Below are 917,960 nucleotides of genomic sequence, written 5' to 3' on the forward strand. Positions count from 1 at the left end.
GTCAGCTCCTCGGCCAGGGCACGCTGCGCGAGCCGGGCCGCCGGCCGTTCCGCCGTCTCCTTCTCGAGCTGCTCGATCTCGTCGCGCGAGCGGAAGCTGAAGTAGCGCAGGTACCGGACGACGTCCCGGTCGTCGGCGTTGAGCCAGAACTGGTAGAAGGCGTACGGGCTGGTCAGCTCGGGGTCGAGCCAGACCGCGCCGCCCTCGGTCTTGCCGAACTTGGTGCCGTCGGCCTTGGTCACCAACGGGGTGACGAAGGCCTGCACCGGGCCGGCGCCCCGGCGCCGCACGTAGTCCACCCCGGCGGTGATGTTGCCCCACTGGTCGCTGCCGCCGAACTGGAGCTGGCAGCCGTGCCGGCGGTGCAGCTCGTAGAAGTCGTTGGCCTGCAGGAGCTGGTAACTGAACTCGGTGAAGCTGATGCCGCTGTCCAGCCGGGCCCGGACCACCTCCCGGGCCAGCATCTTGTTGACCGGGAAGTGCTTGCCGACGTCCCGGAGGAAGTCGACCACGGACATCTCCGCGGTCCAGTCCAGGTTGTTGACCAGTTGGGCCGCGTTCGCCCCCTCGTACGACACGAAGGGCGCGAGCTGGTCGCGGATGCGGCCCACCCAGCCGGCGACCACCTCGGGCGGGTTCAGGGACCGCTCGGCGCTCTCCTTCGGGTCGCCGATCTGGCCGGTCGCCCCGCCGACCAGCAGCAGGGGGCGGTGGCCGGCGAGCTGGAGCCGGCGGGCCGTGGCGACCTGCATGAGGTGGCCGACGTGCAGGCTGGCCGCGGTCGGGTCGAAGCCGACGTAGTAGGTGGCGCTCCCGCCGTCGAGCAGGGCGCGCAGCTCGTCGGGGCCGGTGGAGTCCTGGATCAGGCCCCGCCACCGCAGGTCATCGGTCAGGGAGTCCCGCCCGGAGGGCGGGAGGTTGCTGTCGGTCACGGTCACCGATTCTCCCCCATCACCGGGGGTGGCCCGTAACGGGTTCTCCGCGACCGGGTGCCGCTAGGCTGCCAGGCCATGACCTCAGAGCACGCGGCGGGCACGCCGGAGCTGACCGGCGGCCTCGTCGGGCTGTTGGGACTCACCTTCGACGAGGCCAGCGCCGACCGGGTGGTGATCCGCTGGCAGGTCCGCCCGGAGCTGCACCAGCCGTACGGCATCCAGCACGGGGGCGTGTACTGCGCGGTCGTGGAGACGGTGGGCAGTGTCGGCGGCTCCCTCTGGCTCGGGGACCGGGGCCGGGTGGTGGGCGTGTCCAACCAGACCGACTTCCTGCGGGCGGTCCGCGACGGTGAGCTGGTGGCGGTCGGCACCCCGGTGCACCGGGGGCGCAGCCAGCAGTTGTGGCAGGTGGAGATCGTCGACGCCGAGCAGCGGCTGGTCGCCCGGGGGCAGGTCCGGTTGCAGAACCTCAGCCCGGCCTGACCCGCCCCGCCGGTGGCCCCGGCCGGCCCGGCCCGGCGGGTGCGCCGATCGGGCCGGATGCCCGCTTTCGAGGGTGAAGAGGGGATACGCCCCGATATCGTCGCGGAGGTGACCCGGCCCGAACCGCCCCCGAGGTGAGGAAGCTCCTCGCCGCCACCCTCGGCATCCTCTCGGCGGTCGGCGGCTTCGTCGACATCGGTGACCTGGTGGCGGCGAGCCAGGCGGGGGCCCGGTTCGGCCTGGGTCACGCCTGGGTGCTGCTGGTCGGCGTGGTCGCCATCTGCCTGTACGCCGAGATGGCCGGGCGGATCGCGGCGGTGAGCGGCCGGGCCGTCTTCGACCTGGTCCGGGAGCGGCTCGGCCCCCGGGTGGCGCTGCTCAACCTGGTGGCGTCGTACCTGGTCACGGTCCTCACCCTGGCCGCCGAACTCGGCGGGGTGGCGCTGGTGCTGCACCTGGCCTCCGGGCTGCCGTACCTGCTCTGGGTGCCCGTCGCGGCGGTCGCCGTGTGGCTGGTGCTGTGGCGGATGCGGTTCCAGCTGATGGAGCGGGTCTTCGGCCTGGCCGGGCTGACGCTGGTGGTCTTCGCCGTGGCGTTGACCCGGCTGCCCACCGACTGGGGCACGCTGGCCCGCGACGCGCTGATGCCCGGACCGTCCGCCAGCGGGTGGGGGGTGTACTGGTTCATCGCGGTGGCGCTGTTCGCCTCGACGGTGAGCCCGTACGAGGTGTTCTTCTTCTCCTCCGGCGGGGTCGAGGAGCGGTGGACCGCGAGGGACCTCGCCGACGCCCGGACCAGCGTGCTGGTCGGCTTCCCGATCGGCGCCTTCCTCGCCCTGTCGCTGATCGCCACCGCCGCGGTGGTCTACCACCCGACCGGCGCCTCGCTGACCACGCTCGACGAGGTCGCCCGGCCGGTGGTGCTCGCGTTCGGGGCGGCCGGGCTGGTGGTGGCGGTCCTGGCGTTCTTCGCGGTCACCTTCGGCGCCGCGCTGGAGACCGGGCTCTCCGCGGCGTACGCGGTGGCGCAGTACTTCGGCTGGCAGTGGGGCAAACGGGTCAGCCCCCGCGAGGCCGCCCGGTTCCACAGCGTGCTGCTGCTGAGCGTGCTGCTCGGGGTGCTGGTGCTGATGACCACCGTCGACCCGGTCACGCTCACCGAGTACATGCTGATCGTCAGCGCGGTGGTGCTGCCGTTGACGTACCTGCCGATCCTGATCGTGGCCAACGACCGGACGTACCTGGGTGGGCAGGTCAACAATCGGCTGACGAACCTGCTCGGCGCGCTCGTGCTGGTGGTCATCGTCGTCGCCTCGGTCGCCGCGATCCCGCTGGCGGTCGTGACCAGGATGGGACAGTGAGGCCCGGGCATGCGGATGCAGCTCGACCACCGGTTGCTGGACCGGCAGATCGTGGACGCCGACGGGCTGCTCGTCGGCCGGGTCGACGACGTCGAGTTCGCCCTCGACACCGACGGGGTGCCGTACCTGGCCGCCCTGCTCACCGGGCGGGTGGCCCTCGGGCAGCGGATCGGCGGCTGGACCGGCCGGCTCCTGGTCGCGGTGGCCGAACGGTTCTCCGGGCGGCGACCGGCGAGCCCGCTGCGGATCCCGTACCCGCTGGTCGCGCGGGTGGACAGCACGGTGCGCCTGCGGGTACGGCTCGACCGGTTGCCCACCTCACCGGCGGAGGAGTTCCTCCGTCGGCACCTGATCGACCGGATCCCGGGGGCCGACCGTGCGAGCGGGTGAGCTGCTCGGCCGGACCGTGTACGACCTCGACGGGCGGCGGCTCGGGCGGGTGGTGGACCTGGTGGTGCGCGGCCGGGCCGACGGCCGGCTGCGGCTGACCGACCTGATCGTGGCCCGACGCTGGTACGGCCGGGTCGCCGGGCGTCTCGTCGGGGTGGAGCACCACCCGTCCGGCCCGTGGGTGATCCGCGCGACCGCCCGGTGGATCAGCCGCAGCACCCACCAGTTCCCGGTGCACCGGGTGCGGCTGGTACCCCCGCTGCCGGGCCTGCCGCCGACCCCACCCGCCCCGCCGGTGGCCGACCGCCCCGGCTGACGCCCCGCCGGCCGCGACCGGCGCAGCCCGCACCGGTACCCGCCGGCGGCGGCCACCTCGTGCCGTCACCGGCGGGCGGCGTCCACCCTCGGCGGGTTCTCGACGGCCCGGTCCGCCGGGTCGGCGGAGTCCCGCCCGGCGCTGCCCGGGACGGGCTGCCCGCCGCCGGTGGTGGAGCCGCCGACGGCCCCGCTCTCCGGGCCGTCGCCGTCGGCCCCACGGTCCGTACCGTCGCGGGTGGCCCGGCTCTCCGGACCGTCGGCGGTGGTGGCACGCTCCGGGCTCTCGGCGGTGGTCGCGCCGTCGGGGGCGGCGGCCTCCCGGCGCAGTCGGACGGAGACGATGGCGTGGTGGTCGATGCCGGCGACCGCCACCGTCCAGCCGTCGATGGTGACGCTCTCGCCGGTCGCCGTGGGGATGTGCCCGAGGCAGGCCAGCACCAGCCCGGCGATCGTGGTGTAGTCCCCCTCCGGACGGCCGGGCAGCTCGACGCCGATGTCCGGCAGGTCGTGCACCGGGAAGGTGCCCGGCAGCACCAGCGTGCCGTCGTCCTCGGTGCGGACCGCGCTGACGTCCCGGTCGGTCTCGTCGTAGATCTCGCCGACGATCTCCTCCAGGATGTCCTCCAGGGTGACGATGCCGTCGACCGCGCCGCGTTCGTCCACCACCAGCGCGATGTGCTGCCGCTCGGCCTTGAACTGGCGCAGCGCGTCGACCACCGGCAGGGAGTCGGGCAGCAGCATCGGCGGGCGGGCCCGGTCGTCGATCGGCTGGGCGTCCGGCACCCCGACCAGGTCGCGCAGGTGGATCACCCCGATCGTGTCGTCCAGGCCGCCGTGCCGGACCACCGGCGCGCGGGAGTGTCCGGAGGTCGCCAGGACCAGCCGGGCGGCCTCCGCGGTGGTGCCGCTGTCCAGGCAGAACACCTGCAACCGGGGTACCAGCACGGCCCGCAGCCGCCGGTCGGCGATCTCCACCGCGCCGGCGATGATGGTCTGCTGCTCCTTGGTGAAGCCGTGGTTGCCGGCGACGATGTCGCGCAGTTCGTCCGGGCTGATCTCGTCGCGCTGCGGCTCGGGGTTCCCGCCGAGCAGGCGGACCACCAGGTCGGTGGTGACGCCGAGCAGCCAGACCGCCGGCCGGGTGAGGGTGGACAGCAGGTCCAGCGGGCGGGCGATCAGCAGCGCCCACCGCTCGGGCATCTGCATGGCGATCCGCTTCGGGGCCAGCTCGCCGAAGACCAGCGTGACGAAGGTCAGCGCCAGGGTGACCAGCACGATGGCGACCGGCTCGGCGGCGCCGCCGAGCACCTCCAGCAGCGGGACCAGCGGCCGGGCCAGGGAGACCGCCGCAGCCGCCGAGGCCAGGAAACCGGCCAGGGTGATGCCGATCTGGATGGTCGCCAGGAACCGGTTGGGGTCCTTGGCGAGGCGGGCCAGGACCCGCCCGGCCCGGCTGGTCCGCTCCAGCCGCTGGATCTGGCTCTCCCGTAACGAGACCAGGGCGATCTCGCTGCCCGCGAAGATCGCGTTGAGGACGACCAGGACCCCGACCAGGGCCAGTTGGGTCCAGATGCTCTGCACGCCGGCTCCCTCACCGTTGCCAGCGCCGGTCGACAGACCGACGCCGCCGGTCGGAGATCCCGGCCGGCGTACGCCTGTCTGTGCCCAGCCGGCGGCCCGGTGAATCCTGTTCCCGGCGACCGTCCCCGGGCCCTGGGTCAGGTACGGCCGGGGACCGGGGTGGCGGGCAGGTCCAGCACGTACCGGTCGTCGTCGGGGCGGAACCCGAGCCGGCTGTAGTAGGGGGCGACCATGCCGGGTGGGCTCACCACCCGGCGGAAGCCCCGGTCGGTGAAGAGGCTGCTGCGCCGGTAGACGAACTCGCCCGGGGTGAGGTCCCGGTACCGTCGGGTGACGTAGTCCAGGTCGACCTGGGCCACCCCGTCCGGCTCGGCGTGCACCAGCACCACCCCGACCACCTCGTCGGCCCGGACCACCAGGAACGCCGAGTGCCCGTCCCGCTGCGGGGTCCACTGGAAGCCGGGGTTGAACCGGGCGATGTCGGCGGCGTGCACCCGCAGGGTGTGGGCGAGGAAGGCGTCGTCCACGCCGACCTCCACCACCTCGTACGTCGCCTCGTCGTGCCGGGTGGCGAGCATCCCCCGCAGGTACCACAGGTTGATCACGGCGAGCACGACGTTGAGGCCGACCATCGGCCACACGCCGAGGGCGGTGTTGTAGCCGATCAGCACCACGCAGCCGACCAGGTTCAGCGCGCGCAGCCGCAGGATCCGCGCCTGCAACAGGGACCAGACCAGCAGCGCGGACCCGGCCCACCCGATGGCGTCCAACCAGCTCACGCCGCGAGGGTAGCCGCTGGGCCGGCCGACCGCGCCGGGAACCGGCTCAGCCGGTGAGCTCCAGCACGTACTCCTCGATCTCGGTGCCCCGGCCGGGGGCGTACGCCCGGTCCTCGCCGCAGATGACGAAGCCGCACTTGCGCAGCACGGCCAGGGAGCCGGCGTTGTCCTTGGCGGCGCGGGCCTGCACCGGTCGTTGCGGCAGGTCGCGCAGGAGCGCGGCGAGCGCGCGGGTGGCGTACCCCCGGCCCCAGTCCGCCCGGTCGATCCAGTAGCTGACCTCGGTCTGCTCGGCGACCGGGAAGGCCAGGACGTGACCGACCACCCGGCCGTCGACGGTCACCGTCCGGGAGACGATCGCCGGGTCGGTGCGGACCCGGTGCCAGTGGGCGGCGAAGGCGGCGCGGTCCTGCGGGTCGTCGGCGGCGAACGCCGCCATCCGGACGGCCTCGGGATCCGACTGGTGCCGGAAGAACTCCGGGAGGTCCTCGTCGCGGACGGGACGCAGACGCAGCTCAGCGGTCACGGCCAGACGATACGGCCGGGGTGTGACGGCGCAGCCCGCGGGCCCCGGGTCACCGGTCCGCCCGCTCCGCGACGGTGTCCCGGGTCGCCCGCCGGTCGGCGGCGTCAGGGCCGTTGGTCCCGGGTCGGCCGGGCGCGATGCCCCTGCCCGCCGGTGGCTTCCCGGCGCGATCGTGGAGCGGGACGGCGGGCCGGGGCGGTGGGGCCGGGCGGCCAGGCGTACCGGGCGGCGTGTCCGGGCAAATGCGGAATGTCGGCGGTGCCGCCGTCGACAATGACCACTGACGACCCAGGGAGAAGCTGATGAACCGACCTGTCGTGGTGGGCGTGGACGGGTCACCGTCCAGCCTGGTCGCCGCCGAGCAGGCGGCGCAGGCCGCCGTCCGCCGCTCCGCGCCCCTGCAGCTGGTGCACGGCTACCTGCACCCCCTCGGGTACGGCGTGCCGCTGAACCCGTACGACCTGGGGTTGCCGGCGCCGACCAGCGAGGCGCAGAAGATGCTCGACCAGACGGCCACGGAGCTGTCCGACCGGTGGCCCGGCCTGGACGTGCAGGCGCGTCAGGTGGCCGGTGGGCCGGGTGCCACCCTGGTCGAGGAGTCCCGCCGCGCGGACCTGGTGGTGGTGGGCAGCCGGGGCCTGGGCGGCTTCGCCGGCCTGCTGCTCGGCTCGGTCAGCCAGCAGGTGGCCGGGCACGCCCACTGCCCGGTGCTGGTGGTCCGCCCACCCGAGCAGCCGATCCCGGTGGACGGTCCGGTGGCCGTCGGGTTGGACGGCTCGGATCCCGCGCTGGCCGCCGTCCGGTTGGCCGCCGACGAGGCCGCCCGGCGGGACACCGGCCTGCTGCTGATCCACGTCCGCTCCGGCGACGAGGAGCGGTCGGTGCCGGACGAGGTGGAGGAGAGCGCGGCGGCGGGCCGGGCCGACTCCGACGACCTGCTCGCCACCGCCGCCGCCACGGTCCGGGCCGAGCACCCCCACCTCGCCGTCGAGCGGCGCAGCCTGCGGGCCGGAAAGCCGGCGCCGGCCCTGGTGCAGGCGAGCGGAGAGGCGACCCTGCTGGTGGTGGGCTCCCGGGGGCGGGGCGGTTTCGCCGGCCTGCTGCTCGGCTCGGTCAGCCAGGCCCTGGTCCAGCACGGGCACTGCCCGGTCCTCGTCGCCCGCCCGCACCACCCCGAGCCCTGAGCCTTTCCCGCCCAGCCCTGGTGGTCACGCGGTGGGCGGTGGGGTGGCGAGGAGGTCGTCGAAGGTGGTGGTGAGGGTGAACGGGTCGGTCGGCGTGCGGCCGGGGTACCGGACGATCTGCTCGGCCAGTTCGGCGGCGGCCCGCCGGATCCGGGTCCGCAGAGCGCCGTCGGCGCCACCGTCCGACCAGTCCTCGGGGGCGGCGAAGACCCCGGTGGGGACCACCACCGCCCGCACGTGACTGAACAACGGGCGCAGCGCGTGCTCCAGGGCCAGCGAGTGCCGGGCGGTGCCGCCGGTGGCGGCGATCAGCACCGGCTTGTCGGCCAACGCGTCACGGTCGAGCACGTCGAGGAAGGACTTGAAGATCCCGCTGTACGACGCGCCGAAGATCGGCGACACGGTGATCAGTCCGTCGGCGGCGGTGACCTCCTCGACGGCCTGCCCGAGGGCGGCCGACGGGAAGCCGGTGAGCAGGTTGTTCACCACGTCGTGCGCGTGCTCGCGGACCTCGACCGTGCGGTGGCGCAGGGCCAGCTCCCGCCGGGCCGCCTCGTCGACGACGGCGGCGGCGAGCTGGTCGGCGAGCAGCCGGGTGGACGAGGGCTGCCGCAGGCCGGCGGAGAGGACCACCAGGGTGCGCTCGCTCATCGTCCACCCTCCGCGCCGGCGCCGGCCCGCTCGGCCCCGGCGGCCCGCGCCGGGTCCTGCGCCGCCGCCCCGGCCGCGTCGCGGGCGGCCCGCAGGGAGGCGTGGGTGGGCGCCTCGGGTACGTGCGCCGGACGCCGGGCGGCGAACTCCCGCCGCAGCACCGGGACCACCTCCTCGCCGAGCAGGTCGAGCTGCTCCAGCACGGTCTTCAGCGGCAGGCCGGCGTGGTCGACGAGGAAGAGCTGCCGCTGGTAGTCGCCGACGTACTCGCGGAAGCCCAGGGTGCGGTCGATGACCTGCTGCGGGCTGCCCACGGTCAGCGGGGTCTGGCTGGTGAACTCCTCCAGCGACGGGCCGTGACCGTAGACCGGGGCGTTGTCGAAGTACGGCCGGAACTCGCGGACCGCGTCCTGCGAGTTGCGCCGCATGAACACCTGCCCGCCGAGACCGACGATCGCCTGCTCGGCGGTGCCGTGGCCGTAGTGGGCGAAGCGCTGCCGGTACAGCCCGACCATCCGGCGGGTGTGCTCGGCCGGCCAGAAGATGTGGTTGGCGAAGAAGCCGTCGCCGTAGTAGGCCGCCTGCTCGGCGATCTCCGGGCTGCGGATCGAGCCGTGCCAGACGAACGGCGGGACGCCGTCCAGCGGCCGGGGCGTCGAGGTGAACGACTGCAACGGGGTACGGAATCTGCCGGACCAGTCGACGACGTCCTCCCGCCACAGCCGGTGCAGCAGGGCGTAGTTCTCCACGGCGAGCGGGATGCCGTTGCGGATGTCCTGGCCGAACCAGGGGTAGACCGGGCCGGTGTTGCCCCGGCCGAGCATCAGGTCCACCCGGCCGTCGGCGAGGTGCTGGAGCATCGCGTAGTCCTCGGCGATCTTCACCGGGTCGTTGGTGGTGATCAGCGTGGTGGCGGTGGAGAGCAGCAGCCGCTCGGTGCGGGCCGCGATCCAGCCGAGCATGGTGGTCGGCGAGGAGGGCACGAAGGGGCGGTTGTGGTGCTCGCCGGTGGCGAACACGTCGAGCCCGACCTCCTCGACCTTCTGCGCGATGGTGACCATCGCCTTGATCCGCTCGTGCTCGGTCGGCTCCCGTCCGTTGGTCGGGTCGACCGTGACGTCGCCGACGGTGAAGACCCCGAACTGCATGATCCACTCCTCGCCTTGACCCTCCGGGCCGGTCTGCCCGGACGCCGCGCACAACATACTTGACGAGTCAAATAATTCCCCGGGGCGGGTGCCGCAGCGCGACGGCGGCGACGTGGGCCGCGAGCGGCGTCACGTGCGCAGCGGCACGCCTGTCCGGAACGAATATCCCTGACAGGCACGAGGCTCACACTCGATACGGCACCCGACACCCCAGGTCAGCGCGATCCCCGTGCCGCCGACCCCCGACCCGCGTCCGCCCGGCGTCGGGGCACGTGCCGGCGGTAGGCGCTGACCGTGGGGTCGCCGGTGATCCAGAAGCGCCACGGGACGTCGTGCGCGGCGGCCACGCCGACCCGGGGGCCGGCGGAGACGGCCGCCGCCGGCACCGGGCGCGACGGCGGCGTCAGCAGGAGCGGACCGGCGCCGTCGAGCACCGACGTGCCGTTCGCCTCGGCGGTGACACCCAACGCGACCACCAGCCGGGCCGGCCCGCGCGCCAGGTCACGGTCGGCCACCTCACCCCGCCGCTCGCGGGCGAGGTCCCGGCCGTCGACCACCTCGCCGGCCCGCAGCAGGACCGCCGCCGCCTCCCCGACACCACCGCAGACGACGTTCAGGCACCAGTGGACCCCGAAGACGAAGTACGTGTACGCGTGGCCGGCCGGCCCGAACATGACCGCGGTCCGGGGGGTGGGGCCCCGGTGGGCGTGCGAGGCCGGGTCCTGCCCGGTGCCGGCGTACGCCTCGACCTCGGTCAGCCGGATCCGGACGCCACCGGCCGCGACCTCCCAGCCGAGCAGGGCACGCGCCACCTCCGGCACCCGGGCGGCGGGGGTGTGCAGCCATGCGTGGTCCATCCGTCCAGCAAACGCCGAGCGGCGCGGATCGGCAAACCCGAACCGCGTTTCAACATTCTGTTGACAATACTCTGTTGAAGTGTTGTGATCGGCGCATGACCACTGATCCGTCCACCACGCCCGACCCCGCCACACCCGCTCCCGGTCCCGGCCCGACGGGGCGGGCCCACCACACCTGGGCGGCGCTGCACCGGCTCACCGAGCGGCACGCCGCCACCGAGCAGCAGCGCCGCCGGCACACCAACCCGTACCTCGCCGACCCGTACGAGGCGATCGCCGTGCTGCTGGCCCTGGCCGCCGGCGCCGCCGAGCCGACCCCCGGCGAGGAACCGGTGGACCAGGCCGACCTGCTCGCCGCGCTCGCCCTCGTCCCGCACCTGCGGGCCGAGGTCGACACCCTGGAGGCGGGACTGCTGACCCTGGCCCGGGGCCGGGGCCTGACCTGGCAGGCGATCGGGCACGCGCTCGGCCTGGGCAGCGCCCAGGCGGCCAGCCAGCGGTACGACCGGGTCACCGCCCGGGCCGACCCCGCCGCCGCGGCCGGCGCCGGAGAGCCCGCCGGCTGAGGCGGTGATCGCCGGCAACCGGGCGTGCGGCGCGTCGATGCCGTACGTTTCGGCGTAGGAGCGGCGGGAACCGACCGGAGGGACTGCCACCGTGGACCGCACCGAGATGCTGGCGTACTGCCTGGCCAAGCCGGGCGCCTGGCTCGACCGGCCCTGGGCGGGCGAGGAGGTGGTGAAAGTGGGCAGCCGGATCTTCGCCTTCCTCGGCTCGGGCGAGACCGGCGCCACGATCGGAATCAAGTGCGGGCCGAACCGGGACGTGGCCGACGAGTGGCTGCACCGCTACCCGGACGACGCCCGGATCATGCCGTACATCGGCCGGGCCGGCTGGAACACGCTCCGGCTGGACGGCACGATCCCCACCGACGAACTGGTGGAGGCGCTCGACGCGTCGTACGACACGGTCGTCGCCAAGCTCTCCCGCCGGGAACGGCCGGGCGGCGGGTGACCGGGACGGGCCGGCCACCGGCCCCGGGCGACCGGACGGGCCGGCCTAGTCCCGGGGCGACGCGCGGCGCAGCGTCCGCCGGACACCACCGACCGCCCGCGCCTTGAGCCGCGACAGGACCTCGTCGTACTGGCGGTCCGCCCGCTGGCTGAGCGAGTCGGCCTGACCGAGCAGGCCGACGATGGTCTCGATCGCGACCCGGAGCACCTGCCCGTCGTCGAGTTCGTCGGGGGTGGGGACGGCCGTCCGCACCGGGGTCGCGGGAGCCGGCCGCAGGTCGGCGAGGTCCCCCGCGACCCGGCACGGGTAGGCCCGCAGTTCCTCGATCTGGCGCTCCGCGAGGTCACGCACCCAGTCGGCGCGGTCCGGGCCGACGCCGAACCGCAACTCGTTGCCGCGCTGCTTGAGCACCGCGTTCACCAGGTGGCGCTGGACCACCCGCTGGTACGGCGTGCGGTGCGGGTACCGGTCCCCCAGCGCCTGGTTGACCCGGCGCAGCACCTCGACCTCGGCGGCACCGAGCGAGGGGTTCGAGGTGGGCGCCGGCAGCTCGCACAGGCCGTCGGGGATGCCCACGATGCCGGCGAAGCGCCGCCACAGGAGGTCGCGCGGGGCGCCCGGCGGCGGGACCGTCACCAGGTGCCGCCGCTCGGCCGGCACCAGGTCACCCCACCGACGCAGCATCCGGGTCGGTGTGTGGTGCTCCCAGAAGCTCTCGAACTTCCCGGTCTCGACCGCGCGCAGGAAGGACTCGAACCGCCAGGTGCTGCGGGCCCGGATGCTCTGCTGCCACATCGACGGGAAGGTACGCCACAGGTCCCGCCCGGCCACGACGACGTGCACCTCGGCGGGAGCGAGGCTGGCCACCGCGCGGGCCGCCTGGTCGCCGGTGGCCGCGCCCAGCCCCTCGTTGCTGATGATCACGTCGCCGGCCCACCGGCGCGCCTCCCCGGCCAGCCGGTCCCACGTCCAGCGCGCGTCGGGGTCCCGCCAGGACACCGCCCGCAGGTCGGTCATGGCCTGGTCGTGGGCGGCGGCGGTGCCCGGCAGCAGGATGCCGGCGCCCTTCAGCGCGTCCCGGTTGCCCCACCACACGGTCTGCACGTACGTGCTGCCCGTCTTCGGCGCACCAACGTGCAGGTAGACGCGTCTGGCCATGCTGCCTCCCCGGGCGCGGTCGCCCACCCCGCCGGCGGTGGGGGTCGGGTCCGTGGGCACCCAGGGTGGCACATCACCGTCCCCGGCCAGCGGCCGAGGTTCGATCGTGAACCACGTCCGTCCGCCTCCCGACGCGACGGTGGCGCGCGGGTGACGAGGAGGTGGCGCGCGGACCGGCCGGCCGCCACCTCCTCGCGCGGCTCAGCGGGGGACGACCGACTCGGTGGCCCACTCCCGCCAGCCGACCAGCTGGTCGGCGGCGGCGGCGAGCTGGTCGGCGACCGGGCCCGGACCGGTGGAACCGGGCGTGGTCCGGGCGGCGAGCGCCGAGCGGACCGAGAGCACGTCCCGCACCGACGGGTCCAGGTGCTCGCTGACCGCCGACAGGTCGTCGTCGGAGACCTCGTCCAGGGCGCACTCGCGGACCACGCAGAGCGCCACCAACTTGCCGGTGATCTCGTGCGCGTCGCGGAACGGCACCCCCTTGCGGACCAGCCAGTCGGCCACCTCGGTGGCCAGCGAGTAGCCCACCGGCGCGGCGGCGACCAGCCGGTCCACGCGCACCGTCATGGTGGAGATCATCCCGGCGAGCGCGGGCAGCAGCAGCTCCAGGGTGTCGACCGCGTCGAAGGCCGGCTCCTTGTCCTCCTGCATGTCCCGGTCGTACGTCATCGGCAGGCCCTTGAGCATGGTGAGCACACTCATCAGCCCGCCCACCAGGCGCCCCGACTTGCCCCGGGCCAGCTCGGCGATGTCCGCGTTCTTCTTCTGCGGCATGATCGACGAACCGGTGGCGAAGGCGTCGTCCAGCTCGACCCAGCCGAACTCCTGCGACGTCCAGAGCACCACCTCCTCACCGAGGCGGGACAGGTGCACCCCGACCAGCGCGGTGACGAAGAGGAACTCGGCGACGAAGTCCCGGTCGGCGACCGCGTCCATCGAGTTGGCGAAGGACGTCCGGAAGCCCAGCTCCCGGGACACGGCCACCGGGTCCAACGGCAGCCCGGAGCCGGCCAGGGCACCCGCCCCGAGCGGACTGATCGCGGTGCGGTGGTCCCAGTCGCGCAGCCGCTCCAGGTCCCGCAGCAGCGGCTGGACGTGGGCCAGCAGCCAGTGCCCGAAGGTCACCGGCTGGGCGTGCTGGAGGTGGGTCATGCCGGGCGCGGCGGTGTCCACGTGCCGCTCGGCCTGCTCCACCAGGGCGTCGGCCAGCTCGACCAGCCGCAGGGCCACCCCCCGGGCGTGGTCTCGCAGGTACAGCCGCAGGTCGGTGGCGACCTGGTCGTTGCGGGACCGCCCGGCGCGCAGCTTCCCGCCGAGGCTGCCGAGGCGTTCCAGCAGGCCCCGCTCCAGGGCGGTGTGCACGTCCTCGTCCTCGATGGTGGGGCGGAAGGCCCCGGAGGCGCAGGCCGCCTCCAGGTCGTCCAGGGCGGCCAGGATCTTCCCCAGCTCCTCCGGGTCGAGCAGGCCCGCCCCGGCCAGGACCCGGGCGTGCGCCCGCGACCCGGCGATGTCGTACGGGGCGAGGCGCCAGTCGAACTGGACACTGACCGACAGCCGGGCGAGGGCCTCGGCGGGTCCGCCGGCGAACCGGCCACCCCACAGGCTCGTACGGTTGGTGGCGGCGCTGTTCTCGGTGAGGCTCTTGTCGTCCACGTCGCTCATTCTGGTCGTCACGGTCAGGCGTCCCCCAACCGGGAGTCGCCGGTGTCGTCGCGGCGGGACCACGCGGAGAGCTTCTCGCCCAGCGCGGCGCCGCCGACGTTCTCGCGGGCCACGACGAGGATGGTGTCGTCGCCGGCGATGGTGCCCACCACCTCGGGCAGGCCGGCCCGGTCCAGGGCACTGGCCAGGAACTGCGCCGCGCCCGGCGGGGTACGCAGCACGGTGATGTTGCCGCTGGAGTCGACGTCGTTGAGCAGTTCGCGCAGCAGCCGGATCAGCCGGGCCGGCGCGGACTCGGCGTCGCGCAGCGGACGGTGACCGTCCTCGGGGATCACGTACACCCCGCGCCCGTCGCCGCCCCGGGCGGTCACCGCGCCGAGTTCCTTGAGGTCCCGCGACAGGGTCGCCTGGGTGACCTGGACACCGTCCCCGGCGAGCAGGTCGGCCAGCTCGGTCTGCGAACGGACCGCCCGGTCGCGGATCAGCTCGACGATCCGGGCGTGCCGGGCGGCCCGGGTCAGCGGAGCCGTCACGGTCGGCCGTCCGGGCCGTCGGTGGGCCCGTCCACGCCCGTCAGGAGGAAGGCGAGCAGGGCCTTCTGCGCGTGCAGCCGGTTCTCCGCCTGGTCGAACACGGCGCTCTGCGGCCCGTCGAGCACCTCGTCGGTGATCTCCTCGCCCCGGTGCGCCGGCAGGCAGTGCAGCACGATCGCGGTCGGCGCGGCGTGCCCGAGCAGTTCCTTGTTGACCTGGTACGGCAGGAACGGGGTGATCCGGTCCAGGCCGTCGCTCTCCTGCCCCATCGAGGTCCAGGTGTCGGTGGCGATGACGTCGGCGTCCCGGACCGCCGCCACCGCGTCGGTCAGGGCGTGCACCGACCCGCCGGTCTCGGCGGCGACCTGGGCGGCCCGGTCCAGCACCGCCGGGTCGGGGCCGAACCCTGCCGGGCCGGCCACCCGCACGTGCAAACCGGCCAGCGCCCCGGCCAGCAGGTACGAGTGGGCCATGTTGTTCGCCGCGTCCCCCACGTACGCCAGGGTCCGGCCCCGCGTGCCGCCCAGGTGCTCGCGGACGGTGAGCAGGTCGGCCAGGAGCTGGCAGGGGTGGAAGCCGTCGGTCAGCGCGTTCACCACCGGTACGCTCGCGCCCGCCGCCACCTCGGCGATCCGGTCGTCGCCGTGGGTGCGCAGCACGATCGCGGCCACGTACCGGGACAGCACCCGGCCCGCGTCGGCGAGGGTCTCGCCCCGACCGAAGTGGGTGACCTGGGTGTCCACCACCAGGGGGTGCCCGCCGAGTTCGGCGATGCCGACGTCGAAGGAGAACCGGGTGCGCAGGCTCTGCTTGTCGAAGAGCACCGCGACCGACCGGGGACCGGCCAGCGGCTTGTGCCCGAACCGGTCGGCCTTCATCCGGGCCGCCAGGTCGAGCACCGCCGACTGCTCGGCGGCGGTGAGATCGTCGTCGCGCAGGAAATGCCGGGTCATGTGTTCGTCTCCGTGGTGCGAGGGGTGGGAACCGCCGCGTCGGACGGGGCGGGCGAGGCCGCAGCGGACGCGGCGGCGGGCAGGTCGGCACGGGCCGCGTCCACGGCGGCGGGCAGGTCGGTACGGGCCGCGTCCAACGCGGCGGGCAGGTCGGTACGGGCCGCGTCCAACGCGGCGGGCAGGTCGGTACGGGCCGCGTCCAGCGCGGCGGGCAGGGCGGTGAGGAAGGCGTCGACCTGCGCGGTGCCGAGGATCAGCGGCGGGGCGAGCCGGACCACGTCCGGCTGCACCGGGTTGACCAGGAAGCCGGCCGTGCGCAGCGCCGCCGTCACCGCTCCGGAGGCGGGACCGGTGAGCACCACGCCGAGCAGCAGTCCGGCGCCCCGGACCTCGGCGACCAGCGGGTGACCCAGCGCCTCGATCCCGCGCCGGAGCCGCTCGCCGACCCGCTTGACGTGGTCGAGCAGCCCCTCGCTGGCGATGGTGGAGACCACCGCGAGGGCGGCGGCGCAGCTCACCGGGTTGCCGCCGAAGGTGGTGCCGTGCGAGCCGGGCCGCAGCAGGTCGGCGGCCGGACCGAAGGCCAGGCAGGCGCCGATGGGCAGCCCACCGCCGAGCCCCTTGGCCAGGGTGACCAGGTCGGGCTCGACCCCCTCGGCCTGGTGGGCGAACCAGTGGCCGGTGCGGCCGACACCGGTCTGCACCTCGTCGAGGACCAGCAGCGCGCCGTGCCGGGCGGTGATCCGCCGGGCCGCGGTGAGGTACCCGGCGGGGGGCACCACCACGCCGTTCTCGCCCTGGATCGGCTCCAGGATCACCATCGCGGTGGCGTCGGTGACCGCCGCCTCCAGCGCCGCCACGTCGCCGTACGGCACGTGGCTGACCTCGCCGGGCAGCGGGCGGAACGGGTCGGCCTTGGCCGGCTGGCCGGTCAGCGCCAGCGCGCCCATGGTCCGGCCGTGGAAGCCGCCCTCGGTGGCCACCACGTGGCTGCGGCCGGTGAGCCGGGACAGTTTGAACGCCGCCTCGTTGGCCTCCGCGCCGGAGTTGGCGAAGAACACCCGGCCGGGCCGGCCGGCAAGGGCCAGCAGCAGCTCCGCGAGGGCCACCGGTGGCTCGGCGACGTACAGGTTGGAGACGTGACCGAGGGTGGCGACCTGCTTGGACACGGCGGCCACCACCGCCGGGTGGGCGTGCCCGAGCGCGTTGACCGCGATGCCGCCGAGCAGGTCGACGTACTCCCGGCCGGCCTCGTCGACCACGACGGCGCCGGAGCCGGAGACCAGCGCCAGCGGCGGCGTACCGTAGTTGTCCATCATGGTCTGCCGCCAGCGCGCCACGAGCCCGCTCATGCGTGTCCTCCCTGGTCGGCGGCCCCGGGGGCCGCGGCGGTGGTGGGCTCGGGGACGACCATGGTGCCGAACCCCTCGGAGGTGAAGACCTCCAGCAACGTGGAGTGGGCGACCCGGCCGTCGACCACGTGCGCGGCGGGCACTCCCCCGCGCACCGCCCGCAGGCAGGCCTCCATCTTGGGGACCATGCCCGACTCCAGCGACGGCAGCAGCGTCGCCAGGTCGTCGGCGGTGATCTCGGAGACCAGGCTGTCGGTGTCCGGCCAGTTGGCGTACAGACCGGGTACGTCGGTCAGCACGACCAGCTTGCGGGCGCGCAGACCGATGGCCAGCGCGGCGGCGGCCGTGTCGGCGTTGAGGTTGTGCAGCACCCCGTCGACGTCCGGCGCCACCGTGGAGATCACCGGGATCCGGCCGGCCTCGATCAGGTCGGTGACCGCCGAGACGTCCACCGACTCGACGTCGCCGACCTGACCCACGTCCACCGGCTCCCCGCCCACGTACGCCGGGCGGCGCACGGCGGTGAACAGGCCGGCGTCCTCGCCGGAGAGGCCGACCGCGAACGGGCCGTGCGCGTTGATCAGGCCGACCAGTTCCCGGCCCACCTGCCCGACGAGCACCATCCGGACCACGTCCATCGCCTCCGGGGTGGTGACCCGCAGGCCACCCCGGAACTCGCTGGCGATGCCGAGGCGACCGAGCATGGCCGAGATCTGCGGCCCGCCGCCGTGCACCACGACCGGCCGGATGCCGGCGTAGCGCAGGAACACCATGTCGGCGGCGAAGGCCCGCTGCAACTCGGGGTCGACCATGGCGTTGCCGCCGTACTTGACCACGACGGTGGCCCCGGAGAACTGGGCCAGCCAGGGCAACGCCTCGATCAGGGTCGCCGCCTTGGCCTGCGCGCGGGTGAGGTCTGCGGAAAGAGTCATGTCGAGTAGGCCGAGTTCTCGTGGACGTACGCGTGGGACAGGTCGTTGGTCCAGACGGTCGCCTGGTCGGTGCCGGCGTGCAGGTCGATCCGGACGGTGACGTCCCGGCCGGTGAGGTCCACCTTGGAGCGGTCCTCCGCGGCGGCACCGGAGCGGCACACCCAGATCCCGTTCACCGCCACGTCGAGGTCGTCGGCCTCGAAGACGGCGGCGGTGGTACCGACGGCGGCGAGGATCCGCCCCCAGTTGGGGTCGTTGCCGAACAGCGCGGTCTTGACCAGGTTGTTGCGGGCCACCGCGCGGCCCACCTCCACCGCGTCGTCCTCGCTGGCCGCGCCGACCACCTCGATGGCGACCTGCTTGGTGGCGCCCTCGGCGTCGGCGAGCAACTGCTGGGCCAGGTCGTGGCAGGCGGCGGTGACCGCGGCGGTCAGCTCCGCCCGGGTCGGCTCGAGGCCGCTGGCCCCGCTGGCCAGCAGCAGCACCGTGTCGTTGGTGGACATGGCCCCGTCGGAGTCGAGCCGGTCGAAGGTGACCCGGCAGGCCGCGCGCAGGGCGGCGTCGAGCGCCTCCGGCCCGGCCACCGCGTCGGTGGTGAGCACGCAGAGCATCGTGGCCAGGGCCGGGGAGAGCATCCCGGCGCCCTTGGCCATGCCGCCGACCGTCCAGCCGCCGCCGTCGACCACTGTCGTCTTCGGGCGGGAGTCCGTGGTCATGATCGCCTCGGCGGCGGCGGGCCCACCACCGCGGGACAGGTCCCGTGCCGCGCCACGGACGCCGGGCAGCAGCTTGTCCATCGGCAGCCGCTCGCCGATCAGGCCGGTGGAGCAGACCGCCACGTCCCCGGCGCCGACCATCAGCCGGGCGTTGGTCGAGGTGAGCACGGCGGCGGTGTGCTCGGCGGTGGCGTGGGTGTCCTGGAAACCGGCCGGCCCGGTGCAGGCGTTCGCGCCGCCGGAGTTGAGGATCACCGCGCGGGCCACCCCGCCGTGGACGACCTGCTGGGTCCAGAGCACCGGGGCGGCCTTCACCCGGTTGGCGGTGAAGACCCCGGCGACCCCGGCGTCGGGACCGTCGTTGACCACCAGGGCGACGTCCAACGCCCCGGCGGACTTCAGGCCGGCGGCCACGCCGGAGGCCCGGAAACCCCGCGCTGCGGTGACGCTCATGCCGCCTCCCCCGTCCCGGTCAGGTGCCGGCCGGTGGCGTTTCCGCCGGACGCGCGTGTCGTCGTCGGGAGCCGGCCGGTCACGGCGCCACCCCGAAGACGGACAGCCCGGTCTGCTCGGGCAGGCCGACCATCAGGTTGGCGCACTGTACGGCCTGGCCGGCGGCGCCCTTGCCGAGGTTGTCGATGGCGCTGACCACGATCACCCGGCCCGAGTCGACGTCCACGGTCGCCTGCAGGTGGCAGGAGTTCGAGCCGAGGGTGGCGGCGGTGTGCGGCCACGATCCCTCGGGCAGCACGTGCACGAACGGCGCGTCCGCGTACGCCTCGGCGAGGACCGCGCGCGGGTCGGCGCCGGCGGCGGCCGGCACGGCGGTGACGGTGGCCAGGATGCCCCGCGGCATCGGCGCGAGCACCGGGGTGAACGAGAGGCTGGCCGCCCCGGTGGCCTGCTTGATCTCCGGCACGTGCTGGTGCGCCCCGACCTTGTACGGCGACAGGTCGCCCATCACCTCGCTGCCGAGCAGGTTCGTCTTGGCGGCCCGGCCGGCGCCGGAGGTGCCGGAGGCGGCGACCACCACCACGTCGGCGGGCTCGACCACCCCGGCGGCGACCAGCGGGGCGAGCGCCAGGGTGGTGGCGACCGCGTAGCACCCGGTGTTGGCGACCCGGTTCGCGGCGGCGATGGCCGGCCGCTGGCCGGGCAGTTCGGGCAGGCCGTAGGTCCAGGTGCCGGCGTGCGCGCCGCCGTAGTACCGCTGCCACGCGGCGGCGTCGCGCAGCCGGTGGTCGGCGCCGAGGTCGACCACCCGGACCGTCTCCGGCAGCCGGGCGGCCAGCGCCGCCGACTCGCCGTGCGGCAGGGCCAGGAAGACCAGGTCCGCGTCGGCCAGGGCGTCCGGTTCGGTCGGGCCGAGGACCAGGTCCAGCCCCGCGAGCTGCGGGTGTACGACGCTGGCCGGCTGGCCGGCCTGGCGGTGCGCGGTCGCGGCGACCAGGTCGAACTCCGGGTGCCCGGCGACCAGGCGCAGCAGTTCACCCCCGGCGTACCCACTCGCGCCAGCGACCCCGACACGTATTCCCATACCTACCTCCGCATGACTATGCAACAGAGGCTAGCAGGTGCGATCCGAGCGCTGCAATGCTATACGAACCCATGCATGACCATGTAGCCCGCGTCGCCGGATCGCCCAACCTCACGACAAGCCGAGGCCGCTGCCGTGACCGGGGCAGCACCGACGGTTGCGACGCAGCCCTACCTTCGTGCCGGACGGACGTGACGTGATCGAAGGGAACCCATGGAGCAGGAACTCGCCCGGCTCACGTTGCGGACGTCCTGGAGGGCATACGGTTCGTCCAGCTTCCGGTGATCGTGCTGACCAAGCAGATGCTCCGCCGGCCACGGGACCGTACGCACCTGGACATCCTGCGTCAGCACGGCCACGCCTGACGGCGGCTCACCGTCCGCGACCTGCCCGGCCTGCGGTCCTCGGCGGGCTCGACCCGGAGGACGGTTAGGAAGGGCCCCTTTTACTACCGGAAGCGTTAACAAGGGGCCCTTCCTTACACCCTAGGCGCCGCGCAGGGTGGCGCCGTGGCGGGCGGCGGCGCGGGCCACCGCCGTGTCGCGGGCGGCGACCGCCTCCTCGACGGTCAGCGTCCGGTCCGGGGCCCGGAAGGTGAGCTTGTACGCCAGCGACTTACGGCCGGCGCCCACCTGCTCGGAGACGTACACGTCGAAGAGGCGGACGTCCTCCAGCAGCTCCCCGGCACCCTCGACGAGGGCCCGCTGCACCTGCTCGGCCGGCACCGACTCGTCCACCACCAGGGCGACGTCGATCAGCGCGGGCGGGAACCCGGAGACCCCGGGCGCGGGTACCGTCGGCGCGGCCGGCAGCGCGTCCAGGTCCAGCTCCATGGCGCAGGTCCGGCGGGGCAGCTCCAGCCCGGCGAGGACGGCCGGGTGCAGCTCACCGGCGTGCCCGACGACGACGCCGTCGACCAGCAGCTCGGCGCAGCGGCCGGGGTGCCAGGGGGCGTGGTCGGCGGCCCGGACCTCGATCCGTCCGGCCGGCAGTTCGGCGGCGGCGAGCACCGCCCGACCGGCCTCGATCGCGTCCGCCCAGCCGGCCTGGCGGCCCGGTCCCCACCAGCCGGCGGGCTCGACGTCCCCGGTGAGCACGACGGCGACGTGCTGTGGCTGGGCCGGTACCACCGCGTCGGCGGCGGCGAACTCGGCGTCGGTGGGCCGCCGGTCGACGCCCATCGCGGGCGGGGTCCCGGCGTCGGGGCGCGGGTGGAACACCGTGCCGATCTCGTACAGGGCCAGGTCGCGCAGGCCCCGGCCGAGGTTGCGTCGGGCCGCCTCCAGCAGCGGGCCGAGCAGCGTGGTGCGCAGCAACGGCTCCTGCTCGGACAGCGGGTTGGCCAGCCGGACCGCCGGACGGCGCGGGTCGTCGGCGGGCAGGCCGAGCTGGTCGGCGAGCTGCGGGGCGACGAAGGGCTGGCTGAGCACCTCGACGTACCCCTGGTCGGCCAGGGACCGGGCGATCGCCCGGCGACGCCGCTGCCGCGCGGTCAGGCCCCGGCCGGGGGGCGCGGTGGGCAGCACCGAGGGCACCCGGTCGTACCCGTCGAGGCGGACCACCTCCTCGACCAGGTCGGCCGGGTCGGTCAGGTCGGGCCGCCAGCTCGGCGGGGTGACGGTGAGCACCTCGGCGTCGCCGGTGGTGGCGCCCACGCTGCCCGGGTCCTCGGCGAGCCGGTCGGCGTCCCGGGTGACGACGCAACCGACCTGCGTCAGGATGTCCACCACCCGCTCGGTCGGGTACCGCACCCCGACCCGCCGGCTGGGCAGGTCGGCCGGCAGCACCACCGGGGTACGCGGGGCGACGTGGTCGAGGTCGAGGATCTGCTCGCCGACGGTGCCGCCGCCGTGCTCGACGAGCAGCCGGACCGCCCGCTCGATGGCGACCAGCGGCAGGGCCGGGTCGACGCCCCGTTCCCAGCGCTTCGCCGCCTCGCTGAACAGCTTGTGCCGGCGGGCGGTGCGGCCGACCATCGCCGGGTCCCAGTGCGCGGCCTCGAAGAGCACGTCGGTGGTGCTGGCGACCACCTCGCTGGTCTCGCCGCCCATCACCGCGGCGAGCGAGACCGGGCCGGTGTCGTCGCAGATCACCATGTCCTCGGCGGCGAGGGTGCGGGCCACCCCGTCCAGGGTGGTCAGCTTCTCCCCCGCCTCGGCCCGGCGCACCACCAGGGGCCCGGCGATCCGCTCGGCGTCGAAGGCGTGCATCGGCTGGCCGAGTTCGAGCATCACGTAGTTGGTGATGTCGACCGGCAGGCTGATGCTGCGGATGCCGGCGACGGTGAGCCGCCGCTGCATCCACCCGGGGGTCCGCGCGGTCGGGTCGACGCCGCGCACCAGCCGGGCGGCGAACCGGTCGCAGCCGACGGTGTCGAGCACCCGCACCGGGTACGCCGGTTCGGTCGTGCCGGCGGGGGCGGGGGCCAGCCCCGGGTCGCGGAACGGCACGCCGAGCGCGAGGGACAGCTCCCGGGCCAGGCCGCGCACGCTGAGCGCGTACCCCCGGTCCGGGGTGACCTCCAGCTCCAGGACGACCTCGTCGAGGCCGACCACCGGGCGCGCGTCGTCGCCGGGCTTGGCCGCCACGTCGGCGGGGAGCACGATGATGCCGGAGTGGTCGTCGCCCAGCCCCAGTTCCTTGGCGGAGCAGATCATGCCGTGGGAGTTGCGGCCGTACGTCTTGCGGGCGCCGATGGCGAAGTCGCCGGGCAGCACCCCGCCGGGGAGGATCACCACGACCTTGTCGCCGGGGGCGAAGTTGCGCGCCCCGCAGACGATTTCCTGCGGCTCGCCGGTGCCGTTGGCGGCGCCGACGTCGACCCGGCAGAACCGGATCGGCTTCTTGAAGCCGGTCAGCTCCTCGATCTCCAGCACCTCGCCGACCACCAGCGGGCCGGTGACCGACTCCCGCAGGTCCTCGACGGCGTCCACCTCGATGCCGAGGTCGACCAGGGCCTGCTCCAGGTCACCGGTGGGCAGGTCGGCGGGGAGGTCGACGTACTCCCGCAGCCAGCTGACAGAAACTCGCATGACTCAGACCACCGTTCCCGTGTCTCGTACCCGCATCGCCTACGCCCCGACCCCGAACGCGCGGGTGAACCGCACGTCGCCCTCGACCATGTCGCGCATGTCGCCGACCCCGTGCCGGAACATGACGGTCCGGTCGATGCCCATGCCGAAGGCGAATCCGGAGTAGACCTCCGGGTCGATCCCGCAGGCCCGCAGCACCCGGGGGTTGACCATGCCGCAGCCGCCCCACTCGACCCACTGCGGGCCCTTGCGGTGCTCCGGGAACCAGACGTCGAACTCGGCGGACGGCTCGGTGAACGGGAAGTAGTGCGGCCGGAAGCGGGTCTTCGCGCCCTCGCCGAACATGGCGCGGGCGAAGTGGTCCAGGGTGCCGCGCAGGTGCGCCATGGTGATGCCCCTGTCCACCACCAGGCCCTCGACCTGGTGGAAGACCGGCGCGTGGGTGGCGTCCAACTCGTCGGTGCGGTACACCCGGCCCGGCACCACCACGTAGATCGGGGGCTTGCGGGTCAGCATGGTCCGCGCCTGCACCGGCGAGGTGTGGGTGCGCAGCACCAGACCGGACGAGTCCGCGCCCGCCGGGGGCGCGACGTGGAAGGTGTCCATCAGGCCCCGGGCGGGGTGGTCGGCGGGGATGTTCAGGGCGTCGAAGTTGGTCCACTCCAGCTCGACCTCGGGCCCCTCGGCCACCTCGTAGCCCATCCCGACGAAGAAGTCACTGATCCGCTCCATCAGCGTGGTGACCGGGTGCCGGGCGCCGGTCGGCCGCCGGCCGGACGGCAGGGTCACGTCGACCCGCTCCTCGACCAGCACCCGGGCGGCCTGCTCGCGCTCCAGGATCTCGGCGCGGGCGGCGTAGGCGGCCTCGACGGCGCGGCGGGCCTCGTTGACCCGTTTGCCGGCGTCGGACTTGGCGGCCGGCGGCAACGCGCCGATCTCCCGGCGGGCCAGCGACACCGGGGACCGGTCCCCCAGGTGCGCGGGGCGCAGCGCGGTCAGCGCGTCCGGGTCGGCCGCGTCGGCGAACGCCTTCTCGGCCTCGGCGACGGCGCCGGCCAGGGCGGCCGGGTCGAGCAGGGCGACCTGCTTCGGGTCGTACGGATCGTTGCGGTAGCTCATGGCGTACGGGCACTCCCTCACGGCGGTGCCGGCCCTCGCGGGCGGCGAAGCGAGTCTACGGACGCGCGGCTGTGCCGCAGCCCGCCGGTGGGAGTCGGGCAGGGGGAAGGGTCAGGCCCGCCGCCCGCCGACACCGGCGGGCTGGCTAAACGAACGCCGAAGCGCGTTCACCATCTCGGACGCTCTCCCCTGTGGTCTGACCACGCCGCACGGCTCACCGTGGGCGCAGTGCCCTGGCTGAAGCGTACAGGCAGACGGCAGCCGCCGCAGCCAGGTTGAGGCTCTCCGCGCGCCCGTGCAGCGGCACCCGGACCCGGGCGTCGGCGGCGGCGGTCAACTCCTCGGGCAGCCCGTGCGCCTCGGCGCCGAAGAGCCAGGCGGTCGGGGTGGCCAGCGCCCCTTCGTCGGCCAGGTCGTCCAGGTCGCGGTCGCCGTACCCGGTGGTGGCCAGGACGGTGAGGCCGGCGGCCCGCAGCGCGGCCACCACCTCGACCGGGTCGGCGGCGCGCACCACGTCGACGTGGAACAGGCTGCCGGCCGAGGAGCGCACGCACTTGCCGTTGTACGGGTCGACGGTCTCCCCGGCGAAGACCACCGCCTGCGCCCCGGCCGCGTCGGCGGTGCGCAGCACCGTGCCGGCGTTGCCGGGGTCGCGGATGCCGGCGAGCACCGCGACGAGGCGGGGCGCGCCGTCGAGCGCGGTCGCCAGCGGCACGTCCAGGTGCCGGCAGAGCGCGACGAGGCCCTGCGGGGCCACCGTCTCGGCGAGCGCGGCGAGGGCGTCGTCGGTGACCGGGGAGACGGGCACGCCGTCGTCCGCGGCCCGCCCGGCCAGGTCGGCGTACCGGTCCAGGGCGGCGGGGGTGCCGAAGAGCTCGGTGACCACGCCGTCGGCGGCGAGGGCCTCCCGGACGGCCTGCGGCCCCTCGGCGAGGAACCGGCCGGCGGTTTCGCGGTCCCGGCGACGGTGCAGCCGGCGGGCCGCGACGATCCGGGGCGTACGCGGGGTGAACAGCGGGGCCTCCGGTACGTCGTCGAGGCGCCTCCCGCGCGACGGTGACCGCATGGGAGACGCCTCGATGAGCTGGTACGGGTGGATCAGGCGGCCTGGGCCTTGGCCCCGCCGGTGCCCTCGGCTGCGACGGCCGCGCGGGCCACCTCGACCAGGGCCGCGAACGCGGTGGCGTCGTTGACGGCGAGGTCGGCCAGGATCTTGCGGTCCACCTCGACGCCGGCCAGCCGCAGCCCCTGGATCAGGCGGTTGTAGGTCATCCCGTTGGCACGGGCGCCCGCGTTGATCCGCTGGATCCAGAGCTGCCGGAAGTCGCCCTTGCGGTCACGACGGTCCCGGTAGGCGTACTGCAGCGAGTGCAGCATCTGCTCCTTGGCCTTGCGGTACATCCGGGACCGCTGGCCGCGGTAGCCACTCGCGGCCTCCAGCACGGAACGGCGCTTCTTCTGGGCGTTCACAGCCCGCTTGACGCGTGCCATCTCAACTCCTTCGTCGGTTCAGGTGGCGCGCGTCAGCGGCCGAGCAGCTTCTTGATTCGCTTGACGTCGGCCTTGGCCACCTCGACCGTGCCGGTCAGCCGGCGGGTCCGGGTGGAGGCCTTCTTCTCCAGGTTGTGGCGCATGCCGGCCTGCTGGGCGACGACCTTGCCCTTGCCGGTCACCTTGACCCGCTTGCCCATACCCGTGTGGCTCTTCATCTTCGGCATTGAACCGTCTTCTCCCCTGTCACTCGCCGGTGGTACCGGCGGGTCCGGCCGCCTCGGCCGGCGGTGCCTCGGCGGCACCGCTCTCCCGCTCACGCGGCCCCTGACCCCGGGCCGCCGTGGCGGCGGCCTTGGTGGCGCGGTGCGGCGCGAGCACCATGATCATGTTTCGACCGTCCTGCTTCGGAGCGGCCTCGACGTACCCCAGCTCCGAGATCTCGGACTCGAGCCGACGCAGGAGCCGGTACCCCAGCTCCGGGCGGCTCTGCTCCCGACCGCGGAACATGATCGTCACCTTGACCTTGTCGCCGGCCTTGAGGAACCGCACCACGTGACCCTTCTTGGTCTCGTAGTCGTGCGGGTCGATCTTGGGCCGGAGCTTCATCTCCTTGATGACGGTCTGCTGCTGGTTCCGCCGCGCTTCGCGCGCCTTCAGTGCGCTCTCGTACTTGAACTTGCCGAAGTCCATGAGCTTGCACACCGGCGGGCGCGCCATCGGCGCAACCTCGACCAGGTCCAGGTCGACGTCCGCGGCCAGCTGCAGGGCGCGCTCCAGCGGGACGATGCCCACCTGCTCACCCTCAGGGCCGACCAGTCGGACCTCACGTGCCCGGATCTGCTCGTTCACGCGTGGTTCGACGCTGATGGGGCCTCCTCGAGTCCGTAACTCCTGCGTGGCCGACCCCGCGGGCACCCGGGTGGGAGCCCGACCCGGAAAGCAGAAGGCCCCGGCGCATGCCAGGGCCCGCTCGACCGGTCGGCACGATCACATGATCGCGCATCCGGAACCGGGGCGTGCCCGGAACCGGTGACCGGACCCGACCGCCTCAGACGGCGACGCGGGTGGGAGCAGGCGCTCCACTTCGAGGCTGCCGGCCGCTCGCCAAGTGCCTGGTGAGCCGTGTGCACGGCAGAACCATGGTGATGGCGAACGCGGACAGCCTGGTCGACTCGACCACTCTACACCCTGGTCCCGAGCCACCCCACACCGGGGCGCGGCGGGTCAGGAGCGGCTGGGAGCGGAGGCGTGCGTCTGGTGCAGCCGGCGCAGCGCCCGGACCCCCTCGACCGCCGACTCCTTGTCGGCGGCCTGGAGGGCGACCATCGGCATCAGGTCGTCGTCGTGCAGTTCCAGGCTGGCCCAGGGGGCGCCCCGGTCGAACCGCACCCCCCGGATGACCTCCCAGGGCAGCTCGTACGAGCCGACGATGTTGCGGACCCGCACGCCCCAGGCGTCGGCCTGCACCCGGGGGCGGGTGAAGAGCAGGATGGCGAGCGCGCCGAGCACCCCGAGACCGACCATGGCGAACCCGTCGCCGCGCTGGAAGGTGCCGTACCCGTCGCCGGTCGGCCCCTGCAACGAGGCGCCGATCAGACTGAACGTCACGATCAACGCCACCGCGGAGGCCCAGCAGACCACCCGGATTCGACGGGGCCGCAGGGTCACCATCTCGGATCCACTCACCCCACCAGTCTGCCATCGTCCGCCGGTCGGGTCGCGGACGCCACCCGGACCGCCCGGCGGGCGCCCCGCCCGGAGACCAGCACGGCCACCAGCGTGAGCAGCGCGCCGAGCAGCACCGGCAGCCGCAGCCCGGTCCCGCCGGGCAGCAGCACGTCCAGCAGGAGCGCCCCGGTGAGCTGACCGGCGACCAGGGCCAGGCCGGTGCGCAGCACACCGAGCGCGCGCACCCCGACCAGCAGGCTGACCACGATCCCGAGGCCGAGCAGCCCGCCGGTGTAGAGGTACCAGGTGGGTGGCCAGGCCGGGGGCGGGCCGGCGAACGCGCCGACGGCGAGCGCGACGCCGAGCACCACCGGGGTACTGACCAGGAAGTTGACCAGGGTCCCGGCGGCGGCGGTGCTGGCGGCGGCGAGCCGCCCGTTGAGCGCGGTCTGCACCGCCACGGCCAGCCCGCCGCACGCGGCGAGCAGCACCACCCCGGGGGCCAGGTCACCGAGCGGGCGACCCACCTGGGCCAGGCCGACCGCGCCGACGCCGAGCAGGGCGCCGACGACGCGCGGCCCGGTCAGCGGGAACCGCCCGATCGGGGCCAGCCCCACCCGGTCCACCGCGAGGCCGCCGAGGCTGCCCCCGGCGACCTGGGCGATGGTGAACACGGCCACCCCGAGCACCGGCACCGCGTACGTGGCGATCACCACGATCGCCGCCCCGCCGAGCCCGCCGAGGTACGTCCACCAGGGCGGGCGGGTCCGGCGCAGCACCGCCAGGCCGGCCCGCATCGACGGCAGCACCGCCAGCGCGGCCAGCACCAGCAGGGTGCCGCCGAGGTTGTTCACCACCGCGCCGAGGACCGGGCTGCCGGCCCGCTCGCCCAACGCGGCGTTGACCGCGCCCTGGGCCGCCGAGGCGGTGCCGCCGAGCAGGACGACGCCCAGCGCCACCCCGGTCGGCAGCCGCCTCACAGCCGGCAGGCGTGCAGGTTGGTCACCAGGATCGCGCGGGCGCCCAGGTCGTACAGCTCGTCCATGATCCGGTGCACGTCGTCGCGCAGGACCATGGCCTGGACCGCCACCCAGCCCTCCCGGTGCAGCGGGGAGACCGTCGGGGACTCGATCCCCGGGGTCAGCGCGCTGGCCCGGTCCAGCAGGCCGGCCGGCACGTCGTAGGTGAGCATCACGTACCGGCGGGCGACCAGCACCCCGTGCAACCGGCGCAGGAGCTGGTCGGCCGGGGCGCACTCGGGGCCGTCGGCGCGGCGCACCATGATCGCCGAGGAGCGCAGCAGCGGCTCGCCGATGATCTCCAGGCCGGCCTGGCGCAGCGTGGCCCCGGTGGAGACGACGTCGGCGACCACGTCGGCGACACCGAGCCGGACCGCGTTCTCCACCGCGCCGTCGAGCCGGATCACGTCGGCGGCGAGGTCGTTGTCGGCGAGGTAGCGCCGGACCACCCCGGGGTAGGCGGTGGCGATCCGGTGCCCGCCCAGGTCCTTCTCGCTGGCGATGGCGCCCGGCCGGGCGGCGAAGCGGAAGGTGGCGGCGCCGAAGGCGAGGTCCAGGACCTCCTCGGCGGGGGCGCCGGAGTCGACCAGCAGGTCCCGGCCGGTGATGCCGAGGTCCAGGTCACCGGAGCCCACGTAGGTGGCGATGTCCTTGGGACGCAGGTAGAAGAACTCGACCTCGTTGGCCTCGTCCCAGCAGACCAGGTCCTTCGGGTCGCGGCGCTGGCGGTAACCCGCCTCGCGCAGCATCTGGGCGGCCGGCTCGGCCAGGGTGCCCTTGTTCGGTACGGCGACACGCAGCATGACGGAGTGCTCCTTCGATCGGGTCTGATCAACGGGTGAGGGCACTCACAGATGTCGGTAGACGTCCTTGAGCTCGAGACCGGTGGCGAGCATCAGCACCTGGGCCTGGTAGAGCAGTTGGGAGATCTCCTCGGCGGCCCGCTCCGGCCCCTCGTGCTCGGCCGCCATCCACGACTCGGCGGCCTCCTCGACGACCTTCTTGCCGATGAAGTGCACGCCCTTCTCGAGGGCGGCGACCGTGCCCGAGCCCGGGGTGCCGGCGGCGGCCTTGGCCTGCAGCTCGGCGAACAGCTCCTCGAACGTCTTCACGCCGCGATTCTTCCAGCCAGCCGGCGGACCCGCGCACCGGGTCGACCCCGTGCCACCTCGTGGTCACCGTCCCGCCCGACCAGCCCACCGGCCACGACCTGCATCGATGGGTCACAATTCCCACCAACATGGTGGGAAGATCATCGACGGCATCGAGGTGTGCCTCTACGCTGTCCGCCATGGCCAGCACCCCTCGTATCGCCGCGATCACCACCGCCGGCGCCGTCCTCTTCGCGGTCACCGCCTGCGCCCCGCAGGAGAACACCGCCTCACCCGACCCCGCCGGCCAGGCGGCCTGCACCAAGGAGAACCTGCAGACCCGTACCCCCGGCACGCTCACCATCGCCACCGACGAGCCGGCGTACCAGCCGTGGTTCGTCGACAACAAGCCCGACAACGGCGAGGGCTTCGAGTCCGCCGTCGCGTACGCGGTGGCCGAGAAGCTCGGGTACACCCGCGAGGAGGTGACCTGGACCCGGGTGAAGTTCGACGCCGCCATCGCCCCGGGCCCGAAGACCTTCGACTTCGACATCAACCAGTTCTCGATCACCGACGAACGCAAGCAGGCGGTCGACTTCTCCGCCCCGTACTACCTGGTCCGGCAGACCGTCATCGCGCTCAAGTCCTCGAAGATCGCCGGCAAGACGTCGCTGGCCGACCTCAAGGGCGCCAAGCTCGGCGCCCAGGTGGGAACGACCAGCTACCAGGCGATCACCGACCTGATCCAGCCCACGACGCAGCCGCAGGTCTACAACAGCAACGACGACGCTAAGAAGGCCCTCCAGAACGGCCAGCTCGACGGCCTCGTCGTCGACCTGCCCACCGCCTTCTACATCACCGGCGCGGAGATCGACGACGCGGTGATCGTCGGGCAGTTGCCGCAGGTCGGCGTCCCCGAGGCGTTCGGGCTGCTGCTCGACAAGGGCTCCCCGCTGACCGGCTGCGTCAGCAAGGTCGTCGGCGAGCTCGCCAGCACCGGCGGCCTCAAGCAGCTCGAGGAGAAGTGGCTCGCCCAGAGCGCCGGGGCTCCTGAGCTCACGTGACCGTCCCGCCCAGCAAGATCTCCCCGACCGCGTGGACCCCCTCGCCCGCCCAGCGGGAACGGGCCGCGTACCGGCGCCGGCAGACGGTGCTGAGCGTGCTGACCGCCGCCGTCTCCACGGCGGCGGTCGGCACGCTGCTGGTGTTCGCCGTCACCGGCGCGCCCGGCTGGCAGCGGGTCCGCGAGTCGTTCCTCGACCCGCGGATCGCCCGGGACGCCCTGCCCGAGGTGCTCACCGGCCTCTGGCTCAACGTCCGGCTGCTGCTCTGCTGCGCGGCCGGCGCGCTGCTGCTCGGGCTGCTGATCGCGGTGCTGCGGACCCTGCGCGGGCCGGTCTTCTTCCCGGTCCGGGCGCTCGCCGCCGGCTACACGTACACGTTCCGGGGCCTGCCGCTGATCATCGTGCTCTACCTGCTCACCCTCGGCGTGCCCGGCCTGCGGTTGCAGGGCATGCCGCCGGTGCTGGTGCTCGGCGGCCTGGCCCTGGTGCTCACCTACGGCGGGTACCTGGCCGAGGTGTTCCGCGCCGGCATCGAGTCGGTGCACCCCAGCCAGCTCGCCGCGGCCCGCTCGCTGGGGCTGACCTACCGGCAGACCATGCGGCACGTGGTGCTGCCGCAGGCCGTCCGCCGGGTGGCCCCGCCCCTGCTCAACGACGTGGTGGCGCTCCAGAAGGACGTCGGCCTGGTGTCCCTGGCCGGGCCGATCGACGCGGTCCGGGCCGCACAGATCGCCACCGCGCAGAGCTTCAACTACACCCCGTACATCGTGGCCGGGGTGCTCTTCGTCCTGCTCGCCATCCCCCTGATCGCCGTCACCGACCAGGTGACCCTGCGGGCGGCCCGCCGCCAGTCCGGAGGTTGACCGTGGCCGTGCTGCGCTGCCGGGGGCTCCGCAAGGTTCTCGCCGGGCACGTGGTGCTCGACCAGCTCGACCTGACCGTGGCCGAACACCAGGTGGTGGCGCTGATCGGCGCGTCCGGGTCGGGCAAGTCGACCCTGCTGCGCTGCGTCAACCTGCTGGAGGAACTGGACGACGGCATTATCGAACTCGACGGCGAGGAGATCTCCGACCCCCGGGTCGACCCCGACCGGGTCCGCCGCCGCATCGGCATGGTCTTCCAGTCGTACAACCTCTTCCCGCACCTGAGCGTGCTGGAGAACATCACCCTGGCCCCGCGCCGGGTGCACCGCCGGGCCCGCGCCGAGGCCGAGGCCCAGGCCCGCGACCTGCTCGACCGGGTCGGGCTGGGGGCGAAGGCCGACGCGTACCCGGACCGGCTCTCCGGCGGCCAGCAGCAGCGGGTGGCCATCGTCCGGGCCCTGGCCAACAATCCCCGGCTGCTCCTGCTCGACGAGGTCACCTCGGCCCTGGACCCGGAACTGGTCGGCGAGGTGCTGACCATGATCCGCGACCTGAAGTCCGAGGGGATGACCATGGTGCTCGCCACCCACGAGATGAGCTTCGCCCGCGACGTCGCCGACCAGGTCTGCTTCCTCGACGGCGGCCGGGTCGTCGAGACCGGGCCCCCGGAACAGGTCCTCGGCTCCCCCACCCAACCCCGCACCCGCCAGTTCCTGGCCCGCATCATCGAAGCCGGCCGGCTCTAGAAGGGTGTGCTCCGCGTGGGCCCGACGGGACCATGCCCCGCACACCCTGTCGAGCTGCCCCCACGAACGGGGCACGCCCGGAACCAGCGGGCGACCGGCGACAACGGAACCGTCGACCGCGACAGCACGGGCGGGCCCACGACCAGCCGAGCGAGGGTCCTACAGGCGGGGCAGCTCGACAGGCCGGGCGACGGTCCTGCGCCCGGGGCAGCTCGACAGGCCGGGGACAGCGGAACCGTCGGCCCGGACCGCCCACCCACAGGAGCACGGGGACCTGATGCGACGACGGCTGGGCTTGGCGACTCTCGGCATCCTGGTGGCCACCACGCTGACGAGCTGCGGCACACCGGAGAGCACCGCCGGGGCGCCGACCGAGAGCGCGAGCCCCACCGGCGCGGCCGAGCCGTTCGTCCCCGAGGCCGGGGTCTGCCACCCCGAGGTCGAGACGGTCGGCTACCGCGCCCTGTACACGGTGGTGGACTGTGCGAAGGTCCACCGCACCGAGACCGTGCACGTCGGCACCTTCACGGGCCAGCACGCCGACCGGCTCGCCCCGCCCCCGCCCGGCTCGGACCCGATGCGGGCCGCCTTCGACGACTGCGACACCCGGACGGCCGCCTTCGTCGGCGCCGACTGGCGGAACGGGCTGATGACCATCCAGGTGGTCGTCCCCGAGCCCAGGGACTGGACCGCCGGCAGCCGCTGGTACCGCTGCGACGTCTTCACCCTGCCCGCGCTCGACGGCGTCGCCGGTTACGCCCCGGCCGACCTGGCCGTGGAGCGCGCCGGCACCCTGCGCGGGGCGCTGACCAAGCCGTCGCCGCTGGCCCACGGCTGCTTCTACGAGGACAAGTACAAGACGCTGGAGCCGATCCCCTGCACCAAACGGCACCGTTTCGAGTACGTCGGGGTCTGGACCGCGCCGGACGGCCCGTACGAGCAGGTGAACGACGACCCGGACGCGATCCACGACGAGTGCGGCACGGTGGTCGCCGACTACGTCGCGAAAGCGCCGGAGGCGACGTTTCCGCGTGAGATCGGCACGGCGTACCGGTTCCCCTCACCGCAGGCGTGGGAACGCGGCGACCGGGGGATCCGCTGCTTCTACTGGTCCCCGGAACGGAACCGCACCCGGTCCCTGTTGAAGGGCTGAGACGCGGTCCCGGGAGGCCTCAGCCGGTGAAGCCGACGCGGTGGCCGTTGGTGGCGCCGAGGCCCCGGATGGCCAGGGCGGCGTCGAGGGCGGCGACCGTGGCCGCCCAGCCCTTGTCCTCGGCCGAGCCGGGCAGCCCGGCACGGTCGCGGGCCTGGTCGATGGTGTCCACGGTCAGCACGCCGTGGGCCACCGGCTTGCCCTCGTCGAGCGCGACCCGGGTCAGGCCGTCGGTGACCGAGCGGCAGACGTAGTCGAAGTGGGCGGTGGCGCCCCGGACGACGACGCCGAGGGCGACCACCACGTCGCAGCGGCGGGCCAGGGCCTGCGCGACGACCGGGAGTTCGACCGAGCCGGCGACCCGGGCGACGACGGCGCGGGCGCCGCACGCCTGCGCCGCCGCGACCGCCCGGTCGAGCATGTGGTCGGTCAGGTCGCCGTGCCAGCGCGCGGCCACCACGCCGACGGTCAGGCCGGCGGCGTCGACCGCCTCCACCCCGGGTTCCCCGAAGCCTGCCATGATCATGCTCCGATCTCGTCGCCGGCGGCCCGTCTGCCGGCCGGGGTCTCGGTGATGTCGTCCAACTCGTCGAGCAGGTGTCCCATCCGGTCCCGCTTGGTGCGCAGGTACCGGACGTTCTCCGGGTGCGGGCGGATCGGCAGGCCCTCCCGGCCGAGGATGGTCAGCCCGTAGCCTTCCAGGCCGGCCCGCTTGGCCGGGTTGTTGGTGAGCAGCCGCATCGAGCGGACCCCGAGGTCGTAGAGGATCTGCGCGCCGGTGCCGTAGTCCCGGGCGTCGGCGGGCAGGCCCAGGTCGAGGTTCGCGTCGACGGTGTCCCGGCCGAGGTCCTGGAGCTGGTACGCCTGGAGCTTGTGCAGCAGCCCGATGCCACGCCCCTCGTGCCCGCGGACGTAGAGGACCACGCCGCGGCCCTCCGTGGCGACCCGGGCCAGGGCGGCGTCCAACTGGGGGCCGCAGTCGCAGCGCAGCGAGCCGAAGACGTCGCCGGTGAGGCACTCGGAGTGCACCCGGACCAGGACGTCCTGCCCGTCGCCGAGGTCCCCCATGACCATGGCGACGTGCTCGGCGGGGTCGTGTTCGGCGCGGTAGCCCATCGCCCGGAACACCCCGTGCCGGGTCGGCATCCGGGCCTCGGCGACCAGCTCGACCTGCTTCTCGGTACGCCGCCGGTGGGCGATCAGGTCGGCGATGGTGACCAGGGTCAGGCCGTGCTCGGCGCAGAACTTCTCCAGGTCGGGCAGGCGCATCATGGTGCCGTCGTCGTTGACCAGCTCGCAGATCACCCCGGCCGGGCGCAGCCCGGCGAGCCGGGTCAGGTCCACCGCCGCCTCGGTGTGCCCGGGACGGCGCAGCACCCCGCCGGGGCGGGCGCGCAGCGGCACCAGGTGCCCGGGGCGGGCCAGGTCGGCCGGGCCGGTGGCCGGGTCGGCGAGCAGCCGGATGGTGTGCGCCCGGTCGGCGGCGGAGATGCCGGTGGTGATCCCCTCCCGGGCGTCCACGGTCACCGTGTACGCGGTGCCCCGCCGGTCCTGGTTGGTGTGGTGCATCGGCGGCAGGTCGAGCCGGTCGGCCTCCGCCTCGGTCAACGGTACGCAGATGTAGCCGGAGGTCCAGCGGACCATGAAGGCCAGCAGCTCCGGGGTGGCGAGTTCGGCGGCGAAGATCAGGTCGCCCTCGTTCTCCCGGTCGGCGTCGTCGACCACGACGACGGGGCGACCGGCGGCGATGTCCGCCAGCGCCTGCTCGATACTGCCGAATCCGCTGGTCGGGGCGGCGTCGGTGGGTGTCCGGTCCGGTTCGTCTCGCTCGTTCATGCCACGGCCTCCGAGTAGGTCGACGGGATCGGGCTGCGGGCCGGGCGCAGGGCCCGGGAGGTACGCCACCAGGTGGCCAGGCCGGCGGCGCAGAAGACGCCGTACAGCAGGTACATCGCCGCCGACGGGTAGAAGCCGCCGCGCAGCAGCAGCGGTACGCCGACCGCGTCCACGGCGATCCAGATCAGCCAGAAGTCCACCCAGCCCCGGGCCATGCCGTACGTGGCGAGCAGGCTGCCGACCAGGATCCAGGCGTCCGGCAGCGGCCCCCAGGAGCCGAGGGCGGCGAGCACCGGGTACGCCACGGCGGTGCCGAGCGCGGCGGCGGCCAGCAGGCCCAGCCGCTCCCGCCCGGTGGCCCAGCGGGGGGCCACCGCCGCCCCGTCGGGTGCGGTGCCGAGCCGCCGGGTCCGGCCCCAGCGCCACCAGCCGTAGAGGCTGACCGCGAAGAAGAAGACCTGCCGGCCGGCCTGGCCGTACAGGTCGTGGGCCTGCGGGGTGGCGAAGACCCCGCCGAGGAAGACGGTGAGCAGCAGCGCGTTGCCGACCATGCCGACCGGCCACGCCCAGACCACCCGGCGCAGCCCGAGCAGCGCCGAGGCGAGTCCGAAGCCGTTGCCGACGATCTCGCGGACCAGCACCGGCTCACCGGCGATCTGCGTCTGGGCGTGCAGCAGCCAGGTCAGCGGGTCCATCAGGCGTCCCCGCCGGGCAGTCGGGGGCCGAGCAGCCGCTCGACGTACTTGGCCAGCACGTCGACCTCCAGGTTGACCGGGTCGCCGACGCCCCTGCCGCCGAGGGTGGTCAGCGTGAGGGTGGTCGGGATCAGCCCGACGGTGAACCAGTCCGCGCCGACCCCGGCGACGGTGAGCGACACCCCGTCGACGGTGATCGAGCCCTTCTCCACGACGTACCGGGCCAGGGTGTCGGGGAGCCGGAAGCGGACCGTCTCCCACTGCTCGGCCGGCTCCCGGGCGGTCACCTCGCCGACCCCGTCGACGTGGCCCTGCACCAGGTGGCCGCCGAGCCGGGAGCCGAGCGCGGCGGCCCGTTCCAGGTTGACCGGGTCGCCGGGGCGCAGCGCGCCGAGGGCGGAGCGGCGCAGGGTCTCCCCCATCACGTCGGCGGTGAAGACGTCGCCGTCGACGTCGACCACGGTGAGACAGACCCCGTTGACCGCGATCGAGTCGCCGTGCCGGGCGTCGCTGGTGACCAGCGGCCCGCGCAGGGCGAACAGCGCCGAGTCGCCGCCCGTCGACGTCGTCCGGACGACCTCACCCAGTTCCTCGACGATGCCGGTGAACATGTCAGCTCTCCCTCTTCCGGGGTACCGCGGTGATGCGCAGGTCGGGGCCGATCTGCGTAACGTCGGTCACGTCGAGGTCGATGGCCTCCGTGATGGTGCCCACACCGGCGTCGACCAGCGCGGCCGGCCCGGCGCCGAGCAGCCGGGGCGCGACGTAGCCGACCACCCGGTCGACCAGGCCGGCGGCGAGGAACGCGCCGGCCAGCCGGGGCCCGCCCTCCAGCAGCGCCGCCCGGATCCCGCGCTCGTGCAGGGCGGCCAGCAGCGCGGTCAGGTCCACCCGGCCCGCCGGGTCGAACCCGACCTCCTTGCCGGTGGCGATCCAGGTCCGGGCCGCGCCGTCGCGGACCCGGGCGTCGAGCGGGGTACGGCCGGCCGAGTCGACCACCACCCGCAGCGGCTGGCGGATGGCGAGGCTGCCGTCGCGCAGGTTGCGGGCGGTGAGCCGGGGGTCGTCGGCGAGGACGGTGCCGACCCCGGCGATCACCGCGTCGACCGTGCCGCGCAGCGCGTGCACGTCGATCCGGGACGCCTCGGAGGTGATCCACATGCTGGTGCCGTCGGCGGCGGCGGCCCGGCCGTCCAGGGTCGCGGCGTACTTCCAGATCACGTACGGCCGGCCCCGGCGTACCGAGGTCAGCCAGGCGACGTTGCCGGCCTCGGCCTCGTCGGCGCGGACCCCGACGTCCACCCGGACCCCGGCGGCGCGCAGCGTCTCCGCCCCACCGGTGGCGACCGGGTCCGGGTCCGGCACGGCGATCACCACCCGGGCCACCCCGGCGTTGATCAGCGCGGTGCTGCAGGGGCCGGTGCGGCCGGTGTGGTCGCAGGGTTCCAGGGTGACCACGGCGGTGCCGCCCCGGGCCCGCTCACCGGCCTGGGCCAGCGCGACGATCTCCGCGTGCGGCCCGCCGGCGTAGGCGTGGAAGCCCTCCCCGACGACCTGGCCGGCGGCGTCGAGCAGCACGCAGCCGACCACCGGGTTGGGGCTGGTGGTGCCGAGACCACGGGCCGCGAGTTCGATCGCGCGACGCATCGCCTCGTCGACGGAGACCCCGGTCATCGCCTGTTCCTGCCCTCTCGCTCGCCGGTCGCGCGCAGGCGGTGAGAGCAGGCGGCGGCGGAGGCCGGGAACGGCACAGCCGCCCCGGGGGGACCCACGCGCGGCGGCTGAGGTCAGCGGCCGGCAGGGCCCATCCGTCCCGCGCGCTGTCTCCCATCCGGACTGTCTGAGCGCGGTGGTGCCGCACTCAACCGTCGGCCCCGGATTCTCACCAGGTCCACCGGGCGGCCGAGGCCGTCCGGGTCGCGGGCTTACCACGGTCGGACCGTGGATCACCGCCGGTTCGGAATTACACCGAGTCCCGCCAGCGCGTGGTGGGTACCTGAAGAAGTCTTACACGACAATGCCCCGATGTCGCTATTCCCGCGTGCTTACTCACAGGGAGCGGCGTCGGTCCACCGCGACGTACGAGCCGGGTTGGCTCTTGGCGACCGTCTTCATCTCCGAGGCGGTGGCGATCGCGGCGAGCGGATCGGTGATCCGTTTGCCGGCGTCGGAGAGCGAGACGCCGATGGAGAGGGTGACCAGGGCGGCCCGGCGGATGTTGCCCCGCCGGTCCTTCAACTCGACGAACCCGCGTTCCCGGTCGGTGGGGTCGTAGAGCGCGTCGGCGGCGCTCTCGAAGTCGACCACGGCGCGGGAGGTCAGCGGGCGGACCTGCTCGGGGCTGCACACGATCACGAAGTCGTCGCCGCCGACGTGACCGAGGAAGGCCGGCGGCAGGCCCACCGTGACCAGGGCCCGGTGCAGGCTGCGGGCCAGCGCGGAGATGAACTCGTCGCCCCGGACGAAGCCGTACCGGTCGTTGACGCTCTTGAACCGGTCGATGTCGATGTAGCCGACCGCGTAGTCGGCGCCGCTGCGGACCCGGTCGCCGATCTCCCGGCGGATCCGGCTGTTGCCGGGCAGCCCGGTCAGCGGCGAGACCTCCCGGAACTCCTTGTTGCGCCGCAACGTGGAGCTGACCCGGGCCACCAGTTCGGCGGTGTCGAAGGGCTTGACCAGGTAGTCGTCGGCGCCGGCGGCGAGCCCGTGCACCTTGTCCACGGTCATCCCCTTGGCGGTCAGCATGATCACCGGCAGGGCGGAGGTCATCGGGTCGGCGCGCAGCCGGCGGGTCAGTTCGAGCCCGTCGATGCGGGGCATCATCAGGTCGACCACGGCCAGGTCCGGCCGGCGACGCTCGATGACCTCCAGGGCCTCCTGGCCGTCGGCGGCGTGGATCACGTCGAAGCCGTGCAGCCGCAGGTTGAACTCGACGAAACGGGCGATGTCCGCGTCGTCGTCGACGACGAGGATGACATCGGGCCGGTCGCCGTCGGCGTCCATGCTCAGTGCCCGCCGCCGGCGCGCTCGGCGAGGGCCCGCAGCTTGCGGACCGCCTCGGCGGGATCGGCGGCGCCGTAGACGGCGGTGCCGGCGACGAAGGCGTCCGCGCCGGCCTCGGCGGCCTGCTCGATGGTGTCGGCGGCGATCCCGCCGTCGACCTCGATGCGCAGGTCCAGGTGGCCGGCGGCGACGTGCCGCCGGGCGGCCCGGACCTTGTCCAGCAGGTGCGGGATGAACCGCTGCCCGCCGAACCCGGCCTTGATCGTCATGATCAGCAGAGTGTCGAAGCTGGGCAGCAGGTCCAGGTACGGCTCGATCGGGGTGTCCCGGTCGATCGCCAGCCCCGCCTTGGCCCCGGCCGAGCGCAGGTCCTTGGCGAGCGCGACCGGGTCGTCACACGCCTCGGCGTGGAAGGTGACGTTGTACGCCCCGGCGTCGGCGTACCCGGGGGCCCAGCGGCGCGGGTCCTCAATCATGAGGTGCACGTCGAACGGGATCTCGGTCGCCGCCCGCAGGCTCTGCACCACGGGCAGGCCGATGGTCAGGTTGGGCACGAAGTGGTTGTCCATGACGTCGACGTGGGCCCAGTCCGCCGCGCCCTCGACGGCGCGGATCTCCTCGGCCAGGCGGGCGAAGTCGGCGGCCAGGATGCTCGGCGCGATGATCGGCGGAGGTACGGTCACCGGGCCAGTGTACGAACGCCGCCACCGGACGTCGCCATCGCGGCACCATCCGAGACCCGTTGTCACCCACCCGTGACCGGTGGTACACAATTGGCCGTTCCGCTCCGGCGATCCGGGCTGAAAAGCCAGCAATGACTGGCTGATCAACGGAAACACCGTAACACTCCAACAGGGACGGTGGCGTATGCTGCTCGCCCGGCGGCGCATCGCCGCACGGGTCGCGGCGACCGGCCGTCAGCTCCCGGAAAGGGCAGACGATGCGACGGTGGCATGGTGCGCTGGCGCTGGCCGGCACGGTGGTGCTGCTGCTCACCGGCTGCGTGCCGCCACACGGCTCCGACGGTGACCTCACCGACGACTGGCCCGCGCTGCGTCCGCCCCGGGCGTTCGTCCCCGCCGCCGGGGCCTGCCTGCCCCGGATCAGCGTGGTGGTCCAGGCCAGCACCTACGACACCGTCGACTGCGCCCGCAGCCACCTCGCCGAGGCGATCCACGTCGGCACCTTCACCGGCGCCAGCGCCGAGGCCGACACCCGGCCGGAGCCCGGCTCCCCGGCCCTGCGCACCGCCCGCGCCGAGTGCGACCAGCGGGCCCGCCAGGTGCTCGGCGGGGACTGGCGCTCGGCCCGGCTCACCCTGAACATCGCCGTGCCGTCCAGCGCGGCGTGGCGCGTCGGGGCGCGCTGGTTCCGGTGCGACCTCAGCGAGACCGACAGCATCGACAACACCCGCCCGGTCAACCGGGTCGGCAGCCTGCGCGGCGCCCTGCTCGGCGACTCGCCCCTGGCCCACCGCTGCTTCGACCCGAAGCTGATCGGCGGCAACCTCAACTACATGGCCCCGGTGCTCTGCACCGAGCCGCACCGCGCCGAGTTCGTCGGCGTGTACGAGGAACGGGACATGACCTGGGCGGAGTTCAGCAGGGCCAACGCCCAGGTGCACCGGCGCTGCATGACCCTGGTCGCCGCCTTCGCCGCCGTACCGGTCAACAGCGAGCTGCCGTACCGGGCCGGCTCGATCTTCTACCCGCCGTCGCAGCGGGAGTGGGAGGAGGGCGACCGGGGCGTGCGCTGTTTCCTGTGGAGCGACGACCGCAAGCTCACCCGCTCCATGCGCGACGCCGGGCCCCAGGGCCTCCCCACCACCTGACCCACCCCGCCCGGGTCGCGCCCAGGCGGGGTGGGGCGGTGGGTCAGGTGCGGCGGAGGGTGGCGAGGAACATCGCGTCGGTGCCGTGACGGTGCGGCCAGAGCTGCACCGTCGGCCCGTCACCGAGGCCGGGCATCCCCGCCGGCAGCAGCGGCCGGGCGTCGACGAAGTCCACCCCGACACCGCAGCGCCGGGCCGCCTCGGTCACCGACACGTGCGTCTCCACCGTGTGCGGGGAGCAGGTCACGTACGCCACCACCCCGCCCGGCCGGGCCGCCCGCAACCCGGCGGCGAGCAGCTCCCGCTGCAACCGGGTCAGCGCCGACAGGTCCGACGGCTGCCGCCGCCACCGCGACTCCGGCCGCCGCCGCAGCGAGCCCAGCCCGGTGCAGGGCGCGTCCACCAGTACCCGGTCGAAGTGCCCCTCGGGCAGCTTCGGGTCGCTGCCGACGGTCCGCCCGTCGGTGGCCAGCACGGTCACCGGCAGCCCCCGGGTCGCCTCGGCCACCAGCCGGGCCCGGTGCTCGGCCACCTCGACCGCGGTCAGTCGGGCCCCCCGCTGGGCGGCCAGCGCACCGAGCAGCCCCGACTTGCCGCCCGGACCGGCGCACAGGTCCAGCCACCGGCCGTCCGGGCCGTCGAGCGGGGCGGCGACCAGCGCGTCGGCGACCAGTTGCGACCCCTCGTCCTGCACGTGCGCCCGCCCCTGCGCCACCGCCGGCAGGTCGCCGGGCGCCCCACCGGACAGGTAGACCGCGTACGGGGAGAAGGCGCCCGGGGCGCCGCCGACCTCGTCGGCCAGCTCCACCGCGTCGACCAGCCCCGGTCGGGCGCACAGGTGCACCGGGGGACGCTCGTTGTCCTCGATCAGCAGCCGAGTGGTCTCCCCCAGGTCACCGCCGAGCGCCTCGCTGAACGCCCGCACGATCCACTGCGGGTGGCTGTACGCCAGCGCCAGGTGGCCGATCGGATCGGTCTCGGCGGACGGGGCGAGCTGGGCCACCCAGCCGTCGGCGTCGCGGGTGGTGACCTCCCGCAGCACCGCGTTGGCGAACCCGGTCGCCCCCGCGCCCACCAGCCGGACCAGGTCCACGGTGGAGGAGACCGCCGCGTGCGGCGGAACCCGGGTGTGCAGGAGCTGGTACGCCCCGAGCCGCAGCGCGTCGCGCACCGGCGGGTCGATCCGGGCCACGTCCCGCCCGGCGGCGGCGGTCAGCACCGCGTCCAGGGTGCCCAGGTGCCGCAGGGTGCCGTAGGTCAGCTCGGTGGCGAAGGCGGCGTCCCGGCCGTACAGGCCCGTCTCGCGCAGGATCGCCGGCAACACCAGGTTGGCGTACGCGTCGTCGCGGTGCACCGCCGCGACCGCCTCGTACGCCGCCTGCCGGGCCCGGTCCACCGGCGGGCGGGCCGGCCGGCCCGCCGCACCGCGCCGGTCGCCGCCGGGCCGCCGGTCCGCACCGCCCCGCCGGTCGCCACCGCCGAAGCGCTGGTCGCCACCGCCGGAACGCTGGTCACCGCCGAAACGCTGGTCAGAACCGGAACGCGGGCCGGCGGCACGGTCGGGGCGACCCGGCGCGTACCCCCGCTCGGGGCCGTTCGACGCCCCGGTCACGCCAGCTCCTCGCCGGCAGCGACCCGGGTCCCGCGGGCCCAGTCGGTGGCCGGCATCGCCTTCTTGCCCGCCGCCCGCACCTCGCCCAGCCGAACCGGGCCGGTGGCCGTGCCGGCCAGCACCCGGGACTTCTCCACCAGCAGCTCACCGGGTTTCAACTCGGGCCCGTCCGGCACCACGGTCACCGGGCCGAGCTTCACCCGGTCGCCCCGGAAGGTGGTCCACGGGCCGGGGGCCGGGGTGCACGCCCGGATCCGCCGGTCCACCGCGAACGCCGGATCGGACCAGCGCACCCGGGCGTCCTCCACGGTCAGCTTCGGTGCCAGCGACACCCCGTCGGCGGGCTGCGGCTCGGCCCGCGCGCTGCCCGCCCCGATCGCGTCGAGGACGGCCACCAGCAGGCCGGCGCCGGAGTGCGCCAGCCGCTCCAGCAGGTCACCGGAGGTGTCGGCGGGGCGGATCTCGTCGGTCACCGTGCCGAAGACCGGCCCGGTGTCCAGGCCCTCCTCCAACTGGAACACGCTGGCCCCGGTCAGCTCGTCGCCGTGCAGCACCGCGTGCTGCACCGGCGCGGCGCCCCGCCAGGCGGGCAGCAGCGAGAAGTGCAGGTTGATCCAGCCGTGCCGGGGGATCTCCAGCGCCACCGGGGGCACCAGCGCGCCGTAGGCGACCACCGGCACGCAGTCCGGGGCCAGCTCACGCAGCCGGTCCAGGAACTCCGGCTCCCGGGGACGGGCCGGGGTCAGCACCTCCACCCCGTGCGCGTCGGCCCACGCCCCCACCGGGGAGCGGACCAGGCCCCGCCCGCGACCGGCGGGCGCGTCGGGACGGGTGACCACGGCGAGCAGGTCGTGCCCGGAGGCCGCCAGGGCGTCCAGGGCGGGTACGGCGACGGCCGGCGTACCGGCGAAGATCAGACGCATCGGCCGGTCACCGCCCCAGGCCGAAGGGGCTGCTGTGCGGGTTCACCTTCACCGTCGGCGGGGCACCGGGGTCGTACCACTCGGCCGCCCGGATCGCCTTCATCGCCGCCTTGCGGCCGGCCTGGTCGAGCCGGTCGAGGAAGAGGACCCCGTCGAGGTGGTCGGTCTCGTGCTGGACGCAGCGGGCCATCAGGCCGGTGCCGACGATCTGCATCGGGTCGCCGTAGCCGTTGAAGCCCTTGGCGATCACGTTCTGCCGCCGCCGGGTGTCGAAGTAGAGCCCGGGGATGGACAGGCAGCCCTCCGGGCCGTCCTGCTCCTCCTCGTCGGGAAACTCCAGCACCGGGTTGACCAGGTGCCCGACCACGTCGTCGACGTCGAAGGCGAACACCCGCAGCCCCACGCCGAGCTGGGGCGCGGCCAGACCGGCGCCGTTCTGCTCGCGCATCGTGTCGGTCAGATCGGTGACGAGCTTGCGCAGCTCGACGTCGAAATCGACCACCGGATCGGCCGGCGTGCGCAGCACCGGATCGCCGAAGAGACGGATGGGCTGGACGGTCACGCGGGATGGCTCCTTCGACGGCGGGACGAACAGTGCCGTACCAGTCTACGGAGTGACCCGGGCGGTTCCCGGCGGCCTACCACGGTCGGTGACCGCCGCAGGCGGTGGCCCCGGTCACGGTCACGCCGTCCGCCGGTCGTCGGAGCCGCCGACGGTGACCGGCAGGGTGTCGTATCCGCGCAGGGTCAGCCGGGGCCGACGCCGGGGGCGGGCGGCCAGCTCCAGGCCGGGCAGCCGGCGCACCAGCAGCGGGAAGGCGACCTGCGCCTCCAGCCGGGCCAGGCCGGCGCCGAGACAGAAGTGCGCCCCCGCGCCGAAGGAGAGCGGCTGCGGGTGCGCCCGCCCGACGTCGAAGCGCTCCGGCTCGGGGTACCGGCGCGGGTCCCGGTTCGCGGCACCGAGCAGGACCAGCACCCAACTGCCGGCGGGCAGGTCCAGCCCACCGGAGCGGACGCCGGTGGTGGTGATGCGGGTGGTGAGCTGCACCGGCGAGTCGTACCGGAGCAGTTCCTCGACGTACTGCGGGGCGAGGTCGGGCCGCGTGCGCAGCGCCTCGGCCTCCCTGGGGTGGTCGAGGAGCACGACCAGGCCGTTGCCGAGCAGGTTGGTGGTCGTCTCGAAGCCGGCCACCAGCAGCACCACCAGGTTGGCCAGCAGTTCGTCCCCGGTGAGCCGGTCGCCGTCGGCGTCGTGCACCCGGACCAGCGCGCTGGTCAGGTCGTCGGCGGGCGCCCGGCGGCGGGCCTCGATCAGCTCGGTGAGGTAGGCGCGCAGCTCGGCGGCACCCCGGTCGGCGACGGCCAGCTCCGCTGCGGTGATCTCGGGCTCCAGCACCACGGTCAGGTCGGCCGACCAGCGCCGGAACAGCGGCCAGTCCGCCGCCGGGACGCCGAGCAGCGTGCAGATCACCCCGACCGGCAACGGGTACGCGAACTCGGCCATCACGTCCACCACGGCGCCGTCGCGGCCCTTCGCGGCCATCGCGTCGATCAGCTCGCCGGCCTGGGCGGTGATCACGTCGCGCAGCTCGGCGATCCGGCGGGGGGTGAACGCGCCGGCCGCGAGCCGGCGCATCCGGCTGTGGTCGGGCGGGTTGGTGCGCAGCATCGACCGGGAGATCGACTCCATCGCCGGGCTGCCCCGCCAGCCGGGCAGCACCTGGTCGCGCAGCGCGTCGTCGAGCACGCCGAACCGGTTGTCACGCAGGATCGCGTCCGCCTCGGCGTAGCCGTTGACCAGGGAGAACTCCGGCCCCTGGAGCACCGGCCCGTGGGCGCGCAGCCGCGCGTAGGTCGGGTACGGGTCCACCCGCCCCTGCGGGGAGAGCAGCGCCGTCATCGCCTCGGCCGCATCCACTGAGCCTCCCCGTCGACGCCTGGAAGGCTCCATCATGCCGAACCGGGCATCGGCCCGCAGCCCCGGCCGGGTGGCCCCGGCAGCGGGCACCGCCCGGCCCGCTCCGGCTGCGGGCACCGCCCCCGGCCGACGCGGTCCGGTCAGGCCGGCCGGCCGTGCCGAGCCGGTCAGGCCGAGCCGGTCAGGCGCCGGGCGCCGGCTCCCCGGCGAGCACCGCGCCCCCGCCGAGCAGGGCGTGCTCGGGCAGCGGCAGCCGGATGCCGTGGGCCGCCTCCCAGTCGTACACGATCGAGGGGCGGACCTGGGCGGCGAAGTACTCCACCGCGCTCACCCCGCCGACGACCGGCTCCTCCACCTCGGCCACCAGGCGGCCCGGAACGAGGCGGAAGCCGCTCTGCAGGGCGGCGCTGAGCCGGCGGTGCCCGTCCACGACGTAGAAGTACTCGCCGGTGTAGCCGATCTTCAGCGGCTCCAGGGCCTGGCCGCCGGCGGCGGTTACCTCGCCCACGAAGTCCGAGTCCCACAGGTCCCGCAGGGCGGACACGTCCTCGGTGGGGTACACCCGGGCCGGGTCGAGCAGCAGCAGCGGCGGGTCCTGGGTGACGATGTCGGCGCCGAGGGTACCGGTGAAGACGGCGATCACCTGCTCGATCACCTCGTCGGCCCGGGCCCGGGTGGTGTCGCAGATCAGGTCGTAGTTGCGCAGCCGGGCCTTGTCCACGCCGTACCGGACGATGAACCGGTTCCGCTCGCTCTCGCTGCGCTCGCGCAGCCGGAGCTTCGCCTCCTCCTGGGAGGTGTAGCTCTCGGCCGGGCCGGAGGGGCGGGCCAGCACCCGCCGGGCCGCCTCGCCCGGCTCGGTGATCATGTGCACCTTGAGCGCGTCGGTGAAGAAGTGCCAGGCCAGCCGGGAGTCCATGACCAGGCGCTCACCGGAGGCGGCGATGTCGCGCTGCAACTGGTCGACGTACCCGTCGACGGCCTGGTCCAGCTCGGCGTGCAGGTTGAGCTGGAGCGCGGTCATCTGGCGCTCCTGGGCCATCTGCCGGTACAGGTCACCGACGCTGACCCGGCGCAGCCCCAGCCGTTCGGCGATCTCGACGGAGACGGTGCTCTTGCCGCTGCCGAGGTCACCGTTGAAGACGATCGATTGACGTACGGTCACGACTGGTCCACCCCTGATCACCGTCTGGTTGACATCATCGACTCGGCGTCGCCGGGACGCCGGGACCGACCCGACCTCGTCGCGACGCCGCCACCGACCCGTCACTCACGGTGACGCCGGCCCCACCACCGTCGCCGCGTCCGCGCGCCCGGGCATGACGGGCGATGCTATCACTTCGGGACCAACAGCCCGGCACGACGCCACTCAGAACAGGCTCAGCGGATCCACCTGGAGACGGACCGGATCGACGGCCTTACGCGCCGTACGCGCGGCGGCGGCGGCGTGCAACGCCCCGGCGAGCGCGGCGGCCCGCGCCCGGGGCACCCGGACCAGCATCCGCTCCCGGTCGTCGTCGGCCGGGACCGGGCCGAGCACCTCGGCCCCCTCGGGCAGGCGGGCCTCGGCCAGCAGGTCGGCCACCGCGTCGGCGGTGCCGGTCACGCTGGCCATCCGGACCGCCGGGGGAAAGCCCAACTCCCGGCGTTCGGCCAGTTCCCGGGCGGCGAACCAGGCGGCGTCCCAGCGCAGCAGCGCCTGCACCGGGGCGAGCGCCCCGTCGGCGACCACCACCACCCGGCCGCCCCCGGCGGCCGGCCGGGCCAGCGCGGCGGCGGTCATCCAGCGGCGCAGCGCCTCCTCCCCGGCACGCAGGTCGGCCCGGGTGAGCAGGGCCCACGAGTCGAGCAGCAGCACCGCGCCGTACCCACCAGCGGCCACCGGCTCGGCGCCCGGGGTGGCGATCACCAGCCCGGCCCCGCCGGGCACGGCGGTCAGCACCTCGTCCCGGCCCGAGGTCCGCACCGGCACCCCCGGGAAGGCCCGACCCAACTCCTCGGCGGTGCGCCGGGCACCGACGACCGCGGCCCGCAGCCGCCGCCCGCCGCACTCCGGGCAGGCGTACGCGGCGGCGACCCGACCGCACCAGCGGCAGGCGGGCGTACCGGTGGCCGACGGCAGCGCCAGCGGCCCGGCGCAGTGCGGGCAGCGGGCCGGGCTCCGGCACTCGGCGCAGGCCACGGCGGGCAGGTACCCCCGGCGGGGCACCTGCACCAGCACCGGCAGGTCGGCGCGGACCGCCTCCCGGGCGGCGGTCCAGGCCAGGCTGGGCAGCCGGGCGGTCGCCGCGCCCGGGTCGCGGGCCAGTTGCGGGTCGTCGCCGGTCGGCGCCACCGCCGGGGTACGTTGGCGCAGGACGGCCCGGTCGGCGGCCACCTCGCGGGCCCACCCGGTCTCGATCAGCAGTTGCGCCTCGGCGGTCCGGGAGAAGCCGCCCACCAGCGCGGCGGCGTCGGTGAGCTGGGACCGGGTCAGCAGCACCTCCCGGGCGTGCGGGTACGGGTCCCGGGGCTCGGCGTGCACGTCGTCCCCGTCGTCCCAGATCGCCACCAGCCCGAGCCGGTCGACCGGGGCGAACATCGCCGCCCGGGTGCCGATCACCACCGGCACCTCGCCCCGGCGGGCGGCGAGGAAGGCCCGGTACCGCCGGGCCGGGCCGAGCGCGGCCGACAGCCGCACGTGCCGCCCCTCGCCCAGCGTCGCCGTCAGCGCCGCGTCCAGCCGGTCCAGGTCCCGACCGTCGGCGACCACCATCACCACGCCCCGGCCACCGGCGACGGTCGCGGCGGCGGCCTCGGCGTAGCGGGCCGCCCAGTCCTCCCCCGGCAGCGCGGACCAGACCGCCCGGGGGCCCCGCCCCTCGGTGAGGGCCCGCAGCAGCGCCGGCCCGGCCGGGTAGGCACGCCAGCCGCCGTCGGCCGCCAGCACGTCGCCGGGCGGCCCGGCGGGTGCCGCGCCGGCGCTGTCGACCGGGGGGTGGGCCGGCTCGGCGGGACGGCTGGGCTCAGCCGGGCGGGTGGGCTCAGCCGGGGACGGCGGGTCGTCGGCCGCCGGGGCGGGGAGGAGTTCCTTCTCGACCCGGGCGTGCCGGGGCGGGACGGCGAGGCGGAGCACGTCGGCGAGGCTGCCCGCGTACCGGTCGGCGACCGCGCGGGCCAGCCGGGCCACCTCGGGGGCCAGCACCGGCACCGGCGAGACGACCTTCTCCAGGTACTCCAACCGGCCCTGGAACGTCGAGGCGTCGACCCGCTCCAGCAGCCAGCCGCCGACCAGTTGGCCGGCGAAGCGCACCTTCACCCGGCAGCCGGGCACGGCGTCGTCGGCCAGGGCGGCCGGCACCAGGTAGTCGAAGAGCCGGTCGAGGTGGGGCAGAGGGACGTCCACGCAGACACGAGCGACCGGCGACCCGTCAGCGGGTCGCCGGTCGCTGCGCCTGGTGCCGGTCAGGCTCCCGCGGCCGACTTGAGGTCGGCGGCCCGGTCGGTGTTCTCCCAGGTCAGGTCGGGCAGCTCACGGCCGAAGTGGCCGTAGGCGGCGGTCTGCCGGTAGATCGGACGGAGCAGGTTGAGGTCCCGGATGATCGCGGCGGGCCGCAGGTCGAAGACCTCGTTGACGGCCTTCTCGATCGAGGCCACCGGCACCGTCTCGGTGCCGAAGGTCTCGATGAACAGGCTCACCGGGTGGGCCTTGCCGATCGCGTACGCGACCTGCGCCTCGCAGCGCTCGGCGAGACCGGCGGCCACCACGTTCTTGGCCACCCAGCGCATCGCGTACGCCGCCGAACGGTCCACCTTCGACGGGTCCTTGCCGGAGAACGCGCCGCCACCGTGCCGGGCGTACCCGCCGTAGGTGTCGACGATGATCTTCCGGCCGGTCAGGCCGGCGTCCCCCATCGGGCCGCCGATCTCGAACCGGCCGGTCGGGTTCACCAGCAGGCGGTAGCCCTCGGTGTCCAGCCCGAGGCTCTCCAGCTCCGGGGCGATGACGTGCTCGCGCACGTCCGGGGTGAGCAGCGACTCCAGCGAGATGTCGGCCGCGTGCTGGCTCGACACCACCACCGTGTTGAGCCGGACCGGGCGCAGCCCCTCGTACTCGATGGTCACCTGCGTCTTGCCGTCCGGCCGCAGGTACGGCACGGTGCCGTCCTTGCGGACGGCGGCGAGCCGCCGGGACAGCCGGTGTGCCAGCGCGATCGGCAGCGGCATCAGCTCGGGCGTCTCCGAGCAGGCGAAGCCGAACATCATGCCCTGGTCACCGGCACCCTGCGCGTCCAGGGCACTCTCCGACGAGCCGGTCCGCAGCTCGAAGGCGTTGTCCACACCCTGGGCGATGTCCGGGGACTGGGCGCCGATCGAGACGCTCACCCCGCAGGACAGCCCGTCGAAGCCCTTCTTCGACGAGTCGTACCCGATGTCCAGGATCGTCTCGCGCACGATGGTCGGGATGTCGGCGTACGCCTTGGTGGTCACCTCACCAGCGACGTGCACCTGACCTGTGGTGATCAGGGTCTCCACGGCGACCCGGCTGCGCGGGTCCTCAGCGAGCAGCGCGTCCAGGATGCCGTCGCTGATCTGGTCGGCGATCTTGTCCGGGTGGCCTTCCGTGACCGATTCGGACGTGAAGAGGCGGCGTGTCACGGCACTCCTAAGGTATGGAAAAGTCGTTCCGCGGAAGTGTAGTCACCGCAACGCGAGAGCGTTGGCACGGTCCGCATCCGGTCACCCTTCGGGACTTACCGCCCACCGGGCCACCACGAGGTCCCAGACGCCGTCGGCCAGGTCCTCTTTGGACCGTTCGGGCATGTCGTGCACCGAACCGTCCGCGCCGATGACGGTCGCCGTGTTGGTGTCGGCCCCGAAGACCTTGTCCGGCCCGACCTCGTTGACCACGACGAGGTCCGCCCGCTTGCGCGCGAGCTTGGCCCGGCCGTTGGCCACGGCGTCGCCCGTCTCCGCGGCGAACACCACCAGCACCTGCTCCGGTCGACGACGCCGGCCCCACTCGGCGGCGATGTCAGGGTTGGTGACGAGTTCGATCGTAGGGGCTGCCGCGTCCGACTTCTTGATTTTGCCGGTGGAGTACGCCGCCGGACGGAAGTCGGCCGGGGCCGCGGCCATCACCACCGCGTCGGCGTCCGCGGCGGCGGCCAGGGTGGCCGCGCGCAGTTCCTCGGTGGTGCCGACCCGGACCACATCGACGCCGGCCGGGTCGGCCAGCGTCACGTTCGCCGCGACCAGGGTGACCCGGGCGCCCCGGGCGACGGCCGACCGGGCGAAGGCGTACCCCTGCTTGCCCGACGACCGGTTGCCCAGGAACCGGACCGGGTCCAGCGGCTCGCGGGTCCCCCCGGCGGTGACCACCACGTGCCGCCCGGCGAGGTCGGCCGGGGCGGCGACGCCCCGGGCGAGGGCCCGGCGGGCGACCGCGAAGATCTCGGCCGGGTCGGGCAGCCGGCCCTTGCCGCTGTCGGCCCCGGTGAGCCGGCCGACCGCCGGCTCGATCACCACGACCCCCCGGGCCCGCAGGGTGGCCACGTTGGCGACGGTCGCCGGGTGCTCCCACATCTCGGTGTGCATGGCCGGGGCCAGCACCACCGGGCAGCGCGCCGTCAGCAGGGTGTTGGTGAGCAGGTCGTCGGCGAGGCCGTGGGCGGCCTTGGCGAGCAGGTCGGCGGTGGCCGGCGCGACGACCACGAGGTCGGCCTGCTGGCCGAGCCGCACGTGCGGCACCTCGTGCACGTCGGACCAGACGTCGTCGGCGACCGGCTGGCCGGAGAGCGCCGCCCAGGTCGGCGCGCCGACGAAGCGCAGGGCCGAGGCGGTCGGCACGACCCGGACCCGGTGCCCCGACTCGGTGAACAGTCGCAGCAGCTCACACGCCTTGTAGGCGGCGATGCCACCGCCGACCCCGAGGACGATCCCAGCGGACATCGGCGTGCCGACGGCGCGGACTACGGCTGGTCGGTCGGCTCGGCGGTGAGCAGACCGGCGTTGATCTCGCGCATGGCGATCGAGAGCGGCTTCTCCTGGGGGGTGGTCTCCACCAGCGGGCCGACGTACTCCAGCAGGCCCTCACCGAGCTGGCTGTAGTAGGCGTTGACCTGGCGGGCCCGCTTGGCGGCGAAGATCACCAGCGCGTACTTCGAGGTGGTCTTGTCGAGCAGCTCGTCGATCGGCGGGTTGGTGATGCCTTCGGGGTTGGCGATGGATCCCACGAATAACCTCTGCGTCTCAAGGGTGACCGCGCGGACGCGGTTGGCCGGTGCGCCACACGGAGGCGGCTGCCCTTCCGCCCGCGACCCGGGTGACCGGCCGGCACCCGCACGGGCGGGACCGGTCAGTCCGCCGGCCGGGGCTGGCCCGACGGCAGGGGCCGGACCGGAGCCGAAACGGAAGAACCGAGCAAGCCTACCAGCTCGTCGATGACCTGCTCGGTGCGGTCGTACCGGACGGTGTGGTCGAGCACGGCCGTGACGGCCGGGTCGGGGCGGTAGCCGGGCGGCCGGAGGAGGACCAGGCGGACCTCCTCCGGCATGGCCGCGCGGACCCGTACCGCCCCGGGCAGGTCCAGCGGAAGCAGGACCTGCTGTCCGGCACGCAGTCGGGCCCGCACCGGCCCGACGGGCGTACCCCGCCGGTACGGCCCGATCCGGGACCACTCCAGCAACTCGCCGGAGTCGGCCAGTTGGTCGAAGTCGGCCGGGTCGAGGAAGACCCGGTCGATCCCGGCCAGCTCGCCGTCACGGCGGGGCCGGGTGGTCGCCGGAACGGGCGTCCAGACGAACGGAGAACGCGCCCGGACCAGCTCGACCACACTCTCCCGGCCGGTACCGGACGGTCCGGCCAGGACAGTGAGCCGAGCCACCGGGCGCGTCTCGCCATCCGTGCTCACTGCTTGTTTCTACACGGCGTCGCGGCTCAGTTCGCGGCGAACTCTCCCAGCAGCGCCTTGCGCTGCTGCTCGCCGAGGCCACGCAGGCGACGGCTGTCGGCGATCTTCAGCTTCTCCATGATCTGGGTCGCCCGGATCTTGCCGATGCCCGGCATCGACTGCAGGACGGCCGAGACCTTGAGCTTGCCGACGACGTCGTCGGCCTCAGCCCGGTCGAGCACGGCGGCGAGGGTGGTCTTGCCCTGCTTGAGCTGCTCCTTCAGCTCAGCACGGGCCTTACGGATCTCCGCAGCCTTTTCCAGCGCGGCTGCACGCTGCTCAGGGGTCAGTGACGGGAGCGGCACCAGTTCTCCTCAGGTCCCTATCGCGACGGGCGGGACGCACCGCCGCATCTGTGAAACATGGTGTCGCTGGAAACCAAAGGGGTCCGTGGTTCCCAGCGCGGGGAAAACTAGCGGTCAACGGAGCTTTCGGCAACGTGGGCACGCGCCCATCGACGCAAAGTGACCGAGCCGTCAGTCAGTCGACAGGGCTCAACACGGCCCGGCAGTCGCTCCGTACGCGGTCCGCAGCAGCCCGTAGCGCGGCCACGTCCGGACCCGCGTTGAGCACCTCCCGGGAGTACGACGGCAGCACCGCGGGCAGGCTGGAACCGAAGACGACACGCAGGTCCGCCGCCGTGGCGCCCTGCGCGCCGAGCCCCGGCGCGAGCAGCGGACCGCCCACCGCGGAGAGGTCGTGCCCTGTCTCGCCGATGGTCGCCCCGACCACCAGCCCGAAACTTCCGAGCGGCTCCGCACCCCTGTTGAGCTGGGAAATCTCATCAATTACGGTCTGCGCCACGGTCCTTCCGTCGGGACCGACCGCCCGTTGGACCGAGGCCCCCTCGGGATTCGAGGTGAGCGCCAGCACGAAGACGCCGCCGCCGTGCGCGGCAGCCAGATCGAACATCGGGGCCAGCGAGCCGACGCCCAGGTAGGGGCTCGCCGTGACCGCGTCGACATACAGCGGGCTGGATGGATCGAGGTACGCGGAGGCGTACGCGCTGACGGTCGAACCGATGTCGCCGCGCTTGACGTCGAGCAGAACGAGCGAGCCGACATCTCGTAACTGTCGGATAGTTGACTCAAGAACCGACACGCCCGAGGCGCCGAACCGCTCGAAGAACGCCGACTGCGGCTTCACCACCGCGACCCCGTCCCCGATGGCCTCCACCACGGTCCGGGCGAACCGCTCCAGCCCCGTCACCGTGTCGGGCAGCCCCCACCGGGCCAGCAGCGCCGGATGCGGGTCGATGCCCACGCAGAGCGGGCCCCGCTCGGCCATCGCCCGGTGCAGGCGGCTGCCGAAACTCTCCATCGGTCCGTTCCCCTCTCTCAGTCACGACGGCCGCACGGGTCGTCGTCCCACGCCAGTTCCCCGCGCCACCGGCGGCACCGCTCACGGTCCCACCCGTGCCGGCGGCACGGTCGTCGAATCCACTCGCACCGGTCGCCGTCCCGCCCCCGGCGGGGACGCCGCGTCGCCGGCTCAGCCGGCCGCCACCGCCGCGGCGATCCCGGCCGTGATCCGGGCCAGGTCCGCGTCGTCGGTCAGGTACGGCGGCATGGTGTAGACCAGGTCGCGGAACGGGCGCAGCCACACGCCCGCCGCCACCGCCGCCGCCGTGGCCGCCGGCAGGTCCACCGGATGGTCGAGCTGGACCACGCCGATCGCGCCCAGCACCCGCACGTCGCGCACCCCGGCAGCGCCGCGTAGCGGCTCCAGGCCGGCCCGTAGCGCCGTACCCACCCTGGACACCTGCCCGGCCCAGTCCCCGGCCCGCAGCAGCCCGATGGAGGCGTTCGCGACCGCGCACGCCAACGGGTTGCCCATGAACGTCGGGCCGTGCGCCAGCACCCCGCCGTCGGCGGAGATCCCCCGGGCCACCTCCGGGGTGCAGAGCGCGGCGGCCAGGGTCAGGTACCCGCCGGTGAGCGCCTTGCCCAGGCAGAGCACGTCCGGGGTGACCCCGGCGTGCTCGGCGGCGAACATCGTCCCGGTCCGGCCGAAGCCGGTGGCGATCTCGTCGAAGACCAGCAGGATGCCGTGCGCCTGGGTCACCTCGCGCAGCACCCGCAGGTACTCCGGGTGGTGGAAGCGCATCCCGCCGGCGCCCTGCACCACCGGCTCGACGATCACCGCCGCCAGGTCGTCGGCGTGCCGCTCCACCGCCTCGACCAGCGCCGCGCAGTACGCCGGGTCGGGCGGGGTGTCGAAGCCGTCCGGCGGCTGCGGGGCGAACACCTGCCGGGGCAGCACGTCGGTCCAGAGGTGGTGCATCCCGCCGACCGGGTCGCAGACGCTCATCGGGTGGAAGGTGTCCCCGTGGTACCCGCCCCGCCAGGTGCCCAGCCGGTGCCGCTGCGGCCGGCCGGTGGCCCGCTGGTACTGCAGGCACATCTTGACCGCCACCTCGACGCTGACCGACCCGGAGTCGCAGAGGAAGACCCGCTCCAGCCCCTCGGGGGTCAGCTCGACCAGGGTCCGGGCCAGGCGCACCGCCGGCTCGTGGGTCAGCCCGCCGAACATCACGTGGCTCATCCGGCCGAGCTGGTCGGTGACCGCCGCGTCCAGCACCGGATGCCGGTACCCGTGGATCGCCGACCACCACGACGACATGCCGTCGACCAGGTCCCGGCCGTCGGCCAGGCGCAGCCGTACCCCCTCGGCCCCGGCCACCACGTACGGCGGGGTCTGCGGCGGCAGCGGCGCGTACGGGTGCCAGACGTGCGCCCGGTCGGCGGCCAGGATCTCCTCGGGTGTCACGCCCGCTCCTCCCGTACCCCGTCCGGCGGCGGCCCGACGGTCGGCGACCGGGTCACCGCGCGGCGACCGGCGCCGGTGGCCCGGCGGCGGCCCGCGCCCGCGCGACCGCGCGGGGCAGGGCCGGCCCCCGGTAGATGAAGCCGGTGTAGAGCTGCACGAGGCTCGCCCCGGCGTCGAACATCCGGGTGGCGTCGTCCGGGTCGAGGATGCCGCCCACCCCGATCACCGGCAGCCGTCCCCCGGTCTCGGTGTGCACGAAGGAGACCACCGCGCGGGCCCGGTCGGCCAGCGGCCGGCCGGAGAGCCCGCCCGCCTCCGCACCGCGCGGCACGTCGGCGGCGGCCAGCCCGTCCCGGGCCAGCGTGGTGTTGGTGGCGATCACCCCCGCCGCGCCCCGGGCCAGGCAGACCTCCAGCAGCTCGGCGATGGCCGGCTCGGTCAGGTCCGGGGCGATCTTGACCAGCACCGGCTTCTCCCCCACCAGCGCCGCCAGCAGGGCGTCAAGGTGCGCCTTGTCCTGCAGGGAGCGCAGCCCCGGGGTGTTCGGGGAGGAGACGTTGACCGCGAAGTAGTCACCGTGCCCGCGCAACGCCCGGTACGACGCGAGGTAGTCCTCCACCGCCTCGTCCAGCGGGGTCACCTTGGACTTGCCCAGCGAGATGCCCAGCGGCACCCCCAGCGGGCGGGGCAGCCCCGCCAGCCGGGCCGCGAGCGCCTCGGCACCGGCGTTGTTGAAGCCCATCCGGTTGACCACGGCCTCGCTGTCGCGCAGCCGGAACAGCCGGGGCCGGGGGTTGCCCGGCTGGGCGTGCGCGGTCACCGTGCCGACCTCGACGAAGCCGAAGCCCAGCGCCGGCCAGGCGGGCAGGGCGACGCCGTTCTTGTCCATCCCGGCGGCCAGCCCCACCGGGTTCGGGAACTCCACCCCGAACACGGTGCGGGGCGCCCGCACCAGGTACCGGGAGCGCAGCACGGCCAGGGCCGCCGGCCGCCCGGCGAGCCCGGTCAGCCGCCGCAACGTCCACTCGTGCGCCGCCTCCGCGTCCCCGCCGCCCACCCGGAACAACCAGGGCCGCACCACCCGCTCGAACATCACCGCGTACCTCCCGCTCCGCGCCCCACTCCGCCTCCCACTCCCCGAGCCCTCCGAGCCTCCCGGGCGTTGATCATGGAGTTGACGGCACGCCGGGCCGTGGCGACTGCCGCCAACTCCATGATCGACGGGAGCGACGTGAAGGGGCGGGAGGGACGGGGTGGGTGGGGTGGGTGGGGTGGGTGGGGTGGGTGGGGTGGGTGGGGTGGGTGGGGGGTCACTGTGGGGGCCGGAGGGTGGCGTGGAGTTCCTGGAGGGGGCGGACCTGCATGTCGCCCCGGATCCGGGCCTCGATGCCCATCACCGCCGCCGCCACGCCCGGCACCGTGGTGATGCACGGGATGTCCGCGGTCACCGCGGCGCTGCGGATCTCGTACCCGTCGGAGCGGGCGCTCGCGCCCGAACCCTGCGGGGTGTTCACCACCAGCCCCACCTGACCGCTGAGGATCAGCGACACCGCGTCGTCGTCCGACCCGGCCTGGTAGTGCTTGCGGATCTGTTCGCAGCCGATGCCGTGCCGCCGCAGCACCTCGGCGGTGCCCTCGGTGGCCAGGATCTCGAAGCCCAGGTCCGCCAGCCGCTTCACCGGGAAGACCATGGCCCGCTTGTCCCGGTTCGCCACCGAGACGAAGACCTTCCCGCCGGTGGGCAGCGAACCGTACGCGGCCGACTGGGACTTGGCGAACGCGTGCCCGAAGTGCGGGTCGATGCCCATCACCTCGCCGGTCGACTTCATCTCCGGGCCCAGCAGCGAGTCCACGCCCTTGCCGGTCGGGGTGCGGAACCGCTTGAACGGCAGCACCGCCTCCTTCACCGCGATCGGGGCGTGCGCCGGCAGCGAGCCGCCGTCCCCGGTCGCCGGGAGCAGCCCCTCGGCGCGCAGCTCGGCGATGGTGGCGCCGAGCGCGATCCGGGCCGCCGCCTTCGCCAGCGGCACCGCCGTCGCCTTCGACACGAACGGCACCGTCCGGGACGCGCGCGGGTTGGCCTCCAGCACGTACAGCACGTCGTCCTTGAGCGCGTACTGCACGTTGAGCAGCCCGCGCACCCCCACCCCGTGCGCGATCGCCTCGGTGTACCGGCGGACCTGCTCGATGTGCGGGCCGGCGAGGGTGATCGGCGGCAGCGCGCAGGAGGAGTCGCCGGAGTGGATGCCGGCCTCCTCGATGTGCTCCATCACGCCGCCCAGGTACACCTCACCGTCGGCGTCGCAGAGCGCGTCCACGTCGATCTCGATGGCGTCGTCGAGGAACCGGTCCACCAGCACCGGGTGGTCCGGGGAGATGTCGGTGGCCCGGCCGATGTAGTCGCGCAACGTCGGGTCGTCGTAGACGATCTCCATGCCCCGCCCGCCGAGCACGTACGACGGGCGGACCAGCACCGGGTACCCGATCTCCTCGGCGATCGCCCGCGCCTGCTCGTACGAGGTGGCGGTGCCGTGGGCCGGCGCGCGCAGCCCGGCGCGGGCCAGCACCTCGCCGAACGCGCCCCGCTCCTCGGCCAGGTGGATCGACTCCGGCGAGGTACCGACCACCGGCACCCCGGCGTCCTTGAGCCGCTGCGCCAGGCCCAGCGGGGTCTGCCCGCCGAGCTGCACGATCACCCCGACCACGCCGGGCCCGCCGGCGTCGCGGCCGGAGGTGTCCTCGGCGTGCCAGACCTCCAGCACGTCCTCGAAGGTCAGCGGCTCGAAGTACAGCCGGTCGGCGGTGTCGTAGTCGGTGGAGACGGTCTCCGGGTTGCAGTTGACCATGACCGTCTCGAAGCCGCCCACCGTGCCCTCGGCACCGGGTACGGCCCGCGCCGGGGCCGGCGCGCCGCGCAGCGCCTGGACCGCGTGCACGCAGGAGTAGTCGAACTCGATGCCCTGCCCGATCCGGTTCGGCCCCGAGCCGAGGATGATCACCTTGGGCCGGGCCGAGCCGGTCACCTCGGTCTCCGCGTCGTACGTCGAGTAGTGGTACGGGGTGGTCGCCTCGAACTCGGCGGCGCAGGTGTCCACCGTCTTGTAGACCGGCCGGACGTCGAGCCGGTGCCGCAGGGTCCGGACCCCGTCCTCGGCGGCCAGTTCCGGGCGCAGCGCGGCGAGCTGCCGGTCGGACAGCCCGGCCCGCTTGGCCCGGCGCAGCAGGTCCAGGTCGAGCACCGGGGCGGCGACGATCTCCCCGCGCAGCTCGACCAGCGCGGCGATCTGGTCCAGGAACCACGGGTCGATCCCGCCGGACGCGGCGGTGACCTCGGCGACCGAGGCGCCCAGCCGCAGCGCCCGCTCCACGGTGTAGAGCCGCCCGTCGTGCGGCACCCGCAGCGCGGCGAGGGTGTTCTCCCTCGTCGCGCCGTCGGGATCCGGCTGCGTCCAGAAACCCGCTGATTTGGTTTCCATCGAGCGCATCGCCTTGTTCAGCGCCTCGGTGAAGTTGCGCCCGAGGCTCATCGCCTCGCCGACCGACTTCATCGTGGTGGTCAGCTCCGGGTCCGCGCCGGGGAACTTCTCGAACGCGAACCGGGGGATCTTCACCACCACGTAGTCCAGGGTCGGCTCGAAGGCCGCCGGGGTCTTGCGGGTGATGTCGTTGGGGATCTCGTCCAGGGTGTAGCCGATGGCCAGCTTCGCGGCGATCTTCGCGATCGGGAAGCCGGTCGCCTTCGACGCCAGCGCCGACGAGCGGGACACCCGGGGGTTCATCTCGATCACGACGATCCGGCCGTCGGCCGGGTTCACCGCGAACTGGATGTTGCAGCCGCCGGTGTCCACCCCGACCTCGCGCAGCACCGCGATACCCAGGTCACGCAGGTGCTGGTACTCCCGGTCGGTGAGCGTCATGGCCGGGGCCACGGTCACGCTGTCCCCGGTGTGCACGCCCATCGGGTCGACGTTCTCGATCGAGCAGACCACCACCACGTTGTCGTGGCGGTCCCGCATGAGTTCGAGCTCGTACTCCTTCCAGCCGAGCACGCTCTCCTCGATCAGCACCTCGTGCACCGGGCTGGCGGCCAGCCCGGCCCCGGCGATGCGCTGGAGGTCCTCGTCGGTGTGCGCCATGCCGGAGCCGAGACCGCCCATGGTGAACGACGGCCGGATCACCACCGGCAGGCCCAGCTCGGCGACGGTCGCCTCGACCTCGGCCATCGAGTGGCAGACCCGCGAGCGGGGCACCAGCGCCGCCGGGTCCTCCACCCCGATGCGTACCCCGGCCTTGGCGACGATGTCCTTGAAGAGCTGCCGGTCCTCGCCGCGCCGGATCGCCTCGATGTTGGCCCCGATCAGCTCGACGCCGTACTTGTCCAGCACCCCCGCCTCGTGCAGGGCGACCGCGGTGTTCAGCGCGGTCTGCCCGCCCAGGGTGGGCAGCACCGCGTCCGGCCGCTCCCGGGCGATGACCAGCTCGACGAACTCCGGGGTGATCGGCTCGACGTACGTGGCGTCGGCGAACTCCGGGTCGGTCATGATCGTCGCCGGGTTGGAGTTGATCAGGCTGACCCGGATGCCCTCCTCGCGCAGCACCCGGCAGGCCTGGGTGCCGGAGTAGTCGAACTCGCAGGCCTGTCCGATCACGATCGGCCCGGAGCCGATGACCAGGATGTGCTTGAGATCCGTCCGCTTAGGCATTCGTGCCGCCTTCGATGTGGTTCCGGTCGAGGCCGCGGCCCGCACTCTGCTTCCGGTCGAGGCCGCGGCCCTCGATCAGTTCGGCGAAACGGTCGAAGAGGTAGTCCGCGTCGTGCGGGCCGGCCGCCGCCTCCGGGTGGTACTGGACGGTGAAGGCGGGCACGTCCCGGGCCCGCAGCCCCTCGACCACGTTGTCATTGAGGCAGACGTGGGACACCTCGACCCCACCGAACTCGGTCTCGATCACCTGGTCGGGGACGACCGCCCCGGGCGCGGCCCCCGGCACCTGCACGGCGAAGCCGTGGTTGTGGCTGGTCACCTCGACCTTGCCGGTGACCCGGTCCAGCACCGGCTGGTTGATCCCCCGGTGGCCGTAGCCGAGCTTGTAGGTGCCGAAGCCGAGCGCCCGGCCGAGGATCTGGCTGCCGAAGCAGATGCCGAACAGCGGCACCTGTCGGCGCAGCACCTCACGGGCCAGCGCGGCCGGGCCGTCGGCGGTGGCCGGGTCCCCCGGGCCGGGCGAGAAGAACACCGCGTCCGCGCCGGTGGCCAGCAGGTCCTCGATCGTCGAGTGCGCGGGCAGCACGTGGGTGGTCACCCCCCGGGCGGCGAGCCGACGCGGCACGTTGCGCTTGATCCCCAGGTCCAGGGCGGCGACGGTGAACCGGTGCGCGCCCTCGGCCTCGACCACGTACGGCTCGGCGGTGCTCACCTCGGCCGAGAGGTCCGCGCCGACCATCTGCGGAGCCTCCCGCACCCGGGCCAGCAGGGCGCGGGGGTCGTCCTCGACGCTGGAGACACCGACCCGCATCGCGCCCCGCTCCCGCAGGTGCCGGGTGAGCGCCCGGGTGTCGATCCCGCTGATGCCGACCACGCCCTCGGTGCCGAGCCGGTCCTCCAGGCTGCCCGTGGCGCGCCAGTTCGAGGCGACCCGGGCCGGGTCACGGACCACGTACCCGGCCACCCAGAGCCGGGTCGACTCGTCGTCCTCGGTGTTGACGCCGGTGTTGCCGATGTGCGGGGCGGTCTGCACCACCACCTGCCGGTGGTAGGACGGGTCGGTCAGGGTCTCCTGGTAACCGGTCATGCCGGTGTTGAAGACCGCCTCGCCGAAGGTCTCCCCGACGCTGCCGTACGCCTCGCCGTGGAAGGTCCGGCCGTCCTCCAGCACCAGGATCGCGCTCCTGCGCTTCGCCATCACGCGCCCCCTTCGATCCGGACTGCGGGACTCCGCTCCGCTACGTTCCTCGCTCGGATCACTTGACTGCCTTTCCGTCGAGCACCGTCGCCTCGCCACGCAGGAAGGTCGCCACGATGCGACCCGGCAGCGTCATCCGGGCGTACGGGGTGTTGCGGCTACGGCTGGCCAACTCGGCCGGCTCGATCCGGCGTCGGGCGGCCGGGTCGACCAGGGTCAGGTTGGCCGGTACGCCGGGGGCGGGGTCGACACCGTGCCCGGTCAGCCCGGCGATGCGGGCCGGCGCACGGGAGAGCCGCTCGGCGATCAGGTCCCACTGCGGCCCCAGCACCTCCAGCGCGATGGACAACGCCGTCTCCAGCCCGAGCATGCCGGGCCGGGCGTACGCCCACTCGCACTCCTTGTCCTCCACCGCGTGCGGCGCGTGGTCGGTGGCGACGATGTCGATCACGCCCTCGACCAGCGCGGCGCGCAGCGCGGCGACGTCGGCGGCGGTCCGCAGCGGCGGGTTGACCTTGAACACCGGGTCGTAGCTGGCCCCCGGGCTCCAGTCCGCGGCGACCGCCGCGCTGCCCAGTTCGCCGCGACCGCCCACGACACCCGGCTTGGTCGCGAGTGCGGGGCTCGCCAGCTCACTCCTCCCGCCGACCACCTCGTCGGTCAGCAGGAGGTGGTGCGGGGTGACCTCGGCGGTGACCCGTACCCCCCGGGCCTTGGCCTGGCGCAGCACCTCGACGCTGCCGGCGGTGGAGACGTGGCAGACGTGCAGCCGGCTGCCGACGTGCTCGGCCAGCAGCACGTCCCGGGCGATGATGGCCTCCTCGGCGACCGCCGGCCAGCCGGTCAGGCCGAGCCGGGTGGCGACCTCGCCCTCGTGCATCTGGGCGCCCTCGGTGAGCCGGGGCTCCTCGGCGTGCTGGGCGATGATCCCGTCGAACGCCTTGACGTACTCCAGGGCCCGGCGCATCAGCTTCGGGTCGGCGACGCAGTGCCCGTCGTCGGAGAAGATCCGCACCCGGGCCGCCGAGTCGGCCATCGCGCCCAGTTCGGCCAGGCGCTCACCGGCCAGCCCGACGGTGACCGCGCCGATCGGCTGGACGTCGACCAGGCCGGCCTCCCGGCCGAGCCGCCAGACCTGCTCGACCACCCCGGCGGTGTCGGCGACCGGGGAGGTGTTCGCCATCGCGCAGACGGCGGTGTACCCACCCAGCGCCGCCGCCCGGGAGCCGGACTCCACGGTCTCGGCGTCCTCCCGGCCCGGCTCGCGCAGGTGGGTGTGCAGGTCGACCAGGCCGGGCAGGGCGACCAGCCCGTCGGCGTCGATCTCGACCGCGTCCGGCGCGGACAGCCCCGGGCCGGCCTGCGCGACCACGCCGTCGCGGATCAGCAGGTCGGTCGGCGCGGCGCCGACGACGCTCACGTTCTTGATCAGGTACGCGGTCACCGGTTGTTTCCTCCGAGCAGCAGGTAGAGCACGGCCATCCGCACGGAGACTCCGTTGGCGACCTGTTCGACGATGGTGGAGCGGGGCGAGTCGGCGACCTCGGGGGTGATCTCCATCCCCCGGTTCATCGGCCCCGGGTGCATGACGATCGCGTGGTCGGGCAGCCGGCGCAGGCGCGGGCCGTCCAGGCCGTAGCGGCGGGCGTACTCGCGGGCGGAGGGGAAGTAGGAGTCGCCCATCCGTTCCCGCTGCACCCGCAGCATCATCACCACGTCCACGCCGGGCAGCACCGCGTCCAGGTCGTAGGAGACGGCGGTGCCCGGGGCGAGGGCGGCGGCGATGTCCACCGGGATCAGCGTCGGCGGGCCGACCAGGGTGACCTTGGCGCCGAGCGTGGACAGCAGCAGGACGTTGGAGCGGGCCACCCGGCTGTGCAGCACGTCCCCGACCACCGCGACCGAGAGGCCGGCCAGCCGGCCCAGCCGGGACCGCATCGTGTACGCGTCCAGCAGCGCCTGGGTCGGGTGCTCGTGGGTGCCGTCGCCGGCGTTGACCACCGAGCCGTCCACCCAGTCGGCCAGCCGGTGCGGGGCCCCGGAGGCGGGATGCCGCACGACCACCGCGTCGGCGCCCATCGCCTGGAGGGTCAGCGCGGTGTCCTTCAGGCTCTCGCCCTTGGTCACGCTGGAGCCCTTGGCGGAGAAGTTGATCACGTCGGCGCTGAGCCGCTTCGCCGCCGCCTCGAAGGAGATCCGGGTCCGGGTGGAGTCCTCGTAGAAGAGGTTCACCACGGTCCGGCCGCGCAGCGCGGGCAGCTTCTTGACCTCCCGGCCGGCGACGGTGGCCATCTCGGCGGCGGTGTCCAGGATCTGGGTCGCGGTGGCGGCGTCCAGGTCCGCGCCGGAGAGCAGGTGCCTGATCATGCGTACGCCTGCCTTTCGTCCGCGGGGTCCCGCTCCGCTGTCGTCCGCGCGCTCACCGGGGGTCCTCCCCGAAGAGGCGTACCTCGTCCTCGCCGTCGGTCTCAGCCAACGTCACCTTGACGTTCTCGGCCAGCGCGGTGGGGATGTTCTTCCCCACATAGTCGGCGCGAATGGGCAGCTGGCGGTGCCCCCGGTCGACCAGCACGGCGAGCTGCACCGAGGCGGGGCGGCCGATGTCGCTGAGCGCGTCGAGCGCGGCCCGCACGGTCCGGCCGGAGAAGAGCACGTCGTCGACGAGGACGACCCGGCGGCCGTCGATCCCGCCCGGCGGAAGCTGGGTGGGCCCGACCGCCCGGGTGGCGTGCCGGCGCAGGTCGTCGCGGTAGAGGGTGATGTCCAACACGCCGACCGGAACGTCGAGCCCCTCGAAGGTGCTGATCCGGGCGGCGAGCCGGCGGGCCAGCGGGACACCCCGGGTCGGCACGCCGAGCAGAACGGTGTCGGCGGCGCCCTGGGTCTTCTCCAGGATCTGGTGGGCGATGCGGTCGACCACGCGGGAGACGTCGGCGGCGGTCAGGATCACCTTCACCGAGGGTTGCCGCGCGGGGGACGAACGGGCAGCCGGTGGGTAGGCCACGGCGGACCTCCTTCCCCGCCTCACGGGACGGGTCGTTAAAGGACGTCGGATCCGGCACGGCGACCGCGAACGGCCGCCGACCGGGGCTCACGCCACGTTACCAGTGGTCACCGCGTCGGGATCCGCCGGCCGCTGATCCCCGGCTCAGGGTACAGAAATGGGGACAACTCCCCCGGCCGCCCCAACGGTACGGTCACGAGCACTTGACCAGGTGTCCCAATCCCCGTACCGTCACGCTCCGTAGCGATCGCTGGGAGAACCCCGAGCAGCACTGGGAGTGTCCGAATGCCCTCTGAATACGCCAAGTCGCTGGGCGCCCGCCTGCGCTCCATCCGCCAACAGCAGGGCCTGTCCCTGCAGGGGGTGGAGGAGAAGTCGAACGGGCGCTGGAAGGCTGTGGTGGTCGGCTCGTACGAACGCGGTGACCGCGCCGTCACGGTGTCCCGTCTGGCCGAGTTGGCCGACTTCTACCGCGTTCCCGTCTCCGAGCTGCTGCCCGACGGCAGCGGGGTGCGCCACGAGCCGACCAGCAAGATCGTCCTAGACCTGGAGCGGCTCTACGACGAGGCCTCCGAGGACCTCGCCTACGTGGCCCGTTACGCCCGCGCCATCCAGCAGCAGCGCGGCGACTACAACGGTCGGGTGCTCTCCATCCGCGCCGACGACCTGCGGGCCCTCGCGATCGTCTACGACGCCTCGCCGTCGGGCCTGATCGAGCGGCTCACCGAGCACGGGGTGCTGGTCGCCGACCCGCGGGCGTTCTTCGCCTCCTGAGCGCTGTCGCGGCCTCCTGAGCGCCGTCACGACGGGGCCCGTGCCATCCGGCACGGGCCCCGTCGACGTTCTCTGTGATTCTGCGCTCACCTCGGCGTCCCGCCTGCCGGAACCCGGACGGCGGACCGGGTCGGGCCACCGCCGCCGGGTCGGCCCCGGTCAGCGGGTGGCGTACTCGGCGATCCGGTCGAGCAGACCGTTGAGGAAGCGTGGGGAGTCGTCGGTCGACATCTGCCGCGCCAGCTCCACAGCCTCGCTGATCGCCACCGGGTCGTCGATCTCGTCGACGTAGAGCAGCTCGTACACGGCGATCCGGGCCAGGTTGCGGTCGACCACCGGCATCCGGTCCAGCGTCCAGCCCTCGGCGTAGCTGGCGATCAGCTCGTCGATCCGGTCCAGGTGCGCGGCCACCCCCTCGACGAGGCTGACCGCGTACCCCAGGTGCTCCGGGTGGGGTCGCTCGATCCGTTGCAGGTAGCCGGCGAGCACCTCGACCGGCGGCCGGTCCCGCAGGTCGGCCTCGAAGAGCACGTCCAGCGCCCGCTTGCGCGCCTTGCGGCGCGCCGGCATCTGCTGCTTGGGCCCCTCGGCCATCAGGCGCGGCCGAGGTAACGGCCGTCGCGGGTGTCGACCTTGATCTTCTCGCCGGTGGTGATGAAGAGCGGCACCGGCACGGTCGCCCCGGTCTCGACGGTGGCCGGCTTGGTGCCACCGGTGGACCGGTCGCCCTGCAGGCCCGGCTCGGTGTAGGTCACCTCCAGCACCACGCTGGTCGGCAGCTCGAGGTAGAGCGGCAGCCCCTCGTGCATGGCGACGGTCGCCTCGGCCTCGGGCAGCAGGTAGTTGGCCGCCTCGCCGACGGTCCCGCCCGGGACGGTGATCTGGTCGAAGGTGTCCAGGTCCATGAAGACGTAGTCGTCGCCGTCGGCGTACAGGTACTGCATGGTGCGCTTGTCCACGGTCGCGGTCTCGACCTTGGTGCCCGCGTTGAAGGTCTTGTCGACGACCTTGCCGGAGAGCACGTTCTTCAGCGTGGTACGCACGAACGCACCACCCTTACCGGGCTTGACGTGCTGGAATTCGACGACGGCCCACAGCTCCCCGTCGAGGTTGAGTACCAGGCCGTTCTTGAGGTCGTTGGTGGTGGCCATTTCCTGCCTTGATCGTCGAATGGCGGACAGACCTGGGAAGTCTACTAGCAGGCCGCCGACCGCCGCCGCTGCGCCGACCGCCCGCCCCGACCGGCCGTCCCCGAGGTGGTGGGCCACCCGGGGGCGGTCGGGGCGGGCCGGGGCGGGCAGTCGCCGGCCCTCACCCCGGGGTGGCCCGCGCCCCGGCGGCCGGGGCGCCGTCCACCCGAGGTGAGACTGCCCGGTCGACCCGGACCACGCTGAGGTCCCGGACCACCCGGTCGGCGTCGAGCCGGGACGGGGCGACGGTCGTGGCGACCCCGATCACCCACATCCCGGCCGCCCGGCCGGCCCGTACCCCCACCCGGCTGTCCTCCAGCACCACGCACCGCCCGGGTGGGTGGCCCAGCCGCGCGGCGGCGGCGAGGTAGCCGTCCGGGGCCGGTTTGCCCCGCCCGACGTCGTCGGCGGTGACCAGGCACGCCGGCACCGGCAGCCCGACGTGGCCCAGCCGGATCTCGGCCAGCCGCCGCCAGGCCGAGGTGACCACGGCCCACCGGTCGGCCGGCAGCGCGGCGAGCAGGTCCACCGCGCCGGGCACCGGGACGAGCCCGGTGGTGTCCCGCTCCTCCCACCGGACGAGGTCGGTCACCTCGCGGTCGAGGTCCAGGTGCGGCGCCGCCAGCCGGACGGTGTCGGCCAGTTGGCGGCCGTGGGAGCGCCGCAGCAGCGCCTCGGCGTCCAGCCCGTGCCGGGCGCACCAGGCCCGCCACTTGCGTTCGACGCACTCCCGGGAGTCCACCAGGGTGCCGTCCATGTCGAACAACAGCGCGTCGCAGTGGATCGGGGCCGGTTCCCCGGCCACCGTCACCACCAGCCCGGACCCGCCGGCCCCCGCCGGGCTCACCCGCGCTCGGCGCCGACGAACCGCTGCCCCTTGCCGCGCGTGGCGACCAGTTCCGGGTGTGCGCGGCCCGGGTCGGCGTACACGTTGCCGGCCCGGTCCCGACCCCGGGCCAGGAAGATCTGGTGCTTGTGCCCGACGACGTCGTGCCGGAACCGGACGCCGGTGCTGATGTAGCGCATGGTGAACCCGCACCGGCGCAGGCTGCTGCGGTTGACCTCGCTGCTGTGCACCAGTCCGGCATTGTGGATGCTGTACTGGTTCGGCCGCAGCTGCACCGGCAGCGCCCGGTCGACGGCCACCTGCGACTGGTCGAGTTCCTCGTCGAAGACGCTGTGCTCCGCCGCCGCCCGCTGGTACCGCCCGTCCTGGCCGGTGTGGCTGCCCGGGACGACCTTCATGCAGCCGTTCTCCAGGGTCGACGGGTCGATCGCCAGCCAGATCGTCATGGCCTGCCCGGCCGGCTCGATCATCTCCCGCCAGAAGTACCCGTCGGTGTGCCAGGGCACGCTCTTGCCGTCCCCCGCCGGCTTGCAGAAGAAGTGGGACGTGAAGAGGGCGATGTCCGGCCCGAGCACGCTCTCCACCACGTCCAGCACGTCCGGGTCGAACAGCCACCGGAACAGCTCCGGGTCGGTGAAGTGCGGCACGTCCATGTCCTCGGGCCGGTCGCCCGGCGGCAACGCGGCGATCTTGCGCTCGAAGTGGTCCTTCAGCGCCGCGAACCGTTCCGGCCGCAGCAGGCGGTCGCCCACCACGTAGCCGTCCGTCCGGTACGCCTGGAGCTGCTCGGGACTGAGCCCGTGGTGCGTCTGTCCGGTGCTCATCGGGTCAACACCCCTTCCTTCTCGATCATCGATGCCGTCGTCAGGACCTCCCGGTCCGGCAGGAAGTCCCGCAGCACCCGGTGCCGGGCGCGTACGCCGATGCCGGCACCGTCCACCTCGCCGTCCAGGACGGCGTCGACCAGCTTCCCCAGTCGGCGCAGGTCGGTCGGGTCGTCCAGCAGGAGGCCGTCGACCCCGTGGGTGATCTGCGCCCGGATGCCCCCCACCGCGCTGCCGACGACCACCCGCGACTTCCACATGGCCTCGGCGACGGTCAGCCCGAACCCCTCCGCGAGGCTCTTCTGCACGACCACCGTCGAAGCCCGCTGCACGGCGTTGACCAGGAACGCGTTCTCCGTCAGGTCCGCCATCGGCAGGCAGACCAGGCTCACCCGCCGGCGCTGCGCGCCGGGCAGCGACCGCCACCGGTTCAGGCACTGCGCGTACCAGAACCGTTGTTCGACGTCGTCGGCGATGGCGTCCGGGTCCGGGCCGACCAGCGCCAGGTGCCCACGGCGGGTGCCGGCGGCCACCCCGGTCAGCACCCCGGCCATGTCCTTCAGCCGGTCCCACCGGGAGACCTGGGTGACCAGTGGCTCCCCCTCCGGCGGCGGCCCGTCGGAGACCACCGTCGGCGGGTGGGCGAGCCGGACCGCACCGGACGGGGTCGACACGGTCCGGGGTGCCCCGGGGTCGTCGCGGAGCCCGCAGTGGGCCAGGCCGGCCCGGACCGCCGAGGCGGAGAGCGGGCCGTTCTTCGCTCCGAACGGCGTGATGAAGGGCGGCAGCACGCGCACCGGCCGGTCCCGCATCCGGGGCGGCACGTGCGCGTCGATCGAGAAGACCAACTGCCGGCTCGCGGACAGCATCGGGGCGACGAAGTCCCAGCCACGCTCGGACGCCTCGGTCGGCGCGTCCACCCCGACGTGGCACCGCCAGTACACGGCGGCCACGCGGGCGGCCAACCGGTCCACCAGGCCGGCCGTCTGGTGGTCGTGCAGGACCACCACGTCCCGGGGGCCGAGCAGCCCGACCAGCTCCTCACCGGCGGGGGCGAGGGCGGCGAGGTAGTCGTCGCGTTCCGCCGGGCCGAGCGGGCCGGCGTCGCCCACGCTGCCGTACAGGGCCAACCCGAGCCGTTTGGTGATGACGAAGAACCGGTCGTCGCCGCCGATCACGGCCCACCGGGAACGGACGCCGAGTTCGTGGTAGAGCGGCAGCAGCGTCTGGAGCATCTCCGCGACCCCGCCACCGGCGGCCGTGGAGTTGACGTGCCACAGGGTGCCCTCGTCGCCGAGGCGCGTGCGCAGCGACTCCGCCGCCCGGTGCAGCGCGTCGGTCCGGTCGGGGCCGACGAGCGCGCACAGGTCCGCGAGGACAGGGGTCGAGCTGACGTGCGGGATGGTCAACACGGTGCGGATTCCCTTCACCGGGGGGCCGGACGCGGGGCCGGTCGCCGCAGTCGGCACGGCGGTCCCGCCGGGGGGCCGGGGCGGCCCCGCGTCCGGGGCGGGTGCGTGGACCGGTGGCGCCGGCTCAGCCGGGCGGCACACCTCGTCCGACGCGCTTCTTCAGCAGGCCGACCAGCATGTGGTTGACCGAGAGCATGGCGTCCTCGAAGTGGAAGTTGTTGTCGTTGCGCCCCGTCTGCCCCGGGAACCGGGAGGTGCCCGGGACCACCAGGCACACGTCGGCGAGGTCCCGGCACCGGCCGCCGTCGCCCTTGGTCATCGCGAACGTCCGGGCGCCGGCCTTGACCGCCACCTCCAGCGCGCGCACCACGTTCGGTGAGTTGCCGCTGCCCGAGTACGCCATGACCAGGTCCCGTCCGCCGACGAAGGGCTCCAGGGCGGCGGTGTACATGTGGTCCGGGCCGAGGTCGTTGACCATCCCGGTGAGTTCCGCGGCCGAGCCGCACAGGTTCACGAAGGTCAGTCGCCGCACCGCCGCCGGCACCGGGGTGCTCTTGTCCTCGGAGACGAACGGGTGGTGCTTGAAGTCGCAGTACGCGTGGTCGAGGGTGCCGGAGTTGCCGCCGTTGCCCATCGCGTAGACGGTGCCGCCCTCGTCGTAGGTGCGGAACAGCATCTCGGCCACGGTCTCCACCACGTCGACCGGGAACGCGTCGAGGATGGCCCGCTGCTCGCTCAGGTACAGCCGGATGTCGGCCCCGACGCTCACGAGCGGGCTCCCGCGTGCTCGTCCTCGATCCGGCCGTTGCCCCGGTTGCTGTCGTCCGCCCACCGGATCACGTCGTCGAGTTCGGTGGTGGAGACCTCGATCGAGGTGTAGGTGGAGTGGGCGACGACCCGGTGCAGGATGGTCGCCGCCGACGTCCAGCCGGAGCGGCGGCCGTGCACCGTGCGGGGCAGGGTGCCGGGGTCGACGACGGTGCCCCGGTCCGCCGGGGCGGGCACCCCGTTGAGCACCGTGGCCTCCCCCTCGACCACGTAGTTGGTCTCCACCTTGTGTTGGTGCGACTGGAGCGACGACTGGTGCCCGGCCGTCATGTGGATCTGCTTGAGCGCGTACCGCGGGTCGGGCAGGTTGTCGGTGTACCAGATCTCGTGCCCCCACGGCTTCGCCACCCGGTAGCCGGAGACGTCGAGGCAGCGGCCGGTACCGGCGCCGACGAGGGCGGCGGGCTCCGGGGCCTCGTGGGTCGGCCCGGTCACCGAGCCGGCCTCCACCACCAGGGCGGGCTCGACGCCGACCTGCGCGAACCGGTAGGTGGCACCGGCCAGCGCGTGCCAGCCCTGGAGGTAGCCGAACTCCCGGTGGCTGACCCCGGTCGGGTGGCAGGACTCCACCCGTACCCGCCCGCCGATCACGACCAGGGTGCGGTGGTCGCCGGGGTGGTGCCGGTACAGGGTGGCCTGCCCCGGCTCCAGGTGGTGTTCGACGAACAGGTACGGCCGCTCGGTGAGGCCGTCCACCAGGTCCTGGGGCTCCTTCGGTGACGTCATGGTTGGCTGCCCTTCACGGTGTCGGGAGTGGACAGGTGCAGGAACGCGGCGATCCGGCTGGCGACGCCCTCGGCGTCGAGGTCGTAACGGCGGTACAGGTCGGCCGGCGAGCCGGCCTGGCCGTAGTCGCCGACACCCCACGAGCCGAAGCGGACCGGGCGGCCCCGGTGCAGGACGATCCGCCCGACCTCGTCGATGAGGCCACCCTTGACGAAGTGGTCCTCGACCACGAACACGTGCTCGTGCCGGGCGACCAGGTCCCCGGCCGCCGCCGTGTCCAGCGGCAGCGACGAGGCGTTGACCACGGTGGCCCGGACGCCGCGCCCGGCGAGGGCCTCGGCCGCGTCGAGGACGACGGCCACCATGCCGCCCATGGTGAAGACGACGACGTCCGCGCCGTCGCGCACCACGTCCGGCTGGCCGAACCGGAACCGGTAGTGCTCGTCGTGGACCTCGCGCTGCGGCTGCCGGCACAGCCGCAGGTAGCTGGGCCGGTCGTGGCCGACCAGGTAGGCCAGCATCTGGCGGGTCTCGACCCCGTCGGCCGGTTGCAGGATCTCCAGGTTGGGCAGGGTCCGCATCAGGGCCAGGTCGCGCAGGCCCATCTGGGTCGGCCCGTCCTTGCCGATGGCCAGGCCGGCGTGCGTGCCGACCAGGACCACCCCGGCGTCGTTCAGGCCGACCGACTGGAAGATCTCCAGGAACTTGCCGGTGAGGAAGTGACCGAAGCTGGCGACGAAGGGCCGGAAGCCCTCCTGGGCCAGCCCGGCGGCGACCCCGATGCCGTTCGCCTCGGCGATGCCCACCTCCAGGAAGCGGTCGGGGAAGCGCTCCTTGAACACGCTGGTCTTGGTGGCCGAGGCGAGGTCGCAGTTGACCACGACGACCTTGTCGTGGCTGGTGCCGACGGCCGCCAGGGCGTCGCCGAACCAGTCCCGGGTGGCCCTCACGACGACACCCGCCCCAGGTAGGCGAGGGCGTCGCGGTAGACCTCGGTGGTCAGCGTGCCGCTGTGCGCGCCGTTGAGCAGGACCTCCCCCGGGCCCAGGTACCCCTTGCGGGTGTGCGCGATGATCACCGACGGCTGGAGCCGGTGCGCCCGCGCGTTGATCACCGCGTCCCGCACCGCCAGGTGGGAGTGGCCGTTGACGTCCTGGACGTGCCAGTGGAAGGCGCGGAACCGCTCGGCGAGCGGATGCAGGGGCAGCACCTCGTCGAGCGTCCCGTCGTTCTGGCTGCGGTTGTGGTCGACGAGGAGCACCACGTTGGACAGTCCGCTCGCGCCGGCGTACATCACCGCCTCCCACATCTGCCCCTCCTGGAGTTCGCCGTCGCCGCTGAGGCAGTACGCGGTGCTCCGGTCGCCGCGCAGCCGCTTGGCCTGGGCCCGGCCGAGCGCCACCGACAGCCCCTGGCCGAGCGCCCCCGTGCTGACGTCGACCAGGTCCAGCCGGCTGCGGTCGGGGTGGCCCTGGAGCCGGCTGTCGATGCGCCGCAGCGTGCCGATCTCGCCCCGGTCCAGTTCACCGCTGACCATCAGGGCCGCGTACCAGGTCGGGGCGGCGTGCCCCTTGGAGAGCACGAAGACGTCTCCGCCGCCGGCCGGGCCCATCTGGTCGAACTTGAGCACACTGACCAGGTCGACGCAGGACAGCGACGAGCCGACGTGCCCGGAGCCGGCACGGTGGATCATCTCCAGCACCACCGCGCGGACGTCGGTCGCCAGCCGCCCGATCCGGGCCAGGCGGTACGGCAGGTCCGATTCGTCGTCCATCCGGGCGTGGTCGCGCTCACCGGGAATCGTGTCGGCAAAACCCGCCATGACGTTCATGGACCTGCCACCTCTCCTGGAGAGAGAATTCTGATCATTTCTTCCCGCCTTTCCCAGGCATGGCCGCACCCGTCCACAGGCAGGGCCGCATCGCGACCGAACCTTTCAGACGGCAGCATCGATTGCCGCCGGCCAATGCGAGCGGATCTCTGCGACGTGTGGAGCGGGTGGTGTCCCACCCGGCACGGGCAGCCAGAAGGACCGAAGCAGGCCCAGCCCGAGGTTGCCGCACCGTTGTGCGCGCGAACAAAATCCGTCGTCGCCACCGCGCTGCCACCTGTTCCCAGCCGGGCGACCAATACGAGAGTTACATCCACCACCGTCACCGTCAAGCACGGCCCGAGCGGAAGAAGCAATGGTGGAAAGGCTTTACTTCAGTCAAACGTGATATGCGTCACATTAAATCCGCGTTACGCCTCGAAGCAATTCCCACCGACCCCGGACCCCTCCTCACCGACGCCCCGGAATTCGATTTCGACCGACGGCACGACGAGGCACCCCGACCGGTTATCCGATCGAGGCGCACACATATCCCGGCCCCGGTCCCGATTCCGCCGTGCGGCTCACCGCCCGGGTGGCCGGGAACCCGGCGGACCGCCCGGGATCCCGCCGTCAGGCGCGGCTCACGCCAGAGCCACCACCTCGTGCGGCACGTACGGCTCCGCCAGCCGGGCCAGTTCCTCGTCGGTGAGCGTGAGGTCCAGCGCCCCGAGCGCCTCGTCGAACTGCTCCACCCGGGTCACCCCGAGCACGGGCGCGGTGACGACGGGATTGCTCAGCAGCCAGGCCAGCGCCACCTGGGCCCGGGGCCGGGCCCGCTCACGGGCCACCTCCGCCAACCGCGCCGCCACCGCCCGGTCCGCCCGCTCGGTCCGGGCGTACAGGCTGTGGCCGAAGGCGTCGTCGGCGGTGCGCTCCGTGGTGGCGTCCCAGTCCCGGGCGAGCTTTCCGCGCGCCAGCGGGCTCCAGGGCAGCACCCCCACGCCCAGGTCCCGGCAGAGCGGCAGCATCTCGCGTTCCTCCTCCCGGTAGATGAGGTTGTAGTAGTTCTGCATCGAGACGAACCGGGTCCACCCGTGGCGCTCGGCCAGGTGGACCGCCTTGCTGAACTGCCAGGCGTACATCGAGGACGCGCCGAGGTAGCGGACCTTGCCGGCTCTCACGACGTCGTGCAGCGCCTCCAGCGTCTCTTCGATCGGGGTCGCGTGGTCCCACCGGTGGATCTGGTACAGGTCCACGTAGTCGGTGCCGAGCCGGCGCAGGCTGTTGTCGATCTCGGCCAGGATCGCCTTGCGGGACAGGCCCCGCTGGTGGGGCCGGGGCCCCATCGGCAGGAAGACCTTGGTCGCGACGACCACCTCGTCGCGGCGGGCGTACTCGGCCAACGCCCGGCCGAGGATCTCCTCGCTGGAGCCGTCCGAGTACGCGTTGGCGGTGTCGAAGAAGGTGACGCCGGCGTCCAACGCCCGCCGGATCACCTTCCGGCTCTCCTCCTCCGGCAGCGTCCACGAGTCCGCGCCCCGATCGGGCTCGCCGAAACTCATGGCGCCCAGGCAGAGCCGGGACACGGTCAGACCGGTCGACCCGAGCCGGGTGTACTCCATCCGAACCTCCTCCTCGTACGGGTGGACGGGCGGACCCGTCCCGGCGGCCTCAGTGGGCCGCCCTCGGCAGGGTGAGCAGGACCAGGGCGCCACCGACGGCCATCACGGCGAAGACCATCGCCATCCCGAACGTCTCGGTGAGCGGCCCCACCACGACCGGCGCGGAGATCGCCCCGATCCGGGACAGCGCCGACACGATCGACGCGGTCCGGGCCGGGGCGATGCCGTGCCGCACGGAGAGGTGGTCGGCGGCCCCGAAGAGCATGGGAAAGATCGGACCGGCGCCGAGACCGGCACCGGCGATGGCGGCCAACGCCCACCAGGCCGACGCGTCCACCGCCGTCACCGCCAGGCCGGCGAGCATCGACCCGACCACCGTCGCCCCGGCGACGGCGGCCACCGGGACGGTGCCGAACCGGCGCACCGCGACGTCGAGGACCAGCCGGGACGCCACCAGCCCCGCCGCGAAGACCACCGGGGCGGCGGCGGCCACCTCGGGCGGCGCCAGGAGGCCCCGGCTGAGCAGCAGCCCGGTCCACTCCTGACCGGGACTCTCGACGTAACTGGCGGCCAGCGCGGCGAGGGCGAGGACCGGCAGCACGTAGCGCAGCCGCCGGGCTCGGGCCGACCCGGTGGCGACGCCCGGCGCGACCGGGTCGGTCGCGGCCGGGTCGATCGCGGCCGGCTCGGTGCGCACCGGCGGGTCGTCGTCGGCCGGGCCGGCCCGGCGCCGCAGGACCAGGACCGCGACCTGCGCCGCCACCGCGACCACGGTGACGACCGTGACGTGCGCGACGACCGGCACCCGCAGCCCGGCCGCGGCGGCGCCGAGCACGCCCGCGGCGGTCAGCGACAGCGACCAGGTGGCGTGCATCCGGCCCATCAGCGAGGTACGCCGCCGCTGCTGGCCCCGCACCGCGACGGCGTTCATGCCGACGTCGTGCGCGCCGTCGAGAACGCCCATCAGCAGCAGCGCCAGGCCCAGGAAGAGCAGTTCCGGCGCCCAGGCCACGGAGACCGCCAGCACCGCGTACCCGAAGCCGGCCAGCAGGGTCGCCCCGAAGTCGCCCCGCGCCCGCACCAGGGCCGGCGCGACGAGCGAGCCGACCAGGCCGCCCAGCGCCGAGGCGAACAGGACCACCCCGAACGCCGTCTCGCTGGCCTGGGTCCGGTCGGCGATCTCGGGGTAGCGGGTGAGCAGGGTGCCGTACATCGCCCCGTTGACGGCGAACGCGACGGCGGGCGCGAACCAGTCCAGCAACCCCGGACGGTTACCGATGGTGCGCACCCCGATGGCCATGCGTTAAACTTATACGCATCAGAAGACCGGCACAATTCAAGGACAGGTTCCGATGCCCACCGGTCCCCGACCACGGATGACCGACCTCGCCCGGGCTCTCGGGGTCAGTCAGGCGACGGTCAGCAACGCGTTCAACCGGCCCGACCAGCTCAGCCCCGAGCTGCGCGAACGGATCCTCGCCGCCGCCCGGCAGGCCGGCTACCCCGGCCCGGACCCGCTGGCGAACACCTTCCGGCGGGGCCGGACCGGCGCGATCGGGCTCATCGTGCACGAGCCGTTGCAGTACCTCTTCGAGGACGCGGCGGCACAGCTCATCATGGCCGGCGTGGCGCGGGCCTGCGGCGAGCACAGCTCCTCCCTGGTGCTGGTGCCCCGGGCCGAGCCGGGCCGACCCGACGTCGTCTCCTCGGCCCTGGTCGACGGGTTCGTCGCCTTCTGCGACCCCCTCGAACCGGACCGCCGCGAGCTGCTGCGCCGCCGCCGGCTGCCGGTCGTCGGGCTCGACGCCCCGATCGCCCCCGGCGAGCCCTACGTCGGCATCGACGACCGGCACGCCGCGCGCACCGCCGCCGCGCACCTGGTCGCCCTGGGCCACCGCCGCTTCGGGGTGATCAGCTTCCGGCTGGCCCCCGACTCGACGCCCGGCGTCGTGCCGACCGGGTTCGACGCGCCCACCGGGTACGTCGCCAACCGGGCCCGGCTCGACGGGTACCGTGCCGGGCTCCGCCCGGCCCTGGACGCCGGCGGCACCGCCACCGTCGCCGCCGCCGGGGGCGTCGAGGAGGGCCACGGCGCGGCGGTCGCCGCCGACCTGCTCGACCTGCCCGACCCACCCACGGCGATCCTGGCGATGAGCGACCGGCTCGCCCTCGGCGCCGTCGCGCTGGCCCGCGCGCGCGGCCTCGACGTCCCCGGTGACCTCTCCGTCATCGGCTTCGACGACGTGCCCGCCGCCGCCACGGCGACCCCGCCCCTGACCACCGTGGCCCAGCCGCACGCCCGCAAGGGCACCGAGGCCGTCCGGCTGCTCTTCGAGAAGGAGCGCGCAGCGACCGCCCTGCTACTGCCCACCCACGTCGTGGTCCGCGGCTCGACCGGGCCGCCGTCGCCCGCCACCGGGTGAGCACCGACCGTCAGGAGAGGACGATGGAGCATCCCGCCGCCGCCCAGGTCGCCCTGGACGCCGTCCGCCGGCACGTCGAGTCCGCGCGCCCGGACGCGCCGACCCGCCCCGGTCCGCCGACGTCGGGGGCCGCGCCCCGGATCCCCCGGGCCCGGCACCGGGCAGCCGGGGCCCTGCGCCGGCTGGCCGACTGGATGGAACCCCCGGCGTCCGCCCTGCGCGTCGGCGAGTGACCGGCACCGGCCGGGTGACCCGCCGCAGCGTTCAGCCGGCCAGGGTGGCCAGGTGCCGCAGGGCGAGCCGGTACCCGTCGACGCCCAGACCGCAGATCACCCCGGTGGCGACCGCCGACACCACCGAGTGGTGCCGGAACTCCTCCCGGGCGTGGATGTTGGAGATGTGCACCTCGACCAGGGGGCCCCGCAGCATCGCGCAGGCGTCCCGGACCGCGTACGAGTAGTGCGACCAGGCTGCCGGGTTGAGCACCACCGCCGCGCCCTCGTCGGCGGCGGCGTGCAGCCAGCCCAGCAGCTCGTGCTCGGCGTCGGTCTGCCGGACGGTGACGTCCAGCCCCAGCTCCCTGCCGGTGGACTCGCACAGCTCCACCAGGTCGGCGTAGCTGGTCACCCCGTACACGTCGACCTGGCGGGTGCCCAGCCGGCCCAGGTTGGGGCCGTTGAGCACGTACACCCTTCGCACGCTCACGGGTGGGCCACCTCGCGGTAGGCGGCGTGCAGCAGGTCGTCGTCCGGGCCCTCCAGGATCGCCGGGCGGGCCAGCCCGTCCAGCACCACGAACCGCAGCCGGTTGCCGCGCGCCTTCTTGTCCACCCGCATGGTGGCCAGCAACTGCGGCCAGGCGTCGGCGGGGTAGCTGGTGGGCAGACCGAGCGCCGCCACGGCGCTGCGGTGCCGCTCGGCGGTCGCCTCGTCCAGCCGGCCGGCGAGCCGGGCCAGGGTGCCCGCGTAGACCAGGCCGACGGCGACCGCGTGCCCGTGCCGCCACCGGTAGCCCTCGACCTTCTCGATGGCGTGCGCCAGGGTGTGGCCGTAGTTGAGGACCTCCCGCACCCCGGACTCGCGCAGGTCACCGGAGACCACGTCGGCCTTCACCCGGATCGCCCGCTCGATCAGCTCCCGGGTCACCGGGGCGGTCGGGTCGGTCGCCGCCGCCGGATCCCGTTCCACCAGGTCGAGGATGACCGGGTCGGCGATGAACCCGCACTTGATCACCTCGGCCTGCCCGGCGGCCAGGTCGGCGGCGGGCAGGCTGTCGAGGGTGGCCAGGTCGGCCAGCACCCCGACCGGGGGGTGGAACGCGCCGACGAGGTTCTTGCCGGCCGCCGTGTTGATGCCGGTCTTGCCGCCCACCGCCGCGTCGACCATGCCCAGCAGCGAGGTCGCCACCGGCACCCAGCGCACCCCGCGCAGCCAGCAGGCCGCGACGAAGCCGGCCAGGTCGGTGACCGCGCCGCCGCCCACCCCGACAACCGCGTCGGTGCGGGTGAAGCCGGCCGCGCCGAGCCGTTCCCAGCAGTCGGTGGCGACCTCGATCCGCTTGCCCGCCTCGGCGTCGGGCACCTCGATCGGCAGCGGTTCGACCCCGGTGGCGCGCAGCCGCTCGCCGAGGGCGTCGGCCAGGTCCTTCAGCGGGGGCGTGTGCAGCACCGCGACGCGGTCCGCCCCCGGCAGCAGGCCGGGCAGCGCGTCGAGCAGGTCACGTCCCACCAGTACGTCGTACGGCCGCTCGCCGCCGACCGGAATCCGGGTCTCCTCGTCCATCGGGGGCAGCCTAGTGGAGCCGGGTTCGGCGGGCCGGCCGACGCCCGGCGGTGCCCGGATGGCGGTACCGGCGACGGTCAGCGCTTGAGCAGCGTGACGATCTCGTCGGCGATCTCGTCGGGGGTACGCCCGTCGGTGACCACGGTCGCGGTGGCCACCTCGGTGTAGAGCGGCCGGCGCTGGTCCATCAGGTGTTTCAGCGTGGCCCGGGGGTTGATCGCCAGCAACGGCCGGCCCGCCCCCAACCCGACCCGCCGGACCGCGTCGGGCAGCTCCACCGACAGGTGCACCACGGTGTGCCCGATCAGGGCGGCGCGGTTCTCCTCGGCGAGCACCGCGCCGCCGCCGAGGGCGAGCACCCCGGCGTGCGAGGCCAGCGCCGCCGCCACGGCCGCCCGTTCGAGGGCCCGGAAGTGCTCCTCCCCCTCGTCGACGAAGATCTCCGGGATGGGCTTGCCGGCCATCCGCTCGATGTCGCCGTCGGTGTCGCGGAACGCCACGCCGAGCCCGGCGGCGAGCGTCTCGCCCACCGTCGTCTTGCCCGACCCCGGCGCTCCGACCAGCACGACCAGTGGCTTCGTCACGGCAGCGGTCACCGGATGACCAGGGCGTCGAGGTACCCGGCCAGGTTGCGGCGGATCTCGGCCACCGAGTCGCCGCCGAACTTCTCCACCGTCGCCTCGGCCAGCACCAGGGCCACCATCGCCTCGGCGACCACCGCCGCGGCGGGCACCGCGCAGACGTCGGAGCGCTGGTTGATGGCGGTGGCCGGCTCGCCGGTGGTGACGTCGACCGTGGCCAGGGCCCGGTTCAGCGACGAGATCGGCTTCATCGCCGCCTTCACCCGCAGCGGCTCGCCGGTGGTGATGCCGCCCTCCAGACCGCCGGCCCGGTCGGTGACCCGACGCACCCCGGTCGCGGTGGGCACGATCTCGTCGTGCGCCTCGGAACCCCGGGACCGGGCCTGCTGCCAGCCGTCGCCGATCTCCACGCCCTTGATCGCCTGGATCGACATCAGCGCGGTGGCCAGCCGGGCGTCCAGCTTGCGGTCCCACTGCACGTGGCTGCCCAGACCCGGCGGCACCCCGTACGCGAGGACCTCGACCACGCCGCCGAGGGTGTCGGCGGCCTTCTTCGCGGCGTCGACCTCGGCGACCATCCGGGCGCTGGCCTCGCTGTCGAGGCAGCGCAGCGGGTCGGCGTCGATCTGCTCGGCGTCGGCCGGGGTGGGCCGCAGGCCCGGCTTGGCGGCGACCGGGCCCAGCTCGACCACGTGCGAGACGATCTCGATGCCGAGGGCCTGCTTGACCAGCGCCTTGGCCACCGTCCCCACGGCGACCCGGGCGGCGGTCTCCCGCGCGCTGGCCCGCTCCAGGATCGGCCGGGCGTCGGTGTGCCCGTACTTCTGCATCCCGGCGAGGTCGGCGTGGCCGGGCCGGGGGCGGGTGAGCGGGGCGTTGCGGGCCTGGCTGGCCAGTTCGTCCGGGTCCACCGGGTCGGCGGCCATCACGGTGCGCCACTTGGGCCACTCGGAGTTGCCGACCCGGATCGCCACCGGGCTGCCCAGGGTCACGCCGTGCCGCAGCCCGCCGATGATCTCGATCTCGTCCTGCTCGAACGCCATCCGCGCGCCCCGGCCGTAGCCGAGCCGGCGGCGGGCCAGCTCACGGCCGATCTCACCGGTGGTCACCTCGACCCCGGCGGGAACGCCCTCCAGCAGCGCGACGAGGGCGGGACCATGCGATTCACCTGCAGTCAACCAGCGCAACACAGCGGTCAGTCTGTCACGCCCGGTGGCCGCGCCCGCGTACCGCCCGGCGCGTCCCGCCCTGCGGACGGCTTGGCCCGCCGCCGGGCCGCCCGGTCCCGCCACAGCGCCACCCCGGCGGCGACCCCGACCGCCAACAGCACGACGGCGAGCGACAGCCGCCACCAGCGACCCTCGGCCGGCCCGTCGACGGCCGTGATCCCGAACGCGGCGGCCAGGCTGAGCGGCAGGAGGGTGAGCGCCTGGAGGGTGGTCACGCGGCGGGTCGGCCTGCGGTGGCGCGGACCACCCGGCCGCCGCTGGTCGTGCCGGTACCCGAGGTACGTGCCGACGTAGCCCGCCACACCGAGAACGGGCACGAACCCCGGCGGCGAGGGCGACCGCCCGAACAGCGACGGGTACGCCATCTCCACCAGCAGGCCGATCGCGACGATGGCCAGCAGCCGCGGCGCATGCCCCAGCGCCGACCGCCAGAGCCGTCGTCCGTCCATCGCCGCCCCCGTCACCGGGCCCGCCGCCCGGCGGGTCCCCACAGCGAGGGGTACCACGTCCGGGCGGCGGCGAAACCAGCTCCGTCCACTGTGGTGTGCCGCACGGTCGGACGGTGGCGCACCACGGGTGACTCAGCGGTCGGCGAGGATCCGGGCGTCGCCCGCGATCACCCGGGCGACGCCCGCCGGGACGAGCTTGCCGGCCTGCCGGTCGGCGTACCGGGACAGCTCGTCGTAGCGCCCCTTGACCAGGTGGTTGAGCAGCACGGTGAGCGCCTGCTCCTCGGCCCGTGAGGTGAGGATCAGGTGCCCCAGGCCGGCCTGGGTGGCCGTCACGGTGACGGTGCTCGCGGTGGTGACCGTGCCGGCGGGGCCGGTGGCCTCGGCGCGCAGGGTGTGCGTGCCGAGGGCCAGGGTCCGCAGGTCCAGCGGCTCACCGACCGGCACGGGACGGCCGTCCAGGGTGACGCTGACCGTGTCGGCGCCGGTGGCCGGCACGGTGAGCACCGGCTGCTGGGCGCGGTTCAGCTTCGCCCCGTCGGCGGGCGCGGCGATGCTGACGGTGACGCCCGGCTCGTTGCCCTCGTCGGGCTGCTGCCCGGCGGCGTTCCAGCCGGCCAGCTCGGCCGGGCGGTCGGTGATGACGCCGTCGACGCCGAGGTCGTCGAGCTGCTTCCACTGGGCCGGGGAGTTGATCGTCCAGACCATCACCGCGATGCCGGCGGCGTGCAGGTCGGCGACGATCCCGGGCCGGGTGGCCAGCGCCGCCCCGGACGGGTTGTACGCGGTCAGCCCCAGCTCCCGGGCGGTCGCCACCGGGTCGGCATCCAGGGTGCCGCGCAGCAGGCCGGTGGGCAGCTCGGGGGCGAGGTCGCGGGTGTACCGCAGGGCGTCGACGTCGAAGCTCTGCACGAAGACCCGGCCGGTCATCCGCTCGGCGCGGATCACCTCGACGATCGTCGCCACCTGGTCACGGGTGTGTGCGCCCTTGATCTCCAGCAGCAGGTTGCCGCCCCGGGTCCGCAGGTCGGCGAGCTGCTCGGCCAGGGTCGGCAGCGCCGCCCCGGCGAAGTGCGGGGCGAACCAGGACCCGGCGTCGAGGGTCTTGAGCTGGGCGGCGGTGAGGCTCCGGATGGGGCCGGTGCCCGGGGTGGTCCGGTCGACCGTGGTGTCGTGCAGCACGAAGGGCACCCCGTCGCTGCTGGGCTGCACGTCGTTCTCCACGAAGTCCGCGCCGGCCCGGCGGGCGACCTCCTGGGCGACCAGGGTGTTCTCCGGGGCGGCCGAGGAGGCGCCCCGGTGCGCGATCACGGTCATCGGGGCGCCCTCGGGGCGCAGGTACCCGCTGTCCGGCAGTTCGGTGACCCGGACGTCGTCGAAGGAGACGGTGCCGCCGTTGACGACCAGCGCCTGTCCGCCGTCGGCGGAGCGGGCCAGGCTGCTGGTGGTCAGCAGTTGACGGCCGTCGAGGAACCAGCGGGCCCGGTTGCCGTGCACCTCGATGGCGACGCGTACGTCCCGGCCGGTGCCGGCGGCGTACCCGGCGGCGGCGGTGTTCGTGACGTTCCAGGCGTTGCCGGTGGTGAGCTGGGCGAACTCCAGCCCGTTGGCGGCCGTGGTGCCGCTGCGCATGGTGGCGATCCACCACGGGGTGGAGCCGTCGGCGGGCACGTCCAGGCCCAGCGCCGTCCAGCGGGTCGGCTCGGCGACCGACTCGAACCGTACGGCGGCCTCGAACCGGAAGTTGGTCAGGTGCCGGCCAAAGGTGATCTTCCTGGTGCCGCTGGTGGCGGTGCCCCGCAGCCGGCCGTCGCGCACCGTCCACTCACCGTCGACCGCCCGCCAGCCGGCCGGCAGGGTACCGGCGGAGAAGTCCTCGTCGACGACGACGTCCGGCGATTGGGCGGCGGCCGGCGCGGCGGGGTGGACGGCGGCGACCAGCCCACCGGTCACGGCGAGCGCCGCGCCGACGGCGACCAGACGGGACGGTCGGCCGGGCGGGGTCGATCCCGCCAGCCGGCGGGCGGTCACCGGCCGCAGGGCCCGCCGCAGCAGGGCGGAGCAGCGAAAAGTCAGCATGGGCGCCGACGCTAGGGGCGGGTTCGGAACGGCCGGTGGCGCGCAGGGCGACTGTCGACACCGACCAGGTTTCCGGCAGGTGGCCACCGACCTCCACGGTCGAGGGTCATCGTGGGGTGCCGGCGCCGCCCGGTGGGCATTGCGGGCCCGGCAGCCACCCGTCGGGACGGGCTTTCCGTCGAGGCTGGACCGCGCGCCTACCGGGTGGTCATCCGGTCCGGATCGCGATCAGGGACTTGGTCATGCCCAGCAGCCGTTCACTGCGGATGGCGGCGTCCGGAAAGAGGTGCCGCATCTCCGCCCGACCGATCAACTCGGTGGTGAGAACCTGCTTCATCGCCAACTCGTACGGTTTGCCCGGGTTGTAGGCCAGCGGCCACGTCCGCGCGACGAATACCCGTGCCGGCAGTGGCAGGAACTGCATTCCCGGCGCCACCCAGTGCGGCTCCACGGGAAAGTACCGGTACGGGGTCTGCACCCAGTACGCGGGTGCCAGATCACGGACCGCCTCGGCCATCCGCCGCCGGCGCTCGTACCCGCCCACGTGCTCCAACACGCTGTTGCTGAAGACCAGGTCGTAGCGGCGGGTGCGAATTGCGGTCGGCAACTCGCAGGCGTCCGCGTGATCCGCCTCCGCCCATTCCGGCAGCTCCGTCGGCAACGGCTCAAGATTGATGACGTGCACCCGCTTCGGCCGGACCGGAACCCGGGTCCAGTTCTCCACCCGGCCACCCAGGTCGAGAATGTCCATGTCCGCCAGATCAGGAAACATCCGCGACATCCACGCCGCCCGACGCTCCCGGCGTCTGGCCCCGAAAGAGGTGGGCGAGTCGACGAGTCGGAACCTGACCGAATGCAGCACCATGAAGATGAATACTGCTATGCCACATTGATGTCCGCCACCGTACTGAAATGATCCGTCAGTGACGCTCGGCACGCCGCCGGTCGGCCTCCGGGGCGGCGGTCCCTGCCGCCGGCCGACCGGCGGTCGGCGTGCCACGTGGACGATCCGTGCTCAGATGCCCCGGCCGCGCTTGTGGAGCGTCCGCAGCACCGCGTCGGCGCGGACCATCCGACCGGCGACGGCCAGCGCCAGATAGGCCCTGGGCTCCCGGGGGTTGTCCCGGATCGTGCGCCGGGCCCAGTGCACCGCGCCCCGCCGGTCCCCGGAGGCCGCCCGCGCGAAGGCGATCTGCCCGGTGACCCGGGCCTGTCCGGCCGGCTGGGTGGCGAACTCGGGATAGCGCTCCAGCAACCACTGCAACGCCGCCGAGATGGTGTCCCAGCGCTGCGCGAAGTAGGACCGTTTGTGCCAGCGGACGAGCACGTACGGCACCATGAGGTTGACCAGCGGGGCACTGCGGGCGGCGCGCAGCAGGAACTCGTAGTCCTCGGCGTAGCTGCCGGGGATCTCCTCGTCCACCAGGCCGAAGCCGTCGCGCAGCGCCGTCGCGCGGATCACGAACGTCGACGGGTGCAGCTCGGTCATCCGGTCCCGCAGCAGCTCGGCCAGGGTGATCGTCTCCCGGTCGAGCACCCGGTCCACGCTGCGGCCGTCGTAGCTGACCCGGATGCCGCAGCTCACGAACTCCGCCCCCGGCACGGCCGTCAGGGCGGTCACCTGGGCGCTCAGCTTGCCGGGCAGCCACTCGTCGTCGTCGTCGCAGAAGGCGATCAGCTCACCCTCGGCGGCCAGGGTGCCGCTGTTGCGGGCCCCGGCCAACCCGGGCGAGCGGTCGTTGGCGATCACCCGGACCCGGCGGCCCGGCCGGGACAGCTCCTCCAGGGAGCGGTCCGGGGTGGACTGGTCGTGGACCACCACCACCTCGATCCGGCCCGGGTAGTCCTGGTCGAGGATCGCGACGACGGCGGCGCGCAGCAACTCCGGGCGGTCCCGGGTGGGCACCACGGCGCTGACCGTCGGGTACTGCTGGGTCATCGGGTCGGCTCTCCGTCCGTCACGCGGCCTCCCGGCCGCCACCACGGCCGGCTGCGCCGGCGCGGGGCGGCGGCCACCAGCCCTTCCACGATCTGCCCGACCCGCTCGACGGCGGCCAGCCGGGCGGCGGCCGTAGCCTCGTCGGTGGTCACGGTGAACCGGCCGGGGTCGGCGAGACCGGCCTCCAGCGCCGCGAACAGGGCGTCGCGGGACTCGCAGAGCGCCACCAGGCCGGCCGCGCCGAGCCGGCGGGCGAAGAGAAGCTGGTGGTTGTCGACGTGTTCGCCGTACGCCGGATCGCGGGGCACCACGATCGGCAGGTGCCCGTGCCGGCGGGCCTCCAGGATGGTCGCCGGGCCGCCGTGGCAGACCACCAGGTCGGCGGCGGCCATCGTGGTCTGCAGGTCGGCGTGACCGAGGAACGGCGTCGCCCCCGGTGCGGCCGGGGCCCGGGTGTGCCCGTGCTGGACGGTCAGCTCGACCCGGAACGCGACACCGGTATGCCACTGTTCGAGCCAGCCGACCAACCGGTCGAAGGGGTGCTTGTCGGTGCCCACCGCGACGAGCAGCCGGGTCCGGGAGCCGGTGCCGGCCGGCGTGGTCGTGGTCGACTCGACCGCCTGCGGAGGCCGTTGCCGGGGGATCCGGGCCGGGGCGCCGACCTGCGGGGCGCCCGGGGCGGACGTCGTCGGGTCTCCGGTCACAGCAGCGTTCCCACCACGGTCGCCTCGGGGTACTGCCGGCGCTGTTCCTCCCACTGCACGAGCATGGCCGACAGGAACGGCCGGCAGAGCCGGGCGGTGAGCGTCGCCGTGTCGATCCGGTCGTACACCTCGATGTAGACGGTCGGGATGCCGCGCAGCCAGGCGAGCACCACGAACGGCACCGCCACCCCGGCGCCGGTGGTGACCACCGCGGCGATCCGGCGCTGACGCAGCACCCGCACCGCCAGCCAGGCGTTGCGCAGCAGGTTGGGAATGTTGCGGGTGGTCGGGTGGTACGCGGGCACCAGGTCCTCACCGGTCAGCAGCGACACCGCCTCGGGGGTGTCGAAGGTGACCCAGCACCGGGGCCACCTCTCGTACCACGGCCGCAACGCCAGCAGTTGGGCCAGGTGCCCACCGCTGGAACCGACCAGCAGCAGAGCGGGAGGACCGGCCGGGTCCTCGACGGTTGTGTCCACGCGACTCCCCACAAGCACGCCCGGAATCCTCGTCAGCAGCGACAATCGGAAGCTAGGAGACCACAGGTCGACCCCAGCCAGAAATCCGTTGGCGGACCGATTATCCGCACCGCACCGGCCCGGACCTGCGCAACCGATGATCGACAACGCTCTCACCTGCGGTTTCGTCGATCCACCCACCGGATCCACCTGGTGGCAACCCCGAGTTCAGTCGTAATGTCGTCTCTCGACGGTGTCCAGCAGAGCGGGATGCAGCGCCGCGTTCCAGCCGGCCCCGGCCGAGGCCAGCCGCCAGGTCCGCAGCCACATCTCGATCAGGTACGCGTCGGCCACCAGCGCCCGGCCCGCCGCCGACAGGCCCAGCCGCTCCCCGTGGCGCGCCAGGTGCGCGTCGACCGCCCGCGCCGCCTCGGCCGCCGACCGGCCGTCGAGGACCAGGGCCCGCTGGAAGGCGTCGTGGGCCAGGTCGAAGCCGACCGGCACGTCCGCTCCACTGTGCTCCCAGTCCCAGGCGACCAGCCGACCGTCGTGCACGCCGAGGTTCCACGGCACCCAGTCGCCGTGCCAGTGTCCGAACTCGACCCGGGTGCCGCCGTGCCGTCCGGCCAGCGCCGCCACCGCCGCGACGGCCCGTTCCCCGGCCGGTTCCGCCTCGGCCGCCCGCGCCGCCTCCGCGCCGAGCCGGGCGAGGAAGGTGGAGCCGGCCAGCGGGCGGGGCTCGGTCGGTGGCCCCCCACGCCGGGCCACCGCGAGCAGCGCGCCGAGCCGGGGCGGGTCGTCGGCCGGGACGCCCCGCACGGACAGCGGCAGCGGGTCGACCACCGCGATCACCTGACCGGCCCAGGTCAGCTCGGCGAGCAGCCCGGGCGCGGCCGGGTGCTCGCCGACGCCGGACACGGCCGGCAGCGCGCGCAGCGCGGCGCACTCGGCGGCCACCAACGCGCGGGTCGCGTCGTTCCAGCCGATCTTGGCGTACCCGAGGGGCCGGCCGTCCGCCGCGAAGACCTGCAACGTGGGCTTGTGGTTCGGGTCCGGTGGACGTACCCCGCAGGCCGCGTACGCCGGCCGCACGTCGAGCACGTCGGCCAGGTGCGCGGCGAGCAGCGCCCCGGCCGGGTCGACGCCCTCGGGCAGGGAGACGGTGAGGGTCGGGAACCGGGCCGCGTCGAGCACCCCCACCCGGGCCAGCGCGCCCAGCCCGGCCCGCACCGCGCGGACCTTCGGCGGGCGCAGGGCGTTGTACGCCAGCAGCGCGGCGGCGGTGGCCCGCACCGCGCCCCGGGGCAGCAGGAACCGGGCCCGCTCGACCGAGGGCACGACGGTGTACCGGGCCACCACCGTGTGCCCCGGCGGCGCGCCGTCGCCGACGGTGAGCCCGATCCGGGGGTCGCCGAAGACGGCCCGGCTGACCCAGCCCAACCCGTCGGTCCGCGCCCGGACGTCCTGCGCCGCCGTCACGCGGCCGGGTCCGGCCAGTCGAACGTCATGCCCAGCCGCCGCGCCAGGGCCGCGTTGTACGGCCGGTAGTACGCGGTCAGCTCGTCCCGGACCGCCGGGTCCAGCGGCGCGGACCGCCGGTCGTTGTACACCTTGAAGTTCGGCAGGTCGTGGCCGGGCAGGCCGAGGAAGTCCAGCGTGCGGGCGTACGTCGCGCGGGCGTCGCGGTACAGGTCCTCGCTGGGCAGGAAGAGGAACTGCGACCGGTCGAACCGCTCCAGCCACGGTTCGAGGTGTTCCAGGTAGCGGCCCCGCGCCCGGTACGTGTACCAGTCGTACGGCTCGCTGAAGTGCTCCGGCTCGGCGATCAGCCGTTCCCGCTCCCCCGCCGTCCGCTCCGGCTCGGCGGCGAGCGCGGCGGCGAAGTCCAGCGGCTCGATGTCGTGCGTCCGGCGCTCCTTCCAGTGCGAGTACGCCCGCTCCACCGGATCGCGCAGCAGCACGATCAGCTTCACCCGGGGCATCAGCGCCGCCACCCGCTGCGCCGCGAGGGGGTGGAACATGTACAGCGGCGCGGCCTCGCCGACCCGCACCGGGCCACCGTGCCGGCTCTCCAGGGCGGCCCGTTGCCGCACCGTCGGGAAGTGGCTGCGGTACCAGGCCTCGCCGCGTCGCCAGTGCTCCTCGAAGTAGTGCGACGCTTTGGTGTTCCAGGCCGGGAAGAGTCGCGGCACCAGCGGGTGCTGGATCAGGTAGTTCCACAGCGAGGTGGTGCCGCCGCGCTTCGTGCCGATGATCAGGAAGTCCGGCAGCGGGCGGCGGTCACTGGTCCGCACGCCGTAGTCGACCAGGCTCTCCCGGACCCGTTCGGTCACCTGGGTCGGTACGAGTTGCTTCACGCGGTCCCGGATCGAGGACACCGCGCCTCACCTGCCCTTCGAGGGTTGGGGCGGGGCGGGCCGACCGCCCCGGATCTGCGCCAGGATGGCCCGGATGCCGCGCCGCACCCGGGGGTTCGTCAGCAGGGCGAGGGTGCCGACGGCGAGCACGCCCAGCGCCACGGCCAGCCCGGGGATCCCCCGCCCGGCGGCCAGCACGCCGACCGCCGCGGCGGCACCGACCCCGGCGACGGTGGCCACCGCCGCCCGCAGCATGGCGCGGTCGGTCAGCGGGTGGCCGACCAGCCGGCGGGCGCAGGCGGCGGCGATGAGGTTCTCGGTGACGATGCCGGTGCCCCAGGCCACGGCCGCGCCGGTGGCCCCGTACCCGGGAATCAGGAGCAGGCCCAGGGTGATCGTGCCGGTCAGCCCGGCCAGCGCGGCGGCCAGGTGCAGCCCGCTGCGCCCGCCCATCAGCAGCAGGCTCTGCACGTTGCCGACGCCGGTGTTGACCAGCATGGCCAGGGCGAGCACGGTCATCGCCGCCGAGCCGGCCGCGAACTCCGGCCCGAAGAGTTGGAGGAAGGCCAGCCCGAAGACGGCCAGCAGCAGGTACACCGGCCAGGACAGCACCAGCCCCCAGGTGGTCAACTGCCGGTGCACGGTGGCCGCCGCCGCCCGCTCCCCCTGGCCGAGCAGGCGCGACAGTTGCGGCGAGACGGCGACCCGCAGCCCCTGCATGGCCAACTGCCCGGCCAGCACGTACCGGCCGACCGCGCCGAAGACGCCCGCCTGCGCCTGGTCGGCCAGGGCCGAGGTGAGCAGCACCCCCACCCACATGCTGCCGGCGTCGATCGCCGCCGACGCGGCCCTGGGCAGCGCGAAGCCCCAGAAGGCCCGCCAGTCCGCCGGCCGTGGGCGCACCTCGACGCCCCGGCCGAGCCCGACCGGCCCGGCCACCAGCGCCAGGCAGGCCAGCAGGGCGATGCCCGCCGGCACCAGCCACCCGGTCAGGCCGAGCACCAGCCCGCCGCCGACCAGCGCCGCCGCCCCGACCAGCACCGGCCGGGCGACGGGCAGCAGGAAGAACTGCACCGCCACGTACGCCCGGATCGGGCGTACGCAGCGCAGCGCCGCCAGCAGCAGGGTCATCGCGACCACCACCGGTACCGCGACGAACGCGGCCACCAGCAGCGGGGCGCCGGCGGTACCGGAGCCGTCGAGCAGCCGCCCGGCGAGCGGGCCGGCGGCGAGCACGCCGATCCCGGCGACCAGCAACGCGACCAGCAGCGGCGGCAGCAGCGCCACGGGCAGCAGCCGGGCGGCGTCCCCGGTCCGGCCGATCCGCCGCCGGGGCAGGGCCCACATCAGCCCGGTCTCCGCGCCCAGGGTGCAGATCGCGGTGGCGACGGTGACCACCCCGATCGCCGCGAAGAAGGCGCCCGAGCCGACCGTACCGTACCCCCGGGTGATCACCACCGCGAGCAGGAAGCCGAACAACCCACTGGTGGCGGCCCCGACAAGGCCGGCCGCCCCGCTGCGGGCGCTGCGCCGCGCCTCCGTGGAGCCGTCGACGGGACCGTCGCCCGGGGTGACGGCGGGGCCGTCGCCCGGGATGGCGGTGACAGCACCGCCCGGGATGACGGCGGGGCCGGTCGGGCGGTCCGGCCGGGGCTCGACGGCGGTCACGCGGGCACCGCCGGGGCGTTCGGCAGCCGGCCGGGGCCGGCGGCGCGTTCCCGCTCGGTCAGCGCCATCGCGAAGGAGACCACGAAGAACGCCAGCGCCAGGTTCTGGTTGGCCATGCCGTAGAAGGGCACCTGCACCAGGCAGACCACCGGCACCACGGCCAACCACTGGCCGGCGGCGGAGACCGCCCGGGAGCAGCCCAGGTACGCCACCACGAACCAGGCGAGGAAGCAGAGCAGCGCCGGCACCCCGTGGCTGAACAGCACCATCCACAACTGCCCCTGGGTGCCGATCGGCGCGTCTGCGGAGACGGTGTCCACGTTGACCGGCGCCCCGTACCCCAGCCACGGCGAGTCCGCGATGCGCCGCAGCACCTCCTGGTAGAGCGAGAACCGGTCGGTGTTGGTGTCGCTGCGCTCCACCCGGTCGCCGATCAGGTCGAACACCGGGATGAACAGGGTGGCCACCGCGCCGACGACGGCCACCCCGACGATCGACGCGGCGACCCGCAGGTTGCCGCGCAGGCTGGCCCGGATCCCGAGCACGAGCAGCCCGACGCCGAGGCTGAGGAGCATCGCCCGGTTCAGGGTGAGGAAGGCCGGGGCCAGCGACAGCGGCAGCGAGACCAGCAGCACCCAACGCAGCAGACCGCGCCGCAGCAGCGCGGTCAGCGCCACGATGCAGGGCAGGGTCATCGCGTACGCGCTGCCGAAGTTGTTGGTGTACGCGTACGGCGCGGCCGGCCGGTAGATCGGGGTGAGCGAGCGCGGATTGAACTCGGCGGTGTTGAGGTGGACCATGTCCCGGATGAACGGGGTCCGGGCCAGCCCGCCGGGCAGCAGCGCCTCCACCAGCGTGGTCATCTCGAACCGGGGCACCAGCACCCCCAGCCAGCCCAGCACGACCAGGCCGAGCCAGAACGCGGCCAGCGGCATGAGCACCACGACCTGGTCGGCGCGTTCCCGGGCGACGGCGTAGACGTAGCACCCGACCACGAGCGCGGTCAGGTAGAACGCCAGCCGCAGGGCGAAGGTCAGCACCGAGGCGGCGCTCTGCAACTGGGTGACGCTCAGCGCCACCAGGGCGAGGAAGAGCAGCCAGATCCCCGCGCCCGGCGGCAACGGCACCCGTCCCCGGGTGACCAGCAGGGTGAGCAGCACCGCCCCGAGCAACGGCCAGCCGAGGTAGAAGGCCCCGGTCAGCCACCAGACCGGCACCAGACCGAACATCAGCGCCAACGGCCACAGCGGCAGCCGCGGCGGCGCGGATCCCGCCCCGGTGGGTGCCGGCGATCCTGCCGCCACCACCGGCACGGGTGCCGACGCCGACACGGGTGCGGGGGCCGGCACGGGTGTGGAGGCTGACACGGGTGCGGGGGCCGGTGCCGGCGGGGCGGGGGCCGCCGGTACCGCCGCCACGGCCCGGGTGGGGGTCGACGCGGGTGCCGGCACGGATGCCGCCGCCCGCACGGATGCCGGTGCCGTGGCCGACACGACGGGCCCCGACACGACGGGTGCCGGCGCGGCGGGCCCCGAGACGGCGGGTACCGGCGCGGCGGGCCCCGAGACGGCGGGTGCCGGCGCGGCGGGCCCCGAGACGGCGGGTACCGGCGCGGCGGGCCCCGAGACGGCGGGTACCGGCGCGGACACCGGGGCCGACGGAGACACCGGGGCGGAGGCGGACACCGGGGGCGAGGCGGTCGGGTCGGGAGCGGGAACCCGGGCGGAGGCCACCGTGGACCCGGGCGGGCGGGCCGGAGCCGGCCCGGTCCCGGCGGCCTGCCGCTCAGGACCGGCGACGTTCGGCTCGGGACCGCCGGGGACCGGCTCAGCCATGACCGTTGCGGGTCAGCACGAAGCCCAGCGGGGTGACCCCCGCCGCCCGCAGCCGTTCCACCAGCCGACGCAGGTCGGCCTGCCGGGTCCGGTCCCGTTCGACCACGACCACCGCCGTGCCCTGCCGGGCCAGCGCCACGCCCCGCTCGTCGGACTCGGCCGGCGGCGCGTTGTAGAGCACCAGGGGCTGACCGACGCCCTGCCGGGCGGTGCCGATCCGGACCGTCCCCGAGCCGACCGCGATGTCCTCGGCGTCGACGGTGCGCCCGTACTCGCCGTCGCGTTTCGACGAGACCCGGGGCAGGGTCACCGTCGCCTCCGGGTCGCTGGACGGACGGGCGCCGACCGGGTACGGCGACGGCCGCCGGCCCGCCGTCGGCCCGGGGGTGGGGTTGGCCGTCGGCACCGGGACCGCGCCGGAGGCCCCGGCGACGGGTACCGAACCGGAGGTCGAGGCGCCACCCGGACGGGGCTTCGGCACGGTCCCCGGGCGACCCAGCGCCACCGGGGAGCGGCCCTGGACGGCCGAGCCGTCGATGGTCGCGCCGGGCCGGTCGAGGGGCAGCCGGGACCGGCCCGCGACCACCGCGTCGCGCAGCCGCCCGGCCCGCCCGCTGTCGTCGGCGACGAAGACGGGACGGCCGTCGGCGGCGAGCGCCACCGCCAGCCCGGCCGTGGTCGTGGTCGGGTCCTCGCGGGCGGTCAGCACCGCCACCCGGGCGGGCGGGCGCACCTGCGCGGCGATGGCCATCGCGACGTACCGCACGTCGGCGTCGACCGGCTGCCCCCGGCCGGGCGGCACCCGGCGGCGGCGTACCGTGCCCAGCAACGGCAGCCCGGTCACCTCCCGGCCGTCGGTCACCGAGCGCACCCGCCGGTCCATCGACTCCCAGGCGTACGCCACCACCACGCCGACCAGCGTGCCGCCGAGCAGCCCGGCGACCAGGAAGAGCATCCGGTTGCCGTCCCGGGAGGCCAGGGCCGGCTCGGCGGTCTGGGTCACCCAGCCGGGGTTGACGTCCACGGCGGCGATCTCGCTGCGCGCCGAGTTGAGCTGGCCCAACTGGTTGTTGATCCCGGAGAGCTCGCTCACGGTCGCGTCGGAGACCCGGCCGTCGGCGTTGTCGATCCGCCGCTGCAACGCCCGTTGCTGGCTGGTGACGTTGCTGATGTTCTCGTCGTACGCGCGCAGCATCTCGGTGCGCTGCTTCTCGTACATCTCCCGCCGGACGTCCAGGTACGACTGGGCGGCGAGGTTGACCATCTCGACCGCCTCCTCCACCGAGGGGGCCCGGTAGACGAAGCGCAGGATCTGGCCACCGGTGGGGATCTCCACCTCCAGGGCGTTGCGCACGTCCCGGGGGCTCTGGCCGTTCGCGGTGGCGATCCGCCCCACCACGTCGGTACCGGTGGCGATGCCGCTCTCCACGTTCATGTTCACCGCGCGGTCGGGGCTCGACCCGGTCGGGGTGAAGGCGTCGGTCACCACCGGGCGGACCGCGACCACCGCGTTGGCGGTCACCGCCGAGGGGGCCAGCAGCACGAAGGTGAGCGCGGCGAGCAGACCCGCCGCGGCAATCCCGCCGACCAGGCGGATCCGGTGCAGCGGGATGCGCAGCAGATCGGTGATCGTGACGGTGCGGGCGGGCGGACCCGGCCGCTCGGTCGCGGACCATCCGGCGGGGCTGGGATCAGTCATGGAACTTCTTCACCGTCTGTTGGGGGTTGCCGACCACGACGACCCGGGGCGGCACGTCGGTGCGGACCACCGTAGCCGCTCCCACCACGCTGTCGTCACCGATCCGCACGCCCTTGAGCACCAGCGCGTGCGCGCCGACCCAGACGTTCTCACCGATCACGATCGGCGCCCGGGTCCGGTCGGTGGCCGGCTCGTGCCGCAGGTCGGGGGGCAGGTTGTGGAAGTCGTTGTCGACCAGCTCGCAGTTGGACAGCAGACTCCGGTCACCGATGGTGACCGAGGTCCAGCAGCCGATCCAGGTGGCGTTGAGCAGGCAGTCCGCGCCCACCCGCACCTCGCCCGGCCCGGCGAAGCGGACCAGCTTGTTGACCCGGGTCCGGTCGCCGATGCTCACCCGTACCCCGCGCCGCAGCCGGATCCGGCCCCGGATCTCGACGTCCCGGCCGAGGGTCAACCGGCGGTAGCGCAACCGGTACCAGCCCCGCCGGAACGCGTACACCGCGCGCAGCACCGGGCCGCGGCGGGCACGAGCGACGCCATTGACGTCCTCCCGGTTCTGAGCAGCCGGGATTCCTTCCGCGCGGCTCACGCCGCGCTCCGGTGGGTTCCTGCTTCACCGGCAACCGCCACCGCACGCAGTGGTCTTACGTCGCCTCCACAGGCGTTTAACCTCTCAGCGCGTCCCGCCGTGAGGATGTTCTTTGCTGCGTTCACATCACGGTCGTGGGCCGCGCCGCACTGGCAGGTCCACGACCGGACAGCGAGGCTGACCTTGTCGCCGAGCAACCCGCACGTGCTACAGGTGCGGGTTGACGGATGCCAGCGGTCGATCTTCCCAAACGTACGCCCGTTCAGTACAGCCTTGTACTCCAGCATGCGAACGAACGTTGACCAGCCGGCGTCGTGCACCGACTTCGCCAACCTGGTGCGGGCCATCCCGGACACGGCGAGGTCTTCCACGTACACCGCTTGGTTGTCGCGGATCAACGTGGTCGACAACTTGTGTAGCCAGTCCCGCCGGGTGTCCGCCACCCGAGCGTGCAACTTCGCGGTCTTGCGGGCTGCCTTTCGGCGGTTCGCGGAGCCCTTCTTCTTGCGGCACAACGCCCGCTGTGCGCGGGCCAGGTGCCGGGCTTTGATCCGCAGCCAGCGCGGGTTGTCGACCTTCACCCCGTCGGAGGTGATCGCGAAGTGGGTGAGCCCAAGGTCGACACCCACCTCACGGCCGTTGTCGGGAAGCGGCGCCTCGGGGACCTCCACCACGAACGACACCCAGTACCGGCCCGCCGCGTCCAGCATCACCGTCGCCGAGCTGGGCTGCGACGGCAGATCCCGCGACCACACCACCGGAATGTCGCCGACCTTCGCCACATACAGCCGACCACTGCCGCGCAGGGTGAAACCGTTACGGGTCAGCCGGATCGACTGCGTGCCCCGCTTCGACCGGAACCGGGGCGCACCCACCCGGCGGCCCTTACGCCTCCCAGTGAGGGAGTCGAAGAAATTCCGGTAGGCGCGGTGTAGATCGTTGACGGCCTGCACCAACACCACCGACGACACCTCGCCCAGCCACTCCCGCTCGGGGGTCTTCTTGGCCTCGGTGACGACCGTCTTCTGCACGTCGCCGTTGCTGACGTAACCGCCCCCGGCGAGGCGTGCCCGCTCGCGCAGCCGCAGCCCGTCGTTGAACACCACCCGCGCGCACCCGAACGCCTTCGCCAGCGCGGCGCGCTGGCCAAGGGTGGGGTTCAGTCGGTAGCGGTAACGCACCTGCACACCCCCATCCTATCATTGGTCTATGTCACCACGATGGACCCATGACCCCGATATCCGAAGGGGCCGCAGCACTGTAATCAACCTGCAAGCGCATTTGGTCTTCGTCACGAAGTACCGTCGCGGCGTGTTCGACGACGCCATGCTCACCCGCTGCGAACAGGTGATGCGGAACGTGTGCGCCGACTTCGACACCGAACTGCGAGAGTTCAACGGCGAAGACGACCACGTGCACCTGCTGGTCCACTACCCACCTACCGTCGCCCTGTCCCGGCTGGTGAACTCCCTCAAGGGGGTGTCCAGCCGGCGGCTGCGACAGGAGTTCACCGACCGCACCGACCAGGCGTTCCTGCACGGCCGTCTGTGGTCGCCGTCGTACTTCGCAGCATCCTGCGAGGGAGCTCCGGTGAGTACCGTGCGGCAGTACATCGAACAGCAGAAACGTCCGGGATAGCCCGCTCACTCGGCCCTGAACGGCCGAGCTCGCGCATCACCTATACCTCCCCTCCTCGTCGTCGCGGGGCCGGCGACGAGACTCGTCACCGGCCCCCGGTAGTCCAATTTACCGAGTATTCATCACGATCGGTCGATCGCTACTGTACGGAGAAGAACATCGCCGGCTGTGACCAGGTCAGGCCGGCGCTGGCCGGGGCCAGTACGGTCGCCGAGGCACCGGCCACCGCCGGCGTGGCCGTGGGGTCGATCGGCACCGACCGCAGCGAGCCGTCCGTGTGGCCGTACACGATCTTGCCAGCGACCCAGGCCATGCCCCGCACCGCCGACCAGGTGGTCCCGGTGGTGGGGACGGCGAACTCGGTGGCGCCGAGGTAGTTGCCGTCGGTCTCGAAGTACCGGTAGTACAGCCCGGACGCCCCGGTCCGGGTGTAGTACAGCCGGCCGTCCAGGAAGAACGCGCCGGTCAGGTTCGCCGGGGTGAACCAGTCGTTGTAGCCGGAGGCCTCCCACGGCGCGCCGATGGTGGTGCCGTTGTAGAGCGAGATGTCGATCCGGCTGCCGGTGGGCGAGCCGGTGACCTGCCGGGACCAGTAGATCCGGTCACCGACCTGCCAGGTCGCCCCGGCGCCGGTCCAGTTCGGCTGGCTGACCGTGGTCGGCACGCCGAGCGTGGTGCCGTTGAACGGGACCTTGGCCAGTTCCCCGTTGACGGTGCGCAGGTGCAGGTTGCCGCTGGTGGCGGACTGGGCGTTGCGCGGCGTCGCGGTACGCCCGCCGGCCAGCGGGAACATGCCGAGCCGGCCGTGGTACTCGTCGCCCATGCCGTCGGAGTTGTGGCCGAAGTAGAGCCCGTCCGTGCCGCGCCAGAGCACCGGCACGGAGGAGCCCCAGTTGCTGGCCCCGGAGGGCAGCGACGAGCCGCCGCTGCGGCGCGGGTTCCAGTTCAGCGGCATCCCGGTGGCCGGGTTGACCGCGCCGATGCCGAGCCGGTCGACGGCCCCGTTGCCGGCGACGTCGCTGGCGTTCGGGTTGTTCAGCCAGCGGAAGTGCCCACCGAGGTAGATCGCCCCGTCGGCCACCTCGACGGAGGTGATGGTGTCGTTGCCGGTGAAGTTGACCCAGGTGGCGAGCTGCCCGGTCCCCCGGGCCGCGGTCTCGAACCGGACCAGCGCGTCGCAGTACGCCGACGGCCAGCCCGACCCGCCGTTGGTGCCGACCACGAACCAGCTACCGTCCGCGCCGAACCGCACGTCCTGCACGTAGTGCACGAAGGTCGCCGGGTTGCCGCAGGGCGCGACGAACTTCTCCGAGCTCCAGTCGATCACGCTGGGCGTGCCGGTCAGGTCGACCAGGCCGATCTGGTTGCGCGGCAGGTCGTTGAGGTACAGGAAGTTGCCGCCGACGACCAGGGTGCTGCCGTCGGCCGACACGTCGATCGTCCACACGTACGAGGTGGTCTCGTGCCGGCCGACCGAGGCGTTGACGACGAAGGCCGGGTCGATCGCGCCGGTGGTGGCGTTGAGCCGGGCCAGGCCGGCGCGCGCGACGCCGTTGAGCCAGTTGAAGGCCCCGGCGACGTAGAGGTGGTTGCCGTGCAGGACCAGGTCGCGCACGTTGCCCCCGTCGGAGCGGCCGACCCAGGAGTCGACGATGGCGCCGGTGACCGGGTCGAGCGCGACCAGGTTCCGCCGGGCCACCCCGTTGACGGTCTTGAACGCGCCGCCGACGATCACGGTGCCGCCCGGACCGGCGATCAGCGCGTTGACCGCGCCGTCGAGCACCGGCAGGAAGGTCGTCGACACGGCCCCGGTGGTGCGGTCGTAGGCGAACAGGTACCGCTGGGTGGTCCAGCCGGCGGTGACGGTGGGCCGGATCTGGGTGAAGCTGCCGCCCACGTACACCGTGTTGCCGACCTGCGCGAAGGCGCGGGTCTCACCGTCGCGGGCGTGCGGGGTGGTGTCGGCCGGGTTGGTCGAGACCAGAGTGGCCGGCGCGGGGACCGGGACCACGGCGGCGGACGCGGCACCGGGCACGGACAGCACCGTGAGACCGACCACCGTCGCGAGCAGCGCCGCGCGGACGCGGAGGGAACCGGCGGTACGCCGGTAGAGCGAGGGAACGGGCACGCTTTGCTCCAACGGAGGGAGAACAAGAACCTGCGTAGCGTCCCTCGTGGGGAGCGAAAAGGGAAATCCGCCGATTGGGCGGTCGGTGAATCGAGTTACCGACACCGGGGCGGTCGGTCCGGACCGGACCGACCGCCCCGGGTGGACACCAGGTCAGCGCGGCTTGCCCAGCCCCGTCGGCTGCCGCAGGTAGCTGTCGCGGCCGGCGGCGGCGAAGCCGGCGAGCGCGGAGGCGTCGTGATTCATGGTCATGTCGCACGTGCTCGTCTTGCGGGTCATCCCCGGGGAGTTGAAGTAGATCGCTGCCTTGATCTTCGGGTGCGCCTTCAACGCCGCCGGGAACTGCTCGAACCAGCGCCGCTTGGCGTCCGGATCGTCCGGGTGCAGGTTGGTGCCGAACTCGGCGAGCATCCGTGGCTTGCCCGCCCCGATGCCGTTCGCGTCCAGCCAGCGGTAGAAGCCGCCGACCGTGTCGTGCGGGCTCTTCCACACCGTACTGCCGTTGCAGACGTGGAAGTTGTACGGGTCGTAGCCCACCCAGTCCACGTACCGGTCACCCGGGTAGAGGCCGGCGTACCGGTGGTGGTGGCCGGACCAGCCCATCATCACCCAGACCCAGACCGCGTTGTCCGCCCCGGCGCGCTCGAACCGGTCGTGCACGTACCGCCAGGCCCGGACGAAGTCGGCGTCGCTGCCCTTGGCCGGCTCGTCCTCCGGCTCGTGGTCGAAGCCCATGAAGACCGGGGAGCCAATCGCCCTGATCCGGCCGGCGACCGCGTCGATGGTCGCGTCGTGCCGACCACTGTAGACGTCCGCCCAGGTCAGCACGGTGCCACTGGAGAAGACGCGGGACTCCCAGGCGAAGAAGGGGATCCGCCCCTGCCGCATCTGCTCCTGCTGGTACCGGTCGGGGAAGGCTCCGTTGCTGCCGGAGTTGGAGAAGTCGTGGTACCGGTGCACGACGTCGAACGTCCGCCCGACCTGCGCCTCCACGTCGGCGACCGACTGGCCGTGGTCCCACCCGTTACCGGCGGAGGCCGGCGAGTACATCCCCCACCAGGCGCCGCAGGAGGGCACCAGGATCGGCGACACCGTCCCGCACCGGCCGGAGCCGCTGGCCGGCGGCGTCGTCGGGGCGGGGGCGGGAGTGGTGGCGGTGGGGCGGGTCGGGCTCGGGGTGGCCGGGGGCTCCGTCCGGGGCGTCGCGCTCGGGGTGGGCGGGGTGGCCGGCGCGGAGGTGGGCGGCGGCGCGGAGACCGTCGGGCTCGCCCCGGTGCCGACGTCGTAGCTCAGCACCAGGCGCGGGTGCAGGCCCGGGTCGCGGTTCTCCCGCGACGCCCAGTAGATCCGGGTGTCCAGCCCGGACTGCGCCAACGCCACCGTGACGGTGCCGTTTCCGCGCACCAGGCCCGAGACGTCCCACTCGTTGAAGCCCCTGGTCACCGTGGACACCGAGTCGAGCACGTCGCCCAACTCCACCGGCGCGGGGCGCGACTCGCCGGCGTCCACCGTGGAGGCGTACGCGGTGACCGCGGCGGCGGCGTCGCGCCAGGTGTGCACCCGCAGCGTGGCCCGGATGTTGACGGCGGTGGCCGGCAGGTCGGTCACCGCGAACCGGATGACCGCGTCCCGGGTGCCACGCGGGTTCCCGTCGCAGGGCGCCGGGCAGGTGGCCAGCGTCGTCTTCGCGCCGTTGTCACCGTCCTGCGGCACCGTCGTGGCGGTGGTGTCGGCGACCGCCACCAGCGCGGCGTCGTCGTCGGCCAGCAACGGCATCATGGTGGCCACGAGGCCGGCCACCACGCCGACACTGAGGACACCGAGGATGGCGGCCCTGCGCCGCGACCCGGTGTACCGGGTGAGGCGGTGAACTCCACGCCTGGTCACGAGAACACTCCCTGTGTCGACTGTGGTACGGGATGCAGCGTAGCCACGACCGGCACCGGACTTCGACACCACAGCGCCGCGTCAGCGCGTCTTAACCCGCAGCTAAGAATTGTCGGCTAGTGGGACGCGCGGGCGGCGACGAGGGCGGCGCGCATCGCCGCCACCGGCGCGGTGACCCCGGTGAACTGCGCGAACTGGCCGACCGCCTGGGCGAGGAGCAGGTCCAGCCCGGAGACGATCCGGCACCCGGCCGCCTGGGCGGCGGCGGCGAGCGGGGTGGGCCAGGGGTCGTAGAGCGCGTCGAAAACCACCGCCCCCGGCCGCCAGCGCAGCCCCCCGACGATCGGGTCGGCGACCCCCTTCGGCACCGTGGAGACCAGCACGTCCACGTCGGCGTGCGTACCGGCCGCCGTCCACGGGGCACCGGTCAGGGCGAGGCCGAGCGTGGCGGCGACCGGGCGGAGGTCGTCGACGGCCGCCGCGCGGCGGGCCACCACGGTCACCGAGGCCGCGCCGAGGCGGGCCGCCGCGGCCAGCGCCGCCCGCGCGGTGCCACCGGCGCCGAGCACCGTCACCGTGGCGCCCGCGCCCACCCCGGCCGCGCCGAGCACCTCGACCATGCCGGTCACGTCGGTGTTGTCCGCGTACCAGGAGCCGTCCGGGCGGCGCACCAGCGTGTTGGCCGCGCCGACGGCGGCGGCGAGCGGGGAGACCTCGTCGGCCACCGCCAGCGCCGCCTCCTTGCCGGGCATGGTCACCGACAGCCCGGCCCACTCCGGGCCGAGGCCGGCGACCAGGCCGGCGACCTCGGACTCCGCGCACTCGATCCGGGTGTACGACCAGCCGGTCAGCCCGGCGGCGGCGTACCCGGCCTGGTGGATCACCGGGGAGAGGGAGTGCGCGATCGGCGTGCCGATCACCGCCGCCCGTCGTGCAGTTCGGGGCTCAGCCACCGACAGTTCTCCGCATGACCCAAGGCTACGCCGACGCCGACGCCGACAGCCGCGCCACCCGGCCGCAACCGGCCACCAGAATCTCACCACCGTGACAGCTTGTGCTCGCAGAAGCACCCATGGTTACATCGATGCATCATGTCGATCAACACAGGGCGTAGGCATGCGGTTCCGGAAACTGACCGCCTCGGCCGCCGTCGGCGCTCTCGCCGCGCTGTCACTGGCCGTCGCACCGGCAAGTGCTAGCACGCTCAACGCCGGAGCGACCCCTCGAGCGGGCAACTCGGCGGTGAAGATCCGGACCGGAGCGGGCACCAGCTACACCGCCGTCGCACAGATCAACGAGGGCCAGTGGTGAGCTGCTGGTACCCGGTCACGGCCGACTGCAACTCCGCCAGCACGGGCGTCACCACCGGCAGCTCGTACACCTGCAACGGCACGACCAGCAACAGGTGGCTGAAGGTCGGCCACAACCGCACCCTGCGGTACGTCGCCCTCGGCTGCGTACGGATCTCCCAGATCCCACCAGGCGCGCCGGTGGTCGGCTGAGCCACAGCGACCGGGCGGGGTGAAGGTCGTGACCTTCACCCCGCCCGGTCGCTGCCATCCCTGCACGGGGTGGACCTAGATGATCCCCGCCTCGCGGGCCTTGGCCTCGTTGCGCAGATGACCCTCGTAGGTGTCGGCGAAGGCCGAGTTGCCCTCCCGGTCGACGGCGACGAAGTAGAGCCAGTTGCCCGTCGGGGGGTCCATCGCCCCTTCCAGCGCTTCCTTGCCCGGGTTGTTGATCGGTGTCGGCACCAGTCCCTTGAGCTTGCGGCTGTACGGGTTCTTCGTGTCGAGGAGCTCGTCCCTCGTCATCTCCGCGGACGTCTTGGTCTTCTGACCGGTCAACTCCAGGTAGTAGTTGACCGTGACGTCCATCTCCAGGCAGTTGCAGGGGAACTCGCCGTAGACCCGGTTGTACGCCACCCGGGCGACCTTGCCGAGGTCGGCCTTCGTGCCCGCCTCCGCCTGGGCCAGCGACGCGACGATCAGCGCCTCGTACGGGGTGATGCCGCCGCGCTCCTTCTGCACCCGGTCGGCGAACTCCATCTCGCCGGTGACGGTGAGGAAGCGCTCGACCATGGTCTGGAGGATGGTCTCGGCGGTGGCGTTCGGCGGCAGCTCGTAGGTGTCGGGGAAGAGGAAGCCCTCGGCCGACTTGGTGACCTTCTTGCCGTCGCTGCGGGTGATCCACCAGTCCGGCACGCCCAGGGCCTCCGGGTCCTTCGCCGCCGCCTCGAAGTCCTTGACCGGGATCTTGGTGTACTCGGAGAGCAGCTTGAAGATGCCCTTGGCGGTCCGGCCCTCGGGAATGGTGACCCCGTTGACGATCTTGTTCTTCAGGTCGAGCAGGGCGGTCACCGCGCTCTCGCCGCTCATCTCCTTGCGGACCTTGTACACCCCGGGCTGGATGTTCTTGGCCAGGGCGTTCGCGTCCGCCGCGTTGATGAAGGCCTTCGGGCTCTTCACCACCCCGGCGCCGTGCAGGGCGGTGGCCATGTCGGCGATCAGCGCGCCCTGCTTGATCTCGACGGTCACCTCACCGGTGCCGGCGCCGTCGTAGTCGGGGGTGGTGAAGTAGCCCTGGACCCGCTCGAAACCGTAGAACGCGCCGCCGCCGATGCCGCCGAGCAGCACCAGGGCCATCAGCAGGGCGAAGGCCGTCTTGCCCCGACCGCCCGACCGCTTCTTGCCCTTGCGTCTCTCGACGAAGCCGCGCCGGTGCCGGCCCTTCTCCCCTCGCTCCTGCTCGTCGAACCCGAGGTCCAGATCGTCGATCATTACGTCCGCCTCCGCTGCGCGTCCAGCCAGCTCTGCAGAATCTCGACCGCGGCGGCCTGGTCGACCACCGCACGTTGGCGCTTCCCACGGACGCCCCGCTCGGACAGCCTACGAGACGCGACCACGGTCGACATCCTCTCGTCGCTCAGCGCCACCGGTACGGGGGCTATCACATCAGCCAACCGTTGAGCGTACGCCTTCGCGTGGACCGCCGCGGGCCCGTGCCGGCCGGCCAGGTTCACCGGCAGGCCGACCACCACCTCCACCGCCTCGAACTCGCTGACCAGGCGGGACAGCTCCGCCATGTCGGCCGGCACCGCCTCGGGCGCGGCGGCGAGATCCCGGGCGAGGGTGGCGACCGGGGTGGCCAGCACCCCGTGCGGGTCGGAGCGGGCCACCCCGACGCGCACCTGCCCGACGTCCACGCCCAGTCGTACCCCGGTCACTCTGCGACTCCCCGGTCATGCGTCGACCCGGGCTGCTCCGGTGGGACCCCACCGGGGCAACCCGGGTCGACGGCAGTGGCACACATCACGTGTCGGCGATGGTCTTCTCGACGGTGAGCAGCAGGTTCGGCGCCTCGGCGGCCGGCAGGCCACCGCCCTGGGCCAGGTCGGGGCTGCCCCCGCCCCGGCCGGAGAAGGCCGCCTTGACCAGGTCGTTCGCCGCCAGGCCCCGGGAGCGGGCCGCGCCGTTCACGGCCACCACCAGGGAGGCTTTGCCGTTGGCGCGGGCCGCCACGGCGACCACCGCCGGCCGGGCCGGGTCGATCTTGCCCCGGATCTCCTGGGCCAGGGTCCGCACGTCGTTGCCGGCCGCCCCCTCGGGCGCCTCGGTGCCGACGTACGCCACGCCCCGCACGTCCTTCGCCTGCCCGGCGAGGGCGCCCGCGCCGCCGAGCACGAGCTGGGCCCGCAGCTTCTCCAGCTCCTTCTCCGCGTCCCGGAGCTGGGTGACGGTCTGCTCGACCCGGTCGGCGACCTGGTCGCCCGGCACCCGGAACAGCTCGGCCAGCCGGGCCACCAGCAGGTGCTCGCGGGCCAGGAAGCCGAAGGCGTCCATGCCGACCAGCGCCTCGATCCGGCGGACGCCGGAGCCGACCGACGCCTCGGAGAGGATCTTCACCAGGCCGAGCTGGGCGGAGCGGGCCACGTGGGTGCCGCCGCACAGCTCCCGGGCGTAGTCGCCGACCTCGACGACCCGGACCCGCTCGCCGTACTTCTCCCCGAACAGCGCCATCGCGCCGATCCGCCGCGCCTCCTCCTGGCTGGTGACGAAGGCGTGCACCTCCAGGTCGGCCAGGAGCACCTCGTTGACCTGCTGCTCCACGTCGTGCAGCACGCTCGGCGCCACCCCGGTCGGGGTGTTGAAGTCGAACCGCAGCCGACCCGGGGCGTTCAGCGAGCCCGCCTGGGTGGCCGACTCGCCGAGGAAGTTGCGCATGGTCTGGTGCACCAGGTGGGTCGCGGTGTGCGAGCGGGAGATCGCCCGCCGCCGGGTCACGTCGATCTCGGCGTACCCGGACTCCCCGGCTCGCACCTCGCCCCGGACCACCCGGGCCCGGTGCACGATCAGCCCCGGCACCGGCTGCTGCACGTCGAAGACCTCGACCTGACCGCCGCCGACGGTGATCAGCCCCTGGTCGGGCTGCTGGCCGCCGCCCTCGGCGTAGAACGGGGTGGTGTCGAGCACCAGCTCGACCGTCTCCCCCTCGCCCGCCGCGGCGACCTCGCCGCCGCCGGCCAGCAGCGCCCGGACCCGGGACTCCCGGGTCAGCTCGGTGTACCCGGTGAACTCCACCGCGCCGCCCGCGTCCAGCACGCCCCGGTACGCCGACAGGTCGGTGTGCCCGGTCTTGCGGGCCGCCGCGTCGGCCTTCGCCCGCGCCCGCTGGTCGGCCATGAGCCGGCGGAACCCCTCGGCGTCGACCTGGAGCCCCTGCTCGGCGGCGATCTCCAGGGTCAGGTCGATCGGGAAGCCGTACGTGTCGTGCAACTGGAACGCCTTGTCCCCGGAGAGCGCCGGCTTCCCCGCCGACTTCGTCTCCGTGATCGCGGTGTCCAGGATCGTGGTGCCCGCCCGCAGGGTCGCCAGGAAGGCGTCCTCCTCCGCGTACGCGTACTGCGAGATCCGGTCGAACTCCGCCGCCACCTCCGGGTACGACGGCGACATGCAGTCGCGCGCCACCGGCAGCAGCTCCGGCAGCGCCCGCTCCTGCCAGCCGAGCAGCCGCATCGCCCGGACCGCCCGCCGCATGATCCGCCGCAGCACGTACCCGCGACCCTCGTTGCCCGGGGTCACCCCGTCGGCGATGAGCATCAGCGAGGTCCGCACGTGGTCGGCGATCACCCGCAGCCGCACGTCGTCGGGGTGCGACTCGGCGGCCACGGTGCCGGAGTGCGCGCCGTACCGCTTCCCGGTCAGCTCCGCCGCCCGCGCCAGGATCGGCCGGACCTCGTCGATCTCGTACAGGTTGTCGACGCCCTGGAGGATGGAGGCGATCCGCTCCAGGCCCATCCCGGTGTCGATGTTCTTCCTCGGCAGGTCACCGACGATCCGGAAGGTCTCCTTGTCGACCACGTCGGTGATCTCGTGCTGCATGAAGACCAGGTTCCAGTACTCCAGGAAACGGTCCTCGTCGACCTCCGGACCCCCGTCCCGGCCGTACGCCGGGCCCCGGTCGTAGTACAGCTCCGAGCAGGGGCCCCCCGGGCCGGGGATCCCCATCGACCAGTAGTTGTCCTTCTTGCCCCGGCGCACGATCCGCTCCGCCGGCACCCCGGTGTCCCGCCAGATCTGGTACGCCTCGTCGTCGTCGAGGTAGACCGTCGCCCAGATCCGCTCCGGGTCCAGCCCGAAGCCGCCCTCGGCGACCGACTTCGTGGACAACTCCCAGGCGAGGGGGATCGCCCCCTCCTTGAAGTAGTCGCCGAACGAGAAGTTCCCGTTCATCTGGAAGAACGTGCCGTGCCGACTGGTCTTGCCGACCTCGTCGATGTCCGGCGTCCGGATGCACTTCTGCACACTCGCCGCACGGGGCCACGGCGGGGTCTGCTGCCCGAGGAAGTAGGGCACGAACTGCACCATGCCGGCGTTGATGAACAACAGGTTCGGATCGCTGATGGCGGGCAGCGGAGCGGACGGGACCACAGCGTGCCCCTTCGCCTCGAAGTGCGCGAGGTACCGCCGCTTGATCTCCGCCGTCTTCATCGCTGGTGCTCCTCGGGAAAAATCTCTCGGTCCCCGATCCGCGGGTCCTCCCGCAGGTCGGCGAACTGGTCGTCGAACGCCTCGCCCCGGGCGAACGCCGCGTGGATCTCCTGCTCGCGTTCGGCCATCCCGATGCGGACGTCCTCCACGAAGCTACGCAGCGACTCGACCAGACTGCCAGCGGATTCGGACAGCCCGCCGGCGATGCCCGCCGGAGTGTACGCCTGCGCGGTGCGGGTCGCCTTGCGCACCACCACCACGCCCACGGCCAGGCCGATACCCAGCCAGAACAGTCGCCTCATGCTCCCAATCCTCCCGCGCCCGACCGGCCTGGGTCAGCCGTTGCCGCGCTTGGCGGCCCGGCGCTGCTGCTTGATGCTGTCGCGGACCTCACGCTCGGTCTCGGCGTGCCGGCGGGCGGCGGCGGCCCGGCGGACCCCGTACCCGAAGGCAGCCACCTTGACCAGCGGGTTCGCCGCGGCGGCGGAGACCACGGTGGCCAGGTTCGCCACGTTCGCGGTGACGTTCTGCGCGTGGCTGGTCATCGTGTCGACCTTGGCCAGTTGCAGGTTCACCCCGTCCAGCGAGGTCTGCACCTGCTCCAGCGCGGTGTTGACGTTGCGCACGGTCAGGTTGACGTCGCCCAGCAGCGGCGTGGTCCGCTCGTTGAGGTCAGTGATCATCCGGGTCGTGGCGTCCACGGTGTGCCGCAGCCGCAGGATCGGCACCGCCAGCACGAGCACCAGCATCAGGAACGCGCCGGCCGCGATCAGGGCAGCGATCTGTCCACCATCCACGCATGTCCTCCTCAAGCAGATTCGTCGAGCCGCGCCGTCCACGCCGGGTCCACGGCCGGCACGCCCACCGGCGCCGGCCACGACCGTGCGGGCCCCACGGGGCCGGCGGAACACCCGTCCCACCAGCCCCAGACCCTACCGTCAGTGATGAATGCCCGCTCACGACGGTGAGGGGGTCAACTCCCCGAGGGGATCGTCGGTCAACGTGGGGAACGGGTCCTCACCGGTCAGTGACGGGTCGGTGCTCGGCTGCGGGCGCGTCCGGTCGTCATCGATGGCGTTACGCACCTTCAACGACACCGAGGCACCGGCGCACTCGGCCGGCAGTTCCTCCCCCGGCGCCGGGGACGGCACGATCGCGGGCTCGCCGTCGGCTCCCGGTGGCGGGACACAGGTCGGCTCCCGTACCCACAGGTCGAGCGTGAGCTCGTCGCGCCGCCAGCAGGTGTACGAGCCCTTCTCCTCCTGCTCCGGGCACCGCTCCACCTGCCAGCGCCGCCAGCCGTCGCGGACCAGCGCCTGCTCGTACACCCGGGCGGTCTCCTCCGGTGCGCGCTCCGACTCCACGGTGCGCTCCCGCAGCCGGCAGTCGAGCAGGCACCAGCGGCTGCCGCTGACGTCGTCCTGCGTCTCCACGGCCGCCCAGGCGGGCACGTCGAGCGCGTCGAGGGTGTCGAAGACCGGGTCGTTGCTGAGCGTACGGATCCCGAAGTAGAGCGGCAGCGCACCGAGCAGCACCACGATCACCGTACTGAGCAGGACCAGCCGCAGCCGACGCCGTTCGCGGAGCCGACGCCGCAGGTCGGAGCGGGCGCCACCGCCGGCACCCGCCGGCTCGGCGTCGTCCGGGCCGCCGCCGTACGGCGGTTCGCCGTCCGCCGGCTCCGGCACTCCACCGGGCCCACCGGAACGCCCCTCCGGCCCACCGGGTCGGCCGTCGGGCCCGGAGTCCCGGCCGTCGGGCCCGGCGGCGCGACCCTCCGGCACGACCGCCCGGCCCTCCGGCACGGCGGCGCGACCCTCCGGCACGATCGCCCGGCCCTCGGGCGCGGCAACCCGGCCCTCCGGCACGGTCGCCCGGCCGCCGGGCGGTCCGGACCGTGGCCCGGCCGGTCCCGGCGCGGACACGGCGGCGCGGGCCGCCCCCGGCATCGGTGGGCGGGCCGCTGGCCCCCCGACATCCGGTCCCCCGACAGCCGGCTCGCCCGCAGGTGGCCCGCCGGGGTCCCGCTGCGGCGGGGTCGCACGACCACCGGGCCGGTCGTCGTCGTCCGGGCGGCCCGGCACCACGGCACGGGCCGCCGAGGGTGGTGGCACCGGGGCCGCCGCGCCGAAGCGCCGCTCGCCCTCCGGCCGGGGTACCCGCCCATCGGGCCCCGGTTCCGGCTCGGGGCGCCCCCGCTCGTCGGGGGACACCCGGGCCCGGCCGGGGGGCGGGCCGTCGGGCCGCGCTCCGGGAGCGCCGGAACCGGGGACACCCGGGCCGGCGACGCCGTGGTGGGGCGGCCCGGCGGGACCGGCTACGCCCGGGACCGGGGCGACGTCGGACGCCGGCCCGTCCTGGCGCGGGCCGCCCCGAGGCGGGCCGGGCTGCCGTGGACCAGCCTGAGGCGGCGGACCACCCTGCTGGGGCCCCGGCTGGTGCGGACCCGGCTGACGCCCGCCTGACTGGTGCGGACCGTCCGGGCGGGGCGCGTCGGCGGGGGGGCCGTCCGGACGGCTGTCCGGGGCCGGGCCGCCCGGTACCGGCACCCGGGACCGGGCGACGCCGGTCGCCGGGCCGGGGGTCCGCCCCGCGCCCGGTGGTGGGGCGGACGCCCGCCCGGCGCCGGGCGGGGGTCCGGCCGGATGCTCACCGGCCCGGCCGGCGGCCGGCGGAGGCCCCGCCGGATGTCCTCCGGTCGGCTCGTCCGTCGACGCTCGTGCGGAGGCTGCCCCGTCGACCGCCGGGCCGCCCGGTGGCCGACCACCCTCCGACGGACGCACCGTCGGATGCCCACCCGACGGTGCCCGCAGCGTCGGGTGGGCGCCCGAGGACGGGGGCGGCACCGGGTGCGCGCCCGACGGCGGACGCAGTGCCGAGGGCCCATCCGACGGCGGAGGCAGGGTCGGGTGTCCGCCCGACGGCGGACGCAGTGCCGAGGGCCCGCCCGACGGCGGACGCAGTGCCGGCTGCCCGCCCGACGGCGGACGCAGTGCCGAGGGCCCGCCCGACGGCGGACGCAGTGCCGAGGGCCCGCCCGACGGCGGACGCAGTGCCGAGGGCCCGCCCGACGGCGGACGCAGTGCCGAGGGCCCGCCCGACGGCGGACGCAGTGCCGAGGGCCCGCCCGACGGCGGGCGCTGGGTCGGCTGCCCGCCCGACGGCGGGCGCAGAGCGGCGGGCCCGCCCGACGGCGGCACCGTGGGGTACCCGCCGGACGGTGGGCGCGGCGACGGGGGTCCGCCGTCCGGGGGTGCCGCGTGGCCGCCACCCGGGCCGGCTCCCGGCCGTGTCCCCGCACCGGGCCGCGAGGTGGTGGGGTCGTCGTCGTCCTCGCGGGCCCGTCGGCGTCCGCCACCGGACCGGCGCGGCGCGTACTCGCCGTGCGGCGGCAGCGGCCCCGAGTCCTCCACACCGGGTACGGCGGCGCGACCGCCGACCGCCGGAGCGGCCGGGCCCTCGTGGAGCGGCACCGCACGCGGCGGCACCTCGGGGGCGTTGCCCGAGCGCGGAACCGCCGGCACCTCGGGGGCGTTGCCGGAGCGGGGCACCACCGGCACCTCGGGGGCGTTGCCCGACTGCGGGACCACCGGCTCGGCGGGCTCGGCGGCCCGTCGCCGGCCGACCGGACGAGCCGGTGGGCGCTCGTCGGTGCCCGCCGGCTCGCCGCCGGTGGGTCGTTCCCCGGTGGCCGGGGCACCCGGCCCGAAGCGTCCCTGCTCGGCGCCCCGCTGTCCGGTCGGCGGTCGGCCGACCGCCTCGCCGACCCCGTCACCTGCGGGCCGGGGTGGCGGGGCGGCATCCGCCGGACGGCCCGCCGCGCCGAGCGGCGCCCGGGGCGGCACGGGGGCGCCGGGCCACGGCCCGTCCACCGGCCGCGAGCGGGGGCCGCCGGACTCTGGCCGGCCTCGGCGGGCCGGTGCGGGCCCGGAGCCGGCCGGCGGCGCGCCGTCCGGTGCGCCGCCAGCGGGGCCGGTGCTGTGCGCTGGTGGGGGCGGCATGCCCGGACCGGTCGGCATGCCCGGACCGGGCGGCTGGTGCGGACCGGGCGGCTGGTGCGGCGCGGACCGGGCCGCGGCAGGTGCCCCGCCGGCACGGGCCAGCGGCGGGCCGGAAGGACCCTGACCCGGCGGCGGGCCGCCCTGGCCGGGGGGCGGGCCGGAAGGTGGCGGCGCGACCGGATGCGCCCCGGTCGGCTCGCCGGGTGGCTGCCCCGGAGCACCCGGCCGGCCGGGCGGTGGGGCCGCAACCGGGTGGCGACCGGGGGGCGGTGCCGGGTGCCGGCCCGGCGGCTGCGCCGGGGGCGACGGCCGGTGCGCGTCGGGTGGGCCCGGCGGAGCCGCAGGGGCGCCCAGCGGGCCCGGATGCTGTCGGTGGGTGTCGGGCGCTCCCGCCGGCTCCGGCCGGCCACCGGGCGGACCCGACGGGTACGCCTGGCCCGGTTGTGGTGGGCCCGCCGGTCGGGGGCCGGGGGGCACGGCCGCCCCAGTCCGGGCCCCGGGCGGTACCGCACCGGGCGGCACCGGACCAGGTCGCACCGGACCGGCCGGCCCGACGCCGGGCGGACCCGAGCCGGCCGGGCCTGGACCAGGCGCGACGCCGGGCGGCCCGGCGGGCGGGTGGGGGCCCGGCACCGGTGCGGCGCCGGGACGGGCGGTCGGCGGACGGCCCGCCTCCGGATGGCCACCGGGTGGCGGCCCGGAAGGCGGAGCAGGATGCGCGCCGGGGTGCGGCGGGGACGGCGGGCCGGGTGGGGCCATCGGCGGGCGACCGGGCGGGCCGGCGGCCGGTGGCAGGTCGCCGGGGCCGAGGTCACCACCCTGCTGCTTCGCCGACCGCAGGTCGTCGATCCAGCCGAACTCCTCGCCGCTCTCCGGCGGCTCCGGGGCGGCCTCGGCCTTGCCGCGACCCCAGCGGCGCCCCTTGGCCCGGGGATCACGCCGCTCGTCCGGGCCGTCCTCCGGTCGTTCGGAACCACGCGATCTCACTGCTGCCCCTCCTCGACGGCGTCCTTGCCGCCCTCATGCGTCGCCTCGGCGACCACCGCCCCCGACGGACGGCCGTTTCCCCCCGTGGCGCCGCCGTCCGTGCGGGACACCGGGGCCGGCAGGCCCCGGACGATCCGCCGCAGCACCGGCAGCCGGGCCGCGACCGATCGTTCCGCCCCGTGTCCGCTCGGACGGTAGTAGTCGGTACCGACAAGATCGTCGGGTGCGTACTGCTGGGTGACCACGCCCCGCTGGTCGTCGTGCGGATAGCGGTACCCGATGCCGTGGCCGAGCCCCCGGGCGCCCGCGTAGTGCGCGTCCCGCAGGCCACGCGGCACCGGACCGCCCCGGCCCGCCCGGACGTCGGCGAGCGCCGCGCCGATGGCGGTGGTGGCCGAGTTCGACTTCGGCGCGGTGGCCAGATGGATCACCGCCTGGGCGAGGGTCAACTGGACCTCCGGCAGGCCGACGTACTCCACGGCGTGCGCGGCGGCGGTGGCCACGCTCAGCGCGGCGGGGTCCGCCATCCCGACGTCCTCGCTGGCGAAGATCACCAGCCGGCGGGCGATGAACCGGGCGTCCTCCCCGGCGACCAGCATCCGGGCCAGCCAGTGCAGGGCGGCGTCCACGTCCGACCCGCGCATGCTCTTGATGAGGGCGCTGGTCACGTCGTAGTGGGCGTCCCCGGCCCGGTCGTAGCGCACGGCCGCGGTGTCCACCGCCTGCTCGGCGGTGGCCAGGTCGATCCGGCCGGTGCCGAGGGCCGTGGCGGAGGCCGCCGCCGCCTCCAGCGCGGTCAGCGCCTTGCGGACGTCCCCGCCGGCCAGCCGGACCAGGTGCTCCTCGGCCTCGGTCTCCAGGGTGAGGGCCCCGGCCAGGCCGCGCTCGTCGGCGACCGCGCGGCGCAGCAGGCCGCGCACGGCGGCGTCGTCCAGCGCCTGGAGGGTGAGCAGGACGCAGCGCGACAGCAGCGGCGAGATGACCGAGAAGTACGGGTTCTCCGTGGTCGCGGCGAGCAGGGTCACCGTCCGGTCCTCGACGGCGGCGAGCAGCGAGTCCTGCTGGGTCTTGCTGAACCGGTGCACCTCGTCGATGAAGAGCACGGTCGGCGGGCCACCGGAGCGGCGCTGCCGCCGGGCGGTGTCGATCACCGCGCGGACGTCCTTCACCCCGGCGGACAGCGCCGACATCGCCACGAACCGGCGGTCGGTGGCCCGCGCCACCAGGTGCGCGATGGTGGTCTTGCCGCTGCCCGGCGGCCCCCAGAGGATCACCGACAGCGGAGCGGCCCCCTCGACCAGTTGCCGCAGCGGCGCGCCGGGGGCGAGTAGGTGCTCCTGCCCGACCAGTTCGTCGATGGTCGCCGGTCGCATCCGGACCGGCAGCGGCGCGTCCGCGCCCACGGAGGTGAAACCGTCGCCGCCGGACCCGGCCGGGATGCGGTGCGTCGCGGCGGGCTCACCGAGTGGGAACAGGGCGTCGGACTCCATCGGATGAACAGTACCGGGCCGGGTCCGCACCACCCGAAGCGCGGCGCGGACCCGACCCGGCAGCGATCACTTCCAGTCAGCAGCGAGCCTAGCGACGGCCTCGACGCCACCCGCCGCCCCGGACGCCGCTGCCGACGCCGCCCAGGTGGAGCGCGATCAGGAGCAGCCCGATGAGCACGAGCGTGTTCCAGTTGAACAGGTCCGGCGCGCCGAAGTTGTTGTTCAGCAGGTCGATCAGGAGCGCGAACCCGAAAACGATGGCCGCGATGATGGCGAGCATGTCGGTCCTCCGGTGGGGGTTACCAGTGGGTCGCGCAGGATGTACCCGTTCGGTCTGATCGTCAATCTCCACGGTGGATCGGACCGGCCCCGGAGGGCGGGCTCGACGCCCCGACCCGCCCCTGTGCGGCTGGCGGGGGCGCGACGGCGCGACGACCGGCCCGCCACGCCGGGACGTAGAGCGGGGCGGCGACGGCCAGCACCACCGCGCCGACGATCAGCGCGGTGCTGACGGTGGTCGCGTCGGCGAGCGCGGTGAGGGTGATCCCCCCGAGCGCCGCCGCCGGCTGGGCGGCCATCGAGTTCAGCGAGAGGACGCTGGTCCGGTACGGCCCGTCGACCTGCCGGTGCAGCAGGCCGGTGTGCAGCGGGTTGGCCGCGCCGTGCACCGTGTAGCAGGCGAGGTAGGCGGCCAGCAGGCCGACCGGTCCGGCGAGCAGGCCCATCCCGACCACGGTCACCCCCTGGGCGATCCGCAGCAGCGCGGCCCCGGCGGCGGCGCCCGGCCAGCGCAATAGCAGTGGGGTCAGCGCCGCCCCGGCGGCCGAGGCGAGCCAGGCCGCCGAACTGGCCGGCCCGAGCAGCGCCGCCGCCCGGTCGGAATCGCCGACCACCTCGGCGAGCCGGACCGGCAGCAGGGACTCGTAGGTGACGATGCCGAAGCCCCAGCACAGCTCGACCGCGACCAGCGCCGCCAGCACCCGGGATCGGCGCAGCAGGCCGAACGCCCGCCCGACCATCCGGGGCGCCTGCCCGAGCGAGGCGCGCAGCGCGCCGGCCCCCCGGGGCGGCCGGGCCTCGACCAGCAGCCCGAGCAGCGCGGCCAGCGCCACCGTCTGGAGCAGCGCCGCCGCCAGCACCGGCACGGTGAGGGCGCTGACCGGACCGACCGGGCCGAGCGCCACCAGCGCGCCGCCGAGCAGTGCGCCGCCGCCGATCGCCACCCCCACGGTGGTACCGGCCAGGCCGAGGCCGCGTTCGTAGCCGGCCCGGGGGTCGGCGGCGAGGGTGGCCTCGACGTACCAGGACTCCAGGGGGCCGCTGTCCAGCGCCCGGAACAGCCCTTGCAGACAGAAGACCAGGGCGAACAGCAGGGGGGTGTCGGCCACCACGAGCAGCAGCAGCGCGGCCAGCCCGACCGCCCAGGCGGCGACGAGGACCGGACGGCTGCCGAGGGCGTCGGCGAGCCCGCCGGTGGGCAGCTCCAGGACCAGCACCACCAGCCCCTGGGCGCTGAACACCAGACCGATCTGGGTCAGGGTGAGGCCCCGCTCCTGCATCAGCAGGACCGTCACCGGGATGAGCAGTCCGGTGGGCAGCCACCGCAGGGCGTACAGGGCGAGGAACCGGTGCCGGACCTGGCCGACGCCCAGTCCGGCGGGGCTCACCGGCGCACCCCGACCTTCGGGAAGGCGGCGAGGAAGTACGCCACCGGCAGGGCGTCGGGCTCGTCGGACGGTGTCTCGGCACGGTAGCGCTCCAGGACCGCCCACAGCTCGGCGTGCAGGTCGTCGAGGCGCTGCGGGGAGATGCGCAGCAGCGCGTCGGAGATCCCGGCCGCGTCCCGCCACGCCTGGTCGTACTCCGCCTGCACGGCCCGCCAGCCTTCGGCCCGTTCGGCGAGGATCCGGAGCTGCTCGCCCTGCATCCACTCGGCGGCGGCACGGGCGTCCGGATCGTCGTCGTACGCGGTGGCCTGCCAACTGCTGTACTCGTGCGCCGCCCGCCACCACCGCTGCCGCCCGACGGCCCGGTCCGGGTCCTCGACCACCAGCCCGACCTCGGCGAGCTGGCGCAGGTGGTAACTGGTGGCCCCGGTGTTGGTGTCGAGCAGCTCGGCGAGCCGGGTGGCGGTCGCCGAGCCCGCCTCGCGCAGCGCGCCGAGCAGCCGGACCCGCAGCGGGTGGGCCAGGATCCGGATCTGCCGGCTGGTCAGTCGCACCGGGTCCGGCTCGGGAGTCGTCATGCGATGCACAATATCTGTGCACATTTTCTGTGCACAATTCTTTTGCATCCCGTGGTCGACACGGCCCCTGGCCTCCGGGTCACGGGGGTCAGCCGGCGAGCACGTCCTCGACGGCGCGCAGCCGGGTCCGCAGATCGGTGGCGGCCCGCGTGCTGTCCAGGCGTACCACGGTGGGGCGGGACGGGACCGCGGCGCTGGTGGTGGTCGTCAGCCCGGCCGTGTCGAGGCCGTACCGCCGGGCCACCAGCAGCCCCAACTCGGCCCGGCTGACCGCCTGCGGACCGGCCACGTTCAGCGGGCCGGCGTGGTCGGTGCCGGTGAGTTCCAGGACCGCCCCGGCCAGGTCCCCGACGTCGACCGGACAGCGGATCTCGTCGGTGAACAGGGGGAACGCCCCAGCGAGGGCATCTCGGCAGAGCCGGATCTGCGGGCTGTCCGCGTCGCCGAGGATCAGCGAGGTCCGCACCAGCACCGCAGCCGGGTCGGCGGCCCGCACGGCGGTCTCCGCCGCCGCCTTCGCCGCACCGTACGGGAAGACCGGGGTGGGCGGGTCGTCGTCGGCGTACGGCTCGGGGCGCCCGGCGTGCAGCGCGTCGCTGGACAGGTGCACCAACCGGGCACCGACCTCGGCCGAGGCGAGCGCCACGTGCGCCGCCCCGTCGGCGGTGACCGTCCAGTCCGCGTACCGGTAGGGGGTGCTGACCACCGCGTCGGGGCGCACCCGGGTGACCAGCCGGCGCACCGCGGCCCGGTCCGTCACGTCCAGCCGGTACGCCTCGACCCCCGGCACCCCGACGGCGCCGGAGTGGTACGTGGCCGTCACCGCGACGCCGGCCGCCACCGCCCGCCGGCACACCGCGTGCCCGAGCTGCCCGCTACCCCCGACGACCAGCAGCCGCATCCGCCCGGCGCTCCCCTCTCGATCCGGTGGTCACCGGGCACGCGGCGCGCACCCGGTGACCCTCCACGGGACGGCGCTCAGGTGGGGTCGGCCACCGGAGCTGCCGGCCCGGCGGTGCCGGTGTGCGCGGCGGCCGGGGGCTTGGGCTTGGCGTCGATGCCGGCCTCCAGGCGCTGCTGGGCGGTGATCGGCGTCGGCGCGCCGGTCAGCGGGTCGAAGCCGCCCCGGGTCTTCGGGAAGGCGATCACCTCACGGATCGAGTCCGCCCCGGCGAGCAGCATGCAGACCCGGTCCCAGCCGAAGGCGATGCCGCCGTGCGGCGGCGGGCCGTACTTGAACGCCTCCAGCAGGAAGCCGAACTTGTCCTGCGCCTCCTCGGGGGTGATGCCGAGCAGCGCGAAGACCCGCCGCTGCACGTCACCCCGGTGGATACGGATCGACCCGCCGCCGATCTCGTTGCCGTTGCAGACGATGTCGTACGCGTACGCCAGGGCGCGGTCCGGGGCCTCCTCGAAGCGGTCCACCCACTCGGCGTTCGGCGAGGTGAACGGGTGGTGCACCGCCGTCCAGCCACCGGCTCTGCCGTTCTCCTCGGAGGCCGGCTCGAACATCGGCGCGTCGACCACCCAGCAGAACGCCCAGGCGCTCTCGTCGATGAGGTTCGACCGCTTGGCGATCTCGATCCGGGCCGCGCCCAGCAGCTCCTGCGCCTCCCGGGTGTCGGCGTTGGCGGCGAAGAAGATCGCGTCGCCGGGCTTCGCGCCGACCGCGTCGGCCAGCCCGGCCAGGTGCTCCTCGGAGAGGTTCTTCGCCACCGGGCCGCGCGGGGCGCCGGTCTCCGCGTCGAGCACCACGTAGGCCAGGCCCTTCGCGCCGCGCGCCTTGGCCCAGTCCTGCCAGCCGTCCAGCTCCTTGCGGGTCTGCGCGGCGCCGCCGGGCATCACCACCGCCCCGACGTAGCCGCCCGCGTCGATCGCGGCGGCGAAGACCCGGAACGCGGTGCCGCGCAGGTACCCGGTCAGCTCCACCAGCTCGACGCCGTAGCGCAGGTCCGGCTTGTCCGAGCCGTACCGGGCCATCGCGTCGTGCCAGGTGATCCGCGGGATCGGGCGGGGGATCTCGTACCCGGCCAGGTCGGACCAGAGCGCGGCGACGATCGCCTCACCGAGGTCGATCACGTCGTCCTCGGTGACGAAGGACATCTCGATGTCGAGCTGGGTGAACTCCGGCTGCCGGTCGGCGCGGAAGTCCTCGTCCCGGTAGCAGCGGGCGATCTGGTAGTACCGCTCCATCCCGCCGACCATCAGCAACTGCTTGAACAGCTGCGGCGACTGCGGCAGGGCGTACCAGCTCCCGGGCTGGAGCCGGACCGGGACCAGGAAGTCGCGGGCACCCTCCGGGGTGGAGCGGGTCAGCGTCGGGGTCTCGATCTCCAGGAAGTCCCGCTCGTGCAGCACCCCCCGGGCGAGCTGGTTGGCCCGCGAGCGCAGCCGCATCGCCCGCGCCGGCCCGCCCCGGCGCAGGTCCAGGTAGCGGTACTTGAGCCGGACGTCGTCGCCGGCCTCGACCTGGTCGTCCACCGGCAGCGGCAACGGGGCCGCCTCGGAGAGCACCTCCAGCTCGCTGGCGGTCACCTCGATCTCGCCGGTGGGCAGCTCCGGGTTCTCGTTGCCCTCGGGGCGGCGGGTCACCTCACCGACGACCTTCACGCAGAACTCGTTGCGCAGCGCGTGCGCGTCCTCCTCGCGGAACACCACCTGGACGATGCCGGTGCCGTCGCGCAGATCGACGAAGATGACACCGCCGTGGTCGCGCCGGCGGGCCACCCACCCGGCGAGCGTCACCGTCGTGCCGGCGTCGGTCGCGCGCAGGCTGCCGGCGTCATGGGTACGGATCACGGCTTGCGTCTCCTCACGTGTAACGGCTGCCCCCGCATTCTGTCAGCACCCCCCGCCCCCCACCCGAACCGGGCTGTAAGGAGGGGCCCCCTCTTAACGCTTCCGGTAGAGGAAGGGCCCCCTGTTAACACCTGCGCCGGTGACACCGCGCCGGCAGCGGTGCTGGCAGCGCCGTCGGCGTGCCGGCAGCGCCGTCGGCGTGGCGGCAGCGCCGTCGGCGGCGGGTCAGCGCGTACGGTGCTCGGATGCGAGTCGTACCCGGATGGGCGCTGGCCTCCGCCGTGGCGGCGCCGATCCTCCTGGTCGGCGGCTGGACCCTCGGCGCGGCCCGCCAGCCCGGCGGGTTCGACCAGCTCACCGGGACGATCAGCGCGCTCGCCGCCGTCGGCGCGACGGACCGGTGGATCATGACGCTCGGCCTGGCCGGCCTCGGGCTGTGCCACTGCGTGACCGCCGCCGGTCTGCGTCCCCTCGCCCCCGCCGGCCGGGCGCTGCTCGCCCTCGGCGGGGCGGCCACCCTGGCGGTGGCGGCGTTTCCGCTGCCGGCCGGCGGTGGGGGTTCGGTGCCGCACACGCTCGCCGCGGCGGTGGCCTTCGGCGCGCTGGCGCTCTGGCCGGCCCTCGCGCCGCACGCGGGGCCGGCGACGGAGCAGGCAGGGCCAACCACGGGGTACGCGGAGCGCGCGGGGCCGACCACGGGGTACCTGGGGCGGCGGGCGACCTGGGTGGCGGTGGCGGTCGGGTTGCTCCTGCCGGTGGCCTGGTTCGTGGTCGAGATGGCCGCCGGGGGCGCACGGGTCGGCCTGGCCGAGCGGGTGGCGGCCGGGGCGGAGGCGCTCGCGCCCCTGCTGGTGGCCGCCGCGCTGCGCGGCCGGGGCGGTTAACAGGGGCCCCTTCCTCTACCGAAAGCGTTAAGAGGGGGCCCTTCCTTACACCAGAACGGCGGGCGGGCCGCCGGATCGCTCCGACGGCCCGCTCGACGGGGAGGGTCGATCAGAAGACGCTGACCCCGTAGGCGCTGAGCGCCTCGGTGACCGGCTGGAAGAAGGTGGTGCCGCCGGTGGTGCAGTTGCCGCTGCCGCCGGAGGTGAGGCCCAGGGCGGTGGTGCCGCTGAACAGCGAGCCGCCGCTGTCACCCGGCTGGGCGCAGACGTTGGTACGGATCATGCCGGTGACCCGGCCCTCGGCGTAGTTCACGGTGGCGTTCAGGCCGGTCACCGAGCCGCTGCGCAGGCCGGTGGTGCTGCCGGAGCGCTGCACCGACTGGCCGACGAAGGCGTTGCCGGCGGCGGTGATGTCCCGGAAGGTGCCGTTGTAGAGGGACACGTTGCCGGCGGCGTTGGCGGAGTTGTTGTGCCGCACGATGCCGTAGTCGTTGCCCGGGAAGCTGGTGCCGGCCCGGGTGCCGAGCAGGCTGGTCTGGCCGGAGTTGGAGTACCAGCTCGACGAGATGTTGGTGCAGTGCCCGGCGGTCAGGAAGTAGTAGGTGCTGCCGCTGCGGACGTTGAAGCCCAGCGAGCAGCGCCCACCGCCACCGGCGTAGATGGCCTGACCACCGGAGATCGTGGTGCTCAGCACGCCGGGCGTGGACTCGACGCGCACCGCGCCGTTGCTCTTCGCGGCGGCGGCCTTGACCCGCTCCAGCTTGGCGCCGGTCACGGTGCTGTCCACGGAGACGACGACCTGGTTGGTGGCCGGGTCGGTCCACCAGGCGGTGCCGGGGATCCGCACGGAGCGGTCGAGCTCGGCGGTGGCCCGGGCCAGCTCGGCGGCGCCGCGCTTGACCAGCTTGGGGGTGGCGCCGTTGGCGGTGACCTGGCGGGCCGCGGCGGCGTCGGTCACGGTGACGACCATCTTGCCGGCGCCGTCGGCGTACGTGCCGGCGGAGCGGTCGCCGAGCCGCTCGGCGAGACCCGCGGCGGCGTCGGGCGAGGCGACGGCGGGTGCGGCCTGGGCGGGCGCGCCGATCAGCGAGCCGGCGACCAGGGTTCCGGCCACGACGACGGTGGCGGCGCGGCGGAGCGAGGACCTTGTGGGTCGCATGAACGAACCTCCGGAAGGGAGTAACGGACACACCGGGGATGACGTGTCCGGACGGGACAGAACCGGCTGATCTGGGGAAATCAACCGCGTCCCGGTGAAGTATTCAGATATTGAAGATCGTCAGCAAGACCTAGATCCATATCATTCCTCCCCTCCCCCTACGACGCACTCGATCCGAAACATTGTGGACACAGAAGGTTGTCAATACGATCTGGTCACCCTCGCACATCCGGCAACCGCGATCCGGAGGCCACCATGACCCTCGCCCGCCGCGCACTGGCCGTCGCCACCGCCTGCGCCGCCCTGCTCACCGCAGCGACCCTGCCCGCCAGCCCCGCCGCCGCAGCCGCCGCCGACCCGCCGCCCACCTCGATGGTCAGCCTCGGCGACTCGATCACCCGGGGGTTCAACGCCTGCGGCTGGTACGTGGACTGCACCGCCCGCTCGTTCAGCACCGGCGACTACGCCAGCGTGAACAGCCACTACCTGCGCATCCGCGCGACCGAGCCGGCCATCGCCGGGCGCAACCACAACGCCGCCCGGACCGGGGCGAAGTCCGCCGACCTGCCCGGCCAGGCCGCCACGGCGGTCAGCCAGGGCGCCGGGTACGTCACGGTGCTGATCGGCGCGAACGACGCGTGCACCGGGTCGGAGTCGACGATGACCACGGTCGCCACCTTCCGTGGCAACATCGACACGGCGCTGAACCGGCTCAAGTCCGGCCTGCCCGACGCCCGGGTCCTGCTGGTCAGCATCCCGGACGTGCACCGGCTCTGGACGGTCGGCAAGGACAGCGGCAGCGCCCGGACCGCCTGGTCGCTCTTCGGCATCTGCCAGTCCCTGCTGGCCAACCCGACCTCCACCAGCCAGGCCGACACCGACCGCCGCAACCGGGTACGCCAGCGGGTGGTCGACTACAACACGCAGCTCGCCCAGGCCTGCACGGCGTACGGGGCGAACTGCCGGTTCGACGGCAACGCCGTGTTCCGGTACCCGTTCGCCCTCGGTCAGCTCTCCACCTGGGACTACTTCCACCCCAACACCAGCGGTCAGCAGGTGCTGGCCACCGTCTCGTACGGGGCCGGCTTCGGCTGGTGACCGACGCGGCCCGGACCCCGCCGCCGGGGTCCGGGCCGCCGCCGGGGTCCGGGCCGCCGCCGGGGTCCGGGCCGCCGCCGGCCGCGCGACGACGTCAGCCGGTCCGGCGGCGGGCGCCGGGACCGGGGCGGGGCAGCACCTCCCGGGCGGCCCCCACCTCGTGTCCCCGCTCGCACCGGAGCCCGACCAGGATCTCGCCGCCGCAGTCGCGGTGCTCGACGCGCAGCGGGAGCCGTCCGGGTCGGCGAGGTGGCGGTTGCCCCAGCCGAGCACCGCGACCAGGACCGGCCAGAGTTCGAGCCCCATCTCGGATGACGGCCGACGAGGGCCGGGTGATGGTCGAGCTGGTGCCGCAGGAGTTCCACTACAACCCGCTCGGCACCGTCCACGGCGGGATCCTGTCCACCCTGCTCGACACCGCCGCGGCCTGTGCGGTGCACACCACCCTGCCGGCCGGCGTCGGCTACACCTCGCTGGACCTGAACGTGAAGTTTCTCCGGCCGGTCACCGTCGCCTCGGGCACCCTGCGCTGCGAGGGGACGGTGCTGCAACGGGGCCGCCGCACCGCCCTCGCCGAGCCCGGCTCACCGACGCCGACGCTGATCGCCCACGCCACGTCGAGCTGCCTGCTCTTCCCGCTCGACCAGCCCACCTCGTGACCGACCGACCGGCCGACGCGGAGGTCAGCGGCCGGGCAGTGACGGGGTCGTCGTCAGCCGACGCGGGCCAGGCGGGCGCGGCGGGCGTCGCGCTTCTCCTCGAAGCGGGCCGCCGCCGTCTCCAGGTCCGCCAGGTGCTGGCCGATCCGCTCCTGGGCGGCCTGGCCCTCGGCGTCCAGCCCGGTGACGTTGAAGACGTCCCACTGGCGCAGCACCGGCGCCACCACCTCGTCGCGGTGCTGACGCAGGTCGTAGATACCGGCCAGGGCGATCTGCACCGACTTGCGGGCGAAGCCCTCGATGCCGACGCCCGGCATCTCGAAGTTGGTGATCACCTCGGCCACCGCCCGCATGGTCTGGCTCGGCGCCACCTCGAACGCGGCCGCGAGCAGGTTGCGGTAGAAGACCATGTGCAGGTTCTCGTCCGCGGCGATGCGGGCCAGCAGGGCGTCGCAGACGGCGTCGCCGGTGGCCTTGCCGGTGTTGCGGTGGGAGATCCGGGTGGCCAGTTCCTGGAACGACACGTACGCCAGCGAGTTGAGCATGTGGTGGTCGTGGGCGTTGGAGTACCCGTGCGACATGTGCACCATCCGGGCCCGCTCCAGCTCCACCGGGTCCACCGCCCGGGTGACGGTCAGGTAGTCCCGGATCGCCGTGCCGTGCCGCCCCTCCTCCGCCGTCCAGCGGTGCACCCAGGTGCCCCAGGCCCCGTCGCGGCCGAACAGGGTGGCGATCTGGTGGTGGTACGAGGGCAGGTTGTCCTCGGTGAGCAGGTTGACGATCAGCGCGGTCCGGGCCACGTCCGGCAGCGTCGAGTCGGCCTCGGTCCACGCCTCGCCACCGAGCGGGCCGTCGAAGGTGCGTCCCTCGCTCCACGGCACGTACTCGTGCGGGAACCACTCCTTGGCCATGCTCAGGTGACGGTTCAGGTTGCTCTCCACCACGGGCTCGAGTTCGTGGAGGAGTGCGGTCTGGCTCAGATCGGTCACGAGGATCTCCCTACGGTGGCGTAACTTACGCCACCGTAGGTCCATCCGGGCGTACGCGCCAGTAACCGGTTCAGGAGACCAGGGGCCGCAGGTCGGCCCGGGGTGGCGTCCACTCCCCGGCCGCCGCAACCACCTGCTCGCCGGAGCGGATGTCCTTCACCTCGTCCGCCGCGCCCTCCGCGCCGGGGAACCAGACGTACGGGATGCCCCGCCGCTCGGCGTAGCGGATCTGCTTGCCGAACTTCGCCGCGCTCGGCGACACCTCGGTCGGCACCCCCCGGCGGCGCAGCGCGTCGGCCACCCGGTTGCTCGCCGCCCGCTGCTCCTCGGTGGTCACCGCGACCAGCACGCAGGTCGGCACCGACCGGGACACCGACAGCCCACCGGCGCCGAAGAGCAGCCCGAGCAGCCGGGTCACCCCGATCGAGATGCCCACCCCCGGGTACGACACCGCGCCCGCGCTGGCCAGGTTGTCGTACCGGCCGCCGGAGCAGATCGAGCCGAACCGCTCGTACCCGGCGAGCTGGGTCTCGTACACCGTGCCGGTGTAGTAGTCCAGGCCCCGCGCGATGCGCAGGTCGGCGACGCAGAGGCCGGGCGCGTGCGCGGCGGCCGTCTCCACCACCGCGACCAGCTCGGCGATCCCCTCCTCCAGGAGCGGATCGGTCACCCCGAGGGCGCGCACCGCGTCGGCGAAGGAGGCGTCCGGCGCGGAGATCTCCGCCAGCGACAGGCACGCCTTGGCCTGCGCCTCGCTCGCCCCGGCGGTCTGGGCCAGCAGCTCGGCCACCTTCGCCGGGCCGATCTTGTCCAGCTTGTCGACCGCGCGCAGCGCCGCCTCCGGGTCGGTCAGCCCGATGCCCCGGTAGAAGCCCTCGCAGATCTTGCGGTTGTTCACCTGGATGGTCACCGGCGGGATCGGCAGCGACCGCAGCGCGTCCCCGATCACCAGCGGCATCTCCGCCTCGTGGTGCGCGGCGAGGGTGTCCCGGTCGACGATGTCGATGTCGGCCTGGACGAACTCCCGGTACCGCCCCTCCTGCGGGCGCTCGCCCCGCCACACCTTCTGGATCTGGTACCGGCGGAACGGGAACTGGAGCTTGCCGGCGTTCTCCAGCACGTACCGGGCGAACGGCACGGTCAGGTCGAAGTGCAGACCGAGGCTGTCGTCCCCGGCCGCCGCGCCGGGCTCGTCGTGCAGCCGCCGGATCACGTAGACCTCCTTGGAGGTCTCCCCCTTGCGCAGGAGCTGGTCGAGGGGCTCCACCGCGCGGGTCTCCAGCGGGGCGAAGCCGTACAGCTCGAAGGTGGTGCGGATCCGGTCGAGCACGAACTGCTCGATCATCCGCTGCGACGGCGTCCACTCCGGGAAGCCGGAGATGGGCGTGGGCTTGCTCATGACGCTCCGTTCACGCGCCCCACGCGCCGCGCGCGGGGCAGGGTCGGTGCGGCCGTCACCGGCCGGGGGAAGAGGGTGGGCCCGGCCGGTGACGGCCGGACCGGGTCGTCACAGGCCGCGGGCGGGCGCGGCCGGTCGGCCACCGCCGGAGCGCGCCACCTCGACGAGGTACGGGTTGCCGGCGCGCTCGCGGCCGATGGTGGTCGCGGGGCCGTGGCCGGGCAGCACGACGGTGTCGTCGGCCAGCGGGAGGATCTTCTCCCGGAGGCTGGTGAGCATCGCCGGCATGCTGCCGCCGGGCAGGTCGGTGCGGCCGATCGAGCCGGCGAAGAGCACGTCGCCGGAGAGGCAGAGCTGCTCGGCCTCCCACGTCGAGCCGGTGGCCGGCAGCCGGAACAGCACCGACCCGCCGGTATGGCCGGGGGCGTGGTCGACGGTGATCTCCAGCCCGGCCAGGCTGAGCGTGCCGCCGTCGGTCAGCTCGGCGACGTCCTCCGGCTCGGTGTACGGCAGCCGCCCGCCGAAGAGCGCGGAGAGGTCCGCGGAGAGGCCCTTGGCGGGGTCGGCGAGCATCTCCCGGTCGCCGGGGTGCACGTACGCGGTGATCCCCCGCGCGCCGCAGACCGGCGCGCCCGAGAAGGTGTGGTCGAGATGGCCGTGGGTGAGCAGCACCGCGGCCGGGTGCAGCCGGTGCTCGGCCAGCACGGCGTCGAGCCGGTCGAGGACGCCGATGCCCGGGTCGACCACCACGCACTGCTCCCCCGGGCCGGCGGCCACCACGTAGCAGTTGGTGCCGAAGGCTTCCGCGGGAACGCTGGCCACGAGCACGTCCGCTCCCCTTCCGTCAGGTTGTCCTCCGGTGAGCAGCCTAACCGCCGGCACACCGGATCACCCGGCCCGCCCACCGCCGCCCCGGCCGACCGGAACCGGGCCCACCGGCACCGGGACCGACCTCGTACACCACATTCCCAGCAGTTACCCGTACACTCTGGCGGGCGTGTGGCGTGGCGCACGGTGACACCCGACGGGGCGCGCCCGTCGTCCGTCGCGACCACCAGGGTAGAGGAAGGGGAGCGCGAGTGGCTTCCAGCAGGGACCGGCAGCGCAAACTCGCGCGGGCCAAGCTCGACCGCCAGCAGGCCCGGCGCGCCGCCGCCACGAAACGCCGGCGGCAGATCCAGGCCGCGGTGGGCGCCGCCGTGGTGGTGCTGCTGATCGTCGTCGGTTCGGCGTGGGCGCTGGGCGCCTTCGAGTCCGACCCGGAGGAGACGACCGCCGCCAACAACGAGGTCTGCGCCTGGACGCCGCAGGACGGCGGCGGCAACAACAGCCTCAAGGACGTCGGCACCCCGACCACCGTCGGCCTGCCGACCGAGGGCACCCGGCCGATGACGGTCACCACGAACCAGGGCGCGGTCACCGCCGAGCTCGACCTGGCCCTCGCGCCGTGCAGCGCGGCGAGCCTGGAGCACCTGGCCGGCCGGGCCTTCTACGACAACACCAACTGCCACGAGATCACCGCCGAGGGCGCGGTGCGCTGCGGCGACCCCAGCGGCACCGGCCTCGGCGGGCCGACCTACTCGTTCTCCGACGAGAACGTCCCGATCCCGGCGCCCGACCCGTCGGCCAGCCCCGCCCCGGAGCGGGAGCCGGCGTACCCGAAGGGCACGGTGGCGATGGTCGGCAGCGCCCCCGGCGTGAACGGCAGCCAGTTCCTGATCTTCTTCAAGGACTTCGACCCGGCCGAGCCGGCGTACCCGGTCGTCGGCCGGGTCACCGAGGGGCTGGACGTGGTGGAGAAGATCGGTGCCCTGCCGACCGTGGACAATGGCAACGGGGACAAGGTCAAGCCGGAGACCGACGTGGTGATCCGGACCCTCACCGTCGGCGCGTCGGCGAACGCGCCGGCACCGACCGAACCGGCGCCGAGCCCGAGCGCCGGCTGACCCGCTCCCCGCCCACCGACCAGCGGCACCGACCGCGCCCGAGCAGTCCAGGAGGATCCAGGCGTGACGTCCACCAGAGATCGGCAGCGCGTGGCGGCGCGGGCCCGACTCGAGCGGGAGATGGCCGAGCGCTCGGCCAAGGCCCGCAAGCGCCGCCAGATTCAGGCCATCGTCGGCGCCTCGGCGGCCCTGCTGCTCGTGGTCGCCGGGACCGTCTGGCTGGCCAGCAGCCTCGGCGACGACGAGCAGCAGCAGACCGCCGGGCCGGCGGCCGGCCACTCCCAGTGCTACTACACCGAGGTCCCCGCCGAGCAGCGGTCCCCGCAGACCAAGGATGTCGGGCTCCCGGCGACGGAGCAGCCCAACACCGGCAGCCAGACCCTGACCATCACCACCAACCTGGGTCCGATCACCGCCAAGGTCGACCGCTCCGCGGTCCCCTGCACCGCGGGCAGCTTCACGCACCTGGCGGGCAAGGACTTCTTCGACAACAGCAAGTGCCACCGGCTGGTCACCGAGGGCATCAAGGTGTTGCAGTGCGGTGACCCCAGCGCCACCGGCAAGGGCTGGCGGGACACCGACGGCACCGGCGGCCCGAGCTACCGGCTGGCCGAGGAGAACCTGCCCACCGACAAGCGTCCGCCGTACCCGGAGGGCGTCATCGCGATGGCCAACTCGGGGCAGCCGACGAGCACCGGCAGCCAGTTCTTCATCGTCTACGGCGACTCGCCGCTGGACCCGAACTACACCGTGCTGGGCACCATCACCGGCGGCATGGACCTGGTCAAGGAGATCGCCGAGGCCGGCGACGACGGGGCGTTCGCCCAGCAGGCCGGGGGTGGCCACCCGAAGAAGGAGGTCGTCATCACCGACCTCACGATGACCGACGCCTGACCGCCGGTCCCGTACCACCCGACAGCGCCCGTCGGCCGAGCCGGCGGGCGCTGTCGGTGTTCCCCGCGGTGCGGCGGGTCGGGGACGCGCACCCGCCCGGCGCCGTCGCGACGGCGCCGGGCGGTGGGCGGGTCAGGAGTTCGAGGTGACCCGGTACGCGTCGAAGACCCCGTCGACCTTGCGCACCGCGGCGAGCAGGTGCCCGAGGTGCTTCGGGTCGGCCATCTCGAAGCTGAACCGGCTCACCGCCACCCGGTCGCGGGTGGTGGTGACCGTGGCGGAGAGGATGTTGACCCGCTCCTCGGAGAGCACCCGCGTCACGTCGGCCAGCAGCTTGTGCCGGTCGAGGGCCTCCACCTGGATGGCGACCAGGAACGTGGAGGCGGAGGTGAGCTTCCAGGTCACCTCGACGACCCGTTCCACCTGCGCCCTGAGGTCCTCGGCGTTGGCGCAGTCGTCGCGGTGCACGCTCACCCCGCCGGAGCGGGTGACGAAGCCGAAGACGGTGTCCGGCGGCACCGGTGTGCAGCAGCGGGCCAGCTTGATCCAGACGTCGCTGACGCCCCGGACGACCACGCCCGGGTCGTGGCTGGAGGCCCGGCTGCGCGGCGGGCGGGTGGCGACGGCGGTCTCGGCGATGTCCTCGACCGCCCCCTCCTCCCCGCCGTAGGTGGCCATCAGCTTCTGCACCACGGACTGGGCGGAGACCTGGCTGTCGCCGACCGCCGCGTACAACGAGGCCACGTCGGCCAGGTGCAGGTCCCGGGCGATCGCCATCAGGTTGTCGGAGGTGAGCATCCGCTGCAACGGCATGCCCTGCTTGCGCATCGCCTTGACGATCGCGTCCTTGCCGGCCTCGATCGCCTCCTCGCGCCGCTCCTTGTTGAAGTACTGGCGGATCTTGGTGCGGGCCCGGGGGCTCTTGACGAAGCCGAGCCAGTCCTGCGTCGGGCCGGCGGTGTCGGACTTCGAGGTGAAGATCTCGATCACGTCGCCGTTGGACAGCGTCGACTCCAGCGGCACCAGCTTGCCGTTGACCCGCGCCCCGATGCACTTGTGCCCGACCTCGGTGTGCACCGCGTACGCGAAGTCCACCGGCGTCGACCCGGTCGGCAGCGGGATGACGTCCCCCTTGGGGGTGAAGACGTACACCTCCTGGCTGGACAGGTCGAAGCGTAGCGCGTCGAGGAACTCGCTCGGGTCGGCCGCCTCCCGCTGCCAGTCCAGGAGCTGCCGCAGCCAGGTCATCTCGTCGATGTGCGCCGGCGGGCCGACGATCTGGGTGCCCTTGTGCTCCTTGTACTTCCAGTGCGCGGCGATGCCGAACTCGGCGGTGCGGTGCATCGCGTACGTGCGGATCTGCATCTCCACCGGCTTGCCGGTGGGCCCGATGACCGTCGTGTGCAGCGACTGGTACATGTTGAACTTGGGCATCGCGATGTAGTCCTTGAACCGGCCCGGCACCGGCTGCCAGTTGGCGTGGATGACCCCCAGCGCCGCGTAGCAGTCCCGCACCGTGTCGACCAGGATCCGCACCCCGACCAGGTCGTAGATGTCGTTGAAGTCCCGCCCCCGCACGATCATCTTCTGGTAGATCGAGTACAGGTGCTTCGGCCGGCCGGTCACCTCAGCCTTGATCTTGGCGGACTTGAGGTCCGTCCCGACCTTCTGGGTCACCTGCTTGAGCAGCGCCTCCCGCTGCGGCTGGTGCTCCCCGATCAGCCGGAGGATCTCCTCGTACCGCTTCGGGAAGAGGGTGCCGAAGGCCAGGTCCTCCAGCTCCCACTTGATCGTGTTCATGCCGAGGCGGTGGGCGAGCGGGGCGAGGATCTCCAGCGTCTCCTTCGCCTTCTGCTCCCGCTTCGGCGCGGGCAGGAAGGAGAGGGTCCGCATGTTGTGCAGCCGGTCGGCCAGCTTGATCACCAGGACCCGGGGGTCCTTGGCCATCGCCACGACCATCTTGCGGATGGTCTCCGCCTTGGCCGCGTCGCCCAGCTTGACCTTGTCGAGCTTGGTCACCCCGTCGACCAGCAGCGCCACCTCGCCGCCGAAGTCCGCCCGCATCTGGTCGAGGACGTACTCGGTGTCCTCGATCGTGTCGTGCAGCAGCGCCGCGACCAGCGTGGTGGTGTCCATGCCCAGGGTGGCCAGGATGGTGGCGACCGCGAGCGGGTGGGTGATGTACGGGTCACCGGACTTGCGGTACTGCCCCGAGTGCCAGCGGGCCGCGGTGTCGAAGGCCCGCTGGAGCAGCCGCGCGTCCGCCTTGGGGTGGTTCTCCCGATGCAGCGCGATCAGCGGCTCCAGCACCTCGCTGACCTGCGACGTCTGCCAGGGGGCGTTGAACCGGGCGAGCCGGGCCCGCACCCGCCGGCCGGTCGGCGCGTTGGAGAGGCCGAACCCGGCGCTCGGGGAGGGGTCCTCGTCGAGCGGGAAGGGCACCACGGCCCCGTCGGAGCCGGCGCCGGTGGACGCACCGGCCGCCCCGGGCATCACGCCGGGACGTCCGAGGTCGGCCGGCGCGGGTGCGCCGGCCCCGGGGCCCGAGGCCCGCTCCGGTGGGATGCCGTTCCGGTCGCTCACCGAGCCGTCCGCGTCGCCTGTGGGGTGCACCGTGCCCTCCGCCGGAGGGACGACATCGTGGGACACCGGCCTCCTCACCGATCGCCGGGATGAGCCGACCGCACGCCGGCCGGCCTGGTCTTCCACCGCCGGGCGAACACCCGGCGGGCTGGTCTTCCAGCACCGGGGGAGCCACCCGACGGCTCCGTCTTGCACCGCCGGGCGGTCGGCCCGGCGGCCTGGTCTCGCACCGCCGGGCGGCACTCCGCCCGGTCAGCAAAGGGCAATGCTACCCGCACGCACGGTGCCCTGCCGCTCCGCCGGTCGTACCGGTTCCGGGTCGCCCCGGCGGCCGTGAATCAAACGGTCAGCAGGGCATGGACCGGGCGTGGGGCGAGCCGCTCCCGGGCACCGAGGAAGGCCAACTCCAGCAGCACGGTGAAGCCGGCGACGGTGCCACCGGCCCGCTCGACCAGGCCGAGGGTCGCCTCGGCGGTCCCGCCGGTGGCGAGCACGTCGTCGACCACCAGCACCCGGTGCCCGGCGGTGAAGGCGTCCTCGTGCACCTCCAGGGTGGCCTCGCCGTACTCCAGCGCGTACGAGGCGGAGTACGCCGGCCGGGGCAGCTTGCCGGCCTTGCGCACCGGCACCACGCCGACCCCCGTCGCGTACGCGATGGCGGCGGCGACCACGAAACCGCGCGCCTCGATGCCGACCACGACGTCGAAGGACTCCCGGCCGTGGTACGCCACGATGCCGTCGATGACCTCACGGAACACCGCCCCGTCGGCGAAGAGCGGCATCAGGTCCTTGAACAGGACCCCGGGGCTGGGAAAGTCCGGTACGTCGAGCACCCGGCTGGCCACCAGCCGAGCGACCTCCGGGCCACTGTCACCGCGTACCACGCTGTGGGTCTCCGTCACGGCGTTCGCTCCCCTTCGACGACGACGGCGTCCTGCTCGCTGTAGCGCACAGCATGCAGGACGCCGTCGTACCGGTCGTCACCGGGTAGGCGGTCGGTGACCGGTCAGCGCCGTTTGGCACCGCCCGGCCGGTTTCCGCCGGGGCGACCGCCGCGGGCACCGGACGGGCGCTTGCCCGCCGGGCGGGCACCGACCTTCGGCGCGGCACCGGCCAGCGCCGGGGTGCCGGCCTCGGTCTTCTCGCCGGCCGGCTCCTCGCCGCGCGCGGCGGACTTGGGGGCGACCTCGCCCCTGGCCACGGCGACCTGCCGGGACGCCACCCGCTTGTTGTGCGCCTGGATCCGCGGCTCCTGGTTCTTCAGGACCACCAGCAGCGAGGTGGCCAGCAGGATCGAGGTCAGGAAGGCCATCGCCATACCGACGAAGAGCACCAGGCCCAGGTCCTTCAGGGTGCCCGCGCCGAGCAGGCCGGCACCGATGAAGAGCAGACCGCCGACCGGCAGCAGGGCGACCACGGAGGTGTTCAGCGACCGCATCAGGCTCTGGTTGATCGCCAGGTTGGTCGCCTCGCCGTAGTTCATGGTGTTGCTCGCGGTGATGCCTCTGACGTTCTCCTGGACCTTGTCGAAGATGACCACGACGTCGTACAACGCGAAGCCGAGGATCGTCAGGAAGCCGACCACCGTCGACGGGGTGACCTCGAAACCGACCAGCGAGTAGACACCGGCGGTCAGGATCAGGTTCATCACCAGCGAGAAGACGGCCGCCGCCGCCATCCGCCACTCGAACCGCACGACCAGGTAGAGCGTCACCAGGGCGAGGAAGACCACCAGGCCGAGCAGCGCCCGCGAGGTGACCTGCTGGCCCCACGCCTGGCTGACCTGGTTGCCGCTGATCTGGTCGTTCGGCACGCCGAACTGTTCGGCCAGCTCCGCCCGGACCGCGTTGGACTGGTCGGTGGTGAGCTGCGAGGTCCGCATCTCGTAGTAGCTGCCGCTGGGCCCGCCGACCACCTGGGCGGTGACCAGCTCGGCCCCGTCGCCCTCGGTCGCCAGCGCCGCCTCGACGGTGTCTTCGGCCTGCTCCAGGGTGCCGACGCTGGCCGGGATCTGGAAGGAGTTGCCACCGGCGAACTCGATGCCCAGGCTGAACCCGCGCACCGCGATGCTGAGCACCGCGATCAGGACGAGTACGGCCGCCACCGAGAACCAGAGCTTGCGCCGGCCGATGACCTCGATCCCGGCCTCACCCCGGTAGAGCCGGGACGCGAGCGAATTCTTAGCCATTGCTCAGGCCTCCTTGACGCGCGGGTTGCGGGGCTTGGCCGGCTGCTCTTCCGCCCGGGGTGGCAGGGCCCGACCCAGACCGCTGACCCGCGGGGACAGGAACGCCTTCGTCCGGGCGAGCATCGCCATGATCGGATGACGGAACAGGAAGACCACCAGCAGGTCGATCACGGTGGCCATGCCGAGGGCGAAGGCGAAGCCCTTCACCGCGCCGACGGAGACGACGTAGAGCACCACGGCCGACATGATGGTGATCGCGTTGGCCGAGATGATCGTCCGACGGGCCCGGATCCAGGCCCGGGGCACGGCGCTGCGGGGGCTGCGGCCCTCGCGGATCTCGTCCTTGAGTCGTTCGAAGTAGATGACGAAGGAGTCCGCCGCCACACCGAGCGAGACGATGATGCCGGCGATGCCGGCGAGGGTGAGGGTGAAGCCGATCTGGCGGCCCAGGAACACCAGCGCGCCGTAGAGCATGAGCGCCGACAGCACCAGGCTCAGGAAGATCACCGAGCCGAGCAGGCGGTAGTAGAAGAACGAGTAGATGACGACCAGCAGCATGCCGATACCGGCGGCGAGCAGACCGGCCCGCAGGTGGCTCTCACCGAGGGTCGCGGTGACGTTCTGCTGCTCCTGCTCCTCGAAGGTGACCGGCAGCGCGCCGTAGCGCAGGTTACCGGCCAGCTCGCTGGCGGCGGCCTGGGTGAAGCTGCCGGTGATCTGCGAGTCGCCGGTCAGCACGCCCTGGATCTCGGGCGAGGAGACGATCGTGTTGTCGAGGACGACGGCCACCCGGCACTTGCCGTCCTGGCCCAGCGCGCTGGCCTCGCAGGCCCCGCCGGTGTTGTTGAACGCCTCGCGGGTCAGCTCGGTCCACTTGCGCTGGCCGTCGCTCTTGAAGTCGAGGCTGACCACCCACTGGCTGGTCTGGTCGAGCACCGCGGAGGCGTTCCCGACGTCGGTACCGAGCACCTTGGCCTGGTCGAGCAGGTACTTGATGCCGGCCTCGCAGGCCACCGCCTGCTGGTTCTCGTCCTTGATCGACGCCGGCGGGCGCTCGTCGAGCTGGGCGCACCCGACCGTCGGCACGTTGAACTGGACCGGCACCGGCAGCACCGCCACCTCGCGGGCGCTGAGCGTGCCGAACGGCGCGAGCTTCTCGGCCAGCGACGGGTCGGTGGTCAGGTCCGCCGGGGCCTGCAGGGCGTTCGCGGCCTGCCACGCCTCGGCGCCGACCTTCTCCTCCACCGCCTTGCGCTGCTCCTCGATGGTCTGCGGCCCGGGGGCGGCGCCGCCGCTCGGCGACGGCCCGGGGCTGGCCGAGGCGCTCGGCGTCGGGGTCGGGGCCATGCCGCCCTGACCACCCGCCGAGGGCGTGGCGCTGGCCTGCGCCCCGGGGCTGGCCTCCACCTCGGGGCTGGCCGCCGGGGAGGCCGCCGGGCTGCCGGACGGGGTCTCCGTCGGCGCCGGCGCGGGAGCGGCGAGGGTGCCGCTGCCGTCGGTGGCCTTGAGCACCTTGCGGAAGCGCAGCTCGGCGGCGCTCCCCACGTCGCTCAGGTCCCGGTTCTCACCGGGCAGGGAGATGACGATGTTGCGGTCGCCCTCGGTGACCACCTCGGCCTCGGCCACACCGAAGGCGTTGACCCGGTTCTCGATGATCTGACGGGCCTCTTCGAGGTTCTCCGCCGTCGGCGGTCGGCCGTCGACGGTGTTGGTCGCCTCCAGCGTCAGCCGGGTGCCGCCGACCAGGTCCAGGCCGAGCCGTGGCTCCAGCCGGTCCTTCCAGCCACCGCTGGCGCCGCCCGCGAAGAACACCAAAAGATAGAGGACGACGAAGATGATCCCGAGCACGGCGAGCTGCCGCCCGGGGCGCATCTGTCCCTGAGGTGGTGCCACGGCTGTCCTGTCTCCCTGTACGGTCGCGCGCCGGGTGCAACGGCGGCGGAACTCGGGCCGGTGGTCCCGGCGACGTCTGTGCCTGATCGGTGCCCCCACCGGCACGACGCCCCCCGCGCCGCCGAGACGAGCGGCGGAGAGCGGGGGTGCGACGTGTCGACCGGGACACCGATCTAACTATCCACTTGTGACGATATCTCCGCTGCCCCGTCGGGCGCGGCGATTACTCCTTGACGACCTCGGCGCCCTCGGCGGTGGAGGGAGCCGGCGTGGCCTCCTCCTCCTGCTCGGCCCGCTTGACGACCCGGGCGATGGCCGGACGCGCGTACCGGGTCTGCACGCCGGGGGCGACCTCCAGCAAAACGGTTTCGTCATCGACGCCGGTGACCGTGCCGTAGAGCCCGCCGATGGTGACCACCTCGTCGCCGGGGCCCAGGCCGGACTGCATCTGCTCCGCCTCACGGCGGCGCTTCTGCTGGGGGCGGATCATCATGAAGTACATGACGGCGAAGAGCAGAGCGATCATCAGGAGCGGCGTGAAACTGCCGGCCCCCCCGCCGCCCTCTGCTGCGATAAGCACGGTGCTGACCTTCCCATCAGCTTCCCCGTCGACGCGGTGTGCGCCGGAGTGGAAGCGAATTCTCACGTCCTGTAGACCGCGGCGAGTCTAGTCCCTGCACCTGGGAACGCCGAATGCGGCACAGATCACGAACGGATCACGGCTGTTCCGGCGCACGGGTGAACAGATCGGGCACGGGAGGGGCGTCGAGGCCAAATGTACCATTAGGCGGGATACGACCGAGATGGTGCCAGGCCGCCTCCGTGGCCACCCGACCACGCGGCGTCCGGGCCAGCAGCCCGGCCCGGACCAGGAACGGCTCGCAGACCTCCTCGACCGTGTCCGGCTGCTCCCCCACGGCCACCGCCAGGGTGGAGAGCCCGACCGGGCCGCCCCGGAACGAGTCGACCAGGGCGGTCAGCACCGCGCGGTCCAGCCGGTCCAGGCCGAGGGCGTCGACGTCGTACACGGTCAGGGCCGCCCGCGCGGTCTCCAGGGTGACCACGCCGTCGGCCCGGACCTCGGCGAAGTCCCGCACCCGGCGCAGCAGCCGGTTGGCGATCCGGGGCGTGCCCCGGGACCGGCCGGCGATCTCGGCGGCGCCGTCGTCGGTGATCGGCACGCCGAGGATCCGCGCCGAGCGGTGCAGCAGCGCCTCCAGATCCGCCGGGGAGTAGAAGTCCAGGTGCGCGACGAACCCGAACCGGTCCCGCATCGGGCCGGTGAGCAGGCCGGACCGGGTGGTCGCGCCGACCAGGGTGAACGGCTCGACGTCCAGCGGGATCGCGGTGGCCCCGGGGCCCTTGCCGACCACCACGTCGACCCGGAAGTCCTCCATCGCGCTGTAGAGCAGCTCCTCGGCCGGCCGGGCGATCCGGTGGATCTCGTCGATGAAGAGCACGTCACCCTCGGCCAGGCTGGTCAGGATGGCGGCCAGGTCGCCCGAGCGTTCGATGGCCGGGCCGCTGGTCACCCGGATCCCCGTGCCCAGTTCGGCGGCGACGATGTTGGCCAGCGAGGTCTTGCCCAGGCCGGGCGGGCCGGAGAGCAGGATGTGGTCCGGCGGGGAACCCCGCCGCATGGCCCCCTGCAGGAGCAGGTCGAGCTGGTCACGGACCCGGTGCTGGGCGATGAAGTCGGCCAGCCGGCGCGGCCGGACGCTGACCTCCGCGTCCCGTTCCGCCTCGCTGGCGTACGCCGAGACCAGGTTCGGCTCGGTCATCGCGGTCCCTCCCTGCGCGGGGTGTGCGGGCCCGGCCCGCGCCGCGCGGTCATCGGGTCCGGCCGAGCAGTCGGATGGCCTGCTTGAGCAGGACCGGCACCGGCGGGGTCTCCCCGTCGACGGTCTCCGCGACCGCCGCCACGGCCTGGTCGGCCTGCCCGGCCGTCCAGCCCAGGCCGACCAGGGCCTGCCGGACCTGCTCGGGCCAGTTGCCGCCGGTCACCCCGGCCGCGCCGTCGGCGCCCACCGGCACCGGGCCGATCCGGTCCCGCAGCTCCAGGACCAGGCGTTCGGCCCCCTTCTTGCCGATGCCGGGGACCCGGGTCAGGGTGGCGGTGTCGGCGTTGGCGACGGCCATGCGCACCTCGTCGGGGGTGAGCACGGCGAGCACCGCCTGGGCCAGCCGGGGCCCCACCCCGCTGGCCGTCTGGAGCAGCTCGAACAGCGCCTTGGCGTCGTCGTCGGCGAACCCGTAGAGGGTGAGCGAGTCCTCCCGGACCACCAGGCTGGTGGCGAGCCGGGCCGGCGTGCCGACCCGCAGGCCGGCCAGGGTGCCGGGGGCGCACTGGACGGCGAGACCGACCCCGCCGACCTCCACCACCGCGTGGTCCGGACCGGTCGCGACCACGGTGCCGCGTACGCTGGCGATCATCTTGCTCCTCCTCGTCGCACCCGCTCGGTCGCTTCGGCCAGCCTGGACCGGGTGCCCCCGCGCCAGACGTGGCAGATCGCCAGCGCCAGGGCGTCGGCCGCGTCGGCGGGCTTCGGCGGCTCGGCGAGCCGCAGCAGCCGGGTCACCATGACGGTCATCTGGCGCTTGTCCGCCTGACCGGAACCGGTCACGGCCGCCTTCACCTCGCTCGGCGTGTACGTCTGCACCGGCAGCCCGGCGCGGGCCCCGGCGAGCACGGCGATCCCGCTGGCCTGGGCGGTGCCCATCACCGTCCGGACGTTGTGCTGGCTGAACACCCGCTCGACGGCGACCGCCTCCGGCCGGTGCTCGGCGACCAGGTCGGTGAGGGCCCGGTCCAGGTGCAGCAGGCGGGTCGGCAGCTCGTCGGCCGGGTCGGTGCGCACCACGTGGTAGACGACCAGGGTGCAGGGCCGGCCGGGGACGCCCTCGACCACGCCGACCCCGCACCGGGTCAGCCCCGGGTCGACGCCGAGCACCCGCACGCCGCCTCCTCCCCGACCGCCAGCAGTACGTGTGTTCGACACCCTACTGGGCGACCGGCGACGACGCGCCCGGGGACACGCCGGGCGGGCGGCACACCCGGTCAGCCGGGTGGGCCGGCGACCATCGCCAGGCGCAGCGCCGCGTCGCGCAGCCGGGTCCCGCGCCGGACCTGCCCGAGGCGTCCCGCCCGGCGGGCCATCGCGGCCATCCGCTGCGTCGGGGGTCGCCGCAGCCGGTCGTACGCCCGCAGCCCGGCGGCCACGTCGGCGCCGGCGTCGTCGAGGCACCCGGCCAGCGCCACCGCGTCGATCAGCGCCTGGCAGGCGCCCTGGCCCAGGTCGGGGGTCATCGCGTGGGCGGCGTCGCCGAGCAGCGCGACCCGACCCCGCACGTAGCTCGGCAGCGGGGTGAGGTCGTGCACGTCGTGGCAGAGCACGTCGGCCGGGTCCATCGCGGCCAGCAGGCGGGGCACCGGATCGTGCCAGTCGCCGAAGAGCCGGCGCAGCTCGGCGAGGTGCCCGTCGGCCGGCCGCCAGCCCGCCGGGGCGGCCTTCACGGCGTACCAGTTGGTGCGGCCGGGGCCCTGCGGGGTGACGCCGACCTTCACGCCCCGCCCCCAGGTCTCGCCGCCGACGGGGACCTCCAGCGGGGCCACCCCCCGCCAGGCGACGACGCCCGCGTACCGCAGCGGGTACCGCTCGCCGTGCAGCTCGGCCCGGACCACGCTGCGCAGGCCGTCGGCGCCCACCACCAGGTCGTGGTCGGTGCCGAGGTCGGCGAGGCGGGCCACCGGCGCGGCGAACCGGAGCACGTCGGCGGGGAGCGCCTCGGCGAGCAGGCCGAGCAGCGTGGGGCGGTCGAGCAGGTGCACGGTCTCGCCGTGCCGGCGGGCCAGCCGCTGGAGGTCCATGGTGGCGATCCGGCTGCCGTCGGGGCGGCGGAACGCGCCGCCGAGCTGCGGGCGGCCCCGCCGCCGGGCCTGCTCCCCCACCCCGAGGGCGTCGAGGGCCCGCAGCGCGCTCGGCCAGATGCCCAGCCCGGTGCCGGTCTCCGGCAGCCCGCCGGCACGTTCCAGGACGGTGACCGCCCAGCCCGCCCGGCGCAGCCCGAGCGCCGTCGCCAACCCACCGATGCCGCCACCCACCACCACAGCCCGCCTGCCCATGCCGGCAGGTTACTACAGATGTAGTCACCTCGACTACGGCTGTAGTGTGAGCGGGTGACCGATCGGCGACAGCGCCTCCAGGACGCGGCCATCCGGGTGCTCGGCGCCCGGGGCCTGCGCCAGCTCACCCACCGCGCCGTGGACGAGGCGGCCGGGCTGCCGGAGGGCTCCGCCTCCAACCAGTACCGCACCCGCGACGCCCTGCTCACCGCCGCGCTGGACCGGGTGCTGGAACAGGAGACGGCGGCCTGGGACCGGCTCGCCGCCGACCGCCCGCCGACCGACGTCGCCGGGTTCGTCGCCGTGCTCGGCCGGCTGCTGCGCGACCTCGCCGGCCCGCAGCGCGGCCTCGTCCTGGCCCGGCAGGCCCTGTTCATGGAGGCGGCCGTCCGCCCCGACCTGCGGCCGGCCATCGCCGCCGGGCGGGACCGGCTGGCCGGCTGGGGGGTACCCCTGCTCGCCGCCCTGGGCGCACCCGACCCGCAGACCGACCTGCGGACCCTGCTCGCGCTCGTCGAGGGGCTGCTCTTCACCCAGGTCGCCCACCCCGAACCCGACTTCGCCCCGGAGGCCGCGCTCACCGCCCTGCTGCGCGGCCTGCTGGCGCCGCCGGCCTGACCGCCCGCCGAACCGACGCCCGCCGAGCCGACGCCCGCCGACGACCCGTTCCGCCGGCACCGGCCCCCGGTCGGGCCGGTCAGCAGGCGCGGGCGGCGGCGACCAGGCTGGTGAACCGGTCCAGCGGGGCGGGCAGCGGCTCGATCCAGCCCGGCCCGGCCGCCCGGACCCGGACCGACGGGAAGTCCCGGCTGAACCGGACCAGCCGGTACGCCCGACCGGTGACCGGGGTCTGGGACCAGACCACGACGGTGTGCGGGCGGGTCCGGTACACCGCGCCGGCCAACGCCACCCAGGGCAGCGCCGGGCCGAGCAGCAGGCACCCCCGCCCCTGCTCGCGCAGGGCCGCGGCGAGCGCGTGCAGCCCGAGGCAGTGGGTCTCCTGCTCGGCGCCGGCGAGCAGCACCCCGTCGGGCGGGTACGGCCGGCGGGGCAGCCGCCCGTGCACGTCCAGCCCCACCCGGACGCCCTCGGACAGGGCGTGCTCGACGGCGATCCCGGTGCCGTCCCGATCCGGCAGCGCGGCCAGCAGCGGTACGCACACCTGCGCCCAGAACGGCGCCACCCCGGACCGCTGCGCGTACTCCAGCACCAGGCCGGCGATACCGTCGGTGTCCAGATCCTCGGCCGCCGCCGTCAGCCGCTTGCGGGCCGCCTCGACGGCGTCGGTCGACATCGGATCGGTCCGCACCGGACGCACCTCCCGGGTAGACGGTCACTACCCGGGACTTCGTCCGGACCGGACGCTTTGGATGCGCCCCGCCGGGGCGGGTGGCGACCGCCTCAGTCGGTGAGCGCGGCGACGGCCAGGTCGACGTCGTGCGGCGTGGAGTACAGGTGGAAGGAGGCCCGGACGCGGCCGGCCCGCACCGCCGCCCGGATGCCGGCGCGCTCCAGTCGCTGCTGCGCGCCGGGCACGTCCACGGTGACGATCGCGCTGTCGCCGGGCGGGCGGCCGAGCCCGGCGAGGAACCGGTTGGCCAGCGCCACGTCGTGGTCGCGCACCGCCGGGATGCCGATCTCGACCAGCAGTTCCAGGGCCGGCGCCGCCCCGACCGCGCTGAACCAGGCCGGGGAGAGGTCGAACCGCCGGGCGTCGTCGGTGAGCCGCAGCGGCGGCCCGTAGTAGGCGGAGTGCGGGTCCTGCCCGGCGTACCAGCCGGCCGCGTCGGGACGCATCCGGTCCCGCAGGTGCGGGGCGAGGTAGCCGTAGGAGAGCCCGCGCGGGGCCATCAGCCACTTGTACCCGCCGACCGCCACCGCGTCGGCCAGGGTCGCGTCGAAGGGCAGCCAGCCGCACGCCTGCGTCGCGTCCACCACGACCAGCGCGTCGTGCGCGCGGGCCGCGGCCACGATCCGCTCGTACGGGGCCACGGTGCCGTCGGCGGACTGCACCAGGCTGAACGCCACCAGGTCGGTACCGGCGTCGATCGCCTCGACCAGCCCGTCCAGCCCGACCACGCGGACCCGGACGCCCCGGTCGACCTGCACCAGCCACGGGAAGAGGTTGGAGGTGAACTCGACCTCCGGGACGACGACCGTGGCGCCGGCGGGCAGCGCGGCGGCGATCGGGGCGACGATCTGCGAGACGGTGGCCCCGGTGACCACGTCCGCGACCGGGGCCGAGACCAGGTGGGCGAAGGCCGCGCGGGCCCGTTCGGTCATCGCCCCCCATTCCTCCCAGGAGGTCCGGCCGACCCTCCAGTCGGCCAGTGCCGCCTGGAGGGCGGCCCAGGCCGGTTCGGGCGGCAGGCCGTAGCTGGCGGTGTTGAGCCAGCCCGGTTCGGGCTGCCAGAGCTGCTGTGCTGCGCGAAGGTCCACGCGACCGACGCTAGTGACGCCCGCCCCCGGTTGGCAGCGCCAATCCGGCGGCGGTGGCCGGCAGCCACCGCCGTCCGGTCAGCCACGGCCGGTCAGGCGCCACCGGCCAGGCGCCACCGGGCGGTCAGCCGACGTTGGCCGGGCCGAGCACGCTCTTCAGGTCGCCCATCAGGGCGGTGGTGGGGGCGACCCGGAACAGGCCGAGCCGCCAGGTCTCGACCCGGTCGCGGCGGTGCAGCTTGACGTGCACCTCGGTGTCGCCGGGGTGCAGCAGCAGGGTCTCCTTGAGCCGGTCGGCCAGCGGCGGCGTGAGCCGGTGCACCGGGATGGTCAGGGTGACCGGCTTGTTCGCCGGGTTGCTGGTGACGTCCGGCATCTGCATGTCCATCGCCATGATCCGGGGCGTGTCGTCGCGGCGGTCCACCCGCCCCTTGACCACCACGATCGCGTCCTCGGCGATGTACTGCCCGACCACCTCGTACGTGTTCGGGAAGAACAGCGTCTCCACCCCGCCGGCCAGGTCCTCCAGGGTGGCCGAGGCCCATGCCCGGCCCTGCTTGGTGACCCGGCGCTGGACCCCGGAGAGGATCCCGGCGAGGGTCACCACCGCCCCGTCCGGGACGGAACCCTCCTCGGACAGGGCGGAGATGGTGGTGTCCGCCGCCGCGCCGAGGACGTGCTCCAGGCCGAAGAGCGGGTGGTCGGAGACGTAGAGGCCGAGCATCTCCCGCTCGAAGGCGAGCTTGTCGCGCTTGTCCCACTCGCTGTCCCCGATCACGGGCATCACGGTGGTGCTGCCGGTCGCCGTCTCGGCCTCGCCGAACCCGGCCCCGAAGAGGTCGTACTGGCCGACGGCCTCCTTGCGCTTGACGTCGGCGTACGCGTCGATCGCGTCGGCGTGCACGGCGAGCAGCCCCTTGCGGGGGTGCTTCAGCGCGTCGAACGCCCCGGCCTTGATCAGCGATTCGATGGTCTTCTTGTTGCAGACCACCGCGTCGACCTTGCTCAGGAAGTCGTAGAAGTCGACGTACTCGCCCTTCTCCTCGCGGCAGCGCATGATCGCGGCGACCACGTTCGCGCCGACGTTGCGCACCGCGCCGAGGCCGAACCGGATCTCCTTACCGACCGGGGTGAACGGCCCGGCGGAGGTGTTCACGTCCGGCGGCAGCACCTGGATGCGCATCCGGCGGCACTCCGAGAGGTAGAGCGCCATCTTGTCCTTGTCGTCGCCGACGGAGGTGAGCAGCGCCGCCATGTACTCGGCCGGGTAGTGCGCCTTCAGGTACGCCGTCCAGTACGACACCAGGCCGTACGCGGCGGAGTGCGCCTTGTTGAAGGCGTACCCGGCGAACGGGACCAGCACGTCCCACACCGCCTGGATGGCCTCGTCGGAGTAGCCCCGCTCGCGGCAGCCGTCCCGGAACGGGATGAACTCCTTGTCGAGGATCTCCTTCTTCTTCTTGCCCATCGCCCGGCGCAGCAGGTCGGCCTGGCCGAGGGAGTACCCGGCGAGGATCTGCGCGGCGCGCTGCACCTGCTCCTGGTACACGATCAGGCCGTGGGTGGGGGCGAGGATCTCCCGCAGCGGCTCCTCCAGCTCCGGGTGGATCGGGGTGATCTCCTGGAGGCCGTTCTTGCGCAGCGCGTAGTTGGTGTGCGAGTCCACGCCCATCGGGCCGGGCCGGTACAGGGCGAGGACGGCGGAGATGTCCTCGAAGTTGTCCGGCTTCATCATCCGCAGCAGGGAGCGCATCGGCCCGCCGTCGAGCTGGAACACGCCCAGGGTGTCGCCCCGGGCCAGCAGCTCGTAGGCCGCCTTGTCGTCCAGCTCCAGCGCCAGCAGGTCCAGCTCCTTGCCGTGGTTGAGCTGGATGTTCTTCACCGCGTCGTCGATGATCGTCAGGTTGCGCAGGCCGAGGAAGTCCATCTTCAACAGCCCGAGCGACTCGCACGTCGGGTAGTCGAACTGGGTGATGATCACCCCGTCGGAGTCCCGGCGCATCAGCGGGATGTGCTCGATGATCGGCTCGGCGGACATGATCACGCCGGCGGCGTGCACCCCGGTCTGCCGGATCAGCCCCTCGATGCCCCGCGCGGTGTCGATGACCTTCTTGACGTCCTGCTCGGCCTCGTACATGCCCCGGATCTCGCCGGCCTCGGCGTACCGGGGGTGCTTCGGGTCGAAGATCCCCTCCAGGGGGATGTCCTTGCCCATCACCGCCGGCGGCATGGCCTTGGTGATCCGGTCACCGACCGCGTACGGGTACCCCAGCACCCGCGCCGAGTCCTTGATCGCGGCCTTCGCCTTGATCGTCCCGAAGGTGGCGATCTGGGCGACCTTGTCCTCACCCCACTTGTCGGTGACGTACTTGATCACCTCACCGCGCCGACGCTCGTCGAAGTCGATGTCGACATCCGGCATGGAGACCCGCTCGGGGTTCAGGAACCGCTCGAAGATCAGCCCGTGCGGGATCGGGTCCAGGTCGGTGATGCCCAGCGCGTACGCGACCAGCGACCCGGCGGCCGACCCCCGGCCCGGACCCACCGCGATGCCCTGGCTCTTCGCCCACTGGATGAAGTCGGCGACCACGAGGAAGTACGAGGGGAAGCCCATCTGGATGATGACGCCCAACTCGTACTCGGCCTGCACCACGTGCCCCTCGGGGATCCCGTTCGGGTAGCGGCGGCCCAGCCCCTTGAAGGTCTCCTTGCGGAACCAGGACTCCTCGGTCTCCCCCTCCGGAATCGGGAACCGGGGCATCAGGTTGCGGAACTCGAACATGCCGGCCGGGTCGACCTTCTCGGCGACCAGCAGGGTGTTGCGGCAGCCCTCCTGCCACAGCTCCGAGGAGTCCACCGCCCGCATCTGGTCGGCGGACTTGACGAAGTAACCGCCGCCCTCGAAGCGGAACCGGTTCGGGTCGTCGATGTTGCTGCCGGTCTGCACGCAGAGCAGCACGTCGTGGGCGGTGGCCTGGGCCTCGTGGGTGTAGTGCGAGTCGTTGGTGACCACCGGCGGGATGCCGAGCTTGCGCCCGATCTCGGTCAGCCCCTCCCGGACCCGGCGCTCGATGTCCAGCCCGTGGTCCATGATCTCCAGGAAGTAGTTCTCCTTGCCGAAGATGTCCTGGTACGCCGAGGCCACCTTGAGCGCCTCGTCGAACTGCCCCAGCCGCAGCCGGGTCTGCACCGCGCCGGACGGGCAGCCGGTGGTGGCGATGATCCCCTCGGCGTACTCGGCGATCAGCTCCATGTCCATCCGGGGCCACTTCACGTAGTGGCCCTCCATGGAGGCGCGCGAGTTGAGGGTGAAGAGGTTGTGCAGGCCGTCCTTGTTCGCCGCCCACATGGTCATGTGGGTGATCGCGCCGTTACCGGAGACGTCGTCGCTCTTCTGCTCCGGCCGGCCCCACTTGACCCGCTGCTTGTGGAACCGGGACTCCGGCGCGACGTACGCCTCCACCCCGAGGATCGGTTTCACCCCGGCGGACATCGCCTGCTTGTAGAAGTCGTTCGCGCCGTGCATGTTGCCGTGGTCGGTGATCGCCACCGCCGGCATACCCAGCCGGTTGGCCTCGGCGAAGAGGTCCTTGAGCCGGGCCGCACCGTCGAGCATCGAGTACTCGGTGTGCACGTGCAGATGCGCGAAAGAGTCCCCCATGCGTGACGTCCCCCCAGGTCGATCATGGGCCAGCGAGATCAAGCCGGCCCAGCCTACGCCGGCCAGCGGGCCGCCTCCATTCGCCGCGCGGGCCGGCGACCAGCCGGCCGGACCCGACGAACCAGACCGTCAGACCGCCGTCACGCAGCGTTTCCGGTCCGATCTCGGACTGACCCGGGCCGACCGGCTTCCGCCCGTCCTAACCTGCATGGACACCCCAGCGTCGGCCACCCGTCCCCGCACGCGCCGACCCCTCCCTGATCACCGGAGGTGATCACCCGTGAACCGTCCCCCCATCCGTACCCTCGTCGGCGCACTGCTGCTGACCGGCCTCCTCGCGACCGGCGTCGCCGCCCCGGCCCACGCCGCCCCCACCCGGACCCCTCCCGCCCTCGCCTGGGCCGGGCCGGGCGCCCCACCGGCCGCCGCCGGGCGGACCGCGTCGGCGCAGACGGACGTGCTCAGCGTCCAGGGCGCCGGCCCGTACCTCGTCGGTGCCCGTCTCGACCAGTTGACGGCCGCCGGGCTCATCGACTGGACCGCGCCGGTCTGCGGCACCGTGGTCGACGCCGGTGCCACCGGCGAGTGGGCCGGCGTGATCCTGCTGACCTTCCAGAACGGACGGCTGGTCGCGATCGGCACGGCGACCGCCCCGCCGCGCTCCCCGGCCGGAGCCGCCGTGGGCATGTCGTTCGACCACCTCGAAACGATCTACGGCCCGCGCGGCGCCCTGATCGGCAACGACGCCGGCACCGCCACCGCCTACCTGGTCCGTCACGGCTCCCGGGTCGAGTTGTTCACCGGTCACCCGATCCGGCCGGGCGTCGGCTACTTCCAGGTCGGGCCGGCGTCGTTCGTCGAGCGCGCCTTCCGGCAGGGCCGGACCTGCTGACCCGCCGCCGGGCGGAGCCGGACCGCACCCCGACCGGTTCCGCCCGGTGGCACGCGGCCCCGGGGCGGTGCGCGCCGGGCCGTGGCACCGGGCGCAACCGCACCCGACGCCGCCGTCGACCCCGACGCCGCCGTCGACCCGTCACGCCGGTACCAGGCCGTCGACCAGGCGGGCCAGGCCGAACTCGAACCACTGCGTTAACTGCGGGTCCGGGTCGGCCGTCGGGTCCGGCCGGTTGGCGGCCAGCCAGCCCCGCCCCCGGGTCCGGCCGGTGCGGTCCAGCAGCGCGAAGGTGCCGCTCCACCAGGTACCCCAGGCCGCGCCGCCGGCCTCGCGCTCGGCCCGCTCGGTCACGGGCAGCAGCGCCATACCCTGCACGTAGCCGCTGAGCGCGAGGTAGCCGGCCAGGGCGTCCGGCAGGTCGTACCCGGCGTCGGTGAGCGCCGCCACGGTACCGTCGATCAGCGCCAGGACCCCCGGGCCGACCGGCGGCCGGGTGGTCGCGAGGACGGTCAACAGCCACGGGTGCCGCCGGTACAGCGACCACTCCGCACGGGCCGCCCGGTGGAGCCGTTCACGCGGCGTCCCCTGCTCCCCGCCGGGCGTCCGGCCGCTGTCGAGCACCTGCTCGGCCATCGCCCCGAGCAGGTCGTCCCGGTTGCGCACCCATCGGTAGACCGCGTCCGGGGTGAGCCCGGCGCGGTGCGCCACGGCGCGCACCGACACCGCGTCGAGCCCGTCGGCGTCGGCCAGCCGGACCGCGACGCGCACCAGGTCGTCCCGGGTGCCGACGCCGTCGCCGTCCCGGGCCCCGGCCGGTCGCCGCGACCGCACCGTCCGTCCCCGGTCCCGACGACGGCGGTACGCCCGCGCCTGGCAGCCACGCGAGCAGTACCGCCGGGGCCGCCCCTGGCCGGAGCCGGGCGGCAGCCCGTCACCACACTCCACGCACCGTGCCCCGGTCATCCGGCACCCCTTTTCGTCACCCCGCTCGCCGTGACGAAAGTACTCCCCCACCGCCGGCCGACCCTCCAGCATCGGAGGCGACAGTCACCGACCGAGGAGCGACCGTGCCCCCCTCCGCCGTCCGCGTCCGGCTCGCCGTACCCGCCGACATCGACACCCTCGTGCCCGCCTGCGTCGCCGCCTTCGCCGACGAGGTCGTCCTGTGCTGGGTGCTGCCCGACCCGGCGGAACGAGCCGCGCGCACCGCGCCGATGTTCCAGGGCCTCATGCACGCCGCCGTCCACGACGAGCAGATCACCGTCGCCGAACTCCCCGACGGCACCCTGGCCGGCGTGTCGATGTGGGTACGCCCGACCGCCACCCCCACCCCGCCGGCCCCGGCCACGCAGTCGGCGGCGGCCACGCCCCCGGACGACCCCGTCGCGCGGCGACTGGCGACGGTCACCGAGACGGTCACCGCCCACCGCCCCCGCGAACCCCACCTGTACCTCGCGTCGATGGGCGTCCGCCCTGACCAGCGCGGCCACGGCGTCGGCGGCGCGATGCTCGTCCACCGCCTCCGCGAAGCGGACGCCGACGGCCTGCCGACGTACCTCGAAGCCTCGACCGAGCGCAGCCGCCGGCTCTACCTGCGCCACGGCTTCCACGACCACGGCCAGCCGCTGGCCCTGCCCGACGGCGGTCCCGTCCTCCGGCCGATGTGGCGCCCCACCTCGGCCCCGCACCGCCCCGACACGACTCCGTAGCCGGCCGCCCCGTCCAGAGCGCGCAGGGCGGAAGACCTTGGAAGATTCCGGCCCCCACAGGGGCCGTTTCGCTCCAACGTCCCTTGAGGAGGAACCCAGGCGTATCGAATGTGAGCCGAATACCACTCGGGTAGATGACCCGGACTACTCGGCGTCACCCGCGACGGGCGTGACTACCGCAGTCCCGCGCCGCAGGACGCGGTGGCGCTGATCGCGTCGCGTACCTCTTCGACCAGCTCGCGCATGGCGGCCTCCGCGCCCCGGGCGTCGCCGGCCGCGACGCAGCTCGCCACCCGCTCGTGCAGGTCGAGGGCGACGGGCCGGGGTGGTCTCGGCATGAGGCCGTGCTCGGTGCGCCCGGCGAGCACCTCGGTGATCACGTCGGTCAGCGCGCTGAACATCTCGTTGTGGCACCCGTGCAGCAGCAGCGCGTGGAACTCGACGTCGACCTCCAGGAAGGCGTCGAGCTGGCCTGCCTCGCCGAGTTGGCGCATCCGGGCGGCCAGCGCGCCCAGCCGCTCCCGTTGGGCGGGGACGGCGTGCCGGGCGGCGCCGGCCGCCGCGAGCGGTTCGACCGCGACCCGCAGCTCGGTGAGGGTACGGAGCTGGTCGGCGCGTCCCGGCCCGTCCAGCCGCCAGCGGATCACCCGTGGATCGAGCACCCGCCACCGGCTGATCGGCTGCACCACCAGCCCGACCCGGCGGCGGGACTGGACCAGGCTCAGGGATTCGAGGATCCGCATGACCTCCCGCATCACGGTGCGGGAGACCCCGAAGCGCTGCTGCAACCGTTCCAGGGTGAGGGCCGTGCCGGGGGCGTGCTGCCCGCTGGTGATCTCCAGCCCGAGAGCGTCGATCACCTTGTCGTGCAACACCGGCGCCACGGAGCGTGCCGCGTCGCGTGTCGCCTCGCCCATCAAAGATCCCCGATCGCTCCGTCCTGCGGAGAGACTAGCGCGCACCTTCCGGGGACCGGCTCCCCCTGCTGACCAGCAAAAAGGTGTCACCAATGTGTTTACAAAGATATCACCTTTGTGTGAGCATCGTGATCACTGAAGCGGCGTCCCACCACCACGGGAGCGTGAAGTGAGCGTGTCGTACATCGTCCGGTCCACGAGGGCGTCGCGGGCACCGACCAGGTAGCCCCTCTCCGCGACGCCGGAGCCCCGACCGTCCTGACTGGTGGTACGCCCAGGCGGATGGTCTTCACCCGCAGCCGAAACCCCCACGACGGCCCGCCGTGGTCCGCACCCCCGGCGAGGTCCGACGGCCCTGACCAGTTCACGTCGCCGGCCTGTGCACAGGCCGGGCAGGGAGCACCGTCCTTTCCACACCACCACAGGTCGACGGACCGCGTCCCCGGGCGGCCCGACCCGACCACCCCGTCCTCTCGAAGGAAGAGCACATGTCCGTAGCGCAATCCCCCTCGTCGTCGACACGCCGGTCCCGCCGAGGAATGGCGGTCGGTGTCATCGCCGGCCTGACGGCCGCCTCCGGCATCCTCGCCGCCCCGGCGGCGCTCGCGGCCCCGGCCGCGACGCTCGGGCCGCAGGTCGTCACGACCAACCAGGCCCCGACCGGCCAGGCGGTCACCTTCCGGTACCAGGCCCCGGCCGGTGTGCAGTCGGTCCAGATCTACGGCGAGTGGTTCTTCTCGCAGGCCGAGAGCGTCACCTGCCAGGGGTGCGGCGACGCCCGGACCGGTGACCAGTGGCAGCCGAACGACATCGTGACCGACCCGTGGCAGACCCGGCCGATGACCAGGGGCGCGGACGGGGTGTGGACGTTCACCACCCCGCTGCCCTCCGGCACCTTCCGGTACGCCTTCGCACACGACTGCACCAGCCCGACCGCCTCCGGCTGCACCCTGCACCCGGACCCGGCCAACCCGCTGGAGGTGGTACCGCACGCCGGCGCCACCGGCGCCCAGCTCAGCCGGGTGTACGTGCCGAACAACAAGCGCTTCCCCACCTACGACAACAGCTACCAGGCCCCGTCGCCCGCCAACAGGACGGGCACCCTGGAGCAGCGCTGGTACGACTCGCCGCTGTCCACCAACCCGGTGGGCAAGCACGACGTCGTCGTCTACCTGCCGCACGGCTACGACCCGGAGCGCGCCACCCCGTACCCGACGCTGTACCTCAGCCACGGCGGCGGCGGCAACGCCACCGACTGGACCGTGGAGGGTGTGGCCCACCAGATCCTGGAGAACGCGATCCGGGACGGGGCGACCCAGCAGGCGGTCATCGTCTCCACGGACTTCAACGGCCTGCCCGACGGTAACCAGGGCTACGTGAACGAGCTGCGGGACAACGTCATCCCCTTCGTGGAGAAGAACTACAACGTCTCCACCCGGTCCGCCGACCGTGCCTTCGGTGGTCTCTCCGCCGGTGGGGCCCGCGCCCTGACCCTGCTCTACGACAACACCGACCTGGTCGGCTACCACGCCGCCTGGGGCGCGGCCGACACGACGGTGACCGCGACACCGGCGCAGATCGCACGGATGAAGGCGGTCAGCGGCGGCATCCACGTCGGCACCGGCCTCCAGGACTGGCTGATCAACATCGCCCCGAACTCCGTCCAGCGGACCGAGAACTGGCGGGCGGCCGGCGTCGACGTCACCGAGTACAACGTCGACGGCGTGCACGTCTGGGACATCTGGCGGCAGATGCTGAACGACTACCTGCGTACCGTCGCCTTCCGCACGACCACCACCAGCGTCGAGGCCGAGACCACCCGGGCCGGCAACTCGCACCGCTACCGCGTCACCGCGACCGCCGAGGTCACCTCGGTCACCACCAGCACCGTGGCGCCGACCGGCACGGTCGACTTCTACTCGGGCGACAGGCACCTCGGCTCCGCCAAGGTCGACAAGAAGGGCGTCGCCACCTTCAAGGGCAACGTCAGCGGGGACCTCACCGAGCCGGTGACCGCCCGCTACCAGGGCGACCGCCTCTACAACTCCTCGCAGAGCGCCGGCTGACCGCCGTCCTTCCGCGTCCGTGACCCGGGCTGCGGTGGCACCGTCGACAGGTGCCACCGCAGCCCGTCCGTCCGTCGCAGGCACCGGAGCAGCCGCCGGGTCGGACCACCGGCACCCGCGACGGGGTACGCCCGTATCGGCGGCGCTCGATTCCGGGTAGGTTGGGGCTGCCTCGGTGCGCGGCCACGGCGGCTTCGTCAGGTGGCCGCTCCCGCGTGGCGCGGAGCGGACAGGGGAGGCACCTCGGATGAAGATCGTTGCGTTGTCCTGCACGCAGAAGCGTCTCCCGTCGCTGACCGACGCGCTGCTCGACGCGGCGGTCAGCGGCGTACTCCGGGAGGTCGGTGACGCGCGGATCCAGCGGATCCGGCTGATCGACCACCGCATCGGGATGTGCGAGGGCGAGGACACCTGCCTCGATCCCGAGGTGGGCCGGTGCACGTTGGACGACGACTTCGAGCACGTCGTCGAGCTGGCCGACGGTGCGCAGGCGATGCTGCTCGCCATGCCGGTGTACGCGGGCAACGTACCCGCCGTGCTGAAGATCTTCCAGGAGCGCCTGAAGAGCTTCATGAACGCCCGGCACCGCCCGTTCGGCAACCTGCTGGTGGGGACGATCGTGCACTCGCGCACGATGCTGACCGAGCCCGCGCTGGGCGCGTTGTTCCCGTGGTACCTGCGCCTGAAGAACAGGAACGTGGCGTCGGCGTGCGTCACCCAGAACGGGCATCAGGACCTGACCCGTACCGCCGCGCCCGACCTGTGTGTGGCCGTGGGCCGGCAGCTCGGCATGTCGCTCGCCGCCGTACGGTCGCCGGCCGACGACCGTACGGCGCTGCCGGTGGTTCAGTCGCCGGTTCGTCCCCGGTGCGGTGACCCGGCCGCTTCCCCGTCCGGCGGGTGAGCGGATTCCGCGCGCCAGGTGCACCCGTCGCCCGCCTGCTCGCACGACACCGTGACGTCCGGTCCGACGTAGCGGGCGGCGATGGCGGTGTTGAGTTCCTGGCAGTACGGGCACGGTGACGAGAACGTCAGCACGACGCCGGCACGGGCGGCCCGTTTGCGGTACCGGAGGATGCCGCAGTCGGCGTTGCGCAGGACGGTGCCGGAGGGCTGGGAGGCACTGGTCACCGCCGAGTCGTACAGCAGGAGCTGACGCTGGAGCCGGGTCATGAAGTGCTCGGTGGCGGAGACCCCGGCGGGCCGTTGCGCTCGCAGCAGCGCCGCGGTGATGCGGGAGTTCGCCTGGATCCACTCGGTCAGACCCTCCTCGCCGTGCTCGCCCAGGATGAACTCCTCGGCGGCGGCCTGGGCCTCGAAGAACCGCTGACGCCACAGGTCGACCTTCTCGTCCGGGTCGAGGGGGGACGGGTCACCGGTCATGGTCCGCGTCCTTCCCGGCGGCGTCGTCCAGCTCGGCGAAGACCTCCTGGGCGACGCGCAGTCCGTTGTTGGCGACCGGCCAGCCCCCGTAGTAGGCGAGCTGGATGATGACCTCGACGATCTTCTCCCGCGACATCCCGAGGTGCAGGGCGGCGCCGATGTGGCCGCGCAGCTCCCAGTCGGTCCGGGCCAGCGCGACGGCGGTCAGCGCGACCAGTTCGCGCTCCTCGACGCTCAGGTGCGGGCGGGTCCAGATCTCACCGAACAGGTGGTCGACGGTGATCTGGAGGAACTCCGGGTAGGAACCCGGACGCGGTTCGCGGCCGAAGACCTGCTGGAACATGGCCTCGCCCCGCTCACGGCGGGCAGCCGGCTGGTCCATCGATCAACTCCTTCGGGTTGGCCGAACAGCCCGGTCACAGGATGATGCTGAGCTTCCCGTGCTCGTACAACGTCTCGTGGTCGAGCACCACGACCCGGCTGCGGACCCGGAACGACTCGCCCTCGACGACCAGCTCGACCCGGCACTTTCCGACGTAGGCGTCGGAGCGCCCGTGTCCGAACCGGTACACGACGAGGTTCGCCGCCACGTCGAGGTGGGTGCCCCGGTCGGTCAGGATCTCCACGTTGGTGATCATCCGGTTGGTCCGCGACCGGGGGTTCTCGCACCACACCTCGCCGTTGAGGAGTTGTTCGATCCGCTGACGGAGCCGGGCCGCGTCGTCGTCGATGAGCCCGAGCGCGTCGGCCGTCCCGCCCCGGACGTCGGTGGCCGGCACGGAGTAGCGGACGTCGTCGGTCAGCATCTCGTCGTACCACTCGCGCAGGCGCCACTCGTCGAGCAGCCGCGCCTCCCGGAAGAGGAACTGGCTCACCCGGTGCCACAACCGCACCTGGGCCGCCTCGTCGACCGTCAGCCCGGCGGTCATCGCGGCGCCCCGTGCGTCCCGGCCCCGTGCGTCCCGGCGCGGTGCGCGAGGTCGAGGTGACCGTCGTCGCCGTGCATCAGCCGGTCCCACTGCCGCCAGAACTCGCGGGCGGGAAGCTCGTCGGTGGTCTCCGGGACCTCCTTGTTCATGCCCCGGGACAGATCGGAGTAGCGGACCGTCCGGTTCAGGTACCCCCGCTGGCACGACTCGATGATCTCGATGTCGTCGGGGGTGGCGAAGCCGGCGGGGCCGAGGAACGTCAGGTAGTGGCTCTTGCGGAGTTCCCGGATGCCCGGATCCTCGTCCTTGGGGGCCAGGGCGACCGAGGTGATGGCCATCTGACCGGCACCGACCGGATCGATCTTGCGGATCGTGATCGCGATCGCGTCGATGATCATCAAGTTGGGAAAGATCAGCAGCGCCCGGTTGGTACCGGTGATCCGTTCGGCGCGCTCGGCGCCGAACCGGTCGACGAACCGGGCGGCGGTCGCCTCGATGCACGGCCGGAACTCGTCGCCGAACATGGGCGTCCAGTAGGCGAGCGGGCGGGCCGCCGCCGGTGGCAACTCGTTGGCCCCGTGCCCCAGTCCGAGGGCACGGCCGAAGCCGCCCCGTCTTCGTGGTGGCACCGACCCGAGCGACTCCATGTAGCTGACGTACCGCTTGTGCAGGGCCCGGAAGTGGTAGATGTCGACGCTGTTCTCCATCATGAGCTTCCAGTTGGCCCGGGCCCCGTGGAGTTGCGCGCCCTGGATCACCTCCATCCCGACCTCGGACTGGTCGTCGATCAGGTCGAGGTACTCCGTCGCGCCCGCCAGGTACTCGGTCAGGGTGCGCGGCTGCTCCGGATCGAAGGTGACGAAGACGAAACCCCGGTAGCTGTCGCTGCGGTGCCGCGCCAGGCCGAAGTCCGCCTTCCGGAAGCCGGGCCCGTACCCGTCCGGGATCGGGACCCCGACCAGGTCGCCCTGGTTGGAGAAGGTCCAGTCGTGGTACGGACAGCGGAACGACCTGGCCTGCCCGGCCGGCTGCGAGCAGATCAGCGCCCCCCGGTGCGGGCAGCTGTTCGCGAAGACCCGGATCACCCCGTCGGACCCGCGCGCCAGGACCACCGGGCGCCCGCCGACGTCGCGGGCCACGTAGGAGCCCGGCCCGGGTACCTCCGACTCGTGCCCGACGTACAGCCAGCAGCGGTCGAAGATCCTGGTCATCTCCTGTGCGGCCAGGTCCTCGTCGGTGTAGGCGCGGCGATCCACCCGGAACGAGAGGCGCTCCAGATCGTCGAGGACGATCGGATCGTCCACCGGCCGTTGCAGCTCGATCGTCACTGCTCCCCCTTTCGCTGTAGCGTCTCGACGGTGCTGACGACCAGCTCGGCCGTGCGCGCGGCGGAATCGCCGCACTCCGGCTGCGCGGCGCGCAGCCGGGCACGGTAGCCCCGGTCGGGATCGAGCAGGTCGGTGACCGCGTCGGCGACCGCCTGCATGGTGACGGCGGTCGGCTCCAGCGCCGTCCCGAAGCCCGCGCTCCCCACGAAGTACGCCTGGACGGGCTGGTCCACGGCCAGCGGGATCACCAGCATCGGTGTCGCCGCCCGGATCGACTCGGCCACGGAGTTGTACCCGCCGTGGGTGACGAAGACGTCGGCGCGTTCGAGCACCTCACGCTGCGGCAGGTACGGGGCGGTGAGCACGTCGGCGGGCAGCGCCAGCTCCTCGGCCAGCTCCCCCACCGCAGCGATCACCTGCGCACCGGTCGCCGCCGCCCCGGTGATCACCGTGCGGAGCAGGTCCGGCCGCCGGTAGAAGATCGTGCCGAAGGAGACGTAGACCAGCGGGCGGTCGGGGTCGATCCGGTCCAGGGCCGGGAAGGCGACCTCGTCGCCACGGGGCCCCGCCGCACCCGGCAACCCGACCAACCGCACCCCGTCGTCGGTGACCGCGTCGTCCCCGACGAGCGCGGGAATCGTCGGCATCAGATTGAGGATCGGCGACCGCGCCGAGTGCGTCCGGGTCGACCACAACACCCCGTGCCTGGTCAGATAGTCGCCGACCTGCTCGTCGTACGCCCAGCGGCCCCGCCGGTGCTCGCTCGGACAGACCCCGCCCAGGTTGGCCCAGATCATCCCGTACGGCACGCCGGACGCCTGCGCGCCGACCATGGCCGACGCCGTGACCGGCAGCGAGTCGACGAGCACGAAGTCGGGTGCCGTCGCCCGGATCACCTCGGCTGTCTGCTCCGCCACCGGCGACGACTCGAGCATCGGGCCGATCTTCGCCGGGTCGTCGCTCCACGGGGCCATCTCGACCTGCCCGATCGAGTGGACCTCCGCCTTGCCCAGGGCCTCCCGACGCTGCTCGTCGAGCACGCCACCATCCGCGGACAACAGCAGCAGCGCAACCTCACAGCCGGCATCCTGGAGCGCGTTGACCACCGGAACGTACGGGTTCAGGTGCCCGTGCTGAGTCGTGGTGAGGAGGGCGACGCGCATCAGATCTCCGATCCGTCAGAAGGAGGCGACCAAGCCGCCAGGCTTCCCCACCGACACTGGGGGCATATCGATCGACGCTACTCTGAACAACGTGTTCGACAGTCACACTCGGCAGTTTCGCCAAGCCTGCCGGGATGCTCGATGAATGTCAATGCCTCGCAACTTCGAAATTTGACCCACCGCCGGAAGTAAACGCCGAACATGCGCTCCGGCAAATCTGCCATTTAACCGTTTCGAACGAGTCTGGGCAGTTGGCGTGACCGGTCTGGTTTTCGACTGGTGGGCACCGGTCCGCAACGATGGCGGCGAGGCCGACCACGTCAATCGGGGACAACCGACTCACCACCACCACGATCCAGGGTTGCCCCACCCAACCACCCACAACGGTCATATCGCGCCACGGCGCCGGAGCGCGCCTCCCCTGCCAAGACCGAAGGGGCCGCATTCGTTGTTGTGGTGGCATCAGACGCGTTTGTAGGAACGATTTCCCGGTTCGCGCATGTCGCCTCGACGGCAGCCGGATTGACGAGAGGTTACATTTTCTCGGAGACTGGACGGATCAGGGGAATCTCATCGGCGGGCGAGCAGGACTAGCCCGAGTACAGCTCAGTGCCGGCAGGGATCAGCGCGGAGCAGCAGTCTGACTGCTCGCACAACCGCCTGACACCCCCACCCGGCATCCCCGGTGACGATCTCGCCGGGCCTCAACCCTCCGATGAGGCGAGCCATCCGCTGCACCGGGAAACCCGCATGCGGGGAAGAGGATCGACGCGCGCGGGCGACGTGGTGTGTCCGGTCGACACATTGCTTGCGAGCCGTATACCACTCAGGTATAAAAATACCTCGGCGGTATACCGCACACAGCGACACCGTCTCCGGCCCGTGACACGCCGTCCCGCCGGACGCACCACATAACCCTCCCAACGGATGACCATGGCGGTGTACGGATCACCCCCGCGTGCGCGGGGAAGCGGGACGGCGGCACCGCTGCGGCGACCGCGCGGGCCGCGCACCTGCCATTGGCGGACTCAGGGTAGCCGGTCATTCGTTGACCACCCGGTCGGTTGGATCAGTGCCGGCGGGCGACCGTGTTGACGAAGCCTCGCCAGGCCGTCTCGGTGAAGGTCAGCACCGGGCCACTGCGGTCCTTGCTGTCGCGTACCGAGACGGACTCGGGTGGTGTACCTCTGCGTGCTGTTGCACGAGGCGGCGGCCGACCTGCTGCGGCTGGCCGAGCCGGCTGCCGACCCGGCGGACCTGTTCCACCGGTTCGTCGGCTGGCACCGGACGCACCGGGCCGGGCGCTGACCCGGGCTCCGCCACGGCCCGGTACGGCCGTCAGGGGTGCCCGGGGCCGCGCCCGGCCCGGTCGTCGGTGTCGCTTCGTCGGTGTCGCTCAGTGCATGGCGGTCATCGCCGCCGCCTCCTTCTCGGCGCGCTCGTCACCACTGAGGGTGTGCAGCGGCTTCTCCTTGATGAAGAGCACCGCGACCAGGGCGAGGAACGCGATCGGCGCGCCGATGAGGAACAGTTCCGAGGTCGCCGTGGCGTACGCCTCCTGCACGATCGCCAGGATCGGCGCGGGCAGCGCGGAGAGGTCGGGCACCTCGGCGGTGCCGCCACCGGTCGCCCCGGCGGCCGGGCCGAGCTGCTCGGTCATCAGGCTGGTGACCCGGTTGGCCAGCACCGCGCCGAGGGCACTGACCCCGACCGCGCCACCCATGCTGCGGAAGAAGGTCAGCACGGAGGTGGCCGCGCCCAGCTCGTGGGCGGGGACGTCGTTCTGCGCGGCGAGGACCAGGTTCTGCATGAGCATGCCGACGCCGACGCCGAGCACCGCCATGTAGACCGAGAGCAGCGGTACGCCGGTGTCGGCGTCGATGGTGCTCAGCAGCAGCATCCCGGCGGTCATCACGGCAGCGCCGGCCACCAGGTACAGCTTCCACCGGCCGTACTTGGTGATGAGCTGTCCGGCGACGGTGGAGGAGACCAGCAGGCCGAGGATCATCGGCAGGCTCATCAGGCCGGCGACGGTCGGCGACTTGCCCAGCGAGGTCTGGAAGTACTGGGAGAGGAAGACCGTGCCGCCGAAGAGTGCGACGCCGACCAGGACGCTGGCCACCGTGGTCAGCGAGACGGTCCGGCTGCGGAAGATCTCCAGCGGAATGATCGGCTCGGCGACCCGGGACTCGACCCAGACCGCGAGGCCCAGCAGCACGAGGCCGCCGACGACCATCAGGGCGGTCCAGCCCGACGCCCAGGCGAACTTGTGCCCGGCCAGCGACGACCAGATCAGCAGGGTGGAGACACCGGAGCTGATGAGCAGCGCGCCGAGCCAGTCGATCCGGACCTTGCGGCGGACCACCGGCAGGTGCAGGGTGCGCTGCAACAGGATGATCGAGATGATGCTGAACGGCACCCCGATCAGGAAGCACCAGCGCCAGCCCAGCCAGGAGGTGTCCACCAGCACGCCACCGATCAGCGGGCCGGCGATGGTGCCGACGCCGAAGACGGCGCCGAAGACACCGGCGTAGCGGCCCAGTTCCCGGGGCGGGATCATGGCCGCCATCACGATCATCGCCAGGGCGGTCATGCCGCCCGCGCCGATGCCCTGGACGACCCGGCTGACCAGCAGGATCTCCACGTTCGGGGAGAGCCCGGCGATCAGCGAGCCGACCACGAACAGGCCGAGCGAGAGCTGGATGAGCAGCTTCTTGCTGTACAGGTCGGCCATCTTGCCCCAGAGCGGCACGGTGGCGGTCATGGCCAGCAACTCGCTGGTGACGATCCAGGTGTAGACGGTCTGGCTGCCGTTGAGGTCGGCGATGATGCGCGGCAGCGCATTCGCCACCACCGTCGAGGCGAGAATCGCCACGAACATGCCCACCATCAGGCCGGAGAGGGCCTGGAGGACCTCCCGGTGGGACATCCGGCCGGCGCCCACCTTGAGTGGGTCGGCGGGCTGGGCGGTTGCGGTCATGGACCTTCCTCACACGTGTGGTTCGGCTAGCCCCGGCGCGGTCGCGCCGGGGTGGTCGGGACGGGGATGGCGGGGGTGGAGAGGGTGGGGGCGGGCGGGGCGGCCCGGGGCGGTCAGCCGGGGACGGGCCGGTCCGGGGCGGTCGGGCAGGTGCGCGGGTCGGGCAGGCCGGCGGCGACGGCGGCGAAGGCCTCGTTGACCAGCTCGGCCAGGGACCGCTCCCCGCCGCTGGCCGCCCAACGGACCATCGCGGTCCGCAGCGCGGCACCGGTGACCGCCACGACCAGGACCGGGTAGACGTCGTCCGGCGGCAGGCCGGTGCGCGCCGCGAGCGCCGCCACCAGGGCCTGCTCGGTGGCCGCGTTGCCGGAGAGCAGGCGGGCCAGCAGCACCGGGTGCTGCATCACCACCCGCATCCGCAGCAGCCACAGCTCGGCCTCGCCCTGCACCTCGTCGACCACCTCCGCCAGGGCCAGCCGGAGCGCCTGCAACGCCGGCACCTGCGGGGGCACGGTGGCCAGCGCGCGCAGCACCCGTTCCCGGTCGCTCTCGCTGTCGCCGACCAGCGCCTCGTCCTTGGTGGAGAAGTAGTTGAAGAACGTCCGGGCGGAGACGTCGGCGGCGTCGCTGATCTCCTCGACGGTCACCTGGTCCAGCCCGCGCTCGGCGACCAGACGCAGGGCGGCGGCGGCCAGCGCGGCCCGGGTCTGCCGCTTCTTGCGGTCCCGCCGCCCCAACACCACCGCGTCTCCAGAGGTCACGCGAGCAATCTACGAGCAAACGTGCAGAGACTGCAAACTTGCCGAGTGTGATACGAGACTCCGCTGTCGACACGACGTCGTGCGACAGACAAACATGTGCGCTGGACAATAGTGTGTGGCACACACTATCGTGTGTCGCATGGTTAGCGACGACATCCTGCGGACCCACCTCCAGGAGCTGCGCCGGGGCACGGTGGTGGTGGCGAGCCTGATCGCCCTGCGCCGACCCGACTACGGGTACGCGTTGCTCCAGCGGCTCTCCACGCACGGGTTCCCGGTGGACGCGAACACCCTCTATCCCCTGCTGCGCCGGCTGGAGGAACAGGGCCTGCTGACCAGCGAGTGGAACACCGAGGAGAGCCGGCCGCGCAAGTTCTACCGGACCAGCGACCAGGGCGAGTCGGTGCTGCGCACCCTGCTCGACGACCTCGCCGCCGTCCAGACCGCCATGACCGGGTTGATTGAAGGAGTGGACCGATGAGTTCCCTGACCGACCGATACCTCGCCGCCACCCTGGGGTCGGTCCCGGCCCACCGCCGCGAGGAGATCGCCCCCGAGCTCCGTGCCTCGATCGAGGACGCGGTCGACGACCGGGTCGGCGCCGGACAGGACCAGTCCACCGCCGAGCGGGAGGTGCTCACCGACCTGGGCAACCCCCAACTGCTGGCCGCCCGCTACACCGGCCAGCGGCTCCAGCTCATCGGCCCCGCCTACTACCTGGCCTGGTGGAACCTGCTGCGGACCCTGCTGGCGTACGTGCCGGCCCTGGTCGGCACCGTCGTCGGCCTGGTGCACCTCGTCGACGGCGACGGCTTCGGCGCGATCGGGCCCGCCATCGGTACCGCCCTGAGCGTCGCCGTGCACGTCGCCTTCTGGGTCACCCTCGTCTTCGCGATCTGGGAGCGCACGGGCGACGCCCGGCACCTGCCCCGCTGGAGCCTCGACGACCTGCCCGAGGCCACCACCGAACGGCAGATCACCCTGAGCGACACCGTGGCCGCCGTCGTCGTCCTGCTCTTCACCGTCGGGGTGGCCTTCTTCCCCACGCAGCAACTGCGGTTCGGCGACGGTGAGCAGCTGGCCGTCGTCGACCCCGCCCTCTGGGGCTTCTGGCTCCCGGTCCTCCTCGCCGTCGTGGTCGCGATGATCGTGTTCGAGTTCGTGAAGTACCGGGTGGGCCACTGGACCTGGGGCATGGTCGTGGTCAACGCCGTCCTGGGGGTGGCCTTCGCGGTACCGGTGATCTGGCTGCTGCTCACCGAGCAGTTGCTCAACCCGGAGCTGGTGGCCCGGTTCGAGTGGCTGCGCGAGGGCGACAACCTGGGCACCGTCACCGTGATCGCCGTCGTCTCGATCGTCGTCATCACGATCTGGGACGTGGTCGACAGCGTGCTCAAGGCCCGCCGCTGGCCGAGGTGACCCGGGCGACTGATCCGCGCCGGCGGTCGGGGGAGCTTCCTCCCGACCGCCGGCGCGCACGGCTCGTACCGGCGCTGCGGACCTGGTCGCGGCAGGTGCGACGGGGGTGGCATCGTCTGGGTATGGACACCACGAGCCGGGAGCGGTGGCGTCGGCCCGGACCGACGCCCCAGCAGCGCCGCGCCGACCTCTGGATCGGGCTGGGGGTCACCGCCCTGGCCCTGGTCAGCCTCGCCCTGGCCCGCAGCGCGGGAATGTTCATCCTCGGCATGCCCCACTCGGTCGCGGAGCAGACCTTCTGGGCGGTCGCGGCCACCCTCCCGCTGGCCTGGCGGCGACGCTGGCCGGAGGCCGTCACCCTGGTGATCTCGGTGGCCTACATCCTCGGGCAGGCCCGGGCGGCCCCGGAGGGCCAGGTCACCTCCGGGGCCCTCTTCGCCGCGATCTACACCCTCGGCGCCTGGGGACGTAACCGGCGGCTGGCCCGCCGGCTGCGCCTCGGGGTCATCGGCAGCATGTTCGCCTGGCTGGCGTTCTACTACGCGGTGCACGGCTTCCAGGACGTGGGCCCGGACGCCTTCTCCCAGGCCGTCGGCCCGGTACCCCCGATCCTCGCGGTGGTCGTCAAGGGTGTCCTGATCAACGCCCTGTTCTTCGGCTTCGCGTACCTGTTCGGCGACACCGCCTGGGTGGCCGCCCGCCGCGACCAGGAGCTGCGGGAACAGGCCGAGGAGTTGCGCCGCTCCCAGGCGCAGGCGCGGGAACGCGCGGTCATCGGGGAACGGGTCCGCATCGCCCGGGAACTGCACGACGTGGTGGCCCACCACGTCTCCGTGATGGGCGTGCAGGCCGCCGCCTGCCGGCGGGTCTTCGACCGGAACCCGGACGCCGCCCGCACCGCCCTGTCCGCGATCGAGGAGACCGCCCGCACCGCCGTGGACGAACTGCGCCGGATGCTCGGCCTGCTGCGCGCCTCCGGCCCCGACCGGGACGACCGGCAACCCGGCGGAGCCGGCCTGGACCAGATCCCGGGCCTGGTCGACCGGGCCCGCGACGCCGGGCTCCAGGCCACCGCCGGGGTGTACGGCGACCCGGTGCCGCTGCCCGACTCGGTCTCCCAGGCGGCGTACCGGATCGTGCAGGAGGCCGTGACCAACACCCTCAAGCACGCGCGGGCTACCGTGCTCGACGTACGGATCCGCTACCTGGCACAGGAGGTGGAGGTCGACGTGACCGACAACGGGCAGGGCGGGGCGGTGCCGGACGACCGGGGACTGGGCCTGGTCGGGATGCGGGAGCGGGTCACCGCCCACGACGGGGCCCTGGAGGTCGGGCCACGCCTCGGTGGGGGCTGGCGGGTCCGGGCCCGCTTCCCGGTCCCCTCGACCGTGGCGGAGCAGCCGGCGTGACCGGAACCGACCCGGGTCCGGTACGGGTGCTCCTCGCCGACGACCACCACCTCGTCCGGACCGGCTTCCGGGTCATCCTGGAGGTGGAGCCGGACATCCAGGTGGTCGGCGAGGCCGCCGACGGGGAGCAGGCGGTCGCCCTGACCCGCGCCACCGCCCCGGACGTGGTGCTGATGGACGTGGAGATGCCCCGGATGGACGGGCTCACCGCCACCCGGGAGATCACCGGCGGCCTGACCGGGGCCGCCGCCCCGGCGGTGCTGATCCTCACCACCTTCGACCGCGACGACTACCTCTTCGCCGCGCTGCGCGCCGGGGCCAGCGGCTTCCTGCTCAAGAACGGCACCCCGGAGGCCCTCGTCGACGCCGTCCGGGTCCTCGCCCGGGGCGAAGGACTGCTCGCCCCGGAGCCGACCCGCCGGGTGATCGCCACCTTCGCCCGCTCCGGCGGCCCACCCGTCGGGGCCGGCACCGCAGCGAAGCTGGCGGACCTCACCCCCCGGGAACGGGAGGTGCTGGTCCTCGTCGCCCGGGGCGCCAGCAACGCGGAGATCGCCGCGACCCTCACCCTCGGTGAGGCCACGGTCAAGACCCACGTCAGCCGGATGCTCGCCAAGCTCGGCCTGCGGGACCGGGTCCAGGCGGTGATCTTCGCGTACGAGCAGGGTGTGATCCAACCGGGCGGATGACCGGGTCCGTCGCAAGGCGGACCCGGATGATCGTTCCCCGGTCCGAGGGAGTCCCACCATGATCGATCTAACCTGGGCTCCGTGACCTCAGTGCTCCGACTCGACGGCGTCGACCGCAGCTTCGGCGACCGTCAGGTACTCAGAGACGTGACCTTCGACGTGCACGGCGGCCGGATGACCGGTTTCGTCGGCGGCAACGGCGCCGGCAAGACCACCACCATGCGGATCATCCTCGGTGTCCTCGCCCCGGACCGGGGGGAGGTGAGCTGGCAGGGCGCCCCGCTGACCCGGGAGGGCCGGCACCGCTTCGGGTACCTGCCGGAGGAACGCGGCCTCTACCCGAAGATGACCGCCCGCGAGCAGGTGACGTACCTCGGCCGCCTGCACGGCCTCGACGCGGCCACCGCCCGGCGCAACACCGACGAGCTGCTGGCGCGGGTCGGGCTCGACGCCCGGGGCGACGACCTGCTGGAGACCCTGTCCCTGGGCAACCAGCAGCGCGCCCAGGTCGCCGCCGCGCTGGTGCACGACCCGGAGGTGCTGGTGCTCGACGAGCCCTTCTCCGGCCTCGACCCGACCGCCGTGGACACGCTGGTGTCGGTGCTGCGCGAACGGGCCGCCGCCGGGGTGCCGGTGCTCTTCTCCAGCCACCAGCTCGACGTGGTCGAACGGCTCTGCGACGACCTGGTGATCATCGCCGACGGGGCGATCCGGGCCGCCGGCACCCGCGAGGAACTGCGCGCGGCGTACGGCCAGCCCCGGTACACGCTGGTGGTCGACGGCGACGCGGGCTGGCTGCGGGACCAGCCCGGAGTGACCCTGGTCGACCTCGACGGGCCCCGGGCCGTCTTCGACCTCGACGCCGACGCCGACGACCAGCAGGTGCTGCGCGCCGCGCTGGCCCGGGGGCCGGTCCGTGCCTTCCACCCGGTCACGCCCACGATCGCCGAGATCTTCCGGGAGGTCACCCAGTGAACACCCGCCAGGCCACCATGCTCGTCGCCGCCCGGGAGATCCGGGTCAAGCTGCGCGACCGCACCTTCCTGATCAGTACGCTGATCTTCCTGCTCATCGCGGCCGGCGCCACCATCCTGCCCGGCCTGCTCTCCGGCGGCCCGGCCTCCGTGGCGGTCGGCGGCGACACCGGGCAGGCCGCCACGGTCCTCACCGAGGCGGGCCTGGACGTGCGGGTCGTGGCCGACGACGCCGCCGCCGAGCAGGCGGTCCGCGCCGGCGAGGTGGACGCCGCCGTGATCACCGGGCCGACCGTGCTCGCCCTCGACACCGCCCCCAACGAGGTGGTCGGCGCGCTCAGCGCGGCCCCGCCGGTGGTGCTGCTCGACCCCGACGCCGTCGACCCGTTCCTGGCGTTCGCGGTCCCGTTCATCTTCGCGTTCGTCTTCTTCATCACCAGCCAGACCTTCGGCCTGCAGATCGCGCAGAGCATCACCGAGGAGAAGCAGACCCGGATCGTCGAGATCCTGGCCGCCGCCGTGCCGATCCGCGCCCTGCTCGCCGGGAAGGTGGTCGCCGGCTGCCTGCTGGCGCTCGGGCAGATCGTCCTGATCGCCCTGGTCACCCTCGCCGGCCTCCAGTTCACCGGGAACGCCGAGGTGCTGTCGCTGGTCGGGCCGGCGATCGGCTGGTTCGTGCCGTTCTTCCTCCTCGGCTTCCTGCTGCTGGCCGCCATGTGGGCGGTGGCCGGCGCGGTGGTCAGCCGGCAGGAGGACATCGCCGCCTCGTCCACCCCGGTGCAGTTGGCGCTGATGCTGCCGTTCTTCGCGGTGATCTTCTTCAACGACAACGTCACCGTCCTGCGGGCGCTGTCGTACCTGCCGTTCTCGTCGCCGATGGCGATGCCGCTGCGCGCCTTCACCGGCGACATGGCCCTCTGGGAGGCGCTGCTGTCGCTGGTGCTGCTCGCGGTGACCGCGGTCGCCTTCGTCGCCGCCGGGGCCCGGATCTACCAGGGCTCGTTGCTGCGTACCGGCGGCCGGGTCGCGCTGGCCACCGCCTGGCGCTCCCGCGAGACCACCGGCTGACCGGGCCCGCCCCGGTCACCACACGGATGCGCCCACCGGGTCCTCCCGGTGGGCGCATCGTCGTTCGTCCCGCTCCCGGCGGGCCGGCGGGGTCAGCCGACGGCGGCCATCACCTCGTCGGAGACGTCGAAGTTGGCGTAGACGTTCTGCACGTCGTCGGAGTCCTCCAGCACGTCGATGAGCTTGAAGATCTTCCGCGCGCCCTCCTCGTCCAGCGGCACGTTGACGCTGGGGATCAGGGAGGACTCCGCCGACTCGTACTCGATCCCGGCGTCCTGCAGGGCGGTGCGGACGGCCACCAGGTCACCCGGCTCGGAGACCACCTCGAACGCCTCACCGAGGTCGTTGACCTCCTCGGCCCCGGCGTCGAGCACGGCCAGCATCACGTCGTCCTCGCTGGTCCCGGCCTTGGGCACGATCACCACGCCCTTGCGGGAGAACATGTACGACACCGAGCCGGCGTCGGCGAACGACCCACCGTTGCGGGTCAGCGCCGTGCGGACCTCGGTCGCCGCCCGGTTGCGGTTGTCGGTGAGGCACTCGATCAGCAGCGCGACGCCGTTCGGACCGTACCCCTCGTACATGATCGTCTGGTAGTCCGCGCCCCCGGCCTCCAGACCGGAACCCCGCTTGACGGCCCGGTCGATGTTGTCGTTGGGCACGGAGTTCTTCTTGGCCTTCTGGATGGCGTCGAAGAGGGTGGGGTTGCCGGCCGGGTCACCGCCGCCCGTCCGCGCGGCGACCTCGACGTTCTTGATGAGCTTGGCGAACATCTTGCCGCGCTTGGCGTCGATGACGGCCTTCTTGTGCTTGGTGGTCGCCCACTTGGAGTGGCCGGACATCTGCTACCTCCGTTGCTACCCGCCGTCTGCGTCGACCGCACCGCCCACGCCCGCTCCCGCCGGCGCACGTGGGGTGCCGGTCAGCCGTGTGGAACCGTCAGCCGTGGTGGAAGCCGTGGCGAGCAGAGCCCTGCCGAATCTCGGCAATCTTACCGGCGTCCGCCACACCGCCGTCAGGCACCGCGCACGACCGGCCAAAGCCGACCCACCGGGCGGCGGCCCGGACCCCCCGGACCAGGCCGCTCAGACAGCCCGCGCCGCGTCGCTCGGACGGCCCACGCCGCGTCGCCCAGACGGCCGGACCAGGCCGCTCAGGCGGTCCGCACCAGGCCAGCTCAGGCGGTCCGCACCAGGCCAGCTCAGGCGGTCCGGACCAGGTCCACGAAGTACCGGTGCAGCCGGAGGTCGCCGGTCAGCTCCGGGTGGAACGAGGTGGCCACCAGGTTGCCCTGCCGGACCGCGACGATCCGCCCGGCCGCCGGCCCGTCGGTGACCTCGCCGAGGACGTCGACCCCGGCACCGACCCGCTCGACCCAGGGCGCGCGGATGAAGACGGCGTGGAACGGCCCCCCGTCCACCCCCGCCAGCGCCACCGGCGCCTCGAACGAGTCGACCTGCCGACCGAAGGCATTGCGCCGTACCGTCATCTCGATGCCGGCGAAGCCGCGCTGGTCCGGGCGGCCGTCGAGGACCTCGGTGGCGAGCATGATCATGCCGGCGCAGGAGCCGTAGACCGGCAGGCCGGCGGCGATCCGCTTGTCGATCGGCTCACGCAGCTCGAAGATGTCGGTGAGCTTGCTGATCGTGGTGGACTCCCCGCCCGGGATGACCAGGCCGTCGACGGCGTCCAGTTCCTCGGGCCGGCGGACCGGGCGGGCCTGCGCGCCGACGCCGGTCAGGGCCGCGACGTGCTCACGCACGTCACCCTGCAGCGCGAGCACACCGATCACGGGTGCGGTCACGTTCCTCCCCTTCCGTCGTCCGTCGCGTCTCGTGGCCGCGCCGTTGCGCCTGCGCGTGGTCGCGCCGTTGCGCCTGCGCGTGGTCGCGCCGTTGCGCCTGCGCGTTGTTAAGAAGGGGCCCCTGCTCTACCGAATGCGTTAACAGGGGGCCCCTCCTTACACCTCACCAGCCGCGTTCGGCCAGGCGGTGCGGCTGCGGGAGGTCGTCGACGTTGATGCCCACCATCGCCTCGCCGAGCCCCCGGGAGACCTTGGCCAGCACGTCCGGGTCGTCGTGGAAGGTGGTCGCCTTGACGATCGCGGCGGCCCGCTGCGCCGGGTTGCCGGACTTGAAGATGCCGGAGCCGACGAAGACGCCCTCGGCGCCGAGCTGCATCATCATCGCCGCGTCGGCCGGGGTGGCGATGCCTCCGGCGGTGAACAGCACCACCGGCAGCTTGCCGGTCTCGGCGACCTCCTTGACCAGCTCGTACGGGGCCTGCATCTCCTTCGCCGCGACGTACAGCTCGTCGGCGGGCAGGGCCTGGAGCCGGCGGATCTCGGTACGGATCTTGCGCATGTGGGTGGTGGCGTTCGAGACGTCGCCGGTGCCCGCCTCACCCTTGGAGCGGATCATGGCCGCGCCCTCGTTGATCCGGCGCATCGCCTCGCCCAGGCAGGTCGCGCCGCAGACGAAGGGCACCGTGAAGGCCCACTTGTCGATGTGGTTGGCGAAGTCGGCCGGGGTCAGCACCTCGGACTCGTCGACGTAGTCGACGCCGAGGGACTGGAGGATCTGCGCCTCGACGAAGTGGCCGATCCGGGCCTTGGCCATCACCGGGATGGAGACCGCGTTGATGATGCCGTCGATCATGTCCGGGTCGCTCATCCGGGACACCCCGCCCTGGGCGCGGATGTCGGCCGGTACCCGCTCGAGCGCCATGACCGCGACGGCCCCGGCGTCCTCAGCGATCTTGGCCTGGTCGGGGGTGACCACGTCCATGATGACGCCGCCCTTGAGCATCTCGGCCATGCCCCGCTTCACACGGGCGGTGCCGACGACGGGCGTGGCGCTGACAGGCGGGGTGGTGGAATCGGACACGGGTCATCGCTCCTCGGACGGTGTCGGGGTGGCTTGGCGAAATGCTACGACGGGGTGAACGCGCGCCCGACAGCCAATCAGACCCACGGTGGCCTGCTCTGTGGCCGGCGTCACCCACGCCACCCGGCCCGCCACCGGGGCCACCCGGCCCGCGCCCGGGGCCACCCGGCCCGCGCCCGGGGCTCAGGCGGCCACGTCCGCCTGGGCGGGGAGGGTCGGATCGTCGATGTCGAAGTACCGGGGCCAGTCGTGCCCACGCCCCATCCGCAACAGCCGCACCAGTGGCCTCCCGCGCGCCGCGCGGGCGTCCCGGACCAGGTCGGTGTGCACCTGCCGGGCCAGCGCGAGCCGGCGGCTGGCCGCGATCACCGCCTCGCACTCCGGGTCGACCGGGTCCAGCCGGGCCGACCGGAGCTGCCGGGTGAGGTCGTTCTCGGCGGCCTCCCGCTCCCGGGGGCCCGCGTCCAGGGCGATCCGCGCCGCGGCGTACAACTCCACGCCGGACCGCCGCTCGGCCAGCACGGCGGCAGCCGCCGCCCGGCGCAGCAGGTGGGCGTCGAGGGCCCGGGCGGCCGACTCGGCACGCGTCTGGAGCCGCTCGACCCGACCGGCGGTCCAGACCAGGTACGCCGCGACCAGGCCGACGAGCACCGCTGCGCCCACCACCCACCACATGCCCGGCATCGTAGTGCTGCTCCGTTCCCCCCACCCGGCCCCGCCGGGTCACGATCGGTGACAGTCGCACCGCTGGCCCCACGGCTCAGCCCAGCCCCACCCATTCCTGGTCGATGACCCGTCCGTCCGTCGCCTCGATCGCGGCGGCGTAGACCTCCAGCACCCGGCGGGCCACCACCGGCCAGTCGAACGTCGCCACCACCTGGTCCCCGCAGGCGGTCAGCGCCGCCCGGCGGGCCGGGTCGTCCAGCAGCTCGGCGAGGACGCCCCGCAACGCCACCGCGTCCCCGGTCGGGAAGAGGCACCCGGCCCGCCCACCGTCCAGCACCCGCCGGAACGCGTCGAGGTCGCTGGCCACCACCGTGGTGCTGGCCGCGAGCGCCTCGGTGAGGATCATCCCGAACGACTCCCCGCCGGTGTTCGGCGCCGCGTAGAGGTGCACGCTGCGCAGCATCCGCGCCTTCTCCGGCTCGGAGACCCGCCCCAGGAAGGTCACCCGCTCGCGCAGGTCGGCCGGGACCGGCCCGTACAGGTCGTCGGCGTCACCGGGGCCGGCGACCAGCAGCCGCAGCCCGGGACGCTGCCGGGCCAGCGCCACGAAGGCGTCCCGCAGGATCGGGAACCCCTTGCGGGGCTCGGTGAACCGGCCCAGGAAGCCGATCGCGCCGCCGGTCCCGGTGTCGCACTCCCCCGGCCACCCGGGCAACGGCTCGGCCCCGGCGTACCGGGCCACGGTGACCCCGTTGGGGATCTCCACCGCGCCGCCGTCCATGTGCTCGACCTGCACCTTGCGGGCCAGGGCGCTGACCGCGATCCGGGCGGTGATCCGCTCCAGCACGATCCGCAGCGCCCCCTGGGCCGCGGCGAGCATCCGGGACCGGGTCATCGCCGTGTGGAAGGTCGCCACCACCGGCCCCCGGGCGGAGAGCACCGCCAGCATGGACAGGCTCAGGGTGAGCGGCTCGTGCACGTGCAGCACGTCGAAGTCGCCCCGGGTGAGCCACCGGCGGACCCGGGCGGTGGAGACCGGCCCGAAGGCGATCCGGGCCACCGAGCCGTTGTACGGCAGCGGCACGGCCCGGCCGGCCGACACCACGTACGGCGGCAACGGGGCGTCCTCGTCGGCCGGCGCGAGCACGCTCACCTCGTGCCCGAGCCCGATCAGTGCCTCGGCCAGGTCCATGACATGGTTCTGGACCCCACCGGGGACGTCGAACGAGTACGGGCACACGATGCCGATCCGCACGTCAGCGTCCTTCGTTCGCGCCTGCGGGGGCGCGCTGCGCTGCACTCCTCGCGCTCACCGGAGCCACCTTCCGCTCGCGACTGCGGGGCTCCGCTGCGCTGCACTCCTCGCGCTCACCGAGCCCGCCCTCCGCTCGCGACTGCGGGGCTCCGCTGCGCTGCACTCCTCGCGCTCACCGAGCCCGCCCTCCGCTCGCGACTGCGGGGCTCCGCTGCGCTGCACTCCTCACGCTCACCGCGACTCCCCTCAGGCCGATCCGGTGGCGGCCGGGGGGCGCGTGCCCCCGGGGCTCTTCTGGTCCAGCCACATCCGCTGCAACATGTGCCAGTCTTCCGGATGCCGGGCGATGCCCGCCGCCAGACCGTCGGCAATACGCTGGGTCAGCATCCGTACCCGCTGGTCCAGCGGCCCACTGTCCGGTTCCGGCAGGGGCAGCGGGCCGTCGATCGAGGCGCACGCGGCGTCCGGTTCGTACCACATCGAGGCGACGTAGAGCGGGGCGCCGGTGCGGATCGCCAGCAGCGCGGGACCGGCCGGCATCCGGGTGCGGCCGCCGAAGAAGTCCACCTCCACGCCCCGGGCCGACAGGTCCCGGTCAGCCAGCAGCGGCACCACGCTGCCCGCCCGCAGCCGGTCCACCAGCACGTCGAACGCCGGGCGGGGGCCACCGTGGGTGGGCAGGATCTCCATTCCCAGCCCCTCCCGGAAGGCCACGAACCGCTCGTAGACACCCTCCGGTTTGAGTCGTTCGGCGACCGTGGTGATCGGCCAGCCGGTCGCGGCCACCCAGGCTCCCGCCGCGTCCCAGTTGCCGGCGTGCGGCAGGGCCACCACCGCGCCCCGGCCGGCGGCCACGTCGGCGTGCAGCGGCTCCGGGTTGCGCAGTCGGAAACCGGACAGAATCTGTTCCCGGCTCAGCGCGGGCAGCCGGAACGCCTCCATCCAGTACCGGGCGTACGAGCGCAGGCCCCGGCGGACCAGGTCGTCCAGCTCGGCCTCGGGGACCTCCGGGCCGACCACCCGGCGCAGGTTGGCCCGCAGTCGGGTGGCGCCCCCGCCCCGGCGCCGGTGGGCGCGGTCGGCACCGGCCTGGAAGGCGGCGGCCACCATCGGCCGGGGCAGCGCGCGGATCATCCGCCACCCGGCGACGTACGCGAGTTCGGTGGCGTTCACCCGGGCCGGCCCCCCGCCCCCGCCGGACTCCCGCCGCGTGGCGCGACCGGCTGGTCGGCACGGGCGTCGGGCGTCACCGCTGCCCGTCCGGTTGGAGCTGGCGGGCCTGCCGGTACACGTGCGCCATCCGCTGCCCGACGGTGAACACCGAGACGGCGGCGAGCAGCCAGAGCGCCACCGGCAGGGCCGGGCCGACGCCGAGGCCGGTGAGCAGCCCGCCGACCCCGACGATGAGCAGCCGCTCGGTCCGCTCGGCGATGCCCACGTTGCAGGTCATGCCGAGGCCCTCGGCGCGGGCCTTGACGTACGAGACCAGCCCACCGGCGGCGAGGCAGAGCAGCGCCGCCGCCACCCCGGCGTGGTTGCCCTCGGTGGCCAGCCAGTACGCGACGGCGCCGAAGACCGCGCTGTCGGCCACCCGGTCCATGCTCGAGTCGAGGAACGCGCCGAAGCGGGTCGAGCCGCCGGACATCCGCGCCATCGTCCCGTCCAGCAGGTCGGTGAGCGCGAAGACGGTCACGATCAGGGCACCGGCGACCAGGTGGCCCCGGGCGCCGAAGCCGAGCGCACCGACGAGCACCCCGACGGTGCCCACCACGGTGACCGTGTTGGGGGTGACGCCCGCCCGGAGCAGGCCGCGTGCGACGGGCTCGACGACGCGGGTCATCGCCGCGCGGGCCGACACTTGGAAGATCTTCGCCATGGCGGTCCCACGATAACGGTCGGTCCGTCACCGGCGATACGGCCGGTGGTGATCGGCGCGGCGGGCGGGCTTGTGCCCCGCCCCGCGCGGGTGTCTGATCGGTGGGGGAAGGTGAGCCAGGTCACGGTTCGCCCGCCCCGTCCCCGCTGTACCGCAGTGCACCGGAGGATATCGCCGCGGATTCGCCCCGGGCCCCTTCCCGTCGCGCGCGGCGGTCGCCACCACCACGGCTGAGGGAGGTGCGCCCGATGGCGCAGAGGAGTCAGGACAAGGCGACCACCGGCGGTGGGCTGGCGGTGACCGATCCCGGCGGGATCCGCAACGTGGTGCTCGTCGGGCACTCCGGAGCGGGCAAGACGACGCTGGTCGAGGCGCTGCTCGCGGCGAGCGGCACGATCGGCCGGGCCGGCTCGGTCGCCGACGGCACCACGGTCTGCGACCACGACCCGGCGGCGGTCCGCCAGCAGCGCTCCGTGGCGCTGGCCTGCGCGCCACTGCGGCACGACGGGGTGAAGGTCAACCTCCTGGACACCCCCGGGTACGCCGACTTCGTGGGCGAGCTGCGTGCCGGCCTGCGGGCCGCCGACGCGGCGCTGTTCGTGGTCTCGGCCGTCGACGGGATGGACCTGGCCACCGCCGCCCTGTGGGAGGAGTGCGCGGCGGTCGGGCTGCCCCGGGCGGTGGCGGTGACCCGGCTGGACCACCCGCGCGGCGACTTCGACGAGGCGGTGGCGCTGTGCCAGCGGGTCTTCGGCGACAACGTCCTCCCGCTGTACCTGCCGATGCTCGGCGACGACGGCGAGTCGGTGGCCGGCCTGATGGGGCTGGTCACCCGCCGGGTCTTCGACTACTCCGGCGGGCTGCCCGCCACCGTCCGCGAGCCGGACCCGGAGCACCTGCCGGCGATCCTGGAGGCCCGCGACGAGCTGATCGAGGGGATCATCGCCGAGAGCGAGGACGAGACCCTGATGGACCGCTACCTCGCCGGTGAGGAGATCGACACCGCCGTCCTCGTCAGCGACCTGGAGACGGCCGTCGCCCGGGGCCACTTCTACCCGGTGCTGCCGGTCTGCGCGGCCACCGGGGTCGGGCTGGACGTGCTCCTCGACGCCCTGGTCGCCGCCTTCCCGTCCCCGCTGGAGCACGACCTGCCCGTGGTGACCGGGGTGGACGACACGCCCCGCCCGCCGTTGACCTGCGACCCGGACGGCCCCCTGGTCGCCGAGGTGGTCCGGACCACCGTCGACCGGCACGTCGGGCGGGTCTGCCTGGTCCGGGTCTTCTCCGGCACCCTGCGTCCGGACCAGGTCGTGCACGTCTGCGGGCACGGCATGGCCGAGCGGGGCCACCCGGACCACGACGCCGACGAGCGGATCGGGCACCTGTACTCGCCGCTGGGCGCGACGCTGCGCGAGGTGCCCCTCGCCGTGGCCGGTGACCTCTGCGCGATCACCAAGTCGGGCAGCGCGGAGACCGGGGACACCATCTCCGCCAAGGACGACCCGCTGCTGATCGCCCCGTGGGAGATGCCCGAGCCGCTGCTGCCGGTGGCCGTCGCGGCGCGCAGCCGGGCCGACGAGGACGCGCTGGCCCGCAACCTCGGCCGCCTGGTCGCCGGGGACCCGACCCTGCGGCTGGAGCGCAACCCGCAGACCCACCAGGTGGTGCTCTGGTGCATGGGTGAGGCGCACGCGGACGTGGTGCTGGAGCGGCTGCGCAGCGGCGGGGTCGAGCTGGACACCGAGCCGGTCCGGGTGGCGCTGCGGGAGACCCTGACCGTCCCGGCCACCGGGCACGGCAGGAACGTGAAGCAGTCCGGCGGCCACGGCCAGTACGCGGTCTGCGACATCGAGGTGGCGCCGCTGCCGCGCGGTGGCGGCTTCGAGTTCGCCGAGCGGGTGGTGGGCGGGGCCGTCCCGCACACCTACATCCCGTCGGTGGAGAAGGGGGTACGCGCCCAGATGGAGCGCGGCCTGCTCGCCGGGTACCCGGTGGTGGACCTGCGGGTGACCCTCATCGACGGCAGGGCGCACAGCGTCGACTCCTCCGACGCGGCGTTCCAGACCGCCGGCGCGCTGGCGCTGCGCGACGCCGCCGAGAAGGGGCAGCCGGCGCTGTTGGAGCCGGTCGACGAGGTGACGGTCCGGGTGCCCGACCACACCGTCGGCGCGGTGCTGGGCGACCTGTCCGGCCGGCGGGGCCGGGTGCTCGGCACCGAGCCGGACCCCGACGCCGAGGGGCGGTCCCTGGTCCGCGCCGAGGTCCCCGCCACCGAGCTGGTCCGGTACGCGCCGGAGCTGCGCTCGCTGACCGCCGGGGCGGGCACCTTCCGGCGTCGCTTCGCCCACTACGAGCCGGTCCCGGCGCACCTCGCCGACCAGCTCCGCAAGGAACACGCGCCGGGCTGACCCACCGCGGCCCGCCCGGTCCGTCGTCGCGGCGCGGCCGGCGACGGACCAGGCCGGACGGGCGGTCAGGGGCGGGCGGTGGGCAGCATCGGGCTGGGCCAGTAGGGGCGGTCCACCTCCCGCAGGGCCGCCGCGCGCAGGGCCGCGAGCTGCCGTTCCACCTCGGCGAAGTGGTCCGGTTCGAGCGGCCCCCGGGCCAGCGCGGCGGTGTTCTCCTCGACCTGGGCCACGGTGCGGCAGCCCGGGATGGGAACGGCCCGGTCACTGCGCGCCCAGAGCCAGCCCAGCGCCCCCTGGGCCAGGGTGCGTCCGTCGGCGGTCAGCGCCGCGCGGGCCGCCTCGACCCGGCGCAGCCACTCCGGCGCGGGCCGGCCGCCCCGGAACCACTCCAGCCAGCCCGACGTCACCCCCCGCACGTCGTCGCGGGGCAGCGTCGAGGCGGGCGTGTACTTGCCGGTGAGCAGCCCCATCCCGAGCGGTCCCCGGTTGATGCTGGCCAGGTCGTACTTGTCGCAGACGGCGAGCAGGTCGGGGGCGTCGCGCAGCACCGACAGGGTGTGCTGCACGGCGGCGGCGTGCGGGGCGTCGCGCCCGAGGGCGGTGGCCCGGTCCACCCGGTCGGTGCTCCAGCCGTACGCCCGGACCAGCCCGTCGGCGACGAGGTCCTCCAGCGCCCCGACCAGCGCCTGCGCCCGGGGTACCGGCAGGTCGGCCAGGTGTAGCTGGTAGAGGTCGATCCGGTCGGTGCCCAGCCGGCGCAGCGAGTCGCGGACCGCCCGCCGCAGGTACGCCGGGGTGGCGTCCGTCCCGGTGGCCTGGCGGGTGCGTTCGTCGAAGGTATACCCCCACTTGGTGGCGATCACCGCCTCGTCGCGCCGGCCGGCCAGGGCGCGGCCGAGGAGGCGCTCCCCGTGCCCCGCACCGTACGTGTCGGCGGTGTCGAAGAGGGTGACGCCGAGGTCCAGCGCCCGGCGGACCGCCCGGATCGACTCCCCGTCGTCCACCGGGCCCCAGCCCAGCGGGGTGCCACCCTCGGCCCAGGGGCCGGCGATCGCCCAGCATCCCATGCCGAGGGCACTGACCTCGATGCCGCTGCGGCCCAACGTGCGCGTCGACAAGCCCACCGCCGCATCCTGCCATCTTTCGGACACGACCTGACAGAAGTCCATCACGACCATCCGTACGGGCGGGCGACGGTAGCCGGATCACCCGCGCGGCGGGCGAGGTCAGGCGGGCCAGGCGCGCACGAGCAGGTCGCGGGTGTCGGTGAGCAGTTGCGGGAGGACCTTCGTCCGGCCGATCACCGGCATGAAGTTGGCGTCCCCGCCCCACCGGGGCACCACGTGCTGGTGCAGGTGGGCGGCGATGCCCGCGCCGGCCACGCCGCCCTGGTTCATCCCCAGGTTGAACCCGTGGGCGCTGCTGACGCCCCGGATCACCCGCATCGCCGTCTGGGTGCACGTGGCCAGTTCGACCGTCTCCGCCGCGTCGAGGTCGGTGTAGTCGGCGACGTGCCGGTACGGGCAGACCAGCAGGTGACCCGGGTTGTACGGGTACAGGTTGAGCACCACGAAGACGTGCTCGCCCCGGGCCACGACCAGGCTCTCCTCCGGCGGCAGCCCCGGCGCGCGGCAGAACGGACAGCCGGCCGGTTTGTCGTACCCGCCCTCCGGCCGGTCCCCACCGGAGATGTACGTCATCCGGTGCGGCGTCCAGAGCCGGTCCAGCCCGTCGGCCATGTCCCTGTCGGTGTGCCCCTCCGCCCCAGTCACACCGGCGATCCTACGTTCCCGCCCGGCGACGGCCCACCGGCGGCGGACCGCCGTTCCGCGCCGACCTGCGGCGCGACCGGAACCGGGCCGACAGGTGAGTAAAAAGCAAGTTAACGATCTTGACTTGGGCATTGATGTCGATAAAGACTCCCATCGCATTAGAGCCTGATGATCGTCGATGGGAGATCCCCGTGAGTCGCCGTGCCACCCTCCTGCACCGCCTCGGCCGGACCATCACCGCCGGCCTCCTGGCCGCCGTCGCCTCCCTGGTGGCGGTGACCGCCACCGGCACCGCCGCCCAGGCCGACGGCTGCTACACCTGGGGCCGCGCGCTGTCCCAGGGCATGTCCGGCGAGGACGTCCGCCAGCTCCAGATCCGCGTCTCCGGCTACCCCGGGTACGGCGCGGTGCTCGGCCTGGACGGGGTCTTCGGCCCGGCGACCCGGTCCGCGGTGATCCGCTTCCAGCAGGCGTACGGCCTGGCCGCCGACGGGATCGCCGGGGCGCAGACCTTCGCCACCCTGTACAACCTCCAGGACGACGACTGCACCCCGGTCAACTTCACCTACGCCGAGTGGAACCGGTGCAACAGCACCTGGTCCGGTGGCGCGGTGGCGGCGGGCACCGCCCGGTTCAACGCGCTGGTCTCGATGTGGAAGCTCCAGGCCATGCGGCGGGCCCTCGGCAGCGTCCCGCTCACCATCAGCAGCGGGTTCCGCAGCACCGCCTGCAACAACGCGGTCGGCGGGATCTCCACCAGCCGGCACCTCTACGGCGACGGCGTGGACCTCGTCGGGTCGCCCTCGTTCTGCCGCCTCGCCCAGCAGGCGCGCAACCACGGCTTCACCAACATCCTCGGCCCCGGCTACGCCGGCCACAACGACCACGTCCACCTGGGCAACACCCCGAGCCGGCACTGGTCGGCACCGAGCTGCGGGATCTGACCCCACCCACCCCGGCCGGGCCGGGCGTAAGGAAGGGCCCCTTCTTAACACCGTGTGGTGAGAAGGGAGCCCTTCTCTACCGTAGGCGTTAAGAGGGGGCCCTTCCTTACGGGTCAGGCGGCGGAGGGGCCGGCGTTGCTGCGGGAGCGGACCACGTCCAGGACGTGGGCCACCGCCTCGGCCACCGGCACGCCGTTGCGCTGCGAGCCGTCGCGGTACCGGAAGGAGACCGTGCCCGCCGCCACGTCGTCGTCCCCGGCGATCACCATGAACGGGATCTTCTGCTGCTGGGCGGTACGGATCTTCTTCTGCATCCGGTCGTCGCCGGTGTCGACCTGGGCCCGGATCCCCTCGGCGCGCAGCGCCGCGACGAAGCCGTGCAGGTACTCGGTGTGGTCCTCGCGGATCGGGATGCCGACCACCTGCACCGGCGCCAGCCAGGCCGGGAACGCCCCCGCGTAGTGCTCGGTGAGCACCCCGAAGAACCGCTCGATCGAGCCGAAGAGCGCCCGGTGGATCATCACCGGCCGCTGCCGGGTGCCGTCGGCGGCCTGGTACTCCAGGCCGAACCGCTCCGGCAGGTTGAAGTCGACCTGGATGGTGGACATCTGCCAGGTCCGGCCGATCGCGTCCTTGGCCTGCACGGAGATCTTCGGCCCGTAGAAGGCCGCGCCGCCCGGGTCGGGCACCAGGTCCAGCCCGGACTCCTGCGCGGCGGAGCGCAGCGCCTCGGTGGCCCGCTCCCAGTTCTCGTCGGTGCCGACCGACTTCTCCGGGTTGCGGGTGGACAGCTCCAGGTAGAAGTCGTCCAGGCCGTAGTCGCGCAGCAGTTCGAGCACGAAGGCGAGCAGCGACTTCAGCTCGCCCGCCATCTGCTCCTCGGTGCAGAAGATGTGCGCGTCGTCCTGGGTCATGCCGCGCACCCGGGTCAGGCCGTGCACCACACCGGACTTCTCGTACCGGTAGACCGTGCCGAACTCGAACATCCGCAGCGGCAGCTCACGGTAGGACCGCCCCCGGGACCGGAAGATCAGGTCGTGCATCGGGCAGTTCATCGGCTTGAGGTAGTAGTTCGCGCCCTCCACCTCCATGGGCGGGAACATGCCGTCGGCGTACCAGTCGAGGTGCCCGGAGACCTCGTACAGGTGGCCCTTGGTGATGTGCGGCGTGTTCACGAACGCGTAGCCGGCCTGCTCGTGCTTGAGGCGCGAGTAGTTCTCCATCTCCCGGCGGATGATGCCGCCCTTGGGGTGGAAGACCGCCAGGCCGGAGCCCAGCTCGTCGGGGAAGCTGAACAGGTCCAGGTCCACGCCGAGCTTGCGGTGGTCGCGGCGGGCCGCCTCCTCCAGCAGCTTCAGGTACGCCTTCAGCTCGTCGCGGGTCGACCAGGCGGTGCCGTAGACCCGCTGGAGCTGCGGGTTCTTCTCCGAGCCCCGCCAGTACGCGGCGGCCGACCGCATCAGCTTGAACGCCCCGATCAGGCGGGTGTTCGGCAGGTGCGGGCCCCGGCACAGGTCCGACCAGCAGACCTTCTCCTCGGTCGCGGCGAGGTTGTCGTAGATGGTCAGCTCACCGCCGCCGACCTCCATCACCTCGGAGGAGTCCAGCCCTTCGCCCTTGACGTCGATCAGCTCCAGCTTGAACGGCTCGGCGGCCAGCTCGGCCTTCGCCTCGTCCAGGCTGTCGAACCGCCGCCGGCGGAACCGCTGCCCGGACTTGACGATCTCCTGCATCCGCTTCTCGAGCTTAGCCAGGTCGTCCGGCTGGAACGGCTTGTCCACGGCGAAGTCGTAGTAGAAGCCGTTCTCGATCGGCGGGCCGATGCCGAGCTTGGCCTCCGGGAACACGTCCTGCACCGCCTGGGCGAGCACGTGCGCGGTCGAGTGACGCAGCACGTTCAGCCCGTCCGGGCTGTCCAGGGCGACCGGCTCGACGCTGGTCTCCTCGGCCGGCGCCCAGTCCAGGTCGCGGAGCTGGCCCTGCGGGTCGCGGACCACCACGATCGCCTTCGGGCCGGCCGTGGGCAGCCCGGCCGCCGCCACCGCGTCGGCCGCCGTGGTCCCGGCGGCGACGACGACGGGGTCGGCCACGACGGGGGTACGGGGTGCGGACACGGTGACTCCTCCAACGACAGGTAGCGGATGGGGCCGAGGACCGGCCCCGCCGATGCTATCGGTCCCACCCCCCACCCCCGCCACCGGGAAAGGAAGGGCCCCCTGTTAACGCCTCCGGTAGTGCAGGGGCCCCCTGTTAACACCCGCCGTCGCCCGCGCGATTGAACCTTTGCCGCCCGCCGCCCGAACTACCACGTGTGGTCGGCGTCGGTACGACCACCTGGACACCCGATGGGGAGGCAGATCGCCATGACCCGTAGCGACAGCCGGCGGAGCCGGACCGGACCGCTGACCGCCCTGGCGGTCGCCGTCGCGGGGGTGCTGGGCTGGCCCGCCCCGGCGCTGGCGGCGGACGTGACGAGCACGCCGGCGCAGGCCCGCCAGGGTGACCCGGTGAAGTTGGAGATCGTGGTGCCCGAGGAGCGCCCCGGCACCCGTACCCGTCAGGTCGAGCTGCGGCTGCCGGCGCAGGCGCCGGTCGCCGAGGCGTACCCGATGTCCGTCGACGGCTGGGCGCCGACGATCACCAGCCGGACGCTGGACGAGCCGGTGGTGAGCCTGCACGGTCCCCGGGTGGAAACGGTCACCGCCGCGGTGACCTGGATCCGGGTCGGCGGCGGGGGCGGCGGCCCGCACCGGTTCGCCGTCTCGATGGGCCCGCTGCCGCAGGCCGAGCGGATGACGTTCGAGGTGGTGCAGACCTACGCGGACGGCACGGTGGTGCGCTGGGCCGACCCGGCGGGCGGGACGCACCCGGCGCCGGTGCTGACCCTGCTGCCGCCGGCTCCCGGCGCGGCGGGCGGCGGGGGGCACGCCGGCCACGGCAGCGGCCTCGCCGGCCCCGACGAGTACGGCGGGTCCGCCCCGTACGAGCCAACGGCGGCGGACGGCGGCGGCCCGAGCGCGGACGTGCTGCTGGGGGCGGGACTGCTCGCCGGCCTCGGCGGCGGGGCGGCGGTCGGCTGGCTGGGCAGTCGCTGGCGGCGTCGCCACCGGCCGGCGGAGGACGCCGAGCGCGGGCCCAGCCTGTCGGACACCCTGTCCGTGCGAGCGGAGCCGACCGTGGGAGCGGAGCCGACGACGGGGACGGCGCCGGCCGTCGGAGCGGAGCCGACGGTGGGAGCCGGGCGCTGACCGGTCAGCCGGCCCAGGGCGGGAGGGCCTCGCGGGCCGCCAGCCAGGCGGTGGGGACGCCCCCGGGGGTACCCACGCCGGTGTGCGCGGCCACCACCGCGCCGACGATGGCGGCCGTGGTGTCCACGTCCCCGCCGGCCTCGACGCAGGCCCGGACCGCCGCCGGGTAGTCGTCGAGGTGGGTCGCGGCAGCCCAGAGCGTGAACGGCACGGTGTCCTGCGCGACGACCCGGGAGCCGTTGCCGAGGGCGTCGACCACCTCGGCCACCGGGCGGCCCAGCAGGCCGGCGGCGCGGCGTACCCCGTGGTGCACCTCGGTGGCCGGGTCGAGCGTCGCGGCGACCGCGGCGAGCAACCGGGCCGGCGCCGGGCGCTCGCCGGCCAGCCGGCCCCGGGCGGCGAGCGCGGCGGCCACCGCCACCGCGACCGCCCCGGTGATCCCCTCCGGGTGGCCGTGGGTCACCTCGGCGCTGGCCCGCGCCTGGGTGGCGGCCCGGGCCGGCGAGTCGGCGAAGTACGCCCCGAGCGGGCCCACCCGCATCGCCGCGCCGTTGCCGCAGGAGCCCTGCCCGTCGAAGGCGGAGGCGGCGGCCACCGGCCAGGGCGTACCGGTCCGGATCAGGCGCAGGATGGTCACCGCGCCTGGCCCGTACCCCCGGTACGGCTCGCAGCGCTCGGCGAAGGCGCGGGCCAGCCGGTCCCGGTCGATCTCCCCCGCCCCGGCCAGCTCGGCCACCACCGAGCAGGCCATCTCGGTGTCGTCGGTCCACGACCAGGGCGCCGGGGGCAGCCGGCCGGCGGCGAGGTCGGCGGGGTGGCGCCCCGGCACGAAGAACTGCGAACCGAGGGCGTCGCCGACCGAGAGGCCGGCCAGGGCGTCCCGGGCGAGGGCCAGGCGGGTGTCGGCGAAGAGGACGAATGTCATGTCCGTCCCAGCGTGCCCGGTGAGCTGGTGTGCCGCAACGCGGTCGACTTGCCACGGGCAGTACGGTCGTGACGTGGCCACCGTGCTCCTGGTCGAAGACGACCACGTCGTCCGCGGCGCGATGCTGCGGTCCCTGACCGACCGGGGGCACGCCGTGCACGCCGTCGGCACCGCGCTGGACGCGCTGCGCCGGGTCGCCGCGGAGACCCCCGACCTGGTCGTGCTCGACCTGGGCCTGCCCGACCTGGACGGCTCGGACGCGCTGCGCATGCTGCGCGGCATCACCGACGTGCCGATCATCATCGCCACCGCCCGCGACGACGAGCAGTCGGTCGTCCGGCTGCTGCGCGCCGGCGCGGACGACTACATGGTCAAGCCGTTCACCGGCGCCCACCTGGACGCCCGGATCACCACCGTGCTGCGCCGGGTCGGCCGGGCCAGCCGGGCCGTCGCGCCGGCCGTGCACACCGTCGGCGGCCTGCGGGTCGACGTGGGCGAACGCAGCGCCCACCTGGACGGCGAGCCCCTGGCGCTGACCCGCAAGGAATTCGACCTGTTGGCGTATCTCGCCGCGCGACCCGGCCGGGTAGTGTCCCGGCGGGAACTCTTGGAGGAGGTATGGCGGCAGCCATCGGTCGGCGAGGACCAGACGATCGACGTCCACCTGTACTGGCTCCGGCGCAAAATGGGCGAGTCCGCGGCGAAGCCCCGCTACCTGCGCACCGTGCGGGGGGTCGGATTCCGGTTGGTGGCACCCGACTGAGGGTCGCGCTGGCCTGGCTCACCGCCGGCATGTGCACCCTCATCACGCTGGCCGCCCTGGTCCCACTCGGCTTCGCCCTGGCGGACCAGGCCCGGGAGCAGGCCCTCGCCGACGCCGCCCGGCGCAGCGCGCTGGTCACCGGCGCGCTCACGGTCAGCACCGACCCGGCCGCCGTCGACCGCGCCGTCGCGGCCACCGGCGACGACCCGCAGACCCGGCCCGTCGTGCACGGTCTCGGGGACGGGCCGGCCACGTCCCGGGCCGACCCGGCCGACCTCGCCACCGCCGGCGCCGACCGGCGCCCGATGGTCGTCGACGTGCCCGGCGGGGTGGTCCGCCTCGACCCGGTGGTGCTCGGCGGGACGGTCGCGGTGGTCGAGGTCTTCGTGCCCGACGCCGACCTGGCCGGGGACGTCGGCGGACGCTGGTGGCTGCTGGCGGCGGTGGCCGCCGCGCTGGTGGCCGCCGCGGTGATCCTGGTGGACCGGATCGCGGCGCGGACCGTCGACTCGGCCCGGGAGCTGACCAGGGCGGCGCTCGCGGTGGGCGACGGCGACCCGGGGGTACGCCTCGACCCGGGCGGCCCCCGCGAGCTGGCCGAGGCCGGGTACGCGTTCAACCGGATGGCGGACCGGCTGGTGGTCTCCCGCGCCGACGAACGGGAGCTGGTCGCCGACCTGTCGCACCGGCTGCGTACCCCGTTGACGGTGCTGCGGCTGGACGCCGAGGCGCTGGAGTCCGACGACACCAGCGTCGGGGCGTTCAGCCAGGCGGAGTTGGACCGCCGCCGGGGCATCCGGCGGATCCGGCAGGCGATCGTCACCCTGGAGGGCGAGGTCGACGAGCTGATCAAGACCACCCGCAAGGTGGTCACCCAGGAGACCGCGCCGGCCACCTGTGACGTCAGCGAGGTTGTCCGGGACCGGATGGTGTTCTGGGCGGCCCTCGCCGGTGACCAGCACCGCCCGCACCGGGTCACCGGGGCCCAGCTCCGGATCCCGGTGCCCGTCGCGCGGGCCGAGCTGGCCGCCGCCCTGGACGCGGTGATCGGCAACGTCTTCCGGTACACCCCGCAGGGGACGGCGTTCGAGGTGGCCGTCTCCCGTCGGGACGGGTACGTGGCGGTCCGCATCGACGACGCCGGCCCCGGCATCCCCGACCCCGACCGGGCGCTGCGCCGGGGCGCCAGCGACCAGGGCTCCACCGGCCTGGGGCTGGACATCGCCAAGCGGGTGGCGTTGCAGGCCAACGGCTCGGTGAGCATCGACCGGGCCCGGTTGGGCGGGGCCAGCGTGGTGATGCTGCTGACCGACCCGGAGGCGACCCCCCGCCCGGTCAACCGCTTCGGCCTGGTCGGGCGGATGACCCGGGAGGTCCGGGAGCCGCAGAGCGGCCCCCGGCGCTGGCTGCGACGGCGCACCGGCGGCGACTGAGCGGAGGCGTCAACTGTGCCGGAACGCAAGTTTTTCTTAGCTTCGGCTTAACCGCGCCACCGGACGTCCGCCCCGGTGCCATGCTCACTGGCGAACCCATCAGTTCCACCGGCTGACTGCCTGCAACACCCACCGGCCGGTGCAGCCGTGCGTGCGGCGGGAGCCTGGTCCCCCACACCTGCTCCCGCCGCTCGCCGCATCCGGCGGACGGTCCGCCCGCCCGCCGCTCAGCGCGGGCTGGTCGCCAGGTAGGCGTCGATCTCGGCGTGCAGCCGCACCTGGTCGGCCGGGGCGAGGAAGGCCGCCGACACCGCGTCGCGGGCCAGCCGGGCCACCCCCTCCGGACCGAGGCCGAGCAGCCGGGCCGCCACCGCGTACTCGTCGTTGAGGGTGGTGCCGAACATCGGCGGGTCGTCGGAGTTGATGGTGACCGGCACGCCGGCCTCCACCAGCCGGGGCAGCGGGTGCACGTCCAGGCCGGTCACCGCCCGGGTCCGGACGTTCGAGGTGGGACAGACCTCCAGCGGGATCCCCCGCTCGGCCAGGTACGCCATCAGCTCCGGGTCGGCGGCGGCGGAGATGCCGTGTCCGATCCGTTCGGCGCCGAGGTCGCGCAGCGCGGACCAGATCGTCTCCGGCCCGGTGGTCTCCCCGGCGTGCGGCACCGACCGGAGCCCGGCCGCCCGCGCCTGGTCGAAGTACGGCTTGAACTGGGGTCGGGGCACGCCGATCTCCGGGCCGCCGAGGCCGAAGCTGACCAACCCGTCCGGCCGCTGCTCCAGCGCGATGCGCAGGGTCTCCTCGGCCGCCGGCAGCCCGGCCTCGCCGGGGATGTCGAAGCACCAGCGCATGGCGATGCCGAAGTCGGCCTCGGCCCGCTTGCGGGCGTCCTCGATCGCCTCGCAGAACGCCGGGGCGGGGATGCCCCGGCGGACGTGGGAGTAGGGCGTGATGGTCAGCTCCACGTACCGGACCTGCTGACGGGCCAGTTCCCGGGCCACCTCGTGGGTGAGGATCCAGACGTCCTCCGGATCGCGGACCAGGTCGACGACGCTCAGGTAGACCTCGATGAAGTGGGCGAAGTCCCGGAAGGCGAAGTAGTCGGCGAGCGCGTCCGGGTCCGCCGGCACCGGGCTGCGTCCCTCGTGCCGGGCGGCCAGTTCGGCCACGATCCGGGGCGAGGCGGAGCCGACGTGGTGCACGTGCAGCTCCACCTTGGGCAGCGCGGCGATGAAAGTGGACAGGTCGGTCACGGGTTCTCCTCTGCGCGGGCGCCGACACGGGCGACGAAGCAGACGCGACGGCACGGAACGGGCACATCTGCCCCGGGCGTACCGGTTCCCGCTCGGGGCGGGCGCCCGGCCCGGGCGGGTGGCAGGTGCGCCCCGCCAGTCTCCCAGGCCCCGACCCCCGGCCGGTACCGGCCGGCGCCGTGGCGGGGGCCGGGCTCGTGATGCGCGGACCGCCACCGCCTCACTAGGCTCGGACGAATGGAGAAGCGGAGCTTTGACCGACTCGGCCGGTCCGTCGGGGTCGTCGGACTCGGCGCCTGGCAACTCGGCGCCGACTGGGGTGAGGTGAGCGACCCGACGGCACTGGCGCTGCTGCACGCCGCCGTCGACGCCGGGGTGACCTTCCTCGACACCGCCGACGTCTACGGCGACGGGCGCAGTGAGCGCCTGATCGGCCGATTCCTGCGGGAGCGCGGCGACGCCGGCCTGACGGTGGCCACCAAGATGGGGCGGCGGGTGCCGCAGACCCCCGAGGCGTACACCCTGGAGAACTTCCGCGCCTGGACCGACCGGTCCCGGGCCAACCTGGGCGTGGAGACCCTCGACCTGGTCCAGTTGCACTGCCCGCCCACCCCGGTCTTCGCCGACGACGCGGTCTTCGACGCGCTGGACACCCTGGTCGCCGAGAAGCGCGTCGCCGGGTACGGGGTCAGCGTCGAGACCTGCGAGCAGGCGCTCACCGCCATCGCCCGCCCCGGCGTGGCCAGCGTGCAGATCATCCTCAACGCCGTCCGGCTCAAGCCCCTCGACCGCGTCCTGCCGGCCGCCGCGGCGGCCGGGGTGGGCATCATCGCCCGGGTACCGCTCGCCAGTGGCCTGCTCTCCGGCCGGTACGACGAGCACACCACCTTCCCCGCCGACGACCACCGCACCTACAACCGGCACGGCGAGGCGTTCGACGTCGGGGAGACGTTCTCCGGTGTCGACTACGACCTCGGGCTGGCCGCCGTGCGCCGGCTGGCCCCGCTGCGCGGTCCTGATCGGACACTGGCCCAGTTCGCGCTGCGCTGGATCGTCGACCAGCCGGGCGTCACCGTCGTCATCCCCGGCGCGCGCGACGCCGACCAGGCACGGCTCAACGCCGCCACCGCCGACCTGCCGCCGCTCACCGGCACGGAACTGGCGGCGGTCCGCGACACCTACGACGAGCTGATCCGACCGCAGGTGCATCACCGGTGGTGACCGGTAACGGCGTGGCGCCCGTCGCCGGTGCCGGGCCGGGGCAGGCTGGCGCAGGTGACGCGGACGGCGTCGGGGCGAAGGAGGAGACGGTGAAGGGTTGGCTCGCGCTCACGCTCGGCCTGCTGGCGGTGGTCGTCGGCGCGCTCTGGACGGTGCAGGGCCTCGGCTACGTCAGCGGCAGCCTGATGACCGACCAGCGGATCTGGGCGGTGATCGGCCCGGTCCTCGTCGTGGCCGGGCTCGCGACGCTCTGGTGGGGACTGCGCTCCCGGCGACACCGCGCCTGACGCCGGACGGCCCGAGGTCGACGCGCGGGTCGGGTCCGATCCCGACCCGCGCGGACCCACCGCGCCGGCGGGGCGGGGACGGCGGCCGGGGGCGAGGACGCGGAAAGCCCCGCATCCCTTCGGGACGCGGGGCTTCAACGTGAGCCAGCCGGCCGGCTCACGCCGACGGCCGGCGACTGCCGGCCCAGTGGTGCTCAGATGGGGCGAACCTGCTCAGCCTGCGGGCCCTTCTGGCCCTGGGCGATCTCGAACTCCACCCGCTGGTTCTCCTCCAGCGTGCGGTAGCCGCTGGTCTGGATCGCCGAGAAGTGGACGAACACGTCAGCACCCCCGCCGTCGACGGTGATGAAGCCGAAGCCCTTGTCTGCGTTGAACCACTTCACGGTTCCCTGCGCCATGTGTATCTCCTTCTAAAACTGGCGGCCGAGCACGCCGTGCGGCCGATTGGCCGTTTTCGAGCAGCGGCGCCTGAGGCGGCCCCCTGTGCAAGGAGACTTCTCTCAACCCACGCTGTCTCGCAACAGCGTGGAAAGCAAACCACGTACGCAAAAACTCTGCACAGCCTACCCGATGAAATTCTCCGACATGTGACCTGACCGATGCCTCAATTCTCCGCAGCGACCCCGCCACCACACCGAAAAGACCCCCTCCGCCGCAGGTCAGGGAGGGGGTCTTCGACGATGCCGGGTCAGTCCGGCCAGTGCCCGGTCAGTCGGCGTACACCCACCGCGCCGCCCCGGTCCACGGCCGCGCGGACCACCGAGAAGATCGCGCCCTGCAACGCCGCGGCGGCCAGCACCTCGCCCCAGCCACGGTCCTCGTCGGTGGCGCTCGGGGCCTCACCGTCACCGGCGGTCAGCTTCCACACCTGGCGGAAAACGACGCCGGCCACCGCGCCCGCGGCGAACCCCAGCAACACCCCGACGGGCCGGTAGACCGCCTTGTTGATGCCCTTGCTCACCGACGCCTCCCCCGGACGATCAACAGCACGACGACGGCCGCCACCGTACCGGCGGCCATCGCCGCCCACGGCAGCGGGTTGCGACGGACCTGTGCGCCCGTCTCGTACGCCCGGCCGCGCGCCACCCCGGCGGTGTGCGCCGCCTGCCCGCGTACCCGGGCCACGGTCTGCGCGGCCTGCTCGCGCATCCGCTCCTTCGCCTGGTCGGCGGACTCCTTCAGGCGGGCCTTGACGTCGGCCTTGGCCGCCAGCGCCTCCACCGTCTCGCCGAGTTCCATCCGGGTCCGTCGGATCTCCGCGCGCAGCGCCTCGGTGTTCCCGGTGCCGTTGCCCGTCATGGCCGACCCCTGTCCTTCACCGCCGCGGTGATCGTGTCCACGTCCGCCTGGACGCTGCGCACCGCCGCCGCCGGCACCGGCGGGACGGCCTGCTTCACCTGCTTCCTGCCGGCCAGCGCGAGGATGCCGGCCACCGCGAAGAGCACCACCGCCACGATCAGCGCGGCCAGCCACGCGGCGATCCAGGTCGCCAGCAGGAGTACCACGGCGGCGATCAGTGCGCCCAGCCCGTACAGGGCCAGCGCTCCGCCCCCGCCGAAGAGGCCCACCCCGATGCCGGCATGCTTGCCCTTCTCCGTCAGCTCCGCCCGTGCCAGCGCCAACTCGTCCCGGATCAGTCGGGACACCTGCTCGGTCCCCCGCTGCACCAGTTCCGCGGTGGACGGCTCACCCCCGGCCCGGGACGTGCGGGAAGTCGCCACGTCTGCCATGCTGCCCTCCTTTCGTCATCACCGCGCTGTATGCCCGGAGCAGCCACCGGTCAATCCTGCGTACCGGTCCGGGCCACCGGCAGCCACCGAGACCGGCCGGTGCGTCGGTCGGTAGGGCAGCAGGTCCCCACCCACGGCCCGGTCAAACCCGGTACGGGGCGCAGACCGCTCGGCAGGTGCAACGCCGGCACGCCCGGAAGGTCACGACCCGGCGGTACCAGGGGTCCCAGGGGCGGGTCCCAACCCGCCGCCACCCGGGGGATCAGGGGCGGTCCCGACCCGCCGCCACCCGGGGAGATCAGGGGCGGGTCTCGACGCGGCCGTTCGGGACGTCGCCGGTGCGCGGCGGCGGGCCGGCGGCGAGCGGCGCGGCGGCGGGCTCGGCGTCCTCGGCCGGGCCGACGAACGCCTCGCTGCGGGCCTCGCCGTCGTCGCTGCCGCCGAAGAGCCGGGCGTCGTCCGGCGGGTTGCCCCCGGTGGGGCGGGCGGCCGGGCGCCGGCGGGGCGCGACGCTCTGCCAGGGCAGCGCGCCGGACTCGTCGCCCACCTCGGTGCGCATCCGGGGCAGGGCGGTGGGACGGTGGTCGCGGACCCAGGCGACCAGGTGCTCGCGGACCAGGCAGCGCAGGTCCCAGAGGCTGCCGGAGTCCGCCGCGCTGACCAGGGCCCGGATCTGGATGGCGCCCCCGGTGGCGTCGACCACCTGCAGGACGCAGACCCGCCCGTCCCACAGGTCGCTGCTCTCCACCACCCGGCGCAGTTCCTCCCGCATCGCCTGCACCGGCACCGACCAGTCGACGTCGAACATGGCGGTGCCGAGCACCGCCGCCTCGGTCCGGGTCCAGTTCTGGAAGGGGGTGCTGGTGAAGTAGGAGGTGGGCAGGACCAGCCGGCGGTCGTCCCAGATCTGCACCACCACGTAGCTGAGGGTCAGCTCCTCGATCCGGCCCCACTCCCCCTCCACGACGACCACGTCGTCGAGGCGGACCGCGTCGCTGAAGGCGAGCTGGAGACCGGCGAAGACGTTGCCGAGCAGGCTCTGCGCGGCCAGGGCGGCGACCACACCGGCGACACCGGCGGAGGTCAGCACACCGGCGCCGACCCCCCGTACGGCGGGGAAGGTCATCAGCATCACGCCGACGGTGAGGATCACGATCACCGCGATGGTGAGCCGGCGCAGCATCACCACCTGGGTCCGTACCCGCCGGGCGTGCCGGTTGTTCGGCACGTCCACCCGGAACCGGGCCAGCGCGGTGTCCTCGACCACCACCAGCAGGGAGGCGACCAGCCAGGCGGTGCTGGCGATCACGCAGAGCACCAGCAGGTGCAGCACCACCTGCCGCCACCCGGTGCCCACCGCGTACCCGGTGCTGAACCGGACGGCGAACTGCACGGCGAGCACGACCGCGGCCACCTGGAACGACCGGTGCGCGTGCTCGGTCAGCTCGATCAGCAGCCGGGACCGGCGGCCGAACCGCCGCATCAGCCGGTGTACCACCTCGACCAGCACCAACGCGGCCGTCGCCGCGCCGAGCGCGACGACGACCGTCGTGAGGTAGTTCTGCACCTGTTCCTCTCCCTCCGATCCGGGCGGCCATGTCAGCACAAGGGCCCAATGGTGCCCGGTGCCCCCGGAATCGACCAGATCAGATCAGACCAGCGCGGATCAGACCTTGCGGTACCGGGACTGGAGGAAGCAGTAGACGCCGAAGGCGGCGATGCCCAGGGCGACGAGGCCGAGCAGGATGGTGCCGAAGGGCTGGTCCCGCAGGGTACGCAGGGCGGCGTCCAGGCCCCGGGCCTTCTCGGGGTCGTAGTTGACGGCGGCCACCACGACCAGCGCACCGGCGACGGCGAAGGCGGAGCCACGGGCGGCGTACCCGGCCATGCCGAGCTTCCGGGCGAGCTCGCGCGTCTTGGCGCTCATCTCACCGGTCTTGAGGTTCTTCTCGAACTTCTTCTTGATGCCGTAGATCGCCTGGCCGATGCCGATGCCGGCGACCACCAGGCCGACGAACCCGACCAGCCAGCGACCACCGGTGGACTCCATCAGCCGGGAGGTGATGTCCTCCTGCTGGTCGGCGCTGTTGGAGGAGGCGCTGGAGACGACCCGGTAGGCGGTGAAGGCGAACCAGCCGTAGACCAGGGTCCGGGCGCCCGAGAGCACCCGCTCGACGGTACGGCGGTTGCCCTGCTCGCTGACGTGGCCGACGGCGGCCTGGGTGGCCTGCCACAGGGCCATGGCGACCATGCCGACCCCGATGGCGATGACGATGAACTTGCCCATGGGCTGGGCGGCGAGGGTGCGCAGGGCACCCGACTGGTCACCGTCGTCCGGCGAGCTGCCGAAGGCGATCTGGAGGGCCAGCCAGGCGAACAGCAGGTGTACGACCCCGTAGCCGATGAATCCGGCCCGGGCGAGGAGTTCGAGCCACCGGCTGTTCGCGGTACGGGAGGCGGTGGCTTCGGCGTTCCGGGTGAAGGACATGGCGCCTCAATCTCCGGATGCGAAGATTCCCAAACGTCGGTCCCGCCCCGCCGGCACCGCTCGACGGGCGGCACCGGCGGGGCGGGCGGTGATGGAGCGGGCGGTGACAGCGGAGGGGCGTCAGCCCTCCGGGTTGCGCGACACGCGGATCTTGACCTGCTCCTCGGTGACGCTGTCCAGGGTGACGGCGAAGCCGGCGACCTCGGTCGCCTGCTGGCCGACGGTGAGCGACAGCCGCTCCCCGGCGATCTCCACGGTCACCTGGTCGCCCTCGGCGCCGACCAGCCGGGTCTCGATGCCGAGGATGGTGGCGTTCGCCTCGACGCCCCGGTCGAAGGTGACCGTGCACTGGTCCAGCCCACAGTCGGTGGAGGCGCCCTCCGAGCTGCATCCGGTGAGCAGGGCGACGCCGAGTGCCAGGCCGGCCAGCAGGCCGGCGGCCCGGCGGGTGGGGGTGCGGGGGAAGGTACCGGGTCGCTTCGTCACGCCGCCCAGGGTACGAGACGCCCGCGAGCGTGGACAGCCTTCGTGATCATCTTCCGGTCGGGGCGGTCGGGTGGTTCCCCGCCGAACCGGGCCCGTCAGCCCCACGACCGGGCCACAATGGCCAGGTGGGTTACCTGGTCACCGACGAACCGGCCCGCCGCCGCTTCGAGATCCTGGTCGACGACGCGCTGGCGGGGTTCACCACGTACGAGCCGCGCGGCGAGGTGCTGGTGTTCACCCACACCGAGGTCGACCCACGGTTCCAGGACCAGGGCGTCGGCTCCGCGTTGATCCGCGCCACCCTCGACCAGATCCGGGACCGGGGCGGCCGGATCGTCGTCCACTGCCCCTTCATGACCGCCTTCGTCGACCGTCACCCCGAGTACCGCCCGCTCACCACCACCCCGTGACCTGCGCCCCGTCATGATCACCGGATCAGGTGGGGCCGGGGACGGGGTGGCCGGGGTGAGCCCCGCCGGGCCCGCGCGGCGCGGGGCTCAGCCGGCGCCGGTGAGCAGTTCGACGGCCGCGCGGCTGGCGACCCGGGTGGCCCCGTGGGTGGCCAGGTGCAGCCGGCCGACGACCAGCGCCGGTACGCCCAGTTCGACCACGACCGCGTCGGGCCGCGCGGCCAGGGCACGCTCGACCGCCGCCCGCATCCACCCGTGCCGGTGCAGGTCACGGACGACGAGGACCAGCGGCCGGCCGGCCGACCCGGCGGCCGGGTCGGCGGGCACGTCGGCCTCGGCGAACCGCACGCCGGTGGTCCCGGGCACCAGGTCGGCCAGGGGCGCGGCGAGCCCCCACGGCGTCTCCGGCCCGATCGCGATGTTGCGCGGCGGCTCGAACTCCACCACGTGCGCCGGGCCGGACAGCGGCAGCGGCGGGGCGTCGGAGCGGTCGACGGTCAGCCGGATCGCCCGGCGGGCGGCGACCAGCCCCACCGGGTTCTCGCCGCCGGGCCGGTCGGTCGGCCCGGGGCGGGCCGACCGCGCGGCGGTGCTCCAGGCGGCGAGCTGACCGACCCGCTTGGCGGCCTCGGCGAGCCGTTCCTCGGGCAGCTCCCCGGCGGCGACGGCGGCGACGATGGCGTCGCGCAGGTGCCGGGCGGTCGCCTCGTCGGCGTGCTCCCCGCCGACGCAGATCGCGTCGGCCCCGGCGGCCAGCGCCCGGACCGCCGCCCCGGCCAGGCCGTACCGGCCGGCGACCGCCCGCATCTCGATCGCGTCGGTGACCACCACGCCCTGGAAGCCCAGTTCGTCGCGGAGCAGGGTGCCGAGGATCCGGGGGCTGAGCGTGGCCGGCAGGTCCCGGTCGAGGGCCGGCACCAGCAGGTGCCCGGTCATCACCGCCTGGACCCCGGCGGCCACCGCCGCCCGGAACGGGGCCAGTTCGACGGCGTCGAGCCGGTCCCGGTCGGCGAGGATGGCGGGCAGGTCGTGGTGCGAGTCGACCCGGGTGTCGCCGTGGCCGGGGAAGTGCTTCGCACAGGCGGCCACCCCGCCGGCCTGCAACCCGCGTACCCAGGCGGCGGTGTGCCGGGCGGCCAGGTCGGCGTCGGCGCCGAAGGCGCGTACCCCGATCACCGGGTTGTCGGGGTTGGAGTTGACGTCCGCGTCGGGGGCGAAGTTCAGGGTGATGCCGGCGGCGGCGAGCTCAATGCCGAGGTCGTGGGCCACCTCCTCGGTCAGCGCCGGGTCGTCCACCACGCCGAGCGCCAGGTTGCCCGGCCGGGAACTGCCCCGGGCGGACTCGAACCGGGTGACGTCGCCGGCCTCCTCGTCGATCGCGACGAGCACTTCCGGGCGCTCCGCGCGCAGGGTGGCGGTGAGCGCCGCGACCTGGTCCGGGTCGACCACGTTGCGGGCGAAGAGCACCACCGCGCCGAGTCCCTCGCCGAGCCACCGGCAGACCCAGGGCGGCGGGGTGGTGCCGACGAAGCCGGGTTGCAGGACGGCCGCCGCCAGGGCGCCGAGGCCGTTCGCCGGAGCACTCATGCCGACACCTCTCCGTGGCCGGCGCGGGCCGGTACCGCGCCGGACTGGACGATCCACTCGCTCATGCGGTGCGCGTACCCCCGTCTCCTGCCGTGCCCGCGGGTCGACCACCTGCGGGGCCCTGCCATGGTCACACCGCGTCCACAAATAGTCAAGAAACTTTACTGTTAGCCGGTGGCGGCCGACGCGGCGGCGTGACACAGTTCGACGATGGACGCCACGACCCTCGCCGACGCCACCAGCGCCGCCGACATCCCGGGCGTACGCCTGCTCGGCCTGGTGGTCGGCGGCCTGCTCCTGTTCGCCGCGATCCGGGCGATGTTCGGTCGCCGCTGACCCACCCCGACCGCCCCGCCCGCGCCGCCCCCTCGCCCCCGCTGCGTTGATCATGGGGTTGGCGCTGCGACACGTCGGCAGGAAGAGCCGCCAACTCCATGATCACGGGGCGGCGGTGGGGGCAGTGGGGGCGGCGGTGGGGGCAGTGGGGGCGGTGGGGGGCCGGGCGGGGGGAGCAGGGGAGCGGGTGTGGGTGTGCGATGTCGCCGCCGGGGTACCGGCGTCGGTGGGCCCCGGCGCACCGGGGCGACCCGGACCCGGCGAGGGGGAACGATGAGGATCGGCTACTTTCTGTCCAGCGAGGAGTTCACCCCGGCGGAACTGCTGGCGCAGGCCCGCGACGCCGAGCGGGCGGGGTTCCAGGCACTGTGGATCTCCGACCACTACCACCCGTGGGTGGACGCGCAGGGGCAGAGCCCGTTCGTCTGGTCGATGATCGGCGCGCTCAGCCAGGTCTGCGCCCTGCCGGTGACCACGGCGGTGACCTGCCCGACCATCCGCATCCACCCGGCGGTGATCGCGCAGGCGGCGGCGACCAGCGCGGTCCTGCACTCCGGGCGCTTCGTGCTCGGCGTCGGCTCCGGCGAGGCGCTCAACGAGCACATCCTCGGCGGCGCGTGGCCCGGTGCGGGGGTCCGGCTGGAGATGCTGGAGGAGTCGATCGAGGTGCTGCGCGCTCTCTGGCGGGGCGGGTTCGTCACCCACCGGGGCCGGCACTACACCGTCGAGCAGGCCCGGATCTACACGCTGCCGCAGACGCCCCCACCGGTCTACGTCTCCGGGTTCGGCCCGAAGGCCGTCGACCTGGCCGCCCGCATCGGCGACGGGTACGTCAGCACCATGCCCGACGGCGACCTGGTCCGCCGGTTCCGCGACGGCGGGGGCGGCGACAAGCCCTGCCAGGGCGGCTTCAAGGCCGCGTACGCCGACAGCGAGGACGAGGGCGTCCGGATCGCGTACGAGCGCTGGCCCAACGCCGGGGTCCCGGGGGAACTGTCCCAGGTGCTCCCCTCACCCCGGCACTTCGAGCAGGCCGCGCACCTGGTCCGGCCGGAGATGATGCGGGAGTCCTTCGTCTGCGGCAACAGCGCCGACGCGCACCTGGCGCGGATCGAGCAGTACGCCGAGGCCGGCTTCGACGAGGTGTACGTGGCCAACACCGGCCCGCACACCCAGGGACTGTTCGACCTGTACCAGCGAGAGATCTTCCCCCGCCTCCGGCGGTAAGGAAGGGCCCCCTGTTAACGCATACGGATTGGAGGGGGCCCTTCCTCACACGAATCCTCACCGAGAGCCCGGCGGAGCCGGTCGTAGCCGACCGGGGTGCCGATCCCCGCCCGCTCCTCGGGGTGGTCGACGTAGTGGCGCAGCGCGGCGGCGAGGAACTCCGGATGCACGTTCAGGTGACCGAGCCCGATGCCGGGCGAGCGCCGCGAACCCCACCGCAGTCCCCACCCGGTGACCAGGTCCGGGTACCGCACGTCGAGGTACAGCATCTGGCCGCCGGACCAGGCCCCGGGAGCGCCGGGGGCGAGGGCGGCCCAGGGGATCGTCCGGACGCCGAGGGGCTCACGTACCTCGACGCCGGCCGGGGTCAGGTCGACGCCGACCCGGCCCCGGACGACGGTGACGACCTGCGCCACGAACACGGCGGCGAGCAGCACCGTGAACGGGACCAGAGGAAGCTGCACCAGGTACCGGAGCGGCCTCTCCGCGCCGGCCTCGGTCCACTGGTCGACCGCCCCGGTGACCACGATGGCGAAGAACATCACCTGCATGGTGCCGAGCCAGCCGAAGGACCGGTGCGGGCCGGCCCGGAAGGCGGCCGTCCCCGTCGGGCCGGCGACGGCGAGGGCGGCCGGTCGACGCCGCAGGTCCCACCCGGTGGCCAGCACGCCGACCACGGCGGCCAGGACCAGCGCGTACGGCACCGAGTCGACCCACAGCCGCGCCGCCAGGTCGGGCGGTTCCCAGCCGGTCCGCAGCGCCGCCCACACCACCATGACGCCGACCGCCGTGGCGACCAGCCACCGTTTCGTCCACGTCGCGTCCGGCCGCCGTCCGTCGGCCCGGCCGCCCGGGTCGCTCCCCATCGTCATGCGCCCATGATCGGGTACGGCGTCCACAGTGCTCGGTGCGGTCGGATCGGCGCTGGTCGACGGTTTCGCCGCCGGAGGCGTCGGGTACCTCCGGTCCTCGATGAAGCTGTCGACCCACTCCACGACCCTGCGCCGCGCGGCGCGCAGCCTGTTCGGCTGGACGCGGCTGCGGCCCAACCAGCTCGCCGCCATGCGGGCGGTGATGAAGCGCCGGGACGCCCTCGTGGTGCTCCCCACCGGCGCCGGCAAGTCCGCGATCTACCAGATCCCGGCCAGCCTGATCCCGGGGCCGACGGTGGTCATCTCCCCGCTGTTGGCCCTGCAACAGGACCAGATCGCGGCGCTCAACGAGCGCCAGCGCCCCGAGTTGCGGGCGGTGCGGATCAGCTCCGACGAGTCCGCTACCCAGCAGGCCGAGGCGGTCGCCGAGATCCGCGAGGGCCGCGCCGAGTTCCTCTTCATCACCCCGGAGCAGCTCGCCAACCCGGACCGGCTGGCCGAGGTACGGGACCTGAAGCCGGCGCTGGTCGCGATCGACGAGGCGCACTGCATCTCGGCGTGGGGGCACGACTTCCGCCCCGACTACCTGGCCCTGGGGCACCTCATCGAGGGCATCGGCCGCCCGCCCGTGGTCGCGCTGACCGCCACCGCGTCTCCCCCGGTCCGCGACGACATCATCGCCCGGCTGCGGCTGCGCGACGCCGAGGTGGTGGTCTCCGGGCTGGACCGGCCGAACCTCTTCCTGGAGGTCGCGCACTGCCCCACCGAGGACTACCGGTGGCGGCGGCTGGTCGCGCTGCTGCGCGACGACGAACGCCCCGGCATCATCTACGTGCCGACCCGGCGCTCCGCCGAGGAGTTGGCCGCCCGGCTCACCGACGCCGGCTTCCCGGCGCAGTTCTACCACGGTGGGATGGCCACCGGGGCCCGCGCCGAGCTGCACGAGGCGTTCCTCGCCGACCAGGTGCCGATCATGGTGGCCACCTCGGCGTTCGGCATGGGCATCGACAAGCCGAACATCGCCTGGGTGGTGCACATGGCGCTGCCCGACTCGCCGGACAGCTACTTCCAGGAGATCGGCCGGGCCGGCCGCGACGGTCAGCCGGCCCGGGTCCTGCTGCTGTGGCAGGCCGAGGACGTCGGGCTGCAACGGTACTTCAGCGGTGGCCTGCCGGACCGCGACGAGCTGCACCAACTGGCCGCCCTGATCCGCAGCCGGCCGACCACCCGCAAGGACCTGCGCGCCGCCACCGGTCTCGGCCCCCGCAAGCTCGGTCACCTGCTCGGGCTGCTGGAGCAGGTCGGCGCGGTCGAGCCCCGCCGGGGCCAGCGGATCGGCGCGCCCCGGTACGGCCCGCAGCCGGCCGACGCGGCGGCGGCCGCCCTGGCCGAGGCGGAACGCCAGCAGAGCGTGACCCGGTCCCGGACCGACATGATGCGCGCCTTCGCGGAGACCTCCGGGTGCCGGGGGCAGTCGCTGCTGGCCTACTTCGGTGAGCAGATGGCCCAGGTGTGCGGGCACTGCGACAACTGCCACGCCGGGACCAGCGTCGCCGACGACGGCGCGAGCGGCCCGTTCCCGGTGCACAGCCAGGTCCGGCATCCCGAGTGGGGCTCCGGCATGGTGCTCAGTTACGAGGACGACCGGATGACGGTTCTCTTCGACGAGGTCGGGTACAAGACGTTGTCCGTGCGCGTGGTGTCCGAACAGAGCCTGCTGACGCTCGGCTAGCCTGAGCCGGGCCCGCGCCCGGGTGGCCGCCCGCCACGCGCAGCCGTCCGCAGGCTCCGGGTTCTTCCGCGTGTCGACACAGCTGAGAGGGGCGTTGTCGTGATCGAACAGCCGGCGTACACCGGGTTCGGTTTCTCCGACGAGGAGTGGGGCCTGCTGGTCGGCCTGCCGCAGTCGGTGCTGAGCGCGGCGAGCGCCGCCGAGTCCGACGGCAGCCGCCGGACCAGGGCCGAGAGCGCGGCCGGGCTGGAGGGCATCGCCGCCGGCCGGGAGTCGGCCAGCCCGCTGGTCGCGGCGGTCGCCGGTGAGATCGTGGCCCGGGTCGGGGACCCGGAGGCCGGTGCGGAGCTGCCCGTCGTCGCCCCCGCCGACCCGGCGGCCCTGATCGACGACGTGCTGGCCCGGTCGGCCCAGGCCGCCGCGCTGCTGGCGGCGAAGGTGGACGAGGGCGAGGCCGGGGCGTACAAGCACTGGCTGGTGGAGATCGCCGACCAGGTGGTCGGGGCCGCCGCCACCGGCGGGCTGCTCGGCCTCGGCGGCGACCAGGTCAGCGCGTCGGAGCGCCAGTTCCGCGACCGCCTCGCCCAGACCCTCAACGACTGAGGTGTAAGGAGGGGCCCCTTATTAACAGACGTCTGTTAATAAGGGGCCCCTCCTTACACCTCTCAGCGGACGCGGCGGGGGAAGAGGACGGCGGAGGCGGTCACCGCGAGCGCCAGCAGGGCCAGGCACCAGGCGACCGCCTGGAGGGGGGCGCTGCCCGGCGGGGTGCCGAGCAGCAGCGCCCGCAGCGACTCGATGACCGGGGTCACCGGCTGGTGTTCGGCGAACCCGTGCAGCCAGGCCGGCATGGTCTCCACCGGCACGAACGCGCTGCTCGGGTAGGGCAGGAACATCACCACGAAGGTGAACCCGCCGGCCGCCTCCGGGGTCCGGGCGAGCAGCCCGAAGGTCGCGGAGAGCCAGGAGATCGCCAGCAGGAACAGCAGCAGCAGCCCGGCGGCGGCCAGCCAGCGCAGCGGTTCCACGGCCGGCCGGAAGCCGATGCCGACCGCCACCGCCAGCACCAGCACGGTGGAGACGGTGTTGCGCACGACGCTGGCGACGACGTGCCCGCCGAGGATCGCCACCGGCCCGACGTCCAGCGTCCGGAACCGGTCGATGACGCCGTTGGCCAGGTCGGTGGTGACGCTCACCGCCGTACCGGCCGCCCCGAAGCCGGCGCAGAGGATCAGCACCCCGGGCACCACGTAGGTGACGTACCGGGTGCCGGTGTCGATCGCCCCGCCGAACAGGTACACGAAGACCAGCATCAGCATGACCGGCAGCAGCAGCGACATGAGCAGGGCGTCCACGTTGCGCCGGGACAGCCGGACGCAGCGGGCGACCAGGACCAGCGCCCGGACCGTCGCCGACCCGCCCCGGGCCGGGCCGGACGGTACGCCCCGTGCCGTACCGTCCGGCCCGGCCGGGCCACCGTTTCGCGCGGACCAGGCCGTCGGGCCCTTCGCGACCAGCTCAGACATGGGTCACCTCCGGTCGGGTGGCGGCCGGCGCGGCCGGGTGGCCGGTCAGGGCCAGGAAGACGTCGTCGAGGGTGGCGCCCCGGACGGTGAACCGGACGACGGTGCGTCGGGCGGGGTCCACCTCGTCGAGCAGGTCCCGGATGTGCGGGGCGCTGCCGTCGGTGGCCACCCCCACCTCCAGCCGGCCGGGATCGTGGTGCACCACCCGGGCGCCGAGCCGGGCGCGGGCCTCGACGAGGCTGGCGTGGTCGCGCAGCCGCAGGTCGAGCCGCTGCGCGCCGAACCGCTCCTTCAGCTCGGCGGGGCTGCCCTCGGCGACCAGCCGGCCGCCGTCCAGCACCGAGACGGTGTCGGCGAGCTGGTCGGCCTCCTCCAGGTACTGCGTGGTGAGCAGCACCGTCGTGCCGCTCCGGGCCAGGTCCGCGATGACCGTCCAGAGCGCCTGCCGGCTGCGCGGGTCCAGCCCGGTCGTCGGCTCGTCGAGGAAGATCACCGAGGGCTCGCCGACCAGGCTGGCGGCCAGGTCGAGCCGGCGGCGCATGCCACCGGAGTAGCCGGCGACCCGCCGCCCGCCGGCCGCGCCGAGGTCGAAGCGGTCGAGCAGGTCGGCGGCCCGCCGCCGGGCGTCGGCCCGACCCAGCCCGGCCAGCCGGCCCATCATCCGCAGGTTCTCCACCCCGGTCTGCTCCTCGTCCACCGCCGCGTACTGACCGGCCAGGCTGATCCGGGCGCGGACCTGCCGCCGCTCGCGGACCACGTCGTACCCGTCGACCCGGGCCGCGCCGGCGTCCGGGGTGGTGAGCGTGGTCAGGATGCGGACGGTGGTGGTCTTGCCGGCCCCGTTCGGGCCGAGCAGCGCCCGGACGCTCCCCCGGGCCAGCCGCAGCGTCAGGCCGTCCAGCACGACGGCCGCTCCGTAGGACTTGCGTAGCTCGACGGCCTCCACCGCCGGGGCTGATGTCATTCCTCACCCTCCGTGTTCTGCGTACCCCATACGCTGTACTGCTTACACCGTACGCAGAAGTTAGGATGACGGTCAAGCGAGGACGAGAGGTACGGGATGAGCGACGCGGACGTGGAGCTGCCCGAGGGCATCGAGCTGGCCTGGGGGCTGCGGGAGCGCCCCGGCAAGGGCCCCCGACGGAGCCTGTCCCTGGAGCAGGTGGTCGCCGCGGGCATCGCCGTCGCCGACAGCGAGGGCCTGGCCGCCGTGTCGATGAGCCGGGTCGCCGGGGAGGTGGGCGTGGCGACCATGTCCCTGTACCGGTACGTGCCGACCAAGAGCGACCTGCTCGACCTGATGGTCGACACCGCCTACGGCGGCCCGCCCGACCCCCTCGGTCCCGACGCCGGGTGGCGACCGGCGCTCGCCCACTGGGCCACCGAACTGCTCGCCCGGATCCGCCGCCGCCCCTGGGTCCGGCACGTCCCGATCGGCGGCCCCCCGATGGGCCCCAACCAGGTGCGCTGGCTGGAGCAGGGGCTGGCCGCGCTGCGCGACACCGACCTGCGCGGCACCGCCCGGCTCTCCACGGTCATGCTGCTCAGCGGGTACGCCCGGACCTGGGCCTCGCTCACCCTCGACATGGCCGAGGCGGCGGTCGGCAGCGGCGTCACCCCGGACGAGGCCGGGGAACGCTACTGGCGGCAACTCGAACGGCTGACCCGCGACGGGCCGTACCCGGAGCTGCGCCGCCTGATGGCCGAGGAGGCGCAGGACGAGGACGAGGAGCTGGACGCGGAGTGGCGGTTCGGGCTGGACCGCATCCTCGACGGCGTCGCCGCGCTGGTCCGCGCCCGCCCCGGCGGCTGAGCCGGGTCACGCCGTCGACACGACGGCCGGTGCGGTTGCGGCACCGGTGCCGACCGGGACCGGCCGTGAACGGGGGACCGTGGCGAGGCGTCCACCGACGAGCGTCGGTGGGCGGCCCGCCCGGTCGACCTTGCGGCCCCGCTCCCCCGCCGGCCCGCTCCCCCCGCCCCGCCCGTCACGTCACGCCACGTCACGCACCGGTCAGCAGGGCGAGCACCGAGCGCTCCGCCGCCGCCCGGGGTGTGCCCGCCACCACCTGCGCCACCACCCCGTCGTGGTACAGGTCGACGATCCGGGGGTCGACGTAGGACGTCCGCGCCACCGTCGGGGTGTTGCCGAGCAGGTCGGCGACCTCGCGCATCACCGCGGCCACCGCCCGGCGGCGGCCCGTCGCCGAGCGCGGCCGGTCGGCGGTGGCCAGTGCGGTCGCGGCCAGCACGGTGGCGTGCCAGGTCCGGAAGTCCTTGGCGGTCATCTCCCCGCCGCTGGCCAGCCGCAGGTACCCGTTGACCTCGTCGCTGCGCACGTCCCGCCAGGTCCGGCCGTCCCAGTAGCCGAAGAGCTGCTCCGCCGCCCGTCGCCGCCGACGCAGGTCGACCAGCACCCGGCACAGCTGGGGGTCGTCGATCCGGCGGACCTGCTCGACGCCGCCCTTGGCGGGGAACTCCAGGACCACGCACCCGCGCCGGGACCGGGCGTGCTCGGGGCGCAGCGTCGCCACCCCGAACGTGGGGTCGTCGCCGGCCGCGTACTGCGCGCTGCCGATCCGGAACGTCCCCATGTCCAGCAGCCGGGCCACCGTGGCCAGCACCCGCTCCCGGCCGAGCCCCCGGCCGTCCAGGTCCCGCGCCACCCGGTCACGCAGGTCCGGCAGGCGCCGGGCCACCTCCAGGACGTGGTCGAACTTCGCCTCGTCCTGCCGGCGCCGCCACTCGGGGTGGTACAGGTACTGCTTGCGGCCGGCGGCGTCGATGCCGGTGGCCTGGATGTGCCCGTTCGGGTACGGCGAGATCCAGACGTCCCGCCAGGCCGGCGGGACGACCAGGTCCCGCAGCCGGGCCAGCTCGTCGGGGGCGCGCACCGGGGCGCCGGCCGGGTCGAGGAAGGCCCAGCCCCGGCCGCGCCGCCGCCGCCCGTACCCCGGTCTGCCCGGATCGCTACGCCGCAACCGCACCGGACCCACGCACCGCCCGTTCCACCTCGTCCACGGCGGCCAGGACCTCCTCGACCCGCAGCGCCGCCAGCCGTGGATCGGTTCCTACCCCGGCGCCGGCCGCTCCACTCGCCGTCCCCACGTGCAACGCGCGGTGCCAGGGTCGCTCCGGCGGTGGCCCCCAGCGCTCCGGCGGCACCGGCCCGAAGAGGACCACCGAGGCGGTGCCGTAACCGGTGGCGAGGTGGGCGACCCCGGTGTCGCCGCTGACCACCAGCCGGGCGTCGGCGACGAGGGCGGCGAGCCCGGCCAGGTCGGTCCGCCCGGCCAGCACCGACCCGGCCGGCAGGCCCGCCCGCCGCGCCACCCGGTCGGCCAGGTCCCGCTCCCCCGCCGAGCCGGTCACCACCACCCGGTGCCCCCGGTCGGCCAGCGCGGCGGCGACGGCCGCGAAGCGGGCCGCCGGCCAGCGCTTCGCCGCGATCTTCGTACCGGGGTGCACGACGGTGACCCCGGCCGGCGGGTCGGTGCCCGGTGGCCGGCGCAACGCCAGGTCGGCCGGGTCGGCCGGGATGCCGTACCAGTGCAGCAGCCGGCACCAGCGGCGCACCTCGTGCTCGGTGTCGTCCCACGCCGGCCCGTCGGTGTGCCCGGCCTCGGGGCAGCGGAAGGCGAGCAGCCGATGCGGGCCGGTCGCGGCGAGCAGCCGGTGCGACCGGGGGCCCCGGCCGTGCAGGTTGACCGCGAGGGCCGGTGCCGGGCCGGGCCAGGCCGGGGCCGCGTCGAGGCCGTCCAGCGGGACCGTCCGGTCGACGCCACCGACCAGGTCGACCAGCGGGGCGAGCCAGCCGGGCACGGCCACCACCAGCTCCCGACCGGGGTACGCGGCCCGCAGCCCGCGCAGCGCCGGCACCGCCGTGGCCAGGTCGCCGACGCCGAGGGCCCGCAGCACCAGGATCACGGGTACGACGACTCCCGCTCGGCGCAGACCACCATCTCCCGGACCGCGCACCCGGGCGGCTGGGAGAGCGCGAACAGGACCGCCGCCGCCACGTCGGCCGGCTCGTTGAGCGCCGCGTCCGGGCCGGGGCGGTACTGCGCGTCCCGGTCGTCGAAGAACGCGGTCCGCATCCCGCCGGGGATCAGCAGGGTCACCCCGACCGAGCCGGCGAGTTCGGCGGCGAGGGCCCGGGTGAACCCGACCACCCCGAACTTCGCCGCGCAGTACGCGGTGGCGTCGGAGACGGCCTTCACACCGAGCGTGGAGGCGACGGTGACGATGCTGCCCCGGGCGTGCTCCAGGAACGGCAGCGCGGCCCGGATCACCGCGGCGGTGGCCAGCAGGTCGACGGCGACGATCCGCTCCCAGGTCTCCCGGGGCAGGTCGGCGAGCTTGCCGGGCACGTCCGTGCCGGCGGCGGTGACCACGGCGTCCAGGCCGCCGGAGCGCTCGGCCAGCCGCCGGGTGCCCTCCTCGGCGGCCCTCGTGTCGGCGAGGTCGCACTCCACCCACGGCACCCCGTCCCCGGGCGGGCGCCGGTCGAGCACCAGCGGCCGGCCACCGGACCGCGCCACGGCGGTGACCACCGCCGCGCCGAGCCCGCTGGACCCGCCGGTGACCAGCACCGTCGGCCCGGCCCCGGGAGGCGCGCTCACCGGGTCCGCCCCACGCTCGGGCGGGCCGGCGTCGACAGGCCCGGCTCCGGGCCGCCGGAGCGCGCCGCGGCGATCAGGTCGGTGGTGGAGCGCCCGTCGAGGTACGGCACCACCACCGTGTGCCCGCCCCACCGGCGCAGGATGTCGGCCTCGGGCAGCGCCGGTTCGTCGCCCGCCCCGGTGGCGTAGTCGCCACCCTTGACCCACACGTCCGGGCGCAGCCAGGACAGCGTCGCGTGCGGGGTCGACTCGTCGAAGACCAGCACGGCGTCGACGCAGCTCAACGCGGTGAGCAGCCGGGCCCGGTCGGCCTGGGACACCACCGGGCGGTCGGCGCCCTTCAGCCCCGCCACGCTGGCGTCGGAGTTGAGGCAGACGATCAGGCAGTCACCGAGTTGGCGGGCCGCCTGGAGGGTCGCCACGTGACCGGCGTGCAGCAGGTCGAAGCAGCCGCCGGTGGCCACGACGGTCCCGCCGGCCGCGCGTACCCGGGCCGCCACGGCGGCGGCCGGGCCGACGCCGACGCGGTCCCCGGCGGCCAGCGGCGTACCGGGCCGGTCCGGGGGCGGCGCCGGTCGGGCCGGGGCCGGCAACGCGCCGGCCACACCCCCGCCCGCCACGTACGCGCAGGCCTCCGCCACCGCCCGCTGCACCGCCTCGGAGACCAGGGCGCCCTGGGCCAGGGCGATGGTGGCGGTGGCCGCGAACCGGTCACCGGCTCCGCAGGTGTCCCCCTCGGCGCTGGCCGGGGTGGGCACCATCAGCGGGGTGGAACCGGCGTGGCTCAGCAGCGCGCCGTCGCCGCCGAGGGTCACCGCGACCGCGCCGGCCCGCCACCGTTCCCGCAGGCCCTGGGCCGCGCGGGAGGCGGTGGCGAGCCGGGAGCCGCCGGTCGCGACCTTCGCCAACTCGCGGGCCTCCGCCTCGTTCGGCGTGGCCAGGCGCACCCCGGGCACCGGGGCCGGGCCCCGGGGGTGCGGATCCCAGACCACCGGCGCGCGGGTCGCGGCGAGCGCGGCCCGCAGCGCCGGGTGCCCGGCGACCCCGCGCCCGTAGTCGCTCACCAGCACCGCACCGGCGACGGCGATCAGCCGGAGCACCGCCTCGCCGGGATGTCCCGGCTCCTGCGCCCCGCCGCCCCGGTCGTGCCGCAGCAGCACCCGCCCCCGGGCCCGCAGCCGGATCTTCTCCGCGGTCGCCCCGGCCAGCGACAGCGGGTACACCTGCACTCCGGCGGCGGTGAGCAGGCTGCTCAGCCGGGCCCCACCGGCGTCGTCGGCGAGCGCCGTGACCAGGGCCACCTCGGCGCCCTGGGCGGCGGCGAAGACCGCGGCCAGGCCGGCGCCGCCGGGCCGGTCGACGGACGCGGTCTCGTCGAGCACCGGTACCGGCGAGTCCGGACAGAGCCGGTTCACCACCCCTTCCACGTCCCGGTCCAGCAGGGTGTCCCCGACCACCACCACGGGTCCCGTCACGGTCGCCTCCTTCGCGCGCCCCGGTCCGCCGGCCGCGGATCGCGGTCCGCCGGCCGGCCCTCCACCACCACCTCGACCCCGGTCCGCACCGGACCGGCCCCGCCCGCCCCGGCCGGCTCGTCCTCCGCACCGAGCGGTACGCCGGTCCGACCCGGTGCCCCGCCGGCCGGCTCCGCCGCCGCGCCCGGCGTCAGGCCGACCGGTACCGCCGCCGCGCCGACCGGCCCCGGGCCGGCGGCCCCGGTGGCCGGGGCGGTGTCGGGCGGGGCGGTGTCGCCGACGGCCAGCAGCCCGGACCGGGCGGCCCGCACCGCCGGCAGCGCCCGGTCGACGTACTCGCAGAGCAGGTGCGTGGAGACCAGGTGCAGCTCCTGCACCACCTGGCTGTCCGGGGAGTCGATGGCGAGGGTCTCGTGGCAGGCGTCGGCCAGCGGGTTGGGGGTGGGGCCGGTGAACGCCCAGCAGCGCAGGCCGGTGTCCCGGCCGGCGCGGGCGGCGGTGATCAGGTTCGGGCTGCTGCCGCTGGTGGACATCAGCAGCAGGACGTCCCCGGGCCGCCCGTGCGCCCGGACCTGACGGGCGAACGCCTGCTCGTACCCGTAGTCGTTGGCGATCGCGGTCACCGCGGAGGTCTCCGCGTGCAGGGCGATCGCGGACAGCGGCTCCCGGTCGTCGCGCAGCTTGCCGACGAGTTCGGCGGTGAGGTGCTGGGCCTCGGCGGCGCTGCCCCCGTTCCCGGCGACCAGCAGCCGCCCGCCGAGACCGAGGTGCCGGGCCAGGTCGACCCCCCACCGGGCCAGCAGCCCGGCCGACTGACGGTACGGCAGCAGCGCGGCGGCCAGGTGCGCCAGGTGCTCGTCGAGCAGGTTCCGCCCGGCTCCCGGGGCGCCGTCCAGCGGGTCGGGCGGACCGGCCGGGCCGGGCCGGACGGGGGTACGCGGCATCAGGCCACCACCCGCGTCGGCCGGCGTACCGTGGCCACCTCGTGGTACACCTCGGCCAGCCGCTCGGCGGCCGTCGCCCAGGAGTAGCAGCGACGGGCCCGTTCCAGCGCCGCCGTGGCGTACGCGAACCGGCGGATCCGGTCGGTGAGCAGCCGGTCGATCGCCTCGCCGAGGGCCCTCGGGTCGCGGGCCGGCACCAGGTCCCCGGTGACCCCGTCGACGACGGTGTCCCGGATGCCGCCGACCGCGGTGCCGACCACCGGGATGCCGCAGGCCATCGCCTCCAGCGGGGTCAACCCGAACGGCTCGTACCAGGGGGCGGCGACCAGCACGTCGGCGGAGCGGTACCAGCGCCCCATCTCCTCCCGGGGCACCGCCCCGACCAGCCGGACCCGGTCGGCCACCCCGCACGAGCCGGCCAGCGCCCGCAGCCGGCGGGCGTACGGGTCGGACTCCAGCAGCCCGGCCGGGGGGCCGCCCACCACCACGCACTCGGCGTCGGGGACCAGTTCCATCGCCCGGATGACGGTCTGGAACCCCTTGCGCTCCACCAGCCGCCCGACGGTGAGCACCCGGGGCCGGTCGGGATCGATCTCGGCGGCCGGGCCGAGCGGGGCGAAGGTGCCCAGGTTCACCCCGGACGGGATCACCGTCATCCGGGACCGGGGCACCCCGAGGCGGACCAGTTCGCCGACCTCGTCGGAGCACTGGGCGATCACCCGGTCCACCGAGCGGCCGAGTTCCAGCTCGTAGGCCACCCGGCGGGCCGGGCTGGTGTCCTGCGCGCCCTGGTACCGGCGCTTGACCGTGCCCAGCGCGTGGTACGTCTGCACCACCGGCACCCCGACCTGCCGGCCGGCGGTCAGGGCGGCCAGCCCGCTCATCCAGAAGTGCGCGTGGACCACCTCGGGCACCCAGTCACCGCCCCGCCAGCGGTCGGCCAGCCAGCGGCTGAACGGGGCCATGTGCGGCAGCAGCGCGTCCTTGGCCAGCGGCTCGGCCGGCCCGGCCGGCACGTGCAGCACGTCGTAGCCGTCCGGGCTGCGGACCGTCACCGGCAGGTCGACGGCGTCCTGCCGGGTGTAGACGCGGACGTCGTGGCCGGCGGCGACGAGCGCGGCGGAGAGCTCCGCGACATGCGTGTTCTGGCCGCCGGCGTCCTCGCCGCCGAGGACGGCGAGAGGGCTGGCGTGCTCCGAGATCATCGCGATGCGCATACTTCCTCCTCCAGCAGCCGGTCCCAGTCCGCGAGGAAACGGTCCAGGCCGTAGCGGGCCCGCGCGGCCGCGCGGGCCTCGGCGCCCGCCCGCCGGGCCACCGCCGGGTCGGCGATGAGCCGCCGGGCGGCCTCCAGCAGGTCGTCGACGCGGGTGGACAGGGCCCCCGCCTGCGGGGGGACCGCCCGCACCGCCTCGGTGGCGGCCAGGGTGACCACCGGCATCCCCATGGACATCGCCTCGATCAGGCTCAGCCCCAGCGAGGTCCACCGGCACAGGTGCAGGTAGGCCCGCCGCCGGGCCAGCTCGGCGTGCATCCGCGCCTGGGGCACGTCGTCGTGGCTGGTCACCCGCTCCTCGGGGAGACCGAGGTGGGCGGCCAGGCCGGCCACGCCGAGGCCGTACACGTCGAGCGGGGCGACGGCGGCGAACCGGGGCAGCAGGTCGGTGCCGGTGACCCGCCACCGGCGGACCGGCTCGTTGATGACCACGGCGAGCCGGTCGAGGTCCCCGCTCCACTCGACGCGCGGCGGGACCACGCCGTGCTCGACGACCGTGGTCCGGGTCCGGCCGGTGTCCCAGAACAGGTCGTTGCAGTGGGTGACGTGGGTGACCAGCAGGTCGTCCCGGTCGGCCATCGGGTGCCGGGAGTTCGGGACGTTCCCCTCCTTCGGGGTGTTGTGCTCGACGTAGATCGCCGGCAGGTCCCGGCCGGGCCGGCGACCGGTCCACCGCTCGACCAGCTCCACCTCCTCCGGCCGTTGGAGCAGCACCACGTCCACCGGGGCGGCCCGCAGCTCCGCCGGGCCGACCTCGACGGCACTGGCCGGCCACGGGTACGTGCGGGCCCGGCCGAGACCGTACGGGCCCCGGTCGGGCGTGGTGGGGATCAGGTACCGGTGTCGGCCGTGCACGAAGGCCGTGGTCCAGGAGCCGTGCACGTGCCAGAGCAGGACGTTCATCGGCCGCCCCCGCCGCTGGTGGAGACCCGGCCGGCCCGCCGGTGGGTGGGCCCGCCCGACGCGGCACCGGCCGGCGGCGGGGTGGCGGGGGCGGTCGGGCGCGGTCCGGGCACCGGCACGCCGAGCAGGCGTACCGCGTCGACCACGTCGGCCGGGTCGATGCCGGTCAGGCAGGGATGGCCGGGGACGGGACAGGCCGCCGCCCGGGTGTCCCGGCAGGGCGCGGTCGGGTCGCCGAGCCGGACGGCGGGCACCCGCCACGGCCCCCACTGGCCGTACGGGACCGTCGGCGCGAAGAGGCTCACCACCGGTACGCCGAGCGCGGCGGCCAGGTGCGCCGGCCCGGTGTTCCCGACGACCAGCGCGTCGGCCCGGGAGATGAGGGCGGCGAGGTCCCCGATCCCGGTCCGGCCGCCGAGGTCCACCCCGGCGCTGCCGGCCACCCGGGCGGTCAGCTCCCGCTCGCCCGGCCCCCCGGTGACCAGGACCCGGTGCCCGGCCGAGGCGAGCGACCGGACGATCCGGGCCGCCAGCTCCGGCGGGCAGGCCCGCGCGCCGGCCGCCGACCCGGGATGCACGACCAGGTACGGCCGGGGCGGCCCGTCCCCGGCGGCGGGCGGCCGGATGCGCAGCGCGGGCTGGTCCCCCGGTGGCAGCGGGAACCCGGCCGCGGCGGCCAGGGAGAGCGCCCGTTCCGGCTCCGGCACGCCGGTCGGCACCCGGTGCCGCACGTCGATCAGGCTGCCCGGGTAGTCGTCGCTGATCGCGCTGACCCGGCCGACCCCGGCCAGCCGCAGCAGCAGGGCCAGGGGCAGCGCGGACTGGTGGTAGCTGGTGAACACGACCGCCTCGTCCGCGTCGATCCGGCGCAGCCGGTCGACCAGGGCGGTCATCCCGGCCGGGTCCACCGGGGCCGGCGCCGGGTCGATCCAGGGCAGCGCGTGCTCGACGACGGCGGACACCCCGGGCAGCAGCTCCGCCGCCGCCCGGCCGCGCGGCCCGCACAGCAGCACCACCCGGTCGGCGTACGCCGCCACCGCCCGGATCGCCGGCCCGGTGACCAGGACGTCCCCGGCGGAGTCGCTGCGCGCCACCAGGACCGTGCCGACGCGGCGCCGGGACGGCCCGGTGATCGACCGCTGCCGGTCGAGGATCTGCGCCACCGCCGACGGCAGGTCGGCGGCCACCCACCCGGCGGCGGCCACCTCGACCGGCCGGGTCACCGGCGTCGGCACCAGCAGGCCGGTGGCGCCCGCCGCACCGGCGGCCACCATGTCCCGGCCGATGTCGCCGACCAGCACGCAGCGCGCCGGGACGGTGCCCAGTTCCCGGGCCGCCGCCCAGACCAGCCCCGGTGCGGGCTTGCGGCAGCCGCACCCGTCGGTGTCGTCGTGCGGGCAGACCTGCCAGGTGTCGACGTGTCCCACCAGTTCCTCGACCCGGGCGTTGACCCGCGCCAGGTCCCCGGCCGAGAAGTGCCCCCGGGCCAGCCCCGACTGGTTGCTCACCACGCCGAGACGCAGCCCCGCCGCCCGCAGCCGGTCCAGCGCCGCGCGGGCCCCCGGCACCGGCCGCACCCGGTCCGGGTCACCGTTGTACGGCACGTCCTCGATCAGCGTGCCGTCCCGGTCGAAGAGCACCGCGTCGTACAGGCCCGGCCCGGAGGCGGCCCGGTCGGCGTCGGACCGGCCCGGGGCGGACGCGGCCCGGTCGGCGTCGGCGTCGGACCGGGTCGGGCCGGACGCGGCCCGGTCAGTACCGGAGGGAACCCCGGCTGACCTGCGCTGATCCGGCTCCTTGCGGTCCTGTCGCACGGGCCGCGGGTTCCCGGCGCCCCGGGGAGTAAACATCATCTCCCGCGGTCCGGATCACCGCGGCAGGCATCGGGCCCGGCGTCCCCGGCCGCTTGCCGCCTTACCCGCCGCCCCCGAGAAGCTAACCCGTCACCTGGGCATACCCGGCGGTCCCCCGGGGTACCGGGGGCACCGTGGCAATCGTGGAAAAGGTGATCGACGCACCCCCGGAGCAGGTCTTCGACGTGCTGGCCGACGGGTGGACGTACAGCGACTGGGTGGTGGGCACGGCGCACATCCGCGACGTGGACGACACCTGGCCCCGGGTCGGCAGCCAGTTGCACCACCGGGCGGGCCCGTGGCCGTTCTCCCTGGAGGACTCCTCGACGGTGCTGCTCTGCGAACCACCGCACCGGCTGACCCTGCGGGCCGAGCTGTGGCCGGCCGGCGAGGCGATCGTGGTCTTCACCCTGGAGCCGGTGGACGGCGGAGCCACCCGGGTCCGCCTCGGCGAGGACTTCGCCGCCGGCCCGCTGCGCTGGCTGCGCAACAAGCTCAACGACCTGGTGCTGCACCAGCGCAACAAGGAGACGTTGCGTCGGCTATCCGACATCGCCACCCGGCAGAAGGGTGACCAGTGACCCGGACGGTGGTGGTGACGGGGGCCAGCGCGGGGGTCGGCCGGGCCGTCGCCCGCCGGTACGCGGCGCGCGGCGCCCGGCTGGCGCTGCTCGCCCGGGGCGCGGCGGGGCTCGCCGCCGCCGAGCGGGACTGCCGGGAGCGGGGCGCCGCCGACGTGCGCTGCTACCAGGTGGACGTGGCCGACGCCGGGGCGGTCCAGCGGGCCGCCGACGACGTGGTGCACCACTTCGGCGGCATCGACGTGTGGATCAACAACGCCATGGCGTCGGTCTTCGCCCCGGCGTGGGAGATCCCGGCCGCCGAGTTCCGCCGGGTCACCGAGGTCACCTACCTCGGTACCGTGCACGGCACGCTGGCCGCGCTGCGGCACATGCGCGCCCACGGGCGGGGCGCGATCGTGCAGGTCGGCTCGGCGCTGGCGTACCGGGGCATCCCGTTGCAGTCGGCGTACTGCGCGAGCAAGCACGCGGTGCAGGGCTTCAACGACTCGCTGCGGGCGGAGCTGCTGCACGACTGCCCCGGGGTGACCCTGTCGATGGTGCAGCTCCCGGCGATCAACACGCCGCAGTTCTCCTGGGTGCGGACCCGGCTCCCCCGGCACCCGCAGCCGGTGCCGCCGATCTTCGCGCCAGAGGTGGCCGCGCGGGCGGTGGTCTGGGCGGCCGAGCACGGCCCCCGGGAGCTGAACGTCGGCGGTCCCACCTGGCGGACCCGGCTCGGCAACGTCCTCTTCCCCGGGCTGCTCGACCGTGTGCTCGCCCGCAGCGGCTACGACAGCCAGCAGACGTCGACCCCGATCGACCCGACCACCTGGCGGGACAATCTCGACCGGCCGGGTGACCAGGACCGGGACCACGGCGCCGAGGGCGTCTTCACCGACCGGGCGCACCGGCGGTCGGCGGCGCTCTGGGTCGGCACCCACAAGACCGCCGTCTCCGCCGCCGCGCTCACCGGGCTCGCCGTGCTCGTAACCGGCCTGGTCCGCCGGCTCCGCTGAGCCGGATGGGGAGCCTGACAAAACGGCCATGAACAACTGGCTACCCTCTCTGGGTACCCTGTCGGCAAACCGAGGATGTCCGTCATGATCGAACCCGTGCAGTTGCCCTCGCCGTGGCGGGATGCGCGCCTGACCGTCGTGGTCCCCACCTACAACGAGGCGGGCAACCTCCCGGTACTGGTCGACCGTCTCCTTGCCCTGCCCCTGCCCGGACTGCGGATCCTGGTCGCCGACGACAACTCCCCGGACGGCACCGGCGAGGTCGCCGACAAGCTCGCCGCCGAGCACCCCGGCCGGGTCCAGGTGGTGCACCGGGCCGGCAAGGAGGGCCTGGGCCGGGCGTACGTCGACGGCATCGGGCGGGCGCTCGACGGCGGCGCGGAGTACGTCGCCCAGATGGACGCCGACCTGTCCCACCCGCCGGAGGCACTGCCCGGGATGCTCGGCGCGCTGCTGTCGACCCAGTCCGGGGTGGTCATCGGCTCCCGGTACGTGCCCGGTGGCCAGCTCGACGAGGCGTGGCCGCTGTACCGGCGGGCGCTCAGCGGCTGGGCCAACCTGTACGTGCACACCCTGCTGCGGGTCCGCATCCGGGACCTCACCGCCGGTTTCAAGATCTGGCGGGCCGACGCGCTGCGCGACATCGGGCTGCACCGGGTCCAGTCCAACGGTTACAGCTTCCAGGTCGAGATGCACTACCTGGCCACCAAGCTGGGGCACACGATCCTGGAGGTGCCGATCCGGTTCGAGGAGCGGCGCGACGGCGCGTCGAAGATGACCACCGCCACCAAGATCGAAAGCGCGCTGATGCCGTTCAAGCTGCGCAGCCGCCACCGCAACCTGGACGACGCCCCCGCCACGGCGGGCACCGACCGGGCCCGCGGCGCCGCCCCGGCCACCACCGCCGTCCCGGCGCAGCCGGCGCCGGCCACCGAGCCCGCCGCCACGAGCGGCAAGCGCAAGCGCCGGGCCGCGACCCAGGGCGCGGGCGGTGGCACCACCGGGGCCACGGGCGGGGCCGCCGGGGGCGACGTCACGCCGGCCGGCGCCGAGCACGCGCCGGCCACCGCCGCCACCCCGAACCCGGCACCCCGCACCCGTACCCCGGCCAAGGGCAACCGGTCGACGAAGAAGTCCGCCAAGGGCAACCGCAGCGGTCGCCCGACCCCCCGCCACTGACAGCCACCCGCCGAGCCCACCCGTCCCCGGTCGCCGGGGCGGGTGGGCTCAGCGGTAGACGGTGCGGTGGGCGGCGGCGATCAGCCGGGCGTACCCGGCGCCGCTGAGGGCCCGGTCGCGGGCCAGCGCGGCACGGGCGGCGTTCGCCCCCGGGGCCCCGTGCACCCCGCCGCCGGGATGCGCCGAGGCGCTGGCCAGGAAGAGCCGGTCCACCGGCGTGTCGGCGCGGCCGAGGCCGGGGATCGGGCGCAGGAAGAGCTGCTGGTACGCGGCGGAGGTGCCGGCGCCCAGCGCCCCGCCGACCAGGCTCGGGTTCTCCCGCTCCAGCTCCGCCGGGCCGGCCACGTGCCGCCCCACCACCAGCCGGCGGAACCCGGGTGCGGCGTCCTCCAGCACCTGTTCCACCCGGTCCAGGTGTGCGGTGAGGTCGTCGGCCCGCCAGGCCCGGCGGAACGGCAGGTGGGTGTACGCCCACAGCGACTCGGTGCCCGGCGGCGAGTGGCTCGGGTCGGCCACGCTCATCTGGCCGACCAGCAGGAACGGGTCCCGGGGCAGCCGCCCCCGGGCCAGGTCGGCGGCGTACCCGGTCAGGCCGTCCAGGTCCGCCCCGAGGTGCACGGTGCCGGCGGTGGCCACCGCCCGGTTGGTCCACGGCACCGGCGCGGAGAGCGCCCAGTCAATCTTGAGGGTGGAGCCGTCCCAGCGGAAGTGGGCCAGGTCCTCGACCAGCCGGGGCGGGAGCAGCGCCGCGCCGACCAGGTCCAGGTAGAGCGCGGGGGCCGGCACGTCGGCGAGGACCGCGCGGCGGGCCCGCCACCGCCCGCCGTCCACCGTGCGGACGCCCATCGCCCGACCCCGGGCGGTCAGCACCCGGTCCACCCGGGCGTGGTGGACGATCCGCCCGCCCCGCCCGGTCAGCCGGGTCACCAGCGCGTCGGTGATCCGTTGCGCCCCGCCGACCGGCACCGGCCAGCCGATCTGCTGGCCGAGCATGGCCAGCAGCCAGCCGTACACCCCGGAGCCGGCGTCCTCCGGGGACAGGTCGGTGTGCAGGGCGCAGCCGGCCAGCAGCGCCGGGCCGCCCGCCCCGGCGAAGAGTTCGTCGCCGAGTTTGCGGACCGGCAGCACCAGCCGGCGGGCCAGCCGCAGCGCCCCGCCGACGTGCAGCCGGCGCAGCAGTTCCACGCCGCCCCGCACCGGCGGGAACGGGGTGGTGATGCTGGTCAGCATCGGCTCGGCCACCGACCGCCAGTCGGCGTACGCGTCGAGCCAGCGCCGGCCGTCGCCGGGCGCGAACCGCTCCAGGGAGTCGGCGGTGACGGCGGGGTCCCGGTTCAGCACGGCGGCGCGGTCGTCGGGGAAGAGGTGGGCGAGCACGTCCGGGGCGTGCCGCCAGGTTAGCCCGTACCGGTCGAGGTCCAGCCCGGCCAGCACCGGGGAGGCGTACCCGAGCGGGTAGAACGAGCTGTACAGGTCGCTGAGGTAGCCGGGGGCGGTGACCTCGGCGGAACGGACCGCGCCGCCGGACTTCCCGGTGGCCTCCAGGACGGCCACGTCCCAGCCGGCGTCGACCAGCAGGTTCGCGGCGACCAGTCCGTTGTGCCCGGCGCCGACGACGACCGCGTCCACGGTCTCGGTGGGGGTGGTCATCGGATCCGGCTACCCCCGGACCAACCGGGCGAAACGTGTTTGACCAGGCCGGGCCGGGGCATCCAGCGCCGCATGTACCGGGTTGAGCAGCTCATCGGTGGAGTATGGGGCGCGGGCGGCGACGGCGGTGAACTGGTGGTCGCCGACCCGGCGGACGGATCGCCGGTCAGCACCGCGCCGGTGGCGACGCCGGACGAGGTGGCGAAGGCGGTCACGGCGGCGCGCGGCGCGGCCCCCGGCTGGGCGGGTACCGCCCCGGCGGAGCGGGCGGCGGCGCTGCGCCGGGCGGCCGACGCGGTCGAGGCGGCGGCGGAGGAGCTGGCCCAGGCGACCACCGCCGAGATGGGCAAGCCCCTCGACGACGCCCGGGGCGGGGTGGCGGCCGGCGTCGGGACGCTGCGCCAGTACGCCGAACTCGGGCCGTTGCGCGGTGGGCGGACGCTGCACGGCGCGGCGGACGCCCTCGACTTCATGCTGCCCGAGCCCCGGGGCGTGGTCGCCGCGATCACCCCGTGGAACGACCCGGTGGCGGTCTCCTGCGGGCTGCTCGGCGCGGCCCTGGTCACCGGCAACGTGGTGCTCCACAAGCCGAGCGAGCGGACCCCGGCCACCGGGTGGCTGCTGGCCCGGACCCTCGACGGGGTGCTCCCACCGGGCGTGCTGTCGCTGCTGACCGGCGGCGCGGAGGTCGGCGCGGCGCTGGCCGGCCAGGAGGTGGACGTGGTGGCGCACGTCGGCTCGACCGCGACCGGTCGGGCCGTCGCGGCGGCCTGCGCCCGTACCGGGGCCAAGGCGCTGCTGGAGAACGGCGGCAGCGACCCGCTGATCGTGGACGCGGGCGTCGACCCGGTCTGGGCCGCCGAGCAGGCCGCGCTCGGGTCGTTCGCCAACGCGGGGCAGATCTGCGTGGCGGTGGAGCGCGTCTACGTGCACCGGGACCTCGCCGAGGACTTCGTCGACCTGCTGGTGGAGCGGGCCGGGGCGCTGCGCGTCGGGCCGGGACGCGACCCGGGCACGCAACTGGGACCGCTGGTGGACCGACGGCACCGTGACCACGTGCACGGGCAGGTGACCGCGGCGGTGGCCGAGGGGGCGCGGCTGCGCGCCGGGGGCACGCTGCCCGACGGGCCCGGAGCGTTCTACCCGGCCACCGTGGTCACCGACTGCACCGACGAGATGGCGCTGGTGCGGGAGGAGACGTTCGGGCCGGTCGCCCCGGTCGTGGTGGTCGACTCGTTCAGCGAGGCGCTCAAGCGCGCCGCCCGGTCCCCGTACGGGCTGGGGGCGACGGTGCTCACCGGGTCGATGAGTCACGCCCGGCGGGCCGCCCGGGAACTGCCGGTCGGCACCGTCAAGATCAATGCTGTCTTCGGTGGCGCCCCCGGCGGAGCCGCCCAGCCCCGCCGGGGCAGCGGCCAGGGCTTCGGGTACGGCCCGGAACTGCTCGACGAGATGACCGCCACGAAGGTCGTGCACCTCGCCGCCCCCGCCGACGGCCACTGGTGAGCGTGTAAGGAGGGGTCCCTTCTTAACCGATACGGTTAAGAAGGGACCCCTCCTTACACTTCGGGCCGTAGCTGCTCAGCGGCCGCCCCGGGCCTGACGGGTCTGCCGGTCGTTGGCCTTCTGGATGGCCTTGACCAGTTCCGGCTTGGTCATCGTGGAACGGCCCTTGACGTCCAGTTCGCGGGCCACCGTCATCAGGTGGTCCTTGGTGGCGTTCGCGTCCACCCCACCGGCGGTGGGCGCGCGCCGGGCCGGGCCGCCGCCGGCCGCCTGCTGGTCGCTGGGGCCCTTGCGTCCCTTGGGCTCCCAGTGGTCGCCCACCTTCTCGAACTCGTGCTTGAGGGAGGCGAAGGCGGTCCGGTGCGCCCGTTCCCCCTCGCCGTACGTCTCCACCGCCGAGTCGTGCGTCTTGGCCCACGTGCGCTGCGCCTTCTCCGGGGAGCGTCGCAGCGTGCTGGGCAGTACCTCGCGCCCGGGCATCTCGTCCTCCTCCGCGTCGTTGTCCGCTTCCCTGACCGTTCCCCGGGGCGCCGGTGCGAAACTCGCCGCCGGCCCCGGGGCGGCGAGGTCGGCCCTCGCCGCCCCGGGACCAGGCACGCGGGCCCGGCGGGTTTGTCGTTTACCCCGCCGGGGTACCGGCCGGCGCAGACGAGCCGCCCGGCGCCGGCGACCCCGCCCGGCAGTCCCCGCGACCGGGCACAGGGAGCGGGTCATGGCGGCGACGACGGAGCCGGTCGGGGCAGGCAGCGCGGCCGGTGGGGCCGCCCGGCCGCGGGTACCCCGGCGGATACGGCAGTTGAGCTGGCGCACCTGGCGCGGGGTGCTGGTGCGCAGCGGGCAGAACTTCCTCAAGGACAACTGCGTGGACTGGGCCGCCGCGCTGACCTACTACGGGGTGCTGGCGGTCTTCCCGTCCACCGTCGTGGTGGTGGCGCTGGTCGGGCTGGTCTCCGACGGCGAGCAGACCGTGGACACGGTGCTGGACCTGGCCCGGGAGATGGGGGCCGGGTCGATCGTGGGCAACGAGGGCTTCGTCGGGGTGGTCCGGGGCGTGGTCGACCAGCAGAGCGGGGCGCGGGCGCTGCTCAGTTTCGGCCTGCTCGGCGCGCTCTGGTCCGCCTCCGGCTTCATCAGCTCGTTCACCCGCGCCTCGAACACCATCTACGGGGTGACCGAGGGGCGTCCGGTGTGGAAGCTGCGGCCGTTGCAGATGGGGCTGGCCGCACTGGCCCTGGTCCTGCTGGCGCTGGTCGCCGTCGGGCTGATCGTCAGCGGGCCGGTCGCCGACGCGCTGGGCGACCTGGTCGGCGCGGGCGGCCTGGCCCTGACGATGTGGAACGTCGCCAAGTGGCCGGTCCTGGCCATGATCCTGATGGCGCTGCTCTCCCTGCTGTTCTGGATCGCGCCGAACGTCCGCCAGCCCCGGTTCCGCTGGCTCACCCCGGGCGGGGTGGTGGCCCTGCTCTCCTGGGGCCTGGTCACCTTCGGTTTCGGCCTGTACGTCGCCAACTTCGGCTCGTACGACGTCACGTACGGCAGCCTCGGCGCGGTGATCGCCTTCCTGGTCTGGCTGTTCCTGTCCAACTGCGCGCTGATGCTCGGCGTGCAGGTCAACGCGGAGCTGCAACGGGGCCGCCGGTTGCAGGCCGGTGAGCCGGAGCCGGCCGACCCACCGCTGCCGCCCCGCTCCCCGGCCGATTCGTGACGCCGGGGGACGCGCCGGGTCGGGGTCCGGTTTACCCGGGTCCTCCACGGGTAGCGCAGAAGGCATGGAACGTGGCAGCAGCAAGCACTCACCGAGGCTCGACGACCAGATGAGCCAGGAGGTGGACGGCCTGATCCAGGGGCCGGGCACGGCGGGCTCCCGCGTCGACGAGTTCCGTGAGCCCGAGCCGGCCGGCGAGGACCAGCCGGAGGCCCGTACGGCACCGGGTGGGCCCCTGCGCAGTGGGTCGCCCCAGGGCATGACCTCCGGCGACGTCGAGGAGCGCAGCCGGCTCGGCCGGTTCATCGGGTTGTCGGCGCTGCCCGGCGACCGGGACACCCTGGTCCGCAACGCGCGGGACAACGACGCCCCGGACGACATCGTCACGGCGCTGGAGGGGCTGCCACCCGGCATCCCGTACCGGACGGTCTCCGAGGTGTGGGCCGCGCTCGGTCACAAGAACGAGACGACGCGCTGGTGAGCGGGTCACCCCCGACCCGGGCAGTCGCCGGCGCCCAGAGGAGGATCCCTGATGAGTGGCGTTACTGAGCATGTCGACGTGTCCGTCCCGATCCGCACCGCCTACGACCAGTGGACCCAGTTCGAGGAGTTCCCCCACTTCATGGAGGGGGTCGAGGAGGTCCGGCAGCTCACCGACACGATGACCCACTGGCGGGTCGAGATCGCCGGGGTGCAGCGGGAGTTCGACGCCGAGATCACCGAGCAGCTACCCGACGAGCGGGTCGCCTGGCGGTCGACCGGCGGCACCCAGCAGGCCGGGGTGGTGACCTTCCACCGGCTCGACGAGAAGAACACCCGGGTCACCCTGCAACTGGAGTTCGAGCCGCACGGGGTGGTCGAGCAGGCCGGCGACAAGCTGGGCGTGGTGGACCGCCGGGCCAGGGGCGACCTGGAGCGGTTCAAGCGGTTCATCGAACGGCGCGGGCAGGAGACCGGTGCCTGGCGCGGCCAGGTGGACCGGCCGCAGCCCTGAGCACCCCGGGCCACCCGACGGGGGCTGTTTGCGGTCACCCCGCCCGGGTACGGCTGTGGGCATGACGGAGAACGACGGCAGGGTGTGGCGCGACGAGGAGCGTACGTCGCTCGAGGAGCTGGACCGGGCGATCGCGCGGTCCCCGGTCGACGGCCAGTCCGACGACGTCACCGGCAACGACGCGGGCGCGGAGGCCGAGTTCGGCCACGGGCCCGAGGCGGTGGACCGGGGCGCGTCGCCGAGCGGACGCGCCCGCGAGATGACCGACGAGGAGCGCGCCTACCGCCCCTCCACGACGGGACGGACCGGCCCGGACAGCATGTGAAGCCGGGTCGCCTGCCCCACGGCCGCACCGCCGGGAACCGGCCTATCCGGCCCCGGCGGGGCCGGCCCCGCCGGTGGGTCGGCGGACGGCCGCCGCGTGCAGGGCGATCAGGCCGAGCGCGAGCAGCAGCAGCGCCGGCCCCAGCGTCTCCACCGAGATCCGGCTGAGCAGCACCCCGATCCCGGCGGGGATCGCCGACACGCCCAGGCTGGACGCGCCGATCTGCAACCCGATGGTGCGGTCCGCGTGGGCCGCACCGACCCGGTCGGCGGTGGTGAGGGTGAGCAACGGGAAGACCGGCGCCGCCGCGAAGCCGAGCACGACCAGCCCGGCCACCGCCACCCAGACCGGCGCGGGCAACGCGATCAGCGCCGCGCCCGCCGCCATGCCGACCAGGCTGCCCCGCAGCACCCGGACGGCACCGAGCCGTTCGGCGCCCACGCCCTGCACCAGGCGACCCACGAAGAGACTGCCCCAGTACGCCGAGACGCAGAGACCGGCCGCCGTCGGCCCCAGCCCCCGTCCCTCGGTGAGCAGCAGGAACGCCCAGAGTCCGGCCGCCGCCTCGATCCCCACGTACGCGACGAAGGCCAGCGCGCCCAGCCACACGGCCGGCAGCCGCAGGGTCTGCGCGATCGGCACGGTGGCCGGCGGGCCGGCGGGGGCGACCCCGGCCGGCCCGCTGCCGGCGGGCGGCACGGCCACAGGTGCCGCGGTGGCGGGGGGTGCCGTGGCGCCCCGGTCCCGCCAGGCGCGCACGGTGAGCGCGAAGGCGACGGCGAGGGCGAGTTGGGCGGCGGCCACGACGGCGTACCCCCAGCGCCAACCCGGCCCGACGCTCACCGCGACGGTCATGATCAGTGGGCCGGCGGCCACGCCGAGCCCGAAGAAGGCGTGCATCCAGTTCATGTGGCGCGGACCGAAGGCGCCGGCGGCGTAGGCGTTGAGCCCCGAGTCGATCGCGCCGGAGCCGATCCCGAGCAGGAACGCGCAGCCGATCATCAGGGTCAGCCCGGGTGCCAGGGCGTACCCGGTCAGGGTCGACCCGGCCAGCAGGGTGCTGCCGGCCAGCAGCCGGCCCACGCCGAGCCGGGCCAGCGTGAAGCCGGCGAGCACGCTGGAGGTGAGGTACCCGGCCGCGCCGACGGTCAGCAGCACCCCCACGGCCTCGGTGGGCACCCCGAACGCGGTCCGGATCGACGGCCAGCCGACCCCGAGCAGGCCGTCGGGCAGGCCGAGGCTGACGAAGGCGAGGTAGGCCAGCAGGAGCAGGGCGGGGCGGGGCGCCGTGGGGGTGGTGGACACGAGCGCTCATCCTGCCGTAACCGACGGAACGGCCGACAGTGGCTATCGCCTCCTCCGAACCGGCAGAACATGACGACCGTACGGTCACAAGAACGGACAGCCCATCCAGAATCGACCGATCGGGGGACGGCGAACCGGCACCCGCGCGCAAGACTTTCGGGATGCAACAGGGCTCCGGATTCCTCACCCCTCGTCAGCGCCGGCTGGCCTGGCTCGGCTTCCTGCTCGCCGCGATCCAGGCTCCGGTCTCGGCGCGACTGGTCGCCGACGGCTCCTGGCTGTTCAGCCTCTGCGTCGCCCTGATGGTGGCCACCGTGATCATCGCGGACGACGCCGCCCGGCGCCGCCCCGCCGACGCCCGCCCCGGCGAGTAGCGCCGCTCCCCGCGCGGCCGTCAGGCCCCGGGCTCGACGTCCGGTCCGCGTTCGACCGGGCGCGCCTCGTGTCCGGGCCGCCCGTGGCTGCGTCGGCGTTCCTTCATCTCCGCCTCGTACAGGTGCCGCCGGCCGCCGACCAGCTCCGTGCGGGCCTGCCGGTCCAGCTCCCGGAACCGGGCGTAGTACCCGTCGTCGAAGTCCTCGACGATCTGGAAGGTCCACCGGCCGGCGATGACGTTACGGCCGATCAGGTCGGTCTCGATCCGGTCGGCGAGCTGGTGGTGGCCGGCGGCGCGGAACTGCGCCACCACGTCGTCGAGCATCAGGTCGGCGTGCCCGATCATCTGGTGCAGGCCGTACAGGTGGCCCCGGGCCCGCTCGACGGTCTCCAGGGCCTCGCTGAGCCGACCGAGCGCGCTCACCGTGCGGTCGTCCACCCCGGCCGGCCGGCGGTGCTCGTCGTCGGGCCTGTCGTCGTCACGCATGTGATCCCCCGGTGTGTCCTGCTGTGGGCGGTTTCTCTCCTGCCCCGTCGTGCCCGGTTCAATCCCCCGGCCGGGGGGCAGGTCGGCGACGCGGCCGACCCCGTACCCCCCGAGTGGTTGAGGTCGACCGGCCCCGCCGTTGGTTAGCCTCGGTGCTCATGCGTCTGCCGAACGACCGGGTCAGTGCCGGTACCGCCGCCGGGTCCGCCCGGTGCACCCTCGCCGAACTCGACACGTCCGTCGGCACCGCCGGCCTCGCCGAGGCGACCACCCGACCCGGCCTGCTCGCCCTGGTCGACCAGCACGCCGCAGCGGTGCGGGACAGCCTCGGCGGCGACCGCCGGCCCCTCACCCCGGCGGCCCTGGCCGGCTACGCCGAGGGGTTGCGGGCCGCCGCGCTGGAGCAGGGCTGGACGCCGCCGACCGGGCCGCCGGACTGGTCCGCGCCGGACTGGCTGCTCACCCGCCTGCTCGCGGTCTGCGTCCTCGCCCACGACCTGGGCACGGCGCCCGCCGGGCACCGCTCGCCGGACGGGCCCGACGCCCCGGCGGCCCGCTGACGGCAGCGCCCACACCGGGAGGGCGACCGCGCGCACGCGACCGCCCTCCGGTGGATGAGCCTGCCCGCCCAGCGGCGGACCCGCCGCTCAGCGGCGGAACTGCTGGGTCTCGTCGCCGGCCATGGAGCCCGACTGGTACGTGCCGGCGCCGCTCATCGACGACGGCTCCTGGGCCCGGTGCGCCTGCGGGGCCCCGCCCCGGTCGGCCATCTGCCGCTCGTAGTCGCTGCGGCCGGTCGCCTGGGCCTGCCGGTGCTCGCGCACCGCGCGGGCCTCGTCGGACGCCCGGTCCAGCCAGCCGTCCCAGCGCTGCTGCATCGGCCGCACCAGACCACCGCCGACGCCCACGATCAGGATGCCGGCGACCGTGGCGAGCACCGCGATCAGCACCGGCGTGGTCACCGTGGTGGCGATGCCCACCTGGTTCAGCGCCGCGATCACACCCAGGGCCAGGATGAAGACGGCGGTCAGGTCCGCCAGCACCCGGCCGTACGACAGCCCGCCCAGCGCACCGCTGACCAGGTCCCGTACCGCGTTGGCGATGGCGGCGGCGATGACCACGATGACGATCGCCACGAAGGCGCGGGGCAGCCAGGCGACCACGCCCCGGATCAGGTCCGAGATCGCGTTGGGCCCCCACACCCCGAAGGCGAACTGCAGGGTGAACAACAGGACCGCGTAGTACGCCAACCTGGCCAGGATGTCACTGGCGTCGTACCTGGTTCGTTCCAGTGCGCGGCGGATGCCGCCCCGTTCGACCGCCCGGTCGAACCCCACCCGTTCCAGCGCCGCGTCGACGATCTTCAGGACGGCTCGTGCGATGAGCCATCCCACCACGAGGATCGCGATGAACGCGATGGCCCTCGGGACGAAGAGCAGCACCGACCTCCACAAGTCGGTCAGGGCGGTACCGATTCCGTTCTGCGCCCCGACCGCGAGGGTTTCCCGCATGATGTCCCTCCTGTCGCATGGACTAGCGCCGGCCGCATACCCGGTCGGCCGGACAGCACGCCGGCCGGGACCGCTAGATTTTTCCGACAGGCTGCGGCAGACCCATGCTGAACAGGGCAAACATCCCTGCGGCGCATCCCGGCGCCGACCGGGGCATCGAGCGCCACGAGCACGATCACGGACGTCCCCACAGCGCTGGGACTAGGCTGCGGGCATGCCAGGAACGGTCGGGCGAGTGCCCACACCCGCAGGTCCCGTCCCGGGCGCCCGCTCCGCGCACGGCACGGCGTCGGCGATCCTCGGCCACCCGTGGGCCGGCACCGCGCTGGGTCCACCGGAGACCTGGGACCCCGCGGTCCGCGCCGTGGTCGACCTCGTGCTCTCCTCACCGGTGCCGATGGCCCTCGCGTACGGCGAGGAGTTCGTGCTCCTCTACAACGACGGGTACGCCGAACTGATCGGCAACCGCCACCCGGCGGCGATCGGCCGCCCCGCCGCCGAGGTCTTCGCCGACGTGTGGGGCCTGCCCGGCGTCGGTGACGTGATGGGGCGCACCTACCGGCGGGGCGAGTCGTTCCTGGAGAAGGAGGCGCTGCTGCCGATCGACCGGCGCTACGCCCGTGGTGTCGAGCAGCCCGTCTTCACCCGGGGCTACTCCCCGGTGCGGGACAGCCGCGGCCGGGTCGTCGGCGTGCTCACCGTCGCCGCGCAGACCACCCAGGTCACCAACCACCTGCAGAGCCTGAGCGACTTCGCCGCCGCCCTCGCCGGCACCCTCACCCTCGACGACGTGGCCCGGGTGACGCTGCGGTACGCCCTCGACTCGTTCGACGCCGACCGGGTCTCCTTCGCCGTCGACGAGGGCGGGGGCTGGCGGTCCGTCCGGCGGGTCCGGGGCGAACTGCTCGACGAGGCCGACGAGCGGCTGCCGCCGCTGTGGCGGCGGGTGGCCCCGGACTCCACCGCACCCCTGGTGGTCACCGCCGGCAGCGGCGTACCGATCTTCACGCCGGACGGCCAGCCGATGCGCGACCACGCGGTGGACCGGCACGACCAGAAGGTCCGGGCCCTGGCCACGGTCCCGCTGCGCAGCGCGGTGGTGCGGGGCGCGCTGGCCGTCGGGTACCAGGTCGCCCACCCCTGGTCCGCGGCGGAGCGGGCGCTGCTGGCCGCCTCGGCGGAGCTGGTCGGCCAGGCCGCCGAACGGGCCCGCCGGTTCGAGACGCAGCACGGCACCGCCCAGTTGCTCCAGCGCAGCATGCTGCCCGAACACCTGCCGGACCTGCCCCGGCTGCGGATCGCCGCCCGGTACGACCCGGGGGTCGACGGCAACGCGGCCGGGGGCGACTTCTACGACGCCTTCGTGCTGCCCGACGGCGGGCTGGGCATCGTGCTCGGCGACGTCGCCGGCCACGACGTGCAGGCCGCCGCGCGGATGGGGCAGGTCCGGGCCGCGCTGCGCGCCCTGGCCCTGGCCGACCCGCGCCCGGACGCGGTGCTCACCGGCCTGGACCGGCTGGTCGCCAGTCTGGGCGCGGAGGCCGGCACCCACGAGTTGTTCGTCACCGTGGTCTTCGGCGTGGTCGACCCCGACGGCCGGTCGGTCACGCTGGCCAGCGCCGGGCATCCCGGCCCGCTGATCCGCCGCTGCCCCCTGGGCGGCGAGCCCGTCGCCGAGTACCCGGCCCTGCCCACCGGGCCGCCCCTGGGCCTGGGGGGCCGGCCCCGCACCAGCACTGTCCGGTTCGCGCCCGGCGACACGTTGCTGCTGTTCAGCGACGGTGTGGTGGAGCGCCGCCGGCAGAGCCTCTCGGTCGGGCTGGCCCGGCTCGCGGAGGCGGTGGCCGAGGCGGACAGCGGCGACCCCCGGGCGCTCTGCGCCGTCGCGTCGGCCGCCGTCGAGGGGGTCACCGAGGACGACGTCGCGGTGCTGGCCGTGGAGCACGCCCTGCGCCCCAGCCGGTCGGTGAGCATGGAGGTGCCGGCGGAGCCGACCGCGCCCAGCCGGGTCCGGCACTGGATGACCGGTCAGCTCACCGACTGGCAGGTGCCGGAGGGGGTGATCGGCGCGGCCGTGCTCTGCACCAGCGAGTTGACCACCAACGCGCTGCTGCACGCCGGCACGGCCGCCCGGGTGGAGATCGACCTCAGCACGGAACGCCTGCTGGTCTCGGTCTCCGACTCGGGCACCCGGGGCACGGTGACCCGGGCCCAGACCGACACGCTGAGCAGCCGGGGGCGCGGCCTCGGCCTGATCGAGCAGCTCAGCGACGCCTGGGGCACCGACCCCACGGTCCGGGGCTCGACGGTCTGGTTCGAGATCCTCCTGCCCACCGACTGAGCCGGCCCGGCCCGGCCCGGCCGACGGTGGCCCCGGCGCGGGTCAGCCGGTGGGACGCAGCCGCGCGGCGAGCGCCCGCCCGAGGTCCCGCCCGGAGCGCCAGGCGCTCTGCACCCGGGGGCGGTCGGCGAAGGCGTCCCCGGCCAGGCCCACCCCGGAGTCGTCGAGATGGTACGTCCCGTCCGTTGCGGGGGCCGGCTTGGCGAAGCTCCACCGGTGCACGTACACCGTCTCGGGCGGCTCGGGCAGTCCGAGCAGCGCCACGGTGGCCGAGACGACGGCCGGGCCCGCTGCCTCCGGCGCGGCCAGGTGCCCGGCCGCGAACTCGGCGGTGGTGTGCGCGACCAGCACGGGCGCTCCGTCGCCGCGCCGGTCGCCGTCGTCGCAGACCAGGGCGAGCACCGGGTGCTCGTTGACGAACGCGCCGTGGAAGTCCGGCCAGCGGCGGGCGGGGAAGCGCAGCACCACCGCCAGCACCGGCGACCAGCGCTGGGCGGCGGCGACCCGCGCCGGCCCGGCCAGCGCGGGGTCGAGCAGCCCGGCGGCCTGCGGGCCCGGCATGGCCAGCGCCACCCCGGCGTACGGCGTGGCGTCGACCGTCGGCCCCGGGCGGACCGCCCGCACCGGCCGCTCGACGGTGAGCGGGAACCCGTCGGTGAGATCGGTGACGAGCGAGCGCAGTCCGCCGGGGGCCGCCCAGCGCACCGGCCCGGTCACCGTCCGCCGACCGTCGGGCCCGTACGCGTCGAAGGTGTCGGTCCACTCGCGGGCGAGCCCGGCCGCCCGCCACCGCTCGACCACGGCCGCGAAGTCGGGGTCGTCGACGGTGAAGTACGCCGCGCCGAGGTCCACCGGCCGCCCGTCGAGGCGGCGGCTGGCCAGCCGGCCACCGGGCACCCGGGCCCGGTCCCGGATCTCGACCGGCACCCCCGCCCGCAGCAGTTCCCCGGCGCAGGCCGCCCCGGCGATCCCGGCCCCGGCCACCAGTACCCCGCCCCGGTCCGCAGCTCGCACCCGCTGATCGTACGGGCCGCGGGGCCCGGCCGCCGGGTGCTCAGGCCCGGGTACGGGCGGTCCGGGGCGGGAGGCGGTGCAGCCGGACCTCCGCCAGCCGACCCCCCGCCACCCCGGCGGTGAGGTAGGTGGCGTACGGCTGGGCCCGACGGTCGGTCGGCGAGCCCGGGTTGAGCAGCCGCAGGCCGCCCGGGGCGACGCTGTCCCAGGGGATGTGGGAGTGCCCGAAGACCAGCAGGTCCACGTCGCCGAAGCGGGCGGCGCAGCGCCGTTCCCGTCCGGTACGCGGCCCGGTCTCGTGGACCACGGCGACCCGCAGTCCGGCCAGGTCGACCCGGGCCACCTCGGGCAGGCGGGCCCGCAGGTCGGGGCCGTCGTTGTTGCCGTACACCCCGACCAGGCGACGGGAGCGGGCCTGGACCGCGTCCAGCAGGGCGAGGTCGACCCAGTCCCCGGCGTGCAGGACCACGTCCGCCGCCTCGATCTCCGCCCAGAGGGGGGCCGGCAGGTCCCGGGCCCGGGTCGGGAGGTGGGTGTCGGCGGTGATCACCAGGCGCATGCCGGTCATTGTGCCCGTGGACCGGGACCGAAACCTTCCGGTCGCACCAGAGGTCTTCACACGGCCGCAACCTGCCCGTAGTTTTACAGGCAACGGCGTGGGAGCGCTTCCAAGGGCGAACTTCGATATATTTGAGCGAGGAGCAGTAATGAGAAGAAGTTCAGGACTGGCGGCGGCGGTGGCCGCCGGTGCCGTCGCCCTGGCCGGGGTGGTCGGCACCGGGCTGCTCAGCCAGCCGGCGTCGGCGGCCGTCGACTCGGCCTTCTACGTCGACCCGGACACCGGTGCCGCCCGCTGGGTGGCCCAGAACCCCAACGACCCCCGGGCGGCGGTGATCCGGGACCGGATCGCCAGCGTGCCGCAGGCCCGCTGGTACACCACCACCAACACCGGCACCGTCCGGGGCGAGGTGGACTCCTTCGTCGGGGCGGCCGCCGCCGCCGGCAAGATCCCGATCCTGGTGGTCTACAACATCCCCAACCGGGACTGCAGCGGGGCCAGCAGCGGTGGGGCCCCCAACCACACCGCCTACCGGGCGTGGGTGGACCAGGTCGCCGCCGGCCTCGGCGGCCGTCCGGCCACCATCATCCTGGAGCCCGACGTGCTCCCGCTGATGACGAGCTGCCAGAACGCTTCCCAGCAGGCCGAGACCCGGGCCTCCATGGCGTACGCCGGCAAGAAGCTCAAGGCCGGCTCCGCCCAGGCCAAGGTCTACTTCGACGCCGGGCACTCGGCCTGGCTCTCCCCCGCCGAGGCGGCCAACCGGCTCAACGGGGCCGAGATCGGCACCAGCGCCGACGGCATCTCGGTGAACGTCTCCAACTACCGCACGACCTCCGAGGCGGTCAACTGGTCCAAGCAGGTCATCGCGGCCACCGGCGTGCCCGGGTTGAAGGCCGTGATCGACACCAGCCGCAACGGCAACGGTCCCGCCGGATCGGAGTGGTGCGACCCGCCCGGCCGGGCGATCGGCACCCCCAGCACCACCAACACCGGGGACTCGGCGATCGCCGCCCTGCTCTGGATCAAGCTGCCCGGTGAGGCCGACGGCTGCATCGCCGCCGCCGGGCAGTTCGTCCCGCAGCGGGCCTACGACCTGGCCGTCGCGGCCGGGCCGGTGACCACGCCGCCGACGACCCCGCCGACCACGCCCCCGACCACCCCGCCGACCACGCCCCCCACCACGCCGCCGACGACCCCGCCGACCACGCCCCCGACCGGTGGTGGCTGCGCGGTGACCTGGACCCCGAACACCTGGACCGGGGGCTTCACCGCCGAACTGAAGGTCACCAACCGGGCGGCGGCCCTGAACGGGTGGACCCTCACCTTCCAGGTCGCCGCCGGGGTGCGCCTGAGCAACGGCTGGAACGGTGAGTGGAGCCAGTCCGGCGACCGGATCAGCGTGCGCAACACGGCCTGGAACGGCACGCTCGGCACCGGGGCCACGGCCTCCGTGGGCCTGCAGGGCACCTTCTCCGGCAGCAGCCTGCCCGCCCCGACCGCCTTCACCCTCAACGGCACGGCCTGTTCCTGACCCGCCCGGTCCCCCCGCCACCCGCCCGGCACGGCGGGGGGACACCGGCCCGGTACCCGTCGGTGGGACGCCCCCGACCGGCGGGTACCGGGCCCCGCGCCGCGCCGGCGGCGCCGGGTCAGGCGCCCTGGCCCTGGTTCTGCATCAGCCCGCCGTCCATGAAGTACGTCGACCCGGTGACGTAGTCGGCGTCGTCGCTGGCCAGGAAGACGGCCAGCTTGCCGATCTCCGCCGGCTCGGCGGCCCGCTTCCAGGGGATGCTCTGCACCTGCTCCTCCAGGTACGTCGGGTCGTCGATGGCCTTCTGGTTGAACGGCGTGAGCACCATCCCGGGCCCGATGTTGTTGACGTTCATCTTCATCGGGGCGACCTCCAACGCCAGGCTCTTGGCGAACTCCAGCAGCGCGCCCTTGCTGGTGTCGTAGTCGGAGCCGCCGGCACGGGCCACCTCCTGGTGGATCGAGGTGATGTTGATGATCTTCCCTCGGCCGCCCTCGTCACGGCGGTGCCGGACGAACCGGCGGGAGCAGAAGAACGCGCCGTACACGTTGGTCCGGATCGCCCGGTCCCAGGTCTCGGTGTCCAGGTCGGCCACGGGGATGCCGGAGGCATCCACCCCGGCGTCGTTCATCAGCACGTCGAGGGCGCCGAACTCGGCCAGCGCGGCGTCGAACATCGCCTCGACCTCGCTCTCGTCGCTGATGTCGGCCTGCACCACCACGGCCCGCCGCCCGGCCTCCTCGACCTGCTCCCGGGTGTGCTCCGCGCCGTCGCGGTCGTGCAGGTAGTGCACCACCACGTCGGCGCCCTCGCGGCCGAACTCGATCGCGGTCGCCTGCCCGATCCCGGAGTCCGAGCCAGTGATCAGGGCCGTCTTCCCGGTCAGCCGTCCGGTCATCCGCGTGCTCCTTCCCTGTGGCCCGCACCGGTCGGCGCGGGCTGTTCCTCGGCCTCGGTGAGGTGGCCCGCCGCGTTGATCAGCCCGATGTGGGAGAACGCCTGCGGGAAGTTGCCGAGTTGCTCCCCGGTGGCCGGGTCGATCTGCTCGGCGAACAGACCGAGGTCGTTGGTACGGGCGGCCACCCGCTCGAAGAGGTCGGTGGCCGCGGCGGTCTCCCCGGCCAGCGCCAGGCAGCCCGCCAACCAGAACGAGCAGATGACGAAGCCGGCGGGGTCGCCGTCCCAGCGCCGGACCAGCCCGTCGGCGCAGAGCCGCCGCTGGATCACCGCCATCGTGGAGCGCATCCGCTCGTCGCCGGCCGGCAGGAAACCCACCAGCGGCATGAGCAGCACCGAGGCGTCCAACTCGGCCGAGTCGAAGGCCCCGGTGTACGCGCCCAGCCGCTCGTTCCAGCCCCGGCTCAGCACCGTGCCCCGGACCTCGTCGCGGGCGGCGGCCCAGCGGGCCACGTCGGCGGGGTCCCCGATCCGGGCGCCGAAGCGCACCGCCCGGTCCAGCGCCGTCCAGCACTGCACCTTCGACGACAGGTAGTGCCGGTCCGCGTCGCGCGCCTCCCACATCCCGGCGTCCGGCAGCCGCCAGACCTCGGCCGCCTGGTCGGCCAGCGCCCGCAGCAGGTCCCGGACCTCGGGGACCATCGGGTCCAGGTAGTGCCGCATCAGCCAGGCCGCGTCCAGCACCTCGCCGAGCACGTCGGTCTGCCGCTGCCGCCAGGCGTCGTTGCCGACGAGGACCGGCCGGCTGCCGGCGTACCCGGCGAGGTGGTCGAGGCGGTGCTCGGTGAGGTCCCGCTCGCCCTGCACGCCGTACATGATCGGTGCGGGCCGGTCGCCGATCATCCCCATCGCCCGCGCCACCCAGGCGAACTGGCGGGTCGCCTCGTCGGGGCAGGCCGCCCGCCAGAGCGCCTGGAGGGTCAGGCTGAAGTCGCGGACCCAGACGAACCGGTAGTCGTAGTTGCGGTCCCCACCGAGCTGCTCCGGCAACGAGGTGGTGGCCGCCGCCACGACCGCCCCGCTGGGCTGGTACGTCATGCCCTGCACCACCATCGCGCTGCGCCGGACCTGCTCGCGGTAGCGGCCCTGGTAGTCGTGCAGCCCGGCCCAGGACCGCCAGCCGGCCAGCGCGTTCGCCACCACCTCGGCCGCGTCGGGGGTGGCCGGCGGCCCGCCGTCGTACGTCGGGGCGTACCCGAGGGTGAAGCCGAGGGTGTCCCCGGCGCGCACCGTGAACCGGCTGGTGGCCTCCCCGTCGCCGCAGCTCACCGGGGTGTCGCCGCGCAGCCGCAGCCGGGCCGCGCCCGCCGTGGCCTCCACGGCGTCCCCCCGGCCGACCAGGTACGCGGTCACCCGGCCGTACTCGAAGCGGGGCCGGTAGCACAGCCGCATCGGCACCTCGCCGGAGATTCCCTCGACCACCCGGGCGAGGATGCCGGGCGAGCGCCGGCCGATCTCGTGCCCACGCTCACCGGGTCCCAGCGCGAGCGCGTCGGTGACCGACACCGACCCGCCGGAGGTGGTGAAGACGGTCCGCAGGACGAGGCTGTCGTCCAGGTAGGACCGGTCCACCCGGAACTCCCCCACCGGCTGGATCGACCAGTGGCCCGCGTCGTCGTCGAGGAGCCGGCCGAAGACCGACGGCGCGTCGAACCGTTCCGGGCACCACCAGTTCACCGACCCGTTCCGGTCGACCAGCGCCGCGCTGCGCCCGTCGGCGAGGAAGCCGTGTTCGCTGATCCGTCCGCTCTGCACGCGGGCTGCCTACCCGGGCCGCGCCAGCAGCATTCCCGGCCCCGCCCGGCGACATCGGACCGGCCGGCGGCGTTAGCCGCTCCGGCGGGGCGGGAACGCGGCGGGGCGACGAAGGAGGATGCTCAATGACCAGTCCCTCGACACCATCAGCGGCCTGGCGACCCGGGATGCCCGGCGGCTCCACCCTTCCGTCCGGGCCGGCCGGTCGGGTCGACGCGCCCAGCGGCGACGGGCACGGCCCCGCCCTCGGCCCGGCGACCGTGACGATCGGTACGTACCCGGACTACCCGTCCGCCCAGCGGCTGGTGGACTTCATGGCCGACAACCGGTTCCCGGTGGAGCACACCGCCATCGTGGGGACGAACCTCACCCTGGTGGAGACGGTGCTCGGCCGGATGACCACCGGGCGGGCCGCGCTGCTCGGCGCCGGCACCGGCGCCTGGTTCGGCCTGTTCATCGGTCTGCTCTTCGGGATCTTCACGGTCGGCAACTGGCTGGCGGTGATCCTGGCCGGCCTGGTGATCGGCGCGATCTGGGGTGCGGTCTTCGGGGCCATCGCGCACGCGATGTCCGGCGGACGGCGTGACTTCACCTCGGCCAGTTCCCTTCGGGCGGCCCAGTACGCGGTCACCGTGGACGCACAGGTGGCCGACCAGGCCCGGCAGTTGCTGGGCCGGTTGCACGTGCCGACCGGCACCACCGGCTGACCGGCCGGGCCGGCCCGACCGCGCACAGCCGGCAGGGGGACCCCGGAGTTCCGGGGTCCCCCTGCCGGCGCGCGGCCGATCCCGTCCCGACCGCCCGCCAGGCGTTACTTCAAAGTGCAAATATATTCCCTCGACGCGCCCCGGTGGCCCAGCTCACCAGCGCCGAGGAGAGGTTGTCAAAATTTGAAAGAGTGCTACTGTTGGGCCCGTGACCGAGAGCCTGAGCCCCGAGCGGATGGCCGCCTGGCGGGCGTACATCGAAGCCAGCCAGCGGCTGTTCACCCAACTGGAGGACGACCTGCGCGCGGCGAGCGAGCTGAGCTTCGCCGACTACCACGTGCTGGTCCTGCTCTCCGAGGCGCCCGGTCAACGGCTGCGGATGGGCGAGCTGGCCAGCCGGTTGGTCTTCTCCCCCAGCCGGCTGACCTACCAGATCTCGACCATGCAGCGCCGTGGCCTGGTCGCCCGGGAGTCCTGTCCGGGCGACCGGCGGGGCAGCGAGGCGGTGCTCACCGCCACCGGCCTGCTTGCCCTGCGGGAGGCCGCACCGCACCACCTCGCCTCGGTACGGCACCACCTGATGGACGACCTCGACGACGCCGAGGTCGCCTGCCTCACCCGGGTCTTCACCCGACTCGGCACCCGCCTGCGCGCCGCCCGCGACGCGTCGACCACCGCACGTCAGGAGTGATCACGATGCCCGCTGTCACCGTCGACGACGTCCTCGTCCTGCCCCGCCTGCCGAAGCTGGACGAGTCCACCACCTACCGCCCGGTGCGCCGGCTGGTCACCGCCCCCAGTGGGTACGAGGGCGAGGGTTTCCCGGTCCGCCGGGCCTTCGCCGGGGTGCCGATGACCGAGCTGGACCCGTTCATCCACCTGGACCAGATGGGTGAGGTGGACTACGCCCCCGGCGAGCCGAAGGGCACCGCCTGGCACCCGCACCGGGGCTTCGAGACCGTCACGTACATGATCGACGGGATCATGGACCACCAGGACTCGACCGGCGGTGGCGGCACCATCACCAACGGCGACACCCAGTGGATGACGGCCGGCAGTGGCCTGCTGCACATCGAGGCGCCGCCGGAGCACCTGGTGACCAGTGGCGGCCTCTTCCACGGCCTCCAGCTCTGGGTGAACCTGCCCCGGGTGGCCAAGATGAGCCAGCCGAAGTACCAGGACATCCGGGGCTCGGAGTCGGCGCTGCTCACCACGCCCGACGGTGGCGCGCTGGTCCGGGTGATCGCCGGCGCGGTCGCCGGGCACCAGGGGCCGGGGTCGACCCACACCCCGATCACCATCGCCCACGTCACGCTCCAGCCCGGCGCGGAGCTGAGCCTGCCCTGGCGGCCGGACTTCAACGCGCTGGTCTACGTGCTGGGCGGTCGGGGCACGGTCGGCACCGACCGGCGGCCGGTGCACACCGGGCAGCTCGCCGTGCACGGCCCGGGTGACGCGATCCGGGTCACGGCGGACCGCCAGCAGGACGGCAACACCCCGGCGCTGGACCTCTACGTCATGGGCGGCCAGCCGATCCGGGAGCCGGTGGCGCACTACGGGCCGTTCGTGATGAACACCCGTGCGGAGCTGGTCCAGGCGGTCGAGGACTTCCAGGCCGGCCGGCTCGGGGTGATCCCCACCGAGCGGCTGCCGCACACCGGCGGCCAGGCCGAGCGCCCCTGACCCCGACCCCGCACGACGGGCGTCCCGGAGTTCCGGGACGCCCGTCGGCGGGTCAGGAGACCGCGAAGATCCCGGCCACCCCCAGGATCACCATGAGCAACACCGCGACCAGCGCGCCCCGTTCACCCTCCACCGCCGGCTCGCGGTGCTCGGTCCCGTGTGTCGTCTCGGCGGGCATCTCGATGGGCATCCTGTGGCCTCCTCCGTTGTCGCGTCAGGTCCGTCGTCCGCCGCGCGCGAGGCACCCACCGGCGTTCGGGACGCCGGCCGGCCGTACGGGCCCACGACGGGGGGTCCCACCTTGTGGACGGTGTCGACCTCGCCAAGGCTGGACGTACCGGCGCGGGCTGCCTCCTCCGCAGCCGGACGCACCAACCCGGCCTCAGAGTTACCCGTCTGGAGCAGCGGAAACCCCCCCGGGCGGCGGCTTCACGTTTGACCGAACGGTCAGCGGGCCACCTGCCCCCGCGACCGTCGCCGTCCCCTGGGCGGGCCGGTAGCCGGTGGGTAAATGGGCCGCTTTGTCTCCTTTTGGGGCTCTCATGCTTCAAAATCACCTAAGTACATCGTCCTTTCGGCTAGATTTTGGCTAGCTGATCAGGCTAAGGTGACATCCGAACGGACACCTGAAGTTGAACCGATGCGTCACGTCTTTCATCCGCGGACGAGGTGCAGGGAGGACCACCATGACCGCGTCAACGATCACTGAGCAGGCGACCCGGGCTGCCGCTGCGCCCGCCGAGAAGCTCGACCCTCGGGCGCTCACCGACAGCGCGACCGACCTCCTCAACGCGATGGCCGCGCTGCCGGCGAACCACCCGTCCCGGGCCACGCTGCGGGACCGGGCCATCGAGGCCTGGCTGCCGCTGGCCAACCACCTCGCCCACCGTTACAGCGGGCGCGGCGAGCCGACCGACGACCTGGCGCAGACCGCCGCCGTCGGGCTGATCAAGGCCATCGACAAGTTCGACCCCACCCGGGGCGTGGACTTCGCCGGGTACGCCATCCCCACCATCATCGGCGAGCTGAAGCGGCACTTCCGGGACCGCACCTGGGACATCCGGGTCCCGCGCCGGCTCCAGGAGCTGCGGCTGGCCATCTCCGACGCCAACAGCTCGCTGCTGCAGACGCTGGGCCGGTCCCCGACGGTCGCCGACATCGCCGCCCACCTCAAGCTCACCGAGGAGGAGGTGCTGGAGGGCCTGGAGGGCGCCCGCGCGTACAACGCGGTGTCGCTGTCCACCCCGACCGGCGACGGCGACCGGGCGACCGAGCTGGGCGACATGCTCGGCGGCGAGGACAACGAGTTCGAGCTGGCCGAGCTGCGGGTGGCGCTCGGCCCGGCGCTGGCCACGCTGGACGAGCGCGAGCAGAAGATCCTCACCCTGCGCTTCTACGGCAACCTGACCCAGTCGCAGATCGCCGAGCAGATCGGGGTCTCGCAGATGCACGTGTCCCGGCTGCTCGCCCGGGCCCTCACCAAGCTGCGCGGACAGCTCGACGGCACGTACTGACACACTCGTCCGGTCCGCCCCGAGGGGCGGGCGCCGGGCAGGCTCGACGGCGGGCCGGGTCAACGGCGACCCGGCCCGCCGTCGTACGTCCTGGCCCGGTCACCGGCCGGCCCCCGACGCCACCACCACGCCGGGAATACGGAAAACGGCCGAGCCGAATTCCGGAGCCACCCACCCGCGCCACGGGAAGCGCGCGTCGACGACCGCCTGCCACGATTCCGTCGCCCCGGTGGGAGTGACCACGTCGACGTCGGCCGGATAGATGCCCGCCACCACCCGACCGGTCCGGAGAAAGTCACCGCGCCATCGCGTGCACGGCGCAGGAAAGTGCCGCACCGACGTTTCCGTCGATCACGTACCCGACGCCACGAATCGGTCGGCGACAGCGCGCCCGACGACGTCGGGGAAAGAGTGCCGCCGATCCCCCGCCGCCGCGCCGGACACGGCTGCCCGCCCGGTTGTCCGGTGCGGACAAGCTGTTCAGCAGCGCCCGGCAATACACCGGCATTCTCCCTCAGGGTGACCAATAAAAAGGGCATCACGGGGCATTACCCCACGCCTTCGTCACGCTCGATCAACATGGTTGAACCATGAGTGATCTTCCCGTACGATCCGTTGTCGGCCACAGCACCCTATGCTTATCCCCTCGGAAAGGCTGAGGATGACAAATGCCAATGACGGCTCGCCGGTGGTGCGCCTCGCCGATGAACTCTTCCTTATCGGACACGACGACTTCACCGGCAAACCGCTGGCCGCCGCCGGCAATTTCGACACCGCACTCGCCGGTGCGATCCTGGCCGAGCTGGTCCTCGACGGCCGACTCTCGGTGGACAACGGCGCGGTGGTCCCCCTGGACCACCAGCCGCGCGACGAGCCGCTGACCGACCAGGTGCTCAGCGAGATCCTGCGGCGGGGCAGCGGGCACTCCGCCCGACTGTGGCTGGCCTTCCTCCGCGACGAGATGCAGATCCGGGAACGGGTCGGCGGCCGGCTCGCCGGCGCGGGCTGGGTCCGCCGGGTGGAGAGCCGGGGGCTGACCCTGCGCTCCTCGGTCCGCTGGCCCGGGGTCAACCCGAACCTGGTGGCCGCACCCCGGGTGCGGCTCGCCGCCAGCCTGCAACAGACCTACCGGCCGCTGGACACCCCCACCGCGACCCTGGCCGCGCTGATCCGGGCGGCCAACCTCATCAAGGTGCTCATGCTGGTCGACCGGGCCGTGCCCGAACGGATCACCCGCAGCCGGCAGGACCTCCCGGCCGCGCTCCAGTCGCTGCTCGCCGCGGTCGACGCGGGCGCCAGCACCACCGCCCTGCCGGCCCGCCGCTGACCCGGGCGCCCCCGGGCGGCCCGCCGCCCCGGGGCCTCACCCGTCGACGACGACGTCCGCGACGATGACGGTGATGTTGTCCGGCCCGCCGGCCCGCAAGGCGAGGTCGATCAGGCGCTGGGCGCACTCGCCCCGGTCGGGGTGGCCGGCGAGGACCTCGGCGAGGGTGTCCGGGCGGACCACGTTGGACAGCCCGTCGCTGCACAGCAGCCAGCGGTCGCCGGCCCAGGGCACCATGGTGGCGTAGGTCGGGGAGACCTCCTCGCCCTGCAACGCCTGGGTGACCACGGCCCGGCGGGGGTGGCTGCTGGCCTCGTCCGGGCTGATCACCCCCTGGTCGACGAGCATCTGCACGAAGGTGTCGTCCCGGGTGATCTGCTTGAGCACCCCCTCCCGCAGCAGGTACGCCCGGGAGTCACCGATGTGCGCCAGGGCCAGGCAGCTTCCGGTACGGGCGAAGAGCAACGCGGTGAGCGTGGTGCCCATCCCCCGACGGTCGGAGTCCTCGGCGACCGCCTGCCGGATCCGCGCGGTCGCCAGGTCGATCCCACCTTGCAGGGCGGCCACCAGACCGTCCTCCGGTGTCTCCACGTCCAGAGGGCCGACCGCGTCGATGGCGATCGTGCTGGCGAGGTCACCGGCGGCCATCCCGCCCATGCCGTCGGCCACGGCGACGAGCCAGGTGCCGGCGTGGAGGGCGTCCTGGTTGCCGCTGCGGATCAGCCCACGGTCGCTCGCCCCGACGGAACGCAGCTTCAGGGTCATGGGAGGCAGCCTGCCAGGCGAAGGGCGCAGTTGTCTCTAGGAGATCACGACGAGGCCGCGTGGCGCGGCGAATCTCACTACCCGTAACCGCAGGAGAAGGCCGGTAGCGCTGCTTATCCAGCGCCGTCAATTGACAGGGCGGTCACCTGCTGGAAATATCGAGCCGACACCTGGGAGCGCTCCCAGGTGTCGGTCCCGTCTCCCCCACCACACCCCCACCCCCGGAAGGACTCCCCGTGACGTCATCCCGACGCCGCCGACGCCGCCTCGCGCTGCTGGCCGTGGCGACCACCCTGGCCCTCACCGGCGCCTCCGCCACCGTGGCCCACGCCGAGCCGGGCGAGGAGGCTCCCGAACAGGTCCGCAACGGTGACTTCAGCGAAGGGGTCAGCCCCTGGTTCTCCTTCGGCACCGGCCCGCTGGCGGTGACCGACGGGCGGCTCTGCACCACCGTGGCCGGCGGCCTGGCCAACCCCTGGGACGCCGGCATCGGCCAGGAGGGCATCCCGCTGCTCGCCGGGGCCGAGTACACCCTCGGCTTCGACGTCTCGGCCACCCCGGGCTCCGACGTCCGGGCGGTCCTCCAGCTCGGCGGCCCCCCGTACACCGCGTACGCCACGGTGGACGGGACCGCCGGCAGCACCCCGGCCCGGGTGGAGCAGACCTTCACCCTCACCGAGGGCAACCCCTCCGCCCAGCTCATCTTCCAGATCGGCGGCAGCGCCCAGGAGCAGACCTTCTGCCTGGACAACGTCTCGCTGCGCGGCGGCGAGCCCCCGGAGCCGTACGTGCCGGACACCGGCCCCCGGGTCCGGGTGAACCAGGTGGGCTACCTGCCGGGCGGCCCGAAGAACGCCACCATCGTCACCGAGTCCACCACGGCACTGCCCTGGCAGCTCAGGTCCGCCGCCGGGGCGGTGGTGGCCAGCGGCCAGAGCACCCCGCGCGGCGTCGACGAGGCGTCCGGCCAGAACGTGCACACCGTCGACTTCTCCGCCTACCGCACGGCGGGCACCGGGCTGACCCTGGTCGCCGACGGGGAGACCAGCCACCCGTTCGACATCTCCGGCACGATCTACCAGCAGCTCCGCTCGGACGCGGCCCAGTTCTTCTACGCCCAGCGCAGCGGCATCGCCATCGACGGTGACCTGATCGGCGAGGAGTACGCCCGCCCCGCCGGCCACCTCGGGGTCGCCCCGAACCAGGGCGACATCGACGTACCCTGCCAGCCCGGGGTCTGCGACTACCGCCTGGACGTGCGCGGCGGCTGGTACGACGCCGGCGACCACGGCAAGTACGTCGTCAACGGGGGCCTGGCCACGTACCAGCTCCTGAGCACCTTCGAGCGGACCAAGACCGCCCCCACCGCCGACGGCGGGGCGGCCCTGGGCGACAGCACGCTGCGGGTGCCCGAGCGGGACAACGGGGTGCCGGACATCCTCGACGAGGCGCGCTGGGAGCTGGAGTTCCTGCTGCGGATGCAGGTCCCGGCCGGCAAGCCGCTCGCCGGCATGGCCCACCACAAGATCCACGATCGGAACTGGACCGGCCTGCCGCTGGACCCGGCCGCCGACCCGGAGCTGCGGGAGCTGCACCCGCCGTCGACCGCCGCCACCCTCAACCTGGCCGCCGTCGCCGCCCAGTGCGCCCGGCTGTTCGCCCCGTACGACGCGGCGTTCGCCACCCGGTGCGGCACCGCCGCGAAGACCGCCTACGCGGCGGCGAAGGCCAACCCGGCCCGGTACGCCAGCCCCACCGACTCCAACGGCGGCGGCGCGTACGACGACACCACCGTCACCGACGAGTTCTACTGGGCCGCCGCCGAGCTGTACCTGACCACCGGCGAGCAGCGGTACCTGACCGACCTGACCGCCTCCCCGCACCACACCGGGGACGTCTTCGACGTGCGCGGCTTCAGTTGGCAGGGCGTGGCCGCGCTGGGCCGGCTGAGCCTGGCCACCGTGCCCAGCGGCCTGCCGGCCGCCGAGCGCACCCGCCTGCGGGCCTCGGTGACCGCCGCCGCCGACCGGTACCTCGCCGAGATCGACGAGCAGGCGTACGGCCTGCCGATGCCGGGTGACCCGGACAGCTACTTCTGGGGCGGCAACGGCAACATCATCAACAACGCGGTCGTGCTGGCCACCGCCTTCGACCTGACCGGCACGGCGAAGTACCGCGACGGCGCGGTGCAGACGATGGACTACATCTTCGGCCGCAACGCGCTGAACATGTCCTACGTCACCGGGTACGGCGAGCAGCACGCCAAGAACCAGCACAGCCGGCTCTTCGGCAACCAGAAGGACCCCAACTCGCCGAACCCGCCCGCCGGCTCCCTCGCCGGTGGGGCCAACGCCGCCCTCCAGGACCCCTACGTGGCCCAGCTCATCCCGGACTGCAAGCCGCAGTTCTGCTTCGTCGACCACATCGACTCGTACTCGACGAACGAGGTGGCGATCAACTGGAACTCGGCGCTGACCTGGATCGCGTCCTTCCTCGCCGACCAGGACGACGCCCCGGCCCCGGCCGCCTCCCGGTGCACCGCCGAGTACGTCAACTACGGCACCTGGCAGGGCGGCAGCGGGTTCACCGGCCAGGTGACCATCCGCAACACCGGCAGCACGACGGTGGACGGGTGGACCGCCCGCTTCGCCTTCACCGGTGACCAGAAGCTGCGCGAGGCGTGGCTGGCCAAGACCAGCCAGAGCGGCGCGACGGTGACCGCGAAGAACGAGTCGTACAACGCCCGGATCGCCCCCGGCGGGACGGTGACCTTCGGGTTCAACGCCCTCACCGGCGGCGGCGCCAACCCGGCGCCGGGCCTGATCACCCTCAACGGGGCGGCCTGTTCCTGACCTCCGCCCGCACGAACCGGTGCCGCCTGCCCGTCCCCCGGGCAGGCGGCACCCTCGTTCGGACACCCCACCGTGCGCGCGTCACGCGACGACCACCGCCCGTGACGGTAACGTCGGCACGCGTTCCGGGTGTCCGACGTGGAGGTGACCGTGAACGAACCGCTGCGCGCGGCGATGGCCGAGGCGGGCCAGACCGCGGAGTCCCTCGCCGAGCAGGTCGGGGTGGACCCGAAGACGACGAGCCGCTGGGTCAACCCGGGGCAGACCCCGCACCCCCGGCACCGGCTGGCGGCGGCCCGGGCCCTCGGCCGGACGGTCGGCGAGCTGTGGCCGGAGGTGGTCCGCCGCCGGGAGCCGGACTGGTTCCTGCCCTGGGCGGAGATCGAGCGGAAGGCCAGCACGCTGCGGGCCTTCGAGCCGTCGGTGCTGCCCGGCCTGCTCCAGACCCCGGAGTACGCGCACGCGGTGCTCAGCAGCGGCCCGCTCGGCGACGACGAGGTCGAGGGGTACGTCACCGCCCGGCTGGCCCGGCAGGCGGCGGTCTTCGACCGGCCCCGCCCGGCGCTGACCATCTTCGTCGTCGACGAGGCCGCGTTGCGCCGGGGCGAGCCGGAGATCATGCACCCCCAGCTCGACCACCTGGTCACCATGGCCGAGCGTCCCCGCGTGATGCTGCACGTGCTGCCGCTGCGGGCCGGCTTCCACCCCGGGCAGGCCGGGGCGTTCGTCATCGCCAGCATCGACGACGCCGACGACCTCGGCTACCTCGACGACCAGGCCGCCGGGCGGGTCGTCCGGGACGTTGCTCCCCTGTGGCGGGTCTGGGACACTGTCAGGTCGGTGGCGCTGCCGCGCGACCAGTCGATCCGGCTCCTCAAGACGCGAGAATGGCTGACGCGAGCATGGCCGACCTGACCGGCACCACGAACCTGACCGGCACCGCCGGCCCGACCGGCACCGCCGACCTGACCGGCGCCGTCGGGTTGGGCGGAGCCCGGTGGCGCACCAGCAGCCGCAGCAGCTCCAACGGCGGCAACTGTGTGGAGGTCGCCGCCGACCTGCCCGGCGCGGTCGCCGTGCGCGACTCCAAGCACCGTGCCGGCGGCATCCTCGTCTTCACGCCGGCAGCCTGGCGGGCCTTCCTCGCCGAGGTCGGCGCCCCGACCGGCCGAGCCCGCTGACCGGCTCCCCGGCAACCCAGCGGATCGACCGGGCCACGGGCGCGCCACGGGCCGGATCGACGGCCCACGGCGCGCCCACCGCCGGCACGCGGCCCCGCCGCTGACGATCCGGCCCACCGACGACGAAGGGCCGGCCGGCGTCAGCGGCTGAGCCACTCCAGCAGTTCGCCGCCCTGCTGCCAGATGGTCAGCGCGGAGAAGACGCCGAAGAGCAGCACCGCCCAGATCAACGCGGCCACCCGGTAGTGACGGGGGCGGATCTGCTCCGGCAGCACCCGCCGGTTGAGCACCAGCAGCAGGATCGAGTAGATGAACATCATCAGGCCGCCGACGCAGGCGGAGATGACCAGCAGCGGCAGCGGCTGGCTCAGCCCGGCGAGCAGGATCGCGCAGCCGAGCCCGACCAGACCCCAGACCAGGGCGAAGTAGATCCGGCTCTCCGAGGCACGGCGCAGGTACGAGGTCTTCAGCACGTCGGCCGCGAGCCGGCTGGTGTAGTCGACGATGCCCATCGCGGCGGCGAACAGCGACAGCGCGCCGATCAGCCAGAACAGGGTGCCGAACCAGGGCCCGACGAGTTCCTTCAGGCGGTTCCCCTCGACCTCCAGGAAGGAGACGCTGTTGGCCAGGCCGGGCACCCCGTACACGGTGGAGTAGGCCAGCATCGACATCAGCGTGATGGTGACGAAGGAGATCAACACGAAGGTGACCAGTTGCTCCTGGTTGGCCAGTCGCCACCAGCGCCGCCACCGGCCGAGGTTCTCCTCGGTCGGCTCGAAGACGAAGCCCGCCCCGGCCGGCGCGGCCTCCTCCCGGCCGGTGACCGGGCTGACCAGGCGCGGGACGTACGCCCCCATGCCGTAGCCCTTGTCCCGGATCCAGTTCGACTGGACCAGGTTCTGGCCACCGCCGGCACCGGCGAAGACCAGCGCGGAGAGCATCAGCGCGAAGCCCAGTTCGGCGGGGAAGTCCGGCGCGGTCACCGCCCGGGGCAGCTCCCCCCAGGTGTCCACGGAGATCGCGAAGACCACCGCCACCAGGATGAAGAGCACCACCAGGCCGACCTTGACGAACTCGACGCGCTCCAGCGCCCGGTACACCACCGGGGCGAGGGTGAGGGTCGCGCCGATCACCAGCAGCAGGCCGATCGCGATCCAGGTGACGTCCCCGCCGACCAGGTAGGTCACCATGGTCGCCGAACTGGACGCCCAGCCGGGCCAGAGGTTGGCGAAGTACACCATCACCGCGAAGACCAGGCCCCAGTGCCGCCAGAACCGGGAGAACCCGGTCAGCGCGGTCTCCCCGGTGGCCAGCGTGTACCGCTCGATCTCCATGTTCAGGAACCACTGGGTGACGATGCCGACCGCTGCGGCCCAGAGGAAGACCAGCCCCACCTGGGAGGCGATGTACGGGTAGAGGATGAACTCACCCGACGCGAGCCCGACGCCGGCGGCGATCACGCCGGGACCGAGGATCCGCCAGGCCGACCGGGGTGGCGGTGGCAGGTCCCGGACGGTGACCCCGGGCAGGTGGCGGGTGGGGAACCGGTCGGCGGCGGTCGGCGTCATCGGGGACCTCCAACGGGGGTGGGGTGTGCCCCTGGCTACCCGAGACCCATCGATGACGAAACATCCTCCGACACCCGCCCGGCCACCCGATGGGGCAGCACGGGCCGGACCCCGGTGGCAGGATCAGCGGATGACGGCTGGCCAGACCATCACCATCTCCCCGGGCGGGGCGGGGGACGCCGGCACCGTGCTGCGGCTGCTCGACACCGCCACCGCCTGGCTGGTCGCGCAGGGGCGCAGCAGCCAGTGGGGCAGCACGCCAGCCTCGACCGACCCCCGCCGGCTCGCCCAGGTGCGACAGTGGACCGGCGGGAAGGGGCTGCACCTGGCCCGCTTCGGCGAGCACCCGGTCGGCGCCCTGGTCGTCGGCACGGCGACCGAGCACGTGCCGCCGGCCACCGAGCCGGAGTTGTACGTGAACCTGCTGGTCACCGACCGGGCGTACGCGGGGCTGGGGATCGGGGCCCGGTTGCTGGCGCACGCCGCGGGCCTGGCCCAGGCGGCGGGCGTGGGGCTGCTGCGGGTGGACTGTTACGCCGGGGACGACCGGGCCCTGGTCCGCTGGTACGAGCGGCAGGGTTTCACCGCGACCGACCGCTTCGTGGTGCCCCGCCCCGGCCGGCTCGGCTGGCCGGGGCAGGTGCTGGTCCGCCGGCTGCCCCGGCCAGCCGGGACCACCGCGCGCTGAGGCCGGCGGGCCGACGGCGGACGAAGGCCGTTCACCCCGCTTGGCGCAGTTTCGGCAGCACCTCCGCGCCGAACGTGTCGATGAACGCGCGCTGCTCCTGCCCCACGTGGTGCAGGGCGATCTGGTCGAAGCCGAGGTCCACGTACCGCTCCAGCCAGCCGACGTGCCGGCCCAGGTCGGCGGAGATGTTGACCACCTCGGCGAGCCGGTGCATCGGCACCTCCTGCGACACCACGTCGAAGTGCTCCGGCGTGGTCAGGTCCCAGCAGACCGGCGGCGCGAAGACGTTGCTGCGCCACTGGTCGTACGCCAGCGCCTCGGCCTCCCCCTGGTCGGGCGCCCAGCTCAGGTGCACCTGGAGGTGCAGCGGCCCCCGGCCGCCGGCGTCCCGGTACGCGTCGATCATCCGGCGCAGGTGCTCCTCCGGGGCGTTCACCGTGATCAGCCCGTCCGCCCACTCGGCGCACCAGCGGGCGGTCGCCACGCTCGTCGCCGCGCCGACCAGCGCGGGCGGCTCCGCCGGCCGGGTCCACAGCTTCGCCCGGTCCACCCGGACCAGCCCGTCGTGGCTGACCTCCTCCCCGGCCAGCAGCGCCCGGATGACGTCGACGCACTCGCGCAGCCGGGCGTTACGCAGCTCCTTGCGGGGCCACACCTCGCCGGTGACGTGCTCGTTGGCGTTCTCGCCGCTGCCCAGCGCCGCCCAGAACCGCCCCGGGTACATCGCGGCGAGGGTGCCGATCGCCTGGGCGACGATCGCCGGGTGGTACCGCTGCCCCGGCGCGTTGACCACGCCGAACGACAGCTCCGTCGCCTGGAGCGCGGCGCCCAGCCAGGACCAGGCGAACCCGGACTGACCCTGCCGCTCGCTCCAGGGTGCGAAGTGGTCCGAGCACATGGCGGCGGCGAAGCCGGCCCGCTCGGCGTGGACCACCGCGTCCAACAGGGCGCGGGGATGGATCTGCTCGTGCGAGGCGTGGAACCCGAACACCGTCATGGCGGCTCTCCGTACCCACCCCACCACCCCCACATTCCTGTAAGGAAGGGCCCCTGTTAACGCTTCCGGTAGTAAAAGGGCCCCTTCCTAACACCTCACGCCTACTCGGCGTGCGCGCCGGCACCGGCACCCGCCGTACCCTCGCCGACCCAGACGGTCTTGGTGTTGCAGAACTCCCGCATGCCCAGCGCGGACAGCTCCCGGCCGTACCCGGAGTTCTTCACCCCGCCGAACGGCAGCTCCGGAAAGGACGTGGTCATCCCGTTGACGAAGACGTTGCCGGCGTCCAGGTCGGTGGCGAAGCGCTCCTGCTCGTCCGGGTCGGTGGTCCAGGCGTTGGCGCCGAGGCCGAACGCGGTCCCGTTCGCCACCTCGACCGCCTCGTCGTACGACGCCACCCGGTACAGGCCGGCGACCGGGCCGAACACCTCCTCGGCCCACATCCGCATCTCCGGCGTCAGGTCGGTGACCACGGTCGGCGGGTAGTACCAGCCGGGGCCGGTCGGCTTCTCGCCGCCGCAGAGCACCGTCGCGCCCCGCTCCACCGCGTCGCGTACCTGCTCGTGGATCTCGTCCCGGCCGCGTTCGCTGGCCAGCGGGCCGACGTCGGTCGCCTCGTCCATCGGGTCGCCGACCCGCAGCGCCGACATCCGCCCGGCGAACTTCCGGGCGAAGTCGTCGAAGACGTCGGTGTGCACGATGAACCGCTTCGCGGCGATGCAGGACTGGCCGTTGTTCTGGCAGCGGGCGGTGGTGGCGACCTCGGCGGCGGTCGCCACGTCGGCCGAGGGCATCACCACGAACGGGTCGCTGCCGCCCAGTTCCAGCACGGTCTTCTTCAGCTCCCGGCCGGCGATCTGGGCGATCGAGCGGCCCGCGCCCTCGCTGCCGGTCAGGGTGGCGGCGCGGACCCGGGGGTCGCGCAGGATCCGGTCGACCGCGTCGGAGCCGACCAGCAGGGTGCCGAACGCACCCTCCGGGAAACCGGCCCGGCGGAACAGGTCCTCCAGCAGCAGGGCGGTCTGCGGCACCGTCGAGGCGTGCTTGAGCAGGCCGGTGTTGCCGGCCATCAGTGCCGGCGCGGCGAACCGCATGACCTGCCAGAGCGGGAAGTTCCACGGCATCACCGCGAGCACCGGCCCGATCGGCTGGTACCGGACGAAGGCCCGGGTGGCCCCGACGGCGCGGGCGTCGGCGGGCTCGTCGGCGAGCATCCGGGCGGCGTGGGCGGCGTAGAACCGGGCGGCGGCGGCGCACTTGGTGACCTCCGCCTTCGCCGCCGCGTACGTCTTGCCCATCTCGGTGGTCATCAGCCGGGCGATCTCGTCGCGGTCGGCGTCCAGCCGGTCGGCGGCGGCCCGCAGCCAGTCGCCCCGTTGCGTCAGCGAGGTGCCGCGCAACTGGCGGAACGCCAGGTCGGCCCGCTCGATGGCGGCGTCGACCTGCGCGTCCGACATCGGGTCGTACGTCTTGAGCATCTCGCCGGTGGCGGGGTTGACGGTGGCGATGGGCATCTCGTACTCCTGTCACTCGAAGAGTGAGTGGCGCGTGCCCGGCTGCTCCCGGCGTCGGGCGGCCCGGCGGCGCTGGATGACGACCAGGTCGATGACGGCGACCACGGCGAGCACCGCGCAGGCCACACCGAGCACCGCCAGGTCGGCGCGGAAGGCCAGCACGGCGAAGACGGTCATGGTCACCAGACCGAAGCTGGCGAGCGCGAGGCGGAGGTTCAGCGCGCTGTAGGCGTGCCCCACGGTGCCACGGGCGCGCCGGGGCTGGGATCGCGTCATTGGGTTCAGCTACCCGCGATCGGCGCGGTTAACCGGGCGTCGCCCCGCGGGCCGGCGGTGGGCCGGGTCATACCGGCCCGCCTCGACGGGCCGGAGGGGCCGCGACGGCGGAGGATGGGACCATGAGCACGCCCCCGGCGGTACCGGTGACCGTCGCCATCACCCGGCAGGCCGACCCCTCGCGGACCAGCGAGATGGTGGCGTGGATGCGGGCCGGCACGGCGCTGGCGGAGGCCTTCCCCGAGTTCCTCGGCGCGGGCTGGGTGCGCCACGCCCCGGGCTCCCCGCAGTGGCACATGCTCTACCGCTTCGCCGACGCCGAGACGCTGCACCACTGGGAGGAGTCGCCGCAGCGACGCTGGTGGCTCACCTCGGCGCAGGGCATGGTCGAGCACACCCGCACCGAGCGGCGGACCGGCATCGAGGGCTGGTTCGACCCGCCGAGGGAGCAGGTCGCCGACGTCACCGGCGCGGCGCTGCCGCCGCCCTCCCCGCCCCGCTGGAAGCAGGCGGTGACGATCTGGCTGGCGTTCTTCCCGTTGAGCCTCACCGCGAACCTGCTGGCCAGCCGGTTGCTCCCGGACGGGTCGCTGGTGGTCCGGACGCTGCTGATCACCCTCTGCCTGACCCCGCTGATGACCTACCTGGTGCTGCCCCGGATCACCCGGGTGCTGCACTGGTGGCTGCACGGGCAGCCCGCGCCCTGGCGGCTGCCCCGCCGCTGACCGGGGGCGTCGCACCCGGCCCACCCCGCGCCGGCCGGGACGCGACTTCTAACACGGTGCCGGCCGGATCGCGCGGGCGTGCCGGATATCCGACAGCAGAACACCGAAGACCCCAGACCACCGCGTACGGTGACCAGGCTGTCGCTCACCGCCGCCGGACCGGGGAAACCATGTCTCGACGCTGGGTCACCACGCTGTTCTGCCTGCTGGCCCTGGTGGCGCTCGCCTGTGAGGGAGACGGCTCGGCCGACCCCCGCCCCTCCGACGGCCCGCCGCCCCGGGGCGGCCCCGCCTCCATCGCCGCGATCGGCGACTCGATCACCACCGGGTTCGGATCCTGCGTCGTCCTGGCCGCCTGCGAGCGCAACTCCTGGTCCACCGGGGACGGGGTCCGGGTGGACAGCCTCTACCGCCGGCTGCTCGACCAGGATCCGTCGATCCGGGGCAGGGCCTCCAACCACGCCGAGTCCGGTGCCCGCGCGTCGGCGCTGGCCGGCCAGGCCGAGGCGGCGGTCCGCGCCAAGGCCGACTACGTCACCGTGCTGATCGGCGGCAACGACGCCTGCCGGCGCACCGTCGACGAGATGACCCCGGTGTCGACCTACCGCAAACAGGTCGACCGGGCCCTGCGCACCCTGCGCGAGGGCCGCCCCAAGGCCCGGGTGCTGGTGGTCAGCATCCCGAACCTCAACCGGCTCTGGGAGATCGGGCACACCGACAACCGGGCGGTACGGGCCTGGCGCACCGGCATCTGTCCCGCCCTGCTGGCCAACCCCACCTCCACCGAGCCGGCGGACGTGGCCCGCCGGGCGGCGTTCGGCAAGCGGATCGACGCGTACAACGACCAGCTCGCCGCCGCCTGCCGGGCGTACGGGTCCCGGTGCCGGTACGACGGCGGGGCCGTGCACCGGGTCCGCTTCACCCTGGACCAGGTCAACCGGCTGGACTGGTTCCACCCCAGCGTGGCCGGGCAGAACCGGCTGGCCGAGGTCGTCTGGCGGGCCGCCCGGCTCGCCGACTGACCCGACCCGCCGACCGGTCCGCCACCCGTACGTTCAGCCCTGGCGGGGGTACGGGACGCCGCCGGGGCCGTGCTGCCGGTAGAGCTGGCCGGCCCGGCCGGCGAGATCCTTCGTCGCCGACGAGTTGGCCCAGGTGCCGAGGATGATCGCCGCGCCGGGCACCACCTTGGCGAAGACCCGCTTCGCGGCGCGTACCCCGGCCATCTGGGCGAGCCGGACGCCCAGCCGCAGCATGACCCGCCCGAGCGGGCTCTGCCCCCCGGTGCCGAAGAGCGCGCCGGCCCGCTCCCGGCCGGCCGCCACCCCGAGCGCGAGTCGCGCGGTCGCGGCCACCTTGTGCACCTTCTGGAGCACCAGCAGGTCCGCGGCCCGGTCGGGGTGCGTCGGGTCGACCCCGTGGGCGGCGGCGACGTGCAGCACCATCCGGGCCTGGGTCCAGGCCAGCACGCCGACGTCGAGCACCGCGCCGGGCAGCCCGGCGGCACCGGAGACGGCTCCGGAGAGCCGGGCCCGGTTGACGAACCGGCGGACCGCCAGGTCGGCCAGGGCGTCCGGGGACAGGCCGGGCTGCTCGGCCCGGACCCGCTCGGCCCACCGCGCCGCCTCGGGGCCGAGTCGGCGTACCGCCTCCAGGGCGAGATGCTCCGGCGCGTACTGCGGGTCCTGGCGCATCCGGTCCCAGAGCGTGGCCGGCGGCCCCTCCGGGGGCGCCTCCCCGGCCGCGTCCGAGCCCGCCGCCGGCTCACCCGGCGCGGTGGGCTCGACGGACGTGACCGGCGCGACGGGCCCGGTGGGCACGGCCGTCTCCGGCCCCGTGGGCACGGCCGACTCCGCCCGGGTGGTCTCGGCCGACCCCGCCCGGGTGGTCTCGCCCGGCGCCGGCCGGGTGGTCTCGCCCGCCGCCGGCCCGCTGGGCGGGGCGGGGGTCACGGCGGGTGGTGGCGGCGCGGTCGGGCCGACTGCGGACGGCGGGGGCGCGGCCCGGCCGACCGCGGAGGGCTGCGGCGAGGGAACGGAGGTTTCTCCGTCGACAGGCCCGGAGTCGGTCACGGCTGGCTCCTGTAGTCGAAAGGGGGCGAATAGGACGCGGAACCGGGCGGGGGCGACGCCGGCCGCCGGGTGGCGGCCAGCAGCGTACGCCGTCCGGGAACGCCGGACGACGCGCGCCGCCGGTGGGGGCTGAGCGGCCCGCGCCGCCGGTGGGGGCTGAGCGGCCCGCGCCGCCGGTGGCGGCTGAGCGACGTGGAGCGGCCCGGGACGCCGGGCATTGCGGACCGGCGAGCGGCGCGGGGCGGCGCGGAACGCCGTGACGTGGTGGGCGGCGCGGGCCGCCGGGTGGTGGTCAGCGGCGCCGGCCGGACAGCCGGCTGGCCAACTGCCGCAGCTTCTGCTGGGTGGTGGGCTTGGCCAGCTCACGGCGGCCCCGCTCGACCAACTGCCGGCCCTGCGGCGACTGTAGGAAGCGGCTGATCCGACGCATCAGTGGTGACATTTTCGTCCTCCTGTCGACACTCCCGAGTCATGTGTACCCCGTCCCGGCAACCGCAAGCGTCCACTGTGGATGTCGGGTGGTCGCCGCCCCGTCACCGAACCGGTCACAGTAATTGCGACAACAAGTCACATACCATGCCACGACGGCCGGCGCCCCGGCCGACCCAGGAATGCACGAGGATGGCGGGTACGTTCCCCGAACGGGTGACCGCCCGCGCGGTCGCCGTACGCACATCCCAGGGAGGTCCCGACCGGTGCTCGATCCACACGAGCTCTACCAGCTCAGCGACGATCTGCCCGACCTCGGTCAGCCGGTGCTGATCCAGGCGCTGACCGGCTTCGTCGACGCCGGCAACGCCACCCGACTGGCCCGGGAGCAGCTGCTCACCACCCTCGAGGCCCGCCCGATCGCCAGCTTCGACATCGACCAGCTCTTCGACTACCGATCCCGCCGCCCGGTGATGACCTTCGTCGAGGACCACTGGGAGTCCTACGACGCCCCCACCCTCGACCTGCACCTGCTGCACGACGACGACGAGACCCCGTTCCTGCTGCTCACCGGCCCCGAGCCGGATCTCCAGTGGGAGCGGTTCGTCGCCGCCGTGGCCGGGCTCGCCACCCGGCTGGACGTCCGGCTCACCGTCGGGCTCAACTCGATCCCGATGGCGGTGCCGCACACCCGACCGACCGGGGTCACCGCGCACGCCACCCGGCGCGAGCTGATCGCCGGCCACGAGCCGTGGCTGCAACGGGTCCAGGTCCCCGGCAGCGTCGGCCACCTGCTGGAGTTCCGGCTCGGCGAGGCGCGCCGCGACGCGCTGGGCTTCGCCGCCCACGTGCCGCACTACGTCGCCCAGACCGAGTACCCTGCCGCCGCCGAGGTGCTGCTCACCTCGGTCTCCCGCAGCACCGGGCTGCTGCTGCCCACCGAGGAGCTGCGGACCTCCGCCGAGGCGGTCCGGGTCGAGATCGACCGCCAGGTGGCGCAGACCGACGACGCCGCCGCCCTGGTCCAGGCCCTGGAGGAGCAGTACGACGCGTTCGCCCGGGGCCGGGGCGAGAAGAACCTGCTCGCCGCCGAGAACGGTCCGCTGCCCACCGCCGACGAACTCGGCGCGGAACTGGAACGCTTCCTCGCCGAGCAGAGCCGGCCCGGCGACACCCCGAACGGCTGACCCGCCCCGGCCGACGGGCGGTGGACCGGGTCCGGGCTCCGTCGACGGGTCTGCCGGCACTGGGACGGTGGGCCGGATGGGGCGGGGCGACCGGTGCCGGGACAGGCGGCCGGCGCTGGGGCGGGGCGACCGGTGCCGGGACGGGTGGTCGGTGCCGGGACCGGGGTGCCGCGACGGCGGGCGGGCCGGGGATGGGGCAGGCTGGAGGCATGCGCCTGGCGACCTGGAACGTGAACTCGGTGAAGGCCCGCCTGCCCCGGCTGCTCGACTGGCTGGCCGGCACCGCCCCCGACGTGGTCTGCCTCCAGGAGACCAAGTGCCCCGACGGGGCGTTCCCGGTCGCCGAGGTCGGCGAACTGGGGTACACGGTGGCGAGCCACAGCGACGGCCGGTGGAACGGGGTGGCGATCCTGTCCCGGGTCGGCCTGGCCGACGTGACCGTCGGCTTCACCGGTGAACCGGGCTTCCCCGAGCCCGAGGCGCGGGCCATCTCGGCCACCTGCGCCGGGCTGCGGGTCTGGTCGGTGTACGTGCCCAACGGCCGCACCCCCGACGACCCGCACTACGTGTACAAGCTGGCCTGGCTGGCGGCGCTGCGCGACGCGCTGGAGCAGGAGCTGGCCGGTGGGCTGCCGCTGGCCGTCTGCGGTGACTTCAACGTCGCGCCGACCGACGCCGACGTCTGGGACCCGGCATTGTTCGTCACCTCCACCCACGTCACCCCGGCCGAACGCGCCGCCCTGGCCGCCCTGCGCGACCTGGGCCTCGACGACGTGGTGCCCACGCCGATGAAGGGGCCGCACCCCTACACGTACTGGGACTACCGGGCCGGGATGTTCCACCAGAACAAGGGCATGCGGATCGACCTGGTGTACGCCTCGGCACCGGTCGCCCGCGCGGTGACCGGCGCGTACGTCGACCGGGAGGCCCGCAAGGGCAAGGGCCCCTCCGACCACGCCCCGATCGTGGTCGACGCGGACCTGGTACCCGCCGTCGGACCCCTGTGAGCCGGGCGGTCCCGCCCCTGCGGCGGGCCTAGTCTGGAGCCATGGCCATCGTGAAGATCAACGCACTGGACGTCCCGCCCGGCGGCGGCGAGGAGCTGGAGCGGCGCTTCGCCGCCCGCGCCGCCGCCGTGGAGAACTCCCCCGGTTTCCTCGGCTTCGAGTTGCTGCGCCCGGTCGGCGGCGAGCAGCGCTACTTCGTGTACACGAAGTGGGAGAGCGAGGAGGCGTACCAGTCCTGGGCGGCCGGCCCGGCGCGGGCCGCGCACGCCGGCGGCGAGGGCGGGCAGCCGCGTCCCCCGGTCGCCACCGGTGCCACCCTGCTGGAGTTCGAGGTGGTCCAGCAGGTCCCCGGCTCCCACTGATCCGAGCACCGGGGCTCCGAAAGGCGGTACGCCACGCCGCCCCGGGCCGGCCACCGGTCGGCACGGGGCGGCCCGCCCCGGGATGGGCGGGCACCACGGGTCATCGGCGCGGGGCGCGCCGCTGCGGCTCAGCGTTCGCGGGACTCGACGAACGACGCGAAGGCGATGACGTTGTCCCGGTAGCCGGTCCGGCCACCGACCCACTGACCGCCGCAGGTGATCAGGCGCAGCTCCGGGCGGCCGGAGTCGCCGTACACCCGGTCGGCCGGCAGGTCGTCCTTGGCGAAGTGTTCCACCGAGTCGACCGCGAAGACGACCACGGACCCGTCGGCCCGGTTCACCTCGATCCGGTCACCGGGCTGGAGCCGGGCCAGTTGGTAGAAGACCGACGGCCCCTCCCGGCTGTCCACGTGCCCCACGATGATCGCCCGGCCCGGTTCGCCCGGCGTCGGCGCCCGGTCGTACCAGCCGGTCTCGTTGTGCCGCTCCACCGGCGGTACGTCGATCGAGCCGTCGGCGGCCTGGCCGACCGGCGCCACCGGCGCGGCGACCTGGATCGACGGTACCGAGAGGGCGACCGGCCGGCTCGCGACGAGCGCCCCGGCGACCGGCTCCGCCGCGGAGCCGCCGGTCACGTCCCGGGCCACCTGGTCGAACGGCCCGACGGTACGGCCGAGCCCCGCCCCGGTGGCGAAGACCCCCACCAGGACCAGCAGCACCGCCAGCGGCCCCGACCAGGGACTGCGCCCGTCCCGCCGCAACCGACCCGACCACGGGGTACGCCCGGCCCGGCCGGAGCCCGCGACCGGGCGACCGGCGGCCGGGCTGGTCGTACCCGACGGTTTCGCCACCCGACGCAGGTCCGCTTCCGGGATGCCGTAGATCCGTCCGACCGGCCGGGGCGTCCCACCGGACCGACCCGTCGCCGCAGTCCGGGCCGCCGTCCGCGGTGCGCGGCCGGAGCGGGCCGGAACGCTGGTCCGGACGGTGCGGGGGGCCGGGCCGGGGCGGGGTGCGCCGGCACCCCGGGGCGGCACCCGGTTGGCGGTCACGACGGACCCCACCAGCGACGCCCCCGGCGCGGTCGCCGAAGGGCGACCACCCCCGCCACCGCCCCCACCACGGTCAGCGCCAGCCCACCCGGCACGAGCAGGTCACCGAGGCCGGTACCGGCCGTCCCGCCGAAGCCGGTGGCGGGCCCACGACTCGGCTTGTGGGTCGGGTGACGGGTCGGGTGGGTCGGTGGCATCTGTTTGACCACCTGGAGCGTCGTCGAGGCGTGCTCCCCGTCGCGGCACTCCAGCTTGGCCCGGTAGTTGCCCGGTCGGGTCCGCAGCGGCACCATCGGCGTGGCGGTCAGGTAGCCGTGCTGCGGGTGCACGGTCACCCGGCCGAAGGCATCCGACCAGACGATCGCGGGCACGGTGTTGTCGCGGCACCCGGCCCGGATGCCGACCAGGTAGCCGACCTGCACGACGCTGGGGCTGACCTCGACGAAGACGACCCCGGGCTGGGGGATGCCGGGTTGTGGGGGGCCACCGGGCTGCCGCGCCAGCGACGCCGACCGCGCCAGCCGACCGGTGCCGACCGCCGCCGGCCCGGCCAGCACGGCGGGACCAGCCAGCACGGCGGGACCAGCCACCGCCGCGGGAGCGGTTTCCGCCGGTGGGCCGGCCACCGCCGGGCCGGTGCCGACGGGGAGCCCGGCGAACACGATCGCCAGTGCCGCGCCGAGGCGCGTGACCGACCCTCTTGCCCCTCCCGGCCCCATGGCCCCTCCCGGCGCCGTAACCCCTGCCGGGCAGCGACCGCCCGGCCTGCCGTACGGGATGATCCTCTCATCCCGGGTCGCACCTCACATCCGATCCGACCGGTTCGTCGCGTACGCTCGGGTCGCTGTGACCTCCACCGACCACGAACCCGCCGCCCCGCCCCGGATCCGGACGTTCCATCCCCGCCGGGGCCGGATGACCAGCCGCCAGCTCGACGCGTTGGAACGGCTCTGGCCGACGTACGGCCTGACCGTGCCGGAGCCTCCCGGCGTGCCGATCGACCCGGCCGAGCTGTTCGGACGCCGGGCACCGCTGGTGCTCGAGATCGGTTCCGGCATGGGGGACGCCACGGCCGCGATGGCGGCGGACGACCCGGACCGAGACTATCTGGCGGTCGAGGTACACACGCCGGGAATCGCCAACCTGCTGGACCTCGTCGGACGGCAGGGCCTGACCAACGTACGGATCGCCGAGGGGGACGCGCTGGAGCTGGTCCGGATGCTGCCGGCCGGCTCGCTGGACGCGGTGCACGTCTTCTTCCCCGACCCCTGGCCGAAGACCCGGCACCACAAGCGACGCCTGATCCAGCCCACCCACGTCGCCCTGCTGCGCTCCCGGCTCACCCCCGGCGGCACTCTGCACTGCGCGACCGACTGGGCCGAGTACGCCGAGTCGATGCGCCGGACGCTGACCGACGACCCGGAGCTGGTCAACGCCCACCCGGGCTGGGCGCCCCGGCCCGCGCACCGGCCCGTCACCAAGTTCGAACGCCGGGCCCGTACCGCCGGGCGGGAGATCTTCGACCTGGTCTACCACCGGCCCGCCACCTGACGACGCGCCGCCAGCCGTCGCCGGCGGCTCGCCGGTGGCTCGTGGTTAGGAAGGGGCCCTTGTACAACCGAATGCGTTAACAAGGGGCCCTTCCTTACACCCGGTTGGCGGGCGGGCACGGCGGGCGGGCACGATGGAGCGGCTATGACGCTCACCGCCGCGCTGCCGCCCAGCGCCGACCCCGATGCCCTGTACGACGCGTTCACCGGCTGGGCGCAGACGCGCGGCCTGGACCTCTACCCCCACCAGGAGGAGGCGGTCATCGAGATCGTCTCCGGCGCGAACCTGATCATGAACACACCCACCGGCTCGGGCAAGAGCCTGGTGGCGACCGCCGCGCACTTCGCCGCCCTCGCCGAGGACCGGACCACCTTCTACACCGCGCCGATCAAGGCGCTGGTGTCGGAGAAGTTCTTCGCGCTGTGCGAGATCTTCGGCGCGGAGAACGTCGGCATGCTGACCGGGGACGCCAGTGTCAACGCCGACGCCCCGGTGATCGCCTGCACCGCCGAGATCCTGGCCAACCTCGCCCTGCGCGAGGGACGGCGGGCCGACGTGGGCCAGGTGGTGATGGACGAGTTCCACTTCTACGCCGAGCCGGACCGGGGCTGGGCCTGGCAGGTGCCGCTGATCGAGCTGCCGCAGGCGCAGTTCGTCCTGATGTCGGCCACCCTCGGCGACACCACCCGGTTCGTCGACGACCTGACCCGGCGCACCGGGCGGCCGACCGCCGTCGTCCGTTCGGCCGAGCGGCCGGTCCCGCTCCTCTTCTCGTACGCGATGACGCCGCTGCACGAGACGCTGGAGGAGTTGCTGGAGACGAAGCAGGCTCCGGTGTACGTCGTGCACTTCACCCAGGCCGCCGCCCTGGAGCGGGCCCAGGCGCTGATGAGCGTCAACGTCGCCACCCGTGCCGAGAAGGACCTGATCGCCGCCGCGATCGGCCGGTTCCGGTTCACCTCCGGCTTCGGCAGGACCCTGTCCCGGCTGGTCCGGCACGGCATCGGCGTGCACCACGCGGGGATGCTGCCGAAGTACCGCCGGCTGGTGGAGACCCTCGCCCAGGCCGGGCTGCTCAAGGTCATCTGCGGGACGGACACCCTCGGCGTCGGGATCAACGTCCCGATCCGCACGGTGCTCTTCACCGGCCTGAGCAAGTACGACGGCACGCGTACCCGGCTGCTCAAGGCCCGCGAGTTCCACCAGATCGCCGGGCGGGCGGGCCGGGCCGGGTTCGACACCATCGGCCGGGTGGTGGTGCAGGCCCCCGAGCACGTGATCGACAACGAGAAGGCCCTCGCCAAGGCGGGCGACGACCCGAAGAAGCGGCGCAAGGTGGTCCGCAAGAAGCCGCCGGAGGGGTCGATCGGCTGGGGCGAGCCGACGTTCCAGCGCCTCGTCGAGGCCGAGCCGGAGCCGCTGACCTCCAGTTTCCAGGTCAGCCACTCGATGCTGCTGAACGTGATCAGCCGGCCCGGCGACGCGTTCGCCGCCATGCGGCACCTGCTCACCGACAACCACGAGGACCGGTCGGCGCAGCGTCGGCACATCCGCCGGGCCATCGCGATCTACCGGGCGCTGCGCGCCGCCGGCGTGGTGGAGGAGCTGCCCGAGCCGGACGAGACCGGCCGGCGGGTCCGGCTCACCGTCGACCTCCAGCTCGACTTCGCCCTCAACCAGCCGCTGTCCCCGCTGGCGTTGGAGGTCGTGCAGTTGCTGGACCCGGCGGACCCGGCGTACTCCCTCGACGTGCTCAGCGTGGTCGAGTCGATCCTCGACGACCCCCGCCAGGTGCTCTCCGCGCAGCAGTTCAAGGCCCGGGGCGAGGCGGTCGCCGCGATGAAGGCCGAGGGCATCGAGTACGAGGCCCGTCTCGAACTGCTCGACGACGTGACCTGGCCCCGGCCGCTGGCCGAGCTGCTGGAGGCCGCCTACGAGACGTACCGGCAGAGCCAGCCGTGGGTCGCCGACCACCACCTCTCCCCCAAGTCCGTGGTCCGCGACATGTACGAGCGGGCCATGACCTTCGGCGAGTACGTGCAGTTCTACAACCTGTCCCGGTCGGAGGGGCTGGTGCTGCGGTACCTCGCCGACGCGTACAAGACGCTGCGGCAGACGGTGCCGGAGGACACCAAGACCGAGGAGCTGGTGGACCTCAGCGAGTGGCTGGGCGAGCTGGTCCGCCAGGTCGACTCCAGCCTGATCGACGAGTGGGAGCGGCTGCGCAACCCGTCCGACGCGGAGGAGGTCGCCGCCGCCCTGGACGACCGGCCGCCGGCGGTCACCCGTAACGCGCGGGCGTTCAAGGTGCTGGTCCGCAACGCCCTGTTCCGCCGGGTCGAGCTGGCCGCGCTGCGCCGCTGGGACCTGCTCGGCGAGCTGGACGGCTCGGACGGCTGGAACGCCGACGCGTGGGCGGACGCGCTGGAGCCGTACTTCGAGGCGTACGACTCGATCGGCACCGGGCCGGACGCCCGGGGCTCGGCGCTGCTGATGATCGACCAGGGGCGGGACCGGTGGACGGTCCGGCAGGTCCTCGACGACCCCGACGGTGACCACGACTGGGGGATCAGCGCCGAGGTCGACCTGGGCGCCTCCGACGAGACGGGGGCGGCCGTCATCCGGGTCACGGACGTGGGCCAGCTCTGAGTCCGGGTGCCCGGTGTCCGGCCCGGCCGGTGGGCCCGGGACGCGCCACCGGCGGCCCGTTCCCCCCGCCGGACGCTACCGCCCGGCCCGCTCCCCGAGGGCGGGCCGGACGTCGTGGAGCCGGAGCAGCGCCACGGCCCGGGTACCGATCCTGAAGCGGGCCGCCGTGCGGGTGCCGGCCGGCAGCGGGACGCGGCGGCCCCGGGTGGCCAGGGCGACCATGGTCCCGGCGGGCAGCGCGCCGGCCAGCGAGTCCAGCAGGCCGGGCAGGCCCGCCGCCGGGTCCGTCCCCTGCCAGGTGGTCTGCTCGCCGTACGGCACGTCGGTCAGCACCAGGTCCGGCGGCCCCGACGCGGCCAGCAGCGCCGCCACCTGCTCCGGGTCGAGGGCGTCGGCCCGCCCCACCACGGTGGGCGGGTCGCCCGGCGTGAGCTGCGCCCGTAGCCGGCGGGCCGCCTCGGCGGCGGTCCGGTGCGCGGGCCGTTGGAAGCGGTCGGCCAGCTCGTCCAGCTCGGCGGCCCGGTCGGTGAGCCCGTCGGCCGAGAGCAGACCCAGGTTCGCCCGCGCGAGCCGGAGCGGACCGTCGGCGACGTCCGAGGCGACGATGCCGGCGATCCGCTCCCGGTGCAGCAGGCCCAGCACGGTGAGCAGGTAGCCGCTGCCGCAGCACGGGTCCCACACGGTCAACCGGGGCCGCCCCAGGGCGTGCCAGGCGCGCAGGAACATCTCCGAGGCGAGCCGGACGGGGAACGCGGGGTGGCCGGGCGCCGACCGCAGCACCGCCCCGCTGGCCAGGTCGGAGTAGTCGGGCCGCTCCGTCGCGAACCGGTACGTCATCACACCTCCAGGCCGGCACGCCACCACCTGCGCCGGGGCCACCCGACCCGGTGCCGGGGGTCGGTCGGGGGCGGCCGTCGGGTCGCGGACGCCGCTCCCGGCACGTTACCGACCTGCCGCCGCCACCCCGGACACCGGCCACCGCCCCGACGCGCGTGCCCGGCGCGAGGGCCCGAAATCCACGCGGGTGAGCACCTTTTCACCCTGGGCGATGTCAGACCCGTCGATTAGAATGTATGTACTAACGAAGGCCGCTGAGCTGGGAGGACGCCCATGACCGCGCCCACCTCCATCCCCCTCACCCCGTACGCCACCCTGCTGGGGTTCACCCGGTACGTCGACCGCACCGGCCCCACCAAGGCCACCTTCGTCGACGGGCTGCGCCGGCAGCGGGCGAGCCGTTCCGGCTTCAACCCGCACGGCCAGTTCGTCAAGGCGCTGAAGGCCGACATCGCCTTCCACACCGGCGGCACCCACCTGGCCGGCGTGGTCGATCTGGTCAAGCCCCGGTGGCGTCCGCTCTACCAGGCGCTCGTGCCGGGCGCGACGGCCTGGCTGCACTCGCTCGGCGAGCCGAGCGGCGTCGACCTCGCCCAGACCCGCGACGCGCTGGCCATGCTCGGCGACCTTCCCGTCAAGATCAACCCGCAGTTCGGCATCCGGCACGCCGACGGTCACGCCGAGGCGGTCCGGCTGCACTTCGACGAGGCTCCGCCCAGCGAGGAGGCGGTGCTGGCCACCCTGCACCTGATGGCCCGGCACATGGACGCGGTCCTGCCCCACGCCGCGCCGGTCCTGGTCGACGTCCGCCGGGGTGTCGCGCACCGGATGCCCGAGGGCGTCAAGCCCGCCCAGATCGAGCACTGGCTGGCCGGCGAGGCCGCCGCCTTCCGCGCGATCTGGTCCACCGCCGCCTGACCGAAGCCAACCGCCGGCTCGCCGCCGCTGCCGGTCCGGTCGTCACCGAGCCCCTCGACGACCGGACCGGGGTGGACGGGCGGCGTCAGGGGCCCGGCGGGGCGGGGGGTGAGGTGTGGCGGGCGGTTCCGCCGCCGCCGGTCTGCGGCGCGCCGGCCCGGGTCAGGGCGCCAGACGGTCGGGGCGCCCCTGGAGGCGCCACCGGATCGGCACGGCTGTCCGGGGACGTCCCCGCCCCGGCGGGGGCGTCCCGGCGGCGTACCGCCGGATCGGCCCATAACCTGGGACGATGCGCTTCGACCAGCACACCGTGGTGCTTCTCGTCCGGCCGACGGACGCCCCGGACCTGCCGCAGGACGCGGCCGACCGGCTCCAGGGTGCTTCTCGTCCGGCCGACGGACGCCCCGGACCTGCCGCAGGACGCGGCCGACCGGCTCCAGGACGCCCACCTGGCCCACCAGGCGGGCCTGGTGGAGCAGGGGCTCGTCCTCGCGGCCGGGCCCTTCCTCGATCCCGACGACGCCCGACTGCGCGGCTTCGCCATCCTGGCGGTCGACCCGGCCGCCGCCCGCGAGCTGTACCGCAACGATCCGGCGGTCCGCGCCGGACGGCTCGCCGTCGAGGTGGCGAGCTGGCTGGTGCCGGAGGGCAACGTCCGCTTCCAGGACGTGCGGCTGCCCCGGTCGATGCTGGAGGCCGCCGCCGGCGACTGAGGCACCGGCCCGGCCGGACGTCAGCCGGCCGCCGCCCGCGCCCAGCCGGCGGCGTCGGACACCCGCCGGCGACGTCGGGCGTCAGTCGGCGGCGTCGGGCGTCAGGAGCAACTCGGTCACCGGGACGACGCGGGGATCCTCGACCGGCCCCACGATCACCCGCAGGGACGGGGAGTGGTCGGCGAGCAGCCGCTGGCACCGCTCGCACGGGGAGATGACGGTACGACCCCGGTCGCCCACCGTGACGATGGTCTCCAGCGCGCCCACGCCCTGGGTGACGGCGGCACCGAGGGCCACCACCTCGGCGCAGGTGTCCCCGGCGCGGTGCACCACGTTCACGCCGGTGAGGACCCGCCCCTCGGCGGTCCGCGCCGCCGCGGCGAGGGTGTGGCTGGCACTGCGGCACCGCAGCTTCGCCACCGCGCTGGCGGCCTGCACCAACGCCCGGTCGGTGTCGCGCATCGTCGTCATCTCGCCCCCACGGTCCACCTCGGTCGGCGGTCAACTCTAAACGCCGCGCACCCGGTCGAGGGGGGCAGCACGCCGCCCCCGGGGCGGGAACCCGGAAGCGTTCCGCCGCACGGCTGCCTATCCTTGGCAACGTCATGCAGACTCCACCCGCACCGGCCGCGACCGACACCGTTCGTGAGCTGCACCGTCGGCTCACCCCTCTGATCTTCGACGACCAGCGTCGGCTGCGCCGCCGGCTGGACGGCGTCCGCCGGCTGCGTGACCCGCAGCGGCGCGACGACGCGCTGGCCGAGATCGCCGCCGAGGTGGGCCGGGCCGAGGCGCGGCTGGCGACCCGGCAGGCCGCCGTTCCCACGGTGACGTACCCGGCCGGGCTGCCGGTGAGCGAGCGGGCCGCCGACATCGGCGCCGCGATCCGCGACCACCAGGTGGTGATCGTGGCCGGTGAGACCGGCTCCGGCAAGACCACCCAGCTTCCCAAGATCTGCCTGGAGCTGGGGCGCGGGGTGCACGGGCTGATCGGGCACACCCAGCCCCGGCGGCTGGCCGCGCGGACCGTCGCCGACCGGATCGCCGCCGAGCTCGGCACCGAGCTGGGTGACGTGGTCGGGTACAAGGTCCGCTTCAGCGACCAGGTCAGCGAGCGCAGCCTGGTCAAGCTGATGACCGACGGCATCCTGCTGGCCGAGTTGCAGACCGACCGGATGCTGCGCCGGTACGACACGCTGATCATCGACGAGGCGCACGAGCGCAGCCTCAACATCGACTTCATCCTCGGGTACCTGAGACAGCTCCTGCCCCGCCGCCCCGACCTCAAGGTGATCATCACCTCGGCGACCATCGAGACCGACCGCTTCGCGAAGCACTTCGCCGATGCCGAAGGGCGCCCCGCCCCGGTCGTCGAGGTCTCCGGGCGGACGTACCCGGTCGAGGTGCGGTACCGGCCGCTGGTCGAGGTGACCGAGGCGGAGGAGCCCGACGCCGCCGACGAGGAGAACGTCCGGGACCAGATCCAGGCCATCGGGGACGCGGTCGAGGAGCTGGCCGCCGAGGGGCCCGGAGACGTGCTGGTCTTCCTCAGTGGCGAGCGCGAGATCCGGGACACCGCCGACGCGCTGGGCAAGCTGGTGCAGAAGAAGCGCTCGCTGCTCGGCACCGAGATCCTCCCGCTGTACGCCCGGCTCTCCACCGCCGAGCAGCACCGGGTCTTCGCCCCGCACACCAACCGCCGGGTGGTGCTCGCCACCAACGTCGCGGAGACCTCGCTGACCGTGCCGGGCATCAAGTACGTGGTGGACCCGGGCACCGCCCGGATCTCCCGCTACAGCAGCCGGCTCAAGGTGCAGCGGCTGCCGATCGAGCCGGTGTCGCAGGCCTCGGCGAACCAGCGCAAGGGGCGGTGCGGCCGGACCTCGGACGGCATCTGCATCCGCCTCTACGACGAACAGGACTTCGAGTCCCGGCCGGAGTTCACCGACCCGGAGATCCTGCGCACCAACCTCGCCTCGGTCATCCTCCAGATGACCTCGATCGGGCTGGGCGACATCGCCGCGTTCCCGTTCATCGACCCGCCGGACCGGCGCAACATCACCGACGGCGTCAACCTGCTGCACGAGTTGGGCGCGCTGGACGTCACCCAGACCGACCCGGCGAAGCGGCTCACCCCGCTCGGGCGGCGGCTGGCCCAGCTCCCGGTTGACCCCCGGCTGGCCCGGATGGTGCTGGAGGGCGAGCGCAACGGCTGCGCCACCGAGGTCGTGGTGATCGCCGCCGCGCTCTCCATCCAGGACCCGCGCGAACGGCCGGCGGAGAAGCAGGCCCAGGCCGACCAGGCGCACGCCCGGTTCGCCGACAAGGAGTCCGACTTCGTCGCGCTGCTCAACCTCTGGCGGTACCTGCGCGAGCAGCAGCGGGCGCTCTCCTCCAGCGCGTTCCGCCGGATGTGCAAGGCCGAGTACCTCAACTACCTGCGGGTCCGCGAGTGGCAGGACATCGTCAGCCAACTGCGCCAGGTGCTCCGTACCCCGGAGCAGGGCGGCGGGGGGCGCGGCGGGCGGCGCGGGGGCGGCGCGGACCTGCCGGAGGAGATCGACACCCCGAAGGTGCACCAGTCCCTGCTGGCCGGGCTGCTCTCCCACCTCGGGCTCAAGGACCCGCAGAAGCACGAGTACCTGGGGGCACGGGGGGCGAAGTTCGCCATCTTCCCCGGCTCGGCGCTGTTCAAGAAGCCGCCCCGCTGGGTGATGGCCGCCGAGCTGGTGGAGACCTCCCGGCTCTGGGGCCGGGTGGCCGGCCGGATCGAGCCGGAGTGGGTCGAACCCCTCGCCGGGCACCTGGTCAAGCGCAGCTACAGCGAGCCGCACTGGGAGAAGAAGCAGGCCGCGGTGCTGGCCTACGAGAAGGTCACCCTGTACGGCGTCCCGATCGTCACCTCCCGCAAGGTCAACTTCGGTCGGATCGACCCGGCGCTGAGCCGGGAACTGTTCATCCGGCACGCCCTGGTGGAGGGCGACTGGTCCACCCACCACCGGTTCTGGCAGGACAACCGGCGGCTGCTCACCGAGATCGAGGAGCTGGAGAACCGGGCCCGACGCCGGGACATCCTGGTCGACGACGAGACGGTGTTCCACTTCTACGACCAGCGGATCCCCGCCGACGTGGTCTCCGGCCGCCACTTCGACGCCTGGTGGAAGACGGCCCGCCGCGAGCAGCCGGACCTGCTCACCTTCACCCGCGACCTGCTGGTCAACGACGGCCGGGGCGGGGTGGCCGAGGCCGACTACCCGGACGAGTGGCGGGCCGAGGGGGTCGCCCTGCCGTTGACGTACCGGTTCGAGCCGGGCACCCCCACCGACGGGGTGACCGTGGACATCCCGCTGCCGATGCTCAACCAGGTGCCGGCGGAGAGCTTCGACTGGCAGGTGCCGGGGCTGCGCGAGGAACTGGTGGTGGCACTGATCCGGTCGCTGCCCAAGGCGGTCCGGCGCAACTTCGTGCCGGTGCCCGACCACGCCCGCGCCGCCCTCGCCGCGATCACCCCCGGCGAGGAGCCGCTGCTGGACGCGCTCACCCGGCAACTGCGCCGGATGACCGGGGTGACCGTGCCCGCCGACGCCTGGGACCTGGCCAAACTGCCGCCGCACCTGCGGGTCACCTTCCGGGTGATCGGCGACGAGGACAAGCCGGTCGCCGAGGGCAAGGACCTGCCGGCGCTGCAACGCCAACTCCGGCAGGAGGTCCGCCAGGTGGTGGCCGCCGCCGCGCCGGAGGTGACCCGCACCGGGCTCACGGGGTGGGAGTTCGGCACCCTGCCGCGCACCATCGAGCAGGTCCGCGCCGGGTACGCGGTGACCGCGTACCCGGCCCTGGTGGACGAGGGCGCCACGGTGGGCGTCCGGGTCTTCGACTCCGAGGCCGAGCAGGCGGCGGCGCACTGGGCCGGTACCCGGCGGCTGCTGCGGCTGACCGTGCCGTCCCCGGCGAAGATCCTCCAGGGCCGGTTGAGCAACGAGGCGAAGCTGGCGCTCAGCCGTAACCCGCACGGCAGCGTGCCGGCGCTGATCGAGGACGCGGCCGGCGCGGCGATCGACCAGCTCGTCGCCGACGCCGGGGGCCCGGCCTGGGACGCCGACGGCTTCGCCGCGCTACGCGACAGGGTCCGGGCCGACCTGGTCGACACCGTGGTCGAGGTGATGCAGCGGGTCCGCAAGGTGCTCGCCGCCGCGTACGCGGTGGAGCAGCGGCTCGGCGCCACGAAGAACCTCGCCGTGGTGGCCGCCCTGGCCGACATCCGCAACCAGCTCTCCGGGCTGGTGCACGCCGGGTTCGTCACCGAGGCCGGGTACGCCCGCCTGCCCGACCTGCTGCGCTACCTGACCGCGATCGAGCGGCGGCTGGACCGGCTCCCCGGCAACCCGCAGCGGGACAAGTCCCAGCAGGACCGGATCGCGGTGGTGCAGAAGGAGTACGCCGACCTGCTCGCCGCGCTGCCCCCGGCCCGCCGCGGCGCCGCCGCCGTGCGGCAGATCCGGTGGATGATCGAGGAGTTGCGGGTGAACGTCTTCGCCCAGGCGCTGGGCACCCCGTACCCGGTCTCCGAGCAGCGGATCTACCGGGCGATGGACGACGCCGAGGGGCGCTGAGCCCGGGGCGCGCCCAGCACCCGGGCCAGCCGGCCCGGGGTGAGCAGCCGGATCAGTAGGGGGCGACACCGGGCGGCAGTTCCTCGGTCGCCAGGCCGCCCCGGACGTAGTCGAGCATGATCCGGCGCAGCTCCCGACCGGCCTGGGTGGGCACGGTGTCCCGGCGGCGGGCGAGCGCCACGGTCCGGCGTACCCCGGGCGGGGCGAGCGGGGTGACCCGGATGCCGGGACGGCGGGCGACCACGATGCCCGGCACCAGGGCCACCCCGAGGCCGGCCTCGACGAAGCTGAGCACGGCGTCCATCTCCCCACCGTCGACGGCCAGGTACGGCTCGAACCCGGCGGCCCGGCACGCCTGGAGGGTGACATCGCGCAGGTCGTAGCCCTCGCGGAACATCACCAGGGGCTGGTCGCGCAGGTCGGTGATGCGCAGTTGACCGGTGGGCCGGGCGGCCGGCAGTTCGTCCACCGAGGCGACCACCAGGCTCTCCCGCAGGATCGGCTCGGCGCGCAGCCCCGGGTCGGCGCCCTGGGCGGGCATGACGATCAGCGCCAGGTCCAGGTCGCCCCGGAGCAGGTCACGGACCAGGTCCTGCGAGCCGCCCTCCTCGACCCGCAGGTCCACCCCGGGGTACGCGTCGCGGAACCGGCGCAGCACCGGCGGGGCGAGCGAGGTGGCGAGGCTGGGGGTGGCGCCGAGGCGGACCCGCCCCCGGCGCAGGCCGACCAGTTCCTGCACCTCCCGGGTGGCGGTGTCGACGTCGGCGAGGATCCGGGTGGCCAGCGGCAGCAGCACCTCACCGGCGGCGGTGAGGGTGATGTTGCCCCGTACCCGCTCGAACAGGGGTGCCCCGAGGGTGCTCTCCAGGGCGTGAATTTGCTTACTCAACGATGGCTGGGTGATGCCCACCAAGTCGGCGGCTTGAGTGAAATGTCGTACTTCCGCCACCGCCACGAAGTACCTGAGCTGATGGAGCTGCATCTACATAGCCTATGACTATCAACACTGCGAGTTCGATGCATTGGACGACTGGTTCAGCAAACTCCTAGCGTCGGTCCTGTGGTAGTCACGAGAACCCGGTCGCCCATCCGGTCCAACGTCGGCCTGAAGGCCGTCATGGCCGTCTCGGGCATCGTCCTGGTGCTGTTCCTCATCGCACACATGCTCGGCAACCTGAAGGTCTTCGCGGGTGCCGCCTCCTTCGACGAGTACGCGCACTGGCTGCGCGACCTCGGCAAGCCGGCGCTGCCCGGGGTCTGGGCCCTCTGGGGCCTGCGGGCCGGCCTCGTGGTCGCCGTGGTGGCGCACATCTGGGCCGCCACCGTGCTGGCGCTGCGCGCCCGCGCCGCCCGCCCCGTGAAGTACGCCCACCGCAAGAAGATCCAGGGCAGCTACGCGGCCCGGACGATGCGCTGGGGCGGGGTGATCATCGTGCTCTTCGTGATCTACCACATCCTGGACCTGACCACCGGCCACCTCAACCCGGTCGGCGACCCGACCCGGCCGTTCGCCAACGTGGTCGCCGACTTCGCCCCGGAGCGCTGGTACGTCACGCTCTTCTACACCGTGGCGGTCGTCGCCCTCGGCTTCCACCTGCGGCACGGGATGTTCAGCGCGCTGCGCAGCCTCGGCCAGCAGACCCCCGGCGGTGAGCGCCGGGCCCGCGCGGTGGCCCTCGGCTTCGCCGTCGTGCTCTGCGCCGGCTTCCTGGTGGTCCCGTTCGCCGTACTCACCGGATTGGTGTCCTGACCATGGAACTCTTCACCGAGGGCGACCCGATCGCCGACACCAAGGCCCCCGACGGCCCGATCGAGACCCGCTGGGAGCGTCGCCGCTTCGAGGCCAAGCTGGTCAACCCGGCCAACCGCCGGAAGATGACGGTGATCGTGGTCGGCACCGGCCTGGCCGGCGGCGCGGCGGCGGCGACCCTGGGCGAGCAGGGGTACCACGTCAAGTCGTACTGCTACCAGGACAGCCCGCGCCGGGCCCACTCGATCGCCGCGCAGGGCGGCATCAACGCCGCCAAGAACTACCGCAACGACGGCGACTCGATCCACCGGCTCTTCTACGACACGGTCAAGGGCGGCGACTTCCGCTCCCGCGAGTCGAACGTGCACCGGCTGGCCGAGGTCTCGGTCAACATCATCGACCAGTGCGTCGCCCAGGGCGTCCCGTTCGCCCGCGAGTACGGCGGCCTGCTCGACACCCGCTCCTTCGGCGGCGCGCAGGTGCAGCGCACCTTCTACGCCCGGGGGCAGACGGGCCAGCAGTTGCTGCTCGGCGCGTACCAGGCGCTGGAGCGGCAGATCGGCCTGGGCAACGTCGAGATGAACGCCCGGCACGAGATGCTGGAGCTGATCCTCGTGGACGGCCGGGCCCGGGGCATCGTGGTCCGGGACATGGTCACCGGTGAGATCACCACCGAGATGGCCGACGCCGTGGTCCTCGCCTCCGGCGGGTACGGCAACGTCTTCTACCTGTCCACCAACGCCAAGGGCTGCAACGTCACCGCCACCTGGCGGGCGCACCGCAAGGGCGCGTACTTCGCCAACCCCTGCTACACGCAGATCCACCCGACCTGCATCCCGGTCTCCGGCGACCACCAGTCGAAGCTGACCCTGATGAGCGAGTCGCTGCGCAACGACGGCCGGGTGTGGGTGCCCAAGACCAAGGGCGACGACCGCAGCCCGAAGGACATCCCCGAGGCCGAGCGGGACTACTACCTGGAGCGGATCTACCCCTCCTTCGGCAACCTGGTCCCCCGGGACATCGCCTCCCGCGCCGCGAAGAACGTCTGCGACGAGGGCCGGGGCGTCGGCCCGACCAAGCTCGGCGTGTACCTGGACTTCGCCGACGCGATCAGCCGGCTCGGCCGCAAGGCCGTCGAGGCCAAGTACGGCAACCTCTTCGAGATGTACGAGCGGATCACCGGCGAGGACCCGTACGAGGTGCCGATGCGGATCTACCCCGCCGTGCACTACACGATGGGTGGGCTCTGGGTCGACTACGACCTCCAGTCGACCGTTCCCGGCCTCTTCGTGATCGGTGAGGCGAACTTCTCCGACCACGGGGCGAACCGGCTCGGCGCCTCGGCGCTGATGCAGGGGCTCGCGGACGGCTACTTCGTGCTGCCCAGCACCATCGCCAACTACCTGGCCGCCGGCCCCATGGAGAAGGTCGACGGGAGCCACCCGGCGGCGGTCGAGGCCCGTGCCGACGTGGAGGACCGCATCCAGCGGTTGCTGGCGATCGACGGCGACCGGACGGTGGACTCGTTCCACCGGGAGCTGGGCCAGATCATGTGGGAACACTGCGGCATGGAGCGCACCGAGGCCGGGCTGCGCAAGGCGATCGACGAGATCCGCAGCCTGCGCGACCAGTTCTGGCAGCGGGTCAAGGTGCCGGGCACCGGCGAGGGGCTCAACCAGTCGCTGGAGAAGGCCGGCCGGGTCGCCGACTTCTTCGAGCTGGCCGAGCTGATGTGCATCGACGCCCTGCACCGCGAGGAGTCCTGCGGCGGCCACTTCCGGGGCGAGCACCAGACCCCGGACGGGGAGGCGCAGCGCGACGACGACCGGTTCGCGTACGTGGCGGCCTGGGAGTTCACCGCCACCGGGCAGCCGTCCGTGCTGCACAAGGAAGACCTGAAGTTCGAATACGTCCACCCGACGCAGCGGAGCTACAAGTGAACCTGACCCTGCGCATCTGGCGCCAGACCGGCCCCGAGGACAAGGGTCGGATGGTGACCTACCAGGTCGACGACGTCTCCCCCGACATGTCGTTCCTGGAGATGCTCGACGTGCTCAACGAGCGGCTGATCCTCTCCGGGGAGGAGCCGGTCGCCTTCGACCACGACTGCCGCGAGGGCATCTGCGGCATGTGCGGCCTGATGATCAACGGCAACGCGCACGGGCCGCAGCGCGGCACCACCGCCTGCCAGTTGCACATGCGGCAGTTCAAGGACGGCGACACCATCGACATCGAGCCGTGGCGGGCCCGTGCCTTCCCGGTCATCAAGGACCTGGTGGTCGACCGGAACTCCTTCGACCAGATCATCGCGGCCGGTGGTTACATCACCGTCCCGACCGGCAGCGCCCCCGAGGCGCACTCGGTGCCGGTGGCGAAGGCCAACGCGGACGCCGCCTTCGAGTCGGCCGCCTGCATCGGCTGCGGCGCCTGCGTCGCGGCCTGCCCGAACGGCTCCGGCATGCTCTTCACCGCCGCCAAGGTCACCCAGCTCTCGCTGCTGCCGCAGGGCCAGCCGGAGCGGTACACCCGGGTGATCGGCATGGTCGACGCGCACGACGAGGCCGGCTTCGGCGGCTGCACCAACGCCGGCGAGTGCACCGTGGTCTGCCCGAAGGGCATTCCGCTGAGCACCATCGGCCGGCTCAACCGCGACTACCTGGCCGCCAGCGCCAAGCGGGGCGACACCCCGGGCACCTGACCCGCCCCCCTCCGTCCGACCGCCGTACCCGCCCCCTCGGGTACGGCGGTCGGCTGTTTCCGCATCAGCTCGACAGCGCCGCGTGGGACACCTCCGGGACGGGGCAGGGCCGTCCCGAGGTCAGCAGGTGGCGTGACGCGGCCGGGTTCGGCTCGGCATCTCGCCTCGGGCTTCTCGGCGTGGTGCCCCCGGCTCCCTTTGGAGCTGCCCTCGAAGACGGGGCAGGGCCCGGCACGGTGAGAGGGCACGGTGAGATCGGCTCGGTGAGAGCGGCGCGGTGAGAGCGGCGCGGTGCGCCGGTGGGAGCGGAGAGCGTGCGGCCGCGGCGTGCGGCGTCGGCGTCGGCGTGGGCGTCGGCGTGGGCGCCGCCGGGCCGTGCGGGGTCGAGCGCCGCTGCCGGGTACGGGACAGCAGTGCGGTGTGCCATCGGGGTGGGGACGTGGTCTCACCGAGGGGGCAGCTCGAAAGGAACCGTGGACACCCATCCCGGCCGGCCCGGGGGTGGGGCGGTTCAACGGCGGGTCGAGGGGTAGCAACCTCGCTGACGGCATCGGCGAGGGGAATCGATCATGAAGGCACTGACCTGGCAGGGCAAACGGGACGTCCGGGTGGAGGAGGTGCCCGATCCGCGCATCGAGGCGCCGACCGACGCGATCGTCCGGATCACCTCCACCGCCCTCTGCGGCTCCGACCTGCACCTGTACGAGGTGCTCGGGCCGTACCTGAAGCCCGGTGACGTGCTGGGGCACGAGCCGATGGGCATCGTCGAGGAGGTCGGGCCGGAGGTGACCCACCTCATACCCGGCGACCGGGTGGTCGTCCCGTTCAACATCGCCTGCGGCTCCTGCTGGATGTGCCGGCGGCAGCTCTACGCCCAGTGTGAGACCACCCAGGTCCGCGCCGAGGGCAAGGGGGCGAGCCTGTTCGGGTACACCTCGCTCTACGGGTCGGTGCCCGGCGGGCAGGCCGAGTACCTGCGGGTGCCGCAGGCGCACTTCGGGCCGATCAAGGTCCCGGAGACCGGCCCCGACGAGCGGTACCTCTACCTCTCCGACATCCTGCCCACCGCCTGGCAGGCGGTGAAGTACGCCGACGTCCCGCCCGGTGGCACGCTGGCCGTGTTCGGCCTCGGGCCGGTGGGGCAGTTCTGCGCCCGGATCGGCCGGCACCTCGGCGCCGAGCGGGTGATCGGGCTGGACCTGGTGCCGGAGCGGCTGGAACTGGCCCGGCGGCACGGCATCGAGGTGCTCGACGTCACCACGGTCAAGAACGTGCCGGAGGCGTTGATCGAGCTGGTCGACGGACGCGGGCCGGACGCGGTGATCGACGCGGTCGGGATGGAGGCGCACGGCTCGACCACTGGCAAGTTCGCCCAGGCCGCCGCCGGGCTGCTGCCGGACGCGCTCGCCCAGCCGATGATCGACAAGGCCGGGGTGGACCGGCTGGTGGTGCTCAAGGCCGCGCTGAAGGCGGTCCGCCGGGGCGGCACGGTCTCCATCTCCGGCGTGTACGGCGGCGAGGTCGACCCGCTGCCGCTGATGGAGATGTTCGACCGGGGCGTCCAGGTGCGGATGGGCCAGTGCCACGTCCGCCGCTGGACCGACGAGATCCTGCCGCTGCTCGCCGGGGACGACGACCCGCTGGGCGTGGAGGACCTGCGCACCCACCGCCTGCCACTGGCCGAGGCGCCGCAGGCGTACGAGATGTTCCAGAAGAAGACCGACGGCTGCATCAAGGTCGTGCTCGAACCCTGAGCCGGGCGACCCGTCCGGCAACCGGCTCACCGGCCACCACCGGCGTCCCGCCGTCCCAGCGGGACGCCGTGGCGTGTCCAGGGTGACCAGGGGTGGGCAGTGGTGGGCACCGGATGGGCTGTCGGGTGAGCAGCCGGGCGGGCCACCATCCCCGGCATGTCGACCACACTCCGTTCACCGACCCGGGTCCGCCCCGGTCGGACCCGTACCGTCGGGTGCCGTCGCGGCGGCCGCCGCCGGTCGGCCCTGCTGGCCACCGCCCTGCTGGCCGTCACGGTCACCACCACGGCCGCGACCACCGCCACCGCCGGCACCACGGCCGCCGCCGGGGCCGCCGCGCCGCTGACGGCGGCCAGCCCCACCAGCCCGCCGGTCGTCCCCGCCGAGTTCCCCGGCGGTTGGTACGAGTTCCGTAACGGCCAGACCGGACAGTGCCTCGACGGCAACGGGAGCGGCGACATCTACGCGCACCCCTGCAACGGCGGCCAGTACCAGCAGTGGCACTGGGACCCGATCTACGGCCAACTGCGGCAGCGGGCGACCAACCGCTGTCTGCAACACCACACGGCACAGCGGCGGGTCACCTCGATCTGGTTGCCCTGCGTGAGCGTGGACACCGCCGGCACCGCCTGGGACGCCCTGCCGCTGCGGCCCGGCACCGAACTCCAGTTCTCCCCGGGCAACCACCCGGGCTGGTGCCTGGACAGCAACGCCGAGTTCAACCCCGGGAGCAACACCCGCAAGGTCTTCCTCTCCGGCTGCCACATCGACGACCGGGGCCAGGCCTGGCGGTACACCCGGCTGTGACCACCGACCCGCCCACCCGGACCGGAGACCCCCTCCACAGCCCGACAGGAGACCAGATGTCGACCGACCCCTCGCCGGGACGCCGCACCCGCCGGGTCACCGGCTGGCTCGGCGCCGTGACCGTCGTCGCCGCGCTCGCCGCCGTACCGGCCGGGCCGGCGTCCGCCACGGCCGTACCGGGTGACCCGGCCCCCAACACCACGCACCTGTTCCTGCTGCGCAACAAGCAGAACGGGTGGTGCCTCGACGGCAACGCCGGGGGCAGCGTCTACGCCCTGCCCTGCCGGCCCGACCACCCGTACCACCAGTGGCTCTACTCGGGCCTCGACATGACCTGGCGACAGGTCAACCTCGACCGCTGCCTGTACGGCAACGAGAACCGGGCGGTGGCGACCACCGGCTGGTTCTGCGCCGCCAGCGGCACGTACACCTCCTGGCTGAACCGCGCCACCGGCACCGCCGCCGAGTACATGATCTACAACTACGGCACCGACATGTGCCTGGACAGCAACGACGAGTACAACCCGGGCAGCAACACCAAGAAGGTCTTCCTGTCCGGCTGCAACGCCGACGACCGGGGCCAGCGGTGGATCTTCGACACCGTCGGTGCCGCGTGAGCCCCCGGCGTTCCCTCCCCCACCCCCGACCGACAGGAAGGTTCGGCATGCGAAGGACGATCACGGCCCTCGTCGTGGCCACGCTGGCAGCGGTGACCGTGCCGCAGGCCCCGGCCCAGGCGATCATCGGCGGCGCGACCGCCGGGCACCTGCGGGGCGCCGTGCAGGTGAACGCGCGCGGCGCGTACGTCTGCGCGGGCATCCTCATCGACACCCGGTGGGTGCTGACCGCCGACCACTGCGTCGAGGCCTATCCCAGGCAGGAGATCACGGTCCTGGCCGGCAGCCGGGAGCGGGGTGCGGGGCAGAGCCGGGCCGTGATCCGGATCGAGCCGTTCGGCCTGGGCGACGCCGCCCTGCTCCAGTTGGACAGCGCCGTCACGCAGATGCCGCCGGTGGCCATGATCCAGCCGGGTCTGCTGCCGGCCGTCAACACCAACCTCGCGGCCTCCGGATGGGGCAACACCGTCGCCAACAGCCCGTGGTCGGTGCTGGCCCCCGCACTGCGGGTCTGCACGGTCCGGGTGACCAACTACAGCCTCAACGAGGACGGGATCTACCACATCCAGGGCGTCTGGTCCGACGGCATCCAGGGCAGCGGGGACTCCGGTGGACCGTTGAGCAACGGCAACCACGTGGCGGTCGGCATGACCACCCACACCCGGGACCAGGATCGGGCGTTCCTGGGGATCGCCCTCGGCGACCCCACGCTGCGGCGCTGGATCGACCTCGAGAAGGCCCGCCAGCCCGCCGGCGGGTGAACGGCGACGCCGGGCCGCAACCGTACCCGGATGCGGCCCGGCGGCCGTGCGGGCTCAGTCGCCCCCGCCGGCCTCGAGCCGCCACAGCCGGTCGCAGATCCGCTGCACCCCCCGGCTGAGGTGCCGCCGGTAGGTGCTGAACGGCAGGCCGAGCCGCTCGGCGGCGGCGGCCTGGGTGGGCACCCGGTGGAAGTAGGTGGTGGCCACCACCCGGTGCAGGTGGATCTCGCGCGGGTCCGCGCGCAACGCGTCCACGGCGGTGGTCAGCGCGTCGCGCAGCGCGTCGACCGGGGCGTCCCCGCCGGCCCGGTCGACGAAGGGTCGGGTCCGCAGCAGCGGGCTGGTGGCCAGCGCCTCGTCGTGGTGCCAGTCGCGCAGGGCGGCGCGGACCGCCCCGTCGTGTTCCTCCCGCGTCGGCAGCACCACCGCCCCCGCCGCGTCCGCCGGGAGCGGCTCGGGGTCGAGGATCCGCCCCGGCTGGGTCCGGTCGAACCAGACCGAGAGCGGGGTGACCCGCCAGTCGCACCCGAAGAGGGTGTACGCCTGACCGTCCAGCACCGGCCGCTCGGGCACCGGCCGGTGCCCGATGTGCACCATCAGGTCGTGCCAGAAATCCGGGTTCGACGCGATGATGAACGACCAGGCCAGCCGCCCGGAACGGATCCAGTCCGCGCACATCCGCAACTGCATCAGGTACGACACCGGCGAGATCGAGTGGTACGCCTCCGGGTGCACGATGTACCGGGCCAGCAGCACCTCCTCGCCGGGACGCGGCAGCCCCGAGCGGCGCAGGTGGGCCCAGACGGTGGCGGCCACCGGGTCGACGGGCGCGCCCTCGTCCGGGACGGTCAGTCGCAGCCAGGCCAGGAACGCGACCAGTTCCCCGCTGGCCGACCGGCGGTAGACCCGGAAGCTGTCGGGCTGCGCGGCGAGCCAGTGCTCGACCACGGCGGCCGACTCCTCGCCCTCGCAGTCCACGGTCATCCGCCGGATCGGCCGGTGGTCGCCGGGGCGCAGCACGTCCTCGTAGACGCCTCCCTCGTGCGAGATGCCCCGGAAGTAGGGGCCCATCGCGCCGAACCGTTTCAGGTAGGTCAGCTCCCGCATCGCCGACAGCACCCGGGGCTCCGGCGCGGCCCGGACCTGGTCCAGCAGGTACCCGCCGATGCGGGCGTGCCCGTCGTCGTACCGGTGCGGGTCGCGCCACCGCAGGTCGGTGTCGACGACCTCCTTGACCAGGTCGTGCAGGAACAGCCCGGCCGGTCCGGGCTCGACGAACGGCAGCCCGCGCAGCCAGCGGAACAGCGGCCCGGCGTCGTCGACGGCCAGCACCACGCGCAGCAGGGCCTCGGTGGTGACCAGGGTGTGCGCGGCGACCTCGAGGGCGCGCAGGTGCGCCGCCGACGGCACCTCCCCGATCAGCCGGCCCATCAGCGACGACACGACGTCCGGCGTGGGCGCCCAGGGGTCGGGGGTGTCCCGGCCCGCCGGGGCGGACGGCCCGGTCGTCACGACGGCGGCGGCCAGCGTCAACGCCAACGGGTGCCCGCCGGCGAAGTCCAGGATCGCCGGCCGGGTGCCGGGTGGTACCCCCTGGGCGTCGAGCATCAGCCCCGCCTCGGCCGGCGTGAGGTCCCGGACCGGCACCACCCGCAACGCCTCCCGCCAGGCCAGATCCGCCGTCCACGCGGGGTCGGGAGGCTCCCGGCCGGCCAGCACCACCAGGGTCCCGTCCGGCAGTTGGGGCAGGTACCGCTCCCGCAGCCAGACCTCCAGCCCCTGGCAGCGCTCGAAGGCGTCGACCAGCAGCACCACCCGGTCGTTGAGCATGGCCGGCGCGGCCTCGATCTCGAACGCCTGGGGAGCCGGGTCCACCAGCCGGCCGTCCAGCTCCACCACCAGCCGCCCGGCGTCGCGGCTCTCGTCGGCGAACCGGCGGAGCAGTGTGGACTTCCCCACCCCGCCGGGGCCGTGCAGGAAGAACACCGAGGGCGTGCCGGGCACTCCGGCGAGCGCCGACCGGAACAGCGCCAGGTCGGCGGCGCGGCCGACGAAGGCCTGGTCCCGGGTGGTACGCAGCAGACCCGCCAGGCGGGGCCGGCTCGACGACATGACGTCAGCCTAGTACCCGCCCGGCGCGGACCGTAGCCTGTGGACGGTCCGCCGCCCCGGCCCCGGACACGGGGCCCTGGGCGAGACGCGGGCCCGGGGCGGCGCGGCGGGTGACGGGCCCGGGCCGGCCGGCCCAGCGGGGGCGCGTCCCCGCGCCGGGCCGGCCCCGCGCCCCGGCCGAGGCCCCTGGGGCCGGCGCACTGGCCGGCGAGCGGAAGGATTCGACGACGGCTGACCGGGTAGCAGGGGTCGACGGGGCAGCCGGGGCCCAGGCCCGACGGGTGGTGGGGAGGGGACGTATGCGCGCGGTGGGCCGGATGTGCCGGCGGTTCGACCCGGTTCCGGGCGGGAACACCCTCGGGGTCACGGTCGTGGGCGAGCCGTGACCCGGACGGTGGTGGTCACCGGCGCGACGAGCGGGATCGGCCGGGCCAGCGCCCTGGCGTTCGCCGCGCGGGGCGACCGGCTGGTCCTCGCCGCCCGGGGCACCGGGGAACTGGCCGGGGTCGCCGCCGAGTGCCGCGCGGCGGGCGCGGCGACGCTCGCCGTCCCGACCGACGTCACCGCTTCGGCCGACGTCGAGGCGCTGGCCGACGCGGCGGTCCGCGAGTTCGGCCGGATCGACGTGTGGGTGCACACCGCCGCCGTGATGGTGTACGGCCGGTTCGAGGAGATCCCCGAGCGGGTCTTCGACCAGGTGGTCCGGACCGACCTGCTCGGCGCGGCCGGGGTGGCCCGGGTGGCGCTGCGGCGCTTCCGCACCGCCGGCGCCGGCACCCTGGTCCTCGTCGGCTCGCTGCTCGGCCACATCAGCGCGCCGTACATGAGCGCGTACGTGGCCAGCAAGTGGGGACTGCACGGGCTGGTCCGCGCCCTGCAACAGGAGGGGCGGGACCTGCCAGGGGTGGCGGTCTGCCTGGTCAGCCCCGGCAGCGTGGACACCCCGGTCTACCAGCGGGCGGCCAACTACCTGGGGTCGTCCGGCCGGCCCCCGCCCCCGGTGACCGCCCCGGACCGGGTCGCCGCCGTCGTGCTGGACTGCGCCGACCGGCCCCGCCGGGAGGTGTCGGTGGGCCGGCTCACCGGGCTCCTGCGGTTCGGCTTCACCGTGCTGCCCGGCGTGTACGACGCGCTGGTCGGCCCGTTGATGCGCCGGCTCGGGCTGACCGGGCACCCGGTCGCGCCGCACGACGGCGTGGTCTTCGCCCCGGACCCCGCCGGGACGCAGGTACGCGGCGGCTGGGGCCACGGCGTGGCCGCACTGCTCCGGGCGGCCCGCGACCGCAGGCCGGAATGACCGGCCACGCGGGAACCGCCGACCAGGCCGCGACGACCGGCCGGGCCCGGAGCGCCGCCGCCCGCCGGACCGCCACCGCGCTGCGCCGGGTGGCCGCCGGGTACGCCCGGCACCGCGACCGCGCCGGCGGGACCTGGCGGGCGTACGTCAGCGTCACCGGGCCGGACGGGAGCCCGCACGAGGCGGTGGCCGAGGAGCCGGACACCCCGGTCGAGGCGTACAGCGTGAACAAGATCGCCGTGGCGGTGGCGGTGCTGGACCGGGTCGACCGGGGGCTGCTCGCCCTCGACCAGCGGATCGAGGTGACCGAGGACCTCGTGGTGCCGGGCGGGGACGGGATCTTCGCGCTCGACGGGGCCTGGCCGAGCAGCGTCACCCTCGGCCACGCGCTGGCCACCCTGCTCACCGTCTCCGACGACACGGCGGTGCGGCTCTGCGGCCGGCTCTGCCCGGCGACCGACCTGAACCGTGTCCTGCGCGCCAGGGGCCTCGGCCACACCCAGGTCCGGCCGGTGGCCGACCCGCACCGTTTCCACCTGGGCACCAGCACCGCCCGGGGCACCCACGACCTGCTCCGGGCGCTGGCCACCGGCGGCCTGCTCACGGCGGCCTCGACGGCGTACCTGCTGGGGTTGCTCCGCTCCCCCGTGGCCTTCACCGACGGCATCCGGCGGGAGATGTCGTCGGCCGAGCGGGCCCGGGTGGCCACCAAGGCGGGCTGGTACGCCGACGGCCGGCACGAGGCCGGGATCGTCTTCGACCGCGTCGGCGCGCCGGTGCTGACGTACGCGCTCTTCGCCACCGGGCCGACCGGCGCGGACGACGTCGCCGCGACCCACCCGGCGGTGCGGGCCCGGTCCCGGATGGGCCGGCCGTTCCTGGCCGCCGTGGACCGGCTCACCGGCCGCGCGGGCGGCCGGCCGGGGGCGGCGACGATGTCCTAACGTGTACTCGCGGGACCGGTGAGGGACGGGGACGGGACCGGTGGAGGGACGGGGAACGATGGGCGCACCAACCGAGCGGGCACGACGCGCCGGGCCGGGCCGGCGGATCGGCACGGCGGCCGGGCTGGCCGCCCTGGTCGGGCTGGCGTGGGTGGCCCGGGACGTGCCGGCCGCCCTCGGGGGCCGGCTGACCGGGTTCCGGGCCGAGCGGGCCGCCCGCTCCCCGCAGTTCCGCGACGGCACGTTCCACAACCAGGGGCGGAGCCGGTCGATGGCCGGCACCCCCGACGGCGACCTGGTCCGGGATCTGCTCTTCGGCAGGCAGAAGCGCCGGCCCGGGTCGCCCGTGCCGCTGCTGCGCCCGGCCGCCCCGCCCGTCGCGCCCGAGGGACACGAGCTCAACGTCGTCTGGTACGGGCACGCCTCGGCGCTGATCGAGATCGAGGGGCGACGGGTGCTGGTGGACCCGATGTGGAGCGAGCGGTGCTCGCCGTCGGCGGTGGTCGGGCCCCGGCGGCTGCACCAGCCCCCGGTCGGCCTCGACGAACTGCCCGCCGTGGACGCCATCCTGATCTCCCACGACCACTACGACCACCTGGACCTGGCCACCGTCCGGGCGCTCACCGCCGGGCAGTCCGCCCCCTTCCTGGTGCCGCTGGGCGTCGGCGCCCACCTGGACCGCTGGGGGGTGCCGGAGCACCGGATCGTCGAGCTGGACTGGGCGCAGAGCCACCGGGTCGGCGGCCTGACCGTCACCGCCACGCCCGCCCAGCACTTCTCCGGCCGGGGGCTGCGCCGCGACGGCACGCTCTGGAGTTCCTGGGTGGTCGCCGGCGCCCACCGGCGGGTCTTCTACACCGGCGACTCCGGCTACTTCGACGGGTACGCCGGGATCGGCGCGGAGCACGGGCCGTTCGACGTGACGCTGGTGCAGATCGGGGCGTACGACCGGGCCTGGCCGAGCATCCACATGTTCCCCGAGGAGGCCGTCGCCGCCCACCTCGACCTGCGCGGCGGGCTGCTGCTGCCGGTGCACTGGGCCACCTTCAGCCTGGCCCGGCACGACTGGGTCGAGCCGGTGAACCGGCTCTGGGCCGAGGCGAAGGCCCGGGACGTCCGCCTCGTGGTGCCCCGCCCCGGGGAGCGGGTGGTGGTCGACGACCCGCCCCCGGTCGACGGCTGGTGGCAGGCCGTCGCCTGAGCCACCGGCTGGGCCCCGCCGACACGAACGCGGCGCGGCTCAGAGCACGAAGGCGTCGGTCCAGAGCGCGCCGGAGCGGCCGGAGAGGACGTCCAGCATCGCCACCGCCTGACCGTCGGTGAGCTGGGCGACGAAGTCGATGATCGCCCGGCCCCGGGCCCGGCCGAGCCGGTCGGCGGTGCGCGGGTGCAGCTCCGCCTCGGCCAGCTCCACCAGGTCGTGCAGCCGGCGGGGCAACCGGGACTCCTCCTCCGGGTCGAGCAGCCACTCCCACAGCGCCTCGACCAGGGTGCCCAGCAGCCGGGCCTGGCCCCGCTGGTGCAGGGCCAGGTCGGGGCGGGCCAGCACGAACCGGTGGTGGACGAACTTGAGCACCTGCACCTCGTGCCACTGGGCCGGGGCGAGCAGCACGTGCCCGGAGCGCATCGAGGGCGTGGCGGTCACGGTGATCGCGTCCACGAACCGGGTGGTCCAGCGGGCGGAGAACCGGGCCACGTACTGCTCCGCCTCGATCGAGCCGTCGAAGGGCAGCGCCAGCAGCCCCTCGACCAGCTCCGCCCGGACGTGCTCGACGGCGGCGGCGAACGCCTCGTCGTCGGCGACCCAGCCGTCCTTGCGGTGCAGTTGGCGGCGTAGCCGCTCGATGGCCGCGCCGGGCCGGCGGGCGACCCCGGCCAGCGCCGGGTCGGTGATCGCCCGGAAGTGCCCGCTCTCCCGCTGCCAGGCCATCAGCTCGGCGGCCACGGTGCCCTGCTGGAGCACCCCCACCCGGTAGAAGTCCTCCACGTCGTGGATGGCGTACGCGATGTCGTCGGCGGTGTCCATCACCGAGGCCTCGACGGTCTGCTGCCAGTCGGCGATCCGCCCGGCGAACGGCTCCCGGGCCTGGCGCAGGTCGTCCAGCTCGGTGCGGTACGCGCCGAACTTCGACGAGCCGCTGTCCGGGTCGTCCGGCGGCACGGTGGCGCCCCGGGGCGGCGGGTCGAGCAGGCGCGGGTGCGGGTCGGGGTGGTCCAGCCGGGTCCACGGGTACTTCAGCATCGCGGCGCGGACGGCGGCGGTCAGGTCGAGCCCGGTGGTGGCCGCGCCCCGGATCTCGGTGCTGGTGACGATCCGGTACGACTGGGCGTTGCCCTCGAAGCCGTCGGTGAGCCCGAGCCGCTGCCGGGCCAGCCGGTCCAGCACCCGCTCCCCCAGGTGCCCGAAGGGCGGGTGACCGAGGTCGTGGGCGAGGGCGGCGGCCTCCACCACGTCCGGGTCGCAGCCGCCGAGCGCGTCCAGCAGGGCCCGGCGTTCCTCGTCGTCGACCAGGCGCTCGGCGATCGCGCGGGCCACCTGGGCGACCTTCAGGCTGTGGGTGAGCCGGTTGTGCACCAGCAGCCCGGACCCGCCGGGGCTGACCACCTGGGTGACCCCGGCCAGCCGGGCGAAGAACGGCGAGCTGACGATCCGGTCCCGGTCCGCCCGGAACGGGCTGCCGGCCAGGTCGCCCAGGGTACGGGCGCTGCCGCCGAAGAGCCGGCGGGCCCGGGCGTCCGCGGGTGCTTCCATGATCGCCACGCTAGCGCAGACCCCGGGCCGACCGCGACGCCTCGCCGACGGGCCGGGTAGGGCCGCCCCGCGCTGGTGGCCGCCCCGCCCGGCGGGTGCGGCGGCGGATCGCACCGGGGGCCGGCACAATGCAGGGCGGAACCCACCCGAGAAGGCGGATCATCATCGTGACCCAGTCTGTTCATCAGCGGATCGCCGAGGAGCTCGGCGTCGCCGAGCGCCAGGTGCGGGCGGCCGTGGAGCTGCTCGACGGCGGCGCCACCGTGCCCTTCATCGCGCGCTACCGCAAGGAGGCCACCGGCCTGCTCGACGACGCCCAGTTGCGCACCCTGGAGGAGCGGCTGCGCTACCTGCGCGAGCTGGACGAGCGGCGGGCGGCGGTGCTGGAGTCGATCCGGGGCCAGGGCAAGCTGGACGAGGCCCTGGAAGCGCAGATCATGGCGGCCGACTCGAAGTCCCGGCTGGAGGACATCTACCTGCCGTACAAGCCCAAGCGGCGGACCCGGGCGCAGATCGCGCGCGAGGCCGGGCTGGAGCCGCTGGCCGACGCGCTGCTGGCCGACCCGACGCAGGAGCCGAAGGCGCTCGCCGTCGGGTACGTCGACGGTGACAGGGGCGTGGCCGACCCGGCCGCCGCGCTGGAGGGGGCCCGCGCGATCCTGATCGAGCGCTTCGCCGAGGACGCCGACCTGATCGGCACGCTGCGCGAGCAGATGTGGTCGCGGGGCCGGCTGGTGGCCCGGGTACGCGACGGGCAGGAGAGCGCCGGGGCGAAGTTCGCCGACTACTTCGACTTCGCCGAGCCGTACCCGAAGCTGCCCTCGCACCGGATCCTGGCCATGTTCCGGGGCGAGAAGGAGGGCGTGCTCGACCTGACCATGGACCCGGAGCCGGAGGGCGACACCGACGCCGGGGCGACCGGCCCCAGCCGGTACGAGGCGGCGGTGGCCGGCCGGTTCGGCGTCAGCGACCAGGGGCGCCCCGCCGACCGGTGGCTCGCCGACACGGTGCGCTGGGCCTGGCGTACCCGGATCCTCATCCACCTCGGCGCGGACCTGCGGATGCGGCTGTGGCAGGCGGCCGAGGAGGAGGCGGTCCGGGTCTTCGCCACCAACCTGCGCGACCTGCTGCTCGCCGCGCCCGCCGGGACCCGGGCCACCATGGGCCTGGACCCGGGGCTGCGCACCGGCGTCAAGGTGGCCGTGGTGGACGCCACCGGCAAGGTGGTCGCCACCGACACGATCTACCCGCACGAGCCGCGCCGGCAGTGGGACGCCTCGGTCGACACCCTGGCCCGGCTGGCCGCGACCCACGGCGTGGAGCTGATCGCGATCGGCAACGGCACCGCCAGCCGGGAGACCGACAAGCTCGCCGGTGACCTGATCAAGCGGCACCCGGAGCTGCCGCTGACCAAGGTGGTGGTCTCCGAGGCCGGCGCGTCGGTCTACTCCGCCTCCGCGTACGCCTCGCAGGAGCTGCCCGGCCTGGACGTCTCGCTGCGCGGGGCGGTCTCCATCGCCCGGCGTCTCCAGGACCCGCTGGCCGAGCTGGTCAAGATCGACCCCCGGTCGATCGGGGTCGGGCAGTACCAGCACGACCTGTCCGAGGTGAAGCTCTCCCGCTCGTTGGACGCCGTCGTGGAGGACTGCGTCAACGCGGTCGGCGTCGACGTCAACACCGCCTCCGCGCCCCTGCTGACCCGGGTCTCCGGGATCGGCGCCGGGCTGGCCGAGAACATCGTCCTGCACCGGGACGCCAACGGCCCGTTCCGCACCCGCGCCGACCTGCGGAAGGTGCCCCGGCTCGGGCCGAAGGCGTTCGAGCAGTGCGCCGGCTTCCTGCGCATCCCCGGCGGCGACGACCCGCTGGACTCCTCCAGCGTGCACCCGGAGGCGTACCCGGTGGTGCGCCGCATCCTCGCCAGCACCGGGCAGGACCTGCGCGCCCTGATCGGCAGGTCGGCGATCCTGCGCGGGCTGCGGGCCACCGACTTCGTCGACGACACGTTCGGCCTGCCCACCGTCACCGACATCCTCGCCGAACTGGAGAAGCCGGGGCGCGACCCCCGGCCGGAGTTCCGCACCGCCACCTTCGTGGAGGGCGTCGAGAAGATCGGCGACCTGACCCCGGGCATGGTGCTGGAGGGGGTGGTCACCAACGTCGCCGCGTTCGGCGCCTTCGTCGACGTGGGGGTGCACCAGGACGGCCTCGTGCACGTCTCCGCCATGTCGCACACCTTCGTCAAGGACCCGCGCGACGTGGTGAAGTCCGGCGACGTGGTCCGGGTGAAGGTGCTCGACGTGGACGTGGCCCGCAAGCGGATCTCGCTCACCCTGCGGCTGGACGACGACGCCCCGGCCGGGTCGGGCCGGCCGGCCGGCGAGGGCGGCCGGCGCGACCGCGGCCCGCGCGGCGACCAGGGCGGCCGGGGTGGCCAGCGGGACGGCCAGCGCGGGGGCGCGCAGGGCGGCCAGGGCGGTGGCGGTCAGGGCGGTGGCGGCCGGCGCGGTGACCGGGCCGGCGGCTCGCGGGGCGGCCCGCAGCAGCGGCAGGGGCGGGGCGGCGGCCCGGCTCCGGTCAACGACGCGATGGCCGAGGCGCTGCGCCGGGCCGGCCTGGCCTGAGCCCGACCGGTGGCCGCACCCCGCCCGCCGGGTGGGGTGCGGCCCCCTGCGCGTCACGTCCGGCCCGACGGTGGGCGTACCGTCACGGCATGGGGACCGACGACGGCCGCCAGTGGCGGGAGCAGCGGCAGCGGGCGGTGCGGGCGCACGCCGAGGCCGCCGAGCGGCAGCGGGCCGACGAGCAGGCGGAGGCGGCCCGACTGGTCGCCGAGTTCGCCGCCGAGGCGGTCCGCCGGGGGCTGCCCACCACCCGGCTGGTCGCCCACGGCCAGAACGGGCACGGCCGGTACCGCACCCCGCTCACCGGCTGGTACGTCGACCGGGCCCGCACCCGGGCGGTGGACGCCGAGGGCCGCTTCTACCTGCTGCTGGTGCCGCCGAGTCTGCGCGCCCGCCTGTTCGGGGCGGTCCCCCGCCCGTCCCCGGCGCCGCTGGTGATCGGGGCCGGCGGCCGCGACGGCGAGTCCATCCCGCTGCGGGCGCTGCTCGACCGCCGCCTCGCCGAGGGCTGACCACCGCCCGTCACCTGTCACCTGTCATCCGGCGGACCCCAAGCACCGGCCCGACGTCAGGACGTCGCCCGGGACCCGCTGGCCCTGCGGGTCCCGGGCGGCCCAGAGGGCGGCGAGCGAGTCGGTCAGGGTGTGCTCCGGCCACCAGTCCAGGTCCCGCCCGGCCCGGGACACGTCGGCGCACATCCAGGGCACCGCAGAGGAGCGGTCGGTGCCGGTGACCCGACGGCCGTCGGTGAACCGGCCGGCGTACCCGGCCAGGTCGGCGAGGTGCCGTACCGCGTCGGCCACCGCCACGGCGGTCCCGCTGCCCACGTTGTACACCCGGTGTGGCAGCCGGTCGGCGTGCACCGCCGCCACCACGGCCCGCGCGACGTCCCGGACGTCCACGAAGTCCCGGTGGGCGGCGTCGAGCGGGAGTTCCACCGCCGTGTCACCCCGGGCCACCGCCGCGCCGACCAGGGTCGCCGCCCGGCCCAGCAGGTTGCCCTCGGACAGGCCGGGCCCCACCGGGTTGAACACCCGCAGCACCACGGCGTCCACGTCGGGGCCGGCGGACTCGACCAGGCCGGTGGCGGCGAACTGGCTGCGGCCGTAGTCGCTGACCGGGCGGGCGGGGTCGGTCTCGGCGACCCGGTGCCCGCCGGCCACCACGCCGTACTCGGCGGCGGAGCCGAGCCGGACCAGCCGGGCGCGCGGCGCGGCGGCGGCCAGCGCGCCGAGCAGCTTCCCGGTCACCACCGGGTACGCGCGCGTGAAGTCGTCCGCCGAGCCGACGATCGGGCCCGCGCAGACGACCAGCGCCTGGGGCCGTACCCGGGTCAGCAGCGCCGCCAGCTCCGCCGGGGTGGCGGCGACCAGGTCGCACTCCCGCCGGGCCGGCGCCACCACGTGGGTACGCGCGGCGAGGGCCCGGTGCACCGCGCCGCCGAGGAACCCGGAGGCGCCGAAGAGCAGGATCGTCGGGTGGGCCGGCACGGCGGTCGCCCCGGTCAGGCCGTGGACCGGGAGGCGACGGCCTCGGCGGGCTGCCGGTCGGCCCCGTCACCGGCGGCGGAGCCCATGAACTCGTGCCAGGTGACGGTGCCCTCCGCGGAGATCCCCTCCCGCTTCAGCACCACCCGCACGGTCGCGACCAGGATCCGCAGGTCCAGCCCGAGACAGCGGTTGTCGACGTACTCGATGTCGTAGCCGAACTTCTCCTCCCAGCCCAGCGAGTTGCGCCCGCGTACCTGGGCCAGGCCGGTGATCCCCGGGCGGACGTCGTGCCGGCGGGCCTGCTGCGGGGTGTAGCGGTCGAGGTAGCTCACCAGGTGCGGGCGGGGCCCGACCAGGCTCATCTCGCCCCGCAGCACGTTCCACAGCTCGGGCAGCTCGTCGAGGCTGCTGGCCCGCAGCCAGGCGCCGACCCGGGTGAGCCGGTCGGCGTCGGTGACCAGCCCCCGTTCCGGGTCGGCGTGCCGCATGCTGCGGAACTTGACCAGGTCGAACAGCTCGCCGTGCCGGCCGGGCCGGGTGTGCCGGAAGAGCACCGGCCGGCCGAGTGTCACCAGCACCACCAGGGCCACCACGGCCATCACCGGGGCGAGCAGGACGAGCAGGAGCGCGGCGAGGACGATGTCGAGTGTCCGCTTGATCCGGTCGTACGGGCGGGATACCGCTCTGTGGTCTGTCGTCGTACCCATGGACGTGTCCATGCCTCCGTCTGCGGGGAAAACCGGTCACCTGGCCTCATCCTGGCGGATCAACCGCCGCACGGGCGGCGAAACGCCTAGAGAGAGCAAACAGGATTAATACTCGCAATTGCCCCTAGCGGTCCGCCGGTCGTCACCGGTGGCGGCCGGGACCGTTCAGAGGAGGGGGCCGGCGCGCGGCCCGGAGGGAGCGCGGATGACGACCGATGTGGTGATCGTGGGCTGCGGCGGGATGGGCCGCGAGGTGTTCGGCATGATCCGGGCGGTCAACGCGCGGGCCGGCGACGAGGCCGTCTGGCGGGTCCTCGGCTTCGTCGACGACTACCCGACCGAGTCCGGGGTCAAGCTGGTGCACCGCCTCGGCGTCCCCTTCCTCGGCCCGACCCGTTGGCTGGCCGGTCAGCCACCCAGCACCCACCTCGTCCTCGGCGTGGGCGAGCCCCGGTTGCGCCGGGAGACCGACCACAGTGTCCGGCGGTACGGCCTGCCGGCCGCGACGGTGCTGCACCCGAACGCGGAGATCGGGCCGGACTGCGTCTTCCAGGAGGGACTGGTCGCCGCCGGTGGCGCCCGGGTGACCACCAACGTGGTCCTGGGCCGGCACGTGCACCTCAACCAGAACTGCACCGTGGGGCACGACACCGAGCTGGGTGACTTCGTCTCGGTCCACCCGCTGGCCGCCGTCTCCGGCTACTGCCGGCTGGAGGAGGGGGTCCTGGTCGGCACCACCGCCGCGGTGCTGCCGCACCGCGCCGTCGGACGGGACGCCGTCGTGGGCGCCGGCGCCTGCGTGACCCGGGACGTCCCGGCCGGGGCGGTGGTCAAGGGGGTGCCGGCCCGGTGAGCCGGCCGGTCAGCGGGTGAGCCGGCCGGTCAGCGGCGGATGCCCGCCCAGTCGTGGTGCCGCCGCACGGTCGACAGGATGAAGTCGACGACCCGGCGGGAGGTGTCCGGCACCTGGTAGTCGGCGGGGCAGGAGGCCGGCCCGGCGACGGCGTGCCCGACGGCGACCCGGACGGCCTCCACCACGCCGGCCGGGTCCAGCCCGGTCATGATGACGGCCCCGGTGTCCAGCGCCTCCGGCCGTTCGATGGACTCCCGCAGGGTCACCGCCGGGAACCCGAGGATGGCCGCCTCCTCGCTCACCGTGCCGCTGTCGGAGAGCGTGCAGTGGGCGTGGCGTTGCAGGGTGACGTAGTCGAAGAAGCCGAACGGCTCGTGGAACGCGATCCCGTCGAGGTGGCTGTCACCGACGGCGAGCGCCTCCAGCCGCTTGCGGGTCCGGGGGTGGGTGGAGACCAGCAGCGGCAGCCGCCACTCGTCCCGGACCGCCCGCAGGCAGTCCAGCAGGCGGCGCAGCCGGTCCGGGTGGTCGACGTTCTCCTCGCGGTGGGCGCTGACCACGACGTACCCGCCGGGGTCGAGTTCGAGCCGGGCCAGCACGGTGGACCGGTCGATCTGCGGCCGGTAGTGGTCGAGCACCTCGCGCATGGGCGAGCCGGTGTGCAGGATGCGGCGCGGGTGCAGCCCCTCGGCGAGCAGGTTGCGCCGGGCGTGCTCGGAGTAGACCAGGTTGAAGTCGGCGACGTGGTCGACCACCCGCCGGTTGGTCTCCTCGGGCACGTTCAGGTCGAAGCACCGGTTGCCCGCCTCCATGTGGTACACGGGGACCTTCATCCGGCGGGCCATCAGCGCCGAGATCGCGCTGTTCGTGTCCCCGAGGACCAGCAGCGCGTCCGGGCGGCACTCGGCGACGGCCTGCTCGGTGCCGACCAGGACGTCGGCGAGGACGCTGCCGAGCGACCGGGTGTCCACCCGCAGGAACCGGTCCGGCGGGCGCACGCCCAGCTCGGTGAAGAAGACGTCGGACAGCGCCGGGTCCCAGTTCTGCCCGGTGTGCACCAGGGTGTGGTCGACGGTCCGGTCGAGCAGGTCGATCACCCGGGCCAGGCGGATGATCTCCGGCCTGGTCCCGACGACGGTCATCACCCGGGTCATGCGACGTCCTCCTGACGGCTGGGGACCGTGTCGACGTGGGCGGGGTGCCGCACGAGGTCTCCGTGCGGAGCAACGACGGGGGCCACCGGACCGTGACGGCCCTCCAGCATATTTCGGTTTTAGTCCAAATAGGCGTCTCTCCCGGCATTTTGGTTGTTATATGTGACGACGGTCCGTTCACCGGGCTGCCCACCCCTCGCCCCCGTCCCCTACCTCCCGTCGTGCCGGCGGGACAGACAGGAGGAGATGTGTCGTCCTCACTCGCGGACCGACGCGTCCTGATCACCGGCGGGACCGGTTCCTTCGGCCAGACGATGGTGGCGCGCCTGCTCGACGCCGGCGCGGCGGAGGTACGGGTGCTCAGCCGGGACGAGGCCAAGCAGGAGGCCATGCGGATCCGGCTGCGCGACGACCGGGTCCGGTTCTACGTCGGCGACGTCCGGGACCTGGACACCGTCACCAAGGCGACCCGGGGCGTGGAGTACGTCTTCCACGCCGCCGCGCTCAAGCAGGTGCCGTCCTGCGAGTTCTTCCCCCTGGAGGCGGTCCGCACCAACGTGCTGGGCAGCGCCAACGTCGTGGACGCCTGCGAACGCAACGCGGTCTCCGCCCTGGTCTTCCTCAGCACCGACAAGGCGGTCTACCCGGTCAACGCGATGGGGATGACCAAGGCCCTGATGGAGAAGGTCGCCCAGGCCCACGTCCGCAACAACCCGGGCGCCCGGACCCGGGTCTGCTCGGTGCGGTACGGCAACGTGATGTACTCGCGCGGATCGGTCATCCCCCTGTTCGTCGACCAGATCCGCAGCGGCGTCCCGCTGACCGTCACCGAGCCGACGATGACCCGGTTCCTGATGTCCCTGGTCGACTCGGTGGAACTGGTCGAGCACGCCTTCGAGTACGGCCAGCCCGGGGACGTGTTCATCCGCAAGGCCGCCGCCTGCACCATCGGGGACCTGGCGACCGCCCTGTGCAACCTGTTCGAGGTGCCCGCCAAGTTCGACGTGCTGGGCCTGCGGCACGGCGAGAAGATGTACGAGACGCTGGCCAGCCACGAGGAGTTGGCCCGCGCCGAGGACTTCGGCGACTTCCTGCGGGTGCCCATCGACAGCCGGGACCTGAACTACTCGCTCTACGTCGAGGAGGGCGACCCCACCAGCGACCACCGGTCGGACTACACCTCCGACAACACCCTGCGGCTGACCGTGCCGGAGGTGATGTCCCTGCTGCTCGGCCTGCCCGAGATCCGGGCGCACCTGGACCCCGCGCCGACGCTGACCGTGGTGGGCCGCCGGTGATCGGGGTGGAGACCGGCGGGGAGCCCCGGGTCGTCTTCGTCTCCCAGTGGTTCGCGCCGGAGCCGACCACCACCCCGGTCTGGGTGGCCCGTTCGCTGAGCCGCCGGGGGCTGCCCGTCAAGGTGCTGACCGGGGTGCCCAACTACCCGACCGGCGAGGTCTACCCGGGCTACTCGCCGTGGCACCGCTCGGTGGAGACGCGGGAGGGACTGCGGGTGTACCGCCACCCGCTCTACCCGAGCCACGACCACTCGGCCCTGCGCCGGGTCGCCAACTACGCCAGCTACGCCGCCTCCTCGTCCACCTTCGGCTCCGGCCTGCTGCGCCGGGCCGACGTGGCGGTCGTCTACTCCTCACCGGCGACGGTGGGGGTGGCCGGGATGCTGGCCCGGCTGCGCTGGGGCCTGCCGTACGTGCTGATGGTGATGGACGTCTGGCCGGACTCGGTCTTCGCCACCGGGTTCCTCACCGACGGGCCGGCCCGGCGGGTCGCCGAACCCTCGCTGACCTGGTTCACCAACCAGACGTACCGGTGGGCGAGCCACGTCACCGCCACCTCGCCGGGTATGCGCGACGCCCTGCTCTCCCGGGGCGTGCCGGCGGAGAAGGTGTCGGTGGTCTACAACTGGACCGACGAGAAGGTGATGCGGCCGAGCGAGCCCGACCCGGTGCTGCGCTCCTGGCTCGGGCTCACCGCCGACGACTTCGTGCTGATGTACGCGGGCAACCACGGCGCCGCGCAGAACCTCGACGTCGCGGTGCGGGCGATGCGGGAACTGGCCGACCTGCCCCGGGCGCACCTGGTCCTCGTCGGCGACGGCATCGACAAGCCGGTGCTGCGCGACCTGGCAGCGGGCTCCGGGCTGCGGACCGTCCACTTCGTGGACGCGGTCGAGCCGGAACGGATCCCCGCCGTGATGGCCGCGGCGGACCTGCAACTGGTCTCCCTGGCCGACCAGGACCTGTTCCGGGTGACCCTGCCGAGCAAGGTGCAGTCCATCCTGGCCTGTGCCCAGCCCGTCCTCACCTGCGCGCCCGGCGACGCGGCCCAGGTGGTGCACGAGGCGGGGGCCGGGTTCAGCTCACCGCCCGGCGACCCGGTCGCGTTGGCCTCGCGGATCCGCGAGGCCGCCGCCCTGCCCCGGCAGCGGCTGCGGGAGATGGGCGCGGCCGGCCGCGCGTACTACCTCGACCACCTCAGCGAGGAGATCAACTCCCGGAAGCTGGCCGACCTGGTACGCCGCGCCGCCGACGGCCGGCAGCGGGGACGGTCCTGGCGGTTGGGGGGTGTCCGGTGAGGCAGCGGGTGCTGATCCTCGGGGTGACCGGGATGCTCGGGCACACCCTGCTGCGCGAGCTGAGCGGCGCCGAGGAACTGGACGTGCACGGCACCGCGCGGGACGCCGAAGCGGCGCGGGCGATGTTCCCGGCGCACCTGGCCGACCGGATCGTGCCGGGGGTGGACGTCACCGCGCCCGGCGCGGTACGCCCGATCCTCGCCCTGCTCCGCCCCGCCGTGGTGGTCAACTGCGTCGGGGTGATCAAGCAACGGCCCGAGGTGGCGGACCCGGGCACCACGATCGCCGTGAACGCGCTCTTCCCCCACCTGCTCGCCGGCGAGTGCGCCCGGCAGGACGCCCGGCTGATCCAGGTCGGCACGGACTGCGTCTTCTCCGGCCGGCGGGGCGGGTACGCCGAGACCGACGTCCCCGACCCGGAGGACCTGTACGGACGGGCGAAGCTGCTGGGCGAGACGACGACGGGGCCGGCGTTGACGCTGCGCACCTCGATCATCGGTCACGAGGTGGGCAGCGCCCGCTCCCTGGTGGACTGGTTCCTCAGCCAGCGGGGCACGGTGAACGGCTTCACCGGGGCGGTCTACAGCGGGGTGACCACGGTGGAGTTCGCGGCGCTGCTGCGGACGGTGGTGCTGCCCCGCCCCGACCTGAGCGGGCTCTGGCACGTCGCCGCCGACCCGATCACCAAGTACGACCTGCTCCGGCTGGTCGCCGAGGTGTACGGCTGGCCGGGCCGGATCGAGCCGTCGGACGCGCTGCGCTGTGACCGCTCGTTGTCGGCGGCGGCGCTGCGGGCGAGGACCGGGTACCGACCGCCGGCCTGGCCCACGATGATCGAGCGGCTGCACCGGGCGGCCCGGGACTGGGGCCTGCCGGTGACCCGCCCGGCGGCGGTGCCCGGCCGGAGCTGAGCGGCGGGGGCACGGGGCCGTCGCACGGCCGGGGCCGGCGCACGGCCCAGCCGGCGATGCCCCCGCCCGTACGGGCGGGGGCGTCAGGGGGCGGTGAGGGGCGGCGTCGGGTCGTGGATCACCCGGCGGGCCAGGTCCAGGACGCTCTCCTGCTCCTGCCGGTCCCGCCACCGCCGGTAGGCCGCGCCGGCGGCGAGCCGGTCCGCCCGCCGCCGGGCCGGCGACGCGGCGGCGACCCGGGCGATCTCCGTCGCCAACGCCGCCGGGGTCAGCTCGCCGACGACCCACCCCCCGCCGTCGCGCAGCACCTCCGTCCACGGCGTCCGGTCCGAACAGATCACCGGGCAGTGGGCGGAGAGGCTCTCGGCGATCACGTGGCCGAAGTTCTCGCCCCGGGTGGGCAGGACGAAGGCGTCGTAGCGGGCGAAGGTGGCACACACCTCGTCGGGCAGGAGCACGCCCCGGTGGGTGACCGAGGTCGACGCGGGCAGCGCGGCGACGAGCGCCCGGCACCGGCGCCAGTAGGCCTGGTCCTCCTCCGGGCCGTAGATGTCGAGGCGCACCGGGCCGGGGACGTGGGCGAGCGCGGAGAGCACGAGGTCGAGGTTCTTCATCGGGGAGATCCGCCCGATGAAGACCAGCCGCGCCGGCCCGGCCGGGGGCGGTCCCTCCGGCGCGGGGGTCGGCTCCGGGCCCCGGCCACCCACGGCCACCACGCCGATCCGGGCCCGGGGCAGCACCCGCCGGATGTCGGCGGCCTCGGCGGGGGTGGTGGCGTGCCAGAGCACCCGCGGCCCGGCCAGCAGCCGACGCCAGCCGGCCAGGAAGAGCCGCTTCTTGGTGCTTTTCAACCCGAGCGCGCCCGCGCCGAACTCACCCCGGGGCGCGACCAGGATCCGGTCCGCCCGGAGCAGGCCGAGCCGCACCGCCACGATCGGCAGGATCGAGTACGTCGACCAGACGCTGTTGACGTAGAGCAGGTCGTACCGGTCGGCCCGCAGCCGCCGCCAGAGCGGACGCCAGTGGCCGGGACGCCGGGCGTCGAGGTAGAAGACGTCCGCCCGGCCGTGGCGGACCCAGCGGCCGGAGAGCCCCGGGTAGGGGGTCGTCGCGCCGAGGTCGTGGTCGCGGGTGACCAGGGTGACGTCGATGTCGTCGGCCGTGCTGGCGAGCATCTCGGCGATCGACCGGATCGGGCCACCGGCCCGCCAGCCCGGGGTGAAGTACCCGGCGGTGACGAGGGCCCGGAAGGTCTGCGCGCCGGTGCCGGCCGGCCGGTCGGTCGTGGTCGCACCGGGGCCGGTGTCGTGGGCCATCGTCACTCCTCGGGTGGGTCGCAGCACCGCCCGGCCCAACGATCGGGCCCGGCACCGGTGACCCGTTTCCACCGACATAAAAGACCTAACTCTTAAATACATGAAAGTTCATGATCGACCGTTTATGTCCGGTATAACGATGCGGAGGACTGTTCCGGTTCGTCGCCGACGCCTCCGGTCCCGGCGTGGACCACCCGGCGACACCACGAGAGGGACCACATGTCACGAGTCGCACTCATCTCCGGCATCACCGGGCAGGACGGCAGCTACCTGTCGGAACTCCTGCTCGACAAGGGCTACACGGTGCACGGGATCAAGCGACGGTCGTCCACCTTCAACACCGAACGGATCGACCGCGTCGACGTCCACCCGAGGGCCGGCGACGCCCGGCTGTTCCTGCACTACAGCGACCTGTCCGACCCGGCCTCGCTGACCGCGTTGATCCGCGACGTCCGGCCCGACGAGATCTACAACCTCGGCGCGCAGAGCCACGTCCGGGTCTCCTTCGACATTCCCGGCTACACCGCCGACGTCACCGGGCTGGGCGCGCTGCGGATGCTGGAGGCCGCCCGCGCCGCCGACGTCGGCTGCCGCTTCTACCAGGCGTCCTCCTCGGAGATGTTCGGCTCGACGCCGCCCCCGCAGCGCGAGGACTCCCCGTTCCACCCCCGCAGCCCGTACGCCTGCGCGAAGGTCTACGCCTACTGGTCGGCGGTGAACTACCGCGAGTCCTGGGGCATGTACTGCGCCAACGGCATCCTGTTCAACCACGAGAGCCCCCGCCGGGGCGAGAACTTCGTCACCCGCAAGATCACCCGGGCGGTGGCCCGGATCGAGGCGGGCATCCAGGACACGCTCTACCTGGGCAACCTCGACGCGGTCCGGGACTGGGGCTACGCCCCGGAGTACGTCGAGGCGATGTGGCTGGCGCTCCAGCAGGACCGGCCCGACGACTACGTCGTCGCCACCGGCGAGGGGCACACCGTCCGCGAGTTCGTCGAGGCCGCCTTCGCCCACGTCGGCCTCGACTGGCGCGACCACGTGGTGATCGATCCCCGGTACTTCCGGCCGGCCGAGGTCGACTCGCTCATCGGTGACTACGGCAAGGCCCGGCGCACCCTGGGCTGGGCGCCGAAGACGCTCTTCACCGACCTGGTCCGGGTGATGGTGGACGCCGACCGCCAGCTCCTCGACGACGAGCGGATGGGCCGGCTGGTCCGGGTGGACCGATGAGGGTCACCGTCGAGGCCACCCCGATCCGCCCCGGTCACGCCGCCGGGCTGGAGGCGTTCACCTACGGCCTGCTCGACGGGCTGGCCGCCGGCACCCCGCTCGACCTGCGGGTGACCGTGCTGCGCGGCACCGCCGACGAGTGGCGCGAGCGGGTGCCCGGCGACCGGATCACCTGGGCCGAGGTCGGCATGCCGCTGCGCTCCGACAACCGGTACGGCCGGGTGCTGCGCCGCTTCACCCCGGACCGGGTCCGCGACTCGCTGGTCGTCCGGCGCACGGTCAACGCGGTCCGGCAACGGGCGCGGACCGGGCACGGCGAGGCGGACGCGGTGCTCTTCCCGTTCCACTGCGCGCCGATCCGGGGCGACGCGGGGGTCGTCGTCCTGCACGACCTGCGGCACCTGCACGCCGCGTTCCACGCCCCCGGCTACGAGGCGGTGATCCGGGCGAACGTGGCCCGCGCGGCGGCCGTGGTGGTCTCCTGGCCGCACCCGTACCAGGAGGCGCTGGCCATGTTCCCCGAGGCGGCGGAGCGGATCGCGCTGATCCCGCCGCCGACGTTCCAGTCCGCGCCGGACCGCTCGACCGCGCGCCCCGAGCCGGGCCTGCTGGTGTACCCGTCCTCCACGGCGGCGCACAAGAACCACGCGACCCTGCTGGAGGCCATGGCGCTGCTGCCCGACCACCGGCTGGTCTGCCCCGGCCCGCTGGTCGAGCCGGAGGCGAGCCGGCTGCTCGCCCGGGCCGCCCAGCCCGACCTGCGCGGCCGGGTGTCGTTCCCCGGTTTCGTCACCCTCGACGAACTGAACGCCATCTACGCCCGCGCCGACGCGGTGGTGGTGCCCTCGCTCTGGGAGGCCGCCAGCGGGGCGATGCTGGAGGCGTTCAGCTGGGGCCTGCCGGTCGCCTGCGCGGACGCCGAGCCGCTGCGCGCCCAACTGGAGTTCACCGGCGCGGAGGCGGCGGTGTTCCGGTCCACGGACCCGGCCTCGCTGGCCGACGCGGTCCGCCGCCTGCTGGCCGACCGGGCGCACTACGCCGCCGCGTCGCTGCGCGCCGACGACCGGCTGGCCCGCCGGACCTGGGTGGCGACCGGACGCGACTACGCCGACGTGCTGCGCTGGGTGGCCGACGGCCGTCCCGGGCCGATGCCCCGCTCCACCTTCGCCGCCACGCTGGCCGCCGGGGGCACCCGGTGAGCGACCCGGCGCAGCGGTTCCCGGTGGCCCGGCCCAGCCTCACCGACCTGGAGGAGCGGTACCTGCTCGACGCGCTGCGCAGCGGCTGGATCTCCTCCCAGGGCCCGTACCTGCGGGCCTTCGAGGAGCGCTTCGGCGCCCGCTGCGCGGCCGGGGCCACGCTGGCGACCGGCAACGGCACGGTCGCCCTGCACCTGGTCCTCGCCGCCGCCGGCATCGGGCCCGGCGACGAGGTCGTCGTCCCCGCGCTGACCTACGTGGCGACCGCGAACGCGGTGGCCTACTGCGGCGCCCGCGCGGTCTGCGTGGACGTGCTGCCGCAGACCTGGTGCGTCGACCCGGCCGCCGTCCGGGCCGCGATCGGCCCCCGCACCCGGGCGGTGATCGCCGTCGACCTGTACGGCCACCCCGCCGACTACCCGGCCCTGCGTGACCTCTGCGACCGGCACGGCCTGCTGCTGGTGGCCGACGCGGCGGAGTCGTTCGGGGCCACCCTGCACGGCCGGCCCACCGGGTCGCTCGCCGACGCCACGACGTTCTCCTTCTTCGGCAACAAGGTGATCACCTCCGGCGAGGGCGGCTGCGTGACCACCTCGGACCCCGCGCTGGCCGACCGGATGCGCCTGCTGCGCAACCAGGGCATGGACCCGCAGCGGCGGTACTGGTTCCCGGTGCTCGGCTACAACTACCGGATGACGAACCTGGCCGCCGCGCTGCTCTGCGCCCAGCTCGACCGGGCCGACGAGATCATCGCCGCCCGGGACCGGGTGCTCGCCGGCTACGAGGAGCAGCTCGCCGACGAGCCGGCGCTGCACCCCCAGCCGGTCGCCGCCGGGGTCCGCCGCGCGCCGTGGATGGCGTCCTTCCTGGTCGGCCCGACCGGCGACGGCACGTACCGGGACGAGCTGGCCCGCGCGCTGGACCGGCTCGGGGTGGAGACCCGCCCCTTCTTCGTGCCGATCCCGCAGCTACCCGCGCACCACGACCCGACCGCCGACTGCCCGGTGACCACCGACCTGAGCCGGCGCGGCATCAACCTGCCGACCTACGCCGACCTGGGCGAGCCGGAGGTCAAGGCGGTGGTGGAGCGGGTCCGCGCCGCGCTCAGGCAGGCTGCGCCACGAGGGGCCGCTCCGCCGCCCGGCGACGCAGCAGGAGCTGGTAACTGCGCCCCCACGCGAGCGCACTGAGCAGGGCCATCACCACCAGCGCCGCCGCCGCGCCGCCGGCGCCGAACAGGACGGCCCCGGCGACGACCACCGGCACCCGCAGCACCCCGAGCACGACGCCGACGACCACCGCCCGGCCGGACGCCCGCTCGATCCGCAGCCCGGCGAAACCCACCGCGGCGGGGACGGCCAGCAGGCTCTCCACCGCCAGCAGCGGCAACAGGCCCTGGGCCAGCGCCCAGTTGGCGCCCAGCAGCGCCGCGCCGACGCCGTCGGGCAGCAGGGCGACCGCGAGCGCCATCGGCAGCGCCCCGGCGGTGACGAGCAGGACCAGCCGGACGGCGGCCCGGGTACGGACGGCCGTGGTCGCGTCCCGGGTCCGGGCCAGGTGGGGCAGGATCAGCGTCGAGGCGGTGGACACCACCAGGTTCACCGGCCCGAGGATGGTCCGGCCGGCGCTCAGCGCCCCCACCACGGCGGTGCCGGCGACGCCCGCCATCGCGGTCAGCGCGAGCTGCGCCGAGCCGGTGGTGACCAGGAACTGCGCCCCGAACCCCAGCGCGGTACGGGTCTCCGCCCGGCCGGCGGACCAGCCGGGCAGCAGGCCGTACCCGCGCCGCCCGGCGGCCACCAGGCCGAGCAGCGCGCCGCCGACCGCCCAGCCCGCGAAGACCGTCTCCGGGCCGACCAGCCGCAGCAGACCGGGCAGTACGGCGAGGAGGGTGAGCGCCGCCCAGGCGCCCTCCTGGCGCAGCGCCCGGCGGGGCGCGCCGACGCCCAGCGCGACCGCCTTGGCGTGGTCGTAGAGGACCAGGCCGGGCAGGGCCGCGCCGGCGAGGAGGAGGTACCGCGAGCCGGTGGCCGCCCCGGCGGCCAGCACGAGCGCGCCGGCCGCGACCCCCACCAGGGTCGCCCGCCGGGCGGCCGGAGCCGCCCCCGCCGCCGCGGCCAGCACCGTGTCGGTCACCATCGCCCGGACCAGCCCGGAGACGAGGATGTAGAACGAGAAGGCGACCGCGAACCGGCCCACCCCGCCCACCGTCTCCAGCCGCGTGACGGTGACCGCGAGCAGGAAGTTGCCGGCGCTGGAGAGCCCACCGACGACCAGGGCGAGTGGGGCCCGGCGGTGCCGGAGCCGGCCGGCCGCCGTACCCAGCCGGGCGACGACCCGGCCGGCACCCGCCGTCACGGCAGCGCGCCCGCCGGTCTGCGGAGCCGACCGGCGGCACCGGGCCCGACCCGGCTCCACCCGGGGTCCGGCCGGCGGCGGGTCAACCACAGCACGAGGAAGACCGGCACCGCCGAGACGACGTGCTGGATGAAGCTGATCGACGCGTCGGGGTAGGTGGCCGACCACAGCAGCGGGTCGGCCAGGACGAAGCAGAGCAGGCTCAACCGGGCCGGGCCGGGCGCGCCCCGCCAGCGCAGCAGCAGCACCACCACGGCGGCCCAGACGGCGTAGAAGACCACCACCCCGACCGGCCCCTCGAAGAACCAGATGTTGCCCAGCGCCAGGAAGGTGAACGCCGAGGTGGTGGTGCCGCCGAGGTACCGGTTGATCTGCTGCCCGGTCGAGACGGGCGGCCGGTCGGGGTCGAGCGCGCGGGGCACCACCCCGTACCGGAGGTGGTCGGTGAAGCCGGGCTGGTCCAGGTCGACCGGGACGTCGTAGCCGGCGACGGCACCGATCTGACGGTCCAGGCGCAGCCGGTCGACCGCCGTCGACCCGCTGGTCACCTCGACGCCCCGGGCCTCCCGGATGGAGTTGCGGTAGTCGAACATGGTCGGCCAGAGCAGGAAGACCACCAGCACGCCGACGACCAGGTACCGCAGCCGGAAGACGCCGCAGACGGCCCCGGCGGCGGCCACGAAGAAGACGAACCCGAACAGCGGCGCGGAGATGGCCGTCATGACCGCCAGCAGCGCCTGGGCGGCGGTGAGCGCCGCCAGCCAGCCGTACAGCCGGGACAGGGCCAGGTGGCCGCCGACGTGACTGGCGACCAGCAGCGCGAAGCCGAGCGCGCCCCAGCCGGAGAAGAGGGAGGCCACCGCCCCGACGGTCGAGTCGGGAACCGTACCGGAGAGCTGGGAGACGATGGTGCCCCGCCCGGTGTACGCCCCGGCGAGGTTGGCCACGATGCTCGTCACCGCGACCAGTCGCGCCACCAGGTGGAGCCGGGGGTACTGGGCGTTGGCGTCGCGCAGGCCGCGCCGCCACTGCGGGTCGGGGCTGCCGAAGATCAGGCCGAGCGTCTCCACCGAGGCGCTGCCCAGCAGCGCAAGTCCCACCAGCCGCAGGATGAACCCGGTCTGCGGGTTCTGGTTGACCACCGCCATCGGCAGGACGAGCAGCGCGAACGGCGCGAGCAGGGCGATGCTGACCGGATAACGGCGCAGCAGCCGGCCGGTGACCTCCCGGCGTGCGCCGCCGCCGACCGGCGGGGCCGGAAGGGACAGTGTCCCCCGCCCCGGTGCCGTGTCCCGTCCCCTGCTGTCGTCCACCTAGTCAGAACGATCCGCGCCGAGGGGAGAAACGCTCCGACGAGGACGTTCCCGCCGACGGGATCGCGCTGTCGGGCAAATGATCGATCTCCACCATTGACAGCGGTGGTCACGCCCAGCAGGCTCGCCGCTACGAGTGTTTCCATCGAAGGAGATGCGATGAGACCAACGAGGCTGGCGACCGCCGGCGTGGTCACCCTGGTCGGCGCGCTCGTGCTGACCGCTCCGGCGAGCGCACGACCCCCGTCCGAGGCGGGCGGGCGCGACAGCCTGCAGGTGTACGTCGGCACGCTCGACGCGGGGCAGGTGGAGAAGCTGCGGGCCACCGGCGCCGACCTCGGGCACGCCCGCCGGGGCACCGACGCCGCCGGGCGGACCCGGGTCGAGACCGTGCTGACCGAACGGGAGGCGGCCCGCCTCGCCGGCCAGGGCGTCCGGCTCGACGTCAAGAAGGTCCGGGGCAAGGACGCCGCCCAGGCGTTGCGCGAGCAGTCGGCGGCCGGCTGGAAGGCGTTCCGGTCCTACAGCGAGCCGGGTGGCATCCGGGACGAGATCACCGCCACCGTCGCCCGCCACCCGAAGCTGACCAAGCTGGAGACCATCGGCCGGTCCGTGCAGGGCAAGCCGATCCTGGCGGTGAAGGTCACCAAGAACGCGCAGACGGTGCCGGACGGCAAGCGGCCGGCCGTGCTGTACGGCAGCACCCAGCACGCCCGTGAGTGGATCACCCCGGAGATGACCCGCCGGCTGATGCACCACGTGCTGGACAACTACGGCACCGACCCGGCCATCACCCGCCTGCTGGACACCACCGAGCTGTGGTTCCTGCCGGTGATCAACCCGGACGGCTACGACCACACCTTCACCCCGGGCAACCGGCTGTGGCGCAAGAACCTGCGGGACAACGACGGCGACGGGCAGATCACCAGCGTCGACGGCGTCGACCTCAACCGCAACTTCGCCACCAAGTGGGGGTACGACGACGAGGGCTCCTCGCCGGAGCCGTCGAGCGAGACGTACCGGGGCCCCGGCCCCAACTCGGAGCCGGAGACCAAGGCGCTCAACCGGCTGTTCCAGCGGGTGGGCTTCGAGTACTTCATCAACTACCACTCGGCGGCGGAGCTGCTGCTGTACGGCATCGGCTGGCAGGTCAGCACCCCCAGCCCGGACGACGTCATCTACCGGGCGCTGGCCGGTGACGACGCGAACCCGGCGGTGCCCGGGTACGACCCTGACCTCTCCGCCGAGCTGTACACCACCAACGGCGACACCGACAGCCACGCCACCGTGCGGCACGGCACCCTGGGCTTCACCCCGGAGATGTCGACCTGCGAGGCGGCGGCGGCCTCCGACCCGGACGACCAGTGGCGGCCGGAGGACTGCGTCAGCGGCTTCATCTTCCCCGACGACGAACGGCTGATCGCGGCCGAGGTGGGGAAGAACATCCCGTTCGCCCTCTCCGTGGCGAACTCGGCGGCCACCCCGGACGAGCCGGTGTCGGTGCTCGGGCACACCACCCCCGACTTCGTGGTCGACTCCTTCGACACCTCGTACGGGCGCACCCAGCAGGTGGCCTCGAACATCCGGCGGTCGCTGAAGAACGTCCAGATGCACTACGTGGTCAACGGCGGCCGGCCGAAGACCAGCCCGGTGCGCGAGTGGCGCGGCGGCGAGCGGTACGGCGACACCCACGACAAGTACTACGGCGAGTTCCGGGGCACGGTGCGCGGCACGAAGCCGGGCGACCGGGTCGAGGTGTGGTTCACCGGCACCAAGCCCCGCACCGGTCCGGTGGCCAGTGAGCGCTTCACCTACCGGGTGCACGGGGACATCGGCGGGGACGTCCTCGTCCTCGCGGTCGAGGACGTGACGGGGCTGAGCCCGGCGCAGACCGGCACCACCGCGAAGTACGCCGACGAGGTCGCCGCCTCGCTGACGAAGGCGGGCCGCACCAGCGACGTGTACGACTTCGACGTGATGGGCCGCAAGGCGCCGCACCCGCTGGGCGTGCTGTCGCACTACCAGGCGGTGGTCTGGGAGACCGGTGACGACGTCATCCTGCGCTCCCCCGGCCAGGTCGCCGGCACCGCCGCGCGGGCGGCGCTGGAGACCGAGCTGGCCGTGCGGGACTACCTCAACGAGGGCGGCAAGGTCCTGGTCAGTGGCAAGTACGCGCTGTTCGCCCAGTCGGCGAACGGCTCGTACATGTACCGGCCGGAGGGCACGACCGAGTGCACCGACCCGGACGACACCACCTGCCTGCCGCTGCTGAACGACTTCCAGCAGTACTACCTGGGGGCGTACAACTACGTCAGCGACGGCGGCACCGACCCGGACGGCAACCCGTACCCGGTCAGCGGGGCGGCCGGGGCGTTCACCGGGTTCACCGGGCAGTTGAACGCGCCCGGCTCGGCGGGCAACCAGGACCACACCGCCTCGTTCCTGTCCACGTCGAGCTTCCTGCCGCCGGACCGGTTCCCGCAGTTCGCCAGCTCGGCGACGGTGGACTGGAACCGGCCCGGGGCCGCGCCGTTCGACCCGCGCACCGGGGACTGGTACCTCTACAGCGGGCGGGCCGACGAGTCGTACAAGCGGCTCAGCCGGACCGTCGACCTGACCTCGGCCACCAGCGGTGAGCTGCGCTTCTACACCTCGTACGACATCGAGCCCGAGTGGGACTTCATGATCGTCGAGGCGCACGAGGTGGGCACCGACACCTGGACCACGCTGCCGGACCGCAACGGCCACACCAGCCAGGACACCGGGGAGAGCTGCGCCTCGGGCTGGGCCAACGAGCTGCACCCGTTCCTCGCCCACTACCAGGGCGCGGACTGCTCCCCCACCGGCACCACCGGCGCCTGGCACGCGGCCACCGGCGCCTCCGGCGGCTGGCAGGAGTTCTCCGTCGACCTGTCGGCGTACGCCGGCAAGCAGGTGGAGATCGCCATCACGTACGTCTCCGACTGGGCGACGCAGGGCCTCGGCGTCTTCCTGGACGACGCCCGGGTGATCGTCGACGGCACGGTGGTGTCGGAGACGTCCTTCGAGGACGCCGACCTGGGCGGCTGGACGGTGAGCGGGCCGCCGGCCGGCTCCGCGCCCGGCGCGAACGACTGGACGCGCAGCCAGCAGGCGTTCGAGGAAGGTGCCGTGGTGGTCACCGAGGACACCGTCTACCTGGGCTTCGGCCTGGAGGGGCTGGCCCCGGCGGCCCGGGACGACCTGGTCGCCCGGTCGCTGGCCCACCTCACCGGCGGTTCCCGGCAGTAGCACCGCAGGGTGCGTCGGCGGTCTCCGCACCGCCGACGCACCCGTCGGCATCCGGTACAGCGCGTCGCCCGCCCCGTCTGCCGGGGCGGGCGACGCGTCGTTTCAGGCCTTCGCCAGCACCTCGTCGACCAGGTCCTTCGCCTCCGCCTGGATGCGGGCCAGGTGCTCCGGCCCCTGGAACGACTCGGCGTAGATCTTGTACACGTCCTCGGTGCCGGAGGGGCGGGCGGCGAACCAGCCCGACTCGGTGGTCACCTTGAGCCCGCCGATCGACGCGCCGTTGCCCGGCGCGGTGGTGAGGGTCGCGGTGATCGGCTCACCGGCCAGCTCGGACGCGGTCACCTGCGCCGGGGAGAGCTTGGCCAGCGCGGCCTTCTGCGCCCGGTCGGCCGGGGCGTCGATCCGGGCGTACGCGGGGGCGCCGAAGCGCCCGGCCAGCTCGGCGTAGTGCTCGCTCGGGGTCCGCCCGGTGCTGGCGACGATCTCGGCGGCGAGCAGGCAGAGCAGGATGCCGTCCTTGTCGGTGGTCCAGGTGCCGCCGTCGCGGCGCAGGAAGGACGCGCCGGCGCTCTCCTCGCCACCGAAGCCGACCGCGCCGTCGAGCAGGCCGGGGACGAACCACTTGAACCCGACCGGCACCTCCAGCAACGGCCGCCCCAGGTCGGCGGCGACCCGGTCGATCATCGAGGAGGAGACCAGCGTCTTGCCGACCGCCGCGGCCGGACCCCACCGGTCCCGGGTGCGGAACAGGTGGCCGATCGCCACCGCCAGGTAGTGGTTGGGGTTGAGCAGGCCGCCGTCGGGGGTGACGACGCCGTGCCGGTCGGCGTCGGCGTCGTTGCCGGTGGAGACCTGGTACGCGTCCCGGGCGGCGATCAGCGAGGCCATCGCGTTCGGCGAGGAACAGTCCATCCGGATCTTCCCGTCGCCGTCCAGGGTCATGAACCGCCACGTCGGGTCGACGGCCGGGTTGATCACCGTCAGGTCGAGGCGGTGCCGCTGCGCGATCTCCCCCCAGTACGCCACGCTCGCCCCGCCGAGCGGGTCCGCGCCGATGCGGACCCCGGCGTCGCGGATCGCGTCGATGTCGAGCACGGCCGGCAGGTCGTCGACGTACCCGGCGAGGAAGTCGTACTCCCCGGTGGTGTCGGCGGCGCGGGCCCGCGCGTACGGGACGCGCTTGACCTCGGTGAGCCCGGCGGCCAGGATCGCGTTCGCCCGGTCCTGGATCCACCGGGTCGCGTCGGTGTCGGCGGGACCGCCGTGGGTGGGGTTGTACTTGAACCCGCCGTCGTCGGGCGGGTTGTGCGACGGGGTGATCACGATGCCGTCGGCGAGGCCGGCGGAGCGGCCCCGGTTGTGCGTCAGGATCGCGTGCGACAGCGCCGGGGTGGGGGTGTACCCGTCCCGGCTGTCCACCAGCACGGTGACGTCGTTGGCGGCGAGCACCTCCAGCGTGCTCACCGTGGCCGGCGCGGAGAGGGCGTGGGTGTCCCGGCCGAGGAAGAGCGGCCCGTCGACGCCGTGCGCGCGGCGGTAGTCGACGAGCGCCTGGGTGACCGCCAGGATGTGCCGCTCGTTGAAGGCCCGCTTCAGGCTGGAGCCCCGGTGCCCGGAGGTGCCGAAGGACACCTGCTGCGCCGGGTCGTCCGGGTCGGGGTGCTCGGCGTAGTAGGCGGTCACCAGCCTCGGCACGTCGACCAGGTCGGCGGGCTGGGCGGGCTGGCCGGCACGGGGATGGGCCACGTCGGGGTACCTCCTGATCGGCGCACGAACGCTGGGGCTTTTCCCGGCGGCGGCCGGGGTCATGCCTGGCGGCCCGGCCGGGCGGGGCGGCGGGCCGCCGGGCGGGCCGGGCGGTGGCTCACGGCTCGACGCGTTGGCCCTTGCCGATCACCACGATGCCATTGTCGGACACGGTGTAGCGCTGCCGGTCCCGCTCCAGGTCGACACCGATCTCCGCGCCCTCGGGCACGACCACGTTCTTGTCGAGGATGGCCCGGCGGACCACCGCGTGCCGGCCGATGTCCACCCCCTCCATCAGCACCGCACCGTCCACGTGCGCCCAGGAGTGCACCTTGACCTTCGGCGAGACGACCGAGTTCTCCACCAGCGAGCCGGAGATCACCGCGCCGGGCGAGACCATCGAGGCGACCGCCCGGCCGACCCGCTCCCCCCACTGGTGGACGAACTTCGCCGGCGGGTACGGGGGCAGCCCGGTGTAGATCGGCCACTCGAAGTTGTACAGGTTGAACATCGGGTGGACGTTGATCAGGTCCATGTGGGCGTCGTAGTACGAGTCGAGCGTCCCCACGTCACGCCAGTAACCCCGGTCCCGGTCGTCACTGCCGGGCACCTCGTTGTCACGGAAGTCGTAGACGTTGGCCTCGCCCCGCTCGACCAGCATCGGGATGATGCTGCCACCCATGTCGTGCTTGCTGGTCTTGTCCTCGGCGTCGGTCTCCACGGCGTCCAGCAGCGCCTTGGTGGTGAAGACGTAGTTGCCCATCGAGGCGTAGATCTGGTCGGGGGCGTCGGGCAGGCCGACCGCGTCGGTGGGCTTCTCCCGGAAGGCCCGGATCCGCCGGCCGTCCTCGGCCACCTCGATCACCCCGAACTGGTCGGCGCTGGCCAGCGGCTGGCGGATGCCGGCCACGGTCACCCCGGCGCCGGAGGCGATGTGCGCGTCCACCATCTGCCGGGGGTCCATCCGGTAGATGTGGTCCGCGCCGAAAACGATCACGTAGTCCGGCTGCTCGTCGTGGATCAGGTTGAAGCTCTGGTAGATCGCGTCGGCCGAGCCGGCGAACCACCACGGCCCCCGGCGCTGCTGCGCCGGCACCGGCGTGACGTAGTTGCCGAGCAGGGTCGACATCCGCCAGGTCATGCTGACGTGCCGGTCCAGCGAGTGGGACTTGTACTGGGTCAACACGACGATCTTGAGGTACCCGGCGTTCGCCAGGTTGGAGAGCACGAAGTCCACCATCCGGTACATCCCGCCGAACGGCACGGCGGGTTTGGCCCGGTCGGTGGTCAACGGCATGAGGCGCTTCCCCTCGCCTCCCGCCAGGACGATCGCAAGCACCTTCGCAGCCATGGTCAGACGCTAACCACCCGCGTCCGACTTCACCACTCGTACGACCAGTCTTCTGCACTAGGGTGCGGGGTCATGACCGACTCCTCACCGCTGCGCATCGATCTGCTGACCCGGGAGTACCCGCCGGAGGTCTACGGCGGCGCCGGGGTGCACGTCGAGTACCTGGCCCGCGAGCTGCGCCGGCTCACCGACGTCCGGGTGCACTGCTTCGGCGCGCCGCGCGACGAGCCGGGCGTCACCGCGTACCCCGAACCGGCCGGGCTGGCCGGGGCGAACGCCGCGCTGCGCACCATGGGCGTCGACCTGGAGATGGCGGCGGCCTGCGCCGGCACCGACGTGGTGCACAGCCACACCTGGTACGCCAACCTCGCCGGGCACACCGCGAAGCTGCTGCACGGCGTCCCGCACGTGGTCACCGCGCACAGCCTGGAGCCGCTGCGCCCGTGGAAGGCCGAACAGCTCGGCGGCGGGTACGCCCTCTCCTCCTGGATCGAGCGCACCGCGTACGAGGCGGCCGACGCGGTGATCGCGGTCAGCGCCGGGATGCGCCGGGACGTGCTGGCCGCGTACCCGGCGGTGGACCCGGACCGGGTGCACGTGGTGCACAACGGCATCGACACCGCCCAGTACGCCCCGGACCACGGCACCGACGTGCTGACCCGGCTCGGCGTCGACCCGGCCCGGCCCAGCGTGGTCTACGTCGGCCGGATCACCCGGCAGAAGGGCCTGCCGTACCTGCTGCGGGCGGCCCGCGAGCTGCCCGCCGACACCCAGCTCGTGCTGCTGGCCGGCGCCCCGGACACCCCGGAGATCGCCGCCGAGGTGGAGGGCCTGGTGGCCGAGCTGCGGGCCACCCGCACCGGGGTCGTCTGGGTGGCCGAGATGCTGCCCAAGCCCGAGGTGATCCAGGTGCTCACCCACGCCACGGTCTTCGTCTGCCCCTCGATCTACGAACCGATGGGGATCGTCAACCTGGAGGCGATGGCCTGCGAGACGGCGGTGGTGGCGACCGCCACCGGGGGCATCCCCGAGGTCGTCGCGCACGGCGAGACCGGCCTGCTGGTCCCGATCGAGCAGGCCGCCGACGGCAGCGGCACCCCGCTGGACCCGGAGCGGTTCGTCGCCGACCTGGCCGCCTCGATCACCACCCTCCTCGCCGACCCGTCGACGACCGCCACCCTCGGCAAGGCCGGCCGTCGCCGCGCCGTCGAGCACTTCTCCTGGGACGCCATCGCCACCCGCACCCTCGCCCTCTACCGCACGCTCCGCGGGTAAGGAAGGGCCCCCTGTTAACGCTTCTGGTAGAGCAGGGGCCCCTTCTTAACACCCCGGCTCACGAGGACAGCGGCGGCGAGCGGGGCGCGCAGTCGGCGCGGCGGGTCAGGTGACGCGGAGGGTGGCGGCGAGGCGGGTCAGGTCGGCGGGGGCGGTGCCGGAGCGCGCCACCACGGCGACCAGGTCCCGTACCGCCGGCCGGTGGTGGACCTCGCTGCGGGCGGTCCGCTCGGCGTCGAGCAGCAGCCGACCGGCCCGGCGCAGGTCACCGGCGAGGGCGTACGCGCGGGCGACGTCGAGCAGATACGCGGCCCGGTGCTCGGGCGGCAGCCACCGCCCGCCGTCCCCGGCCGCCCACCGCTCGTGGCGTACCGTCGCCGTGCCGGCGTCCCCCGACAACGCCGCGACCACCACCCGGGCCGCCTCGACGGACGCGGGGCCGAACCCGTCGCCGCCCGGCAGCCCCAGGGCGACCTCGGCGGCCTGGTCGACCAACTCCCCCGCGCTACGCCCGTCGCCCCGGCCGGCGGCGGCGAGGGCGGCCTGCACCAGCAGCGTCCCGCGCAGCGCGGCGTCGCCCGGGGCGGCGGCCCCGGTGGGCCGGACCCGGTGCGCGGCGACCAGGGCGGCGGCCATCGCCGACCGTCGCCGTCCGCAGCAGCGCAGCGCCTGGGCCAGCGGTACCGTCGCGGCGGCGACCACCCGGGCGTCGTCCGTGGCCAGGGCCACCGCGAAACCCCGATCGGCGGCCAGCCACGCCAACTCGCCCTGGTCGACCTTGACCAGCGCCAGCGCGACCAGCCCGTACACCGGCACCAGCAGGGCGTCGACCGCCGGGCCGGGGCGGGCCGCCTGCGCCGCGCGGGTCGCGTCGAGCAGACCCGGCAGCAGCGCCAACAACTCCGGGTACCGGGCATGCCGGTAGCTCTGCTCCGCGTGGCCCAGCCGGGCCCGCAGCGCCGCCACGTCCGGCACCCGGGGCGGGGCCGTCAGGTGGTACCGGGCGAGGGCCGCGCGGACCGCCGCGGCCCCGGCGGCGGCCCGGTCGGGCGGCTCCGGCCGGTCCGCCAGCAACACGTCCAGGTCGATCCGCAGCGCCGCCGCCACCTCCCGCAGGCTCGACACCCGCTCCAACCGGCGTACCCCGCGCTCGACCTTGTCCACCCAACTCTTCGACCTGCCGAGCCGGTCGGCGAACTGCTGCTGCGTCATGTTCCGCCGGACCCGCCACTGCGCCACCCGCCGCCCGACCGGCAGCTCGTTCACCACCGCCCCGCCCCCGCCCTCACCCGACGATCCCGAGCAGGACCAGCAGGAGGACGACCAGCGCGATCACCCCGCCGTAGACGTACCGCCGCCAGGGCAGCGGCCGCCGACCGGGTCCGGGCCGCCACGGCACCCGATCCCCGTCGACCAACGGCAACGAACCACCAGGAACCGGGTACGCCCCCGGCAACGGCCCGTCGTGCGGACGCTCATCCATCGGTACCTCCTGACGAGTGACGGGCCGAGCGGCCACGGTGGGGCGGGATGGCACGGGGAACCACCCCGCCCCCGATCGAGGCACTCCGCTGCTGACGAGAGAACCCGCAACCACAACTCAACCTAGAGTGCAGTGAATACAGAGTCAACACACGATGCACAGAATGTCATGTGCGGTGGCATGCTCACAGGGCTGACGAGAGGTGGCCCCGCCATGCCCAGACAACCCGTGTACGAGCAGGTCATCAACGATGTGATCAGCTCGATCCAGTCCGGGACACTCCAGCCTGGCGACAAGCTGCCGTCCATCGCCGAGCTGTGCGAGCAGTACCGAGCCAGCGCCACCCCGATCAGGCTGGCCCTGCGAATCCTCGACGAACGCGGTTGGATCGAGGTACATCAGGGCCGGGGCTCCTTCGTGGCCCCGAGCCAACCCGCCTGACGAGCCGCTATCAGCAGACCCGCACGCTCGCCACTCCTTCTCCTCACCCGCTCCGGCTTTGATCCACTCCACCCCTGAATGCGGCACCCGCCGAAACCTCACTCCCGCCTCACTCGGCCAGGTCCAACCCGGTCCGGCCCGTTCCGCGATCTTGCAGTTGCGGCCCAGACAAGAAGGGCATAACACTCCTTATCGAGGAACCGAAGTGCAAGATCGCGGCTGACATGGCAAGTAGCGAGAGGATCCGGATCAACATCACCCCCGCATGCGCGGGGAAGAGGCGAGCAGCATCGGCCGCGCCCTGGTCGACCTCGGATCACCCCCGCGTGCGCGGGGAAGAGGTGATGACCGGCGGACGCTCCCGCCGCCTGCGCGGGATCACCCCCGCGTGCGCGGGGAAGAGGCCGGCCTGGCCCAGCGCAACTACGTCGAGGGGGGGATCACCCCCGCGTGTGCGGGGAAGAGTCTCCCCCGGGTGGAACGACCCGATGCCGTTCTTCGGATCACCCCGCGTGTGCGGGGAAGAGCCCCACTGGTTGCCGTCGCGGGTGACCGCCTCGGGATCACCCCCGCGTGTAAGGGGAAGAGGTCAGCCGGATCGCCGTGGCGCTGGGCCTCACCGGATCGCCCCGCGTGTACGGGGAAGAGTTGTCCACGCGCAGCGTCGGGCCCGGGGTCGTGGGATCACCCCCGCGTGTACGGGGAAGAGCTGTTGTGGGCCAGCAGGACGTGGTCGCGGTACGGATCACCCCCGCGTGTACGGGGAAGAGGGTGTGGTCCGCTCCCTGTCGACCGGCGGACCCGGATCACCCCCGCGTGTACGGGGAAGAGTTCACCTGGGCGGCGGTCGGTCTGAACACGGCGGGATCACCCCCGCGTGTGCGGGGAAGAGCTCGTTCCTGGTCAGCGGCTGGCCGCGGTCCGGGGATCACCCCCGCGTGTGCGGGGAAGAGGGTCACCGGGTCACCGCCGGGGCGGCGTGCTGGGGATCACCCCCACGTGTGCGGGGAAGAGGCACCCGGCCGGGTGTGGGACCTGACCCCCGAGGGATCACCCCCGCGTGTGCGGGGAAGAGTCGGCGGTGATGGCGTCTCCGCCGATTTCGTTGGGATCACCCCCGCGTGTGCGGGGAAGAGGTACTGCGCAGGTCCGGCAGGCGCGCTGCCTTGGGATCACCCCCGCGTGTGCGGGGAAGAGACGCGGAGCCCGTTCTCGGTCAGCTCCTCGCGGGGATCACCCCCGCGTGTGCGGGGAAGAGGTGGACCTCCAGGTCGTCCTCGGCGAGCCACCGGGATCACCCCCGCGTGTGCGGGGAAGAGGAGACGTCGTCGGCGATGCGTCGGAGCAACTCGGGATCACCCCCGCGTGTGCGGGGAAGAGAATCGGGGGAGTGAATCGCTTCCCTAATAAGAGGGATCACCCCCGCGTGTGCGGGGAAGAGACGGCGGCGGGCATCGGTCAGGCCTCCTGGGTGGGATCACCCCCGCGTGTGCGGGGAAGAGCCGCCACCCGCAGCAGGTTGCTCATGTTCGACGGGATCACCCCCGCGTGTGCGGGGAAGAGGCTTCCTGACCTGGGGCGCTAAAGATCAGCTTCGCTGTTTTTCTTCACTTTGTCGCTCAAGATCGACTCCCAGTCCCGGCAGGCTCGATGGCGGATCAGGCATGAACAGTAGCTGTCAGGCGGTGTGCGCAGGTAGTCCGTTGCACCGTCTACGTGGATCACGAGGTGTGAGTAGACCTTGGAAGCGAATGGCCCTCATGGGGGCCGAAATCCTCCAAGATCTCTCAGCGACATCCCTCCCACGCAGGGCGCTTGGGTGTCGTCCGGCGCGGGACGCTTCACTCGCCGCGCAGCAGGTCCATCAGCTCGTCGGTGGAGAGGTGCGCAAGCTCCCCGGCCCAGCCTCGGCGGCGCACGTTGCGTAGGTGATGCACCAGGCTCTGCCTGCGGTTTTCGATGCCGTCATACGGCTCGATCTGCGGGGTTCTCGTCCTCTTCTCGCGTGGTCGCCCCGCCTCCCTCGATCAACTCCAGGCGCCCACACCCGGCCAGGCACCTCCAGAGCACCACCGTCAACCCTCGGAAACACAGGAACACCGTAGTTGTTGCTTCAACGACTGATATGACCACTACATCCAGGAAGTTGTGGCGAGCAGCAAGCAAGCCCGAGCGTCGGCAGAGCCCCGGAGGGCTTGGACGGGCGCGAGGGAGGCTCGCACAGTAGGTTGATCGGGTGACTGGACGGTTCCCGATCGAAGACGTCTCCCCCGCCGTCTCCTGCGGGCGCTACCCGGCCAAGGCGGTCGTCGGTGAGGTGGTGCCGGTGTCGGCGCGCGCCTACCGGGAGGGCCACGACGCGCTGGGCTGCAACGTGGTGTGGCTCGGGCCGGACGGGGCGGGCCGCCCGTTCACCCGGATGCGCCCCGGCGAGCCCGGCCAGGACCGGTGGCACGCCACCATCGTGCCGGACGCCGTCGGCGACTGGACGTTCACCGTCGAGGCGTTCCAGGATCCGTACCTGACCTGGCAGAACGCGGTGACCAAGAAGGTCTCCGCCGGACAGGGCGCGGCGGAGCTGGCCAACGACCTGGCCGAGGGCGTCCGGGTGCTGACCGCCGCCGAGGGCCTGGTGCCCAGCGGCGACGTCGAGCGGGTACGTGCTGCCGTCGCCGCGCTGGGCGACGAGGCGCGGGACCTGCCGTACCGGGTCGGGCCGGCGCTGGAGCTGGCCGAGTTGCTCTGGGCGTACCCGGTGCGGGAGCTGGTCACCACCGGCGAGCCGTACCGGATCTGGGTGGATCGGGCCCGGGCGCTCTTCTCCGCCTGGTACGAGTTCTTCCCCCGCTCGGAGGGGGCGGTCCTGGCGACCGCCGACTCCCCCGCCCGGTCGGGCACCTTCGCCACCGCCGCACGGCGCCTGCCGGGGGTCGCGGAGATGGGCTTCGACGTGCTGTACCTGCCGCCGGTGCACCCGATCGGCCGGGTCAACCGGAAGGGTCCCAACAACGCGCTCACCGCCGGGCCGGACGACGTGGGCTCGCCGTGGGCGATCGGCGCGGCCGAGGGCGGGCACGACGCGCTGCACCCCGACCTGGGTACGCCGCAGGACTTCCGCGACTTCGTCGCCGCCGCCGCCGAGGTGGGCCTGGAGGTGGCGATGGACCTGGCGTTGCAGTGCGCCCCGGATCATCCGTGGGTCGCCGCGCACCCGGAGTGGTTCACCACCCGGGCCGACGGGAGCATCGCGTACGCGGAGAACCCGCCGAAGAAGTACCAGGACATCTACCCGCTGAACTTCGACAACGACCCGGAGGGGATCCGGGCGGAGATCCTGCGGGTGGTGCTGCACTGGGTCGGCGAGGGCATCAAGATCTTCCGGGTGGACAACCCGCACACCAAGCCGTTCGACTTCTGGCACTGGCTGATCGGCGAGGTCAAGGCGGTCGACCCGGACGTGCTCTTCCTGGCCGAGGCGTTCACCCGGCCGGCGATCATGCACGGGCTCGGCAAGATCGGGTTCACCCAGTCGTACACCTACTTCACCTGGCGCACCAGCGCGGCGGAGATGCGGGCGTACTGCGAGGAGCTGGTCGCGGCGGCCGACTACATGCGGCCCAACTTCTGGCCCAACACCCCGGACATCCTGCACGAGTCGTTGCAGCACGGCGGCCCGCCGATGTTCAAGATCCGGGCGGTGCTGGCCGCGCTGCTCTCCCCCTCCTGGGGCCTGTACGCCGGGTACGAGCTCTTCGAGCACGTCGCCCGCCCCGGCGCCGAGGAGTACCTGGACAACGAGAAGTACGAGCTGCGGCCCCGGGACTGGGCCGGCGCGCAGGCCCACGGCCGCTCGCTCGCCCCGTTCATCGCCACCCTCAACCGGGTACGCCGGGAGAACCCGGCCCTGCACCAGCTCCGTAACCTGGTCTTCCACGAGATCGACAACCCGGCGCTGCTCTGCTGGTCCAAGCACGACCCGGCCACCGGCAACACCGTCCTGGTGGTCTGCTCGTTCGACTCCCGGGGTGTGCAGTGGGGCAACACCGTGCTGGACATGCCCGCGCTGGGCCTGGACTGGCACGACCGGTTCACCGTCCACGACGAACTGACCGGGGCACACTACGACTGGGGTCAGCACAACGCGGTCCGGCTCGACCCGTATCTTCAACCGGCGCACCTCTTCACGCTGCGCCGCCCGCACGTCCCGGCCCCCGTGGCAGCCGCTCCGACCACTGACGCCCCGAAGGACGAGGCCCGATGGACCAGTTGATCGCCGGCGAGACGCACGACCCGCACGGGGTCCTCGGCGCGCATCCCGCCGACGGGCGGACCACCATCCGGGCCCTGCGCCGCGCCGCCGGGACGGTGACGGTGCTGGTCGGCGACGAGCGGCACCCGGCGACCCGGGTGCACGACGTCGGGATCTTCGAGGCCACCGTGCCCGGCACCGTGCTGGACTACCGCCTCGACGTCGACGGCAGCGTCGTCGACGACCCGTACCGGCACCCGCCCACCCTCGGCGAGCTGGACCTGCACCTGATCGCCGAGGGCCGGCACGAACGGCTCTGGGAGGCGCTCGGGGCCCGGGTCGGTGACGACGGGGTCGCCTTCGCGGTCTGGGCGCCGAACGCCCGGGGGGTCCGCGTGGTCGGCGACTTCACCGGCTGGGGCGCGCACGACGGGTGGCCGATGCGCTCGCTGGGCTCCAGTGGGGTGTGGGAGGTCTTCGTGCCGGGCGCGGCCTCCGGCCACCGGTACAAGTACCGCATCCTCGGCGCGGACGGGCAGTGGCGGGACAAGATCGACCCGCTGGCCGGGTACGCGGAGGTGCCGCCGGCCACCGCGTCGGTGGTGCACCGCTCCACGTACCAGTGGACCGACGGGGCCTGGTTGGCCGGCCGGGTCCGCCGGCAGCCGCACCAGGAGCCGATGAGCGTGTACGAGGTGCACCTCGGCTCGTGGCGGCCCGGCCTCGGCTACCGCGACCTGGCCGAGCAGCTCACCGCGTACGTGGTGGAGCTGGGCTTCACGCACGTGGAGTTCCTGCCGGTGATGGAGCACCCGTTCGGCGGCTCCTGGGGGTACCAGGTCACCGGCTACTACGCCCCGACCTCCCGGTTCGGCGACCCGGACGACTTCCGGTACCTGGTCGACACCCTGCACCGGGCCGGCGTCGGGGTGCTGCTGGACTGGGTACCCGCGCACTTCCCCAAGGACGACTGGGCCCTCGCGCGCTACGACGGCACCCCGCTGTACGAGCACCCCGACCCGCGCCGGGGCGAACACCCCGACTGGGGCACGTACGTCTTCGACTTCGGCCGCCGGGAGGTCCGCAACTTCCTGGTCGCCAACGCGCTGTACTGGTGCGAGGAGTTCCACGTGGACGGCCTGCGGGTCGACGCGGTCGCCTCGATGCTCTACCTGGACTACTCCCGCCCCGAGGGGCAGTGGCTGCCCAACGAGCACGGCGGCCGGGAGAACCTGGAGGCGATCGCGTTCATGCAGGAGGTGAACGCGACCGTCTACAAGCACCACCCCGGCGTGGTGATGATCGCCGAGGAGTCCACCGCCTGGCCCGGGGTCACCCGGCCCACCTCCGACGGCGGGCTCGGCTTCGGGTTCAAGTGGAACATGGGCTGGATGCACGACACCCTGCTCTACACCTCGAAGGACCCGATCTACCGGCAGCACCACCACCACCAGCTCACCTTCTCCCTGGCGTACGCCTGGAGCGAGAACTACGCGCTGCCGATCAGCCACGACGAGGTGGTGCACGGCAAGGGCTCGCTGGTGGCGAAGATGCCCGGCGACACCTGGCAGAAGCTGGCCACCGTCCGGGCCCTGCTGGCGTACATGTGGGCGCACCCGGGCAAGCAGCTCCTCTTCATGGGCTGCGAGCTGGGCGACGAGCGGGAGTGGAGCGAGGAACGCGGCCTCGACTGGTACCTGCTGCACGACCCGGCCCGCGCCGGGGTGCAGCGCCTCGTCGGTGACCTGAACCGGATCTACCGTGACACCCCGGCGCTGTACGCGCAGGACACCTCACCGACGGGGTTCCGCTGGCTGGCCGGGGACGACCTGGCCAACAACACGATCTCCTTCGTCCGGATCGCCCCGGACGGCCGGACCCTGGTCTGCGTCGTCAACTTCTCCGCGCGGCCGCTGGAGGAGTACCGGGTGGGGCTGCCCGCCTCCGGCCGGTGGACCGAGGTGCTCAACACCGACGCCCACCACTACGGCGGCTCCGGCGTGGGCAACCTCGGCGAGGTCCAGGCGCAGGACGTGTCGTGGCACGGCCAGCCCGCCTCGGTGGCCCTGCGGGTCCCCCCGCTCGGCGCCCTCTGGCTGCGCCCGAGCTGAGCCGGGACCCCGGGCGGGCCGGTTCGGCCGGGGCCGCACGTCGGCCCTGCCGCGGTCGTCTCCGCCAGGGCTGCTCGCCGGCTCCGGCCCGGGGGGCCGAGGTCGTTGTCGACGTCCTTTCGAGCTGCCCCGTCGGTAGGACCGCCACCGCGCCGCCCGCGTCACCCAGCCGCCACCGCGCCAGCCGCGCCGGCCCGCTCACCGCCCGTGCCATCCACTCACCGCCCGCGCCGGGCAGCCTTCCCGCCGGCCACCCGCAGCCCGGGCTGCCCCTTCGCCGCCGGTCCGTGCGGCGTCATGCGGCGTGCCCCGTTCATGAGGGCAGCTCCAAAGGAACCGCGAGACATGACCGGCCCGCCCCGCCCGCGCCCCGGCCCGCCCAGGGCCCGGCCCGCCCAGGGCCCGGCCACCGCGCCCGAGCGGTCAGACCAGGCCGTTGTCGCGCATGAGCTTCCACAGGCCGGCACCGTCGGGCGCGGAGAGCCACCGCTGCCCCACCGGGCCCTGCACCGTGCTGTCCAGCGGGGTGGGCAGCGTACCGGCGAGGACCGCCTCGGTCGGTGAGAGCTGCCGGATCGCCACCCCGGCGACGTTGTCCGGATGGCCGGCGGCGAACTCGCGGTAGATCTCCTGGTCGTGCTGGCCGTCGTCGCCGACGAGCAGCCAGCGCATCCGGGGGAACTCCCGGGCCAGCCGTTCCAGGGTGGCCCGCTTGTGCTCCCGACCGCTGCGGAACCAGCGGTCGTGGGTCGGCCCCCAGTCGGTCAGCAGCAGCGGGCCGGCCGGGTACAGGTGCCGGGAGAGGAACCGGGTCAGCGTCGGGGCGACGTTCCACGCCCCGGTGGAGAGGTAGAAGACCGGGGCCCCGGTGTGCGCGGTGACCAGCCGTTCGTAGAGCACCGCCATGCCGGGCACCGCCATCCGGGCGTGCTCGTCGAGGACGAAGGTGTTCCACGCGGCGAGCAGCGGTCGGGGCAGCGCGGTGACCATGACCGTGTCGTCGATGTCGGAGAGGATCCCGAACCGGACCTCCGGGTCGAGGATGCGCACCGGCGCCTCGACCGGCTCGGCCTCGGGCACGCTGATCCGGACCACCCCCCAGCCGGGCGCCAGGTCCGCCTTGACCACCGTCTGCACGAAGCCGCTGCGGTCGGTGCGGACCTCGTGGCGCACCCCGGCGGCCTCGATGGTGACGGTGACGTGCTTCGCGGGCAGGGTGGCGAAGCTGCGCCACCCCCGGACCTTCTCCAGCCGCCCCCGCTGCCGGGTGTCCGGGCGGCCCAGCAGCACCCGGCACATCACCCGCACCCAGCCGGGCGCGCCGTAGCCGGTGTAGGCGATGACGTTGGTCCGCCAGCCGGTGCGGCGCAGCCGACGTTCCACGAGCTGGTGTACCGCGTCCTCGATCCGCGCGGCCCGGTGCAGGGTGGGTACGGCCAACTGGCCGGCGGGTGTGGGTGGCACGCCTGCCACCCTGCCACACCTGGCCGGCACCGGCCACGCGAGCCGATCAGCTCACCGGACCACCCCCGACGGCCCACCGCCCGCCGGGTCGGCCGAACGTCCTCGGTGGGGCGGTCGGGCGTGACAGACTCCGGTCGGGGCGACGACGGGGGCGTGGTCGTGTCGACACCTGGGCAGCACGGCCGACGGTGGCCACCGGCGCTCGACCGGCCGGCCGCCGTCGCGGTCCTGCTCGGCCTGGCCGGCGTCGGGTACCGGCTGGTGCTGCTGCTGGCCACCGTCCCGGCCGCGAACAGCGACGAGGCGACCTTCGGGCTGGCCGCGCTGCACATCGCCACCGGACGGGAACGACCGGTCTTCCTCTACGGCCAGCGGTACATGGGGATGCTGGAGTCGTACCTCGCCGCGCCGCTGGTGGCGGTCGCCGGGCCGGGCTGGCCGGTGCTGCGGCTGCCGCTGCTGGCGCTGTACGCCCTCTTCCTCGTCCTCACCTGGCGGCTGAGCCGGCGGCTGTTCTCGCCGTGGTTCGCCACGGTCGTCGTCGGCCTGCTCGCCCTCGGCTCGGAACGGGTGGTCCGCGACCAGCTCACCGCCGTGGGCGGCCGGCCGGAGGTGAAGGTGGCGGTGCTGCTGATGCTGCTGGTCGCGGTCGGCCTGGCCGACGGCCGGATCCGGCGACGCGGGTGGGCGGTGGCCGCGTTCGGCCTGCTGGCCGGGCTGGCCGTCTGGTCGGACTGGCTGATCCTGCCCTACCTGGCCGGGGCCGGCCTGCTGCTGGGCTACGTGCTGCGGCGGGAACTGCTCGGCCGGGCGGGCGTGCTGCTGCTGGTCGGGTTCCTGGTCGGAGCGGCGCCGATGATCGCCGACAACCTGGTCGCACCGCCGGGCGAGGACTCGCTGTCGGTTCTGCGCCGGCTCAGCGCCGGGACCGGGGTGGCTCCGCCGCTGGCCGACCGGGTGCGGGCCGGGCTGCTGACCGGGGTACCGCTGGCCACCGGCCTCTGTTCGGTGGACGGGTGCGCCCGGTGGCAGGCGTGGTTCGGGGTGCTGTACCCGGTGCTGCTGGTCGTCGCCGCCGGGCTCGCGCTGGTCGCGTGGCGGCGGGCCGCCGGCCGGCCGCTGGCCCGGCGGGTCCGGCCGGTCGCGTCGCTCGCCCTGCTCGCTGGGGCCGCGCTCACCCTCCTGGCGTACCTGCGCAGCCCGCTCGCCGCCACCGCGCCGCTGGACAACGCCCGGTACCTGTCGGTGCTGCAACTGTCCCTGCCGGCGGTGCTCTGGCCGCTCTGGGTGGCGGCGGTCGACTGCTGGCGGGGCACCGTCGGGGTGGCCGGCCGGCTCGCCGGGGCGCTCGGCACCGCCGTCCTGGCCGGGCTGACCGGCGCGCTGCTGGTCGGCACCCTGGTCTTCGCCACCGGCACCGGGGCGGCCCGCGCCGACCAGCGGCAGGCCGAGGCGGTGGCCGACGCGGTCCGCCGGGCCGGCCTGCGCGCGGTGTACGGCGACTACTGGACCTGCAACCGGCTCGTCTTCGACACCGCCGAGGAGGTGGCCTGCGCGGTGCTGGACGGGGCACTGCGCCCGGGGCAGAACCGCTACCCGGCGTACTGGCAGCGGGTGGCGGCGGCCGACCGGCCCGGGTACGTGCTGCCCGCCGGGTCCCCGGCGGACCGGCGGCTGCGGGCGGCGCTGGGCGACCGGGCCGACGCGGCCACCGTCGCCGAGGTGGGCGGGGTACGGGTGTACCACCCGGAGCCGGCCCTGCGCCCGGTGCGCTGACCGCCGGGTATCCCGCCCCCGCACCGTCCCGGCGTTGCGGGCCCGAGGCTCCGGGCCCGGCGCTGCGGGGTGCCCGCTGACCGGGTCGTACGCTGGCCCACGCCGCACCCGTGAGTCGAGGAGAGCCGTACCCGATGCTGATCCTGCTGCCGCCCTCGGAGGGCAAGGCCCCCGCCGGTTCCGGCCGGCGGTTGGACCTGGCCCGGCTCAGCCTGCCCGAGCTGAACCCGGCCCGGGAGCGGGCGCTGGCCGCGCTGACCGCGCTCTGTGCCGGGCCGGACGAGGACGCCGCCCGCGCGGCCCTGGGGCTCAGCGCGGGGCAGGGCGCGGAGCTGCGGCGCAACGCCCGGCTGGAGCGGGTGGCGACCGCCCCGGCCGGCCGGATCTACACCGGCGTGCTGTACGGGGCGCTCGACCTGGCCACGCTGCCCCCGGCGGCCCGGCGGTTGGCCGAGCGGTCGGTGCTGGTCTCCTCGGGCCTGTGGGGCGCGGTCCGGCTGACCGACCGGATCCCGCCGTACCGGTGCCCGATCTCGGCGCGGCTGCCCGGCCCGGGGGCGTTGCCGGCGTACTGGCGGCGGGAACTGGGACCGGTGGTGACCGCCGCGGCGGGCGGCGGCCCGGTGCTCGACCTGCGTTCCGGGGCGTACGCGACGACCTGGACGCCCCGGGGCGAGCTGGCCGAACAGACCGTCACGGTCCGGGTGCTGCACGAACGGATGATCGACGGTAGTCTGGTCCGGTCCGTGGTGAGCCACTTCAACAAGGCCACCAAGGGACGGCTGGTCCGGGATCTGCTCACCGCCGGCGTCCGCCCTGGCACCGCCGGTGAGCTGCTGACGGCGCTGCGGGATCTGAAGCACACCGTGCTGGAGCCGGCGGCGACGCCGGGCCGGCCCCGGCAGGTCGACCTGGTGGTCACCGAGCTGTAGGGCCGCCGAGCCGGCAGGGCCGCCCGCCGCTTCCGCCGCGCCAGCGCAAGATTTCCTCAAGCCTCGCCCCGATCGGTACCACCGGGCCCGCGATCTTGACACCGTAGGTGCACTCCCAGTCGACGAAGGAGTGCCTGCGTTGGCCAGCGAATCCACCCTGCTCGACCGTCCCCGGCACCTGGCGGTTTCCGCGTCGCCGCTGGACTGGCCGACCCTGGCGGACGCGTTCGAGGCCGCCTGCCTGCTGCGCTGCACCCCGCCGCCACCTCCGGCCGGGACGGGGCGACGCCGCCCGGCCGGGCCCCGCCTCCCGGGCACGGCGGAGTTCAACCGGGAGGACGCGGCGCTGCGGATGCGGCAACTGCTCGGCCGGCTCGACATCCCGGTCCGCCACGAGCAGACCGTCGGCGGGCTGCGCCGCCGCTACGAACTGCACCAGCTCCGGGTGCCGCCCGAGCACCAGGCGACGTACGTGGCGCTGCTGGAGGCCGGGTGGCGGCAGGGCCGCCGGGAACTGCTGGGCGGCCTGGTACCCGGAGCGTCGGCGCCCCGCCGGGCGTGGCGGGCCCGGCTGGCCGCGGCGGCCTGGCGCTCGGCGCTGCTGGCCGGCGGGCGGCACGTCCGCCGGCACATCCTCGGGGTCCGGCTGGCCGACCGGGAGTTGGCCGCCGTGCTGGTCCGGGGCGCCGCGCTGCTGGACGTGCCGGCGCTGCTCCGGCCGGGCGCGGGCTGTCTCGTGGTGAGCGTCGCCGACGGCCCGGACCGGGACCGCATCCTGGACAGCACCGCGCTGGCACCGGCCGTCCGACCGACCGGCTGACGGTATCCCGACCACAGGTCGGGTTGCGGTCCACACCGTTCACGGCGCATTGTGCTGGCCGTGGACGGTCACTGCAATGCCCGCAACCGGCGGTACGCCGCCGGTCTGGTGGCGCTGCTCATGGTGCCCGCCGGGCTCGGCGGCTGCCGGGAGACCCGGGCTGAGCCGGTGCCCATCCGGATCGCCACGGGCAGCCCGACGGCGGTGTACCACGCCTTCGGCCAGTCCCTGGCCGCCATCCTCAACCGTGAGCTGCCCCACGTGCAGGCCAGCGTGGTGGTGACCGCCGCCTCGGCGGCGAACGTGCGGCTGATCGGCAGCAGCCAGGCGGAGCTGGGCTTCACCCAGGCCGACGTGCTGGAGACCGGGCCGACCGGCGACCCGCCGGTGGTCGCCGTCGCGCGGGTCTACGACGACCTGCTGCACCTGGTCACCACCGCCGACGGCCCGATCCGGTCGATCGCCGACCTGCGCGGCCGGCGGGTGTCGGTGGGCGCGCCCGGCTCCGGTACGGAGATCACCGCGACCCGGCTGCTGACCGTGGCCCAGCTCGACGGCGTGGCGGTGGACCGCCGCCCCCTCAATCTGGACGAGTCGGTCGAGGCGCTGCGCGCCGGCCGGATCGACGCGTTCTTCTTCTCCGGTGGCCTCCCGGTGCGCGCCGTCGAGCAACTGGCCACCACCGTGGCCACCCGGATCGTCGACCTCGGCGAGTGGATCGAGCCGCTGCGCCGCAACTACCCGGAGGTCTACGTCTCCCGGGACATCCCCCGCTCCGTGTACGGGGTGGAGCCGGTGACGACGGTGGCGAACCCGAACTACCTGATCGTCCGGGCCGACCTGCCGTACGCCCTGGTCCGCGAGGTGACCCGGCTGCTGATGGAACGGCGGACCGAGCTGGCCGCCGCGCACCCGGCCGCCGGGCGGATGAGCACCCGCTCGGCGATCGCCACCACGCCGCTGCCGCTGCATCCCGGGGCGGCGGCGTGGTACCGGGAGAGCAAGCCCTGACCCGGGCACCGGCGGCGACCTGCGCCGATCCGGAGCCCCTCGGCCGGCGGTTGACAGCGGGGTGCCCGCTGCCCCAGTCTCGGGGTCCGGCAGGCATCGATCACGGGGGTACGTCATGCGGCTGACCGTCTTCGGCGCGACCGGCCGTACCGGTCGACACCTCGTCGACCAGGCCCTCGCCGACGGCCACGAGGTCACCGCCGTGGTCCGGGACCCGGCCCGACTGGCGTCCGCCGGCCACCCCCGGCTGGTCCCGGTGGTCGCCGACGCCCTGGACCCGGAGTCCATCGCCGTCAGCGTGACCGACCAGGACGCGGTGATCTCCACGCTCGGCCGCCGGGCCAGGACCGACGGGTCGGTCTGCGCCGACGGCGCCCGCGCGATCAGCACCGCGATGCGGGCCACCGGGACCAGCCGCCTGATCGTCGTCACCGCCAGCGGCCCGGTGGTGGACGAGGGGGACGACGCCTTCACCCGTCTGGTGTTCAAGCCGGTGCTGCGCCGGTTCCTGGCGGCGGAGTTCGCCGACTTCACCCGCGCCGAGCGGGTCGTCCGCGACAGCGGGCTGGACTGGACCATCGTGCGCCCGCCCCGGCTGACCAACGGCCGCCGCCGCCCGTACCGCACCGCCCTGGACCGCAACATCCGGGGCGGTACCTCCATCGCCCGCGCCGACGTCGCGCACGCCATCCTCGCCGCGCTCGGCGACCCGGCCACGATCGGCCACACCGTCGGCCTGGGCTACTGACCGGGCCCGCCGGAGCCGGTGCCCACCCCGGCGACGGGCGGCCCGACCGCAGGCGGGCCGACAGCGGACGGCCCGACGGCAGGCAGGCCGACGGTGGGCGGGGCGGCCTCGGGGACGGTCTCCGGCGCGGGGAACCACAGCTCGGCGACGAGGCCGCGCGGCTCGCCCGGCCGCATGGCGAGCCGCCCACCGGAGGCGTCGACGAGGACCGCGACGATGGTCAGCCCGAGCCCGGCGCCGTCGACGTTCTGCACCTCCGGCGCCCGCCAGAACCGCTCGGTGGCCTGACCAAGCTGGCTGGCCGTCAGGCCCGGCCCGGTGTCCCGGACCTCCAGGACGGTCCCGCCGTCGGCCCGGCGGACGGTCACCGTCACCTCCTCGCCGGCTCCGCTGAACTTCACCGCGTTGTCGATCAGCGCGTCCAACGCCTGGTCGATGGCGGTCGGCACGGTCCGGGCGTACGCCGGGTGGTCGAGGGTCACCAGGCCCAGGGCGACCGACCGGTGCCGGGCCAACGGCTCCCAGGCGGCCACCCGGGAGGCGGCGACGGCGACCGCGTCGACGGTGACCCGCTCGTTCTCGGTCCGCTCCGCCCGCGCGAGGGTGAGCAGGGCGTCGAGCACCTGCGCCAGCCGGTCGGTCTCCTCCAGCGCCAACTGGTGCTCGACCCGGCCCTCCGGGTCGGTGAGGCTCGGTCCCAGCTCCTCCACCCGCAGCCGCAGCGCGGTCAACGGGTTGCGGAGCTGGTGGCTGGCGTGCGCCACGAAGGCCCGCTGCCGGTCCATCACGTCGGAGACCGCGTCGGCCATGTGGTTGAAGCTGGTCGCCAGCCGGCGCAGCTCGGGCGGCCCCAGCCGGTGCTGCACCCGGGCGCCCCGGTCACCCTCGGCGATCTCGTGGGTCACCGCGTCGAGCTCGGTGACCGGCCGCAGCACCCAGCCGGCCAGCCCGAACGCCAGCAGCACGCCGGCCACCACGGCCAGCACCCCGACCGCGGCCAGCAGCAGCCACCAGGCGGTCACGGTCCGGCGGATCCGCTCCGACGGTGTGGTGATCACCACCGCGCCGAGCACCTCCCCGCCGTCGTTGATCGGTACCGCCACCACGACCGGGTCGCGCACCCAGGGCCAGACCGAGTCCGGGGTGCTCACCTGCAACCCGGACAGCGCGGTGTCCAGGGCCGCCGCCGTCCCCGCGCTGGGCTCCCAGGTCGCCGACTCGGTCACCGTCCGGCGGTCCCGGTCCACCACCGCCGCGCCGATGCCGTACAGCTCGTCGTAGCTGGCGAGTTCCCCGCCGAGCGGGCCGACCACGTCGTCGCGGAGCGCCGGGCCGGCCAGCGAGGCGAACCGGGTCGCGTCGGCCAGCCGGTCGGCACGGACCCGGTCGGTCTCCCGGGTGGCCAGGGTGAGCGCGAGCGGGGTCTCCAGGGCGAGCAGCACCAGCACCATCAGCAGCAGGTAGCTGATCACCAGCCGACGACGCACGCCCGGCCCCTCACTCGGCGCGGAGCCGGTAACCGACCCCGCGTACCGTCTCCACCAGCCGGGCGTCGCCGAGCTTGCCCCGCAGCGACGCCACGTGCACCTCCACCGTGTGCCGGTCCGCCCAGGTGGTGCCCCAGACGTCGAGCAGGATCCGCTCGCGGGGCACGGCGACCCCCGGCTGCCGGGCCAGGGAGAGCAGGATGTCGAACTCCTTACGGGTCAGCGCGACCGCCCGCCCGTCGACGGCCACCGTCCGGGCGGCGACGTCGACCCGCAGCACGCCGGCCTCGATCGAGTTGCGCTCGGGCAGGGTGTGCGCGGCCCGGCGCAGCACCGCCTCGATCCGGGCCTGCAACTCCACCATCGAGAACGGTTTGACCACGTAGTCGTCGGCGCCGAGCCGCAGCCCGAGCACCCGGTCGCGCTCCTCGCCCCGCGCGGTGACCGCGATGATGCCCAGTTGCGGGCTGCGGCGGCGCAGTTCCCGGCAGAGGTCCACCCCGTCGCCGTCGGGCAGGTTCAGGTCGAGCAGCACCAGGTCGCACGGGGCCGCCGACAGCGCGGCGGCGACCGTCGCGGCGTGCTCGACCTCGTAACCCCGCCGGGTCAGCGCGGACGACAGGGCCGCCGCCACCCGACGGTCGTCCTCGACCAGCAGGATGCGCACCCGAACCCCCCTCCTTGCTGGAACCGCTGCTAGGGCATCGTGGCAGATGGGTCGGCCCGACGCGATGAGCCACCGGGGCGGGCTCGCTATGCTACGCCGGCCCGCGCGTCCCGGCGGCGGGGCGACCGCCCGACGCGCTCGCCCGCGTCCGGGCGCGCGCCGTCGTGCCCGCGCGCCGACGGCGGCCGGCGCCACGCCCGGCCGGCACCCGCGCACCCACGGCGCGACGCCGCGCCCCGACCTGTTGCGAGCTGGCGGATGACTGACCCTGAATCCCACTCCCCCACCGTCTTCGTGCACCCCACGGCCGATGTCGAGGCCGGCGCCCGGGTCGGCGACGGTACCCGGATCTGGCACCTGGCCCACGTCCGGTCCACCGCCACCGTGGGGGCGAACTGCGTGATCGGGCGCAACGTGTACGTCGACGCCGGGGTGACCGTCGGTGACCTGGTGAAGATCCAGAACAACGTCTCGGTCTACCAGGGGGTGACCCTGGAGGACGAGGTCTTCGTCGGCCCGTGCGCGGTCTTCACCAACGACTTCCGGCCCCGGGCGCAGAACCCGGACTGGACGATCACCCCGACCGTGGTCCGTCGGGGCGCCTCGATCGGCGCGAACGCCACCCTGGTCTGCGGCATCGAGGTCGGCGAGTACGCCATGATCGCGGCCGGCGCGGTGGTGACCCGGGACGTCGCCCCGTACCAGTTGGTCGCCGGTAACCCGGCCCGGCCCAAGGGCTGGGTGGACGAGCGCGGCGAGGTGGTCTCCCGCGACGTCGACACGCCACCGCACCGGAGCTGAGCCGGTACGCGAAACGGGGGACGGCTCACGCCGTCCCCCGTCGGTCGTCAGCGCCTCAGCGGCAGAGCCGGGTGATCTCCTGCCGGAACCGCTCCATCGCGTTCGGCTCGTCCGGGCCGAGCAGGTACGTCTTCAGGTCCCGCCGGGCCTCGGTCATCGGGTCGTCGCCGGCCCGGGTGAGCGCCACGATCTTGGGCAGCTCGCCGCAGTCCGCCGAGAGCAGGTACGCCGCCCGCGCGGTCGGGAACTTGCGCCGGAACTCGTCCTCCGGCAGCCCGCTCGGGTTCGCCACCACGTACGGCCGCTGGCTCTGCACGAAGTCCGACACCACGCTGGAGATGTCACTGATCAGCAGGTCGGTCTGGTTGAAGCAGTCGAACAGGGCCGGCACCCGGCCGGTCACCACCCGGTGCGCGGGGCCGTCGAGGCTGCTCGCGTCGGTGTCGCCCCCGGCGGCGGCGATCCGGGCGACCACCCGCTCGTGCACCGCCTTGGCCGCCTTGGAGCGGGCGCCGGTCAACGGGTGCGGCTTGTAGATCACGCGGATCCCCGGCCCGGCCTTCAACAGGCCGTTCATGATCCGCTCGCCCATCAGCACCAGCGAGGTGTGGTACGGGTCGTCGTCCAGCCACCCCTCCCAGGTGGGCGCGTAGAGGACGGTGAACGGCCGGTCCACCGCCGGGGCGCCGAAGGTGTGCACCCCGGCGAGCTGCGGCCGGCCGATCTCGACGATGTCGGCGTCGAGCACGCCGACATCGGCCCGCGCGTACCGCTCCCGCCCGGCCAGCCCGGCGACCCACACCTCGTCGTACACCTTGCTGTACGGGTTGACGCTGGCCTGCTTGTCGCTGTCGCCGTGCCCGACGAAGACGTGCTTCATGCCGGGCTCGCGGAGCATGTGGATGTTCGCGCCCACGTTGGCCGCGTACAGGCTCGCCCGGATGCTGGCCAGCTCCAGGTTCATGAAGTCCACGCTGGCCGGTACGCAGATCACCGGGAGCCGGGTGTCGGCCATCTCCAGGAAGGCCTCCTTGCTGCGCATCAGCACCACGCCGCGCTGGTCCAGCGCCTCGGTCGGGGCGAGCCACATGTTGGCCTGGTAGACGTCCTTGGCGGGGCCGGCGAAGTAGAGCGCCACCCGCGGCCGGTAGCTGTCCAACCAGGTCTGCACCGCGGCCAGCACGGCGTCCTTGCCGGTGCCCTGACCGCGACCGCGCAGCCAGGTGAGCGCGACGATCCCGCCCACCACGGCGGCGGCCAGCACCGCCGCCGCGCCGGCCACGAAGACCGGCACCAGGTCACCGAGGACGGCGGCCACCACCACGGCCGGCACCAGCAGGATGTTGAGCTGCGCCATCCCGTTGCCCACCACGGCGCTGGTCCACTCGGGAGGCCGGGGAGCCGCCTTGATCGGACCGAGGTCGATGTTGCGCACCAGCGCGGAGACCGGGTTCCGCCGGTTGATCATCCGGGTGAAGGCCCCGGCGAAGACGCCGATCGTCCAGACCACGGCGGGCAGCAGCAGCAGGACGGTGATCTCGCCGATGCCGGGGCGCACCGTGGTGACCGCCAGCAGGACCACCGACAGGTCCCGGGCGAGCTGCCGGTAGACCCGGCTCAGGCCGACCTTGTCCAGCAGCACCCGGGAGGGGGCGGACCAGCGACCGATGGCGTACTCGCCGAACACGGCGGCCAGGCCGGCGACGGCGAACGCGCCGACCCAGCCGAGCGCGCCCGTGACGAGCATGACCAGATAGCACAGCAGCAGCAGCGCACCACGGGCCGGGACCCCGAGTCGCTGGAGTAACGTGCCGAACAAGGATGGCTCTCCCTACGAGATCGACGACGAGCCGGGCCGAACGGACGGAGGCGACCGCTGGGCTCGGCCGGCGGGGGCCGGCGGCGTCGGTCGGTGTCGGCCTGACTGCCCACGACCTTAACGCGAGGACAACGGGAGTCGCCGTTCGGGTATAGAGCGATTTGCGGGGGTGATGCGAACCCGGTACCACGCTGTCCGGGTTGTCCCGACCGCTGCCGGTCGGGGCCGCCGTGACCTGCTCCGCGAGCACCGCCGACGCCTCGACCGACGGGGTCAGTCGGTCGGCGGCGGCGCGCCCGCGTCGAGCTTGCGCAGACAGCGGACCGAACCGGCCGGGTCCTCCCGTTCGCCGAACACCTCGAAGTCGAGCCGCTCCAGCGCCCGGCGGGCCGCCCGGTTGCCGAAGTACAGGCAGACCGTGGTGACGTCGAGCCGGTCCAGGGTCGCCGCCAGCTCGTCGGCGGACGGGATCGCCTCCCCGTCGGCGAAGGCGGCGAGCCGCAGCCGGTCCTGGGCGAACTCCGAGTTCCAGTCGTACTCCAGCAGATAGCCGTCGCGGGGCAGGACGACCCGCAGCTCACTGCTGAGGATCGGGGCGAGGCGCATCAGGGTGCTGGGGGCCAGCAGCAGACCGGGCGGGCGGGCCGGGGTCAGGGACTGGATCCACTCGACGCGGCCCAGCCGGTCCTGGGGCACCTTCCACACCGGGTGGGGGTGCGTCTCGACGAAGCTGTCCCGGTGCCACATCGGGGTGCCGTACAGGCTGAAGGTGGCCAGCAGGACGGCCGCGACCAGGGCGCTGGTCAGGGCCTTGAGCGTCCGGCCGGTCCAGGGCAGCGGGCCGAGCAGGGGCAGCCGGGCCGGCCAGGGCAGACGCACGGTGCACAGGATGCCGATCAGGCCGGGCAGGGCGAGGATCCACGGCACCCGCCACAGCACCGCGGCGATGCCGGTCAGGTCGGCGAGGAACTCCAGCACCCCGGGGACGAACAGCACGCTCATCGTCACCGCCGCGCCGGCGGCGAGCAGGCGGGGCGTCCGGTGCCGCATCAGCAGCGGGGCCACCCAGAGGGCCAGCCCGCCGATCACACCGAGCGACCCGACCAGCAGGGTGCGCCGGTACGTCCCCTCCGCGTCGAAGAACTGGGTCTCGCCGCCGACCTCGGTGACCGGGCCGAGGGCGAGCCGGGACACCACCACCGAGCCGAGCGGGTACGCCACCGCCGCGGCGAAGGCGAGCACCGCCGGCAGCCAGCGCCCGACCAGGAGCATCGCGAAGGCCGCCGCGCCGACCAGGATGGGCAGGATGATCGCCGCGGTGGAGGTGAGCCCCGCCGAGGCCACCCCGAGCGCGAAGATCAGGAAGAGCTTCCACCGTGACCGGGACTCCAGCCAGTCGGTCAGGTACACCCACATCAGCGGTACGGCGGCGGAGACGAACATCCCCTTGCCCTCGTAGAGCCGGGGCAGGTGGAAGGTGCCCAGCGCGGCGTCCGAGCCGGCCACCAGGTAGAGGTAGCCGACGGCGACCGTGAAGGCCAGCATCGGCCGGCGCGGGGCCCACCGGTGCACCAGCCGCCACAGCGCCAGCACCGCCAGCACGGCCAGCACCGGCAGCAGCACGAACCAGGTGGCGTCGGCGGCGTGCAGGCCGAGGAACCGCCCGAGCGCCCCGGCGAAGACCTCGATGGAGGAGATCGGCGGCTGGGTGCTCAGCCCCGGCAGGACCTCCTCGGTGAACAGGAAGTCCCGCACCGGGACGCTGTCGCGCTCGGCCACCCAGACGGACTTGCCGAGGTAGAACACGTCGTCGGGGGTGTTGCGGGCCATGTAGAGCGAGGAGACGGCCACGCCCGCCGAGACCAGCAGGACGTACCCGGCCTGCCAGACGGTGGGGGCGGGCTCGCCGTCGGGGCCGGCGACCAGCCAGCTCCGCCGGGCCAGCAGCGCCACCGCGACCGAGGCGACCAGGCCCAGCGACGCCGGCCACCACCAGGGCATGGTGCCGCCGATCCCGGCGGTCACCGCCGCCGCCACCCCGACGCCGAACACGGGCAGCACCCACCACCAGCGGGGGCCGCGTCGGGCGGGCCGGGTGAGCTCCACCGTCGAGCCGTCCCGCGGCGCGGTGGCGACAGCCCGGCGGGCGGTCCGCTCGCGCAGCCCGGCGACGACCAGCCGGAGCAGCACGAGCAGGGCGCAGCCGGTCAGCCAGATCCGGAAGGTCAGCGACGGGGCCCACCCGAACGGGAACGCCAGGTGGTAGAGCACGGTGTAGAGCGCGAACGCCAGCACCGCCGCGTCGGTGATCCGGCGCGGGACCGCCGCGACGAACCGGCGGACCCGCTCCAGCACGCCGGGCCGGCGGGGCGCCACGGCGGTCGGGACCGTGTCGTCGTCGGCGCCCGGCTCGGCGAGGGTCGCGGCGTCGTCGGCGCCCGGCGCGGCCGGGGTCGGGGCGTCGGCGGAGCCCGGCGCGGCCGGGGTCGGCCGGGCGGCGGGGCCCGTCGGCGCCACCGGGGCGGCGGCCGGGGCCGGCTCGACGACTGTCGACTCCGTCGTGGTCGCGTCGGTCGGCCGCCCGGCCTGCTCCCGCCCGGGCCGCTCCGGCCCGGCCTGCTCCGGCACGGGCCGCTCCGACACGGTCGGTTCGACTGCGGTCACAACGGGAATTTCGCCCTTCACTGACACAGAACGTCCTTGTTGTGGCCTCGATGATGGGGAGACGGTCGCCGCCGCAGGGCCCACTGCCGCCGCTCGGCCCGACGTGCCGAGCCTACCGGAGCGGGTCCCACCCGGCCTGTCGACGGGCCGGGCGGGCGGGCACCGGCCGCCCGGCCGTCACGGCCGGTTGCCGTCGATGACGCTGGCCACCGCCCGGTGCGCCGGCAGGATCCGCTGCCGCTCCGCGTCCGCGTCCAACCGGCCGGCCAGGATGTCGAGGAAGTGGTCGAGCTGGGCGGCCAGCGGCTCCTGGTTCGACAGCAGCTCCGGCACCTCCATGATGCTCTGCTGCCGGTACCCCCGCCCGTCCGGCGTCGCCGCGTCCAGCGACACGTGCCGGTAGATCGTCACGTGCTTGCGGATCAGGTCCGCCTCGATCAGTCGGTCGACCTCGCCGATCGCCAGGGTACGGATCTTGCGCTGGCCGATCCGGCTGGCCGAGACGTGCGCCAGCGCGCGGTCACCGAAGGTGAGCACCGCCTCGGCGACGTCCTCCGCCCCGGGCTCCGAGTCGGGGTGGAAGTGGCCGAGGGTGCCCCGGACCGCGCTCGGCGTGGCCCCGCCGAACAACTGGATGGCCAGGTCCACGTCGTGCACGAGCAGGTCCCACGCCACGCCGGTGCGGATCCGGGGCGCGTACGGGGAGTGCCGGGTGACGGTGACGTGCACCGGGTCACAGGCCAGCGCCAGCGCGGTGAGCACCGCCGGGTTGAAGCGCTCCAGCAGGCCGCAGAGCAGCGGCAGGCCGCGCTTCTCGGCGAGCGCCACGACCTCCTCGGTCTCGGCCAGGTTGCCGCAGACCGGTTTCTCGATCAGCAACGGCCGGTCGGCGGCGAGCACCTGCTCGGCCACGTCCCGGTGGTACTCGGTCGGGGCGGCGACCACCACAGCGTCCACCCCCGACAGGTCGGCCAGGTCGGGCACCCACTCGGCGCCGTAGCGCTGCGCGATCTCCCGGCCGACGTCCGCCCGGGGCTCGACCACCCGGGCCAGCCGGGCACGCGGGGACTGGGCGATCACCCGGGCGTGCAGCGAGCCCATCGTCCCGGTGCCGACGAGCGCGAAGCTGACCGGGGCGGTCACGCCCCGACCGCCTTGCGCACGGCCTCGACGACCCGGTCCACGTCGCCGTCGGCGAGGTGGTGGTGCACCGGCAGCGACAGGCACTGCCGGGCCACCCGCTCGGCGACCGGCGCCGGGTCGGCCACCACCCGGGGGTGTTCCCGGTAGCAGTCGTAGTCGTACACCACCTTCGGGTAGTACACCCCCGAGCCGACGCCCTGCTCGGTCAGCCGGGCGGCCACCTCGTCGCGGGTGACCGGGGCCGCCTCGGTGACCAGCACGGTGTACTGGTGCCAGACGTGCGCGCGGCCGGGCAGCTCGGCCGGCAGCCGCAGGCCGGGCACGTCGGCCAGACCGGCGGTGAGCCGGGCGGCGTTGTCCCGGCGACGCTTGACGGTCTCGTCGTAACCGGCGAGCTGCGGGATGCCCAGGGCGGCCTGCAGGTCGGTCATCCGGTAGTTGTGGCCGGCGACCTCGTACTGGTACCGCTGGCGCATGCCCTGGTTGCGCAGGACGCGCAGCCGGTCGGCGAGGACCGCGTCGTCGGTGGTGACCATCCCGCCCTCGCCGGTGGTCACGTTCTTCGTCGCGTAGAGCGAGAACGTGCCGAGCCCGAAGCTGCCCGCCCCGCGCCCGTCGACGGTGGCGCCCAGCGACTGCGCGGTGTCCTCGACCAGCCCCAGTCCGTGCGAGCGGACCAGCGGGACGATCGCGCCCATGTCGGCCGCCTGGCCGTACAGGTGCACCGGCAGGACGACCCGGGTCCGTGGCCCGACCGCCTCGGCGAGCGCCGCCGGGTCCAGGCAGAAGTCGTCGTCACGGATGTCGGCGAAACGGGCGGTGGCGCCCGCCTCCAGGATGGCGTTGAGGGTGGCCACGAAGGTGAACGGGGTGGTCACGACCTCGTCACCCGGCCGCAGGTCGAGCACCTCCAGGGCGGCCACCAGGGCCGTGGTGCCGTTGTTCACGGCCACCGCGTGCTCGACGCCGACGATCTCGGCGAAGTCGCGTTCCAGCCGGGCCACCATCGGCCCCTGTGCCAGCACACCGGACCGGATCACCTCGACCGCCAACCGTTCGGCCGCCTCGTCGAGTTTGACGACGGAAATGGGGATCACGCTCGGACTCCTCGGGGGACGTGGTGGCAGCGCTCCGACGTTAACAGCGGTGGAATGCGGCGCGACACAGGGCCGACCGGTGGGCGACCCGCAGGGGTACGGCCCGCGGGCGGCAGACCGGGGACTGGGCTAGTGTGGTGCCTTGCTCCACCACCCCCATCCCCCCAGTTACCGGGCGGAATCCGACACGTAGGCAGGTAGTCAGTGGTACGAACCGCAGCCCGCAGCGAGGTCGGGGACACCACGGCGGCACCCCCGGCCACGACCACCGGCGGCACGCGGCAGCGGCTGGGCCTGGTCGTCCGGGTGGTGGTGATCGTCGCCATCGTGGCCGGGATGACCTGGAGCGTGGTCGACCAGTGGCCGCAGGTGCGGGCGACCTGGCTCGGCCTGGCCTGGCAGTCGGTCGGGCTCTCGGTGCTCGCCGCGCTGCTCGGCATGGTGGCCAACACCATGGCCTGGCGGGCCGCCGTCGCCGACCTGGCGCACCGGGTCACCGTCGGCGCGGCGCTGCGGATCTGCCTCGTCGGTCAGCTCGGCAAGTACATCCCCGGCAGCGTCTGGGCCTACGTGCTGCAGATCGAGTTGGGCCGGCGGGCCGGACTGCCCCGTCCCCGGGCCTTCCTCGCCTCGCTCATCGCCGTCGGGCTCGGCGTGACCACGGCGCTCGGTTTGGGCGTGGCGGGTCTGCCGTCGCTGCGGGAGGCCGTCGGCTCGGGCTCGGACTACGCCGAGTCGGTCCGGGTGGCGCTGTGGATCATGGCGATCCTCTTCCCGGTCGCGGTGCTCTGCGCCGTCCCCCGGGTGCTCACCGCGCTGGTCCAGCTCGTCCTGCGGGTGCTGCGCCGGCCGCCGCTGGAGCACCGGCTCACCTGGCCCGGCGTGCTGCGCGTGGTCGGCTGGAGCGCCCTCGGGTACGGCCTGTTCGGGGTGCACCTGTGGCTGCTGGCCAACGCCCAGGCCACCCCCGGTCTGGACGGGCTGGTCCGCTGCGTGGGGGCGTTCGCGATCGCGATGACGGTGGGCATGTTCGCCTTCGTCTCCCCCTCCGGGCTCGGGGTCCGCGAGGCGGTGCTGGTCGCGGCGCTCGCCCCGTTCCTGGTCGGCAGCGGCGGCGTCGGCGCCGCGATGGGCATCGCGCTGGCCTCCCGGCTGATCTTCACCATCGCGGACGTGCTCGCCGCCGGGCTCGCCGCGCTCTCCGGGGTACGCCACCTGCGGGGCGACGGCCCGGACGTCGTCCCCCGCGCCACCGGCCCCACGGGCTGACCGGCGCTCACCACGGTCAGCGGACGCCGACCGTGGTGATCCGGGTGAACTCCCGCATCAGGTCGTACCCGTCCCAGGTGGCGGCGAAGTCGAGCGCGGTACCGATCGGCACCAGCCGGTCGATCCCCCGCCCCGCCACGGTCCGGGCGAACGCGGTCAACTCGGCGGCGTCGAACCCGAAGTGGGTGACCGTCTGGTCCCGGCGGACCACCACCGGGGCGAGGTCGGCCAGGGCGTCGACCCGGGCCTGCGGGAAGGTGCCGACGCCGAGCCACCGCCGGGGGATGTCCCCCGGGTCGGTCAGCTCCACCGTGGCCAGGTCGTTGCCGTCGAACCGGATCCCGGTCGCCGTCCCCTCGACGGCCAGCCCGTACGTGGCGACCCGCTTCTGCACCGCCATCGCGGCGTCGACCTCCGGCCGCTTGCCGTCGAGCACCGCGCGCAGCCGGGCCCGCAGGTCGGCCTGGGCGGTGCCGGCCTCGGCCGCCGGGCCGATCCAGTAGACCGCCCGGGGCGAGGAGCAGGCGGCCTGGTCGAACCAGTACGCGTCGTTGTAGAGGCCGAGCGCGGCGGCGTCCCGCTCCGCCTCGCTCGCGGCCAGCCACCCGGCGACCCCGATCACCGTGAACGACGACCGGTCGGGAAAGGTGACGTCCCGGGCGTGCGGGGCCAGCGGGTGCCGGCGCAGGTCGGTGACCGAGCCGTCCCCGCCCCAGATCACCCGCAGGTCGGCGGCGGCGGAGAGGGCGGCGGTCACCGCGTCGTCCCGGCCGTAGGTGACCATGCGCTGGGTCTCGCGCAGCGCCGGGTGGGCGTCGGCCAGGGTCTCGTTCAGCGCGTCCAGCACGGCGTCCGCCGCCCCGGCCGACCGGGAGGAGATCCGCACCACGTTGCTGTTGCCGGCGAGCGCGGCGAGCGCCCACGAGTAGACGAAGATGGTGTCGACGTTGGCCGGCGGCACGTGGAACACCAGCCCCCGGGGGAAGCGCAGCTCGCCGGGGGTCTCCGCGACCCGGTCCCGGACCCGGGCGAGTTCGCCCCGGCGCAGGAAGAAGCCGAGCGAGGCCAGTTCCGGGTGCCGGCGGGCCACCGCCGGGCGCAGCAGCCGGCGGGCGAACGCCACCAGGAACTCGACCACCCGCTCGTCGCCCACGGTGAGCGGCCCGTCGGTCGGGGCCGACCGGAGCGCGGCGAGCAGGTCCTCGACGGTGACCGGGCCACCGGCCGGGAACCGTTCGACCACCTTGCTCATGCCGGTACCACCCTCCGCTGTCCGCACCGCCGGCTCACGCCGGCGCCGCCGCTGTGCCGGCCGCCGCGCCGGCTCACGCCGCCGCCGCGAAGGTGTCGCTGCACCCGCGCGCCTCGGCGCGGGGCAGCCGGCCCAGGATCGAGAACCGCTTGCCCGGCCAGGCCCCGTCGTCGACGCCGTGCACCACCCCCCGGTCCTCGGTGAGCAGCAGGTGGCCCGGGTACGACCGGGGCAGGGTGCTGATCACCTGGACCACGCCGGGCGTGCCGACCGGTACCTCCTGCCAGGTGGCCGGGTCCCGGACGATGACGTCGGAGAAGTCGGGGCAGTACAGCCCTCCGCCGTCCGGCCCCTCCAGGAAGGTCAGGCCGATCTGCTCCACCATGCCGTAGAAGTTGTGGATCCGGCGCAGCCCGGTCTCCTGCGCGAAGCGGCGGCGGAACTCGTCGTTGTCCACCGCCCGGTCGGCCAGCTTCTTCCAGCCGCCGCTGTGGATCAGGATGCCGTTGCTCAGGTCGAGCCGGTGCTCCCGGGCCAGCTCGTACAGGTAGAGCCAGGTCATGAAGGTGAACCCGAAGATCAGGAACGGCTGGTCGCCGTGTCGGGCGAGGAAGGAGCGGACCGCCTCCGGGTCGGGCCGGTCCTGCTCGTCGAGGACGAAGGTGTGGTCCCGGCCGAAGTTCATCATGCCGAGCACGCCCGCGCCCCGCGCCGAGAACGAACGCCGCTTGGTGAACAGCGCCCGGGTGTCGACCAGCAGCATCGGCAGCCGCCGCCCCCCGATCACGGTCTGCATCGTCGCGCTGAGCATCCGCTGCTGGACCGAGGCCGCCGCCTTGTCCAGGAAGATCCGGCTGACCTCCCCGGTGGTGCCGGAGGAGGTGAGCACGGTGAACACCTCGTCGTCGGGGATGCTCTTGAGTACGTGGTGCTTGAAGAGCCGGACCGGCAGCCAGGGCAGGTCGGCCACCCGCGCGTACCGGCGGCCGGGCGGGTGGCCCAGCGCGGCCAGCAGGCGGGCGTACTCCGGGCTGGCGGCCCGGTGGTGCTCGGTCAGCTCGACCAGTTCCGGCAGGAGCCGGGCCTCCCGGTCGGCCTGGCCGAGGGTGAACAGGGTCATACCTGAGCCTCCAGGGCACGGTAGTCGATCTTGCCGTTGGAGAGCTGCGGCAGCCGCTCCACGGGTCGGACGTCGAACCCGGTGCGGTGGGTCCGGAGCCGCTCGGCCAGCCGCCCGGCGATCTCCCCCGCCGTGGCGGCGTCGACGCCCTCGGCGAAGAGCACCACCCGGTCCGGCCCGGAGACCGCGACCACCGGCCCGTGGTCACGCACCATCTCCTCGATGTCGTGCAGGTTGACCCGGACCCCGAAGACCTTGCCGAAGCGGCTGAGCCGCCCGCGCAGCCAGACGTACCCGTCGGCGTCGAGCCGACCCAGGTCGCCGGTGCGCAGCACCCCGCCCTGGTCGTCGCCCCGGGCCAGGTCGGCGGCGCGCTCGGCGTACCCCATCATCACGTTCGGGCCCCGGTAGACCAGCTCACCGACCACCTCCGGGGCGCTCGTCTCCACCCCGTCGGGGCCGAGCACGGTGAACGCGCCGCCGGCCAGCGCGGGCCCGACCGAGCCGACCCGACCGGGGAGCGCCTCCGCCGGCAGGGTGCTCATCCGGGGCCCCGCCTCGGTGCACCCCCACATCACGTGGAACCGCCCGCCGACCGCGCTGATCTTCTCGTGGAAGGCGAGGATCAGCTCGTCGCGCAGCCGGCCACCGGCCTGGGTGAGGGTCCGCAGGGTCGGGTACCGGGCCGGGCTCCACCGGATCCGGTGCAGCATCTCGTAGTGGTGCGGCACCCCGGCCAGCGAGGTCGCGCCGTGCCGCTGCGCCGCCTGCCAGAACTCCCGGGCCAGCACCCCACCGTCGACCACCAGCACCGTCGCCCCGGCGGCGAGGTGGCTGTTCACCACCGACATGCCGAAGCTGTAGTACAGCGGCAGGTTGGTCGGGGCGACCTCGGTCGGGTCGAGGGCCAGCGCGGTACCGATGGCGGTGGCGTTGGCCAGCACCGCGTCCCGGGAGAGCCGGACGAACTTCGGGTCCCCGGTCGACCCGGAGGTGGCCAGCAGCACCGCCAGGTCGGGGTGCGGTCGCGCGGCGGGAGCGTGCTCCCGGACCCAGACCGGGCCGAGCACCGCGTCGGTGACCTCGCGGTACCCCTTCGGCAGCGCACCCGGGTCGGCACCCGCGCCGCCCTCGGCCAGCCCCAGCACGGCGGCGGGCTCGAAGCGGTGGACGAAGTCGGCCAGCACGGCCGGGTCGAGCGACGGGTCGAGCAGGGCGACGGGACGGCCGGCCTCGACCGCGCCCACGTACCGCAGCACCGCCTCGACGCCGAGTCCGCTGCGGGCGAAGAGCACACCGGGTGGCAGGGCCGCGTACGCCTCGCCCACCCGGGCCAGCCGGGCGGCCAGGTCCGGGCCGCCCAGGGTCGCGCCGCTGGCGGCGTCGAGCAGCCGGGCGGCCGGGTGGACCAGCCTCATGGCACCAGCCCGCCGTCGACCCCGAGCACCTGCCCGGTGACGTACCGGGCCCCGTCGCCGGCCAGGAACCGGATCACGTCGGCCACCTCCTCGGGCTCGCCGAGGCGGCGCAGCGGCGCGGCGACGGCCTGCGCGTCCAGCACCCCGGCGGGCAGGGCCGCGGTCAGGTCGGTACGGATGACCCCGGGAGCCACCGCGTTGACCCGGATGCCCCGGGGGCCCAACTCCCGGGCGGCCGAGCGGGCCAGCGCGGCGACGGCCGCCTTCGACGCGGCGTACACCGCCTGACCGGCCGCGCCGTGGGTGCCGACCACAGAGGCCAGCAGCACGATGGCGCCGCCCCGGCGGGGGACGCCGTCGGCGCCCGTGCGGCGGCGGGCCATCGCGCGGGCGGCGGCCTGGACCGCCGCGACGGTACCGGCGACGTTGACGTCCAGGGTGCGTCGGACGGCGTCGGCCCGGACCATGCCGAGCAGCGCGTTCTCCATGATCCCGGCGTTGGCGACGAGCACGTCGAGCCCGCCGTGGTCGGCGACGACCCGCCGGACCACCGCGCCCACGGCGTCGAAGTCCCCGACGTCCAGGCCGAGGCCGTGCCCCCCGATCTCCTTGGCCACCGCCTCGGCGCGGGCGGCGTCCCGGCCGGTGAGCACGACCGTGGCACCCGCCCCGGCCAGCACCCGGGCGGTGGCCAGGCCGATCCCCCGGGTGCCCCCGGTCACCAGGGCCACCCGGCCCACCAGCTCACTCATCGACGCCGAGGCCCCGCAGCATGTCCTGGGCGACCTTGAAGCTGCTCAGGTCGATGACCTGGTCGGTGTCGAGCTGCACGCCGAACTCGTCCTCGATCGCGGCGACCAGCGTCATGTGCCCGAGCGAGTCCCACTGCTCGATGTCGCGGTACTTGAGGTTCTCGACGTCGACGCCCTCCGGCAGTTCGAGGGCCTCGACGAAGACAGCACGCAGGCGGTCGGTGAGGGTCATGGTCGCGGTCACTCCGTTGCTCGTCGACGCCGGCGGTCACGATCCACGACAACCCGGGTACGGGTCGGCGCCGGGACGCCTCGGACCGCCGGGCCACGCTATGGTCCTGCGCTGTCCGGCGGGTGAACGCGAAACGACGAGCCCGTGCTCGGCAGATGAGCGGAGATCGGCCGGCCGGGTGGTCGGCTACCGGGGGCGGGCGACCCGGGCGGCGGCCAACTCGGTGAGGACGGCGAGGTGCCGGTCGAGCACCCGGTCGAGGGTGAAGTGGGCGTGCACCAGCGCCTGCCCGTTCACCCCGACCTGCTTGGCCAGGGCGGGGTCGGTCAGCGCGCGGACCAGCCGGTCGGCCAGCCCGGCGACGTCGCCGGGCGGGCAGAGCAGGACGTTCTCCCCGTCCCGCAGGGCGATGCCGGGGAAGTTGTCCGGTCGGGCCGGCGCGACCACCGGCACCCCGGCCGCCATCGCCTCCAGCGTCGCGGTCCCCAGGCCGATGCCCTGCTCGTGCGATTCCACCGTGGCGGCGGCCAGGTAGTCGGGGATCTCGCTCTTGGCCACCTTGCCCACCGCGACGACCGCGTGCTCGACGCCGAGGGCCCGCGCCCGCTCCAGGAACAGGTGGTAGTAGACGTGCCCGCAGACGAGCAGCTTCGCGTCCGGCACCACGGCCAGCACCGCCGGCAGCGCCTCCACCAGGGCGACCCGGTCACGCAGCGGGATCACGTGCCCGACCGAGAGGATCACCGGGGCGTCGCCCAGGTCGTGCCGGTCCCGGACCCGCTGGCCGTTGCCGCCGAGCACCCACTCCGGGTCCACCCCGACCGGGATCGGCGCCAGGCCCGCGTGGGCGCCCCGGTACCGGGACTCGATGTACTCCTGCATCAGCACGTCCATCACCACCACCCGGGGGCGGGACAGCCGCATGAAGGGCTTCACCAGGAGGGCGTCCAGCCAGCGGAACACCTTCGCGTACCGGGCTGCCGGGTTCTCCAGCCGGGTGTGTACGGAGAGCAGCACCGGCACCCCGCGTTTGCGGGCGTACCGGGAGGTCGCCCAGGTCAGGTCGAAGAACTGCCCGTGCTGGTGGATCACGTCCGGGCGGAAGTCGTCGAGCAGCCGGCGCAGCCGCCGGGGCAGGCTCGGCCGGGTGGCGAACGAGATGTCGAAACTCACCGCCAGCCGGGTCTGCGGCAGCATCACCGCCGGCAGCCGGACGATGCGCAGGCCGTCGCGCTCCTCGTACGCCGGGGCGTCCTGGTACGCGGCGGTGACCACCAGGACGTCGTGCCCGGCGGCGGCGTAGCCCCGGGCGAGCGACTCGGACAGGTGCGAGCTTCCCCCGGGGCGGGGCGGGAAGAAGTTGTTGACGACGACGATACGCACTGCAAGGGGCTCCTAGCTGTCCTGCGCGGCGACGAACCGGACGGCGCCGCCGTCCACCTCGACGGTGGAGACCACCCGGGCCGGGACGCCGGCCACGACCGTCCCGGCGGGGACGTCCCGGGTGACCACGGCGCCCGCGCCGACCACCGCGCCGTCCCCGATGGTGACGCCCATCAGCACCGTGGCGTTGGCCCCGATGAAGACCCGGTCACCGATCGTCACCGGCGCCCGGTCGACCTGCGGGTAGGCCCGACCGGAGACGCAGCGGCGCACCGAGGAGTGGGTGTAGATCTGTGCGCCGCTGCTGATGTCGCAGCCGGCGCCGATGGTCAGCCCGCCGGAGCCGTCGATGACGGTGAACGCGCCGATCCACGTGCCCGCGCCGATCACCGGCTCGCCGACAATCCACGCGTGCGCGTTGTACGGGTTGGCCGGCAGCCCACCGGGCGGTGGGCTGCCGGCGACGGCTGGTGGGGTGGTCACGCCACCTCGGTCTTGATGAGGTCGGTCATGCCGTCCTCGACGGCGATGGTCGGCTCCCAGCCGAGCACCTCGCGGGCCCGGGTGATGTCGGCCGCCCGCCGGCTGACCAGCACCTCGCGCGGGTTGAACTGCGGCTCGACGTCCACCCCGACCGCCTTGATCAGGATCTCGGCGAGGGTGGCGACGGAGGTGTCGAGGCCGGTGCCGATGTTGACCGGCACGTTGCCCTGCTCGGCCTCCAGCGCGGCGACCACGGAGCGGGCGATGTCGTGCACGTGGATGAAGTCCATCGACTGCTCGCCCTTGCCGTCGATGATCGGCGGCTGGCCGGTCTTGAGCCGCTTCACGAAGTGGTTGATCACCGAGGTGTAGTACGCGGTCGGCTTCTGGCCGGGGCCGTACACGTTGAAGAACCGCAGCGCGATCCAGTTCAGGCCCTTGCTGCGCTGGTAGAAGCCGAGCAGGTCCTCCCCGGCGCGCTTGGCGATGCAGTACGGGGTGAGCGGGTCCAGCCGGTCGTCCTCGTGCATCGGCAGCTTCTGCGGGTCGCCGTAGACCGAGGCGGAGGAGGCGTAGACCACCCGCTTGACGCCGTTGTCGGCGGCGGCGGCGAAGACGTTGTGGTTGCCCACCACGTTGATGTCGATCGACTCGTACGGGTCGGCCTGGCTCTTGTTGATCGAGACGGCGGCGAGGTGGATCACGTACTCGCAGCCCTTCATGGCCGCGTGCACCGCCCCGCCGTACCGGACGTCCTGGTCGATCAGCTCGACGTCGCCGGTGGCGACCAGCTCGGCGACCTTGTCCCGGTCACCCCGGAACATGTTGTCGAAGATGCGGACCCGGTAGCCCTTCTCCAGCAGCAGCGGCACCACGTGCAGCCCGATGAAGCCGGCCCCGCCGGTGATGAAGACGGTCTGCTTGGACATGTCGAACGGTGTCCTTCCTACGTTCATCACCTGGATGCCGTGGCGTCGACGACGTCGACCAGAGTGGTCGCAACGGTCTCCACCTGGGCGTCGGTGAGGTTGGCGTGCATCGGGACGGCAAGGTGCCGGGCGAAGAGGTCAGCCGAGACCGGGCAGGGCTCGCGCTGGTCGTACAGCGGCTGGACGTGCGAGGCGTACGTGCCGAAGGTGCACTGTACGCCGCGCTCGCGCAGGGCCAGTGCCACCGCGCCCCGGTCCACCGTCGGGTCGAGGGTGACCACGTACGACTGCCACGGGTGTTCGCGGTCCGGCGCCTGGTACGGCGTGGTGATCAGCGGGTGGTCCTTGAGCAGCTCACCGTAGCGGGCCGCGGTGCGCCGCTTGGCGGCCAGCAGCTCCGGCAGGCGGTCGAGCTGGGCCAGCATGATCGCGGCGGCGACGTCGGAGAGCCGGTAGTTGTAGCCCAGCTCGGTGAAGCTCGGGATCGGCAGGTGGGACAGCTCGGCCCGGGTCAGCGCCCCCTCCACCCCGTAGGTGTGCAGCTTGCGGGCGTGCGCGGCGAGGTCGTCCCGGTCGGTGACGAAGGCCCCGCCCTCACCGGCGGTGATGCCCTTGCGACCGTGGAAGCTGAAGGTGGCCACGTCGGCCAGGCTCCCGGCGGGGCGGCCCCGGTACGTGGCGCCGGCCGCGCAGGCCGCGTCCTCGACCAGGAAGAGCTGGTGCCGGTCGGCGACGGCCCGCAACTCGTCGTAGTCGGCCGGCTGCCCGAAGGCGTCGACCGCGATGATCCCCACGGTACGGGGGGTGATCGCCGCCTCGACCGCGGCCGGGTCGACCGTCCAGGTGTCCGGTCGGACGTCGGCGAAGACCGGCTTCGCGCCGGTCCAGAGCACCGAGTGGCCGGTGGCCGGGAAGGTGTAGTCGGCGACCACCACCTCGTCACCCGGCCCGGCGCCGAGGGTGAGCAGCGCCAGGTGCAGGGCGGACCCGCAGTTGGTGGTGGCGAGGGCGTGCCGGGTGCCGGCGGCGGCGGCGAAGCGCTCCTCGAACCGGCGGCAGGTCGGCCCGGCGCCGGCCAGCCAGCCGGAGGCGAAGACCTCGGCGATGGCGGCGAGCTCGGCCTCACCGACGGTGGGCTGGCCGAGCGCGATGACCTCAGACATGTGACTCCCGGTGTAGCTGGACCCGCAGCAGTCTAGGCCAACCCGACGCAACGGGCGCGGATCGGGCAAGCCGGCGGGCTTCGTTACCATCGCTGCGCGGTGCCGGGCGGGCACCGGCGTCCGGCGGTACCGGCCGGGCCGGCACCGGCGTGCCCGAGGGGAGAGGGAATGACGAGGTTCGTGGTCGTCGGCGGCGGCATCGTCGGTCTCGCCGTGGCGCACCGGCTGCTGGCCGACCGCCCCGGCGACCGGGTGACCGTGCTGGAAAAGGAGGCCGGCTGGGCGGCCCACCAGACCGGGCACAACTCCGGGGTGATCCACGCCGGCGTCTACTACAAGCCGGGCAGCCTGAAGGCCACCCTGTGCCGGGCCGGCAGCGCCTCGATGGTCGAGTTCTGCGCCCGGCACGACCTGCCGTACCAGGTCTGCGGGAAGTTGATCGTGGCCACCGACCGGGCCGAACTGCCCCGCCTGCACGACCTGCACCAGCGGGCGCTGGCCAACGGGCTGCCGGTGCGCCTGGTCGACGCGGCCGAGGCCGCCGAGTACGAGCCGCACGTGGCCGCCGTCGCCGCGCTGCACATCGCCTCGACCGGGATCGTCGACTTCGGCGCGGTCTGCCGGACCCTCGCCGGCCTGCTCGCCGACGGCGGCGCGGAGCTGCGCACCGGGGCCGAGGTGACCGGGGTGACCGACCGACCGGAGGGGGTGGTGGTCACCACCACCACCGGCGAGGTGGTCGCGGACGTGCTGGTCAACTGCGCCGGCCTGCACGCCGACCGGATCTCCCGGCTGGCCGGGGTGCCCACGCCGGTGCGGATCGTGCCGTTCCGGGGCGAGTACCACGAGCTGACCCCGCAGCGGCGGGACCTGGTCCGGGGGTTGATCTATCCGGTACCCGACCCGCAGTTCCCGTTCCTCGGGGTGCACCTGACCCGAATGGTCGACGGCAGCGTGCACGCCGGGCCGAACGCGGTGCTGGCCACCGCCCGCGAGGGGTACTCGTGGGGACGGTTCAGCCCGCGTGACGTCTGGGACGCGCTGTCCTACCGGGGGTTGTGGGCGTTGGGCCGCCAGCACTACCGGTACGGCCTGACCGAGGTGACCCGGTCGCTGTCGCGCCGACGGTTCGCGGCCAGCCTGGCCCGGCTGGTCCCGGAGCTGACCGCGGCGGACATCGTGCCGGCGGGTGCGGGGGTCCGCGCCCAGGCCATCCGGCCGGACGGCACGCTTGTCGACGACTTCCTGATCGTCGAGGCGCCCCGGCAGGTGCACGTGCTCAACGCGCCCTCACCGGCGGCGACCAGCTCGCTGGAGATCGCCCGGCACATCGTGTCCCGGCTGCCGCTGGCACCGGTCCGGTAGTCCGGTGACCGTGCGGCGGGAGGGTGCCGGGTCAGGCCGGCGCGGTCGGCGTGCCGGGCCCGTGCTGGCGGGGCACCGTGGCCGACGCGCCCAGGGCGGTCACCACCGAGTCCACCAGGCTGCCCAGGTACTCCTCGGTCAGCGGGGTGCGGGCGATGGCCAGCCGCCAGTAGAGCGGGCCGGCGACCAGGTCCACCGCCAGGTCCGGATCGGTCTCCGGGGGCAGTTCGCCGCGCCGGATCGCCCGGTCGACCAGCCGCCCGCCGATCTCCTGCTGCTGCGCCCGCAGCACCTGCTGGAGGGTCTCGTCGATCTGCGGGTTGCGGGCCGCCTCGGCGAGCAGGTCCGGGATGATCTGGGCGGCCAGCGGGTGGCCCAGCGCGTGCACCACGACCCCGAAGAGCAGTTCGAGGTCGCCCCGGAGGCTGCCGGTGTCCAGCGTCGGCAGCTTGCGCCCGGCCGTCGCGGAGACGACCTCCAGCACCAGTTCCAGCTTGGAACTCCACCGCCGGTAGATCGCCGTCTTGCTCACCCCGGCGCGGCGGGCCACCGCCTCGATCGACAACCGGCCGTACCCGGCGGCGGCCAGCTCCTGCATCAGCGCCCGCCGGATGGCGGAGGTGATGTCGTCGCGGAGCACCGCCGCGCCGGCCGGCGTCCGCCGCTTCCCGGTCGCCACCTGCACCTCTTCCGGCGCGGTCACGCTGTCCTCTTCTCGCACGTCACGTGCCCCAATGTAGCGCAACGACGGTACGGTTGCGTCCCGACGTAATTTGGACTACCGTCCACGCAGCGACGAGGCGGCGCTCCACGCACCTGCCACACGTGGTCCCCTGCCACGCGTGGTCCCGTCGCCACGCGCACCCCGTCGGCACAAGAGATCGGAGCGCCCCACCAATGGCCAACACCGCGCTGGCCGACCCCGATTCCGGCCTCACCCAGGCGCAACTGGCCGCCCGGCACGGGCTGCGGGTCGCCGGCGAGCGGCCTCCGCTGGCCGAGTACACCCGCCGGCTCTGGTCCTACCGGCACTTCATCGCCGCGTACGCCAACGCGAAGCTCGTCGCCTCGTTCAGCAACGCCAAGCTGGGCCAGCTCTGGCAGGTGCTCACCCCGCTCACCAACGCGGCGGTCTACTACCTGATCTTCGGCATCGTGCTCGAACAGAACCGGGTGCCGAACTTCATCGCGTACCTGACCACCGGGCTGTTCATCTTCAACTTCACCCAGGTGGCGGTGCAGAACGGCACCCAGTCGATCACCAACAACCTGGGCCTGATCCGGGCCCTGCACTTCCCCCGGGCCTGCCTGCCGCTGGCCGTCGTGCTCACCCAGCTCCAGCAGCTCATGGGCGCGATGGTGGTGCTGGTCGGCATCGTGCTGGTGACCGGCGAGCCGATCACCTGGGAGTGGCTGCTGCTGGTGCCGACCGTGGTGTTCCAGGCGCTGTTCAACGCCGGGCTGACCATGGCGGTGGCCCGGATGGGCGCCAAGGTCAACGACCTCAAGCAGATCATGCCGTTCGTCCTGCGCGCCTGGATGTACGGCTCCGGCGTGCTGTACAGCGTCACCCTCTTCGAGCAGAGCCTGCCCGGCTGGGCGGCCCGGCTGGTCGAGCTGAACCCGGCCCTGGTCTACATCGAGTTGGCCCGGGTCTCCCTGCTGGAGTCGGCGCCCCTGCTCAACTCCTCGCCGACCCAGCTCTGGCTGGTCGCGGCGGCCTGGGCGGTCGGCATGGGCATCGGGGGCTTCCTCTACTTCTGGCGCGGCGAACAGGAGTACGGCCGTGGTTGATCAGCTCGAGAACTCCAACGACGTCACCGTCACCCTCCCCCGGGTGCAGGACCGCATCCCGACGGTGGTGGCCGACGACGCGCACGTCATCTACCGGGTGCACAAGGGCGCCGGGGCCACCGCCAGCCCGGTGGCCGCGCTCAAGCGGATCGTGTCGCGCACCTCGGCGCCGCAGATCCGCGAGGTGCACGCGGTCAAGGGGGTCAGCTTCACCGCGTACCGGGGCGAGGCGATCGGCCTGATCGGCAGCAACGGCTCCGGCAAGTCGACCCTGCTGCGGGCGATCGCCGGGCTGCTGCCGGTGAACCGGGGCGCGGTCTACACCCAGGGGCAGCCCTCGCTGCTCGGGGTGAACGCCGCGCTGCTCAACGACCTCTCCGGCGAGCGCAACGTCGCGCTCGGCTGCCTGGCGATGGGGATGTCCCCGACCGAGGTCGAGCGGCTCACCCCGGAGATCATCGAGTTCTCCGGGATCAACCAGCGCGGCGACTTCGCCTCGCTGCCGATGCGGACCTACTCCTCGGGCATGTCCGCCCGGCTGCGCTTCTCGATCGCCGCCGCGAAGAAGCACGACGTGCTGCTGATCGACGAGGCGCTGGCCACCGGCGACAAGGGCTTCCGCAAGCGCAGCGAGCAGCGGGTCCGGGAGCTGCGGGAGAACGCCGGCACGGTGTTCCTGGTCAGCCACCAGCTCTCCTCGGTCCGGGACACCTGCGAACGGACGATCTGGCTGGAATCCGGCACCCTGCGGATGGACGGTCCGACCGCCGAGGTGATCCGGGCCTATGAGACATACGTGAACTCCAAGTAGAGTTCCGTCGTCCGTACGGCAACCACCCGGTGCCGTCCCACCGCGTCGCCCCACCGGGCGGCGCGGTGGCCGCGTTACTGTTCATCGGGACGTACCCCCGATGTCACCCAGAGTCAACCCCCCGGAAGTGAGGATCGGCAATGACGCAGGACCACACCACTGGCCCGGACGCCACCGGCGAGGCGGCAGCCCCGTGGCGACCCACGCGGACGGTGGCGGTGGTGCTGGCCGGCGGCACCGGAACCCGGCTCGGCCTGGGCATCCCGAAGCAGCTCCTGAAGATCGCCGGTAAGCCGATCATCGAGCACACCCTCGCGGTCTTCGAGGCCGCCCCGGAGATCGACGAGATCATCGTGCTGATGGCCGCCGGGCACGTGCCGCAGGCCCAGCAGATCGTCGACAAGGCCGGCTTCCGCAAGGTCAGCAAGGTGATCGAGGGCGGGGAGACCCGCAACGACACCACCCGCGTCGCGCTGGACGCGGTCGGCGAGGGCGACGTCAACATCCTCTTCCACGACGCGGTCCGCCCGCTGGTCAGCGGCCGGATCGTCCGCGAGTGCGTCAACGCGCTCTGGACGTACTCCGCCGTCGACGTGGCGATCCCCTCGGCGGACACGATCATCCAGGTCGACGACGACGAGTGCATCACCGACATCCCGGTCCGGGCCCGGCTGCGCCGGGGCCAGACGCCGCAGGCGTTCCGCTCGGGCACCATCCGGGAGGCGTACCGGCGGGCCGAGGGCGACCCGAACTTCGCCGCCACCGACGACTGCGGCGTGGTCCTGCGGTACCTGCCCGGCACCCCGATCAAGGTGATCGACGGCTCCGACGAGAACATCAAGGTCACCCACCCGGTCGACGTGCACCTGGCGGACAAGCTCTTCCAGCTCGCCGCCGCCCAGGTGCCCCGGCTGGCCGACCCGCGCGGCTACACCGAGGAGCTGGCCGGCCGGACGGTGGTGGTCTTCGGCGGCAGCTACGGCATCGGCCACGAGCTGACCGAGTTGGCCCGCCGCTACGGCGCCCAGGTCTTCCCGGTCAGCCGCTCCACCACCGGCACCCACGTCGAGCGGGCCGGGGACGTCGAGGCAGCGCTGCGGACGGCCTTCGAGGCCACCGGGCGGATCGACTACGTGGTGGTCACCGCCGGCATCCTGGAGAAGGGCGCCCTCGCCGAGATGGACGAGGAGACCATGGACCGGGTCCTCCAAGTCAACTTCGTCGGGCCGGTCACCATCGCCCGCCAGTCCCTGCCGTACCTGCAGCAGACCAAGGGCCAGCTCCTGCTCTACACCTCCAGCTCCTACACCCGGGGCCGGGCCCAGTACGCCCTCTACTCCTCCACCAAGGCGGCCCTGGTCAACCTGACCCAGGCCCTCGCCGACGAGTGGGCCGAGTTCGGCATCCGGGTGAACTGCGTCAACCCGGAGCGCACCGCCACCCCGATGCGCACCCGGGCCTTCGGCGAGGAGCCGGAGCACACCCTGCTGGCCGCCGAGACGGTCGCCCAGGCCTCGCTGGACGTGCTGATCTCCGAGCTGACCGGCCAGGTGATCGACGTCCGCCGGGCCCCCGGCGAGGGGCCGGCCAGCCCGGCGGTGCCGGCCCAGGCCGACAAGCCCGCCCCGGTGACCAGCGCCGGCTGACCCGCCTGCCCACCCGCACCACCGGCGGCCGGCGACCGGCCCGGAGCACCCAGCGAGACCGAAAAGCGGAGTGACATGCGTGGTGACCTGGTCAGGAAACTGATCGCCCGGTGCCTGACCACGGGTCTGGCCCTGCTCGCCTTCACCGTGGTGGCCCTCACCGGGGCGACCGGGTGGGGGCTGGCGCTGGCGGTGGCGGCGCTCGCCGCCGCCGCGTGGGAACGGCGGGTCCGGCCGGCGGCCGACGTGCTGACCGAGACCACCCTGGTCGCCGCCGCCGTCCTGGTCGGGTACGCCCGCCGGCTCGACGCCGGGTTCGACCCGGTGCTGGCGGTCACCGCGCTGGCGCTGCTCGGGCTGGTGCTGCTCGCCGGCCCGCTGCGGGAGGCCGGGATGCTGGAGATCCGGGCCGCCAACCTGCCGGTGCGGCAGTGGACCCCGCTGGTCGCCGCGCAGCTCGGCAACGCGGTGCTCGGCCTGCTCGCCGTGGTGGCGCTGGCCGCGCTGGCCACCCTGCCGGCCTGGGTGGCGCTGCTGGCCACCCTCGTGGTGGGCGCCGGGGCCGGGGCGGTCGGGCTGGACCTGGCCCGGCGGCGGTTCCGGCCCGGCGCCGGGGGCGGGCCGGTGGGCCGGGCGCTGCGCCGGGACCAGCCGGAGTTCCTGCTCTACTTCTCCGCCCCGCCCGGGTCGGAGTACCAGGTCACCATGTGGCTGCCGTACCTGGAACGGATCGGCCGGCCGTTCCTGGTGGTGCTGCGCGAGCCGGAGTTCCTCGGGCCGGTCTCGGCGGCCACCCGCGCCCCGGTGGTCTTCTGCCCCACCCTGAAGGCGCTGGACGAGGCGCTGGTGCCGAGCCTGAAGGTGGCGTTCTACGTCAACCACGGCGCGAAGAACAGCCACTGCGTCCGGTTCAACCAGCTCACCCACATCCAGCTCCACCACGGCGACAGCGACAAGGCGCCCAGCGCCAACCCGGTCTCCGGGATCTTCGACCGGATCTTCGTGGCCGGGCCGGCGGCGATCGAGCGGTACGCCCGCGCCGGGGTCGACATCCCGGCGGAGAAGTTCGAGGTGGTGGGCCGGCCGCAGGTGGAGGCGATCCAGGTCCGCCGGGAGCCGGCCGGCACGCCACCGAACCCGAACCCGACGGTGCTGTACACGCCCACCTGGACCGGCCACCACGCCGACGCGAACTACTGCTCCCTGCCGGTGGGCGAGACCCTGCTGCGCGCCCTGCTGGCCCGGGGGGCCACGGTGATCCTGCGCGCCCACCCGTACACCACGCAGAACCCGGCGTCGGCCCGGCACCTGGCCCGGCTGACCGAACTGCTCGCCGCCGACCGGGCCCGGACCGGCCGGCAGCACGTCTACGGCGCGGCGGCGAGCCGGGAGCTGACCCTGACCGAGTGCGTGAACCGCTCCGACGCGCTGGTCTCCGACGTCTCCGGGGTCATCTCCGACTACCTCTACTCCGGCAAGCCGTACGCGGTGACGGACATGGTGGGCGAGGGCGACCGGTTCGTCGAGCGGTTCCCGCTGGCCGGCTCGGGCTACGTGCTGCGGCGGGACATGGCCAACGTCGACGAGGTGCTGACCCGGCTGCTGGAGACCGATCCGGCCGCGTCGGCCCGGTGGGCCACCCGGGCCCGCTACCTCGGTGACTTCCCCGCCGAGACGTACGCCGAGGTCTTCCTGACCGCCGCCCGGCGGCACCTGGAGCCGGGCTGGGCCCCGCCGGGTCCGCGCAGCTCGGCCGCGCCGGCGCTGCCGGACGCCGCCGCGCCGCTGACCCCCACCATCTGACGGGCGCGCCGCACCCCCACCGACGCCGACGGGCGCCGGCCCCCGAGTCGGGAGCCGGCGCCCGTGGTGCGTCGCGGGTGGGTCAGGCGGAGTACCCGCGGGTGGCGATCCAGTCGGCCAGCGCGTCGACGGTGAGCCAGTACGAGGCGGTCGCCGGGTTCGCCGAGTCGGCGATCTTCACGGACTTGCCGCCGTCCCGGTAGCCGACCACGGCGACGTAGTGCCCACCCGGGAACGAGTGCCAGCCGCCGGAGAGGTCGGTGGTGCTGCCGGCGACGTTCACCACCGGGCTGCGGTCGTCGGCCACGGCGGCGACCACATCGGCCCGCAGCCGCTCGGTCTGGGCGGCGGTGGCGGCACCCCCGGAGATCATCCGGGTCCGGTACGGCTCACCCTTGACGAGCTGGTTGAGCACCCGGGTGGTGTCGGCGGCCGAGTTGGTGCCGAACTGGGTGGTGCCGAGCCGCCCGGCCAGGTCGTCCTGGCTGCGGGAGATGCCCATGGCGGTCAGCGCGTTACGGACCGCCGCCGGCCCGCAGTAGTAGTAGGTGATCTGCGCCTGGTACTCGTGGTCGAGGACCTTCGAGGCGGGCGCCTTCGGCGCCGCCGAGCGGGTCAGGTCCGGGTCCGGCGCGGCGCTGCTGGCGGCGGCGCTCGGCGAGGCCGCCCGCGACTTGGTCGCCGACGGGGAGGTGGCGGTCGGGGCCGGGGTGGTCAGCGACGGCGCCGAGGTCTGCGGGGCGCTCAGCTCGGCGCGGGCGGGCAGCTCACCGGCGTGCGGCGCCTGCTCGGCCACGGCGGCCGGGCGGACCCGGGCACGGTCAGGGGTGTCACCGACGGTGGCCAGGACGCCGACGCCCGAGGCCACCACGAGGGTCGCGGCCGAGGCGGCGACGACCTGGTACGGACGGTCCGCGGCGAGCCGTCGGAGCTGCCGCTTGAGATGCTGCTTCACGTGTTTCCTCCACGGTGCCGGTGGCGACCGCACCGGCGCGGCGGAGCCGAGGGGCACGCCGACGACGCGGGTCGGGGCCCGCGGACGGTGGGATCGCTGGGGGATGGCGCCCGATCTGCTCGGGCGGGGGCGGTTGCCGGAATCAGCTCGTCGCGAGCGCGACGGGCGACGGCACCGCGGCGCCGTGGGGGTTCAGCTCAGGGGATTGGTCGTGGCGCACAGGCTGTGGCTCTCCTTCCGATACCGCCTACCGGGTTAGCTGACGGATTCGGGCGGGAAGAAATCGCCCTACCGCGAGCCGTGGGCCCGCGGATTCACCCCACACGTGCACTGGGTCCCCGGTTCGTCGTCGACGATTGAGCGGGTCGGCACGGCGTCGCCTCTTGCGATCGTGAACCGCACCGGACGCAGCGACACTACTGGCCGTCCACCGCCCCGCCAAACCGCCCTCACCTGCTCAAACATCGAACACCGGGCGCCTCGGCGACTCAGTTGCGCACTGACGCGACTCAATGGGACGAGCAGTTGTCAGGGAATCACCGGTCGACAACCGGACACCCGGTGCGCATCCCACGGGAATTGACGGCCCTCCTCACCCCGCCTGCGCCGGCTGCCCGAATCCGCCAGCCTGTGACCGGCGTCACCGAAGTCGTCCCGACGGGGCCCGGCTCAGCCGACCCGGGCCGGCCGGAACCGGGCCGCCAGCACGGTACGCCGGGCCTGCGCCGAGGTCGCCGCCGCCGGTGCGACGGCCGGGCTGAGCCGCTGCGCCGCCGCGTACGCCTCGACGGCGAGCACCCGGGCCGCCTCGGCGGACAGGTCGGCGTCCCGCCACGCCGCCCGCTCCCGCACGACCGCCTGGCGGTACCGGGCCAGCTTGGCGTCGCGGACCGCGCGGGCCAGCAGCACCTCCTGCTCGACCGGGTGCCGCCGGGGGTCCCAGCCGCCCCGCCCGGCGAAGACGTCGCGGAGTTGTGGCACGGTGAGGTCGCCCCGCCAGTGCGCCATCACGGCCGCCCGGTGCAGGTACCGCTTCCGGGCGGCACGCTCGGCCGGCGTGTACGGCGGCCGCAGGGCGGGCAGGGCCCCCGCCCCGGCGAACCGCCGGGCGATCCGGTCGGCCTCGTCGCGCTCCCGCCACGCCCGGTCCAGGTGCTCCTGCGCGGCCAGCCAGGAGGCGCGTCGTCGCCGGGCGTTACGGGCCGCACCGGCCGCCGCCACCGCCACCTCCCCGGCGTACCGGCGCAGGTCGGCCGCCGCCTCGGCGGCGGCCGCCGCGATCTGCTCGGCGGTGGCGGCGGGCCCGGCGACGTCAGCGGACTCGGTGGTCCCGGCCGACCGGGCGGTCGGCGCGGCCCGGTCCGGGGCCGCCCCGTCCGCGTCGACGGCCCCGCCGAGCGCCGGTTCACGCCGCCGGTCACGGTCGGACCGGACGACCAGCGCGGTGAGCACGCCGAGGGTCAGCAGGAGCAGCCCGGTCCAGATGGCGGCGGCCCGGGGCACCCCGATCACGAACTGGTGGAGGAGCGTCGCCATGGTCGTACCTCGCGGGAAGCGGAAGCCTACGGTGGTCCGCACCGGCGGGCCCGGCGCGGCCGGCCAGCCGCGATCGGACGTGCGGTGGATGAGGTGCGGGGTGGACGCCGGGTGACCCCACGACGCCGGTACGGCTGCCGCGCGCCGTCAGACCGGCGGCCCCCGGGAGCCGGCGACCTCCGACGCGACCGGGCCGGCCGCAGGAGCGAGGAACCGGTCGTCCCCGGCGGTCAGCACGACCCACCACAGTGGACCGGTCGGGGCGACGGGAGGCACGACTGACAACCTACCGGCGCCGGCACCGGAAGCCCATGGCCGTCCGGGCGTGTCTACCGACCACCCGTCCACCCCGAGCCGGCCCCGGGCCCCCGACGCTGTCGAGCTGACGTACTCGACGACCCAGCGGGGGTCAACGGTGCCGGACGTAGCCCTGGGCGTGCTCGTCGGACGCCGGCTCGACAGAACCGGAGGCGGGGTCGGAAGCGGGGTCGGGGCGGGGGGACCTGGACCGGCGCGGGCCGAGCAGGCGCATCATCGGGGTCTCCAGCCAGCGGTGCATCAGCGCGGCCAGGCCCAGGTTGACCAGGAGGAAGGCGACCACGGCGACCGGTCCCCACCAGCCGGGCAGGCCGACGCCGTAGTGCCCGGTCAGCCGGAGCACGGTGACCATGACGAAGACGTGCACCAGGTAGAAGGCGAAGGAGACCTCGCCGAGCCAGACCAGCGGCCGGGAGCGCCACGGGGACCAGCGTCCCCGGATGTCGGCGTCCGCCGCCGCCGCGATGACCAGGATGTACGCCACCGACAGCACGCCGGCCCAGAGTTCGGCGCGGATGACCTCACCGGCGGCGATCCAGATGGCGACGAAGAGGATGCTGGCCAGGCCCAGGTTGGGGCCGCGCCACCTGCCCCGCCGCATCAGCTCCGCGGCGGCGACCCCCATCCAGAACTCCAGCGACCGGGTCAGCGGGAAGACCTGGGTGAACCACCAGCGGCTCTCCTCGGGCACCAAAAGCTGCGCCGGCCAGAGCGCCACGATGAGCAGCGGTACGGCGACGACGACGAGCCAGAGCATCCAGGGGCGGGCCCGCCGGATCAGGGGCAGCGCGAACGGCAGGCAGAAGTAGAAGAACAGCTCGCAGGAGAGCGACCAGCTCACCGTGTTGACGCTGTAGAAGTGGCCGGGGGTCGGGTCCCAGGCCTGGAGCAGGAACAGGTTGGTCACCGCGGCCCGGAGGTTGACCGGGTCGGTGAACCAGAGCCCGACCAGCAGCACCACCGCCCACATCAGGATGTGGTTGGGGTAGATCTTCGCGGCCCGCCGCCGCCAGAAGGCCCGCTTGGAGTCCTCGGGACGGGCCGACCAGACCAGGACGAAGCCACTGAGGATGAAGAAGAACTGCACGCCGGAGAGGCCGAGGGTGAAGACCTTCGAGAGGACGGCCTGCTGGTCGGGTTCCGCGACGACCCGCATGGTGGCCGCGTGGAAGCCGTAGACGAGCAGGGCGGCAATCCACCGCAATCCGGTCAGTGAGGGCAGTCGGGACAAGACCGGCGACGGTCCGGCGGTTACGCTGGTCATGCCCCGACACCGTCCGCGACCAGGATCACCAGCACTACGTCTCCTCCTCCGCGGGCGCGTCGTCGACCGGTTCCGGGGCCGCCCGCCGGGCACCCTACCCGCAACCGGTCGGCGGCTCCCACCGCGCGAGGTGGGGGGCGCGACGGCGACGGGCGTGCGAACCAGGGGTGACCAATGGCCTAATATCCCGGTTCTTGCGATGTTGCGGGACAAGGACGGGGGTCCGCCGCGTCGCCGACGGCGCCGGCCAGCGCCTCCGGGCGCGCAGGATCGACGAGAGGGAACAGCAGCGATGCACCAGCGGATTCTGCTCCGGGCCAAGAAGGGCCCCTTTGACATCTACACCCCGGAGGAGACGTTCGAGCGGAACTGGATCGGCGACAATTCAGGCAACCTGGTCTTCAGCCACTCGGCGCACAAGATCCTGCGGACCGCGAACGCGGAGATCACCTCCACCGGGTTCCGGTCGGACGCCCGGGACGCCGACATGATCAACGAGAAGTACGACGTCTTCGTCGTCCCGCTCGCCAACGCCTTCCGGCGCAGCTTCGCCCACCGGCTGGTCAGCATGACCCGGCTGATCCGCCGGCTGAAGATCCCGGTGGTGGTCTTCGGCGTCGGCACGCAGACCAACCTCAAGGGCGACCGGGAGTACCTGCGCCAGATCGACGAGCCGGTGAAGGACTTCGTCAGCGCCGTGCTCGACCGCTCGCACAGCATCGGGGTACGCGGTGAGATCACCGAGAGCTACCTCAAGACGCTGGGCTTCTCCGCCGTGGACGTGATCGGCTGCCCGTCGATGTTCCTGCACGGCGACACGTTGCGGGTGGAGAAGAAGAAGCCGTACCTGGGCACCGAGGACCGGATCGCGCTCACCGTCTCGCCGTACGTCAAGTCGATGGCGAAGGTGATCACCGCGCACCACCGGAAGTACCCGAACCTCTGCTACATCCCGCAGGACGTCAAGACCCTCGGCGTCCTGCTCTACGGCGACGCCCCCGAGGACCGGGGCAAGAAGAGCACCATCCCGATCCACACCTCGCACCCGCTGTTCACCGAGGACAAGATCCGGATGTTCGTCGACCCGTGGACGTGGATGGACCACCTGAAGGGGTTCGACTTCAACTTCGGCACCCGGATCCACGGCACCATCACCGCGCTGGTCTCGGGCACCCCGGGCTACCTGTTCGCCCACGACTCCCGCACCCTCGAACTCGCCCGCTACTTCGACATCCCCTACCGGGAGATGACCGACGTCTCGGGTGAGGTGGACGCCGCCCAGCTCTACGAGGAGGCGGACTACACCGCGCTGAACAACGGGCACAAGGCCCGGTACGAGACGATGCTGTCCTTCCTCAACCGCCACGACCTGGGCAACTCGTTCGCCGACGGGGACTGCGCGGCCCGCTTCGACCAGCAGGTCCGCGACACCGTGTACCCGCCGGGGGTGGGGCCGCAGGCCACCGCGCCGACCGAGCAGCTCGTCTCCCGGATCGACTGGCTGCGGGAGCAGAACCAGCAGCTCCGCGAGAAGCTGGACGCGCAGACGTCCCAGCAGCTGCGCACCCGGGTACGGCGGGCCGTGGGCAGCCGGGTGAAGCAGATCCTCAACCGGTAGTTCACCTACGGGCGGTGGGCTGTTCAGGAAGCGCCCGCCGCCCGTACACGCCAGGTTCTGTGCCCGGCCACCCGCGCCGTCGATGGTGTCGGGCGTGGTCACTGAGTCGACGCGAACCCCACTGCTGAGCTTCGTCGTCCCCGTGTACGGCGTCGAGGCGTACCTGTACCAGTGCCTGGAGTCGATCCTCGGCGGGCTCACCGTCGACGAGTCCGACGCGATCGAACTGGTGGCGGTCGACGACGCCTCGCCGGACCGCTGCGGCGAGATGCTCCAGTCGTACGCGGCCGGGCGCCCGAACGTCCGGGTGGTCCGGTTGACCCGCAACGTGGGGTTGGGGCTGGCCCGCAACGCCGGGCTGGAGCAGGCGCGCGGCCGGTACGTCTGGTTCGTCGACAGCGACGACTGGCTGCCCCCCGGCGCGGTGACCACGGTGCTGGCGCGGCTGCGCCGCGACGAGCCGGACGTGCTGCTCCTGGACCACCTGCGGGTGCACGAGAACGGCCGGCTGGAGGTCGACGCCAGCAGCCACCTGCTGCGCGGGGTGCCCGACCCGGTGACCCTGGACGAGCGGCCCGAACTGCTGCGGGTGCAGCACACCGCCTGGAACAAGGTGGTCCGCCGCGACTTCCTCGACGAGCTGGACCTGCGCTTCCACCCCGGCTGGTACGAGGACATCCCGTTCAGCCACCCGCTGCTGATCGGCGCGGAGCGGATCTCGGTGCTGGACCAGGTCTGCTACCGGTACCGGCAGGGCCGGCTCGGCGCGATCACCTCCACCCGCAGCGGCCGGCACTTCGACGCCTTCGCCCAGTACGAGCGGCTCTTCGAGTGGGTGGACAAGCGCCATCCCGACCCGGAGCTGCGCGCCACGCTGTTCACCCTGATGATCAGCCACTACCTGGTGGTGGTGGGCAACGACGACCGGCTCCACCCGCACCTGCGCCGGGCCTTCTTCCGGCGGGTGGCCGAGCACTACCGCCGGTTCCTGCCGCCCGAGGGGTACCCGCAGCCGGACGGGGTGCCCGGCCTCAAGCACCGGCTGGTCGGCCGCGACAGCTACCTGGCGTACGTGGCGTTGCGCCGGGCCCACCGGATGGCCGGCCGGCTGCGCGGCCAGCGGGCCGCGCCGGCGCCGGCCGAGGCCGACCCGGCGGCCGGCCGGGAGGCGGCCGAGCAGTCCACGGCGCTGGCGGGACAGGGATGACCGCTGCGCCGTACCCGACCGACGGGCTGACCACGGCCGACGCGCCACCGCCGACCGACGGGCTGCGCCCGGCCACCGGCGACGACCTGGTCACCATGCTGCGCTGGCGGAACCACCCGCAGGTCCGCGCGGTCAGCAACACCCGGCACGAGATCGCCCCGGCCGAGCACGCCGCCTGGTGGGCGGGGGTCCGCACCGACCCGGACCGGCGGGTGCTGATCCACCGGTACGCCGACCGGGACGCCGGGGTGGTCACCTTCAGCGGGGTGACCTCGCCCCGGCGGGACCTGGTCTGGGGCTTCTACCTCGACATCGCGGGCCTGGACGAGCGGCGGGAGCTGCTGCGGGCCTGGATGTCGCTGGAGGAGGCGGCCATCGCGCACGCCTTCACCGACCTCGGGGCACGCAGCCTCGGCGGGGAGACCTTCGCCGAGAACAAGCCGGTGCTGGCGTTGCACCGGCGCTTCGGGTTCCGGATTGTCCGCCGCTACGAGCGGGACGTCGACGGTACGCCGCACCAGGTGGTGTGGACCCAGATGAGCAGGGAAGCATGACGGTGACAGTGAAGATCGGGCCGCACGCGGTCGGCGCAGGTGAGCGGCCCTTCGTGGTCGCGGAGATGTCCGGCAACCACAACGGCAGCCTGGACCGGGCCCTGGAGATCGTCGACGCGGTGGCCGCCACCGGGGCGCACGCGCTGAAGCTGCAGACGTACCGGCCGGACACGATCACGATCGACGTGGACGCCCCCGAGTTCCGCATCTCCTCGGGCCACGACCTGTGGGGCGGCGAGCGGCTCTACCAGCTCTTCGAGAGGGCGCACACCCCGTACGAGTGGCACGAGCCGATCTTCGAGCGGGCCCGGCAGCACGGCATGACCGTCTTCTCGTCGCCGTTCGACGCGACGGCGGTGCGCCTGCTGGAGGAGCTGGACGTGCCGGCGTACAAGATCGCCTCGTCGGAGCTGGTGGACCTGCCACTGATCCGGCTGGTCGCCAGCACCGGCAAGCCGATGGTGATCTCCACCGGGATGGCCAGCCTCGGCGAGATCGACGCCGCGGTGACCGCCGCCCGCTCGGCCGGTGCCGGCGGGATCGTGCTGCTGGCCTGCACCGCCTCGTACCCGGCCCCGCCGCAGGACAGCAACCTGCGCCGGATCCCGGTGCTGGCGCAGGCGTTCGGGGTGCCGGTGGGGCTCTCCGACCACACCCCCGGCATCGGGGTACCGGTGGCCTCGGTGGCGCTGGGCGCCTGCCTGATCGAGAAGCACGTCACGCTGCGCCGGGCCGACGGCGGGGTCGACTCGGACTTCTCGCTGGAGCCGGCCGAGCTGGACGCGCTCTGCGTGGAGTCCGAGCGGGCCTGGGCCGCGCTGGGCGGGACGACGGTCGGCCCCACCCCCACCGAGCGGGAGGGGCTGCGGTTCCGCCGGTCCCTGTACGTGGTCGCCGACGTGCGCGCCGGTGAGCCGGTGACCAGCGAGAACGTCCGGTCGATCCGGCCGGCCGGCGGGCTGCCCCCGGCCGACCTGGACCGGGTGCTCGGGCGCACCTTCGCCCGGGACGTGGCCCGGGGCACCCCACTGGCGTGGGAGCTGATCTGAGCCACCGGCCCGCCGGCCGGACGCGTCCCGTCCGGCCGGCGGGGCGGGCACCGCACGCCACGCGGCGGCAGCCGCGCATTCACGTCCGGCCGACGCGCTGTTCACCGGACCACGTCAACCAGTTAACCCACCAGGGTTAGCGTCTCGATCCGGTCGGCCGCCCCGGTGGGCCGCGCCGACACCTATGACCAGGGGAGAAGCAAGTGAGTGAGTTGAATGGTTCGTCCATTCTGATCACCGGCGGCACGGGGTCTTTCGGAAAGACCTTCCTCCGGCACATCCTCACCGAGGCCGACCCGGCCCGCGTGGTGGTCTTCTCCCGCGACGAACTCAAGCAGTACGAGCTGCGCCAGCAGCTCGACGACGACCCCCGGCTGCGCTGGTTCATCGGCGACATCCGGGACCGGCACCGGCTGACCCGGGCGATGCACGGGGTGGACCACGTGGTGCACGCCGCCGCGCTCAAGCAGGTGGACACCGCCGAGTACAACCCGTCGGAGTTCATCGCCACCAACATCACCGGCTCGCAGCACGTGGTGGACGCGGCGATCGAGGCCGGGGTGCAGAAGGTCATCGCCCTCTCCACCGACAAGGCGTCCAGCCCGATCAACCTGTACGGCGCGACCAAGCTGGTCGGCGACAAGCTGTTCGTCTCGGCCAACCACTACGCCGCCCAGCACCCGACCCGCTTCGCGGTGGTGCGGTACGGCAACGTGGTCGGCAGCCGGGGCTCGGTGGTGCCGCTGTTCCGCCGGCTCGCCGCCGAGGGCAGGAGCCTGCCGATCACCGACAAGCGGATGACCCGGTTCTGGATCACCCTCGACCAGGCCGTCCAGTTCGTCCTGGACTCCTTCGACCAGATGCAGGGCGGCGAGCTGTTCGTCCCCCGGATCCCCAGCATGCGGATCCTGGACCTGGTCGAGGCGGTCGCCCCGGACGCCACCACGCACGAGGTGGGCATCCGGCCGGGCGAGAAGCTGCACGAGGAGATGATCGCCCCGGACGACAGCCGCCGGACCCTGCGCGCCGCCGACCGGTTCATCGTCCAGCCCACCATCGCCACCTGGGGGTACCAGCCGCCGGAGGGCTGCGAGCAGGTCGGCGACGGCTTCGCGTACCAGTCGGACAGCAACGACCAGTGGCTCACCGTGGAGCAGTTGCGCGACATGCTCGGCGTCCGGGTATGACGGCGATGCTCCCGTACGGCCGGCAGTCGGTGACCGAGGACGACGTCGCGGCCGTCGCCGCCGCCGTGCGCAGCGACTGGCTCACCACCGGCCCGCAGGTGGCCGCCTTCGAGACCGACCTGGCCGGCTGGACCGGCGGGGTGGGCTGCGCGGTGGTCGCCAACGGCACCGCCGCCCTGCACACCGCGTACGCGGCGGCCGGGGTCGGCCCCGGCGACGAGGTGGTGGTCCCGCCGATGACCTTCGCGGCGACCGCCAGCACGGCGGTGGCGCTCGGGGCGACCGTCGTCTTCGCCGACGTCGAGCCGGAGACGTACACCCTGGACCCGGCGGCGGTGTCGGCGGCGCTGACCACCCGGACCCGGGTGGTGTCGGCGGTGGACTACGCCGGTCACCCGGCCGACTACGACGCGCTGCGGGCCGGCCTGGACGGCACCGACGCGCTGCTGCTGGCCGACGCGGCGCACTCCATCGGCGCCACCTACCGGGACCGGCCGGTCGGCTCGCTGGCCGACCTGACCACCTTCTCGTTCTTCCCGACGAAGAACCTCACCACCGCCGAGGGCGGGGCGGTCGCCGCCACCGACCCGGCGCTGCTGGAGCGGGCCCGCCGGTTCCGCAACCACGGGCTGGTCCGGGACGCCGACGAGCTGCGCTGGCCCGACGAGGGCGGCTGGCACCAGGAGGTGCACGAGTTCGGCCTGAACTACCGGCTGCCCGACGTGCTCTGCGCGCTGGGCCGCAGCCAGCTCCGCCGGCTCGGCGACTTCCTCGCCGCCCGCGCCCGGCTGGTCGCCCGGTACGACGCGGCCCTGGCCGACCTGGCCGGGGTCCGGCTCCCGGGTCGCCGGTCGTGGGCGCAGCCGGCCTGGCACCTGTACCCGATCCGGGTGCTCGACGGCCGCCGCCGCGAGGTGTACGACGCGATGCGCGCCGCCGGGATCGGCGTGCAGGTCAACTACATCCCGGTGCACTGGCACCCGGTCTTCGCCGACCTCGGGTACCGGCGCGGGTCCTGCCCGGTGGCCGAGTCGTTCTACACCGAGCAGCTCTCCCTGCCGCTGCACCCCGGCCTGACCGAGGCCGACCAGGACCGCGTCGTCGACGCCCTCGGCGCGGCGCTGGGCGCCGGCAGGGCCCGGGCCCGGACCACCGTCGCCTGAGCCGCGCCCGACAGGAAGCCGATGCACCACGCCAACCACTTCTACGGCCACGCCCACGTCCTGGCCCGCTACTGCGGGCTGGGCGACGGCCACCCGCCCCGGATCAACGGGTACGTCCAGCACGGCTGGAACATCGGCGACGGGCTCGCCCCCGGCCACCCGTACGTGACGGGGACCCCGAGCCTGCTCTGGTCGGAGCAGACCCGGCGGCGGGCCTGGTCGCTGGGGCGGCGCAACGTGGCGGTGATCGGCGCGCCGTTCGCGTACCTGCTGGCGCTGAGCCCGCAGACCCCGCCGGCCCGCGAGCGCACCGGCACCATCTGGTACCCGTTCCACGGCTGGGAGGGGCAGAACGTCCGGGGTGACCACCGGGAGCTGATCGCCCGGATCCGGGACACCGAACCGGGCCCGGTGACGGTCTGCCTGTACTGGCACGAGTACGGCATGCGCCGGGTCCGTCAGCTCTACGAGAAGGCCGGGTTCCGGGTGATCTGCCACGGCTACCGGGGCCACTGGTGGCGCGACACCGACCCGTACTTCCTGGACAAGCAGCTCGCCGAGCTGCGCCGGCACCGACGGGTCGCGTCCAACCGGCTGACCAGCGCGATCTTCTACGGCATCGCGGCGGGCTGCGAACCGGCGGTCTACGGCGACCCGATGATCCTCGCCGACGAGGACCCGACCTTCGGCGGGACCGCCCGGATCCGCCGGCAGTGGCCGCAGTTGCACGGCGAACGGGTCGACGTCGGCGTCGCCGCCGGGATCGCCCGCGCGGAACTGGGCACCGACCATCGTTGCACCCCCGCCGAGCTGCGCGAACTGCTGGGCTGGGCGCATCCGCAGGAGGAGACCGTTGGCCACTGAGACCGTACCCCGTGTCGACCTGCCCGGCGGCGAGATGCCGGCCTGGTCGGACCTGGCCGGGGGGCGGGCCGCCGGCGGTGACCCGCTGGCCGCGCTGGCCGCCCGGGTGGTGCCGGCCGGCGCCCGGGTGCTGTTCGCCGGCCCGCACCACCCGGAGCTGCTGGCCCGGTTGGCGTACGCCGAGGTGACCTGCCTGCTGCGCGGCGTGCCCGACGCCGACCGGCTGGCCGACGCCCCGGCCCGGCTGGTGGTCGGCGGGCCGGACGGCCTCGACGGCTCCTACGACGTGGTGGTGGCCGCCGCCGGGCTGGACGCGCTCGAGTCGGTGGAGGGGACACCGCTGGGCTGGTCGGCGCTGCTGGACCGGCTGGTGGCGGTGCTGCGCCCGGGTGGGCTGCTCCTGCTGCGCGCGGACAACCCGGTCGGCCTGGGCCGGCTGGTCGACACCACCCCGTGGTACGCCGGCCGCGACGACGCGCGGTGGGCCGTAAGCGGGGTCCTCGACGCCACCCGACCGGCCACCCTGGACCAGCTCCGGGCCCGGCTGACCGCCGCCGGGCTGCACCCGTGGGGCAGCTTCGCCGCGTACCCGGACCCGGGGGCGGCGACCGCGCTGCTGGCCACCGGGCCGCTCGCCGACCGGCCCACCTCGGGCCTGTTCGACGCGGTGCTGCACGCCGCCTGCTCCGGCGACCCCGCCGACCGGCCGGTGCTCCAGGACCCGGCCCGGCTGGCGGTCGACGCGCTGCACGCCGGCCTCGCCGCCGCGCTCGCACCCGGCTGGCTGCTGCTCGCCCACCGGCCGCTGGCCAGCACCGCCGGCCCCGCCCCGGCGTGGTCCGGCGACGGCGGCTACGCGGCCCCGGCGGGGGCCGGCGACGGCGACGACGCGGCCCCGGCGGGTGCCCGCGACGACCCGGCCCCGGCGGCCGCCACCGGGCCGCCGGGGCCGGCGGTCGCCAGCGCGCCGGACCGGATCACCCTGCCGGTGGCCCTGGTCCGGGCCGGGTCGCCGGCGGACGGGGTGACCGAGGTGTACGACGGCGCCGACGGCTGGCGGTGGCGGGCGCTCGCCCCGTCGACGACCGCGCCCACCGCACCGGGTGCGGCCGGGGCGGTGGCCCACCGGGAGCCCACCGCGCTCACCGGCCGGGTCGCCGAGGGCCGGCTGCTGCGGACCCTGCTGCTCGACGCCACCCTGCGCCGCGACCTGACCGCGCTGCGCGCCCTGCTCACCGGGTACGCGGACTGGCTGGCCGGGCAGAGTGTCGACGGCCGGTTGGCCGGGGCGGCGGCGGTGGCCGGCGTGGACAACGTAGTGTGCCCGCCCGGGGGCGGGTACGCGGTCCTCGACCCGAGCTGGCACCCGGTGGAGCCGCTGGCGGTCGAGGTGGTGCTGGCCCGGTCCCTGTGGCGGTTCGCGGCCGACCTGCTCACCGGCGGGTACGCCCACCCGTGGACGTCGACGCTGGACGTGGCCGGCCTGACCGTGGTCCTCGGCGGGCTGGCCGGCCGGGACCTCGACCGGGCGACCGTGGCCCGCGCCGTCGAGGTGGAGGCGGCGGTGACCGCCGCGCGGCGCGGGCTGGACGACGCCGGACGCGACGACCTCGCCGCCGGGCTGCGCGCGGTGGAGCCCACCGCGCCCCCGGCGGGCACGCCGAACCAGCAGCAGCTCCACGAGGCGTGGCGGCGCCGGGGCGAGGAGCTGGACCGGCTGACCGCGCTGTTGACCTGGACGCAGGACCTGCTCGACCACCGGGAACGGGCGCTGCGCCGGGCCGAGGCGAAGCTCGACCTGCTCAGCGGCACGCTCGGCTACAAGGTGGGCCGGATGGCGATCACCCCGCTGCGGATGGCCCGGCGCGGTGCCGGCGCCGCGAAACGACAGGTCCGCACGGCGGTACGGCAACACAAGGCCAACAAGGAGAGATCATGAACCGGATCGTCGGGGTCGTGCAGGCCCGGATGGGCTCGACCCGGCTGCCGGGCAAGGTACTCCGGCCGCTGGCCGGGCGCAGTGTCCTCGGCCGGGTGGTCCGCGCCGCCACCGACAGCGGCGTCCTCGCCGACCTGGTGGTCGCCACCAGCACCGACGCCGTCGACGACGAGGTGGTGGCCGAGTGCCGGCGGCTGGCCGTCCCCTGTCACCGGGGGCCGGTGGACGACGTGCTCGGCCGGTTCGTGGGGGCGCTGGAGCGGCACCCCGGGGACGCGGTGATGCGGTTCACCGCCGACTGCCCGCTGCTCGACCCGGAGATCATCACCACCGTCGCCCGGGTCTACCAGGCGGTGCCGGGGCTGGACTACGTCAGCACCTCGATCGCCCGGACCCTGCCCCGGGGGCTGGACGTGGAGATCATCCGGGCGGACGCGCTGCGCACCCTGGACCGGATCGCCACCGACCACCACCGGGTGCACGTCACCTCGTACGCGTACACCCGTCCGGAGCTGTTCCGGGTGCTCGGGCTGACCCTCACCCCGGACCGGTCCGACCTGCGGCTCACCCTCGACACCGAGCAGGACTGGGCGCTGGTGCGGGCGGTCGTCGACCACTTCGGCGACGTGAGCGTCCCGCTGGCCAAGCTCGCCGACTGGCTCGTCGGGCAGCCCGCGCTACGCTCCCTCAACGCCGACGTGCGGCAGAAGCGGTTGGAGGAGTCCTGAGCACGGTACGAGTCGGGGTGCGCTGCGACGCCGGGCCGGTCCGGGGCGTGGGGCACCTGGTCCGCTGCCTCGCCCTGGCCGAGGAGTTCCTGGCCCGGGGGCACCGGGTGGAGTTCTTCGGCACCGTCGAGCAGGTCGGCTGGGCGGCCCGCCAACTCGCCGACCGGGGAATTCCGCTGCACCCGGGGCCGGAGCGCCCCGACGACCTGGTCGCCACGGCCCGCCGGCACCGGCTCGACGTGCTGGTGCTCGACTCGTACGAGCTGGACCCGGCCGGGGCGGGGGCGCTGCGCGCGGCGGGCGTGGTGACCCTCGCAGTCGTCGACGGGGACACCCGGGGGCAGGACGCCGACGTGTACCTGGACCAGAACCTGGGCGCGACGTACGGGCCGCTGCCCGGCCGGCTGCTCGCCGGGACGGCGTACCCGCTGCTGCGGGACCGGGTGCTGGCCGCCCGGCCGGCGGCGCCCCGGCCGGTGACGCCGGTCGCCCGGCCCCGGGTGCTCGCCTTCTTCGGCGGCACCGACGCCTTCGGGGCGGCACCGGTGCTGGCCCGGGTGCTGCTGGACACCGGCGCGCCGATGGCGCTGACCGTGGTGGTCGGCCGGGCCGACGTCGGGACCGAGTTGGCCGCGCTCACCCCGGGGCCGCGCCAGACGCTGCGCCCGGTCGACCCCACCGACGAACTGCCGGCCCTGATCACCGCCGCCGACCTGGTGGTCAGCGCCGCCGGCACCTCCACCTGGGAGCTGTGCTGCCTGGGCGCGCCGGCCGCGCTGGTCTGCGTGGTCGACAACCAGCGCGAGTCGTACCGCCGGGTGGTGGCCGAGGGGATCGTGGCCGGGCTGGGCGAGCTGCCCGCGCTGGCCGCCGCCGGGCCGGTCGGCGAGACCGCCCGCGCCGACGCGACCCGGACGCTACGGGACCTGCTCGACTCCCCCGACCGCCGGGCCGCGCTCGCCGCCCGGGGCTGGTCGACGGTGGACGGCCGGGGCCGCGCCCGGGTCGCCGACGCGGTCCTCGCCCTGGTCGGCACGGGCGTGCCGGGCTGACCACCCTCGCACACCTGTACGAAGAAGCCGGTAGGCTGGCGGCATGTCCGGTGCCGCCTACCAGCCGTCGATGCTCGACCTCGCCGCCGACGGGCCCGGCCTCGGCCCGCTGACCGGGCTGCGCCGGCACCCGCTGAGCCGGGGCGCGTGGGTCGACCACCTGCCCGGCTGGGTGCACGGCTCCGACGCGGTCCTCGACACCCTGCTCGGCCAGGTGCCGTGGCGGGCCGAGCGGCGCACCATGTACGACACCGAGGTCGACGTCCCCCGCCTGCTCTGCTGGTACGCCGGGCACCGGCCGCTGCCCCACCCGACGCTCACCGCCGCCCGGGCGGCGCTCACCGCGCACTACGCGCCGGAGTTGGGCGAGCCGTTCGTGACCGCCGGAATGTGCCTGTACCGCGACGGGCGGGACAGCGTCGCCTGGCACGGGGACACCCACGGCCGCTCCGCGCACACCGACACCATGGTCGCCATCGTCTCGTTCGGCTCGCCCCGCCCGCTGCTGCTGCGCCCGCGCGGCGGCGGAGCCGGCCTGCGCTTTCCGCTCGGCCACGGCGACCTGGTGGTGATGGGGGGCTCCTGCCAACGCACCTGGGAGCACGCGATCCCGAAGACGACCCGCCCGGTCGGGCCCCGGGTGAGCGTCCAGTTCCGGCCGACCGGGGTGGCCTGAGGGAGGGGCCCGCCGGGCCCTGAAACATCGACGACTCGGCGCTCTGCTAGAAACGACGTCCAGGGTCGTTCACGCCCCGTCACCTGCGAGGCGAAGGACGCCCATGACCGACACCCCTACCGAGTCGCGCTCCCGCTGGCGCCCCTGGACCGTGCACGGCGACGGGCGGACCGTCCGTCCCGGCGACGTGGTGCACCCGGGAGAACGGCTCTCCTGGCCCCGTACGGTCGGCATCGGCGTGCAGCACGTGGTGGCCATGTTCGGCGCCACCTTCACGGTGCCGCTGATCACCGGCTTCCCGCCGGCCACCACGCTGTTCTTCTCCGGGCTCGGCACCCTGCTGTTCCTGCTGATCACCGGGAACCGGCTGCCGTCGTACCTCGGCTCGTCGTTCGCCTTCATCGCGCCGGTGCTGGCCGCGAAGGCCGGCGGGGACATCGGCCCGGCGCTCGGCGGCATCGTCGTCGCCGGCGCGGCGCTCGCCCTGGTCGGCGTGGTGGTGCAGGTCGCGGGTACCCGGTGGATCGACGTGCTGATGCCGCCGGTGGTCACCGGGGCGATCGTCATGCTGATCGGGCTGAACCTCGCCCCGGTGGCCTGGGACGGCGACGGCAGCGGCACCGGCGTCAAGGCGCAGCCGCTGATCGCGCTGGTCACCCTGGCCGCGATCCTGCTCGCCACGGTGGTCTTCCGGGGCTTCCTGTCCCGGCTGTCCATCCTGGTCGGGGTGGTGGTCGGCTGGCTCTTCGCCGCCGCCGTGGGCGGCCTCGACCCGGCCGCGCTGACCGACCTGCGGGAGGCCGCCTGGGTAGGGATGCCGCAGTTCCACACCCCCAGTTTCAGCCTGCACGCGGTGGTGCTGGTGATCCCGGTGATCCTGGTGCTGATCGCGGAGAACGCCGGCCACGTCAAGGCGGTCGCCGCGATGACCGGCCGCAGCCTGGACAAGGACATGGGGCGGGCCTTCCTCGGCGACGGCCTGGCCACCGTCCTCGCCGGCTCCGGGGGCGGCTCCGGCACCACCACGTACGCCGAGAACATCGGCGTGATGGCGGCGACCCGGGTCTACTCGACGGCCGCGTACTGGGTGGCCGGGCTGACGGCGGTGCTGCTCGGGCTGAGCCCGAAGTTCGGCGCGCTGATCCTCACCGTGCCGGCCGGCGTGCTCGGCGGCGCGACCACCGCCCTGTACGGCCTGATCGCCATCCTCGGCGCGCGGATCTGGATCGAGAACCGGGTCGACTTCCACGACCCGGTCAACCTGCTGACCGCCGCCGTCGCGGTGATCATCGGCGCGGCGAACTACACCCTCACCGCCGGCGACCTCTCCTTCAACGGCATCGCCCTGGGCACCGCCGCCGCCCTCCTGATCTACCACACCATGCGCACCATCACCCACCTCCGCACCCCCACCCCATAACCTCCCCCTCCCCCCGCGCCTCCCCCGCCCCCTCCCCGCCCCTCCCCCGTCCCGCCCCCGTCGATCATGGACTTGGCGGCAGTCTCGATCTTCCTCACTGCCGCTAACTCCATGATCAACGGGGCGAGGGGGTGGGGGCGGGGGGCGCGGGGGGAGGCGCGGGGTGGGGGTGGGGGTGGGGGGGTTAGTCGCGGTCTAGGTGGTGGCCGAGGACGGTGGGGCCGAGCATGACGGCGAAGCCGGAGCCGTCGCGGCGGGGGTCGGCGGGGGGCAGGTCGACCGGGTCGCCGGTGGCGGTGGCGCCGAGGGGGCGGGCACCGACCCAGGCCGCCGTCAGGTCCACCTCGCCCTTGAGGAAGCGCTGCGCGCGCACCCCGCCGGTCGCCCGGCCCTTCGCCGGGTACGCGGCGAAGGGCGTGACCTTGACGGTGGCGCCGGTGGAGGTGACCACCATCGGCTCCCCGTGCGCCGGGTCGTCGGTGCGGACCGCGCCGAAGAACACCACCCGGGCGCCGGCCGGCAGGCTGACCCCGGCCATCCCGCCGCCCTTGAGCCCCTGCGGCCGGACCACGGTCGCGGCGAACCGCAGCAGGGACGCCTCGGAGGTGATGAAGGTGAGGCTCTCCGCGCCGTCGGTGAGCCAGGTCGCCCCGACCACCTCGTCGCCCTCGCGCAGCCCGATCACCTCGAACTCGTCCGAACGGACCGGCCAGTCGGGGGCGCAGACCTTCACCACGCCCTGACGGGTGCCCAGGGCGAGCCCCGGTGAGCCCTCGGCGGCCGGCCCGACCGGGGCCAGCCCGACGACCGTCTCCCCGGCCTCCAGCGGCACCAGTTCGGCGGCGGCCATCCCGCCGCGCAGCGACACCGTCCCGGACTGCTCGGGCAGCACCGGCAACGGCAGTACGTCGATCTTGAACGCCCGGCCGGCGCTGGTGACCAGCAGCACCCGGCCCCGGGCGGTGGAGTGCACCACCGCGCGGACGGTGTCGTGCTTGACCCGGCCGCTGCTGCGCCGCCCCTCGGCGGCCTCCTCCGACTCCGCGGCGGTCCGGGCGACCAGCCCGGTCGCCGACAGGATCACCTGGCAGGGGTCGTCGGCGACCTCCAGCGGGCCGGCCGGCACCGAGGCGGCCAGCACCTCCTTGAGGTCCCCGTCGACCAGGGTGGTCCGGCGGGGCGTGGCGGACTGCTTCGCCACGGCGGCGAGTTCGTCGGAGACGAGTTTCCTCAGCACCTTCTCGTCGTCGAGGATGGCGGACAGCTCGGCGATCTCCCGGCGCAGCTTCTCCTGCTCGGCCTCCAGCTCCAGCCGGTCGTACCTGGTCAGCCGGCGCAGCGGGGTGTCCAGGATGTAGGTCGCCTGGATCTCGGAGAGCCGGAACCGCCGCATCAGGCCGTCCTTGGCGTCCTGCGCGTCCTCGGCGGCTCGGATCAGCCTGACCACCTTGTCGATGTCGAGCAGGGCGACCAGCAGGCCGTCGACCAGGTGCAGCCGCTCCTCGCGCTTGCGGCGGCGGTGCGTGGTGCGCCGGGTGACCACGTCGTACCGGTGGGCCAGGAAGACCTCCAGCAGCGACTTCAACCCGAGGGTACGGGGCTGGCCGTCGACCAGGACCAGGTTGTTGACGCCGAAGGACTGCTCCAGCGGGGTGAGCCGGTACAGGTCGGCCAGCAGCGCCTGCGGGTTGACCCCGACCTTGCACTCGATGACCAGCCGGGTGCCGTTCTCCCGGTCGGTGAGGTCCTTGACGTCGGCGATGCCCGTGAGCCGCTTGGTCTTGTTCACCTCGTTGGTGATCGCGGTGATCACCTTCTCGGCGCCCACCCCGTACGGCAGCTCGACGACGGTGATCGCCTGCCGGCCCCGGCTGCCCTCCACCGGGCCGATCTCCACCTTGCCGCGCATCCGGACCACGCCGCGCCCGGACTCGTACGCCCGGCGCACCTCGTCGAGGCCGAGCAGCAGGCCGCCGGTGGGCAGGTCGGGGCCGGGGACGAACTCCATCAGCTTGTCCAGGGTGGCGTCCGGGTGCCGGATCAGCCAGCGGGCCGCCGCGACCACCTCGCCGAGGTTGTGCGGGATCATGTTGGTGGCCATCCCGACCGCGATCCCGGACGCCCCGTTGACCAGCAGGTTCGGGAAGGCGGCCGGCAGCACGGTCGGCTGGGTCAGCGAGCCGTCGTAGTTCGGCTCGACGTCGACGGTCTCCTCGCCCAGCTCGCCGACGAGCAGCATCGCCTCCCGCGACATCCGGGACTCGGTGTACCGCGCGGCGGCCGGGCCGTCGTCCGGGCTGCCGAAGTTGCCGTGCCCGTCGATGAGGGGGACGTTCAGCGAGAAGTCCTGGGCGAGCCGGACCATCGCGTCGTAGATGGCCGCGTCGCCGTGCGGGTGGTAGCGCCCCATCACGTCGCCGACCACCCGGGCCGACTTCACGTACGGGCGGTCGGGGCGGAAGCCGGACTCGTGCATCGAGTAGAGGATCCGCCGGTGCACCGGCTTGAGCCCGTCCCGGGCGTCCGGCAGCGCGCGGGAGTGGATCACCGAGAAGGCGTACTCCAGGTAGGAGTCGGAGACCTCGGTGACCAGCGGGTTGTCGAAGACCCGCGCGCCGGCCTGGTCGAAGGCGGCCAGGTCGGCCCGCGCGCGGTTGTCCTTGCGGCGTGCCATCGTTCAGTTCTCTCCTGGGCGGGCGGCGGGGACGGGGCCGGTCATGCGTCGATCGCCTCCCGGTCGACCCGGTCGGCGGAGTCGATCAGCCAGTTGCGGCGCGGCTCGACCTTCTCCCCCATCAGCAGTTCGAGGATCCGCTCGGCGGCCTCGACGTCGTCGAGGGTGATCCGGCGGACCGCCCGGGTGGCCGGGTTCATCGTGGTCTCCCACAACTCGTCGGCGTTCATCTCGCCGAGGCCCTTGAACCGGGGTACCGGGGTGACGATCTGCTTGCCGGCCTTCTCCAGCCGGCGGACCGTGGCCTCCATCTCGGCCTGGGTGTAGGTGTAGACGGTCTGCGCGTTGCGCCCCTTGGTGGTGATCTTGTGCAGCGGGGGCATCGCGGCGTAGAGCCGGCCCGCCTCGATCAACGGGCGCATGTAGCGGGCGAAGAGGGTGATCAGCAGGGTCCGGATGTGCGCGCCGTCGACGTCCGCGTCCGCCATGATCAGGACGCGGCCGTACCGCAGCGCGGAGAGGTCGAAGGTACGCCCGGAGCCGGCCCCCAGCACCTGCACGATCGCGGCGCACTCGGCGTTGTCCAGCACCTGCTGGAGGTTCGCCTTCTGCACGTTGAGGATCTTGCCCCGGATGGGGAGCAGGGCCTGGTACTCGGCGACCCGGGCCATCCGGCTGGAGCCCAGCGCGCTGTCCCCCTCGACGATGAACAGCTCGCTGCGCTCGACCCCGGTGGAGCGGCAGTCGACCAGCTTCGGCGGCATGGACGCGCCCTCCAGGGCGGTCTTGCGCCGGGCGGCGTCCTTCTGCTGCTTCTGGGTGAGCCGGACCCGGGCCGCGTCGACGATCTTCTGGAGCACCGTCCGGGCCTCGGCCTTGGTCCGGCGGTCCTCCAGCCACGCCTTCACGTGCTGCTCCACCAGGGTCTGGATGACCTTGGTGATGCCGGCGGTGGAGAGCTCGTCCTTGGTCTGCGAGGTGAACTGCGGCTCGGGGAGCCGGACGTGCACCACCGCGGTCATGCCCTCCAGGACGTCGTCCAGGGTGGGCGGGTCCTCCTTGGCCTTGAGCAGCCCCCGGGTCGCGCGGACGGCGTCGGCCAGGGTGCGGACCAGGGCCCGCTCGAAGCCCTTGCGGTGGGTGCCGCCGTGAGCGTTGCGGATGGTGTTGGTGAAGCACTCGACGGTGCGGTCGTACCCGGTGCCCCAGCGCAGCGCCACCTCGACCTCGGCCCGGCGCTGCACGTTGGCCTGCATGACGCCGTTGGCGTCGGCGGCGTTCTCCCGGTAGGTGCCCTCCCCGGTGACCAGCAGGGTGCCGGAGACCGGCCGGTCGCCGGCCGGAGCCAGGAACTCCACCATGTCGGTGAGGCCGGCCGGGAAGTGGAAGCTCTCCTCGACCGGCTCCTCACCGGTCTCGTCGCGCAGCGTGTAGCCCACCCCGGGGACGAGGAAGGCGGTGTTGCGCAGCTTCATCCGGACCGCGTCGACGTCCAGCGCCGCGCCGGTCTCGAAGTACCGGGCGTCGTGCCAGTACCGGATCGAGGTGCCGGTCCGGGTGCCGCGCTTCATCGCCCCGACGACCTGGAGGCCGGGGCCGGGGGTGAACGGGGCGTCCGGGCCGTCGCCGTCGAAGACGCCGGGGACGCCGTGCCGGAACGACATCGCGTGGATCTTGCCGCCGCGCCGGACCGTCACGTCGAAGCGCCGGGACAGCGCGTTGACCGCCGACGCGCCCACCCCGTGCAGGCCGCCGGAGGTCTTGTACCCGGAGCCGCCGAACTTGCCACCGGCGTGCAGCCGGGTGAGCACCAGCTCCACGCCGGAGATGCCCGACTTGGCGTGCACGTCGGTGGGGATGCCCCGGCCGTCGTCGTCGACCTGCACCGACCCGTCGGCGTGCAGGGTCACCTCGACCCGGGTGGCGTGCCCGGCGACCCCCTCGTCGGTGGAGTTGTCCAGGATCTCGTTGACGAGGTGGCCCACACCACGGCTGTCGGTCGAGCCGATGTACATACCCGGGCGCTTGCGGACGGCGTCCAGCCCCTCCAGGTGGGTCAGGTCGTCGGCCCCGTACAGGGCCTCAGGCTGTGCGGTCAACTGGTCGTACTCCTGGTCTCGGCGGTGCTGGCGGCCCGCCTCTCCGCAAGATCCTCAGCGGCGCGCCGCAGCGAGCCTAGCCCGACACGCCGACAGGCTGGCGACACCCCGCTCGGCCGACCGGCCGGAACACCGGTCGGGCACGCTCCCACGGGCCCCCCGGCTGGCCTGCAATTACCCCGGAATCCGGTCACCCCGGACGGGTCCGGACGTTGACGCACGTCACACGATCGTGATCTGATCGGCCACCTGGAGAAACTTTCATATTTCCATGGATGGATGGGGTGCCCATGGCCAGAATCCGTCGCGCCGCCCTCGGGGCGGCCCTCAGCGTCGCCGTCGCGGCGCTGTCGACCACCGTCGCGCTGTCGGCCCCGGCGGCTGCCGCCCTGCCCACCGCGGCCGTGGCGCTCGGGGACAGCTTCGTCAGCGGCGAGGGCGCCGGGGCGTACACCCCGGTGACCGACGCCACCGGGACGGTCCAGGGCTTCCCCGGCTGGACCGCGCCGAACAGCAACGCGTACTTCTGCCACCGGTCGGCCAACGCCTCGCTGCACCGGGCCGCCCTGCCCGGCATCCAGGACCGGTTCAACCTGGCCTGCTCCGGCGGGCAGCCGCACGACATCGCCAACGCCAGCTCCACGCGGGCCAAGGGGCGGCAGGTGGCGGCACAGCTCGACCAGTTGCGGGCGGTCGGGCGCACCCACGACATCGACCTGGTCCTGATCGGCCTCGGCTCCAACAACAGCTCGTTCACCTTCGGCAACGTCGCGGAGAAGTGCGCCAACCGGTTCATCGCCGACGCCTGGACCGGCTGGTGGGAGTTCTGGGCGTACCTGGGCGGCCCGGTGGAGCAGAAGCCGTGCGGTGACGCCGACCTGGCCACCGCCGCGCAGGTCGGCGCGGCCACCGCGGAGACCACCGCCGCGGTCCGGCAGATCCTCGCCACGCTCGCCGAGATCGACGCCGACGGGCAGCACCGGGTGGTCCTGCAGGACTACACCAACCCGCTCCCGTTCGACCTGGAGCCGGGCTACCACTCCGAGGACAGCCGGGACGACACCCGGGACAAGTTCCGCGCGCTCGGCGCCGAGCGGTACGCGGCCGGCTGCCCGATCCACCGGGCCAGCCTGCTGCCCGGACACCGCTTCTCCCAGGGGCTGGGCACCCTGGTCGGCTCGGTCCGGAGCACCCTGGCCGCCGAGTTCCCCGGCACCGACCTCGTCTACCTCAACGTGCAGCGGGCCTTCGACGGCGCCCGGCTCTGCGAGTCGGCGGGCAGCCCGACCGGGGCGCTGGCCACCCCGATCCGGCTCCAGGACAGCCCCAACGGCACCGTGGTGACCAGCCTCGCCGGCAAGGACAAGATCGCCATCCAGCGGATCGCGAACACCTGCGTCACGTACTTCCAGACCTGCCAGGAGTCCTGGCACCCGAACGCCGCCGGCCACCAGGTGCTCGGGCAGTGTCTCGGTGGCGCCGCCGCCACCACGGCCCGCACGGTGGCCTGCGTCCGGGCCACGAACGGAACGGTCACCGTCGGCTGACCGCCCGGTCACGGGGAGGCCCGCCCGGGCGGGCCTCCCCCACCGGCTCACTTCGCCAGGCTGGTCACCGCCGGGCCGCCGGCCGGTGGCGGCACGCTGAGGGTCCGTAGCAGGGCACCGGGGGCGCCCTTGATCAGGTCGGCGATCCGGACGTCGTCGAGCACCCCGATGAACGCCTCGTGCGCCCGGCGCAGCTCGACCCGGAGCTGACAGTTCGGCAGCACCGGGCAGGCGGGCCGGTGGCAGTCGACCACCCCGTCGTCGCCCTCGAACGCCCGCACGATCTCGCCGACGGTGAACTCGTCGGCCCCCTCGGCGATGGCCACCCCGCCGGAGCGCCCCCGGATGGTGACCAGCACACCCAACCGGCTCAGCCGCTGCACCACCTTGGCGACGTGACTACGCGGCAGCACCAGCGACATCGCCAACTCGTCGACCGTCGATCGCTCTTGCGACGCCGCAGCGATCATGGCGATACGCAGCGCCATGTCGGTCGCCCGGTTGATTTTCACGATGGCGACTCTAGCCAAGAGGAAAGTGTGTTGGGTCGGGTCCGGGCGCGGTGCCTGGATTGCTCCAGGTCCGTTTCCCGGACCCGCCCGCCGAACCCGGCGTGCGACTTTCACCGCACCGGGCTCTCCACGAGGTCATGCCGTTGGGGGTGGGCTTGTCGTGGGCTGCCAGGGGTTCGGGATCTTGGTGCCGCGATAGCGGTATCGGGTCACGGGGACCTTCGCCATCTTGAACAACTCGACCCCGTCGAAGGCGATGGGCTGCCACCCTTGCGGGGTGCGCAGCCATCGCCGGATGGCTCTCCAGGTCATGCGGTTGCGGCGCATCACCCAGTTGATCACTCGCCACCAGATGAAGTTCTGCAGGTGGGAGAAGGTGTGCTTGGCGACCGCGTGCTTGAAGTAGTTGGCCCATCCACGCTGGATGTAGTTGATCCTCACCAGCGTTTCCCGGTAGCTCAGATGCGACAACCGGCGGGTCAGTGACTTGATCTTCCGTTTCAGCGCCTGGACCGGCTTGTCTGCGATGAACGTGTAGACATGCCACTTGCTCGTTCCTCGTTTCCGCTGCCAGACGATGCGGAATCCGAGGAAGTCGACCCCGTCGGCAAGGTGGGTGATCCTGGTCTTGGACTCGGATAGGCGCAGGCCCATCGTCGCCAGGACGGTGCTCACCTGGTCTCGCAGGTCCTCGACGTGTTCCTGGTTGCCGTGGACCAGGACGAGGAAGTCGTCGGCGTAGCGGACCAACTGCCACGTCGCCAGCCCTTTGGCGCGTCGTTGCCTGCGCTGCTGGCCGGTGCCCGCTGCCGCCCATTGCTCGGCGAAGAACTCGTCGAGAACCGACAACGCGATGTTGGCCAGCAGTGGTGAGAGGATCCCTCCTTGGGGTGTGCCGGACGTGGTCTCGTTCCGCTCGCCGAGCTCAGTCATGATCCCGGCCTTGAGGAACGCCTTCACCAACGTGAGCACCCGCTTGTCCTTCACCCGCGCCCGCACCCGGTCCATCAGAGCCGGGTGGTCGATACGGTCGAAGCACGCCTCGATGTCCGCGTCCAGCACCCACCGGTAACCGGCGGTGGCCAGATGATGGATCTCGGCGATCGCGTCGTGCGCACGCCGGTTCGGCCGGAACCCATACGAACAAGGCTGAAAATCCGCCTCGAAGATGGGCTCCAGGACCAGCTTCAGCGCCGCCTGGACCACGCGGTCCGTGATGGTCGGTATCCCGAGCCGGCGTAGTTTCCCACCGGTCTTGGGGATCATCTTCTCCCGTACTGGTAGCGGCCGGAACGTGCCGGCCTTCAGCAGGGAACGGACATGGTCCAGGAACACCTCGGGCCCTGCCATGCTCACGTGCACGGCGGTGACGCCATCCACGCCAGCAGTGCGGGCTCCGGCATTCCCGGCGACCCGTTGCAACGCCACGACCAGCGTGGCCGGGTCGCTGACGAAGTTGTAGACATCGTCAAACCGGCGACCGTGGTCGGCCACCGCCCAACGGTGCAGTTTGATCTGCATTCCCCGTACCCGTGTCCATGCCTCTTCCGGGGTCGGCCACGCGACGGTGGCATCCACCACCGTGTCTTCGGGCATTGCAGTACCTCCCTTGCGATCTCGCTGCCGCCCTTCCCCATGTGACCGGCTCTCCCGGCCTCGGAGTACTACGACGGCTCCGCCCTCTCCCGACCCGATCGGCCGACGGTGGACCCAGCCCGACGTGTCGTCTCCGGATGAGACGCAGCCGGGCAGGACCGGGAGAGTTCCCGTGTTCACTGACTGATCGCTCGACGAAGGAGGCACCCGGCTATACCCCCGCGGCATCGCCACGGCTACCCCGCAGCACTTCACCGTGGCCTTCCTGACCGCTGAACAAAGACGCCCAGGAAGTTCCGGTCCCGAGAGAAGAGGACCAGGACGCACCGCACCCAGCCCATATCCGCCAGGTTCGAGCTGGTAGGGATCGTTAGGAGGCTTCAGACACCGGTTCCTCGCGTATACCTCTCCGTCTCGCTTGCCGGACCCGCGCCATCTGGCAGTACTGGTCACGTCCCGGCGTTGTCGGGGCCGCTTGCCACCCTCCCCGGCACCTCCCGGATCAGGCTGCCCCCAGCTTCACCGAACTGCTGCGACAGCCCGGCGGCGAAGGTCTCTCACCTCCACTCGATCAATCAGCGCCTCACGGCGCACTTGAACACTGACCCACCGTGGGCCTCGCACCGTCGGTGACCTGGACCGCCAGCGACCAAATGGGGAATCCGGGATTCCTGTCCACAGAGGATCGGGGGCCGTCCGCAATAAAGAAGACTTACCGGATCGCAGTTTGACCCGCCACCGGGCATCCTCCGAAAAGGAGTCTCGAATGGCAGCACTGCCACGCAATGGCACCGTTCCCTGCGGCCGGGGCGACGGCGACCCCCGGCAGCCTCGGCCCGAGTGGGCCGCACCGCCGGACTACCGGCCGGTAACCTGAGCGGGTGAACGAAGAGTACGTCCAGGAGTTCGTCGACGTCGACGGGGCCCGGCTCGGGCTACAGGTCTACCCGGAGCCCACCGGGGTCCCCGACGCGCCGGTCGTGGTGATCTGCCCGGCGATGGGGGTCCGGGCCCGCTACTACCGGCCGTTCGCCGCCGCGCTGCGCGCCGCCGGCCTCGCCGTCGTCGTGGCCGACCTGCGGGGCACCGGCGCCAGCACCCCCACGCCGAGCCGCACCTGCCACTACGGGTACGCCGAACTCGTCGCCGACGTCGGCGCCGTGCTCGCCGCGCTCAAGCCCCGGCTGGACGGACGTACCCGGGTGCTGCTCGGGCACTCCCTCGGCGGCCAGGCCGCCCTGCTGCACCTGGCCCTGCACGACGGCGCGGCGGCCGACGGGCTCGCCCTGGTCGCCTGCGGCGTGCCCTGGTGGCGCCGCTACGCCGGGCTGTTCGGGTTCGGGGTCCTGCCGTACACCCAGGGGATCGCGGCCACCGCCGCGCTGCTGCGGGTCTGGCCCGGGTGGGGCTTCGGCGGCCGGCAGGCGCGGGGGGTGATCCGCGACTGGGCGTACACCGCCCGCACCGGCCGGTTCCCCCGCCTCGACGGGGTGGACACCGAGGCGGCCCTGCGCACGGTCGACCTGCCGGTGTTGGCGGTCGGCGTGGACGACGACCGGCACACGCCGCCCGCCACGCTGGACCACCTCTGCGGCAAGCTCACCGGCGCCGCCGTGACCCGCGAGCGCTACACCGCGGCGCAGGCCGGAGCCCGGATGGACCACTTCACCTGGGTACGCTCCGCCGGTCCGCTGGCCGCCCGGATCGCCGCCTTCGCCACGTCCCTGCCCCGGCGGTAGCCGCCCCGGCGGGCGCCCGCCCCTGCGGCGACCTGGCAGGCCGTGCGGTGAATGGTCCGCCGGACGACGGGTATGCCGCACCGCCCGATACGGCGGAAGGGGATCAGATGTCGGACACGCACACCGCACTGCGCTCGATGCACGATCTGGGTCTGGCGGCCTGGTTCGGCGGCTCCCTGATGGGAGCGCTCGGAGTCAACGGCGCGGCCACCCGGATCAACGACTCGACCCAGCGGCTGCCGGTGGCCTCGGCCGGCTGGGCCCGGTGGACCCCGGTCAACGCGGCGGCGATCGGCGCCCACCTGGCCGGCGCGGCCGGCGAACTGGTCACCGAGAGCCCCCGAGTGCTGGCGCAATCCGGGGTGGGTCGGATGAGCGCGGTGAAGACGGCGCTCACGGTGAGCGCGCTCGCCGTGACCGGGTACAGCCGGATGCTCGGGATGCGCCTGCAACGGGCCGGCGGCCCACCGGTGGAGGGGACCACCGAGCCCAACCACGAGACACCCCAGCAGGTGGCCGCCGCGCAGCGGCAGATGCGGATGCTCCAGTGGGCGATCCCGGCCCTCACCGGGGCGTTGATCGTGGTCACCGCGTACATGGGCGAGCAGCAGAAGCCGGGCCAGGTGCTGCGGGGCATCTTCGGTCGGACCGGCGGGATGATGCCCGGCGGCGGTGGCATGCGGGGTGCCGGGGGCCTGGGGATGCTGGCCGCGCGGGGCACCGCCGGCAAGCGCCGGGCCGCGATGTCCTCGCGCTGACCACGGCCGACCCGACGGGTCCCGATCGGTCCGGCGCCGACGCGCCGGGCCGCTCGGGGCACGGGCCACCCGCCGCCGGGCGGCCACCACCCACCCCGAACCCCGTTGACCAGGTACGCCGGCCGTCGCTCGCCCCGGTGCGCGGCGGCCCGCCGCACACCGGGGCGGGTCGGTCCGCACCCGGCGCAGACGAGTCGAGGAGATGCCCGTGACGAGCAGGGATGGCGCCGGTGAGGGGCGCGGGCCGCAGTCGCCCGGCCCCTACGGGACGACCGACGGCTTCGACGCCGACCCACCGTGGGGCGCCGGGGAGAACAACCCGATGGGCGAGGGCAGCGAGGAGACCGCCGTCCCACCGGGCCGGTGGGGCGAACGGCGGGCGGCGGAGCCGGCCGGGTCGGACCACCCGGCCGGCCGGCACGGCTTCGGCCCGCTGCCGCCGTCCTCGCCGCCGGCGGCCGGACCGGGCGCTCCGCCGGACCCGGCGCCGCGCCGACGCCCCTTTCCCGACGACAGCGCCGAGGGGGACCTGGCGGACAACGCGCTGGAGGAGGCGACCGGGATGCACCCGGAGGGCGTGTCCCGCGACGAGTGACCCCTCCCCCGGCTGTCGCGCCCGGTCGCGCCGGCCGGACCCTGTCGGGCGGGTGCAAGGGCTGGCCCGGCGGCGGCCGGCACCGCTGACCGAGCTGTCCCGCCCGGACCCGCTGGCGGCCCGGAAGTAGCCCGGCCCGGATGGTGGCCGGTGCGGGTGCCGGCCGCAGGGCGGTTCACCGGATCCGGGCGGGGTGGCGGGCCCGGTCCCGGCCGTACGCGTCGGAGTGCCCCCACCGGCCCGGGACGTCGAGCAGCTCGATCCGGCCGAGCCCCGGCGGCAGGGCCGAGTCGACCAGCAGGTTCTCCCCGCAGGGGTCGAGGCCGAGCACCGTGGTCAGCATCATCAACAGGCTGCCCGCCGCCCAGGCCTGCGGGTACCCGCCGCTGGGAAGCTGCACCGGGTACTTGGTGACCGCCCGGTCGTAGCCGGCGATCACCTCGGGCATCCGGCCGTCGAGCCGCAACGCCACGTCGAACAGGCCGGTGGCGAGCCGGCCGGCCGCCTCGTCCAGGCCGTAACGGCGCAGCCCGGCGGCGATGAGCGCGGTGTCCCACGGCCACACCGAGCCGAGGTGGGTGCCGACGGGGTTGTACCGCCGCTGACCGGCGCCCAGCGTCCGTACCCCCCACCCGGACCACAACTGCGGCCCGAGCAGGTGCTCGGCGACCCGCGCGGCGCGCTCGGGCGGCACGATGCCGCTCCACAGCAGGTGTCCCATGTTCGACGCCAGCGCGTCGACGGGGGTGCCGTCGGGCTCCACGGCCAGCGCGTAGTACTCCCGGTCGGCCAGCCAGAAGTCCCGGTTGAACCGCTCCCGCAACGCCGCCGCCCGCGCCTGCAACCGGTCGGCGTACGCCGGGTCGCCCCAGCACTGGCGGGCCAGCCGGGCGCCCCGGCGCAGCGCGTCGTACGCGTAGCCCTGCAACTCGCAGGTGGCGCGGGGGAACCCGGGCTCCCGGCCGTCGGCGTACGTGATCGCGTTCGGGCTGTCCTTCCAGCACTGGTTGACCGTGCCGTTGCGCAGGTTGCGACGCTGGTAGCGCAGGTACCCGTCACCGAGCAGGTCGCCGTACTCGCCGATCCAGTCCAGCGCCATCCGGGCCGGGTGGCGCAGCTCGCGCACCAGGTCGGTGTCGCCGGACCAGCGCTCGTACTCGTCGAGCAGGATCACGAACAGCGGCGTGGTGTCGGCGGCCCCGAAGTACAGCGCGGTGGGCTCCTCGCCGAAGGCGGCCGACTCGCCGTACCGGAACACCGAGACGATCTTGCCGGGCTCCTCGTCGTGGTCGTCGTCGAGCCGCCCGCCCTGCCCGAGCGCGAGCATCCGCAGCGTCGCCGGGGTCAACTCCGGGGTGTACGGCAGGGACTGGAGGCAGGCGACCATCGCGTCCCGCCCGTACAGCCCCATCGACCAGGGCAGCCCCGCCACCGGCACCCGCCCGGCGTACGCCAGCGGGGTGTACCGCAGCGCGGCCAGGTCGACCAGGCAGCGCCGGTACGCCCCGCCGAGGGCGCTGTTCTCGGCCACCAGCGTCGGCGCCCGGTCCAGCCAGTCGGCCAGGTCCTGCTGCATGGCCTGACGTACCCGCTGCTGGTGGGCGGTGATGCCGGCGCGCAGGTCCCCGCCGCCGGCCCCCCGGATCACCGTGTCGACGTGCAGGTCGACGGCCCAGGTCCCGGCCGGCTCCACGGTCACCCGGAAGGTCAGGCCGTGCTCGTCGATCTGCGCCGGGGCGGTGGTCGTGACGATCGTCTCCCGGACGAACCGGTCCCGTTCGTAGCGCAGGCCCAGTTCGCCCTCGCCGGTACGGGCGCTGATCCGGGCGGCCCGCCGGGCCGGCCGGGCGATCTCGGCGGTGTCGGCGAAGTCCGTGTCGACCTCGATCCGGATGGTGTACTCCGCCGGCCGCGACGAGTGGTTGAAGACGGTGATCTGCTCGTGGAGGCTGTCGTCGATCGACCGGTGCCGCAGCACCGAGACGTCGGCGTCGACGTAGTGGCTCGCCGTCCCCGGCACCAGCAGGAACCGGGTCTCGAAGTACGCCACGTCGACCCGGGAGAGCGCGTTGAGCCGGTGCCCGTCGACGGTGAGCACCCAGCGGGCCAGGAACCGCGTGTCGTACGCGAAGAGTCCGGTGGGGGTGCGCGGATCGGGCTCCATGTCGCCCTGGGCGTCGCCGATGGCGAACACGTTGCCGGCCATCACGTGGGTCCGTTCCGCCCTCACCGGCGCAGTCCCTCCCGCGCCGCGTCCCGCGGGTGGCGGGCCCCGGCCGGCCCGGGGAAGAGCCGGCGCAGCAGCATCATCAGTCGCAGGTCGCCCCGGGCGGTGAGCGCGTTGCGCAGGAACGCCGCCGACAGGTGCAGCTCACCGGCGGCGATCTGGTCGAGGACGGCCCGCTCCGCGCCGATGACCAGGTCGGCCTCGGCCACCGAGCGGGTCACCTCGACCCGCTGGTCGGCGATCGTGAGGTACCAGTGCTGGGTGTGCTCGCCGGTGTGCAGGTCCAGCCGGACCGTGCCGCAGGTGGTCTCCGGCAGGTCGGCATGGCGGCCGGGGACGGAATGGCACAACTGTTCCTCGACCGTGGTGGTGGCCATCGTTCCCCTCCCCGTGCGGTGACGACGTCGGAGGCACCGCCGCGGGGCCAGGATGCCCGGCGGCCGGGTGAGCCGCGCTCACCCGCACCGGGTGAAACCCGCCGGCCGGTTTGCCGGCCGGCTGACGGGGGAGCCTCCACCGGACCGACGACGACGGGAGGCGCCCCAGATGCGCGCGCTGCGGTTGCTGGAGTGGAAGTCCGAGCCCCTGCTGACAGAGGTCGACGAGCCGACGCCCGGCCCGGGTCAGGTGGTGGTCCGCATCGGCGGGGCCGGGGCCTGCCACTCCGACCTGCACCTGATGGACGAGTTCGAGGCCGGGGTGGTGCCCTGGAACCCGCCGTTCACCCTCGGCCACGAGAACGCCGGGTGGGTGCACACCCTCGGCGCCGGGGTGACCGGGCTGGAGGTGGGGCAGCCGGTGGCGGTCTACGGCCCGTGGGGGTGCGGGGTCTGCGCCCGCTGCCGGCTCGGCATCGACCCGTACTGCGAGAACCCGGCCGGCGCCCCGGTGCCGGGCGGCGGTGGCGGGCTGGGGCTCGACGGCGGGATGGCCGAGTACGAGCTGGTGCCGGACGCCCGGCACATCGTCCCGTTGCCGGACGGGCTCGACCCGGTGCGGGCCGCCCCGCTGACCGACGCGGGTCTCACCCCGTACCACGCGATCCGGCGGTCCTGGCCGAAACTGCCGCCCGGCAGCTGGGCGGTGGTGATCGGGGTGGGCGGGCTCGGGCACGTCGGCGTGCAGATCCTGAAGGCCACCACGGCGGCCCGGGTGATCGCGGTGGACACCCGGCCGGAGGCGCTGCGGCTGGCCGAGGAGTACGGCGCGGACCTGACCCTGCTCTCCGGCGCGGAGACCGCCGACGAGATCCGGCGGATCACCGGGCGGGGGGCCGACGTGGTGCTCGACTTCGTCGGCGCGGACCCGACGCTGCGGCTCGGCGCGGCCGTCGCCCGCACGGTCGGTGACCTGACCATCGTCGGGATCGCCGGCGGCACCCTGCCGGTGTCGTACTTCTCGGTGCCGTACGAGGTGAGCATCCAGACCACGTACTGGGGCAGCCGCCCGGAGTTGATCGAGGTGCTCGACCTCGGCGCCCGGGGCCTGGTCCAGCCGAAGGTCACCACGTTCTCCCTGGACGAGGCGAACACCGCGTACCAGCGGCTGCGCGAGGGCAGCCTGGAGGGCCGGGCGGTCGTCGTCCCGTGATCCGGTGCGCCCGGCCCCCGGGCGGGGCCGGGCACCGCCCACCCGCGGGCCGGCGGCGGCGCGGCGGTGGGCGCGCGCCCGGTCAGCGGCGGGGCAGCAGGCCGCGCACGTAGCCGGCCTGACCGGCGTGCTGGAGGCCGTCGTCGGCCACGCTGACCAGCCGGACCCCGAGGGTGACCGGCGGGTCCCAGGCCGGGTCGACCACCCGGTCCAGCTCCGCCGGGCGCAGCCCGGCCAGGAACGCCCGGGTCCGGCCCAGCACCGCCTCGTGGTACTCGACCAGGGCCTGCGGGCTCTCCGGGCGGACCCCGGCGACCTGCTCCGGCGTGTGGTCGTAGCCGGTGTCGTCGGGGTCGGCGGGCAGCCCGAAGCGGCCCGCCCAGTCGTCGGTGACCCAGAGCTGCGGCTCGCCGAGCAGGTCGGCCACGTGGTGGTCCTGGATCCGGGTCAGGTGCCAGACCAGCCAGCCCACCGGGTTCGCCCCCACCGCCGGGGCCCACCGCAGCTCGTCGGCGGTGAGCCCGGCGACCGCCGAGCGGACCAGGTCGGGCAGGCGGCCGTAGGTCTCGATGAGCAGGTCGTTGACGTCCACGCCGGTTCACTCCCCTGGGTCCGCGTCTGGGCTCCAAGTACCGCCGGGGCCGACCGGCAAACCTCCGGCACTAGGATCGATCATCGTGGTCGCGGCGCTGGAGCTGTACCTGGACACCGACGCCACCCGACGGATCCGGCGGCTGTGGGACGCGCTGGAGTCCGAGGGGGTGCAGAGCATGCGGTCGCTGCTGGCGCAGCGGCACCGCCCGCACGTCTCCCTCGCGGTCGCGCCCCGACTCGACCCTGCGCAGGTCGCCGCCGCGCTGGACGGGCTGGTGGTGGCCGCCCCGCTGCGGCTGGACTTCCAGTACGCCGGTCAGTTCGTCGGCCGGGTGCTGTGGCTCGGCGCGGCACCGACGACCGCGTTGCTGGCCCACCACGAACGGGTCCACGACCGGCTCGCCACCGCCGGGGTGCCGGTCGTCGAGCACTACCGGCCGGGCCGGTGGGTGCCGCACTGCACGCTCTCCATGCGGGTACCGAACCGGCTGCTCACCCCCGCCGTGCGGCGCTGCCTGGAGGTGCTGCCGCTGACCGCCGCCGTGACCGGCGCGGCGGTCACCGACCACGCCCGGGACATCTGCCACCCCCTGCCGTGACCGGCTGACCGGCGGCCGACGCCGGAACGGTGGCGGTGACCTGCCAGCGACCCGGCGCCACCGGCCCCCACCGCAGGTCGCCCCCGCGCGCGGCCACGTCGGCGGCGAGGCTGCGCAGCCCGTACCCGGGACCGGCCGACGCGGTGCGCGGGGCCGGGCCGGCGACGGCCGGCCGGTCGCTGCGCACCGACAGCCGGATCCGGGGTCCGTCCCGGTCGACGTCGACGGTGACCCGGGTACCCGGACCGTCGTGCCGCAACGCGTTGGTGGCGGCCTCGGCGACCAGCCGGTACGCCACCGCGCGCAGCGGCTCGGGCAGGTCGGCGAGCGCCTGCGGCGGCGTACCGTCGATCCGCAGCCCGGCCTCGCCGAGGTCGCGCAGCCGGGCGGCCAGGTCGGCCGGGGCCCGGGGGCGGGCCGGGTGTTCCAGGGCGGCGACGGCGTGCCGGATCTCGGTCAGCGCGCTCCGGCCGGCGCCCAGGACCCGCTCCACCCGGTCCCGCCCGGCCGGGTCGAGGTCCCCGGTCACCCGCAGCGCCTCGGTCTGCACGACCATCACGGTGAGGCTGTGCGCGAGGGTGTCGTGCAGGTGCCGGGCCAGCCGTTCACGGTCCCGCGCCGCCGCGCGTTCCTCCCGGGCGAGCCGCCGCTCCAGCCGCAGCCGGGTGGCCTCCGCCGCCAGCGCGGCCCGCTGCCGCGCCTGGTTGCCGCGCTCGACGCCGGACAGCCAGGCGACGGCGACGACCACCAGGGCGAGCAGGCCGCCCTGGGTCACCCCGTAGCGGGGGAGGCTGGTGGCGGCGAGCGCGACCGAGACCACGCCGCACAGCCCCCACCGGACCACCGCCCGGGGATGCCCGGCGGCGGTGTGCAGGGCGAGCAGGGCCGGCAGGTAGCCGACGGTACGCGGCATCCCGGCCAGCACGTGCCAGCCGGCCGCCGAGGCCACCACCACGAGGACGGTCACCGGCGCCCGCCGGCGCAGCGCCAGCGGCCCGATCTGCGCGGCGGCGAGCACCACCGTCAGGGCCGGCGACGGCTGTCCCGCCCCCGGGGCGAGCACCCCGCTGACCAGGAACAGCCCCATCAGCAGCGTCTGGAGGGCGAGGTCCACCGCGAGGTGCCCGTGCCGGCGTACCCGCTGGACCACGTCTCGTCCGGTCACCCGGTCACCTCCCGCCCGACCACCCCGCCGGTACCATCTGCCCGGTGGTGCGGCTTGTCATCGTGGACGACCAGGCGCTGGTCCGGGAAGGGCTGTCGCTGATCCTCGACGCCCACCCCGACCTCACGGTGGTCGCCGCGCTGCCCGACGGCCCGGCGCTGCTCGACTTCGTCGCCGAGCGGCCCGAGGCGGTCGACGTGATCCTGCTCGACCTGTACCTGCCCGGCGTCGACGGGGTCCGGGTGCTGGGCCGGTTGCGCCAGCGCTTCCCCGACCTGCCCGCGCGGGTGGTCATGCTGACCACCATCGGCCGGGCCACCGAGATCCGGGCCGCCCTCGCCGCCGGGGCGGACGGCTTCGTCCTGAAGGACGCCACCGGGGAGGAACTGGCCGCCGCGGTGCGCGGGGCCCACGGCGGGGTGACCCCGCTGAGCGCCTCGGCGGTGGCGGCCCTGTGGCCCTCGGTCGACCCCGCCGGGCTCGCGGACCCCGCCGCTCCCCCGGTCGGGCGGGCCGACGCCCGGCCGGTCGCCGGGGACGGGGTCACCGGCCGGTCCGGCCCGGCCGCGCCCGCCGTCGCCGACCCGCTCGTCGCGCGGGTCGCCACGCTCACCCCCCGCGAGCGGGAGATCCTCGACCTGCTCGGGCAGGGGCTGGCCAACCAGCAGATCGCCCGGACCCTGCGGCTGGCCGAACGGACCGTCAAGACGCACGTCAGCAGCGTGCTGGCCAAGTTGCAGGTGACCAGCCGCACCCAGGCGGCCCTGCTGCTGCGCGACCTGCCCACGGGCCGCTGACCACCGCCGCCCCGCCCGGTCCGCCGGCGCGGTGGTCCGGTCCCAAGGACACAGGCGGGCTACGTCCTTCGCCGGTTCCGGCCGTCCCGGCCGCTCCCCGATGCTGGTGGTCCCGCTGACCCGCGCACAGAGGAGTCCTTCGGCCGTGGCCACGCCCGCCTCCCCCCGTACCCGCCCCTCCCGACGCCGCCGGATCCTGCTCGGCCTGGCCGTCGTCGGGCTGAGCCTCACCACCTTCACCTACCTGAACAACAGCTCCGCGCTGGCCGGCGACTCCGGTGGCCGGCCGCTGCTGCTGGCGCACCGGGGGCTGGCGCAGACCTTCGGCTTCGAGGGGATGACCAACGACACCTGCACGGCGCAGCGGATCCACCCGCCGGAGCACCCGTACCTGGAGAACACGCTCGACTCGATGCGGGCGGCCTTCGCCGCCGGGGCGGACGTGGTCGAGTTCGACGTCCAGCTGACCAGGGACGACCGGCTGGTGGTCTTCCACGACCACCTGCTGGAGTGCCGGACCGACGGCCGGGGCCGGGTCCGCGAGCACACCCTGGCCGAGCTGCGCCGGCTCGACATCGGGTACGGCTACACCGCCGACGGCGGGGCGACCCACCCGTTCCGGGGCACCGGCGTCGGGCTGATGCCGACGCTGGAGGAGGTGCTGGCCGCCTTCCCCGACCGGGAACTGCTCGTCGACGTCAAGAGCGGCGACCCGGTGGAGGGCGAACGGCTCGCCGACCACCTCGCCACCCTCCCGGCCGACCGTCTCGCGGCGATCACCGTGTACGGCGGCGACGCCCCGGTCGCGGCGCTGCACGAGCGGCTGCCGGCGGTACGCGTGCTGTCCCGGGCGATGCTCACCGACTGCCTGCTGCGGTACGAGGCGGTCGGGTGGACCGGGCACGTCCCGGACGCCTGCGTCAACCGGCAACTGCACATCCCGGAGGCGTACGCGCCGTGGCTGTGGGGGTGGCCGGACCGCTTCGTCGAGCGGATGGCCGAGCGGAACACCCGGGTCATCCTGGTCGCCGGGGGCGGTGACTTCTCCCGGGGGTTCGACAGCGCCGAGGACTGGGCCCGGCTGCCCGAGGGGTACTCCGGTGGGGTGTGGACCAACCGTGTCGACCGGGTCGCCCCGCTGCGCGCGGGCGGGTGAACCGGGGTGTCCCCCACGGCGACATCGAGGTCTACCATGGACACTCCGACGAGCCCTGGGTGAGGAGGGACGGCGTGGCCCAGTCTGCGCAGCACGGCCCGGTGGTGGACGACAGCATCCCGCACTCCGCCCGGATCTACGACTGGTGGCTCGGCGGCAAGGACAACTTCGCCGTCGACCGGGCGACCGGGGCGGCGATGATCGAGGCGATCCCCACCCTGCCGGCGATGGCCAAGGAGAACCGTCACTTCGTCCACCGGGTGGCCCGTCACCTGGTCGCCGAGGCGGGGATCCGGCAGTTCCTGGACGTCGGCACCGGCATCCCGACCCGCCCCAACCTGCACGAGGTGGCCCAGGGGCTGGCGCCGGAGACCCGGGTGGTCTACGTCGACAACGACCCCATCGTGCTGGCCCACGCGCGGGCGCTGATGATCAGCAGCTCGGCGGGGCGCAGCACGTACATCCACGCCGACCTGCGGCAGCCGGAGAAGATCCTCACCGACCCGGCCCTGACCGAGACCCTCGACCTGAGCCAGCCGGTGGCGTTGACCCTCATCGCCATCCTCATGCTGCTCGACGACGCCGACGACCCGATCGGCCGGATCCGGGCCCTGATGGACGCGCTGCCCTCCGGCAGCTACCTGGCGATCACCCACCCCACGCAGGACTTCGACCCGGTGGCGGTGGGCGCGGCGGTGGCGGCGGCGACCGGCAACGGGATGACCCTGGTACCCCGGACCCACGCCGAGGTCGAGCGGTTCTTCCAGGGCTGGGAGCTGATCGAGCCCGGCGTGGTGCCGGTGCTCGGCTGGCGCCCGGAGCAGCCCGTCGCCGACCCGAACGCGGTCTACTACTACGCCGGGGTCGCCCGCAAGCCCTGACGCGCCGCCCCGACCGGGTCGGGCGGCGCGGACCCTCACAGGAGCATGGTCCGGGGGTCGGCGGCCATGGCGCGCAGCCAGCCGGCCGCCTCCCGGGCCCCCGGGCAGTGCGCCCAGCCGAGCGCGTCGGCGAGCGCGACCATCTGCCCCGCCGGCAGGAGCACCCCGTCGAGGCTGCGCAGACGCAGCCGGACCGTACGGCCGGGCGTGGTCACGGTGAGCACCGGGACCCGGGTGACGCCGCCGGTGGCGACGACCGAGCCGTCACCGGCGACCCCGGCCTGGGACTGGGCCATGGCGTGCAGGGTCACCGCCGTGGCGCTGCGCAGGTCCACCGTCCGGCTGACCAGGCCCCGGACGGTGAGCTCGGTGCCGGCCAGCACGGCGCCCGCCCGTGCCGTGCGCACCACCAGCAGGGTCATGGCCAGCGCGGCCGTGCCGGCGAACAGCAGGGCGGCGACCGCCGCCGCCCCGGGGCTGGCGCCCTGGGCCACCAGGTGCGCGCTGATGGCGCCCACCCCGCAACAGGCCCCCACCAGCAACACCCCGGCCAGCACCAGTGAGACGACGCGCCCGGTGCGGCTCTGGTTGTAGCCGACCGACAGTTCCGTTCGCGCGACGCCAGGCTGCATGGCACCGAGTCTGGCAGTCGTGATCAACCGGCCGCCGTCGCCACCCGGGAACCGGGCCGGGCACCAGGGCTTTCTCACGCGAGGCGATCGGAGAATCACTCGCCGTTGCGTCCGGAATGGCGGGTTGGTAGACATTGATCCTGACCGGGCGGGCTACCGGACCGGCGTCGCCACCGCTGCCGACCCCGCCCGCCGACGGGCCCGGGTGCCCGGTCGACGTCACTCCCGCCGATCAGAAGGAGTTCGCCATGTCCCCACTCCGGGCCCTCGCCCTCGCCACGGTGGCGCTGGTCGCCGCCGCACCGACGCCGGTCGCGGCGGCCGGTCCGACCGCCGCCCCCAGCCACCGGGCCCAGTCGGCCGGCGTCGACGGCGACACCCCCGCCGCCCTGCGGTCCGCGGCCCGGACGGCGGCCCGGTACGAGTGGAACAACGCCCGCGCGGGCGTCCCACCGGCCGGGCTGCACTGTGCGCGCACCACCGGCGCCACCGCCTGTTTCGTCGAGGACGGCGACGTCTGGTGGGTGCGGGACACCGCCGCCGACGGCGCCTCCGCCGTGGCCGACTGGGTCACCCTCGCCGACGACATGTCCGTGGAGCGGGCCGGCGCCTGCGTCAACAGCCTGGGCCGGGGCTCCTGGGGCGCCTGCGACAAGAACTACCCGGACGACGCGCACGTCGTCTGGCAGGCGTGCGTCTACGACCGGTCCGCCGAGCGGTGGGTCCGGTGCGACTGACCCGGGGACGGCCGGGCCGACCCGTAGCGGCCGGCGACGCCTCGGCCGGACGTCGATGGCCTGCGGCCCGACCCGCCGGGCCGGGGCGGGCCGACGGGCCGGATCGCGGCGGGGGTAGCGTTGCCCGACGCCACGGCCGTGGGCGCGGTCATCCGCCGGCGTGGCGCCCGCCGATCGTACGGAGGATGGCGCATGTCCAACGGCGAAGAGCCGTTCGCGGCACGCGAGGACGTGACCTCGCGGCCGAGTTTCGACCTTGCCCTGCGCGGCTACGACAAACGACAGGTGGACCGGTACGTCGAACAGATCGGCGCACAACTGTCCACCCTGACCTCCGACCGGCTCCGGTCGGCGGCTCAACTGCACGACCTGAGCACCGAACTGGCCCAGGTCCAGACGCAACTCGCCGAGTTGCAGCAGCGACCGACCCAGGTGGACCGGGCCACGTTCCGGGATCTCGGGCCGATGGTGGACCAGATCCTGGCGCTGGCCGAGAAGCAGGCCCAGGCGATCACCGACACCGCCGCCGAGCGGGCCGGCGAGATGCGGACCGAGGCCGAACGGACCCTCGTGGACGCCCGGGACCAGGCCACCCGCACCCTGCGGGAGCTGGACGACCAGCTCACCGCCCGGCGCACCGAGCACGAGCGGGCCCACGAGGAACGCCGGGCCGCCGCGCACGCCGAGCTGACCGAGATCCGCAAGACGGCGGACCGGCTGCTGGAGGAGGGGCAGGCCGCGCACGAGCGGGCGCAGCAGGAGGCCAAGCGGATCGAGGAGCAGACCGCGCAGCAGGTCGAACAGGCCCGCGCCGAGGCGGAGGCGTTCATGACCGCCGCCCGCACCCAGATCCAGCAGGAGGTGCAGGCCGCCCGCACCCAGACCCAGCAGGAACTGGCCCAGTGGCAGGCCAACGTCGAGCGGGAGCTCAACGAGCGGCGGGCCGCCGCCGAGCAGGACATCACCGACCAGCACGCCGCCGGCGAGCGGGAGGTGGCCGCCCAGCGGGCCGCCGCCGAGCAGGAGATCGGCACGCTGATCGCGGAGGCCCAGCAGTACGCGGCGAAGGTGCGCCAGCACTCCGACGAGCAGGCCACCACCCACCAGCAGCAGCTCTCCGTGGTCCAGCAGGGCATCCGGGAGCGGCGGCAGGCGCTGTCCCAGTTGCAGGCCGAACTGGACAGCGCGCAGCAGCAGCTCGCCCAGACCCGCCAGGAGGGTGAGACGGCGGCGCGGGAGTTCGCCCAGACGTCCCAGCGGCTGGTCGAGGTCCGCCAGGAACTCGGGGTCGAGCTGGGCCGGCTGGAGGAGGCCCGGCGGGCCTCGGAGTCCGTCGAGCGGCACGCCAAGGAGGTCCGCAGCCGGGTGCAGCGGGAGGCGAAGCGGGTCGCCGACCTCGCGGCGGCGGCGGTGATGGCGGCCGCCGCCGGTGGCGCCGAGACCGCCGAGTACCCGATGGTCGCCCGCCCCGGCGGCGGCCGGCGCGCCGAGTCGACCGCCGAACCGGCCGCCGAGCCGGCCGCCGACGACAAGGCCGTGACCACCGCCTGACCGGCCGGACCGGCCACGGGCCCCGGGGCCCGTGGCCGGTCCGCCGGACCCGGTTCCGGCGGGGATCTTCCCGTTCATTTGAACGTCCGGCGCGTCACCGCCGTACGAACAGGTGAAGGGAGCTGCTCATGAAGCGCTTGACGCCGATGCTCACGCTGCTGGCCGGGACCGGACTGGCGGCCGTGCTGTTCACGATGAGTGCGCAGGCGGCACCGCCGGCCGGACGGTCCACGCCGGACGCCGGGGCATCAGCCGCCGCCGCACCGCCCGCCGCCGCGCCGCCACCCGGGGTGCCGGAGCCGTCCGTGCAGCGTCCGGGCGAGACGCCGCCGGAGGAGACCGAGCCGGAATCGGAGACGCCCGCGCCCCCGACCGCCACCGACGCGTCCGCCGCCACCGTCGACGTGACCTGGACCGGGCGGCTCAGCGGCGGCGCGACCATCGCCGTCACGGTCACCAACGGCAACGCGACCGCGTACGTCTGCGACGGCAGGAGCCTGGAGATCTGGCTCCAGGGCACCGCCGTGGACGGCGACATGACCCTCACCGGCAAGGACGGCGCCCGGCTCACCGGCACCTTCCGCGCCGGCAAGGCCAGCGGCGAGCTGGTCGTCGCGGGGCGACGGCAGACCTTCACCGCCACCTCGAACGGCTCGACCGCGCCCGCCGTGTACCGGGCCGCCCCGCAGGTCCGCGACGCCGGGGTGGACGGCGGCTGGATCCTGCTCGCCGACGGCAGCCAGATCGGCGTGGTCACCTGGAACGGCCGGCCGGTGCCCGCCCCGCCACTGGACCCGGCGTTCCTCACCACGGTCGTCGACGGGGTGACCATCGACGCCGTACCGGTCGGCGCGGCCCCGGGCGACGGTGAGTGACGGTGGGCCGCAGGTCCGGCACGGACACCGTCGCCGGCGACGGGTTCGACATGCGGGTACTCCCCGACCCCGACGCCCCGTTCCCCGGCCGGTCGCCCGCCCCGCCGCCACCCTGGCGGGCGACGCTGCTCGTCCCGCTGCTGGCGGGGGCGGCGGTGGCGGTGGCCATGGGGGTGTACGGCCGGCTGCACACCCCGACCGGCATCGCGGTGAACGTGGCGGGCTTCTCCGGCCCGCAGACGGTGAAGGTGTGGCTGGGCACCGGCGCCGCCGTGTTCGCCGTGCTGCAACTGCTCTCCGCGCTGGCGTTGTGGGGCCGGCTCGGCGGGTTCTCGCCGTCCTGGGCCGGCACCGCGCACCGCTGGTCCGGGCGGCTCGCGTTCCTGCTGGCCATCCCGGTCGCCGTGCACTGCCTGTACGCGCTCGGCTTCGGCGCCTACGACCTGCGGTCGCTGGCCCACTCGGCGCTGGGCTGCTTCTTCTTCGGCGCGTTCACCACCAAGATGGTCGCCCTGCCGAGGGCGAACCTGCCCGGCTGGGCGCTGCCGGTGCTCGGCGGGCTCGTCTTCACCGCCCTGATCGGCGTCTGGCTGACCTCGTCGGTCTGGTACTTCACCACCGTCGGCGTGCACCTGTGACGCACCGACCGGCCCGATCCCCCGAGGAGACGTACCCGATGGACCACGACCCGCGGCGCCGGTGCCCGTCCCGGCGGGCACTGCTGGCCGGTACCGGAGCGGCGGGGGTCACCGCGCTGCTGACCGGCTGCCAGACCTACGGCGCCGCGCCACCGCCGGTCGTCGCGCCGGGCGGGCCCGCGCCCGGCGCGACGGCCTCCGGCGGCACCACGGCTCCCGCCGCCGGCCCGACCGGGGGCGGCCCGGCCGGCGGCGGGGCCCCACCGCTGGCCGCCCTGGCCGACATCCCGGTCGGCGGCGGGCAGATCTTCGGTGACCAGGGGGTGGTGGTGACCCGGCCGACGGCGGACACGGTGAAGGCCTTCTCGGCGGCCTGCACGCACCAGGGCTGCACGGTCACCGAGGTCACCGGGGGCACCATCGTCTGCGCCTGCCACAACAGCGTCTTCGACATCACCGACGGGTCGGTCCGCAGCGGCCCCGCCGGCCGCCCGCTCCCCGAGGCCGCGGTCACGGTCGACGGCGACACCATCCGCCTCGGGTAGGCCCTCCCGCATCGGGTGGCCCCGTCCGGGCACGGGTGGGCGGGTCCTGCGTCGGTCGGTCCCGGTCGCGGCGGTGGCCGGGGCACCGGCCGGGGTGGGGGTGCCGTCCGCCCCGGCCGGTGCGGTCCAGTGCGGTCCTCAGGAGACGAGCGCCGGCCCGACGTGCAGCAACAGGTTGACCGTGCCCGGGGTGACCCAGTTCAGGGTGTTCGGGGTGGCGGTGCCGACGATCCGGGTGGCGACCTGGGCCGGGGTCCAGGTCGGGTGGGCGGCCAGCACCAGGGCGGCGGCTCCGGCGACGTGCGGGGCGGCCATCGAGGTCCCGCTGCGGTACACCTGCTGGGTGTCGCTCTGGTGCCCGGCGGAGAGCACGTTCAGGCCCGGGGCGAACAGGTCGACGCACGAGCCCTCGTTGGTGCTCGGCCAGGTCCCGTCGTCGGCCTGCGACGCGGCCACGGTGATCACGGCCGGGATCAGGGCGGGCGTCTTGACGCAGGCGTCGTCGTTGTTGTTGCCGGCGGAGACCGCGTAACTGATGCCGGTGCCGATCGACGTGGTGATCGCGGACTGGAGCGTGCCGGACGGGTCGGAGTCGGCGACGAAGTACCCGAGGCTCATCACCACCACGGCCGGCTGCACCGCGTTGGCGGTGATCCAGTCGACCGCGGCGACGACCAGGGACAGTGCCCCGGCGCCGATGCAGTCGAAGACCCGGACGGCGACCAGGGTGGTCTGCTTCGCCACCCCGAACGTGGTGCCGCCGACCGTGCCCGCCACGTGGGTGCCGTGGCCCTGGCAGTCGTCGGCCGTCCCGCCGTCGACGAGGTCGACGCCGCTGACCGCCCGACCGCCGAAGTCCTGGTGGGTCAGGCGGATGCCGGTGTCGACGACGTACGCGTGCACCCCCGCCCCGGCGTTGGTCGGGTACGTGTAGGAGGCGTCCAGCGGCAGGTCGGCCTGGTCGATGCGGTCCAGCCCCCAGGGCGGGCTGGTCTGGGTGCCGTCCAGCCGTACCACGTGGTCCTGCTCGACGAAGGCCACCGCCGGGTCGGCGGCGAGCTTACGGGCCACGGCGGCACTGGTCCGGATCGAGAAGCCGCGCACGGCGGCCGAGTAGTGGTGGCCGACGGTCCCGCCGTACCGGCCGGTCAGGCGCTCCGCCGTCCGGGCCACGTCGGTCCGGTCGGCGGTGTCGTCCCGGAGCACCACCAGGAAACTGTCCGCGATCGCCGTCGTGCCACCGGCGTTGCGGATCGCGGGCGTACCCTCAGCGGGCGCCGCCCCGGCGCTGGCCGGTCCACTGGCGGCCACCACGACGACCGTGCAGGCCACCGCGAACGCCCCGATCCGGCGCAACCGCGACTGTGCCAGACGCATGTCCCCGTTCTCCCTTCCGACGCTCCTGCGCGGTCCGTCGCGAACCGGTGACACAGGGCGTCGATCACCACGCAGACCATATATGTAGATGGTTCGCTGCGGGGGTGCGGGTGGGAGCGTTCCCGGCGACGCGGCCGACGTCGGCTCCGGCCGTCGCGGAGACCGGCCGGGGCGGGCCCGAGCGGCCCGGAGAACGCGGGCTGGGGACGGCCCGAGCGACGGCACCGGGGACGGTGGGGTTGCCGGCGGGGGTTAGGTTCGGCCGATGACCGGGACGACGACGACCAGTGGCGGGACGGCAGCGGTGGGGCGGCCCCACGGCAGCGACGCGGCGAACGCGCTCACCGCCCGGTGGGCGGCCACCCTGGACGGCCGGTCCACGGTGCTGTCCGGCGCGGGTGTCCACCCGCTGCTGGCGTTGCTGGCACCGCACGCCGCCGGGGCGGCCCGGAAGGAACTGCTGGCCGTCGTCGGCGACCCGGCGGCCGGCGTCGACCTCACCGGCTCGCCCGGCACCACGCTGGCGGTGAGCGCCTGGACCGCCGCCGGGCTGCCGCTGACCGAGCGGTGGCTGGCGGCCGTACCCGAGCCGCTCCGGCGGCGACTGACCGGCGACCCGGCGGCGGACCAGCGGGCGCTCGACGAGTGGGCCGCCGGCCGCACCGACGGCCTGATCCCCACGGTGCCGGTCAAGGTGACGCCGGCCGACCTCATGGTCCTGGTCAGCGCGCTCCTGGTCCGGACCACCTGGGCGCAGCCCTTCACCGAACGGCGGTACGTGCCGGCCGCCGGCCCGTGGCGGGGGCGTGACCTCACCGGCCTGCACCAGTCGACCGGCGACCTGGGCCGGCTGCGCGTCGGGTCCACTCCGGCCGGCCCGGTGAGCCTGCTGACCGTACCGGGCACGGACGACGTGGACGTGCTCCTCGCCCTCGGTACGCCGGGGCGGCCCGCCCGCGAGGTGCTGCCGGCGGCGATCGGCGCGCGGGCCGGCGGGGCGGAGTTGCCGGTCACCGCCGGGCCGGGGGTGAGCACCCGGACGGTGACCTCCCCGTCCCCCGCCCCGGAGATGCACGTCTGGACCGTGCCGTTCGACGTCAGCGCCGAGCACGATCTGCTGGCGCACGCCGACCTGTTCGGGCTGCGCGCCGCCGCCGACCCCCGCACCGGCCACTTCCCGGGCATCAGCCCGCTGCCGCTGACCGTCTCGCAGGCCCGGCAGTCCGCGACGGCCACCTTCACCGCCACCGGCTTCACGGCCGCGGCCGTCACCGCCCTGTCCATGCGGTTCGGCTCGGCCCCGCCCCGCACCACCGCGCCGAAGGAGATCACTCAACTGGAGATCACCCCGCCCTTCGGCTTCCTCGCCGTGCACCGCCCCACCGGGCTGGTGCTCTTCGCGGGCTGGGTCACCGAACCGGCACACCCGGCGAGCTGAACAGTGCGGGCCGGGCCGGCGCGAGGACGGCGACCCGGCGCGCGGGGCCGGTCGGGGCCCGGGGCCGCCGCACCGGCCGGGGCACGAGGGACCGGCACCCGCTCAGGGCACCAGGACGACCTTGCCCCGGGTACGGCCGGCCTCGGCGTCGCGGTGCACGGCGGCCAGGTCGGCCAGGGGACGGGTGGCGGAGACGTCGACCCGTACGGAGCCCGCGTCGACGAGGCGGACCAGGTCGGCCAGGTGCCGGGGCTCATTGCGGGCCACGAAGTGCGTGGCGGTGACCGGGGACCCGGCCGGCAGCCGGACCGGGACGGTGACCGAGACCAGGACGCCGCCGGGCCGGACGAGGGACGGCAGCACCGCCGCCTCTCCGGCGCGGACCACCACGAGGTTGAGCAGCGCGTCGACCGGTTCGTCCAGCGCGTCGGCCAGCGGCGTGGACTCGTAGTCGACGATCTGCTCCGCGCCGAGCCGGCGGACCACCTCGGCGCTGCGCGGGGCGGCCGTGGCCACCACCCGCGCCCCGGCGTGGCGGGCGAGTTGGACGGCGAACCCGCCGACCCCACCGCCCGCCCCGTTGACCAGCACCCGCTGCCCGGCCCGGATGTGCGCGTGCTCGAAGACGGCCTGCCACGCCGTCACCCCGGCGACGGGGATCGCGGCGGCGTGGGCCAGCGGGACGCCGGTGGGCGCCGCGACCAGGGCGTCGGCCGGCGTGGTGACGTACTCCGCCGCCGCGCCGCCGCCGTCGAGCCGGCCGACGACCCGGTCACCGACGGCGATCTGCCGGCCGTTGCCGGAGGTCACCGGAGCCGCGCCGCCGACCGCCACCACCGTGCCGGCGACCTCGGCGCCGAGCGTGTACGGCAGGTCCAGCGGGAAGAGCGACCGGAGCACCCCTCGGCGCAGCCCGAGGTCGGAGGGGTTGAACGAGGTCGCGGCGACCTGGATCAGCACCTCGCCGGGACCGGGCACCGGGCGGGGCACGTCGTCGGCGCGGATGACCGACGCGGCGCCGTACTCGTGGATTCGCATGGCTCGCATGAGTCGACCGTACGGATCTCGATGTGGACGATCCATGCTGGAGAATCCTCAAAAACTGCGTGATCGTCTCGTCGCGGAACCTGTTCCACCCGATACGGTGACGGGGTGGACGTCCTCAGCGACGTGATCGCCTTCATGCGGACCGGGCGGCCCCGCTCGGCCCGGGTGGCGTGGCGGGCACCGTGGGCGCAGGAGTTCGCGGCGGTGCCCGGCTCCGCCGGCTTCCAGGTGGTGCTGACCGGGCCCTGCTGGCTGCTCCGCCCCGACGCCGAGCCGATGCCGCTCGCCGTCGGCGACGTGCTGCTCCGGCCGCACGGGCGGGGGCACGTGCTCGCCGACCGCCCGACGCCCGGACCCGTCACGCCCGCCTGCGACCCCGCCGACCCGCCACCCGCACCGCCGGCCGCCGCCGTATCGGCCGACGCGGACGGCCCGGTCACGGTCGTCCTCTGCGGGGCCTACCAGGTGGATCCGGCCCGCCGCCATCCACTCCTCGACGACCTGCCGGACCTCGTCCACCTCCCGGCGCACCTCGGGCGACACCCCGGCTTGCGGGCCACCGTGGACCTGCTCGCCGCCGAACTCGACCAGCCCCGCCTCGGTACCGACGCGATCGTCCCCGCTCTGCTCGACACGCTGCTGCTGCACGTCCTCCGCACCTGGCTGGACACTCCGCCGCCAGCCGGCACCACCGGTTGGGCGGCGGCCCTCAACGACCGGGCCGTCACCGCCGCACTGGCGGCCATGCACGGCGATCCGGCGCGACCGTGGACCGTGGGGACGCTCGCCGCCGAGGCCGGACTGTCCCGGGCCGCGTTCGCCCGACGCTTCGCCACCCTGCTCGGCCAGCCGCCGCTGACCTACCTGACCTGGTGGCGGATGACCACCGCCACCCGCCTGCTGCACGGCTCCGACGCGCCGCTGCGCACCGTCGCGGCCCGGGTCGGGTACGGCTCCGAGTTCGCCTTCGCCACCGCGTTCAAGCGCCGGTACGGCATCTCCCCCGGCCGGTACCGGGCCACCCGCCCCGGGCCGGACTGACGCCCTCGGCGTCCGGGGGCACCGGCCGGCGGCACCGGGGAGGTCGGCCGGGCAGCACCGGCAGGCCGTGCCACAGGAGGTCAGCCGGGGTGGGCCAGCCAGGCGCGGACCCCGACCAGGGGGTCCTGCGGGGCGTAGTCGGTGGCGACGGTACGGACCAGGTCGGCGATGGTCACCGCGCGCAGCGACTCCCGCCAGGCCATCTCGGCGGCGGCCATGGTCCGGGCGATGGCACAGGGGGTCTGGCAGGACTCCGCCGGGGTGGCCAGGGGGCCCCGCTGTCGGATCTCGGTGCAGACGAAGGCCGGGCCGGTTCCGTCGACCGCCTGCACCACGTCGAGCACGGTGATCAGCTCCGGGGACCGGGTCAGCACGTACCCCCCGGCGTGTCCCTGCACCGACTCGATCAGGCCGGCCCGGGACAGGTTCTGCAACTGCTTGGCCAGGTAGCTGCCGGAAACCTCGTGCAGCTCGGCCAGGCGGGCGGCCGACACCGGCCGCTCCGCGGCGGTCAGCACGACGCAGCAGTGCAGGGCCCACTCGACTCCACCGGACATCTTCACCCCCTCACCCTACTTGACTCGGACATCGCTTGTCCGAGATGATTCTCGGACAAGAATTATCCGAGTTAAGGAGGCGGTCATGCGGATCGTGGTTGTCGGCGGCACCGGACTGGTCGGCCGGAAGCTGGTCGACCAGCTCCGCCAACGGGGACACGACGCGGTTCCCGCCTCCCCGGGCACCGGAGTGGACACCCTCACCGGCGAGGGGCTGGCCGAGGCCCTCACCGGGGCCCGGGTCGTCGTCGACGTGACGAACTCCCCCTCCTTCGAGGCCGTGGCGGCCCTCGACTTCTTCCGCACCTCGACCCGCAACCTCCTCGACGCCGAGGCGACGGCCGGGGTCGATCACCACCTGGCCCTCTCCGTCGTCGGGGCGGACCGGATGCCCGACAGCGGGTACATGCCGGCGAAGGCCGCCCAGGAGACCCTCATCGAGAGCGCCGGGCGGCCGTACACGATCCTGCGGGCGACCCAGTTCCACGAGTTCGTGGGCGCCATCGTGGCGGCCGGCGCCGAGGGCGACACCGTTCACCTCTCCCCCGCCCCGATCCAGCCCGTCGCCGCCGACGAGGTCGCCGCCACCCTCGCCGACCTGGCCACCGGCGAGCCCGTCAACGGGATCGTGGAGCTGGCCGGCCCGGAGGCGTTCCCGCTGACCGGCCTCGCCGAGCGGATCCTCGCCGCCCAGGGCGACCCGCGTACGGTCGTCGCCGACCCCGAGGCGGCGTACTTCGGGCAGCGGCTGACCGCCGGCACCCTTCTCCCGTCGGGGGCCCACCCCCGCCTCGCCACGACCGGGTTCGAGGAGTGGCTGAGCCGGGCCGGCTGACCGACGGCGTCACGCCCACCACACCCGGTCACCGCCCATCGGTCCCGATCGGACGGACGAACGTCGGCTGATCGACGAGTTTCGGTATAGCGTGACGCCGATCGGGGCCGCGCCGCCGGGCGGACGGACACCCGCCCATCCTCCGGCGGGTCGGCACCCCGGCCGGCGTCGGAAGGCCGACGCGCATTCGCCGCCCGGGGTCTACTGTTCGGTAATCCGGTCCGCTTATCCTCCATCGGCCAGATCCCTCTCGGAGGACTCGGAGTTCATGGACCCGAACATCGGTAGACGGACACGTACCGTGCTGGGCGTGCTGGTCACCAGCGGTGCGCTCATCGCGACGACCGGGATGCCCGCCCACGCCGAACCGACGGCAGCGGCGGCGACGACCCCCACGGTCAGCGAGATTCACTACGACAACGTCGGCACCGACACCGGCGAGGCCATCGAGATCGAGGCCCCGGTCGGCTTCGACCTGACCGGTTGGCAGATCGTGCTCTACAACGGCGCGAACGGTGCGCCGTACCACACCAGGACGCTCAGCGGGTCGGTGCCGACGGCCGGTGTGGTCGTCGCCGAGTACCCGACCGACGGCATCCAGAACGGCTCCCCCGACGGCCTGGCCCTGGTCTCTCCCACCGGGACGGTCGCGGAGTTCCTCACCTACGAGGGGACCTTCACCGCCGTCGGTGGTCCGGCCAACGGGCTGACCGGCACCGACATCGGCGTCCAGGAGACTTCCTCCACCCCGGTCGGGCACTCGCTGCAGAAGATCGACGGGACGTGGCGATCCCCGGCGGCGAACACCTTCGGCGTCCGCAACGGCGGCGGCTCCCCCGACCCGGATCCGGAGCCGGGCACCGGCTGCGACGTCACCGTCGACAGAACCATCGCGCAGGTGCAGGGCACCGGCGCGTCGACCCCGCTGGCCGGCACCCGGGTCACCGTCGAGGGGGTGGTGACCGCCGACCACCGCACCGGTGGCTACAACGGCATCTACCTCCAGACCGCCGGCAGCGGCGGCGACCGGCCGGTCTCCGCCGGCACCGCCTCCGACGGCATCTTCGTGTACCTCACCACGAACACCGCCAACCACCCGGCGGTCGCGGTCGGCGACCGGGTCCGGGTCAGCGGCACCCCGAGCGAGTACAACGGGCTCACCCAGCTCAGCATCGGCGCCCGCGCCGACGTGCAGGTCTGCGAGCAGGGCGTCACGCTGCCCACCCCGGTCCCGCTGACCCTGCCGCTGACCGAGGCCGCCCGCGAGTCCGTGGAGTCGATGCTGGTCGCCCCGGTCGGCCGGTTCACCGTCTCCGAGGTCTACAACCTCAACCGGTTCGGCGAGTTCGTGCTCACCGCCGGTGAGAACGTGGCCCGGATCCCCACCGACGTGGCCCGGCCCGGCTCGGACGCGGCCCGGGCGCTGGCCGCCGACAACAAGCTGGCCCGGCTCCTGCTCGACGACGGCCGGACCACCAACCTCGCCGAGGCCGGCCTGGCCCCGCCGTACCTGTCGGCGACGCAGCCGGTGCGGGTGGGCGACCAGGTCGACGCGTTCGGCCCGACGGTGCTGTCGTACGGGTTCAACGAGTGGCGGCTCCAGCCGACCACGCCGGTGAACGCGCAGACCCCGGCGGCCGACCGGACCACCTTCAAGAGCACCAACCCGCGTACCGCCGCCCCGGTGGACGTCGGCGGTGACGTCAAGGTGGCCAGCTTCAACGTGCTCAACTACTTCGTCCACTTCGGTGGCGAGGCCCGGGGCGCCGACAACGAGGCCGCGCTGGCCAAGCAGGAGGCGAAGATCGTCTCGGCGATCAGCGCGCTCGACGCCGACGTGGTGGCCCTGGAGGAGATCGAGAACTCGGTCCGGTTCTCCCCGAGCGACCCGCAGAAGGCGCTCAAGCGCCTGGTCGCGGCGCTGAACACCGCCGACGGGGCGGGCACCTGGGACTACGTGCGGACCCCGGCGGAGCTGCCGGCCCCGGCCCAGCAGGACTACATCACCACGGCGATCATCTTCAAGCCGGCCGCGGTCACGCCGAAGGGCGTCTCCCGGTCGGTCAACGACGAGAGCGTCTGGTTCAACGCCCGGGAGCCGATCGCGCAGACCTTCACCGCCGGGTCGGTGGAGTTCGCCGTGGTGGTGAACCACTTCAAGTCCAAGAGCGGCACCGGTACCGGGGACAACGCCGACACCGGGGACGGCCAGGGGTCCTGGAACGGTGACCGGGTCCGGCAGGCCCGCGCCCTCGCCGCCTTCGTCGACACCCTGGACACCTCCGACGTGCTGCTGGTGGGCGACTTCAACGCCTACACCCACGAGGACCCGATGCGGGTCTTCTCCGACAAGCAGTACAAGAACCTCAACGACACCGGCCGGACCAGCTACGTCTTCGGTGGCGAGTCGGGCTCCCTGGACCACATCCTGGCCTCACCGTCGCTGGCGGCGCGGATCACCGGGGCCGACGTCTGGGAGACCAACGCGGTCGAGTCGTACGCCTTCCAGTACGACGGCTTCCCGGCGTTCTTCGCGCCGAACCCGTACCGGGCCAGCGACCACAACCCGCTGCTGGTCGGCATCACCACCACGGCCAAGCCGGTGAACCTGCAACTGCTGAGCATCAACGACTTCCACGGTCGCCTGGAGTCCCCGGCCACCGTGGGCGGCCAGCCGGTCGGCGGGGCCGCCCAGCTCGCCGGGCTGGTCGACCAGTTGCGTCAGCAGAACCCGAACACCGCCTTCGTCTCCGCCGGGGACAACATCGGCGCGTCCACCTTCGTCTCGGCGATCGACGACGACAACCCGACGATCGACGTGCTGAACAAGGCCGGGCTGACCGTCTCGGCCGTCGGCAACCACGAGTTCGACAAGGGCATCACCGACCTGACCGACCGGGTCGCCGAGCGGGCCGACTTCCCGCACCTCGGCGCGAACGTGTACCGGGGCACCGAGCGGGTGCTGCCGGCGTACTCGGTCGAGAACATCGGCGGGGTCCGGGTGGGCTTCGTCGGCGTGGTGACCGAGCAGACCGCCTCCCTGGTCAACCCGGAGGGGGTCGCCGGGCTGACCTTCCGTGACCCGGTGGCCGAGGCCAACCTGGTCGCCGGCCAGCTCAAGGACGGCGACCCGGCCAACGGCGAGGCCGACGTGGTGGTCCTGCTGGCGCACGAGGGCGCCTCGACAGAGAACATCGACTCCGCCGAGAAGCTCGCCGCCGACCCGGTCTTCGGCAAGTTCACCCGGGTCGACGCCAGCATCGACGCCATCTTCAGCGGCCACACCCACCAGCCGTACGCCTTCGAGGTGCCCGTCCCGGGGTCGGCGAAGCTGCGCCCGGTGGTGCAGGCCGAGGACTACGGCAAGCGGCTGGGCCAGGTCACCCTGACCTACGACCCGGCCACCAAGTCGGTGACCGGCGCCGAGGCGAAGCTGGTCGACGTGGTCGGCGCCCCGCAGAACCAGGCGGTGGCCGACATCGTGGCCGCCGCGAAGGTCCGCGCCGACGAGCTGGGCCAGCGCCCGCTGGGCAAGATCACGGCGGACATCACCCGGGCCTTCACCAACGGCAACGAGGACCGGGGCAAGGAGTCGACGCTGGGTAACCTCGTCGCCGACGCGCAGCTCGCCGGCACCCGGGAGCCCGGTCGGGGCGGGGCGCAGATCGCCCTCATGAACCCGGGCGGTCTCCGGGCCGACCTGCGGTACGGCACCGACGGCACGGTCACCTACTCGGCCGCGTTCTCGGTCCAGCCGTTCGCCAACGACGTGGTCACCAAGAGCTACACCGGCGCCCAGATCAAGGAGGTGCTGGAGCAGCAGTGGCAGCCCGAGGGGGCCTCCCGGCCGGTGCTCTGGCTGGGCGTCTCGAAGGGCCTGAACTACGTCTACGACCCGGAGGCCCCGAAGGGCTCCCGGATCGTGTCGATCACGCTGAACGGCACGCCGCTGAACCCGACCGGCACGTACCGGGTCACGGTGAACTCGTTCCTCGCCGCCGGTGGGGACAACTTCACCACTCTCGGTCAGGGCACCGACCCGGCCACCACCGGGGACAACGACCTGACCATGCTGACCGCGTACCTGGCGGCGAACTCGCCGGTCGCCCCGGACACCGAGCCGCGGTCGACCGTCGGGCGGGCCGGACCGACCTGCACCGAGACCATCACCGGCCGGTACGACAAGCCGCTGGTGGTCAAGGCCGGGGTGGTCTGCCTGAACGACGCCACCATCGTGGGCTCCACCACGGTCCGGCCGGGTACCTCCCTGGTGGTCACCGGCGGCACCCTGGAGGGTCCGCTGCTGGGCAACAGCCCGGCGCTGCTCACCCTGGACGGCGCGACCGTCAAGGGCACGGTCACGGTCTTCCACGCCACCGGTCCGGTGACCATCATCCGGTCCACGGTGGAGGGTTCGGTGACGACCTCGCGCAACAGCGGCGGGGTCCGGATCGACGGCACCACGGTCGACGGCCCGGTCAACCTGTACGACAACACCGGCACCCAGCCGGTGGTCGTCGCGGCCAACACGATCGAGGACGCGCTGCGGTGCCGGGGCAACGAGACGGCGCCGGTGAACGAGGACCGGCCCAACACGGTCAAGGGCGCGGCGCGGCAGCAGTGCGCCGCCCTGTGAGCCGTCCCTGAGAACTCCGGTCCGCGGTCGGTCTCCGGCCGCGGACCGGAGTCGTTGCCTGGCCCACGTGGGCCAGCAGGTGCAGCAGCGTGCCCGCTGCGCTACGGCCCGCCGGACGAGTCCAGGGCAGGTGCCGACGCCGCCGGCACGGCGTCCACAGTGGCCTCCGTGAGGTGACGGGCGGCCAGCACGGCCGCGCCGACGATCGCCGTCGGGCGGTACAGGTCCTTGTCGTGCCAGAGCGGGGGCGTGACCCGGTGCGCGTCCGGCCGGACCAGGTGAGGGCGGGCCCGGTCGATCGCCGCCGCGGTGCCCGGCTGCGGACCGACCACCGCGAGCAGGTGCACGGCGTACGCGGTCTCCTCCACGGTGCCGCCCCACCGCCCCCAGGAGCCGTCCGGCCGTTGGGTGTCGACGACCCACCGGGCGGCCCGGACGAGCGCGGGCGGCACCCCGGACGTCTCGCCGTAGCCGGACAGCGCCAGGGCGCAGCAGAGCGTGGCGTAGTACGGCGAGGCGTGCCACCGGTCCCGCCAGCCCCCGTCGGCGTGCTGCTGGTCGAGGAGGAAGGTCTCCAGCCGGTGGGTCGCCGCCCGGTACCGGGCGGCGGACGCCCCGGTGGCCGCCGGATGCGGGCCGAGGGTGGCCAGGTGCCGGCCGAAGGCGTCGAGGACGTGCGCGTTGGTGGTGACCGAGCGGCCGTCCTCCGCCGGCCAGGTGCAGAAGCCGGTGTCCGTCTCGTACCGCCACAGGCAGTGCGGGGTGACCGGGACACCGAGCCGCATCAGCGCGTACAGGGTGACGGCGGTGGTGTCGGCGTCGGCGGGCAGTCCGGGGCTGGTCGCGGTGCCGTCCTCGCCGAGCCCGGCGGTGAGGCTGTCGACCAGGTCGGGCGGGACGGCCACCCGGATGCCGGCCCGGGTCAGCGTGCTGAGCACCCAGGCCCGCTCGAAGACGGTGATCGGGGTGGTGCAGGGGGCGAGCCCGCCGAGCGGGCGGACCGCCGCCGCCAGGTAGGCCGCCGCCGTGGGGTGGGCGGCGGGCCGGTCGGCCCCACCGAGCCAGGCGGCGGTGGCCGCCGGGGACGCGCCGACCGCGCCGGTGGCCGCCGGCACGACCCCCCGGGCGTGGCGGGCCAGCGGGCCGACCACCTCCAGCGCGTGGTGCAGTTTCGGGTGCAGGGGCGCGCCGGCGCGCACCCGGTCCCGCACGGCGGCGAACCGCGCCGGGGTCATGGCCGGCGGCAGGTCCAGCCGCGACGGTCCGGCGACCGCCGGGGACCCGCCGGGGTGGCCGGCCGGGTCGGCCAGGTGCCCGTTGACCGCCGCGACCAGCGCCGGCACGATCAGGTCGATCGCGGGAGTGTCCGGCAGCCGGGTGGCCCCGAGCCACCGGGGCAGGGCGCGCAGTCCCCGACCGGCGGCGCGGGCCACCCCGTCGACGCCGGCCGCCGATCCGGTACGCGCCACGGCGAGCAGCGCCTCGGTGGCGCTCAGGCTGGGCACCAGGGCGTACCGGTCGCCGGTCCCCCAGCCGCCGTCGGCGCGCTGGCTGTCGACCAGGTACCGGACCCGCTCGGCGTGCCCGGTCAACCAGGGCGCGAGGCTGACCAGCCGGGCGGTCTCGTACGGCGACGCCGAGACCTGGCCGTCCGGCTGCCGGGTCAGCTCCGCCACCAGGTTCCGGGCGGCCGTGGCCGGGTCGGCGGTGCCGGTGCCGGTCAGCGGGCGACGCGGGACCGGGACGGCCGGCGACGGGGGCGGGTCACCGGCCGGCACCGTCGCCCCAGAAGTCTGTCATCCGGTAGAAGCCGGTGGTGAAGCCGATCTCCCGGGACAGGTACGCCGCCTGTCGGGGACAGACCCCGGCCAGGTCGGCCAGCACCCGCTGGCACCGGGCCAGCCGCTCGCCGATCAGCCGTCGTACGTCGGCCTGGTTTGGGCCGAGGGCGAGCACGTTGAGGTCGCCGGTGGCCCTGTCCCGGTCGTGGCTGGCCAGGTCGTTGACCAGCCGGACGATCTGCTGCACCTGCCGGCTGGCGGTGGTCAGCTCGTCGAGCCGGGCGAGTGTCCCGGCGTCGCCGGTGGCGATCCAGTGCGACACGTTGACGAAGGTCGCGCCGAATCCGTCGGCGTTGTCCAGGTACTCCTCGACGGTGGGCGGGCCGCCGGGGTCGGACCGCCAGCGCCACTCCCGGGCGTCGGCGGCGAGCATCCGCCGGACCTCCTCCCGCCACCGCTCCCGGTGGTCGGCGAAGGCCGCGACGGCGTCCAGGTCGGCCCGGATCCGGGCGAGGAGGTGGCCGAGCTGGTCGCCGTCGGCCGGTGGTGACCCGTCGGCGACCGCCAGGCAGCGGGTGACGATCGCGTCGACCGCCGCCGCCGACGCGCCGCGCTCGACCTGCCAGTCCTCGGCGGTCACCCAGAGCGAGGCGCGGTTGGCGACGCGCAGCTCCGCCGCGGTGCACCAGGGGGCGATGAAGGCGGTGGACATCGCGACCGCGCCGAGCATGGCCGGGTCGACCGGTGGGTTCGGGAAGAGGTCGGGGTGCTCCGCGACCAGGGTCTGCAGGTCCCGCTGCCCCCGGGCGGCCAGGGCACAGATCCGGCCCTGCTCGGTGGCCGCGTCGAGGGCGGCGCGGACGGTGGCGTCGGGGTCGGCCGACGGCTCGGTGCTGGTGGGGAGGGTGGCGGGCATCGGGGTCACTCCTCGGGTCGGCGGCGGGACGCCAGGGTCAGCAGCACCGGCCGCCCGGGGCGCAGCGACGTGGCGACCCGGGGCGCGGGCACGGTCGGATCGGCGGTCGTGAAGCGGAACCGGTGCAGCAGGTTGGCCACGATCAGGGCGGCTTCCAGGTGGAACAGGTGTTCACCGAGACAGCGGTGCATCCCGATGCCGAACGGGTGGTGGGCGTACCGGTGCCGACCCTCGGCCTCGGCCCGGCCCGGCGCGAACCGGTCCGGGTCGAACTCCGCCGCGTCGGGCCCCCAGAACAGCGGCATCCGCTGGGTGACGTACGGCGAGAGGAGCACGGTGGCCCCGGCCTCGACCCGGACCCCGCCGAGCACGTCGGCGGCGACGGCCCGACGGGGCAGCAGCCACCCGGCCGGGTACAGGCGGAGGAGTTCCTCCAGCACCATCCGCAGGTAGCGCAGGTGTTCGACGTGCTCGACCCGGACCGGGCCGGCGCCGACGACCCGGTCGACCTCCGCGTAGAGCCGGGCGGTGACCCCGGGCCGGTTGGCCAGCTCGGGCCAGAGCCAGGTCAGCACCACCGGGGCCGTCTCGGTGGTGACGCCGATCATGGCCACCAGGTCGTCGCGGATCTGCCGCTCGTCGAGCACCCCGCCGTCCGGCCGGCGGGCGCGGGCCAGCACGGAGACCACGTCGTCGCCGTCGCCGGGGGTCCGGCGGACGGACCGGACCACCGGGAACAGGATGTCGTCGATGGAGCGGACGGCGGCGTCGAACCGCCGGTCGCCCGGCATCCGGACCCACCAGGGCACGAAGGGCAGCAGCATCCGGGGCGCCATCGAGGTGACGACCACCTCCTGGGCGGTGGTGATCCGGTGCAGGTCGGCCACGGTGAGCCGGTCGGCGAAGAAGGCCGGCATGATGCCGGCGGTGGCGATGCCGGTCAGCGCGGCGCCGATGTCGACCGGGCGGCCGTCGGCCGCCGCCGGTTCCAGGTCGGCCACGGCCGCCGCGACCGCCGCCGCCATCGGCCCGCCGACGGCGCCCATCCGGCTCGACCGGAACAGGGGGGCCAGGATCCGCCGGCTCGCCGCCCAGGTCGCGCCCTCGGCGAGGATGCCGTCCCCGGCGAAGCGCCGGACCGACCGCCACATCGCGGTGTCGTCGCCGCGCCGGTACGTCTCCGCCCGCTCCTGGAGGACCTGCTGGACGTGGGTGGGGTGGGTGACCAGGTACGGCCGCAGCGGCCCGAGGCCGAGCCGGAGCACCTCGCCGCCGCCGCGTGCCCCGGCGTCGAGCAGCGCGGCGTGCACGCCACGAGCCATCCGGGGCACCACGTACCGGGCGGGGAGCAGCCTGGACCTGGGCGCGGACACGCCTCCGGGACCCTCCACAGTGGCTTCTCCCCTCGCCCGGTACGCACAAAGGGGGCCAGCCGGGCAGTCGTCGCTGAGGAGACGTTAACCATGTCCTCTGGGTATGGCTACCGACGCGTGGGGTGATCGGATTCACCATCCGCACCGGCGCGCCCACAGCTTGACGCAGGGTCACCACTGTCGACACCCACCGCGACGGCAGTGACGCCACCAGTCCCACGACCCGCCCGCCCACCCGCCGGGCGGCGGGAACGCCCGCCGGGCACCCGGCCGGACGAGTGCGGCCATACCGGGCCAATAGTGCGCTCTTGAGGGGAGAGTCGGACAACTGCTAGCGTCTCCCCGGTCTGCCAATCCGATAGCTCACCGGCCCGGCACCCCGGGAAGGTACCAATGTCCGCTTGGGACGGTTCTATGCGGTATCGCAGCACCAATCTGCGCACGAAGGTCATCGCACTCCTGCTGTCCCTGATCGCCCTCTGGTCCTTCGCGGCCTGGGTGACCCTGCGGGACGGCCTCACCCTGCTGGGCGTCCAGACCGTCGACAGCCGGATCGCCGCCCCCAGCGAGCCGCTGCTCCTCGCCCTGCAGGAGGAGCGCCGCTTCGCCACCGCGTACCTGGGCGCCCCGACCGCGGCGCGCAAGGAGGCGCTCGACGCCAGCCGGGTCACGGTGGACGGGCACGTCAGCGCGTTCACCCAGTCGGCGCGCAGCTGGCAGGCCCGCCTGGCCGGCAGCAACCAGGCCCAGCAGCGCACCGAGGCGGCCATCGCCGAGCTGGACGCCCTGCCGGGGATCCGGGACGCGGTCGACCGGCGGGCCACCGACCGGGGCACCGCCGAGGCGACCTACACCCGCGCCGTCGAGACGCTGTTCCAGATGTACGACGTGATCGGCAGCATCGGCGAGCCCGGCATCGAGGCGGACACCCGTAACCTGATCAACCTGTACCGGATCCGGGAACTCCTCTCCCGGGAGGACGCCCTGCTCGCCGGGGTCACCGCCGCCGGGCGGATCACGCCGGAGGAGCACACCCGGTTCAGTCAGTTGGTGGCCGCGCAGCGGTTCTTCACCGAGCGGATCCTCACCCAGCTCCGCCCCGAGGACCGGGAGCTGTTCGGTGGGCTCTTCTCGGGGCCCGAGTTCACCCAGCTCCGGACGCTGGAGGACCGGGTCGCGGTCAGCGACCGGGACAGCACCAGACCGGCCGTGGCGGCCCAGGAGTGGGACCCGGCCGCCGGCGCCGCCCTGACCGGCCTCCAGGAGGCGGTGCTCGACGGTGGCGACGCGGTGGTCGAACGCTCCACGCCGTTCGCCGTCATGGTCGTCGTCCGGCTGGTGCTCGCCGCCGGGCTGGGCCTGATCGCCGTCATCGCCTCCATCGTCGTCTCGGTGACCACCGGGCGGGCGTTGATGGCGCAGCTCACCCGGCTCCGCGAGGCGGCCCGCCGCCTCTCCGACGAGCGCCTGCCCACCGTGGTCGAGCGCCTCGGTCGCGGCGAGAAGGTCGACGTCGCCGCCGAGGCGCCGCCGCTGGAGGTCGGCGACGACGAGATCGGCCAGGTCGGTCAGGCGTTCAACCGGGTCCAGGAGACCGCCATCCGGACCGCCGTCGAGCAGGCGGAGCTGCGCCGCGCCGTCCGCGACGTCTTCCTCAGCCTCGCCCGGCGTACCCAGGGCCTGGTCCACCGCCAGGTGACCCTGCTCGACGGGATGGAGCGGGAGGAGGAGTCCCCGGACAAGCTGGAGGACCTGTTCCGGATCGACCACCTGGCCACCCGGATGCGCCGCAACGCGGAGAACCTGATCGTGCTCTCCGGCGCGTCCCCCGGGCGGGCCTGGCGGCGCAACGTCCCCATGCTCGACGTGGCGCGGGCCGCGACCCAGGAGGTCGAGGACTACACCCGGGTGCAGGTGCTCCCGCTCGGCTCGGTCGGGCTGGCCGGGCGGGCCGTCAGCGACGTGATCCACCTGCTGGCCGAGCTGATCGAGAACGCGCTCACCTTCTCCCCGCCGCAGACCCAGGTCGAGGTGCGGGGCCAGTTGGTGGCCCGGGGCTTCGCCATCGAGATCGAGGACCGGGGGCTGGGGATGACCGAGGAGGACCTCGCCGCCGCCAACGAGCAGATCAACCAGCCCCGGGACTTCAGCCTCGCCAACGCCAACCAGCTCGGGCTCTTCGTGGTGAGCCAACTCGCCGCGCGCCACCACGTCGGCGTGCAGCTCAAGGCCTCCCCCTACGGCGGCACCACCGCCGTCGTGCTGATCCCGATGGAGCTGGTGACCGGGGCGGACGGGGTGAACGTCCCGCGCGCCGGTGGTGCGCCGGCACCGGCGGCCCCCGGCGCGGGTGGTCGGCCCCGGCCCGGCGAGGCCGGCCCGACCGGGTCGGTCGCGCTCGCCGAACGCGCCGCCCCGGCGGCCGACGCCACGGCCGAGGTACCGCTCGCGAACCGGCCGGTGGCGGACGCCCTGGCCACCCAGGAACTGCCGATGATCGCGCCGGCCCGCCCGTCGACGGCGGCCCCCGCACCGGATCGGAGCAGCGGACCCGCCCCCGAGCGGGACGGCCCGGCACCCGGTACGCCCCCGGCGGCGCGCCGGCCCCCGGCCAGCGGGGCGGGGGACGCTCCCGACCCGGCGGCGAGCCCGCTCACCCCGGCCGGGCTGCCGGTGCGGGTACGGCAGGCCAGCATCGTCCCGCAGCTACGCGACAGCGCCGACGACGCCGGCACCGAGGAGGGCGCCGAGGACGTCGCCGTCATCCTGTCGCCCGAGCAGGTCCGCCGGACCATGAGTTCGTACCAGCACGGCACCCGGCGTGGGCGGGCCGACGCGGAACGGCTCAAGGAACAGGACGACGACGCCGGGCGGCCCGACGCGGAGGAGTCGCCCACGTCCGGCACCGATCGCTAGAAAGAGGACATCGTGGTGCAGCAGCACAATCCCGCCGGTGACCTGGCCTGGTTGCTCGACGACCTGGTCGGTCGCGTCAAGCAGGCCGAGCAGGCCGTCGTGCTCTCCGTGGACGGCCTGCTGATGGCGGCGTCCACCGGCATCGGTCGGGACGACGCGGAGCACCTGGCGGCGGTCGCGTCGGGAATCCAGAGTCTCGCCAAGGGCGCCGGCCGGCGGTTCGGCGGTGGGCCGGTCCGGCAGACCATCATCGAGATGGAGAGCCGGTTCCTCTTCGTCACCGCGGCCGGACACGGCGCCTGCCTGGCCGTTCTCGCCGCCGAGGACGCCGACGTGGGCCTGATCGCGTACGAGATGGCGATGGTCGTGGCGCGGGCCGGCCGGTTCCTCGTGGCGCCGTCCCGGCCCGGGCAGTAGGGTCATCGGCATGCCCGGTGCCGAGCCACTGTGGATAGACGACGAAGCCGGCCCCCTGGTCCGGCCGTACGCGATGACCGGCGGGCGGGCCCGCCCCAGGAACGGCTTCAACGTGATCTCGTTGGTCCTCGCCATGCAGCAGGCGCCGCCGCTGGAGGTGGGGTTGACCCCTGAGCACCTGCACATCGTCAACCTCTGCCAACGGCCGCTCGCCCTCGCCGAGGTGTCCGCCCACCTCCGGCTCCCGCTGGGCACGGTGCGCGTACTCCTCGACGATCTGCTCGCCCGCGGGCTCGTCCGGGTCTCCGAGCCCCAGCCACCCGCATCCCTTCCGGACAACCATATATTCGAGGCGCTCATCAATGGACTACGAAAACTCTGACGGCGAGGTGGGGCCGGTCCTTCCGACCGCCATCAAGATCCTTGTCGCCGGTGGCTTCGGTGTCGGCAAGACCACGCTGGTCGGCTCGGTCAGCGAGACGCAGCCGCTGCGGACCGAGGAGGTCCTCACCGAGCGCGGGGTCGGCGTCGACGATCTCTCCGGCGTGGAGGGCAAGCACACCACCACCGTGGCGATGGACTTCGGCCGGATCAGCTTCGGCGAGGACCTGGTGCTCTACCTGTTCGGTACGCCCGGGCAGGACCGGTTCTGGTTCGTCTGGGACGAGCTGGCGCTCGGCGCGCTCGGCGCGGTGATCCTCGCCGACACCCGCCGGCTGGCGGACTCGTTCCCCTCCATCGACTACTTCGAGCGCAACCGGGTGCCGTTCATCGTCGCGGTGAACTGCTTCGAGGGCGCCCGCCAGTACAGCCTGGACGACGTGCAGCTCGCGCTCAACCTGGATCCGGAGGTGCCGGTGATGCTCTGCGACGCCCGGGACCGGGAGTCCAGCAAGGAGGTGCTCATCGCACTGCTGCAACACGTGATGCGGGGCCGGGGCACCCGCCGCGAGTCGGAGCCGGCACGCTCCTGACCGGGCCGCCCCGCACCGGCCGCCCGCCGCGCACCGTTGCCCCGCCCGCACCGGCCCGCCCGCTGCGCGGCCGGCGGCGGGCCGGCGGTCAGCCGGCGTAGAGCAGCAGCAGACCGGCGACGGTGTAGGCGACCATCAGCACCAGCATCGGGAGCTGACCGGTGACCGCCCGGGCCCGTGGGAACAGGTACAACGCCCGGTCGTGGGCGAGCAGGCTGCCGAGCAGGTGTCCGATCAGGATGACGGTGATCTGGAGGGCGGCGACCCCGTCCGGGGTGATCAGCCCGGTGTACGGCTCGAACTCGGCGGTGCCGAGCCAGTCGGCTCCGGTGCCGAGCGGGTCGGAGAGCAGGGCGAGGGTCCGTTGTCCCTCCAGCACCAGCAGCGAGTAGTAGTGGGCCAGCACGTACCCGACCGCGATCGGGACGATCGAGTGGGCCAGCTCGCCGGGGACCAGGCGCGGTGGGGTCGACTCCCCGTCGGGGTCCGGCCCGGCCCCGCGCCCGACCAGCGCGGCGACCCGGGTGGCGCCGAGGTACGCGAGCGCGACCAGGCCGATGAGCGCGCCCATCCCCAGGGTGCCGGTGACCACCGGGGGCACCCCGTTCTCCTCGGCGAACTGGCCCAGGCGCAGCCAGCCGGGCGCGTAGGACAGGCTGTCGTACATGGTCGAGCCGAGCAGCACGACGACGGCGGTGACCAGCCCCGGTTCCGGGCGCAGCGCGGCCATCCCGTCCAGCGGGTTGCGCCAGACCACGGCTCCGTCGTCGCGCCGGCCGATCACCGCGAGCCGGCCGATCAGCCCGCTGTACAGCTCGAACGGGTCGGCCCGGTCGAACCAGCCGACCCCGTGCCGGACCGCGCCGACGAGCATCACCAGGGCGTACCCGGCCAGCCAGGCGTTGATCACCGGCAGCGTGGCGCGGCCCGGGGCGACCAGCTCCAGCCAGACGAACGCGACCAGCCCGACGGCCGCCGGCCAGACCCCCAGCCCGGCCGGGAGCGGACGCAGGCCCCGCTCCGGGTCCCGGCCGGCGGCGGCGCAGAGCACCAGGTACAGCGAGCGCAGCGGGTTCACCGCCCGCCAGATCGGGCCGAACAGCAGCGACAGCGGGACCAGCCCGATCCAGACCAGCACGTAGAGCACGCCGGCGGCGGGATTGTCCTCGTTGTCCGGCCCGCCGAGCAGGGCGAGGCAGACGTAGCCGCCGGCGACCAGGCCCGCGCCACGCAGCGCCCACCGGAGGGCGGGCGCGTCGACCAGCGCGGCCAGCCACCGGGGTACCGGCTGCCCGGTCGTCCCGTCGCGGTCCAGCCGGGGGACCCGCCACAGTGCGCCCAGCGCCACGAAGGTGATGACCAGGGTGAGCGAGGCCGCCACGACGAGGTGGGTGAGCGGGAGCGGAAGGTCCTGCCGCCCGCCGACGCCGTGCGCGAGCAGTTCCGGGTACGTGGTCACCGCCGGCCTCTCAGCGGGCGCGGGTGCCGGGAACACGTACGGGCATGGTGGTACTCCGAACGAGGCGACGGGACCGTGTCGGGATGACGTCAGGGCTGTGAACTCTACGTCTTGTCCCGCACCAGGGGAATGGCCATCATGAGCAAATGCGAATCCGGGTACGGCTCCGACGTGCGGCGACTCTCCTGGCGGCCCTCGTCGTCGCCTTCTCGGTGACGGTGGTGCTGCCGGCCGCACCGGCCGCCGCGCACGGCACCCTGGCCACCTCGGTCCCGCTGGCCGACTCGGTGGTCACCCGGCCGCCGGAGCGGTTGGCGCTCTACTTCACCGAGCAGCCGCACGCGCAGGCGCACTTCACCGTCACCGACCCCACCGGGGCCCGGGTGGAGGGCCCCTGGTCCACCGGGGAGCCGAAGCGGCTCGACAAGCCGGTCCAGGAGTACAACCTGGTCGACGGCAAACTGGAGCCGATGCTGTACCACACCGGCTTCCCCGCGATGCTGCCCGTCACGCACTGGCCGGCGAAGGGTCGGTACACCGCCAGTTACCTCTCCGTCGCCTCGGACGGGGACCAGGTGCGCGGCAGCGTCGTCTTCGACTACCAGGGACCCACCAGCGCGCCGCCGCCCGGATGGAGCGCGCCGACGAGCGAACCCGCGCCGGCCCTGCTCGCCCTGCTGGAGCAGGGCCGCCACGACGCCCCCGGCAACGCCGGCTCGCCCCGACCGGACGGCAGCCCGGCCGCCCCGCCGCCAGCGGCCGGAGCGGCCGAGCAGGCCGGGGGTGGTCTCGGCCCGTGGCTGGTACCCGGCATCGTCGTCGTGGTGGTCGCGGTGATCGTCCTGGTGGCCGCCCGCCGGCGCGGCGCGGCACCGGCACCGGCGGCCCGCCCGGCGCCCGCCCGCGACCGGCCCCGGCCGACCCCGAAGCGCACCACCACCGGCCAACCAACCAACCGCCAGCCCCCCCGCCACTAACCCTCACCCCACCCCGCCCCCACCTCCCCCCTCCCTCCTCCCCCCTCCCCTCCCTCCTCCCCGCTCCCCTCCCCCCTCCCTCCCTCCCCGTTGATCATGGAGTTGACGGGGGCCACGGAGATCGGCATCGCCGCCAACTCCATGATCAACGCTGGGAGCGGGCGGGGGGTGGGGCGGGAGGGGGCGCGAGGGGGCGGGGCGGGGGTGGGGGTGGGGGAGGATGGGGTGGTGAGGGTCAGGGGGGTGCGGCGGGGGGAGTTGGCCGTGCTGCGGGACATCGAGCGGGCCGCCGGGGAGTGCTTCCGTGACGTCGGCATGCCGGAGATCGCCGACGACGAGCCGCCCCCGCTCGACGTGCTCGCCGGCTACCACCGGGCGGGTCGCGCCTGGGTCGCCGTCGACCCCGCCGACCAGCCGGTCGGGTACCTGCTCGCCGACCTCGTCGACGGCAACCTGCACGTCGAGCAGGTGTCGGTCCATCCCCGCTGGGCGCGGCGCGGGCTGGGACGCCGGCTGCTCGACCACCTCGCGGCGCGGGCGGAAACCGACGGGGTACCGGCGCTGACCCTCACCACCTTCGCCGATGTCCCGTGGAACGCCCCGTACTACGCCCGATGCGGCTTCTGGCTCCTCGACGACCGGGACCTCACCCCCGGGCTGCGGGCGATCCGGCGGCGGGAGGCCGCGCACGGGCTCGACCGGTGGCCCCGGGTGGGTATGCGCCGGGACCTCGACGGCGCGGACCGCCCGGCCCACCGGCCCGACGCCGACCGCCCGGCCCACCGGCCCGACGGGGGCTGATGGGGCGGGCGGCGTCACCGGTCACCGGTCGACCCGCCGGGCCACGGCGAGCAGGTACTCCTTGCGGTCGGTGGGGTCGTGGTCCCAGCGGGCCCGGACCGGGGGTACGCCGTGGACCGGCCGGTGCCGGGCGAAGGTCGACTCGAAGCTGCCCTCGCCCCGGGTCAGCGCCGGCAGTCGTCGCTCCACGGCGTGCACCCGGCCCGCCGGGATCTCCCCCTCGACCAGGTACGACGCCCCCTGCGCGAGGGTCGAGGAGGGCACCGCGTCGAGCCGGGCGAGCACGGGCAGCACGTCACCGAGGACGTCACCGGGCACCTCCAGCCGGAACCGGTGCACCGGCTCGGCCGCCCGGGTGCCGGCCCGCTCCAGGGCGGCCATCAGCACCAGCGGCGTCAGGTTGCGGAAGTCCCCGGCGGTGCTGGACATGCTCTTGTCGAAGGTGCCGTGCGCGTGGCTCTGCCGGGCCCAGTACCCGGCGTGGGTCATGGTGACCACGCAGTCGACCACCTGCCAGCCGTACCGGCCCTGGGTCAGGGTCTCCCGGACGGTGTCCCGGACGGCGGTGAAGAAGGCCGGTGGCATCGAGCCCAGTTCGACGCCGAGCCGGAAGGTCACCCCGCTGCCCGTGGGGGCGGGCTCGACCCGCAGCCCGACGGTGGCCAGGAACGGGTTGGGGGCCACCCCGATCAGCTCCACCGCCGCCCCGGTGCCGGCCAGCCGCTCCACGCAGACGGGGGTGGTCTCGCGGAAGTCGACGGTCAGGCCGTACCCGTCGGCGAGCAGCGCCTGGATCACCTCCTTCTGCACCTCCCCGTAGAGACTGACGGTGATCTCCCGCCGGCGCGGGTCCTGGCGGACGTTGATCAGCGGGTCCTCCTCGGCGAGCCGGCTGAGCGCGGCGTACAGGGCCGCGGCGTCCGCCGCCCGCTGCGGCACGACCACGGTCTCCAGGCTGGGCGGGGCGAAGTGCCGCCCGGTCGGGCCGGGACGCGCCTGCCCGACCGGGTCACCGATGCGGGCGTCGCCGAGCCCGCGCAGCAGCGCGATGCGCCCGGCCGGCACCGCCTCGGCGCGGATTGTGCCGCCCCGCTCGCAGAGCTCGATCCCGGTGACGGTGGCGGTCCGGCCGGCCCCGACGGGAAGCCGGTCGCGCAGCCTGAGGGTGCCGCCGAACATCCGGACGTACGCGATCCGCTCCCCGGCGGGCCCCCGGTCGACCTTGAACACGGTGCCGCAGGTTGGGGCGTCCGGGTCGCCCTCGCCGGTGGGCAGCAACTCGGTCAGGCCGGCGACCAGCGCCGGTACGCCCACGCCGGTGATCGCCGAGCCGGGCAGGACCGGGTGGACGAGGCCACGCCGGCTCTGCTCGGCGAGGGCGGCCCGCAGCCGGGGGCCGGTCAGCCGGCTCTCGTCCGCCACGTACGCGGCCAGCAGCGCGTCGTCGTGGCGGGTGAGCAGGTCCCGCAGGCGCCGGAGGTGGTCCGGGTCGCCGTCGGGGTACGGCTCGACGCGGGCGGCGGCGGTGCCGGCGTCGTGCACGGCGCCGACCGCCACCACTGCCGGGGTGAGCCGGGTGGCGAGGTCACGCAGGACCCGCTGCGGGTCGGCTCCGGCCCGGTCGACCTTGTTGACGAAGACGACCGTGGGCAGCCGCAGCCGCCGCAGCGTCCGCATCAGCACCCGGGTCTGCGCCTGCACCCCCTCGACGGCGCTGACCACGAGCACCACGCCGTCGAGCAGGCCGAGGACCCGTTCCACCTCGGCGATGAAGTCCGGGTGGCCGGGCGTGTCGATGAGGTTGACCGTGACGTCGCCGACCACGAAGGAGGCGACGGCGGAGCGGATGGTGATGCCACGCTGTCGTTCCAGCGCCATCGAGTCGGTCCGGGTGGTGCCGTCGTCGACCCGGCCGATCTCGTCGATGACCCCGACGGTGTGCAGCAGCCGCTCGGTCAGGCTGGTCTTTCCGGCGTCAACGTGTGCCAGGATTCCGACGTTGAGAGTCTTCACGGAGCGTCATGTCCTTCGGGTAGGTGGTCGATCCCGTCTGGTTGGACACGAACGCGGCGCGCATCGCACTCTCCCTCCGGTCGGCTACCCGTGGACCTCTCCAGTGCACCAACGTCCGGCGCGGGGTGCAACCCGAAAGCCCGTTCGGGTGACCCCGGCCCAGGTCAGCGCGAGTAGTGCTCGACGACGAGCTGCTCGTCGCAGACCACCGGGATCTCGGCGCGCAGCGGCAGCCGGGTCAGCCGGGCGGTGAGCCCGGCCAGGTCGACGTCCAGGTACGGCGCGGGACGCTGCGGCGCGTCCGCGCCCGCCGCCGCGACCAGGAACGGCGGCCGCTGCCGGCTGCGCTGCGCCACCGCGACGACGTCACCGACCCGCAGCCGCGCCGAGGGCCGGTCCAGCCGCCGCCCGTTGACCGTGACGTGCTGGTGGACGACGAACTGCCGGGCCTGGTAGATGGTGCGGGCGAAGCCGGCCCGCAGCACCAGGGCGGCCAGCCGGATCTCCAGGTCGACGATCAGTTCCTCGCCGGTCTTGCCCGGTTGCCGGGCCGCCCGGTCGAAGGCGCGCCGCAACTGCCCCTCCTGGAGGTGGTACTGCGCCTTGAGGCGCTGCTTCTCCCGCAGCCGGATGCTGTAGTCGCTGGTGCTGCGCCGGGCGCGGCCGTGCTGGCCGGGTGGGAACGGGCGGCGTTCGAAGTAACGCACGCACTTCGGGGTCAGTGGGATGCCGAGGCTCCGGGACAGCCGGACCTTGGGACGGGATTGGTTCATGACTCCACCTCGCAGTTAGGTTAGGCAAACCTAACTTAGGTGATCGAGGAGGGCAACAGGCCCCCGCCGGGATCACCCCGGCCGACGGGGCGGGTAGGGTCCCGGCCATGGCGTTGACGTTGGACGGGCGCCGCTTCACCGCCGTGGCGGAGGCGGTCGCCGGCGAGGTCGGCACGGAGACCGTCTTCACGTACCACGAACGGGACGGCGAGGTCTGGGCGGAGTACGCCGGCGGGTCGATCCGGCGTGGCCGGCTCGTCGGCACCCGCGACGGCGACCGGCTGGACTTCCGGTACGTGCAGCTCAACGTCGACGGGCGGACCTCCGCCGGGCACTGCGTCTCGCGGGTCACCGTGCTGCCCGACGGGCGGCTGCGGCTGCACGAGACCTGGGAGTGGGAGTCCCGGCCGGGCAGCGGCACCAGCGTGATCGAGGAACTCCCCGCCGGCTGAGGCGGGTCGCCCTGACCGTGCCCGGCGACGCGGGTCAGCCGGCGCGCGGGTACCGGCACGCGGAGGCGGCGGCCTGGGCCCGCTGCCCCGGGTCGAGGGTCACCGGCGCCGGCCGGGCGGAACCGCCCGGCTGCACCCGCAGCGCCCGGACCAGGCCGGTCGGGCTGTCCCCACCCAGGCAGGCGGCAGCGACCAGGACGAGGGGTCCACCCGCCGGTGCCGTGGTGGTGGCCGGCTCGAACCGGGCGCGCGCCCCGACGCCCGGATCGCGCACGTCGGCCAGGGTGACCTGCCGCCAGGCGGGCCCCCCGGACGAGGTGGTCGGCCCGGTCGACGCGGTGAAGCCGACGACGTCCAGGTCGGCCCCGGTGACGCGCAGCGACAGCGCGCCGCCGGACTCGGCGACCACCGAGAAGTCGAGGACGCTCGGGGTCGGACGCCCGTTCGGGCAGTCGGTGGCCGGCAGTTCCCGGGGTGGATTGCCGTGGATGACGGCCGAGGAGACGACGCCCCCACCGGGGACCATGAACCAGCGGACGTCCGGGGTGCCCCCGGTGTTGTCGTAGACCTTCTCCCCGACGCAGAACCCGGTGAACCCGACGGTGCAGTCGGGCGGGATGGTGGTGGTCACCGCGTCGTCGCGGGTGGCACCGGTACGCACGTGCGCGCCGCTGCCGTAGGTCGTGCCGGTGAACCGGGCGTCGGCCGGCAGGCCGGGGCACCGGGGACCGGCACCGGTCGACGGGTCGACGGCCAGCGGGCCGGCGCGCTGCACGGCCAGCCCGAAGGCGGTGGCGGCGACGACGGCGACACCGGCGGGAACCACCGTGAGCAGCACCTGCCGCCAGCGCGTACGCCGCCCCGCCCCGGCTCCGGTCACCGGCTGCTCCGGCGGCGCCGGCGGTGGGGCGGTCCGCCCCGGCGGGCCCGGCTCCGTCGCCTCCGCCGGGGCGGGCGGGGTGGGCGGGGCGGGCGGGGCGGGCGACTGCTGGTCGGTCGGGCTTCCCGCCGCACCGGCCGACGCGGTCCGGGCCGCCGCCTGCGCGGTCCGGGCCGCCTCGTGCCAGCGCGCCCGCCACCGGTCCGGGTCGCCGCCGCACGCCCCGGTGTAGGCGAGGACCACCTCCAGCGTCGGCAGCCGGGTGCCCCCGGCCGCCTCGGAGAGGGTCGTCGCGCTGTAGCCGGCGGTCCGGGCGAGCGCGCGGTAGGTCGGGTTGCCGGCCTCGGTCCGGAGCTTGCGCAACTCGTAGGCGAGAGCCTGCACCGGGCCCTCCGTCGGATCGACGGGTCGCTCCTGCCGAGCCACGTGATCTCCCCCCGGGATGGACGGACGCCTCCACCCATGGATACCGAACGTGTCAAGGCCGATCCAGACCGCTGTCGGATCGTCGTCCGAGGCCGGGGGCTGTCCGGAGTTGATTGATCGAGGTCATGGCCGGTTCCGGTCAATCCGGGCGGCGGCTAGCAATGGACGTGGGCGGTCACCGAGGGCCGCTCGCCGGTTCCGAGGAGAGGACACGACGATGAGGACACGACTGATGAGCACAGCCGGCGCCGCGATCGGCGCGCTGGGGCTGGTCGGGGCGCTCGCCGGGCCCGCTGCCGCCGCCGGGCCGCTGGACAACTGCGTGGTCAACCTGGACACCGGGGCGTTCACCTGCGCCGCCACCGAGCAGCAGGCGCTGCGGACGGTCGGCGCCCAGGCCGACCTGGTGATCGCCCGGGTCTACGACGGGGCCAACTACTCCGGCGCCGTGCTGGCCTGGACCCAGGCCCGGGCCTGCACGCCCTCCTACGACGCCGAGTGGCAGTGGGGCGACCTGCGTAGCACCGCGGGGGGCAACTGGAACAAGCGGATCACCTCGGTCCGCACCTACAACCAGTGCGACGTGAAGCTGTTCGGCGGGCTGAACTTCACCGGCGCGTCGTCGACCTGGATCGACGCCTCGGCGAACCTGGCCGCCATCGGCGACGGCTGGAGCAACCGGGCGAGCTCCATCAAGTTCTCCTGATCGGGGGCGATCGGGCCGGTTTCCGCAGGTCACGAGAGGTGACCGCGTGGGGCCGGCCCGACCGGCGCGGGGCCGCGTTGCCCGGGAAAAGGCCTCCGGCGGACCGGGTACGCACTAGCGTGACGGAAGCGGGGTGGACCGCTCCCGGGCCGGAGCCGGCGGGTCGGCGGGCCGGCCCGGTGACCGTCGACACGTGCCTCGGGGGTGGGTCCATGCGCCGGCCGACGCGGGGCCCGGTCCGGGCGGCCGAGCTGTGGCTGCGGCAACGCCGGATCAGGTGGCGGACCCGGCGGGAGCGCCAGGAGGAGCGACGGGCCCGGCGGGTCACCGACGACCGGGCCGACCGCAAGCCCCGCTGGCAGGACCGCTCGTGGCTGCGTACCGGCGTGCTCGTCCTCGCCGGCCTGCTCATCGTGTGGCTGCTGTACTCCCTGGCCCTCGCCGTCTGGCAGCACGAGCCGGCCGGGTTCCGGCCGTCGAGGTGGTGCAGCCGGAACACCCCTGGCGGCTACTACTGCTCGCAGGTGTTCGACTTCGTCAAGGGCCCGCTCGGCCTGGCGCTGACCGTGGCGGTCTTCCTGCTCGGCCGGTACCTCTGGGTCAGCCGCTGGTACCGCAGGCAGGCCCGCGACGACCGGCGGGTGTCGATCCCGACCGCCGAGCACGACGTCCGGAACATCCTGGTGGTGGGCCGCGACGAGCTGTGCGGGTTGCTGGTGCGGCGGCTCTGTGACCCCACCAACCGTCGGCCCCTCCTGCTGGTCGGCGGCATCGGTACCGGCAAGACCACGACCCTGGTCCGCCTCGCGGAGAAGCTGATGAACACGAGGGTCGTGCCGATCGGTATCCAGCTACGGGACGTGACGAGCCCCGGCGAGTTCGACTTCCGCGCCCTCGCGCGCAGACGGTTCCAGGACAGCATCGACACCCAGTTGCACTCCGACGGTGAGGCGGACAAGATCTGGCGGCAGCTCTGGCGGGAGAACCGGATCGTGGTACTCGCCGACGGCCTGGAGGAGGCGCTGGCCGACACCGCACAACCGTGCGACCGGGACAGCGTGCTCCGGGAGGCGGTCCGCAAGGCACGCCGCGACCGGCTCCCGCTGGTGATCGCGTCCCGGCCCGACGACCCGCTGCGGGGCCTGGAGGCGATGATGCTCCAGGTGGAGCCGCTCTCCGAGGGGGCTGCGCTGGAGTACGTGCAGGTGCAGAGCCGGCGTGCGGACACCGCGCACCGGTGGGACCAGATCAGCTCCCTGGTGAAGGGCGCCGACGTCGCCGACTCCCCGTTCTACCTGCGGGTCATCGGGCAGTTGCATGAGGTGAACCGGCTGGACCGGGTGCCGGCCGACGCCGGCCGGGCGTCCGTCCGCCGGAGCCTGCTGGACGAGTGGTACGACGCGCTGGTCGACGGCGACCTGTACGAGGACTACGGCCTGCCGGCCACGGAACGCCGGGACGCGCTCGAGGTGCTCTCCGCCCTCGCCTGCATCGGCCTGCGCAACAACCGGCTGGTCGTGAAGACCCACGAACTCGCCGGCACCCCGGACACCCCGGACGCCGGCCGTCGCCGGATCCTGGCCGTGCTGCGCGAGCGCCTGACCAAGCTCAGTGCAGACAGCCCACAGGATCTGGGGCTCGCCGGCTCCACCGGCGGCGCGCTCAACATCGTGGTGAAGCAACGGGACGGGGTCCGCTTCCAGCACGGGGTGGTCCAGGCGTACCTCGGTAGCCGTTTCCTCGCCGCCGCCCTGCGTGACCCGGGCTTCCTCGACCACGCGTTCCGGTGCGGCAACGGGCCGGGGCGGGAGCTGCTGGCCGCGCTCACCCTGCACTGCTCCGGGCGGCGCACCGCCGGGGCCGACCGGCGACCAGACCACCCCGCCCGCCCGAGCCTGGCCGACCGGTTCCGGAGCCGTCGGCCCAACCAACCCCGGGAGCTGCTGCGGCAGCTGCGGAAGGAGGCGGTCCGGACGCACAACCGGACACGGGCGCTGGAGATCTTCGCCGCCGCGCTGGAGATGGACGCCGCGACCGGCCACCACTGCCACCGGAGCCTGGCCGAGGCGGTGAGCGGGGCGTGGTCGCGGTACCAGGGGGACGGCTCGGTCACCGACCGTCCCCTGGAGGATGCCAAGATCGCCCTCATCCACCGGTTCGGCGACGCCGCCCGGCGGGTCGGCCCACGGGCCCCGCACCCACCGCAGTACCGCCTCCTGTTCGACATGATGGCGGCGGAGACCTCCTACCTGGCCCGGCTGAACGCCGCCCGCGAACTGGGCGGCGGTGGTGACGCCACCGTCCACGCCCTGCGGGACCTGCTCGGCGGCCCGAGCGACGCGGGGCCCGCCGGTGACGAGCGGCAGTGGGGCCGCCAGCGGCAGGTCCTGGCCTGGATGGCGCCAGCGCTCTTCCTCTTCGCCGAGGAGGAGCACCAGCTCTTCGTCGACGGGGTCCGCCGGCCGGGCACGTCGGTCACCCGGGACGCCGGCAGCAACCTCCGGCGCTGGGTCGACCACCTGGGCAGCACCCGGACGGCCGAGGCCCGGACGTGGGAACTCGACCTGGCGCAGGGCTTCCGGCTGGCCGCCAACTGCCGGGCCTACCCACGGCACCGCAGCTACCTGGTCGAGGAGGCCGAGCTGGCGCTGCGGCACTCCCACTTCTGGTACTCCCACCTGGTCCTCATCCAGGCGCTGACGCTGCTGGCACTGCCCCGCGACCCGGCGGAGAACCTGCGCGCACGGGGCCACGGCTCGGATCCACGGGGGCTGGTGACGTACTGGCTCTCCATCGCCGGCAGCGGGACGGACGCCCCGACCCCCGACAGCGAAAGCCCGCATCCCCTGGTCCGCGAGGTCGCGGACCAGTGCGTGGCGGCGCTGATCGACCGGCACCCGGAGCGCCACTGCTGGATGGACGAGCACGAGATCGTCGGCCGGGTCGGCTCGGTGAGCCCGCAGCCCGAGATCCGTGGGCTCGAGGACTCCTGGCTGCCGGCGTCGCACGGCTGGGCGGTCCTGGAACCACGGGCCCAGCGCCTGCTGGCCGACGTGATGCTGCTGCTCAACCTCGCCTACCAGGGGCGCGACGACGCCGAACGGGCCCGTCGGCTCACCCGGTCGAGCCGGCGGGACCTGCCGCCCTGCCTGACCATCGACCGGGGCGCGATGCGGGTCAACCTCAGCCGCCGGCAGGCCCACGACGTCCAGCCCGGCTCGACCTGCATCGACGACTGCCCGTTCCGGCTCTGCCCGTTGCCGCCCCGGGGCGACGAGTTGCCGTACCAGATGGACGAGGCGTTCTGCGCCCACCAGGCCGACCTCGTCGGACGCTGGTACCAACCCTCGCTGCGGGCCGGGTGGCAGTTCGTCGACCGGGACGACCTGCGCGCGTTCTGGCGGGACATGTCCGAACGGATGCTGCCCGCCTGGCGCAGGTGACCGGACGGACCGGCCCGGCCGGGCCGGTGCGCCTCAGCCGAGGCTGGCGGCGGCCTGGGCGGCGTAGACGACGGCGAGGGCGACGGCGAGCGCGCCGAGGGTGCCGCGCAGGGCCCGCTCCGGCAGGCGGGGTTGCAGGTGCGCGCCGAGGTACCCGCCGACCAGCCCGCCGAGGCCGCAGAGCAGGCCGACGCCCCACTCCGGCGCGATGTCGCCGCGCCCGGTGAGGGCGAGCGCGCTGAAGGTGGCCGCACCGGCGACCGAGGTGACGAAGGTCGACGCGAGCGCGGCCGGTGCGACCACCGCGACCGGCATCCCCCGACCGACCAGGACCGGACCGAGGATGGAGCCGCCGCCGACGCCGTAGATCCCGCCGACCACCCCGACCACCCCGACCACCCCGGCGAACGCGGCCAGCCGGGGCCGCGACGGCGTCGGCCCTCGCCGGTGAGGGGGCCCTACCCGCCACGACCGGTCTGTCGCCGCCCGCAGGCAGAGCCAGAGCCCGAGCGGGAACAGCAGGGCGGCGATAACCAGGCGGAAACCGTCGGGGCCGGGCACCACGAAGACCCGGATCACCGCGCCGACGACCACCCCCGGCAGGGTGCCGAGCAGCAGCAGCCGGGTCAGCGGGCCGGCCAGCCCACCGCGCCGCCGGTACCGCAGCAGCGCGCCCGGACCGGCCACGATGTTGAACAGCAGGTTCGTCGGCGTCACGGCCGGGTTCGGCACGGCCAGCACGCTCAACTGCACCGGCAGCAGGAACACCGCCCCGGAGACCCCGACCGGGGTGGTCACCACCGAGATCAGCAGGCCGGCGGTGACGCTGAGCACCGCGTCGGCCCACGTCACGACGGTTCCCGAGAGATCATCGGGACAGTCTGGGCCAGAGTTGTTAACGGACGTCACGCCCGAACGCAAGGAGCCGACGGGCAGTCCGCAGTGGACGCCGGGTGACATCACCCATAGCCATCGATGCTTCACATCCGGTACCCGGTCACCGATCCTTCATGCGTGCAGATCAATCGCTCCGCAGTCGCCGTGGCCCTGGCCGCCGCGCTGCTCGTGCCGCCGTGGGCGACGCCCACGGCCCACGCCGCCGGCCCGGTGACCCGGGTCGCCGCCGATCCCCCGGCCAGCCGGCCGGACCTGGGCGTCGGGAACCGGATCGTCGCCGGTGACGGGCTGCCCGACTGGTCGCGGGTCGGCTACCTGGGCGGCGAGTCGCTGCCCTCCACCTCGTTCGTCACCGGGGCGGCCTCCTGCCGGTTCGAGCCGGCCCGCCTGGCCAGCGAGTTCGGCGTCGTCGCCGACGACGGCGTCGACGACAGCGCCGGGTTGCAGGCCGCCATCGACCGGGTCCGGTCCGACTGTTCCCCGACGGCCAGCCACTACCGGTTGTCCCTGATCGAACTGCCCGCCGGCCGCCTCGACGTCTCCCGGCAGCTCTACGCCGACGCGAACTTCCTGGTCATCCGGGGCCAGGGCGCCGGGACCGGCGGCACCCGGCTGGTGTTCCGCCCCGACACCGACACCCGGTACGACACGCTCAGCACCGACGGCAGCCGCTGGGAACCCACCACCATGACCTGGGGCAGCGGCAACGACACCGGCCGGGGCGGCTGGATCTGGCCGGGCCGGGCCCTGTTCAAGGTGCAGGCCCGGGACGTGGCCAGCCGGTACGTCGACGAGTGGCAGTCCGCGCCGGCCAACCGCAAGGACCTCTTCGAGGGCTCGGTCAACCAGCACTGGGTCTCCGGGATGCGGGTCGCGGCCCGCTCGGACGACCCGGGCTTCTCCGCCCGCGCCGGCCAGAGCGTCGTGCACCTGGTCAGCAACGCGGACATGAGCAAGTTCAACCTGGGCGGGTACGTCTGGGTCGGCGCGGCCAACAGCATCAAGTTCTACGAGCAGCAGGGGCTGACGTACGCCCAGCACGCGAGCATGTTCGAGAACCTGCACATGCGCCAGCAGATGTTCCGGGTGGTGGCGATGAGCGCCAGCCCCAAGTCGATCACCCTGGACCGGCCGCTGGAGTTCGACCTGCCCGTCGACTCGGTCTCCGACGGTTCCGCGCCGATGCTGACCGAGACGCCGTTCCAGAGCAAGGTCACCCCGCTCAAGGCCGTCGAGGGGGTGGGCTTCGAGGACTTCGCCTTCACCCAGGACATGTCCGGCCTGCCGAAGCTGGGCGGGGGCAGCTACGCGCTCTCCCCCGCCGACGCGGTGCACAACTACGGCAACCTGGCGCCCGAGTACGCCATGCACGGCATCCTCTTCAAGTGGGCGGCGAACAGCTGGGCCAAGGGGCTCTCCGGCACCATGACCGGCTCCCACCCGCTGGTCACCGAGGTGGCCCGGAACCTGCACATCGAGGGCAACACCTTCGACGGGGCGTGGAACAAGGGCAAGGGCGGCAACGGGTACCTGCGCGGCAGCCGGGTCTGGGACTCGCTGTACGCGTACAACACCAGCCGCAACCTGCGGCACTTCACCTTCCAGTGGTCGGCCAGCGGCAACGTGGCGTTCCGCAACGACCTGGACTCCGACCTGAACCTGCACGGCGGTTGGGAACGGTACAACCTCTTCGAGGGCAACACCGTCCGGGTGCCGTACCAGCACCGGTCCGGTAGCTGCACCGCCAACTGCGGCGGTGAGGGCGGCGAACTGGACGACGGCACCTGGTACCCGATCTGGTGGGGCGCCGGGCCGAAGGCGATCAAGTGGTCCGGGGCCACCGGGCCGCAGAACGTCTTCCACGGCAACGTGCTGACCAAGCAGACCACCCCGGGCGGGCCGTTCGAGCCGTACACGCCGTACTCGGCGGAGAGTCCCGGGGTGCCGTCCGACGCCGTGCACCAGTTCGGCTCGGACCCCGGCAACCCGCGCCAGTTCCGCCACCTCGCCCAGGGCGGGAGCATCATCCCCGACTGGTCCGGCCGGGAGGGTCTCGACTACTCCGGCGGGCAGGGCGTGGTGACCCTGGCGGACCGCCGCCGCCCGTCGCTGTTCCTGCGCGACGTCGGCCAGCTCGACCCCCGGGTGGACCCGGCCCGCAAGGCGTACACCTGGAACATGCAGGGCTCGGGCTCCAGCGCGGAGGGGTCGTACGAGAACAAGTACCGCAACACGGTGCAGCAACTGGGCCTCGGCGCGGAGGTGATCGCGTTGCAGGAGGCCGGGTCCCCGCCGGCCGGTGGCGCGCACCTCGGCGACCACGCGCAGAACGACTTCCAGCGCGCCGACGGGACCTTCCCCCCGGTCCGGGAGTACCGGTACGCCGGCAGCGCCGGCCGGCCGGGCGGGTTCCTCTACTGGCTGCACACCGACACCTCGCCCAACGCCCCGAACCGGGTGAACATGGCGGTGGCCACGCGGGAACGGGTCGACCCGGACGCGATCTTCGTGGTGCCCTCCCCGATGGGCGGTCGGCCCGCCCTGGGGATCAACGTCGGCGAGACGGTCTACTTCACCCTGCACGGCTTCTCCGGCAACGGCGGCGGCAACGACATTCCGGGGCTGCTGGGCGCGATCCGGACCCGGATGTTGAACGCCGGGCCGAACAACGGCCCGCTGGACTGGGTCGCCATGGGGGACTTCAACCGGGACCCGGGCAACCTGGCGGCGGCCCTCAACCCGGCGCACTTCGTGGTGCACGCCCCGCCGACCCCCACCCATCCCAGCCAGAACCCGACGCGGACCCTCGACTACGCCGTCGTGCCGGCCGCGAACGGGGTGCCCCGGATCACGAACACCGCCGTGGTGGACCGGGCCGTCCCGTCCGATCACCTAGCGGTGGGCTTCGACCTGTTCCTCCAGGGCAACGCCGATCCGCCCCCCGCGGTGGCCGAGCCGCCGGTGCCGCAGATCGCCCTGCTGCGCAACGCGGAGACCACCAACGTCGCCGACATCGTCCGCAGTGGCCAGACCAACATGGTGGTGGACTTCCCGTACCACGACGGGTACCAGCAGAAGTGGTCGCTGATCCGCAGCGGGGAGTTCCCCGGCTACTACCGGCTCATGAACCTGTACACCGGCAGCTTCATGGGGCAGGAGGGCGGGGCCGACGACGCCCGGGTGGTGCAGTGGCACCTGGAGGCGATGGACCAGTTGTGGCGTCCCGAGTACCAGGGGGACGGTAGCTGGACCCTGCGCAACAAGGTCACCGACCAGTTCCTGACCGTGCTGCCCGACCTCCAGGTGCTCGCCGGCCGGGACGGGGACGGCTCGGCCCGGCAGCGCTGGTTCTTCCAGTCCGAGGCCGAGATGAACGACCTCCAGGAGATCACCCACTATCCGGTGGAGGGCTCCCACGACATGGTGGCGGACGTCTCCGGTGAGGGGACCGGCAACGGCACCCCGATCATCCTGTACCAGGAGACCGACGGGGCCAACCAGCGGTTCAACCGGATCCCCGCCGGCTCCACCGGCGACGCCCCCTGCTACTACCTGGTGAACAGCGGGCGGTACCTCACCTCCTCGCCGACCGGGAACGCCACCTTCGGCGCCGGGGTGACCCTGCACTCGTTCCGGCCCGACACCGACGAGTACCTGTGGTGCGTGGAGCCGGACGGCTCCTCCTTCGCGCTGGCCAACCGTACCGAGGTCAACGGGGTGCCGACCGACCTGTACCTCACCGAACACGGGTACGGCCAGCAGCTCACCGTCGACCCGGCCGGCCCCGGTCCGATCCAGACCTGGGTCTGGGAGGCGGCGACGAGCTGACGTCCCGGCCCGGTCGGGTGTCCCGTGACGGGGGCACCCGGCCGGGCGCGACGCCGCTACCGGGCCGTGGGGCCGACCGCGACGCCGACGCCGTCGCACCAGGTGTCGGCCCGGCGGCGGAGCAGCGTCACCAGCTCCGCCCAGCCCAGCCGGGCCCCCTCCGCCAGTCCCGCCCGGTACGCCGGCTCCCCCAACGCCTCCCGCACCGCGCGGGTGTCGCCCGGCGCGTCCCACGGGTCCATCCGCTCCGGGAAGTAGCCGATGGTCGCGCCGAGCGCCGCCACCGTCCCGAGCAGCACCGCGCCCTCCCCGGCCCGGCCGGTCCGGGCCAGCGCGCCGGCCAGCGAGTGCACCAGCGCCAGCCAGCTCGCCCGGTCGATACCCGGATCGGTCTCCACGGCCAGCGCGCAGAGGGTGGCGACCGCCTGCTCCGGGCGACCCTGGTCCACGCTGACCTTGCTGCCCGCCCAGCCCGAGGAGAGCACCGCCCACCAGTGCCCGCACGCGCGGGCCAGCCGGTGCGCCTCGGTCAGCTCCCGGTACGCCCGGTCCAGGTCCCCGCGGAACCGGCTGATCTGCCCCCGGACCGTCAGCGCCTCCGCGCGGATGCCCGGCTGGTCGATCGCCTCGGCGAGGGCGACCGCCTGGTCGGCCAGGGTCAGCGCCCCGGGCACGTCCCCGCTCATCATGGTCATCGACGCCAGGTAGGTGGCGGCGGTGGCGTGGGTGTCCCGCGCGCCGACCTGCTCGCAGAGTTGCGCGGAGGTACGGAAGACCGCCACGGCGGCGGCGTGGTCCCCGGTCAGGTAGGTGACCCCACCGACGGCGAGCAGCAGCCGGGCCCGGGCCAGCAGCAGTTCCCCCTGCTCCGCCCCGGCGTCGGCGATCCGGTCGAGCAGGGCGACCTCGGCGGCCCGCCCCCAGCGGGTCCCCTCGGTGATCTGCCCGGTGCGGAACCAGAACCAGGCCAGCGCGCCACAGATCCGGGCCGCGCCGAGGGCGTTGCCGGCCTCCAGGGCCGCCTCCAGGGCGGCGGAGATGTTGTCCCGTTCCCGGCGCAGCCGCTGCATCCAGTGTGCCCCGTCGGCGGTGAGCAGCCACTGCTCGGCCGTCTCCACCAGCCCCAGCAACCACGCCTGGTGCCGGGCCCGCGCCGCCGCGCGGTCCGCCTCCGGTAACAGCCCGACCGCGTAGTGGCGGATCGACTCCAGCATCCGGTACCGCCGGGGGTTGGTCCCGGGGTCGACCGCGACCAGCGACTTGCGGACCAGGCCGAGCAGCACCGGCAGCACCCGGGGGGCCTGCGGCCCGGTGCCGACCTGCTTGGCGGCGTCCAGGTCGAACCCGCCGTCGAAGACGCTGAGCTGCCGGAACAGCCACTGCTCGGGCGGGGTGAGCAGGTGGTGGCTCCACTCGATGGTCTGCTCCAGGGTGGCGTGCCGGTGCCCGTCCGGCCGGCCGCTGTCGAGCAGGGCGAACCGGTCGTCCAACTGCTCGGCGATCTCCCGCAGGGACAGCGCCCGGCACTGGGCGGCGGCCAGCTCGATGGCGAGCGGCAGGCCGTCCAGCTCCCGGCAGAGCTGCCCGGCGACCGGCCGGTCGGCCTCGGTCAGCGGGGTGCCCGGCAGGACCACCGCCATCCGGGCGGCGAGCAGGGCCACCGCGTCCTCCGGCGGGAGCGAGGCCAGCTCCAGCATGGCCTCACCGGGGATGCCCAGCGGCTGCCGGCTGGTGACCAGCACCCGTACCCCCGGGCCGGCGGCGACCAGGGCGGCGACCACCTCGGCCACCGGGCCCAGCAGGTGTTCGGCGTTGTCCAGCACGACCAGGGTGTGCCGGCCGCCGAGGATCGCGGCCAGCTCGGCCAGCCCCGGCGGGACCGGCAGCCCGAGGGCGTCGGCGACGGCGCGGGCCACCAGTGTCCCGTCGCGCAGCCCCGCCAGCTCGACCAGCCACGGGCCGTCCGGGTCGGGCCGGGTCCGGGCCGCCTCCAGGGCCAGCCGGGTCTTGCCCACCCCGCCCGGTCCGATCACGGTCACCAGGCGGTGCTCGGCGAGCAGGCCGGTCACCCGGGCCAGTTCGGTGCGCCGGCCCACGAAGGAGGAGAGCGCGGCGGGCAGGTTCCGGCTGGGCGGCAGGCCGGGCGCGGCCGGTTCGGCGGCGGCCGGGGCGGTGGCCGTGGGCGGGTCCAGGGAGTCGTCCTGGTTGAGGATGGCCTGCTGGACCCGGAGCAGGCCCGGCCCGGGGTCCGCGCCCAGTTCGGCGGCGAGCCGGTCCCGGGCCTCGCGCAGCACGGTCAGCGCCTCGCCCTGCCGACCGGCCCGGTACAGGGCCACCGCCAGCAGCTCCCAGCCGCGTTCCCGCAGCGGATGCTCGATGACCAGGGCCTCCAGCTCGCCGATGGCGGTGCCGTGGTCGCCGACCGCGAGCATGGCGGCCAGTCGCAGCTCCCGCGCGACGGCGTGCAACGCATCCAACCGGGCCACCTTCGAGACGGCGAACGGGGCGTCGACGAAGTCGCCGTACGCCTGGCCGCGCCAGAGCGCGAGCCCCTCGTCGAGGAAGCGCAGGGCTTCGGTCGCCTCCCCACGTTCCAGGTACCGGCCGGCCTCGGTGACCAGCCGGGTGAAGCGTTCCGCGTCCACCGCCTCCGCCGGGACCCGCAGCGCGTACCCGGGCCCCTCCCGGACCAGCAGCCGGGCCGGGGCACGGGCGACCCGCCCCGGCTCCAGCGCCCGCCGCAACGTCGCCACGTACCCGAAGAGGGTGGCCATCGACGGCGGCTCGCTGTCGCTCCACACCTGCTCCATCAGGCGCTCGGCGGAGACGGTGCTCCCCCTCGCGGCGAGCAGCGAGGCGAGCACGGCCCGCTGCCGGCGCCCCCCGAGATCGACCTCGCGGCCGTCGACCTCCGCCGTCAGCGGACCCAGGACCCGGAACTGCACCTGCATCTTTCCCCCAACCCGGCCGGCGGCGGGTCCCCAGGCTCCACCGCCGACTGTTTCCTCGCAATTGGGTGAAGATCAGATCAGACCGTGAGGACTGTTTCCAGTCCGGGTCCGGTTGGCGACAGGCGCCCGGCCGGACGACCCGGCCGGGCACCCGCCGATCAGCAGGTCACGGAGTGACCGGGGTGTGCTGGGCGATGGTGTCGGCGGTCCGCAGGCTCTGCAGGGCCAGGTCCACCGCGGGCAGCCCCTCCTGGTACTCGTCCTTGGCCAGCTTCTCCGACCAGAACACCAACTGGTACCGCATCACGTCGGTGCGCTCGTAGGTGAGGTGCTCCAGACAGTGCGAGATGGGATCGAGCGGTGCCGTACGGGTGCACTTCAACCGCTGCTCGCCCGTCAGGGGCGAGGTGTTGATCTGGCCCTCCGGCTTGAGCTTGCAGGGGTTGGTGCCGGGCAGGCAGTAGTTCGCCCGAGCGTGCTCGTACGCGCCGGTCACCTGGTTGAGCCCGTCCGAATCGGACGGCGTCCGGTAGTGACCCACCAGGTTGCTCGAGATCAGCTCGTCCTGCGCCATGGCCGTGCCGAAGCCCAGCTTGACGTAGGCGGTCATCAGCTTCGCCTGGGTGGTGAGCTGCTTGTTGAGGCGGTAGAGGGTCTCCTCCTCGGTGGCCGGGCTCGGGTTGTTCAGCTCCCGGGTGACCTTGGTGTAGTAGTCGCCGGCCTGCTGGTTCAGCCAGTTCGTGACGCGCTGCTTGGCCGCCACCCGGTTGTCGACCTCGGTGGGCTGGAACGACGCCTTGTAGGTCGAGTCCCACTTGGCGACGTCCTGCCACGCCTGGCGGCAGGCACCCGGCAGGCCGTTCTCGTGCACCCGGCACACCTCACCGAGCGGGATGACCTGCTTCCACTCCCGCACGGTCTCCTGGACACCGTTCCAGTTCTGCCGCACCTTGAAGCTGAACTGCAGGTCCGCGCGGGTGATCTCCCACAGGCCCGAGCGCCGGGTCTCGACGTTGGTCCAGCCGGACTCGTGGCAGAGCGACACCGCCGAGTTGGCCTTGCCCCAGTGAGCGACCCAGAGCGCGTTCGCCAGCTCTTCGCCGGCGTACTTGACCACGTTGGGACGGCTCAACGCCGCCGTGCCCGGGCCCGGGGTGCAGCTCGGCACGGTCGCCGGATCGGCGGTCGGCTTCTGGCCGGCCGGTACCGGCTGGTCCGGCCCGCCGAACGGGTTGTGCCGGTCGGTGCCCCGGATCCCGTTCAGGATGGCCGTCGCGCGGCGCTCCATCTCGACCGCGGTCACCCGGTACTGCATGATCGCGTTCTGCATCAGGTCGTTCAGGTGGCGGTAGTGGCCCTCGGGCTCCTTCTTGGCCCGGCTGAGGTCGCGGGCCGCCGCCTGGATCTTCTCCCCCTCCGCGATCACCAGGTCCGTCTCGGCGCTCCCGACCCGCGCGGCGAACTGCGGGTTCTGCGCGAGCAGCATCTGGTACCCGCTGGCCGCCAGCAGCCAGGCCTCCGCGTCCGCCGGCATGTGGTTCTGCGTGCTACCGGAGTTCAGGTTGTTGCCCTTGGCATACTCGTGCAGGTACCCGATCGAGCCGTAGGTCCCGTACTTGCTGAACGCGGTGTCCGGGTCGGCCTCGTCGGTCTTCGCGATGAAGGTGCTGTTTCTCGCCACGTCGGTTGCGTCGAACACCATGTTCTGCGCGTACGTGGTGTAGTTGACGTCGGCCCCCGCGTACGGCAGCGGCAGCTTGTTCCGGGTCTCGAAGCCGACGACCTGGTTGATGCGGCGCTTCATCTCACTGACCTCTGCCGTCTTCGCGGCGATGAAGAGGTCGTGGCCCCACATGTCGACCCGCTCGGTCACCTTGGCGAGAGCCGCGTTGATCTGGATGAGTTGGACGTTCGTCGCGTTCTGGAGTCGGATGATGACGCCGAACTGCTCCATCATGTCCACGTAGATGGCGTTCAGTCCCCGCTCGACCCGGTCGAACCGGTCGTTCATGTTCGTCCGGAGCTCGGCCACCTCCTCGCGCAGGGCCCGCAGTTCGTCGAGGATCTGCTGCTCCGGGGTGACGCCGCCGGAGAAGACCGGCAGCAGGGCCGAGATGGCCCCCAGCACGTTGCCGGTCAGCGCCAGGGTGCTCATCGAGGTCAGCGCCGCGCCCAGCTTGAGACCGGCGACGGCCGGCAGGTACTGGTTGATGGCGGTGGCGATCTGGATGGCGGCCTTGCCGACCCCGGAGACCACCCGGCGGGCGTCCTCGCTGGCGAAGCCCGCGAGAACCGAGAGGATCTCCACCGCGCTGCTGGCCCCGTTGATCCACTGCTGCGCGCTGTTGGCCCGCTCGACCGCCGCCTGGTGCTCCGCGCTGCTGGGCGTGGGGACGTTGTTGGCCAGCGGGAACCGCTCCACGAACTGGCGCAGCGCCTCGTTGTAGCCTTCCACCCGGCCGTTGATCGCGCCCAGCAGCTCCTTGAGCTGCGCCATGGTGTCGGCGAGCCACTGCTGGTTGTTCTGCTGGTTGTCCAGGATCGCCCCGACGTTCAGCCAGGTCGCCATGTACGGGTCGGCGGCGAGGGTGTCGATGGTCGCGCCGGCGTCCACGTTGTACTTGGTGCCGAACACGGAGTTCCACGCCTGGCGGAAGGTGCTGTCGCTGGTGCCGAGGTTCGCCACGGCCTGCCAGATCCAGTTCTGCGACTCGTAGCTCTGCTGGAACCACGAGTACTGGAACTGCGCGGCGGTGATCTGGTCCACCATGGTGCCGTAGTTGTGCAGTTGGGCGCCGACGGTGGTCTCCAAGAGCTGCCGCATGACCGGTGCGGCCACGGCCCCACCGGGCGCCGCCGCGCTCAGCTCCAGCAGCTTCAGCACGAACTGGTACGCCGGGCGCTCCAGGTCGTCATCGCTCAGTTGGCTGTTGTACCAGTTCCGCACGCTCACCGACTGGTCGATGAGCTGCTGGGCGGTCGCCTGCGGGTTGAGCTGCCGGTAGCCCGCCATGTGCGCGCTCAGCATCATGTCCCGCAGGCCGTCCGAGCCGTTGAGGCGGGCCCGCATGTGCATGGTGAACAGGGCCCGGCGCAGGTCCGCGTCCTCGTACGAGACCGGCCCGTTGTCGTTCGCGGCGGCCGGTGGGGCGACGGCGAAGCTGGCCACCGCCACCCCCACCGTCACCAGCAGGGCGGTCAGCGCCCGTAGTCCCCGGTGGCGCAGCCGGCGCCACCCGTCTCTCGACCGGAGGACCGGTAGGTCCCCCCTGGTCGCCACCGCGCCACCGGTGACACGTGCTTGGCTTGTCACTACTGTCCCCAATCATCCCTGGCCAGTTCTCGGCCGTCGCTCACCCTGCCGGGGGCCACTGGGATTCCGCTGGGGCCCGACTGGGACCGCTGGGACCGGCCGGCCCCCGCCCTCGCGGGACGTGGGGGCCGGCCGCCGGGGAGAGACGGGTCAGACCCAGGGGGCGGTGGGGTACCAGGGGAGGATCTCGCGACGGGCGAGCAGCCGGACGTCCCAGTACAGGAACGTGAAGACCCCGGCGACGAGCAGCGCGACGGCGGTGACCACGGTGATCCGGCGGGGGTTGGCCGCGATCCAGCGGTGCAGCCGGCCGCCGACGGTGTAGGTCAGCAGCAGGAAGAGCACCGCCATGATGACGATGTTGCCGATCGACTGGAGGGTGAAGGCGGCGGCCCCGTAGAGCGGGTTGCCGCTCTCGGCGGCGTCCCGGAACATCTGCCGGAACAGCGGGAACGGACGCCCGATCAGGAAGCCGCCGATCAGCGCGCCCATCACCACCATCGGGGCGTTCGGGAACCGGTGGGAGATCCGGGCGAACGGGTCCGGCACCAGGCCGAGCGCGGCCAGGCCGAGGTAGGTCATGACGAGCCCGATCACCCCGAAGACCACCATCGACTGGATGCTGCGGGGCGAGAGTTCACCGGCGACGTTCGGGGCGGTGGAGAACTGCGGCATCCGGGTGCCGACCAGACCGACGACGGCGCCGTAGACGGCCGAGACGGCGATCATCCCGACCGAGAGCCAGCCGAGCGGGCGCAACGCCCGGCCCAGCCGGTGCCAGCGACTGCCGCCGCCACCGAGCATCGGGGCGACCGCGCCGAAGGCGGCGATGTTGCAGGCGGTGAAGGTGCCGGCCAGGCCGGAGACGAAGGCGAAGGCGATACCGGCGGCCACCCCGGCGATCGGGGTCTCCTTGGCGTCGTGCCCGAGCAGCGCGTTCGCCATGTTGTCGCCGATGGTCTGGTCGACGAACTCCGCCGACCAGACGACGGTCAGCAGGAACCCGGCGAGCACGCTGAGCCCGACGATCAGGCCACGCCGGCCGGGGATGTAGCCGTTGACCAGGGTGGATGTCGGGGGTCGGTCGGAGGTTGCCGGCGCCGGCACGAGACCCGGGGCGCGGGTCTGGGTCATCTGACCCTCCTCAGTGGAGATCGGGGGAGATCGATCTCCACAGGATCGCGCCCCAAGGTAACGTTCAGGTTGCAATCAGCAACGCCCTGATCACGGTGACGGAAGCACCCCGCGCCGGACCGACGGGGTCGGTCCGGCGCGGGGTGACGGACGGTGACGGAAGAGGACCGGCTACCCGAGCCGCTGGCAGGGCGTGCCGTTGAGCTCGAAGGCGTCCGGCGTCGGGTTGGCCGACCCAGCGCTGCCCTGGACGCCGAAGCTGGCCGTGCCGCCCTGCGGCACCGCGCCGTTCCACTCGACGTTGCGGGCGGTGACGGCGGCCCCGGCCTGCGTCACCTGCGCGTTCCAGGCGTTGGTGACCCGCTGGTCGCCACCGAACGACCAGGTCAGCGCCCAGCCGGCCAGCGCCGGCCCCTGGTTGGTGATCCGCACCTCGGCGGTGAACCCGCCGGTCCACTGGTTCACCGTCCAGGAGACCTGGCAGGACGTCGGCGCGGTGGTCGGCGGCGTGGTGGGCGGCTGGGTCGTGGGCGGGGCGGGCGGCGAGGTCTGCGGGGACCCGGTGGGCTGCGGCGTGGCGTCGCGCGGCGGGAAGCGGAGGATCCGGTCGTCGGTCGCGGCCGGCGTACCCCGCCCGTCGCGGTTGCTGGTGGCGACCCAGAGCCAGCCGTCCGGGCCGTACTCGACGGTGCGCAGCCGCCCGTAGGTGCCGGTCAGCTCGGCGACGGGGGTGCCCACCCCACCGGCGCCGTCCAGCGGCACGTTCCACAGCCGGGTGCCGCGCAGGGCGGCCACGTACAGCCGGTTCCCGGCGATCGTCGCGCCGCTCGGCGACGCCTGGGCGGTGGACCAGACCACCAGCGGGTTGCGGTACCGGGGGTCGGTGCCCCGCCCCTCGACGACCGGCCAGCCGTAGTTGCCGCCGGCCACGATGAGGTTGACCTCGTCCCAGGTGTTCTGGCCGAACTCGGTGGCGTACAGCCGGCCCTGCGCGTCCCAGGCGAGCCCCTGCACGTTGCGGTGGCCGAGGCTGTAGACGAGGGAGCCGGGGAACGGGTTGTTCGGCGGGACGGTGCCGTCCGGCCGCAGCCGCAGGATCTTGCCGGCGCGGCTCTGCGGGTCCTGCGCGGTGGAGGTCTGCCCGGCGTCGCCGACCCCGGCGTAGAGCAGCCCGTCCGGCCCGAAGGCGATCCGCCCGCCGTTGTGGATGCTGGCCCGGGGCAGCCCGGTCAGGATCGGCTGCTGGGTCTGCGGTGCGGTGAGCCGGAACCGGACGATCCGGTTGTCGGTGCTGGTGGTCAGGTAGACGTAGACGTACCCGTCCTGGGCGTACGTCGGGGAGACCGCCAACCCGAGCAGGCCGCCCTCGCCGACCGCGTTCACCCCGGCGATCTGGGCCACCTGCTGCGGCGACTGACCGGGGCGTACCCGCTGCACCTGGCCGGAGTTGCGCAGCGCCACCAGGGCGCTGCCGTCGGGCAGGAAGTCCATCCCCCAGGGCACCGTCAGGTTGCTGGCGACCACCTGCGGCCGGGTGAGGTCGAAGTCGCCGAGCGCCGACGCGCCGACCCCCGGGGGTGGACCGGCGGCGGGGCCCCCGGCCACCGCCCCGGCACCGAACCCCGCCACCGCGACGCCTGCCGCCAGCGCCGCCACGACCATCGACCGCACGCGCATCGACCACACCTCCGGATAATCGACTGCGGTCAATGTAGCCGATGGCCGGCCGACCCGCAGCGGGGATCCGGACGCGCGGTCACCGCAGCAGCGGCACCATCGAGCGGGTGAGCTGCCCGCCCGGCCGGTACACCGCGCACATGACGTCCCGGTCACCGTCGGCCCAGGTCTCCTCGGTGGGCAGGATCGGGTAGTAGTCCAGCCCGGAGGACTCCCGGGAACCCCACCGCCGGGTGAAGTCCCGGCCGCAGCCGTCCCAGGCGAAGGAGACCAGCGCCGGCCGGTCCCACGGACCCTCGGCGGCGTGCAGGAAGGCGTACGACTGGTTGTCGGCGCGCTCCTCGCACGGCCGGTAGAGCACGACCACCTCGCCGGCCCTGGACGAGTACGCCGGGTCGGTGAAACACTCGCCGCCCTCGATGGTAAGGATGCCGGCGGTCTGCGCGGTGATGAAGGTGTCGTCCTTGTGCACGACCGCGCGGGGCTCGGCCGCCGGGAACACCGCGAACGCCAGGACGGCGGCGGCCAGGGCCCACCCCCGGTACCGGGGCGGGCGGCGCAGCACAGCGGTGCGGTTCATCAGGGGATCCGTTCCGTCGGGGGCGGTGTGCGGGTGGCTCCGCCGCCGCATGGTAGGCCCGGCCCGGTGAACCCATGATCAACAAGCGGTGTCCGGCGAGGGGCCGGCCGGCGACCCGCAGACGACACTCCCAGCTAACGATCATGAGTTCATCTGCCGGCCAGATGGATGTTGCGCCGACGCCCACTTCGCCGCCGGTAATGCCTCTGGCCTGCCACTTTCCTGCTGGCGGGCAGAACCCCTGTGCTGGAGGGCCAGTTCAAAGTGACTACCAACAGTAGAGCCTGGACGAGCGTCTCGCGACGGGCGAAGATCCTGGCGGTCGGCGGCGCGGCGCTGCTCGTCGGCGGCTTCGCGGTCACCCCGGCCGCGTTCGGCGACGCCGCACCGGCCAAGTTCCCGGCGGCCGAGATCCACAAGCCGTCCCCGGTGCCGGACCGGATCATCCTCATCCCGACCACCACGCCGTCGACCTCGCAGAAGGTGACCTGGCGGGCCGAGGCCACCGCGGAGTGGGCGCAGGCCCAGATCCTCGAGGCGCCCCGCGCCCTCGGCGACGTGGCCCCGGCCGCCGGCGCGGTCCGAACCGTGCCGGCCGGTGCCACCAGCCCGGTCAACACCACCCTCGGCTACGCCTCGACGTACCACACCGTCGAGTTCACCGACCTGAAGCCGGGCACCCGCTACACCTACCGGGTCGGCGACGGCACCAACTGGAGCGAGTGGATCGACTTCACCACCGCCGAGAGCGACCTGGAGCCGTTCTCGTTCATCTACTACGGCGACGCCCAGAACTACATCGACTCGGCCGTGCCCCGGGTGTTCCGGCAGGCGTTCGCCGACCGGCCCGAGGCCAAGGTGATCGTCAACGCCGGTGACCTCATCGACCACGCCAACAGCGAGGAGCAGTGGGGCCAGTGGTTCAAGGCCAGCGGCTTCATCGACGGCCAGGTCAACAACATCTCCGTGCCGGGCAACCACGAGTACAGCGGCGGGCTCTCCACCTTCTGGCGTCCGCAGTTCCCGTACCCGGACAACGGCCCCGGTAACCCGGAGCTGAAGCAGACCGTCTACTACACCGACTACCAGGGCGTCCGGTTCATCGGTCTGGACACCAACCACCAGAGCAACAGCACCCTGATGGCGGCCCAGACCGCGTGGCTGGAGGGGGTGCTGAAGGAGAACCCGAACAAGTGGACGGTGGTCACCTTCCACCACCCGGTCTACTCCACCACCGGCAGCCGGAACAACCCGAACGTCCGCAACCAGTGGGGCCCGCTGTTCGAGCAGTACGGCGTGGACCTGGTCCTGCAGGGCCACGACCACTCGTACGGCCGGGGCAACGTCGCCACCAACCGCCAGTCGACCACCGTGCACAACGGGGTCGCCTACGTGGTCTCCGTCTCCGGCGGCAAGATGTACCAGCTCAACGCCGGCCAGAACTGGACCGGCAACGGGGCCGAGGTCACCAGCACCTCGCAGAACACCCAGCTCTACCAGCTCATCGACGTGCAGTCGGACCAGATCCGGTTCGAGGCCCGCTACGCCAACGGCGAGCACCACGACGGCTTCCTGATCCGCAAGAACGACGCCGGTGAGCGGACCGTCAACGAGCTGCGCACCCCGGAGAACACCGTCGGCGAGCAGGCCAAGACCAACAAGTCCACCGTGCCGGCCGGCGGCCGGGTCCGGGTCGACGCCTTCGGGTACGACCCGGGTGAGCGGGTCACCGTCTACCTGCGCAACACCAAGGCCGAGGAGGGCCGCAACGGCGTCTTCATCGGCTACAAGAACGCCGACGAGCTGGGCCGGCTCACCTACAGCTTCGAGCTGCCCCCCACCGCCAAGGCCAACTCCACCCACCACGTCTACCTGACCAGCGAGAACCAGAAGATCACCAGCCCGGTGGTCACCGTCACCAAGTGACCCGTGCCGGGGCGGGTCGGCCGGCGACGGCCGGCCCGCCCCGGGCCGGTACGAACAGGGAGAGTCACGTGAGGATCCGTACCCGGGTCCGGGCCGGCACGCCCCGGACCGGTCCCGCCGCCGGGGCCCGTACGGCCCGGTCGCGCGGCCGGCTGGCCGGCGCGCTGCTGGCCGGCGCGGCGGCGCTCGGGGTGGCCGCCGGCCCGGCCACGCCGGTGGCCGCCCACCCGTTCGGTCCGCCCTCCACGGGCGGCATCGACGCCACCGGCACCCGGGTGAGCCTGGTCTGGCGGGCCGCCGAGGACGACTGGGTGGCCCTGGGCCAGTCGGTCGGCGCCTTCGAGGACCCCGACGCCGGCCCGGTGGACACCACGCTGACCGGCGAGCAGAAACTGCAACGGTCCACGGCGGTCCGGGACTACCTGCTGCGGCACATCGGGATCGGCCAGGCCGGGCAGGCCTGCGCCGGGACGCTGCTGCCGCTGGAGCAGTTGCTGACCGAGGGGGCCCGGTTCCGCTTCGACTGCCCCGAGCCGGTCACCGAGATCCGGCTCACGCTGACCGCGCTGACCGACCTCAACCCGGCGTACCGGACGGTGGTCACCGCCGACGCCCCGATGGACCCGGCCCAGGCGCTGTTCACCGCCGCCGCCAGCAGCCACGACCTGCGGCTCACCGCCAGCGGCGGCGGGCCGCCCGGCGCGGTCACGGCGGTGGCCGCCGGTACCGGCCTCGCGGCGGTCGGCGTGCTGGCGTTCGTCCTGCTCCGACGGCGGGCGGGGGTCCGGCGATGAACGGCCCCAACGGTCTCGACGCCAAGCTGGTCAGCTTCTTCGACTCCGGCGCGGCCTTCTGGCTCGCCCTGGTGGTCGCGCTCGGCGTCGGCGCGGCGCACGCCGTGGCCCCTGGGCACGGCAAGAGCATCACCGCCGCCTACCTGGTCGGCACCCGTGGTCGGTACCGGGACGCGGCCCGGCTCGGCGTGATCGTCGCGGTGATGCACACCTTCTCCGTGCTGGTCCTGGCGCTGCTCTGGGTCAGCCTCACCGGGGTCGCCAGCCTCGGCACCGAGTCGCTCACCGGCTGGCTCCAGGCCCTGGCCGGCGTGGTGGTGATCGGGGTGGGGATCAGCCTCGCCTACCGCCACCTGACCGGCCGTGGGCACACCCACAGCCACGGCCCCGGCCTCAGCCACTCCCACGGCCACTCGCACAGCCACGGCCACTCCCACTCGCACGGACACGGCCGCTCCCACGACCCTGGCCACTCCCCCGAGCCTGGCCACTCCCACGACCCTGGTCATTCGCACGGCCCCGGCCACCGCCACTCGCACGACCACGACCACTCGCCCGGCGGCTCCCGGGGTGACGACCACTCGCGCAGCCCGGTCCTCGCCCACGCGCACGCCCACGCGCCGGCCTCCGATCCCGCCTCGGCCCCCGCCGTCACCTCGGCTGCCGCCGTCGCCTCGGTCGCCGACCCCGCCGCCGTTGCCGCCCCCGCCTCGGTCGCCGACCCCGCCTCGGCCACCACTCTCGCCCCGGCCACCGAGCACAAGCACGGCCCCGGCCACACGCACAGCCACGACCACGGACCGCGCGGCGACGGTGGCGAGGAGCCGACCGACCCGTGGTCCCGGCGTGGCCTCGTCGCGATCGGCCTCTCCGGCGGGCTGCTGCCCTCCCCCTCGGCGTTCCTGGTGCTGGTCAGCGGCCTGCTCACCGGCCGGGCACTCGACGCGGTACTGCTCGTCGCGGCGTTCGGGGTGGGAATGGCGGCGACCCTGACCGCGGTGGGCGTGATCACCGTACGCGGGTTCACGCTGCTCTCCGGCCGTGCCCGGTCCTGGGGGCCGGCGGCGGCGCTGGTCGCCCACGCGCCGCTGATCGCGGGTGTCGCGGTCAGCATCGGCGGCTGCCTCTACCTGTTCGTCGCGCTGGACGCACTCACCGGCTGACTCACCGGCCGACCGACGATCAAGGGGTTTGCGTCAGGGATCCGGGACGGGTCCGACGCAAACCCCTTGATCGTCCGGCCGCACCATCCGTCCTGGGCGGGTGGCAGGAGCTGGGGAAACGTTCGGGGTGTGGTGCGTACACTCTGGCCGGGACGATCGCCCCGTGCTCGACGCCACCACGAGCTCCGGAAGGGTCATGACCAAGACGTACGAGGTGCCGCTGCTGGTCTTGACCGTGGCGACCGGGGCCATCGACGGTGTCAGCTTCCTCGCCCTGGACCGGGTCTTCACCGGCAACATGACCGGGAACGTCCTGTTCATCGGCTTCGGCCTGGCCGGCGTCTCCGGCCTGCCGGTGCTCAACAACCTGGTGGCGTTGCTGAGTTTCATGCTCGGTGCGGTGCTGGCGGCCCGGCTGACCCGGGGCTTCTCGGGAGCGGCGGCACTGCCCGGCACCGGTCTCGCCGTCCTCGTCGCCGGCACGGTGCTGACGCTGACCCTGGCCGGGATCTGGCTCGGTACCGGCGCACCGGGTGAGCGCACCATGCTGGTCGTCACCGGGCTGCTGGCCCTGGTGCTCGGTGCCCAGGCGGCGGCGGTCAGACACATCGGCATCCGGGACCTCTCCACGGTCGTGGTGACGATGACGATGGTGAACCTCGCCGCCGACAGTCGGCTCGCGGGCGGAACCGGCGCGGCATGGGCGAGGCGGCTCTCAGCGATCGTCGCGATGGGACTGGGCGCCCTGGTCGCCGCGATCCTGACCCTACGGGTCGACGGAGCAGTGGCGCTGCTCGTCGCCGGGGTGGTGATGGCGGTCGGCACGGCGATGCTCGTGGTGGTCCGCCGCCGGGAGCTGACCGCCGCAGCCCGCTGATCCACGCACCGCCGCACCGCCACGCACCGCCGCACCGTCACGCCCCGGTCCGGCCCGCTGACCACGCACCGCCGAACCGGCCCGCGCGTCGCGGTGTCGGGGGACCACGTCGCGGCGGTCGATGTGGCAGCCTGAGAACGGTCGATGTACCACCCGTCCGGGCTCCGCCACTGCCGCCCCGGTCCCTGCCCACCACGAGGGAGTCAGCCATGTCGCCGACGCGTCCGTCGAGAACGTTGCTCCGCCTGCTCGTGCTCGTCCTCGTCCTCGGCACCACCGGGCTGGTCACCGGCCCCGCCGCCGCGGCCCCACCGGCCGGCGACCGGCTGGCGGCGGGTGCGGCGGCCGGCTGGTCGCCCGTGCCGGGCCCGGTCCGCGCGGGGTCCGCGCCGGAGACCGTGCAGTACGGCGGCGAGCGGTACGTCCTCACCACGACCGCCCGGGGCGTCGTGCGGCTGATCCGCTACTCCCCGACCACGCAGACCTGGTCGGCGTGGGAGACCGTGCCGGGCCGGCCCGCTGCCCGGTCGGCACCGACGGTCGCCGTGTACGGCGGCGACCTGCACGTCTTCGTCCGGTCGCTCGCGGGGACGATCCGCACCGCCCGCTACACCCTGTCCACGGGCACCTGGTCCGACTGGACGCCCGTGCCCTACTCCGTCTTCCTGCGCTCCGCCCCGGCGGCAGTCGTGTACGGCGGCGACCTGCACCTCTTCGCCCGCACCGGCAACGGCACGATCCGCACCGCCCGCTACACCCTGTCCACCGGCAGATGGTCCCCCTGGACCACCGTGCCCGGCGCCACCGGCCCGAACTCCCCGCTCGCCACCGCCGTGTACGGCGGCGACCTGCACCTGTTCGCCCGCACCACCGACGGGGCGATCCGCACCACCCGCTACGCCCTGTCCACCGGCACCTGGTCGGCCTGGGACACCCTCCCCGGCACCCCGCACGCGACCTCCGCCCCGACCGCCACGGTGCACGGCGGCGCCCTGCACGTGGTGGTACGGACCTCCGGTGGTCGGCTCGACACCGCGCACTACACGCTGAGCACCGGCGCGTGGTCCGAGTGGGCACCCCTCCCGGGGGCGCCCCGGGCCACCTCCGCGCCGGGCAGCGGCGGGGACGCGGTGCTCGTCGTCCGGGGCCCCGGTGGCCGGATCCACCAGGGCACCCTGGCGTCTTGACGTCCTCCCCTTTCTGAAGGAAGGGGATTCCGGTCTGCTACACCCCCGAAGGGGTGAGCTTCCGGCGGGTTACCGCTTCCCCGCGCTGCGCCGGCACGGATGCCGGTCTTACCTGCGCTCCACGGTCGTTGAGGTCCGCCCGTCCGGCGGCCCTGATGTTCCTGGCGGCGTTCACGTCCCGGTCGTGACGGCTGCCGCACGGGCAGCCCCACGATCGGACGGCGAGCGGCTTCCTGTCGCCGATTCGGCCGCAGTCGGAGCACATGCGGGTGGACGGAAACCAGCGGTCCACCCGGCCGAACGTGCGCCCGTACCGGGCCGCCTTGTACTCCAACATTGCCGTGAACTGCGACCAGCCGGCGTCGTGCACCGACTTCGCGAGCCGAGTCCGGCCGAGACCGGCAACAGCAAGGTTCTCGACATACACCGCTTGGTTGTCGCGGATGATCTGCGTCGAGAGCTTGTGCTGCCAGTCCCGCCGAGTGTCCGCCACCCGGGCGTGCGCCCGTGCGACCTTCACGACGGCCTTCCTGCGGTTCTGACTCCCGCGCTGCTTGCGGGAGAGTGACTGTTGCATCCGCTTGAGCGTGCGGGCCGCCCGGCGCAGGAACTTCGGGGCGGTCACCTTCGTGCCATCCGACATCACTGCGAAGTGCGTCAGCCCCAAGTCGATACCCACCTCGGACGTGACCGGCGGCAACGTCTCGTCTGGGCTGGTCTGCACCACGAACGACGCGAAGTAACGCCCGGCGGCGTCCTTGACGACCGTCACCGACGACGGATCGGACGGCAGCGACCGAGACCAGCGCACCTGCACGTCGCCGACCTTCGGCAGACGCAGCCGCCCGTTGTCCAGGATCTTGAACCGGGCATTCTTGGTGAACCGGATCGCCTGCCGGTTGTCCTTGCGGGACCGGAACCGGGGCGGTGCCAGCTTGCGGCCCTTGCGTTTCCCGGACAGCGAGTCGAAGAAGTTGCGGTACGCGGTGTTCAGGTCCGCGAGGGCCTGTTGCAGCACGACCGCCGACACGTCGGCCAGCCATGCCCGTTCCGGGGTGCCCTTGGCCTCGGTGATCAGGCGGCGGGACAACTCCCCGTCCGAGACGTACTTCCCGCCCGCCTCCCGTGCCCGCTGGCGCAGGCGCAGCCCGTCGTTGTGCACCGTCCGCGCGCACCCGAACGCCTTCGCCAGCGAAACCTGCTGGCCGGGCGTCGGGTAGACGCGGTAGTTGTACCGAAGCTGCACACCCACAGATTACCATTGGTCTATGTCCAACGATCGACCTGTCCGCACTGGCAGACACTGCGTTTTCGCGTTGCACACGCACTTGGTTTTCGTGACGAAGTACCGGCATGAGGTGTTCACCGACCGGCACCTCGCCCGCATGGAGGAGATCATGCGGGCGGTGTGCGACAACTTCACTGTCGAACTAACCGAGTTCAACGGCGAAGCAGACCACGTGCACCTACTGGTCGATCTCCCGCCCACCGTCGCGGTGTCCCGACTGGTCAACTCCCTCAAAGGAGTGTCGTCTCGGCGGCTGCGCCAAGAGTTCCCCGAACTGGCCGCCCACTACTGGCGGGCACAACGCCTGTGGTCGGGGTCGTACTTCGCCGGGTCGGTCGGCGGTGCCCCGCTATCGCTGGTTCGCCAGTACATCGAAAGTCAACAGCGGCCCGCCTGACGGCGGGATCAGGAACACGGCTTGACCTCCGCCGTGAACGACGGAGCACTACCGTGTCTTCGGTAGCCACTCCCGCCCGGTGCGCCCACCACCCTCGTCGGGGCGCACCGGATCGCGGCGTCGGGCGGCCGGGCCCACCAGCGGGCGTGCCGGAACTGGGTGTCCGATCATCCCGAATCCTGCCAGGCTGCGCGGCATGGACGTTCGACTCGAGCCCTGGTCGGAATCCGCGCTCGACCTTCTGCGTCGGATCAACACCGCGCAGATGCGTCGACACGTCGGCGGCCCCGAACCGGAGGAGGAGCTGCTCGCCCGGCACCGCCGGTACCTCGCCATGCCGGCAGCCGGCCGGGGCTGCATGTTCGCCGTCCTGCTCGGCGACGACATGGTCGGCAGCATCGCCTACCACCAGCGTGACTGGCAGGGCCGGCAGATCTACGAGACCGGCTGGAACGTCCTTCCGCCCTTCCAGGGGCAAGGCGTTGCCACCGCAGCCGGCGTCGCCCTGATCACCATCGTGCGCGCGGCTGCCCGTCATCCCGCTACCCCCGACAGCCTGCACGCCTTCCCCTCGGTCGAGAACGCCCCCTCCAACGCGCTCTGCCACCGCCTCGGCTTCACTCTCCTCGGCCCCTGCAGTTTCGAGTACCCGCCGGGTAGCGACCGCCTGATGCGCAGCAACGACTGGCGTATCGACCTCACCACCAAGGGCAGGGCGGTTTCCCGATCAGCGGTGGCGTGACGCGGTCGGGTTCGGCGGGTGACGCCTCGCAGGCGTGAAAACGCTCATACCAGCGCATGTGCCCGCGCCCTGCCGGCTGAATTCCCTGAGCGGTGGACCTTGGCGGGGTGTGGACGTGGTCTCACGGATAGGCAGCTCGAAGGGCCGGCTCGTGGACACCCGGCCCGGCAGCGACCGGCCCCGATAGGGGCCACTCCACGCCACCTCTCGGGCAGACCTTGCCGGGTGGCGGCCCTTGGGACACAAGGGTTGGGCTCGGCCCATGCGTGGCGACGACTCGGGGGTGGGGAGACGGCGTTGGCAGGTTCTTGGATTACCGGGTGGGGTGTCGGGGTCGGGGTGGGTGGTCGATCCGGCGGGCCAGGACGAGGAGCAGTTCGAAGCGGGCGGCCGGGTCGTCCAGGTCGTCGCCGTACAGGTCGCGGAGGCGTCTGAGCCGGTAGCTGACCGTCTGCGGGTGGACGAAGAGTTCGGCGGCCACCTCGGCCCGCGAGCCCCAGTGCCGCAGCCAGCCGTACAGGGTGACCAGCAGGCTGTCCCGCTGCGCCGGGCGCAGGGCGGCCAGCGGGGCGAGTCGGCGGGCGGTGAGCACCGCCAGGGCGCCCGTCTCGCCGCGCAACGTCAGATCGGTCAGGTGGTCGTCGACGAAGACCGGCCCCGGGTCGGGCCCGACCAGTCCGGCGGTCAGCTCGGCGAGGCGTACCGCCGCCGGCACCTGCGCCCAGCCCAGCGTGGTTCCCACCACCGCCCCTCGCCCGGCCAGCGCCTCCGTCAGCGTGGCCCGGGTCGCGCGGGGACCGGCCCGTAGCAGCAGCACCGCGTCGCGGACCCGTTCGACCACCAGACCGTCGGCCCCGTACCGGAACCGGGCGTCGCGCGCCTGCTCGGGTGGCAGCAGTACGGGTACCACGTCGTCGAGGTCGGGCCAGCCGATCCGGGCCGCCGCCGTCTCGACGGCGCTGGGCAGTCCGTTGCCGCCGAGCAGCAGCTCGGCCAGGTGCCGCCGTCGCCGGTCGCCCTCGCCGGCCTGTTCCCGCAGTTGCAGGGCGTACCCGTCGGTGCCGGCCGCCGCCAGTTCGTCGACGTACGCGGTGATCGCGTCGGCGAGGTCGATCAGCTCGTCGGTGCCGACCGGCCGCAGCCGGGCCAGCGCCTCGGAGGCCATCCGGAGCATCGACCGCGCTGCCATCCGTAGCGCGGCCAGCAGCGCCTCCGGTCCCCGGTCCTCGCGCGCCTCGGCGGCGCCCAGCCCGACGAAGACCTCGCGGATGCGCGGCGGCAGCGCCGGCTCGTCGGTGCCGACCAGGTCGAGGAAACGGTCGAGGGCGACCTGGACGGCGGTACGCACGTCCCGCTCGAACTTGGCGTCGGAGATCGCGGCGAAGGCCGGGGTCGCCTCGGCGGCGGCGACCGCGACCGCCCCCACGGTGGCCGCCAGGTGAGGGCGCATCGCGGTGGCGAGGTCCGTGGGGAGCCGTCGCCACGGGGTCGCCGACGAACTCATCCCGCGATTTTGTCACGTGGTGACAGATCGGGGCCCGATTCTCGCTGCCGGGGGGACGGTGCTCCGCGCCCCCGGCCACGCGACGATGGACCCCACCCGACCCGATGGACCCACCCGGCCCACTGTGGACCCGACCGAGGAGCGTCCCGTGCAGCATCGCACCTCCCGCCAGCACGTCGTCGACATGTGCCGAACGATGCTCGCGCGGGGATACCTCAAGGCGACCGAGGGCAACGTGTCGGTCCGCGTCCCTGGCCACCGGCTCTACGCGGTGACCCCGAGCAACTACGACTACGACCGGATGCGCGTGGAGGACGTCTGCCTCGTCGACTTCGACGGCCGGCACGTGCCCGACGACAGCGGCGCCGCGCTGAAGCCGTCCATCGAGTGCGGGATGCACGCCAACATCTACCGGGAACGGCCGGACGTCAACGCGATCGTGCACACCCACCAGCCGTACGCCTCGGCGCTGGCCGTGCTCCGCAGGCCGATCCCGGCGCTCTCCGACGAGCAGGTGCGCTTCCTGGGCCGGCAGGTCGCGATCGTCGACTACGCCCCCTCGGGCACCTCCTTCCTGGCGAAGAACGTGCAGAAGCGGGTGACCAGCGGGGACAACGCCTTCATCCTCGCCAACCACGGCATCGTCGCGCTCGGCACCGACCCGGACCGGGCGGTGTTCAACATGGCGCTGCTGGAGAAGGTCTCCATCGCCTACCTGATGGCGCTGGCCACCGAGTCCGGCAAGGTGCACACCATCCCGGCCGCGATCCGGGAGATCGCCTTCGGCAAGCTGCGCGCCGACGAGAAGCGCATCGCCGCCCAGATCACCGCGGCGGTCGAGCCGCTGCGGGTACCGGCCGACGAGGACCTGCCCAGCGCCGACGCCGTCGCCCGCCCCGCCGCCGACGGCCCGGCAACGGACCCGGCCGACGGGGCGGGGCCGGCCGGTGACGCGCCCGGGGCCGAGGCCGCCCGGCTCGGGTACGCGATCAGCGAGTACCTCGACGTCGACGACGTCCTGCGGCGGCTGCGGGCGCTGACCGCCCAGCCGATCCGGGGACTACGGCACGACGCGCTGCTCGACGTGCTCGGCTACTTCGACACCAAGTGCCGGGCCAGCCGGGAGATCACCGACCGGGCGAAGCGGCGCATCCCCGGCGGGGTGCAGCACAACCTGGCCTTCAACTACCCGTTCCCGCTCGCGATCGACCGGGCCGAGGGCGCCCACCTGGTCGACCGGGACGGCAACGTCTACATCGACTTCCTCCAGGCCGGTGGCCCGACGATCCTGGGCAGCAACTACGCCCCGGTCAACGAGCGGGTCGCCGAGGTGGTCCGCGAGTCCGGCCCGGTCACCGGCCTGTTCCACGAGTACGAACTCAAGCTCGCCGAGATCATCCACCGGTTCATGCCGCACGTGGAGATGTACCGGGCGCTGGGCTCCGGCACCGAGGCGGTGATGGCCGCCGTCCGGGGGGCCCGCGCCTTCACCGGCAAGCCGATGGTGATCAAGGTCGGCGGCGCGTACCACGGCTGGTCCGACACGATGGTCTACGGGCTGCGGGTGCCGGGGACGTACCGGATGAACGCCAAGGGCATCCCGTTCGGCGCGACCAGCCGGACCCGGGAGTCGTTCCCGAACGACCTGGGTCAGCTCAGGCGCAAGCTGATCGAGAACCGGCTGCGCGGCGGCACCGCCGCCGTGGTGGTCGAGCCGGTCGGCCCGGAGTCCGGCACCCGCCCGGTGCCGCGTGACTTCAACGCCAGGGTCCGGGAACTCTGCGACGAGTTCGGCGCGCTGCTGGTCTTCGACGAGGTGGTCACCGGGTTCCGTGTCGGGCTGGGCGGGGCGGCCGGGTACTTCGGGGTCACCCCCGACCTGACCGTGCTCGGCAAGGCGGTCTCCGGCGGCTACCCGATGGCCGGCGGGGTCGGCGGCCGGGCCGACGTGATGGCGGTCTTCGGCTCCGGGCTGGACGGCAAGAGCGGGGCGCACATCCAGGTCGGCGGGACGCTCTCGGCCAACCCGCTGTCCTGCGCGGCCGGCTACTTCGCCATCGAGGAGATGGCCCGGACCAACGCGCCGGTGATCGCCGGCCGGGCCGGGGACCGGCTCACCCGGGGCCTGCAACGGCTCATCGACCGGTACGGCCTGCCGTACGTGGCGTACAACCAGGGCTCCATCGTGCACCTGGAGTGCAGCGGGGTGATGCTGCTGGACATGCGCAACCCGCTGAAGCTGCTGCGGGAGAACAAGGCGCGCAAGCGGCTGATGGAGCAGATGGGCGCGGCGTACGCGGCGCACGGCATCATCACCCTCGCCGGCTCGCGGATGTACACGTCGATGGCCGACACCGACGCGGTGATCGACGACGCGCTGGCCCGCTTCGAGCAGGTGTTCGCGCTGGTCGAAGGGGTCTGAGCGGTGGGCGGCACGGCGCCCCGGGTGCTCGCCGTCGACCTGGGCACCTCGGGGATGAAGGCCGCGCTGGTGGCCGCCGACGGCACCGTCACCGGCTGGGCCGAGCGCCCGGTACCGCTGCGGGTGCTCCCCGGTGGCGGGGCCGAGCAGGACCCGGACGCCTGGTGGACGGCGCTCGGGCAGGTCGCCGCCGACCTGGGCCGGGCGCACCCGGAGGCGATGCGGGCGGTCGACACGGTCTGCGCCTCGACGCAGGGCGAGGGCACCATCGCCGTGGACGCGGCCGGCGTCGCGTTGACCCCGTGCATCACCTGGCTGGACATGCGGGGCGCGGCGCACCTGCGCCGGCAGTTCGGCGGCTTCCCCGCGTACCAGGGCATGTCGGTGCGCCGGATCGCCCGCTGGCTGCGGCTGACCGGCGGGATGCCCTCGGTGACCGGCAAGGACCCGGCGGCGCACATGCTGCTGGTCCGCGACGCGATGCCGGCGGTGTACGAGCGCACCGCCGCGTTCCTCAACGTGCTGGACTGGATCAACCTGAGGCTGACCGGCCGCACGGTCGCCACGGTCGACTCGATCCTCACCTCGTGGGTGACCGACAACCGGCGGCCCGGCGCGGTCCGCTACTCCCCCGCCCTGGTCGCCGACTGCGGGATCGACGCGGACAAGCTGCCGCCGATCGTGGCCTGTACCGACGTGATCGGCACGCTCGCCCCGGCCGCCGCCGCGCACCTGGGGCTGCCCGGCTCGGTACGGGTGGTCGCCGGGGCGATCGACAACACCGCCGCCGCGATCGGCGCCGGCACCACCCGCGACCACGAGCCGCACCTGTACCTGGGCACCTCGTCGTGGATCGCGGCACACGTGCCCCGCAAGAAGACCGACGTGGCGGCCGGCATCGCGGCGGTGCCCTGTGCGATCGGCGACCGGTACCTGATGACCGCGCTGCAGGCCACCGCCGGGGCGAACCTGACCTGGCTGCGCGACAAGGTGGTGGAGTACGACGACCCGCTGGTCGCCGCCGGCCACGTCGGCCGGGACGAGGGCTCGATCTTCGACGCCTTCGACCGGATCCTGCCCGCCGTGCCGCCGGGGGCCAACGGCGTGCTCTACACCCCCTGGCTGTACGGCGAGCGCGCCCCGGTCGACGACTCCAGCCTGCGCGCCGGCTTCTTCAACATCTCCCTCGACACCACCCGCTCGGACCTGCTGCGCGCGGTCTTCGAGGGGGTCGCGTTGAACACCCGCTGGCTGGCCCGCGCCGTCGACCGGTTCCTCGGCGCGCCGGTGACCTCGCTGGCGATCACCGGCGGCGGGGCGCTGTCGAACTCCTGGTGCCAGATCTTCGCCGACGTGCTCGGCGTGCCGATCCGGCGGGACGCCCGGCCGCTAGCGGTCAACGCCCGGGGCGCGGGGTGGATCGGCGCGGTCGGCACCGGGCGGCTCTCCTTCGCCGACATCCCCGACCTGGTCCGGACCGACCGGGTCTTCGAGCCGACACCCGCGCACCGGGCCACCTACGACGAGGTCTACACGGTCTACCGGGACCTGCACCGGCGGTTGGCCCCGGTCTACCGACGGCTGAACCGCTGACCCCCACGACCGGACCCGGGCCGCGCCGGCGGCGGCACCCTGCGGGTCGGACATCCAGGGTGGAATGTCAACATGTCGCCATGGATATCTACGAGGACGCCCGGACCGTGTCGCGGGCGGATCTGGCCGCGTGGCTGCGGCAGGTGGCGAGCCAGGTGGAGGCCGGTCAGGTCTTCTACGGGGCCGCCGGCACCGTCGCCGTCGCCGACCAGGTGGAGTGCGAGCTGGAGATCGAGCAGGAGGGCCCGGACGAGTTCTCCATCGAGATCGAGTTCTCCTGGACGAACCCGAAGGCCACCCCGGCGGCCGAGCCCACCGCCGAGGCGGAGCAGCCCGCCGAGGCCGAGTCGGACGAGACGCCCGCCGAGTAAGTAAGGAAGGGCCCCTTCTTAACCTCTCCGGTAGAGGAAGGGGCCCCTGTTCACACCCACGGCACCCGGGCCGGTGGCGTCAGCGCAGCCGGCGTCGACCGCTGATCCAGTCCCGGGACGCCCGGGTGTTCAGGGCCCAGAGCACCCAGACCAGCAGGCCCAGGCCGACGATGGTGATCGCGCCGAAGAGGCCGAGCGAGGCCGTCGCCAGCAACACCGACACGGCGTACGCCGGGTAGGGCGCCCACGGGCGGCGGCCGGCGAGGCTGACCGTCACCAGCGTGCAGGCCCCGGCCATCGCGGCGAAGAAGACGGCGGCGCCGAGGGAGCCGCTCTCGGCCACCAGCCGGTGCACCGCCGCCAGGGCGAACAGCAGTGTCAGGAGAGCGAAGACGAGCACGGTGACCCGGACCGGGGTGGGCATCGCGGGGTACCGGAGCATGTCTCCGTATCCGCCGCCGGGAGCGCGTACGACCATACGCAGAACGATGACTGTCTACCTTTAACAGGGACCGGGCACTGTCGGGAAGGCGACACTTTCCGGCGGCCTAAGCTTCCGGCCATGGCGAGGTACTTCGACGTGCACCCGGACAACCCGCAGCCCCGGATCATCGGCCAGGTGGTCGACACCGTCCGGCGGGACGGCCTGATCGCCTACCCGACGGACTCGTGCTACGCGCTGGGCTGCCGCCTCGGCAACAAGGACGGCATGGACCGGATCCGGGAGATCCGCCACCTCGACAGCGGCCACCACTTCACCCTGGTCTGCCGCGACTTCGCCCAGCTCGGCCAGTTCGTGCACCTCGGCAACGCGGTGTTCCGCGCGGTGAAGGCGGCCACCCCGGGCAGCTACACGTTCATCCTGCCGGCGACGAAGGAGGTGCCGCGCCGGCTGCTGCACCCGCGCAAGAAGACGGTGGGCGTCCGGATCCCCGCGCACACCGTGACCCGGGCGCTCCTCGACGAGCTGGGCGAGCCGCTGCTGTCCAGCACCCTGCTGCTGCCCGGCGACGACGAGCCGATGACCCAGGGCTGGGAGATCAAGGAACGTCTCGACCACGCCGTCGACGCGGTGGTCGACGCCGGGGACTGCGGCACCGAGCCGACCACCGTGGTCGACTTCTCCGAGGGCGAGCCGGAGATCGTCCGGGTCGGCGCGGGCGACCCGGACCGCTTCGCGTAGCCGTTCCCGCCCCGGTCCGGGCCCGCGTCACCGGTCCCGTCAGCCCGGACAGTTGTTGCTGGTGCGCCGGACCGTGTACTCGGCGTCGTCGTGGGTGATGCCGGAGGGCTCCCCGTCGAAGTGGGCCTCCACCTTGTCCCAGCCCCGGCGCTGCTCGTAGTGCAGGTGCGGGGCCCCGGAGTTGCCGGTGCTGCCGAGCCGGCCGATCTGCTCACCCTGGGCCACCCGCTGCCCCTCGCGGACCAGCGGCGGTTCGAGCAGGTGCAGGTACTGGGTCTCCCACCGACCGCCGTGGTCGATCTTGACCCAGTATCCGCCGCCCCGGCCACGCGGGCCGTCCGGGTTCTCCGGGGTACGCCCGCCCAACGAGCCGTTGATCCCCGCCACGGTGACCGTGCCGGCGGCCGAGGCGAGCACCGGCCGCCCCCACGCCTCGCCCTCGGTGGGGAACAGGTCCACGTCGTAGTCGTCGTGCCCGGGGTAGGTGCCCAGTTGCCAGGTCTCGCCGCAGGCCACCGGAAGCTGGAAGGGAGGGCGCGGGCCCGGCGGCAGCAGCAGCGGCACGACCAGCACGGCGACCGCGCCGAGGGCCGCGAGCGTGCCGAGCACGAGGAGGGTACGCAGCAGTCGGCCCCGACGGCGGGCACGGTGTCTGCTCGGCTGGCCGGAGGTCACCGTCCCGAGGATGGCAGACACCGGCAAGACGCGCGGCGTCCGGGTGGTGGGGCCCACACGGATCGAGGCGGGTGACACGCGGTTTGCGGCGTTTTGCCGGGTCGGGTGGGGGTAGGGCTCTGGGAGCAGCCGTCGTCGTGTCGTGTGGAGGTGTTCGTCCCGATGGAATCCCGCAAGCCCGCCGAGGTCGTCCGGAACGTGGTGGATGCCGCCGCCGAGAAGGTCGCCGCCGCCCTGGCCCCGGACGCCCCCGGCGCGCCGGGCAGCGTGCCGCCGCCGGTCGAGGAGCCGACCACGCCCCAGGAGCCGCTGCCGCCGAAGGCGGAGCAGGGCACGCCGCAGACCCGTACCCCCACCGGCGCCCGGACCGGGGTGCCGGCCGACGCGCACGCCCAGCAGGGCGCCCACCTCACCACCGCGCAGGGGGCCCGGCTGCGCGACACGGACCACTCGCTCAAGGCCGGGCCGCGCGGCCCGGTCCTGCTCCAGGACCACCACCTGCGCGAGAAGATCACGCACTTCGACCACGAGCGCATCCCCGAGCGGGTGGTGCACGCCCGGGGCGCCGGGGCGCACGGGGTGTTCACCGGCTACGGCACCGCCGAGGCGGTGACCCGGGCCGGCTTCCTCCGCAAGGGCCACGAGACGGAGGTCTTCGTGCGCTTCTCCACCGTCCTGGGCTCCCGGGGGTCGGCCGACAGCGTCCGCGACACCCGGGGCTTCGCCACCAAGTTCTACACCGACGAGGGCACCTTCGACCTGGTCGGCAACAACATGCCGGTCTTCTTCATCCAGGACGCCATCAAGTTCCCCGACATCATCCACGCCGCCAAGCCGCACCCCGACCGGGAGATCCCGCAGGCCCAGAGCGCGCACGACACCTTCTGGGACTTCGTCTCGCTGCACACCGAGGCGCAGCACCACACCATGTGGAACATGTCCGACCGGGGCATCCCGCGCTCGTACCGGACGATGGAGGGCTTCGGGGTGCACACCTTCCGGCTGGTCAACGCCGCCGGGGAGACGGCGCTGGCCAAGTTCCACTGGAAGCCGAAGCTGGGGGTGCACTCCCTGACCTGGGAGGAGGCGCAACTGCTCGGCGGCATCGACCCGGACTTCCACCGCCGGGACCTGTACGACGCGATCGAGGCCGGGGCGTACCCGGAGTGGGAACTCGGCTTCCAGGTCTTCCCCGACACCCCGGAGGAGACCTTCGCCGGCATCGACCTGCTCGACCCGACGAAGCTCGTGCCGGAGGAACTCGCCCCGGTGCAGGCGGTCGGGCGGCTGGTCCTCACCCGGACGCCGACGAACTTCTTCGCCGAGACCGAGCAGGTGGCCTTCCACCCCGGTCACCTCCCGCCGGGCATCGACGTCACCAACGACCCGCTGTTGCAGGGCCGGCTCTTCTCCTACGTCGACACGCAGCTCACCCGGCTGGGCGGCCCGAACTTCGCGCAGATCCCGGTCAACCGGCCGCACGCGGCGGTCAACGACATGCTGCGCGACGGCTTCCACCAGCACGCCGTGCACGCCGGGGTGGCGCCGTACCGGCCGAACTCGCTCGACGGCGGCAACCCCTTCCCGGCCGGCGACGACGAGCACGCCTTCGTCGACGTGCCGGTGACGGTGGCGCAGGCGCCGAAGGTACGGGCCAACCCGGCCTCCTTCGACGACCACTTCAGCCAGGCGCGGCTGTTCTGGCAGAGCATGTCGCCGGTGGAGCGGGAGCACATCGTCCGCGCGTACACCTTCGAGCTGGGCAAGTGCTACCACCAGGCGATCCGGGAGCGCCAACTCCGGTGCCTGGCGGCCATCGACCCGGTGCTCTGCGCCGAGGTCGCCACCGGGCTGGGGCTGCCCGTGCCGGAGCCCACCGGGCCGCTGCCCGAGGTGACGCCCAGCCCCGCCCTGTCCCAGGTCGGCCGGGAGTGGCCGGCCGACGGACGGATGGTCGGCATCGTCGTGGACCCGGACGGCGACCTCGACGACGTCGACCGGGTCCGCCGGTCGCTCCTCGCCGCCGGCCTGGTACCGCTGCTGGTCGCGCCGCACGGCGGCACCGTGGGCGACCTGCCCGTGCAACGGACCTTCGCCACCGGCCGGTCGGTCGAGTTCGACGCGCTGCTGCTGGCCGGGGCGCCGGCACCCGCGCCGGACGCGATCGGCGCCCGCGACGCCAAGGCCGGCACGGCCGGCGCGGTGGCCGTCGATCCCCGGGTGCTGCTGCTGGTCGAGGAGTGCTGGCGGCACGCCAAGGCGATCGGCGCCTGGGGCGCGGGCGTCGACGTGCTCCGGCAGGCGGGCGTGGCCGACACCCCGGGCGTCGTGACGGCCACCGCCGCCGCCGACGTGGTCGACACCGTCGGAGGGCTGCTGGCCCGGCACCGGGTGTGGGAACGGTTCCCGGCCCGGATCGCCTGACCCGCCGTCGTACCGCTCGGGAAACGGGCCCGGCTACGCCTCGCCGTAGCCGGGCCCGCCGGCCGGCGGCGCGGAGCCGGGTACGCCGGTCAACGGCGCGAAGCCGGACCCGCCGGCCGGCGGCGCGGAGCCGGGACCGGCCATCGGGCCGGCGTCGGCGGTGAGCGGTGGCGGGTACGCCGGGTAGAGCTGCGGGCGGGTCCCGAGGCCGGCCTCCTCGCGGAGCTGGCGCATCTGGTCGTCCAGGTAGGCCATCAGCCGGGCCCGGTACTCGCGCTCGAACGCCCGCAGGGTCTCCACCTGGTTCTGGAGCTGGTCGCGCTGGACCTGGAACTGGTCGCGCTGGACCTGGAACTGGTCGCGCTGCGCCTGGAGCTGGTCACGCTGGAGCTGGAGGTGGTCCCGCTGGGCCTGGAGGTGGTCGCGTTCGGCCTCCAGCCGGCCCAGCACGCTCTGGTGCCGCTCGTGCGCCTCCCGCTCCACGGCCTGCGCCCTGGTGTAGGCGTCGCGGACCACCCGTTCCGCGTGCTCGCGCGCCTCGGCGAGGAGCCGGTCCACCTCCCGCTGGGCGGCGGCGAGCTGGTCGTCGGCACCGCGTTCCGCGACCGCGACGTACGGCTCGGAGCGGGGCAGCCGGGCCGGGGCCATGGCACGGTACTCCGCGTATCCGGCCGCGGCCAGGGTCCGGCGCAGGCTCGCGTCCACCTCGATCTGGGTGATGCTGTCGATGATCGAGTCGATTCCGTCGTCGTCGAGGACACCGACCCGACCGGGCTCGGCCTGGTCCGACACCGGGGTGCCGTTGGGGATCATCGGGTCTCCGTTCCCGCTGTCAGGCGGCCGGCGCCGAACAGCGACCGCCAGTCGTCCTGCGGATCCCGGGCGGCCAGCAGCTCCGACAGGTTCTGCCGGGCCGTCTGACGCAGTTCCCGGACCCGGGACGGCGTCTGGTCGAGCTGGTTGGCGATCTCCGCGCTGCCGTACCCGTCCACGGTGAGCGCCATCACCTGCCGCTGCGGGTGCGGAAGCTGGGCGAGCAGCCGGATGACGTCCTGCCGGTCCTCCGCCGAGGTGTTCGGCGGCGGGTCGGTGCCGTCCGGGGTGGACCGGCCCGCCTCGGCCTGCCGGTGCCGGGGCCGGTGGCCGCCCCGGGTGCGGTACTTGACGAAGTTGCTGATCGCGGCCGTCCGGGCGTACTGGTACGGGTTGTTGATGTCGTCCCAGCGGATCAGCACCTCCAGCGTGGCCGCCGCGACCGCGTCGTACGCCTCGGGCTCGGCGGCCCCGAAGTACATCGCGACCCGCACCAGTTCGCGGTACCGCTCCCGGTAGAACGCGACGAACCCGGCCGGCACGGCGGGCGGGTGGTCGACTCGCGGTGGCGCGACGGCCGGAACGAGGACGTTCTCCGGCTCCCCCACAAAGCACCTCTCTCGTCGATTCAGTCCGCCTGCCCCGGTGCCGGTCACGTGGCCCTCCGGGTACGACCCCCCAAGATAGGGGGCCGGCCGACTCCAGGGAATGCTTCCGCACACCGGCACCGGTGTCCATATCCCCGCGACGCTGCGAGACCGATCCGGTACGCCCGGGGGTGCCGGACGCGGGCCACGGACCGGAAATCGTGACCGACGGTCGGGCCGCCGTCACGGCCCGCAGCCGGCCGGTCGGACACCCGGTCGGATCGGGTCGGCCGTCCCGGCACCCAACTGGCGCCGGCCGCGAGATCTTGCGAGGCTAGCGCACGTGTATGACTTCGACCTGTTGGTGTTGGGCTCCGGACCCAGTGGCCAGAAGGCCGCGATCGCCGCCGCCAAGCTCGGCCGGCGGGTCGCCATCGTGGACCGGCGCGACATGCTCGGTGGGGTGTGCATCAACACCGGCACCGTGCCGTCCAAGACGCTGCGCGAGGCGGTGCTGTACCTCACCGGCCTGACCCAGCGGGACCTGTACGGCAGCAGCTACCGGGTCAAGGACGAGATCACGGTGGGCGACCTGGCCGCCCGGACCCAGCACGTGATCAGCCGGCAGACCGACGTCATCCGCAACCAGTTGGCCCGGAACCGGATCACGTTGATCACGGGGACCGGCCGGTTCGCGGACCCGCACGCGGTCTGGGTGGACGGCGGCTCCGGGCGGGACATCCGGGTCACCTTCGACAAGGCCATCATCGCCGCCGGCACCCGTCCCGCCCGCCCGGACAGCGTCGACTTCGACGAGCGGACGATCGTGGACTCCGACGGGGTGATCAACCTCCAGGCGGTGCCGCGCAGCATGGTTGTGGTCGGCGCCGGGGTGATCGGCATGGAGTACGCCTCCATGTTCGCCGCGCTCGGCACCAAGGTGACCGTGGTGGAGCGCCGCGAACGGATGCTGGACTTCTGCGACGAGGAGATCGTCGAGTCGCTCAAGTACCACCTGCGCGACCTCTCCGTGACGTTCCGCTTCGGCGAGGAGGTCGCCGCGGTGGAGAAGCACGACGCCGCCGCGCTGTGCATCCTCAAGAGCGGCAAGAAGATCGTCGCGGACACCGTGATGTACTCCGCCGGCCGCCAGGGGCAGACCGACGACCTGGGCCTGGACGCGGCCGGGCTGACGGCGGACCGGCGCGGGCGGATCAGCGTCGACGCGAACTACCGCACCGCCGTGGAGAACATCTACGCCGTCGGTGACGTGATCGGCTTCCCGGCGCTGGCCTCCACCTCGATGGAGCAGGGCCGGCTGGCCGCGCAGCACGCCTGCGACGAGCCGGCCCGCGCGATGCACGGGTTGCAGCCGATCGGCATCTACACGATTCCCGAGATCAGCTTCGTCGGGCAGACCGAGGAGCAGTTGACCGAGAGTTCGACGCCGTTCGAGGTGGGCATCGCCCGGTACCGCGAACTGGCCCGGGGGCAGATCGTCGGCGACTCGTACGGCCTGTTGAAGCTGCTGGTCTCGCCGGAGGACGGCCGGCTGCTCGGGGTGCACGTCTTCGGCACCGGCGCCACCGAGATCGTCCACATCGGACAGGCCGTGATGGGGTGCGGCGGCACGATCGACTACCTGGTCGACGCGGTGTTCAACTACCCGACCCTGGCCGAGGCGTACAAGGTGGCCGCCCTGGACGCGGCGAACAAGATCCGCAACATCACCCGCATCAACGGATAAACCTGACCGGACGCTGGTGACCGCCACCGCACGCTACTGACCGGCGGCGGCCCGGCGGACCAGCCGGCGGGCCTCGTCGGCGGGTACCCCGGTGGCGCGGAGCAGGTCGTTGGCGATGGTCCGGAGCTGGGACACGACGATGGTGCCGGAGAAGCCGATCTCCTGCCGGCAGGCCGCCCCCGCCTCCCTGACCGCGCGCAGCACCCGCTCGCGCGCGCCCACCGGCTCCCGGTCGCCCAGGAACTCGCGGTGCAGCAACCGGACCGCCTCGCCGTAGTGCTCGATGGCGGCGGGCAGGTCCGGCGGGACCGGCTCCCCGTCGCGCAGCGCGGTGCCGATCCGGCGTACCAGCGTCCGGCTGTTGCGAAAGGCCCGGTCCATGTGCTCCGTGCCCCGCCGGTACGCCGCCAGCGCCCTTCGCCGACGCCAGCGCACCGGGGAGAACCGGACCACCTCCTCGGCGGCGCCGACGACCTCGGTGAGCCGGTGCAGTTCCGACTCGTTGGCCCGCATCCGGGCCAGCACCCGCTCCACCGCCCCCACGTCGGCGCGGGCCAGCGCCTCGGCCGAGGCGGTCATCTCGCGGGCGAAGAGGTCCAGCGAGTGGTCGGCGACCCGGCGGACCGTCCGCAACGGGTTCAGCGGGGCGATGACGAGCACCACGAAGAGGCCGACCACCCCGCCGACCAGCGCGTTGATGGTCCGGGGCAGCTCCAGCCCGGGGGCGGTCGGCGTGAGGGTGGCGATCAGCACGGCGGTACCCCCGGCCTGGGTGGTCAGCGCGCCCGGCCCCCGGACCGTCGCCGCCACCGTGATCGCCAGGAAGACGACCACGCCGGTCTGCCACGGCCCGGTGCCCAGCAGCAGGATCAGCACGTCGCCCACCGCGATCCCGAGCAGCACGCCGACGACCAGTTCGACGGTGCGGCGGGCCCGGTTGCCGAGCGCGGCGGCGATCACGCCGACGGCGGCGGCCGGCGCGAACGTCGAGTCGGGGTTGCCCAGCACCTCCCGGGCCACCACCCAGGACAGCGCGGCGGCCAGCCCGGCCTGCACCGCCACGATCAGGTACGTGCGCAGCCGCCGGTAGCCGCTGTGCCCGGCCGCCCGGAACCGGGCGCGCAGCCGGCCCGGCAGTGTCGACCCGTCCGCCCCGATCCGCATGGGCGGGCATACCCGCGCGGGGGTTGGCGCGAACCTGAGGGTCCGGCCCGGCTGCCGCGCCGGGGCCGCCGCACGCCGTCCGGGCTCGGTCAGGCCGGGTACGCCAGATTGGTGGCCAGCGCCACCACCCCGGGCAGCCGGGTGTCCTGGCGCAGGAACTGCACCACCACGGGTACGCCGGAGCGCAGCACGCAGCCGTACGGCCGGTCGAGCCGAACCGCCTCCGGGTCGATCAGGTCGTTGACCCGGACGTGCCGGACCCGCCGGGCCCCCACCCGCAGCCGGTACGGCCCCACCGGTTCGGTGTCCTCGTAGTAGACGGTGAGCTCCAGCTCGGCCTCGCTGTCGGTGGCGTTGAGCACGCAGAGCTGGTCGAAGCCGGTGAACTCCGGCTCCGGGCCGGTGCTGGGGAAGGGGATGTGACCGCCGGGGACGACCCAGGTCCGCGCGCCGAGGTCCGGCATCAGTTCTCCTCCTCCAGCAGCCGGGCCAGGTCGGGGGTGCGGAACACGCCGTCCGGGTCGAGCCGCCGCCGGACCGCCTGGAAGTCGTCCCAGCACGGGTAGAGCGGGCGCAGGTCGCGGGCGGTCAGCCAGTGCTTCTTGCCCCAGTGCGGACGACCGCCGTACTGGCGGAAGACCGCCTCCATGTCCCGGAAGTACTCCTCGTACGGCAGTGAGGTGTTCTGGAGGCAGGCGATGGTGATGGTGGCCCGCCCGTAGGCGTTGCTCAGCCACAGGTCGTCGGCGGCGATGCTGCGCACCAGCACCCGCCAGCCCACCGTGCGGCGGTGCCGGTCCAGGATCTGCCGCCGGACCTCGGCGAAGCAGGCCGTGAAGGCCTCGGCGGGCAGCATGTACTCGATCTCCTCGAAGCGCAGGTCCCGGTGCTGGGGGATGGTGCGGTGGGTCGGCCCGACCTCGGCCTCCCGCAGTTCGTCGGCCCACCCCCGCTGCGGCCGCCCCGGCGCGGGCCAGCCCCGCTCGACGGGCTTCTCGTCGGTCCGGTTCATGGTGCGCACCTGGGTCCGGTCGCTGCGGGGGTACCAGTAGAAGTCCATGTTCCGGTTGGTGTGCTGCAACTCCGCCAGGTGGTCGAGGGTCCAGTCGACCGGCGCGCACCACGCCCGCCGACGCAGCTCGTACCGGGGCTGCACGTCGAGGGTGACCTGGGTGACCACGCCCAGCGCGCCGAGCGACAGCCGGGCGGCCGGCAGCAGGTCGGCGTGGTCGTCCGGCCCGATGTCCAGCGTCTGCCCGGTGCCGGTGACCAGCCGCACCCCGACGAGTTGGGTGGAGAGGTTGCCGAACCGGATGCCGGTGCCGTGGGTGCCGGTGGCCGTCGCCCCGGCGATGGACTGGTAGTCGACGTCACCGAGGTTGTCCATGGCCAGGCCGGCGTCGTACAGCCCCTCGCCCAGGGCCTTGAGCTTGGTGCCGGCACGGGCGGTGGCGAGACCGCCGTCGTCGGAGAGCACCCCGGCCATCCGGTCCAGGTTCAGCAGGATGCCGTCGGTGCGCACCAGCGGGCTGGAGGAGTGCCCGGAGCCGACCGGGCGGATCGTGGTGCCGGCCTCGCGGGCGCGCAGCACCACGGCCCGGACCTCGTCCTCGTCGGCGGGTTCGACGTACTCGGCCGGGGTGAACGACAGGCTGCCGGACCAGTTGACGAACGACCGGGCCACCTCGGCTCCTCCCCTCGACCGACCCGTCGTCCTACCCGCCGTCGCCGCGGGTATGCGCCGCGCCGCCCGGATCGGCGCGGCCCCGGTTTCGCGGTGCCGGGCCGGGGGAACCACGGTCTGACCCGACCGCCACGGGAGACGGCGGCCGGGTCGTCGACGGTGGAGGAGCGCAGGTGCCGGGGTACGGCTGTCACACGGATCGACCGGAGCCGGCATGACCTTCCCGCCGATCGACGGGTACGCCTTCCTCTCCGACACCCACACGGCGGCCCTGGTCGCGCCGGACGGCGCGGTCGAGTGGCTCTGCGTACCCCGGTTCGACGGTGACGCGGTCTTCGCCCGGTTGCTCGACCGGGACGCGGGCGGCGCCTTCTCGCTCACCGTCGACGGGGCCGGCCCGGTCGGGCGGCGGTACCTGCCGGACACGCTGGTGCTGGAGAGCCGGTACGAGGGCCGGGCCGGTGACGCGGTGGTCCGGGACTTCCTCGCGGTCACCCCCGGCGACCCCGAGCAGCCGATCCGGGCCGGCAAACTGCTGGTCCGGCAGGTGAGCGTGGCACGCGGCCCGGTACGGCTGGCCGTCCGGGTCACCCCCCGACCCGGCTACGGGGCCCGACCGGCGACCTGGGAGCGGTCCGGCGACCGGTGGCGGGCCGCCGACGCGGAGCTGTGGCTCGACGGCGGCCTGCCCCTCACCGCCGACGGCGGCGACCTGCACGCCGAGGTCGACCTGCCGGCGGGCCGGACGGTGACGCTGCTGCTCGGCTACGACCACCCCCCGGCGGACGGCACCGGTCAGCCGGGCGGGGCGGCCGACCCCGCGCGGTTGGTCGAGCGGACCTGCGCGACCTGGCGGGCCTGGGCGGCCCGCAGCGACTACGCCGGCTTCGCCGCCGAGGCGGTCCGGCACAGCGCCCTGGTGCTGCGCGGCCTCTCCTTCGACGAGACCGGCGCGCTGCTCGCCGCGCCGACCACCTCCCTGCCGGAGGAGATCGGCGGGAGCCGCAACTGGGACTACCGCTACACCTGGCACCGGGACGCGGCGCTGCTGCTGCTCTCCCTGTTCCGGCTCGGCCACGCCGAGGAGGGCCGACGCTACCTGCGGTTCCTGCTCGACATCTGCGCCGGCCAGCAGAAGCTGCTGACCCCGCTGATCGGCATCGGCGGCGGCACCGACGAGGAGCGGGAGGTGGACCACCTCAGCGGCTACGCCGGCTCCCGGCCGGTCCGGGTCGGCAACGAGGCCGTCGACCAGGTCCAGTTCGACACGTACGGCCACATCCTCGACGCGGCGCTGGCGTACCAGCAGCTCACCGGCGAGTTGACCGGCGAGCAGTGGGGACTGCTGCGCCGGCACGTCGACACCATGGCCGAGCGGTGGCGGGAACCCGACCACGGGATCTGGGAGATCCGTGGCCCGCTGCGGCACCACGTGAACTCGAAGGTCATGATCTGGGTCTGCCTCGACCGGGGCATCCGCCTCGCCGGGCTGCTCGGCGACGACACCGCCCCCGTCGAGCGCTGGCGGCGGGCCCGGGACGAGCTGCACGCCGAGGTGCTCGACCGGGGGTACGACCGGGAGCTGAACAGCTTCGTCATGTGGTACGACTCGACCGAGCCGGACGCCTCGCTGCTGCGCATCCCGCTGGTCGGTTTCCTGCCCGCCGACGACCCCCGGGTGCTCGGCACCATCGACCATCATCGGCGGGAACTCGCCATCGCCCCGGCGCTGGTCCGCCGCTACGTCGCCGACGACGGGCTGCCCGGCGAGGAGGGGGCGTTCCTGCTCTGCTCGTTCGAGCTGGTCTCCGCCCTCACCCTGGCCGGGCGGCGCGACGAGGCGCGGGACCTGTTCGACCGGCTGATGGCGCTCGCCGGCCCGCTCGGTCTCTACTCCGAGCAGATGGCCGCCGACGGGACGGCGCTGGGCAACCATCCGCAGGCGTTCACCCACCTGGCGCTGATCGAGGCGGCGCTGAACCTCGACGCGGCCGGGGACCGGGAGGCCCTGCACGTCTGGGCGGAGCGGACCGGACCGTCGTCGCCACGCTGAGGCGTCGACGACAGTCACCGACGACGATGCCCGGCGTCGGCCACACCACCGCACGGAACGCGATACACATCGACCGACGTGTGGCGATAATTGTCGGAGGAAGCAGACCCCTGGGTTAGGAGTTTCCCCCGTGCGCATCCGTCTCACCCTGGCGCTCGTCGCGACCGCCATCGCCGGTGCCCTGGTCGCCCCGGCCACGGCGACCGCCGCACCGACCGCGCCGCAGCCGATCATCGGCGGCAGCCTCGTCTCGTCGGCGCCGTGGGCGGCGGCGGTCTTCCAGAACGGCTCGTTCGCCTGCTCCGGCTCGATCATCGCCCCGCGCTGGGTGCTGACCGCCGCCCACTGCCTCCGTGGTTCCATCTCGGTGCGGGTCGGCAGCATCTACCACGCCTCCGGCGGCACCACCGCCACGGTGAGCGCCATCCACACCCGCCACGACCTCGCCCTGCTGCACCTGGGCACGTCGGTCTCCACCACGTACGTGACGCTGGCCCACGCCAACCCGCCGGTCGGCGCCGTCAACACCATCTACGGCTGGGGCCGGACCTGCCTGACCTGCGACCCGTCCAGCCAGCTCAAGACCGCCACCGTCCGGGTGACCGCGATCAGCTCCGAGGACGCGGACGGTGGCCCGGTGATCCGCAGCGCCCGGGGCGACGGGGTGTCCTGGCAGGGCGACTCCGGCGGCCCCCAGTTCCACAACGGCCAGCAGGTCGGCGTCTCCTTCAGCGGCAACGGGTCGACCTCGCAGAACTACTCTTCGGTGATCGCCAGTCGTAGCTGGATCACCGAGATCAGCGGCGTCTGACCGCCACCGGCGCCGGTTCGCGGGGTGCCGCCGGGCACCCCCCGGCGCGCCCCCACCCGGGTCGACCACCGCCCGGTAAACTGTCACCTACAGTTACCGACGGCAATGCATAATGCCAAGGTCATACTATTCCTGCGGAGCAGTTGTTTATCGCCCGCCATGCGAAATAATTGCGCTCGGATCTTGTCGTGGGAACTGTCTCCCCCTAGCCTCTGGCCTCACCGGCAGCACGACCCGCGCTGTCGGTGCGGTGCCTGCCCCGGCACCGGACGACCGTGGTGTCCGGCGGTGGAAAGCGCCACCGGACACCGGCCCGGCCCACCCGAAAACCGGGCACGTCCCCCTCGGTAAGGAGCACCCCGTGCGTATCCGTCTCACCATGGCGGCCATCGCGACCGCCCTCGTCGGAGCCTTCGTCGCCCCCGCCTCGGCGGCTGCCGCCCCCACCGCGCCGCAGCCCATCATCGGTGGCGGCACCGTCTCGTCGGCCCCCTGGGCGGCGGCCGTCTTCCAGAGCGGCTCGTTCGCCTGCTCCGGCTCGATCATCGCCCCGCGCTGGGTGCTGACCGCCGCGCACTGCCTCGGCGGCTCGATGTCGGTGCGGGTGGGCAGCGTCTACTACGCCTCCGGCGGCACCACCGCCACGGTCAGCGCCACCTACAACCGCTACGACCTCGGCCTGCTCTACCTGAGCACGTCGATCTCCACCACGTACGTCACGCTGGCCAGCGCCAACCCGCCGGCCGGCTCGACCAACACGATCTTCGGCTGGGGCCGGACCTGCACCAACTGCGCCGCGTCGCCCCAGCTCAAGACCGCCACCGTCACCGTGAGCACGACCGGTTCCACCGACGCGTACGGCGGGCCGGCCATCCGCAGCACCCGGGGCAACGGGGTGGCCTGGCGGGGCGACTCCGGCGGCCCGCAGTTCTACAACGGCCAGCAGGTCGGCGTCTGCTCCACCGGCAACGGCTCGACCTACCAGAACTACGCCTCGGTCGCGGCCAGCCGGAGCTGGATCACCTCGGTCACCGGCGTCTGACCGGGCCGGCCGCCCCGGCGGCCGGTCGACCGCCCACCACGCGGGGTGCCACCAGGCACCCCGCGTGCCGTCGTCAGCCCCTCTGCCGTCGACAGCGGTGCCGCAGCCGGCCGGAACCGCGCCACGCCGTCAGTCCTGGCGTCGCCCCGCCGGGTGCCGGGGCAGGTCGGCCAGCCAGCGGTCCAGCTCCGCCGGGGAGCGGAACAGCAGCACCGGCGGCCCGGCCGGGTCGGCCTGCCAGGCCCGCATCCGTCGCCGGGCCCGGCCGAACGCCGTGACGTGCCAGACCAGGATCGACTCCCGGGACAGCACGCTGCCCAGCGTCTCCCGGTTGCCGTTGCAGATCACCTCGCCGGTCAGCAGCCGGCGCAGCGTGCGGCGCAGCAGCCGCCCGTAGGAGAGCCAGCGGGGATAGTCCAGGCCGACCACCAGGTCGGCGCGGGCCAGCACCACGTCCCGCCACCCGTGGTACGCCCCGTCGAGGATCCACCGGTCCCGGCGGCAGACCTCGCTCATCCGCTCGCGCTGCACCGGCACCGGCACCTCCACCCAGCCGGGCTCCCAGAGCTGGTCGTCGACCGGGTACCAGGGCAGGCCGAGACGGTCGGCCAGGCGCTCGGCGAGGGTGGACTTGCCGGCGCCGTACACCCCGTCGACCAGGATGCGCGACGGTGGGCTCATCCGCGGCAGCGTACGCCGCCGCCGCAATCCCGCCCGGGGCGCGCAGGGCGGCGGCCCGGCTGGGTCACCAGCCGGGCCGCCGCCGTCGAGGGGTACCCGGGTCAGCCGCCGAGGCTCGCGGCGGCCGAGGCGATCGCGGAGGAGAAGTAGCTCACCTGGGTGTAGACACCCGGGTAGTTGGGCCGGGCGCAGCCGTTGCCCCAGCTCACGATGCCGACCTGGATCCAGGCGTTGGTGGCGTCCCGGCGGAACATCGGGCCACCCGAGTCACCCTGGCAGGTGTCGATGCCGCCGCTGGCGTAGCCCGCGCAGATCTCCTCGGCCGGGATGATGTCCCCGCGGTAGTTGGCGTTGCAGACCGCGTCGCTGACGAACGGCACGGTCGCCTTGAGCAGGTACCGCTGCTGCGCGCCGTTCTCGCGGGCCGCGCCCCAGCCGGCCACGGTGAAGGTCCCGTTGTCGTACGCGGTGCTGGTGGCGATCGGCAGGGTGGCCAGGCTCGTCACCGGCGTGGCGAGCCGGATCAGCGCCCAGTCCTTGCCGGAGCCGTTGTATCCGGGGGCCCGGTACACGTAGTTGGAGCGGACCGTGATGCGGCTGGACGACTGCAGGTCGACCGTGCCCAGCGTGGCCGTGATGCTGGTGTTCGCGCCGGTGGCCCGGACGCAGTGGGCGGCTGTGAGGACCAGGGTCGGGCTGTAGAGCGACCCGCCGCAGCCCATCGAGAGCCGTACCATGAACGGGAACTCGCCCTGGGCGGCGCGGGTGCCCCCCACGACGAAGGGTGTCGCCGTGTTCCCGCTCGCCACGGCGGGCGTGACGGCGGCGAGACTGCCTCCGGTGACCGCGATCAGCGCGGCGGCCACCAGGCCGGTGATGGTGCGCCAACGAACCATGCGTTCCTCCGCATCGGATCGGTACGCCTCGTGAGCGCACCGGCATCAAGTGCGGATCATCTTATTGAGATCGCTGGATCTTTTGCGCCTCCTCTCCGGGTCCTACCGCCGCGTTATGACCACCCGGCCCGCCTCGGCGCAGACAGCACGTCGCGCCCCGGCTGCTCGGCGACCGGCGCGACACGGGCGGCGTTCGTCCGGTGACCGGCGGGCGAGGCTGTTCAGCAGGCTCCTTGAGCCGAACCGGCTCGTCGCCGGCTCGTCACAGTCGCCATGGCTCCGGTCCTGACCGGGGCCGCTCGTTCAGTGGCGAGGGGGCTTCCAGCGGTCGGCCCCAGGCATGCCGGGCGTCGGCCACCGCCATGCCGAACAGGATCACGAAAGCGCTGACCGCCGCGACCAACGGCGGGACGAAGGCCAGCGGCAGGGCCGCAGCCGCCAGGACAGCGATGCCGATGAGCCTGCTCCGGGAGACGCGGTTGAAGACCACGCGTTCCAATCCGATCCGACCGATGACGAAGACGATCGGCCCGCCGAGGATCACGACCAGCCAGACGGCAGGCACGTGCCCCCCGGGGTGGGACACGACGAGTTCGTACCCGGCCGCCACCAGCACGATGCCGAGAACCATCATCATGTGGGCGCGTCCGACGTTGCGGCCGGCCCCGATCCGGTCCCCGGCCACGTGGACGGCCTCGGGGAGCACCTGCCCCGCCCGGTAGTAGTAGATCCGCCAGAGGAGCACCGTGGTGGCGAAGCCGACCAGCAGTGCCACCGACCCGGCCCACGACACCGGCGCACGGGTGTAGGTGATCCCCAGCGCCAGCACGCTCTCACCGAGCGCGATCAGCAGAATCTGCTCGTACCGCTCGGCGAGGTGGTGGGTCTTGATCGGATCCCAGGCGCTGTCCAACTGCCGGCTCATCCCCGGCACCGGCCAGGAGAAGCGGGCCGCCACGAGCTCGATCGTGATGGCCAGCGCCCACAGACCCACCCGGGGCTCGCCCTTGAGCAGGATGCCGCCGACCAGCCACGGCCCGGCCGACAGGGCGAACCAGATCGCCGCCCGCGTGTAGAGGGCTCGTTGCGCACACTCCGGCAGGAGCCTGATGAGGACCAGGGGCCGTCCCACCTGAAGGAGCACGTACGGTACGGCGAAGGCGTAGCCCCGTTCGAAGAACGCGTACGGCAACGACGAGGCCATGAAGACCACGCCGAGGGCGGTGACCAGCACCATCGCCTGGACGACCGGCCGGCGCGGGTCGAAGCGGCTCGTGATGTGGGAGGTGGTCGTCCACAACCACATGATCGGCAGCACCAACACCACGACGTACGACAGCCCCGCCCACTGCTGGGTGAGATCATCGGCCGTCAGGTCCACCACGACCCGCGACACGACCCCCAACAGGGCGAAGACCAGCACCAGGTCGAAGAACAACTCCAGGAAGTTCGCCCGGCGGCTCACCTCGACGGCGCCCGCCGCCCCCTCCACCCGCTGACCGGGAGGCTGCCGGTCGCGCCGGTCACGTCCGGCCCGGTCACCGGCCTCACCATCAGTCACCGAACCATTGTTCAACCCAATTGCCCCGAATACGGGGGAAAGCGCCAGCCTGGTCTCGATCGACGACCTCATCCGCCCGGGGCCGCTGCGGAGACGGCGGGTGGCCTGGTACGCCCACCGGCACCGGCCGCCTCCGAACCGTCACCAGCCCCACCCGACTCCTACGACGACCCGCTCCGCGTGCTCGGCCAAGCCGGTAGCAGGATACGGTCGGGATCATGACCCTCACCTTCGCCGACCTCGGCCTGCACCTGGGCGTCTTGGACGCCCTGCTGGACGACGGCATCGCTGCCGACGACCTCAAGGCGCTCATCGAGTCGACCGGCCCCGACGGCCCGGAGGACGGCTACCCCGGTCCAGGCCCGCGCCTGAAGGCGTCACTAGATCTGCTACATGCCGTCGCGGTGCCGTCGGCCGAGGCCGCAGCGATCACCCACCTGCAGTTCGACGGCGGCAGCGACATCTACATGCTGATCGAGCAGACCCTGGACATCGACACCGGCGGCGAGTCCGACGACTACAACGTGACGTCGCTGGAGGGCATTCACGCACTGTCCAGCCTGCAGTCCCTGGACCTGGACGGCCACGGCTACCGTCGCGGGCCGTTGGACCTGACCCCGCTGACCGGCCACCCGGCCCTGGCGGAACTGACGCTGACCGGGGAATGCACGGCAGCGGCGGTGCTGGAGTCGCTGCCTGCGCTCCACACCCTGGACGTCTCGCTGGCGCACCTCGACGACCCCGATGTCCTGACCCGCTTGGAGGCCCGCGGGACGACGGTCAGCCGTTGACCGCGCCACCGCAGAGGCCGTTGCCCCACAGCGGCCGGGAGTCCCGGGTGAGGGAGCAGGTGTGTGCCCGACACCCACTGCCTCGGCGCGGCCGGGACGCGCCCCCAACCGCATCCATCTGCGGCGTCTGAGCAGCACAGAACCGGTCGAGGTGCCGGCCGATCTCCACGGCGCTTGCGGAGGAACCAACGCGACGAGGCACGGGCGACCGCCGGGACGGCGTGGCACGAGGACGACCTCGGGTTCACCACCCGCTACGACACCCCCGTCGAGCCGCTGGGTTCGTCGGGTGCGGCCGGCTGTGTTGCGGTACTCCACAGCCGTACTTCCTCGGCTGCCCGAAGGACGTCCCGGGCGGCGGCAGCCACCGGGCAGTCTTCCGTCCGGCAGATCGGGCAGCGACCGTCGGGTCCGGGTCGGTGGTCGCGGAGGACCCAGCGGGCGGTGAGGATCAGCCGGTTGTGGATCTGGGCCAGGGACAGGAACGGTGCGGTCATCCTCAGCCCACCCCGAGTGTGGCGGCGAGATGGATGAGCGCCGTCGGGGCGCGCGGGTCGCGGACGACCCGGGCGAGGACGTCCCGGCCGGCTGGTCGGTGGCGGATCTCGGCCGGCGCAAAGCGGTCGGCCTCCACCAGTGCCCGGGCGGCGCTGATCGGATCGTCGGTCTGCAGGTACGCGCGGGCGGCGTCGATCAGGTGTGCCGCGCGGTGCTCGGCGGGCAGCCACCGCCATCCGTCGCGGGTGGTCGCCTTCTCGTGCCATGCCACGGCGTCCCCTCCGTCGCCCAACTCCACCGCTGCGGCGACGCGGGCCGACTCCACCGCCGTCGGCCCGAACCCGGTGCGGTGGTGGTCGCGCCCGTCGCCGACGCGGGCAGCCAGGGCGGCGGCCTCGTCGAGCAGCCCGGCCACCGCCGCCTCGTCGCCGTAACGGGCTGCGGCCAACGCCGCCTGGACGAGCAGCGTCCCGCACAGGGACAACTCCGGGGGTAGTCCGAACTCGACCACCGGCGGGGCGATCCGGTAGGCGGCGGCCAGCATCGCCGACGTCGCCACCCGCGCCTGCCCGGACGCACGGAGCACCTGGCCGAGCTGCACCGCCGCGGCGGCCACCAACACCGCGTCACCCGCCGCAACGATCATCGCGCGGTCGGCAGCAAGCCACGCCAGGTCCGGGGCACCCAACTTGACCAACAGTGCTGTGGTGACCCGGTACGCCTCCACCAGCAACGCCCGACCCGCCACCGGGTCACCGGCGTGGCTGCGTTCCAACTCGGTCAGCAGCTCCGGCAGCAGGTCGACCACGCGTGGGTAGCGGGCGTGCTGGAATGTCGTCCAGGCATGCGCGACCTGCCGGGCCATCTGGGCGGGCGGCGGCACCGGCCGGCGGCCTGCGGGGCGGGCCAGGGAAATCTCGTACCGGGACAGCGCCTCGCGGATCCGCTCGACCTCTGCGGTCCGCTCGACCACCCTGGAAGGCTGGACATCCCGACCGAGCAGCACCGCCGTGTCGATACGCAGCACGGCGGCGACCTCCTGGAGAGTCGACACCCTGTCCAGGGAGCGGACACCCCGCTCGACCTTGTCCACCCAACTCTTCGACTTGCCCAACCGGTCGGCGAACACCTGCTGCGACAACTTCCGCCGCCCCCGCCAGTACGCCACCCGCCGCCCGACAGGCAGCAGCTCCCCGTCGCCGACGGCGTCGCCTGAACCGTTTCCGTGCCGGGTCATCGCCATCACCCTGCATCCCACCTCAGTCGTCAACAGCGCGGCGGCAGGCTCGACCGCCGTATGCCGTCCACGATGACGCTGGGATGTCACCACCCGCGACGACACAGGACCCGACAAGCCAGGCACATTGCCGGCGACATTCAGGCGACATACCGCTATGGTGGCGTCATGACGGTCCCGAACACCGCCCTCCGCGCCGTCCGTGCCGGGATGCGCATGAGCCAGGACGACTTCGCCCGCGCGCTCCAGGCCGCAGGGCACCGCGTCGGGGAGCCCAACGACGCCAACAAGAGACTCGTCCAGCGATGGGAGTCCGGCGCGATCGCCGCACCGCGACCCGTCTACGCCCGCGCGCTGGAGGTCGTCACCGGCCTGCCCATCTCACTGCTCGGCTTCGCCGCAGTGCCCGACGGGCACGTCGCCGACGACCGACACGGTGGACACGACCTGACCTCTCCCATGTCCAGCCTGGCCACACCGACGCCCACAGCCAGGCCCGCCGCCGTCCACCGGTCGTACGAGGGCGTGTGGCTCAGCCGCTACCAGTACTACTCCAGCGGCCGGTCAGACTCCTTCGCCGGGCAGCACTTCGTGGTCGTGCTCCAGCACGGCGACCGACTGACCGCCCGCAGCCTCCCCGGCTCGGCGGCATCGTCCCTGTCACTGGACCTCACCGTGGACGGTGCCGTCGTCACCGGCACCTGGGTGGAGCAGACCGACCCGACCGGCTACTACCGGGGCGCCCGCTACCACGGCGCGATCCAACTCCTGGTCGAACCCACGGGCCGACGAATGGCCGGAAAATGGGTCGGGTTCGGCAAGGACATGGACATCAACACCGGCCCATGGGAACTGGTCTTCCGCGACGCCTCGACCTCCAAGGCGACCCTCGACCGGTACAACACGGCGACCGAGTAGCATGCCGTTCCAGCCTCTGGCCCGATTCCTCACCCATGTGACGCCCAGAACTCCCATGGTAGGAGTCAGATGAGAGACGACCAGTACGCCGCCGCGATGAGGTTCATCTTCGAGGCTGGTGTCCTGAAACGCGCAGCCCGTACCGGCTGGTGGTTCGCCGGGGTCAGGCATCCCGAAACCATCGCCGAACACTGCCATCGCACCGCCCTGATCGGCATGATCCTCGCCGCCATGGAAGGGGCCGACCCCGCCCGGGTCACCATGCTCTGCGTCCTGCACGACACCCAGGAAACCCGCACCACCGACCTGCCCCACATCGCCAAGCGCTACCTCACCGCCGCCCCCAACACCACCATCACCGCAGACCAGGTCGCCGGCAGCCCACCCGCCGTCACCGACACCATCACCGCCGCCGTCATCGAGTACGAAGCCGGCGAGACCCTTGAAGCCGTCGTCGCCCGCGACGCCGACAAACTCGAATGCCTCGTCCAGGCCGTCGAGTACCGTCACCAGGGCATCGACAACGTCCAACGCTGGATCGACAGCAGCCGCGCCGCGCTCAAGACCGCCTCCGCCCGCCGCCTCGCCGACGCCGCGCTCACCGGCCAACCCCTCGCCTGGCTCGCCCCACCGCACCCGGGACCAGTCTCGATGTGAGCGATAAGTTGCGAAGACGGTCCGCCTTCCTCCGTGGTTGTCTGGTGGCATGCCCATCGGTCGTCACTCAGCTAGTCACTCAGAGCCGTCGCCGCCCTCGGAGTGCTTCCGCCGTTGGGCAAATCGTCGAAGCCTGCGCTCTTACTGACCGGCATAGGAACGCTGCGCCCGCTTTCTTTGGCCGCGCAACAGGATCACTCACCGACTCGAAGTACGAGACCTCGGCCGGGTCCTGGTCCTCGTCGACCGCAGCGCAAGCGCTTGGCGGTCACGCTCGATCGAGCGCGCCGCTCGAATGCGAGCCCGCCACGCGGCCCCCGTGGGATCCTCAACCACGCCGTCGACACCGGATCTGCCTCGACGGCGGCCAAGGGCCGCCGTCACCCGACGAGCTTCGCGCACACACCGAATATTCCCTTCCGCGCGGGGGCTGTCAAGTTAACGGTGTAACTGGGGTTGGTTGATGTCTACTTGCGGCCGGCGGAGAGGCGTCCGTCGAAGGTGATGTCGAAGGCGTTGAGTGCGCTTTTCCAGCGGGTGGCCCAGCGTTTGCGGCCTTGCCCGGTCGGGTCCAGGCTCATGACGGCGAGGTAGACGCACTTGAGGGCGGCTTGCTCGTGGGGGAAGTGTCCGCGGGCGCGCACGGCGCGGCGGATGCGGGCGTTGACGCTTTCGATGGCGTTGGTGGAGCAGATGATTCGGCGGATCTCGGCGTCGAAGGCCAGGAACGGCACGAACTCGGCCCAGGCGTTCTCCCACAGCTTCACGATCGCCGGATACCGGCCGCCCCATGCCTCGGCGAACTCGAGGAACCGTTCGGTGGCGGCGGCCTCGGTGGGTGCGGTGTAGACCGGTTTGAGGGCCTTGGCGATGGCGTCCCAGTGCTGGCGGGCGGCGTAGCGGAAGGAGTTGCGCAGCAGGTGCACCACGCAGGTTTGGACCACGGTGCGGGGCCAGACCTGCCCGATGGCCTCCGGTAGCCCGGTCAGTCCGTCGCAGACGGCCATGAGCACGTCGTCGACGCCCCGGTTCTTGAGTTCGGTGCAGATCTGCAGCCAGAACTTGGCGCCCTCGCCGCCGTCGCCGGCCCACAGACCGAGGATGTCGCGGGTGCCGTCGGCGGTGACCGCGAGAGCGACGTAGATCGGCCGGTTGGCGACCTTCCCATCCCGGATCTTGACGTTGATGGCGTCGAGGAACACCACCGGGTAGACCGGATCCAGCGGCCGGTTCTGCCACTCGGCCATCCCGTCCATCACCTTGTCAGTGATCGTGGAGATCGTCTGGCGAGAGACCTGCGCGCCGTAGACCTCGGCCAGATGGGCGCTGATCTCACCGGTGGTCAAGCCCTTCGCCGACAGCGACAGCACCAGGTCCTCCACCCCGGACAACCTGCGCTGACGCTTACGGACGATGGCCGGCTCGAACGAACCCGCCCGATCCCGCGGCACATCGATCTGCACCGGCCCGACATCGGTGAGCACGGTCTTGGACCGGCTGCCGTTGCGGGAGTTGCCGGAGTTCGCCCCGGCCGTGTCGTGCTTGTCGTAGCCGAGGTGGTCAGTGATCTCACCATCCAGCGCCGACTCCAGCACGATCTTCGTCAACTGCTGCAGCAGGCCACCCTCGCCGGACAGCTGCAGCCCCTGCTCACGGGCCTGGGTCACCAACTGCGACACCAACGCCGGATCGACACCCCCCGGCGTCGTCTTCGTACGCGGCCGCTTGGCCGTCTCATCACCGGACACAGCGGCAGTGTCCACCGCATCAGTCGTGATCGTCATCAGGTGCTACTCCCTTGATCGGAGATACACCGTTGTTTTTACAGTCCCGACCACACAACGGACGCTACACCCAGCGCAGCCGACCGGTAACACCCCGCGCTGACTGCGCTAGATCCCCTTGACATGACGACGCAAGAGGTCAAGTCCGCCTCAGAGGTTGAAGCGGAACTTAGACCATCTCGTCCCTGACCTGCGGCAGCCTGGTCGGTGCACTGCTCAGGCTCGCTCCTGGGCTCACGTCGGATGGCTGACTGCCGACGTTTCACGCTGCCTTGTGCCCCGTGTGGGCCCTGGCGACCCCTTGACCCCCAGGCAACGATCAAGCTGGGTCAACCTGCCCCTTCTCCCGTCGTACCCTGGACTCTCGGTGCGTCATCGTCCACCGGTGTGCGCGCCGGTCCGCCCCGATCGTCACTCAGTTAGTCACCCAAGCGAGGTTGAGATGGCTCGTCGTCCTTCCGGGGTCAAGTCCTCGCCGTCGTGCCTCGGCATCGTGATCCTTCACGAGAACATGTCGACGGAGTGCGCCGACTGCCCCGAAGCGGGTTCGATCCACACGGCGGCCAACGTGCGCGCTTGCGGCATCACCGGCTGCGAGCGGTGCCCGTCGGGTCCGGGGTGGAGCGAGCAGACGCCTTCGGTGTGAAGGAACTTCCGGGTTGACTGAACCAGCGCCGGCATTGGCGGTGAGCTGCGGGTATGGTCCGCTGGCGTCCGTAGTTGTCCGGTGTGTCCTTGCCGGTCGTCACTCGGTTAGTCACCCATCGCCGGGCTCTTGAGAGTTCCTACGCCGGTGGGCAAGCCGCCGAAGCCGGCGCTCGTACTGGCCGGCGTAGGAACGTTGCGCCCGATTCATCGCGCGTGCGCCTGGATCGCTGACCGCCTCGTAGTAGTAGACCTCGGCCAGGTCGTGGTCCTCGTCAACCAGGCGCGCGAGCGCTTCACGATCTCGCTCGATCGAACCCGACCCTCGTATGCGAGCCCGCCAGGCTGCGCCTGGGTTGTCCTCCTCCACGCCATAGACCGTAGCGGCGTGGGGCGGTACCCGCTCTCTGATGGGACGGTCAGCTTGGGAATCGGCTTGATCCACACACGCAGTAGCCACCAAAGGTCTGTTCACCAGACACCGTCAGCGGTTTGGGCCTCCGGGCGGCCCTGACCTACCGATGTTGACCGCTGCAACGGGCACGGTTCGGGCACGTTCCATGGCATCCCGCAGCCTGACGCGCCCAACCGCACTACGCCTTTGCCTCGCCGGCCGAGGATGCCTTGCTTGCCCGGCGCTTCTTGAACTCTGCGAATTTGACCGTAAGGACATACATGTAGTCGAGCATCGCCTCGGCAAGGTCCACGGCATCCGAGGCGTCTTCCCGAGTCACCTTCGTACCCGTGAAGTGCGCTCCCTGATTACCGAGCGTTCTTAGCTCCTCAGCCCATTCCATAAGCCGATCGTCGATCTGACCTCGTTGCTGCAACTCCCGCAACCCCTCAAACAAGGTCCTCTTGTCGACGTTGTTCAGTCGACAGATGCCCTCCAAGGTTCGCCGGACCATCACTACGGCTGCCGTGTGAGCACCCGACCGCAGGCAAGCTACCGCTTCCTCATGCTCTGCCCGCAATTCCTCAGGAACCGCGAACGAGAGAGGCCGCCGCTCCTCCGGCCACACTTGGTAGAAGTATTTATCTCTATCACCAAAGTCAACCTCTTGATGCAGAGAGTTCGCGTTGCATCCATCGCACTGGATCAGCAGGAGCTGCGACACCGCGACTTCCGTGTCGTCATCCAAGAGAGATGTCCCTCGAATATGACCCAAGGTTAGAGTCTTGCAATGCGGACAATTCAGCGCACGTAGTGCCACTTCTTTCGAGGCTACTATGGACATCCGACCAGACTGCCAGAGAGCCGACGCGCTTCGCCATCCCGTCTGCCGTCGACCCGCACTCCTATGGAGCTGGCCGCCGCCCGGCCCGCCACGTCAAGCGGACCTTGACACCCGTACGGACGCTGGCGGGTCGGGCGGTGGTCTGCTCGGCCCGCCCGGGTCGACGGCAGACGGGATGGCTCCCACCGTCACCACCCACGGACCGCAAGCCGCCGACGGCCCCCCGGCCATCCTGGAGCCGGAGCGCCCCCGCCGGAGGCGCAGTAACCGCAACCCCGCCACCCACCCGCCGGCCGCCGACGGACCCGGCGTCCGCTCCCCCACGCCGCGCGGGTGCCGGCCGCGCGGCCCGGCCGGCTGCCGGCCCCACCACCCCACCGGACAACGGCCTGTCGTCATCCGGCGGCCCACCGGGCTACCCGCCTCCGCGCCAGCCGCCGGGCGTGTTGCGTGACCGGAGTGGAGCGCCAGCGGAGCGACGGACGCGCGCCCTGGCGGCGGCGCGTGCGGCCCGTCCAGGGCCGCCTTGATAGACGTACAGAAAGTTCTCCCACAGTGGCCGGTAGCCGGTCCGGGCCAGTTCGGCACCGAGGTTCACGGCGGGTTGACGTGTCGGTACCCGGTGCTACTCTGGCGGTCGTCGAGCACGCCAGTGCGGCCTTCCTGCCGGTTCGCCGGGCTCGACCACGGAGATGCTGAGCGGCCGTCCTGTCGCTGATGCGGGCCAGGTCCCGTCGGTTCTCGATCACGATGGCCGCGATGTCGGCCCCCGGAATCCGCTGAGTGGCCCATTACGGCCTTCCCGCCGTCACGATGGCCCGGATTCGCCTTCCCTCGACGGGTGGGGCTCGCCTGCGGCAACCCGCCGGATGCCGACCTCCAGGCACCCCACCCGTCCCGGCGTCACCATGTCCAGCAACCGGAAGGACCGCGTCCCACCGGCGGTCAGCGGCCATCGGCCAGGCCCGCCCTCCGGCGTCAGCCGCCCTCCCAGGCGGTGCCAGGAGACACCACGAACACCACCGACGGACACCGATCCGGTGACCGGTGGCGGTTCGTCGCCCGTCCCTGCCACCCGCCCTGAGGAGAACCCTTGTCCACCCTGCACCGTCCCGGTGTCGCCGCCGGTCGTGACGCCCAGGCCCTGCACCGGGCCGCCGCCCCCGACTACTTCGGCTGGTTGGAGCACACCCGTACCGCCGGGGGTTGTGCCCGTCCGATCCGGTTGACCGGCACGATGACCAACGTCGACCAGGACACCGGGCAGGTCCTGGCCGAGCAGCACACCGACGAGCTGCCCGACCGGGTGCTCTACAAGGCGTGCGGCAACCGACGTGCCGCCCAGTGCCCGGACTGCTCCTGGGTCTACGCCGGTGATGCCTTCCAGGTCGTCCGCTGCGGCCTGACCGGCGGCAAGGCGGTCCCCGCCTCGGTGGCCCGGCATCCGGTCGTCTTCGCCACCTTCACCGCGCCGTCGTTCGGCCCGGTGCACCACCGGCACGTACCCCGGCACACCTGCGCCGACCGGCGGCGCTGCGACTGCCGGCCCGCCCCCTGCCACGCCCGCCGCGACGCTGCCACCTGCCCGCACGGGCGGCCCGGGGCCTGCTTCGCCCGCCACGACTCCACCGATGGGCGGCTCGGTCGGCCGCTCTGTCTGGACTGCTACGACCACGATCACCAGGTCGTCTGGAACGCCTTCGCGGGGGATCTGTGGCGGCGCACCAAGCAGGCCGTCGAGCGGCACCTCGCCGCCCTCTGCCGCCGACGCGGCATCCCGACAGTCCAGGTGGTCACCGACGCAGGCAAGATCCGGCGGGTGCCGCCGGTGCGGGTGTCGCACGGGAAGGTCGCCGAGATGCAGCGCCGGGGCGCGGTGCACTTCCACGTCCTGCTGCGCCTCGACGGGGTCGACCCCAACGACCGGCACGCCCTGGTCCCGCCGCCGACGGGGATCACCGTCGACGACCTCGACACGGCCGTGCACGTCGCCGCCCGGCAGATCACCTTCACCACCCCGCCGCACCCCGATCGGCCGCAGGGCTGGTCGGTCGCCTGGGGAGAGCAGGTCGACGTACGCCGGATCGGCACCGGCGACGGGGACGTGACCGACGGGAAGGTGGCCGGCTACCTGGCGAAGTACGCCACCAAGGCCACCGAGGTCACCGGCCACTGCTCCACCCGACTCACGCCGGACACGATCGACGCCTACGCCGACCCGGAAGGCGACCACCTGGCCCGGCTCATCGACGCCTGCTGGCGACTCGGCCGCCCCACCCGGCACCGCACCAGCGACACCGCCACCCCGGCTGGGGAGCGTCAAGCGAAACTTGACACCGGATCGCACGCCTACCCCGGGCTGCGCCGGTGGGCGCACATGCTCGGCTACGGCGGTCACTTCCTCACCAAGGCCCGCCGGTACTCGGTCACCTTCGGGCTGCTCCGGGACACCCGCGCCAGCTACCGCCGCGCCGATGACGGCTCCATCACCGTCGGTGCCCTGGCCTTCGTCGGCTCCGGGTGGCTCACCGACGGGGACGCCCTGCTCGCCAACACCGCCGCCGCACAGCACCGGGAACGCCGCCGCATCGGCCGAGAAGAGGTCGCCCACGAGACGTGGTCGGAGGTGGCGGCGTGACCCGACCCCTCACCCCGCGCTGGTACTCCCCCGCCGAGGTCGCCGTCCTGCTCGGCTTCGGCCTGTCCAAGGTCAAGATGAAGATCGCCACCGGCGAGCTGCGCTCCATCAAGGACGGCAAGTACCGCCGCATCCTCCCCGAGTGGGTCGACGAGTACGTCCGTGACCAGGTCGACAGGCAGGAGGCCGCCTGATGCCCGGAAAGTCACGTGCCAACGGGGAAGGCTCGATCTTCCCGTACCGCACCGGCTTCGCCGCGTACGTCTGGGTCACCAAGCCCGACGGGAAGCGGACCCGCAAGTACGTCTACGGCCGGACCCGGGAGGCCGTCCACGACAAGTGGATCAAGTTGCACCAGCAGGCGAAGCAGGGGCCGGTGGCGACCAGCGTCCCGACGGTCGGCAGCTTCCTCACCTACTGGCTCACCGAGATCGTCCAGCCGAACCGGGCACCGTTGACCTACGCCACCTACGAGACGTTCGTCCGGCGCTACCTCGCCCCCGGACTCGGGTCGAAGCGGCTCGACCGGCTCCAGCCCCGGAACGTGCAGACCTGGCTCAACCAGGTGGCCCGCACCTGCCAGTGCTGCGCCCAGGGCAAGGACGCCGCCCGCCGGACGGAGAAACGTCGGTGCTGCGCGGTCGGCCGCTGCTGCCAGGCCGTCCCGTCGACCCGCACGGTCAGCGACATCCGGGCCGCGCTGCGGGCCGCCCTCACCCACGCCCAGGCCGAAGACCTCATCACCCGCAACCCGGCCGTGCCGGTCACCCTCGCCACTATCCGCCGCCGGCGGGGCAGGTCCTGGTCGAGCGACGAGGCACGTCGGTTCCTGGAATCGGCCCGCGCCGACGAGGACCCCCTCTACGCCGCGTACGCCCTGGTCCTCGTCACCGGCCTGCGCAAAGGCGAAGCCCTCGGGCTCGTGTGGGCGGACGTCGAGCTCGACGCCGGTGAGCTGACCATCGGTCGGCAACTGCAACGGGTACGCGGGCAACTCCTGCACCGCGACACCAAGGCCCAGGCGTCCGACGCCACGCTGCCCCTGCCCGACATCTGCGTGGCCGCACTGAAGCTGCGACGCGAACAACGCGACGAGGCACGGGCGGCCGCCGGGAAGGCGTGGCACGAGAACGACCTCGCATTCACCACCCGCTACGGCACGCCCATCGAGCCGCGCAACTTCCAGCGTTCCTGGCAAACGCGGTGTGACCGGGCAGGAGTCCGGCCGATCACCATTCACGACGCCCGCCGGACCTGTGCCACCCTCCTGGCCGACCTCGACGTGCATCCACGGGTCGCCATGCAGATCCTCCGGCACGCCCGCTTCTCGGTGACGATGGAGATCTACACCCAGGTTTCGTCCACGGCGACCCGGGACGCCCTCAAGCGCCTCGGTGAGTCACTCGGGCACTGACGAGAACTGCTGTACTTCGCTGCTGTACGGACAGCAGAAAGGCCACTTCCATCGATGGAAAGTGGCCTCTGACCTGGTGGGCGATACTGGGATCGAACCAGTGACCTCTTCGGTGTGAACGAAGCGCTCTCCCGCTGAGCTAATCGCCCTCAGCGCGCATAACTGTACCCGATCGCCGGCCCGGACCGCGAATCCGGGGTCAGTTCGTCGCGAGGTACCGCAGCGCGCGGGCGACCACGTCGATGCCGAGGCTGTACTTGAGCGAGAGCCAGGCGACCACGGCGACGAAGACCAGGCCGACGGAGCCGAGCGCGAATCGCATCGGCAGGGGTCGGGTGGTGGCCCATCGGGTCCAGCCCTGGACGTGCCGGCGGGTGAAGCCGAGCAGCCGCTTGGCCCAGTGGAACTCCACGGCCCAGATGCCCATGCCGGCGATCACCAGCAGCCAGCCGGGGCCGGGCAGCGGGATCAGGACGATCCCGATGGTGACCACGAGCGCGCCGGCGATGGACACGCCGATCTTGAGGGTGACCCGGCCGGTCGGGTTGGCCCGGATGAGGTCGAGCGTGGTCTTCACCCGCCGGCGGAGCTGGTGGTGTCGACCCCTCTTCGCCTTCGGGCCGGTCGGTCCGGCGGACCCGCCGGAGGCGGCCCGCCCGGCCCCGTTCGCGGCCGTGCCGTTCGCGGCCTTCCCGGACCCGTTCGCGGCTTTCCCGGACCCGTTCGCGCCCTTCCCGGACGCACCCTTGCCGGACCCGTTGGCGCCGTTGACGCCGGCGGCCTGGGCCGCTCCGTCACCCCCGTTGACGGGCTTGCGCCCGACGCCCCGGGCGGCGCCGTCGGGACGTCCCGACGGGCCCGCTCCGGGCCGCGTGCCACCTCCGGAGCCCTGCTGATCTGTCGGCACGGTGTCCCCCCGCTTTCGACCGGTGCCAGCCGTTTCCTGCGACGAGTTCGCCGAGGTCGGCGGATCCACTGAGGATCGATTCGTGGTCATTTCAACCCCTAGTGTGCCCCGGCCCGTCACTGGAACGGACGACTGGACGTTACCGGAGTAAGTCGTCGTCTGAACCAACCCCGACGCCGGGCGGGATCACGTACTGGGCAGAACCGGATATCGTACAAGAATTTTCACATTCTATCGGCGTTTCCGACCCCCTTCCCACCACTGGGTGAAGTCAGCGTATGGCGGAGCGTAGCCAGGAGTAGCACCTGAGTATGGGAAAAGCGGGACACGGACGTTCCGCAGCGGTGCCGGGGGGAGAACGTTCATGAGTGTCATCCGACCGACGACCGTAGAGGTCGAGACGTCACTAAGGCTCGTCGCACCTGACGCTACCGCCTTGCCGGTGCGCGCCAGTCTGCGGTACGACCCTGCTGACCCGTATGCGGTCCATGTCCTGTTCCATGCCGAATCGGCCGGGGGCGAGGCGGTGAGCTGGTCCTTCGCCCGCGAGCTGCTGGTCACCGGGCTCGACGATCCGGCCGGGATCGGTGACGTGCGGGTGTGGCCCTGGGCCACCCCACGCGGCGACTTCGTCGCGCTGGCGCTGTCGTCGCCGGACGGCAACGCCCTGTTCGAGGTGCCACGCAGCGTGCTGGTGCGGTTCCTGCGGCGGACCTACGTCGTGGTGCCGCGCGGACGGGAGGCCGACCACCTCGACGTCGACACGGCGGTGAACCGGCTGCTCGCCGGACGCTGACCGAGCCGACCGGGGCCGCGCGGATCTGCCGAGTCCGCGCGGCCCCGGCACACCACCACCCACGGTACGTCCGACACACCGTTCCAGGGTACGTCCGGTTCAGCCGTGCGTGGTGAGCCCGCCGTCGACCGGGATCACCGCACCGGTCAGGTACGCCCCGGCCCGGGAGGCCAGGTAGATCGCGGTACCCGCGACATCCTCGGGCCGCCCGATCCGGCCCAGCGGGATCTGCTGCTCGATGGCCGCCCGGGTGGCCGGGTCGTCCAGCGCGAAGGCCATCATCTTGCTCTCGAACGGCCCCGGCGCGATCGCGTTGACCGTGATCTGCTCGCCGGCCAGCCGGTGCGCCAGGGTACGGGTCAGCATGTGCACGGCCGCCTTGGTCGCCGAGTAGGCGTACACCTCCATGGTCGGCACCCGGATGCCGTCCACCGAGCCGATGGTGATCACCCGGGCCGGGTCGTCGGGGTCGGCCGCCGCCCGCAGCGCGGGCAGCAACGCGGTGGTGAGCCGGAAGACCGCCTTGACGTTGACCGCCCAGAGCTTGTCGAACGCGCTCTCCGGATAGTCCTCCAGCGCCGCGCCCCAGGTCGCACCGGCGTTGTTGACCAGGACGTCGAGCCGGTCGTTCCGGTCCCGGACGGCGGCGGCCAACTCCTCGGCCCCGGCGTCGCGGCTCAGGTCGGCCGGGATCGCCGCGCAGCGTCCCTCGGTCGAGAGGTCCCGGGCCACGGCCGCGCAGACCTCGGCGTTGCGGGACGAGATGATCACGTCGGCCCCGGCCCGGACGAAACCCCGGGCGATCATCAGGCCGATCCCCCGGGAGCCCCCGGTCACCAGGACCGTCTTGCCCTGCACCGAGAACAGATCCGTCATCGTCGTCCCATCGTCGTCCCGGTCAGGTCGTCGTCCCGGTGAGGTCGTCGCCCCGGTCAGCCGGTACCGGACCCACCGATCGGCCCTACCGATCGGTAAGTTAATCCGCCCCCGCGTCCGGCGACAACCCCCGCCCCGGCGGACGTCGACCCGCCGCACCGGCCGGCGGGCGTCCGGGATGCGGCCCCCGGACCTGCCGGTTACCGTCACGGGTGATGGTCTTCTCTGGTCAGTCCTCCCCGGCCACGGGCGACGTCTCCGGTCAGCCCGGTCCCTCCCCCGACCCCGACGACGCCCCGCCGTCCGCTGTCGTCACCCCTCCCGGCGGCATCGATCCGCCCGGGGGCATCGACACCCCGGCCCTGAGTGACCTCGCGCCGACCCCGGACTGGCGTCGCCCGGTGCTGGTCGACTCGGACCTGCTGGTCCTGGTCACCGACGGGTACGGCACGGTCGAGCTGGACTTCCGCGCGCTGCCCTGCCACCCCGGCACCCTGCTGCGGATCCGCCCCGGGCAGGCGGTGCGGTGCGGCGGCGAGCGCCCGTTCGACGCGCTGCTGCTGCGGTGGCGGGCCGACACGCTGGCCGGCACCCCGGCGGCGAACGACGTCACCCCGGAGCACTGCCACCTCCGGGGCGACGAGGGCGCGGCGGTCCGGGACGGGATCCACCGGCTGGCCGCCGACCGGCAGCGGTACCGGGACGAGCCCGCCGCCGCCGACCTGCTCCGGCACCAGCTCGCCGTGCTGCTGCTCCGACTGGCCCTGGTCCCCACCGGACAGGAGACCCCACCCCGGGGCGAGGGCGCTACCTTCCAGCGGCTCTGCCAGGAGGTCGAGCGCGGGTACCGGCACACCCGGCGGGTCGAGGACTACGCCGCCCAGCTCGGCTGCTCGGTACGGACCCTGACCCGGGCCTGCCTGGCGGTGACCGGCCGCAGCGCGAAGCAGGTGATCGACGAGCGGGTCGCCCTGGAGGCCGCCCGGCTGCTCGCCGCCACCGACGAACCGATCGCCCAGATCGGCCGCCGCCTCGGCTTTCCCGAGCCGACGAACTTCGGTCGCTTCTTCACCCGGGAGATGGGGCGCAGTCCGGGCGCGTTCCGGGCCGCCCGGGACCAGCGGGCACCGGCCCCGGACGGACGGGCAGTCAACCCGGACAGCGGGGCAGGATTCGACGACCGGAGGGCAGCGACCGGGAACGGACGACCGCCCGGTGCCGGGGATCGGGCCCGGGGCGGGCGGGCACCGGAGGGTCCGCAGCCGGCCTCCGACATGGCACGACGCGGGTCGGCCGGGGCGCAGCGCCCACCGGGATCCGGGCCCCGGCCGGCCGGGATCGTCCGCCCCCGCCAGCCCACCGAGCGAACCGGTGAACCCGACCGGGCATGATGGCAGGGTGCATATCTCCGCGCGCGGCGACTACGCGGTACGGGCGGCGCTCAGCCTGGCTGCCGCGTACCCGAACCTGCTCTCCGCCCAGGTGATAGCCACCGAACAGGATCTGCCCCGCAAGTTCCTGGAGGCTGTCCTCGCCGACCTGCGGCGGTCCGGCGTCGTCCGGGCGCAGCGGGGTGTCGAGGGCGGCTACTCCCTGACCAAACCACCCGGCGAGATCGCCGTCGGGTCCATCCTGCGGGCGGTGGACGGGCCGCTGGCCGGGGTACGCGGGCTGCGCCCGGAGGAGACCCAGTACGAGGGGCCGGCGGAACACCTGCCCCAGCTCTGGGTCGCCGTCCGGGCCTCGGTCCGGCGGGTGGTCGACGAGGTGACCCTCGCCGAGCTGCTCAACGGTCGAATGCCCACCCACGTCCGCCGGCTGACGGCGCTGCCCGACGCCTGGGAGCCCCGCTGATCGGGCCGCCCCGCCCCGCACCGAACCGGCCGCCTGGTCACAGGGTGCGGATCACCTCACCGGAGGTCAGCCGGGGCAGCCGGTCCTGCCAGGCGTCCGGGCCGGGGCGACCGAGGTTCATCACCACGAGCACCTCGTGCCGCCCGTCGGGGAAGAACTCCCCGGCCACCCCGGCGGGGTCGAACCCGGCCATCGGCCCGGCCGCCAGCCCCGCCGCCCGGACCCCGACGATCAGGTAGCCGATCTGGAGGGCGGCGTTGAGGCGGGCCTGCGCGGCCCGCTGCGCCCGGTCCCCGGCCAGCCAGTCCCGGGCCTGCGGCCGGTGCGGGAACAGCTCCGGCAGCCGCTCGTGGAAGTCCACGTCGGCGGCGAGCACCGCCACCAGGGGCGCGGCGGCGGTCTTCGCCCGGTTGGCGGAGGACAGGTGCGGCAGCAACCGGGCGCGCGCCGCCGCCGAACGCAGCAGCAGCACCCGTAGCGGCTGCCCGTTGTACGCGGTGGGCCCGTACCGGACCAGGTCGTGGATCGCGGCGATCTGTTCGTCGGTGACCGGCTCGTCGGTGAAGGTGTTCGCCGTGCGGGCGGCCCGGAAGAGCAGGTCCTGGGCCGTCGGGTCCAGCGCCAGCCACTCGTCCCCCGGCGGAACGGGCTGCGAACGGTCCGGTGCCAGGCCAGCGGCGGCTCCCCGGCCCGGGGACGTGGTGTCGGCGGCCGGGGAGGCGGGACCGGTCGCCGGGGTCGTGGTGCCCGTGCTCATGCCGGCGTCCGCCCGCCGCCGAGCGCCAGCGGTTCGGCGATCACCAGGGTCCGGCCCTCGATCGGGAGCCGGTGCGCCACCCGGCAGAGCAGCCGGGCCAGCACCCCGCTGAGCAGCGGCAGGCCGAACGGGCCGGGGACCCACTCCGGGTACCCGGCGGACCGGTCGACGCCGCCGTCGGCGAAGGTCCGGGCGGCGTCCTCCTGGCCGGTGGCCAGCAGGTGGACGGCGACGTGCTCGGCGCGGGCCAGCACCGGCGCGTGGGCCGAGGCGGCGTCGAGGCAGAAGGAGACCAGCGGCGGGTCCACCGACACCGCCGTGAACGAGGTCGCGGTGACCCCGGCCCGGACCAGCCCGCCGCCGCCCCGGCCGGGTGGGCCGACGGGCCGCGCCACGGCGGTGACCACGGCGACCGTGGCGGCCCGGCGGCGCAGCATCTCACGGAACGACTCCTGGTCGACAGGGACCAGGTCGCCGCCCTCCACCGCGCCGCCACCGGCCTCCGCAGCAACGCCGGCCACCCGGCCGACACCGGGCACCGCGCCACGGCCGGGCGGATCAGGTGGGCGTCGGGTGACGCCGGGGGCGATGTCGCAGGAGCCGAGGGTACGCGGGCGGCGGAACGGGGACATGGCGGTCTCCTGATCTGTCCACGCTGGGATAGGTCTGTCCACGGGGAGGGTGGGCGTGCCGGCCACCGGCGAAACGGGCCGGGCGGCAGGCAGCGCGGCGCCGCAGCGGCGGGCCGGGTGACCCGGGAGGCGCGACAGCCGCCACGGTCGTCGACCGGGCGGGCGGCGGGCGCTGCGGCGGGCCGGCGGTCAACTCAACAGAGCGCGCTCGCGTGCCGGACCAGGTCGACGTGCACGCGGGCGGTGAGCAGAGCCTCGTCCCGCAGCGACATGAGCCCATGGTGCCGCAGCCCGCAGCACCGGTCAACGGCCATCCATCATCTGGGAGCACCGCCAGCAAAGGTGTCGACCACATCGCTCACCAGCACCAACGTGGACCGAAAGCCGATCTGCAAGGTGGCGTTTCCAGCCGGAGGGGGCGGCGCGGCGGGCCGGCGCGGGGCGGGTGGCTGCGGGTCGACCACCGACGTCCCACGATCACCGACCGTCCACGACCACCGGTCGCCCGCGACCGCACCGGGTTTCCCGTGTCGACGGTGTGGGCATCTTCGATGGCGACACCAGAGCGACGGTCACGAAGGGAGCACCACGATGGGCCTGATGTTCCGCAAGCGCAAGAAGTACGGGCCGATCATCCTGAACTTCACGGAGAACGGCTTCTCCTCCTGGAGCATCAGGATCGGCCGCTGGTCCTGGAACTCGCGCGCCAAGGCGCATCGGGTGGACCTCCCCGGCCCGCTCTCCTGGAAGCAGGACAAGTCCAGGGCGTGATCCCCCCGTCTCGACCGTCGGGGCGCCGGTGACCACACCGGCGCCCCGACGTCCGTTGCGCCGCCCGCACCCGGCGTCCTCCGTACCCGGTGGTCGGGTTCCCGGGTTCGCCGTCGCGGCGATACGGGCGCACCGGACAATCACGGCATGAGTCGGCGGCGGCCGTACCGGAAGGAACAGCGACGGACGATCCTGGCCTGCGCGCTCCTCGTCCTGGTGTACTTCGTGGTACCGGTGCAGCCGGACGCCAACGGGCCCCGGCTGGCCGTCCGGGCCGTGCTCACCGTGGTCGCGGTGATCGTGGTCGCCCTGCTGGTCACCGGGCAGGTCCGCCGGCAACTCGCCGCCGAGCGGGCCCCGGCCGGGCCGGACCAGGCCCCGTCGGCGGCGGGGGCCGGGCCGGCGGGAGGCGACGGGCAGGTCCGGTCGCTGGCCCACCTCGCGGTGGCGCTGGTCGCCGGGCTGCTGGCCTTCGCGCTGGCCGACTACGTCATCGCGGTCACCGCACCGGAGCAGTTCGTCAACCTCCGGACCCGGGTCGACGCGCTCTACTTCGCCCTCGCCACGCTGACCACGATCGGGTACGGCGACGTCCACGCCGAGGGGCAGTTCGCCCGGTCGGTGGTCGCCGCGCAGATGGTGTTCAGCATCGGCGTCATCGCCACCGGGCTGTCCCTGGTGCTCAAGCACCTGACCAGGCCGACGTCGCCGCCTCCACGTGGATGACCACGTCACCGCCGAGCCGGCCGTGCTCGGGGTCGCGCCGGGCGGCCCCCGCGTCGAGCAGGCCGGTCACCGCGCGGACCGCGTCGGTGGACCGGTACCCGGTCGCGGTGAGGGTGTGCCGGCGCAGCTCGGTGACGGTACGGGGGCCGGAGCGGGCCAGTTCGGCGAGGAGTTCCCGGCCCAGCGGCGCCGGGTCCGGGTCGGTCGTGGCGGCCAGCGGCGCGGCCGTGGGGTCGGCGGGGTCGCGCAACCGTGCGCCGAGCTGCCCGGCCACCTCCCAGAGCCCCGTCTTGAAGGCGTCCAGCCCCCGGTCGGAGCCGGTGGCGAAGGCGACGAGCCGGGGCTGGGCCCCGTCCGCGGGTACCCACTCGACCTCGGCGACCAGCGGGAACCGCTCGGTGAGCGCGGCCCGGACCGGGGTGTCGGCGACGACCAGCAGTTCGGCCGGACGACCGCTCGCCGCGGCGGCCAGCACCGCCCGCGACAGCCCCGCCACCTCCGCGCCCCCCACCGAAGCCCCACCCGCCCCGGGAGCCCCACCCGCCCCGGGCACCGCCGCGCAAGAAGGGGACCCTTCTCTACCGTATGCGTTAAGAGAGGGCCCTTCCTTACACCCGTAGAGGTCGACGACCGTGAGCAGCGGAGCGCCGGCCGCGCCGGCCGCCTTCAGGGCCACCGGCAGCCGGGTGTGGTCGCCGGGCACCAGGTGCACGGCCACCTCGGTCGGCAGCTCCGCCTCGGCCGCGCCGAGCCGCGCCGGCAGCTCCTCGGTGCCGTCGGCCAGCACCAGCACGGTGAGCCGTCGACCCCGCAGGCCGGCACCGGCGGCGGCACCGACGGCCCGGACCGCCGCCTCCGGGGTCTGCGCGTCGGCCGGGGCGCCGGCCACGGCGAGGGTGGCCCGCCGGGAACGCTGCAACGCTCCCGGCAGCCAGGCGTCGAGCTGTCGGGCGGTCAGCTCGCGGAGAACGGCGTCGGTCGGCATCCTGACGTTGTACCGCACGAGCACTCAGGCCGGCACGGAGATCCCCACCCCGCCCCGGGTCTGACCGCCGTACCGCTGCCGCTCCCGGTCGAGGTCGAGCCGGCCGATCCGCTTGCGCGCGGTGAGCGCGGCGTCGTCCAGCAGGTCGGCCGGGACCAGCCAGACCACCTCGAACTCCAGGCCGTCCGGGTCCTGGCCGTAGAGGCTCTTGGTGGTGCCGTGGTCGGAGGCGCCCACCAGGGCTCCGGCGGCGGCCAGCCGCTCGGCGGTGGCGGCCAGTTCGTCGAGGGTGTCGACCTCCCACGCCAGGTGGTAGAGGCCGACGGCGCTGCGGCCGGCGGCCGAGCGGCCCGCCCCCGCGCCCAGCTCGAACAGGCCCAGGTCGTGGTCGTTGGTCGAGTCCGGGGCCTGGAGGAAGGCGGCCCCCCGGAAGCCGTCGGGGGTCATCGGGATCGGCCGGAACCCGAGGACGTCCCGGTAGAAGGCGACACTACGGTCGAGATCGCTCACGTAGAGCACGGCGTGGTTCAGTCGGTGGATTCCCATGCCCCGACGGTAGCGCGATTTAGTTGAGCGCTCAACTACACCGGCTATGATGGTGCTCATGACCCGCTGGTTGGACCCGGACGAGCAGCGCACCTGGCGTGCGTTCCTGAGCGCCTCCCGAGGGCTGATGGAAACTCTCGACCGGGAGCTGCAACGTGACGCCGGCATGCCGCACGCGTACTACGAGATCCTGGTCCGGCTCTCCGAGGCGCCCGACCGCCGGATGCGGATGAGCGAGCTGGCGACGGAGACCGCCTCCTCGCGCAGCCGGCTGTCCCACGCGGCGGCCCGGCTGGAGGCCGCCGGGTGGATCCGCCGCGAGGAGTGCCCGACCGACCGGCGGGGCCAACTCGCCGTCCTCACCGAGCAGGGTTTCGCGACGCTGGCCGCCGCCGCGCCCGGCCACGTCGAGGGGGTACGGCGGCACCTGTTCGACGCGCTGAGCCCCGCACAGGTCGACCAGTTGCGCCGAATCAGCGAAGCGATCGCCGACCACTTGAATGCTTCCTGACAATCCGTCCATTCCGGGGGTTGTACATACCGTCGCGGGGCAAGCACGATGGGGCGTGTCCTCGGGCCTGGATGAACTGACTGTCCACGCGCACCAGTTGGTGTCCGCTGGCGACCTGCACGGTGCCCGGCGGGTGCTGGCCGACGCGCTGGCCGACGCCGACCCCCGGCCGGCGAACGCCTCGCCCGAACTGGCCGACGCCGCCGGGCTCCAGGCACGGGTGCTGGTCGCGCTCGGCGATCCGCAGGCCGCGCGGGCCTGGGCCGCCTACGCGTACGCGGCCACCGGCCGACTGTACGGGCGCTCCGACCCGCAGACCGTCGCCGCGGCGGCCACCCTCGCGGCGGTCCTGCACCGGGTCGGTAGCGACGCCCGCGCCGCCCACCTCTACTCCGAGGTCATCATCGAGCTGACCGCCACCGACGGCCCCGAGTCGTTGCGGGTCCTCGCCGCCCACGCCGACCTGGCCACCGTGGAGTACGCGCGGGGCCAGTGCGGCGTGGCCCGGGACCGGTTGCAGGACGCCTGGGAGCTGCACCGGGAGGTCTACGGCGACGGGCATCCCAGCGGCATCAAGATGCTGGCGCGGCTCGGCGCGATGCAGCGCGACTGTGGACGGTACGCCGACTCGCACCGGAACCTCACCTACGCCGACGAGCTGTGCCGGCGGTACCTCACCCCCGGCGACCCCCTCGCCGCGCAGGTCGCCGCGCTGAGCCGGGCGGCGGCGAAGTCGGACCACGTCTGCGCCGACGACGAGCCCGACGAGCCGACCCCGGCCGCCGCAGCCGCCCCGGGCCCGCCGGAGCCGCCGTACGACCCGGAGCCGCCGTACTCCCCCGGCGGCGTGGCCGACCCGGAGCCCGCGTACCCGCCGTCGTCCTCCCCCGGCGGCCCGGCCGACCCGGAACCCGCGTACCCGCCGTCGTCCTCCCGGGACGCGGAGCCCGAGGACCTCCCGCCGACATCCTGGGACCCCGCGACGCACTGGGACCCGCCGACGCACTGGGGGCAGGCGGAGCACCCGTCCGGGCCGGCGTACCCGGAGCCGGAGACCGACGCTTCCCCGGCCCCGCCGCACCCGGTACCCCCGCCCCGGCTGCCGCTCGACGACGACCCCGGCGGCTGGCCGCCGGAGGAGGCCGGCGGCTGGCCGCCGGAGGAGGCCGACCGAACGGCCACCGGTGCGGTACCCCCGGCGGTGGTCCCGCGCGCCGGCACCAGCCTGACCGCGCCCGGGGTGCACCGGGTCCGGCGCGACACCGAACCGGACGCGCCGTCCCGGCTGCTGCCGGTGCCGGTGCACCGCCCGCCGCCGCCCCCACGCCCGAACCGTCTCGTACCGGTGATCGCGGCCGGGGTGGTCGTGGCGCTGCTCGGCGCGGCGGCGGTGATCGCCGGGGTGGCCCGGGTCGGCGGCTCCCGCGACGACGCCCCGCCGGTCGGCGGCCCCTCCCCCGGCGCCTCGGGTGAGGCCACGCCCCGCCCGTCCGAACCGGTCGCCACCCCGGGCACCCCGCCCGGCTCGGTACGGCTCGACGACAACCGGGACGCCATCGTGCTGCGCTGGACGTACCCGAACGGGGCGGAAGGTCCGGTGGTGGTCTCCGGCGGCCGGTCCGGCCAGGACCCCCGCGCCTTCACCGAACTGCCGGCCGGCACGACCACCTACACCGTGCACAACCTGGACCGGGGCACCGACTTCTGCTTCACCGTCGCCGTCGTCTGGTCCACCGACTCGGTCGGCCGCTCCCGCCCCATCTGCACCAACCGCCGCTAACCCCCACCCCCTCCCCCCCTGCCCCTCCCCCCTCCTCCCCCTCCCGCCTCTGCCCACGTTGATCATGAGGTTGACGGGGGCCAGAGACGCTTCCGATGCCGTCAACTCCATGATCAACGCGCGGAGGCGCGCGGAGGTGGGGGGCGGGGGTGGGTCAGTCCTGGTCGGGGTGGGGGAGGGTGGGGAGGTGGAGGCGGACGTGCAGGCCGGGGCCGGCCGACGGGTCGGCGGGTCGCTTCGGGTCGGGGTCGGTGAGGGCGATCGTGCCGCCGGCCCGGCGGACCAGGTCACGGACGATCGCCAGGCCCAGGCCAGCGCCACCGGCGTCCCGCGCCCGGGCGTCGTCCAGCCGGGTGAACCGGTCGAAGACCCGTTCCCGGTCCGCGGCGGGAATGCCGGGCCCGTCGTCGGTCACCGTCACCAGGTGGTACGGCGTGCCGGGCTGCGGCAGCGCGGCCAGCACCACCCGGTGGCGGGCGTACCGGACCGCGTTGTCGACCAGGTTCGCCAGGATCCGGTGCAGGTCGTCGGGGTCGCCGACGGTCCAGAGCGGTTCGGGTACCGGCGTCACCTCGACCGGCGGCGAGGGGTACCGGCCGGCGACGGTGGCCAGCAGGCCACCCAGTTCCACCGGCCCGGTGGCCCGGCCGGGTGGGGTGGTCTCGTCGAGCCGGGCCAGCAGGAGCAGGTCGTCGACCAGCCGGCTGAGCCGTTCGGTGTCGGTGAGCAGGTCGGCGGCGACCGCGGGCCAGTCCGTCCGGTCCCCGAGCCGCTGCGCCACCTCCAACTCGGTACGCATGTTCGTCAGCGGGCTGCGCAGTTCGTGCGCGGCGTCGGAGACGAACGCCCGTTGCCGGTCCCGGGCGCGTGCGAGCCGGTCGAGCATGTCGTTGAGGGTGACCGCGAGGCGGTGGATCTCGTCGTGCGACGCGGGTACGGGCAGCCGTCCGGTGCCGGCGCTGCCGGTGATCTCGGCCGCCCCGCTGCGCAGCGCCTCCACCGGGCGCAGCGCGGCGCCGACCACCCGCCACGCCACCACCGCGAGCAGCGCCACCAGCAGGGGGAAGCTGACCAGGAGAATGGTACGGACGATCTCCGCGCTGTGCCGGACGTCGGTCAGCGACCGGCCGACCAGGACGGTGAGCGGGTCCGCCGGGGTGCCGGCCGGCACGGTGACCACCCGGACCGGCCCCTCCAGCCCCAGCCGCTGCCCGGGGACGACGGCCCGCTGCTGGCCGCTGCGGTCGATCCGGTCGAGCGGCAGCATCGGGACCAGCCGGTCGGCGTCGATCGACGCGGCCCGGACCCGGCCCTGGGCGTCGACGACCTGGACCCGGGCCTGACCGCCGGCCACCGGCAGCGGGTCGGGCAGGGCGTCCTCGGCGGCGAGTCGGGCGACCGCGTCGGCGGTGCGCAGGGCCTCCGCGTCGACGGTGCGGTGCAGGGTCCAGTTGAGCACGCCGAGCAGGATCGCCCCGCCGGCGGCGAACCCGGCGATGAGCCCGAGCACCCCGATCACCATCAGCCGGGCCCGCAGCCCGAGGGTCAGGAAGGGGCCCTTCCTATACCGGAGGCGATAAGAGGGGGCCCTTCCTTCCCCGCTCATGCGGTGAGGCGGTAGCCGGCGCCCCGGACGGTCTCCAGCCGGTCCCGGCCGATCTTGCGGCGCAGGTAGCCGACGTAGACCTCGACCGCGTTCGGGGCGGTGTCCAGGCTGGCGTCCCAGACATGGTCCAGCAGTTCGATCTTGGAGACCACCTCGCCGGGCCGACGGATCAGGTAGGCCAGCAGCGCGTACTCGCGGGCGGTGAGGGCGACCTCCGCACCGGCCAGGGTGACCCGGCGCCGGGCCGGGTCCAGGCTCAGGTCACCGGCGCTGAGCACGGCCGGCCGCTGGGGTGCCCCGCGCCGCAGCAGCGCCCGCAGCCGGGCCAGCAGGACCACGTACGAGAAGGGTTTGGTGAGGTAGTCGTCGGCCCCGCAGTCGAGCCCGTCGGCCTGGTCGTACTCGCCGTCCTTGGCGGAGAGCATCAGCACCGGCAGCCAGCGCTCCTCGGCCCGGATCCGCCGGACCAGCTCGTACCCGGACAGGCCGGGCAGCATCACGTCGAGGATCATCGCGTCGTACCCGCCGCCGCGCACCGCGTCCAGGCCGGCCGGGCCGGTACCGGCCACGTCGACCACGAACCCCTCGGCCTGCAACCCCCGCTGCAACGCGGCGGCCAGCCGCGCCTCGTCCTCCACCACCAGCAACCGCACGCCTCCAGGGTGCCACTGCCGGCGTACCCCGATCGTGCGCCCTCAGCCTGCTCTCAGCCGTCATTGGGCACCATGGGTACAGGAGGTGCCACCATGTCCGTCCTGAGAAGTCGTCCCGTCCTGCGCTGGCTGGTTCCGGCGGCAGCCGCCGTCACCGTGGTCGGCGGCGGTGCCGCCATCGGCACGTTCGCCGCCCAGGCCGAGCCCAGCCTGCCGCCCCGCAGCGCGGCCCAACTCCTGGTCGATCTCCAGACCGCCCGGCTGGAGGGGCTCTCCGGCACCGTCGTGCAGCGGGCGGACCTGGGCCTGCCGCCGCTGGCCGGCCTGCTCGGCTCGGGTGACGACCCGACCGCCCTGCTCACCGGCACGCACACGCTGCGGGTCTGGCACTCCGGGCCGGACCGGCAGCGGATCGCCCTGGTCGACACGCTCGGCGAGCGGGACATCATCCGCAACGGCCGGGACCTGTGGACCTGGGAGAGCCGCTCCAAGACCGCCACGCACCGCACGCTGCCGGAGGCGGGCACGACGGAGGTGGAGCCGAGCCTGCCGGTGACCCCGCAGGAGGCGGCGGACCGGGCGCTGGCGGCCATCGACCCGAGTACCGAGGTCAGTGTCGGCCGGTCCGCCACGGTCGCCGGGCGGGACGCGTACGAGTTGGTGCTCCGGCCGCGTGACGAGGCCTCCCTGGTCGACCAGGTACGGGTCGCCATCGACGCGCGCGAGCACGTCCCGCTGCGGTTCGAGGTGTTCGCCGACGCCGCCGACCGGCCGGCCTTCGAGATCGCCTTCACCCAGATCGACCTGCGCCGCCCCGACGCGGACCAGTTCACCTTCAACCCGCCGCCCGGCACGACGGTCACCGAGAAGCCGGCCGTCGAGAAGCCGGCCGGGGCCGCCGGCGCGGACGGTGCCGGGTCCGCCCCGCACGGCGGCGTCCCGGACGGCGTACGGGCCGTCGGTGAGGGTTGGACCACCGTGCTGGTGGTCACGACCGACCAGGCCGACCGGACGGGTCGGGAGGACCGGGGCGGACGGCCCGGCGCGACGGGCGCGACCTCGCCGGGTGACCTTCCGTCCGGCGCGGCCGACCTGCTGGGCGGGCTGCCCGAGGTGAGCGGGGACTGGGGTCGGGGTCGACTGTTCAGCACGAAGCTGGTCAACGTGCTGCTGACCGAGGACGGGCGGCTGCTGGCCGGCGCGGTGACGCCGGAACGGCTCTACGAGGTCGCCAAGGGCTGACCGCCTCGACGCTCCACCCGGGGGTCCGGGCCGGCTTGCCGGCCCGGACCCCCGGTCCGTCCGCACCCCGCAGCGGGGTCGGAAGGGTTTTCGCCCGGCGGCGGGTTCTGGAAAGCTTGGTGCGGCGCAGAGTGGCGCGGTATGTTTGCGAGTTCAGAGACACAAAAAGGAATGGCACGCATGCCATTCCTGCGCTAATTCTAGCTACCAAGGAGACGGCTTGTCAAGGCAGTCCGGCGATCCCGGTGAGCTGCGGTCCGCGGACGAGATTGGCCGCGAGCAGGAGTACGTCTCGATGCTCTACGACCGGTTGGACGACCTGCGGGAGCAGGCCGCGACCCGGCTCACCGAGGCGTTGCGCGCCACCGGCGGCACCCTCCAGGACCGGTCCCAGCGCGACAGCTCGGTACGGATGTACGCCGACCAGGTCGAACAGTACGCCGCGGTGGAGAACGGCCTGGCCTTCGGCCGGCTGGACACCGAGGACGGGGGCCGGCACTACGTCGGCCGGATCGGCATCTTCGACACCAGCGACGACTACGACCCGCTGCTGATGGACTGGCGGGCCCCGGCCGCCCGGCCGTTCTACCTCGCCACCGCCGCCAACCCGCAGGGCATCCGCCGCCGGCGGCACCTGCGGACCCGGCAGCGGAAGGTGACCGGCCTCAACGACGAGGTGCTCGACCTCGCCACCGCCTCCCCCACCGGGCACGAGGAGCTGACCGGGGAGGCCTCCCTGCTGGCCGCCCTCAACGCCGGTCGGACCGGCCGGATGCGCGACATCGTCGAGACCATCCAGGCCGAGCAGGACCGGATCATCCGCGCCGACCTGCCCGGGGTGCTGGTGGTGCAGGGCGGTCCGGGTACCGGCAAGACGGCGGTGGCGCTGCACCGGGCCGCGTACCTGCTCTACACCCACCGCCGGGAACTCTCCACCCGGGGCGTGCTGCTGGTCGGCCCGAACCTGACGTTCCTGCGGTACATCTCGCAGGTCCTGCCGGCGCTCGCGGAGACCGGCGTGCTGCTGCGTACCCAGGGGGACCTGTTCCCCGGGGTGAGCGCCCGGCGCACCGAGTCGGCCGCGGCCGCGGCGGTCAAGGGGCGGCTGGCGATGACCGACGTGCTCGCCGCCGCGGTGCGGGACCGGCAGTGGGTGCCCGACGAGCCGCTGGAGATCGAGGTCGAGCGGGAGGTGCTGCACCTCGACCCGCAGACCTGCCGGGCGGCCCGGGAGCGGGTCCGTCGCTCCGGCCGGCCGCACAACCTGGCCCGCCCGCTGTTCGACATCGAGATCGTGCACGCGCTCGCCGCGCAGGTGGCCGAGCGGATCGGCGCCGACCCGCTCGGCGGGGAGAACCTGCTCTCCCCGGCCGACATCGCCGAGATCCGCCGCGAGCTGCACGAGGAGCCGGCGGTCCGGGCGGCGCTCGACGAGCTCTGGCCGGTGCTGACGCCGCAGCGGCTGCTGGCCGACCTGTTCGCCGACCCGGACCGGATCGCCACCGCCGCGCCGCAGCTCACCGACGCCGAGCGGGCCCTGCTGCACCGCGAGCCGGGCGGGTGGACGCCGGCCGACGTCCCGCTGCTCGACGAGGCGGCGGAGCTGCTCGGTGAGGACGAGCGCGCCGCCGCCGCCCGCCGGGAACGACTCCGCGTCCTGAACCGGGAGTACGCCGAGGGCGTGCTGGAGATCTGGAAGGGCTCCCGCTCCATCGACGTGGAGGACGAGGCCGACGGCGGTGAGATCCTCGGCGTCACCGACCTGATCGACGCCGACCGGCTGCTCGAACGGCAGGAGGAGGCCGACCGGCTGACCACCGCCCAGCGGGCCGCCGCCGACCGGAACTGGGCGTTCGGGCACGTCATCGTCGACGAGGCCCAGGAGCTGTCGCCGATGGCCTGGCGGCTGCTCATGCGCCGGTGCCCCAGCCGGTCGATGACCATCGTCGGGGACGTGGCGCAGACCGGGGCGCTCTCCGGCACCCCCTCCTGGGCCGACGCGCTGGAGCCGTACGTGGCCCAGCGGTGGCGGCTGGAGGAGCTGACGGTCAGCTACCGTACCCCGGCGGAGATCATGGCGGTGGCCGCCGAGGTGCTGACCGAGATCGACCCGGAGCTGAGCCCGCCCCGCTCGGTACGGGAGAGCGGCGTCCCGCCCTGGGACCGCAGCGTCTCCCCCGACCGGCTGGCGGCGGACCTCGTCGCGGCGACCGCCCGCGAGGCGGCCGAGCTGACCGAGGGCCGGCTCGGCGTCATCGTCCCCGAGGGCCGGGTCGCCGACCTGGGCGCCGCGCTGGTCGCGGAGGTGCCCGAGATGGCGATCGGCGAGCACCCGGAACTGGAGAGCCGGGTGGTGCTGCTGACCGTCGCCCAGGCCAAGGGCCTAGAGTTCGACTCGGTGCTGGTGGTCGACCCGGCGGGAATCGTCGCCGAGTCGCCCCGAGGACGCAGCGACCTCTACGTCGCCCTCACCCGCGCCACCCAACGCCTCGGCATCCTCCGCCCCACCACCCCCTAACCCCGCACCCCCGCCTGCGCCCCCTCCGCCCCCCGCCCCCGCCCCTCCGCCCCGGTGATCATGGACTTGGCGGACGCCCAAGCTCGTTCGACCGCCGGTAACTCCATGATCAACGGGTGGGGTGGGGTGGGTGGGCCCGGTGGGTGGGTGGGGTGGGTGGGGTGGGGTGTGGGTGGGGGTGGGGGTTACTCGTCGGTGAAGCCGCCCACCTGGCTGGCCGAGGAGGACTGGTCGCTGGTCGGGCCGCCGGCGGGGGTGCTCAGGCCGCCGGTGGTGGCGTCCCCGGTGGTGGTCGGTGCCACCGTGCCGGGGTGCCGCTCCGGCTGCCGGGCGACCCGGCGGACACTGGCCGGGCCGGCGGTGCCGCCGGTGGTGGTCACCGCCCCCTGTCCCCGGGTCGGGCCGCCGTCGCGCAGCACCTCCGGGTCGATCGGCACGTCCGCCGGGTCGCCGGGGTCCTCCTCCTGGGCCACCCGCGACACGTCGGTCCGGGGCGTGCCGAACTCGTCCCCGGTGATCCGTTCCTCCGTCTGTCGGGCCGACTCCCGCATCCGGGCGGTGTCCCGCATCCAGGTCGAATCCCGCGTCACGTCGTTCTCCCGCACCACGATCACCTCGCAGACCTGTCGGTGACCCGCTGCCTGCCCGTACCGGCCGCCACTAAACCCCGCCCCGGGTGCAAGGAAGGGCCCCCTGTTAACGCTTCCGGTAGAGGAAGGGCCCCTTCCACACACACCACCGGACGGCACCGCCGGAGGCGGGGGGGGTTACCTTCCCGGGGGCGGCGGGTAGACGGCGGGTGCCCCCGCCGAGCACGTCAACGGTGCCGTGGCAGGGACACGGCAGCGGGGCGAGGGAGCGCAGGGTACGACTCATCGCATCCTTGAGGAGGACAAGATGAGCACGCAGGCTGCATCCACGAGGCCGGCGAACCGGTCCACGCAGGAGGTGCCGACCCGTCCGATGGACCCGGCACAGACCCGCGCCATGCAGGAGGCGCAGACCCGCCCGATGGCGGCGATGCCGGACGGTCACCGGCAGCCGGCGATGTCGCCCGGCACGGAGACCAAGCAGGCGTTCGCCACCACCGAGTTCTGGGTCTACGTCGCCGCCGTGGTGGGCGTGCTGGCCGCCTCGCAGTTGGTCGGCCAGAACGCGGCCGGCGTGGACATCTTCCGCGCCCCGCAGGCCTGGTTCTTCATCACGCTGCTGACCATCGGGTACCTGGGTAGCCGGGGCCTGGCCAAGGCCGGCAGCAACTTCCGCAGCGGCCGGGAGCGCAAGGCCCGGCACTGACACCACCCGCTGCGACCGGCGGCCTCCGGGGGACACCCCCGGAGGCCGCCGTCGTCCTCGTCGCCCGCCCGACGGCGGTCACCGGGGCCGGGAGCGCATCCCGGCACCGGTACCGGTCACCGTCGGGTGCGGGTCACTCCTCGCCGCCGAAGTCGTCGCCGCCGAAGTCCTCGTCACCGCCGTCGAAGGCGTCCGAGATCATCTCGCCGGCGATCATGCCGCCGACCGCGCCGAGCGCGGCACCGGCGACCACGCCGCCCATGCCGACGCCGCCGCGCCGGCCGTGGCCCTGCCCGTGCGGCGGGTACCCGTGCGGGGCGCCGTAGCCCGCCTTGGCCGGGTACCCGGGAGGGCCGTAGCCGGCGGCCTGCGGCGGGTAGCCGGGGGCGCCGTAGCCGGCCTGCGCCGGGTACCCGGGAGGGCCGTAGCCGGCGGCCTGCGGGGGGTACCCGGGGGCGCCGTACCCCTGCGGGGCGCCGTACTGCGCGCGCAGGTTGCCGTAGGTCGAGGTGGTCTCCCGGAGCCAGCCGTCGACCACCTGCACCCAGTCGGGGCGCTCGGCGTCGGCGTGCGACACGGTGTACCGGCCGAAGACGTCGTGCCCGGGGGTGAGGAAGCCGCCCCGCTTGTCACACTCCAGCACGATCTCCACGCCGTGCGGGTTCGTGACGAAGGTCAGCTCGACCTCGGTGATGCCCTGCTGCGCGTACTGCGGCGCGGCGAAGTACTCGATCTCCTGGTAGAACGGCAGGGTCTGGTTGACCCCCCGGATGTGGCCCCGCTCCAGGTCGGCGTTCTTGAACCGGAAGCCCAGCGCGAGGAAGGCCTCCAGGATCCGCTCCTGCACCGGCAGCGGGTGCACCGCCACCGGGTCGAGGTCGCCCTTGTCCACCGCGCGGGCCACCGCCAGCTCGGTCCGCAGCCCCATGGTCATGCCGTGCAGGCGCTGGCCGTACACGTCGGTGATCGGGGTCTCCCACGGCATCGGGAGCTGGAACGGGATGGCGAGCTGCTGTTTCGGCGCGAGCTGCAACGGCCCGCTGACCGTCATCCGGTGGAACTCCATGGTGCCGGCGTACTCGGTGTCGCCGCTCTCCACCTCGACCCTGGTGACCAGGCCGATGGTGACGTGCTCGATGTTGGCCGGGGAGTCCCCACCGATCAGGTTGACCTGGCCGTCGAGGGCGAGACCGGGGCGGGTGTTCGGGTTGGCCAGGACCGTGTCGACGCTCGGGCCGCCCACACCGAACGCGCTGAGCATCTTCTTGAAGACCATCGAAACTCCCGTGCGCAGGACGCCGGGCTCCACCCTGGACCCGGTCGCGGACTTACCGCACCCTAGATGGAGCCCCTGTGAAGTGCCTGTGAGCAGGCCCGGTGGGTCGCGCGAACGTCACCCGCTCAGGGGACCGTGTCGGAGTGGACCCGGACGTCGTAGAGCAGCCGGACCGGAGCGCCGTTGGTGACGCCGACGAAGACCGGCTCGGCGGCCGGGGTCCGCCCGCGTCGCCAGACCTCGTCCCGGGCGGTGTCCCGGGACGGTCGGTGGACCTTTCCGGCCAGGTGCAGTTCCAGCACCCGGCGGGCGGTGGCCCGGTCGCTGTCCACCGCGATCCGCAGCAGGGGCATGGCGACGCCTCCCTCACCATCGCGTCGAGTTACCCGCGTTCAGTTCACTTAACATCGTTAAATCCACTGCACAGGGTACTAGAATCCGGGCGTGACGGAAACGGAGTTCGACCAGCCGCCGGAACCCGCGTCGACCGGCCGCCGCGGCGGCGACCCCGGCTCGGTGTGGTTACGGGGCGGGTCCACGCGGCCCCGCCCCGCCCCGCTGAGCCGGGAGCGCATCGTCGACGCGGCCGTGGCCCTGCTCGACGAGCACGGCATCGACGGCCTGACCATGCGCCGCCTCGCCCAGCTCCTCGACGTCACCCCCACCGCGCTCTACTGGCACGTCCGCACCAAGGAGGACGTCCTCGACCTGGCCGTGGACCGGATCTTCGGCGACGTACCGCTGCCGGAGGTCACCGACGACTGGCGGACCGCCGTCCGGACGCTGATCCGCGACTGGCGCGCGGCCATGCTCCGGCACCCCTGGGCCCCCGGCCTCATCGGCCGGCCGATGCTCGGCCCCAACGTCCTGGCCCGCACCGAGCGCCTCCAGTCGGCGCTGGTCCGGGGCGGGTACACCGGCCTCCCGCTGGCCGTGACCACCCGCCTGCTGGCCAACTACGTGATCGGCGCCGCGCTCACCGAGGCCACCTGGCGGCGGACCACGCCCCCGCAGGCGCAGGCGGCGGCCCGCCGGCACATCACGGCCGACCCCACCGCCTACCCGACCCTCACCGCCTCGGGCCATCTCGACGCCGACCGCTGGAGCGACGACGACCTCTTCGACCACGGCCTCGACGCCATCCTGACGGGCACCCCGCAGCCCGGACGCGGCTGACCCGCCGACCCGGCACCGACCACCGAACCGGGCCGCGACACCGTCACACCGGGCGCACGGCAGGAACCGCACGGCGCGACGAGTCGCGGGAACCCGGCGCGCTCAGGTCTGCTCCCGGACCACAACGACCTCGCCGGCCGGGACCACCAGCGTCTCCGCGCAGAAGGCACCGCTGAGCAGGTCGGTGCCGGTGACGGCGACCGGTGCCGGCTCGTCGGTGTGGTTGACGACGAAGAGCCAACTGCGGCCGTCACGCCGCCGCCGGACCACCTCCACCCCGGCGGGCGCCTCGGCGGGCGGCCGGACCCCGGTCTCGGCGAGCAGCCGGCTCACCAGCCGGGCGGTGCCGGCCCGGTCCAGCCGGGTGCCGACGTACCAGGCCGCACCGTCGCCGACCGGGTTGCGGGTCACCGCCGGCACCCCGGGCAACGGGCCGTCCGCGTACCCGGCCACCACCTCGGCGGCCAGCGGGTGCAGCAGTTCGGTCCAGACGTCGGCGGTGCAGCCGTCGTCCAGGTTGACCCGTTCCCCCTCGCGCAGCGGGAAGAACTCCTCGGTCCGCACCCCGAGCAGGTCCCGGAACGCGCCCGGGTACCCGCCGAGGCGGATGTGGTCGTGCTCGTCGACGATCCCGCTGAAGAAGGTCACCAGCGCCGTCCCGCCCCGCTCGACGTACCGGCGCAGCGCCGCCGCGTCGGCGTCGCGGACCAGGTACAGGGTGGGCACCAGGACCAGCCGGTACCCGGACAGGTCCGCCGACGGGTGCACCACGTCGGCGGTCACCCCGCACCGCCACAGCGCGTCGTACCAGGCCCGCAGCCGCTCGGTGTAGTCCAGGTCCACGGTGGGGTGGGAGTCCAGCTCGGCGCCCCACCAGGCCTCGTAGTCGAAGAGCACCGCCACCTCGGCGTCGACCCGGCTGCCCCGGACCTCGGCCAGGGCGCGCAGGTCCGCGCCGAGCCGGCAGACCTCCCGGAAGACCTTGGTGTCGGTACCCGCGTGCGGCACCATCCCGGAGTGGAACTTCTCCGCCCCGGCGCGGGAGGCCCGCCACTGGAAGAAGAGCACCCCGTCGGCGCCCCGGGCCACGTGCGCCAGGCTGTTGCGGCGCAACTGCCCGGGAGTCTTCGCCAGGTTGCGCGGCTGCCAGTTGACCGCGCTGGTGGAGTGCTCCATCAGCAGCCACGGCCCGCCGTCGGCCACCCCCCGGGTCTGGTCGGCGGCCAGCGCCAGCCCCAGGTGCGCGTCCGGGTCGGCGCCGTCGAGGTAGTGGTCGTTGGCGACCAGGTCGACGTCGGCGGCCCAGGAGTGGTAGTCCAGGTACTTGCTGCCGGTGCCGATCATGAAGTTCGTGGTCACCGGCTGCCGGGTCAGCCGGTGCAGGACCTCCCGCTCGGCGCGGACCTGGGCCCGGTGCTCGTCGGAGGAGAAGCGCAGGAAGTCGAGCTGGTGGGTGGGGTTGGCGAAGGTCGGCGCGGCGCGCGGCGGGTTGACCTCCGCCCAGTCGTGGTACCGCTGGCTCCAGAAGGCGGTGCCCCAGGCCTCGTTGAGCTGGTCCAGGTCGCCGTAGCGCGCCCGCAGCCAGCGGCGGAACGCCTCGGCGCTGACCTCACAGTGGCAGTGCGTGTTGTGGCAGCCGACCTCGTTGGAGATGTGCCACATCACCACCGCCGGGTGGTCGGTGTACCGGCTGGCGAGCGCCTCCACCAGCGCCAGCGACCGCTCCCGGAAGACCGGCGAGCTGGGGCAGTACGCCTGCCGGCCGCCCGGCCACAGCACCGTGCCGTCGGCGGTGCGGGGCAGCGTCTCCGGGTGTCGACGCGCCAGCCAGGGCGGTGGGCTGGCGGTGGCGGTGGCCAGGTCGACGCCGATGCCGCCACCGTGCAGCAGCGCCAGGACCCGGTCCAGCCACCCGAACTCGTACCGGCCGGGGGTGGGTTCGAGCAGCGCCCAGGAGAAGATGCCGACGGAGACCAGGTTGACCCCGGCCCGGCGCATCAGCTCGACGTCCTCGGCCCAGGTCTGCTCGGGCCACTGCTCCGGGTTGTAGTCCGCGCCGTACTGGAGCTCGTCGCCCTGCCAGACTCCCATGTGCGCTGAGCCTTGCACCACCGTCGACCTCCGTCAAACGCGGCTGGCCCACGTACCGGACAGTGGGCCGATGACGATCGTTCATCTCCGCCGCGCCGGTACGCAGGTGGTGCTCGACGCCCGGGGCGGCGGCCTGCCCCGGGTCGTCCACTGGGGCGCGGACCTCGGCCCGGCCACCCCCGACGACCTCGCCGCCCTGGTCGCCGCGACCCGACCGCCGGTGGCGCCGGGCAGCTTCGACGCGCCCACCGTGCTCGCCCTGCTGCCCGAGGCGAGCGCCGGATGGAGCGGCCGGCCCGGCCTGGCCGGGCACCGCGACGGTGCCGCCTGGTCCACCGCGTTCCGCCTCGCCGAGCTGACGGTGACCGATCCGGCGCCCGACGCCGACGCGGCGCAGGCCACGGAGGCCGAGCAGGCCACAGCGGCCGAGCAGGGGGCAGGTGTCGGTTCCGGCGGCACCGCGGCCCGGGTGACGGTGCGGGCCGTCGACCCGGCTGCCGGGCTGACCCTCACGGTCGAGATGGCGCTGGACCCGGCCGGGGTGCTGACCGTGCGCCACCGGCTGCGCAACGACGGTCCGGGCCGGTACGAGCTGCGGGAGCTGACCCCGGTGCTGCCGGTGCCGGCGGTCGCCACCGACCTGCTCGACCTGACCGGCCGGTGGTGCCGGGAACGGTCGCCGCAGCGGCATCCCTGGCCGATGGGCGCCTGGGTACGGGAGGGCCGGCACGGGCGGACCGGGCACGACGCGACCCTGCTGCTGGTCGCCGGGACGGCCGGGTTCGGGTTCGGGCACGGCGAGGTGTGGGCGGTGCACACCGCGTGGAGCGGCGACCACGTGACCGTCGCCGAACGGCGGCCCACCGGCGAGTCGACCCTCGGCGGCGGCGAACTGCTGGCCCCCGGCGAGGTGGTGCTCGCCCCCGGGGAGGAGTACGCCACTCCTTTGCTCTACGCGGCGTTCTCCGCCGCCGGGCTGGACGGGCTCAGCGCGGTCCTGCACACCCACCTGCGGGCCCGCCCGCACCACCCGCGCGGCCCCCGACCGGTCACCCTGAACGTCTGGGAGGCGGTCTACTTCGACCACGACCTGGCCCGGTTGACCGCCCTGGCGGACGCCGCCGCGCAGGTGGGGGTGGAACGGTTCGTGCTGGACGACGGCTGGTTCACCGGCCGCCGGCACGACCGGGCCGGGCTCGGCGACTGGTCCGTCGACGACGCCGTCTGGCCGGACGGGCTGCACCCGCTGATCGACCACGTCACCGGGTTGGGCATGCGGTTCGGGCTCTGGGTGGAGCCGGAGATGGTCAGCCCCGACTCGGAGCTGCACCGGGCCCGTCCGGAGTGGACCCTCCAGGTGCCGGGGCGGCTGCCCCCGCCGTGGCGGCACCAGCAGGTGCTCGACCTGGTCGAGCCGGCCGCGTACGAGCACGTGCTGGGGCGGCTCGACGCGCTGCTGACCGGGTACCCCGGCATCGGGTACCTCAAGTGGGACCACAACCGGGACCTCACCGAGGCCGGGCACCGGGGCCGCCCGGCCGTGCGCGCGCAGACCCTCGCGGTGTACCGGCTCCTCGACGAGCTGCGCCGCCGCCACCCCGGCGTGGAGATCGAGAGCTGTTCCTCCGGCGGCGCCCGGATCGACCTGGAGATCCTGCGGCGCACCGACCGGGTCTGGGCCAGTGACTGCAACGACGCCCTGGAGCGGCTGGCGATCCAGCGCTGGACCGGCCTGCTGCTGCCGCCGGAGCTGATCGGCACGCACGTCGGGCCGGAGCGCGCACACACCACGTACCGCCGGCACGACCTGGGTTTCCGGGCGGCGACGGCGCTCTTCGGCCATCACGGGATCGAGTGGGACATCAGCGCGCTCGACCCCGCCGAGCGGGCCGGGCTGGCCGCCTGGGTGGCGCTGCACAAGCGGCTCCGGCCGCTGCTGCACACCGGCCGGGTGGTCCGGGTGGACCATCCCGACCCGGCGCTCTGGGCGCACGGCGTGGTCGCGGTGGACGGCTCCGCCGCCGTGTACGCGATCGTCCGGCTCACCACCTCGGTCGCCCAGGTACCCGGGCCGGTCCGGCTGCCGGGGCTGGCCCCCCGGCGGCGGTACGCCGTGCGGCCGGCGGCCGGCGTACCGGAACCGGCGGTGCTCCAGCTCGCCCCACCGGCCTGGCTGGCCGGCGGCGGCGTGACGGTGACCGGGGCCGCCCTGGCCACGGTCGGTCTCCAGGCACCGGCGCTGCACCCCGAGCAGACCCTGCTGCTGGAGGTCACCGCCGTCGACTGAGCCGTCCCGCCCCGCCGGACGCGCCGGTGGCCGGGTCCGTGCGGACCCGGCCACCGGTTGGAGGGGTACCGGTCAGCTCGCGGTGCAGGTGAGCGTCGGGGTGGAGTTGGTGCCGTTCCAGGTGCCGATGAAGCCGAAGGAGGTGCTGGCCCCGGCGCCGAGCCGGCCGTTGTACGCCACGTTGGCGGCGCTGACGGTCGACCCGCTGCTGGTGACGGTGGCGTTCCAGGACTGGGTGACGGTCTGGCCGTTGCCGTACGTCCAGCGGACCGTCCAGCCGTTGATCGCCGCGTTGCCGGCGGTCACCTTGACGTCGCCCTGGAAGCCGCCCTGCCACTGGCCGGTCACCGCGTAGGTGGCGGTGCAGCCGGCACCCGCCGGCGGCGTGGTCGGCGGAGTCGTCGGCGGCGTGGTGGGCGGGGTCGTCGGCGGGGTGGTGGGCGGCGTGGTGGGCGGAGTCGTCGGCGGGGTGGTCGGCGGGATGCTGTCGTACACCGACGCCTGCCGGGCGGTCTGCTTGATGCCGTTGGCCCCGTTGAACAGGCGCTGGCCCCAGCTGCTCAGGTTGGCCGGGTTGAAGTTGATGGCCAGGTCGAGGTACTCCACCCCACCGCCGTTGCCGCTCCAGGACCAGCCCAGCCAGCCGATGCCGTTGGCCTGGGTGTAGGAGAGGATGGCGTCCTCGTCGGGGTTGCCGTCGGAGTGGTTGTGACCGAACTCCCCGACCACGATCGGCAGCTTCGCGGCCCGGAACCGGCCCAGGTAGTCGCTGATCTCGGCGGCGGTGTCGAAGACGCCGTACATGTGGACGGAGAAGACGGTGTTCTTCTGCGGGTCGGCGGCGAAGACCGAGGCCGCGTTGTCGCGCATGGTGAACGACCAGTCCTGCCCCCAGTTCGGGGCGTCCACCATGATGGTGTGCGCGAAGCCGGCGGTACGCAGCCGCTTGATCGCGTTGGTGGTGTCGGTGGTCCAGGCGCTGTAGCCCTGGTTGCCGTGCGGCTCGTTGCCGATGTTGAGGATGACGTACTTCTCCTGGCCGGCGAGGGCGCTCTGGACGCTGATCCAGTAGTCGACGGCCTGTGCCAGGGTGGCCGCGCCGGCCTGCTCGCCGTACCCGGTGGTGTCGTGCACCTCCAGGACGCAGATCAGCCGGTTGGCCTTGCACAGGGAGATCACGTTGGCCACGTCGGCGGTGTCGTTCTTCGTCCAGCGCTGGCCGCTGGCGAGCACCACCCGGACGCTGTTCGCGCCGAGGGCCTTGATGTTGGCGAACGAGCTGGTCTGCTGCTGGTACCAGGTGTGGGCGTGGTTGACGCCACGCATGATGAACTCGTTGCCGTTGGCGTCGTACAGCTTGCCGTCGGCGACGGTGAAGCCGGTCGCGGCGCGGGCCGGCTGGCCGAAGGCCAGGACGGCCACGAGCAGCGCGAGCAGGGCGGCCCCGGCGGCGGACAGTCGTTTTTTCATGGCATTCCTCAGGGACGGGTCCCCCGGTGCCCAGGTGGGGGTGCGGTCGTGACAGGGGTTGGCGGCTGAGCCCGACAGCCGCCGCCCGGCTCCGGCGACGCGGCATCAGCGTAGGGTGCCGCCGCTGCCCAGGCAACCGGTTCAGTTTCCCCGGCCTGCGCGCGGCGAGCCCTGTGACGGCTCACGGTGAGATGAGCCGCCACAGGTGCGCCATCCCCACCACAGGATGTACGCCAACCCGGCTGAACCGGTTAAGCCCGGACCTTATCCATCGATGGCCGTCACGTCAAGCGGGGTGCCCGGCCCAGCGGGTACCGCCCGGGTGGGTTGATCGTCGCGCACCGGGGTATCCGAGGCTGTTGCGGCGCCGGTGGAAGTCCCGTCGCCGGTGACAGTCGGTGAGAGCCGGTGAGCGTCGGTGAGAGGAGACCCCCGCCATGGTGACCGTCGGGTACACCCTGATGTCCGAACAGGCCGGCCCGAAGCACCTGGTCGACTACGCGGTCCGGGCGGAGGCGGCCGGCTTCGACCAGCTCGTCGTCTCCGACCACTACTACCCGTGGCTCGACACGCAGGGCCACTCCCCGTACGCCTGGTCGGTGCTGGGCGCGGTCGCCCACGCCACCTCCCGGGCCGAGCTGATGTCCTTCGTCACCTGCCCGATCCGCCGCTACCACCCGGCGGTGGTCGCGCAGAAGGCCAGCACGATCGGCGTGCTCTCGGACGGCCGGTTCACCCTCGGACTCGGTGCCGGGGAGAACCTCAACGAGCACGTCGTCGGCGGCTGGCCGCACGTGCAGCAGCGGCACGAGATGTTCGAGGAGGCGTTGCAGATCATCCGGCCGCTGCTCAACGGGGAGACGCTCACCTTCTCCGGCAACCACTTCGACGTCCCCGACGCGTACGTCTGGGACCGGCCGGACCGTCCGGTGCCGATCGCCGTCGCGGCCTCCGGGCCGTCGTCGGCCGCCCTCGCCGCCGAGTACGGCAACGGCCTCGTCGCCACCGAGCCGGACCCACGCATCATCCAGTTGTACGACGACGCGGGCGGTGCCGGGCAGCCCCGGTTCGGCCAGGTGGCGATCTGCTACGGCCCGGACGAGGCGGAGTGCCGCGCGACCGTGCACGACCAGTTCCGCTGGTTCGGCCTGGGCTGGAAGGTCAACGCGGACCTGCCCGACCCGGACGCCTTCGCCGCCGCCACCGGGTACGTCCGCGAGGAGGACGTGGCCGAGGGCATCCCCTGCGGCCCGGACGTCGACCGGCACGTCGCGGCGTTCAAGAAGTTCGTCGACGCCGGCTTCACCCACGTGGCGGTCGTCCAGGTGGGCGGGGACAGCCAGCCGATGTTCCTGGACTGGGCCCGCGAGGAACTGGTACCCCGGCTCAAGGCACTCTGACCCCGCCCGGCGATCCGGGTCGCCGCCCCGGGCTCGCCCGTACCCTTTCTGCTGACGATCGACGGACAGGTGGAGCGCATGCGCATCGGCAACACGGAGATCCGGCCACTCGGCGGCGGCCTCGGCTGCCTCCTGATGATCCTCTTCTCGATCCTCGCCTCCGTCCTCCTGACCATCCTCCTCAACACCCTCCTCTAACCCCCGCCCCCTGCCTCCCCTCCCTCCCCCCTCCCCCACCCCTCACCCCCGCCCCCACCCCTCACCCCGTTGATCATGGAGTTTGCGGCAGCCGGAGCGACATCCGATGCCGCGAACCTCATGATCGACACACGGGAGGGGTGGGGGCGGGGGCGGGGCGGTGGCGAGCAGCGCGGCCGGGCGGGGCGCGAGCCTGGGGTCACCCGGCAACCGGCGCGCTCCGCAGGGTCCCGCTCCGCACATCCGCGCCCGGCTCGCCTGCTCCGTCGGGTGCCGGGTGCGAGGTAAGAGCCGGGCGCGAGGGCTGTTAACAAGGGGCCCCTCCTCTACCGGAAACGTTAAGAGGGGGCCCTTCCTTACATCAGCAGGGTGGCGGTGAGGGGGTAGTGGTCGGAGGCCCGGTCGGTGTCGGCGTCGCGGAGCACGGTGCAGGAGCGGGCCAGCCGGGCCAGGGCCGGGGTGGCGAAGAGGTAGTCCAGGCGCATCCCGGAGAACTCGACGCCGCCGCCGTGCCGGGTGGGCGCGGTCAGCCCCGGGTCGCCGGGCGTGAGCGCCGCGTGCAGGTCGACCAGGCCGGCGGCGGCGAGCCGGGCCACCGCGCGGGTCTCCACCGTCCGCCCGTCCCGGCGCAGGTGCCGACGACGGTACGGGTCGGGCAGCCGGGCCAGCCGGTCGGTGTGGTCGGTGCCGGGGTCGAGGGTGTTCAGGTCCCCGGCCAGCAGCACCAAATCCCCCGATGCCCGGCGTACGGCGGCGGCCAGCCAGCCCGCCTCGACCAGCCGGCGGGTGCCCGAGTACGGGTCCAGGTGCGCGGCGAGCACGGTGAGCGGGCCGGCGTCGGTCTCCACGGTGACCCGCTGGGCGGCGTGGTGGAAGGGGCGGCGTACCCGGGCGGCGGCGCGGACCCGCAGCGGCGGGCGGACCAGCACCGCGACCGGTTGGCCGAACCAACTGCGGACCAGGTACGGACGCATTCCGACCGCCGTGCCGACCCGCTGCGCCAGGCCGGCCCGGTCGAAGCCGCGCAGCTCCTGGAGGGCCAGCAGGTCGGGGCGCTGCGCGGCGACGACCCGGAGCACGAGGTCCAGCCGGTCGGCTCCGCCGGGGTCCCGGCCACCGGTCCGGATGTTCCAGGTCATCACCCGCAGCACGGCGCCGGCTCCCGGGGTCCTGGTCAGGCCGGGCGGCCGGCCTTGGCCAGCTCGTCGTCGAGGGTGTCCACGTCCTCGGACTCGATGGCCGGTTCGTTGCCCTCGTGCACGTCGGCGTTGGGCCGGACCACCCAGTAGAGCAGGCCCACCCAGCAGGCGGTGAGCAGGATGGCGCCCATGAAGTCGGTCGGGTGGTGCATGCCCCGGTACATCCGGGAGACCGCCACGCCGACCGGCATGACCACGGCGAGGGCCACGAAGACCCACCGCCACCAGCGGTCGGTGCGCGGGAAGACGACCACGGCGATCGCCAGCCAGAGGCACATGGTGGCGGCGATGTGGCCGGACGGGAAGGACGAGGTCGGCATCGGGCCGTCCAGGTTCTCGATCGGCGGGCGGGGGCGGTCCACCGCGGCGGCCGAGGCGAGGAAGAGGCTCAGCTCGCCGAACATGGTCAGCGCGACGAAGAGCACCGGCCGCCAGCGCCGCCAGACCGCCAGCACCAGTGGGCAGAAGACCAGCGAGATCAGCAGGATGGCGTGGGTGTCGCCGACCTTGCTCCACCAGTAGCTGACGTCGTCGCCGGTCGGGGTGCGCTGCGCGTCGAACCAGTTCGGCACGGCCGTGTCGAGGCGCTCGAAGAAGGTGCCCCCGGCGTGGTAGCTGACGTACATGCCGAAGCCGTAGAGCAGGCCGAAGACCAGCACCCAGCCGACGAGCAGCTCGGCGACGCCGGCGCGGGCGTGCGGCAGCAGCTTCTCCTCGTCCGGGGCCGGCGTCACGTCGCGCGCCGCCTCCGGCTCCAGCCCCTCGGTGAACGACACCGGCGGCCGGCCGCGCTCCAGACGCCACAGCCGGAAGGCGTACGCGGTCACCCCGAGCCAGGCCGCGCCGAGCAGCCAGGCGCCGAGCACGTCGGAGAGGAAGTGCACGCCGAGGGCGACCCGGGTGAACCCGATGAGGAAGACCACCAGCCCGGTCAGGGCGATCGCCGGCTTGCGCCAGCGCGGGGCCATGGCGGGCAGGAAGACCAGCAGGATCGCGCCGTACGCGACCATCGAGCCGAGCGCGTGGCCGCTGGGGAAGCTCTGCCCGGCGTACGTGCCGATCGGCACGTCCACCTCGGGGCGGAGCCGGTCGACCAGCGCCTTCAACGACGGGTCGAGGACCAGCGCGCCGAGCCCGGTGACGATCACGTACATCGCCAGCCGGCCCTGCCTGCGGATCAGCAGTCCCACCACGGCGACGCTGACCAGCCAGACGATCACCGGCCGGCCACCCAGGTCGGTGATCGCGGTGAGCACGGTGACCAGCGGGCCGATCGGCGCGATCAGCTCGTTGAGCCGGGCGGCGACGCCGTGGTCGACGTCGTACAGCGGGGTCCACTCCACCCGGACGAGCACCAGCAGCAGCCCGAACCCGACCCCCGCGCCGAGGATCAGCGCCAGCCCGGCGAGGCTGCGCTCGGTGAAGTGGCCCAACGGTCTGCGCAGCAGCTCTCTGACCCCGGTCACGGCAGCCTCCCTCTCGCTCTGGCGTGCCGCATGTACCCTCTGGCCCGATCCGGTACACCCCACCCGACCCCGAACGGGTCACAGAGCGGTCATCTCGCCCGTGTCGTCGAGAGGCGCGCGGTCGGTCTCCGGCGCCCAGAGGTCGGGCCGGGCCGGGTCCTCGACCCCGATCCGCAGCGCTTCGAGCTGGGCGGCGAAGGCCAGCCCGCCGAAGAGCGCCATGCCGGTGAGGTTGGCCCAGAGCAGCAGCGCCATCATCCCGGTCAGCGCCCCGTACGTCTGGCCGAAGCCGCTGCTGAACGCCACGTACGCGGCGAGCAGGAGGCTGGTCAGCCACCAGAGCACGGTGGCGATCCCGGCGCCGAAGAAGAGCCAGGACAGGCCGGGCTGGCGGCGCCGGGGCGCGTACCGGAACAGCACCGCGACCGCGAGCACGGTCAGGCCGAGGCTGAGCGGCCAGCGCACCACGTCCCAGCCGGCGTCCGCCCCCACTCCCCAGTGGTAGTTCCGCTGCACCGAGTCGCCCATCGGCCCGCCGGCGACCAGGATCAGGAACCCGAAGAGGGCCGGCAGACCGGCGGTGACGGCGAGCACCGCCGCCCGGACGTACTTCCACAGCGCGGGCCGGTCCCGTTCCACCCCGTAGATGCGGTTGGCGCCCCGTTCGATCTGGGCCATCGTGCTGGTCAGCGCCACCAGCCCGGTGACCAGGCCGAGGCCGAGGGCCAGCTCGCCGACCCGTTCGGCGCGCTCACCCTCCCCGAGCAGCTCCTTCACCATCGTCTCGCTCGCGCCGGGGGTCAGCGCCAGCACCGTGTCGGCGACGACCTCGCCGCCCTCCTCCACCCCGAGCTCGCTGATCAGCCCGGTCAGCGCGATGAGGAACGGGACCACCGCCAGGCAGAGCTGGAGGGCGAAGGCGCGGGCGTGGCTGAACCCGTCGCCGTACCGGAACCGGACGAAGGCGTCCCGCAGCAGCGCCCAGCCGCCGTACCGGCGCAGCGCGTGCCAGGCGTCGTCGGCGGAGAGTTCGGCGTCGGCCATCAGCCGGGTCTCCGGCACCAGCCGGGTGCTACTCACGGTGGGCCTCCTCGATCAGCTCCTCCCCCCGCTCACTCGCTCCCTCGGCGTCCACGCTCAGGTCGGGCGACTCCTGCGGCTGCGGTACGCAGAGCCAGAGCGCCCGGGGGCAGACCTCGGCGCGCAGCGTACGGCCGGGGTCGATCAGATCCCCGTCGAGTTCCCGGGGCTGCGCCCGGGTACTGGTGATCTCGATGCGCCGGCCCCGGTGCACCTCCATCCGGGGCACCCGGTCCCGGCGTCGGACGACGGCCCAGCCGAGCGCCAGCCAGTGCCGCAGGGTGCGCGGGGTCAGCACGGCCACGTCCAGGTACCCGTCGTCGGGCTCCGCCTCGGGCAGCAGCCGTACCCCGCCCTGGAGCCGGCCCACGTTGGCGACCAGCACCGAGCGGGCCCGGCGGCGCAGCGGGGGGCGGTCGTCGATCCGGATGGTCACCCGCATCGGCCGGTCCCGCAGGTTGCGGGCGGCGCCCATCACGTACGCGGGCCAGCCGATGCGGGCCTTGGTCGTCTCGGAGGTGTCGGCGAGCATCTGGGCGTCGAAGCCCATCCCGGCCATCACGGTGAAGTGCTGGTCGCCGACCGCGCCGACGTCGAGCCGGCGGCGACCCCGTTCGACGGCCACCTCCAGCGCGGCGGGCAGGTCGACGGAGAGGCCGAGGTTGGCGGCGAGCAGGTTGCCGGTGCCCTGGGGCAGCACGGCCAGCGCCACCTCGGTGCCGACCAGGCCGCTCACGCAGGACATCACCGTACCGTCGCCGCCGCAGGCGAAGACCACCTCGGCCCCGGCCCGGACCGCCTGCTCGGTCTGTCCCCGACCGGGGTCGTCGGGGGTGGTCTCGAACCATCGCGGGGCCGGCCAGCCGGCGGTGGTCAGGGTGTCGTCGACGGTCCGGCGGAACTCGTCGAGGTCGGCCACCTTCGCCGGGTTGACCACCACGGCCGAGCGCGGCCCGTCGCCGGGGACCTCGGGCCGGCCGTCCTGTCCACCAGTCACGGCGTCAGTGTGCAGGACCCCGGTCGGTTCGGCGAGCCGACGGAACCCGGGGTGCGGATGCCCACAGGGAGGTTTGGGGACGGGGGGCGGGATCAGGCGGCGGCGCGCAGCGCGGTCTCCACCCGGCGGCGCAGGTCGCCGAGGTCGGCCCCGGCCTCGGTGAGCACCAGCGCGGCTAGGCCGTCGCCCTCGCGGAGCAGGCCGAGCAGGATGTGCTCGGTGCCGATGTGCCGGTGGCGCAGCCGGATCGCCTCCCGCAGGGACAGCTCCAGGACCTTCTTCGACCTCGGGGCGAAGGTGCCCCCGCCGGGCCGGGACCGGCGGAACCAGCGTCCCCGTGGTGCTGGTGCCGCCGCGCGCAGCGCGTCCGGGCCGAAGGACTCCTCGATCCGGGCGACGATCGCGGTCAGGTCGATGCCGATCTCCCGCAGGGCGGCGGCGTCGGCCGGGCCGAGGTCGGGCCCGCCCGCCTCGGTGTGCCGGCGGATGCGCCCGCGCAGGTCGTCGGCGTCGAGGCCGGCGTCGGCGAGCACCCGGGCGGCGAGGCTGCTCTCGTCGGCGAGCAGGGCCAGCAGCAGGTGCTGGGTGCCGACCGGCTGGTGGCCGTCGGCGCGGGCCTCGTCGAGCGCCCGGTGGACGACCTCGCGGGACCGGTGGGTGAACCGTTCGAACATCACGCCTCCCAGGACTGTCGGACCGCCGGTCGCCCGGCGTGCTTCTTGTGGACCGCCTGTCGGCTGACCTCGAGGGCGTCGGCGATCTCCTGCCAGGACCAGCCCTGCTGACGGGCGTTGTCGACCTGGATCACCTCGAGCCGTTCGAGCAGCCGGCGCAGTGCGCGGACCGCGCGCAGCCCGACCTTCGGGTCGGTGCTGCCGGCCGCCGCCGCGAGTTCCGTCGCCTGACTCATGCTGTCAACTTACGTTGACAAGCGGGAGGCTGTCAACCCAGGATGACAGCCTGGCGCGGCGGGCCGCCGACCACCTATGATCGACTCTTGTCGACGGCAGCCCTGGTGGGCGCCGTCCCGGGGCACGGACACGCGGCCGACATGGGGGCACATGTCGGCGAACCCGGCGTGCGGTCGCCGCCATCGGCGAGCCGACCCACGCGCGCCCGTATCCCCACAGTGGAAGGACACCCCCATGCGCGCTCTCAGGACGCGCCGCCACCTCACCCTGGGCGCCGCCCTGGTCACCCTGGCCGCCCTCGTCACCGCCGTGCCCGTCGCCACCTCCACCGCCCAGGCCGCCGAACCGGTGGTCGTGCTGACCAGCACCTTCGACGACGGCACCAGCCAGGGCTGGCGCCCCCGCGCCGACGAGACGGTGACCGCCAGCACCGCCGCCGCCCACACCGGCACCCACGGACTCGCCGTCACCGGCCGGACCCGTAGCTGGGAGGGGCCGACCCGGGACCTGCTCGACATCGTGGACCCCGGCGTGCGGTACTCGCTCTCCGTCCGGGTCCGGCTCGCCCCCGGCGAGTCCCCCGCCCAGGTCCGGCTCAGCGTCGAGCGGGGGTCCGGCGACGCGGTCGCCTACGACCAGGTGGTCGGCAACACCGACGTCACCGCCGGCGGTTGGGTCGAGCTGCGCGGCAGCTACACCCTCGCCCAGGACGCCGACCGGCTCTCCGCGTACGTGGAGACCGCCAGCGGCACCCCCGCCCTGCACATCGACGACTTCGTCCTGTCGTACCAGCCGACCAAGCCGGTGCAGACCGACATCCCGGCGCTGAAGGACGTGCTCGCCGACCACTTCCCGATCGGCGCCGCGATCGGCGCGCCGGAGATCATCGGCAGTCACGCCGTCCTGCTGCGCCGCCACTTCGACTCGGTCACCCCCGGCAACGCCCTCAAGTGGGACGCCACCCAGCCCACCGAGGGCCAGTTCCGGTTCACCGACGCCGACACCCAGGTCGGTTTCGGCCGGGACAACGGCATGGCGGTCCGCGGCCACACCCTGGTCTGGCACCAGCAGACCCCGGCCTGGGTCTTCACCGACGCCAGCGGGGCCCCGATGACCGCCACCCCGGCCAACAAGGCGCTGGTGCTGGAGCGCATCGAGGACCACATCCGCACCGTGATGGGTCGGTACAAGGACGACATCGGGGTGTGGGACGTCGCCAACGAGGTGATCGACGAGAACCAGGCCGACGGCATGCGCCGCAGCCGCTGGTTCGAGCTGACCGGCCTGGACTACCTGCGGACCGCCTTCCGGGTGGCCCGCGAGGTCGACCCGGACGCGAAGCTGTTCATCAACGACTACAACACCAACGTGCCGGCCAAGCGCGACAAGCTGTACGCCCTGGTCGCCCAGTTGAAGGCCGAGGGGGTGCCGATCGACGGGGTCGGCCACCAGATGCACGTCAACATCCAGTGGCCCTCGCTCGCCGAGACCGAGGCGATGCTCCAGAAGTTCGTCCCGCTCGGGGTGGAGCAGCAGATCACCGAGATGGACATCAGCATCTACACCGACTCGTCGCAGTCGTTCCCGAGCCCGCCGGCCGACCGCATCCGCACCCAGGCCCTGCGCTACCGGGACTTCTTCGACCTGTACCGGCGCTACGCCGACGAGCTGACCTCGGTGACTGTCTGGGGCCTGGCCGACGACAACACCTGGCTGGACAGCTTCCCGGTGGCCCGCAAGGACGCCCCGCTGCTGTTCGACATCGAGTTGCAGGCCAAGCCGGCGTACTGGGGGATCGTCGACCCGACCCGGATCGACCCGACCGCCAGCCCGACGGTCAGCCCGACCGTCTCCCCCACCGTCAGCCCGACCGTCTCGCCGACGGTGAGCCCGACGGTCTCGCCGACGGTGAGCCCGACCGTGAGCCCGACGCCCACCCCGACCGGCGGGCAGACCGCCTGCCGGGCGGCGTACACGGTGACCAACCAGTGGCCGGGTGGCTTCCAGGGCACCGTCCGGGTCACCAACACGATGCCGCAGGCCCTGTCCGGGTGGACGCTGCGCTGGTCCTTCCCGAACGGGCAGCGGATCACCCAGTTGTGGAACGGCAGCCACCAGCAGACCGGCGCGGCCGTCGAGGTCCGCAACACGAGCTGGAACGGCACCCTCGCCGCCAACGGCAGCGCCGAGGTCGGCTTCCTGGCCGAGTGGACCGGGGTCAACGGCAGCCCCGCCACGATCAGCCTCAACGGGATGTCCTGCACCCTGGGCTGACACTCGCACCCCCAGCGGGGACAGGTTGTTTGGAGGGGCCCCCTGTACAACAGAAAGCGTTAACAGGGGGCCCTTCCTTACATCGGGTGCTAGCGTCCGCTGATGCGCGCCGCTCCGTCCGTGCCCGGCGGGCCGACCGGCCGGTTCCGCCTCGGCCGGCTCGCCCTGGAGTTCGCCGGGGGCACCGTCACCGGCCACCGGTACCCGGCCAACTTCGACGTGCTGCACCTGGACGCCGGGCTGCCGTTCGCCGCGGTCGCCGACGGGATGGGGGCCGGCGAGGGCAGCCGGGTCGCCGGCACCACCGCGATGGCCACCCTGGTCGAGGCGGTCCGGGCGGCCGGCGGACCCGACCCCCGCCGGCTGCGCGCCGCCGTGGCCGAGGCCCAGTCGCGGGTACGCGACGCCGGCGCCCGACTGGCCGAGCTGACCGGGTGCACGCTGACCGCCCTGCTGGTCGAGCCGGACGGCGACCTGGCCTGGATCCCGCACCTCGGCGACTCCCGCGCCTACCGCTGGCGCGGCGGGCCGCTGGAACAGCTCACCGTTGACCACACCATGGCCTGGCTCGGCGTGGTCAACGGCTGGTACCCCGCCGACTCGGTCGAGGCCGCCCGGGCGCGCTACCACCTCACCCGCTACGTCGGGCACCCCGACCGGCCCGAGGCGGACCTGCTCGCGGTCACCCCGCGCCCGGGCGACCGGTACCTGCTCTGCACCGACGGCGTGGCCGACCAGGTCGCCTACGACCGGCTGCGGACGGTGCTGGCCGACGCGGACCCCGCCGAGGCGGTCCGCGCCCTGCTCGCCGACTCCCTGGCCGCCGGTGGCCGGGACAACGCCACCGCCGTCGTCCTGCACGTCCACCCGGACCCGCCCACCGCCGGCTGAGCGGCACCAGTCCCGCCGGCTGCCGCCGGGTGCCCCGGCGAACCGGCCCCGGCGGGCGGGTGGCGCGACTACCCTCGGCAGGGAGGCAGCGGCGCCCGGGAGGTGATGCCGGTATGGCCGCACCCGACGGGTCGGCGGCGGTGGCCGCCGAGGGGCCGGTGACGGCGCACCGGCCGGTGGTCGCCGGGGTGGGCCCGGCCACGGAGCACCTGCCGGTGGTCCGGGTGGCCGCCGGGGAGGCCGCCGCGCACGGGCGGTCGCTGGCCCTGCTGCACGCGTTCAACTGGGCGGCGGCCCTGACGGTGCCGGCCGTGCCCGGTCCCGGCGCACCCGCACCCGGTTCCGGCGCATCAGCTCCCGGCTCCGGCGCATCAGCTCCCGGCTCATCCGGTCCCGGCGCGTTGAGCCCGCGGGCCGAGGCGGAGCGGCTGATCGCCCGCGCGGCCGTCGTCGCCGAGGAGGTCGAGCCGGCGCTGCCGGTCAGTGGCGAGATCGTCGAGGGGGACGCCGTGGCGGTGCTGGTCCGCCGGTCCGCGTCGGCGTTCCTGGTCGCCGTCGGCGACGGCGGGATGGCCGACGGCGCCTCGTGCGTACCGGCCGACAGCCCCGCCGTGCAGGTGGCCGCCCGCGCCGACTGCCCGGTGCTGGTGGTCCGCCGCGAGCCGCCGCCGAAAGGGCCGGTGCTGGTCGGCGTGGACGGGTCGCCGAGTTCCCGGACCGCCCTCGCCTTCGCCTTCGACTGCGCGGCCCGCCGGTCGGCCCGGATCCTGGTGGTCCGGGTGGTCGAGCCGGACCGCCCCGCCGACGACGACGCCGACGGCCTCGCCGGGATCGTGGCGCGCTGCGCCGAGCGGTACCCGGCGCTCGGGGCGGAGTGCCACACGCTCCACGGCGACCCCGGCACCGTCCTGCTCGAACAGTCCCGCTCGGCGCAGTTGACCGTGGTCGCGGCCCGGGGCGACGAGCCGTGGCGGGGGATGCTCGGCGCGGTGGCCCAGACCCTGCTCTACCACTCGCCGGCCCCGCTGACCGTGGTCCGCGGGCTGACCCCGGTGGCCGTGCCCTGACCCGCAGCGCCGGGCCGTGACACGTCCGGGCCGGTACGCCCGGGGCCCCGGGACCAACGCCCCTGCCCGCACCGCCGTCCCCCGGGCACCCTGAGGTGGCCGGGACGAATTTCCGGTTCCGGATGCACCGGTTCCGGATGCGTACGTCCCCCACCCGCGAGAGGCTGACGCAGTATGGACACCGCGCTGCACCTGGAAGGCCCGCTGACCGCCGACGAGCTCCGCCAGTTGGACGCGTACTGGCGGGCGGCGAACTACCTCACCGTCGGGCAGATCTACCTGCTCGACAACCCGCTGCTGCGCGAACCGCTGCGACCCGAGCACGTCAAGCCCCGGCTGCTCGGGCACTGGGGCACCAGTCCCGGGCTGAACCTGCTCTACACCCACCTGAACCGGGTCATCGTGCGGCGTGACCTGAACGCCATCTTCGTCGCCGGCCCCGGGCACGGCGGGCCGGCGCTGGTGGCGAACACCTGGCTGGAGGGCACCTACAGCGAGCTGTACCACTCGATCGGCCGGGACGAGGCCGGCATGGCCCGGCTGTTCCGGCAGTTCTCCTTCCCCGGTGGCATCCCCAGCCACGTGGCCCCGGAGGTGCCGGGCTCCATCCACGAGGGCGGCGAGCTGGGGTACGCCCTCAGCCACGCCTACGGCGCCGCCTTCGACAACCCGGATCTGCTGGTGGCCTGCGTGATCGGCGACGGCGAGGCGGAGACCGGGCCGCTGGCCGGCAGTTGGCTGTCCAACGTCTTCCTGAACCCGGCCCGGGACGGGGCGGTGCTGCCCATCCTGCACCTCAACGGGTACAAGATCGCCAACCCGACGGTGCTGGACCGGATCGGCCCGGACGACCTGCACGAACTGCTGCGGGGCTACGGCCACCAGCCGTACGTGGTCGAGGGGGACGACCCGACGACGGTGCACCAGCGCCTCGCCGCGACCCTGGACCGGGCGGTCGAGGAGATCGCGGCCATCCAGCGGCGGGCCCGCTCCGGCGGCGTCGTCGAACGCCCCCGCTGGCCGATGATCGTCCTGCGGACCCCGAAGGGCTGGACCGGCCCGAAGCAGGTCGACGGCAAGCAGGTCGAGGGGACGTACCGGGCGCACCAGGTGCCCGTCGCGCAGGTCCGGGACAACCCCGCGCACCTCGCCGAGCTGGAACGCTGGCTGCGCAGCTACCACCCGGAGGAGCTGTTCGACACCACCGGCGCCCCGGTCGCCGAGCTGACCGCGCTGCCGCCGACCGGGAACCGCCGGATGAGCGCCAACCCGGTCGCCAACGGCGGCCGCCTGCTGCGCGACCTGACCCTGCCCGACTTCCACGAGTACGCCGTGCAGGTGCCCAGTCCCGGTACGCCGGCGGCCGGCGCGACCGGGGTGCTCGGCCCCTGGGTCCGCGACGTGATCAGCGCCAACCCGCAGACCTTCCGCCTGTTCGGCCCGGACGAGGTCGCCTCGAACCGGCTCGACGCGGCCTTCGAGGTCACCGACCGCACGTTCGTCGGCGCGACCACCACCGACGACGACCACCTCGGCCCCGACGGCCGGGTGATGGAGGTGCTCTCCGAGCACCTGTGCCAGGGCTGGCTGGAGGGGTACCTGCTGACCGGCCGGCACGGCATCTTCACCAGCTACGAGGCGTTCATCCACATCGTCGACTCGATGGTCAACCAGCACGCCAAGTGGCTGAAGACCACCCGGGGCATCCCGTGGCGGCAACCGGTGGCCTCGCTGAACTACCTGCTGTCCAGCCACGTCTGGCGGCAGGACCACAACGGCTTCTCGCACCAGGACCCGGGCTTCATCGACCACGTGGTCAACAAGAAGGCCGAGGTGGTCCGGGTCTACCTGCCGCCGGACGGCAACACCCTGCTCTCCACCATGGACCACTGCCTGCGCAGCCGCAACTACATCAACGTGGTGGTGGCCGGCAAGCAGCCGGCGCCGAGCTGGCTGACCATGGACGAGGCGGTCCAGCACTGCCGGCGCGGGCTGGGCATCTGGGAGTGGGCCAGCAGCGACGCCGGCAGCGAGCCGGACGTGGTGCTCGCCTGCGCCGGGGACGTCCCGACCCTGGAGACGCTCGCCGCCGCCGACCTGCTCCGCCAACACCTGCCCGACCTGCGGGTACGGGTGGTCAACGTGGTCGACCTGATGCGGCTGCAACCGTCGTCGGAGCATCCGCACGGGCTGCCGGACAGCGAGTTCGACACCATCTTCACCCGCGACAAGCCGATCATCTTCGCGTACCACGGGTACCCGTGGCTGATCCACCGGCTGACCTACCGCCGCGCCAACCACGGCAACCTGCACGTGCGCGGGTACAAGGAGGAGGGCACCACCACCACGCCCTTCGACATGGTGATGCTCAACGACCTGGACCGGTTCCACCTGGTCGTCGACGTCATCGACCGGGTGCCCGGGCTGGGCTCCCGCGCCGCGCACCTGCGCCAGCAGATGGTCGACACCCGCGCCGCCTGCCGCGACCACACCCGCCGCTACGGCGAGGACGACCCCCGGGTGGCGCAGTGGCGCTGGCTGCGCGAGACCGACCCGACGAACCGGTGACCGGGCGGGCCCGCCCGGGTACTCCAGTTCCCCCGAACGGAAGGAGGACCCGATGACCGACGAGGAGATCCTGGTCGGCTACGACGGCTCCGCCGACGCCGAGGTCGCCCTGGCCTGGGCCCTGGCCGAGGCGACACACAGCGGCCGGCCGGTCCGCCTGGCGTACGTCTTCGAGTGGTTGACCGTGGCCGGCTGGCTCGGGCCCGGGGTGGCCCCCGGGGTGTGGCCCGACGAGACCGCCCGGCGGGAGGTCGAGGGGCTGGTCCGCCGGGCCGCCGGGGAGGCCGCCGCCCGGCACCCCGGGCTGACTGTGCACGGCGAGGTCTTCGACGGCCCGCCCGCGCTGTTGCTCCAGGAACGCTCGGCGGAGGCCGGGCTGCTGGTGCTGGGCAGCCGGGGGCACGGCGGGTTCACCGGCCTGCTGGTCGGCTCGACCGCCGTCTCGGTCAGCGCCCACGCCCACTGCCCGGTGGTGGTCGTCCGCACCGCGCCCGACGCCGCCCCGGCCGGCGCGGACACGGGGGCCGGCGGCGCCGCGCCGGCCGGCGGTGGCGCGGAGGCTGGCGGCGCCGCCGCGCCGGCCGGCGTGGACGCGGAGGCCGGCCCGGTGGTCGTCGGGGTGGACGGCTCGGAGTGCGCCCTGCTGGCGCTCGGCTGGGCCGTGGAACGGGCCGCCCAGCGCCGGGTGCCGCTGCGGGTGGTCCGGGCCTGGTCCCCGACCCAGTACCGGTCGCAGGGCTTCGACCCGGAGGAGGCGGCGGCCACCGAACGCGCCAGCCTGGACGAGGACCTGGCCCCGTGGCGGGAGACCTTCCCGCAGGTGCCGGTCGAGGTCGAGGTGTCCACCGGCAGCGCCGGCTCGCTGCTGCTGGCGGCGGCCCGGGGCGCGCAGCTCGTGGTGGTCGGCACCCGGGGGCGCGGCGGGCTGCGGGGCATGCTGCTCGGCTCGGTCAGCCAGCAGTTGATCCAGCACGCCCCCTGCCCGGTCGCCGTCGTCCGCGAACGCTAGGGATGTAAGGAGGGGCCCCCTGTTAACGCATTCTGTTGTACAGGGGGCCCCTCCTAACACCCGTCCCCGGCGGGCCGGCGCGGGCGGCGGGGCGCGGCGCGGGGGTCAGGTGGCGGTGGGGTCGAGGGAGAAGAACTCCTCCTCTTCCTGGGTCAGGTGCAGCCGCAGGACCGCGTCCAGCCCGTACAGGCTGGCGAGCAGGTCGGGGATCTGGTCCGGACGCAGCCGGCCGTCGCCGGCCTGGGCGAGGTGACCGCCGATCCGATCGACCAGCCGCCGGATCTCCAGGTGCGCCCGGCTCATCGTCGCCGTCGCCTCGGGGCTGCCCAGCGGCTCGGCCAACGCCGGGTAGAGCCGCCGTTCCTCGTCGGCCTCGTGCGGCAGCACCTGCTCGGTCAGCCGCCGGTGCGCCTCCCGCACCGCCGGCAGGCACTTCGGCGCGTCCGGCCGGGTCGCCAGCAGGTCGGCCGCGTCGCGGACCCGGGTCACCGCAGCGCGCACCGCGCCGTGCTGGCCGGCGTACCGGTCGAGCAGGTCCCGGGTACCCGAGGGCACGTCCCGCCGCCGCAGGCCGCCGCCGAGCGCGCGCAGCGCGTTGAGGATCACCACCACGTCGATGCCCTCCTGGAGGAACGCCCCGGCCACCGGGGGCAGCCGACCGGCGGCGGCGACCAGCATCGCCACCACGGCCAGTCCCATCCCGACGGTGGCGCTCTGCACCGCGACCCGCCGGGCGTACCGGGCGATCTCCACCGCGTCGGCCAGCCGGTCCAGCCGGTCCACGGTGAGCACCGCGTCGGCGACGTCCGCCGAGGCGGTCGCCCCGGTGGCCCCCATCGCCACCCCGACGTGCGCCTCGGCCAGCGCCGGGGCGTCGTTCACACCGTCGCCGACCATCACGGTGACCGCGCGCCCCGCCTCCGCCCGGACCCGCGCCACCTTGCCGGCGGGCGAGCACTGGGCCAGTGACTCGTCCACCCCGACCGCCTGGGCCACCTGCTCGGCGATCCGGGGTCGGTCGCCGGTGAGCATCACCAGCCGGGTCAGGCCGGCCTGGCGCAGCCGCCGCACGGTCCGCCGGGCGTCCGGGCGTACCGGATCCTCCAGCAGCACCGCCCCCACCGGCCCGCTGTCGTCGCTGACCCAGACGGTGGACCGACCGGCCACCTCGGCCCGGTCGCGGGCCCGCGTCGCCCAGTCCGGCAGGTCCCCGGCGACCTGGCCGACCCGGACCCGCCGGCCGTCGACCCGGCCGCTGACCCCGCGCCCCGGCTCCTCGGTCACCTCGGTCGGCGCGGTCAACGCCAGGCCCCGTTCCCGCGCCTGGGCGACCAGCGCGGCGGCGAGGACGTGCGGGGAGAGTTGTTCGACCGAGGCGGCCAGCCGCAGCACCTCGTCCCGGTCGCCGCCCGGCGGCACCACCGTCTCGGCCGCCCGGGGCCGGCCGGCGGTCAGCGTCCCGGTCTTGTCCATGAGCAGGGTACGGGCCCGGCCGAGCAGTTCCAGCGAGCCGCCGTCGCGGACCAGGACACCCCGGCGGGCCACCCGGGACAGGCCGGAGACGATGGCGATCGGGGTGGCCAGCAGCAGCGGGCAGGGCGTCGCCACCACCAGCACCGCCACCGCCCGCACCACGTCCCCGGAGAGCAGCCAGCCCAGGCCGGCCAGGACCAGGGTGAACGGGACGAACGCGGCGGCGTACCGGTCGGCCAGCCGGACCATCGGCGCCCGGTGCGCGGTCGCCTCCTCGGCGAGCCGGACGATCCCGGCGTACGTGCTCTGCGCCGCGTTCCGGGTCGCCCGCAGCCCGAACCCGGCCCCGGTGTTGACCACGCCGCTGCCCACCTGCTGTCCGGCCGCCCGGGACACCACCTGCGACTCGCCGGTGACCACCGACTCGTCCAGGGTGGCCGCCTCCTCGACGGTCCCGTCCACCGGCACCACGTCACCCGGGCCGACCAGCAGCCGGTCCCCCGCCGCGATCCGCTCCAGGGGCACCACCTCGATCCCGCCGTCGGCGGTGCGCCGGCGCGCGGTCCGGGGCGCCCGCTCCAGCAGCGCCCGCAGGTCCCGGGTGGCCCGCCGCTGCGCGTACGCCTCCAGGGCCCGCCCGGTGGCCACCATCAGGGCGATCACCGCGCCGGCCAGGTACTCCCCGACGGCGAGCGACCCGGCCAGCGCCAGCACCGCGATGACGTCCACCCCGAACCGGCGCCGCCACAGTTGCCGCAGCACCGACCAGCCGGCCGGTACCAACGCCACCAGCGTGACCACGGCCCAGACCAGCCCGGCCGCGTCCCGCCGGCCGGTGAACCACAGCACCGCCCCGGCCAGCACGGCCACGGTCGACGCGGCCAGCGGGGTCCACTCCCGCCAGCGCGCCCCGCGCCGGCGCACCGGCCGCTGCGGTACGCACTCGTCCGGTTCCGCCCCCACCTGCGGATCGTCTCAGCGGCCCGGCCGGGTCCGGGCCACATCCGCCAAACGCCGCCCCCGCCCACCCGGGTGGGCCCGGACCGGGTGGGGTCGAAGGGCCCGGTCCGGGTGGTCCTGCGACCCGTGCGGGGGGCCGGTGGATGGCCGAGGATGGTGGGGCAAGCCCGCCCACGGCAGCGCCGGGCTGGGGCACGATGGCAGAAACGGAAAGGTCGTGACGATGAGCCAGCAGCCGCCGACGACGGACCGCCCGCTGACCACCGCCCTCGCGGAGGCCGCCGCGATGGCCGGGCACGCCCCGTCGGTGCACAACACCCAGCCGTGGCGGTGGCGGGTCCTGCCCGACGCCCTGGAGCTGCGTACCGCCCCGGACCGGGCGCTGGCCGCCACCGACCCGGAGGGCCGGCTGTTGGTGCTCAGTTGCGGCGCCGCCCTGCACCACGCCCGGGTGGCGCTGGCCGCCGAGGGCTGGACGGCGACGGTCGAGCGGCGGGCCGACCCGGCCGACGACGGCCTGCTGGCCCGGCTGACCGGGTTGCGCCACGAGGGGGTGGACCCGACGGCGATGCGGACCGTGCAGTGCATGCAGGTCCGGCACACCGACCGCCGGCCGGTCAGCGAGGAGCCGGTGCCCGGCGACGCCCTGGCGGAGATCGTCCGGGCCGCGTCCGCCGAGGGCGCCCGGTTGCAGGTGCTGAGCCGGGACCAGGTGCTGGAACTGGCGGCCACCGCCGCGCACGCCGGCACCGTCGAGGCCGAGGATTCGCAGCTCCGCGCGGAGCTGGAGTACTGGACCAGCCGCTCCGGCACCGGCACCGGGCTGCCGCCCGAGGTGCTGCCCGAGCAGGCCCCGCAGACCACCGTGCCGGCCCGCGACTTCGGCCGCCCCGGCACCCTGCCGGTCGGGCCGGGACACGACCGGGCCGCCCGGTACGGGCTGCTCTACGGCGACGAGGACGAGCCGGTGGACTGGCTGCGGGCCGGCGAGGCGCTCTCCGCCGCCTGGCTGACCGCCACCCGGTACGGGGTGTCGGTGGTGCCGCTCTCCGGGGCGGTGGAGGTGCCCGGCACCCGGCAGACGCTGCGTCAGCTCCTGGCCGGGCTGGGGTACCCGTACCTGGTCCTGCGGTTGGGGCTGGCCGACCCGGCGCACGCCGGTCCGCCGCCCACGCCACGACTCGCCGTCGCGCAGACCGTGGACACCTCGGCGGTCCGCGATCACCTCCGCTGACCTCGGACGACGGGTCGACGGGCCCGACGCGGGGCGGCCGGCCCCCACCGGCCGGGTCGTAGCCGCCTCGTGCCGGACGGTGACGAGGGGTAGCATCCCCCGGTGGCCTCCAGCGCACCGAGTTCCCGCGATCCCGTGACCCCCTCGCTCGGCCTGAGTCCGCTGTCCCGGGTACGCCTGGACGAACTGCTCCAGGAGATGCTCGACCGGGTCGGCGACGTGGTCGCCAGCCGGGAGCGGCTACGGGCCCTGCTCGACGCCGTGGTCGGCATCAGCACCGACCTGGACCTGCGCAGCACGCTGCAACGGATCGTGCAGTCGGCCTGCGAGCTGGTCGGCGCCCGCTACGGCGCGCTCGGGGTGATCGGCGCCGACCGTCTCCTGCACGACTTCATCATCTACGGCATCGACGACGAGCTGCACGCGCGCATCGGCGACCTGCCGCACGGCCGGGGCGTGCTCGGGCTGCTCATCGACGACCCCCGCCCGCTGCGGATGCCGGACATCACCCAGCACCCGCGCTCGTACGGCTTCCCGGCCAACCACCCGCCGATGCACAGCTTCCTCGGCGTCCCGGTCCGCATCCGCGACCAGGTCTTCGGCAACCTGTACCTGGCCGAGAAGCAGGGCGCCGCCGAGTTCACCGAGGACGACGAGGAGATCGTGGTGGCGCTGGCCGCCGCGGCCGGCGTGGCGATCGAGAACGCCCGGCTGTACGCCCTGGCGCACCGCCGGGAACGCTGGCTGGCCGCCACCGCCGAGATCACCTCGGTCCTGCTCGGCGAGGTCCGGCGCACCGACGCGCTGACCCTGGTCGCCCGGCGGGCACGGGAGGTCGCCGAGGCGGAACTGGCGGTGGTGCTCCTCTACGACGAGGACGCCGGGCGGTTCACCGTGGAGGTGGTGGACGCCGCCGACGAGCAGGCCCCCGGGCTGGTCGGCGCGGTGCTGCCGGCCACCGAGACCACCTTCGCCGCCTCGGTCACCGAGCGCCGCCACGAGTTGCTGGAGAACCTGGCCGAGGCGGCGCCCTGGCCGGTGCCGGTCACCGCCGGGCCGGCGGTGCTCTCCCCGCTGGCCGCCGCCGACACCCTGCACGGCGTCCTGGTCGTCGTCTACGCGCCGGAGCGGGGCGGGGTCTCCGACGACGACGTGGCGCTGCTGGGCAGCTTCGCCGGGCAGGCCGCCCTGGCCATGGAACGGGCCCGGGGCCAGGAGGAGCGGGAACTGCTGGTGGTGCTGGAGGACCGCGAGCGGATCGCCCGGGACCTGCACGACGTGGTGATCCAGCGGCTCTTCGCCACCGGGCTGCAACTCCAGAGCGCCGCGCCGATGAGCACCCGGCCCGAGGTCGCCAAGCGGATCAACGCCGCCGTGGACGACCTGGACGCCACCATCAGGGACATCCGCCGGACCATCTTCGAGCTGCGGACCCCGGTGAGCGCCGCGCTGCGCACCGAGATCCGGGAGGCGGTCGCCGATGCCGGCGCGTCCCTGCCGAACCGCCCGTCCCTGGAGCTCACCGGCCCGATCGACAGCGCCGTCCCCGACGAGGTCCGCCCCGACCTGACGGCGGTGCTGCGCGAGGCCCTCTCCAACGCGGTACGCCACGCGCAGGCCGACCGGCTGGCGGTGACGGTGGCGGTGGACGCCACCTGGCTGACCGTCACCGTGACCGACGACGGGATCGGCATGGCGCCGACCGCCGCCCGCAGCGGCCTGGTGAACCTCCGGGAGCGGGCGGAACGCCACGGCGGCGACCTCAGCATCGCCCCGGTCACCCCCCACGGCACCAGCCTCCGCTGGACCATCCCCCTCCCCACCTGACCCCTGCCCTTCCCCGCCCCGCCCCGAAGAGGGGGCGGGGGCCTGGGAGGTCCAGGGTCAGGGGCGGCGGCGCAGGAGGCGGGTGGCGAGGACGGCGGCCTGGGTGCGGCGCTCCAGGCCGAGCTTGGCCAGGACGCTGGAGACGTAGTTCTTCACGGTCTTCTCGGCCAGGAACATCTTCCCGGCGATCTCCCGGTTGGTCAGCCCCTCGGCCACGTACTCCAGGATCCGGCGCTCCTGTTCGGTGAGGGACTTCAGCTCGCGGGGCTGCTCGACGCCGCTGCGGATGCGCTCCAGCACCCGGGTGGTGATCGCCGGGTCCAGCAGCGACTGCCCGGCCGCGACCCGGCGCACCGCGTCGACCAGGTCGGTGCCCCGGATCTGCTTGAGCACGTACCCGGCCGCGCCCGCCATGATCGCGGCGAACAACGCCTCGTCGTCCTCGTACGAGGTGAGGATCAGCCCCTTGATCGACGAGTCGATGGCCCGCACGTCCCGGCACACGTCGATGCCGTTGCCGTCGGGCAGCCGGGCGTCGAGGATCGCCACGTCCGGCCGGAGCGCCGGGATCCGGCGGGCCGCCTCCTGGGCGGAGCCGGACTCGCCGACCACCTCGATGTCGCCGCTGCTGGTGAGCAGGTCGGCCAGGCCACGACGGACGACCTCGTGGTCGTCGAGCAGGAACACCCGGATCATCCCTCGTTTCTACCCGGCCGGAGCCCGGTCGTACACGGGTCTTAGGTCCCGAGCACCGGGCCCGACCGCCCCGGCCCGCCGGACGCCGGCCCACCACCGGGCACCCCCAGCCCGTCGAGCGCCGGCTCCGGCCCGGGGCGCGCCGGTCAGGGGCCAGGGCGGTCGGGCCCGGCGGAACAGGTCGTCCGGCCCTGCCCGGACGGGGCCGGCCGGGGGCACCGTGGGGGAAGTGGAACACGGAAAGCGGGCCCGACCTGCCGTGAAAGGAGCATCACCATGGACACCGGCTTCACCGTCGAGCAGCTTCGGGCCGCCGCCCGGGACGCGGTCCGGGCACCGTCGATGCACAACACGCAGCCGTGGCGGTTCCGACTGCACGACGGCGGGATCGAACTGTCGGTCGACCCCCGCCGCCGGCTCCCGGCCACCGACCCGTCCGGCTGGGGCGGCCGGCTCGGCTGCGGGGCGGCATTGTTCAACCTGCGGCTGTCGCTGGCCGTGGCGGGCACCCCCGCCCGGGTCCGGATCCGCCCGTACCCTCACGATCCGGACGTGGTGGCCCGGCTGGTGCCGGACCTGCCGCGCCGACCGACACCGGCCGAGCTGAGCCTGCACGCGGCGGTGCCGCGCCGGTTCAGCAACCGGGCCCCGTTCTGGCCCGATCCGGTACCCGCCGAGGCGCGCTGGCTGCTCGGCGAGGCGGCCCGGGCCGAGCAGTGCTGGCTCGAACTCGTGATCGGCGTGAGCGCCGTCAACGCGTTCGCCGAGATCGCCCACAGCGCCCACCGGGTGCTGGGCCGCGACCCGGCGTACCGCAGCGAACTGGCCGCGTGGGCGCGCACCGGGCCGGCCCGGGACGGGGTGCCGGCCGCCGCCGGTGGCCCGGTCGCCGAGCCGCAGGACCTGCTGCCGACGCGCGGTTTCGGCACCCGTGAGCGGGCCCCCGGGCGTGACTTCGAGCCGGAGCCGCTGGTCGCCGTCCTCGGCTCCGCCGGCAACACCGCCGCCGACCAGGTCGCCGCCGGCCAGGCCCTGCAACGGGTCCTGCTCACCGCCACCGACGCCGGGCTGGCCGCGTCGCTGCTCTCCCAACCGATCGAGGTACCGGGGGCACGGGAGGCGTTGCGGCTGTCGCTGGGCCGGTTCGGCACGCCGCAGATGGTCCTGCGGATCGGGTACGGGCAGCCGGGCTGGCCGACCCCGCGCCGCGACGTCGACGAGGTGCTCGACCTGCCGGTCGGCCAGGCCTGATCCGGCCCCCGGTCGGAGCCTGGCCGACCGGGAGAACGGTCGTGACCCGCCGGGCGGGATCAGCCCGGCCGGGAGGTGCGAGGAGATGGTGGGCGATACTGGGTTTGAACCAGTGACCTCTTCCGTGTCAAGGAAGCGCGCTCCCACTGCGCCAATCGCCCGGGGGCACCGGCCCGGCGGCTGCCGTCGGGCGCGGCGGGCCACCCCGGATCGACGGGGCGGGCCACGAGCGGACGACGGGATTCGAACCCGCGACCCTCACCTTGGCAAGGTGATGCGCTACCAGCTGCGCTACGTCCGCGTGCCGCCGATCGGTTCCGGCGACGGGTCGAACTCTACCCGACGACAAGATCAGTCGGGCGACGCACCCCCGGCCGACCCGACCCGCCCGTGGTTGCCCTGCTCACCACCGGGGTACTGAACGCCTGACAGCACATCACACCCCCCGAAGGAGGCTGTCGTGGGTATCGGTACGAGCATCTTCCTGATCGCGGTCGGCGCGATCCTCACCTTCGCGATGGACGCCACGGTCGGCGGTGTCGACCTCGACGTGGTCGGCTGGATCCTGATGGCCGCCGGCGCCCTCGGCCTGGTCATGACGGCCCTGGTCTGGGGTCGCCGCCGGGAGGTCGTCACCACCCCCGCCGAGCCGGTCGAGTACCACCGGGTCGAGGAGCGCCGGGACGTCGTCCCGCCCCGCTGACCCGTACCGCCGCCGGGCCCCGCGCCGGCCCGGCGGCGGATCACCGTCGCATCAGACCGTTCAACGTGGCGTAGTCGTAGGCGTCGCCGAACCCGCCGTACGTGCCCGCGCCGTGCACCTCCTCGGCCGCCCGCCGCACCGTGGCGTACGCGGCCTCGGCGGCCAGCGCGCCGACGCTCACCCGGGCCACACCGAGTCGGGCCAGCTCCGGCACCGGCGGTGCGCTCGGGCCGGCGAGAATGTTCAGCGGCGCCTCGACCCCGGCCACCAGCGCGCCGATCGTCGCCGGGTCGACCACCCCCGGGACGAAGATGCCGTCCGCGCCCGCCGCCAGGTACGCCCGGGCCCGCGCCACCGTCTCGTCGACCCCGCCGGCCCCGCGCAGGTACGTGTCGACCCGGGCGTTGACGTACAGCGGCACACCGGCGGCGTCGGCGGCGCTACGGGCGGCGGCGAGCCGTTCGCACTGGTCGTCCACGGCCCGGACCGAGCCGCTGCCGTCGTGCCGGGTGTCCTCCAGGTTCACCCCCACCGCGCCCGCCGCGACCACCCCGGCGATGGTCCGCCCCACCTCGGCCGGGGTGGCACCGAAGCCGGCCTCGATGTCGGCGGTCACCGGCACGTCCACGGCGGCGACGATCCGGGCGACCAGGTCGACGGCGAGGTCACGGCCGAGCAGGTCCCCGTCGGGCGCGCCGAGACTCCAGGCCACCCCGGCGCTGGTGGTGGCGATCGCGGGGGCGCCGGTGGCGGCCACGATCCGGGCGCTCGCCACGTCCCAGGCGTTCACCAGGACCAGCGGCACGCCGGGGACGTGCAGGGAACGGAACAGCTCTGCGCGGGCACGGTTGTCGGTCACCCGGACAGTCTGCGCCAGCGGCGGCCGACGTGCTGTCCCGGGCGGGGACGGTTGCGTGGGCGGTGCCCCCGGTGGGGCGGCCGTGGCGGGTGGGGGGCGTGGCGGGCGGGCGGCGGCAGGCGCCGGGGCGTATCCTGCGAGGCGTACCGTCGGCGCGCCCGGCCCTGCCGGAGCCGCCCGGACCGGAGGAGGTCGTCGCGCCCAGGGAGACCGGCCGCCAGCTCGTCGCCTCGAACCGCCGGGCGCGGCACGACTACGACATCCTCAAGACCTACGAGGCGGGCCTGGTGCTGGCCGGCACCGAGGTCAAGTCGCTGCGCGCGGGTCGGGTGTCGCTGGTCGACGCCTTCGCCCAGGAGTTCGACGGCGAGCTGATGCTGCACGGCCTGCACATCGCCGAGTACGGCTTCGGCACCTGGACCAACCACCAGCCCCGCCGGACCCGCAAGCTGCTGCTGCGCCGGGTGGAGATCGACCGGATCCTGGCCCGGCTCGGGGAGGGCGGGCTGACCCTGGTCCCGTTGTCGCTGTACTTCTCCGCCGGCTGGGCCAAGGTGGAGCTGGCCCTGGCCCGGGGCCGCCGGTCCTACGACAAGCGGCAGGCCCTGGCCGAACGGGACGCGAACCGGGAGATCGCCCGGGAGCTGGGCCGCCACCTCAAGGGTCGCCGCCGCTGACCGCTCCCGGGCGCCCCGTCCGGGTCGGAACCGTCGGTCTGCGCCACCGTCCGGGCCGGGACCGTCCGGGTCAGACGGTGAAGGTGCGGAAGAGGATCGCCGCCAGGGCCAGCGCCAGGACGATGTTGGCGACGGTCGCGCTGGCGAAGACGACGATCGGTCGCCACCCGGCCTCGCGCAGCGCGGTGAGGCGGAACTCCAGCCCGATGGAGACGAACGCGAGGATCAGGAACCAGGTCCGGTAGTTCGCCGCGACGGCCTGGGCGGCGCTGTTGTCGGCGGCGGAGACGGAGTTGGCGTAGATCGTGCCGATGATCGAGGCGACCACGAAACCCAGCACGAACTTCGGGAACCGCCGCCACAACTCGACCGCCGCCGGCCGGCGGGCCCCCGCCTCGGCGACGCCGGCCCCCGCCTCGGCGGCACCGGCAGCGGCCGGGACCGGGGCGGCGCGGCGTTCCACCGAGAACGCGAAGTAGGCGGTGAGCCCGACCGCGACGAGCCCGATCAACGCGTTCTGGGTGACCTTCACGATGGTGGCGATCTTCAGCGCGTCCTCGCCGGCGAGGGCGCCGGCCGCGGTGACCGCCGCGGTGGTGTCGATGTTGCCGCCGATCCAGGCGCCGGCCACGGCGGGCGAGAGCCCGAACACGTCGGCCAGCCAGGGCAGCAGGAAGATCGACGGCAGCGCGAAGAGGATCACCAGGCTGGCCGCGTACGCCAGTTGCTCCCGCCGGGCGCGGACCGCACCGGCGGCGGCGATCGCCGCGCTGACCCCGCAGATCGACACCGCCGAGGCGAGCAGCGCGCGCAGCCGGTCGTCCAGCCCGAGCCGCCCGCCCAGCCACCAGGTGAACAGGAACACCCCGCTGATCAGCAGCAGCGCCTGCACGATCGCCGGGCCGGCGGCGGTGACCAGCAACGACAGGTTGATCGACACACCCAGCAGGACCAGCCCGGTCTTGATGAAGAACTCGGTACGGAAGGCCGGCGCGAACCGCTCACGCAGCCCGGTCGCGGTGAGCACCAGGTTGCCGAGCAGGCCGACCGCGATCGCGTAGACCGGGTACTCGACCGACTTGGCGACCCGGGCGAGGCTGGTGTCGGCCAGCCAGTCGGGCACGGCACCGTCCAGGTACTTCGTCAGGTACGCCAGCGCCAGCACCACGACGAGGCCGGCGGCGACGGCGGGCCACCTGACCGCGCCGGGCCGGGTGGCCTCCGGCGCCAGGGCGTCCGTCTCGTTGACCGGCACCCGCTGACCCGTCGGGGCACCGGCAGCCGTGCTGCCAGCGGGGGCGGAGCCGTCGGCGGAGGCCGAGGCGGGTGGCGGCGGGGCGGCGGCGGTCACTGCAACACCCCCCGGCTGATGACCCCGGTGAGGATCAGCACCAGCAGGAGGAGACCGACGGCGGTGGCCGCCCAGTCCTCGGTGACCTGGGGAAAGGCTCGTCTGCGGGCAGGGGGTACGGGTGTCTCGTCGCTCATGTCCGGCTCCTCGTACTGGCCGTGAGGGGAGGTCTGGTGTGCGCGGGGGCGCGCGAGGTATTCCGGCGTCGCCGGGTGGCCGCCACGGTCGTCCGGGCGGCGGGACGGGCCACGGGGCCGACGGGCCCGGCGTGCGGACCGCCGGTCGGATGGTGGGGCGTCGCCGGCCCGGGGCCACGGAAAGCCCGGGGCCACGGAGAGCCCCGGAGAGCAGAAGGACCCGGGCGGGCGACGCGAGAGGACGGGCCGTCAGGCCGGGTGGCGACAGACGGTGGCCGCCAGCCGCCCGTAGTCCACGTACCGACGCCGGGTCAGCAACGGGGCGACGGGCATGCGCCCAGTCCAGCACCGGCACCGGCGGTCGTCAATGCGAACGGCGCAAATATCCCACCATATGAGTAGGATATCGGCCGGGCGGCCCGGCCGACGGTCACAGGCCCTGCTGCCGGGCCATGCTGATGGCCTGCGCCCGGTCGGCGACCTGGAGCTTGGCGAAGATGTTGGAGACGTGGTTGCGGACCGTCTTCTGGCTCAGCCCGAGCCGCTGCGCGATCTGCGGGTTCGTCAGGTGCTGGGCGATCAACGCCAGGACCTCCCGCTCGCGGGCGGTCAGGTCGGGGAACGCGGGCCCCCGGTCGAGCCCGGCGAAGTAGCCCATCAGCCGGGTGGCGATAGCCGGGCCGAAGATGGCCTCCCCGTCGGCCACCACCCGCACCGAACGGATGATCTCCACCCGGCGGGCCCCCTTGAGCACGTACCCCCGGGCACCGGCGCGCAGCGCCGCGAAGACCGACTCGTCGTCGTCGGCCATGGACAGGATCAGCACCCGTACGTGCGGACTCATCCGGACCAGCCGCTCGGTGGCCGCGATACCGCCCATCCCGGGCATGGTCAGGTCGAGCAGCACCACGTCCGGTTGCAGGCGACCGAGCACCGCCAGCGCCTCCTCGCCGCTCGCGGCCTCACCGCACACCTCGACGTCCGGACTGGTCGCGAGCAGCGCCCGCAGCCCGGCCCGGAACGGGGCGTGGTCGTCAACCAGCAGTACCCGGACCTGGTCCATCCTCGTCCTCCGTGCCGGTGGGCAGGGTCGCGGTCACCCGGGTACCGGCACCCGGCGCCGAGGTGACCACACAGGAGCCGCCGAGTTCGTCGGCCCGTTCCCGCATCGAGTGCATGCCGACCCCGTCCGGCTCACCGGGCCGGCGGCCCCGGCCGTCGTCGTGCACGTCCACGCGCAGCCGTCCGCCGACGACGGCCAGCCGCACCTGCACCGTGGCGGCGTGGGCGTGCCGGCGGGCGTTGTTCAACGCCTCGACGGCGATCCGGTAGGCGGCCACCTCGGTCGCCGCCGACAACTCGGGCAGCGCCGACGGCGCGGTGAAGACCACCCGGGGTCCGTCACCGGGCCAGGCGGCCAGGTGCGACCGGAGCGCCCCGAGCAGGCCCATGGTGTCCAGCGCCGGTGGCCGCAGCCCGTTGACCAGCCGCCGGACGTCGGCGACGGCGGTGCGGGCGTCCACCACGATCTCCTCCAGCAGCCGCCGGGACTGCTCCCCCGGGCCCAGTTCCTGGGCCGCCTCGGCGCGCATCGTCAACCCGGCCAGGGTCGGGCCGAGGCCGTCGTGCAGGTCCCGGCGCAGCCGACGCCGCTCCTCCTCCCGGGCCACCACCAGGTGCTCCCGGGACCGCCGCAGGTCGGCCGCGAGCGACTGGGCCCGGTCGAGGGCGCGCACCGCCTGCACGGCGACCCCGATGTGCCGGGCGAGGTCGCGCAGCAGCCGCAACTCCCGCGCGCCGAGGGCCGTCTCGCCGGCCCGGGGCCCGAGCAGCAGGTACCCGACCGGCTCGGCGGCGACCAGCGGCAGCCGCACCGGGTCGGCCGGCCGGTCACCCAACCGGTACGACCGGCCGTCGACCGTCTCGATCGCCACGTAGGACAGTTGCAGCGCCTCGCGGACCGTCGCCGTGCTGGTGGCGAGCACGGCGGCGGCGTCCTGGGTCTGCTCCAGCCGCTGCCCGAGCCGGGCCAGCACCGCGTACGGGTCGTCGCGTTCGCCGTACACCAGCAGGTTGACCCGACGTTGCAGCCAGTGCCGCAGCGGCGCGAAGATCGACGCGGCGACGGCCGCCCCGACGAGCGACACCGGCAGGCTCCCCGAGGCGTCGAACCCGGCCCCGAGCAGGACGACGACCAGCACGTACGCGCCACCGACGGCCACCGACAGGGTGACGAAGACGGCGGTACGGCTGATCAGCAGGTCGATGTCGAAGAGCCGGTGCTGCCGGACGGCGATCCCGACCGCGATCGGGATCAGCGCGGCGCTGAGGCCACCGGCGAGGTCCCAGAAGACGCTGCCGTACGGCCAGATCCCGGGGTTGCCGTCGGTCAGGCCGGCGACGAGCCGCGCCGCCACCACGAGGACGGCCAGCGCCACCGCGTACCCGAGCCACTTGACCTGCTGGCGGCGGACGCCCCGGGCCCGGCGGGCCTGCCACGCGACGGTGCTGCCGGCGGCCAGGAAGACCATCGCGCTGGCCAGCGTCGCCACGCCCCCGGTGAGGTCGGCGACCGGCTGCCAGCCGGCCAGTCCCAGCGGGTTCGCCGCGCCGACCGGGGTGACCTGCTCGTTGGCGCCGGGACGGAACGCCCCGGTCAGCACCGCCAGCGCGCCGAGACCCACCACCACCCCGACGGCCGGCCGCCACCGGGCGGACAGCAGCCGGCCGTCGGGGAAGAACGCCGGGATCAACGCCACGGCGGCGTTGCCGGGCACCCAGAGCCAGTTCTGCGGCCAGGCCAGCGCGGCGGCGAGGGGCAGCGAGCCGGGCTCGACCACGATGCCGTGCGCGGCGTACTGACCGCACGCCTCCTGGAGGGCGAAGCAGAACCCGCCGGTGAGGGCGAGCCAGCCGACCGGGTTCGCCGGGCGGTGCGCCGCGATCACCGCCCCGACCGTCCCGCAGGCCACCACCATGAACAGGTGGGTCACGTCGCCGATCCCGGCACCGTTGTGCCCGGCGAGCCCCAGGGCTGCGGCCGTGAACAGCAGGACCGCCCCGCCGAGCGGCCACGCGGCCCGGCCCGCCCACCGGGCCGCACGGTCGGTCGTCATGGCGCCGCCGACACTAGACGATCAAACAGTCCGTGGGCCACGCGCGGCGGCGGGCTGCCCGAACGCCAACGCCAGGCCGGCGACGATCACCCAGATCCCGCCGGGCACCAAGGCGATGTACTGCACCGGGGTGAGCTGCGTGGCCGCGACCAGCAGCGCGGTCACCAGGCTGAAGACCGCCAGCCAGCGGCTGACCGAGCCGTGCCGCAGCCCGCCGACCGCGACCGCCCCGGCGGTCAGCCCGATCCCGCCCCACAGCCAGGCCATGGTGGCGAAGAGGGTGAGTTGCGGGGCGATCACGTCCGGGTCGTACTCCTCGGCCGCGCCGAGGGAGAAGAACAGTTCGGTGGAGATCCCGCCGCCGACCACCAGACCGACCAGCACCAGGCCGACACCGGTGGCGGCGAGCGCCGGGACCAGGCTGCCGGCCGGTTCCTGCGCCCCGAGGTACCGGTGCAGCCCCGCCCCGAAGACCGCCAGGCAGACCACGACGACCGCGCAGACCGCCTGGTGGGCCCAGACGTGACCGGTCCCGTCGGCGACGGCCGCGACGTACGCCGCGTTGTCCCCCCGGAACTCCTCGGCGGGGGCGGTCAGGGTGGCGGTGGCGAAGATCCCGACCAGGCCGACCAGACCGCCGAGGGTACCGGCGAGCGCCCAGGCCCGCCTCGGGCGGACCGCTGCCGGTGGCGGCAGGTCGGCGGGGTCGACGGGCGTCGAGAGAGGCTGCATCGGGCGGTCCTCCGGGCTGGTCGGGAAAGTCGGCACCGACGATGCCGGGCGGGTGTCCCGGTGCGCATGGGCAGCAGGTCCCGACCGACCGGGACTCTTCCGGGCACCCGGGTCCGGCGGCTCCGGAAACGCCCAGCGGCCCGGCCAACACGCCAGCGGCCCGGCCAACGCGCCCAGCGGGCTCCGGACGGCGAAAGGCCCGTCACCGGGTGTCCGGTAACGGGCCTACAGGAATCATTCCTGCACTGGTGGGCGATACTGGGTTTGAACCAGTGACCTCTTCCGTGTCAAGGAAGCGCGCTCCCACTGCGCCAATCGCCCTCGATCTTGCGAGGTGGAGACGGGATTTGAACCCGTGTAGACGGCTTTGCAGGCCGTTGCCTCGCCTCTCGGCCACTCCACCGAGGTTGCCCCCGTGGTGGCGGCATCTCCGAGCGGACGACGGGATTCGAACCCGCGACCCTCACCTTGGCAAGGTGATGCGCTACCAGCTGCGCTACGTCCGCGTGCCCCCGGATGTAACCCGGTGACGGATGAGAACTTTAGCCGAGCCCGGGAACAGTTGCCAAATCGGGGTCAGGTCGGCGCGCCGCCCGCTCACCCGCCAGGGGTGAGGCAGGCCACCCCGGCGCGGGCCGCCCAGCGCCGGACGCCCGGAGCGCCAGAGCTCGCCCGCCGGGTGCCGGACGGGTGCTGCCGGCAGCACGGGTCCCGCCCACCACCCCCAGGCTTCCTAGGAGCCTGAGTTGATTATCGGTCGACACCGGCCGCTTCCCGCGCCGGCCTCGTCCCGCCCGAGGCACCCGGAGCCCGGTGCACGCCGGCCGGGTCGACGGCCGGGCCAGCGACAGACGTCGATCACGACGGGTGCGACACCCCGGCCCGGGGGAACTGTCCGGCTTCCGACTGTTGGCCGCCACATCACCCGGAGCGGTCACTGTTTGTGCACGAACGGATAGGTTACGGTAGCGCCGTGACGAGACGTGCGGTCGAAATCCGGCTGGATGCCCTTTTGCGTACGGCCTGCGACGTGATCGCCGAACGCGGCCTGGCCAACACCAGGACGGCCGACGTGGCCCAGGCGGCCGGGGTGAGCCAGGCACTGGTCTTCTACCACTTCACCACCAAGGACCGCCTGCTGGCGGAGGCGTTCGCGTACGCCGCCGAGCAGGATCTGGCCCGGCTGGACGCGGTCGTCCGGTCCGCCGCCCCGCCACTGGTCAAGCTCAAGCGGATCCTGAAGCTCTACCCGCCCACCGGACGGGCCACCTCCTGGGCGATGTGGATCGACGGCTGGTCCGAGTCGCTGCGTACCCCGGAGTTGGAGAAGGTCTCCCGCCGCCTCGACCTGCGCTGGCGGTCGGACCTGGCCGCGGTGATCAGCGCCGGGGTGGCCGACGGCACCTTCGAGTGCACCGACCCCGCCGGAGCGGCCTGGCGGATCAACGCGGTGATGGACGGGCTCGCCGTGCAGTTCGCCGTGCACGACCGGGTGATCTCGCGCCGGCAGTTCGCCGAGTGGACCCGCCTGGTGGCCGCCCGGGAGCTGGGCCTGACCCCGGCCGACCTCGACTGAGGCCGACGGCACCGGCCACCGGCCAGGACCCGGCCGCCCCCCGACGACACCGGTTAGGAAGGGACCCTTCCTCTACCGAAAGCGTTAACAGGGGGCCCTTCCTTACCGCTCAGCGGCGGGCGGGGCGCCAGCGTTGGGCGCTGGCGGGCCGCTCCCACCGGCGCTCGGGCGAGGGCTCCGTGGGTTCCTCGGCGGCGCCCGCCGGGCGCAGCAGGTGCCGCAGCCGCAGCAGCAGGCTGACGCCGAGGAAGAGCAGCAGCCCGCCGAGCAGGAAGGCGGCGTGCACCAGGCCGAACCCACCCGTCTGGGCCGCCGGCCGGCCCGCCCCGGCCGCCGGTACGTCGGTGACCGCCTCGTCGGTCGACTCGATCGGCTCCTCCGTCGGGACGGTCGCCTCGACGGTCGGCTCGGCCGGCACGGTCGGCTCCACCGTCGGCTCGGTCTCCGGCGGGGCGGTCGTGGTCGGCGCCGGCCGCACACCCGCCCCGCCCACCGGGCGGGTCGCCGTCTGCCGGGCCAGCAGCCGCCCGGCGACGTCGTACGCCTCGGCGGCGAGGGTGACCCGCCCGTCCCCGACGTCACCGGCGAAGGCCACCCGGTACCGGGCGGTGACCGTGCGGTCCGGGCAGAGCGTCCCCGGGTCGAGTTGCCGGTCGGTCAGCCGCGCCACCGACCCCTCGGCACGCACCTGCACCGGGAACGATCCGGTCTCCTCCACCCGGTCGACGCGCACCTGGTCCAGCCGCAGGCCCTGCACCCGCACCAGCAGCGACCAGCGCACCTTCGCGCAGCCACCGGCCCGGTCGGTACGGGAGACCACGGCGGTGACCGTCTCGACCCGGCCACCGGCGGTGAACCGGTCCGGCAGGCCGCTCAGTTCGGTGCTGAACGCGGCGTGCGCGGGGTCGGCCAGGACCACCTCCACCCCGGACAGACAGGCCAGCACCACCCCGACCCGTAACGCGTACCGCCACACCGTCATCACCGCCCATGCCCTTGCCGGTCCCGTCCAGTGATCAACGCTAGGAGCGGTCCGGGGCACCCGGTAGACGGGCGTCTTCGCACGAACCGTCAACAACGGGGCGGCATGTCACCGACAGTGGTGAACCCTTCACCACCGCCCCGCGACACGCCCGGGATCCGCCGGAGGGACAATCTCGGGGTGTCCGACCTTTCGGCGACCTTCGTCCGGCTGCACGCCCGGCTCGCCCCGGTGCCCTTCGTCCCCGAGGTACGGCTGCACCAGGCCGACGAGCCGATCGGCTTGTGGGAGCTGACCGAGGGCGAGTTCCGCAGCGACCAGCCGCCGCCGTTCTGGGCGTTCGCCTGGGCCGGCGGGCAGGCCCTGGCCCGGTACGTCCTCGACGAGCCGGCGGTGGTCGCCGGCCGCCGGGTGCTCGACCTGGCCGCCGGGTCCGGACTGGTGGGCATCGCCGCCGCCCGCAGCGGCGCGGCGGCGGTCCGCGCCGTCGAGGTCGACGAGCGGGCGGTGGCGGCGGTGGCCCTCAACGCCGCCGCCAACGGGGTACCCGTCACCGCCGACCTCGCCGACGTCCTCGACGGCGACGCCGGGGACGCCGAGGTGGTGCTCGCCGGGGACGTGTTCTACAGCGAGGCGATGGCCAACCGGGTGCTGCGGTTCCTGCTGCGCGCGGCCCGGGGCGGGGCCCGGGTGCTGGTCGGGGACCCGGACCGGGCGTTCCTGCCCCGGCGGCGGTTCCGGCAGCTCGCCAGCTACCCGGTGCCGGTGCCCGAGGCGCTGGAGAGCGTACGGGTGAAGAAGACCACGGTCTGGGAGTTGGACCCCGCCCCGCCCGGCGCGGCCGGCTAGCGTGTCGGGGTGCTGTTCCGGAGTTGGACGGCGGTCGCCGAGCCCCCGCGACCGGGCCTGGTGACCCCGGCCGGTCCCGGACGTCCGGATCTCGCGGCCCCGCCCGACCGGCCCGCCCCCACCGCCCCGGCCGACGGTCCGGACCCGACGGGCCGTCCGGACCCGGCGGCCCCGACTCCGGGCGGGTGGCCGGACGTGGCGGTCGTCGCCGACCACGTCGGCGTGCGGCACCTGGTGGTGACCCGGCACGCGCTGGTCCGTCAGGTGCTCACCGACCCGGTGACCTACCGGCCGGACAACGCCCTCGACGCGGTGACCCCGGTCCCGGTGGCCGCGCTGCGGGTCCTCGCCGGGCACCGGTTCCGGTTGCCGCCGACGCTGGCCAACAACGGCGGGGCGAGCCACCCGGGGATCCGGGCCGCCGTCGCCGACGCGCTGCACCCGGCCCGGGTCGACGCGCAGCGCCCCTGGTTGACCGGGCTGCTCCGGCGGCGGGTCGCCCGGATCGCCGCCACGCTCGCCACCGGGGCCCCGGTCGACCTGCACGCCGAGGTCGCCGCCGACCTGCCGCTGCTGGTCCTCGCCCGGCTGGTCGACCTGCCCGACGCGCCGGTCGAGGCGGTCAAGGACTTCGCGCGGGCGGCGCTGGAGCTGTTCTGGGCGCCGCTGGACGACCACCGGCAGCTCGCCCTCGCCGCCGAGGTGGGCCGCTTCCACCGGGTGCTGCGCGGCTTCGCCGCCACCGGCGGCGGCCTGGCCGCCCGGCTGCGCGCCGCCGGGCACTCCCCCGACGTGGTGGTCGGCGCGCTCTTCTTCCTCCTGGTCGCCGGGCAGGAGACCACCTCGCAGTTCCTCACCCTGCTGCTGCACCGGCTCACCGCCGAGCCGGCGGTCGTCGCCGACCTGCGCCGGGGCGCCGTCGAGACGGCCGACGTGGTCGAGGAGGGGCTGCGGCTGGAACCACCGATCGTGACCTGGCGTCGGGTGGCGGCGGTCGACACCACGCTGGGCGGGACGGTGGTGCCGGCGGGTACCAGCATCGTGCTCTGGCTGGCCCGCACCGGGCGGGACCGGGCCGTGGTCGACTTCCCCGACGGGTTCCACCCCGGGCAGCGCGGCTCCCGCCGGCACCTGGCCTTCGGGGCGGGGGCGCACCGCTGCGTCGGCGCGCACCTGGCCCGGATGGAGGCGGGCGTGGTGGTCGACGAGGTCGCCCCGCTGCTGACCGGGGTGGAGGTGGTCCGGCCGCCCTGGTACCCGGACAACCTCACCTTCCGGATGCCGGACGCCTTCGTCGTCCGCCGCGCCGGCCGGCCGGTACCCGCGCAGATCCGCCCACCCCACGCCTGACGACCACGGCCCCGCCCCGGGGGCCGGCACCTGACGAAGGTCGAGGCGCAGCGGTGCCGATCGGCAGCGGTGCCCGGCCCGCCCGACGTCGATCGTGGAGGCATGACACCGCACACCGCACAGCCCCGTACCCGGCAGCCGGGACGGCCCGCCGCCGGGCGCGCGCTCGCCGTTCTCCTGTTGACCCTGCTGATGCTGCTGCCGGGCGGGGCGGTCTCGGCCCGGACCCCGGCGGGGCCCGCGCTGGCCCTGCCCGCGCCGACCGGCCGGCACCCGGTCGGTACCACCTGGCTGCACCTGACCGACCACGGGCGGGCGGACCCGTGGCGACCCGAGCTGCCCCGGGAGCTGATGGTCTCGGTCTGGTACCCGGCGACCCGGGCGGCCGGCCCGCCCGCGCCCTACACCACCGCCGGGGTCTCGGCCCGGATCGTCGCCGCCACCGGGCTGCCGGTACCACCGGAGCTGCTGACCACGGTCCGCACCACCGCCCGCCGGGACGTCCCGGTCCGGCCCGGCCGGTGGCCGCTGGTGGTGCTCTCCCCCGGCTTCTCGCTGAGCCGGGAGTCCCTCACCGGGCTGGCCGAGGAGCTGGCCAGCCAGGGGTACGTGGTGGCCGGCGTCGACCACCCGTACGAGGCGTACGGGGTCGAGTTCCCCGACGGGCGGGTCGCCGACTGCCTCGCCTGCGACGCCTGGGGGGAGGGCACCGCCGCCCGGGTGGTCGCCGGACGCGCGGCCGACGTGGCGTACCTGCTGGACCGGCTGCTCGGGAAGCGGCAGGCCTGGCCGGGCGCGCGGTTCGTGGACCCGGCCCGGATCGCCATGGTCGGTCACTCCATCGGCGGGGCCAGCGCCGTGCACACCCTCCGGAGCGACCGGCGGGTCGACGCGGCGGCGGTCCTGGACGGCACGCTCTTCGTCCCGGTGCCGGCCGGCGCCGTGGACCGGCCGGTCCTGCTGGTCGGGGCGGACCGGGAGCCGGACCACAGCTGGGTACGGGACTGGCCCGGCCTGGCCGGGTGGAAACGGTGGCTGACCGTGGCCGGCACCGGGCACATGTCCTTCACCGACCGCCCCGTCCTCGGCGCCCAGCTCGGGCTGGATCCCGGGGCCGTGCCGGCGGAACGCCAGTTGCTGATCACCCGGGAGTACGTGACCGCCTTCGTCGACCGGCACCTGCGGCACCGGCCGGCGCCCCTGCTCGACGGCGCCCGCCCCCGGTTCCCCGAGGTCACCGTCACCGCCGGGGCCCCGCACCCCGACCGGTCGTGACCGGCGGGGCTCAGTCTGCGGGTACCAGGCCCGCCTCGTGGGCCAGGATCGCGGCCTGCACCCGGTTGCGGACCTCCAGCCGGGTGAAGATCCCGGTGAGGTAGCTCTTCACGGTGCCCTCCACCAGGTGCAGGCGACGGGCGATCTCGGCGTTGGACAACCCGGCGCCGACCAGCGCCAGCACCTCCCGTTCCCGCTCGGTCAGCCCGGCGGTCCGGTCCCGGGCCGCCGGGCGGCGGGCCATCCGGTCCGCGCCGAACTCGATCACCCGGCGGGCGATCCGGGGTGACAGGTACGCCCCGCCCCCGGCGACCGCCCGGATCCCGGCGATCAGCTCGCGCGGGTCGCCGGACTTGAGCAGGAACCCGCTGGCCCCGTGGCCGAGGGCCCGGAGCACATGGTCGTCCTCGCCGAAGGTGGTGAGCATGACGGCGGCGGTCTGCGGCACCAGCCGCCGGATCTCGGCGACCGCGGCCAGCCCGTCCAGCCGGGGCATCCGGATGTCCAGCAGCGCCACGTGCGGGCGGTGGGCGCGCACCAGTTCCACCGCCGCGTGCCCGTCGCCGGCCTCGGCGACCACCTCGATGTCCGGGTCGGTGGCGAGGATCGCCCGGACCCCGGCCCGGATCATCGCCTCGTCGTCGGCGAGCACCACCCGCACGGCGGCCGGTCCACCGGTCACAGGATCACCCGTTCCTTGCTGGCCAGTCGGCCGTCGACGAAGCAGAGCCGGTAGCTCGGCTGGGCGAGGGGGAAGTTGCCGTCGGTGTAGTACGCGCAGCGCCGCCCGTCCGATGCTTCGGGTTGCGATGGCCCGGGTTGCGATGGTCCGGGTTGCTGCCGGGGCGGGTCCACCTCCCGGCGGGGCAGCCCGGCCAGGTCGGTACGGGGCGTGCCGACCCGCATCCGGTCGAACGCGGCCTCCGACAACACCGCGCCGGCGGTGGCGACCGGGTAGTAGACCAGCGACAGCACCAACGCGAAGCCCACCGGCGCGCCGAGGGCGAGCAGCAGGCTCCGCCGGACCTGCCGCCGGGCGGCCCGCAACTGCCACCCCGCCCCGTCGGCCCCGACCCGTTCCCCCGGCTCCACCGGCCCGTCGGCGTGCGCCGTTGACCCGTCGGCGTGCCCTGGCACCACCGGCGGGGCGGGGCGGGCCGGCCCGGTCGCAGTGGGCGGCTCGCCGGGCGGGAGCGGGGCGGCCGGCAGGAGGGCGGACACGGTGAACCCCCCGTCGGCGGTCGGCCCGGCGTGGAAGGTACCCCCGACCAGCCGGACCCGCTCCCCCACCGCGACCAGGCCGGTACCGCCGAGGGAGCGGCCACCGCCCCGACCGCCGCTTCCGCTGCCGACGCTCCCGCGCCGCCGGTCCGGACGGGTACCGGCCGAGGCGTTCACCACGTCGACCCGGACCCGGTCACCGTGGCCGGCGAGGGTCACCGTGACCGGCGCGCCGGCGGCGTACCGGGCGGCGTTGGTCAGCGCCTCCCGGACCACCCGGTGCACGGCGTGCGCGGTCATCGGCGGCAGCACCGACAGGTCCGGCCCGATCCGCGTGGTCACCGGCAGGCCGGCGTCCCGGGCCCGGGCGACCAGGTCGGCGACGCTCTCCCCACCGGGGTCGGTACCGGTCGGGGTGGCGTCGTCCCGCAGGACGCCGATGATCTCGTGCAGCCGTTCGGTGGCCGCCGCGACACTGGCCCGCACCTCCCCCGCCGCGACCCGGTGCCGGGCCGCGAGGTCGCGGTCCATCTCCAGCGCGGCGGCGCGCAGCGCGATCAGGCTCAGCTCGTGGCCCAACGTGTCGTGCATGTCCTGGGCGATCCGGGCCCGCTCGCGCAGGCGGACCCGCTCGGCGGCACCCGACCGTTCCCGTTCCACCGCCTCGGCGTGCTCCCAGCCGGCCACGGTCAGCGCGTGCTGCTGCCGGCGGTACCGGCCGACCAGCCACGGGAACACCCCGGCGAAGAGCAGCACGCAGGCCAGCACGAACCAGGTCGCCAACGCGGTGCCGAGCAGCACCAGGTTGAGCACCGTACCGCCGGCGGCGACGAGGGCGAACGCGACGGCCGCCGGGGCGGCGCGCGGGCTGCGCCACCCGGCCAGGTAGCTGAGGACCGGGATGGCGAAGACGACGTTGCCGTCGAGGTACGAGCCGACCAGCACCAGCCACACCGCGACCACCGGCAGCCGGCGGCCGACCAGCACGGCCGCCGTGACCAGGCTCAGCGCCCCGACCAGCGCGACCAGGTCGGCCCACCGGTACGGCGGGAGCAGTCGGCCGTAGACCAGTGGCGCCACGAGCACCAGCCAGAGCAGCCCGTCCCGGACGACCCGCGAGCGGTCCACCAGCCGCCCGGCCCACCGGGCGGGACCGTCAAGACGCCCGGCCACCCGGGCGCGGATCCGTCTGCGCACGGCGGTCGAGGCTACCCACGGCGGGACCGGCCGGACACCCACGAAAGTCAGGGGTACGGCACACGCCGAGGACACAGCCGGTGGCGACGGCCCGACCGGTGGCGACGGCCCGGCCGGGCGGCGGGGTCGGTCAGCTCACGTCCTCGGCCCAGGTCCGCCAGTCGTCGAGGACGCCGTAGAGCACCGGGGTCAGCCAGCCCGGCGCGGAGCGGCGGAACACGCCCGGGTCCATCTCGCCCGCGCCCGCCGGCAACGCGCCGAGCAGGTCCGGCACCAGGTCGCTGAGGTTGGCCCAGTGCACCAGCTCCGGTTCGGCCGGCCAGGCGCCGATCACCACGCCGGCCGGTACCGCCCGTCGGCGCAGCGCCTCCAGGGTCAGCGCGGTGTGGTTGAGCGTGCCGAGCCCGGCCCGCGCCACCACCACCGCCGGGGCGTCCAGCGACACCGCCAGGTCGGCCACCGTCCACGGCTCGCCGGAGGGGCGCAGCCCCATCGGTACGAGCAGCCCGCCGGCCCCCTCGATCAGCACCAGGTCGTGCTTGTCGAGCTCCTCGCGGATCGCGTCGACGGCGGTGTACAGCTCCAGCGGCTCCAGTTCGGCGACCCGGGCGGCGGCCAGCGGGGCCAGCGGGTCGGGGAAACTGGCCAGGGTCCGCCCGGTCAGCGGGGCGGCCAGCCGGGTCACCACGTCGAGGTCGCCGGGCGTGCCGGCCGCCGTACCCGTCTGACCGGGTTTGACCACCGCGACCCGGAGCCCGGCGGCCTGCGCGGCGGCGGTGATCGCGGCGGTCACCACCGTCTTGCCCACGTCGGTGTCGGTGCCGGTCACCAGCACCGGCCCGTGCCACGCTCCGCTCACGGCGTCACCCCCGCCCGGGCCTGCGTCGGGGTGTCCGCCGACGCCGGGGCCTCGGCCGCCGGCGGGGCGCAGGCCACGACGACGTCCAGGGCCCGGTCGAAGTCCGCCCGGGGCACCCCGGCGCCGATGGTCAGCCGGAGCCGGGACCGGTTGTCAGGGGTGGACGGGGGCCGGAAGCAGCCGACCGCGACCCCCCGGTCGGCGCAGGCCGCCGCCCACGCCGTCGCGGCCTGCGGGCCGGGCGCGGTCACCGACACCACGGCCGCGTCGGGCACCGAGACCGTCAGCCCGGCGGCGCGCAGCCGGCGGACCGTGGCCGCCGCCCGGTCGGCCAGCTCGGCCCGCAGGTCGTCCCCGGCGCGGGCCAGGTCGAGCGCGGCCCGCACCCCGGCGGCGACGGCCGGCGGCAGCGCGGTGTCGAAGATGAACGTCCGTCCGGTCTCGATCAGGTGCCGGACGAACTCGGCCGGGCCGGCCACCAGGCCGCCCGCGCCGCCGAGCGCCTTGGACAGGGTCGCGGTGACCACCACGTCCGGTGCGCCGGCCAGGCCTGCGGCGGCCACCCCGCCGGCCCCGCCCGGCCCGAGCACCCCGAGCGCGTGCGCGTCGTCGACGAGCAGCACCGCGCCGTGCCGGCGGGCGACGGCGTGCAGGTCGGCGAGGGGGGCGAGGTCACCGTCGACGGAGAACACGGACTCGGTCACCACCACCGCCGGTCGCCCCGGCGCCCCGGCCAGCGCCCGCGCCACCGCCGCCACGTCACCGTGCGGCGTGACCACGGTCTCCGCGCCGGAGATCCGGCAGCCGTCGATCAGTGAGGCGTGGTTGTGGGCGTCGGCGACCAGCAGGGTACGGGGCTGCACGAGGCCCCGGATCGCGCCGAGGTTGGCCAGGTACCCGGAGGAGAAGACCAGGCTGCGCCCGGTGCCGAGCCAGTCGGCGAGGGCCGCCTCCAGGTCGTGGTGGGCCTCGGTGGAGCCCCGGACCAGCCGGGAGCCGGTGGCCCCCAGCCCGTACCCGGCGAGCGCCCGGGTCGCGGCGGCGGTGACCTCGGGGTGGCCGGCCAGGCCGAGGTAGTCGTTGCCGGCCAGGTCGACCACGACGTCGTCGGCCGGCCGGGGGCGCAACCGCCGGGTGAGCCCGGCACGGGCCCGCAGTTCGGCACGACGGTCGAGCGCCGCCAGCCAGTCCGCCACCGCCACTCCCTCCCGCGCCGACCGGATCGCCGCGAACGCTTCCCGCCGGGGTCGGAACACCCCGGCCGCCCGGGCGAAAATTACCACCTGTCCGACCCGTACCGGCGTGGCGTCACGGCCACCCGCCGCCGCCCCGGCGTGGCGTCACGGCCACCTGCCGCCGCCCCGGCGTGGCGTCACGGCCACCTGCCGCCGCCCCGGCGTGGCGTCGCGATGCCGCTCGGCGCCTCGCGCCACCGCCTGGTCGTCGCGGCTTCGCGGGGTCTCGGCGGGCCCGTACGGCGCACCGGCCGGCCGCTGGCGGCCGTTCCTCCGCTGCCCGGGGCCTTGTAGGGTACGAGCCATGCCAGAGATCCTCGACCAGGCCCGGGCCCAGGTGCTGGAGACCGGCGTCGGCCTCGACGAAGCCGGTGTCCTCGCCGTGCTCAACCTGCCCGACGAGCACCTGCCCGCCGCGCTCCAGCTCGCCCACGAGGTCCGGATGCGCTGGTGCGGGCCGGAGGTCGAGGTCGAGGGGATCGTCTCGCTGAAGACCGGCGGCTGCCCGGAGGACTGCCACTTCTGCTCCCAGTCCGGGTTGTTCACCTCCCCGGTGCGGTCGGTCTGGCTGGACATCCCCTCGTTGGTGGAGGCGGCCAAGCAGACCGCCGCCACCGGCGCGACGGAGTTCTGCATCGTCGCCGCGGTACGCGGTCCGGACGCCCGGCTGATGAAGCAGATGCGCGAGGGCGTGGCCGCGATCAAGGCGGAGGTGGACATCCAGGTCGCCGCGTCGCTGGGCATGCTGACCCAGGAGCAGGTCGACGAGCTGGTCGACATGGGGGTGCACCGCTACAACCACAACCTGGAGACCTGCCGCTCGTACTTCCCCAACGTGGTCACCACGCACAGTTGGGAGGAGCGCTGGGAGACCCTGCGGATGGTCCGCGAGTCCGGCATGGAGGTCTGCTGCGGCGGCATCCTCGGCCTGGGCGAGACGGTGGAGCAGCGGGCCGAGTTCGCCGCGCAGCTCGCCGAGCTGGACCCGCACGAGGTTCCGCTGAACTTCCTCAACCCCCGGCCCGGCACCCCGCTCGGTGACCGCCCGGTGGTGGAGGGCAAGGACGCGCTGCGCGCGATCGCCGCGTTCCGGCTGGCCATGCCGCGCACCATCCTGCGGTACGCGGGCGGCCGGGAGATCACCCTGGGCGACCTGGGCACCCGGGACGGCCTGCTCGGCGGCATCAACGCGGTGATCGTCGGCAACTACCTCACCACGCTGGGCCGGCCGGCGACGGAGGACCTGAAGCTGCTCGACGACCTGAAGATGCCGGTCAAGGCGCTCTCCGCGACGCTGTGAGCGTGCTGGACCCCACGGCGGTGGGCGACGGCGTGCCGCCGCCCTGGTGCGACCGGTGCGGCGAGCCGGCGCAGCCCGGCCCGCACCCGGCGTGCGCGGCCGCGCGGGCGCTGGAGCCGCCCCGGTTCTGCGCCCGGTGCCGCCGTCGGATGAAGGTGCAGATCCTGCCGGCCGGCTGGTCGGCGGTCTGCGTCGAACACGGCGACCTCCGGGGCTGACCACCGGCCACCGCCGGGCCGAGCCCGGCCACGCCGGACCGACACCGGGCCCCGCCCGGCCACCGCTGGCTCACCACCGGGCCGTCGCTGGAGCCGTCGCCGGGCCGGCCACCGGCCACCGCTGGCTCGGCGGGGCGGGGCCGGTACCCGGGCGGGTGCGCCGGACCACCGGCGGTGGCGGCGTACCCGCCAGGCTGAGCCGCACCCTGGCGGAACCGGTGCTTGTCCGTCGGTGGACCGGTCCCGGGCGACCGCTGGCGCATGGCCGGCACGGCGGGTGGGCGGACCACCGGGACGGCGGGTGGGGACCGGGTCCCGGGGTCCGCCTCGCGACCACGGGGATCGCGGTGCTTGGGCGGTTATGCGGTAGATTTGGATCCACCGATCGGTAGGGGCGTTCCGGCCGACCGCCGCCGTGTTGCGGCCGGGCGGGCGATGGCCGACCGACGCGCCGGCCTCCACCTCGGATCGTCGTGGCTCGGCATGGCGGTGGATCGATCCCTCGGCCGCCGTGTGACATGCGGCGAGGCGGCCGGAGAGGTGATTGACAGATCAAGTCGCCGCCGTCCAGGATGGGCCAACCCCCAACGGCCACGACCTGCACATTCGCCCGCCACGCTCAGGTCCGTCAGTGTTTCCCCGCCCGTCGGGGGCACCTGTCGGGCCAGCCGTCACGACGTGACCGGGTGACACCCCCGGACCGTTCGTCCACTGTGGACGACGGTACTTCGCCCTGTCTCCCTCCGGGTCAGCGGCACCGTAAGTGAAAGGTAGCGACATGTCCCACTCCTCCCTGCCACGGTGGAGAAGGCGTCTCCCCGCGGCCACCGCCGCGGCGACGGCGCTCTTCCTCCTGGCCAGTCCGGCCACCGCCGTGACTGCCTCCGCCACGGACGACACCCACGAGGTCCACGCCGCCCTCGAACGCTTCGCCCACGAGGACGCGAGCGTGGTGGAGGTGACCGTCGCCGACCGGACCGAGCTGGACAAGCTGGTCGCCACCGGCGTCGACCTCGACCACCACGTCTCCCAGACGGAGGCGGGCATCGTGGTGCACGCCGTGGTCACCCCGACCGAGATCCAGAACCTGAAGCTCCAGGGGTACAACGTCGGCAAGACCCTCTACGACTCGGAGGACACCGACGACCGGATCGCCGAGCGCGAGGCGATCATCGCCGAGCACCAGGCCGAGAACCGGGCCTTCACCGCCGACCTGATCCAGAGCGCCGCCGTCTCGGACGTGAAGATCATCCGCGCGGACTACTACACCTCCGGCACCAGCCAGGTGCTCTCGGTGGAGGCGAAGTGGGCCCAGGGCCAGACCTCGACCAGCACGCTGACCGTGACCCGCGACAGCGGGCCGGGCACCGAGATGGGCTCCGGCGGCACGCAGAACATCTCCCGGTTCGTCGACGCCGGCGTGTACCTGTACCACCGGGGCGCCTCGAACGTCACCTCGCGCCCGGACAAGATCCAGATCACCAGCCCCACCGGTGACGTGGCGGTCGCGCAGGTCAAGGAATGGCTGCCGATCCCCGACGAGAACCCGGAGGGTCCGGGGTACCAGAAGGACTTCGTCACCAGCTACCTGACCCCCACCGAGCTGTACGACCGGATCAAGCGGCTGGCCGACGAGTTCCCCGAGCTCGCCGAGCTGGTCGAGCTGCCGCACAAGACCAACGGTTACCGCCGCAAGGCGCAGGTCGTGCTCGGCTCGGCCGACGCCAGCCGGGTCGCGGTCGACTCGCTCGCCTGGGGTCACGAGGGCGGCAACGACATCACCGTCGAGCTGGTCAACCCGGGCGCGGCCGACCAGGCCCTCGCGGTCACCGTGACCGACAAGGCCATCAAGGTCAGCCTCGCCACCGACGGCAGCGGCGCGGTGACCAGCACCGCCGCCCAGGTCGCCGCGGCCCTCAACGCCTCGGCGGGCACCCTGGTCAAGGCGTACACCTACCGGGGCAACACCGGCGCCGGTGTCGTCGCGCCGGCCGGGGTCACCCCGCTGAGCGACAACCTGAGCGCCCCGGCCACCGTCTCCCGCGACCCGCACCCGGTGTACGCGCTGCGGATCGGCAAGTTCCGGGACGGCTCCAAGCCCGGTGTGCTGGCCTACGCCCAGGAGCACGCCCGTGAGTGGGTGCCGCCGCTGGTGACCATCGAGACCGCCGAGCGGCTGCTGCGCAACCACAAGACGGACGAGAACACCAAGGCGCTGCTGCGCAGCCTGGACATCTGGATCGCCCCGTCGATCAACCCGGACGGCGGCCACTACTCGTTCTACGACTTCGCCTCGCAGCGGAAGAACATGACCAACCACTGCACCGAGGACGGTGCGGCCGACGCGCTGAGCCGCAACTCGTGGGGTGTGGACAACAACCGCAACTACACCGAGTACAGCATGTTCGACGGCTACTCGGGCGCCTCGTCGAGCTGCACCAGCGGCACCTACGCCGGCCCGGGCGAGCTCTCCGAGCCGGAGAACAAGAACCTGGACTGGCTGGCCAGCCGGCCCAACATCAAGTTCGCGATGAACCTGCACTCCTCCGGCAACTACTTCATGTGGTCGCCGGGCTCGTACGCCACCCCGGGCCGGATCTCCGCGCCGCGCCCGAGCCTGGCCGAGGAGTCGTACTTCTGGGGCGCGTCCTCCCGGATCCTGACCGCCATCAAGCGGCACCGGAACCTGGCGGTCACCCCGGCCCGTACCGGCCCGATCTCCGACGTGCTCTACTCGGCGGCGGGCAACTCCGGCGACATGCTCTGGTACAAGTACGGCATCTACGCCTGGAACTTCGAGGTCGGCACCTCCTTCCAGCCGACCTTCACCGAGGCGCACCAGCAGACCATGGAGTACTCCAACGGTCTGGTCGAGCTGATGCGGGTGGCGCGCGACCACGACAAGGACAAGAAGCGCCCGACCAGCACCCTGCACACCAAGCACAGCGCCACCACGGGCATGGTCGACATCACCTTCTCCACGAGCGAGCCGGCCGCGGTCTTCTACACCCTGGACAGCAGCAAGCCGACCTACGCCTCGACCCTCTACGCCTCCGCGGGCATCCGTGAGGGCGGCGAGACCATCACGGTGCCGTACGGCACCAAGGTCCACTGGTTCTCGGTGGACTCCGCCGGCAACATCGAGCGGGCGTACCGGCCCGACAGCGAGGACTCCAAGACCTGGAACCGGGGCTTCGCGATCGTCTCCGACACGTACGACCGCTGACCCTCTCAGCTCAACTCGCCCCACCCCCCGGCGCGGCCGTGGCACCCCCGGTGCCACGGCCGCGCTCCCCTTTGCGCCGAGATCCTGGCCCGATCGGCGCCCCGCTGCACACGACGGCTCCACCACCTGCACGGGCGCTCAGAGCTGCGGCCGGCGGTCGGGGTGTGTGGGGGCCTCGGGTCGCCGCCGGTCGGTCCCCCGGCCGGCGACGACCGCCCACCCCGCCCGGGCGCGGGCAGCGCCGACACCAGGGCCAGCGCGGCCAGCGGGCGCGCGGGGCAGGGCGGGCAGCGCGGAGCCGGGCACCGTGGGAACGTGGTGCCCGGCTCCGGTCGGTACGCGGTCAGGCCAGGGTGCAGGCCACGCCGTTGAGGGTGAAGGCGGTCGGCTTGGGGTTGGCCCCGGTGTGGGTGCCGTTGAACCCGAAGCTGGTCGACGCGCCCGGGGCGAGCGCCCCGTTGTAGGAGAGGTTCGTCGCGGTCACCGCCGTACCGGTCTGGGTGACCGTCGCCGACCACGCCTGCCCGGCCTTCTGGCCGGCGTTCGAGAAGGTCCAGCCGACGGTCCAGCCGGTCAACGGGGTGGTGCCGGTGTTGGTGACCGTGACGTTGGCGGTGAAGCCGCTGTTCCAGTCGTTGGTGGTGTACCCGACCATGCACGCGCCACCGACCGGCGGGTCGGCGGTGGTGACGGTGACGGTGGGCGACGGACCCGACGGGTTGCCGGCCGCGTCGAGGGCGACCACGTAGAAGACGTACGCGGTCGCCGGGCTCAGGCCGGTCACCGCGTGGCTGGTGCCGGTGACCGTGGCGACGAGCGAGGCGACCGGCCAGGACTGCCGGTACACCTGGTAGCCGGTGACGCCGACGTTGTCGGTGGACGGTCCCCAGGTGAGGGTGAGCCCGTTCGGGCCGACCTGGGAGGCGGTCGGGGTGCCGGGCACGGTGGGCGGGGTGGTGTCCGGGCCGTTGCCGGCGGGCGTGGTGACCTCGACCCGGGGCGAGGACGGGGAACGGTTCCCGGCGCCGTCGCGGGCGTGCACCCAGAACCGGTACGTCCGGGCCGGCTGGAGCGAGGTCAGGGTCAGGCTGTTGGTGGTCCGGCGGTGCAGGACCAGCGCGTCGCTGCCCAGCGTCTCCTGGGTGATCTCGTACTCGGCCAGGCCGCTGCCGCCGGCATCGGTGGAGGCGGGCCAGGTCAGGGTGACGCCGGTGGCGCTCAGCCCGGAGGCGACCGGGGTGCCGGGCGCGGTGGGCGCGGTGGTGTCCGGGGTGGCCGGTCCGGGCTCGGTGCCCCAGACCCGGGTGCTGCCGGCGTAGAGCGGGACCGTCGGGTTCGGCCCGGCGGTGGCCTGGTACGACGGGTCGTTGGCCGAGTTCCAGGTGCCGCCCTCCGGTACGCCGACCTTGAACTGGACCTCCATCCGGTGCTGCGACTGCCCGGCCGGGGCGATGGTGTGCCCGGTGCAGTCCACCTCGACGTACCAGATGTCGGCGGAGTGCTGCTTCGCGGTGGTCGGCGACGGGCAGCCCTGGGTGTAGCCGGGGGTGACCTGGATGGGGCCGGTGCCGTCGGGGCGGAAGTAGTAGCGGAACTTGCCGTTGGTCAGCGCCCGCGCCGGGAAGGCCGACTTGTTGTAGACGATGACCTTCAGGCCGGTGGCCCGGGGCTCGTTGTGCATCACCGTGGTCTCCACGGTCAGCTCGTCGATGTCCGGCTCCTCGGCGACCGGGAAGTTCGCCAGCGGGGTGCCGCCGTACTCCTGGGTGAGCCGGGCCAGCGCGGAGGTGAAGCCGGCGTTGTAGTCGGTGGCCACCTCGTTCATCACGTAGTCGTCGCGGCTGTCGGTGTACGCGTCGTTCGGCGACGACGGGCCGCCGACCAGCGCGCCGTAGAGCACGTGCCGGGTCTCGGTCGGCACCTTGCTGCTGTCCCACCAGGAGCCGTGCGCGGTGCGGTGGTGCGGGTTCTTCGGGGAGTTCGCCCCGAAGCCGACCACGTAGCTGGAGTTGCGCGGGTTGTCGCCGAGGGCGTAGTTGATCTGCCGGACGGCGAAGTCCTTGTACCGGGTCTTGCGGGTGGCGTCGGTGGTCTTGTCGCTGTAGACCAGCGCGGCGAAGGCGGTGTTGGCGGCGTAGCGCAGCGCGCCCCAGGAGTCGAGGACGGCCATCCCGCCGGGCGAGTACCGGACCTTCTCCCCGTTGACCCCGACCGTCCAGTAGTCCAGCCAGCGGTTGGCGTCGTCGACGTACTTCTGCTTGCCGGTCAGGTTGGCCAGCAGCACGTACGCGCCGAACTGCTTGTTGTCCCAGGCGACGGTCCACTTGTACGACCGCAGGGTGCTCTGGTTCTCGGTGCCGAGCTTGTCGTACTCGCTCTCGGCCTTGGCCAGGTAGGCGGCGTCGCCGGTGGCCCGGTACAGCCAGACCGCGCCCCAGACCAGCTCGTCCTGGTACCCGCTCCAGGAGCGGTAGAAGCTGGTCGCGTCGGTGATGCACTCGCTGTAGCTCTTGCGCACCGTGTCGGCGAAGGTGTAGAGCTGCCTGGCGTGCCCGACCAGCTTGTCGGCGTACGCGGCGTCGGTGGGGCGGAACACCATCGACGAGGCGGCCATCGCCGCCGCCGTCTCCCCGGCCAGGTCCGCGCCGCCGCAGCTCGCGTCGATCTTGTACGCCGGCCGGGCCATCGGCATCACCTCGGCCGGACCCCACCACTTGTGGTCGTCGTCGCCCTTGCCGACCTGACCGTAGAGGACGTTCGGGGACGGGTGCGCCTTGACGAAGTAGTCGTTGACGAAGCGCAGGTTGTTCAGCAGGTGGGTCAACTGTCCGGACTGGACGTACCCGTCGCGGTACTCGACCGCGCCCCAGGCCAGCATCGTCGCGCTGAACGCCATCGGGAAGCCGAACTTCACGTGGTCACCGGCGTCGTACCAGCCACCGGTGAGGTCGAGGCCGACGTCGTCGCCGTCGGTCAGCGCCGAGTCGCCGCGCCAGGAGACCCGGTTCCACTCGGGCAACTCGCCGGACTGCTGCGCCTCGTAGAAGAGCAGCGACTTCTGCAGCGCCTCGGCGTAGTTGAAGGTGGGCGCCGCCGCGGCCGCGGCGGCCACGGCCGTCGGCGCGGTGACGGCGAGGGCGAGGCCGCTGGTCAGCGCGGTGCCGGCGGCGAGGAGTCGGCGCAGCCAGGGACGGCCGCGCGACGGCCGGGTGCGGTGGCGCATCGGGTGGGCTCCTGTCGAAAGGGTGCCCCGGCAGCTCCGAGGGGACGCGGGACGGCGTCGGGCAACACCTCGGAGCTGCCGGGGGCGGTGGTGGTGGGGTCCGGAGAGGATGCGCGGGAGCGCTCCCATGGATGCCCAACAATGTATCTAGTCGGTGGCCAGCTTGGGAAGCCCAACGGCCCGACCGTCGACATGGTGGGAAACGCGCTTCCGCCCGGCTACCGTCGACAGATGTCGATGATCGAACAGATATCGCTCGGCGTCACCGACTGCGGACGCGCCGCCGCCTTCTGGGGCGTCGCCCTCGGGTACGTCCGCCGGCCGCCCCGCTACCCCGACGACGGGTGGATCGTGCTCGAACCGCCGCCGGGGGAGCCGGGCTCAGCCATCGCGCTGGACCTCAGCGAGAGCCCCGCCCCGGACTTCCCCCGCATCCACCTCGACCTGCACGCCGGCGAGACGGACCTGGACGAGGAGGTGGCGCGGCTGGTCGCGCTCGGGGCGCGGCGGATCGACTGGGCGTACTACCCGACCGAGCCCGAGCCGGGCGTGCTGCCGTACGTGGTCCTCGCCGACCCGGAGGGCAACCGGTTCTGCGTGTCGGGGCACCGCCGCGCCGGCTTCTTCTTCGGCTGACCCTCCCGGTCGGCTCGCCGTCCCGGTGGTCAGCCCGTGGCCGGGGCGGTGACGGGCAGCGGGACGGTCACGGTCAGCACCGGGCCGTCCCGGTCGACCGGCGCGGGGCGGCCCAGTCGGCGCAGGGTCCGCAGCATCGGCACGTTCTCCGCGTGGGTGTGCAGCACCAGCGCGGCGTACCCGGACTGCTCGGCGTGCCGGACCAGTCGCCGCAGCAGGGCGGTGCCGAGCCCGCGCCGCTGCCAGTCGTCGCGGACCAGCAGCGCCACCTCGGCCTCGTCGCCCTCGCCGAGGAGGTTCGCCATCGCGACCACCGGCTCACCGGGGGCGTCGACGTCGGTGGCGAGCAGGGTCAGGCCCCGCTCCGGCTCGGCCAGCCGGCGCAGCCGCGCCACCGGGGGCAGCCCGGCCCCACCGAGGTACCGCCGCTGCCGGCTGCGCGCCGAGCACGTCTCGTGCAGGCTCACCAGGGCCGGCACGTCGTCCCCGGTCGCCGGGCGGACCCCCACCTCGGCGCCGTCGGGGAGGACCAGGGCGACCTGCTCGACGGCCCGCCGGGCGACGGCGGCGGCCAACTCCGCCAGGGCCTGCGCGCGGGCGTACTCGGCCGGGGTGAAGCTGGGCGCGAGCCGGCGCAGCGTGTACGTGCCACCGGTCGGGTCGGCCAGGCGCATGGTGGTGTCGCCGATGCCCGGCCCGTCGACGGCCGGCTCCGGCCGCCAGCTCACCTCGTCCGCGCCGAGCAGGACGCGCAGCGCCTCACCGGCCGCCTCCGGGTCACGGACCAGCCGGGTGGCCAGGCCGAGCACCCGGGTCGGCTGGTCGGCCAGGCCGCGCGCCTCGCTGCGGGCCACCCAGCAGTTGCGCCCCCGGCCGCGCTCCACGGCGGCCAGCAACTCGGTCTCGGTGAGCGAGTCCGGTGCGTCGACGAGGAAGTCGTCGACCGCGCCGGCCTCGGTGGTGTGCACCTGCACGGTGAGGATGTTGACCCCCCGCAGGGCGAGGCTCGCCGTGAGCACCGACAGGTAGCCCGGCCGGTCGTCCACGGTCGCCCGGATGCGCCACAGTGCCATGTTCACTCCCTTCCCCGCCTACGACCTTGACCGGCGGCTGTTGCCGGGGCGTTGCCCGACGGTGACGTCCCGGGACCGGGCGCAGGTCACATTCCGCAGGTCCGGGCGCCGCCGGCAGCGCCACCGGTGCCCGCGACGGGCGGCAGGGCCGGTACGGGGACACGAATCGGGCCGACCCCGAACCGGGGTCGGCCCGCGGCCCGCTGATCCCGTACCGGGAGTCGGGCCGCAGCTCGGGCCCCCGAACCGGGGTCGAGCCGACGTGCGGGGCCGGGCGTACGCCCGGCGGTCAGGAGCCGGCGGCCACCGGCGGGGGCGAGCCGACCAGGTCGAGCCGGTCACCGAGGATGACGGCGCTGGCCCGGACGAGCTGCGCCAGCCGGTCGACCTCGGTGGTGTGGAACGCCGCCGGGGTGAGGGTGTCGGTGTGCTCCCGGGCCACCACCAGCACCAGCCCGGCCCGGCCGAACGGGGCCACCGCGAAGTGCGCGCCGTCGGCCGTGGTCAGCGCGCGGGCCCGCAGCGGGGTCACCTCCGGCAGGTGGGGCGGAGCCGGGGCCCGCCAGCTCGCGTGCGCCACCGTCGGCTGGCCGCCACCGGCCCGGGAGGCCCAGTCCAGCGGCACGACCGCGGCCACCGCCCAGTCGGCGGCGAGCAGACCGGGCACCGCGTCCACCAGGGTGGCCAGGCCGTCGGTCGGGTTCGCCGCGACCTGGGCCAGCAGCTCCGCGTCCTGGCCGGTGGTGGTGGGCGCGCCGATCGCCCGCCACACGCCGTCCACCCGGACGCCGGGGATCGCCGCGAGGCCGGCCAGCAGCCGCTCCACGCGCGCCACGCCCGGCCAGACCACGGTGAAGTCGTCGACCGCCCGCCCGCCGAGCCGCTCCAGCACCACCACCTGGACGATGTCCGCGCCGGAGACCCCGAGGGTGCGGGCCACCTGGCCGAGGGTTCCGGGCCGGTCCGGCAGGGTCACCCGAACTCTCAGCAACATGACTGTTCCCTCCACTCGGCGCGCCGGCCCGGTCGGCAGGCTGGGCACCAGCCTGCCCGATGACCATTTCGCCCCTGTTGCGGCTGGATAACCCCGGGTGAAACTCTTCGCCTTGACATCCCGGACCCGGTGCCATCAACTGTCCGAATGACCGATCCGGCCATCGCACCACCGGGCGAGGCACCGGCCGGTGCGCCGCCGGACGGGCTCGACCTGGACCGGCTCCGGCTCCACCTCGCCGAGCACCGTCCCGAGCTGGGCGCCGGGCCGCTGCGGGCGGAGCTGGTCACCGGGGGCCGGTCGAACCTGACGTACCTGCTGCGGGCCGGCGACCGGGAGGTGGTGCTGCGCCGCCCGCCCCTGGGGCACGTGCTGGCCACCGCGCACGACATGGCGCGTGAGTTCCGGGTGCTCGCGGCGCTGGCCCCGACCGCCGTGCCGGTCCCCCGTACGCTGCTGCTCTGCACCGACCCGGCGGTGATCGGGGCGCCGTTCTACCTGATGGAGCGGGTCGCCGGGGAGGTGTTCCGGACCCGGTCCCAGACCGACCGGCTCGACGACGGGCAGCGCCGGGAGCTGGCCCTGGCGATGGTGGACACGCTGGCCGCGCTGCACGCGATCGACCCGGCGGCGGTGGGGCTGGGCGACTTCGGCCGCCCGCAGGGGTACCTCGCCCGGCAGGTCCGGCGCTGGGCCGGCCAGTTGGCGCGCTCCCGCAGCCGACCACTGCCCGGCGTGGACGAGTTGCGCGACGCGCTCGCCGCGACCGTCCCCGAGTGCGACCACCCCGGGCGGATCGTGCACGGGGACTACCGGCTGGACAACCTCCTGGCCAGCGTCGACCCGGTCGGCATCCGGGCGGTGCTGGACTGGGAGATGGCCACCGTCGGCGACCCGCTGGCCGACCTGGGGCTGCTCCTGACGTACTGGGACGTGCTCGGGGGCGGCGACGCCGGCACGGGCGACCCGGTCGCCGACGGGCTCGGTCCCCGGGCCGGCTTCCCCACCGGCGCCGAGCTGGTCGAGCGGTACGCCGGTCGCGGTGACGTCGACGTCGGGCCGCTGCACTGGCACGTCGCGCTGGGCTGCTTCAAACTGGCGGTGATCTGCGAGGGCATCCACTACCGGCACACCCACGGGCAGACCCTGGGACCGGGCTTCGACCGGATCGGCGAGCTGGTGGCCCCGCTGGTCGAGCACGGGCTGACCGCCGCCGGGGAGCGCTGATGGACTTCGGGTACGACGACCGTACGCGGCGGCTGCGCGCGGAGCTGACCGACTTCCTGGTCGAGCACGTGTACCCGGCCGAGCCGGTGCACGCCGCGCAGGTCGCCGCCGCCGGTGACCCGTGGGCCCGCCCACCGGTACTGGCCGAGTTGAGCGCGCAGGCGCGCCGGCGCGGCCTGTGGAACCTCTTCCTCCCCGACCAGCGCCACGGTGCCGGGCTGACCAACCTCCAGTACGCCCCGCTCGCCGAGCTGACCGGGCGCAGCCCGTACCTGGCCCCGGAGGCGCTCAACTGCGCCGCCCCGGACACCGGCAACATGGAACTGCTCGCCGAGTTCGGCACCGCCGCGCAGCGGGAGCGCTGGCTGCTGCCGCTGCTGGCCGGCGAGATCCGCTCGGCGTTCTGCATGACCGAGCCCGACGTGGCCTCCTCCGACGCCACCACCGTCGCCACCCGGATCGTCCGCGACGGCGACGGGTACGTGGTCACCGGCCGTAAGTGGTGGTCGTCGGGGGCGATGGACCCACGCTGCGCGGTCTTCGTCGTGATGGGCAAGACCGACCCGGACGCCGAACGGCACCGGCAGCAGAGCATGATCCTGGTCCCCCGGGACACCCCGGGGGTGACGGTACGCCGGGGCCTGACGGTCTTCGGCTACACCGACGGCCCGCACGGCGGGCACGCGGAGATCGACTTCGCCGACGTCCGGGTGCCGGCGGAGAACCTGGTCGGCGCGGAGGGCGACGGGTTCGCGATCGCCCAGGCGCGGCTGGGCCCCGGCCGGATCCACCACTGCATGCGGCTCATCGGGATGGCCGAACGGGCCCTGGAACTGCTCTGCCGGCGGGTCGCCGAACGGGTCGCCTTCGGCCGGCCGCTGGCCGAGCAGGGCGTGGTCCGGGAGTGGATCGCCGAGTCCCGGGTCCGCATCGAGCAGGCCCGGTTGCTGGTGCTCAAGACCGCCTGGCTGATGGACACCGTGGGCAACAAGGGGGCGCACACCGAGATCCAGGCCATCAAGATCGTCACGCCGGCGATGGCCGAGTGGGTGATCGACAAGGCGATCCAGGCCCACGGCGGCGCCGGGGTCAGCCAGGACACCCCGCTGGCCGGGCTCTGGGTCCAGGCCCGCGCCCTGCGCCTCGCCGACGGCCCGGACGAGGTGCACCGCGCCTCGCTGGCCCGGCGTGAACTGCGCCGCTGGGCCACCCCCGGCTGATCACCACCGGCGGCTGACCGCCGCCGGGCCGTCCCCCGGCCGGTGACCGGCCGGGGGACGGTTCAGGCGGATTCGCGGCGCACCATGTGGGTGTCGAGCAGGACGTGCGGCGAGGGCACCTCCTCGCCCCGGATCCGGGCGACCAGCAGCAACGCCATCTGCCGGCCCATCTCCTCGATCGGCTGGAAGACGGTGGTCAACGGCGGCTCCGCCTGCCGGGAGACCGGCGCGTCGTCGAAGCCGATCACGGCCACGTCCTCCGGCACCCGCCGCCCCGCCTCGCGCAGCGCCCGCAGCGCGCCGAACGCCATCAGGTCGGAGGCGACGAAGACCGCGTCGAGGTCCGGGCAGGAGGCCAGCAGCCGGCGCATGCCGGCGGTGCCGCTGCCCTCACTGAAGTCGCCGTAGGCGATCAGGTCGGGGTTGATGCCGGCGCCGACGGCCTTCACCGCCTCCCGGTACCCGGTCAGCCGGGCCAGCCCGGCCCCCATGTCCTGGGGGCCGGCGATGGTGCCGACCCGACGCCGCCCCTGACCGAAAAGGTACTCCACGGCGTGCCGCGCGCCGCCGACATTGTCGACGTCGACGAACCACCCGGGGGTGGCGGACGGGTGCAGCATCCGCGCCGGCCGGCCGCCGAGCACGGTCGGCAGCCCGCGCTCCTCCAGCAGGGTGGGCAGCGGATCGGCGTCGTGCAGCGAGAGCAGCAGGACGCCGTCCACGTGCTGGTTGGTCAGGTGGTGCTCGACGCGCTCGCGCTCCACCGGCGACTGGGCCATCGCCAGCCAGAGCTGCATCGGCGTCTCCAGCAGGCCGGAGCTGATCCCCCGGACGATGGCCGCGAAGAAGGGCTCGGTGAAGACCCGCTCCCCCGACTCGGACACCACCAGGGCCACCGAGTCGGTACGCTGGGTGACCAGCGCGCGGGCCGCCCGGTTCGGCACGTACCCCAGCTCGGCGATGGCCTGCTGCACCGCGGCCCGGGCCTCCGGACTCACCTGGGGCGAGCCGTTGACCACCCGGGACACCGTTCCCCGGCCGACGCCGGCCCGGGCGGCGACCGCGTCGAGGGTCGGGCGCCCGAGCGACCGGGTGCGCTGCGTTGTCATGGTCTGCTCCTCCGACATCGGGCGGTTCCGGCGTCACCCCCGGCGGGGAAAGGCGCCGGAGCCGCCCCTTACTGGGCTGGCCCTCGCCTTATTGTGCGGCCAGACCGTTGCGTCGGATCACCTCGGCGTACCACCTGGCGCTGGACTTGGGGATGCGGGCTTGATCGTTGTCGTAGTCGACGTAGATCATCCCGAACCTCTTCGTGTATCCCCAGGCCCATTCGAAATTATCCAACAGTGACCAGGCGAAGTACCCCCGCAGGGGCACACCGGACGAGATCGCGGCGTGTGCGGCCCGCAGGTGGGAGTCGAAGTAGGCCAACCGGTCGGCGTCGTCCACCCGACCGTCGACGACCGTGTCGACGAAGGCCGACCCGTTCTCGGTGACGTACAGCGGCAGGTCGGTGTACTCGTCGTGCACCCGGCGCAGCGTCTCCACCAGCCCCGGGGCGTCGATCTCCCAGCCCATGTCGGTGACCGGCACGCCGCGCTTGACGAACCGGACGTCCGCGCTGCCCGGCCAGTCCGAGGGGCCGGACCGCTCCGCCCCCTCGGCCGGCGCGGCCACCACGTGCCGGCTGTAGTAGTTGACGCCGAGCAGGTCCAGCGGGGTGGCGATGACGGCCAGGTCGCCGTCGCGCACGTGACCGAAATCGGTCACCGACCGCAGGTCGGCCCGCAGGTCCGCCGGGTACGACCCGCGCAGCAGCGGGTCGAGGAAGAACCGGTTCGCCAGACCGTCGATGCGCCGGGCGGCGTCCACGTCCCCGGGCGCGTCGGTGGCCGGGGTGACCGGGTACAGGTTGACCGTCACCCCGACCTCGGCGTCCGGGCGGCCGGCCCGCAGCGCCTGCACCGCGAGCCCGTGCCCGAGCATCAGGTGGTGCCCGGCCCGGACGGCCGCCGCCGGATCGGTCCGCCCCGGGGCGTGCACCCCGGAGCTGTACCCGAGGAAGGCCGAGCACCAGGGCTCGTTGAGGGTGGTCCAGTACCGGACCCGGTCCCCCAGGGCGTCCACGACGAGCCGGGTGTAGTCGGCGAACCGCCCGGCGGTGTCCCGGGCCGGCCAGCCACCCTCGTCCTCCAGCGGCTGCGGCAGGTCCCAGTGGTACAGGGTGAGCCACGGCTCGATGCCGTGCGCCAGCAACTCGTCGACCAGCCGCCGGTAGAAGTCCAGCCCCTGCTGGTTGGCCGGGCCGGAGCCGGTGGGCTGCACCCGGGGCCAGGCGACCGAGAACCGGTACGACTTCAGCCCCAGCTCGGCCATCAGCCGGACGTCCTCGGCCACCCGGTGGTAGTGGTCGCACGCCACGTCACCGGTGTGCCCCTCGACGACCCGCCCCTCGGTGTGGCTGAAGGTGTCCCAGATGGACGGTCCGCGCCCGGCCGCGGTGGCCGCCCCCTCGATCTGGTACGCCGCCGTGGCGGCGCCCCAGAGGAACCCGGGTGGGAAGGACAGCTGCGGCCCCTGGTCGAGCACGCCGACGGCGGGTGGGCCTGCTGGGGTGCTCACGACTTGACGGCACCTTCCATGATCCCGCCGATGATCTGGCGGCCGAACACGAGGAAGACGAGCACCAGGGGGATGGTGCCGATCGCCGTGGCCGCGAACACCTGCGAGTAGTCGGTGTAGTAGGCGTACGACAGGAAGGAGAGGGACACCTGGAGGGTGGGGTTCTCCGGGCTGAGGATCGCGTACGGCCAGAGGAAGGAGTTCCAGGTCTCCATGAAGGTGAGCAGCCCCAGCACCCCGGCCGCCGGGCGCAGCGCCGGCAGCACGATGTTCCAGTAGATCCGGAAGGTGCTCGCCCCGTCCATCCGGCCGGCCTCGATCAGCTCGTCGGAGATGGCCTGGCTGGCGTACTGCCGCATCATGAACACGCCGAAGGCGCTGACCAGGAACGGCACGGTCACCGCGTACAGGCTGTCGTACCAGCCCAGGGTCTGCATCATGCCCCAGAGCGGGATCAGGCCGAGCTGGGTCGGGATCATCATGGTGACGACGATCGCCAGCAGCAGGGCGTTGCGGCCCCGGAACCTCAGCTTGGCGAAGGTGAAGCCGGCGAGCGAGCCGGTGATCACCACCGACACGGTGACCACCGAGGAGACGATGATCGAGTTGAGCATGCCCTTGAGGAAGTTCGCCGCGTCGTTGTCGAGGACCCGGCCGAAGTTCGCGCCGAACTCGCTGCCGGGGAGCATCGGCGGGGGCACGTCGTTGATCTGGTCGAGGCTGCGGGTGCCGATCACCACCATGTAGTAGAAGGGGTAGATCGACATCAGGGCCGCGATGACGAGCGCGACGTAGGTCAACGGGCTGGTGCGCCACAGGCGCTGGGAAGCGGAGATCATGGGTCGCTCCTCACTTGGCCGAGCGGCGGACGAGTACGAAGTTGACCAGCGACACCACGACGATGATCAGGAACATCGCCCAGGCGACGGCGGCGCCGTAGCCGGCGGTGTTCAGGTTCGTGATGCCCATTTCGTACATGTACATCGCCAGGGTCTGGAACTCCCGCTGGTCGCCACCGAGGATCACGCCGTTGCCGAAGAGCAGGGGCTCGGTGAAGAGCTGCATGCCACCGATGGTGGAGAGGATGACCACGAAGACGAAGGTCGGCTTGAGCATGGGCAGGGTGATCTGCCAGAACTGCCGCCACGGGCTGGCGCCGTCGAGCGCGGCGGCCTCGTACAGGTCCTTGGGGATGGCCTGCATGCCGGCGAGCAGGATCAGCGTGTTGTAGCCGGTCCACCGCCAGTTGACCATCGAGGCGATCGCCGTCCACGAGCTGAGCTTGCCCGCGTCCCAGTCGACCGGGCTGACCCCGACGAAGCTGAGCAGCCAGTTGAACAGGCCGAAGTCACGCTGGAAGAGCATCCCGAAGACGATCGCCACAGCGGCCACCGACACGACGTTCGGGATGAAGATGGCCATCCGGAAGAAGGTCTTGGCCCGCAGCAGGGTGCTGTTGAGCAGGTTCGCCAGGAAGAGCGCGAGCAGCAACTGCGGGATGGTCGACAGGGCGAAGATGCCGAACGTGTTGACCAGCGCGTTCCAGAAGTACTCGTCCTGCATCAGGCGGGTGTAGTTGTCCAGCCCGATGAAGGAGCGGTCGCCGATCATGTCCCAGTCGTGCAGCGACATCCAGGCGGTGCGCAGCATCGGGTACAACCCGAACGCCCCGAAGATCAGGAAGAACGGCGCGATGTAGAGGTACGGCGAGTACTTGAGGTCCAGGCGCGTGAAGAGGTGTCCCTTGCGGGGCCGGGAGGCCGACTCCCGGGGCGGCGGTGCTGCTGGTGACGGCGTGGCCGTCGGTGCCGACAGGCTCATGCGGAATCCTTTCCCGGCGAGGCCCGGGGGTCCTCGCACAGGGTGGTACGCGGAGGGGGGACCGACCGGTGGCGTCCGGGAGTGCCTCCCGAACGCCACCGGATGGGACTGACTCAGAAGGCGCCCTGGGTGGCGGCGTCCTTCGTGAACTGCTCCCAGGCCTTCTCCTTGCTGGCCTGCCCGTTCTCGAACGACCGCAGGGCCGGCTCGAGCGCGTTCTCCTTGACCGCCTGGTGCTTCGGGCCCAGGTGGACCGGCTGGATGCCGGCGACGCTCTCACCGAAGATCTTGGCGGTCGGGGCGTTGCTGAAGTACTCGTTGGTGTAGTTCAGGAAGTCCTGGTTCTTCAGGGCCTCCAGGTTGGTCGGCAGCGGGCCCTTGAGCTTGAAGGCCTCGACCTGGCTGGTGGCGTTGGTCAGGAACTCGGCCAGCTTGGCGGCTTCCTTCTGGTGCGCGCTCTGCTCCGGCACGGACAGCCACGAGCCACCCCAGTTGCCGGAGCCGCCCGGCACCGCGGCCACGTCCCACTTGCCCTTGTTGGCCGGGCCGGAGTTGTCCGCCACGATGCCGAGCATCCAGGACGGGCAGAAGGTCGCGGCGAAGGTGCCCTGCTTGAAGCCGGCCGACCACTCCGGCGACCAGGTGGCCGCCTTGGCGGAGATCTCGGTCATCGAGAGCGCGGTGTCCCACGCGGCCTTCACCGCCGGGCTCTTGTCCGCGATGACGTTGTTCTCCTTGTCGTAGAACAGGTCGCTGCCCTGCTGGAACAGCACGCCGTTGGAGACGGCGGTGATCGAGTCGATCAGGGCCTTGCCGCCGCTGCCGGCCTTGTACTTCTTGCCGGTCTCCAGGAAGGCGTTCCAGTCCGGCCAGAGCGCCGAGACCTGGTCCCGGTCGGTCGGCAGACCGGCGGCCTCGAAGAGGTCCTTGCGGTAGCAGACCGCGAGGCTGCCGACGTCGGTCGGCAGGCCGATCAGCCGGCCGTCCGGCGCCTTGCCCAGCTCCCACTTCCAGGCCAGGAACTCCTTGGAGTGGTCGGCGACCAGCGGGGTCAGGTCGACCCAGTTGCGCGGGTTGGCCTTGAACTCGTTGAGGATGCCCTCCTCCAGGGCGACCACGTCGCCCGCGCCCTTGCCGGTGGCCAGGTAGCGGACCAGCTTGGGCCGGTAGTCACCGAGCTGGGCGGTCTTGCGCAGCTCGATCTTGATGCCGGATTCCTTCTCGTACTGCTTGACGAGCTCGTCGTAGCCCATCTCGCCGAAGGTGTCGACGACCAGCTTGGCGGGCTTGCCGTCCGCCTGGACCGAGCCCTCGTCGTCGTTGCCGCAGGCCGTGAGACCGCCGAGTGCGGTGATCGCGGCAAGGGCGGCGACCGCCAAGCGGTTGCGCCGCGTGGTGACGCTCATCCTGACCCCTCTTTTCGGTGGTGAGGCAGTGGAGTTCTGTGGTGGGGGTGTACTGCGCGCGCTGCCGCACCGACGGTGGTCGGGGCGGCGTCGATCACTCCCGGCCCATGTTTCCGTGGGACGCCGGGAGCGCTCCCATGAGACTGCCGCCGGGTTACAGGAGTGTCAATAGACCGCTGGGAGCGTTCCCAGATCGTTACCGCCGGACCGGAATGAACGGGCCGCCACCGGGGCACGGGCCCCGCCGGAGCACGTCAATCGACCGTTCCCGACGCGGCTCAACAGAGCCGCCGGAGCAGGGTCGTCGTCCGGCCGGCGTCGAACGACTCCGGGTCGAAACCGTCCCCGACCCAGTCCCGCAGCGACGCCGACCCGGGCCGCCCCGGATCGGCGAGGGCGGCGAGCAGGTCCCGGTACCCGAGCGGACCGCCGATGTTCTCCGGCGGCCCGGCCCGCCCGCCGTCGAGACAGGTCGGGTACCGCTCGTCCGGGTCGGCCAGGACGACGTCCTCCACCACGAGGTCGTGCTCCCACCAGTCGCCGAAGTCGTAGGTGTACCGGAACCGGCTGCCCTTGCCCAGCACCGCGTCGAGCCGTACCTCCAGCTCGTCGCGCAGAGCCAGCTCGCCGTCCGGGTCCGGGTCGGGGTCGCCGTACGACACCCCGTCGATGTCGAACGAGTGCAGGTGGCAGTCCCGCCAGCCCACCGCGTACTGCAGCACCCGGTGCAGCCGGTCCAGCGTGTACGCGCCGGGCACCAGCACCCGCCGCCAGACCGGTGGTCGGATCCCGGCCAAAGACACCTTGAGCTGGAAGATCTGACGCGACATGCGGCCCCATCCTTCCTCGGCATAGGCTGCCGGCATGATCTGCCGAGCGTGCCGGGCGCGGCGGCACGACGAGTGCCCCGGCCGGAGTTGGTGCGACTGCCAGCACCGTACCCCCGCACCCACTCCTCCGGTGACCGGTCCGGCCGGCGAATGAGCGGGCGCGTCGATATCCACCGGCTCTCGCCGGCCCCCACCACCGGGCCCGGGGACGCCCGCCCCGCCCCGCTGACCGACCCCGAGCTGACCGCGCTGTACGGCCGCGCCGACCGGCCCCACCTGCGGATGAACTTCGTGACCAGCGTCGATGGCGCGGTGAGTGTGGACGGCTACTCCGCCGGGCTCTCCGGCGGGCCGGACAAGCGGGTCTTCGGCCTGCTGCGGATGGTCTGCGACGGGCTGCTGGTGGCCGCCGGCACGCTGCGGCAGGAGGCGTACCGGGCGCTGCGCCTGAACGAGGCCCGGCGGGCCTGGCGCGTCGGGCACGGGCTGCCCCCGTACCCGACGCTGGTGGTGGTCTCCGGCTCGCTGCGGCTCGACCCGGCGCAGGCCGCCTTCGCCGACGCCCCGGTCCGCCCGGTGGTGCTCACCCACGAGGCGGCCGACCCACCGCCCGGCCTGACCGACGTCGCCGACCTGGTGCGCTGCGGCACCGACCGGGTGGACCTCACGGCGGGCCTGGCCGCGCTGCGCGGCCGCGGCCTGGGCCAGCTCCTCTGCGAGGGCGGGCCGCAGCTCTTCGGCGCGCTCACCGGCGCCGACCTGGTCGACGAGGTCTGTCTCACGGTCACGCCGCTGCTCGCCGGGCCCGGACCGGGCCGGATCACCGCCGGGGGGTCGAGCGCGCTGCGGCGGCTCCCGCTGCGGCACGTGCTGGCCGCCGACGACGGCACGCTCCTGCTCCGGTACGCCCGCTGACCCGCCACCGGGCCGGCACCATCCGTACGCCGGTCGTCGCTGCCCGTCGACGGCGGCACGTCGCGTGGCAACCTGTCACACTCCTCGGGCAGGATGCAGGACGTGTTCGCTGACCGAGACCACCGGCTGACCGGAGCCCACCGATGACCGACGACGAGTTCGACGGCTCGGGTGGCGTCGGGCGGGTGCTCGGCACCGCCGACGCCACCCCGTTGCAGTTCTGGACGGCCGTGGCCCCCGGCAGCTACCTGCAGCTCGACGACGTGGTGGTGACCCGCCGCGAGCTGCCCGACCGGGAGCCGGTGACCATCGCCGGGGTGGTCACCCAGGTCCGTGCCCGGCACGAGGGCGCCCAGTTCGACTCGGACGTCTTCGCCATCGCCGACGGCACGCTGCCGGCGATGGTGCAGGAGGCCGCCGAGATCACCACCACCCGGGTCGACCCGGAGTTCTACGTGCCCCCGCACCCCGGGGCGGTGGTGCACCGCGCCGAGGGCGACGCGCGGGCCCGGGCGCTGCACTTCGACCGGATGGAACGGCGGATCCCGATGGGGATGGGCCGCGACGGGGTGCCGGTCTACCTCAACGCCGACTTCCTCGACGGCACCCGGGGCGCGCACGTGTCGATCTCCGGCATCTCCGGGGTGGCCACCAAGACCAGCTTCGCCACCTTCCTGCTCTACTCGGTCTTCCGCTCCGGGGTGCTCGGCGGGGACGCGGTCAACGCGAAGGCGCTGATCTTCAACGTCAAGGGCGAGGACCTGCTCTTCCTCGACCACCCGAACACCCGCCTCGACGACGCCACCCGGGCCGGGTACGCGAAGCTCGGCCTGGCCGCCGGGGCCTTCCCGGACGTGCGGGTGTACGCCCCGCCACGGATCGGCGACTCCTCCGGCACGCCGGACGTGAGCAGCCGGCTGACCGGGGTGGACAGCTTCTACTGGACGCTGAGCGAGTTCTGCGCCGACCGGCTGCTGCCGTACGTCTTCGCCGACGCCGACGACGAGCGCCAGCAGTACACGATGGTGGTCCACTCGGTCGCCGCCCACCTGGCCCGGTACGCCCAGCCCGCCGACGGCGGGGTGAGCGTCGACGGGGTCCGCCTCGGCACCTACGCCGACCTGGTCGACCACATCGTCGAGCAGCTCACCGACGACGAGACGCGCGGCGACTGGGCCGGCAGCGCGGTCGGCGTCGGCACGGTCAACGCCTTCGCCCGCCGGCTGATCGGCAGCAAGAAGGACCTCTCCCGGCTGATCCGGGGCGACCTGGCCGCCCGCCGCCCGCACAGCATCAACACCGCCGAGAGCGCCCAGGTCACCGTGGTCGACCTGCACAACCTGCCGGACCGCGCGCAGCGGTTCGTGGTCGGCGTGACGCTCAAGAGCGAGTTCGAGCGCAAGGAGAAGGCCGGCACCGCCAAGCCGCTGCTCTTCGTCGTCCTCGACGAGCTGAACAAGTACGCCCCCCGCGAGGGCTCCTCCCCCATCAAGGAGGTCCTGCTGGACATCGCCGAGCGGGGGCGGTCGCTGGGGGTGATCCTGGTCGGCGCGCAGCAGACCGCCAGCGAGGTGGAACGACGCATCGTCACCAACTCGGCGATCCGGGTGGTCGGCCGGCTGGACCCGGCCGAGGCGTCCCGCCCGGAGTACGGTTTCCTCCCGCCCGCGCAGCGGCAGCGGGCCCTGCTGGCCAAGCCGGGCACGATGTTCGTCAACCAGCCGGACATCCCGGTCCCGCTCTGCCTGGAGTTCCCCTTCCCGGCCTGGGCCACCCGGGTCTCCGAGGCCGGTCGGGCCCCCTCGGAGACGCTCCGGTCGATCACCGGGGCGGCCGACCCGTTCGCGGTGGTCGGCTCCGGCGGCGGCAGCGACGACGACATCCCGTTCTAGGGGCACCCACTCATGAAGATCCTGCACACCTCCGACTGGCACGTCGGCAAGGTGCTCAAGGGCCGCTCCCGGGCCGAGGAGCACAAGCAGGTCCTCGCCGGGATCATCGACGTGGCCCGGGTCGAGCGCCCCGACCTGGTGATCGTCGCCGGTGACCTGTACGACACCGCCGCGCCCACCCCGGAGGCGACCCGGCTGGTCACCCGGGCGTTGACCGCGCTGCGCCGCACCGGCGCGGACGTGGTGGCGATCGGCGGCAACCACGACAACGGCGCGGCGCTGGACGCGCTGCGCCCGTGGGCCGAGGCGGCCGGGATCACCCTGCGCGGCAGCGTCCGGGAGGACCCGGACGAGCACGTCGTCGACGGGGTCACCGCCGGCGGCGAGCGGTGGCGGGTGGCCGCGCTGCCGTTCCTGTCCCAGCGGTACGCGGTCCGCGCGGTGGAGATGTACGAGCTGACCGCCGCCGAGGCCACCCAGACGTACGCCGACCACCTGGGGCGGATCCTGACCCGGCTCACCGAGGGGTTCGACGAGCCGGACCGGGTGCACCTGGTCACCGCGCACCTGACCGTGGTGGGCGCGTCCACCGGCGGCGGGGAGCGGGACGCGCACACCGTGCTCGGGTACGCGGTCCCCGCCTCGGTCTTCCCCGGCACCGCGCACTACGTGGCGCTGGGGCACCTGCACCGGTCGCAGCGGGTGATCGGCCCCTGCCCGATCCGGTACAGCGGCAGCCCGATCGCGGTGGACTTCGGCGAGCAGGAGAACGTCTGCTCGGTGACGATGGTGGAGGTGACCGCCACCACGGCGGCCCGCGTCCGGGAGGTGCCGGTGGCCGCGGCGATCCCGCTGCGCACGCTGCGGGGCACCCTGGCCCAGCTCGCCGAGGCCACCCCGCCGGAGGGTTGGCTGCGGGTGTACGTCCGGGAGCAGCCACGCGCCGGGCTGCGGGAGGAGGTGCAGGAGCTGCTCCCCTCGGCGGTGGAGATCCGGATCGATCCGGAGCTGGTGCCGGCCCCCGGCTCCGGCGCCCGCACCGCCCAGCGGGCCGGCCGCTCGCCCCGGCAGCTCTTCGCCGACTACCTGGACAGCCGGGGCCACGCCGACTCCGAGGTCCGGGCGCTGTTCGACGAGCTGTTCGAGGAGGTCGACCCGTAGTGCGACCGATGCGGCTGGACATGGCGGGCTTCACCGTCTTCCGGGACCCGACCACCGTCGACTTCACCGACGCGGACTTCTTCGCCCTGGTCGGGCCGACCGGGTCGGGCAAGTCGACGGTGCTGGACGCGATCTGTTTCGTGCTCTACGGGGCGGTGCCCCGCTGGGGCGGGGCGCGGGGGCTGTCGAACGCGCTCGCCCCGTCGGCGACCGAGGCCCGGGTCCGGCTGGTGTTCGAGTCCGCCGGGGACCGGTACGTGGCGACCCGGGTGGTGCGCCGGGACAGCCGGGGCAACGTCAAGACCACCAACGCCGGGTTGCAGCTCATGCCGGCCGGGTTCGACGTGACCAAGCTGGACACCGGGCTCAGCCCGGAGGACCTGGGCGAGGTGGTCGCCGGCACCCCGGCGGAGATGGACGGCGCGGTGCTGGCGGCGGTCGGGCTGCCGTACGAGCAGTTCACCAGTTGCGTGGTGCTGCCGCAGGGGCAGTTCGCCGACTTCCTGCACGCCAAGCCGGCCACCCGGCAGCAGATCCTGGTCAACCTGCTCGGCCTCGGCGTCTACGAGCGGGTGCAGAAGCGGGCCACCGAGCGGGCCGGGCAGGCCGAGGCGAAGCTGGAGGCGGTGGCCCGGATGCTCGCCGGTCTCGACGACGTCGACGACGCGGCGCTGGCCGGGGCGCAGGCCGGGGTGACCCGGGCACACGAGCTGGCCGGGGCGGTCGCGGCGGCCGTACCGGAGCGGGAGCGGGCCCGGTCGGCGGCGCGGGAGGCGCAGGCGGCGCTGGCCGCCCTCGACGCCGAGCTGACGGTGCTCGGGGCGGTGCGGGCACCGGACGGGGTGACCGAGGTGGCCCGCGCCGTGGCCACCGCACGGGCCGGCGCGGACGAGGCGGCCCGGGTGGTGACGCTGGCCGAGGAGCGGGAGGAGAAGCTGCGCGGGGAGCTGGCCGGCGCGGGCGACGAGAGCGCCGCGCGGCTGCTGCTGCGGGCGTACGCGGACCGCGACCGGCTCACCGGGGAGGCCACGGCGGCGGCCTCGGCGGTGGCCGCCGCCCAGGACGGGCACGACGCGGCGCTGGCCGCGCTGACGCAGGCGCGGGCGGCGGCCGAGCGGGCCGAGGCGGAGCTGGAGGAGGCGTTCCGGGCGCACGAGGAGGCCAAGGCCGCCGACCAGGCGGCGGCGCTGCGCGCGCACCTGGTGGCGGGGGCGCCCTGCCCCGTCTGCGCACAGGAGGTGACCCGGGTGCCGGCGGTGCCGGCCGGCTCGGCGGTGGCGGGAGCCGTCGCCGCCGGCAAGACCGCCCGCGCCGCCACCGACGCGGCGAAACGGGTGGTGCAGGAACGCGACGGGGCGGCCCGCGAGCGGGAACGGGTGCTGCTGCGCGCCCGCGCCGGGCACGACCAGGTGTCCGCCCGCCTCGCCGAGCTGGACGGGCAGCTCGCCGGGGCGGCCACCCCGGAGGCGCTCCGGCACGACCTGGCCGAACACGCCCGGCTGCGCGCGGCGCTGGACGAGGCGGCGGGCGCGGTCCGGGCCGGCCGGGACGCCGCCCGGCGGGCCCGGGGGGTGCTCGACACGGCCCAGGAGCGGCTGCGGGCCGCCTGGCGGGAGTTCGACACGACCCGGGACGGGCTGGCCCGGTTCGGGCCGCCCGCCGCCGACCGGGACGACGTCGCCGCCGCCTGGGCGGCCCTCGCCGGGTGGGCCGACGCGCAGGCGGCCCGGCGGCGGGCCGACCGGGTCGGCGTGGCCGCCTCGGTGACCGCCGCCGAGGCCGACGCCGCCGCCGTCGAGGACCGGATCGGCGCGCTCTTCGCCGCCGCCGGCCTGCCGGCCGACGACGACCCGGTCCGGGCGGCCACGGTCGCGGTGGAGCGCGCCGAGGCGGCCCACCGGCGGCTGGTGGAGCGCCGCGAGCAGGCCGCCGGGCTGCGCGAGCAGCGCGCCGGGCACGAGCGCGACGCCCAGGTGGCCCGCGCCCTGGCCGGGCACCTGCGGGCCAACAACTTCGAGCGGTGGCTGCTCGCCGAGGCGCTGGACCTGCTGGTCGACGGCGCGTCGCGGATCCTGCGGGAACTCTCCGGCGGCCAGTACGACCTGGTGCACGACAAGGGTGAGTTCTTCGTCGTCGACCACTACGACGCCGGGCTGCGGCGCGGGGTGCGCACCCTCTCCGGCGGGGAGACGTTCCAGGCCTCGCTGGCCCTGGCACTGGCGCTGTCCGAGCAGCTCGCCGGGCTCTCCACCACGTCGGCGAGCCTGGAGTCGATCGTGCTGGACGAGGGCTTCGGCACCCTGGACGCGGCGACCCTGGACACGGTGGCGGCCACCCTGGAGAGCCTGGCCGCCCGGGGTGACCGGATGGTCGGCGTGGTCACCCACGTGCCGGCCCTCGCCGAGCGGATCCCGGTGCGGTACGAGGTCCGCAAGGACGCCCGGACGGCCCGCGTCGAACGGACCGGCCTGTGACCGCGCCGGCCGCCGGGGACGGCTCGCCGGAGCTGTTCGTCGACGCCTGGGACCCGAGCTACGGAACGTCCTTCGAGGCGGCCCCGGGCGGGCCGGCGGCGCCGAGCAGCGCGCAGGTCGACGCCGACGTGGAGCTGCCGGCGGTGGACTGGCGGGCGATCGACGTCCGCCGGGACGTCCCCGCGCCGGCCGTGGTGCTGCTGGTCGACGGGGTACGCCGGATCGACGCGAGCGTCTGGACGGCGGAGCCGGACGGCGGCTCCTTCCCGGGCGTCGCCGCGTCGTACGCCGCCGGGGTGGTCTGCTGCGACCTGGAGCGGGGCGCGGCCCGGCTGGCCGGGGCGAAGGTGGGCCGGGGCCTGTTCACGGCGAGCCCGTCGGCGCGGGAGGTGGTGGCCGGGCGGATCCGGTACCCGGTGCACCGGGTGGGCGGCAGCGGCGAGCTGAACAAGCTGCCGGCGGCGGTGCAGGGGCCGCTGACCGCGCTGGAGGTGGAGGTCTCCGGGGCCGCCCGCACCGACGGCGACCTGCTGGTGGTGGACGGCCCGCTGCGCAGCCGGCGGAACCTGCCGCGCACCCTGGGCTACATCAAGACCCAGCACAGCCAGTACCTGGACGCCCGGCTGACGGCGGTGGTGACCGGCCTGCGGTCGGGGCAGCGCTCCCCGGTGTTCCGGCTCGGCACCGCCTGGGGCGGCTACTCCTGGTACCTTCGCCTGCCGGTGGCCTCCGGGGCGCCGTGGGCGGGGATCGTCCGGGTGGAGTGCTCCGCCGAGCTGCCCGAGCCGGCGGCCATCGGGCTGGCCGACCTGTCGCTGGTGACCCTGCCCCGGTTCGCGTCCACGCCGTACAAGGACCCCCGGGCCCCGCAGAACCTGGTCCCGATCGCCGGGCTGGAGCGCCGGCTGCGGGCGTTGCTGGGCGACGCCCGGCTGCTGCACCGGGCGCTGACCGCCGCCGCCCGGACCGGGCGCTGATGGGGCGGCGGCGGGACGCGGACCGGGTCGTCGAGCAGGTCGACACCGGGCGGGCGGAGCTGGTGCCGGACCCGGACCGCGCCGGGTCGTGGACCCTGCTGCTGGACGGCGCGCCGCAGTCGCACGTGGACCTGACCGACCCCACCCACCTGGAGTTCGAGTACGTCCGCCGGTTCGCCGCCGCGATCGACCTGCTCGCCCCGGCCGGCGCGGCGCTGCGGGTGCTGCACCTCGGCGGCGGGGCACTGACCCTGCCCCGGTACGTGGCGGCGACCCGGCCCGGGTCGACCCAGCGGATCTCCGAGGTGGACGGTGCGCTGGTGGAACTGGTCCGGCGGGCGCTGCCCTGGCCGGCCGAGGCACGCTTGCGGGTCCGGGTGGCCGACGCCCGCGCGACCCTGGCGGCCACCCGGGACGCGAGCTACGACGTGGTGGTCGCCGACGTCTTCGCCGGTGCCCGGACCCCGGCGCACCTGACCAGTGTGGAGTACGTCGGCGAGGTGGCCCGGGTGCTGCGCCCCGGCGGCTGGTACCTGGCGAACCTGGCCGACGGGCCACCGCTGCGGCACGCCCGGGGACAGGTGGCCACGGCCCGCGCGGTGCTGCCGCACGCCTGCCTGGTGGCCGACGCGGCGGTGCTGCGCGGCCGGCGGTACGGCAACCTGGTGCTGGTCGCGGGGCGGGTCGAGCCGCCGGTGCCGGAGCTGACCCGGCGGGCCGCCGGCGACTGGTTCCCGGGCCGGGTGGTGGCCGGCGCGGACCTCGACCGGTTCACCGGCGGGGCCCCGGTGGTGTGCGACGCGGACGCCACCGGCTCCCCGCCACCACCGCCGGGATTTTTTTCCGCCGGCCGTTGATCCGTTGGCCGGGTTCCCCCGTACCACCGGGCGACCCCAGCCACGAGACGCTCCGGATCCCGGCGGCGGCCTCCCGACCGGGGCATCTGAGCTCACAGGACGTTCCGGAGGTCTGCATGCATGCGGTGGCGGCCGGCTGGCACGGTGACCGGGCCCGGCCGGACTGGATGTCCGCCCGGTCCCAGTCCCGGGTCTCCCGTTCCAGCCGGGGTGGCGACACCCGCTCGGTCGATCGCCAGAATGACCCGGTGACGCCCCGACCGACCACCGGTCGCCACCAGGCGCCCGACGACGCGGGCCACTCGGACCGGCTGATCCGGCTGCTGTACGCCGAGCACGCCGGGCCGTTGCTGATGTTCGTGATGCGGCTCACCGGTGGCGACCGGCAGCGGGCCGAGGACATCGTGCAGGAGACCCTGCTGCGGGCCTGGCGCAACGCGCACCGGTTGGGCGCGCAGGGGCAGGGCTCGTTGCGGCCCTGGCTCGTCACGGTGGCCCGCCGCATCGCCATCGACGAGCACCGCAGTGAGCAGGCCCGCCCGGCGGAGACGTACGACCGGGACCTGACGGCGTTCGCCGAGGCGGACAGCACCGACCGGGTGCTGCGCACGATGACGGTGGCGGATGCCCTGCGTACCCTGAGTCAGTCGCACCGGGAGATCCTGGTGGCCACGTACTTCCGGGGCCGGACGGTGCCGGAGGCGGCCGAGGAGTTGGGGCTCCCGCTCGGCACCGCGAAGTCGCGGGTCTACTACGCGCTCCGTGCGCTGCGCACGGCTCTACAGGAGAGGGGGGTGACGGAATGAGCCGGACCGAGCACATGGACGTCGCGGCGTACGCGCTCGGCGTGCTGGACGAGCAGGACACCGAGCGGTTCGAGGAGCACCTCGCCACCTGTTGGGCCTGCGCGGCCGAACTGGAGACCATGGTCCCGGTGGTGGGGCTGCTCTCCGACATCGACGGCGAGACCATGACGGCGATGGAGCAGACCGCCACCGATCCCCGGCTGCTGGACCGCACCCTGGGGGCGGTCCGGGCGCATCGGCGGCGGCAGCGGTTCCGACAGGTGCTGACCAGCGCCGCCGCCGTGGTGGTCTTCGGCGGGCTGACCGGGGTGGGCATCGCCAGCATCAGCGACGGCGGTCCGCCGGACGTGGTCGCGGTGCCCTCCACCAGTGCGCCGGTCGGTGGCGACCCGTCGGTCGACGGTCCCGGGATCGGCGGCCCGAACCAGATCGAGGGCGACCCGTTCGAGGCCACCGACGCGACGACGGGGGTCAAGGCCACCTTCTACATCGCCGACAAGAACTACGGCACCCAGGTGAACTTCGTGCTGGACAAGCTGCCCGGCCCGCGTACCTGTCGGCTGGTGCTGGTCCGCACGGACGGCAACACCGAGGTGATCTCCTCGTGGAACGTCCCGCCGGGCGGCTACGGGACGAACGCCAACCCGGAGAAGCTGACCCTGGGGGCCTCCACCGTCACCGCCCGGGACGAGATCGCCCGTATCCAGGTGCAGTCGGTCGACCAGAGCGGGGTGGCCACCCCGCTGGTGTCGACGAGGTTCTGAGTCGGACGCCACCCGGCGTCGGTCCCCGCCCGGGGCCGGCGCCGATCCGTCGTTTCCGGGTGAAGAACCCAGGCCGGTATGCACACGGACGAAACACCACAGAGGTTCAACGGAACCGGGGTGAGGTTGACCACCCCGGACCGTTCAACCTTGACAGAGCCCTCCCCGTACTACTCGGTGAACGACCAAGCATGAGGAGGGCACGTGGCACAGAAGAAGCGGACCGTCATCGTGGCGGTGAGCGCGATGGTCGCACTGACGGCCTGCGCCCCCGCGGGGTACGACCCGTCGAACCCGAACCTCGCCGAGCCGGTCGCGGTCGCCGCCGCCGAGCCCAGCACGGCGGCCGACCCGGAGGCGACCGACGCGCCGGAGGCGGACGACGCCCCGGAGGCGGACGCCCCGCCGCCCGCCGACGTCAAGCTGACCCAGGAGCTGCGCGGCAAGGCGGTGCCCCGGATGGGCAGGGTGGTCACCGACGAGAAGGGTTTCCTGCTCTACCGCTTCGACAAGGACACCAACGACCCGGCCGCCTCGAACTGCGTCGACAAGTGCGCCCAGGTCTGGCCGCCCGCGCTGACCGACGGCAGCCCGCAGCTCACCGGGGTCTCCGACGACCTGGTCGGCACCGTGACCCGGCAGGACGGCACCCGCCAGATCACCCTGGACGGCTGGCCGCTGTACTACTACATCGGCGACAAGAAGCCCGGCCAGTGGAAGGGCCAGGGCGTCGGCGGGACCTGGTTCGCGGTGCAGCCGAACGGCAAGAAGAACCTGGAGTGCCTGCCGACCGGCACGCCGAAGGCGGTCGAGCCGCCGGCCGACACCAGCTCCGGCTCCGGCAACTCGGAGTACTCGTACTGACCGGTGCGTCAGCCGGGACACGGTGCCCGGCCGCTGCCGCCCAGGGCGCGGCCGGCCACCGCACCGCCGGACCCGGGCGTCGACGGACCGGCAACCCAGACGCCCCGGACGCGGCGTCGACCCACCCGGGTCGGCGCCGCGCTGCGGTGTCTCCGGCAACCGCCCGCGCTGCGGTGTCTCCGGCAACCGCGCCGGCAGAGGTGCCTCCGGCAACCGCGCCGGGCAGGCCGGCCACGGCCCGCCGGGGGCGGGCGGGTCCGGGCCGGCGTGGCAGAGTGTCCGGGTGAGCGGAACCGGGCCGGTGGCCAGTCGGGTGCTGCGCCCACCGGACGGGTACCGGCTGGCGGCGTCGGTGCGGGCGCTCACCTTCAGCCGGTACGACCCGGCCGCCCGGATCGCCGCCGGCACCTTCTGGTGGGCCACCCGGACCCCGGCCGGCCCGGCCACCCTCGCCCTACGCCCGGCCGGCGGGGAGCTGCACGCCGAGGGGTACGGGCCGGGCGCCGACTGGGTGGTCGGTCGGGCCGACGCGGTCGCCGGGCTCCGGGACGACCTGACCGGCTTCGCCGACCTGGCCGGCGCGCACCCGCTGGTGGCCCGGCTCGCCGCCCGGCACCACGGGCTGCGGATGCCCGCCACCGGGCAGGTCTTCCCCCGCGTGCTGCGGGCGGTCCTGGAGCAGAAGGTCACCGGCACCGAGGCGTACCGGGCGTACGCGGCGACCGTCCGGCACTTCGGCGAGCCGGCGCCCGGCCCGTACCAGCCGCTGCTGCTGCCGCCCACCCCGGCCGTCGTCGCCGCCGCGCCGTACTGGGTCTTCCACCCGTTCGGCGTGGAGCAGCGCCGGGCCGACACGCTGCGCCGGGCCGCCGCCGTGGCCGACCGGCTGGAGCGGTGCGCCGACTCCGCCGAGGACACCCGCCGGCTCACCGCGATCCCCGGGATCGGCCCGTGGACCGCCGCCGAGGTGGTCCGGATCGCGTACGGCGACCCGGACGCGGTCAGCGTCGGCGACTACCACGTCCCGAACACCGTGGCCTGGGCGCTGGCCGGGGAGCCGCGCGCCGACGACGCCCGGATGCTGGCGCTGCTGGAGCCGTTCCGGGGGCACCGGGGCCGGGTCTGCCTGCTGCTGGCCGCCGAGGGCGTACAGGCGCCGAGGTACGGGCCCCGGATGCCGATCCGCTCCTTCGCCCGCTACTGACCCCGCCCCGGCGCCGCGCCGTCGAGCGGGGTCAGCGCCGGACGCAGAGGCGGCGCAGGGTACGCCCCAGCCACCAGGCGTACCCGTGCTGGAACGCCCGCCCCGCCGGCCCGGCGGCGCGCATCAGCGGACTGTCGGGGCGGCTGAAGGCGCGGACCTCGAACCAGACCGCGCCGGAGGCGTCCCGGGTGACCACGAACGCCTCCTCCCCCGCCGCCGGATGGCCCGGCAGCGTGCCGTACCCGAATCCGGCCCGCCGGTCGTCGTCGGCGGCCCAGACCACCCGGCAGGGCGCGGTCAGCGCGAGCGGGCCGGGCCCGATCCGGGAGACGACGGTGACGCCGGGGGCGGCCTGCGGGGCATCGGCGGTGATCCGGATTCCGGCCGCCCGGTGCAGCCGCCAGCCGAGCACCGCCGCGCCCGCCGTGGCGAAGCACCCGTCCGGCAGCCGCACCCGGTGCCGCACCCGACGCCACCCCTCCGGCCACACCCCGTCCCGGGTGGCACCCACGTGCGGATACGTCAACTCCCCCACACCGACCCCCTCCCCACGCCCCCACCCGCCACCCTAAGACCCCACCCACCCGCCTCCGCCCTCCCGCCTCCGCCACCGCCCTCCGCCCTCCGCCTCCACCGTTGATCATGGAGTTGACGGGAGCCAGGAAGATCGAACGTCCCGTCAGCTCCATGATCGACGCGGCGGGTGGGGTGGGTGGGGTGGGGGGTGGGGGGTGGGGGTGGGGGTCAGGTGGGGGTGGGGGTGGGGTGGAGGTCGGCGAGGGTCAGGGGGGTGGTGCGGTGCAGGAGGTCGGCCAGGGCGGGGACGGTGGTCGCCTCGCCCAGCACGTGCTTGCCACCGCCGAACCTGGCCGGGTAGCGGTGGACGAGGCGGTACCGGTAGCGGCCCCGGATCAGCTCGACGCTCACCCGCCACCGGCCGCAGCAGCCGCAGACCCACTCCCGCATCCGGCGAACGTAGCTCTGACCAGTGCCTTGCCGATCCGCCCGGCGGGGACGGGCGGGACGGTCGGGGACACGCCGGGACGCCAGGCGGCGGTGATCCGTCTCACCACTGTCGGTGGTCTCTGGTTGACTGTCGGCGTGGACCTGCCGATCAATCCCCCGGTCGAGCCGATGCTGGCCAAGGCCGTGGCGAAGCTGCCCACCGATCCCGGCCTGACCTACGAGCCGAAGTGGGACGGTTTCCGCTGCGTCGTCTTCCGCGACGGGGACGAGGTGGAGCTGGCCAGTCGCGGCGGCAAGACGATGACCCGCTACTTCCCGGAGGTCGTCGAGCAGGCACTGCGGCAGCTCCCCGAGCGCTGCGCGGTCGACGGCGAGCTGATCGTGATCCGCCGGGACGGACCGGACGGGCAGCCCCGGCTCGACTTCGAGCTGCTCGCCCAGCGCATCCACCCGGCCGCCTCCCGGGTGAAGCTGCTCGCCGAGACCACCCCGGCCGACTTCGTCGCCTTCGACCTGCTTGCCCTCGGCGACGAGCTGCTGACCGGCCAGCCGTACCCGCAGCGCCGGGCTCGGCTGGAGCAGGCCCTGGCCGGCGTGCAGCCGCCGGTGCACGTCACCCCGGTCACCACCGACCCGGAGACCGCCCGCCGCTGGTTCGACATCTTCGAGGGCGCCGGCCTGGACGGGCTGATCGTCAAGCCGGCCGACCTGCCGTACGAGCCGGGCAAGCGGTCGATGCTCAAGGTCAAGCACGCCCGCACGGCCGACGTGGTGGTGGCCGGATTCCGCTGGCACAAGACCGGTCCGGTGGTCGGCTCGCTGCTGCTGGGCCTCTACGACGAGGCGGGGGTGCTGCACCACATCGGGGTCAGCTCCTCGTTCACGGCAACCCGCCGCAAGGAGCTGCTCGACGAGCTGGCGCCGTACCGGGAGGACGTCGGGGCGGAGCACCCGTGGGTGCACGGCGACCACGAGCGCGGCCAGCGCATCCCCGGCGGGGTCAGCCGGTGGACCGGGACGAAGAACCTGGAGTGGGAGCCGCTCCGTCCCGACCTGGTGGTCGAGGTGGCGTACGACGCGATGGAGGGCGACCGGCTGCGGCACACCGCCCGGTTCGTGCGCTGGCGTCCCGACCGTGATCCCCGGTCCTGCGGGTACGACCAGCTCGACCGCCCGGTCCGGTACGACGTCGACCAGGTCCTGCGCGGCGACCCGGCGGCGGCCGTGACCGACCCGGCGTAGCGTGACGGGAGGACACCAGCAGGGAGGGCAGCACGTGACCCGCACGCTCCGCCGGATCCGCCGGGCCCGGCTCACCCTCGCCTGGCTCGCCGTCGTGGCGCTGGTCGCCACCGGCTGCACGCTGCCGGCGTTCGCGCCGCGCACCGACGCCGAGCGGGCCGACGAGCCACGGGGGGCGGGCGCCGCGCAGTGGCGGCCCTGTCCGGAGGTCGCCGACGAGCTGGTCGGCCGGGGCGCGCCGGAGATGCGGTACGACTGCGCGCGGATCGCGGTCCCCCGCAACTGGGGGGACGGCAGCGGGGCCACCGCCGGGCCGGGCAGCGGGGAGACCTTCGAGATCGCCCTGCTGCGGGCCCGCTCCACGAAGCAACGCGACCGGATCGGCTCGCTGGTGCTCAACCCGGGCGGGCCGGGCGGCTCCGGGGTGGACACCGCCGTCTACCTCTCCTTCGGCCCGGCCTTCGGTGGCCTGCCCGACTCGGTCACCCAGCGCTTCGACATCGTCGGCTTCGACCCGCGCGGAGTGGCCCGGTCCAGCCCGGTGGAGTGCATCTCCGACGCCGAGCTGGACGCCAGCTTCGGCGCCGACCCCGACCCCCGCAGCCAGTCGGCGTTCGACGACTACCGGGCGCTCAACCAGCGGATCGGCCGGTCCTGCGCGGACCGGTACGGCGACCAGCTCGCGCTGTACGGCACCGAGCAGGCGGCCCGGGACATGGACGCGGTACGCGCGGCGGTCGGCGACGACAAACTCACCTACCTGGGGTACTCCTACGGCACCCTGCTCGGCGCGACGTACGCCCAGCTCTATCCGGAGCGCGTGCGGGCGTTCGTCTTCGACGGGGCGGTCGACCCGCGCCAGGACCTGATCGCCGGCTCGGAGAGCCAGGCCAAGGGCTTCGAGCGGGCCTTCGACAACTTCACCCGGTGGTGCACGGCCAACGCCGGGAGCTGTCCGCTGGCCCCGGACGCCCGGGGCGCGGTGACCGCCGCCATCGACACGGCCCGGGTCTCCCCCGTGCGCGGCGCCGACGGGCGGGAGGCGACCGCCGGCTGGGTCTTCTACGCCATCATCTCCTCGCTCTACACCGAGTCGGGCTGGCAGCAACTGGCCCGTGCCCTCGACCGGCTGGAGGACGGTGACCCGGCCGAGGTCTTCACGCTCGCCGACGCCTACGCCGGCCGTGAGGAGGACGGCCGGTACTCCAACCTTTTCGACGCCAACCTCGCGGTCAACTGCACCGACGCGACCCGGAAGCCGAGCGTGGAGCGGATCCGCCAGTTGCAGTCGCAGTGGCGCGAGCGGTACCCGCTGTTCGGTCCCGCGTTGGCGGTCGGGATGCTGGCCTGCGTGGAGTGGCCCGGCCAGCCGGACCCGTACCCGACCGGGGCGGCCACCGGGGCCCCGCCGATCGTGGTCATCGGCACCACCGGTGACCCGGCCACGCCGTACGAGCAGGCCCCGGCGCTGGCCTCGATGCTCGGCGTCGGGCGGGTGGTGACCTGGGAGGGCGAGGGGCACACCGCGTACCCGCAGACGAGCTGCGTCAACGGGGCCATCGACGCGTACCTGATCGACCTGACCGTCCCCCGGGAGGGCCTGCGCTGCCCGGCCCGCTGACCCTCGCCGGTGGCCGCCGCCGGGCCGGGTCCGGTCCCGGGCCCCGCCGCGCGGCCACCGGCCCCGACCGCCTCAGTCGTCGACCAGCCGGCCGTCCCGCAGCGTCAGCACCCGGTCGGCCAGCTCGATCAGGGCCGGGTCGTGGGTGGCCACCAGCGCGGTCATCCCCCGGGCGTGCACCAGCGCCCGGAGCAGGTCCATCACCGCCCGGCCGGTCTCCGAGTCGAGCTGACCGGTGGGCTCGTCGGCGATCAGCAGGTCGGGGTCGTTGGCCAGGGAGCGGGCCAGCGCCACCCGCTGCTGCTGGCCACCGGAGAGCTCGTACGGGCGCTGCGCCGCGTGGGCGCCCAACCCGACCAGTTCGAGCAGCATGCCGACCCGCTCCTCCCGCTCGGCGGCCGGCACCCGGGCCAGCCGCAGCGGCACGCCCACGTTCTCGGCGGCGGAGAGGATCGGGATCAGGCCGAAGGTCTGGAACACGAAGCCGATCCGGTGCCGGCGCAGGTCGAGCAGGTCCCGCTCGCCCGAGGCGGTGACGTCCCGGCCGGCGACGACGATCCGTCCCGCGTCCGGCCGGTCCAGCCCGCCGACGAGGTTGAGCAGGGTGGTCTTGCCGGCCCCGGACCGGCCCCGGACCGCCACCAGCTCGCCCCGCCCGGCGGTGAAGGAGACGTCCTGCACCGCGTGCACGGCGTGCTCCCCCCGGCCGAAGGTCCGGCGCACCCCGTCCACCCGGACCACCGCCTCGGTGACCGCCGGCCCGGTCACGTCCACGACACCCTGTTCGCTCACGCCTGGCTCCCGTTGCGTCCGGCCACGTCGGAGACGCGGCGCTGATCCCTGCCGTCGTGCTGGTCCGCGCCGTCGCGCCGGTCGACGCCGTCGCGCCGGTCCAGGCCGTCGCGCCGGTCCAGGCCGTCGCGGCGCTCGTCGCCCGGGTGGACCTGCACGTGGTCGGGCTCCAGGTTGAGCCGGACCCGGTCGCGCAACGCCAGCGCGTCGACGAAGGCCGCCGGGAGCTGCATCCGGCCGGTCCGGTCCAGCACCGCGTACTCCTCGCTGACCAGTTCGGTGCTGCCGTCCGCGCCGACCCGCGCCGTGCGGCGTACCTCGGAGGCGGTCCGCCCGTCGCGGATCGCGACGGTCCGGCGGACCTGGGTGGCCACCGCGTGGTCGTGGGTGACCACCACGACCGTCACCCCCAGCTCGGCGTTGATCATCCGGAGCGCGGCGAAGACCTCCGCCCCGGTGGCCTCGTCGAGTTCGCCGGTGGGCTCGTCGGCGAAGAGCACCTCCGGGTCGTTGGCCACCGCCACCGCGACCGCGCAGCGCTGCTGCTCACCGCCGCTGAGCTGCCCCGGTCGCCGGTCGGCGGCGTATCCCACGCCGACCATCTCCAGCAGTTCCCGGGCCCGCTGGCGGCGGGCCCGCCGCCCGCGCCGGCCGGCCAGCCGCATCGGCAGCTCGACGTTCTCCTCGGCGGTCAGGTACGGCAGCAGGTTGCGCGCGGTCTGCTGCCAGACGAAGCCGGCCACCCGCCGCCGGTAGCTCAGCCGACGGCGGGGCGACAGGGAGAGCAGGTCGTAGTCGGCCACCCGGGCGATGCCGGCGGTCGGGGTGTCCAGCCCGGAGAGGATGTTGAGCAGGGTGGACTTGCCGGACCCGGAGGCGCCCACGATCGCCACCAGCTCACCCCGGTCGATGACCAGGTCCAGCCCCTGGAGGGCGACCACCTCCACCCCCTCGGTCTGGTAGATGCGCACCAGCCCGTCGCAGACGATGTGCCCGCGCAGCCGGTCCTGTCCCCCGGCCCGCTCGGCGGCCCGGCGCGCGGCCCGCTGCTGCAACGTGGCCAGATCCGGTACGGCGTCGATCGGCGCGGTCGTGGTCATCTCGCTTCTCCTCTGTCGGTCCGGAGCGCCTCGGCCGGACGCGTCCGGCGGCTGTTCAGGGCCTCGACGGCGACCGCGAGACCGAGCGCGACCGCGCCCAGCCCGAGCACCGCCGCGACCAGGCCGGGGTCGAACGTCACCGGTACCGGGCCGCCGCCGGTGAACGCGGACAGCCCGAGCAGCGGGGCGAGCAGCACCGGCAGCAGCGCCCCCACCAGGGCCCCGGTGAGCACCGAGACCCCCACCAGGGGCACCAGTTCGATCAGCAGCAGCCCCTGCCACTGCCGCCGGGACATGCCGAGGGTGCGCAGCCGGGACAGCGCCTGCCCCCGGGCGCGGGCCCCGGCCAGCACGGTGAAGGCGATCGCCAGCAGGCCGAAGACCGTGCCGCCGGCCGCACCGGCCAGGAAGCCGAAGGCCAGCACCCCGTTGGCACCGCCCGCGCCGCGCTGCTCCCGCAGGTCGACCCAGGTCGCCACGGTCACCCCGAGCGGTGGGGCCAGCCCGGTGAGCGACCCGGAGGACTGGAACCGGCGCTGCCCCTCGTCGCCGACCCGCCGTACCTCGGCGGGGTCCAGGTCGGCCCCGGCGAGCAGGAAGCCGGTGGGCACCGCCGGGTAGGTGCGGGTGGGCAGCGCCTGCCGGGGCAGGATCACGAACCGCTCGGCGCCCGGCGCGACCAGCGGGAAGCTCTCCACCGTGCCGGCCACCCGGAACTCGTACCGCTGGCCCTGGATCTGGACGAACGCCGACCGGTCCAGCCCGGCTCCGGTGAGCGCGGCGGCCAGCGCCGGGGAGACCACCGCCGGCGCCGGGGCGGCCGGATCGCCGCCGGCCAGCAGCGGCTCGGGTACCGTCAGGTCCCGGCCGGCCCGGCGGGCCACCTCGGCCAGCTCCGGCCCGTCGACCACCAGCACGGCCGCGTCGCCGATCCGGGCGTCGGTGCCGTTCGCGTCCCGGGCCAGCGGGCGGCCCGGGTCCTGGAGCAGCCCGGTCACCGCTCGGACCCCGGCCAGCGCGGCCAACTCGTCGGCGGTCTCCGGTGCCAGCCGGTACCCGGTGACCAGCGCGTCCGCCGGGACCAGGCGGTCGGTGGCCCGGTCGCGGCCGGCCTCGATCCCGACCGCGACCACCGCGCAGAACGCCGCCGTGGCGACGGCGACCACCACCACGACCAGCGGGGTACCCACGGCCGACCGGCCGGCCCGCGCGGCCCCGAGGAAGGCCACCGCGCCACGGGTACCCGTGGCGAGCCGGCTCAGCAGCCGCAACGGCCACGGGTACGCGCGCAGCGCCAGCACCGCCGCCGCCAACGCGACAAGCACCGGTACGGAGACCAGCAGCGGGTCGACGTCGCCCGGGGTGAGCCCCCGGCGGCGCAGCAGCACCACCCCCAGCACCGCCAGCACCACCAGCAGCACCTCGCCGGTGAGCCGCCGGGTGGAGGCGCTGAGCCGGACCAGGTCCCGCCGGCCGCCCTCCCCCGTCGGGACGGCGAGCGCGGCCAGCGGCAGCGCCAGGGTGGTCACGGCGGTCACGGCGACCACCAGCGCGGCGGTGCCGTCCGGCGCACCGGGGACGAGGCTGCCGAGCAGCCAGCCGAGCGCGGCGGCGGGCGGTACCACCAGCGCCGACTCGGCCAGGCACCGGCGGGCGGCGGTGCCCCGGGTGCCGCCCCGGGCGCGGATCAGGGTGAACTCGGGGCGGCGGTTGCGCACGGCCAGCGCGACGGCGAGCAGCACCAGACCGGCGAGGGTGGCCAGCACCCCGGCCGCGACCACGGCGAGCAGCGTCCGGGACCGGTCCACGGCCGCCGCGAAGTCCCGCAGCGGGATGTCCAGCCCCTGGGTGAGCGGGATGTCGTCGGGGGCGTCGCGCTGCGCCACCGCGAGCGCCCCGATCGCGTCGTCCAGGGCCCGCACGTCGATCCGGTCGGTGCCCACCCGGTAGCGCCAACTGAACCGCAGCGGCCAGCCGTCCGCCGCGCGGGCGTCGAGCGCGCCGGCACCGACCAGGCCGACCGCGTTGAACGGCAGCCCCTCCCCCTCGGGCTGGACGATGCGCAGCACCGGGGGCAGGGTGTCCCAGATCCCGCCGGCCGGGTCGTGCGGGCGGAACACGCCGACCACCACCAGGCCGACCGGCGCCGGGCCGGCGCCGGTCGGCAGCGCCGCCAGCCGCACCTGGCTGCCGACGCGCAGGTTCAACGCGGTCGCCATGTCGGCGGCCAGCGCCACCTGCACGGGCTCGTCGACGGCGGGCGGCTCCTCCGCCGGCCAGGCCCCCTCGACGAGGGTGGCCGCGTCCCGCGCCCCGGACATCGCCCGCAGCCGGAAGTCGACCAGCAGGTTCCGCGCCGCCAGGTCGGGGCCGGTCAGCCGACCGGGCGTGGCCTCCGCCAGGTACCACCGCTCGGCCACCGCGTCGGGGACCGGGGCCGGCAGCCGGTCCAGCCGGCTGTCCAGCTCGGCCTGCCGGGCCCGGGTGAGGCCGGCGGCCCCCTGCTGGGCGGCCGGGCCGGTGGCGTAGGTCAGGTCCCGCTGGGCGACCGGCTGCTGGGCCAGGTGTTCCCGCAGGCCGTCGTCGGTGAGCCGGTTCGCGGCCCGGGGCACCCCGGCGACCAGCGCCGCGACGACCAGCGCCAGCACGCCCAGCAGCAGGAACTGACCGCCGTGTGCCCGGACCCGCCGGGCCGCCGCCAGGACGCTCATCGATCTCCCCCGATCCGCAACTGCGCCACCGCCACCCGCTGCCGGATGCCGGTCGTGATGACCGCGCTGAACGCGAGGGCCGCCAGCAGCAGCCCGGCCGCGGTCAGCCCGATCGGCACCCAGGGCAGCTCGAAGGCCGCCTCGGGCACCGGTCGGTCGGCGGTGGGTGTGACGATGACCAGCGGGGCCATCGCACCGCCGACGAGCGCGCCGAGCAGCAGCCCGACGCCGACGCCGATCCCGGCCAGGAAGGTCTGTTCGGCCAGCAGCGCCCGGGCCAGCAGCCGCGGCGACGCGCCCAGGGTGTGCAGGACGGCGAACTCGGCCAACCGGTGCCGGGTGGTGGCCCAGACGTCGACCGCCAGGCCGACCAGGGCGAGCAGGACCGACCCGAGCGCCGCGGCGAGCAGCCCGGTCCGGGCAGCCCGCCAGTACGGGTCACGGGCCGCCGTGTCGGCCGCCGCCAGCCGGTCGGTCACGGCGACCCCGGGCAGCTCGGCGGCGGCCCGCGCGGCGGCGGCGTGGTCCGCGCCCCCGGCCCGGACCCACCACTCGGGTACGGCCCGGACCGCGCCCCCGGCGCGGACCAGCCGGTCCACCGCCGACGGAAGGTCCAGCAGGATCGCCGCCCCGCCGGCGGTGGGCACCGCGTCGACCTCCCCGGTGACCCGGATCGGCACCGAGGCGCCGGGGAGCTGGAGGGTGACGGTGTCCCCGGTCCGCAGGCTCAACGCCTCCCGGGCACCGGCGGTGAGCAGGGCCGGCACCGGCTCGGCGGCACCGCCGGGCACCACGGCGAAGCGCAGCGGCGGCTGGGCGGCGAACCAGCTCTCCGCCTTCGGCGGCAGCGGGAACTCACCGGAGAGCGCGCCGGCGGTGGCGGTGGCGGAGCGCGGCTGCCCGGTGCCGTCGCTGCTCACCCACTCGCCGGTCACCGACACCGGCCGGGCGGTGCCGTCGGCGCCGACCGCCGCCAGGTCGGTGACCTCCAGCCCGTACCAGGCACCGCGCGGCGGGGCGTCGACGGCGAAGCCGGCCACCCGGGCCGCCGTGCCGCCGGTGTCGGGCAGGTCCAGGGTGAACCGCACCGGTGCGCCGTCGCTGCCGGCCGCCACCGCCGGCAGCCGGTACGCCTGGCCGTCGGCGGTGGTGACCAGGACGGAGACCGAGACGCGGTGCGGGCCCCGCGCCTCGCGCACCGGGGTACGGACGGTGCCGGTGAGCTGCCGGGTGTCCGGCGGCAGCGCCGCGCCGCCCGGCGTGCCCCGGGCCCGGACCAGGTCCCCGAACAGCTCCGGTACGGGTTCGTCGGCGAGCCGGTCGGCGAGCCGGACCAGGCCGGGTGCGCTGGCGGCGTCCAGGCCGAGGACGGTCACCGGCAGGTCGTCACGGCCCAGCCGGATCTCGTCCCGCCAGGCCGGCTGGACCTGCTGGACCCCGGCGAGCGCGGCGAGTTCCCCGGCCCGGCCGACCGGCGCGGCCCCGTCCCGCTCGACCACCCGCAGGTCCGCGCCGACCGCGTGGTCGGCCTGGTCGGTCTGGGACCTCTCCCAGGTGCCCAGCAGCGACCAGGCCAGGGTGCTGCCGCCGACGGCCAGGGCGAGCAGCAGCACCGGGCCGGCGTGCGGGCGGCGGCCGGCCTGCCACATGCCGAACATGGTCGCCGTCCAGGGACGCCGGTCGACGAACCGCTCGGCGAACCGGGTCGCCGGGGGCAGCAGGCGCAGCGCGATCACCGCGCCGGCCAGCACCCCGAGGATCGGCGCGGTGGCCAGCAGCGGGTCGATGCCGAGCGCGCCCCCGGAGGCGGCCAGCGGCCCGGAGTACTGCCGGAGCTGGAACCAGGCGAGCAGCGCCAGCCCGACCAGGGCGAGGTCGACGCTGGCCCGCTGGGCGGCCGCCCCCCGGCTGGGACGGGACCGGGCGGCCATGTCGGCGACGTAGGTGCCGGCCCGGCGCATCGCCGGCAGCACCATGGCGACCAGGCAGCCCACGGCGGTGGCCACGGCCACCGCCCAGACGGTGCCGCCACCGGTCGACGCCACCCCGGGCAGCGTCGCCCCGCCGATCCGGTCCAGCGCCACCCCGGCCAACGGGGGCGCGAGCAGCACGGCGGGCAGCACCACCAGGGTCGCCTCGCGGACGGCGAGCCCGGCGAGTTGGACCCGGTCCGCGCCCCGGGCCCGCAGCAGCGCGGTCTGCGCCCGGCGGTCGGTGTTGAGCAGCGCGGCGACCAGCACCAACGCGTACCCGCCGAGGACCAGGATCAGCAGCAGCGGGGTGAGCAGCGCGGAGCGGCCGACCAGGTCGGCCCGGGTGAGCCGGTCGATGAGCCGGTCGATGCTGGTGGCGCTACGCGCCGACGAGCCGAGCCCGGCCGCCTCGGGCACCTCGACGGCGGCGTCGGCGACGGCCTGCCGCACCGGCGCCAGCCGACCCGGCCCGACCGCGGCCAGGTCCGGCTCGACCAGCCAGGCCGCCGAGAAGGAGCGGGGGAACGCCCGGACGAAGTCCGCCGGGTCCATCGCGAACGGCCCGTACGAGGTGACCGAGCCGGTGGCCGCCCCGGCCCCCACCCCGGGCGCCAGCCGCCAGTACGGGTCGGTGGGGTCGCTCGGCCGCCAGGTGCCGGAGACCAACAGCTCACCGGCCTCGCCGCTACTGCGGTCCCGGACCGGCACCCGGTCCCCGGCGGCCACCCCGAGGCTGGTGGCGATCCGCTCGGGCAGCGTCACCTGGACCGGGTCGGCGCCCGGGACCGGCCACGCGCCGGCCGTGAGGTCGGCGTGCCCGGCCAGGTCGTCCAGGGTGGACAGGTTGGCGAAGACCGGGTCGTCGCCGGTACGGGCGGCCCCGATGTCCCCGGTCAGCTCCCGGCCGGTGCCGGAGCGGGCGGCGGCGACGGCCACCGGTACGCCGCCCAGCCCGTCGGCGAACCGGGCCCGCACCGTCCGGTCCCGTTCGGCGTACTCGGCGTCGTCCCGGCCACCGCTGCCGCTGATCAGCAGGGTGCGCTCCTCGGCTGGCGCGGCGGCGAGCAGGGTGCGCTGGCCGGCGTCGATGGCCCGCCGGTTGTAGTCGGACAGGCCGGTGACCAGGGCCACCGCGACCAGGGCCGCCGCCGCGGCGGCGAGCAACAGCCCGCGCGCGTCCCGCGCCCGCCTGAACACCAGCTTCATCCCGCCGCCTCCCGTGGCCCCCGATGGACCGATGACCAGGAAGAGCGGGTACCCCCGGCAAAAGGTTCGCGCCCGTTACTTGATCGTTACCGGCTGATCGGTTCCGGACCCCGACACCGAGCGTGTCGGCGCTGGTGGCGGGCGGTGTCGAGGCTGGTGGCGGGTTGGTTCAATCGGGCCATGGAGTTCATCTTCAGTTTGACCGTCCTGCTTCTCGTGGTCCTCCTGCTGGCCCGCTCGCCCCGGTCGAACGCCCGGGAGACGTACCGGTTGGCCGAGATCGAACGCCGGCTCCAGGTGGTGATGGACCATCTCGGCGTGGTCGACGACCGGCCGGAGCCGCCCGGGGTCCGCGAGCACCTGGTCCGGGGCGACAAGATCAACGCGATCAGGGCGTACCGGGAGGCGACCGGCGCGGACCTGCTCACGGCCAAGGAGGCGGTGGAGGCGATGCAGGGGGCCCGCTGACCTGCGGCGGGACGGTACCGGCGGCGGGCTACCGGGGGCGGTCGCGGTCCTTGGAGGGCTGCACCCGTTTCGGCTCGCCGGGCATCTTCGGGTGGTCCGGCGGGTACGGCAGGTCACCCTGGCCGGCGGCGGCGTCCCGGTCGGCCCACTCCAGCAGCGGGGTGATGTCCCAGGGCGCGTCGTCGATGCCGGCGTGCGGGTCGCCCCGCTGCGCCAGCCGGGCCGGGACGGTCCGCAGGTCGAAGTCGTCCGGGTCGACGTCGGGCAGCTCGGCCCAGTCGACCGGGGTGGAGACGGTGGCGCGGGCGTTGGCCCGCAGCGAGTACGCGCAGGCGATGGTGCGGTCCCGGGCCATCTGGTTGTAGTCCACGAAGACCCGCTCGCCGCGCTGCTCCTTCCACCAGGCGGTGGTGACCAGGTCCGGTCGGCGGCGCTCGACCTCGCGGGCCAGGGCGATGGTGGCCCGACGCACCTCGGTGAACGTCCAGCGGGGCTGGATGCGCAGGTAGACGTGCACGCCCCGGCCGCCGGAGGTCTTCGGCCAGCCGGTGACGCCCAACTCGTCGAGGAGCGCCCGGACCTCCCCGGCGGCGGCGACCGCGTCGACGAAGTCGGTGCCGGGTTGCGGGTCCAGGTCGATGCGCAGCTCGTCGGGGCGGTCCACGTCGGCGGCCCGCACCGGCCAGGGGTGGAACACGATGGTGCCCATCTGGGCGGCCCAGGCGACGTGCGCCAGGTCGGCCGGGCACAACTCGGCGGCGCTGCGCCCGCTCGGGAAGGTGATCGTGGTGGTCGACAGCCAGGGCGGCACGCCCCGGGCGGGCACCCGCTTCTGGAAGAACATCTCCCCCTCGACGCCGTCGGGGAAGCGCTGCAACGTGGTGGGCCGCTCGCGCAGGGCACGCAGGATGCCGTCCCCCACCGCCAGGTAGTAGTGGAAGACGTCGGCCTTGGTGAAGCCGCGCTGCGGGAAGATCAGCCGGTCCGGGCTGCTCAGCCGCACCTCGTGCCCGGCGACCTCGATCTGCTCCGCCGCAGCCTTCCTGACACCCGCTGCGGCCTTGCCGGCTACTGCCGTGTCCTTGCCGGCTACTGCCGTGTCCTTGCCGGTGCCGGCTGTGGCGTTGCCGGTGCCCGTGGCCCTGGTAGCCCCCATGGCGCGACCATATGCCATGCCACCGACAGTCGGCGTACCGTTGACGGGTGAGTCTTGACGAGAGCGAACTGCCCCGTACCGAGGACGAGTGGCGGGTCCGGCTGAGCCCCGAGGAGTACCGGGTACTGCGGGAACACGGCACGGAACGCCCGTGGACCGGCGAGTACGTCGACACGAAGACGCCGGGCATGTACCACTGCCGGGCCTGCGGGGCGAGGCTGTACCCCAGCGACACCAAGTTCGACTCGCACTGCGGCTGGCCGAGCTTCGACGACGCCCTGCCGGGGGCGGTGAAGGAGATCGAGGACCGCAGCCTGGGCATGGTCCGTACGGAGATCCGCTGCGCCCGCTGCGACAGCCACCTGGGGCACGTCTTCCGGGGCGAGGGCTTCACCCCGAAGGACACCCGGCACTGTGTCAACTCCGTCTCCATCCGGCTGGAGCCGAACGAGACCTGACCCGGCCGCCACAGCCGAGCGCCACCCGGCCACAGGCCCACGGCCCGAGCCGGGCCGTGGGCAGGGCGGATCGCCCGAGCCGGGCGGCGGGCAGGGCGAATCGCCGGAACCGAGCCGGGCGGGGCACCGGGGGCGAGGCACGGCGCGCCGGCCCGGGGCCGGGACACGCCGGGTACGACGGGTCGTCTGCCCGGTTCCGCCACCTCCCGGCCCGATCTCCCCCATGCTGGGGAAAACGTCTGTCACGGGGGATTTGTCATGGCGACCTGCGAGGTCTGCGGAAACGACTACTGGATGACCTTCGAGGTCCGGACGGTCAGCGGCGACGTGCACACCTTCGACAGTTTCGAGTGTGCCGCGCACAAGCTGGCCCCGGTCTGCGAGCACTGCCAGGTCAAGATCATCGGGCACGGCGTCGAGGTGTCGGGGCGCTTCTTCTGCTGCGGTCACTGCGCCCGCAGCGCGGCCGGCGGGCCGGGTGCGGAGATCCGCGACGCCGTCGGCGCCCGCCCCGCCTGACCCACCACGCCGCCCCACCCACCGCCACTGTCCGCTGCCCACCGCCCCCGCCCGGCACGCACCGCGATGCCTCGCCCCAGCGGTTAGGAAGGGCCCCCTGTACAACAGAAAGCGTTAACAGGGGGCCCTTCCTTGCACCGGGGCGGGGCGGGGGCGGGGCGGGGGGCCTAGTATCGGCGGGTGCTGCCGCAGACGACGTCCGTCCGGGTCTCCGCCTTCGCCGACCTGACCCCACACATCCTGTACGACCTGCTGAAACTGCGGGTCGACACGTTCGTGGTGGAGCAGGAGTGCGCCTACCCGGAGTTGGACGGGCGGGACGTCGAGCCGGCCACCCGGCACCTGTGGCTGGAGCGCGACGGCACCGTGCTGGCGTACCTGCGGATCCTGGCCGAGCCGGACGGCGCGGCGCGGATCGGCCGGGTGGTGGTGGCCCCGGCGGAGCGGGGCGGCGGGCACGCCGGCCGGCTGATGAACGAGGCGCTGGCGCTGGCCGGCGACCGGCCGTGTGTCCTGGAGGCGCAGGCCCACCTGGCTGCCTTCTACGCCCGGTACGGCTTCACCGTCACCGGTCCGGAGTACCTTGAGGACGGCATCCCGCACCTGCCGATGCGCCGCCCCGGCCGACCCACGGCCTGACCACGACCAAGGCCGACGGCCGTCCGGTACGGGCGACTCCCGGGTGGCGACGGGCGTACCGGCGGCACGAGCCGGTGCCGCGGCGACGGTGGCCACCGGGTGCGCGCCACCGGGTCAAACGCGATCCGATCAATTGACTTTGACCTATGCGTATGCCAGTCTGCGAGACAGATCCGGCGTGGGAGCCGTACGAACCGGCACGGGATGAGGGCAACTCCCGGCCGTCCGGGCGTTGTCGACGACCGACCTCTCTCCTGGGGGCTTCACCCATGTCCATCGTTTCCCGTTCACGACGCGTCCCGTTGCTGGGCGCACTGCTCGCCGTGGGCGCGGCCGTCGTCCTGCTGCTGACCACCGCCCTGGCCAACCCCGCCGCCGCCCACGGTTCCGTGGTCGACCCGGCGTCGCGCAACTACGGCTGCTGGCAGCGGTGGGGTGGCGACTTCCAGAACCCGAACATGGCCACCGAGGACCCGATGTGCTGGCAGGCCTGGCAGGACAACCCGAACGCCATGTGGAACTGGAACGGCCTGTTCCGCGAGGGCGTCGCCGGTAACCACCAGGGCGCCATCCCCAACGGTCAACTGTGCAGCGGCGGCCGGACCGAGGGTGGCCGCTACCGCTCGATGGACACCATCGGCGCCTGGCGGACCACCAACGTCTCGAACAACTTCCGGGTCCGCTTCTTCGACCAGGCCAGCCACGGCGCCGACTACATCCGGGTGTACGCCACCCGGCAGGGCTTCAACGCGCTGAACTCACCACTGCGCTGGGAGGACCTGGAACTCGTCGGGCAGATCGGCAACACCCCGGCCTCGCAGTGGACGCCGGTGACCGGTGGCGTCCAGATCGACATCCCGGCGAACGCGCCGGGTCGGACCGGCCGGCACATCGTCTACACCATCTGGCAGGCCAGCCACACGGACCAGTCGTACTACCTGTGCAGCGACGTGAACTTCGGCGGCAGCAACCCGACCACCCCGCCGACCACGCCGCCCACGACCCCGCCCACCACCCCGCCGACGACTCCCCCCACGACCCCGCCGACCACTCCGCCGACCACCACGCCGGGCGGTACGGCCGGGTGCACCGCCACCTACCGGGTCACCGGCCAGTGGTCGGGTGGCTTCCAGGGTGAGGTCCAGGTGACCGCCGGCAACACCGCGATCAAGGGCTGGACGGTGACCTGGACGCACCCCAGCGGCCAGCAGATCGCCTCCTCGTGGAACGCCACGGTCACCGCCAGCGGCTCGGCTGTGACCGCCCGCAACGTCGGCTACAACGGCAGTCTGCCGGCCGGCGGCAGCACCAGCTTCGGGTTCACCGGCTCGGTCACCGGCACTCCGACCGCGCCCACTCTCTCCTGCACCGCCACCGTCTGACCCACCGCAGCACCCACCGATCGACCGGCCGGGGCCGTACCCGAAGCGCTTCGGGTACGGCCCCGGTTGCCGGCTCCGGCCCACGGCACAACGACAACGGCAACGGCAACGGCAACGACAGCGACAGCGACAGCGACAGCAGCGACGACAGCGGTCCGCCCCGCGCGACGCGCCGGACGGGCGCGGACGCTGGACCGGTGCGGCGGGGCCGGGCGGGCGGGCCGCTCAGTCGGCGGACGCGTGGCAGATTACGCCGTCGGGGGCCCGGCCGGGCTCGCGGCGCCCGCCGAACCGGGCGTCGGTGAAGGTCACCGGCCCGTGGAAGGTGGCCCGGCCGTCCGGCCCGCCCAGGGTGAACTGGGCGGCCTCGAATCCGCTGCCGTCGAACCGGGTGACCCCGTGGAACTGGGTGCCGGTGAAGTCCGCGTACCGGACCCGGCAGCCGGTGAGGTCCACGTCGACCAGGACGGCCCCGCAGAGCCACAGGTCCGTCTCCGGCCAGTACGGCGGCCGGGTCGCCGGATCCGGCCCGGCCACGCCGCCGACAGCGCCGACAGTGGGGGCGACGGAAGCGCCGACGGTGGGGTCGACGGGCGCGTCGGCGGTGGGGGCAGCCGGATCCCCGGCAGCGGCGGGCCGGAGCCGGTCGGTGAGCAGCCGCGCCGCGACCCGGCGCAGCCGTACCTCCCGGTCCGCCACCTCGACGGCGGCCCCGGTCGGACCGGTGAGCGGGACCGGCACCGGCCGCCGCAGCCAGGCGCAGAGCGCGTCGGCGACGGGCTGGCGTAGCTCCGGCCGCGCGTCACCGAGAGCGGCCAGCGCGGCCAGGCCGGCGGCGGCGAGTCGCGGGTCGGCGGCGGCGAGCTGCCCGACGTGCCGGCGGACCGGCTCGTCGGGCGTCAGCCGGCACTCACCGTCGGCCCCCGCCACCGCCGTCCACCCCAGCGGCCAGGTCATCTCCCCGTCGTACGCGTTGCCGCTCCACCGGGCCCCGGTGAGGTCCGCCGCCGGCGGATCCAGGTGTACCCAGGCCGCGAACCAGGTGCCGGTGAAGTCGGCGGCGGCGGCGAACTGCGCCTTCCAGAACCAGGCGGGCCCGGTGAAGCGGGCCCGCCGGAAGGAGACGTCCCCGCCGAAGCGGGCACCGACCCCGCCCTCGGTCCACTCCTGGTAGTCGCCCATCACGACCGCGACCGGCCAGCGCGGATCGTCCTCGTTCGGCTCGTCCCACGGGGCCGGGTCGATCTCCTCGACGGTCTCCCAGGCCTCGTCGTCCTCCCAGAGCTCCTCCTCGCCCCGCCCGAACCAGGCGATGGCGCCGAAGGTGGCCCCGGCGAAGTCCACCGGCCCCCGGAACCGGACCCGTCCGAACGCGGCGTCCGCGCCGAACCGGACGCCGGTGAACCGGGCCGGCCCGCCGAAGACCGCCCGGGAGAAGACGCCGTCGCCGTCGAAGCGCGTGCCCGCGAACGCGGCCGGGCCGACGAACCGGGTGTCGGCGAACCGCCCCACATCCAGGTGGCAGCCGCTCAGGTCGACGTCCACCAGGGTCGCCCCGGACAGGTCCAGGGTGATCCCCGCCCAACCGGGTGCCCCGTCCGCCGACGGTCGCAGCCGGTCGGCGAGCAGCCCGAGCGCCGCCCGCCGCAGCGCCGCCTCGCCCCCGGCCGCCCCGGCGTCGCCGTCACGGATCACCGGGTCGCCGTCGTCGGCCACCGCGTCGCCGTCACGGACCACCGGGTCGCCGTCGTCGGCCACCGCGTCGCCGTCACGGACCACCGGGTCGCCGTCGTCGGCCACCACCGCCGGGGTACGCAGGTACCCGCAGATCGCGTCCACCACCGGCTGCCGCAGGTCCGGGTCGGCCCCGGCCAGGTCGACCAGGTCCCGCAGGGCCATCCGCCGGTCGCCCGGCGGGCCGCCCGACCACCGCGCGACCGCGTCGGCGTACGCGTCGATCGGCGTCACCGGCTCAGACCAGGCTGGCGACGATGTCGGCGACCGGACGCCGGCGACCGGTGTAGAACGGGATCTCCTCGCGGACGTGCCGGCGGGCGCGCGAGGCCCGCAGGTCCCGCATCAGGTCGACGATCCGGTGCAGCTCGTCGGCCTCGAAGGCGAGCATCCACTCGTAGTCGCCGAGGGCGAACGAGGCCACCGTGTTGGCCCGCACGTCGGGGTAGCCCCGGGCCTGCCGGCCGTGTTCGGCGAGCAGTTCCCGCCGCTCCTCGTCGGGCAGCAGGTACCACTCGTACGAGCGCACGAAGGGGTAGACGCAGACGTAGTCCCGGGCGTGCTCGTCGGCGAGGAACGCCGGGATGTGGCTCTTGTTGAACTCGGCCGGCCGGTGCAGGGCGAGCTGCGACCAGACCGGGGTCAGCGCCCGGCCCAGGGTGGTCCGGCGGAACCGCTGGTACGCGTCCTGGAGCGCGTCGCTGGACGACGAGTGCCACCAGATCATCAGGTCGGCGTCGGCGCGCAGCCCGGAGACGTCGTACGTGCCCCGGACCGTCACGTCCTTGCCGGCCAGTTCCTCGAAGAGGGACTCGACCTCGTCGACGACGTTCTCCCGCAGCGAGGGCAGCGGGCTGCTGGCCCGGTACACCGACCACATGGTGTACCGGATGGTGGCGTTCAGCTCCCGCAGCCGCGCCGCGTTGCTCTGCTCGGTCATGACCCCGCACCTCCCAGTGCTGTGATGATCTCCTCGGCCGCCGTCTCGCCGGACCGGACGCAGACCGGGATGCCGACCCCGTCGTAGCCGGCCCCGGCCAGGGCCAGCGTCGGGTGCGCCGGACGCAGCGCCGCCCGCACCCCGGCCACCCGGTCCAGGTGCCCCGGGGTGTACTGCGGCAGCGCCCCGCCCCAGCGTTGCACGTGCCCGGCGACCGGGGCGGGCAGCGTGGTGCCGAGCACCGCCGACAACTCCCGGTGCACCGTCGCCGCCAGGTCGGCATCCGGGCGCTGCACCTGCGCCTCCTCGCCGTACCGGCCCACCGAGGCGCGGACCAGGGCCAGCCCGTCCGGCCGCCGCAGGTGCCCCCACTTGGTGGTGAAGAACGTCGACGCCTTGATCAGCAGCCCCTCGGTGGCCGGCACCAGGAACCCGGAGAGGTCCGGCAGGTCCGGCTCGGGCAGCGCGAGGGTGACCAGCGCGACGCTGGCGTAGTCCAGGCCGCCGACGGTCGCCGCGACCGGTGCGGCCAGCGGGGCGAGCAGCCGGGCCGCCGGCCGGGCCGGCACCGCCAGCACCACCGCGTCGACCTCGACGTACTCCGGGTCGGGGGTCGGCCCGACGGTCAGCCGCCAGCCGTCGTCGGTCGGGGTCAGCTCGCGGACCGTCGCGTGGTGGCGGATCGTCGCCCCACTGGCGGTCGCCGCCGCCTCGACGAACCGGCTGAGCCCGCCGCGCAGGGTGCCGAAGACCGGCGCGCCGGGGGCCCGGGGGGCCGCCGCCTGCGCGGCCCGGACCGCCCCGGTCAGGGTGTGCGCGGTGCGGGCGGCGCGGGCCAGCGCCGGCATCGTGGTGACCAGGGACAGGTCGTCGGCGCGGCCGGCGTAGACCCCGCCGAGCATCGGGTCGACCAACCGCTGGACCACCTCGTCGCCGAGCCGCCGCCGCACCAGCGCCCCGACGGCGACGTCCTCGCCCGGCCCGAGCAGCGGGCGGCCGCCGTCCCGGTCGGCGTCCGCGTCCGGCCGGGCCACCGCCGCCACCGCCGCCAGGTCCCCGGGTACGCCCACCAGGGTGCCGCCCGGGATCGGGTGCAGCCCGCCGTCGACCGCCAGCGCCGCCCGCCCCACCGTCGGGTGCACGATCTCCCCGGCCAGGCCGAGCCGGCGCAGCAGCGCCACCGCCGCCGACTCACCGCCGGCCGGGTCCCGCATCAGGAACGACTCGGCGCCGAACTCCACCGGCTGACCGGCCAGTTCACCGGTGCGCAGCTTGCCGCCGAGCGCGCCGGAGCGCTCGTACACGGTGATCCGGGTGCCGGCCGGGGCCCGGTCGGCCAGCCGGACCGCGGCGGCCAGCCCGGCGATCCCGCCGCCGACCACCGCCACCCGCCAGGGCTGCCGCATCCCGCCGCCCGCCTAGCTTGCCGGGCGGGTGGAGACCTCGTGCACCAGCGCGACCACCCGGGTCAGCACCTCGGGGTCGGTCTCCGGCAGCACCCCGTGCCCCAGGTTGAACACGTGGCCGGGGGCGGCCCGCCCCTGGTCGAGGATGCGCCGCACCTCGGCCTCGACCACCGGCCAGGGCGCGAGCAGCACGCACGGGTCCAGGTTGCCCTGCACCGCCTTGTCCGGGCCGATCCGCCCGGTGGCGACGTCCAGCGGGGTACGCCAGTCCACCCCGACCACGTCGGCGCCGGCCTCACCCATCGCGCCGAGCAGTTCGGCGGTGCCGACCCCGAAGTGGATCCGGGGCAGCCCGGTGTCGGCCAGCCCCGTCAGCACCCGCGTCGAGTGCGGCAGGACGAACCGGCGGTAGTCCGCCGCCGACAGCGCCCCGGCCCACGAGTCGAAGAGCTGCACCGCGGAGACCCCGGCGTCGGCCTGCACCCGCAGGAAGGCCAGCGTCACGTCGGCGAGCCGGTCACAGAGCGCGTGCCAGAGGTCCGGGTCGCCGTACATCAGCGCCTTGGTCTTCGCGTGGGTCCGCGACGGGCCCCCCTCGACCAGGTAGCTGGCCAGGGTGAACGGGGCACCGGCGAAGCCGATCAGCGGGGTGTCGCCCAGCTCGCCGACGAGCAGCCGGACGGCCTCGTCCACGTAGGACACGTCGGTGACGTCGATCGGGTGGATCCGGTCCACGTCGGCGGCGGTCCGGATCGGCTCGGCCACCACCGGGCCGGTGCCCGGGACGATGTCCAGCTCGACCCCGGCCGCCGCGACCGGCACCACGATGTCGCTGAACAGGATCGCCGCGTCCACCCCGTGCCGGCGTACCGGCTGGAGGGTGATCTCGGTGACCAGGTCGGGCCGGCGGCAGGACTCCAGCATCGCCACGTTCGCCCGGATCTCCCGGTACTCCGGGAGGCTGCGACCGGCCTGGCGCATGAACCAGACGGGCGTGTGTGGGCCGGGCTCCCGCCGGCAGGCCCGGACGAACGGCGAGTCCGCTGGCCCCCGGCGAGGTTCGTCTCGGGCGTCGGCGCCCGCGGTGGTGGTCGTCATCGCCCCCATCGTTGCACGCCCCGGACGCGCTCCCGCCGCGCCCGCCCGCACTGTGATCCGGTCGGCGATCCGGTCGACGTCGGGGCCGGGCGCCACCACCACCGCAACACCCTCCGGAACCGGTCGATAACCGACCGTCCACGCTCCTGGCCGGGGCGTTGGTGCTGCTCGGCGCGCCGCTCGGCGGGCACCCCGATCGCGGCATAGAGTCGCCGACATGGCCCCCCCGATCGCGTACCCGGAGACCTTCGCCCGCGCGGTCGCCGGGCTGCGGTCGGCCACCCCCCGGGCGGAGATCGTGCTGGAGGAGGTGGGCGCGCCGCAGCGGCTCGCCCCCTACGCGTTCGCGCTCTCCGCGACCGTGCTGCGCGACGGCGACGACGTGGCGACCGGCCGGCTGATCCTGTTGCACGACCCGGCCGGGCACGAGGGGTGGCAGGGCACCCTGCGCCTGGTCACGTACGTCACCGCCGATCTGGAGGCGGACCTGGCCGCCGACCCGCTGCTGCCCGCCGTGGGCTGGACCTGGCTGACCGACGCGCTGGACGCCCAGGAGGCCCGGCACCGCGCCCTCGGCGGGACGGTCACCCAGACCATGTCGACCCGCTTCGGCGAACTGGCCGGCCCGCCCACCACCGGCGACATCGAGATCCGCGCCTCCTGGACCCCGCTCGGCGACGAGCTGGTGCGGCACCTGATGGCCTGGTGCACCCTGCTCGCCTCCACCGCCGGCCTGCCCCCGCCCGGGGTCACCCCGCTGTCGGAGCGTCGCCCCGCCGGCACCGCCTGAGCGGCGACACCGGCGAGGCACCGGGCCCCGGACTCAGAGGTACCGCTCGGCCTCGTCGCAGATCGCCTCCAGGCCCTGGCTCGCCCGGCTGAACCCGGCCTGGTCGTTGCGGGCCGCCGCGCCCAGCGCTGTGGTCAGCCGGTTCAGGCAGTTGGCGATGACCCGCTTCTGCCGGGCCTGCTCGTCCCGGTCGTTGCGGGTGCCGGTGAGGTCCTGCTGGGTGTCGGCGAGCCGGTCCTGGGCGGACTTCAGCTCACCCCGGAGCTTCTCCAACTCGGTGGCCCGGTTGCCGCTCTCGGTGACCGCGGCGGCGAGCCTCTTCTCGGTGCCGTCCAGGTCGTTGCGGGTGGCGACGAAGAGCGCGGTCATCACGCCGCCGAAGACCAGCAGCAGCCCGGCCACCAGCCCGAGGACGATCGCCGCCCGGCTGCGCCGACGCGGGGCCGGGGCGGACGCCCCGGACGGCGGTACCGCGCCCGGGGGCGGAAAGCCCGGCTGCCCGTACGGCGGCCCGGACTGCGGCGTCGGCGCGAACGGCAGAGCCGGCGCGAACGGCGGCCCGGACGAGGGGGCACCCGCGTGCGGCATCCCGTACGGCGGCCCGGACTGCGGTGCCGGCGCGAACGGCGGCCCGGACTGCGGCGGGACGAAGGCCGGCGGCCCCACCGGCGGCGCCCCGTACGGCGTGCCCGGTGCCGGGGACCCGGCGATCGGCTGGTCGGCCGACGCCGCGACCGGGGGCGCCGACAGCGGCCGGGTCGCCGGGGTGACCGGCACGGGCCGGGTCGCCGGGGGCACCGACAGCGCACGCGTGGTCGGGTCCTCCGCCGGAGTCACCGCCATCGCCTGGGTGGGCGGCTCGACCGGCGGCGTCACCGCGAACGGCCGCGTGGCCGGCTCACCCACCGGCGGCGTCACCGCCATCGCCTGCGTGGCGGGCTCGGTGGGCCGACCGGTCGACCCGAACCGGTCGGTGGCCGGCTCGTCGGACGCCGCGGTCACCGGCATCGCCCGCGTCAGCGGCTCGCTCGGCGTCGCGGTCTGGAACCGCTCGGTCGCCGGCTCGAACCGCTCCGTCGCGGGGTCGATCGGCTCGGTGGCCGGCTCGATCCGCTCGGTCGCGGGGTCGATCGGCTCGGTACGGGGTTCCGGGGCGTCGGCGTCGGGCGTGGTCACGGGCGGCTGGCCGGCGGTGGGCGGGCTGCCGTAGACGGCCCCCCGGGGCACCTGGGGGCTGGGCACGGTCGGTGGTTCGGGGGAGGATCCCTGCGGACCAGTCGGTGGCTGGGTCATCTCTCTTCCTCCAGGTGGATGGTCCGTGCCGGGCCGGCCGGAACGGTGTCCGGACGGCGCGACGATCGGGCGGGGCGACCGGCCCCGGGGTCAGCAGATGTCGAAGCCGTCGCAGGCGGTCTTGATCGGCACCGCCAGTCCGATGCCCTCGGCGTTGCGCGCCTTCGCGGTGGCGATGCCGACGACCTCCTTCGCCCCGTTGATCACCGGACCACCCGAGTTGCCGGGGTTGATCGGGGCGTCGAACTGGATCATCGGGCCGCTGTTGCCCTCCGCCCGGCGGAACGCGCTCACCACGCCCGTGGTCACGCTGTCCTCCAGGCCGAGCGGGGCGCCGACGACGACGATCTGCTGACCGGAGCGGACCTCGTCGGGGGCGGCCACGAGCCCGTCGAACTTCTCGGTGGTCCGCAGGTGGGCCACGTCGTTGGCCTCGTCGACAGCGACGATGGTGGCGGGGAACCGCTGGTCGGTCCGCTCCAGGAAGACCTGCCGGCCACCGAACGACCAGAGCGACTCGACCACGTGGTAGTTCGTGAACAGGTTCGTCCCGCCCCCGGAGGCCGGCTCGCCGACGGCGAACGCGGTGCCGGTGGAGTTGCCGGCCCGGACCCGGAAGACGCTGGGCAGCACGGCGGCCGCGATGTCCTCCGGGCTGAAGGTCTGCCGTTCCAGCGCCTCCGCCCGCCCCTCCAGGCTCTCCAGCCGGGAACTGTCGCTGCCCTGCGCCTCCTCGAGCCGCTGACCGAGGTCGTTCGCCCGGCCGGTGAGCTGATGGATCTGGTACGCCTGGAAACCGGCCACCGGCAGCAGCACGGCGACGAGGAGCAGCGCCACGACGGCGAGTCCACGGCCCCGCGCGGGCGGCCGGCCCGGCCCCGCCGGCGGCCAGGTGCCGGGCGGCGGGGTGCCGGACGGCAGCGGCCCAGCCGGCGTACCGCTGGTCGCGACCGGCCCGGAGGTCGGCGTGCCGCTGGTCGGCGTCGCGCCGGGCCACGGCCCCGGCCGGCCCCACGGGTTCGACGCGCCCGGACCGGGCTGGCCGGCGCCCGCCCCGCTGCTCGGCGGCTGCGGGCCCCGCCCCGGCGTGCCCGGCCCGCCGGCGGCCGGCGGGTTCCCGCCCGGAGCGGTGGCGGCCGGATACGTGCCGCCGACCGGTTGGCCCGGGTCGGCGGTGGGCTGGCGTGGCGCGGGCGGCGCGTACCCCGGTGGGGGCGCCGAGGCCACGGCGGCGGGCGACCAGCCGGCGGCGGGTGGGGAGCCGGGCACCGCGGCGCTCCCACTGGCCAGCCGGCCGGCGGCACCCGGCGGGTACGGTCCGGCCGGCGGGCGGGGCTCGAACCGGGGCGGCAACGGGCCCGGCCGCACCGCCTGGTCCGGTACGCCGGGCTCCGCGTCACGATCCGGGCCGCCACCGCCCGAGTAACCAGCCGTCATGATCGCTGCGCCCTCCCCATAGCCGCCCCGCTGTCCCCTGCCGGTTCGTCCGCCCGGTCGGCAGCCCTCTTCCGCCCGGTCGGCAGCCCTCGTTCCGCCGGTCGGCAGCCCTCGTTCCGCCGGTCGGCAGCCCTCGTTCCGCCGGTCGGCAGCCCTCGTTCCGCCGGTCGGCAGCCCGATGGACCGTACCTGCGTGGTCGGCGTTTGTCTTCCCTGATGTCCGACCCTGCCATCCGGGGTCAAGCCCCCGCCGCGCACCCCTGGTCGGGCCCGTTGCGGCCGCGTGGTCACGCTTCGTCCGGCCGGTGTCCACGTGCCGTCCGCGTGCCGTCCAGCCGCCACACGCCGGCCCGGCTGCACACGAGAGTTCACGTCGCGCACTAGGGTTGTCAGGTGACCGACGAACCACCCCTGCGCCGTCGGGCCGCCGAAAGTCGTGCGGGAAACGGACCGCAGCACCCGTCGCCCCCCATCGAGGCGGCGACGGACAGCACCCCGACCTCCGGCGGGCCCGTACCGTTGACCGCTCCGCGTGACGGCACACCCGAGCCGGTGGCGACACCGGACGCCCTCGCCGACGTGGTGGCCCGCTTCGCCGCCGGCACCGGCCCGGTCGCCCTGGACGCCGAACGCGCCTCGGGCTACCGCTACAGCCAGCGGGCGTACCTGGTGCAGCTACGCCGGGCCGGGGCGGGCACGGTGCTGATCGATCCGCTGCCGTTGCCCGACCTGGGCGGCCTGGACGCCGTGATCGGCGAGGCCGAGTGGGTGCTGCACGCGGCCAGCCAGGATCTGCCCTGCCTGGCCGAGCTGGGGCTGCGCCCGCGTCGGCTCTTCGACACCGAGCTGGCGGCCCGGCTGGCGGGCTTCGAGCGGGTCGGGCTGGCCGCGCTGACCGAGCAGCTCCTCGGCTTCACGCTGGAGAAGCACCACTCGGCCGCCGACTGGTCGAGCCGGCCGCTGCCCGAGTCCTGGCTGACGTACGCCGCCCTGGACGTGGAGCTGCTCACCGAGCTCCGGGACGCGCTCGACGCGGAGCTGCACCGGCAGGGCAAGTCGCAGTGGGCGGCGGAGGAGTTCGCCGCGCTGGTCCGCTCCGGTGCCCGCCCGCCCCGGGTCCGGGCCGAGCCGTGGCGGCGTACCTCCGGCATCCACCGGCTGCGGGGGGCGCGGGCGCAGGCCCGGGTCCGCTCGCTGTGGTACGCCCGGGACCAGATCGCGGCCCGGCGGGACGCGGCGCCGGGCCGGGTGCTGCCCGACTCGGCGATCGTCGCCGCCGCCGAACTCGACCCGAAGGACGAGCAGACGCTGCTGACCCTGCCCGGTTTCGGTGGCCGGTCGGTACGCCGGCTGGCGCGGACCTGGCTGTCCGCCCTCGACGACGCCCGGCGGCTGCCGGACGAGGAGCTGCCGGTGAACCCGACGGTCGAGGGGCCCCCGCCGCCGCACCGGTGGGCGGAACGGGACCCGGTGGCCGCCGGCCGGCTGGCCCGGTGCCGGGAGGTGGTGGTCCGGATCGCCGGGGAGCACACGCTGCCCCCGGAGAACCTGATCACCCCTGACTCGGTCCGCCGGCTCGCCTGGCAGCCCCCCGAGGAGATCACCGAGCAGACCGTCGCGGAGGTGCTGCGCGGCTTCGGCGCGCGCGAGTGGCAGCTCACCCTCCTGGTCCCCACCCTCACCCCCGCCCTCCTCCCCGTCCCCTGACCCCCACTCCCTGTTCCCGCCCCCACCTGCGTCCTTCTGCCGATCGGGGGGTCTGCGTCCGGCCCACGGCCTTCCGGTGACGCACACCCCTCGATCGACGCAGCCGGGCGGGGCGGGTGATCAGCGCGGCCGGGCGGGCGGGGAGCCGGGGGTGGGGTGCAGGGTTGGTTACTGGCGAGTAGCATTTGGGGAAATGCCAGTGCCGGCAAGGAGGCTCCAAGTGCCCCGTGAAGTTCGGGACGTCGTCTTCGTCGACGGCGTCCGCACCCCGTTCGGCAAGGCGGGTGGCATGTACGCCCACACCCGCGCCGACGACCTGGTGATCCGATGCATCCGTGAGCTGCTGCGCCGCAACCCGCAACTACCGCCGGAACGGGTCGAGGAGGTCGCCGTCGCCGCCACGACGCAGACCGGCGACCAGGGCCTCACCATCGGCCGGACCGCCGCCCTGCTGGCCGGCCTGCCCAAGACCGTTCCCGGCTTCGCCATCGACCGGATGTGCGCGGGCGCGATGACCGCCGTCACCAGCGTGGCGGGCGGCATCGCGATGGGCGCCTACGACGTGGCCATCGCCGGTGGTGTCGAGCACATGGGCCGGCACCCGATGGGCGAGGGTGTCGACCCCAACCCACGGATCCTGGCCGAGAAGCTAGTCGACCCGTCCGCCCTGGTGATGGGGGCCACCGCGGAGAACCTGCACGACCGCGTCCCGCACGTCACCAAGGAACGCGCCGACGCGTTCGCGCTCGCCTCGCAGGTCAAGACCGCGAAGGCGTACGCCAACGGCAAGCTCCAGCCCGACCTGGTCCCGGTCGCGATCCGCGACGACGAGGGCGGCTGGGGGCTGGCCACGGCGGACGAGGCCCCCCGGGAGACCTCGCTGGAGAAGCTCGCCACCCTGAAGACCCCGTTCCGCCCGCACGGGAAGGTCACCGCGGGCAACGCGGCCGGCCTGAACGACGGCGCCACGGCCAGCCTGATCGCCGCCGAGTCCACCGCCCGCGAGCTGGGCCTGCCGGTCGCCATGCGGCTGGTGTCGTACGGGTACGTCGGGGTGGAGCCCGAGGTGATGGGGGTCGGCCCGATCCCGTCGACGGAGAAGGCGCTGCGCGTCGCCGGGCTGACCATCGACGACATCGGCCTGTTCGAGCTGAACGAGGCGTTCGCCGTGCAGGTGCTCGCCTTCCTCGACCACTTCGGCATCGCCGACGACGACCCCCGGGTCAACCAGTGGGGTGGCGCGATCGCCATCGGGCACCCGCTCGCCTCCTCCGGCGTCCGGCTGATGACCCAGCTCGCCCGGCAGTTCGCCGAGCACCCCGAGGTCCGCTACGGCCTCACCGCCATGTGCGTGGGCATCGGCATGGGCGGCAGCGTGATCTGGGAGAACCCACACTGGACGGAGTCCGGCGAGCCGGCACAGCGGGAGGGTGGCGACAAGTGAGCCTCACGGCACCGAACGAGGTGGTCACCCGGGCGCTGGTCCGTCAGGTGACCGTACCGGGGCTGGACCGGCCGGCCGCCCTGATCACGCTGGACAACGGACACGACCACACCAAGCCGAACACCTTCGGCCCGGCCGGGCTGGCCAGCCTGGACGAGGCGATCACCACCGCCCTGGCGGCGGACCCGGCCTTCGTCGCGGTCACCGGCAAGCCGTACATCTTCTGTGTCGGCGCGGACCTCACCAGCCTGCCGCTGCTGGCCGACCGGGACCAGGCGCTGGAGATCGGCCGGCTCGGTCACCGGGTCTTCGCCCGGCTGAAGGACAGCGCCGTGCCCACCTTCGCCTTCGTCAACGGCGCGGCGATGGGCGGCGGCCTGGAACTGGCCCTGCACTGCCACTACCGGACCCTGTCGGCGGGCGCGAACGCGCTGGCGCTGCCCGAGGTCTCGCTCGGGCTGGTCCCCGGCTGGGGCGGCACCCAACTGCTGCCGAACCTGATCGGCATCCCCGCCGCGACCCAGGTGATCATCCAGAACCCGCTCATGCAGAACCGGATGCTCAAGCCGAAGCAGGCCGCCGAGATGGGCGTCGCGGACGTGCTGCTGGAGCCGGCGGACTTCCTGGAGCGGTCCCTGGAGTGGGCCGCCGGGGTGGTGCGGGGCGAGGTCACCGTGACCCGGCCCGAGGTCGACAAGGACATGTGGGCCGGCGTGCTGTACTTCGCCCGGCAGACCCTCGACCAGCGGCTGCACGGCGCGGTGCCGGCCGCGTACGCGGCGTTGGACCTGTTGGAGACCTCGAAGGACGCCGACTTCGCCACCGGTACCGCCGCCGAGGACGAGGCGCTGGCGGACCTGATCTTCTCCGAGGAGCTGCGCAGCGGCCTGTACGCCTTCGACCTGGTGCAGCGGCGGGCCAAGCGGCCGGCCGGGGCGCCGGACAAGGAGCTGGCCCGGCCGGTCACCAAGGTCGGCATCGTCGGGGCCGGGCTGATGGCCAGCCAGCTCGCGCTGCTGTTCGCCCGCCGCCTCCAGGTGCCGGTCGTGCTGACCGATCTCGACCAGGCCCGGGTGGACAAGGGCGTGGGCTACGTGCACGCCCAGATCGAGAAGCAGGTCAGCAAGGGCCGGATGGACAAGGGCACCGCCGCCAAGCTGTACGGCCTGGTCAGCGGCGCGCCCACGGCGGAGGCCCTCGACCCGTCGGCGGCGGGACAGCGCACGTCGTTCGCCGACTGCGACTTCGTCATCGAGGCGGTCTTCGAGGACCTGGAGGTCAAGAAGCAGGTCTGGGCCGACCTGGAGAAGGTCGTCACGCCCCAGGCGGTGCTGGCGACGAACACGTCCTCGCTGTCGGTCACCGCCATGGCGGCCGACCTGGCGCACCCGGAGCGGGTGGTCGGCTTCCACTTCTTCAACCCGGTCGCCGTGCTGCCGCTGCTGGAGATCGTCCGGGGCCAGCGGACCGACGAGGCCGCCCTGGCCACCGCGTTCGCCGTCGGCAAGCAGCTCAGGAAGTCCTGCGTGCTGGTGAAGGACGCCCCGGCGTTCGTGGTCAACCGGCTGCTGACCCGCTTCCTCGGCACGGTCTTCGCCGCCGTGGACGCCGGCACCCCGCTGGAGGTGGCGAACAACGCGCTGGACCCGCTGGGTCTGCCGATGCGTCCGCTCGCGCTGCTCCAGCTCGTCGGCCCGGCCGTGGCGCACCACGTGGCCGGCACCCTGCACGCCGCCTACCCGGACCGGTTCGCGGTCAGCGAGAACCTGCGGCGGATCGCCGAGTCCGGTCAGCCGGTGGTCGTCGACGACGAGATCAACCCCGAGGTGACCACGCTGCTGGTGGTCGGCGACCAGCCGCTCACCGCCGAGCAGGTCCGCCACGACGCGCTCGACGCGCTGGCGCAGGAGGTCCGGCTGATGCTCGACGAGGGCGTCGTCGCCGAGGCGCAGGACATCGACCTGTGCCTGATCCTCGGCGCGGGGTGGCCGTTCCACCTGGGCGGCGTCACGCCGTACCTGGACCGGACCGGGGCCAGCGAGCGGGTCACCGGCCAGCGGTTCCTGCCGCGCGGGGCGGCGAGCCTGCCCGCCTGATCCCCGTACCCCCACCCGTCGCGGTGGTCGGTGGCGTCCTCGACGTCCCCGGCCACCGCGACGGCGTTCTACCGGGGCGGTGGCCTTCAGGGGCGGTGGGCGGTGGCGGGAGGCCCTACGATCACCCGACCACCGCCTCTCGCCTGGAGCCGACCGATGTCGCAGCCGCCGGCCACCCCGTACCCTCCCCCGGCGCGGGGGTCGCACCCGGCCCGGGTCCTGCTGACCGTGGTCGCCGTGGTGCTGGCGCTCTGTGGGGGCGGTACGGCGGTGGCCTGGTACGCCCTGCGGGACGAGGTGGCCGAGGTCGTCGAGGCGACCGGCACCCGGGTGGTGGCCCCGGAGACCCTGGCCGGCCGGCCGAAGGTGACCGACCCGGAGTTGCAGCGGCTCGCCGACCAGACGGTCCGCCAGATGCGGTCCACGGTGCGGGACGGGAACAGCACCGTGGCCGCCTTCTACGGCGACCCCGACACCGGTGACCTGGTCATGGTCGCCGCAGCCGCCGGGCTGCTCGCCGACCCGGAGCGGGAACTCGACCGCAGTGTCGAGGGGCTCGCCACCGACCTGGGAGTGGCGGCCGTCGCCCCGGTGGAGCCGGGACCGCTCGGCGGGGCGGCGCGGTGCGGCGACGGGCGGGCCCAGGGCCTGCCGCTCGGGGTCTGTGTCTGGGCGGACCGGGGCAGCCTCGGCCTGGTCGTCCTCTTCGACGCCGCCGGGGCGGACGCGCGCGCGGAGTTCGTCACCATCCGGGGCCAGGTCGAGCGGCGCGACTGAGCCGTGCCGCCGGGCGGCCATCCGCACCCCGGCCCCGGCCCGGCCGGCTCACTCAGCCGAGCCACCAGGCGATCGCCGCCAGGGTGACCATGGACAGCGCGGTGCTGGCGATGACGCTGCGCCGGGCCAGCGAGCCCGCCTGGCCGTACTCCCGGGCGTAGATGTAGGTGTTCTGCGCGGTGGGCAGCGCGGCGCAGACCACCAGCGCCAGGAGGGCGGCCGGGCCGAGGCCGGCGAGCGTGCCGATCAGCCACGCCAGGGCCGGCTGGACGACCAGTTTCAGCCCGGAGAAGACCGCCACCTGGGCCCCCTCCCCGGCCGGGCGCTCCCCCCGGGTGTTCAGCGACAGGCCGAGCGTGACCAGCGCGGCGGGCACCGCCGCCGCGCCGAGCAGGGCCAGCGGCTCGGCCACCAGAGCGGGTACCCGCCAGCCGAAGCCGGAGCAGGCCGCGCCGAGCGTCAGGCCGGCGATGACCGGGTTGCGCAGCGGCAGGCTCAGCAGCCGGCCCGGCCGCAGCCGGCGGCCCGCGCCCAGATCCAGCAGGATCAGGATCACCGGGGTGACCACCAGCACCTGGAAGAGCAGCACCTCGGTCAGGAACGCCGCGCTGCCCAGCACCTGCAACACCACCGGGATGCCCAGGTTCGCGGCGTTGACGTACCCGGCGGCCATCGCCGCGATGGTCGCTTCCCCCACCCCGGGCCGGGCGACCTCCGCCGGGCCGGCGGCGTCCTGCCCGTCCCGCCGACCCCCCGGGCCACGGCTCCACGGGGCACGTCGACCCCACCAGCCACGACCCCACCAGCCACGCCGGTCCCGCCGGCTCGCACGACCGAACCGGCGCAGGACCGGGCCGGTCAGGGCGAAGCCGAGCCCCATGGTCACCACGGTGCTGACCGCGAACGCCCCGAGGGCCCGGGCGTCGAAGGTCAGCGGGTTGCGCGACAGCGCGGTGAACAGCGCCGCCGGCATGGCCAGGTGGAAGACGAACCCGCCGAGCACCCGGTCGGCGTCCGCGCCCAGCAGCCGGTACCGGCCGGCCAGCCAACCGATCCCGGTCAGCAGCCAGATCGGGACGAAGGCCGCGAGCACCCGGGCAGCCTACGGGCCGGTCGGCACCCGCTCGGCGCTGCCCGCGCGGGGTAGGGTGACCGTCACCTCCAGGCCGCCGCCGTTCTGCGCGACCACCCGTACCCGGCCGCCGTGCGCGCCACAGACGGCCCGGACGATGGAGAGCCCCAGGCCGGAGCCGCGCGCCCCGGTCCGTTCCCGGCCGCCGCGCCGGAACGGCTCGAACAGCCCCGGCACGTCCGCCTGGTCCACCTCGAAGCCGGTGTTGCCCACCACCAGCCAGGAGTGCTCCCCCTCGGTGCCGGTGCGCACCCAGAGCCGCCCGTGCAGGTGGTTGTAGCGGACCGCGTTCTCGATGAGGTTGCCGGCCAGCCGGTCCAGCAGGCCCGGATCGCCGACCACCGGCGCGGGCGCCAGGTCGGTCTCCACCCGCAGGCCGATCCGCTCCACCTCGCGCCGGACCGCCGACAGCGCGTTGGCCGTGCCGTGGGCCAGGTCACACTCGGTCCGCCGGCCCAGCGGCCGACCGGACTGGGCCTCGCTGCGGGCGAGCACCAGCAGGGCGTCGACCAGCCCGTTGGCCCGCTCGGAGGCGTCCCGGACCACGGTGGCCATCCGGCGGTACTCGGCGGTGTCCGCCTCGTCGTCGCTGAGCGTCACGTCGACCTCGGTCCGCATCACCGCCAGCGGGGTCCGCAGCTCGTGCGAGGCGTTGGCGACGAAGCGCTTCTGCGCCTCGAACGCCTCGGCGAGCCGGTCCAGCATCGCGTCGAAGGTCTTCGCCAGCTCGGCCACCTCGTCGTCCGCGCCCTGGTACCCGATCCGCTGGTCGAGGGTGGCCTCGCCGAGCCGCCGGGCGGTGGCGGTGACCTGGTGCAGCGGGCGCAGCGCCCGGCCGGCGACCGCGTACGCCCCGGCCACGCCGACGACGCTGATCCCGACCAGCGCGAGCAGGCCGGTGACCAGCAGCTCCCGTGACGCCGCGTCGGCCACCTGCTGCTGCCATCCCCCCGCGTCCAGCACCCGGCCGTCGGCGAGCACCACCGTGCTCTCCGGGGCCAGCTCGTCGGTGAGCCGTACCCCGTCCCGGACCAGCAGCCAGGCCAGGAACAGCAGGATCGCCCCGGTGCTCACCAGCAGCACCCCGTTGAGCACGGTGAGCCGCAGGCGCAGGGTGGGACGCAGCCGGGGGCGGCGGGTCACGCCGGCACCTCGGCGGTGCGGTAACCGGCGCCCACCACCGTCTCGATCAGCGACGGGTCGCCGAGCTTCTTGCGCAACGTCATCACGGTGACCCGGACGATGGTGGTGAACGGATCGGTGTTGGCGTCCCAGACCCGCTCCAGCAGCTCCTCGCTGGAGACCACCGCCCCGCGCGCCTTGAGCAGTTCGCAGAGCACCCCGAACTCCTTGTTGGTCAGGTCGACGGGCGCCCCGCCCCGGGTGACCACCCGGCGGGCCGGGTCGAGCACCAGGTCGGCCAGTTCGAAGACCGGCGGCGCGGCCGGGGTGGCCCGCCGACCCAGCGCCTGCACCCGGGCCACCAGCTCGTCGAAGGCGAACGGCTTGGGAAGGTAGTCGTCCGCGCCGAGCTGCAACCCCTCCACCCGGTCGGCGACCGTCCCGCTGGCGGTCAGCATCAGCACCCGGGTCAACGCGCCGGAGGCGGCCAGCTCCGCGCAGATCTGGTCGCCGTGCACGCCGGGCAGGTCGCGGTCCAGGATGACCACGTCGTACCGGGTGACGAAGGCGGCCTCGTGCCCACTGTCACCGTCGTACGCGACGTCCACCGCCATGCCCCGCTTGCGCAACCCGCGCGCGATCGCGTCGGCGAGGTTGCGCTCGTCCTCCACCACCAGCACCCGCATACCGGCCCTCCTCCCCACGCCCCGGACCCAACCTAGTGCCGCCCACCGGTCAGTGGCGCAGCGGCCACACCCCGAAGCCGTCCCGGGTCCGGCAGAGCAGCCGGTCGGCCTCCACCTGACAGTCCCGGTCGGCACCGGGCAGCACGTCGAGCAGCCGGACCTGGGCCGTCTCGACGTCCAGCTCGGCCACCAGCAGTCCCCGCTCCCCGGCCGGGCGCACCAGGACCGGGTTGTCCGGCCGGCCGGACCGGCTCCGGGCCGCGTCCCACGCCCCGACCCGCCCCAGCACCCGGCCGGTGACGGCGTCGAGCACCCCGTACGTGCTCAGCTCCCCGGTCTGGCCGCCGGTGGCGGCCAGGACCAGCAACCGCTCCCCCTGGTCCCGCCAGATCCACCAGCCGTCAATCTGCCAGCGGGTCCGGCCGGTGCCGCGTTCCACCCCCGACATGGGACGGTTGCGCTGGAACGCGCAGAGCACCGTCGGCCCGCAGGAGACGAAGTACTCGACCCGGGGGAAGGAGCCGGTCCAGCGTTGGTCGAGCCGGTCCAGCCCGTACGCGGTGACCGTCGCCGGGCTGCCCTGGCTGACCAGGACCAGGTCGTCGACCACCGAGACGTACGGGCGGGCCGTCGGGTCGGCGGCGACGGTGACCCGCCCCAGCACGGCACCCGTGTCGGCGGAGCGGACCTCGATCCGTCCGCCGGGCGCGGTGAGCACCATCCGGTCGATCCGGCCGTCCCGGGCCACCAGGGCGACCCCGTCCGGACGGGTCGGCAGCACCCAGATCGGGCGACCGGTGGCCACCTCCACCACCCGGGCCTCACCGGCCGCGCCCCGGCCGCTGCTGAGCAGCAGGTTGCCCCCGGTGGTCAGGCTCCCGGTGCCGGGTTGACGCCAGTGCCGGCCGCCGGTCGCGGCGTCGAGCACCACGGTGCCGCCACTGGACTCGTCGACCCCGGACGCGATGACCAGCCCGTCGCGCACCTCGACGTCGAGGAGCCGCACCAGGCCCGGCACCGAGGCCTCCCACAGCTTGTCGAGGCCCGCCCGGGGGCGGCCCGGGGTGGGCAGCGCCCAGGCGGTCAGCCGGGGAGTGCCACCGGTCTCCGCGCCCTGCCGCTCCAGCACGAAGAGCCGGTCGCCGACGAGCGACGCGGTGGCCCCGACGGTGGCCGGCAGGGTGACCGCCGCCCGCTGTTCCAGCGGCCCGGATGCGGCCGGCGTGGCGAACACCAGCGCCAGCACCAGCACCGACCTCAGGCCGCGCCGGGGCGGGCGCGGTCGGCCGGTGGCCGGCGGCGCCGCGTCGCGCCGCACCTCACCCAGATCGATGATGGTCACCGGTCGTCCTTCCCCGCCCACCGGCCCGGCCGGGTCCGGGCGGGTCCGCCTGTACGATGGCCCGTCGTGGCTGTGCCGGTGGTTAATCCCTCAGTGAATTCCAGGACCGGATCCGCCCCGGGCGGACCCGACGCGACACCACCGCCCCGGCGGCCGCGACGCCGCCCGAACCGGGCCGACACACTGGCCATCGGAGCCTATGTTCTGCTCGGTGTCTTCGTCTGCTTGAACTACTGGGTCGACGTCGAGCAGAGGGTTTCGTCACATTTGCCGACCGACCACAGTTGGTTCGAGTGGCTGTTCTCGCACGGCGCGTACTCCGTCCGGCACCTGGAGAACCCGCTCTTCTCGCTGCGCCAGAACGCCCCGGACGGGGTGAACATGATGGCGAACACCTCGATGCTCGGGGTGACCCTGCCGCTGGCCCCGGTCACCTGGCTGTTCGGCCCCCAGGTGACGTACGCCCTCTACCTGGGCGGGGCGCTCGCCGCGACGGCCGCCACGTCGTACTGGGTGCTCTCCCGGTACCTGGTGCGGTCGCGGACGGCGGCGTTCATCGGCGGCGCGTTCCTGGGTTTCGCCCCCGGCATCGTGCACCACGCCAACGGCCAGCCCAACTTCGTCTCGAACTTCCTGCTCCCGCTGATCATGATCCGGGTGCTCCGGCTCGGCGAGCCGGGACGGTGGCGACGCAACGGCACCGTGCTCGGGCTGCTGGTCGCGTACCAGATCTTCATCAACGAGGAGATGCTGCTGCTCACCGCGCTGGCCTGCCTGGTCATCGTGGTGGCGTACGCGGCGCAGCGTCCGGCGGCGGCCCGCCGGCAGGCCGGCACCTTCCTGGCCGCGCTGGGCACCGGCGGCGGGCTGGCCCTGCTGCTGACCGCGTACCCGATCTGGTTCCAGTTCAACGGACCGCAGTCGTACCGGGGTCTGCAGGGCGGGGTCTTCCACAGTTGGGGCGAGGACCTGGCGGCGTTCGTCACCTTCCCCCGGGACACCATCGCCGGTGACCCGGCGGTGGAGCAGACCATCGGGCTGACCGAGCAGAACACCTGGTTCGGCTGGCCGCTGGTGCTGCTGTCGGTGGTCGCCCTGGTGCTGCTCTGGCGTCGGTCGCTGGTCGCCCGGATCACCGGGATCGTCGCGGTGCTCTTCGCGGCCGCCTCGTTGGGCCCGCGCATCCGGCTCGGCGGCACCGAGACCGAGGTGTACGGCCCGTGGCACTACATCCCGGCGGACCTGCCGCTGATCGAGATGATGATGCCGACCCGCCTCACCCTGGTCACCACCGGCGCGCTCGGCGTCCTGCTCGCGCTGGCCTGGGAGGGGGTCTCCCGGGCCGGCCGGCCGGCCGCCACGGTGCCCGCCCCCCGCGCGCCCGGGGCCGGTCCGGCCCCGGCCGGGTCCACTGCGGACGGTGCCGCCGAGCCCCCGGCGCCGGCCCCGGCCGCGTCGGGCCGCCCGCGCCGCCGCTGGCTGCGGCCGGTCGGGTACGCCGCCGTCGCGCTCGCCGTGCTGCCGCTCTTCCCCCGGCCGCTGCCGGCCGAGCACATCGACCTGCCGCCGCAGTTCATCATGTCCGGGGCCTGGGAGGAGTACGTGCCGCCGGGCCGCACCCTGGTGCCGGTGCCGATCCCGAGCAACGTGCACGGCCTGACCACGCTGCGCTGGAGCGCGCTGACCCAGCACGAGTTCCCGGTACCGGCCGGCTACTTCATCGGCCCCGGCCCCAACGAGGAGGGCATCTTCGGGGCGCCGAACCGGCCGACCAGCACGCTGATCTACTCCACCATGGACAAGGGTGAGGTGCCGGAACTCACCGAGGAGAACCGCCGCCAGGCCGCCGAGGACCTGCGCTACTGGCGGGCCTCCGTCGTGGTGCTCGGCGCCCACCCGCGCGAGGCGGTCCTCCGGGACCTGATGACCGGCCTGCTCGACGCCCAGCCGCAGCGGGTGGACGACGTCTGGCTCTGGGACGTCCGCGACTGACGCCGCCCCGCCGGGCCGGCCGGGTGGGGCCGGCCCGGCAGCCCGCACACGCGGGCAACCGCCGGGGCTGCTGGGATGGTCCGGCCGGACACCGGCCGGTAAATGGGGTCACCGCACGACGGCACGCACGGTGACGCGCGGCGGGCGGGTCAGCCCTGGGACCCGGTCAACGGGCGGACGTCCCACACCCAGACGTCCAGCTCCTGCCGGGCCGGGCCGGCGAACTGCTCGACGGTCTGGCGCAACGGCTCGGAGTTGTGCTGGTCGAGCGGGAGCACCAGCACCGCCGCCCGCCAGTACCGCAGCTCGTCGAGGGAGCGGCGGCGCTGCCGGTCGTCGAGCTTGGGCGTCCGGCCGGTGGCGGAGACCTCCTCCAGCAGCGCGCCCATCCCGTTGGGCCGGCCGCCGAAGCGGCCCGGGTCGCCGGTGTTGGCGTTGCGCGGGGCCAGGAAGTACCCACCGGGGATCTTGAAGTCGAGGTTGGTGGAGGCGGCCCACCGCATCCCGTGCGTGTTGCCCATGCTGGGCACCGGGATCGGGACCAGGGTCTGGTCCGGCCCGACGTACTCCCGCCACCGGTCGGCGGTGATGAACTCGGGCACCGGCGGTCGGGTGGTCATCTTCAGCGGCATCGGCGCGACCGGCAGCAGCGCGAGGACGAGGCCGGAGACGGCCAGGGTCCGACGGGTTTTCGGGTCGGCGATCTTCAGCGCCCGGACCCGGTCGGCGGCGATCGCCAGCAGGATGCCGATCACCACGGTGGTGATCATGCCGAACCGGGTCGGCACCACGGCGTCGAGCAGCGGCAGGCGGACCAGCAGCTCCCAGGGCCCGGGGATGAGCTCCCGGTCCCACCAGGTGATCCGCTCACCGAGGGACAGGATGATGAAGAACGCCCCGGTCGCGGCGAGCGCCCGGACGATCAGCTCCCGGCGCAGCCAGGCCACGATGCCGATCGAGATCAGCGCCAGGCTCCAGCCGAAGAAGGCGTTCTCCTCCGAGTAGTTCGGGGCGAGGTTCACGTTGGCCCGCCGGTCACCGCCGAGGGTGGGCGAGCCCTGCGCGAAGAGCGCCGCGATGTCGTTGCCGTAGTCCTGCACCGCCGAGCTGAGCCCGTGGTACGCCATCGGCCCGGCGAACTGGATGTAGAGCGGGTACGCCAGCAGCGAGCCGGCCACCACGGTGCAGGTCAGCACCGCCTTGCCCAGGGGCCGCCAGGCCGCCTTCCACATCCCGGGCCGCTGCACGACCACGGCGATGAGGAAGATGCCGCAGGCCATCGCGGTGAAGAGCAGGATCTCCTCGTTGATGAACGCCTGCCAGACGACCAGCAGGGCGAGGATCGCGCCGTCCCGCCACGGCCGGGTCGACCGGGTGATGACCATGACCCGCCAGACGATGAACGGGAGCAGCCACTGGCTGATGATGTTCGGGTGCCAACTGGCGTGCGACAGCATGGCCGGCGAGAAGCCGCAGAACCAGCCGCCGACCGCCGCCGCGAGCGGGCTGCGCACCACGTGCCGGGACAGGACGTAGTACCAGGCGAAGGCGGTACCGGAGAGCGCGAACGTGACGAGCACCACGAACGACACGGCCGGGCCGAAGAGCAGGGTGATCGGCACCATCGGGATGCCGAGGGCGAGGATGGCCGTGTTGGCCATCAGGTTGACCCCGTCGGGGTAGTTGAACTGGTCGGTGTAGAACGGGAACTCGCCGTGCAGCACCACCCGTACCGAGTGGGCGAGGAAGAACTGCACCTGCGCCGGGTCGCTGACGTACAGCGACGCCACCCGGCCGGCCGGGTCCACCCAGATCTGGCTGGTCACCCAGAGCGCGGCCAGCAGGAACAGCGCGTACGCGGCCAGGTCCCGCCGCCGCCGGCTGGCCCACCACGGCCGCCGGCCGCCGGACTCCCCGCCCGCAGGCGAGCCACCCGTGGCGGCCGACGGGTCGGCCGCTGACCGCCGGTCGACCCCAGGGTCCGGCACCGCCACCGGTGCGCCCCGACCATCGACGCTGTTGCGCCTGGTGGCGGGGTCGGCGACGGTCAGGGTGTCGGTGTCCAGCGAGGCGGCACGGGTCTCGGCAGGGGTCACAGTCGGCGGAGTCTACCCGAGCGAGATTGCGGCAAAATGTCCCGGGTCGGTCCATTGTGGTGGTCGCCCAGGGGTCCGACTGACCGGCGCCGATCGAGGTGAGGCCGCCGGCCGCGCTGGCCGGACATCTCGTACTATGTGGCTTCCGCACACGACCGGCGAGACGATCGGGGGCGTACGAGGTGGCTGCAGTCCGCCGATCCGGCACGATGGCCACCACCCTAGCGGCAGTGCTGCTCGTCACGACGGCCTGTGGCCCCGACACCGCCCGGCACCGGGCCGACCTGCGCGTCGGCTACGACAGCCGCGACGGTGACCTGGAGGTGTGGCCGGCGCGTGGCTCGCTGGTCGGCGACGCGGCGGCGACCTCCTCGATCACCGAGGCGGTCCGTGACTGGCGTTCCCCGATCGACGACCGGGCACACATGCCCACCTCCGGCATCCTCTACTCCGGCGAGGTCGACGGCGCGCGGCTCGCCCTGGTCGCCGCCGACGTGCCCGGCGAGGCGGCGTCCTGGCTGCTGCAACTGCGCGCCGACGACGCCGGGTACCGGGTCGAGCGGGCCACCGAGTACACCGACTCCGGCTACCTGGTCTACGCCGACGTGCTGCCGGTGCACACCCCGGACGGCCGCCGGTACTTCACCTCCGAGCGGGTGACCCGGCTGCTCGGCCCGAACGGGCGGGCCCTGGACGAGACCGAGGGTCTCACCGAACCGGTCGACGTGCCGGAGTGCGCGGCCGTGCCGGTGACCGCGACGCTGCGCGCCACCGCCTCCCTGCCACGCGGCCGGGCCGCGGACCGACTGCTCGACCTGGGTACGGCCACCAGCGACCCGCGCTACCCGCTGGTCCGCGACGAGGGCGGCTCCGGTCGGCGGGCCCTCACCGGGCTGGACACCTGTGCGCTCGCCGACGAGAAGGGGCCGTTCGGCAGCATCCCGCGCCGGATCGGCGACCGGGACGCCCCCCGGTCGGTGCCCGAGTCCTGGCCGATCAAGAAGCTGACCGCGCGGAGCCTCGGCGAGGTCTCCCTCGGCGGTGGCGACCGGGGCAAGCTGGAGCAGTTGAGCTGGGACACCGACGCGGGCACGATGACCTCGGTGGTGTACCGGCCGGCCGGGGAGGACGCCCCCGTCGTCTCCCGCGCCGACCGGGCCAACCCGCTCCAGTTGTACGAGCTGCCGGTGCCGGGGCAGCCGCTGGTGGTGTTGAGCTGGCAGGACACCCGGGACAGCATGCTGTCGGTCCCCCCGGGCACCCCCCGGCTGGTGGACCGGGCGGGGCTGGCGGTGATCCCGCAGCCGTCCGGCCGGGAGACCTTCAGCCTGGCCGAGCCGGAGAAGACGTACTACCGCTCGGTCGGCGGCCGGTAACCACCGGACCCCGGACGCGACCGAACTCCGGACGCGACCGACCCCCAGAAGTGACCGCCCCCGGACCTGACCGGGCCGGCCGCGCGAGGCGGCCGGCCCGGTAGTCCGGTGCCGTCGGTCAGTTCTGCGCGCCGGCCTCCCCGGCCCGCAGCCGGACCGGCTCGACCGGGCGGGAGTCCAGGCCGGAGATCCAGCCGGTGACGTCGCGGGCCACGTCCTGGGCGGTGAGCCCGAGGTCGGCGAGGATCTGCGTCCGGTTGCCGTGCGGGTGCCAGCCGGCCGGGACACCCAGGTCACGCAGCGGCACCCGGACGTCGGCGTCACGCATCGCCTGCGCGAGGGCGTCGCCGACCCCGCCGACCCGTACCCCGTCCTCGACGGTGACCACGAGCCGGTGCGTGGCGGCCAGGTCGACCAGCTCGGCCGGGACCGGGCGGACCCAGCGCGGGTCGACCACGGTGACCCCGTACCCCTGCTCGGCGACCCGGGCGGCGACCTCCATGCCCAGGTGGCCGAAGGAGCCGACCGCGACCAGCAGCACGTCGGTGCGGGCGGACTCGGCCAGCACGTCGACGGGGCCGACCCGGCGCAGCGCCGGCAGGTCGGCGGCGACCGCCCCGGTGGGGAAGCGGACCACGGTCGGGCCGTCGTCGACGGCGATCGCCTCGCGCAGTTCCTCGCGGAGCGTGGCGGCGTCCCGGGGCGCGGCGATGCGCAGGCCCGGCACCACCCCGAAGACGGACATGTCCCAGATGCCGTAGTGGCTGGGCCCGTCCGGGCCGGTGATCCCGGCCCGGTCCAGCACGAAGGTGACCGGCAGCTTGTGCATCGCCACGTCCAGCAGGACCTGGTCGAAGGCGCGGTTGAGGAAGGTGGCGTACACGGCGACCACCGGGTGCAGCCCGCCGAGGGCCAGCCCGGCGGCCGAGGTGGCCGCGTGCTGCTCGGCGATGCCCACGTCGTAGGTGCGCTCCGGGTACTTGCGGGCCAGCTTGGCGATGCCGGTCGGCTCGGCCATCGCGGCGGTGATCCCCACCACGTCGGGCCGCTCGTCGGCGATCCGCACCAGCTCGTCGGCGAAGACGTGGGTCCACTTCACCGCCGAGGCGGCGACCAGCTTGCCGGTCTCCACGTCGAAGGCCCCGCCGGGACCGTGCAGGCAGTCCGCCTCGTCCTGCTCGGCGGGGCGGTAGCCGTACCCCTTGCGGGTGACCGCGTGCACGATCACCGGGCCACCGAAGCTCTTCGCCGCCCGCAGTGCCGACTCGACGGCGGCCACGTCGTGCCCGTCGACCGGGCCGACGTACTTGATGCCCAGGTCCTCGAACATGGCCTGGGGGGCGACTGCGTCCTTGATCCCCTTCTTGACCGCGTGCAGGACCTCGTACATCGGCCTGCCGACCAGCGGGGTGGAGCCGAGGGCGTCCTTGACGGTGTCCAGCACCTTCTCGTAGCTCGGGTTGAGCCGCAGGCTGGAGAGGTGGTCGGCCAGGCCGCCGATGGTCGGGGCGTAGGACCGGCCGTTGTCGTTGACCACGATCACCAGCGGGTTGCGGGCGGCGGCGATGTTGTTCAGCGCCTCCCAGCACATCCCGCCGGTCAGCGCGCCGTCCCCGACGACCGCCACCACGCTGCGCTGCTCCGCCCGCAGGGCGTACGCCTTGGCCAGGCCGTCGGCGTAGGACAGGGCGGTGGAGGCGTGCGAGTTCTCGATCAGGTCGTGCTCGCTCTCGGCCTGGCTCGGGTACCCGGAGAGGCCGCCGCGCTGCCGCAGCCGGTCGAAGCCGGCCTGCCGGCCGGTGACGATCTTGTGCACGTACGCCTGGTGACCGGTGTCGAACAGGAGCCGGTCCCGGGGCGAGTCGAAGACCCGGTGCAGGGCGAGGGTCAGCTCCACCACACCCAGGTTCGGGCCGATGTGCCCGCCGGTGCGGGACACCTTCGCGATCAGGAAGTCACGGATCTCGGCGCTGAGAATGTCCAGTTCCTCGGCGGACATCCGCTTGACGTCCTGCGGACCGCGCACCGTGGCCAGCAGCCGGCCCTGGTTGGTCGTGTCCTGTTCAACACTCATGACCGCAGAGTCTATCGGCCGCCCGGTACTCCGCAGCCCGGCGCAAGGTCGACCCAGCTCAGCGCCCCGACGGGCGGAAAGGAAGGGCCCCCTGTTAACGCTTCCGGTAGGTGAAGGGCCCCTTCCTAACACCCGGGGGCGGGCGGGAGCAGCAGGCCGACCAGCTCCACGTGCTGGGTCATCGGGAACAGGTCGAAGCCGCGCAGCGCGGCCAGCCGCCAGCCCAGCCCGGCGAAGGTCCGCACGTCCCGGGCGAAGGCCGCCGGGTCGCAGGCCACGTACGCCACCGCGCGCGGGCCGGCGGCGGCCAGCGCCCGCACCACCGGGGCGCCCGCCCCGCTGCGGGGTGGGTCGAGCACCACCACGTCGACCGGGCCGGTGATCCGGCGTCGGGCCAGCGCGGTCTCCACCCGGGCGGCGACCACCTCCACCGAGGGCAGGTCGCGCAGGTTCTCCCGGGCGGCGGAGACGCCCTGCGCGGCGGCCTCGACCAGGGTGATCCGGGCGGTCGGGCCGACCCGGGCGGCGAGCGCGGCGGCGAAGAGCCCGGCACCGCCGTACAGGTCCCAGGCGGACTCGCCGGGCTGCGGGTCGAGCAGGTCGAGCACCGCGTCGACCAGGGTGTCCGCCGCCGCCGGGTGCACCTGCCAGAAGGCCGCCGCCGGCAGTTCCCACCCCCGGCCGGCGGCCACCTCGCGCACCGTCGCCGGCCCACGGACCGGACTCGCCGCGCCGGCCGTGACGCTCGACACGCTCACCTGGCCGCCGGTGCTGGCGACGGTCTCCACCGCCTCCGCGTCCGGCCACCGGGTGGCCCCGAGCACCGGCAGCGCCTGGATCTCCGGGTGGGCGATCAGACAGCGGTCCACCGGTACGACCTCGTGGGACCGGTGCTTGAGCAGCCCGGCCCGGTCGGCGGCGTCGACCGCGTACCGGACCCGGGAGCGCCACCCCAGCGGGCCGCCGGGCAGCGCCTCGACCCGGACGCCGAGCCGGTCGACCTCGGCGTCGGTGAGCCCGCCCAGCCGGGTGAGCTGTTCCCGGACCACGGCCGCCTTCCAGTCCAGTTGGGCGGCGGGGGCGACGTGTTGCAGGTCGCAGCCGCCGCAGCCGCCCGGCGTCGCGTACCGGCAGGGCGCCTCGACCCGGTCCGGTGACGCGGCCAGGACGGTCACCGCGTCGGCCCGGACGAACCCCCGGTGCACCTCGGTGACCTCGGCCACCACCCGTTCCCCGGGCAGCGCGTGCCGGACGAAGACCACCTGGCCGGCCACCCGGGCCACGCAGTGCCCACCGGGCGCCACCGCGTCGACGGTGACCTCGACCCGGTCCGCCTCGACCAGCCCGGGGCGCGTCGCCCGCTCGGCAGCGGCCCCGACGCTCTGGGTGGGTCTCGCCTCAGTCACGCGTGCCTCCGGGGCTCTCGGCGGGTTGGTCGGCGCCGATCGGCGCGACGACCGGCGGCAGGGTGCTGCGCGGGGCGACCCGGGGCCCCCGCGCCGGGCCCTGGCTCAGCGCCGCGTCGAACCGGTCGAGGTTCTTGGTGGCGGTCGAGGCGAGCTGCCAGGGCACGCTGGTCACCATCACCCCGGGCTCGAAGAGCAGCCGCCCCTTGAGCCGCAGGGCGCTCTGGTTGTGCAGCAGGTGTTCCCACCAGCGGCCGACCACGTACTCGGGGATGAAGACGGTGACCACGTCGCGCGGTGACGCCCGCCGGGTGGAGGCGACGAAGTTCAGGATCGGCCGGGTGATCTCCCGGTACGGCGAGTCGACCACGGTGAGCGGGATGGGCAGCTCCCGCCGCTCCCACTCCTGCTGGAGCTGGCGGGTGTCGGACTCGTCGACGTTGACGGTGACCGCGGTGATCGTGTCGGGGCGGGTGGCCCGCGCGTAGGCCACCGCCCGCAGGGTCGGCTGGTGCAGCTTGCTGACCAGCACGATGGCGTGGTTGCGGGCGGGCAGCACGGGCCGGCCCTCGTCCGGGGCCAGCTCCACCGCGACCCGGTCGTAGTGCCGCCGGATGGCCACCATCAGCCCGTACATCACGGCCATCGCGACGATCGCGATCCACGCGCCGAGCAGGAACTTGGTGATCAGGACGATGACCAGGACGGCGCCGGTCAGGCCCATGCCGAAGGCGTTGATCGCCCGGGAGCGGACCATCCGGCGGCGCGCCTCCGGGTCGCGTTCGGTGCGCAGGTGCCGGTTCCAGTGCCGGATCATGCCGGCCTGGGAGAGCGTGAAGGAGACGAACACCCCGACGATGTAGAGCTGGATGAGCTTGGTCACCTCGGCCTGGAAGCCGACGATCAGCACGATCGCGAAGACCGCCAGGAAGACGATGCCGTTGGAGAACGCCAGCCGGTCACCCCGGGTGTGCAGTTGCCGGGGCAGGTACCGGTCCTGGGCGAGGATCGAGCCGAGCACCGGGAACCCGTTGAACGCGGTGTTCGCGGCCAGGAAGAGGATCAGCGCGGTCGCCGCGGCCACCACGAACAGCAGCACCGAGCCGGAGCCGAAGACCGTCTCGCCGAGCTGGGTGGTGACGGTCTTCTGCACGTACCCCTCGGGGCCGGAGACGATCTGCACGGCGGGGTCCTCGACGAACTGGAGCCCGGTCAGCCGGGACAGCCAGATGATCCCGAGCAGCATGGTCACCGCCACCGTGCCGAGCAGCAGCAGGGTGGTCGCGGCGTTGCGGCTCTTGGGCGCCTTGAACGCCGGCACCCCGTTGGAGATCGCCTCGACGCCGGTGAGCGCCGCGCAGCCGGAGGAGAAGGTCCGCAGCAGGAGGAAGATCAGGGCGAACCCGGTGACGCTGTGCTCGGCCTGGATCTCCAGGGCGGCGCTGGGCGCGCGCAGGTCGTGCCCGAAGACGAAGATCCGCACCAGCCCCGTGAGGATCATCCCGACGATCACGATCATGAAGCCGTAGGTGGGGATGGCGAAGAGGTTGCCCGACTCCCGGATGCCCCGCAGGTTCAGCGCGGTGAGCAGCACCACCGCGCTGACCGCGATGAGCACCTTGTGCTCGGCCACGAAGGGCACCACCGAGCCGAGGTTCGCCACCCCGGCGGAGACCGACACCGCCACCGTCAGCACGTAGTCGACCAGCAGGGCACTGGCCACCCCGATGCCGAACCGGGGGCCGAGGTTGACCATGGCCACCTCGTAGTCCCCGCCCCCGGAGGGGTAGGCGTGCACCGTCTGCCGGTAGCTGGCCACCACGGTCAGCATCACCACCACGACGGCCAGCGCGACCCAGGGCGAGAAGAAGTACGCCGAGGCCCCCGCGATGGAGAGCGTCAGCAGGATCTCGTCCGGGGCGTACGCGACGCTGGACAGCGCGTCGGAGGCGAACACGGGCAGCGCGACGCGCTTGGGCAACAGGGTGTGCTTCAGGCGGTCGGACCGGAACGGTCGACCGAGCAGCAGCCGCTTCAGCAGCGAGGTGGGACGGGCCACATCCGCCAAGAGTACGACCACGGACTGGCCGGCACCGGGGGGTGGGTGAGGCACGGTCGCCACCGGAGTACCGTCGGGTCCGCGCCGGCCGCCGCGACGTGGCAGGCTCGCAGACGACACACCCTCGGGTGGCACCTTTGGAGGGCCAGCGTGCATGTCGTGATCATGGGTTGCGGCCGGGTCGGCTCGACCCTGGCGCAGACCCTGGAGGCCCGGGGACACACCGTGGCGGTGATCGACCACGACGCCGACGCGTTCCGCCGGCTCGGCCCGGACTTCGCCGGCACCACCGTCACCGGCGCCGGCTTCGACGGCGACGTGCTGCGGCAGGCCGGCATCGAGCGGGCGGACGCCTTCGCCGCCGTCTCCAGCGGGGACAACTCCAACATCATCTCGGCCCGGCTGGCCCGCGAGACGTTCGGCGTCTCCCGGGTCGCCGCCCGCATCTACGACCAGCGTCGGGCCCAGGTCTTCGAGCGGCTCGGCATCCCCACCGTGGCCACCGTCCGGTGGACCGCCGAGCGGATGCTGCGGCACCTCGTCCCCGACGGGGCCGTGGAGATCTTCCGGGACGCCACCAGCACGGTGTCGATCGTCGAGGTGCCGGTGCACCGGGACTGGATCGGCCGGCAGATCCGCGACCTGGAGGCCGCCTGCGGGGCCCGGGTGGCGTACCTGATCCGGTTCGGCATCGGCACCCTGCCCACCGCCTCCACCGTCGTCCAGGAGGGCGACCAGGTCTTCATGCTGGTCACCGACGACATCGTCGCGGCCGTCACGGCGGGCGCGGCGGCACCCGAAGGGGGGCACTGAGCATGCGGATCGCCATCGCCGGGGCCGGCAACGTCGGCCGGTCCATCGCCCAGGAGCTGATCGACAACGGCCACCAGGTGATGCTGATCGAGCGGCAGCCCCGGATGCTGCGGCCGGAACGGGTGCCCGACGCGGAGTGGATCCGCGCCGACGCCTGCGAGCTGACCAGCCTGGAGGAGGCGAACCTGGCCCGCTGCGACGTGGTGGTGGCGGCCACCGGCGACGACAAGGCCAACCTGGTGGTCTCCCTGCTGGCCAAGACCGAGTTCGCGGTACCCCGGGTGGTCGCCCGGGTGAACCGGGCCGAGAACGAGTGGCTCTTCACCGAGCAGTGGGGGGTCGACGTGGCGGTGAGCAAGCCGCGCGTGATGGCCGCCCTGGTGGAGGAGGCGGTCAGCGTGGGCGACCTGGTCCGGCTGATGACCTTCCGGCAGGGCGAGGCGAACCTCGTCGAGATCACCCTGCCGCCGACCGCCCCGTACGTCGGTCAGCCGCTGCGCGCGGTGCCGCTGCCCCGGGACACCGCGCTGGTCGCCATCGTGCGCGGCAAGCGGGTGCTGGCCCCGACCCCGGACGACCCGATCGAGGCCGGTGACGAGCTGGTCTTCGTCTGCACGACCGAGGTGGAGGACGACGTCCGCGCGGTGATCCTGGGCCCGGACAGCGTGGAGCGCACCCGCAGCGGCGGCTGACCACCTCCGAGGCACGCTCAGGCGGTCTGCAGGGGCTCCGGCTCCCGGGTGACCCGGCGGACCGTCCAGACGGTGATCAGCAGCAGCAGCACGTACGGCGGGTAGCCCAGCACGAGCCGGGCCACCCCCAGGGCGGTGTCCTGGTGGGCGAGGTAGAGGCCGGCCTGGACGCCGACCTTGGCCAGCCAGACCACGCCCCAGAGCACGGTCAGCCCGGTGAACGTCCGCACCAGCCGAGGGTCCTGCCGCCACTCCGACTTGCCGCCGGCCACCAGCACCGACCAGATCCAGCCGACCAGGGGCTGCCGGATCACCGCCGAGAGCAGCAGCGCGACGCCGTACCCGATGCCGTAGAGGATGCCCGGGAGGTAGAAGTCCCGCTCGTCGCCCGTGCGCCAGGCGATGGCCGCGCCGATGGCGATCCCGAACAGGCCGTTGAGCGCGTGCCGGACCGGCCGGCGCTGGGCCAGCCGCAGGCCGGCGATGAGCAGCGCCACCACCACCGAGGCGATCACCGCGGGACGCAGCTCGCCGACGATGTTGGCCAGCACGAAGACGACCACGGGGATGCTCGACTCGACCAGCCCCCGCCAGCCGCCGAGCTGGTCGGCCATCTGCTCGGCGAGGCTGGGCAGTTGCTCCTCGTCCGCCGGGCCGCCCGGCGTCGTCGCCGTTGCCGGGTCCACGGCGGGCTGCGCGATGCGCTGCGTCCCGGCCGCCGACACGTCCTCCACCTCGCCGCGTCCCGCCGTCACCTGCTGGGCTCCAGTTCGTAGTACGGGTTGTAGATGACCTTGCGGTCGTCACGGAGGGCGACCCGGCCCCGCGCGGTGAGATGGCGCCCCGGCTCGATGCCGACGATGTGCCGCCGGCCCAGCCAGACCAGGGTGACCACGTCGCTGCCGTCGTAGAGGTCCGCCTCCAGCGTGGGCAGGTTGGTGCGCGGGGTGTAGACGACCGTGCGCAACCGCCCGGCGACCGAGACGACCTGGCCGCGCCGGCACTGCCCGGCCGGCACGCCGCCGGACTGGGCGCTCTCCCGGAGCAGCTCCTGCGCCTCGATCTCGGCCTCGCTCGCGGTGAGCCGGCGCAGCATCCGCCGCAGCGACACCCGGCTCTCCTCGGCCGCCGTCATGACTCCGCGTCACCCCTCCGCCCGACCGGCGTGCGCCGGTGCCGTCCGGCCCCGGAGACCTCCGGTGCCGTCCCGCCAGCGTACGCCGGTTCGCGGCCCACCCGGCCCCGCTGTCGATGTGAAAGCACACCGGAACCGGGACCGGGTCGGCCGACGGCCGGGGTCGGGCGGCCCGGGGACACCCGCTGCCGCCCGGCTCGGCTCAGGCCCCGCGCTGGTCGGGGGCGGGCGACGGGCCGGGGGTCGAGCCGCCACCGGACTGGCCGGCCTGCTCGGCCACCTCCCGGGGCAGCCGCAGCGGCAGCGGCTCCCGCACCGGCTTCGCCTCCTGGCCCCGGTCGACCACCAGCCCGTCCAGGCACTCGGCCAGCGGGCCGGCGGCGACCGGGTCGGTGGCGGCGGCCCCCTGGTAGACGCCCCGGACCATCCAGCGAGGCCCGTCGATCCCGACGAACCGCAGATCGGTCACGCCGTCCTCGGTACGCACCCGGGCGTGCAGCTCGGGGCCGTACTCCCCGGTCGCCTCCTGGGCCGCGGCGCCCTCGTTGAACAGCGAGCGCCGGATCTCCTCGCGCACCTCGTCCCAGATGCCCTCGGTCTTGGGCGCGGCGAAGACGCCGAGCTGGAGGGCGTTGTCCCCGTGCACGAGAACCACCTGCTGGACCACGCCCTGCGGGTCGGCCTGCACCCGGACCTCGACCCCGGGCACCGCCGGGATGTGCAGGCTGCCCAGGTCGAGCCGCTGCACCCCGTCCGGCGCGTCCGCGATGTCGTACGGACCCCGGGCGGCAGCCGCCGGCCCGGCGTCGGGGGAGTCGAGGACCTCCGTGGTCCGCTCGTCACGGGAGTGCCGTCCGGCACCGGCCCGCTTACGGGAGAAGATCACTGCGCCCACCCTCCGCTGTTCGCACTCACCCTGCCACCTCTTCCGTACGTCCGCCGGCCCGGTCCCGCGCCGGAGTCGTGACGAGCCCGGCGTGACCTCCGGTCGACCCGTGCCCGCCGGTGCCGCGCCGGGAGGCGGGCAGCTCCGGCACGGGCCGGAACTCGGCCCGCTCCACCCGTTGCACGACGAGCTGGGCGATGCGGTCGCCCCGGGAGATCTTCGCCGGAGTCACCCGATCATGGTTGATCAGGTTGACCATGATCTCACCCCGGTAGCCGGCGTCGACCGTACCGGGGGCGTTGAGCAGCGTCACCCCGAGCCGGGTGGCGAGACCGGACCGGGGGTGCACCAGACCCACGTACCCGTCCGGCAGCGCGATCGCCACCCCGGTCGGGATCAGCGCCCGGCCGCCCGGGGGCAGCTCCACGTCCACGGCGGCCATCAGGTCCGCCCCGGCGTCACCGGGATGCGCGTACGCCGGCAGCGGCAGTTCCGGGTCGAGCTGGCGCACCAGCACGGGTACGACGTCGGTCACGTTCTCCTCTTCCGTCCGGTTCACGGGGTGCCCCTGCCATCCTGCCCGGTACGCCGACCGTCGTGCGCCGTACCCTCGGACTGTGAGCGTGTCGCCATCCTCGTCGTCCCCGGTCCGGTCCGCAGCGGCACCCCCGGGGCACTCCGAACGCCTCGCCCTGCCCTGGTGGCTGTGGCTGGCCGGCCTGGCCGCCGCCGCCCTGCTCGCCGCCGAGGTGTGGATGGGCGCGGCCGGGGTACGCGCCTGGCTGCCGTTCGCGGTGCTGGTGCCGGCCGCCCTGTTCGGGCTCTGGCGGCTCGGCCGGATCCGGATCGCGGTCCGCGACGGCGAGCTGCGGGTGGACGACGCCCGGCTGCCGGTGCGCTTCGTCGCCGACGCGGTGCCGCTGGACACCGCCGGCCGCCGCGAGGTGCTCGGGGTCGGGGCCGACCCGCTGGCCTTCGTGGTGCAGCGGCCCTGGATCGGCGGGGCCGTCCAGGTGGTGCTCGACGACCCGGCCGACCCGACGCCGTTCTGGGTGGTGAGCTCCCGCCGCCCGGTCGAGCTGGCCGCGGCGATCCTCGCCGCCCGCGACGCGGACCGCGACGCCACCTGACCCGGCCGGACCCGCCGCCGGATCAGCCGGGGCCGGGCTGGTCAGGGGCGGACGGGTGGCACCCCGGGCAGTTCGCGGCGCTGCCGGCGCAGGTCCGTCCGGAGTTGCTCGCCGAGCGACCGGGTGGCCCGGCGGTTGAGGTAGCTCGCCACCGCCGCCCCGGTGAGGAACGGCCCGAGCGTGGTGAGGTTGCGGCCGAACCGCTTGAGCAGGGTGTTCTGCAGCTCCTTGCGGGCCGCGCTGCCGAGCACCGCGCCGACCCCGACGCCGGGCATCATCGGGTTGATCCCGCGCTGGCTGGCCCACGCCTGGACCAGGGCCACCGTCTTCTGGGTGCCGCCGGTGGGCAGCGGGACGCCGTACACCTCGTGCAGTTCGCCGGCCAGCTTGAGTTCGATGGCGACCACGGCGACGGTCTCGGCGGCCAGCAGGACCGGCGCGGAGAGCAGGGTGGGAGCGACGGTCCAGTTCACGGCGGCCACTCCCCCACCGGCGGCGCCGATGCCGGCCGTGGCGCGGGACGCGTTGCGGACCAGCCGCTCGGCGAGCAGGTCGCCGTCCAGTCCGGCGTAGTGCCGGCGCAGCGTGGCCAGGTCCCGGACCGGTACGTGCGGGGCGATCTCGGCCACCGTCTCGGTCATCCACCGCAGCGCGGCCTTCGGCTTGAACAGGTCGCCCAGCCCCCGGGCCCGGGTCTGCCCGACGAGGCGGGACAGCAGGTGCCGGCGGCGGGCCGGCTCGATGTCGTCGGCGGTCAGCGCCGCGACCGTCGCGCCCAGGTCACCGGCCCCGGTACCGGTGCCACCGGCCGGCTTCGCCCCGTCGGCGTCGGTGGCGCGCCCGCCCGCGACGTCGTCGGCGGGTCGCGTACCGCCCGGCGGGGCCGCACCGGCGACGGCGGCGGACGCACCGTCCGGGAAGCCGTCGGGACGCCCGACGGCGACGTCCGGCTCACCCGGCCCGCTCACGCCCGCGTCCCCGGGCCGGCCGGTCCCGTCTCCGCTGGTTCGCTCGCTCACGATGCCCGACCTCCCGCGTGGCTGCTCCGACGGGGACGACTCCCCGATCCGAGTCAAGCAGGTGCCGGCGAGCGGCGCACGACAGCTCCGGCGGCGGCCTCCTTGAGGAGGCCGCCGCCGGGATACGGGCACCCGGTCGTCACCGACGCCCGTCGCCGGGTCAGACGCACTCGCGGCAGATCAGCTCGCCGTTGCGCTCCACGGCGAGCTGACTCCGGTGGTGGACCAGGAAGCAGCGGGCACACCGGAACTCGTCCTGCTGCATCGGTAGCACCTTGACCGTGAGCTCCTCGTCGGCGAGGTCGGCACCGGGTAGCTCGAAGCTCTCGGCCACCTCGGCCTCGTCGACGTCCACGGCGCCTGACTGTGAGTCGACCCGCCGGGCCTTGAGCTCCTCGAGGCTGTCCTCGCCGAGGTCGACCTCGTCTCGACGCGGGGCGTCGTAGTCGGTGGCCATCGGTTTCACTCTCCCATTTCGATGTTGTCGCTGCCGGTTGTAACGCCGGACGACGCTGTTTCGGTTCCCGCTGGCCCGCCACCGTCACGTGTCGGTCACCCGACTCGCCCGACGGTCACGCCGGAGCCGCCGGGGGAACCTCCCCCAGCGAGCGCGGTACCTTACCCCCCTCGTGGGCGAGGCATGTATACCGCTCTCGTGGCAGAGATGTACGCCCCAGCCCGGGAAGTTGTTCCCAATGTGACTCAGGCGACACGAAGATAGGGGTAGTAGTACCCGGTTCCGGGGTGGCGCGCCGGCATGTCCGGCTGTTTCCACGCGACGGTCGGACAACCGCTAACCTCAGCGGCGTACTCGACGGCCGGCGGGGCGGTCCGACCGCCGGGCCGCCGCCACCCATTGATGTCCGGGGAGCCCCCTGATGAGCTTTGCGCGAGTGCGGGCACTCGTTGTCGTCGGCCTGCTGGCGGTCTTCGCCCTGGTCTTCGTGGTGGTCGCGCTGGTCCGCGACACCCAGAGCGACGCGGGGGCCAGTGGGGGCTGCCCCGAGGGCTGGCCGATGGCCGACGTGACCCTGCGCGAGGCCAAGGACGTGAAGATCAACGTACTGAACGCCACCGACGAGGCCGGCCGGGCCACCAGCACCGCGGACGACTTCCGGAACCGGAAGTTCCAGGTCAAAAAGGTGGCCGACGAGAAGAAGAAGGGCCTCGAGGAGATCGCCGTGCTGCGGTACGGCCCCAAGGGCGTCGGCTCCGCCCACCTGCTGCGGGCGTACTTCCTGAACAACGCCGACACGGCCTACGACCCCAAGCGGACCGACGACACCGTCGACGTGGTCCTCGGCAACGGCTTCCAGCAGCTCGCCACCCTCACCGAGGTCAACCAGTCCCTCGGCGACCTGGGCTCCCCGGTGGCACCGCCCGGCTCCTGCCCGATGCCCGTCGACAAGTGACCACCGGTCGCGGGCCGGGCTCCGGCCGGGCCCGCGTCGACCGTCGACCGGCCACCGCCGGGCGACCGACCACCGTCGGCCGACCGTCCGACGACAGCCCGGCCGCCGCCGACCGGCCCACCGTGCCGTGATCGGTCGGCCCGCCCGGCCCCGCCGGACGGCCGTCGCCGGTCGCCGAACAGGCTGTCACGGGCCGGCGGGCGACCCGTGACAACGACCGGAACGTCCACGAAAACCGCCCACCCGGTGCCCCCGGCCGCAGCCTCACGGCCGGGCCGGCCGCAGCCTCACGGGCCGCCGTCGGCGTCCAGGTCGGCCAGGTGGGCGTGCAACGGCTCGAACAGCGCCGGCGGGGCGGCGACGACCAGGTCCGGTCCGGCCGGCCGGCCGCGCAGCCCGGCCACCCGCAGCCCGGCCTCGGCGGCGATCAGCCCACCGGCGGCGAGGTCCCAGGCGGCCAGCCCCTTCTCGTAGTAGGCGTCTAACCGCCCCTCGGCGGCCAGGCAGAGGTCGAGGGAGGCCGCGCCCATCCGGCGGATGTCCCGTACGTGCGGGATCAACTCCGCGACCACCCGGGCCTGGTGGGCGCGCCGCGCCGGGTCGTACCCGAACCCGGTCGCCACCAGGGCCTGCCCCAGGTCGGTCTCGGTGGAGCAGCGCAGCCGGGTACCGGCCCGGTGGGCGCCGCCGCCGGCGGTGGCCGTCCACTCCTCGCCGGTCATTACGTTGCGCACCACGCCCGCGACCACCTCGCCGTCGACCTCGGCGGCCAGCGAGACCGCGCAGTACGGCAGCCCGTAGAGGTAGTTGACCGTCCCGTCGATCGGGTCGACGATCCACCGCACGCCGCCGGGGCCGGCCGGTCCCCCGCCGCCCGGCCCGTACTCCTCGCCGAGCACCGCGTCCGTCGGGCGGGCCTGGCGCAGCGCGTCGACCACCTGGCGCTCCACCGCCCGGTCCGCCGCGGTGACCACGTCGGTGACGGTGCTCTTGGTGGCGACCGTCGACACTCCGTCGATCCGCATCCGGTGGGCGGTCGCCGCGGCCTGCCGGGCCACCTCGACCGCGATCTCCAGCAGGTCGTGTGACGCTGGTGCCGAGCGGTGCATCTTCGTCCCCTTCCGGCACGACTGAGGGGTGGCGGTGTCGCGCGCGAGTATCATCCTTACAAAAGTCCACATCTGCGGCGTCGGCGGCGGCCAGGTCCACGCCCGCACGGCGTGGTCCGGTGGCCCTGATCAGGGGCCGCGCGGTGGGGCCGGTGGCCCTGATCAGGGGCCGCGCGGTGGGGTCGACGGCTCCGGGATCACCGACGGCACCGTGCGGCGCAGGATGATCGCCGCAGACGGCGTTACAATTCACCCCTGCCCACGCGCCACGGACCGCCAACGACCGGCCGGCCCGGGACACGGGGGTTCCTCAACCACATCGTCCGGCACGGTGTCCCCCGCTGCGCCGGGCGCCCCGGCCGTGCTCGCTCATCGCCTCCGGAAGGTCATTCGTGACAGAACCCCGCCACACCGGCGCCGACGTACGCTCGCTCACCGACACGCTGATCGCGCACGCGCAGAGCGCCGGCGGTCAGTTGACGTCGGCCCAGCTCGCGCGCACGGTCGAGTCCGCTGAGGTGACTCCGGCCCAGGCCAAGAAGATCCTGCGGGCGCTCTCCGAAGCGGGAGTGACCGTGGTCGTGGACGGTTCGGCCAGCACCCGACGCCGGGTCGCCGCCGCCCGCTCCGCCACACCGGCCTCCCGGGCCACCACCGCCAAGACGACCCGCAAGGCGGCGGCCCCCGCCCCGAAGCAGGCGTCCGCCGCCGAGGAGGCTCCGGCCCCCGCCCGGAAGGCGCCCGCCCGCAAGGCCGCCGGGACCACCGCCGAGGTCGCCGCGAAGGCCGCCGCGCCCCGGGCCGCCAAGGCCACCCGGGCCACGAAGGCCACGGTCGCCGCCGCCGGCAAGCCGGCCAAGGCCACCACCAAGGCCAAGGGCGAGGGCGCCGAGGGGGACATCGACCCGGAGGAGCTCGCCGCCGAGATCGAGGACGTGGTGGTCGAGGAGCCGGCCGAGCTGGCCCAGGCCGCCGAGGCCGACGCCGCGAGTTCGGCCACCGACAACGACTTCGAGTGGGACGACGAGGAGTCCGAGGCGCTCAAGCAGGCCCGGCGGGACGCCGAGCTGACCGCCTCCGCCGACTCCGTCCGGGCGTACCTGAAGCAGATCGGCAAGGTGCCGCTGCTCAACGCCGAGCAGGAGGTGGAACTCGCCAAGCGGATCGAGGCGGGCCTCTACGCCGCCGAGCGGCTGCGCGCGGCCGAGGAGGGCGAGGAGAAGTTCGCCCGCGACATGCAGCGGGACCTGCTCTGGATCTCCCGGGACGGCGAGCGGGCCAAGAACCACCTGCTGGAGGCGAACCTGCGCCTCGTGGTGTCGCTGGCCAAGCGGTACACCGGTCGCGGCATGGCCTTCCTCGACCTCATCCAGGAAGGCAACCTCGGCCTCATCCGCGCCGTCGAGAAGTTCGACTACACCAAGGGCTACAAGTTCTCCACCTACGCCACCTGGTGGATCCGCCAGGCCATCACCCGCGCCATGGCCGACCAGGCCCGCACCATCCGCATCCCGGTCCACATGGTCGAGGTGATCAACAAGCTCGGCCGCATCCAGCGGGAGCTGCTCCAGGATCTGGGCCGGGAGCCCACTCCGGAGGAGCTGGCCAAGGAGATGGACATCACACCGGAGAAGGTGCTGGAGATCCAGCAGTACGCCCGGGAGCCCATCTCGCTGGACCAGACCATCGGCGACGAGGGCGACAGCCAGCTCGGCGACTTCATCGAGGACTCGGAGGCCGTGGTCGCGGTCGACGCCGTCTCGTTCTCGCTGCTCCAGGACCAGCTCCAGCAGGTGCTCCAGACCCTCTCCGAGCGGGAGGCGGGCGTGGTCCGGCTGCGCTTCGGCCTGACCGACGGGCAGCCCCGCACCCTGGACGAGATCGGCCAGGTGTACGGGGTGACCAGGGAGCGGATCCGGCAGATCGAGTCCAAGACCATGTCGAAGCTGCGCCACCCGTCCCGTTCCCAGGTGCTCCGCGACTACCTGGACTGACCGCCCACGTCAACCAAGAGTGTCGTTTTGATCACCAGGCGTGCAACAGCCGAAGCTGACCCTGCGGCTGCTCGCCTTTGATCGTTGACGTGGCACCCTTGGTGCACGGCACACTGTGTCTGCCATGTGTGACCTCGGTCCCCCGCGGGCACACAGGGAAGGCATCACCCCATGTGGGTGTTGCAGGATTGGTGAGCAACGACCGAAGAGTTTGTTCATCGGTGACGACCAGAGGAGGAAGGCGATGACCCCGACCCTCACGCCGCCGCCCGAGACGGTGAGCCCCCCGGCCGCCGATGAACGGTGCGACCGCTGCAATGCTGCCGGCAAGCTCCGGATCACTCTGGCTGGTGGAAGCGAGCTGGTGTTCTGCGGACACCACGCCAACAAGTACGCCGAGGATCTCGTCAGGATCACGGTGCGGTACGCGACGGATCCCGAGTTCAGCTGGCGTGGCGCCGATCTGATGGCCAACTGACCCCAGACCCGACATAGCCGGCCGGAGACGTCCCCAGGGCGTCTCCGGTCGGCATTTCCCGTATTCGGCCCCACACGGCACCACTCCGGTCGGACGGGGCACCTGGTGGCAACCCCCGTACCGCAAACCGCCCGACCGCGCCTACAGCGACTGGACGGTGGCGATCCGCTCCTCCAACTGCTCGATGGTGGCCTGGGCGCTGGGCGGCCCGCCGCAGAGCCGGCGCAGCTCGGCGTGGATCTTGCCGTGCGGCTGTCCGGTCCGGTGGTGGCGGGCGGCCACCAGAGCGTTGAGTTGCCGCCGCAGGGCCACCCGACGCTGGGCGGCACTCATCGGTGCCGGGGGCGCCGCCGAGGTCTCAGCGGGCCGCTCAGCCGGCTGCACGGCCCGGCGCCGCTGGGCCGCCAACTGCTCGGCCTGCCGCTTGTTGAGCAGCAGCGTGACCTGGTCCGCGGTGAGCAGGCCGGGGAGGCCGAGGTACTCCTCCTCCTCCGGCGTACCGGCCTGGGCGGCGGTGCCGAACGAGGCGCCGTCGAAGATCACCTGGTCGAGTTCGGCGGTCGCGGAGAGCGCCGCGAACCGCTTCTCCAGCTCCCCGCTGGCCTGGTCGTCGCGCTGGGCCCGCTCCAGCAGGTCGTCGTCGAAGCCCTCCCGGTCCTTCGGCTTGCCGAGGACGTGGTCGCGCGCCGCCTCCATCTCGCTGGCCAGGTCGAGCAGGTGCGGCACGCTGGGCAGGAAGACCGAGGCGCTCTCTCCCGGCCGCCGGGCCCGGACGAACCGCCCGATCGCCTGGGCGAAGTAGAGCGGGGTGCTGGCGCTGGTCGCGTACACCCCGACGGCGAGGCGGGGGATGTCGACGCCCTCGGAGACCATCCGCACCGCGACCATCCAGCGCTGCTCGGAGGCGGCGAAGGTGGCGATCCGGGCCGAGGCCCCCACGTCGTCGGAGAGGACCACCACCGCCCGTTCCCCGGTCACCTGCTCCAGCAGCTTCGCGTACGACCGGGCGGCCTGCTGGTCGCTGGCGATGACCAGCCCACCGGCGTCGGGCATCCCCCCGTTGCGCAGCACGGTCAGCCGGGCGTCGGCGGCCCGCAGCACCTGCGGCATCCAGTCGCCGGCCGGGTCCAGGGCGGTCCGCCACGCCTGGGCGATCAGGTCCTGGGTCATCGGCTCACCCAGCCGGGCCGCCAGTTCCTCACCGGCGTTGGTCCGCCACCGGGTCTCCCCCGAGTAGGCCAGGAAGAGCACCGGCCGGACCACCCCGTCCCGCAGCGCGTCGGCGTACCCGTAGGTCGCGTCGGCGCGCGAGCGCAGCAGCCCGTCGCCGCCGCGCTCGTACTCCACGAAGGGGATCGGGTTGTCGTCCGAGCGGAACGGCGTACCGGTGAGCATCAGCCGGCGGACGGCGGGCTCGAAGGCGGCCTTCACCCCGTCGCCCCAGGACTTGGAGTCCCCGGCGTGGTGGATCTCGTCGAGGATGACCAGGGTGCGCCGGGTCATGGTGCGCCGGCGGTGCACCTGCGGGGCCATCCCGACCTGCGCGTAGGTGACCACGGCGCCGTGGAAGTCGGCCGAGGAGTGCAGGTCGGCGTTGCGGAAGGCCGAGTCGAGCTGGATGCCGACCCGGGCCGCCGCGAGGGCCCACTGGGTCTTCAGGTGCTCGGTGGGGGCGACCACGGTGACCGCCTCGACGGTGCCGTCGGCGAGCAGCTCGGCGGCGATCCGCAGGGCGAAGGTGGTCTTGCCGGCGCCGGGCGTGGCCACCGCCGTGTAGTCCTCGGCCGGCCGGCGCAGGTACCCCACCAGGGCCTTGCGTTGCCAGGCGCGCAACGCCGGAAACGTCTCGATCGCCGGCAACCGGGCAGCCACGCGAACGCTCCTTCCCGACCGCACCCAGGCGGCCCCCGGCCCAGGGCCACGGGTACCGCCGCCCACGAAAACGCCCTCGCGCATCGGGTGCCGCGAAGGCCGGTTCAGCATAACCAGCGCCCGCCCCGGTGCCCACGCGACGCCACGTGCCGTACCCCCGGGGCGGTCCGGCGCAGTCGGTGCCACCAGGCCCTTCGCCTGGACGGGACGGACCGGTCAGAAGGCGTCCGGGGCACCCGGGCGGGGTGGGCGCAGTGACGCGACCGGCGCCGACCAGCGCCGCCGCAGGGCGACCAGGCGCAGCCCGAAGACCAGCCCGGCGGCCAGCGTCAGCGGGACCGGGCCGGCCTGGCCGAGCAGGTCCAGCACGACCACGGCGACCGCCCCGACCAGCGCCGCCACCGCGTAGATCTCCCGGCGCAGCACCACCGGGATCTCCCCGGTGAGCAGGTCACGGCCGAGCCCGCCGCCGATGGCGGTGAGCATGCCGATCACGCCGGCGCCGACCGGGGGCACCCCGGCGTCGAGCGCCTTGATCGTGCCGGTGACGGTGAACAGGCCGAGGCCGGCCGCGTCCAGCGCCAGCACGGTGGTGCGGAGCCGGGCGAGCTGCGGGTGGAGCCAGAAGACGGCGGTGGCGGTGAGCGCGGCGGTGGCGGCGTACCGCCAGTCGGCGAAGGCCAGTGGTGGCACCTCGCCGATGGCCAGGTCACGGAAGATCCCACCGCCGAGGGCGGCGACGAAGCCGACGAAGACGACCCCGAAGAGGTCGAGACGTTTGGCCACCGCCGCGGAGGCACCGGAGGCGGCGAAGACGGCCACCCCGGTCAGATCGGCGAGGAGCAGGGCGGTGGAGGTGGTCACCGCCGCAGGTTACGTGGGCGGCCACGGGGGCCGCCCCGCTTCACTCGCCCCAGGAGTCGTAGATCTCCTTGCACTTGGGGCAGACCGGCGAGCCGGGCTTGGCGGCCTTGGTCACCGGGAAGGTCTCGCCACAGAGCGCGACGACGAAGGTACCCATGACGGCACTTTCGGCGATCTTTTCCTTTCGGACGTAGTGGAACATTTCCGGACCGGTGTCGGCGTCCTTCTGCTCCGGACGCTCAAGAACCTGTGTGCTCACGTCTGCACCTCCAACTTTCCAGTTTTGCAGGTCACTCCGGCCGGGTCCACAGGAGGCGGCCCGGGGACGGCCCGTAACGTACCTAAAATGACCGACTTTCACATCCGTTTCGGCGCCGAGGTCGCCGAGGCGCTGCGCACCGGCCGCCCGGTCGTCGCCCTGGAGAGCACCATCGTCTCGCACGGGCTGCCCCGCCCGGACAACCTGCGGGTCGCCCGGGAGATCGAGCAGGCCGTCCGGGACGCGGGCGCGGTGCCGGCGACGATCGGGATGATCGGCGGAGAGCTGGTGGCGGGGCTGGACGACGCCCAGTTGACCCGCCTCGCCACCGTCGACGGTGTGGCGAAGCTCTCCGTCCGCGATCTCGCCGTGGCGGCGGCGACCGGCGCGGACGGCGCCACCACCGTCGCGGCGACCAGCGCGGTGGCCGCCGCGGCCGGCATCGGCGTCTTCGCCACCGGCGGGCTCGGCGGGGTACACCGCGAGGCGGCGCAGACCTTCGACGAGTCAGCCGACCTGATCACCCTGGCCCGGACCCCGATCGCGGTGGTCTGCGCCGGGGTGAAGTCGATCCTCGACGTCGGCGCGACGTTGGAGCGGCTGGAGACCCTGGGCGTCTCGGTCGTCGGCTACCGCACCCGCCGCTTCCCCGGCTTCTACCTCACCGACAGCGGTTTCGACCTGGACTGGTCGGCGGAGTCCCCCGAGCAGGTGGCGGACATGATCGCCGCCCGCGACCAGCAGGCCACCCACCACGGCGGGCTGATCGTGGCGAACCCGCTCCCCACCGACGAGCAACTGGACCCCGACCTGCACGACCGCACGCTCGCCGAGGGCCTGGCGCTGCTGGCCCGCGACGGGGTCACCGGCAAGGCGGTCACCCCGTTCCTGCTGGCCCACTTCCACTCCGCCACCGAGGGCGCCAGCCTGGCGGTGAACATCCGGATCATCCTGCGCAACGCCGACCTCGCCGCCCGGATCGCGGTGGCCGCGGCGCAGCGCCGCACCGGCCCGACGGCGTGACCCCACCGACCCCCGGCCCGGCCGGGACCCGCCCTCCGGCACGGACGCCCGGCCCGGTCGAGGCACCGGACCCGGCCGGACCGCCGGCCACGGCCGCGACCTCCGGCACCGGGGCGGACCGCCGGCCGGGGCGGGTCCTCGTCGTCGGCGACGTCGTCACCGACGTGGTCGCGGTGCTGGCCGGCCCGGTCGCGCCCGGCTCGGACACCCCGGCCGCGATCCGGGTGACCGGCGGCGGCCAGGCCGCCAACACCGCCGCCTGGCTGGCCGCGCAGGGGGTGCCGGTGACCCTGGTCGGGGCGGTCGGCGACGACGACGCGGGCCGGGACCGGGCCGCCGAACTGACCCGGGGCGGCGTCCACTGCGCCCTGGCGACGCACGCCGGCACCGCCACCGGCACGGTGATCGTGCTGGCCGCCGAGGGCGAACGCACCATGATCACCGAGCGGGGCGCGAACCTGCGGCTCAGCCCGGAACACGTCGAGGCCGCGCTCGCCGCCGCGCCGGACGCCCGGCACCTGCACCTGTCCGGGTACCCGCTGCTGGACGCCGCCTCCCGGCCGGCCGGGCTGCGCGCGCTGGCCGCCGCCCACGAGCACGGGCTCACCACCAGCGTCGACGCGGCCTCCGCGGCCCCGCTGCGGCAGGTCGGCGCGGCGGCCTTCCTGACCTGGGTACGCGACGCCGACCTGCTGCTGGTCAACGCCGACGAGGCCGCCGCACTGGCCGGCGGGACGGACCCGGCGCAGCAGGCCCGGACGCTGGCGGGGCGGGTCCGTCGGGTGGTGGTGAAACGGGGCGCGGCCGGCGCGCTCTGGGCCGAAGGGGACACCCTCGTGGAGGTACCCGCGCCCCGGCGGGTCCCCGTGGTCGACGCCACCGGAGCCGGGGACGCCTTCGCCGCCGGCCTGCTGGCCGCCTGGCTCACCGGCGCACCCGCCCGGATCGCCCTGGACCACGCCACCGAACTCGGCGCCACCGCCGTCACCACCACCGGCGCCCGCCCACCCCACTGACCCCGCCCTCCCGCCCTCCCCACGCCCCCACGCCCCCGCTCCCCCGCTCCCGCGCTCCCGCGCTCCCGCGCTCCCGCGCCCGCTCCCGCGACGATCTTGCAGTAACGGCCCCGACATATGGCGCAGATGCCACATATTCGGGGCCGCAAGTGCAAGATCGCGGAAACCGGAGAGTGGGGACGGGACAGGGGCGGGGGCGGGGTGGGTCAGGGTTCGGCGTCGATGATTTTGTGGGGGTTCGCCTCGGTGGTGAGGCTCATCGGGGGGGTCGGTTCCCGGCGACGCGACTGGAAACGGTTGGCCAGTCGGTGTTGCTCCTTGGGCGGGCGGTCGTTGGCCAGCAGCACGGCGAGCCACGGCACGAGGACCATGCCGATCACGCACAACGGCAGCCAGAGCCAGAGCAGCGGGGCCTTGACACCGACCAGGATCGCGCCGGCGACCACGCAGGCAACCCGGATCAGCATCATCACCACGTACCGCTTCTGCCGGGTGGTGAGCTGGTCGGGCTGGCTGCGCGAGGCGTCGGTGATCAGGATCGGCTGGTACGCCTGACGCTTCACCACGGGCCTCCTTGAGGGGATCGGACCCATTGTGTCACTCCACCACAGCGGTCAGTCAGCCTCCTCGGCGAGGAACCCACCCCGGATGGTCACGGACAGCGACCGCGTGTTACGCGCGTGGTACGCTCGCCGACGTGGGCAACCGGTTCAGCTTCACCGACGAGGCGTTGGCGAACCTGCGGGTCTACGACGTCACGCCGGGCGAGGTCTGGGCGGCGCTGCACAGCGGCCGACGGGTGATCCGGCACCTCGGCGACGACGTGATGGTCGTCTACGCCGCGATCCGAGCGGGGCGGCGGCTGGCCGTGCTGCTGGCCGAGGCCGACGGCACCGACAACGACTGGGACATCCTCTCCGCCCGCGAGCTGAGCGACAGCGAGGCGAAACGCTACGAGGAGGCGGTGCGGAGAGCGAGCCGACGAGGAGGCGGCGACCATGCACCGTAACGACGCCATCAAGCAGTTCCACGGCGGTGACGAGCGGATCGCGGAGCTGATCGACGAGCAGGCCCCCACCGGGCTGCCCACCCCCGACACCGACGTGCCCATGGTCAGCCGCTCGGTACGGCTGCCACTGGAGACGTACGAGCGGGTCCGGGAGGCCGCCGAGGCCCGGGGCATCGGCGTCACCACGCTGATGCGCCAGTGGATCGAGGCCGGCCTGGCCGACCTGGACGACTCGGCGACCGTCTCGCTCGCCGACGTCCGCCGCGCCCTCGCCGCCCTCGCCCAGCCCGAGGCCGCCGCCTGACCGCAGCGCCGCGCCACCACACCGCCGGCTGGCCGCTTCGCCATACCACCGGTTGGCCAGGAGCCGGCCCGGTCAGCCCTTGCCGGCCTTGGCCTTCGCCTCCGCCTTGGCCTGCTTCTTGTACTCGCGTACCCGGCGCAGCGACTCGGCGTCGGTGATGTCGGCGACCGACCGGTACGCCTCCGGGTCGCCGTAGCCGCCGGCCGCCTCCCGCCAGCCGGGCGGCTGCACGTCGAACCGCTTGCCGAGCAGCGCCAGGAAGATCTGCGCCTTCTGCGTACCGAAGCCGGGCAGGCCGGTGATCCGGGACAGCAGTTCCCGCCCGTCCGTCACGTCGGCCCAGAGCCGGGACGCGTCACCGTCGTACCGCTCGACCAGCACCCGGCACACCTCCTGCACCCGGGCGGCCATCGCCTTCGGGAACCGGTGCAGCGCGGGCGGCTGGGCGAAGACCGCCACCAGCGCCTCCGGGTCGCACCCGGCCAGCTCGTGCGCGTCCGGGGCGTGCCCGAGCCGCTCGGCGAGCACGTACGGCGAGCTGAACGCCTTCTCGAGCGGGATCTGCTGGTCCAGGGTCATCCCGATGAGCAGGGCCAGCGGATCCCGGTTGAGCAGGTCGTTCGCCGCCGGGTCGACCGGGAGGGTGAGTGCCATGGCCCGATCATGCCGTACCCGCCGCTCCCCCGGACGCAGCCCACACCCCTCACCACCCCCACGCGCCCCGCCACCCACGGCCCACGCCCGCCAAGCGCCTTTCAGGGCACCCAGGGTCACCGGTGGCGTCGGTGGCGCACCCAGCCCACGAAACGCGCGTGGAACTCGGCGGGGCCGGGCAGGTCGTCGGGGTGGTGCCGCAACAGGTCCCCGGTCGCGTCGTGGAGTTGCGTGCAGAGGTACACGGCGAGATCCACGGTGCGCTCCGCGTACTCCCCGGTGAGGTTCGTCCGCGCGGGCGGGCACGGCCAGGGGGCACCGCAGCCGGCGCACGCCCAGCTCGGCCGGGATGGCACATGCGACGGTTCGGGCGACCGGGACGCATTCATCGGCGGGCCGCACCGGACAAAGAATGGCGAACGTCCTTCGTATTCATCGGATCTCCTCCCGCGATTCGGAATGGGAGTCGCCGACGGTCCGGGGACGGAGCGTCGGCGACTCCCGGCGCAGAATCCGCCCCGGTCATGGAAGGCACGAAACAGATCCGCGTGAGTGAGCCCTTTTCAACGTGACCGCGCAGGTCAGGAGTGGTGGGCGCAGCCCGGTGATCGATGAGGGCGAGGCTCCAGGTAAGACAGCAAATCGACCAAAACCCGATGCCCCAACCGGGAGCCTCGCCTGTGCTGTCTTACCCCTCCGCGATCTCGTTGTCCAGCCGGACCCTGAACCACCTCGCCGACCGCATCCGCCAGCACCGTAACCAGCGCCGATCCCGATGGCGACGCCTCGACCCGGGCCGACAGGCGCTGCTCGCCCTGGCCCACCTCCACAACGGCGACACCTACACCCGCCTCGCCGCCGGATTCGATGTCAGCATCGCCACCGCCTGGCGCTACGTGCAGGAAGCAATCGCCCTGCTCGCAGCCGCCGCCGACACCCTGACCACGGCCATGGACCGGATACGCCGGCTGGCGTACGCGATCCTGGACGGCACCCTGATCCCGATCGACCGGGTCGCCAACCAGAGGCCGTACTACTCCGGCAAGCACAAGCGCCACGGCGTCAACGTGCAGGTCATCGCCGACGCGGCCGGCCGACTCGTCTGGGCCTCACCGGCACTACCCGGCTCAGCGCACGACCTCACCGCCGCCCGCACCCACGGCATCCTCGAAGCGCTGACCAGCGCGGACGTGATGACCTTCGCCGACAAGGGCTACCAGGGAGCCCGGGGCAGCGTACGCACGCCGTTCAAACGGCGCCGCTACCGCCCGAAGCTGTCACGCCGGCAGAAGGCCGTCAACAGCGCCCACGCCACGATCCGCGCCCGAGGCGAGCGGGCGATCGCCGCCCTCAAGACCTGGAAGGTCCTGGTCAGGCTGCGCTGCTGCCCACGACGAGCGACCCCGATCGTGCAGGCCATCCTCGTTCTGCACCACGTCGAAGCCAACCGCTACGCAGGATGAAAAAGGCTCAGTGACAGTTTCGCCGCGTTCCACTAGCGTCGATACGTGCTCACCACAGCCGTACCGCCTCCTCGGGCGGACTGGGCAGGGCCGGGAAACACACCGGAGAATCCGCGCGGAGATTGGGGAATGCATGGGCAGCGCCACCGGATACGTGCTGGGCGAGTTACGGATCTTCCGGACCGCGCTCGGGCTCAGTCAGGACGACTTCGGCCGGTGCATCGGCTACTCGGGTTCCCACGTCAGTTCGGTGGAGACCGGCGGCCGTCCGCCCACCCGGGAGTACATGAAGGCGGTCGACGAGACGTACTCGACGGGTGAGCGGTTCGGCCGGATGCTGCACGAGCTGTCCCGGCTGGACGCGGCACCGGCCTGGCTGCGGGAGTGGATCCAGTTCGAGCGCGAGGCGGTCACCCTGCGCTGGTTCGAGCTGTCGTACCTGCCGGGGCTGCTCCAGACGGAGCGCTACGCACGGGCCACCCTGGCCGGCGGGCGGTTCACGCCGGACGAGGTCGACCGGATCGTGGCCGCCCGGCTGGACCGGCAGGCCATCCTGGACCGGGAGAAGCCGCCCCAGCTCATCGTCGTGGTCGACGAGGCGGTGCTCCGGCGGCCGGTGCTCGACCAGCCGGGGCTGATGGCCGAGCAGCTCGACCACCTCGTCACCCGGATCGCCCAGGAGCACATCCAGGTCCACGTGGTGCCGACCGACGCCGGCATGTACCTGGGCCTCGCCGGCCAGTTCATCATCGCGGAACTCGCCGACGGCACCCGGATCGCTCATGCGGACAACCAGCTCACCGCGCAGATTGTCGACTCACCCACCGACGTTGCCAGGCTCGCGAGGACATGGGAGATTGTCCGCAACGAAGCGCTCCCCCGCCGGCAGTCAGCCGAGCTGATCAAGGAAGTGGCGAAGTCATGGATCTGATGGCCCCCCGGTGGCGGAAGTCGACCAAGTCCGGCGGCAACGGCGGTTCGTGTGTCGAGGTGGCCGACAACCTGCCCGGAATGGTGCTGGTCCGTGACACCAAGGACCGCGACGGCGGGACGCTCCACTTCGCCCCCGCCGCCTGGCAGGCCTTCGTCACCCTCGCCCGGACGGCCACCGGAAGTGAGGCCGAAGCGGGAACGTCCTGGTAGGTGTGGCCTGCGGCGAGGGTGAGGCACACCTATCCGGGACCAGCCGGCCGAGCACGGCAGCACGCAGTACGCCCCGGAACGTGGTCGGCACCGGCAGCCACCCGGATCAGGCCGGTACCTCCTCGGCCCGGCCCGACCCCGCAGCGTCCTGGCCAGCAGGAAGCGGGGCGGACTGGGCCGGGGTCGCCGGGCGCAGCTCCTCCAGCAGCTCCCGCATGGCGGCGAGGGTGGCCCGCGCCTCGACCAGGATGTCGGCGGGCCGGCCGGCGTCGGTGACCGCCACCAGGCGGCCGGCCCGGTCGAGCACGGCGTCCCGCAGCCCGTCGGCGATCCGGGCCCGCTCGGCGGCGGCGGCCACCACCGCCTGCGCGGCGGCGGCGGCCAGCGCGTCGTCCTCCCGGCTGAGCACCTGCCCGCGCCGTCCCCGCAGCACCGCGCCGACGCCCCAGGTGAACAGCAACGGCCCGGTCAGCAGCACCGCGACCATCAGCCCCAGGACGACCGCCCCGGGGACGTCCACCGGCCCGCCGCCGAGGGAGCCGTCGGCGGCGGCGGTACCGACCAGCCCGACGGCCAGCCCCACCGCCGCGAGGGGCGCGCCGAGCCAGCTCACCGCCGGCCGACCGGCGTACGCGCCGATGGCGTACACCGCCGCGAACTCCGCGACCCCGGCGGTGAAGAGCACGAGAGAGGCGTTCGTGGGCAGCCCGCCCCACAGCGCCGCCAACGGCCAGAGCGCCATCGCCGCGCCGACCCCGGCCAGGGCGAGCCAGGGCCGGTCCCGCCGCAGCAGCAGCGGCATCGCGTGCACCGCACAGAGCAGGGCGATCACCGCCAGGGTGCCCGGCTCGGCCAGCTCCACCACGAGTGGTTCGGTCTCCGCCGACACCACGGCCAAGGCGATCGGCACCGCCGTGGCCGCGGCGACCAGGCTGGCGGTCAGCAACGACCGCCGGGACGACTCCCCCGCCGGGGGTACCGGGGCACCGGCCCCGCCCAGCGGCAGCACCGCCCGGACCCGCCAGCCCGGACCGTCCGGCCCGGCGGTGAGAGTGCCGCCGAGGGCGGCGGCGCGCTCCCGCATCCCGACGATGCCCCGGCCGGCCCCGAGGGTCACCGGGGCGGCGTGCCCGGCCCCGTCGTCGGTCACCTCCAGCACCGCCGTCGCGCCCTCGACGGCGACCCGGACCCGTACCCGCGCGCCCCGGGCGTGGCGCAGCACGTTGGTCAGCGCCTCCCGCGCCAGGGCGTACACCGGTTCCGCGAGACCGGCCGGCAGGTCGGCGCGCACGTCGAGGGTGACCGGCTGGTCGAGCCGGCGGAACCCGGCGGCCAACTCCTCCAGCCGGGCCGCCAGGGGACGGTCGGCGTCCCGGTCGCCGTCGCGCATCACGGCCACCAGGCGGTGTAGCGCGGTGAGGGTGTCCCGGCTGGTGGTGGCGGCGAACGAGACCGCCTCGGCGACGAGGTCGGGACGCCGGGCGGCCAGCCGCTCGGCGGCGCCGACGGTGACCACGATCGAGGTGAGATGGTGGGCGCTGACGTCGTGCAGTTCCCGGGCCAGCCGGTGGCGTTCCTCCTCGGCGGCCCGGCGCAGCTCCCCCTCGGCGGCGACCAGCCGCTCGGCCACCGTCGAGCGCCGGGCCAGCCACCGCCGCCGGCTGCGCCCCAGCTCGGCGGCGATCAGGTACCCGAGGAGGGCGAGCACCACCTCGCCGAGCCAGGTCGGGCCGGGGCCGAAACGCACCAGGCCGACCACGGCGGCGCAGCCGGTGGCGCCGGCCACCGCGAGCCAGGTGATCCGACCCGGTGCCCACACACCGACCGAGAAGAGCGCGACCAGCTCGGCGACGACGAGCAGCCACAGCTCGTCGGCGTTGATCGCCAGCAGGCCCGTGGCCTGCGCGGCCAGCACCACCACCAGGGCCGGCACGGGAGCCCGCCGACGCCAGCCCAGCGCCCCGCCGACCACGACGGCGGCGACCACGACGGCGACCAGCCGCCACGGCTCCGGCGTCGTGCCCCGCAGCACGGGCAGGCCGGGCCAGAGCAGGAGCTGCCCACCGACCAGGGCCGTGGGCAGCAGCCAGGTGCGGACGAGAGCCATGATGGGTACGACCCTACGAACCGCCCGCCACTGCCGGCCCGCGCCCTGGGCAGGCGGTGGGCCACGTCCCAGGCGTCGCGGCAGGTGCTGGCGGTCGACGTGCCGCTCCTGCCGGCGTACCCCGTGCTGGTGGCCCGGCTCGCCACCCGTCGCCGGCCGGCGACGGGGGTCCCCCCGCCGGAGCCGACCCCACCCCTGGTCGGGCGGCGGGGACCGGAATGTCGCGGGTGGTGCCGAGCCGGCCGGGCCGCAGGGGGCAGGATGGCGAGGTGGACGGACACGACATGCTGCTCTCCCCCGCCGGTGTCGACGCGCTGCGCACCGCGCTGACCCGGGCCGGTTACACCTCGGACGGCATCGCCGCGCGGCTCGGCCCGCAGGCCACCGCCGGGGTGGCCCGCAACGACTTCCGCGCCGCCCTGCGGGCGACCGAGGACCGGGACCCGCTCGGCACGCTGATCCGGTTGTTCGTCGGTGAACAGGTCGAGCCGGAGGAGGCGGTGGCCGCCGCCCTCGCCCCGCTGCCGCTGGCCGACGCGTTCGCCGCCGGCCTGGTCGAGCGGTACGGCGACGGGCTGCGGATGGGGCTGGACCTGGAGCCGTACGGGTCGGACTGGTGGGTGCTCTCCGACGTGCCGGCCAGCGCCCGGCCGGGTCGGCCGCTGCCCGCCGAGCACGTGCTCGGCATCGGCGGGGCGACCCAGACGCTGGTCGGCGCGACCGTCCGGCGGCCGGTGGAGTCCGCGCTCGACCTGGGTACCGGCTCGGGCGTGCAGGCCCTGCACCTGTCCACCCACGCCCGCCGGGTCACCGCGACGGACCTGTCGGAGCGGGCGCTGCGCTTCGCCGCCACCACCGCCGCGCTCAACGGTCAGGACTGGGAACTGCTCCGGGGTGACCTGGTCGCCCCGGTCGCCGGTCGCCGGTTCGACCTGGTGGTGAGCAACCCGCCGTTCGTGGTGGGCCCGGGGACCACCACCCACGTGTACCGGGACTCCGGGCGGGTCGGCGACGCGGTCGGCGCGGAACTGGCCGCCGCCGCGCCGGGACTGCTCACCGAGGGCGGCACCATGCAGTACCTGGCGAACTGGGTGCACGTCGCCGGGGAGGACTGGGGCGACCGGGTGGCCGGCTGGTTCGCCGGGACCGGCCTGGACGCCTGGGTGCTCCAGCGGGAGGTCGCCGACCCGATGGCGTACGTGAACCTGTGGCTCGCCGACGTCGGCGACACCGTGGACCCGCAGCGGGCCGCCGCCTGGCTGGACTGGTTCGACGCGCACAAGATCGAGGCGGTCGGCTTCGGCATCGTCTCGCTGCGCCGGGGCGGCCACGACGACCCGGTGGTCCGGGTGGAGGACCTGCGGCAGCGGGTGGAGCCGCCGCTGGGCGACCGGATCGCCGACTGGTTCGACCGCCAGGACTGGCTGCGGGTACGCGACACCGCCGGGCTGCTCGCGCAGCGGTACCGGGCCGCCGACGGGCTCCAGCTCCGGCAGGAGGCGACCATGGGCGACGAGGGCTGGGCGGTGGACCGGCAGGTGCTCGTCATGCCGCACGGGCTGCGGTGGAGCGAGGAGATCGACCCGCTGGTGCTGGCCCTGGTGGGCGGCGCGGACGGGAAGCTGCCGCTGCGGGACCAGCTCGCCCTGCTCGCCGCCGCGCACGACGTCACGGTCGACGAACTCGCCGAGGCGGCCGGGCCGATCGTGGCGCACCTGGTGGAACGCGGTGTCATCGAGCCGGTGGCCGGCTGATGCGGGCGGTGGTGCAGACCGTCGACCGGGCCAGTGTCACCGTCGACGGCGAGGTGGTCGGCGCGATCACCGACGGCCTGCTGGTGCTGCTCGGGGTGACCCACACGGACACCCCGCAGGTGGCCGAGACCATGGCCCGCAAGCTGCACGAGCTGCGCATCCTCGACGGTGACCGGTCGGCCGCCGACACCGGCGCCCCGCTGCTGGTGGTCAGCCAGTTCACCCTGTACGGCGACGCCCGCAAGGGCCGCCGCCCGAGCTGGACCGCCGCCGCCCCCGCCGAGGTCGCCGAGCCCCTGGTCACCGCGGTGGTCGAGGCGCTGCGCGCCCGGGGCGCGACGGTCGAGACCGGCCGCTTCCGCACCCACATGCTCGTCGACAGCCGCAACGCAGGCCCCCGCACCCTCCTCCTAGACCTCTAACCCCCCACCCCACCCCACCCCCTCCCCCACTCCCCCCTCCCCCCCTCGCCCCCTCGCCCCCTCGCCCCCACTCCCCCTCGCCCCGGTGATCATGGGGTTGGCGGCGCTCCCGAACTCCACGAGTGCCGCCAACTCCATGATCAACCCCTTGGGGGGTGGGGGTCAGAAGAAGAGGCCGCGGGAGTGGAGGGACTGGCGGAGCCAGGCGTCGAGTTGGGCGGTCCAGTCGGTGTGGTCCAGGGTGGCGTGGTCGACGGTGAACCGGCCGAAGGCGTCCCGCCCCTCGGTGAGCAGCCCGCCGCGCTTGTCCAGCTCCAGCACCACCTGGGTCTGGTACGGGTCGGCGATGAAGGTGACCTCCAACTGCTTGATCGCACGGGCGTACTGGGGCGCCGGGTGGAACTCGATCTCCTGGTAGAAGGGCAGCGTCTGGCGTACCCCGTAGATGTGGCCGCGTTCCACGTCGGCGGTGGCGAACCGGAAGCCCAGCCGGAGCAGCGCGTCCAGCAGCCGTTCCTGGGCGGGCAGCGGGTGCACCGACACCGGGTCCAGGTCACCGGAGTCGACCGCGCGCGCCACCTCCAGCTCGGTGCGCAGCCCCATCGTCATGCCGTGCAGGTGCTGGCCGTACAGCACCGTCACCGGGGTCTCCCAGGGCACGTCGAAGCGGAACGGGATGTCGTACCGCTGGCCGGGAGCGAGGTGGAACGCCCCGGTGACGTGCTGCCGGTGGAACTCCTGGTTCGTCTGGTACTCGTTGTCGCCGCTCTCCACCTCGACCCGGGTCTGCAGCCCGAGCGAGACGTACGAGATGTCCACCGGGTGGTCGCCGCCGGCGACCTGGATCCGGCCCTCCAACTGGCCGCCGGGGCGGCAGTTCGGGTTGGCCAGGACGGTCTCCACCGCCGGGCCGCCCACCCCCATCGCCTGCATGAGCCGCTTGAAGACCATGAAGCCCTCCGTCACCTGTGCTCGGTCGGCCCCGATGGCCGTCGCTGGCACCGTAGTCGACCACGACAAGACCACTGACCAGGTTGAACGGACGGCATCGGGTACCGTGTCGGCCGACCGGACGCGAGTCACCGATGACCGTGTGTGACCACTCGACTGCACCGTACCCGACTATTCCTGTCGGGTCCCCGATCACCTCACTCCCGTTTCACGTACCGCCCGCCAAGCTGTGTGTCATCGGCGCCACCCGGTGGCCCGGTACGCGGCACAGAGTCGACGCGGGGAGACGACAGAGATGGTCCAGGAGATGATCGAGCAGCAGCACGGCCCGACCGCCGACAACCTCACCGACCTCGACGCCACCGACGAGCGTGGTGTCTCCACGGACCTGGTGCGGGCGTACCTCAACGGCATCGGCCGGACGAAGCTGCTGACCGCCGCACAGGAGGTCGACCTGGCCCGGCGGATCGAGGCGGGGTTGTTCGCCGAGGAGAAGCTGACCGCCTGCACCCCGCTCTCCGTCGAGTTGCGGGCCGACCTGGAGCTGGTCGCGGCGGAGGGCCGTGCGGCCAAGGACCACCTGCTCGAGGCGAACCTGCGCCTCGTGGTGAGCATCGCCAAGCGGTACACCGGTCGCGGCATGGCCTTCCTCGACCTCATCCAGGAAGGCAACCTCGGCCTCATCCGCGCCGTCGAGAAGTTCGACTACACCAAGGGCTACAAGTTCTCCACCTACGCCACCTGGTGGATCCGCCAGGCCATCACCCGCGCCATGGCCGACCAGGCCCGCACCATCCGCATCCCGGTCCACATGGTCGAGCAGGTCAACCGGATGGTCCGGGCCCGCCGGGAGCTGTCGGTCTCGCTGGGCCGCGAGCCCACCGTCGCCGAGGTCGCCCGCGCGATGGACGTGCCCGAGTTCCAGGTGATCGAGCTGATCTCCTACGACCGCGAGCCGGTCAGCCTGGACCAGGCGGTCGGCGAGGACGGCGAGAGCGCGCTCGGTGACTTCGTCGCCGCGGTCGACCCGCGCGACGAGCCGGGTGAGGGCGCCACCGAGGGCGAGCTGCGCAACGAGGTACGGGTGGTGCTGTCCACCCTGTCCCAGCGGGAGCAGGCGGTGATCCGGCTGCGGTTCGGGCTCGACGACGGCCGGCAGCGCACCCTGGACGAGGTGGGTCGGGAGTTCGGTCTGTCCCGGGAGCGGATCCGGCAGATCGAGAAGGTGACCCTGCTGAAGCTGCGGGCCCCGGAGCGGGCCCAGCGGCTGGAGGCGTACGCCTGCTGATCCGCGTGGTAGGAAGGGCCCCGGTGGTGCACCGGGGCCCTTCGCCATGCCCCTGACCTGGGGGCCCCTCCTTACAGGCGGCGGGGGCCGGTGTCGGGGCGCAGGACGGCGGAGCCGATCCGGACGGTGGCGTGCAGCACCGCGTACCCGTCGGGGCGGGCCAGCACCGGGTTGAGCGTCAACGCGCGGACCCGGGGCTGGTCGTCGACCAGGCGCCCGACCCGTAGCAGCAGGTCGGCCAGGGCGGCCCGGTCGACCGGGGCGGCGCCCCGGTGCCCGTGCAGCAGCGGCGCGGCGCGGGGCTCGTCGACCAGGTCGAGGGCGTCCCGGTCGGTCAGCGGTACCGCCCGCCAGGCCCGGTCGCCGAGCAGTTCGGTGGCCACCCCGCCCAGGCCGAAGCCGACCACCGGCCCGAACGCCGGGTCCTCCACCACCTCGACCACGCACGGCACCCCGGGCGCGACCATCGCCTGGACCAGCACGTCCGCGCCGAAGGCCGCCGACATCTCGGCGTACGCCCGGCGGGTCGCCGCCGGGTCGGCCAGGTCGAGGCGGACCGCGCCGAGGTCGAGCCGGTGCCGCAGCCCCGGGGCGGCGGCCTTGAGCGCCACCGGGTACCCGATCCGGTCGGCGGCGGCGAGCACCTCGTCGGCGGTGCGTGCGGGCACCGAGTCGACCACGTCGATGCCGTACGCGGCGAGCAGCCGGCCGGCCGGGTCCGGGGCGCCGGGGCGACCCACGGCCGGCTCGGCACCCTCGGCGCGGATCGCCGCCGTACCCGCCGCCGGGTCGATCCGGGGCAGGTCGGGCAGCGTACCCGGGTCCCGGCCACGCCAGTCGGCGTACGTGGTGACCCGGGCCAGGGCGCGGACCGCCTCCTCCACGCTCGGGTACGCCGGCACACCGGCCGGCAGCCGACCGGCCAGGAACGTCGCCACCGTCGGTTTCCCGGTCGCCGAGGCGGCCGGCAGGGCGGCGGCGAAGTCGCTGTCCACATCGGTGAGCTGACCGGGCAGCGCCGGGGCGAAGACGGCCACCAGGGCGTCGACCCCCTCGTCGGCGGCGGCCTCGGCGAGCGCGACGGCGAACTCCGGCGCCCCCGCCCCCGGGCCCACGTCGGAGGGGTACCCGGCGGCGACGGTCAGCCCCTGCGCGGCGCAGGCGGTGGCGGCCAGGCCGGTCAGCGCCGACGAGTTGCCGACGATCCCGACCCGGGGGCCGGCGGGCAGCGGCTGGTCGGCCAGGAGCAACCCGACGTCGAGCAGTTCGCCGACGGTGTCCACCCGGATCACCCCGGAGTGGGCGAAGAGCGCGGCGACCGCCTCGGTGTCCGGCCCCGGGCTGTCCCCCACCCCCGGCGACCGGGCCGGGGAGGCGAGCGCCACCACCGGCTTCGCCCGGCCGATCCGGCGGGCCAGCCGGGCGAACTTGCGCGGATTGCCGAAGGTCTCCAGGTACAGCATGATCACGTCGGTGCCCGGGTCGGCCTGCCAGTACTGGAGCAGGTCGTTGCCGGAGACGTCGGCGCGGTTGCCGGCGGAGACGAAGCTGGACAGCCCGAGCCCGCGCCGGTGCGCCTGCGCCAGCAGGGCCACCCCGAACGCGCCGGACTGGCTGAAGATCCCCACCGACCCCGGGGCGGGCAGCACCGGGGCGAGGGTGGCGTTGAGGCGGACCGCCGGGTCGGTGTTCGCCACGCCGAGGCAGTTCGGGCCGACCACCCGCATGCCGGCCGCGTGGGCGGCCCGGACCAGGGCCCGCTGCGCCGCCGCGCCCGCCGGGCCGGCCTCGGCGAAGCCGGCCGAGACGACCACCAGGCCGTGCGCCCCGGCGGCGGCCGCGTCGGCGACCACCGCCGACGCCCGCTCCGGCGGCACCGCGACCACGGCCAGGTCCACCGGCAGACCGGCGTCGGCCGCGCAGGGGTACGCGGGCAGCCCGGCGACGGTCGAGGCGCTCGGGTGCACGGGGACGACCGCCCCGGCGAAGCCACCGTCGCGCAGGTGCCCGAGGACCGCCGCGCCCACCCCCTGACCGGTGGCACTGGCCCCGTAGACGGCCACCCCCCGGGGCGCCAGCAGCCGGGCGATCGACCGCGCCTCGGTCCGGTGCTCCCGGCCGCGCTGCACCTGCAGGGTCTGCTCGGTGGGGGCGATCGGGAAGCTCAGGTGCACCACCCCGTCGGCGAACTGCCGCTGGACCTGGTACCCGAAGTCGGCGAAGACCCGCAGCATCGCCCCGTTGGCCGGCAGCACCTCGGCGACGAAGCTGGTGACGCCGGCCCGGCGGGCCGCGTCGGCGAGGTGTTCCAGCAGCACCGAGCCGATGCCCCGGCCCTGGTGGGCGTCCTCGACCACGAACGCCACCTCGGCCTCCGGCGCCTGCGGGCCGAGCCGCTCGTACCGGCCGACGGCGACGATCTCGTCGCCGACCAGCACCACGAACGCCTCCCGGTCGTGGTGGTCCACGGTCACGAACCGGCGCAGGTCCCGGTCCGGGATGCGCGGGTACGGCGAGAAGTACCGCAGGTAGCGGGTGCGCTCGGAGAACCGCGAGTGCATCGCCACGATGCCCGGCCCGTCCTCCGGCCGGATCTGGCGCAACTGGACGGTCGTCCCGTCGCTGAGCAGGACGTCCACCGGTTGCGTCAGCACGGTCACGGCCGCCTCCCTCCCCTGTGGCCGGTTCAGTCGCGGGGATCGTGCGGGTCGAGCCCGAGCAGCGGGAAGACCGACCGGCGGGTGGCCGCGATCGCCCGGTCCACCGGGTTCGGCTCCCCGGTCGGCTGCCACGGCTCGTACCCGGGGTCGACGTCGTCGGTCATCCGCAGCGGGACCTCCCGGCCGGGCCGGCGGGCGGCGGCCAGTTCCCGCCAGGCGGGCGGGGTCAGGGTCGCCGGGTCCAGCGGCGTGCCGGTCGCCACCGCCAGCAGGTGCGTCCAGGCCCGGGGCACCACCTCGACCAGGGCGTACCCGCCGCCGCCGGTGGCCACCCACCGGCCGCCGCAGAGTTCGTCGGCGAGCGCCCGCAGGGCCAGGTACGTGGCGCGCTGCCCGTCCACCGACAGGTGCAGGTCGGCCAGCGGGTCGGCCCGGTGCGCGTCGGCGCCGCACTGGGTGACCAGCACCTGGGGCCGGAACGCGCGCAGCACCGACGGGACGATCGCGTGGAAGGCCCGCTGCCAGCCACGGTCGTCGACGCCGGGCGGCAGCGGGACGTTGACCGCCGTGCCCGCCGCGCCCGGTCCGCCGGTCTCGTCGGGGAACCCGGTGCCGGGGAAGAGCGCGAGCGGCGTCTCGTGCAGGCTGACCGTGAGCACCCGGGGGTCGGTCCAGAAGACCCGCTGCACCCCGTCGCCGTGGTGCACGTCCACGTCGACGTACGCGATGCGTTCGGCACCCAGGTCGAGCAGGCGGGCGATCGCCACCGCCGGGTCGTTGTAGACACAGAACCCGGCGGCCCGGTCCGGCATGGCGTGGTGCAGCCCGCCGGCCACGCTGACCGCCCGCCGGGCCTCGCCACGCCAGACCGCCTCGGCGGCGGCCACGGTGGCCCCGGCGACCAGCGCGCTGGACTCGTGCATCCCGGGGAAGACCGGATTGTCCGAGGTGCCCAGCCCGTACCCGGCGAAGAGCGGATCGGCCGGCGCGGCCCGGACCGCCGCCAGGTAGCCGGGGTGGTGCACCCGGGTGAGCAGGGCGTCGTCCGCCGGCTCCGGTTTGACCAGCCGCACCCCGGGCCGGTCCAGGACGCCGAGTTCGCGGGCGAGCGCGATGGTCAACTCGACCCGCACCGGGTCGAGCGGATGGTCCCCGAGGTCGTAGGCGAGCAGGGCGTCGTCCCACACCACCACCGTGTCGTCGGCCATGGGCCCATGGTCGCACGAGGTCGGGCCGGGGCCCGGCCGCGACGACCGGCGGCCGCCGGAGTGTCTCGGCCCCGGCCGGGGACGTCCCAACCGGGTCCTCCGGGGCGGCAGGGCGGCGGGCGGCGGTCAGGTTCCGTCGCCGGTGGCCACCGGGCGGGCCGGGTCGGCCACCCAGTTGCTCCACGACCCGACGTACAGCGCGGCGTCCGGCCGCCCGGCCAGGTGCAGGGCGAGGACGGCCTGCGCGGCGGTCACCCCGGAGCCGCAGTACGCCCCCACCGGTCGGGCGTCGGTCACCCCCGCCCCGGCGAACCGGCGGCGCAGGCCGGCGGCGTCCGGGTACCGGCCGTCCGCGCCGACGAGGTCGGTGAGCGGCAGGTTCACCGCCCCGGGTACGTGCCCGGCGACCGGGTCGATCGGCTCGGTCTCGCCCCGGTACCGGGCGGCGGCCCGGACGTCGAGCAGCACGCCCGCCCGCTCCGGGTCACCGCCTCCGGACTCCCCGGGGCGGTGGCCGGACCCGGCGGCCAGGCCGGCGGCCTGCGCGGCGTCGAGGACCGGGAGGGCTCCGGGGCGCACCACCACGTCCCCCGGTGCCGGGGTCGGCTGGTCGGTGGTGGTGGTCAGCCCTGCGGCCAGCCAGGCCGACCAGCCGCCGGAGAGCACCCGGACCGGCCGGTGCCCCGCCCAGCGCAGCGTCCACCAGGCCCGGGCGGCGGCCAGCCCGTCGCCACCGTCGTACACCACCACGGGGTGACCGGCGCGGACCCCGGCGGCCCGCAGCGCGGCCTGCAGGCGGACCGGGTCGGGCAGCGGGTGCCGGCCGGCGGGGCCGGGCGGGCCGCAGAGGTCGGCGTCCAGGTCGAGGAAGACCGCGCCCGGCAGGTGGCCGGCGGCGTGGTCGGCGCGGCCGGAGGGACCGGCCAGCCGCCAGCGGACGTCGAGCAGGGTGGGCGGGTCGGGGCGGTCCAACTCGGCGGCGAGGTCGGCGGGCTCGACGAGCGGGTTCGGGATTCCGGACATGGCGACCAGTCAACCTCATCCGGGACAGCGACCTGGCGGTTCGCCGACGGTCGTCCGGCGCAGGTCAAGGTAGCATCGACCACCGGGAGGCCGCTGACGTGAAGCATGACCTGGTCGACACGACCGAGATGTACCTGCGCACCATCCTCGAACTGGAGGAGGAGGGCGTGCCGCCGTTGCGCGCCCGGATCGCCGAACGGCTACGGCAGAGCGGCCCGACGGTCAGCCAGACCGTGGCCCGGATGGAACGCGACGGGCTGCTCACCGTCGAGGGCGACCGGCACCTGACCCTCACCACCCTGGGCCGCAGCACGGCGGTCGCCGTGATGCGCAAGCACCGCCTCGCCGAGCTGCTGCTGGTCAACGTCATCGGGATGCCCTACGAGGAGGCCCACGAGGAGGCCTGCCGCTGGGAGCACGTGATGAGCGACGCGGTCGAGAAGCGGGTGTACGACCTGCTCAACCGGCCGACCCGGTCGCCGTACGGCAACCCGATCCCGGGGCTGGAGGAGCTGGGCACGCCGGAGCAGCCCGAGGTGCAGGTCACCGAGAACGAGCGGAACCTCGCCTTCCCCGGCCTCTCCGGCCCGGTGGTGGTGCGGCGGATCTGCGAGAGCGTCCAGACCGACGCGGACGTGCTGCGGCAACTGCACGCGGCGGGCGTCGACCCGGGGGCCATGGTGACCGTCGCGCAGGAACGGGACGGCGTCTCCATCGACCGCTCCGGCGACCGGGTCCGGCTGCCCCGCGAGGTCGCCTCCCGGGTCTTCGTCGCCGCCGCCTGACAGATTGGGTGTAAGGAAGGGCCCCCTCTTAACGCATACGGTTAAGAGGGGGCCCTTCCTGACACCTGGGTCAGAGGGGTGCGACCTGGATCGTCTTCGCCAGGTCGGCCAGCTTGCCGGTCAACTCCTCGGCAGCGGCCCGCTCGGTGTCGGGCGGCAGGGTGTAGTGCAGGACCGCCAGCCGGCTCTCGTCGGCCAGCCAGCCCACCTCGGCGGCCGGCCCGTTCTTCCCGGACGCCGCGACGGTGCGCCGGTACGCCTCCTGCCCCAGGCCGGCGACCTTCTCGGCCTTGTCCGGCACCATGTCGGCGGTGAAGGCGGCCTTGTCCAGCGAGGTCTTGCTGACGCTCAGGGTCAGCTCGGGCAGGCTCTCCCGCCCGACCCGGAGCACGCAGGTGTGGCTGTCGCCCCGCTCGCTGGCCGCCGCCACGTCGAACCGGACCCCGGCGTGCTCCTCGATCACCGCGAAGTCGAGCATCCCGCAGGCGCCCCCGGCGGAGGCCGCCACCGCCCCGTTCGGCACCGGTGCCATCGCCGGTAGCGCCACCGGCTCGTTTTCCTTCGCGCACCCCGACGCCAGCAGCACCACCGCTGCGGCACACCAGATCCGCCCGCGCACCATCCACCCTCCCGACGACGGTCGTCCGCGCCACGTCCGTCGGACACCGTACGGCGTGGATCCCGTCGAGGAAAGTCGTCAGTCGGACACGTACGGGCAGTGTCGGCAGCCACGCCCGCAGCAGGTACCCCGTCTGGCGAGGAACCCGGCGCTGAGCACGAACAGCCCGCTGGTCGGGTCGAGGTAGCCCGCCTCCCCGGCGGCCAGGGCGGCGGCGTGCGCGGCCAGGATCCGTTCCCGCTCCGGGTGCCCGGGGGACAGCCGGGACGGGTGCGGCTCGGTCAACGGCCGGGCCGCCAACGGACGCCGCTCTCCCCTCCCCACCCGCAGCAGTGTAAGGAAGGGCCCCCTACTAACGCATACGGTTAGTAGGGGGCCCTTCCTTACCGCCGGGCGGGCCCGGGTGTGTCGGATCAGCTACAGCCGCTGGTGGAGCCGCAGCCCTCGCAGACGTAGCAGCTACCGGCCGGGCGCATCTTCGTCCCGCAGGTGAAGCAGAGCGGCGCGTCGGCGGCCTTGCCGATGACCGCCTCCAGCAGTTCGGTGCTGGAGCCGACCGACGGCGCCGGCTTGACCGCCGCGACGTCGGCGACCTCCTGGGCCGGCTGGGCGACCGGGCCGGTCTTCGGCTCCGGCGTCTCGACCGGGGCGGAGGCGGCCATCGCGGTGAGGTCCGCACCGCCCGCCTCCGCCTCCGCCTCGGCCCGGAGCTGGGCGGCCCGCTCCTTGGCGGTGAAGATGCCCAGTTCCGCGCGGCGCTCGTACGGCAGGAAGTCCAGGGCCAGGCGGCGGAAGATGTAGTCCATCACCGAGGCGGCCATCCGCACGTCCGGGTCGTCGGTCATGCCCGCCGGCTCGAAGCGCATGTTGGTGAACTTGCTGACGTACGTCTCCAGCGGGACGCCGTACTGGAGACCGATGGAGATGGCCACCGAGAAGGCGTCCATCACGCCGGCCAGGGTCGAGCCCTGCTTCGACATCTTGAGGAAGACCTCGCCGAGGCCGTCGTCCGGGTACGACGAGGCGGTCAGGTACCCCTCGGCGCCGCCGACCGAGAAGCTGACCGTCTGGGACGGGCGCTTCTTCGGCAGCCGCTTGCGCACCGGGCGGTACTCGACGACCTTCTCCACCACCGTCGAGACCTCGGCGGCCGGGGCCTGCACGGTCTCGGTGGTCTTGTTCGGCTTGGCCGCCGAGAGCGGCTGGCCGACCTTGCAGTTGTCCCGGTAGATCGCCAGGGCCTTGAGGCCGAGCTTCCAGCCCTCGAAGTAGATCTTCTCGACGTCCTCGACGGTGGCCGCCTCCGGCATGTTGACCGTCTTGGAGATGGCCCCGGAGATGAACGGCTGGACCGCCGCCATCATCCGGACGTGGCCCATCGGGGCGATCGAGCGCTCGCCCATGGCGCAGTCGAAGACCGGGTAGTGCTCGGTCTTCAGGCCGGGGGCGTCCACCACGTGACCGTGGTCGGCGATGTGCTCGACGATCGCCTCGACCTGCTCCTCGGGGTAGCCGAGGCTGCGCAGGGCGCGCGGCACGGTCTGGTTGACGATCTGCATCGAGCCGCCGCCGACCAGCTTCTTGAACTTGACCAGCGCCAGGTCCGGCTCGACACCGGTGGTGTCGCAGTCCATCATCAGGCCGATGGTGCCGGTCGGGGCGAGCACGCTGGCCTGCGAGTTGCGCCAGCCGTTGCGGTCGCCGAGCTTGTTGCCCTGGGTCCACTGCTTCGTGGCCTCCCGCTGGATGGCGGTGGCCACGGTGCCGGCCGGCTTGATCGCGTCGTTGGCGGCGGCGTGCTTGCGCATGACCCGCTTGTGCGGCTCGGCGTTGCGGGCGTACCCGTCGTACGCGCCGACGATGCCGGCCAGCTCGGCGGAGCGGCGGTACGCGGTACCGGTCATCAGCGAGGTGATCGCGGCGGCGACCGAGCGCCCCTGGTCCGAGTCGTACGGCAGGCCGGAGGCCATCAGCAGGGCGCCCAGGTTGGCGTACCCGATGCCGAGCTGCCGGTAGGCGCGGGTGGTCTCGCCGATCTTCTCGGTCGGGAAGTCGGCGAAGCAGATCGAGATGTCCATCGCGGTGATGACGAACTCGACCGAGCGGACGAACTTCTCCACCTCGAAGCCGCCGTCGGCGCGCAGGAACTTCATCAGGTTCAGCGAGGCCAGGTTGCACGAGGAGTTGTCCAGGTGCAGGTACTCCGAGCACGGGTTCGACGCGGTGATCCGCCCGGTCTCCGGGCATGTGTGCCAGTCGTTGATGGTGTCGTCGTACTGCAGGCCCGGGTCGGCGCACTCCCAGGCGGCCGTCGAGATCGTCCGGAACAGGTTCTTCGCGTCGATGGTCTCGATCACCGCGCCGTCGAGCCGGCCGCGCAGGTCGAAGCCGCCGCCGCTCTCCACGGCGGTCATGAACTCGTCGGAGACCCGGACCGAGTTGTTGGCGTTCTGGTACTGGACGCTGACGATGTCCGAGCCGCCCAGGTCCATGTCGAAGCCGGCGTCCCGCAGCGCGCGGATCTTGTCCTCCTCGCGCGCCTTGGTGACCACGAACTCCTCGATGTCCGGGTGGTCGACGTCGAGGATGACCATCTTGGCGGCCCGCCGGGTGGCCCCGCCGGACTTGATGGTGCCCGCGCTGGCGTCCGCGCCGCGCATGAAGCTGACCGGGCCGGAGGCGGTGCCACCGGAGGAGAGCAGCTCCCGGGAGGAGCGGATCCGGGACAGGTTCACCCCGGAGCCGGAGCCGCCCTTGAAGATCAGCCCCTCCTCCTTGTACCAGTCGAGGATCGAGTCCATCGAGTCGTCGACGGCCAGGATGAAGCAGTTGTGGACCCGGAGGTTCCCGGCCAGGAACTCGCCGCTCTCGGTCTGGATGTCGTAGACCGCCATCGCGCCCAGCGGCTCGATCCGGTCGATCTCCAGCCGCTTGACGTCGTTGGCCGGCCGCCCCGGCGTGGCGAAGCTGGCCTCGAGCCTGGCCATCTTCTCCGCGCCGACGAAGCCGATGTGGGTGGCGAAGGCGTCGCGGTCACCGTCGTTCTGGATCCGGACGGTCCACATGTCCTGCCGGTTCGGCCGGGGGTCGGCCTTCCGGGAGACCCGGGAGAAGATCCCGAACCGCAGCAGCAGGCTCTGCACTCCCCGGATGAGCTGCTCGGAGACCATGTCCGCCGCCACCAGGGTCGAGCGCTCCCGGACGGAGACGTACCCCTCGGCCTGGAAGATGCTGCGCAGGTACGCCGTGACGACCGGCAGCGGCGCGGTGAACAGCCGCTGCGGCACCGTCATGTCGGCGCCCCGGACCGACAGGTCCCACTTGTCCACGAAGGGCCGCAGGTGCTCGCCGTAGAGGCGGGTGCGCCGGCAGTCCAGCTTCTCGTCCTGGGTCGTCACGGTGCGGACCTTGCGGTGCGCGTCCGGGAAGACCGCGTCGAGGGTGCCGGTCACCCAGTCCAGCTCGTCGTCGTTGACGGTGATCGCCTCGATCGTCAACGACCGGTTGGTGCCCTCGGCGTACTGGCCGACGAACCCGTCCGACTGGAGCCAGCCCGCGAGGGCGGCCTCCCGGATCTCCCGCAGGTCTATCTCGCCCTCGCCGTGGGCGAAGGTCCGGTGCCACTCGAGCTGGTCACCCGGCTCCAGGGTGCCCGCCTCCACCCAACGCCCGGTGCCGACCCCGGTGCTGAGCCAGACGACGTGGTCCGGGGTGACGTCGAGCTGGTAGCCGGCCTTGGTGTGCAGCCGGATGACCTCCCGCACCCCGTTGTCCTTGACGGCGACGATCTTGGTCAGCCCGGTTCCGTCGTACACCTTGGTCCCGACGGCCCCCTCCTCGACCAGCTTGCCGATCGGCACCAGGCCGTCCGGGGTGCTCACCAGCGAGTCGTACGGAAGACACGCGCTGACCTGCTGCGGCGACGGCGTACCGACGTTGAACCAGACCGGGGAGTTGAAGCTGAACACCTGGTGCAGCAGCATCCAGGTCAGCTCGTGGGCGAAGACCTCCGCGTCGGCCGGGGTGGCGAAGTAGCCGTACTCCTCACCGGCGGCGCGGTAGACGCCGACCACCCGGTCGATCAGCTGCTTGAGCGACCACTCCCGCTCCGGGGTGCCCACCGCGCCCCGGAAGTACTTGGTGGTGACGATGTTGGCCGCGTTGACGCTCCACGCCTCCGGGTACTCGACCCCGCGCTGCTCGAAGTTGATCGAGCCGTCCCGCCAGTTGGTCATGACGATGTCGCGCCGCTCCCAGGCGACCTCGTCGTAGGGGTGGACCCCCTCGGTGGTCCAGACCCGCTCGATCTTGAGCCCCGCGCCGGCCTTGCTCCGTGACCGACTGGTTGTCACGCCGTCCCCCGCCATCTCATCCGCCCCCTCGTCTGCGCAGCGCGCTGCCACGCCTGGTTACTGTCATGAACTTCGCCGTGTTCGTCGGCCGGCGCGGGTGGCCCGCGCCGCGCCGGTCGGTCAGGCCGGGGCCCCGCGCAGGCCGGTGGCCGGTGCGGCCCCGGCGGCGGGGTCGCCGCCCGGCGCCGCCGGCGGCGCTCCGGTCGGTGGCTCGGCGGCGGCGCCCTCCCGGGCCCGCGCCACGGCCCGCAGCGTCTCGATCTCCCGCTCAAAGTCCGCGAGCGAGTCGAACGACCGGTAGACGCTGGCGAACCGGAGGTACGCCACCTCGTCCAGGTCCCGCAGCGGGCCCAGGATGGCCAGCCCCACCTCGTGGCTGGGCAGCTCGGCCGCGCCCTTGGCCCGGACGGTCTCCTCGACCTTCTGCGCCAGCAGGGCGATCGAGTCCTCGTCGACCGGCCGCCCCTGGCACGCCTTGCGCACCCCTCCGATGATCTTCGTCCGGCTGAACGGCTCGGTGACCCCGCTGCGCTTGACCACCGCGAGGACCGCCTCCTCGACCGTGGTGAACCGCTTGCCGCACTCCGGGCAGGACCGCCGCCGGCGGATCAACTGGCCGTCGTCGGCCTCCCGCGAGTCGACCACCCGGGAGTCGGCGTGCCGGCAGTAGGGGCACCGCATCGCCCGACCTCCTTCATCGATCGCGGGAAACGCCGTTCCCCGGGCACGCGTCGAGGTGCGCCAGCCATCGCCGATGGCTGCCGCCGGTTGACCGTGCGGGGAGTGCGGTCGGTAGCCGAACCCAACCTGTAGGCGACTTACACCCATGTGACTACTACATCTAGGGGTCGACCGTATGCCGCCGACGGACCGCGGTCAAGTTGGCCGGCGTGTCCGGCGCGTCACCGCGGCAGCACCCAGCCCACCCCCACCGAGAACCCAACCCGGTCAGCCGCCGACGGGTTACCGGCAGCGACCGAACGAGCCGGAACAACCCCCGGGACCGAACACCCGTACCAATTCGACGTACCATTTATCAGAACACCCGTTCGAGTGGCGCGGATTTCCGTCTCGACACGCCGGAAGAGGTCGTACAGATGTTTGAAAATGGCCGATCTCACCGATACGGTCAGGAACAGCCGGGCGCGGCGATCCCGCCGGTCCGCCCGGCGTCCACCGTACGCACCATGTGCCGCCAGGCAGCCAGCGCCGACCAGCAGGGAGGACGGACGTGACCGAGGACCGGGTCAGCCGGCAGGAGCACCCGCAGCAGAGCACCGAGGCGGGCACGCCGGCCACGCGGCGCCGGAGCACCACGCGCGCCCGCGCGGGGCGACCCGCCGTCCGCCCGGTCGCCCCGGTCAGCGCGTTCCCCGAGCCGGCCACCGTCGACCTGACCGCCCGGCAGCGCCGGATCCTGGAGTTCATCCGGACCTGGGTCGACCGGCACGGGTACCCGCCGAGCGTCCGGGAGATCGGCGAGGCGGTCGGCCTGGTCTCCCCGTCCAGCGTCGCGTACCAGCTCAAGGAGCTGGAGAAGAAGGGCTTCCTGCGCCGCGACCCCAACCGCCCGCGCGCGGTGGACGTCCGCGCCCCGGGCGACGCGGTCGACGACGAGCTGAGCCGGGCGCAGCGCCCCACCCCGGCGTACGTGCCGATGCTGGGCCGGATCGCCGCCGGTGGGCCGATCCTCGCCGAGCAGGCCGTGGAGGACGTCTTCCCGCTCCCCCGCGAACTGGTCGGTGAGGGCGAGGTCTTCATGCTCCAGGTCAAGGGCGACTCGATGCTCGACGCGGCGATCTGCGACGGCGACTGGGTGGTGGTCCGCCAGCAGCCGACCGCCGACTCCGGCGAGATCGTGGCCGCGATGCTCGACGGCGAGGCCACCGTCAAGACCTACCGGCACCGGGACGGGCACGTCTGGCTGATGCCGCAGAACCCGGCCTTCGACCCGATCCCGGGTGACGACGCCACCATCATGGGCCGGGTCGTGGCGGTGCTGCGCCGGATCTGACCCCCGCCGCCGTTTCCGGGCGGGGCCACCGGGTCGCTAGTAGCGCTCGCCCCGGTAGTCGCCCCGCCCACCGTACGGCTGCCCGTACTGGCCGCCCCGGCCGTCGTCGGGGCCGGGCTCCCGGCGCCGACCGGCCCGGGGCTCCCGGGGCTCCGGCTCGCGGGAACCCCGGCGGGGCGGCTCGGCCCGGCCGCCGCCGTACGTCCCGCCCCGACCGCCACCGCCGGAGTGACCACCCCGGCCGCCGGCCGGGGGTGGTCCGCCACGGCCACCACGCCCGTTGCCGGGGGGCGGGCCGCCCCGGTCACCGCCGAAGTCGGCGTCCCGGCCGCCGGGCGGCCCGCCAGGACCGCCACGGCCTCCGCCGGGACCACCGCGTGGCCCCTCGGGGCCCGCCGGAGCGCCGGCGTAGCCGCCGCCACCCCCGGCGGGGGGTCGACCGCCCCCGTAGACCCCGCCGCCACGGGCGGGCTGGCCACCGCCGCCGTAGACCCCGCCGCCCACCGGGGCGGCCTTGCCGCCCCGGGCGCCGCCGGGGCCGGCCTTACCGGCCCGGCCGCCCGGCCCGGGAGCACCCTCGGCCCGGGCGGCGGCCGGAGCCCCGTACACGCCGGGCGCGGCGGCCCCACCGCCGTAGACCCCACCCCGGGCCCGGTCCCCGTCCCGGGCGGGACCGGTGCGGCCCGCGTCGTCCGGGGTGGGACCGTCGTCGGGCCGGCGCTCCTCCGGGTCGTCCTGCGGACGGCGGCGGGAACGCAGGATCCCCACGATGCCGGCACCCACCAGCAGCGCGCCGAGAATCCCGATCGCCGCGATCAGGTACGTGATGTCGTCCAGGGAGAGGCCGGACAGGAAGGACTGCTCCTTGGCCGGTGGCGGCTCGGGCCCGGCGGCGAGCTCCGCCGCGGTCTTCTGCGACGGGGTGTACGCGAGGATGTCGATCGGATCCGAGTCCTCGAGCTGACCGCCGTCGGAGACGGTGACGAAGGTCCTGCCGTCCGGCGTGTACGAGATCGCCTCGCCGAAGGGGTCGGCCAGTGGCGTCACCCGGGGCGTACCCGTGGTCAGGGCGCCGAGCACGTCGCCGTCGGTGACGTCGTACTCGAAGGCGTCCGCGTAGGTGCGCAGCACCACCCGGGTGCCGTCCGGCGACCGGGCGGCCCCGGTGACGGCCAGCCGGCCGGGGGCGCCCAGCCGGTTGTCGGTGGTGGTCTTCGGGAGGGTGACCTCGCCGACCTTCTTCATCGGCACCGGGTCGGTGTCACCGGACTTCAGCGGCCCGGTCGGGGTGAAGATCTGCGACTTGCCGTTGAGCTCCTTGGTGATCACCAGCGGCAGGTTGTCCGGGCCGATCAGCAGCGCCTCCGCGTCGTGCGGCTTGCGCTCCGGGTATGACAGGCGGTGCAGCACCGGGCGCTCGGAACCGTCGACCGGCATGGTCCACACCGCGACCCGCTGCCGGCGTTCGCGGCTGGTGATGTTGTCACCGATGTCGGCGATCCAGAGCGTCTGACCGTCCGGGGAGAGCGCCAGGTCCTCGGTGTCGAACGGCCCCTGCTGGGTGTACTGCACCACCTTGGTGACCCGGCACCGGCTGTCGAGGTAGAAGACGCGCTTGCGCTCCTCGACGTCGGAGCTGTCGTTGACGACGATGTAGCCGTTCTCGGTGGCCACCAGGCCGGAGAGCTCCCGCAGGCGCTCGTCCGCGACCGTGCATCGCTTCTTGCCCGGCTCCGCCTCGGTCTGCGGAGCCGGCGCGGCCGTGGCCGCGCCGGGAAACGCCACGGTGGCCCCGAACAGGGCGACGGCAACCGTGAACAAGGAGACGACGCGGCGCATGACGTCAGTGTCGCATGTCTCTGTTACCGGTTAGTCGACGCCGGTCAGCGGTGGGCGGTCACCACCCGGTCCGTCCGGTCCTCGTCGAACGGCGCCAGTTCGGCGGCGAGCCCCTCGTCCACCCGGACGTGCAGCAACGTGCCCTCGGGCAGGTGCTCGGTGCTCAGCACCTCACCGTGCTGGTGCACCCGGGCGACCAGGTCTCCCCGGTCGTACGGCAGCACGGCCCGGACCTCGACCGCCGGGGTGGGCAGCCGGCTCTCCACCACCGCCCGTAGCTCGTCGATGCCGCGCCCGGTGTGGGCGGAGACGAAGACGGCGTCCGGCCAGAGCCGCTTGAGTCGCAGCAGCGCCTCCTCGTCGGCCGCGTCGACCTTGTTGACCACCAGCAGCTCGGGCAGCCGCTCCGCGCCCGCCTCGACGAGCACCTCCCGGACCGCCCGGACCTGCTCCTCCGGGTCGGGGTGGGCGCCGTCGACGACGTGCACCAGCAGGTCGGCGTCGGCGACCTCCTCCAGCGTCGAGCGGAACGCCTCGACGATCTGGTGCGGCAGGTGCCGGACGAACCCGACGGTGTCGGAGAGGGTGTACTGCCGCCCGTCGGCGGTGGTGGCCCGCCGGGTGGTCGGGTCGAGGGTGGCGAAGAGCGCGTTCTCCACCAGCACGCCCGCCCCGGTGAGCCGGTTGAGCAGGCTGGACTTGCCCGCGTTGGTGTACCCGGCGATGGCCACCGCCGGCACCGCGTTGCGTGCCCGCCGGGCCCGCTTGGTCTGGCGTACCGTCTTCATGCTCTTGATCTCGCGGCGCAGCCGGGCGATCCGGTGACGGATGCGCCGCCGGTCGGTCTCCAGCTTGGTCTCACCGGGACCACGCAGGCCCACGCCGCCGCCGGCCCCACCTCCGCCGCCGGAGCCACCGGCCTGCCGGGAGAGGGCCTCGCCCCAGCCGCGCAGCCGGGGCAGCAGGTATTCGAGCTGGGCCAGCTCGACCTGCGCCTTGCCCTCCTTGCTCTTGGCGTGCTGGGCGAAGATGTCCAGGATCAGCGCCGTCCGGTCGATCACCTTGACCTTGATCCGCTGCTCCAGGTTGCGCAGCTGGGACGGGGAGAGCTCACCGTCGCAGATCACCGTGTCGGCACCGCAGGAGCGGACCACCGCGCCGAGGTCCTCGACCTTGCCGCGACCGATGTACGTCGCCGGGTCGGGCCGGGTACGGCGCTGGATGAGCCCCTCCAGGACCTGCGATCCGGCGGTCTCGGCCAGCGCGGCGAGCTCGGTGAGCGAGTTCTCCGCGTCGGCGACCGTACCCTCGGTCCAGACACCGACCAGGACGACCCGCTCCAGTCGCAGCTGCCGGTACTCGACCTCGGTGACGTCGGTGAGCTCGGTGGAGAGGCCGGGAACGCGACGCAGGGCCTGGCGCTCCGACAGCTCCAGCTCACCGGTGGTGGCGTCGAGTTCCTCGCCCTCGACTGAGACGAAGGTCTCCTGGTCTCGCAAACCGCTCTCCCGCCTGTTGTCCGACAACGTCACAAGTGTCCGATAGATAGCTGACCGGGCAGTATCTGGCAGCTACCGGTAATCCTGTCATGGAGCAACGCCGCACGCACGTGCTATATGCCCGCCTCCGACCGGTGATCCAGGAGGGTGAACGCGGTCTCCGCCGGCCAACCAGGGGGTGAATGCCGGACGACCTCGGCGGGCGAGTAGAAAGGCGGGGCGACATCTGACCGGCCGCCAGCGTTGACGGAGGGGATTTTCCGTGGCCATCACCCGACTTCCGAGTGCCGGATTCTCGATCACGATCCGGATCGCGGTGCCTGCGGACGCCTCCTCGATCGGCCGGCTGACCACCTGTGTCGGCGAGTCCGGCGCGATCGTCACCGCCCTGGACGTGGTCGACTCCGACCCGACCAACGTGATCGTCGACCTGACCTGCGACACCGCCGACGCCAACCACGCCGACCAGGTGGTCCAGGCGCTGAGCGCGCTGGACGGCGTGGACGTGCGCAAGGTCTCCGACCGCACCTTCCTGCTGCACCTCGGCGGCAAGATCGAGGTCGCCTCCAAGGTCTCGCTGCGGACCCGCGACGAGCTGTCCCGGGCGTACACCCCGGGCGTGGCGCGGGTCTGCCAGGCGATCGCGGAGAACCCGGCCGACGCCCGCCGGCTGACCATCAAGCGCAACACGGTCGCCGTGGTCAGCGACGGCTCGGCCGTGCTCGGCCTGGGCAACCTCGGCCCGGCCGCCTCGCTGCCGGTGATGGAGGGCAAGGCGGCGCTGTTCAAGCGCTTCGGCGGGGTGGACGCCTGGCCGGTGGTGCTGGACACCCAGGACACCGACGAGATCGTGCAGATCGTCAAGGCGATCGCCCCCGCGTACGGCGGGATCAACCTGGAGGACATCGCCGCGCCGCGCTGCTTCGAGATCGAGGCCCGGCTGCGGGACGCGCTGGACATCCCGGTCTTCCACGACGACCAGCACGGCACCGCGATCGTGGTGCTGGCCGCGCTGACCAACGCGCTGCGCGTGGTCGGCAAGCAGCTCGCCGACGTCCGGGTGGTGGTCTCCGGGGCCGGCGCGGCGGGCACCGCGATCATGAAGCTGCTGCTGCGCCAGGGCGTGGGCGACATCATCGCGTACGACCGGCAGGGCGCCCTGCACCGTGGCCTGACCGGGCTCAACCCGGCCTGGCAGTGGCTGGCCGAGAACACCAACCGGGACAACTACTCCGGTGACCTGGCCGGGGCGGTCCGGGGCGCGGACGTCTTCATCGGGGTGAGCGCGCCGAACCTGCTCACCGGCGACGACATCGCCACCATGGCCAAGAGCGCAATCGTCTTCGCGCTGGCCAACCCGGACCCGGAGGTGGACCCCCGGGAGGCGCGCAAGCACGCCGCGGTGGTCGCCACCGGCCGTTCCGACCAGCCGAACCAGATCAACAACGTGCTGGCCTTCCCCGGCGTGTTCCGGGGCATGCTGGACGCCCACGCCGAGGAGTTCACCGAGGAGATGGCGATCGCCGCCGCCCGCGCCATCGCGGACGTGGTCGGCGAGGAGAAGATCAACCCGACGGTGATCGTGCCGAGCGTCTTCGACTCGCGGGTCGCCCCGGCGGTCGCCGCCGCCGTCCGCGCCGCCGCGCAGAACCCGGCCGCCACGCCGGCCCCCGCCGCCGACCCCGGCCCCGCCGACCTCCCCGAGATCGCCGCCACCGCCTCCGCCACCCCCTGACCCGCCCGCCACCGCCCGCCCCTCCTCGGCCCCGCCCCTCCTCGGCGATCTTGCAGTTGCCGCCCCGACAAAGCGGGCGAACGGTCCAGAACGCGGGCCGCAAGTGCAAGATCGCGGAGGAGAGAGGGCGGGGGGAGGAGGGGGTGAGACGGGGCGGGTCAGGGGTGGAGGGTGCCGGTGGCGACGAGGGTGGCGGGGCCGGTGAGCCAGCAGGAGTCCTCGGTGAGCCGTACGGTGAGGCGGCCTCCGGGGACGTCGACCGCGACGGTGCCGGTGTCCAGGCCGGCGTCGCGCAGGGCCACCGCGCCGACCGCGCAGGCGCCCGTACCGCAGGAGAGGGTCTCGGCGGAGCCGCGCTCGTACACCCGCATCAGCACGTGGGCGTCGGTGCCGTCGACCGGCTCGGCCGGGGCGGTGAACTCGACGTTGACCCCGGCCGGGAAGACCGCCGGGTCGACGCCGGGCGCCCGGGTGAGGTCCAGCGCCGGCAGTTCCAGCCCGGCCGGCAGGGCGCACACCAGGTGCGGGTTGCCGACGTCCACCGCCGCGCCGGGCAGGGTGAGCCCGCCGAGGCTGGCGGTCGAGGTGTCGTACACCCGGGGGCGGCGCATCTCGACGGAGATCTCGTCGCCCGCGACGAGCGCGCGCACGACGCCGGCCCGGGTCGCCACCGGCAGCGCCCGGCCCGCCGGGGTGGCCAGCCCGGTGTCGACGAGGTACCGGACGAAGACCCGCGCCCCGTTGCCGCACATCTCGGCGAAGGAGCCGTCGGCGTTCCAGTAGTCCATGAACCACTCGGCCTCGCCGGCCTGCCCGGCCCCCTCGGGGTGCTTGGCGGCCCGGACCACCCGCAGCACGCCGTCCGCGCCGAGGCCACGCCGCCGGTCGCAGAGCGCGGCGACCCGCTCGGGGGTCAGGTCGAGGGTGCCGTCCGGGTCGGGAAGGATGACGAAGTCGTTGCCGGTGCCGTGCCCCTTGGTGAACTCCACGCCCCCATCATCACCCAGCGGGACGCGCCAGCCGCAGGGCGGCCTCGACCAGGTCCGGCGCGGCCGAGTCCAGCCAGTGCACGCGTGGGTCGCGGCGGAACCAGGAGCGCTGCCGGCGGACGAAGCGGCGGGTGGCCCGGACCGTCTCGTCGCGCGCCTGCGCCTCGGTCCACTCGCCGTCGAGCAGGCGCAGCACCTGCTGGTACCCGAGGGCCCGGCTGGCGGTCCGCCCCTGCGGCAGGCCCCGGCCGACCAGCTCGCGGACCTCGGCGACCAGGCCGTCGGCCCACATCCGGTCCACCCGTACCGCGATCCGCTCGTCCAGCACGGCGGTGTCCAGGTCCACCCCGAGCTGCACCGACGGGTAGTACGGGGTGGGTTCGGGCAGCGCGGCGGTGAACGGCGCCCCGGTCAGCTCGATCACCTCCAGGGCCCGGACGATCCGCCGACCGTTGCCGGGCAGGATGCCCGCCGCCGCGGCCGGGTCGGCCGCGCGCAGCCGCGCGTACAGCGGGGCGGGGCCGACGGCGGCGAGTTCCCGTTCGAGGCGGTCACGCAGCGCCGGGTCGGTGCCGGGGAACTCGAAGCGTTCCAGCACCGCCCGCACGTACAGGCCGGAGCCGCCGACCAGCAGCGGCACCCGCCCCCGGGCGAGGATGTCGTCGATGGCCGCGCGGGCCAGTCGCTGGTACTCGGCGACGCTGGCCGGCTCGGTGACGTCCCAGATGTCCAGCAGGTGGTGCGGCACGCCGTCGCGCTCGGCCGGGGTGAGCTTGGCGGTGCCGACGTCCATGCCCCGGTAGAGCTGCATCGAGTCGGCGTTGACCACCTCCCCGCCGAGGGCGTGCGCCAGCGGGATGCTCAGCGCGGACTTCCCGGCGGCGGTCGGCCCGACCACCGCCACGACCGTCCCGGCCCCACCCCCCGCCGGACCGGGGGCGGAGCCACCGCCCGCCGGGTCGACGGGAGGGCCGACCGCCGCGCTCACGCCGGCCCGCCCGCCGGCCGCCGCCAGGAGGCCACGAAGTAGGCCACGCCGTAGGGCACGGTGTAGTGGGTCAGCTCACCCTGCCAGGTGCCACCGGCCGCGCGGGCCGCCCCGGCGAGCACCTGCCAGGGCGCCCGGCCGGCGGCTCTCAACTCCGCCGACCGGTCCGGGTCCAGGTCGAGCAGGGCGTCGGTGTCCGCGGCGGCCAGGGCCGCGGCCACCCCGTCGTCGTACGCCTCGGCGCGCGGGTCGTCGTAGCCGGGCGCCGCCGTGCCCCGGCAGGCCGACCCGTCCCCGAGCACCAGCAGGGCGAACGGGTGCTCGGTCCGCCGGACCAGGTCCGCGCCGAGGGAGGCGCAGGCGGTGGTGGTGGCGTCGACGGCGACCGCCTCGGCGAACCGGGGCAGGTCGGTGCCGGCCCGCCCGAGCAGCCAGGCGCCGATGGTCAGGCTCAACGGCAGCCGCTCGCCGCCGGCACAGTTGACCTTCCACAGTCGGACCGCCCGGTCGAGACCGTACGGGCGCAGCGACCCGTAGTCGGCGGTCCGGAAGGCGGTGCTCTCCGGACCGCCGCCGACCAGCAGGATCAGCTCCGGCCCGGCGGCCAGCAGGCCGGCGACGGCGGCGTCGCAGGCGGCCCGGAGATCGTCCAGCTCCGGCGCGGCGGCGCCGGCGAGGTCGGGTACGAGCAGTGGCGGGTGGGGGCAGACGGCGGCGGCGACCAGGGACACCAGGCAACCGTAGCGGCCGGGTGGCGGGGCTTCCCGCTGACCCGGTCAGCCGGCGTGGTCGCCCCAGCCGCCCTGCACCATGGTCTGGAACCGCCACTGCCCGCCCACCTTGACCAGCACGTCGGCGTAGCGGACCCGCTGCCGGTGGCCGTCCACGGTGAACTCGGCGTCGGTGAACACCACGGCCAGGCTGGCGGTGAGGAAGTGCGGCGTGCGCCGGGACTCCATCGTCACCTCCCCCGCGCCGCCGAGCACCCCACCCATCATCTCCAGGTACGCCGCCCGGTCGAGCTGCTGGGCCGAGCCCTCCCCGGCGGCGTCGTCGGTGACCGTGTTGAGGGGGAACAGCGCCAGGTCGGCGGTGCCGGCGACGTCCCCCGCCGCGGCGAGGGCGTCGTACCGGCGGAACCAGTCGTCGAGGGCGGCCAGTTCCTCGGCGCTGGGGACGTACCCGGCGTCGGCCGGTGGGACGGTCCGGGACGGGGTCTGGGACATCTGACGGGCTCCTTCCGGCCCCCGACGGGGGCAGCTTGTCGTACATCGTACGGTAAAGAAGACGGCAACGCCGAACCCGTCGACGCGCGGGTCACCACCGGGGAGTAGGACACCGTATGGTCACGGTCGGCGATAGGCGCTCGACGCGGACCCGGTGAGACCTGTGACAATGCCGGGAGTAACTTGCTGCGCCGTGGCGGCGATCGCGGGTCCGACCTGTCGACGCCGGGAGAACGAGGATGGGCACATGAGCGACTGGACTGCCTTCGGACGGGTGGACGCGGACGGCACCGTTTACGTCAAGACCGCCGACGGCGAGCGGGTGGTCGGATCCTGGCAGGCGGGGGCACCGGAGGAGGGGCTGGCCCACTTCGCGCGCCGCTTCGCCGACCTGGTGACCGAGGTGGACCTGACCGAGGCTCGACTCTCCTCGGGGGCCGCCGACGCGGGCCATTCCCTGGCGACGATCCGCCGCATCCGCGCCTCGCTGGCGGAAGCGCACGTCGTCGGCGACATCGACGCGCTGGCCAGCCGGCTGGACAAGCTCGCCACCCTCGCCGAGGAGAAGGCCGGTGAGGCCCGGGCGGCCAAGGACGCGGCCCGCGCCGAGGCGCTCGCCCGCAAGACGACCCTGGTCGAGGAGGCGGAGCAGTTGGCCGCCGAGGCGACCGGCTGGAAGTCCGCCGGGGACCGGCTCAAGGAGATCCTCGACGAGTGGAAGACCATCCGGGGCGTCGACAAGAAGGCCGACGGCGAGCTGTGGAAGCGGTTCGCCGCCGCCCGGGACGGCTTCACCCGGCGCCGGGGCGCCCACTTCGCCTCGCTGGACGCCCAGCGCAAGCAGGCCCAGTCGGTCAAGGAGGAGCTGGTCGCCGAGGCGGAGAAGCTGAAGGACTCCAGCGAGTGGGCGGCCACCGCCAACCAGCTCAAGGAGCTGATGGCCCAGTGGAAGGCCGCCCCCCGGGCGTCCAAGGAGGCCGAGCAGAAGCTCTGGGAACGGTTCCGGGCCGCCCAGGACGACTTCTTCACCCGGCGCAGCGAGGTCTTCTCGGCCCGGGACAACGAGCAGCGGGCCAACCTGGAGCGCAAGCAGGCCCTGCTGGCCGAGGCGGAGGCGCTCGACATCGACGGGGACCCGAAGGGTGCCCAGGTCCGGCTGCGCGACATCCAGGCCCAGTGGCACGAGGCGGGCCGGGTGCCCCGGGACGCCGCCGCCGGGCTGGAGCGCCGGATGCGGGTGATCGACGACAAGGTCCGCGAGGTGATGGACTCCGCGTGGCGCCGGACCGCCCCGGCCGACAACCCGCTGCTGGCGCAGATGCGTGAGCAGGTCGCCGAGGCCGAGCAGCGGCTGGCCCGCGCCCAGGCCGCCGGGGACGCCCGCCGGATCAAGGAGGCCGAGCAGGCGCTGGCCTCGAAGCGGCAGTTCCTCCAGCTCGCCGAGCAGGCCAGCTAGCCCGACCGGGCCCGGCACCGACCAGGACCCCCGTCCCGCCCCGGGACGGGGGTCCTGTGCCGTCCACCGCCGCGCGGTCCGGGACGCCGGGGTGTCGACCAGCCGGAATGAGAACGTTCACAATCCGCCTTTACATCCGGTGCACCGCAGCAACGGCGGGTACGGCGTCGCCTCCACCATGGGTGGCGGCGTCCTCGTCGAGGGCAACTACTTCGAGAACGTGCGGGACCCGTACCACCTGGGTGAGGGCAGCTCCGGGCCGGGCACCCTGGTGGCCCGGAACAACCACTTCGTCAACTCGGGCGCCGGGCAGGCCGGCGGCAGCGTCGCCGGGATCCCGTACGGCTACCCGTTGGCCCCGGCCGCCAACGTCAAGTCGATCGTGACCAACGGCGCCGGGGCCGGCAAGATCTCGGTCTGAGCCCCGGATCCGGGTCGGGGCCCGCCCGCGCGGCGGGCCCCGGCCTCACGTCAGTGGGCGGCGCAGCCGGTCGTCGGCGCGGGCGCCACGGCCGGCGCACCGACCGTCGGCAACCCGAGCAGCACCCCGGGGGTACGCGGGGAGCGGCCCGCCTCGGCGGCGTCCCCGGCCCGGGTCCGCCGGTGTGCGACCGGCTCGCCGTCGGCGTTGAGGTGGTGCGGGGCGGCGTACGTGACGGTGGTGTGCACGATGTCGCCGGGCCGGATCAGGCCCTGGTGCGAGCCGGCGTCGAAGTGCACCAGCCGCCCGTCACGGGCCCGGCCGGACATCCGGCCGGTGCGCTCGTCCTTGCGCCCCTCGCCGACGGCGACCAGCACCTCGACGGTCTCCCCCACCAGCTTCTTGTTCTCCGCCCAGGTGATCTCCTCGACCGTGGCGACCAGCCGCTCGTAGCGTTCCTGCACCACCTGCTTGGGCAGTTGGCCGTCCATCGTGGCGGCCGGGGTGCCGGGGCGCTTGGAGTACTGGAAGGTGAACGCCGAGGAGAACCTTGCCGCGCGGACCACGTCCAGGGTCCGTGCGAAGTCGGCCTCGGTCTCGCCGGGGAAGCCGACGATGATGTCCGTGGTGATCGCCGCGTCCGGCATCGCCGCCCGGACCTTGTCGATGATGCCGAGGTACCGCTCCGACCGGTACGACCGGCGCATCGCGCGCAGCACGTCGTCCGAGCCGGACTGCAACGGCATGTGCAGCGAGTGGCAGACGTTCGGCGTCTCGGCCATCGCGGCGATCACGTCGTCGGTGAAGTCCTTCGGGTGCGGGCTGGTGAACCGGACCCGCTCCAGCCCGTCGACGTCCCCGCAGGCCCGCAGCAGCTTGCCGAAGGCGTACCGGTCGCCGAACTCGACGCCGTAGGAGTTGACGTTCTGCCCGAGCAGGGTCACCTCCAGCACGCCCTCGTCGACCAGGGCGCGGACCTCGGAGAGGATGTCGCCGGGACGGCGGTCCTTCTCCCGGCCGCGCAGCGCCGGCACGATGCAGAAGGTGCAGGTGTTGTTGCAGCCCACCGAGATCGACACCCAGCCGGCGTAGGTCGACTCGCGCCGGGTCGGCAGGGTGGAGGGGAAGACGTCCAGCGACTCCAGGATCTCCACCTCGGCGGCGGCGTTGTGCCGGGCCCGCTCCAGCAGCACCGGCAGCGAGCCGATGTTATGGGTGCCGAAGACCACGTCCACCCAGGGCGCCCGGCGGACGATCTCGCCCCGGTCCTTCTGGGCCAGGCAGCCGCCGACGGCGATCTGCATCCCGGGATTGCGGGACTTCACCGGGCGCAGGTGACCGAGGTTGCCGTAGAGCCGGTTGTCGGCGTTCTCCCGTACCGCGCAGGTGTTGAAGACCATCACGTCCGGGTGGTCGTCACCCGCGTCGGCCCGCACGTAGCCGGCCCGCTCCAGCAGGCCGGAGATCCGTTCGGAGTCGTGCACGTTCATCTGGCAGCCGTACGTCACGACGTTGTAGGTCTTCGCCACCCTCGCAGCGCCCCTTTCCTCGGGGTACCAGGGTAGCGGCCCCTCGACGCGGCCCGGTGGCGTCCCACCACCCGGCCCCGGGCGCGGGCCCCGCCCGGCGGGTGTCGCCCCCCGTCCCGGCCCGGAGCGTGGCACCGTGGACGGGTCCGGTCCCGGGCCCAGGCGAGGAGAAGGCGATGTGCCGCAGCATCAAGACCCTGCGTGAACCGTTCGTGCCGGCGGTGACCCCGGCCGCCATCGACGCCGCGGCGTTGCAGTACGTCCGGAAGATCTCCGGTTTCCGGGCGCCCGCCGCCCACAACGCCGCCGCCTTCGACGCGGCGGTCGCCGCGGTCGCGGCGGCCACCCGCACGCTCCTCGACGACCTGGTCGTCAAGGGCGGCACCACCCCCGCCCGCCGGGAAGGAAGGGCCCCTTCCTAACGCCTACGGTAGAGAGGGGAACCCTTCTCACCGCCCGCCCCGCCCCGCGCGCCACGCGTGTGGGCGGGGGGTCAGGCGGCGGCGAGGGCGGGGATGACCGAGTCGGGCGCCCAGCGCGACCGGTGGCACCGGGACCAGCCCCGGCAACCCGGGTTGTCCAGGGTGCAGAGCCGCTGGTTGCTCAGTTCCTCGCCGTCGTCGGTCTCGGTCAGGTCGAAGTGCACCGGACGGATGGTGCCGTCGGGCCCGACGAGCAGGTGCCGCCCGGCGTCCAGGGTGTCGTCGCGCAGCAGGCAGTGGCACCCCAGCAGTCGGGCCAGGGCCGCGATGCCCGCCTCTTCGGACAGCCGGTCGGGCACGCCGTAGCAGTCCACGATGGTGCCGAATTCGCCCGGGGCCTCCCAGACGTCGCAGATCACCGCGTACGTGGGCAGGCGGGCCGGATCGGCCACCGCCAGCGGCATCACCACCCGACCGAGCGCCTCGGCCAGTGCCGGGTACACCTCCACGGGTGGCACCCGGTCGATTCTCCAGTTCCACAGCTCGGTCACGCCGCCTCCTCGCTGTGCTCGTCCCACCGGCCTCCGGATCGGGCCTTACTGACGATGGTGGGGGGCATATGACCGCAGCCGGGGGCAAGTTACCGGTCTGTGACCATTCCGGGCAAATTTTCCTGGGTCCCCGTTGCTGGAAGTAGCGGGAAGATGACAGTTTATCGGGTACGGTGCCCCGAACGTGCGACCGGACGGCCGGCGAGCCGACGTCGCACCCGGCCCGGGGCGGGCCGGGGCGGGGTGCGACAGCAGGGGGCCGACCAGCGCCGCCGGGGTCAGCGCAGCAGTAGCAGGTGCTCGCCCCGGGGCAGCAGTTCGCCGATCACGGTCGCCCCGGGGACCTCCCCCGCGACCAGGAGCCCGCCGGAGGTCTGCGCGTCGGCCAGCAGCAGCCGGTCGGTCTCACCGGTCGGGCCGACGTCGGTCCACGGGGTCACCCAGTCCAGGTTGCGCCGGCTGCCCCCGCTGACGTACCCGTCGCGCACCGCCTCCCGCGCCCCGGCCAGGTACGGCACCCGGGCGGTGTCGATGGCGACCGTCAGCCGGCTGGCCCGCGCCAGCTTCGAGGCGTGCCCGAGCAGGCCGAAGCCGGTCACGTCGGTGCCACAGCGGATGCCGGCGGCGACCGCCGCCCGGGCGGCGTCCCGGTTCAGCGTGCTCATCGTGGCCACCGCCTCGGGGAACGTCTCGCCGGTCGCCTTGTGCCGGGTGTTCAGCACCCCCACCCCGAGCGGTTTGGTCAACGACAGCGGCAGCCCCGCCCGCCCCGCGTCCAGGGTGATCAACTCGTCGGGGCGGACCACCCCGGTCACCGCCAGGCCGTACTTGGGGCCGTCGTCGTCGACGCTGTGCCCGCCGGCCAGGTGACAGCCGGCCTGGCGGGCCACGTCCTGCCCGCCGCGCAGCACCTCCCGGGCCAGGTCCAGCGGCAGCACGTCGCGCGGCCAGCAGAGCAGGTTCAGCGCGACCAGGGGGGTGCCGCCCATCGCGTAGACGTCGGAGAGGGCGTTGGCCGCCGCGATCCGCCCCCAGTCGTACGGATCGTCGACCACCGGCGTGAAGAAGTCGGCGGTGCTCACCAGTCCGGTACACTCATCGAGGCGAACCACTGCGGCGTCGTCGCCGTGGTCGATCCCGACCAACAGCTCGGCGGTGCCGCTGGCGGGGGCGAGCCCGGCCACCATGGCCTCCAGCTCGCCGGGTGGGATCTTGCAGGCGCACCCACCACCTCGGGCGTACCTGGTCAGTCGTACCGGTTCGGTCATCCCCCGATGATCCCGTGGCCAACGTGGCGATCGCCACCACAGCGGCCCGATGCGGGCCGGAATTCGGATTCCGGACACACTCCGGGACGGGTGTTACACCCTCGTGACCATTTGGCTTGCATGCCGCTACGCCGCCCCGCCTACAGTTGCCGCAACCGGGGGTTCATCCGACCCCGGTTCCCGCGACGACAGGGACGGTGGACGACGTGACGACGGGCGAACCGCTCATCGTGCTGGACGAGGTCAACAAGCACTTCGGGCCGCTGCACGTGCTGCAGGACGTCTCGCTCTCGGTCGGTCGGGGCGAGGTGGTGGTGGTGATCGGCCCCTCCGGCTCCGGCAAGTCGACGCTGTGCCGGACGATCAACCGCCTGGAGCCGATCGACTCGGGCACGATCACCTTCGACGGCCGGCCGCTGCCCGCCGAGGGCAAGGCGCTGGCGAAGCTGCGCAGCGAGGTCGGCATGGTCTTCCAGTCGTTCAACCTCTTCGCGCACAAGACCATCCTGGAGAACGTGACCCTCGGGCCGGTCAAGGTCCGCAAGGAGAAGCCGGCCGCCGCCCGGGAGCGCGGCCTGGCGCTGCTCGACCGGGTCGGCATCGCCAACCAGGCCGACAAGTTCCCGGCCCAGCTCTCCGGCGGCCAGCAGCAGCGGGCCGCCATCGCCCGGGCGCTGGCCATGCAGCCCAAGGCGATGCTCTTCGACGAGCCGACCAGCGCGCTGGACCCGGAGATGGTCGGCGAGGTGCTGGACGTGATGACGTCGCTGGCCCGCGACGGCATGACCATGGTCGTGGTCACGCACGAGATGGGCTTCGCCCGGCACGCGGCGAACCGGGTCATCTTCATGGCCGACGGCCGGCTCGTCGAGGACGCGGCGCCGACCGAGTTCTTCGCCAACCCGCGCAGTGAGCGGGCCAAGGACTTCCTGTCGAAGATCCTGACGCACTAGGCGTCTGTTGTGGAGCGTGCCGCCCCCGGCGAGCTCCGTCGAAGCCCTCATCGATGGGGCTCCGTCGAAAAAGGAGAATGAAGATGCGTATGAAGCGCGTAGCGGCGCTCGCCGCGGCCGCCACCCTGGCCTTCGGCCTGACCGCCTGTGGCGGCAACGACGAGGCCGGGGAGGGCACCGGCGGCGAGAGCAAGTCGTTCCCGGCCGGCAGCACGATGGAGCGGCTGAACAAGGCCCAGGCCATCAAGATCGGCACCAAGTTCGACCAGCCGGGCTTCGGCCTCAAGGGCCTCTCGGGTGAGCCGGAGGGCTTCGACGTCGAGGTCGCGAAGATCATCGCCAAGGAGCTGGGCATCCCCGAGGACAAGATCGAGTGGGTCGAGGCCCCCTCGAAGGTCCGCGAGGACGTGATCGTCAACGGCACCGTCGACCTGGTCGCGGCGACCTACACGATCAACGACACCCGCAAGGAGCGCATCGCGTTCGCCGGGCCGTACTACGAGGCCGGCCAGAACATCATGGTGAAGAAGGACGACACCTCCATCACCGGGCCGGACTCCTTCAAGGACGGCACCAAGAAGGTCTGCTCGGTCACCGGCTCCACCCCGGCCGAGGAGATCAAGAAGTACGTCCAGGACGTCGGCTCGCAGCTCGTCCTCTTCGACACGTACGACAAGTGCCGGGACGCCCTCAACGGTGGCCAGGTCGACGCCGTCACCACCGACAACGTCATCCTGCTCGGCTACATCGCCAACGGCAACGACGCCTTCAAGCTGGCCGGCGAGAACTTCACCAAGGAGCCGTACGGCCTCGGGGTGAAGAAGGAGGACACCGACTTCCGCAACTTCGTCAACGACACGCTGGAGAAGGCGTACTCCGACGGCAGCTGGAAGAAGGCCTGGGAGGACACCGCCGGCAAGTTCGGCGCCCAGCTCGGCGACCCGCCGGCCGTCGACCGCTACTGAGTCTGAACAGTTGATCTGGAGGGTGGGGAGGAAGTCCGACCCGTGAGTGTGCTCATCGACAAGTTCGACGTCTTCGCGGGTGGTTTCTGGCTCACCCTCCAGATCTGCCTACTCGCCGCGATCGGCGCCCTGATCCTGGGCGCCATCGTGGCGGTACTGCGAATCTCCCCGGTGCCGCCCCTGCGGGCGGTCGGCACCGCCTACGTGAACATGTTCCGCAACCTGCCGCTGACCGTGGTGATGTTCTTCGCCGCCTTCGGTCTGCCGGCCCTCGGTTCCAACGCGGACTTCCTCCGCATCCCCGGGCTGGACGCGATCTTCACCCGGCTCGGGACCGACCTGCCGTACTTCCGCTTCGCGTTGATCGCGCTGGTGCTCTACACCGCCGCCTTCGTCTGCGAGGCGCTGCGCTCCGGGGTGAACGCCGTCCCCGCCGGGCAGGCCGAGGCCGCCCGTTCCCTCGGCCTCACCTTCACGCAGAACCTGCGGTACGTGGTCCTGCCGCAGTCCTGGAAGGCCTCGGTGGTACCGCTCGGCTCGGTCATCATCGCCATGATCAAGAACTCGGCGCTGGTCGGCTTCTTCGGGGTGGTCGGCGACCTCTCGCAGAGCGCCGACCAGCTCACCTCGGCCGAGGGCCACGCCTTCGTACCGGTCGCCATCGGTATCTCCATCGGATACCTGATCATGACGGTGCCCCTCGGCGCCCTCCTCGACCGCATCGAGAAGCGACAGGCGGTGGCCCGATGAGCCAGAGCGTCCTCTACGACGTCCCCGGTCCCCGGCAGCGCCGGATCACCCTGATCGGCAGCATCGTCGCCACGATCGCCGTTCTCATCGGGGCGTACTTCTTCGTCTACCGGCCGCTGGACGAGAACGGCCAGTTCTCCATGGAGCTGTGGGGTCCGCTGATCGACCCCTCCGACGAGAACTTCAGCCTGGTCTGGGAGCGGATCGGCATCGGGTTCGGCAACACCCTGATGGCGGCGGTCCTGGCGATCGCCTCCTCCCTGGTGGTCGGCACCCTGCTGGCGGTGCTGCGGATCCAGCTCAAGAGCCTCACCGCCCGCCGGTTCACCGGTATGGCCGCCCCCGTGACGTACCTGCTGCGCGGCCTGAGCCTGTTCCTGGCGGCCCTGACCCGGTTCTGCGTCGAGGTGTTCCGGGGACTCCCGGTGGTCATCACGATCTTCTTCGTGGCCCGGGGCTTCCCCGAGTTCGGCATCTCGCTGAGCACGCTGACCTACCTGGTCATCGGTCTGACCATCTACAACTCGGTGGTCATCGCCGAGATCCTCCGCTCCGGCATGGAGGGGCTGCCCGGCGGGCAGCGGGAGGCCGCCGCCGCGATCGGTCTCTCCCCGCTGCAGACCACCGGCCTGATCCTGCTCCCCCAGGCCTTCCGGATCATGCTCCCGGCGCTGATCAGCCAGCTCGTGGTGGTGCTCAAGGACACCTCGCTGGGCTTCATCATCAGCTACGAGGAGACCCTGAACATCGGCAAGCAGATCATCGGGGTGCTCAACAACCCGATCCCGGTCTACATCGTCATCGGTGTCCTGTTCATCGTGGTCAACTACTCCCTGTCGAAGCTGGCCCAGTACGTCCAGGGCCGCCTCGCCCGGGGTCGCAAGACCACGGACACCCCGACGGCGGCCCCGCCGCCCGCCATCGCCGCCGCGCTCGGCGCCCAGTCCACGGCTCAGTCCGGCGCGTCCTGACGCCACAGCGTCCTGACGGACCGGCCATCGCAGGGCCGCACCCCACAGGGTGCGGCCCTGTCGCCGTCCACGGCCGACGGGCAGCGCTCCCGTCTCCTGCGGCCCTCCGCGACACCTGTTTTCCCGACACCGCTCCTACCGGCATCGGTCCTCCCGACACCGGTTTCAGCGAACGCCGATCCCCGCGACGGTGGATGTAGCGGCGCCGATCCCCGCGACGTCGTCCCCGGTGGGCCAGGCGCGACGGTCCCGGCTGGGGCGGGGCGGGCCACCGGCACGTGCGGCGGGCCGGGGCGGCCGGGCCGGCCGCCGCAGCCCGCTCGCTCAGCGGGCGATCTCGGTGACCCGGGACTCGCGGACCACGGTCACCCGGATCTGACCGGGGTAGGTCAGCTCCTCCTCGATCTGCTTGGCCACGTCCCGGGCGAGGACCGCCGCGCCGATGTCGTCGACGTCGTCCGGCTTGACCATCACCCGAATCTCGCGGCCCGCCTGCATGGCGAAGACCTTCTCCACGCCGAGCTTGCCGGCGGCGATCTCCTCGATCCGCTCCAGCCGCTTGACGTACGCCTCCAGGCTCTCCCGCCGGGCCCCGGGCCGGCCGCCCGAGCAGGCGTCGGAGGCCTGGGTGAGCACCGCCTCGATGGTCTGCGGCGGCACCTCGTTGTGGTGCGCCTCGATGGCGTGCACCACGTCCTCGCTCTCGCCGTACTTGCGGGCCAGATCGGCGCCGATGATGGCGTGACTGCCCTCCACCTCGTGGGTGAGCGCCTTGCCGACGTCGTGCAGGAACGCGCACCGCTTGATGGTGGGCACGTCCAGCCGCAGCTCGGCCGCCATGACCCCGGCGATGTGCGCGGTCTCCACCAGGTGCTTGAGCACGTTCTGCCCGTACGACGTCCGGTAGCGCAGCCGACCGAGCAGGGTGACCAGCTCCGGGTGGATCTCGGTGATGCCGACCTCGACCAGGGCGTCCTCGGCGGCGCGCTGGCAGAGCTGCTCCACCTCGTGCCGGGCCAGGTCGTAGACCTCCTCGATCCGGTGCGGGTGGATCCGCCCGTCCAGCACCAGCTTCTCGAGGGTGAGCCGGCCGACCTCCCGGCGGACCGGGTCGAAGCAGGAGAGCAGCACCGCCTCGGGGGTGTCGTCGATGATCAGGTTGACCCCGGTGACCGACTCGAAGGCGCGGATGTTGCGACCCTCCCGGCCGATGATCCGCCCCTTCATCTCGTCGCCGGGCAGGTGCATGACACTGACCACGCTCTCCGCGGTCTGCTCGCTGGCCACCCGCTGGATGGCGTCCACCACGATGTGCCGGGCCCGCTGCTCGGCCGTGTTGCGGGCGTCGGACTCGATGTCACGGACCAGCAGGGCGGCCTCCCGCTTGGCCTGGCCCTCGATCGCCTCGACCAGCTCGGCCCGGGCCACCTCGGCGGTGAGCCCGGCGACCCGCTCCAGCTCGCGGCGGCGCTGCTCCTCCGCCTCGGCCACCTCCTGCTCGCGCTGGACCAGCGCCGACTCCCGGGCGGCCAGCGCGGCGCTGGCGGCGGTGAGCTGCCGCTCCCGCTCGGCGAGCCGCTCCACCTCCTCGGTGTGCAGCCGTTCCCGCTCGTCCATCCGGGCGGCCCGCCGTTCCACCTCGGCCGCCTGCTCCCGGGTGGTGGCGGCCAGGACGGCGACCTCCCGCTCGCCACTGCGCCGGGCGGTCGTGCGCAACTGCTCGGCGTCCGTCTCCGCCTGCTTGTGGGCCCGCTCCAGGACGGTGTCCGCCTCGACCCGGGCGGCGTCGAGCACCCGGCGGGCCTCGGCGCGGGCCGCCTTCGCCTCCGCCTTGGCGGCAGCCGCCTCGGCCCGGGCGGCGGCGGCCATCGACTTCGCCACGTCGATGGTGCTGTTGGCCTCGTCGGCGGCGGTGCGCAACGCGGCCAGGGACTGCTCCTGACGGTCCTTCTCGGCGATGAACGCGGGGTCCTCGGCCGCCGGTGTCACGGCGAGCCGGCGCAGCACCCGTACCCCGAACAGCACCGCGCCGACCACGACCAGGGTCAGGAGCACGACCGTCACGAGGAGCACGAGGTCGAAGGCGTTCATGCCGCCTCCGTGGGGCCACCGGTGTACCTCTGCCGCCCCGCCATGGCCGCCTCCCCTGAACGTCGGCGCCGCAGCCGTCGCGCCGGTGGGCACGCTGCCTGCGGCTCGTGACGCCCGACCGGAGCGCCTGGCCTGGGTAGCCTTCCGTCGGCGGTGCCCCTCGGGCACCGCCGACGGCGGGGTGCAGTTGTCGCGCCAGCACCCACCGGCGCGGGCGGCGGTCGCCGATCCACGTCCGTGGGAGCCGTGCAAAGTGATGCTGTTCCGTTATGCGTTCTATGTTGTGCGCTTAGCCTGCATCGGTCGGGCAATGAGCTTGTATGGCGAGGCTAGGTCGCCGATGGCCCTCTGGTCAAGGAGTCATGATCAAACCCCCCGAACGGAGCGAAGTTGAGGGGTGACTCCCTGCCCACCGACAGTCCGGACACGAGAGGACAAAGAGCCCCGTTGTCGGGCCGCGCACCGCCCTTCGCCCGATGCGCCGCCGACCGCCCGGACCCGGTGGCGACGCTCCGGCCCGGCCGGCCGCCCCGCCCCCGGGCCGACCGGTCGCCCTGGTCAACCACCGGCTGCGGTCAGCGGTCGGGCTCCCCCTCGGCGTCGGCCAGCGCGTCGGCGTCGATCGCGTCGGCGAACTCGGCCGCCTCGGCGCTCTGCGCGGCGAGCGCGTCTTTCACCGCCCGGATCGCCACGCCGGCGGGATAGCCCTTGCGGGCCAGCATGCCGACCAGGCGCCGGAAGACCGCGTCCGGCTCGCCCCGGGCGGTCCGCAGCTTGCGGTCGACCAGGGCCCGCGCGGTCTGCGCCTCGGTCTCCTCGTCCAGCGCGTCGAGCGCCTCACCGGCCACCTCGCCGGCCACGCCCCGCTGGCGCAGCTCGTTGGCGAGCGCCCGGCGGGCCAGCCCGCGACCGGCGTGCCGACTCGACACCCAGGCACGGGCGAAGGCGGCATCGTCGATCATCCCGACCTCGTCGTACCGGTCGAGAACCGACGCGGCCACCTCCTCGGAGATCCCCCGCCGGGTCAGCGCACCGGCCAGCTCGGCCCGGGTACGCGGTCGGACCGCGAGTTGCCGCAGGCAGATCTCCCGGGCCAGCTCCGCCTCCCGGCGGGCCGCCTCGGCGGGGTCCCGGGGCGGGGCCGACTCCGCACCGGTCACCCCCGGCTCGGCTCCCCCGCCGAACCCCGTCGACCCGGAACCACTCCCGTCAGGGCGCCCCCGGCGGGGGCGGGGCGTGCTGGCGGCCTCACCCGCCCGGGGTGGACTGGCGTCCCAACCCCGCCCCGTGCGGGCGCGTCGTCCGGCCACCCGGCGCTCAGAAGTCGACCGGCGGCAGCTCCGGGCCGCCAGCGGCGTCGCCGCCCGCAGCGGCACCGACGCCGAGCTTCTCCAGGATCTTCTTCTCGATCTCGGCGGCCACGTCCGGGTTCTCCCGGAGGAACTCGCGGGCCTTCTCCTTGCCCTGGCCGAGCTGGTCGCCGTCGTACGTGTACCAGGCGCCGGACTTGCGGATGATCGCCTGCTCGACGCCGACGTCGATCAGCGAGCCCTCCCGGGAGATGCCCTTGCCGTACATGATGTCGAACTCGGCCTGCTTGAACGGCGCGGAGACCTTGTTCTTCACGACCTTGACCCGGGTCCGGTTGCCGACCACGTCGGTGCCGTCCTTGAGGCTCTCGATCCGGCGCACGTCGAGCCGGACCGAGGCGTAGAACTTCAGCGCCCGGCCACCGGTGGTGGTCTCGGGGCTGCCGAACATGACGCCGATCTTCTCGCGGAGCTGGTTGATGAAGATCGCCGTGGTGCCGGTGTTGTTGAGCACACCGGTGATCTTGCGCAGCGCCTGGCTCATCAACCGGGCCTGGAGGCCGACGTGGCTGTCGCCCATCTCGCCCTCGATCTCGGCGCGCGGCACCAGGGCGGCGACCGAGTCGATCACGATGATGTCGAGCGCGCCGGAGCGGACCAGCATGTCCACGATCTCCAGCGCCTGCTCACCGGTGTCCGGCTGGGAGACCAGCAGGGCGTCGGTGTCGACGCCGAGGGCCTTCGCGTACTCCGGGTCGAGGGCGTGCTCGGCGTCGACGAAGGCGGCGATCCCGCCGTTGCGCTGGGCGTTGGCCACCGCGTGCAGGGCGACCGTCGTCTTACCGCTGGACTCCGGGCCGTAGACCTCGACCACCCGGCCCCGGGGCAGACCGCCCACGCCGAGCGCCACGTCGAGGGCGATCGAACCGGTGGGGATGATCGCGGTCTGGATGACCGGCCGCTCCCCCAGCCGCATCACCGAACCCTTGCCGAACTGCTTGTCGATCTGAGCGAGAGCAAGGTCGAGTGCCTTCTCCCGGTCAGGCCCTGCCGCCATGGTTGCCACCCCTGCCTTCGCCGGCGTCTTTCCTGAGCTTCTCGTCACGCGGGACACGCTAGGCGCTGGGTCCGACAGAAAACCAGCCGACGGGCCGCGAGCTGTGGACGAGCACCCCGCTGTGGACAATAGCCGAACAGGTGTACGACTCGACAAGCGACACGCGGCACCAACGAAACCGCTGCTCAGCGTAGTCGCGTGGGCACCCGGTCGGGGTACGCGGCGCAGACCGCCCGCCACACGACGTGGGTCTCCTCACCCGAGGCGAGCGCCTGCTCGATGGTGCGCCCGCCGAGTTGCGACAGCACCTGGTCGGCGGCGATGCTGGCCGCGTACCCCGGGCCGAAGGCCTCCTCCAGCCGGTCCCAGAAGTCGGTCAGCCGCACGTGTCACTCCTTCTCGTCCGGCACGTCCCCGGTGTCGCCCCGGCCCGGACCCCGCGACGGTACCGGTCGCAGCGCCAGCGCCACCAGCGGCCCGACCGCGACCGCCGCGAGCAGGGTGAGGACCGGGTATCCCGCCGTCTGCACGACAAACCCGCTGGCCGCACCGGCCCCCGCCCCGGCCAGCCCCATGATCAGGTCGGCCAGCCCCTGCACGGTCGGCCGGACCGGCACCGGGACCGACTCGGACAGCAGCGTGGAGCCGGCCACCATCGTCGCCGACCAGCCCAGCCCCAGCAGGACCAGGCCGGCGGCGAGCCGGGGCGTGTCGTGCCCGGCGGTGCCGGCGACCGCACAGGCGGCCAGCAGCAGCCCGGCCCCGCCGAGGACGACGGCCCGCCGGCCGAGCCGGTCGGTGAGCCAGCCGACCAGCGGGGCGAAGGCGTACATACCGGCGATGTGCAGGCTCAGCACCAGACCCACCACCGGCAGCACGTCGCCGTCGTGGTGCGCCTCGTGCAGGCGTACCGGGGTCATCACCATCACCGCGACCATCACCAGGTGGCCCACCGCCACGGCGGCGACGCCGAGCCGGGCGGCCGGCCGGCGGCGTACCTGCGCCCAGGCCGCGCGCAGACTCCCGGCCGGCCGGGTGGCGGGGCCCGCCCCGGCCCCCGCCACGCCCGGGTCGGCCCCCGCGCCCGGGTCGGTGGTCGTCACGCTGCGCGTGTTCACCGCGCCCGGGTCGGTCGTCACGCCCGGGTCGGCGGTGAGCCGGCGGGCGGTGAGCAACGGGTCGGGACGCAGGAAGATCAGGAGCACCCCGGCCGTGGCGACGAACGCCACGGCGCTGAACGCGAACGGGCCGGCGAGCCGGGGCAGCCCCCAGCCCGTGGTGAGCCCGTCGGCCAGCGCGGCGAGGTTCGGCGCCGCCACCGCGCCGACGGTGGTCGCCCAGACGACCACGGAGAGCTGCCGGCCCCGGCGAGCCGGCTCGGCCAGGTCGACCGCGGCGTAGCGGGCCTGGAGGTTCGCCGCGCTGCCCCCGCCGAAGAGCAGCATGCCGAGGAAGAGCAGCGGTACCCACCCGGTGACCGCGGCCAGCACGGTCAGCACCCCACCGGCGGCCCCGACCAGGTACGCCAGGACCAGGCCGGGCCGTCGCCCGTACCCGGTCATCAGGCGGGTGACCGGGACGGCGAGCAGGGCGGCGCCCACCACGCCGGCGCTCTGCGCGAGGCCGGCCACCGCCGTACCGGCGAGGTCTGCGGCGAGCAGCGCCCCGACGGCGACGCCGATGGTCACCCCGGTCCCGCCGAGGACCTGGGTGCCGGCGAGCAGGCGTACGGTGCGCCGCTGGACCACGGCGACGTCCGGCCGGTCGCGGGGCGGCGCGCTCTGCTCGACGGTCATCGCGGGCTCCTCGACGGCTGCGCCCGGGTCAGCGGTGTGACGATGCGGCGCACGGGCCGGTGCCGGCGGCGCACCGGGTGCGTCCCGGCTGGCCGGGGCGGCCGGGATGTTGGCAGGGGTCCCCTGTTAACACCCCGGATGTTAATAGGGGCCCCCTGCTCTACCCCAGGCGTTAAGAGGGGGCCCTTCCTTACCCCAGGGCGTGGGCGACGGTGGTGAGGTCGGCGACCAGGCCCGCGTACGCCCGGTCCTGGTCGTCGGCGCGGAGCACGGCGGAGGGGTGGATGGTGGCGAGCAGCCGGGCGGGCGGGGCGTCGGCGACGGCACCGGCGCTGTCCACCGGCACCCGGGCGAAGTCCTGCGGGCGTTGCGCGGCGGCCGGCCAGGGCAGCAGCTCGCCGCGTTGCCGGGTGACCCGGAACGACGGGCCGAGCAGGGCCTTGGCGGCGGTGGCACCGAGCACCACGACGACCTCCGGGCGCAGCCGGGCGAACTCGGCGACCAGCCACGGGCGGCAGGCGGTGACGTGCACCTGGTCCGGGGTCTGGTGGATGCGCCGCCGGCCCCGCAGCTCGTGCCGGAAGTGCTTGACGGTGTTCGTCAGGTAGATGTGCCCGGGGTCCAGACCGGCGTCGTCGACCGCCCGGCGCAGCAGCCGGCCGGCGGGGCCGACGAAGGGCAGCCCCTTCTGGTCCTCCATGTCCCCGGGCTGCTCGCCGACGAAGACCAGGCGGGCGTGCGCGTCGCCCCGACCGAACACCGTCTGGGTGGCGTCCCGGTAAAGCTCGCAGCCCCGGCAGTCGCGCGCGGCGGCCCGCAGCTCGTCGAGGGTGTCGGCCCGGGGTGGGATGAACTGCTGGGCGCCGGGGGCGGTGTCGATCTCGGACATGCGGACTGTTGTACCCGTTCCCTCGCCGCGCACGCGACGGACCCGCCGAGCCCGCCCGGCCCGCGGGGCGGGCCGGGCTGGGGTGGAGCGGGGTGCGGAAAGCGTCGCCTGTCCCGGCGTGTCGCGTCGGAAAACCGCCATCGCCAGAGGGGCCGGAGGTGGGGAGGGGCGGGTCAGGCGGTGAAGGTGGTGGGGGGCGGGGGGTGCAGGGCGCGGGCGACGGCGTCGGCGAGGGGGACGATGTCGGCGTCGGTGAGGGCGCTGACGGTGAGTCGTACGCCGGGCGGGGCGGCGATGCGGAACTGGGCGCCGGGGGCCACCGCCCAGCCGGCGTCGCGCAGGGCGGTCACCGCGCTGGTCTCGTCGGGCACCGGCAGCCAGACGTTGATGCCGGTACGGCCGTGGGCCGCCACGCCCCGGTCGGCGAGGGCGGCCAGCAGGGCGGTACGACGCCGCTGGTAGGTACGGCCGGCCCGGTCGACCAGGGCGGCGGTGCCGGGGTCCTGCCAGAGGGCCAGGGCCAGGCGTTGCAGGACGGTGGAGACCCAGCCCGCGCCGACCCGGGCCCGACCGGCGACCCGGGCCACGGTCGTCTCGTCACCGGCGAGCACCGCCAGCCGCAGGTCGGGACCGTACGGTTTGCTCGCCGAGCGGAGGAAGGCCCAGGAGCGGGTCACCCCGGCGAGCGGGTGCAGGGGTACCCGGGCCAGTTCGGCGGCGTGGTCGTCCTCGACGAGCAGCAGGTCGGGCCGGTCGGCGAGGAGGGTACGCAGGGCGGCGGCCCGGTCGGCGGTGACGGCGGCGCCGGTCGGGTTCTGGGCGCGGCTGGTGACGATCAGCGCGCGGGCCCCGGCGGCGAGGGCGGCGCGGACCCCGGCCACGGCGGGGCCCTCGTCGTCGACGGGCACCCCGATCGGGCGCAGCCCGAGGCTGGCGACCAGGTCGAGCAGGTTGGCCCAGCCGGGATCCTCCACGGCCACCGGGTCACCGGGGCTCAGGTGGGCGCCGAGCAGGCGTTCGATGCCGTCCAGGGCGCCGCCGGTGAGGGTCAGGTCGTCGACCGGTACCCCGTCGGCGGCGAGCCGGCGGCGGGCCGCCCCGGCCACCTCGGGCAGGACCCCGACGGTGGCGTACCCGGTCGGGGGGCCGATCGTCGCGGCGAGCGCGGCCAGGTGCGGGCCGAGCGGGGGCAGCAGGGCCGGGTCGGGCTCTCCCCCGGACAGGTCGCGCGTGCCGGGCGCCGGGGGCGGGAGCAGCGCGGCCCGGCGGGTGGCGACCGGTGGGCGGGCCCGGACCCAAGTGCCGTGCCGGCCGGCGGTGGCGACCAGACCCCGTTGCCGCAGTTCCTGGTACGCCCGCGCGACGGTGGCCGGGCTGACGGCGAGGTCGGCGGCGAGCGCCCGGACCGGGGGCAGCGCGGTCTCGGCCGGGAGGGTGCCGGAGCGGATGCCCGCCTCGACACTGGCCGAGATCTCGGCCGCCGTGGCGCCGCCGATCTGATAGCGTGCTGACACAAACACAGTATTGTACTAGAACAAAGGCGGGATGTCTCGTGTACCCACCGACCGACCGCACCACCGCCACCCGGATGCGGGACCGGATGAGCCACGACCGGGCCGCCGTCCACGCGGTGCTGGACGAGGCGTACCACTGCGCGTTGGGCTTCGTCGTCGACGGCGAGCCCCGGATCCTGCCCACCCTGCACGTCCGCGTCGGGGAGACGCTCTACCTGCACGGTTCCACCGGCAGCCGGCCGTTGCTGGCCGCCCGGGGGCCGGACGGGCTCGCCGTCTGCGTCTCGGTCACCCTGCTCGACGGCCTGGTCTACGCCCGCTCCCAGTTCAACCACAGCGCCAACTACCGCTCGGTGGTCGCGCACGGCACCGCCCACCTGGTCACCGACGACCGGGAGAAGACCGAGGTGCTCACCGCCCTGGTGGAGAAGGTCGGCGCCGGCCGCAGCCGGGAGACCCGACCGCCGAACCGCCGGGAACTGGCCGAGACCGCCGTCCTGGCGCTGCCGCTGCGGGAGGTCTCGCTCCGCGCCCGCGCCGGTGGCGTGGGCGACGACGAGGCGGATCTCGACCTGCCGTACTGGGCCGGGGTGGTGCCGCTGCGGCTCACCCCGGGCCTCCCGGAGCCGGACGCCGGGGTCGGCGTCGGAGTCCCCGGGTACCTGCCGGCCGGCGGCACCCCGCCGACCCCCGCCCCGACGCCGTCCGGCCCGACGCCACCCGCACCACGATGACGGTCGGTGCCACGGTGACGGCCGGCGGAGTCGTGACGGTCCTCGATAAGTGGTCGACGGCACACGTCAGCCTGCGGGAAAGCCATCGACGCGGCGTACCGGCGGGGCGATGATGACCGCCGTGCTGGGTATCACCGACATCTGGACGTACGTGCTGGGCACCGTGGCGATCATCCTGCTGCCCGGCCCCAACTCGCTCTTCGTCCTCTCCACCGCCGCCCGACGCGGGGTACGGACCGGCTACCGGGCGGCGGCCGGTGTCTTCGTCGGTGACTGGGTGCTGATGGTCCTCTCCGCCGCCGGGGTGGCGTCGCTGCTCAAGGCGTACCCGCCGATCTTCCTGGTGGTCAAGTACGCCGGTGCGGCGTACCTCGGGTACGTCGGGGTGACCATGCTGCTCGGGGCCTGGCGACGCTGGCGGACCCGGCACGACCCGGGCACGCCGCGCCTGATCGACGCCGCCGAGCCGGCCGCGCTGCGCAGCCCGTTCCGCAAGGCGATGGTGATCAGCCTGCTCAACCCGAAGGCGATCCTCTTCTTCGTCTCGTTCTTCATCCAGTTCGTCGACCCGACCTACCCCTGGCCGGCGCTGTCGTTCCTGCTGCTCGGCCTGATCGCCCAGGTGTCCAGCGTGCTGTACCTGAGCGTGCTGATCTTCGCGGGCACCTTCCTGGCGGCGCAGTTCGCCGAGCGCCGCCGGCTGGCCGCCGGGGCCACCACCGGGGTCGCCGCGCTCTTCCTCGGGTTCAGCATCAAGCTGGCCACCGCCACCGTCTGAGCCGGCACTGCCTGAGCCGGGGAGGCGGCACCCGGCGGGGGCAGCGCTCCGGCGCAGGGCGCCGCCGGGCGGGCTCAGGTGCCGTCGCCGGCCCCACCGCCGCCGGGGCCGGCGCCCTCGCCGGTCATCCCGCCGAGCCCGTAGCCCGCCGGACCCGGCCCGTCCGGGTGGCGGCTCACGTGCGCCGACTCGGTCACCTGCGCGGACCAGTCGGCGTGGGCGGCCATCTCGGCGTGCCGGTTGATCGTGGACCGTAGCCACCCGTCCACCACGGCCGGCCAGTCCTGCCGCTCGGCACCGGCGTGCCACACCCGGAACCGGCTGATGCTCTGGTGCGTGGCCCCGGCCAGGGCCAGCCGGCGGTCGGCCCAGAGGAGCACCTCCAGGCCCGCCGAGTTCGCCACGAAGATCACCTCCAGTTCGGTGATCGGGCCGGCGTACAGCGGCGCCACCCAGTACCCGAGCCGCTGGTGCACCGGCAGCGCCTGCTCCACCCCGGGCAGCCGGCGCTGTTGCAGGGCGGCCTGGCGCAGCACGAAGCCGAGGGTGTCCAGGGCGGCCAGGACGTGCTGCTGCACGGGGAGCGGATGCACGAAGACCGGCACCATCGCGCCCTGGCCCACCTCGGGGTCGGGCCCGACGGCGACCTCGGTGCGCAGCCCGGTGCGCAACCCCATCAGCGGTACCCCGCCGAAGATCGTCACCGGGGCCTCCCAGGGCAGCGGCACCGCGAAGTCCACCGCCCGGCGGCGGCCGGCCGGCACCACGAACCGGCCGGCGATCGTGACCTGGTGGTACTGCACCAGGCGGGGGCCCCGGGCCGGGTCGTCCGGCTCGGCCTGCACGACCAGGCCGAGCCGGATGTGCCGGACCGGCACGTCGTCCCCGCCGGCGGCGAGCGTCACCCGCCCCGGCAGCCGCAGCCCGGGGCGGGTGCTCGGATTGGTCACCGTGGTGTGCACCGACAGCCCGGTCCAGCCGGACTCCGGTGACACCCCCGTCAACCGCACCGCCGTCGCTCCTACCTCATCCGCCGCCCACGGGGCACCGGGTCGGTCTCGTCGTCGAACTCGCCGATGACCTCCTCCAGGAGGTCCTCCAGCGCGACGAAACCGATCGGCCGGGTCGGCCCGCCACCGTTGCGGACCAGCGCGAGCTGTGTCTGTCGGCCCCGCATCGCGGCCACCGCCTGGTTGACCGTGGACTCCGCCGGCACGGTGAAGGCGCTGCTCATCAGCTCACCGGCGGTCGCCGACCGGCCGGTCGTCACGGCCCGGACCGCCTCCCGCACGTGCACCAGGCCGACCACGTCGCCGCTGTCGTCGACCACCGCCAGCCGGGACCGGCCGCTGTCCCGGCTGACCTCCTCGATCCGGTCCGCCGGGTCGTCGCGCCGGACCGTCACGATCCGGTCGAACGGCTCCATCACGTCGGCCACCGTGGTCCGCTGCAACTCCAGCATGCTGGTCAGCAACTGGTGCTGCTCCGCGCCGAGCAGCCCGTGCTCACGGGACTGCTCCAGCAGGATGCGCAGCTCACTCGGCCCGTGGACCTGGGCCAACTGGTCCTGCGGGTTGACCTTGACCAGCCGCAGCATCGCGTTGGCCCACGCGTTCAGCACCGACAGCACCGGGCGGGCGACCCGGGCGAACGCCCGGAACGGCAGGGCCAGCAGCAGCGCCGACCGCTCGGGGTGGGTGATCGCCCACGACTTCGGCGCCATCTCGCCGACCACCAGGTGCAGGAAGGTGACCAGGCTCAGCGCGAAGACCAGGGCGATGACGTGGCTCGCCGCGGTGGGCAGCCCCGCCGCGTGCAGCAGCGGGCCGAGCAGCCGCTCGATCGCCGGCTCGGCCAGCGCACCCAGGCCCAGCGTGCACAGGGTGATGCCGAGCTGCGCGCCGGCCAGCATCAGGGACAGCTCCCGGACCCCGTCGAGGGCCGCGCGGGCCGCCCGGCCGCCACCGACGGCGAGCTGCTCCAGGCGGTACCGCTTGGCGGCCACCAGGGCGAACTCGGCGGCCACGAAGAACCCGTTGAGGGCCAGCAGCACCACCGACACGGCCAGTGCGATCCCGGGGCTCACGCCGTCACCCCCTGGGCGTGGGCCGGACCGACGACTCGCTCACTGCGTTTGCTCACGCCGTCACCTCCGTGCGCTCCTCGGGGGCGGCGACGCGGATGCGGACCGAGTCGGCCACGTGCCGGTCGACGGCCAGGACCTCGACCAGGGCGGTCGGCACCGTCCTGGGCTCCTCGCCGTCGGGCGGCAGCACGATCTCCAGCCGGTCACCCACCTCGGGCACCCGGCCCAGCTCGCGCATGACCAGTCCGGAGAGGGTGTCGTACTCGGGGGCCTCGGGCAGCGCGATGCCGGTGCTGTCGGCCACCTCGTCGATGCGCCAGCGGGCCGGCACCACCCAGGAGCCGTCCGGTTGCCGGGCGGGTGCCCGCTCCGGCGGGTCGTCCTCGTCGCGGATCGGGCCGACCAGCTCCTCGGCGAGGTCCTCCAGCGTGATCACCCCGGCGAAGCCGCCGTACTCGTCGACGACGCAGGCGAGCTGCCGGTGCCCGGAGCGGAGCCGGTCCAGCACCGTCGGCAGCGGCAGGGTCTCCGGCACCAGCAGCGGCGGTACGGCGACCGCGCCGACCCGGGTGCTGCCGCGCTCCGCCGGGGGTACGCCGAGCACGTCGGCGATGCCGACCACCCCGACCAGGTCGTCGACGCCCTCGGCGCCCCGGACCGGGAACCGGGAGTGGCCGGTGTCGAGCAGCTCGACCACCCGGCTGACCGGCTCGTCGGCGCGGACCGTGTGCACGTCGACCCGGGGGACCATGGCCTCCCCGGCGGTGAGCTGCCGGAAGTCGAGCCCCCGGTCCAGCAGGTCGGACATCTCCGCGTCGAGGTGACCCTCCTCGCGGGACTCCGCGATGATCTGCTCCAGGTCCTCCGGGGTGGCGCCGCTGGGCAGCTCCTCGATCGGCTCGATGCCGACCCGGCGCAGCAGCCGTACGGCGGCCCGGTCGAAGAGCTTGATCAGCGGGCCGGCCACCTTGAGGTAGATCAGCGTGGACCGGCTCAGCGCCCGCGCCAGCGGCTCGGGGCGGGCGATGGCGAGGTTCTTCGGGGCCAGCTCGCCGAGCACCATCTGCACCGCGGTCGCGATGATCAGGGCGAGCGCGACCGAGAGCGGGAGGCTCACCGCCGACGAGACGCCGACCCCACCGAACAGCTCGGCGAGCCCGGCGCCCAGGTACGGCTCGGCGACGTACCCGACCAGCAGCGCGGTGACGGTGATGCCGAGCTGGGCGCCGGAGAGCATGAAGGAGAGCCGGGCGGTGACCTCCAGGGCCCGCGCGGCGGACTGGTCGCCCTGGTCGGCGAGTTGCTTGAGCTTGCCCCGGTCGACCGCGACGTAGCCGAACTCCTGGGCGACGAAGTACCCGGTGGCGACGGTGAGCAGGGTGATCAGGACGAGCCCGACGAGGATCAACACGGGAGTCTCACGGCTCCCGGGAGCGTCGGGACGGGGGAACGCCGGGCAGTGCCCGGCTGGCTACTGCTGCCCTCCTGGGCAGAAGAGTCGGTCATGGGCCACATTTTATCGGCGATTGCCGGGTCCGCGCGGTGGGTGCGCGGGACCGGGCCCCCGCCCGCCGGGACGTCGGCGGGAGCCCGGTCGACCGGTCAGCTCTGCACGATCCGGACGTCGTCCACGGCCGCCTCGACCAGGCTGGCCGTGCCCGCATCGGCGGCGTCCACGACGATGCGGACCGTCTGCCCGCGCAGGGCCGAGATGTCCGTACTGGTGGTCTGCCAGGCGGCGGCCCGGTTCACCGCCGCGCCGGTGAGGTTCAGCGCGGTGACGGTGCTCGTGCCGACCACCCGTACCCGCAGGTAGTCGGCGCTGGAGGCGTTGGTGAGGTGGGCCAGGTACGCGGCGAGGGACAGGGTCAGCGTGCCGGTGGCCGGGAGGGTGATCGGCGCGGACTGGATCGTGCTGACGCCGCCGTCGAGGTCGTTGTCCCCGGCGGCGGCCCCGGCGGTCGCCCCGGTGACCAGGGCGTGGCTGCCGGTCGCGGCGGCGAGTTGGGTGCTCACGCCGCCGCTGCTGGTGGCCGCCGGGACGCCCCGCTCGAAGCGGCCGGAGGTGGCGGTGTCGGTGCCGGCCGGGTTCACCGTCCAGCCGGTGGCGGTCTCGAAGCCGTCGGCGTGGACGGTGGTGCCGGGCGGCGGCGCGGCCCCGGCCAGAGCCCAGACGGCGTACCCGATGGCGTCGGTGTTGCGGTCCAGCGCGGTGGCGTTGACGTTGCTCAGGTTGTCGCAGGCCCGGTGGTAGCAGGGGTCGAAGGCCGCGCCGGCGGTACCGCCCCAGAGCGCGACCTGGGCGCTGGTCTTGGCCCCCTCGGCGCCGGTGAAGGTGCCGCCGGCCGGGATGCCGGCGCTGATGAACGGCCCGTAGTCGCTGCGCCCGTCGAAGTCGGTGCCCCGGGTCGGCACCCCGATCGAGGTGAAGTACGCCTGGAGGGTCTGCTCGATCTGCGCCGAGCCGGCCGGGCCGGGACCCGCACCGACCCCGTCGGAGTTGTCCCCGTCGTAGACGAAGTAGCCGGGGTTGGGCGAGCCGACCATGTCGAAGTTGAGGTACGCCTTGATCTTCGTCCGCTCGGCCGCCGGCAGCGCGGTGACGTAGTGCCGCGAGCCGCGCAGCCCCAGTTCCTCCGCGCCCCACCAGGCGAAGCGCAGGTGCTTGTCGGGGCTGAAACCGGTGCGCGCCACGGCGAGGGCGACCTCCAGGATCGCCGCCGAGCCGGTGCCGTTGTCGTTGATCCCCGGCCCGGCGGTGGTGCTGTCCAGGTGCGCCCCGGTCATCACCACCGCGTTCGGGTCGCCGCCCGGCCAGTCGGCGATGAGGTTGTACCCCGTGGCGCCGTTGTAGGTGAACGACTGCACGGTGGTGGTGTAGCCGGCGGCGTCCAACCGGCCCTTGACGTAGTTGACGGAGGCCAGGTAGCCGGGGCGGCCGTGCGCCCGGTTGCCGCCGTTGGCGGTGGCGATGGTGAGGAACTGGTCGAGGTGGGCCTGCACGTTCGCCACCGGGATGTCCGGGGCCGCCAGCACCGTCGGGGCCGCCAGCGCCGTCGGGGCTACGGCCGGTGCGCTGCGCGGGGCGGGGGCCGCGCCGGTGGCGGTCGCCAGGGTCACGGCCGCCGAGGCCAGTACGGCGATCCAGGGGGTACGGGATCTCATGGGTCCTCCGGTCGGGGGCGGGACCGGCCGGGTGTGGATGAGCCCGACCGACGGACGGCCATTGATCGACGACCGTCACTGCACGAGGGTGGGCTCCGGCCCGGGGCCCGACAAGACGCAAGGACGGGAATCGTCGCAGTCCCCGAATTGGGACCGCTCGGTGGTTCTGCGGACAGAGGACCCGGACCGCCTGCCCCACCCGCCGGGTGACCCGCACCGGGCCACACCCGGCACGCCGACGCCCGGCACGACACGCCGACGTCCGGCACGGCCACCGGCACAGCCGCGTCCGGCGCGGCGGCTCCACCCGGCCCGGGTCAGCGGTCGGCGAGTTCGTCGGTCTCCAGCAACGACCGGTCGTGCCGGCCGGTCCGGTAGGCGGCCCGCCCGATCATCTGCGCCGCCACCGGCGCGGTGGCCAGTTGGAAGAGCGCCACCACGGCGACCATGCCGAGGTCGGCCGGGCTGCGCAGCCGCAGCGCCAGCCCGAGCATGGTCAGCAGCACCCCGAGCACCTGCGGCTTGGTGGCGGCGTGCATCCGGTCGAGGGTGTCCGGGAAGCGCAGCAGCCCGATCCCGGCGGCCAGGGCGAGCAACGCGCCGGCCACCAAAGCGCCGGCACCCGCCCAGTCGGCCACGGCGCCGAGGCTCATGCCTCCTCCCGCACGGCGAAGCGGACCAGGGCCACCGAGCCGATGAAGCCGAGCAGCGAGAGCACCACCAGCACCGGCAGGGTGGAGGCGTGCCGGTTCACCGCCGCCTCCGCGCCCACCGCCGCGACCATCGTCGCGAGCAGCATGTCGGCGGCAATCACCCGGTCCAGCAGCGAGGGACCCCGGTACATCCGGGCCAGCGCGAGCAGGGCGGTCCCGGAGAGCAGGACGGTGACGAGGACGGCGAGGACGGTGTTCACGGTGCGGACCCCCGGTCGACGGTGACGGCGTGCAGTTCCCGGGCCGACCCGATCGCCCGGACGATGCCCCGCTCCACGGCCAGCACCCGCTCCCGGTTGGCCGCGAGGCCCCCGGTGCCGGGCAGGTCGAGCACGTGGATGTAGAGCACGGCGTCGTCCCGGTCGACGTCGATGACCAGCGTCCCGGGGACCAGCGAGACGACCTCGGCGGTGAGGGCGAGGTTCAGGTCGGTGTGGACCCGCAGCGGCACCGCGATGATCGCGCTGCGCGGCGGCGGGCCCGGCCGGACGGCGAGCACGACGACGTGCACGCTGGCCCGGACCAGGTCGACCACGAACGAGGCCGCCATGGACACCAGGGCCCGGAGCCGGATCCGGCCGCCGAAGGTGACCGGGGGCAGCGGGAAGAACACCAGCACCGCCCCGCCGACGAGCAGCCCGCCGACCAGGTTGGCCCAGGTGAACCGCCCCCAGAGCAGGTTCCAGATCAGCACCAGCCAGCCGAGCGCGATGGCCTGGTCCCGCCAGCGCCCCAGCCGGGCGCGCCAGCTCGGGCTCACGATGTCGCCTCGTCGGCCGGACGCGGCAGCACGGCCCGCAGGTACGGTGTCCGGTCCCGCAGGTCGCTGGCCGCGTCGACGGTGACGTCGAAGATCGGCCCGGCGGCGACGGTCAGCCCCAGGCCGAGGACGACCAACGCGGCCGTCGCGCCGACCATCAGGCCGGGTAGCCGGGTGGGCGGCTCGGCGGTGGCCAGTTGCGGGGCCCGCCAGAAGGCGATGCCCCACACCCGTGACGCGGCGTAGAGGGTGAGCAGGCTGGTCACCGTGCCGGCGGCGACCAGCACCCAGGCCAGCGGGGTGCCCTCGGCGACACCGGCCTGGAGCAGGCCCAGCTTGCCGAGGAACCCGGAGAACGGCGGAATCCCGGCGAGGTTCATCGCGGGGACGAAGAAGAGCACCGCGAGCATCGGCGCGACCCGGGCCAGTCCGCCGATGTGCCGCAGGTCGGTGCTGCCGGCCCGGACCTCGACCAGCCCGGCGACCAGGAACAGCGTGGTCTGGATGGTGATGTGGTGGATCACGTAGAAGATCGCCCCGGAGAGTCCGGCCACCGTGCTCAGCCCGACCCCGAAGATCATGTAGCCGATGTGGCTGACCAGGGTGAAGGAGAAGAGCCGTTTCATGTCCGACTGGGCGACCGCGCCGAGGATCCCGACCAGCATGGTCAGCCCGGCCACCACCAGCAGCAGCACGTCGGACACGCTGTCGGGGAAGAGCAGCGTCTCGGTCCGGATGATCGCGTACACGCCGACCTTGGTGAGCAGGCCGGCGAAGACGGCGGTCACCGGGGTGGGGGCCGTCGGGTAGCTGTCCGGCAACCAGGCCGACAGCGGGAAGACCGCCGCCTTGACGCCGAAGGCGAGCAGCAGCATCAGTTGCAGGCTCAGCCGTACCTTGTCGGGCAGCGCGTCCAGCCGCTGGGCGAGTTGGGCGAGGTTCAGGGTGCCGGTGGCGGCGTACACCAGCCCCACCGAGCCCAGGAAGATCATCGACGACAGGACGCTGACCACGACGTACGTCGAACCGGTCCGGATCCGGGTCTCGGTGCCACCCAGCGTGATCAGCACGTAGCTGGCGGTCAGCAGCACCTCGAAGCCGACGAACAGGTTGAACAGGTCACCGGCGAGGAAGGCGTTGGTGACACCGGCGGTGAGCACCAGGTACGTGGGGTGGAAGATGGTGACCGGCGCGCTCTCCCCCACGTCGCCCTGCCCCTGCCCGATCGAGTAGAGCAGCACGCAGAGGGTCACCGCCGCCGAGACGACCAGCAGCAACGCGGCCAGCTCGTCGGCGACCAGGACGATGCCGACCGGCGCGGACCAGCCGCCGACGTGCATCACCACCGGCCCGGACCGGTACGCCTGCACCAGCAGCACCACCGCGACCGCCACGGTGGCGGTGAGCACCGCGACGCTGACCGCCCGCTGCGCCCGGGGCCGGTTGGTCAGCAGCAGGGTCAGCGCGGCACCGAGCAGCGGCACCACCACCGGCAACGGGACGAGCGCGGACATCATCGCGGCTCACCGCCCTGCGGTCGGTGGTGCGGGGGCGGCGGGTCCACCTGTTCGGGGTCGTCGTCCGGCCCCTCGCCGCCGAGGTCCCGGGCGGGCAGTTCGTTGCGCTCGGCGAGCCGGACCACCTGCTGGTCCTCCAGGTCGTCCTGCACCTCGTCGCTGCCGGTCAGGTACCAGCTCCGGTACGCCACGGCGAGCAGGAACGCGGTCAGCCCGAAGGTGATCACGATGGCGGTGAGCACCATCGCCTGGGGCAGCGCGTCGCTCATCCGGGCCACCGGGTCGGCGCCGACCACCGGCGCCCCGCCGGCCCGCCCACCGAGCAGGACCAGCAGGTTCATCCCGTTGCCGAGCAGGATGATGCCGAGCAGGATCCGGGTCAGGCTGCGCTCCAGCAGCAGGGTCACCCCGGTCGCGACGAGCACCGCGACGGCCAGCACCAGCACCAGGGTCGGCCCGGCCACGCCCTCGGTCACCACCCGTACCGCCAGGTCGCCCACCCCGGCCGGACGCGCCGCCGGCCCGACCGAATGGGGGAGCACGAGCGGGCCCCGCGTCACGGTCCGCTCCCGGGCCGGTCGACCAGGGGGCCCCGACCCGAGCCGCCGGCCGCCTCGATGTGCCGGTCCACCTCGGCGCCGAGGCTGCGCAGGATGTCCAGCGCCAACCCGATCACCACGAAGTAGACCCCGACGTCGAAGAAGAGGGACGTCACCAGGTGGACGTCGCCGACGCCGGGCACCGAGAAGTCGATCTTCGTGCTCTCCAGCACCGATCCGCCGGACAGCAGCGCCACCACACCGGTGCCCACCGCCACGGCCAGGCCGGCGCCGAGCACCGTACCCGCGCCGACCGGCATCGCCTCGGCCAGTTCGTACCGGCCGCCGGCCAGGTACCGGACCGCCAGGGCGAGGCTGACCACCAGGCCACCGGCGAAGCCCCCACCGGGGGCGTTGTGCCCGGAGAAGAGCATGAACAGCGAGAAGAGCACCACCGTGTGGAACAGCAGCCGGGTGACCACCTCGAAGACGATCGACCGCTGCCGCTCGCGCAGGGTCGCCCCGCCCCGCAGCCACACCGACCGGTCGGTGTCGCGCGGCCCGGCCGGTGCCCGGTCCCGCTGCGGCCGGCGGGGCCGGGGGCCGGTCCGGGACCGCTGGAAGACCAGGCTCGCCACGCCGGTGGCGGCCACCACGAGAACCGACAGCTCGCCCAAGGTGTCCCAGGCGCGGATGTCCACCAGGGTCACGTTCACCACGTTGCGGCCGTGCCCCTGGGTGACCGCCAGCTCCGGGAAGGCGAGCGAGTCCGTCGGGGCCTGCCGGGCACCGGCGGCGGTGAGGGCGAGGCCGGCCACCACCACGCCCGCCGCGACGCCGATGCCGCGCCGGACCCACCGGCTGCGGCGCAGCGGCCGGGCCGAGAAGCGTTCCGGCAGCCGGCGCAGCACCAGCACGAAGACCGCGATGGTGGCCGTCTCCACCAGGAACTGGGTCAGCGCCAGGTCCGGCGCTCCGTAGAACACGAAGAGCATCGCGCTGCCGTACCCGGTGACCCCCGTCAGCAGCATCGCGGTCAACCGGCGGCGGGCACCGACCGCGAGCACCGCCGCGACGGCGACGACCCCCACCACGACCAGTTGCAGTGGGGTGTCCCAGAGCGCGATCCGGGTCCGCCAGGGCCGGGCCAGCAGCAGCGCGGTGCCCGGGACCAGCACCAGGACGAGCAGGATCGTGCCGAGGTACTGCGGCAGGCTGCCGCGCTGGGTGGCGCCGGTGACCTCGATGGCGAGCCGGTCGAAGCGGCGGACCACCCACTCGTACCCCCGCTGGCTGTCGACCGGGGCGCGCAGCCGGGCGCAGGCCGGGGCGAGCGGGCCGCGCAGCGCGAAGAGCAGCCCGCCGCCGAGCAGGGCGAGCAGCGACAGGCCGAGCGCGGGGGTGAGGCCGTGCCAGAGCGCCAGGTGTTCACCGGGCCGGCCGAACAACTCGGCGTACGGCCGCAGCAGGTCGTCCAGGCCACCGGCGAGCGGGCCGGCGACCAGCCCGAACCCGGCCAGCAGGGTCGGTGGCAGCAGCATCGGGGCGTTCGACGCGCGGAACTCGCTCGGTGCGGTGCCCGGTTTGCTGGCGAACGCGCCCCAGACGAACCGGACGCTGTACGCGACGGTGAGCACGGTGCCCACCACCAGCCCGGCGAGGACCACCGGCCGGTGGGTGAAGGCGGCGAAGATCGCCTCCTTGGCGACGAAGCCGAGCAGCGGTGGCAGCCCGGCCATCGAGGCGGCGGCGAGCACGGCGATCCCGCACAGCACCGGGGCCCGCCGGCCCACGCCGGACAGCTCGGCCACCTCGCGGGTGCCGGTGGCGTGGTCGACCACGCCGACGACGAGGAAGAGCGCCGCCTTGAAGGCCGCGTGGGCGAGCAGCATCGCGGTGGCGGCCAGCGCCGCGTCCGGGGTGCCCGCCCCGGTCACCACCACCAGCAGGCCGAGCTGGCTGACCGTCCCGTACGCCAGCAGCAGTTTCAGGTCGGTCTGCCGCAGCGCGGCCCAGCCGCCGACGATCATGGTGGCCAGCCCGGCCGTGAGCACCACCGGCCGCCACCCGGTGACGGTGGCGAGCACCGGGGCGAGCAGGCCGATCAGGTACACGCCGGCCTTGACCATGGCCGCCGCGTGCAGGTACGCGCTGACCGGGGTGGGGGCCGCCATCGCCGCCGGCAGCCAGGAGCTGAACGGCAGGATCGCCGACTTGGACAGCGCGCCGACCAGGATCAGCACCACCGCGACGATGAGCGGGGCGCCCCCGGGCAGCGGTCCGGCGCTGATCACCGACCACCGGTAGCTGCCGGCGTGCGCGCCGAGCAGGAGCACCCCGACCAGCATGGCCAGCCCGCCGAGGGTGGTCACGGTCAGCGCCTGGGCCGCCGCCCACCGGCTCGACCGCCGCTCGGTGCTGTGCCCGATCAGCAGGTACGAGAAGACCGTGGTGAGCTCCCAGCCGACGTAGAGCAGCAGCAGGTCGTCGGCGAGGACCAGGCCGAGCATCGCGCCGGCGAAGGCGACCAGGACGCCCGCGAACCGGGCCAGCCCCACCGCCCCGGCGGTGAAGTACCGGGAGCAGTAGACCAGCACCAGCGCCCCGACCCCGCCGACGAGCAGGGTCATCAGCCAGGACAGCGTGGTGAGCCGGAAGGTGAGGTCCAGGCCGAGCTGACCGACCCACGGGTACGTCTCGACGACCGCGTTGCCGTCCCGGACCACCGGGGTACGCAGCACCGCCCAGCCGAAGGCCGCCGCCGGCGCCAACGCGAGCGGCCAGCAGGCGCGCGGTCCCCACCACCGCACCAGCAGCGGCGCGACGAGCGCCGCCACCAGGTGGAGGATCAGCAGTGCCAGCACGGGTGCTCCAGGTCGACGGGGCGGCGCGGCTCGGCCGGGCCTCACGGGAAGGCCTCAGCAGCGATCAGACGCCAGTTCGTCGCCCGGCGAGGGGCTTTTGCGTAATAAATCCGCTTTAGAAGGTTTTGCAGCTTTACGAGGTTTTACGCGGACGGGCCGACTCAGCCCACGACCACGTCGCCCGGCGTGCGGGCCGCCGGCCGCGCCGGCCCCTCGGGGCGGGTCTCCACCAGCAGGTCGGGCCGGCCGAGCTGGCGGGCCACCCGGTTGACCACCTGCTGCGCCGCGGCCAGCGACCGCACCGACAGCAACCGGCCCCGACTCTCCCGCCGCAGCACGAAGAAGTGCACCGCCGCCCGGACCCGACCCCGGTCGGCCGCGCTGGCCTGGGCCGTGGAGACGACCAGCTCCCGCAGGCAGCCGGCGAGCCGCTCGGCGAGCTCCAGCTCGGGGCCGTGCAGACCCACCCGGACGGCGGCGAGATGACCGTCGACCTTGCGGATGAGCACGTCGGTGCCGGACTCGAAGCCACGCTCATCGACGGCCATCGATTCTCCCCACCCCGGTCCACGCTGCGAGTGAAGTTACGTTATGTTGTGATCTAGATGCAAGCAGTTAAGTAAGACTTAACGCGCGTACGTCGCAGTTGTTGGTTTACCCGTCGCTCTTGGACAGAACAGCGCCGCCAGCCGTGGAAATGTCACACGACCGGGGCACCATGAGGTGGTGACGGGTACCGGAAGCGCCAGCGCAGCCCCGCCCGGGATGCCGGGCGGGTTCGGGCCGGCCACCCGGGAGTGGTTCGCGGCGGCCTTCGCCGCGCCGACCGCCGCGCAGACCGGCGCCTGGCACTCGGTCGCCGCCGGGCACAACGCCCTGGTGGTGGCCCCCACCGGCTCCGGGAAGACCCTCGCCGCGTTCCTCTGGTCGCTGGACCGGATCGCCCGGACCCCGCCCCCGCCCGACGCCCGGCGGCGCTGCCGGGTCCTCTACGTCAGCCCGCTCAAGGCCCTCGCGGTCGACGTCGAGCGGAACCTGCGCGCCCCGCTGGCCGGCATCCGGCAGGCCGCCACCCGGCTCGGGATCGCCCCGCCGGAGATCACCGTCGGGATGCGGACCGGGGACACCCCGGCCGACGAGCGGCGGGCCTTCGCCCGGACCCCGCCGGACATCCTGATCACCACGCCCGAGTCGCTGTTCCTGCTGCTCACCTCGGCCGCGCGGGAGTCGCTCCGGGGGGTCGAGACGGTGATCGTGGACGAGGTCCACGCGGTCGCCGGCACCAAGCGCGGCGCGCACCTCGCCCTCTCCCTGGAACGCCTCGACGCGCTGCTGCCGGCCCCGGCGCAGCGGATCGGGCTCTCCGCGACCGTCCGCCCGGTCGACACCTGCGCCCGGTTCCTCGGCGGCGCACGCGCGGTCGACGTGGTGCAGCCGGCCACCGAGAAGACCATCGAGGTGGACGTCCAGGTGCCGGTCGAGGACATGACCCGCCTGGAGGACCCGGCGACGCCGGCCCACACCCACCCGGAGGACCCGGCGACGCCGGCCCACACCCACCCGGAGGACCCGGCGACGCCGGCCCACACCCACCCGGAGGACCCGGCGACGCCGGCCCACACCCACCCGGAGGACCCGGCGACGCCGGCCCACACCCGCCTGGAGGACCCGGCGACGCCGGCCGGCGCGTACCCGGGCGAGCCGGCGGGGAGCAGCCTGGGCTGGCCGGCGGGGCCCGCCGACGGTGACCTCGGCGGGCCGGGGCCCCGCCGCGCCTCGATCTGGCCGGCCGTGGAGGAACGGGTCCTCGCGCTGATCCGGGCCCACCGCTCCACCATCGTCTTCACCAACTCCCGGCGCAGCGCCGAACGGCTCTGCGCCCGGCTCAACGAACTCGCCGCCGAGGAGGCCGGCACCGACCCGGCCAGCGGCAGGCCGACGCCCGACGGGAGACCGGGGGCCGGGCCGACGGTCGGTGGTGGGCGGGCACCGGCCGAGGTGATGGCCCAGTCCGGGGCCGCGACCGGGGCGGCCCCCGTGATCGCCCGCGCCCACCACGGCAGCGTCTCGCGGGAGGAGCGCCGGCAGATCGAGGAGGCGCTCAAGGCCGGCCGGCTGCCCGCCGTGGTGGCCACCTCCAGCCTGGAGCTCGGCATCGACATGGGCGCGGTCGACCTGGTGGTGCAGATCGAGGCCCCGCCCAGCGTGGCCGCCGGGCTGCAACGGGTCGGCCGGGCCGGGCACCAGGTCGGGGCGGTCTCCCGGGGGGTGGTCTTCCCCAAGCACCGGGGCGACCTGCTCTCCTGCACCGTGGTCGCGGAGCGGATGGCGGCCGGCGCCATCGAGGAGTTGCACCCACCGCGCAACCCGCTCGACGTGCTCGCCCAGCAGATCGTGGCGATGGTGGCCCTCGACCCGTGGCCGGTCGGTGACCTGGCCGCCCTGGTCCGCCGGGCGGCGTCCTACGCCGACCTGCCCGACTCGGCGCTGCACGCCGTCCTCGACATGCTCTCCGGGCGGTACCCGTCGACCGCCTTCGCCGAGCTGCGGCCCCGGCTGGTCTGGGACCGGGTCACCGACACGCTGACCGGCCGGCCGGGTGCCCAGCGGCTCGCGGTGACCAGCGGCGGCACCATCCCCGACCGGGGGCTGTTCGGGGTCTTCCTGGCCGGGGCGGAACGCGCGGCCCGGGTCGGCGAGCTGGACGAGGAGATGGTCTACGAGTCCCGGGTCGGCGACGTCTTCCTGCTCGGCTCCTCCTCCTGGCGGATCGAGGAGATCACCCCGGACCGGGTGCTCGTCTCGCCGGCCCCCGGCCAGGCCGCCCGGATGCCGTTCTGGAAGGGCGACAACGCCGGCCGGCCGGTGGAGCTGGGCCGGGCCATCGGGGCCCGGGTCCGGGCCCTGCTGCGGCAGGACGACGCCACGGCGGTGGCCGCGCTACGCGCCGGCGGGCTGGACGACTGGGCCGCCGGCAACCTGCTGGCGTACCTGCGGGAACAGCAGGCCGCCACCCGCTCCCTGCCGGACGACCGGACGGTCGTGGTGGAGCGGTTCCGCGACGAGCTGGGCGACTGGCGGCTGGCCGTGCACAGCCTGCTCGGCGCGCGGGTCAACGCGCCCTGGGCGCTGGCCATCGGCCGCCGGCTCGCCGAGCGGTACGGGGTGGACGCCCAGGTGCTCCCCTCCGACGACGGCATCGTCATCCGGTTGCCGGACACCGCCGACGAGCCGCCCGGCGCCGACGTGGTCGCCTTCGACCCCGACGAGATCGCCCAGCTCGTCGAGGAGTCCGTCGGCACCTCCGCGCTCTTCGCCGCCCGGTTCCGTGAGTGCGCCGCCCGGTCGCTGCTGCTGCCCCGCCGCGACCCGCGCCGCCGCCAGCCGCTCTGGCAGCAGCGGCAACGCGCCGCCCAACTGCTCGACGTCGCCCGGGAGTACGCCGACTTCCCGGTCACCCTGGAGGCCGCCCGGGAGTGTCTCCAGGACGTCTTCGACCAGCCCGCCCTCGCCCAGCTCATGCGGGACCTGGCCGGCCGCCGGGTACGCCTGGTGGAGGTGTCCACCGAGCGGCCCTCACCGTTCGCCCGCTCGCTGCTGTTCGGGTACGTCGGGGTGTTCCTCTACGAGGGCGACGCCCCCCTCGCCGAGCGGCGGGCCGCCGCCCTGGCGCTGGACTCGGCCCTGCTCGGCGAGCTGCTGGGCCGGGTCGACCTGCGGGAGCTGCTCGACCCGGCGGTGCTCGCCGAGAGCGACCGGCAGCTACGCTGGCTGACCGACCAGCGCCGGCCGCGCGACGCCGAGGACGTGGTGGAGCTGCTCCGGGTGGTCGGTGACCTCTCCGACGCCGAGCTGGCCGAGCGCGGGGTGCCCGCCGCCTGGCCCGCCGAGTTGGCGGCGGCCCGCCGGGTGCTGCGGATCCGGGTCGCCGGCCAGGACCGCTGGATCGTCGTCGAGGACGCCGCCCGGTTCCGCGACGCCCTCGGCGTGGCGCTGCCGGTCGGGGTCGCCGAGGCGTACCTCGAACCGGTGCCCGACCCGCTCGGCGACGTGGTCGCCCGGTACGCCCGCACGCACGGGCCGTTCGCCGCCGCCACCTGCGCCGCCCGGTACGGGCTCGGGGTCTTCGTGGTGGAGCAGGCGCTGCGCCGGCTGGCCGCCACCGGGCGGGTGGTCTCCGGCGAGTTCACCCCCGACGGCGTGGGCACCCAGTGGTGCGACGCGGAGGTGCTGCGGCTGCTGCGGCGGCGCTCCCTGGCCGCGCTGCGCCGGGAGATCGAGCCGGTGCCGCCGGCCGTGCTGGCCACCTTCCTGCCCCGCTGGCAGCAGGTGGGCGCCGCGGCGCGCGGGGTGGAGGCGCTGGCGGCGGCGGTGGAGCAGGTGCAGGGGGTGGCGGTGCCCGCCTCCGCCCTGGAACGGCTGGTCCTGCCGGCCCGGGTCGCCGACTACTCCCCCGGCCAGCTCGACGAGCTGTGCGCCAGCGGGGAGGTGGTCTGGGCCGGTGCCGGGGCGATCAGCGGCGGGGACGGCTGGGTCACCCTGGCGTACGCCGACGCCGCGCCGCTGCTGCTCCCCCCGCCGGACGAGGCGCTGGCCCGTACCCCGCTGCACGACGCGGTGCTCGACGCCCTCGCCGACGGTCAGGCGCTGTTCTTCCGCACGCTGGCCGACCGGATCGGCGCCACCGGCGGGGCAGGCATGGCCGGTGGCACCGGCGGGGCAGGCATGGCCGGTGGCACCGGCGGGGCAGGCATGGCCGGCGGCACCGGCGGGGCAGGCATGGCCGGCGGCACCGGCGGGGCAGGCATGGCCGGCGGCACCGGCGGGGCAGGCATGGCCGGCGGCACCGGCGGGGCAGGCATGGCCGGCGGCACCGGCGGGGCAGGCATGGCCGGGGCCACCGACGACGCGGCGCTGGTCGCCGCCCTGTGGGACCTGGTCTGGGCCGGGCACCTCACCAACGACACCCTGGCCCCGCTGCGGGCCCGGCTCGGCGGCGGGGGCGCCCACCGGTCCCGCCCGGCCGCCCCGCGCACCCGGTACCGGCGGCCCGGTCGGGTGGCGCTGCCCACCCGGGGCGGGCCGCCGACCGTGGCCGGGCGCTGGTCCCGGCTGCCGGAGCGGGACACCGATCCGACCCGGCGGGCCGCCGCCCTGGCCGACCTGCTGCTGGACCGGCACGGCATCGTCACCCGGGGCGCGGTCGTGGCCGAGCAGGTGCCCGGCGGGTTCGCGGCGGTGTACCCGGTGCTGTCCGCCCTGGAGGAGCGCGGCGCGGCCCGGCGCGGGTACTTCGTGGAGGGGCTGGGCGCGGCCCAGTTCGCCGTACCGGGGGCGGTGGACCGGATCCGGGCGGTGGCCGAGGCCCTCGACGGCCGGGCACGCGGCGGCCCGGCCCTGGTCCTGGCGGCGACCGACCCGGCCAACCCGTACGGCGCGGCGCTGCCCTGGCCGGACCGGGTCCTCGACTCCGGCGACGACGCCGCACCGGCCACCGGCCACCGCGCCGGCCGCAAGGCGGGGGCCGTGGTGGTGCTGGTCGGCGGCGACCTGGCGCTCTACGTCGAGCGGGGTGGCCGGACCCTGCTCTCCTTCACCGACGACACGGAGGCGCTGGCGGCGGCGGGCAGGGCGCTGGCCGACGCGGTGCACGCCGGAGCGCTGGGGGCGCTGTCGGTGGAACGGGCCGACGGGGAGTCGGTGCGCTCCTCGCCGCTGCGCGACGCGCTCACCGCCGCCGGGTTCCGGGCCACCCCCCGCGGGCTACGGCTACGCGGCTGACCCCCCGGTCCGACCGGGCCTCCCCTCGGCCGGCCGCCTCGGGCCACCGGCCCGGTGACCCGGGCCGCCCCGCACGGTGGACCCGGCGGCCCGGCCGGGACGCGGACCAGCGCCGGGACGCGGGTCAGCACAAGGGCTCGGGTCAGCGCCGGGACTCGGGTCAGCGCAGTCCGGCGAGGACGCGCTCGTACTTCGGCCGGTCGGCGGCCGGGGTCCGCGCCTCCAGATAGTTCAGCACGACGCTGCCCCGCCGGTACGAGGCCCCGCTCCAGACGTCGGCCATGTCCCCGGCGCTCGTCTCGTCCGGGAAGACGTACACCGTCACCGCGTCGGTGGCGATCAGCTCGGAGCAGCCCAGCCCGTCCCCGTCCGGTCCACAGTCGACGGAACGGTCCCGGGGGTTGGGCACCCGCAGCCCGGCCGCCCGGAACGCCGCGACGACCTCCCGCGCGCCCGGTGCCGTGCTGGGCCGGGGCGGAAGCTGCACCGGGGGCAGGGTGCTCGGGCGGCGTTCCGTCGACCTCTCGGGCTCCGGCGGTGCGGCCGGCGCGGTGGTCGGCGCGGTGCCGGTGGGCGCGGGTGCCGGGGCACCGCCGGTCGGGACGCCGGTGGCCGGGGGCGCGGTGGGAGCCGGGACGGTACCGACCGGTGGCCCGGAGGGGGCCGGAGCGGACGGAGCGGACGGGGCGGGTGGCGTCGGGCCGGCCTCGGGGCGGTCCCGGGAGTCGTCGGCGCAGGCGACGGTGGTGGCGAGCAGCGCGCCGAGCACCGCGACGGCGGGGACGGTCCGAATGCGACGGGTCACCCGGGCAGTCTGCCCCCGCCGGGGCGGCCCCGGCACCGGCCGGTCGGCCAGCGCGGGTGTCGCACAACCGTCACCGCGCCCGGTCCGCGCCGGACGTGCCGGCGACCCGGACACCGGGCGGCTAGCCTACCGGCATGGCGGAGCCCTGCTGGATCTCGTTGACCACCGACTACGGCCTCACGGACGGTTTCGTGGCCGCGTGCCACGGGGTGATCGCCCGGTACGCCCCGCAGGCGCGGGTGATCGACGTGACCCATCTGGTCCCGCCGGCCGACGTCCGCCGGGGCGCGGCGGTGCTCGCCCAGACCGTGCCGTACCTGCCGTGGGGGGTACACGTGGCGGTGGTCGATCCCGGCGTCGGCGGAACCCGGCGCGGCGTCGGGCTGGCCACCCCCGGCGGGTTGCTGGTCGGCCCGGACAACGGCCTGCTGGTCGAGGCGGCCGAGGCGCTGGGCGGGATCCGGGCGGCGGTCGAGCTGACCGCCCCGGACTGGCTGGCCCCCGAGGTGTCCCGCACCTTCCACGGGCGGGACGTCTTCGCCCCGGTGGCGGCCCGGCTGGCCACCGGGTCCGCGCTGGCCGGGGCCGGCCCGGCGGTCGACCCGGAGACGCTGGTCCGGCTGCCCACCCCGACGGTACGGGTGGTCGACGGCGCGCTGACCGCCGAGGTGTCCACCGTGGACCACTTCGGCAACGTGCAACTGGCCGCCCCGGCGGCGCTGCTCGACCCGCTCCCCGACGAGCTCACCGTCGCCGGTCACCCGGCGGTACGCGGCCGTACCTTCGGCGACGCGGCCCCCGGTGCCCTGGTGGTCCACGTGGACTCGGCCGATCGGGTCGCGGTCGCGGTGAACGGCGGACGGGCGGTGGACCTGCTGACGGTCCGCCCCGGCGATCTGCTGACGGTCGCCGGACGAGTGCGCTGAGCGGTCGGACGGACCGGCGGCAAGCCCGGAAAACGACAGCACCGAGTGGCGGAATCGGTACGCTCCCGTGCTCCTGTCCGGTTCGGCGGTGTGGAATGCTGCCCCGGTGGGTGATCAATGGGTTCCGGCGGTCTGTCCCTGTTGCGCCTGTCTGACCGGTGGCGGCACCTGCCCGGTCTGCTTCTGGACCGACGACGGCCAGGCGGACGCCGACGCGGACGTGGTGCGGGGCGGCCCCAACGGTGACCTGAGCCTGTCGCACGCGCGCCTCAACTACGCCGTCTACGGCGCCAGCCACCCCCGGTACCAGGACATGGTCCGCCCGCCGCGCCCGGAGGAACGCCCCTGACCCGACCCGGCGAGGCAGGATGGTGGGGTGCCCGAGGGTGACACCGTCTGGAACACCGCCCGCGTCCTGCACCGGGCGCTGGCCGGCGCCCGGCTGACCGGCAGCGACTTCCGGGTGCCCGGCCTGGCCACCGTCGACCTGGCCGGGTGGACCGTGCGCGAGTCGGCCAGCCGGGGCAAGCACCTGCTGCTGCGGCTGGCCGGGCCCGAGGGCGGGCACCGCCGTACCCTGCACTCGCACCTGCGGATGGAGGGCACCTGGCGGGCGTACGCCCCGGGGGAACGCTGGACGGCCCGCCCCGCGCACCTGATCCGGGTGGTGCTGCGCAGCCCGGCGGCGGTGGCGGTCGGATACCACCTGCACGAGGTGGCGCTGATCCCGACCGACGACGAGGCGGCCCTCGTCGGCCACCTCGGCCCGGACCTGCTCGGCACCGACTGGGACCCGGCCGAGGCGGTCCGCCGGCTGGCCGCCCGACCGGAGGTCACCATCGGCGAGGCCCTGCTGGACCAGCGGAACCTGGCCGGGGTGGGCAACCTCTACAAGTGCGAGGTGCTGTTCCTGCGCGGCCTCTCCCCGTGGACGCCGGTCGGCGCGGTACCGGACCTCACCGGCACGGTCACCCTGACCCAGCGCCTGCTCGCCGCGAACCGGGGCCGGTGGACCCAGAGCACCACCGGGTCGCTGCACCGAGGCCAGACGACCTACGTCTACGGCCGCCGCGCCCACCCCTGCCGCCGCTGCGGCACCGCCATCGACAAGCGGGACCTCGACGACCGCGTCACCTACTGGTGCCCCACCTGCCAACCCACCCCCTAACCCACCCCACCCACCCCTCCCCACCCGCCCCTCCCCACCCGCCCCGCGATCTTGCACTTCGGGCCCGCGTGACGCGGCATCTGCGGCATATGCCGGGGCCGCAACTGCAAGATCGCGGGGGGCACGGGTTCGGGGGCACGGGGGCCGGGGGCGGGGTGAGGGGGCGAAGGGGAGGCGGGTGGGGAGGAAAATCGGACGAATGGGTGGTTCCTCCCGATCATCGATTGGTCGCATTCTGTTGTCGCACGACTACCTCTCGCCAGCAGTCCACCGCGCCGGGCCGGCCGCGCACAGGCGGTCCGGCCGCGGGTGCCGCGACCCGGGAGCGCCATGGCCATGTTCCGCAGAATCCGGTCCACCTGGCTCCACCGCACCGTCCGTGGCGGTCCGGCAGCCCATCCGGTGCCGACCGCACGGACCGCCGAGACGGTTGCCGCCGCCCCGGCCAGCAGCCTCGACCCGGCCGCCGTACCCCGGCTCTTCGGTCCGGTGCCGAACTTCGCCACCAGTCCCCGGCCGGTCCTGACCCCCGAGGGCCGGCCGGTACCGGGGACGGGCATCCGCAAGTTCGTCGACGCGCTGCCGCTGCCCGGCCCGGACGGCCGCAACGCCCTCGGCGGTCACCTGCCCGTGGCGGTGCCCGACACCATCAGCTACCCGGGCTGCGACTACTACGAGATCGGGGTGCAGGAGTACCGGCAGCGGCTGCACCGCGACCTGCCCACCACCCGGCTGCGCGGGTACCGGCAGCTCAACCTGGGCACCGACGCGACCGGCCACAACACGGTCAGCCCGCCGGACCGGCCGTACCTGCACGGGCCGCTGATCGCCGCACGGCGCGGCCGGCCGGTACGGATCAAGTTCATCAACCAGTTGCCCACCGGGCGGGCCGGTGAGCTGTTCCTCCCGGTGGACCCGTCCGTCGACGGGGCGGGGGTCGGCCCCCAGGACGGCCCCGCGCCATACCCGCAGAACCGGGCGGTACCGCACCTGCACGGCGCGCAGACCGGCTGGATCAGCGCCGGCAACCCGCTGCACTGGATCACGCCGGCCGGGGAGATCACCCCGTACCCGACGGGGGTGGGGTTGACCCACGTGCCGGACATGCCGACGCCGGGCGCGGGGGCGACCACCCTGTACTTTCCGAACGAGCAGAGCGGCCGGCTGATGTGGCTGCACGACAACACCCTGGGCCTGTCCCGGCTCACCGTGTACGCCGGGCAGCTCGCGCCGTACCTGCTCACCGACCCGGCCGAGGAGGCGCTGGTCGGCGACGGGGTGCTCCCCGCCGAGCAGCTACCGCTGGTCGTCCAGGACAAGACCTTCGTACCGGACGACGCCCAGCTCGCCGCCGAGGACCCGACCTGGGACCGGGACCGGTGGGGGTCCCGGGGCGACCTCTGGCACCCGCACGTCTACCAGCCCCGGCAGAACCCGGAGCACCCCTGCGGGCGCAACCCGACCGGCCGGTGGGACTACGGGCCCTGGTCCCGGGGCGCCGAGCAGGCGGTTCCCACCGGCACCGCCGCCACCTCGACCGGCACCGCCGACACCGGCCCTGAGGCCGGCGACGCCGAGGTCGGGCGCGGCACGGGCGGTGGGCCGGCGCCGGTGGCGAATCCGCACCACGACCCGGTCGTCGCGCCCGACGAGCCGCCGCTGGCGCCGGGGGTGCCGCACCCGTCGGCGGTGCCCGAGGCGTACGGGGACACCCCGGTGATCAACGGCTGCGCCTACCCGTACCTGGTGGTGCGGCCGACGGCGTACCGGTTGCGGATCCTCAACGCCTGTGCGGACCGCAGCCTGAACCTCCAGCTCTACCGGGCCGCCTCGGACGGGCCGATGTGGCGGCCCGACGGGAGCCTCGCCGACGCCGACGCCGGTGAGGTGCCGATGGTGGACGCGGTCCGGGCCCCCGGGCGGCCGTCCTTCTGGCCGACGGACGGGCGCGACGGTGGCGTGCCCGATCCGCGCGCCGCCGGGCCGGACCTGGTGCAGATCGGCAACGAGGGTGGGCTGCTGCCCGCCCCGGTCGTGCTGCCCGCCCGGCCGGTCGGGTACCGGTACGACCGGCAGGACCCGACGGTGCTCAACGTGGACGGTCACGCCCTGCTGCTCGCCCCCGGGGAGCGGGCCGACGTGGTGGTGGACTTCTCCGGCGTCACGCCGGGGGGCACGGTGATCCTCTACAACGACTGCCCGGCCCCGCTGCCCTGCCACGACCCCCGGTACGACCACCACACCGGCGGGCCGGACCGCTCCGAGGTCGGCGGGCCACCACCGACCCTGCCCGGGTACGGGCCGAACACCCGTACCCTGCTCCAGTTCCGGGTGCGGGGGGAGCCGGACCGGCCGTACGACCTGGCCCGGTTGACCGCCCGGCTGCCCGGCGCGTACGCGGCCAGCCAACGCCCGCCGATCGTGCCCCAGCCGGCGTACGACCGGGCGTTCGACACCCGTACCGCCCGGGAGACCCGGGTACCGGTGCACGCCACCACGGTCAGCTTCACCCCGGCCGGCGGGGCCGAGCCGGTCACCCTGCCGCTGGCCGTCAAGGGTGTGCAGCCGGTCTTCGAGGCGCGGCACGGCCGGCTCACCGGGCGGCTCGCCGTCGGGCACCCGCAGGCCGGGCCGCTGACCCCGGTCATCCTGCCGCTGGGCCCCGCCGACCCGGCCACCGAGGTGCTCTTCGCCAGCGACCCGGCGACCCCGGTCGGCGCGCCCGGCGACGGCACCCAGTTCTGGCGGATCGTGGGCACCGGCCGGGTGACCCAGCCCCTGCACCTCGGCGGCTGTGACGTGCAGGTCGTCAACCGGGTCGGCTGGGACGGCACGGTCCGTCCGCCACACGGCGGCGAGCTGGGCTGGAAGGAGACCGTCCGGGTCAACCCCCGGGAGGACGTGATCGTGGCGGTCCGGCCGGTCGCCCCGCCGCTGCCGTTCAAGCTCGGCGACAGCGTCCGGCTGCTCGACCCGTCGCGCCCGGCCGGGGCGCGCACCGACGGTACCCACCTCAGTCCGGTCGACGGCCGGCCGGCGCTGGTGGTCAACCAGGTGGTCAACCTGGGCTGGGAGTACCGCTGGCACAGCCAGCTCGGCGGGTACCGGGACCAGGGCGCCAGCCGGCCACTGGTGCTGCGGGTCTCACCCCGGGCGCCCTCGGGGCTCACCGCCACCCCGGTCCCGGGTACCGCGACCGTGCTGCCGGCGATCGCGCTGGCCTGGACCGGCAACGGCAGCCACCCGGCGGCCACCAGTCACCAGCTCCAGCGGGCCACCGACCCCTCCTTCACCGAGGGGGTCACCGCGCTGACCGTGGCCGCGACCGCGACCCGCTACACCGACGCCACGGTCACCCCCGGGGTGACCTACCACTACCGGATCCGGGCGGAGAACGCGGCGAGCTGTTCGGCCTGGTCGAACAGCGTCCCGGCGGCGGTCCGGATGGCCGCGCCGACCGGGCTGGTCACGGCGATCCCCACCGCCGCCCCGCTGCGGGTCACCCTGCGCTGGGCCAACCGGTCGTTCGCCACCGGCGTCGACGTGCAGCGGGCCACCAACCCCACCTTCACCAGCGGCCCCGGCACCACCGCGATCGGGGTCGGGGAGAACCACCTGGACCAGGCCGTCGCCCCGGACACCACGTACTACTACCGGGTCCGCACCACGTACCTCGGGGCCGCCTCACCCTGGTCGACGGTGTCGACGGTCTCCACGCCCCCGGCGCCCGGCGTGCCGCACACCGTCGCCGGCACCGCCAGCGCGCCCGCTCCGGACACCGCCACGGTGATCCTGACCTGGGCCTGCGCCACGCCCACCGGGGCCGGTTCCGGGTTCGTCGTGCAGCGGGCCACCGACGCCCGGTTCACCCGGGAACTCGCCACCTTCACCGTCACCGGGCGCGGCTTCACCAACAGCGGCCTGACCCGGGGGGTGACCTACTTCTACCGGGTCCGGTCGTACAACGTCGTGGGCAGTTCCGCGTTCACCGGCCCGGTGCCGGTCAGCACCCCGCTCTGAGCCGGCCCGCCGGGCCGGAGCCGGCCCGCCCGCGCCCGAGGTCGAGGACGCCGGGGCGGGCGGGGGCGGCGCGGGTCAGTTGGTGGTCGGCGTGCGCAGCGGCCCCGGGGTGCTGCGCAGCTCGGCCAGGGCCGAGGCCACCCCGTGCAGCAGGTCGGTGGCCTCGACCAGGCGGGAGGCGGCGACGTGCTCGCCGCTGGGCCGGGAGTCCTCGGCGAGGTACCCGGCCGCCGCGACGACGAGCTGCTCGTAGGCGGCCACGCCGCTGTCGAGCTGCTCGATCAGGGCCTCGTGCGCGTCGGCCAGCGGCGACCGGGGCTCACGGGGAGCCAGCCGCAGCGCCCGTTCCACGCTCGCCACCCGGCCGGCCAGCTCGCGCAACGACCGGTCGGCCTCGGCCGCCTGGAGCACGGCCGGCGCGGCCAGCCCGGTCAGCCGGGCGGACATCCCGGCCAGGGCCAGCGCGGCCTGGTCCAGGCGGGCCCACAGGGGTGCGGCGGCGGTGCCGCGCAGGGCCATCCGGGAGCGGACCCGGCGTACCTCGGCCACCACCCCGGGGCCGACGGGCAGTCGTTCGACGGCGGCGACCAGCCGGGCCCGGGACCGGGCGGCGGCCTCCGCCGGGTCGATCTCCGGGGGCGCCGGCTGGGCGGCCAGCGCCCGCAGGTCGATCCAGCGCCAGACGGCCAGCGCCAGCGCGCCGCCCGCGGCGCCGGCCCAGGCCGCGTCGGCCAGCCCGATCCCGGCGTACGGGGTCAGTACGGCGGCGGCGCCGCCGAGCCCGCCGGCGGTGACGCTCCACCGCCGGGCCGAACGCCGGAGCCGGCTCAGCTTCCGGAAGTACCGTGCTCGCTCGTCGCTCACCCTGCCTCCTCGCCCCGTGGTCAGCTCGCGGCGCTGCTGTCCCCGGTGTTCCGGTCCCGCGCCATGTTGGCCCGCAGCTCGTCGAGGCGGGCGACGGCAGCCGGGTCACCGGTCGGGGCGGCCTGCTGGCCGGCCTGCTCCGGACGGTTGCTGAGCTGCTCGCCGGCGAGGCTGGACCGGATCTGCTCCAGCCGCGCCGAGCCCGCCATGTCGATGGTCGACTTCTGGATCTCCATCATCCGGCCCTCGACGGAGTTCCCGGCCAGCTCGGCCCGGCCCATCGCGGTCGCGTAGCGCTGCTCGATGCGGTCGCGCACCTCGTCCAGGGAGGGGGTGTTGGCCGGGGCGGCCAGCGAGGACATCGACTCCAGCGAGGCGGCCACCGTCTCCTGCATCTTGGCCTGCTCGAGCTGGCTGAGCAGCTTGCTGCGCTCGGCCAGCTTCTGCTGGAGGATCATCGAGTTGTTCTCCACGGCGCGGCGGGCCTGGGCGGCGGCGGCCAGCGCCTGGTCGTGCAGGGTCTTCAGGTCCTCGGCGGACTGCTCGGCCGAGACCAGCTGGCTGGCCAGCGTCTGCGCGGTCTGCTCGTACTGGCCGGCCTGGGTCTCGTCGCCCTTGGCGCGGGCCTGGTCGGCCAGGACCAGCGCCTGCCGGGCGTTGGCCTGCAACCGCTCGACGTCCGACATCTGCCGGGACAGCTTCATCTCGAGCTGGCGCTGGTTGCCGATGACCGCCGCGGCCTGCTGGACGAGCGCCTGGTGCTGACGCTGGGCCTCTTCGATGGCCTGCTGGATCTGCACCTTGGGATCCGCGTGTTCGTCGATCTTGGCCCCGAAGAGTGCCATCAGGTACTTCCAACCCTTGACGAACGGGTTAGCCATCTTCGCCGTGTCCCCTCAGTAGCATCGCTCCGCCTCCGCCGTACCGGCGGAGCCGGAGCGGCGGCAGCGCGGCCCTGCCTCACATCGTCCCAGGCGCACGCCACCCGGTCACGGGTACGCCAGGGACGCCGGCCAGGCCAGCGCTTGTCGGCAACCCTACGCGGCGTAAACAACCGCGGCTACGCCCTGGGTCAGGCGGCGCAGACCACGTCCCGGTCGCCCGCGCGGACCCGGCTGCTGCGCAGGGTCGCCTTCAACGGGGACTCCTGCCGCACGGCCACCGAGACGGTGCCGTCGGTGGTGACCTGGCGCACGCCCCGGTTGGTGGCCTTGCGCACCGCCGGCGCGGCCATCGCGGGCTGCTCGTCGGGGCTCGCCGGCCCGTCCTGGACCGGCACCAGCACGCCGGGCATCTGCTCGGCGAGGGCGACGGTGTCGCTCACCTCGCGCAACAGCTCGGAGAGGCGGGCGCCGAGCGCGTCGCAGATGGCGGCCAGCAGCTCGCTGGAGGGCTCCTTCTGCCCGCGTTCGATCTCGGAGAGGTAGCCGAGGCTGACGTTGGCGGCCGAGGAGACCTCACGCAGGGTGCGGTGCTGCCCCTGCCGGCGCGCCCGTAGCGCATCCCCGATCACACGGCGTAGCAGGACCATCGCACCTCCCCCTGAGGGACACCCGCCCGATGGACGACACATGTCGACACGGCGTCACCGCACCGACACCGACAGACCGCCGGGCCTTCCCGCAACCGTACCCGGTTGCCGCGCCCGCTGACATCCTCCCCCGTACGTCGATCCCGCGAGCCGGGCCGGTCGGGGGGTCACCGGGCGGCCGTGGCGAGCGCGTCGATCCGCTCCGTGAGCAGGCGCAGCGCCTCGATCACCGCCGCCGCGCGGATGTGTTCCCGGCCACCGTCGAGACCGAGTTTCCGGACCGTCGGGCCGCCCGGCCCGGCCACCGCGACGTACACCAGGCCGACCGGCTTGCCGTCCTGCGGCTCCGGGCCGGCGACCCCGGTGGTCGCCACCGCCCAGTCCGCGCCGCACCGTTCCCGCCCGCCCTCGGCCAGCGCGACCGCGACGTCCGGATCGACCGCCCCCCGCGCGGCCAGCAGGTCCGCCGGCACCCCGGCGAGCTGCGCCTTCAGCTCGGTGTCGTACACCACCAGGCCGCCCCGGTAGACGGCGCTGACCCCGGCGATCTCGACGATCCCGGTGGCGAGCAGCCCGCCGGTGAGCGACTCGACCGTGGCCAGCGTCTCGTGCCGCTGGGCGAGCCGGTGCACCACGCCGGCGGCCGGGCTGCCGACCGGTGGGCGTCCGTGGGCGTCGGTCTCCATGGTTCTCACCCTTCCCTCACCGGCGGCGGCTAACCGCCCGCCGGGCGGCGCAGCCGCACCGCCCGGGCGATGTAGTCGAAACCGGTCAGCACGGTGACCAGGACCGCCGCCGCCATGATCCACCCGCCGACGGCGGCGAGCCCCGCCGGCATCGGCCAGAGGTACCAGACGATCGCCGCGATCTGCAGCGCCGTCTTGAGCTTGCCGCCCCGGCTGGCCGCGATCACGCCGTGCCGGATCACCCAGAAGCGCAGCGCGGTGATACCCAGCTCGCGGGCGAGGATCACCCCGGTCACCCACCACGGCAGGTCGCCGTACCAGGAGAGCAGCAGCAGGGCCGCGCCGGTCAGCGCCTTGTCGGCGATCGGGTCGGCGACCTTCCCGACGGAGGTGATCAGCGCGAACCGGCGCGCGATCCAGCCGTCGACGAAGTCGGTGAGGGAGGCGAAGACGAAGGTCAGGCAGGCCACGACCTGCCAGCCCGGTCGGCTCATCTCGGAGACGACCACCAGCACCATGAAGACCGGTACCAGCGCCAGCCGCAGGGCGGTCAGCGCGTTGGCGAGGTTGAACACCGGCACGGGGGCGGCCACCGGGGTCGACTCCGACGCCCCGGTCACCGTGGCCTCCCGCCGCGCCGGTTCCGGTACCGCACCACGCCACTCCCCCGCCTCGTCCGAGCGCGCCGTCACCGGGCTGCGCCGGGCGCCGCCGAGATCATCTCATCCGGTACGGCCACCAGGTCCACCCCTTCGGTGCCGGTGACCGTGGCCCGGACCAGGTCACCCGGGCGCAGCGCGGCCAGGTCGACGCCACCGCCGGGCGGGGCGACCAGGGTGGTGGAGCCGTCCACCTCGGGTGCCTGGTGCGCCGCCCGCCCCTCGACGACCCCGTCGGCCACGCTGTCGACGAGCACGTCGACGCGGCTGCCGAGGCGCTCCTCGGCGCGTTGCGAGCAGAGTTCGTCGGCCAGCGCGGCGATCTTGTCGTACCGGCGCTTGACGGTGGCGGCGGAGACCTTGCCGGTGAGTCCGGCGGCCTCGGTGCCGTCCTCGTCGCTGTAGTCGAAGACGCCGGTGGCGTCGAGCCGCGCCTCGGTCAGGAAGCGCACCAGCTCGGTGACGTCGGCCTTGGTCTCGCCGGGGAAGCCGACGATGAAGTTGCTCCGCGCCCCGGCCTCCGGGGCCAGGGAGCGGGCGGTGGCGAGCAGCTCCAGGAACCGGTCGGTGGAGCCGAACCGGCGCATCCGGCGCAACACCGGCTCGCTGGAGTGCTGGAACGACAGGTCGAAGTAGGGGGCCACCCCGGGCGTGGTGGCGATCGCCTCGACCAGGCCCGGCCGGGTCTCGGCGGGCTGGAGGTAGCTCACCCGGACCCGGACGACGCCGTCGATGGCGGCGAGCTGCGGCAGCAGCTTCTCCAGCGCCCGGGGGTCGCCCAGGTCCTTGCCGTACGACGTCGAGTTCTCGCTGACCAGCACCAGCTCCCGGACGCCGGTCTTGGCCAGCCACTCCGCCTCGGCGAGCAGCTCGTCCGGTGTCCGGGAGACGAAGGCTCCCCGGAAGGCCGGGATGGCGCAGAACGCGCAGCGGCGGTCGCAGCCGCTGGCCAGCTTCAGCGAGGCCACCGGGCCGGTGTCCAGCCGGCGGCGCAGCACCTGGCGCAGGTGCGCGGGGGTGCGCTCGTCGGCCTCGGCGGAATCGGTCGCGGTGGCTCCGGTCGCGGCTGCCGGGGTGGGCCGGGCCGGGCTGCCGTGGCCGGGCAGCACCACCGCGGCGTCGCGCCGGGCCACCGGGGTCAGCGGCAGCAGCTCCCGCCGGTCGCGCGGGGTGTGCGCGTCGAGCGCCTCCCCGGCGACCACGGCGTCGAGCCGGGCGGCGATGTCCGGGTAGTCATCGAAGCTGAGCACCGCCTGCGCCTCGGGGAGGCTGTCGGCCAGCTCGCGGCCGTACCGCTCGGCCATGCAGCCGGCGGCCACCACCTTCGCGCCGGTGTCGGCGGCGGCCAGCAGGGTCTGGATCGAGTCCTGCTTCGCCTTCTCCACGAAGCCGCAGGTGTTGACGACCACCACGTCGGCGCCCTCGCCGTCGGTGGTGACCTGCCAGCCGTCGGCGTGCAGCCGGGCGGCCAGCTCCTCCGAGTCGACCTCGTTGCGGGCACAGCCCAGGGTCAGCAGGGCGACGCGGCGGCCCTGGGCGGCGGAGGGGGAGGTGGTGTCAGACACCATCCGAGGGTACCGGGCGCGCCGACGCCCCCCACCAATGGCGGGGGCCGGTGGGCGGCGGCCGGGCGGTCAGGCCGGGGCGACCCCGACCCGGACCATCCGGTCGAGCAGGAAGACCTCGGTGCCGGCGAGGCCGGTGGAGCAGAAGACCGAGACCTGGTCCGCGCCGGTCCGGCCGGGGACCGCCCCGGCCAGCACCGCGCCCAGGTCCCGCAGCCGACCGGCGTACGGCGGGAGGGCGGCGAGCATCGGCGGCAGGTACGCGCCCGCCTGGGCCGGCGAGTCGGTGACCAGCACCTCGGCCGCGTCCAGCAGGTCGGTGCCGAACTCGTGCCGGTCGAGCTGCTTGAAGCCGACCACGTTGAGGTGGGTGCCGGGGGCGAGGTCGGCGGCGGCGAGCACCGGCGTGACGCTGGTGGTGGCGACCAGCACCACGTCCCGGTCCCGGACCGCGGCCGACGCCGAGTCCACCGGCCGGGCCGGTACGCCCAGCTCGGCGTGGACCCGCGCGGCGAAGGCCGTCCGGTGGGCCGGGTTCGGGCTGTGGACGGTCACCTCGCGCAGGTCGCGGACGGCGGCGGTGGCCCAGAGCTGGGTCCAGGCCTGCCGCCCGGAGCCGAGCACGCCCACGGTGGCCGCGTCGGGGCGGGCCAGGGCGTCGACGGCGACCCCGCCCAGCCCACCGGTACGCCGTGAGCCCAGCTCCTCGCCGACCGCGACCGCCCGGACCGCCCCGGTCCGGGCGTCGTGCAGCACGACGAGCTGCTCCGTCCCCGGGTGCCCGAACGTGTCGTACGACCGGAAGCCGTACCACTCGCCGACGAGCTGCCCGGCGGTGAGCACCAGCCGACCGCCGGCCAGCGGGGCGGCGGCGCGGGGCGGGGCGACGAGGTGCCCGGCGTGGGCCGCCAGCAGGGCGTCCCGCATCGCCGCGACGGTCGTCGCCGCGTCCAGCGTGGCGGCGACCTCGGCGTCGGAGATGAGCAGCGTCATCCCGACATCCTTCAACCTGAAGTTGACTTCAGGTCAAGGGTCCGGTGGTTCATCTCACCACCGTCGCGAGGGCGCCCTCCGGGACCGGTCGAGCGGTCACCGGCGGTGCTAGGGTCGGCCCCGGTGGCCCGGCTCGCCGCAGCCACTCCGGACGAGTCGTGGGCGTACCCGGTCATGCAAGACGCCCCGCGCGACACCGCACCACCACGCGAGCACCGACGCCGCGTGGTGGCGCACCCGCCGCGCGTGCGGCGCGGCGACCGACTCGTCCCGGCCCCGGTGGTCGGGCCCGTTCCCGCAGGGGTGACGTCATGGCCTGGATCGTGTTGGTGATCTCCGGACTGTTGGAAACCGCCTGGGCGATCGCCCTGGGCCGCAGCGCCGGGTTCACCCGGCTGCTGCCCTCGCTCGTCTTCCTCGTCACGGCCCCGCTCAGCATGGTCGGCCTCGCGTACGCGCTGCGGGAGATCCCCGTCGGCACCGGGTACGCGGTCTGGGTCGGCATCGGCGCGGTCGGCACCGCGCTGGTCGGCATGGTGGCTCTGGGCGAGCCGGCCAACCTGCTCCGACTGCTCAGCCTGCTGCTGGTGGTGGCCGGGGTGATCGGGCTGAAACTGTTCCACTGAGCCGGCCGGGGTCTGTCACGGAGCGGTCGATGCGTAGCGGCCGGACACAGTGGGTAGACACAGGATCGACCAGGAAGGCACGTCCCACCGGAGGCAACGATGGCCCAGATGCACAGCACCGCCCGCCCGCGTAGCAACGCCGCCCGGATCCTCACCATCCTCGGCTTCGTCTTCGCCGGTCTCGCGCTCCTGTTCTCCCCGCTCATCCTCGGTGTCATCGCCGTGGTGCTCGGCGTGATCGGCGCGGTCCAGGGCGACAAGCCGCTGGGCTGGTACGCCGCGGCGGCCGGCGTCGCCGCCATCGTCCTCGGAACCCTGATCAACATGGTGATCATGGGCGCCTGACCGCCCCCGCGCCGACGCCCAGGGCCCGCCGGACCACCGGCGGGCCCTGGCGCTGTCCGGAGCCGAAGCCGGGGCCGGGCGGCCGCTGCCGTCGCCGGGGGTCCTACTCCCCGTCGCCCCGCAGCCCGGCCAGGACCTCCTCCAACTCGTCCGGCTTGACCAGCACGTCGCGCGCCTTGGAGCCCTCGGACGGGCCGACCACGCCCCGGGTCTCCATCAGGTCCATCAGCCGGCCCGCCTTGGCGAAGCCGACCCGCAGCTTGCGCTGGAGCATCGAGGTCGAGCCGAACTGCGAGGTGACCACCAACTCGACCGCCTGCACCAGCAGGTCCAGGTCGTCGCCGATCTCCTCGTCGATCTTCTTCTTGCCGTCCTGCGCCGGGGCGAGCACGTCCGGGCGGAACTCCGGCTCGCGCTGGTCCTTGCAGAACTTCACCACGTCGGTGATCTCGCGTTCGGTGACCCAGGCGCCCTGGATCCGGATCGGCTTCGACGCGCCCATCGGCAGGAAGAGGCCGTCACCCCGGCCGAGCAGCTTCTCCGCGCCCGGCTGGTCGAGGATGACCCGGGAGTCCGCCAGCGACGAGGTGGCGAACGCCAGCCGGGACGGCACGTTCGCCTTGATCAGACCGGTCACCACGTCGACCGAGGGCCGCTGGGTGGCGAGCACCAGGTGGATACCGGCGGCGCGGGCGAGCTGGGTGATCCGGACCACCGAGTCCTCGACGTCGCGGGGGGCGACCATCATCAGGTCGGCCAACTCGTCCACGATCACCAGCAGGTACGGGTACGGCCGGATCTCCCGCTCGCTGCCCGGCGGGGCCTTGATCTCCCCGTTGCGGACCTTGCGGTTGAAGTCGTCGATGTGGCGTACCCCGTTGGCGGCGAGGTCGTCGTAGCGCATGTCCATCTCGCGGACGACCCACTCCAGCGAGTCGGCCGCCTTCTTCGCGTTGGTCACGATCGGCGTGACCAGGTGCGGGATGCCCTCGTACCCGGTCATCTCGACCCGCTTCGGGTCGATCAGCAGCAGCCGTACCTCGTCCGGGGTGGCCCGGGTCAGGATCGACACCAGCAGCGAGTTCAGGCAGGACGACTTGCCGGCACCGGTCGCGCCGGCGATCAGGATGTGCGGCATCTTGGCCAGGTTCGCCACCACGTAGCCGCCCTCGATGTCCTTGCCGAGGGCGACGACCATCGGGTGGTGGTCGCTGGTCGCGGCCCGGGAGCGCAGCACGTCGCCGAGGGCCACGTTCTCCGGGTCGGTGTTGGGGATCTCCACCCCGACCGCGCTCTTGCCCGGGATCGGGCTGAGGATCCGCACGTCCGGCGACTTCACCGCGTACGCGATGTTGCGGGAGAGCTGGGTGATCCGCTCCACCTTGACGCCGTGCCCCAGCTCCACCTCGTACCGGGTGACCGTCGGGCCCCGGGTGAAGCCGGTGACGTCGGCGTCCACCCCGAACTGCTCGAAGACCCCGCGCAACGCGGTGATCACCTCGTCGTTGGCCTTGCTGCGGGTCTTCGGCGCCGTCCCGGTGGCGAGGATGTTCGCCGGCGGCAGCGTGTAGTCGCCGGCCAGGCCGGTGAGGGCGAGCTGCTCGGCCCGGGTCGGGGCCGGCGAGTGCTCGGGGGGCTCGACCGGCTTGCGGCTGGCCGGCACCCTCGCCGGGGGCTTGCGCGGCAGCACGATGGTCTGCTGGAGGTCGACGTCGCCGTCGGCCTCGTCGAACTCGTCGGGCACTGGCGCGGGCGCGGCGCGCTTGGCCGGGCGGCGCCGGGCCGGCTTGGCCGGCGGCTCGTCGACCTCCTCCTCGGCGGCGTCGGCGGGCGGCTGACCCGTCACCGCGCCGGCGAGCAGCCCGAGCCGCTCGGGGATCTTGTTGATCGGGGTCGCGGTGACCACCAGCAGACCGAAGACCAGCAGCAGGAGCAGCAGTGGCACCGCCACCCAGGCGGTGACCGCCCGCTCCAGCAGGTCGCCGATGCCCGCGCCGACCAGCCCGCCCGCGTAGTCCCGCTGGGTCTGGTCGACCGGGTTCTGTCCGATGTGCAGCAGCGCCGCGAACGCCACCAGCATCGAGCCCCAGCCGATCAGGCCGCGCCCCCGGTGCTCCGGGTCGGCCGGCTCGCGCATCAGCCGCCAGGCGCCGATGAAGAGCAGCACCGGGACCACGATGGAGATCGCGCCGAGGAAGAGCCGGACGGTGTCGGCCAGCCGCGCGCCCACCGGGCCGGCGCCGGAGAACCAGATCGCCACCGCGCTGAGCAGGGCCAGCCCGAAGACCAGCAACCCGGCCCCGTCGCGCCGGTGCTCCGGGTCGAGGTCCCGGGCGGAGGCGGCCTGCCGCCCGGCGGCCCGGACCGCCCAGCCCACCCCGTGCGCCACCCCCATCCAGGTCGCGCCGATGGCCCGGCCGACGAGCTGCGCCGGGCCCGGACGGGCGGCGGCGGCCTTGCGCCGGACCGGCGCCTTGGCCGCCTTCTTCGCCGGTTGGCGGGCACGGTTGTTCGGGGTACCGCTGTTCGTGGTACCGCGCGGCGACGCGCCGCGCCGCCGGCTCGCCTGAGAGGGACGGCCCGCCATAGGGTCACCGTAACGGCGCGGGCCGGTGGACCGCCGCTTTTCCGGGTCGTGTCCGCGCGTCGCAACCCGGACCACGCCGTCGACCGTGATATTCGCCTCTCTCCAGGAAGGGCGGTCGGATGGTGTCGCCGGTCTTCTCCGACGATCCCCTCGCCGGGCACCCGTCGGTGTTGCGCCCGTTGACCGGTGACCTCGTCGCCGCCGTCCTGGCCCACCGGGGGTACCCGGTCCACACCGGCCCCGGCGGCGACCCGTACGGCCGCTGGGACGACAGCGTGATCTGGTTCCTCCGCCTCGGCGCCGCCGGGGAGGTCCTCCAGGTCCGGACCGTGGCCGCGCCGACCTTCGACATCGAACGGGTGCCGGCGCTGCACGCGTTCTGCAACACGTGGAACCACGACCAGCTCTGGCCCAAGGCGTTCGTGCACGTCGACGACGGCGGCCGGGCCCGCGTCCACGGTGAGGTGGTCACCGACCTGGAACGGGGGGTGACCCCGCACCAGCTCGACCGGCTGCTCGACCGGGGCGTCTCGGCCGGTCGCCGGCTCGCCACCGCCGTCGGCCGCCTCCCCGGCGGGGTGCCGGCGTGACCGGGCCGGCGGCCTGGCGGGACCGGGCGACCGGCCGGGGCGACCAGCCCCTCGCGGAGGCGCTGGCCGACGCCCGGGACCTGCCGGACGGTCCCGGGCGGGCCGACGCGCTGGAGCGGGTGGCGCGGCGCGCGGACGCGACCGGCGACACCGCACTCGCGCTGCGGGCCCGGTTCGAGCTGATCGAGACGTACCTGCACCGTGACGAGGGGTGGCGGCTGTTCGAGCCGGTCCGCCGCTGCCTCGACCTGCTCGACCGCGCCGGGGCCGGGTCGCCGGCGACCGTCGACGCGCTGCGCCGGTACCAGCGGTACGCGGTCGAGGCGCTGCTCGGCACCCCCCGGGTGGCCCTGGACCAGGCCCGGTCCATGCTGGACGAGCTGGCCGCCCGGTCACCCGGGGACGACGGGCCGGTGGTCGCCGAGCTGCGCTGCCGCGTCGCCGACCAGCTCGGCGACGAGCCGGACGCCCGGCACTGGTACGCGCGGTGGCGGGACGCCGCCGGCACCGACCCCGCCGGGGGCTGCCCCCACTGCCTGCCGGTACGCCGGGCCGACCTGCTCGCCGGCTGGGGTGACCCGGCCGGCGCGGTGGCCGAACTGGAACCGGTCCTCGCGGGCGGGGCGGGCTGCGCCGACCAGCCGGCGGGCGCGCTGGCCGTGGCGCTGCTGCCCTGGCTGCGGCTGGGCGCGACCCAGCGGGCCGCGGCGGCGCACGTGCGGGCGTACCGGCGGCACCGGCGGGGCCGGGCCGGGTTCGGGTACCTCGCCGCGCACCTGCGGTTCTGCGCGCTGAGCGGGAACCCGGCCCGCGGGCTGGAGATCCTCGCCGAGCAGGTGGCCCGGCTGGACCGGGCGCCCGACGACCGCCGGGCGATGGAGGTCGCCGCCGCCGGGGCGCTGGTCTGCGCGGTGGCGGTCGAGGCGGGGCTGGGCGGGCGGACGATCCACCGCCCCGGGCACGGGAGCCGCCCGGCCGCCGACCTCGACGTCGGCACCCTCGGCGGGGACCTGCTCGCCACCGCCACCGCCCTGGCCGGCAGCTTCGACGCCCGCAACGGCACCGGCCACCAGTCCGGGCGGATCGCGGCCTGGCTGGCGGAACGCCCGGTCGGCCCGCCGGTGCCGCTACCGCCCGACGACCCGGCGGAGCCGGCGGACGCCGGGCCCGACGCGGACAGCCCGGCCGCCCGGCCGCCCGCCGACGAGGAGCCGGTGCCGCTGAGCCTGTCCCTGATCACCGGCGTGCTGGACGGGCGCGGGGACGGGTACGCCGTCGACGCCACCGGCACGGTGCTGGGCCGCTGGGGTCCGGCGGTGATCCAGTTCAGCCGGGTCGGCGACCGGGGGGACGTCCTCCAGGCGCGGGTCGCCGCCGAGCGCCGCCTGCCGGCGGAGCGCCGCGCCGAGGCGTACGCGTTCTGCAACGCCTGGAACCACGACCGGCTGCTGCCCCGGGCGTACGTGCACGACCTGGGCAACGGTGAGCTGGTGCTCGCCGGGGACGTCACCACCGACCTCGGGTACGGGGTGGCCCCGGTGCAGGTGGCCGTCCTGGTGGACGCCGCGGTCGCCACCGGCGTCGCGTACGCCGACGCGGTCGCAACCCTCCCCTGACCGTCGCGCCCGACGTCACGCCCTGCGCCTGGTTGCCGGGCGGCCGGGCCGCCATCCGTCTGCGGTCCATCCGCCACGCTCCTCCCGGCCGGCGCGGGGTACGCCCGCCGGGTCGGAGTACGGCCACCGGCCGCCCTCGGTTGAATCGACCGGCGACACAATGTCCCGTGTCGCCCGATTGAACCGTCGGCGGCCGGCGGGCCGTACTCCCGGGGAACGGGTCGGGTCAGACCTCCACGACCGAGGGCACGATCATCGGCCGCCGCCGGTACGCGTCGTTGACCCAGCGGCCCACCGTGCGCCGGACGATCTGCTGGAGCTGGTGCGGGTCGGTGATGCCGTCCGCCGCCGCCCGGTTCAGCGCCTCGGTGATCAGCGGCACCACCGGGTTGAACGCCTCCGGGTCCTCGGAGAAGCCCTTCGCCGAGACGGTCGGCCCGCCGACCACCTTGCCGGTGACCGAGTCGACCACCACGGTCGCGGCGATGAACCCGCCGTCGCCGAGGATGCGCCGCTCGGTGAGCAGGGACTCGCTGACGTCACCCACGGCGAGGCCGTCGACGTAGACGTACCGGCTCTTGACGTGCCCGACCAGGCTGGCGCGTCCCTCGACCAGGTCGACCACGTCGCCGTCCTCGCAGAGCACCACCCGGTCCGGGGCGACCCCGGACTCGATGCCCAGGCGGGCGTGCGCACGCAGGTGCCGCCACTCGCCGTGCACCGGCATCAGGTTGCTCGGCCGGACCACGTTGAGCAGGTACAGCAGCTCGCCGGCGGGGGCGTGGCCGGAGACGTGCACCTTCGCCACGTCCTTGTGCACCACCACCGCGCCGGCGCGGGCCAGCCGGTTGATCACCCGGTACACCGAGGTCTCGTTCCCGGGCACCAGCGAGGAGGCGAGCACGACCGTGTCGCCGGGGGCGATGGTGATGTGCCGGTGGTCCCCGCTGGCCATCCGGCCCAGCGCGCTCATCGGCTCGCCCTGGCTGCCGGTGGACATCAGCACGATCTGCTCGGGCGGCAGCGCGGTGGCCTCCTCGATCCCGACGACCAGGCCGGCCGGGATGTTGAGCAGGCCGAGGTCACGGGCGATGCCCATGTTGCGGACCATCGACCGGCCGATCAGGGCGACCTTGCGGCCGTGCTCCAGCGCCGAGTCGAAGACCTGCTGGACCCGGTGCACGTGGGAGGCGAACGAGGCGACGATGATCCGCCCCCGGGCCTTCGCGAAGATCGAGTCGAGCACCGGGCCGATCTCCCGCTCCGGGGTGACGAAGCCGGGGATCTCGGCGTTGGTGGAGTCCGACAGCAGCAGGTCGACGCCCTCCGCACCGAGCCGGGCGAAGCCGGCCAGGTCGGTGATCCGACCGTCCAGCGGAAGCTGGTCCATCTTGAAGTCACCGGTGTGCAGCACCAGGCCGGCCGGGGTCCGGATGGCCACCGCCAAGGCGTCCGGGATGGAGTGGTTGACCGCGAAGAACTCGCACTCGAAGGGCCCCAGCCGCTCCCGGCCCCCCTCCCGCACGGTCAGCGTGTACGGCTGGATCCGCCGCTCGGCGAGCTTCGCCTCGACCAGGGCCAGGGTGAACTGGGAGCCGACCAGCGGGATGTCCGGCTTGTGGGCGAGCAGGTACGGCACCGCGCCGATGTGGTCCTCGTGACCGTGGGTGAGCACGATGGCCTGCACGTCCGCCAGCCGGTCCAGGATCGGGCCGAAGTCGGGCAGGATCAGGTCGACGCCGGGCTGCTCCACGTCGGGGAAGAGCACCCCGCAGTCGACGATCAGCAGCTTGCCGTCGTACTCGAAGACGGTCATGTTGCGACCGATGGCGCCGAGCCCGCCGAGCGGGGTGATCCGCAGGCCGCCCTCCGGCAGCGGCGGGGGCAGTTCCGTCTCGATGTGCGCCTCGGTCACGCGTCCACCTCATTCTGCGGCGCCGTCACCGGACGCCCGTCTCGTCGTTCGATCATTCGGGTAGTGCCAGGTCCGCCGCCGCGCAGTCGGCCCGGAGCTGGGCGATCTCCTCCGGGGTCGCGTCCACCAGCGGGGGGCGCACCGGCCCGGCGGGCAGCCCCTTCGCCGCCAGCCCGGCCTTGACCAGGATCGTGCCCGGGCTGCGGAAGATCCCGGTGAACAGCGGCAGCAGCCGCCGGTGCAGGGCCAGTGCGGTCGCCCCGTCACCGGCGTCGTGCGCCTCGATCATCCGCTGGGTCAGCGCGCCGGTGAAGTGGGTCGAGGTGCCGACCACCCCGACGCAGCCGATCGCCAGGGCGGGCAGGGTCAGCGCGTCCTCGCCGCTGTAGAAGGCCAGTTCGGTGCGGCTGGTCACCCAGGAGGTGGCCATCAGGTCGCCCTTGGCGTCCTTCACCGCCACGATCCGGCCGTGCTCGGCGAGGCGGACCAGCGTCTCGGTCTCGATCGGCACGCCGGCGCGGTGCGGGATGTCGTAGAGCATCACCGGCAGCCCGGTGGCGTCGGCGACGGCGGTGAAGTGCCGCAGCAGCCCCGCCTGCGGCGGCTTGTTGTAGTACGGGGTCACCACCAGCAGGCCGTGCGCGCCGGCCTTCTCGGCGGTGGTGGCCAGCTCGATGGTGTGCCGGGTGTCGTTGGTACCGACCCCGGCGACGACCCGGGCGCGGTCGCCGACCGCCTCGACGACGACCCGGATCAGGCGCTCCTTCTCCGCGTCGGTGGTGGTGGGGGACTCACCGGTGGTGCCGTTGACCACCACGGCGTCGGCGCCCTGCTCGTCAACGAGATGGTGGGCCAGCCGGGCGGCCCCGTCGGCGTCCAGAGAGCCGTCGGCCGTGAACGGGGTCACCATGGCCGTGAGCAGTCGCCCGAAGGGGCGCGACGCGCCCCGGGCGGGCGCGACAGGGTGGTCGTGGGTCATACCCTCCAACCTAGCGGACGGCCGCCCGGGGCCCGCCGGGGAAGGGCGCAGGACTCACCCGGCGTGCGGGGTGGCCGCCACCTCGGTCCCGTCGGGCAGCGTGGAGACGACGAAGTCGTCGAAGACGTTCGGGGCGACCCGCTGGAGCTGGCGCAGGCACTCCACCGCCAGCTCGCGGATCTCCACGTCGGCGTGCTCGGTGGCGCGCATCGCGATGAAGTGCCGCCAGGCCCGGTAGTTGCCGGTGACCACGATCCGGGTCTCGGTGGCGTTGGGCAGCACCGCCCGCGCCGCCTGCCGGGCCTGCTTGCGCCGCAGGGTCGGGTTGGGCTCGTCGGCGAAGCGCTGCTCGAGCCCCTCCAGCAGGTCGGTGTACGCCCGCACGCTGGCCTCGGCGGCCTCGACGAACTTCTTGTGCAGCTCGGGGTCCTCGGCGATCACCGCGGGCTCGACCATCGCCGCGTCCCGCTCCGGCACGTACCGCTGGGAGAGCTGCGAGTACGAGAAGTGCCGGTGCCGGATCAGCTCGTGGGTGAAGGAGCGGGAGACGCCGGTGAAGTAGAAGGTCACCGAGCCGTGCTCCAGCACCGACAGGTGGCCGACCTCCAGGATGTGCGCCAGGTAGCCGGCGTTGGTGGCGGTGGCCGGGTTCGGCTTCTTCCAGCTCTGGTAGCAGGCCCGCCCGGCGAACTCGGCCAGGGCCTGGCCACCCTCCGCGTCGGTCGACCACGGAACGTCGTCCGGGGCCTCGAAATGGGTCCACGCGATGAGCTTGACCTGCGGCTGCACCATGTCCGGCATTCCTGCGACTGTAGTGGCCGCCGGCCGTCCGCCCAACTCCGGCATACCGCCCGACCCGGTGCCGTACCCGCCCGGCGCGACGGCGGTGCCACCGCCCGCCCCTTTCGAGCTGCCCTCACGAACGGGGCACGCGAACAGGCGCGAACAGGGCTGCAGGCGCGACTCCGCCCGCCAGAGCGCGGCGAAGGAACACGAAAGGCACGAGGCCGGGCGGGCCGACGGCAGCCCCAGCGGGTGGGGGCGCAGGCGGGTGGATTGGGCGCAGGCGGGTGGACGGGGCGCGCAGGCAGCGGGGGGCGTGGCGACGGGATCGTGGTCCCACCGGTGGGGCAGCTCGAAAGGACCGCCGAGAACGGTTCCCGCCCGGGGCGGCGGCCAGCCCGGCCGGTCAGACGTAGAGGCTGGTGAACGGGGCCCAGGGCAGGTTGCGGGCGACGGAGAAGGCCAGCCAGACGCCGAGGAAGCCACCGATCATCTTCGGGCTGATCCGCAGCTCGGGCAGGCGCCAGCCGAACGCCTCCCGGCCGGCCCAGGTGACGAAGAGGTACGCCAGGAAGGGCAGGGCGAAGACGAAGAGGAAGTGGTGGCGGGCGGCGGCGGGGATGTCGGCGTGCAGCACGTACCAGAGGGCGCGGGTGCCGCCGCAGCCGGGACAGTCCAGCCCGGTGGTCAGCTTGAGCAGGCAGGACGGAACCGCGTCGGGGGCGGACCGGGTCGGGTCGCTGAGCAGCGTGTAGCCGATGCCGGCGGCGACACAGCCGACCGCCGCCAGCGGCACCACCCAGCGCGGCGAGCGCGCGTAGAGCCGGGTCACGAAGCGGGTCAGCCGGTCCGGCTCGGCGACCAGGTGCGGCGGCGGCCCCGTGGGGCCGGACGGCTCGGGCAGGCCGGACGGCTCGGTGGGGGTGCTCGCGGGGCCGGGCTGGGCGGTGGCTCCGTCAACGCTCGTCACGCCGCTCACGGTACACCGGAGCGGCTCGCCAACGCGGCGGCCAGCGGACCGGCGAGATCACCGGCGGCGGGCGGGGCCACCGCGTCGAGGCCCAGCCACGCGGCGAGCCGGCGCAGCTCGGCCGCCAGCGCGACGGCCGTCTCGCCCGGGTCCGCGCCGGGCTCGATCCAGGCGGCCGGCACCAGCAGCACCCGGGCCTTACGGTCCGCCTTGAGGTCGACCCGGGCGGTGAACCGCTCACCCTGCAGGAACGGCAGGACGTAGTAGCCGTGCACCCGCTGCGCCGCCGGGACGTAGATCTCGATCCGGTAGGTGAGGCCGAAGAGGCGTTCCGTGCGCCCCCGCTCCCAGATCAGCGGATCGAAGGGGCTGACCAGGGTGTTCCCCCGCACCCAGCGGGGCAGCCGGGCCTGGGTGTGCAGGTACGCCGGCTGCCGCCAGCCGGGCACCCGCACCGGCGTCAGCTCGCCCGCCTCGACCAGCTCGGCGACCGCCCGCCGGGCGCCGGCCAGCGGCAGCCGGAAGTAGTCGCGCAGCTCAGGCTCGGCGGCCACCCCGAGGCTGCGGGCGGCGATCGCGACCAGGGCCCGGTGGGCGTCCGCGTCGGTCGGGGTGGGCGCGGCCAGCACCGTCGCCGGCAACACCCGCTCGGGCAGGTCGTACCGGCGGGCGAAGGAGGTGGTGCGCTCGGCGGCGGTGACCTCACCGGCCCAGAACAGGTACTCCAGGGCACGCTTGACCGCCGACCAGTTCCAGCCCCAGTTGCCGGTCTCCCGGGGCGCGTCGTGCTCGATCTCGGCGGCGGTGAGCGGGCCCCGCGCGGCCACCTCGTCGCGGACCCAGGCGACCAGCCCGGGCTGCTCCTGGGCGATGCGCCGCATCCCGCCCCAGGACTCGTCGTGCGCCCGCGCCATCCGCCAGCGCAGCGCCGGGTGCAGCGCCACCGGCACCAGGGAGGCCTCGTGCCCCCAGTACTCGAACAGCTCCCGGGGGCGGCGGTAGGCGGCGGCGTCCAGCATTACGGTCGGGTAGGCCCCGAGCCGGCTGTACAGCGGCAGGTAGTGCGCCCGTTGCAGGACGTTGACCGAGTCCATCTGGATCAGCCCGACCCGGTCGAGCACCCGGCGCAGGTGCCGGCGGGTGGGCACCGCGGTGGGCGCCGGGTCGGCGAAGCCCTGGGCGGCGAGCGCCACCCGCCGGGCCTGGGCGAGGGAGAGCGATTCCGGTGCGGCCATCGTCAGGAACCCTAAGACACGGGTACGACACGACACGGGGAACCTGGACTCGGGGCGTACCGGGGCATACAACGGTGCAATGGTGACGATCCGGCGGGAGGGACCCGACGACGCCGAGGCGGTCGCCCGGGTGCACGTGCACGGCTGGCGCTCCGGGTACGCCGGGATCATGCCCGAGGAGGTGCTGGCCCGGCTCAACGTCGCCGCCTGGGCCCAGCGGCGGCGGGACCTCGGCACCGCCGGGCCGGAGCACCCGTTCACCACCCTGCTCGCCGAGGCGGGTGGCCGGGTGGTCGGCTTCACCTCGTTCGGCCCGTACCGCAACAACCAGGACCGGGACGACCTGGACCCGGCGTACGGCGAGGTGGTCTCGCTCTTCGTCGAGCCGGCCCGGTGGGGCGACGGCACGGCCGGCACCCTGCTCGCGGCGGCGCGGGCCGGGCTGGCCGAGCGGGGCTGGACCGAGTACCGGCTCTGGGTGCTGGCGGCCAACCAGCGGGCCCGCCGCTTCTGCGCGCGGGCCGGGCTGTCACCCGACGGGGAGCGGGCCACCTACCCGGTGCCGTTGGCCGGTGGGCGTACCCCGGTCGGGTTGGTCGAGCTGCGCTACGCCGGAGCGGTCGTCGGCTGACCCGGGCCCGGCCGGCGACGGGCCGGCCGGGGTGTCGCCGGGCGGGGCGGTGCCGCGCCGGATCGGCAGGAACAGCAGCAGGGCCAGGCTGATCCAGACGTAGGTGTTGCTGCCCAGGAAGCCGTCCAGGCCGCCGGATTCCCCCTCCCAGGCCCAGACGATCCGGCTGATGAGCAGGAGGTACCCGACGGCGGCGGCGACCAGCAGCAGGCGGCGCCGGGGGCTGCGGGCGGGCGCGGCCATGCCGTTGTCGACCAGCAGGATCAACCCGGGCAGCAGCCAGACCAGGTGGTGCACCCAGGTCACCGGGCTGACCAGGCACATCACCACGCCGGTCAGGGCGAACCCGGTGGCGTGGTCGCCGGCCGCCGCGGCGGCCCGGATGCGCCACGCCCAGACCGCCAGGGTGACCAGCACCAGGGCCGCCCAGCCCAGGGTGCTCGGGTGGTCCGGGGAGAGCCGGGCCACCACCCCGCGCAGCGACTGGTTGGAGACGAACGCCAACTCCCCCACCCGGCCGGTGTTCCACAGCGCGCTGGTCCAGAACTCCCGGGACGCGTTCGGGAAGAGCGCGGCGGCGACCAGCGTGGTGCCGGCGGCGGTGCCGGTCGCGGTGAGCGCGGCCCGCCACTGCCGGGTGACCAGCAGGTGGACGAGGAAGATCCCCGGGGTCAGCTTGATCGCGGTGGCCAGGCCGATGCCCACCCCCGCCCAGCGGCTGCCGGCCGGCAGCAGGCGCAGCAGGTCCACCGCGACCAGGAAGAGCAGCAGCATGTTGACCTGGCCGAAGTTGACCGTCTCCCGCATCGGCTCGAAGGCCGCCGCCAGGCAGAGCGCCACGGCGAGGGTGAACCAGCGGGTCCAGCCGCTGCGGCGGGCGACCGGGTCGAGCAGCCACCAGATCACCAGCGCGCTGACCACCACGCTGGCGGTGACGCTGACCACGATCGCCGCGTGCCACGACAGGTACGCCATCGGGAGCATGACCAGCGCGGCGAACGGCGGGTAGGTGAAGCCGTACTGGGTGCCGGGCTTGAGGAAGTCGTAGATCTCGCCGCCGTCGTGCACCCAGAAGGTGAGCGCCCCGTAGTACACGTTGAGGTCGAAGAAGCCGTGCCGGACGGCGGCCACGGAGAGGAACCAGGCCACCACGACGGCCAGGACCAGCACCGCGAGCACCTGCCCGACCGTCCGGCCGGACCGCCCCGCCCGCGCCTGACCGGGACCCTGCGCCACCGTCGCCCTCCTCGCCCTGCGTAGGCTCACGTGCCATGGCTCTCGGGTACGTCCGCCCGGCGCGTGGTGACGACGCCGGTGAGATCGCACGCATCCAGCTCGCGACCTGGCGGGTCGCGTACCGCCGGATCCTGCCCCGGCACGTGCTGGACAACCTGGACGAGGAGTATCTCGCCCGGCGGTGGAGCGCGGCGGTGCTCCAGCCGCCCTCCGACGCGCACCGGGTGCTGGTCGCCGTCGAACAGGCCGAGCAATCCTATCTGGTGGGGTTTGCCGCCTCCGGCCCGGCCGACGCCGAGGCGCTGGCCCCGAACGAGCCGGCCGAGGGGCTCGGCGACGGCGTCGCGGCCGTCACCGACCTGCTGGTCGAGCCCCGCTGGGGGCGGCGGGGGCACGGCAGCCGGCTGCTCGCGGCGATGGTCGACGGGTGGCGGGCCGACGGCCTCGACCGGGCGGTGGCCTGGGCCTTCGACGGCGACGAGCCGACCCGGAAGTTCCTCACCAGCGCGGGCTGGGAGCTGGACGGGGCGGCCCGCGCGCTGGACGTCGACGACATGCTCGTGCCCCAGGTCCGGCTGCACGTGACGGTGCCCCCGGCGGCCGAGCCGGCCTGAGGCGGCCCCGCCCGGCGCGGGGCCCGTCGTTCTGTCACCCCCCTGGCCTACGGTGGCCCGGACGGACGGGACGACACCGGGGGGTGGGCGATGACCTCGCTCGTGGCCGGCAGCCGGGCGACTCACGACCCGGCGACTCACGACCGGGCGGCCGACGACCGGGCGACCGACGACCGGGCGGCACCGGCGGAGCCCTGGGCGGCGGGGCTGGCCGGGCACCGGCGGGAGCTGACCGGGTACTGCTACCGCATGCTCGGCTCGGTCTTCGACGCCGAGGACGCGGTGCAGGAGACCCTGCTGCGGGCCTGGCGGCACGGCGACTCCTTCGACGGCCGGTCCAGCCCCCGGACCTGGCTGTACCGGATCGCCCACAACGTCTGCGTGGACCTGCTGCGCGGCAACCGGCGGCGGGCCCTGCCGATGGACGTCGGCGACCCGTCGGCGCCGGTCGCGGCGGCGATGGGCGAGCCGGTGCCCGGGCGCTGGGTGTCGCCGGCCCCGGACGGGTCGGTGCTCGCCGACGCGGCCGACCCCGCCGAGGCGGCCGTGGCCCGGGAGTCGGTCCGGCTGGCGTTCCTCACCGCCCTGCAACTGCTGCCGCCCCGGCAGCGGGCCGTGCTCATCCTCCGCGACGTGCTGCGCTGGACCGCCGAGGAGGTCGCCGACCTGCTGGGCACCTCCGTGCCGGCGGTGACCAGCGCCCTGCAACGGGCCCGCGCCACCACCCGCCACGCCGGGCCGGGCGCGGCGACGACGCCCGCGGCCGACCTGGACCCCGCCCACCACGACCTGCTCGACCGGTACGTCCGCAGCTTCGAGCGGTACGACATCGACGCGCTGGTGACGCTGCTGCGGGAGGACGCGGTGCACACCATGCCGCCGTACCGGATGTGGCTGCGCGGGCGGGCCGACATCGCCGCCTGGATGCGCGGGCCGGGGGCCGGATGCGCGGGGTCCCGGCTGGTCCCGGTGACGGCCAACGGCGCCCCGGCCTTCGCGCAGTACCGTCCCGACCCGGCCGGCGGGTGGAGGCCGTTCTCCGTCCAGGTGCTGGCGCTCGCCGGCGGGACGGTCGCCGGGATCCACTACTTCCTCGATCCCCGGCTGCCCGGCCGGTTCGGCCTGCCGGCCCGCCTCTCCCGCGCGGCCCCGGGCCCGCTCAGTCGAGCAGGGCGTCCAGGCCGACGGTGAGGCCGGGCCGGTCGACGACCGCGCGGACGGCCAGCAGCACCCCCGGCATGAACGAGACCCGGTCGTACGAGTCGTGCCGGATGGTCAGCGTCTCGCCGAGGGTGCCGAAGAGCACCTCCTGGTGGGCGACCAGCCCGAGGGAGCGGACCGCGTGCACCCGTACCCCGTCGACCTGGGCGCCCCGCGCGCCCGGCAGTTCGTCGGTGGTGGCGTCCGGCGGCGGGGCGAGCCCGGCCTCGGCGCGGGCCTGACCGATCAGCCGGGCGGTGTGGGTGGCGGTGCCGCTGGGGGCGTCGAGCTTGCGCGGGTGGTGCTGCTCGATGATCTCGACGGACTCGAAGTACCGGGCGGCCTTCGCGGCGAACTGCATCATCAGCACCGCGCCGAGGCCGAAGTTGGGGGCGATCACCACGCCCACCCCGGGGCGGTCGGCCAGCCAGCCCCGGACCTGCTCCAGCCGCTGCGCGGTGAAGCCGCTGGTGCCGACGACCACGCTGATCCCCCGGTCGACGCACCACCGCAGGTTGTCCATGACGGCGTCCGGGGTGGTGAAGTCGACGACCACCCGGGCACCGGCGTCGGCGACGGCGGCGAGGTCGTTCCCCTGGTCGACCTCGACCACGAGATCGAGGTCGCCGGCCGCGTCGACCGCCCTGCACACCTCGACACCCATCCGGCCCCGGGCACCCAGCACACCGACCCGGATCGCGTCCGGGCCCTTCACCTGCTCGTCAGTCACGGGCCACAACCTATCCCAACCCGGGCGTCGGGCACCGTCAGGACCGCCCGGTCCCACGCGCGCCGGTCCACCGGGTCGGCCGGTCCACCGCGCCACCGGGCCAGCCGGTGACATCGTCAGCCGGATCAGCCGGTGAAGTCGTCCGCGCCGAACGGGCCGACCACGGCCAGCGACATCGGCCGGGCGAGCAGTTCGGCGGCGAGGGCGTTCACCTCGTCCACGGTCACCGCGTCGACCCGGGCCAGCAGCTCGTCGACCGGCATCAGGGTGCCGTAGAGCAGCTCCCCCTTGGCCAGCCGACTCATCCGGGAGCCGGTGTCCTCCAGCCCCAGCACGAACGAGCCCTTGCTCATGCCCTTGCCCCGGGCCACCTCGGCCTCGGTGAGCCCGTCGGCGGCGACCCGGCCCAGCTCCGCCCGGGTCAGCGTCAGCACCTCGTCCAGCTTGCCCGGGGCACAGCCGGCGTAGACGGCGAAGAGGCCGCTGTCGGCGTACTGGCTGGCGTACGAGTAGACCGAGTAGGCCAGGCCACGCCGTTCCCGGATCTCCTGGAACAGCCGGCTGGACATCCCGCCGCCGAGCACGTTGTTGAGCACCCCGAGGGCGAACCGGCGCTCGTCGAGGCGGTCGATGCCGGGGCAGCCCAGGATGACGTGCGCCTGCTCGGTCTCCTTCGGCTCGACCACGGTGGCGGCCGGCCGGGTGCGTACCCCGGGGGTGCGCGGCCGGGGCGGCGCGGGGGTGGCACGCTCGGTGTCCAGCGGGGTGCCCCGCAACGCCTGGCGGACCAGCCGGAGCACGGCGGCGTGGTCCAGGTTGCCGGCGGCGGCGACGACGATCTGCGGCGGGGTGTACCGGCGACGGTAGAAGTGGTGGATCTGCCGGCGGGTCATCGGGGTGACCGTCTCCTCGGTGCCGGAGATCAGCCGGCCGAGCGGGTGGTCGCCGTAGACCGCCCGGACGAAGAGGTCGTGCACCTCGTCACCCGGCTCGTCGTCGTGCATGGCGATCTCTTCGAGGATGACGCCGCGCTCGGTCTCCACGTCGGCGGCGGCCAGCACCGAGTCGGCGACCAGGTCGCACATGACGTCGATGGCCAGCGGCAGGTCCTCGTCCAGCACCCGGGCGTAGTAGCAGGTGTACTCCTTGGTGGTGAAGGCGTTCGTCTCGCCCCCCACCGCCTCGATCTGCGCCGAGATGTCCAGGGCGGTCCGCTTGTGGGTGCCCTTGAAGAGCAGGTGCTCCAGGAAGTGCGCGGCACCCGACTGCGTGCCGGTCTCGTCGCGGGAGCCGACCGCCACCCAGACGCCGAACGACACGCTGCGCGTGGTCGGGATCGCCTCGGTGAGCACCCGCAGCCCGCTGGGCAGCACGGTACGACGGACCGTGCCGCCCAACGGGTCCTCGTCGAGCGTCCGGGTGACCGCCCGGGGGGTCACCCCCCGTCGATCCGCAGGAGAGGACGAACGCGGGGCCCGACTCACGGAAACCTGCTCTCACGTCGACGAGGGGTGGTGGGTGCGATGTCACGAAACCGGCCGGGTGGACGCCCTCGGCGCCCACCCGGCCGGTCGGGGAAACTAGCTGTGCCGGGTCCGGCGACGCGGGCGCGACTCGCCGCCGCCCTCGCCACCCTCGCCCCGCTCCGGAGCACGCGCGCCCCGGTCGCCCCGGTCGCGGTCACCCCGGTCGCGCGGAGCCCGGTCGCCCCGGTCCCGGCTGGCCGGACGCTCGCCACCGGCGGCCTCACCGGCGGCCGGCGCCTCGGCGCCCTCCGGGCGGACCTTGTCCAGGTAGATCTTGCCGCGCTGGTCGATGTCGGCGATCTCCACCTCGACCTTGTCGCCGACGTTGAGGAAGTCCTCGACCTTCTCGACCCGCTTGCCGTCGCCCACCTTGGAGATGTGCAGCAGGCCGTCGCGGCCGGGCAGCAGCGAGACGAACGCGCCGAACGCGGCCGTCTTGACCACCGTGCCGAGGAACTTGTCCCCGACCTTCGGCAGCGTCGGGTTGGCGATCGCGTTGATCCGCTCCACCGCCGCCTGCGCGGACGGGCCGTTGGTCGCGCCGACGTAGATCGTGCCGTCGTCCTCGATGGAGATCTCGGCGCCGGTCTCGTCCTGGATGGCGTTGATGGTCTGCCCCTTCGGGCCGATCACCATGCCGATCTTGTCGACCGGGATCTTCACGGTGGTGACCCGCGGCGCGTAGTCCGACATGGTGGCCGGGGCCTCGATCGCCGCCTGCATCACGTCCAGGATGGTCTGCCGGGCCTCGTGCGCCTGCTGGAGCGCGGCGGCCAGCACGTCCGACGGGATGCCGTCGAGCTTGGTGTCGAGCTGGAGCGCGGTGACGAAGTCCCGGGTGCCGGCGACCTTGAAGTCCATGTCGCCGAAGGCGTCCTCGGCACCGAGGATGTCGGTCAGCGTCACGTACTCGGTCTTGCCCTCGACCTCGTCGGAGATCAGGCCCATGGCGATGCCGGCGACCGGGGCCTTCAGCGGCACACCCGCCGAGAGCAGACCCAGGGTGGAGGCGCAGACCGACCCCATCGAGGTGGAGCCGTTCGAGCCGAGCGCCTCGGAGACCTGCCGGATCGCGTACGGGAACTCCTCCCGCGACGGCAGCACCGGGATCAGCGCCCGCTCGGCGAGCGCGCCGTGGCCGATCTCCCGCCGCTTCGGCGAGCCGACCCGACCGGTCTCACCGGTGGAGTACGGCGGGAAGTTGTAGTTGTGCATGTAGCGCTTGGACTTCTCCGGGGAGAGGGTGTCCAGCGACTGCTCCATGCGCAGCATGTTCAGCGTGGTGACGCCCAGGATCTGGGTCTCGCCCCGCTCGAACAGCGCCGAGCCGTGCACCCGGGGCAGCACGCCGACCTCGGCGGTCAGCGGGCGGATGTCCCGCGGGCCCCGACCGTCGATCCGGACCTGCTCGCGCAGCACCCGGTTGCGGACCTCGGACTTGGTCAGCGACCGGAACGCCGCCGACAGCTCCTTCTCCCGGCCCTCGAAACGCGGGCCCAACTCCTCGCCGACGCGCGCCTTGACCCGGTCCAGGGCCTCCTCGCGGTCGGCCTTGCCGGCGATCTTCAGCGCCTCGGCGACCTCGGCGCGGGCCAGCTCGGCCACCGCGTCGTAGGCGTCGTCGGAGTACTCCAGGAAGACCGGGAAATCGGCGACCGGCTTGGCGGCCACCTCGGCCAGCTCGCTCTGCGCCCGGCACAGCTCGCGGATGGCCGGCTTGGCGGCCTCCAGACCGCTCGCCACGACCTCCTCGGTCGGGGCGGGCGCGCCGCCGGCGACCAGCGCCACGGTGTGCTCGGTGGCCTCGGCCTCGACCATCATGATCGCGACGTCGCCGTCCGGCAGGGCACGACCGGCGACCACCATGTCGAAGGTGGCCCGGGCCAGCTCCTCGTGGGTCGGGAAGGCGACCCACTGGCCGTCCACGTGCGCCATCCGGGTCGCCCCGATCGGGCCGGAGAACGGCAGGCCGGAGAGCTTGGTCGACATCGAGGCGGCGTTGATAGCCACCACGTCGTACGGGTGCTGCGGGTCGAGCGCGAGGACGGTCTCGACGACCTGGACCTCGTTGCGCAGGCCCTTGACGAACGACGGGCGCAGCGGCCGGTCGATCAGCCGGCAGGTGAGGATCGCGTCCTCGCTGGGCCGGCCCTCGCGGCGGAAGAACGAGCCGGGGATCCGGCCCGCGGCGTACATCCGCTCCTCCACGTCCACGGTCAGCGGGAAGAAGTCGAACTGCTCCTTCGGCTGCTTGCCGGCGGTGGTGGCGGAGAGGACGACCGTCTCGCCGAGCTGGGCGATGACGGAGCCGGCGGCCTGGCGGGCCAGCCGACCGGTGGAGAAGGTGACCTCACGGGTGCCGAAGGACCCGTTGTCGATCACGGCGGTGCGGTGTTCGGTGCCGAGGTTGGTCTCGGTCATGTTCTGGACTTACTCCTTCGCATCGGGGGCCCCGCGACGCGTGAGGAGCTGGTTCAGACGGCCGGTCTTCGATCGAAGCGCCCGGACGGGCCGGCTGTCGAGCCGGGTCGCCCGGAGGCCACTACCGGAGACCGGTGCGCTGAGCGGCTCCCCTACTCGGGTTGGTCGCGCGGCCCGGTTCTTCGGTGGTGACGCCGCACGGGGGAGCGGCCGGTCGGCCACTCCCCCGTCACGTCACCGGCGCAGGCCGAGTCGCTCGATGAGCGACCGGTAGCGGTTGATGTCCTTCTTCTGGACGTAGTTGAGCAGCCGGCGACGCCGGCCCACCAGCAGCAGCAGCCCACGGCGGCTGTGGTGGTCGTGCTTGTGCACCTTCAGGTGCTCGGTCAGCTCGGCGATCCGCTTGGTGAGGACAGCCACCTGCACCTCGGGCGAACCGGTGTCACCCTCGGCGGTCGCGTACTCCGCCCGGATCTTGGCCTTGCTCTCCTGGTCGAGCGCCATTTTCTCCCTGTTCTCTGGGTTCGTCACGTGAGTCCGTCGCCCCGGTGAAACGAGAGCACCGGGCGGACTGAACCTCGCACCCGCGGCGTCGTGCAGGCACGCGAGGCCCATCGTCGGTCAGCCGACGTCCCCGCCAGAGTACCAGCTCACCGGCGAACCGCCCGGTGAAGGTCCGCCGGGATGTCAGAGGAGAAGCTCGCGGACCTGCGACACGTCCTCGCCCATCTGCGCCAGCAGCGGCTCGACCGAGTCGTACCGCACCTGACCGCGCAGCCGGGCGACGAAGTCCAGGGCCACCCGCTCGCCGTAGAGGTCGCCGGAGAAGTCCAGCGCGTACGCCTCCACCCGACGCTCCCGGCCGGAGAAGGTCGGGTTGGTGCCGACCGACACCGCCGCGGCCAGGTCGGGATGCCCGCGCCGGACCAGCCGGGCGGCGTACACCCCGTCCGCCGGCACCGCCGCGTACCCGTGACAGAGCAGGTTGGCGGTGGGGAACCCCAGCTCCCGGCCGCGCTGGTCGCCCCGGACCACCACCCCCTCCAGCCGGTGCGGGCGGTCCAGCGCCGCCGCGGCGGCGGCCATGTCCCCGGCGTCGATGCAGGACCGGATGTACGTGGACGAGAAGACCGTGCCCCCCTCGGCGACCAGCGGGCCGTCCTCCACCCCGAAGCCGAAGGTCCGGCCGAGGCGTTCCAGCAGCGCCACGTCACCGGCGGCGCGGTGCCCGAAGCGGAAGTTCGCGCCCACCACGACCAGGGTGGCGTGCAGGTTCGCGACCAGGATGTCGTGCACGAACGCCTCGGCGGAGAGCCGGGAGAACTCCGGGGTGAACGGCACCACGCAGAGCGCGTCGACGCCGAGGGCCTCGATCAGTTCCGCCTTGCGGGCCGGCTCGGTCAGCACGGCCGGGTGCGACCCGGGGCGCACCACCTCGGCCGGGTGCGGGTCGAAGGTCACCACCACCGACTGCACGCCGAGTTCCCGGGCGCGGGCCACCGCGTGCCCGATGGTCGCCTGGTGCCCCCGGTGCACGCCGTCGAAGACGCCGATGGTCACCACCGACCGTCCCCAGCCGCCCGGCGTCGCGTCGTACCCCCGCCACCGCTGCATGACCCCATCCCTCTCCGCGCCGGCGCTCCGGCGGCCTCGCCTACCGCTCCTACCGCGTCCCGCCGCCCGCCCGGCGGCCCCGCCGGCCTCCGGGGCCGGCGTCAGGCCGGCGCGAGCACGATCTCCGCGCGGGCCCGCCCGTCCCGCTCGCTGACGATAGCGACCAACCCACCGGCCGGATCGAAGACCGCGTACGGCCCGGCGATGCCGGCCGGGGCGAGCGGCCCGCCGTGGGAGAGGATCCGCGCCTCGTCGGCGGTGGCGTCCCGGCGCGTGAAGAACCGGTCGGCCGCCGCCGGGAGCGGGAGGTTGACCACCTCGGGGGCGCGCTGCTCCAGCTCGTCGAGGGTGGCGGCCTCGTCGAGGGCGAACCCGCCGACCGCGGTACGGCGCAGCGCGGTCAGGTGGCCGCCGACGGCCAGCGCCCGCCCGGCGTCACGGGCCAACGCGCGCACGTACGTGCCGGAGGAGCAGGTCACCGCCACGTCGACGTCCACCACGCCCGGTGTCTCCCGGCGCACGGCGAGCAGGTCGAGCCGGGACACGGTGACCCGCCGGGCGGGCAGGTCGACGCTCTCGCCCTGCCGCACGCGGTGGTACGACCGCTGGCCGTTGATCTTGATGGCGCTGACCGCGCTCGGCACCTGGTCGATCTCGCCGGTCAGGTCGGCCAGCGCGGCGCGGACCGCCTCGTCGGTCACCGCGTCGGCCGGCTTACTGGCGGTCACCTCGCCCTCGGCGTCGTCGGTGACGGTGCTCTGGCCGAGCCGGACCGTGGCGGTGTAGCTCTTGCCCGCCCCGATCACGTACGTCAGCAGCCGGGTGGCCCGGCCGACCCCGATCACCAGCACGCCGGTGGCCATCGGGTCCAGCGTCCCGCCGTGCCCCACCCGGCGGGTCCGGGCCAGTCGCCGGATGCGCGCCACCACGTCGTGCGACGTCATGCGGCCGGGCTTGTCCACCACGATCAGACCGTCGGTACTCACGACCGCCAAGCCTGCCAGAAGCCCCCGGGCCCGCCCCACCCGGTGGTGGGCTCAGCGGACCACCCCCACCACCGCCCAGGCCCCGGAGCGCAGCCGCAGCAGCAGCGCGCCGAGCCGGAGCACCACGAACAGGGTCAGCCCGGCCCAGATCCCACCCAGACCGAGATCCCAGACGTACGCCGTCCAGATCGCCGGCAGGAAGCCGCCCACCGCCGCCACCACGGTCAGGTTGCGCAGGTACCGGACGTCCCCGGCGCCGATGAGCACCCCGTCGAGGGCGAACACCACCCCGGCCAGCGGCAGCATCGCGGCGAACCACGGCCAGGCCAGCCGCGCCTGCGCGTGCACCTGCGCGTCGGTGCTGAACCAGGACGGGACCACCCCCGCACCGGCGACGACCAGCAGCGCGAAGAGCACCCCGCAGCCGAGGCCGAGCAGCGCGAACCGGCGGGCCAGGGCCCGTGCCGCCGGGGCGTCGCCCGCCCCCAGCGCCGCGCCGACCAGGGCCTGGGCGGCGATGGCCAGCGCGTCGAGCAGCAGCGCGGTGAAGAACCACAGTTGCAGGGTGATCTGGTGGGCGCCGACCGTGGCGGCGCCGAACCGGGACGCCACCGCCGTCGCGGAGAGGAAGCTGGCCTGGAAGGCCACGCCCCGGATGAGCAGGTCGCGGCTGAGCACGAGTTGCTGGCGGATCAGCCGGGGCCGGGGGTGCAGCGGCACCCGCTCGGCGACCAGCGCGGCGGCGAAGAGCCCGCCACCGATGGTCTGCGCCACCACGTTCGCCACCGCCGACCCGGTCAGGCCCAGCCCGAGCGGGTAGACCAGCAGCGGGCAGAGCACGGCGGAGAGCAGGTTCGGCCCGAGCACGAACGCCAGCGGGCGGCGGGTGTCCTGGACGCCCCGCATCCAGCCGTTGCCGGCGGCGGCGAGCAGCAGGCCGGGGGCGCCGAGCGCGGCGATCCTCATCCACTGGCCGGCCGCCTCGGCCACCTCGCCGGGGCCGCCGGCCAGGCCCCGCGCCAGCGGGCCGCCGACGACCTGCATGGCGAGCGCCACCAGCAGCCCCACCCCGAGCGCCAGCCAGGACGCCTGGACGCCCTCGGCGACCGCCGCCGCCCGGTCCCCCGCCCCGAAGCGGCGGGCCGCCCGCCCGGTGGTGCCGTACGCCACCACCGTGCCGAGCCAGGCGATCAGCGTCATCACCGTGCCGCCGATGGCGACCGCGGCCAGCGGCACCCGACCGAGGTGCCCGACCACCGCCGTGTCGACCAGGACGTAGAGCGGCTCGGCGGCGAGCACGACCAGGGCGGGCAACGCCAGTGCGGCGATCCGGCGGGGCGACGCGGCGACAACCCTGGACTCGCTCATCGGCCAGATCCTGGCACGCTCCCAGTAAGCACCACAACCCTTACAGGCGCTTACTCACACCTGCCGGGGCAGGGACGACGAGCGGGTGCCCCGGCGCCGTGGGCGGCCGGGGCACCGACGTGCTGCGGGTGAGGACTACTGGCGGGTGTCCATCGAGGTCTGCAGGGCGCGGCGGGCCTGCTCCCGGGCCTCGTCGGTGGCCGTGCTCGCGGTGTCGGGCTTGGGCTTGGTCGGCATGGAACGTCCCCTTCCAGGGTGTGGCCACCGCACCGGCGGCCGGCGGGCGATTCAGCTGAGCGCCGGGCAGCGGTCCGGGATCACCGGAGCAGCGCCTGGCAGCGTGCGCCCGGGTCGGTTGCGACCCTGGAGGGAGGCGACGCCTGATGCGACGCCACCGCCCACGACCTGCGCACGGCGCGCCGCAGGCCGTTTCCCAAGTTAACGTTCAGGTCCACATGCTGCCCGGCGATCCCACACTCTGGGCGGAGGACTTGACGATCAGCGGGCCAGGAAGTGCCAGCCGACCCACCACCAGAAGCCGAGCAGACCGATCCGCCCCACCGGCACCGGCCCCACCTCGTACCGCATCAGGTAGGCGCAGACGTCACCGATGGAGGGGATCCGGGAGCCCTCGCGCCGCGACGCCCACTCGACCACCGCGAAGAGCACCAGGGAGAGCAGGAAGCCGGTGATGGCGATCGTCCGCATCATCGCCGCACCAGCCCCCAGAAGGTGGCCAGCCAGAGCATCCAGGCCGCCGACCGGAGCAACTCCTCCTCCAGCAGCGGATCGGCGAGCCGGGAGAAGGTCGGGAACTCGTCCTTCGCCGCCATCGCGAACGTCGCCGCCTCCAGCACCACGAAGAGGGCGACCGGCAGCAGCCACCAGAGCACCCCGGAGGGCAGCCGGCGGGGGGCCGGCCGGCGGGCCGCCCGGTTACCGAGGCCGAGCCAGATCAGCGCGCCCCCGGTGCCCAGCGTGTAGAGGTTGGCAGCCGTGGAGAACGAGGGCAGGTGACCGCCCACCAGCGACAGGCAGATCAGCACCGGCACGGTGACGATCGGACGGTCCCAGACCCGGGACGCGTCGACGGCGAGATCGTGCGGCTGCTCCATCCGCCAATTCTCCCTGCCGTCACTCAACGCGGGAAGACCGACACCCGTCGCTGATCTTCCTGATCTCCACCGCCGATCACGGCGTCGTCGAGCTGCCCCCGGATCCGCTCCACCACCTCGTCGGCCGTACCCCGGCCGGTGAAGCCCGCCGCGAACCGGTGCCCGCCGCCGCCGAGCGCGACCGCGACCCGGCTGACGTCCACCGCGCCCTTGCTGCGCAGGGAGACCGCCCACTCCTCGGCGGCGACCTGCTTGACCACGCAGCTCACGTCCGCCTCGGCGGTGCACCGCACCGAGTCGATCAACGCCTCCAGCACGTACGGCCGCTGCCCGTGCCGGGCCAGGTCGTCCAGGGTGGCGTAGGTCCAGACCAGGCCCCGGCCGCCGGCCGCCGACGGCTCCAGCCGCGCCCGGCCGAGCACCTCGCCGAAGAGCCGGACCGCGCCGAACGGCCGGTGGTCGAAGATCCGCCGGGAGATGTCGCCCGGCCGGATGCCGGTGGCCAGCAGCCGCGCCGCCATCTCGTGCACCGCCGGGGTGGTCGCCTCGAAGCGGAACGAGCCGGTGTCCGTGGTCAGGGCGACGTACAGGCACTCGGCGATCCCGGCGTCCAGCGGCACGCCGAGCCGGTCCAGCAGCCCCTCGACCACCACCGAGGTCGCCGCGGCCGCCGGATCCACCAGGTGGATGCCGCCGAAGCGGGTGTTCGAGGCGTGGTGGTCCAGGACGAGCGCGGTGCCGGCCGTGGCCAGCCGGTCGACCAGGTCGCCGAGGCGCGACGCGCTCGCCGCGTCGAAGCAGACCACCAGGTCCGGATCGGGGTACGCCTCGCTCGCCGGCACCAGCAGGTCCAGGCCGGGCAGGCCGTGGAAGGGCTCCGGCACCTCCGGCGGGCCGGGGAAGGTCGCCTGCAACCGGCGTACGCCGAGGCGACGCAGCCCCAGCCCGAACCCGAGCATGCTGCCCAGCGCGTCCCCGTCCGGGTTGACGTGGCAGATCAGCAGCACCCGGCCGTCGGCCGGCACCTGACGCACCGCGTCGACGGCGGCGGCCCAGTCGGCCCCGGTGGGGCCCGCGTCGGACCCCGTACCGCTCAGCACCGTGCCGGCGGGTCCGGTCACCGCCGGTCCCCGCCCGGGGGCGGCACCTCGGCGGCGGACCCGGCGGGCTCGTCGGACCCGTCGACGTCGTCCTCGTCGTCCTCGTCCAGCCGGTACGGCTGGGCCTCGCCCGCGTACGCCTTCCCGGCGGCCAGCCGCTGCACCTCGGCGTCGGCGGTGCGCGCCTGGGCCAGCAGGTCGTCGATGTGCTTGACCTGGTCCTGCACGTCGTCGAGGACGAACGTGAGGGTCGGCGAGTGGCGCAGCCCGAGCGCCTTGCCGACGGTGCTGCGCAGCATGCCCTTCGCGCTCTCCAGCGCGGCGGCGGTGCCGGACTGGGCCGCGGCGTCACCGAGCACCGTGTAGAAGACCGTCGCGTCCCGCAGGTCGGCGGTGATCCGGGCGTCGGTGATGGTGATCATGCCGAGCCGGGGGTCCTTGATCTGGCTGCGCACCACCGACGCGACCAGTTCACGCACCCGCTCCGCGTGCCGACGTACCCGGGCCGGATCCGTCATCTCCCCCACCTCCAGGACCTACCTGCTACCGGTCGGAGACGACGGCGCCCCGCGCCGCCGGGCCCGACCGCCGACATCCCGAACACTACCCGCGTGACCGGACCGCCCGCGCGCCGCCGCCGCTGCCCGGCCGCCCGGTGACATCGGCCGCCGCCGGGGTCCGCCCGAGCGCCGGGTCACTCCTCCGCCCCGTGCAGGCGACGGCGGACCGAGAGCAGCTCGACCTCCGGCCGGGCGGCCACCAGCCGCTCGCACGAATCGAGCACCTCCCGCACGTGGGCCGCCTCGGCGGAGACCACGGCCACCCCGATCTGGGTCCGGCCGTGCAGCTCCAGCGACCCCACCTCGGCGGCGGCGACCTCGAATTTCCGCAGCGCGGCGACGATCGGCCGGACGTAGGAGCGCTTGGCCTTCAGGGAGCGGGAGTCCCCGGGCAGCAACAGGTCGAAACAGGCAGTTCCCGTGTACACGGCGAGCAACGGTACGCCGGAGGGCCCCCTGCGGTCACCCGGTTTCGGCCGGGGCGACCGCCACCAGCACGTCCCGCTCGATCGCCTGGTCCACCCGGTGCGACAGACCGAGGTACCCCGGCCCGTCCACCACCCGCAGCCCCGCCCCGGTCAGCACCGCCTCGGCGGCCCGGCGGGGGGTCACGTGGGTGTTCCAGGACAGCCCCAGGGCCCCACCGGGACGCAGCAGCTCCCGCCAGACCGGTACGGCGGCGGTGAGCAGGTCCAGCGGGCTGCGGGACAGCTCCCGCCCGGTACGGCTGCCGTGGGCCACCCCGTACGGCGCGTCGGTCACGACGAGGTCGGCGCAGCGGGGGCGCAGGGCCTCCCGGGCCCGGAGGGTGTCGGTGTGCAACAGGGTGACCCGCTGGGTGTCGCCGGCCTGGTGGGCCTCGCGGGAAGGGGCCAGCACCGCCTCGAAACGGCGGGCCACCAGCTTGCGGTCCCGGCGCACCGGGGTCAGCTCGGCGCTGTGCTTGAGCCGCTTGCGCTTGAGCCAGGTGCGCAGGAAGGCGGCGTAGGAGTCGACGTCCTTGCCGTCGTGCTCCACCCCGATCCCGTCGTAGCCGTACATCAGGGCCTGGTTGAGGGTGGTGCCCCGGCCGCAGAGGGGGTCGAGCACCACCAGCCGGCGATCCAGCATCGCCGGGGCCGAGGCGGAGGCGAGCAGGGTGGCGTTGAGCAGCAGCCGGGTGAACTGCTCGTTGGTCTTACCCGGGTACTTGGGGATGGTGATCAGGTCGGAGTCGTACCGGGCCAGGGGCCACAGCGGCACCGGCCGCAGCAGGGTCTCCCCCACCCGCTCGAAGAGCGCGTACGCCGCCGACAGGTTGGCCAGGTAGGCCAGGTCCCGCTCCCCCAGGCCCGGGTCGGGCACGTCGAAGGTCAGGTACTCCACCCCGGCGATGCGGTCCGTGCCGGCCCGGGTCGGGGCGGCGTCGAGCACTCCCGAGCCGGCGAAGATCTCCAGCTCGGCGCGGGCCAGCCGGCCGGCGGCGTCGGCGTAGACACGGTTGGTGGAGGGGGCGAGGAGCAGCGCGTACCTGGGCACGCCGGAGATTGTCCCAGGCGGCGCGGACGGTGACGGCCGGGACCCGTCCGGGCCCCGGCCGTCACCGGTCGTGCTCACCGTGCGCTCAGGCGCGCGGCTTCTCCCGCATCTCGAAGGTCTCGATGACGTCGCCGACCTGGACGTTGTTGTAACCACCCAGGGTCAGACCACACTCGAAGCCCTCGCGGACCTCCGTCGCGTCGTCCTTGAACCGCTTGAGGGAGCTGATCGTGAGGTTGTCCGCCACGACCGCCCCGTCCCGCAGCAACCGCGCCTTGGCGTTGCGGCGGATGATCCCGGACCGGACGATGCAACCGGAGATGTTGCCGACCTTGGACGAGCGGAACACGTCGCGGATCTCCGCGCTGCCCAGCTCGACCTCCTCGTACTCCGGCTTGAGCAGGCCCTTGAGCGCTGCCTCGATCTCCTCGATGGCCTGGTAGATGACGGTGTAGTACCGGATCTCCACGCCCTCGCGGTCGGCGATCTCGCGGACCTTGTTGGCGGCCCGCACGTTGAAGCCGATGATCGTGACCGCCTCGGACGAGGCGCTCGCCAGCATGACGTCGCTCTCGGTGATCGCGCCGACGCCCCGGTGGATGATCCGGAGCTGGACCTCCTCGGGGATGTCCAGGTTGAACAGCGCGTCCTCGAGGGCTTCGACCGAACCGGAGACGTCGCCCTTGAGCACCAGGTTGAGCGAGGTCTTCTCGCCCTCCTTGAGCTGCTCCATGAGCGTCTCCAGGGTGGCCCGACCACGGGAGTTGGCGAAGGACGCCGCCCGCCGCCGTGCCTGCCGCTGCTCGGCGATCTGCCGAACGGTGCGGTCGTCCTCGGCGGCCAGGAAGGTGTCACCCGCCCCCGGCACGGTGGTCAGACCGAGCACCAGGACCGGACGGGCCGGACCGGCCTCGGAGACCTGCTGGCCGTTCTCGTCGAGCATCGCCCGCACCCGGCCGTGCGCCCCACCGGCGACGATCGAGTCGCCCGCCCGCAGGGTGCCCTTCTGCACCAGCACCGTGGCGACGGCACCCCGGCCCTTGTCCAGGTGTGCCTCGATCGCCACACCCTGCGCCGGCCCGTCGATCGGAGCGGTCAGCTCCAGCGACGCGTCGGCGGTCAGGATGACGGCCTCGAGGAGGTCCTCGATGCCGATGCCCGGCTTCGCGGCCACGTTGACGAACATGGTGTCGCCGCCGTACTCCTCGGCGACCAGCCCGTACTCGGTGAGCTGCTGGCGGACCTTGTCGGGGTTCGCCTCCGGCTTGTCGACCTTGTTGACCGCGACCACGATCGGCACGTCCGCCGCCTTGGCGTGGTTGAGCGCCTCGATGGTCTGCGGCATCACGCCGTCGTCGGCGGCCACCACCAGGATCACGATGTCCGTGACCTGGGCACCACGGGCACGCATGGCGGTGAACGCCTCGTGACCCGGGGTGTCGATGAAGGTGATCGCCCGGTCCTCGCCCTCGTGCGGGACGTGGACCTGGTACGCGCCGATGTGCTGGGTGATCCCGCCGGCCTCGCCGGCCACCACGTTCGCCTTGCGGATGGCGTCGAGCAGCTTGGTCTTACCGTGGTCGACGTGACCCATGACGGTCACGACCGGCGGACGGTCGACCAGGCGGTCCTCGGCCACCTCGGCGTCCAGGTCGATGTTGAACTGCGCGAGCAGCTCGCGGTCCTCGTCCTCCGGGCTGACGATCTGCACGTCGAAACCGAGGTGCTCACCCAGCAGCAGCAGGGTGTCGTCGGAGCAGGACTGGGTCGCGGTGACCATCTCGCCCAGGTTGAACATCTCCTGGACCAGCGAACCCGGGTTGGCGTTGATCTTGTCGGCGAAGTCCGACAGCGAGGCGCCACGGGAGAGCCGGACGACCTGACCCTGACCCCGGGGGGCACCCGAGCTCATGGTCGGGGCCGACAGGTTGTCGAACTCCTGTCTGCGCTGCTTCTTGGACTTGCGACCCCGGGTCGGCCGACCACCGGGACGCCCGAAGGCACCCGCGGTGCCGCCACCACGGCCGCGACCGCCGCCACCGGGACGACCGCCGCCACCGGCCGGCGCACCGGGCCGGAACCCGCCGCCGGCACCGGCGCCACCGCCGCCCCCACCGGGGCCGCCACGGTAGCCACCGCCACCGCCGCCACCACCGGGGCCGCCACGGAACCCGCCGCCACCGCCGCCGCCCCCACCGGGACCGCCACGGTAACCGCCACCGCCGCCGCCCCCACCGGGACGACCGGCGCCACCGCCGGGACGACCGGCGCCGGGGCCGCCGGGGCGACCGGGGCGCTGGCTCGGCATGGAGGCCGGGCTCGGCCGGGGCGGCATGGACGCCGGGCTGGGCCGCGGCGGCATGCCGGCCGGGCTGGGCCGGGGACCGCCGGCACCGGCGGCCGGCGGACGCTGCTGCTGACCGCCCTGGATACCGAAGGGGTTGTTGCCGGCGCCGCGCGCCGGGGGCCGGCCACCCGGACGCCCACCGGGGCCCGGGGTCGGGCCACCGGTCCGGTTGGCGGCCGGGGAGCCCGGACGGGGCGGCATGGTGCCCGGACCGGGACGCGGACCGGGGCGGGGACCGCCCTCGGCCGGCGGCTCCCGCCGGACGTTGTCCCGCTGCTGCTGGCGGGCGGCCTGGGCGGCCTTGACCGCGGCCTCCTGCTCAGCCTTCAGCGCGGCGGCGCGCGCCTCGGCGGCCGCCACCTCGATGTCGTGTGCGCTCGCCGGCTTGGCGACCGGGGCCGCCGAGGGCGGCGGGCCCGGGATGGGCCCCTTGGGCTTCGGGCCGGGGGTCGGCGGACCCGGCCGCCGGGGCGGCATCGGCTTCGCCGAGACCCGGGGGAGCCCGGGGGACGGGGTGGGTGTCGGGGTCGGGGCCGGAGCGGCCGCCGGTGGCGCCGCCGGCGCCGGGGAGCCGGCACCGGCAACGAACGCGTTGCGCAGGCGTCGGGCGACGGGCGCCTCGACGGTGCTGGACGCGGACTTCACGAACTCGCCCATTTCCTTCAGCTTGGCGAGAACGGTCTTGCTTTCGACCCCGAGCTCCTTTGCCAGCTCGTGTACGCGGGCCTTACCTGCCACTGCACTCCTCACTCCGAGGTCGTGCGGGCAGCACCCGCAGCGACCTCACTCGTGCACTTGAAGCCTGGTCATTTCTGCGACTTCATCGTGTGCCCATGTCGGTCGTCCTACCTTGCTTGCGACCCTCACCCGGTCCGGTTGACCGGGTGTCGTGGTTTGACGCGTCAACGTGCTCCGCCAGCTCACCGTGATCGACGACCCCGGTGACGCGCAGTGCCCGCCCGAAGGCGCGACGCCGCACCGCCAGCGCGAAGCAGGCCGGATCCGGGTGCATGTTCGCTCCCCGACCCGGCATCCTGCGGAACGGGTCGGGCCGGAGGCTGTGGCCAGCCTCGTCGGTCACCGCGACGATCCGCAGTAGTTCGCTGGTCGGCGCACGACGCCGGCAACCCACACAGGTGCGCTCCGGCAGCGCGCGTCCCACCACTGGAAGAAGTCTACCCCTAGCTGCCCGAGATCGCGCCGCCCGGCTCCCGGACGTGATCAGCCCCGCTCCGGCCACCGCCGGCCGACTGGTCGGCGTCCGACTTGATGTCGATCCGCCAACCGGTCAGTCGGGCGGCAAGTCGGGCGTTCTGCCCCTCCCGCCCGATCGCCAGGGAGAGCTGGAAGTCCGGCACGGTCACCCGGGCCGCCCGGCTGGCCAGGTCGACCACCTCGACCCGGAGCGCCTTGGCCGGGGACAGGGCGTTACCGACGAAGGCGGCCGGATCGTCCGACCAGTCGATGATGTCGATCTTCTCGCCGTGCAGCTCGCTCATCACCGCGCGGACCCGCTGCCCCATCGGGCCGATGCAGGCGCCCTTGGCGTTGACGCCCGGCACCGTGGACCGCACCGCGATCTTCGTACGGTGACCTGCCTCACGTGCGATCGCGCCGATCTCGACCGTACCGTCGGCGATCTCGGGCACCTCCAGCGCGAAGAGCTTCTTCACCAGCGCCGGGTGCGAGCGGGAGAGGGTGATCTGCGGGCCGCGCATCCCCTTGGCCACGTGCACCACCACGCAGCGGATCCGCTCGCCGTGCACGTACCGCTCGCCGGGCACCTGCTCGGACTGCGGCAGGACGCCCTCCAGCTTGCCCAGGTCGACGCTGACGATGCCCTTCTCGGCCCGCGCCTCGTGCGCCTGCACCACGCCGGTGACCAGGTCGCCGTCGCGGCCCACGTACTCGCCGAAGTGCACCTCGTCGGTGGCCTCCCGCAGCCGTTGGAGGATCACCTGCTTGGCGGTCATGGCGGCGATCCGGCCGAAGTCGTGCGGGGTGTCGTCCCACTCCCGCACCACCGTGCCGTCGGAGTCGAGCTCCTGGGCGTACACCAGGGCGGCGCCGTTCTTGCGGTCGATCTCCACCCGGGCGTGCGACTCGGCGCCCTCGGTGTGCCGGTACGCGGTCAGCAACGCGGTCTCGATCGCCGCGAGGATCGTGTCGAACGGGATCTCCCGCTCGCGCTCCAGTGCCCGCAGCGCCGCGAGGTCGATGTTCACCTCTCCTCGTCCTCCACATCGTCTTCGTCGTCGTCGATTTCGTCTGTTTCGTGGATCTCGTCGAGGCGGCTGAACTCCACCTGCACCCGCCCCGGGCCCAACTCGGCGTGGCCGTACTCCGCCCGGCCGGCGTCGGTCTCCAGCACCACCCGCTCGTCGTCGGCCTCGACCACCCGGCCGGTGACCTGCCGGTCACCGGCGGGCTGCTCGGCGCGCTGCCCGGGGACCGCCGCCACCGACCGGACGGTGACCTTGACCAGCCGGCCGACGTTGCGCCGCCAGTGCCGGGGCAGGGTGAGCGGCCGGTCCACGCCGGGGGAGCTGACCTCCAACTGGTACTCCCCGGCGACGATGTCGCCCCCGGCGGCCTCGGCGTCGTCCAGCGCGGCGGAGACCGCCCGGGAGACCTCCGCGACCGCGTCGAGGTTGATGCCCCCGTCGGCGTCCACGATCACCCGCACCACGTGCCGGCGGCCGGCCCGCGAGACGGAGAGGTCCTCCAGGTCGTAGCCGGCCCCGGCGACCACCGGCTCGATCACGGTTCGCAACCGGTTACGGCGGGTCGTGGCGTCCCCGCCCCGGGGAGCCTCGCCACCACGGGGCCTGCCCGTCGGTCTGGTGGCACGGCCACGCTGCGTCATCTGGCGCACCCTTTCCGAAGGTCGGCGACCCCGGTCGGCCGCCATGCCGGCACGCCACCGGGCGGTACCGCGCACCGGTGGCTGCGCAGAGCGTAACGCGCGCACCGGGCGACGGGCCGAGCGGCGCACCGACGCCGGTCACCCACCCACCGCACCGGATGGTGTTGACTTGTCCGGTGACGACGGGCAGGACCACACGACGGGGCGGGTCGACCGGACAAAGCCGACGAACGGTGCTTCGCACCGGAGCGCTACTCGCGCTCGGCGGCGCCACCGTGCCACTGACCGGCTGCGACCTGCTCGACCGGGAGGACGCGCCGGACCCGGCGGCCGACCCGCTGGCCCCGCTGCTCGCCGGGGCGCTCGACCTGGCCGCCCGGCACCGCGCCGCGGTGGCCGCCGACCCCACCCTGGCCGACCGGCTCGGCCCGATCGCCGAGGCGCACCAGGCGCACGCCACCGAACTGGGCCGGGTGATCGGCGCGGCGTCGCCGTCGCCCACCCCGGCCGGCAGCGCCCCGGCCGGCGACCGCACGGCCGTGCTCGCCGCCCTGCGCGCGGCCGAGCAGCAGGGCCGCCAGGACGCGGCGGCGGCGTGCGCGCAGGCCCCGGCCGAGCGGGCCGCCCTGCTCGGCTCCGTCGCCGCCGCCCGCGCGACCCACGTGGAGGCGCTCAAGTGACCCGCGCAGCCGCGTACCTGAGGACGACCCGCCAGCCGACCCCCGTCAGCGCCGACGCGGCCCTCGCCGCGGCGCTCACCGCCGAGTACGCCGCGATCTACGCGTACGGGCCGATCGGGGTGCAGCTCACCGACGCGGGCCGGCGCTCCGCGCGCGCCGCCGAGGACGCCCACCGGGCCCGGCGGGACGCCCTGGTCGTCCAGCTCAGTACGGGGGGCGGCACGGTCCCCGCCGACCGGGCCGGGTACGCCCTGCCGTTCCCGGTGACCGATCGGGCCAGCGCGCTGCGGCTGGCGATCGAGGTGGAGGAGCGCACCGGCGCGTTCTGGCGGGCCGCCCTGCCGGTGACGAACGGGGCCGACCGGAACCGGGCGCTGGCGGCGCTGACCGACTGCGCGCTGCGGGCCACCCGGTGGCGGCGGGCGGCCGGGGTGACCCCGCTCACCGTCGCCTTTCCCGGCCGGCCGGGCTGAGCGCGCCGGGCAGGCCACCGGTTGCGGGCGCCATACCAGGTATGCATACTCCGTTCCCATGTCGATCCGTCACGGGCTGCTCGCCCTGCTCGAACGCGGCCAGATGTACGGATACCAGCTCCGGGCCGCGTTCGAGGAGTCGACCGGCTCGACCTGGCCGCTCAACATCGGGCAGGTCTACACCACCCTGTCCCGGCTGGAGCGGGACGGACTGGTCCGCCCGATGCCGGAGAGCGAGGCCGGGCAGCGGCCGTACGAGATCACCGAGGCCGGCCGGGCCGACCTGGCGCTGTGGTTCGCCACCCCGGTCAGCCGCGCCGACCGGCCCCGCGACGAACTGTCGATCAAGTTGGCGTTGGCGCTCACCACGCCCGGGATCGACGTCCGCTCGGTGGTGCAGACCCAGCGCACCGCGACCATGCGCACCCTGCAGGAGTTGACCCGGTTGAAGTACGCCAGCGACCGGCCGGAGGACCTGCCCTGGCGGCTGGTGCTGGACGCGATGGTGTTCCAGGCCGAGGCGGAGATCCGCTGGTTGGACCACTGCGAGACCAGCCTGGTCCGGTACCGGCCGACCGAGCGTTCCGCGCCCGGCCCGCCGGGACAGGCCGACGCCGACCACCGCCCGGACCCGGCGGACCGGTCCGGGGAGGGGGCACGGCGGTGAGCCCGACGACGGCACCACCGGGCGGCACCCCGGTCGGTGGCCGGGCCGGCGACCCGGTGCTCGACCTGCGGGACGTGTACCGGACCCACGGCAGCGGCGAGGCGGCCGTCCGGGCCCTGCGCGGGGTGAGCCTGACCGTCCACGCCGGCGAGCTGGTCGCCGTGATGGGCCCCTCGGGCTCGGGGAAGTCGACCCTGCTGGCGCTGGCCGGTGGGCTGGACAGCCCCACCACCGGCGAGGTCCGCGTCGAGGGCCACGCCCTGCACCTGCTCGACCGCCGCCGGCTGGCCCAGGTCCGCCGCCGCCGGATCGGCTACATCTTCCAGAACCTGAACCTGCTCGGCAGCCTCACCGCCGCCGAGAACGTCGCGCTGCCGCTGGAGCTGGACGGCACCGGGGTCCGGCAGGCCCGCCGGCTCGCCGGTGCCGCGTTGGCCGAGGTGGGGCTGGCGGAGCTGGGCGACCGGTTCCCCGACCAGATGTCCGGCGGCCAGCAGCAGCGGGTGGCGATCGCCCGCGCGCTGGTCGGCGACCGCCGGCTCGTCCTCGCCGACGAGCCCACCGGCGCGCTGGACTCGCAGACCGGCGAGGCGGTGCTGCACCTGCTGCGCCGCCGGGTCGACGCGGGCGCCGCCGGGGTGCTGGTGACCCACGAGGCCCGGCACGCCGGCTGGGCCGACCGGGTGGTCTTCCTGCGCGACGGGACCATGGTCGACTCCACCGCTCCCCTGGCCGGCGTCGAGCACCTGCTCAGCGGCAGCGGCCGGTGACCCGGTCCGGCACGGCCGGGCGCCGCCGGCCGGGCAACCGGTACGGGCGGCTCACCGGCACGGTCGGGTCGTGGCGGGCCGCGCTGCGCATCGCCCGCCGGGAGGCGCTGCGGGCCCGGGGCCGTACCGCGCTGGTCCTCACGATGATCGCCCTGCCGGTGCTGGCGTTGAGCTTCGCCGCGGTCAGCGTCGACATGGGCGAGCTGACCCGGGCCGAGCAGATCGACCGGCGCCTCGGTGCCGCCGACGCCGAGCTGACGTTCGCCAGCGACACCGCCCTGCACCAGAACCCGTGGGGCACGGACTGGCGGCCCCGGGCGGGCGAGGCGGTCGGCCGGAACCGGCCCGGCACCCTGGCGGAGGTCACCGACCTGCTACCGGCCGGCAGCCGGGTCAGTCCGGTGCACTGGTGGACGGCGCTCACCGTCGACACCGGCGACCGCGTCGAGACGTTCGGGGCGCGGGCGCTGGACCTCGCCGACCCGCTCGCCCGGGGACCGGGCCGGCTGCTGTCCGGGCGCGCCCCGGCCGCCGCGGACGAGGTCGCGGCCAGCCGGGCCGCCCAGCGCCGGCTGGGCGTGGGCCACGGCGACCGGATCACCGGCGGCGGCCGGACGTTCACCGTGGTGGGGACGGTGGAGTTCGCCGACGACCTGGGGGTGGTCTTCGCCCTGCACCCGTCGGCGGTCCCGCCGGGCCCCACCGCCGGCCCGCAGGTCACCTGGCTGGTCGACCTGCCGGCGCCACCCGACGCGGACCTGGTCGACCGGCTCAACCGGCACGGCGTCACGATCACCGCCCGGGATCCGGTGCCCGGCGCCGCACGCCTCACCACCCCGGCCCCGGGCCTGTCGTCGCCGCTGAGCGCCGAGGAGACCGGCAACGTGATCCTGGTGGCCGGGCTCGGCCTGCTGGAGGTGGTGCTGCTGGTCGGGCCCGCGTTCGCGGTCGGGGTACGTCGCCGCCGCCGGGACCTCGCCCTGGTCGCGGTCGCCGGGGGCGACCCCCGGCACCTCCGCCGGATCGTGCTCGCCGACGGGGTGGTGCTGGGGTGCGCGGGCGCGGTGACCGGGATGGTCCTCGGGGTCGCCGCCGCGCTGGCCGGCCGGCCCCTGGTCGAGCAGTACCTCTTCCAGCAACGGATGGGCGGCTACCGGATCTGGCCGGGGGCGCTGGCGGTGATCGCCGGGGTGGCGGTCACCGCCGGGGTGCTCGCCGCCCTCGCGCCGGCCTGGACCGCCGCCCGGCAGGACGTGGTCGCCGGCCTGGCCGGGCGACGGACCACGCCGCCGCACCGCCGCCGGTGGCTGGTGGTCGGGGTGCTGCTCGTCGTCGGCGGCACCGCGATCGCGGCGACGGGTGCGGCCCGCAGCGTCCCCACCGTGCTCCTGGTGGGTCTGGTCCTCGGTGAGCTCGGCCTGGTCTGCTGCACCCCGACGCTGCTGGGGGCGATCGCCCGGGCCGGGCGGGCCCTGCCGCTCGCCCCCCGGATCGCGGTCCGCGACGCCAGCCGCAACCGCTCCTCGGCCGCGCCGGCGGTCTCGGCGGTGCTGGCGGCGGTGGCCGGCAGCGTCGCCCTCGGCAGCTTCCTGGCCAGCGACGAGGCCCGGGCCACCACGATGTACCCGCAGACCCTGCCGCCCGGCCGGGTCGTGGTCTACCACAACGACCTCGGCGCCCCGGCCGACCGGGGCCCCCGGCTCGACCCGGCTCAGGTGTCCCGGGCGGCCCGCACCCACCTGGGCACCGACCGGGTGGTCCCGCTGACCGAGGCGTTCTGCCCGGGGCCGTCGGCTCCGGTGTTCTGCACCGTCACGGCGGTGCTGCCGCCCGAGCGGGTGTGCCCGTACCAGCCCAGCGACGACCTCGGCGCGGCGGCGCAGCGCCGGGCCCGCGCCGACCCGCGCTGCCAGGGCCCGGCCTGGCGGTACCACGGCTCCACCTACCTGACGGTGATCGACGACGGCACCGCCCTGACCGCGCTCACCGACGCGGGGCCGGCCGAGGCCGCCGCCGCGACGGCGGTGCTGCGGGCCGGCGGGGCGGTGGTCAACGACCCCCGGTACCTGCACGACGGCCGGCTGACCGTCCGGGTCGTCCCCGAGGACCGGGGCGTCGGCCGGACCGCCGCCGTCCCCGGGTACGTGCTGCCCGGCGTCGACGTCCGGGAACTGGTGCTGCTCTCCCCGGCGGCGGCCCGGCAGCTCGGGTTGGTCGCGGTCCGCTCCGGCTCGGTCGTCACCGCCGACCCCGAGCGGACGCAGCGGGACCGGGACCGCTTCACCGCCGCGCTCAACACCGACCGGCTGGTGCACGTCGAGGTCTCCGACCCCGGCCGGTCCGGCAACCAGTCGATGCTGCTCCTGCTGGCCGCCGCCGCCGGGGTGATCACCATCGGCGCCGCCGGGGTGGCGACCGGGCTCGCCGCGGCGGAGAGCCGCGCTGACCTGTCCACCCTCGCGGCGGTCGGGGCCAGTCCCCGGGTACGCCGGCTGCTCTCGCTCTGCCAGGCCGGGGTGATCTCCGGGGTGGGCACGGTGCTCGGCGTCGTCGCCGGGCTGGGCACGGCCGCGATCATCCTGATCGCGATGAACCGGCGGTACGCCACCGCCTGGCCGATCGAGCCCGGGTACCCGCTGCTGGTGCCCTGGGCGACCCTGGGCGTCCTGGTGGCGGTGCCGCTGGTGGCGATGCTCGGCGCGGCCCTGTTCACCCGCTCCCGGCTGGCGGTCGAACGCCGCCTGGACTGAGCCTTCCGGCCCCACCGTCCGGTCGGCCCGACGCTCGGGTCGGGCAGGTGCCGGGCCGGGCGGGCGCGGCGACACGCGGATTGTCGTCGATGGCGTCGAGCCGGCAGACTGTGCCGATGTCCGTGCTGGGTACCGTCACCCGTCGGATCGGCCACCACCGCTGGTTCGGTGCCGTCGTCCGGCTGCTCGTCCCCCTCGACCGCGCGATCGGGCGGCTCACCCGTGGCCGGGTGGTGGCGCTCGGCCTGCTGCCGTCCCTGGTCATCACCACCACCGGCCGCCGGTCCGGGCAACCCCGGAGCAACCCCCTGCTGTACGTGCCGGACGGCGACGCGTACGTGGTCATCGGCTCCAACTGGGGGCAGCAGCACCAGCCGGCGTGGGCGTTGAACCTCCGCGCGCAGCCGCTGGCCGAGGTCACGCTCGGGGGCCGCCGGTTCCCGGTCCGCGCCGACCTGGCCACCGGCACCGAACGGGAGCGGCTGTGGGACCTGCTGGTCGCCGAGTGGCCGGCGTACCGGACGTACGTGCGCCGGGCCGGTGGACGGGAAATCTGGATCTTCCGGTTGGCACCGACCGGGCGCGGCGACCGGGGCGGCCCGCCACCGGCTGACTAGGGTGGACCTGGTACCGACGGCGACGCCGCACCACGACCACCGGACGGTGAGTCGGACAGCGACACCGGACGGTGAGGCCGGACCGCGACCTCGGACGGTGGCGGCGGCCGGGGTCGGTCGGCGGCCAGCGGTACCGACGACGGGCGGCCCCGGCGCAGGGTCGGGGCGGCGCCGTCGGACGGCCCGGAGTGGGGTGGTGCGCGACGTGGGTACAGGACAGGACCCGGCCGCGGCGGTCACCGGCGTGCCGGCGGCCGGCGGCGGCCCGGGCGAGCCCCGCTGGGACGATCCGCGCTGGCTGGTGGCGGAGCGGGCCACCGAGGCGATCCGCCGACGGTTCCCGGCCGAGGTGCTCGCCGTGGCCGTGCACGGGCCGCTGGCGCACGGCGACGACGACGGCGGCGGGGACGGCGAGGTGGGACTGCTGGTCGCCACGTACCGGTCCGGTGGTGGGCCGTTGCCCGCCACCCGCCGGGTGGACGGGGTGCTGGTCGACCTGACCGTCACCGGCGCCGACGACTACCTCCGCCAGGCCCGGACGGTGACCGCGCTCTGGCCGTTGACCGCCGACCGGTACGTCACCACCCGGCCGCTGTACGACCCGTCGGGGTGGCTGCCGACCCTGCGCGACGCGCACCTCGCCCAGTTGGCCCGGTCCCGGCCGGCCGAGTTCACCACCGCCGCCCGTCAGGCGTGGTACCGGGGCTGCGCCGCGCACGCCCGCGCCGCCCGGCTGGCCGAGTGGTACGAGACCGACCAGGCGCTGCTGATGCTCGGCGAGGCCCGGCTGGTGGCGGCCACGGTGACCGGGCTGCTGACCCGGACCTACTTCCGTGACCCGGGCGACGCGGTCCGGCGGACCGGCCTGGCCGGGGCGGACATGACCGAGGTGGGGGCGGTGCTGGCCCGGCAGGCCGACGAGTTGGCCGCCCGGGGCCGCCCCGTCGACGGCACCGTCGAGGACCTGCTCGACGCCTGAGCCCGTCCGGTGGTGAGAGGGGAACCCTTCTCTACCGTAGGCGTTAACAGGGGGCCCTTCCTTACAGGCCGCCCTGCACGCCGATGAGGGCGCCGATCAGGTAGGTGGCGGCGGCTGCCGCCGCGCCGAGCAGCAGTTGCCGCACGCCGCTGAGCAGCCAGGAGCGGTTGGTGAACCGGGCGACGATCGCCCCGGCGGCGAAGAGCCCGACCCCGCCGACGCCCAGCGCCAGCCAGAGGTTGTCGACGCCGAGCAGGTAGGTCACCAGCGGCACCAGCGCCCCGACGGAGAAGAACAGGAACGACGAGACCGCCGCCGCCCAGGGGCTGGGCCGGTCGTCCGGGTCGACGCCCAACTCCTCCCGGACGTGCACCCGCAGCGCCTCCTCCGGGTTGCGCCGGACCGCCTCGGCGACCTGCGTGGCCAGGTCCCGGGGCAGGCCCCGGGCGACCCACGCGTCGGCCAGTTCGCGGGCCTCCGCCTCCGGGTGCCGTTCCAGTTCCCGGCGTTCCTTGGCGACCTCGGCGGCGACCTGCTCGTTGGCGGACCGGACGCTGGTGTACTCCCCCAGGCCCATCGAGATCGCCCCGGCGACCAGGCCGGCGGTGCCGGTGAGCACGATGGTGCGCGCGGAGACCCCGCCCCCGCCCACCCCGGCGATCAGGGCGATGTTGGTGACCAGACCGTCCATCGCGCCGAACACGGCCGGCCGCAGCCAGCCGCCGGAGACGTCGGCGTGGTGCGCCTCGCGCAGCGCCGCGGGGGTTTCGCTCACGGCAGGGTCAGGATCTCGTGGCCGTCCTCGGTGACCACGATCGTGTGCTCGAACTGCGCGGTCCACCGGCGGTCCTTGGTGACCACGGTCCAGCCGTCGTCCCACAGGTCGTACTGGTAGGTGCCGAGGGTGATCATCGGCTCGATGGTGAAGGTCATCCCCGGCTCCATCACGTCGGTGGGCCGGGGGCTGTCGTAGTGCGGCACGTAGAGCCCACTGTGGAAGGACTCGCCGATGCCGTGGCCGGTGAAGTCGCGGACCACCCCGTAGCCGAACCGCTTGGCGTACGACTCGATGACCCGGCCGATGACGTTGATCTGCCGGCCCGGGGCGACCGCCCGGACGCCCCGCATCATCGCCTCGTGCGTCCGCTCGACCAGCAGCCGTACCTCCTCGCCCACCTCGCCGACGCAGAAGGTGGCGTTGGTGTCGCCGTGCACCCCGCCGATGTACGCGGTGACGTCGACGTTGACGATGTCGCCGTCCTGGATCACCGTGGAGTCCGGGATGCCGTGGCAGATCACCTCGTTGAGGCTGGTGCAGCAGGACTTCGGGAAGCCCTTGTAGCCCAGCGTCGACGGGTAGGCGCCGTGGTCGCAGAGGAACTCGTGCACCACCCGGTCGATCTCGTCGGTGGTGACCCCCGGCTTGCAGTGCTCCCCGGCCAACTGGGTGGCCTGGGCGGCGAGCCGGCTGGCGACCCGCATCCGCTCGACCGTCTCCGGGGTCTGCACGTGCGAGCCGCGCCACTCCCGGGGGCGCTTCTTGCCCACGTACTCCGGGCGGGTGATGTGGGCGGGCACCGCTCGCCACGGGGAGAGCGTGCCTGGGGTCAGCGGCGCACGGGCGGTCATACCCGCAAGCCTATCGCCGTCACCCGGAGTGACCCCCGGCACGGCCGGGCGGTGGCAGGGTTGTTGCCCCGCCCATCCGGCTGTGCCATCGTGGTGCCGTGGATCAAGGGGGATCAGCACCCGTCTTCGCTGCCACCGCCGAGAGCGACGACGGCCACCTCCGTGTCACGGTGACCGGTGAGGTCGACATGGCCACCGCCGACACGATGGTGCAGACCGCCCTGCGCGAACCCGCCGAACGGATCACCCTCGACCTGCGCGCGGTGACCTTCTTCGACTCGGCGGCCATCCACGCGGTGGTCCGCCTCGGCCAGCGGTTCCCCGGCGCGCTCACCGTCCTCCCCTCCCGGCAGGTCAGCCGGGTGCTGGAGATCGCCGGCCTCGGCGACCAGGAGTGGCTGGGCCCCACCTGAGCCGGCCGGCGGTCAGGACTGGAGGCGCCGGCGCAGGACCAGCTCGGTGCCCGCCTCGGTCCGCCGGACCGTCAGGTCGCCGAGCGCCCTGATCAGCGACAGCCCCCGCCCCCGGAAGCCGGACCCGGTGGACTCCCGCCACTGCCCGGTGTCGCGGACCGTCGCCACCACCGTCCGGTCGGCGATGGTCACCTCGACGCTGATCGTCGGCTCCCGGGGCGCCACCGGGTGCTCGATGGCGTTCGCGGCGGCCTCGGAGACGGCCACCGTCAGGTCGAACAGGTCGGTCTCGCCGACGGAGTGCGCGACGAGGAAACCCTCCAGCCGCTTGCGCAGCACGCTCAGCCGGGTGGGGTCGGCGGGCAGCCGCAACGTGAACCGGTCGAGTTCGGTGGCCTCCAGGGCGAGCACCGCCACGTCGTCGCGCCGCCGCCGGGTCCGGACCCGGCCCACCACCGTTTCGACCAGGTCGGCGACGTGCTCGCCGCCGCTGGCCGCGTCGGCCCGGAGCTGGTCCAGCGCGACGTCGATGCCCACGTGCCGGTCCTCGATCAGCCCGTCGGTGTAGAGCAGCAACCGGCTGCCCGGGGGCAGCTCCCCCTCGACGGTCCGGTACCGGGTGTCCGGGATGGCGCCGACGGGCGGACCGAGGGCCCGGTCGTGCAGGAACACCACGGCGTCTCCTCGGATCAGCAGCGGGGACGGATGCCCGGCGCTGGCGTACCGCAGCCGGCCGGTGCGGGGGGAGAACCAGAGACAGACCACGGTGGCGAAGGACCGGCGCTCGGCGGAGCCGACCAGACGGTTCAGCCGGGTCAGCGCGGCACCGGGATCGAAACCCTCCAGGATGTACGCCCGCAGCGCGTTGCGGAGCTGCCCCATCGCGGCGGCGGCCCCGACGCCCTTGCCGACGACGTCGCCGATGACCAGGACGAGTTCGTCGTCGTCCACCCCGACCACGTCGTACCAGTCGCCGCCGACCTCCACGTCGGCGGTGCCGGGCAGGTAGCGGCTGGCGACCACGGCACCGGGCAACTGCGGCAGCGAACGGGGCAGCAGGCTGTGCTGCAACGTCGTGGCGATCCGGTGCTCCGCCTCGTACAACTGGGCGTTTTCGAGCCGGACCCCGACGAGGCGGGCCAGCTCGGACAGCGCCGCCTGGTCGGTGTCGGTGCGGTCGACGTCCCGGTGCCAGACCCGCAGCTCGCCCAGCTCCTCCCCGGTGGTGCCGGTGAGCGGGAGCACGGTGGGCGGCTCGGCGGCCGAGCCACCACCGTCCGCCTCGTACCGGGCCTCACCGGCGGTGACCACCACCCGGGCGGCCTCGGCGAAGGCGAGCCCGTGCCCGGCGGCGACCTGGAGCACCTCGGCGGTGGTGCGGGCGGTGTTGACCGCGACCGCGGCGTCGGCCAGCGCCCGGAGCCGGCGGATGATCTGCCCGCGTAGCTGTCCCAGCTCGACGTTCGCCCGCACCCGGGCGATCAGCTCCTGCCCGGAGAAGGGTTTGGTCAGGTAGTCGTCCGCACCGACCGACAGCCCGGCGACCGCCTCGGCCGAGCCGGCCCGCGCGGAGAGCAGCACGATCGGCACGTGCCGGGTACGCGGATCCGCGCGCAGGGCGGTGACCAGCCCGAACCCGTCCAGCCTCGGCATCATCACGTCGGTCAGCACCAGGTCGAACGGGCTGTCGACGGCCTGGGCGAGCGCTTCCACCCCGTCGGCCACGGCGACCACCTCCCACGAGGGGCGGAGCAGCCGGGTGACGTGCCGGCGCAGGTCCGGGTTGTCGTCGACGAGCAGGATCCGACCGCCCGGCGCACCGGAGCCCGCGCCGGGCGGGCCGGGACCAGCGCCGGTGGCGGGCACCAGGTCGGCGGTGTCGGCCCAGAGCGTCGTCTCGGCGGTCCAGAAACGGACCTGGTCGGACTCGACGGCGAACGGCTCGGCGGACGCCACCAGCCGGTCGGCGGGCAGGTGCCCGGTCCCGAACGGGACGGTGACGGTGACCGTGGTGCCCTCGTCGACCCGGCTGCGCGCGGCCACCGCGCCACCGTGCATCTCGACCAGTTCCCTGACCAGGGCCAGGCCGATGCCGGTGCCCTCGTGGCTGCGCGCCCGCGCCCCGGCGACCCGGTGGAACCGTTCGAAGACGTGCGGCAGCTCCTCCGGCGCGATCCCGACGCCGGTGTCGGCGACCTCCAGCCGGGCGGCGCCCTCCACCGCCCGGACCCGGACCCGGATCTCCCCCTCGAAGGTGAACTTCACCGCGTTCGACACCAGGTTGAGGACGATCTTCTCCCACAGGTCCCGGTCGACGTGGACCGGCGCCGGCAACGGCGGACAGTCCACCACCAGCCGCAGCCCGGCCCGCTCGGCCGCCGAACGGAAGGTGCTGACCAGCCGGGCGGTGTAGTCCGCCAGGTCGGTCGGCTGGTAGCGGGCGGTCAGCCGGCCCGACTCCAGCCGGGAGAAGTCGAGCACCGTGTTGACCAGTTTCAGCAGGCGCAGCGCGTTGCGGTGCATCACGGCGAGGCGCTCGGTGTGCCCGGCGGCGATACCGGTGTCGGCGAGCATCTCCTCCAGCGGGCCGAGCACCAGGGTCAGTGGGGTCCGGAACTCGTGGCTGACGTTGGCGAAGAAGTTGGTCTTGGCCTGGTCCAGCGCGGCCAGTTCCGCCGCGCGCGCCCGCTCGTGCTCGTACGCCCGCTGCCGGCCGACCGCCCCGGAGATCTGCGTGGCCACCAGGTCGAGGAAGGTGCGGTACTCGTCGCTGAACGGCAGCCGCCGGGAGACCCCCACCACCAGCGCGCCGACCAGGTCGCTGGCGGCCGTGACCGGCAGCACCACCGCCTGCTCGGCGGCGTCGGCGGGTGGCACGTCGAACAGGTCGGCCACCGCGACCGTCGCCCCGGTGGCCCGGAGCAGCTCGGCGGGGCAGGCCCGGGCGCCGTCGGCCGGGTCGACGCCGCTGGCTCCCGCCAGCGCCACCCCACCGGCCTCGTCAGCCAGGTAGAGCAGCCCGAACGGGACGTCCGCGCGGTTGCGGTCGAGAACGTCGGCGGCCGTCCGGCCCAGGTCGGCGCCGGCGGTCACCCCGGAGAGCACGGTGGCGAGCTCGGCCAGCGCCCGGAGCCGGCGCTCGCCGACCACCCGGCCGGTGGTCTCGTTGACGATGCAGAACACGCCGGCCACCGTGCCGTCGGCGTCCCGGACCGGGTCGTAGGAGATGTCGAAGTAGACGTCCTCCAGGAACCCGTGCCGGTCGAGCCGGAAGGGGTGGTCCCGGGCCTGGTACGCGTCCCCGGTGCGGCGGACCCGGTCCAGCAGCGGCCCGAGCACGTCCCAGGTCTCGGCCCAGAACCGCCCGGCCGGCTGGCCGATCGCCGCCGGGTGCTTGTCGCCGATGGTGGGCAGGTAGGCGTCGTTGTAGAAGGCGAGGTACTCGTCGCCCCAGAACATGACGATCTGGGCCCGGGAGGTGAGCAGCATGCTGACCGAGTGGCACAGCGCCGAGGGCCACTGCGCCGGTGGGCCGATCGCGTTCCCGGCCCAGTCGTGCGCGCCCAGCCGGCGGCCCATCTCGCCACCGTTGGCGAAGGCGGCGGCCAGCAGCGGCGGCAGACCACCAGCGGACCGGCCCTGCCCGTCCTCGCCCCCCTGGGCCGAGCCCATGCACCCTCCCCGCTCCGGCCGATTTCCGCGTACGACACGACGCTGCGCCGGCCGTGTCGGGCCATGTACCCCGACGGAACAGCAACGTAACGCATTCCGCCGGTTCGACGCTGGTCACCCGTCGGCCGGGCGGTCACCCGGCCGGGCCGGCTACAGCGGGGTCCACGTACGCCCCGGTGATCCGATCCCGCCGTCGGCTAATCCCGTTGCCCCGTCGCCCGGTCCGGCGCATCCTTGAAGCTGTGACCAGGCCCGACCACCGGGCCGGCGGGCGCTCGGACCGCCCGACGCGGCGGCGCGGGGACACGTCACCTCTCTCTCACCGGTACGGCTCCGCCGTGCCCGACCCACCCCGCGCCGCCCACCACCCGACCCGCCGGATCAGCGGCGGAGGTCAGGTGGTGAGCAGGCCGAAGACCCAGAGGACGCCGATCAGCAGGCCGGCGAGGAACTCGATGAGCATGGCCAGGCCGGCGGCGGCGACCGCGTGCCGGGTGGCCGGCCAGGCCAGGCGGGAGTCGCCCAGGCGGAGACGTTCCGCCGCGAACACCCCGCCGACGAAGCCGATCACCAGCCCCACCACCGGGATGACGAAGAACCCGACGATGCCGAGCACCGCCCCGGCGACCAGCGACGAGGTCGGTACGCCGGTGCGTTTGAGGTTCCGTCCGGGCCAGAGGAACTTGACCACGGTGCCGCCGACGGCGAGCACGGTGGCACCGGCGAGCACCAGCCACCGCCCCGCCCCGTCGCCACCGCCGAAGATCGCCCAGACCAGTACCCCGCCCCAGCACAGCGGCAGTGCGGGCAGGCCGGGCACCACCACGCCGGCCATCCCGGCCACGATGGCCAGCGCGGCGACCACCGTGACCACCGCGTGGGTGTCGGTCAGACTCATCTCGTCCCCTCCCGCCGCAACCGGGCGGTGATCTCCTCGGCCGGCACCGGCGCGCCGAACCAGCGGCCCTGCCCGGTGTCGCAGCGCAACGCCCGCAGCCGTTCCACCTGCTCCGGGGTCTCCACCGCCTCGGCGGTGACCCCCAACTCCAGCGCGTGCGCCAGCCGGACCAGGGCGTCCACGATCCGCTCGTCCCGGTGCCCGGTCGCCGGGTCGTCGGCGCGGATGCCCTCGACGAACGGCCCGGCGAGCTTCAGCACCTGGATCGGCAGCCGCCGCAGGTACGCCAGGTTGGAGTATCCGGTGCCGAAGTCGTCGATGGCCAGCCGGACGCCCAGCGCGGCGAGCCGGTGCAGCGAGTGCAGCGGTTCACCGGCGCTGCCCATCACCGCGCTCTCGGTCAGCTCCAGTTGCAGCAGGTCGGCGGGGAGGCCGGTACGCTCCAGCACCTCCGCCACGGTGTCCACGATCGCCGGGTCGTCGGCCTGGCGGGCGGCCAGGTTGACGCTGACCACCAGCCGGGCCGAGGGGAACTCCCGCCGCCAGCCCTCGGCGTCCCGGCAGGCCTGCCCGAGCACCCACTCGCCGAGCCGGACGATCAGGCCGGTCTCCTCGGCCAGCCCGATGAACCGGTCCGGCCCGATCAGGCCCCGCTCCGGGTGGGCCCACCGGACCAGCGCCTCGACGGCGATCATGGCACCGTCGAGCAGCGACACGATCGGCTGGTAGTGGACCACGAACTCGCCCCGGTTCAGGGCCGCCGGCAGGCCGGCGGTGAGCGCCGACCGGGCCAGGTCCCGGGCGCTGCGTTCCGGGTCGTACACCGCCCACCGGCCCCGCCCCTCCCCCTTGGCCCAGTAGAGCGTGGTGTCGGCGGCCTTCATCAGCTCCGAGGCGGTGGTCTCGCCGACCGGGCAGTCCACGATGCCGACGCTGGCCGAGACGCTGAGCTGCTGGTCGCCGACCTCGGCCGGGGCGGCCACCGCGGCCAGCGCCTTCTCGGCGACGGCCACCACGTCGTCCAGCCCGGCCCCGCCGTCGACCAGGATGACGAACTCGTCGCCGCCCATCCGGGCCACCAGGTGCCCCAGCCCGTCCACGCACTCGGCGAGCCGCTGGGCGATCACCACCAGCAGCCGGTCGCCGTGGTCGTGCCCGAGGCTGTCGTTGACCGCCTTGAAGCCGTCCAGGTCCAGGAAGCAGACGCCGACCCGCCGGTCGGGCCCGGCGGTGTGGAACAGTTCGCCGAGCCGTTCGAAGAAGAGCGACCGGTTCGGCAGCCCGGTGAGCGGGTCGTGCAGCGCCTGGAAGCGCAGCCGTTGTTGCAGCTCGTACCGCTCGGTGATGTCCTCGATCATCGCCACGGTGAACCGGGGCCGCCCGTCGTCGTGCCGGATCAGCGAGACCGCCAGGTCGGTCCAGACCGCGCTGCCGTCCTTGCGGAAGTAGCGCTTCTCGACCCGGGCGGTGTCCCGGTGGCCCTCGATCAGCTCCTGGTACAGCTCCCACATTCCGGCGGCGTCGTCGGGGTGGGTCAGCTCGGCGACGTTGATCTGCCGCAACTCCTCGATGGTGTAGCCGAGCATGTCCGCGAACGCCTGGTTGACGTCGACGATCTGCCCGTGGACGTCGGCGATGCCGATCCCGATGGCCGCGCCGACGAAGACCGCCCGGAACCGGGCCTCACTGTCGCGCAGGGCCCGTTCCACCTGGTCCCGGGCCTGCCAGGCGGAGCGCGCGATCCGCTCCTGCTGGCTGAGGGTCCGGTTGCGCAGGGCCCGCGCGAAGCCCGCCGCGAGCGCGCCCTGCAACGCCGCGATCCGGTCCGCCGTCTCGGGCAGGCCGGCCCGGTCGGGTACCACCTGGGCGCAGAACCGGTCGCCCAGGGCGTGCACCGACCAGTCGAGGGTGCCCGGCTCGGTCAGGTGCGCCGCCACCAGTGCCTGCCCCACCTCCTCGGCCGGCTCGGCGGAGAAGTCGGCGGCGACCAGGGCCCCGGCCAGCCGGACCGTGTGCCCGAGCAGCAGCCGTTCGGTCTCCGCCGCGCTCAACGGCACGAAGCCGAGCCGGCGGGCGGCGCGGGCCCAGCGGGCGGCGTACTCCTGGGCCCCCACCGGGCTGACGTGCTCCCCGCCGGTGGCCGGCACGGCGGCCATCGGTGCTCAGCCGGCGGTCTGGTCGTGCCGGGCGACGCCGCCGAACGCGCCGAACCGCTCCGGGTGCGGGTCCACGTCGGAGGGCGAGTCGGGCCGCCACAGTGGCAGGTGGACCAGCCCCGGCTCCAGCAGCGTCCAGTCGCCGAAGAAGCCGGTGATCTCGGCCCGGGAGCGCAGGGTGATCTCGGTGGCGGTCCGTGCGGAGAGCCGCTGCGCGTCCAGCATCTCCGGCGGCTGGTCCTCGAAGGTGGAGTGGGAGAGCACCAGGTGGCTGCCGGGGGCGGCGGCGGCCCGCAGGGTGGCCAGGAGGTCGCCCGGCCGGTCGGTGTCCGGCACGAAGTGCACCACCCCGGCGAGGAGGATGCCCACCGGCCGGCCGAAGTCGATCAGCCCCGACTCGCGCGCCCCGGCGAGGATCCGCGCCGGTTCGCGCAGGTCGGCGTGGAGCACGCCGGTGAGGTCGTTGCCGGCGAGCAGGTCCCGGCTGTGCGAGACCGCCACCGGGTCGATGTCGACGTAGACGATCCGGGCCTTCGGGTCGGCCTCCTGGGCGACCTCGTGCACGTTGCCCACGGTGGGAATCCCGGAGCCGATATCGAGGAACTGGTCGATGCCGGCGTCGAGCAGCACCCGGACCGCCCGGCGCAGGAACTCCCGACCCGCGCGCATGGTGGCCGGCAGGTGCGGCGTCATGGCCGCGATCTGCTCGGCGAGCTGCCGGTCGACCTCGAAGTTGTGCGCCCCGCCCAGGAAGTAGTCGTACACCCGCGCCGCGCTCGGCCGGCTCAGGTCGATCCCGGCTGTCAGCCCGTCCGGCTGCTGCATTGATCCGCCCCCAGTTCGTCGCCGCGCCCCGTCCACCGGCACCACCCGGGCGCCGGCCACCGGCCGACCGCAGCCGGTGTGGTGTGCAACACTCTAAGCCGCTGACCAACGGCTTAGCGAGATGTGGAAGGCCGGCGGTGGCCGGTCAGTCCGCCGACTCCAGCAGCAGCGAGATGCCCTGCCCCACCCCGACGCACATGGTGGCGAGGGCCCGCCGCCCGCCCCGGCGGCGCAATTCCCGCGCGGCGGTCAACGCCAGCCGGGCCCCGCTGGCCCCGAGCGGATGACCCAGCGCGATGGCCCCGCCGTTCGGGTTGACGTGCTCGGCGTCCACCGGCAAACCCAGCTCGCGCAGCACCGCCACCGCCTGGGCGGCGAACGCCTCGTTCAGCTCGATCACGTCGACGTCGGCGAGCCCGACCCCGAGCCGGTCCAGCAGCTTGCGGGTGGCCGGCACCGGGCCCACCCCCATGGTCCGGGGCGGCACCCCCGCCGCCGCCGCGCCGGCGACCCGGGCCAGCGGGGTGAGCCCGTACCGGGCCACCGCGTCCTCCCCCGCCACCAGCAGGGCCACCGCGCCGTCGTTGACCCCGGAGGAGTTGCCGGCGGTGACCGTGCCGCCCTCCCGGAACGGCGTGGGCAGCGCGGCGAGCTTCTCCAGCGACGTCTCCCGGGGGTGCTCGTCGACCTCCACCAGCCGGGTCTCCCGCCGTCCCGCCGACACGGTCACCGGCACGATCTCCCCGGCGAACCGGCCGTCGGCCTGCGCCGTCGCCGCCCGCTGCTGCGACCGGTACGCGAACGCGTCCTGCTCGGCGCGGCCGACGCCGTACTCGGCGGCGACGTTCTCCGCCGTCTCCGGCATCGAGTCGGTCCCCCAGCCGGCCGCCATCAGCGGGTTGACCAGCCGCCAGCCGATCGTGGTGTCGTACACCTCGGCGGAGCGGGAGTACGCCGAGGTGGCCTTGGGCAGCACGAACGGGGCCCGGCTCATGCTCTCCACCCCACCGGCGACGACCAGCTCCGCCTCGCCGGCGACGACCTGCCGGGCGGCGGTGGCGAGCGCGTCCAGGCCCGAACCGCAGAGCCGGTTGACCGTCGTGCCGGGCACCTGCTCGGGCAGGCCGCCGAGCAGCGCCGCCATCCGGGCCACGTTGCGGTTGTCCTCACCCGCCTGGTTGGCGCAGCCGAGGATCACGTCGTCGACCCGCGACCAGTCCACCGTCGGGTGCCGGGCGACCAGCTCGCGGATCACGTGCGCGGCCAGGTCGTCGGGGCGCACCCCGGCGAGGGCGCCGCCGTAACGGCCGATCGGGGTGCGGACACCGGCCACCAGGTAGGCCACGCTCATGGTGAGTCCTTCGGGGGTGGGAAGGGGTGGGGCGGGCGGGTCGACCGGGTCGCGGGGCCCGCCGGGTGATCAGGATATCCGCGCCGGCACCGGATAGGTTGACGGCATGGTGCCGACCGCCCCCCGGGCCCGGGCGTCCCGGCAGGTGGCGGCCCGGCTCGCCGCCGCGACCGCCGCGGCCTGCACCGTGCTCGGGGTGGTCGCGGTCACCGTCGCCGTGGTCGCCGGTCCCGGTCCGGGCCTGACCGGGTACGTCAGCGAGGCCGGCATCGCCGGCAGCGGGTACGCCCCGCTGTACCTGACCGGGGTGTTCGCCCTGGCCGCCGCGCTGCTGCTGCTCGCCGTCGCGCTGCCCGACACGCTGCGGCCGGCGGCCGGGCTGCTCGCCGCCGGCAGCCTCTGCACGGTGCTGTCGGGGGCGGTGACGTGCAGCGAGGGCTGTCCGTTGCCGCCGTTCGAACGGACCACCGTGGCGGATCTGGTGCACGGCGGGGCGAGCATCGCGGCGACTGCCTGTGTGGTGTTCGCCATGGCCGCGCTGGCCGTCGCGCCCCGGACCCCACGCCGGTGGCGGCGGCTGGCGGCGGGCGCGTTCGTGCTGGCGCTCCCGCTGGCCGGCGCGGTGGCGCTGGCCATGCTGACCGTGGGCCGGGGCGCACTGGTCGGCGTCCTGGAGCGGATCGTGCTCGCGCTCGCCGCGGGCTGGGTGCTCGTCACGGCCACCGCCAGGGCGTCGACCCGCATCGACACCCGACGCTGAACCGGGCCCTGCGGGCCGGCACCCGCCTGTAAGGCGCCTCACCCGGACCGGTCCTTGCTGGCCCGGGTGAGCAGGGCGTATCGTCAGCCAACGATGAAGAACGTCTGGCACCTCACCGTGCGCCTGTACGTCGATCTCCGACGGCAGGCCAGCGGCATCTGTCCGGCGCAGCCGCTCTCCTGACGCTGCCCCGCCCCGACCAGACCCCTTGGACCGCTCATGGCTACCGCCCTGCGCCGAATCCCGTTCTCCGTCCAGATCCTCCTCGGCCTCGCCCTCGGCGTCGGCCTCGGTTTCCTCGCCCGCGCCGCCGAGCTGAGCTGGCTGGCCAGCACCCTCGACACGGTCGGCTCGCTCTTCGTCCAACTGCTCAAGCTGGCCGTCCCGCCGCTGGTCTTCACCGCCATCGTGGTCAGCCTGGTCAGTCTCCGGGGCGTCGCCAACGCCGCCCGGCTGGCCGGCAAGACCCTGCTCTGGTTCGGCGTCACCGCGCTGGTCGCGGTGAGCGTCGGCATCGGGCTGGGCCTGCTCACCAACCCCGGCCGCGGGGTCACCCTGGACACCGCCGCCGCCACCGCGCCGAAGACCAGCGGCTCGTGGACCGACTTCCTCACCGGCATCGTGCCGACCAACCCGGTCGGGGCCTTCGTCGAGGGCAACGTCCTCCAGATCGTCTTCCTCGCCGTGGTGGTCGGTGCCGCCGCGCTGCTGGTGGGTGAGGCCGCCGAGCCGTTCGTCCGGCTCAACCGCGCGCTGCTGGAGATCGTGCAGAAGGCGCTGTGGTGGGTGATCCGGCTCGCCCCGCTCGGCACCCTCGGCCTGATCGGCCACGCCGTCGCCGCGTACGGCTGGGACCTGCTGGCCCCGCTGGCCACCTTCACCACCGCCGTCTACGTCGGCTGCGCGATCGTGCTCTTCGTGGTCTACCCGGTGGTGCTGCTCGCCGCCGGCCGGCTCAACCCGCTGCGCTTCTTCGCCGGCGCCTGGCCGGCCATCCAGCTCGGCTTCGTCTCCCGCTCCTCGGTCGGCACCATGCCGGTGACCCAGCGCTCCGTCGAACGCCTCGGCGTGCCCCGCGAGTACGCCTCCTTCGCCGTGCCGTTCGGCGCGACCACCAAGATGGACGGCTGCGCGGCGGTCTACCCCGCCCTCGCGGCGATCTTCGTGGCGCAGGTCTTCGGGGTGACCCTGAACCCGCTGGACTACCTGCTCATCGCGTTCGTCTCGGTGGTCGGCTCGGCGGCCACCGCCGGGCTGACCGGCGCCATCGTGATGCTCACGCTGACCCTGAGCACGCTGGGCCTGCCGCTGGCCGGGGCCGGCCTGCTGCTGGCCATCGACCCGATCGTCGACATGATCCGCACCGCCACCAACGTGGCCGGTCAGGCGCTGGTGCCGACCGTGGTCGCCGCCCGCGAGGGCATCCTCGACCGCACCGCGTACGACGCCGCCGGCCGGCGTGACCTGCTGGACCCCGTCGGGTCCGCCCCGGACGAGCGCGCCCCGCGCCCGGACGGCCCGACGCCGGTCCCCGCCTGACCCGCTTGCCCGCCTGACCCGCTGCCGGCCTGACCCCTGCCGGCCTGATCCTGACTCCCCGACCTGAGAGGCACGCCATGAGCGCCCTGTTCACCCCGCTCGCGCTGCGCGCGGTGACCCTGCCCAACCGGGTCGCCCTGGCACCGATGTGCCAGTACAGCGCCGGCCCGGACGGCCTGCCCACCGAGTGGCACCGGGTGCACTACGGCACCCGGGCCGTCGGCGGGGCCGGGCTGCTGCTGACCGAGGCCACCGCCGTCGTACCGGAGGGCCGGATCAGCCCGCAGGACACCGGCATCTGGTCGGACGCGCACGTCGACGCCTGGCGTCCGGTCACCGCGTTCGTCGCCGCCCAGGGTGGCGTACCGGCCGTGCAGCTCGCGCACGCCGGGTTCAAGGCGTCGACCTACCGGCCGTGGGACACCCGGCGCGGCGGGGTGCCCGACGCCGAGGGCGGCTGGACCCCGGTGGGCCCCGGGGACACCCCGTTCGTCCCCGAGTACCGGGTGCCGACCGCCCTGGACGCCGCCGGCATCGCCGGTGTCGTCGAGGGGTTCGTCGCCGCCGCGCTGCGCGCCCTCGACGCCGGGTTCGCCGCCGTCGAGATCCACGCCGCCCACGGGTACCTGCTGCACGAGTTCCTCTCCCCGCTGACCAACCACCGCACCGACGCCTACGGCGGGGACCGGGCCGGCCGGATGCGGCTGACCCTGGAGGTGGCCCGCGCGGTGCGGGCGGCCGTCGGCGAGGACGTGCCGGTGCTCGCCCGGATCTCCGCCACCGACTGGGTCCCCGGCGGCTGGACCGAGGAGGACAGCGTGGTGCTCGCCGGTGAGCTGGGCACGGCCGGGGTGGACCTGGTCGACTGCTCCTCGGGCGGGGCCTCGACCACGGCGAGCATCCCGGTCGGCCCCGGCTACCAGGTGCCGCTGGCCGCCCGGGTACGCCGGGAGACCGGGGTCCCCACCGGCGCGGTCGGCCTGATCGTCGAGCCCGAGCACGCCGAGGAGATCGTCGCCACCGGCCAGGCCGACCTGGTGCTCCTCGGCCGGGAGCTGCTGCGCGACCCGTACTGGCCCCGGCGGGCGGCGGGGAAGCTCGGCGTCGAGCCGCACTGGCCGGCCCAGTACGTGCGCGCCACCTGACCCGCTCCCCCGGCGGGTCAGCCGGCCAGGTGGCCCCAGTGCTCCTCCAGTTCGGCCCAGGTGCCCTGGGCGACCGCCGCGCCGGCCCCCAGCACCACCACCCGGTCGGCCCGGACCAGGGCCGCGCGTTTGGACGTCGAGCCGATCACCGTCACGCCGTGCTGCCGCAGCGCGTCCCAGAGCGCGAGTTCGGTGGTGACGTCCAGGGCGGAGGAGACGTCGTCGGCGATCAGCAGTTCGGTGCGCGGCGCCAGCGCGCGGGCCAGCGCCAGGCGCTGCAACTGGCCGCCCGACAGGCGGGTGCCCTTGTGGCCGATCACCAGGCCGAGGCCGCCTCCGGCCGCCGCCAGGTCGTGCTCCAGTTGGGCGGTGGTGACCGCGCCGGTGGCGTCGACCTGGTGGCCGAGGGCGATGTTCTCGGCCACCGTGCCGGAGAGCACCCGGGGCAGTTGGCCGACGTACCCGACCTGGTTGGGGCGGAGGAACACCTCCGGCTCGGTGACCGGCTCGCCGTTCCAGGTCAGGGTGCCGGTGTGGTGCACGATCCCGGCCAGGGCCCGCAGCAGCGACGACTTGCCCGCCCCGACCGGGCCCACGACCAGCACCAGTTCGCCCCGGGCCACGGTCAGGTCGACGTCGCGCACGGCGACCGTCCCGTCCTCGTGCACCGCGCTGAACCCGGCCAGTTCCAGCTTGCGCAGCGGGCTGCGCGGTGGCGGCTCGGGGGCCGGGGCGGTACCGGTGACCAGGTCCACCCCGGGCACCGGGGTCGAGTACCCGTCCGATCCGATCATCTCCACCGTCCGCCGGGTCCACACCCGGGCGGACGGGAACTGGGCGACCAGCGACGCGGTCGTCCAGGCGAACCAACGGGCGGCGCCGAGGGTGGAGACCGCGACCAGGGTGGCCCCGGCGGACAGTCCGCCGGCCAGGAAGAGCGCCCACGCGCCGATCGGCAGCAGGCCGCTGGCCACCGCCGGGGTGGACCGGGACCACACCTGCGCCACGATCTCCCGGCGCTGCCGTTCGCTGCGCGTGGCGTCCAGGCCGGCCAGGTGGTGCAGCACCGGCCCGGTCGCCCCGGCGAGCTTCACCGTCCGGGCGGCGGACAGGGCCGAGACCAGGGCGGTGGCGAAGGTCGCCCGCGCGGCGACCGTCGCCCGCGCGGAGCGTTCCAGCCGGGGGCCGAACGCCGTGGCCGCCGCCCCGGAGGCCACCATCGTGCCCAGGAAGAACAGCGCCGGTACGACGCTGCCGGTGACCGCCGTCATGCCGACGATCAGGACCACCGCGATGGCCTGGTCCATCAGGTTGTCGGTCAACTGCACCACCCGGTCCGTGTCGCCGCCCTGGGCGACCACCTCGGCCGGGGTGTGCGCGCTGACCCGGCGCGGGCCGGTCTGCCCGTGGACCAGCCGCGCGTTGATCCGGAGCACCTGCCGGACCCACCACTGCGGGAACCAGAGGTTCGTCCAGTACGGCAGCGGGACGGTGACCAGCAGGGCGGCGAGGATCCCGGCGGCGGGCAGCCACACGCTGCCCACCCCGTCGACCAGGTCGGCCCAGAACCAGGGCAGCAGCACGCCGTCCAGCCCCAGCAGGGTCATCACCGCGAACAGGGCGATCGAGGTCAGTCCGTACCGGGGGTCGTTGCGGCAGAGCCTGAGGATCTCCCGCAGGGTCCGGGCGGGCGGCGCCGGCGGCAGGGGTGGCGGCGGGGCCTTCGGCACCGCCGCCCCGGCGGCGCGGACCACCCGCTCCGCCTCCCCCACCGGCTCCGGCACCGGAGGCCCCGACGGCTCCACCACCGGCTGCCCGGCCGGCTCCGTCGTCGGGTCGCCGGGGCCGGACAGCAGGTCGCCGGGGCCGGACAGCGGGTCGCCGGGACCGGAGAGCAGGTCCAGCCCGCCCCCGCCACCGGCGCGCGACCCCGCGTACGCGGCGGTGGTGCTGGTGGCCAGCAGCTCGGCGAAGCGCTGCGAGGTGTGCAGCGGGCCCGCCTCGACGACCGCCCCGTCGGCCAACAGCACCACCTCGTCGCAGCGGCGCACCGAGGAGAGCCGGTGCGCGATGACGATGCCGATCCGGTCGGCGAGCAGGCGTTCGGTGGCCCGCTGCACCCGGGTCTCGGTGACCGGGTCGAGCCGGGCGGTGGCCTCGTCGAGGATCACCACGTGCGGGTCCCGGACCAGGATCCGGGCGAACGCCACGAGCTGCTCCTGCCCGGCCGACAGCACGTACCCGCCCGCGCCGAGCCGGGTCCGCACGCCGTCGGGCAGCTCGTCGATCCAGCCGGCCAGCCCCAGCTCGTGCAGGGCGCGGGTGGCGTCGTCGAGCAGGTCGGGGTCGAAGAGGGCGACGTTCTCGGCGAGGGTCCCGGCGAGGATCTCGGTGCGCTGGGGCACCACGGCGACGTACCGGCGGAGCTGCTCGACGTCGAGGTCGAGCAGGTCCACGCGTCCGAGGAACACCGTGCCGGCGGGCAGCTCGACGGCGCGGGAGAGCACCTTGGCCAGCGTCGACTTGCCCGAGCCGGTGCGCCCGATCAGCGCGTACGACCGGCCCCGGGCGAAGGTCAGGTGGATGTCGCGCAGCGCCGGCTCCCGCCCGGCGTCGGCCGACGGGTACCGGAAGGTCAGGCCCCTGATGACCAGGTCGCCCGGGGCCGGCACGGCGCCGCCGGTCGGCTCCTGCCGGCTGTCGGCGAGCAACTGCACCCGGGCCCAGGCGCCGAGGGCCTGCTGCATCTGCGGGATCATCCGGCTGGCGTTCTCGACCATCGCGCCGTAGCCGAGGGCGAGCAGCCAGACGGCGGTCAGCCGGGCACCGTCGATGCGCCCGGTGACCAGGGCCCAGCCGCCGCCGAGCACCACCACGGCGATACCGGCCCGCATCACCGCCGCCGCGATCGTGGTGACCCGGCCGGTCAGCCGGAACACCCGGATCCCCCGCCGCAGGACCCGCGCGGCCCGCTGGGCGAACAGCCGCAGCACGTACGGGCGGGCCAGGCTGGTCCGGACGTCGTCCTGGCCGTGGACGGCCTCCTCGACCACCGCGGCGAGGTCGGACCAGGCCTCCTCCTCGGCCATCCGGGCCGGGGCGATCCGGGCGGTCGGGCGGCGGATCAGCGCGACCAGCAGCACGGTGAGCAGCACCATGCCGACGCCGGCCGGCCACCAGACCAGGAACGCCACCGCCGTGGAGAGCACCCCGGTGGCCAGCGCCTGGGTCAGCCGGACGCCCACGTTGCGCACCTCGGCGGCGACGTCGTAGACGTCCCCGTCGATCCGGTCGAGCAGCTCGCCGACCGGCGTGTTCTCCAGGGTCGGCAGGTCCTGCCCGAACGCCACCCGGCACAGCCGTCGCCGCACGTCGGCGGACCAGTCGGCGGTCAGCCCGGCCATCACCAGGCCGACCACCAGGTCGGTGAGCACCGCGGCGGCCAGGGCCACCGCCAGCACCACGAAGAGCGTCCCCGAGCGGTGCAGCAGGACCGGGCCGGCCAGCGCGGACGCGGCGGCCTGCCCGGCCGCGCCGAGCACGACGAGGACGGCGACGACCGTCAGCCGACGCGGGGAGGTGACCCACAGGTCACGGAGCAGGCGCATCGAGATCCCTCCGGGACGCGGGGTGGCGGAGACTCCAGCCTTCCGGTCACGCCCGGGTCGCTCAACGCATTTTCGCCCGTACCCGGGCAGGTGGGGCGGGCTCGCTCAGAAGAGCACGCCACCGCAGGACACGACGGCTCAGAAGAGCACGGTGGCGAGGGTGCCCACCCGGCGGAAGCCGCAGCGCTCGTACACCCGGCGGGCCGGCAGGTTGAAGTCGTTGACGTACAGGCTGACCGTCGGGGCGACCCGCAGCAGCGCGTCGCGGACCACGGCCGCCATCGCCGCCACGGCGATCCCCCGGCCCCGCCACTCCGGGGCCACCCACACCCCCTGGATCTGGGCGGTCCGCCGGGTCACCACCGCCAGCTCGGCCTTGAAGACCACCCGGCCGTCGACGAACCGGGCGTACGCCCGCCCGGCCCGGACCAGTTCGTTGACCCGCCGCCGGTAGCTGCGCCCGCCGTCGTCGACCAGCGGCGAGACGCCGACCTCCTCGGTGTACATGGCCACCGCCGCCGGGAAGAGGCGGTCCACCTCCCCGCCGCGCACCTGGCGTACCTCGGGGTCGGGTGGCACGGCCGGCAGCGCGTCGGTGACCAGCAGCGGCTGGTTGGGGCGGACGTCGCGGGCCGGGCCCCAGACGGAGCCGAGCCGTTCCCAGAGGCCGAGGACGGCGTCGGCACGCCCGACGATCGACGAGCAGATCCGGTCCTCACCGGCGAGCAGGTCGGCGTAGGCGTCGACGGCCTCCTCGGAGGCGAGCACCGGGGTGAGGTTGCCGCCGAGCCAGCAGATCGACTCCAGGCTGCGCCGGGCACCGTACCCCAGGACCCGGCCCTCGGCGCGCCACCAGGCGAGGCCACGCGCGGCGACCCGCTCGGCCACCTGCGCCCCGGCGAACGGGTCGAGGTCGAGCAGCCGCTCGACGGCGCGACGCTCCGACTCCCCCAGTTGCCGCACCGGAACCGTCAGCACGGCTACAGCCTGCCAGATGACCCGGGCCGCGCGCCGGCCGAGTGGTGAGCCGGCCGGCGCGCACGCCCGCGACGGTGCGTCAGTGCACGGTGACGGTCGCTCCGGGGAGCAGGTCGCGCAGGTCCTCCGGCAGCTCGGCGCCCATCTCGTCGGCCAGCCGCAGCGCCTCCTCGATCAGCGTCTCGACGATCTGCGCCTCCGGCACGGTCTTGATGACCTGGCCCCTGACGAAGATCTGGCCCTTGCCGTTGCCGGAGGCCACCCCGAGGTCGGCCTCCCGGGCCTCGCCGGGGCCGTTGACGACGCAGCCCATCACGGCGACCCGCAGCGGCACCGGCAGCCCCTCCAGGCCGGCGGTGACCTCCTCGGCGAGCTTGTATACGTCGACCTGGGCCCGGCCGCAGGACGGGCAGGAGACGATCTCCAGGCCACGCTCGCGCAGCCCGAGGGACTCCAGGATCGCCGCGCCGACCTTGATCTCCTCCACCGGCGGGGCGGAGAGCGAGACCCGGATGGTGTCGCCGATCCCCTCGGCCAGCAGCGCGCCGAAGGCGACCGCCGACTTGATGGTGCCCTGGAACGCCGGGCCGGCCTCGGTGACGCCCAGGTGCAGCGGGTAGTCGCACTGCTCGGCGAGCTGCCGGTACGCCCGGACCATGACCACCGGGTCGTTGTGCTTGACGGAGATCTTGATGTCCCGGAAGCCGTGCTCCTCGAAGAGCGAGCACTCCCACAGCGCCGACTCGACCAGCGCCTCGGCGGTGGCCTTGCCGTACTTGGCGAGCAGCCGCTTGTCCAGGGAGCCGGCGTTGACCCCGATCCGGATCGGGGTACCGGCCGCCGAGGCCGCCGCCGCGATCTCCTTGACCTTGTCGTCGAACTGGCGGATGTTGCCCGGGTTGACCCGGACCGCCGCGCAGCCGGCGTCGATCGCCGCGAAGACGTACTTCGGCTGGAAGTGGATGTCGGCGATCACCGGGATCTGCGACTTGCGGGCGATCGCCGGCAGCGCCTCCACGTCGTCCTGGCTGGGCACGGCGACCCGGACGATCTGGCAGCCGGAGGCGGTCAGCTCGGCGATCTGCTGGAGCGTGGCGTTGACGTCGGCGGTGAGGGTGGTGGTCATCGACTGCACGGAGACCGGCGCGCCACCGCCCACCGGCACCGAGCCGACCATGATCTGGCGGCTGGCCCGGCGCGGGGCCAGCGGCGGGGGCGGTACGGCGGGCATACCGAGACTGACAGCGGTCACTTCAGGCACTCACCTTGAGAAGAGCGTGATCGGGTTGATGACGTCCGCGGTGATGGTCAGCAGCGTGAACGCGCCACCGATCAGGATCACCCCGTACGTCAGGGGCATGAGTTTGAGGTAGTCGACCCGCCCCGGATCGGGCCTGCCGATCCGGGCGTAGATCCACGACCGGGCGCGCTCGAACCAGGCGATGGCGATGTGCCCGCCGTCCAGCGGCAGCAGCGGCAGCAGGTTGAACACGCCGATGAAGAAGTTCAGCGAGATGAAGAGCATGAAGAAGACGATCCAGGCGTTGTTCGCCACCGCCTCGCCGCCGAGCCGGCTGGCGCCGACCACGCTGATCGGGGTGTCGATGTCCCGCTCGCCGCCGGTGATCGCGCTCCACAGCGCCGGCACCTTCTCCGGCAGCCGCTTCATCGCCTCGTACGTGTTGACCGCCATGGTGCCGGTGAAGTCGGCGGTGGCCCCGAACGCGCCCAGCGGGCCGTACGTGACCCGGGCCGGGGTGGTCGGGATCAGGCCGACGCCGAGCGCGGCGACCGGGGTGACGGTGCCGTTCGGGTCGTCCAGCGGCGGGCGCTGGGTCTGCGCGAGCACGGTGCTGACGGTGCCCGGCTGGCCGTCGCGGACGTACCCGATCTCGGCGGTGCTGCCCGGCCGGACGGTCCGGATCGCGGCGAGCAGGTCACCGTAGTCGGCGACCGGGGCGCCGTTGAGCGAGGTGATCCGGTCCCCGTCGCGCAGGTTGGCGGCGGCGGCCGGGCTGGCCGGGTCACCGGGGGCGCAGGCCCGGTTGGCGAACTCCGGCACCACGCAGTCGGCGAGCGCCACCACGGCGGGCTCGGCCCGGATCTGCTCCTCGGTGCTGGGGAACTGCGGGTTGGGCAGGCCGGCGGAGATCGCCATGATCCAGACGCCGACCAGGGCGAGCGCGAAGTGGGTGGCCGAGCCGGCGGACATCACGATCGTCCGCTTCCAGACCGGGTACCGCCACATCGCCCGCTTCTCGTCGCCCGGCTCGACGTCGTCGTCCTGCGGGGTCATGCCGACGATCTTGCAGAAGCCGCCGAGCGGGATGCCCTTGAGGCCGTACTCGGTCTCGCCCCGGCGGAAGGACCAGATGGTGGGGCCGAAGCCCACGAAGTAACGGGTGACCTTCATGCCGAAGGCCTTGGCGGTCGCCAGGTGCCCCGCCTCGTGCAGGCTCACCGAGATGAGGATGGCCAGGGCGAAGAGCACCACCCCGAGCAGGTACGCCATCAAGCTCCTTCCACCGATGCCACGATGATCTCCTGCGCGTGCGCACGCGCCCACGACTCGGCGGCGAGCACGTCCTCGACGGTACCCGGTTCGGCATAGTCGGGAGCGTCGTCCAGCACCCGCGCGAGGGTGTCGACGATGCCGAGGAACGGTAGCCGGCCGGCGACGAAGGCCGCCACGCACTCCTCGTTCGCCGCGTTGTAGATCGCCGGCCGGCAGCGCCCCGCCGCGCCGGCCGCCTTGGCCAGCGCCACCGCCGGGAACGCCGCGTCGTCCAGCGGGTGGAACTCCCAGGTGTGCGCGGTGGTCCAGTCGACGGCGGAGGCCGCCTGCGGCACCCGGTCCGGCCAGCCCAGGCCGAGCGCGATCGGCAGCCGCATGTCCGGCGGGCTGACCTGCGCGATCGTCGAGCCGTCGACGAACTCGACCATCGAGTGGATCACCGACTGGGGGTGCACCATCACGGTGATGTCGGCGTACGGCACGTCAAACAGCTCGTGCGCCTCGATCACCTCCAGCGCCTTGTTGACCATGGTCGCCGAGTTGATCGTGACGACCGGCCCCATGCTCCAGGTCGGGTGGGCCAGCGCCTGCTCCGGCGTGACCCCGGTCAGCTCGTCGCGCCGCCGCCCCCGGAACGGCCCGCCGCTGGCGGTCACCACCAGCCGCCGCACCTCGGCGGCCGAGCCGGACCGCAGGCACTGGGCGAGCGCCGAGTGCTCGGAGTCCACCGGCACGATCTGCCCCGGCCGCGTCACCGCAGCCTTCACCAGAGGGCCGCCGGCGACCAGGGACTCCTTGTTGGCCAGCGCGAGGGTACGCCCGGCGCGCAGCGCGGCCAGGGTCGGCGCGAGCCCCAGCGACCCCACCACCCCGTTGAGCACCACGTCGCAGGGCCACTGCGCCAACTCGGTCATCGCGTCCGGCCCGGCCACGATCTTGGGAAGCTTGAAGTCGCCGGTGGCCCAGCCGCGCCGGCTCGCCTCGGCGTAGAACGCGAGCTGGAGATCCTGCGCGGCGGACGCCTTCGCCACCCCGACCGCCTCCACCCCCAGCTCCAGCGCCTGGGCGGCGAGCAGTCCGACGTTTCCGCCACCGGCACCCAGCGCCACCACCCGGAACCGGTCCGGGTTGCGCCGCACGATGTCGATGGCCTGGGTACCGATCGAGCCGGTGGAACCCAGCAGCACACAGTCGCGGGGGGAGGTCACCGACCCATTCTGTCCCACCCCCGCTGTGCCCCCGCTGGGAGCCTCAGCCCTCCCCCGCCACCTGCTCCGCAGCCCCGCCCGCCGGCTCCCTGCCGACCCGGATGGACCTTGGAAGATTTCGGCCCCTCTGGGGGCCATCCGGCTCCAAGGTCTCTCGGAGGCCCACCTCAAGGGCGGCAGCGTTTGGGACATGAGTGCCCGGGTCGCACACCTTGTCCGGCACACTGCCCCGCCGGGATGACCGAAGAGGTACGCGACTGGCTCGACACCCTCGACGCGACCACACACGCCTGGGTCGGGTAGGCCATCGATACCCTGGCTGGGGCCGGGCCTGGGCGTGGACGACTGGTACCACGAAGCCATCCCCATGGCAGAGCAGCGCTACGAGATCTACCTGAAAGAACGCGCCGAGGAGGAGGGCGGTCAGCCGTGAGCAGCTACGTCCGCTGGAAGGACATCCGCGCCGCCCACGTCGAGCGCGCCGGGGGCGAGCAGGCCGTCGAAGCCGGCAAGCAGGAACTACTCGCCACCGTCGATGATGATCATGACGGGTTCTCGGTGCCGTTGCCGGTGATGGTGGCGGCGACAGTCCCGACCTCGGCGCGTCCGCTGTCGGGGATCGGCGGCGAGGCCTTGCCGCCGAATTCGATGGGCCCGGTGGTGCCGTCCACCGCAGCACGTTGAACGACGGGCCGCCGGGCCGGACGTCGGCGTCCTGCCGCGCAGGTCACGACGTCGACGTGAGGACGTCGGTGCCGGACCAGTCGATGTACTCGTCGGCGATGGCCTTGTCGGGTTCGCCGTCCTCGTCGAGGGTGCTGTACGCGGCGTAGAAGCGACCGAAGCCGTACCCGCCGTTGGTCAGGGTGGCCAGGGCCCACGGGCGCAGGGCTGCGGGTAGCTTCTCCGGGTACCGCCGGTCCACGGTGACCTGGACGACGCCGAGCAGCTCGTACGACTGCTCGAAGGTGCCGGCGTCGAGCACCCGGCACAGCGAGAACGCGTGGGGAACCTTCTCCTGCTGGTAGACCCACCGACCCACGGTCTCCATGACTGCCTCCTCGGCACATCGACAGGTGGGTCCGATCCGGTACGGACGGCCAGATGCGCGTGTACCACCCCTCCACCACCAGCGCCGGGGTCCCGATGAAGGTCGTCCTGGGCGACAACTGGAGCGGCATGAAGTCCTTCGGCTGACCTCTCCGGGCTGCCCGGTGAACGGGCTCGGCGGCTCGGCTTGACGCCACCGGGGACCCACCACCGGGTCCCCGTCCGGTGGTTGCCCTGTCGAGCTGAGTCGTCTGTGCCATCGCCACTGCACCCGGGACGGGTGTCACTAGTCAGCCCTTTCGAACTGCCCCATCTGGAGACCACCTTCACGCCCGGGTAGCCCCCCGCACTGCCGCACGCCCGCCCCGCCCGGTCCGGTCTCGCGGCTCCAACGTCACGGCCCGCTCTCATCGGCGTGTCGAGCCCCGCCCCGTCTATGAGGGCAGTTCCAAAGGAGGATCAGAGACATCACACCGAGAACCCCCAGGCGAGGCACCACCCGCCGAACCCTGCCGGAAATGCTCCTGCCCGACGCCGTAACCCGCGAGACAGCCGCGCACGCGGCTCCCACCAACGGCGGCTCCAGGATCCCTCGGGGTCAGGCCGGGCGGCGCAGGACGAAGGTCTCCAGCTCCTCGCCGCCGTACCAGTCGGTGCGGCGGCCGATGTGGGTCATGCCGAGCCGGCGGGCCACCGCCATCGAGGCGGTGTTCTCCGGGTGGGTCACGGCGTGCACCACGGGGGTGCCGGTGGCGAGTTCCCGGTCGACCAGGGCGCGGGCCGCCTCGGTGGCGTAGCCGTGGCCCCACGAGTCGGGGTGCAGGTGCCAGCCGACCTCGATGTCGTCGGTGAGTTGGCTCTCGTCCCGGCCGGGTAGCGGCTTGAGCAACGCCGTGCCGACCGCCAGCCCGCTGTCGCGTACCTCGATCGCCCAGGTGCCGTACCGGTCGCCGTGGTCGGCGTGCCGCTCGCGCCACCAGGCCAGCCGGTCGAGCACCTGTGCCGGGTCGGTCAGCGGCAGGTTGGCGGAGGTGCCCAGGAAGCGGGCGACCTCGGGCCGGGAGTACATGTCGTAGAGCCGGGCCAGGTCGGTGGGGGCCTCGGTCCAGTTACGCAGGACGAGTCGTGGCGTGGCGGCGATCGTCATCTGCGGGATCGTAATGCGTGCCGCGGAAGCCGACGGGGAAGAGAGTCGCGATGGGCAGCGGTTGGCAGCGGGCGCGGCGGATCACCCTGGCCGCGTTCCGTCCGGTACGGGGACGGGACCTGTCACTGCACGCCGCCGCGATCACCTTCTACGGGGGGATCGCGGTGGTGCCGGTGGCGCTGCTGGCGATCTGGCTGGCCGCGCTGGTGGCGGGCGGGGAGCGGGTACGCCGGCTCACCGCATACGCGGTGGACACGCTGCCGGACGCGATCGGTGCGCCCCGCGCGGTGGAGGCGCTGGTCACCGCCGGGGTGGAGCTGACCCCGCTGCTCGCGTTGGCCGCCCTGCTGCCGGCCTCCCTGTACGGCGAGGGGTTCCGCCGGGCCTTCGTCTCGGTGGCGCGGTCCGGCGGGGACGAGTCGCTGGTGGGCTGGCGGGGCCGGTTGCTGCTGCTGCCGTTGCTCGCCCCGGCCCCGGCGCTGCTGCTGAGCATCCTGATCGCGTTGCCCACCACCACCCGGCTGGTCCGGCAGGGCGGCTGGGTGGGGTTCCTCGGCATCGTGCTGTCGTTCCTGGGGGTGTGGCTGGTGCTCACCCCGGTGCTGCTCTGGGTGTTCCGGGTGGTCGGGCCGGCCTCCCCGGACTGGCTCTCCGCGCTGGCCGTCGGGTCGTTCACCGCGGCGAACCTCGCCGGGTTCCTGCACGGGTTCGTGCTGTTCTGCTCGCTGCCGCTGGACCTGGGGGTGCCGTTCGGCGGGTTCGACGAGATCGGTGCCGGGGTGGCGGTGCTGCTCTGGTTGTACCTGTTCCACGTGATCGTGCTGGCCGGGTACTCCGCCACCCTGGCGCTGTCCGACTGGCGGGTCAGGCGCGGAACGGGCCGGTGACCTCGTACGTGATGCCGCCGCTGCCGGCGCTGGCCCCGGAGGTGCCGCGCTGGGAGGAGAAGTACAGCCGCCGGCCGTCGGGCGAGAACGCCGGGCCGGTGATCTCCGACGAGTTCTGCCCGACGATGCGCAGGATCGGGGCGACCACCCCGGCCGGCGTGATGATGTTGATCTCCATGTTGCCGCCGTCCTCGGCCACGTACAGGTCACCGCCGCTGGTGCCGGTGATGTTGTCCACCCCGGTCAGCGGCGCGGTGCCGGCGGGTACCAGGTTGTCGTCGTACGCCAGGTCGATGCGCTGGTTGACCGCGTCGTACGCCCACACCCGGTTGTCGCCCTTGGTGGTGAACCAGCAGGTGCCCCGGTCGTACCAGCAGCCCTCCCCGCCGTTGAAGTGCTTCGCCGCGCCGACCTGGAGCCGGGTGGGGACCGGGATGCCGTCCCGGTCCGGGACGTCCCGCCAGGTCACCGGGCCGGCGACCTGGTCGGCGGGGGCGCAGAGCACCTGCACCCGACCGGTCCGCAGGTCGCCCCAGGTGTCCGGGACGAACCGGTAGAAGCAGCCGTCCGACTCGTCCTCGGTCAGGTACACCACCCGCCGGTCCGGGTCGCAGGCGGCGGCCTCGTGCTTGAACCGGCCCAGCCGGGTCCGCTCCTCGGCCTGCCGGCTGCCGTCCGGCCAGGTCTCGAAGACCCGCCCGAGGGGTACCTCCTCGCAGGAGAGCCAGGTCCCCCACGGGGTCGCCCCACCGGCGCAGTTGACGTTGGTGCCCCCGAGGATCCGGTACGCCGAGGCGACCGACCCGTCGGCGGTGAACCGGATCGCCGAGGCGCCCCCGGTCACCGGGATCTCCGAGTTGGAGACGTAGATCCAGCCGGTACCGGAGCGGAAGCAGGCCCCGCCGTCCGGGGCCCAGTGCCAGGCGTACGAGGTACCCGGCACGGTCTGCCCGGAGCGGGCGATCACCCGGCTGGTGAAGCCGGCGGGGAGTTGGATGCCGTTGGCGTCGGCGGCGAGCAGCGCCCCGTACGGGCTGGGGCCGGGCTGGGCGACGGCGGCGAACGCCTGCTGCCACAGCGCGCCGGCGAAGGTGGCGGTCCCCGCGCCCAGGACTCCCACGCGCAGGACGGTACGACGATCCATGGATACCTCCCGATGAGTCGATGCCCGGCCGACCCTAGGCCCGCCGGGCATCGACCACCCCCACCGGAGGGTGAACGGGGGGTGACGCTACGCGGTGCCCCGGGCGACCCGGTCCGCCTCCCCACCACCGCCGGCCCCACCACCGCCGGCCCCGTCGTCACCGGCCACCTCGTCGCCGGCCTCGCGGATGCCCCAGCGGCGGTAGACCCGCCCCAGCGGCCCCGGCGCCCACCAGTTCCACCGGCCCATCAGCCGCATGGTCGCCGGCACCAGCAGGATCCGGACCAGGGTGGCGTCCACCACGATCGCCACGATCATCCCGATGCCGATCAGCTTGAGGTACGTCATCCCGCCGGTGGCGAAGCCGGCGACCACGACGATCAGCAGCAGCGCCGCGGCGGTGATGATCCGCCCGGTGTACTGGAGCCCGGCGGCCACCGCGGCGGTGTTGTCCCCGGTGCGGTCCCACTCCTCGCGGACCCGGGAGAGCAGGAACACCTCGTAGTCGGTGGCCAGGCCGAAGAGCACCGCCAGCATGAGGATCGGGTTGGTCGGCTCGATGAAACCGGTCGGGGTGAAGCCGAGCAGCCCGGACAGGTGCCCGTCCTGGAACACCCAGACCACCACGCCGAACGACGCCCCGATCGAGACGAGGTTCATCAGCACCGCCTTGATCGGCAGCAGCACCGAACCGAAGGCCAGGAAGAGCAGGACCAGGATGGCCACCGCCATCAGCACGGCCATCCACGGCAGCCGGTCGACCAGGCTGTCCAGCAGGTCCCGGTCGGCGGCCGGCCGACCGCCGACCAGCACCTCCGCGCCGTCCGGGGCGGGCAGCGCGCGCAGCGCCCGGACCACGTCGTGGGCCTCCTCCCCGGTCGGCTCACCCGGGTAGCTCACCGCGAGCAGGGTCGACTCGCCCCGGTTCGCGGTGGGCGTCACGTCGGTCACGCCCGGTACCCGGGCCACCTGCGCGGTGAAGGCGGCCACCGTCTCGGCGGAGGCGCCGGAGACGAGCACGTCGATCGGGGCGACGCTGCCGCCGGGGAAGTCGTCGGCGATCCGCTCGGCCACCTGGCGGGGTGCCGCGCCCGCCGGGAGCACCCGCTCGTCGACCCCGCCGAACTCGACCCGCAGGAACGGTGTGGCCAGCGCCAGCAGCAGCGCGGTCACCCCGATCAGGTACGGCACCGGCCGGCGCATCACGCTGTGCGCGATCCGGGCCCACGCGCCGGTGCCGTGCTCCGCCGGCCGGTCCGGGCCCCGACGCCGCCGCCACGGCAGCGGTACGCGCAGCGCGTCGATCCGACGCCCGAGCACCACCAGCAGCGCCGGCAGTACGGTCAGCGCGCCCAGCATGGCGACCAGCACGGCGGCCATCCCGCCGAGGGCGATGGAGCGCAGGAACGCCTGCGGGAAGATCAGCAGACTGGCCATGGCGAGCGCGATGGTGAGCCCGGAGACCAGCACCGTCCGGCCGGCGGTGACCATGGTGCGGGCGATCGCGGCGCTGGTGCCGCGCCCGGCGGCGACCTCCTCGCGGAACCGGCTGACCACGAAGAGCGAGTAGTCGACGGCCATGCCCAGCCCGATCAGCGTGATCACGTTGATCGCGAAGATCGAGACGTCCGTGAAGAGGTTGACCACCCGGACCGCGACGAACGCGCCGAGGATCGCCACCCCGCCGATCAGCAACGGCATGGACGCGGCGATCAGTCCACCGAAGATCAGCACGAGCAGCACCAGCAGCACCGGCATGGAGATCAGTTCGGCCCGGAAGATGTCCCGGGTGGTCTGGGTGTTCACCGTCTCCAGGAAGGCCACCGCTCCGCCCACCTGGGTCCGCAACCCCGGCGTGTCCAGCAGTGGACGCAGCTCCTCGTACGCGGCGAGCTTGCCGTCCTCGTCCGGGGCGCGCAGTTGCACCAGCGCGTACGTGGCCCGCCGGTCGGTCGAGACCAGCGCCGGCGCCTGGGTGTCGTACCAGGTGGTGACGGTGGCGACGGCGGGCTGCCCGCGCAGCCGGTCGACCGTGCCGGCCACCGGCTCGGCGAAGGACGGCTCGTCGACGCCGGCGTCGGTCGCCGACCAGAGCACGATCAGGTCGGCGCCCTGCGGCCCCAGTTCGGTGGCGATCCGCTCGGCCGCCCGACTCGACTCGCTCGCCGGGTCGTCGAAGCCGCCCCCGGTGAGCTGCCCGAAGACGCCCGCCCCCCAGGTCGACCCGAGCACCACCAGCGCCACCGCGGCGGCCAGCACCCCCCACCGGGCGCGCACCACCGCCCGTCCCCACCAGGCGAACATCTTTCCTCCAGTAAGGAAGGGCCCCTTGTTAACGCATACGGTAGAGAAGGGTTCCCCTCTCACGGCTGTGGGGCACGGGGTGGGTCGGAGCGGCGCTAGGCTTCGCGCCATGAACCCTGAGTTGCCGTCCCGGGCGGACGTCGTGATCGTCGGGGCCGGGCACAACGGGCTGGTCTCCGCCGTCCTGCTGGCCCGCGCCGGGCTCGACGTGCTGGTCCTGGAGGCCGCCGAGGTGATCGGGGGCGCCACCCGCACCGAGCGCCCCTTCCCGAAGGTCCCCGAGCTGCGGCACTCCACCGGGTCGTACCTGCTCGGGCTGATGCCGCCGGAGCTGCTCGCCACCCTCGACGTGCGGATCCCGGTGCTGCGCCGCGACCCGCACTACTTCCTGCCCACCCCGGGCGGCCCCGGCTCGCCGTACCTGCTGATGGGCAGCGACCGGGCGGCGACCCGGCGGCAGCTCACGGAGTTCTTCTCCCCCGCCGACGTGGCCGCCGACGACGCCATGCAGGCCGAGCTGGCCGCGCTGCGCGACGACCTCGCGCCGGCCTGGCTGGCCGAGCCGCTGCCGGTGGCGGAGACCGCCGAGCGGTACGTCCGCCCGGCGCTGCGCCGGGTCTTCGTCGACCTGGTCGACGGCTCGGTCGCCGACTACCTGGCCCGCTTCGAGTTCCGCTCCGAGCTGCTGGTGAGCATGTACGCGGTCACCGACGGGCTCTCCGGGCTCAACGCCGGCCCGGACGACCCGGGCACCGGGCACAACTTCCTGGTGCACAACATGTGCCGGCTGCCCGGCGCGGACGGCACCTGGATGATCGCCGAGGGCGGGATGGGCACCGTCTCCCGGACCTTCGCCGACGCCGCCCGCGCCGCCGGGGCCACCATCCGCACCGGTACGCCGGTCACCGCGATCACCCTGGCCGGTGGCGCGGCGGAGGGCGTGCTGCTCGCCGACGGCCGGCACGTCGCCGCCCCGGTGGTGCTCGGCGCCTGCGACCCGTACCGGCTGATGGGGCTGCTGCCCGACGGCGCGCTCCCGGCGCCGCTGCACGAGCGGATGACGGCGGTCCGCCGCCCCGGCACCACCCTCAAGCTCAACCTGGCGCTGACCGGGCTGCCCCGCTTCTCCTGCCTGCCCGAGCAGGCGCCGAGCCCGTTCGGCTCCACCATCCACCTGCTGCCCGGCTCCGCCTCGCTGGTCGGCGACGGGGGCGAGCCGCCGATGGCGGCGCTGCGCGCGATGTGGTCCGACGTGCGGGCCGGGCGGCTGCCGGCCGAGCCGACCATCGAGTGGTACCTGCACACCACGGTCGACCCGTCGCTGTCCGACCCGGCCGGGCACCACTCGTCGGCGCTGTTCGTCCAGTCGGTGCCGTACGAGCTGGCCGGCACCACCTGGGACGCGGCCCTGCCCGGGTACGTCGACCGGCTGCTGGAGATCTGCGAGCGGTACGCCCCCGGCACCGCCGACCTCGTCGCCGACGCGGTGCCGCTGACCCCGCCCGGGATCGAGGCGCACTTCGGCATCACCGGCGGCCACATCCACCACGTCGACAACACGGTCTCGTTCACCGACCGGATGCCGTACGCCACCGGGGTCCCCGGCGTGTACGCGGGCAGCGCCGGCTGCCACCCGGCGGGCAGCGTGATCGGCGCCGCCGGCCACAACGCCGCCCGCCGCATCCTCGCCGACAGGTAAGGAAGGGCCCCCTGTTAACGCACACGGTAGAGAAGGGAGCCCTTCTCACGCCCGCGCCCGCGCGCAGCCGCAGAGCGATTGCGGCGCGGCGCCCAGCGGGCGGGTCAGGCGGTCTTCTCGGCGCGGATCTTGTGGCCGACGCTGGTCAGGCAGCGGCCGGAGGGCAGGTCGAACTTCCAGCCGTGGAGCTGGCAGGTGAGCTGGTCGCCGTCGACGATGCCGAACCGGCTCAGGTCGGCCTTGAGGTGCGGGCAGCGCCGCTGCACGGTCCAGTCGCCCAGGGTGATGTCCTCGGCGTCGACAGCCCGCTCGTGCTCGTCGTACCAGCCCTCGGCGTACTGGAGGCGCTCGGTGGAGAGGCACTTGAAGAAGGCGTACACGAACTCGTTGTACTGGCCGATCCGGGCGGCGGAGAACCGGCAGGAGAGGAAGAGCGAGTTGACCCAGTCCACCTCGCCGATGTGCAGCAGGTGCTCGACCAGCGCCCGCTCGGTGCGGAACCGGTACCGGACCTTCTCGTCGGCGTACGGGCGGACCTGCTTGCCCGGGAAGTCCACCACGATCGACTCGACGCTCTCGCCGTCGTACCCGACGAGGTCGAAGCGGACCGGCCCGCCGACCCCCTTGGCCAGGTAGATCGACTCCTCCAGCAGCGGCTCTACCCGCCGCTTCAGCTCCTTGAGCACGTCGACCTCGGGGTGCCGCCAGGACGCCTTCTCCGCCTCGATGATCGGCCGCTTGCGCTCGCGCATCTCCTCCAGGTGGGCGACCTTGTTGGCGAAGAACTCCTCGACCGGCTGCGGGTGGGTGGTGGTCGCGCCGGAGGTGGTGACCTCCGCGACGCTGCCCGGCAGCAGCACGATGCCGTTGGTGCCGCCGATCTTGGCGTACTCGGCCAGGAAGACCGACTGGTCGGGGAAGATGTTGCCCTCGTCGCCGTGGATGTCGTTGAACTGCCACAGCTCGTCGTCGAGGAAGCAGGGCGGGCCGGCGATCGGGAAGACGTGGTCGGCCTTCAGGTCGTCGATGTACCGCCAGGTCCGGTCGAACTGCCGGTCCCGCTTCTGCTTGCCGAAGGCCGTCTTCGCCGACTGCGGCAGCTCGTAGACCATCGGGTACCAGATCGCCCCGGAGAACTGGAGCAGGTGCGCGTGCACGTGCCCCAGCTCGGCGAAGACGCTCAGGTCGGTCGGCCGGGCGTCGTTCTGGTTGAGCAGCCGGACGCCGTCGTACTCCACCCAGAGCGAGGAGTCGCCGATCGGGCCGTCGGTCGGGCTGGTCAGCGCCTGAATCATGATCTTGAGCCCGCCGTCGAGCTCCACCACCTGCTCGTTGGGGGCCTTGAGGAACTTCGTGAAGCCCAGCTCCCGCAGCTCGTCCTCCATCTCCGAGGTGGGGAACTCGGGGAGCAGCACCGTGGCGTCCGTGGAGATGTACCGCTTGAGGTGGGCCGCGTCGAAGTGGTCCCGGTGCAGGTGCGAGACGTACAGGTAGTCGACCTGGCCCAGGGCCTCCCAGTCGAGCAGCGAGTTGTCCGGGAACGGGAACCACGAGGCGAAGTACGCGGGGTTCACCCACGGGTCGCACAGGATGCTGCCCGCGGCCGTGTCGATCCGCATGCTGGCATGTCCCGTACCGGTCACTCGCACCGCAGTCTCCCTCAACAAGCGATAAGGCGTACGTCAGAACGCTACCGGAGGCAGTGTGGCCGCCGGCCCGCGACGCCGGTAGTGACCTTCGACCCCCGAAGGGTCCCGACCGGCACCCGCAGGTGGACCCTGCGCAGCGGCGGGGGCGGGGCGTGCCAGACTGATCGGAGATCGGACGAGCGAGGGAAGGACCGACAGTGGCTGGAAGCGAGCCGGTGACGTCGCCAGATCAGCACAAGCCCGGACACCGCAAGGCCGGGCGGATCGGTGCAGTGGTCACCGCGTTGGCGATGCTTGCGATGCTGTGCGGCAACCACGAGGGCAGGGTCGAGGATCTCTGGCTGGTCGGCCTGGCCGTCGTGCTGCTGGGCATCGTCATCGGCGACGTGGTGCTGCGCCGCAACGGCCTGCGGTCCTGACCCTCACCGGTCTCCTGCCCTTTGCCGGGCCGGCCGACCGCGGCCGACGGCCCTCGCCGGGACCGACGCCCGACTGACGGCCCTGCCGGGACCGGCGACCGTGCCGAGGCCGGCGACCGTGCCGAGGCCGGCGACCGTGCCGAGGCCGGCGACCGTGCCGAGGCCGGCGACGACCCTGCCGGGGCCGACGACCCACGCCCACGGCCGACGGCCTCCGTGCCGGAGTCGGCCCGGACGGCCACGGCGAGGGCCGTCAAGCCAGCGGCCAACCGGCCGGTCGTGCCAGCCCGGGCGTGACGGTGTGGCCATGACAGCCCGGTCGTGACGGAACCACCGACGGCCCGCTCCCGGAACCGGGGCGGGCCGTCATCGTGTCGCCGACGAGCGGCGGGGGCTCAGCGGCCGAACAGGATGTCCTGCACGTCCTTGAGCGCGGCGTCGACCTCGGCCTCGAAGTAGCCTCCGGGCACCAGCCCGAAGCGGAGAGTGTCCAGGTCCTTCGGGTTCACCGGCATCGGGCCACGCCCGGCCATCCCGCTGAGCAGGCTGTCGAAGAAGTGGTCCACCTGGTCCGGGTCGTACCCGCTGCCGAAGCGGCGGGCCTGGAAGCTGCGGCGGATCTGGTCGACCCGGTGCAGGTCGCTGCCGGGCGGACCGGCCATCGGCGGGCCGGCCACGGCCGGCGGCCCCGCCGGTCCGGGACCGGGGGCACCGGGCGCGGGCATCGGCGGGCCGGCGACGCCCTGCTGCGGTACCGGGGGCGGACCGCCCGGACCCCGACCCCGCAACTCCCGCAGTTCACGTTCCGGCATCCGGATCTCGGCGGTCATGTCCGTACGCCCGTGCCGGCCGGCCGCGAAGCCGTCGAACCGGGGCTCGTCCGGGCCGTACCCGCTGGGGCCGGCCGGCAGTCCCCGTGGCGGCGGACCGCCGTACGGGGCACCCGGGCCGGCACCCGGCCCGCGCGGACCGTCGTACCCGCCCCGCGGCGCGTCGTACCCGCTGGCGAAGGCGCCGCTCGGCTCCTCGTACCGGCCGCCGTACCGGTCGGCCGGCGGCCCGGCCTGCGCGGGCATGGGCCGGGGCGGCATCGACTGCGGTCCGGCGGGCAGGCTCCGGTCGTCGCGCATCGGCGGACCCATCCGGTCCGGCGGGCCGAGCCGATCCGGCGGGCCGAGCCGATCCGGCGGGCCCATCCGATCGGGGGGACCCATCCGGTCCGGGGGGCCGAGCCGGTCGGGCGGACCCATCCGATCGGGGGGACCCATCCGGTCCGGCGGACCCATCCGATCGGGGGGACCCATCCGATCCGGCGGACCCATCCGATCCGGGGGGCCGAGCCGGTCCGGCGGGCCCATCCGGTCGCGCGAGTCACCGTGCCCCGGGGCGCCGCCGCGCTCCTCCAACTCGGCCAACTGCCGCTCGACGCGGTCCAGGTGCAGGTCGACCTGCCACTCGTCGTAGCCGTTGAAGCGGACCCGGAAGACGACGTCGTGGACCTCCTGGGAGGCCACCGGGGCGCCGACCGGTCGCCCGTCGAGGGTGGCCTCGACCCGGTCCAGGAAGGCGTCCACCTCGTCGACCTTGTATCCGCGGCGGAGCGCCTTGCGCCGGAACCGCTGCCCCTGACTCGCCACTATGTCTCCTGGTCCTGTTCGCTAAGCCCGGTCACGCCGTAGCCTCCCGAGGGGGCTCGGTGTCCCGCTCCTCGGCGGCGGCGAGCTGCCCACACGCCCCGTCGATCTCCCGTCCCCGGGTGTCCCGCACGGTGGTGGACACGCCGGCGGCCCGCAGCCGGCGGACGAACTCCCGCTCCACCGGCTTGGGACTGGCGTCCCACCGGCTCCCCGGGGTGGGATTGAGCGGGATGAGGTTGACGTGGGCCAACCGTCCCGCCAGCAGCCGGCCGAGCAGGTCGGCCCGCCACGGCTGGTCGTTCACGTCTCTGATCATGGCGTACTCGATCGACACCCGGCGGCCGGTCCGATCCGCGTAGTCCCACGCCGCCTCCAGCACCTCGGCCACCTTCCAGCGCTGGTTGACCGGCACGAGCTCGTCGCGCAGATCATCATCGGGCGCGTGCAGGGACAGCGCAAGGGTCACGGCGAGGTCTTCGCTGGCCAGCCGCTGGATGGCCGGGACCAGACCGACGGTGGAGACGGTGATGTGCCGCTGCGACAGCCCCAGCCCCTCCGGCGGCGGGGCGACCAGCCGGCGGATCGCGGCCACCACCCGCGAGTAGTTCGCCAGCGGCTCGCCCATCCCCATGAAGACCACGTGCGACAACCGGGGCGGGGACCCCGACACCGCCCCGGAGGCGGCCACGCCCGCCAGGTAGACCGCCTGGTCGACGATCTCCGCGGTGGAGAGGTTACGGGTCAGCCCGGCCTGGCCGGTGGCGCAGAACGGGCAGGCCATCCCGCAGCCGGCCTGGCTGGAGATGCAGACCGTCACCCGATCGGGGTACCCCATCAGGACGCTCTCCACCAGCGAGCCGTCGTGCAGCCGCCAGAGCGCCTTGCGGGTCGCGCCGTCGTCGCAGGCCAGCTCGCGGACCGGGGTGAGCAGGGTGGGCAGCAGCCGCTCGGCGAGCCGGTCGCGGGTGGCGGCCGGCAGGTCGGTCATCCGGGCGGGGTCGCGGACCAGCCGACCGAAGTAGTGGGTGGAGACCTGCCGGGCCCGGAAGGCTGGCTCCCCCAACTCGGTCACGGCCTCCTGGCGCCCGGACAGGTCCAGGTCGGCGAGGTGGCGGGGGGGCATGGCCGGCCGGCGGCCGGGCGCGTCCGGCGTAACGGGAATCAGGGGCAGACTCGTCATGACCCGACCAGTCTCCCACGTCGCGGGCGAGACGCACCTGTCCGGAGGGGCCGAACCGCACCTGGTCGCCCGGCCGGAAGCGGACGCTCGGCGTGATTCATCCCTCAGCTCACCACCGGCACGAAGACCGCCAGGATCAGGTACGCCGTGGGCACCGCGAAGAGGACCGAGTCCAGCCGGTCCATCAGGCCGCCGTGGCCGGGCAGCAGGTTGCTCATGTCCTTGATCCCGAGATCCCGCTTGATCATGGACTCGGCCAGGTCACCGAGGACCGCCGCGGCGGAGACCGCCACCCCGAACAGCGCGCCCCACCAGGGCGCCACGTCGAACAGCAGCCAGATCAGCACGGCGCTGCCCAGCGCCGTGGCGGTCAGCGAGCCGGCGAAGCCCTCCCAGGACTTGCTCGGGCTGATCGACGGGGCCATCTTGTGCCGGCCGAAGTTCGCCCCGGCCGCGTACCCGCCGGTGTCGGAGAGGACCACCGCCACCAGGGTCACCAGCACCCGCCAGTGCCCGTCCCCGGGGACCGCGGCCAGCAGGGCGGTGAAGCCGCCGAGGAAGGGCACGTAGACCGCGATCAGCAGGATGGCGAGCAGGTCCGGCCGCAGGTTGGCGCGACCGTCGCCGAGCCGCCAGATCGTGGCGCCCAGCACGGTCACCAGCAGGCCGAGGGTCAGCGCGTCCGGGCCGGCCCACCAGGCCAGCCCGATGGTGAGCACCCCACCGGCGACCAGCGGCACCGCCGGCGGGTGGGCGCCGCGGCGGCGCACCGCCCGGGTCATCTCCCAGATGCCGACCCCCACCGCGCCGGCGATCACCGCGAGGAAGGCGGGCGGCCAGGTGAAGAGCGGAACCAGGATGAGCGCGCCGAGGCCCAGGCCGACACCGATGGCCGCCGGCAGGTTGCGCCCGGCCCGGCTCGACCGGGGCTGCTGCGTCGGGGGCCGCTCGGCACTCGCCCGGCGGCGGCCCGGCCCCCGTCGGCCGGCCGGCGGGTGGGTCTCCGGGTCCGGCTCCGGCCGGATCGCGGCGAACTGGGCGGTGGGCCGGTCGTCGTCGACCCCGTCGACCACCCCGCCGGGCCGGTCGGCGGCCGGCGGCGCGAGGTGGGACCGGAACGGCTCCCCGTCCACCGGGTCACCGCCGGGGTCGCCCGGCGCGTCGAGCCGCCGGCCCGGGGCCCGGTCGCCGGACGGCTCCGGGTGGGGACCGCCGGGCGGCCACGGGCCCGCGCCGGCCGGCTCGTCGGGGTACCGGTCGGGGACCTGGCCGGCCGGGCCGGGGACGCCCGCAGGGGGACCGTCGGCGTACCGGTCGGGCATGGCGGTCCGGTCGGGCATGGCCGTCCGGTCGGGCATGGCGGTCCGGTCGGGCATGGCGGTCCGGTCGGGCGTGGCCGTGGGGTGCCGGGCGGCCAGCGGGGCCGGCTCGATGTCCCGGTCCGGCCAGGGCAGGGCGGGGCGGTGCTCGGGGCGGTCCCAGCCGCGCGGTTCGAGGCCGCTGTAGGGGTCGAGGTGGGACATCACGTACCGAACGGACGCGATACAGGTACCACCACAGGACGCAAGAACACGATCATCCCCTACCGGCGCGACTGTTCGGTTCGATGTGGCCCGTCCGACGGACGGGCGACTCCCGTCGTCCACCCGTTGGCGGCCGGGAATCGTGCCGAGCCTACTGCACCCGCCCGACGGGCCGGGTGGACGATCGCCCGGTGGAGTGAACCCGGCACGTACCGCCCGGGGGTCGACGACCGTGGCACCGGGGCCGCGCACGAGGGTGGCGGGCGCTCCGGTGCCACGGGTTCCGCCGGTCGGGTCCGGCGCCCGGCGCTCAGACCTCGAGCAGCTCGGTCTCCTTGTGCTTGACCATCTCGTCGACGGTCGCCACGTACCGCTGGGTCAGGTCGTCCAGGTCCTTCTCGGCGCGGCGGCCGTCGTCCTCGCCGACCTCGCCGTCCTTGACCAGGCGGTCCAGCTCTTCCTTGCCCTTGCGGCGGATGTTGCGGATGGCGACCTTGGCCTCCTCACCCTTGTGCCGGGCCACCTTGATCATGTCCCGGCGCCGCTCCTCGGTCATCTGCGGGAGCAGGATGCGGAGCTGGTTGCCCTCGTTGTTCGGGTTCACCCCGAGGTCCGAGTCGCGGATCGCCTTCTCCATGGCGCCCAGCTGCGAGTTGTCGTACGGCTTGATGATCACCATGCGCGGCTCGGGGACCGCGATGGAGGCCATCTGGGGCAGCGGGGTCGGGCTGCCGTAGTAGTCGATGATGATTTTGGAGAACATGGCGGCGTTGGCGCGACCGGTACGGATGGCGCCGAACTCCTCCTTGGCGTGCTCGACGGCACGCTCCATCTTCTCCTCGGCCTCGAGGAGGGTGTCGTCGATCACCGCTGCCTCGCCTCCTTCTCGTGTTCGTCGTGGCTGGTGGTCTCGGCGGGCCGCTGCGGTCGCGGTGCCCGGTACGTCCGGCCGGTCACCGGAGCGCGCCGTCGGTCCGGGTGCGCTCAGGCGGTGATCAGGGTGCCGATCCGCTCGCCACCGACCGCGCGGATGATCGTGTCGTCGCCCTGGGCGCCGAAGACCAGCATCGGCAGGCCGTTCTCCATGCAGAGGCTGAACGCGGCGGCGTCGGCCACCCGCAGGTTGCGGCGCAGCACCTCGGAGAAGGTGATCGAGTCGAACTTGCTGGCGGTGGGGTCGACCCGGGGGTCGGCGGAGTAGACGCCGTCCACCCCGTTCTTGCTCATCAGCACGACGTCGGCGTGGATCTCCAGGGCGCGCTGGGCGGCCACGGTGTCGGTGGAGAAGTACGGCATGCCGGCACCCGCGCCGAAGATGACCACCCGGCCCTTCTCCAGGTGCCGGATCGCGCGCAGCGGGATGTAGGGCTCGGCGACCTGGGCCATCGTGATGGCGCTCTGCACCCGTGTCTCGATGCCCTCCTTCTCCAGGAAGTCCTGGAGGGCGAGGCAGTTCATCACGGTGCCGAGCATGCCCATGTAGTCGGCGCGGGCGCGGTCCATGCCACGCTTCTGCAACTCGGCGCCACGGAAGAAGTTGCCCCCGCCGACCACCACGGAGACCTGCACACCCCGGCGGGCCACGGTCGCGATCTGCCGGGCGATCGCCTGCACGACGTCCGGGTCGACCCCGATCGCCCCACCGCCGAAGACCTCACCGGAGAGCTTCAGCACCACCCGACGGGACCGGCCGGGTGGTGGCGCGGTCGGATCCTCCGCCCCCAGGCCCCGGTCACTCACAACCTGCGTCATCCGCCCCGCCCTTCCCATCACGCGCGTGCCCTTCGCGCCTGCGTACTGCGAACCTGCCTGACGACCCTATGCGACGAGGAGGCCGCGGTGCCTGTCGCGTACACCGGCGGCCTCCTCGTCGACACGTTCCCACTCCACGGGCGCCCGACGCCCGTGGTACGGCTCAGGCCTGGCCGACCTCGAACCGCACGAAGCGCGTCACCTCGATGCCGGCTTCGGCCAGCACCTGCTTGACGGTCTTCTTGTTGTCGGCGACCGACGCCTGCTCGATCAGGACGTAGTCCTTGAAGAAGGCGTTGACCCGACCCTCGACGATCTTCGGCAGCGCCGCCTCGGGCTTGTTCTCCTCGCGGGCGGTCTGCTCGGCGATGCGCCGCTCGGCGTCGACGACATCGGTGGGCACCTCGTCCCGGGTGAGGTACTTCGGCCGCATCGCGGCGATCTGCATGGCGACCGCCCGGGCATCGGACAACGCAGCCTCGTCCGCGGCGTCCGCCTGGCCGGCGCTCGCGCCGGCGGTGCCGGTGTACTCGACCAGCACGCCGACGGCCGGCGGCAGGTCCTGGCTCTTGCGGTGCAGGTAGACGGCGAAGGTGCCGTCGACCTTGGCGAAGCGGTTCAGCACCAGCTTCTCACCGATCTTGGCGGACTGCTCCTGCACGACGTCGGCGACGGTCTTGCCGTCGAGGGTCGAGGCGAGCAGCTCCTCGGCGTTGGTGGCGCCGCTGGCCTCACCGTGCTCGACGAGCTGCTGCGCCAGCGCGATGAAGGCGTCGGTCTTGGCGACGAAGTCGGTCTCGCAGTTGAGCTCCAGCAGCGCCGTGCCGGAGTGGGCGACGAGCCCGTTGGCGGCGGTGCGGCCGGCCCGCTTGCCGACGTCCTTCGCGCCCTTGACGCGCAGGATCTCGATGGCCTTGTCGAAGTCGCCCTCGGCGTCGGTCAGCGCCTTCTTGGAGTCCATCATGCCGGCGCCGGTCAGGTCGCGGAGCCGCTTGACGTCCGCGGCGGTGAAGTTGGACATGACTCTCTCTTCGGTGTTGGGACTGCGTGGGATGGTCTGCCTGGTTACCCGGATCCGAGCCGGATGTGCGCGGCGGACCGGCCGCGCCCCGCCGCCGGTGCCGGTGACGGGGCGCGGAACCGGATCACTCCGCGGCGGCGGCCGCCGGCTGCTCGGTCTTCGGCTCCTCGGTCTTCGGCTCCTCGTCGGCCTTCTTCGGCTCCTCGAGCAGCTCGCGCTCCCACTCGGCCAGCGGCTCGTCGGCGCCGACCTGGCCCGGCTCGGGCTTCTCGTCGGTGCCGCGGCGGCGGCCGGAACGGGCGATCAGACCGTCGGCGACGGCGGCGGCGACGACCTTGGTCAGCAGCTCGGCCGAGCGGATCGCGTCGTCGTTGCCCGGGATCGGGAAGTCGACCTCGTCCGGGTCGCAGTTGGTGTCCAGCACCGCGATCACCGGGATGCCCAGCTTGCGGGCCTCGTCGACGGCGATGTGCTCCTTCTTGGTGTCGACCACCCAGACCGCAGCCGGAAGCTTCTGCATGTCCCGCAGACCACCGAGGGTACGGGTCAGCTTGATCTTCTCGCGGGAGAGCTGCAGGGTCTCCTTCTTGGTGTACCCGGCGGCGGTGCCGCTGAGGTCGCCCAGGGCCTCCAGCTCCTTCATGCGCTGGAGCCGCTTGTACACCGTCTGGAAGTTGGTCAGCATGCCGCCGAGCCAGCGGTGGTTGACGTACGGCTGGCCGACCCGGGTCGCCTGCTCGGCGATCGCCTCCTGGGCCTGCTTCTTGGTGCCGACGAAGAGGATGCTGCCGCCCTCGGCCACCGTGTTGCGCACGAAGTCGTACGCCTTCTCGATGTAGTCGAGGGTCTGGCGCAGGTCGATGATGTAGATACCGTTGCGCTCGGTGAAGATGAAGCGCTTCATCTTCGGGTTCCAGCGCCGGGTCTGGTGCCCGAAGTGGACACCGCTCTCCAGCAGCTGACGCATGGTCACGACGGCCATGGTGGGGTACTCCTTGTGATCCCTGGTTGTCCCGCCCGGCCGGCGGCCGGGCGTCCTGGCGCCCGGTCGCCGGCCATGGCGGACCCGACCAAGATCGGGACCAGGGAGGCCGTCGCCCCACGGGACCATGGAGAGGGAACCGTGGAGAGGGCGCGCGAGGTCGACCGCGCGAGGCGGTCGCCAGTCGCCCAGTGTACGCCCCCCTCCGCCGGCCCGGAGAAACGCCCTGCGGAGCGCCTGTCGATCATGGCCCCGAGCCCGGTCGACCATGCTCCGCCGGGGGCCGCCCGCCACCGGTCGGGGCCGGTCGGGGCCGGTCGGGACGCCACGACGACAGCCCCGCCCGGCGGGCACGACGGGCGGGGCGGGGCGCGGCGGCCGACCCGGGCCGGGCAGCGGGCCGGGTCGGCCGGGGTCGACGCGGTCAGCCGGTGGCGAGCGCGGCGGCGAGGAAGAGCACGAGACCGACGGTGAGGTACGCCATCGGCGGGCGCAGCCAGCCCCGCCCGCCGTCGGAGAGGGCCAACCCGCCGGTACGCAGCCCGTACAGCCCGATGGCGAAGATCGGCAGGCCGAGGACCAGGAAGATGCCCACCACCACGTTGACCGTCGACAGCGGGTCGCCGACGACACCGTTGTAGAGCACCCGCAGGGCGGGCACCTCGAAGACCACCACCAGCAGGGCGAGGAGCACGGCCAGCGCGGGCCGCCGGGTCCGGTAGACCCCGTCGCTAACCGCGCCGCCGGGCAGGCGCGCCCCGTCCGGCCCGTAGGCCGCAGGATCACCGCCGGAGAGGGCGATATCCGGCCGAGGGGCGATCGGCGTCATCGGGCCGGTCGGCACGTCCAGCGGGTGCGGCTGGTGCGGCGGGTCGGCCGGCCAGGGCCCGTCGGCACCCCGGGCGGCCCCGGCTCCCGGCCCGGGCTCGACCCCCCGGTCGAGATCGGCGCCCCGCCCCGGATCGACAGCACGGCCCGGATCGGCCCCCCGAACCGGATCAGCCCCCCGGACCGGATCGGATCCCCGAACCGGGTCGACTCCTCGCACCGCGTCGGCAGCACGGATCGGGTCGCCGGTCCACCCCGCGTCGGCACCACGGTCCGGGTCGCCGGCCCGGCTCCCCGGCAGGGCCGCCCCCCGGTCCAGGTCCGGCTCCACGCCCGCGTGCACCCCGCCCCGGTCCAGGTCCGCGCCCCGGCCCCCCGGTGGGACCATCCCCCGATCCCGGTCCGCGCCCGATCCCCGGTCCGTACCCAGACCCAGGTCCGTACCCAGACCCAGGTCCGTACCCAGACCCCGGTCCGTACCCAGACCCCGGTCCGTACCCAGGCCCCGGTCCGCGCCCAGGTCCCGGTTTGCGCCCAGGCCCCGGTCCGGTTCCGCGCCCCGCGACGGCTCCGCGAACCGCCCCGGGTCCCTCGACCGCCCCGGGTCGGTCCCCCGGGCCGGCTCCACGATCGGGTACCCGCCCAGCGGGGCCGACCGCACCGGGTCGACCGGCTGCGCCGCCGGCTCGACGTCGTACGGGTCGGCGGAGACCGGGGCGGCCGACGGCCGGCGGGCGACCGGCAACGAGATCTCCATCGACGTGTGGGCGGCGCGACGCCGCTCCCGCTCGACCGCCCGACCACTCCCTGTCACCTCGGTCGACGACTCGCCCCGTCGGGAGCGGGAGGGGATGTAACCGCTCGTGTCCGGGTTGTCCACCCCCAGCGGGTCGTCGGCGGCGTACCGCCCGGCGTCGCCGTGCCGCCCCGAGGTCGGCTCGCCCCCCTCGTCGTAGCGCCGCTTCCCCGGATCGGTCCGCTGGTCCGGGGTGCGGAAGCCGTCCGTCCGGTACTGCCCCTCGTCCGCGGCGGGCCACTCCGACTCGCCGTACCCACGGTCACCGGGGTACCAGCGCGACTCCTGATCTTCGGAAAAGCTCCGTCGTCCGTCCACGTCCGGCACCGTATGTGACGAACGCTATGCCGCGCCATTCGGCCCGCGACCAAACCCTTCATGACACTGGGTAGTCGACCGGGAACGGCGCTGTAGCACACCGGGGGCATGATCGTCCGGTCGTCCACAGGAGCACCGCTGTCCACAGGGGCCGCGCGGGACCGGGCCGGACTCCGGCACCGTGCACGGCATGACGAACCGGAACCAGGCCGTCGGCGCGTACGGCGAACGCTGCGCCCTGCGGCACCTGATCGCGACGGGGCTGCGCCCGGTCGACCGGAACTGGCGGTGCGCCGCCGGAGAGATCGACATCGTCGCCTGGGACGGCGACGTGCTCGCCTTCTGCGAGGTGAAGACCCGTAAGGGCGGCGCGTACGGCGCCCCGGCCGAGGCGGTCGTCGCGGCGAAGGTCCGCCGGCTGCGCGGGCTGGCCGTCCGCTGGCTGGCCGACACCGGCACCACCGCGGACGAGCTGCGCTTCGACGTCCTCCAGGTCCGCCTCGCCCGCACCGGCCCGGCCCGGGTCGAGCACCTCAAGGGGGCCTTCTGATGGGCGGGGCACGATGAGTTACGCACGGGTGCACTGCGTGGGGCTGGTCGGGGTGACCGGGCACCTGGTGCAGGTCGAGGCGGATCTGGCGCCCGGGCTGCCCGCCGTGGTGGTCTCGGGGCTGCCGGACACCGCGCTGCACGAGGCCCGCGACCGGGTCCGCGCCGCCGTGGTCAACTCCGGCCAGCGCTGGCCCAACCGCCGGATCACCATCAACCTGCTCCCCGCCGACCTGCCCAAGTACGGCTCGGCCTTCGATCTGGCGATCGCGGCGGCGCTGCTCGGCGGGGCCGGGGAGCTGCCCCTGACCGCGCTGGACGGCGTGGTGCTCCTCGGCGAGCTGGGCCTCGACGGGACGGTCCGGCCGGTCCGGGGCGTGCTGCCGATGGTCACCGCCGCCGCCCGCGCCGGGTTGGACCGGGTCGTCGTGCCGGCGGCGAACGCCGCCGAGGCGGCGGTGATCCCCGGCGTCCGGGTCCGGGGCGTGGACACGCTGCACCGGCTGGTCAGCTTCGTCCGGGACGGTGCCCCGCTGCTCGAACCGCCGACCTGTCCGCCGCCGGCCCCACCGGCCGGGCCGGACCTGGCCGACGTCGCCGGGCAGGCGCTGGGCCGGCGGGCACTGGAGGTGGCCGCCGCCGGTGGGCACCACCTGGCGCTGCTCGGGCCGCCGGGGGCCGGCAAGACCATGCTCGCCGAACGGCTGCCCTCGATCCTGCCGGAGCTGGACGACGAGGCGGCGCTGGAGGTCACCGCCCTGCACTCGATCGCCGGGCTGCTGCCGCCGGAGGGTCGGCTGCTGCGCCGCCCGCCGTTCCAGGCCCCGCACCACACCGCCACCGTGGCGTCCCTGGTCGGTGGTGGGTCCGGGCTGGCCCGGCCGGGCGCGGTCTCCCTGGCGCACCGGGGCGTCCTCTTCCTCGACGAGGCCGCCGAGTTCGGCAAGGGCGCCCTGGAGTCGCTGCGGCAGCCGCTGGAGAGCGGTCGGGTCCGGTTGACCCGTGCCCGGGGCGGCACCGAGTACCCGGCCCGGGTGCAGCTCGTGCTCGCGGCGAACCCGTGTCCCTGCGCGCGACCCGCCGGGGACATCTCCTGCGAGTGCACTCCGCTGGCCCGGCGGCGCTACCTCGGCCGGCTCTCCGGTCCCCTGCTGGACCGGATCGACGTCCAGATCACCGTCCCGCCGGTGCGGGCGGCGGAGCTGCTGGCCACCGGCGTCCCCACCGAGTCGTCGGCGGTCGTCGGCGCCCGGGTCGCGGCGGCCCGCTCGGCCGCCGCGCAGCGGTGGTCCCCGGTGGGGCGGCGGCTCAACGCCGAGATCCCCGGCCCCCTGCTGCGCCGACCGCCGTGGCGGCTGCCCCCGGCGGACACGGCGGAGCTGCGGGGTCGGCTGGACCGGGGCTCGCTCTCCGCCCGGGGTTTCGACCGCGTCATCCGGCTCGCCTGGACCATCGCCGACCTGGACGGGCGGCCCCGCCCCGACCACGACGACGTCCGCGAGGCCACCGGCCTGCGCACCGGGGAGGAGTCGTGACCACGGTCGAGGACCGGATCGCCCGGATCGCGTTGACCTGGCTCACCGAGCCGGGTACCTGGACGGTGCACCGGCTGGTCGACCAGCTCGGCCCGGCCGCCACCCTGGAGTTGCTGCGCGACGGCGGCGCACCGGACGAGCCGCTGCGGGCCACGGTGGCGGCCCGGGCCGGTGCCGGTGACCCCCGGGCGGTGGCGGAGAAGGCACTGGCGCGGGCCGACCGGCTCGGCGCACGGCTGGTCACCCCGTCCGACCCCGAGTGGCCGACCCAGGTGGGCGACCTGCGGCGGCTGGCTCTGGCCGGGTCGGGCCGCCGGGTCGACCGGGACACCGCCCCGCCGCTCTGCTTCTGGGTACGCGGCGCCTGGCCCCTGGCGGAGGCGCTGGACCGGTCGGTGGCGGTGGTCGGGGCCCGCGCCGCCACCGGGTACGGCGTGCACGTCGCCACCGACCTCGGGTACGGGTTGGCCGAACGGGGGTGGACGGTGGTCTCCGGCGGCGCGTTCGGCATCGACGCCGCCGCCCACCGGGGCACGCTGACCGCCGGTGGGGTCACCGTCGCGGTGCTCGCCTGTGGGGTGGACCGGCCCTATCCGGTGGGCAACACCGCGCTCTTCGACCGGATCGCCGAGACCGGACTGCTGATCAGCGAGTGGCTGCCGGGCGCCGAGCCGTTCCGGCCCCGGTTCCTGATCCGCAACCGGGTGATCGCGGCCGCCACCCGGGGCAGCGTCCTGGTGGAGGCGTCGGCGCGCAGCGGGGCCACCCAGACCCTGCGCCGGGCGGCGGGGCTGCGCCGGCCCGCGATGGTGGTGCCCGGGCCGGTCACCTCGGCGCTCTCGGTCGGGGCGCACGAGCTGCTCCGCGAGGAGCCGCACACCCGGTTGGTGACCGGGGTGGCGCACGTGTTGGAGGAGGTGGGACGGATCGGCAGCGACCTGGCACCCCCGGCCCGGGGGCCGGAGCGCCCCACCGACCACCTCGACGACGAGGCGACCATGTTGCTGGAGTCGATGCCCCGACGCGGGGTGACCGGGCTGGACGCGATCGCCGCGCGGGCCGGGGTGGCGGCCCGGACCGCCCTGCGCAAGCTGGCCCTGCTGGAGCAACTCGGCATGGTGGTCCGCCGCGCCGAGGGGTACGCCCTCGCCCCGCCGGTCACCCGCCGGTGACCGCCGGCCGGCCCCGGCGCCCCGGCGGGCGGGCCGGAACGGGGGCGGGACCGTAGGCTGAGCCGGTGCCCGCCACCCCGCCGTTCCGAGCCGGTCCCCGGACTCCGGGGTTCCCGGAGCACGGTGACCGGGGCAGGGACGTGGCCAGGGTGACCCGGCGGGAGGAGCCGGGCACCCGGGCCCGGCACGCCGCGCTGCCGGGGGCGCTGCGCGAGGCGGTGGACGACTTCGCAGCGCACCTCGGGCAGGTCCGCAACCGTTCCGCGCACACCGTCCGGGCGTACGTCACGGATCTGGTCTCGCTTCTCGACCACGCGGCGCGGGACGGCTGCCGGGTTCCGGCCGACCTGGACCTGGCGGTGATCCGTGGCTGGCTGGCCCGGCAGCAGAGCGCCGGTGCCGCCCGGACCTCGCTGGCCCGCCGGGCCGCCTCGGCGCGCGCGTTCAGCGCCTGGGCACACCGGGCCGGGCTGCTCCCCGTCGACGTGGCCGCCGCGCTGGCCAGCCCGAGGGCGCACCGGCCGCTGCCCACCGTGCTCCGGGCCGACCAGGCCGTCACCCTCGTCGAGGCGCCCGGCACCCCGGCGACCGTCGCCGTCACCGCCGACAGCGACGGCAGCGGCGAGAGCAGCAACGTCGGCGACGAGGCGGTACGGCTGCGGGACCGCCTGCTGCTCGAACTGCTCTACGCCACCGGGGTACGGGTCAGCGAGGTGTGTGGCCTCGACGTCGCCGACGTCGACCAGGGCCGGCGGGTGATCCGGGTCGTCGGCAAGGGCGACCGCGAGCGGTCGGTGCCGTACGGGGTGCCCGCGCAGCAGGCCCTCGACCGGTGGCTGCGCCACGGGCGGGGCGTCCTGGCCGGGCCGGCCTCGGCCGACGCCCTGCTGCTGGGTACCCGGGGTGGGCGGCTGAACCCGACGACGGCGCGGCGCGTCGTCAACGGGTACGCCGACGCGGCCGGCCTGCCCCGGACCAGCCCGCACGGCCTGCGCCACTCGGCCGCCACCCACCTGCTCGAAGGGGGCGCGGACCTCCGCGCCGTCCAGGAGTTGCTGGGGCACTCCGCGCTGTCCAGCACCCAGATCTACACGCACGTCTCGGTGGAGCGGCTGCGCTCGGCGTACCGGCAGGCCCATCCCCGCGCCTGACCCCGGGCACGGCAGGAGATGGGCGGCGATCAGTGGTGCGGGGCCGCGCAGGCTACGATCATGGGGTGAGCGCTCCGCCACCGCCCGAGCCGATCCCGGGCGCCCGGCTGCTCTTCTCGCTCGATCCGGCGGTCAGCCACCTCAACCACGGCGCGTTCGGCGCGGTGCCGATCGGGGTGCAGCGCGCCCAGCAACGGCTGCGCGACGAGATGGAGGCGAACCCGCTCCGCTTCTTCAGCCGGGGCCTAGCCGACCGGGTCGCCCACGCCCGCCGGCACCTGGCGACCTTCCTCGACGCGGACCCGGAGGGCACCGCCCTGGTCGGCAACACCACCACCGGTGTCGCCGTGGTGCTCCAGTCGCTCGGCCTGCGCCCCGGCGACGAGGTGGTCAGCACCGACCACGGGTACGGTGCGGTCGCCCTCTCCATCGCCCGGGAGTGCCGCCGCGCCGGGGCGACCTCGCGGGTGCTGTCGGTGCCGCTGACCGCCCCCGACGCGGAGGTCGTGCGGATCCTGCGGGCGGGCCTGCGTCCCGGCCGGACCCGGCTGCTCGTCGTCGACCAGGTCAGCTCGCCGACCGCGCGGCTCCTGCCGGTCGCGGCCATCACGGCGGCGGCCCGGGAACACGGGGTGCCGGTGCTGGTGGACGCCGCGCACGTGCCGGGCATGCTGCCGGTCTCGGTCCGCGACGTCGCCGCCGACTTCTGGGTCGGCAACCTGCACAAGTGGGCGTACGCGCCCCGGGGCACCGCCGTGCTGGTGGTGGCGGGGCCGTGGCGGGAGCGGACCGAGCCGCTGGTGGTCTCCTGGGAACAGGAGTCGGGGTTCCCGGCCCGGTTGGAGTGGCAGGCGACCCTGGACTACACGTCCTGGCTGGCCGCCCCGGTCGGGCTGTTCACCCTGCGCAACCTCGGTGTGCAGCGGGTCCGCGCACACAACACCGCGCTCGCCGCGTACGGGCAACGGGTGGTGGGGGACGCGCTGGGGGTGGCGCCGACCGCGTTGCCGGACCCCGGCGGACCCGGGGTGGCGATGCGGGTGGTGCCCCTGCCGGACGGGCTCGCCACCACTGTCGACGCGGCACGGGCGCTGCGGAACCGGATCGCCGACCGGCTCGCCACCGAGGTCTCGGTGTCGGCCTGGAACGGCCGGGGCTGGCTGCGGCTCTGCGGCCAGGTCTACAACACCCCGGCGGAGTACGAACGGCTCGCCGCCCACCTGCCCGCGCTGCTCGCCCAGCGCTGACCGGCAGCAGTCGCACCGGCCCGAGCCCGAGCAGCGACAGCGGGTCCAGGTACTCCTGGTCCCGCCGCAGTCCCCAGTGCAGGCAGGCGCGCTCCGGACACCCCGGGTGCCCCGGCAGCAGCAGGCCGAGCCCGTCGCCTGGCTGCACCCGCTCCCCCGCCCGGACGCCCGGCGACACCGGCTCGTACGTCGTGCGCAGCCCGTCGGCGTGGTCCACGCTGACCACCGGCCGGCCGCCCACCGGGCCGGCGAACCGCACCACGCCCGCCCCGGCGGAGCGCACCGGGGTCCCCACCGGCGCGGCCAGGTCGACCCCACGGTGACCGGGCAGCCACCGCTGGGGCGGCGGCTCGAACCGACGCCGCAGGTCCGGCGGACCGGGCAGCGGCCACCGGAACACCCCGGAGCCGACGGCACCCGCCGCACCCCGCGCACCGGCCAGGCCGGGACCGCCCACGCGGGGACCGGCCAGGCCGAGACCGACCGGTCCGGAACCGACCGGACCGAGACCGACCGGGCCAGCACCAACCGGGCCAGCACCAACCGGGCCAGCACCAATCGCACCAGCACCGGAGACGGCGGGACCAGACACCGCCGGACCGGCGGGACCGGGATCGGCCGGAGCGGGACCGGTGGCGTGGGCGCGGGTCGGGCCGGGCGACGCCGGCGCCAGCCGAGGCACCGGCACCGGCACCGGCAGGGACAGTAGGACGGCGAGCGTGAGCGCGGTACCCGTGGTGACCATGCCCGCAGCGTGCCGCCCGGCCGGGCCCGGCGCACGTCCCGGCGACCCTCACCTGTGGACGACGGGTCGGCTGTGGACAACGCCCGCCGTGGCCGGTCACTGTGCTATGGCCGCGCGGACCGGTGCATCATGGACGGTCGGGGCCCGCAGGCACGCCGACCAGCCGGGATGCGGCCACCACCAAAGCAGGGGCCAGCGGGGCAGGGGACAGCCGGGCGGAGCCACCGGGCGGGGGCCACCGGTGCAGGGGCACCGGCGGTGGAGGGCGGAAGGGGGCGCTCAGCTACCGAAGCCGGAGTCGGCCGGCAGGGAGATGTCCGGCTTCTCCAACTCCTCGACGTTGACGTCCTTGAAGGTCATCACCCGGACGTTCTTCACGAACCGGGCAGGACGGTACATGTCCCAGACCCAGGCGTCGTGCATCTCGACCTCGAAGTAGACCTCGCCGTCGGAGTTGCGCACGTGCAGGTCGACCTGGTTGGCCAGGTAGAACCGGCGTTCGGTCTCCACCACGTAGGAGAACTGGCGGACAATGTCGCGGTACTCCCGGTAGAGCTGCAGCTCCATCTCGGTCTCGTACTTCTCGAGATCTTCCGCGCTCATCGCACTCCGCCTTCCATGACGACATCTTCCCCCACCGGCGCGGTAGGTCGAGGCTGCTCGCCCAACGCCACGCCGACGGTACCCCCTGACGCCTGCGTCCGCGCCATCGGCTGGTGCGACCCGGTCCGCCCCGGACGCCGGGATCGCGGGGGTCGACCCTCCCGGCCGGAGACGGTGGCGACGTTGACGTACGAGAACCGGTGTTCCCGGCAGGGGCCGAGCTGCCGCAGCGCCGTGGTGTGCTCGGCGGTGATGTACCCCTTGTGCTCGGCGAAGCCGTACCCGGGGAACGTCCCGTCCAGCTCCACCATGATCCGGTCCCGGGTCACCTTGGCGAGCACGCTGGCCGCCGCCACACAGGCGGCCACCCGGTCGCCCTTCCAGACCGCCAGCCCCGGCACGTCCAGCCCGTCGACCCCGAACCCGTCGCTGAGCACGTACTCGGGACGGACGGTCAGCGAGGCCAGCGCCCGGCGCATGGCGGCCAGGTTGCACACGTGCAGCCCACGCGCGTCGACCTCCTCGGCCGGGACGACCACCACCGCGTACGCCAGGGCCCGGTCCACCACCTCCTGGTAGATCCGCTCCCGGCTGGCCGGGGTGAGCAGCTTCGAGTCGGCCAGCCCGTCGATCTCGCCCCGGCGCCCCTCGGGCAGCACGGCGGCGGCGGCGACCAGCGGCCCGGCGCAGGCGCCCCGGCCGGCCTCGTCGGCCCCGGCGACGTGCCGGAAGCCACGACGTTGCAGGGCCCGCTCCAGGGCGTACAGCCCGCCGTCACGGCGGACCACGGTACGCGGCGGCGTCAGCATCCCGTCCCTCCCCGCCGGACCGCGCCATCCGGCACCGGGTCACCATCCGGCACCGGGCGGGCGCCCGGGTCACCGGCCGGGGCAGCAACCGCGCGGGCCGCCGGACCGGCAGCCGGAGGGCCGGCGCTCAGGGCCTGGCGCAGCAGGCCGGGCAGGTCGTCGGGGTAGAACCGCTCGCCGCTGGCGGCCAACTCGTCCGCCGGCCACCACCGGTGGCCGGTGACACTGGCCCGCTCCACGGCGTCGAAGCCTGCCGTGTCCACCTCCCAGGCGGGCACCCGTACCAGGAAGAACTGCTGGTCCTGGCGGTACCACACACCGTCGAAGGGGAACTCGACCGTCTCCGTCCGGACCGGCTCGCCCAGCTCGGCGGGGGCCAGCCGCAGCCCGGTCTCCTCGGCCAGCTCACGGGCGGCACCGGCGGCCGGGGTCTCCCCCGGCGCCAACCCGCCGCCGGGCGTGAACCAGTACCGGTGGCCGGGCCGGGCCGGATCGACGCCCGCGAAGAGCAGGAGCCGCCCGGCGGCGTCGACGAGCAGCACCCGGGCCGCGCGGCGAGGGGTGTAGACGGTCACCGTCCCAGACTGCCAGACGGCCGGGCCGACGCCCACGCCCGCCCGCCCCCGTCGGGCCCCGATCGGGTACGTCAGGAGTTGGGGACGTCGTGGTACGACTCGGGAACGCTCAGCCAGGTGGCCCGGTTGACCGGCCAGAAGACGGTGAAGGCCCGTCCCACCACCGCGTCCTCGCTGATGGTGGCGGCGTTGATGTCCTGCCCGGACTGCTGGTAGTGCTCCAGCGAGTCGCCGGAGGCGGACCGGTGGTCACCCATCACCCAGAGCCGGCCGGGCGGCACGGTGACGTCGAAGTCCTGGTCGGCCGGCCGGTCCCGCTCCCCGTTGGCCGAGAAGATGTACGGCTCGTCGAGCGACACGCCGTTGATGACCAGCCGGTCCTCGTCGTCGCAGCAGACCACCCGGTCACCGCTGACCCCGATCACCCGCTTGATGAAGTCCTCGCCGTCGGGGTTCCCGCTCCACTCGGTCGGCGCCTTGAAGACGATCACCTCGCCCCGTTCCGGGGTACGGAAGTGGTAGACCAGCTTGTTGACCAACACCCGGTCATCGATCTTGAGGGTGTTCTCCATGGACGGGGAAGGGATGAAGAAGGTCTGCAGCACGAAGGCGCGTACCAGCACCGCGACCAGAACCGCCACCCCCAGGAGGATGGGCAGCTCCTTCCAGAACGAACTACGGGGCTTGTCGGTCTGCTCGTCAATCACGGGTGGAGCCTACGTCGCCGGGCGCGGATCGACCTTCCGGAACGCGCGAGAACGGACACCAGGCTGGCGATCGGCAGCAGCAGCACCACCCCGCCCCCGGGGGAGGGCTGGAGCGGCAACGGCCCGTCGCCGGTGAGCGTGGCGGAGGTGGGGATTCCCTCGAAGGTCTGCGGGACGCCCAGCGCGGACCAGCGGGCGGACGGCCAGACGACCATGAAGGCCCGTCCCACCACGTTGTCGATCGGCACCGGCCCCTGGCACCGGCCGTCCTGGGAGACCAGCCGGTGGTCGCCCATCACGAAGATCTGCCCGGGCGGCACGACGATCTCGGTGAACCGCCGGGCGCGACACTCGGCCGGATTCGGCGGGATGTCCAGCGGCGAGTCCTGGAAGACGTACGTCTCGTCCAACGGCACCCCGTTGACCGTGACCCGGCCCTGCTCGTCGCAGCACTCCACCCGGTCCCCGGGCAGCCCGATCACCCGCTTGATGAAGTCCTTCTCCCCGGGGCGGCTCACCCCGACCAGGTCACCGACGGTCCGGGCGAAGCGGCCGCCCAGCCCCGGGTCCGGCTCGGTGTCCACCTGGGGCACCCACTGCTCGGTGCCCCGGAACACCACCACCTCGCCGCGCACCGGGTCCCGTACGTCGTAGACGACCTTGTTGACCAGGACCCGGTCGCCGACCAGGAGGGTGTTCTCCATCGAGCCGGAGGGGATGAAGAAGGCCTGCAACAGGAACGTGCGGATCAGCACGGCCAGGCAGAAGGCCACGATCAGCAGCAGCGGCAACTCCTGCCAGAGCGGCATCTGCCGGCGACTGCGCCGGGACCGCCGCCGCCACGGATCGACTGTGCCGCCATCGTCAAGCGTCCGCACCACGCAACTCCCCGGTCCACGGAAACGTCACTACCGCCCGGGAGCCTCTCGCGGAGGCCCCACGGGCGGTAGTGGACATCGTCTGCCGTGCCGCCGCTGCCCGCCTGCGCCCGTGCCGACCAGGGTAGTGCGCCCTGGTCGGTCCGACACACGCGCAGCTCAGGCGGCGTGGCGACGGGTGACGGGTCAGCTCGGCTGCTTCTCGCGCCGCTCCTTGATCTTGGCCTTCTTGCCGCGCAGCTCACGCAGGTAGTAGAGCTTGGCGCGACGCACGGCGCCGCGGGTGACGACCTCGATCCGGTCGATCGCCGGGCTGTTCACCGGGTAGGTCCGCTCGACCCCCACGCCGAAGCTGACCTTGCGGACCGAGAAGGTCTCGCGCAGGCCGCCGCCATGCCGGCGGATGACCACGCCCTGGAAGATCTGGACCCGGGACCGGTTGCCCTCGACGACCCGCGCGTGCACCTTGACGGTGTCACCGGCACGGAAGTCGGGAAGGTCGACCCGCTTCGACTGGGCGTCAAGGGCGTCCAGGATGTTCATCGCTGCGTCCTCGCGAGGCTCACGGCGCACCGTCAGTCGGTGCGCGGATGGGTGATTCTGATCCCCGGGTGGTGACCGACTGGGCGGCCCCGGTCGGAGATCCTCGCAACCGGCCACGGCGTGGTCGGTTGCGGCAACCCTTCTACTCTGCCATACCCCGCGCCGGCAGGTGGAACCCACCCCGCTCCAGCGCGGCCCGGTCGCCCCGGTCCAGCCCCTCCACCGGCAGCGCCGCCAGCATGTCGGGGCGGCGAACGGCCGTCCGCAGCACCGCCTCGTCCCGCCGCCACCGGGCGATCCGGCCGTGGTCGCCGGAGCGGAGCACCTCCGGCACGTCGAGCCCGCGCCAGGACGGCGGCTTGGTGTAGACCGGCCCCTCGAGCAGGCCGTGGGCGTGCGACTCCTCGTCCAGCGAGCCGGCGTTGCCGAGCACGCCGGGCAGCAGCCGGGTGACCGCCTCCATGATCACCAGCACCGCCACCTCCCCGCCGAAGAGCACGTAGTCGCCGAGGGAGACCTCGGTGACCCGCATCCGGGTGGCGGCGTGGTCGAGCACCCGCTGGTCGATGCCCTCGTACCGGCCGCAGGCGAAGAGCAGGTGCGACTCGGCGGCCAACTCCTGCGCCAGCGCCTGGCTGAACGGGACGCCCGCCGGGGTCGGCACCACCAGCCGGGGCAGGGTGAGCCCGTCCGGGGTCAACTCGCCGGGGGCCAGGGCGTCGAGCGCCTCGCCCCACGGCTCCGGGCGCATGACCATCCCCGGCCCGCCGCCGTAGGGCGTGTCGTCGACCGTACGGTGCACGTCGTGGGTCCAGGCGCGCAGGTCGTGGACGGCCAGCCGCAGCACGCCGCTGGCGCGGGCCTTGCCGATCAGCGACAGGTCCAGCGGGGCGAGGTACTCCGGGAAGATCGACACGACGTCGACACGCATGGGGGGCGGCTCCAGCCGGCTAGAGGTCGAGCAGACCGGCCGGCGGGTCGACGACGACGCGACCGCCGGCGAGATCGACCTCCGGCACGATCGCCCTGACGAAGGGGATCAGCGCGGTACGCCCCTCGGGACGCCGCAGCACCAGCAGGTCGGAGGCGGGCGCGTGGTCGATGCGGGCCACCTCGCCGAGCCGCTCGCCGGCCGGGGTGACCACGGCGAGCCCGACGAGCTGGTGGTCGTGGAACTCCTCCGGATCCTCCGGCGGGGCGACGTCGGCGCTGTCCACGGCGAGCAGGGTGCCGCGCAGCGCCTCGGCGACGTTGCGGTCGACCACGCCGTCGAAGGCGACCAGCATCCGGCCCTGGTGCCAGCGGGCGACCTCGACGGTCAACCGCTCGGGCACCTGGTAGGCGTCCTCGGACGCGGCCCCGACAGGTGCCGCTCCCGGCTCGGTGACCAGCACCGAACCGGGAGCGAAACGTGCCTCGGGCTCGTCGGTCCGCACCTCCACGGTGACCTCACCGCGGATCCCGTGCGGTTTGCCGATCCGGCCGACGATGAGCAGCATCAGTACGAGTCGACGATGTCGACCCGGACCCCGCGCCCACCGATGGAGCCGATCACCTGGCGCAGGGCCTTGGCGGTGCGGCCGGAGCGGCCGATCACCGTGCCCAGGTCCTCCGGGTGCACGCGGACCTCGAGCCGCTTGCCCCGGCGGGAGTCGACCATCCGCACGCGGACGTCATCGGGATGATCGACGATCCCCTTGACCAGGTGTTCGAGGGCGGGTCGCAGCGCCACGTCAGCTCTGCTCGCCGGAGTCGGCACCGGCCTGCTCCTCGGTCTTCGGCGCCTCGGCGGGCGCCTCGGCCTTGGCGGCCTTCTTGGCCGGCTTGGCCGGCGCGTCGGCCAGCCCGGCGGCGGCCTTCGCCTCGGCCTCGTAGGCCGCCTTGCGGTCGGCCCGCTCGGCGGCGACCTTCAGCGGCGGCGGGGCCGGCAGGCCCTTGAACTTCTGCCAGTCCCCGGTCAGCTCCAGCAGGCGCTGCACGGCCTCGCTCGGCTGGGCGCCGACCGACAGCCAGTACTGGACCCGCTCCGACTTGACCTCGATCACCGAAGGGTCTTCCTTCGGCTGGTAGATCCCGACGAACTCGATGGCCCGACCGTCGCGCTTGGTGCGCGAGTCGGCGACCACGATGCGGTACTGCGGGTTGCGGATCTTGCCCATCCGCAGGAGCCGGATCTTTACGGCCACAGTTCTTTCGCTCCTGTTGCGATTCCCACCGACCCGAGAGGGCGGTGTACGGGTGAGAGCCGACCGGCACAGTGGGGTTGGGCCGGAGACTGCTCGGTGGACTGACGGGATGCCGGGGTAGAGGGCGCCGGACACTCGTCGGATACCAGCGGCCCATTCTGCCAGATCCGGCACCGATTCCTCACACCGGACCCGACTCGGCTCCGGCGACGGGGCCCGAGGTGACGAAGAACACAGTTCAACGGACCGGGGGCCGGTCCCAGCCGGGCGGCAGGGCCTCCGGCACGCTCCAGTCGGCCGGCGGGACGAAGTCGCACCAGGTGCCGTCGAACGGGAACTCACCGGCCTCGGCGCGGGCGATCACCCGCTCGCCCTCGGCCCGGACCGCCTGCTCGTCGGCGACCCAGTAGTGCTCGGGGAAGGCGAGCCGCTCGGTGAACTCGCCCTCGTCCTTCCACTCCCAGCTCCGGTCGGGGTGGACCACCACGTCCAGGTCCTGGTCCACCACGTCGACCCCGGCCACCGGGCCGTCGTCCCAGCGGACCCCGGGCTCCTCCAGGTTGACGTACCAGCTGGCGAAGCGGTCCCCGGCGTCCCGGAACCACCACACCGAGTGGGCCGCCCCGGTCGGCAGGAACTTCAACAACGGAGGGCCGTGCCACCGGCCCTGCGCCAGCCGGTACGACGACGTGATCCACTCGGCGAACGGCATCGCCCGCATGCCGACGCCGGCGGTGGTGACCTCGTGGGCGACCGGGCTGTCCCGGGCGATCCAGAGCAGCAGCCCGCGCTCGTCGTCGCTGACCACGCGCCCCGGCCGGACCCAGCCGATCCGGCCCCGTCGCACGTTGCGGTGCATGATCAGCCGCCCCGGCTCGAAGCGCACCCGACCTCCCCGGTGTTAACAGGGGCCCCTTCCTCTACCGGAAGCGTTAAGAAGGGGCCCTTCCTTACACCGTCAGTAGGCGCGGGCGAGGATGGCGACCAGGTCGGGCTCGTCCTCCGTGTCGGGGACGGAGCCGTCGGCGCGCAGCAGGCAGCGGACCGTCACGCCCTGCCCGTTGGCCTCGGCCTCACCCGCGACACCCACCGCCGACCACGGCACCCGGGCCCAGCCGGTGGCCGCCGCCTCGATCGCCTCGGCGAGCGTGGCGACGTCGGTGGTCCGGGACTGCCGGAACGCCAGCGCCTGGTCGTGCAGGGCCCGCTGGTCGGCGTCGAGCGCGGCGAGGACCGCGCCGACCACGTCGGCGACCGGGGTGGGGGCCTTCGAGCCGTCGGTACGCCGGACCACGACCGCGTTGCCGGCGGCCAGGTCCCGGGGGCCGACCTCGACCCGGACCGGGTAGCCGCGCAGCTCGGCGTCGACGGCCCGGCGGCCGAACGCGGTGTCGGTCCGGTCGTCCAGCGCCACCCGGACCCCGGCGTCACGCAGCGCGTCGCACAGCTTGGTCGCCGCCTCACCGACCCCCTCGCCGTCCTTGACCACCATCACGTACGCCTGGATCGGGGCCAGCCTCGGCGGCACCCGCAGCCCGTTGTCGTCGCCGTGCGCCATGATCAGGCCGCCGAGCATCCGGGTGGAGGTGCCCCAGGAGGTGGTCCAGGCGTGCTCCCGGCCGCCCTCGGCGGAGGAGTAGCTGATGTCGAACGCCTTGGCGAAGTTCTGCCCCAGCTCGTGGCTGGTGCCGAGCTGGAGCGCCTTGCCGTCGCCCATCATGCCTTCGCAGGTGTACGTGGCGGTGGCCCCGGCGAACCGCTCCCGGGCGGTCTTGAGCCCCACCACCACCGGGATGCCCAGCACGTTGACCATCAGGTCCTCGTACGCCTCGTGCAGGATCTTGCGCGCGTAGGCGCGGGCGTCCTCCCGGGTCGCGTGCGCGGTGTGCCCCTCCTGCCAGAGGAACTCGCTGGTGCGCAGGAAGACCCGGGGGCGCAGCTCCCAGCGGACCACGTTCGCCCACTGGTTGAGCAGCAGCGGCAGGTCCCGGTACGAGTCGACCCACTTGGCCATGAACTCGCCGATCACCGTCTCGCTGGTGGGTCGCACCACCACCGGCTCGGCGAGCTGCTTGCCGCCGCCGTGGGTGACCACGGCCAGCTCCGGGGAGAAGCCCTCGACGTGCTCGGCCTCCCGCTTGAGGTAGCTCTCCGGGATGAAGAGCGGGAAGTACGCGTTCTCCGCGCCCGCCGCCTTGATCCGGGCGTCCATCTCGGCCTGCATCCGCTCCCAGATGGCGTAGCCGGCCGGTCGGATCACCATCGTCCCGCGGACCGGCCCGTTGTCGGCCAGCTTCGCCTTGGCGATCAGATCCTGGTACCAGCGGGGAAAGTCCTCCGCACGGGGAGTGAGCACGCGTGCCATGACCGCACATCCTATGCCGCCCGCCGCACCGCCTCTGCCCCCGCCCCGACGGCACGCCGGCCGGCCGCCCCTCCCCGGCACCGCCACCGGTCCTACCGGGCGCTGGTGTAGGTGCGGAACCGGTGGTAGGTGAGCAGGACGCAGAGCGCGGTGAAGCCGACCAGCCCGACGAGGTGGGCGACGACCGGCACGCCCCACCCCGAGGTGACCAGGAGCCGCATCGCCTCGATCGCGTACGTCAGCGGGTTGGCCCGGGCCACCAGCGCCATCCAGGTCGGCATCGCCTCGACCGGGACGAAGGCGTTGCTGGTGAACAGCAGCGGGAGGGTGACGAAGCCGGTGACCGCGAAGAAGGTGGTGTGCCCCGGACCGTGGAACGCGAGGGCCAGGAAGACCGCGGAGAGCGCGACCGCCAGCACCGCCGTGACGGCGAGCACGACCAGCACGCCGACGACGCCGGTCCGGACCCGGACCCCCATCGCGGCGGCGACCAGCAGGATGACCGCCACCTGGGCGACGGTGACCGCGGCCTGGAAGGCCAGCCGGCTGCCGAGCAGCGAGGCGCGGGCGATCGGCATGCTCATCAGCTTGTCGAGGTAGCCCGTCTCCTTGTCCCAGAGCAGCGGGACCGCGCCGCTGATCGAGGTGCCGATGGCGGTGAAGGCGACCACGCCGGGCAGCAGGAAGCTGACGTAGTCCGGCGTGCCGGTGATCCGGTCGTCGACCATCCGGCGTACCGCGCCGCCGAAGAACACCAGCCAGAACGCCGGTTGCAGGAGGGTGAGCCCGAGGTTGAGGCGGTCCCGGACGAGTTGCAGGTACCAGCGGCGGGTCAACGCGGCCAGTTCCTGGAGCCGGGGGTGGCCGGCGCGGAGGGTGCTCATGCCGGGTGGCCCGCGAGCACCCGGCCGGTGTGCCGCAGGAAGACGTCGTCGAGCGTGGGCCGGTGGTAGTGCACGCCGGTGAGGTCCACCCCGTGCCGCACCGCGTCCCGCACCAGGTCGGGCAGCGCGGTGGCCGCGTCGTCCACGTGGACGTGCAGGTCGCCCGCGTCGTCGATGGTGATCTGCCGGACCCAGGCCCGGTGCCCGATCGCCGACCGCAGCACCTCGGGCCGACCGGTGGAGACCCGGACCACGTCGGCGCCGACGTCCCGCTTGAGGTCGGCCGGTGTCCCGGTCACCACCTCCCGGCCCCGGTCGATGATGGTGATCCGGTCGCAGAGGCGGTCGGCCTCGTCCAGGTAGTTGGTGGCCAGCAGGACGGCCCGGCCCTCGGCCCGCAGCCGCCGGACGTAGTCCCAGACCCGGTGCCGGGAGACCACGTCGAGGCCGAGCGTGGGCTCGTCGAGGATCAGCAGCTCGGGGGCGTGCAGCAGCCCGCACGCGAGGTCCAGCCGCTTCTGCATGCCGCCGGAGTAGTCGCTGACCATCCGGTCGGCGTCGGCGAGCAGGCCGACGAGGTCCAGCAGCTCCGCGACCCGCCGGTCCCGGCGGCGGCGGGGGATGTGGTGCAGGTCGGCCTCGATCTCCAGGCTCTCCCGCCCGGTGAGCAGGTGGCGCACCCCCTTCTCCTGGGGCACGTAGCCGATCAGCCGGCGCACGGCGACCGCCTCGTGGCGGACGTCCAGCCCGCAGACCAGCGCCTGCCCGGCGCTGGGCCGCAGCAGGGTGGTCAGCATCCGGATGGTGGTCGTCTTGCCGGCGCCGTTCGGGCCGATCAGCCCGACGATCTCACCGGCGGGGACCCGCAGGTCCAGTCCGTCCACCGCCGCGTGCCGCCGGAAGTACCGGGTGAGCCGGGTCGTGGTGACGGCGTCCCCCATGGACCACTCCGCTCGGTGCTCATCCGGCCGCCGGCCAGGTCGGTTGCCGGCTGTAGGTCATCATCCGGTCCCGGTCGGGGCCGTCGTAGGTGGGCAGCATCTCGCTCAGCGGGGTGCCGTGCAGCGGGTGCGCCGTGTCGTCCCACCACCCGACCGGGGGGAGGCAGAACTGGTTGACGTAGTGCGCCCGGAACTCGCGGGGCAGCGCCGAGAAGTCCGGGGTGAGCAGCAGGTCCACCGCCGTACGCCAGCGGTCGGTGGTGTTGGGGTGGGTCGCGTGCATCACCCGGACGTCGCCGATCACCAGGTCACCCGGGTTGGCCAGGATGTCGATCTCGCCGTGGGCCGGGGCGTGCGAGAGGGAGTCCGCCGGCTCCGCCTCGATCGTCGTGGTGTGCGGCTCGGGGAGCAGGTCGTGCAGCGGGTGCCGGGTGAGGTGGCTGCCCGGGATGGCGCGCAGGCAGCCGTTCTCCCGGGTGGTCGGCTCCAGGTAGATCATGCAGAACAGTTGGGTCGGCTCGTGGGCGTACGTGCGCGGGTGGCCCCACGCCCACCAGTCCTGGTGCCACCAGAGGCCGGGGGACCGGGGCGGCTTCGAGATGACGTACCCGTTGATCCAGCGTGGATCGGTGCAGCCGATGCGGCGCAGGGCGGCCCGGACCTCCGGCGCGGTCAGGGTGGCCACCAGCGCCGCGTCGTCGTACCGGACCGGGATGAGGCTCCCGTGGTGCGCGAAGCGCTGGAGGTTGGCCTCGTCCTCGGCCGCCACCTTCCGCGCGGCCAGGTCGGCCAACTGGTCGAGGAGGTCCTGCCGGAGCACGCCGGGCACCAGGCAGAAGCCGTCGCGGCGGAGCTGCGACACGAGGCCGGCGTCGTACGTCTCGATCATCACGTCACCCGTCAGGTCGGCCGCCGGACCAGGACGCGCCGGTAGGTCATGTGGCACGCCTGGTGCATCCGGAGGGTCAGATTGACCGATTCGATGAACTCGTCGATCATCAGTTCCCCGTAGGCGGGGCGTTCGGGAGCGGTCACCGGGTCACCGGGCCAGTCGGCGATCACCCGGGGCGCGAAATAGCGGCGCATCTGGTCCTCGAAATGGGCGCTCATCGGCCCCCGGGCCACGTGTCCGAGATCGACGATCGCCTCAGCCGCCGGGAATCCCACCGCCAGTAGATCGCTTTCGATCTGGTCGATGCGACCGAAGTGGCGGTACTGGAAATGGGTGGCCAGTTGGTCGATGTCGTCGGCCGTCGCGAGCGGGGTGAGCATCCAGTCGTCGATGACGAACCGGCCACCGGGGCGCAGCCGCTCGAAGACGTTCCGGAACATCGCCCGGTGGTCCGGCACCTGGTAGAGCATGTTGATGCTGATCGCCGCGTCGAACGGCCCCTCGGGCAGGTGCCGTTGGCAGTCGGCGAGGACGACCTTGAGCCCGCCGCCCTGCTCCAGCCACTGTTCGTGCAGCCGGCCGCAGGTCGCCCGGTGGGCCGACGAGTTGGTCACCGAGGTGACCGAGACCTGGAAGTGGGAGGCGAAGAGCCGGGCCGGACCGCCGACGCCGCACCCCACGTCGAGCACGTGGTCCCCCGGCCGCAGCTCGGCGAGGGTGCCGATGTCGATCGTGTGCTGCCGGGAACCGCGCGACCACTGCGCGCCGTCGGACCACATCTCGGCGTCGAACACCATCGGCGGGTGCAGGAAGTCACCGGTGAGATAGGCGTGCAGGCCCGCACCGGGCAGACCGAGGACACCGCCGACCACGTCCGGCAGGTAATGGCCGTCATCGATTGAATCGATGATCTTTTCCATGCTGCACTCCCCGTATCCCGAGTACGCCATGACATCCGCGGCCATCGAAATTGACGGCCAGCCTAACAGTCACCTTCGGGCCTGTCCGCCCTCCCGCTCGGGAATTTCCCATGGCACCGAAAGCACCGATCCCGTTCTTCCACCGCCGTGACGGCCACCTCCGCACCCCGCACCGGCCGGTAGAGTGCGGACGTGGTGTGGGAACGGCCGGTGCCGCTGATCGGCGACGTCAGCGCGGCGTCGCAACGGGCCGGTGACCCCGCCGGCTGGGCCTTCCCCGAGGCCGCGCGACAGGCGTTCTACGACGTGCTGGCCGCCCGCCGCGACATGCGGCGGTTCCGCCCCGACCCGGTCGACCCGGAGATCCTGACCCGGGTCCTGGCCGCGGCGCACGCGGCCCCGTCGGTCGGCCACAGCCAGCCGTGGCGGTTCGTGCTGGTGCGCGACCCGGCCACCCGGGAGCGGGCCGCGTTGATGGCCGACCAGCAGCGGCTGCGGCAGGTCGAGCAGATGGACCCGGAATCCGGGCTGCGGCTGCTGGACCTCCAACTGGAGGGCATCCGGGAGGCGCCGCTGGGCGTGGTGGTCTGCTGCGACCGGCGGGCCCCGGCGGCGGGCGTGCTGGGTCGGGCCACCTTCGTCGACACCGACCTGTGGAGCTGCGCCTGCGCGATCCAGAACCTCTGGCTCGCGGCCCGCGCCGAGGGGCTCGGCGTCGGTTGGGTCACCCTCTTCGACCCGGACGAGCTGGCCGCGCTGCTCGCCCTGCCGGCGGGCGTGGTCACCCTCGGCTGGCTCTGTCTGGGCTGGCCGGACGAGCGCCCACCCCGGCCCGGGCTGGAGCGCGTCGGGTGGTCCCGGAAACTGCCGCTCTCCCAGGTGGTGCTCGACGAGCGGTGGCCGGCCGACGAGGTCGCCCCCGCGCCGCCACCGTCCCGGCTGCGCGCCCCGGACCAGAGCGCCGTCGTGGCGGCCCACGACGCGGCCGACCGGCTGCTCAGCCCACCCGGCTCGCTGGGCCTGCTGAGCCAGACCACCGACCGGATCCTCGCGCTGGGCCACACCGAGCTGGCCGGCGGGGTGCTGGTGCTCGCCGCGGCCGACCACCCGGTGGCCCGGCACCGGGTCTCGGCCTACCCGGCGCGGGTGACCCGGGAGGTGCTGGAGGCCGCCGTCGCGGGCGAGGCGATGGGGGTCGCCGCGGCCCGCGCCGCCGGCCTGACCGTCGACCTCGTCGACGCCGGTGTCACCGGGCCACCCGTGCCGGGGGCGCGGGAGATCCGCTGCCGCGACCCCCGGGGCGACCTGGTCGGCGCGGACGCCATGTCCCGCGACGACACCGACCGGCTGGTCGAGGCCGGCCGGGGGCTCGGCGCGGAGGCCGCCACGCACGGGTTGGTCGCGCTGGGCGAGGTCGGGGTCGCCAACACGACGGTCGCGGCGGCGCTGACCTGCGCCCTGCTCGACCTGCCCCCGGCCGCCGTGGTCGGGCTCGGCGCCGGCGCGGACAGCGCCATGGTGGACCGCAAGCGCGCGGCCGTGTCGGCCGCGACCACGCGGCTCCACGCGGCGTACGGCGGTTCCGCCCGCGACCCGCTGACCTTCCTGGCCGCGCTGGGCGGCCCGGAGATCGCCGTGTTGACCGGCGTGGTGCTCGGTGCCGCGGAGCGCGGTGCGGTGGTCGTCCTGGACGGCCTCGCCACCTCGGTGGCCGCGCTGATCGCCGTCGGCGTCGAGCCGGGCGTGGCGGCGCACCTGGTGGCCGGGCAGCGCAGCCGGGAGTTGGGGCACCCCCGGGTGCTCACCCAGCTCGGCTGCGAGCCGCTGCTGAGCCTGCGGGTGCGGGCCGGCGAGGGGGTCGGCGCCTGCCTGGCGAGCGCGATGATCCGGCACGCGCTGACCATCCGCCGGGACACCGCACGCGTCACCTACTGACGACCGGCATCGTCCGTCCGGGTGGCGCGCACCGCCCGGACGGTGCGCACCCGATCATTATCGACTGTCGACTATCGGTCACGACATTGTCGACACCGCACGGTCGCCGGCCGGTGTCGTATTCTCACCCCGGAACGACACCGGTCGGACACGCATCCACACCTTTCGGGAGCTGGCGGCATGGCGATACCGCAGACACCGAACACCGGACGGATCCTCGACTACTGGCTCGGCGGTGATCATCATTTCCCACCGGACCAGGGGGCGGCAGCGGCGTTCGACGCCATCTACCCCGAATTCCCCCGGGTCTTCGGCACGCTCCGGCAATTCATCGGACGCGCGGCACGGGCCGTCGCCGATCAGGGAATCGATCAGTTCCTCGTCCTCGGGGCTGGAATTCCCACGAAAGGAAACGTGCACGAGGCGGTGCCGGGAGCCCGGGTGCTCTACACCGACATCGACGCCACCAACATCGAGATCGGCCGCACGCTCCTCGCCGGCCTGCCGCAGGTGGAGTACGCGTACTGCGACGCCAGTGACCTCGACACGCTGGACCGGGACGCGGCGGACCGGGTGCTCCGGCCGGCCGAGCCGCTCGGCGTGGTGCTGGTCGGCGTGTCGGTCTTCCTCGACGACGAGACGGTACGCGGCACCCTCGCGAGCATCTACGACCGGGTGCCGTCCGGCAGCTTCCTGGTCGCCGACTTCGACGGCGAGGCATTGAACTCGTACCCGGACGTGTTGAAGATCCTCGACCAGGCCGGTGAGCCGTTGTATCTGCGCGGGCCGGACCGGATCGCGCCGTTGCTCGGCCGCTGGCGCCTCACCGACGACGGAATTCGACCCGTCGACACCTGGCGCGACGACACCGCCGCCGAGCCGGAGAAGGTGTTCATGTACGGCGGTCTCGCCACCAAACCCTGACGAGGCGCACTCCCCCACCGACGGAATGCGAGGACCGTTCTCCCCCGAACGGCACAGTGACCGATCGTCGCCGGCCCGACGGCCATTCCCGGCGTACCGGGTAAGGCTGTCCGGCCGCACCTGGTCGGGTCGCCGACGACCCGACCGTTCCCGTCCCCGGTGAGGAGAGGCAATCATGGCCACGTTCTCGACGACCTCGAAAACCGTGCGGTTCGGCGTCATGGCGGCGGTGACCGCCGTCGCCCTGACGGTCGGCGGTTCCGCCAGCGGCGGGGCCCGCCTGGCCACCTCGGAGCGGCTGGCGCCGGCGGCCGGGGCGTGCGACCGGAACCTCGGCACCGCCGCCCGGACACCGGCCGCGCCCGGCGTCTGCCGGGCCGCGGGCACCCCCGAACTGATCTGGCAGGGCCACATCCACCTCGGTGACGAGCCGGGGATCTACGGCGACGCCCTCTACTCCGGGCTGAGCACGGAGATCCCGATCACGCTCGAACGCACCTCCACCAGCGGGCCGGAGCGGACCACGCTGGTCCTGGAGACCGAGGACGTCCAGACCTTCGAGGGCTACCCGGGGCACCAGGTCACCGTCTACCTGCACGTGCCCGACCCGGACCAGCCCTTCCACTCCGACCAGGTCGTGCTCACCCGCACCCGGCTGACCAGCGCGGACAACAACCGCAAGGAGATCCGGGTCAACCTCGCCGGCCGGCAGTCGCCGTACCACGTCAGCGTGCAGATCCGGCAGGACACCGAGGTGCCGGCCGGCGCGCTGGACGACTTCCAGGTCACCCGGCTGTCCAACGTGGCGACGGACTTCGGCTACATCGCGAGCTACGGCTTCACCCCGCCCCCGGTGAACTGACCGCCGGCCGTCCGGGGCGGGCGGGCGCCGTCAGCGCAGCAGGCGCCCGCGCAGGACCAGGCGGGAGGGGGTACGGACCACCCGCAGGTCCCGGCGCGGGTCGTCGGGGTAGACGACCAGGTCGGCGAGGCCGCCCTCGACCAGGCCGGGGAAGCCCAGCCACTCGCGGGCCCGCCAGGAGGCGGCGGCCAGCACGTCCAGCGTGGACATGCCGGCCCGCTCGTGCAGCAGCAGCATCTCCTCGGCGGCCAACCCGTGGTCGATGCCCCCGCCCGCGTCCGTGCCGACGTAGATCGGCACGCCCGCCTCGTACGCGGCCCGGACCACCTCGGGGAACCGGTCGCGCAGGGCGAGCATGTGGTCGGCGTACCCGGGGAACTTGGGCCGGGCCTGGTCGGCGATGCCACCGAAGGTCCGGATGTTGATCATGGTGGGGATCAGCGCGGTCCCCCGCCGGGCCATCTCGTCGACCAGGTCCGGGCTGAGCCCGGTGCCGTGCTCGATCGAGTCGACCCCGGCGCGCACCATGATCTCGACGGCCGACTCGGAGAAGGTGTGCACCGCCGCGCGGACCCCGGCGGCGTGCGCCGCCTCGACGGCGGCGGCCATGGTCGCCGCGTCCCAGGACGGGGCGAGGTCGCCCACCCCCCGGTCGATCCAGTCACCGACCAGCTTGACCCACCCGTTGCCGGCCCGCGCCTGCTCGGCCACGGTCGCGGCGACCTCGCTCGCGGCGACCTCCACGCCGATGTCGCGCAGGTACCGCCGGGGCGGCGCGACGTGCCGTCCCGCGCGGGCCAGCCGGGGCAGGTCCGGTTCGTCGTCGAGTTCCGGGTACGGGTACGGCGAGCCGGCGTCCCGGATCGCCAGCACCCCGGCGTCCCGGTCGGTCCGGGCCAGCGCGCGGGCCTGGTCGAGGGAGGTGATCGGCGTGCCGCCCCGGGCGATGCCGATGTGACAGTGGGCGTCGACCAGCCCCGGCAGGACGTACCCCCGGTCGGCGATCGTCTCCGCGCCGGGTTGCGGGTCGAAGGTGACCCGGTCGCCGACCAGCCAGATGTCCCGGACCTCGTCGTCGGGGAGCAGCACACCACGCACATGCAGAGCCATGTGCCAGGTCTACCCGATCACCGCCCGTCGCGCGCCAGCGGCCCGGTCAGCGCGGGCCCTTGTCGCCCTTGCCGAACTTGTTGAAGTCGATCTTCGGCAGCTTGAAGCCGGGCGGCAGGCCCTGGCCGGCGGCCAGGTCGTCCGGGTTCATGCCGGGCGGGAGCTGCGGCATGCCGCCGGGGAACCCACCGGGCATCCCGGCCCCCGCCCCGGTCCGCGGCCGGCCGCCGCCCTTGGTGCCCTTGCGCTTGTTCTTCGGCGACTTGGTGGCCTTGCGCCGCCCGCCGCCGGGCAGGCCCATCATGCCGCCCATCTGCTTCATCATCTTCTGCGCGTCGGCGAAGCGGTTGAGGAGCTGGTTGACGTCCATCACGGTGACGCCGGAGCCGCTCGCGATCCGGGCCCGCCGGGAGCCGTTGATGATCTTCGGGTTGGTCCGCTCGGCCGGGGTCATCGACCGGATGATCGCGGTGACCCGGTCGAAGTGCTTGTCGTCGAGGTCGGCGAGTTGGTCCTTCACCTGCCCCATGCCGGGCATCATGGCCAGCACGTTGGCGATCGGGCCCATCCGCCGCACCGCGATGAGCTGGTCGAGGAAGTCCTCCAGGGTGAACTGCTCACCGCCCATCAGCTTGGCGGTCATCTTCTCCTTCTGATCGGTGTCGAAGGCCGCCTCGGCCTGCTCGATCAGAGTGAGGACGTCGCCCATGCCGAGGATCCGGCTGGCCATCCGGTCGGGGTGGAAGACGTCGAAGTCCTCCAGCTTCTCGCCGGTGGAGGCGAAGAGGATCGGCTGCCCGGTGACCTCCCGGACCGACAGCGCCGCACCACCCCGGGCGTCACCGTCGAGCTTCGACAGGACCACACCGGTGATGCCGACGCCGTCGCGGAACGCCTCGGCGGTGCGGACCGCGTCCTGGCCGACCATGGCGTCGATGACGAAGATGACCTCGTCCGGGTCGACCGCGTCCCGGATGTCGGCGGCCTGCTGCATCATCTCGGTGTCGATGCCGAGCCGGCCGGCGGTGTCGACGATGACGATGTCCCGGGCGGCCCGCTTCGCGTGCTCGATCGAGGCCCGGGCCACCTGGACCGGGTCGCCGGTGCCGTTGCCGGGCTCCGGGGCGTACACCTCGACGCCGGCCCGGCCACCGAGCACCTGGAGCTGCCCGACGGCGTTGGGGCGCTGGAGGTCGGCGGCGACCAGCAGCGGCTGGTGCCCCTGGGTCTTGAGCCAGCGGGCCAGCTTGCCGGCGAGGGTGGTCTTGCCGGAGCCCTGGAGACCGGCCAGCATGATCACCGTCGGCGGCTGCTTGGCGAACTGGAGCCGCCGCCCCTCACCGCCGAGGACGGCGACCAGTTCCTCGTTGACGATCTTGACGATCTGCTGCGCCGGGTTGAGCGCCTGGGAGACCTCCGCGCCACGCGAACGCTCCTTGACCCGCGCGATGAACCCCTTGACCACCGGCAGGGCGACGTCCGCCTCCAGCAGCGCCATCCGGATCTCGCGCGCGGTGGCGTCGATGTCGGCGTCGCTGAGCCGGCCCTTGCTCCGGAGCTTGGTGAAGATCCCGGACAGGCGGTCACTCAAGGTGTCAAACACGCGAACATCCCGTTTGTCAGTGTTCCGGCGGGCACAGGCGACCGGGTGGCGAGGACCCGGACATCGTTCAGGGTAGCCCGCCGTCCACACCCCCGCTCCGGGCCGGCCCCGGCCCGCCGGGCGGCGCGCGACAGCGGGCCGGGCACGGCGGGCCGGCGGTCCGGTCGGGGTGGGCGACGGCTCCGGCGGGGTGCGGGCACCGGCGGGTACCGCGCTCAGACGGCGGCCAGGACGGCCGCCTCCAGGCGGGCCCGCTCGGCGTCGTCGGGCCCGGCGCCGACGAGGTAGAACACGTCCACCACGTCGCCACCGAGGGTGGAGATCCGGGCCGCCCGGACCTGGGCGCCGGCCTCGTCCAGCGCGCAGGCCACCCGGTAGAGCAGCCCGGCCGCGTCGGCGGCGCGCAGTTCCAGCAGGACCGCGTCGGTGGCCGCCTCCCGGTGCCACACCACCCGGGGCGCGGCGCCCTCGCCCCGGGCCGCGAGGGCCCGGCCGCGCAGCCGCTGGGTCACCGACACGTCCCCGTTGACCGCCCGCCGCAGGTCGGTGCTGAGCGCGATCGGGTCCGGGGCGAGGCCGTAGCGGGGTTGCACCCGGAACTCGACGAGCGCCCGGCCGTCGACCGTGGAGGCGTCCGCGGCGAGCACCTCCAGCCGGTGCAGGGCCAGGCACCCGGCCACCGTCGCCAGCAGGCCCCGCCGGTCCGCCGCGGCCACCGCCACCCGGTCCTCGGTCAGGTGTACGACCGGCAGCGGCCCCGCCACCAGGGCCGGGTCCGGGGCCGGCGGCGCGGGCAGCGCCCCGGTGTCCAGCGCGGTCCGGACCCGGGCGACCAGTTCGGCGACGAGTCGTCCCTTCCAGTGCGACCAGGCGGCCGGCCCGGTGGCGGCGGCGTCCGCGCGGACCAGGGCGTGCAGCAGGTCCAGGGTGGTGGTGTCGCCGACCCGCTCGGCCACCGCCGCGATGGTCTTCGGGTCGGACAGGTCCCGGCGGGTGGCCACGTCCGGCAGCAGCAGGTGCAACCGGACCAGGGTGCCGATCAGGGCAGCCTCCGCCGCCGGCAGCCCCATCCGGGCGGCCATCGCCTCGGCGATCGGCGCGCCGACGGTGCTGTGGTCCCCGACCAGCCCCTTGCCGACGTCGTGCAGGAACGCGCCGAGCAGCAGCAGGTCGGGGCGGTCCACGTCCCGGGTGTGCCGGCTCGCCTCGTACGCGGTCTGCACCAGGTGCCGGTCGAGGGTGAACCGGTGCACCGGATTGTGCTGGGGCAGGCTGCGCATCCGGGTCCACTCGGGCAGCCAGCGGTCGACCAGCCCGTACCGGTCGCAGCTCTCCCAGGCGGGGACCAGGCCGGCGCCGGCGCCGAGCAGGGTGAGCAGCGCGGCGCGGGCCTCCGCCGGCCACGGGGTGGGCAGCGGCGGGCAGTACGCGGCGAGCCACTCGCAGGTGGCGCGGGCGATCGGCAGCCGGGTGGTGGCCGCCGCGGCGGCCACCCGCAGCGCCAGGCTGGGGTCGGGGCGGGCGCCGATCGCGGTCCGCGCGAGCACCAGTTCGCCGTCGTGCTCGACCACGTCCCGGGCGACCGGGCGGCGCACCGGCGGCCCGCCGCCACCGCGCCGCCGGCCGGAGCGCAGCCGGTCGGCGGCCCGCCAGGCGTCGTCGAGGGCGTGACTGACGGTCCGGGCGTCCCCGGCGACCCGGCGCAGCACCGCGTCGCCGTCGTGTCCTGCGGTCGGGTCGGCGTCGGGCTCGGCCAGGGCGCCGGCGGAGCCGGTGGCCGGCGCGGCGCCGCCCGGCTCGGCGGACACCGGCTGCCGCAGACCGAGCAGGGCGGCCACCCCGTCGCGTTCCTGGGCGAGCAGCCGGTCCACCCGCCGGCCGACCTGGTGGTGCAGGGCGTCGCGGGTGTCCAGCAGCCGCCGGTGCGCGGCGTGCACCGCCGGGCGGAACGCGTCGGTGACCCCGGCGGTGGCGATCGCCCGCAGCAGGCCGACGTCGCGCAGCCCGCCGGCCGCCTCCTTGAGGTCGCCTTCGAGCAGGAAGGCCAGCTCGCCGTGGGCCTGCCAGCGGGCGGTGGTGATCTCCCGCAGCGCGGGCAGGTGCCGGACGGCGGTGCGCCGCCAGTGGTCGGCGGCCGTGCGGACCAGCGACTCGGCCAGCTCGCGGTCACCGGCGACGTAGCGGGCGTCGAGGAGCCCCAGGGCGACCTTGACGTCGTCCTGGGCCACCGACAGCGCCTCGGCGACGGTACGCACCGAGTGGTCCAGGCGGACCTTGGCGTCCCAGATCGGGTACCAGAGCGAGGCCGCCAGGTCGTCGACGCCCGGCACCCCGGCGTGCAGCAGCACCAGGTCGAGGTCGCCGTACGGGGCGAGTTGACGCCGGCCGAGCCCGCCGACGGCGACCAGGGCCACCCCGGCCCGCACCGGCAGCAGCGACCCGAGCCACCGGTCGTACGCGGCGGCGCGGGCGGCCCGGGCCTCGGCCCCGATCCCCCCGGGCACGCCGACGGCCTCGTTGACCGGACGGTCGGTGTCGACGCCCGTGGTGGGCGTGGACCCGTCCCGCCCGGTCAACGAGGCCATGGTGACGATCCTCCGGTCAGAGGGCGTCGAGGCCGCGCTCGCCGGTACGGACCCGGACGACCTCCTCGACCCCGGTGACCCAGACCTTGCCGTCGCCGATCTTGCCGGTCCGGGCGGCCCCGACGACGGCGTCGACGATCTTCTCGACGTCGATCTCGTCGGTGAGCACCTCCACCCGGATCTTGGGCAGGAACTCGACCGTGTACTCGGCACCCCGGTAGACCTCGGTGTGCCCCTTCTGCCGGCCGTACCCCTGGACCTCGCTGACGGTCAGGCCGGCCACGCCCAGGGCGTGCAGCGCTTCCTTCACCGCGTCCAGCTGGTACGGCTTGATGACCGCGGTCACCAGCTTCATGTCCAACCCCTCCATCACAGGAACGTTAACCGGCGACCTTTTCGTTGACCGGGGCGGTGGGCTCCGCCTCCGCCGTGGTGCCGCCCGCGGTCGTGCCACCGGCGCCGATGCCGGCCATCGCGAACGCGCCGCCCGAGCCGCCACCGGCCGGGGTCAGGTCGTAGCCGCTCTCCGCGTGCTCGGTGAGGTCGATGCCGGTCACCTCGGCCTCGGCGGAGACCCGGAAGCCGATCGTCTTGTTGATGACGAAGCCGAGGACGAACGCCACCACGAAGGAGTACGCCGTCACGACCAGGGCGCTCAGGGCCTGGATGCCCAGCAGGGAGACCCCGCCACCGTAGAAGAGGCCCTCGTTCTCGACCAGCGAGCTGACCGAGCTGGTGCCGAAGAGGCCGATCCAGAGGCAGCCGATCCAGCCGCCGACGAAGTGCACGCCGACCACGTCGAGGGCGTCGTCGTAGCCGAGCTTGTACTTCAGGCTGACCGCCAGGGCGCAGACCGCACCGGCGACCAGGCCGAGCAGGACCGCCGCCCAGGGGGCCACGAAGGCACACGCCGGGGTGATGGCGACCAGACCGGCGACGGCGCCGGAGGAGGCGCCGACCAGGGTCGGCTTGCCGTCGCGCACCTTCTCCACGACCAGCCAGCCCAGCACCGCGGCGCCGGCACAGATCTGGGTGTTGAGGAAGGCGATGGCGGTGGTCGAGTCGGCGGTCAGCTCGGAGCCGGCGTTGAAGCCGAACCAGCCGAACCAGAGCAGACCGGCACCGAGGGCCACCATCGGGACGTTGTGCGGCTTCATGGCCTCCTTGGGCCAGCCGAGCCGCTTGCCGAGCACCAGCGCCAGGGCCAGGGCCGCGGCACCGGAGTTGATGTGCACCGCCGTACCACCGGCGAAGTCCAGGGCGCCGAGGCCGGCCCCGATGAAGCCGCCACCCCACACCCAGTGCGCCACCGGGAAGTAGACCAGGGTGGCCCAGCCGAAGGCGAAGAGCAGCCAGCCGGAGAACTTGGCCCGGTCCGCGATGGCGCCGCTGATCAGCGCCACGGTGATGACCGCGAACATCATCTGGAAGGCCATGAAGACGTAGAGCGGGATGCCGGTCTCGCCCCACAGGTCCGTCTCGGCCATGAAGGTCTTGGTGCCGAGGTACTGACCGACGTTACCGATCAGACCGCCCTGGTCCTCGCCGAAGGCCATGGAGAAGCCGTACAAGAGCCAGAGAATACTGATGAGCCCCATCGAGGAGAAGCTCATCATCATCATGTTGAGCACGCCCTTGGACCGGTTCAGACCGCCGTAGAACAGCGCCAGACCCGGCGTCATGAGCAGCACGATCGCGCTCGATATCAGCAACCACGCGGTGTTGCCGGTATCGATCGTCGGTGCTTCAGGCACGCTGGCCTCCTAAAAGTGAGGTTCCCTCCTTCGCGGCTTCCGGGGCAGCGTCGCCCGTACGCCGGTTGCGCGGAAGCCTGTCCGGCCGCTGTTTCGCGGAACGTCCCCCGTCGATTTCCGACCGGTGACGGCTTGTTTCCAACGTGTGAAGAAAGCCGCACCCTCCCCGGTACGGACGGGGGTGGGTCGACCGGTCGGCCGAGGCGGCGTCCACCCCGCGCGAGCAGGGCGGCGACGGGTGGCCGGCCGACCGGGCCGGGTGTGGACCGGGCGTGCCCGATCAGTTCCGGAGGGTGTCCGGGACGCCCCCCGGCCGGTGACCGGCGCACCCCGGTCAGCGCAGCGCGTGCTCCAGCGCGTGCCGCTCGTAGTCGAGCAGGCGCAGGTCGCGCATCGGGCGACGAAGGTGACCCTTGTGCACGATCCGGACGAACGCCGGCTCCCCGGCGGCGGCCATCCGGCGGATGCCCTCCACGTGGTCGACGATCCGCTTGCGGATGGTCCGGATCAGCCGGTGCCGGTCCCGGGGGATCAGCCCGTACGCGTCGGCGAAGAGACGCAGCCGACGGGGGCGGTCCGGGCGCTTCCAGCCCAGGGTGATCGAGTCCCGGTCGGAGAAGATCGGCACCCAGGTCCAGGCGGCGTACGCCACGTCGTAGATCCGGGCGCCGGGCGAGGCCAGGTCGAAGTCGATCAGCCCGAGGGTGCCGTCCGGCCGCCAGATCACGTTGTGCGGGGCGGCGTCGTGGTGGCAGATCACCTCGGTGTCCGGCGGCGGCGGCCCGAACGAGCGCCACACCGCCCCGGGCGGAGGCACGAAACCGTACTGGGCGTCGTGGAACATCCGCAGCATGGTGGCGACGGTCACCAGCGCCTCGTCGGTCACCCAGTGCGGGGCGAGCGGGTACTCCCCGCACTCCCCCTCCAGGTACGACAGGACCTCCCGGTTGCGCTCGTCCATGCCGAGGGCGCGCGGGGCACCGGTGAAGCCGACGTACTCCAGGTGGCGCAGCAGCGCGTGCACCGCGGGTGTCCACGGGCCGGCGTTGCGGCGCACGGTGTCGCCGACCCGGACCACGGTGCTGACGTTCCCGCCGTGCAGCGGGATCTCCTGCGAAGTCACGTACGGTCTCCCGAGGCCCGGCGCCGGATGGCGAGGATCACGCCACCCGGCGTAGGTGCGATCGTCGGTGGTCACCGAGATTACGCGTCCCGGGCCAGTGGTTCGGTACCCAGGAGGGCATCGACGAACTGTGTCGGCTCGAACGGCGCCAGGTCGTCCGGGCCCTCGCCCAGGCCCACCAGCTTGACCGGGATGCCGAGCTTGCGCTGCACGGCGATCACGATGCCGCCCTTGGCGGTGCCGTCGAGCTTGGTGAGCACCACGCCGGTGACGTTCACCACCTCGGTGAAGACCCGCGCCTGCTCCAGGCCGTTCTGCCCGGTGGTGGCGTCCAGGACGAGCAGGGTCTCGTCGATCGGGCCGTGCTTCTCCACCACCCGCTTGACCTTGCCCAGCTCGTCCATCAGACCGATCTTGTTCTGCAACCGGCCGGCGGTGTCGATGAGCACGGTGTCGGTGCCGGCGTCGATGCCCCGGCGGACCGCGTCGAAGGCGACGCTGGCCGGGTCGGCCCCCTCCGGGCCCCGGACCGTCTCCGCGCCCACCCGGCCGCCCCAGGTCTGCAACTGGTCGGCGGCGGCGGCGCGGAAGGTGTCGGCCGCGCCGAGGGTGACGGAGCGGCCGTCGGCGACCAGCACCCGGGCGATCTTGCCGCAGGTGGTGGTCTTGCCGGCGCCGTTGACCCCGACGACGAGCAGGACCGCCGGCACGCCCTCCTTCGCAGTGGTCCGCAGGGACCGGTCCAGGCCCGGGTCGAGGGCGTTGACCAGCTCGGTGGCGAGCAGCGCGCGCAGCTCGGTGGCCGAGCGGGTGCCGAGCACCCGGGTCCGCTCCCGGAGCCGGTCGACGATCTCCCGGGTGGCGTCGATGCCGACGTCGGCGGTGATCAGGCTGTCCTCGATCTCCTCCCAGGCGTCCTCGTCCAGGTGGTCCCGGCTGAGCAGGCCGAGCAGGCCCCGCCCGAAGGCGTTCTGTGAGCGGGACAGCCGGGAGCGCAGCCGGACCAGCCGGCCGGCGGTCGGCTCGGGCACCTCCAGGGTGGGGGCGGGCGCCTCGACGACCGGCGGCGGCTCCACCAGGATCCCGGTGGACAGCTCGCCCTCGGGCACCTCGACCGGCGGCGCGGTCGGCTCCGGCACCCGCGTGTCGACCGGCGGCGGCGGTTCCTGCCGGCGCCGCAGCCGAGGCACCACGAGACCGATGCCGCCGAGGATCAGCACACCGAGCAGCGCGAGGGCGATGAGGACGTATTCCGTCATGCCGGAATCCTGTCAGATGTCGACGACGTCGTCTCACGCACCGCACCCGGCACGGGAGCAACCAGCAGGTACGCTGCCGCTGCCAGGGGTGGCGGAGCCACCAGGCGGGTACGAAGATGAGACGTCCTTTCCCCCGCTGGAGGAGTTCCGCATGCCCGAGTCCCGCCTGCTCATCGGTCCGTTGCTCCGACGGGTCGTCGACACGCGGGCGACGGTCTGGGTGGAGACGAGCGGACCGGCCGTGGTCACCGTCCGTACCGCCGACGGAGCCACCGGCAGTTCCCCCACCTTCTCCGCGTACGACCACCACTACGCCCTGGTCGTGGTGGCGGGGCTCACCCCGGGCAGCACCACCACGTACGAGGTGCTGGTGGACGACGAGGTGGTCTGGCCGGTGCCGGGCGACACCTACCCGCCCAGCGTCATCCGCACCCGGGCCGCCGACGACGGGGAACAGCCGGTACGGCTGATCTTCGGCTCCTGCCGGGAGACCACCCAGCACTCCACCACCCGCAAGCTCCCGCCGGACGCCCTCGACGCGTACGCCCGGCGGCTGATGACCGACCCGACCCGCGAGGACCGGCCCGACCTGCTCGTCCTGCTCGGCGACCAGGTGTACGCCGACAACACCTCACCGACGGTCCGGCGGCTGCTCAAGCGGCGCCGGCGGCGGCCGGCGGGCGCCCCGGAGAACCAGGTGGTGAGCTTCGACGAGTACACCAAGCTCTACCTGGAGTCGTGGCGCGACCCGGAGATCCGTTGGCTGCTCGCCACCGTGCCGAGCGTGATGATCTTCGACGACCACGAGATCATCGACGACTGGAACACCTCCGCGTCCTGGCGGGCCGACATGCGCGGGCAGTCCTGGTGGGCCGAGCGGATCACCAGCGGGCTCGCCTCGTACTGGGTGTACCAGCACCTGGGCAACCTGTCGCCGGACGAGATCGCCACCGACCCGGTGTACGCCAAGGTCACCACCGCCGGGGACGCCACCGAGGTGCTGCGCGAGTTCGGCAGCCGGGTGGACACCGAGTCGGACGTCGCCCACGACACCGAGCGCTGGCGCGCCGTGCAGTACCAGTGGAGCTACGCCCTCGACCTGGGCCGGACCCGACTGGTGATGCTCGACAACCGGTGCAGCCGGGTGCTGGAGCCGGGCAACCGGGCGATGCTGCCGCCGGGCGAGTGGTCCTGGTTCGTCGACCGGGCCCACGGCTCGTACGACCACCTGGTGATCGGGTCCAGCCTGCCCTGGCTGCTGCCCCCGGGCATCCACCACGTGGAGGCGTGGAACGAGCGGCTCGCCGACTCCGCCCGCCCCTGGGTGGCCGGGCTGTCCGAGAAGTTGCGGCGCGCGCTGGACCTGGAGCACTGGGCGGCCTTCCAGCGTTCCTTCACCGCGCTGGCGACGCTGCTCGCCCGGCTCGGCAGCGGCCGGCCCGGTGAGCCGGGCGACCGGGTCGGCGCCGGTCCGGCGTACGCGGCCCCCGCCTCGATCAGCGTGCTCGGCGGTGACGTGCACCACTCGTACGTCGCCCGGGCCAGCTTCGGCGACCCGGCCGTGCGGGCCCCGGTGCACCAGCTCACCTGCTCACCGATCCACAACCAGGTGCCGGCCGGGATGCGCCCGCTGATGCGGCTGGGCTGGGCGGCCGGCCCGGCCTCGGCCACCCGGGCGCTGGCCCGCACCGCCGGGGTCCGCCGCCCACCGGTGCGCTGGCGCAAGCTGGCCGGCCCGTACTTCGGCAACGCGGTGGCCACCCTGGACCACTCAGGGCGCGGGGCCGAGGTGACCATCGAGGGCACCACCAACGAGGGCCACCTGCGCACCGTCGCCCACCACCACCTGACCCAGGTGTAAGGAAGGGCCCCCTGTTAACGCTTTCTGTAGAGGAAGGGCCCCTTCCTCACACTCCGGGCGGTCACGGGGGACGGTTCTGGGCGGCGGGCACCCGTACCCTTTCTCGGTGTGGACGAGGAGTTGCCGGAGCCGCTCCGGGCGGTCGAGCACGAGCTGACCGCGCTGCTGCGCCGTGGTCGGGCGATCTCCTGGGAGATCGCCCGGGAGGTCCACCCCAACCTCGAACCCAACGCCTACGGGCTGCTGCTCTGGCTGCGCCGGTGCGGGTCGATCCGGCTGACCGAACTGGCCGTCCGGCTCGGCATCGGCAAGGGCACCCTCAGCCGGCAGATCCAGGGCCTGGAGGTGCTGGGCCTGGTCCGGCGGGACCCCGACCCGACCGACCGGCGGGCCTGGCAACTCAGCCTGACCGAGGAGGGGCAGCGCCGGTTCGACGCCGCCCGGTCCTCCCGGCTGGGCCAGATCTGGCGGGCCCTGGAGGACTGGCCGGCGCAGGACCTGGCCGATTTCGCCCGGCTGCTGAGCCGCTTCAACGACGCCTGGGGCTGAGCCGCTCCCCCGACGGGCTGGGCCGCCGCGGTGACGTCCGGGGCTGAGCAGACCCTCCGACCCGGGTGGCGACGCTTCGTGTCCGGCCGTTCACCTGGGCGGACGGGGAACAGATCCGGGTCACGTCGAGTTGTTGCTTCAGGCAACGAAAGCATACGGTTGCCCGAGGCATCCACCCCGACAGCCCCGCGGAGGCGACCACGATGACCCAGGCGAGCGCGCCCGGACGGACGACCCCGGTCGACATGAGTCACCGGCAGATCCTGGAGGCGCTCTCCGGACTGCTGCTGGGCATGTTCGTCGCGATCCTCTCCTCCACCGTCGTCTCGAACGCGCTCCCCCGGATCATCACCGAGTTGCAGGGCGGGCAGTCCGCGTACACCTGGGTGGTCACCTCCGCGTTGCTGGCGACCACCGCGACCACCCCGATCTGGGGCAAGCTCTCGGACCTGACCAGCAAGAAGCTGCTGGTCCAACTGGCCCTCGCGGTCTATGTGCTCGGGTCGGTGCTGGCCGGGTTCTCCCAGAGCACCGGGCAACTGATCGCCTGCCGGGTGCTCCAGGGCATCGGCGCGGGCGGCCTCACCGCCCTGGCCCAGGTGATCATGGCGACGATGATCGCGCCCCGGGAGCGGGGCCGGTACAGCGGTTACCTCGGCGCGGTGATGGCGGTCGGCACCATCGGCGGCCCGCTGGTCGGCGGCCTCATCGTCGACACCCCCTGGCTCGGCTGGCGCTGGTGCTTCTACGTCGGCGTACCCTTCGCGCTGGCCGCCTTCGTCGTCCTGCACCGCACCCTGCACCTGCCGGTGGTCCGCCGGCCGGCGAAGATCGACTGGCTCGGCGCCACCCTGATCACCGCCGCCGTGTCGACCCTGCTGATCTGGGTCACCCTCGCCGGGGACCGGTTCGCCTGGGCCTCCCCGACCACGCTGGTCATGGTCGGCGGGGCGGTGCTGCTCGGCGTCCTCGCGGTGGTGGTGGAGACCCGGGCCGCCGAGCCGGTCATCCCGCCCCGCCTGTTCCGCTCCCGGACCATCACCCTGGCCACCGTCGCCAGCGTCGCGGTCGGCGTCGGCATGTTCGGCGCGTCGGTCTTCCTCGGCCAGTACTTCCAGATCAGCCGGGGACAGAGCCCGACCATGTCCGGTCTGATGACCCTGCCGATGATCCTCGGCCTGCTGGTCTCCTCCACCGTCGTCGGCCAGTTGATCAGCCGGACCGGCCGGTGGAAGCGCTGGCTGGTCATCGGATCCGCGCTGCTCACCGTCGGTTTCGCCCTGATGGGTACGCTCCGCGCCGACACCAGCTTCGTCCTGCTCGGCCTCTACATGGCCCTGATCGGCGTCGGACTGGGCATGACCATGCAGAACCTGGTGCTGGTGGTGCAGAACGCCGTCGGGCCCCACGAACTCGGCGCGGCCAGCTCGGTGGTCGCCTTCTTCCGGACCCTCGGCGGCGCGGTCGGCGTCTCCGCCCTCGGCGCGCTGCTGTCGCACCAGGTCACCGGGTACGTCAGCGACGGGCTGACCAGCCTCGGCGCCCCGGCCGGCGGGACCGGCGGTGGCGGGCTGCCCGACGTCCACGCGCTGCCCGCCCCGATCCGGGCCGTGGTCGAGGGCGCGTACGGCCACGGCGCCGGGGACATCTTCCTGGCCGCCGCCCCGTTCGCCCTGATCGCGCTGATCGCGGTCAGCTTCCTGCGCGAGGAGCCGCTGCGCTCCGCGCCGGCCGACCCGCAGCCCGAACAGGGCCGCCCGGAGGTGGCGCCGGGCGAACGGCGTCACGACGTGGTCGCCGTCGACTGCACCCCGGCCCGCAGCCGGCCCGCCCGGGGTCGGCTCCTGCGGCCGGGCCGCCGTCAGGGCGCCGCTACCCGCAGCGGTCGGCCCGGGCCCGAATCCGGTCGCGGCCGGTCCGGGCAGCGGTCAGGATGACCGGATGACCTGGAGAGCGCCGGAGATCATCCGTGACGACGAACCCCACCTCGCCGACGAGCGCACCGCGCTGGAGGGCTGGCTGGACTACCACCGGCAGACCCTGCTGACGAAGTGCGCCGGGCTCACCGCCGAGCAGCTCCGCACCCCGAGCGTCGAACCGTCCCCGCTGACCCTGCTCGGGCTGGTCCGGCACATGGCCGAGGTGGAGGCGTGGTGGTTCCGGGAGAACTTCGCCGGCCAGCGGGTCGACTACCCGTACTTCACCCCGGAGCACCCGGACGCCGACCACGACGTCAGCCACGCCGACGCCGAGGCCGACCTGGCCACGTACCACCGGGAGGTCGCGCTGGCCCGCGCCGCCACCGTCGGTCGGCACCTGGACGAGACGTTCACCGAGGTCACCCCCAGTCGCCGGCAGTTCAACCTGCGCTGGGTGTACCTGCACATGATCGAGGAGTACGCCCGGCACAACGGGCACGCCGACCTGATCCGCGAACGCATCGACGGCACCACCGGCGACTAGGTGTAAGGAAGGGCCCCTTATTAACAGACGTCTGTTAATAAGGGGCCCTTCCTTACACCCTCAGCGGGCGAGGGCGGCGCGGAGGTAGCGCAGGCCCTCGGGGCCGGTCCAGCGGTACGCGGACAGGCCCGCCGCGCGGGCGCCGCTGATCGCCCGGTCGTCGGCGTCGACGTGCAACACCCGCGACGGCGGGGTGTCCAGCGCGGCACAGGCCGCCTGGAAGTACTCCTTCGCCGGCTTGTTCACCCCGACGACGGAGGAGTTGACCACCACGTCCAGCTCGTCGACCAGCCCGAGGGCGGCCAGGTCGGCGTCGAGGATGTCGGTGGCGTTGGTGCCCAGGCCGACCCGGATCCCGGCGGCGCGGACCTCCCGGACGAAGGCGAGCACGTCCGGGTCCACCTCGCCCCGGTACCGCTGCCACTGCTCGACCGCCGCGCGGGCCCGTTCGGGGCTGCCCAGCGACGGGGTGAGCGCGTCCGCCACGCTGGTCACCCAGTCGGCGTGGCTGATCCGGCCGGTCAGCACCGGCTGCAACCGCCCCCACTGCGTGGCGATCTCGGTGAGCACCCCGGCGGAGAGGCCGTACTCCCGTTCCACCCCGGCCGCGACGGCCGGGTCCCAGCGCCGCAGCACCCCGTCGAGGTCCACCAGGAGCGCCGTCGCGCGTTCCCGAGCCACTACGTGTTCTCCTTCTCGCGGCCGTGCCGCTGGTCGTCGCCGCCCGGCCCGGGTCGCCCGCCGGTGCCGTCCCGGACGGGACCGACGCCGACGGCGGCCGGGGCGGGCCGCGGTTCCTCCCCCTCGGCCCGGTTGAGCCGCTGGCTGATCACCTGGGTGACGCCGCTGCGCATGGTCACCCCGTACAGCGCGTCGGCGACCTCCATGGTCCGCTTCTGGTGCGTGATGACGATGAGCTGGCTCTTCTCCCGCAACTGGGCCAGCAGGGTGATCAGCCGGCCCAGGTTGACGTCGTCGAGGGCCGCCTCGACCTCGTCCATGATGTAGAACGGGCTGGGACGGGCCCGGAAGATCGCCACCAGCATGGCCACCGCGGTCAGCGACCGCTCCCCGCCGGAGAGCAGCGAGAGCCGCTTGATCTTCTTGCCCGGCGGGCGGGCCTCCACCTCCACGCCGGTGGTGAGCAGGTCGTCCGGCTCGGTGAGGATCAGCCGCCCCTCGCCGCCGGGGAAGAGCACCGTGAAGACCTGCTCGAACTCGCGGGCGGTGTCGGCGAACGCGCTGGCGAAGACCTCCAGGATCCGGTCGTCGACGTCCTTGACCACGGTGAGCAGGTCCTTGCGGGTGGCCTTCAGGTCCTCCAACTGCTCGGAGAGGAACTTGTACCGTTCCTCCAGCGCGGCGAACTCCTCCAACGCGAGGGGGTTGACCTTGCCGAGCAGCACCAGTTCCCGTTCCGCCTTGGCGGCCCGCTTCTCCTGCACCGGGCGCTCGTAGCGGACCGGCTCGGGCACCGGCGACCCGTCCCGCTCGGCCGCCGCCACGTCGGCCTGGGTCGGGGGTACGGGCTGGGTCGGCCCGTACTCGGCGATCAGGGTCGGCACGTCGAGGCCGAAGTCCTCGGCCGCCTTCGCCTCCAACTGCTCGATGCGCATCCGCTGCTCGGCGCGGGCCACCTCGTCCCGGTGCACCTGGCTGGTCAGCCGCTCCAGCTCCGCGCCGAGCCGTTTCGCCGCACCGCGTACCTCGGAGAGCTCGGCCTCCCGGGCGGCGCGTTCGCGCGCGACGAGGTCGCGGTGCTCCTCGGCCCGCGCGATGGAGACGGTGAGCCGGTTCAGCGCCTCGCGGGCCCCGCCGGCCACCGCCCGGGCGATGCCCGCGCCCCGGGCCCGGGCCGCCCGCCGGGCCGCCGCCCGCTCCCGCGCGGCCCGCTCGGCGGTGGCCTGCCGGCGCAGCGAGTCGGCGCGGCCGGCGATCGAGGAGACCCGCTCCTCGGCGGTACGCACCGCCAGCCGCACCTCCATCTCGTTCTGCCGGGCCTGCGGCACCGTGGCGGCGAGCTGGTCCCGCTCCTCGGTGGACGGTTCGGCGTCGATCGGGGTGTCCTCGGCCAGCCGCAGCCGCTCCTCCAGCTCGGCCAGGGCGGTCAGGTCCCGTTCGCGGGCGGCCTCGGCGCGGGCCCGGGACTCGCCGAGCCGGTCGGTCTCGGCCTTGGCGGACCGGGCGGCGGCGCCCAGTTCGGCGAGCCGCCGGGCGGCGGCGTTGCGGTGGCTCTCCGCCTCCCGCTTGGCGGCGGCGGCGTGCTGGACCGCGTCCTTGGCGGCGGCCACCTCGGCGCGGGCCTCGACGAGCTGGTCCCGCAGTCCGGCGGCGGTCCGCTCGGCGGTGAGCCGGTTGCTCCGGGCCTCCTCGACGGCGGCCTGCACCTCGATGAAGCTGGGTGCCCTGGCCGACCCGCCGGCCGCCGCGTACGCCCCGACCACGTCCCCGTCCGGGGTGACCGCGCGTAGCTCCGGGTTCCCGGCGACCAGCTCCGACGCGGCGGCCAGGTCGTCGACCAGGACCACGTCGCGCAGCGCCCGGTAGACCGCCGGCCGGAGGTCGGCCGGACACTCCACCAGGTCCGGCGCCCAGTGGGCGTGCTCCGGCAGCTTCGGCCGCAGCGCGTCGGCGGGCCCCTCCATGCCCGGCCCGGCGGGGCTGCCGACCAGCAGGCCGGCCCGGCCGGCGTCGGAGATCTTCAGCAGCCGCATCGCCTCGACCGCCTCGTCCACCCCGCTGACCGCGACCGCGTCGGCGAGCCCGCCCAGCGCGGCGGCGAGCGCGGCCTCCCGACCGGGCGCGACGGTGAGCAGCCCGGAGAGCCTGCCGAGCAGGCCGGGCACCTGGTCGGCGCGGGCCAGCAGGGCACCGGCGCCGTCCTTGCGGCGCAGCCCGATGGCGAGCGCCTCCTCCCGGGCCTTCCAGGTGGCGGCGTCCTTCTCGGCGGTCCGCTCGGCGTCGGCGAGGGAGCGGACGGTGGCCTGCGCCTTCTCCTGCCCGGCGACCGCCTCGGCGTGCCGGGCGTCCAGGTCGGCGTTGTCCCGGTCGGCCTCGGTGGACTGTTCGGCCACCGCGTCCACCTCGGCCTGGGCCTGCTCGGCGCGGGCCATCGCGTCGGCGTGCGCGGTGGCGAGGCGTTCGATCTCCTCCCCCGCGCTGGTGGTCCGGGCGCGGGCCGAGTTGACCTGGCCGGTGAGCTTGGCCAGGCCCTCCCGCCGGTCGGCGATGGCCTTGGCGGCGGCGACCAGTTCCCGTTCCGCGGCGGCGAGCTGACGCTCCAGCTCCTGGCGGTGCTCCACCGCCTCGGCGAGCCGGATCTGGTCCTCGGTCAGCGCGGCCCGCAGCTCCTCCTCCTGCTCGCGGATCCGCTCGGCCTCGGCCTCCAACTGGTCCGGGTCGCGGCCAGGGCGCTCGTCGTCCCCGCCGGAGCTGAGGTGACGCAGCCGTTCCAGGGCGAGCTGCTCGATGGAGCGGAACCGCTCGGCCAGGGCGGAGAGCTTGTACCAGGTGTCCTGCGCGGCGGCGAGCAGCGGGGCGTCCTCGGCCAGGACCGCCTCCAGCTCGCCGAGCCGGCCCTGCACCTCGGCGTGTTCCGCCTCGACCTGCTCGCGCCGCTCCCGGACCGCCGCCTCGTCGGCGATCTCCCGGTCCAGCGTGCTCCGCAGGGTGTGCAGGTCGTCGGCGAGCAGCCGCAGCCGGGCGTCGCGCAGGTCGGCCTGGATGGCGGCGGCCCGGCGGGCCACCTCGGCCTGCCGGCCCAGCGGCTTGAGCTGGCGGCGCAGCTCGGTGGTCAGGTCGGTCAAGCGGTTGAGATTCACGTGCATCGCGTCGAGCTTCCGCAGCGCCTTCTCCTTGCGCTTGCGGTGCTTGAGGACGCCGGCCGCCTCCTCGATGAACGCCCGCCGGTCCTCCGGCTTGGCGTGCAGCATGCCGTCGAGGCGGCCCTGCCCGACGATGATGTGCATCTCCCGGCCGATGCCGGAGTCGCTGAGCAGCTCCTGGATGTCCAGCAGCCGGCAGGAGTCACCGTTGATCTCGTACTCGCTCTCGCCGGAGCGGAACATCCGACGGGTGATGGAGACCTCGGTGTACTCGATCGGCAGCGCGCCGTCGGTGTTGTCGATGGTGAGGGTGACCTCGGCCCGGCCCAGCGGCGCCCGCCCGGCGGTGCCGGCGAAGATGACGTCCTCCATCTTGCCGCCGCGCAGCGCCTTGGCGCCCTGCTCGCCGAGCACCCAGGCGATGGCGTCGACGACGTTGGACTTGCCGGAGCCGTTCGGGCCGACCACGCAGGTGATCCCGGGTTCCAGCTTGAACGTCGTGGCGGAGGCGAAGGACTTGAACCCCTTCACCGTCAGGCTCTTGAGATGCACCTTCTCGATCCTCGTCCGGTGGCCGCCGCAGGCGTCGCGGGCTGCGCGGACCTGGTGAACCCGCAGACTAACCCCCGACCGGCGGGGCCGGAGCACGCGACCCGCCCCCGACGTGCGGCGGAACCCCGGTGACGCGGGGGCGGACGGCCCGCGACCGGCCCGGCGGGACGGCCCGCGATGCGGCGGGGGCGGACGGTCCGGGTGGTCCGGCGAAGCGGACGATCCGGCGCGGCCCACGGCGGTCCGAGCGATTTCCGGCCGGGGCGCAAACTGTGCCCGGTGGGCTCCCGGGGGCGGTGACGTGACCATCCCCACAAGATCAATAAATGGCGGCGGCGAAAAGTGTCCGGACAAGGCTGCGCGCCGGAACAAAACCGTCCGGCGCGCTTTTTCGTGTACTGCGATTCAGTTTTCCGACCCTGAAGATCAGGTCAGCGCCGGCTCGGCCAGCCGGAGGAGGTCGTCCGCCTCCGACACCGCCGCCGCGAGCCGATCGTTCTCGGCGCGCAGGCGCGTGATCTCGAACTCCATTGCCTGAACCCTGGCACGCAAGCGGGTGACCTCGTCGAGCAGACGCCGGTCGGGCGCTGCACCTACGTGGCCGTAGAGGGCCTTCGCCATGCTGACTCCTTGATATGCGCTGCCGGAAAGGCCGGACCAACGCGCGCCCACGTGATTCGCGACTGCCATCCCCTGCGTTATGCGGGCACGACCGGGCGCGACTGGCGACACCTATATATTGAGCCGTAACCCCTCCTTCGTCAAGTTCTCGCAGGCCGTAGATCATCTCCACGTCAACCTGTCCACTTGCCGGGGGGCCGCCGCAAGGCTCGGACACGCTCTGTCCGGACACCTTTACTGTACGCCGGACTCCCTGAACAGGGTACGGAGCAGTTCGACTTCGCCTTAACTCTTTCTTAGCCACGTTGCCGCTGCTCACGACGCTCACGTAGCGTCACCTGCGCCCGTCAACCGAAGCTTTGGAGGCACCCGGCGTGTACGGCTCGACCGACCCGATGGACCCGGATCGCGCCCACCGGCGCGAGGAGCCGGCCGGCGAACCGACCTGGCTCACGGACCGTCCGGAACCCCGGTCGGCGTACCTGTTCGGTGACGACCCCGAGCCAACGGCCGGGCCCTGGCAGCCGGGCGGGCGGGGCGACGCCCGCCCGGCCGACCGGCCCGGTGTCGACCGGCCCGGTGTCGACCGGCCCGGCGTCGACCGGCCCGGCGTGACGCCGGAGGGCCGGTGGCCCGACGAGCCGGCCCCGGACCGGTGGACAGCCGGCACGGCCCCCGACCGGTGGACGGCCGGCCCGGCGCGCGAGCGGTGGGAGACCGACGCGACCGACGGCCACGGGCACCTCGACCCGGGACAGCACCGGTGGGCCGACCAGCGATCGGACGGCCGGTGGGCCGACACCGACGGCCGGTGGGCCGACGGTGCGGCGGACGACCGGGCGGTCGGGGAGCCGGGCCACGGCTGGCAGCCGGACGGCCCCGAACACCGGTGGCCGGCCGAGCGGCCCACCCAGCGGTGGGCGGCCACCCCGAACGGCTCCGACGCCGGGCCCGTCACCTCGGAGATCCCCGCTGTCGGCGGCGCCGGCCCGACCGCACGTCGGGGGACCGACGCCGACCGCACGCCCGGTGAGGGCCGGCACCGCCCGCCCCGCCGCCTGCGCCGGCCGGCGCTGGTCGGCGCCGCCGCGGCGGCCACCCTCGCGGTGAGCCTCGGCGTGGGCGCCCTGGTGCTGCCCGGCGACGACGGCCCGGCGAACTTCACCGGTACGGCCGAGGAGCGGACGGCGGCTCCGCTGCTGGCCGACCCGCTGCCCGGCACCCCGAGCGGTACGCCCGACGTGGCGTCGCCCACCCCGTCCGCGTCGCCGTCGGCGTCCCCGTCGGCGTCCCGTCCGGCGCCGTCGCCGAGCCGGACCAGCAAGCCGACCCCGGCGGCGGAACGGTCCACCACCGCCCCGTCGCGACGCAACGTCGAGCGGAGCAGCGCCCCGACCACCACCGCCCCGAAGTCCGTCGCCGGCGGCGCCGTCAGCGGTCAGGCCCAGCAGGTCGTCGACCTGGTCAACGCCGAGCGCGCCAAGGCCGGCTGCAAGGCCGTGCAGGTCGACGAGAAGCTGATGACCGCGGCCCAGCGGCACAGCCAGGACCAGGCCGACCACCAGGACATGTCGCACACCGGCAGTGACGGCAGCGACGTGGGCCAGCGGCTCGACCGCGTCGGGTACGCGTGGCGGACCTACGGGGAGAACGTCGCCTGGAACCAGCGGACGCCGGAGGCGGTGATGAGCGCCTGGATGAACAGCCCCGGCCACCGGGCCAACATCCTCAACTGCGCCTTCACCGAGATCGGTGTCGGCATCGCGACGAGCAACGGGCCGTACTGGACGCAGAACTTCGCCGCGCCGCGCTGACCCGCCACCCGCTGCGCCCCGGCCGGCTCGACGGCCGGGGCGGCTCGGCACCGGAGTGGGCCAGCCCCGGGTGGCTCAGCCCCGGGTGCGGGGACGGGGCTGGCAGCGGGGGCAGCTGTAGGACGAGCGGTTCATGAACGCCTCGCGGCGCACCGGCGCCCCGCAGCGGCCGCACGGCTCGCCCTCCCGGCCGTAGACGTTCAGTGCCCGGTCGAAGTACCCGCTCTCGCCGTTGACGTTGACGTACAGGGCGTCGAAGCTGGTGCCGCCGGCGGTGATCGCCTCCGCGAGGACGTCCCGCACGTGCCCGAGCAGCCGGGTCGCCGCCGGCCCGGTCAGCGCGTCGGTCGGCCGGGTGCCGTGCAGCTTCGCCCGCCAGAGCGCCTCGTCGGCGTAGATGTTGCCCACCCCGGAGATCAGCGTCTGGTCGAGCAGCGCCCGCTTCACCTCGGTACGCCGGCGGCGCAGCGCCGTCACGAAGCCCGCTTCGGAGAAGTCCGGGTCCATCGGGTCCCGGGCGATGTGCGCGATCTCGGCGGGCAGGTCCGCGCCACCGGCCGAGACCGCCAGCCCACCGAACGTCCGCTGGTCGACGAAGCGCAGCTCCGGGCCGGCGTCGGCGAAGCGGAACCGCACCCGCAGGTGCAGCTCGTCCGCCGCGTCGTGCGGCTGCACCAGGAGCTGGCCGGACATGCCGAGGTGTCCGACGACCGCGTCGCCGCTGTCCAGCGGCAGCCAGAGGTACTTGCCGCGCCGCCGGACGTCGAGCACGCGCCGACCGGCGAGGACGTCGGCGAAGTGGACCGCGCCGGGGAGGTGGCGGCGGACCGCCCGGGGATGGCGTACCTCGACGGTGGTGATCTGCCGGCCGGTCACCCAACGGGCCAGGCCCTGCCGGACCGTCTCGACCTCGGGCAGTTCAGGCACGGCGCTCGCCGGCCAGCCCGGTCTCCACCCCGGCCGGGGCACCGGTCGCCTCGACGCCCACCCCGGCCCGCCCGACCCCCGCCGCCGGGGACGCCCCGGCGCAAGAGTCCACCCCGGCCGTCGCCGCCGCCTCGGCGGCCCGCGCAACCTCAGCCGCCTCGGCGGCCCGCGCCGCCTCCGCCGCCCGGGTCGTCTCGGCCTGCTCGTTGAGGATGCGCCAGGCGGACTCGGCGGCCCGCTGCTCGGCCTCCTTCTTGCTGCGCCCCTCCGCACCGCCGTACCGGTTGCCGGCCACCACCACCCAGGCGGTGAACGTCTTGAGGTGGTCCGGGCCGGTGCCCTCGATGCGGTACTCCGGGACGCCCAGCCCCAGCGCGGCGGTGAGTTCCTGGAGGCTGGTCTTCCAGTCCAGCGCCGCGCCCCGGCCGGCCGACTCGGCCATCAGCGGGTCGAAGAGCCGGTGGATCACGATCGCGGCGGTGTCCAGCCCGTACTGGAGGTAGATCGCCCCGAGCAGCGCCTCCAGCGTGTCGGCGAGGATGCTCGCCTTGTCCCGGCCGCCGGTGGTCTCCTCGCCCTTGCCGAGCAGCAGGTACGCGCCGAGCCCGTCGGGGCCGAGCCGCCGCGCCACCTCGGCCAGCGCCCGCATGTTGACCACGCTGGCCCGCAGCTTGGCCAACTGCCCCTCGGGCAGGTCCGGGTGGTTGTGGAACAGCGCCGTGGTGATCACCACCCCGAGCACCGAGTCACCGAGGAACTCCAGGCGCTCGTTGGTGGGCAGACCGCCGTTCTCGTAGGCGTACGACCGGTGGGTCAACGCCCGTTCCAGCAGTTCCGGGTCCAGTGTGACGCCGAAGGCGGCCTCCAGGTGGCCGACGGGAGCACGTCGCCGCTTGTCGTTGGTCATGATGCGGTTACCTCGGTGTCGGTGGTGCGGTCGGTTCGGTCACCCGGCCCGTCCCCGGCCAGCAGCGCGGAGACGGTGTCGGTGGCCCCCCGACGCCACAGGTGGGCGGCGAGGGCGATGCCGGAGGCGATGTCGTCGGCGCGGGCCGCGCCGTGGCAGACGACCACGGTGCCGGAGATCCCGAGCAGGGCGGCGGCCCGGGGGGCGCCTCCGCCGGCCGGTGCCCCGCCGGCCATGGCGTACGCGCCCTCGATCGCCTTGAGCAGCACGTTACCGGTGAAGCCGTCGGTGACCACGACATCGGCACGCGCGCCGAGCGTCACGTCGTACCCCTCGACGAGGCCGACGTAGCGGGCGTCGCACGGCAGCGGGCCGACGGCGAGCAGCGGGTCGGCGGCCCGGCGGGCGCGGTCGCCCTTGCCCGCCTCGGTGCCCACCGAGAGCAGCCCGACCCGGGGCGCGGTGATGGCGTGCGCGACCGCCGCGTAGGCGGCGCCGAGCACGGCGTGCCGGGACAGGGTCGCCGGGTGTGCCTCCAGGGCCCCGCCGACGTCGAGCAGGACCACCGGTCCCTCGACCGCCGGCAGGGTGGCGACCAGCGCGGGGTGCCGTACCCCCGGCCAGCGGCCGAGGCCGAGCACGGCGGCGGTGACGGTGGCGCCGGTCGAGCCGGCGGAGACCAGGGCGTCGGCCGTGCCGGCCCGGACGGCGGCGACGGCCGCGCGGACCGTGCTGTGGGCACGGGCGGCGCGGGTGGGGTTCTCGGTCATGGCGACGGCGTCCCGCACCGGGCGCACGGCGACCCGGGCCCGTTGGGCCGGGTCGAGGGCGTCGGTCACCTCGGCGGCGGTCTCCGCCGGACCGACGAGAAGCAGGTGCAGGTCAGGGTCGGCACGCATGGCCCGCAGAGCGCCGTCAACCACGACGGCGGGAGCGTCGTCCCCGCCGAGGAGGTCAACGGCGATCCGTACGGTGCCCGGCCCCGTCGCGACGCCGGCCGGAGCGGGCCGGCCGGCGTCGGCAGCCACCGGGGTAGCGGGCGATCGCCAGGTTGGACGCGCCACCCGACCTCGGGTCGGAGGCGTCACGGGGCGAACCCGTCAGACCTCGATGACCTGGCGGCCGTTGTAGGTGCCACAGACGGAGCAGGCGGTGTGCGGCAGCTTGGCCGACTTGCACTGCGGGCAGGCCACCGTCGCGACCGGCGTCGCCTTCCACTGCGCCCGACGGGACCGGGTGTTGCTGCGCGACATCTTGCGCTTGGGAACGGCCACGGTTCTTACTCCTCTTCACGGTTCAGTTGCGACAGGCCCGCCCAACGCGGGTCGATCTGCTGGTGGCTGTGGTCGACCGGCAGTTCGTCCCGGTGCACCCCGCATTCGGGGCACAACCCTGGGCAGTCCTGGCGGCAGATCGGGTTGGTCGGCAGGGTGAGCACCACCGCGTCCCGAACCGCCGGCTCCAGGTCGATCAGGTCGCCCTGGAGTCGGCCCACCTCATCCTCCTCGGTCGTGACGTCCGTGGTGCTGTTCTCGTAGGCGTACAGCTCCTGGACGGTCACGGCCACCGTGTCGTTGATCTCACGCAGGCAGCGACCGCACTCGCCCCGGACGGGGCCGCTGACGGTCCCGGAGACGAGCACCCCCTCGGACACCGACTCCATCCTCAGGTCGAGGGTGAGGTCCGCGCCCTCCGGCACGCCGATCAACTCCACGCCGAGGTCCGCCGGTGCCGGCACGACCCGATCGACCGTACGCAAGGCGCCAGGGCGACGCGGCAGTTCCCTCGTGTCGAGGACCAGCGGCGACCTGGGGTCGAGTGAGCTTGATGTGTGCTTGGGCATAGTCAGACTCCGGCCGGTGAGAGGCCGACACACGAGGTTACCTGGGCGACCACCCCACCGTCGAACCGGGGCGACGCCCACCCCTTCGGCCGGCTGTTGCGGTACCGGTCAGAAGGTTATCGGGCGCTCCGTGTCGTCCCCCGCGAAGGTGCCGATCTCCCGCAGCGCGTGCATCTTGTCCCGGCCCCGCTCGATCGAGGCGAGCGCCCGGGTGAGGAACTGCTCGAAGTTGGCCAGCGCGGTGTCGACGTAGTCGTCGACCTCCGAGCGCAGCCGCTGCGCCTCGGCACGGGCCTCGGCGATGATCCGGGCCCCCTCGTGCTCGGCGGAGACGGTGATCTCGTTCACCGAGACCAGGCGGGCGTGTTCCGCCTCGCCCTCGCTGATGATCCGGTCCGCCTCCCGCTTGCCCGCCTCCATGATCTTGTCCCGCTCCTCCAGGAGGGCGGCGGCCCGGCGCAGGTCGGCGGGGAGTTCGGCGCGCATCTCGTCCAGCGCGGCGATCATCTCGCCCCGGTCGACCATGCAGTTGTTCCGGGACATCGGAACGGAGCGGGCCTGCTCCACCATGGCGATCAGTTCGTCGATGCGATCGAGCGGGTCCACCGGTACCTCACTCCTGTCGTCCGTCGGCCGACCTCCATGATGCGGGCTGCGGCCGTCCTCCCGCTCCACCATGATGTCGCGCACGGGCCACCCGCGCCCCATCCGCCCCGGGCCCGGCGCGTCGCGCCGGCCGCCGGACGGGCGCGGCGCGACCGGCGCCGGCTGCGGTCAGCCGCGGACGGACGGGTCGAGGCGGAGGTTGAGCGCCTCCCGGACCACGTCGGGGACGTGCGGGGAGACGTCCCCGCCCCACTTCGCCACGTCCTTGACCAGGCTGGAGGAGAGGAACGAGTAGAGCGGGTTGGTCGGCATGAAGAGGGTCTCCACCCCGGCCAGGCCGATGTTCATGTGGGCCATCTGCAACTCGTAGTCGAAGTCGCTGACCGCCCGGAGGCCCTTGACCAGGACGGTCGCCTGCTGGGCCCGGCAGAAGTCCACCAGCAGCCCCCGGAACGACTCGACCCGGACGTTGTCGTAGGAGGCGGTCACCTGGCGGAGCATGTCGATCCGCTCCTCGACGGTGAACAGCGAGTTCTTCGACTGGTTGATGGTGACCACGACGATCACCTCGTCGAAGAGCCGGCTGGCCCGGCCGACGATGTCGAGGTGGCCGTTGGTGACCGGGTCGAAAGAGCCGGGGCATACCGCACGTCTCATGATCGGCGACCGTACCAAAGCGTGGTCTCCCCGTAACGCCGACTACGCTCGCAGGTGACGTCCTCCACCCAGTCGAACGGTGCGGTCCGGGTGGACCGCTCCACCACGACCAGCGCCCCGTCGGCCAGCCACCCCCCGTCGCGCAGCGCGACCAGCATGGCGGTCACCTCCTCGCCCGGCATCGCGTACGGCGGGTCGGCGAAGACCACGTCGTACGGGCCGCCGTCCGGGCCGGCGGCGAGCACGGTGGCGACCCGCCCGGTGACCAGCCGGGCGGCGGGCCCGGCCCGGACGGCGGCGAGGTTCTCCCGGGTCACCCGGGCTGCCCGGGGGTCGGACTCCACCAGCAGGACGTGACCGGCGCCCCGCGACAGCGCCTCCAGCCCGACCGCGCCGGAGCCGGCGTACAGGTCGGCGAAGCGCGCCCCGTCGAGGTCGACCACGGCCTGCACCGCGCTGAACAGCGCCTCCCGCACCCGGTCGGTGGTGGGGCGGGTGCCGGCGCCCGGGGGCGCGGCGATCCGCCGCCCGCCGAGCGCTCCGGCCACGATCCGGGTCACCGGCTCCTCCTGCGCGCACCCTGCGACGTTCTCACGGCCCCGACGCTACGCGATCACGGTACGCAACCGACCCACACGGTCGGTATCGACCGGTGTGCGGACGAACTACCGTCCGTGTATCAATGATCTCAAATTCATAACATGATGATGAGTGGGGTCTGTGGGCTGTTTCGTACCGGTTGCCCTCGCTAGGGTCTGCCCGTGCCGGCGGTGCTTCCGCCGGCCCCACGGCACCGGGGAGGCAGCGTCGCGGGACGCGCCCGAGATCGGCAGCGACCGCCCACCGCCGCCCCCGCCGTACCCCTTGACGCCCTTCACCCCGGGAGTACGTGTGATCCGTCCCCCGCTGTCGCTGCGGCGACCGCTCGCCGTGGCCGCCGCCGCGCTGCTCGGCTTCGCGGCCGTCACGGTGCCCTCGCCCGCGAGCGCCCGCATCCCCTCGCCGGAGCCCACCCCCTCGGTGACCGAGGCCGCCGAGGCCGTTCCGAGCACCCCGCCCGCGACCCCGCCGCCCGGCCCCGAGTGCGTCGACGCCGAGAAGGCCCGCTACACCCACGAGTTCGACGGGCCGGGGGGCTCCGCCAAGATCACCCTGACCAACGGCCCGCTCTGCGCCGGCCAGGAGCAGGACGTGGCCCTGGTGTCGTACCTGGCCCCGTCGGCGCGCTTCGCCACCCCGCAGTACGTCTTCGACACGTCGGTGAAGAAGTTCGCCGGGGTCGGCGAGGGTGAGCTCCAGCAGGCCACCCTGGAGTTCAAGGTCGAGGTGCCAGCCTGCTTCACCCAGGTCGACTTCGTCTTCGGCAGCGAGATCATCGACCCGCTGGACGACGACAGCCCCCGCTACGACAACCGCAAGATCGGTAGCGACAGCGGCATCGGCGCCCGCTCCGAGGGCGATCCGGCCTGGTACAACGGCGGCGAGGAGACCTGCGTCGCCGCGCCCGCCGTCGAGCCCACCTTCGACTGCGAGGGCAGCGTGACGCTGGCCCTGACCAACCGGGGCAACATCAAGACGACCTTCACCATCACCGCCAGCGGGGAGTACCGCGAGGAGGTGACCGTGCCGGCGAACGAGGTGGTCAACCACAAGCTCGACCCGGCGAACTCGCGGAACATCACGGTCACGGCCAACGGCATGGAGACCTTCGAGGGCGGCCACGAGCAGCCCGAGGACTGCAAGCAGCCCGAGGTCGGCAAGCCGGAGGGCACCTACACCTCGAGCTGCGACGAGATGATCTTCGAGATCAAGAACCCCGAGGACGGGGCCACCGTCACCAGCACCTTCACCCCGAACAAGGGCGAGGCCAAGACCGTCACGGTCGAGCCGGGCGAGACCGAGAAGGTCACCTTCAGGGCCAGCAAGGGCTTCACCGTCACCGTCACCGGTGACCTGGACTCCGGCGGCCCGCTCGCCTGGACCGAGCCCAAGGACTGCGACGAGCCCGACGGCGGCACCGGTGGCGGCGAGGAGGAGCCCGGCCTGCCGGTGACCGGCGCGGCGGCGGGCGGCATCGCCGCCGGTGCGCTCGCCCTGCTCGCCCTGGGCGCGGTGCTCTTCGTGGTCGCGCGGCGGCGTCGGGTGCACTTCACCGCCTGACCCGCTCCGCCCCACCTGATCGACCCCGAGGGCGCGTCGACCACCCGGTCGGCGCGCCCTCGGGCTGTCCCCGCGAGGTGCCGCGCACCGCGCCGGACGTCAGGCCCGCGCACCGCCCCCGGTGGACGCCGGGGTCAGCCCTTCTCCAGGTACTCCGCGCGTTCCTCGTCGACCAGGGTGGCGACCGAGGCGGCCAGCGCCGGGTGCCGGGCCAGTTCCGGGTCCTCCTCGACCAGGGCGATCGCCTCGGTACGGGCGTCCCGGATCAGGTCGGTGTCGCGCAGCAGCGACAGCAGCCGCAGGTGCGACCGGCGCCCCGACTGGGTGGCCCCGAGCACGTCGCCCTCCCGGCGCTGCTCCAGGTCCAGTTCGGCGAGCTTGAAGCCGTCCGTGGTGGACGCGACGGCGTCCAGGCGCTCCCGCGCCGACGAGCCCTCGGCCGCCTCGGTGACCAGCAGGCAGAGCCCGGCCGCCGAACCCCGGCCCACCCGGCCCCGGAGCTGGTGCAGTTGGGAGACGCCGAACCGGTCGGCGTCCAGCACGATCATCACGGTGGCGTTGGGGACGTTGACGCCGACCTCGACCACCGTGGTGGCCACCAGCACGTCCAGGTCACCGGCGGCGTAGGACCGCATCACCGCGTCCTTCTCGTCGGCCGGCAGCCGCCCGTGCAGCACGCCGATCCGCAGCCCGTGCAGCGGCCCCTCGGCGAGCAGCGGGGCCACCTCGGTCACCGCCAGCGGGGGTCGCCGGCCGGTGTCGTCCTCCCGGGGCGGCTCCTCGTCGCTGGTCGGCCCCTCCCCGATCCGGGGGCAGACCACGTACGCCTGGTGGCCGGCGGCCACCTCCTCGCGCAACCGCCGCCAGGCCCGGTCCAGGAAGGCCGGCTTGTCGGCGGCCGGCACCACGTGCGAGGCGATCGGCGAGCGGCCCTGCGGGAGCTGGGAGAGGGTGGACGTCTCCAGGTCGCCGTAGACGGTCATGGCGACCGTCCGGGGGATCGGCGTGGCGGTCATCACCAGCACGTGCGGCGGCTGGTCGGCCTTGGCCCGCAGGGCGTCGCGCTGCTCCACCCCGAACCGGTGCTGCTCGTCGACCACCACCAGACCCAGGTCGGCGAAGTCGACCCCCTCGTACAGCAGGGCGTGGGTGCCGAGCACGATGCCGGCCCGGCCGCCGGCCACCTCGGCGAGCGCCCGGCGGCGGGCCGCCGCGCCCAGCGAGCCGGTGACCAGCTCGACCCGGGTGGCGACGTCGTCGGCGCCCAGCTCGCCGGCCTGCGCGAGCGGACCGAGCAGGTCCAGGATGCCCCGGTGGTGCTGGGCGGCGAGCACCTCGGTCGGGGCCAGCAGGGCGGCCTGCCCACCGGCGTCGACGACCTGGAGCATCGCCCGCAGCGCCACCACCGTCTTGCCGGAGCCCACCTCGCCCTGGAGCAGCCGGTGCATCGGGTGCGCGGTCCCCAGGTCGGCGGCGATCTCCGCGCCGACCGTGCGCTGGCCCGGGGTCAACTCGTAGGGCAGCCGGGCGTCGAACCGGTCGAGCAGCCCGCCGGGGCGCGGCGGCCGGGCCTTCGCCGGCCAGGCCGCGGCCCGGATCTTGCGCTGGACCAGGGTGAGCTGCACGGCGAACGCCTCGTCCCACTTGAGCCGGCGGCGGGCCCGGTACAGCTCCTCCTTGCTGGACGGGCGGTGGATCTCGCGCAGCGCGGGGCCGATCCCGACCAGGTTGCGGCCGGCCCGCACGGTCGACGGCAACGGGTCGTCCGGCGGGGTGAAGGTGTCCAGCACCACCCGGACGCACCGGGCGATCACCCAGGTCGGCACCGCCGCCGCGGCCGGGTAGACCGGGATCAGCGCCCCGGCGAACTCCTCGACCTCCTCGGTGGCCGCCGCCTCGCCGTCGGTGGAGTCGCCGAGCAGGACGTACTCCGGGCCGTTGAGCTGGCGTTTCCCCCGGAACTCGGTGACCTTGCCGGCGAACATCCCCCACCGGCCGGGCCGCAGCTCCCGCTCCCGCCACGCCTGGTTGCCGAAGAAGGTCAGGGTCAGCGTGCCGCCGGAGGAGTCGCCGACGGTGACCTCCAGCAGGTTGCCCCGGCGCTGGCGCATCGGGCGGACCGCGGTGCGCTGCACCTGGGCCAGCACGGTGACCTGCTCGCCGACGTCCAGCGCCCGGATGTCGGTGTGCTCGCCGCGCTCGTCGTACCGGCGCGGGAAGTGGTAGACCAGGTCACCGGCGGTCAGCAGGTCGAGGTGGTCGGCGAGCGCCTTGGCGGTCTTCGCCCCGACCAGCTTCGACAGCGGTGTGTCCACCGTGGACGACTCGGACGTCATTCGACCCCCACCAGGAGCGGATAGTGCGGTTGCCCGCCCGGGTACGCCTGCACCTCGACGAACGGCCAGCGCCGCCCGACGTGCTCGCGTACCGCCTCGGCGAGCCCGGCCGGGGCGTCCGCCCCGGAGAGCAGGGTGACCAGCTCACCGCCGCCGCCGAGCATCCGGTCGACGACGCCGGTGCAGGTGTCGACCAGGTCGGCGCCGATCAGGTGCACCTCCCCCTCGACCAGGGCCAGCACGTCGCCGGGGCGGCACGGGCCGGCGACGGTCAGCGCCTCCCGCCCGGCGTAGCAGACCTCGGCGTACCGGCAGGCGCCGGCCGCCTCGGCCATCGCGATCACGTCGTCCTCGAAGCGGCGGCCCGGGTCCCGGACGGCGAGGGCGGCCAGCGCCTGCACCGGGGAGCGGGTCGGCACCACGCTGACCCGGACCCCGGTGCCGTCCGCCTCCCGCGCGGCCAGGCTCGCCACCGCCTGGGTGGCCGGGTCGTTGGGCAGCAGCACCACCCCGGCCGCGCCGGTGGCCCGGATCGCGGCCAGCAGGTCGCCGCTGGACGGGTTGCCCGGCACCACCGCCGCCCCCTCCCGGGCGAACAGCTCGGTGATGCCCGCGCCGTCGGAGACCACCACCGCCGCCCGGCCGGCCCGCTCCGGCGGTGGCGCGCCGGCCGCCGGCTGGTCGGCGAAGCGGCTCACCGTGATCCGGTACGGCCGGCCGGCGACCACACCCGCCTCGACGGCCGCCCCGATGTCGTTGACGTGCACGTGCACGTGCCAGGTCCGGTCGCCGCCGACCACCACCAGGGAGTCGCCCAGCGCGGCCAGGTCGGCGCGCATCCGCTGCACCGCCGCCGGCTCGGCGTCGAGCAGGAACTGCACCTCGTAGGCGTACTCCGGGGAGCCGGTCTCCCGCACCGCCGTCGGCGGCGGGCCGACCGGGCGCGGCGCGGCGGCCGGCCGGTCCGGGCGCTCGCCGGTGACGACCTCGACCAGGGCGTCGAGCAGCAGGCAGAACCCCCGGCCGCCGGCGTCGACCACCCCGGCGCTGGCCAGCGCCGGCAACTGCCCCGGGGTACGCCCCACCGCGTGCGCCGCCGCGTCGGCCGCCGACCGCGCCACGGTGGGCAGGTCGTCGCTCGCCGCCGCCTCGGCCGCGCCGGCCGCCGCGGCGACCACGCTGAGCAGGGTGCCCTCGACCGGATGGGCCACCGCGGCGTACGCGGCGGTGGTCGCCGCCCGCAACGCCGTGGCCAGCGCCCGGCCGCGCACGGCCGGCACCTCGGCGACCGCGTCGGCGAGACCGCGCAGGATCTGCGCGAGAATCACCCCGGAGTTGCCCCGGGCGCCGAGCAGCGCCCCCTGGGCCATCAGCCGCAGCGCGTGCCCGTGGCCGGTCGACCCGTCGTCGGGCAGGGTGCCCAGGTCCATCGCCAGCGCCTGCTGGGCCGAGGTGAGGGTGAGCACCAGGTTGGTGCCGGTGTCGCCGTCCGGGACGGGGTAGACGTTCAGCTCGTCGATCTCGCCCTGGTGCTGCCGCAGCACGGCCAGCCCGCCCGCGCACCAGCGGCGCACCGCGGCGGCGTCGAGAGTCTCCAGCACGGCCAGAAGCCTACTGGCGGAGACCGACAGCCGCCGGGCTCGGCCGGTTCCCGGTGGCGTCGCCGTTCCGCCGCCGCCCAGGTCGGCCCGGTAGGGGCGGTTGGCCGACCCGGCGGACCATCGGGTAGCCTGGCCGGGTTGTCCGGGCAGCACCCTGCCGGCGACCTCATGAACGTTTCAATCTCAGGAGTATCCCGTGGCTAGCGTGTGCGACGTCTGTGGCAAGGGGCCGGGCTTCGGCCACAACGTGTCCCACTCGCACCGGCGGACCAACCGCCGCTGGAACCCGAACATCCAGTCGGTGCGCACCCCCGCCGGTGGCGGCACGACCAAGAAGCTGAAGGTCTGCACCTCGTGCATCAAGGCCGGCAAGGTCACCCGCGCCTGACGCGGTAGCCCGCCGCTCCGATCACCGCCACTGCCGGCGGACCGTTCCCGGTCCGCCGGCTCTGTCGTGCCCGCCGCCGGCCGGGCCGGCCTCCGCGCCGCTCCCCGGCTGCCGGCCGTTCCGCCGTTCCCTGGCCGGCCGTTCCGGCGTTCCCTGGCCGGCTGCTCCGGCGCTTCCCGGCCGGCCGTTCCCCGGCCGGCCACTGCCCGCTGCCGGCCGCTGCCGGTCGGCCCGGTCGCGCTGGCCGGACCGCCGCCGGGCCGAACGAAACCCAGCCCCGACCGGCCGGCGCGGTGGCCGGTCGCCGGCACCCGCAGGGCCGGGCCAGGCCCGGCCGGGCCGGGCCGGGTCGGGTCGGGCCGGGTCGGGTCGGGTCGGGTCAGCGAAGGGGGCGGCCGGTCGGTCAGAGCGGGCGGCCGAAGGAGAGGCAGCCGGGTGAGTCCCGATAGAAGCCGAAGTTCGGGATCCGCTCGTACCCGAGCGCGTAGTACATCGCGATCGCCTCGGGCTGCCGGTCCCCGCACTCCAGGATGATCTGCTTGCGCCCGTGTTCCCGGGCGGAACCCTCCACCGCCGCCAGCACGGCCCGGCCCACCCCCCGGCCCCGGACGGCCGGAGCGGTGTACATCCGCTTCAACTCGGCGATCTCCCCGGAGTCGCCGTGGCTACGCCAGCCGGCACAGCCGACCGGCGTGCCGGCCAGCCGCGCCACCAGGAACACTCCGGCCGGGGGCTCGAACTCGGTGGCGTCGATCGGGGTGTCGTCGCCGCTGCCGCCGTAACGGGCCCCCAGGTCGGCCATGGCGTCCCGGATCAACAGCCGGGCCACCGGCGAGTCGAAGGGCACCGGGCGGATCTCCAGCTCACTCACGGGTGAAGGGTACGACCGTCACCGGAAGTGATCCCAGCCGGCCGGCCCGTCGTACCGCTCCCCGTCCACGGTGACCCCGCCGCCGGCCGCCCCGCCACCCTCGGTCACCACGCCGCCCTCGGTCACCACGCCGATGGGCCGCCACGGGGCGGGCAGCGCCACGGCGGGCGGGAAGGTCGCCGCCAGGGCGTGGTCGTCACCGCCGGCCAGCAACCAGGTGTACGGGTCGACGCCGAGCGCCTGGGCGGCGTCCCGCATCTGCCGGGGCACCTCGAAGGCGTCCCGGTGCACATCGATGCCGACCCCGCTGGCCCGCGCCACGTGCCCCAGGTCGGCCAGGAGCCCGTCCGACACGTCGATCATCGCGGTGGCGCCGAGCCGGGCGGCGTGCGGCCCGGCGGGGTACGGCACCTCGGGCCGCCGGTACGCCTCCACGAGCAGCTTCGGGGTACGGAAGCCCCGGGAGAGCACCGTGCACCCGGCCGCCGCGTACCCGACCCGTCCGGCCAGCGCGAGCACGTCGCCGGGACGGGCGCCGGAGCGCAGCACCGGGGCCCGGCCACCGAGGTCCCCCAGCGCGGTGACGGCGACGGTCAGCGTCGGGCTGGCCGACATGTCCCCGCCCACCACGCTCGCGCCGACCTTGGCCGCCTCGGCCGCCAGCCCGTCGGCCAACTGCTCGGCCCAGCCCGGCTCCAACCCGGGCGGCAGGCAGAGGGCGACCAGCAACGCGGTCGGGGTGGCCCCCATCGCCGCGATGTCGGCCAGGTTGGCCGCCGCCGCCCGGTGCCCGAGGTCCACCGCCCCGCCCCAGTCCCGCCGGAAGTGCCTGCCCTCGACCAACACGTCCGTCGAGGCGACCACCCGGCTGTCCGGGGCGGCCACCACCGCGGCGTCGTCCCCGGGGCCGACCAGGCACGCCGGCCCGGACCCCAGCCGGGCAGTCACCCGGTCGATCAACCCGAACTCACCGACACCCGCGACGCTCACGCCGTCCCGCTCCGCTCGCTCACCGCTTCTCCTCGACCACCGATAGGGATCTCACCTGGTCCGTAGGGTATTTTCACCCTTCGGGCCGCCCAGGCGGCGACGGCGACAGACGGAGGTCGAGTCGTGGTTCAGGCGTACATCCTCATCCAGACAGAGGTGGGCCGGGCACGGGACGTGGCCGGTCTCATCTCCGGTCTCGCCGGCGTGGTGCGCGTCGACGCCGTCACCGGGCCGTACGACGTGGTCGTCCTCACCGAGGCCAACACCGTCGACGAACTCGGCAAACTCATCGTCAGCAAGGTGCAGATGGTGCCCGGCATCACCCGCACCCTCACGTGTTCGGTGGTGCGCCTGTAAGTGGACAAGATCACGCCTACCCCCACCGACCGACGGTCCGCCGAGCAGCCCGCCGACGAGTCCACCGGTAAGCCGGCCGCCCGGCGGCCGGACCGGACCAACCGCACCGCCGCGCTGCTCGCCACCGCGGTCGCCCTCCCGGTGACCCTGCTGGTCGCCGGGTTCGCCTTCACCCAGCTCACCCCGGACGGCCCCGGCTCTGACCCGGCGGCGTCACCCAGCGTGGCCCAGCCGCAGTCGACCACGCCCGTCGAGATGGCCGCCCCGGAGCTGGCCGAACGGCCCGCCACGGTGTGTCGCGCCCTGCTCTCGCACCTCCCGGCGACCGTCGGCGAGCTCGCCCAGCGTCCGGTCACCGCCGGCCCGGAGCAGAACGCCGCGTACGGCGACCCCGCCCTCACCGTGGCCTGCGGCGGCCCGGCCGCCACCGTGCCGGACACCGACGAGGTGTGGACGGTCAACAACGTCTGCTGGCACGGAACCACCGAAGGCGACCGCACCACGCTGACCGCCCTCGACCGCGAGGTCCCGGTCCGGGTGAGCGTGCCGGCGACCCACGGCCAACCGTTGCAGCTCCTCCCCCCGCTCGCCGACGCGATCGTGGCCTCGGTCCCCTCCGGCGGCACCCCCCCCTCCGGCTGCAACCGCTAACCCCCACCCCCTCCCCCCACCCTCCCCCACCCCGCCCCCATGCGTTGATCATGGAGTTGGCGGCAGGCGGAGCGCCCCTGCATGCCGCCAACTCCATGATCAACGGGGCGGGAGGGGTGGGTGGGAGGGAGGGGTGGGTGGGAGGGAGGGAGGGAGGGAGGGGGTGGGAGGGGGGCGGGGGTGGGTGGGTTAGTGGAGGCCGGTGCCTCGGCGGAGGGCGGTGCGGATGAGGCGGTTGACCAGCTTCGGGTACTCCAGGCCGGAGGCGGCCCACATCCGGGGGAACATCGACGACGGGGTGAACCCGGGCATCGTGTTGATCTCGTTGAGGTAGACCCGCAGGTCGGGGGTGACGAAGAAGTCGACCCGGGCCAGCCCCGCGCAGTCGAGCGCGGTGAACGCCCGGACCGCGTACTCCTGCACCTGCCGGGTGACCTGGTCGGGCAGTCCGGCCGGGATGTCGTACTCGCAGGACTGCTCGGAGTCGATGTACTTCGCCTCGAAGTCGTAGAAGTCGTGGTCGGCGACGACCCGGACCTCGGCCAGCACCGACGCCTCGGGCGCCCCGGCCGCCTCCCCCTCCAGCACGCCGCACTCGATCTCGCGGCCGACGATCGCCCCCTCGACCAGCACCTTCGGGTCGATCTGCCGGGCGGTGGCGACGGCCTCGTCGAGCTTCGCCCAGTCGTCGACCTTGCTGATGCCGAAGGACGAGCCGGCCCGCGACGGCTTCACGAAGACCGGCAGGCCCAGCCGCTCCTTGTCCTCCTCGGTCAGTGTCATCCCGCTGCGCAGCACCACGTACGGGCCGACCGGGATGCCCTCGGCGGCGCAGAGCTTCTTGGTGAACTCCTTGTCCATCGCGGCGGCCGAGGCGAACACGTTCGCCCCGACGTACGGGATGCCGGCCATCTCCAGCATCCCCTGGATGGTGCCGTCCTCGCCGTACGCGCCGTGCAGGACCGGGAAGACGACGTCCACGTCGGTCAGGGCCCGGGGCCCCTCCCCCGGTTCGAGCACCAGCAGCCCGTTGCCGGTGGGGTCGGCACGGAGCACCAGGTCGACGCCGGAGGCAGCGGTGATCTCCGGAAGCTGCCGCGCGTGGATCGCCAACTCCTCCGCAGCACCGCTGGTCAGCACCCACTGTCCGGCCCGGGTGATGCCGACCGGCACCACCTCGAACTCGTCCGGGTCCAGCGCGCCGAGCACGCTGCCGGCGCTGACACAGGAGATGCCGTGTTCCGGGCTACGGCCGCCGAAGACGATTGCCACGCGGGTCTTGCCTGGGGTGGTCACTGGGGTCACCTCTTCGGTCCCGACTGCGAAACTCGCTGTGGCGCCGGTGGCGCTCACGCGGTCGACCTTACTGTGCGTGGCGGAGGGCCGGTGGCCATACCCAGGGAGAGGCGGCGGGCACCGCAATCGGTCAAGCCATCATATACATAGCGTAATCACCCCATGCCGGACGGGACCCGGTCGGGAGGCGGGCACAGGGGCGTACCCCCTTCGCTACGCTGCTGGTCCTATGAGCACCGACCCCCTGCTCGACAGCCTGGCGGCGGCCCTCGACGCCCGCCCGGACGACCTGCCCCTGCGCCTGCACCTGGCCGCGCTGTTGCTGGAGCGGGGACGCGGCGCCGAGGCGATCGGGCACATCGGTCAGGCGCTCGCCCGTGATCCTGCCCACGTCGAGGCGCGGGCGCTGATGCAGCGGGCGCTCGGCACGGCCGTACCCGGCCCGCCACCGGCCGTCGCGATGACGCCGGACCACCCGGCGGCCGGTGCGGCCCCGGCTGGCGGGGACGCCCCGCTCGCCGCGTACGAGCGGGAACTCGCCGACGTCGTGCCGCCGCGCTTCCTGCGGGCGGGCGACGAGCCCGAGCCGGTCTCCGGCGACGCCGACCGGGTGTACGACGTGGAGTCGGCCAGCGTCCGGCTCTCCGACGTGGGCGGCATGGCGGCGGTCAAGGAGCGGCTGGAGCTGGCCTTCCTCGGCCCGCTGCGCAACCCGGAGCTACGCCGGGTGTACGGCAAGAGCCTGCGCGGCGGGCTGATGCTCTACGGCCCGCCGGGCTGCGGCAAGACGTTCCTGGCCCGAGCCGTGGCCGGGGAGATGGGCGCGAAGTTCCTCTCCCTGTCCATCGTGGACGTGCTGGACATGTGGATCGGCAACTCGGAGCGGAACCTGCACGAGTTGTTCCAGGCCGCCCGCCGCAACGCCCCGTGTGTGCTCTTCCTCGACGAGGTCGACGCGCTGGGGCACAAGCGCTCGCAGGTGGGATCCAGCGCGATGCGGACGCTGGGCAACCAGTTGCTGGCCGAACTGGACGGCATGGAGGGCAGCAACGAGGGGGTGTTCGTGCTGGCCGCCACCAACACCCCGTGGGACGTCGACCCGGCGCTGCGTCGCCCGGGGCGGCTCGACCGGGTGGTGCTGGTGCTGCCGCCGGACCCCGAGGCGCGCCGGGCCATCCTGGAGTACCACCTGCGCGACCGGCCCATCGCCGGGATCGACCTGCACCGGGTGGTGGCCGCCACCGAGGACTTCTCCGGCGCGGACCTGGCGCACCTCTGCGAGACGGCGGCGGAGTTCGCGATGGCCGACTCGGTACGCCGGGGCGAGGTCCGCATGATCGAGCAGCGGGACCTGGAGCGGGCGCTGAAGGAGGTCCGCCCGTCGACCCGGCCCTGGCTCGCCACCGCCCGCAACGTCGCCATGTTCGCCAACGAGGGCGGCGTGTACGACGACCTGGTGGCGTACCTCAAGCACCGTCGGTTGCTCTGACCCGCGCCCGCCCCGCACGAGGGGCGCGGCGTCGGGTCAGCACGTCCGTTCCGACGCCCGGTCCAGCACCACCCGGCCGGGCTCGCCGGCCAGCCGGCGGCCGACGGCGAGCACCTTCACCCGCTGCCGGCCGGCCCGCACCATGCCCAGGGCCATGAACGCCCCGGCGATCCGGTCGGCCGCCTCACGGTTGCTCGCCCCCACCACCTGCCGCCGCCGCTCGGGCGTGGTCCGCTCGTTGCGGCTCGCCCCGTCGAGCAGCCGGACGTCGGTGAGCACCACGAGGAAACGGGTCATCGCCGCCCCCCGTGGGTCGGGCTCGGTCCTCCCCGGGTCGGGCTCGGTTCAGGAGGCATAGCGGACCACCTCCGGTTCGGCCGTGGTGGCGGCCAGCCCCCCGCCCGAGTCCCGGCACACGTAGCTGAGACCGCCGCCGCCGTCCCGGCAGACGTAGGCGAGGTCGGCATGGATCCAGGCGCCGTCGTTGTCGCGCAGCACCGGCCGCGCACACCACCGACACCGCGACACACGGGGCCATCGTCCGGCTGCCGTCATCCGTCTCCCCTTCCGGTGACCTCGTGGTCGGGTGGCACGCGGCAATCGGGTACGGGGGAGAAAAAACCCGATCGCCGCGCGCCCCATCCCCTCCGGTCGCTCACCACTACCGTCGCCACGACAACCAGTGGTGAGGACGCCGTCACAGGTTGACACCTCCATGGGGATGAATGCAACTCTCATCGCGGTTCTCTCATGCACACTTTCCCAGAGACGTGTGCGACTATCGATGCATGGCTCCGAAGACCGCCCGAGCACGGCGACTGGGCATCGCCCTGCGTGCGCACCGGGAGGCGGCCGGCCTCACCCTGGAGGCCGCCGCCGACGAGATCAACAGCACCCGCAGCACGCTGTCCCGGTACGAGAACGCCCAGACCCTGGTCAGCCCGGCCACCGCACGCGCCCTGCTCACGTTGTACGGGGTGGCCGCCGAGGAGGTCGCCGCCGCCGTGCAACTCGCCAAGGACGCACGCAAACCGGGCTGGTGGGTGTCCTACTCGTACCTGCTCGACCGCCGCACCATCGACTTCATCGCACTGGAGGCGGAGGCGACCGGGATCGCCAACTTCGAGCCGTCCGTCGTGCCGGGGCTGCTCCAGACCGCCGACTACATCCGCGCGGTGATGCTCGGCGGGCCGCACACCCTCAGCGACGAGGACGTCGAGCAGCGGGTCCACGTCCGACTCGACCGGCAGCAACGGCTGACCGGCGACCAACCGCCCATCCTGGACACGATCATCGACGAGGGAGCACTGCTCCGCCCGGTGGGCGGGCAGGCGGTGATGGAGGCACAGATTCAGCACCTACTCAAGATCGGCGAACTGCCGAACATCACCGTCCAGGTCGTCCCGCTCTCCGCCGGCTACCACCGGGGCACCCGAGGCTCGCTGCACATCCTCGAGTTCGCCGACCCGGAGGACCCGATCATCGCCTCGGTGGAGACCGTCGCCGGTCAGATGATCCTCGACCGCCCCGGCGACCTGCGTACCTGCACCAAGATCATGGAACACCTGCGATCCGTCGCGCTCAGCCCGGCGGCAAGTCGCGACCAACTCGTTCGAATCCTGAAGGGACGGTAGGCACCATGACCCCGACGACCAGTCCGGCGCTGACGACAGCCCACTGGCGCAAGAGCAGCCACAGCGGCGACGAGGGCGCCTGCGTCGAGATGGCGGACATCCCCGGCGCGGTCGCGGTCCGTGACTCGAAGGACCCGACCGGTCCGGCGCTGCTCTTCGCCCCGGCCGCCTGGACCGCCTTCGCCGCCGCCCCGCCCGTGCCACCGGCCCACACCGACCGCTGACCCGACTCGACCCTGACCCGACTCGACCGCTGACCCGATCCGACTGCGGTGCCGGACCTACCCCCGGCCCGGATCGGTTGCGGAGCCGGATCGGCTGCCCAGCGGTGGCGGGCCGGAAGCGCCCGACCCGCCGGCCCGGCGCCTCGGCCGCCACCGGGAGCGCCGGGCCGGCCCATGCCCACCGCACCGCCGCCCGGCGACAGCACCTGCTTCCGAGCGGTATACCGGTCAGGCATTTTTATGCCTGACCGGTATACCGCTCATCGCGTGGTCCCCTCCGGAGCGGGACACGCCCGGACCGACGGCCCGGGAGAAGGAGCCGGCACGGCAGACCCGCCTCACCACCCACGCCCGGCAGACCCGTCCCGGCCAGCACGGCACCGGCGGCAGGGCCCGGCCAGCACGGCACAGCCAGCACGGCACGGCACCGGCCCGCGTCGTCAGTGTGGCCGGCGGGCGACGACGGCGGTGGCGTCCAGGTCCGCGCTGCGGACCACCCGGGACTCCAGCCCGTACCCCCGCAGCGCGGCGCGCAGCGCCCCGGCCTGCTCGGCGGCGACCTCCACCGCCAGGTGGCCACCGGGGGCCAGCCAGCGCGCCGCCTGGGCCGCGACCCGGCGCAGCACCGCCAGCCCGTCCGGGCCGCCGTCGAGGGCCAGCCGCGCCTCGTGCAGCCGCGCCTCGGCCGGCATCATGGCCACCGCCCCGCTGGGCACGTACGGGGCGTTGGTTACCACCAGGTCCAACCGCCCCCGCCACCGCTCGGGCAGCGGGTCGAACAGGTCGCCCTGGAAGACCGGTACCCCGAGTGGGGCGAGGTTGCCCCGGGCGCAGGCCACGGCGGCCGGGTCGAGGTCGACGGCGGCCAGCCAGCGGCAGTCCAGCCGGTGGGCCAGGGCCAGGGTGGTGGCGCCGGAGCCGCAGCAGAGGTCCACCACCGCCGGGGCCGGACCGGTCGCGGCCACGGCCGCCTCGACCACCAGCGCGGTCCGGCTGCGCGGCACGAAGACCCCGGTGTCGACCCGGACCCGCAGGCCGCAGAACTCGGCCCAACCGAGCACGTGTTCCAGCGGTTCACCGGCGATCCGGCGCTCGACCAGCCCGGCCAGCGCCCCGGTCGAGGCGGCGGCGGCGAGGAGCAGCTCCGCCTCGTCCTCGGCGTAGACGCAGCCGGCGGCGCGCAGTCGCTGCACGAGGGTGGGACGGTCGGTACGGGGCGACACCATGGCAGGCCTCTCGGGAACGCTGGGCGGCGCTCCCGCCGGCACTACCGGTGCGACGGGGACGCGGAGGGAAGCGCCGGTCCTGTTGTCGGGTGGATCGGACTCACCTCCTCGACGTCGCCGCCCGCGACGGGCCCGATCACCATAGCGGACCCGGCGCCCCGGCGTCGTCCAGCGCGGCACCGATGTCGGCCACCAGGTCGGCCGGGTCCTCCACGCCGCAGGAGAGCCGGACGAAACCGGGTGCGGTGTCGTCGCCCCACTGGGCCCGCCGGTCGGCGGTGGTGTGCAGCCCGCCGAACGAGGTCGCCGCGGCGACCAGCCGGGCGGCGGCGACGAAGCGGGCCACCCGGTCGGCGTCGCCGAGGTCGAACGAGAGCACCCCCGGCATCCGGCGCATCTGCCGGGCGGCCACCGGGTACGCCGGGTCGGTGGGCAGCCCCGGCCAGCGCAGCCCGGCCACGTCCGGGCGGGCGGCCAGCGCCCGCGCGACCGCTTCGGCGTTGGCCGACTGCCGGCCCAGCCGCAGGTCCAGGGTGGCCAGCGACCGGTGGGCCAGCCAGGAGTCGAACGCCCCGGGCACCGCACCGGTGGTGGTCCGCCAGCCGGTGACCGCGTCCAGCAACGCCCCGGACCGGGTGGCGACGTACCCGAGCAGCAGGTCCGAGTGGCCGGTGAGCGCCTTGGTGCCGGAGGCGACCACCACGTCCGCCCCGAGGTCGAGCGGGCGCTGCCCGAGCGGGGTGGCGGTGGTGTTGTCCACCGCCAGCAGGGCGCCGGCCGCATGCGCCGCCTCGGCCAGGGCCGCGACGTCGGCCACGTCCAGGCCCGGGTTGGCGGGGGTCTCCAGCAGCACCAGCCGGACCCCCGCGAACGACGGGTACGGCCCGACGGTCGGCGCGTAGCGCACCGTGACGCCGATGGTCTCCAGGGTGTCGGCGGCGAAGGCCCGCACCGGGAAGTACCCGTCGGCGGGCAGCACCACCGTGTCGCCCGGCCGCAGCACGGCCAGCAGCAGGCCGGTGATGGCCGCCTGCCCGCTGGCGAAGACCCGGCAGTCGCCGCCCTCCAACTCGCCGACGGCCGCCTCCAGCAGCCGCCGGGTCGGGTTGTCCGGTCGGCCGTACCCGTTCGGCGAGGCCTGCGGCCCCTGCCACGGGTCGAGGTGGTACGGCGCGGCGAGGACCGGCCCGGGGAGGAACGGGTCGCCCGGGGCGGGTTCGGGCAGCCCGGCGTGCACGCACCGGGTGCCGTCGCGGTAGTCCTGGTCAGTCATGGCAACTCACTCGTACGACTCGGGTTTGGCGGTCCGGCTCATCAGCACGTCCACGGCGATCCGGGGGTCGAGGCCCTCGTGGCAGACCCGTTCGACCTGCTCGGTGATGGGCATCTCCACCCCGTGCGCGCGGGCCAGGTCACGGACCGCCAGGGCGCTCTTGACGCCCTCGGCGGTCTGCCGGGTGGCCACCCGGGCCTCCTCCAGCGTCGCGCCCCGGCCCAGGTGCTCACCGAAGGTGCGGTTGCGGGCCAACGGCGACGAGCAGCTCGCCACCAGGTCCCCCATGCCGGCCAGGCCGGCGAAGGTGATCGGGTCGGCGCCGAGCGCCACCCCGAGGCGGGCCGTCTCGGCCAGCCCCCGGGTCATCAGCATCGCCCGGGTGTTGTCCCCGAAGCCCATCGCGGTGGCGATCCCGTACGCCAGGGCGATCACGTTCTTGACCGCGCCGCCCAGCTCGCAGCCGATCACGTCGTCGTTGGTGTACGGGCGGAAGTAGGTCGTCAGGATGGACGCCTGCACCAGCGCCGTCCGGGCGGCGTCGGTGCCGGCGACCACGGTGGCGGCCGGCTGCTCGGCGGCGATCTCGGGGGCGACGTTGGGGCCGGAGACCACCACCACCCGGTCCGGGGTCACCCCGGCGGTCTCCACGATCACCTCGCTCATCCGCTTGGTGGTGCCCAGCTCGATCCCCTTCATCAGGGAGACCAGGGTGGCGTCCGGGTGCAGGTGCCCGGCCCACTCGGCGAGGTTGCCGCGCAACGTCTGCGAGGGCACGGCCAGCACCACCAGCTCGGCGTCCGTGATCGCCTCGACGGCGTCCCCGGTCGCGCGGACCCGGTCCGGCAGCCGCAGGTCGGGCAGGTAGTCGGGGTTACGCCGGGCCCGGCGGATGCCGTCCACGACGCTGGGCCGGCGGGCCCAGACGGTCACGTCCCGGCCGGCGTCGGCCAGGATCTTGGCGAAGGCCGTCCCCCACGACCCGGCCCCCAGCACCGCCACCTGCCCGCCGGCGCCGGTGCTGGCACGTCGCCCGCTCACGCCGCCGCCTCCGGCTGCTCGCCGCCGTCGCCGGCCCGGGCGGGACGTTCCCACAGCGGCGGCGGTGTGCCGCCCCGGATCTCGGCGAGCAGGTCGCGCAGGCACAGCATGATCTCGTCGGTCATCTCCACCAGGGTGGCCCGGGTCGGCGTGGCCCCCTGCCAGCGTCCCAGGTCGACGGGGGGCCCGGCGGAGACGCTGACCGGGATCCGGGGCCGGACGCTGAACCGCTTGGTCCGGGGGTCGAACATCCGCTCCGGACCCCACATGGCCAGCGGGACCACCGGGGCGCCGGTGGCCAGCGCCAGCCGGGCGGCCCCGGTCTTGCCCCGCATCGGCCACAGGTCGGGGTGCCGGGTGGTGGTGCCCTCCGGGTAGATGACCACCACACCGTCCTCGTTCAGGGCGGCGACCAGGGCGTCGAGCGACTTGACCGCGTCGACCGTGCCGCGCTCCACCGGGATCTGCCGGCACCTGTGCAGCAGCCAACCGACCACCGGCACCCGGAACACGCTGGCCTTGCCGAGGAACCGGGGCCAGCGGCCGGCGTCGTAGACGAAGTGCGCGGAGACCAACGGGTCGGCGTGCGAGATGTGGTTCGCCACGATGATCACCCCGCCGTCGCGGCGCAGGTGCTCCATGCCCCGCCAGGTGCGCCGGGTCCAGACTGTCATCACCGGCTTGACCACGACCACGGCGAACCGCTGCCAGAACCCCAGCTTCCGGCGCCCCACCCTGCCTCCTCGTTGCCCGACCGCACCCGCGTCCCACCGCTGACACCCGCAGCGAAATCATGCCTGCTCGCCCCCGGGACGGCCAGTGAGGGTACCGGTGCCCGGCTGGCAGGATTGTGCCGTGCCCCAGACCTGGACCGTGGTGGTGCCGGTGAAGCGCCTCGGCGTGGCGAAGAGCCGGCTGCGGGGCGCGCTGCCCGGCGTACCCCACGAGAGCCTGGCCCTGGCCCTGGCGGCCGACACGCTGCGGGCGGTGGCCGCCTGCGCCCCGGTCGATGAGGTGGTGGTGGTCACCGACGACGCCCGGGTGGCGGCGGCGACCCACGACACCGGGCGGGACGGACGACGGGCCCGACTGCGGGTGGTACCGGACGTTGCGGCCGCCGGGTTGAACGCGGCCCTGCGGCACGGCGCGGCGCTGGCCGGCGGGACCGGGGTGGCCGCGCTCACCGCCGACCTGCCGGCGCTGCGCCCGGCCGACCTGGCGGCGGCGCTGCGGGCGACGGCCGGGGTGCGGGGGTACGTGGCGGACGCCCCCGGCGACGGGACGGTGCTGCTCGCCGCGCCGGCCGGGGTACCGCTCGACCCACGTTTCGGGGCCGGCTCGGCCTCGGCGCACGCGGCCAGCGGCGCGGTGCCGCTCACCGGCGACTGGCCGACCCTGCGCCGCGACGTGGACACCCCGGCCGACCTGGTGGCCGCCGCCCGGTTGGGGCTCGGCCCCCGCACGGCCGCGCTCGTCGGCGGCGGCGCGGTGTACGGTGACGCCATGCAGGGGACGGTGGCCAGCTACGACGCGGCGACCCGCAGCGGGGTGCTGCTGCTCGACGACGGCACCGAGCTGCCCTTCCCGGCCCGCGCCTTCGACGCCTCCGGCCTGCGGATGCTGCGGCTGGGCCAGCGGCTGCGGGTGGAGACCGACGCGGCCGGCGAGGTGGTCCGGGTGACCTTCCCGACGATGGCGTGATCACCCGACCAAGTTCATTTTGCGTTAACCCCCGTCGGGTGATTATGGGCTGGTGAGCACCCCTCGCGAACAGCGCACCAACCGCCGTCGGAGCACCGGAGCGACCACATCCCGTGACGGGTCCCGGCAACGGGGCGCCGACGGCCGGTTCCGGCCCGGCCGACCGTCGCCCGCCACCGACCCCGAGCCCACCGACCCAGCCGAGCCGACCGACCGCCCGGAGCCGACCGGGGCACACCCCACGCCCGCGCCGACCGACCACTCCGAGCCGGCCGGCGGGCAGCCGACGGCGGACCCGACCCCGGCCGCCGACGCGGCCGGCGGGCAGGCCCGGACCGACGACGGTACGGCCGACCCGCCCGGACCCGGGCGGCCCGACCGCGACCGGCGGGCCCGGGGCACCGACCGGCTCGACGCGGCGGCTGCCTCGGCCGGGCTGGAGGAGGTGCTCGACGAGGGCCCGTACGCCGAGGAGGCGGAGGCCGAGCCCGGCCCGGCGGCGCTGCCCGAGGACCGTTTCCTCAACCGGGAGCTGTCCTGGCTCGACTTCAACGCCCGGGTGCTGGCGCTGGCCGAGGACCCGCGCACCCCGTTGCTGGAGCGGGCGAAGTTCCTGGCCATCTTCGCCAGCAACCTCGACGAGTTCTTCATGGTCCGGATAGCCGGACTGAAGCGCCGGCTCCAGGCCGGGCTGCCCGTGCGGGGCGGCGACGGCCTGCCGCTGCGGACCCAGTTGGAGCTGATCGCCGAGAAGACCGCGATGCTGGCGGGCCGGCAGGCCGGCTGCTTCGTCGACGACGTGCTGCCGAAGCTGGCCGCCGAGGACATCCGGATCCTGCGCTGGGGCGACCTCGACGACGCCGAGCGGGAACGGCTGCGCACGTACTTCCGGGAGCACATCTTCCCGGTGCTCACGCCGCTCGCCGTCGACCCGGCGCACCCGTTCCCGTACATCTCCGGGCGGTCGCTGAACCTGGCCGTGGCGGTCCGCGACCCGGACGGCGGCTCGGAGCTGTTCGCCCGGGTGAAGGTGCCGAACAACGTACCCCGGTTCGTGCGGGTGTGCCGGGACCTGCCCGGGGTGCGGTTCCTGCCCGTCGAGGACCTGATCGCGGTCCACCTGGGGCAGCTCTTCTCCGGGATGCAGGTGGTGGAGTGCCACCTGTTCCGGGTGACCCGCAACGCCGAGGTGGAGGTCGACGAGGACCGCGACGAGGACCTGCTCCAGGCCCTGGAACGGGAGCTGGCCCGGCGTCGGTTCGGCCCGCCGGTGCGGCTGGAGGTGGCCGCCGACATCTCCGACCACATGCTGGAGCTGCTCGTCCGGGAACTGGACATGGACGCGCACGACGTGCTGCGGGTCCGGGGCCTGCTCGACCTCTCCGCGCTCTGGCAGGTCTACGGCGCGGCCGACCGCCCCGACCTCAAGGACCCGCCGTTCGTGCCGGCCACCCATCCCCGGCTCGCCGAGGGGGAGGTGCCGCGCAGCGTCTTCGCCACCCTGCGCGACGGCGACGTGCTGGTGCACCATCCGTACCACTCGTTCGCCACCAGCGTGCAGCGCTTCGTCGAGCAGGCCGCGGCCGACCCGAACGTGCTGGCCATCAAGCAGACCCTGTACCGCACCAGCGGGGACTCCCCGATCGTCGACGCGCTGGTCGACGCCGCCGCCGCCGGCAAGCAGGTGGTGGTGCTGGTGGAGCTGAAGGCCCGGTTCGACGAGGTGGCCAACATCGGCTGGGCGCGGACCCTGGAACGGGCCGGCTGTCACGTGGTGTACGGCCTGGTGGGGCTGAAGACGCACTGCAAGACCGCGCTGGTGGTGCGCCAGGAGGGCAACCAGATCCGGCGGTACTGCCACATCGGCACCGGCAACTACCACCCGAAGACCGCCCGCCTGTACGAGGACTTCGGCGTGCTCACCGCCGACCCGGAGATCGGGGCGGACCTGACCGACCTGTTCAACGTGCTGACCGGGTACAGCCGGCAGACCACGTTCCGGCGGCTGCTGGTGGCCCCGCAGGGCATCCGGCGCGGCCTGGTGGAGCGGATCGAGCGGGAGATCTCCCACGTCCGGCTGGGCATGCCGGGGCTGGTGCAGCTCAAGGTGAACTCGCTGGTCGACGAGCAGATCGTGGACGCGCTGTACCGCGCCTCCCGGGCCGGGGTGCACGTGGACCTGCTGATCCGGGGCATGTGCACGCTGCGGCCGGGGGTGCCGGGGCTGTCGGAGAACATCCGGGTCCGCTCGATCCTGGGCCGGTTCCTGGAACACTCCCGGGTCTTCCGGTTCGGCAACAACGGCGACGCGGAGTTCTGGCTCGGCTCGGCCGACCTGATGCACCGCAACCTGGACCGGCGGGTGGAGGCGCTGGTGCAGGTGAGCGACCCGGTGGCCCGCGCCGAACTGGACCATGTGCTGGCCGCCGCGTTCAGCCCGGAGGTGGAGGCGTTCGAACTCGCCGCCGACGGGAGCTGGAGCCGGCGTACCGGGCTGCCGGAGACGCCGCTGACCCACCTCCAGGATCTGTTGCTGCGCCGGGTCGGTGGCCGGTCCGGGTGACCCGTCGACGGGCATAGGGTGGGCGGAATGCGGGAAGAGGAACGCAAGTACGAGGTGCCGGAGGGATTCACGGTCCCCGACCTGTCCGCCGTCGCCCCGACGGACGGCCGGGTGGAGCTGCGGGCCCCGGTCCGGCTGGTGGCGACGTACGTCGACACGGCCGACCTGCGGCTGACCCGGGCCGGTGTCTCGCTGCGGTACCGCCGGGGCGAGCCGGAGCCGTGGACGGTGAAGCTGCCCACCGGGTCGACCGGGGTGCGGCACGAGATCTCCCGGCCCGGCCGGCGCGGCACCGGGGTGCCGGAGGAGCTGCGGGACCTGGTCACGGTGCACACCCGGGGCGCCGAGGTGGCCCCGGTGGCGATGATCCGCACCGAGCGGCACCGGCACCAGGTCCGCGCCGCCGACGGCGCGCTGCTCGCCGAGGTGGCCGACGACCGGGTCACGGTGCTCGACGAGGGCGGCCGGCCGGCGGGCGGCTTCCGCGAGGTGGAGGTGGAACGCCGGGCCGGGGACACCGCGCTGCTCGACCGGATCGGCCGGCTGCTGACCGATGCCGGGGCCACCGAGGGCGAGTTCGTGCCGAAGCACCGCCGGGCGCTCGCGGTGGTGCTGCCGGCGCACGTCGGGGCGCTCGGCGCGGCCGTCGACGGCGAGCCCGACCTGGTCGCCCCGACGGGCCTGCCGGCCGAGCCGACCGGCGGGGACGTCGTCACCGAGGCGGTCCGCCGGGCGGTGCGGCGGGTGCTGGCGCACGACCCGCTGGTCCGGCTGCGCGCCCCGGTCCCCGGGCACCGGACGGCGCTGCAACAGATGCGGGTCGGCTGCCGGCGGCTCCGCAGCGACCTGCGGACGTTCGCCCCGCTGCTGGTGCCCGGGTGGGCCCGGCCGCTGCGCGAGGAGTTGGCCTGGCTCGCCGGGGTGCTCGGCGCGGCCCGGGACGTGGAGGTGCTGCGGGACCGGCTGCGCCGGACCGCCGCCGCCGACCCGCTGGCCCCGCTGGACCCGGCGGCGGTGGACCGGCTGGACGCCGTCCTGGCGGCCCGTCAGGAGGCCGCCCTGGCCGAGGTGGACGCGGCGCTGCGCACGCCCCGGTACGTGGCGCTGACCGACGCGCTGGTGCTGGCCGCCCGCGCGCCCCGGTTGCGGCCCCGGGCCGCCGAGCCGGCCGCTGAGGCGTCGCCCCGGCTGGTCCGTCGGCCGTGGCGGAAGCTGACCGGGCCGCAGGGTGGCGACGCCCTCGACCCGCTCGGCCCCGACGAGCCGTGGCACGAGGTCCGGAAGCAGGCCAAGCGGGCCCGGTACGCGGTGAACGCGGTCGCGCCGGTGGTGGGCAAGGACGCCCGGAAGCTGGCCGATGCCCTGGCCGACGTGCAGCGCCTGCTCGGCGAGCACCAGGACGCGGCGGTGGCCGCCGAGACCTGGTCCGCCGTGGCGGACTCCCGGCCGGACGACCCGCGGCTGGCCTTCGTCGCCGGCCGGCTGGCCGAGCGCGAGCGGGCCACGGTCCACCGGGTACGGGCCGGGTTCCCGGAGGTCTGGCGGCGGGCGGGCGACAAGCGGTGGACGGGATGGCTGCGGTGACGGGCGGTCCGGCGACGGCGACCGACGACGTACGCGCGGCGGGTGGTGTGGTGTGGCGGGCGACCGGCGACGGCGTCCAGGTCTGCCTGGTGCACCGCCCCCGGTACGGCGACTGGACGGTGCCGAAGGGGAAGCTGGAGCCGGGCGAGCACCCACTGGTGGCCGCCGTCCGCGAGGTGGCGGAGGAGAGCGACGTCCGGGCGGTGCCGCAGGTCCGGCTGCCCACCGTGCGGTACCTCGTCGACGGCCGGCCGAAGGTGGTCGACTACTGGTCGATGCGGGCCGTGGCGACCGGTGGGTTCGAGGCGGGCACCGAGGTCGACGAGGTGGGCTGGTTCGACGTGGACGAGGCGGCCCGCCGGGTCAGCTACCCGCACGACGCCGAGGTGCTCGCCGCGTTCGCGGCCCTGCCGTCGGCCACCGGCACGGTGCTGGTGCTGCGGCACGCCCGCGCCGGCCGGCGGGCCACCTGGTCCGGGCCGGACTCCGCCCGGCCGCTGGACCCGGCCGGGTGGGCGCGGGCGGTGGCGCTGGCGCCGCTGGTGGCGGCGGTCCGCCCGGAGCGGCTGCTCTCCGCCTCGGCCCGCCGGTGCGTGCAGACCCTGGATCCGGCCGCCGCCCACCTCGACCTGCCGATCGAGGTGACCGGCGACCTGGACGAGCCGGCCCCCGGCCAGGTGCCGGAGGAGTGCGTGCTGGCCGCCGCGGCCCGGCTGGCCGAGCTGGGGGCGGGCGGGGTGTCGACGGCGGTGTGCAGTCAGGGCAAGGTGATCCCCGGTGCCCTGGAACGGCTGGCCGGCGTCCCCGGCGACTTCGGTACCCCGAAGGGCGGCGGGTGGCTGCTCGCCTTCGCCGCCGGCCGCCTGCTGGCCGCCGACCCCGTCTGACCGGCCCCGCACCCGGGGAGACCGGGCCGGGACACGCGCAGGGCGCCCACCGAGACGGTGGGCGCCCTGCGAACCGGACCGGAACGGTCAGCGCTTGGTCGCTGCCTTCTTCGCCGGGGCCTTCTTGGCCGGCGCCTTCTTCGCCGCCGTGGCCTTGCTGGCCGCCGTGGTCTTCTTCGCCGCGGTGGTCTTCTTCGCCGCCGTCGACCGGGCCGCGGCGGTGCTCTTCTTCGCCGGCGTGGCCTTCTTGGTGGCGGTGGTGGCCTTGGCGGTGGTCTTGGTCGCCTTCGCCGCGGCGGTCTTCTTCGCCGGGGCGGCGGTCTTCCGAGCGCCGGTCGCCTTCGCCGTGGTCGCCTTGGCGCCGGCCGCCTTGGCCGTGGTCGCCTTCGCGCCGGTGGCCTTGGCACCGGTCGCCTTGGCACCGGTCGCCTTGGCACCGGTGGTCTTGGCGGCGGCCGTGGTGGTCTTCTTCGCCGCCGCCGGGGCCTTCGGCACCTTGCCGTTGGCCACCATCTCCTTGAAGCCGGCGCCCGGCCGGAAGGTCGGCACGGATGTCTTCTTGACCTTCACCGCCTCACCGGTGCGCGGATTGCGCGCTGTTCGTGCTCCTCGGACGCGCTTCTCGAACGCTCCGAAACCGGTGATCGCCACTTTCTCGCCCTTGGTGACCGCCGCCTGGACCTCAGCGAGGACCGCGTCGAGCGCGGCCGTCGCCGTTTTCCGGTCCCCCAGACGAGCGGCGAGCGCCTCGATGAGCTCGGCCTTGTTCACGACTTCCTCCCGATTGTGCAACTGACTCGACGCGAGCCATTCTGCGCGCACCGTATGCCCTGTGCTGCCAGGACACAAACATTCGGGGGAAAAAAGCCCTTGTGTCGTAACGGATTCCCCCCGCCGGGCGGGCCGGCGGGGGGTGGAAATAGCGCTCCGGTCGGGCGATCGGCTACGCCACGGAGGGCAGGAACGGCGGTCGCGCCGCCTCGAACTCACCGATCGCGGCCTCGTGGCGAAGGGTGAGTCCAATGTCGTCCAAGCCCTCCATCAGCCGCCAGCGGCTGAAGTCGTCGAGCGGGAAGGACCACGCCGAGTCCCCCGCCCGGACCTCCCGGGCGACCAGGTCGACGGTGACCGGGGCGGCGGGGTCGGCCTCGGCCAGCGCCCAGACCTGCTCGATCGCCGCCAGGTCCAGCTCCACCGGCAACAGCCCCTCCTTGAGGGCGTTGCCCCGGAAGATGTCGCCGAAGCGGGGCGAGAGGACCGCCTTGAAGCCCCAGTCGCGCAGCGCCCACACGGCGTGCTCCCGGGAGGAGCCGGTGCCGAACTCCGGCCCGGCGACCAGCACCGACGCCCCGGCGTACGCCGGATCGTTGAGGACGAACGACGGGTCCTCCCGCCAGGCGCTGAACAGCCCGTCGGCGAAGCCGGTCCGGGTCACCCGCTTGAGGTACACGGCCGGGATGATCTGGTCGGTGTCCACGTTGGACCGGCGCAGCGGCACGGCGGCGCCGGTGTGGGTGGTGAACCTCTCCATCTGCTCGACTGCCCTTCTACAGATCGGCGGGGGCGGCCAGCCGGCCGGCCACGGCGGTGGCGGCGGCGACCGGCGGCGAGACCAGGTGGGTACGGCCGCCCCGGCCCTGCCGGCCCTCGAAGTTTCGGTTGGAGGTGGAGGCGGAGCGCTCGCCCGGCTTCAGGGTGTCCGGGTTCATGCCCAGACACATGGAGCAGCCGGCAAACCGCCACTCGGCACCGGCGTCGGTGAAGACCTTGTCCAGCCCCTCCGCCTCGGCCGCCTCGCGGACCACCGCGGAGCCGGGCACGACGAGCATCCGGACCCCGTCGGCGACCCGCTGGCCGCGCAGCACGTCGGCGGCGGCCCGCAGGTCCTCCAGCCGGCCGTTGGTGCAGGAGCCGACGAAGACCACGTCCACGGCCAGGTCCCGCAGCGGGGTGCCGGGGGTGAGGTCCATGTACTCCAGCGCGCGGCGGGCGGCGGCCCGCTCGGGCTCGGTGGCGAACGACTCCGGGTCCGGCACGGCGCTGCCCAGCGGCGCGCCCTGCCCCGGGTTGGTGCCCCAGGTGACGAAGGGCGTGATCTGGGAGGCGTCCAGAGTCACCTCGGCGTCGAAGACCGCCCCCTCGTCGGTGGGCAGGGTCCGCCAGTACTCCAGGGCGGCGTCCCAGGCGTCCCCCTGCGGCGCGTTCGGCCGCCCCTTCAGGTACGCGAAGGTGGTCTCGTCCGGCGCGATCATGCCGGCCTTGGCGCCCCACTCGATGGACATGTTGGCGATGGTCATCCGCCCCTCCATCGAGAGGTCGCGGATCGCCTCGCCCCGGTACTCCACGATGTGCCCGCGACCGCCGCCGGTGCCGACCTGGGTGATCAGGGCCAGCACCAGGTCCTTCGCGGTGACGCCGGGGCCCAGCTCGCCGACCACGTTGACCGCCATCGTCTTCGGCCGGGCCTGCGGCAGCGTCTGGGTGGCCAGCACGTGCTCGACCTCACTGGTGCCGATGCCGAAGGCGAGCGCACCGAACGCGCCGTGGGTGGCGGTGTGCGAGTCGCCGCAGACGATCGTCATGCCCGGCTGGGTGACGCCGAGCTGCGGGCCGATCACGTGCACGATGCCCTGGTTCTCGTCGCCCAGCGGGTGCAGGCGGACCCCGAACTCGGCACAGTTGCGGCGCAGCGTCTCGATCTGGGTGCGGGAGGTGGGGTCCGCGATCGTGAGCAGGTCGCCACGCCGGGTCCGGAACGACGGATCGTCGTACCCGGTCGGGGTGTTGTGGTCCTCGGTGGCCAGCGTCAGGTCGGTCCGCCGGACCCGGCGGCCGGCCATCCGCAGCCCGTCGAAGGCCTGCGGGCTGGTCACCTCGTGCAACAGGTGCAGGTCGATGAAGAGCAGGTCCGGCTCCCCCTCGGCGGAGCGGACCACGTGCGCGTCCCAGACCTTCTCGGCCAGGGTCCTCGGTTGAGTGTCTCCCACCATCTGGACATCCTAAATTCTGGGAGGTAAATTTCGGCTTGTGGGACACAGTATGAGCGGTGTCGGCGTTCTCGACAAGGCGGTGGTCATCCTGGCCGCCTGTGTCGACGGCGCCAGCCTGGCCGAACTCGTTGAACGCACGAAGCTCCCCCGCGCCACCGCACACCGGTTGGCCCAGGCGTTGGAGATCCACCGGATGCTCGTCCGGGACACCCAGGGCCGCTGGCGCCCGGGGCCCCGGCTGGGCGAGTTGGCGAACGCCGCACCGGACGTGCTGCTGACCGCGGCGGAGCCCCTGCTCGCCGCGCTGCGGGACGCCACGGGCGAAAGCGCCCAGCTTTACCTGCGCCGCGCCGACGAACGCATCTGCGTCGCCGCCGCGGAGCGGGCCAGCGGGCTGCGGGACACCGTGCCGATCGGCTCGGTGCTCCCGATGACCGCCGGCTCGGCGGCGCAGATCCTGCTCGCCTGGGAGCCGCCGGAGGCGGTGATGCCGCTACTGCCCCGGTCGAAGTTCACCGGGCGGACCCTCGCCGAGGTGCGCCGCCGGGGCTGGGCGCAGAGCGTCGCCGAACGCGAGCCCGGTGTGGCGAGCGTCTCCGCGCCGATCCGGGACCGGACCGGCCGGGTGATCGCCTCGATCAGCATCTCCGGCCCGATCGAGCGGCTGGGTCGCCGGCCCGGCGAGCGCCACGCGATGGCCGTGGTCCGCGCCGGCCAACGCCTCTCCGGCCTCTGACCGTCACCTCCACCACCACCCCCGCCCGTCGACCGCGAGGTTGTCGCCGGCCCACCGCCGTGCCGGGCCGACAGCCTCCCCCTACCGCGCCGGGCACCACGGGGCCCGCCGGCGGCCCCACCGTGACGGCACGGGCGTGAGCCGACCGGGAGCGGGAAGACCCGAACAGGAAAAGGAAGCGGCCCGCCCCACCGGAGTGGAACGGGCCGCTGTGTCGTAGCCCCGACCGGATTCGAACCGGCGCTACCGCCTTGAGAGGGCGGCGTCCTGGGCCGCTAGACGACGGGGCCAGAACCTTTTTCCTGCTCTCCGCCCTTCCGGGCGGTGCCGCTGTACTCTATCAGAGATCTTTTCCCGCCCCCCTCGCGGGGGGCTGGAGCCGAACTCAGCAGAAGCCAGCGACCGACGCTCACGGGGAACGTCGGTTGCTGGGGTACCAGGACTCGAACCTAGACTAACTGAACCAGAATCAGTCGGGCTGCCAATTACCCCATACCCCATCGGCACCTTGCGGCGCCGGGGATGAACTTTACCCTCCCCGCGCCGGCCGGCCAAATCGGGCTACCGAAACCAGCCCTGACCAGCGGTTTCGGCCCTCCCGAGCGGTGTCAGACCGGGACCACCGGGTTGGTCAGCTCCCCGATCCCCTCGATCCGCACGGTGACCGTATCCCCGTCCGTGAGCGGGCTAACCCCCGCCGGCGTGCCGGTCAGCACCACGTCCCCGGGGAGCAGCGTCATCACGTGTGAGATGTAGGACACCAGGGCGGGGACGTCGAAGACCATGTCCCGGGTCCGGCCGAGCTGGCGGACCTCCATCTCCTCCGGGTCGCGCCCCACCTCGCAGCGGACCTCCAGGTCCCGCACGTCCAGCCCGGTGGTGATCCACGGGCCGATCGGGCAGAACGAGTCGAAGCCCTTGGCGCGGGTCCACTGGCCGTCGGAGTGCTGGAGATCCCGCGCGGTGACGTCGTTGGCACAGGTGTAGCCGAAGATGGCCCGCTCGGCGGCGGCCCGGTCGGCCCGCCGCGCGCCCGGCGCCCCGATCACCACCGCCAGCTCCGCCTCGTGCTCGACCTGCTTGGAGAAGACCGGCAGCCGGATCGCGTCCCGGGGGCCGATCACCGACGTGGACGGCTTCAGGAACAGCAGCGGCTCCGCCGGCACCTGGTTGCCCAGCTCGGCGGCGTGCTCGGCGTAGTTGCGGCCGACACAGACGACCTTGCTGGGCAGGATCGGCGAGAGCAGCCGGACGTCCGACAGGGCCCAACGGCCCCCGGTGAAGGTGAGCTGGCCGAACGGATGGCCGGAGATCTCGGCCACGGTCAGCCCCTGCGGGCCGGCCTCCGGCTCACCCTCGACGACCCCGAACGACATTCCCTTGGCATGAGCGAAACGAGCGATACGCACCCGGCCAATCTAGCCCGACACCAGGTCGCGCACTGTACGTGAGCCGCCGGTCGCGGGGGTGGAGTTCGGCACTTCGTACCCGCACGACGTCACCGCGCCCCTAGCGTCGGCGGCGGAGGTTCGTTCGTATGCCTGCATCGAGACGACACCACAGGGCCATCGCGGTGCTCGCGCACTGCCTCGGCATCCTCGCCACCGTGCCGGCGCTACCCGCGCTGACCGGGCCGCCAGGGGCCAGAGCCCCGGCGACACCCGGGGGCGCACCCACTCCGGCCGTGCTCACCGCGCCGTCGTCGGCGACGCCCCGGGCCGCACCGGCGACCCCGCCGGGAACCGCCGCGCCGGGAGCGACGCCGGCACCCGCCCTGCCGGGCCCGGCGGCGGCGCTGGCCACCCCCGGCGCGGCGGCGGCGCTGGTCGCCCCGGCGCGGGCCTCGACGATGCCGTCCGCGCCACCGGCGGTACCGACGCCCACCCGGGCGCCGCTGCGGGCGCCCGCGCCGACCGTCACCGTGGCGGTCGCGTCGGCGGGCACCCCGGCACCCGCGTACCGGATCCAGGTGCGCAACGTCGGCGACGCGCCGGTGGACACCACGGTCCGCCAGGAACTGCCCTCGGGCGCCTCGGCCACCACCATCACCGGCGGTGGACGGGCCACCCGCGCCGCCGGGGGGCCCGCCGAGGTGACCTGGCGGCTCACGCTCCCGCCGAAGGGCAGCACCACGCTGCACACCGCGCTGCGCACCAGCACCCCGGACCGCCCGCTGGCCGCACCGGCCTGCGCGTACGGCGCCGACGGGCGGCGGCCGTACGACTGCGGCACCGCGACGTGGACCGCCGCCGTGACCCGCCCGAGCGACGAGCCGGCGGCGGCCCCGTGGTGGCGCCTGCCGGCCCTGCTCGGCGGACTGGCCGTGCTGCTGGTGCTGGGCGGGCTGGGCCTGTGGCGGTGGCAACGCCGCCGCCGGCTACGGGCCTGGGCCGCCGCCTCCGGCACCCCGGGCGACGCCCCGCCGGGCGCGGCCGGGCCGGCCGACGGCGGCGGACCGCAACCCACCGGGGCCGACCGGACCGGGCCGTCGCGGGGGACGGTGTACCCGCTGCCGGGCGCGCCCCGCCCCACCACCCGACGGCGCACCCCGCCGGTCTGGCTGACCGTGACCGGCGCGACGGTGGTCCTGGCCGGGGTGGTCGGCGTGGCCGGCTGGACCGGCACCCGCCAGGTCGCCGCGATCGACACCGACCAGCAGCCGACCAGCGGAGCCTGGGTGGGCCGGGGCGCCACCGGCCCGATCGGGGTGCCGCTGCGGGAGGCGGCGTTCGAGTTCACCGTCTACCGGGTCGCCTGCGGCACGGCGACGGCGGCCGGCCGGCGCTGCGAGGCCACCGTCGGGGTGCGCAACATCACCCCCGAGAAGCAGGCCTGGCACGGCCAGATGCAGCGGGCCTACCTGCCCGGCGGCACCTGGGTCAACGCCGACGCGCTGGCCACCCGCGCGGTGAACCAGGGCCGGGACATCTTCGCCGAGCCGGTCGACGCCGGCAGCCGGGTGGTGCTCCCGATGGTCTTCACCGTCGCCGGTCGGGAGCCGCCGACCCACCTGGAGCTGCGCAGCGGGGTCTTCTCCGCCGGGGTCCGGGTCGACGTGCCCTGACGGGAGCGGGGCGGCGGTCGTACGCTCTGGTGCGTGACCGCCGCCCTCGCTCCCGCCGCCGCGCTCGACGCGGTCGACTGGCGGGCCCGCCGACGGGCCCACGAGCACCGGGTCGACACCTGGCTCACGCCGCACCTGGCCCGGCGGCACCGGGGCGAGAAGCACCCGGTGGAGGACTTCCTCTTCACGTACTACTCGCACCGCCCCGCCCAGTTGCGGCGCTGGCATCCGGGCCCGGGGGTGCTGCTGCGCGACGCGGACCCGGCCGAGTTCGGCCGGGACTACCGCGCCACCGCCGCCGGGGTCACCCTCGACACCGCCCGGGTACGCGAGCGCCGGGCCGAGTCGGTCGAGTGGATCCGCACCCTGCTCGCCGCCACCGCCGGTCGCCCGGCCCAGCTCGGCTGCTTCGGCATGCACGAGTGGGCGATGGTGTACCGGCAGACCCAGGAGGAGGTACGCCACAACGCGTGGCCGCTGCGGCTCACCCCGGAGCGCACCGCCGCCGTGGTCGACGAGCGGGGCGTGCGGTGCAGCCACTTCGACGCGTACCGGTTCTTCACCGCGCCGGCCCGGCCGCTGAACGTGCTCACCCCGACCCGCCAGACCCAGCACGCCAACGAGCAGCCGGGCTGCCTGCACGCCAACATGGACCTGTACAAGTGGGCGTACAAGCTCTCCCCGCTGGTGCCGAGCGAACTGGTCGCCGACGCCTTCGCGCTGGCCCGGGAGATCCGGACGCTGGACATGCGGGCCAGCCCGTACGACCTGGCGGCCCTCGGGTACCCGCCGGTGCGGGTGGAGACCCCCGAGGGCCGGGCCGAGTACGCGGCCACCCAGCGCCTCTTCGCCGAGCGCGCCGCCGTCCTGCGGCACCGCCTGCTCGCCGCGCTGTAAGGAAGGGCCCCCTCTTAACGCATACGGTCGAGAGGGGGCCCCTTCTCACCCCTGCCGTCGGCGGTCAGCTCGCCGTGCAGGTGAGCGTGGGCGTACCGGGGCTGCCGTTGCCGAGGTACCCGAAGGTCGTCGTCGCCCCGGCGGCCAGCGACCCGTTCCAGCCGACGTTGCGCGCGGTGACCGTCGACCCGGTCCCGGTCACCTCGGCGTTCCACGCCTGGGTGAGCTGGCTGCCCGCCGGCAGGGTGAGGCCGACGCGCCAGCCGGCGATCCCGGCGGCACCCGTGTTGCGCACGGTCACCTCGCCCTGGAAGCCGCCCTGCCACTGCCCGATCACCCGGTGCGTGGCGGCGCAGCCCGCCCCCGCGCCCGGCGGCGTGGTCGGGGGCGTGGTCGGGGGCGTGGTCGGCGGCGTCGTCGGGGGCGTGGTGGGCGGCGTCGTCGGGGGCGTGGTCGGCGGAGTCGTCGGGGGCGTGGTGGGCGGCGTGGTCGGGGTGGTGCCGGAGAGGGCGGCGACCACGGCCGGGTACCAGCGGGCGGCGAGCTTCTGGTCCCCGGCCGCGTTCTGGTGCACCCCGTCGTAGGTGTCGGTGGCGGTGCTGAAGCCGGTCCACTGGTCGATGACCGTGATCGGGGAGGCGGCGGTGGTCTTGCCGGCCGCCCAGCCGTCGATGGTCGCGTTGAGCGCCACCACCCGCTGGCCGCACTCGCCGCAGGTGGGCGGGGCCATCGGCGGGAGCTTCGCGACGATGACCTTCATCGCCGGGTTGTCGGCCCGCATCTGGTCCACCAGCTTGCTGTACGCGGCGAGGATGGTGGTCGGCGGGATGGCGTTCCACACGTCGTTGGTGCCGAACTGCATCATCACCACGTCCGGGTGGGTCGCGGCGAGCCAGCCGGGCAGCAGGTTCTGGTTGGCGACGTTGGTCACCAGGGCGCCGCCGTGCCCCTCGTTGTCCCCGTCGTACGGCTGACCGCAGCCCTGCGGGCCGAGGGTGCCGACGAAGTCGATGCTGGTGTGTCCGGCCGACTGCAACTGGTTCCAGAGGATGGCCCGCCAACAGCCGGGCGAACCGGTGAGCGAGTCGCCCAGCGGCATGATCCGTACCGGCGCGGCAGCGACGGCCGGCGCGGCGGTGGCGGGTGAGGTGGGCGCGGTGGTCGCCAGGCCGACGGCGGCGGCGAGCGGCAGCGCCGCCAGGGCGGCGAGCAGGGACCTGCTGAAGGACCTTCGGAGCATGGTGGAGGAACTCCCGTCAGGGGTACGACGAATGCGATCGATGACGGCCCGTGCTCCCGCGAGAATTCAACCAGGAACACCGATCGATATCAATCGACCCCGAGGGCGGTCGGCCCGCGGGGGTCAGTCGCCGTCGACCCGGCGCTCCCGCTTGCGCTGCGCCTGGCGCTTCTTGTCGGCCAGGCGGCGCTCCTTGGCGCCCCGCGAGGGGCGGGTCGGCCGGCGCGGGGGCGGCGGTGGGGCGACCGCCTCGCGCAGCAGCGCGGCCATCCGCTCCCGGGCCGCCTCCCGGTTGGCCAACTGCGCCCGGTGTTCGCTGGCGGCCACCGTGAGCACCCCGTCGACCAGCCGCCCGGCGAGCCGCTCCAGCGCCCGGGCGCGCAGCGGCTCGGGCAGGCTCGGCGAGCGGGCCAGGTCGAAGCTCAGCTCGACCCGCGAGTCGGCCGTGTTCACGCCCTGCCCACCCGGGCCGGACGACCGGGAGAAGCGTTCCCGCAGTTCGGTGCCGGGCACCATGAGCCGGTCGGTGACCCGCAGTCCGTCGTCCACCCCCTGAGGCTAGCGCTGCGGCGCGGCACCGGTGGTGGCCGCCGGGGTGGGTGCGGGGTCCGCCCCGCCGGGGCCGGAGTCGGGGTCGGAGCCGACGGCGGCGTACGCCACCGCCCCGGCCAGCAGCAGGGTGATCACGCCGACCTTGGTGGTGACCGCCCGGATCAGCAACCAGGCGGCCCGCCGGGCTCCCGGCACCGCCCGGCGGGCGGCCTGGTAGTCCGTCCACCCCCGCCGGGCCCGGGTGTACGCGGCGCCCACACCGGACCCGACGAGCAGGCCGAGCAGCAGCAGAACCGCTAGTAGAGGTTGGTCCACCCCCGTGAGTATGCATACTCAGCGTGATATCGCTACAGGCCGATGGGCATACGCCGGATATCTGACAATTTCCGATATCCCGCCCGTAGTCGATCGCACACTCTCCGCAGCTCAGCCGCCCTTTCCGATGATCGTGTCGGCGGTCTGCTGCACCTGGTCGATCGGAATCGCGAAGCCGATGCCGATCGAGCCGTTGCCGTCGATGGTGGCGATCGCCGTGTTCACCCCGACCACCTCACCTCGGGCGTTGACCAGCGGGCCACCCGAGTTACCGGGGTTGATGGAGGCGTCGGTCTGCACGGCCGTGTGCCGGTTCGTGCCGAGCCGGACCTGACGGTCGAGCGCGCTGACGATACCCGCTGTGACGGTGCCGGAGAGCCCGAGCGGCGAGCCGACCGCGAGCACCGGCTCGCCCACCCGGGTCGCGCCCGGCTTCGCCAGCGGCAGCGGGGACAGGCCGGCCGCCGGGGAGACCCGCAGCACGGCCAGGTCGCTGCCCGGTTCCCGACCCACCACCTCGGCCGGGAACCGGCGGCCGTTGGGCGCCTCGACGGTGACCCCGGCCGTGTCCCCCTTGGCCAGGATGTGGTCGTTGGTGATGATGTGCTGCTGGTCGTCGATGGCGAAGCCGGAACCGGTGGCCGAGCGGCCACCGCCCCCGCCCACCAGCACCGACACCACGCCGGGCACGGTCTTCTCGGCGGCGGTCACCAACTCCGCCGGCACCGGCGCCGCCGAGGCCGCCGACTCGGGCCGGCCCGCCTGGGTGGCGACCCACCCGCCGGCCACCGCGCCGGAGAGGGTGGACAGGGCCACCACCGTCAGCCCGGCCACCAGGCGGCCCGGCCGACGCCGCCCGGGGTCCAGCCCCACTCCGGGTACGTCCCACCGCCCCCGGCCGTCCGGGCCGAGTTCCGGCGAGACGAACCACGGTCCCCGGGGCTCGCCCAGTCCGGTCTGTGCTGCCATCCGTCGCTCCTCACTGCCGTGCCGGTGCGCTGCTCGTGCGGAAACAGGCGGTGCCCCGCCGACCGCCCCCGCCCTGGCCGGGGCCGCCCGGGACGGGGTAGCCGGGTCAGGGCAGGCGGGAGAACCACCGCATGGACCCGGCCGCCGCCCCCATCGCGAAGACCAGACCGATCCCGATGAACCGGGCCGAGACGTCCTGCCGCTGCGTGCGGTAGCCGACCGAGGTGCCGATGTCCTCGTACACCGCCCGGAGTTCCGCGCTGGTGCTGGCCTCGTGGAAACCGCCCCCGGTCTCCTGGGCGACCGCGCGCAGCGTCTGCCCGTCGACCGGCACCTGGATCGGCCGGCCGCCCCGGTCCACCGACCCGGACGGGGTACCGAACGAGATGGCGTGCACCGGCACCTCGACCGCGACCGCCTCCGCCGCCGCCTCCATCGGGTCCATCCCGGACGTGTTCGCCCCGTCCGAGAGCAGGATGATCCGGGCCGGTGGAGGCTTCGTCGCCGCCTCGCTGTCCAACGCCCGGATCGCGCCCAGGGAGGTGCTGATCGCCTCGCCGATCGCGGTGCCCTGCACGCCGGTGACCCCTTCGGCCAGCCGCTCGATGCCGTCGTGCAGCGCCTCCCGGTCGGTGTCCGGCGGCACCAGCACGGCGGCGCTGCCGGCGAACGCGACCAGCCCGACGTTGAACTCGTCCGGCAGCCCGTCGACGAACCGGCGGGCCGCCGCCTTGGCCGCGCTGAGCCGGTCCGGGCCGACGTCGGTGGCCAGCATCGACGTGGAGACGTCCACCGCGACCACCACGGTCGCCCGTTCCCGGGGCACCCGCACCTCCGCGCTGGGCCGGGCGAACCCCATCACCAGCAGCGCCAGCATCGCCAGGAAGAGGCCCGCCGGTACGTGCCGTCGCCAGGCCGGCCGCTGCGGCGCGACCCGGTCCAGCAGCCGCAGGTTGGTGAAACGGACGGCGTACCGGCTGTGTCGGCGCTGCACCGCCAGGTACCCGACGGCGAGCGCGGCCACCCCGAGCAACAGCCAGAGGCGCAGGGGCGACTCCCAGCTCACGCGGCACCTCCCCGGGCGGCGGCGGGCACGGCGGCCAGGTACCGCTGGGTGTGCACGTACCGGACGATGTCGACGGTCCAGTCCCGGTCGGTCCGCAACGGCAGGTGGGCCGCCCCGCACCGGCGCAACGCCTGGCGTACCTGGTCGCGCTGGCCGGCGGCGGCGACCGCGTACCGCCGGCGCAGCACCGGGTCGGAGGTGCAGACCTCCCGGCGGCGCCCGGACTCCGGGTCGACCAGGGTGACCACCCCGACGTCCGGCAGCTCCAGTTCGCGCGGATCGGTCACCTCCACCGCGAGCACCTGGTGCCGGACGGCGAGCCGGCGCAGCAGCGGCTCCCACGGCGCGGCCTGCCGGGGGTCGTCCGGCAGGCTGTCGAGGAAGTCGGAGACCACCACCACCAGGCCCCGGCGGTGGGCGGTCCGGTTCGCGGCGGCCAGCGCCTCGACCAGGGTCGGCCCCGGACGCCGGTCGACGACCGCCCCGGGGGGCGGGTCCACGGTGGTCCGGGGCGCGGCCAGCAGCCGGCGGAGCAGCCCGAGCAGATGGGTACGGCCGGCCCGGGGCGGGAACCGGTGCACCTGGTGGGCGTCGAGCACCTGCGCGCCGAGCCGGTTGCCGGCCCCGGCGGTGAGGAACCCGACGGCGGCGACCGCCGCCACCGACAGTTCCCGCTTGTCCAGGTCGGCGGTGCCGAACTCCATGCTGGGGCTGGCGTCCACCACCAGCCAGGTGGTCAGTTCCCGGTCGGCCTCGACCTCCCGGACGTGCGGCACCGTGGTCCGGGCGGTGACCGCCCAGTCCATCCGGCGTACCTCGTCCTCCCCGGGGCGGTACTCCCGGCTGCCGGCCGGCTCGCTGCCGGGCCCGGGAAGCAGTCCCCGGTACTGGCCGTGCATCAGCCCGTCCAGCCGACGGGTGACGGTCAGCTCCAGCCGGCGCAGCCGGTGGTCCGGCACCAGCTCGGGCAGTCCCGGCTCGGACCCGACCCCGACGACACGCTCGCTGCGCTCGCTCATGCCACCGCCTCGCTGCGCTCACCAGCGGCACGAGGGCCGACGACGACGATTCGCTCGCTGCGCTCGCTCATGCCGCCACCTCGCTGCGCTCGCCCACGGCACGAGAAACGACAACGACGATTCGCTCGCTGCGCTCGCTCATGCCGCCGCCAGGTCGGCGCGGTTCGGCCCGCCGGTTCCGGTGGTGGCGGGACGCTCGTCCCGACCGGGGGCGATGCGGGGCGGCGGCACCGCGGCGACCAGCCGCCGGACCACCGACTCGGCGGTGATCCCGTCGGCCACCGCGTCGAAGGAGAGCACCAGCCGGTGGGCCAGCACGTCCACCGCCAACTCCCGGACGTCCTCGGGCAGCACGTACTCCCGGCCCCGCAGCAGCGCCTGGGCCCGCGCGGCGGCGACCAGGCCGAGGGTGGCCCGGGGACTCGCCCCGTACGCCAGCATCGGCGCGATCTCCGGCAGCCCGAAGCGGGCCGGGTCGCGGGTGGCGAGGATGAGCCGGACGACGTACTCGGCCACGGCGTGGTGGACGAAGACCTGCTCGGCGCGGCGTTGCAGCGCACGCAGGCGCAGCGGGTCGAGCACCTGCCGGGCCCGGGGCCGCTGGCTGCTCATCCGGTAGAGGATGGCGAGTTCGTCGGCGTCGCCGGGATAGTCCACGACGATCTTCATCAGGAACCGGTCCCGCTGCGCCTCCGGGAGTTGGTACACCCCCTCCGACTCGATCGGGTTCTGGGTCGCCAGCACCAGGAACGGCTCGGGTACCTCGAAGGTGCGCCCGCCGATCGAGACCTGGCGTTCGGCCATCGCCTCCAGCAGGGCCGACTGCACCTTCGCGGGCGCACGGTTGATCTCGTCGGCGAGCAGCAGGTTCGCCATCACCGGGCCGAGTTCGACGTCGAAGGTCTCCGTCGAGGCCCGGTAGATGCGGGTGCCGACGATGTCCGAGGGGACCAGGTCGGGGGTGAACTGCACCCGGGAGAAGCTGCCGCCGACCACGGTGGCGAGGGTCTGCGCGGCGAGCGTCTTCGCCACCCCGGGTACGCCCTCCAGCAGGCAGTGCCCGTCGGCGAGGAGCGCGGTGAGCAGACGGTCGACGAGCCGGTCCTGCCCGACGATCACACGTTTGACCTCGAAGAGGGTCTGTTCCAGCTCGGCGCCGGTCGCGTCGGGATCGACCGGGGTGGGCAGGCTGGCCAGGGTGTCCGAGATGTCCGTCACGGTGCTTGCTTCCCGGGCCGGCGGCTCGACAAACGTCGGACTTCCCGCGCCAGAGGCGTCCTTTCCGGGCCTCGGCGACAGCATCGCCACCGGGACCGGACAACCTGGACGCCACAGCGGTGCCGACCCCCGTCGCGGGAGCCGGCACCGTGCGGCGGTACGGGTCAGTACGTGAAGATCGCCAGGTGGAACGGCAGGTCGGCCGGGACCCCGGCCGAGGTGTAGGTCTGCACGAAGACCGCGTTCGGCGTGCCCAGCCGGGGTGCCACCGAGACCTGGCCGGCCGGCGGGACGCAGCACTCGGTGTGCGTCCCGATGGTCGCCACGTAGCCGCCCCGCACCACGTTGCGGTTGAACACCACCTGGTACTGCCCGGGGCCGTACTTCTTCGACGAGACCGCGTCGTAGCCGCGGACGTACCCACCGGCGCCGTTCACCAGCGCGTAGGAGGTCGAGCCGGGCACGGCGTTGGTGCCGACGGACTTCTTCAGCGCCGCCTTGGCCTCGCGGGCCTCCGCGGCGGTGACCTGCGGCTGGCCGCCGAGGACGCCCGGCGCGGCGGGCTGGACGGAGTCGAGCGGGGCCTTCAGCGACGTGGTCGACTGGGCGGCGGCGACGCCGCCACCGGCGAGGGTCAGCGCCAGCGCGCTGAGCGCCACCGCCGCCGATCTACGGGAAAAGAACTTGACCATGATGGGTTCTCCTTGGATGACCGGGGTGATACGGCCGATCCCGCTGACCGCGGGCCGGATAATTGCAGTGCGAGATTTCACCCGAGCGGGAACGACAATTCCGCACCAGGATTCAGACCGAGCCGCAGACGCCGGACGAGCGCGCCTCAGACCCGATCTGAACAGGCTTTACCACGTTGAGTTTCGGCGCCGTAACCAGGTGGAACCTAGCACCGGAAAAACAACGCAGTCAATAGTTGATCACCGCATGTCGCGTCATTGATTGAGGCGCCCGCACATTGCGAAATACGAAGGCTCGACCATTCACGAAATGGGTACGGAGATCCGCTATGGTGACCCGCGTGACCATCGAGACCGACCGTCCGCTGACGACGCCGAGGCAGTCACGCCGGACCGCACTGTGCTGGATCGCCGTGGCCCCCGGGGCCGGCTGGGCCCTCGCCCGCCTGGTCGGCGTCGAGCCCGGCCCGCTGGTGCAACTGCTCGCCTTCACCCCGTACGTCGCCGCCGGGTCGCTGGTACCGCTGCTGCTCGCGCTCGCGCTGCGCCGCCGCTGGCCGGCGGTGGTCGCGGCCGGCACGGCGCTGGCGCTGCTCGCGGTGGTGGCACCCCGGGCGCTCGGCAGCCCGCAGCCGGCGACCACCGGACCCACGCTGCGGGTGCTCACCGCCAACGTGCTGGCCGGGGCGGGCGACGCCCGGACCCTGGTCGACCTGGTCCGGGCCCACCGGGTCGACGTGCTCGCCCTCCAGGAGTTCACCCCGGACACCCAGGCCGACCTGGACCGCCTCGGGCTGGCCGGGCTGCTGCCGCACCGGCGGACCAACCCGCAGGTCGGTACCGTCGGCTCCGCGCTCTACACCCGGTTGCCGATCAGCGCGGACGGCGTCCGGCACAACCGGGGCGGCTGGGGCTTCAGCCAGGCGTACGGCACGGTCACCCCACCCGGCGCTCCCCCGGTCCGGGTGGAGTCGGTGCACCCGGCCGCCCCGTACGCCCTCGACCAGAACGGGCACTGGCGCGCCGACCTGGCGACCCAGCCCCCGGCCACCCCCGACGGCCCGCTGGGGATCCTCGCCGGGGACTTCAACGCCACCCTCGACCACGCGCCGCTCCGGACCCTGCTGGACACCGGGTACGTCGACGCCGCCGCCGCGGTGGGCGCGGGCCTGACCGGCACCTGGGGCCCGTACGACGGCGACCCGATCCCGCCGGTGGTCATCGACCACGTCCTGGTCGACCGGCGGATCGCGGTCCGCTCCGTCGCCGTGCACCCGGTACCGGGCAGCGACCACCGCGCCGTCCTGGCCGAGCTACGCCTACCGGCCGCCTGACCACCCGCACCGCGCCCGCCCTCATGAGGTCGGGGGTGAGAAGGGAACCCTTCTCTACCGTAGGCGTTAAGAGGGGGCCCTTCCTTACACCGAAGCGCGCGCGACGCCGTAGGTGAGGGCGTCGACCAGGGCGTGCCAGCTCGCCTCGACCACGTTCGGGTGCACCCCGACGGTGGTCCAGTCCCGGCCCGCCCCGTCGACGGTCTCCACCAGCACCCGGGTCACCGCGCCGGTGCCGTGGGTGCCCTCCAGGATCCGCACCTTGTAGTCGGCCAGCTCGAAGTCCCGCAGCTCGGGGTAGTGCTTGGTCAGCCCGACCCGCAGCGCCTCGTCCAGGGCGTTGACCGGGCCGTTGCCCTCGGCGGTGGCGATCACCCGCTCGCCCTGCACCCGGATCTTCACGGTGGCCTCGGAGACCACCGCGCCGTCCTCGCGGTGCTCGACCAGCACCCGGTACGACTCCAGGTCGAACGGTCGCGGCGGGGCGCCGTCCGGCAGTTCCGAGCGGACCAGCAGCTCGAAGGACGCGTCGGCGGCCTCGAACGACCACCCGCCGGCCTCCAGTTCCTTGACCCGCTTGGTCACCCGGGACAGCGTCTCCGGATGGCCGGCCAGGTCCAGCCCGAGCTCGCGGCTCTTGAGCTCGATGCTGGCCCGGCCGGCCATCTCGGTGACGAGGATCCGCATGTCGTTCCCGACCACCGCCGGGTCCACGTGGTTGTAGAGCAGCGGATCCACCTTGATCGCGCTCGCGTGCAGCCCCGCCTTGTGGGCGAAGGCGGCGGCCCCGACGTAGGCCTGGTGGGTGTCGGGGGCGATGTTGGCGATCTCACTGATGGCGTGCGAGACGCGCACCATCTGCTCCAGGCAGCCCTCCGGTAGGACCGGCAGCCCGAGCTTGAGCTGGAGGTTGGCGACCACGGCGAAGATGTCGGCGTTGCCGGGACGCTCGCCGTACCCGTTGGCGGTGCCCTGGAAGTGCAGCACCCCGGCCTCGACCGCGGCGATGGTGTTCGCCACCGCGCAGGAGGTGTCGTTCTGGCAGTGGATGCCGAGCAGTCCGGGGTCGACCCCGGTCCGCGCGGCCAGGTCGGCGATGGCGGCGGTGACCTGCGAGGGGAGCATGCCGCCGTTGGTGTCGCAGAGCACGAACCGCTCGGCCCCGGCCGCCAGCGCGGCCTCGACCACCGAGGCGGTGTACACCGGGTCGTGCCGGTACCCGTCGAAGAAGTGCTCGCCGTCGACGAAGACCCGCCGGCCCTGCCCGACCAGGTGCGTCACGGTGTCCCGGACCATCGCCAGGTTCTCCGCGCCGGTGGTCCGCAGCGCCCGCTCGACGTGCCGGATGTCCGCCTTCGCGACCAGGGCGACCGCCGGGGTCTCGGCGTCGAGCAGGCCACGCACCTGCGGGTCCTCGGTGACCGCGACGCCGGCCTTGCGGGTGGCGCCGAACGCGACCAGCACCGCGTGCTTCAGGTCGAGTTCGGTACGGGCGCGGCGGAAGAACTCGGTGTCCTTGGGTACGGCCCCCGGCCAGCCACCCTCGATGAAGCCGACCCCGAGTTCGTCGAGCAGCCGGGCCACCGCGAGCTTGTCGACGACCGAGTACGTGAGGCCCTCTCGCTGGGCACCGTCGCGCAACGTCGTGTCGTACACCTGGAAGGTCATCCGGAGGGCCCTTTCATGAAGCAACAAAAAGACCCCCCGCGGATGCGGGAGGTCTGCGCGCTGGCGGAGACGGAGCCGGCGCGCTAGGTGCTGATAATCAGGACGGACCTGATCACGCTCGGTACTTTGCCACTCGCGGGGTGGCTCCGGGAGGCAAAATCCACATGTCGGGACGGCGAGCCGGGCCGGGACGGCGTCGCCGGGCCCGGCGATTTCGTCCCGTCTCGGGGGTGTAGCCGGCAAAGGCCCGGGTAGGAGTTTCGGGGACAGCGCAGATTACCTCCGAGACGGCCGCTCGCCGGCCGGGACAGGAGCCCCCGATGGAACGCATCGACACGCACACCGCCCCGTTCGACACCCACACGCCGGAGTCCACCGGGCACAGCACCGGCGCGACCGCGCCGCAGGGGTACGATCGCACGCCCAACCCGACCGGCACCACCCCCTTCGACCAGACCCAGGGCGCGGTCCCGGGCGGAGCGCCCGCCGGCTCGTTCGACCCCTGGCGGTACCGCGAGGAGGCGGGTGTGACCGGTAGCGACCTGACCGGCTACAGGGTCGAGGCGACCGACGGCAGCATCGGCAAGATCGACAACGCCAGCCACGAGGTCGACGACAGCTACCTCGTGGTCGACACCGGCCCGTGGATCTTCGGCAAGAAGGTGATGCTGCCGGCGGGCACCGTCAACCACGTCGACCACGACGAGCAGAAGGTCTACGTCGACCGGGAGAAGGACCAGATCAAGGCCGCCCCGGAGTACGACGAGAGCAGCCACGGCGACCCGGCGTACCGCGAGCGGCTGGGCGGCTACTACGGCGAGCGGCACTCGGCGATGCCGCCGGGCAGCGCCGGGCGGATCATCTGACGACGGTCCCCGCCGACCGGAGGTCCCTCCGAGGCGGCGGTAACGGCCGGTGGAGCACGGCTCCGCCGGCCGTTACCGTGTCGACGTGGACGTCACCGACAACAGCCGCCGGATCCCCTTCACCGCCATGTTCAACTTCCGCGACGTCGGTGGCTACCGTGGCCACGACGGCCGCACCGTACGGTGGCAACGGCTGTACCGCTCCGACTCGCTGCACCGCATCGACGACACCGACCGAAAGGCGTTCGCCGCCCTCGGTGTCCGGACCGTCGTCGACCTGCGCCGCCCGTACGAGGTCACCCGCGACGGGCGGGTACCCGACTTCACCGGCCTGACCTGGCGGCACGTGCACCCCGAGCACGCCGAGTGGGACGAGAGCCCGTACCAGCCCGGCAGCGACCTGGCCCGGTACCTGGCGGACCGGTACGCCGACCTGGCCCAGACCGGTACCGCCGGCCTGGCCGACGCGATCGGGCTGATCGCCGACAGCGCCAACGCCCCGGTGGTGGTGCACTGCGTGGCCGGCAAGGACCGCACCGGCATCGTCTGCGCGCTGACCCTGTCGGTGCTCGGGGTGGCCGACGCCGACATCGCCGCCGACTACGCGCTGACCGCCGAGGCGGCCCGACGCTTCGCCGCCTGGGCCGCCGAGGTCATGCCGGAACGGGGCACCCTGCCGCCGGCCTGGCTCGCCTCACCGGCCGAGACGATGCTGCTGTTCCTCGCCGAACTGCGCGCCGCCCACGGCTCGGTCGAGGGCTACCTCCGCTCCGCCGGCGTCACCGACGCCCAGCTCACCGCGCTCCGCACCCACCTGCTCCACTGACCGCCACCCGCCCGATCTCGGGTGGGACGCGCGACGGCCGGCACCGTGTGGAGACGGTGCCGGCCGTCTGTCGAGCCGGATCGGGTGGTGGGCGGTCGGGGGTCAGAGCACCCGGCGCACCCAGCCGTGCGGGTCGGCGGCCTTGCCGCGCTGGATGTCGACCAACTGCTGCCGCAGGGTCATGGTGACCTCGCCGGAACCGCCGTCGGCGATGGCGAACTCCCCGTCGGGGAAGCGGACCTGACCGATCGGGGTGATCACGGCGGCGGTACCGCAGGCGAAGACCTCGCGCAGCCGGCCGCTGGCCGCGTCGGCCTGCCACTCGTCGAAGCTCACCGGGCGCTCCTCGACCCGGTGGCCGGCCTCGGCGGCCAGGACCAGCACCGACTCCCGGGTGATGCCGGGCAGGATGGTGCCGCTCAGCGGCGGGGTGACCAGGGTGCCGTCGTCGTAGACGAAGAAGACGTTCATCCCGCCCAGTTCGTCGACGTACCGGCGTTCCACGGCGTCCAGGAAGACCACCTGGTCGCAGCCGGCCTCGATGGCCTCCGCCTGGGCGACCAGGGAGGCCGCGTAGTTGCCACCGCACTTGGCCGCGCCGGTGCCACCGGGGGCGGCCCGGGTGTACTCCGGGGAGACCCAGACGGTCACCGGCTTGATGCCACCGGAGAAGTACGCGCCGACCGGCGAGGCGATCACCGCGTACAGGTACTCGTTGGCCGGGCGCACGCCGAGGAAGACCTCGCTGGCGAACATGAACGGCCGCAGGTAGAGGCTGCCGTCCTCGTCCTCCGGGATCCACTCCCGGTCGATCTCGACGAGCCGGTGCAGCGAGTCGAGGAACACCTGCTCGGGCAGTTCCGGCATGGACATCCGCCGGGCGGAGGCGGCCAGCCGGGCCGCGTTGGCGTCCGGGCGGAACATCGTCACGCCGCCGCCGACGCTGCGGTACGCCTTCAGGCCCTCGAAGATCTCCTGCGCGTAGTGCAGGACCGCGCTGGCCGGGTCCATCGGGATCGGCGCGCGCGCCTCGACCCGGGCGTCGTACCAGCCCTTGCCCTCGGCGTACCGGATGGTGACCATGTGGTCGGTGAAGACCCGGCCGAACCCGGGGTTGGCCAGCAGGGCAGCCCGGTCGGCGGCGGGTACCGCCGCAGAGTTCGGACGGATCTCGAAATCGAGCTTGTCACCACCGCTCATCGCGCTGACCTCCAAGAATCGTCCCGGCACGCCGAGGTTGGCGGACCGACGTCAGATGTTCTGCAACTTACCCCGAACGCTCGTTAAGCGGAAAGTGCCGCTCGGGGAAAGGTGGCCTTCGTGGTGGCGCCCGGTCCACCGACCGCACGCGCGTGGTCGGGCCGGCGGCGGGCCTGCGCCCACCCGGCCCCGCCGCGTCGGCGGGCACCACCGCACCCCGGTCGGATTCCGGACGGGACGCCGACGCCCCGACCGCGCGGAGCGCCCGGCGGCCCGGGATCAGGCTACGGCGTAGCCGGCGAGGCGGTCGCCCACCTCGGCCGTGTTCAGGGGTACGCCCGGGGCGCGGCTGGCCAGTTCGGTGGCGACGGCGTCGGTGACCCGGGCCGCGGCCTCCGGGTGCCCGAGCTGGTCGAGCAGGAGGGCGGCGGAGAGCACGGCGGCGACCGGGTCGGCCACGCCCTTGCCGGCGATGTCCGGGGCCGAGCCGTGCACCGGCTCGAACATCGACGGGTACCGGCCGTCGGGGTTAATGCAGCCGCTGGCGGCCAGGCCGATGCCCCCGGTGACCGCGGCGGCGATGTCGGTGAGGATGTCGCCGAAGAGGTTGTCGGTCACCACCACGTCGTACCGCTGCGGCTGGGTGACCAGGAACATCGCCGCCGCGTCGACGTGCTGGTACTCGGTGGTGACGTCGGGGTGCTCGGCGGCGACGGCCTCGAAGGCGCGGGCCCACAGCGAGCCGGCGTGGGTGAGCACGTTGGTCTTGTGCACCAGGGTCACCTTGCGCTGCTCGCGGCGGCCGGCGCGGGCGAAGGCGTCGCGGATCACCCGCTCCACCCCGTGCCGGGTGTTCAGGCTCTCCTCGGTGGCCACCTCGGCCGGGGTGTCCCGGTGCAGCGTGCCGCCGGCGCCGGCGTACAGCCCCTCGGTGCCCTCCCGGACCACGACCAGGTCCACCTCGCCGGGCTTGACGTTGGCGAGCGGGCCGGCGGTGCCGGGCCAGAGCCGCGACGGCCGGAGGTTGACGTACTGGTCGAAGGCGAACCGGAGCTTGAGCAGCAGGCCCCGCTCCAGCACGCCCGGCGGGACGGTCGGGTCGCCGACCGCACCGAGCAGGATGGCGTCGTGCCCGGCCAGCTCGCTCAGGACCGAGTCGGGCAGCACCTCGCCGGTGCGGTGCCAGCGCGCGGCGCCCAGGTCGTACTCGGTGGCCTCGACTCCGGGGAGCACCGCGTCGATGACCTTGCGGGCCTGCGCGACCACCTCGGGCCCGATCCCGTCCCCGGCCACCACCGCGATCCGTGCCACCCTGCGCTCCTCTGCGTCGTCGGTCAGGTCGACGGTACGACGCCATCCCGTCCCCCGGTACACATCTTCCGCATCGTGGGAAAGCGAGATGCACAGGGCCTTTCCAGGTGGCATTCATGGTCCGGTCAACTTCGCTGCCTACCGTGAACGTGCCCGGGTCGCCGGGCCCGGTGACCCGGGTGACCGCAGCGACGCGGCACCGCCTGCGAGGGAGCACGCCAGATGCGGATCGACGGACAACCGCGGACCAGATGGGTGGACCAGCCGGCCCACCGCAGTCGTCGGCCCGACCTGCGCCTCGGCCCCCGCGACACCCGGCCCGACCGGGCCGGCGCCACGGCCACCGGCCGGCTCAGCGCCACCCACACCGTCCGGACCTCCACCGCCGAGTACACCCTCTTCCTCAACGCCCCGCACGAGCTGGGCCGGCGGGCCGTCGGCGAGGCGCTGCGGGACGCGGTCGCCGAACTGCGCGCGATCGACCTCACGTACGGGCCGAACCGGCCGGACAGTCTCGTCTCGCGGCTGCGCCGGGGTGAGATCAGCCCCGAGTCGTACCCGCCGCTGGCGGACCTGGTGGACCGGTGCGCGGCGATGCGGGCGGCCACCGACGGCTGGTTCGACGCCTGGGCCGTGCCGGGCGGGTTCGACCCGGGCGGGCTGCTCGGCGGCTGGGCGGTGGAGCGGGCCGCCGCCCGGTTGCGGGCCGCCGGGGTCAGCGACTACGCCGTCCTCACCGGCGCGGACCTGGTGGTACGCGGCACCGCCGCGCACGGCGGGCCCTGGCGGGTCGCGGTGCACCACCCGACCGACAGCCGGCGGGCCCCGCTGGTGCTGGAGATGACGGCGGGGGCGATCGGCACCTCCGGGGTCACCGGACGGCAGGGACACGTGGTGGACCCGCGCACCGGGGAACCCGCCGACCAGCTCGTCGCCGCCACGGTGGTGGGGCCCGACCTCGCCGTCGCCGACGCCTACGCCACCGCCCTGTACGCGGCCGGCCCGACCGGCCTGGCCTGGTTCCGCGCCGATTCGGAGTACCGCGCGCTCTTCGCGCACCGCCGTCGCTGACCGCCACCGACCGACCGTGGACGCCCCTGACAGATCACCGACCGTCGGCCGGGCCCGCCGCCGACCGAACCGCCACCGGCCGACCGTCGTCGGCCCTGGCGTCGTCGGCCGGGCCGGCCCGCGATCGGCCCCCACCATCTCGGCAACGACCGTGGGGGCCGGTCAGCGACGAGTGCGCGTGGCTTGCGCAATCGAGGGGCGCGGGCCGGTCGACCAGGGCGCCGGACCTCGCCACCCGAAGACGGGTCGACACCACGAGCACGGCCGGTAGCCGCACGGCAACGCTATCGAATCGACGCAACTCGACGCAAGGGTCTCCACAGCGGACCGTCCGGACAGGATTTTCGCCAAACCGGTACACGGGGTAGTTGCGCTGTGGTGACCGGCGGATGGCACGCTGTCCGCCGTGAGTTTCGATCTGAGCGTGTGGGCCATGTGGGACGGGGCCTCCCCCGCGGACGTGCGGGCAGCGGTGCAACGGTGCCGGCAGGGACAGCATGTGGAGCGCTACCCCGACCCCCGGGTGGTGGCGTTCTACCGGGCGGTCACCGCCATCTACCCCGACCGCCCGGCCACGCCGGGCACCCCCTGGGAGCGGGCGCCGCTGCACGCCGCCAGCGACCACGTCGAGATGAACCTCTTCCCCACCTGTGCCGACCAGGTGCTGCTCGACATCGAACGGCTCGCCGGCGAGCACGGCCTGATGCTCTTCGACCTGCAGGACGGCTCGGTCTACCCGCCGCCTGCCGGGCAGCGACCGGTGCCCGTCCAGGGCCGGTGACGCCGGGGCGGCCCGGACGACGAAGGGGCCCGGCCGTGTACGGCCGGGCCCCTTCGTCTGTCCTGCCGGGAGCTGTCCCCCGGCCCATCTGGACCTGTCCGGTCCGGCCTGTACCTACTCGTCGCGCAGGTCGGCGGCGCTGGCCGAGGTCGCGCCGATCGAGTCGGCCGCCGAGGTGAGCAGGTCCGCCCCGAGCGCCTGGTCGACGGTGAGGGTCATCAGCGTCTCGCCCCCGGCCTCCCGGCGGGCGACCTGCATCGCGGCGATGTTGACGCCGGCCTCGCCGAGCAGGGTACCGACGGTGCCGACCACACCCGGCCGGTCGGCGTAGCGGAGGAAGAGCAGGATGCCCTCCGCGCCGATCTCCACGTCGAAGCCGTCCACCTCGGTCAGCTTGAGCACGTCACGGTTGCCGGTGTGGGCCACCGTGCCGGAGACGCTGACGGTACGCCCGTCGGGCAGGGCGCCCCGGACGGTGACCAGGTTGGGGTGCTCGGTGGTCTCGACCTGGGTGGTCAGGGTGACCTCGACCCCGCGCTCGGCGGCCAGGTGCGGCGCGTTGACGTAGGTGACCTGCTCCTCGACGACCGAGCTGAACAGCCCCTTGGTCGCGGCGAGCTTCAGCACCGAGACGTCGTGGTTGACGATCTCACCACGTACCTCGACGGTGACGCTGGCGGCGACGCCGCCGGCCACGGCGGTGAAGGCCCGGCCGAGCTTCTCGGCCAGCGGCAGCAGCGGGCGGACGTCCTCGGCGACCACGCCGCCGGCCTGGACGTTCACCGCGTCCGGGACGAACTCGCCCTGGAGCGCGAGCTTGACGCTGCGGGCCACCGCGAGACCGGCCTTGTCCTGCGCCTCGGCGGTGGAGGCACCCAGGTGCGGGGTGGCGACCACGTTGTCGAAGGCGAACAGCGGCGAGGAGGTGCAGGGCTCCTTGGCGTACACGTCGACACCGGCGCCACCGACCCGGCCCTCAGCGATCGCGTCGGCCAGCGCCTGCTCGTCGACCAGACCGCCCCGGGCGGCGTTGACGATCCGCACGCCGGGCTTGACGATCGCCAGCTCCTTCTCCCCGATGAGCCCGACGGTCTCCGGGGTCTTGGGCAGGTGGATCGAGATGAAGTCGCTCTCCCGCAGCAGCTCCTCCAGCCCGACCAGGCGGACGCCGAGCTGGGCGGCGCGCGCCGGCTGGATGTAGGGGTCGTACGCGATCAGCCGGGTGCCGAAGGCGGCGATCCGCTGCGCGAAGAGCACGCCGATGCGGCCGAGACCCACCACGCCCACGGTCTTGCCCTGGATCTCCACGCCGGTGTACTTCGACCGCTTCCACTCCCCCGCCTTCAGCGCGGCGCTGGCGCTGGCGGTGTTGCGGGCGACCGCGAGCAGCAGCGCGAGGGCCTGCTCGGCGGCGGAGACGATGTTCGAGGTGGGGGCGTTGACGACCATCACACCCCGGGCGGTGGCGGCCGGCACCTCGACGTTGTCCAGACCCACCCCGGCCCGGGCGACCACCTTCAGCCGCGGCGCGGCGGCGACCGCCTCGGCGTCGATCTGGGTGGCGCTACGGACGATCACGGCGTCCGCCTCGGCGAGCGCGGAGAGCAGTGCCGGGCGGTCGGTGCCGTCGACGTGACGGACGTCGAAGTCGTGCGCGAGCACCTCGATGGCGGCAGGGGCGAGTTCTTCGGCGATCAGTACGACAGGATTCATTGGTCCTCGTAGATGTCGAAAGCGTGGTGAGGTGTGCGACGCCGACGCCGCACTGCGCCCTGCGCCGACCGGATACGGCCGTGGGTGCCGCTTGCGCACCTCACGCCGATCGTAGGGGTCAGGCCGGCCGGGATGCCCCGACGACCAGCGTGAGTGCCCTCACAAACCCGACCTAACACCCGATCACCCCACCCGCCCTCCCCTCCCGCCCTCCCCTCCCGCCCCGCCCCTGCACCACCGCGTTGATCATGGAGTTGGCGGCACCCCAGGGGCTGGCCTGGTGCCGCCAACTCCATGATCAACGGGGGCGGGGCGGGGGTGGGGCGGGTGGGGGGTGGGGAGGGGAGGGGGGTGGGGAGGGGAGGGGGGTGGGGAGGGGACGGCGATGGTCCGCCGGGCCGGGGGCGTCGGCGGACCATCGGGGCGGGTGAGCGCCCGGGTGGTACGGGTGACCGCTCAGGCGGTCTCGGTGATCGGGCGGTCGACCCAGCTCATCATGTTGCGCAGCTTCTGGCCGGTCTCCTCGATCGGGTGCACGGCACCCTCGGCCCGCCACTTGGCGAAGTTCGGGCGGCCCGCCTCGTCCTCGGCGACCCACTCGCGGGCGAACTCGCCGGACTGGATCTCGGAGAGGATCTTGCGCATCTCCTCCTTGACCCGGGCGTCGACGACCCGGGGGCCCCGGGACAGGTCGCCGTACTCGGCGGTGTCGGAGACGCTGTAACGCATCCGGGCGATGCCGCCCTCGTACATCAGGTCGACGATCAGCTTCAGCTCGTGCAGGCACTCGAAGTACGCCACCTCGGGGGCGTACCCGGCCTCGGTGAGCACCTCGAAGCCGGTCTGCACCAGCGCCGCCGCGCCACCGCAGAGCACCGCCTGCTCGCCGAAGAGGTCGGTCTCCGTCTCCTCCTTGAAGGTGGTCTTGATCGCGCCGGCCCGGGTGCCACCGATGCCCTTGGCGTACGACAGGGCGAGCTGGAAGGCGGTGCCGGTGGCGTCCTGCTCGACGGCGACCAGGCAGGGCACGCCCTTGCCGTCGACGTACTGGCGGCGGACCAGGTGACCCGGGCCCTTCGGGGCGACCATCGCCACGTCCACGTCGGCCGGGGCCTTGATCAGGTCGTACCGGATGTTGAACCCGTGCCCGAAGAAGACCGCCTTGCCCGGGGCGAGGTTCGGGGCGATCGCCTCGGCGTACAGGGACCGCTGGGCGGTGTCCGGCGCCAGGATCATGATGACGTCGGCCTCGGCCGCCGCCTCGGCCGGCGTGAGCACCCGCAGCCCCTGCTCCTCGGCCTTGGGCCGGCTCTTCGAGCCGGCCGGCAGGCCGATCACCACGTCGACCCCGGAGTCGCGCAGCGACAGCGCGTGGGCGTGGCCCTGGCTGCCGTACCCGATCACGGCGACCTTCTTGGCCTGGATCAGGCCCAGGTCGGCATCGTCGTCGTAGTACACCTCAACGCTCATGAACTTCCCTTTCGTACGGCGGCCCTGGGCGGCCCGTCGTGGTCGGTGTGTCTGGCCCAGCCCCGCCCCCGGGGCCGGACCGGTTGTGGCCCGGTCGGTCCACTGGCCCGACCGGTGCTGTCGCGGCGGCCCGCAGGGGCGGGCCGGTCATGTTCGGGCGGCCCGCAGAATCGGACCGGTCGTGTTCAAGCGGCCCGCAGGGTCGGACCGGCGGTGATGGAACGCGAGCCGCGCCCGATCGCCACCAGCCCGGACTGGACCATCTCCTTGATGCCGAAGGGTTCGAGGTCACGCAGCAGCGCGTCCAGCTTGTCCGGGGTGCCGGTCGCCTCGATGGTCAGGGTGTCCGGGGCGACGTCGACCACCCGGGCGCGGAACAGGTTCACTGTCTCCAGCACCTGGGCCCGGGCCGACCGGTCGGCGCGGACCTTGACCAGCAGCAGTTCCCGGGCGACCGAGACCTGCGGGTCCAGCTCGACGATCTTGAGCACGTTGACCAGCTTGTTGAGCTGCTTGGTGACCTGCTCCAGCGGGGAACGCTCGGCGTTGACCACGATGGTGATCCGGGAGACGTCGGGGTTCTCCGTCTCACCGACGGCGAGGCTGTCGATGTTGAACCCGCGCCGGGAGAAGAGCCCGGAGACCCGGGCCAGGACCCCCGGCTTGTTCTCCACCAGCACGGAGAGGGTGTGCATGGTCATCGCTGTGCCTTCCTCGTCATGTCCTCACGGCCCTCGCTGCGCTCGGTGCGATCGGCCACGACTAGATGTCGTCCTCGTCGAAGACGGGGCGGACGCCCCGGGCGAACATGATCTCGTCGTTGCTGGTGCCGGCGGGGACCATCGGCCACACCATGGCGTCCTTGCCGACCACGAAGTCGACCACGACGGGCGCGTCGTTGATCGCCATCGCCGCCTCGATGGTCTTGTCCACGTCGGCGGCGTTCTCGCAGCGCAGCCCGACGCAGCCGAGCGCCTCGGCCAGCTTGACGAAGTCGGGGATCCGGTGCTTGTGGGTGCCCAGCTCGGTGTTGGAGTAGCGCTCACCGTAGAACAGGGTCTGCCACTGCCGGACCATGCCGAGGTTACCGTTGTTGATCACGGCGATCTTGACCGGGATGCCCTCCAGGGCGCAGGTGGCCAGCTCCTGGTTGGTCATCTGGAAGCAGCCGTCGCCGTCGATCCCCCAGACCACGGTGTCGGGCTTGCCGACCTTCGCGCCCATCGCCGCCGGGACCGCGTACCCCATGGTGCCGGCGCCGCCGGAGTTCAACCAGGTGTACGGCTTCTCGTACGAGATGAACTGGGACGCCCACATCTGGTGCTGCCCGACGCCCGCCACGAAGATCGTGTCCGGGCCGGCGATCTCGCCCAGCCGCTTGATCACGTACTGCGGGGAGAGGGTGCCGTCGCCCGGCTCCTCGTAGCCCAGCGGGTACCGGTTGCGCAGGTCGTCGAGCTGGGCCCACCAGTCGTCGTGCCCGGTGACCCGCCCGGCGGCCCGCTCCACGGTCACCGCGGCGATCAACTCGTCGATGACGTGCCGGGCGTCACCCACGATCGGCACGTCGGCGTGCCGGTTCTTGCCGATCTCGGCCGGGTCGATGTCGGCGTGCACCACCGTGGCGTCCGGGGCGAAGGAGTCGAGCTTGCCGGTGACCCGGTCGTCGAAGCGGGCGCCCAGCGCGACGATCAGGTCGGCCTTCTGCAGGCCGTACACCGCGGCCACCGTGCCGTGCATGCCGGGCATGCCCAGGTGCTGCGGGTGCGAGTCGGGGAACGCGCCCAGCGCCATCAGCGTGGTGATCACCGGGATGCCGGTCAGCTCGGCGAGCTTGCGCAGCCCCTCGGTGGCGCCGGCCTTGAGCACCCCGCCGCCGACGTACAGCACCGGCCGGCGGGCTCCGCTCATCAGCCGCGCCGCCTCCCGGATCTGCTTGCCGTGCGGGTGCAGGGTCGGCCGGTACCCGGGCAGGTCCAGGGTGGGCGGCCAGGTGAAGGAGGTCTGCGCCTGGAGGACGTCCTTGGGGATGTCGACCAGGACCGGGCCGGGCCGGCCGGTGGCGGCCAGGTGGAACGCCTCGGCCAGGATCTGCGGGATCTCCTCGGGGGTCTGCACCAGGAAGTTGTGCTTGGTGATCGGCAGGGTGATCCCCTGGATGTCCGCCTCCTGGAAGGCGTCCGTGCCGATCGCGGGCCGGGCCACCTGGCCGGTGATCGCGACGATCGGCACCGAGTCCATGTACGCGTCGGCGATCGGGGTGACCAGGTTGGTCGCGCCGGGGCCGGAGGTGGCGATGCAGACGCCGACCTTGCCGGTGGCCTGGGCGTACCCGGTGGCCGCGTGGCCGGCGCCCTGCTCGTGGCGGACCAGGATGTGCCGGACGGCGGAGTCGTAGAGCGGGTCGTACGCCGGCAGGATCGCCCCACCGGGGATGCCGAAGACGACGTCGACGCCGAGCGCCTCCAGGGACCGCACCAGCGAACCGGCGCCCGAGAGCGCGGCCGGCTCGGGGGTCCGGGCCACCGGGGTGGTCGGGGCCACGGCGGCGCGGGCGGTGGGCGTGTGGTCGACGTCGCCCGCCGGCTCGGCGGCGGCGCGGGCCCGCCGGGCGGAGTGGGCGAGTGTCTCGGGCGTTGGTCTCGTCATGACGGTTCTGGCCTTCGGCTGGAGTGGTCAGGCTCTTCTGGCAGTGCAACACGGGCGGGGCCCGTGTCGGTCAAGTTCCGACGGCATGAAAAAAGCCCTCGTGCAGGATGCACGGGGCCAGCGCACTCTCGACAGCAGGAGAGTGCGCTCAGGTAAGTACTCGCAGCGACCGGTGAGACGACATGGGCTAAGCCTGACGCATCTCACGCGATGAGTCAACTGATCCCACATGTTGGTTAACGGATCTCGGCGCACCGGGCTCCCCGACGCCTCCGGAGCGACGTTCGCCCTGATCAGGGCGGCTCTGGTCGACTCGCGGGGCGGGCAACCGGTCGTTCACCGGCCGGGCGCCCGGTGACGTGGCGGCCTCCAGCATCGCCTCCAGGTGCTCGGCCGGCACGCCCCAGCCGAACAGGGCGCCCTGGCCGAACCGGCAGCCGGCCGCGACCACCGCGGCCAACTCGGTCGGGTTGGTCACCCCCTCGGCGATCACCTCCAGGCCGAGCTGGTGACCGAGGCGCATCACGATGTCGACCATCGGCGCGAAGGCGGGCCCGTCCCGGTCGACCGGGCGGACCGGCTCGTGCTCGGCGACCAGGCTGTGATCGATCTTGAGGATGTCGATCGGCAGCCGGCGGAGCTGCCCGAGCGACGAGTACCCGGCGCCGAAGTCGTCCAGGGCGATGCGTACCCCGGTACGACGCAGCGCGGTCAGCCGCCGGATCAGCTCGTCGAGGTCGGTGGCGACCGCGTGCTCGGTGACCTCCAGCACCAGCCGCTGCGGAGGCACCCGGTGGGCGCGCAGCGCCTCGGCGACCTGGACGACGTACTCCGGGGCGTGCAGTTCGCGGGGCGAGACGTTCACCGACACCCAGACGTCGTGCCCGTCGGCCAGCCAGCGGGACAGTTGCAGGCAGGCCTGGTCGAGCACCCAGGCGCCGAGCTTGGCGATCATCCCGGACTCCTCGGCCAGCGGGATGAACTCGTCCGGGCGGACCTGCCCCAGCTCGGGGTGGTGCCAGCGGAGCAGCGCCTCGGCCCCGACCGGGCGGACCGAGGGCAGCGAGGCGACCGGCTGGAAGGCCAGGCGCAGCTCGCCCCGGCCGATCGCGCCGCGCATCTCGTGCTCGACCGTGGTGCGTCGCCGCAGCAGCCGGTCGTACGCCACGTCGTACCGCTCGATCCGGTTCTTGCCCTGCTGCTTGGCGTAGCGCAGGGCCAGGTCGGCGTGGCGCAGCAGGAGCTGGACGTCGACCTGGTCGGTACGCCCGGCCACCCCGATGCTGACCGAGAGGAAGACCGGCCCGTCGGGCTGGACGTACGGCTGGCCGAGCACGTCGAGCAGGCGCTGCGCGACCGGGGCGGCCTCGGCCGCCCCGCCGAGCACCAGCACGGCGAACTCGTCCCCGCCGAGCCGGGCGGCGACGTCGTCGGCGCGCAGCCCCGTCCGCAGCCGCCGGCCCACCTCGGCCAGGACCGCGTCACCCACGTCGTGCCCGCGCATGTCGTTGACGATCTTGAACCCGTCGAGGTCGAGGCTGATCAGCACGTGCGGCACGCCCTCCTGGGCGCGGGCGTGCAGCTCGCCGAGGAAGCCCCGCCGGTTGGCCAGCCCGGTCAGCGGGTCGGTGTGCGCCAACTCCCGGAAGTGCGCCTCCCGCTCGGCCAGCCGCCCGGCGTACCCGCGCAGGTCGTTGAGGGTGAGGTACTGCCGGGCCACCAGCGCGAACCCCTCCACGCTGCCGGCGACGATGCCCAGCGCGTCGAACCGGCCGTCCTGGGCGAGGTGGTACATCGCCGAGGTGGCCATGGCGACCATCGGGACCACCGCGTACTCGCCGTCGCGGCGGGTCGGGTCGATCTCCACCTGACCGGGCGAGTCGGCCCCGTGCACCGTCACGGCGACGGCCGCCAGCCCCGCCGCCAGCCCGGCGGCGCCGACCAGTACCAGCGGGCCCTCGCCCTGGCAGAGCCCGGCGGCGATGCCGAGCCCGCCCAGGGTGACGGCGGTGGACCCGGCGGCGAAGCCGGCCAGCCGGCGGCGCGGCGCGGCGCGCAGCACGACGATGAGCCCGAGCCCGGCGGTCAGCGCCGTGCTCACGGTGGCGAGCAGGATCGCCGGACAGGCGGTCGGGGTGGCCGCGCCGAGCAGGCGGGTCGGCTCGGACAGCAGCACCCAGCCGACGAACCAGAGCGCGGCGGCGATGACCAGCCCGTCCAGGGCCAGCCGCAGGGTCGACCGCGCGGTGATCGCGGTGCCCGGCAGCCGGAGCAGCCAGAGGCAGAAGGCCAGCCCGCTCAGCACGGTGACGGCGGCGACCACCGCCGCCCAGCCGCTGTGCCCACCCGGCTCGTGGCCCCGGTGCCCGGTGTCGCCGACGCCCACGGCCAGCCCGACCAGCAGGCCGGCCGTGGCGGTCACGGCGGCCACGACCAGCAGGATCTGGGCCACGCGGCAGCGCCCCGTCCGGCGCCGGACGGACGCGGTCAGCAGGGCGGTGGCGGCAGCGGCGACGAGCCCGCTCAACGCCGCGACGGCGACGCCAGAGGGGAAAGGCACGAGCTCAACTGTGCCCGATCCGCGCCGACCGTGGGGGACCGGGTGTGCAACTGTTGGGACACGGCGCACACACCCGGGGCGTACGGCGGCGACGGTGACAGACTGGGAGCCATGCCTGAGCTGCGGTCGAAGACCTCCACGCACGGTCGGACGATGGCCGGCGCCCGGGCCCTCTGGCGGGCCACCGGGATGACCGACGACGACTTCGGCAAGCCGATCGTCGCCATCGCCAACAGTTTCACCCAGTTCGTACCCGGTCACGTACACCTCAAGGACCTCGGCGGTCTGGTCGCCGACGCGGTCGCCGAGGCCGGCGGGGTGGGCCGGGAGTTCAACACGATCGCGGTCGACGACGGCATCGCCATGGGCCACGGCGGCATGCTCTACTCCCTGCCCAGCCGGGAGTTGATCGCCGACGCGGTGGAGTACATGGTCAACGCGCACTGCGCCGACGCCCTGGTCTGCATCTCCAACTGCGACAAGATCACCCCGGGGATGCTGCTGGCCGCGCTGCGGCTGAACATCCCCACCGTCTTCGTCTCCGGCGGGCCGATGGAGGCCGGCAAGACGGTGGCGATCGAGGGGATCGTGCACTCCAAGATCGACCTGATCGACGCCATGATCGCCTCCTCCAACGAGGCGGTCACCGACGACCAGCTCGGGGAGATCGAGCGCTCCGCCTGCCCCACCTGCGGCTCCTGCTCCGGCATGTTCACCGCCAACTCGATGAACTGCCTCACCGAGGCGATCGGGCTGGCGCTGCCGGGCAACGGGTCGACGCTGGCCACCCACGCCGCCCGCAAGGCGCTCTTCGGCGAGGCCGGCCGCACCGTCGTGGAGATCGCCAAGCGGTGGTACGACCAGGACGACGCCTCGGTGCTGCCCCGCGCCATCGCCAACCGCTCCGCCTTCGAGAACGCGGTCGCGCTGGACGTGGCGATGGGCGGTTCGACCAACACGATCCTGCACCTGCTCGCCGCCGCCCGGGAGGCCGAGCTGGACTTCCACGTCGCCGACATCGACGCCATCTCCCGTCGGGTGCCCTGCCTGTCCAAGGTCGCCCCGAACTCGCCGCAGTACCACATGGAGGACGTGCACCGGGCCGGCGGCATCCCGGCCATCCTCGGCGAGCTGGACCGGGCCGGGCTGCTGCACCGGGACGTGCACTCCGTGCACTCCCCCACCCTCGACCGGTGGCTGGCCGACTGGGACGTGCGCGGCGGCAGCGCCACCGCCGAGGCCGTGGAGCTGTTCCACGCCGCCCCCGGCGGGGTCCGCACCACCGAGCCCTTCTCCACCACCAACCGCTGGTCGTCGCTGGACACCGACGCGGCCGGCGGCTGCATCCGGGACGCCGAGCACGCGTACAGCGCCGACGGCGGGCTGGCCATCCTGCACGGCAACCTCGCCCCGGACGGCTGCGTGGTCAAGACCGCCGGGGTGCCCGAGGAGTGCCTGACCTTCCGGGGCCCGGCCAAGGTGTACGAGTCGCAGGACGACGCGGTCACCGCCATCCTGGCCAAGGAGATCGTCGCCGGGGACGTGGTGGTCATCCGGTACGAGGGCCCGAAGGGCGGCCCCGGCATGCAGGAGATGCTGTACCCCACCTCGTTCCTCAAGGGACGGGGGCTGGGCCGCTCCTGCGCGCTGCTCACCGACGGCCGGTTCTCCGGCGGCACCTCCGGGCTCTCCATCGGACACGTCTCCCCCGAGGCCGCCTCCGGTGGGCTGATCGCCCTGGTCGAGCCGGGTGACGAGGTCGTCATCGACATCCCGGGCCGCTCGATCGAGTTGAACGTCCCCGCCGACGTGCTGGAGGCCCGCCGGATCGCCCAGGAGAAGCGGGACCGCCCGTACACCCCGGTCGACCGGCAGCGCCCGGTCTCGGCGGCGCTGCGCGCGTACGCCTCGATGGCCACCTCGGCCAGCGACGGCGCGTACCGCCGCGTCCCCGAGTAGGTGTAAGGAGGGGCCCCTTCTTAACCTCTACGGTCGAGAAGGGGCCCCTTCTCACACCCTGGCCGGGCCGGCACCGGCGGAGCCCGGCGGCCCTCGACCGGTACTCCGGTCAGGTCACGGCGGCGGCCATCCGGCGTACCGCCTCGGTGATGATCTCGGGGGCGGTGGCCAGGTTGAGCCGCACGTGACCCGCGCCGCCGGTACCGAAGGTCGGGCCGGGGTTGAGCGCCACCCGGCCACGGTCGAGGAAGACGGCGGCCGGGTCGTCGCCCAGCCCCAGGGCACGGCAGTCGAGCCAGGCGAGGTAGGTCGCCTGACCGGGCCGGTACCGGATGGCCGGCAGGTGCTCGGCGAGCAGCTCGGCCAGGAGCCGGCGGTTGTCGTCCAGCCCGGACAGCAGGGCGTCCAGCCACCGCCCGCCGTCGCGGTAGGCGGCGGTCTGGGCGATCACACCGAGGTGACTGGTACTTTCGCTGACCTCGAACGGCACCCGGGCCAGGTCGGCGGCGGCGGCCGGGCCGGCGAGGGCGAGCGCACCGCGCAGGGCGGCCAGGTTCCACCCCTTGGAAGCGGACATCAGCGACAGGCCGTCCTCCGTGCCGGGCACCGAGAGGTACGGCACGAAGCGCGCGTCCCGGGCCACCACCGGAGCGTGGATCTCGTCGGCGACCACCCGCACCCCGTACCGCCCGGCCAGCTCGGCGACGGCGGCCAACTCGTCGGCGGTGTGCAGGGTGCCGGTCGGGTTGTGCGGACTGCACAGCAGGTACGCTGCCGCCCGCCCACCAACACGGGCCTGCCGGAACACGTCCCGCAGCCGGTCGAGGTCGAGCCGCAGGTCCGCGCCGAGCGGCGCCTCCAGGATGCGCCGGCCGGCGTGCGCCACGAAGGTGTAGAACGGCGGATAGACCGGACAGTTGACCACGACCGCGTCGCCGGGCCCGGTGACCAGCCGCACGGCCTCGACGACGCCGTGCATCACGTCGGGCATCAGCGCGGTGCGGTCCACGGCCAGCCCGTCCCACCCCCACCGGGTGCGGGCGAACTCCGCCAACGCCCGTGGGTACGCCCCACCGGCGACGTACCCGGTGTCACCGAGCGCGACCGCCTCGGTGATCGCCCGCGTGACCGGCTCGGCCAGCGGCACGTCCATCTCCGCCACGAAGAGCGGCAGGACGTCGTCGGGGTACTCCCGCCACTTGTGGCTGGTCCGCCGCCGGAGCTGGTCGAGGGAGAGCTGACGGAGCGGATTCCCGCCGTCCCGGGAACCCTGCGGCACACCACCCATGTCCCACGTTCTACCCTGCCCGGCGCTCCGGGCCGCCGCAGGGTGGTCGGGATGCCGGGCAGGGTCCCCGTACCCGGTCCTCAGCCCTGGTCGAACATCTGCCCGATCCGGATCTTGTTGCCGAACGGGTCACGGATGCCGAAGTCGATCCCGTACGGCTGTTCCGTCGGCCCGTCGGTCACCTCGACGCCCTTGGCGACCAGGTCCTCGTACGTCTTGTGGGCGTCGTCGGTGGTCATGAACAGGAAGCCGCCGGCGGCCCCCTTGGTGAGCAGCTCACGGACCTGCTCGGCGGTGGCCGGGTCGAGGCTGGGCGGGCCGGGCTTCTCCAGCAGGATCTCGCGCGTGTCGCCGGGCAGGTTGACCGTGAGCCAGCGCATGAAGCCGAGATCCTGGTCCAGGCTCACCTCCAGGCCGAGCTTGCCGACGTAGAAGTCGAGCGCCTCGTCCTGGTCGAGGACGAAGAGCTGGGAGCGGCTGATCATGTTCATCGTCATGACCGACACGCTAGAACAGGTCTGTGACCTGCTGCTTATCCAAAACTGCTCGGGCGGGTCCAGGCCTTGGTGAAGCAGCTCGGCACGGGCGCGGCAGGTACCGTCCGCCGCTGGCGGTACCCGGTGGGCGACTCGCCGACGATCTGCCGGAAGGTACGGCTGAACGTGCCGAGGCTGTTGAAGCCGACCGCGTGACACACCTCGGTCACGTCCTGCCCGGTGTGCAGCAGCAGGTACATGGCCCGTTCCACCCGACGCCGCTGAAGGTACCGGTGCGGCGTCTCGCCGAAGGTGGCCCGGAAGGTCCGGATGAAGTGGTACTCCGAGACGTGGGCGACCCGCGCCAGGCCCGGGACGTCGAGCGGATCCGCGTACGCCCGGTCCATCACGTCCCTGGCCCGCAACATCGCCCGGTTCATCTGCTCGACAGCCCTGCTCATCCGGCCATTGTGCCAACGCGCCCCGTCGAACACCCGCGCTGTGGCCCACCTGACCACCGGGGTCTGTGTGCCGGTGGGGAAGTGCCGGCCGAGCGGCTGCGAGCGACCCTGTCCATCGAGCGTCGCGTCAACCCGAACCACAAACACCTGGTCGTGGTGGAGACAATCAGCGCGGACACGCGTCCGCGCCGGTCCCACCGTAGCCGTGGGCGCGGGCGTGAGACCTTCCACCACTGGGGCGATTCTCGGGCCGGCAGCGGGACACTCGGGCCACAGCAGGGCAAGCCCTTCGCGCTTGCCGGAATCGCAACAGCCGCCGGAATGTAGGGAATCTGTCACCGTAGGTGTCCTCGATCCGGCTGACCGGGCCGCCCGCCGGGGCGAACCATGGTCGGACCAGTCAGCGGAGGCGGCTGCGGGGGGAGGCACCATGACCATCTTCGGCCGGCGGCACGCCGTGGGGCTGGTCCGCGAGGTGATGACCTGCCCGCAGGACGGCCCGGCCCCACCGGTGCTGGTCTTCGAGGGGGGCCGGGGCAGCGGGAAGAGCGCGCTGCTCGACGGGGTGGCCGGGCTGCTCGACGGGCGGGTGCCGTACGCCCACATCGACCTGGGCACGCAGGGCCGGCCGGGCACCCCCGAGGTGCTGTACGCGCTCGCCTTCCACCTCGGCCGGCCCTGCCCGCTCTACGGCACGCTGCGCTTCCCCCGCCTCGCCGTCGGCAAGCTGGTCATGGACGACACCACCCTCGACCTGCACGACCGGGACGCGGCCCGCCGGCAGATCAACGACCTGCTCCGCGCGCACCGGGGCATCGACCAGATGGTCACCACGCTGCGCGAGGGCGCCGGCACCCTGCCGGCCGGGCTGCCCGCCAGCGTGCAGACCCCGCTCGGCCTGGCCGCCCGGTTCCTGGCCGCCGCCCTCGGCCGGCTCGCCCGGTGGACGTGGAGCAGCCGGTTCGTGCTGGGCCGGGCCCAGAAGTGGTACGGCGCGCAGGGCAGCACCCACCGCCGACCGCCGGTCGAGACGCTGATCGAGCTGAACCAGTGGCACCGCCGGCCCAACCTGGGCACCAACGCCCGCCAGCGCGACGACCTGCTCTGGGCGGCGTTCCGCGCCGACCTCACCGCCGGCCTGGGGCGACGCCGGCACCGGTCGTGGATGCCCCGGTGCGTGGTCCTGCTCGACAACGCCGACACCCGGCTCGGCCGCAACTTCCTCACCGAACTGGTCCGGCTGCGCGCCGGCGGCGCGCACGACCCGCTGGCCGTGGTGGCCACCGCCCGGGAACCGTTCCTGGACCACCTGCCCGCCGCCGAGCAGCGCACCCTGGCCCCCGACGAGCCGCTGGCGCTGGCCCGCGCCGGGCCGGACGGTCGCCAGTGGCCCCGGTGGGTCCGGTACCCGCTGCCCGGCCTCACCGAGGAGGACAGCACCCGGAAGGTGACCGCCGACCATCCCCGGCTGGACCACCGGATCCCGCTGCTCGTCCAGCAGTTCGCGCAGGGCAACCCGCTGGCCGTCGGGCTGCTGCTGGAGGCCGCCGACGAGGTGCCGTCCTGGCCGGCCGGCGGGAACGAACTGGGGCTGGTGCTCGCCCGCCTGGAGCCGCCACCGCCGGACGACACCGACCGGGTGCAGTGCACCATCGCCGAACGGCTCTGCCGGCACCTGCTCGGCCGCGACGACCGCGACCCGTTCCCCGACGACGAGGTCGAGACGCTCACCACCTGCGCCGCCGCCCGGACCGGGGAGCAGGCCCTGACCCTCGCCGTGGGCAGCGGGCTGCTCACCCCCGACGGTTACACCGGGGAGCTGAGCACCCTGCTCGCCGGCCTCTGGCCCACCACCCCGGACGACGCCCCGCCGCCCCTGCGCCGGCTGTTGCTGCGCCGGCTCGCCGCCCGCCCGGCCGACGCGGAGACGGGCTGGCGGGCGGTGCACGAACGGCTCCGGCGCGAGTGCGCCGAACGCGCCGACCGCACCGGCGAGCTGTACCACGCGCTGGCCCTCGGCGAGCTGGGCCGGGTCGCCGGGTACTTCACCGAGCGGGCCGGCGTGGACCCGGCGCGGGAGTGGCTGGCCACCCTCCACGAGGTGGTCCAGGCCCCGACGAACCTGGACCACCCGGTGCCGCCGGCCGACGAGGCGCACCGCCTGGCCCGGGCCACCGGCGCCGACCCGGACAGCCGGCTCGGCCGGATCACCCGGCTCGTCGCCGCGCTGTGGCTCGCCGCCGACCCGTTCACCGGCCGGCACCGGGCCGACCTGCACGACGGCATCAAGCGTGACTACCGGGCGATCGCCCTCCAGTTCCACGACGACCAGTCCCGGCTGGTCGCCGAGGCCACCACGCACCGGGTACGGGCGGAACAATGGCGGTGAACAGCAGGGCCGGCAGCAGTCCGGTCGCCGACGTACCCCCGGACCACCTCGCCCCGCGCGTGCCCCGGACGCGGACCGTGCTGCGCCGCTGTGCCGTGGTGCTCTCCGTGGTCGTGCTGGTCGCCGCCGGGGCGGCGGTGGTGCACCGGGTCGCCGTCTCGTGCGGCCCCGTCCGGTCCGGTTTGACCCGGGTGGACGGCGAGTGCGTCGGGGTGCTGACCGACGTGGGCGGTCACGCGTTCAGCGACGACCTGCGGTCGGTGCAGGACGCGATCGACCGGGAGAACGCCTGGGTCGACGCGCAGTACCGGGCGGACCCCGGCGGCAACCGGTACGTCCGGGTGGCGCTGTTCTCCCCGATGACCGCGACCGCGCACAGCTTCATGACCGCCGACCAGGTCCGGCACACCGTGCAGGGTGCCTACGTGGCGCAGCGACGCGCCAACCACACCCCGGACTTCGACGACCCCCGACCGCTGGTCCAGCTCGTGCTCGCCAACCCCGGCAGCCGGCAGGCGCAGTGGCCCCGGGTGGTGCGGGCGCTGGAGCGGATGACCGACGACCGGCACCCGCTGGTCGCCGTCATCGGCATGGGGACCAGCATCACCGCCACCCGGGACGCCGCCCGGTACCTCTCCGCCTCCGCGACCGACCTGCCGATGGTGGCCGGGGTCGCCACCACCGACGAGTTCCGCGACATCACCGGCTTCGTCCGCACCTCGCCCAGCAACACCGACTACGTCCGGGCCCTCGCCGACTACCTGGCCGGTCACCGGGAACTGCGCACCGGCATGCTGGTCTACGACGACTCCGAACCGGACCTGTACGTCCGGGACCTGCGCTCGGCGTACGAGCGGCACCTGCGCCGGTACCTGACCGTGCCCGCCAAGTCGTACTTCGGCGCGGCCGACCCGGAGAACCGTACCCAGCTCTTCGCCACCATCCAGGACAGCGTCTGCAACGCCCCCCGACCCGACCTGATCCTGTACGCCGGCCGCGCCCTGGACCTGGACGACTTCGTCCGCTCCCTGGCGCTGCGCGGCTGCCGGGACCCGATCTCGATCCTGGTCGGCGCGACCGGCCTGAGCCCGCTGGAGGACCTCACCCCCGCCCTGGTCGAGGGCAGGATCACCATCGTGAACGCCGCCGCCGGCCACCCGTCCTGGTTCACCGCCGACAGCCACCCGCCCGGCTCGGTGCCCGACGGGCTGCCGCCGTTCCTGGCGGCGTTCCGCGCCGAGAAGTTCGGCGAGCCCGGCGCCCTCGCCGACGGGTACGGCCCGACCCACCACGACGCCATGGCCACCGCCGTCATGGCGATCCGCGCCGTCGCCCCCGGCCTGCCCCGCGACGAGGTACCCCGGGCGGGCAACGTCCGTGGCCAGTTGATGAACCTCAACAACAGCAGCACCGTCCCCGGGGCCGGGGGCACCCTCACCTTCACCACCGACCGGAGGGCCGACCCGATCGGCAAGTGGGTACCGATCACCGTGATCCCGCCGGCGGCGGACCCGCCGGCCCGCCGCCCGTACGTCACCACCGGCTGACCGGGGGCTGCGGCCGCGCAGTCAGCAGGCGGGTGCGGCTCCCCGGCGCAGGGCGTCGATGATGTCCCGGCGGCGGGGGCTGACCTGGGCGGTCACTGCCGATCCAGGCCGAACTGCTCGATGAGCAGTGGAATGTCGAGTTTCGCGGTCCATCCGTCGGGGTCGAGGCTGAGCACGGGGTATCCCTCCACCTGCAGCAGGCGACGCAGCGCCGTGAAGAGGCCGGTGATCCGGTGCGCGGGAACGCCAGCACGGCTGGCGAGGGTGTCCAGCGTGGCCCGGCCGTTGCCGGCCACCAGCGCGGCGACCAACGCGGCGACCCGATCGTCCGGGATCGGCGCGCGGCTGTCCCGCCGGTCCGCGTAGACGGGGCTGGCGAGCAGGGCGTCGGCCAGCGTCCGCGCCGGGTCGGCTGGCGGCCCGGCAGCGGGCGGGGCCGGTGACACGGCAGCGGACTGAGGCGACGGGACGGCCTGCGCCGCGGCGGTCAACTCGAAGAGACCGACCTCCTGCGCAGGCTGTCGGGGCCGGCGGGTCGACCGGCCGGTGGCACCGCTTCCCGGTCGGCCCACCACAGCCCCGGTCGGCGGACGACCATCGACCGTGGCGTCAGGCTGCGCCGAGTGCGCGCCGGCCGGCGTGGGCCGCAGCGGCTCCCGCCACCACTCGGGGCTGCTGACCGGCGCGCCCGACCAGCCGGGCACTGCGGCCTCGTCGTGGGCGGCGAAGAGCAGCAACGGGATGACCGCCTCGGCTGGGGCGGCACCACCGTGGTAGCCAGCCTTACGCGGCCCGTACCGGATCTCCTCACGCCAGGGCAGGACCACCCGGCCGTCGCCGAGCGCCACGCGGCTTCCGGTGAACAGCAGTTCGCCGTCACCGGCCTCCGTGACGGCGGGGCGCCACCGGTTCTCGCTGGATTCGGCGGGACGCAGGACGGCCTCCGCGCCCCGGTCGACGACGTGACCGTGGTCGGAGAGCAGCACCACCACCCGGTCCTGACTGACGGCGAGCAGGTCGCGCAGCCCGTTGACGGTGTCGGGCCCCCATTCGATGGTGCCCGGGTCGCTCCGGTCCAAGGCGTCGTCGATGGTGTTGATGACCGCCGCGACCATCGGCACGGCGGGATCGCCGAGTGCCTGGGCGACATCGGGTTCCACCGCGAGTCCGGCCGGGGTGCGCAGGTCCGCCTTGTGCAGCAGGACGCTGCCCGGGAACCGGGTCCGGAATGCCTTCGCCTCCGCCGTCCGGTCACCGACCGCGATTCGGCCGGTGAACAGGCTGCAGCGGTTGACCGCGGTGACCGTGGGGAGGGCGGCCAGAACTCCGGTACGGGCCCCGCCGCTGGGCGTCAACTCCGTCCAGGCGCCGTTGCGGCCCAGCGCCTCGGCGATCTCGATGCCGGCTGCCGTACCCATGCCGTCGAGAAGCAGCAGGAGCACCCGCCTGCCGTTGTCGAGGATCGGGCGGACCACCCGGTCGAGCACGTCTTCCACCCGCAGCATCGCGCCGGGTTCCCGCTCGGCGGCGGTGGTGTCCTGGAGCAGTTCGGCGAAGTGCCGGTCGTGCCGGGCCCGCCGGCCGTCGACAACCGCGTGCAACGTCCGGTACGCCTCGGCGACCCGCGCATCGACGTCACCGGCGAAGATGTCCAGCCGGGCGCGGTCCACCCAGCCGGTCTCCCGGACCTGCCGGTGCACCGCCGCCAGCATGGTATCCGGTGCCGGGGTGTCCGGAGCGGCGAGCCAGCGCAGCAGACGGACCGCCATCCGGGCCGTCTCGACCCTTTTGCGGTCGGCCGAGCGGTGTGCCTCGACCTCGGCGAGGCGTTGCTGCGCCTGCTCGATCCGCTGGGCGGTGGTCACCTGCGACCCGGGGTCGGGCAGTGCGAGGCGTACCGCGTCGGCGAAGGCGCGCATCCGTTGGGTGAACCCGACCGGCAGCAGGTCGGAGGCGGCGAGCCGGTGCGTCACGTCGATCTCGGCGGCGATCTCCTCGGCCCGACGCAGCATCCGGTGGGCCTCGTGACATGTCTGGTCGTCGCCGTCGAGCGCGCGGTAGATCCACGCCTCGGCTGCTTCGAGGTACGCGGTGGCCTGGGCCTCGGTGAGCCGAGCACCACCGAAGCGGGGCTCCAGCCGGGTCCGGGCGACGGCTGTCTCCACGTCCGTGGCACTGCCCCCGCCCCGGGGCCAGAGCACACCGGCGAGCAGGCCGAGGGCGATGGCGTCGACGCCGTGCCCGGCCCGGACCGCGGCGACCACCGGTACGGCGACCGGCCCGGCGGCCTCGACGAGGAAGGAGGCGATACCGCCGGCCCACTCGTCGGGCAGGTCGACGAAGCGTAGTTGGGTGCGGGGGTCGGTGCTCCAGTGCAGCAGTCCGGCACCGTCGAGTTCGTCCGGGTCGAGCTTCAGGACCGCCCCGGCGAGGTGCCGCAGTGCGTGATCGCGGGTCAGGATGGTGCCGGCCGGTGGCGGCCAGCCC

798 protein-coding genes, 8 tRNA genes, 16 pseudogenes, 1 CRISPR repeat array and 2 riboswitches (2 of these 825 running past the window's edge) are annotated in these 917,960 nt (G+C 74.1%); of the genes and pseudogenes, 324 read left to right on the top strand and 498 right to left on the bottom strand.

The window, feature by feature from the left end:
• Positions 1-932: the 5' portion of a tyrosine--tRNA ligase gene (tyrS, locus tag ACQUFX_RS14055; RefSeq protein ID WP_428966947.1), read on the bottom strand. 355 nt of this gene lie to the left of the window's left edge; 932 of the gene's 1,287 nt are visible here — the first part of the coding sequence; its start codon is at positions 930-932; its stop codon lies beyond the left edge, outside the window.
• A gap of 78 nt (positions 933-1,010) precedes the next feature.
• On the opposite strand from tyrS, the gene ACQUFX_RS14060 reads away from it, so the two are divergent.
• The 4 genes from ACQUFX_RS14060 to ACQUFX_RS14075 all read left to right on the top strand — a co-directional run bounded on the left by ACQUFX_RS14060 (position 1,011) and on the right by ACQUFX_RS14075 (position 3,485).
• Entirely contained in the window at positions 1,011-1,418 is a 408-nt protein-coding gene (locus ACQUFX_RS14060) for a PaaI family thioesterase (RefSeq protein WP_428966478.1), read from the top strand.
• Positions 1,419-1,552: 134 nt separating this feature from the next.
• Positions 1,553-2,779: an NRAMP family divalent metal transporter gene (locus ACQUFX_RS14065; protein ID WP_428966479.1), complete on the top strand. Its 1,227-nt coding sequence runs from the start codon at positions 1,553-1,555 to the stop codon at positions 2,777-2,779.
• A 9-nt stretch (positions 2,780-2,788) separates the two neighbouring features.
• The gene (locus tag ACQUFX_RS14070; protein ID WP_428966480.1) at positions 2,789-3,169 is read left to right on the top strand and encodes a hypothetical protein; all 381 of its coding nucleotides are present in this window, start codon (positions 2,789-2,791) and stop codon (positions 3,167-3,169) included.
• On the top strand, positions 3,156-3,485 hold the full coding sequence (locus tag ACQUFX_RS14075) for a PRC-barrel domain-containing protein (RefSeq protein ID WP_428966481.1): 330 nt from the start codon (positions 3,156-3,158) through the stop codon (positions 3,483-3,485). The genes ACQUFX_RS14070 and ACQUFX_RS14075 overlap by 14 nt, the downstream gene beginning before the upstream one ends.
• 65 nt (positions 3,486-3,550) lie before the next feature.
• Here ACQUFX_RS14075 and ACQUFX_RS14080 read toward each other — a convergent pair whose 3' ends face one another.
• The 3 genes from ACQUFX_RS14080 to ACQUFX_RS14090 all read right to left on the bottom strand — a co-directional run bounded on the left by ACQUFX_RS14080 (position 3,551) and on the right by ACQUFX_RS14090 (position 6,373).
• A complete protein-coding gene (locus ACQUFX_RS14080) occupies positions 3,551-5,068 on the bottom strand; it encodes a hemolysin family protein (RefSeq protein WP_428966482.1) in 1,518 nt (505 codons plus the stop codon).
• A 137-nt stretch (positions 5,069-5,205) separates the two neighbouring features.
• Entirely contained in the window at positions 5,206-5,847 is a 642-nt protein-coding gene (locus ACQUFX_RS14085; RefSeq protein WP_428966483.1) for a hypothetical protein, read from the bottom strand.
• A gap of 46 nt (positions 5,848-5,893) precedes the next feature.
• Positions 5,894-6,373 carry a GNAT family N-acetyltransferase gene (locus ACQUFX_RS14090; protein WP_428966484.1) on the bottom strand — a complete coding sequence of 160 codons (480 nt, stop codon included), beginning with the start codon at positions 6,371-6,373 and terminating at the stop codon, positions 5,894-5,896.
• A 302-nt stretch (positions 6,374-6,675) separates the two neighbouring features.
• On the opposite strand from ACQUFX_RS14090, the gene ACQUFX_RS14095 reads away from it, so the two are divergent.
• The gene (locus ACQUFX_RS14095; protein WP_428966485.1) at positions 6,676-7,557 is read left to right on the top strand and encodes a universal stress protein; all 882 of its coding nucleotides are present in this window, start codon (positions 6,676-6,678) and stop codon (positions 7,555-7,557) included.
• A 24-nt stretch (positions 7,558-7,581) separates the two neighbouring features.
• Here the strand turns inward: ACQUFX_RS14095 and ACQUFX_RS14100 are convergent, their stop codons facing one another.
• From ACQUFX_RS14100 to ACQUFX_RS14110, 3 genes are all read right to left on the bottom strand, one after another.
• Positions 7,582-8,208 carry an FMN reductase gene (locus ACQUFX_RS14100; RefSeq protein ID WP_428966486.1) on the bottom strand — a complete coding sequence of 209 codons (627 nt, stop codon included), beginning with the start codon at positions 8,206-8,208 and terminating at the stop codon, positions 7,582-7,584.
• The gene (locus ACQUFX_RS14105) at positions 8,205-9,356 is read right to left on the bottom strand and encodes an LLM class flavin-dependent oxidoreductase (protein WP_428966487.1); all 1,152 of its coding nucleotides are present in this window, start codon (positions 9,354-9,356) and stop codon (positions 8,205-8,207) included. The genes ACQUFX_RS14100 and ACQUFX_RS14105 overlap by 4 nt, the downstream gene beginning before the upstream one ends.
• A gap of 215 nt (positions 9,357-9,571) precedes the next feature.
• Positions 9,572-10,213 carry a DNA-3-methyladenine glycosylase gene (locus ACQUFX_RS14110; RefSeq protein ID WP_428966488.1) on the bottom strand — a complete coding sequence of 214 codons (642 nt, stop codon included), beginning with the start codon at positions 10,211-10,213 and terminating at the stop codon, positions 9,572-9,574.
• 95 nt (positions 10,214-10,308) lie between these two features.
• Between ACQUFX_RS14110 and ACQUFX_RS14115 the strand changes: the two genes are divergently transcribed.
• Positions 10,309-10,779 carry a DNA-binding protein gene (locus tag ACQUFX_RS14115; RefSeq protein WP_428966489.1) on the top strand — a complete coding sequence of 157 codons (471 nt, stop codon included), beginning with the start codon at positions 10,309-10,311 and terminating at the stop codon, positions 10,777-10,779.
• Positions 10,780-10,870: 91 nt separating this feature from the next.
• Complete coding sequence (locus ACQUFX_RS14120; RefSeq protein WP_428966490.1) at positions 10,871-11,227, top strand: MmcQ/YjbR family DNA-binding protein; 357 nt, start codon at positions 10,871-10,873, stop codon at positions 11,225-11,227.
• A gap of 45 nt (positions 11,228-11,272) precedes the next feature.
• On the opposite strand, the gene ACQUFX_RS14125 is transcribed toward ACQUFX_RS14120, so the two are convergent.
• The 18 genes from ACQUFX_RS14125 to ACQUFX_RS14210 form a co-directional block, all read right to left on the bottom strand.
• Positions 11,273-12,385, bottom strand: a complete 1,113-nt coding sequence (locus tag ACQUFX_RS14125) for a hypothetical protein (RefSeq protein ID WP_428966491.1) — start codon at positions 12,383-12,385, stop codon at positions 11,273-11,275.
• A gap of 201 nt (positions 12,386-12,586) precedes the next feature.
• Positions 12,587-14,050 carry an argininosuccinate lyase gene (argH, locus tag ACQUFX_RS14130; protein ID WP_428966492.1) on the bottom strand — a complete coding sequence of 488 codons (1,464 nt, stop codon included), beginning with the start codon at positions 14,048-14,050 and terminating at the stop codon, positions 12,587-12,589.
• 14 nt (positions 14,051-14,064) lie between these two features.
• Positions 14,065-14,583: an arginine repressor gene (locus ACQUFX_RS14135; protein WP_428966493.1), complete on the bottom strand. Its 519-nt coding sequence runs from the start codon at positions 14,581-14,583 to the stop codon at positions 14,065-14,067.
• Entirely contained in the window at positions 14,580-15,536 is a 957-nt protein-coding gene (gene argF / locus ACQUFX_RS14140) for an ornithine carbamoyltransferase (protein WP_428966494.1), read from the bottom strand. The genes ACQUFX_RS14135 and argF overlap by 4 nt, the downstream gene beginning before the upstream one ends.
• A complete protein-coding gene (locus tag ACQUFX_RS14145) occupies positions 15,533-16,888 on the bottom strand; it encodes an acetylornithine transaminase (RefSeq protein ID WP_428966495.1) in 1,356 nt (451 codons plus the stop codon). The genes argF and ACQUFX_RS14145 overlap by 4 nt, the downstream gene beginning before the upstream one ends.
• On the bottom strand, positions 16,885-17,820 hold the full coding sequence (gene argB, locus ACQUFX_RS14150; protein WP_428966496.1) for an acetylglutamate kinase: 936 nt from the start codon (positions 17,818-17,820) through the stop codon (positions 16,885-16,887). Before argB ends, ACQUFX_RS14145 begins: the two co-directional genes overlap by 4 nt.
• The gene (gene argJ, locus ACQUFX_RS14155; protein WP_428966497.1) at positions 17,817-18,989 is read right to left on the bottom strand and encodes a bifunctional glutamate N-acetyltransferase/amino-acid acetyltransferase ArgJ; all 1,173 of its coding nucleotides are present in this window, start codon (positions 18,987-18,989) and stop codon (positions 17,817-17,819) included. The genes argB and argJ overlap by 4 nt, the downstream gene beginning before the upstream one ends.
• A gap of 79 nt (positions 18,990-19,068) precedes the next feature.
• The gene (argC, locus tag ACQUFX_RS14160; protein WP_428966498.1) at positions 19,069-20,073 is read right to left on the bottom strand and encodes an N-acetyl-gamma-glutamyl-phosphate reductase; all 1,005 of its coding nucleotides are present in this window, start codon (positions 20,071-20,073) and stop codon (positions 19,069-19,071) included.
• Between the two features lie 485 nt (positions 20,074-20,558).
• Complete coding sequence (gene pheT, locus ACQUFX_RS14165; protein ID WP_428966499.1) at positions 20,559-23,105, bottom strand: phenylalanine--tRNA ligase subunit beta; 2,547 nt, start codon at positions 23,103-23,105, stop codon at positions 20,559-20,561.
• A gap of 39 nt (positions 23,106-23,144) precedes the next feature.
• Complete coding sequence (gene pheS, locus ACQUFX_RS14170) at positions 23,145-24,224, bottom strand: phenylalanine--tRNA ligase subunit alpha (protein ID WP_428966500.1); 1,080 nt, start codon at positions 24,222-24,224, stop codon at positions 23,145-23,147.
• Positions 24,225-24,438: 214 nt separating this feature from the next.
• The gene (locus tag ACQUFX_RS14175; protein ID WP_428966501.1) at positions 24,439-25,290 is read right to left on the bottom strand and encodes a TrmH family RNA methyltransferase; all 852 of its coding nucleotides are present in this window, start codon (positions 25,288-25,290) and stop codon (positions 24,439-24,441) included.
• A 32-nt stretch (positions 25,291-25,322) separates the two neighbouring features.
• Complete coding sequence (gene rplT, locus ACQUFX_RS14180) at positions 25,323-25,715, bottom strand: 50S ribosomal protein L20 (protein ID WP_428966502.1); 393 nt, start codon at positions 25,713-25,715, stop codon at positions 25,323-25,325.
• Between the two features lie 32 nt (positions 25,716-25,747).
• Positions 25,748-25,942 (bottom strand): 50S ribosomal protein L35, encoded by a 195-nt coding sequence (gene rpmI / locus ACQUFX_RS14185; protein ID WP_067368906.1) that lies wholly within the window; start codon positions 25,940-25,942, stop codon positions 25,748-25,750.
• A gap of 19 nt (positions 25,943-25,961) precedes the next feature.
• Positions 25,962-26,567 (bottom strand): translation initiation factor IF-3, encoded by a 606-nt coding sequence (gene infC, locus ACQUFX_RS14190; protein ID WP_428966503.1) that lies wholly within the window; start codon positions 26,565-26,567, stop codon positions 25,962-25,964.
• Between the two features lie 375 nt (positions 26,568-26,942).
• Positions 26,943-27,389: a PH domain-containing protein gene (locus tag ACQUFX_RS14195; RefSeq protein WP_067368909.1), complete on the bottom strand. Its 447-nt coding sequence runs from the start codon at positions 27,387-27,389 to the stop codon at positions 26,943-26,945.
• 11 nt (positions 27,390-27,400) lie between these two features.
• Positions 27,401-28,366 carry a DMT family transporter gene (locus tag ACQUFX_RS14200; protein WP_428966504.1) on the bottom strand — a complete coding sequence of 322 codons (966 nt, stop codon included), beginning with the start codon at positions 28,364-28,366 and terminating at the stop codon, positions 27,401-27,403.
• Positions 28,363-29,208 (bottom strand): ATP phosphoribosyltransferase, encoded by an 846-nt coding sequence (hisG, locus tag ACQUFX_RS14205; RefSeq protein WP_428966505.1) that lies wholly within the window; start codon positions 29,206-29,208, stop codon positions 28,363-28,365. The genes ACQUFX_RS14200 and hisG overlap by 4 nt, the downstream gene beginning before the upstream one ends.
• A 45-nt stretch (positions 29,209-29,253) precedes the next feature.
• Complete coding sequence (locus tag ACQUFX_RS14210; protein WP_036375234.1) at positions 29,254-29,517, bottom strand: phosphoribosyl-ATP diphosphatase; 264 nt, start codon at positions 29,515-29,517, stop codon at positions 29,254-29,256.
• A 179-nt stretch (positions 29,518-29,696) separates the two neighbouring features.
• Between ACQUFX_RS14210 and ACQUFX_RS14215 the strand changes: the two genes are divergently transcribed.
• The 4 genes from ACQUFX_RS14215 to ACQUFX_RS14230 all read left to right on the top strand — a co-directional run bounded on the left by ACQUFX_RS14215 (position 29,697) and on the right by ACQUFX_RS14230 (position 33,322).
• Complete coding sequence (locus tag ACQUFX_RS14215) at positions 29,697-30,560, top strand: ABC transporter substrate-binding protein (RefSeq protein WP_428966506.1); 864 nt, start codon at positions 29,697-29,699, stop codon at positions 30,558-30,560.
• Positions 30,557-31,423 carry an amino acid ABC transporter permease gene (locus tag ACQUFX_RS14220; RefSeq protein ID WP_428966507.1) on the top strand — a complete coding sequence of 289 codons (867 nt, stop codon included), beginning with the start codon at positions 30,557-30,559 and terminating at the stop codon, positions 31,421-31,423. Before ACQUFX_RS14215 ends, ACQUFX_RS14220 begins: the two co-directional genes overlap by 4 nt.
• Positions 31,424-31,425: 2 nt before the next feature.
• Complete coding sequence (locus ACQUFX_RS14225; protein ID WP_428966508.1) at positions 31,426-32,169, top strand: amino acid ABC transporter ATP-binding protein; 744 nt, start codon at positions 31,426-31,428, stop codon at positions 32,167-32,169.
• 277 nt (positions 32,170-32,446) lie between these two features.
• Positions 32,447-33,322, top strand: coding sequence for a septum formation family protein (locus ACQUFX_RS14230; RefSeq protein WP_428966509.1), 876 nt, complete (start codon positions 32,447-32,449; stop codon positions 33,320-33,322).
• Between the two features lie 19 nt (positions 33,323-33,341).
• Here the strand turns inward: ACQUFX_RS14230 and ribH are convergent, their stop codons facing one another.
• The 7 genes from ribH to rpe form a co-directional block, all read right to left on the bottom strand.
• Complete coding sequence (gene ribH / locus ACQUFX_RS14235) at positions 33,342-33,842, bottom strand: 6,7-dimethyl-8-ribityllumazine synthase (protein ID WP_428966948.1); 501 nt, start codon at positions 33,840-33,842, stop codon at positions 33,342-33,344.
• Between the two features lie 2 nt (positions 33,843-33,844).
• Complete coding sequence (locus ACQUFX_RS14240; RefSeq protein WP_428966510.1) at positions 33,845-35,158, bottom strand: bifunctional 3,4-dihydroxy-2-butanone-4-phosphate synthase/GTP cyclohydrolase II; 1,314 nt, start codon at positions 35,156-35,158, stop codon at positions 33,845-33,847.
• Complete coding sequence (pnuC, locus tag ACQUFX_RS14245) at positions 35,155-35,853, bottom strand: nicotinamide riboside transporter PnuC (RefSeq protein ID WP_428966511.1); 699 nt, start codon at positions 35,851-35,853, stop codon at positions 35,155-35,157. The genes ACQUFX_RS14240 and pnuC overlap by 4 nt, the downstream gene beginning before the upstream one ends.
• Complete coding sequence (locus tag ACQUFX_RS14250; protein WP_428966512.1) at positions 35,853-36,464, bottom strand: riboflavin synthase; 612 nt, start codon at positions 36,462-36,464, stop codon at positions 35,853-35,855. Before ACQUFX_RS14250 ends, pnuC begins: the two co-directional genes overlap by 1 nt.
• A gap of 1 nt (position 36,465) precedes the next feature.
• Positions 36,466-37,527, bottom strand: coding sequence for a bifunctional diaminohydroxyphosphoribosylaminopyrimidine deaminase/5-amino-6-(5-phosphoribosylamino)uracil reductase RibD (gene ribD, locus ACQUFX_RS14255; protein WP_428966513.1), 1,062 nt, complete (start codon positions 37,525-37,527; stop codon positions 36,466-36,468).
• A gap of 141 nt (positions 37,528-37,668) precedes the next feature.
• A riboswitch (FMN riboswitch) is annotated at positions 37,669-37,840 on the bottom strand.
• A gap of 62 nt (positions 37,841-37,902) precedes the next feature.
• Positions 37,903-38,856 carry a GGDEF domain-containing response regulator gene (locus tag ACQUFX_RS14260; protein ID WP_428966514.1) on the bottom strand — a complete coding sequence of 318 codons (954 nt, stop codon included), beginning with the start codon at positions 38,854-38,856 and terminating at the stop codon, positions 37,903-37,905.
• Positions 38,857-38,858: 2 nt separating this feature from the next.
• Positions 38,859-39,539, bottom strand: a complete 681-nt coding sequence (rpe, locus tag ACQUFX_RS14265; protein ID WP_428966515.1) for a ribulose-phosphate 3-epimerase — start codon at positions 39,537-39,539, stop codon at positions 38,859-38,861.
• Between the two features lie 257 nt (positions 39,540-39,796).
• Here rpe and ACQUFX_RS14270 point away from each other — a divergent pair, with 257 nt between their 5' ends.
• Complete coding sequence (locus ACQUFX_RS14270) at positions 39,797-40,687, top strand: septum formation family protein (protein WP_428966516.1); 891 nt, start codon at positions 39,797-39,799, stop codon at positions 40,685-40,687.
• Positions 40,688-40,730: 43 nt separating this feature from the next.
• Here the strand turns inward: ACQUFX_RS14270 and ACQUFX_RS14275 are convergent, their stop codons facing one another.
• From ACQUFX_RS14275 to pyrR, 19 genes are all read right to left on the bottom strand, one after another.
• Positions 40,731-42,299: an RsmB/NOP family class I SAM-dependent RNA methyltransferase gene (locus ACQUFX_RS14275; protein ID WP_428966517.1), complete on the bottom strand. Its 1,569-nt coding sequence runs from the start codon at positions 42,297-42,299 to the stop codon at positions 40,731-40,733.
• Complete coding sequence (fmt, locus tag ACQUFX_RS14280) at positions 42,296-43,222, bottom strand: methionyl-tRNA formyltransferase (RefSeq protein WP_428966518.1); 927 nt, start codon at positions 43,220-43,222, stop codon at positions 42,296-42,298. Before fmt ends, ACQUFX_RS14275 begins: the two co-directional genes overlap by 4 nt.
• A gap of 7 nt (positions 43,223-43,229) precedes the next feature.
• Entirely contained in the window at positions 43,230-43,784 is a 555-nt protein-coding gene (gene def / locus ACQUFX_RS14285) for a peptide deformylase (RefSeq protein ID WP_428966519.1), read from the bottom strand.
• A gap of 120 nt (positions 43,785-43,904) precedes the next feature.
• Complete coding sequence (locus ACQUFX_RS14290; protein ID WP_428966520.1) at positions 43,905-45,140, bottom strand: cytochrome P450; 1,236 nt, start codon at positions 45,138-45,140, stop codon at positions 43,905-43,907.
• 181 nt (positions 45,141-45,321) lie between these two features.
• On the bottom strand, positions 45,322-46,305 hold the full coding sequence (locus ACQUFX_RS14295) for an AAA family ATPase (RefSeq protein WP_428966521.1): 984 nt from the start codon (positions 46,303-46,305) through the stop codon (positions 45,322-45,324).
• Between the two features lie 204 nt (positions 46,306-46,509).
• Entirely contained in the window at positions 46,510-48,525 is a 2,016-nt protein-coding gene (locus tag ACQUFX_RS14300) for a primosomal protein N' (protein WP_428966522.1), read from the bottom strand.
• A 59-nt stretch (positions 48,526-48,584) separates the two neighbouring features.
• A complete protein-coding gene (gene metK / locus ACQUFX_RS14305) occupies positions 48,585-49,778 on the bottom strand; it encodes a methionine adenosyltransferase (protein WP_428966523.1) in 1,194 nt (397 codons plus the stop codon).
• An 81-nt stretch (positions 49,779-49,859) separates the two neighbouring features.
• Positions 49,860-51,071: a bifunctional phosphopantothenoylcysteine decarboxylase/phosphopantothenate--cysteine ligase CoaBC gene (gene coaBC / locus ACQUFX_RS14310; RefSeq protein WP_428966524.1), complete on the bottom strand. Its 1,212-nt coding sequence runs from the start codon at positions 51,069-51,071 to the stop codon at positions 49,860-49,862.
• 20 nt (positions 51,072-51,091) lie between these two features.
• Positions 51,092-51,355 (bottom strand): DNA-directed RNA polymerase subunit omega, encoded by a 264-nt coding sequence (rpoZ, locus tag ACQUFX_RS14315; protein WP_067373935.1) that lies wholly within the window; start codon positions 51,353-51,355, stop codon positions 51,092-51,094.
• A 122-nt stretch (positions 51,356-51,477) separates the two neighbouring features.
• Positions 51,478-52,032 carry a nucleoside/nucleotide kinase family protein gene (locus ACQUFX_RS14320; protein WP_428966525.1) on the bottom strand — a complete coding sequence of 185 codons (555 nt, stop codon included), beginning with the start codon at positions 52,030-52,032 and terminating at the stop codon, positions 51,478-51,480.
• A gap of 26 nt (positions 52,033-52,058) precedes the next feature.
• Complete coding sequence (gene mihF, locus ACQUFX_RS14325) at positions 52,059-52,376, bottom strand: integration host factor, actinobacterial type (protein WP_067373941.1); 318 nt, start codon at positions 52,374-52,376, stop codon at positions 52,059-52,061.
• 175 nt (positions 52,377-52,551) lie between these two features.
• On the bottom strand, positions 52,552-53,391 hold the full coding sequence (gene pyrF, locus ACQUFX_RS14330) for an orotidine-5'-phosphate decarboxylase (protein ID WP_428966526.1): 840 nt from the start codon (positions 53,389-53,391) through the stop codon (positions 52,552-52,554).
• A gap of 171 nt (positions 53,392-53,562) precedes the next feature.
• On the bottom strand, positions 53,563-54,840 hold the full coding sequence (locus ACQUFX_RS14335) for an adenosylmethionine--8-amino-7-oxononanoate transaminase (protein ID WP_428966527.1): 1,278 nt from the start codon (positions 54,838-54,840) through the stop codon (positions 53,563-53,565).
• Positions 54,841-54,892: 52 nt separating this feature from the next.
• On the bottom strand, positions 54,893-55,936 hold the full coding sequence (locus tag ACQUFX_RS14340; protein ID WP_428966528.1) for a quinone-dependent dihydroorotate dehydrogenase: 1,044 nt from the start codon (positions 55,934-55,936) through the stop codon (positions 54,893-54,895).
• A gap of 214 nt (positions 55,937-56,150) precedes the next feature.
• Positions 56,151-59,543, bottom strand: coding sequence for a carbamoyl-phosphate synthase large subunit (gene carB, locus ACQUFX_RS14345; protein ID WP_428966529.1), 3,393 nt, complete (start codon positions 59,541-59,543; stop codon positions 56,151-56,153).
• Positions 59,536-60,741 (bottom strand): glutamine-hydrolyzing carbamoyl-phosphate synthase small subunit, encoded by a 1,206-nt coding sequence (gene carA, locus ACQUFX_RS14350; RefSeq protein WP_428966530.1) that lies wholly within the window; start codon positions 60,739-60,741, stop codon positions 59,536-59,538. Before carA ends, carB begins: the two co-directional genes overlap by 8 nt.
• 58 nt (positions 60,742-60,799) lie before the next feature.
• Positions 60,800-62,185 (bottom strand): dihydroorotase, encoded by a 1,386-nt coding sequence (locus ACQUFX_RS14355; protein WP_428966531.1) that lies wholly within the window; start codon positions 62,183-62,185, stop codon positions 60,800-60,802.
• On the bottom strand, positions 62,182-63,108 hold the full coding sequence (locus ACQUFX_RS14360) for an aspartate carbamoyltransferase catalytic subunit (RefSeq protein ID WP_067366217.1): 927 nt from the start codon (positions 63,106-63,108) through the stop codon (positions 62,182-62,184). Before ACQUFX_RS14360 ends, ACQUFX_RS14355 begins: the two co-directional genes overlap by 4 nt.
• A 52-nt stretch (positions 63,109-63,160) precedes the next feature.
• Positions 63,161-63,745, bottom strand: coding sequence for a bifunctional pyr operon transcriptional regulator/uracil phosphoribosyltransferase PyrR (gene pyrR, locus ACQUFX_RS14365; protein WP_428966532.1), 585 nt, complete (start codon positions 63,743-63,745; stop codon positions 63,161-63,163).
• A gap of 285 nt (positions 63,746-64,030) precedes the next feature.
• Between pyrR and ACQUFX_RS14370 the strand changes: the two genes are divergently transcribed.
• Positions 64,031-64,519: a transcriptional regulator BldD gene (locus ACQUFX_RS14370; protein WP_013285505.1), complete on the top strand. Its 489-nt coding sequence runs from the start codon at positions 64,031-64,033 to the stop codon at positions 64,517-64,519.
• A 159-nt stretch (positions 64,520-64,678) separates the two neighbouring features.
• On the opposite strand, the gene nusB is transcribed toward ACQUFX_RS14370, so the two are convergent.
• The 11 genes from nusB to ACQUFX_RS14425 form a co-directional block, all read right to left on the bottom strand.
• Complete coding sequence (gene nusB, locus ACQUFX_RS14375; RefSeq protein WP_211271957.1) at positions 64,679-65,089, bottom strand: transcription antitermination factor NusB; 411 nt, start codon at positions 65,087-65,089, stop codon at positions 64,679-64,681.
• A 23-nt stretch (positions 65,090-65,112) separates the two neighbouring features.
• Positions 65,113-65,670, bottom strand: coding sequence for an elongation factor P (efp, locus tag ACQUFX_RS14380; protein ID WP_067366227.1), 558 nt, complete (start codon positions 65,668-65,670; stop codon positions 65,113-65,115).
• Positions 65,671-65,830: 160 nt separating this feature from the next.
• Positions 65,831-66,556 (bottom strand): HAD-IA family hydrolase, encoded by a 726-nt coding sequence (locus ACQUFX_RS14385; RefSeq protein ID WP_428966533.1) that lies wholly within the window; start codon positions 66,554-66,556, stop codon positions 65,831-65,833.
• Positions 66,553-67,380, bottom strand: a complete 828-nt coding sequence (locus ACQUFX_RS14390; RefSeq protein ID WP_428966534.1) for a phytanoyl-CoA dioxygenase family protein — start codon at positions 67,378-67,380, stop codon at positions 66,553-66,555. Before ACQUFX_RS14390 ends, ACQUFX_RS14385 begins: the two co-directional genes overlap by 4 nt.
• Entirely contained in the window at positions 67,377-68,792 is a 1,416-nt protein-coding gene (locus ACQUFX_RS14395) for a glycosyltransferase (protein ID WP_428966535.1), read from the bottom strand. The genes ACQUFX_RS14390 and ACQUFX_RS14395 overlap by 4 nt, the downstream gene beginning before the upstream one ends.
• Before the next feature lie 124 nt (positions 68,793-68,916).
• Positions 68,917-69,561: an SIS domain-containing protein gene (locus tag ACQUFX_RS14400; RefSeq protein ID WP_428966536.1), complete on the bottom strand. Its 645-nt coding sequence runs from the start codon at positions 69,559-69,561 to the stop codon at positions 68,917-68,919.
• The gene (locus ACQUFX_RS14405) at positions 69,558-70,346 is read right to left on the bottom strand and encodes a hypothetical protein (protein WP_428966537.1); all 789 of its coding nucleotides are present in this window, start codon (positions 70,344-70,346) and stop codon (positions 69,558-69,560) included. Before ACQUFX_RS14405 ends, ACQUFX_RS14400 begins: the two co-directional genes overlap by 4 nt.
• On the bottom strand, positions 70,343-71,296 hold the full coding sequence (locus ACQUFX_RS14410) for a transketolase family protein (RefSeq protein WP_428966538.1): 954 nt from the start codon (positions 71,294-71,296) through the stop codon (positions 70,343-70,345). The genes ACQUFX_RS14405 and ACQUFX_RS14410 overlap by 4 nt, the downstream gene beginning before the upstream one ends.
• A complete protein-coding gene (locus ACQUFX_RS14415) occupies positions 71,293-72,177 on the bottom strand; it encodes a transketolase (RefSeq protein WP_428966539.1) in 885 nt (294 codons plus the stop codon). The genes ACQUFX_RS14410 and ACQUFX_RS14415 overlap by 4 nt, the downstream gene beginning before the upstream one ends.
• A 623-nt stretch (positions 72,178-72,800) precedes the next feature.
• The gene (locus tag ACQUFX_RS14420; RefSeq protein WP_428966540.1) at positions 72,801-73,781 is read right to left on the bottom strand and encodes an aldo/keto reductase; all 981 of its coding nucleotides are present in this window, start codon (positions 73,779-73,781) and stop codon (positions 72,801-72,803) included.
• A gap of 49 nt (positions 73,782-73,830) precedes the next feature.
• The gene (locus tag ACQUFX_RS14425; protein ID WP_428966541.1) at positions 73,831-75,081 is read right to left on the bottom strand and encodes an MFS transporter; all 1,251 of its coding nucleotides are present in this window, start codon (positions 75,079-75,081) and stop codon (positions 73,831-73,833) included.
• A gap of 52 nt (positions 75,082-75,133) precedes the next feature.
• Here ACQUFX_RS14425 and ACQUFX_RS14430 point away from each other — a divergent pair, with 52 nt between their 5' ends.
• Both ACQUFX_RS14430 and ACQUFX_RS14435 read left to right on the top strand, forming a co-directional pair.
• Complete coding sequence (locus ACQUFX_RS14430; RefSeq protein WP_428966542.1) at positions 75,134-76,204, top strand: LacI family DNA-binding transcriptional regulator; 1,071 nt, start codon at positions 75,134-75,136, stop codon at positions 76,202-76,204.
• A 23-nt stretch (positions 76,205-76,227) separates the two neighbouring features.
• Positions 76,228-76,437: a hypothetical protein gene (locus tag ACQUFX_RS14435; protein ID WP_428966543.1), complete on the top strand. Its 210-nt coding sequence runs from the start codon at positions 76,228-76,230 to the stop codon at positions 76,435-76,437.
• A 31-nt stretch (positions 76,438-76,468) separates the two neighbouring features.
• On the opposite strand, the gene aroQ is transcribed toward ACQUFX_RS14435, so the two are convergent.
• From aroQ to ACQUFX_RS14520, 17 genes are all read right to left on the bottom strand, one after another.
• Entirely contained in the window at positions 76,469-76,903 is a 435-nt protein-coding gene (aroQ, locus tag ACQUFX_RS14440; RefSeq protein WP_428966949.1) for a type II 3-dehydroquinate dehydratase, read from the bottom strand.
• 2 nt (positions 76,904-76,905) lie between these two features.
• On the bottom strand, positions 76,906-77,985 hold the full coding sequence (aroB, locus tag ACQUFX_RS14445; protein ID WP_428966544.1) for a 3-dehydroquinate synthase: 1,080 nt from the start codon (positions 77,983-77,985) through the stop codon (positions 76,906-76,908).
• Positions 77,986-78,062: 77 nt separating this feature from the next.
• Complete coding sequence (locus tag ACQUFX_RS14450; RefSeq protein ID WP_083978522.1) at positions 78,063-78,569, bottom strand: shikimate kinase; 507 nt, start codon at positions 78,567-78,569, stop codon at positions 78,063-78,065.
• Between the two features lie 8 nt (positions 78,570-78,577).
• Positions 78,578-79,756 carry a chorismate synthase gene (gene aroC / locus ACQUFX_RS14455; RefSeq protein WP_428966545.1) on the bottom strand — a complete coding sequence of 393 codons (1,179 nt, stop codon included), beginning with the start codon at positions 79,754-79,756 and terminating at the stop codon, positions 78,578-78,580.
• 5 nt (positions 79,757-79,761) lie between these two features.
• Positions 79,762-80,244 (bottom strand): hypothetical protein, encoded by a 483-nt coding sequence (locus tag ACQUFX_RS14460; protein ID WP_428966546.1) that lies wholly within the window; start codon positions 80,242-80,244, stop codon positions 79,762-79,764.
• A gap of 132 nt (positions 80,245-80,376) precedes the next feature.
• A complete protein-coding gene (locus ACQUFX_RS14465; protein ID WP_428966547.1) occupies positions 80,377-82,323 on the bottom strand; it encodes a glycerophosphodiester phosphodiesterase in 1,947 nt (648 codons plus the stop codon).
• Between the two features lie 208 nt (positions 82,324-82,531).
• Positions 82,532-83,188 carry a class I SAM-dependent methyltransferase gene (locus tag ACQUFX_RS14470; RefSeq protein WP_428966548.1) on the bottom strand — a complete coding sequence of 219 codons (657 nt, stop codon included), beginning with the start codon at positions 83,186-83,188 and terminating at the stop codon, positions 82,532-82,534.
• A gap of 150 nt (positions 83,189-83,338) precedes the next feature.
• A complete protein-coding gene (locus ACQUFX_RS14475) occupies positions 83,339-84,262 on the bottom strand; it encodes a glycosyltransferase family 2 protein (protein ID WP_428966549.1) in 924 nt (307 codons plus the stop codon).
• A complete protein-coding gene (locus tag ACQUFX_RS14480) occupies positions 84,259-84,966 on the bottom strand; it encodes a glycosyltransferase (RefSeq protein ID WP_428966550.1) in 708 nt (235 codons plus the stop codon). The genes ACQUFX_RS14475 and ACQUFX_RS14480 overlap by 4 nt, the downstream gene beginning before the upstream one ends.
• Positions 84,963-85,445 carry a glycosyltransferase family 28 protein gene (locus ACQUFX_RS14485; RefSeq protein ID WP_428966551.1) on the bottom strand — a complete coding sequence of 161 codons (483 nt, stop codon included), beginning with the start codon at positions 85,443-85,445 and terminating at the stop codon, positions 84,963-84,965. The genes ACQUFX_RS14480 and ACQUFX_RS14485 overlap by 4 nt, the downstream gene beginning before the upstream one ends.
• Before the next feature lie 207 nt (positions 85,446-85,652).
• A complete protein-coding gene (locus ACQUFX_RS14490) occupies positions 85,653-86,903 on the bottom strand; it encodes a hypothetical protein (RefSeq protein WP_428966552.1) in 1,251 nt (416 codons plus the stop codon).
• Positions 86,900-87,802, bottom strand: a complete 903-nt coding sequence (locus ACQUFX_RS14495; RefSeq protein ID WP_428966553.1) for a sulfotransferase domain-containing protein — start codon at positions 87,800-87,802, stop codon at positions 86,900-86,902. Before ACQUFX_RS14495 ends, ACQUFX_RS14490 begins: the two co-directional genes overlap by 4 nt.
• 6 nt (positions 87,803-87,808) lie before the next feature.
• Positions 87,809-89,377 carry a lipopolysaccharide biosynthesis protein gene (locus tag ACQUFX_RS14500; protein WP_428966950.1) on the bottom strand — a complete coding sequence of 523 codons (1,569 nt, stop codon included), beginning with the start codon at positions 89,375-89,377 and terminating at the stop codon, positions 87,809-87,811.
• Between the two features lie 68 nt (positions 89,378-89,445).
• On the bottom strand, positions 89,446-90,762 hold the full coding sequence (locus ACQUFX_RS14505) for an O-antigen ligase family protein (RefSeq protein WP_428966951.1): 1,317 nt from the start codon (positions 90,760-90,762) through the stop codon (positions 89,446-89,448).
• Positions 90,763-91,276: 514 nt separating this feature from the next.
• Positions 91,277-92,983, bottom strand: coding sequence for a lipopolysaccharide biosynthesis protein (locus ACQUFX_RS14510; RefSeq protein ID WP_428966554.1), 1,707 nt, complete (start codon positions 92,981-92,983; stop codon positions 91,277-91,279).
• On the bottom strand, positions 92,976-93,482 hold the full coding sequence (locus tag ACQUFX_RS14515) for an acyltransferase (protein ID WP_428966952.1): 507 nt from the start codon (positions 93,480-93,482) through the stop codon (positions 92,976-92,978). Before ACQUFX_RS14515 ends, ACQUFX_RS14510 begins: the two co-directional genes overlap by 8 nt.
• An 86-nt stretch (positions 93,483-93,568) precedes the next feature.
• Positions 93,569-94,759 carry an RNA-guided endonuclease InsQ/TnpB family protein gene (locus tag ACQUFX_RS14520; protein ID WP_428966555.1) on the bottom strand — a complete coding sequence of 397 codons (1,191 nt, stop codon included), beginning with the start codon at positions 94,757-94,759 and terminating at the stop codon, positions 93,569-93,571.
• A gap of 22 nt (positions 94,760-94,781) precedes the next feature.
• On the opposite strand from ACQUFX_RS14520, the gene tnpA (ACQUFX_RS14525) reads away from it, so the two are divergent.
• The gene (gene tnpA, locus ACQUFX_RS14525) at positions 94,782-95,210 is read left to right on the top strand and encodes an IS200/IS605 family transposase (protein WP_428966556.1); all 429 of its coding nucleotides are present in this window, start codon (positions 94,782-94,784) and stop codon (positions 95,208-95,210) included.
• 139 nt (positions 95,211-95,349) lie between these two features.
• Here tnpA (ACQUFX_RS14525) and ACQUFX_RS14530 read toward each other — a convergent pair whose 3' ends face one another.
• The 3 genes from ACQUFX_RS14530 to ACQUFX_RS14540 all read right to left on the bottom strand — a co-directional run bounded on the left by ACQUFX_RS14530 (position 95,350) and on the right by ACQUFX_RS14540 (position 100,178).
• Positions 95,350-97,281, bottom strand: coding sequence for a hypothetical protein (locus tag ACQUFX_RS14530; protein ID WP_428966953.1), 1,932 nt, complete (start codon positions 97,279-97,281; stop codon positions 95,350-95,352).
• Between the two features lie 210 nt (positions 97,282-97,491).
• Complete coding sequence (locus tag ACQUFX_RS14535; RefSeq protein WP_428966557.1) at positions 97,492-99,225, bottom strand: glycosyl hydrolase; 1,734 nt, start codon at positions 99,223-99,225, stop codon at positions 97,492-97,494.
• A gap of 116 nt (positions 99,226-99,341) precedes the next feature.
• On the bottom strand, positions 99,342-100,178 hold the full coding sequence (locus ACQUFX_RS14540; protein WP_428966558.1) for a shikimate dehydrogenase: 837 nt from the start codon (positions 100,176-100,178) through the stop codon (positions 99,342-99,344).
• Between the two features lie 354 nt (positions 100,179-100,532).
• Here ACQUFX_RS14540 and ACQUFX_RS14545 point away from each other — a divergent pair, with 354 nt between their 5' ends.
• Positions 100,533-100,727, top strand: coding sequence for a hypothetical protein (locus ACQUFX_RS14545; RefSeq protein ID WP_428966559.1), 195 nt, complete (start codon positions 100,533-100,535; stop codon positions 100,725-100,727).
• 75 nt (positions 100,728-100,802) lie between these two features.
• Here ACQUFX_RS14545 and mltG read toward each other — a convergent pair whose 3' ends face one another.
• From mltG to ACQUFX_RS14575, 6 genes are all read right to left on the bottom strand, one after another.
• Positions 100,803-102,005 (bottom strand): endolytic transglycosylase MltG, encoded by a 1,203-nt coding sequence (mltG, locus tag ACQUFX_RS14550; RefSeq protein ID WP_428966560.1) that lies wholly within the window; start codon positions 102,003-102,005, stop codon positions 100,803-100,805.
• On the bottom strand, positions 102,005-102,451 hold the full coding sequence (ruvX, locus tag ACQUFX_RS14555) for a Holliday junction resolvase RuvX (RefSeq protein WP_428966561.1): 447 nt from the start codon (positions 102,449-102,451) through the stop codon (positions 102,005-102,007). The genes mltG and ruvX overlap by 1 nt, the downstream gene beginning before the upstream one ends.
• 85 nt (positions 102,452-102,536) lie before the next feature.
• Positions 102,537-105,215 (bottom strand): alanine--tRNA ligase, encoded by a 2,679-nt coding sequence (alaS, locus tag ACQUFX_RS14560; RefSeq protein ID WP_428966562.1) that lies wholly within the window; start codon positions 105,213-105,215, stop codon positions 102,537-102,539.
• Positions 105,212-105,517 (bottom strand): hypothetical protein, encoded by a 306-nt coding sequence (locus ACQUFX_RS14565; RefSeq protein ID WP_428966563.1) that lies wholly within the window; start codon positions 105,515-105,517, stop codon positions 105,212-105,214. The genes alaS and ACQUFX_RS14565 overlap by 4 nt, the downstream gene beginning before the upstream one ends.
• Positions 105,518-105,550: 33 nt before the next feature.
• Complete coding sequence (locus tag ACQUFX_RS14570; RefSeq protein WP_428966564.1) at positions 105,551-106,012, bottom strand: DUF948 domain-containing protein; 462 nt, start codon at positions 106,010-106,012, stop codon at positions 105,551-105,553.
• Between the two features lie 159 nt (positions 106,013-106,171).
• Entirely contained in the window at positions 106,172-106,813 is a 642-nt protein-coding gene (locus tag ACQUFX_RS14575; RefSeq protein WP_428966954.1) for a hypothetical protein, read from the bottom strand.
• A 693-nt stretch (positions 106,814-107,506) separates the two neighbouring features.
• On the opposite strand from ACQUFX_RS14575, the gene ACQUFX_RS14580 reads away from it, so the two are divergent.
• Positions 107,507-107,680 (top strand): hypothetical protein, encoded by a 174-nt coding sequence (locus ACQUFX_RS14580; protein WP_428966565.1) that lies wholly within the window; start codon positions 107,507-107,509, stop codon positions 107,678-107,680.
• A gap of 2,519 nt (positions 107,681-110,199) precedes the next feature.
• Here the strand turns inward: ACQUFX_RS14580 and ACQUFX_RS14585 are convergent.
• From ACQUFX_RS14585 to aspS, 6 genes are all read right to left on the bottom strand, one after another.
• Positions 110,200-111,693: a replication-associated recombination protein A gene (locus ACQUFX_RS14585; protein ID WP_428966566.1), complete on the bottom strand. Its 1,494-nt coding sequence runs from the start codon at positions 111,691-111,693 to the stop codon at positions 110,200-110,202.
• An 88-nt stretch (positions 111,694-111,781) separates the two neighbouring features.
• A complete protein-coding gene (locus ACQUFX_RS14590) occupies positions 111,782-111,973 on the bottom strand; it encodes a hypothetical protein (RefSeq protein ID WP_067368053.1) in 192 nt (63 codons plus the stop codon).
• Positions 111,974-112,034: 61 nt separating this feature from the next.
• Positions 112,035-113,360 carry an MFS transporter gene (locus tag ACQUFX_RS14595; RefSeq protein WP_428966567.1) on the bottom strand — a complete coding sequence of 442 codons (1,326 nt, stop codon included), beginning with the start codon at positions 113,358-113,360 and terminating at the stop codon, positions 112,035-112,037.
• Positions 113,357-113,938 (bottom strand): winged helix-turn-helix domain-containing protein, encoded by a 582-nt coding sequence (locus ACQUFX_RS14600; RefSeq protein ID WP_428966568.1) that lies wholly within the window; start codon positions 113,936-113,938, stop codon positions 113,357-113,359. The genes ACQUFX_RS14595 and ACQUFX_RS14600 overlap by 4 nt, the downstream gene beginning before the upstream one ends.
• 88 nt (positions 113,939-114,026) lie before the next feature.
• Positions 114,027-114,839 (bottom strand): SDR family oxidoreductase, encoded by an 813-nt coding sequence (locus tag ACQUFX_RS14605; RefSeq protein ID WP_428966569.1) that lies wholly within the window; start codon positions 114,837-114,839, stop codon positions 114,027-114,029.
• Positions 114,840-114,916: 77 nt separating this feature from the next.
• Positions 114,917-116,737, bottom strand: a complete 1,821-nt coding sequence (aspS, locus tag ACQUFX_RS14610) for an aspartate--tRNA ligase (RefSeq protein WP_428966570.1) — start codon at positions 116,735-116,737, stop codon at positions 114,917-114,919.
• 245 nt (positions 116,738-116,982) lie between these two features.
• Between aspS and ACQUFX_RS14615 the strand changes: the two genes are divergently transcribed.
• Positions 116,983-117,621: a DUF998 domain-containing protein gene (locus ACQUFX_RS14615; RefSeq protein WP_428966571.1), complete on the top strand. Its 639-nt coding sequence runs from the start codon at positions 116,983-116,985 to the stop codon at positions 117,619-117,621.
• A 109-nt stretch (positions 117,622-117,730) separates the two neighbouring features.
• On the opposite strand, the gene ACQUFX_RS14620 is transcribed toward ACQUFX_RS14615, so the two are convergent.
• Positions 117,731-118,780 carry a S1 family peptidase gene (locus tag ACQUFX_RS14620; protein WP_428966572.1) on the bottom strand — a complete coding sequence of 350 codons (1,050 nt, stop codon included), beginning with the start codon at positions 118,778-118,780 and terminating at the stop codon, positions 117,731-117,733.
• Positions 118,781-119,035: 255 nt separating this feature from the next.
• On the opposite strand from ACQUFX_RS14620, the gene ACQUFX_RS14625 reads away from it, so the two are divergent.
• Positions 119,036-119,878 (top strand): SGNH/GDSL hydrolase family protein, encoded by an 843-nt coding sequence (locus ACQUFX_RS14625; protein ID WP_428966573.1) that lies wholly within the window; start codon positions 119,036-119,038, stop codon positions 119,876-119,878.
• A gap of 305 nt (positions 119,879-120,183) precedes the next feature.
• Positions 120,184-120,537, top strand: a pseudogene (locus ACQUFX_RS14630) (PaaI family thioesterase); the annotation flags it as partial.
• Between the two features lie 53 nt (positions 120,538-120,590).
• Here the strand turns inward: ACQUFX_RS14630 and ACQUFX_RS14635 are convergent.
• The 3 genes from ACQUFX_RS14635 to ACQUFX_RS14645 form a co-directional block, all read right to left on the bottom strand.
• Positions 120,591-121,526 (bottom strand): acyl-ACP desaturase, encoded by a 936-nt coding sequence (locus ACQUFX_RS14635; RefSeq protein ID WP_428966574.1) that lies wholly within the window; start codon positions 121,524-121,526, stop codon positions 120,591-120,593.
• 70 nt (positions 121,527-121,596) lie between these two features.
• Positions 121,597-122,925 carry a histidine--tRNA ligase gene (hisS, locus tag ACQUFX_RS14640; RefSeq protein ID WP_428966575.1) on the bottom strand — a complete coding sequence of 443 codons (1,329 nt, stop codon included), beginning with the start codon at positions 122,923-122,925 and terminating at the stop codon, positions 121,597-121,599.
• Positions 122,926-123,033: 108 nt separating this feature from the next.
• The gene (locus ACQUFX_RS14645; RefSeq protein ID WP_428966576.1) at positions 123,034-123,753 is read right to left on the bottom strand and encodes an MBL fold metallo-hydrolase; all 720 of its coding nucleotides are present in this window, start codon (positions 123,751-123,753) and stop codon (positions 123,034-123,036) included.
• Positions 123,754-124,004: 251 nt separating this feature from the next.
• On the opposite strand from ACQUFX_RS14645, the gene ACQUFX_RS14650 reads away from it, so the two are divergent.
• Both ACQUFX_RS14650 and ACQUFX_RS14655 read left to right on the top strand, forming a co-directional pair.
• A complete protein-coding gene (locus ACQUFX_RS14650; RefSeq protein ID WP_428966577.1) occupies positions 124,005-124,871 on the top strand; it encodes a peptidylprolyl isomerase in 867 nt (288 codons plus the stop codon).
• Positions 124,872-124,934: 63 nt separating this feature from the next.
• The gene (locus tag ACQUFX_RS14655) at positions 124,935-125,765 is read left to right on the top strand and encodes a peptidylprolyl isomerase (RefSeq protein WP_067368010.1); all 831 of its coding nucleotides are present in this window, start codon (positions 124,935-124,937) and stop codon (positions 125,763-125,765) included.
• A 132-nt stretch (positions 125,766-125,897) separates the two neighbouring features.
• On the opposite strand, the gene ACQUFX_RS14660 is transcribed toward ACQUFX_RS14655, so the two are convergent.
• From ACQUFX_RS14660 to ACQUFX_RS14700, 9 genes are all read right to left on the bottom strand, one after another.
• The gene (locus ACQUFX_RS14660) at positions 125,898-128,414 is read right to left on the bottom strand and encodes a RelA/SpoT family protein (protein WP_428966578.1); all 2,517 of its coding nucleotides are present in this window, start codon (positions 128,412-128,414) and stop codon (positions 125,898-125,900) included.
• A 272-nt stretch (positions 128,415-128,686) separates the two neighbouring features.
• Positions 128,687-129,250 (bottom strand): adenine phosphoribosyltransferase, encoded by a 564-nt coding sequence (locus tag ACQUFX_RS14665; protein ID WP_428966579.1) that lies wholly within the window; start codon positions 129,248-129,250, stop codon positions 128,687-128,689.
• Between the two features lie 104 nt (positions 129,251-129,354).
• Positions 129,355-130,536 (bottom strand): protein translocase subunit SecF, encoded by a 1,182-nt coding sequence (secF, locus tag ACQUFX_RS14670; protein WP_428966580.1) that lies wholly within the window; start codon positions 130,534-130,536, stop codon positions 129,355-129,357.
• A 3-nt stretch (positions 130,537-130,539) separates the two neighbouring features.
• On the bottom strand, positions 130,540-132,429 hold the full coding sequence (gene secD / locus ACQUFX_RS14675) for a protein translocase subunit SecD (protein ID WP_428966581.1): 1,890 nt from the start codon (positions 132,427-132,429) through the stop codon (positions 130,540-130,542).
• Between the two features lie 223 nt (positions 132,430-132,652).
• Complete coding sequence (gene yajC / locus ACQUFX_RS14680) at positions 132,653-133,009, bottom strand: preprotein translocase subunit YajC (protein ID WP_428966582.1); 357 nt, start codon at positions 133,007-133,009, stop codon at positions 132,653-132,655.
• A gap of 136 nt (positions 133,010-133,145) precedes the next feature.
• Positions 133,146-134,210: a Holliday junction branch migration DNA helicase RuvB gene (gene ruvB / locus ACQUFX_RS14685; protein WP_067367989.1), complete on the bottom strand. Its 1,065-nt coding sequence runs from the start codon at positions 134,208-134,210 to the stop codon at positions 133,146-133,148.
• Between the two features lie 49 nt (positions 134,211-134,259).
• Positions 134,260-134,862, bottom strand: a complete 603-nt coding sequence (ruvA, locus tag ACQUFX_RS14690; RefSeq protein ID WP_428966583.1) for a Holliday junction branch migration protein RuvA — start codon at positions 134,860-134,862, stop codon at positions 134,260-134,262.
• On the bottom strand, positions 134,859-135,386 hold the full coding sequence (gene ruvC, locus ACQUFX_RS14695) for a crossover junction endodeoxyribonuclease RuvC (protein ID WP_428966584.1): 528 nt from the start codon (positions 135,384-135,386) through the stop codon (positions 134,859-134,861). The genes ruvA and ruvC overlap by 4 nt, the downstream gene beginning before the upstream one ends.
• 101 nt (positions 135,387-135,487) lie before the next feature.
• Positions 135,488-136,552, bottom strand: a complete 1,065-nt coding sequence (locus ACQUFX_RS14700; RefSeq protein WP_428966585.1) for an FAD-dependent oxidoreductase — start codon at positions 136,550-136,552, stop codon at positions 135,488-135,490.
• Between the two features lie 54 nt (positions 136,553-136,606).
• Here ACQUFX_RS14700 and ACQUFX_RS14705 point away from each other — a divergent pair, with 54 nt between their 5' ends.
• Complete coding sequence (locus ACQUFX_RS14705; RefSeq protein WP_428966586.1) at positions 136,607-137,170, top strand: TetR/AcrR family transcriptional regulator; 564 nt, start codon at positions 136,607-136,609, stop codon at positions 137,168-137,170.
• 79 nt (positions 137,171-137,249) lie between these two features.
• Here ACQUFX_RS14705 and ACQUFX_RS14710 read toward each other — a convergent pair whose 3' ends face one another.
• The 3 genes from ACQUFX_RS14710 to dnaE form a co-directional block, all read right to left on the bottom strand.
• On the bottom strand, positions 137,250-137,861 hold the full coding sequence (locus ACQUFX_RS14710; protein WP_428966587.1) for a transcriptional regulator: 612 nt from the start codon (positions 137,859-137,861) through the stop codon (positions 137,250-137,252).
• Between the two features lie 92 nt (positions 137,862-137,953).
• Positions 137,954-138,991 (bottom strand): aminotransferase class V-fold PLP-dependent enzyme, encoded by a 1,038-nt coding sequence (locus ACQUFX_RS14715; protein ID WP_428966588.1) that lies wholly within the window; start codon positions 138,989-138,991, stop codon positions 137,954-137,956.
• Between the two features lie 124 nt (positions 138,992-139,115).
• Positions 139,116-142,652 (bottom strand): DNA polymerase III subunit alpha, encoded by a 3,537-nt coding sequence (gene dnaE / locus ACQUFX_RS14720; protein WP_428966589.1) that lies wholly within the window; start codon positions 142,650-142,652, stop codon positions 139,116-139,118.
• Positions 142,653-142,932: 280 nt separating this feature from the next.
• Between dnaE and ACQUFX_RS14725 the strand changes: the two genes are divergently transcribed.
• On the top strand, positions 142,933-143,544 hold the full coding sequence (locus tag ACQUFX_RS14725) for a hypothetical protein (RefSeq protein WP_428966590.1): 612 nt from the start codon (positions 142,933-142,935) through the stop codon (positions 143,542-143,544).
• Positions 143,545-143,685: 141 nt separating this feature from the next.
• Here the strand turns inward: ACQUFX_RS14725 and ACQUFX_RS14730 are convergent, their stop codons facing one another.
• Positions 143,686-144,510, bottom strand: coding sequence for a TetR/AcrR family transcriptional regulator (locus tag ACQUFX_RS14730; protein ID WP_428966591.1), 825 nt, complete (start codon positions 144,508-144,510; stop codon positions 143,686-143,688).
• Between the two features lie 104 nt (positions 144,511-144,614).
• Between ACQUFX_RS14730 and ACQUFX_RS14735 the strand changes: the two genes are divergently transcribed.
• Complete coding sequence (locus tag ACQUFX_RS14735) at positions 144,615-145,256, top strand: GNAT family N-acetyltransferase (protein WP_428966592.1); 642 nt, start codon at positions 144,615-144,617, stop codon at positions 145,254-145,256.
• 173 nt (positions 145,257-145,429) lie between these two features.
• Here ACQUFX_RS14735 and ACQUFX_RS14740 read toward each other — a convergent pair whose 3' ends face one another.
• On the bottom strand, positions 145,430-146,173 hold the full coding sequence (locus ACQUFX_RS14740) for a FadR/GntR family transcriptional regulator (RefSeq protein ID WP_428966593.1): 744 nt from the start codon (positions 146,171-146,173) through the stop codon (positions 145,430-145,432).
• 488 nt (positions 146,174-146,661) lie between these two features.
• Here ACQUFX_RS14740 and ACQUFX_RS14745 point away from each other — a divergent pair, with 488 nt between their 5' ends.
• Together ACQUFX_RS14745 and ACQUFX_RS14750 are read left to right on the top strand one after the other, a co-directional pair.
• Positions 146,662-148,239 (top strand): alpha/beta hydrolase-fold protein, encoded by a 1,578-nt coding sequence (locus ACQUFX_RS14745; RefSeq protein ID WP_428966594.1) that lies wholly within the window; start codon positions 146,662-146,664, stop codon positions 148,237-148,239.
• A gap of 247 nt (positions 148,240-148,486) precedes the next feature.
• Positions 148,487-149,143, top strand: coding sequence for a flavodoxin family protein (locus ACQUFX_RS14750; protein ID WP_428966595.1), 657 nt, complete (start codon positions 148,487-148,489; stop codon positions 149,141-149,143).
• Here the strand turns inward: ACQUFX_RS14750 and ACQUFX_RS14755 are convergent.
• The 6 genes and pseudogenes from ACQUFX_RS14755 to ACQUFX_RS14780 form a co-directional block, all read right to left on the bottom strand.
• Entirely contained in the window at positions 149,086-149,622 is a 537-nt protein-coding gene (locus ACQUFX_RS14755) for a hypothetical protein (protein ID WP_428966596.1), read from the bottom strand. The two genes, ACQUFX_RS14750 and ACQUFX_RS14755, sit on opposite strands and share 58 nt — an antisense overlap.
• Positions 149,612-150,004 carry a carboxymuconolactone decarboxylase family protein gene (locus tag ACQUFX_RS14760; RefSeq protein ID WP_428966597.1) on the bottom strand — a complete coding sequence of 131 codons (393 nt, stop codon included), beginning with the start codon at positions 150,002-150,004 and terminating at the stop codon, positions 149,612-149,614. The genes ACQUFX_RS14755 and ACQUFX_RS14760 overlap by 11 nt, the downstream gene beginning before the upstream one ends.
• Positions 150,005-150,038: 34 nt before the next feature.
• Positions 150,039-150,551 carry an aromatic-ring-hydroxylating dioxygenase subunit beta gene (locus tag ACQUFX_RS14765; protein ID WP_428966598.1) on the bottom strand — a complete coding sequence of 171 codons (513 nt, stop codon included), beginning with the start codon at positions 150,549-150,551 and terminating at the stop codon, positions 150,039-150,041.
• Entirely contained in the window at positions 150,548-151,879 is a 1,332-nt protein-coding gene (locus tag ACQUFX_RS14770; protein WP_428966599.1) for an aromatic ring-hydroxylating oxygenase subunit alpha, read from the bottom strand. Before ACQUFX_RS14770 ends, ACQUFX_RS14765 begins: the two co-directional genes overlap by 4 nt.
• Entirely contained in the window at positions 151,876-153,042 is a 1,167-nt protein-coding gene (locus tag ACQUFX_RS14775) for a glycosyltransferase (RefSeq protein WP_428966600.1), read from the bottom strand. Before ACQUFX_RS14775 ends, ACQUFX_RS14770 begins: the two co-directional genes overlap by 4 nt.
• A gap of 1,069 nt (positions 153,043-154,111) precedes the next feature.
• A pseudogene (locus ACQUFX_RS14780) lies at positions 154,112-154,189 on the bottom strand (DUF397 domain-containing protein); the annotation flags it as partial.
• Positions 154,190-154,218: 29 nt separating this feature from the next.
• Here ACQUFX_RS14780 and ACQUFX_RS14785 point away from each other — a divergent pair.
• Entirely contained in the window at positions 154,219-154,350 is a 132-nt protein-coding gene (locus ACQUFX_RS14785) for a hypothetical protein (RefSeq protein ID WP_428966601.1), read from the top strand.
• 88 nt (positions 154,351-154,438) lie between these two features.
• Here the strand turns inward: ACQUFX_RS14785 and ACQUFX_RS14790 are convergent, their stop codons facing one another.
• Both ACQUFX_RS14790 and ACQUFX_RS14795 read right to left on the bottom strand, forming a co-directional pair.
• A complete protein-coding gene (locus tag ACQUFX_RS14790) occupies positions 154,439-156,022 on the bottom strand; it encodes an MDR family MFS transporter (protein ID WP_428966602.1) in 1,584 nt (527 codons plus the stop codon).
• 113 nt (positions 156,023-156,135) lie between these two features.
• On the bottom strand, positions 156,136-156,783 hold the full coding sequence (locus ACQUFX_RS14795; protein ID WP_428966603.1) for an acyl-CoA-like ligand-binding transcription factor: 648 nt from the start codon (positions 156,781-156,783) through the stop codon (positions 156,136-156,138).
• Positions 156,784-156,922: 139 nt separating this feature from the next.
• On the opposite strand from ACQUFX_RS14795, the gene ACQUFX_RS14800 reads away from it, so the two are divergent.
• From ACQUFX_RS14800 to ACQUFX_RS14825, 6 genes are all read left to right on the top strand, one after another.
• A complete protein-coding gene (locus ACQUFX_RS14800) occupies positions 156,923-157,264 on the top strand; it encodes a PadR family transcriptional regulator (RefSeq protein ID WP_067364967.1) in 342 nt (113 codons plus the stop codon).
• Entirely contained in the window at positions 157,261-158,202 is a 942-nt protein-coding gene (locus ACQUFX_RS14805; RefSeq protein ID WP_428966604.1) for a permease prefix domain 1-containing protein, read from the top strand. Before ACQUFX_RS14800 ends, ACQUFX_RS14805 begins: the two co-directional genes overlap by 4 nt.
• A gap of 122 nt (positions 158,203-158,324) precedes the next feature.
• Positions 158,325-159,611 carry a sensor histidine kinase gene (locus tag ACQUFX_RS14810; RefSeq protein WP_428966605.1) on the top strand — a complete coding sequence of 429 codons (1,287 nt, stop codon included), beginning with the start codon at positions 158,325-158,327 and terminating at the stop codon, positions 159,609-159,611.
• Positions 159,608-160,300, top strand: a complete 693-nt coding sequence (locus ACQUFX_RS14815) for a response regulator (protein ID WP_428966606.1) — start codon at positions 159,608-159,610, stop codon at positions 160,298-160,300. The genes ACQUFX_RS14810 and ACQUFX_RS14815 overlap by 4 nt, the downstream gene beginning before the upstream one ends.
• 81 nt (positions 160,301-160,381) lie before the next feature.
• Positions 160,382-161,275 (top strand): ABC transporter ATP-binding protein, encoded by an 894-nt coding sequence (locus ACQUFX_RS14820; protein ID WP_428966607.1) that lies wholly within the window; start codon positions 160,382-160,384, stop codon positions 161,273-161,275.
• Positions 161,272-162,342, top strand: a complete 1,071-nt coding sequence (locus tag ACQUFX_RS14825; RefSeq protein ID WP_428966608.1) for an ABC transporter permease — start codon at positions 161,272-161,274, stop codon at positions 162,340-162,342. Before ACQUFX_RS14820 ends, ACQUFX_RS14825 begins: the two co-directional genes overlap by 4 nt.
• A 92-nt stretch (positions 162,343-162,434) precedes the next feature.
• On the opposite strand, the gene ACQUFX_RS14830 is transcribed toward ACQUFX_RS14825, so the two are convergent.
• From ACQUFX_RS14830 to pgsA (ACQUFX_RS14860), 7 genes are all read right to left on the bottom strand, one after another.
• Positions 162,435-163,184 carry a YebC/PmpR family DNA-binding transcriptional regulator gene (locus ACQUFX_RS14830; protein WP_067364985.1) on the bottom strand — a complete coding sequence of 250 codons (750 nt, stop codon included), beginning with the start codon at positions 163,182-163,184 and terminating at the stop codon, positions 162,435-162,437.
• Positions 163,185-163,543: 359 nt separating this feature from the next.
• Positions 163,544-164,146, bottom strand: coding sequence for a pyridoxal 5'-phosphate synthase glutaminase subunit PdxT (pdxT, locus tag ACQUFX_RS14835; RefSeq protein ID WP_428966609.1), 603 nt, complete (start codon positions 164,144-164,146; stop codon positions 163,544-163,546).
• Between the two features lie 163 nt (positions 164,147-164,309).
• The gene (gene pdxS, locus ACQUFX_RS14840) at positions 164,310-165,227 is read right to left on the bottom strand and encodes a pyridoxal 5'-phosphate synthase lyase subunit PdxS (protein WP_067364992.1); all 918 of its coding nucleotides are present in this window, start codon (positions 165,225-165,227) and stop codon (positions 164,310-164,312) included.
• 183 nt (positions 165,228-165,410) lie between these two features.
• Complete coding sequence (locus tag ACQUFX_RS14845) at positions 165,411-165,902, bottom strand: hypothetical protein (protein WP_211271936.1); 492 nt, start codon at positions 165,900-165,902, stop codon at positions 165,411-165,413.
• Positions 165,903-165,987: 85 nt separating this feature from the next.
• Positions 165,988-167,148: a glycosyltransferase family 4 protein gene (locus tag ACQUFX_RS14850; protein ID WP_428966610.1), complete on the bottom strand. Its 1,161-nt coding sequence runs from the start codon at positions 167,146-167,148 to the stop codon at positions 165,988-165,990.
• Positions 167,149-167,394: 246 nt separating this feature from the next.
• Positions 167,395-168,321, bottom strand: coding sequence for a phosphatidylinositol mannoside acyltransferase (locus ACQUFX_RS14855; RefSeq protein ID WP_428966611.1), 927 nt, complete (start codon positions 168,319-168,321; stop codon positions 167,395-167,397).
• 73 nt (positions 168,322-168,394) lie between these two features.
• Positions 168,395-169,024 (bottom strand): phosphatidylinositol phosphate synthase, encoded by a 630-nt coding sequence (gene pgsA / locus ACQUFX_RS14860; RefSeq protein ID WP_428966612.1) that lies wholly within the window; start codon positions 169,022-169,024, stop codon positions 168,395-168,397.
• 248 nt (positions 169,025-169,272) lie between these two features.
• On the opposite strand from pgsA (ACQUFX_RS14860), the gene ACQUFX_RS14865 reads away from it, so the two are divergent.
• Positions 169,273-171,432, top strand: a complete 2,160-nt coding sequence (locus ACQUFX_RS14865; RefSeq protein ID WP_428966613.1) for an elongation factor G-like protein EF-G2 — start codon at positions 169,273-169,275, stop codon at positions 171,430-171,432.
• A 65-nt stretch (positions 171,433-171,497) separates the two neighbouring features.
• Here the strand turns inward: ACQUFX_RS14865 and ACQUFX_RS14870 are convergent, their stop codons facing one another.
• Both ACQUFX_RS14870 and ACQUFX_RS14875 read right to left on the bottom strand, forming a co-directional pair.
• Complete coding sequence (locus tag ACQUFX_RS14870; protein ID WP_428966955.1) at positions 171,498-172,499, bottom strand: aldo/keto reductase; 1,002 nt, start codon at positions 172,497-172,499, stop codon at positions 171,498-171,500.
• 159 nt (positions 172,500-172,658) lie between these two features.
• Entirely contained in the window at positions 172,659-173,171 is a 513-nt protein-coding gene (locus tag ACQUFX_RS14875) for an HIT family protein (protein ID WP_428966956.1), read from the bottom strand.
• Between the two features lie 224 nt (positions 173,172-173,395).
• Here ACQUFX_RS14875 and ACQUFX_RS14880 point away from each other — a divergent pair, with 224 nt between their 5' ends.
• The gene (locus ACQUFX_RS14880) at positions 173,396-174,148 is read left to right on the top strand and encodes a D-Ala-D-Ala carboxypeptidase family metallohydrolase (protein WP_428966614.1); all 753 of its coding nucleotides are present in this window, start codon (positions 173,396-173,398) and stop codon (positions 174,146-174,148) included.
• A gap of 113 nt (positions 174,149-174,261) precedes the next feature.
• Here ACQUFX_RS14880 and thrS read toward each other — a convergent pair whose 3' ends face one another.
• Positions 174,262-176,262 carry a threonine--tRNA ligase gene (gene thrS / locus ACQUFX_RS14885; RefSeq protein ID WP_428966615.1) on the bottom strand — a complete coding sequence of 667 codons (2,001 nt, stop codon included), beginning with the start codon at positions 176,260-176,262 and terminating at the stop codon, positions 174,262-174,264.
• A gap of 249 nt (positions 176,263-176,511) precedes the next feature.
• Here thrS and ACQUFX_RS14890 point away from each other — a divergent pair, with 249 nt between their 5' ends.
• Complete coding sequence (locus ACQUFX_RS14890; RefSeq protein WP_428966616.1) at positions 176,512-177,396, top strand: DUF1775 domain-containing protein; 885 nt, start codon at positions 176,512-176,514, stop codon at positions 177,394-177,396.
• Between the two features lie 4 nt (positions 177,397-177,400).
• Here the strand turns inward: ACQUFX_RS14890 and ACQUFX_RS14895 are convergent, their stop codons facing one another.
• A complete protein-coding gene (locus ACQUFX_RS14895) occupies positions 177,401-178,321 on the bottom strand; it encodes an ADP-ribosylglycohydrolase family protein (protein ID WP_428966617.1) in 921 nt (306 codons plus the stop codon).
• Positions 178,322-178,394: 73 nt separating this feature from the next.
• Here ACQUFX_RS14895 and ACQUFX_RS14900 point away from each other — a divergent pair, with 73 nt between their 5' ends.
• Positions 178,395-179,084, top strand: a complete 690-nt coding sequence (locus ACQUFX_RS14900) for a response regulator transcription factor (protein WP_067365021.1) — start codon at positions 178,395-178,397, stop codon at positions 179,082-179,084.
• A gap of 29 nt (positions 179,085-179,113) precedes the next feature.
• Positions 179,114-180,517 carry a HAMP domain-containing sensor histidine kinase gene (locus ACQUFX_RS14905; protein WP_428966618.1) on the top strand — a complete coding sequence of 468 codons (1,404 nt, stop codon included), beginning with the start codon at positions 179,114-179,116 and terminating at the stop codon, positions 180,515-180,517.
• A 227-nt stretch (positions 180,518-180,744) separates the two neighbouring features.
• Here the strand turns inward: ACQUFX_RS14905 and ACQUFX_RS14910 are convergent, their stop codons facing one another.
• A complete protein-coding gene (locus ACQUFX_RS14910) occupies positions 180,745-181,770 on the bottom strand; it encodes an adenosine deaminase (RefSeq protein WP_428966619.1) in 1,026 nt (341 codons plus the stop codon).
• Positions 181,771-182,007: 237 nt separating this feature from the next.
• Between ACQUFX_RS14910 and ACQUFX_RS14915 the strand changes: the two genes are divergently transcribed.
• Together ACQUFX_RS14915 and ACQUFX_RS14920 are read left to right on the top strand one after the other, a co-directional pair.
• On the top strand, positions 182,008-182,991 hold the full coding sequence (locus ACQUFX_RS14915) for an aldo/keto reductase (protein WP_428966620.1): 984 nt from the start codon (positions 182,008-182,010) through the stop codon (positions 182,989-182,991).
• 89 nt (positions 182,992-183,080) lie between these two features.
• Entirely contained in the window at positions 183,081-183,278 is a 198-nt protein-coding gene (locus ACQUFX_RS14920) for a hypothetical protein (protein ID WP_428966621.1), read from the top strand.
• Positions 183,279-183,472: 194 nt separating this feature from the next.
• Here the strand turns inward: ACQUFX_RS14920 and ACQUFX_RS14925 are convergent, their stop codons facing one another.
• The 7 genes and pseudogenes from ACQUFX_RS14925 to ACQUFX_RS14955 form a co-directional block, all read right to left on the bottom strand.
• Positions 183,473-183,676 (bottom strand): cold-shock protein, encoded by a 204-nt coding sequence (locus tag ACQUFX_RS14925; RefSeq protein ID WP_007075740.1) that lies wholly within the window; start codon positions 183,674-183,676, stop codon positions 183,473-183,475.
• A 290-nt stretch (positions 183,677-183,966) separates the two neighbouring features.
• Positions 183,967-184,239 carry a DUF4235 domain-containing protein gene (locus ACQUFX_RS14930; protein ID WP_428966622.1) on the bottom strand — a complete coding sequence of 91 codons (273 nt, stop codon included), beginning with the start codon at positions 184,237-184,239 and terminating at the stop codon, positions 183,967-183,969.
• The gene (locus ACQUFX_RS14935) at positions 184,236-184,577 is read right to left on the bottom strand and encodes a DUF3618 domain-containing protein (RefSeq protein WP_067365033.1); all 342 of its coding nucleotides are present in this window, start codon (positions 184,575-184,577) and stop codon (positions 184,236-184,238) included. The genes ACQUFX_RS14930 and ACQUFX_RS14935 overlap by 4 nt, the downstream gene beginning before the upstream one ends.
• Entirely contained in the window at positions 184,574-185,008 is a 435-nt protein-coding gene (locus ACQUFX_RS14940; protein ID WP_428966623.1) for a phage holin family protein, read from the bottom strand. The genes ACQUFX_RS14935 and ACQUFX_RS14940 overlap by 4 nt, the downstream gene beginning before the upstream one ends.
• A 379-nt stretch (positions 185,009-185,387) precedes the next feature.
• A pseudogene (locus ACQUFX_RS14945) lies at positions 185,388-186,575 on the bottom strand (mechanosensitive ion channel family protein); the annotation flags it as partial.
• Positions 186,576-186,674: 99 nt separating this feature from the next.
• Positions 186,675-187,496, bottom strand: coding sequence for a DUF1206 domain-containing protein (locus ACQUFX_RS14950; RefSeq protein ID WP_428966624.1), 822 nt, complete (start codon positions 187,494-187,496; stop codon positions 186,675-186,677).
• A gap of 120 nt (positions 187,497-187,616) precedes the next feature.
• Positions 187,617-187,982, bottom strand: coding sequence for a hypothetical protein (locus tag ACQUFX_RS14955; RefSeq protein ID WP_428966625.1), 366 nt, complete (start codon positions 187,980-187,982; stop codon positions 187,617-187,619).
• A gap of 125 nt (positions 187,983-188,107) precedes the next feature.
• Between ACQUFX_RS14955 and ACQUFX_RS14960 the strand changes: the two genes are divergently transcribed.
• Complete coding sequence (locus ACQUFX_RS14960) at positions 188,108-188,392, top strand: GNAT family N-acetyltransferase (protein WP_428966626.1); 285 nt, start codon at positions 188,108-188,110, stop codon at positions 188,390-188,392.
• Positions 188,393-188,479: 87 nt separating this feature from the next.
• On the opposite strand, the gene ACQUFX_RS14965 is transcribed toward ACQUFX_RS14960, so the two are convergent.
• Positions 188,480-189,979 (bottom strand): glycoside hydrolase family 3 protein, encoded by a 1,500-nt coding sequence (locus ACQUFX_RS14965; RefSeq protein ID WP_428966627.1) that lies wholly within the window; start codon positions 189,977-189,979, stop codon positions 188,480-188,482.
• 210 nt (positions 189,980-190,189) lie between these two features.
• Between ACQUFX_RS14965 and ACQUFX_RS14970 the strand changes: the two genes are divergently transcribed.
• A complete protein-coding gene (locus tag ACQUFX_RS14970; protein ID WP_281179592.1) occupies positions 190,190-190,315 on the top strand; it encodes a hypothetical protein in 126 nt (41 codons plus the stop codon).
• A gap of 273 nt (positions 190,316-190,588) precedes the next feature.
• The gene (locus tag ACQUFX_RS14975; protein ID WP_428966628.1) at positions 190,589-191,542 is read left to right on the top strand and encodes a TIGR03557 family F420-dependent LLM class oxidoreductase; all 954 of its coding nucleotides are present in this window, start codon (positions 190,589-190,591) and stop codon (positions 191,540-191,542) included.
• Positions 191,543-191,556: 14 nt separating this feature from the next.
• Here the strand turns inward: ACQUFX_RS14975 and ACQUFX_RS14980 are convergent, their stop codons facing one another.
• Complete coding sequence (locus tag ACQUFX_RS14980; RefSeq protein WP_428966629.1) at positions 191,557-192,414, bottom strand: hypothetical protein; 858 nt, start codon at positions 192,412-192,414, stop codon at positions 191,557-191,559.
• A gap of 100 nt (positions 192,415-192,514) precedes the next feature.
• On the opposite strand from ACQUFX_RS14980, the gene ACQUFX_RS14985 reads away from it, so the two are divergent.
• Both ACQUFX_RS14985 and ACQUFX_RS14990 read left to right on the top strand, forming a co-directional pair.
• Positions 192,515-194,146, top strand: coding sequence for a RecQ family ATP-dependent DNA helicase (locus ACQUFX_RS14985; protein ID WP_428966957.1), 1,632 nt, complete (start codon positions 192,515-192,517; stop codon positions 194,144-194,146).
• A 99-nt stretch (positions 194,147-194,245) separates the two neighbouring features.
• On the top strand, positions 194,246-194,749 hold the full coding sequence (locus ACQUFX_RS14990; RefSeq protein WP_428966630.1) for a hypothetical protein: 504 nt from the start codon (positions 194,246-194,248) through the stop codon (positions 194,747-194,749).
• A 62-nt stretch (positions 194,750-194,811) separates the two neighbouring features.
• On the opposite strand, the gene ACQUFX_RS14995 is transcribed toward ACQUFX_RS14990, so the two are convergent.
• On the bottom strand, positions 194,812-195,672 hold the full coding sequence (locus ACQUFX_RS14995; RefSeq protein WP_428966631.1) for an ABC transporter permease: 861 nt from the start codon (positions 195,670-195,672) through the stop codon (positions 194,812-194,814).
• Positions 195,665-196,636 carry an ATP-binding cassette domain-containing protein gene (locus tag ACQUFX_RS15000; RefSeq protein WP_428966632.1) on the bottom strand — a complete coding sequence of 324 codons (972 nt, stop codon included), beginning with the start codon at positions 196,634-196,636 and terminating at the stop codon, positions 195,665-195,667. The genes ACQUFX_RS14995 and ACQUFX_RS15000 overlap by 8 nt, the downstream gene beginning before the upstream one ends.
• 96 nt (positions 196,637-196,732) lie before the next feature.
• On the opposite strand from ACQUFX_RS15000, the gene ACQUFX_RS15005 reads away from it, so the two are divergent.
• Positions 196,733-197,485 carry a TetR/AcrR family transcriptional regulator gene (locus ACQUFX_RS15005; RefSeq protein ID WP_428966633.1) on the top strand — a complete coding sequence of 251 codons (753 nt, stop codon included), beginning with the start codon at positions 196,733-196,735 and terminating at the stop codon, positions 197,483-197,485.
• Positions 197,486-197,675: 190 nt separating this feature from the next.
• Here ACQUFX_RS15005 and ACQUFX_RS15010 read toward each other — a convergent pair whose 3' ends face one another.
• Genes ACQUFX_RS15010 through ACQUFX_RS15045 form a run of 8 tightly spaced genes read right to left on the bottom strand, consistent with a single transcriptional unit; the run spans position 197,676 to position 206,532 of the window.
• Positions 197,676-198,659, bottom strand: coding sequence for a DNA topoisomerase IB (locus ACQUFX_RS15010; RefSeq protein ID WP_428966634.1), 984 nt, complete (start codon positions 198,657-198,659; stop codon positions 197,676-197,678).
• Positions 198,643-199,599 (bottom strand): glycosyltransferase family 9 protein, encoded by a 957-nt coding sequence (locus ACQUFX_RS15015; protein WP_428966635.1) that lies wholly within the window; start codon positions 199,597-199,599, stop codon positions 198,643-198,645. The genes ACQUFX_RS15010 and ACQUFX_RS15015 overlap by 17 nt, the downstream gene beginning before the upstream one ends.
• Positions 199,596-200,294, bottom strand: coding sequence for an SDR family oxidoreductase (locus ACQUFX_RS15020; protein ID WP_428966636.1), 699 nt, complete (start codon positions 200,292-200,294; stop codon positions 199,596-199,598). The genes ACQUFX_RS15015 and ACQUFX_RS15020 overlap by 4 nt, the downstream gene beginning before the upstream one ends.
• Positions 200,291-201,754: a PfkB family carbohydrate kinase gene (locus ACQUFX_RS15025; protein WP_428966958.1), complete on the bottom strand. Its 1,464-nt coding sequence runs from the start codon at positions 201,752-201,754 to the stop codon at positions 200,291-200,293. Before ACQUFX_RS15025 ends, ACQUFX_RS15020 begins: the two co-directional genes overlap by 4 nt.
• 11 nt (positions 201,755-201,765) lie before the next feature.
• Complete coding sequence (locus tag ACQUFX_RS15030) at positions 201,766-202,713, bottom strand: D-sedoheptulose-7-phosphate isomerase (protein ID WP_428966637.1); 948 nt, start codon at positions 202,711-202,713, stop codon at positions 201,766-201,768.
• Positions 202,713-203,930, bottom strand: coding sequence for a glycosyltransferase (locus ACQUFX_RS15035; RefSeq protein ID WP_428966638.1), 1,218 nt, complete (start codon positions 203,928-203,930; stop codon positions 202,713-202,715). The genes ACQUFX_RS15030 and ACQUFX_RS15035 overlap by 1 nt, the downstream gene beginning before the upstream one ends.
• Positions 203,915-204,892 carry a glycosyltransferase gene (locus ACQUFX_RS15040; protein ID WP_428966639.1) on the bottom strand — a complete coding sequence of 326 codons (978 nt, stop codon included), beginning with the start codon at positions 204,890-204,892 and terminating at the stop codon, positions 203,915-203,917. The genes ACQUFX_RS15035 and ACQUFX_RS15040 overlap by 16 nt, the downstream gene beginning before the upstream one ends.
• Entirely contained in the window at positions 204,889-206,532 is a 1,644-nt protein-coding gene (locus tag ACQUFX_RS15045) for an HAD-IIIA family hydrolase (RefSeq protein WP_428966959.1), read from the bottom strand. Before ACQUFX_RS15045 ends, ACQUFX_RS15040 begins: the two co-directional genes overlap by 4 nt.
• Positions 206,533-206,879: 347 nt before the next feature.
• Between ACQUFX_RS15045 and ACQUFX_RS15050 the strand changes: the two genes are divergently transcribed.
• The 3 genes and pseudogenes from ACQUFX_RS15050 to ACQUFX_RS15060 form a co-directional block, all read left to right on the top strand.
• Positions 206,880-207,326 (top strand): SRPBCC family protein, encoded by a 447-nt coding sequence (locus ACQUFX_RS15050; RefSeq protein ID WP_428966640.1) that lies wholly within the window; start codon positions 206,880-206,882, stop codon positions 207,324-207,326.
• A complete protein-coding gene (locus tag ACQUFX_RS15055; protein WP_428966641.1) occupies positions 207,323-208,324 on the top strand; it encodes an SDR family oxidoreductase in 1,002 nt (333 codons plus the stop codon). Before ACQUFX_RS15050 ends, ACQUFX_RS15055 begins: the two co-directional genes overlap by 4 nt.
• Positions 208,325-208,408: 84 nt before the next feature.
• Positions 208,409-209,170, top strand: a pseudogene (locus ACQUFX_RS15060) (polyprenol monophosphomannose synthase); the annotation flags it as partial.
• Between the two features lie 381 nt (positions 209,171-209,551).
• Here the strand turns inward: ACQUFX_RS15060 and ACQUFX_RS15065 are convergent.
• Positions 209,552-211,153 carry a phytoene desaturase family protein gene (locus tag ACQUFX_RS15065; protein WP_428966642.1) on the bottom strand — a complete coding sequence of 534 codons (1,602 nt, stop codon included), beginning with the start codon at positions 211,151-211,153 and terminating at the stop codon, positions 209,552-209,554.
• 72 nt (positions 211,154-211,225) lie between these two features.
• Between ACQUFX_RS15065 and ACQUFX_RS15070 the strand changes: the two genes are divergently transcribed.
• On the top strand, positions 211,226-212,659 hold the full coding sequence (locus ACQUFX_RS15070; RefSeq protein ID WP_428966643.1) for an aldehyde dehydrogenase family protein: 1,434 nt from the start codon (positions 211,226-211,228) through the stop codon (positions 212,657-212,659).
• 75 nt (positions 212,660-212,734) lie between these two features.
• Here the strand turns inward: ACQUFX_RS15070 and ACQUFX_RS15075 are convergent, their stop codons facing one another.
• The gene (locus ACQUFX_RS15075) at positions 212,735-213,139 is read right to left on the bottom strand and encodes a ChaB family protein (protein WP_428966644.1); all 405 of its coding nucleotides are present in this window, start codon (positions 213,137-213,139) and stop codon (positions 212,735-212,737) included.
• A gap of 232 nt (positions 213,140-213,371) precedes the next feature.
• Between ACQUFX_RS15075 and ACQUFX_RS15080 the strand changes: the two genes are divergently transcribed.
• From ACQUFX_RS15080 to ACQUFX_RS15095, 4 genes are all read left to right on the top strand, one after another.
• On the top strand, positions 213,372-214,364 hold the full coding sequence (locus ACQUFX_RS15080) for a YihY/virulence factor BrkB family protein (RefSeq protein WP_428966645.1): 993 nt from the start codon (positions 213,372-213,374) through the stop codon (positions 214,362-214,364).
• Positions 214,365-214,428: 64 nt separating this feature from the next.
• A complete protein-coding gene (locus ACQUFX_RS15085; RefSeq protein ID WP_067372806.1) occupies positions 214,429-214,845 on the top strand; it encodes a DUF2795 domain-containing protein in 417 nt (138 codons plus the stop codon).
• A gap of 51 nt (positions 214,846-214,896) precedes the next feature.
• A complete protein-coding gene (locus ACQUFX_RS15090) occupies positions 214,897-215,358 on the top strand; it encodes an SRPBCC family protein (protein ID WP_428966646.1) in 462 nt (153 codons plus the stop codon).
• A gap of 61 nt (positions 215,359-215,419) precedes the next feature.
• On the top strand, positions 215,420-215,683 hold the full coding sequence (locus tag ACQUFX_RS15095) for a hypothetical protein (protein ID WP_428966647.1): 264 nt from the start codon (positions 215,420-215,422) through the stop codon (positions 215,681-215,683).
• 42 nt (positions 215,684-215,725) lie between these two features.
• Here the strand turns inward: ACQUFX_RS15095 and ACQUFX_RS15100 are convergent, their stop codons facing one another.
• Entirely contained in the window at positions 215,726-216,988 is a 1,263-nt protein-coding gene (locus ACQUFX_RS15100; protein WP_428966648.1) for an MFS transporter, read from the bottom strand.
• Positions 216,989-217,149: 161 nt separating this feature from the next.
• Here ACQUFX_RS15100 and ACQUFX_RS15105 point away from each other — a divergent pair, with 161 nt between their 5' ends.
• Complete coding sequence (locus ACQUFX_RS15105; protein ID WP_067372818.1) at positions 217,150-217,362, top strand: hypothetical protein; 213 nt, start codon at positions 217,150-217,152, stop codon at positions 217,360-217,362.
• Positions 217,363-217,382: 20 nt separating this feature from the next.
• Here ACQUFX_RS15105 and ACQUFX_RS15110 read toward each other — a convergent pair whose 3' ends face one another.
• Positions 217,383-217,850, bottom strand: a complete 468-nt coding sequence (locus ACQUFX_RS15110; protein ID WP_428966649.1) for a hypothetical protein — start codon at positions 217,848-217,850, stop codon at positions 217,383-217,385.
• A 158-nt stretch (positions 217,851-218,008) separates the two neighbouring features.
• Here ACQUFX_RS15110 and ACQUFX_RS15115 point away from each other — a divergent pair, with 158 nt between their 5' ends.
• Entirely contained in the window at positions 218,009-218,410 is a 402-nt protein-coding gene (locus ACQUFX_RS15115) for a DUF6401 family natural product biosynthesis protein (RefSeq protein WP_428966650.1), read from the top strand.
• A gap of 87 nt (positions 218,411-218,497) precedes the next feature.
• Here the strand turns inward: ACQUFX_RS15115 and ACQUFX_RS15120 are convergent, their stop codons facing one another.
• The gene (locus ACQUFX_RS15120; RefSeq protein ID WP_428966651.1) at positions 218,498-219,361 is read right to left on the bottom strand and encodes a mechanosensitive ion channel family protein; all 864 of its coding nucleotides are present in this window, start codon (positions 219,359-219,361) and stop codon (positions 218,498-218,500) included.
• A 214-nt stretch (positions 219,362-219,575) separates the two neighbouring features.
• Between ACQUFX_RS15120 and ACQUFX_RS15125 the strand changes: the two genes are divergently transcribed.
• On the top strand, positions 219,576-221,702 hold the full coding sequence (locus ACQUFX_RS15125; protein WP_428966652.1) for an ATP-binding SpoIIE family protein phosphatase: 2,127 nt from the start codon (positions 219,576-219,578) through the stop codon (positions 221,700-221,702).
• Positions 221,703-221,744: 42 nt separating this feature from the next.
• Here the strand turns inward: ACQUFX_RS15125 and ACQUFX_RS15130 are convergent, their stop codons facing one another.
• A complete protein-coding gene (locus ACQUFX_RS15130) occupies positions 221,745-222,716 on the bottom strand; it encodes an NAD(P)/FAD-dependent oxidoreductase (protein WP_428966653.1) in 972 nt (323 codons plus the stop codon).
• Positions 222,717-222,756: 40 nt separating this feature from the next.
• Complete coding sequence (locus ACQUFX_RS15135) at positions 222,757-223,275, bottom strand: metallophosphoesterase family protein (RefSeq protein ID WP_428966654.1); 519 nt, start codon at positions 223,273-223,275, stop codon at positions 222,757-222,759.
• Positions 223,276-223,423: 148 nt separating this feature from the next.
• Here ACQUFX_RS15135 and ACQUFX_RS15140 point away from each other — a divergent pair, with 148 nt between their 5' ends.
• Positions 223,424-224,809, top strand: a complete 1,386-nt coding sequence (locus tag ACQUFX_RS15140) for a glycoside hydrolase family 6 protein (protein WP_428966655.1) — start codon at positions 223,424-223,426, stop codon at positions 224,807-224,809.
• 118 nt (positions 224,810-224,927) lie between these two features.
• Here ACQUFX_RS15140 and ACQUFX_RS15145 read toward each other — a convergent pair whose 3' ends face one another.
• Together ACQUFX_RS15145 and ACQUFX_RS15150 are read right to left on the bottom strand one after the other, a co-directional pair.
• On the bottom strand, positions 224,928-225,707 hold the full coding sequence (locus ACQUFX_RS15145) for a glucose 1-dehydrogenase (protein ID WP_428966656.1): 780 nt from the start codon (positions 225,705-225,707) through the stop codon (positions 224,928-224,930).
• Complete coding sequence (locus ACQUFX_RS15150) at positions 225,704-227,521, bottom strand: glycoside hydrolase family 15 protein (protein WP_428966657.1); 1,818 nt, start codon at positions 227,519-227,521, stop codon at positions 225,704-225,706. Before ACQUFX_RS15150 ends, ACQUFX_RS15145 begins: the two co-directional genes overlap by 4 nt.
• A 125-nt stretch (positions 227,522-227,646) precedes the next feature.
• On the opposite strand from ACQUFX_RS15150, the gene ACQUFX_RS15155 reads away from it, so the two are divergent.
• The 3 genes from ACQUFX_RS15155 to ACQUFX_RS15165 all read left to right on the top strand — a co-directional run bounded on the left by ACQUFX_RS15155 (position 227,647) and on the right by ACQUFX_RS15165 (position 229,911).
• Positions 227,647-228,228, top strand: coding sequence for a general stress protein (locus ACQUFX_RS15155; protein ID WP_428966658.1), 582 nt, complete (start codon positions 227,647-227,649; stop codon positions 228,226-228,228).
• 208 nt (positions 228,229-228,436) lie between these two features.
• The gene (locus ACQUFX_RS15160) at positions 228,437-228,919 is read left to right on the top strand and encodes a MarR family winged helix-turn-helix transcriptional regulator (RefSeq protein ID WP_428966659.1); all 483 of its coding nucleotides are present in this window, start codon (positions 228,437-228,439) and stop codon (positions 228,917-228,919) included.
• Between the two features lie 5 nt (positions 228,920-228,924).
• Positions 228,925-229,911, top strand: a complete 987-nt coding sequence (locus tag ACQUFX_RS15165) for a pirin family protein (RefSeq protein WP_428966660.1) — start codon at positions 228,925-228,927, stop codon at positions 229,909-229,911.
• Between the two features lie 52 nt (positions 229,912-229,963).
• Here the strand turns inward: ACQUFX_RS15165 and ACQUFX_RS15170 are convergent, their stop codons facing one another.
• Positions 229,964-230,101, bottom strand: coding sequence for a hypothetical protein (locus tag ACQUFX_RS15170; protein ID WP_157527985.1), 138 nt, complete (start codon positions 230,099-230,101; stop codon positions 229,964-229,966).
• Between the two features lie 496 nt (positions 230,102-230,597).
• Here ACQUFX_RS15170 and ACQUFX_RS15175 point away from each other — a divergent pair, with 496 nt between their 5' ends.
• Positions 230,598-231,425: a SigB/SigF/SigG family RNA polymerase sigma factor gene (locus ACQUFX_RS15175; protein WP_428966661.1), complete on the top strand. Its 828-nt coding sequence runs from the start codon at positions 230,598-230,600 to the stop codon at positions 231,423-231,425.
• Positions 231,426-231,524: 99 nt separating this feature from the next.
• Here the strand turns inward: ACQUFX_RS15175 and ACQUFX_RS15180 are convergent, their stop codons facing one another.
• Positions 231,525-231,701 carry a hypothetical protein gene (locus ACQUFX_RS15180; RefSeq protein WP_428966662.1) on the bottom strand — a complete coding sequence of 59 codons (177 nt, stop codon included), beginning with the start codon at positions 231,699-231,701 and terminating at the stop codon, positions 231,525-231,527.
• A gap of 385 nt (positions 231,702-232,086) precedes the next feature.
• Here ACQUFX_RS15180 and ACQUFX_RS15185 point away from each other — a divergent pair, with 385 nt between their 5' ends.
• Positions 232,087-232,752 (top strand): GOLPH3/VPS74 family protein, encoded by a 666-nt coding sequence (locus ACQUFX_RS15185; protein ID WP_428966663.1) that lies wholly within the window; start codon positions 232,087-232,089, stop codon positions 232,750-232,752.
• Positions 232,753-232,788: 36 nt separating this feature from the next.
• Here the strand turns inward: ACQUFX_RS15185 and ACQUFX_RS15190 are convergent, their stop codons facing one another.
• Positions 232,789-233,517 carry a PP2C family protein-serine/threonine phosphatase gene (locus tag ACQUFX_RS15190; RefSeq protein WP_067371862.1) on the bottom strand — a complete coding sequence of 243 codons (729 nt, stop codon included), beginning with the start codon at positions 233,515-233,517 and terminating at the stop codon, positions 232,789-232,791.
• Positions 233,518-233,753: 236 nt separating this feature from the next.
• On the opposite strand from ACQUFX_RS15190, the gene ACQUFX_RS15195 reads away from it, so the two are divergent.
• The 3 genes from ACQUFX_RS15195 to ACQUFX_RS15205 all read left to right on the top strand — a co-directional run bounded on the left by ACQUFX_RS15195 (position 233,754) and on the right by ACQUFX_RS15205 (position 237,550).
• Positions 233,754-236,369, top strand: a complete 2,616-nt coding sequence (locus tag ACQUFX_RS15195) for a glycoside hydrolase family 9 protein (RefSeq protein ID WP_428966664.1) — start codon at positions 233,754-233,756, stop codon at positions 236,367-236,369.
• Positions 236,370-236,519: 150 nt separating this feature from the next.
• On the top strand, positions 236,520-237,284 hold the full coding sequence (locus ACQUFX_RS15200) for a helix-turn-helix domain-containing protein (protein WP_428966665.1): 765 nt from the start codon (positions 236,520-236,522) through the stop codon (positions 237,282-237,284).
• 68 nt (positions 237,285-237,352) lie between these two features.
• Entirely contained in the window at positions 237,353-237,550 is a 198-nt protein-coding gene (locus tag ACQUFX_RS15205; protein WP_428966960.1) for a DUF397 domain-containing protein, read from the top strand.
• A gap of 140 nt (positions 237,551-237,690) precedes the next feature.
• Here the strand turns inward: ACQUFX_RS15205 and ACQUFX_RS15210 are convergent, their stop codons facing one another.
• Positions 237,691-239,118, bottom strand: a complete 1,428-nt coding sequence (locus tag ACQUFX_RS15210; protein WP_428966666.1) for an Nramp family divalent metal transporter — start codon at positions 239,116-239,118, stop codon at positions 237,691-237,693.
• A 130-nt stretch (positions 239,119-239,248) separates the two neighbouring features.
• Here ACQUFX_RS15210 and ACQUFX_RS15215 point away from each other — a divergent pair, with 130 nt between their 5' ends.
• Complete coding sequence (locus tag ACQUFX_RS15215) at positions 239,249-239,806, top strand: GNAT family N-acetyltransferase (protein ID WP_428966667.1); 558 nt, start codon at positions 239,249-239,251, stop codon at positions 239,804-239,806.
• Positions 239,807-239,837: 31 nt separating this feature from the next.
• Here the strand turns inward: ACQUFX_RS15215 and ACQUFX_RS15220 are convergent, their stop codons facing one another.
• The 3 genes from ACQUFX_RS15220 to ACQUFX_RS15230 form a co-directional block, all read right to left on the bottom strand.
• Positions 239,838-240,803, bottom strand: coding sequence for a TIGR03885 family FMN-dependent LLM class oxidoreductase (locus ACQUFX_RS15220; protein WP_428966668.1), 966 nt, complete (start codon positions 240,801-240,803; stop codon positions 239,838-239,840).
• A 101-nt stretch (positions 240,804-240,904) separates the two neighbouring features.
• Complete coding sequence (locus ACQUFX_RS15225; protein WP_428966669.1) at positions 240,905-242,317, bottom strand: NADP-dependent succinic semialdehyde dehydrogenase; 1,413 nt, start codon at positions 242,315-242,317, stop codon at positions 240,905-240,907.
• 12 nt (positions 242,318-242,329) lie between these two features.
• A complete protein-coding gene (locus tag ACQUFX_RS15230) occupies positions 242,330-242,593 on the bottom strand; it encodes a DUF6343 family protein (protein WP_428966670.1) in 264 nt (87 codons plus the stop codon).
• 122 nt (positions 242,594-242,715) lie between these two features.
• Here ACQUFX_RS15230 and ACQUFX_RS15235 point away from each other — a divergent pair, with 122 nt between their 5' ends.
• Positions 242,716-243,318 carry an antibiotic biosynthesis monooxygenase gene (locus ACQUFX_RS15235; protein ID WP_428966671.1) on the top strand — a complete coding sequence of 201 codons (603 nt, stop codon included), beginning with the start codon at positions 242,716-242,718 and terminating at the stop codon, positions 243,316-243,318.
• Between the two features lie 170 nt (positions 243,319-243,488).
• Positions 243,489-244,340 carry an SGNH/GDSL hydrolase family protein gene (locus ACQUFX_RS15240; RefSeq protein ID WP_428966672.1) on the top strand — a complete coding sequence of 284 codons (852 nt, stop codon included), beginning with the start codon at positions 243,489-243,491 and terminating at the stop codon, positions 244,338-244,340.
• 33 nt (positions 244,341-244,373) lie between these two features.
• Here the strand turns inward: ACQUFX_RS15240 and ACQUFX_RS15245 are convergent, their stop codons facing one another.
• Together ACQUFX_RS15245 and ACQUFX_RS15250 are read right to left on the bottom strand one after the other, a co-directional pair.
• A complete protein-coding gene (locus ACQUFX_RS15245; RefSeq protein ID WP_428966961.1) occupies positions 244,374-245,138 on the bottom strand; it encodes a hypothetical protein in 765 nt (254 codons plus the stop codon).
• 544 nt (positions 245,139-245,682) lie between these two features.
• The gene (locus ACQUFX_RS15250) at positions 245,683-245,832 is read right to left on the bottom strand and encodes a hypothetical protein (protein ID WP_428966673.1); all 150 of its coding nucleotides are present in this window, start codon (positions 245,830-245,832) and stop codon (positions 245,683-245,685) included.
• A gap of 253 nt (positions 245,833-246,085) precedes the next feature.
• Here ACQUFX_RS15250 and ACQUFX_RS15255 point away from each other — a divergent pair, with 253 nt between their 5' ends.
• From ACQUFX_RS15255 to ACQUFX_RS15265, 3 genes are all read left to right on the top strand, one after another.
• Positions 246,086-247,006 (top strand): proteasome assembly chaperone family protein, encoded by a 921-nt coding sequence (locus tag ACQUFX_RS15255; RefSeq protein ID WP_428966674.1) that lies wholly within the window; start codon positions 246,086-246,088, stop codon positions 247,004-247,006.
• 209 nt (positions 247,007-247,215) lie between these two features.
• Positions 247,216-248,013 carry an exodeoxyribonuclease III gene (locus ACQUFX_RS15260; protein WP_428966675.1) on the top strand — a complete coding sequence of 266 codons (798 nt, stop codon included), beginning with the start codon at positions 247,216-247,218 and terminating at the stop codon, positions 248,011-248,013.
• Positions 248,014-248,054: 41 nt separating this feature from the next.
• On the top strand, positions 248,055-248,375 hold the full coding sequence (locus ACQUFX_RS15265) for an antibiotic biosynthesis monooxygenase family protein (RefSeq protein WP_428966676.1): 321 nt from the start codon (positions 248,055-248,057) through the stop codon (positions 248,373-248,375).
• 128 nt (positions 248,376-248,503) lie between these two features.
• Here ACQUFX_RS15265 and ACQUFX_RS15270 read toward each other — a convergent pair whose 3' ends face one another.
• Together ACQUFX_RS15270 and ACQUFX_RS15275 are read right to left on the bottom strand one after the other, a co-directional pair.
• Positions 248,504-249,136: a class F sortase gene (locus ACQUFX_RS15270; RefSeq protein WP_428966962.1), complete on the bottom strand. Its 633-nt coding sequence runs from the start codon at positions 249,134-249,136 to the stop codon at positions 248,504-248,506.
• Between the two features lie 287 nt (positions 249,137-249,423).
• Positions 249,424-250,146: a hypothetical protein gene (locus tag ACQUFX_RS15275; protein WP_428966677.1), complete on the bottom strand. Its 723-nt coding sequence runs from the start codon at positions 250,144-250,146 to the stop codon at positions 249,424-249,426.
• A gap of 127 nt (positions 250,147-250,273) precedes the next feature.
• On the opposite strand from ACQUFX_RS15275, the gene trmB reads away from it, so the two are divergent.
• Positions 250,274-250,978: a tRNA (guanosine(46)-N7)-methyltransferase TrmB gene (gene trmB / locus ACQUFX_RS15280; protein WP_428966678.1), complete on the top strand. Its 705-nt coding sequence runs from the start codon at positions 250,274-250,276 to the stop codon at positions 250,976-250,978.
• A 144-nt stretch (positions 250,979-251,122) separates the two neighbouring features.
• Positions 251,123-253,627, top strand: a complete 2,505-nt coding sequence (locus ACQUFX_RS15285) for a DEAD/DEAH box helicase (RefSeq protein WP_428966679.1) — start codon at positions 251,123-251,125, stop codon at positions 253,625-253,627.
• 75 nt (positions 253,628-253,702) lie between these two features.
• Here the strand turns inward: ACQUFX_RS15285 and ACQUFX_RS15290 are convergent, their stop codons facing one another.
• The gene (locus ACQUFX_RS15290) at positions 253,703-254,464 is read right to left on the bottom strand and encodes an rRNA methyltransferase (RefSeq protein ID WP_428966680.1); all 762 of its coding nucleotides are present in this window, start codon (positions 254,462-254,464) and stop codon (positions 253,703-253,705) included.
• Between the two features lie 273 nt (positions 254,465-254,737).
• Here ACQUFX_RS15290 and ACQUFX_RS15295 point away from each other — a divergent pair, with 273 nt between their 5' ends.
• Positions 254,738-255,382, top strand: coding sequence for a hypothetical protein (locus ACQUFX_RS15295; RefSeq protein WP_428966681.1), 645 nt, complete (start codon positions 254,738-254,740; stop codon positions 255,380-255,382).
• 377 nt (positions 255,383-255,759) lie between these two features.
• Positions 255,760-256,095: a YciI family protein gene (locus ACQUFX_RS15300; protein ID WP_428966682.1), complete on the top strand. Its 336-nt coding sequence runs from the start codon at positions 255,760-255,762 to the stop codon at positions 256,093-256,095.
• Between the two features lie 81 nt (positions 256,096-256,176).
• On the opposite strand, the gene ACQUFX_RS15305 is transcribed toward ACQUFX_RS15300, so the two are convergent.
• Complete coding sequence (locus ACQUFX_RS15305) at positions 256,177-256,557, bottom strand: cytidine/deoxycytidylate deaminase family protein (RefSeq protein WP_428966683.1); 381 nt, start codon at positions 256,555-256,557, stop codon at positions 256,177-256,179.
• 143 nt (positions 256,558-256,700) lie between these two features.
• Here ACQUFX_RS15305 and hrpA point away from each other — a divergent pair, with 143 nt between their 5' ends.
• On the top strand, positions 256,701-260,708 hold the full coding sequence (gene hrpA, locus ACQUFX_RS15310; RefSeq protein WP_428966684.1) for an ATP-dependent RNA helicase HrpA: 4,008 nt from the start codon (positions 256,701-256,703) through the stop codon (positions 260,706-260,708).
• Positions 260,709-260,760: 52 nt separating this feature from the next.
• Here hrpA and ACQUFX_RS15315 read toward each other — a convergent pair whose 3' ends face one another.
• Positions 260,761-261,690, bottom strand: a complete 930-nt coding sequence (locus ACQUFX_RS15315) for a LysR family transcriptional regulator (protein WP_428966685.1) — start codon at positions 261,688-261,690, stop codon at positions 260,761-260,763.
• A gap of 78 nt (positions 261,691-261,768) precedes the next feature.
• Here ACQUFX_RS15315 and ACQUFX_RS15320 point away from each other — a divergent pair, with 78 nt between their 5' ends.
• From ACQUFX_RS15320 to ACQUFX_RS15350, 7 genes are all read left to right on the top strand, one after another.
• Positions 261,769-262,458 carry a succinate dehydrogenase cytochrome b subunit gene (locus tag ACQUFX_RS15320; RefSeq protein ID WP_428966686.1) on the top strand — a complete coding sequence of 230 codons (690 nt, stop codon included), beginning with the start codon at positions 261,769-261,771 and terminating at the stop codon, positions 262,456-262,458.
• Between the two features lie 2 nt (positions 262,459-262,460).
• Positions 262,461-264,398, top strand: coding sequence for a fumarate reductase/succinate dehydrogenase flavoprotein subunit (locus ACQUFX_RS15325; protein ID WP_428966687.1), 1,938 nt, complete (start codon positions 262,461-262,463; stop codon positions 264,396-264,398).
• Positions 264,395-265,156, top strand: a complete 762-nt coding sequence (locus ACQUFX_RS15330; RefSeq protein WP_067368251.1) for a succinate dehydrogenase/fumarate reductase iron-sulfur subunit — start codon at positions 264,395-264,397, stop codon at positions 265,154-265,156. The genes ACQUFX_RS15325 and ACQUFX_RS15330 overlap by 4 nt, the downstream gene beginning before the upstream one ends.
• 569 nt (positions 265,157-265,725) lie before the next feature.
• Entirely contained in the window at positions 265,726-266,910 is a 1,185-nt protein-coding gene (locus tag ACQUFX_RS15335; RefSeq protein WP_428966688.1) for a zinc-dependent alcohol dehydrogenase, read from the top strand.
• Between the two features lie 156 nt (positions 266,911-267,066).
• Entirely contained in the window at positions 267,067-267,717 is a 651-nt protein-coding gene (locus ACQUFX_RS15340) for an RICIN domain-containing protein (RefSeq protein WP_428966689.1), read from the top strand.
• 56 nt (positions 267,718-267,773) lie between these two features.
• Positions 267,774-268,334: an RICIN domain-containing protein gene (locus tag ACQUFX_RS15345; RefSeq protein WP_428966690.1), complete on the top strand. Its 561-nt coding sequence runs from the start codon at positions 267,774-267,776 to the stop codon at positions 268,332-268,334.
• Between the two features lie 47 nt (positions 268,335-268,381).
• Positions 268,382-269,095, top strand: a complete 714-nt coding sequence (locus tag ACQUFX_RS15350; protein WP_428966691.1) for a S1 family peptidase — start codon at positions 268,382-268,384, stop codon at positions 269,093-269,095.
• A gap of 54 nt (positions 269,096-269,149) precedes the next feature.
• Here the strand turns inward: ACQUFX_RS15350 and ACQUFX_RS15355 are convergent, their stop codons facing one another.
• Entirely contained in the window at positions 269,150-271,207 is a 2,058-nt protein-coding gene (locus tag ACQUFX_RS15355; protein WP_428966692.1) for an AAA family ATPase, read from the bottom strand.
• A gap of 382 nt (positions 271,208-271,589) precedes the next feature.
• Here ACQUFX_RS15355 and ACQUFX_RS15360 point away from each other — a divergent pair, with 382 nt between their 5' ends.
• From ACQUFX_RS15360 to ACQUFX_RS15370, 3 genes are read left to right on the top strand one after another with little or no spacing between them, the layout of a single operon-like run.
• A complete protein-coding gene (locus tag ACQUFX_RS15360; protein WP_428966693.1) occupies positions 271,590-272,504 on the top strand; it encodes an SDR family NAD(P)-dependent oxidoreductase in 915 nt (304 codons plus the stop codon).
• Complete coding sequence (locus ACQUFX_RS15365; RefSeq protein ID WP_428966694.1) at positions 272,501-273,448, top strand: serine hydrolase; 948 nt, start codon at positions 272,501-272,503, stop codon at positions 273,446-273,448. The genes ACQUFX_RS15360 and ACQUFX_RS15365 overlap by 4 nt, the downstream gene beginning before the upstream one ends.
• A gap of 58 nt (positions 273,449-273,506) precedes the next feature.
• Positions 273,507-274,649, top strand: coding sequence for an MBL fold metallo-hydrolase (locus ACQUFX_RS15370; RefSeq protein ID WP_428966695.1), 1,143 nt, complete (start codon positions 273,507-273,509; stop codon positions 274,647-274,649).
• Positions 274,650-274,688: 39 nt separating this feature from the next.
• On the opposite strand, the gene ACQUFX_RS15375 is transcribed toward ACQUFX_RS15370, so the two are convergent.
• A complete protein-coding gene (locus ACQUFX_RS15375) occupies positions 274,689-276,200 on the bottom strand; it encodes a deoxyguanosinetriphosphate triphosphohydrolase family protein (RefSeq protein WP_428966696.1) in 1,512 nt (503 codons plus the stop codon).
• A gap of 128 nt (positions 276,201-276,328) precedes the next feature.
• On the opposite strand from ACQUFX_RS15375, the gene ACQUFX_RS15380 reads away from it, so the two are divergent.
• Together ACQUFX_RS15380 and ACQUFX_RS15385 are read left to right on the top strand one after the other, a co-directional pair.
• A complete protein-coding gene (locus ACQUFX_RS15380) occupies positions 276,329-278,824 on the top strand; it encodes a Tex family protein (protein WP_428966697.1) in 2,496 nt (831 codons plus the stop codon).
• Positions 278,825-278,913: 89 nt separating this feature from the next.
• Positions 278,914-279,336 carry a hypothetical protein gene (locus tag ACQUFX_RS15385; RefSeq protein ID WP_428966698.1) on the top strand — a complete coding sequence of 141 codons (423 nt, stop codon included), beginning with the start codon at positions 278,914-278,916 and terminating at the stop codon, positions 279,334-279,336.
• Positions 279,337-279,360: 24 nt separating this feature from the next.
• Here ACQUFX_RS15385 and ACQUFX_RS15390 read toward each other — a convergent pair whose 3' ends face one another.
• Positions 279,361-280,314, bottom strand: a complete 954-nt coding sequence (locus tag ACQUFX_RS15390; RefSeq protein WP_428966699.1) for an NAD-dependent epimerase/dehydratase family protein — start codon at positions 280,312-280,314, stop codon at positions 279,361-279,363.
• A 14-nt stretch (positions 280,315-280,328) separates the two neighbouring features.
• Complete coding sequence (locus ACQUFX_RS15395) at positions 280,329-281,021, bottom strand: sugar transferase (RefSeq protein WP_428966700.1); 693 nt, start codon at positions 281,019-281,021, stop codon at positions 280,329-280,331.
• Positions 281,022-281,226: 205 nt separating this feature from the next.
• On the opposite strand from ACQUFX_RS15395, the gene ACQUFX_RS15400 reads away from it, so the two are divergent.
• Positions 281,227-281,874 carry a NeuD/PglB/VioB family sugar acetyltransferase gene (locus ACQUFX_RS15400; protein WP_428966701.1) on the top strand — a complete coding sequence of 216 codons (648 nt, stop codon included), beginning with the start codon at positions 281,227-281,229 and terminating at the stop codon, positions 281,872-281,874.
• A gap of 29 nt (positions 281,875-281,903) precedes the next feature.
• Here ACQUFX_RS15400 and wecB read toward each other — a convergent pair whose 3' ends face one another.
• Positions 281,904-283,028: a non-hydrolyzing UDP-N-acetylglucosamine 2-epimerase gene (wecB, locus tag ACQUFX_RS15405; RefSeq protein WP_428966702.1), complete on the bottom strand. Its 1,125-nt coding sequence runs from the start codon at positions 283,026-283,028 to the stop codon at positions 281,904-281,906.
• A gap of 248 nt (positions 283,029-283,276) precedes the next feature.
• Between wecB and ACQUFX_RS15410 the strand changes: the two genes are divergently transcribed.
• From ACQUFX_RS15410 to ACQUFX_RS15420, 3 genes are read left to right on the top strand one after another with little or no spacing between them, the layout of a single operon-like run.
• A complete protein-coding gene (locus ACQUFX_RS15410; protein ID WP_428966703.1) occupies positions 283,277-284,326 on the top strand; it encodes a polysaccharide biosynthesis protein in 1,050 nt (349 codons plus the stop codon).
• Positions 284,323-285,624, top strand: coding sequence for a glycosyltransferase family 4 protein (locus ACQUFX_RS15415; RefSeq protein WP_428966704.1), 1,302 nt, complete (start codon positions 284,323-284,325; stop codon positions 285,622-285,624). Before ACQUFX_RS15410 ends, ACQUFX_RS15415 begins: the two co-directional genes overlap by 4 nt.
• A complete protein-coding gene (locus ACQUFX_RS15420) occupies positions 285,621-286,535 on the top strand; it encodes a dTDP-4-dehydrorhamnose reductase family protein (RefSeq protein WP_428966705.1) in 915 nt (304 codons plus the stop codon). The genes ACQUFX_RS15415 and ACQUFX_RS15420 overlap by 4 nt, the downstream gene beginning before the upstream one ends.
• A gap of 83 nt (positions 286,536-286,618) precedes the next feature.
• On the opposite strand, the gene ACQUFX_RS15425 is transcribed toward ACQUFX_RS15420, so the two are convergent.
• Positions 286,619-287,851, bottom strand: a complete 1,233-nt coding sequence (locus tag ACQUFX_RS15425) for a glycosyltransferase (RefSeq protein ID WP_428966706.1) — start codon at positions 287,849-287,851, stop codon at positions 286,619-286,621.
• A gap of 219 nt (positions 287,852-288,070) precedes the next feature.
• On the opposite strand from ACQUFX_RS15425, the gene gmd reads away from it, so the two are divergent.
• Genes gmd through ACQUFX_RS15440 form a run of 3 tightly spaced genes read left to right on the top strand, consistent with a single transcriptional unit; the run spans position 288,071 to position 291,473 of the window.
• Entirely contained in the window at positions 288,071-289,084 is a 1,014-nt protein-coding gene (gene gmd, locus ACQUFX_RS15430; RefSeq protein ID WP_067370698.1) for a GDP-mannose 4,6-dehydratase, read from the top strand.
• Complete coding sequence (locus ACQUFX_RS15435; RefSeq protein ID WP_428966707.1) at positions 289,081-290,283, top strand: glycosyltransferase; 1,203 nt, start codon at positions 289,081-289,083, stop codon at positions 290,281-290,283. The genes gmd and ACQUFX_RS15435 overlap by 4 nt, the downstream gene beginning before the upstream one ends.
• A complete protein-coding gene (locus ACQUFX_RS15440; RefSeq protein WP_428966708.1) occupies positions 290,280-291,473 on the top strand; it encodes a DegT/DnrJ/EryC1/StrS family aminotransferase in 1,194 nt (397 codons plus the stop codon). Before ACQUFX_RS15435 ends, ACQUFX_RS15440 begins: the two co-directional genes overlap by 4 nt.
• Here the strand turns inward: ACQUFX_RS15440 and ACQUFX_RS15445 are convergent.
• Positions 291,388-292,641, bottom strand: coding sequence for an MATE family efflux transporter (locus ACQUFX_RS15445; RefSeq protein ID WP_428966709.1), 1,254 nt, complete (start codon positions 292,639-292,641; stop codon positions 291,388-291,390). The genes ACQUFX_RS15440 and ACQUFX_RS15445 overlap by 86 nt on opposite strands.
• Positions 292,638-293,954: a hypothetical protein gene (locus ACQUFX_RS15450; protein WP_428966710.1), complete on the bottom strand. Its 1,317-nt coding sequence runs from the start codon at positions 293,952-293,954 to the stop codon at positions 292,638-292,640. Before ACQUFX_RS15450 ends, ACQUFX_RS15445 begins: the two co-directional genes overlap by 4 nt.
• Positions 293,955-294,113: 159 nt before the next feature.
• Between ACQUFX_RS15450 and ACQUFX_RS15455 the strand changes: the two genes are divergently transcribed.
• Positions 294,114-297,224, top strand: a complete 3,111-nt coding sequence (locus tag ACQUFX_RS15455) for a M14 family metallopeptidase (RefSeq protein ID WP_428966711.1) — start codon at positions 294,114-294,116, stop codon at positions 297,222-297,224.
• Between the two features lie 102 nt (positions 297,225-297,326).
• Here the strand turns inward: ACQUFX_RS15455 and pgm are convergent, their stop codons facing one another.
• On the bottom strand, positions 297,327-298,970 hold the full coding sequence (gene pgm / locus ACQUFX_RS15460) for a phosphoglucomutase (alpha-D-glucose-1,6-bisphosphate-dependent) (RefSeq protein ID WP_428966712.1): 1,644 nt from the start codon (positions 298,968-298,970) through the stop codon (positions 297,327-297,329).
• A gap of 118 nt (positions 298,971-299,088) precedes the next feature.
• The gene (gene glgC, locus ACQUFX_RS15465) at positions 299,089-300,321 is read right to left on the bottom strand and encodes a glucose-1-phosphate adenylyltransferase (RefSeq protein WP_428966713.1); all 1,233 of its coding nucleotides are present in this window, start codon (positions 300,319-300,321) and stop codon (positions 299,089-299,091) included.
• A 72-nt stretch (positions 300,322-300,393) separates the two neighbouring features.
• Between glgC and glgA the strand changes: the two genes are divergently transcribed.
• The gene (gene glgA, locus ACQUFX_RS15470; RefSeq protein WP_428966714.1) at positions 300,394-301,596 is read left to right on the top strand and encodes a glycogen synthase; all 1,203 of its coding nucleotides are present in this window, start codon (positions 300,394-300,396) and stop codon (positions 301,594-301,596) included.
• 105 nt (positions 301,597-301,701) lie between these two features.
• On the opposite strand, the gene ACQUFX_RS15475 is transcribed toward glgA, so the two are convergent.
• On the bottom strand, positions 301,702-302,862 hold the full coding sequence (locus ACQUFX_RS15475; RefSeq protein WP_428966715.1) for a helix-turn-helix domain-containing protein: 1,161 nt from the start codon (positions 302,860-302,862) through the stop codon (positions 301,702-301,704).
• A gap of 19 nt (positions 302,863-302,881) precedes the next feature.
• Positions 302,882-303,079 carry a hypothetical protein gene (locus ACQUFX_RS15480; protein WP_428966716.1) on the bottom strand — a complete coding sequence of 66 codons (198 nt, stop codon included), beginning with the start codon at positions 303,077-303,079 and terminating at the stop codon, positions 302,882-302,884.
• Between the two features lie 213 nt (positions 303,080-303,292).
• On the opposite strand from ACQUFX_RS15480, the gene ACQUFX_RS15485 reads away from it, so the two are divergent.
• From ACQUFX_RS15485 to glgB, 3 genes are all read left to right on the top strand, one after another.
• Positions 303,293-303,520: a winged helix-turn-helix domain-containing protein gene (locus ACQUFX_RS15485; protein WP_428966717.1), complete on the top strand. Its 228-nt coding sequence runs from the start codon at positions 303,293-303,295 to the stop codon at positions 303,518-303,520.
• Between the two features lie 680 nt (positions 303,521-304,200).
• Positions 304,201-305,083: direct repeats of the CRISPR family, unit length 29 nt; unit sequence GGGATCACCCCCGCGTGTGCGGGGAAGAG.
• Between the two features lie 673 nt (positions 305,084-305,756).
• Entirely contained in the window at positions 305,757-307,790 is a 2,034-nt protein-coding gene (locus ACQUFX_RS15490) for an alpha-1,4-glucan--maltose-1-phosphate maltosyltransferase (protein ID WP_428966718.1), read from the top strand.
• Positions 307,778-309,880 carry a 1,4-alpha-glucan branching protein GlgB gene (gene glgB / locus ACQUFX_RS15495; RefSeq protein ID WP_428966719.1) on the top strand — a complete coding sequence of 701 codons (2,103 nt, stop codon included), beginning with the start codon at positions 307,778-307,780 and terminating at the stop codon, positions 309,878-309,880. Before ACQUFX_RS15490 ends, glgB begins: the two co-directional genes overlap by 13 nt.
• 423 nt (positions 309,881-310,303) lie before the next feature.
• Here glgB and ACQUFX_RS15500 read toward each other — a convergent pair whose 3' ends face one another.
• Positions 310,304-311,344, bottom strand: coding sequence for an App1 family protein (locus ACQUFX_RS15500; RefSeq protein WP_428966720.1), 1,041 nt, complete (start codon positions 311,342-311,344; stop codon positions 310,304-310,306).
• 120 nt (positions 311,345-311,464) lie between these two features.
• Between ACQUFX_RS15500 and ACQUFX_RS15505 the strand changes: the two genes are divergently transcribed.
• From ACQUFX_RS15505 to ACQUFX_RS15525, 5 genes are all read left to right on the top strand, one after another.
• Positions 311,465-313,120: an ArnT family glycosyltransferase gene (locus ACQUFX_RS15505; RefSeq protein ID WP_428966721.1), complete on the top strand. Its 1,656-nt coding sequence runs from the start codon at positions 311,465-311,467 to the stop codon at positions 313,118-313,120.
• A gap of 134 nt (positions 313,121-313,254) precedes the next feature.
• A complete protein-coding gene (gene yaaA / locus ACQUFX_RS15510; protein ID WP_428966722.1) occupies positions 313,255-314,052 on the top strand; it encodes a peroxide stress protein YaaA in 798 nt (265 codons plus the stop codon).
• Positions 314,053-314,191: 139 nt separating this feature from the next.
• Positions 314,192-314,872, top strand: a complete 681-nt coding sequence (locus tag ACQUFX_RS15515) for a hypothetical protein (protein WP_428966723.1) — start codon at positions 314,192-314,194, stop codon at positions 314,870-314,872.
• Positions 314,873-314,932: 60 nt separating this feature from the next.
• The gene (locus ACQUFX_RS15520; protein WP_428966724.1) at positions 314,933-315,883 is read left to right on the top strand and encodes a TAXI family TRAP transporter solute-binding subunit; all 951 of its coding nucleotides are present in this window, start codon (positions 314,933-314,935) and stop codon (positions 315,881-315,883) included.
• A gap of 115 nt (positions 315,884-315,998) precedes the next feature.
• Positions 315,999-316,631 (top strand): NAD(P)-dependent oxidoreductase, encoded by a 633-nt coding sequence (locus ACQUFX_RS15525; protein ID WP_428966725.1) that lies wholly within the window; start codon positions 315,999-316,001, stop codon positions 316,629-316,631.
• On the opposite strand, the gene ACQUFX_RS15530 is transcribed toward ACQUFX_RS15525, so the two are convergent.
• Together ACQUFX_RS15530 and ACQUFX_RS15535 are read right to left on the bottom strand one after the other, a co-directional pair.
• Complete coding sequence (locus ACQUFX_RS15530) at positions 316,625-318,118, bottom strand: sensor histidine kinase (protein WP_428966726.1); 1,494 nt, start codon at positions 318,116-318,118, stop codon at positions 316,625-316,627. The genes ACQUFX_RS15525 and ACQUFX_RS15530 overlap by 7 nt on opposite strands.
• 10 nt (positions 318,119-318,128) lie before the next feature.
• Entirely contained in the window at positions 318,129-318,785 is a 657-nt protein-coding gene (locus ACQUFX_RS15535; RefSeq protein WP_428966727.1) for a response regulator transcription factor, read from the bottom strand.
• Between the two features lie 258 nt (positions 318,786-319,043).
• Between ACQUFX_RS15535 and ACQUFX_RS15540 the strand changes: the two genes are divergently transcribed.
• Positions 319,044-319,586, top strand: coding sequence for an acyltransferase (locus ACQUFX_RS15540; RefSeq protein ID WP_428966728.1), 543 nt, complete (start codon positions 319,044-319,046; stop codon positions 319,584-319,586).
• 55 nt (positions 319,587-319,641) lie between these two features.
• Here ACQUFX_RS15540 and ACQUFX_RS15545 read toward each other — a convergent pair whose 3' ends face one another.
• The 4 genes from ACQUFX_RS15545 to ACQUFX_RS15560 form a co-directional block, all read right to left on the bottom strand.
• The gene (locus tag ACQUFX_RS15545; RefSeq protein WP_428966729.1) at positions 319,642-321,405 is read right to left on the bottom strand and encodes a CDP-glycerol glycerophosphotransferase family protein; all 1,764 of its coding nucleotides are present in this window, start codon (positions 321,403-321,405) and stop codon (positions 319,642-319,644) included.
• 273 nt (positions 321,406-321,678) lie between these two features.
• On the bottom strand, positions 321,679-324,069 hold the full coding sequence (locus ACQUFX_RS15550) for a DUF6077 domain-containing protein (RefSeq protein ID WP_428966730.1): 2,391 nt from the start codon (positions 324,067-324,069) through the stop codon (positions 321,679-321,681).
• A gap of 177 nt (positions 324,070-324,246) precedes the next feature.
• Positions 324,247-325,212 (bottom strand): Gfo/Idh/MocA family protein, encoded by a 966-nt coding sequence (locus ACQUFX_RS15555; RefSeq protein WP_428966731.1) that lies wholly within the window; start codon positions 325,210-325,212, stop codon positions 324,247-324,249.
• Positions 325,209-326,309 (bottom strand): DegT/DnrJ/EryC1/StrS family aminotransferase, encoded by a 1,101-nt coding sequence (locus ACQUFX_RS15560; protein ID WP_428966732.1) that lies wholly within the window; start codon positions 326,307-326,309, stop codon positions 325,209-325,211. Before ACQUFX_RS15560 ends, ACQUFX_RS15555 begins: the two co-directional genes overlap by 4 nt.
• Before the next feature lie 204 nt (positions 326,310-326,513).
• Between ACQUFX_RS15560 and ACQUFX_RS15565 the strand changes: the two genes are divergently transcribed.
• Entirely contained in the window at positions 326,514-327,578 is a 1,065-nt protein-coding gene (locus ACQUFX_RS15565) for a lysylphosphatidylglycerol synthase transmembrane domain-containing protein (protein WP_428966733.1), read from the top strand.
• A gap of 16 nt (positions 327,579-327,594) precedes the next feature.
• Here the strand turns inward: ACQUFX_RS15565 and ACQUFX_RS15570 are convergent, their stop codons facing one another.
• The 9 genes from ACQUFX_RS15570 to ACQUFX_RS15610 form a co-directional block, all read right to left on the bottom strand.
• Positions 327,595-328,830 carry an acyl-CoA reductase gene (locus ACQUFX_RS15570; protein ID WP_428966734.1) on the bottom strand — a complete coding sequence of 412 codons (1,236 nt, stop codon included), beginning with the start codon at positions 328,828-328,830 and terminating at the stop codon, positions 327,595-327,597.
• Positions 328,831-328,903: 73 nt separating this feature from the next.
• The gene (locus tag ACQUFX_RS15575; RefSeq protein ID WP_428966735.1) at positions 328,904-329,950 is read right to left on the bottom strand and encodes a LuxE/PaaK family acyltransferase; all 1,047 of its coding nucleotides are present in this window, start codon (positions 329,948-329,950) and stop codon (positions 328,904-328,906) included.
• The gene (locus ACQUFX_RS15580) at positions 329,947-331,368 is read right to left on the bottom strand and encodes an AMP-binding protein (RefSeq protein ID WP_428966736.1); all 1,422 of its coding nucleotides are present in this window, start codon (positions 331,366-331,368) and stop codon (positions 329,947-329,949) included. Before ACQUFX_RS15580 ends, ACQUFX_RS15575 begins: the two co-directional genes overlap by 4 nt.
• Complete coding sequence (locus ACQUFX_RS15585; RefSeq protein WP_428966737.1) at positions 331,365-332,120, bottom strand: SDR family NAD(P)-dependent oxidoreductase; 756 nt, start codon at positions 332,118-332,120, stop codon at positions 331,365-331,367. The genes ACQUFX_RS15580 and ACQUFX_RS15585 overlap by 4 nt, the downstream gene beginning before the upstream one ends.
• Complete coding sequence (locus ACQUFX_RS15590; RefSeq protein WP_428966738.1) at positions 332,113-332,352, bottom strand: acyl carrier protein; 240 nt, start codon at positions 332,350-332,352, stop codon at positions 332,113-332,115. The genes ACQUFX_RS15585 and ACQUFX_RS15590 overlap by 8 nt, the downstream gene beginning before the upstream one ends.
• A gap of 186 nt (positions 332,353-332,538) precedes the next feature.
• Positions 332,539-333,735, bottom strand: a complete 1,197-nt coding sequence (locus ACQUFX_RS15595) for a glycosyltransferase family 4 protein (protein WP_428966739.1) — start codon at positions 333,733-333,735, stop codon at positions 332,539-332,541.
• Positions 333,736-333,747: 12 nt separating this feature from the next.
• The gene (locus ACQUFX_RS15600; protein WP_428966740.1) at positions 333,748-334,218 is read right to left on the bottom strand and encodes an acyltransferase; all 471 of its coding nucleotides are present in this window, start codon (positions 334,216-334,218) and stop codon (positions 333,748-333,750) included.
• A complete protein-coding gene (locus tag ACQUFX_RS15605; protein WP_428966741.1) occupies positions 334,215-335,147 on the bottom strand; it encodes an NAD-dependent epimerase/dehydratase family protein in 933 nt (310 codons plus the stop codon). The genes ACQUFX_RS15600 and ACQUFX_RS15605 overlap by 4 nt, the downstream gene beginning before the upstream one ends.
• Before the next feature lie 26 nt (positions 335,148-335,173).
• A complete protein-coding gene (locus tag ACQUFX_RS15610; protein ID WP_428966742.1) occupies positions 335,174-336,310 on the bottom strand; it encodes a DegT/DnrJ/EryC1/StrS family aminotransferase in 1,137 nt (378 codons plus the stop codon).
• A gap of 168 nt (positions 336,311-336,478) precedes the next feature.
• Here ACQUFX_RS15610 and lhgO point away from each other — a divergent pair, with 168 nt between their 5' ends.
• Positions 336,479-337,675, top strand: a complete 1,197-nt coding sequence (gene lhgO / locus ACQUFX_RS15615; RefSeq protein WP_428966743.1) for an L-2-hydroxyglutarate oxidase — start codon at positions 336,479-336,481, stop codon at positions 337,673-337,675.
• 31 nt (positions 337,676-337,706) lie between these two features.
• Here lhgO and ACQUFX_RS15620 read toward each other — a convergent pair whose 3' ends face one another.
• A complete protein-coding gene (locus ACQUFX_RS15620) occupies positions 337,707-338,315 on the bottom strand; it encodes a TetR/AcrR family transcriptional regulator (RefSeq protein ID WP_428966963.1) in 609 nt (202 codons plus the stop codon).
• Between the two features lie 257 nt (positions 338,316-338,572).
• On the opposite strand from ACQUFX_RS15620, the gene ACQUFX_RS15625 reads away from it, so the two are divergent.
• From ACQUFX_RS15625 to ACQUFX_RS15640, 4 genes are all read left to right on the top strand, one after another.
• Entirely contained in the window at positions 338,573-339,469 is an 897-nt protein-coding gene (locus tag ACQUFX_RS15625; RefSeq protein ID WP_428966744.1) for an ABC transporter permease, read from the top strand.
• A complete protein-coding gene (locus ACQUFX_RS15630; RefSeq protein WP_067366387.1) occupies positions 339,462-340,280 on the top strand; it encodes an ABC transporter ATP-binding protein in 819 nt (272 codons plus the stop codon). The genes ACQUFX_RS15625 and ACQUFX_RS15630 overlap by 8 nt, the downstream gene beginning before the upstream one ends.
• A 140-nt stretch (positions 340,281-340,420) precedes the next feature.
• Positions 340,421-341,926: a bifunctional cytidylyltransferase/SDR family oxidoreductase gene (locus tag ACQUFX_RS15635; protein WP_428966745.1), complete on the top strand. Its 1,506-nt coding sequence runs from the start codon at positions 340,421-340,423 to the stop codon at positions 341,924-341,926.
• A 75-nt stretch (positions 341,927-342,001) separates the two neighbouring features.
• Positions 342,002-343,729, top strand: coding sequence for a CDP-glycerol glycerophosphotransferase family protein (locus ACQUFX_RS15640; protein ID WP_428966746.1), 1,728 nt, complete (start codon positions 342,002-342,004; stop codon positions 343,727-343,729).
• An 82-nt stretch (positions 343,730-343,811) separates the two neighbouring features.
• Here the strand turns inward: ACQUFX_RS15640 and ACQUFX_RS15645 are convergent, their stop codons facing one another.
• The 4 genes from ACQUFX_RS15645 to ACQUFX_RS15660 form a co-directional block, all read right to left on the bottom strand.
• Positions 343,812-344,684 carry a C39 family peptidase gene (locus tag ACQUFX_RS15645; protein WP_428966747.1) on the bottom strand — a complete coding sequence of 291 codons (873 nt, stop codon included), beginning with the start codon at positions 344,682-344,684 and terminating at the stop codon, positions 343,812-343,814.
• A 229-nt stretch (positions 344,685-344,913) separates the two neighbouring features.
• A riboswitch (cyclic di-AMP (ydaO/yuaA leader) is annotated at positions 344,914-345,057 on the bottom strand.
• A gap of 296 nt (positions 345,058-345,353) precedes the next feature.
• Positions 345,354-346,220, bottom strand: coding sequence for a hypothetical protein (locus tag ACQUFX_RS15650; RefSeq protein ID WP_428966748.1), 867 nt, complete (start codon positions 346,218-346,220; stop codon positions 345,354-345,356).
• Between the two features lie 147 nt (positions 346,221-346,367).
• A complete protein-coding gene (locus tag ACQUFX_RS15655) occupies positions 346,368-346,496 on the bottom strand; it encodes a hypothetical protein (protein WP_428966749.1) in 129 nt (42 codons plus the stop codon).
• Positions 346,497-346,629: 133 nt separating this feature from the next.
• Complete coding sequence (locus ACQUFX_RS15660; protein WP_428966750.1) at positions 346,630-347,802, bottom strand: acyltransferase family protein; 1,173 nt, start codon at positions 347,800-347,802, stop codon at positions 346,630-346,632.
• 292 nt (positions 347,803-348,094) lie between these two features.
• Between ACQUFX_RS15660 and ACQUFX_RS15665 the strand changes: the two genes are divergently transcribed.
• The 12 genes from ACQUFX_RS15665 (at position 348,095) to ACQUFX_RS15720 (ending at position 361,259) form a co-directional block, all read left to right on the top strand.
• Entirely contained in the window at positions 348,095-349,420 is a 1,326-nt protein-coding gene (locus ACQUFX_RS15665) for a polysaccharide pyruvyl transferase family protein (RefSeq protein WP_428966751.1), read from the top strand.
• Positions 349,421-349,514: 94 nt separating this feature from the next.
• The gene (locus ACQUFX_RS15670) at positions 349,515-350,627 is read left to right on the top strand and encodes a glycosyltransferase family 2 protein (protein ID WP_428966752.1); all 1,113 of its coding nucleotides are present in this window, start codon (positions 349,515-349,517) and stop codon (positions 350,625-350,627) included.
• The gene (locus tag ACQUFX_RS15675; protein WP_428966753.1) at positions 350,624-351,181 is read left to right on the top strand and encodes a GNAT family N-acetyltransferase; all 558 of its coding nucleotides are present in this window, start codon (positions 350,624-350,626) and stop codon (positions 351,179-351,181) included. The genes ACQUFX_RS15670 and ACQUFX_RS15675 overlap by 4 nt, the downstream gene beginning before the upstream one ends.
• Complete coding sequence (pseI, locus tag ACQUFX_RS15680; RefSeq protein WP_428966754.1) at positions 351,178-352,230, top strand: pseudaminic acid synthase; 1,053 nt, start codon at positions 351,178-351,180, stop codon at positions 352,228-352,230. Before ACQUFX_RS15675 ends, pseI begins: the two co-directional genes overlap by 4 nt.
• A 203-nt stretch (positions 352,231-352,433) precedes the next feature.
• Positions 352,434-353,417 carry a UDP-N-acetylglucosamine 4,6-dehydratase (inverting) gene (pseB, locus tag ACQUFX_RS15685; RefSeq protein ID WP_428966755.1) on the top strand — a complete coding sequence of 328 codons (984 nt, stop codon included), beginning with the start codon at positions 352,434-352,436 and terminating at the stop codon, positions 353,415-353,417.
• Positions 353,414-354,580, top strand: coding sequence for a DegT/DnrJ/EryC1/StrS family aminotransferase (locus tag ACQUFX_RS15690; RefSeq protein WP_428966756.1), 1,167 nt, complete (start codon positions 353,414-353,416; stop codon positions 354,578-354,580). The genes pseB and ACQUFX_RS15690 overlap by 4 nt, the downstream gene beginning before the upstream one ends.
• Positions 354,581-354,601: 21 nt before the next feature.
• Positions 354,602-355,444, top strand: a complete 843-nt coding sequence (locus ACQUFX_RS15695; RefSeq protein WP_428966757.1) for a hypothetical protein — start codon at positions 354,602-354,604, stop codon at positions 355,442-355,444.
• Positions 355,434-357,383 (top strand): class I SAM-dependent methyltransferase, encoded by a 1,950-nt coding sequence (locus tag ACQUFX_RS15700; protein ID WP_428966758.1) that lies wholly within the window; start codon positions 355,434-355,436, stop codon positions 357,381-357,383. Before ACQUFX_RS15695 ends, ACQUFX_RS15700 begins: the two co-directional genes overlap by 11 nt.
• Positions 357,380-358,111, top strand: coding sequence for a cytidylyltransferase domain-containing protein (locus tag ACQUFX_RS15705; protein ID WP_428966759.1), 732 nt, complete (start codon positions 357,380-357,382; stop codon positions 358,109-358,111). The genes ACQUFX_RS15700 and ACQUFX_RS15705 overlap by 4 nt, the downstream gene beginning before the upstream one ends.
• Positions 358,108-359,163, top strand: coding sequence for a PseG/SpsG family protein (locus tag ACQUFX_RS15710; protein ID WP_428966964.1), 1,056 nt, complete (start codon positions 358,108-358,110; stop codon positions 359,161-359,163). Before ACQUFX_RS15705 ends, ACQUFX_RS15710 begins: the two co-directional genes overlap by 4 nt.
• Before the next feature lie 43 nt (positions 359,164-359,206).
• Positions 359,207-359,839, top strand: a complete 633-nt coding sequence (locus ACQUFX_RS15715; protein ID WP_428966760.1) for an alpha-ketoglutarate-dependent dioxygenase AlkB — start codon at positions 359,207-359,209, stop codon at positions 359,837-359,839.
• 103 nt (positions 359,840-359,942) lie between these two features.
• Positions 359,943-361,259: a uracil-xanthine permease family protein gene (locus ACQUFX_RS15720; protein ID WP_428966761.1), complete on the top strand. Its 1,317-nt coding sequence runs from the start codon at positions 359,943-359,945 to the stop codon at positions 361,257-361,259.
• A 184-nt stretch (positions 361,260-361,443) separates the two neighbouring features.
• On the opposite strand, the gene ACQUFX_RS15725 is transcribed toward ACQUFX_RS15720, so the two are convergent.
• Both ACQUFX_RS15725 and ACQUFX_RS15730 read right to left on the bottom strand, forming a co-directional pair.
• On the bottom strand, positions 361,444-363,933 hold the full coding sequence (locus ACQUFX_RS15725) for a DNA gyrase/topoisomerase IV subunit A (RefSeq protein WP_428966762.1): 2,490 nt from the start codon (positions 363,931-363,933) through the stop codon (positions 361,444-361,446).
• A 41-nt stretch (positions 363,934-363,974) separates the two neighbouring features.
• A complete protein-coding gene (locus tag ACQUFX_RS15730) occupies positions 363,975-366,032 on the bottom strand; it encodes a DNA gyrase/topoisomerase IV subunit B (protein ID WP_428966763.1) in 2,058 nt (685 codons plus the stop codon).
• Between the two features lie 290 nt (positions 366,033-366,322).
• Here ACQUFX_RS15730 and ACQUFX_RS15735 point away from each other — a divergent pair, with 290 nt between their 5' ends.
• The gene (locus tag ACQUFX_RS15735) at positions 366,323-367,579 is read left to right on the top strand and encodes an SGNH/GDSL hydrolase family protein (RefSeq protein ID WP_428966764.1); all 1,257 of its coding nucleotides are present in this window, start codon (positions 366,323-366,325) and stop codon (positions 367,577-367,579) included.
• Positions 367,580-367,626: 47 nt separating this feature from the next.
• On the opposite strand, the gene ACQUFX_RS15740 is transcribed toward ACQUFX_RS15735, so the two are convergent.
• Together ACQUFX_RS15740 and ltrA are read right to left on the bottom strand one after the other, a co-directional pair.
• Positions 367,627-368,091 (bottom strand): RrF2 family transcriptional regulator, encoded by a 465-nt coding sequence (locus ACQUFX_RS15740; RefSeq protein WP_428966765.1) that lies wholly within the window; start codon positions 368,089-368,091, stop codon positions 367,627-367,629.
• Between the two features lie 135 nt (positions 368,092-368,226).
• Complete coding sequence (gene ltrA, locus ACQUFX_RS15745) at positions 368,227-369,687, bottom strand: group II intron reverse transcriptase/maturase (protein ID WP_428961622.1); 1,461 nt, start codon at positions 369,685-369,687, stop codon at positions 368,227-368,229.
• Between the two features lie 881 nt (positions 369,688-370,568).
• On the opposite strand from ltrA, the gene ACQUFX_RS15750 reads away from it, so the two are divergent.
• From ACQUFX_RS15750 to ACQUFX_RS15760, 3 genes are all read left to right on the top strand, one after another.
• The gene (locus tag ACQUFX_RS15750; RefSeq protein ID WP_428966766.1) at positions 370,569-371,426 is read left to right on the top strand and encodes an alpha/beta hydrolase family protein; all 858 of its coding nucleotides are present in this window, start codon (positions 370,569-370,571) and stop codon (positions 371,424-371,426) included.
• A gap of 107 nt (positions 371,427-371,533) precedes the next feature.
• Positions 371,534-372,184, top strand: coding sequence for a hypothetical protein (locus tag ACQUFX_RS15755; RefSeq protein WP_428966767.1), 651 nt, complete (start codon positions 371,534-371,536; stop codon positions 372,182-372,184).
• A 208-nt stretch (positions 372,185-372,392) separates the two neighbouring features.
• On the top strand, positions 372,393-372,779 hold the full coding sequence (locus ACQUFX_RS15760; RefSeq protein ID WP_428966768.1) for a hypothetical protein: 387 nt from the start codon (positions 372,393-372,395) through the stop codon (positions 372,777-372,779).
• A 175-nt stretch (positions 372,780-372,954) separates the two neighbouring features.
• On the opposite strand, the gene ACQUFX_RS15765 is transcribed toward ACQUFX_RS15760, so the two are convergent.
• The gene (locus ACQUFX_RS15765) at positions 372,955-375,009 is read right to left on the bottom strand and encodes an amylo-alpha-1,6-glucosidase (RefSeq protein ID WP_428966769.1); all 2,055 of its coding nucleotides are present in this window, start codon (positions 375,007-375,009) and stop codon (positions 372,955-372,957) included.
• Positions 375,006-375,383 carry an SCP2 sterol-binding domain-containing protein gene (locus tag ACQUFX_RS15770; RefSeq protein ID WP_428966770.1) on the bottom strand — a complete coding sequence of 126 codons (378 nt, stop codon included), beginning with the start codon at positions 375,381-375,383 and terminating at the stop codon, positions 375,006-375,008. The genes ACQUFX_RS15765 and ACQUFX_RS15770 overlap by 4 nt, the downstream gene beginning before the upstream one ends.
• 169 nt (positions 375,384-375,552) lie before the next feature.
• On the opposite strand from ACQUFX_RS15770, the gene ACQUFX_RS15775 reads away from it, so the two are divergent.
• Positions 375,553-376,596 (top strand): NAD(P)-dependent alcohol dehydrogenase, encoded by a 1,044-nt coding sequence (locus ACQUFX_RS15775; RefSeq protein WP_428966771.1) that lies wholly within the window; start codon positions 375,553-375,555, stop codon positions 376,594-376,596.
• Between the two features lie 82 nt (positions 376,597-376,678).
• Here ACQUFX_RS15775 and ACQUFX_RS15780 read toward each other — a convergent pair whose 3' ends face one another.
• A complete protein-coding gene (locus tag ACQUFX_RS15780) occupies positions 376,679-377,188 on the bottom strand; it encodes a mycothiol transferase (protein ID WP_428966772.1) in 510 nt (169 codons plus the stop codon).
• An 85-nt stretch (positions 377,189-377,273) separates the two neighbouring features.
• Here ACQUFX_RS15780 and ACQUFX_RS15785 point away from each other — a divergent pair, with 85 nt between their 5' ends.
• Complete coding sequence (locus ACQUFX_RS15785; protein WP_428966773.1) at positions 377,274-377,789, top strand: 2'-5' RNA ligase family protein; 516 nt, start codon at positions 377,274-377,276, stop codon at positions 377,787-377,789.
• On the opposite strand, the gene ACQUFX_RS15790 is transcribed toward ACQUFX_RS15785, so the two are convergent.
• A complete protein-coding gene (locus ACQUFX_RS15790) occupies positions 377,749-378,954 on the bottom strand; it encodes a sensor histidine kinase (RefSeq protein ID WP_428966774.1) in 1,206 nt (401 codons plus the stop codon). The two genes, ACQUFX_RS15785 and ACQUFX_RS15790, sit on opposite strands and share 41 nt — an antisense overlap.
• Before the next feature lie 44 nt (positions 378,955-378,998).
• On the opposite strand from ACQUFX_RS15790, the gene ACQUFX_RS15795 reads away from it, so the two are divergent.
• The 3 genes from ACQUFX_RS15795 to ACQUFX_RS15805 all read left to right on the top strand — a co-directional run bounded on the left by ACQUFX_RS15795 (position 378,999) and on the right by ACQUFX_RS15805 (position 381,788).
• Positions 378,999-379,751 carry a response regulator gene (locus tag ACQUFX_RS15795; protein ID WP_428966775.1) on the top strand — a complete coding sequence of 251 codons (753 nt, stop codon included), beginning with the start codon at positions 378,999-379,001 and terminating at the stop codon, positions 379,749-379,751.
• A 145-nt stretch (positions 379,752-379,896) separates the two neighbouring features.
• Positions 379,897-380,907 (top strand): glycerophosphodiester phosphodiesterase family protein, encoded by a 1,011-nt coding sequence (locus ACQUFX_RS15800; RefSeq protein ID WP_428966776.1) that lies wholly within the window; start codon positions 379,897-379,899, stop codon positions 380,905-380,907.
• Positions 380,908-380,981: 74 nt separating this feature from the next.
• Positions 380,982-381,788 (top strand): SAM-dependent methyltransferase, encoded by an 807-nt coding sequence (locus tag ACQUFX_RS15805; protein WP_428966777.1) that lies wholly within the window; start codon positions 380,982-380,984, stop codon positions 381,786-381,788.
• A gap of 35 nt (positions 381,789-381,823) precedes the next feature.
• On the opposite strand, the gene ACQUFX_RS15810 is transcribed toward ACQUFX_RS15805, so the two are convergent.
• Positions 381,824-382,420: a hypothetical protein gene (locus ACQUFX_RS15810; protein WP_428966778.1), complete on the bottom strand. Its 597-nt coding sequence runs from the start codon at positions 382,418-382,420 to the stop codon at positions 381,824-381,826.
• Positions 382,421-382,668: 248 nt separating this feature from the next.
• Between ACQUFX_RS15810 and ACQUFX_RS15815 the strand changes: the two genes are divergently transcribed.
• The 5 genes from ACQUFX_RS15815 to ACQUFX_RS15835 all read left to right on the top strand — a co-directional run bounded on the left by ACQUFX_RS15815 (position 382,669) and on the right by ACQUFX_RS15835 (position 386,766).
• Positions 382,669-383,157 carry a hypothetical protein gene (locus tag ACQUFX_RS15815; protein WP_428966779.1) on the top strand — a complete coding sequence of 163 codons (489 nt, stop codon included), beginning with the start codon at positions 382,669-382,671 and terminating at the stop codon, positions 383,155-383,157.
• A 192-nt stretch (positions 383,158-383,349) separates the two neighbouring features.
• Complete coding sequence (locus ACQUFX_RS15820; RefSeq protein WP_428966780.1) at positions 383,350-384,708, top strand: DivIVA domain-containing protein; 1,359 nt, start codon at positions 383,350-383,352, stop codon at positions 384,706-384,708.
• 128 nt (positions 384,709-384,836) lie between these two features.
• A complete protein-coding gene (locus tag ACQUFX_RS15825) occupies positions 384,837-385,583 on the top strand; it encodes a hypothetical protein (protein ID WP_428966781.1) in 747 nt (248 codons plus the stop codon).
• Between the two features lie 2 nt (positions 385,584-385,585).
• Entirely contained in the window at positions 385,586-386,221 is a 636-nt protein-coding gene (locus tag ACQUFX_RS15830) for a DUF6529 family protein (protein WP_428966782.1), read from the top strand.
• Between the two features lie 38 nt (positions 386,222-386,259).
• Positions 386,260-386,766 (top strand): Rieske (2Fe-2S) protein, encoded by a 507-nt coding sequence (locus tag ACQUFX_RS15835; RefSeq protein ID WP_428966783.1) that lies wholly within the window; start codon positions 386,260-386,262, stop codon positions 386,764-386,766.
• 138 nt (positions 386,767-386,904) lie between these two features.
• On the opposite strand, the gene ACQUFX_RS15840 is transcribed toward ACQUFX_RS15835, so the two are convergent.
• The gene (locus tag ACQUFX_RS15840; RefSeq protein WP_428966784.1) at positions 386,905-388,143 is read right to left on the bottom strand and encodes a S8 family peptidase; all 1,239 of its coding nucleotides are present in this window, start codon (positions 388,141-388,143) and stop codon (positions 386,905-386,907) included.
• Positions 388,144-388,408: 265 nt separating this feature from the next.
• On the opposite strand from ACQUFX_RS15840, the gene ACQUFX_RS15845 reads away from it, so the two are divergent.
• Positions 388,409-389,581, top strand: coding sequence for a hypothetical protein (locus ACQUFX_RS15845; RefSeq protein WP_428966785.1), 1,173 nt, complete (start codon positions 388,409-388,411; stop codon positions 389,579-389,581).
• Positions 389,582-389,683: 102 nt separating this feature from the next.
• Here ACQUFX_RS15845 and ACQUFX_RS15850 read toward each other — a convergent pair whose 3' ends face one another.
• Positions 389,684-390,628: an NADP-dependent oxidoreductase gene (locus ACQUFX_RS15850; RefSeq protein WP_428966786.1), complete on the bottom strand. Its 945-nt coding sequence runs from the start codon at positions 390,626-390,628 to the stop codon at positions 389,684-389,686.
• A gap of 105 nt (positions 390,629-390,733) precedes the next feature.
• On the opposite strand from ACQUFX_RS15850, the gene ACQUFX_RS15855 reads away from it, so the two are divergent.
• Positions 390,734-391,669: an AraC family transcriptional regulator gene (locus ACQUFX_RS15855; protein ID WP_428966787.1), complete on the top strand. Its 936-nt coding sequence runs from the start codon at positions 390,734-390,736 to the stop codon at positions 391,667-391,669.
• An 80-nt stretch (positions 391,670-391,749) separates the two neighbouring features.
• Here ACQUFX_RS15855 and ACQUFX_RS15860 read toward each other — a convergent pair whose 3' ends face one another.
• Positions 391,750-392,226, bottom strand: coding sequence for an RrF2 family transcriptional regulator (locus ACQUFX_RS15860; RefSeq protein ID WP_428966788.1), 477 nt, complete (start codon positions 392,224-392,226; stop codon positions 391,750-391,752).
• Between the two features lie 85 nt (positions 392,227-392,311).
• Between ACQUFX_RS15860 and ACQUFX_RS15865 the strand changes: the two genes are divergently transcribed.
• Entirely contained in the window at positions 392,312-393,061 is a 750-nt protein-coding gene (locus ACQUFX_RS15865) for an SDR family oxidoreductase (protein ID WP_428966789.1), read from the top strand.
• Positions 393,062-393,371: 310 nt separating this feature from the next.
• Entirely contained in the window at positions 393,372-397,697 is a 4,326-nt protein-coding gene (locus ACQUFX_RS15870; RefSeq protein ID WP_428966790.1) for an ExeM/NucH family extracellular endonuclease, read from the top strand.
• A gap of 101 nt (positions 397,698-397,798) precedes the next feature.
• Here the strand turns inward: ACQUFX_RS15870 and ACQUFX_RS15875 are convergent, their stop codons facing one another.
• Genes ACQUFX_RS15875 through ACQUFX_RS15885 form a run of 3 tightly spaced genes read right to left on the bottom strand, consistent with a single transcriptional unit; the run spans position 397,799 to position 401,716 of the window.
• Positions 397,799-399,475 carry a prenyltransferase/squalene oxidase repeat-containing protein gene (locus ACQUFX_RS15875; protein WP_428966791.1) on the bottom strand — a complete coding sequence of 559 codons (1,677 nt, stop codon included), beginning with the start codon at positions 399,473-399,475 and terminating at the stop codon, positions 397,799-397,801.
• Positions 399,462-400,394 (bottom strand): terpene synthase family protein, encoded by a 933-nt coding sequence (locus tag ACQUFX_RS15880; RefSeq protein WP_428966792.1) that lies wholly within the window; start codon positions 400,392-400,394, stop codon positions 399,462-399,464. Before ACQUFX_RS15880 ends, ACQUFX_RS15875 begins: the two co-directional genes overlap by 14 nt.
• A 5-nt stretch (positions 400,395-400,399) precedes the next feature.
• Positions 400,400-401,716, bottom strand: coding sequence for a cytochrome P450 (locus ACQUFX_RS15885; protein WP_428966965.1), 1,317 nt, complete (start codon positions 401,714-401,716; stop codon positions 400,400-400,402).
• 465 nt (positions 401,717-402,181) lie between these two features.
• Here ACQUFX_RS15885 and ACQUFX_RS15890 point away from each other — a divergent pair, with 465 nt between their 5' ends.
• From ACQUFX_RS15890 to ACQUFX_RS15905, 4 genes are read left to right on the top strand one after another with little or no spacing between them, the layout of a single operon-like run.
• Positions 402,182-404,683: a sensor histidine kinase gene (locus ACQUFX_RS15890; protein WP_428966793.1), complete on the top strand. Its 2,502-nt coding sequence runs from the start codon at positions 402,182-402,184 to the stop codon at positions 404,681-404,683.
• A 15-nt stretch (positions 404,684-404,698) separates the two neighbouring features.
• The gene (locus tag ACQUFX_RS15895; protein ID WP_396890446.1) at positions 404,699-405,100 is read left to right on the top strand and encodes a roadblock/LC7 domain-containing protein; all 402 of its coding nucleotides are present in this window, start codon (positions 404,699-404,701) and stop codon (positions 405,098-405,100) included.
• A gap of 4 nt (positions 405,101-405,104) precedes the next feature.
• Positions 405,105-405,482: a DUF742 domain-containing protein gene (locus tag ACQUFX_RS15900; RefSeq protein ID WP_396890445.1), complete on the top strand. Its 378-nt coding sequence runs from the start codon at positions 405,105-405,107 to the stop codon at positions 405,480-405,482.
• Positions 405,463-406,074: a GTP-binding protein gene (locus tag ACQUFX_RS15905; RefSeq protein WP_428966794.1), complete on the top strand. Its 612-nt coding sequence runs from the start codon at positions 405,463-405,465 to the stop codon at positions 406,072-406,074. Before ACQUFX_RS15900 ends, ACQUFX_RS15905 begins: the two co-directional genes overlap by 20 nt.
• Before the next feature lie 88 nt (positions 406,075-406,162).
• On the opposite strand, the gene ACQUFX_RS15910 is transcribed toward ACQUFX_RS15905, so the two are convergent.
• A complete protein-coding gene (locus ACQUFX_RS15910) occupies positions 406,163-407,533 on the bottom strand; it encodes a hypothetical protein (protein ID WP_428966795.1) in 1,371 nt (456 codons plus the stop codon).
• A gap of 146 nt (positions 407,534-407,679) precedes the next feature.
• Here ACQUFX_RS15910 and ACQUFX_RS15915 point away from each other — a divergent pair, with 146 nt between their 5' ends.
• Both ACQUFX_RS15915 and ACQUFX_RS15920 read left to right on the top strand, forming a co-directional pair.
• On the top strand, positions 407,680-408,510 hold the full coding sequence (locus tag ACQUFX_RS15915) for a copper resistance CopC family protein (protein WP_428966796.1): 831 nt from the start codon (positions 407,680-407,682) through the stop codon (positions 408,508-408,510).
• A gap of 225 nt (positions 408,511-408,735) precedes the next feature.
• Positions 408,736-409,311 (top strand): GNAT family N-acetyltransferase, encoded by a 576-nt coding sequence (locus tag ACQUFX_RS15920; protein WP_428966797.1) that lies wholly within the window; start codon positions 408,736-408,738, stop codon positions 409,309-409,311.
• A 21-nt stretch (positions 409,312-409,332) separates the two neighbouring features.
• Here ACQUFX_RS15920 and ACQUFX_RS15925 read toward each other — a convergent pair whose 3' ends face one another.
• Together ACQUFX_RS15925 and rpsD are read right to left on the bottom strand one after the other, a co-directional pair.
• Entirely contained in the window at positions 409,333-411,324 is a 1,992-nt protein-coding gene (locus ACQUFX_RS15925) for a GTP-binding protein (RefSeq protein ID WP_428966798.1), read from the bottom strand.
• Between the two features lie 164 nt (positions 411,325-411,488).
• Positions 411,489-412,097 carry a 30S ribosomal protein S4 gene (gene rpsD, locus ACQUFX_RS15930; protein ID WP_428966799.1) on the bottom strand — a complete coding sequence of 203 codons (609 nt, stop codon included), beginning with the start codon at positions 412,095-412,097 and terminating at the stop codon, positions 411,489-411,491.
• 107 nt (positions 412,098-412,204) lie between these two features.
• On the opposite strand from rpsD, the gene ACQUFX_RS15935 reads away from it, so the two are divergent.
• Complete coding sequence (locus tag ACQUFX_RS15935) at positions 412,205-412,549, top strand: hypothetical protein (RefSeq protein WP_428966800.1); 345 nt, start codon at positions 412,205-412,207, stop codon at positions 412,547-412,549.
• 34 nt (positions 412,550-412,583) lie between these two features.
• Here the strand turns inward: ACQUFX_RS15935 and ACQUFX_RS15940 are convergent, their stop codons facing one another.
• Positions 412,584-413,813 (bottom strand): helix-turn-helix domain-containing protein, encoded by a 1,230-nt coding sequence (locus tag ACQUFX_RS15940; protein WP_428966801.1) that lies wholly within the window; start codon positions 413,811-413,813, stop codon positions 412,584-412,586.
• A 274-nt stretch (positions 413,814-414,087) separates the two neighbouring features.
• Between ACQUFX_RS15940 and ACQUFX_RS15945 the strand changes: the two genes are divergently transcribed.
• On the top strand, positions 414,088-414,561 hold the full coding sequence (locus tag ACQUFX_RS15945) for a peptidase inhibitor family I36 protein (RefSeq protein ID WP_428966802.1): 474 nt from the start codon (positions 414,088-414,090) through the stop codon (positions 414,559-414,561).
• Positions 414,562-414,773: 212 nt separating this feature from the next.
• The gene (locus ACQUFX_RS15950) at positions 414,774-418,004 is read left to right on the top strand and encodes an NACHT domain-containing protein (protein ID WP_428966803.1); all 3,231 of its coding nucleotides are present in this window, start codon (positions 414,774-414,776) and stop codon (positions 418,002-418,004) included.
• 33 nt (positions 418,005-418,037) lie between these two features.
• Here ACQUFX_RS15950 and ACQUFX_RS15955 read toward each other — a convergent pair whose 3' ends face one another.
• Complete coding sequence (locus tag ACQUFX_RS15955) at positions 418,038-418,856, bottom strand: TSUP family transporter (RefSeq protein WP_428966804.1); 819 nt, start codon at positions 418,854-418,856, stop codon at positions 418,038-418,040.
• Positions 418,857-419,018: 162 nt separating this feature from the next.
• On the opposite strand from ACQUFX_RS15955, the gene ACQUFX_RS15960 reads away from it, so the two are divergent.
• A complete protein-coding gene (locus tag ACQUFX_RS15960; RefSeq protein ID WP_428966805.1) occupies positions 419,019-422,729 on the top strand; it encodes an RICIN domain-containing protein in 3,711 nt (1,236 codons plus the stop codon).
• A 56-nt stretch (positions 422,730-422,785) separates the two neighbouring features.
• Here ACQUFX_RS15960 and ACQUFX_RS15965 read toward each other — a convergent pair whose 3' ends face one another.
• From ACQUFX_RS15965 to ACQUFX_RS15985, 5 genes are all read right to left on the bottom strand, one after another.
• Positions 422,786-425,680 (bottom strand): BTAD domain-containing putative transcriptional regulator, encoded by a 2,895-nt coding sequence (locus tag ACQUFX_RS15965; protein WP_428966806.1) that lies wholly within the window; start codon positions 425,678-425,680, stop codon positions 422,786-422,788.
• A gap of 166 nt (positions 425,681-425,846) precedes the next feature.
• Positions 425,847-428,960: a hypothetical protein gene (locus ACQUFX_RS15970; RefSeq protein WP_428961186.1), complete on the bottom strand. Its 3,114-nt coding sequence runs from the start codon at positions 428,958-428,960 to the stop codon at positions 425,847-425,849.
• A 183-nt stretch (positions 428,961-429,143) separates the two neighbouring features.
• Positions 429,144-430,127, bottom strand: coding sequence for a hypothetical protein (locus ACQUFX_RS15975; RefSeq protein ID WP_428961187.1), 984 nt, complete (start codon positions 430,125-430,127; stop codon positions 429,144-429,146).
• A 171-nt stretch (positions 430,128-430,298) separates the two neighbouring features.
• Positions 430,299-431,804: a PQQ-dependent sugar dehydrogenase gene (locus ACQUFX_RS15980; RefSeq protein ID WP_428961188.1), complete on the bottom strand. Its 1,506-nt coding sequence runs from the start codon at positions 431,802-431,804 to the stop codon at positions 430,299-430,301.
• 79 nt (positions 431,805-431,883) lie between these two features.
• On the bottom strand, positions 431,884-432,384 hold the full coding sequence (locus ACQUFX_RS15985; protein WP_428961189.1) for a hypothetical protein: 501 nt from the start codon (positions 432,382-432,384) through the stop codon (positions 431,884-431,886).
• Between the two features lie 264 nt (positions 432,385-432,648).
• On the opposite strand from ACQUFX_RS15985, the gene ACQUFX_RS15990 reads away from it, so the two are divergent.
• The 5 genes from ACQUFX_RS15990 to ACQUFX_RS16010 all read left to right on the top strand — a co-directional run bounded on the left by ACQUFX_RS15990 (position 432,649) and on the right by ACQUFX_RS16010 (position 438,331).
• Entirely contained in the window at positions 432,649-434,310 is a 1,662-nt protein-coding gene (locus ACQUFX_RS15990; RefSeq protein ID WP_428961190.1) for a purple acid phosphatase family protein, read from the top strand.
• A 68-nt stretch (positions 434,311-434,378) separates the two neighbouring features.
• Positions 434,379-435,104: a hypothetical protein gene (locus ACQUFX_RS15995; RefSeq protein WP_428961191.1), complete on the top strand. Its 726-nt coding sequence runs from the start codon at positions 434,379-434,381 to the stop codon at positions 435,102-435,104.
• Positions 435,101-436,267 carry a nickel/cobalt transporter gene (locus tag ACQUFX_RS16000; RefSeq protein ID WP_428961192.1) on the top strand — a complete coding sequence of 389 codons (1,167 nt, stop codon included), beginning with the start codon at positions 435,101-435,103 and terminating at the stop codon, positions 436,265-436,267. The genes ACQUFX_RS15995 and ACQUFX_RS16000 overlap by 4 nt, the downstream gene beginning before the upstream one ends.
• Positions 436,268-436,463: 196 nt before the next feature.
• On the top strand, positions 436,464-437,144 hold the full coding sequence (locus ACQUFX_RS16005; RefSeq protein WP_428961193.1) for a YoaK family protein: 681 nt from the start codon (positions 436,464-436,466) through the stop codon (positions 437,142-437,144).
• Between the two features lie 209 nt (positions 437,145-437,353).
• Positions 437,354-438,331, top strand: coding sequence for a PLL family lectin (locus ACQUFX_RS16010; protein ID WP_428961194.1), 978 nt, complete (start codon positions 437,354-437,356; stop codon positions 438,329-438,331).
• A gap of 37 nt (positions 438,332-438,368) precedes the next feature.
• Here ACQUFX_RS16010 and ACQUFX_RS16015 read toward each other — a convergent pair whose 3' ends face one another.
• Positions 438,369-439,577 carry an RNA-guided endonuclease InsQ/TnpB family protein gene (locus ACQUFX_RS16015; protein WP_428961195.1) on the bottom strand — a complete coding sequence of 403 codons (1,209 nt, stop codon included), beginning with the start codon at positions 439,575-439,577 and terminating at the stop codon, positions 438,369-438,371.
• A 22-nt stretch (positions 439,578-439,599) separates the two neighbouring features.
• Between ACQUFX_RS16015 and tnpA (ACQUFX_RS16020) the strand changes: the two genes are divergently transcribed.
• Positions 439,600-440,016 (top strand): IS200/IS605 family transposase, encoded by a 417-nt coding sequence (gene tnpA, locus ACQUFX_RS16020; protein WP_428961196.1) that lies wholly within the window; start codon positions 439,600-439,602, stop codon positions 440,014-440,016.
• Between the two features lie 196 nt (positions 440,017-440,212).
• A complete protein-coding gene (locus tag ACQUFX_RS16025; RefSeq protein ID WP_428961197.1) occupies positions 440,213-440,758 on the top strand; it encodes a GNAT family N-acetyltransferase in 546 nt (181 codons plus the stop codon).
• 313 nt (positions 440,759-441,071) lie between these two features.
• On the opposite strand, the gene ACQUFX_RS16030 is transcribed toward ACQUFX_RS16025, so the two are convergent.
• On the bottom strand, positions 441,072-442,262 hold the full coding sequence (locus ACQUFX_RS16030; protein WP_428961198.1) for a PucR family transcriptional regulator: 1,191 nt from the start codon (positions 442,260-442,262) through the stop codon (positions 441,072-441,074).
• 148 nt (positions 442,263-442,410) lie between these two features.
• Here ACQUFX_RS16030 and ACQUFX_RS16035 point away from each other — a divergent pair, with 148 nt between their 5' ends.
• The 3 genes from ACQUFX_RS16035 (at position 442,411) to ACQUFX_RS16045 (ending at position 446,648) form a co-directional block, all read left to right on the top strand.
• On the top strand, positions 442,411-444,684 hold the full coding sequence (locus ACQUFX_RS16035) for an aminotransferase class III-fold pyridoxal phosphate-dependent enzyme (RefSeq protein ID WP_428961199.1): 2,274 nt from the start codon (positions 442,411-442,413) through the stop codon (positions 444,682-444,684).
• A 3-nt stretch (positions 444,685-444,687) separates the two neighbouring features.
• Positions 444,688-446,277 carry a xylulokinase gene (locus ACQUFX_RS16040; protein WP_428961200.1) on the top strand — a complete coding sequence of 530 codons (1,590 nt, stop codon included), beginning with the start codon at positions 444,688-444,690 and terminating at the stop codon, positions 446,275-446,277.
• A gap of 80 nt (positions 446,278-446,357) precedes the next feature.
• Positions 446,358-446,648 carry an amphi-Trp domain-containing protein gene (locus ACQUFX_RS16045; RefSeq protein WP_428961201.1) on the top strand — a complete coding sequence of 97 codons (291 nt, stop codon included), beginning with the start codon at positions 446,358-446,360 and terminating at the stop codon, positions 446,646-446,648.
• A gap of 79 nt (positions 446,649-446,727) precedes the next feature.
• Here ACQUFX_RS16045 and ACQUFX_RS16050 read toward each other — a convergent pair whose 3' ends face one another.
• On the bottom strand, positions 446,728-447,090 hold the full coding sequence (locus ACQUFX_RS16050; protein WP_428961202.1) for a hypothetical protein: 363 nt from the start codon (positions 447,088-447,090) through the stop codon (positions 446,728-446,730).
• Between the two features lie 120 nt (positions 447,091-447,210).
• Here ACQUFX_RS16050 and ACQUFX_RS16055 point away from each other — a divergent pair, with 120 nt between their 5' ends.
• The gene (locus ACQUFX_RS16055) at positions 447,211-447,831 is read left to right on the top strand and encodes an L-threonylcarbamoyladenylate synthase (protein WP_428961203.1); all 621 of its coding nucleotides are present in this window, start codon (positions 447,211-447,213) and stop codon (positions 447,829-447,831) included.
• Positions 447,832-447,870: 39 nt separating this feature from the next.
• On the opposite strand, the gene ACQUFX_RS16060 is transcribed toward ACQUFX_RS16055, so the two are convergent.
• Positions 447,871-448,506, bottom strand: a complete 636-nt coding sequence (locus tag ACQUFX_RS16060) for a M23 family metallopeptidase (RefSeq protein ID WP_428961204.1) — start codon at positions 448,504-448,506, stop codon at positions 447,871-447,873.
• A 162-nt stretch (positions 448,507-448,668) separates the two neighbouring features.
• Here ACQUFX_RS16060 and ACQUFX_RS16065 point away from each other — a divergent pair, with 162 nt between their 5' ends.
• On the top strand, positions 448,669-450,930 hold the full coding sequence (locus ACQUFX_RS16065) for a catalase (RefSeq protein WP_428961205.1): 2,262 nt from the start codon (positions 448,669-448,671) through the stop codon (positions 450,928-450,930).
• 33 nt (positions 450,931-450,963) lie between these two features.
• On the opposite strand, the gene ACQUFX_RS16070 is transcribed toward ACQUFX_RS16065, so the two are convergent.
• Both ACQUFX_RS16070 and ACQUFX_RS16075 read right to left on the bottom strand, forming a co-directional pair.
• Positions 450,964-451,743 carry a hypothetical protein gene (locus tag ACQUFX_RS16070; protein WP_428961206.1) on the bottom strand — a complete coding sequence of 260 codons (780 nt, stop codon included), beginning with the start codon at positions 451,741-451,743 and terminating at the stop codon, positions 450,964-450,966.
• Positions 451,740-452,351: a sigma-70 family RNA polymerase sigma factor gene (locus ACQUFX_RS16075; protein WP_428961207.1), complete on the bottom strand. Its 612-nt coding sequence runs from the start codon at positions 452,349-452,351 to the stop codon at positions 451,740-451,742. The genes ACQUFX_RS16070 and ACQUFX_RS16075 overlap by 4 nt, the downstream gene beginning before the upstream one ends.
• 322 nt (positions 452,352-452,673) lie before the next feature.
• Here ACQUFX_RS16075 and sthA point away from each other — a divergent pair, with 322 nt between their 5' ends.
• Complete coding sequence (gene sthA, locus ACQUFX_RS16080) at positions 452,674-454,077, top strand: Si-specific NAD(P)(+) transhydrogenase (protein WP_428961208.1); 1,404 nt, start codon at positions 452,674-452,676, stop codon at positions 454,075-454,077.
• A gap of 33 nt (positions 454,078-454,110) precedes the next feature.
• On the opposite strand, the gene ACQUFX_RS16085 is transcribed toward sthA, so the two are convergent.
• The 3 genes from ACQUFX_RS16085 to ACQUFX_RS16095 all read right to left on the bottom strand — a co-directional run bounded on the left by ACQUFX_RS16085 (position 454,111) and on the right by ACQUFX_RS16095 (position 456,925).
• Positions 454,111-455,241, bottom strand: a complete 1,131-nt coding sequence (locus tag ACQUFX_RS16085; RefSeq protein ID WP_428961209.1) for an FUSC family protein — start codon at positions 455,239-455,241, stop codon at positions 454,111-454,113.
• Between the two features lie 89 nt (positions 455,242-455,330).
• Positions 455,331-455,705 carry a sensory rhodopsin transducer gene (locus ACQUFX_RS16090; RefSeq protein ID WP_428961210.1) on the bottom strand — a complete coding sequence of 125 codons (375 nt, stop codon included), beginning with the start codon at positions 455,703-455,705 and terminating at the stop codon, positions 455,331-455,333.
• Positions 455,705-456,925 carry a D-arabinono-1,4-lactone oxidase gene (locus ACQUFX_RS16095; RefSeq protein WP_428961211.1) on the bottom strand — a complete coding sequence of 407 codons (1,221 nt, stop codon included), beginning with the start codon at positions 456,923-456,925 and terminating at the stop codon, positions 455,705-455,707. The genes ACQUFX_RS16090 and ACQUFX_RS16095 overlap by 1 nt, the downstream gene beginning before the upstream one ends.
• A 214-nt stretch (positions 456,926-457,139) precedes the next feature.
• On the opposite strand from ACQUFX_RS16095, the gene ACQUFX_RS16100 reads away from it, so the two are divergent.
• From ACQUFX_RS16100 to ACQUFX_RS16110, 3 genes are all read left to right on the top strand, one after another.
• Positions 457,140-458,978, top strand: coding sequence for a glycoside hydrolase family 15 protein (locus ACQUFX_RS16100; protein WP_428961212.1), 1,839 nt, complete (start codon positions 457,140-457,142; stop codon positions 458,976-458,978).
• 130 nt (positions 458,979-459,108) lie between these two features.
• Positions 459,109-459,789 carry a S1 family peptidase gene (locus tag ACQUFX_RS16105; protein ID WP_428961213.1) on the top strand — a complete coding sequence of 227 codons (681 nt, stop codon included), beginning with the start codon at positions 459,109-459,111 and terminating at the stop codon, positions 459,787-459,789.
• A gap of 361 nt (positions 459,790-460,150) precedes the next feature.
• On the top strand, positions 460,151-460,831 hold the full coding sequence (locus tag ACQUFX_RS16110) for a S1 family peptidase (protein WP_428961214.1): 681 nt from the start codon (positions 460,151-460,153) through the stop codon (positions 460,829-460,831).
• A 129-nt stretch (positions 460,832-460,960) separates the two neighbouring features.
• Here the strand turns inward: ACQUFX_RS16110 and ACQUFX_RS16115 are convergent, their stop codons facing one another.
• From ACQUFX_RS16115 to ACQUFX_RS16125, 3 genes are all read right to left on the bottom strand, one after another.
• On the bottom strand, positions 460,961-461,512 hold the full coding sequence (locus ACQUFX_RS16115; protein WP_428961215.1) for a P-loop NTPase family protein: 552 nt from the start codon (positions 461,510-461,512) through the stop codon (positions 460,961-460,963).
• A gap of 101 nt (positions 461,513-461,613) precedes the next feature.
• A complete protein-coding gene (locus ACQUFX_RS16120) occupies positions 461,614-462,408 on the bottom strand; it encodes a S1 family peptidase (RefSeq protein WP_428961216.1) in 795 nt (264 codons plus the stop codon).
• Between the two features lie 262 nt (positions 462,409-462,670).
• Positions 462,671-463,969, bottom strand: a complete 1,299-nt coding sequence (locus ACQUFX_RS16125) for a low temperature requirement protein A (RefSeq protein WP_428961217.1) — start codon at positions 463,967-463,969, stop codon at positions 462,671-462,673.
• A 218-nt stretch (positions 463,970-464,187) separates the two neighbouring features.
• Here ACQUFX_RS16125 and ACQUFX_RS16130 point away from each other — a divergent pair, with 218 nt between their 5' ends.
• Positions 464,188-464,760, top strand: coding sequence for a DUF6892 domain-containing protein (locus ACQUFX_RS16130; protein ID WP_428961218.1), 573 nt, complete (start codon positions 464,188-464,190; stop codon positions 464,758-464,760).
• Positions 464,761-465,259: 499 nt separating this feature from the next.
• On the opposite strand, the gene ACQUFX_RS16135 is transcribed toward ACQUFX_RS16130, so the two are convergent.
• Positions 465,260-466,495, bottom strand: coding sequence for a helix-turn-helix domain-containing protein (locus ACQUFX_RS16135; RefSeq protein WP_428961219.1), 1,236 nt, complete (start codon positions 466,493-466,495; stop codon positions 465,260-465,262).
• Positions 466,496-466,663: 168 nt separating this feature from the next.
• Between ACQUFX_RS16135 and ACQUFX_RS16140 the strand changes: the two genes are divergently transcribed.
• On the top strand, positions 466,664-467,413 hold the full coding sequence (locus ACQUFX_RS16140; RefSeq protein ID WP_428961220.1) for a helix-turn-helix domain-containing protein: 750 nt from the start codon (positions 466,664-466,666) through the stop codon (positions 467,411-467,413).
• Positions 467,414-467,482: 69 nt separating this feature from the next.
• A complete protein-coding gene (locus ACQUFX_RS16145; RefSeq protein WP_428961221.1) occupies positions 467,483-468,070 on the top strand; it encodes an HD domain-containing protein in 588 nt (195 codons plus the stop codon).
• Positions 468,071-468,211: 141 nt separating this feature from the next.
• Here the strand turns inward: ACQUFX_RS16145 and ACQUFX_RS16150 are convergent.
• The 4 genes and pseudogenes from ACQUFX_RS16150 to ACQUFX_RS16165 all read right to left on the bottom strand — a co-directional run bounded on the left by ACQUFX_RS16150 (position 468,212) and on the right by ACQUFX_RS16165 (position 471,641).
• Positions 468,212-468,406, bottom strand: a pseudogene (locus tag ACQUFX_RS16150) (hypothetical protein).
• A 131-nt stretch (positions 468,407-468,537) separates the two neighbouring features.
• On the bottom strand, positions 468,538-469,854 hold the full coding sequence (locus ACQUFX_RS16155) for an IS256 family transposase (RefSeq protein WP_428961222.1): 1,317 nt from the start codon (positions 469,852-469,854) through the stop codon (positions 468,538-468,540).
• A gap of 757 nt (positions 469,855-470,611) precedes the next feature.
• Complete coding sequence (locus ACQUFX_RS16160; protein WP_428961223.1) at positions 470,612-470,869, bottom strand: hypothetical protein; 258 nt, start codon at positions 470,867-470,869, stop codon at positions 470,612-470,614.
• Between the two features lie 223 nt (positions 470,870-471,092).
• Positions 471,093-471,641 carry a DUF4145 domain-containing protein gene (locus ACQUFX_RS16165; RefSeq protein ID WP_428961224.1) on the bottom strand — a complete coding sequence of 183 codons (549 nt, stop codon included), beginning with the start codon at positions 471,639-471,641 and terminating at the stop codon, positions 471,093-471,095.
• Between the two features lie 1,189 nt (positions 471,642-472,830).
• Between ACQUFX_RS16165 and ACQUFX_RS16170 the strand changes: the two genes are divergently transcribed.
• The 3 genes from ACQUFX_RS16170 to ACQUFX_RS16180 are packed head-to-tail and all read left to right on the top strand — an operon-like array spanning position 472,831 to position 475,789.
• Positions 472,831-474,375 (top strand): replication initiator, encoded by a 1,545-nt coding sequence (locus ACQUFX_RS16170; RefSeq protein WP_428961225.1) that lies wholly within the window; start codon positions 472,831-472,833, stop codon positions 474,373-474,375.
• Positions 474,372-474,569 carry an excisionase family DNA-binding protein gene (locus ACQUFX_RS16175; RefSeq protein ID WP_428961226.1) on the top strand — a complete coding sequence of 66 codons (198 nt, stop codon included), beginning with the start codon at positions 474,372-474,374 and terminating at the stop codon, positions 474,567-474,569. The genes ACQUFX_RS16170 and ACQUFX_RS16175 overlap by 4 nt, the downstream gene beginning before the upstream one ends.
• Entirely contained in the window at positions 474,569-475,789 is a 1,221-nt protein-coding gene (locus ACQUFX_RS16180; protein ID WP_428961227.1) for a tyrosine-type recombinase/integrase, read from the top strand. The genes ACQUFX_RS16175 and ACQUFX_RS16180 overlap by 1 nt, the downstream gene beginning before the upstream one ends.
• A gap of 74 nt (positions 475,790-475,863) precedes the next feature.
• Here ACQUFX_RS16180 and ACQUFX_RS16185 read toward each other — a convergent pair.
• Together ACQUFX_RS16185 and ACQUFX_RS16190 are read right to left on the bottom strand one after the other, a co-directional pair.
• Positions 475,864-475,938 (bottom strand) — tRNA-Val (locus ACQUFX_RS16185).
• A gap of 50 nt (positions 475,939-475,988) precedes the next feature.
• Positions 475,989-476,366 carry a TIGR02611 family protein gene (locus ACQUFX_RS16190; RefSeq protein WP_428961228.1) on the bottom strand — a complete coding sequence of 126 codons (378 nt, stop codon included), beginning with the start codon at positions 476,364-476,366 and terminating at the stop codon, positions 475,989-475,991.
• A 694-nt stretch (positions 476,367-477,060) separates the two neighbouring features.
• On the opposite strand from ACQUFX_RS16190, the gene ACQUFX_RS16195 reads away from it, so the two are divergent.
• Positions 477,061-477,492: an SsgA family sporulation/cell division regulator gene (locus ACQUFX_RS16195; RefSeq protein WP_067369148.1), complete on the top strand. Its 432-nt coding sequence runs from the start codon at positions 477,061-477,063 to the stop codon at positions 477,490-477,492.
• Between the two features lie 99 nt (positions 477,493-477,591).
• On the opposite strand, the gene ACQUFX_RS16200 is transcribed toward ACQUFX_RS16195, so the two are convergent.
• Positions 477,592-478,368: a glucose 1-dehydrogenase gene (locus ACQUFX_RS16200; protein WP_428961229.1), complete on the bottom strand. Its 777-nt coding sequence runs from the start codon at positions 478,366-478,368 to the stop codon at positions 477,592-477,594.
• Positions 478,369-478,583: 215 nt separating this feature from the next.
• On the opposite strand from ACQUFX_RS16200, the gene ACQUFX_RS16205 reads away from it, so the two are divergent.
• Entirely contained in the window at positions 478,584-479,759 is a 1,176-nt protein-coding gene (locus ACQUFX_RS16205) for a helix-turn-helix domain-containing protein (RefSeq protein WP_428961230.1), read from the top strand.
• Between the two features lie 7 nt (positions 479,760-479,766).
• A complete protein-coding gene (locus ACQUFX_RS16210) occupies positions 479,767-480,222 on the top strand; it encodes an RrF2 family transcriptional regulator (RefSeq protein ID WP_428961231.1) in 456 nt (151 codons plus the stop codon).
• 37 nt (positions 480,223-480,259) lie between these two features.
• Here ACQUFX_RS16210 and ACQUFX_RS16215 read toward each other — a convergent pair whose 3' ends face one another.
• The 3 genes from ACQUFX_RS16215 to ACQUFX_RS16225 all read right to left on the bottom strand — a co-directional run bounded on the left by ACQUFX_RS16215 (position 480,260) and on the right by ACQUFX_RS16225 (position 481,925).
• The gene (locus ACQUFX_RS16215; RefSeq protein ID WP_428961232.1) at positions 480,260-480,979 is read right to left on the bottom strand and encodes a malonic semialdehyde reductase; all 720 of its coding nucleotides are present in this window, start codon (positions 480,977-480,979) and stop codon (positions 480,260-480,262) included.
• Complete coding sequence (locus ACQUFX_RS16220) at positions 480,976-481,611, bottom strand: flavin reductase family protein (RefSeq protein WP_428961233.1); 636 nt, start codon at positions 481,609-481,611, stop codon at positions 480,976-480,978. Before ACQUFX_RS16220 ends, ACQUFX_RS16215 begins: the two co-directional genes overlap by 4 nt.
• Before the next feature lie 194 nt (positions 481,612-481,805).
• Complete coding sequence (locus ACQUFX_RS16225; protein WP_428961234.1) at positions 481,806-481,925, bottom strand: putative leader peptide; 120 nt, start codon at positions 481,923-481,925, stop codon at positions 481,806-481,808.
• A gap of 277 nt (positions 481,926-482,202) precedes the next feature.
• Between ACQUFX_RS16225 and ACQUFX_RS16230 the strand changes: the two genes are divergently transcribed.
• Positions 482,203-482,382, top strand: a complete 180-nt coding sequence (locus tag ACQUFX_RS16230) for a DUF4236 domain-containing protein (RefSeq protein WP_132390218.1) — start codon at positions 482,203-482,205, stop codon at positions 482,380-482,382.
• Positions 482,383-482,529: 147 nt separating this feature from the next.
• On the top strand, positions 482,530-483,108 hold the full coding sequence (locus ACQUFX_RS16235; protein WP_428961235.1) for a potassium channel family protein: 579 nt from the start codon (positions 482,530-482,532) through the stop codon (positions 483,106-483,108).
• Here the strand turns inward: ACQUFX_RS16235 and ACQUFX_RS16240 are convergent.
• Both ACQUFX_RS16240 and ACQUFX_RS16245 read right to left on the bottom strand, forming a co-directional pair.
• On the bottom strand, positions 483,065-484,093 hold the full coding sequence (locus ACQUFX_RS16240; protein ID WP_428961236.1) for a hypothetical protein: 1,029 nt from the start codon (positions 484,091-484,093) through the stop codon (positions 483,065-483,067). The genes ACQUFX_RS16235 and ACQUFX_RS16240 overlap by 44 nt on opposite strands.
• Before the next feature lie 24 nt (positions 484,094-484,117).
• A complete protein-coding gene (locus tag ACQUFX_RS16245) occupies positions 484,118-484,639 on the bottom strand; it encodes a VOC family protein (RefSeq protein WP_428961237.1) in 522 nt (173 codons plus the stop codon).
• Positions 484,640-484,688: 49 nt separating this feature from the next.
• On the opposite strand from ACQUFX_RS16245, the gene ACQUFX_RS16250 reads away from it, so the two are divergent.
• The gene (locus tag ACQUFX_RS16250) at positions 484,689-485,150 is read left to right on the top strand and encodes a MarR family winged helix-turn-helix transcriptional regulator (protein WP_428961238.1); all 462 of its coding nucleotides are present in this window, start codon (positions 484,689-484,691) and stop codon (positions 485,148-485,150) included.
• A 55-nt stretch (positions 485,151-485,205) separates the two neighbouring features.
• On the top strand, positions 485,206-486,930 hold the full coding sequence (locus ACQUFX_RS16255; RefSeq protein WP_428961239.1) for a tetratricopeptide repeat protein: 1,725 nt from the start codon (positions 485,206-485,208) through the stop codon (positions 486,928-486,930).
• A 154-nt stretch (positions 486,931-487,084) separates the two neighbouring features.
• Here ACQUFX_RS16255 and ACQUFX_RS16260 read toward each other — a convergent pair whose 3' ends face one another.
• Both ACQUFX_RS16260 and ACQUFX_RS16265 read right to left on the bottom strand, forming a co-directional pair.
• Positions 487,085-488,452 carry a sensor histidine kinase gene (locus tag ACQUFX_RS16260; protein ID WP_428966966.1) on the bottom strand — a complete coding sequence of 456 codons (1,368 nt, stop codon included), beginning with the start codon at positions 488,450-488,452 and terminating at the stop codon, positions 487,085-487,087.
• An 80-nt stretch (positions 488,453-488,532) separates the two neighbouring features.
• Complete coding sequence (locus ACQUFX_RS16265; protein ID WP_428961240.1) at positions 488,533-489,189, bottom strand: response regulator transcription factor; 657 nt, start codon at positions 489,187-489,189, stop codon at positions 488,533-488,535.
• A gap of 93 nt (positions 489,190-489,282) precedes the next feature.
• On the opposite strand from ACQUFX_RS16265, the gene ACQUFX_RS16270 reads away from it, so the two are divergent.
• Together ACQUFX_RS16270 and ACQUFX_RS16275 are read left to right on the top strand one after the other, a co-directional pair.
• On the top strand, positions 489,283-490,431 hold the full coding sequence (locus ACQUFX_RS16270) for a LolA family protein (RefSeq protein ID WP_428961241.1): 1,149 nt from the start codon (positions 489,283-489,285) through the stop codon (positions 490,429-490,431).
• 295 nt (positions 490,432-490,726) lie between these two features.
• Positions 490,727-492,949, top strand: a complete 2,223-nt coding sequence (locus ACQUFX_RS16275; RefSeq protein WP_428966967.1) for a HelD family protein — start codon at positions 490,727-490,729, stop codon at positions 492,947-492,949.
• A gap of 185 nt (positions 492,950-493,134) precedes the next feature.
• Here ACQUFX_RS16275 and ACQUFX_RS16280 read toward each other — a convergent pair whose 3' ends face one another.
• Positions 493,135-493,518, bottom strand: a complete 384-nt coding sequence (locus ACQUFX_RS16280) for a hypothetical protein (protein ID WP_428966968.1) — start codon at positions 493,516-493,518, stop codon at positions 493,135-493,137.
• A gap of 328 nt (positions 493,519-493,846) precedes the next feature.
• Here ACQUFX_RS16280 and ACQUFX_RS16285 point away from each other — a divergent pair, with 328 nt between their 5' ends.
• Positions 493,847-494,245 (top strand): hypothetical protein, encoded by a 399-nt coding sequence (locus tag ACQUFX_RS16285; protein ID WP_428961242.1) that lies wholly within the window; start codon positions 493,847-493,849, stop codon positions 494,243-494,245.
• A gap of 133 nt (positions 494,246-494,378) precedes the next feature.
• Here the strand turns inward: ACQUFX_RS16285 and ACQUFX_RS16290 are convergent, their stop codons facing one another.
• Together ACQUFX_RS16290 and ACQUFX_RS16295 are read right to left on the bottom strand one after the other, a co-directional pair.
• Complete coding sequence (locus ACQUFX_RS16290; protein WP_428961243.1) at positions 494,379-495,521, bottom strand: sporulation protein; 1,143 nt, start codon at positions 495,519-495,521, stop codon at positions 494,379-494,381.
• Positions 495,522-495,646: 125 nt separating this feature from the next.
• A complete protein-coding gene (locus ACQUFX_RS16295; protein WP_428961244.1) occupies positions 495,647-495,874 on the bottom strand; it encodes a hypothetical protein in 228 nt (75 codons plus the stop codon).
• Positions 495,875-495,965: 91 nt separating this feature from the next.
• Here ACQUFX_RS16295 and ACQUFX_RS16300 point away from each other — a divergent pair, with 91 nt between their 5' ends.
• A complete protein-coding gene (locus ACQUFX_RS16300) occupies positions 495,966-496,697 on the top strand; it encodes a TetR/AcrR family transcriptional regulator (protein WP_428961245.1) in 732 nt (243 codons plus the stop codon).
• 102 nt (positions 496,698-496,799) lie between these two features.
• Here the strand turns inward: ACQUFX_RS16300 and ACQUFX_RS16305 are convergent, their stop codons facing one another.
• Positions 496,800-498,788, bottom strand: coding sequence for a beta-galactosidase (locus tag ACQUFX_RS16305; RefSeq protein ID WP_428961246.1), 1,989 nt, complete (start codon positions 498,786-498,788; stop codon positions 496,800-496,802).
• A gap of 70 nt (positions 498,789-498,858) precedes the next feature.
• Here ACQUFX_RS16305 and ACQUFX_RS16310 point away from each other — a divergent pair, with 70 nt between their 5' ends.
• The gene (locus ACQUFX_RS16310) at positions 498,859-501,075 is read left to right on the top strand and encodes an alpha-galactosidase (protein WP_428961247.1); all 2,217 of its coding nucleotides are present in this window, start codon (positions 498,859-498,861) and stop codon (positions 501,073-501,075) included.
• Positions 501,076-501,147: 72 nt separating this feature from the next.
• Here the strand turns inward: ACQUFX_RS16310 and ACQUFX_RS16315 are convergent, their stop codons facing one another.
• Entirely contained in the window at positions 501,148-502,545 is a 1,398-nt protein-coding gene (locus ACQUFX_RS16315; protein WP_428961248.1) for a cellulase family glycosylhydrolase, read from the bottom strand.
• A gap of 437 nt (positions 502,546-502,982) precedes the next feature.
• Between ACQUFX_RS16315 and ACQUFX_RS16320 the strand changes: the two genes are divergently transcribed.
• Entirely contained in the window at positions 502,983-503,945 is a 963-nt protein-coding gene (locus ACQUFX_RS16320; protein ID WP_428961249.1) for a TIGR03557 family F420-dependent LLM class oxidoreductase, read from the top strand.
• Positions 503,946-504,499: 554 nt separating this feature from the next.
• On the opposite strand, the gene ACQUFX_RS16325 is transcribed toward ACQUFX_RS16320, so the two are convergent.
• The 6 genes from ACQUFX_RS16325 to ACQUFX_RS16350 form a co-directional block, all read right to left on the bottom strand.
• Positions 504,500-505,294 carry an endonuclease/exonuclease/phosphatase family protein gene (locus tag ACQUFX_RS16325; RefSeq protein WP_428961250.1) on the bottom strand — a complete coding sequence of 265 codons (795 nt, stop codon included), beginning with the start codon at positions 505,292-505,294 and terminating at the stop codon, positions 504,500-504,502.
• Positions 505,295-505,317: 23 nt separating this feature from the next.
• Positions 505,318-506,808: a phosphatase PAP2 family protein gene (locus ACQUFX_RS16330; protein WP_428961251.1), complete on the bottom strand. Its 1,491-nt coding sequence runs from the start codon at positions 506,806-506,808 to the stop codon at positions 505,318-505,320.
• Positions 506,809-506,886: 78 nt separating this feature from the next.
• Positions 506,887-507,888, bottom strand: coding sequence for a YihY/virulence factor BrkB family protein (locus ACQUFX_RS16335; RefSeq protein WP_428961252.1), 1,002 nt, complete (start codon positions 507,886-507,888; stop codon positions 506,887-506,889).
• Positions 507,881-508,885, bottom strand: coding sequence for a diacylglycerol/lipid kinase family protein (locus ACQUFX_RS16340; protein WP_428961253.1), 1,005 nt, complete (start codon positions 508,883-508,885; stop codon positions 507,881-507,883). Before ACQUFX_RS16340 ends, ACQUFX_RS16335 begins: the two co-directional genes overlap by 8 nt.
• Positions 508,886-508,977: 92 nt before the next feature.
• A complete protein-coding gene (locus tag ACQUFX_RS16345; protein ID WP_428961254.1) occupies positions 508,978-509,559 on the bottom strand; it encodes a Clp protease N-terminal domain-containing protein in 582 nt (193 codons plus the stop codon).
• Positions 509,559-509,795 carry an HTH domain-containing protein gene (locus ACQUFX_RS16350; RefSeq protein WP_067369630.1) on the bottom strand — a complete coding sequence of 79 codons (237 nt, stop codon included), beginning with the start codon at positions 509,793-509,795 and terminating at the stop codon, positions 509,559-509,561. The genes ACQUFX_RS16345 and ACQUFX_RS16350 overlap by 1 nt, the downstream gene beginning before the upstream one ends.
• Positions 509,796-510,030: 235 nt before the next feature.
• Here ACQUFX_RS16350 and ACQUFX_RS16355 point away from each other — a divergent pair, with 235 nt between their 5' ends.
• The 5 genes from ACQUFX_RS16355 (at position 510,031) to ACQUFX_RS16375 (ending at position 517,605) form a co-directional block, all read left to right on the top strand.
• Positions 510,031-512,070, top strand: coding sequence for an endo-1,4-beta-xylanase (locus ACQUFX_RS16355; protein WP_428961255.1), 2,040 nt, complete (start codon positions 510,031-510,033; stop codon positions 512,068-512,070).
• A gap of 102 nt (positions 512,071-512,172) precedes the next feature.
• The gene (locus ACQUFX_RS16360) at positions 512,173-512,961 is read left to right on the top strand and encodes a PP2C family protein-serine/threonine phosphatase (RefSeq protein ID WP_428961256.1); all 789 of its coding nucleotides are present in this window, start codon (positions 512,173-512,175) and stop codon (positions 512,959-512,961) included.
• Between the two features lie 113 nt (positions 512,962-513,074).
• A complete protein-coding gene (locus ACQUFX_RS16365; RefSeq protein ID WP_428961257.1) occupies positions 513,075-514,028 on the top strand; it encodes a universal stress protein in 954 nt (317 codons plus the stop codon).
• Positions 514,029-514,202: 174 nt separating this feature from the next.
• A complete protein-coding gene (locus ACQUFX_RS16370) occupies positions 514,203-516,596 on the top strand; it encodes a phosphoketolase family protein (protein ID WP_428961258.1) in 2,394 nt (797 codons plus the stop codon).
• Between the two features lie 52 nt (positions 516,597-516,648).
• Positions 516,649-517,605 (top strand): universal stress protein, encoded by a 957-nt coding sequence (locus tag ACQUFX_RS16375; protein WP_428961259.1) that lies wholly within the window; start codon positions 516,649-516,651, stop codon positions 517,603-517,605.
• Positions 517,606-517,710: 105 nt separating this feature from the next.
• On the opposite strand, the gene ACQUFX_RS16380 is transcribed toward ACQUFX_RS16375, so the two are convergent.
• Complete coding sequence (locus tag ACQUFX_RS16380; RefSeq protein ID WP_428961260.1) at positions 517,711-520,041, bottom strand: heavy metal translocating P-type ATPase; 2,331 nt, start codon at positions 520,039-520,041, stop codon at positions 517,711-517,713.
• A 220-nt stretch (positions 520,042-520,261) separates the two neighbouring features.
• On the opposite strand from ACQUFX_RS16380, the gene ACQUFX_RS16385 reads away from it, so the two are divergent.
• Entirely contained in the window at positions 520,262-521,272 is a 1,011-nt protein-coding gene (locus tag ACQUFX_RS16385) for an Acg family FMN-binding oxidoreductase (protein ID WP_428961261.1), read from the top strand.
• Positions 521,273-521,425: 153 nt separating this feature from the next.
• On the top strand, positions 521,426-523,099 hold the full coding sequence (locus ACQUFX_RS16390) for a sensor histidine kinase (protein ID WP_428966969.1): 1,674 nt from the start codon (positions 521,426-521,428) through the stop codon (positions 523,097-523,099).
• A 57-nt stretch (positions 523,100-523,156) separates the two neighbouring features.
• On the opposite strand, the gene ACQUFX_RS16395 is transcribed toward ACQUFX_RS16390, so the two are convergent.
• Positions 523,157-523,795 (bottom strand): response regulator, encoded by a 639-nt coding sequence (locus ACQUFX_RS16395; RefSeq protein ID WP_428961262.1) that lies wholly within the window; start codon positions 523,793-523,795, stop codon positions 523,157-523,159.
• 276 nt (positions 523,796-524,071) lie between these two features.
• Here ACQUFX_RS16395 and ACQUFX_RS16400 point away from each other — a divergent pair, with 276 nt between their 5' ends.
• On the top strand, positions 524,072-525,046 hold the full coding sequence (locus ACQUFX_RS16400; protein ID WP_428961263.1) for an Acg family FMN-binding oxidoreductase: 975 nt from the start codon (positions 524,072-524,074) through the stop codon (positions 525,044-525,046).
• 86 nt (positions 525,047-525,132) lie between these two features.
• Here ACQUFX_RS16400 and ACQUFX_RS16405 read toward each other — a convergent pair.
• Both ACQUFX_RS16405 and ACQUFX_RS16410 read right to left on the bottom strand, forming a co-directional pair.
• Positions 525,133-525,207 (bottom strand) — tRNA-Val (locus ACQUFX_RS16405).
• Positions 525,208-525,274: 67 nt separating this feature from the next.
• Positions 525,275-525,347, bottom strand: a tRNA-Gly gene (locus tag ACQUFX_RS16410).
• Positions 525,348-525,506: 159 nt separating this feature from the next.
• On the opposite strand from ACQUFX_RS16410, the gene ACQUFX_RS16415 reads away from it, so the two are divergent.
• Complete coding sequence (locus ACQUFX_RS16415; RefSeq protein WP_428961264.1) at positions 525,507-525,749, top strand: DUF6458 family protein; 243 nt, start codon at positions 525,507-525,509, stop codon at positions 525,747-525,749.
• Between the two features lie 40 nt (positions 525,750-525,789).
• Here the strand turns inward: ACQUFX_RS16415 and ACQUFX_RS16420 are convergent, their stop codons facing one another.
• Positions 525,790-526,608, bottom strand: a complete 819-nt coding sequence (locus tag ACQUFX_RS16420) for an isocitrate lyase/PEP mutase family protein (RefSeq protein WP_428961265.1) — start codon at positions 526,606-526,608, stop codon at positions 525,790-525,792.
• Between the two features lie 164 nt (positions 526,609-526,772).
• Here ACQUFX_RS16420 and smpB point away from each other — a divergent pair, with 164 nt between their 5' ends.
• Positions 526,773-527,285 carry an SsrA-binding protein SmpB gene (smpB, locus tag ACQUFX_RS16425; protein WP_428966970.1) on the top strand — a complete coding sequence of 171 codons (513 nt, stop codon included), beginning with the start codon at positions 526,773-526,775 and terminating at the stop codon, positions 527,283-527,285.
• 70 nt (positions 527,286-527,355) lie between these two features.
• Here the strand turns inward: smpB and ACQUFX_RS16430 are convergent, their stop codons facing one another.
• The 8 genes from ACQUFX_RS16430 to ACQUFX_RS16465 form a co-directional block, all read right to left on the bottom strand.
• Positions 527,356-528,636 (bottom strand): YeiH family protein, encoded by a 1,281-nt coding sequence (locus tag ACQUFX_RS16430; RefSeq protein ID WP_428961266.1) that lies wholly within the window; start codon positions 528,634-528,636, stop codon positions 527,356-527,358.
• Positions 528,633-528,773 (bottom strand): hypothetical protein, encoded by a 141-nt coding sequence (locus tag ACQUFX_RS16435; protein WP_428961267.1) that lies wholly within the window; start codon positions 528,771-528,773, stop codon positions 528,633-528,635. The genes ACQUFX_RS16430 and ACQUFX_RS16435 overlap by 4 nt, the downstream gene beginning before the upstream one ends.
• 430 nt (positions 528,774-529,203) lie before the next feature.
• On the bottom strand, positions 529,204-529,836 hold the full coding sequence (locus tag ACQUFX_RS16440) for a response regulator (RefSeq protein ID WP_428961268.1): 633 nt from the start codon (positions 529,834-529,836) through the stop codon (positions 529,204-529,206).
• On the bottom strand, positions 529,808-531,889 hold the full coding sequence (locus ACQUFX_RS16445; protein WP_428961269.1) for a sensor histidine kinase: 2,082 nt from the start codon (positions 531,887-531,889) through the stop codon (positions 529,808-529,810). The genes ACQUFX_RS16440 and ACQUFX_RS16445 overlap by 29 nt, the downstream gene beginning before the upstream one ends.
• Before the next feature lie 21 nt (positions 531,890-531,910).
• Positions 531,911-532,621 carry a hypothetical protein gene (locus ACQUFX_RS16450; RefSeq protein ID WP_428961270.1) on the bottom strand — a complete coding sequence of 237 codons (711 nt, stop codon included), beginning with the start codon at positions 532,619-532,621 and terminating at the stop codon, positions 531,911-531,913.
• A 246-nt stretch (positions 532,622-532,867) separates the two neighbouring features.
• Positions 532,868-532,942, bottom strand: a tRNA-Val gene (locus ACQUFX_RS16455).
• Positions 532,943-532,953: 11 nt separating this feature from the next.
• A tRNA-Cys gene (locus ACQUFX_RS16460) sits at positions 532,954-533,024 on the bottom strand.
• Positions 533,025-533,054: 30 nt separating this feature from the next.
• A tRNA-Gly gene (locus tag ACQUFX_RS16465) sits at positions 533,055-533,127 on the bottom strand.
• Positions 533,128-533,594: 467 nt separating this feature from the next.
• Between ACQUFX_RS16465 and ACQUFX_RS16470 the strand changes: the two genes are divergently transcribed.
• Positions 533,595-534,197 (top strand): TetR/AcrR family transcriptional regulator, encoded by a 603-nt coding sequence (locus ACQUFX_RS16470; protein WP_428961272.1) that lies wholly within the window; start codon positions 533,595-533,597, stop codon positions 534,195-534,197.
• Positions 534,198-534,306: 109 nt separating this feature from the next.
• Here the strand turns inward: ACQUFX_RS16470 and ACQUFX_RS16475 are convergent, their stop codons facing one another.
• Positions 534,307-535,179 carry a hypothetical protein gene (locus tag ACQUFX_RS16475; RefSeq protein ID WP_428961273.1) on the bottom strand — a complete coding sequence of 291 codons (873 nt, stop codon included), beginning with the start codon at positions 535,177-535,179 and terminating at the stop codon, positions 534,307-534,309.
• Positions 535,180-535,359: 180 nt separating this feature from the next.
• On the opposite strand from ACQUFX_RS16475, the gene ACQUFX_RS16480 reads away from it, so the two are divergent.
• The 3 genes from ACQUFX_RS16480 to ACQUFX_RS16490 all read left to right on the top strand — a co-directional run bounded on the left by ACQUFX_RS16480 (position 535,360) and on the right by ACQUFX_RS16490 (position 538,653).
• The gene (locus ACQUFX_RS16480; RefSeq protein WP_428961274.1) at positions 535,360-536,028 is read left to right on the top strand and encodes a class I SAM-dependent methyltransferase; all 669 of its coding nucleotides are present in this window, start codon (positions 535,360-535,362) and stop codon (positions 536,026-536,028) included.
• Positions 536,029-536,223: 195 nt separating this feature from the next.
• Positions 536,224-537,378 carry a cytochrome P450 gene (locus ACQUFX_RS16485; protein ID WP_428966971.1) on the top strand — a complete coding sequence of 385 codons (1,155 nt, stop codon included), beginning with the start codon at positions 536,224-536,226 and terminating at the stop codon, positions 537,376-537,378.
• A 102-nt stretch (positions 537,379-537,480) separates the two neighbouring features.
• On the top strand, positions 537,481-538,653 hold the full coding sequence (locus tag ACQUFX_RS16490; protein ID WP_428961275.1) for an alpha/beta hydrolase family protein: 1,173 nt from the start codon (positions 537,481-537,483) through the stop codon (positions 538,651-538,653).
• Between the two features lie 10 nt (positions 538,654-538,663).
• Here the strand turns inward: ACQUFX_RS16490 and ACQUFX_RS16495 are convergent, their stop codons facing one another.
• The 4 genes from ACQUFX_RS16495 to ACQUFX_RS16510 all read right to left on the bottom strand — a co-directional run bounded on the left by ACQUFX_RS16495 (position 538,664) and on the right by ACQUFX_RS16510 (position 543,126).
• Positions 538,664-539,335, bottom strand: coding sequence for a response regulator (locus ACQUFX_RS16495; RefSeq protein ID WP_428961276.1), 672 nt, complete (start codon positions 539,333-539,335; stop codon positions 538,664-538,666).
• On the bottom strand, positions 539,332-541,071 hold the full coding sequence (locus ACQUFX_RS16500; protein WP_428961278.1) for a sensor histidine kinase: 1,740 nt from the start codon (positions 541,069-541,071) through the stop codon (positions 539,332-539,334). The genes ACQUFX_RS16495 and ACQUFX_RS16500 overlap by 4 nt, the downstream gene beginning before the upstream one ends.
• Positions 541,072-541,201: 130 nt before the next feature.
• On the bottom strand, positions 541,202-541,906 hold the full coding sequence (gene bioD / locus ACQUFX_RS16505; protein ID WP_067374224.1) for a dethiobiotin synthase: 705 nt from the start codon (positions 541,904-541,906) through the stop codon (positions 541,202-541,204).
• A 20-nt stretch (positions 541,907-541,926) separates the two neighbouring features.
• Positions 541,927-543,126 (bottom strand): 8-amino-7-oxononanoate synthase, encoded by a 1,200-nt coding sequence (locus ACQUFX_RS16510; protein ID WP_428961279.1) that lies wholly within the window; start codon positions 543,124-543,126, stop codon positions 541,927-541,929.
• Positions 543,127-543,469: 343 nt separating this feature from the next.
• On the opposite strand from ACQUFX_RS16510, the gene bioB reads away from it, so the two are divergent.
• The 3 genes from bioB to ACQUFX_RS16525 all read left to right on the top strand — a co-directional run bounded on the left by bioB (position 543,470) and on the right by ACQUFX_RS16525 (position 547,909).
• The gene (gene bioB / locus ACQUFX_RS16515; RefSeq protein ID WP_428961280.1) at positions 543,470-544,465 is read left to right on the top strand and encodes a biotin synthase BioB; all 996 of its coding nucleotides are present in this window, start codon (positions 543,470-543,472) and stop codon (positions 544,463-544,465) included.
• A 2-nt stretch (positions 544,466-544,467) separates the two neighbouring features.
• The gene (locus ACQUFX_RS16520; protein WP_428961281.1) at positions 544,468-544,683 is read left to right on the top strand and encodes a biotin synthase auxiliary protein BsaP; all 216 of its coding nucleotides are present in this window, start codon (positions 544,468-544,470) and stop codon (positions 544,681-544,683) included.
• Between the two features lie 778 nt (positions 544,684-545,461).
• Positions 545,462-547,909 (top strand): M14 family metallopeptidase, encoded by a 2,448-nt coding sequence (locus ACQUFX_RS16525; protein ID WP_428961282.1) that lies wholly within the window; start codon positions 545,462-545,464, stop codon positions 547,907-547,909.
• 343 nt (positions 547,910-548,252) lie between these two features.
• On the opposite strand, the gene ACQUFX_RS16530 is transcribed toward ACQUFX_RS16525, so the two are convergent.
• The gene (locus tag ACQUFX_RS16530; protein ID WP_428961283.1) at positions 548,253-551,132 is read right to left on the bottom strand and encodes a glycoside hydrolase family 9 protein; all 2,880 of its coding nucleotides are present in this window, start codon (positions 551,130-551,132) and stop codon (positions 548,253-548,255) included.
• A 231-nt stretch (positions 551,133-551,363) separates the two neighbouring features.
• Here ACQUFX_RS16530 and ACQUFX_RS16535 point away from each other — a divergent pair, with 231 nt between their 5' ends.
• Positions 551,364-551,768: a VOC family protein gene (locus tag ACQUFX_RS16535; RefSeq protein WP_428961284.1), complete on the top strand. Its 405-nt coding sequence runs from the start codon at positions 551,364-551,366 to the stop codon at positions 551,766-551,768.
• Positions 551,769-551,797: 29 nt separating this feature from the next.
• Here ACQUFX_RS16535 and ACQUFX_RS16540 read toward each other — a convergent pair whose 3' ends face one another.
• Together ACQUFX_RS16540 and ACQUFX_RS16545 are read right to left on the bottom strand one after the other, a co-directional pair.
• Complete coding sequence (locus ACQUFX_RS16540) at positions 551,798-552,841, bottom strand: GNAT family N-acetyltransferase (RefSeq protein WP_428961285.1); 1,044 nt, start codon at positions 552,839-552,841, stop codon at positions 551,798-551,800.
• Positions 552,842-553,130: 289 nt separating this feature from the next.
• Positions 553,131-553,835: an ACT domain-containing protein gene (locus ACQUFX_RS16545; protein WP_428961286.1), complete on the bottom strand. Its 705-nt coding sequence runs from the start codon at positions 553,833-553,835 to the stop codon at positions 553,131-553,133.
• A gap of 147 nt (positions 553,836-553,982) precedes the next feature.
• Between ACQUFX_RS16545 and ACQUFX_RS16550 the strand changes: the two genes are divergently transcribed.
• Together ACQUFX_RS16550 and ACQUFX_RS16555 are read left to right on the top strand one after the other, a co-directional pair.
• Complete coding sequence (locus ACQUFX_RS16550; protein ID WP_428961287.1) at positions 553,983-555,062, top strand: phosphotransferase family protein; 1,080 nt, start codon at positions 553,983-553,985, stop codon at positions 555,060-555,062.
• Positions 555,062-556,282 carry an acyl-CoA dehydrogenase family protein gene (locus ACQUFX_RS16555; RefSeq protein ID WP_428961288.1) on the top strand — a complete coding sequence of 407 codons (1,221 nt, stop codon included), beginning with the start codon at positions 555,062-555,064 and terminating at the stop codon, positions 556,280-556,282. Before ACQUFX_RS16550 ends, ACQUFX_RS16555 begins: the two co-directional genes overlap by 1 nt.
• Positions 556,283-556,344: 62 nt before the next feature.
• Here ACQUFX_RS16555 and ACQUFX_RS16560 read toward each other — a convergent pair whose 3' ends face one another.
• From ACQUFX_RS16560 to ACQUFX_RS16585, 6 genes are all read right to left on the bottom strand, one after another.
• A complete protein-coding gene (locus tag ACQUFX_RS16560; protein WP_067371276.1) occupies positions 556,345-557,391 on the bottom strand; it encodes a LacI family DNA-binding transcriptional regulator in 1,047 nt (348 codons plus the stop codon).
• 88 nt (positions 557,392-557,479) lie between these two features.
• Positions 557,480-558,904 (bottom strand): GH1 family beta-glucosidase, encoded by a 1,425-nt coding sequence (locus ACQUFX_RS16565; RefSeq protein ID WP_428961289.1) that lies wholly within the window; start codon positions 558,902-558,904, stop codon positions 557,480-557,482.
• Positions 558,901-559,743, bottom strand: coding sequence for a carbohydrate ABC transporter permease (locus ACQUFX_RS16570; protein ID WP_428961290.1), 843 nt, complete (start codon positions 559,741-559,743; stop codon positions 558,901-558,903). Before ACQUFX_RS16570 ends, ACQUFX_RS16565 begins: the two co-directional genes overlap by 4 nt.
• Before the next feature lie 10 nt (positions 559,744-559,753).
• Positions 559,754-560,725: a carbohydrate ABC transporter permease gene (locus ACQUFX_RS16575; protein ID WP_428961291.1), complete on the bottom strand. Its 972-nt coding sequence runs from the start codon at positions 560,723-560,725 to the stop codon at positions 559,754-559,756.
• A gap of 113 nt (positions 560,726-560,838) precedes the next feature.
• Positions 560,839-562,131: an ABC transporter substrate-binding protein gene (locus tag ACQUFX_RS16580; protein ID WP_428961292.1), complete on the bottom strand. Its 1,293-nt coding sequence runs from the start codon at positions 562,129-562,131 to the stop codon at positions 560,839-560,841.
• A 278-nt stretch (positions 562,132-562,409) separates the two neighbouring features.
• Positions 562,410-562,961 (bottom strand): plasmid pRiA4b ORF-3 family protein, encoded by a 552-nt coding sequence (locus ACQUFX_RS16585; protein ID WP_428961293.1) that lies wholly within the window; start codon positions 562,959-562,961, stop codon positions 562,410-562,412.
• A 150-nt stretch (positions 562,962-563,111) separates the two neighbouring features.
• On the opposite strand from ACQUFX_RS16585, the gene ACQUFX_RS16590 reads away from it, so the two are divergent.
• From ACQUFX_RS16590 to ACQUFX_RS16635, 10 genes are all read left to right on the top strand, one after another.
• A complete protein-coding gene (locus ACQUFX_RS16590) occupies positions 563,112-563,876 on the top strand; it encodes a pyrimidine reductase family protein (protein WP_428961294.1) in 765 nt (254 codons plus the stop codon).
• A 143-nt stretch (positions 563,877-564,019) separates the two neighbouring features.
• Entirely contained in the window at positions 564,020-565,768 is a 1,749-nt protein-coding gene (locus tag ACQUFX_RS16595) for an ATP-binding protein (protein WP_428961295.1), read from the top strand.
• 12 nt (positions 565,769-565,780) lie between these two features.
• Positions 565,781-566,929 carry an exonuclease SbcCD subunit D gene (locus ACQUFX_RS16600; RefSeq protein WP_428961296.1) on the top strand — a complete coding sequence of 383 codons (1,149 nt, stop codon included), beginning with the start codon at positions 565,781-565,783 and terminating at the stop codon, positions 566,927-566,929.
• Complete coding sequence (locus ACQUFX_RS16605; protein WP_428961297.1) at positions 566,929-569,403, top strand: AAA family ATPase; 2,475 nt, start codon at positions 566,929-566,931, stop codon at positions 569,401-569,403. Before ACQUFX_RS16600 ends, ACQUFX_RS16605 begins: the two co-directional genes overlap by 1 nt.
• A 32-nt stretch (positions 569,404-569,435) precedes the next feature.
• Positions 569,436-570,380, top strand: coding sequence for a hypothetical protein (locus ACQUFX_RS16610; protein ID WP_211272077.1), 945 nt, complete (start codon positions 569,436-569,438; stop codon positions 570,378-570,380).
• Positions 570,380-571,237 carry a spermidine synthase gene (locus ACQUFX_RS16615; RefSeq protein ID WP_428961298.1) on the top strand — a complete coding sequence of 286 codons (858 nt, stop codon included), beginning with the start codon at positions 570,380-570,382 and terminating at the stop codon, positions 571,235-571,237. Before ACQUFX_RS16610 ends, ACQUFX_RS16615 begins: the two co-directional genes overlap by 1 nt.
• 116 nt (positions 571,238-571,353) lie before the next feature.
• A complete protein-coding gene (locus ACQUFX_RS16620; RefSeq protein ID WP_067370540.1) occupies positions 571,354-572,043 on the top strand; it encodes a sigma-70 family RNA polymerase sigma factor in 690 nt (229 codons plus the stop codon).
• Complete coding sequence (locus tag ACQUFX_RS16625; RefSeq protein ID WP_428961299.1) at positions 572,040-572,807, top strand: anti-sigma factor family protein; 768 nt, start codon at positions 572,040-572,042, stop codon at positions 572,805-572,807. The genes ACQUFX_RS16620 and ACQUFX_RS16625 overlap by 4 nt, the downstream gene beginning before the upstream one ends.
• Before the next feature lie 204 nt (positions 572,808-573,011).
• Positions 573,012-573,671: a COG4315 family predicted lipoprotein gene (locus tag ACQUFX_RS16630; protein ID WP_428961300.1), complete on the top strand. Its 660-nt coding sequence runs from the start codon at positions 573,012-573,014 to the stop codon at positions 573,669-573,671.
• Positions 573,672-573,954: 283 nt separating this feature from the next.
• The gene (locus ACQUFX_RS16635) at positions 573,955-574,875 is read left to right on the top strand and encodes a DNA-3-methyladenine glycosylase family protein (protein ID WP_428961301.1); all 921 of its coding nucleotides are present in this window, start codon (positions 573,955-573,957) and stop codon (positions 574,873-574,875) included.
• 31 nt (positions 574,876-574,906) lie between these two features.
• Here the strand turns inward: ACQUFX_RS16635 and ACQUFX_RS16640 are convergent, their stop codons facing one another.
• Together ACQUFX_RS16640 and ACQUFX_RS16645 are read right to left on the bottom strand one after the other, a co-directional pair.
• Complete coding sequence (locus ACQUFX_RS16640; RefSeq protein WP_428961302.1) at positions 574,907-575,410, bottom strand: DUF1990 family protein; 504 nt, start codon at positions 575,408-575,410, stop codon at positions 574,907-574,909.
• Positions 575,411-575,619: 209 nt separating this feature from the next.
• Positions 575,620-575,841, bottom strand: coding sequence for a hypothetical protein (locus tag ACQUFX_RS16645; protein ID WP_428961303.1), 222 nt, complete (start codon positions 575,839-575,841; stop codon positions 575,620-575,622).
• Positions 575,842-575,976: 135 nt separating this feature from the next.
• Between ACQUFX_RS16645 and ACQUFX_RS16650 the strand changes: the two genes are divergently transcribed.
• Together ACQUFX_RS16650 and ACQUFX_RS16655 are read left to right on the top strand one after the other, a co-directional pair.
• The gene (locus ACQUFX_RS16650; RefSeq protein ID WP_428961304.1) at positions 575,977-577,083 is read left to right on the top strand and encodes an ATP-dependent DNA ligase; all 1,107 of its coding nucleotides are present in this window, start codon (positions 575,977-575,979) and stop codon (positions 577,081-577,083) included.
• Between the two features lie 55 nt (positions 577,084-577,138).
• Positions 577,139-578,704: an alpha/beta hydrolase gene (locus ACQUFX_RS16655; RefSeq protein WP_428966972.1), complete on the top strand. Its 1,566-nt coding sequence runs from the start codon at positions 577,139-577,141 to the stop codon at positions 578,702-578,704.
• A gap of 72 nt (positions 578,705-578,776) precedes the next feature.
• Here the strand turns inward: ACQUFX_RS16655 and ACQUFX_RS16660 are convergent, their stop codons facing one another.
• From ACQUFX_RS16660 to ACQUFX_RS16675, 4 genes are read right to left on the bottom strand one after another with little or no spacing between them, the layout of a single operon-like run.
• On the bottom strand, positions 578,777-579,496 hold the full coding sequence (locus ACQUFX_RS16660) for an ABC transporter ATP-binding protein (protein WP_083978825.1): 720 nt from the start codon (positions 579,494-579,496) through the stop codon (positions 578,777-578,779).
• Complete coding sequence (locus ACQUFX_RS16665) at positions 579,493-580,596, bottom strand: ABC transporter ATP-binding protein (protein ID WP_428961305.1); 1,104 nt, start codon at positions 580,594-580,596, stop codon at positions 579,493-579,495. Before ACQUFX_RS16665 ends, ACQUFX_RS16660 begins: the two co-directional genes overlap by 4 nt.
• Positions 580,593-583,307 (bottom strand): FtsX-like permease family protein, encoded by a 2,715-nt coding sequence (locus ACQUFX_RS16670; RefSeq protein WP_428961306.1) that lies wholly within the window; start codon positions 583,305-583,307, stop codon positions 580,593-580,595. Before ACQUFX_RS16670 ends, ACQUFX_RS16665 begins: the two co-directional genes overlap by 4 nt.
• Entirely contained in the window at positions 583,304-586,486 is a 3,183-nt protein-coding gene (locus tag ACQUFX_RS16675; RefSeq protein ID WP_428961307.1) for an FtsX-like permease family protein, read from the bottom strand. The genes ACQUFX_RS16670 and ACQUFX_RS16675 overlap by 4 nt, the downstream gene beginning before the upstream one ends.
• 180 nt (positions 586,487-586,666) lie before the next feature.
• Here ACQUFX_RS16675 and ACQUFX_RS16680 point away from each other — a divergent pair, with 180 nt between their 5' ends.
• Complete coding sequence (locus ACQUFX_RS16680; protein WP_428961308.1) at positions 586,667-586,954, top strand: hypothetical protein; 288 nt, start codon at positions 586,667-586,669, stop codon at positions 586,952-586,954.
• A gap of 28 nt (positions 586,955-586,982) precedes the next feature.
• Here the strand turns inward: ACQUFX_RS16680 and ligD are convergent, their stop codons facing one another.
• Positions 586,983-588,110, bottom strand: a complete 1,128-nt coding sequence (gene ligD / locus ACQUFX_RS16685) for a non-homologous end-joining DNA ligase (RefSeq protein WP_428961309.1) — start codon at positions 588,108-588,110, stop codon at positions 586,983-586,985.
• A 47-nt stretch (positions 588,111-588,157) separates the two neighbouring features.
• Here ligD and msrB point away from each other — a divergent pair, with 47 nt between their 5' ends.
• The 4 genes from msrB (at position 588,158) to ACQUFX_RS16705 (ending at position 591,108) form a co-directional block, all read left to right on the top strand.
• Positions 588,158-588,568: a peptide-methionine (R)-S-oxide reductase MsrB gene (gene msrB / locus ACQUFX_RS16690; RefSeq protein WP_428961310.1), complete on the top strand. Its 411-nt coding sequence runs from the start codon at positions 588,158-588,160 to the stop codon at positions 588,566-588,568.
• Positions 588,569-588,826: 258 nt separating this feature from the next.
• A complete protein-coding gene (locus tag ACQUFX_RS16695) occupies positions 588,827-589,087 on the top strand; it encodes a Prokaryotic metallothionein (RefSeq protein ID WP_428961311.1) in 261 nt (86 codons plus the stop codon).
• 183 nt (positions 589,088-589,270) lie between these two features.
• Positions 589,271-589,726, top strand: coding sequence for a GNAT family N-acetyltransferase (locus ACQUFX_RS16700; RefSeq protein WP_428966973.1), 456 nt, complete (start codon positions 589,271-589,273; stop codon positions 589,724-589,726).
• A gap of 269 nt (positions 589,727-589,995) precedes the next feature.
• Positions 589,996-591,108: a lytic polysaccharide monooxygenase auxiliary activity family 9 protein gene (locus ACQUFX_RS16705; protein ID WP_428961312.1), complete on the top strand. Its 1,113-nt coding sequence runs from the start codon at positions 589,996-589,998 to the stop codon at positions 591,106-591,108.
• Positions 591,109-591,333: 225 nt separating this feature from the next.
• Here ACQUFX_RS16705 and ACQUFX_RS16710 read toward each other — a convergent pair whose 3' ends face one another.
• Genes ACQUFX_RS16710 through hemE form a run of 4 tightly spaced genes read right to left on the bottom strand, consistent with a single transcriptional unit; the run spans position 591,334 to position 596,295 of the window.
• Positions 591,334-593,076, bottom strand: a complete 1,743-nt coding sequence (locus ACQUFX_RS16710; RefSeq protein ID WP_428961313.1) for a pentapeptide repeat-containing protein — start codon at positions 593,074-593,076, stop codon at positions 591,334-591,336.
• Between the two features lie 4 nt (positions 593,077-593,080).
• Positions 593,081-593,782, bottom strand: a complete 702-nt coding sequence (gene hemQ, locus ACQUFX_RS16715) for a hydrogen peroxide-dependent heme synthase (RefSeq protein WP_428961314.1) — start codon at positions 593,780-593,782, stop codon at positions 593,081-593,083.
• Positions 593,779-595,188 (bottom strand): protoporphyrinogen oxidase, encoded by a 1,410-nt coding sequence (gene hemG / locus ACQUFX_RS16720; RefSeq protein WP_428961315.1) that lies wholly within the window; start codon positions 595,186-595,188, stop codon positions 593,779-593,781. Before hemG ends, hemQ begins: the two co-directional genes overlap by 4 nt.
• A gap of 12 nt (positions 595,189-595,200) precedes the next feature.
• Positions 595,201-596,295, bottom strand: a complete 1,095-nt coding sequence (gene hemE / locus ACQUFX_RS16725) for a uroporphyrinogen decarboxylase (RefSeq protein WP_428966974.1) — start codon at positions 596,293-596,295, stop codon at positions 595,201-595,203.
• 208 nt (positions 596,296-596,503) lie between these two features.
• On the opposite strand from hemE, the gene ACQUFX_RS16730 reads away from it, so the two are divergent.
• Positions 596,504-597,076 (top strand): DUF3000 domain-containing protein, encoded by a 573-nt coding sequence (locus ACQUFX_RS16730; RefSeq protein WP_428961316.1) that lies wholly within the window; start codon positions 596,504-596,506, stop codon positions 597,074-597,076.
• A 33-nt stretch (positions 597,077-597,109) separates the two neighbouring features.
• Here the strand turns inward: ACQUFX_RS16730 and ACQUFX_RS16735 are convergent, their stop codons facing one another.
• Positions 597,110-598,369: a hypothetical protein gene (locus ACQUFX_RS16735; RefSeq protein WP_428961317.1), complete on the bottom strand. Its 1,260-nt coding sequence runs from the start codon at positions 598,367-598,369 to the stop codon at positions 597,110-597,112.
• 90 nt (positions 598,370-598,459) lie between these two features.
• Positions 598,460-599,806 carry a S1C family serine protease gene (locus ACQUFX_RS16740; protein WP_428961318.1) on the bottom strand — a complete coding sequence of 449 codons (1,347 nt, stop codon included), beginning with the start codon at positions 599,804-599,806 and terminating at the stop codon, positions 598,460-598,462.
• A gap of 393 nt (positions 599,807-600,199) precedes the next feature.
• Here ACQUFX_RS16740 and ACQUFX_RS16745 point away from each other — a divergent pair, with 393 nt between their 5' ends.
• The 4 genes from ACQUFX_RS16745 (at position 600,200) to ACQUFX_RS16760 (ending at position 605,830) form a co-directional block, all read left to right on the top strand.
• A complete protein-coding gene (locus tag ACQUFX_RS16745) occupies positions 600,200-601,513 on the top strand; it encodes a ribonuclease D (protein WP_428961319.1) in 1,314 nt (437 codons plus the stop codon).
• Between the two features lie 220 nt (positions 601,514-601,733).
• Complete coding sequence (locus tag ACQUFX_RS16750) at positions 601,734-602,957, top strand: thiolase family protein (protein WP_067365197.1); 1,224 nt, start codon at positions 601,734-601,736, stop codon at positions 602,955-602,957.
• The gene (locus tag ACQUFX_RS16755; protein ID WP_428961320.1) at positions 602,954-605,053 is read left to right on the top strand and encodes a 3-hydroxyacyl-CoA dehydrogenase NAD-binding domain-containing protein; all 2,100 of its coding nucleotides are present in this window, start codon (positions 602,954-602,956) and stop codon (positions 605,051-605,053) included. Before ACQUFX_RS16750 ends, ACQUFX_RS16755 begins: the two co-directional genes overlap by 4 nt.
• A gap of 156 nt (positions 605,054-605,209) precedes the next feature.
• Complete coding sequence (locus ACQUFX_RS16760; RefSeq protein ID WP_428961321.1) at positions 605,210-605,830, top strand: hypothetical protein; 621 nt, start codon at positions 605,210-605,212, stop codon at positions 605,828-605,830.
• Positions 605,831-605,882: 52 nt separating this feature from the next.
• Here the strand turns inward: ACQUFX_RS16760 and ACQUFX_RS16765 are convergent, their stop codons facing one another.
• From ACQUFX_RS16765 to ACQUFX_RS16780, 4 genes are read right to left on the bottom strand one after another with little or no spacing between them, the layout of a single operon-like run.
• Complete coding sequence (locus ACQUFX_RS16765) at positions 605,883-606,923, bottom strand: AEC family transporter (protein WP_428961322.1); 1,041 nt, start codon at positions 606,921-606,923, stop codon at positions 605,883-605,885.
• Positions 606,924-606,932: 9 nt separating this feature from the next.
• Positions 606,933-608,105, bottom strand: coding sequence for a sensor histidine kinase (locus ACQUFX_RS16770; protein WP_428961323.1), 1,173 nt, complete (start codon positions 608,103-608,105; stop codon positions 606,933-606,935).
• Complete coding sequence (locus ACQUFX_RS16775) at positions 608,102-608,770, bottom strand: response regulator transcription factor (RefSeq protein ID WP_428961324.1); 669 nt, start codon at positions 608,768-608,770, stop codon at positions 608,102-608,104. Before ACQUFX_RS16775 ends, ACQUFX_RS16770 begins: the two co-directional genes overlap by 4 nt.
• Positions 608,771-608,819: 49 nt before the next feature.
• On the bottom strand, positions 608,820-610,112 hold the full coding sequence (locus tag ACQUFX_RS16780) for a hypothetical protein (RefSeq protein ID WP_428961325.1): 1,293 nt from the start codon (positions 610,110-610,112) through the stop codon (positions 608,820-608,822).
• Between the two features lie 78 nt (positions 610,113-610,190).
• On the opposite strand from ACQUFX_RS16780, the gene ACQUFX_RS16785 reads away from it, so the two are divergent.
• Positions 610,191-612,104 (top strand): hypothetical protein, encoded by a 1,914-nt coding sequence (locus tag ACQUFX_RS16785; RefSeq protein WP_428961326.1) that lies wholly within the window; start codon positions 610,191-610,193, stop codon positions 612,102-612,104.
• A 149-nt stretch (positions 612,105-612,253) separates the two neighbouring features.
• Here ACQUFX_RS16785 and ACQUFX_RS16790 read toward each other — a convergent pair whose 3' ends face one another.
• Complete coding sequence (locus tag ACQUFX_RS16790) at positions 612,254-614,200, bottom strand: glycosyltransferase family protein (RefSeq protein ID WP_428961327.1); 1,947 nt, start codon at positions 614,198-614,200, stop codon at positions 612,254-612,256.
• A gap of 182 nt (positions 614,201-614,382) precedes the next feature.
• Here ACQUFX_RS16790 and ACQUFX_RS16795 point away from each other — a divergent pair, with 182 nt between their 5' ends.
• Positions 614,383-615,576: a hypothetical protein gene (locus ACQUFX_RS16795; RefSeq protein WP_428961328.1), complete on the top strand. Its 1,194-nt coding sequence runs from the start codon at positions 614,383-614,385 to the stop codon at positions 615,574-615,576.
• A gap of 118 nt (positions 615,577-615,694) precedes the next feature.
• On the opposite strand, the gene dxs is transcribed toward ACQUFX_RS16795, so the two are convergent.
• From dxs to ACQUFX_RS16810, 3 genes are all read right to left on the bottom strand, one after another.
• Complete coding sequence (gene dxs, locus ACQUFX_RS16800; RefSeq protein ID WP_428961329.1) at positions 615,695-617,650, bottom strand: 1-deoxy-D-xylulose-5-phosphate synthase; 1,956 nt, start codon at positions 617,648-617,650, stop codon at positions 615,695-615,697.
• 125 nt (positions 617,651-617,775) lie between these two features.
• Positions 617,776-619,056: a class I SAM-dependent RNA methyltransferase gene (locus ACQUFX_RS16805; protein WP_428961330.1), complete on the bottom strand. Its 1,281-nt coding sequence runs from the start codon at positions 619,054-619,056 to the stop codon at positions 617,776-617,778.
• Positions 619,049-621,115 (bottom strand): APC family permease, encoded by a 2,067-nt coding sequence (locus ACQUFX_RS16810; RefSeq protein ID WP_428961331.1) that lies wholly within the window; start codon positions 621,113-621,115, stop codon positions 619,049-619,051. Before ACQUFX_RS16810 ends, ACQUFX_RS16805 begins: the two co-directional genes overlap by 8 nt.
• A gap of 150 nt (positions 621,116-621,265) precedes the next feature.
• Between ACQUFX_RS16810 and ACQUFX_RS16815 the strand changes: the two genes are divergently transcribed.
• A complete protein-coding gene (locus tag ACQUFX_RS16815) occupies positions 621,266-621,928 on the top strand; it encodes a potassium channel family protein (protein ID WP_428961332.1) in 663 nt (220 codons plus the stop codon).
• Between the two features lie 2 nt (positions 621,929-621,930).
• On the top strand, positions 621,931-622,620 hold the full coding sequence (locus tag ACQUFX_RS16820; protein ID WP_428961333.1) for a potassium channel family protein: 690 nt from the start codon (positions 621,931-621,933) through the stop codon (positions 622,618-622,620).
• Between the two features lie 17 nt (positions 622,621-622,637).
• Here ACQUFX_RS16820 and ACQUFX_RS16825 read toward each other — a convergent pair whose 3' ends face one another.
• The 4 genes from ACQUFX_RS16825 to dut all read right to left on the bottom strand — a co-directional run bounded on the left by ACQUFX_RS16825 (position 622,638) and on the right by dut (position 625,176).
• Positions 622,638-623,306: a DUF3159 domain-containing protein gene (locus tag ACQUFX_RS16825; protein WP_428966975.1), complete on the bottom strand. Its 669-nt coding sequence runs from the start codon at positions 623,304-623,306 to the stop codon at positions 622,638-622,640.
• A gap of 65 nt (positions 623,307-623,371) precedes the next feature.
• Entirely contained in the window at positions 623,372-623,755 is a 384-nt protein-coding gene (locus ACQUFX_RS16830; RefSeq protein WP_428961334.1) for an OB-fold nucleic acid binding domain-containing protein, read from the bottom strand.
• A gap of 202 nt (positions 623,756-623,957) precedes the next feature.
• Positions 623,958-624,641 (bottom strand): DUF3710 domain-containing protein, encoded by a 684-nt coding sequence (locus tag ACQUFX_RS16835; protein WP_428961335.1) that lies wholly within the window; start codon positions 624,639-624,641, stop codon positions 623,958-623,960.
• A gap of 25 nt (positions 624,642-624,666) precedes the next feature.
• Positions 624,667-625,176, bottom strand: a complete 510-nt coding sequence (gene dut, locus ACQUFX_RS16840) for a dUTP diphosphatase (RefSeq protein WP_067365154.1) — start codon at positions 625,174-625,176, stop codon at positions 624,667-624,669.
• 88 nt (positions 625,177-625,264) lie between these two features.
• Between dut and ACQUFX_RS16845 the strand changes: the two genes are divergently transcribed.
• The gene (locus ACQUFX_RS16845) at positions 625,265-625,771 is read left to right on the top strand and encodes a DUF3093 domain-containing protein (protein WP_428966976.1); all 507 of its coding nucleotides are present in this window, start codon (positions 625,265-625,267) and stop codon (positions 625,769-625,771) included.
• A 41-nt stretch (positions 625,772-625,812) separates the two neighbouring features.
• Here the strand turns inward: ACQUFX_RS16845 and ACQUFX_RS16850 are convergent, their stop codons facing one another.
• Together ACQUFX_RS16850 and ACQUFX_RS16855 are read right to left on the bottom strand one after the other, a co-directional pair.
• Positions 625,813-626,550, bottom strand: coding sequence for a hypothetical protein (locus tag ACQUFX_RS16850; RefSeq protein ID WP_428966977.1), 738 nt, complete (start codon positions 626,548-626,550; stop codon positions 625,813-625,815).
• A 400-nt stretch (positions 626,551-626,950) separates the two neighbouring features.
• Positions 626,951-627,247: a DUF4193 domain-containing protein gene (locus ACQUFX_RS16855; RefSeq protein WP_007075406.1), complete on the bottom strand. Its 297-nt coding sequence runs from the start codon at positions 627,245-627,247 to the stop codon at positions 626,951-626,953.
• 436 nt (positions 627,248-627,683) lie between these two features.
• Here ACQUFX_RS16855 and ACQUFX_RS16860 point away from each other — a divergent pair, with 436 nt between their 5' ends.
• Complete coding sequence (locus ACQUFX_RS16860; protein ID WP_211271941.1) at positions 627,684-628,202, top strand: LytR C-terminal domain-containing protein; 519 nt, start codon at positions 627,684-627,686, stop codon at positions 628,200-628,202.
• 287 nt (positions 628,203-628,489) lie between these two features.
• Here the strand turns inward: ACQUFX_RS16860 and ACQUFX_RS16865 are convergent, their stop codons facing one another.
• Entirely contained in the window at positions 628,490-629,311 is an 822-nt protein-coding gene (locus ACQUFX_RS16865) for an inositol monophosphatase family protein (protein ID WP_428961336.1), read from the bottom strand.
• A 392-nt stretch (positions 629,312-629,703) separates the two neighbouring features.
• Between ACQUFX_RS16865 and ACQUFX_RS16870 the strand changes: the two genes are divergently transcribed.
• Together ACQUFX_RS16870 and ACQUFX_RS16875 are read left to right on the top strand one after the other, a co-directional pair.
• A complete protein-coding gene (locus ACQUFX_RS16870; RefSeq protein ID WP_428961337.1) occupies positions 629,704-631,305 on the top strand; it encodes an RNA polymerase sigma factor in 1,602 nt (533 codons plus the stop codon).
• 244 nt (positions 631,306-631,549) lie between these two features.
• Positions 631,550-631,783 (top strand): DUF7455 domain-containing protein, encoded by a 234-nt coding sequence (locus tag ACQUFX_RS16875; RefSeq protein ID WP_067365214.1) that lies wholly within the window; start codon positions 631,550-631,552, stop codon positions 631,781-631,783.
• A 141-nt stretch (positions 631,784-631,924) separates the two neighbouring features.
• Here ACQUFX_RS16875 and ACQUFX_RS16880 read toward each other — a convergent pair whose 3' ends face one another.
• The 3 genes from ACQUFX_RS16880 to ACQUFX_RS16890 form a co-directional block, all read right to left on the bottom strand.
• Positions 631,925-633,655 carry a DEAD/DEAH box helicase gene (locus tag ACQUFX_RS16880; protein ID WP_428961338.1) on the bottom strand — a complete coding sequence of 577 codons (1,731 nt, stop codon included), beginning with the start codon at positions 633,653-633,655 and terminating at the stop codon, positions 631,925-631,927.
• 216 nt (positions 633,656-633,871) lie between these two features.
• Positions 633,872-634,519: a trimeric intracellular cation channel family protein gene (locus ACQUFX_RS16885; protein ID WP_428961339.1), complete on the bottom strand. Its 648-nt coding sequence runs from the start codon at positions 634,517-634,519 to the stop codon at positions 633,872-633,874.
• Between the two features lie 40 nt (positions 634,520-634,559).
• Positions 634,560-634,778: a DUF3039 domain-containing protein gene (locus ACQUFX_RS16890; RefSeq protein ID WP_067365134.1), complete on the bottom strand. Its 219-nt coding sequence runs from the start codon at positions 634,776-634,778 to the stop codon at positions 634,560-634,562.
• A gap of 87 nt (positions 634,779-634,865) precedes the next feature.
• On the opposite strand from ACQUFX_RS16890, the gene ACQUFX_RS16895 reads away from it, so the two are divergent.
• Together ACQUFX_RS16895 and ACQUFX_RS16900 are read left to right on the top strand one after the other, a co-directional pair.
• Positions 634,866-635,801, top strand: coding sequence for a pseudouridine-5'-phosphate glycosidase (locus tag ACQUFX_RS16895; RefSeq protein ID WP_428961340.1), 936 nt, complete (start codon positions 634,866-634,868; stop codon positions 635,799-635,801).
• Positions 635,798-636,817 (top strand): carbohydrate kinase family protein, encoded by a 1,020-nt coding sequence (locus ACQUFX_RS16900; RefSeq protein ID WP_428961341.1) that lies wholly within the window; start codon positions 635,798-635,800, stop codon positions 636,815-636,817. The genes ACQUFX_RS16895 and ACQUFX_RS16900 overlap by 4 nt, the downstream gene beginning before the upstream one ends.
• 206 nt (positions 636,818-637,023) lie before the next feature.
• On the opposite strand, the gene ACQUFX_RS16905 is transcribed toward ACQUFX_RS16900, so the two are convergent.
• Positions 637,024-637,380, bottom strand: a complete 357-nt coding sequence (locus tag ACQUFX_RS16905) for a DUF3099 domain-containing protein (protein ID WP_428966978.1) — start codon at positions 637,378-637,380, stop codon at positions 637,024-637,026.
• Between the two features lie 134 nt (positions 637,381-637,514).
• On the opposite strand from ACQUFX_RS16905, the gene ACQUFX_RS16910 reads away from it, so the two are divergent.
• Together ACQUFX_RS16910 and ACQUFX_RS16915 are read left to right on the top strand one after the other, a co-directional pair.
• Positions 637,515-637,826: a hypothetical protein gene (locus ACQUFX_RS16910; RefSeq protein ID WP_428961342.1), complete on the top strand. Its 312-nt coding sequence runs from the start codon at positions 637,515-637,517 to the stop codon at positions 637,824-637,826.
• Positions 637,816-638,130, top strand: coding sequence for a hypothetical protein (locus ACQUFX_RS16915; protein WP_428961343.1), 315 nt, complete (start codon positions 637,816-637,818; stop codon positions 638,128-638,130). Before ACQUFX_RS16910 ends, ACQUFX_RS16915 begins: the two co-directional genes overlap by 11 nt.
• A 72-nt stretch (positions 638,131-638,202) precedes the next feature.
• On the opposite strand, the gene ACQUFX_RS16920 is transcribed toward ACQUFX_RS16915, so the two are convergent.
• On the bottom strand, positions 638,203-638,784 hold the full coding sequence (locus ACQUFX_RS16920) for an HhH-GPD-type base excision DNA repair protein (protein WP_428961344.1): 582 nt from the start codon (positions 638,782-638,784) through the stop codon (positions 638,203-638,205).
• 116 nt (positions 638,785-638,900) lie between these two features.
• The gene (locus ACQUFX_RS16925) at positions 638,901-639,041 is read right to left on the bottom strand and encodes a hypothetical protein (protein ID WP_428961345.1); all 141 of its coding nucleotides are present in this window, start codon (positions 639,039-639,041) and stop codon (positions 638,901-638,903) included.
• 423 nt (positions 639,042-639,464) lie between these two features.
• Between ACQUFX_RS16925 and ACQUFX_RS16930 the strand changes: the two genes are divergently transcribed.
• The 3 genes from ACQUFX_RS16930 (at position 639,465) to ACQUFX_RS16940 (ending at position 641,390) form a co-directional block, all read left to right on the top strand.
• The gene (locus tag ACQUFX_RS16930) at positions 639,465-640,247 is read left to right on the top strand and encodes a transposase family protein (RefSeq protein WP_428961346.1); all 783 of its coding nucleotides are present in this window, start codon (positions 639,465-639,467) and stop codon (positions 640,245-640,247) included.
• Between the two features lie 133 nt (positions 640,248-640,380).
• Positions 640,381-641,178, top strand: a complete 798-nt coding sequence (locus tag ACQUFX_RS16935) for a helix-turn-helix domain-containing protein (RefSeq protein ID WP_428961347.1) — start codon at positions 640,381-640,383, stop codon at positions 641,176-641,178.
• Complete coding sequence (locus ACQUFX_RS16940) at positions 641,169-641,390, top strand: DUF397 domain-containing protein (protein ID WP_428961348.1); 222 nt, start codon at positions 641,169-641,171, stop codon at positions 641,388-641,390. The genes ACQUFX_RS16935 and ACQUFX_RS16940 overlap by 10 nt, the downstream gene beginning before the upstream one ends.
• A 106-nt stretch (positions 641,391-641,496) precedes the next feature.
• Here the strand turns inward: ACQUFX_RS16940 and ACQUFX_RS16945 are convergent, their stop codons facing one another.
• A complete protein-coding gene (locus ACQUFX_RS16945) occupies positions 641,497-643,497 on the bottom strand; it encodes a sensor histidine kinase (RefSeq protein WP_428961349.1) in 2,001 nt (666 codons plus the stop codon).
• Positions 643,498-643,766: 269 nt separating this feature from the next.
• On the opposite strand from ACQUFX_RS16945, the gene ACQUFX_RS16950 reads away from it, so the two are divergent.
• On the top strand, positions 643,767-645,251 hold the full coding sequence (locus tag ACQUFX_RS16950) for a DUF7782 domain-containing protein (RefSeq protein ID WP_428961350.1): 1,485 nt from the start codon (positions 643,767-643,769) through the stop codon (positions 645,249-645,251).
• Complete coding sequence (gene dtd / locus ACQUFX_RS16955) at positions 645,251-645,673, top strand: D-aminoacyl-tRNA deacylase (protein ID WP_428961351.1); 423 nt, start codon at positions 645,251-645,253, stop codon at positions 645,671-645,673. Before ACQUFX_RS16950 ends, dtd begins: the two co-directional genes overlap by 1 nt.
• A 162-nt stretch (positions 645,674-645,835) precedes the next feature.
• Here the strand turns inward: dtd and ACQUFX_RS16960 are convergent, their stop codons facing one another.
• A complete protein-coding gene (locus ACQUFX_RS16960) occupies positions 645,836-646,624 on the bottom strand; it encodes a sporulation protein (protein WP_428966979.1) in 789 nt (262 codons plus the stop codon).
• Positions 646,625-646,919: 295 nt separating this feature from the next.
• On the opposite strand from ACQUFX_RS16960, the gene sigB reads away from it, so the two are divergent.
• Positions 646,920-647,912 carry an RNA polymerase sigma factor SigB gene (sigB, locus tag ACQUFX_RS16965; protein WP_428961352.1) on the top strand — a complete coding sequence of 331 codons (993 nt, stop codon included), beginning with the start codon at positions 646,920-646,922 and terminating at the stop codon, positions 647,910-647,912.
• Between the two features lie 71 nt (positions 647,913-647,983).
• Here sigB and ACQUFX_RS16970 read toward each other — a convergent pair whose 3' ends face one another.
• The 3 genes from ACQUFX_RS16970 to ACQUFX_RS16980 form a co-directional block, all read right to left on the bottom strand.
• Entirely contained in the window at positions 647,984-650,602 is a 2,619-nt protein-coding gene (locus ACQUFX_RS16970; RefSeq protein ID WP_428966980.1) for a bifunctional acetate--CoA ligase family protein/GNAT family N-acetyltransferase, read from the bottom strand.
• Positions 650,599-651,780 (bottom strand): acetoin utilization protein AcuC, encoded by a 1,182-nt coding sequence (locus ACQUFX_RS16975; RefSeq protein ID WP_428961353.1) that lies wholly within the window; start codon positions 651,778-651,780, stop codon positions 650,599-650,601. Before ACQUFX_RS16975 ends, ACQUFX_RS16970 begins: the two co-directional genes overlap by 4 nt.
• A gap of 126 nt (positions 651,781-651,906) precedes the next feature.
• A complete protein-coding gene (locus ACQUFX_RS16980; protein WP_428961354.1) occupies positions 651,907-652,803 on the bottom strand; it encodes a sulfurtransferase in 897 nt (298 codons plus the stop codon).
• A 98-nt stretch (positions 652,804-652,901) separates the two neighbouring features.
• Between ACQUFX_RS16980 and ACQUFX_RS16985 the strand changes: the two genes are divergently transcribed.
• Positions 652,902-653,588, top strand: a complete 687-nt coding sequence (locus tag ACQUFX_RS16985; protein WP_428961355.1) for a metal-dependent transcriptional regulator — start codon at positions 652,902-652,904, stop codon at positions 653,586-653,588.
• A 70-nt stretch (positions 653,589-653,658) separates the two neighbouring features.
• Here ACQUFX_RS16985 and ACQUFX_RS16990 read toward each other — a convergent pair whose 3' ends face one another.
• From ACQUFX_RS16990 to nrdR, 6 genes and pseudogenes are all read right to left on the bottom strand, one after another.
• Complete coding sequence (locus ACQUFX_RS16990) at positions 653,659-654,210, bottom strand: hypothetical protein (protein WP_428961356.1); 552 nt, start codon at positions 654,208-654,210, stop codon at positions 653,659-653,661.
• A gap of 75 nt (positions 654,211-654,285) precedes the next feature.
• Positions 654,286-654,531 (bottom strand): DUF5522 domain-containing protein, encoded by a 246-nt coding sequence (locus tag ACQUFX_RS16995; RefSeq protein WP_428961357.1) that lies wholly within the window; start codon positions 654,529-654,531, stop codon positions 654,286-654,288.
• 89 nt (positions 654,532-654,620) lie between these two features.
• Positions 654,621-657,044, bottom strand: a pseudogene (locus ACQUFX_RS17000) (vitamin B12-dependent ribonucleotide reductase); the annotation flags it as partial.
• Between the two features lie 180 nt (positions 657,045-657,224).
• A pseudogene (locus ACQUFX_RS17005) lies at positions 657,225-657,500 on the bottom strand (LAGLIDADG family homing endonuclease); the annotation flags it as partial.
• 462 nt (positions 657,501-657,962) lie between these two features.
• A pseudogene (locus tag ACQUFX_RS17010) lies at positions 657,963-658,574 on the bottom strand (vitamin B12-dependent ribonucleotide reductase); the annotation flags it as partial.
• 105 nt (positions 658,575-658,679) lie between these two features.
• Positions 658,680-659,240: a transcriptional regulator NrdR gene (gene nrdR / locus ACQUFX_RS17015; protein WP_428961358.1), complete on the bottom strand. Its 561-nt coding sequence runs from the start codon at positions 659,238-659,240 to the stop codon at positions 658,680-658,682.
• A 550-nt stretch (positions 659,241-659,790) separates the two neighbouring features.
• Here nrdR and lexA point away from each other — a divergent pair.
• A complete protein-coding gene (gene lexA, locus ACQUFX_RS17020; RefSeq protein ID WP_067372378.1) occupies positions 659,791-660,573 on the top strand; it encodes a transcriptional repressor LexA in 783 nt (260 codons plus the stop codon).
• A 36-nt stretch (positions 660,574-660,609) separates the two neighbouring features.
• Here the strand turns inward: lexA and ACQUFX_RS17025 are convergent, their stop codons facing one another.
• Positions 660,610-662,412 (bottom strand): WD40 repeat domain-containing protein, encoded by a 1,803-nt coding sequence (locus ACQUFX_RS17025; protein ID WP_428961359.1) that lies wholly within the window; start codon positions 662,410-662,412, stop codon positions 660,610-660,612.
• 44 nt (positions 662,413-662,456) lie between these two features.
• A complete protein-coding gene (gene hflX / locus ACQUFX_RS17030) occupies positions 662,457-663,911 on the bottom strand; it encodes a GTPase HflX (protein WP_428961360.1) in 1,455 nt (484 codons plus the stop codon).
• A 262-nt stretch (positions 663,912-664,173) separates the two neighbouring features.
• Between hflX and ACQUFX_RS17035 the strand changes: the two genes are divergently transcribed.
• Entirely contained in the window at positions 664,174-665,646 is a 1,473-nt protein-coding gene (locus ACQUFX_RS17035) for an NAD-dependent malic enzyme (RefSeq protein ID WP_428961361.1), read from the top strand.
• A 158-nt stretch (positions 665,647-665,804) separates the two neighbouring features.
• Here ACQUFX_RS17035 and dapF read toward each other — a convergent pair whose 3' ends face one another.
• From dapF to ACQUFX_RS17055, 4 genes are read right to left on the bottom strand one after another with little or no spacing between them, the layout of a single operon-like run.
• On the bottom strand, positions 665,805-666,635 hold the full coding sequence (gene dapF / locus ACQUFX_RS17040; protein WP_428961362.1) for a diaminopimelate epimerase: 831 nt from the start codon (positions 666,633-666,635) through the stop codon (positions 665,805-665,807).
• A gap of 10 nt (positions 666,636-666,645) precedes the next feature.
• Positions 666,646-667,650: a tRNA (adenosine(37)-N6)-dimethylallyltransferase MiaA gene (miaA, locus tag ACQUFX_RS17045; protein WP_428966981.1), complete on the bottom strand. Its 1,005-nt coding sequence runs from the start codon at positions 667,648-667,650 to the stop codon at positions 666,646-666,648.
• Positions 667,620-668,354: a class III extradiol ring-cleavage dioxygenase family protein gene (locus tag ACQUFX_RS17050; protein ID WP_428961363.1), complete on the bottom strand. Its 735-nt coding sequence runs from the start codon at positions 668,352-668,354 to the stop codon at positions 667,620-667,622. Before ACQUFX_RS17050 ends, miaA begins: the two co-directional genes overlap by 31 nt.
• Positions 668,355-668,399: 45 nt before the next feature.
• Positions 668,400-668,849 carry a hypothetical protein gene (locus ACQUFX_RS17055; protein ID WP_428961364.1) on the bottom strand — a complete coding sequence of 150 codons (450 nt, stop codon included), beginning with the start codon at positions 668,847-668,849 and terminating at the stop codon, positions 668,400-668,402.
• Between the two features lie 247 nt (positions 668,850-669,096).
• On the opposite strand from ACQUFX_RS17055, the gene ACQUFX_RS17060 reads away from it, so the two are divergent.
• On the top strand, positions 669,097-670,305 hold the full coding sequence (locus ACQUFX_RS17060; protein ID WP_428961365.1) for a DUF349 domain-containing protein: 1,209 nt from the start codon (positions 669,097-669,099) through the stop codon (positions 670,303-670,305).
• Positions 670,306-670,444: 139 nt separating this feature from the next.
• A complete protein-coding gene (locus tag ACQUFX_RS17065) occupies positions 670,445-670,726 on the top strand; it encodes a hypothetical protein (RefSeq protein WP_428961366.1) in 282 nt (93 codons plus the stop codon).
• A 50-nt stretch (positions 670,727-670,776) separates the two neighbouring features.
• On the opposite strand, the gene miaB is transcribed toward ACQUFX_RS17065, so the two are convergent.
• A complete protein-coding gene (gene miaB, locus ACQUFX_RS17070; protein WP_428961367.1) occupies positions 670,777-672,255 on the bottom strand; it encodes a tRNA (N6-isopentenyl adenosine(37)-C2)-methylthiotransferase MiaB in 1,479 nt (492 codons plus the stop codon).
• 176 nt (positions 672,256-672,431) lie between these two features.
• Here miaB and ACQUFX_RS17075 point away from each other — a divergent pair, with 176 nt between their 5' ends.
• On the top strand, positions 672,432-672,677 hold the full coding sequence (locus ACQUFX_RS17075) for a DUF2277 family protein (protein ID WP_428961368.1): 246 nt from the start codon (positions 672,432-672,434) through the stop codon (positions 672,675-672,677).
• A 71-nt stretch (positions 672,678-672,748) separates the two neighbouring features.
• Here ACQUFX_RS17075 and ACQUFX_RS17080 read toward each other — a convergent pair whose 3' ends face one another.
• Positions 672,749-673,228, bottom strand: coding sequence for a hypothetical protein (locus tag ACQUFX_RS17080; RefSeq protein WP_428961369.1), 480 nt, complete (start codon positions 673,226-673,228; stop codon positions 672,749-672,751).
• A 278-nt stretch (positions 673,229-673,506) separates the two neighbouring features.
• Positions 673,507-674,496 carry a selenide, water dikinase SelD gene (gene selD, locus ACQUFX_RS17085; RefSeq protein ID WP_428961370.1) on the bottom strand — a complete coding sequence of 330 codons (990 nt, stop codon included), beginning with the start codon at positions 674,494-674,496 and terminating at the stop codon, positions 673,507-673,509.
• Between the two features lie 197 nt (positions 674,497-674,693).
• On the opposite strand from selD, the gene ACQUFX_RS17090 reads away from it, so the two are divergent.
• From ACQUFX_RS17090 to ACQUFX_RS17105, 4 genes are all read left to right on the top strand, one after another.
• Positions 674,694-675,449, top strand: a complete 756-nt coding sequence (locus ACQUFX_RS17090) for an amino acid ABC transporter ATP-binding protein (protein ID WP_067366447.1) — start codon at positions 674,694-674,696, stop codon at positions 675,447-675,449.
• Between the two features lie 83 nt (positions 675,450-675,532).
• The gene (locus ACQUFX_RS17095) at positions 675,533-676,414 is read left to right on the top strand and encodes a glutamate ABC transporter substrate-binding protein (protein WP_428961371.1); all 882 of its coding nucleotides are present in this window, start codon (positions 675,533-675,535) and stop codon (positions 676,412-676,414) included.
• 42 nt (positions 676,415-676,456) lie between these two features.
• Complete coding sequence (locus ACQUFX_RS17100; protein WP_428961372.1) at positions 676,457-677,164, top strand: amino acid ABC transporter permease; 708 nt, start codon at positions 676,457-676,459, stop codon at positions 677,162-677,164.
• On the top strand, positions 677,161-678,135 hold the full coding sequence (locus ACQUFX_RS17105; RefSeq protein ID WP_428961373.1) for an amino acid ABC transporter permease: 975 nt from the start codon (positions 677,161-677,163) through the stop codon (positions 678,133-678,135). The genes ACQUFX_RS17100 and ACQUFX_RS17105 overlap by 4 nt, the downstream gene beginning before the upstream one ends.
• Positions 678,136-678,459: 324 nt before the next feature.
• On the opposite strand, the gene rny is transcribed toward ACQUFX_RS17105, so the two are convergent.
• From rny to ACQUFX_RS17140, 7 genes are all read right to left on the bottom strand, one after another.
• The gene (gene rny / locus ACQUFX_RS17110; protein WP_428961374.1) at positions 678,460-680,226 is read right to left on the bottom strand and encodes a ribonuclease Y; all 1,767 of its coding nucleotides are present in this window, start codon (positions 680,224-680,226) and stop codon (positions 678,460-678,462) included.
• A gap of 575 nt (positions 680,227-680,801) precedes the next feature.
• Complete coding sequence (locus tag ACQUFX_RS17115; protein WP_428961375.1) at positions 680,802-681,536, bottom strand: regulatory protein RecX; 735 nt, start codon at positions 681,534-681,536, stop codon at positions 680,802-680,804.
• A gap of 7 nt (positions 681,537-681,543) precedes the next feature.
• Entirely contained in the window at positions 681,544-682,593 is a 1,050-nt protein-coding gene (gene recA, locus ACQUFX_RS17120) for a recombinase RecA (protein ID WP_067366461.1), read from the bottom strand.
• A 185-nt stretch (positions 682,594-682,778) separates the two neighbouring features.
• The gene (locus ACQUFX_RS17125; RefSeq protein ID WP_428961376.1) at positions 682,779-682,979 is read right to left on the bottom strand and encodes a DUF3046 domain-containing protein; all 201 of its coding nucleotides are present in this window, start codon (positions 682,977-682,979) and stop codon (positions 682,779-682,781) included.
• A gap of 3 nt (positions 682,980-682,982) precedes the next feature.
• Positions 682,983-684,389, bottom strand: coding sequence for an MFS transporter (locus ACQUFX_RS17130; RefSeq protein ID WP_428961377.1), 1,407 nt, complete (start codon positions 684,387-684,389; stop codon positions 682,983-682,985).
• A 190-nt stretch (positions 684,390-684,579) separates the two neighbouring features.
• Entirely contained in the window at positions 684,580-685,278 is a 699-nt protein-coding gene (locus ACQUFX_RS17135) for a UdgX family uracil-DNA binding protein (RefSeq protein ID WP_067366470.1), read from the bottom strand.
• A gap of 173 nt (positions 685,279-685,451) precedes the next feature.
• On the bottom strand, positions 685,452-686,792 hold the full coding sequence (locus tag ACQUFX_RS17140; RefSeq protein WP_428961378.1) for an aminotransferase class I/II-fold pyridoxal phosphate-dependent enzyme: 1,341 nt from the start codon (positions 686,790-686,792) through the stop codon (positions 685,452-685,454).
• A gap of 38 nt (positions 686,793-686,830) precedes the next feature.
• Here ACQUFX_RS17140 and ACQUFX_RS17145 point away from each other — a divergent pair.
• Together ACQUFX_RS17145 and leuE are read left to right on the top strand one after the other, a co-directional pair.
• Positions 686,831-687,475 (top strand): annotated as a pseudogene (locus tag ACQUFX_RS17145) (pyridoxamine 5'-phosphate oxidase family protein); the annotation flags it as partial.
• Between the two features lie 160 nt (positions 687,476-687,635).
• Positions 687,636-688,304, top strand: coding sequence for a leucine efflux protein LeuE (leuE, locus tag ACQUFX_RS17150; protein ID WP_428961379.1), 669 nt, complete (start codon positions 687,636-687,638; stop codon positions 688,302-688,304).
• A 74-nt stretch (positions 688,305-688,378) separates the two neighbouring features.
• Here the strand turns inward: leuE and ACQUFX_RS17155 are convergent, their stop codons facing one another.
• The 11 genes from ACQUFX_RS17155 to ACQUFX_RS17205 all read right to left on the bottom strand — a co-directional run bounded on the left by ACQUFX_RS17155 (position 688,379) and on the right by ACQUFX_RS17205 (position 700,496).
• Positions 688,379-689,314, bottom strand: a complete 936-nt coding sequence (locus tag ACQUFX_RS17155) for a sporulation protein (RefSeq protein WP_428961380.1) — start codon at positions 689,312-689,314, stop codon at positions 688,379-688,381.
• Positions 689,315-689,325: 11 nt separating this feature from the next.
• On the bottom strand, positions 689,326-690,390 hold the full coding sequence (locus tag ACQUFX_RS17160) for a hemolysin family protein (protein ID WP_428961381.1): 1,065 nt from the start codon (positions 690,388-690,390) through the stop codon (positions 689,326-689,328).
• A 52-nt stretch (positions 690,391-690,442) separates the two neighbouring features.
• Positions 690,443-691,801, bottom strand: a complete 1,359-nt coding sequence (locus tag ACQUFX_RS17165; RefSeq protein ID WP_428961382.1) for a hemolysin family protein — start codon at positions 691,799-691,801, stop codon at positions 690,443-690,445.
• 191 nt (positions 691,802-691,992) lie between these two features.
• Entirely contained in the window at positions 691,993-693,555 is a 1,563-nt protein-coding gene (locus ACQUFX_RS17170; protein WP_428961383.1) for a M28 family metallopeptidase, read from the bottom strand.
• A gap of 317 nt (positions 693,556-693,872) precedes the next feature.
• Positions 693,873-694,208 (bottom strand): monovalent cation/H(+) antiporter subunit G, encoded by a 336-nt coding sequence (mnhG, locus tag ACQUFX_RS17175; RefSeq protein ID WP_428961384.1) that lies wholly within the window; start codon positions 694,206-694,208, stop codon positions 693,873-693,875.
• Complete coding sequence (locus ACQUFX_RS17180; RefSeq protein WP_067366494.1) at positions 694,205-694,468, bottom strand: monovalent cation/H+ antiporter complex subunit F; 264 nt, start codon at positions 694,466-694,468, stop codon at positions 694,205-694,207. The genes mnhG and ACQUFX_RS17180 overlap by 4 nt, the downstream gene beginning before the upstream one ends.
• On the bottom strand, positions 694,465-695,028 hold the full coding sequence (locus ACQUFX_RS17185; RefSeq protein ID WP_428961385.1) for a Na+/H+ antiporter subunit E: 564 nt from the start codon (positions 695,026-695,028) through the stop codon (positions 694,465-694,467). Before ACQUFX_RS17185 ends, ACQUFX_RS17180 begins: the two co-directional genes overlap by 4 nt.
• Complete coding sequence (locus tag ACQUFX_RS17190; protein ID WP_428966982.1) at positions 695,025-696,542, bottom strand: Na+/H+ antiporter subunit D; 1,518 nt, start codon at positions 696,540-696,542, stop codon at positions 695,025-695,027. The genes ACQUFX_RS17185 and ACQUFX_RS17190 overlap by 4 nt, the downstream gene beginning before the upstream one ends.
• Entirely contained in the window at positions 696,542-697,021 is a 480-nt protein-coding gene (locus tag ACQUFX_RS17195) for a Na(+)/H(+) antiporter subunit C (RefSeq protein WP_428966983.1), read from the bottom strand. Before ACQUFX_RS17195 ends, ACQUFX_RS17190 begins: the two co-directional genes overlap by 1 nt.
• Before the next feature lie 80 nt (positions 697,022-697,101).
• On the bottom strand, positions 697,102-699,948 hold the full coding sequence (locus ACQUFX_RS17200; protein ID WP_428961386.1) for a Na+/H+ antiporter subunit A: 2,847 nt from the start codon (positions 699,946-699,948) through the stop codon (positions 697,102-697,104).
• A gap of 161 nt (positions 699,949-700,109) precedes the next feature.
• Positions 700,110-700,496, bottom strand: coding sequence for a hypothetical protein (locus ACQUFX_RS17205; RefSeq protein ID WP_428961387.1), 387 nt, complete (start codon positions 700,494-700,496; stop codon positions 700,110-700,112).
• Positions 700,497-700,713: 217 nt separating this feature from the next.
• Here ACQUFX_RS17205 and ACQUFX_RS17210 point away from each other — a divergent pair, with 217 nt between their 5' ends.
• A complete protein-coding gene (locus ACQUFX_RS17210; protein WP_428966984.1) occupies positions 700,714-705,729 on the top strand; it encodes an Lhr family helicase in 5,016 nt (1,671 codons plus the stop codon).
• A gap of 160 nt (positions 705,730-705,889) precedes the next feature.
• Here ACQUFX_RS17210 and ACQUFX_RS17215 read toward each other — a convergent pair whose 3' ends face one another.
• Positions 705,890-706,534, bottom strand: coding sequence for a hypothetical protein (locus ACQUFX_RS17215; RefSeq protein WP_428961388.1), 645 nt, complete (start codon positions 706,532-706,534; stop codon positions 705,890-705,892).
• Between the two features lie 134 nt (positions 706,535-706,668).
• On the opposite strand from ACQUFX_RS17215, the gene ACQUFX_RS17220 reads away from it, so the two are divergent.
• From ACQUFX_RS17220 to ACQUFX_RS17235, 4 genes are all read left to right on the top strand, one after another.
• Complete coding sequence (locus ACQUFX_RS17220) at positions 706,669-707,460, top strand: SAM hydrolase/SAM-dependent halogenase family protein (RefSeq protein ID WP_428961389.1); 792 nt, start codon at positions 706,669-706,671, stop codon at positions 707,458-707,460.
• A 106-nt stretch (positions 707,461-707,566) separates the two neighbouring features.
• Positions 707,567-707,809 (top strand): CPCC family cysteine-rich protein, encoded by a 243-nt coding sequence (locus tag ACQUFX_RS17225; protein WP_067365448.1) that lies wholly within the window; start codon positions 707,567-707,569, stop codon positions 707,807-707,809.
• A 27-nt stretch (positions 707,810-707,836) separates the two neighbouring features.
• The gene (locus ACQUFX_RS17230; RefSeq protein ID WP_428961390.1) at positions 707,837-708,628 is read left to right on the top strand and encodes a DNA-formamidopyrimidine glycosylase family protein; all 792 of its coding nucleotides are present in this window, start codon (positions 707,837-707,839) and stop codon (positions 708,626-708,628) included.
• A 216-nt stretch (positions 708,629-708,844) separates the two neighbouring features.
• Positions 708,845-712,648 (top strand): hypothetical protein, encoded by a 3,804-nt coding sequence (locus ACQUFX_RS17235; protein ID WP_428966985.1) that lies wholly within the window; start codon positions 708,845-708,847, stop codon positions 712,646-712,648.
• Positions 712,649-712,723: 75 nt separating this feature from the next.
• On the opposite strand, the gene pspM is transcribed toward ACQUFX_RS17235, so the two are convergent.
• The 7 genes from pspM to ACQUFX_RS17270 all read right to left on the bottom strand — a co-directional run bounded on the left by pspM (position 712,724) and on the right by ACQUFX_RS17270 (position 718,946).
• Positions 712,724-713,512 (bottom strand): phage shock envelope stress response protein PspM, encoded by a 789-nt coding sequence (gene pspM, locus ACQUFX_RS17240; RefSeq protein ID WP_428961391.1) that lies wholly within the window; start codon positions 713,510-713,512, stop codon positions 712,724-712,726.
• Positions 713,513-713,532: 20 nt separating this feature from the next.
• Positions 713,533-714,393 carry a PspA/IM30 family protein gene (locus tag ACQUFX_RS17245; protein ID WP_067365438.1) on the bottom strand — a complete coding sequence of 287 codons (861 nt, stop codon included), beginning with the start codon at positions 714,391-714,393 and terminating at the stop codon, positions 713,533-713,535.
• A 191-nt stretch (positions 714,394-714,584) separates the two neighbouring features.
• Positions 714,585-715,043, bottom strand: a complete 459-nt coding sequence (locus ACQUFX_RS17250) for a helix-turn-helix domain-containing protein (protein WP_428961392.1) — start codon at positions 715,041-715,043, stop codon at positions 714,585-714,587.
• Between the two features lie 167 nt (positions 715,044-715,210).
• The gene (locus tag ACQUFX_RS17255) at positions 715,211-715,729 is read right to left on the bottom strand and encodes a CinA family protein (RefSeq protein ID WP_428961393.1); all 519 of its coding nucleotides are present in this window, start codon (positions 715,727-715,729) and stop codon (positions 715,211-715,213) included.
• Between the two features lie 29 nt (positions 715,730-715,758).
• Positions 715,759-716,349 (bottom strand): CDP-diacylglycerol--glycerol-3-phosphate 3-phosphatidyltransferase, encoded by a 591-nt coding sequence (pgsA, locus tag ACQUFX_RS17260; RefSeq protein ID WP_428961394.1) that lies wholly within the window; start codon positions 716,347-716,349, stop codon positions 715,759-715,761.
• 68 nt (positions 716,350-716,417) lie between these two features.
• Entirely contained in the window at positions 716,418-717,956 is a 1,539-nt protein-coding gene (gene rimO / locus ACQUFX_RS17265) for a 30S ribosomal protein S12 methylthiotransferase RimO (protein ID WP_428961395.1), read from the bottom strand.
• A 66-nt stretch (positions 717,957-718,022) separates the two neighbouring features.
• Positions 718,023-718,946 (bottom strand): ornithine cyclodeaminase family protein, encoded by a 924-nt coding sequence (locus tag ACQUFX_RS17270; protein WP_428961396.1) that lies wholly within the window; start codon positions 718,944-718,946, stop codon positions 718,023-718,025.
• Between the two features lie 311 nt (positions 718,947-719,257).
• Here ACQUFX_RS17270 and ACQUFX_RS17275 point away from each other — a divergent pair, with 311 nt between their 5' ends.
• On the top strand, positions 719,258-719,572 hold the full coding sequence (locus tag ACQUFX_RS17275; RefSeq protein WP_428961397.1) for a DMT family transporter: 315 nt from the start codon (positions 719,258-719,260) through the stop codon (positions 719,570-719,572).
• A 99-nt stretch (positions 719,573-719,671) separates the two neighbouring features.
• Positions 719,672-719,917 carry a hypothetical protein gene (locus tag ACQUFX_RS17280; RefSeq protein ID WP_428961398.1) on the top strand — a complete coding sequence of 82 codons (246 nt, stop codon included), beginning with the start codon at positions 719,672-719,674 and terminating at the stop codon, positions 719,915-719,917.
• Between the two features lie 103 nt (positions 719,918-720,020).
• Here the strand turns inward: ACQUFX_RS17280 and ACQUFX_RS17285 are convergent, their stop codons facing one another.
• Entirely contained in the window at positions 720,021-722,504 is a 2,484-nt protein-coding gene (locus ACQUFX_RS17285; protein ID WP_428961399.1) for an FtsK/SpoIIIE family DNA translocase, read from the bottom strand.
• Between the two features lie 119 nt (positions 722,505-722,623).
• Here ACQUFX_RS17285 and ACQUFX_RS17290 point away from each other — a divergent pair, with 119 nt between their 5' ends.
• Positions 722,624-723,094, top strand: a complete 471-nt coding sequence (locus tag ACQUFX_RS17290; protein ID WP_428961400.1) for a type III secretion system chaperone family protein — start codon at positions 722,624-722,626, stop codon at positions 723,092-723,094.
• Positions 723,091-724,710, top strand: coding sequence for a YbjN domain-containing protein (locus tag ACQUFX_RS17295; protein ID WP_428961401.1), 1,620 nt, complete (start codon positions 723,091-723,093; stop codon positions 724,708-724,710). Before ACQUFX_RS17290 ends, ACQUFX_RS17295 begins: the two co-directional genes overlap by 4 nt.
• A gap of 226 nt (positions 724,711-724,936) precedes the next feature.
• On the opposite strand, the gene ACQUFX_RS17300 is transcribed toward ACQUFX_RS17295, so the two are convergent.
• From ACQUFX_RS17300 to ACQUFX_RS17320, 5 genes are all read right to left on the bottom strand, one after another.
• Entirely contained in the window at positions 724,937-726,625 is a 1,689-nt protein-coding gene (locus ACQUFX_RS17300) for a ribonuclease J (RefSeq protein WP_428961402.1), read from the bottom strand.
• A 52-nt stretch (positions 726,626-726,677) separates the two neighbouring features.
• Positions 726,678-727,604, bottom strand: coding sequence for a 4-hydroxy-tetrahydrodipicolinate synthase (dapA, locus tag ACQUFX_RS17305; RefSeq protein WP_428961403.1), 927 nt, complete (start codon positions 727,602-727,604; stop codon positions 726,678-726,680).
• Positions 727,605-727,658: 54 nt separating this feature from the next.
• On the bottom strand, positions 727,659-728,396 hold the full coding sequence (gene thyX / locus ACQUFX_RS17310) for an FAD-dependent thymidylate synthase (protein WP_428966986.1): 738 nt from the start codon (positions 728,394-728,396) through the stop codon (positions 727,659-727,661).
• Positions 728,397-728,793: 397 nt separating this feature from the next.
• Positions 728,794-729,366, bottom strand: a complete 573-nt coding sequence (locus ACQUFX_RS17315; RefSeq protein ID WP_428961404.1) for a DUF2752 domain-containing protein — start codon at positions 729,364-729,366, stop codon at positions 728,794-728,796.
• Entirely contained in the window at positions 729,363-730,592 is a 1,230-nt protein-coding gene (locus ACQUFX_RS17320; RefSeq protein ID WP_428961405.1) for a winged helix-turn-helix domain-containing protein, read from the bottom strand. Before ACQUFX_RS17320 ends, ACQUFX_RS17315 begins: the two co-directional genes overlap by 4 nt.
• 79 nt (positions 730,593-730,671) lie before the next feature.
• On the opposite strand from ACQUFX_RS17320, the gene ACQUFX_RS17325 reads away from it, so the two are divergent.
• Entirely contained in the window at positions 730,672-731,223 is a 552-nt protein-coding gene (locus ACQUFX_RS17325; protein WP_428961406.1) for a GNAT family N-acetyltransferase, read from the top strand.
• Here ACQUFX_RS17325 and ACQUFX_RS17330 read toward each other — a convergent pair.
• Positions 731,122-732,459, bottom strand: a complete 1,338-nt coding sequence (locus tag ACQUFX_RS17330) for a glycosyltransferase family 87 protein (RefSeq protein ID WP_428961407.1) — start codon at positions 732,457-732,459, stop codon at positions 731,122-731,124. The genes ACQUFX_RS17325 and ACQUFX_RS17330 overlap by 102 nt on opposite strands.
• Positions 732,460-732,494: 35 nt before the next feature.
• Here ACQUFX_RS17330 and ACQUFX_RS17335 point away from each other — a divergent pair, with 35 nt between their 5' ends.
• Together ACQUFX_RS17335 and ACQUFX_RS17340 are read left to right on the top strand one after the other, a co-directional pair.
• Entirely contained in the window at positions 732,495-733,073 is a 579-nt protein-coding gene (locus tag ACQUFX_RS17335; RefSeq protein ID WP_067365392.1) for a GNAT family N-acetyltransferase, read from the top strand.
• 90 nt (positions 733,074-733,163) lie between these two features.
• Positions 733,164-734,264: a sigma-70 family RNA polymerase sigma factor gene (locus ACQUFX_RS17340; protein ID WP_428961408.1), complete on the top strand. Its 1,101-nt coding sequence runs from the start codon at positions 733,164-733,166 to the stop codon at positions 734,262-734,264.
• Here the strand turns inward: ACQUFX_RS17340 and dapB are convergent.
• The 17 genes and pseudogenes from dapB to rimP all read right to left on the bottom strand — a co-directional run bounded on the left by dapB (position 734,233) and on the right by rimP (position 752,424).
• The gene (gene dapB, locus ACQUFX_RS17345; RefSeq protein WP_428961409.1) at positions 734,233-735,003 is read right to left on the bottom strand and encodes a 4-hydroxy-tetrahydrodipicolinate reductase; all 771 of its coding nucleotides are present in this window, start codon (positions 735,001-735,003) and stop codon (positions 734,233-734,235) included. The genes ACQUFX_RS17340 and dapB overlap by 32 nt on opposite strands.
• Positions 735,004-735,128: 125 nt before the next feature.
• On the bottom strand, positions 735,129-736,487 hold the full coding sequence (locus ACQUFX_RS17350) for a M16 family metallopeptidase (protein WP_428961410.1): 1,359 nt from the start codon (positions 736,485-736,487) through the stop codon (positions 735,129-735,131).
• A 96-nt stretch (positions 736,488-736,583) separates the two neighbouring features.
• The gene (locus tag ACQUFX_RS17355; RefSeq protein WP_428961411.1) at positions 736,584-738,950 is read right to left on the bottom strand and encodes a polyribonucleotide nucleotidyltransferase; all 2,367 of its coding nucleotides are present in this window, start codon (positions 738,948-738,950) and stop codon (positions 736,584-736,586) included.
• Between the two features lie 234 nt (positions 738,951-739,184).
• The gene (gene rpsO / locus ACQUFX_RS17360; protein ID WP_067365384.1) at positions 739,185-739,454 is read right to left on the bottom strand and encodes a 30S ribosomal protein S15; all 270 of its coding nucleotides are present in this window, start codon (positions 739,452-739,454) and stop codon (positions 739,185-739,187) included.
• Positions 739,455-739,637: 183 nt separating this feature from the next.
• Positions 739,638-740,564 carry a bifunctional riboflavin kinase/FAD synthetase gene (locus ACQUFX_RS17365; protein ID WP_428961412.1) on the bottom strand — a complete coding sequence of 309 codons (927 nt, stop codon included), beginning with the start codon at positions 740,562-740,564 and terminating at the stop codon, positions 739,638-739,640.
• Positions 740,565-740,665: 101 nt separating this feature from the next.
• Positions 740,666-741,550: a tRNA pseudouridine(55) synthase TruB gene (truB, locus tag ACQUFX_RS17370; protein ID WP_428961413.1), complete on the bottom strand. Its 885-nt coding sequence runs from the start codon at positions 741,548-741,550 to the stop codon at positions 740,666-740,668.
• 51 nt (positions 741,551-741,601) lie between these two features.
• Positions 741,602-742,918 (bottom strand): MATE family efflux transporter, encoded by a 1,317-nt coding sequence (locus tag ACQUFX_RS17375; RefSeq protein ID WP_428961414.1) that lies wholly within the window; start codon positions 742,916-742,918, stop codon positions 741,602-741,604.
• Positions 742,919-743,416: 498 nt separating this feature from the next.
• Entirely contained in the window at positions 743,417-743,626 is a 210-nt protein-coding gene (locus ACQUFX_RS17380) for a DUF6186 family protein (protein WP_428966987.1), read from the bottom strand.
• Positions 743,626-744,033 carry a hypothetical protein gene (locus ACQUFX_RS17385; protein WP_428961415.1) on the bottom strand — a complete coding sequence of 136 codons (408 nt, stop codon included), beginning with the start codon at positions 744,031-744,033 and terminating at the stop codon, positions 743,626-743,628. Before ACQUFX_RS17385 ends, ACQUFX_RS17380 begins: the two co-directional genes overlap by 1 nt.
• A 23-nt stretch (positions 744,034-744,056) precedes the next feature.
• Positions 744,057-745,154 carry a DHH family phosphoesterase gene (locus ACQUFX_RS17390; RefSeq protein ID WP_428961416.1) on the bottom strand — a complete coding sequence of 366 codons (1,098 nt, stop codon included), beginning with the start codon at positions 745,152-745,154 and terminating at the stop codon, positions 744,057-744,059.
• The gene (rbfA, locus tag ACQUFX_RS17395; RefSeq protein WP_428961417.1) at positions 745,151-745,651 is read right to left on the bottom strand and encodes a 30S ribosome-binding factor RbfA; all 501 of its coding nucleotides are present in this window, start codon (positions 745,649-745,651) and stop codon (positions 745,151-745,153) included. Before rbfA ends, ACQUFX_RS17390 begins: the two co-directional genes overlap by 4 nt.
• A 176-nt stretch (positions 745,652-745,827) precedes the next feature.
• On the bottom strand, positions 745,828-746,121 hold the full coding sequence (locus ACQUFX_RS17400) for a DUF503 domain-containing protein (RefSeq protein ID WP_428961418.1): 294 nt from the start codon (positions 746,119-746,121) through the stop codon (positions 745,828-745,830).
• A gap of 34 nt (positions 746,122-746,155) precedes the next feature.
• Positions 746,156-747,211: a TRM11 family SAM-dependent methyltransferase gene (locus ACQUFX_RS17405; protein ID WP_428961419.1), complete on the bottom strand. Its 1,056-nt coding sequence runs from the start codon at positions 747,209-747,211 to the stop codon at positions 746,156-746,158.
• A gap of 85 nt (positions 747,212-747,296) precedes the next feature.
• Entirely contained in the window at positions 747,297-750,296 is a 3,000-nt protein-coding gene (gene infB / locus ACQUFX_RS17410) for a translation initiation factor IF-2 (protein WP_428961420.1), read from the bottom strand.
• A gap of 45 nt (positions 750,297-750,341) precedes the next feature.
• Positions 750,342-750,723, bottom strand: a pseudogene (locus ACQUFX_RS17415) (YlxR family protein).
• 16 nt (positions 750,724-750,739) lie between these two features.
• Positions 750,740-751,783, bottom strand: a complete 1,044-nt coding sequence (gene nusA, locus ACQUFX_RS17420; RefSeq protein ID WP_428961421.1) for a transcription termination factor NusA — start codon at positions 751,781-751,783, stop codon at positions 750,740-750,742.
• Positions 751,780-752,424: a ribosome maturation factor RimP gene (gene rimP / locus ACQUFX_RS17425; RefSeq protein WP_428961422.1), complete on the bottom strand. Its 645-nt coding sequence runs from the start codon at positions 752,422-752,424 to the stop codon at positions 751,780-751,782. The genes nusA and rimP overlap by 4 nt, the downstream gene beginning before the upstream one ends.
• Before the next feature lie 233 nt (positions 752,425-752,657).
• On the opposite strand from rimP, the gene ACQUFX_RS17430 reads away from it, so the two are divergent.
• From ACQUFX_RS17430 to ACQUFX_RS17460, 7 genes are all read left to right on the top strand, one after another.
• Positions 752,658-753,104: a hypothetical protein gene (locus ACQUFX_RS17430; protein ID WP_428961423.1), complete on the top strand. Its 447-nt coding sequence runs from the start codon at positions 752,658-752,660 to the stop codon at positions 753,102-753,104.
• A gap of 17 nt (positions 753,105-753,121) precedes the next feature.
• Complete coding sequence (locus tag ACQUFX_RS17435) at positions 753,122-753,577, top strand: ferritin-like domain-containing protein (protein ID WP_428966988.1); 456 nt, start codon at positions 753,122-753,124, stop codon at positions 753,575-753,577.
• A gap of 58 nt (positions 753,578-753,635) precedes the next feature.
• Entirely contained in the window at positions 753,636-754,244 is a 609-nt protein-coding gene (locus ACQUFX_RS17440; RefSeq protein WP_428961424.1) for a PadR family transcriptional regulator, read from the top strand.
• Positions 754,241-755,014, top strand: coding sequence for an ABC transporter ATP-binding protein (locus ACQUFX_RS17445; RefSeq protein WP_428961425.1), 774 nt, complete (start codon positions 754,241-754,243; stop codon positions 755,012-755,014). Before ACQUFX_RS17440 ends, ACQUFX_RS17445 begins: the two co-directional genes overlap by 4 nt.
• Positions 755,011-757,764, top strand: a complete 2,754-nt coding sequence (locus ACQUFX_RS17450; RefSeq protein WP_428961426.1) for an FtsX-like permease family protein — start codon at positions 755,011-755,013, stop codon at positions 757,762-757,764. The genes ACQUFX_RS17445 and ACQUFX_RS17450 overlap by 4 nt, the downstream gene beginning before the upstream one ends.
• 116 nt (positions 757,765-757,880) lie before the next feature.
• Complete coding sequence (locus ACQUFX_RS17455) at positions 757,881-758,381, top strand: nitroreductase/quinone reductase family protein (protein ID WP_428961427.1); 501 nt, start codon at positions 757,881-757,883, stop codon at positions 758,379-758,381.
• Positions 758,382-758,625: 244 nt separating this feature from the next.
• Complete coding sequence (locus tag ACQUFX_RS17460) at positions 758,626-759,360, top strand: nucleotidyltransferase domain-containing protein (RefSeq protein ID WP_428966989.1); 735 nt, start codon at positions 758,626-758,628, stop codon at positions 759,358-759,360.
• 61 nt (positions 759,361-759,421) lie between these two features.
• Here the strand turns inward: ACQUFX_RS17460 and ACQUFX_RS17465 are convergent, their stop codons facing one another.
• Together ACQUFX_RS17465 and map are read right to left on the bottom strand one after the other, a co-directional pair.
• A complete protein-coding gene (locus ACQUFX_RS17465; protein WP_428961428.1) occupies positions 759,422-760,135 on the bottom strand; it encodes a VIT1/CCC1 transporter family protein in 714 nt (237 codons plus the stop codon).
• Positions 760,132-760,989: a type I methionyl aminopeptidase gene (map, locus tag ACQUFX_RS17470; protein WP_067369538.1), complete on the bottom strand. Its 858-nt coding sequence runs from the start codon at positions 760,987-760,989 to the stop codon at positions 760,132-760,134. The genes ACQUFX_RS17465 and map overlap by 4 nt, the downstream gene beginning before the upstream one ends.
• Before the next feature lie 170 nt (positions 760,990-761,159).
• On the opposite strand from map, the gene ACQUFX_RS17475 reads away from it, so the two are divergent.
• Positions 761,160-761,402, top strand: a complete 243-nt coding sequence (locus ACQUFX_RS17475; RefSeq protein ID WP_428961429.1) for an STAS domain-containing protein — start codon at positions 761,160-761,162, stop codon at positions 761,400-761,402.
• A gap of 12 nt (positions 761,403-761,414) precedes the next feature.
• On the opposite strand, the gene ACQUFX_RS17480 is transcribed toward ACQUFX_RS17475, so the two are convergent.
• The 5 genes from ACQUFX_RS17480 to pcaF form a co-directional block, all read right to left on the bottom strand.
• A complete protein-coding gene (locus tag ACQUFX_RS17480) occupies positions 761,415-765,074 on the bottom strand; it encodes a SpoIIE family protein phosphatase (protein ID WP_428961430.1) in 3,660 nt (1,219 codons plus the stop codon).
• Between the two features lie 394 nt (positions 765,075-765,468).
• The gene (locus ACQUFX_RS17485) at positions 765,469-765,972 is read right to left on the bottom strand and encodes a DUF456 domain-containing protein (protein WP_428961431.1); all 504 of its coding nucleotides are present in this window, start codon (positions 765,970-765,972) and stop codon (positions 765,469-765,471) included.
• Positions 765,969-768,128, bottom strand: a complete 2,160-nt coding sequence (locus tag ACQUFX_RS17490) for a putative bifunctional diguanylate cyclase/phosphodiesterase (protein ID WP_428961432.1) — start codon at positions 768,126-768,128, stop codon at positions 765,969-765,971. Before ACQUFX_RS17490 ends, ACQUFX_RS17485 begins: the two co-directional genes overlap by 4 nt.
• 6 nt (positions 768,129-768,134) lie before the next feature.
• On the bottom strand, positions 768,135-768,953 hold the full coding sequence (locus tag ACQUFX_RS17495; RefSeq protein WP_428961433.1) for an SAM-dependent methyltransferase: 819 nt from the start codon (positions 768,951-768,953) through the stop codon (positions 768,135-768,137).
• Between the two features lie 145 nt (positions 768,954-769,098).
• Positions 769,099-770,304: a 3-oxoadipyl-CoA thiolase gene (gene pcaF, locus ACQUFX_RS17500; protein WP_428961434.1), complete on the bottom strand. Its 1,206-nt coding sequence runs from the start codon at positions 770,302-770,304 to the stop codon at positions 769,099-769,101.
• A gap of 106 nt (positions 770,305-770,410) precedes the next feature.
• Here pcaF and ACQUFX_RS17505 point away from each other — a divergent pair, with 106 nt between their 5' ends.
• The 3 genes from ACQUFX_RS17505 (at position 770,411) to ACQUFX_RS17515 (ending at position 773,748) form a co-directional block, all read left to right on the top strand.
• Positions 770,411-771,064, top strand: a complete 654-nt coding sequence (locus ACQUFX_RS17505; RefSeq protein ID WP_428961435.1) for a DUF998 domain-containing protein — start codon at positions 770,411-770,413, stop codon at positions 771,062-771,064.
• A 231-nt stretch (positions 771,065-771,295) separates the two neighbouring features.
• Positions 771,296-772,603: a dicarboxylate/amino acid:cation symporter gene (locus tag ACQUFX_RS17510; RefSeq protein ID WP_211272052.1), complete on the top strand. Its 1,308-nt coding sequence runs from the start codon at positions 771,296-771,298 to the stop codon at positions 772,601-772,603.
• Between the two features lie 77 nt (positions 772,604-772,680).
• Entirely contained in the window at positions 772,681-773,748 is a 1,068-nt protein-coding gene (locus ACQUFX_RS17515) for an NADH:flavin oxidoreductase/NADH oxidase (protein ID WP_428961436.1), read from the top strand.
• A 17-nt stretch (positions 773,749-773,765) separates the two neighbouring features.
• Here the strand turns inward: ACQUFX_RS17515 and ACQUFX_RS17520 are convergent, their stop codons facing one another.
• The 5 genes from ACQUFX_RS17520 to dxr all read right to left on the bottom strand — a co-directional run bounded on the left by ACQUFX_RS17520 (position 773,766) and on the right by dxr (position 782,057).
• Positions 773,766-777,356, bottom strand: coding sequence for an ATP-binding cassette domain-containing protein (locus tag ACQUFX_RS17520; protein WP_428961437.1), 3,591 nt, complete (start codon positions 777,354-777,356; stop codon positions 773,766-773,768).
• A 138-nt stretch (positions 777,357-777,494) separates the two neighbouring features.
• Entirely contained in the window at positions 777,495-778,334 is an 840-nt protein-coding gene (locus ACQUFX_RS17525) for a GNAT family N-acetyltransferase (protein WP_428961438.1), read from the bottom strand.
• Positions 778,335-778,413: 79 nt separating this feature from the next.
• Positions 778,414-779,586, bottom strand: coding sequence for a flavodoxin-dependent (E)-4-hydroxy-3-methylbut-2-enyl-diphosphate synthase (ispG, locus tag ACQUFX_RS17530; RefSeq protein WP_428961439.1), 1,173 nt, complete (start codon positions 779,584-779,586; stop codon positions 778,414-778,416).
• Positions 779,587-779,595: 9 nt separating this feature from the next.
• Positions 779,596-780,846, bottom strand: coding sequence for a M50 family metallopeptidase (locus tag ACQUFX_RS17535; RefSeq protein ID WP_428961440.1), 1,251 nt, complete (start codon positions 780,844-780,846; stop codon positions 779,596-779,598).
• Positions 780,846-782,057: a 1-deoxy-D-xylulose-5-phosphate reductoisomerase gene (gene dxr, locus ACQUFX_RS17540; RefSeq protein ID WP_428961441.1), complete on the bottom strand. Its 1,212-nt coding sequence runs from the start codon at positions 782,055-782,057 to the stop codon at positions 780,846-780,848. Before dxr ends, ACQUFX_RS17535 begins: the two co-directional genes overlap by 1 nt.
• A 429-nt stretch (positions 782,058-782,486) precedes the next feature.
• Here dxr and ACQUFX_RS17545 point away from each other — a divergent pair.
• A pseudogene (locus tag ACQUFX_RS17545) lies at positions 782,487-782,591 on the top strand (helix-turn-helix domain-containing protein); the annotation flags it as partial.
• A 193-nt stretch (positions 782,592-782,784) separates the two neighbouring features.
• Here ACQUFX_RS17545 and ACQUFX_RS17550 read toward each other — a convergent pair.
• Positions 782,785-783,108: a hypothetical protein gene (locus ACQUFX_RS17550; protein ID WP_428961442.1), complete on the bottom strand. Its 324-nt coding sequence runs from the start codon at positions 783,106-783,108 to the stop codon at positions 782,785-782,787.
• A gap of 597 nt (positions 783,109-783,705) precedes the next feature.
• Positions 783,706-784,254 (bottom strand): GNAT family N-acetyltransferase, encoded by a 549-nt coding sequence (locus ACQUFX_RS17555; protein ID WP_428961443.1) that lies wholly within the window; start codon positions 784,252-784,254, stop codon positions 783,706-783,708.
• A gap of 50 nt (positions 784,255-784,304) precedes the next feature.
• On the opposite strand from ACQUFX_RS17555, the gene ACQUFX_RS17560 reads away from it, so the two are divergent.
• Positions 784,305-785,141, top strand: a complete 837-nt coding sequence (locus ACQUFX_RS17560; protein ID WP_428961444.1) for a YhjD/YihY/BrkB family envelope integrity protein — start codon at positions 784,305-784,307, stop codon at positions 785,139-785,141.
• Here the strand turns inward: ACQUFX_RS17560 and ACQUFX_RS17565 are convergent.
• Positions 785,119-786,285 carry an alkaline phosphatase PhoX gene (locus tag ACQUFX_RS17565; protein WP_428961445.1) on the bottom strand — a complete coding sequence of 389 codons (1,167 nt, stop codon included), beginning with the start codon at positions 786,283-786,285 and terminating at the stop codon, positions 785,119-785,121. The two genes, ACQUFX_RS17560 and ACQUFX_RS17565, sit on opposite strands and share 23 nt — an antisense overlap.
• An 87-nt stretch (positions 786,286-786,372) precedes the next feature.
• Positions 786,373-788,589 carry an MMPL family transporter gene (locus ACQUFX_RS17570; RefSeq protein ID WP_428961446.1) on the bottom strand — a complete coding sequence of 739 codons (2,217 nt, stop codon included), beginning with the start codon at positions 788,587-788,589 and terminating at the stop codon, positions 786,373-786,375.
• A 109-nt stretch (positions 788,590-788,698) separates the two neighbouring features.
• Here ACQUFX_RS17570 and ACQUFX_RS17575 point away from each other — a divergent pair, with 109 nt between their 5' ends.
• Positions 788,699-790,288, top strand: a complete 1,590-nt coding sequence (locus ACQUFX_RS17575; RefSeq protein WP_428961447.1) for a phytoene desaturase family protein — start codon at positions 788,699-788,701, stop codon at positions 790,286-790,288.
• Between the two features lie 104 nt (positions 790,289-790,392).
• Here ACQUFX_RS17575 and ACQUFX_RS17580 read toward each other — a convergent pair whose 3' ends face one another.
• Complete coding sequence (locus ACQUFX_RS17580; RefSeq protein ID WP_428961448.1) at positions 790,393-791,937, bottom strand: Rieske 2Fe-2S domain-containing protein; 1,545 nt, start codon at positions 791,935-791,937, stop codon at positions 790,393-790,395.
• 197 nt (positions 791,938-792,134) lie between these two features.
• On the opposite strand from ACQUFX_RS17580, the gene ACQUFX_RS17585 reads away from it, so the two are divergent.
• Complete coding sequence (locus ACQUFX_RS17585) at positions 792,135-792,356, top strand: DUF2631 domain-containing protein (RefSeq protein ID WP_428961449.1); 222 nt, start codon at positions 792,135-792,137, stop codon at positions 792,354-792,356.
• 395 nt (positions 792,357-792,751) lie between these two features.
• On the opposite strand, the gene ACQUFX_RS17590 is transcribed toward ACQUFX_RS17585, so the two are convergent.
• The 8 genes from ACQUFX_RS17590 to ACQUFX_RS17625 form a co-directional block, all read right to left on the bottom strand.
• Complete coding sequence (locus tag ACQUFX_RS17590) at positions 792,752-793,993, bottom strand: DivIVA domain-containing protein (protein WP_428961450.1); 1,242 nt, start codon at positions 793,991-793,993, stop codon at positions 792,752-792,754.
• A 31-nt stretch (positions 793,994-794,024) separates the two neighbouring features.
• Positions 794,025-795,173, bottom strand: a complete 1,149-nt coding sequence (gene rlmN / locus ACQUFX_RS17595) for a 23S rRNA (adenine(2503)-C(2))-methyltransferase RlmN (RefSeq protein WP_428961451.1) — start codon at positions 795,171-795,173, stop codon at positions 794,025-794,027.
• Positions 795,174-795,277: 104 nt separating this feature from the next.
• Positions 795,278-796,696 carry a phosphatidate cytidylyltransferase gene (locus tag ACQUFX_RS17600; RefSeq protein WP_428966990.1) on the bottom strand — a complete coding sequence of 473 codons (1,419 nt, stop codon included), beginning with the start codon at positions 796,694-796,696 and terminating at the stop codon, positions 795,278-795,280.
• Positions 796,697-797,006: 310 nt separating this feature from the next.
• Complete coding sequence (gene frr, locus ACQUFX_RS17605) at positions 797,007-797,564, bottom strand: ribosome recycling factor (protein ID WP_067371372.1); 558 nt, start codon at positions 797,562-797,564, stop codon at positions 797,007-797,009.
• 116 nt (positions 797,565-797,680) lie between these two features.
• The gene (pyrH, locus tag ACQUFX_RS17610; protein ID WP_067371373.1) at positions 797,681-798,448 is read right to left on the bottom strand and encodes a UMP kinase; all 768 of its coding nucleotides are present in this window, start codon (positions 798,446-798,448) and stop codon (positions 797,681-797,683) included.
• Between the two features lie 163 nt (positions 798,449-798,611).
• Positions 798,612-799,469: a translation elongation factor Ts gene (gene tsf, locus ACQUFX_RS17615; protein WP_428961452.1), complete on the bottom strand. Its 858-nt coding sequence runs from the start codon at positions 799,467-799,469 to the stop codon at positions 798,612-798,614.
• Between the two features lie 124 nt (positions 799,470-799,593).
• Positions 799,594-800,451, bottom strand: a complete 858-nt coding sequence (gene rpsB, locus ACQUFX_RS17620) for a 30S ribosomal protein S2 (RefSeq protein ID WP_428961453.1) — start codon at positions 800,449-800,451, stop codon at positions 799,594-799,596.
• A 424-nt stretch (positions 800,452-800,875) separates the two neighbouring features.
• On the bottom strand, positions 800,876-802,393 hold the full coding sequence (locus tag ACQUFX_RS17625; RefSeq protein ID WP_428961454.1) for a hypothetical protein: 1,518 nt from the start codon (positions 802,391-802,393) through the stop codon (positions 800,876-800,878).
• 190 nt (positions 802,394-802,583) lie between these two features.
• Between ACQUFX_RS17625 and ACQUFX_RS17630 the strand changes: the two genes are divergently transcribed.
• From ACQUFX_RS17630 to ACQUFX_RS17650, 5 genes are all read left to right on the top strand, one after another.
• Positions 802,584-802,943, top strand: coding sequence for a YraN family protein (locus ACQUFX_RS17630; protein ID WP_428961455.1), 360 nt, complete (start codon positions 802,584-802,586; stop codon positions 802,941-802,943).
• 13 nt (positions 802,944-802,956) lie between these two features.
• Complete coding sequence (locus tag ACQUFX_RS17635) at positions 802,957-804,477, top strand: YifB family Mg chelatase-like AAA ATPase (RefSeq protein ID WP_428961456.1); 1,521 nt, start codon at positions 802,957-802,959, stop codon at positions 804,475-804,477.
• Positions 804,474-805,649 (top strand): DNA-processing protein DprA, encoded by a 1,176-nt coding sequence (locus tag ACQUFX_RS17640; protein WP_428961457.1) that lies wholly within the window; start codon positions 804,474-804,476, stop codon positions 805,647-805,649. Before ACQUFX_RS17635 ends, ACQUFX_RS17640 begins: the two co-directional genes overlap by 4 nt.
• Positions 805,650-805,798: 149 nt before the next feature.
• A complete protein-coding gene (locus tag ACQUFX_RS17645; protein WP_428961458.1) occupies positions 805,799-806,800 on the top strand; it encodes a tyrosine-type recombinase/integrase in 1,002 nt (333 codons plus the stop codon).
• 65 nt (positions 806,801-806,865) lie between these two features.
• Positions 806,866-808,047 carry an aminotransferase class V-fold PLP-dependent enzyme gene (locus ACQUFX_RS17650; protein ID WP_428961459.1) on the top strand — a complete coding sequence of 394 codons (1,182 nt, stop codon included), beginning with the start codon at positions 806,866-806,868 and terminating at the stop codon, positions 808,045-808,047.
• Between the two features lie 100 nt (positions 808,048-808,147).
• Here ACQUFX_RS17650 and ACQUFX_RS17655 read toward each other — a convergent pair.
• The 17 genes and pseudogenes from ACQUFX_RS17655 to ACQUFX_RS17735 all read right to left on the bottom strand — a co-directional run.
• Positions 808,148-808,792, bottom strand: a pseudogene (locus ACQUFX_RS17655) (peptidoglycan DD-metalloendopeptidase family protein); the annotation flags it as partial.
• Between the two features lie 279 nt (positions 808,793-809,071).
• Positions 809,072-809,395 carry a DUF2469 domain-containing protein gene (locus ACQUFX_RS17660; protein ID WP_011905215.1) on the bottom strand — a complete coding sequence of 108 codons (324 nt, stop codon included), beginning with the start codon at positions 809,393-809,395 and terminating at the stop codon, positions 809,072-809,074.
• Positions 809,392-810,204, bottom strand: a complete 813-nt coding sequence (locus tag ACQUFX_RS17665) for a ribonuclease HII (protein WP_428961460.1) — start codon at positions 810,202-810,204, stop codon at positions 809,392-809,394. The genes ACQUFX_RS17660 and ACQUFX_RS17665 overlap by 4 nt, the downstream gene beginning before the upstream one ends.
• A 119-nt stretch (positions 810,205-810,323) precedes the next feature.
• Positions 810,324-810,779, bottom strand: a pseudogene (locus ACQUFX_RS17670) (NUDIX hydrolase); the annotation flags it as partial.
• Between the two features lie 71 nt (positions 810,780-810,850).
• On the bottom strand, positions 810,851-811,486 hold the full coding sequence (gene lepB, locus ACQUFX_RS17675; protein ID WP_428961461.1) for a signal peptidase I: 636 nt from the start codon (positions 811,484-811,486) through the stop codon (positions 810,851-810,853).
• The gene (lepB, locus tag ACQUFX_RS17680) at positions 811,483-812,295 is read right to left on the bottom strand and encodes a signal peptidase I (RefSeq protein WP_428961462.1); all 813 of its coding nucleotides are present in this window, start codon (positions 812,293-812,295) and stop codon (positions 811,483-811,485) included. The genes lepB (ACQUFX_RS17675) and lepB (ACQUFX_RS17680) overlap by 4 nt, the downstream gene beginning before the upstream one ends.
• Positions 812,296-812,550: 255 nt before the next feature.
• Entirely contained in the window at positions 812,551-812,907 is a 357-nt protein-coding gene (gene rplS / locus ACQUFX_RS17685) for a 50S ribosomal protein L19 (RefSeq protein ID WP_428961463.1), read from the bottom strand.
• Between the two features lie 142 nt (positions 812,908-813,049).
• A complete protein-coding gene (gene trmD, locus ACQUFX_RS17690; RefSeq protein ID WP_428961464.1) occupies positions 813,050-813,838 on the bottom strand; it encodes a tRNA (guanosine(37)-N1)-methyltransferase TrmD in 789 nt (262 codons plus the stop codon).
• Positions 813,839-813,857: 19 nt separating this feature from the next.
• Positions 813,858-814,403: a ribosome maturation factor RimM gene (gene rimM, locus ACQUFX_RS17695; RefSeq protein WP_428966991.1), complete on the bottom strand. Its 546-nt coding sequence runs from the start codon at positions 814,401-814,403 to the stop codon at positions 813,858-813,860.
• A gap of 2 nt (positions 814,404-814,405) precedes the next feature.
• On the bottom strand, positions 814,406-814,666 hold the full coding sequence (locus tag ACQUFX_RS17700; RefSeq protein ID WP_396890604.1) for an RNA-binding protein: 261 nt from the start codon (positions 814,664-814,666) through the stop codon (positions 814,406-814,408).
• On the bottom strand, positions 814,641-815,093 hold the full coding sequence (rpsP, locus tag ACQUFX_RS17705; RefSeq protein ID WP_428961465.1) for a 30S ribosomal protein S16: 453 nt from the start codon (positions 815,091-815,093) through the stop codon (positions 814,641-814,643). The genes ACQUFX_RS17700 and rpsP overlap by 26 nt, the downstream gene beginning before the upstream one ends.
• Positions 815,094-815,331: 238 nt before the next feature.
• Entirely contained in the window at positions 815,332-815,979 is a 648-nt protein-coding gene (locus tag ACQUFX_RS17710; protein WP_428961466.1) for a DUF402 domain-containing protein, read from the bottom strand.
• A 72-nt stretch (positions 815,980-816,051) separates the two neighbouring features.
• Positions 816,052-817,458, bottom strand: coding sequence for a proline--tRNA ligase (gene proS / locus ACQUFX_RS17715; RefSeq protein WP_428961467.1), 1,407 nt, complete (start codon positions 817,456-817,458; stop codon positions 816,052-816,054).
• Between the two features lie 92 nt (positions 817,459-817,550).
• Positions 817,551-818,342: an ABC transporter permease gene (locus ACQUFX_RS17720; RefSeq protein ID WP_428961468.1), complete on the bottom strand. Its 792-nt coding sequence runs from the start codon at positions 818,340-818,342 to the stop codon at positions 817,551-817,553.
• On the bottom strand, positions 818,339-819,283 hold the full coding sequence (locus tag ACQUFX_RS17725; RefSeq protein ID WP_428961469.1) for an ABC transporter ATP-binding protein: 945 nt from the start codon (positions 819,281-819,283) through the stop codon (positions 818,339-818,341). The genes ACQUFX_RS17720 and ACQUFX_RS17725 overlap by 4 nt, the downstream gene beginning before the upstream one ends.
• A gap of 19 nt (positions 819,284-819,302) precedes the next feature.
• Positions 819,303-820,172 carry a phytanoyl-CoA dioxygenase family protein gene (locus tag ACQUFX_RS17730; RefSeq protein WP_428961470.1) on the bottom strand — a complete coding sequence of 290 codons (870 nt, stop codon included), beginning with the start codon at positions 820,170-820,172 and terminating at the stop codon, positions 819,303-819,305.
• Between the two features lie 11 nt (positions 820,173-820,183).
• On the bottom strand, positions 820,184-821,095 hold the full coding sequence (locus tag ACQUFX_RS17735; protein ID WP_428961471.1) for an SAM-dependent methyltransferase: 912 nt from the start codon (positions 821,093-821,095) through the stop codon (positions 820,184-820,186).
• 192 nt (positions 821,096-821,287) lie between these two features.
• On the opposite strand from ACQUFX_RS17735, the gene bluB reads away from it, so the two are divergent.
• The 3 genes from bluB to ACQUFX_RS17750 all read left to right on the top strand — a co-directional run bounded on the left by bluB (position 821,288) and on the right by ACQUFX_RS17750 (position 824,816).
• A complete protein-coding gene (bluB, locus tag ACQUFX_RS17740) occupies positions 821,288-823,030 on the top strand; it encodes a 5,6-dimethylbenzimidazole synthase (RefSeq protein WP_428961472.1) in 1,743 nt (580 codons plus the stop codon).
• 180 nt (positions 823,031-823,210) lie between these two features.
• Entirely contained in the window at positions 823,211-823,954 is a 744-nt protein-coding gene (locus tag ACQUFX_RS17745) for an SAM-dependent methyltransferase (RefSeq protein ID WP_428961473.1), read from the top strand.
• Positions 823,955-824,129: 175 nt separating this feature from the next.
• Positions 824,130-824,816 carry a hypothetical protein gene (locus ACQUFX_RS17750; RefSeq protein WP_428961474.1) on the top strand — a complete coding sequence of 229 codons (687 nt, stop codon included), beginning with the start codon at positions 824,130-824,132 and terminating at the stop codon, positions 824,814-824,816.
• A 30-nt stretch (positions 824,817-824,846) separates the two neighbouring features.
• On the opposite strand, the gene ACQUFX_RS17755 is transcribed toward ACQUFX_RS17750, so the two are convergent.
• The 7 genes from ACQUFX_RS17755 to ftsY form a co-directional block, all read right to left on the bottom strand.
• Positions 824,847-825,926 carry an amidohydrolase family protein gene (locus tag ACQUFX_RS17755; RefSeq protein ID WP_428961475.1) on the bottom strand — a complete coding sequence of 360 codons (1,080 nt, stop codon included), beginning with the start codon at positions 825,924-825,926 and terminating at the stop codon, positions 824,847-824,849.
• Between the two features lie 46 nt (positions 825,927-825,972).
• A complete protein-coding gene (gene ffh, locus ACQUFX_RS17760) occupies positions 825,973-827,529 on the bottom strand; it encodes a signal recognition particle protein (RefSeq protein ID WP_428961476.1) in 1,557 nt (518 codons plus the stop codon).
• A gap of 215 nt (positions 827,530-827,744) precedes the next feature.
• Positions 827,745-830,033: a [protein-PII] uridylyltransferase gene (locus tag ACQUFX_RS17765; protein WP_428966992.1), complete on the bottom strand. Its 2,289-nt coding sequence runs from the start codon at positions 830,031-830,033 to the stop codon at positions 827,745-827,747.
• A gap of 97 nt (positions 830,034-830,130) precedes the next feature.
• Complete coding sequence (locus ACQUFX_RS17770; RefSeq protein WP_067372912.1) at positions 830,131-830,469, bottom strand: P-II family nitrogen regulator; 339 nt, start codon at positions 830,467-830,469, stop codon at positions 830,131-830,133.
• 25 nt (positions 830,470-830,494) lie between these two features.
• Positions 830,495-831,868 carry an ammonium transporter gene (locus tag ACQUFX_RS17775; protein ID WP_428961477.1) on the bottom strand — a complete coding sequence of 458 codons (1,374 nt, stop codon included), beginning with the start codon at positions 831,866-831,868 and terminating at the stop codon, positions 830,495-830,497.
• Positions 831,869-832,202: 334 nt separating this feature from the next.
• Complete coding sequence (locus ACQUFX_RS17780) at positions 832,203-833,066, bottom strand: aminoglycoside phosphotransferase family protein (RefSeq protein ID WP_428961478.1); 864 nt, start codon at positions 833,064-833,066, stop codon at positions 832,203-832,205.
• Positions 833,067-833,071: 5 nt separating this feature from the next.
• Positions 833,072-834,250 (bottom strand): signal recognition particle-docking protein FtsY, encoded by a 1,179-nt coding sequence (gene ftsY / locus ACQUFX_RS17785; RefSeq protein WP_428961479.1) that lies wholly within the window; start codon positions 834,248-834,250, stop codon positions 833,072-833,074.
• A gap of 151 nt (positions 834,251-834,401) precedes the next feature.
• On the opposite strand from ftsY, the gene ACQUFX_RS17790 reads away from it, so the two are divergent.
• From ACQUFX_RS17790 to ACQUFX_RS17805, 4 genes are all read left to right on the top strand, one after another.
• The gene (locus ACQUFX_RS17790) at positions 834,402-836,111 is read left to right on the top strand and encodes an alkaline phosphatase D family protein (RefSeq protein ID WP_428961480.1); all 1,710 of its coding nucleotides are present in this window, start codon (positions 834,402-834,404) and stop codon (positions 836,109-836,111) included.
• A gap of 108 nt (positions 836,112-836,219) precedes the next feature.
• Positions 836,220-836,660 carry a MarR family winged helix-turn-helix transcriptional regulator gene (locus tag ACQUFX_RS17795; protein ID WP_428961481.1) on the top strand — a complete coding sequence of 147 codons (441 nt, stop codon included), beginning with the start codon at positions 836,220-836,222 and terminating at the stop codon, positions 836,658-836,660.
• Between the two features lie 203 nt (positions 836,661-836,863).
• Entirely contained in the window at positions 836,864-838,597 is a 1,734-nt protein-coding gene (locus tag ACQUFX_RS17800; RefSeq protein ID WP_428961482.1) for an MDR family MFS transporter, read from the top strand.
• 4 nt (positions 838,598-838,601) lie between these two features.
• Positions 838,602-839,123, top strand: coding sequence for a DinB family protein (locus ACQUFX_RS17805; protein ID WP_428961483.1), 522 nt, complete (start codon positions 838,602-838,604; stop codon positions 839,121-839,123).
• 60 nt (positions 839,124-839,183) lie between these two features.
• On the opposite strand, the gene ACQUFX_RS17810 is transcribed toward ACQUFX_RS17805, so the two are convergent.
• From ACQUFX_RS17810 to ACQUFX_RS17820, 3 genes and pseudogenes are all read right to left on the bottom strand, one after another.
• A complete protein-coding gene (locus ACQUFX_RS17810) occupies positions 839,184-839,804 on the bottom strand; it encodes an HAD family hydrolase (protein ID WP_428961484.1) in 621 nt (206 codons plus the stop codon).
• Positions 839,805-839,917: 113 nt separating this feature from the next.
• A pseudogene (gene smc, locus ACQUFX_RS17815) lies at positions 839,918-843,499 on the bottom strand (chromosome segregation protein SMC); the annotation flags it as partial.
• Between the two features lie 426 nt (positions 843,500-843,925).
• Positions 843,926-844,120, bottom strand: coding sequence for a hypothetical protein (locus ACQUFX_RS17820; protein ID WP_067360080.1), 195 nt, complete (start codon positions 844,118-844,120; stop codon positions 843,926-843,928).
• A 374-nt stretch (positions 844,121-844,494) separates the two neighbouring features.
• Here ACQUFX_RS17820 and ACQUFX_RS17825 point away from each other — a divergent pair, with 374 nt between their 5' ends.
• Entirely contained in the window at positions 844,495-845,934 is a 1,440-nt protein-coding gene (locus tag ACQUFX_RS17825) for a CAP domain-containing protein (RefSeq protein ID WP_428961485.1), read from the top strand.
• Between the two features lie 75 nt (positions 845,935-846,009).
• Here the strand turns inward: ACQUFX_RS17825 and mutM are convergent, their stop codons facing one another.
• The 8 genes and pseudogenes from mutM to rsmD form a co-directional block, all read right to left on the bottom strand.
• Positions 846,010-846,861, bottom strand: coding sequence for a bifunctional DNA-formamidopyrimidine glycosylase/DNA-(apurinic or apyrimidinic site) lyase (gene mutM, locus ACQUFX_RS17830; protein WP_428961486.1), 852 nt, complete (start codon positions 846,859-846,861; stop codon positions 846,010-846,012).
• 151 nt (positions 846,862-847,012) lie between these two features.
• Positions 847,013-847,768: pseudogene (gene rnc / locus ACQUFX_RS17835) on the bottom strand (ribonuclease III); the annotation flags it as partial.
• Positions 847,765-848,796 (bottom strand): phosphate acyltransferase PlsX, encoded by a 1,032-nt coding sequence (locus tag ACQUFX_RS17840; protein WP_428961487.1) that lies wholly within the window; start codon positions 848,794-848,796, stop codon positions 847,765-847,767. The gene ACQUFX_RS17840 and the pseudogene rnc, both read right to left, overlap by 4 nt.
• Positions 848,797-848,868: 72 nt before the next feature.
• The gene (gene rpmF, locus ACQUFX_RS17845; protein ID WP_067360089.1) at positions 848,869-849,042 is read right to left on the bottom strand and encodes a 50S ribosomal protein L32; all 174 of its coding nucleotides are present in this window, start codon (positions 849,040-849,042) and stop codon (positions 848,869-848,871) included.
• Positions 849,043-849,047: 5 nt separating this feature from the next.
• On the bottom strand, positions 849,048-849,611 hold the full coding sequence (locus ACQUFX_RS17850) for a YceD family protein (RefSeq protein WP_428961488.1): 564 nt from the start codon (positions 849,609-849,611) through the stop codon (positions 849,048-849,050).
• A 108-nt stretch (positions 849,612-849,719) separates the two neighbouring features.
• A complete protein-coding gene (locus ACQUFX_RS17855) occupies positions 849,720-850,217 on the bottom strand; it encodes an SPFH domain-containing protein (protein WP_428961489.1) in 498 nt (165 codons plus the stop codon).
• Positions 850,218-850,385: 168 nt separating this feature from the next.
• Positions 850,386-850,874 carry a pantetheine-phosphate adenylyltransferase gene (gene coaD / locus ACQUFX_RS17860; protein ID WP_428961490.1) on the bottom strand — a complete coding sequence of 163 codons (489 nt, stop codon included), beginning with the start codon at positions 850,872-850,874 and terminating at the stop codon, positions 850,386-850,388.
• Positions 850,871-851,434, bottom strand: coding sequence for a 16S rRNA (guanine(966)-N(2))-methyltransferase RsmD (gene rsmD, locus ACQUFX_RS17865; RefSeq protein WP_428961491.1), 564 nt, complete (start codon positions 851,432-851,434; stop codon positions 850,871-850,873). The genes coaD and rsmD overlap by 4 nt, the downstream gene beginning before the upstream one ends.
• Before the next feature lie 331 nt (positions 851,435-851,765).
• Here rsmD and ACQUFX_RS17870 point away from each other — a divergent pair, with 331 nt between their 5' ends.
• Entirely contained in the window at positions 851,766-853,034 is a 1,269-nt protein-coding gene (locus ACQUFX_RS17870; RefSeq protein ID WP_428961492.1) for a cell wall anchor protein, read from the top strand.
• 134 nt (positions 853,035-853,168) lie between these two features.
• Here the strand turns inward: ACQUFX_RS17870 and recG are convergent, their stop codons facing one another.
• Positions 853,169-855,370 carry an ATP-dependent DNA helicase RecG gene (gene recG / locus ACQUFX_RS17875; RefSeq protein WP_428961493.1) on the bottom strand — a complete coding sequence of 734 codons (2,202 nt, stop codon included), beginning with the start codon at positions 855,368-855,370 and terminating at the stop codon, positions 853,169-853,171.
• A complete protein-coding gene (locus tag ACQUFX_RS17880; protein WP_428961494.1) occupies positions 855,367-856,971 on the bottom strand; it encodes a DAK2 domain-containing protein in 1,605 nt (534 codons plus the stop codon). The genes recG and ACQUFX_RS17880 overlap by 4 nt, the downstream gene beginning before the upstream one ends.
• Positions 856,972-857,167: 196 nt before the next feature.
• Here ACQUFX_RS17880 and rpmB point away from each other — a divergent pair, with 196 nt between their 5' ends.
• Positions 857,168-857,359 carry a 50S ribosomal protein L28 gene (gene rpmB, locus ACQUFX_RS17885; protein ID WP_007075181.1) on the top strand — a complete coding sequence of 64 codons (192 nt, stop codon included), beginning with the start codon at positions 857,168-857,170 and terminating at the stop codon, positions 857,357-857,359.
• 403 nt (positions 857,360-857,762) lie between these two features.
• Here the strand turns inward: rpmB and ACQUFX_RS17890 are convergent, their stop codons facing one another.
• Both ACQUFX_RS17890 and ACQUFX_RS17895 read right to left on the bottom strand, forming a co-directional pair.
• The gene (locus tag ACQUFX_RS17890; protein ID WP_428961495.1) at positions 857,763-858,230 is read right to left on the bottom strand and encodes a GNAT family N-acetyltransferase; all 468 of its coding nucleotides are present in this window, start codon (positions 858,228-858,230) and stop codon (positions 857,763-857,765) included.
• Positions 858,231-858,248: 18 nt separating this feature from the next.
• Complete coding sequence (locus tag ACQUFX_RS17895) at positions 858,249-859,220, bottom strand: thiamine-phosphate kinase (protein ID WP_428961496.1); 972 nt, start codon at positions 859,218-859,220, stop codon at positions 858,249-858,251.
• 123 nt (positions 859,221-859,343) lie between these two features.
• On the opposite strand from ACQUFX_RS17895, the gene ACQUFX_RS17900 reads away from it, so the two are divergent.
• Both ACQUFX_RS17900 and ACQUFX_RS17905 read left to right on the top strand, forming a co-directional pair.
• A complete protein-coding gene (locus ACQUFX_RS17900; protein ID WP_067360102.1) occupies positions 859,344-859,577 on the top strand; it encodes an Lrp/AsnC ligand binding domain-containing protein in 234 nt (77 codons plus the stop codon).
• Positions 859,578-860,228 carry a DUF3515 family protein gene (locus ACQUFX_RS17905; RefSeq protein WP_428961497.1) on the top strand — a complete coding sequence of 217 codons (651 nt, stop codon included), beginning with the start codon at positions 859,578-859,580 and terminating at the stop codon, positions 860,226-860,228.
• Between the two features lie 189 nt (positions 860,229-860,417).
• Here the strand turns inward: ACQUFX_RS17905 and ACQUFX_RS17910 are convergent, their stop codons facing one another.
• Complete coding sequence (locus tag ACQUFX_RS17910) at positions 860,418-861,524, bottom strand: D-alanine--D-alanine ligase family protein (RefSeq protein ID WP_428961498.1); 1,107 nt, start codon at positions 861,522-861,524, stop codon at positions 860,418-860,420.
• 229 nt (positions 861,525-861,753) lie between these two features.
• Here ACQUFX_RS17910 and ACQUFX_RS17915 point away from each other — a divergent pair, with 229 nt between their 5' ends.
• The gene (locus tag ACQUFX_RS17915; protein WP_428961499.1) at positions 861,754-863,013 is read left to right on the top strand and encodes an ATP-binding protein; all 1,260 of its coding nucleotides are present in this window, start codon (positions 861,754-861,756) and stop codon (positions 863,011-863,013) included.
• A 36-nt stretch (positions 863,014-863,049) separates the two neighbouring features.
• On the opposite strand, the gene ACQUFX_RS17920 is transcribed toward ACQUFX_RS17915, so the two are convergent.
• Entirely contained in the window at positions 863,050-863,310 is a 261-nt protein-coding gene (locus ACQUFX_RS17920) for a hypothetical protein (RefSeq protein WP_428961500.1), read from the bottom strand.
• A gap of 48 nt (positions 863,311-863,358) precedes the next feature.
• Positions 863,359-863,511 carry a hypothetical protein gene (locus ACQUFX_RS17925; RefSeq protein ID WP_169807054.1) on the bottom strand — a complete coding sequence of 51 codons (153 nt, stop codon included), beginning with the start codon at positions 863,509-863,511 and terminating at the stop codon, positions 863,359-863,361.
• A gap of 290 nt (positions 863,512-863,801) precedes the next feature.
• On the opposite strand from ACQUFX_RS17925, the gene ACQUFX_RS17930 reads away from it, so the two are divergent.
• Positions 863,802-864,647, top strand: coding sequence for a helix-turn-helix domain-containing protein (locus ACQUFX_RS17930; RefSeq protein ID WP_067360109.1), 846 nt, complete (start codon positions 863,802-863,804; stop codon positions 864,645-864,647).
• A gap of 5 nt (positions 864,648-864,652) precedes the next feature.
• Positions 864,653-864,871, top strand: a complete 219-nt coding sequence (locus ACQUFX_RS17935; protein WP_428961501.1) for a DUF397 domain-containing protein — start codon at positions 864,653-864,655, stop codon at positions 864,869-864,871.
• 440 nt (positions 864,872-865,311) lie between these two features.
• Here the strand turns inward: ACQUFX_RS17935 and ACQUFX_RS17940 are convergent, their stop codons facing one another.
• From ACQUFX_RS17940 to ACQUFX_RS17955, 4 genes are all read right to left on the bottom strand, one after another.
• On the bottom strand, positions 865,312-866,097 hold the full coding sequence (locus tag ACQUFX_RS17940) for a putative protein N(5)-glutamine methyltransferase (protein WP_428961502.1): 786 nt from the start codon (positions 866,095-866,097) through the stop codon (positions 865,312-865,314).
• 136 nt (positions 866,098-866,233) lie between these two features.
• Positions 866,234-867,370 carry a cystathionine gamma-lyase gene (locus tag ACQUFX_RS17945; RefSeq protein ID WP_428961503.1) on the bottom strand — a complete coding sequence of 379 codons (1,137 nt, stop codon included), beginning with the start codon at positions 867,368-867,370 and terminating at the stop codon, positions 866,234-866,236.
• Between the two features lie 6 nt (positions 867,371-867,376).
• On the bottom strand, positions 867,377-868,411 hold the full coding sequence (locus ACQUFX_RS17950; protein WP_428961504.1) for an NAD(P)H-dependent glycerol-3-phosphate dehydrogenase: 1,035 nt from the start codon (positions 868,409-868,411) through the stop codon (positions 867,377-867,379).
• The gene (locus ACQUFX_RS17955; RefSeq protein ID WP_428961505.1) at positions 868,408-869,145 is read right to left on the bottom strand and encodes a lysophospholipid acyltransferase family protein; all 738 of its coding nucleotides are present in this window, start codon (positions 869,143-869,145) and stop codon (positions 868,408-868,410) included. Before ACQUFX_RS17955 ends, ACQUFX_RS17950 begins: the two co-directional genes overlap by 4 nt.
• Positions 869,146-869,266: 121 nt before the next feature.
• On the opposite strand from ACQUFX_RS17955, the pseudogene cofC reads away from it, so the two are divergent.
• The 4 genes and pseudogenes from cofC to ACQUFX_RS17975 all read left to right on the top strand — a co-directional run.
• Positions 869,267-869,899, top strand: a pseudogene (gene cofC, locus ACQUFX_RS17960) (2-phospho-L-lactate guanylyltransferase); the annotation flags it as partial.
• Between the two features lie 649 nt (positions 869,900-870,548).
• Entirely contained in the window at positions 870,549-872,675 is a 2,127-nt protein-coding gene (locus ACQUFX_RS17965) for an RNA degradosome polyphosphate kinase (protein ID WP_428966993.1), read from the top strand.
• 27 nt (positions 872,676-872,702) lie between these two features.
• Positions 872,703-874,259 carry a CYTH and CHAD domain-containing protein gene (locus ACQUFX_RS17970; RefSeq protein WP_428961506.1) on the top strand — a complete coding sequence of 519 codons (1,557 nt, stop codon included), beginning with the start codon at positions 872,703-872,705 and terminating at the stop codon, positions 874,257-874,259.
• On the top strand, positions 874,247-875,146 hold the full coding sequence (locus ACQUFX_RS17975) for an NUDIX domain-containing protein (protein WP_428961507.1): 900 nt from the start codon (positions 874,247-874,249) through the stop codon (positions 875,144-875,146). Before ACQUFX_RS17970 ends, ACQUFX_RS17975 begins: the two co-directional genes overlap by 13 nt.
• Positions 875,147-875,233: 87 nt before the next feature.
• On the opposite strand, the gene ACQUFX_RS17980 is transcribed toward ACQUFX_RS17975, so the two are convergent.
• From ACQUFX_RS17980 to leuC, 3 genes are all read right to left on the bottom strand, one after another.
• The gene (locus ACQUFX_RS17980) at positions 875,234-875,917 is read right to left on the bottom strand and encodes an HU family DNA-binding protein (protein WP_428966994.1); all 684 of its coding nucleotides are present in this window, start codon (positions 875,915-875,917) and stop codon (positions 875,234-875,236) included.
• A 172-nt stretch (positions 875,918-876,089) separates the two neighbouring features.
• Positions 876,090-876,677 (bottom strand): 3-isopropylmalate dehydratase small subunit, encoded by a 588-nt coding sequence (leuD, locus tag ACQUFX_RS17985; protein ID WP_428961508.1) that lies wholly within the window; start codon positions 876,675-876,677, stop codon positions 876,090-876,092.
• A 16-nt stretch (positions 876,678-876,693) separates the two neighbouring features.
• Positions 876,694-878,136 carry a 3-isopropylmalate dehydratase large subunit gene (gene leuC, locus ACQUFX_RS17990; RefSeq protein WP_428961509.1) on the bottom strand — a complete coding sequence of 481 codons (1,443 nt, stop codon included), beginning with the start codon at positions 878,134-878,136 and terminating at the stop codon, positions 876,694-876,696.
• A gap of 49 nt (positions 878,137-878,185) precedes the next feature.
• On the opposite strand from leuC, the gene ACQUFX_RS17995 reads away from it, so the two are divergent.
• Positions 878,186-878,872: an IclR family transcriptional regulator gene (locus tag ACQUFX_RS17995; RefSeq protein ID WP_067360129.1), complete on the top strand. Its 687-nt coding sequence runs from the start codon at positions 878,186-878,188 to the stop codon at positions 878,870-878,872.
• A 217-nt stretch (positions 878,873-879,089) separates the two neighbouring features.
• On the opposite strand, the gene ACQUFX_RS18000 is transcribed toward ACQUFX_RS17995, so the two are convergent.
• From ACQUFX_RS18000 to ACQUFX_RS18010, 3 genes are all read right to left on the bottom strand, one after another.
• Positions 879,090-879,162 (bottom strand) — tRNA-Glu (locus ACQUFX_RS18000).
• Between the two features lie 138 nt (positions 879,163-879,300).
• Positions 879,301-879,372 (bottom strand) — tRNA-Gln (locus tag ACQUFX_RS18005).
• 108 nt (positions 879,373-879,480) lie between these two features.
• Positions 879,481-880,281 (bottom strand): fumarylacetoacetate hydrolase family protein, encoded by an 801-nt coding sequence (locus ACQUFX_RS18010; protein ID WP_083978206.1) that lies wholly within the window; start codon positions 880,279-880,281, stop codon positions 879,481-879,483.
• Positions 880,282-880,409: 128 nt separating this feature from the next.
• Between ACQUFX_RS18010 and ACQUFX_RS18015 the strand changes: the two genes are divergently transcribed.
• Positions 880,410-881,936 carry a hypothetical protein gene (locus ACQUFX_RS18015; RefSeq protein ID WP_428961510.1) on the top strand — a complete coding sequence of 509 codons (1,527 nt, stop codon included), beginning with the start codon at positions 880,410-880,412 and terminating at the stop codon, positions 881,934-881,936.
• 33 nt (positions 881,937-881,969) lie between these two features.
• Positions 881,970-882,833, top strand: coding sequence for a 3-methyladenine DNA glycosylase (locus ACQUFX_RS18020; RefSeq protein WP_428961511.1), 864 nt, complete (start codon positions 881,970-881,972; stop codon positions 882,831-882,833).
• A 64-nt stretch (positions 882,834-882,897) separates the two neighbouring features.
• Here the strand turns inward: ACQUFX_RS18020 and ACQUFX_RS18025 are convergent, their stop codons facing one another.
• The 8 genes from ACQUFX_RS18025 to ACQUFX_RS18060 form a co-directional block, all read right to left on the bottom strand.
• The gene (locus ACQUFX_RS18025) at positions 882,898-884,073 is read right to left on the bottom strand and encodes a cellulose binding domain-containing protein (RefSeq protein WP_428961512.1); all 1,176 of its coding nucleotides are present in this window, start codon (positions 884,071-884,073) and stop codon (positions 882,898-882,900) included.
• A 123-nt stretch (positions 884,074-884,196) separates the two neighbouring features.
• A complete protein-coding gene (gene arfB, locus ACQUFX_RS18030; protein WP_428961513.1) occupies positions 884,197-884,622 on the bottom strand; it encodes an alternative ribosome rescue aminoacyl-tRNA hydrolase ArfB in 426 nt (141 codons plus the stop codon).
• Between the two features lie 9 nt (positions 884,623-884,631).
• Positions 884,632-884,940, bottom strand: coding sequence for a hypothetical protein (locus ACQUFX_RS18035; RefSeq protein WP_428961514.1), 309 nt, complete (start codon positions 884,938-884,940; stop codon positions 884,632-884,634).
• A gap of 111 nt (positions 884,941-885,051) precedes the next feature.
• Positions 885,052-885,909 (bottom strand): S1C family serine protease, encoded by an 858-nt coding sequence (locus ACQUFX_RS18040; protein ID WP_428961515.1) that lies wholly within the window; start codon positions 885,907-885,909, stop codon positions 885,052-885,054.
• Between the two features lie 106 nt (positions 885,910-886,015).
• On the bottom strand, positions 886,016-886,975 hold the full coding sequence (locus tag ACQUFX_RS18045) for a VWA domain-containing protein (RefSeq protein ID WP_428961516.1): 960 nt from the start codon (positions 886,973-886,975) through the stop codon (positions 886,016-886,018).
• Positions 886,972-887,994, bottom strand: a complete 1,023-nt coding sequence (locus ACQUFX_RS18050) for a DUF58 domain-containing protein (protein ID WP_428961517.1) — start codon at positions 887,992-887,994, stop codon at positions 886,972-886,974. The genes ACQUFX_RS18045 and ACQUFX_RS18050 overlap by 4 nt, the downstream gene beginning before the upstream one ends.
• Before the next feature lie 138 nt (positions 887,995-888,132).
• Entirely contained in the window at positions 888,133-889,212 is a 1,080-nt protein-coding gene (locus ACQUFX_RS18055; protein WP_428961518.1) for an AAA family ATPase, read from the bottom strand.
• Positions 889,213-889,376: 164 nt separating this feature from the next.
• Positions 889,377-889,904 (bottom strand): hypothetical protein, encoded by a 528-nt coding sequence (locus tag ACQUFX_RS18060; protein WP_428961519.1) that lies wholly within the window; start codon positions 889,902-889,904, stop codon positions 889,377-889,379.
• Positions 889,905-890,233: 329 nt separating this feature from the next.
• Here ACQUFX_RS18060 and ACQUFX_RS18065 point away from each other — a divergent pair, with 329 nt between their 5' ends.
• Positions 890,234-891,238 carry an endonuclease/exonuclease/phosphatase family protein gene (locus ACQUFX_RS18065; protein ID WP_428961520.1) on the top strand — a complete coding sequence of 335 codons (1,005 nt, stop codon included), beginning with the start codon at positions 890,234-890,236 and terminating at the stop codon, positions 891,236-891,238.
• 84 nt (positions 891,239-891,322) lie between these two features.
• Here the strand turns inward: ACQUFX_RS18065 and cimA are convergent, their stop codons facing one another.
• Positions 891,323-892,906 (bottom strand): citramalate synthase, encoded by a 1,584-nt coding sequence (gene cimA, locus ACQUFX_RS18070; RefSeq protein WP_428961521.1) that lies wholly within the window; start codon positions 892,904-892,906, stop codon positions 891,323-891,325.
• 527 nt (positions 892,907-893,433) lie between these two features.
• Between cimA and ACQUFX_RS18075 the strand changes: the two genes are divergently transcribed.
• Together ACQUFX_RS18075 and ACQUFX_RS18080 are read left to right on the top strand one after the other, a co-directional pair.
• Positions 893,434-893,772: a PRC-barrel domain-containing protein gene (locus ACQUFX_RS18075; RefSeq protein ID WP_428966995.1), complete on the top strand. Its 339-nt coding sequence runs from the start codon at positions 893,434-893,436 to the stop codon at positions 893,770-893,772.
• A 49-nt stretch (positions 893,773-893,821) separates the two neighbouring features.
• Entirely contained in the window at positions 893,822-894,598 is a 777-nt protein-coding gene (locus tag ACQUFX_RS18080) for a tyrosine-protein phosphatase (protein WP_428961522.1), read from the top strand.
• A gap of 102 nt (positions 894,599-894,700) precedes the next feature.
• On the opposite strand, the gene ACQUFX_RS18085 is transcribed toward ACQUFX_RS18080, so the two are convergent.
• Together ACQUFX_RS18085 and ACQUFX_RS18090 are read right to left on the bottom strand one after the other, a co-directional pair.
• Complete coding sequence (locus ACQUFX_RS18085) at positions 894,701-895,798, bottom strand: branched-chain amino acid aminotransferase (protein WP_067360159.1); 1,098 nt, start codon at positions 895,796-895,798, stop codon at positions 894,701-894,703.
• A gap of 279 nt (positions 895,799-896,077) precedes the next feature.
• Positions 896,078-897,109: a 3-isopropylmalate dehydrogenase gene (locus tag ACQUFX_RS18090; RefSeq protein WP_067360163.1), complete on the bottom strand. Its 1,032-nt coding sequence runs from the start codon at positions 897,107-897,109 to the stop codon at positions 896,078-896,080.
• 222 nt (positions 897,110-897,331) lie between these two features.
• Between ACQUFX_RS18090 and ACQUFX_RS18095 the strand changes: the two genes are divergently transcribed.
• Positions 897,332-898,180: an FAD:protein FMN transferase gene (locus tag ACQUFX_RS18095; RefSeq protein ID WP_428961523.1), complete on the top strand. Its 849-nt coding sequence runs from the start codon at positions 897,332-897,334 to the stop codon at positions 898,178-898,180.
• Positions 898,181-898,586: 406 nt separating this feature from the next.
• Positions 898,587-898,961, top strand: coding sequence for a hypothetical protein (locus ACQUFX_RS18100; protein WP_428961524.1), 375 nt, complete (start codon positions 898,587-898,589; stop codon positions 898,959-898,961).
• Between the two features lie 114 nt (positions 898,962-899,075).
• Here the strand turns inward: ACQUFX_RS18100 and serA are convergent, their stop codons facing one another.
• The 5 genes from serA to ACQUFX_RS18125 all read right to left on the bottom strand — a co-directional run bounded on the left by serA (position 899,076) and on the right by ACQUFX_RS18125 (position 907,353).
• Positions 899,076-900,674, bottom strand: coding sequence for a phosphoglycerate dehydrogenase (gene serA / locus ACQUFX_RS18105; protein ID WP_428961525.1), 1,599 nt, complete (start codon positions 900,672-900,674; stop codon positions 899,076-899,078).
• Between the two features lie 456 nt (positions 900,675-901,130).
• A complete protein-coding gene (ilvC, locus tag ACQUFX_RS18110; protein WP_428961526.1) occupies positions 901,131-902,144 on the bottom strand; it encodes a ketol-acid reductoisomerase in 1,014 nt (337 codons plus the stop codon).
• A 185-nt stretch (positions 902,145-902,329) separates the two neighbouring features.
• Positions 902,330-902,845, bottom strand: coding sequence for an acetolactate synthase small subunit (gene ilvN / locus ACQUFX_RS18115; protein WP_067360173.1), 516 nt, complete (start codon positions 902,843-902,845; stop codon positions 902,330-902,332).
• Between the two features lie 61 nt (positions 902,846-902,906).
• Positions 902,907-904,793: an acetolactate synthase large subunit gene (locus ACQUFX_RS18120; protein ID WP_067360175.1), complete on the bottom strand. Its 1,887-nt coding sequence runs from the start codon at positions 904,791-904,793 to the stop codon at positions 902,907-902,909.
• Between the two features lie 187 nt (positions 904,794-904,980).
• Positions 904,981-907,353 (bottom strand): putative bifunctional diguanylate cyclase/phosphodiesterase, encoded by a 2,373-nt coding sequence (locus ACQUFX_RS18125; RefSeq protein WP_428961527.1) that lies wholly within the window; start codon positions 907,351-907,353, stop codon positions 904,981-904,983.
• 111 nt (positions 907,354-907,464) lie between these two features.
• Between ACQUFX_RS18125 and ilvD the strand changes: the two genes are divergently transcribed.
• Positions 907,465-909,312: a dihydroxy-acid dehydratase gene (ilvD, locus tag ACQUFX_RS18130; RefSeq protein ID WP_428961528.1), complete on the top strand. Its 1,848-nt coding sequence runs from the start codon at positions 907,465-907,467 to the stop codon at positions 909,310-909,312.
• A gap of 109 nt (positions 909,313-909,421) precedes the next feature.
• Here ilvD and ACQUFX_RS18135 read toward each other — a convergent pair whose 3' ends face one another.
• The 3 genes from ACQUFX_RS18135 to ACQUFX_RS18145 all read right to left on the bottom strand — a co-directional run bounded on the left by ACQUFX_RS18135 (position 909,422) and on the right by ACQUFX_RS18145 (position 911,537).
• Positions 909,422-910,600 carry a MalY/PatB family protein gene (locus ACQUFX_RS18135; RefSeq protein ID WP_428961529.1) on the bottom strand — a complete coding sequence of 393 codons (1,179 nt, stop codon included), beginning with the start codon at positions 910,598-910,600 and terminating at the stop codon, positions 909,422-909,424.
• Positions 910,601-910,680: 80 nt separating this feature from the next.
• Entirely contained in the window at positions 910,681-911,097 is a 417-nt protein-coding gene (locus ACQUFX_RS18140) for a VOC family protein (protein WP_083978213.1), read from the bottom strand.
• Positions 911,098-911,132: 35 nt separating this feature from the next.
• Positions 911,133-911,537, bottom strand: a complete 405-nt coding sequence (locus ACQUFX_RS18145; RefSeq protein ID WP_428961530.1) for a helix-turn-helix domain-containing protein — start codon at positions 911,535-911,537, stop codon at positions 911,133-911,135.
• 430 nt (positions 911,538-911,967) lie between these two features.
• Between ACQUFX_RS18145 and ACQUFX_RS18150 the strand changes: the two genes are divergently transcribed.
• Both ACQUFX_RS18150 and ACQUFX_RS18155 read left to right on the top strand, forming a co-directional pair.
• Entirely contained in the window at positions 911,968-913,926 is a 1,959-nt protein-coding gene (locus tag ACQUFX_RS18150) for a hypothetical protein (protein ID WP_428961531.1), read from the top strand.
• A complete protein-coding gene (locus ACQUFX_RS18155; protein ID WP_428961532.1) occupies positions 913,923-915,473 on the top strand; it encodes an ABC transporter substrate-binding protein in 1,551 nt (516 codons plus the stop codon). The genes ACQUFX_RS18150 and ACQUFX_RS18155 overlap by 4 nt, the downstream gene beginning before the upstream one ends.
• Positions 915,474-915,565: 92 nt before the next feature.
• Here the strand turns inward: ACQUFX_RS18155 and pglZ are convergent, their stop codons facing one another.
• On the bottom strand, positions 915,566-917,960 hold the 3' portion of the coding sequence (gene pglZ, locus ACQUFX_RS18160) for a BREX-2 system phosphatase PglZ (RefSeq protein WP_428961533.1). The gene runs 452 nt beyond the window's last position; 2,395 of the gene's 2,847 nt are visible here — the last part of the coding sequence; its start codon lies beyond the right edge, outside the window; it ends in the stop codon at positions 915,566-915,568.

Origin of the sequence: Micromonospora fluostatini (assembly GCF_050410825.1) — a bacterium.
In the GTDB taxonomy this organism is placed as follows: Bacteria; Actinomycetota; Actinomycetes; order Mycobacteriales; family Micromonosporaceae; genus Micromonospora; species Micromonospora rosaria.

Coding starts and splice junctions, on each gene's coding strand:
- ACQUFX_RS17755 (WP_428961475.1), bottom strand. CDS start 825,926: ATGGCTCTGCATGTGCGTGGTGTGCTGCTCCCCGACGACGAGGTCCGG.
- yaaA (WP_428966722.1), top strand. CDS start 313,255: ATGCTGATCCTGCTGCCGCCCTCGGAGGGCAAGGCCCCCGCCGGTTCC.
- ACQUFX_RS17820 (WP_067360080.1), bottom strand. CDS start 844,120: ATGGCGAAGGCCCTCTACGGCCACGTAGGTGCAGCGCCCGACCGGCGT.
- ACQUFX_RS14475 (WP_428966549.1), bottom strand. CDS start 84,262: ATGACCCAGCAGTACCCGACGGTCAGCGCCGTGGTGCCCACCCGGGAC.
- ACQUFX_RS15375 (WP_428966696.1), bottom strand. CDS start 276,200: ATGGAAGCACCCGCGGACGCCCGGGCCCGCCGGCTCTTCGGCGGCAGC.
- ACQUFX_RS17205 (WP_428961387.1), bottom strand. CDS start 700,496: ATGGCCGTCGATGAGCGTGGCTTCGAGTCCGGCACCGACGTGCTCATC.
- ACQUFX_RS17555 (WP_428961443.1), bottom strand. CDS start 784,254: ATGACGATCGCCGCCACGCCACGACTCGTCCTGCGTAACTGGACCGAG.
- ACQUFX_RS14775 (WP_428966600.1), bottom strand. CDS start 153,042: ATGCGCGTCGCCCTCCTCACCACGACTCAGCACGGGCACCTGAACCCG.
- ACQUFX_RS15885 (WP_428966965.1), bottom strand. CDS start 401,716: ATGGCTCGTGGCGTGCACGCCGCGCTGCTCGACGCCGGGGCACGCGGC.
- ACQUFX_RS17750 (WP_428961474.1), top strand. CDS start 824,130: ATGGCCACGTTCTCGACGACCTCGAAAACCGTGCGGTTCGGCGTCATG.
- ACQUFX_RS15155 (WP_428966658.1), top strand. CDS start 227,647: ATGACCAGTCCCTCGACACCATCAGCGGCCTGGCGACCCGGGATGCCC.
- secF (WP_428966580.1), bottom strand. CDS start 130,536: ATGGCTAAGAATTCGCTCGCGTCCCGGCTCTACCGGGGTGAGGCCGGG.
- ACQUFX_RS14600 (WP_428966568.1), bottom strand. CDS start 113,938: ATGACGACTCCCGAGCCGGACCCGGTGCGACTGACCAGCCGGCAGATC.
- ACQUFX_RS16130 (WP_428961218.1), top strand. CDS start 464,188: ATGACCCTCACCTTCGCCGACCTCGGCCTGCACCTGGGCGTCTTGGAC.
- ACQUFX_RS14980 (WP_428966629.1), bottom strand. CDS start 192,414: ATGACGATGGGGAGCGACCCGGGCGGCCGGGCCGACGGACGGCGGCCG.
- ACQUFX_RS17190 (WP_428966982.1), bottom strand. CDS start 696,542: ATGTCCGCGCTCGTCCCGTTGCCGGTGGTGGTGCCGCTGCTCGGTGCC.
- pcaF (WP_428961434.1), bottom strand. CDS start 770,304: ATGAGCGTGGCCTACCTGGTGGCCGGTGTCCGCACCCCGATCGGCCGT.
- recG (WP_428961493.1), bottom strand. CDS start 855,370: ATGACGTCCGAGTCGTCCACGGTGGACACACCGCTGTCGAAGCTGGTC.
- rlmN (WP_428961451.1), bottom strand. CDS start 795,173: ATGACGAGTCTGCCCCTGATTCCCGTTACGCCGGACGCGCCCGGCCGC.
- ruvA (WP_428966583.1), bottom strand. CDS start 134,862: ATGATCGCCAGCGTACGCGGCACCGTGGTCGCGACCGGTCCGGACCAC.
- ACQUFX_RS17805 (WP_428961483.1), top strand. CDS start 838,602: ATGACCTGGAGAGCGCCGGAGATCATCCGTGACGACGAACCCCACCTC.
- ACQUFX_RS16250 (WP_428961238.1), top strand. CDS start 484,689: ATGGTGCTCATGACCCGCTGGTTGGACCCGGACGAGCAGCGCACCTGG.
- ACQUFX_RS16270 (WP_428961241.1), top strand. CDS start 489,283: ATGTCCGTCCTGAGAAGTCGTCCCGTCCTGCGCTGGCTGGTTCCGGCG.
- ACQUFX_RS16450 (WP_428961270.1), bottom strand. CDS start 532,621: ATGCAGCCTCTCTCGACGCCCGTCGACCCCGCCGACCTGCCGCCACCG.
- ACQUFX_RS14070 (WP_428966480.1), top strand. CDS start 2,789: ATGCGGATGCAGCTCGACCACCGGTTGCTGGACCGGCAGATCGTGGAC.
- ACQUFX_RS15170 (WP_157527985.1), bottom strand. CDS start 230,101: ATGCCCATCGAGATGCCCGCCGAGACGACACACGGGACCGAGCACCGC.
- ACQUFX_RS17495 (WP_428961433.1), bottom strand. CDS start 768,953: ATGCAGCAGCCGGACGGGCTGACAGCCGGGATCGACCTGAGCCGGCCG.
- ACQUFX_RS16440 (WP_428961268.1), bottom strand. CDS start 529,836: ATGGACCAGGTCCGGGTACTGCTGGTTGACGACCACGCCCCGTTCCGG.
- ACQUFX_RS14175 (WP_428966501.1), bottom strand. CDS start 25,290: ATGCGGTCACCGTCGCGCGGGAGGCGCCTCGACGACGTACCGGAGGCC.
- ACQUFX_RS14215 (WP_428966506.1), top strand. CDS start 29,697: ATGGCCAGCACCCCTCGTATCGCCGCGATCACCACCGCCGGCGCCGTC.
- ACQUFX_RS15365 (WP_428966694.1), top strand. CDS start 272,501: ATGACCGGCCACGCGGGAACCGCCGACCAGGCCGCGACGACCGGCCGG.
- ACQUFX_RS15815 (WP_428966779.1), top strand. CDS start 382,669: ATGTCCCCACTCCGGGCCCTCGCCCTCGCCACGGTGGCGCTGGTCGCC.
- ACQUFX_RS15635 (WP_428966745.1), top strand. CDS start 340,421: ATGACGCAGGACCACACCACTGGCCCGGACGCCACCGGCGAGGCGGCA.
- ACQUFX_RS17270 (WP_428961396.1), bottom strand. CDS start 718,946: ATGACGCTGCTCATCTCCGACGCCGAGGTCGCCGCCACGCTGGACGCG.
- ACQUFX_RS16865 (WP_428961336.1), bottom strand. CDS start 629,311: ATGCACCGCTCGGCACCAGCGTCACACGACCTGCTGGAGATCGCGGTC.
- ACQUFX_RS16070 (WP_428961206.1), bottom strand. CDS start 451,743: ATGATCCCCAACGGCACCCCGGTGTCGGACCAGGCCGAGCCCGGTCGG.
- ACQUFX_RS15325 (WP_428966687.1), top strand. CDS start 262,461: ATGGAACTCTTCACCGAGGGCGACCCGATCGCCGACACCAAGGCCCCC.
- ACQUFX_RS15725 (WP_428966762.1), bottom strand. CDS start 363,933: ATGGCACGCCGCAAGGACAACCGCGCGCGGGCCGACCTGGCCGCCTTC.
- ACQUFX_RS15935 (WP_428966800.1), top strand. CDS start 412,205: ATGGCGTTGACGTTGGACGGGCGCCGCTTCACCGCCGTGGCGGAGGCG.
- ACQUFX_RS16355 (WP_428961255.1), top strand. CDS start 510,031: ATGCGCGCTCTCAGGACGCGCCGCCACCTCACCCTGGGCGCCGCCCTG.
- ACQUFX_RS15035 (WP_428966638.1), bottom strand. CDS start 203,930: ATGCGCATCGCGATGATCTCGGAGCACGCCAGCCCTCTCGCCGTCCTC.
- hisG (WP_428966505.1), bottom strand. CDS start 29,208: ATGCTGCGTGTCGCCGTACCGAACAAGGGCACCCTGGCCGAGCCGGCC.
- ACQUFX_RS17280 (WP_428961398.1), top strand. CDS start 719,672: ATGGCCCAGATGCACAGCACCGCCCGCCCGCGTAGCAACGCCGCCCGG.
- ACQUFX_RS15110 (WP_428966649.1), bottom strand. CDS start 217,850: ATGCGTGACGACGACAGGCCCGACGACGAGCACCGCCGGCCGGCCGGG.
- ACQUFX_RS15695 (WP_428966757.1), top strand. CDS start 354,602: ATGCACCACGCCAACCACTTCTACGGCCACGCCCACGTCCTGGCCCGC.
- ACQUFX_RS15435 (WP_428966707.1), top strand. CDS start 289,081: ATGAGGGTCACCGTCGAGGCCACCCCGATCCGCCCCGGTCACGCCGCC.
- ACQUFX_RS15775 (WP_428966771.1), top strand. CDS start 375,553: ATGCGCGCGCTGCGGTTGCTGGAGTGGAAGTCCGAGCCCCTGCTGACA.
- cimA (WP_428961521.1), bottom strand. CDS start 892,906: ATGACCTTCCAGGTGTACGACACGACGTTGCGCGACGGTGCCCAGCGA.
- ACQUFX_RS15085 (WP_067372806.1), top strand. CDS start 214,429: ATGGAACGTGGCAGCAGCAAGCACTCACCGAGGCTCGACGACCAGATG.
- fmt (WP_428966518.1), bottom strand. CDS start 43,222: ATGCGTCTGATCTTCGCCGGTACGCCGGCCGTCGCCGTACCCGCCCTG.
- ACQUFX_RS16980 (WP_428961354.1), bottom strand. CDS start 652,803: ATGTCCGGAATCCCGAACCCGCTCGTCGAGCCCGCCGACCTCGCCGCC.
- ACQUFX_RS18140 (WP_083978213.1), bottom strand. CDS start 911,097: ATGACGATGAACATGATCAGCCGCTCCCAGCTCTTCGTCCTCGACCAG.
- ACQUFX_RS15590 (WP_428966738.1), bottom strand. CDS start 332,352: ATGACCCTCACCGACCGCCTGCGTGCTGTCTTCGTCGAGGCCCTCGAA.
- ACQUFX_RS17340 (WP_428961408.1), top strand. CDS start 733,164: ATGACCTCGCTCGTGGCCGGCAGCCGGGCGACTCACGACCCGGCGACT.
- ACQUFX_RS17730 (WP_428961470.1), bottom strand. CDS start 820,172: ATGATCGAGACGTACGACGCCGGCCTCGTGTCGCAGCTCCGCCGCGAC.
- ACQUFX_RS15265 (WP_428966676.1), top strand. CDS start 248,055: ATGGCCATCGTGAAGATCAACGCACTGGACGTCCCGCCCGGCGGCGGC.
- ACQUFX_RS16920 (WP_428961344.1), bottom strand. CDS start 638,784: ATGGCACTCACCCTCCCGGTCGACCCGGCGGCGAACGACCTGCTCAAC.
- ACQUFX_RS17250 (WP_428961392.1), bottom strand. CDS start 715,043: ATGGTCCTGCTACGCCGTGTGATCGGGGATGCGCTACGGGCGCGCCGG.
- ACQUFX_RS15485 (WP_428966717.1), top strand. CDS start 303,293: ATGCCCAGACAACCCGTGTACGAGCAGGTCATCAACGATGTGATCAGC.
- ACQUFX_RS15575 (WP_428966735.1), bottom strand. CDS start 329,950: ATGACCCTGTTCACCCTCGGCCAGGCCGACCGGGAGGCCCGGCTCCTG.
- ACQUFX_RS17770 (WP_067372912.1), bottom strand. CDS start 830,469: ATGAAGCTGGTGACCGCGGTCATCAAGCCGTACCAGCTGGACGCGGTG.
- ACQUFX_RS16990 (WP_428961356.1), bottom strand. CDS start 654,210: ATGGTGCGCGGGCGGATCTGGTGTGCCGCAGCGGTGGTGCTGCTGGCG.
- ACQUFX_RS15890 (WP_428966793.1), top strand. CDS start 402,182: ATGCGGTATCGCAGCACCAATCTGCGCACGAAGGTCATCGCACTCCTG.
- ACQUFX_RS16230 (WP_132390218.1), top strand. CDS start 482,203: ATGGGCCTGATGTTCCGCAAGCGCAAGAAGTACGGGCCGATCATCCTG.
- ACQUFX_RS15480 (WP_428966716.1), bottom strand. CDS start 303,079: ATGGATGAGCGTCCGCACGACGGGCCGTTGCCGGGGGCGTACCCGGTT.
- ACQUFX_RS17970 (WP_428961506.1), top strand. CDS start 872,703: ATGCGGGAAGAGGAACGCAAGTACGAGGTGCCGGAGGGATTCACGGTC.
- glgC (WP_428966713.1), bottom strand. CDS start 300,321: ATGGCTGCGAAGGTGCTTGCGATCGTCCTGGCGGGAGGCGAGGGGAAG.
- ACQUFX_RS15625 (WP_428966744.1), top strand. CDS start 338,573: ATGGCCAACACCGCGCTGGCCGACCCCGATTCCGGCCTCACCCAGGCG.
- ACQUFX_RS16400 (WP_428961263.1), top strand. CDS start 524,072: ATGGACACCGGCTTCACCGTCGAGCAGCTTCGGGCCGCCGCCCGGGAC.
- ACQUFX_RS17725 (WP_428961469.1), bottom strand. CDS start 819,283: ATGGGGGACGCCGTCACCACGACCCGGCTCACCCGGTACTTCCGGCGG.
- alaS (WP_428966562.1), bottom strand. CDS start 105,215: ATGAAGACGGCGGAGATCAAGCGGCGGTACCTCGCGCACTTCGAGGCG.
- ACQUFX_RS14405 (WP_428966537.1), bottom strand. CDS start 70,346: ATGACGTCACCGAAGGAGCCCCAGGACCTGGTGGACGGCCTCACCGAG.
- ACQUFX_RS16590 (WP_428961294.1), top strand. CDS start 563,112: ATGAGCGGGCGCGTCGATATCCACCGGCTCTCGCCGGCCCCCACCACC.
- ACQUFX_RS17285 (WP_428961399.1), bottom strand. CDS start 722,504: ATGGCGGGCCGTCCCTCTCAGGCGAGCCGGCGGCGCGGCGCGTCGCCG.
- ACQUFX_RS16555 (WP_428961288.1), top strand. CDS start 555,062: ATGGACTTCGGGTACGACGACCGTACGCGGCGGCTGCGCGCGGAGCTG.
- ACQUFX_RS18065 (WP_428961520.1), top strand. CDS start 890,234: ATGGTGACCCGCGTGACCATCGAGACCGACCGTCCGCTGACGACGCCG.
- ACQUFX_RS15240 (WP_428966672.1), top strand. CDS start 243,489: ATGTCTCGACGCTGGGTCACCACGCTGTTCTGCCTGCTGGCCCTGGTG.
- ACQUFX_RS18050 (WP_428961517.1), bottom strand. CDS start 887,994: ATGAGCGAGCGCAGCGAGCGTGTCGTCGGGGTCGGGTCCGAGCCGGGA.
- mltG (WP_428966560.1), bottom strand. CDS start 102,005: ATGATCGACGATCTGGACCTCGGGTTCGACGAGCAGGAGCGAGGGGAG.
- ACQUFX_RS14740 (WP_428966593.1), bottom strand. CDS start 146,173: ATGGGCGAGGCGACACGCGACGCGGCACGCTCCGTGGCGCCGGTGTTG.
- ACQUFX_RS17575 (WP_428961447.1), top strand. CDS start 788,699: ATGAACCCTGAGTTGCCGTCCCGGGCGGACGTCGTGATCGTCGGGGCC.
- ACQUFX_RS14565 (WP_428966563.1), bottom strand. CDS start 105,517: ATGAGGCGACTGTTCTGGCTGGGTATCGGCCTGGCCGTGGGCGTGGTG.
- ACQUFX_RS14260 (WP_428966514.1), bottom strand. CDS start 38,856: ATGGACGCCGACGGCGACCGGCCCGATGTCATCCTCGTCGTCGACGAC.
- ACQUFX_RS14895 (WP_428966617.1), bottom strand. CDS start 178,321: ATGACATTCGTCCTCTTCGCCGACACCCGCCTGGCCCTCGCCCGGGAC.
- ACQUFX_RS15425 (WP_428966706.1), bottom strand. CDS start 287,851: ATGGCCCACGACACCGGCCCCGGTGCGACCACGACCGACCGGCCGGCC.
- ACQUFX_RS14620 (WP_428966572.1), bottom strand. CDS start 118,780: ATGCGACCCACAAGGTCCTCGCTCCGCCGCGCCGCCACCGTCGTCGTG.
- ACQUFX_RS16215 (WP_428961232.1), bottom strand. CDS start 480,979: ATGAGCACGGGCACCACGACCCCGGCGACCGGTCCCGCCTCCCCGGCC.
- argF (WP_428966494.1), bottom strand. CDS start 15,536: ATGACCCGGCATTTCCTGCGCGACGACGATCTCACCGCCGCCGAGCAG.
- ACQUFX_RS14370 (WP_013285505.1), top strand. CDS start 64,031: ATGCCCTCTGAATACGCCAAGTCGCTGGGCGCCCGCCTGCGCTCCATC.
- ACQUFX_RS14875 (WP_428966956.1), bottom strand. CDS start 173,171: ATGGCCGACGGGCTGGACCGGCTCTGGACGCCGCACCGGATGACGTAC.
- ACQUFX_RS14250 (WP_428966512.1), bottom strand. CDS start 36,464: ATGTTCACCGGCATCGTCGAGGAACTGGGTGAGGTCGTCCGGACGACG.
- dnaE (WP_428966589.1), bottom strand. CDS start 142,652: ATGGGGGACTCTTTCGCGCATCTGCACGTGCACACCGAGTACTCGATG.
- ACQUFX_RS18095 (WP_428961523.1), top strand. CDS start 897,332: ATGCGGATCGACGGACAACCGCGGACCAGATGGGTGGACCAGCCGGCC.
- ACQUFX_RS14865 (WP_428966613.1), top strand. CDS start 169,273: ATGGCGCAGAGGAGTCAGGACAAGGCGACCACCGGCGGTGGGCTGGCG.
- ACQUFX_RS15665 (WP_428966751.1), top strand. CDS start 348,095: ATGCACCAGCGGATTCTGCTCCGGGCCAAGAAGGGCCCCTTTGACATC.
- rplS (WP_428961463.1), bottom strand. CDS start 812,907: ATGAACATCCTGGACGCCCTTGACGCCCAGTCGAAGCGGGTCGACCTT.
- ACQUFX_RS16945 (WP_428961349.1), bottom strand. CDS start 643,497: ATGGCTCTCGTCCGCACCTGGCTGCTGCCCACGGCCCTGGTCGGTGGG.
- ACQUFX_RS14975 (WP_428966628.1), top strand. CDS start 190,589: ATGAGGATCGGCTACTTTCTGTCCAGCGAGGAGTTCACCCCGGCGGAA.
- ACQUFX_RS15000 (WP_428966632.1), bottom strand. CDS start 196,636: ATGACATCAGCCCCGGCGGTGGAGGCCGTCGAGCTACGCAAGTCCTAC.
- ACQUFX_RS14110 (WP_428966488.1), bottom strand. CDS start 10,213: ATGGACCACGCATGGCTGCACACCCCCGCCGCCCGGGTGCCGGAGGTG.
- ACQUFX_RS17355 (WP_428961411.1), bottom strand. CDS start 738,950: ATGACCGAGACCAACCTCGGCACCGAACACCGCACCGCCGTGATCGAC.
- ACQUFX_RS14095 (WP_428966485.1), top strand. CDS start 6,676: ATGAACCGACCTGTCGTGGTGGGCGTGGACGGGTCACCGTCCAGCCTG.
- ACQUFX_RS15850 (WP_428966786.1), bottom strand. CDS start 390,628: ATGCGAGCCATGCGAATCCACGAGTACGGCGCCGCGTCGGTCATCCGC.
- ACQUFX_RS15250 (WP_428966673.1), bottom strand. CDS start 245,832: ATGTCACCACTGATGCGTCGGATCAGCCGCTTCCTACAGTCGCCGCAG.
- thyX (WP_428966986.1), bottom strand. CDS start 728,396: ATGGTGCAGCCGCAGGTCAAGCTCATCGCGTGGACCCATTTCGAGGCC.
- ACQUFX_RS15525 (WP_428966725.1), top strand. CDS start 315,999: ATGCGGCTGACCGTCTTCGGCGCGACCGGCCGTACCGGTCGACACCTC.
- ACQUFX_RS17375 (WP_428961414.1), bottom strand. CDS start 742,918: ATGAGCGAGTCCAGGGTTGTCGCCGCGTCGCCCCGCCGGATCGCCGCA.
- ACQUFX_RS14605 (WP_428966569.1), bottom strand. CDS start 114,839: ATGCGGCTGCTGGTCGTCGGGGGTAGCGGGCAGCTCGGGCACGCGGTG.
- ACQUFX_RS16820 (WP_428961333.1), top strand. CDS start 621,931: ATGCGGATCGCCATCGCCGGGGCCGGCAACGTCGGCCGGTCCATCGCC.
- ACQUFX_RS15125 (WP_428966652.1), top strand. CDS start 219,576: ATGCCAGGAACGGTCGGGCGAGTGCCCACACCCGCAGGTCCCGTCCCG.
- ACQUFX_RS17720 (WP_428961468.1), bottom strand. CDS start 818,342: ATGAGCACCCTCCGCGCCGGCCACCCCCGGCTCCAGGAACTGGCCGCG.
- ACQUFX_RS16645 (WP_428961303.1), bottom strand. CDS start 575,841: ATGCGGGAGTGGGTCTGCGGCTGCTGCGGCCGGTGGCGGGTGAGCGTC.
- ACQUFX_RS15820 (WP_428966780.1), top strand. CDS start 383,350: ATGTCCAACGGCGAAGAGCCGTTCGCGGCACGCGAGGACGTGACCTCG.
- ACQUFX_RS15230 (WP_428966670.1), bottom strand. CDS start 242,593: ATGACGCGATCCCAGCCCCGGCGCGCCCGTGGCACCGTGGGGCACGCC.
- ACQUFX_RS17560 (WP_428961444.1), top strand. CDS start 784,305: ATGGGCAGCGGTTGGCAGCGGGCGCGGCGGATCACCCTGGCCGCGTTC.
- nusB (WP_211271957.1), bottom strand. CDS start 65,089: ATGCCGGCGCGCCGCAAGGCGCGCAAGCGGGCGCTGGACGTGCTCTTC.
- ACQUFX_RS14970 (WP_281179592.1), top strand. CDS start 190,190: ATGGACGCCACGACCCTCGCCGACGCCACCAGCGCCGCCGACATCCCG.
- argB (WP_428966496.1), bottom strand. CDS start 17,820: ATGACTCTTTCCGCAGACCTCACCCGCGCGCAGGCCAAGGCGGCGACC.
- leuD (WP_428961508.1), bottom strand. CDS start 876,677: ATGGAGAGGTTCACCACCCACACCGGCGCCGCCGTGCCGCTGCGCCGG.
- ACQUFX_RS17535 (WP_428961440.1), bottom strand. CDS start 780,846: ATGGCGTACCTGCTCGGGGTGGTGCTCTTCGCCCTGGCCATCCTCATC.
- ACQUFX_RS14800 (WP_067364967.1), top strand. CDS start 156,923: ATGGTTAGCGACGACATCCTGCGGACCCACCTCCAGGAGCTGCGCCGG.
- ACQUFX_RS16530 (WP_428961283.1), bottom strand. CDS start 551,132: ATGCGCCACCGCACCCGGCCGTCGCGCGGCCGTCCCTGGCTGCGCCGA.
- ACQUFX_RS16195 (WP_067369148.1), top strand. CDS start 477,061: ATGAGTGTCATCCGACCGACGACCGTAGAGGTCGAGACGTCACTAAGG.
- ACQUFX_RS14425 (WP_428966541.1), bottom strand. CDS start 75,081: ATGGCCATCGGGGTGCGCACCATCGGTAACCGTCCGGGGTTGCTGGAC.
- ACQUFX_RS14995 (WP_428966631.1), bottom strand. CDS start 195,672: ATGTCTGAGCTGGTCGCGAAGGGCCCGACGGCCTGGTCCGCGCGAAAC.
- ACQUFX_RS15345 (WP_428966690.1), top strand. CDS start 267,774: ATGTCGACCGACCCCTCGCCGGGACGCCGCACCCGCCGGGTCACCGGC.
- pyrF (WP_428966526.1), bottom strand. CDS start 53,391: ATGGAGAGTTTCGGCAGCCGCCTGCACCGGGCGATGGCCGAGCGGGGC.
- ACQUFX_RS16295 (WP_428961244.1), bottom strand. CDS start 495,874: ATGCCCCTGCTGCGGATCGCGGTGGACAGCGACCGGGCCACCGCCCGC.
- ACQUFX_RS14810 (WP_428966605.1), top strand. CDS start 158,325: ATGGACACCACGAGCCGGGAGCGGTGGCGTCGGCCCGGACCGACGCCC.
- ACQUFX_RS15690 (WP_428966756.1), top strand. CDS start 353,414: ATGACGGCGATGCTCCCGTACGGCCGGCAGTCGGTGACCGAGGACGAC.
- ACQUFX_RS14905 (WP_428966618.1), top strand. CDS start 179,114: ATGTGCACCCTCATCACGCTGGCCGCCCTGGTCCCACTCGGCTTCGCC.
- ACQUFX_RS14765 (WP_428966598.1), bottom strand. CDS start 150,551: ATGACCGCCGGGCTGACGGTCGACGAGGCGGCCCAGGTGCGGTTGTGG.
- ACQUFX_RS14870 (WP_428966955.1), bottom strand. CDS start 172,499: ATGGGATGCTGGGCGATCGCCGGCCCCTGGGCCGAGGGTGGCACCCCG.
- ACQUFX_RS18145 (WP_428961530.1), bottom strand. CDS start 911,537: ATGAGCAGGGCTGTCGAGCAGATGAACCGGGCGATGTTGCGGGCCAGG.
- ACQUFX_RS17565 (WP_428961445.1), bottom strand. CDS start 786,285: ATGGATCGTCGTACCGTCCTGCGCGTGGGAGTCCTGGGCGCGGGGACC.
- ribH (WP_428966948.1), bottom strand. CDS start 33,842: ATGGCAGGCTTCGGGGAACCCGGGGTGGAGGCGGTCGACGCCGCCGGC.
- ACQUFX_RS15770 (WP_428966770.1), bottom strand. CDS start 375,383: ATGGCCACCACCACGGTCGAGGAACAGTTGTGCCATTCCGTCCCCGGC.
- carB (WP_428966529.1), bottom strand. CDS start 59,543: ATGCCTAAGCGGACGGATCTCAAGCACATCCTGGTCATCGGCTCCGGG.
- ACQUFX_RS14465 (WP_428966547.1), bottom strand. CDS start 82,323: ATGCTGACTTTTCGCTGCTCCGCCCTGCTGCGGCGGGCCCTGCGGCCG.
- ACQUFX_RS16525 (WP_428961282.1), top strand. CDS start 545,462: ATGTCCCACTCCTCCCTGCCACGGTGGAGAAGGCGTCTCCCCGCGGCC.
- ACQUFX_RS15305 (WP_428966683.1), bottom strand. CDS start 256,557: ATGCGCGACACCGACCGGGCGTTGGTGCAGGCCGCCAGCGCGGTGGCG.
- pseI (WP_428966754.1), top strand. CDS start 351,178: ATGACGGTGACAGTGAAGATCGGGCCGCACGCGGTCGGCGCAGGTGAG.
- ACQUFX_RS15225 (WP_428966669.1), bottom strand. CDS start 242,317: ATGCCCATCGCCACCGTCAACCCCGCCACCGGCGAGATGCTCAAGACG.
- ACQUFX_RS17275 (WP_428961397.1), top strand. CDS start 719,258: ATGGCCTGGATCGTGTTGGTGATCTCCGGACTGTTGGAAACCGCCTGG.
- sigB (WP_428961352.1), top strand. CDS start 646,920: ATGGTCCAGGAGATGATCGAGCAGCAGCACGGCCCGACCGCCGACAAC.
- ACQUFX_RS16090 (WP_428961210.1), bottom strand. CDS start 455,705: ATGCCGGACCTCGGCGCGCGGACCTGGGTCGTCCCCGGCGGTCACATC.
- ACQUFX_RS16960 (WP_428966979.1), bottom strand. CDS start 646,624: ATGGTCTTCAAGCGGCTCATGCAGGCGATGGGGGTGGGCGGCCCGGCG.
- ACQUFX_RS16275 (WP_428966967.1), top strand. CDS start 490,727: ATGCTCTACGACCGGTTGGACGACCTGCGGGAGCAGGCCGCGACCCGG.
- ACQUFX_RS17060 (WP_428961365.1), top strand. CDS start 669,097: ATGAGCGACTGGACTGCCTTCGGACGGGTGGACGCGGACGGCACCGTT.
- hisS (WP_428966575.1), bottom strand. CDS start 122,925: ATGAGCAAGCCCACGCCCATCTCCGGCTTCCCGGAGTGGACGCCGTCG.
- ACQUFX_RS15705 (WP_428966759.1), top strand. CDS start 357,380: ATGAACCGGATCGTCGGGGTCGTGCAGGCCCGGATGGGCTCGACCCGG.
- lhgO (WP_428966743.1), top strand. CDS start 336,479: ATGACGAGGTTCGTGGTCGTCGGCGGCGGCATCGTCGGTCTCGCCGTG.
- ACQUFX_RS16395 (WP_428961262.1), bottom strand. CDS start 523,795: ATGATCCGGGTGTTCCTGCTCGACGACCACGAGGTCGTCCGTCGTGGC.
- pnuC (WP_428966511.1), bottom strand. CDS start 35,853: ATGGACCCGCTGACCTGGCTGCTGCACGCCCAGACGCAGATCGCCGGT.
- rplT (WP_428966502.1), bottom strand. CDS start 25,715: ATGGCACGCGTCAAGCGGGCTGTGAACGCCCAGAAGAAGCGCCGTTCC.
- ACQUFX_RS15905 (WP_428966794.1), top strand. CDS start 405,463: ATGGACTACGAAAACTCTGACGGCGAGGTGGGGCCGGTCCTTCCGACC.
- ACQUFX_RS15115 (WP_428966650.1), top strand. CDS start 218,009: ATGCGTCTGCCGAACGACCGGGTCAGTGCCGGTACCGCCGCCGGGTCC.
- argJ (WP_428966497.1), bottom strand. CDS start 18,989: ATGAGCGTCACCGCAGCGCGGGGTTTCCGGGCCTCCGGCGTGGCCGCC.
- ACQUFX_RS16115 (WP_428961215.1), bottom strand. CDS start 461,512: ATGAGCCCACCGTCGCGCATCCTGGTCGACGGGGTGTACGGCGCCGGC.
- ACQUFX_RS16365 (WP_428961257.1), top strand. CDS start 513,075: ATGGCCGCACCCGACGGGTCGGCGGCGGTGGCCGCCGAGGGGCCGGTG.
- ACQUFX_RS14510 (WP_428966554.1), bottom strand. CDS start 92,983: ATGACTGATCCCAGCCCCGCCGGATGGTCCGCGACCGAGCGGCCGGGT.
- ACQUFX_RS16045 (WP_428961201.1), top strand. CDS start 446,358: ATGGATATCTACGAGGACGCCCGGACCGTGTCGCGGGCGGATCTGGCC.
- ACQUFX_RS16200 (WP_428961229.1), bottom strand. CDS start 478,368: ATGACGGATCTGTTCTCGGTGCAGGGCAAGACGGTCCTGGTGACCGGG.
- ACQUFX_RS16775 (WP_428961324.1), bottom strand. CDS start 608,770: ATGCGGGTGCTGGTGGTGGAGGACGAGCGCAACCTCGCCGACGCGATC.
- ACQUFX_RS16600 (WP_428961296.1), top strand. CDS start 565,781: ATGAAGATCCTGCACACCTCCGACTGGCACGTCGGCAAGGTGCTCAAG.
- ACQUFX_RS14230 (WP_428966509.1), top strand. CDS start 32,447: ATGCGACGACGGCTGGGCTTGGCGACTCTCGGCATCCTGGTGGCCACC.
- ligD (WP_428961309.1), bottom strand. CDS start 588,110: ATGGGGGCTACCAGGGCCACGGGCACCGGCAACGCCACAGCCGGCACC.
- ACQUFX_RS15095 (WP_428966647.1), top strand. CDS start 215,420: ATGACGGAGAACGACGGCAGGGTGTGGCGCGACGAGGAGCGTACGTCG.
- ACQUFX_RS14115 (WP_428966489.1), top strand. CDS start 10,309: ATGACCACTGATCCGTCCACCACGCCCGACCCCGCCACACCCGCTCCC.
- ACQUFX_RS16545 (WP_428961286.1), bottom strand. CDS start 553,835: ATGTTGCTGAGAGTTCGGGTGACCCTGCCGGACCGGCCCGGAACCCTC.
- rpmI (WP_067368906.1), bottom strand. CDS start 25,942: ATGCCGAAGATGAAGAGCCACACGGGTATGGGCAAGCGGGTCAAGGTG.
- ACQUFX_RS14240 (WP_428966510.1), bottom strand. CDS start 35,158: ATGAACGAGCGAGACGAACCGGACCGGACACCCACCGACGCCGCCCCG.
- dtd (WP_428961351.1), top strand. CDS start 645,251: ATGCGGGCGGTGGTGCAGACCGTCGACCGGGCCAGTGTCACCGTCGAC.
- ACQUFX_RS16145 (WP_428961221.1), top strand. CDS start 467,483: ATGAGAGACGACCAGTACGCCGCCGCGATGAGGTTCATCTTCGAGGCT.
- ACQUFX_RS15335 (WP_428966688.1), top strand. CDS start 265,726: ATGAAGGCACTGACCTGGCAGGGCAAACGGGACGTCCGGGTGGAGGAG.
- ACQUFX_RS15105 (WP_067372818.1), top strand. CDS start 217,150: ATGCAACAGGGCTCCGGATTCCTCACCCCTCGTCAGCGCCGGCTGGCC.
- ACQUFX_RS14390 (WP_428966534.1), bottom strand. CDS start 67,380: ATGAGCACCGGACAGACGCACCACGGGCTCAGTCCCGAGCAGCTCCAG.
- ACQUFX_RS15185 (WP_428966663.1), top strand. CDS start 232,087: ATGACAAATGCCAATGACGGCTCGCCGGTGGTGCGCCTCGCCGATGAA.
- pyrH (WP_067371373.1), bottom strand. CDS start 798,448: ATGACGCAGGTTGTGAGTGACCGGGGCCTGGGGGCGGAGGATCCGACC.
- ACQUFX_RS14590 (WP_067368053.1), bottom strand. CDS start 111,973: ATGCTCGCCATCATCGCGGCCATCGTTTTCGGGTTCGCGCTCCTGATC.
- ACQUFX_RS15065 (WP_428966642.1), bottom strand. CDS start 211,153: ATGACCACCCCCACCGAGACCGTGGACGCGGTCGTCGTCGGCGCCGGG.
- ACQUFX_RS14470 (WP_428966548.1), bottom strand. CDS start 83,188: ATGGTGCTGCATTCGGTCAGGTTCCGACTCGTCGACTCGCCCACCTCT.
- ACQUFX_RS17245 (WP_067365438.1), bottom strand. CDS start 714,393: ATGGCTAACCCGTTCGTCAAGGGTTGGAAGTACCTGATGGCACTCTTC.
- ACQUFX_RS14755 (WP_428966596.1), bottom strand. CDS start 149,622: ATGACCGGTGACCCGTCCCCCCTCGACCCGGACGAGAAGGTCGACCTG.
- nrdR (WP_428961358.1), bottom strand. CDS start 659,240: ATGCGGTGCCCCTACTGCCGGCACGCCGACTCCCGGGTGGTCGACTCG.
- rpsO (WP_067365384.1), bottom strand. CDS start 739,454: ATGGCGCTCGACCAGGAGAGCAAGGCCAAGATCCGGGCGGAGTACGCG.
- ACQUFX_RS15715 (WP_428966760.1), top strand. CDS start 359,207: ATGTCCGGTGCCGCCTACCAGCCGTCGATGCTCGACCTCGCCGCCGAC.
- ACQUFX_RS14585 (WP_428966566.1), bottom strand. CDS start 111,693: ATGGAGTCCGACGCCCTGTTCCCACTCGGTGAGCCCGCCGCGACGCAC.
- ACQUFX_RS16735 (WP_428961317.1), bottom strand. CDS start 598,369: ATGACCCAGCCACCGACTGGTCCGCAGGGATCCTCCCCCGAACCACCG.
- ACQUFX_RS18025 (WP_428961512.1), bottom strand. CDS start 884,073: ATGCTCCGAAGGTCCTTCAGCAGGTCCCTGCTCGCCGCCCTGGCGGCG.
- ACQUFX_RS17025 (WP_428961359.1), bottom strand. CDS start 662,412: ATGCGCCGCGTCGTCTCCTTGTTCACGGTTGCCGTCGCCCTGTTCGGG.
- ACQUFX_RS17135 (WP_067366470.1), bottom strand. CDS start 685,278: ATGTCCGAGATCGACACCGCCCCCGGCGCCCAGCAGTTCATCCCACCC.
- ACQUFX_RS15650 (WP_428966748.1), bottom strand. CDS start 346,220: ATGGCGACGCTCCTCCACCAGTTCGTGATCGGGGTGCCCCGGGCCGCC.
- ACQUFX_RS14935 (WP_067365033.1), bottom strand. CDS start 184,577: ATGACGGGCAACGGCACCGGGAACACCGAGGCGCTGCGCGCGGAGATC.
- ACQUFX_RS16240 (WP_428961236.1), bottom strand. CDS start 484,093: ATGCCGACCGACGCCGTTCTCCGCGAGCTGACCGCCCGACAGCTCGAC.
- rpsB (WP_428961453.1), bottom strand. CDS start 800,451: ATGGCCGTCGTGACCATGCGTCAGCTGCTGGAGAGCGGTGTCCACTTC.
- ftsY (WP_428961479.1), bottom strand. CDS start 834,250: ATGACGGAATACGTCCTCATCGCCCTCGCGCTGCTCGGTGTGCTGATC.
- ACQUFX_RS16065 (WP_428961205.1), top strand. CDS start 448,669: ATGGAATCCCGCAAGCCCGCCGAGGTCGTCCGGAACGTGGTGGATGCC.
- leuE (WP_428961379.1), top strand. CDS start 687,636: ATGATGACCGCCGTGCTGGGTATCACCGACATCTGGACGTACGTGCTG.
- ACQUFX_RS15965 (WP_428966806.1), bottom strand. CDS start 425,680: ATGCAGGTGCAGTTCCGGGTCCTGGGTCCGCTGACGGCGGAGGTCGAC.
- ACQUFX_RS15215 (WP_428966667.1), top strand. CDS start 239,249: ATGACGGCTGGCCAGACCATCACCATCTCCCCGGGCGGGGCGGGGGAC.
- ACQUFX_RS15090 (WP_428966646.1), top strand. CDS start 214,897: ATGAGTGGCGTTACTGAGCATGTCGACGTGTCCGTCCCGATCCGCACC.
- ACQUFX_RS15340 (WP_428966689.1), top strand. CDS start 267,067: ATGTCGACCACACTCCGTTCACCGACCCGGGTCCGCCCCGGTCGGACC.
- ACQUFX_RS15720 (WP_428966761.1), top strand. CDS start 359,943: ATGACCGACACCCCTACCGAGTCGCGCTCCCGCTGGCGCCCCTGGACC.
- coaBC (WP_428966524.1), bottom strand. CDS start 51,071: ATGTCCGCTGGGATCGTCCTCGGGGTCGGCGGTGGCATCGCCGCCTAC.
- ACQUFX_RS14195 (WP_067368909.1), bottom strand. CDS start 27,389: ATGGTGACCCTGCGGCCCCGTCGAATCCGGGTGGTCTGCTGGGCCTCC.
- ACQUFX_RS15005 (WP_428966633.1), top strand. CDS start 196,733: ATGAGCGACGCGGACGTGGAGCTGCCCGAGGGCATCGAGCTGGCCTGG.
- ACQUFX_RS15400 (WP_428966701.1), top strand. CDS start 281,227: ATGACGACCGATGTGGTGATCGTGGGCTGCGGCGGGATGGGCCGCGAG.
- ACQUFX_RS14435 (WP_428966543.1), top strand. CDS start 76,228: ATGGAGCATCCCGCCGCCGCCCAGGTCGCCCTGGACGCCGTCCGCCGG.
- ACQUFX_RS16475 (WP_428961273.1), bottom strand. CDS start 535,179: ATGACGGTGTGGCGGTACGCGTTACGGGTCGGGGTGGTGCTGGCCTGT.
- ACQUFX_RS17130 (WP_428961377.1), bottom strand. CDS start 684,389: ATGACCGTCGAGCAGAGCGCGCCGCCCCGCGACCGGCCGGACGTCGCC.
- selD (WP_428961370.1), bottom strand. CDS start 674,496: ATGACCGAACCGGTACGACTGACCAGGTACGCCCGAGGTGGTGGGTGC.
- ACQUFX_RS15540 (WP_428966728.1), top strand. CDS start 319,044: ATGACTGACCCTGAATCCCACTCCCCCACCGTCTTCGTGCACCCCACG.
- ACQUFX_RS16225 (WP_428961234.1), bottom strand. CDS start 481,925: ATGGCCGTTGACCGGTGCTGCGGGCTGCGGCACCATGGGCTCATGTCG.
- ACQUFX_RS16120 (WP_428961216.1), bottom strand. CDS start 462,408: ATGGTTCGTTGGCGCACCATCACCGGCCTGGTGGCCGCCGCGCTGATC.
- ACQUFX_RS16935 (WP_428961347.1), top strand. CDS start 640,381: ATGGGCAGCGCCACCGGATACGTGCTGGGCGAGTTACGGATCTTCCGG.
- ACQUFX_RS16665 (WP_428961305.1), bottom strand. CDS start 580,596: ATGACCACGACCGCGCCGATCGACGCCGTACCGGATCTGGCCACGTTG.
- ACQUFX_RS16010 (WP_428961194.1), top strand. CDS start 437,354: ATGTCGCCGACGCGTCCGTCGAGAACGTTGCTCCGCCTGCTCGTGCTC.
- ACQUFX_RS14940 (WP_428966623.1), bottom strand. CDS start 185,008: ATGGCAGACGTGGCGACTTCCCGCACGTCCCGGGCCGGGGGTGAGCCG.
- ACQUFX_RS16830 (WP_428961334.1), bottom strand. CDS start 623,755: ATGACGGCGGCCGAGGAGAGCCGGGTGTCGCTGCGGCGGATGCTGCGC.
- rny (WP_428961374.1), bottom strand. CDS start 680,226: ATGAACGCCTTCGACCTCGTGCTCCTCGTGACGGTCGTGCTCCTGACC.
- ACQUFX_RS16540 (WP_428961285.1), bottom strand. CDS start 552,841: ATGGCACTGTGGCGCATCCGGGCGACCGTGGACGACCGGCCGGGCTAC.
- ACQUFX_RS15070 (WP_428966643.1), top strand. CDS start 211,226: ATGTACCGGGTTGAGCAGCTCATCGGTGGAGTATGGGGCGCGGGCGGC.
- ACQUFX_RS15165 (WP_428966660.1), top strand. CDS start 228,925: ATGCCCGCTGTCACCGTCGACGACGTCCTCGTCCTGCCCCGCCTGCCG.
- lepB (WP_428961462.1), bottom strand. CDS start 812,295: ATGCCGCTCTGGCAGGAGTTGCCGCTGCTGCTGATCGTGGCCTTCTGC.
- ACQUFX_RS17940 (WP_428961502.1), bottom strand. CDS start 866,097: ATGGTGTCGCCCCGTACCGACCGTCCCACCCTCGTGCAGCGACTGCGC.
- ACQUFX_RS14985 (WP_428966957.1), top strand. CDS start 192,515: ATGAAGCTGTCGACCCACTCCACGACCCTGCGCCGCGCGGCGCGCAGC.
- ACQUFX_RS15080 (WP_428966645.1), top strand. CDS start 213,372: ATGGCGGCGACGACGGAGCCGGTCGGGGCAGGCAGCGCGGCCGGTGGG.
- ACQUFX_RS14625 (WP_428966573.1), top strand. CDS start 119,036: ATGACCCTCGCCCGCCGCGCACTGGCCGTCGCCACCGCCTGCGCCGCC.
- ACQUFX_RS16315 (WP_428961248.1), bottom strand. CDS start 502,545: ATGAAAAAACGACTGTCCGCCGCCGGGGCCGCCCTGCTCGCGCTGCTC.
- ACQUFX_RS16220 (WP_428961233.1), bottom strand. CDS start 481,611: ATGTCCCCGTTCCGCCGCCCGCGTACCCTCGGCTCCTGCGACATCGCC.
- carA (WP_428966530.1), bottom strand. CDS start 60,741: ATGGCGAAGCGCAGGAGCGCGATCCTGGTGCTGGAGGACGGCCGGACC.
- trmD (WP_428961464.1), bottom strand. CDS start 813,838: ATGCGTGTCGACGTCGTGTCGATCTTCCCGGAGTACCTCGCCCCGCTG.
- ACQUFX_RS17320 (WP_428961405.1), bottom strand. CDS start 730,592: ATGGCCGCACCGGAATCGCTCTCCCTCGCCCAGGCCCGGCGGGTGGCG.
- ACQUFX_RS16705 (WP_428961312.1), top strand. CDS start 589,996: ATGTCCATCGTTTCCCGTTCACGACGCGTCCCGTTGCTGGGCGCACTG.
- ACQUFX_RS17255 (WP_428961393.1), bottom strand. CDS start 715,729: ATGGAGACCGACGCCCACGGACGCCCACCGGTCGGCAGCCCGGCCGCC.
- dxs (WP_428961329.1), bottom strand. CDS start 617,650: ATGAGTGTTGAACAGGACACGACCAACCAGGGCCGGCTGCTGGCCACG.
- ACQUFX_RS17455 (WP_428961427.1), top strand. CDS start 757,881: ATGTCCGTGCTGGGTACCGTCACCCGTCGGATCGGCCACCACCGCTGG.
- argC (WP_428966498.1), bottom strand. CDS start 20,073: ATGGGAATACGTGTCGGGGTCGCTGGCGCGAGTGGGTACGCCGGGGGT.
- ACQUFX_RS16595 (WP_428961295.1), top strand. CDS start 564,020: ATGACCGACGACGAGTTCGACGGCTCGGGTGGCGTCGGGCGGGTGCTC.
- ACQUFX_RS17515 (WP_428961436.1), top strand. CDS start 772,681: ATGAGCGCCCTGTTCACCCCGCTCGCGCTGCGCGCGGTGACCCTGCCC.
- ACQUFX_RS17480 (WP_428961430.1), bottom strand. CDS start 765,074: ATGGGCTCGGCCCAGGGGGGCGAGGACGGGCAGGGCCGGTCCGCTGGT.
- tnpA (WP_428961196.1), top strand. CDS start 439,600: ATGTCCAACGATCGACCTGTCCGCACTGGCAGACACTGCGTTTTCGCG.
- ACQUFX_RS17945 (WP_428961503.1), bottom strand. CDS start 867,370: ATGACTGACCAGGACTACCGCGACGGCACCCGGTGCGTGCACGCCGGG.
- ACQUFX_RS15570 (WP_428966734.1), bottom strand. CDS start 328,830: ATGAGCAAGGTGGTCGAACGGTTCCCGGCCGGTGGCCCGGTCACCGTC.
- ACQUFX_RS15845 (WP_428966785.1), top strand. CDS start 388,409: ATGACCGGGACGACGACGACCAGTGGCGGGACGGCAGCGGTGGGGCGG.
- efp (WP_067366227.1), bottom strand. CDS start 65,670: ATGGCCACCACCAACGACCTCAAGAACGGCCTGGTACTCAACCTCGAC.
- ACQUFX_RS17550 (WP_428961442.1), bottom strand. CDS start 783,108: ATGGAGACCGTGGGTCGGTGGGTCTACCAGCAGGAGAAGGTTCCCCAC.
- ACQUFX_RS17220 (WP_428961389.1), top strand. CDS start 706,669: ATGGCGGAGCCCTGCTGGATCTCGTTGACCACCGACTACGGCCTCACG.
- ACQUFX_RS17335 (WP_067365392.1), top strand. CDS start 732,495: ATGGCTCTCGGGTACGTCCGCCCGGCGCGTGGTGACGACGCCGGTGAG.
- ACQUFX_RS15975 (WP_428961187.1), bottom strand. CDS start 430,127: ATGACCCAGACCCGCGCCCCGGGTCTCGTGCCGGCGCCGGCAACCTCC.
- ACQUFX_RS15315 (WP_428966685.1), bottom strand. CDS start 261,690: ATGCAGCTCCATCAGCTCAGGTACTTCGTGGCGGTGGCGGAAGTACGA.
- ACQUFX_RS16570 (WP_428961290.1), bottom strand. CDS start 559,743: ATGATCTCCGCTTCCCAGCGCCTGTGGCGCACCAGCCCGTTGACCTAC.
- ACQUFX_RS17935 (WP_428961501.1), top strand. CDS start 864,653: ATGACCCCGACGACCAGTCCGGCGCTGACGACAGCCCACTGGCGCAAG.
- ilvC (WP_428961526.1), bottom strand. CDS start 902,144: ATGAGCGTTGAGGTGTACTACGACGACGATGCCGACCTGGGCCTGATC.
- ACQUFX_RS17075 (WP_428961368.1), top strand. CDS start 672,432: ATGTGCCGCAGCATCAAGACCCTGCGTGAACCGTTCGTGCCGGCGGTG.
- hemQ (WP_428961314.1), bottom strand. CDS start 593,782: ATGACCGAGCAGAGCAACGCGGCGCGGCTGCGGGAGCTGAACGCCACC.
- ACQUFX_RS15840 (WP_428966784.1), bottom strand. CDS start 388,143: ATGCGTCTGGCACAGTCGCGGTTGCGCCGGATCGGGGCGTTCGCGGTG.
- ACQUFX_RS17440 (WP_428961424.1), top strand. CDS start 753,636: ATGTCGATCCGTCACGGGCTGCTCGCCCTGCTCGAACGCGGCCAGATG.
- ACQUFX_RS16385 (WP_428961261.1), top strand. CDS start 520,262: ATGAGCCAGCAGCCGCCGACGACGGACCGCCCGCTGACCACCGCCCTC.
- ACQUFX_RS15880 (WP_428966792.1), bottom strand. CDS start 400,394: ATGCCCGCCACCCTCCCCACCAGCACCGAGCCGTCGGCCGACCCCGAC.
- ACQUFX_RS15075 (WP_428966644.1), bottom strand. CDS start 213,139: ATGCCCGGGCGCGAGGTACTGCCCAGCACGCTGCGACGCTCCCCGGAG.
- ACQUFX_RS17915 (WP_428961499.1), top strand. CDS start 861,754: ATGAGCACCGACCCCCTGCTCGACAGCCTGGCGGCGGCCCTCGACGCC.
- pgsA (WP_428966612.1), bottom strand. CDS start 169,024: ATGGCGAAGATCTTCCAAGTGTCGGCCCGCGCGGCGATGACCCGCGTC.
- ACQUFX_RS16025 (WP_428961197.1), top strand. CDS start 440,213: ATGGACGTTCGACTCGAGCCCTGGTCGGAATCCGCGCTCGACCTTCTG.
- ACQUFX_RS17665 (WP_428961460.1), bottom strand. CDS start 810,204: ATGCTGACGCCGCCGCGTACCGTGGTCCGCCGTGACGGCGGGCTGTAC.
- ACQUFX_RS16030 (WP_428961198.1), bottom strand. CDS start 442,262: ATGAGTTCGTCGGCGACCCCGTGGCGACGGCTCCCCACGGACCTCGCC.
- argH (WP_428966492.1), bottom strand. CDS start 14,050: ATGAGCGACGTGGACGACAAGAGCCTCACCGAGAACAGCGCCGCCACC.
- ACQUFX_RS16940 (WP_428961348.1), top strand. CDS start 641,169: ATGGATCTGATGGCCCCCCGGTGGCGGAAGTCGACCAAGTCCGGCGGC.
- ACQUFX_RS18135 (WP_428961529.1), bottom strand. CDS start 910,600: ATGGGTGGTGTGCCGCAGGGTTCCCGGGACGGCGGGAATCCGCTCCGT.
- ACQUFX_RS15190 (WP_067371862.1), bottom strand. CDS start 233,517: ATGACCCTGAAGCTGCGTTCCGTCGGGGCGAGCGACCGTGGGCTGATC.
- ACQUFX_RS17170 (WP_428961383.1), bottom strand. CDS start 693,555: ATGAGATCCCGTACCCCCTGGATCGCCGTACTGGCCTCGGCGGCCGTG.
- ACQUFX_RS17105 (WP_428961373.1), top strand. CDS start 677,161: ATGAGCCAGAGCGTCCTCTACGACGTCCCCGGTCCCCGGCAGCGCCGG.
- ribD (WP_428966513.1), bottom strand. CDS start 37,527: ATGACCGGGGTCTCCGTCGACGAGGCGATGCGTCGCGCGATCGAACTC.
- ACQUFX_RS16055 (WP_428961203.1), top strand. CDS start 447,211: ATGGCGAGGTACTTCGACGTGCACCCGGACAACCCGCAGCCCCGGATC.
- rimO (WP_428961395.1), bottom strand. CDS start 717,956: ATGGTGTCTGACACCACCTCCCCCTCCGCCGCCCAGGGCCGCCGCGTC.
- ACQUFX_RS14430 (WP_428966542.1), top strand. CDS start 75,134: ATGCCCACCGGTCCCCGACCACGGATGACCGACCTCGCCCGGGCTCTC.
- ACQUFX_RS16585 (WP_428961293.1), bottom strand. CDS start 562,961: ATGTCGCGTCAGATCTTCCAGCTCAAGGTGTCTTTGGCCGGGATCCGA.
- ACQUFX_RS16695 (WP_428961311.1), top strand. CDS start 588,827: ATGGCGACCTGCGAGGTCTGCGGAAACGACTACTGGATGACCTTCGAG.
- ACQUFX_RS15675 (WP_428966753.1), top strand. CDS start 350,624: ATGACCGCTGCGCCGTACCCGACCGACGGGCTGACCACGGCCGACGCG.
- ACQUFX_RS15605 (WP_428966741.1), bottom strand. CDS start 335,147: ATGTCCAAGCAGACCGTCTTCATCACCGGCGGGGCCGGCTTCATCGGG.
- ACQUFX_RS18015 (WP_428961510.1), top strand. CDS start 880,410: ATGCCTGCATCGAGACGACACCACAGGGCCATCGCGGTGCTCGCGCAC.
- ACQUFX_RS17850 (WP_428961488.1), bottom strand. CDS start 849,611: ATGCCCAAGCACACATCAAGCTCACTCGACCCCAGGTCGCCGCTGGTC.
- ACQUFX_RS17790 (WP_428961480.1), top strand. CDS start 834,402: ATGCCCGAGTCCCGCCTGCTCATCGGTCCGTTGCTCCGACGGGTCGTC.
- rpsD (WP_428966799.1), bottom strand. CDS start 412,097: ATGAACCAATCCCGTCCCAAGGTCCGGCTGTCCCGGAGCCTCGGCATC.
- ACQUFX_RS15395 (WP_428966700.1), bottom strand. CDS start 281,021: ATGGGTACGACGACAGACCACAGAGCGGTATCCCGCCCGTACGACCGG.
- ACQUFX_RS14125 (WP_428966491.1), bottom strand. CDS start 12,385: ATGGCCAGACGCGTCTACCTGCACGTTGGTGCGCCGAAGACGGGCAGC.
- ACQUFX_RS15235 (WP_428966671.1), top strand. CDS start 242,716: ATGAGCACGCCCCCGGCGGTACCGGTGACCGTCGCCATCACCCGGCAG.
- ACQUFX_RS14830 (WP_067364985.1), bottom strand. CDS start 163,184: ATGTCCGGCCACTCCAAGTGGGCGACCACCAAGCACAAGAAGGCCGTC.
- ACQUFX_RS17055 (WP_428961364.1), bottom strand. CDS start 668,849: ATGTCCCAGACCCCGTCCCGGACCGTCCCACCGGCCGACGCCGGGTAC.
- ruvB (WP_067367989.1), bottom strand. CDS start 134,210: ATGACCGAGCCGAACCTGGTCTCGGCGTACGCCAGCGAGGCGGAACGG.
- ACQUFX_RS16535 (WP_428961284.1), top strand. CDS start 551,364: ATGTCGATGATCGAACAGATATCGCTCGGCGTCACCGACTGCGGACGC.
- ACQUFX_RS14615 (WP_428966571.1), top strand. CDS start 116,983: ATGCGAGTCGTACCCGGATGGGCGCTGGCCTCCGCCGTGGCGGCGCCG.
- glgA (WP_428966714.1), top strand. CDS start 300,394: ATGACCGACTCCTCACCGCTGCGCATCGATCTGCTGACCCGGGAGTAC.
- ACQUFX_RS15950 (WP_428966803.1), top strand. CDS start 414,774: ATGCGCCGGCCGACGCGGGGCCCGGTCCGGGCGGCCGAGCTGTGGCTG.
- ACQUFX_RS16560 (WP_067371276.1), bottom strand. CDS start 557,391: ATGACAACGCAGCGCACCCGGTCGCTCGGGCGCCCGACCCTCGACGCG.
- ACQUFX_RS14845 (WP_211271936.1), bottom strand. CDS start 165,902: ATGTGGTGGGTGGTGGGCGCAGCGGTGCTCGTCGGCCTGGTCGCGGCG.
- ACQUFX_RS14460 (WP_428966546.1), bottom strand. CDS start 80,244: ATGGACGGACGACGGCTCTGGCGGTCGGCGCTGGGGCATGCGCCGCGG.
- ACQUFX_RS14790 (WP_428966602.1), bottom strand. CDS start 156,022: ATGACCGCAACCGCCCAGCCCGCCGACCCACTCAAGGTGGGCGCCGGC.
- ACQUFX_RS14420 (WP_428966540.1), bottom strand. CDS start 73,781: ATGGAGTACACCCGGCTCGGGTCGACCGGTCTGACCGTGTCCCGGCTC.
- recA (WP_067366461.1), bottom strand. CDS start 682,593: ATGGCGGCAGGGCCTGACCGGGAGAAGGCACTCGACCTTGCTCTCGCT.
- ACQUFX_RS14760 (WP_428966597.1), bottom strand. CDS start 150,004: ATGGACCAGCCGGCTGCCCGCCGTGAGCGGGGCGAGGCCATGTTCCAG.
- ACQUFX_RS16100 (WP_428961212.1), top strand. CDS start 457,140: ATGACCTTCCCGCCGATCGACGGGTACGCCTTCCTCTCCGACACCCAC.
- ACQUFX_RS16000 (WP_428961192.1), top strand. CDS start 435,101: ATGAACGGCCCCAACGGTCTCGACGCCAAGCTGGTCAGCTTCTTCGAC.
- ACQUFX_RS16370 (WP_428961258.1), top strand. CDS start 514,203: ATGGACACCGCGCTGCACCTGGAAGGCCCGCTGACCGCCGACGAGCTC.
- ACQUFX_RS15135 (WP_428966654.1), bottom strand. CDS start 223,275: ATGCGCCTGGTGATCACCGCCGACACCCACCTCCCGACCCGGGCCCGG.
- ACQUFX_RS14700 (WP_428966585.1), bottom strand. CDS start 136,552: ATGGGCAGGCGGGCTGTGGTGGTGGGTGGCGGCATCGGTGGGTTGGCG.
- ACQUFX_RS16180 (WP_428961227.1), top strand. CDS start 474,569: ATGCCCGGAAAGTCACGTGCCAACGGGGAAGGCTCGATCTTCCCGTAC.
- ACQUFX_RS16285 (WP_428961242.1), top strand. CDS start 493,847: ATGAGCACGCAGGCTGCATCCACGAGGCCGGCGAACCGGTCCACGCAG.
- ACQUFX_RS14925 (WP_007075740.1), bottom strand. CDS start 183,676: ATGGCGCAGGGAACCGTGAAGTGGTTCAACGCAGACAAGGGCTTCGGC.
- ACQUFX_RS16375 (WP_428961259.1), top strand. CDS start 516,649: ATGACCGACGAGGAGATCCTGGTCGGCTACGACGGCTCCGCCGACGCC.
- ilvN (WP_067360173.1), bottom strand. CDS start 902,845: ATGACCATGCACACCCTCTCCGTGCTGGTGGAGAACAAGCCGGGGGTC.
- ACQUFX_RS16670 (WP_428961306.1), bottom strand. CDS start 583,307: ATGAGCGTCCTGGCGGCGGCCCGGCGGGTCCGGGCACACGGCGGTCAG.
- ACQUFX_RS15735 (WP_428966764.1), top strand. CDS start 366,323: ATGGCCAGAATCCGTCGCGCCGCCCTCGGGGCGGCCCTCAGCGTCGCC.
- ACQUFX_RS16290 (WP_428961243.1), bottom strand. CDS start 495,521: ATGGTCTTCAAGAAGATGCTCAGCGCGTTCGGTGTGGGCGGCCCGAGC.
- ACQUFX_RS17325 (WP_428961406.1), top strand. CDS start 730,672: ATGGTGACGATCCGGCGGGAGGGACCCGACGACGCCGAGGCGGTCGCC.
- ACQUFX_RS17490 (WP_428961432.1), bottom strand. CDS start 768,128: ATGGCCGCCGTGCCGGCCACCGGCGGGGAGCACGTCAGCCCGGTGGGG.
- glgB (WP_428966719.1), top strand. CDS start 307,778: ATGGACCAGTTGATCGCCGGCGAGACGCACGACCCGCACGGGGTCCTC.
- ACQUFX_RS14730 (WP_428966591.1), bottom strand. CDS start 144,510: ATGACCGGGGCACGGTGCGTGGAGTGTGGTGACGGGCTGCCGCCCGGC.
- ACQUFX_RS15220 (WP_428966668.1), bottom strand. CDS start 240,803: ATGACGGTGTTCGGGTTCCACGCCTCGCACGAGCAGATCCATCCCCGC.
- ACQUFX_RS17095 (WP_428961371.1), top strand. CDS start 675,533: ATGCGTATGAAGCGCGTAGCGGCGCTCGCCGCGGCCGCCACCCTGGCC.
- ACQUFX_RS14060 (WP_428966478.1), top strand. CDS start 1,011: ATGACCTCAGAGCACGCGGCGGGCACGCCGGAGCTGACCGGCGGCCTC.
- ACQUFX_RS14750 (WP_428966595.1), top strand. CDS start 148,487: ATGAAGATCGTTGCGTTGTCCTGCACGCAGAAGCGTCTCCCGTCGCTG.
- ACQUFX_RS14100 (WP_428966486.1), bottom strand. CDS start 8,208: ATGAGCGAGCGCACCCTGGTGGTCCTCTCCGCCGGCCTGCGGCAGCCC.
- gmd (WP_067370698.1), top strand. CDS start 288,071: ATGTCACGAGTCGCACTCATCTCCGGCATCACCGGGCAGGACGGCAGC.
- ACQUFX_RS17735 (WP_428961471.1), bottom strand. CDS start 821,095: ATGGAAAAGATCATCGATTCAATCGATGACGGCCATTACCTGCCGGAC.
- ACQUFX_RS17485 (WP_428961431.1), bottom strand. CDS start 765,972: ATGAGTCTGACCGACACCCACGCGGTGGTCACGGTGGTCGCCGCGCTG.
- ACQUFX_RS16575 (WP_428961291.1), bottom strand. CDS start 560,725: ATGAGCCTGTCGGCACCGACGGCCACGCCGTCACCAGCAGCACCGCCG.
- ACQUFX_RS17995 (WP_067360129.1), top strand. CDS start 878,186: ATGAGCGGTGTCGGCGTTCTCGACAAGGCGGTGGTCATCCTGGCCGCC.
- wecB (WP_428966702.1), bottom strand. CDS start 283,028: ATGACCCGGGTGATGACCGTCGTCGGGACCAGGCCGGAGATCATCCGC.
- ACQUFX_RS16760 (WP_428961321.1), top strand. CDS start 605,210: ATGTCGCAGCCGCCGGCCACCCCGTACCCTCCCCCGGCGCGGGGGTCG.
- ACQUFX_RS16320 (WP_428961249.1), top strand. CDS start 502,983: ATGGTGACCGTCGGGTACACCCTGATGTCCGAACAGGCCGGCCCGAAG.
- ACQUFX_RS18150 (WP_428961531.1), top strand. CDS start 911,968: ATGACCATCTTCGGCCGGCGGCACGCCGTGGGGCTGGTCCGCGAGGTG.
- ACQUFX_RS16580 (WP_428961292.1), bottom strand. CDS start 562,131: ATGAGCGTCACCACGCGGCGCAACCGCTTGGCGGTCGCCGCCCTTGCC.
- ACQUFX_RS16895 (WP_428961340.1), top strand. CDS start 634,866: ATGACCGACTTTCACATCCGTTTCGGCGCCGAGGTCGCCGAGGCGCTG.
- ACQUFX_RS15580 (WP_428966736.1), bottom strand. CDS start 331,368: ATGAGGCTGGTCCACCCGGCCGCCCGGCTGCTCGACGCCGCCAGCGGC.
- ltrA (WP_428961622.1), bottom strand. CDS start 369,687: ATGCCCGAAGACACGGTGGTGGATGCCACCGTCGCGTGGCCGACCCCG.
- ilvD (WP_428961528.1), top strand. CDS start 907,465: ATGCCTGAGCTGCGGTCGAAGACCTCCACGCACGGTCGGACGATGGCC.
- ACQUFX_RS17290 (WP_428961400.1), top strand. CDS start 722,624: ATGGTGTCGCCGGTCTTCTCCGACGATCCCCTCGCCGGGCACCCGTCG.
- ACQUFX_RS15585 (WP_428966737.1), bottom strand. CDS start 332,120: ATGAGTGAGCTGGTGGGCCGGGTGGCCCTGGTGACCGGGGGCACCCGG.
- ACQUFX_RS15040 (WP_428966639.1), bottom strand. CDS start 204,892: ATGAACGTCCTGCTCTGGCACGTGCACGGCTCCTGGACCACGGCCTTC.
- ACQUFX_RS16550 (WP_428961287.1), top strand. CDS start 553,983: ATGACCGATCCGGCCATCGCACCACCGGGCGAGGCACCGGCCGGTGCG.
- ACQUFX_RS16620 (WP_067370540.1), top strand. CDS start 571,354: ATGCATGCGGTGGCGGCCGGCTGGCACGGTGACCGGGCCCGGCCGGAC.
- ACQUFX_RS15860 (WP_428966788.1), bottom strand. CDS start 392,226: ATGTCCGGTGGAGTCGAGTGGGCCCTGCACTGCTGCGTCGTGCTGACC.
- map (WP_067369538.1), bottom strand. CDS start 760,989: ATGACCGCCCGTGCGCCGCTGACCCCAGGCACGCTCTCCCCGTGGCGA.
- ACQUFX_RS16155 (WP_428961222.1), bottom strand. CDS start 469,854: ATGACGATCACGACTGATGCGGTGGACACTGCCGCTGTGTCCGGTGAT.
- hrpA (WP_428966684.1), top strand. CDS start 256,701: ATGCAGACTCCACCCGCACCGGCCGCGACCGACACCGTTCGTGAGCTG.
- ACQUFX_RS14145 (WP_428966495.1), bottom strand. CDS start 16,888: ATGAGCGGGCTCGTGGCGCGCTGGCGGCAGACCATGATGGACAACTAC.
- ACQUFX_RS17660 (WP_011905215.1), bottom strand. CDS start 809,395: ATGAGCGCGGAAGATCTCGAGAAGTACGAGACCGAGATGGAGCTGCAG.
- hemG (WP_428961315.1), bottom strand. CDS start 595,188: ATGCGGCAGCCCTGGCGGGTGGCGGTGGTCGGCGGCGGGATCGCCGGG.
- ACQUFX_RS17600 (WP_428966990.1), bottom strand. CDS start 796,696: ATGTCCCACCTCGACCCCTACAGCGGCCTCGAACCGCGCGGCTGGGAC.
- ACQUFX_RS17505 (WP_428961435.1), top strand. CDS start 770,411: ATGGTGCCGACCGCCCCCCGGGCCCGGGCGTCCCGGCAGGTGGCGGCC.
- ACQUFX_RS16730 (WP_428961316.1), top strand. CDS start 596,504: ATGGCCCCCCCGATCGCGTACCCGGAGACCTTCGCCCGCGCGGTCGCC.
- ACQUFX_RS14105 (WP_428966487.1), bottom strand. CDS start 9,356: ATGCAGTTCGGGGTCTTCACCGTCGGCGACGTCACGGTCGACCCGACC.
- dapA (WP_428961403.1), bottom strand. CDS start 727,604: ATGACCCACGACCACCCTGTCGCGCCCGCCCGGGGCGCGTCGCGCCCC.
- ACQUFX_RS17520 (WP_428961437.1), bottom strand. CDS start 777,356: ATGCGCCTGCTCCGTGACCTGTGGGTCACCTCCCCGCGTCGGCTGACG.
- ACQUFX_RS15295 (WP_428966681.1), top strand. CDS start 254,738: ATGACCGCGCCCACCTCCATCCCCCTCACCCCGTACGCCACCCTGCTG.
- ACQUFX_RS15290 (WP_428966680.1), bottom strand. CDS start 254,464: ATGACGTACCGGTTCGCGACGGAGCGGCCCGACTACTCCGACCTGGCC.
- ACQUFX_RS15380 (WP_428966697.1), top strand. CDS start 276,329: ATGCAGGGCGGAACCCACCCGAGAAGGCGGATCATCATCGTGACCCAG.
- ACQUFX_RS17930 (WP_067360109.1), top strand. CDS start 863,802: ATGGCTCCGAAGACCGCCCGAGCACGGCGACTGGGCATCGCCCTGCGT.
- ACQUFX_RS15915 (WP_428966796.1), top strand. CDS start 407,680: ATGCGAATCCGGGTACGGCTCCGACGTGCGGCGACTCTCCTGGCGGCC.
- ACQUFX_RS15755 (WP_428966767.1), top strand. CDS start 371,534: ATGTCGGACACGCACACCGCACTGCGCTCGATGCACGATCTGGGTCTG.
- ACQUFX_RS15370 (WP_428966695.1), top strand. CDS start 273,507: ATGGGCGCACCAACCGAGCGGGCACGACGCGCCGGGCCGGGCCGGCGG.
- ACQUFX_RS16615 (WP_428961298.1), top strand. CDS start 570,380: ATGGGGCGGCGGCGGGACGCGGACCGGGTCGTCGAGCAGGTCGACACC.
- ACQUFX_RS15865 (WP_428966789.1), top strand. CDS start 392,312: ATGCGGATCGTGGTTGTCGGCGGCACCGGACTGGTCGGCCGGAAGCTG.
- ACQUFX_RS15455 (WP_428966711.1), top strand. CDS start 294,114: ATGAGACCAACGAGGCTGGCGACCGCCGGCGTGGTCACCCTGGTCGGC.
- ACQUFX_RS16305 (WP_428961246.1), bottom strand. CDS start 498,788: ATGGGAGTCTGGCAGGGCGACGAGCTCCAGTACGGCGCGGACTACAAC.
- ACQUFX_RS15980 (WP_428961188.1), bottom strand. CDS start 431,804: ATGCGCGTGCGGTCGATGGTCGTGGCGGCGCTGGCGGCAGGCGTCGCG.
- ACQUFX_RS14415 (WP_428966539.1), bottom strand. CDS start 72,177: ATGAACGTCATGGCGGGTTTTGCCGACACGATTCCCGGTGAGCGCGAC.
- proS (WP_428961467.1), bottom strand. CDS start 817,458: ATGGCACGCGTGCTCACTCCCCGTGCGGAGGACTTTCCCCGCTGGTAC.
- ACQUFX_RS18120 (WP_067360175.1), bottom strand. CDS start 904,793: ATGACGAGACCAACGCCCGAGACACTCGCCCACTCCGCCCGGCGGGCC.
- ACQUFX_RS15275 (WP_428966677.1), bottom strand. CDS start 250,146: ATGGGGCCGGGAGGGGCAAGAGGGTCGGTCACGCGCCTCGGCGCGGCA.
- ACQUFX_RS15355 (WP_428966692.1), bottom strand. CDS start 271,207: ATGTCGTCGAGCCGGCCCCGCCTGGCGGGTCTGCTGCGTACCACCCGG.
- coaD (WP_428961490.1), bottom strand. CDS start 850,874: ATGAGACGTGCGGTATGCCCCGGCTCTTTCGACCCGGTCACCAACGGC.
- ACQUFX_RS16875 (WP_067365214.1), top strand. CDS start 631,550: ATGACCCCGACCCTCACGCCGCCGCCCGAGACGGTGAGCCCCCCGGCC.
- ACQUFX_RS17630 (WP_428961455.1), top strand. CDS start 802,584: ATGACGAACCGGAACCAGGCCGTCGGCGCGTACGGCGAACGCTGCGCC.
- ACQUFX_RS16310 (WP_428961247.1), top strand. CDS start 498,859: ATGACGATCGTTCATCTCCGCCGCGCCGGTACGCAGGTGGTGCTCGAC.
- ACQUFX_RS17635 (WP_428961456.1), top strand. CDS start 802,957: ATGAGTTACGCACGGGTGCACTGCGTGGGGCTGGTCGGGGTGACCGGG.
- ACQUFX_RS16280 (WP_428966968.1), bottom strand. CDS start 493,518: ATGCGGGACACCGCCCGGATGCGGGAGTCGGCCCGACAGACGGAGGAA.
- ACQUFX_RS15175 (WP_428966661.1), top strand. CDS start 230,598: ATGACCGCGTCAACGATCACTGAGCAGGCGACCCGGGCTGCCGCTGCG.
- ACQUFX_RS14270 (WP_428966516.1), top strand. CDS start 39,797: ATGCGACGGTGGCATGGTGCGCTGGCGCTGGCCGGCACGGTGGTGCTG.
- ACQUFX_RS16140 (WP_428961220.1), top strand. CDS start 466,664: ATGACGGTCCCGAACACCGCCCTCCGCGCCGTCCGTGCCGGGATGCGC.
- ACQUFX_RS17570 (WP_428961446.1), bottom strand. CDS start 788,589: ATGTTCGCCTGGTGGGGACGGGCGGTGGTGCGCGCCCGGTGGGGGGTG.
- ACQUFX_RS15945 (WP_428966802.1), top strand. CDS start 414,088: ATGAGCACAGCCGGCGCCGCGATCGGCGCGCTGGGGCTGGTCGGGGCG.
- ACQUFX_RS17385 (WP_428961415.1), bottom strand. CDS start 744,033: ATGGAGCAGCCGCACGATCTCGCCGTCGACGCGTCCCGGGTCTGGGAC.
- ACQUFX_RS14950 (WP_428966624.1), bottom strand. CDS start 187,496: ATGTCCTTCACCCGGAACGCCGAAGCCACCGCCTCCCGTACCGCGAAC.
- ACQUFX_RS15835 (WP_428966783.1), top strand. CDS start 386,260: ATGGACCACGACCCGCGGCGCCGGTGCCCGTCCCGGCGGGCACTGCTG.
- ACQUFX_RS14965 (WP_428966627.1), bottom strand. CDS start 189,979: ATGAGTGCTCCGGCGAACGGCCTCGGCGCCCTGGCGGCGGCCGTCCTG.
- ACQUFX_RS15985 (WP_428961189.1), bottom strand. CDS start 432,384: ATGAACCGCACCGCTGTGCTGCGCCGCCCGCCCCGGTACCGGGGGTGG.
- ACQUFX_RS15350 (WP_428966691.1), top strand. CDS start 268,382: ATGCGAAGGACGATCACGGCCCTCGTCGTGGCCACGCTGGCAGCGGTG.
- ACQUFX_RS15145 (WP_428966656.1), bottom strand. CDS start 225,707: ATGACCGGACGGCTGACCGGGAAGACGGCCCTGATCACTGGCTCGGAC.
- ACQUFX_RS18060 (WP_428961519.1), bottom strand. CDS start 889,904: ATGGTCAAGTTCTTTTCCCGTAGATCGGCGGCGGTGGCGCTCAGCGCG.
- serA (WP_428961525.1), bottom strand. CDS start 900,674: ATGAATCCTGTCGTACTGATCGCCGAAGAACTCGCCCCTGCCGCCATC.
- ACQUFX_RS16005 (WP_428961193.1), top strand. CDS start 436,464: ATGACCAAGACGTACGAGGTGCCGCTGCTGGTCTTGACCGTGGCGACC.
- ACQUFX_RS16360 (WP_428961256.1), top strand. CDS start 512,173: ATGCGCGCCGCTCCGTCCGTGCCCGGCGGGCCGACCGGCCGGTTCCGC.
- ACQUFX_RS16490 (WP_428961275.1), top strand. CDS start 537,481: ATGACACCGCACACCGCACAGCCCCGTACCCGGCAGCCGGGACGGCCC.
- ACQUFX_RS16445 (WP_428961269.1), bottom strand. CDS start 531,889: ATGACGACCGACCGTGCGGCCCGGTGGGCGGGCCGGGCCGCGTGGCCG.
- ACQUFX_RS16245 (WP_428961237.1), bottom strand. CDS start 484,639: ATGGGAATCCACCGACTGAACCACGCCGTGCTCTACGTGAGCGATCTC.
- ACQUFX_RS16435 (WP_428961267.1), bottom strand. CDS start 528,773: ATGAGCGACGAGACACCCGTACCCCCTGCCCGCAGACGAGCCTTTCCC.
- ACQUFX_RS15140 (WP_428966655.1), top strand. CDS start 223,424: ATGAGAAGAAGTTCAGGACTGGCGGCGGCGGTGGCCGCCGGTGCCGTC.
- ACQUFX_RS16350 (WP_067369630.1), bottom strand. CDS start 509,795: ATGAGTCAGGCGACGGAACTCGCGGCGGCGGCCGGCAGCACCGACCCG.
- ACQUFX_RS15810 (WP_428966778.1), bottom strand. CDS start 382,420: ATGCAGCCTGGCGTCGCGCGAACGGAACTGTCGGTCGGCTACAACCAG.
- mnhG (WP_428961384.1), bottom strand. CDS start 694,208: ATGAGCCTCGGCGCCGTGGCCGACTGGGCGGGTGCCGGCGCTTTGGTG.
- ACQUFX_RS18085 (WP_067360159.1), bottom strand. CDS start 895,798: ATGAGCGGTGGTGACAAGCTCGATTTCGAGATCCGTCCGAACTCTGCG.
- ACQUFX_RS15640 (WP_428966746.1), top strand. CDS start 342,002: ATGCGTGGTGACCTGGTCAGGAAACTGATCGCCCGGTGCCTGACCACG.
- ACQUFX_RS17745 (WP_428961473.1), top strand. CDS start 823,211: ATGGCGATACCGCAGACACCGAACACCGGACGGATCCTCGACTACTGG.
- ACQUFX_RS16050 (WP_428961202.1), bottom strand. CDS start 447,090: ATGCTCCGGTACCCCGCGATGCCCACCCCGGTCCGGGTCACCGTGCTC.
- ACQUFX_RS14805 (WP_428966604.1), top strand. CDS start 157,261: ATGAGTTCCCTGACCGACCGATACCTCGCCGCCACCCTGGGGTCGGTC.
- ACQUFX_RS16345 (WP_428961254.1), bottom strand. CDS start 509,559: ATGTTCGAACGGTTCACCCACCGGTCCCGCGAGGTCGTCCACCGGGCG.
- ACQUFX_RS16680 (WP_428961308.1), top strand. CDS start 586,667: ATGGAGTTCATCTTCAGTTTGACCGTCCTGCTTCTCGTGGTCCTCCTG.
- ACQUFX_RS14915 (WP_428966620.1), top strand. CDS start 182,008: ATGGAGAAGCGGAGCTTTGACCGACTCGGCCGGTCCGTCGGGGTCGTC.
- tnpA (WP_428966556.1), top strand. CDS start 94,782: ATGTCACCACGATGGACCCATGACCCCGATATCCGAAGGGGCCGCAGC.
- ACQUFX_RS16975 (WP_428961353.1), bottom strand. CDS start 651,780: ATGGCCGACGACACGGTGGTGGTGTGGGACGACGCCCTGCTCGCCTAC.
- ACQUFX_RS16915 (WP_428961343.1), top strand. CDS start 637,816: ATGCACCGTAACGACGCCATCAAGCAGTTCCACGGCGGTGACGAGCGG.
- ACQUFX_RS16260 (WP_428966966.1), bottom strand. CDS start 488,452: ATGGTGATCGGGGTGCTCGGGCTCATCGCCGGGTTCGCCGCCGGCGGG.
- ACQUFX_RS16235 (WP_428961235.1), top strand. CDS start 482,530: ATGAGTCGGCGGCGGCCGTACCGGAAGGAACAGCGACGGACGATCCTG.
- rimP (WP_428961422.1), bottom strand. CDS start 752,424: ATGACGCAGCGTGGCCGTGCCACCAGACCGACGGGCAGGCCCCGTGGT.
- ACQUFX_RS14745 (WP_428966594.1), top strand. CDS start 146,662: ATGTCCGTAGCGCAATCCCCCTCGTCGTCGACACGCCGGTCCCGCCGA.
- pheT (WP_428966499.1), bottom strand. CDS start 23,105: ATGCGAGTTTCTGTCAGCTGGCTGCGGGAGTACGTCGACCTCCCCGCC.
- ACQUFX_RS16205 (WP_428961230.1), top strand. CDS start 478,584: ATGGTCTTCTCTGGTCAGTCCTCCCCGGCCACGGGCGACGTCTCCGGT.
- ACQUFX_RS17210 (WP_428966984.1), top strand. CDS start 700,714: ATGCCGGGCGGGTTCGGGCCGGCCACCCGGGAGTGGTTCGCGGCGGCC.
- ACQUFX_RS17800 (WP_428961482.1), top strand. CDS start 836,864: ATGACCCAGGCGAGCGCGCCCGGACGGACGACCCCGGTCGACATGAGT.
- ACQUFX_RS16740 (WP_428961318.1), bottom strand. CDS start 599,806: ATGACGGCTGGTTACTCGGGCGGTGGCGGCCCGGATCGTGACGCGGAG.
- ACQUFX_RS17380 (WP_428966987.1), bottom strand. CDS start 743,626: ATGCGGACGATCGCCATCACCGGCTTCCTGCTCTCCCTGGTGCTCTTC.
- pheS (WP_428966500.1), bottom strand. CDS start 24,224: ATGAGCTACCGCAACGATCCGTACGACCCGAAGCAGGTCGCCCTGCTC.
- ACQUFX_RS15210 (WP_428966666.1), bottom strand. CDS start 239,118: ATGACGCCGACCGCCGCCGACCGGTTCCCCACCCGCCACCTGCCCGGG.
- ACQUFX_RS18040 (WP_428961515.1), bottom strand. CDS start 885,909: ATGGCAGCACAGACCGGACTGGGCGAGCCCCGGGGACCGTGGTTCGTC.
- ACQUFX_RS14360 (WP_067366217.1), bottom strand. CDS start 63,108: ATGATCAGGCACCTGCTCTCCGGCGCGGACCTGGACGCCGCCACCGCG.
- ACQUFX_RS16855 (WP_007075406.1), bottom strand. CDS start 627,247: ATGGCCACCGACTACGACGCCCCGCGTCGAGACGAGGTCGACCTCGGC.
- ACQUFX_RS16625 (WP_428961299.1), top strand. CDS start 572,040: ATGAGCCGGACCGAGCACATGGACGTCGCGGCGTACGCGCTCGGCGTG.
- ACQUFX_RS17365 (WP_428961412.1), bottom strand. CDS start 740,564: ATGCAGCGGTGGCGGGGGTACGACGCGACGCCGGGCGGCTGGGGACGG.
- ACQUFX_RS15385 (WP_428966698.1), top strand. CDS start 278,914: ATGGGGACCGACGACGGCCGCCAGTGGCGGGAGCAGCGGCAGCGGGCG.
- bioB (WP_428961280.1), top strand. CDS start 543,470: ATGCCAGAGATCCTCGACCAGGCCCGGGCCCAGGTGCTGGAGACCGGC.
- leuC (WP_428961509.1), bottom strand. CDS start 878,136: ATGGTGGGAGACACTCAACCGAGGACCCTGGCCGAGAAGGTCTGGGAC.
- aroB (WP_428966544.1), bottom strand. CDS start 77,985: ATGGACGAGGAGACCCGGATTCCGGTCGGCGGCGAGCGGCCGTACGAC.
- tsf (WP_428961452.1), bottom strand. CDS start 799,469: ATGTCCAACTTCACCGCCGCGGACGTCAAGCGGCTCCGCGACCTGACC.
- ACQUFX_RS15285 (WP_428966679.1), top strand. CDS start 251,123: ATGACGCTCACCGCCGCGCTGCCGCCCAGCGCCGACCCCGATGCCCTG.
- ACQUFX_RS15120 (WP_428966651.1), bottom strand. CDS start 219,361: ATGCGGGAAACCCTCGCGGTCGGGGCGCAGAACGGAATCGGTACCGCC.
- ACQUFX_RS14890 (WP_428966616.1), top strand. CDS start 176,512: ATGACCCGTAGCGACAGCCGGCGGAGCCGGACCGGACCGCTGACCGCC.
- ACQUFX_RS16085 (WP_428961209.1), bottom strand. CDS start 455,241: ATGCGGATCGGGGCGGACGGGTCGACACTGCCGGGCCGGCTGCGCGCC.
- ACQUFX_RS16675 (WP_428961307.1), bottom strand. CDS start 586,486: ATGAAGCTGGTGTTCAGGCGGGCGCGGGACGCGCGCGGGCTGTTGCTC.
- ACQUFX_RS15825 (WP_428966781.1), top strand. CDS start 384,837: ATGAAGCGCTTGACGCCGATGCTCACGCTGCTGGCCGGGACCGGACTG.
- ACQUFX_RS15660 (WP_428966750.1), bottom strand. CDS start 347,802: ATGACCAGCGTAACCGCCGGACCGTCGCCGGTCTTGTCCCGACTGCCC.
- rbfA (WP_428961417.1), bottom strand. CDS start 745,651: ATGACGGATCCGGCCCGGGTACGTCGGCACGCGGAGCGGGTGCGTGAA.
- hemE (WP_428966974.1), bottom strand. CDS start 596,295: ATGGGGGCGATGACGACCACCACCGCGGGCGCCGACGCCCGAGACGAA.
- ACQUFX_RS15260 (WP_428966675.1), top strand. CDS start 247,216: ATGCGCCTGGCGACCTGGAACGTGAACTCGGTGAAGGCCCGCCTGCCC.
- ACQUFX_RS17975 (WP_428961507.1), top strand. CDS start 874,247: ATGGCTGCGGTGACGGGCGGTCCGGCGACGGCGACCGACGACGTACGC.
- ACQUFX_RS15610 (WP_428966742.1), bottom strand. CDS start 336,310: ATGTCTGAGGTCATCGCGCTCGGCCAGCCCACCGTCGGTGAGGCCGAG.
- ACQUFX_RS17920 (WP_428961500.1), bottom strand. CDS start 863,310: ATGACCCGTTTCCTCGTGGTGCTCACCGACGTCCGGCTGCTCGACGGG.
- ACQUFX_RS15030 (WP_428966637.1), bottom strand. CDS start 202,713: ATGCCGCGTACCCCCGTCCGGCCCGGCCCGGCCGGTCCGCCCGACCCG.
- ACQUFX_RS16135 (WP_428961219.1), bottom strand. CDS start 466,495: ATGACCCGGCACGGAAACGGTTCAGGCGACGCCGTCGGCGACGGGGAG.